Here is a 922,746-nt window from a genome sequence, read left to right as displayed (position 1 = left end):
TGCCGATGCCCGTCGGGACGGCGTGGGCGCCGCCTGAGCGCGCCGCGGCCGGCGGCGCCGTCGTGCGGTGCCGAGCGCCCGGCAAGCGCCGCCGCACCCTTCGGCGCTCACGACTCGCGCGTGAACTTGTCGGCGTCGATGCCCAGTTCGGCGGCCATGTGCTCGACGAACGCCCGGAGACGGACCAGCTCCGCCGCCAATTGCTTCTGCTCGGCCTTCAGCGCTTCGAACTCCGACGGCGGAACCGCGTCCTCGTGAGCGCCGCGCTCAGGCGCCTCATCCGGAATCACGTCGCCGCACAACAGATGCATCCATCGGCTTTCCCGCTCGCCCGGCGCGCGCGGCAGCTTCACCACGAGCGGCGGCGTGCGCGCGGCGAGTTCGTCCAGGAACGCCTCGACCGACGAGATGTCGGCAAAGCCGTGCAAGCGCGCGCTGTTCAAGCGCAGCTCCGCGCCCGTCTGCGGGCCGCGCAACAGCAGCATCGTCAGCAATGCGGCCGCCTGGCTCGGAATGCCGAGCACGCGATTCATGTTGTGCTCGAAGCGCGGCACGCGGCTGCTGCTTCCTTCCGACGCCAGGCTGAGACGCTTCAAGCCGTCGATGGCCGTGAGCACCTCGGCTTCCGTGACGTTCATCACCGGCGATCGAGCGGTTTTCTGGTTGCATCCGGCCGTCAATGCGTTGAGCGACAACGGATACGTATCCGGAACCGTGTGCTGCTTCTCGATCAATACGCCGAGCACGCGCGCCTCGAGGGGGGTCAGCGCGCGAATGGCCGGGCGTTGGAAAGCGTCGGGAGTGGAGTTCATAGATGAGGTCGCTACGTGCTGCTCTCGTGTTGGAATCTGCTCGTGAGCCCGCCGGGAAATTCGGCGGGCGAAGCAAATGATAGCCGGGCTCGGCGCTTCAGGTAACACCGTCTGCGCCATCGGCGCAAGCGGGCGGCGCCCTTCGGCGTGCGGCGAACGCGTCGCCCGGATGCGCGGTTTCTGCCGGCCGCGAAGCATCGGCGCGGCGACGGCCCGCGCGCACGCACGCATCGATTCGCACATCGGGATGGAATAAGAAGCGTGTGCTGTTCGTTTACGCCGAGCGACCATGCGCGCGGCGTTTCGCCGCGGGCAGTCGTTGCGCCCGTCAATTGCGCTGTCAGGCAATCGGGCCGTTCTCTCGACGTCTCGAAAAATGGAGTCACGCCATGAAAGCTCTGCGTCATGTTTCCTCCCCCGACCCGCCCTCCCGCATCGCAGGCCCGCCGACGTTCGCGCGCGCGTATCGCGCCGTCGCGCGCGGCCTGCGCAACGCCGCATGCGGGGCCGGCATCGTCGCGCTATCGTCCGGTCTCGCGTGGGCGGGCGGCAACGAAACGATTCTCCCGCCATCGTCGATGACGACATCGACCGTTCCCGCCAACGGCGACGTCAACCCATACGGCATCGCCTTCGTGCCGAGCGGCGTGCCGTCGTGGAGCACGCTGAAGCCGGGCGACGTCGTCGTCTCGAACTTCAACAACCAAGCGAATCTGCAAGGCACCGGCACGACGATCGTGAAGCTCGTTCCCAACGGCGATCCGGTGACCTTCTTCCAGGGCAGCAATCTGGGCCTCACCACCGCGCTCGCGGTGCTGAGGAGCGGCTTCGTGCTCGTCGGCAACCTGCCGACGACGGACGGCTCGACGATCACGTCGTCCGGCTCGCTCCTCGTCGTCAACCCGCAAGGCAGGCTCATCAAGACACTGACGAATCCCGCGCTGCTGGACGGGCCGTGGGATCTCGCGGTGATCGACCGGGGGCAACGGATCACCGCGTTCGTGTCGAACGTGCTGAACGGCACGGTGTCGCGGCTCGACATGACGATCGGCGACAACGGCGTCACGGTGATGCCGAGCTCGCTCGTCATCGCGTCGGGCTATCTGCATCGAACCGATCCCGCGGCGCTCGTCGTCGGCCCGACGGGCTTGGCATACGATTCGACCCGCGACGTGCTGTACATCGCGTCGACGGGCGACAACGCGGTGTTCGCGATTCGCGGCGCCGCGTCGACGACGCGCAACAACGGCGTCGGACGGATGATCTACTTCGACAACGTGCATTTGCACGGACCGCTCGCGCTGGCGCTCGCGCCGAACGGTCATCTGGTCGCATCGAACGGCGACGCCGTCAATCCCGATCCGAATCAACCGAGCGAAATCGTCGAGTTCACGCCGGAGGGACGATTCATCGCACAGATGCAGGTCGATTCGGTGCCGGGGGCCGCGTTCGGTCTCGCGTTCGGGATGAGCAGCAGCGGGCAGCCGCAGTTCGCGGCGGTCGACGACAACACGAATACGGCGACCGTCTGGACGTTGCGGAAAGACAAAGGCGACTGAAACGCCAATCGCAGCGAGCCGCCGACGGCAGGGTTTCGTGTCGGCGGCTCGGACCGTCGCCGCGGATGCGCGCGCCGATCGACGACGTCGCAAGCAACCACGGTCGGCGGCGTTGCGACAGCCGCGCGGATATGCATCGTTGAATCACGCGAACTTCTTCCGTGAGCCGCAGATCCATGCCGCGTATGTCGACGATTCGGCATGGCGCGGAAGATAACGGGCCGATCATCAACGAAGGAAGCGTGCCGACCGAGGCGCTGCCCTTTCCTTCCGGCATCGCTCATCGATCCAGTTCGGCGTAGTGCCGGAATATCCCTTGTTCGTTGAACGGAATGCGCCGATCGGACGCCAGATAGCCCGCGACCGGCGGATGCTCCGCCACCCTGTCGTGCAGCTCGATCAGCTTGGCGTGCTTCTTTTCGATGCGGGCCATCGCATTCGGGAACGCGTAGCGCAGGCCCTCGATCAGCTGGAACATCGACAGATCCACGTAGGTCAAGTCGCTGCCGGCCATGTAACCGCTCTTGTGCGGGTTATGGGCGAGCACCTTGCCGAAATAGCCGAGGAACTTGGGCAGGCGATGCTCGAGGAAATCCTCCGCGCGCATCGCCGCTTCCGCCTTTTGATCCTCGTAATACAGGCCGCCCGCGATCGGATGATGGGTGTCGTGAATCTCGACGACGAAATCGGACACCGTCAACTGCAACTGATGCGCCCACAGCCGCCCGGCTTCGTCCTTCGGCGCGAGATGATGCCGGGCGCCGAGGAACAACAGGATGTTGGCGGTCTGTCCGACGATCTGGTCGCCGGCCTCGAGAAACGGCGGCGCAAACGGCAGGCATTCCGCCGACGTGCTCTCCATCAGACGCATCATCGCCGACACGCCTCGCGACGATTCGCGTGCCACATCCACGTATTCGGCTTCGGCCGCTTCGAGCGCCAGCCGCACGAATTCGCCGCGGCCCTGGATCTCGGGCCAGTAGTAAAGCTCGTAGCGCATGCTGCCCTCCATGACGTCGCATGAAAACCATGATGGAACCGGCACTCGGCTTCGAGTGTCGCGGCGAGCACGGCTGCTCGCCGCCGACGGAAAGTGACAGTCTAGGCGGAACCGCCACGACAGTCATCCGCGACTGCGGCGCAGCCGAAAGAATCCGGCAGACGATGTTCCGCCACCGCATGCCGGACGATCGTCGGCGATTGCGCCCGCGAAAGACAGGCTCGCATAGGCGAGCGTGAACAGCGCGAGACAGACCCAGGCGTTCTCGACGATCGCGGACAGCGCGATCGTCGAAGACAACAACATGCCGGGCACGAGGCAGGTCTTGCGCGCGGCGGTGGCGCGCCAGCCGCGCTTGATGCGAGCAAGCGGCTGGGACGGCTTCCAGGTGCCTACTGGCCGATGGGGGTCGCGCGAGGCCCAAGAACTCATTGCGCTCCGTCGAGAAGCCATCATCCAACGGCCGTCCGGAAGACCGGAGCAGTCGCACGAATGTCCAGTGGCGGCCGAGACGAACGACTCTTCATCGCCGGTAGCGGCCAGATGTTCGGGAGGCCGGCGAGCAGTCATTCGTCATTCATACGACAACGGCACGCGAACGCCCGCAAAGGCCGAAAACCAGCCGATCGCCGCGCGATGCACCTCACATTTCACAGCGTCCCGCCGCCGCCTAGCTCGACATACCCCTCCACTTCCCCCGCCACGAAAAGCCGCTTCCCGACTCGCGGATAATCGCAGACGTCATGCTCCAGCCGCTGCCCGGCAGCGATGAACACGAGCGGCACATCCCCCGAATTCCTCAGCACATGCGCGGGCCCGCGCCGCGCGAACCCCAGAAAATCCCCCGGCCCGACTGGATACGTCCGCTCGTCGAGCGTCGCCTCGCCATACCCGGACAGGATGTACACGCACTCCTCTTCATAGAGATGCCGGTGATACTCGGACGATTCATGCCCCGGCATGATCGTGATGATGAGAAACCCGAACTGCGTGATCCCGGTCTTGTCGCTGAGCGGCTTCTTCAAACGGATCGCGTTCTCGTTCAGCGAATGGACCGAACGCACCGCCTCCATCGCTTCGATATCGGCGGCCTTCAGCAATTCCGGAGGTTTGTTCGACATGATTTATCTCGCTCCAATGGGGATAAGTTGATTCGAGTGAAACGATCGCGAACCGCGAACCGCGCAATGCAACGAAATGCCAGCGCAAGCACCCGCGCGACCTCAAACGCGAGAGCAAACGCCATTCAATTCAACGTCAAGCACGCACGTCCGTCGACCACCGCATATCTAGACCAACTTCCGCTTCTCCAACTCTTCCGCCAGCGCATCCACACCCACGAACTTGCATCCCAGCAAACCCGCGTTCACCGCGCCTTCGACGTTGGCATCGGCATCGTCGATGAAGAGCGTCTCGTCAGCCGTCACGCCGAGCCACCCGACGCATCCCAGATAAGCCCGCGCATCCGGCTTCGCCGCGCCGAACGTCGCCGACGGATAGACGTCCGCACCGAAGACCCGCGCAACGGGAGGATTCAGATAATCGATGTAATCGGTGACGAGCCGGCAGTTGTTTGTCAGCACCGCAATCCGGCTGCGCTGCGCGACGCGCTCGGCGAGCGCGATCGCATCGAGATTCGGCGTGATCGACGCCTTGCGCGCGATCAGCCAATCGTCGCGGCTCACCGGCGCGCCGAGCAGCTCGCCCAGCTCGGTCAGGTATTGGTCGACGCCGATGAGCCCCGCGTCGGCGCGCGCCTCGAGGCCCGAGCCCCAGATCGCGTGGCGCACCGCGTCGGGCGGCCGGCCCGTCAGGTCGGCAAGGCGCGCGGTGCGCGCGGCGCGGTCGTAGACCGACAGCACGCCCTCCATATCGAACAGCACCAGCTTGATCGGCGGCGTCATGCGGTCGGCCTCGCGTAGAGCGTCCGGAAGCGCCGAACCGCCAGCGGGCGGCAGGTTCCGGACGGCGGAAAGTCTCTATTCTGCTAGCCCGGTGTCATTTCGCCAAAACCCACTTCCCGAGGGTTATCCCGAATGCCTGCCTCAATTCAAAGTTGTATGATGACCACATCACCTTACAAAATAAACGCCATGTTCGAGAAAATTCCGACCCGGGCGATGAGCGACACGGTCGCCCAGCAGCTTCTGAAGCAGATCGAGATCGGCAGCTTCGCCGGCACCGGCAAGCTGCCGACCGAAGCCGTGCTCGCGCAGGAGTTCGGCGTGAGCCGCACCGTGATCCGCGAGGCGATCTCGCGTCTGAAGAACGAAGGCGTCGTCGAGCCGCGTCAGGGCAGCGGCGTCTACATCGCGCAGCACGCGGCGATCCGGCCGCTGCGGATCGATTACGCGGAGGCGGTCGAAGCGAGTTCGCTGCCGCATCTGCTCGCGGTGCGCCGCGCGATCGAGGCGGAAGTCGCCGCCGAAGCCGCGCTCTGCCGCACCGACGAGGACATGGAAGACATCGACACCGCGCTCGCGAAGATCGACGACGCGGTCGCCGAAGGCCGCGACGGCGTCGCGGAGGACGTCGCGTTCCATCGGACGATCGCGAGCGTCACCGGCAATCCGTATTTCCTGAAGACGCTCAGCTTCCTGAACCAGTACCTCGAAGCGGGCGTGACGGTCACGCGCCGCAACGAGGCGACCCGCGAGGACTTTTCGCGGCAGGTGCGCGAGGAGCACGCGGCGATCACCGACGCGATCCGCGCGCGCGATCCGTCGGCGGCCCGCAACGCCGCCCGCGCGCACATGTACAACGCGGCCCGCCGTCTCGAGCAAGCCGGCATTTGCTGATCCGCGATCCGCGACCGGCCGCTCGCCGCGCGCGGATCGCATCCCGAACGAATCGAGAAGAAGGTTGATCATGTCACGGAATGTTGGAGTCATCGGACTGGGTGCGATGGGCCTGGGCGTCGCCCGTTCGCTGTTGCGCGCGGGCTTTCGCGTGCATGCGTGCGACGTGCGCGAGAACGTGCTCGCCGCGTTCGCCGCCGAAGGCGGCGTGCGCTGCGCGACGCCCGCCGAGCTCGGCGCGCAGTGCGACGTCGTGATCACGCTCGTCGTCAATGCGGAGCAGACGGATGCGGTGCTGTTCGGCGAGCACGGCGCGCTCGCGCAGATGAAGCCCGGCGGCGTCGTGATCTCGAGCGCGACGGTCGCGCCGGAGTTCGCCGCGCAACTCGGCGCGCGGATCGCGGCGGCCGGCGTGCTGATGCTCGACGCGCCGGTGTCGGGCGGCGCCGCGCGCGCGGCGTCGGGCGAGATGACGATGATGACGTCGGGTCCCGCCGCCGCGTACGAAGCATGCGGCGACGTGCTCGCGGCGATCGCGGGCAAGGTCTACCGGCTCGGCGACGCGCACGGCGCGGGCTCGAAGGTGAAGATCATCAACCAATTGCTCGCGGGCGTGCACATCGCGGCGGCGGCCGAGGCGATGGCGCTCGGCTTGCGCGAAGGCGTCGATCCCGACGCGCTCTACGACGTGATCACGCACAGCGCCGGCAATTCGTGGATGTTCGAGAACCGCGTGCCGCACATCCTGAACGGCGACTACACGCCGCTGTCGGCGGTCGACATCTTCGTGAAGGATCTCGGCCTCGTGCTCGACACCGCGCGCCGCAGCAAATTCCCGCTGCCGCTGTCGGCGGCCGCGCACCAGATGTTCATGAGCGCGTCGAGCGCGGGCCATGGCGGCGAGGACGACTCGGCCGTCATCAAGACCTTCCCCGGCATCACGCTGCCGGCGCGCCGCTGATTTTACGGAGGTCTCTGTCGCCATGAGCACCGATCAAGTCTTTCGTCCCCTGCTCGGCTGCATCGCCGACGATTTCACCGGCGCGACCGATCTCGCGAACATGCTCGTCAAGGGCGGCATGCGCACCGTGCAGACGATCGGCGTGCCGGCCGCCGGCGCGCCGGTCGAAGCCGATGCGATCGTCGTCGCGCTGAAGTCGCGCACGATCCCCGCCGCCGACGCGGTCGCGCAATCGCTCGCCGCGCTCGAATGGCTGCGCGCGCAGGGCTGCCGCCAGTTCTTCTTCAAATACTGCTCGACGTTCGATTCGACCGACGCGGGCAACATCGGCCCCGTCGCCGATGCGCTGCTCGATGCGCTCGCCGGCGAGGACGCGTTCACGATCGCATGCCCCGCGTTTCCCGAGAACGGCCGCACCGTCTATCGCGGCCATCTGTTCGTCGGCGATGCGCTGCTGAGCGAATCGGGCATGGAAAACCATCCGCTCACGCCGATGAAGGACGCGAATCTCGTGCACGTGCTGCAGCGGCAGACGTCGTCGAAGGTCGGGCTGATTCGCTACGACGTGATCGCGCTCGGCACGTCCGCCGTGCGCGAGACGATCGACACGCTGCGCCGCGAAGGCGTGCGGCTTGCGATCGCAGACGCGCTGACCGACCACGATCTGTACGTGCTCGGCGAGGCGTGCGCGGACCTGCCGCTGATCACGGGCGGCTCGGGCGTCGCGCTCGGCCTGCCGTCGAACTTCCGGCTCGGCGAGCTGCTGCCCGAGCGCGGCGACGCGGCCGCGCTGCCGAAGATCGAAGGCGCGTCGGCGGTGCTCGCCGGCAGCGCGTCGAAGGCGACCAACGCGCAAGTCGCCGCGTGGCGCGCCGAGCGTCCCGCATTCCGGATCGATCCGCTCGCGGCCGCGCGCGGCGAGCCCGTCGTCGAGCAGGCGCTCGCGTTCGCACGCTCGCATCTGCCGCAACCGGTGCTGATCTACGCGACCGCCGCGCCCGACGAAGTGAAGCAGGTGCAGCAGACGCTCGGCGTCGAGGCCGCCGGCCATCTCGTCGAAAAAACGCTCGCCGCGATCGCGCGCGGGCTGCGCGAACTCGGCGTGCGCAAGTTCGTCGTCGCGGGCGGCGAGACGTCGGGCGCGATCGTGCAGGCGCTCGACGTGAAGTCGCTGCAGATCGGCGAGCAGATCGACCCCGGCGTGCCCGCGACCGCGACGCCCGGAGGAAGTCCCTGTGGGACGCCCGGAGGAAGTCCCTGTGGGACGCCCGGAGGAAGTCCCTGTGGGACGCCCGGAGGAAGTCCCCATGGGACGCCCGGAGGAAGCCCCCATGGAACGCTCGACGCCGAGCCGCTCGGCCTCGCGCTGAAATCGGGCAATTTCGGCGCGACCGACTTCTTCGAGAAGGCGCTGCGCGCGCTGGAGGGCGCCGCATGAGCGCCGCCGAAGCGACCCTGCGCGAACAGATCTGCGAGATCGGCGCGAGCCTCTACGCGCGCGGCCATGCGGTCGGCAGCGCGGGCAACATCAGCGCGAAGCTCGACGACGGCTGGCTGATCACGCCGACCGACGCGTGCCTCGGCCGCCTCGATCCGGCCGGCATCGCGAAGGTCGATCTCGCGGGCCACGCGGTATCGGGCGGCAAGCCGTCGAAGACGCTCGCGCTGCATCGCGGCATCTACGCGCGCAACGCCGAAGCGCGCGGGATCGTCCACACGCACTCGACGCACCTCGTCGCGCTCACGCTCGCGGGCGTCTGGAGCGAAGCCGACGTGCTGCCGCCGATCACGCCGTACTACGTGATGAAGGTCGGCCACATTCCGCTCATCCGCTATCGCCGTCCGGGCGATCCCGCCGTCGCGGCCGAGGTCGCGGCGCTCGCCGATCGCGTGCGCGGCGTGCTGCTCGAACGGCTCGGCCCGGTCGTCTGGGGCCCGTCGGTCGCGCATGCGTCGTACGCGCTCGAAGAGCTCGAGGAGACCGCCCGGCTGTGGCTGATGACGAACCCCAAACCCGAGCCGCTCGATGACGCCGCGCTGAACGAACTGCGCGATGCGTTCGGTGCGCGCTGGTAACGCTGTCCTGCCCGCCGTGTGCGCGGGCCAATCAACCAGCACACGACAAAACGCAGCGGCCGCGCACGCGGCCGGCGTCGATAACTCATGGAGACACCGGAAATGATACCCAGCCAAGCAGCCGCGGCCCGGCCGCTCGACACGGCCGGACAGGCCGAGCTCGACCTGACCTACAAGAAAGTGTTCTGGCGCATCGTGCCGTTCCTGATGCTCTGCTATGTGATCGCGTATCTCGATCGCGTGAACGTCGGGTTCGCGAAGCTGCAGATGTCGCAGGATCTCGCGTTCAGCGAAACCGTGTTCGGCCTCGGCGCGGGGATTTTCTTCCTCGGCTACTTCCTGTTCGAGCTGCCGAGCAACATGCTGATGCACCGGATCGGCGCGCGCATCTGGATCGCGCGGATCATGATCACGTGGGGCCTCCTGTCCGCGCTCTTCGCGTTCGTGAAGACGCCGGCGCAGTTCTACGCGCTGCGCTTCCTGCTCGGCCTCGCGGAAGCGGGCTTCTATCCGGGCGTGATCCTGTATCTCACGTACTGGTTCCCGACGCATCGCCGCGCGAAGATCATCGCGGTGTTCATGTCGGCGATTCCGGTGTCGGGGATTTTCGGCAATCCGCTGTCCGGCTGGATCATGGAGCGATTCCACGGCGGCGCCGGCTTCCACGGCTGGCAATGGATGTTCGTGATCGAGGCGGTGCCCGCGATCGCGATCGGCATCGCGACGATCCTCTATCTCGACAACAGCATCCGCAGCGCGAAGTGGCTCACCGAGCGCGAGAAGAAGCGCTTGACCGACGAGATCGAAGCGCAGCCGCACGAGCGCAACAAGCACGAGCATTCGCTCTCGACCGTGCTGCGCGATCCGCGGATGTGGTGGATGTCGCTGATCTACTTCACGTTCGTCACCGGCCAGTACGGGCTCACGTTCTGGATGCCGACGCTCGTCAAATCGACGGGCATCACCGACACGCTGCAGATCGGCCTCTTGAGCGCGATTCCGTTCGCGGTCGCGATCGTCGTGATGAACCTGTTCGGCCATAGCGCGGACAAGCGCCGCGAGCGCCGCTGGCACCTGATCGTTCCCGCGATGATGGGCACCGTCGGCTTCGCGGTCGCCGCGTCGTACTCGCACAATACCGCCGTGTCGATCCTGTTCCTGTCGATCGCCGCCGGCGGCGTGCTGACCTGCGCGCCGCTCTTCTGGTCGCTGCCGACCGCGTTTCTCGCGGGCAGCGGCGCCGCGGCCGGCATCGCGATCATCAATTCGATCGGCAACCTCGCCGGCTTTGCGAGCCCCTATCTGATCGGCTATCTGAAGGACGCGACGCACAGCACCGCATCGGGCATGTACGTGCTCGCCGCGATGCTCGTGATCGGCTCGATCGCCGTGTGGCTCACGCCCGCGAAGCTCGTCAACCGATAATCGACCGTCGGCGGGGCGGCGCGCGCGTTGCGATGCGCGCGCCGCCCCGCCGCCCACTCAACCTCCTGACCCGGAACCGACGCCATGCCGCGCTTCGCCGCCAACCTCACGATGATGTACAACGAGCACGCGTTCCTCGACCGCTTCGCCGCCGCGGCACGCGACGGCTTCAAGGCGGTCGAGTACCTGTTTCCGTACGATTTTCCCGCCGCCGAGCTGAAAGCGCGCCTCGACGCGCACGGCCTCGTGCAGGCGCTCTTCAACGCGCCGCCCGGCGACTGGGCGGCGGGCGAGCGCGGGATCGCGTCGCTGCCGGGCCGCGAGGACGAGTTCAGGCGCGCGATCGACACCGCGCTCGACTACGCGCGCGTGATCGGCAACGGCAAGATCCACGTGATGGCGGGCCTGATCGCACCGACGCAGGATCGCGCGAAGCATCGCGACACGTATCTGCACAACCTCGCGCACGCGGCCGAAGCGGCGCGCGCGGAGAACGTCGCGATCGTCATCGAGCCGATCAACCCGCGCGACATGCCGGGCTTCTTCCTGAACCGCCAGGGCGACGCGCAGGCGATCTGCCGCGAGGTCGGCGCGCCGAACCTGAAGGTGCAGTTCGACTGCTATCACTGCCAGATCGTCGAAGGCGATCTCGCGACGAAGCTCAAGCGCGACATCGCGGGCATCGGCCACATCCAGATCGCGGGCGTGCCGGAGCGCCACGAGCCGGACGTCGGCGAAATCAACTATCCGTATCTGTTCGAGCTGATCGACGCGCTCGGCTACGACGGCTGGATCGGCTGCGAGTATCGGCCGAAGGCCGGCACGTCCGAGGGCCTCGGCTGGCTCGCGCCCTACCTGTAATCCCGCATTCTCACGAGGCACACTTCGATGAAAGTTCTGATCACTGGCGGCGCCGGCTTCCTCGGCCAGCGTCTCGCAAAACAGCTGCTCGCGCGCGGCGAGCTGGCCGGCCCGAACGGCGCGCCGGAACGGATCGACGCGCTCGTGCTGCTCGACGTCGTCAAGAGCAACGACTTCGGCGATCCGCGCGTGACGACGATCGTCGGCGACATCGCCGAGCGCGCCGTGCTCGACAGCGCGATCGACGAGCATACGCGCGCGATCTTCCATCTCGCCGCGATCGTCAGCGGCCAGGCGGAAGCCGACTTCGACCTCGGGATGCGGATCAATCTCGACGCGTCGCGCCTGCTGCTCGACGTATGCCGCGCGCGCGGTCACCGGCCGCGCGTCGTGTTCACGAGCTCGGTCGCGGTCTACGGCGGCGCGCTGCCCGACGTCGTGCAGGACGACACCGCGCTCGATCCGCAGTCGTCGTACGGCGCGCAAAAGGCGATCGCCGAGCGGCTGCTGTCCGACTACGCGCGGCGCGGCTTCGTCGACGGCCGCGTGCTAAGGCTGCCGACGATCAGCGTGCGGCCCGGCCGGCCGAACGCGGCGGCTTCGTCGTTCGCGAGCGGGATCATCCGCGAGCCGCTGAACGGCGAGGAAGCCGTGTGCCCGGTGCCGGGCGACACGCGGCTGTGGCTGCTGTCGCCGCGCCGCGCGATCGAGGCGCTGATCGCCGGCTGCGAGCTCGACGGCGCGAAGCTCGGCAACCGGCGCGTGATCAATCTGCCGGGGATCTCGGTGACGGTCGACGAAATGATCGACGCGCTGCGCGAAGTCGCCGGCGCCGACGCGGTGAAGCTGATCCGCCGCGCCGAGGACGAGCGCGTCGTCAAGATCGTCGGCAGCTGGCCGGGACGGTGGGACACGTCGCGCGCCGAGGCGCTCGGCCTGAAGGGCGATGCGAGTTTCGTCGACGTGATCCGCGGCTACATCGACGACGATCGGCGTTGAGCCGCGACGCCCGTCCGGGTCGTGCCGCGGGCGGGCGCATCGAATCGGTTCCAATCGCCCGCCCTCTTCCGGCTTGCCGCACGAGCGACGCCCCGGCGGGCGGACGCTTCCGCGCGGCGGGCGATCGATGCTCGTCGATGACGGTCGCAGATGACGCTCGCCGATAACGCTTTCCGTGTCGCGCACGATCCGCCCGCGCCGGCGCTTTCGCGGCCGACCCGCCGACACTTTGCTCGGCTCGACCTTCACCGCCGCACTCGCCCCGGCCGGTTCGACTCGTCCCGAACCGAACCGGCCGCGATCGACGCCCGGCGCTCCCCGCCTTCACGCCGCGCCAAGCTGCGCCCGCGAGCTTACGTTTCGCCCATCGCTCGCTTCCACGCGGCAAACGCGCACGCGGCACGCGCGCCCGGCGTTACGCTTCGAAGGCCGACGCGACAGCGGCGCGCAGCCCACTCGCCGCGCCGCGTCAAGCCCCGCGCCTTCGACACCGCCGGCATCCGCGCAGCAAGCCGCGTTTCGGACTATCGTTATAAGAATCCGGTCCTTGATTTCGCGCCGGTGCGCCACCGGACGACTGGACGAGCCTCGCCCGACGCGCCGGCCCGACGAACGCTTGGATATGGCTGCCATCTACGATTTCAGCGCGCGCAAGCTGCGCGACCTCTACGATCGACGGCTCCGCTGCGGCGCGGTGCTGGACACGGCCGCGCTGTTTCCGGACGCCGCGCGCTTCACGTCCGCGTGGCGCGCGATCCGCGACGAGGCGCTCGCGGTGGCGCGCGACCTGAGCCGGATTCCGCGCTTCCACGAGATCATGCGCGAGCAGGCGGCGATCTCCGCGAACGACGCGCGCGACTGGCGGATGTTCATCATGCAGGCATACGGCGTGCGCTTCCCGCGGAACCTGGGGCGCTGCCCGACGCTCGCGTCGAGCGTCGCGGCGTCGCCCGACGTGCTGTCCGCGGCGTTCTCATTCCTCGCGCCGGGCAAGCACATCCCGCCGCATCGCGGTCCGTTTCGCGGCATCCTGCGCGGCTATCTGGTGCTGTCGATGCCGACGCGCGCGGACGGCACGCCCGCCGCCGTCCTGAAGATCGACGGCCGCGATTACCGGCTTCACGACGGCCAGTTCCTGCTATGGGACGACACGTTCGAGCACGAGGTCTGGAACGAGAGCGACGAAGTGCGGATCGTGCTGCTGCTCGACATCCGCCGGCGCGACCTGCCGCCCGCGCTCGCGCTGCTGTCGGGCGCGCTGATCCGGCTGGTGCGCGTCGCGATCCGGCTGCGCGGCGGCGCGATTCCGGTCTAGCCGGCTCGCGCGCCGTGGCGAACGCACATCGCTCACCGCGACGGAATCGCAACGGGAATCCCGCCGATCGCGCGGTTCACCGCCTGCGCCCACCGGCATGTCATCGGCCGCTCGATGTCGCCGAACAGGATGGGCGGCAGGAAAGGCAATCCGCTCGTCGGCCGGATCAATGAAAAACCCGGCAGACGAGCGCGCGCGGCGCGGGCGGGATGCCCACGCAGCGCTTGCCGCGCTTACTGAACGCCGAGGTAGTGCTTGACGGCCGGCAGGCCCGGCTTGCCGTCGAACGTCGTCACGCCGGCGAGCCACTTGTCGAGCGCCTGCGGATTCGCCTTCAGCCACTCGCTCGCCGCCTTGTTCGGATCTTCCTTGTTCATGATCGGCAGCATCACGTGATTCTCGATCGACGTCGTGAACTGCAGGTTCGACACGAACTTCGCGACGTTCGGGCAGCGCGTCGAGTAATCGGGCGGCGTCGCGGTCAGCACTTTCGCTTCGCCGTAGTTCGGGCCGAACACGTCGTCGCCGCCGCTCAGGTAATCGATCTTCATCTGCACGTTCATCGGATGCGGCTCCCAGCCGAGGAACACGATCCACTGCTTGTCGCGGATCGCGCGGTTCACCTCGACCAGCATCCCCGCCTCGCTCGACTCGACCAGCTTGAACTTGCCGAGGCCGAACTGGTTGCCGTCGATCATCTTCTTGATGAGCGCGTTGCCGTCGTTGCCGGGCTCGATCCCGTAGATCTTGCCGTTCAGCTTGTCCGCGAACCTCTGGATGTCGGCGAACGACTTCAGGCCGCCCTGGTACACGTAATCCGGCACCGCGAGCGTGTACTTCGCGCCCGTCAGGTTCGGCGTCGCCAGCACCTTGATCGTGCCCGCCTTCGTGAACGGCGCGATCATCGGATCCATCGTCGGCGACCAGTAGCCGAGAAACACGTCGATCTGCTTGCTCTTGATCCCGGCGAACGTGATCGGCACCGACGCGATCGTCTTCGTCGGCGTGTAGCCGAGTCCGGCGAGCATCGTCGACGCGAGTCCCGTCGTCGCGGCGATGTCGGTCCAGCCGACGTCCGCAAAGCGCACCGCCTTGCAGGTCGACGGATCGCCCGCCCAGGCGCTCGCGAGCGGCGCAGCCGCAATGGCGAGCCCGCAGGCCGCCGCGATCAGATTTCGCTTCATCGTGCTTCTCCTCATCAACAAAGATGTCGTCAACATGGGATCGGTTCGTTGCTTGAACGCGCGCCGCGATCCCGGCGGCCACGCGTTTCGTTCGATGCGGTCAGCGCACCGGCACGCGCCGCTCGTGGCTCGGCGCATGGCCGAACTGCGCGCGGTACGCCTTGCTGAAATGGCACGGCGAATGAAAGCCGCAGATCGTCGTCACGCGCGCGATCGACGCGTCGGTCGTGCGCAGCAGATCGCGCGCGCGCTTCAGACGCAGCGTCAGGTAGTAATGCGTCGGCGACACGTTCAGATAGACCTTGAACATGCGCTGCAGATGCCGCTGCGACAGCCGCACGAGCCGCGCGAGCTCCTCGAGCGACAGCGGCTCCTCGATGTTGGCCTCCATCAGCCGCACGACCTCGATCAGCTCCGCGCGCGAGAAGCCGACGCGCGCGTCGACCGGAATCGGCTGCGGATCGGTCGCGCCGCGAATGCGCTCGAGAATGAACTGCTCGGAGACCTGCGCGGCGAGCGGCGGCCCGAGCCGCATGCCGACGAGGTTCAGCATCAGGTCGAGCGGCGCGGTGCCGCCCGTGCAGGTCAGCCGGTCGCGGTCGACGACGAACAGCTCGTCGGCGAAGCGCACTTGCGGAAACTCCGCGTGCAGCGCCGACAGGTTTTCCCAGTGCACCGCGCACCGGTAGCCGTCGAGCAGGCCGCACGCCATCAGCGCGTATGCGCCCGTGCAGATGCCGCCGAGCGGCACGTCGCGCGCGGCGAGCGCCGCGAGCGCGTCGCGCACCGGGGCGTCGACCGCCTCGCGAATCCGGATCCCGCCGCAGACGATCATCACGTCGGGCGGGTCGCCGACGTCGAGCATCCGCGTCGGCCGCACCGCGATCCCGTTGCTCGCGCGCACGGGCGCGCCGTCGAGCGAGAAGATCGACCAGCGGTAATGCTCGGCGCGCGCGACATAGTTCGCCATGCGCAGCACCTCGACCGCGCTCGTGAACGCGATCATCGAGAAATTCGGCAACGTCAGGAACCCGAAATGCGCGACCGAGGAAACCGGCTCGGCGCAGGCGGCGGGTGCGGCAGCGGCGGCGGACGTCACATCGTTCTCCAGCGAACGGGTTGCACGAAGCCGCTCCGGCGGCGGAACGCCCGCCGGAGACGACGCGATTGATCGACTCGCGAAACGAAGGAAGGGGAAAAGCGTCAGGCCTGCGCGACCGACGAGCGCGAGCGCGGACCGAACAGGTGCCTGAAGCCGGAGAAGAGCGGCGCTTTCACGGTGCCCGGCGCGCGGCCGAAGCTCTCGGTGATGCGGTCGAGGATGATCGCGAGCAGCACGACCGACAGGCCGCTTTCGAAGCCGAGGCCGATGTCGAGGCGCTGGATGCTCGCGAGCACGTCGTTGCCGAGGCCGCCCGCGCCGACCATCGACGCGATGATCACCATCGACAGCGCCATCATGATCGTCTGGTTCACGCCCTGCATGATCGACGGCAGCGCATTCGGGAACTGCACCTTGTAGAGCAGCTGCCACGGCGTGCAGCCGAACGCCTGCCCCGCCTCGACGATCTCGCGGTTCACATGGCGGATGCCGAGGCTCGTCAGGCGCACCGCGGGCGGCATCGCGAAGATCACCGTCGACAGGATGCCCGGCACGCGGCCGAGGCCGAACAGCATCGCGGCCGGAATCAGGTAGACGAACGCGGGCATCGTCTGCATCAGATCGAGGATCGGACGCACGATCGCCGCGACCCACTTGCTCTTCGCGGCCCAGATGCCGAGCGGAATGCCGAGCACGAGGCTCACGATCGTCGACGACAGCGTGAGCCCGAGCGTGACGATCATCTGGTCCCAGAAGCCCGTCGCGAAGATCAGGAACAGCGACAGCGCGGTGAAGATCGCGAAGCGCCAGCCGACGCGCCAGAGCCCGACGCCGATGAAGAGCGCCATCATCGCCCACATCGGCACGGCCTGCAGCCCGTGCTCGACGAGCGCGGCGAGCCCCTCGATCGCGCGGCCGATCGCATCGAACGTCTTCGCATCGTGGTCGAGCAGATAGTGAACCGACTGATCGACCCAGCTACCGAGCGGAATGAGTTCAGACATGGGAACCTCGCGAACGCGTAATGGCTTTCAGAAGCACGGCCCGGTCGACCGAGCCGCAATAACAGCCGTCGTCGTCGACGACGGGCAGTGCATGCGAATGCGCGACGACGCGCTCGACGACGTGATCGAGCGTCGCATCGCGCCGGATGCTCTCGACCTGGCGGACGTTCGGCGTCGCGCTGTTCAGCGCGTCGCGCGTGACGAAGCCGCGGATCTTGCGCGCGTCGTCGAGCACGAACGCGTACTCCGCGCTGCCGTTCAGCGAGGCGGCGACGTTCGTCGCGTCGAGCTTCGACACGAGCGGCACGGCGCCCGTCAGCATCAGGTCGCCCGCCGTCAGATAGCGGCTCGTGTCGATGCCTTCGAAGAACGCGCGCACGTAGTCGTCGGCGGGGCTCGCGATGATCTCCTGCGGCGTGCCGACCTGCACGAGCCGGCCGCCTTCCATGATCGCGATCCGGCTGCCGATGCGCAGCGCCTCTTCGAGATCGTGCGACACGAACATGATCGTGCGGCGCTGCTCCTTCTGCAGTTGCAGCAGCACGTTCTGCATTTCCTTGCGCTTCAGCGGATCGAGCGCGGAGAACGCCTCGTCCATGATCATCAGCGACGGGTTGACGGCGAGCGCGCGCGCGAGGCCGACGCGCTGCTGCATGCCGCCCGACAGCTCGGCGGGCAGCTTGTGCGCGAATTGCGCGAGGCCGACCTGCTCGAGCACTTCCATCGCGCGCCGCTCGCGATCCTTGCGGCTCATGCCGCCGACTTCGAGGCCGAACGCGGCGTTCGACAGCACCGTGCGCTGCGGCATCAGCGCGAACGACTGGAACACCATGCTCATGTCCGTGCGGCGCAGCGCGGTCAGCTCGGAACGGCGCACCGCGGCGACGTCGCGACCGTCGATCAGCACCTTGCCGGCGCTCGGCTCGACGAGCCGGTTGACGAGCCGGATCAGCGTCGACTTGCCGGAGCCGGACAGGCCCATCAGCACGAAAATCTCGCCTTCCCGCACGTCGAACGATACGTTGTGCACGCCGACCACCTGGCCCGTGCGCGCGAACACGTCGTCCTTCGTCGCGCCCGCGGCGAGCATGTCCAGCGCTTGCCGCGGATTGCTTCCAAACACCTTGCACAGACCTTCGACTACAACCTTCGGGGCATCCATTGCAACGTCTCCTCGTGTAGCGGGGAAATACGCCGTCACAGCGTGCCTACATGGTTGCTAGAAAAAACCCCGTGCAGCCGACGAATTACGACAAACGCTTGCGCAAATACGACACGCCCGTGCATCGCAGCAATGGTGCGGTGCACGAGCGCGCGAAGCCGCCGCACCGCCGCTCCCGGCCCGCGCGCCGCTCCGGCTAGCCGGGCGCCGGCTCAACGCCGGTATGGCGGCAACGTTACTTCGAGCGTGCCGTCGGCCGGTGTATCTTCGCGGTGCCCGATGCAAGCTGGCTTCGATGCTTGCCCATCGCGAACGCGAACACGAGCGCGAGCGCATCCGAAAACGCCGCCGGCCGGATGAGCGCCTTGGTGTTCAACAGGGTCAGGTTGTGGAACTTCAGATCGCCTGATTGCAGCCAGACGAACGAACGCGGCGGCGTGAACGGCACGCTGGGCCGCGGCGGCAGGCCGAAGGGATTCGCACGCCCGGTGATCTCGAGCTGACGCGACGAGTCGCAGCTCGTCTTGGCGTCGGCGAGGTGCGCGCCCGGATACGCGAAGATGTAGCGATTGAACCGCGTTTGCAGCACATCGCACGACACCATGATTTCGCCGGTGGAGATATGCAGATCGAAATCGTCGAGCTTGTCGAAATCGACTACCGCGTGCGCGCGCTTCGATTCGAGCCGGCCGTCGAGTCGAAGCACGTGAAATCCGGGATCCCCGCTCAGGTAGACATCCGCCTGACCGCCCCGGATGCCGACTTGCGCGTAGCCCGAGCCTCGATCCGTCGGCGCGAGCGAGCCGGCGCGCCGCCTCCGACCGCCTCGCCGGCCTTCTTCATATTTCCCCTTCTTTTTCCAGGCATCGACATCGCGAACCGACGGTGCGACATCGTCGCGAGCAGGATCGCGCATCGATGTCCCGATCATCGTTGCGCGCAGACGCGTTCGGTTGGATATGCCAAACGATCGGCATCCGGCCGCATCCGAAATTGAGCGAGGTAAACCACCCATCGCCGACGCCCGAATTTTTTGTTCCGCGCGCTCGCGCAGACACAAAAAAAGCCCCGCCGACATTCCCACCGGCGGGGCCAACCCATGTCAGAGAAGACTTCATGGAGGAGACGAAAGCGATCATATCGACCCGCCCACCGCATCCCAACCAAGCATTTCTGCTATCCAATTGCGCCGCGCGCGACGCCGTTCAACCGTGCGCGGGGCATATCGATAGAACGAAAAGTCGTTTCCCGGACTTCGACCGGGTCGCTACCATGCAACTTTCCGCCTGCTGAAATCAGGCGCCGCACCCTCAAGGAGCGCACTTTGACCGCATTCGATCAACATCGCCGGCCGTTCGTCGTGGGCATCGGCGGCACCACGCGCGCGGCCTCGTCGACCGAGCGGGCGCTGGGCTTCGCGCTGCGCGGCGCGCAGGCGGCGGGCGCACGCACGCGTCTGTTCGACGGCCCGTTCCTGCATTCGCTGCCGCACTACGCGCCCGAACGCAAGGCGCTCACCGATGCGCAACGCGAACTGATCGACGCGGTGCGCGCGGCCGACGCGATCATCATCGCGACGCCCGGCTATCACGGCGGCGTGTCCGGCCTTGTCAAGAACGCGCTCGACACGCTCGAAGAGCTGCGCGCCGACGAGCGGCCCTATCTCGACGGACGCGCGGTCGGCAGCATCGTCACCGCGTACGGCTGGCAAGCGGCGGGCACCGTGCTGACGTCGCTGCGCGCGATCGTCCACGCGCTGCGCGGCTGGCCGACGCCGTTCGGCGCCGCGGTCAACACGCTCGAGACGCGCTTCGAAACGATCGACAGTTGCTCCGACACGAAGGTCGCGGCGCAGCTCGAGACCGTCGGCGCACAGGCCGCCGAGTTCGCGCTCGCGTTCGCGTCGCACCGCGCGGCGACTCGCGTCGCAAACGGCGGCACGTTCGCACCGGCGCTGGAAGCCGCGACAAGCTGAACGCACGCGCATCATCGCGTGCGCCGCGCGGCGCACGCTTCGCTCCAATCGACGCCCCGTCGCCCTGCCCGCGATCGCCGCGAATTCACTCGCGCTTCCCCATTCCAAGCTGCTCGATCGGCGAACGACGGCCGGCCGCGCTCGACTGGCGCGTCTCTTCGTCGCGGCGTGCGCGGCCATCGCATCGCCCGGCATCGACGGGCGCCACTTCGACCGTTGACGCATCCGGCGACGCGCAACAGCCCCCCGCCGCCACGCATATCGCCCCGACATGCGCGGTCATGATCATTCGCGTGCGCCGGGTGATTTGCTTACACATAAAGATTGGTTCACGCGCACGCGTCGATTGCTTACGCTGCACTCTCGTTCCATCCCTTCGCGAAAGCCATGAATCGTTCGATCCGCTACAAGGGCTACGAGGTCGCGCCCGCTGCGGCGCGCTTGCCGAACGGCCTGTTCGCCGCGAACCTCACGATCGAGAAGGCCGGCCCGGCGCCGGCCCGCGCCTATTCGTTCGACGCAATCGATTTCTTCTTCGACGAAGAGCACGCGCTCGCGTATGCGTTCCGCTGGGGACGCCTGTGGGTCGACTCTCACTGTTGAGCACGGCGCCGGCATCGGCCGCCAAAATACGCGATTCATCGAGGCATGTAAAAATCGGCGGCTCCTGACATCACGATGCCAATCAAGCCATGTCTGACACGCTGCGACGAGAGCAAGCGGCGGATCACGCTATGCGCAACTGGGTCCATGAGAGTCGCGACCCAGTGCAAGTCGGTTCCGACACGCACAAGCAGATGTTCTGCCGAATGCTGCTCGACACCCACAATCCATACAAGCCGGCCGTCATCGACTGGCCGCCCCTCGAACCCGAAGCGCTTCGGCGCCTGACGTCGCTGCCCATCTGGGACATCGCCGTGCAGACCGAAGGCCGCGCGTCGATCCGCGTCGCGACATTCGCATCGACGGTGCGCGACCCACTGCTGCGCGAAGCGCTCGACATGGACGCCGCCGAGGAAGCGCGTCACAAGGTCGTGCTGTCGAAGCTCGTCGGCGCATACGGGATCCGGCTCGCGCCGGAGCCCGCCTATCCGGCGCCGAACGACGCCGAATGGGCATGGATGGTCACGGGCTTCAGCGAATGCATCGACAGCTTCTTCGCGTTCGGCCTGTTCCGCTCCGCGCAGCGCTCAGGCTATTTTCCGGAGGAACTCGTCGAGACGTTCGAACCGGTGATCCAGGAAGAAGGCCGCCACATCCTGTTCTTCGTGAACTGGTTCGCCTGGTACTGGCGCAACATGCCGTGGCGGCGGCGGCCGTGGTTCTTCGCGCGCGTCGCGGCGGTATGGGCGTTCCTGATCTGGGAGCGAATCGGCATCGCGCGCGGGATCGACGCCGACGGCGTCGCGCGCGACGCGAACTTTCCGGCCAACACCGCGGCGACGGTCGGCGATGCGCTCAATCCGCGCGATCTGATCGAGCTGTGCCTTTCCGAGAACGATCATCGAATGGCCGGCTACGACAAGCGGCTGCTGCGGCCGACGATCGTGCCGCGGCTCGCGCGGTTCGCGCTGCGCTTCATCAAGAAGTAGCGGTTCGCCTCGTTGCAGGACGTCGTCGCTGCTCGCAGCATCGAGACGAGCGAGCGCGACGCCGCCTGCGAACCGTCCGCCGCCGACCGATGCGATGTATCGGTGGTACGCCCTCCCCCTTTGCGACTGCTTCGATGCGTGCGTCGCGCGTGCCGCCGTTCGTGGTCGAACTTCCGGACAAGCGCCCGTCGCAACCCGCTGCGGCCGATGGTCGCAAAGCATCGAATGACGGCGACCTGACGCCCGGCTAAAAAAGAGACGCACCCCGCATCTTGATCGGCAAAAAGTACCGTTCCCATCAGATCCTCTGGCGCTGCATTTCTGCGCAGCGTCGCACGGCATGCGACGCGCCCTCATGCGCGCCTGGAAGGATTCGGCCGCATGCGTAGCTTGTCGACGCCAATCCGCCAGCACGACAGCAATTTGAAAGCGTTGTGACAAAGCGTATCTGGCCGGTAACGATTCCCGGCGACCGATCAACGACACGTAAATGTGCGAAAGAGATTTGGAAGTCTCTCCACAATTTTCTTGCAATTTTGCGCACGACACGAGTAATTGATCGCACTTCACCTGATGAACCGCAGATGTCCGCCGGGCGCGGCGCTACACGCTTCGGCGCATTCGCAAAGAAATTCGCGTCATCGGCCTTCCGGGCATAAAGGCCGTTCAAAACAAAATGTATTTTCCATGGAAAATACATTTATTAATCATTCAGCCCCCCACAAAACAAATAATTAATATTTAAATAACCAGCATCCTTACAAACAGAAAGAAAAATGAACGGCGCAAACGTTTTCCGTGATATCGGCGTCTCTTTACGTTTACGCAAGCGAACCCCTCCAAGCTACCCAACCCCGCTCTTCCCTGCCGCACGGCACATCACACGTGCTCAACAGCCTTTCATCTGCCTATTCGTATTACGTTCCAAATTGACAGAAATCAACCAATTCCACTTTTTACCTTCAAACTTTTTTAAGCATTCCCTATTCGAATTTTGCAATCCTTTTAAGTTATAAAAACATTAATCAAATAGACTCCGCGCACCAAATTTAAAAGCGTGGGCACGGGTTCTTTGGTCAGACAAATAACTCTGCCGTGTTGCACCGGTCCCCAGAGGTCTTTTTGTCATGAACCGCTCGTACCGCTCGATCTGGAATGAAGCCCTTGGCGCGTGGGTCGCCGCTTCTGAAATCTCGTCCGCCCGCGGCAAGCCGAACAAATCGGCCGTCGCGAAGGCAGTCGTCGCCGCCGTGCTGCTCGCTGGCGGCGGCATCGACGTTGCACAGGCGCAATACTCGGCTGGCGGCGGAACGGCAATCGGCGCGCAATCGGTCTCGATCGGCGGGGGCTTCGGCAGCACGACCACCGCGTCGGGCTCGACTTCGATCGCGATCGGCGCGAATGCGACGGCGTCGGGCAACTACTCGCAAGCATTCGGCCAGGCGTCGACCGCGAGCGGCAGCAGCGCGATCGGCATCGGCTCGGGCTCGAAGGCGCTCAACACGGGCGCGACCGCGGTCGGCAACGACGCGACGGCGTCCGGCACGAGCGCAATCGCGATCGGCGGCGGCAACAGCAGCGGCACGGGCGGCTCGGCGGCGCTCGGCAACAACTCGATTGCGATCGGTCGATTCGCGAACACGACGGCGGCAGCGACGGGCGGCATCGCGATGGGCACGAGCTCAACGGTGTCGACGGTCAATGGCATCGCGATCGGCAACGGCGCGCTCGCGACCAATGCGACGTCGAATCCGGCGCTCGCGATCGGCAACCTGGCGTCGGCCACGAACACCAACGCCTCGGCACTCGGCAACGGCGCGCTCGCGAGCGGCTCGGGGGCATCGGCACTCGGCACGCAGGCAATTGCGACGGGCAACAACTCGGTCGCGGCCGGCGCCGGCGCAACGGCGGCCGACACCGGCTCGGTCTCGATCGGCAACAACAGCTCGGCTGCGTATGCGAACAGCGTCGCGATCGGCGCGGGCAGCGTGACCGGCACGGCGGCGCCCACCGGCACGGGCTATCTGACGGGCACTGCGGCGCCGTTGTCCGAAGTGTCGGTCGGCAGCTCGACCGCCCTTCGCCGCATCACGAACGTCGCCGACGGCTCGGCGCCGCAGGATGCGGTGACGGTCTCTCAGTTGAGCACCGGCATGAGCACGACGGCGAGCAGCATCGCGAGCCTGTCGACGTCGGCGTCGACCGGCATCAATTCGCTGTCGACCGGCCTCAGCAGCACGAACAGCTCGCTGACTTCGTTGTCGACTTCCACGTCGTCCGGCATCAGCACTGCGCAAAGCGGCGTCAATTCGCTGTCCACGGGGCTGTCGACGACCAATAGCTCGGTCACTTCGCTTTCCACGTCGACCTCGACGGGCCTGAGCTCCGCCAACAGCTCCATTGCTTCGCTGTCGACCTCGACTTCGACCGGCATCGGCTCGCTGTCCACCGGCTTGAGTACGACCAACAGCACCGTCACGTCGCTGTCCGCGTCGACCTCGACGGGCCTGAGCTCCGCCAACAGCTCCATTGCTTCGCTGTCGACCTCGACTTCGACCGGCATCGGCTCGCTGTCCACCGGCTTGAGTACGACTAATAGCAACGTCGCTTCGCTGTCGAGCGGCCTGAGCACCACCAACAGCTCGCTGACTTCGTTGTCGACATCCGCGTCGTCCGGCATCAGCACTGCGCAAAGCGGCGTCAATTCGCTGTCCACCGGCCTGTCGACGACCAATAGCACCGTCACGTCGTTGTCCACGTCGACCTCGACGGGCTTGAGCTCCGCCAATAGCTCCATTGCTTCGCTGTCCACCTCGACTTCGACCGGCATCGGCTCGCTGTCGACCGGCTTGAGTACGACTAATAGCAACGTCGCTTCGCTGTCGAGCGGCCTCAGCACCACCAACAGCTCGCTGACCTCGCTGTCGACTTCCGCGTCGTCCGGCATCAGCACTGCGCAAAGCGGCGTCAATTCGCTGTCCACCGGCCTGTCGACGACCAATAGCACCGTCACGTCGCTTTCCACGTCGACCTCGACGGGCCTGAGCTCCGCCAACAGCTCCATTGCTTCGCTGTCGACCTCGACTTCGACCGGCATCGGTTCGCTGTCCACCGGCTTGAGTACGACTAATAGCAACGTCGCTTCGCTGTCGAGCGGCCTGAGCACCACCAACAGCTCGCTGACCTCGCTGTCGACTTCCGCGTCGTCCGGCATCAGCACTGCGCAAAGCGGCGTCAATTCGCTGTCCACCGGCCTGTCGACGACCAATAGCACCGTCACGTCGTTGTCCACGTCGGCCTCGACGGGCCTGAGTTCCGCCAACAGCTCCATTGCTTCGCTGTCGACCTCGACTTCGACCGGCATCGGCTCGCTGTCCACCAGCCTGTCGACCGTCACGACGACGACCAACAACCTCGGCAACAGCACCGCCTCGGCGCTCGGCGGCGGCGCGACGTACGATCCGGCGACCGGCACGATCTCCGCCCCCTCGTATACGACGTACAACGCCAACGGCACGACGACGAACAACAACAGCGTCGGCTTCGCGATCGCCAACATCAACGCGAACGGCATCAAGTACTTCCACGCGAATTCGACGGGCCCCGACAGCATCGCAACGGGTACCGACGCCGTCGCGATCGGCTCGGGCGCGACAGCCGCCACGGCAAACTCGGTCGCGCTCGGCGCGAACTCGGTGACGGCCGCGGCCAACCCCACCAGCAGCGCGACGATCGGCTCGACCACGCTCGGAACGTTCGCGGGCAGCGCGCCCGTCGGCGTCGTGAGCGTCGGTGCACCGGGCGCCGAACGCCAGATCACGAACGTCGCCGCCGGTCAGGTTTCGGCCACCAGCACCGACGCAATCAACGGCAGCCAGCTTTACTCGGTCGCGTCGAAGCTCGACTCGGCTTCGAGCTCGATCGCGTCGCTCTCGACCTCCACGTCGACTGGCATCGGTTCGCTTTCGACCGGCATCTCGACGACCAGCAGCACCGTCGCCTCGCTGTCGACCTCGACGTCGACCGGCATCGGCTCGCTGTCGACCGGCTTGTCGACGACCAACAGCTCGGTTGCTTCGCTGTCGACTTCGACGTCCACCGGCCTGAGCTCGACGAATAGCTCCATCGCGTCGCTCTCGACTTCTTCGTCCACCGGCATCAGCTCGCTGTCCACTGGTCTGTCGACCACTGACAGCAACGTTGCTTCGCTGTCGACCTCGACCTCGACCGGCATCGGCTCGCTGTCGACCGGCTTGTCGACCACCAACAGCACGGTTGCTTCGCTTTCGACTTCTTCGTCCACCGGCATCAGCTCGCTGTCCACTGGTCTGTCGACCACTGACAGCAACGTCGCTTCGCTTTCGACCGGCCTCTCGACGACCAACAGCTCGGTCGCTTCGCTGTCGACTTCGACGTCCACCGGCCTGAGCTCGGCGAACAGCTCCATCGCGTCGCTCTCGACCTCCTCGTCCACCAGCATCAGCTCGCTGTCCACTGGCCTGTCGACCACCGACAGCAACGTCGCCTCGCTGTCGACCTCGACTTCGACCGGCATCGGTTCGCTGTCCACCGGCCTCTCGACGACCAACAGCAACGTCGCTTCGCTGTCGACTTCGACGTCCACGGGCTTGAGCTCGGCGAATAGCTCCATCGCGTCGCTCTCGACTTCCTCGTCCACCGGCATCAGCTCGCTGTCCACTGGTCTGTCGACCACTGACAGCAACGTTGCTTCGCTTTCGACCGGCCTCTCGACGACCAACAGCTCGGTCGCTTCGCTGTCGACTTCGACTTCCACCGGCCTGAGCTCGGCGAATAGCTCCGTCGCGTCGCTGTCGACCTCGACGTCCACCGGCCTGAGCTCGGCGAACAGCTCCATCGCGTCGCTCTCGACCTCCTCGTCCACCGGTATCAGTTCGCTGTCCACTGGTCTGTCGACCACTGACAGCAACGTCGCTTCGCTGTCGACCGGCATCTCGACGACCAACAGCACGGTCGCTTCGCTGTCGACTTCGACTTCCACCGGCCTGAGTTCGACGAACAGCTCGATCGCGTCGCTCTCGACCTCCTCGTCCACCAGCATCAGCTCGCTGTCGACCTCCTCGTCCACCGGCATCAACTCGCTGTCCACTGGTCTGTCGACCACTGACAGCAACGTTGCTTCGCTTTCGACCTCGACCTCGACCGGCATCGGTTCGCTGTCGACCGGCCTCTCGACGACCAACAGCAACGTCGCTTCGCTTTCCACGTCGACCTCGACCAGCATCGGCTCGCTGTCGACCGGCTTGTCGACCACCAACAGCACGGTTGCTTCGCTTTCGACTTCTTCGTCCACCGGCATCAGCTCGCTGTCCACTGGTCTGTCGACCACTGACAGCAACGTCGCTTCGCTGTCGACCGGCCTCTCGACGACCAACAGCTCGGTCGCTTCGCTTTCGACTTCGACGTCCACCGGCCTGAGCTCAGCAAGTAGCTCGATCGCGTCGCTGTCGACCTCCTCGTCCACCGGCATCAGCTCGCTGTCCACTGGTCTGTCGACCACTGACAGCAACGTTGCTTCCCTGTCGACTTCGACGTCCACCGGCCTGAGCTCGGCGAATAGCTCCATCGCGTCGCTCTCGACCTCCTCGTCCACCAGCATCAGTTCGCTGTCCACTGGCCTGTCGACCACCGACAGCAACGTTGCTTCGCTGTCCACGTCGACCTCGACCGGCATCGGTTCGCTGTCCACCGGCCTCTCGACCACCAACAGCACCGTTGCTTCGCTGTCCACCTCGACCTCGACCGGCATCGGCTCGCTTTCGACCGGCTTGTCGACCACCAACAGCTCGGTTGCCTCGCTGTCGACTTCGACTTCCACCGGCCTGAGCTCGGCGAATAGCTCCGTCGCGTCGCTCTCGACCTCGACGTCCACCGGCCTGAGCTCGACGAACAGCTCCATCGCATCGCTCTCGACCTCCTCGTCCACCGGTATCAGTTCGCTGTCCACTGGTCTGTCGACCACTGACAGCAACGTTGCTTCGCTGTCGACTTCGACGTCCACGGGCTTGAGCTCGGCGAATAGCTCCATCGCGTCGCTCTCGACCTCTTCGTCCACCGGCATCAGCTCGTTGTCAACGGGTCTCTCGACCACTGACAGCAACGTTGCTTCGCTGTCGACCGGCCTCTCGACGACCAACAGCAACGTCGCTTCGCTGTCGACTTCGACGTCCACGGGCTTGAGCTCGGCGAATAGCTCCATCGCGTCGCTCTCGACTTCCTCGTCCACCGGCATCAGCTCGCTGTCCACTGGTCTGTCGACCACTGACAGCAACGTTGCTTCGCTTTCGACCGGCCTCTCGACGACCAACAGCTCGGTCGCCTCTCTGTCGACCTCGACGTCGACCGGCATCGGCTCGCTGTCCACCGGCTTGTCGACGACCAACAGCTCAGTTGCTTCGCTGTCGACTTCTTCGTCCACCGGCATCAGTTCGCTGTCCACTGGTCTGTCGACCACCGACAGCAACGTCGCTTCGCTGTCGACCTCGACTTCGACCGGCATCGGTTCGCTGTCCACCGGCCTCTCGACGACCAACAGCACCGTCGCCTCGCTGTCGACCTCGACGTCGACCGGCATCGGCTCGCTGTCCACCGGCTTGTCGACGACCAACAGCTCGGTTGCTTCGCTTTCGACTTCTTCGTCCACCGGCATCAGCTCGCTTTCGACTGGCCTGTCAACCACCGACAGCACCGTCGCCTCGCTGTCGACCTCGACCTCGACCGGCATCGGCTCGCTGTCCACCGGCCTCTCGACCACCAACAGCACGGTCGCTTCGCTGTCGACTTCGACGTCCACGGGCTTGAGCTCGGCGAATAGCTCCATCGCGTCGCTCTCGACTTCCTCGTCCACCGGCATCAGCTCGCTGTCCACTGGTCTGTCGACCACTGACAGCAACGTTGCTTCGCTTTCGACCGGCCTCTCGACGACCAACAGCTCGGTCGCCTCTCTGTCGACTTCGACTTCCACCGGCATCGGTTCGCTGTCGACCGGCTTGTCGACGACCAACAGCTCAGTTGCTTCGCTGTCGACTTCGACGTCCACGGGCTTGAGCTCGGCGAATAGCTCCATCGCGTCGCTCTCGACCTCTTCGTCCACCGGCATCAGTTCGCTGTCCACTGGTCTGTCGACCACCGACAGCAACGTTGCTTCGCTGTCCACGTCGACCTCGACCGGCATCGGCTCGCTGTCGACCGGCTTGTCGACCACCAACAGCACGGTCGCTTCGCTGTCGACTTCGACGTCCACCGGCCTGAGCTCGACGAACAGCTCCATCGCATCGCTGTCGACCTCCTCGTCCACCGGTATCAGTTCGCTGTCCACTGGTCTGTCGACCACTGACAGCAACGTCGCTTCGCTGTCGACCGGCATCTCGACGACCAACAGCACGGTCGCTTCGCTGTCGACTTCGACTTCCACCGGCCTGAGCTCGGCGAACAGCTCCATCGCGTCGCTCTCGACCTCTTCGTCCACCGGCATCAGTTCGCTGTCCACTGGCCTGTCGACCACCGACAGCAACGTCGCTTCGCTGTCGACCTCGACTTCGACCGGCATCGGTTCGCTGTCCACCGGCTTGTCGACGACCAACAGCTCGGTTGCTTCGCTGTCGACTTCGACTTCCACCGGCCTAAGCTCGGCGAATAGCTCGATCGCGTCGCTGTCGACCTCCTCGTCCACCAGCATCAGTTCGCTGTCCACTGGCCTGTCGACCACCGACAGCAACGTTGCTTCGCTGTCCACGGCGACCTCGACCGGCATCGGCTCGCTGTCGACCGGCTTGTCGACGACCAACAGCTCGGTTGCTTCGCTTTCGACTTCGACGTCCACCGGCCTGAGCTCGACGAACAGCTCCATCGCATCGCTGTCGACCTCGACTTCGACCGGCATCGGTTCGCTGTCGACCGGCTTGTCGACGACCAACAGCTCGGTTGCCTCGCTGTCGACTTCGACTTCCACCGGCCTGAGCTCGGCGAATAGCTCCGTCGCGTCGCTCTCGACCTCGATGTCCACCGGCCTGAGCTCGACGAACAGCTCCATCACATCGCTCTCGACCTCCTCGTCCACCGGTATCAGTTCGCTGTCCACTGGTCTGTCGACCACCGACAGCAACGTTGCTTCGCTGTCCACGGCGACCTCGACCGGCATCGGCTCGCTGTCGACCGGCTTGTCGACCACCAACAGCACGGTCGCTTCGCTGTCGACTTCGACTTCCACCGGCCTGAGCTCGGCGAATAGCTCCGTCGCGTCGCTGTCGACCTCTTCGTCCACTGGCATCAGTTCGCTGTCCACTGGCCTGTCGACCACCGACAGCAACGTTGCTTCGCTGTCCACGTCGACCTCAACCGGCATCAGCTCGCTGTCGACCGGCATCTCGACGACCAACAGCACGGTCGCGTCGCTTTCGACTTCGACGTCCACCGGCCTGAGCTCGGCGAATAGCTCCGTCGCGTCGCTGTCGACCTCTTCGTCCACCGGCATCAGTTCGCTGTCCACTGGTTTGTCGACCACCGACAGCAACGTTGCTTCGCTGTCCACGTCGACCTCAACCGGCATCAGCTCGCTGTCGACCGGTCTCTCGACGACCAACAGCTCGGTCGCTTCGCTGTCGACCTCGACGTCCACCGGCCTGAGCTCGGCGAATAGCTCCGTCGCGTCGCTGTCGACCTCTTCGTCCACCGGCATCAGTTCGCTGTCCACTGGTTTGTCGACCACCAACAGCAACGTCGCCTCGCTGTCGACCTCGACCTCGACCGGCATCGGCTCGCTGTCCACCGGCCTCTCGACCACCAACAGCACGGTCGCTTCGCTGTCGACTTCGACTTCCACCGGCCTGAGCTCGGCGAATAGCTCCGTCGCGTCGCTGTCGACCTCTTCGTCCACTGGCATCAGTTCGCTGTCCACTGGCCTGTCGACCACCGACAGCAACGTTGCTTCGCTGTCCACGTCGACCTCAACCGGCATCAGCTCGCTGTCGACCGGCATCTCGACGACCAACAGCACGGTCGCGTCGCTTTCGACTTCGACGTCCACCGGCCTGAGCTCGGCGAATAGCTCCGTCGCGTCGCTGTCGACCTCTTCGTCCACCGGCATCAGTTCGCTGTCCACTGGTTTGTCGACCACCGACAGCAACGTTGCTTCGCTGTCCACGTCGACCTCAACCGGCATCAGCTCGCTGTCGACCGGTCTCTCGACGACCAACAGCTCGGTCGCTTCGCTGTCGACCTCGACGTCCACCGGCCTGAGCTCGGCGAATAGCTCCGTCGCGTCGCTGTCGACCTCTTCGTCCACCGGCATCAGTTCGCTGTCCACTGGTTTGTCGACCACCAACAGCAACGTCGCCTCGCTGTCGACCTCGACCTCGACCGGCATCGGCTCGCTGTCAACGGGTCTCTCGACGACCAACAGCAACGTCGCGTCGCTTTCAACTTCGACGTCCACGGGCCTGAGCTCGGCAAGTAGCTCGATCGCATCGCTCTCGACCTCCTCATCGACTGGCATCAGTTCGCTTTCGACTGGCCTGTCGACCACCGACAGCACCGTTGCTTCGCTGTCCACGTCGACCTCGACCGGCATCGGTTCGCTGTCCACCGGCCTCTCGACCACCAACAGCACCGTCGCTTCGCTGTCCACCTCGACCTCGATCGGCATCGGCTCACTGTCGACGAGCATCAGCTCGATCACGTCGAGCACGAGCAACCTCGGCAACAGCACCGCGGCGGCGCTCGGCGGCGGCGCGGCGTACGATCCGGCGACCGGCACGATCTCCGCCCCCTCGTACACGACGTACAACGCCGACGGCACGACGACGAGCAACAGCAGCGTCGCCTCCGCGATCGACAACATCAATGCGAAGGGCACCAAGTACTTCCACGCGAACTCGACCGATCCGGACGGCCAGGCGACGGGCGCGAACAGCGTCGCGATCGGCTCGAACGCGATCGCGAACATCGACAATTCGGTCGCGATCGGCAACGGCGCGACGACGTCGGCGGCCGTGTCCGTCAAGTCAGCGACCGTCGGCGGCATGACGTTCGGCGGCTTCGCCGGCAGCGCCCCGGTCGGCGTGTTCAGCGTCGGCGCGCCGGGTGCGGAACGCCAGGTCACGAACGTCGCAGCCGGCCGCATCTCCGCGACCAGCACCGACGCCGTCAACGGCAGCCAGCTCTACGCGACCAACAGCAACGTCGCGTCGCTGTCGACCGGCCTGAACACGACGAACAGCAATCTCGCGTCACTGTCCACGTCGACGTCGACCGCCGTCGGCGCGCTGTCCACCGGCCTGTCGACGACCAACAGCAACGTCGCTTCGCTGTCCACCTCGACATCGACCGCCGTCGGCTCGCTGTCCACCGGCCTGTCGACCACCAACAGCAACCTCGCTTCGCTGTCCACGTCGACGTCGACCGGCATCGGCTCGCTGTCCACCGGCCTGTCGACGACGAACACCAGCGTCGCGTCGCTGTCGACCAGCGTGACCAACATCAGCACGCAACTGACGTCGCTGTCGACGTCGATCGTCAGCAGCACGAACAACTCGATCCGCTCGCTGCCGGCGAGCGCGGGCGTCGCCGCCGACATGAGCGCGCCGACCGCCGCCGCGCCGTCGGTCACGGCCGGCTCGAACTCGGCCGCGATCGGCGCGAACTCGAACGACGGCGGCCGCTCGAACGTCGTCTCGGTCGGCAGCTCGACGCAGCAGCGGCAGGTCACGAACGTCGCCGCCGGCACGGAAGGCACCGACGCGGTCAACGTCAACCAGTTGAATACGCTGTCTACTTCTATGTCACAATCGCTGACGGGTCAGCAGACTCAGATCAACAATCTGGGCACGCAGCTGAACCAGACTCAGCAAGCGCTGCAGCAGACCGACACGATGGCCCGTCAGGGCATCGCGGCCGCCACCGCGCTGACGATGCTGCCGCAGGTCGAACCCGGCAAGACGATCAACGTCGCCGTCGGCGTCGCCCGCTTCGCAGGTCAGTCGGGGATGGCGTTCGGCGCGACCGCGCATGTGACAACCAACGGCATTCTCAAGCTGGGCATCGGCGTGTCGGGGCAGAACAAGACCTTCGGTGCAGGATATGGATATAGCTGGTGATCGATTCCGTCCGCTCTTCGTCAACCGGGCCGCATGACGCGCCCGGCAAGCGCCTCGCCGTCGGCATCTCGCTCTTCGCCCGCGACGGCCAGGCAATCTGGGAAAACGGCATTCATCAGAACATCGCGTTCCTGGCAATGATGCTCAGGAAGTCGGACCGGGTCGGCCCGGTCTACTTCCTGAACGGCGGCGACGCGAAAGCACTGCCCGCCGGCCTCGATCTCGAGGGCCTCGACGTGCCGCTCGTGCAGCCGCGCGACGTGTCGCACGCGCTCGACGTCGTGATCGAGATGGGCGCGCAGTTGCCCGTCGACTGGCTCAAGTACATGAAGGCGCTCGGCAAGAAGCTCGTCGTCTGCTTCGTCGGCCACACGTACAGCGGGCTCTGCGAGACGCCGATGTTCAACCGGCCGTCAGGGCACATCTTCAACGGCGGGCCGTTCGACGAAGTGTGGATCCTGCCGAAATCCGAGAAGATCGACGCGCCGCTCTTGCGCACGCTCACGCGCGCGCCGGTGCACGTCGTCCCGCACATCTGGTCGCCGTACTTCATCGAGCGCCGCGCGCGCCAGCTCGACGCCGAGGGGCTGCGATTCGGCTACGAGCCGGGCCGCGCGAAGTGGCGGCTGTCGATTCTCGAGCCGAACATCTCGGTCGTGAAGACCTGCCACTACCCGATGCTCGCCGCCGACGAGTTCCACCGCGCGCAGCCCGACGCGGTCGAGCACCTGTTCGTCGTCAACTCGCTGCACATGAAAGAGCATCCGACGTTCGTCCATTTCGCGAACAGTCTCGATCTCGTCCGCCAGCACAAGGCGACCTTCGAGCCGCGCATCGATCTGCCGTCGTTCCTCGCGCAGCACGGCGACGCGGTGATCTCGCACCAGTGGGAAAACCCGCAGAACTATCTGTACTACGACGTGCTGTACGGCGGCTATCCGCTCGTGCACAATTCGCCGCTGCTCGGCGACGCCGGCTACTACTACCCGGAATTCGATTCCGCGGCGGGCGGCCGCGCGCTGCTGCACGCATGGCGGCATCACGATACGCATCTCGGCGACTACCGCCGCAAAGCCGATGCGCTCCTGCACGGCGTGTCGATCGACAACCGCGACAACCTCGACGCGTACGTCGCGCGTCTGGCCGCATAAGCCTTTTCCCCGGAGAGAACGCATGTCAGAAACCACCGCCCGTGACGTGCCGAACGGCGGCAAGCGTCTCGTCGTCGGCGTGTCGCTGTTCGTGCGCGGCGCCGGCCAGTCGCTGTGGGAGAACGGCATTTTTCAGAACTGCCTGCTGCTGGTGCTGCTGCTGCGCCAGTCGCCGCTCGTCGCCGAAGCGGTGATGATCAACGGCGGCGCGAGCGACGCCGATCCGCAATTGATGCTCGGCGAATGGAACGTGCCGCTCGTCTCGATGGACGAGGCGATGACGCGCTGCGACGTGGTGATCGAGATGAGCGCGCAGTTCAACGCCGGCTGGATCGCCGCGTGTCGGCAGCGCGGCGGCAAGGTCGTGACGATGCGCGTCGGCAACGACTACGTGATCGACATCGAGCGCGCGATCTTCGACAAGCCGTCCGGCTTCCTGTTCTCGGGCGCGCACTACGACGGCGTCTGGACGATTCCCGAGTTCGAGCACTCGTGCGGACACTACCTCGAATCGGGGCTGCGCAGCCCGGTGACGATCGTGCCGCACATCTGGCATCCGCTCCTGTTCGACAAGGCGCGCGCGACGCTCGGCGCGGGCCTCGAATTCGGCTACAAGCCGGGCAAGCGGCGCTGGCGCGTCGCGATGTTCGAGCCGAACATCTGCATGGTGAAGACGAGCATCGTGCCGATGCTCGTCACCGAAGAGGCGTATCGCGCCGAGCCGGGCTTCGTCGAATTCGTGCGCGTCTGCAACACGATGCACATGAAGGAGCACACGACGTTCGTCCACTTCGCGCGCAGCCTCGACATCGTCAACCACGGGCTGACGACGTTCGAAGGACGCTTCGCGGTCTACGAATTCATGGCGGCGCACGGCGACGCGGTCGTGTCGCATACGTGGGAGAACGCGCAGAATTATCTGTACTACGAGCTGCTGTACGGCGACTATCCGCTCGTCCACAATTCGCCGTACCTCGGCCGCGCCGGCTATTTCTATCCGGATTTCGATTGCCAGGAAGGCGGGCGGCAGTTGCTGAAGGCGTTCCGCGAGCACGACGCGAGCCTCGACGCATATCGCGAGCATTCGCGGCAGCTTCTGGATTCGGTCAGCATCTACAACCCGGACAACGTCAATGCCTATACTGACGCGATTGCCGCGCTGTACCGCTAAGCCGGCAGCGCGCCCCGTGTTTCCGCTCGCCTTCCCGGAGGTCACTTGAACAAGCTAATCGCGCAATGCGTGCTCGCAAGCGTCATGACGGCAGCGGGTGCGTTCGCCCATGCCGAAACCGGCCCGTCCGCCGACGCGCTGCTGCAAAGCGCCGAGAGCGTGCTGAAGCAGATCGACGACGGACACTTCGACGACGTGTGGCGAGATTCCGCGGCATTCGTCAGGAACACGTACACGGAGCAGCGCTTCGTCGACGACACGCGGCGCTCGCGCGACCCGCTCGGCGCGGTCGCAAAACGTGGATGGTCGGACATCATGCTGATCCAGTTCTCGAACGCCAAGGACGTACCGGACGGACTCTACGCCAACGTCGACTTCACGACGACGCTGCAAAGCGGCAAGACCATGTTCGAGAAGCTGAGCTTCCGGCAAGAGAGCGACGGCAAGTGGCGCCTCGTCTCCTATGCGCCGCGGCAGCAGCAGGGCGTGACGCCCGCACTCGCCGGACGGCAATAAGCCAAGGCCGCGTCGAACAGAAGCCCGGCGTGAAGAACCGGGACCGACGCGCGCGGCGCCGCGGCGAAGGCGCCGCGATCCCGGCCGCGTCCGCTCGCGCGACGCTCAGCGCCCGCAGTCGTTGACGAGATTCGCGAGCAGCGTGTCGTATTCGGCGACGAGCGCCGGGTTCTTCGACGTATAGCGGCGCAACAGGCCGCGCTGCCGCGCCGCGTAGCCTTCCCAGTCGTCGTCGTGCTCGCGCAGCACGCGCATCAGCGTTTCCGTCCCCGTCTGCACGTCGTTGTCCGGATAGTAGTAGCCGATGTCCGGCACGAGGTGCGCGTTGTGGACGAGCGGATAGCCCTGCCAGCAGACGTCGAAGTAGAAATAGTTGAGCGGGTTCTCCCACTGGTGCGACACGACGACGTCCGTGTATTCGGCGACGAAGGTCGGCGTGTCGAAACGGCCGACGAAGCTCGCCTTGCTCGCGCGGACGACATCCAGATAGTTCATCAGCATCACGAACTCCGGGCTCTCGTGCGCGAGACGCTCGGCGTTCGTCACGTGCGTGAACGCGATCGCGTCCGGATCGCGCCGATACGCTTCGTCGATGATCAGCATCGGATACACGCAGAACTTGACGACGTCGTGGTTCGGCTCCATCACGGTGAGCCGCTTCGCACGCTTGCCGCTCGGCCGGTACTCGCCGTGCGCGTGCATCAGCCGCGTGCGCTCGGTCAGGAACATCGGATCCCAGACGAACGGCACGACGCGCCCCGGACAGCGCCGCAGCGACTGCATGAACGGCAGCGACGACGGCGCGATTTGCGGAATCGCCCAGATCTCGTCGTAGCCGCGATTGATGAAAAGCGTATCCCACATCCGGCGGCCGAACAGGATCGACTGCGTCACGTGGATGTACTCGAAGCCGCAGCAGTAGCTGACGAGCTTCACGCCGCGCGCCTTCAGGTACGCGGTCTGCTCGCCGTCGATCTGGCCGCCGAGCTCGATCAGCACGTCGAGCGAATCCTTCATCTCGGTGAACGAGCGGGTGTCGAAAATCCGGCTGTCCCACGGCAACGCATCGGTGATCGGCACGTCGGTCGTATTGACGATCGTCACGCGATAGCCGCGTGACGATTTCATCAGCAGCTTCGCGAGAAACAGCGCGTTCTGCTTGATGCCGTTGATCCAAAGGCTCTCGTTCGGCTCGCGCAGGCCAATCGTGATACCGATGCGCAAGCCGTTCAAATCGACAGGGGATGTCATCACATGCTGGAGGGAAGGGAAGATCGCAGTGTAGCGCACCGCACGTTGCGTATTCCGCGCTACCGCCCGCACCACCATTCGAGTCTAGCGGACATCATGTGGCCGGACTGTCAGATATCGTTAATGTGCGCGCCGCCGCGCTCAACCCTGTCCCATTACGAGTAGCTGCGCGCCGTCCGCGACCTGGTCGCCCACCGCGTACAGCACCTCGCTGACGACGCCCGCGGCCGGCGCGCCGATCGTGTGCTCCATCTTCATCGCCTCCATCACGATGAGCGGGTCGCCCTGCTCGACCTTCTGCCCCGGCGCGACGAGCACCGCGATCACCTTGCCCGGCATCGGCGCGGTGAGCCGGCCTTCGCCTTCCGTCGAATCGGCCGCGTGCGCGAGCAGGTTGCGCCATTCGAACGCGCGTGCGACGCCCTGGCAGAACACGTGGAACGTGTCGCCGTCGACAAGGACGCGCCCGCTCGCGCGCACGCCGCCCAGCGTCACGTCGAAATCGAGCGGGCCCGCGCCGCGCGTCCATGCGAACGGCTTCGCGACGCCGCCGGCCTCGAGCGACTCGATCCCGCCCTTGTCCACATAGTGCGATTCGAGCGTCGCATCGTCGTCGAGCGCGCGCCATTCGATCGTCCGGCGGTAGCCGGCGTTCAGCCGCCAGTTCGGCAGCGCGCCCCACGGCGACGCCGCGCCGCCCGCGCCCGCCCGTTCGCGCTCGCGTGCGAAAAGCGCCGCGCACGCGAGGCCGAGCGCCGCCGCGGGCGCCGGCTGCGGTGCGAACAGCGCGTCGCGGTGGCGCTCGATCAGGCCGGTGTCGAGATCCGCGTCGGCGAACGGCCGGCTGACGACGATCCGCTGCAGGAACTCCGCATTCGTATGCAGGCCGACGACCTCGCACTCGCGCAGCGCGCGAGAGAGCGTCGCGAGCGCCTGCGCGCGCGTGTCGCCGTGGACGATCAGCTTCGCGATCATCGGATCGTAGAACGGCGTGATCGCATCGCCTTCGCGCACGCCGCTGTCGATCCGCACGGCCGCGCCGACGGCGAACTCGACGCCCTCCGGCAATCGCAGATGCTTCAGACGCCCGGTCGACGGCAAGAAGCCGCGCGCCGGATTCTCCGCGTACAGGCGCGCCTCGATCGCGTGCCCGTGAACCCGCAAGTCCGGCTGCCGAAGCGGCAGCGGCTCGCCCGCCGCGACGCGCAGTTGCCATTCGACGAGATCGAGGCCCGTGACCATCTCCGTCACCGGATGCTCGACCTGCAAGCGCGTGTTCATCTCCATGAAGTAGAACGTGTCGCCCGTCATGATGAATTCGACGGTGCCCGCGCCGACGTAGCGGACCGCGCGCGCGGCCGCGACGGCCGCCTCGCCCATCGCCTGCCGGACCTCGTCCGCGAGCCCCGGCGCGGGCGCTTCCTCCAGCACCTTCTGATGGCGGCGCTGCACCGAGCAGTCGCGATCGAACAGGTAAACCGCGTTGCCGTGCCTGTCGCCGAATACCTGCACTTCGACGTGGCGCGGACGCTGCAGATATTTCTCGATCAGCACGCGGTCGTTGCCGAAGCTCGCCGCCGCCTCGCGCTGGCACGACGCGAGCGCCGCCGCGAAATCGGCCGCGCGCTCGACGACCCGCATCCCCTTGCCGCCGCCGCCCGCGCTCGCCTTCAGCAGCACCGGATAGCCGATGCGGTCGGCTTCGCGCTGCAGCAGCGCGAGATCCTGGTCGTCGCCGTGATAGCCGGGCACGAGCGGCACCGCGGCCGCATGCATCAGCGCCTTCGCGGCGGCCTTCGAGCCCATCGCGGCGATCGCCTCGACGGGCGGCCCGACGAACACGATGCCCGCCTCCTCGCACGCGCGCGCGAAATCCTCGTTCTCCGACAGGAAGCCGTAGCCCGGATGGATCGCCTGCGCGCCCGTCGCGCGCGCGGCGTCGATGATGCGCTCGATCCGCAGATAGCTGTCGGCGGCGGCCGCGCCGCCGATGTGCACGGCCTCGTCGCACGCGGCGACGTGCTTCGCGTGCGCGTCGGCGTCCGAATAGACCGCGACACTCGCGATGCCGAGGCGTTTGCAGGTCGCGGCGACCCGGCAGGCGATTTCGCCGCGATTGGCGATCAGGATCTTGTCGAACATGGTGGGTCAGGAAACGGGGTGTCGGTAACGAATTCGGTTCGGTGCGCGAGCCGCGCGGCGGCGCCCGGCGCGGCCGCCGCGACGCCGTGACGCGCCCGGCGGCTCATGCCGCGTCACGCGCGCCACGACGGCGTGCGCTTCTCGAGGAACGACGCGACGCCTTCGCGCGCCTCGGCGCCGGCGCGCGTTTTCGCGATCCAGTCGGCGGTCTGTTCGATCAGCGCCGCGTCGAGCGCGCGGCCCGCGACGTCGCGCACGAGCGCCTTGCACGCGCGCACCGCCTGCGGGCCGTTCGCGCACAAGGTTTCGGCGAGCCTGGAAACGGTCGCGTCGAGCGCATCGGCGGGCACGCGCTCGTGGACGAAGCCGAGCTGCGCGGCCTTCGCACAGTCGAATACCTCGGCCGTCGCGAAATAGCGGCGCGCGGCGCGCTCGCCCATCGCGCGCACGACGTATGGCGCGATCGTCGCCGGAATCAGCCCGAGGCGCGCTTCCGACAGGCAGAATTTCACGTCCTCGGCCGCGACCGCGATGTCGCACGCGGCGACGAGCCCGACGCCGCCCGCGTACGCGTCGCCGTGCACGCGCGCGATCACGGGCTTCGCGCAGCGGTGGACCGCCTCGAGCATCCGCGCGAGCCGGCGCGCGTCGGCGCGATTCTCGTCGTCGGAGAAGCCCGCCATTTTCTTCATCCAGTTCAGGTCCGCGCCCGCGCAGAACGCCGGGCCGCGCGCGGCGAGCACGACCGCGCGCAGCGCCGGATTCGCGTCGATGCGGTCGAACGCGGTCGTCAGCTCGGCGATCATCGTCTCGTTGAACGCATTGCGCACATCGGGGCGCGCGAGCGTGACGGTCGCGACGCGGCCGTCATCGGTCACTTCGATCGTTTCATAGCGCATCGTCGGCTCCTGTCGGCCAGAGTTGGCGCTTCAGCGCTTTGTCGACCGGAATCAGCGCTTCAGCACTGACTCCGGTCCCATGCGGCGCGCCCTCGTCCCATGCAAAGTTCACATCCGGAACACGCCGAACCGCGTGTCCTCGATCGGCGCGTTCATCGCGGCGGCAAGGCCGAGGCCGAGCACGTCGCGCGTCTGCGCGGGGTCGATCACGCCGTCGTCCCACAGGCGCGCGCTCGCGTAGTACGGATGGCCCTGGCGCTCGTATTGATCGCGAATCGGCTGCTTGAACGCCTCTTCGTCTTCCGCCGACCATTCGCCGCCCTTCGCCTCGATCCCGTCGCGGCGCACGGTCGCGAGCACCGACGCCGCCTGCTCGCCGCCCATCACCGAGATGCGCGCGTTCGGCCACATCCACAGGAAGCGCGGACCGAACGCGCGCCCGCACATCCCGTAGTTGCCCGCGCCGAACGAGCCGCCGATGATCACCGTGAACTTCGGCACCTTCGCGGTCGACACGGCCGTCACCATCTTCGCGCCGTGACGCGCGATGCCTTCGTTCTCGTACTTGCGGCCGACCATGAAGCCCGTGATGTTCTGCAGGAACACGAGCGGGATCTTGCGCTGGCAGCACAGCTCGATGAAGTGCGCGCCCTTCGTCGCCGATTCGGAGAACAGAATGCCGTTGTTCGCGACGATGCCGACCGGGTGCCCCCAGATGTGTGCGAAGCCGGTGACGAGCGTCGTGCCGTAGCGCGCCTTGAATTCGTCGAATGCGGAATCGTCGACGATCCGCGCGATCACCTCGCGCACGTCGAACGGCTTCCTCGTGTCGACGGGAATCACGCCGTACAGGCTCTTCGCGTCGTAGCGCGGCGGCAGCGGCTCGCGCGGCGCGAGCGGCGCCGCGCCGCGCGAGCCGAGATGGCCGACGATCGTGCGCGCGATCGACAACGCATGCGCGTCGTTCTGCGCGAGGTGATCGGCGACGCCGGACAGGCGCGTGTGCACGTCGCCGCCGCCGAGATCCTCGGCGCTCACTTCCTCGCCGGTGGCCGCCTTCACGAGCGGCGGCCCGCCGAGAAAGATCGTTCCCTGGTTCTTGACGATGATCGACTCGTCGCTCATCGCGGGCACGTACGCGCCGCCCGCGGTGCACGAGCCCATCACGACCGCGATCTGCGCGATGCCCGCCGCCGACAGGTTCGCCTGATTGAAGAAGATCCGGCCGAAATGGTCGCGGTCAGGAAACACATCGTCCTGGTTCGGCAGGTTCGCGCCGCCCGAATCGACGAGGTACACGCACGGCAGCCGGTTCTCGGCCGCGATCTCCTGCGCGCGCACGTGCTTCTTCACGGTGATCGGATAGTAGGTGCCGCCCTTGACGGTCGCGTCGTTGCAGACGATCACGCACTCGCGGCCGGCGATCCGGCCGATGCCGGTGATGATGCCCGCGCCCGGCGCGTCGTCGTTGTACATCCCGCACGCGGCGAGCTGCGACAGCTCGAGGAACGGCGTGCCCGGATCGAGCAGTTGCGCGATCCGGTCGCGCGGCAGCAGCTTGCCGCGCGACAGATGCTTGTCGCGCGCGGCCGGCCCGCCGCCAAGCGCGAGCCGGTCGACCTTGTCGCGCAGATCGGCGACGAGCGCCTCGAGCGCCGCGGCGTTCGCGCGAAACTCGTCGGAACGCGGGTTCAGCTTGGATTCGATGATCGGCATCGCGTGGGCTCCGCGCGCGGGGTCAGGCCGTTTCCGCGAACAGCTCGCGGCCGATCAGCATCCGGCGGATCTCGCTCGTGCCGGCGCCGATCTCGTAGAGCTTCGCGTCGCGCCACAGGCGCCCGACCGGGTATTCGTTGATGTAGCCGTTGCCGCCGAGGATCTGGATCGCCTCGCCCGCCATCCACGTCGCTTTTTCCGCTGTGTAGAGGATCACGCCCGCGCAGTCCTTGCGCACCTGGCGCACGTGCGCGCCGCCGGCCGAGGCCGTGCCGCCCGCGTCGAGATGGCGGCCGACCGCGTACAGATAGGCGCGGCACGCCTGGAACGTCGTGTACATGTCGGCGATCTTGCCCTGGATCAGTTGGAATTCGCCGATCGGCTGGCCGAACTGCTTGCGGTCGTGAACGTATGGGATGACTGCGTCGAGGCAGGCGGCCATGATGCCCGTCGGGCCGCCCGCGAGCACCGCGCGCTCGTAGTCGAGCCCGCTCATCAGCACCTTCACGCCGCCGTTCAGCTCGCCGAGGATGTTCTCTTCCGGCACCTCGACGTCCTCGAACACGAGCTCGCCCGTGTGCGAGCCGCGCATCCCGAGCTTGTCGAGCTTCTGCGCGACCGAGAAGCCCTTCATCCCCTTCTCGACGATGAACGCGGTGATCCCGCGCGCGCCGGCGTCGGGCTCGGTCTTCGCGTAGACGACGAGCGTGTCGCAATCCGGGCCGTTCGTGATCCACATCTTCGTGCCGTTCAGCACGTAGCGCTCGCCGCGCTTGTCCGCGCGCAGCTTCATGCTGACGACGTCCGAGCCCGCGTTCGGCTCGCTCATCGCGAGCGCGCCGACGTGCTCGCCGGAGATCAGCTTCGGCAGGTACTTGCGCTTCTGCGCTTCGGTGCCGTTGCGGTGGATCTGGTTCACGCACAGGTTCGAGTGCGCGCCATACGACAGCCCGACCGACGCCGACGCGCGCGAGATCTCCTCCATCGCGACCATGTGCGCGGTGTAGCCGAGGCCCGCGCCGCCGTATTCCTCGGCGACCGTCATCCCGAGCACGCCCAGCTCGCCGAACTTGCGCCACAGGTCCATCGGGAACTGGTCGGTGCGGTCGATCTCGGCCGCGCGCGGCGCGATTTCCTTCGCGGCGAAATGCGCGATCGAATCGCGCAGCATCTCGATGTCTTCACCGAGCATGAAGTTCACGCCGGGCAGGTTGCTCATGTCTCCTCCGTCTCCAGGAAGTCCATGGAAGCACCGATTATTGAGTCTTGCTCAAATCGACGATTCCATCGGTTCATTGCCATATGCTGCGTAAATTTCCGCTAGTTTCGCGCCGGACCCGCGCGATCGTCAATAGTTTTTTGAGCGACACTCAGCTATGATCGGAAGCATCGCGACGCCCCCCGATTCCGCAGGAAAACCCGTATGACCGCCACTCAGAAAGCCGACCGCGCGGACGCGCCGCGCGCGCCCGCCGGACGCAAATCGCAGCAGCGCGTGCAGGACATCCTGCGCGCCGGACGAGAAATCTTCGCGGAGAAAGGCTACGAGCATGCGACCGCGGCGGAGATCGCGCAGCGAGTCGGCGTGTCGGAGGCGACCGTGTTCAGCTACTTTCGCGGCAAGCGGGAGCTGTGCGCGCGCGTGATCGCCGATTGGTACGACGAAATCATCGACGCGTTCGAGACCGGGATGCCGCGCGACGCGTCGGTGCGCCAGCAATTCGCATTCATCGTCCGCACGCACCTGCGGCTGATGCTCGTGAACGGCACGGGCCTCTGCGCGCTGGTGCTGTCCGAAGGGCGCGCGAAGCAGCACGCGCTCGCCGACGAGCTGACCGCCCTGCAGCGCCGCTACACGGCGCCGCTGATGGACGTGCTCGCGCGCGGACAGGCGGCCGGACAGGTGCGCGCCGACCTGCCGCTCAGCCTGTTGCGCTCGATGGTGTTCGGGCCGATGGAGCACGTGCTGTGGGACGCGATCCTCGGCCATCGAAAGCTCGATACCGAGACGACGGCCGAGCAGCTGATCGATCTATTGTGGACGGGGCTGCAGCCGCCCGCGCCGGAAAACGCGGCGCTCGTGCGCTTCAGGAGCGACGTCGCGGACGCGATGCGGCGGCTCGACGAAGCGTGCGCGCAGGCACAGCGCGAGCCGGCGACGAGCCGCAAGACGGAAAAGCCGGCGTAGCGGCAACGCGTGGTGACAGGCGGCCGCACGGCCCCGATTCGGCGTGCTAGCGCGCGGCGGGCTCCGGCAGCTTCGCGATCACCTTGATCTCGAACTGAAAGCCGTAGAGCCACGTCACGCCGATGCCGGTCAGCGTCGGATACGGCGCATCGCCCCAGTAGTCGGCGGCGACCTTCCAGATCGCGTCGAAATGCTCGGCGGGATCGACGATGAAGATCGTCACGTCGACGACATCGTCGAACGTGCAGTCGGCGGCCGAGAGAATCGCGTTCAGATTGTCGAACGCGAGCCTGACCTGGGCTTGCAGATCCGGCTCCGGCGCGCCGTCGGGCAAGCTGCCGACCTGCCCCGACACAAAAAGAAAGCCGTTGGAACGAACGGCCGGGGGAATAGCGGTTGCGCTCGTACAGCGCTTGACGCGCGGGCGGGAATACGACATCACGTGCGGACATCCGTCTTTTCCTTGAAGGTGAACGGATCGGTGGTAAATGGCGCGGCCGCGGCGACGAGCAAGCCGATGCTCGACACGCGGGCAATGAACCCATGAACGACTGCGGGACGGCATCGCCGCCGGACGACCGCGCACCGCGACGAAAAGACTGTAAGGGGTCCGTCGCGTCCGGATAAACACGCAAGACATACAATCACTGTTTGCCGTCGCCAAACAAACGCTGGACGCAGGGAGTTAAAGTGGATCGCTTCGATGCCTTGCAGGCTTTCGCACGCGTGGTCGAGGCCGGGAGCTTCACCAAGGCCGCGCAGACGCTCCACATCAGCAAGACCACCGTGGCTCAGCTGATCCAGCAGCTGGAGGCGCGGCTGCGCGTCAAATTGCTGAATCGCACCACGCGCCAGGTCAAGCTCACCGCCGACGGAGCCGCCTATTACGCGCGCATCGCGCGGCTGCTCGCCGACCCGGAAGAGGCCGACGCCAGTCTGTCGAGCGCGTCGGCGAAACAAATCTCCACACAAATCGGATCGACACTATCGGGTTAACCATGAGACGATCCGCGGCTCGTTAGATTTCCGTCGCTACTTCGCCACATGAATGTCCCGATGTCGCGCGCGGCCCTGGCCGCGATCCTGCTGGCGGCGTGCACGAACGCGGGAGCGCAGCCGCTGAGCGGCTCGCCGTCGAGCGCAACGCCGGCACCCCGGACGTCGCCGCCGCAAACGCGACCGCAAACACCGTCGCAAACGCCGCCGTCCGACACCGCCCAATCGCGTTCGCCGTCCTCTCGGAGCCTCGCCTCCCAAACGCTGTCCAAGCACGCGTCACCCGACGCGAAGCCGCAATACACCGCGCCGCTGCAGCGTAACTTCGCGTTCGCGCAGGATCAGGGCCGACAGGAAGAATGCGGCGAGCTCGCGTCGAAGATCGACAATCTGGCGCGCCAGGCGGAAGCGGCCGTGCGCTCGGCTCCGCCGACGCTGCTCGCGCCGAGCACGATCAACAACCCGACGCCGTGGAAAGTCCCCGCGCCCCCCGTCCATGAGCCGTCGCCGTCGCGGCCGCTGCCGTCCGCGAACGGCCATGCGCCGTCGAGCTTCGCGCCGCGCCCTTCCGACTACGGGAGCCGCCCGTGGTCCCACAAGCCGTACCCGTCGACCGAGAAGGAAGCGAAGGAGCAGCGCGAGCGCAGCGAAAAACAGATCGAGCTCGAAACCCGCTACCGCCGGCTGCACTGCCAGCCCTAGACGTCGCACCGCACTCCACGGTGGCGAGCGCGCGCCGCCGCATTTCATGCACGCGCGAGCCCCGGCGGGTAACATGACGTCGACCGCGGCACGCGCCACGCGCGCCGCTCCTCTCGACGCCTTCGCCATGACCGCCCGACAACTGACGCCCGCCCTCGCCTCGCAATTCGCGAACCTCGCGCTCGGCCACCTGACGCGCGAATATCCGAACAAGCTCACGCACTCGCTCGCCGGCCCGCAAGACGTGCGCGGCCCCCGCGCGCTGCATCCGATCTTCTACGGCAGCTACGACTGGCATTCGTGCGTGCACGGCTACTGGCTCGTCACGCGGCTGCTCGACGGATTTCCGGATCTGCCCGAGGCGCAGCGGATCGTCGCGACCGTCGACGCGCACTTCACCGCCGAGAACGTCGCCGGCGAAGCGGCATACCTGAACCTGCCGCACAACCGCGGCTTCGAGCGGCCGTACGGCTGGGGATGGCTGCTCGCGCTGTCCGCGCAGCTCGCGTCGATGACGTCCGAAACGGGCCGCCGCTGGTCGGCGACGCTCGCGCCGCTGACCGACATCTTCGTCGACCGCTTCACCGAGTTCCTGCCGAAGGCGACCTATCCGCTGCGCGTCGGCACGCACTTCAACACCGCGTTCGCACTGTCGCTCGCGCTCGATTTCGCGCGGCAGACGCAGCATGCGGCGCTCGAAGCGCTGATCGTCGACACCGCGCGGCGCTGGCACCTGCGCGACGCGGATTGCCAGGCGTGGGAGCCGGGCGGCGACGAGTTCCTGTCGCCGGCGTTGATGGAAGCGGAGCTGATGCGGCGCGCGCTGCCGGCGGCCGAGTTCCTGACGTGGTTCGACGCGTTCCTGCCGTCGCTCGCCGCGCGCGAGCCGGCAACGCTATTCACGCCGGCCACCGTCACCGATCGCACCGACGGCAAGATCGCGCACCTCGACGGCCTGAACCTGAGCCGCGCGTGGTGCCAGCGCTCGCTCGCGCGGGCGCTGCCGGACGGCGACCCGCGCAGGGCGGTGCTTGCCGATGCGGCCGACGCGCATCTCGCGAGCGCGCTCGCGCACGTTGCGGGCGACTACATGGGCGAGCACTGGCTCGCGTCGTTCGCGCTGCTTGCGCTGGAGGCTTGAGTCGAGCGGCGGACATGCCGCGATCGAATTCGGTGTGGCGTGGCCCGAGCGCGATGCCGCAGGTCGAGAGAGCCCGTCTCGAATCGACGAGGCTGGGGCTGACGCAAGCCGCGTCGAATGCAAAGCACGGGCGCGCAAGCTTAGCGGCCGACACGCCGAGCCGCACATGCACGCCCGGATCGGGCGCGCTGCGCAGATCAAGCCGGAAGCGAGCGTCGGACAACGCGGCGCTTGCGCGCGGCGCCGGCCCCATGCGCTACGCGCAACGGTGCGCGGATGATGCAAATGACGTCGCACCGATAGCCCGGACGATTCCGCCAGCGCGACATCCCGAGCGCATGCGGCGTCGGCATGCGATACGAATCCGGCGACGGAACCCTGCGACGCGCAGACGCCGGGCCTCGCAATCGGCACGCGCGCCGCACGAAGCAATGCGCGCCGCGCCGACGCGCTCGTCGCCACGCCGGACGGCACGCGCGCACGCTTCGAACGCACGCCCCCCCGCCGCCTGCCCGGCGCGAATCAATGCGAAATCGCCTCGAGCGCGATCCCTTTCGTTCTCGGCCCCATCAGCCCGATCGACGCCATCACGATCGCCATCGCGCCCGCGATGAACACGAACACGCCCGGCGTGCCGAATCCCTTCAGCACGGCCGCGATCGCGAACGACGTGAAGATCGCCGAGAAGCGGCTCCACGAATAGACGAAGCCGACCGCGCGCGCCCGGATCGCGGTCGGGAACAGCTCCGCCTGATATGCGTGGAAGCTGTAGGACATGATGTTGTTCGCGAGCGTCAGGCACACGCCGAGGGCGACGAGCAGCCACGCGGCCGACGCCTGGCTGAACATCAGCCCCGAGATCATCGCCGCGCCGGCCATCGCGACGATCGCCGTCTTGCGCTCGAAGCGGTCGGCGATCGCGAGGCCGATCAGCGGCCCGATCGGCGCCGCGAGCGCGATCACGCTCGAATACATGAGGCTCGTCGTGACGGTGATCCCCTGCTTGATGAGGAGCGTCGGCACCCAGTTCGCGAAACCGTAGAAGCCGACGGTCTGGAACACGTTGAAGACCGTCATCATCACCGTGCGCCTGCGGTACGGCGGCACCCACATGTCGCGGAACCGGCCGCGCGGCGCGACCGGCTCGGCGGGCGCGGGCGGCGGCAGCGGCCGGCCGTACTCGGCCTCGACCTTCGCCTCGAGCGCGGCGAGCACGCGCTCCGCTTCGTCGAGCCTGCCCTGCTGCGCGAGCCAGCGCGGGCTCTCCGGCAACTGGCGGCGAATCCACCAGACGAAGATCGCGCCGTGCGCGCCGATCAGCACGACCCAGCGCCAGCCGTCGAGGCCGAACGGCGCGCGCGGGACGAGCAGGTACGCGAGCAGCGCGACGACGGGCACGGCGACGAAGCCGACCGCCTGCTCGCACGCGAACGCGCGGCCGCGGATCTGTTTCGGGACCAGCTCGGAGATGTATGTGCCGATCGTCACCATCTCGACGCCGAGCCCGAGCCCGACGACGAAGCGCCAGAAGTTGAGGCTCGCGGCGGTGTCCTGGAACGCCATCACGACGTTCGCGGCCGTGTACCAGAGCAGCGACCACGTGAACACCGCGCGGCGGCCGAAGCGGTCGGCGAGGAAGCCGCACGCGATCGTGCCGATGAAAAGCCCCGCGAACAGCGCGGCGATGAAGCTCGCGACGCCCGTCGTGCCGAACAGGCCGTGCGTCGTCGCGGTCAGGATGCCGCTCTTCACGAGGCCGGGCGCGACGTAGCCGCTATAGAGCAGATCGTAGAGCTCGAAGAAGAAACCGAGACTCAGCAGCGCGACCAGTTTCCAGACGCTGCGGGTGGGCGGCAGCCGGTCGAGGCGCGCCGAGATGACGCCGGCGTCGATCGCCGCCGCGGACGCCGACGCGCGCGAGGCGCTTTCCATTGAAGCCATGGCGGGGGGTGTCTCCGAATGTCGTTGTGGCGAATGACGGCCGTGCGCGGCCGTTGGGGTGTCGGGCATTTTACCGGCCGGGCCGCGCATGGGTAGGGGCGCGCGCCCGTCGAATGCTCATCGGCCGCGCCGCCTGCGATCCAACGGCATCGCCGCCGCGCTCGAATCCGCTCGACGGTCGAGCGGCTCGCCCGCTCGATGCGCCCGGCACCCGCATCTGCGCCGTTCGCACGCGTCAGGCGTCGCTGCCGCGCGACGCCGCGATCAACGCGGCGAGCGACTGCCGCTGACGCCCCCGCTCGTCGAAATTCTCCGCGGCGAGCCACCGCCGGAAGGCCGACCGCAACGCCGGCCATTCATGGTCGACGACCGAATACCACGCGGTGTCGCGCGACCGTCCCTTGTAGACGACGGCCTGCCGGAACAGCCCCTCGTACGTGAAGCCGTAGCGAAGCGCCGCCGCGCGCGACGGCGCGTTGAGGCTGTCGCATTTCCATTCGAAGCGGCGATAGCCGAGCTCGTCGAACACGCGCTGCATCAGCAGGAACATCACTTCGGTGCCCGCGCACGTCTTCTGCAGCAGCGGCGAATAGGCGACGAATCCGACTTCGGTCACGCCGTTCGCCCGGTCGGTCCGCATCAGCGCGCAGGTGCCGACCGCCTTGCCCGTCGCCAGATCGACGATCGCATGGTGCAGCGGATCGTCGGTTTCGGCCGCCTTCGCGAGATACGCGCGATAGCGCGCGGCGTCGGCAAAGGGGCCGGCGCTCATGTACGTCCAGTCGCGGCCGTCGGCGGCCGATGCGTACGCCGCATACAGGTCGTCCGCATGCCGGCTCACGTCGACCGGCTCGACCCGGCAGAACCGGCCTTGCATCGGCGTGCGCGGCAGCGCGGAACGCGGCTGCCAGTCGGGCACCGGCGCGCCGATCGGCTGCCCGAATTCGTTGATAAAAGCGCTGTCACTCACTGGTTTGTCCCGGAACGATGGATGGATCGCGGATTCGAGCCGAAATTCGCGCCGGAGCCTGCCCGAAGGCCTCGGACCGCCGCCGACGACGCAGCGACGGCGGATTCGATTGTAAAAGGCATCGACGAGACATGTCGCATCGGCGCCCGCGAACGGGGGCGTCGGCCGCCGGATTCGGTTTGCGCATCGGCGACCGACTCACGGAATGTATCGTCAGCCCGGTCGCGATGGAAGCACACTCGCGGGAAATCGGACCGGCCGTTCCGCTCATTGGAACGCCGCGCGTCGATGCCAGGCTGTGAAGCATGGCGGCGCGACGCGAGCGGCGTCGGTGCGCGACATCGCACGTCGTCGAAGTCGCGCACCGCGCTTCGAATCTCGAATCTCGCACGACGCACGGCAGGCGGCCGCCGCCCGCCGTCCCGACTTCAAGCGCCCGCAGCCGCCGGCCGCGGCGTCTGCTTCAGCGCGCCGACCGCAACCGCCGTCACGAGCGTGCCGACGACGATCGCCAGCGCATACACGCCGAGATGCGTGACCGCGTTCGGAATCGGCAGCACGAAAATCCCGCCGTGCGGCACCTTCAGCTCGGCGCCCGCCGCCATCGAGATCGCGCCCGTCACCGCCGAGCCGGCGATGCACGCGGGAATCACGCGCATCGGATCGCGCGCCGCGAACGGAATCGCGCCTTCGGTGATGAACGCGATGCCGAGCACCGCGGCCGCCTTCCCCGCTTCGCGCTCCTCGGCGCCGAAGCGCTGGCGAAACAGCCAGGTCGCGAGCGCGATGCCGAGAGGCGGCGTCATCCCGGCCGCCATCGTCGCCGCCATCGGCGTATAGACGTGGCTCGCGATCAGCCCCGCGCTGAACGCATACGCGGCCTTGTTCACCGGGCCGCCCATGTCGACCGCCATCATCCCGCCGAGGATCAGCCCGAGCACGACCGCGCTGCCCGCCTGCATCGAGCGCAGCCAGCCTTCGAGCGCGTGCAGCGCGGCCGCGACGGGCGAGCCGACGACGTAGATCATCAACAACCCGACGATGAGCGTCGACACGAGCGGAATGATCAGCACCGGCTTCAGCCCTTCGAGGTTGCGATGCAGCTTCAGATGGCGGTTGATCAGGAGCGCCGCGTAGCCCGCGAGGAAGCCCGACGCGATCCCGCCAAGAAAGCCGGCATTCAGGCTCGCGGCCAGCATCCCGCCGACCATCCCCGGCGTGATGCCCGGCCGGTCGGCAATCGAGTACGCGATATAGCCGGACAGCACCGGCACGATCAGCGCGAACGCCGACTTCGCGCCGATCTGGAACAGCGACCACGCGAGCGTGCCCTTGTGCGCGTCGTCGAACGCGTAGATGCCGCCGAGCGCGAACGACAGCGCAATCAGCAGGCCGCCCGCGACGACGAACGGCAGCATGTACGACACGCCCGTCATCAGATGCCGATACGGGCCGCCCGCTTTCGCGGCGCGCGCCTGCTTCGCGGCCGCGACCTGATCGGCGAGCGCCGCCGCGCCCGCGCCAGCGCCCGCCGCCGCGCCGCCTTCGATGCGCGCCTCGACGATCGCCCTCTCGATCAGCGCCGCGCCCTTGCCGATCGCGCCCTTCGTGCCCGTCTCGTAGAGCCGCTTGCCCTTGAAGCGGCTCTTGTCCACCTGCGTGTCGGCGGCGATCACGACGAGGTCCGCTTCGTCGATCTGCGCGTCGGTCAGCTTGTTCTGCGCGCCGACGGAGCCCTGCGTCTCGACGTGGATCGCATGGCCGAGCGCCTGCGCGCCTTGCGCGAGCCCCTCGGCCGCCATGAACGTATGTGCGATGCCGGTCGGGCACGACGTGATCGCGACGATCTTCAGCGGACGGGCGTCGGTCGACGCCGCGGCCGGCGCGCGCGGCGCTTCGGCAACGCCGGAACGCGCCGCCGCGAGCGAGGCGGCCGGCGCGCCGCCTGCCGCTTGCAACGCCGCGCGCGAAGCCGCCGGCACCGCGCCGCCGACGGGCGTCGCACCGTTTGCCGTCTGCGCGAACGCAGCCGCGACGGCCGCGTCAGACGCGCGGCCCGCCGCGCGCGCGAGCACCGCGTCCGCGTCGCGGATCGCGTCGTCGACCGACACGCGGTGAATCGTCTTGCCGGCGAACGGCGCTTCGTCGATCGACGCCGAGTCGTCCGCGGCGATCAGCACGACGCTCGCCGCGCCGATCTGGTCGGCGGACAACGGCGTCTGCACGCCGAGCGCGCTGCGCGTCTCGAGCGCAAGCGCGATGCCGCGCGCTCGCGCCGCGCGGTTCAGCGCGTGCGCGGCGAAGGTCGGCGCGGCCGTCCGCGCCGGCGCCGCCACGAGTCCGATCAATTTTTCCATTACTGTCTCCGGCCTGCCGGCTCATGAATGAACGACGCCGTCCGCCGCGGCGGCCAGCGTGAAAGTCTCGACTTCGACCTGCGCGGCGAGCGCGTCGAGCGTCGCGCGATCGGGCAGATGCGGGCCGACGCGCGCGAGCTTCGCGGCCGCGAACGCGGTCGCGCGACGGCCCGCGTCGCCCCACGCGCGCGCTTCGGTCAGGCTCGCGACGAGCCCGGCGACGAACGCATCGCCCGCGCCGACCGTGCTCGCGACGGGCACGCGCGGCGGCGTCGCGCGGAAGATCCGATAGATGGCCGGATGCGGAGGGGTGCGTTGCGGAGGGGTGCGTTGCGGCGAGGTCGATGCGCCTGCGGTTGTCGATGTCGATGCGGGCGATGTCGATGCGGGTGATGTCAATGCGGGTGATGCCGACCGTCCCGTCGACGACGGCCGCCCGTCGCCCCCCGACGACGCGCTCGAAGATGCGAGCGCGTCCACGGTCTCCCCGGTCGCCCGCTTCGACGACTCCCCCGCATCGAACGTCCGCGATCCGACCGATGCCTTCGATGCGACCGACGCCTTCGATACCGCTGGCGCTTCCGATGCCCCCGATGCCCCCGACGCTTCCGATGCTCCCGAAGCCCCCGCCGCGACATCCGCCGCGACCCCCAACGCGCCCTTCGCGCCAAGCGACACGACGACATACGCGATCCCGCGCGCGGCGAGCTCGCACGCGGCGTGCACGATCGCGTCGTCGTCGCCCAACGCGCGGCCGAGCGCCGCTTCGAGCTCCGCGAGATTCGGCTTCACGAGATCCGGCAGCTCGCGCGGATCGTCGGCCGCGAGCGCATCGGCGAGCGGCGCGCCGCTCGTGTCGAGCGCGACGCGCGCGCCCGCGCCGTGCAGCGCGCGCGTCGCGCGCCGGTAGAACGACGCGTCGACGCCCGGCGGCAGGCTGCCCGCGAGCACGAACCAGCGGCCGGGCGCCGCGAGCTCGATCATCCGGCGCTCGAGCGCCGCGACGTCGTCCGGCGTCGGCAGCGACGTCGCGAGATTGATGTCGGTCGTCTCGCCGCGCGCCGGATCGACGAGCTTCACGTTGATCCGCGTACGCCCCGCGATCCGCACGAAGCGGTCCGCGATCCGCTTGTCGGCGAACATCGCGTCGAACGCCGCGCTGTCGGCCGCGCCGAGCAGCCCGGTCGCGATCGTCGCGATCCCGTAGTCGGCGAGGCAGCCGGCGACGTTCACGCCCTTGCCGCCCGCGTTGAATTCGAGCGACGCCGCGCGGTTCACGTCGCCGAGCGTCAGGTTCGGCACGCGCACGGTCTGGTCGAGCGCCGGATGCGGCGTCACGGTCACGACGGTCGTCATGCGGCCGCCCGGATCTCGGCCGAATCGAGCGCGCGCACCGCATCGACGTCCGCGCAGTCGAGCGCGCGCCGCGCGAGCGCCTGCAGCGCGTCGAGCCGCGCGCCGCGCAGCCGCGTCTTCACCGCCGCGACGTCGCGCGCGCTCATCGACAGCTCGTCGACGCCCAGCCCCGCGAGAATCGACGCGCCGAGCGGATCGCCCGCGAGCCCGCCGCACACGCCGACCCACTTGCGATGACGGCGCGCGCCGTCGACCGTCTGCTTGATCATCCGCAGCACGGCCGGATGCAGGCTTTCGGCGAGCCGCGCGAGCTCCGGATGCTCGCGATCGATCGCGAGCACGTATTGCGTCAAATCGTTCGTGCCGACCGAGAAGAAATCGACGATCTCCGCGAAGTGATCGGCGAGCGCGGCGGCCGACGGCGTCTCGACCATGATGCCGAGCGGCGCCTTCGGCGCGTCGAGCTCCGCGCGCACGGTCTCGGCGAGCGCGATCGCCTGGCGCGCCTCGTCGAGCGTCGACACCATCGGGAACATGATCGAGAGCGGCCCGTCCTTCGCCGCGCGATAGAGCGCGCGAAGCTGCGGCACGAACAGATCGGGACGCCGCAGGCACAGGCGCAGTCCGCGCACGCCGAGGAACGGATTCGATTCGCGCGGCAGGTTCAGATACGGCACCTGCTTGTCGCCGCCGATGTCGAGCGTGCGGATGATGAGCCGCCGGCCGCCGCTCGCGTCGACCATCTGCTTGTAGCACGCGTATTGCTCGTCCTCGTCGGGCGCGTCGCGGCGCTCGAGGAACAGGAACTCGGTGCGCATCAGGCCGACGCCGTCCGCGCCCTGCGCGAGCGCGTCGGCGACCTGGTCCGGCCGCGTGATGTTCGCGCCGATCTCGAGCACGTGGCCGTCGAGCGTCGCCGCGGGCAGCGCGCGGTTCGCGCTCGCGCGCCGCCGCTCCTCGAGCAGGCGCTGCTCGACTTGCCGCGCGCGCTCGGCGTCGCGCGCCGACACGCCGACGTACAGCCGCCCCGCGTTGCCGTCGAGCACCGCGCGCGCGCCGTCGGCGACATCCATCAGCTTCGCGCCGCACGCGACCGCCGCCGGCACGCCGAGCGTGCGCGCGAGGATCGCCGTGTGCGACGTCGGGCCGCCCGCGACCGTGCAGAAGCCGAGCGTCACGGCCGGGTCGAGCTGCGCGGTGTCGGACGGCGTCAGGTCCTCGGCGATCAGGATCGACGGCGCGTTTGCGTCGCCGCGCCCGCCCGTCGCGTCGCCCGCGCCCGTCTCGCCGAGATGCCGCAGCACGCGCCGCGCGACGTCGCGCAGGTCGGCCGCGCGCGCGGCGAGGAGCGGATCGGGCAGCGCGGCGAGCCGTTCGGCCTGCGCCCCGGCGGCCTGATGCCACGCCCACGCGAGCCCGTGCCCGTCGACGATCAGGCGCGCGGTCTCGCCGAGCAGCTCGGCGTCGTTCAGCAGCTCGCGCTGCGCGACGAAGATTTCGCCTTCGGCCGCGCCGAGCCGCGACGCGGTCTCGCGCGCGAGCGCGTCGAGCTCGGCGGCGGTCTCGACCAGCGCCTGGTCGAGACGATGCGTCGCGTCGAGCGTGTCGCCCGGCCTGTCTTCGATGTCGACGCGCGTCGCGCGCAGCACGCGCACCGGCCCCGTCACGAGGCCCGGCCCCGCGCCGATCCCTTCGATCGCGGTCGCCGGATCCTCCGGCGTCCACAGCGCGGGCTGCACGCTTTGCCGGCGCGCCTGCGCGGCCGCCGCGCGCGCATGCTCCTCGGCGGCGAGCGCTTCGATCGTGCGCGCGAGCGCCGCGAGCGCGTCGGCCGCGTCGACGCCCTGCGCGGACACGACGAGCCGCGCCTGCGCGGTCGCGCCGAGCTGCAGCAGGCTGACGAGATTCTTCGGATCGGCGGCGACGTCGCCGTGGCGCACGCGCAGCGCCGCCTGATACCGCTTCGCGGTCGCGACCCACGCGCTCGCGGGCCGCGCGTGCAGGCCGTGCGGGTAGTCGAGGATCACGTCGACCTTGTGCGCGTAGTCGGCGGGCGTCGCCTCGACGACGGCGGCCGCCGCGCCGGCGGCGCCTGCCGCGCGCGCGGCGCCCGTGCCGTTCAGCGCGTCGACGATCGCTTGCGGATCGCGCGCGGCGAGCAGCCGCTCGAGCTGCGGCGGATCGCCGATCAGCCGGGTCAGGCGCTGCAACAGCGCGATGTGCTCGTCGGACTGCGCGGCGATCGCGACGACGAGACGCGCGCGCTCGCCGCCCCGCCACTCGACGCCGTCCGGCACCTGCAGCACCGCGACGCCCGTGCGGCGGATCAGATGGCGATCCTCCTGCAGCCCGTGCGGAATCGCGACGCCGCTGCCGAGATACGTGTTCGACACTGTCTCGCGGCCGTGCAGGCTGTCGACGTAGCCGGGCTCGATGACGCCCGCCGCGACGAGCAGCGCGCCAGCCTGGCTGATCGCGTCGTGTTTCGAGCCGGCCTCCGCGCCGAGCCGGACGAGTTCCGCAGTGAGCAACGGCGGCATCGCGTCTCCTGAGATGAGTCGTTGGAATGTGCGTATTGAAATCGATACCACTTTCACCGTCAAGCGTTCCCCGATTTCCGGAAACTGCGTGAAATGTGCGGCAACCCTCGCTAGAATGGGCGAACGGCCTGTCCACGGGCGGCGGCGGCGCATGCGCCGGACTTTGTTTCCGCCGTCCGGATTCAGGGTAAATACCGATCCGGAAAGAAATCGATTCCAGTTGCCATGGCGTTACGAATCAAGGATGTCGCGGAAGCGGCGGGCGTGTCGGTCACGACGGTCTCGCGCGTGCTGTCGAACAACGGTCCGGTGCGCGACACCGTGCGCCGGCGCGTGCTCGAGGTGATCGAGCGGCTCGATTACCGGCCGAACGCGGCCGCGCGCCGGCTGCGCTCGGGCGACACCGCGACGATCGGCCTCATCGTCTCCGACGTGCGCAACTCTTTCTTCACCGAGGTGAGCCGCGCGGTCGAGGACGCCGCGTATGCGCAAGGGATGCGCGTGATCCTGTGCAACACCGACGAGAATCCGGAAAAGGAAGCGATGTACCTGCGGCTGATGGAGAGCGAGCGCGTGACGGGCGTCATCTATTCGCCGACGTACGACGCCGCGCGGCATTTCGATGCGCGCGCGCACGCGTTTCCGGTCGTGATGATCGACCGCGCGGGACCGGCGGGCGCGGCCGATGCGGTCACGCTCGACAACCGCGACGCGGCGACGCGGCTCGTCGAGCACCTCGTCGAGCGCGGCTACCGGCGCGTCGCGGGACTGTTCGGCAACGCGAGCACGACCGGCCGCGAACGACATGCGGCGTTCGTCGACGCGCTGCGCCGCCACGCGTTGCCGGCCGAAGCGGAGTTCGTCGATCCGCATCCGCAGGCCGCGCACGCGCGTGTGCGCGCATGGCTCGCGGGCGACGCGGCCGCGCGGCCCGACGCGATCGTCGCGAGCAACGGCCTGCTGCTGCTCGGCGCGTATCGCGCGCTGCGCGAGCACGGCGCGCGCGTGCCGGACGATGTCGCGCTCGCGGGCTTCGACAACGACGCGTGGACGGATCTCGTCACGCCCGGCGTGACGGTGATCGCCCAGCCCGTCTACGAAATCGGCAAGAACGCGATGCAGTTGCTGACGCAGCGGCTCGCCGATCCGGCGATGTCCGCGCGCACGCTGGTGCTGCCCGGGGAGTTGATCGTGCGGGGCTCGACTGCGGCGCGAACCGGCGCGTAAGCGGTCGGCAGCGCGCCGGAACTGCGCCTGTCGGCGGCCCGGTACGGCAAATCCGACGAGCGGCGGCCTTCGTCCGTGCCTGCCGCTCGTGAGCCATGTTCGGCGCGGTTCGCGCATCGACACGATTGCCCGCCGCCGCCGCCCAAAAAACACCCATCCCGGAAAATGTCAAGCTAACAAAAATGGTGGGTATTCGTCATTGAATAAATCCTACTCTTTAGACGAGAGATGATCGGCACGGCTCTCACATTCAAATTGAATCCGTGCTTTTTCGAGGAGCCGCAAAAATGAGCCAATTTGTCGATGTCCTGGAGGAAATGCGCACGCATTACAAATCCTCTCTCGGTCAAACCTCGTCCGGGCGCTATGCCGCATCGCGTCAACTCGCGTCATATTTCGCCGCCGCCCAGGAGTCCTCCGCCCAGCTTTCGGCGCAGGACCGCGACTTGCTGAAGGGGCTGCAAATCGACGCTCAATCGTCAGGACAGGAAGAAGCGAGCGGAATCGAGTCCGGCATCGTCGGCGCAACCGAAGCGCTGAAGAGTTCCGGAGCTTCTCCGGCTTCCATCGAGGAATTCAAAAAGAAGATGGAAGAACTGAGAAAAAAGGCGAAGGAGGATTCCAATGCGAGAATCGACAAGATTTTCGACACGGCGATCCAAATCGGACTGGAACACCCCGAGCTTCAGCACCCCATCGTTGCCTTGATGGATAAGATCGGCAACTTCTTCAACGATCTTTTCAACAAGATTGCAGATTTCATCGTGGGCGTCGTAAAAGATGTCGTCGCATGGCTCAAGAACGCCTGGGACAGCATCAAGAGTACGTTCAAGGGAATCGCGGGTTGGATATCCAGCTGGTTCTGACGCCTTTCGCCATCATTTGCCGATCCGCCTTCGCGCCGAGCGCCGGTCTCGACGAAATGCGACATGCCGTCGGACTCCGCTACCGGGCCACGATCGGGGCAAACGCTCGCCGAACGCTCGCGGCGGCCTGACATGGTCGGCCGCGCGCGTCGATGACCGGAATCGGCGCGATGCCGGAATCGCGACAGGAAAAAGGCTCGGGATCGATTCCGAGCCTTTTCTTCGGGCGGCCCGCAAGCGGACCGCCCGCGCGCTTCCGAGCGGCCGCGCCTGCCGTTTGCGCGCGAACTTCGCGCCCTGCGCGAGCGGCAATCGAGCAGCTCGCCTCGGTCACGCCGATTGCAATCTCACGCCCTCCTCGCCCGATCGTCGCCGAGCGCCAGCCCGTCGACCACCGCCCGAACTCCATCCACGCTGCCCGGCGCCGGCGAGCGCAGCGTGAGCGACGCGCCCGCGCCCTTCGCGATCGCGTCGACGATCGCGAGCCCGAGGCCGGAGCCCTTCGCCGCCGTCGCGCCGCGCTCGAACGGCTTCGTCAAACGCTCCAGCTCGGCGGCCGCCAGCACCGGCCCGCGGTTCGTCACGCTGAGCGCGCCCGCCGCCGACAGCGCGACCTGCACCGGCTCCGCCGCCGAGCCGTGCTTGAGCGCGTTCTCGACCAGATTGCGCACGACGATCGCGAACGCGTCCGGATCGATCCGCGACGTCACGGGCGCGTCGGGTAGATCGAGCGCAATCGCGCGATTGCGCGCGACGCGCCGGAAATCGTCGACGACGAGCGACAGCACCGGCCGCAGATCCTGCGGCGTATCGGCAAGCACGCGCCCGTCCTCGGCCTTCGCGAGTTGCATCAACTGCTCGCTGACCCGCGACAGCGTGTGCAGCGCCCCCTCGACCCGCTCCGCGCGCTCGCGCAGCGGCTCGGACGGCGCTTCGGCGGCCAGCCGCTGTGTCTGCGCGAGCGCCGCGGCGAGCGGCGTGCGCAGCTCGTGCGCGCTGTTCGCGGTGAAGCTGCGCTCGGCGGCGAGCGCGCGATCGAGGCGCGCCATCAGCTCGGTGACCGCATCGGCGACGGGCGCGATCTCGGTCGGCAGCCCGCCCTTGTCGAGCGGTGTCAGATCGTTCCGGCCGCGCGCGGCGATCGCGTCGCAGAAGCGCCGGATCGGCCTCAAGCCCGAGCGCACGATCAGCCAGATCCCGAACAGGCCGGCAGGCAGGAACAGCAAGAGCGGCCTGACGACCGCGAACGCCGCCTGCACTTCCGCGCGCCGGCGCGTCGCGAGCGGCTCCGCGATCAGCAGCGTGACCGTGCCCTGCAGCACCGTCTCCGCGTAGACCCGATGCGTCGCGGTACGGGCAAAGCCCGCTTTCAGATCCTCCGGAAAAATCGACGCGTCCGCGTCGTGCGACCGCAGCAGCAGCTTGCCGGTTTCGTCGCGCACGACGTACGTCAGCAGTTCGTCGTGCGGACGGACCGCCGCGATGCGGCCACCGCCGTCACCGCCGCCGTCGTCGCCGTCCGAATCGCGCCCGACGATGTCCATCACGGCGAGCGGCAGCAGCCGCTGCGCGGTCTCCTGCAGCGCGCTGTCGGACATCCGCTCGACCTCGGTGCGCAACACGTAGAACGCCGCCGTCCCGGCCGCGAGCGACAGCGCGACGAAGCCCGCCACGAGCGCCGCCGCGAGCCGTCCCTGCAGGCTGCGCAGCATCGCTAGTCCCGCCTCAACCGGTAGCCGAGGCCTCGCACGGTCTCGATCATGTCGGCGCCGAGCTTCTTGCGCAGGCGGCTCACGTGAACTTCGATCGTGTTGCTCCCGACTTCGTCGTTGAACGAATACAGCCGCGCTTCGAGCTGCGATTTCGACAGGATCATCCCCGGATGCTGGATCAAGGTTTCGAGGAGCGCCCATTCGCTCGCGGTCAGGTCGACTCGCGCATCGCCGCGCTTCACGCTGTGCACGGCGGTGTCGATCGCCAGCTCGCCGAGCTTCACGAGCGGATTCGGATTGCCCGAATAGCGGCGCGCGACCGCGCTCACGCGCGCGGACAGCTCGGACAGGTCGAACGGCTTCACGAGATAGTCGTCGGCGCCGGCGTTCAGCCCGGCGATCCGGTTCGCGACCTGATCGAGCGCGGTCAGGATGATGACGGGCACCGTCGAGCCGCCCGCGCGCAGCTCGCGCAGGAAATCGAGCCCGCGGCCGTCGGGCAGCAGCAGATCGAGCAGGATCAGATCGTAGGTCGCCACCGCGATGTGCCGGCGCGCGTCGGCGAGGTTGCCGACGAAATCGGCCGGATGCCCGTCCTTCTCGATCTGGACGCGGACGGCCTCGCCGAGCCACGGATCGTCTTCGACGAGAAGCACTCTCATGCGCGTGTCCTGAAGAATGGAGTGGCGCGACTCTGCCACGCGAACCTGAAGCAAACATGAAGAAAAAGCTTCGCGTCCGCAAGCTTCGCTTCAGGTACCGAGCGCATTGTAGAGCCCGACGATCCGGACAGGAGATATCACGCAATGAAAACCCCGCGACTGATCAAGGGCGTGGCGCTCGCGTCGCTCGCATCGCTCGTGCTCGTCGGCGCAGTCGGCATCCGCGCGGCGATGGCGGACGACGGCGACGACTGCCGCGCGCCGCTCGCCGACTGGAAGCCGCGCGACGCGGTGCGCGCGATGGCGCAGCAGAAAGGCTGGCGCGTCGACAAGCTGAAGGCCGACGACGGCTGCTACGAAATCAAGGGCCACGACGCCGACGGCAAGCGCTTCAAGGCGAAGCTCGATCCCGTGACGCTCGACGTCGTGCGGATGAAGCGCGAAGACGACCGCAAGCGCGACCACGACGATGACAACGACCATGGCCGCGCGCCGGGCGCGCAAGCTCCCGCGAACGGCCCGCCGGCGGGCGCGCCGTCGGGCGGCGTGCTGAAGCCCGGCTCGAAGCCCGACGTGCAGATTCGCTGAGTCGCGGCGCGCGGCGCTGCCGCGCCGTGGCGCCGGCGCGCCTGCGTTTCGCCGCGCCGACGGTCCGGCCGACGGCCGATCGACGGCCTGCGACGGAGCAGGCATCCGGCTCGACCGCGTGCGGCCGTGAATGCCCGCACGCAGTCGTCAAGCGGCGACGAAACGCAGCTGAACGGGATATGCCGCAGCGAATGCGGCGCATACGGCCGGCACGACCGATGCAGAACGCCGGTCGGCGACGCATCGGCATCCGGCTCGGCCGCGTGCAGCCGCGAGTCACCACGCCCGGTCGCGAAACGGCGACGAAAGCCCGCGCAATAGAGATGTGCGGCAACGGATGCGGGTCGTGCGGCCGGCACGGCCGGATACCGCGTCGGCCCCGCCGCCATCGCAAGGGCGGCGTCGCCCCAAGCGACGCCGGCCCGAACCGGCCGCACGCAACCCGGCGCATCGCCGCCGTCCTCACCGAAACCAGGAGAACCCGGATGAAACACGCATTGCCCATCGCGGCGCTCGCAGGCGCGCTCGCCGCGCCGTCGCTCGCCTCTGCGCGCCAGGTCACGTTCGAGACGCAGCTCACCAATTACGGCGGCGATGGCGCGTACGTCGTCCTGTACGTCACCGATCGCGCGGGTCGCCACCAGGGCACGCTGTGGATGGCCGGCCGCCAGACGAAGTACTACCGGCACCTGCGCGACTGGTATCGCGCGACGGGCGGATCGGAGCGGCTCGACGGCATCACGGGCGCGAGCGTTGGCGCGGGCAAGACGCTGCGCGCGACGCTCGACGTCGCCGACGCGCTGCTCGACGCCGGCTACGAAATCCACATCGACACCGCGGTCGAGGACATGAACGAGAACGCGTCGGAAGTCGTCGTGCCGTTGACGACGGCGGGCGCCGGCAAGGCGGTCAGGGGCCGCGGCTACGTGAAGTCGTTCCGCTATTCGCTGTAACACGAAGACAAGAGGCACCCCATGCTGCGCAAGCTTCATTCGATTCCCGGCCTGATCGCCGCCGCGCTCTTGATCGTCGTCACGCTGACGGGCGCGGCGCTGTCGATCCAGCCCGCGCTCGAGCGCGCGGCCGTCGCCGGCATGCCCAACGCGCCGCCCGACGTCGCGACGCTCGCCGGCCGGGTGAGCGCGCAAGTGACGGGCGTCGAGAAGCTCGTGCGCCGGCCGTCCGGCGAGATCGTCGCGTATTACGCGACCGCCGACGGACAGCGCGCGTCGATCGTCGATCCGTCGACGGGCGCGCCGGTCGCCGATTATCGGCCGTCGCCCGTCGTGCGCTGGCTGACGAACCTGCACCGCAAGTTCCTTCTCGGCGACACGGGGCAAATCGCGGCGGGCGTGACCGCCGCGGCGATGCTGTTCATCGCGCTGTCCGGGCTCGCGCTGCTCGCGCGCCGAATGGGCGGCTGGCGGCGCCTGCCCGGCCGGGTCCGCGGCGACGGATTGCAGCGGCTGCACAACGAAACCGCGCGCGTCGCGCTCGCGGGACTCGTGCTGTCGGCGTTCACGGGGCTCGCGCTGTCGCTGACGACATTCGGCGTGATCCCCGAGCGTGGCGCGGCGTCGACGCCCGCGCCCGATGCGGATTCGGACATCGCCGCCGCCCCCGCGAAAACGACAATGCCCGTCACGCACATGGCGGCGCTGCGCGCGACCGATGTCTCGGCGCTGCGCCAACTGACGTTTCCCGCGCCGGACGATCCGCGCGGCGTCATCGAATTGAAGACGACGAACGGCGCCGGCTTCGTCGATCCGTCGACGGGCGCCTCGCTTGCCTACCAGCCCGCCGACGGCTGGCAGCGCCTGCACGCGATCGTGAAGATGCTGCATACGGGCGAAGGATTATGGTGGCTCGGGCTCGTGTTGGGCGCAACATCGCTATCGACGCCGCTCCTCGCGGTAACGGGCGTGATGCTGTGGGCGCGCCGGCGTCGCGCGCAGCCGAAGCTCGCAGGTAACGCGTCGGCGCGCGATGCCGACACCGTGCTGCTCGTCGGCAGCGAAGGCAACAGCACGTGGGGCTTCGCGTCGGCGCTGCATGCGGCGCTCGCGCAGGCGGGCCTGCGCGTGCACGTCGCATCGATGAACGACGTCGCCCGCGACTACCGCCATGCACGGCGCTTGCTCGTGCTGACCGCGACCTACGGCGACGGCGACGCGCCGGGCGGCGCGCAGCAGTTCCTGTCGAAGCTCGCGCGGCTGTCGGCGGCGCAACCGGCCTCGTTCGCGGTGCTCGGTTTCGGCGACCGCCAGTTTCCGCGGTTCTGCGGCTACGCGCGGAGCGCCCACGACGCGCTCGTCGCGAAGGGCTCGACGCCGTTGCTCGATCTCGGCACGGTCGACCGGCAGTCGGAGCACGAATTTCGCGCGTGGTGCGCACAGCTCGGCGACGCGCTCGGGCTCGCGCTCGACATCCGCTACACGCCGACGCTGCCGCGAACGATGCCGCTCACGCTCGTCGCGCGCGACGACTACGGCGCCGATCCGCAGACCGTGACGTCGGTGCTGCGCTTCGCCCCCGCAGAGCGAGCCGGGCACGCCGGCCGCCCGGCCGCGCGATGGGCAGCGCTCGCAAGACGGCGGCTGCCGCCGTTCGAGACCGGCGATCTGCTCGGCGTCGTGCCGCCGGGCGGGACATCGCCGCGCTACTACTCGCTCGCGAGCGCGTCGCCGGACGGCGTCGTCGAGATCTGCGTGCGGCGCCATCCGAACGGTGCGTGCTCGAGCTACCTCACCGGCCTGCAACCGGGCGACACGATCAACGCGTTCATTCGAGCGCATGCGTGCTTCCGGCCGCACGCGGGCGACGCGCCCGTGATCCTGATCGGCGCGGGCACCGGTATCGGTCCGCTGATCGGCTTCATCCGGCACAACGCGGCGCGCCGTCCGATGCATCTGTACTTCGGCGCGCGCAACGCAGACGACGGCTTCCCGTATCGCGACGAACTCGACGGCCTCGTCCGCGACCGCCGGCTGCGCGCGCTGACGACCGCGTTCTCGCGCGCGGAGCGGCGAGCCTACGTGCAGGACCGGCTCATCGCCGACGCGCGCAATCTGCGCAATCTCGTCGCGCATGGCGCGCAGATCATGGTGTGCGGCGGCCGCGCGATGGCCGATGGCGTCGCGCATGCGTGGGAGCGCATCCTGGCGGACTCCGGCTCGTCCGTCGCGCGCTTGAAGATGCAGGGGCGCTATGTCGAAGACGTCTATTGAATGGTCGCCCGGCGCGCGGCTGAATCGCTGCCGCGTGAGCGGCGCGACGATGGGCACGCGCTACAGCGCGCAGTTCCACGCGCCGCCGACGGCCGACGCGAACGCGATCGCCGCGGAGCTCGACGCGGCGGTGCGCGCGGTCGACGCGCAGATGTCGAACTGGCAGGCGGACTCGGACCTGTCGCGGCTCAATCGCGCCACGCCCGGCTGTTGGATGCCGATCTCCGCGAACCTCGCGACGGTGCTCGTGCGCGCGCAGGAAATCGGTCGCGAGACGGACAACGCGTTCAATATCGGCGTCGGCGCGCTGGTCGATGCATGGGGATTCGGGCCGGGAGCCGCGGCGGGCGAACAAGCAGCGAGCCCGGCCGAAGCGGCGAACGTGCCGAACGCGACCTGCGCGCGCCGCGCATCGGACATCCGCGGCGCATCGCCGTCGCCGTGCCGCCCGATCGACGAACTGCTCGAAGTCGACATCGCGCGCGGCCGCGCACGCCGGCTCGCGAACGTCGCATTCGATCTGTGCGGGATCGCGAAAGGCTTCGGCGTCGACGAGCTCGCGCGCGTGCTCGATCGCCACGGCATCGGCGCGTGGATCGTCGGCATCGACGGCGAGCTGCGTGCGCGCGGATGCAAGCCGGACGGCTCACCGTGGACGATCGCGCTCGAAGCGCCCGACTACGACCGGCGCGGCGCGATGGGCGCGATCGATCTCGTCGACGCGGCCGTCGCGACGTCCGGCGACTACCGGCACTGGGCCGACGTCGGCGGCCGGCGCATTTCGCACACGATGGATCCGCGCGCCGGGGCGCCGCTGCGCGGCGGCATCGCGTCGGTCACGGTCGTCGCGCGAACCTGCACCGACGCGGACGCGTACGCGACCGCGCTGATGGTGCTCGGCGAACGGGCGGGACGCGCGCACGCCGAACGCCGCGGGCTCGACGCGCTTTTCGTCGTGCGCGACGGCGACGCGCTCCGCACGATCGGCTGCGGCTGCTTCGCGAACGCTCAGCAGGCGGGCTGACCGCGAGGCGCACCGCCATCGGCGCCCGCCGCTTACACGTCGAACTTCACGCCCTGCGCGAGCGGCAATTCGCGGCTGTAGTTGATCGTGTTGGTCGCACGGCGCATGTAGCTCTTCCATGCGTCGGAGCCCGATTCGCGGCCGCCGCCCGTCTCCTTTTCGCCGCCGAACGCGCCGCCGATTTCCGCGCCGCTCGTGCCGATGTTCACGTTGACGATCCCGCAATCGCTGCCCGCCGCCGACATGAACTGCTCGGCCTCGCGCACGTCGTTCGTGAAGATCGCCGACGACAGCCCTTGCGGCACGCCGTTGTGGATCGCGAGCGCGTCGCCGAAGTCGTCGTAGACGAGCACGTAGAGAATCGGCGCGAACGTCTCGCGCGTGACGACGGCCGTCTGCTTCGGCATCCGCACGAGCGCCGGGCGAACGTAGTACGCGTCCGCATGGCCGAACTCGACGCGCTCGCCGCCCTTCACGTCGCCGCCCTGCTCGCGCGCATCGGCGAGCGCCTTTTGCATCGCGTCGAATGCCGCGCGGTCGATCAGCGGGCCGACGAGCGTACCCGTCTCGAGCGGATCGCCGACCTTCACCGATGCGAACGCCTTCTCGAGGCGCGGCAGCAATTGATCGGCGACGCCGCGATGCACGATCAGCCGGCGCAGCGTCGTGCAGCGCTGGCCCGCGGTGCCGACCGCGGCGAACGTGACCGCGCGCACGACGAGATCGAGATCCGCGCTCGGCGCGACGATCATCCCGTTGTTGCCGCCGAGCTCGAGAATGCTGCGCGCGAGGCGCCGGCTCAGCACCTGCGCGACCTCGATGCCCATTCGCACGCTGCCCGTCGCGGACACGAGCGGCACCTTCGGCGAAGCGGCGAGCGTCTCGCCGACGTCGCGGCCGCCGAGCACGAGCTGATGCAACCCGTCCGGCACGACGCCCGGATGCGTCTCGTCGAATTCGCGCACCGCCTTCGCGAACAGCGCATGGCACGCGATCGCGGTGAGCGGCGTCTTCTCGGACGGCTTCCAGACGACCGGATCGCCGCAGACCAACGCGAGCGCCGCGTTCCACGACCACACGGCAACCGGGAAATTGAACGCGGAGATCACGCCGCACACGCCGAGCGGATGCCAGGTTTCCATCATCCGGTGGCCGGGGCGCTCGGACGCGATCGTGAGCCCATACAACTGCCGCGACAGGCCGACCGCGAAATCGCAGATGTCGATCATCTCCTGCACTTCGCCGAGGCCCTCGGACGCGATCTTGCCCGCTTCGAGCGTGACGAGCCGGCCGAGCGCCGCCTTGTGCTCGCGCAGCACGTTGCCGAACACGCGCACGAGCTCGCCGCGCACGGGCGCGGGCACCGTGCGCCACTTGAGGAACGCTTGATGCGCGGCGTCGATCTTGCGCTCGGTTTCGGCCGGGCTGTCGGCGGCGAGCGTCGCGAGCGTCGCGCCGTCGACGGGCGACCGGGCGGTCAGCGCGCTGCCTTGCCAGCGGGCCAGATCGACGTCGAGCGCGGCGAGAATGTCGTTGAATTGCATCGCTTCCTCTTCAGAACAGAATCAGGTTGATCGGTGCGGCGTCGCCGCCGCGAATGAATCGATTGGACCGCGTTCGCGCGCCGCATGCAAGCGGCCTGGCCGTTCGGCCTAGCGGCCCGCCGCAAGCGCCGCGCGCAGCCGGCGCACGCCCTCGAAGATCTCCGCTTCGCCCGGCGCGGCGAACGACAGCCGCAGGCTGCCCGCGTCCGCGTCGCGCGCGTAGAACGCCGCGCCCGGCACGTACATCACGTTGTGCTCGAGCGCGCGCTTGAGCACTTCCGCCGCGTCGCGGCCGCCCGTCAGGCGCGCCCACACGAACATGCCGCCCGCCGGCTCGCGCCACTCGACGTCGTCCGGCACGAATTGCCGGAGCGCGCTGACGAGCGCGCGGCAGCGGCCGCCGTAAGTCTGCGCGATCGTGCGCAGATGCGCGGCGAGCCGGCCGCTTTCCAGATAACGCCGGATCGCCTCCTGCGCGATCGGCGCGGTGCACAAATCGCTCGTCTGCTTGGCGACCGTCATCCGGCGCGCGATCGCGGCGGGCGCGACCGCCCAGCCGATCCGCAAGCCCGGCGCGACGATCTTCGACAGGCTGCCGAGGTAGACGGTCCAGTCTTCCGCCCCGTCGTGCGCGAGCACCGGCTTCACCGGCTCGCCGGAGAAGCGCAGGTCCGCGTACGGGTCGTCTTCGACGAGCACGAACTGCGCGTCGGCCGCGAGCGCGGCGAGCGCCGCGCGGCGCGCCGGCGGCAGCGTCGCGCCCGTCGGGTTCGCGAACGTCGGCACCGTATACAGCAGCTTCGGGCGACGCTCGCTCGCGGGCCACGCGGCGAGCTGCGCGCGCAGCGCATCGGGATCGACGCCGTCGCCGTCGGTGCGCACCGGCGCGAGCTTCGCGCCCGCGAGCCGCAGCGCCTGCAGCGCGGCCGGATACGCGGGCGCCTCGACGAGCGCGACGTCGCCCGGCTCGATCAGCGTGCGCACGAGCAGGTCGAAACCTTGCTGCGAGCCCGTCGTGACGAGCACCCGCGAAGCATCGCACGTCACGCCGCGCGCGCTCGCCATCCAGTCCGCGAGCGCGCGGCGCAGGCCCGGCTGGCCCGCCGTGTCGCCGTATTGGAGGCACGCGAGCGGATCGTCGCGGCATGCGTCGGCGAGCGCCGCCGCGATGCCTTCGCGGTCGAACAGATCGGCGGACGGATAGCCGCCCGCGAACGAGATCATCCCCGGCTTGCCGACGTGCTTGAACAGCTCGCGGATCGGCGAACCCTGCGGATCGGCGAACGGCGCGGCGAACGGGTAATCGATGGCGGCGGCGAGCGTCATGGCGGCTCCGGTGCGATGGAAGTCGGGCGAAAAGCCAACGGAAGCCGGGCGACTCAGGCGGCGGCCGTCATCTTGAAGATGCCGGTCGCGTTGCCCGCGTCGAAGCTCAGGTCGAGCGCGCGGCGGCCGGTCTCGGCGTCGGCGACCGCATCGCGCGTGATGAACTCGTAGAACGAGCCCGGCACCTCGCGCTCGACGAGCGCGCCCGATGCGTCGACGAACGTGCGCGTCACCGGGTCCGCGCGGAACGCGGTCTGCCGCACGCGGCCCGAGCGCGACACTTCGACGGCCGGCTTGATCGGCCGCCCCAGCGCGCGCTGCGCGGCGGCGAGCGCGTCGACGTCGGGCACGCGGTCGGTCGCGTGATTGAACGCGTTGCCTTCGGTCGCGATCCACGCCATCTCCGCCGATTCGGCGAGCAGCGTCTCGTAGTCGGCGACGCGCGGCGCCGCATGCTGACGGTCGAAGCAGCGCACGAGCACGGGCAGCAGCGCGCAGGCGTCGGCGAGCGGCAGCGCCGCGTCGCGCTCGAGCTCGGCGAGCGTCGCGACCGCCTGCGGCGTCAGCGGATCGGCCGACGTCCCGAGCACGTTCGTCACGGCCTGCCGGAACGCGGCGCTGAAGCGCTCCGGATGCAGTTCGCTGACGAAGAACTGCGCGATCTGGTCGGGCGCGTCGAGATGCGCGTACGAGCGGCCCGTCATCTTGAGGCGCTCGAGCGGATAGGTGCCGTTCAGCCGATAGCCGAGCGGCCGAAGAATGCGCGTGAACGCCGCCTCGCCGGGCGGCAGCGCGCCGCACGACGGCCAGCGCACCGTGCGCAGCGCGCCGTGGTCGAACGTCACGCGGCCGCCGTCGCGCGCGACGTCGCGCGTGTACGCGCGGCCCGTCGGCACCCGTTCGAGCAGATCCGCGAACAGCGCCATGTTGAGCGCCTGCGCGAGCTCGGCGCGCGTGACGACGCCCGGCTCGCCGCGCTCGAAACACGTCGGGACATGCATCAGTCGCATCAACTCGTCGATGGCCGGCTGATCGGAAACGGTGGCGAGCAAGGCGGCGAGGTTCGCGTTCATCGGGTTCTTCCGTGGGTTTGCGTCGTTCTGGCGGCATGCGCGCCGTGCATTGATCCGCGCGCTGAAATGATCGGGGTCAATTCTCAGTGCGCGAAATAGGCTCGGCAATTGATATAAACTCACCAGTTCATTCTAAAAACTCACCAACTCGCGAATTCTCGATCTTTCGTCCGACAATGCGAAAAGGCATTCCGAACCTCGCGGCGCTGCAGGTCTTCGAAGCGGCGGCCCGCCACGAAAGCTTCACCCGCGCGGCCGACGAGCTCGCGCTCACGCAAAGCGCGGTCAGCCGCCAGATCACGTCGCTGGAGGAGCGGCTCGGCGTCGCGTTGTTCCTGCGGATCAAGAAGCGGGTCGTGCTGACGCCGCACGGCCGGCACTACGCGGCGCTCGTGCGCCGCAACCTCGAGCGGATCGAGCGCGATACGCTCGAACTGATGGCGCAGCGCGGGATCGGCGCGACGCTCGAGCTCGCGGTCGTGCCGACGTTCGCGAGCCAATGGCTGATTCCGCGCCTGCCGCAGTTCCGCGCGCTGCGACCCGACATCACGGTCAATCTGTCGGTGCGCACCGAGCCGTTCCTGTTCAGCGATTCGACGTTCGACGCGGCGATCTACTTCGGCCACGCGCTGTGGCCCGGCACGCAGGGGCGGCTGCTGTTCCTCGAAGGCGACATGCTGCCCGTCTGCAGTCCGGCGCTGCTGCCCGCGGGCGGGCGGCGGATCACGCGCGACGCGCTGCTCGATTTGCCGCTCCTGCACCTGTCGACGCGCGCGGACGCGTGGCGCGACTGGTTCCGCGCGCACGGCCTCGACAACGACCTGCGCGCGGTGCGCGGGCCGCGCTACGAACTGTTCACGATGCTGACGGCGGCCGCGCACGCGGGGATGGGGGTCGCGCTGATGCCGGCGCTCCTCGTCGCCGACGAGCTCGCGTCGGGGCGCCTTTGCGCGCCGCTCGACCTGCGGCTGCCGAGCGACGCCGGCTACTACCTCGTCGCGCCCGACGCCGCCGCCGACAGCGAGCCGTTCGTCGCGTTGGCCGAATGGCTGGGTTCCGTCGCGCCGGCGCGGCCGATAAGCTGACGCGACCATCCTGTTCATCCGTTCATCGGCCGGCGGCAGGCCGGCCACGCGAGATCGACCATGACCATACGCATCGGCGACATCGTGCCGCTGTCCATCGCCCGCGCCCGCTTCTCCGAGCTGGCCGACGAAGCGCGGGACGGCGGCGAGAAAATCATCACGAAGAACGGCGCGGCGTATGTCGCGCTGATCGACGCCAGGCGGCTCGATCACTATCATCGGCTCGAGCGCGATCGGGCGGCGCAGGCGGACGCCGGGCCGATGCGCGGCGGGACCGGGGGCGGTGAAAGCAGCGATGGCGATGGGGGCGCAGGTGTTGCGGCCGAAGGCGTTGCGCCTCTGGCAAACGACAGTACGGCGGGCGACTCGGGTGGCGGCTTGGACGCGTCGTCCGTCGAGCGTCGCACCGGAAGTGCCCACGACGCCGCAAACGGCTCGCGGCGCGACGGCGGCACGCGTCCGATGCGCAACGCATGCGGCTCGCTCGCCACGGACGACGGTTGATGGCTGATGGGGGATGGTTGGCGGTTGATGCCTCGTGGTTCGTAAACGCCGGTTGGCGGTTGGCCAAGACTGAAACGGAAACGACCGGCCGAGCGTCGAGCCCCGAAAAATCACGGCTCGAACACAAAGCCCCGGGAACAAAACGACCAGGAGTCCGCCCTCCCAAAGCTGCCGGCAACGCGCGACGCCCGCCCGTCCATCCGGGCAGACGCTGCTTCATCCGGCGCGAGACAACCGATACGATAGTCAGATCATTCGCCCTCGTTCGCTCACTCACGACAACCGCATGCAGAATTACTACGAAGCCACCGCGACGCGCACGCCCTACCCCGCGCTCGCCGACCGCATCGACGCCGACGTCTGCATCGTCGGCGGCGGCCTCGCGGGCCTGTCGACGGCGCTCGGGCTCGTCGAGCGCGGCGTGCGCGACGTCGCGGTGCTCGACGCGCAGACGGTCGGCTTCGGCGCGTCGGGCCGCAACGGCGGCTTCGTGTTCGGCGGCTACAGCCTCGACAACGCGGATCTCCTGCGCACCCTCGGCCCCGAGTCCGCGCGCGCGCTCTATCGGCTGACGATCGACGCGGTCGACCTGATCCGCGCGCGCGCCGCGCGCTACGGCATCGACTGCGAGCTCGTCGACGGCGGCGCGATCCTCGCGAACTGGTTCGACGATCCGGCGCGCCTCGACGCACCGCGCAAGCTGATGAAGGAAGCATTTGGCGTCGAATGGGAGCCGCTCGACGCGAACGAGCTACGCACGCGCCTGAAAACCGACCGCTATCACGGCGGACTCCTCGAGCGCAACGCGTTCCACTTCCATCCGCTCAAGTACGTGCTCGGCGTCGCGGCCGCGGCCGCGCGCGGCGGCGCGCGGATCCACGAGCATTCGGCCGCGCGCGCGATCCGCCGCGACGGCGCGGGCTTCGTCGTCGCGACCGACGGCGGCGCCGTGCATGCGCGGCGCGTCGTGTTCGCGGGCGGCGGCTATGCGCGCGGCGTGTATCCGCGCATCGAGCGCGCGGTGCTGCCGATCGCGACCTACGTGATCGCGACCGAGCCGCTCGGCGCACGGCTCGCCGACGCGATCGCATGCCGGTCGGCCGTCTACGACACCCGCTTCGCCTTCGACTACTACCGGCCGCTCGCCGACACCCGCATCCTGTGGGGCGGCAGGATCTCGGTGCTCGAACGCGGGCCGGACGCCATCGCGCGGCTGCTCAGGCGCGACCTCGTGCGCATCTATCCGCAGTTGCGCGATGTCGCCGTGCAGTTCGCGTGGGGCGGGCTCATGAGCTACGCGCGTCACAAGATGCCGCAAATCGGCCGCGACGCGGACGGCGTCTGGCACGCGGTCGGCTTCGGCGGCCACGGAATGGCGCCGACGACGGTCGCGGGCGAGGTGCTCGCGGCGGCGCTCGCCGAACGGCAGCCCGTGCCGGACGGCTTCGCGAGGTTCGGCCTCACGCGCACGTTCGGCCTCGCCGGGCTGGCCGCCGCGCAACTCACGTACAGCGCGTACGAGGCGCGGGATGCGCTCGCCGCGCGCCGCCGCCTGCGTTCCGGCAAACCCGTTTTTTAGAGCCGGGAATCGGGCCGAAGCCAATTGGGGTGCGTGCTAGAATGCGCCGACCATGCCGCCGCCCGATCACGCCAAAATGAAACAAGGAAGCAAGGCCGCCGCGCCCGACGCCGATGCGCGGCGCGATGAGGCGCGCCGCAAATACGATCCCGAACAGACGAAGCGCAACATTCTCGACGTCGCCACGCAGGAGTTCTCCGCGATGGGGCTGTCGGGCGCGCGCGTCGATTCGATCGCCGAACGCACGAACACGACGAAGCGGATGCTCTACTACTACTTCGACAGCAAGGAAGGGCTGTACGAAGCGGTACTCGAGAAAGTCTACGGTGACATCCGCGCGCTCGAGCTCGAACTGAACGTCGGCGAACTGGAGCCGCGCGAAGGGTTGCGCCGGCTCGTCGAATTCACGTTCGACTACCACGACAAGCATCGCGACTTCGTGCGCCTCGTGACGATCGAGAACATTCACGGCGCGAAGTATCTCGAGCAGCTGAAGTCGTTCAAGAACCGCAACGTCAGCATCATCAAGACGCTCGAGGACCTGCTCGCGCACGGCGTCGAAAGCGGCGCGTTCCGCGAGGATGTCGATCCGTTCGATCTGCATCTGCTGATCAGCTCGTTCTGCTTTCATCGCGTCGCGAACCGCTATACGTTCGGCACCGCGTTCGGCCGCGATCCGTCGTCGCCGCGGCTGCGCACGCGGCATCGCGCGATGATCGCCGAGACGGTCTTGCGTTACGTCGCACGCTGATCGCCCGCGTGCGGCACCACGGTGCGTGAGGCCGCGCGCTCGTCGCGCAGCCCCACGACGGACGCCGAAGTCCGCTCAGGCTTCCGCGTGCGTCACCACCGGCTCGGCAAGCGCGATCCGCGCCTTCTCCTCCGGGCTTCCCGCGACGAAATACTTCCTCGCCCACCGCGAATCCGGCTGCAGCGCAAGCTTGCCGCGCCCGCCCGCCCCCGATCCCGCATCCGAACCCGAGCCGCGGCGCGAAGCGATCGCCAGCGCGCGCGCACGATAGTGCTCGTAAAGCCGCAAGAACTCCGCGAGATAGATCGCCGCGACACGCGCATCGCGAATCTCTAGCAGGTTCTCGTCGTTGAAATGCTCGGAGTTCCCGCTCATGTTCGCCGATCCGCTGTACACGATCGGATTCGCGCCCTCCGCGTCGATCACGATGAATTTGTGGTGAATGACGACGGGCGGATAAGCGGGCGGCGCTTCGCCCGGAAAGAGCCGCAGCTCCGTCTCGAAGCCGTCCGGCACGGTCGCGGGCGAGAAGTACGCGGCGTCGATCACGTCGCGATTCGAACGGCTGCGGTGATACAGCTCGAGGTTCGCGAGACGCGCGGCATCGAGCGTCTTGCCGTCGCGCCGATCCGCGTCCGCCTGCTGCGCGCCGCGCGCGCTGATCCCGTTGACGAGCCCGAACATCATCAGCCCGCGGTCGCCCGCTTCGAAGCATGCGTCGCGCAACGCAGCGTCGGTCGGCATGAAGAGACAAAACGCGACCGAATGCTGCGCGCCGCGGATCGCGTCGACGATCGTGTCGATCTGTGTGCGCACCCCGCGCGGCTCCGGCGAAAACGATACGCGCACGCGCGCCGAGCCGACCTCGATCGCCTCCGACCAGCCGGGCGCGAGCCGCGCGGTCTCGGCGATGCCCGGATTCGACGCGAGCGCTCGCGCACGCGCGTTGTACAGCTCGGCAAGCGCCACCGATTCGAACGTGTGCAGCACGTTCGCCTGCTCGGTGATGCCCTCCGTCGTGAAGTTCGCCGAGCCGGTCAGCACCCGCGCGGGCCCCGTCTCGTCGCCCGCGACGATGAACTTGTCGTGCATGATCCGCGTCTTGTCGCGCGGCGCGAGCGTCGCGACGCCCGTCAAGCGGTCGACGGCCGGCTGGTTCGGCGACGGCAGCGGCGGCTCGCCGCGGCCGCGCGGCGTCTCGTGCGCGTCGTAGACGATCGCGAGCGCGTCGGCGCCGTGCGCGCGGCCGAACGCGTCGAATGCCGGAATCGCCCAAAGCGGATCGGTCAGGTGATAGACCGCCGACACCGCGCGCCGCGCGTCGCCGCCGAGCATCAGGCCGAAGGTCTGCTGCAAATCGTTCGCGAGCCACGTGCGCAGCCGCAGCGCCGCGTCGGGCGGCGGCGCGTCGCCCGCGGCGAGATGCAGCGCGCGAACCTGCTTCGCGAACGCCTGCGAGCTCACCACCGCGCGGTTGAACCACGTGCCGATCCCGTCCTCGACGTGCTCGGGCAGCGTGACGCTGCATACGCCCGCGTCGGCTTCGAGCACGTGCAGCGACGCGGGCGTGCCGACGACCGGATAGACGTCGTAACGAAACGTCCGGCCGCGATCCGGCGGATCGATCCGCGCGTCCCACCACATGAATTTCTGGACCGGCGCCTGATCGGTCGGCGCATCGCCTTGCGTATCGGCCGCGGGGCCGTCGAACGTCAGCCGGTTCGGCAGCCAGCTCGTCGCGGCGCGCGTCCTGCCGTCCGACGACCAGAAGCCGGGCGTGCGCTTGATCGCGAAGCCGAGAAAATCGTCGCGCCGCTGCGCGTCGGGCCAGTCGAAGGCCAGCAGGACCAATGTCGGGGAAAGATAGCTGCGCACGCTGACGGACATCGCCGCCCTCCTCGGCTCATCGCCTTCCAAAGTCGAAGCGACGAGTGTTCAACGCGCGCTTGCCGTGCGTGTGACGTTCCGATGAAGTTTCCGTGTCGCGTTTGCCTAGGCGCGATTCGAGGCCTCGGATGGGGCATGGCGAGAAGCGAGTGCGCGGGCGGCGGATGGCCGAAGCGGAACGAGACGGAGCGAGGCTCGACAAAACGCCGCGCGGCGCAAGGCGCGGAACATGTCACGCATCGCACGTGCGCGACGCATCGGTCGTCGCCGCAACGATCCACCGCACACGACAAACTCGATCTACCGGAACCTCGGCGCACGCCGCATCGCCTTGCCGCGCTCGCGCCGGATCACGGGATGGCGCGCCACTTCACGGAACATCACGTTCGGCGCACGTGCGCGACGTGTCGGCCGTCGCCGCAGCAATCAACCGCACACGACAAACTCGCTCCGCCGGAACCTCGGCGCACGCCGCATCGCCTTGCCTCGCTCGCTCCGGATCACGGGATGGCGCGCCACTTCACGGAACATCACGTTCGGCGCACGTGCGCGACGTGTCGGCCGTCGCCGCAGCAATCAACCGCACACGACAAACTCGATCTACCGGAACGTCGGCGCACGCCGCATCGCCTTGCCTCGCTCGCGCCGGAATTCGAAACCGCGCGCCGCTTGCCGGAACGTCGAGCGCATCGCGCCGTGCACGGCGCATCGCCGCACGCCGCACCGATCAACCGCAGACGACGAGCTCGATCCCCCGCGACGTCAACGCCCGCCGCATCGCCTTGTCCGGCGCGCGCTCGGTCACGAGGAAGCGGGCCGCCTCCGAGCCGTTGATCCGCACGGGCGTCACGCGTCCGAACTTCGAGTGATCGGCGACGACGACGGGCGCCGCCGCCGCCGCGAGCATCCGCCCGCGCACTTCCGCCACGACGCGCGAGTAATCGGTCAGCGCGCCGTCCTGCGTGATCCCGCCCGCGCCGACGAACGCGAAGTCGACGTGGTATTGCCCGAGCTGCTGGATCGTGTCGAGGCCGAACGTCGCGTCTTCGTCGTCGGACAGCTCGCCGCCGAGGAGCGTCACGCGGTTGCCGTTGCGGCGGCCGAGCACGCCGGCGATCCGCCAGTCGTTCGTGTAGACGGTCAGCCGATGCCGGTCGGCGAGCGCGAGCGCGACCGCATGGACGGTGCTGCCCGAGTCGAGCAGCACCGACGCGCCGTCGGGCACGAACTCGGCCGCGCGCCGGCCGATCGCGCGCTTCGCGTCCGCGTGCGACGCGTCGCGCTCCGACACGCTCGGCTCGTGCCGGTCGGCGGCGAGCGCGCCGCCGTGCGTCGTGATCACGAGCCCGCGCGCGGCGAGCGCGTTCAGATCGCGGCGGATCGTCTCGCGCGACACGTTGAGCGCGTTCACGAGCTGCGCGACCGACAGTGCGCCCGCGCGACCGAGTTCGGACAGGATGTAGCGGTGACGTTGTTCTGCAAGCATGGCGCGCGGCGCGGCCGGGCCGCGGGTCGGATCGTGAATGACGAATGGCGGGCTATTGTAGTACGGCGCGATGACGTCGCGCCGGTCGCCCGCCTGTCCGGGCGGCGCCGCTGGCCGGCTTACAGAATCGGGATTTCGCGCAGCATGCGCGCGTCGCGCGGACGATTGCGAAGGAACAGCGCGGACAGCACCGCGCCGATCAGCGCGATCGCGCCCGCGAGCGCGAACGCGGACACGAACGAGCCGCTGCGTTCGACGATGAAGCCGGTGACGGCCGGCCCGACGACGCCCGACAGGCTCCCCATGCAGTGCAGGCAGCCGCTGACGGCGCCGACGCGCTCGGGCACGACGACGTCCTGCACGATCGCCCAGTAGATCGCGCCCGTCACGTAGAGGAAGAAGAGCGACACGGACATCAGCGCGACCGCGCTCTGCGACGAGCGCACCGCCCCCGCCACCGCGACGCAGATCCCCGCGCCGAGCAGGCAGCTCACGAGCACGATCCGGCGCGACAGCATCGCGTTGCCGTGAGCTTGTAGATCGCGTCCGAGATGACGCCGCCGCACGCGAGGCCGACGGTGCCGACGAGCCACGGCACGACGGTCGCGACGCTCATCTCGCGGATGTTCAGGTGATGCGCCTGCACGAGGTAGCTCGGGAACCAGCTCAGGAAGAAGAACAGCACGTAGTTGTAGCCGAAGAACGCGACGCCCGTCGCGAGAATGCGCGGCTGCTTCAGGTAATGGCGAAGCGGCAGCGCCTCGGCGGCGCCGGCGGCCGCTTGCCGCGCAGCCGCGCGGGCCGGCGCGGCGGTACCTTCTGCGTGCCGTCCGTCGCGATCTGCGCGGTGCGATGCGCGAGCGTCGGGTTGCGAAAGCGCTCGATCAACGACGCGCAATACGCGTGCGCGTCTTAACCGGCAGGCGCGTCGACCGTCGCGAGCAGGTCGCGCGTCATCAAGCCCCGCACGAACGCGTCGATCAGCGGATCGGCCATCGCATCGGACACCGTGCGCCGCCCGCGCAACTGGCCGACATAGGCGATCGCGGAGTGCGCGCCGTTCAGCAGGCGCAGCTTCATCTTCTCGTACGGACGCACGTCGGCCGCGACGAGCGCGCCCGCGTCTTCCCAGCGCGGACGCGCGCGCGCGAACCGGTCTTCGAACACCTATTGCGCGAATGGCTCGCAGACGATCGCCGCCTCGTCGCGCACGCCGCGCGCCGGCCCGCACGCGGACTGCCGCGGACGGACTGCGCGCGTTCCAGTCGACGTGCCGCCGAGGACGTGCTGCGCCAATCGCCCCCGTTCTCGACGATCGCCGCTCACCCACGAGCAATTCAGTATTTCGCGTCGCGCGGCAATCGACTTCGCCGCACATTGCTAAACTCGCCGCTCGACCCCAAGCCAACCGACAGAGGTGAATCGATGTATCGCAAAGGCGCCGTCCTCGAAATCCAGTTTCCGCCGGAGCGGCTCAACGACGCCGCGGGCGATCCGTACTGGATCGATCTCACGCTCGACGAAGCGCGCCGCCTGCATCAGCAACTGAGCGCGCGCTTCGCGACCGAAGCCAGCGCGAACCAGTCGCTCGACACGTTCTCGATCGACTGAAGCCACCGGCGCGCCGCGCCGCAGGCAGTGCAGATTTCGACAAGACGGCGGCGCACCGGCGCGCGATACTCGGCGGCTTCCTCGTCATGTCGGCCGCGTCCGGTCCGCTTCGCATGCCTGCTTCCGCTTCTCTCGTCGCCGCGGCGTTCGTCGCGCTGTGGTCCACCGGATTCATCGTCGCGCGCGCGATCAAGCCCTACGCCGATCCGAACCTGTACCTGCTCGCGCGCTTCACGGGCACCGCGCTCCTCTACGCGTGCGTCGCGCTCGCCGTCCGGGCGCGTTGGCCCGCGCGGCGCGAATGGGGCCGGCATCTGTTCGCGGGCGCGCTGCTGCAAGGCGTCTATCTCGGCGCGAGCTACTGGGCCGTCGCGCAAGGGCTCAATGCCGGCGTGATGGCGCTCCTCGGCGCGCTTCAGCCGCTCGCGACCGCCGCGCTCGCCGCGCCGCTCTTCGGCGAGCGGCTGTCCGCGCGCGGCTGGCTCGGGATGGCGCTCGGCATCGCGGGCGTCGCGCTCGTGCTCGCGCCGAAGCTCGCCGCCGCCCCTGCGGCGGCGGGAGGCGCGCCCGCGTGGGCCGTCGTCGCGATCGCGGTCGCCGCCGTCGCGTCGATCACGGCCGGCTCGCTGTATCAGAAAAGCTCGCTCGCGCAGACCGACCTGCGCACCGCCGTCGCCGTGCAGAACCTCGGCGCGGCGCTCGTCGCCGGCGCCGCCGCGCTCGCGCTCGGCGAAACCCGCTGGCACGCCGCGCCCGCGCTGTGGTTCTCGCTCGCGTGGGGCATCGCGATGCTGTCCGGCGTCGCGGTGATGCTGCTGATGGCGATGCTGCGCCGGGGCGAAGCGGCGCGCGCGACGTCGCTGCTGTTCCTCGCGCCGCCCCTCGCCGCGCTGCAGGGCTACGCGTTCTTCGGCGAAACGCTCGTGCCGCTGCAGATCGCCGGCTTCGCGGTCGCGCTGGCCGGCGTCGCGCTCGCGCGTCGCGGCTGACGGCCGGCAGGCCCGCGCGAATCCGCCTATGATCGAGCCTTCGATTTCGTCGACGAGGAGCGCCCCGATGTCCCGCCCCGATCAAGCCGCCCGCCAGCGGGCGATCGCCGCCGGGCTGCACGTGCCGCCGTCGTTCGACGCGCGCGACGAAGCCGAGCGCCGGATCGCGTTCCTCGCCGACTATCTGCGCGCGGCCGGGTTGCGGACCTACGTGCTCGGCATCAGCGGCGGCATCGATTCGTCGACGGCGGGCCGGCTCGCGCAGTTGGCCGTCGAGCGGCTGCGCGCGTCGGACTACGACGCGCGCTTCGTCGCGATGCGGCTGCCGTACGGCGTGCAGCACGACGAAGCGGACGCGCAGCGCGCGCTAGCGTTCGTGCGCGCAGACGAAACGCTCGCCGTCGACGCGAAGCCCGCCGCCGACGCGATGCTCGCCGCGCTCGCGACGGGCGGCCTCGCGTATGTCGATCACGCGCACCGGGACTTCGTGCTCGGCAACATCAAGGCGCGCGAGCGGATGATCGCGCAATACGCGGTAGCGGGCGCGCGGCGCGGCGTCGTGATCGGCACCGATCACGCGGCGGAATCGGTGATGGGCTTCTTCACGAAATTCGGCGACGGCGGCGCGGACGTGCTGCCGCTCGCGGGCCTGACGAAGCGCCGCGTGCGCGAGGTCGCGCGCACGCTCGGCGCCGACGAGCTGCTCGTGATGAAGACGCCGACCGCCGATCTGGAAACGTTGCGTCCGCAACGGCCGGACGAGCACGCGTACGGAGTCACGTACGAGCAGATCGACGACTTCCTGGAGGGCAAGCCGGTCGACGCTGCGGTGTACGAGACGGTGTTCCGGTTCTACGACGCGACGCGCCACAAACGCGCGCTGCCTTATACGATGTTCGATTGGCCTGGCCGTACGGCGTGAGCTCGCTTGCGCGGCTGGTCTCGATTCGATGCCGTTTCTTCGAGTCGGCCGGGCCTGTCTTCGATCCCGCGTTGCAGGCCGCTTCGGCATGACTTCGGCATAGCGCCGGCGATGGGCGAACGCAGTGGTAGCGGCATCGCAAATCACCGTGAATATCTCGTCGCTCCGCCTGGCACATCGCCGGCGTCCGCCCGCCTGACGCTCGCTCGCCCGAGCCTCGTCGAATCCGCAGCCGCTCCCGGCGCACCTCGTCTCCATCGCATCGGGAAGCCCGCAGCGGAGCGCCCGCGGTGAATCCGCCCCCGAGCCGATCCCGGCGCACGCGTCCCCGCCGATGCGCTCATGCCCCGACGCACAATCGCCGAACTTGCTACCATCAAGCGCCCCTGCCACCCGCCGTGCGCCTAACCCGATGCCGAGCCGTGCGCCTAACCCGATGTCGACCCCGATGTCGCCCCCGCTCAAGGAAATCGCCCATGTCCTACACGCTGTACTACTCGCCGGGCGCGGCCAGCATGGCCGTCCATTGGATGCTGCTCGAGCTGCGCGTGCCGTTCGACATCCGCTGCATCAACATCGACGAGGGCGTGCAGCATTCGCCCGACTACCTGCGACTGAATCCGACGGGCCGCGTGCCGACGCTCGTCATCGACGGCGTGCCGCGCCACGAATCGACCGCGCTGCTGATGCTGCTCGCCGAACGCCATCCGGAAGGCGGCTTCGCGCCGCCGCCCGGCACGCCCGAGCGCGCCGCGTGGTTCGAGCTGATGATCTATCTGGCGAACACGCTGCTGCCGGCGATGCGCAACTGGTTCTACGCGGACACCGACGGCGATCCGGACGGCGCCGACGCGGTCCGCGCGCATGCGCGCCGTCAGATCGAAGCGGCGATGGACGAATTCGACGGCCGGCTGCGCGACGGCCGCGACCATCTGCTCGGCGGCGCATCGCCGAGCACCGCCGACTTCCTCGCGATCGTGCTGATGGGCTGGACGCGCAACATGCCGCGCACGGCGCTCGCGTGGCCGCATCTCGCGCGCTATGTCGAACGGATGCGCGCGCGGCCGTCGTTCGCCGAGCTGACCGCGCGCGAAGGGCTGACCGAATGGCTCGATGCGCCGAGCGGCGCGGCGGGCTGACTTGCACGACCGCGTGCACTGCCACGCGATAATCGTGCGACTGCCGCATTCACCGCATTCACCGCATTCACCGCACTCACCGCCCCCACCGCACTCGTCCAAGCCGCCGAGAACGCCCGATCCAACGCCACCGCTTCGCAGGAGCCCCGCATGCATGTCGATGCGCACGCCGTCTTTGCCGTCTTTTCCGTGTATCTCGCGGGCGTCGTGATCCCGGGCCCGAATTTCGTCGCGGTCGCGCACAAGGCCGTCTCGGCGACCCGGCGCGACGCGCTCGCGATGGTGGGCGGCATCGTGCTCGTCAATCTGATGTGGGCGTCGTGCGCGATCCTCGGCGTCGGCATCGCGTTCGCCGCGTTTCCGTGGCTCGCGGCCGCGGTCAAGCTCGCGGGCGCCGCCTACCTGATCTGGTTCGGTTTCCGGCTGATTCGCGATGCCGGCCGCGCCGGCGTTCGAGGCGCGACAGCGCCGGCCACGCCGCGGCGCATGGGCGGCGAACGCGTCGGCGCCCGCCGCGCGTTCGCGCAAGGTTTGCTGACCAACCTCGCGAACCCGAAGTCGGTCGCGTTCTACGCGGCCGTGTTCGCATCGGCCGCGCCCGCGCATGTCGGCTGGCCGACCTTCGCGGCGATGCTCGCGATGGTCGCCACGGTCGCGACGAGCTGGTACGGCTTCGTCGCGCTCGCGCTGTCGCATGCGGACGTCGCGACCGCCTATCGCCGCGGCCGCAAGGCGATCGACCGGTTCTGCGGCGGGCTCATCGTCGCGCTGGGCGTCCGGCAGCTGCTGCGCTGACGCGCGGGCCGTTCAGGAATCGCGCTTGTCGTCGCCGGGAGCGGCCGCTTCGTGCGCGCCGTCCGCGGCGCTCGGGCCGCCGGCGTCGTGTGCCTGATCCGCTCCGCCCGACGCAGTGGCGCCGCTCGCAGCACCGGCACTGCCGGCCGAGCCGGCGGCCCTCGCCGCATCCGCGCCGCCCGCCGATCCGACGCTGCTCGGCACGGCTGCGGCATTGTCGCTCGCGGCGTCTGCGCTGCCCGTCGAACCGGCATCGTTCCCCGCCGCCCCCGCGCCGCCCGAAGAGTCATTGCTCTCCGTACCCGCATCGCTCGCGGCCTCCACGCTCCCCGCCGAACCGGCGTCGCCCGCCTCCGCGAGCGTCGCGCGCACGAGCGCGGAGCTCGTCCATTTGACGACGTTCATGAACTGCTGGAAGTCGAGCCCCCAGAAATCCTTCAGCACGACCATCGCCTCGGTGCCGTAAAGCAGCGACAACGATTGCGCGAGCCGCGCGGCCGCCGCCGGCGCGACGCCCGCCTGCAACAGCGGCTCGACCGCGAGCGACAGCAGCCGCTTGCGGTTGCCGCGCCGGTATTTCGGCTCGTCCTCCGCGCGTCGCGCACGCTCGTTCGCCCATTGCTGCAACGCGACCTGCAGCGCGGCGCGCAACGCGCCCTCGTGCTGCTCCATTCGCGGATATGCGAAATCGAGCAGCTCGTTGACCCGCGCCTCGACCGACGTCGACGTCGGCTGCCATTGCAGCACCGGCCCGAGGCTCTCGTCGACGACGGTGCTGACGAGCGCCGCCTGCGACGGGAAATAGCGGTAAGCGGTCGCGCGCGACACGCCGGACGCGTTCGCGAGCTCGGTGATCGACGGAAACCAGCCTTGCTCGAGCATCGACAGCGCGGTTTGCAGCAGCAGGTCGCGGGTCTGCGTGCGCGTTTCGGACAGCGTTTCCGTTGCGGATACGGTAGTTGGCATGTGTTTTGTGAGGACGACCGCTGAGACGGTCGCCTCATCTGTGTTAAAGTTGTCGCGGAATCGAATCGCAGTACATCGTGCGACAAACGAACGATTGGCGAAGGAGACCAAATGGTACCCCACCGTAAACAGATCTACGTTGCGGCAACCGTTGATACAAAAGGCGCGGAAGCGCATTTCGTCAAGGACCGGATCGCCGGCGCGAGGCTCCCGGCGGTCGTGGTCGACCTGTCGACCCGCGCGCCGGGGCTCGCGGCCGACATCGGCGCGGACACCGTCGCCGCGCATCATCCGGACGGCGCGGCCGCCGTGTTCTGCGGCGACCGCGGCCGCGCGATCGCCGCGATGGCGGTCGCGTTCGAGCGCTACATCAAGAGCCGCGACGACGTCGCCGCGCTGATCGGCATCGGCGGCTCCGGCGGCACGGCGCTCGTCACGCCGGCGATGCAGGCGCTGCCGATCGGCGTGCCGAAGCTGATGATCTCGACGATGGCGTCGGGCGACGTGTCCGCCTACGTCGGCTCGTCGGACATCGCGATGCTCTATTCGGTGACGGACGTCGCCGGCCTCAACCGGATCTCGCGGCAGGTGCTCGCGAACGGCGCGCACATGATCGCGGGCGCCGTGCGCGACATGCAGCCGCTGCCCGCCGACCTGAAGCCCGCGCTCGGACTGACGATGTTCGGCGTGACGACGCCGTGCATCCAGGCGGTCACGTCGCGGCTCGACGCCCGCTTCGACTGCATCGTGTTCCATGCGACGGGCAACGGCGGCCATGCGATGGAGAAGCTCGCGGACAGCGGCCTCCTCGACGGCGTGCTCGATCTCACCACCACCGAAGTCTGCGACCTGCTGATGGGCGGCGTGCTCGCGTGCGGCGAGGACCGCTTCGACGCGATCGCGCGCAGCCGCGTGCCGTACGTCGGCTCGTGCGGCGCGCTCGACATGGTGAACTTCGGCCACATCGATACCGTGCCGCCCCGCTACGCGGGCCGCCTGCTGTACAAGCACAACCCGCAGGTCACGCTGATGCGCACGACGCCGGACGAGAACCGCCGGCTCGGCGAGTGGATCGGCGCGAAGCTGAATGCGTGCGAAGGCCCCGTGCGCTTCCTGATTCCCGAAGGCGGCGTGTCGGCGCTCGACGCGCCGGGCCAGGCGTTCTGGAGCCCGGAAGCCGACGCGGCGCTCTTCGACGCGCTCGAAGCGACGGTGAACCAGACCGAAAATCGCCGCCTCGTGCGCGTGCCCGCGCACCTCAACGATTCGCAGTTCGCCGACATCGCCGTCGAACACTTTTTATCGCTTCACGCAGCACACCGGAATTGAAGATGAAGAGACTGACACGCGCCGAGATCCTCGAAAAACTGCGCGCGACCATCGCGCGCGGCGAGCCGATCATCGGTGGCGGCGCGGGGACGGGCCTGTCCGCGAAATGCGAGGAAGCGGGCGGCATCGACCTCATCGTGATCTACAACTCGGGCCGCTACCGGATGGCCGGGCGCGGCTCGCTCGCGGGGCTGCTCGCGTACGGCAACGCGAACGAGATCGTCGTCGACATGGCGCGCGAGGTGCTGCCCGTCGTCAAGTCGACGCCCGTGCTCGCGGGCGTGAACGGCACCGATCCGTTCTGCAATTTCGACGCGTTTCTCGACGAGCTGACCCGGCTCGGATTTTCCGGGGTGCAGAACTTCCCGACCGTCGGCCTCATCGACGGCAATTTCCGCGCGAATCTCGAAGAAACCGGGATGGGCTACGCGCTCGAAGTCGACCTGATCCGCCTCGCGCACGGCAAGGGACTGCTGACGACGCCGTACGTATTCAGCGAAGCCGATGCGATCGCCATGACCGAAGCGGGCGCCGACATCGTCGTCGCGCACCTGGGCCTGACGACGGGCGGCACGATCGGCGCGAGCACCGCGCGCCGCCTTGCCGACTGCGTGCCGCTCGTGCGCCGCTGGGCCGATGCGGCAAAATCGGTGCGCGACGACGTGATCGTGCTGTGCCATGGCGGACCGATCGCGTCGCCCGAGGACGCCGCGTACATCCTGCGCGAGTGTCCGCAGTGCCACGGTTTCTACGGCGCGAGCTCGATGGAGCGCCTGCCGGCCGAAACCGCATTGACCGACATGACGCGGCGCTTCAAGGAGATCGACAGGCGCGTCGCGTCATGATGCCCGCGCGCGTGCGCGCGCCTCCACGAGGATTCGAACGACGATGAACCACACCTCCTTCGCCAGCAGTGTCATCGACGCGCCGACCGAGCGCGTCTGGGCGTTCTTCCGCGATTTCAACGGCCTCGCCGCGTTTCATCCGGCGATCGTCGAAAGCCGGCTCGAGCCGGGCCCGGACGCGCACACGGTGGGCGCGATCCGTTATCTGACGCTCTCGGACGGCTTCGTCCGCGAAAAGCTGCTGAAGCTCGACGAGCCGAGTCACGAGCTCGAGTATTCGATCGTCGAGACGTCGATGCCGGTGCGCAACTATGTCGCGGGCGTGAAGCTCTTCCCCGTCACCGACTCGGGCAAGACGTTCGCGCAATGGTGGGCGAACTTCACGACCGAAGGCGTCGAGTTGCAGCCGGTTGCGGCGTCGATCAGCGAGCATGTGTTCGCGGCGGGATTTCGCGCGCTCGCGGACAAGCTGCGCGCGCGCTGACATGTCGCAGATGTGTTTCGCCGCGCCGGCGCCCGTTTCGGGCGTCGCGCGCGGCTTGCCGGCGGCTTCCGCCGCCGCTGCGTCGCACCGCCGGCTTGCGGTGCGGCATGGCGGCCCCGCCGGCGAGTTCTCGGGTTCTGGCAATGGCCCTCGGATAAAGCCGGAACCTTTTTGGCCGACCCTGACGGGTCGGCCACTTTCTATTCGCAATCGCGCCGCGCATCACGGCGCCGCCCCACGCCGGAAGCGAACGGACCGCGCATAGCGCGCGATCCGTTCGCACATCGCAACACTTGCGACAAGCGGGCGCAGCCGCGCCGCCCGGAATTCATCTGGATTAAGTTATTCGCCGCCCTGCGTGCGCCCACAAAGATGCATTTGCTACGCATCAATATTGACTCGTCTCGCGACCGATAGCTTGGAAGAAACGAAGCCAGCGAGGGGTTAATCATGAAAGACCTGCAATCGACCCGTGGCCAACTGCGCGCCACGTTCCTGTCCGTCCTGCTGAGCACCGTCGTAGCGGCGAGTGCGAGCGCGCATGCCGCGACGGCAACCGGCAAGATTCCCGGCGACTTCGGTCCGCCGCAAGGCGAGCCGATCCACGCGACGCTCGTGAGTCCGCCGCACGTGCCGCCGCCCATCACCCGACGCTATCCGGCGAAGGTCATCGTCGATCTCGAAGTCGTCGAGAAAGCGATGCCGATCGCCGACGGCGTGAACTACACGTTCTGGACCTTCGGCGGCGCGGTGCCCGGCAACTTCATCCGCGTGCGGCAAGGCGACACGGTCGAATTCCATCTCAAGAATCGTCCGGACAGCAAAATGCCGCACAACATCGACCTGCACGCGGTGACGGGACCGGGCGGCGGCGCGACGTCGAGCTTCACCGCGCCGGGCCACGAATCGCGCTTCACGTTCAAGGCGCTGAACGAAGGGCTCTACGTGTATCACTGCGCGACCGCGCCCGTCGGCATGCACGTCGCGAACGGGATGTACGGCCTGATTCTTGTCGAGCCGCCCGAAGGACTGTCGAAGGTCGACCACGAGTATTACGTGATGCAGGGCGACTTCTACACGAACAGCAAGTATCGCGAGAAGGGCCTGCAATCGTTCGACATGGACAAGGCGATCGACGAGCGCCCGACCTACGTCGTCTTCAACGGCGCCGAAGGCGCGCTGACGGGCGACAAGGCGATGCGCGCGCGCACCGACGAGACGGTGCGCCTGTTCGTCGGCAACGGCGGGCCGAATCTCGTGTCGAGTTTCCACGTGATCGGCGCGGTGTTCGACAAGGTGCGCGCGGACGGCTCCGACGTCACGCAGAGCAACGTGCAGACGACGCTGATTCCGGCGGGCGGCGCGACGACGATCGAGTTTCATACGCGCGTGCCGGGCAACTACACGTTCGTCGATCACTCGATCTTCCGCGCGTTCAACAAGGGCGCGCTCGCGATCCTCAAGGTCGATGGTCCGGACAACAAAGCGATCTATTCGGGCAAGGAGCTCGATACGCTCTATAGCGGCGATCATCCGGCCGCCGCCGGCTCGGCCCCCGCGGCGAACTCGACGCCCGCCGCCGCGGGCGCGAACGCCGGCGCTTCGCTCGTCAAGACGAGTGCGACGACGCCCGCCGCTCCGCTGTCGCTGCAAGGACAAGTGAAAGCGGGCGGCGCGGTGTTCGCGAGCACCTGCGCGGTATGCCACCAGAGCGGCGGCGCCGGCCTGCCGGGCGTGTTCCCGCCGCTTGCCGGCTCCGACTTCCTCGCCGCGAATCCGAAGCGCGCGATCAGCATTCTGCTGCACGGGCTGAACGGCAAGGTGACCGTCAACGGCCACGACTACGACTCGGCGATGCCGCCGATGGCGCAGCTGACCGACGACGAAGTCGCGAACGTGCTGACCTACGTGCTGAACAGCTGGGGCAATCCGGGCGGCCGGGTCGGCGTGGAAGAAGTCGCGAAGGTCCGCACGAAGACGCCCGCGGTCGCCGAGGCTTCGCACTGACACGCCCCACCGTCGCCAGGGAGCAACGGCCATGCGCGCTTCGTCGACATCGTCACGCGCGGTTCGATTCGCCCGCATCGCGGCGATCGCACTGACGCTTGCATTCGCCGCGACGGGCGCGCATGCCGCGCGCTTCGTGCGGCTGCCGGGCGGCGACTTCGAGAGCGCGCTGCCGCAGGACGTGCCGGGCCGCTCGACACCCGCGCACATCGACGCGTTCGAGCTGCAGGACGCGCCCGTGACGGTCCGCGCGTTCGCCGCGTTCGTGAGCGCGCATCCCGAATGGCGGCGCGATCGCGTCGCGCGCGTGTTCGCCGGTCCCGCGTATCTCGCCGATTGGGCCGACCCGCTGCATCCCGCGCGGCAGACGCCGCCCGACGCGCCCGTCACGGGCGTCAGCTGGTTCGCCGCGCGCGCGTATTGCGCGAGCGAAGGCGCGCGGCTGCCGACGTGGCTCGAATGGGAATACGCGGCGGCCGCCGACGCGACGCGCACCGACGCGCGCAACGATCCGCTGTGGCGCAGGCAGATCCTGTCGTGGTACGAGCAGCCGGCCGCGCGCGTGCTGCCGCCCGTCGGCGGCGCGCCGAACGTCTACGGCGTGCGCAACCTGCATGGGCTGATCTGGGAATGGGTCGACGATTTCAACGCGCTCTTCATCAGCGGCGACAGCCGCACGCAAGGCGACCCGGACCAGCAACGGTTTTGCGGCGCCGGCGCGATCAGCATCGTGCGGCGCGACAGCTACGCGGTGCTGATGCGCGTCGCGCTGCTGTCTTCCCTCACCGGCGCGGATTCGACCGGAAGCCTCGGCTTTCGCTGCGCCCGTTCGATTTCAGGAGATTGACGATGAAGCTTGGACATCTCACCCGGCGCGGCGCGCTCGCGCTGATCGCCGCCGCGTGCGTCGCGACGACCGCTGAAGGCGCGGGCCTGCCCGCAACCGCCGCAGCGACGGCCGCGACGGCGACCGATTCGATCTACCAGGCCAAGGCGACGCTGGCCGATCAGGATGGCAAGACGTTCCGCCTGGCCGATTTGCGCGGCGCGCCAACGCTCGTCAGCATGTTCTATACGTCGTGCAAGATGGTCTGCCCGATGCTGTTCGAGACGATCGGTCTCACGCTCGACGCGGGCGGCGAGGCGGCGCGAAAGCGGATCAAGGTGGTCGCGGTGACGATCGATCCCGATCGCGATTCGGTCGCGGTGCTGCGCAAGACCGCGAACGCGCACGGCCTCGACGCGCGCTGGCGGCTTGCGCGGACCGACCGCGACAGCACGCGCGCCGTCGCCGCGCTGCTCGGCATCCAGTACCGGAAGCTCGCGAGCGGCGAGTTCAATCATTCGAGCACGATCGTGCTGCTCGACGCCGACGGACGCATCGTCGCGCACACGAACACGCTCGGCGAGACGGATCCGGCGTTCGTCGACGCGCTGCGCAAGCAACTGGCCGCGCAATGAAAAAGCGGCGACGCGGGGCGTCGCCGCTCGTCCGTCGAACTCCGCGGCATGCTGCGCGTCTCGCGCGAAAGCGCTCGGCGTCGGACCGCGCCGGATGTCCGTGCATCGCCGCATCGCCCGTATGGCATCCCGTCCATCGCGCATTGCGCGCGTCTCGAAATCGGCACCAGCAGCCGCGCATCGATCGCCAGCCGCCGGCGCGCGGCTCACGGCCTTTTGCGCGTGCCGCCATGCCGTCATGCGCATGCACGCACCGCCCGCGAGTCGCATCCGCGCTCGACTCGCGGCGCGCGCCCGGCTCCATCACGCGCTGTCGCGCTTCTTCGCCTGATTCTGCAGGCCGATCGACCGGGCCAGTGCAGTCGCAAGCACGGCAAGCCGTGGCTCCGGGCCACGGCTTGCCGTGCCGAGCGTGCCCTTCCAGTTCCGCGGCTGACCCAGCCTGAGCAGCACCGGCGGCACTCACCAACGTGGCGGCCATCGTCATTTCATGAAGTCCATGTCGCCGGATAAGGTCGGGTGCGACAGGCATCGCACTGCTGCCCCTCCCGCCTGGACGGATCCGGTCCTCGAACACCTCTACGCGATCAAGCGGAACGAGGCGACGGATGCGCGATTGCGCATCCGGCACGACGATCGGCCTGACACCAGACCAAAGATGCACATCCATTCAATCCAGTCCGAATCGGCGCACGAACCATGTCTTCATCAGATGCGTCAGCACGGCATAGCTCATCAGGATAAGGAACAGCGCGATCCAGTACTGCGGCGGCAATGGAACGAAGCCGAGGAACGTTCCCAGCCACGTGAACGGTATGACGATTCCGGTCGCCGCGATGGCGAGACTGGTCGTGATCAGCGGCACGCTTGCCCGACTCTCGAAGAACGGCACCTTGGCGGTGCGGATGATATGGATGATGAGCGTCTGGGTCAGCAACGATTCGACAAACCAGCCGGTCTGAAACAGTGCCGGCTTGTCCCACGCGTGGAAGACATAAAGCATCATGAAATACGTGACGTAGTCGAATATGGAGCTGATCGGCCCGATCATCAGGACGAATTTCGTGATGTTGCCGATGTCCCACCGGCGCGGCACGGCCAGATACTCCGAATCAACGTGATCGGTCGGGATCGTGGTCTGCGAGAAATCGTAGAGCAGATTGTTCGTGAGCACCTGGATCGGCGCCATTGGCAGGAACGGCAGAATGACACTGGCGCCGAGCACGCTGAACATGTTGCCGAAGTTGGAGCTCGCACCCATCTTGATGTACTTCGTGATGTTGCCGAACACCTTGCGCCCCTCTAGCACGCCTTCGCCCAATACAGCCAGGCTTTTCTCCAGCAAGATGATATCGGCGGTCTCCTTCGCGATATCGACTGCGCTGTCGACCGAAATGCCGACGTCCGCGGACTTGAGTGCCGGACCATCATTGATGCCGTCCCCCAGAAAACCGACCACATGCCCCTTCTGATGCAGCGCATCGATGATGGCGGCCTTCTGGGATGGCGAGACCTTGGCGAAGACAGACGCGGTCTCCGCGAGATCCGCCAGTTGCGCAGGCGCGAGCAGCTGGGCTTCTTTTCCGAGAACGATGCGATCCACCTCGAGGCCGACTTCATGGCAGATCTTGCGGGTAACGATGTCGTTATCGCCGGTGAGAATCTTCACCTGTACGCCGCGCGCCTGCAGAGCGGCGATGGCCGCAGCGGCGGTGTCCTTGGGTGGATCGAGGAAGGCGATATAGCCGAGTAGCGTCAACTCGGTTTCGTCGCGAGCGGAATACGCAACCTGCGCCGGCGGCATCTCCTTGTACGCGACGGCGACGACGCGAAATCCATCAGCGTTGAGCGCAGCGGTCGTGTCCTGCGCCGACGCAAAATGACTCGCATCGAGGACGCCCGTATCGCCATCGGCCGCATAGCGTGTGCAGACCGAGAAGATCTCTTCTACAGCCCCTTTACAGATCATGATATGCGCGCCATCTGATCGGGCAAGCACGACGGACATCCGGCGCCGTTCGAAATCGAAAGGCATCTCGTCGATCTTGCTGAACCGCCCATGCACCTCGAGCCGCTCCACCAGCTCCGCGTGCTTCAGCACGGCAACGTCGAGCAGGTTCTTGAGCCCGGACTGATAGAAGCTGTTCAGATACGCATATTCGAGCACTTGATCCGACTCGTCTCCGTGTATGTCGAGATGACGCTTCAGGATGATGCGATCTTGCGTCAGGGTGCCGGTCTTGTCGGTACACAGCACATCCATCGCCCCGAAATTCTGAATCGCGTTCAGGCGCTTCACGATGACCTTCTTGCGCGACATCGCGATGGCCCCCTTGGCGAGATTGACCGTCACGATCATCGGCAGCATCTCGGGCGTCAGTCCGACCGCCACCGCAACTGCGAAGAGAAGGGCCTCGAACCAATTGCCCTTGGTGAGGCCATTGATCACGAAAACGAGCGGCACCATGACGACGATGAAGCTCAGCATCAGCCACGTGAAGCGCGAGATGCCCTTGTCGAAGCTCGTCAACACACGGCGTGCAGCGATAGTGTCGGCGACGTGACCGAACGCGGTCCGGGAACCGGTCAGCGCCACGACGCCGCACCCTATGCCGCTGACCACCGCGCTGCCCATGAAACAGATGTTCGGCAAATCGAAGTGGGTCTCGGTGGCACTGACATTGGGCTCGGGGATTTTTTCGAGCGGCATCGCTTCGCCGGTCAGTGCGGCCTGATTGACAAATAGATCCTTCGCCGAGATCAGCCTCAGGTCGGCTGGAATCATGTCGCCGGCCGACAGAATGACGATATCGCCCGGAACGATCTGCTCGATCGGCACGTCGAGCTGGTCTACCGCGGCGCCGTTGCCGCGCCGGCGGACGGTTGCGGTGGTCAGCACCATCCGGCGCAACGCATCGGCCGCTGTGTTGGAGCGGTGCTCCTGGAGAAAGCCGAGTGAGACGCTGAGGAGCACCATCACGGCAATCATGGCCGCGGCACGCTGGTCGCCGAGGAAATACGATGCCCCCGCCAGCGACAGGAGAAGCAGATTCAACGGATTGATCGACCGAGAGGCAAGTTCGCCGAGAATGGTATGGCGGTTCGCGTGCGCCACCAGGTTGGGGCCGACGACTCGCAGCCGCTGCGCCACTTCGTCGGAGGCGAGCCCTTCCGCCACACTCTTCAAACGCAGCAAGGCGGCTTCCGTCGAGAGGTGCGCGATCTCGCCAAGGGTTGCCTCGCTGGTAGCAGAGCCTTCCGAAGCGGGCGATGACGAACGCCGAAACCAGGCGAAAACCGGGGCGATTGCGCTCAGCCCGAGCTTACCGTCGAGAAAATTCATGGCGCCGCCCGCTCCGATCAAACATTGATGCCGATTGACAAGACAACAGCCGCAAGCCGCTTCGTCACGGCTCCTCCGGTCCGAGCTTACCGTGAATGGATAAATTGCTTTCCCACCGCGGCCATGAACCGGCACCGGGGCCGCGCTCTCGAAAACTGCGGATCAGGATTTCTCGAGGCTCGACGTTGAACGACTGTTCCGATCGAACAGCGCTTCAAGTTTCGCAAGGTGGACATTCATTAATTGCGCGTGCAGTTTCATTGCTCTGATGAGAGATTGAACATCCTGGTTTTCGCTTTTGGAGGCGAGATCATCGAATTCCGCCAGGAGATTCGTTACAGTTTCGGCATTCATGGTTGTTCCTCAAATGCGTGGAGTGGTCAGCAGGCCAGGTACGTCTGACAGGTCAGCCTGGTTCGAAATCTTCGATGAGTTTGTGGCGTATCGCATAGCGCACCAGCGCAGCGTCATGAGGAACCCCCATCTTCTCGCAGATGTGCGTCCGGTACGTACTGACGGTCTTTGCGCTTACATACAGCGTTCTCGCGATATCTCGTACCGGCTGACCGGACGCGAGGCGGCACATCACGTCGAATTCGCGGCCAGACAGGCGCTGATGAGGTAGCGCGCGGTCTTGTTCATGCACACTCAACGCGAGCCGTTCTGCTACCGCGGCGCTCACGTAGACGCCACCAAGCGCGACCTTTCTGATCGCGGCGATCAATTCCGAGTTGGAGTCCGATTTCGTCACGAAGCCGGAAGCCCCGGCCCTGCATGCCTGGACAGCGAACGTCTCCTCCGAATACATCGTCAGGACGAAGACGCGCAGAGACGGGTTACCGATCTTTATCAGTTTGATGAGCTCGATGCCGTGGGTGCCGGGCATCACGAGACCTAACGTAAGCACATGCGCGTTTGTCGCGCGCGCGAGTGCGAGCGTACTTTCGCCGTCGCCGGCTTCGCCGACGACCTCAAAACCACCGGCGTTTGCAAGTGCGATGCGCACGCCGTTACGCAAGACAGGGTGAGCATCGCAGATAGCTACTTTGATCATGGAGACGGAGCGAGAGATTCTCGTTCAGCATGCTCTCCGGAGGAGATGTTGAGCCGCATCACCCGCAGATAAATAATATTAATCCTGTCCGAGCCGACCGAAGCAGTCGGTACGATACCGGACGATCATCCCCCATCGCAGCACCACATTCCGGTGCGGATTCGACGGGCATCGATTGAGCGCAGAACATGTGAGGGATGCCTGGCGTGGAGGGCGATGCATCATTTGTGCATGAAATGATCGTCTCAGTGACGATCGATCGAAGATCTCTCATTTCCCCCTCCTTGGGTGAGCGGTGCGCCGGCCGCTTTGCGTAGCCGCACGCGATCGCGCAATGCAACTGCTGCGTCACATCCCGTATCGGAGCCATCATGGGAAGAATGCGTCGTGCTGCCGGAGCACTACCGTACAGCCCTGATACATATGGCCACACGGACTCTGACCGTTCATGGCGATAGATCCGACCCGTACAAGGTTCGGATGCGGTCCCGCTTCATCGAACGCGCCGCGGTCAGATTGCCCGAGGCGGTCGGGTCATCAGCGCCAGGCGTTGTCGCACCCCATGCTGCGCCTCCCTTCACGCACCGGTCCTGCGAACGTTCGCCCAGCCGCCGCCATCGTTGCCGATCGATTTCCTGTCCATTCGATTCCCGCGTCACAGCCTCCCCGGCAATATCAGGACGAGAGGCACGATCAATACCAGGCCCAGCAATCCGCTTGGCCCCAAACCCAGCCGATGCTGTAGCGCCGGGTTGGGATCACCCCGACCAGCAGCAGCACGCCAACGATCAGTGGAAGAGATCCCGGCGGCACGTCAGCGCTCCTCAACCAATCCGGCCGGCCAAGTCCCGATGCGTTCGCGCCGATGGCCGCCGATCGATGTAATCGAACCGATGCTTCCGTCGATGCGCTCGCATGCGTTCCCGCCCTGACGCGCGCACGCGCGATTCGCCGCCTGCAGCGTCGGAATCGGCGGTGCCGCGCCTCGAATGCCTGAGCGCTCCGGACGGAAGTCGTCCTGTTTCCTCATGCAGGTCCTACGCCCGATGCACCCGGTATCGCCTCCTTGAGATGAACGGAAGCGAAGCGCACTCGTGCGTGGAGTCTGTCCGCCAACGTACCGCACGGACGCGAGTCATCGCGGACGTGGCGGCCCATCATTCACTCGACCTGCCGAGTGATCGCGCGCAGCAGCATCGCGCCAGCGGCACGACCTCGATTGCAATCGGCGCACGATGCCGCAGCCGGGCAACGGGTGGCTCGCCGTTCCGCGATCGATGCAACACGGACCTGGCGACGGCGGTTTCCCCACGGGCTGCTCCGTGAAATATCGGTTCCGTATCGAGCGCTCGTGATTGCGCACCTTGAGTCGACACGTATCGACACTATCATTTTCGAAGGCAGATTCGCATTCGAACGGTCATCCCGAGTTCATCGATAAAAGGGGACAAATTATCGCCCCCCTTTCATCCGATCGCCGATCGATAAGATATGATGGTTGATACATCTAGCCGATTCCCGCTGCGCCTGCATCGGCTGGAGTCTCCATGGTCAGCCAGGCGCAAGCGCAGGAGCCCGGCATGCAGGACAACCCGCCCATTACCGAAAATCACCTGCTTGCCGCGCTGCCGGAAAACGAACGCGCCCACATCGCCCCGCACCTGACGCTCGTCGAGATGCCGTTGGGAAAAGTGCTGTACGAGTCGGGCGGCCACCTTTACCACGTCTATTTTCCGACCACGTCGATCGTTTCCCTGCTTTATGTGATGGAGAACGGCTCGTCCGCGGAAATCGCGATCGTCGGCCATGAAGGCATGATAGGCGTGTCGCTGTTCATGGGCGGCGAAACGACGCCGAGCCGAGCCGTCGTGCAAAGCGCGGGGCAGGCCTATCGGCTCGAAGCGACCATCCTGAAAGAAGAATTCCGGCGCGGCAACGCGATGCAACGCCTGTTGCTGCGCTATACCCAGGCGCTCATCACGCAGATGGCTCAGACCGCCGTTTGCAACCGGCATCACTCGATCGATCAGCAACTGTGTCGCTGGCTGCTGCTCAGCCTCGACCGCCTTCCTTCGAACCAACTGCACATGACGCAGGAACTGATCGCCAACATGCTGGGCGTGCGCAGATCGGGCGTGACGGAAGCGGCGTTGAAGCTGCAGGACGCGGGCCTCATCCGCTACAACTACGGCCATATCGAGGTGCTGGACCGGCCAGGGCTCGAACAGCGCGTGTGCGAATGCTACAGCGTGGTCAAACGCGAATTCGATCGCCTGCTTCCTGACCTGAAGCGACTCTAGCTGCCACTGCGCGGCATCGTACCGACTTCCCCTTTTCGCTCGTCCATTCTGGGTTGGCACGCATGCATGCAGCGCTAATGCCGATGCACGGCCCGGCGCCACGACGCTCCGACAGATCGTCCATGCATTCGACCGCGATCCGGTTCGAGCAATCAGATCGGCGCGGGAACGTGATTTACAGGAGCACGCCCATGAACGACCTCAAGAAGAAGGACCGCGACACGCATCAACAACACCGGAAATATGCGCAAGACAACGCGACCGATGACGGAATGCCCGTCGCCCCCGAGAAACCGAGGCACGCGATTCCGACCGAGTGCAAGCCATCGCGCACCTCGAAGCAGCAGATTTCGGATGCGAGGGAACGCTCGGGAATGGAATAGCTATCGATTCGATAGCGCATGCGACATGCCTCAACCGGCACACGCCCTGATCGCGCGATACGCCGGCCCTGCGCTCGATGAATTCGACGGCGTGTCGATCGTTCATCCGTCGCCATCGGTCCTGCTTCGAGGCAGTGGTCAACATCGCCGGACGATGCATGCATCGTCCACGTCGGTGCGTCATCCTCGCCATGCTCGCGGCAGGTATCGAGCACTTCCCGTCACGAATGTCTCGCCTGCAAAAGATGCTTCGTGATCCGATGTTTCGCTTGCGCCGCCACCGTCAGGCGCGCACACTAAAAATATCTGCCTGTTCGTTGCCACGGCATCGGCGCCCTTGAATCCTCCGGCGCCAACAATTGCTCTGTCAGGAGCAAATCATGACCATCCCCACTCTCGAATATCACGGGCATGAACTCCGTGCGTATTCACAAATACTCTTTCCGCCGTTCGGCGATCCCCACACACCCGGTCCGAAGCGTTTCGGTTCAATCGTGCGTATCGACACGATTCCGGCGACCTCGGCGACGGCGCCGCGTTACTCGACCATTTTCCAGAACGGCGCTCGCACTCGACCTGGCGATGCAATTCGGCAAGAACATCGTGGATGACAAGATCATCTCTCCAGTGATTTGAATCCGTCCGCGACATCCGGCTCAACGCAGCGCCTCATTACGCAGCACGCTCCAGTCCGGAGGATCTATGAAACATTATTCAGGCCCAACACTTGATCAACGCGATCAGGCGACCCGGCAAAAGCAGCGGGAAGATCTCGCCCGCGCCGACATCGAACGCGCGGAAAAGCGCATCCGCGAGGATGCCGGCATCAATTCCAATGCGAGCAAGTGGCGTTATTCGCGCCCCGACAATCGGGCGAAATAAGCGGCGCGCGCGCCGTTGCGCGCCGGTCCCGCATGGTAGGTTGCGGACGTTCCGGGATCAGGTATACCGGCGCAGGCGTATCGAGAAATCGACGATCGCCTTGACACCGCTCTGCTCCGCGCAACGGCACCAATCCTGCAACTGGACCAGCAATTGCTCGGGCGATACGTGTGACCACGTCCATAGCTCGAGCAGCGCCTCATACATGTCCACGTACACGCGCATTCGCCGGTCGGCATTGCAGCTCGTCAGCGCCCGCAGATCGGGCTTGTCCCGATAGCCCCAGGCCTGGCGCAGCCATCGCTTCACGCCAAGGGCGAACACCCGCTTGTCGCCGCGAGTCATGTCCTTGATGCGGCGCAGCTCCCGCCGGCAGGCGGGCTCGAACATGCGCGCATAGGCGGCCATCACTTCATGCCGGTTGCGGATGATCGCTTGCAGCGTCGCATCGTCGACCACCGCCTTGCCCGGGAGCAGGCGCGGTTTCGTTGCCAGTCGCCGAATGGTCGCCAGTCCCGATGCCGCCAGCAGGCGGATGTACAGCCAGCCGATGTCGAACTCGAACCATCGGTTCGACAGCCTGGCGGACGTCACGTATGCGTGGTGATTGTTATGCAACTCTTCTCCGCCGATCAGGATGCCCAGCGGAATGAGATTGGTGCTCGCATCGGGCGTGGCGAAATTCCGATAACCGCTGAAGTGGCCGCAACCGTTGACCACGCCGCCGGCCCAGAACGGAATCCACATCATCTGGATTGCCCACGCCGACACGCCGGGCAGCCCGAACAGCCCGACGTCGATCACGGCCAGCAGCCCGATGCCGAGGTCCGGATAGCGAGCATAGACGTGGCGTTCGAGCCAATCGTCCGGCGTGCCCAACCCATATCTGCGCAGCGTTTCCTCGTTCCGCACCTCTGCCCGGTACAGCTCCGCGCCGCGGAGCAGCACGGTCGCAAGGCTCCGGGTCCGCGGGCTGTGCGGATCTTCCGGAGTCTCGCTCCTGGCGTGATGCTTGCGATGCACCGCGACCCACTGCGCGGTCAGAATGCCGGTCGTCAACCACAGCCAGAACCGGAAGAAGTGACTGACGCCCGGATGCAATTCCAGCGCCCGGTGCGCCTGACAGCGGTGCAGGTACACCGTCACGCTGATGATGGTGACATGCGTGAGCGCGAGCACGACCCAGGCAAGCTGCCACCAGGACAACCTCAGCACACCGTTCAGGAGAAATGCCGACATATCGGTCGCACTCCGAGCCGTCCTCGTATCGCGCGCTTCGCCGTGACGGCGAGTGCGCCTGCCGATTCCCTTCCCTTCTGCCGGCCGGCCTATTTCCCGACCTGATTGCCGACAACCCCGCCGACAGCCGCGCCGCCGACCGTGCCCAATGCGCTGCCGCCCGTCAGGACTGCGCCGGCGACGCCGCCGACCCCCGCACCGATCACGGTATCCGTTCCACGGCGAGACATGTCGCCGCAACCCGCCAACACGACAATCGTCATGGTCACCATCCCCATTTCGACTGCGATCGAACGTAGCCTTCTCATGGTCATCTCCTCGGCTCGCCGCTGCGCCGTCCGATCCCGGCACGACGCACGGAAGCCCATGCCCTGACATCTCGATGGAATTCGAAACGTCAGTTCATGATGGGAGGGAAATCGCGCGCAGTCCGTCCGCTAACGTACCGGCCCGTACGCCAACGTACTGACTTCGGCACCCGCACTCCGCGTCATGGCGTGCGGGGAAACCGATATCTCGGACTCCACGGCTGCGCGGCTGCGCGGCTGCGCGGCTGCGCGGCATCCATCTTCATCGAGCTTGCCGTGAATATCGCCGACAACCGGCAGTCATTCGTCATTCTGCGCGCCGGAAAGCTGCGCGGAAATCGTGGGGCCGACCGACATGCGAGGCCAGTTCCATCGCTGCACGCGTCCAATACCCGCATGCTGCTTTACAGCAACACCGCCTGCGCAGCCCCCAGCGTCACGACCACGCTGTGGCGACGGCCGTCGTCCATGAGCCGCACCGCCGTTTCGCCGGCGGCGAGTCGCACGCCGTCCACGACGATGCGGGACACGCCGCTGCTCACGTCCTCCGGATTCTCGACGACGATGTCGTAGTGCGCCGCGCCCTGACGCACCGTTGCCCTGAAGCCCGGCCAGGATCGCGGTATGCACGGTTGAATGGTCAGCATGTCGCCATGCTTGCGAAGTCCGAGCAGGCCATCGACGCCCGCGCGATACAGCCATCCCGCCGAGCCGGTGTACCAGGTCCATCCGCCCCGGCCGACGTGCGGCGCGACCGAATAGACGTCGGCCGCCACCACATAAGGCTCCACCCGATAACGATTGGCGCCGCTGCGCGTGCGGCTGCGATTGATCGGATTGAGCAGCGCGAACAAGCTCGCGGCGCGATCGCCGTCGCCCATTTGCGCGAACGCGAGCACCGACCATGTGGCGGCGTGCGTGTACTGGCCGCCGTTTTCGCGGATGCCCGGCGGATAGCCCTTGACATAGCCGGGATCGACCGGCGAATCCTCGAACGGCGGCGCGAACAGCAGCGCCAGGCCATCGTCGCGGCGGATCAGCCGTGCGTCCAGCGCGTCCATCGCCCGCGTGGCGAGCGCCGGGTCCGCCGCGCCCGACAGCACGCTCCACGACTGCGCGATCGCGTCGATCGAACATTCGGCGTTGCTGGCCGAGCCGAGCGGCGTACCGTCGTCGAAGTAGCCGCGCCGATACCACGCGCCGTCCCATCCCGCTGCGGCGAGCGCATCGCGCAACGCGCCGGCGCGCGTCAGCCAGCGCTCCGCCAGTTCGCCCACGCCACGCGCCGCGGCGAGCGGCGCGAACGCCGTGAGCGTCGCATGCAAAAACCATCCGAGCCAGACGCTTTCGCCCCGCCCGGCCTCGCCGACCCGGTTCATGCCGTCATTCCAGTCGCCCGTGCCGATCAGCGGCAGGCCATGCTCTCCGAAGTGCGCCAGGCTGTACTCCAGCCCGCGCGCGCAATGCTCGAACAGCGATGCGCTGATCTCCGAGATGCCCGGAATGAAAAACGCGTCCTGCTCGTCGGCGGCGAGCGGCCGCCCGTCGATGAACGGGATCGACGCATCGAGAATCGCCCGGTCGCCGCTGACGTCGACATAGTGCGCAACCGTATAGGCGAGCCATACGCGGTCGTCGGAGATCCGCGTGCGCACGCCGCTGCCGCTTTCCGGCAACCACCAGTGCTGCATGTCGCCTTCCGGAAACTGGCGCGCCGCCGCCCGCAGCAGATGTTCGCGCGTCAGGGCCGGGCGAGCGACCGCGAGCGCCATGCCGTCCTGCAACTGGTCGCGAAAGCCATACGCGCCGCTGGCCTGATAAAAGCCCGCGCGCGCCCAGATCCGGCTCGACAGCGTCTGATACAGCAGCCAGCGATTCAGCATCAGATCCATCGCGCGATCCGGCGTTTCGACCTGGATGGCGCCGAGCGTCTCGTCCCAGAACGCCGTCACGGCAGCGAATACCGCGTCGAGATCCGCCTGGCGGTAATGCGCGATCAACTGCCGCGCCGTCGCCGAGTCGCGCCCTTCGCCGAGCAGCAACACGACTTCCGCAACACCGCCGGGATCGAGATCGATGGTGGTCTGCAACGCGGCACACGGATCGAGACCGGCGCCGACCCGGCCCGACAGAGGCGGCGCGCCGACGCTGCCCGGAAAGCCGGCGGGGTTGCTCAGGACGCCGTTGCGACCGATGAACTCGCGCCGGTCCGCGCTCCAGGATGTTTGCAGGCCGCACAGATCGGCGAACGCCACGCTGCCGCGATACGTCTGGCTCCAGTCGTTGCGGGCGAACATCGCGCCGGTGGCCACATCGATCTCGCTCGCGGTGTGCGGCGCCGCGACGCTGCGCGACGCGCCCAGCGCCCATTCCGCATAGGTTGCGACAGACAGTCGGCGGGGCCGGTCCGATAGATTGCGCAAGGTCAGGCGGGAAATCTTGACGGGATCGGCCAGCGGCACGAACTGCAGCAATTCGACGGCGACGTCGGCAGCGGTATGCGTGAACCGGCTGTAGCCTTGGCCATGGCTCGCCACGTAAGGGGCGGCGCCCGGCGCATCGTCGCGGATCGGGCTCGCCTGCGGGCCCCAGCGCATGCCGGTCTCGTCATCGCGGACATAAAATGCCTCTCCGGGCGGATCGGTGACCGGGTCGTTCGACCACGGCGTCAGCGGATGCTCGCGGCTGTTCGTCACCCAGGTATAGCCGCCCCCCTCCGCCGACGTCAGGAAACCGCATGCCGGATTCGCGATGACGTTGACCCAGGGCATCGGCGTGCATTGACCGGGCTGCAGGATCACGACGTATTCGCGGCCGCCGCGCGCGAAGCCGCCGATGCCGTTGAAGTATTCGAGACCGGCGCCGGCCTGCGCCCCCTTCGGCGACGGCAGCGCGGGCGGCAGCAGCGGCTGGCGCGCGGCATCCGGGCGGGCGGGCAGCGGCGAACCGGCGAGGCGTCGCAACTGGTCCACCAGCCGGCCGTTGCGCGCGGCGAGCACGGCTCGCGCGACCGACGGAAAGAGCGCCCGCGCCGCCGCCGCCATCAGGTCCTCGCGCAGCACGAAAATACTGCCGCGCCCGGCCTTGTCCGGCGGCTGCCGGGTTCGCACCAGCCCCTCGAGCGCGACCTGCAAATCCTGCACATACGACGCCGCGCGCTCGTTGATGATGACCAGATCGACCGCGAGCCGCTTCATCCGCCAATACTCATGCGCGCGAATCAGTTGCCGCACCATCGCGATGTGCTCGATGTCGTCGATCCGCACCAGCAGGATCGGCAGATCCCCCGACACGCCATGCGCCCATAGCGGCGAGGCGCCCACGCCACCCGCCGCCGACACCGCCGCCGCCTGGCGCAGCAGCGCGGCGGAATTGGGCCGCATCGACGGATCGCTATACAGCATGTATCCGGCCAACTGCTGGAACAGCGCGGCCTCGTCGAGGCTCACCGCGCTGTGCCGCAGTTGCACCTGGGCCTGGGTCCACGCGAGCATCGCCGCCCGCGCGAACGATTCGCCGTCGCGATGCTTGTCGACCAGATCGAGCAGCTGCGCGCGCGAATCCGCGGCGATGGTCCAGTAGACGATGCTCGCCTTCGCGCCCGGCTTGATGCGCAGACGCTGCCGCAACGCGAACGCGGCGTCCAGCACCGCGCCTTCGGAAGCGCTCAGCGCACGCTGTTCAGCCAGCGCAAGCGGCAGGCGAACGCTGTGCCCGCGCCCGATGAAGCGCATTCGATCGGTGTCGAATTCTTCCGCGCCAACGGTCTCGCCGGCGGTCACCGCCAGATGTGCGACCCAGACCTCCGCCTCGTTCGGCGAGCGCTTGCGCCGCGTCGCCAAAATGGCGCCGGACGCCGGCACGTACTCGGTCTCGATGAACAGTTTCGAGAACGCGGGATGTGCGTGATCGGCGGCGGGCGGCGCGAGCACGATTTCCGCGTAGGACGTGAATTCGATGACGCGGGTCCGGGTGCCCACATTGGCCACCGACACCCGCCGCACCTCCGCGTCATCCTCGGCGGATACCACCACCTCGAGCGACGTCGTCAAGGTGCCGTCGCGACGGACGAACTCTGCGCGATCCTCGGTGAACGTCGCTTCGTAGCTGTCCGGCACCACGCCGGTGGGTTGCCACGTGGCCGACCAGACGTCGCCGCTGTCGATGTCGCGCAGATACAGGTAGCTGCCCCAATCGTCGCGCGTCGCGTCTTCCCGCCAGCGCGTGACGGCCAGATCGTCGCGGCGGCTGTAGCCGGAACCCGCGGCCGTGAGCATCACGGCGTAGCGGCCGTTGGACAGCAGATGCGTGACGGGCGCGGGATCGTCCGCCGACAGAAGACGCCGCGCGACGGCGGAATCGATGCCGCGCATCCTGCCGGCGGGGCTCGCGTCGACGCGCGGTCGCCCTGCCGCAACGCGGCCCGGCACCCTCTCCTGCAACAGCAGCTCGGTTGCGCGGACAGCCGGCTCGCCGTGAAAGAATGCGCGAATGCACCCGCCCAGCAACGCATTGGCGATCGACACGATCGACATACCCTGGTGATGCGCCATGAATGCCCGCACGACGGCAACCGGCATGCCTTCCGGCACGCGCGCGGGCGTGTAGTCGAGCGCTTCGTAGAAACCGAAGCGCCCGCACGCGCCGGCCGCGCGCAACCGGTCGAAGTTGCGCGCGGCGGCGTCCGGCGCGATCATCGCCGCGAGTGCGGTCGCGTAAGGCGCGACCACGAGATTCTGGTCGAGATCGCGCTTGAGCCCCAGCTCCGGCACACCGAAGCTCGAGTATTGATAGGTCAGTTCGATGTCGCGCGCGTTGTAGGCCGACTCGGACATGCCCCACGGCAGGCGCAAACCATCGCCATAAGAGATCTGCCGGTGCACCACGAGGTGATTGGTGCGCGCAATCAGGCTGCTGGCCGGCGCGCGCATCACCAGCGACGGCATCAGGTATTCGAACATCGATCCCGACCACGAGACCAGCGCCGCGCCGTGCCGGATCGGCGTCGCCAGGCGGCCGAGCCGGAACCAGTGCCGCGCCGGCACATCCCCCTTCGCAATCGCGACGAAACTCGCCAGGCGAGCCTCCGACGCCAGCAGATCGTAGTTGCCTGGATCGAGCCGTCCGTCAGCCACCGCGTAGCCGATCGACAGCAGATTCCGCACCGGGTCGAGCAGAAAGCCGAACTCCATCGCGTATGCCATCTGCAGCGCGGTATCGGCCAGCGCATGAAGACGCTTGTTCAACACGGCTGCTTCGTCCGGCGTGCGCGTCGCGTCGCGATAATGTCCCTGCACCGCGTGCTCGAGCGCCTGCGCCCAAAAAAGCACGTCGTCGACGTCGCCGCTCCGCACCCGGCTGACCTCGTCCATCAGCGCGCGCGCGACATCGGCGACTGTCGCGGCGAGGATCGTGATCGCGGGCCATGCCGGCTCGGCGCGAGTGTCCGTTGCTCCGCGCGCGTCGTCCTCCCCGGCCTCCCCGGCGAGCGTTTCCTCCAACTCGGTCGCGGTCAGTTCGAATTCGCCGTGCAAAGTCGTCCGGGTGTCGTTATCCCAGCACACTGCCTTGCGCAACAGCGCGAGCGTATCGCCGATCCCGTCGTACGCGGCCTGCTGCCCCGCGCCGCCCGGCTGATTCGCCCAGGCGCGGCAGCCGTTGCCGAGCGCGATCAGGTGGCCGGCGAGATTGCCGCTGTCGACCGACGACACATACTTCGGATCGAGGGGCCGCAGGTCCCGAGTGTCGTACCAGTTATAGAAGTGACCGCGATAGCGCGGCAGCCGCTGCATCGTCGCGAGGGTCGCCTCCAGCCGCGACGCCGAGTCCAGCGTACCGAGCCAGCCGAACTCGCGAGCGCTGACGACGGACAGCAGATACAGCCCGATATTGGTGGGTGAGGTCCGGTGCGCGACGACGGGCTTCGGGTCCTCCTGGAAATTGTCCGGCGGCAGCATCTGATCGTCGGCCGTCACGAATGTCTCGAAATAGCGCCAGGTCCGGCGCGCATCATGGCGCAACTGGCGCGCATCGCGCGCCGTCACGGCAAGCTCGCCGGCCGGTCTCGGCGCGCGACTCATCCACTGGGCGATCGCCGGCGCGGCGAGCCAGACCAGCGCGAACGGAACGGCCAGCCAGCCCGTCTGATGATCGAAGTACCGGCTCGCCGCCAGCGTGACCGCCGTGCCGAGCAGCGCGAGCGTCACGCCGCCGCGCATCTGCAGATAGGTGGACGCGAGAGTCCGCCTGTCACGCGCGCCGGCTTCGGCCGCCGTGGTCCATTCGAGCAGATGCCGACGGCTGATCCCCACGCGAAACAGCGTGCGCGCGATCGCATCGCCCATCGACCACGCCTGCTCCGGCAGCATGACGATCGACAAGCCGAACCGCGCCAGCGCGAACCGCAGCTCCGCCGCCCACGCATGAAACAGGCTGCGCGTGGTCATCTTGACGTGCGTGCGCCGCCAGCGCGGCACCAGTCCGCTCAACACGGGCAACAGCAACGGCAGCGCAATCGTCACCAGCACGAGGGCACTCCAGGCGAGCGACACGGGAAGCGGCAGCATCCATCCGGCCAGCAGCGCAATGAACACGGCTGGCGCCGTAAGCGTGCGGCGCAGGTTGTCCAGCATCTTCCAGCGGCCGACCGCCGACAGCGGTTCGTGGCCGAAGACCAGCCACGGCAGGAGTTGCCAGTCGCCCCGCGCCCACCGGTGCAGACGTGCCGCCGCGACATCGTAGCGGGACGGCGACGCTTCGACGACCTCGATATCTGACGCGAGCCCGGCCCGCGCGAAAATGCCTTCGAACAGATCGTGACTGAGCACGGTGTTGTCCGGCACGCGGCCGGCGAGCACCGCCTCGAACGCATCGACGTCGTAGATGCCCTTGCCCGCATAGGAGCCTTCGTCGAACAGATCCTGATAGACATCCGATACGGCCGACACATAAGGATCGATGCCGTGCACGCTCGACGACACGCGCTGGAACAGCGAGCCCTCGTCGCCGCTCGCGAGGGACGACGCCACGCGCGGCTGAAGCACGCCGTAGCCTTCGACGATGCGCCGGCTCGCCGGGTCGAATACCGGCCGGTTGAGCGGGTGCGCCATCTTGCCGATCAGGCGGCGAACGGTATCGCGCAGCAGCCGGGTATCGGCATCGAGCGTAATCACATAACGCACGTCCGGCGGCACGCCCGGCGGCCGGCCTTCCGGCGAGATGAATGACGTGTCCGACGCGCCGCGCAGCAACCGGTTCAGCTCGTGCAGCTTGCCGCGCTTGCGCTCCCAGCCCATCCAGCACCGTTCGCCGTCGTTCCAGACGCGGCGCCGGTGCAGCAGCAGAAAGCGCTCGCCCTCGCCCGCCGCCGCCGGATAGCGGCGATTCAACCGGTCGATGCCCGCCGCCGCGCATGCCAGCAGCCCCGCGTCGCTGTCGACGTGCGGGGTGGGTGCGTCCACCCAGTCGGAGAGCAATGCGAAGTAGAGCGCCCCGTTGGGGCTCGCCAGATGATGGATTTCCAGTTGCTCGATCTGCTCGACGAGCGCCGCTTCCGTCGTCAGCAGCACCGGCACCGCGACCACGGTGCGCGAGCCCGGCGGAATGCCGTCGAGCAGCGCGAGGCCCGGCAGGATGCTCGCGCCGATTTCCCGCATCACCCCGCGATTGACGAGCGCGACTGCGGCATCGAGCGCGGGCAGCAACCCGGCGAGACCGAGCCAGATCAGCCAGTGACCGGGCGGCTCGACCCGGGTGAGCCACGCCAGCATGCCCGCCAGCAGCAGCGCGGCAAGCAGCCCGATACGGCCGAGATAACCGCCGAGACCCGCGCGGCGCGTCATGCGCCGCAACCACAACGCAACGGGCGGGCGATAGCCGATCGCCGCTTCGAGCGCCGCGCGGCCGCCCGCCAGCAGGTAGTAACCCGGGTCCGTCTCTCGATCCGGCGCCGCGTCGGCGGCCGGCGCGTGGCTCGCCCGCCGCGCCGCCGCATCGGCGACGACGCGGCGGGCAATCTCCAGCTCGCTGACGGGCGCTCCGCGCGCCAGCGCCTCGACCGCGTTGCGATACAGGTTGCGCGTGGGGAAATCCATCTGCGCGAAGCCCGGGTGGCTGCGCAGCACCTGATCGACCAGACTGATGCGCTCGAACAGATCGGTCCAGTCCACCTCCGAAATCAGCCGCATGCTGGTGATCACGTTGCGCACGGTCAGACTGGCGGCGCCCTGCTGATGATTGACGGATGCGACAATCTGGTCAGGCGTCGCGCCGCGCGCCGCCAAGTGCCGATGCAGCCACGCCTGCACCGGCGCGACGGCGGGATCGTGATCGTGCAGCCGCTGAATCAGCTGCACCGCGAACGCATCGTGCGACGCCGCCTGCTCATAGCAGGCGACGAGCGGCTCGGCCTCCACCTGCGCGTGCCCACCTTCGCCGAGCAGGCGATCCGCGAGCGCGTCGGCGTCGAGCCTCGCGCGCCGGTCGTCGATGATCTGATCCGCGAGCCGCCGCAGGTTTTCGATCAGCACGATCCGCAGCGTGATCGCCACCGCCCATAGTTCGCCGATCGTCAGCGGTTCGACGGCCTGGTAGGCGAGCACGAAACGGCATAGCGCATCGGGATCGAAACGGCTGTCGGTGTGGGCGACGAATGCCCAGCTGATGCCGAACACGCGCGGGTAGCCGGCAAACGGACCGCTGCTGAGTTTGGGCAGTTGCCGGTAATAGCGGGGGGAAAGGTCGTCGCGGATCTGCCGCACCTGTTCCGCGACTAGATAGTAGTTATCGAGCAGCCACTCTGCCGCAGGCGTGATTTCCTCGCCACGCGCGTCTGCTGCCACCGTGTTCCGGTAGGCCTTCAGCAGATGATCCGCGTTGTCCTTCAGTCGCTTGGCCAGCGAGGGGCCGGCGGCCCCGCCGGGAGAAACCTGCTGCGCGCGCGCCAGGCTGCCCGCATGCTGCGCCAATCTTTCCTCGCCGAAGAACTCCTCGCGAATCGGCCGGGCATTGCTCCATGGCGACGTTCGGCGTCGCGAAACGCGCGCAACGTGAATCTTCAAGACACCTTCTCCCAAATAGCCGCGCCATCTACCCAAGCCTCACGTCCGCGACACACGGGAATCGGCAGACATACGGAGCCCGAAGTCATCCCGATCACGGAACGCCGGATCACGGCTGCCGCTTCCATCCGGAACGCCGGCTGCGCCAGCGGTCATGTCCGGCGGACGACGCGGCCGGAGCGCTCGGGCCGTCACGCCGCTTCCGACAGCGATTTCGCGGCTGGTTCGCAACGCAGCCCGTCGCACCGCGCGGATCGGCCGGCGGCGTTCTCGCACGCCATCGACACGACCGCATCGCGAGTCGTATGCAGCGCGCTCGCCGCCCGATCGATGTCGTGCACGATGCGCTCCGGCAAGCACAGCTCGATCCGCACGGAACTCGACGTCATCCGGGTCACATCGATGTCGATGAACCGCCAGATCCCGTCGCCTGTGTCGAGATCCGACGCCTGCAATACCGACATGTCCGTGGTCGGCGACGGTATGAGATGCGCGGACCGGTCATAGCGGGCCATGACCCGTTGCGCCGCGACCGCCTGCAACGCTCCATACGAGTCACCCACCACATCGAACTCGGGAAAATCCGGAAGCGTGCCGCGATAGCGGGGATTCCCGTGCCGCGTGATATAGATCGGATATTCCATGAACCACTCCCGACGGAAGAACGCGACGAACGTTATCGTGCATCGCAGCGGCTCGACGAGTCGGTACGCTGGAGAACAGTCTTCGGGGCACGTTTCGTGGTGCCCTACCGGTCGTTCATGCGCTGGATCGCCCGATGCCGCGCTATCCGGCCGGGAAAGTGCAACGCGCGCGATCCAGGTACGGCACCGTACCGATTTGCGCGGCGATCGAGCGCACGTTCGCATCAAGCGCCTTGGCCTTGTTGCCAGGACGACCAGGACGACCCGGGATGCGGCGCGCTTCATCGCTCATGCGCCAGGCTCAGGCCGAGCGCGAAAGGCAGGCGCGGGTAACACCCGGTTCGGTCGAGGCCGAGATCGCGGCCAAGTTCGTCGATGCACCGCAGGTCTATGAAAATCGTCCGGGCGCGCTTCAGTTGCGGGCGATGAACATCATCTATGGAACGACGAAGGAACGCGGCGCGACGATCCCGAGCTCGATGGTGGGACAGCCTGAATCCGGCGCTCGTGCTGGTGGTTGCCGGGTATGACGTGGCAGGCGCCGGCGCCCGCGCTCAAGACCTCGACGTGATCGCGAACCGGCCTTCACTCCCCGAGACGCGTTGTGCGGATCACCCGGCAATCGAATTCGACGCAAGGCGGCCGGGCAAGCGGTACGAGTAAGGCGCATGGCGGACCTGTCAGGTCCGCGCAGACTGCCATGAGAAAAACCATCCGCAATGCGCTGGCCGCATTCTTTGCAGGCGGAGTCGGGCTCGCCCCCGCGCCGTGCCGCGCCTATGCACTGGACGCGCAGTTCGACTGCAAGACCAACGCCCACGCCTTCATCGTGCACCTGCTCCATCATGGTTACATCGACCCCGCTCCGATGCGGGTCGAGCAGAATTCGGTCAACGCGTTTCGGCCCACCCGCGACGCCACGCTGACGGCATTCGGCTTCAAGGTCTATGCCGTGTTCGCCTATGAGCAAGATGACGCGCTGTTCAGGCCAGGAAGCGGCCAACCTCTGCCGGGCTCGATCTACGGGGTCGTCGTCAAGGCGCCGATCGAATCGGTGGAAGCGCGTTCCCAGCTCGCGGGCAGCAAGGCCGTCGCGCATCAAGTCATTCCGTTCGTCCTCACCGCCGTCGTCTGCGCAAGGCCCTGACCGACGCAGCGCAACCTGCGCTAACGATGCTTGATACGCGACGACTTCCGCTGATGCTTTCGATGGGCCGGTGCGGAAATCATCTTGGTGACACCGCCTATCGACGGCGGATCGCTGGCGGGGAACGTCCCCTCGACCGCCTCGTCCACATTGCGTTCGCTCTTGCCGCCGTTCGTGTGCTGCTCTCGGTACCCGTTACGCATGACCGCCTCCATGGAGCGTGACTGTCGGACCGGACTGGCCCGGACTCGACTGGCCGCGCACGAGCGCCCCGCCAGCGTGTCGTGCCGCCGGTCACGCCGTCAGCATAGGCCCGATCGGAAATTCACGCTGAGAGCGCGATCGTGATCCGTCGCAAGATCCCGGCCATCGCGCCCCGAGAACGTTCGCGGCTTCGCGTCGCCGCCGGACCGGCCGTGGCTCGCGACTCACCCGGCCGGCACGAGTAGTCGCGCATGCCGGTCCCGGCAAGCGCGTAAACCGTTCCGGCTCCGCTCGCCACGCGCGCAAGCAAATCGTTCCTGCATCGGACAGCCTGATCCCACGCATCCGCGCATGACTGCGCTACCAGGCCGAATTCGCCGCCGACCGGATGGATGCGTCGCGGTACTTCGACGCCTTCCCGATGTCTCACCAGGATCCACCATGACATTCGCTCCTCGCACCATCCCCCGGCAGATCGACTATGCCTCCTCCCGCGCGGCGACCATTGCCGTCGGCGTAGCCGCCTTCCCTCAGTTGTCGAATGCCGCCGGCCCCGGGCCGGATCGATCATCGGCCCATGTCATGACGGTGGCGGCTCACAAATCGGTCGACGCACGTATTGACAGCCTGCACCGGAGACTTCGCTCATGCGACCGACATGAGCGCTATGGACAACCTGCATTCTTACGGCGAAATCGCCGACGCGCACGCCGAAGGCGCCGAAAAACTGACCATGGCGTTTCAGGCGCCGTACGACAGCGTGTCCGATACGCAAAAGCGGAACACGGATGCAATTTTCCGTGGCAATGGCCGCCGCATCATCAAGAAAGAACAGTGTTGGACATCCCATCGGAACCGGCTGTCCACGGCGATCGCGAACGAACGGATTCCGGATCGTACACAGGACAATCTGATGGATGTTTCTGTCAGACATGCGCGCCGAGACACAACGGCCCCGAGATCGGGCATGCGAATCGTCGGCCTGATCGTCACGATCGGCTGCCTCGTCGTCGGGCCGCAGTTGCGTGCGGAAAGAATGAACCACCGTGGGGAGCGGGCCGGTCACGCGCGCATGACGCATCAGGCCGGTCGCCACTACGGCCGTCACCGGAGCGGAGCCGACGACGGCTATTACGGCGATCGAGATTATGCCAATGGCGCGCCTCCGGTGATTTACGCGCCGACACCGGCGCCGGGCATCGCCCTATTCATACCGCTACGGCTACGTTAAAGCGCGATTCGGTTCCGGCCGCCCGTTCGCCCTGCAGCACATCGACGTGCAGATCCTCACCGCTGCGATTTCGATGACGAAGATGAAGAGGATATTTCGCGGCGCGTCAGGGCGGCTTGCCGCCGGATGGCCCCCGCGTTCGATCCGGCGGGCGCTTTGTACGGTTTCGTACCGCATCGGTTCTCCGTTGCGTGTAGTGTCTGAAGCATGCCGGACATTCGGAATGACGCCATGCAAGGGCATACGCTTGGCGCGGGAGCGGATTCGACTTCCACGCGATCCGGTGCTCGACGCACACGGCGCCGCGACATTCATGAACGCCTTTTACAACACGATCCGGAACGACTGAACGGATCGGCAGGAATCGCTCCGCAGCGGCGGACGAACAGCTGGATACCACCGCGCGGCAGGCAGTTCGTCGAATCACCGAAGTGCCGGGCATCCATCTGGCGAGGACATCATGTTACGAAGCATCAGAAAGTTGCACGGCGTCACGGTCCGCGCGAAGGACGGCGATATCGGGCACGTCAACCAGGCCTATTTCGACGACGACGACTGGTGCATCCGTTACCTCGTCGTGGAAACGGGGGACTGGCTGCACGACAGGCAGGTGCTGATTTCACCCTATTCCGTGAAGCCTGCCGATCCTGGGAGCGGCACGCTGCATGTCAGCCTCACGCAACAGCAGGTGAGAGACAGTCCGAATCTGGACGCACACAAGCCGGTCTCCCGCCAGCACGAGATCGATTACCTGCGTTACTACAACTACCCGACCTACTGGGGCGGCCCGAACCTGTGGGGGATGGGCGCGTACCCGGCTTTCGATCCCGCCGAGCTGTCGCAGGACCTTGAAGCGGGCAATCCTGTCCCCACCCGCGCAACGCATGCCGGCGCGCCAACGGATACGCATCTGCGCAGCACCAGCGAGGTCAAAGGATATCGGCTCGAAACCATGGACGGCAGCATCGGCCATGTGTCCGACTTCATCTACGACGATGAGGCATGGGTGATCCGCTATCTGACGGTCGACACGCGGAGCTGGTGGTCGACCGGCAACGAAGTGCTGGTGGCGACTCACTGGCTCGACCGGGTGGACTGGTCCGCGGAAACGGTGTCGACCACGCTCACGCGTGACGCGGTCCGCCAAAGCCCGGCATACGACGACTCGCAACCCGTCCATCGAAGCTATGAAATCGAGCTGCACAGGTTCTACGGCAAGCACGGCTATTGGTCGGAAACCGAATCGTCCACGACGCGCGACACCCTTTGACATCCCGGCCCTCGAATTGCGCGAACCCATGCGATCCTCACGCAAGACTTCATCCCGATCCGGCCTGACGGAGATTCCCATGGAACGCACGATCGATTACCGAGGCCCGGACATCCACATCGGTACGAAGCCTTCGATGAAAAGCAAGTTCGACGCCCGGTTTCGCATCGATATCGTCAGCAAGTTCGAAGGCATCGCTCAACGGACCGTTCCCGATCGCTGAACGTTTCTGGCCGGGCAAATCGCCGGGCAGGCCGTCATGGACGTGATCCTCGGCCCGCCCCATTGATACGCCCAGCCACCCTCGCCTTCGCGAATGCCCCGCGGGGCCGCCGGGTTCGATGCCAGCTCGATCGGGATCGGGCATCCGGACTGGCCGCCTCATCCGTCATCCAACCGTCTTCCATCAAACCTACCGGAGCAACGCCATGCCAGTGCCCATGCCCGTCATTTCGGCCAAGCAGTTCATCGAGCTGGTTAATCTCCGCCTGCCCTCGCATCATGCATTCAAGGCCGGCATGCATGTCTTCCTCGTGAGACCCGCGTTCGTCAACGCCGATCCGATCGAGTTCGATTTTTCGCCCAGGACAGGCCGAACGAGCGGCGTGGTCAACTACGTCGCCGATCATGTGAAATCCGAATTCATGGTTGAGCCTGAGCTGAAACTGGCCGGCTCCGGTTAGGTCGTCGCACAGTGCCTGTCGTTCATCCTCCGCAACACCCGAAACGCGCTCCGCAGCCGACGTCCGATGCGCTCAGTGCCGGCGAATTCCGGCCTCATGTTCAAGCACCGATGATGCGCGTGATGATGCCGCCCAGATGTTCGCGCCCCTTCGGCATCAATGCAACGCTTTCGAGCAGGATTTCCAGCCCCCCGCGCCAGCGCGGCGCAGGCCTGTTCAAGCTTGAGCTTGAAACACGTTTCTCCCCACGTAGTTCGGTATTCGACCGACACGCATCTGTTGCAGGCCGGCGTCGTTATGGGGACTGCTCCCCGCGCCACCTCTTGCGGTTTCAAGTCTCCAAAATTACCCGAAAAAGTACCCGGCAAGTCTTGGATTTATACGACACCGCTTGACTGCTACCGGGACCATGAGTGCCCAAAAAAGCCTTTATACAAAAGCACTTCGAGCACTCACGGAACCTTTCGACTATCTATTCGCGCTTCTTCGCCTGCAGCGCGCGAATCCGCATCACGGCCGCGGTGTCGTGCACCGTCGATTCGTACATCTGCGCGAGATCGTGCTTGAGCGTCGTGCGCGAGCCGCCGTCGAGATACACCATGTGCCCGGACGGATAGAACCGCGCCGAGAGGTTCTGGCGCACTTTCGGATCGTCGAGCGGCATCTGCTGCAAGTCGAGCACCGTCTGGTAGAACGGCGTGACGAAATCGTAGAGGCCGTTCGCCGACAGCACCTTCAGGTCGCCGTTGAGCGCCATCACCGCGGCGAGATCGCCCGCCGTGTAGAGGATCACGTTGCCCTTCGCGTCGACGCCCTGCTGCTCGCCCGTCGGATCGATGTGGCCGAAGTCCCAGTATTTGAACGCCTGGTCGTTCAGGTCGGTGAACGACGAGTTCGACGTGTACTGCAATTGCTCGTTCAGATACGAGTTCCACATCGCCGTGTAGACGCCCGACACCGCCGTCATCGTCGGATCGTTGCCGCCCGAGTTCGGATCGATCTTGCCCGCGATCCCCGATTCGATGCCCGTCACGCGGCCGTCGTACCCGCCGAGCGCCAAGCCGCGCGCCTTCAGCAGCGTCGTCAGGAACAGCGAGTTGCCGCGCGCGTCGTAGCCCGCGATGTCGAGGCTCCACGACAACAGCGTCGTCGTGTCGATGCCGGTGTAGTCGGACAGCTTCTTGACGACGGCCGCGTCGGCGTGCGGGAACTTGCGCAGCGCGTCGAGATAGTCGGTGCGCGCGAACTGCGCGACTTCCTCGACGAATGCGCCGAGATCGGCCGGCGCCGGCGCGACGCCGAGCTGCTTGTGATACCACGCGTCGGCGGCCGCGGTCGGCAGCGCGCCGACCGGGTTGCCCGCCTGCTTGTAGTCGAGGATCGACGATTGCAGCGTGATGCCGTTCAGGTCGACGCCGTCCTCGTGAAGCTTGTACGCGAGCACGCAGCTGCGCGCGGTGCCGTACGATTCGCCGAACAGGAACTTCGGCGAATTCCAGCGGTTGTTCTTCGTCAGATAGCGCTTGATGAACTGCTTGATCGAGTTCGCGTCCTGGTCGACGCCCCAGAAATCGCGGTTCTTGTGCGGCGCGATCGCCGCCGAATAGCCGGTGCCGACCGGATTGATGAACACGAGGTCGCTCTTGTCGATCAGGCTGTCCGGATTGTCTTCCATCCGGTATGGCGCGGGCGGCGTGAAGCCCGGCATCGATGTCTTGATCCGCCTCGGCGCGAACGAGCCGAGCAGCACGAACACCGCCGACGAGCCCGGCCCGCCGTTGTAGAAGAACGTGATGGGCCGCGTTTCCTCCAGCTGTCCGTCCTGCGTGAACGCGACGTAGAAGATCTTCGCGTTCGGCTGCGAACTGCTCGGGTCGACGGTCACGAGGTGGCCCGCCGTCGCGGTGTACGCGATCGTGCGGCCGTCGATCTGGATCGTGTGATGCGTGAGCGCCGCGGCCTCGGTCGTGTCCGTCACCGCATCGTCGGGACCGTTGCCGTACGCGACCGGATCGAAGAACGGCTGATCGCCGTCCGCCTTCGGCGTCACGACGGTCGGCGGCGGCGCATGGACCGAAGCCGACGCGCCGTGGTGCAGCGGCTGCACGCCGCCGGAAGATGTCGTATCGATGCTCATCGTGCTGCTCCTTCTGGTTCTATTAGGTGGTGCATGAACGAATCGTCAATCGTGCCAAACCGTTTACGGTCGATGGCGACGGCGCGCGTGTCTCGGGCGGCCGATCGCTTCGCGACGGCGCCGGACCGCACCGGCTTCGCGCGATCCACGTCCGCTGCCACGACCGCTTCGTCGCAATCGCAGCGAAACGCCGTTGCGATGCCGGCGTCGCCGCACCGCATGCTGGAACAACGAAACACCGCCGCGACGGCCGCGCAGCGCGTCTGCTCACCGCGTCGTCGCCTCGGCGGCGACCGGCTCGCCGATACCGTCGAGCGTCACTGCTTGCGCCGCCGGACCGCTGCGGTTGGCACCGCCTATATCGGCCCCGCGCCGCAAATCTCAGGCGCCGCGACGCCGACGTCAAGCCCCCCGGCGCCGCAACCTGCGGACCGCCGCGAGCGCGACGGCGCCTCGGCACATGAGGCGCCGTCGACCGTCGCGCCGGCCCGCGATCACCCCGCCGCGCCGCTCTTCAGCGCCGCCGCGACCTTCGCGCCGTCGGGGCTGCCGAGCCCCGTGCACGCGTCCCAGCCGGGCGTCGCCGCATACGCGCCGTTGTCGCCGACCGAGACGTCGCGCAGCGCGCCCGCGTTCCGGTACAGCTTCGGATTGATCCAGCCTGCCGGGCTGCCCGCCGCCGCGTTGATCCGCGCGACGAGCGCGGCCCACAGCGGCGCGACGGCGCTCGTGCCGCCCATCGCCGTCGACGTGCCCGCGACGAAGACCTCGTAGCCCGTCGCGGGCGACGCGTCGCCCGCGACGTCGGGCACGCCGCGCTTCGTGAGCGGCGACGCGCTGCCGCCCTGCGCGAGCGTCGCGCTCAGGCCCTTCTGCCAGTCCGGCGCGTCGAACACGGCGCTCACGCCGCCGCCCGTCGAGCCGCCGCCCGCCGCATCGTCGTTCCACACGACTTCGCTGCGGATGCCCTGCCCCGGCAACGCGTCGAGCCGCGTGCCGCCGCACGCGAGCACGTACGGGCTCGATGCCGGAAAGTCGACATGATTCGCGCCGTCCTGCAGGCCGTCGCTCGAGCCGGCGTCGCCGGACGCCGCGCACACGGTCACGCCAAGCGCCGCGGCCGATTGCAGCACACGGTTGAACGCCTGCAGCGATTGCGACGTCCACGCGGCCTCCGGGCCGCCCCAGCTGATCGTCACGACCGACGGCCGGTTCGTCGTGTCGTGCACGGCCTGGTTGACCGCCTGGATGAAGCCGGCGTCGCTGTTCTGCGTGAAATAGACGGCGAGCGTCGCGCCGGGTGCGATCGAGCCCGCGACCTCGAGATCGAGCGCGACTTCGCCGTCCGGCCCGCCGGGATCGCCGGTCGGCGCGTTGCGGCCGGCGCCGACGTTCACGTCGACGAGCGTCGGCGGCCGCGCGAGCCCGAGGCCGCTGAAATACTGCTGGATCTCGGCGGGCCGATAGCCGCCGCCGAGCTCGACGATGGCGATGCATTGGCCCGCGCCGTCGCCGGGCGGGAAATCGTAGAGCGCCGCGAGCTGCGGCGGCGTGTAGGCGACGGCGGCGCCGCGCGCGGGCTGGAAGGTCGGCCGCACCCGGAAATGCGGCCGGGCCTGCGGGCGGTTGTCGAGCCCGAGCACCGCGGTGACGACGTCGTGCAGCTCGTCGGGCAGCGTGACGTCGCCCGTGCGTCCGCGATACTGGCCGATCGTCCGATGCTCGAAGCGCTGCAGCTTCACGCCGAACGCCGCCTCGAACTGCGCGATCGTGCCCGACAGCACGACGACGCTCTCGACCGGATCGACGCGCGCGACCGTCAGATCGTGCTGCTTCGCGAACGCCTCGACCTTCCGGATGTCGTCGGGATGCGCGCAGAAACGCTGGGCGAACGCTTCGCGCGAGACCGGCTTCGCGCCCGGATCGCCGCTCGCGAGGCCTTGCAGCAGCGCATCGAGGTGCTGCTCTTCCTGCCGTCGCAACATTACCGTCACGTGGATCGTCTCGGCCGGATCGCATGGACCGATGCGCGTGGATTCGGCGACGATTTGCGGTACGTTGCCGGCGTGAAGCTGCCTTGCCATATTCGGACCCTCCAGAAGCCGCGGTGACGGGTTGCCAGGATTCGGACACGGTCGCGCGATCGCAGTTCCGACCGGTATGTCGGACGGCGCACACACGCCGTCGACGGGACCATGCGACAGTACGGCAGAGCAAGTGTAAAGCACGCGCGACGATCCTGTGTCGGCATCTCGAACGTTCGAGACGGCGCGTTCACGGCATCGCGAGGCAGGGCACGCGACGTTCGGCATGCCGCGAACGACGCGTGCCCGCGCACGCGGGCGCGCCTTGCGCTCCGCGCGCGGCGCGCGGATTCCGGCGCTTCGCGGTTAGTTGCTTCGCATGCGCCAATGGCCGCGGGCGTTGACGTTGACGTCGATGCCGGCGCTCGCGCGCGTCGCGTCAGTCGATCGACAGTCGCAGCGCGAAGCCGAGCAGCACGGCCGAGAAGGTCCAGCGCTGCGCGGTCTGCGCGAGCGGATGCGCGCGCAACCATCCCGCGATGCGCGTCGCCCCGGCGACGCACGCGAGATCGAAGCACAGGCCCGCGAGCACGAGCACGGCGCCGAGCACCGCCATCTGCACGATCGCCGGCGCGCCGCCCCGCTGAACGAATTGCGGCAGCAGCACCGAGCAGAACAGCAGCGCCTTCGGGTTGAGCAGATTGGTGAGGAGCCCTTTGACGAAGGTCTGGCGCAGCCGCACGGCGGACTGCGCCGCGCCGTCGTCGGACAGCGCGAACGCCGGCGAGCGGAAGATCTGCACGGCGATGTACGCGAGATACAGCGCGCCGCCGTAGCGCACGGTCTCGTAGAGCCACGGCGCGCTCTTGAGGAGCGCGGCGACGCCGCACGCGGACAGCGTGACGTGCACGGCGCGCGCGAGCCCGAGCCCGGCCGCGGCGGCCGCGCCGTGGCGCGCGCCGCGGCCGATGCCCGTTTGCAGCACGCACGCCATGTCCGGCCCGGGCACCGCGTAAACGGCGACGACGGCAGCGACATAGACGAGCAGCAAGTGAGCGGAAAACATGGTCGAACCCGGGTTTCGAGAGGATTCCATGATGCGTCTGCTCGATGAGGGTTTATTGGCTTATTTGGTTGGATTACCCGCAAAACTTATTGGAATACACTACAAGTAAGCGATTTTTTAGAGCATTCCCATATCATGATCGATCTCGACAAAACCGACCGCGCCATCCTTGCCGCAGTGCAGCTCGACGGCCGCATTCCGGTCGCCCGCCTCGCCGACTCGGTGGGACTGAGCGAAACGCCGTGCGCGCGCCGCCTCAAGCGGCTCGAAAGCGACGGCTACATCGAGCGCTACCGCGCGCAACTGTCGCGCAACGCGCTCGGCTTCGGCGTCGTCGCATTCGTGCTGCTGCGCTGCGCGGTTCACGACCGCGGCGTCGCGAACCGCTTCGAGCGCGAAGTGCTCGGCATTCCGCGCATCCTGTCGTGCCACAACGTGTCGGGCTCCGCCGACTATCTGCTGCAAGTCGTCGCGCACGATCTCGACGACTACGGGACGTTCCTGCGCGAGACGCTGCGCGTGCTGCCGGGCGTCACGTCGATCGAATCGGCGCTGTCGCTGCGCGAGGTGAAGCGCGAGGCCGAGCTGCCGATTCCTTGAGCGGCGGCGCGCGTCGCTGCCGGCCGGGCACGGCGCGAGCCGTGCGCGCAACGGACCGGCGCGCACGCGAACCGCGCGGTCTGTCGACGCCGCTTGCGCGTTCGCTATCATGCACAGCCTCCGATACGCTTTTTCGAGCCCCCACGATGACCGAAGCCGAACCGATCCGCGTCGAACAATTCGTCGCCCGCCCGCCTGCGCAGGTCTGGGCGGCGCTCACCGAGCCCGCGGCGCTCGCGCGCTGGTGGGCGGCGGGCGACGTACGCCCCGTGCCCGGCCACCGTTTCACGCTCGACATGGGCCCGTGGGGCCGGCAGCCGTGCGAAGTCGTCACGGCCGAGCCCGAGCGCCGCTTCGCGATCGCGTTCGCGCAAGGCACGCTCGACACGACGATCTCATGGCGGCTCGAACCGGAATCCGGCGGCACGCGCGTGTTCTTCGAGCATGCGGGCTTCGATCTCGACGCGCCGCAAGCGCGGACCGCGTACGACGGGATGAAGCGCGGCTGGCCGGCCGTGCTTGCGCGAATCGAGCAGGCGATCGGGAGCTGAGCCCGCCCCGCGCGATTCGCCGGCCTCGCCGCCGACGAATCGCGCCCCCTTTGAGCACCGTCATCAAACTGCCTGATCGCGAGCGCTAGGATCAAACGGTCCGTCTCATCAAGGGCCGTCATGCACCACCCCCTATCCGCCGCGACGAGCGGAGAGCTCGGCCGCACCCGGCATCTGGGCATCGCACTCCTCGTCGCGCTCGTCGCGAGCGGCGCCGCCTACGTGTTCGTCCATCTGCTCGCCGATCTCGCGCCCGTCGGCGAGCGCGCCGCGTTCCCCTATCTGCTGCTCGGCGTCGCGCTCGCGATCGCGCTCGGCTTCGAGTTCGTCAACGGCTTCCACGACACAGCGAACGCCGTCGCGACCGTCATCTACACGCATTCGCTCACGCCGAACGTCGCGGTCATCTGGTCGGGCATCTGGAATTTTCTCGGCGTGATGGCGTCGACGGGCGCGGTCGCGTTCGGCATCCTGCAGTTGCTGCCCGTCGAGCTGATCCTGCAGGTCGGCCACGGCGCGGGCTTCGCGATGGTGTTCGCGCTGCTGATCGCGGCGATCGCATGGAATCTCGCGACCTGGTACTTCGGGCTGCCGTCGTCGAGCTCGCATACGCTGATCGGCTCGATCATCGGCGTCGGGCTCGCGAACCAATTGATGCACGGGCCGTCGGGCACGAGCGGCGTCGATTGGGCGCAGGCGGCGGGCGTCGGCAAGTCGCTGCTGCTCTCTCCGATCGTCGGTTTCCTGTGCGCGGGCCTCCTGCTCGCCGCGCTGAAGGCGTTCGTGCGCGTGCCGGCGCTCTATCGCGAGGCGCGGAAGAACGAGCCGCCGCCGTTCTGGGTTCGCTGCGTGCTGATCCTGACCTGCACCGGCGTGTCGTTCGCGCACGGCTCGAACGACGGCCAGAAAGGCATGGGGCTCATCATGCTGATTCTGATCGGCACGGTGCCGACCGCGTACGCGCTCAACAAGGCCGTCACGCCCGGCGAGACGCGGACGTTCATCGCCGTCGCGCACCAGGCGTCCGCGGCGCTCGCGCGCGATGCGGGCGACGCGCCGCCGTCGCCGACCCCCCGCGCCGACGTCGAAGCGTACGTGCAGTCGCGCCAACTGAGCCGCGCGACGCTGCCCGCGGTCCGGCAACTGTCGGACTCGCTCGCGGCCGAGGTCGGCGCGACCGGCTCGATCGCGAAAGTCCCCGAAGGCCAGGCGGACAACGTGCGCAATACGATGTATCTCGTGTCCGAGGCGCTGCGCCTGATGGAGACAACCGGACAGCCGGCGTTCTCGCCGCAGGACCGCCGCGCGCTCGACGACTATCGCGTGCAGCTCGATCACGCGACGAAGTTCATTCCGACCTGGGTGAAGGTCGCGGTCGCGATCGCGCTCGGTCTCGGCACGATGGTCGGCTGGCGACGCATCGTCGTGACCGTCGGCGAGAAGATCGGCAAGCAGCATCTGACCTACGGGCAAGGCGCGTCGGCGGAAGTCGTCGCGATGCTGACGATCGGCGCGGCGGATGCGTACGGATTGCCCGTGTCGACGACGCACGTGCTGTCGTCGGGCGTCGCGGGCACGATGGCCGCGAACGGCTCGGGACTGCAATGGGGCACCGTGCGCAGTCTCGTCCTCGCTTGGGTGCTGACGCTGCCCGCATCGATCGTGCTCGCGGGCGCGCTCTACTGGGGCTTCCACGCGCTGCTCTGACGCCGTGCATGCGCGCCGCCGCGCCGCCGGATTGCAGCGCAAGATTCGGAGCGTATCGTGTCGGCCGTGCCGCTAGACTCGCCGCATCGACCCATTCACGATGCAGCGAGGAAGCGCCGATGAATACGACGTTCGAACCATCCGCGGCGGCCGCTCGGACGCACGACGAAACGCCGGCCTTCGCGTCGCGCGAAGCGGCGCTTGCGCAGCGGATCGACGCGCTCGCGTGGCAGTCGATCGAACAGGATCTCGACCGCGACGGCCGCGCGATCGTTCGCGGGCTGCTCGCGCGCCGCACGTGCGAAGCGCTCGCCGCGCTCTATGCGCGCGACGACTTGTTCCGCAGCCGTGTGACGATGGCGCGCCACGGTTTCGGCCGCGGCGAATACAAGTATTTCGGTTACCCGCTGCCGCGCGTGATACACGCGCTGCGCACTGCGCTCTACCCGCATCTCGCGCCGATCGCGAACCGCTGGAACACGCTGATGCGCATCGATGCACGCTTCCCCGTCGAGCACGCCCGGTTCATCGAGCGCTGCCATGCCGCGGGTCAGCTGCGTCCGACGCCGTTGCTGCTGCGTTACCGCGAAGGCGATTACAACTGCCTGCATCAGGATCTGTACGGCGAGCACGTATTTCCGCTGCAGGCGGCGATCCTGCTGTCCGAGCCGGACGTCGATTTCGCGGGTGGCGAGTTCGTCATCACCGAACAACGGCCGCGCATGCAGTCACGCGTGGACGTCGTGCCGCTCGCGCAAGGCGATGCGGTGATCTTCGCCGTGCATCATCGCCCCGTGCAAGGCGCGCGCGGCGCATATCGGGTGAATCTGCGGCATGGCGTGAGCCGCTTGCATGCCGGGCAGCGACACACGCTCGGGATCATCTTTCACGACGCACTGTGACGCCGGACGCAGCGAGACGCGCGCCCTTACGGGCAACGCACGCCGATTCGCATTCGCCACACTCTTCTCGCGCGGCAAAGCAGCCGTGACGAACGAAATGGTTGCGCATGCATCCATCTGTCGCACTGCACAGGCATCGACCATGCAATTCGACGAGCAAGAGTGAATCCATGTTCACACGCACGATTCGATCATCGTGCCGCCGGGCGCCGCTCGATCATCCGACACGTCCGTGCATGCTACACATGCAACCGAATTGAAAGGCTTGCTTGCGTTGCGAGACGAAATTCATCAGGACAATTGACGATAACGTCGAGCAGACAGTCTCCTCCACAGCGACGCATTCATGTTTCGCGTGTGCTAGCGCGACGTCGAAAACGCATCGATCGCGCACGCCAATGTTCGGCATCACCCAATTCGCCAATTTACCTCGTTGCAAGGCCGCCGCATGCGCCGCCTATTCGCTACTCTTTCCGGCAGCCAGGATCGGCCGCGTTCGCGCGACGGTCGTTAGCCACCGAAAGCCTCGCAACATCGCTCGACGTGCGCCGCCCGTGATTCGAAACGGAGGTGGAACCATGCGTAATTTCTTCGATCTGGTCGAACAAGCGGCATCCCGCACACCGGATGCCGAGGCGCTAGTCGCCGACGACACCCGGCTCACCTATCGCGCACTCGCCGCGCAGAGCCTGTCATTCGCCGAGCGGCTGCAAGCGCTCGAGATCGCGCCAGGCGAGCGGCTCGCGATCTTTCTCGACAAGCGCGCCGAGGCCGTCGTCGCGATGCTCGGCGCGGCCGCCGCAGGCGTCGTGTTCGTGCCGATCAATCCGATCCTCAAGCCCGATCAGGTCAGTCACATCCTCACCGACAGCGGAGCACGCTGCATCGTCACGTCGTCGCTGCGCGCACGGATTCTCGGCGACGACGCGCTCGCGACCATTCCGTACGTGATCCTGACCGATGCGAAGACGCAAGCGCCGATGCCGTCCTCGCGCACGACGTATCTGCGATGGACGCAAGCTGACGCGCCGCCCGAGGGTGCCGCGAGTGCTCACGCAAGCGCGGCGGCGTCGCTGCAAACCGACACGATCGATGCCGATCTCGCCGCGCTCCTTTACACGTCCGGCTCGACCGGCCGCCCGAAAGGCGTGATGGTCAGTCATCGCAATCTGCTCGAAGGCGCATGGAGCGTCGCGCACTATCTGCGTCACACGACGGCGGACCGCATTCTCGCGGCGCTGCCGCTCAGCTTCGACGCCGGCCTCAGCCAGTTGACGACCGCATGGGCCGCGGGCGCAACGGCCGTGCTCGTCAACTATCTGATGCCGGCGGACGTCGTCGACATCTGCCGGCGCGAGCGGATCACCGGCTTCGCGGGCGTGCCGCCGCTCTGGATCCAGCTCTCGCGCGCCGCGTGGCCCGACGACGCACGCGCGCGGCTGCGCTATTTCGCGAATACGGGCGGCCACATGCCGCAACCGGTGTTGCGCGCGCTGCGCGGCCTCTTTCCGCATGCACTGCCATATCTGATGTACGGGCTCACTGAAGCTTTCCGCTCGACCTATCTCGATCCCGCCGAAGTCGATCGCCGGCCCGATTCGATCGGCAAGGCGGTGCCGAACGCGCGAATCCTCGTCGTGCGCGAGGACGGCGCGCCATGCGCGCCGAACGAGGTCGGCGAGCTCGTTCACGTCGGCGCGTGCGTGACGCTCGGCTACTGGAACGATCCGGCGCGCACCGCGCTCCGCTATCGGCCGTCGCCCGAGGCAAGGCCAGGCGGCGCGCAGCGTGAGACGGCCGTCTGGTCGGGCGATCTCGTGCGCCGCGACGACGACGGATTCCTCTATTTCGTCTCCCGCAACGATGCGCAGATCAAGAGCTCCGGCTACCGGATCAGCCCGGAAGAGATCGAAGACGTCGCGCACGCGAGCGGACTCGTCGCCGAGGCCGTCGCGCTCGGCGTGCCGCACGACGAGCTCGGCGAGGCGATCACGCTCGTCGTCGTGCCGCTGTCCGCGGACTCGTTCACGCCCGACGCGCTGCGCGCGTGGTGCGCGAAGCGACTGCCGCCGTACATGGTGCCGCATGCGATCGCGGCGCGCGCGTCGCTGCCGCGCAACCCGAACGGGAAATTCGACCGCGTCGCGTTGCGCGCGGATGCGGCGAACCTCGTCGAAACGCATTGACGGCGGGCCGGCCGTACGAGGCGGTCGACCGGCGCGCGGCGCTTCAGGTCGACCCTGCCGCGCCGCCGGCACCCGTCCCGCGCAGCTCGCGCGCACGATGCGGCGGCCTTGGCTTACAACCGCGTTTCGCCCGCTCGGTGCGCTGCGCTGAATTTGCCGCGCCCACGTCCACGAGCGCCCGGCGGCCGCGCGCCCGCTTTCGGCCGAATCATCTCCCGGCGCCGGTTTCCGTTCCGCCACGAATATATTCGCGCGTCATTCCCAGACGAAAACAAGAATTTACCGCACATCTAATAAACCCGAATCCGTTCGAATATTCACTCGATACCATTCCCTGCTGACAGCGATTTCTCGAAACGATGCGGCACTTACTCGGCTCGCACAAAAATTTCGTCTACGCAAAAACGAAATGAACTCGCCTATTGCATCGCACCGGCGGTTTAAATTCCCGGCACCGTATCGAACGGGCCGAACCCCGCCCTTACACGGGCCGGATCGTTGCAGACAGCGAAAAACACCTGGGGTATCGAGATAAAAATATCGAACGTCACCGCAAAATGAATCACCGATTATCCGAACGCCGCTCTTGCAATCGTTATTACATTTGATATTATTTCCGGACAATTTCAACGTCATTGCGTTATCCGATTTTCATTGGCGACGCGTCCCCAACCCGGTACACGACACTTTCGAAAGTCTTGATTTTCAATAACGGGGGCATGCAAATTGAGCAGGCTGCTTCAACGCGAATATCGAACAGGTGGGGACGACGGTGCGGGATCGTCGTCTGGAGAAAGCGCTTCGACACCGATGTTCTCCGCCGCCTTGCCGGAATCGCGCGACGTCCGCACGCTGATCGAGACTTTCAGGCAGGCGGCGCTGCAGATCGGCTATCAGCATCATGCGATCGTCGAGCTGTCGGGCGCGTCGCATTCCGCGTCGGTCAACGTCGTCTCGCTGCACTACCCGTCCGAATGGGTCGAGCATTACACGCGCAACGACTACTTCGACATCGATCCCATCCCTCGCGCGGCGTTCCGGTACAGCACGCCGTTCTCGTGGAGCGACGTCGCGACGTCAAACCTGCGCGAACGGCATCTGCTGATGGAAGCGGAGGACGCGGGCCTCGACAACGGCATCAGCATTCCGCTGCATCAGCCGCTCGGCCACGTGCTGCTGATCAATCTGTCCGGCACCGCGCCGACGCACGACGCCGAAGCGAAATGGCGCAACGCTTATCTGCTCGGCATGCAGTTCCATCTGCAATTCCAGAGCATGCGGACGAGCCGCCCCATTCCGCCTTCCGTCCACCTGACGGATCGCGAGCAGATATGCCTGACCTGGGTCGCGCGCGGCAAGTCGTCGTGGGTCATCGCGAACATGCTCGACATCTCCAAGTACACGGTCGACTTCCACATCGAGAACGCGATGGAGAAGCTCAACACGCGCAGCCGCACGTTCGCCGCCGTGAAGGCGACGCGACAAGGGCTGATCTTTCCATGAATTCACCTTTCATCCGGATGCGTTAGCGCCGTCCGTCATGCCCGCCGCGTCGCACGCCGACGCGACGCGATCGGCCGATTGCATCGGAATCCTGATCGAGCCGCGTCGGACGCCATCCCGAACGCCGTCATCATCGTCGCCATGCGGCGGCGAGGACATGTCGCGTTCGTATGCGGGGCGCGTGCGGTGCATAGCCGGATCGTCGTCACGACGACGCACGCGCCGCTCAACCATCACCGGTCACACGCGATCGCATGCGCCTTATCTTCACGCCGACGATCGATCCATCGGAGAACGAAGCGCCATGTCATACATCATCGCCGGCCGATTGAACGAACTGCCGCCGCACGTTCAGGCCGATCTCGGCGCGTATCGCTACGACGTGTTCGTCCGCCGGCTCGGCTGGACGATCGCGGCCCACGCGCGCGACGATCATGCGGAATGGGACGAGTTCGACGGTCCGTCGACGATCCACGTCGTCGCGCTCGACGACGCGCGTCGAGTATGCGGTTATGCGCGACTGCTGCCGACGACGGGCCCGTATCTGCTTCGCGACGTGTTTCCGCATCTGCTCGGCTCGGCGCCCGCGCCGCAGTCGCCGACGGTCTGGGAAATGTCGCGCTTCGCCGCATCGCGCCGGCGCCGCCGCGCGACCGAGCGCCAGCCGCTCGGGATGGATTTCTTTCCGTCGGTGCTTGCGGTGGCCGCATCGCTCGGCGCGACGCGCGTGGTCGGCGTGACGTCGCTGTCGATCGAGCGCCTGTACCGGCGCGCGGGATTCGCGCTGCAGCGCCTCGGCAACACGGCGCCGTTCGCTGGCGGCAGCATCTCCGCGTGCTCGGTCGAATTGCCGCGCCTCGCGTTCGCGCCGTTCGGCCGAATGCAGTGCGCGTCGTGCATGTCCATGCATTGACGCGCGCGCCGGGGTGAGACGCGCGTCTTGTCGTTTTTGCCGATTTCGCCGCTTTCGCCATGTCCGACGTCCGACGCGAGCACTCGCCTTGTCGCTCGCCGTTCGGCGCCGCGCGGATGTCCGCCGAGGCCGTGCGCCGCGGATCGGACGGCCCTCGCCAGTTTCGCCGGCTGTGCGCCACGGCCACAGCCTCGACCGGCTGGCCGCGAGGCAGCCGGTCTTGCCGGGCGCTCGGCGCTCATCGTCTCGGGAGTCTTCATTCGCCGGCACGCCGGCGTTCGCGCCGCCGCCGGCCGCGCGCCGCCGGTCTCACCCGCGCCGCCAGTGCAGGCCCGCCGTGCCGATGCGTCCATGCCGGCCAGTCCCAGCTCCGTCATTTTATCCGGACCCCATTAATATCCGCAGCATGATGCCTTGACTCAGTTCTGATTTTGAACCTACGATCCAATAAATACATCCAACGATGTAACATTAATCGATGGATAATTGACCGTCGACCTAACCGGAGCGTCACGACATGTCCCGTCCCAATCCCGTTGCGGGCCCATCGCTCGCGCAGCCGCTCACCTTGCCGAACGGCACGGTGCTGAAGAATCGCCTCGCGAAATCGGCGCTGAGCGAAGCGCTCTGCGGCCACGACGGCCGCGTGACGCCGCACTTGATCGCGCTGTACCGGCGCTGGTCGAATTCAGGTGCGGGGCTGCTCGTCACCGGCAACGTGATGATCGACAGCAAGGCGCTCGGCGAGCCCGGCAACGTCGTGATCGAAGACGAGCGCGACCTGCCGAAGCTGCGCGAATGGGCGGCGGCCGGCAAGGCGCACGGCAGCGAGTTCTGGATGCAGATCAACCATCCGGGCAAGCAGGCGATGCGCGGGCTCAATGCGGAGACGGTCGCGCCGTCCGCGATCGGCTTCGGGCCGAAGCTCTCCCGCTATTTTCTCGTGCCGCGCGAACTGACGGGCGCGGAGATCGAGAACCTGATCCGCCGCTACGGGACGGCCGCCGCGATCGCGCAGAAGGCCGGCTTCACCGGCGTTCAACTGCACGGCGCGCACGGCTATCTGATCAACCAGTTCCTGTCGCCGCAGCACAACCGGCGCACCGACGAATGGGGCGGCAGCGCCGAGAATCGCCGGCGCTTCGTGCTCGCGGTGTACGAAGAAGTGCGGCGCCGGGTCGGTCCGGACTTTCCGATCGGCATCAAGCTCAATTCCGCCGATTTCCAGCGCGGCGGCTTCACCGAAGACGAATCGCTCGACGTAATCCGCGCGCTCTCTAAAGCCGGCATCGACCTGATCGAAATTTCCGGCGGCACCTACGAGGAACCCGTGATGCAGCGCGGCGACCGCAAGACGTCGACGATTGCGCGCGAGGCGTATTTCCTCGAATTCGCCGAAAAGGTGCGCGCCGAAGTGGACGTGCCGCTGATGGTCACGGGCGGGTTCCGCAGCCTTGCCGGCATGGAAGCGCCGCTGCGCGACGGCGCGCTCGATCTGATCGGCCTCGGCCGCATTCTCGCGATCGAGCCCGACGCGCCCGCGCGCCTGCTGCGCGGCGAGGAGACCCGGCACCGCGTGAAGCCGCTCAGCACCGGTATCAGATATTTCGACGATCTCGGCTCGCTCGAAGTCACCTGGTACACGCGGCAGCTCCATCGGATCGGCAAGGGCCGCAATCCGATCCCCGGCGAGAACGCGCTGAAGTCGTTCCTGCTCGATCTGTCGTCGAAGGGCTGCGCGATCTTCAGGGCGCGCCGCTTGCGTGCTTCGTCATCCGAAGCATCGGCGACGCACGGCTCGGCGACGCCGATCGTCGGCGGCCGGCGGCACGACGCGCATTGAGCGATGCGATGTGCGGCTTAGCCGTTCGCCGTCGATCGAGAAGACGACGGCGCACGGCGGCGCCCGTCATCGCGATCGGCCGACGCGCCACGGCCACGGGCATCGACGAGTCTTCGCGCTCGCTGCGCCCGCCTGTCACGACACCGCGCCGCACGCGATCGTGCGCGAATCGATCTCCACCCGCAAGCCGCGCTATTCGGCCCGCCACGGCGTCAATCGCCGCTGCAACGCGCGCAGCCCGATCTCCAGCGCGAGCGCGATCGCGCCGATCACGAGAATCCCCGCGACGACGACGTCCGTCACGAGGAAGCGCGACGCCGAATACACCATGAAGCCGAGTCCGCGCGTCGCCGCGATCAGCTCGGCCGCGACGAGCGTCGACCAGCCCGCGCCGAGCGCGATGCGCACGCCCGTCAGGATGTCCGGCAGCGCGCTCGGCAGCACGACGTGGCGCAACAGCTTGAAGCGCGTCGCGCCAAGCGACGCGGCCGCGCGCAAGCGGCTCGCCGATACCCCATTCGCGCCCGCGGCGGTCGCGATCGTCAGCGGTGCGAACATCGTCAGATAGATCAGCAGGATCTTCGACGTATCGCCGATCCCGAACCAGACGACCATCAGCGGCAAGTACGCGAGCGGCGGAATCGGCCGGTAGAACTCGACGATCGGATCGACGACGCCGCGCACGATCCGGTTCGTCGCAATCAGGATGCCTACCGGAATCGCGGTCGCGATCGCGAGCGCGAACGCCGCCGCCATCCGCGACAGGCTCGCGAACAAGTGCTGGCCGAGCGTCGCGTCGTCGAAGCCTTCGGTGCTCAGCGTGACGAGCTTGCGCAGCACCGCCTCGGGGCTCGGCAGCAGCGCGGCCGACACCCATTCGAAGCGCGCCGCGAGCCACCAGCCGCCGACGAGCGCGGCCCACGTCGCGATCGCGGCCGCGTGGCCCGCATGCACGCGCGGCCTGCGGCGCTCGCGCGGCGCCTTGTCCGAGCCCGTGCCCGCCGCCGGCAGCGCCAACGTGAGATTGGGATTCTGTTCGGTCGCGGCCAAAGTCAAACCTCCTCGGTTTCCCGCATCAACTGCTCGACGAGCGCGAGATGGATTTCGGTGAAGCGCGGATCGCTCTTGATCGAACGCATCGATTCGCCGTCCGCGTAGCGCCGCGCGAAGTCGAGCGAATGGCGCGCGACGATCCGTCCGGGCCGCGGCGACAGGATCAGCAGCTCGGTCGCGAGCAGCACCGCTTCCTCGACGCTGTGCGTGATCAGGAAGATCCCCTTGCCCGTCGCGCGCCATACGTCGAGCAGCAGCGTCTGCATGTGCTCGCGCGTCAACGCGTCGAGCGCGCCGAGCGGCTCGTCCATCAGCAAAAACGACGGATCCGCGGCCAGCGCGCGCGCGAGTCCGACGCGCTGGCGCATCCCGCCCGAAATCTCGTCGATCCGATGCTGCTCGAAGCCCGCGAGCTTCACAAGCCGCAGCACCTCGCGCGCACGCGCGTCGCGCGCGTCGCGGCCGACGCCCTGCATCCGCAGCCCGAACGCGACGTTGTCGATCACGTTCAGCCAAGGCATCAGCGCATCGTCCTGAAACACGACCCCGCGATCGGCGCCCGGTCCCGCGACGGGCGCGCCGTCGACGGTCACGCGGCCCGACGTCGGCTGCTGAAAGCCCGCGAGCAATGACAGCAGCGTGCTCTTGCCGCAGCCGGATGCGCCGAGCGCGACGACGATCTCGTCGCCGCCGACCGACATCGACACCTCCTCGAGCGCCGTCAATGCGCCTCGGCGCGATTCGTAGACGACGGACACATGCTGCGCAGCGAGCTTCGCCATATCGATGCCGCGCCGTCGAATCAGCGCGCCGCGACCGACGCGCGGACGAACCGGTCCGTCACCGTCGGCCGGTAGTCGGGCAGCACGCGGTCGATCTTGCGCTGCTCCTTCAGGAAGCGCGCAGTCGATGCGATCGCGGCAGCCGTCCCGCCGCCGAGCAGTTCGGGCGACGCCTGCTCGGACGCGCTCGGATAGAGATTGCCGGCGAGCAGTTGCGGAATGTCGCCCGTCGTCGCCCCGCTCAGGCGCGAGATCGCGGCGACCTGCGGCGACGCGCTCGTCCACGTCTTTCCGTTCGCGCGATAGTCGGCGATCGCCTGCGTCGTCACGTTCACGAACTTCGACACGAAGTCCGGATGGGCCAGCGCGAAATCGCTGCGCACCGCCCAGAGATCGAACGTCGGCGCGCCCCACTTGCCGACCTCCGCCGAATCGACGAGCACCTTGCCGCCGCTTGCCTTCGCGCGACCGAGCGCCGGGTCCCACGTGTACGCGGCGTCGATCACGCCCCGCTCCCACGCGGCGACGATCTCGGTCGGCCCGAGGTTCACGATCTTCACGCGCTGCGGATCGATGCCCCAGTGCTTGAGCGCCGCAAGCAGCGCGTAATGGCAGTTCGACGCGTAAGGCGTCGCGATCGTCTTGCCGACGAGGTCGCCCGGCTTGTCGATGCGCGCGCCGCCGCGCACGACGAGCGCCTCCGACACGCCGGTGATCGCATTCAGCACGACCGCCTGGATCGGCACGCCGCGCGACACCGCCGCGGTAAACGGACTCTGGCCGACGTCGCCGATCTGGACGTCGCCGGACGCGAGCGCCGCGACGACGTCCGCGCCCGAATCGAAGCGGCGCCAGTTGATCTTCCAGCCGGTGGCCTTCTCGTACGCGGCGCCCGCCTGCGCGAGCTTCGCCGGATCGGCGCCGTATTGATAGGCGACGTTCACCGTGCCGGCATGCGCGGACTGCGCGTGAACGGCGGAGCAGGCGGCGACGGCGAAAGTCGTGACGGCGAGGATGCGCTTGAGAATCATGAGGGCCTTCTTCTGGATGCGTTGAATTCGGATGGCCGTCGAGATTACCGGGATGCATGTCGTCTGTTAAACAACGAAATCTGCGAAGGATATGAGACGGCGCATTTCGCGTTCGCGCCGGGCCGGCTGCAATCCCGGCGCCCCAATAAGCAATGCGAATTTCGTTGGTTCACCGGACGAACGTGTTTTGCGACACTCCCGGTTTTCCGCAACAAGCGGCGCGCGAGCGTCGGCTGCGCACGCAAGCCGCCTCGCCGATGCCGATGGCAATGCCGAATCCGAATCCGAATCAACGATGACTCGACTGAAACTGACCCGACTGACGCCCGCGATCGGCGCGATCGTCGACAACGCGGACCTTGCGAATGCGGTCGACGACGACGTTCGCAGCGCAATCCGCGACGCGCTCGCGCGCCATCAGGTGCTGTTCTTCCGCGATCAGCGCCTGAGCGCCGTCCAGCATCGCGACTTCGCGGCCGGGTTCGGCGATCTGCACGTTCACCCGATCTATCCGTCGCATCCGGATGCGCGCGAGATCATGGTGCTCGACAACGAAGTCTTCGATCTGAAGGACAACGCGATCTGGCATACGGACGTGACGTTCGCCGAGACGCCGCCGTGCGCGTCGATCCTCGCCGCGTGCACGCTGCCCGATACGGGCGGCGACACGCTGTGGGGCAGCGGCTTCGCCGCGTACGATGCGTTGTCCGATCGCGTGAAGACGCAGCTCGAGGGCCTCACCGCGCAGCACGATTTCACGAAGTCGTTTCCGCTGAAGCGCTTCGGGCTCACGGCCGACGATCGCGCACGCTGGGAAGAAACGCGCATCAAGCATCCGCCCGTCACGCACCCTGTCGTGCGCACGCATCCGGAAAGCGGGCGCCGCGCGCTGTTCGTCAACGACGGCTTCACGACCGAGATCAACGAGCTGCCTGAAGAAGAAAGCGCCGCGTTGCTGCGCTTCCTGTTCGCGCATCAGTCGCGGCCGGAGTTCACGCTGCGCTGGCGCTGGCAGGCCGGCGACGTCGCATTCTGGGATAACCGCTCGACGATTCACTACGCGGTGAACGACTACGGCAACGCGCATCGGGTGATGCATCGCGCGACGATCGTCGGCGACAAGCCGTATTGAGCAGGCGGCGTACGGTAGCTGTGGCAAGTGCGAAAAATTTGCGCAGCGCACCGTCTCGGGCTCGCCGCTGGCGCATCGAACGAATCGTGGGCTTCGGCGCGCCGGGGCGCGTGGATCGAGACTGCCGAATCGACTCTGCCGCCCCGAGCGTTCGCGCCGATCGGCAGCGGCGCGCGCCTCGCGACCGGGATTCGGGATCACGAGATCGATCTTCTTGCCCGACCTCTCGCCATGCACCTTCGTGCGCACGGCCGCGAAGCTCGCACGATCCGGAAACGAGACCTCGTCGTCGCTCATCTGATCCGGATTGAGCACGAGCGACGATTGCCTGCGTTCTCGCACTGCCGAGTTTCTACTGGCTGGTGCCGTTCGCCGGCTGGCTCCATACCGTGCTGGCCGTGCCGAACTTTCAGCACGATATCGACATCGGCAGCGTGTATCGCATCTGCATGAGCGTCGGGTCGGTCATCGCGGAGCTGATTGAGTCGATGTATGCCTCTTACGGTAGCGTCACGCAAGAGAAGTTCGCGCGTTGAATCGGATGCCACGAGGCGGACGTTGGTTCGCCTCGCGTCAGGGTTCGTAAAACATGTGAGACGAGCGCCAACCGGAAGCGGGCAAATCTGAACGGCGCACAATGCGCATACGGTGTACGAGGCCTTTTGCTAACCCGTCGTCCCCACATAGGCGGCTTTCAGCGCGGCGACGTCGAACTTCGTCATTTGCAGCATGACGTCGGCAACGCGCTTGGCCTTTGCTGGATCGGGATCGGCCATCATCGCGATGAGATCGTCCGGTACGATCTGCCACGAGACGCCGAAGCGGTCTTTCAGCCAGCCGCAGTCGTCGGGCGAACCGCCGCCCTCGAGAAGGGCGTTCCAGTAGCGATCGAGCTCCGCCTGATCGCCACAGTTGACCAGGAAGGATATCGAGTGGTTGAACGAGTCGATTCGTTTGTGGCTCATGGCGATGAAGGGCTGCCCAAAGAGAACGAACTCGACCATCTTCGTGGCGCCGGCGCTCGGCACCGGAGTGACTCGAATCACGCGCGAGTCGGGAAAGATGCCCGCATAGAACGCAGCGGCCTCTTCGGCTTCCGTGGAGTACCAAAGAAAAGGCGTGATCTTTTGAATCGCCATCGCAAATCTCCTGTCAGTGTTCGCTAAATGCGGAGGCAAGCTGCATGCCGCCATTGAGACGATGGAGGAAGGCCATCAAAATTTACACGTCGGGAAGAAAAGCTTCACTCTTTTTTCTCAGCTTCGGCCATGCGGATACGACCCCGGTTGACCTGCTGTTCCAGTCCCTCAATCAGGTATCCGAAAAATAGCGCCAGGCGAATGACCGATGGTGGCGGTTCCTGCCGGGCACGGATGATGCGCCTCGCCCCCGGCTCCGCCCGTCGGCGGTGTTTAATCCCGACGCTGGCTTGCCGGCTGCTCCGGCCGCCAGACGGCTGATCTGCCGCGCCCTCAGCCAATGCAATGCGGCGCATTCGCACCGTGCCCGCGCCGGTTCACGATGCGTGCAGTCGTTCGAGACGGGCTCGCAATTCGGTGAGCGGCTCGACGATGGTCCGCACGCGACCTGCGTAGACTGCACCATCGCCGCTGTCCAGCGTCAATGCATCCCCTTCGCGCATCAAGGTGTCCCCGATCTGCGGCGTACGCGCCGACTCATCGAGCCGCAGCGACGCGCAGCCAACCAGACAGACCTTGCCCAGTTGCCGCGCCACGACAGCCGCGTGCGAAGTACGCGCTCCCCGTTGCGTCAGCAGGCCCGAGGCAACATCGAGCGCGGCCAGGTCTTCGGTCTCCGCGTCGCGGCGCACCAGGATCACTGGCACGCCCGCGGCGTGGCGTTCGCGCGCATGCGCCTCGTCAAACGCGATTTCTCCCGTTGCGCCCCCGCTCGTCGCGCTCGCGGCATATGCCAGCGGAGTCAGCGCGTGACCGTCCGTTGCGGCGATGCATGTACGCGCTCGGCATCGATCATGTAATGTGGATTGTCACGAAGATGGAGTCTTGCCAGGCGAGAGCGAGGATCGTGCGAAATAGATTGGCTACCGGCAAGCGCGAAGTGGAACGGATTCCGCTCAGCCGGGTGAACGCTGTCGCAACTGCGGTAGCCGCTGCTCGGCAAACCTGCCGCAACCCCACCACTTTTTTCTGGTTGAATTTCGGTCGCCGGGTGCCTTAAATACGCAGAGTGTAACGGGAAGACAAGCCCATTCCCTTGGCATTGCGGAAGCTCGGCTCAACGGAATAAAACGACATGTCGACAACAATTCCGGGTATCAAAGGAAGGGTGACACCCGCAGTCCGCAAAGTGACCGAGCAGTATCCGCACGCCAAGCTCTATGCGGTGGATGGCGTGGCATCGGGTGGCCCGACAACGGATTCCGAGAAAATCGACAAGCTGCGAGTTGTCTTCGTGGGCGAACCGCGCTTGCGCAGCGTGATCGTTGTCAACGTCGAGCGCTCAGGCCGGGCTCGGCGCGCGGAACGCGCAGTCCGAGACGTCGACCTCGTGCGGCAGGCGCAGCCGCTCCCGGGGCACGACGCTACTAGTCGCCGTCTGCGCAGTGGGCACGCTCCTCGCGCGAACGCGGGTGTTGCGATTGGCCTTCGGCGCGGCGGCTTGCCCGCACGGTAGCTCGATCGACATTCACGTTTCCAGGAGAGCGTGCAATGAAAACAACCGAAAATCGCTCGCGTTTTTGCGGCGATGACAACCGTCGAAACTGGCTCAGACGAGCTTGCCTGTGCTGGGCGGCCGGTCTCGTGACCGCGCTGAGCGCGCCTTTTGCGATATCGGCGGCTAAAGGCGACATGCATGCCGCGGCTGTGCACGGCATGCAGGACATGGGAAGCGAGCACATGATGAGCGCGCCGCCTGGCAGCAAAGTATCGTTCGCGCTTTCGGAAATCGCGGCCAACGATCCCGAGCCTCCGACGGATTTCCAACTCGGGGATCTGACGAGAAAAATCAAGACAAAAAACCCAGAGACGCAAGCGCTCTTCGATCAAGGCTTGCGCTTTTACTGCGCGTTCAACCTTCGCGAAGCGTACCGCGCGTTCGAAGCTGCACTCAGGCGAGATCCCGACTGCGTCATGTGCCGATGGGGAATCGCGATGTCGCTGGGCGTGAACATCAATCAGATCGACCAGCCGGAACCGGATCGCCGAATCGCGCAACAGAAGCTCAAGGAAGCACTGCTCATACGCGATGCAGATCAGAAGGAGCGCTCGCTCGTCGAAGCGCTGCTGCCGCGCTATGAAGAGCATAAGCAGATTCCTCGCGAACGCGATCGCCAGGACCGGCGCAACAAGGACTACGCCGAGGCGATGACCACGCTGGCTCACGTGTACCCGGACGATCCCGACATCCAAACCCTGTACGCGGATGCCGTGATGAACCGTAAGCCTTGGGAATACTGGGACCGCCAGGGGAACGCCGCCTACCCTGGCATTCCCCCGGCAGTCGCTGCAATCAAAGGCGAGCTGAACGAACATGCCGATCACATGGGGCTCGTTCATTGGTATATCCATATTCGCGAGGGATCGACGGAGCCGAACGATGTGACGTCTTTTGCGGAAAAGCTGGCCGGTCTCGCGCCCGATGCGGGCCACTTGGTCCATATGCCCTCGCACATCTATTACCGCATCGGCAACCACCCAAAGTCGTTCGAGGCCAATCGGGACGCGGTATTGAAGGATGACGGATATTTCGAGAAGGTCAATGCCAAGCGCACGGGTGGCATCGATCACCCGGACGGCGACCGTTATCGCTGGGGCTACTACCGGCACAACATTCATTTTGCGCTTGCTTCGGCGATCATGACAGGCAACGTCGAGAACATGACATGGGCGGCTGACCGCCTCTTGAAGTCCGAGGGCAAGGGCATTACGTTCCGGACCGACCGCTATCGCGGCATCTATTACCAGTCGCTACCGTATTTCATGTCTCCGGGCGACATCATCAATCAGCCGCCGCCTGACGGGACGGCAAAGGACTGGCGCTTTTCGAGCGTTTCCTGGGACTACGCACAAGTGCTTGCATACGTCCGTAACCATGATGATCGCCGTGCGCAAAGTGCGTACACGAAACTCGTGAAGGACGTGGCCGCATTCGAGAAGGAGCGGCGCGACGAAGTGATGAACCAGCAGGCAGTGCAGATCATGAAATCGATCGCGCAAGCACGGATCGACCAAATGAAAGGCCAGTCGGGCAGCGGGGTGCGTGCTCTCGAACATTCGGCCAATCAGCAGGACGCCATGAACTATGACGAGCCGCCTTACTGGATGGCACCGGTCAGACAAACCCTCGCCGCACTCCTGATCGACCTTGGTCGTTATGACAAAGCGATCGAGACGCTTCACCAATCGCTCGGCGATGACGATCCGAACCGCATCCCGTATACGAACTTCAGAGGCAACATCTGGGCCTATTTTGGCTTGACGCAGGCCTATGAAGGCATGGGCAGCTTGACGCCCGACCAGCAAAAGGACTACGACAGGGCGCGGGAACGGCTTGCCGAATACTGCCCGCCCACCAAGAATGTCTGCGCCTTGTCGCTCGATCGTATGTAAGCGACCACGGCCGTCTTCGAGCGGAGTATTTGCCGGGTCCAACGCCCTTTCTCATCGACAGTGGCGCATGCAGTCGGCGCTCGAATGTCTCGCTGCCGATGCAAGACACTCGACGACATGACGCCGTCGATGTCTTCGTCGGCGTCGATGTCGACGAGGGGCAGCACCACGCCGTCGTTCTCGATCGGAACGGCAAGCGCCGATACAACAAGGCTCTTTCCAACGATGAGTCCAAGCTGCGCGCGCTCATCGCCGAACTGCCGCCGCCCGGATCGGCCAGGTCGCGAGCACCTTGCGCGTCGCGAAGTCGGTCATCGACACGCTTCCTTTGCCATGGCGCGTCTCGCCCACCCCGTCGCGTCCGTCGATATTTTTGACGCGATTGACTCGATCAATTCGGCTTCCCGGCATTTGCGCCGCATCACTGATCAGACCTGTACGAGTGCGCATGAACGCGTCGTCGTCGGGTCGGCACGCGACGCGAAAGCGGGCCGCCAATCAGATCTTCTAGCGTCCGCAAACCGGCGAGTTGCAGCGGTTCATTCAATGACGGACCAGCGGGCGACGGCGTGGTGCGCGTGGCGCACGCCGCCGCCGAACGTCAATCCGCCAGCCCCATCAGCTTCGCAAGCACCGGCCACCGGTCGAGCGCATCCCGATACGCGAGCCGCGCCTGCTCGTCCAGGTAGCGCGCCGGATCGATCTGGGGCACGTGGCGCGCGAGCCCCGCGATGTCGTTTGCGGGCAGCGGCCCCTCGTCGCGCGCCGCCGCGCCCGGATGCTCGTGCGTCATTTTTCGTCGATCCACACGCCGTCCGGCGTCTTCACCGCGTAACCGGTCGCGGTCGTCATCGTCACGGTGCCTTCGTTCTCGCCGACCATCCGCGTCTGCGGCAGATCGGCCGCGTATTGCGACAGCGTCACGCCCGGCTTGAACGGGCTGTTCGACACGAGATTCGACAGCAATTGCGCGACCGCGAGGAAACTGGTCGGCACGTCGATCACGGTCGTCGTGCCGTGGTCGCCCGCGAAACCGACGAGCCGCACGCCGACCGGCCCGTGCACGATCCGCGGCGTCGGAATCTCGCGCAGCCCCGCGACCTGCTTCGCATCGCCGTGCAGCGCCGCACCATGCTCGGGCACGAACACGATCACCGCGCGCCGTCCCGACGACGCAATCAGGTCTGCGAAGCGGTCGAAGTCGTCCATCAGCTTGCGCGCGCGCAGCGGATACGACTCGAGGCTCGACATCCGGCCGCTCGACAACTGGTTGCCGTCGTGCAGGCTGATCGTGTTGTAGTACAGCGCAACCGGGCCCGCCGTCGCGCCGCGCTTCGCGTACCAGTTCGCGAGCGTCGCGTAGTCGTCCTTGATCGCCGAGCCGTCGAACGCGTGCATCGCGACCGGCGCGTCCGCATTCGAGATCATCGGCGCGCTCGGCACGCCGATGTTGTCGTGGATCAGCTGGATGAAATTGTCGAAATGGCCGTCGTGGTTCAGCAGCGTCTGCGGCGCGAAGCCGGCGTCCGCGAGCTGCTTGAACAAGTGGCACTGGGCGGGCGCGGGCTTGTACAGGTCCGCGTGCGCCTCTTGTCCGCACGTCGCGCGCAGCACGCGGATCGCGGCCGGCCCGCTGTAGCTCGCCGCCGTGCTGAAGTTCGTGAACAGATAGTCGAAGCGGCCGAGCAGCGGATGGTTGCGCAGCTTCGCGACGTCGAGATCGTCCCACGACAGCGAGCATACGTGCAGCACGATCAAGTCGAACCGCGTCGCCGGATCGGCGGGCGGGCGGCCGAACGTCACCTGCCGCTGCGACTCCTGCGAGCGGAACGCGGCGAGCGCCGCGTTGCGATCCTGCGGCTGCGCGGCGCGGGCGATGTCGGAGGGCTTCGCGGCAGCGGCGGCCGCGGCCGCGGCAGCGTCGAAGCGTGCGAGCGCGGCGCTGCCCGCTTGCCACACGGGCAGCGCGATCAGCGCGAGCAGCACGAACGTCGCGACGCGCAGCCAGCGGTTGACGATCAGATAGCCGATCACGACGCCGAGCGCGGTCAATGCGAGCATCGGCGGCACGAAGCGCGGCACGAGCTCCATCCAGTAGCCGAAGCTGAACGCACGCAGGCTGCCGAGCGTCTCGACGAGCCGCGCGAACGGCGGCACGTCCGCTTCGTAATACATCAGCGGCGCGCCGATCGCGAGCGCGAGCGCGTGACGCAGCAATCGCAAGCCGCGCCGCCTCACGGGCGAACTCGACGCGAGCGCCAGCGCGAAGCCGATGTTCGCGATCCACATCGGCTTCAGATGGCCCGCCGCGAACAGGCAGATCTTGAGAATGAAGTACAGATTCCAGAACGTCATCGACGCGACTCCGTCGTCAATTGAATCGGCGCGTCAATGACGCGTACGGTCGGCCGTGCGGATCGCATGCACCTCGCTCGCCGCGGCCCTCAGCATCCGCGCATAACCTTCTGCGCCCATCGACAACACCTCCTTGAGCCCGCGCAACGGCGCGTCGTCGGCGCCGGTTTCGCGCCAGTCGAGCCACGCATCCGCTCGGCCGAACGTGCATTGAACGAGCTGCCGCTCCTGTTCGAGCGTCAGACACTCGAACTGCACGCCGAGATGCGCCTCGTCGACGCGGGTCACGCGCACCGGGAAATGAAACGGCCGGTCGCCGCGGTTCACGCAGACGTCGAGCGTGTCGCCGAGCGCGAGGCGCGCGCCCGGCACCGCATCGAGGCCGAGACCGCCCGCCGAGTAGTCCTTCGTATGGCATGCGGCCGTCGTGCCGTCGGCGAAGAGCAGCGTCGCCGGCACTCGCATCGCGATCCGGTGCGTGACGCGCACCTGCTTCGCCTCGCGCGCGACCGCGAGCGCCGCGCCGAGCATCGCGAGGTTGTACAGCGCCCACGTGACGTTCATCAGGATCGTCGACGCCTCGTCGCCGCCGCCGAGCACGAGACGGACGAGGCCCGCGGCGATCGCCGCGACGTTCAGCACGAACAGCGCGAGATACGGCTTCGACGTCGCCCAGTCGACGTAGCCTTCGTCGATCCGCCCGCCCTTCGCGGTCACGTTGAACCTGCCGTGCTTCGGGCTCAGGAAAGCGATCGTCGTCGGCAGCGCGATGTACCACGCGAGCACCGATTCGTACACTTCGGCCCAGAACGAGTGACGGAAGCGCCCCTGCATCCGCGAGTTCGCGACGTGCGCGAGCGCCATGTACGGCAGCACGTAGCTCGCGAGCGCGAGCGCCGACGCGTTGATGAAATACAGATGGAAGAACAGGTACGCGATCGGCATCGTCAGGAACACGAGCCGCGGAACGCCGTAGAAGAAATGCAGCATCGCATTGCCGTAGCACACGCGCTGGAAGAAGCCGAGGCCGCGGCCGACGAACGGGTTGTCGATCCGGAAGATCTGCGCCATGCCGCGCGCCCAGCGCGCGCGTTGCCGGATGTGGCCCGCGAGGCTTTCGGTCGCGAGGCCGGCGGCCTGCACGGTCGGCAGGTACGCGCTCGTATAGCCTCGGCGATGCAGCTTCAGCGCGGTGTGCGCGTCCTCGGTGACGGTCTCGACCGCGACGCCGCCCACCTCTTCGAGCGGGCCGCGCTTGAGCACCGCGCACGAGCCGCAGAAGAACGCCGCGTTCCACAGGTCGTTGCCCGCCTGCACGAGTCCGTAGAACAGGCTGCCTTCGTTCGGCACGCGGCGGAACGTGCCGAGGTTGCGCTCGAACGGATCCGGCGAGAAGAAATGATGCGGCGTCTGCACGAGCGCGCATTTCGGATCGCGAAGGAAAGCGCCCATCGTCGTCTGCAGGAACGAGCGCGTCGGCACGTGATCGCAGTCGAAGATCGCGACGTATTCGCCCCGCGTTTGCGCGAGCGCGCTGTTGATGTTGCCCGCCTTCGCATGCCGGTTGTCGTCGCGCGTCAGATAACCGATGCCCGCGTCGCGCGCGAATGCTTCGAACTCCGGACGACGGCCGTCGTCGAGCAGATAGACGCGCAGCTTGTCGGCGGGCCAGTCGAGGCTTTGCGCGGCGAACACCGTCGGCTTCACGACGGCGAGCGGCTCGTTGTAGGTCGGAATGTAGACGTCGACGCTCGGCCACCCGGCCGGATCGTCCGGCAGGCGCGCGACCGGACGCTCGAGCGGCCATGCGGTCTGCACGAAGCCGAGCACGAGAATGAGCCACGTGTATGCCTCGGCCGCGTACAGCAGATAGCCGACGAACGCCTCGACCGGCGTGCGGAAATCGAGCGTCTCGGTGCTGCGCCACCAGATGTAGCGCGCCATCGCGAGCAGCGCGAACGTCGCGAGCGCGAGCGTCGGCAGACGGCCCGGCACGCGGCGCAGCGTCAGCGCGAGCGCGGCGACCGTCGCGAAGAACGTGAACTGGCCCGCTGGCGCAAGCGGCGACGTGCCGGCCGCGAGCCACAGCGCGACGCCCGCCGCGCCGCTTGCCGGCAGCAGCCAGCGACGCGTGCCGGCACGCTCGGCGCCGCGCTCGATGCGCTCGCCCCAGCGATGCCACGGCAGGCGCGCGAGCCCTCCGTCGACGCGTCGCTGCACGCGTCGCGCGAACAGATATGCCGGCACGAGCGTCGCGTCGATCCATGCGAACGGATCGCGCGCGCGCGATCGCGCTTCATGCGGCGCGCGCACGAACGCCCGCCAGAGCCAGTCGCGCGCGCGACGCGGCCGCGTCACTCCCCATTGCGCGGCGGCCCACAGGATCGCCGCGCGCAGCCAGTCGCGCACGACGTCGCGCTTGCCGGGCGCGGGCGCGTGAAAGAACACGCGCACGAGCCAGTCGAACGGCGAGCGTTCGTCACGCACGCCAAGGCCGCGCGCGATCCAGCCGCGAGCGCGCCCCGCTGCGCCGCCGATCCGCCGGCGGAATGTCGCGTGCGATTTCATGCGATCGTTCCCGCCGCGCCGCGCTCGGCTGCTACATCGAGCCACGCGTCGACCCAGTTCGCGACGCCGTGCAGATCATGCGACGCCTGCGAATGCGGCGCGTCGTCGAAGAACCACGTGCCGCGCGCGAGCGCCTCGGGCAGCGCCGCATCCAGATGGACGCGCTGCTCGAGCACGGCGCCCGGCCCCGCCGCGGCGCGCAGCATCGCGAGCACGTCGCGCTGCATGTCGCGCGCCGGGTTCAAGCGGTTCACGACGATGCGCAGCGCGGCGGCATGCGCGGCACGCAGCTCCGGCAGCCGAGCGGCGGCCGTCGCGCATGCGGCGGGATCCGGCGGCACGACGCACAACGCGAGGTCCGCGCAGCGCAGCGCGTGCGCCGCCTGCTGCGACGGGTAGCGCGCGGTGTCGATCAGCGCCACGCCGTCCGCCGGCAGGTCGACGTCGGCGAGCGAGCGCGCGAGCCATCCGGGTTCGGCGGCCAGCCGCCCGTCGCACGCGAGCGCCTGCGCGGGATCGACGTGGCCGTACGGCACGAACAGCACGCCGTCCGCGCTGCGCCACGTGTACGCGTGCCAGGCGGCGTCCGCGCCCGTCAGCGCGTGCGCGATGCCCGACGGCGCGAACGCGTCGAGCCCGAGCTGCACGCCGAGCAGGTTCTGCGGATCGAAATCGAGCGCGACGACCGGTCGCCCGCGACGCGCGAGCAGCACCGCGAGCGCCGCCGTCAGCATCGTGCGGCCCGCGCCGCCCGTCGTCGAAACGATGGCGATCGTCTTCATTGCGCGCCTCGCCGTTTGCGCGCCGCGCCTGCGGGCAGCAGTCGCGCGTGCAGCGCGACCGGCTCGAGCGTGCAGCGCACCGCGTCGCGGCGATCGAAATCGCGCGGCAGCGACAGGCCTTTGCCGGCGCCGGCGCGCGACGTCACGAGCCAGATCGGAACGGCGATCACGACGCCGGCGACGAAGCCGGCGATCATCAGCGAAATCATTCGGCCTCCTTGATGCGCAGCGGCATCACATCACGCGTGGCGGTGCGGGTTCGGGTGCGGGCGTGGACGATCGCTCCGGCGGCGGGCGACGGAAGCGGATGCGCAGAGCGCGGCGTCGCGATCGAAGCGATCGGCACGGGTGATGACGGCACGACGATCTGCGCCGTTTCGGTCGGTGCGCGCGAGACGGGCGATATGGGCGATATGGGCGATACGGGGAGCGTCGGTCGTCGAGGCGGCGTATGGGATGCGGATCGGGCGCTCGTTGGCGTCGACGTGCCCGGCGCGTGTCGCGGCATGCGTTCGTCCGGCGGGATTTCGATGCGAGGCGTGACCGAATGCTCGATCGCGGTGCGCGCATCGGGCCCGCTCTTCACGACGGCCGCCGCCGAAAAGAGATCGCTGTAATCGGCGATCGGCGCACGCCGGTTCGCCGCATCGAGCGCGCTCAGCTCATGCTCGATGCTCTCCTCCGCGAGATGCGCGACGCGATCCGATATCCGCTCGACCGGCACGCTGAAGATGTATCCGAGCACGTCGCTCGCATCGGCGAGCTCGCACGCGAACAGGAACAGGTAAAGATGCTGCGCGTCGGCGGTCAGCACGTCGCCCGCACGACGCAACGCGCACGCGCGCAGCGCGTCCGCATGCGACACGCCCGGCAGCAGCGTCAGCTTCACGAGCGTATGCGACAGCGCGAGCACCGTGCTGCGTTCGCGCACCGCGCGTGCATGCGCGCAGAACGCGGCGACGGGCAGGTAGCCGAGCACCGTGTCGCCGAGCGACGCGGCGAGCGCGGCCCGATAGTCGGCCGCGACCGGGCGCGCATACAACTGCCCCTGCAGCGAGCGCAGCACCGCAAGCACGCGCGAAAACGGCAGATTGCGCGCGACGACCTGATTCGCGCCGAGGTTCAGCGCGAGCAGCTCGAACTGATGACGCAGCGCCTCGCCGCGCTCGACGACGACGATCTTCAGCGCGCCGCCGCACCGCAGGCGCAGCGCATGGATCGCCGAGCACAATGCTTCGAGCTGCGCGCGGCCGGTGAACGCGAGTACGGCGGTCGCCGCGTGCGCGCCTTCGCAGGCGGCGAGCACCGCGGCGTTGTCGTCGACGACGTCCCAATCGCCCGGCACCCACGATTCGCGCTCGACGACGCGCCGGCAGACGACGACGCGCGCCTCGTCGAACGCGAGCCGCGCATCGCCGCGCAGCGCGTGCGCGCCGGCCGCCCGCACGGCCGTCAGCCGGCCGCCGCCCGTGAAGCGCAGCGCGCGAACCTCGCCCGTGGCGACCGCGCCGCGCGAGCGCCAGAAATCGACCATCCAGCGCAGCTCGCCGTGCGTGCGCTGCAATTGCGCGACGCCCGCGCATGCGCCGTGGAATCCGCCGCGCGCGGAGCGCGCGCCGTCGCCGGCGAATGCGGCGGCGCGGTCCTTGGTGCGGTCCTTGGTGCGGGCCTCGGTGCGGGCCTCGGTGCGGGCCTTGGCGCGGGCCTCGTCGCGAACGGCAACCGCGGCGCGCGACGCGATCGCGCGCGCCCCGCCGGCGCGGTTCGCGTCCGCGTCCGCCGCTTGCGAGTCGATCAGCAGCACGAGCGCGATCCGGTGCGCGCGGCACCAGCCGGCGAGCGCGCGCCCTTCCTGCGTCAGCGCGACCGGATCGTGCCAGCTGAACCAGCGCTCGGCGCCTTCGACGAAATACAGCGCGTTCGCGCGAAAACGGTAGCGCTTCAGCGCGCGCAGGCCGCCGACGAGGCGCGCGAACGCGGCCGGCGGCGGCGCGGCGCGTTGCTGCGCATTCAATGCGTCCGGTGCTTCCGACACGTCCGTGGCGTCCTTGTCTTCCGAAGCATCCGATACGACGTGCACGCCACGCACATCCGACACATCCGACACACTCGACGAACTCGACACCGACACGCCCGACGAAGCGCCGGCCCCCGATGCATCCGCCCCTGCGTCGCCTTCCGCCCCGCGCCGCGCCGCCCGCGCATCGAGCCCGGCGCGGGTCGCGACATCGGCAGAGTCCGCCCGCATCGCGTCGTCCGCGTCCGCGTTCGCGTTCGCGTTCGCGATCGCGATCGTGTCATCGGGCGGCATCGCGAGCACATTCAACCGGCGCGGCCAGCCCCGGGCATGCACATCCTCGCCGAAGCCGATCTCGCGCAGCCGCGCCGCGACGTCCGCGCGCTCGCGCGCGAGCACGACCGTGACGTCGCGCGTGCGCGCATGCCGCACGCTCTCCCAGATCAGCGCATCGCACGCGGGTGTGCGCGCCGCCGCGTACACCGCATACAGCCCGCCCGGCGCGAGCTCGGTCCACTCGTCGGGCAGCGCGTCGATCGCGAGCCGGTTCGGCGCCGCCGCGCGGTCGCGCGGCGTCACGGCACGCGACCATGCGCGCCACAGCGCGCGCAGGCGTCCGAGCGCGCCCGCCTCGGCGGCGTCACGCTCGGAACGGATGAAGGTCGGATCGGATTTCACGCGTGAGTCGTTCATGTCGCGTCCATCAGTAGCTCGAATAGAGTCGAACCGGCGACGGCGAAAAACCGCCGCTGTCCTTGCGTGCGTCGAACGAATAGCGCACGTACACCAGGCCGGAGCTCGGCGCATAGTCGTGCGCGTGATCGATGTCGAACCGCGCGCCGACGACGAGCCGCGCGTTCACGCGATACTCGGCGACGCCGGTGAACCCGTACCAGAACGACACGCCGCGCGTCGAGCCCCCCGAAAACACCGGGTTGCCGAGCGCCTGCGCGGACTTGACGAGCGTCGAGTCCGGCAGTCCGTTCGGGAAGTACGGCGAATCCCGTTCATACGAATTCGACACGCCGGCCGTCGCGGTCACGTCCCACGTGAACGGGCCGCGCCGCCCCGCCCATTCGATCGGCATGCCGATCGACAGATAGCGCTGCGGGCTGTAGTAGCCGCCCTGCCCGTACGTGTAGAAGCGCAGGTTCTGCGCGTAGTGCCACGCGTTGCCGACGAGTCCCGCGCTCACGCGCATGTCCGCGCGCCGGTAGACGGGCGCCATGAACCCCGTGCGCAGCGTGACGGCCGAATTGCCGGCGACGTTGCGTCCCGTCAGCAGCCCCGCGCCGAGATCGGCGAACAGGTTCACGCGGCCGATGTCGACGGATGCGTGCAGGTCGACGCTGTCGCGCCTCACGCCGCCCCACGTCGCGCCCGTCCACGGATCGCGCAGCCCCGCGTACGACAGCACGCTGCCCGTCTCCGGCCGCCGCGACGCACTGACCGAGAAGCTCGCCGGGCCCGTGTCGAATCGATAGCGCACGCCGACGACGACGTAATGCACCGGAAAGCCGAGCGGCGTCGTGCCGGCGTCGAAGCGCCACGCGTCGGTCCGGTAGCCGACGCCGCCGCCGACGCCCGTCGCGCGCTGGCGCAGCGATCCGCCGGGCGCCGCCGACGGATCGGCGAGCGCCGGATGGGTCGCGAACGTGTTGAGCGCGTACGCGCGCGGATCGCTCGTGTCGAGCGTGCCGGCGTCGAGCCGCACGGCGTCGAGATGGACGAAGACGTGGCCGTCGTAGCGATACGGGAGTTGCAGATAGACGGGCGCCTGATGCGCGCGGTATGCGGAGATCCCCTCGTCGCCGGACTTGTACGCGGGAAGCCAGCCCGCTTCGATCTCGGGATCGCGGCGCTGCTGCAGATCGGTCCATGCGGCCTGCGCGGGCGTCGTGCCGTCGCGGCGCGGCGCGACGCCCGTCGCGCGCTCCTGCGCGAGCGACTGCCGGTACAGCGATTCCGCGTCGTCGTAGCGGCCGAGCGCCTGCGCGACCCGCCCGGCCGCGACCGTCACGTCCGCGCGCGCCGGATACGCGACGCGCAGCGTGTCCGCGAGCCGCGCCGCCTCCCGCGGACGGCTCAGCGCGGTCAGCCGGCGCACCGCCGACAGTTGCGTGTCGACGTCGTCGGGCGGCGTGCGCGCGAGCACGTCGTGGACGAGCGCGAGCGCCTGCGCGTGCTCGCCGTCGTCGTCGAGGATGCGCGCGAGCGCGAGCTGCGCGCCGGCATCGTCGGGGGTGCGCGCCAGCAGCGGCGCGAGCGCCGCGCGCGCCGCATCGTAGCGGCCCTGCGCGCGCGCCAGCTCGGCGACCTCGAGCGCGTAGCGGCGATCGGCCTGGCCCGCCGGGCTCGCGCGATCGAGCAGGCGCTGCGCGTGCGCGTAGTCGTTGCGCTCGAGCGCATCGTCGGTCTCGCGCAGGATCAGCCGCAGCGCCTGATCCTCGAGGCGCGCAGTCTGCGCGGCGCTCAGCGGCGAGCCGCGCCGCAGCGCGTCGAGCCACGCGGCCAGCGCGTCGTCGCGCCGCGCGCCGCCGAGCAGATCGCCATAGCGCAGCCGGACGTCGGCGTCGGCCTGCTGCGGATGCGCGGCGATCCAGTCGCGCAGCGGCGCGAGGCCGCGCTCGAGGTCGCCGAGGTCGATCCACTGCGCGCCGACGGCCGCGAGCATGTCCGGATCGTCGGGCGCGGCGCTTCGCGCGCGATCGAGCGCGGCCGCAGCCGCCGCGCGGTCGTCGCGCGCGAGCGCGGCGCGCGCGTCGGCGAGCGCCGCCTCCGCATCGAGCTTATGCGCGAACGCGCGCATGCCGTCGGTGCGGCTCGCGTCCGGGATCGCCGCGAACACCGCCTGCGCGCCCGCGACGTCGTCGAGCGAGTTTCGATACAACGCGGCCGCGTAGCGCATGTCGGCCGCGTCCGACGCGGCCAGCCCGTCGTCCATCACCGCGCGGCCCAGCTGCGGCAGGCCCATGTCGCGATACAGCCGCGCGAGCGCGAAGCGGGTCCACGGCGCGTCGGGCGCGATGCGCAGCGACGCCTCGTAGCGCTGCGCGGCCGGCCCGCGCTTGCCCGCCGTCGCGAGCGCGTCCGCCTGCTGCGCGAGCAGATCGGCGCGCAGCCGCGCGAGCGCCCGGCGATCGTCGGCCGCGGCGAAGCGGCTTTGCAGCGCGTCGATGAGCGGCCCGAACGCGTCGAGGCGGCCGGTCTCTTCGTACAGCGTGCGCACGCTGCGCACGGCCGACACGCTCGGCGTGCGCGCGGCAAGCAGCGCGCGCAGCAGCGGCTCCGCCGCGCGCCAGTCGCGCCGCGCGAGCAGCGAATCGGCGAGCAGCAGCTTCGCGTCGGCGCTGTCCGGCTCGAGCGCGAGCGCCGCGCGCGCGGCGCGCTCCGCGTCGTCGGACCGCCCTTGCGCGGCCGCCGCGCGGCCCTGCGCGAGCGTGCCCCAGAAGCGCGCGGTGCCCGCGAGGCTCGTCCATTTCGCGCGATTGTCCGGCGCGAGCGCGGCCGCGCGCACGAACAGCGCGCGCGCTTCGTCGTGCCGGCCCTCGCGCAAGCGCAGCAGGCCGAGGCCGCCGACCGCGTCGGGATCGCCCGCGCGCGCCTGCGCGGCGCGCACGAGCAGCGGCTCGGCGGCCGCGAGGTCGCCGCGCGCGAGCGCCTGCAGGCCGCGTTGCCGCGCGATGTAGTCCGGATCGCGTTCGAGGCGCAGTTGCGCTTCGCGCTGCTGTTCGAGCGCGGCGGCGTCGCCGCGGAATTCGTCGTCGTCGGGAACGAATGTCAGGTACGCGCGGAACGCGTCGAGATACGCGAGATCGCGGCCCGCCGATTGCAGCACGCTGCGCCACAGCGACAGCGCCGCGCGCCGGTCCGTGTCCGGGCGCGCGACGAGCGTCCACGCGAGCCGGTTCGCTTCCGCGCGCGTGTCGCCGCGCTGGTTCAGCAGCTTCGCGAGGACGGTCGCCGCGTCGACGTCCGACGGATCGGCGGCGACGGTCCGGCGCAGCGCGTCGATCGCCCGCGCGCGGCCGTCGGGCGCGTTCGCGACGATCTGGTAATACTCGGCGCCGAGCGAGCCCGCCGGCGCGCCGTGCGGAAACAGCGCGACGATCCGCCGGGCCGCGTCGTCGCCGCGCCCGCTGCGCGCAAGCAGGCGGATCTGCGCCATCTCCTCGCGGCCGCTCGTCGCGACGCGGTATTCGTCGTCGACCTGGCGCGTCGCGACCGCGCCGGGCGCCGCCGCCTTCAGGCGCGCGAGCGCGGCGCGCGCGCCGTTCGCATCGCCGACGCGCAGCAGGATCCGCGTCTGCCCGGCGAGCAGCACCGGATCGCCGGGCGCGATCAGCAGCGCCTTGCGCAGCGCATCGCGCGCGAGGTCGTCGCGATGCTTGTTCGCCCACATGCGCGCCGTCGCGTACAACTGACGCGCGGCTTCGGCGCCGGGCGCGTGCGGCGTCGCGACGGGCTGCGGCGTCGCGGGCGCGCCGCGCGGCTGCGTCGGGACGAAGCGGGCCTGCGGGGATTGCGTCGTCGATATCGAATACGGCGGCGCGGCCCAGCGAAGCGGCATCGATGCGGAGCCTGCGCGCGCGAGCGGCTGCGACGCCGCCGCGCTCGCCTGCATCTCGGGCGCCGGCGAGCGTCGACGCCGTGCATCCTGCCGCATCGACGCGGCATTCGCCGACATCGCGTCCGACGACGTTCTCGGGATCGACGCGAGCCGCACCGACGACGCCTGCGTCATCGGGACGGCCTGGACCGGAGCGTCGCATATCGACGCCGCCGGAGCGGGAACGGAGGCTGGAGCCGCTTGCGACGCCGAAGCCGCCACGGCGCTTTGGGTCGCGCCGAACGCCAAGCCGAGCGCGGCAGCATGGGCGATCGCCGCAATCCCGGCGAGCCGGACACGGCGCCGCGCGCGCGCCGCGGGTCGCTTCATCTTCAGCGAGCGGGCGTCGAGCACGGCTCGCTCCATCGAACGTTCAGCGTGCCGTCGGCCGCGAACCGGTAGCGCCCGTCGCGCCAGCCGAGCCCGAACAGCGTCAGCACGTTCGCGTAGTAGCCGCTCGCCGCTTCGCGTTCGAGCCGCGCGATGCGCGCGACTTGCGCGTCGGCGAGCGCGTGCTCGCCGCGCGCGTCGAGGAACGGCACCGCCGCCGCGGAAAACCCGGCGTTGCCGTCGCGCGGCCCCGCCGCGCCCGTCGTCGCGTCGACCGTCTCCGGCGGCGCGCCGTGCGCGGCGACGTGATCGGCGAACGGCGCGAAACGCGCGAGCAGCGGCTGCGCGAGCGCGTCGCTCGCGTCGAGCATCCCCGCCCACAAGTAGACGCGAATCGCGTTGTACGCGCTTTCCGCACGCGAGTCGGCGTCCGGCTCGAAGCCGCGGTCCGCGCGGTACAGCGCCCAGTCCGGCGCGAAGCCGCGCGGCGCGCTATCGATCAGCACGCGGCCGACGCTCGCCGCGAGCCGCGCCCAGCGCGCGTCGTCCGGCAGATGCGCGCCGATGCCGCGAATCGCCTGCGGCGGCGAGTAGCTCGGATTCAGCCGCCACAGGTCGCGCATCGGACGAAAGCCCGTCGGCCCGGGCAGCAGCACGAGGCCGAGCCCCGGCAGCATCGCCGTCTCGTCGTCGAGCACGCGCTTCGCGAGCAGCGCGCCGCGCGCGGTGTAGCTGCGCTCGCGCCACAGGCGTCCCGCTTCGAGCAGCGCGTACGTGATCCACAGGTCCGCGTCGGACGCGGCGTTCGCGTCGAGCACGCGCCACGCGCCGTCGGCCGCGCGGCCCCACAGCCACGCGGGCAGATGCGCGGCCAGGTCGCCTTGCGCGAGGTTGTGCTCGGTCCAGTGCAGGAGCGCATCGAAGGCCGGCCGGTCGTTCGCGACGAGCGCAAAGAACAGCCCGTATGCCTGCCCCTCGGACACGGTCCGTTCGTCGGCCGAGCCGACGTCGATCACGCGGCCGTCAGCCGACATGAAGTCGCGCTTGAAGCGATCCCAGCGCGGCCACGAAGGCGTGCAGGCGGCGGCGGACGCGCGAACGGACTTCGCCGCGGGCGACGCCGACGTCGCGATCCTGTCCGCTGCGTCGCGCAGACGCGCGCCTTCGCTTGCAATCTCGTTCGCCCGGACGCTCGCGCCGATGCGCTCACTCGCGGCGACACTCACGCGCTCACCCAACTCGGCCCGCGCACCGCCGCCCGGATTCGCGCGACCGCTTCGCGTCGCGTTGCCGTCCGCATCCAGGCCCGCGTTCGCGCGCGCAAGCCGGCTCGCATGCTCGATTCGAAGCGTGCTGCCGCCCGGGTTCGCACCAGCCGTGGACGCGTCCGCACCGAGGTTTGGGACGACGTCCGCGCTCGCGGCCGGGTTCGCCGCCGGGTTCGCCCCAAAGCCTCGCTTTCGGCTCGAACCTGGCCATGCGGAACCGGGCGATGCCGGAGCGGCGACGTCGCGCCATCCGGCATCGGCCGGCGCGCGCTCCGCCGCACGTGCGGCGCTTCCCGAAGCCGCCACGACGCCCGCTGTCGCGATGCTCGCCGCCATGACGCTCACCGCCGCGACGCCCGCGGCCATCCGGCAAAACGTCCGCCGGCATCGCCGCACCCACCGCGCCCGCGCCCCGCGCGCCGCCCGCCCGGCCATCGCGTCAGATCCCCCGCCGCCGCGCGGCGATCCGCTGCAGCGCGCCGAACGCGCCGAGCGCGAGCAGCAGCCCGGCCGCCGCGCCGAGCAGGCCGAGGAGCACCGGATGCTTTGCGACCGCGGCCCACACGCGCGCATACCACGGCACGTAGCCGACGAGATACGGTTCGCCGACACGCATGCTCTCGACCGCGCCGGTCCGCACGAGCGCGACGTCGCCCTGCAGCTGCGCGACGAGGCCCGGCTTCTCGAACACGTCGAGCAGATCGCCGAGATGCCGCGCATCGGTCGCGGTCATGGCGACGACGCTGCGTCCGTCGCTGCCCGGCAGCTCGAAGCCGAACAGCGCGGCGAGCGTGCCGCTCTGCTCGAAGCGCGCGCCGCCCGCCGGCGAGCGCGCGTCGTCGCGCCAGCGCTCCTTCACCGAGAACGTCGCGCGCGCGAAGCCGCCGTCCGCGCCCTCGCCGATCGCGACCGGCAGCGCGTCGCGCCAGCCCGACAACTGCGCATACGGCGGCGCGCCGTCGATCACGAGCAGATCCTTGTCCGCGATGCGCGGCACGTCCGCCGTCCGCGCGACCTGCACGCGCAGCGCCGGGAAGCCGGTCCACTGCCCCATGTGGCCGAGCATCGTCAGAAACGCCTCCTGCTCGACGGGCGACGGCCGCTCGGGCAGCACGACCGCGGTCTGCGAAAGATCCGCGTAGCGCGTGAACGGGAAGCCGCTGTTCGCGAAGTACGCGAGGTTCGGCAGCGTCGCGTAATGGATGAAGCGCGAGAAATCGATCGTCGAATCGGGATCGATCGCCGCGCGCTGCGGCTCGCTCGCGACGCCCGTGCAGAGCCCCGTCTTCTCCGAATCGAGCGTGAAGCGCAGTTGCAGCTGGTTCGCGCTGCCGACGCGGAACGCCGGAATGTCGACGTCGTTCGTCGCGCGGCTGTCCGCGTCGGACAGCAAAGGCAGCTGCACGCGGCCGCGCGCGTCCTGGCTGCGCGGCGACAGCCGGTACGACTGCACGAGCTGGTCGTTGATCTCGACGGCGAGCATCGAGTCGCTGCGCACGGTCGGCGCGGTGTAGCGATAGTGCAGCGACAGCGGCACGCCCGAGCCGCTCCACGAATGCAGATCGGCGGGCAAGCGCAGATTCAGCCGGATCGGATCGGGCGCGCTGCCGCGCACCTGCAGATCGGCCGGGTTGTCGGCGAGCTCGCGGAACGTCACCGGCCGGTTCACCGGCACCCAGCGCGGCGCATCGTAAGGCTTGCGCGGCGCACCGATGTCGATGCGCGAAACGCGCGCCCACGGGCCGGACAGCGCGGCGTTGCCGAGCACGAGCGCGTTCGTCGCGGCGTCGACGTCGGCCGCGCTGCGGCCCGTGACGACGAGCAGCTTCTTGTCGGGCGCGGCCGGATTGTCGGCGACGACGAGCATCGGGCCGTCGATCGGCGGCAGTTGCAGCGACGCGGGCAACCGAGCGGCGGTGCCGACGATCACCGCGTGATCGTTCGCGGGCAGCGTCGACGACACCGGAAAGCGCGCCTGCCGGTAATCGGCGAGCGCGCCGAACCACGACGCGAGCACGCCCGCGCTGCGCAGCGTCGCGTCGTCGGGCGTCGCGGGCAGCACGAACGGCACGCGCAGCCGGCTGTTGTCGCGCCGGTCGAAGAACGGCGCGGGCAGCAGTGCGAGATCGTTCGGCAGCCGTACCGACGCCTCGTCGAAGATCAGCTCGCTCGTCGGGCTCACGTCGGCCCAGAGCGCCGAGTGCTCGGGGTCTTCGCAATGATCGAGCGTGTAATGCGCGATGAGGCGCAGCTCGATCTGGTTGAAGTCGGTGAAATAGCGCGGATCGAGCGGGATCTCCTGCGTGACCGCGCGGCCCGCGTGCTCGCTGTCGAACGGCAGCGTCGCGACCGACTCGCCGTTGATCGACACCTTCAGATGCGACACCGGAAACACGAGCGACGGCGAATACGTATACGTGAGGCGCAGGCGCGCGGCCGTGACCATCCGGTCGAGCCGCACGCCGGCGTTGACGGTCCGCGCGGTGTCGCTGCCGCGCAGGCGCAGCGGCTCGTACGCGCCGAGCGTCGCGAACGGGACGCGAATCGCGGCGCCGGCGATGCCGGGCGGCTTCGGCGCGGCGAGCGGCGCGGAAGTGGCGAGCGGCGCGGACGCGCCGCCGGCAGCGGCCGATGCCGGCGGCTGTTTCTGCGGCAGCGGCGGCGATTGCGATTGCGATTGCGGCGCCGCGATCGATGAGCCGGGATGAAAGAGCGCGAAGGCGATCGCGAGTGCGCTCGCAAACGTTGCAATCGGCTTCATCGGCGGAGCCGATCCAATGCGAAGCCGGCTTCGAAGCCGGACGGCTGGCACTGCCGTCCGGCGATGTTCCAACATTCCCCGCAAAAAACCTGGCCTGTTATGGGCGAGCATTTGATTGGCCTGCTGACTGTCTCGATATCGAGTCGCGCGCAATCGCCCGCGCAGGCGCACGCCGCCTGCCGGCCGGCAGGACCGTTGGCGGCCTGCGGCTGTCGATTGTTCGCGTGCGTGACCGCGCGCCGTCATCCCGTCCCGACGGCTACGCCCCCGTCATGTCACTCGACGCCGGCCTCGCCGGCGTCGCCTCGCACACGGCGAACGATGGGTTCGATCGTTCGCGTCCGGCGGACGGCGCGCGGAACGCTCCCCACTCGCGCGTCGCCCTGCCGGGAAATTCATCCTTCGCGCGCCGGCGCGCGCGTCGGAAACGCATTCGCACAGGGGCGTCGGAGCGGCATCGCCGGCATGCCGTTTTTAATCTGACCATTTCGATCGCGAATCGGCCGGATGTGGCACATGCCGGCGCTCGATTGCCCCTCGACGCGACGAACGCCCCGTTGCGCCGCCGCGCGACATCACCTGATCCGCGCGATCGCCGCCGGTCGTGTCCGGCTGCGGTGCGAAGCCCGGTTGGAGCCGATCGTCAGATTGTCAAAAAGTTGCGAATTATACGGGACGTGGCCGCCCAAAAGCGCACGGACCAACGCAATTTTTGACGGGAAATCGGCGTGCGCGGCGCGGCCCGGAATCGCATGAAAACAGGGGCGATGCACGCTTTGGCGCGCGCAAACGAAAAACCGGGCGCACGCAAACGTTGCCGCGCCGGCGAGCGCATCGGCTCGCTCGACGCACTGCGGCAAATCGACTCGCCGCCGTCGCCGTCCGGCATGTCCACGCGCCCCAAAAAAACAGGTCAAGGACTGTTTTTTACAAATACAGCTCAAAGCTTGTAAATTCAATTTACAGCATATAGACTGTTTTCTTCGATCAAGGCATGACTTTGCCTATCAACCGGGTGCACGCATGGCCATCACCATCGAACACGAGATCAAGACGCTCGGCCAATTGCGGCCGATCCTGCGCGGCTTCCGCAAGGCGGCCGGATTGACGCAGGCGATGCTCGCGAGCCGCCTCGGCGTCACGCAGCAGACCTATGCGCAATTCGAGGCGAACCCGGCGTCGGCGAGCGTCGAGCGGCTGTTCAAGGTGCTGCGCGTCCTCGATGTCGAACTCACGCTCACGCTGACCCATGTCTACGTCGCGCCCGCCAAGCCCGCCGCGAAGCAGACGGTCGCCGCGCCCGCGCGCAAAGCCGTGAAAACGGTCGGAAGCGGACGCGTCGCCGCAAAGCGCCCCGCGTCGCCGACGAGCCAATCCGCGCCCGGCCCGCATGCCGCCGAGCGCCTGCCCCGCTCGCCTCGCAAGCGCGCCGCCCCGAAGAAGCGGGAGGACTGGTGAGCGCGCGCCGCGGCACGCGCACGGCGCGCCTGCATCTGTGGATGAACGGCCTGCCCGTCGGCTACTGGGAGCATGCCCGCGACGGCGAGCGCCTCGTCTACTTCGACGAATGGATCGCGGACCCGCAAGGCCGCCCGCTGTCGCTTTCGCTGCCGTTCACGCCGGGCAACCAGCCGTATCGCGGCCGGCTCGTCAGCGACTACTTCGACAACCTGCTGCCCGACAGCGAACCGATCCGGCGCCGGATCGCGATGCGCTACAGGACGGGCGGCACGTCGCCGTTCGAGCTGCTCTCGACGCTCGGCCGCGATTGCGTCGGCGCGCTGCAGATGCTGCCGCCCGGCGAAACGCCGGACGATCTCGAGCGCACCCGCGGCCGCGCGCTCGCCGACGCGGACATCGCGCGCCTGCTGCGCGAGATCACGTCCGCGCCGCAAGCCGGGCAGCACGAGCCGCTCGACGATCTGCGCCTGTCGATCGCGGGCGCGCAGGAAAAGACCGCGCTGCTGCGCCATCGCGGCCGGTGGCTGCTGCCCGAAGGCAGCACGCCGACCACGCATATCCTGAAGCTGCCGCTCGGGCTCGTCGGCAACCGGCGCGCCGACATGCGCACGTCGGTCGAGAACGAATGGCTGTGCTCGAAGATCGTCGCCGCGTACGGGCTGCCCGTCGCGCATTGCGACATCGCGCATTTCGACGATCAGAAGGCGCTCGTCGTCGAGCGCTTCGACCGCAAGCCGTCGAGCGACGCGCGCTGGATCCTGCGCCTGCCGCAGGAAGACATGTGCCAGGCGACGGGCACGTCCGCATTCGACAAATATCAGGCCGACGGCGGACCGGGCATCGAGGCGATCATGGACGTGCTCGCCGGCTCCGAGCACGCGGCGGACCGCTACGCATTCTTCGCGACGCAAATCGTGTTCTGGCTGCTCGCCGCGACCGACGGCCACGCGAAGAACTTCAGCATCGCGCATCTGCCGGGCAATCGCTTTCGATCGACGCCGCTTTACGACGTGCTGTCCGCGCATCCGGTGATCGGTCGGGGTGCCAATCAATTGCCGATGCAGCGCGCGCGGCTCGCGATGGGCGTGCGCGGCAAGAACATCCACTATCCGATCAACCAGATCCAGCGGCGGCATTGGATCGCGCAGGGCCAGCGCGTCGGCTTCGCGCCCGCCGAGGTCGACGACATGATCGTTGCATTGACCGCGCGAACCGCGGGCGTCGTCGACGAAGTGTCGGCGCGCCTGCCGCGCGATTTTCCGCGGGACGTCGCCGATGCGGTCTTCAGCGGGATGCTGCGTCTGAACGCGAAGCTCGCCGCGTCATCGCCGGCGCGAGCGTAGCGAAGAAGCGGCGCGGCCGTTGCAGCGAACCCTGTCGCGCACGGCGCGAATCGTGCCCGATGTCGCGCCGTCACGCGGCCGCCCGCGCTCGAGCACGATCGCCATTCGGTCGACGCACGTCGATCGCGCCCGACATCCCGCCGCCGTGCGCGACCGGCGACAGGCAACGATCGACGTTCAGCCGAGACACGAGGTTTCGCGCCCGGCCCTTCCGTCACCCGACGCCGTCCTCGAGCACCAGCAGATTCTCGCGAGAAAAGCCCATCAAGTGGATTTGCGATGCCCGGCGTGCTGCTCGAACAGCCGCCGCACGATCAGGACGATGCAGACGACGATGCAGACGAATACGAACCACAGCGCGAGCACGTAGCCGACGAGCTGCCAGAACTCGTCGACGCGCGCCCGCATCACCGCCGCCGAGTAGCCGGCCGCGCCGCTCGCCGCGTCGACGTACGCGGCGCGGTACAGAAAGAACGACCGGCAGACCGCGCTGTCCGGCTGCGTCGCCGACAGCAGCGAGCCCGCCGGCATCGCCCGCACCTGCGCGCATTCCGACGCCGACATTCCGTCGACGATCGCCTGCTCGACCGGATGATCGACGATCGCGCTGATCCACGTCGCGCCGATTGCGAACAGCGCGCCCAGGCCTACCGCATGAATCCATCTGGCCAGCCGTCGATGTCGACGATGCTCGAACCTGTGTTCCATCGCATTGCTCCGTTGCGATCCCGTGGACGCGCGGCGTCGACGGGACTCCATTCGCCCGGATGCATACTGCGTGCAGTCGCGGCAAATCGACTTGACCTGGCTCAAATGGAACGGGTCCCTCCGCGCGCCCGATCGCGAAAAAAACGCCGATCTCGCGCCATCGGACGAAATCGATGCGCGCGCACCTTCTAAACGCGCGGCCATCGATGAACGCCGCGGCGCGCGCGACCATCCTTCAAGCGTGCGACGCGCCGCCCCGATGCGCGTGAGTCAGATCGTCGAGAAACGCCTGCACGATCGGATCCTGCCGGCCGCGCCGCTGCGTGACCACCTGGAACGTCACGTCGTAGCGCAGCGCGTGCGGATTCAGCGCCTTGAGCAGCCCCCGCTTCACGTAAGGCGCCGCGAAATGCCGGGGCAGATAGCCGAGATGATGGCCGGACAGGATCAGCAGCGCGACGGCTTCCATGTTGTCGGCCTGCGCGGTGACTTTCGCGGGCGTCGTCGACAGCGCCACTTCGGGCAGCGGATAAGTGCGCCACGCCCACTCGAAATCCGCGACGCTCGACGGCGCGAGCCGTCCCGCCCGCCTGAAGAGCGGATGGCCGCGCCCGCAGTACGCGACCTGACGCTCGACGAACAGCGGCGTGTACTCGAGCGTCGGCACGCGATGCCAGAAATAGCCGATCGCGATCTGCACGTCGCCGCTCAGCAGACGCTCCTCGAGCTCGCCCGGCGGGCGCACCGAGATCACGAAGCGCACGGCCTCGTCACGCCGCCGGAACCGCGCGATCGCATCGCTGATGCGGGCGTTCTCGCTGATCGGCGTGTGGCCGATGAGGCCGATCGCGAGCGTGCCAACGAGCGTCTTGTCCATGTGCCGCGCTTCGCTGCTGAACGCGTCGACGGCCGTATACAGCTGCTTCGCGAGCGCGTAGAAGCGCTCGCCCTTCGCCGTCAGCCGAAAGCCGCTGCGCCCGCGCTCGCACAACCGGAAGCCGACGCGCGTCTCGAGCGTCGACAACTGCGTGCTGATCGTCGGCTGGCTGACGTTCAGCGTCGATTGCGCGACGCTGACGCCGCCCGCGTCGGCCACCGCGACGAACACGCGAATCAGCCGGAGGTCCAGGTCCGTCAGGGTGCCGAGCATGCTTCCTCCGCGGCGAGCGCCGCCGATACATAGGACTTCATCAATGTGAATGTTGGAACTTCGTGATTCAAGCTGCGCTTTTGGCGAAGTACAACGCTACCTATCGTCGTATTCGGATGATACGGCGCAACCGATACGACGGGAGCAAGACGATGCCGGATCACTATTTCCAGCCGCAAAGCGGCAACGCGATGCCCCGCTTCGGCGGCATCGCGACGATGATGCGGCTGCCGCAAGCGGCGAACGCCGCGGGACTCGACGCATGCTTCGTCGGCGTGCCGTTCGACCTCGGCACGTCGAACCGGACGGGCGCGCGGTTCGGCCCGCGCCAGATCCGCAGCGAATCGGTGCTGCTGCGCCCGTACAACATGGCGACGCGCGCGGCGCCGTTCGATTCGCTGCGCGTCGCCGACGCCGGCGACGTCGCGACGAATCCGTACAACCTCGCCGACTCGATCGCGCGGATCGAAGCCGCATACGACGCGATCCTCGCGCACGGCTGCCGTCCGGTCACGCTCGGCGGCGACCATACGATCACGCTGCCGATCCTGCGCGCGATGCATCGCAAGCATGGGCGAGTCGGCCTCATCCACGTCGACGCGCACGCGGACGTCAACGACACGATGTTCGGCGAGAAGATCGCGCATGGCACGCCGTTTCGCCGGGCCGTGGAGGAAGGCTTGCTCGATTGCGGGCGCGTCGTGCAGATCGGCCTGCGCGGCACCGGCTACGCGGCCGAGGATTTCGACTGGTGCCGCAGCCAGGGCTTTCGCGTCGTCCAGGCCGAGGAATGCTGGAACCGGTCGCTCGCGCCGCTGATGGACGAAGTGCGCTCGCGCGTGCAAGGCGGCCCCGTCTATCTGAGCTTCGACATCGACGGCATCGATCCGGCGTACGCGCCGGGCACGGGCACGCCGGAAATCGCCGGTCTCACGGTACCGCAGGGTCTCGAGATCGTGCGCGGCGCGTGGGGGCTCGACATCGTCGGCGCGGATCTCGTCGAAGTCGCGCCGCCGTACGATCCGTTCGGCACCACCGCGCTGCTCGGCGCGAATCTCGCGTACGAGATGCTCTGCGTGCTGCCCGGCGTGAAGCGCCGCGACTGATCCCGCGCGGCGGCCCCGGCCGGCGAGCCGGGCCGGTCGACGGCGTTCGCCGGAATCGCGAATGCAGGGCGGCTCGCGTGAAGCGGCGCGCCGCGACACCGCGCGCAGACGGCGCGCATCGATCGCGATTCGGCCGGGCCGCCGCCGCATTCCGGCGCTCGCCACGCGCACCACGCCGCCCCCCCCGGCATGCCGAATCGCGCCGGCGGTTCGTCGGCGTCGGCCGCCTCTGCCGTCCCTTCTCGATCCCGCTCGCAACGAGCGAGCCTTTCCGGGCAGCGCCCACGCGCCGCATCGACGGCCGCATCGACATCGGCCTTTGTCTCGGCGTCGAATCCGAAACTTTCCCGCCCCTTTTCTTCTCCGGTAAACGTATGATGATTGCCGCGCGTCAAGCGCATTCACATACGCAAGGAGACCTTTAATGAAAACACTGAAGTACGCGGCAACGCTGCTGACCGCGGCGGCGATGAGCTCGTCATGGGCGCAACCCTCGACCCTCACCGCGCAATCGCACGTATCCGGCATCAGCAAGGCGGAGCAGACGAAAATCGGCGCTCAGCTCGCCGAGCGCCGCGCGACGCTGCCGACCCTGCCGCGTCCGCTGGCGACGCTGCCCGCGAGCACGATTCGGCAGGCCGGCGTGCGCGCGCCGCTCGCGACGCGCCAAGCGACGCTCGGCGCCGCGTCCGCCGCGACCGTCGCGCCGAGCGTCGCGAACTGCACCGACGTGACGATCGGCGGCGCGTACAACGCGCCCACGGCGCCTGCCGGCCAGGCCGACTGCTTCCAGTTCGTCGCGCCGAGCGCGACGAAGATCGTCGCGTACGTCGTGAACCTGCCCGCGAACGAACAGCACGACGTGCATCTCGTGCAGGTCAACGAAGACGGCTCGTGGACGGTGCTCGACAGCCAGGCCGACCTGTCGCCGAACAAGATCGTCGAAGCGATCCCCAACGGCCCGGTGCGTCTGCTGCTGCTCGTCAGCGCGCAGCAAGGCGCGGGCAACGCGACGTTCCAGTTCCAGGTGCTCGGCACGACGGGCTACGACAGCTACGAGCCGAACGACTCGATCCTGCATCCGACGCGGCTGTCCGGCAACCAGCAGATCAACGCGAACCTCGACACGGTTGCGGACTTCGACTACTACGCGGTGCAAGTGCCGTCGACCCAGACGACGAACTACGTGACGTTCAAGGGCGCGGGCACGCAAACGGCCGAGCTCGAGACCACGCCGAACACGTGGGCGACGCTTGCTTCGGGGACGCCGTACAACATCACGTCGCCCGCGGGCGCGACGCTGATGTTCCGCGTCTACGACAAGGGCGCGACGGCGCCCGCCGCGCAAGCCTATACGCTGCGCGTGTCGGACGGCGCGGGCACCGCGGGCTTCTACCGCTTTCTCGACAACGAGAACATCACGCATCTGGTGCGCGGCAACGAGAACGTCGCGCGGGTCGTGACGGCGGGCGTCTCCGCGTGGGATTCGACGGGCAACGTGCGCCTGCCGCCGGGCGAGCGGGTCTGGGTACGCGCATACGACAGCGCGGGCCCGAACGGCCCCAACACGCTGCTCACGGAAACGTCGGGCTACACCGATGCGAGCGGCAACCTGCTGGTCGATCTGAACGTCGGCCTGTGCCAGGGCGGCGGGACGATGACCGGCGACTTCTATACGATGTCCGTGCCCTCCGATCATTGGCGGATCACCTACAACCCGTATTCATTCGCGGTGGCCTACCTCGATAACGGGAAATTGCATCAGAGCGCATCGATCGCCCGCTTCACGCATATCTGCACCGAAACCTATCTCGGCCGCAAGTAAGCGCGGCAAGCCAGCGCGAAAAAGGCGGCTCGCTTTCGGCGAACCGCCTTGCTGAAGCCGGCCGGCGCGTCGCGCGCCGGCCGGCCTGCTGAATCGATCAATGCGGAAACTGCCGTCGAATCGGCGAGGGACCGCTTCACACGATGTCGAACGCGCGCGCGGCGCTGCGCTCGCTCGCTCGATCAATCGAGCATCGGCTCAGGCAATTGGCGAGAGCACCGCCTCGACCGCCCACTTTCCGCATCAACGCGCGCGAGCCGATTGCACTGCGCGTCGCATCGCCGTATCACCTGTGCCGCCAAGACGCGCCCAGCACAGCTCCGCGTCGAGCGGTGCCGTTGCTGCAGGCGACGCTCGCACGCACACACGCCCCTTCCCTTCGACCATTCACGCTCCGCACGGCCGATGTCGATCTCGTATTTGCGATCGCGTGCGCGTGCGCCGCAACGCCGGCGACATCCGACATCGCTGAACGAAGCCCTCGCTCGCAATCAGCAATGTGATTCGCGCATGACGGCAAGCAGCAAGCGATAAAACGACAAACGCACGTCATCGCGACGCCCCGCACAGTGCGCCGCGACCTGCACAGCCTCGAAAACGCGCCCCGCGACGGCCGTCATCCCGGCTTGCTGCTCAGTTCCTTCAATCCCTTGATCACGCCGAGCAGCGCGCGGCCGTGCTCTTCGGAGCCGTCCCACGCTTCGACGATCGCCTCGCGCAGCAAGTCGTTGTACGGAGCCGAAAGCCGGCCCGACTGCCGCGTCTCGACGCCGTAGAAACTGCATAGCTTATTGAATGACGAGCTCCTGCGCAGCCGCCGCCCGCTCGACAACCGCAGTCGCGAGACGGTGGGCTGACTGACGCCCGAAAGCCTAGCTATTTCGCTGGACGAGCGGGTATCCGCCAATAGTCGGCTCAACAGGTCCTGAACAGAAAAATGTGTCTTGGGGGCTTCCATAGTATGCATTATACATATACATTAACGCCTAATGAATTGATCGTCGAAGTTGACGATCGCCGCGTTCCGAGAAAGTTGATGACACTGAAACACCTGCCCCCGACGTTTTGCTGGACCAAGATCGGCACCGAGTCCGGCGAAGCACTCCCGACCATCGTGCTGAGAAAGGAATGGGAGCGCAGGCTGGGAGGCGGGCGCTTTCTGTGGGGCATCGGCCAGCCGCTCGGCAACAGCGCGCAGATCGCCGCGCATCGAACGGGCTCGCTGATCGCACTGTTCTCGCCGGCGTCGAGCAAGCCGAGGCCGGCGGAAAGAAAGCAGGAAGACGCGCTGCTATGGAACGCGTGGATCGATGCGAACGGCCAGGTGCGTCAGCTCCCGCCGCATACGTTCATCACGAGCCGCGCGACGCTGCCTTCGGGGCGGCGCCGCGAGCATTACTACGCGCTCGTATGCGCATCGCCGACCGAGCTCAGCATCGGCACGCGCCTGCGCGTGCATCCCGATCATCTGCGCAGCGTGAGCACGGGCAAGGTGCTCGGCGCCGCGCAGAGCGCGGCGGTCGTCGATTGCATCGGCCGCGAATCCGGGCAGACCGGCAAGCGCTATCCGCTCGCGCTGTCGGTCGAGCTCGAAGCGCCGTACTTCGTGCGGCTCACGCAACCGAGCGTGCTGAAGGCGCGCGATCTCGCGGAGATCACGAAGGCGACGCGCGACGGCGATTTCGACACGTTCGTCGAGCAGGTCGCGCGCCTGCGCAGCCAGCCCGCCGCCGAGCAGGCGCGCGGGTTCACACGGGATCTGTTCGATTTGCCGCCCGTCGAATCCGTCACGCCGTTCGGCAACGTTTCACACGCGCATGCGAATCATGCGTGGTGACGGACCGGGCGCCTGAGTGCGCAACCGGACGCGCGACACCCGGCGGCATGCGAAGGTTCACGCCGCTGCGCGCGCGCCAGTCGTGCGTTGCCATCCGGCCATGGCGGCTCGATCGGGACGGAGAGAGAATCGGCACGCAGCGTCGCGCGCGGCGGCCGATGCAGTTGCATTCGGTGGTTCACGCCGGTGCGCGTCGCGCGATGCGAACGCCCGCCATCGGCTTGTCATGTTTGGCAACAGAGGAGAAACGTCCATGTCGACCATCCCGCATTCACGGGAAGCCCAGGCCGCGCAACGTTTTTTCGAGGCGACGCGCAACGTCGACCTCGCATTTCGCGCCGTTCGCGGCGATGCCGAAGAGACGGCGCCGAGCGTCGAATACGCGGCGGCGGTGTCGCGGCTCGATCGCGCGCTCGACGAGCTCGCCCGGGCTCAGGCGCTGTTCGATTCGGCGGTCCGCATGCGCGCACGCAAGCGCAAGCGCAACTGAGGCCGCTTCGCGTTCGAACGATACGGCGCGCTAATCGGTCGAAAAAAGCTGCATCCAACCTTCCGTGACATCGATGCGTCACGCGATCCGCTTCTCGGCCGCCGTCGATCAGCGAGGCGAGGCGGCGGCGAATCGCGTCACGAACGGCGAATGATCGAATGAGCCAACGATGAAGAAGCGTTCGAAGCGAACGCCGATTCCACCCGATCGGCAACGCAGCGAAGCGCACGGGCCGTTCGTCGGATGACGTCTCGTCGAAAAAGACGATCGCGCGGTTCGCGATGTCGACCGATCGACGCCGAGCTACTCGACCGCAACGGTTGTCGCGCACATACCGGCATGCAGACATGCGGCAAGATCGTCTCCGGGTCCGGCGCGAACCATCCCGGACACCGATGCCCGCTCTTTCGCTCGCACCGCACCACCGCACCACCGCACCGATGACCGTCGCCGGAACGGTCCGTTCATTCGATATCCGGGCGCGCCGATTTCGATTTGCAGATCCGCACGCATCGCCTTCGCGCATGTCACATCCGGCCGCAAAACGCCCGGCCGAACCGGCTTCGCGATTCGACGACGCAAGCGCCCTTCCTTCGTCGATCGCGCCGCCCGATAATGCCGATACCCGCCCGCACGCGCCGCCTCAAGGCTCGATCACCCTCGGCGTGACGAGAAACAGCCGCTCGGTATGGCTGTCCTGCTTGTCGGTCGAGCGGAACAGCGCGCCGACGAGCGGCAGCTTCGACAGCACCGGCACCCCCGACAGCGTGCTCGAGCGCGAATCCACCTTGTAGCCCGCGATCAGCAGCGCCTGCCCCTGCTCGATGAACGCCTGCGTGTTGATTTCGTTCGACACGATCACCGGAATGTTGTCGACCGTCTGCTGCGACAATTCACCGTCGACGATCCGCACGTCGAGCTTGATCTGCGTGTGCCCGCCCTCCTCGACGACCATCGGCAGCACGCGCAGCGACACGCCGGTCGAGATGCTGTACAGGTCGGCCGACGTGTAGCCCGCGACGCGCACGAAGAACTGCTTCTTGTTGTCCATCACGGCCTCGACGTTGTCGAGCGTCGTGACTTTCGGGCTCGCGTCGGTGCGCGCCTGGTTCGACGATTCGAGCGCGTTGATCCGCGCAAGCAGGTAGCGGCCGGCGTCGCCGAGCACGGCCGTCAGCGACAAGCCGAGCGGGCTCGCCGGCACGCCGACCGAGTCGCCGTTGCCGGACAGCGAGATCGACCCGAACGTCGGATTCAGCGAGCCGTTCGCATACGAGTTCTGCGCGGTGAGCCCGGTGCCCGTCTGCAGATCGATATGGCTGTTGTGCGCGCGCCAGTCGACGCCGAGCTGCTTGAGCGCGCCCTCGTCGATCTCGATGATGCGCGCCTCGATCTCGATGAGGCGCGGCTTCACGTCGAGCAGCGCGATCAGGTCCGGGTACTGCGCCATGTGCTCGGGCACGTCGCGCACGAGAATCGAGTTCGTGCGCGGATCGGCCTGGATCACCGGCAGATCGTTCGGATCGCCCGCGCCCACGGGCACGCCGCTCGCGCCGCCGCCGAACGGATCGGGCACGCCGCCCGGCGCGCGCGCCGCGCCCTGATTCGCGAGCGCGGAGGCAAGCGCCGCGCTCGGTCGCGGATCGCCCGCCGGGTTGCCTCGAGCGCCGAGACCGCCTCCGCCGTCGCCCGCCTGCGCGGTCTGCATGTACGGCGGCAGCGGCGGCAAAGGCGGCACGCCGCTGCGCCCGCCGCCGAGATCCATCATCGGCGCGGCGCGGCTGATCGGCCTGCCGACGGTCGTCTGAGACGCGTGCTTGCCGTCGCCGCCCGGGCGGTACATCCGGTTCAGCAGCGATGCGACGCCCGGCATCGTCACGGTCGCGCCGTCGACGTTCACGTCGCGGTCGGCGGCCCACGCGTGCTTCAGCGAGAACACGCGGATCGTCGTGCCGCCCGTGCGCGAGGCGTTCTCGTCGAGGCGCGCGGCGACGCTCGTCACGAGCTCGACGTAGCGCGGCGGCCCCGCGACGAGCGCGGTGCGCTGCCGCGCGTTGTAGACGATCGGATAGCGCGGATCGGCGACCTTCATCTGCTCGAGCAGATCGCGCAGGTCGCCCGTGTTCGCGTGGTCGAGCTTGACGAGCGTGCTCTTCATGTCGCTCGACGGCGTCACGTACAGCACGGTGCCGTCGTAGTACCAGACGAAGCCGAACGACGCGGCGAGCGTGTCGAGGAAGCGCTGCGGCGACATCTTCATCTTCCCGCTGACGGCGCCGCTCACGCCGGACGCGACGTTCGCCGCGATGTTCTGGCTCGCGGCGAGGTCGCGCAGCACGTCCTTCACGTCCTTGCCTTCCGCCGCGTACTGGATTTCCGAGCTGCGCCAGCGAACCGGCGCGGCGTCGGCGGGCACGCTCGCGAGCGTGCACAGAAGAGACAGCAAAACGGGAATCTTGGCCTTCATGGGTCCGTCCGGTGGGGGCGCGCGACCGTCGGTCGGACAGGCGCGCGCCGCGAATGGGAGACCCCTGCAGTTAACCGCAGCCGCGCGCGGCGGCGACCGCGCGCGGCGAAGGTCCGTTCAATAGAACGAATTGATGGTCCAGCCGGTGGCGAGCGGCGTCTGGAGGAACGTCTGGCCGCCGCTGCAGTAGCTCGACTGCCAGGGCGTCTTCGCGAAGCTGTCGTAAGTCGCCCATTTGCTTGCCAGCACGACCGTGTAGCCCCGGCGAGGCTCGGCGGCCTGGTTCAGCGTGACGTTGATGGTCGCGGCGTCCTCGAGCAGCTTCGGCGATTGCGCCTCGCCGTGCGCGATCGCATTGCCGGTCTGGACGTCGACGATCTCGACGACGAGACGCATCTGCCCCTCGCGCCCCTTCTGCGCACAGGTCGCATAGCTCATGTGCATGTAGGCGCTCACCGAAATGAGCCCGTTGTTGTCGAGCTTGACCGGACGCTTGATCGTGTAGGTGTAGGTGCCGTCCGGCTCGTACGTGACGAGCGGCGGATTCGGATAGGGACCGCGGTAGACATTCGAACATTGTCCGAAGTCGGTGGCGCCGGGCGTCTCCATCAGAATCTCGCAGGCGATATCGGTATCGCCGACCTTGATCCCCGACTGCGGCAGCCACTTGCCGTTCTGGCACGACAGCACCTGCCCGTCCTGGCCCATCGACACGAGCCCCGCGGTCGGCCGCTGCGGATCGGGCGAGCACGGCGTGTTGACGACGACGCTGCCGGTGATCTCGAGCTGGTTCGCCGCGACGATGCCGGGCACGATCATGTTGCCGTCGCGGTCGATCGCGAGCGCCTGCCAGCCGCCGCCCGTCCACGCGAATGCACGGAACGTGTCGAGCGTCAGACGCACGTCGCCGACCTCGTTGGATGCATCGCCGGGCAGCGCGTCGGCCGTCTCGACGGGATCCTTCCAGTGCCCGCCCGCGCCGCGCCACACGCCGCTCTTGCAGCTCAGCAGATTGCCGTTCGCATCGGCGCCGAGCTTGCCGTTCGCGTAGCTGCCGGTCGTCCCGCAGTTCGCCGCGTCCGCGCTCCCCGCGACGAACGTGTGCGTGAGCCAGATCGGCACCTGCATCGCGTTCGCCTCCGGATGGCCACCGACGCCGACACGGTACAGATAATCGCTGTTGATCTGCTGGCCCGGGCCGTTAAAGAAGATCTCGCTCGCGAGGTGGCCGGCGTTCGGCGGCGCGGCGTCGGCCGGATCGCATTTCGGCGAGCTGCCGCCGAGGAACGTGTCGAGCGGCACGCGCCATGCGTCGAACGCACCGCGCGCGAGCTTCGGCGCGCTCTCGGCGACCGAGCCGCCGCCCGGCCCCGCGCTCGCGGCGACGAGCCCGAGCTCCTTGTCGGCGATCGTCTCACCGCCCGTCGTCACGACGAGCGCGTCGAGCCCCGCGCCGCTCGCGGTCCGCTTGACGAGCACGCATGTGTGCTGGCCGTATGCGTTTCTCGGCTGAATCGCGGCCGGCAGGTCGCTCGTCGACTGCAAATCGACAAGCGTCATCACGACGGGCGTCTGCGTGTTCGCGCGCTGCAACCACGCATCGTAGTCGCGCTTGAGCGCGCGCGTCGCCGCGGCGGTCACCTGCGCCTGGTACTGCGCGGCCTGCTGCGCGCGCACGTCGTCGAGCGACGTGTCCATCATCATCGCGATGCCGGCCAGCATCAGCGCGGCGATCGCGAGCGCGCCGAGCATCTCGATCAGCGCGAAGCCGCGTGCGCGGCGGCGGGAAGGCGGGAAACGCATCAGTAGGCTTGCCCCATCCAAACCGGCACGCCGTTCACGATCGTCAGCCCGGCCGGCAGCGGCACGCCGTTCGCCGGCGCGTTCGGGTTCGCGAAGCCCGGATGCACGACCGCGCCGCGGTACGCGACGCCCGCGAACAGCGAGCCGTCCGCGAGCGCTTCGATTTCGCCCGCGATGTTCACGGGCGGCATCGACACCGCATACGCGACGACGGTGCCGCCCGCGATGTAGTTGCGCCAAAGCGGATTCGCGCCCGGATACCACGAAGGAAACGCGAGCTGCGCGTTCGGCACCGCGCCGCGCGTGCCCGGATGCAGGCGCGCGTAGTCGAGCGCGGCCAGCCGGTAGACGGCGAGGTTGTCGGCGAGGGCCTGCGCGGTGCGCGACGGCTGCAGCGCGGGAACGGCGGACGGGCCTTGCAGCGTCGCGTAGACGGCGACGAGCGACGTGAAGGCCAAGGCGGCGGCGAAGGCGTACATGAACGACGCGAGCGATGACGAAAAGGCCGGGCGGCGTCAGTTCGACGTCCAGACGATCGTCGCGCTGTCCACGCAGTTCGCCGTTGCGTCGGTCGGCGACACCGGATAGTTGATCGCCGCGTTCCCGCCGATCGCGACCGACTGCCAGTTGCCGCCCGCCGTCAGCGTGTTGATGCAGACGTCGCGCGGGACGTTCGTGTACTGAACCGTAAAGGTCTGCCCGCTCCCCGTCACCGTAACGGCTCCCCCCCATGCGTTCGATACGGCGTCGTTGTTGTTCCCGGTAGGCAGCGTGCTCGGAAACACTTTCGCCGCAATCAGGTTTGCGTTCAGCGAATCATTCCCATAATTGTTCACCTGTCCCATATAGAGCTTCTTGGTCCCTGTCTGAATCGCGTTCAATTCTTCGGCGAGCCGGTTCGTATTCGCACTCGAAAACGCCGACCCGAGCAGCGCGATCGCGCCGACGATCACGATCGCGGCGACGCCGAGATACGCGATGCTCTCGAGCAGCGACGCGCCGCGCTCCTTGCGGTGGCGTCGGCAGAACGCCGGCTCGTGTCGATAGGCAGGGTGTGCGGCGAGTGGTTTCATGTTGAATTCTCCTGAATTGAAAATGCGCGACGTCAATGCATCGCGCGCGTCATCGCGGCGATTTCCTGCTGGATGCCGAAGAAGCCCGTCACGAGCCAGCCGATCAGCAGGGCCAGCGCGACGATCGCGATGCCGTTCAGCACGCGCATCTGCGCGGCGATCCGGGTGACGCCCTCCTCGAGCCATTCGTCGGCGAGCATCTTGAGCGCCGCGTCGAAGCCGCCGTATTCGGCGTAGATGCACAGGTCCTCGACGATCTCGCGCGACGGAAACTGATAGCCGGTGTTCAACAGCGCCTCGCCCGCGTTGAGGCCCGACTTCACGCCGATCAGCGTGTCGTCGATCCGCTCGCGCAGCCACGGCCCCGCGACCGCGCCGATCTTCAGGAGCGCCTTCTCGACCGTCACGCCGGACGCCTGCAGCGCCGAGAACGCGATCAGAAAGCCGCTGCCCGCGACGAGCCGATAGATCGAATAGGGCGGCACGCGATCCGCGTAGATGCGCAGCGGGCCGCGCCAGCGCGGCAGCGACCAGGCGAGCGCGACGGCGCACGCGGCGAGCAGCGCGACGACGACGAGCATCCAGCCCTGCACGAACAGCGACATCAGATACAGCGAGCGCGCGGCGCCGCGCCAGTGCGAAGGATCGGCGATCAATGCGAATTTCGGGATCACGTGCGTGCCGAACAGGTACAGGTAGCCGATCACCATCACGACGAGCCCGATCGGATACGCGACGCCGCCCGTGACCGCGCGGCGGATCTTGCGGCTCGACTGCACGATGTCGGCGACCGACGCGAGCGCATCCTCGATGCGCCCCGCCTGCTCGCCCGCCGCGACGATCATCTGCTCGGTCGCGGGCACCCACGATTCCATCGCCTCGGACAGCATGCGGCCGTTCTGCACCGCGAAGCGCCAGTCGGACAACACGATCGCGAGCGCCTCGCGCGGCTTGCGGCCCTCGTGCGACGCGCGCCATTCGAGCTCCTCGAGCACCTTGAGGAGCGGCAGCCCGTTGCCGAGCATCTTCGCGATCTTGCGATAGATGCGCAGCCGCTCGTCGGCGTTCAGGTAGAGCTTCGCCCAGCGGCGATTCAGCTCAAGTGCCATAGCTGAATCCGACGAGCGACAGCTGCTGCCGCGCTTCGCCCGCGACCGGCGCGAGCGTGCCGACCACCCGCTCGACGCCGCGCGGATCGACGAGCCCCGCCGCGACCTTGCGCAGCGCGTGCGCGGCGAGCGTCGTCCCGCCGAGCGTGCGGGTCCAGTACTCGAGCGCGCCGACCTTGTCGCCTTCGCGCAGGTACTCGAACAGCCGCGCATCGGGCAGGATCACTTCGGCGACGACCGTGCGGCCGATCGTGCCGACCTCGCGGCAGTGCGCGCAGCCGTCGCCCGAGATGCACACGTCCTGCATCCGGCCGTCGAGCGCGAGCCGCAGCCGCGCGAAGAGGCCCGGGTCGACCCTGTCCGGATGATCGGCGAGCCGCAGCTTGCAATGCGGGCACAGGAGCTTCACGAGACGCTGGCTGATGAGGCCGGAGATCACCGTGTGATCGGTGATCATCCGCGCATGCAGGCCGAGATCGATCAGGCGGTCGGCGATCGCGAGCGCGCTGTTCGCGTGCACGGTCGTCCAGACCTGGTGGCCCGTCATCGATGCGCGCAGCGCCGTCTGCCCCGACGCGCGGTCGCGGATCTCGCCGATCATGATCGTGTCCGGATCGAGCCGCATCGCGTTCGTGATCGCCGCCGCGAACGCGAGCGCGCGGGCCTCCTCGGTCTGCGCGTTCGCGACGGGCGTCTGCACCGCGCCGTCGATCGGGTATTCGATCGGATCTTCGACCGTGATCACGTGCAGGCTGCCGCGCGATTCGTCGATCTGCGCGGTGAGCATCCGCTGAAGCGTCGTCGACTTGCCGGAGCCCGTCGGGCCGCTGATGATGTTCATGCCGTGCGGCTGCACGCGCAGCGCGCGGAACGCCGCGACGTGCTCGGGCGCGAAGCCGAGCGCGGCGAGATCGGTCGCGTCGCCCGCGTCGTTGTAGAGGAGCCGCAGCACCATCAGGCTGCCTTCGCTCGTCGGCGTCGTCGCGATCCGCACGCCGTACAGGTCGTCCGGCAGCTTGTCGCGGTCGCCGATGCTCGCGTCCTGCCGCTCGCTCGGCCGGTAGCTGTTGTCCGACACGGTCGTCATCGCGCCGTACAGCGTCGCGAGCAGCCGCTCGCCGTGCTCGCGCGTGTGCTCGTTCACGCGCACGAGCTCGTTGTGGATGCGGAAATAGACCTCGGTGCTGAAGCGGCGCACGCGGATGTGGACGTCGGACGCGCGCTCGCGGCACGCGCGGCCGATCAGCTCCTTCGCAAGCACCTGCATCACCGTGTGATCGAGCCGCTCGCCGCCGCCCGCGCCGCCGTGCCGGTACGCCTCGCGCACCTGCATCAGCGTGGCGGGCGTCGGCCGGTACGGCCGGCCCATCCGGTCGAGCCGCGCGCGATACGACAGCACGAACGGATTCATCTCGTGGCCTTCGGCGATCAACAGCCGGCCGTCGTCGAACAGGCAGACGAACTTGCGTTCCTCGACGCTCGCGGCGAAATCGCCGGCCTCGCTGACCGCGCGCGGGCCGGGCGGCTGTGCGACGTCGGCGCCGGCGTGCATCGTCGCGCGCGGAGCCGCGCCGGTTGGGCGTTGCGCGTCCTGGCTCATGATCCGCTCGCGGACAGTGCGGGCAGTGTCGGCAGCGGCGCGGCCGCCTCGGCGGGCAGCGGCGGATTGCCGCCGAACGTCGCCGCCGTCGACAGCCGGTACGTGCGCCCGCGATTCGACACGACGACCGCGCGCGGCTCGATCGCGACGACGCGGCCGCCGTCCGGCAGCGCGTCGCCGCGCTCAACTTCGAACTCGGCGCCGCCGTTCATCCGCAGCGTCGCGAACGCGCGCTTGCCGACGCCTTCGATCGCCGTCACCGCGAGCTGCCCCGCCGGCGCGCCGCCGCGCGCGCGCGCGAGCTGCGCGGTTCGCTCGGCCACCTGCTGCTCGGTCTCGAGCTTCTTCAACTGCGCCTGCAACAGCACCGTCTCGCTTTGAAGCTGCGTGAGACGCGCGGCGGTCGCGCCGCCGTCGTCGGACGACGCGGGCCCCGCCGCGCATGCGGCGCCGGCAAAGAGCGCCAAGCCGAGCGCGCGCATCGATCGGACGCGATTATTTCGCATAGAGCACTCCTTCGAGAGTCCACTGATTGTTCTGGTAAGCGATGCGCTGCACGCGCAGCCCCGGCACGTCGATCGCGCGCATGAACTCGGGCGGCGCGAAGCCGCCCAAGCTCGCATTCAGCCGATACGCATGCCACGCAGGCGCGGCGGCCGCCTGCTGGGCGAGATTCGCGAGCGGCGCGCGCGACGATTGATCGGCAGGCAGCTGGTCCAGTTTAGCGGCCGCGTCCAGCAATTGGAGACGCGACAGAAGTTGCGTCCTGACAGCCGAATCGTCGACGAGCGAGGTGTCGTCCGCCGTGGGCGCGGTGAGCGGCACGTCGAGCGTCGCGCGCTCGCCGTCGGTGTCGACGATCGCAGCGGGCTCCGCGGCGAGCAGGTAGCGCACGTTCGAGCCGTTGCGCATCCACGCGTAATGCGCGACGCCCGGCGTGCATTCGTAGCGGTCGAGCCGCCAGCCGCCCGGCGCGAGCCGGCCGAAGCGCGTGGCGCACGCCCGCGCGAACGCGATCGCGTCGGGCAGCATCGCCCACGGATGCGCGATGGGCCCGCTCTTCGCCTGCCGCGCGGCCAGCTCGGCGCGCACGCGCGCGAGCGCCGCCTCGCGCTCGTCGGCCTCGACCTTCGCGCGATGATGCCAATACGCGAGCAAGCCGCCGCCCGCGACGCACACCGCCGTCGCGGCGATCAGCGCGGCGCGCGTCGACAGGCGCCGCTCGACGGGCCTGAGCGCCCACCAGCGCTCGGTGCGCGGCCGCCCGCCGCGGCGCGGCAGCAGATCGTCGAGCCGCTTCGGCTGAAAATTCTGGAAGCCCTGCTTTTCGAGCTCCGGCTCGCCGATCACGACGTTCCAGCCGCCCCACGCGTAATCGGTATGCAGCCGCTCGAGCGCCTCTTCGCGGCTGCCGACCCAGTCGCCGTTCGGCATGAACGCGTGGTCGCGCACCGCGAAGTACGCCCAGCGTCCGTCGGGCAGCGCGAACGCGCCGAGCCAGTTCGGCGCGGGCTGCCGGCGTCCGTTGTAGAACGCGCCTTCGAGCGCGATCGCGCGCGACACCATCGCGCCGAGCGACAGATGCCCGGGCGCGAAGCCGTCGCGCGTGTTCGCGTAGCCCGCCGCCGCGACGCCGCGATCGATCCGCAGCACCATCAGGTCGAACTTCAGCTTCTTCGCGAGCTCGACTGCTTCGGCGCGCAGCTCGTTGCGCCTCGACAGCGATTGCCAGAACAGGCCGCCGACGAAACGCTGGCGGCCGATTTGAATGACCTGCGCGCTCATCGTCCGCCTCGTCAGGCGCCGCCGCGCTGCGTGACGGGCGTGATCAGGATCACGATCACCTCACGCGCGCGCTGCGCTTCATAGCCGCCGCCGAGCGCGATCATCTTCGGCGCGCCGACGCCGCGCTCGTCGAGCGAATCGTTCGTGCCTTCGTAGCCGCTGATGACGAGCGTCTCGCCCGATTTCATCGCGACCCGCTGCAGGAAGTTGCGCATGTCGATGTCGGGCGTCTGGATCTGCATCGCGCCGCCCCCCGTGCTGCTCGCCACGTTCTTCAGCGCGAGCAGCGACGAAATGTTCGTCGAGAACTGCAGCATCACGGTGCCGTCGTCGAGCACGTGCGGCAAGAGCGTCATGTTGAAGCCCGTCGTCACCGAGCCCGGCGTGAGCGCCGTCGACGAGCCGACGTTCGCGGTATTCGTCGTCGACACCGACGCGAGATAGCCGACCTGCGTCGCCACCTGCACGGGCACCGGCTGATTGTTGAGCGTCATGACGGACGCCGACGTCTTGCGCCGCACCTGCCCCTGCTGCGACAGCGCCCGAATCAGCAGACTCGTGCCGTTGAAGCGGCTCGTCGGGCTCAGCACCGTCGCGGACAGCTCGGCGGTCGGCGTCAGCGACACCGGCTTGAACGCGTTGACGATGCCGAACTTCGCGGACAGCGTGTGGTAGACGAGGCTCCAGTCGATCCCGTACGCGTCGCCCGCCGACAGCGACACGCTCAGCACGGTCACGTTGAGCAGCACCTGGCGCGACAGCGCGCGATTCTGCTGCGCCATGAACGCGGCGACGCGTTCGAGCACGTCGGGCGTGTCGGTCACCGAGATCGATCCGGTCGCGGGCGACGCAACCGAGCTGCCGTAGCGCGACAGCATCGACTGGATCGCGCCCTGCAAGCCGTTGAACACGGACAATTGCGAATTGACCGCGGTGTTCGCCGAGTTGTTCGCGGTGAGACTCGTCGCGCCGGACGTCGCGCCGGACGACGCGCCCCCGCCCGCGCCGCCCGATTGCGAGCCGCCCGACGCGCCGTCGCTCGTCGCGCCGCTCACGACCGACGCGTTCAGCGACGAGTCGCCGGGAATCGCGTTGACCTGGAACGTGCGGGTATCGGTGAAGAAGAAGCGGATCGTGCCCTGCTCGTATTTCCAGAAGACGCCGAAGCGCGCGCACGCCGCGTCGAGCAGGCCGCGCAGCGTGCCGCCCGTGTACAGGATGCGCACGGGCGCGAACGACGTGCCCGCGCCGCCGCCGTCCGCGCCCGCCCCGCCGCCCGGCTTGCCGCCGCCGGACGACGCGCCGCCCGGCATGCCGGGCGGCAGCGGCGGCACCGAGCGCTCGCCCGCCGCGTTGAGGAACGCGGGCGCGCCGCGCGCGGCGCCGTCCGCGCCGCCGCCGCGCTGCGCGCGCGCGGCCGCCTGCATCGCGCTCGCGGCGACCTGCGTCGGCACCTGCGCGAGCCGCGCGATCTGCTCGGCGAATTCGGACAACGAAGAGACCGACCGGTCGAACGACGCGGGCTCGTCGAAGAGCGCGGGCAACTGCTCGCCGCTCTGCAGCTTGACGCCGCCCGCCGACACCCACAGTCCGCCGTCGACGACGACGGGCGACAGCGCGTGCACGTTGTTGTCGCCGGCGGCCGTGCGCTGGAGCAGCGCGCCGGATTCGGTCGAATCGCGCCGCACGTCCCGCTCGATGCCGCCTTTGAGCCCGGTGCAGCCGCTCAGCAGCGCGACGGCCAGCAACGACATTGCCAGAAAGACGCGCATCAGCCCGCTCCTTGCGCGACGACGCGCAACACGTGATTGCCTTGATAGAGAATCGCCTGGATCGGCGTCGACGTGCGGCCGAGGCTCGCGACGAGCGCTTGCAGCGCATCCTCGAACGAGCCGCGCAGCGTCGCCTGTGCATCGATGCTGAAATCGACGGGCGCATCCCAGACGAGCTGCCAGCCCGCCGTGCGCGTCCAGCGCGACAATACGCCGCGAATCGTGCCGTCGGACGCGCGCACGTCCCAAACGGGCAGCGGCGCGGGCGGCGCGGGCGGCGCGGCGGACGCGGCTGCCACCGCGGGCATCGCTGCCGCGGGCAAAGCCTCCGCGGCCGGCGCCGATGGCGGCTGCGCTCGAAAGACGTCGACGCGCTGCGCCGTCAGCGGCGCGTGATCGAAACGCTCGGCGGATGCGCCGCCCGGTGCCGGATCGGTGCCGGCGGGCGGACCGCTCGCCGCGCAATCGGTTGCAAGAAGCGCGATCGCGATAGACGCGGCCGCGGCGACCGTGGCGCCGTGCATCATGATTTTCCTCGTTACTCGACTGCTGCCGCGCGCCTGTGGCCCCCGCGCTTCGCCGCTCGACGCTCCCGGATGCCGCGTCCGATACGTCGGATCGCCTTCGCGGCCGGAAATGGCTTTCCGAACCCGGGATTACCTCGGCTTTACATAATAGGTCTGCGCACGCAGTCGCATTATTGAATTGATTATTGCGCGGCAAATATACCCCGAATAGTTTGACAAAAGCTAGTTGACGTGCAAAATTCAATAGACCATTCAATTTCCCACTCGCCGCGCGCGCAATGCGCCGCCCATTCCATTCATTCGAATCGTCAAGATGAACCAGCATGCCGCCGCCGCCCCGCTGCGCGATCTCGCGGGCGAAGTGCTCGGCCTGATCGACCTGAAGCAGATGTTCACCGATATCCACATCGAGCAGGATCGCCCCGTCACGATCAAGACGCCGCGCGGCTGGATCGAGACGAGCGACGAACCGGTGCTGCTCGACGACATGCGGCCGCTCCTCGACGCGATCGACGAGCACTGGGAGAGCGCGCTGCGCCAAGGCACGCTCGATCGCCCGTTCGTCCTCACGCGCTGCCGGCTGCGCTGCCACGTGTATCGCGCGGGCGGCGGCCGCAAGATCGTGATCTCGATGCGCCGGCTGCCGCTCACGCCGCTGCCGCTCGAGGAACTCGGCCTGCCCGTCTACGTGCGCTCGATGCTCGACAACACGAAGGGCATCATCCTCGTCACGGGGCCGACGGGCTCGGGCAAGACGACGACGATCGCGTCGCTGCTCGAGCATATCAACACGACCCGCAACACGCATATCGTCACGATCGAGGAGCCGATCGAATACTATCTGGAGCGCCGCCAGTCGATCATCTCGCAACGCGAAGTGCCGACCGACACGCCGAATTTTCCGCACGGGCTGCGCGAGGCGCTGCGGCAGAAGCCGGACGTCGTGATGGTCGGCGAGGTGCGCGACGCGCAGACGGCGGACACGCTGCTGCAGGCGGGCGAATCCGGACACCTCGTGCTCGCGACGATGCACACGGGCAGCGCGGTCAGCGCGCTCAACAAGCTGCTGTCGTTCTTTCCGGTCGAGCAGCGCGACCGGCACGCGGTCGCGCTCGCGGAATCGCTGATCGGCATCGTCTGCCAGAGCCTCGTGCCGAGCGCGGACGGCGAGAGCCTCGTGCTCGCGAGCGAGCTGCTGTTCAACAACAACAACCAGGTCGCGAAGCTGATCGCGGATCCGACCAAGCTGCACCTCGTCAACGACTTCCTGCGGCGCCGGGAGGACAACATGTCGCGTTCGCTGAACGACGATCTCGCCACGCTGGCGGCCCGCAATCGGATCACGACGAAGGATGCGTTACGGGCAACTTACAATCGGCTCGAACTGCATGAAATGATGCAGTCCATTGTTAATCGGTAGCCGCTCATGCCTGTGATCGGGCGTTTTTATATGTCGATCTAAAATCGAAAAAAAATCGTATAAACATGCCGGATTCCGTGTTAATCGACTGGCCGCATTAATTTCAAAAGTCGATTGTGATGGCGCATCCAAAACGTGCGCGCCTGACGTTCAATAATGGGCCGGTTTTGCATCAATTACCGATCAGGCGGGTCTGAATCCTGAGGCCGAGGCCGTCCGGCTTCGGGGAAACGGGCTGCGCCGCGAGCGGGTGCGCGTGAGACGGCAACGGCGAAGGCGCTCGCGCCGAGGGCTTTGCCGTCGCTCTCGCCGCGGTCCGCCCCGGCGCGGATGCCGGCGCCGTCGACAATGCCGGCGGCGACGCGGACGCCGGATCCGCCGGCGTCGCGCGCGGCGTCACCAGGACGAGCCGCTGCGCGCCGCGCCCGGCCGCGGGCGGCAACGCGATCGCCGCGCACTCGCCTGCCGCGAGCGTCATGCTCGTCGTGTTCGTCGTGCTCGTCGTGCTCGTCGTGCTGTCGCGCGACGCAGCGCCCGCCGCGCGACCGTCGCCGTCCGCCCAGCGCTCGACGATCCGCATGTCGAGCGCGTAGCGGCCCGCCTGCGCCGTCTCGCGCGGCGTGACCCGCATCGCGAAACCGTTTCGCCGCGCGTCGAGCGACGGCGCGTCGCCGTCGTTCGACGCGACGAACGCCTGCCGCAGACGCCCGAAGTCCGCGCTGCCGTCGGGGAACGTCAACGTCGAACCGTCGACGTCGATCGATGCCGCGCCGTGCGCGACGAGTTCGGCGATGCGTGCGCGCGTCTGCGCGCAGCCGTCCGTGGCGATCGCGACGCGTGGCGCGGACGCATTGGACGTCTCGGCTGCGTTCACGGCGCCGGATGCGGCGGGCGGGCCCGACGCCGCGGCTGCGTTCGCCGCGCCGGTCGCGCGTGACGAACCGGGCAAGCCCGATGCGCCGGACGAGCCGGTTCGACCGGATAGCCGAAATGTATCGTCCTTGCCGCCGGCTCCGCCCGGCGCCGCGGACGTTCCCGCGTCGTCGCGCCAGCGCAGCCCCAGCGCATCGAGCTGCGCCGGCTGCAGCGTCGCGCCGAACGCGTCGACCCGTATCGACGCGGGCAGCGTGTCGAGCTGCGCGACGAGCCGCGCATCGCGCGCGAGGCGCGCCGGCACGTCGCGGATCAGCACGGTATTCGAATATGCATCCGCGTCGACGATCGGCAGCGACGCCGTGAATTCGCGCACGCCCGGCATCGCGCGCGGCGCGGCGCCGTCCTGCTCGAGCCGGCGGCGCAGCCGCGTCGCGAGCCCCGGCAGCGACGCATCGCCCGCGTCGCCGCGCACGACGCGATCGGCCGCCGCGCGCGCACGCAGCTTGAACGCGCGCGTCTCGGTCGGCACACGCGCCTGCGCCGCCCGGTCGAGCGCCCGCGCGGCGGCGAGCACGAGCGCGACATAGCGCGGCGGACCGGCGACGCGCACGATCCGCGCCGCGTCGTCGCCATCGGGCCGCCAGTGCCGATCGACGATCCGCTGCCGCGCGAGCGTCGCGCGCAGCTCGGCCGGCGTCGCGTAATTGAGCCGCACCGCCGCGCGCTCGAACGCGTCGGGCGCGACGAGCTGCAGCACCGCGCCGTCGTAGTACCACCCGAGTCCGCACGTGCGCGCGACCCAGTCGACGAAGCGCTGCGGCGGCAGCGCGTCGCGCAAGTCGAGCCGGCACGACACACGCGCGTCGATGTCGATCGCGACGCCCGAGCGGCGGCTCAGCTCGCTCAATGCGTCGGCGGCATTCACCCGCCCGACGCGATAATCGAAGCGCGCGATCGGCCACGCGAGCGGCACCGCATGCAGCGCGGGCGCATGGCCCGCGAGCGCGAGCGCAACGGCGGCAGCCGACGCGGCCGCGCGCCGCGTCACGATGCGCGATCCGTCGATTCCGCGTCCGCGCCCAGATTGAGGCGATAGCCGGTCGCGTACGCGGCGTGCACGCTCCAGCCGATGCCCGCCGCCTTCAGGCGACCGCGCAGCCGGCTCACGTACATGTCGACCGAGCGAGTCTGTGCGGACGCCTCCGAGCCCCACACGAGCCGCAGCAGGTCCTGGCGCTGCACGACCGTGCCCGGATGCTCGGCCAGATGCCAGAGAATGTCGAATTCCTTCGCGCTGAATGGATGCGACGCGCTGCCGTCGGACACGGTCAGCGTCGCGCGCGACAGCACATAGCGGCCGAGCTGCATGCGCCCGCTGTCGACCGACAGCGCCGCGAAGCGCCGCAGGAGCGCGCGCACGCGCGCGAGCAGCGTCTGCTTTTCGAGCGGCTTGATGAGGAAGTCGTCCGCGCCGGCGTCGAGAATCTTGACGATGTCTTCTTCGTCCGAATGCACGGTCTGGAAGATCACGGGCACGATCGAGCGCGCGCGGCCGCGCACCCATGCGAGCAGGCGCTCGCCCGTCATCCCGGGCAGGTCCCAGTCGAGCAGGAGCAGATCGGCCCAGCTGTCGCCGAGGAAGCGGCGCGCTTCGAGCCCGTCGCCGAACGCCTCGACGCGGTAGCCCTCGGCCTTGAGCCAGGCGACGAGCAGCGTGCGCTGCACCGGATCGTCCTCGACGACGACGATCTGCTTGGGCTGCTGCACGGTGCGCTGCATGTTCGATTCGGACATCGTGAAAAGGTAGGTCGTCAAGCGGAAAAATTGCGAAAAGCGCGCGCGCCGCCGCTCAGCCGTCCGGCGCGACGCTCGCGCGCCAGCGCGCGATGCCTTCCGGCACCGACGGCGCGCCGCCGACCGGCACGAGCATCGGCAGACGCAACACGAACGACGTGCCGACGCCGCGATTCGATTCGGCGTGCAGCGTGCCCGCATGCGCGGCGACCACCTGCGACGCGAGCTGCAGCCCGAGGCCGAAGCCCATCGAGCCGCGCTTCGCGAGCGGCGCGAAATCCGTCATCCGTCCGTCCGGCGTGAGGCCCGGCAGGCCGCCCGCCCAATCGCGGATCGTGACTTCCGCGTGCGCGTCGCGCACGTGCATCCGGATCTCGACGCGCGCGCCCTGACGCGATGCCTGCACCGCATTGTCGATCAGATTCTGCAACGCGCGGGCGACAAACACGCGGGCGCCGCGCAACCACAGCGGCGCGGCGTCGTCGAGCCACAGTTGCAGCGCGACGCCGCGATAGACGGCGCCCACTTCGAGCTTCGGCACGAGTTCGCGCAACATCTTGCGCAGGTCGAAGCGCACGAAGTGGCGCTGCCGGAGATCGTCCGCCGCCGACGCGACGAGATAGTCCTGGCCGAGCAGCAGCGCGTGCCGCGCGAGCTGCGCGATCCGCTCGAGGCCGCCGCACGCGGCGAACGCCTCGGGATCGGCGTCGTGCAGCTGAGTCAGCGCGAGGATCGAATTCTGCGGGGAACGCAGATCGTGCGCAAGAAAGCGCAGCGACGCGACGCGCTCGTCGAGCGCGCGGCGCAGCGGCGTGACCTCGGCGACCGTGACCGTCGCGGCGATCGCCGGATCGTGCTCGACCGGCCGCAGCGTGAGCCACAGGATCGCGTCGTCGGTCTCGAATTCGAGTCCTTGCTCGAGCGCCTCGAAGAGCGCGGCCGTATCGGCGCCCGCCGCATCGCCGAGCACGGTCCGCAGCGGCAGCCCGGCGGACAGCGTGCAGCCGAGCAGCGCATGCGCACGCGCAGTGGCCGCGACGATCGCGCCGTCGCGGTCGAGCGCGAGCATGCCCGACGCCTGCTGGTCCTGCATCACCTGGAAGATTCGGGCATCGGCTCCGTGCGGCGCGCTCAAGTTCGACTCCGGCGGACGCTGGGCTCCGCGAATGATTGGACGGGCCGCGACGCGGCGGCGCGAGCGCGCAGTGTGTACCGATTCGAAAGCGCTTGTCCAGTGCCGCCGCGCCGCGCCGCCCGCGCGGTCAGAAGTCGGCCTTCTGGTTCAGGTCGCCCACGCTCACCGTCACTTCGTCGGACGTGAATTCCATGTTGCCGCCCGCGCCGCGCTTGCCGACGTTCGCGTTCACGAACGGATTGCCGCCCGTCTCGAGGCGCTCGAGCTCCTTCGTCGCACCGGCGTTCAGCGTGACCTTGCCGTTCTTGTCGACGACGCCGACCGAGTTGTCGCTGCCGTTGTACAGGTTGCCCTGCGAGTCTTCCTTCAGATGCAGCGCCTCGCCGCCCGCCTTCGTGTTCAGCTTCACGTCGTGCAGGCCCTGGCCCGGCTTGTTGTCCGTCGGCGTGGTCACGTTGTTCGTCGGGCCGTTGTTGCCGGTCGGCGTGTTGTTGCCCGGATCGCCGCCGACGTTCGTGTCGTCGCCGCCGCCCGAATCGTCTTGCATCAGCAGCTCTTCGATTTCGTGGAGCAGTTCCTCGATCTTCTGATCGCGGCTGCTCGACGACGTCGACGAGCTCTGGTATTGCGTCGGATTGAGAGTCTGCGACGAAATGTTGTTAACGCTCATGATCGTCTCGCTATGAATGTGAATCGACTGAGGGAAAGGGAAAAGAACGCGCGCGGCCGTCCTGCGCCGGCGGTTCGTCGACAAGCTTAGACAGCGCGCCCGCATGCGCCGCGAGCCGCGCGAAGCGACGTCGCGGCGGCCGAATCGATCGGGCGCGCATCGCGCGGCGACGACGCGCGATGCGCCGCGCTTCGTCGCGCGCGACGGCGCTTCGCGTGCGCCGTGCGCTCATGCGCGCGCGACGGCGATCATCGCCGACGGGTCATTCTTCTCATCGCATCGCACCGACATGGCGATCAAACCGTGCAACAAGGCCGCGTTGCGCGCGCTGCTCTCGGTCTTCTCGGCCGGGTTGCGCGCGAGCGCGCACGCGGACCTCGACGAACTGCTGCTCGCGTTGCGCGTGATGCAGCCGCGCAACGCCGCGGTCGACCTGTGCGACGTGCGGCTGCGCATCGGCCGGCGCGACTGGATCGGCGCGCTGCACATCCTGCGCACGCTCGAGGAGCAGGAGCGCGGCACGCCGCTGTGCGCGGCGCTGCAGAGCTGGTGCCTGTATGCGCTGCACGACGACGACTGGCGGCGCTATGCGCAGACCGTGCTGCTGTCGGGCGATCGGGCGTCGACGGTGCTCGTCGGCCGGTTCCTGAAAGTGAGCGAGCTCGCGATGGGCGGCGTCGGCGGTCACGACGACGACGACGTCGCCGCGCGCATCGCGCAGCTGCTGCGGCTCGATCGCTATCAGTGGACGCGGCATGCGCATGCGCGCGGGATTGCTTGAGGGCCTGGATTCGGTTCGCGGATCGTTGTTTTCGGTGGCGGCTGACGGCTGGCGGCTGGCTCTTGGTCTGCGGCTCGTAGTCCGCGGCTCGTGGCTCGCGAATGCGATCAGGCGCATCACGGCAAGCCGGACCGCTCGGGTTCGACGATGCGCGTCGCAACATGTCGCAAGTCGATGCCCGACGCGTTGCGCGAATGCCCGTGTCGACGCTTCGGATCGGCACGACGTTCGGCTCCATGCCGCGAAGTCGCGGCTCAATCGCCATTCCAGCGCATATGACGCGGCTCGAACGGCCTCGCCTCACGACGCCCTGACCCGCGTCGAGAATCCGGTGAATCCAGTGAATCCAGTGAATCCGGTGCTCGACGAACTGTTCGACCGCAAGCGCCGATCGTTCGAACATCGTCAACCCTCGATCCTTGCCGCGGCGTCGGGTTCGATGAAACGCGCACGTGGGCCGGCGCGATGGCAGTGGAATGCGGAGAAACGGTGACGGCTCGAGTTCGGCGGGCACGGCATCGAAGGCCCGCGAGATGCCATGGCGGCGAGGCGCCACGACGCATCCGCGTCATTCGAAATCATCCGTACGCCCGATCCCTTCCGCGCCGGCAGACCGGCCGCAGCGGAAGTCGGCATGCTCTCCGAGCGGACGAACCGATTCGTCCATCGGCCCGCCGTTCACGCCGCTCGCCGCGACGATGCCGCCCCGCCGTCCTCCACGACTCCGTCCACCGCCCGCGGCGCCTTCGTGATCGCGAACAGATAGCTGTCGCCCGCGCTCATCCCGCGATTCGGACGCGCCTCGTAATTCCGCACGGTCCCCTCGCAGACGAAGCCCAAGCGCGGCATGAACGGCGCGGCCTTGCCCGTCACCGAGCAGAACGCCTCGATCCGGTACACGCCCGGCTGCGCGATCAGCCAGCCGAGGATCTTGCGCAGCATCTCCGACCACGCGCGCGTCCGCACGCGCCCCGGCGCGAAGCTCGTCAGGAGTCCGATCTCGACGCGCGGCGGACGGCCGTGCATCTCGAGCGTGCCGATCAGGCAGCCGTTTCGCTTCTCGAACAGCCCCCAGCTGAAGAACGCGCCGCTGCGCCAGCCGTCGGCGAGACGGCGGATGCTCGCGCGCGATTCGTCGACGCTGCGATGCATCGGCCACGGCAGATCGAGCGTCGTCACCGGATCGCCGAACAGCGCGTCGAAGGCTTCGTGTGCGTCGTCGTCGACGAGCGGGCGCATGCGCAGACGCTCGGTTTCGATCAGCTCGGGCGGACGGAAGGCGTTCATCGGCGACTCCGGTTCAAGGAAAGGACACGCCGATTGTCGGGCGTCGACACGCGACCGCGCCGGGCGCGTGCGAAGGCATGGCGGCGTGCGCGAACCGCGCTCGCGTATTCGCACTCGCGTATCCGATATCGCGCCCGCGACGTTCGCACGCAATTGCGTCGCTTCGCACCGCGGCCGGCCGCGGCGCGCACGTCGACGTACAGTGCCGCTACGTCGCCCGGCGCGTGCCCTGCACGGCGGGCGACTCCGAGGCTTGCCTCCCTTCAGGAGCCGTATCGTGACTCAAATCGCCCCGTCGCGCTCGTCAGCCGCCACGAGCATCGGCCAGACCGACCACACTCAGCCACCGGGCGTCGCGGACGCGCGCGCCGCCGCCACGCTCAAGCGGCGGGGTGCCATCCGAGTCAAGCCGCCAGGGCTGACGTCTTCGGGCAATCCGATGCAGCGCGCGCGCATGTCGCGCAAGAACGCCGTCGCGCCATCGGGCACGTCGTCGCCCGGCGGATCGCCGCCCGGCGGATCGTCGTCCAATCCGGATGCGCAGAAAACGGACGCATCGCCGAAGCACGCGCAAGTGCAAGCGCACGCGCACGAAGCCGATCTCATCGATTTGAGCGATCCGCCGCCGGCGACGAAGCCCGCCGGTGCGCAACCGTCACGGCTCGAAGCCACGCCCGCCGAATTGCAGACAGTGGCGCATATACCCGTTCTGCAGCCGACCGTTCTTCATGCGGCGCACGCGCACGAAGCCGATCTCATCGATCTGGGCGATCCGCCGCCGGCGACGAAGCCCGCCAGTGCGCAACCGTCACGGCTCGAAGCCACGCCCGCCGAATTGCAGACAGTGGCGCATATACCCGTTCTGCAGCCGACCGTTCTTCATGCGGCGCATGCGCACGAAGCCGCGCACGCGACGCCGGGCGTTCACGGCGCGCCGCCGCTCGCGCATACGCTCACCGCGGCCGGCATGCCGAGCCTCCACGACATTCACCATGCGACCGGGCAGACGATCGCGGCGCAGCACGCGATCGGCTACGCGAATCAGTTGCTGGCGATCGCGGAGATGCTCAACAGCTTCAGGATGAAGTTGATCGACATGATCAAGAAGGCAGTGTCGCCGTCGTAACGCGCTATCGCGGTATCGCGCTATCGCGGATTGGCGGTGTCGCGCCGCCGTGGCGATCCTGCGCAACGCGCCGCCGCCGGTCGACGACGACACGCGCGCCGGGTTCATCGTTGTCATCCGATCCAGACGACCGCCCGGCAGGCAATCGGCGGGCGGCTCGACGCGACGGGCCGCGCCCTTCGGCGACTCACCGATCGAACGTCTGCGAAGGCGCTTCGTCGAACATCCGCCGATAGCCGTTCACGAGCGTCGACCGATGCTGGATGCCCCAGCGGCTCGCGATCTCCAGCACGCTCGTCGCGCGCGGCGCGTCGGACAGCAGCTCGCCGCGAATCCGCTCCATCCGCTGCCGGCGAATGAGCTCGCTCGGCGACAGCCCGAGATAAGTCTTGAACGCCGCCTGCAGCGCACGCTCGGTCACGTCGATGTGCGCGGCGATCTCGCGCACCGACAGATCGCGCTGATCGAGCCGCTCCATCAGATAGCGATACGCGCGCCGGTACTTGCCGGGCAGCCGCGCGCTGACGTCGTCGCTCGGCGCGGCGGCGTGCGTGCCGCAGCGCGCGATCGCGAGCGCCGCGCCGTCGGATCGCACATGCCGCACCGACGCCAGCGCATAGCGCGCATACAGCGACGACGATTCGCGCATCCGCCCCTGCTGCTCGCGCACCTTCGCCGCGCAGTACAGATAGTCGAGCGTCCAGCGCACGTGCGAGCCGCAGCGCCCGGCCGCGTCTCGATACGGCGCGATCATCGTGTCCGCGACGTTCGGCGCCTGGCCGGCGAGCGCGGCGAGCGCCACTTCGAGTCGCACGCTGCGCTGATAGTCGACGAGGCCCGTCTTCGCGCACCAGCTCACGTGCGTGTCGATCCGCTCGAGCGCCGCGTGATCGCCCGCGGCGAGCGCGCGCGCCTGACGCATGTAGTCGACGCGCATCCGCAGCAGCGGCATCGCTTCGGCGTCGGCCGTCGACACGCGCATTTCAGCGAACGCCGACAGCGGCAGATCGGCGAGCGCCGAGCGCCAGTACACGTGATCGCCGAGCGCGTCGGCGCGGCCGATCTGGTATTGCAGCAGCAAGTCCGCACGCAGCGCGTACGCGAGCGACCGCCAGCGCGGATCGGCGTCGCGAGCGGCCGCGTCGAGCGCGTCGAGCGTCGCCATCGCGTCTTCGGCGCGGCCGAGATGGTGCATGACGACGCACGTGCCGACGAGGCTCTCGAGCCTCTGCTCGGCGCTCGCCGCGCGATCGTCGGCGATCCGCTGGAATCCGGCCTGCGCGATGCCGAAGCGGTTCTGGAAGAACGCCTGCCAGCTCGCGTTGCGGCAGCTCATCACGCGCGTCAGGTCGCGCGATTCGCGCAGCAGCTTCTGCGCGCGGCGGAACGTGTCCTCGGCTTCTTCGAAGCGGCCGAGCACGAGCTGGATGTCCGCATAGGCCTGGACGTCGCGCACGTCGGCGGCCACGCCGCCCGGCTCGGCGTCGCCGCGCGCGGCGACGAGCGCGGCCGCTTCGGCGAAGCGGCCGTCGAGCACGCGCGCGGCGTAGACGGGGTTGGACGACGGATTGGCGAGCGCGGCGGCGGCGGCGAAATACAGTGTCGAAAACATGGCGGCTCCTCTCGGCGAGCGGTTTGAATACGAAGTGTCCAGGCTCGATCCGCGCGCCCGGCGCCGCCGCTCGTCGCGGGGCGCAGCGCGTGGATGCGTGCCGCCATCGTCTCGTCCGGGCCGAATCCGCGCAGCAGTTTGTGACGTTCCGTTACGATTGGCGGGCGCCGCCATCCGCGCGCCGCGCGCCGCTACACCCGCAGCCAGTAATATTCGCCGGACGCGATCCCGCTGAACATCTCGTCGCCCGATTCGATGATGTTCTGCCGCCAGTAGCGGCCGTGCTCCGCGTAGTGCGCGAACAGATCGGCGACCGTCTCGCCCGTCACGTCCGGCGTGAGCGGCAGCCGCATCAGCAGCACGATGCTGCCCGTGTCCGCGTCGATCCCGAGCTGCGCCTGGTCCTGCGCGTAGATCAGCAGGTTCGCCTCGAGCAGCAGCCGGTACACCGCGAGCGTGCGGCCCGCGCTGACGATCCCGTAATGGAAGTTCACGTACATTGACTCCGGGTCCTCGTCGAAGTACTCGATGCGCACGTCGAAGCCCTCGACGTCGATCGTGCGCGTCTCGAGCACGTAATCGACGTCCGGCAAATCGACGACCGCGCACACCTCAGCGACGACCTCTGCATAACGTTCCCAACTCATGGCCGCTCCACCCCGGTATCCGGCGTCTCCCAAAAAATACAGCCGGCGCTCGCGCGCCGGCCGCCCAACACGATGCCGAACGACAGCCGGCTTACTGCGCCGGCTTCGCCGCGTCGGAGACCATCTTCGTGGCCTGCTTCTTCGTTTCGTTCTCCGTCTTCGTCATTTCCTGCATCTGCTGCAGTTTCGTTGCCGTCTTCGAAAACGCGATGCCTGCCATCGTGTCCTTGGTCATTTCGCCCAGCGCTCCGCCTACCAATGCCGACATGATCACTCTCCAGAAAATTGCGTGATTCGTACACGCAGTGACAAAGATCCGGCGGTTCCGCTTCGTATCGCGGCCCGCCGCTTTTTTGCCGCGCAGCGTGCGGCCTCGTCGGGAACGGCTCGCGCCGCTCCGTCCGCCGCCGCACGCCGCGCGGCGAAACCTCGGCCGCTAGGCGGCCGTCGCGTTCGCCTCGTTCAGCGTCGCCACGATCCGCTGCGCCGCGAGCAGCCCGCGATAGATCTTCTGCATCGCGTCGCGGTCGTAGTCGCTCGCCGCCTGCGCGGTGGCCGCGCTCACGCGCTCGGCCGTCTCGCCGAGCGCCTGGCGGATCGCGTCGATCCGCGCGGCCGCGTCGGGCGCCGCGAGCGCCCGCTCGAGCGGTCCGTATTCGTCCGCTGCCCGTTCCAGTGCTTCGTACATGCCGCTTCTCCCGTCAGTTGAGTCCCATCAGTTGAGGTCCGGCGCGCCGTCCGCCGACGCGCCCGCAAACACGTGCTTCACGCCGTCCGGCGTCTCGATGTAGCGCACGTCGCCGATCTCGAGCATCCCCGAATACGCGACGGGCACGGGCGCGTCGCCGGACTGGCGCGCATCGACTTCGATCGCGCGCACGTTCGGGCCGACGTCCGCGCGCACCCGCTCGACCGCCGCGTTCAGTTGCCCGATGCTCGGCACGACGCCCGACACGCGAAAGCGCCCCTGCCCCGCATACGCGACCGTCGCACCCGACACGCCAAGCGACTCGCCGATGCTCTGCGCATCGTCCTGCGCGACGTCGTACTGGCGTTCGGCGCGATGCGCGGCGAGCCGGTCGAGCAGCTTGCGCGCGGCGAGATCGTCGGCCGGCGTCGCGACCATCCCGGTGACGGCGACCATCGCGCCGCGCGGCGCCGCGTGCAGCTCCGCGTAGCCCACGCGCTTCAGCTCCGCGCCGACGCGAATCGCGAGCGCATCGACGGTCTCGATCGCGGGCGGCGCGCTCGGATGCGCGCTCGCCAGCATCGCGCCCATCCCGAGCAAGCCGGCGACGAGCGCGCCGCCCGCCGCCGCGCACGCCGCGAGCTTGCGCTGCGCGCCGCGTCTTGCCGCGTCGGCGCCGGGCGGCGGCGCCCACAGCGTCGCGAGCAATTCGAGATCGCCCGGCCATTCGCCGTCGGCGGGCCCGACGCAGAGCGCCGTCTCGCCGAACGGCACCGGCACGAAGTCGAGCATCAGGAGCGGCGAGCCGTCCGCGTCGAACGGATCGGCGGCCGTCTCGGACGGCACGGACGCCGCGCGCCGCGCGCGCGTCACGCCCTGCGCATCGATCGACAGCAGCAGATCGCCGTCGCGCCAGTCGGTGATGCGAATCTCCGCATCCTCGCCCGCGCCGATCCGGTGCTCGCCGGCGTCGAGCGCGATTTCCGCGCCGGCGTGCAAGCCGGTCAGGATCCGCAACAGCTTCATGAGTCGCTCCTTGCGTCGAGTGCTTCATTGCTTCGATCGAATCGATCGGGTTCGATGCGCCGCTTCGATCGCACTGCATCGTTCATCCATGCAGCCAGAATAGTTCGATGCGGCGTCGCGGTTCGTTCGTCGTGCGAAATCGTCGCCGCGTTCGCGAAGCATCGTGCGCGTCGCGCCGCTCACGAACGCGGCCGCTCTCCGATCGACACGCCGCCGCGCAGCGTCGCGACGCTCGCGACCGCGCGCGAGAGCTGCACGCTCGTCGACGGACGCTCCGCGTTGAATACGAGCAGCGGCAGCAACAGGTAATGCGTGCTTGCGCGTTCGCCGCGCGCGGCCGCCGCATCGCGCGGCGCGCCGCCGATGCTCTGCATCGCGTCGAGCAGCAGCTGCTTCACGCCGTCCCAGCCGATCGGCGTCCACGGCCCGGTGCGCAGGCGCGCGGCGAGCAGGTCCGCGTTGTGACTGAGCAGCGCCGCCGTGACTCGCGCGCCCGGCTCGGCGTCGAGACGCCGGCCGAGCCGCAGCAGCGTGTCGGCCCACAGATGCCTCAGCGCATGCTCGCGCTCCGCCGCGTCCGCGAGCGTGCCGGCGATGTCGGTCAGCGCGCGCTGAGCGGGCGCGGGCGTCGGCCGTGCGCGCGCCGCGCGCACGCGCGGCAGCGCGGAAACGCTCGCGGATTCGTCGTCGCGCTCGTCCTGGTCGCGCTGCTGCTGCCCGCCGCCCTGTCCGCCCGAATGCCGGTCGTGCTCTTCATGCGGCGCGACGTGTGCTTGCGGCGCCGGCGATTCGTCGCCGGCGTCGAACGCTTCCCCCTGGCTGTCGGCGCGGCGGCGCCGGCGCGATCCCGCCGCGCCCGTCTTCGGACGCGGCTTCAGCTTGGCCAGCATCTGGTTGCGCGCGGCGATCGCATTCGCCTGATAGCCGTTCGAGTAGGTGAAGCGCGTGCCGTACTTGCCGTAGGTCGCCGCGGTGCGCGCGCGCACCGGCCGGCGCCGCCGCAAATCGGGCTTCGCCGCGTGAACGGCCTGCGCGACCGCGCGTGCGATGCGGCTCATGACGGCACCGCCGCGGATATGAGCTGCTGCGCGAAATGCAGGATCTCGGCGGCCGCCCACGGTCCGGCGATCGTGACGGTCACCGTCACCGCGACGAGCTTCACGCCGTACGAGATGCTCTGCTCCTGCAGCGACGTGATCGCCTGCAGGAACGAAATCGCGAGCCCGGACACGGCCGCGACGAGCACGACAGGCAGCGAGATGTAGAGACACAGCATCATGCCTTGCGACGTGAGCCGGATCAGGTCGTCGATTTCCATCGGGCGAATCTCCTCGAAATCGGGCATCGGGAATCGGGAATCAGGAATAGGTCAGCACGAGGCCGTGCACGAGCGTCGACCAGCCGTCCATCACGACGAACAGCATCAGCTTGAACGGAATCGCGACGTTGGTCGGCTGCACCTGGTTCATCCCCATCGACATCAGCACGTTCGCGATCACGAGATCGACGATGATGAACGCGATGTAGAGGATGAAGCCGATGCGGAACGCGTCGGTCATCTGCGCGAGCGTGAACGCGGGCGCGAGAACGATCAGGTCGTCTTCACGAAGCTGCGCGGCCGCGGCCTTCGGCCAGATCACCGACGCGGAGCGCAGGAAGAAGCGCTTCTCGCGCTCGCGCGAGTGCGCGGCGAGGAACTGGCGGAACGGCTCCTTCGCCGCGCCGAACGCCTGCAGCATCGCCTGCGTCGGCTGCGGCGACAGCGCCTGGCCCTGAAGCTGCTGCTGCGCGGCGAAGCCGATCGGCGCCATGATGTACAGCGACACGAGGATCGCGATGCCGTTCAGCACCATGTTCGGCGGCACCTGCTGCACGCCGAGCGCGTTGCGCAGCAGGCCGAGCACGACGACGATCTTCGCGTACGACGTGACCACCATCGCGATGAACGGCACCATGCTCATCACGAGCACGGCGATCAGAAGGCCGGTGATGTCGTTAAACTGAACCATCGTCGCCCGCCATCCGGTTGATCCGCACGCCGAGATGCGCGCCCACCGCGACGAGCTCGCCGCCGCCGATCGTCTGCCCGTACGCGACGAGCCGCACCGGCACGTCGCGCGCGGACAGCGGCAGCTCGAGCACGTAGCCGGGCCGCAGCGCGGCCAGCTCGGCGATCGACAGCGACAGCGTGTCGATCTCGACGTGCACGGGCAGCTCCACGTCGCCGAGATCGGCGGCTTCGGGCGCGGCGGCCGGCGCGTCGTCGTCCTGCGCGGCGGCCGGCAGGTCGTCGGGCGCGATCGGCTCGTCGAGATCGTCGGCGGTGTCTGGCGTTTCGGTCATCGTCATCGTGGTTCCCTCGATCAGTACTGTTGCGTGCCATTGCGTCGTGCGGCGCGCGCCCCACCATGCGTGCAGCGGGCCCGCCCGCGCGCCGACGAGCGCGGGCGGCGCCGCGCCGAGCAGCACGTCGCCCGGCCGCAGGCTGCGCAGCACCGCGAGCGGCAGCGTGCGCGTGCCGAGCCGCACGCGGCCCGGCAGCCGCACGCGCGCAAGCGCGCTCGCCGCTTCATGCAGCCGCTCGCCGCGCAACCGGGCCGCCAGCGCGTCGAGCCACGGCGTTTGCGCGTCGAGCAGCGCGCAGCGCATCGGCGCGCCGTCGAGCGCGAACGACAGCACGCAGCGCGTCGCGCCGAGCGCCGCCGGATGCGCGGCGCGCAGCCCCGCGACCGTCACGTCGCCGAGCCCCGCTGCCGCGAATGCGCTGACGAGCGGCGCGAGCAGCGTCGCCGCGAGCGCCGTGCGCAGCGACAGGCTCGCGTCGCCGCGCGCATCGAGCGCCGGCGCGGCGACGACGTCGAGCGCCGGGAACGCCGCGAGATCGATCGCGACGCGCGCGGTCGCGCCGGCGAGCCGCAGATCGAGCACGCCCGGCCGCTCGAAGCGCGGCGGCCCGTCCGTCGTCGCGCGCCAGTCCGACAGCGCCGGAAAGCGCGCGAGCCACGCGTCGAGCCGCGCATCGGCCAGAAGGCGCGCGAGCGCCGCATCGAGCGCGCTGCACGCGGGCAGCGGCAGCGCGGCGTCGATGCCGGGCGGCTCGGCGGTATCGGGTTCGAATTCGGGTTCGAGTTCGATCAGCTCGGTGTCCATCGTCGCGGTCCGTCGGTTCGGTTGCGCGGCGCTCAGTCGACGTCGATCTCGATCGTGCGCGGCGCGCCGTAATGCGCGAGCAGCGTGTCGAGTCGCGCGTGCAGCGTCGCGCCATGCGTGCAGAGTAAGTGCCGCATCGCCGCATCCGGCGTGTCGAACCGAAGCCGCAGGTCGAAACGCGAAAGAACGAGATGCAGCACGGTGTCCGGCAGCAGCGCGGCGTCGAGCGGCAGGCTGATTTCCCACTGGCTCGACGCGTCGTCGCCGCACAGCGCGGCGATCTCGGTCGCGAGCGCCTCGGCGACGCGCACCATCCGCTCGCGCTGCGCGAACACCTGATTGACGAATGCATCGGAGCCCGCGCACGCGCGCGCCATCGCTTCGCGCCCGACCGCGTCCGGCAGCGCGGCCGGATCGCGCTCGTACGGCGGCGTCATGCCGTCGCGCCACGGCGATGGCGCGCCGCGTCGCGCGTCCTCGCCGGCCGATGCGCGCTCGACGGCGGGCGCGACGCGCGAGCGCCGCATCAACTGCGCGTAGTCGAACCCGCGCCGCGCGCCGCGCATCGCGGACGCGCCGCCCGGCTCGCCGGCGGGCTCGCCCGCGATGATCCGCACGGGCCTCAGATCGGCGGCGCTCATGCGCGGGCCGCCGCCGGCATCGACACGCGGCCGACCGGCTGCAGCTCGACCTGGTCGCCGAGCTCCTGATACGAATAGACGGGCAGCCAGCCGAGCCGCGCCTCGAGCATCCGCCGCGTATAGCGGCGCACGTCCATCGACGTGACGAGCGCGACGTCGTCGCGCGGCGCCTCGCCGACGAACGACACGACGCTGTCGACGAGATAGCGCACCTGCTCCGGCGGCAGCGCGAGGAAGTTGCCCGCGGGCGTCTGCTTGATCGACTGGCGGATGTGCTGCTCGACCGGCAGATCGAGCAGCACGGCGGGCAGCTGCCGCGCGCCGCGCGCCGCGCGATACGCGAGATAGCGCGACAGGTCGCCGCGCACGTATTCGGCGAGCATCAGCATGTCCTTTTCCTTCGGCCCCCACGCGATCAGGCTTTCCATGATGTCGCGCGCGTTGCGGATCGGGATGTGCTCTTCGAGCAGGCGGCGCAGCACGTCGGCGATCCGCTGCGTCGGCAGCGCCTTCTGCACTTCGGCGACGAGCCCCGGATAATCGGCGCCGAGCTGGTCGAGAATCCATTGGGTTTCCTGAATGCCGAGGAACAGATGCGCGTTGCGTCTCAACAGCGCGATCGTCTCGTGCGCGATCACCTGCTCGGCGCGCCATGCGCGCGCGCCGGCCGGCGCCGATTTGTCGTCGATCCAGTAGCTCTCGGCCAGGCCGCCCGCCGGCCCGCGCTTCGTGCAGCGGCCGGCGAGCGCCGGGTCCGACGCCGCATCGGGCAGCATCGTCTGGTCGGCCGGCAGTTCGAGCCGCGCCTGCGGCACGTCGCGCATCAGGATCTCGCACGTCGATTCGGGCAGCGCCGCGCTCGTCCACAGCGTGATCCCCGGAAACGGCAGCCCCTGCTCTTCCTGCAATTTCGCGCGCTCCTCGTCGAACGCGTGATCGAGCGCCGCGGGCGCGAGCCGCGCGACGAGATCCGGCGACACGCGCACGCCGATCGCGCACGTGAAGAGCGGCGCGCGCGGCAGGATCGACGGCGTGCTGCTCTTCGCGCCCGCGCGCTGCAGCGCGATCACCGGCTCGCCGCGCGCGGTCGAGCGGCGCGCGCCCTTTTGCAGCCGGTAGCCGGCGAACGCGAGCATCGCCGACAGCAGCGCGAACAGCGCCGCCGGAAAGCCCGGCACCGCCGCGAAGCCGATCAGCAGGACCGACGCGAAATACAGCGCGCGGTAGCTGCCGCCCAATTGCTTCGCGATCTCGGAGCCGAGCGACGCGCCGTCGCCTTCGTCGTGATCGTCGGCGACGCGCGTGATCATCACGCCCGCCGCGACCGAGATCAGGAGCGACGGAATCTGCGACACCATCGCATCGCCGACCGACAGGATCGAGAAGCGGTTCGCCGCCTCGCCCGCCGTCATCCCGTGGTACATCACGCCGATCGCGATGCCCGCGACGATGTTGACGAGCGTGATGATGAGCCCCGCGATCGCGTCGCCCTTGACGAACTTCATCGCGCCGTCCATCCCGCCGTGCAGCTGGCTCTCCTTCGCGAGCGTCGCGCGCTTGCGGCGCGCTTCGTCGGGCGTGAGGATGTTCGCGCGCAGGTCCGCGTCGATGCTCATCTGCTTGCCGGGCATCGCGTCGAGCGTGAAGCGCGCGCCGACTTCGGCGACGCGCTCCGAGCCCTTCGCGATCACGATGAACTGCACGGTCGTGATGATCAGGAAGACGACGAGACCGACGACGAGATTGCCGCCGACGACGAGCTCGCCGAAGCTCTCGATGATGTCGCCCGCGTTCGCGTGCAGCAGGATCGATTTCGTCGACGCGATGTTCAGCGACAGCCGGTAGAGCGTCGTGAACAGCAGCACCGAAGGAAACACCGACAGCGACACGATGCTGCCGACGTACATCGTCACCATCAGCAGCGTGACGCTGATCGCGATGTTGACGCCGAGCAGCACGTCGATCACTTCGGGCGGCAGCGGCAGGATCATCAGCGACACGATCGCGACGACCAGCACCGTGATGCCGACCTCGCCGCCGGCCGGAAGTTTGAGGGTTTTCAGCATCATGTCGACCTCGCGGTTGGGGCAACGGCAGCGACGGCATCGGCGGCGCCGGCGCGCGCGCCCGCGACCGCCTCGACCCAGCGCAGGATCGCGGCCACCGTTTCGAACAGTTCTTCGGGAATCGCGGCGTCGCGCTCGATCCGGTACAGCGCGCGTGCGACGGGCGGATTGCCGACGATCGGCACGCCGAGCGCGTGCGCGTGGCGGCGCAGCGCGAGCGCGCCGTCGTCGACCGCCTTCTCGATCACCCGCGGCAGCGGATGCTCGTCGGGCGCGTAGCGGATCGCGACCGCATAGTGCGTCGGGTTGACGACGAGCACGTTCGCCTGCCCGACCTTCTGCCGCGGCGCCGCGCTCGTCGCGATCTCGCGCGCGAGCCGGCGGCGCTCGCCTTTCGTATGCGGATCGCCTTCGCTCTCCTTGTGCTCGCGCTTCGTCTCTTCCTTCGTCATCCGGTTCTCCCGGATGAACATCACGCGCGCGATCTTGTAGTCGGCCGCCGCGAGCACCGACACGACGATCACGACGACGCCGAGCAGCTTCATCAGCACGGTCCACAGCACGCGCGAGAGCTGCGGCGTCGCTTCGTACACGCTCGCGACGACGAGCGGAAACAGCGACGTCATCATCTTCCACATCACGCACGCCAGCACGACCGCCTTGACGATCATCTTCACGAGCTCGAGCAGCGACTTCAGCGAGAAGATCCGCTTGATGCCCGCCATCGGATTGATCGCGTCGAACTTCGGCATCACGGGTTCGAGCGTGACGAGAAAGCCCGCCTGCGGCGCCTGCGACACGACGCCCGCGACGATCGCGCCGGCGACGAACGGCAGCATCATCAGCGCGGCGCTCGCGGCGAGGTCGTGCAGCGCGGACAGCGCCGCCTGCGGCGTGCGCTCGCCATGCACGAAATCGAGCGCGGTGCGCATCACGCGCGACAGGCCGCCGCCCAGCATCGATTCGCCGGCCGTCAGCACGCCGATCGCCGCCGCGAGCGTCATCGCGTCCGCGATGTCCTTGCTCTTCGCGACCTGCCCCTTCTCGCGCACCTTCTTCAGCTTCTTCTCGGAAGGCTCTTCGGTTTTCTCTTCGGCCATGGCCGCCGTTCCTGTCGAGAGTCGGACACGACGCGTACGTTAGCGGCGCGCCGCGCCGCACGCGCGCGCCGACCCGAAGCCGCGCCGCCCGATGCGAAGCGCGCGCGACGCTTCGCATCGGGCGCGCGCGCTTCGCATCGCCGGCCGCCCGGCCGCGCCGCGCTGCTACCTTGCGCCCATACGCTGTTCCCCCTCAACGTCAACGACATGCGCCGCGGACGCGGCGACACGGAGCGCACACCATGGACGAATCCCGGCCGACCTATCTGCGATGCAGTCAAGCGGCGCTGAACGAACTGATCGACGCCGCGAGCCTCGCGCTCGGCGGTGCGCTCGACGGCCCGGCCGCCGATCCGTACGACATCGGCCTGCTGATCGACGCGCTGCGCGTCCTCGCGCCGCAGTTGCCCGCCGCCGACATGTTCGACGGCATGCTTCACGTCGCGCTCGGCAACTTTGACGACGCGGTGCGCGTGTTCGCGGAGATCGCGAACGGCGCGACGAACGTGATCTACGGCAAGGCGCTGCTCGCGTTCGCGCTGCAACTGAAGCGCGATCCGCAATGGCGGATCGCCGCCGACGAGGTGCTCGCGGCGGGCAGCCCCGCGCAGGCGGTCGCGCTCGTGCGCGCGATCGAGCGGCAGCACGCCGTGATGCTCGCGAAGGAGCACGCGGATCGCACGGGCGTGTGGGAGCTGCCCGAATCGGTCGCGGCGGCGGACGGCGAAACCGCCGACGCGCCGCCCGCGAACCCGGCGAGCGGCTTCGATTCGCAGGCCGCCTTCGCGCATCAGCAATATCTGCGTCTTTGACGAGGAGGTCCGCATGAACGCCCCGCTTTCTCCGATCGATCTGACCCGCGCGCTCGACGTCGCGTTCTCCGATGCGTCCGCCGCGCCCGCGAGCGCGACGGCCGCGGCGATGCCCGCCGTGCCCGCCGAAGTCGCCGACCGCTTCCAGGCGCTGATGTCGAACGCGGCGCCGACGCCGCCCGTCGCGCATGCGCAGGACGCCACTGCCATCTCGAAGCTCGTCGAAACGTCCGATGCCGCCATCAAGCAGGTGCTCGACAACGCCGCCTACCTGAGCCAGCATGCGGACGATCTGACGATGAACCAGATGTTCGCCGCGTCGATACAGGCGTCGACCGAGGCGACCGCGATGCAGATCGACCTGCAGGCGAAGATGGGCGTCGTCACGTCGACGAAGGACGCGATCGGCTCGCTGATGAAGAACCAGTGATCATGAAACGAATCCGTCTCCCGAACTCCGCCGCCGTGCACGGCCGCCGCGCCGCCAGGCTCGCCGCGCTGCTCGCGTGCGCGGCGCTCGTCGCCGGCTGCCAGCAGGAGCTGTACGGCGGCCTCGCCGAGCGCGACTGCAACGAAATGATGGCCGCGCTGCTGCAGAACGGCGTCGACGCGCAGAAGAAGACGCCCGACGGCGGCAAGACCTGGACGCTCGCCGTCGACGACAAGCAGATCGTCAAGGCGATGGAAGTGCTGCGCGCGCGCGGGCTGCCCGCGACGCGCTACGACGATCTCGGCGCGCTGTTCAAGAAGGACGGCCTCGTGTCGACGCCGACCGAGGAGCGCGTGCGGTTCATCTACGGCGTGTCGCAGGAGCTGTCGGACACACTGTCGAAGATCGACGGCGTGGTCGTCGCGCGCGTGCACATCGTGCTGCCGAACAACGATCCGCTCGCGCAGGTCGCGAAGCCGTCGTCGGCGTCGGTGTTCATCAAGTACCGGCCGAACGCGAATCTCGCGACGCTCACGCCGCAGATCAAGAACCTCGTCGTTCATAGCGTCGAAGGGCTGACGTACGACGAAGTGAGCGTCACGTCGGTCGCCGCCGATCCGATCGACCTCGTGTCGGCCGGGCAGCCGCCCGCACGGAAGTCCGGCGGCGCGACGCTCGTCGGCGTGCTGATCGCCGTCGTCGTCTGCGTTGCGCTCGCGGCCGCGGGCGGCGCGCTGTGGTGGCGCGCGCGCAAGAACGGCGGGGCGGGCGCGAGCGGCCTCGGGTCGCGGCCGCGCAGTGGCGGCGGCGACGCGAAAGCGGCGGCCGCGCCTCAGCAGGCCGGCGCGCGATGAACGGCGGCGGCGCGAGCGTCGCGGCGCGGGCCGCGTGGCTCGCAGGCTACGACGCGAACGCGCGGCGCGCGGCCGACTGGGTCCACGCGAGCTGGCACGGCGCGCTCGCGCCGCTCGTCGCGACGATGCGCGATCGCGCGCCCGCGCTGCGCGCGTCGTGCTCGCTGCTGCTGTTGCGCACGCTTGGGGCTACGTCGCCGTCGCTCGACGGCTTCGATGCGCCCGCGGACCGCCTCGCCGCGCTGCCCGTCGCCGACGCGCTGCGGCTGCTGCGCCTGCGCGCGCTGCTGTTCCGCCGCACCGAGCTGCGCCACTGGATCGGCCGCGCGAGCCGCGAGCGGCTCACCGGCTGGGTCGGCGCCGACGGCTATCGCGCGCTCGCCGCGCTGCCCGACGCGTCCCGCGCGCGCGACCTCGATCGCCGCGAGCCGATCGCGCCGCTCGCGCAACTGTCCGACGACGGTCTCGCATGGGAAGGCTGGTGCCTGTTCGAGCGCGAACGGGTCTGGTCGGCGGCCGGCCCGATGCGCGTCGTGCGCCTCGCGCTGCCGCGCGGCGCCGTGCGCCCGCCATGGATCGAACGCGCGACGGCGGGCGCGGACGGCGCGACGCTGCTCGCGCGCCTGCCTTCGCTGTTTCCGGAGTGGTCATGGCTTTTTGGCTGAAGAACCGGCAGATTCCGCTCGCCGACGATCTCTGCCTCGACGCGCCGCACGGCGTGCTGCGCCGCGACGCGTTCGAGACGGTTCAGGCGCTCGACGCCGCGCTCGACGCGCTCGCGACGGAACGCGACGCCGTGCTGCGCGCGGCCCGCGACGACGCCGAACGGATCGCCGCCGACGCGCGCGCGCAAGCCGACGCGCTCGTCGAAGCCGCCCGGCGCGAGCACGACAGCGCGTATGCGCGCGGCTACGACGCGGGCCGCGCGCAAGCGATCGCCGACTGGCACGCGCAGGCGGCCGATTCGTTCGAGCAGGAACGGCGCGTGCGCGACCGGATGCGCGAACGGCTCGCGGAGCTTGTCGCGGCGGCCGTCCAGCAGATGGTGCGCGCCGAGGATGCGCGCGGGCTGTTCGCGCGCGCGGCGGAAACGGTCGAGCGCGTCGTCGCCGGCGCGAGCTACCTGACGGTGCGCGTGTGCGACGCCGATTACGAAGCCGCGCGCGAGCAGTTCGGGCAGCTCGCCGACGCGTGGCGCCGGCAAGGGCGCAACGTGCCGGTCGACGTCGTCGTCGAGCCGCGCGTCGCGTCCGGCACCTGCGTGTGCGAGTCGGACTTCGGCACCGTCGACGCGAGCCTCGACACGCAGCTGAACGCGATCCGCGCGGCGCTCGCCCGCGCGCTCGACGACGCGGGGCGCTCATGAACGCGCTGACCGACCTGTCGCGCGTCGCCGACGCGATGGCCGCGCGGCTCGCGATCGAGCCCGCCGTCGGCATGACGGGCAAGGTGCTCGAAGTGATCGGCACGCTCGTGCGCGTCGTCGGCCTCGAAGCGACGCTCGGCGAGCTGTGCGAGCTGCGCAGCGCATCGGGCGTGCTGCTCCAGCATGCGGAAGTCGTCGGCTTCACGCGCAACGTCGCGCTGCTGTCGCCGTTCGGCACGCTCGGCGAGATCAATCGCGGCACGCGCGTGATCGGCTTGCGGCGGCCGCTGTCGGTCAAGGTCGGCGACGGCATCCTCGGACGCGTGATCGACAGCTTCGGAGAACCGATCGACGGACGCGGCCCGCTCGACTACGACGCGCTGCGCCCCGTGCTCGCGCCGCCGCCGAACCCGATGTCGCGGCGGATGGTCGACGCGTCGCTCGCGACCGGCGTGCGGATCGTCGACGGCCTGATCACGCTCGGCGAAGGCCAGCGGATGGGGATCTTCGCGCCCGCCGGCGTCGGCAAGAGCACGCTGCTCGGCATGTTCGCGCGCGGCGCGTCGTGCGACATCAACGTGATCGCGCTGATCGGCGAGCGCGGCCGCGAGGTGCGCGAGTTCGTCGAGCTGATCATGGGCGAAGACGGGATGGCGCGCTCCGTCGTCGTGTGCGCGACGTCCGACCGCTCGTCGATCGAGCGCGCGAAGGCCGCGTATGCGGCGACCGCGATCGCCGAGTATTTCCGCGATCAGGGCAAGCGCGTGCTGCTGATGATGGATTCGCTGACGCGCTTCGCGCGCGCCGGCCGCGAGATCGGCCTCGCGGCCGGCGAGCCGCCCGCGCGGCGCGGCTTTCCCCCGTCCGTGTTCGCCGAGCTGCCGCGCCTGCTCGAGCGCACCGGCATGGGCGAGCGAGGCTCGATCACCGCGCTCTACACGGTGCTCGCCGAAGACGATTCGGGCAGCGACCCGATCGCCGAGGAAGTGCGCGGCATTCTCGACGGCCACATCATCCTGTCGCGCGAGATCGCCGCGCGCAACCAGTATCCGGCGATCGACGTGCTCGGCAGCCTGTCGCGGATCATGCCGCAGATCACGACGCGCGAGCATGTCGGCACGGCCGGCCGGCTGCGCCAGCTGCTCGCGAAGCACCGCGAGATCGAGACGCTGCTGCAGCTCGGCGAATATCAGGCGGGCAGCGATCCGGCGGCCGACGAGGCGGTCGCGAAGATCGACCGGATCCGCACGTTCCTCAACCAGCGCACCGACGAGTATTCGCCGCCCGACGCGACGCTCGCCGCGCTGCACGAACTCGTCCTCGTCCAATGAAGCATCGAAAGCAACGCGCGTTCGAGACGCTGCTCGCGCGCCGCGAGCAGCGCGGCGCGAAGCTGCGCGCCGAACAGAGCGCGCAGCGCGCCGAACGCGACGCGGCGGCCGCGGAACTGGCGGAAGGCGAAGCGCATGCGCAGGCGAAGCTCGACGCGGCGAGCCGCTATGCGGCGCGCGTCGACGCGATGGCTGCCGGCCGCGCGCCGTTCGCGATCGCCGATTACGCGGCCTGCCGCCGCTATCGCGACGCGCTGCTCGACGAGCATGCGCTCGCCGACGCGCAGTGCGTGCGCCTGCGCGCCGCGCTGCAGGCGAAGCTCGACCAGCTCGCGGCGACCGCACGCCGGATCGCCCGCAACGACGCGCAGATCGACGTCGTGCGCGAGCGTATCCGTCGGCTCGCGCGCGCGGCCGATGCGGCCGTGGAAGACGTGCAGGACGAGGAGATCGAAGAAGGCGTGCTCGCGCGCCGGCTCGCGGCCGCGCGAGCGTCGACCGAGGCATGCGAATGACGATCTACGACATCTTTCCGCTGCAGCACCTGGGCGACGAATTCATCGGCTTCATCACGCTGCTCGCGCTGTCGAGCGAGCGGCTGCTCGTGATCATGACGATCCTGCCCGCGACCGCCGACAACGTGCTGAAAGGCACGCTGCGCAACGGCGCGGCCGCGGTCTGGTGCCTGTTCGTCGCGTGCGGCCAGCAGGCGCTGATTCCGCAACTGCGCGGCGCGTTCCTGGTGATCGTCTGCACGAAGGAGGCCGTGATCGGACTCGTGCTCGGCATCGCCGCGTCGACCGTGTTCTGGGCCGCCGAAGCGATCGGCACCTACGTCGACGACGTCGCCGGCTTCAATAACGTGCAGATGCAGAACCCGAGCACGGGCACGCAGACCTCGCTGATGGGCACATTGTTCGGTCAGCTGACGATTGCGTCGTTCTGGCTGCTGGGCGGCATGATGTTCCTGCTCGGCGCGCTGTACGAATCGTATGCGTGGTGGCCGCTCGGATCGTTCGATCCGGTTCCCGCGCCGCTTCTCGAAATGTTCGCGCAAGCGCGGCTCGACATGCTGATGAACATGATCGCGCGGATCGCGACGCCGATGATGGTGATGGTGCTCCTGATCGACCTGTGCCTCGCGTTCGTCACCCGATCGGCGCAGAAGCTCGATCTGATGTCGATCAGCCAGCCGCTCAAAGGGGCGGTCGCGGTGCTGATCGTCGCGGTGCTCGCGGGCAGCTTCGTCACCGAGATGCGCGGGCAGATCTCGCTCGCCGGGCTCGCGCAGCAGGTCAGGCAGCTTGGGGAGCGGTCGTCGCGGGACACGCGGCCGGGGGGTGGCGCGGCGGCGGCTTCGGGTGCTTCGGGTGCTTCGGGTGCTTCAGCGCCTTCAGAAGCTCCACGAACTCCAGGCGTCTTCGGCGCCACCAGCATAACGTCCGTTCGCTGACTCTGGGATTGATGCCGGCAGGCGCGGCATCAGGCGAAGCGCGCGATCGATGTCAGCTTGCCGGACGCAATCGATCCGGCTGCGAAGCCTCGCGAAGTGCTTCGCGCGACGCTCGGTGGCTTCGCAGCGCAATGCGATCGCCGGCTCCGCGCGCCCTACGCTGATCCCGGCGGCGTGAAGCGGAATCCCGGTCGTCCGATCGGCAACCGCCATGCACGTCGGCCCGGCGCGGCGCCGTCACGGATCCGGTCCGGCCGGCGGCAGGAAGCCCCGAGCCGCACCGCCGGCGATGGGACCGGGATCGCACGTGCGACGCACGTCGTCCCGCCAATGTCGTTTCGCTTCTCCCCGATCCGTTCAGGAGGCATGTCGCCATGTTCAGGTCAGTTCAGCGTTCGCCGCAGTCCGCCGTCGCCGGCAGTCCGGATCAGGACCCACCGCCCCGATCGCCGAGCCGGCCGGATCGAGGACCGGGACGTTCGCTCAGCCCGTTTTCGCACAGCCCGCTACGCAGCGCCCGCGAAACGACACGCCAGCCCCGAAACGATGAAACGCCGCGCCTCTCGCCGCGCTCTTCGAGCGAGCCGATTTCGCTCGGCGACATCGGCCACGCCCGGCAATCGCCGCCGCTCGACCGAACGCGCGACGCACACGGCAACGCATCGCCGGACGGCAGCGACGCGGCGCCCCGGTTGCCGCCGTTGCAATGGCCGCCGCTGCAGTTCGACGCATCGTCGTGGCGCATCGACATGCACGAAGGCGAGCGATCGTCGATGCAACATGCGCATCATGACGCGCACGATACCGCAGGCTTCGCCGGCAACGACACGCCGCCTCCGTTATCGTCGCCGACCTCGAACGCGTCTGCTCCCACCGGCGGCGGCACGCCCGTCGCGCCCGCCGCCGTCGAGCCGACCGATCCGCCTCGCCCGCTTATCTCGATACCGCCGACCGCGACGCGGCAAGCCACCCCGCCACAACCGCCGGCCCCGGACGCATTCCACGTGCCGCGCCCCGAGCGCCAGCCCGGCCAGGCGTACGACCGCAGCAAGCCGGGCTTCACGCTCGCCGAGACGAACGGCATCCGCCCGCTCGCGCCGATCTTCAACTCCGCCGCCGCGAATCATCACGGTGAAATCGCGACCGGCCTCGCGATCGGCGCGCTCGGATCGGGCCTCGCGCACGAAACGGTCGGCGCGGGCATGAACGGTCACGCGATGTTCGCGTCGTGGCGCAAGCGCCGGCGCTACGATCGCCAGCTATCCGCGATGCTCGATCGCGACGTCGCGACGTTCCGCGACGCCGCCGTCGGCAGCGACGCAAGACGCCTCGACAGGCTGATCCTCACGCGCGATCACAACGGAGCATTCGGCTACGACCTCGACAAGGTGATGAAGCTCGCGGCGGACGACAGCCCCGAGCTCGCGCAGGCGAGCGCGCACGCGAAGGACGTGCTGCTGACGATGTACATCCGCCACGAAGTCGCCGGCAAGCGGATGAACCGCGCTGCATACGAGCTGGGCCGCAACGCGCTCGGCATCGCATCGGGCGCCGCGCTGATCGCCGGCACGCAGGGGCTCGCCGCCGCGCCGGCGGGCGCGGCCGCGATCGCGACGAAACAGGCGGGCTTCGCGCTCGGGCTGATGAACGCGCTCGACATCGGCAAGGGCGTGCGCGGCCTCAAGCAGCGGATGCGCAACGACAAGGCGCGCGAGATCGACCGCAACGCGCTGACGAGCCGCATGACGTTCGATACGAGCGAGATCGACGACGAAACGCCCGACGAGGCGATCGCGGCCGTGCATGCGGTGCAGAAGGACAACGGCCGGCTCGAAGCCGACCGCAAGCTGTTCGGCAAGATCTTTCCGGGACGCTGGATCAACGAGAAGAAGTCGGCGACGAACAAGAACGACATGGCGGACCTGACGGCAAAGCATGCGATGTCGATCGTCGAGCGCGGCATCGACCGCTTCGCCGGCGAAGGCAACGCGAAGCTGCACGCATTCCACGAAGACATCCACGCGAAGGATGCATCGACGGCGCAGAAGAAGCGCGCGCTTCGCGACGCGATCGGCAAGGACGCCGACCTCGTCAACGCGTACCACCTGATGCGCGATCTCGGCATGCGCAGCGGCGAGGCGCGCTTTGCGATCGAAAGCCTGATCGTGCGCCGGATCGAGATCGGCCTCGCCAACGATCCGGCGGCGTCGCACGCGCGCGCGACGGACGCCGGCCGGAAATACGCGGAGCGGACGGCGTCGGGCGAATGCTCGCCCGACGACGTCACGGCGATGCGCACCGTGCTGCAACGGAGATGAACGAGCGGCGATGAATGAGCGACGGCGAACGACGCTGGCGAACGACGCTGGCGAACGAGCGCTGGCGAACGACGCTGGCGGCGCACCGCGCGCCGCGCGAGCGGTCCGCGAAGGCACGGGCGGCAGAGGCGAACCGGAGATCCGGCGAACCGCCTAACCGGCGACGCGGACCACGCCGGCACCTCGCCGCGACGAACGCGAAGCGCGCGGCGAACCGCCAAGCTTGCGTCACGCAGGCCCGCCTCGCATCGCGCCGCTGCCCGATCCGTCCGCCGCGCGTTTCGCGTTCGCGTCACTCGCTTCGCGCATCCGGACGCCGCGCTCCGCGACAACGCGCACCATCAGCACATCGACCGACAGTCGCCGTCATGCGGTTTCGACGGGCCGGCCGCCCGTCGACCTCGACGCCGAGCGCCATCGCGCACGACGCCCTTTTTCCTCCTCTTGATCGAAGGTATCGGCCATGCCAAACAAAGTCACCGGTGGAAGCACAACGCCTCTGGACAGCTACTCATCCACTTCGTCGCCGTCGTCGAGCGGCAATCCGCAGTCGACCCGGCGGTCGAGCGAGCGGCCGACGGGCGACGCATCGCTGCGCGGCTTGCAGAGTCTCGGCGGACAGTCGACGCCGCAAACGCGCCGGGAGAACGTGACGAACCAGGCGGCCGCCTATGCGTCGCACCCGAATGCGACCTACTATTCGGCGGCCGTGCATCAGGTCAGCTCGACGCTGCAGGACAACGGGCTCGGCATCACGCAGCGGTCGCACGACAGCGTACTGGGCAACCTGCAGGGCATCCACGACGGCACGCAAACGCACACCGGCGCGCACCTGGCCGAAAGCGCGTCGTTCGGCAGGGACGCGCAGCAGCATCTGCGGGCCGGGGAATACCGCGACGGCGCCGTCACCGCGTTCGGATCGGCGATCAACGCCGCCGCGTCGATGACCGTCGGCCCGGCGCGCGATTTCGAGACGGCCAGACAGCATCCGGACCCTCAGATCTCATCGCGCGCGACGGCGAGCCTGCACAACGACTTCGAGACGCTGCCTTCTCCGAAGCGCGATTGACGCGAACGACACGAGCGGCGTGAGGCATCCGCTCACGCTCGCGACGTTCTTCTCGAATTGAACCGTCGTGCCGGCGCGCACCTTCGGAGCGTCGACCATCCGCATCGAGGTGGGCGGCGAAAGCGGAAGCGGAAGCGGCGGGCGATGCGCCACGCGACATCGAGCGAAGCCTGCCGCATCCGCCCGCGCCGCCCATCGATGCTGCTCGACGGTCACTTCGACGAACGTCCCGGGCACGTCGATCGAACCGTCAGCGCGCACCCCGCTCGTCCGCCACGCCGGCGAGCCATTCCGCAAAGCTCCGCGCGACGCGCTCGCGCACCGAGTCGTCATGCCAGACCCGAATCACCTGTCCGACGACGCCCCCTTCCGCGGGATCGAGATCGAGACACAGGTGATTGCCGCTGCCGTCATGCGTGAACGGAATCCATTTGAGGTTGTACCAGTCGTCCTTGATACCGGGGTCCGGCTCGGACGTCATGTCGTCGAAATCGCCGCCGGCGACGAGATTTTTCCAGATCGACCATTGCGCAACGATTTCCCGCGCACCGAGCAGCGCGTCGCTGTCGGCGAACACGGCGTCCGTTTCCGCCTGGCCGTCGTGAATCCGGAGGCTTTCGACGAACTCGGTCGGCAACGTCACGCCGAGCGCGGCCTGCAATGCCGCGATCGCATCGGCGGACGCGGGCCCGTTCAGCCCGCCGGGCAAGCGGGCGGGATCGGCGGCGAACCAGTCGTCGAGCTGCTTCCAGGTATTGCGAAGATCGCCGTTCGCAGCGAGAGGGCTGGAAACGGCGGCGGCCGCCGCCGCCTGCAATGGCTGCGACGCCGTGCCGGCGGCGACCGGCGGCGTGTCGACCGGCGGCGCATCGGGCCCGACGCGATCGAGCCGCAGGAACTGCACCGCGCTGCCGGTGAACAACGGCCCGTCCCCTGCCGGGATCGCGACGAGCACATCGGCGTGAGCGACGCCGCGGATCGGCCCGTCGCCTTGAAACGGCAGCAGCCGGACCAGCGGTGCGCCGTTGGCGCCGCGACACAGATTGCCCCAGTGCATTTCATGGCGCTCGGCATTGCGTTCGACGTCGTGCGCGATCACGCCGGTTTCCCAATTCGGTCCCGGCATCGCGACATGCTCGAGCAAATCGAGCACGCGCGGCATGATCGCATGCATCAACATCGCCACCGCGCTCGTATGGCCCGGCAGGTTGATCAGCGTCGCCTGATCGTAGGACGTCAGCGCCTGCGTCCCACGCGGCGTGCCATCGGGTCTCGTCAGCGTAACCGTCGTCCGCTTCGGCGGCGAGCGATCGTCGCTCCGACCAAAATTGAAGCGCCCGGCGGGCGTTTGCTTGATTTCAACGAGCGTCCGCTCCGTCGAATACATCATCTGCGCATTCAGGCCCCGGTTCCGAAACGGCGGCACCGCCGGCAATCCCGCGCCGACGATCAGGTCGTAGCGCTGCGCGAGTTCGACCAGCTTCACCTTGAATGCGTATTCGTCCTGCTGCACGTCGATCGACGGCCGCGTCATGTCGGGCGGCGTGAGATATTCGACGGGCGGCACGTCGTATCCCCATCGCCGCAGCGTCGCGCGGATATACGGACCGCTCGTGTCCGGCCGTTGCCATGGCTCGCGGACGTCGCTTGGCGGCACCTGATCGTACCCGGCGATCACGACGCCGACGCGCGGCCGCTTCGCGACGACGATTTCGCGCACGCCCGCTGCGATCAGCATGGCCTGCCGCCCGACGGTGATCCGCTCGCCCTTCGGGAGCAGCACGTCCCCCTTCCGGCATTCGCTGCCCGGCATGATCACGTGATGGCCCGCCGACAGCGGGCCCTGCAGGCGCAGGCATGGCCTGTCGTCCCGATACGCGATCTGATGTCCGGACCGCGGCGCAATGGCATCCGCGTTCTCCGGCAATGGGAAATATGCGGGTGTCTCGGCCGCTTGGTGTGCGCCGATAGCGCGCGCGGCTGGACTGCCCGCGCGCGACGTCAGCATGCGCAGGGTGGATCCGACGTCGAGCTCGACGGGATTGCGACCAGATGCGTCCGCCGTGTCGGCCGCGCGCAGCGCATAGCCCTCGGATGCGGCGAGCGCAACAGGCGGCACATCGTCGGGGGCGATCACGTCGATCGCGGCGACGCGCAGCAATGCGTCCTCGATCAACACCGTCTCGCTTTGTATCGCGCCGGGGACGGCCCATCGACATTGGTCGTAGGCTTGATCGAGCCAGGCAGGAAAATTCGCGTGTTCGCTCATGAGGGTCCTTCATCTACGATGCCGCGATTCGCATGCATATCTGCGAACCGCGACATCGTCGGTGCCAATTTCCTTGCGTGAGTTACCGCTTGAGCGCGGCCTGAGAATCTACGTCGAGGTAGAACTCTTCATTATCGAGCACGCGCTGGTTCAAATAGAAGTTGCCGAGGAATGCGCCCGCGCGTCGATTGTCGCTCGCGTCGATGCGCTTGACCGACACCTCGTTGTCCCGCGCGCCTTCTTGCGTCGAGGCGAACGGGTATTCATCGCAGTCGCAGTCGGCAGGCGTTTCGTCCGGATCGCCAGTGAACGTGCATTGGCCCTTTACCGATCCGTACTGTGCAATGCACTGATCCTTCGACGTGCTGCGGTTACGACGTCGCCAATCGGCATCGCGCGTACGCGTCAGCGGGCGTGATTTCGACTTGTCCGGGAAAATCGTGCCGTCCCCCAGCAGGACGAACTTGCCCGGGCGACCGGCCGCTTGCGCCTCGAGGATATGGATCGCGGATTCGTCGACGTCCGGGTTCGTGGTCGTGATGGTGCGCAACACGGCGGGCGCGTCAGGATAGACGCAGCCCTGCGTACTGCTCTTCGCGAGCCCGACGTCACAACGGATGTTCGGAATGTAGCCCATGCCGCCGTACCAATCCATGCTCGGGCCGTTCTCAAACGAATCCCCCGTCTTGACGACCCGATACTCGATCGAAGGCCGGATCAACAACGGATTGTCGGTGCCCATGTTTGGCGTGATCGTCACCGACACTTCGCCGGACAGGCCGCCCATCGCGAGCGGCACGCCCGCGTTCGGCGCGACCGTGCACGCCGAGCCGCATTCGACGACGGGCTTGATCATCACGCCGCCCGGATTGCCGGAGATCGCGCGCGCGCGAAACCGGAACTTGAGCGTCCATGCGAGCTGGTTCGACGGATTGTCGGAATACGCATACGCTTCGATGCCCACGCGGCCGACCTCGTTGTTCTGATCGCCGCGCACCACGTATTCGAACGAATCGGATTTCTGGCAGTAAGCGCCGCGGCTCAGCAACGCGTTCGTCGTCGTTTCGTGAGCGACGGTCGTACAGATCGGCGACACGTCGGTGGCGCTTTCGGCGTGCGCCTGCATTGCAACCGCGCACAAAACCGCGCCGGCGAACAGCCGGCCCAACCGGGTTCGATGGTTCACATCCCCTCCTGACTAACAAGTAATCGAAATGAAATTTTTGTTGCGTCCCGAATTTAACGATTCATTCGATTGAAATAGAACTGTTAGCTTTGTCAGGAATGTAAATATTCCGGATTGCATCGTGCGGCGGCATATTTTTCCGCAATGCACGGCTTGCCGAACATGGGTCCGGATAGTTGACGAATTTGAAATGACAACCCGAATGAGTGCGGAGTGAATCGGCCATCACGCCGGACGCGATTTGAACGGAATCACGCCGTCACGTATTTTTCGATCGAATCGGCCTTTTTGAATTTTCTTTGTCGACCGATAACGATTTTTCATGCCGGCATTCGGCAGGCACAGTCGCCCGCGAATCGCGCATCGCGATCTCGCGATCGCTCGCACGGCGGATTCCGCCGTCGGGCTCGGCAGACCGACGCGGCATCGATGCGCGGACACGCCGTCGCGCATTCATCGACGACGCGGCTCCGCGCGAAGCCGTCCCTCCCAGTCACCGCAGGTTCGTCTGCGCGAGTTCGAGCACTTCGTCGCCGCGCCCGCTCAGCACCGCGCGCAGCATGTACAGGCTGAATCCCTTCGCGTGCGCCCATTCGATCTTCGGCGGCATCGCGAGCTCGCGCTTGTCCGTGACGACGTCGAGCAACGCGGGCCCCGGATGCGCGAGCAGCTTGCCGATCGCGTCGGGCAGCGCCGCCGACTCGGTCACGCGCAGCCCATATATGCCCGCGCCCTTCGCGATCGCCGCGAAGTCGGTCTCTTGCAGATCCGTGCCGGTATCCAGATAGCCGCCCGCCTTCATCTCCATCGCGACGAAGCCGAGCGAGCTGTTGTTGTAGACGATCACCTTGATCGGCAGATCGAGCTGCCGCGCGCTCAGCAGATCGCCGAGCAGCATCGACAATCCGCCGTCGCCCGACAGCGACACGACCTGCCGATCCGGATGCGCGGCCTGCGCGCCGAGCGCCTGCGGCAGCGCGTTCGCCATCGAGCCGTGATTGAACGACCCGTGCAGCCGGCGGCGGCCGTTCATCGTCAGATAGCGCGCCGCCCACAGCGTCGGCGTGCCGACGTCGGCCGCGAAGATCGCATCGGCGTCGGCGAGCTCGTCGACGACGCTCGTCAGATATTGCGGATGGATCGGCCGCCCGGCCGGCGACGGTCTTGCCAGCTCGTCGAGCCCCTTGCGCGCGGACGCGTAGTGCTCGAGCGCGCGCGCGAGGAAATCGCGCCGGGTCTTGCGCCCGATGCGCGGCAGCAGCGCGGCGAGCGTCGCGCGGACATCCCCGACGACGCCGATGTCGAGCGGCGCGCGTCGGCCGAGCGCCGACGCACGCCGATCGACCTGCGCGATCCGCGCCTGCGCCGGATAGAAGTTGCGATACGGGAAATCCGTGCCGAGCATCAGCAGCGTGTCGCACGCATGCATCGCGTGATAGCCGGAGCTGAAGCCGATCAGCCCCGTCATGCCGACGCTGTACGGGTTGTCGTACTCGATGTGCTGCTTGCCGCGCAGCGCGTGCACGACGGGCGCCGCGAGCGCGTCGGCCAGCGCGACGACCTCGTCGTGCGCGCCCGCGCAGCCGCTGCCGCACAGGAGCGTGACCGCGTCGGAGCCGTTGAGCAGATCGGCGAGCCGGTCGAGATCGGCGGTGCCGGGCGTCGCGGCCGGCGCCGAGAACTCGGACCACGACGGCTTCTCGGCGGGCGCCGCGCTCAATGCGACGTCGCCCGGCAGCACGATCACCGCGACGCCGCGCTCGCCGATCGCGGTGCGCATCGCACGGTCGAGCACGCGCGGGAACTGCGACGCGTTCGTCACGAGCTCGACGTAGTGGCTGCACTCCTTGAACAGCGCCTGCGGATGCGTTTCCTGAAAATAGCCGAGCCCGATCTCGGTCGACGGGATCTGCGCGGCGACCGCGAGCACCGGCACGTGATTGCGATGGCAATCGAACAGGCCGTTGATCAGATGCAGATTGCCGGGCCCGCAACTGCCCGCGCACACGGCGAGCCGGCCGGTCTCCGCCGCCTCGGCGCCCGCCGCGAAGGCCGCCGCCTCCTCGTGGCGCGTATGCATCCAGCGGATGCCGCCATGGCGGCGCAGGCTGTCGGACAATCCGTTCAGGCTGTCGCCCGTCACGCCCCAGATCTTCGTGACGCCGGCGGCGGCCAGCGTCTGCGCGAGGTAATCCGCAATCGTGCTTGCCATACGTTCCTCCGTTCAAATCAAGTGCAGCCGACGCGCCTGCACGGTCAGGCCGTCGCGAAAATCGGGATGCGCGAGCCGGATCAGCGCGTGCGCCCGCTCGGTCGACGACAAGCCCTTCAGATTCGCGACGCCGTATTCGGTCACGACGAGATGCGTGTCGGTGCGCGGCGTCGTGACGGGTCCCGTCAGCCGCGCGACGATCTTCGAGATCGTCCCGCCCGCCGCGGTCGAATGAAATGCGAGGATCGACTTGCCGCCGCGCGACGCGTATGCGCCGCGCACGAAATCGAGCTGCCCGCCCGACGCGCTGAACTGATGCCCGTTGACGTGCTCGGAATTGCACGCGCCCGTCAGGTCCATCTCGATCGTCGAATTCACGGAAATCATGTTGTCGTTGCGTGCGATGTTGCACGGATCGTTCACGTAATCGACAGGATGACTTTCGATCGCCGGATTGTCGTGGATGAAGTCGTACATCGCCCGGTCGCCCATCGCGAACGTAAACACCGATTTTCCCCGGTTGAGCGTCTTGCGGCTGTCGTCGACGACGCCGCGCCGGATTAGCTCGACGAGCCCCGGCGTCAGCAGCTCGGTGTGGATGCCGAGATGCCGATGGCCGGCGAGCGCGCCGCATACCGCGTTCGGCAGCGCGCCGATCCCCATCTGCAGACACGCGCCTTCCGTCACGAGTTCCGCGATCTGCTCGCCGATCACGCGATCGAGCTTGCCGCTCGGCTTCGGGGTCAGTTCCGGCAGCGGCTGGTTCGATTCGACGATCGCGTCCACTTCCGACACGTGCAGCAGCGAGTTGCCGAACACGCGCGGCATGTTCGGATTGACCTCGACGATCAGCCGGCGCGCGGCGCGCGCGACCGAACTCGTGTAATCGTTGTTCGTGCCGAACGTGAAATAGCCGTTGCGGTCCATCGGCGACACCATCACGAGCATCGTGTCGACGTCGATGTGATCCGCGAAGAGCCGCGGCGACTGGCTGAACGAATTCGGCACGAAGAACACGACCTTGCGTCCGCCGTCCTGCTCGCCGAGCTGCACGAGCTCGCGCTCGGGCTGCCCCATGAACATGCAGTGCGGCAGGATCCGTCCCATCAGCGAATAGCGCAGCAGCGTCTCGCGCAGAAACGCCTCCGCATGGAAGTAGTACACGCGCAGCTCGTCGACGTCGCCCGCTTCCGCACGCGCGGCGAGCGCGGCGAGCAGCGCCGGCGGCTGCGACATCGCCATGCCGAGCGCGATCGCCGAGCCGCTGCGCACCGCCGATACCGCGTCGTCCGGCGACGTCAGCTTGCCCGCATAGACGGCCCTCGCGTCCTGATTCCTCTGCATCCCGAATCTCCTTGACGTTCACGTTCAATAGTTGGCGTCGGCTTCCGGCGAATGGCCGCGCTTGTAGATCAGCATCGTGCGCTCGAACGACATCACGATGACACCGTGCTGATTGACGCCCTTCGTCTCGACGGTGACGATCCCTTGCGTCGGCCGGCTCTTCGATTCGCGGCGCGAGAGCACCGTCGATTCCGCGTACAGCGTGTCGCCCGCGAACACGGGCGCGGTCGCTCTCACCTTGTCCCAGCCGAGATTCGCGACCACCTTCGCGCTGACCGTGCGCACGCTCATGCCGGTCAGCAGCGCGAGCGTGAACGTGCTGTCGACCAGCAGCTTCTTCCACTCGGTCTTCGCCGCATATTCGGCGTCGAAATGCACCTGCTGCGTGTTCATCGTCAAGAGCGTCATCCAGATGTTGTCGACGTCCGTGATCGTGCGGCCCGGACGGTGCTCGTAGACGTTGCCCGGTTCGAAATCCTCGAAATACAGGCCGGATATCTCGCGAAAACGCTTGTCGCCGATTTGTCGATAGGCGGGAATCGTCGTGCTCATGCTCGTCTCCTTGTCCAAGAAAGAACGGGGGGGTTGCCTTCAACGCGCGACGGCCAGGACGTCCCGGGCCTCGCGCGCGACGGCTTCGTCGACCATGCGGCCGTCGACGACGGCCGCACCTTGCGAAGCCGCGTCGATCACGCGGCGCGCCCACGCGATTCGCTGCGGCGAAGGCGTGAACGCCGCGTTGATCGGCGCGACGTGAGACGGATGAATCGCCGCTTTGCCGCGAAAGCCGTTGCGCACGGCGAACGCGAGATCGGCGTCGAGTGCGGCCGCGTCGTGGGAGATTGACATGGTTCGATACGCCTCGTTGAGTGGAACGACGAGCTCATTGTCGCCACCCGATTCGCGCCGGACAATGCGGCATTTTCGGGGGCAGCCTTCGAAAAATCGGAAGGCTATCGCCGCCGCCCGAACGCCCTGCCGCTTTCGACGAGATGGCCGAGCAATTGCCGCGCGTACGTGGGCAGCGCGTCGGCGTCGGCGACGCACACCTTCATTTCGCGCAGCGCCCAGTCGTCGCGCAGCTCGAGCGCCTTGATCGACATCGTCCGCCTGCAGCGCCGCGCTGCCGACTCGGGCACGACGGACACGCCGACGCCGTTCTCGACGAGACGGCAGATCGCATCGAAGCTGCGCAGATGGATGCGCGGCGTGAGCCGCCGGTGCAGCTCGCGGGCATGCGCTTCGAGATAGGTCTGGATCGCCGCGCCCGCCGCGTAGCCGACGAAATCGTAGTCGAGCAGCGTCTCGAACGACACGTCGCGCGCGCTCGCGAATTCGGGCTGCGACGCGGGCACGACCGCGCACAGGCGATCGGTCGCGAACGGAAAGCTCTGCAGCCCGCCGACGTCCTCGCCCGCCGCGACGATGCCGATGTCCGCGACGCCTTCGACGAGCGCTTCGACGATCTCGTGGCTGAGCTTCTCGTCGAGCTCGATGCTCACGTTGCGATGCTGTGCAAGAAAACGCGCGACGGGACCGGGCAGGAACTCGGTCAACGCATTGGTGTTGGTCAGGAGGCGCACCGTGCCGCGCAATCCGTTCGCGAATTCGCCGAGATCGTCGGTCAGCCGCTGCATCGACGCGAGCGTCGCGCGCGCGTGGCGCAGCAGCGTATGGCCCGCTTCGGTCGGCTTCACGCCGAGCCGCTCGCGCACGAGAAGCGGCACGCCGGCCGTCTCCTCCATTTGCTTGATGCGCCCGCTCGCGGAGCCCAGCGCGAGATTGACCCGGCCCGCGCCGTGCGTGATGCTGCCGGCCTCGACGACGGCCACGAACAGACGCAGATCGGTGATGTCGAAACGCATGCGCCCTCCCGGATCGGCGAGCCTACGGATGTGTCGAAGGCTGGCCTCGACTGTCGGGCATTGTGAACGACGCCGGGCGTTTTCACAATCGGCACGACGGACGTATGCGAAACAGCGCGGCGCTCGATCACGCCGTGCCGCAAACATCGTGCTGCGGTCAAAGCCGGCCGCGGCCGCCGCGCGCGCCGCATGACTCGACCGGCCGCGCGACGGGGATTGCATCCCGATCCGGCGCGCGACGCGTCAGCCTTCCGCACGCCGCCGAACGTAGCGCTTCATGAAATCGATCCACGCGCGAATCTTCTGCGGCACGTGCCGCGTCGACGGATAGAGCGCGTACACGCTCTGTGGCGGAAACCGGTAATCCGGCAGCGCGTCGATCAACGTTCCGTTGTCCAGATCGTCGCGCACCAGCCATTCCGGCAGCAGCGCGACGCCGCTCCCCTGTTGCGCGAACGCGCGCAGCACCGACGCATTGTCCGCGACCATCTGCGGTTTCGCGGCAGGCCGAAACACGTGCTCGCGGCCTTCTCGGTCGCGCAGCAGCCAGGACGCGACCTGCGACAAGCGGCTGTGTCCGAGCTGCGGCAAGCGCGCGAGCGCGTCCGGCGACTCGATTCGCACGACGCCGCGCTCGGCCAGCAGCGCGGGCGACACCACCGGTCGCACGTCATACGTGTCGAGACATACGCCCCGGTACGGCAAATCCTGGAACTGCTCGAAGCGGCCGAGCCGGATCGCGACGTCGAAGCGGTCGCGCACGAGATCCGCCTGCGACGTGTGCGTCTCGAGCCGCACCCGCAGCGCCGGATGCTGGCTCGTAAACTCGCGCAGCGCCGGCGCGACGACCTTCAGCGCATATTCGACCGTCGACGTCACGCGCAAGCTGCCCCGCATGCCGCCGTGCTCGCCGCGCGCCTCGTCGATCGCCTCTTCGGCTTCCGCGAGCACGCGCAAGCAGCGCTTGTAGAAGCGCTCGCCCGCCTCCGTCAACGCGACGCGCCGCGTCGTTCGCGTGAGCAGCGTCACGCCGAGCTCGGCCTCCAGCTGCTTGACGTTGAAGCTGACGGCCGCCCGCGCCTGATTCAGCACGTTCGCCGCGCCCGTGAACGAGCCGGCCTCCACGACCGCGCGGAACACGTCGAAACGATCCAAGCTCACCATGGCGCCCTCGATTGTCAAAATTTTTCGATCAGTTTATCCGGGCAATCGGACTGACTGCCGCGGATCGCGGACTTTACACTACGCCGCCTGATCTCATCGGCCGTTCCCATGTCCGCTCGCTCACGCATCGCCGTCGTCTATCTGCTCGGCTTCTCGATCGACCTCGCGAACATGTTCGCGATCAACGCCGCCTATCCGGCGCTGCAGCGCGAGCTGCGCGCATCGGTCGCGCAGCTCGCGTGGATCGGCAACCTCTATATGCTCGGGCTCACCGTCGTGATCCCGCTCGGCACCTGGCTCGCGCGCCGCTTCGGCGAACGGCGGGTGCTCGCGGCATCGCTGCTGACGTTCGGGCTCGGCAGCGCCGGCGCGGCAAGCGCGCAGTCGATCGGCGCGCTGCTGGCGTCGCGGCTCGTTCAGGGGCTCGGCGGCGGCCTGCTGATTCCCGTCGGCCAGGCGATGACCTATCGCGCGTATCCGCGCGAAGCGCGCGCACATCTGACGTCGATCGTGATGATGGTCGCGCTGCTCGTTCCCGCGCTGTCGCCCGCGCTCGGCGGCGTGATCGTCGATCATGCGTCGTGGCGCGGGATATTCGCCGGCATGCTGGCGCTCGCCGCGATGTCGTGCGCGCTCGCGCTTGCGTGGCTGCCCGCCGACGCCGAGCACGGCGGACCGCCCGCGCTCGACGTGGCGGGGCTCGGCGTCAGCGCGGCCGCGCTCGTCTCGTTGCTGCTCGGTCTGACGTTCGCGGGCCAGCGCGGCTCGGAGGTCTGGGCGATCGTTTCGCTCGCCATCGCGGGCGTCGCCGGCTTCGCATACGTCCGTCACGCGCGCCGCTCGGCTGCGCCGCTGCTCGATCTTGCGCTGCTCGCGCAGCCGCTGCTGCGCGCCGGGATCGTGATCTATCTGTGCGTACCCGGCGTCTTCACCGGCGTGAACCTGATTGCGTCGCTCTATCTGCAGAACGAACTGGGTTTGAGCGCGACGCAAACCGGCGCGCTGATGGTGCCGTGGGCCGCCGCGTCGTTCGCCGCGATCGCGACGACGCGCCGCGCCTTCCCGTCGATCGGCGCGAAGCCGCTGTTCGTCTGCGGGATCGCAATCGACTGCATCGGCATCGTGCTGCTCGCGACGCCGCTCGCGGCGCACGATGCAGGCCGCGTACTGGCCTTCGGCGCGATGGGCTTCGGCGCGAGCCTCTGCACGAGCGCATCGCAAAGCGCCGCGTTCCTCGACGTGCCGGCCGGCCGGATGGGCGAAGCGAGCGCGCTATGGAACATCAATCGGCAGTTGAGCTTTTGCCTGGGTGTCGCCGTGCTCGGAAGCGTGCTCAATTTCCTGCTGTCGTTCGGCGCGAATGGCCCGGCGCTGCTGCCGTATCGACAGTGCTTCGCGCTCGGCGCGCTGCTGACGCTGTTGCCGCTGCCGCTCGTCGCACGGCTCGGCTCGCGCCGCGCGACGGCCGGTCATGCTCTTCCCATCGACTCCCCCTCAAATCGATCATGAATGAAACGAACCCGTACTTTCGCGAAGTCATCGACGCGCACGTCGACATCGAACGATGGCTGTCGGGACAAGCCGAATTCGACCGGCTCGGTGCATTGCTGAGCCGCTTTTCCCCGCATTTCTCGATGATCGCCTTGCCTGGCGCATTGCTCGACCGCACCGGGCTGAATGCGCTGTTCTCGCAAGGACACGGCAAACGTCCGGGGCTGCGCATCGAGATCGACGAGTTGCGACAGATTTGCGCGTGGCGCGGCGGCGCCGTCATCGGCTATCGGGAAACCCAGACCGACGGCGAAGGGCGTTCGATTGCGAGACGGTCGACCGCCGTGTTCGAATACGACTCATCGTCGCGAATCGTCTGGCGCCATCTGCATGAAACGCCGGTCTCGGAAAGATGATGCGAAGCCGGGCGACGGCGATTCGATTCAAGCCCGTCGCTCGACAAGGCACGGCCCTCTCGGCGCCGCCGACGCATTCGGCATCGTCGGCACGCGTCGAACGACGCAACCGCCGCCGAAAGAAGACCGACGCTATCCCGCCGAAGCGGCCGGCTCGGTCCGCTGACGAACGATCGGCAGCCAGATCGTGAAGCACGACCCTTTGCCCGGCTCGGTGTCGACCGCGATCCTGCCGCCGTGCTTTTCGACGATTCCGTACGAAACCGATAGCCCAAGCCCGGTTCCCTTGCCGACGGGCTTCGTCGTAAAGAACGGATCGAAGATCTTCGCGAGCCTGTCGGCCGGCATGCCGACGCCGGTATCCTCGACCGCGATCGTCACGCCGTCGCCCTCCCGGCGCGTTCGGATCGTGATGGTGCCGCGTTCGGGAATCGCCTGCACCGCGTTCATCAGCAGATTCATGACGACCTGGTTCAACTGCGACGGCATGCATTCGACGGGCGGCAGCTCGCCGTAATCCTTGACCACGTCCGCCTTGTACTTCAGCTCGTTGCGCGCCACGTTCAGCGTCGCCTCCAGGCCCTTGTGGATGTCGGCGAAGCTCCATTCCTCGCTGCCCGCACGCGAGAAGTCGCGCAGGTCCTGCACGATCCGCCGCACGCGCGACGCGCCCTCGATCGATTCGTCGATCAGCGTCCCGATGTCGCCGCGCAGATAATCCAGATCGGCCGCTTCGTGCGCCGCGCGCAGGCGGGCCCGCGCGTCGCCGCCGAGCTCGCCGAACATCGTGTCCTGCAGCGCCATCACGTCGAGCAACTGTCTCACCCACGTCTTCAGCATGCGCAGATTCGAATCGACGAAGCCGATCGGATTGTTGATCTCGTGCGCGACGCCCGCCGCGAGCTGGCCGATCGACGCGAGCTTCTCGGATTGCAGCAGTTTCCCGTGCGCCTGCGCAAGCTGCTCGATCAAATGACGCTGCGCTTCGCGTTCGGTCTCGAGCTCCGCCTGCGTCCTTCGCCGTTCGTCGATCTCCTGCTTCATCAGCGTCTGCGTGCGCTGCAGCGCATGCATGATCTTCTGGTTCTCGTGCAGCGCCGCTTCCAGCTCGCGCGTGCGATGCCGCACCTGGTCCTCCAGCGTGACCGCCATCTGGAACAGGCTGAAATCCGATCCGCAGACGATCGTGCTGCGCTCGGCCCGATCCATCAGCGAGCGCACGATCTTGTTCAGCCGCACGATCTCCTTCTTCAGCGACGGAATGTCGGCCGATTCATCGTCGACGAGGCGCGACTCAGGCACGTTCGGACTCCGGCGGATGACTGAAGACGATGCCCGTCAGCGTCTGGTTCACGTGAACGCCGCCGTACTGTTCGCCATAGGTGCTGAAGCCGACCGCGCGATTCGCCTTCAGCAACCGGGCGGCGGTGTCGCGCGTGCCCTGCTGCATCATTTCGAGATGACGCAGGATGCAATCCCACGCGAGCACGAGCTGCGGCTCGCCGAGCGCATCGCGCAGGCCGCGGAACGTCGCCTGCAGATTGTCGACGAGGTCGAGCCCGCGCGCGACGCGCAGCACGAGGCCCTCTTCGATCGCGCAGTAGAACGTCAGGCTGCCGTCGGGATTGAGCTTCTGGATCGAGCGCACGTAATCGGTGCCGTCGATCAGCACGACGACGGGCGCCGCCGCGAAATGGCCGGGACTGAGGTCTTCGACGCGCGCGCCGATCAGCCGCGCGTATTCGTCGGCGGCGGGCAACCCGTTGATCTCGCTGACGGTGCGGCGCTCCGCATCCGCTTGCGTGACGACGAGCCGCTCGTCGCCACAGCGGAAATGCTGGGTCTTGAACGTGCGGAACGGCAGCATGGTCGATGCGACGATCAGCGCCGCGCAATCGTCACGAAAGCGCCCTTCGTAGAAGATCGCGGTTCGCTCGAAGCGCAGATCGTCGGCCGCCGAGCCGCCGACGAGCGGTATGTCGCCGAGCGCGCTTTGCAGCGTGCGCGTGACGGGCTCCTCGCGCACCGACAGCCCGTCGATCAACAGCAATGCGAACGGATTCGCGCCGTTCGCGCGCGGCGCGCGTCGCTCCAGATCGTGCAGCGCGTCGAGCGCGCAGGCCTGACCGTGCGCGATCGTGAACGCCTGCAGATGCTCGAGCAGCGCGGTCTCGACGGTGAACGACGCGCGCGGCAGCGCGACTGCGACGAGGCTGTCGTTGCAGTAGCCCGCCGGTCCGATTTCGCCCGCGGTCGTGCAGCCGATCACGCGCGTGTCGCGAAACCGCTCGCGCATTTCGTCCGCGAGCGCATCGAGATCGAAATGGCTCGAGCAGAAGAACAACACCAGTTCGGCGTCGCAGCTTTCGAGCGCCGCATGAATTTCCCGCACGGCGGCGCGCGCGTCCGCCTGCGTCGAATGCACCGCGGGAATCGCGGATGGCAACAAGGTCACGACAGGTCTCCTCTTCGTCAAACGGCCTCGAACGAACCGATGTCTCCGTGGCCGCGCGCCTGCGTCGATCGCCGCGGCGCGCGGCTGCGATGCGTCAACCGAACATGCCGCACGACCGTTCCGCGCCGCCGGCCGCATGAACGAGAATCGCGAACGGCGCCGTTTCGGCGGCTTCGAAACGCCGCACCTGCGCGGCCTGATGAGAAGACACGACGCTTCCCTTGGTCATCAGCAGGATGCCGCGGCTGTTGCGAAGATCGTCGGCGAGCCGCATTCCTTCCCTCAACTGCGACGCGCTGATCCGCGACACGCTCGCCTGCCGGTCGAGCGCCGGCGGCTCCTTCGACAGCGCGACGAACCGGTCGACGATCCGCGCGTCGTAGCGCAGACCGGCCTGCGAGACCAGCACCGCCGTCGCCTGTTGCACGGTGTAAGGCCGCTTGAACATGCCGCCGCTGCACAGCGCCTCGAAGTCGCGCGCGACGGCGAGGATGCGCGAGCCGAGCGGAATCTCGTTGCCCGCGAGTCCGTCGGGCGTGCCGCGGCCGTCGAACCGCTCGTATTGATGATGGATCACGTGCGCGACGCGGCTCAGTTGCTGGACCGGCATGAGCACCATCTGCGCGCGCAGCGGATGCTCGAAATGGGTTCGGCTTTCTTCCGGCGTCATCCGGTCGAGCGGCTTGCGCAGCAGTTCGTCCGGCAGCGACAGCTTGCCGATTCCGTGCAGCAGGCCCGCGAAGAACAGCTCCTGCGCCTGCCAGCCGCTCATGTCGAGCGCGAGCGCCAGGTTGCGCGCGGCTTCGCCGACGCGCCGCGATTCGCCGCCGAGCGCGCCGCAGCGCAGCTCGATCATGTTCGCGCACACCTGAGCCATCGCGGCGAAGTCGTGCTTCAGGTCGCGTTGCGCGTCTTCGAGGAACAGCATCGTCTGGCGGACTTCTTCGGTGCGCGCCTGCACCTGCGCTTCGAGCCCCGCATTGAACGCGCGCAATGCGTCGTTCTGCGCGCGCAAAAGCGCGTCGAGCCGCGCGGCTTCCCCGCGCAGATGCTGCTGCTCGATCGCCTGCTCGACGGTCAGCAGCAGATCGTGATCGTCCCAGGGCTTCGTCAGGTAGCGATAGATCGCGGCTTCGTTGATCGCGCGCACCGCCGAATCGATTTCCGAATAGCCGGTCAGCAGGATGCGCATCGTGTCGGGACGACGCTCGCGCGCCCGCGCGAGCAATTCCGCGCCGCTCATGCTCGGCATCCGCATGTCGGAGACGATCAGATCGACCGCGTTCGCCGCCAGCACGTCAAGGGCGGCTTCGCCGCTTTCGGCGGTCAGCACGCGATAGCGCTTCGGCCGAAGCAGCCGCTTCAGCGACGACAACACGCTCGGCTCGTCGTCGACGAGCAGCACGACCGGCGCGTCGGCGTGCGCGCCGCTCGCCGCTTGCGTCGGTCGTGCCTCGTCCTCCCCGGCGGGCTCGCTGCGCTCTGTCGATATCGAAGGATTGCCTGCTTTCGCTCGCTCGTTCATGGTGCCCTCACTCCCGATCGCTCTTTTTTCCTGGATATCGGCGAAGCGAGCCGTTCGCATAGTAGGGAAAACGCGGGAAGCATCAAAAACTCGAAGCCACGCCCAATCACCGATATCGAACATCTCCGATTTCAGCGGAATTTCTTAAATAAGTATTTAACGCCTGGATTCGCCGATCCCGATCCGCATCGATCCGCATCGATTCGAATGAGACCCGCCGCTCTTCGCCAGCCGATCTCGGCCGGCTCGCCACACGCGCGCCCGCCCGTGGCTCCCGGCCCGGCAGCCCTCGGCGATGAAGCCGGAAGACTGCCCGCTCCACGTCCGAACCGACAGCCGCCGCATCGAGAACGATCTCGCCAAACCCGAGCGGCGGCCGGCCGAAACCGCCTGCAATTCGGTCATGTTCCGAACAGTCGATTTCAATTGAGCCGCTTATTAATACGGGCGCTTGGAAAAACCATATATCGATATCGAGGCTGGAGATGCTTTTTTTTCGATTCGCGTGGCGGCACGCGCAATGCTGGCTTGGCATTTTGCTCGCCGGCGCATTGCTGCCGCAGGGCGCGGCGGCGGCCGTCACGGCCTCCTATTCGGACATCGTCGGCGCGGACAGCGGGCTGTGCGTGTCGACCGCCGGCAACTCGACCGCGTCGGGCGCGGGTGTCGTTCAGACGTCGTGTTCCGGCCAAAGCAATACGACATGGTCGTTCGTCCCCGTCGGCAACCGCTATCACATCGTGCTGCAAGGCAGCGGCCTGTGCCTGAACGTGCCCGGCGGCTCGCTCGCAAGCGGCACGCAGCTGATCCAGTACGCTTGCCAGGACAGCAGCCTGACCAACGATCAATGGACGATCGTCGCGGCCGGCTCGAGCTATCGGATCGTGTCCGCGTCGAGCGGCATGTGCGCGAACGTCAGCGGCGCATCCCGCACGGGCGGCGCGGCGCTGATCCAGTACCCATGCCAGGGCGCCGGCACGCTCAACGATCAATTCAACCTGTACCTGCCGGTCGTGACGTTCACCAACGTCGCGGCGGCGAACAGCAATCTCTGCGTGACCGTCAGCGGCAATTCGACGGCCGTCGCCGCATCGATCGTGCAGGGCACGTGCTCGAATCAGGGCGGCACGAGCTGGTCGCTGCTGCCGGCGGGCAGCGGCTATCACGTCGTGTCGCAAAGCACCGGGCAATGCCTGAACGTGTCCGGCGCAAGCCGTACGAGCGGCGCGCCGATCATCCAGTACCCGTGCCAGGGCGACACGCAGACCAACGACCAATGGACGATCGTTCCGGTCGGCTCGAAGTACCGCCTCGTCTCGGTCGCAAGCGGCATGTGCCTGAACGTGAGCGGCGGCTCGCTGTCGCCGGGCGCGCAGCTCATCCAGTATCCGTGCCAGGACGCGAACGCGCTCAACGACCAGTTCTCGCTCAGCCTGCCGCGGTCGTTCCCGGTCACGCTGCCGTCCGCGTGGAGCCCGGTGATTCCGCTGCCCGTCAATCCGATCGGCATCGCGAACACGCCGAACGGCAAGCTCGTGATGTGGTCCGCGGATCAGCAGTTCAGCTTCCAGAACGACGTCGGCGGCAAGACGACGCAGACGCTGACCGCCGTGTTCGATCCGGCGACGAATCAGGCGACGCAATATGTCGAGACATCGGCCGGCTCGGACATGTTCTGCCCCGGCACCGCGATGCTGCCCGACGGCCGGCTGCTCGTGAACGGCGGCGACAGCAGCCCGAAGACGACGCTCTACGACTGGACGAGCAACACGTGGAGCGCGGCGGCGGCGATGAACATTCCGCGCGGCTATCAAGGCGACACGCTGCTGTCGAACGGCTCGGTGCTGACGCTCGGCGGCTCGTGGAGCGGCGGCCAGGGCGGCAAGAGCGCCGAGGTGTGGACGAACGGCGGCGCGTGGACGGTGCTGCCCGGCGTGCCCGAGACGAACGTCGTCGGCCCGGATCCGCAGGGGATCTATCGCGGCGACAACCACCTGTGGCTGTTCGCGCAAGGCAACGGCGCGGTGTTCCATGCGGGGCCGAGCTCGCAGATGAACTGGATCTCGACGGCGGGCGGCGGCTCGATCCAGTCGGCCGGCACGCGCGGCGTCGATCCCTTCAGCATCAACGGCACCGCGTCGCTGTACGACGTCGGCAAGATCCTGAAGGCGGGCGGCGCGAAGTCGTATCAGCAGAACGGCAGCATCACGACCTACGCGTCGAACTCGGTCTACCAGATCGACATCACGCGCGGGCCGAATCAGCCGGTGTCGGTGCAGCGCCTGAACGGCATGACCTATCAGCGTGCGTTCGCGAACAGCGTGATCTTGCCGAACGGCAGCGTCGTGTTGATCGGCGGCCAGAGCGTGCCCATGCCCTTCACCGACACGACCGCGATCATGGTCCCGGAAATCTGGGATCCGACGACGCAGCGCTTCAATCTGCTGAAGCCGATGCAGACGCCGCGCACCTATCACAGCACGGCGATCCTGATGCCGGACGGCCGCGTATTCGCGGGCGGCGGCGGTCAGTGCGGCGCCGGTTGCGCGATGAATCACCTGAACGCGGAGATCCTGACGCCGCCGTACCTGCTCAACGCGGACGGCGCGCCGGCGCAGCGTCCCGTGATCGTGTCCGCGCCGGCGTCGGCGGCCCGCGGCGCGTCGATCGGCGTGTCGACGCAGGGGCCGGTGACGTCGTTCGTGCTGATGCGCCTCGCATCCGTCACGCATACGACGAACAACGACCAGCGACGCATACCGCTCGCGATGACGTCGTCCGGCGGCACGGATTACCGGCTCGCGATTCCCGCCGATGCGGGCGTCGTCCTGCCCGGCTACTACATGCTGTTCGCGCTGAACGCGCAGGGCGTGCCGAGCGTGTCGACATCGATTCGGATCTCATGACGATGCGACGCGCATGCGCCATGCGCCGCGCATCGCTCGCCGGGCTGACGCTGGCACTGGCACTGGCGCTCGCGCTCGTTCGGCCGGGCCACGCGGCGCGCGCGGACGACGGCGCGGCGCGCGGCCTCGCGCTGTTCACGGGCGCCGCGCCGTTGCACGGACGCTTGCCGACGCATCCCGGCGAGCTGCCCGCGCCGGTCGTGCGCTGCGCGAATTGTCACGCGGCGGGCGCGGGCGCCACGGTGCCGAATTCGACCGCGCCGCGCCTCACGCGCACGTGGCTCGCCGATCTGCAGAGCCGGCGCGGCGGTCCGCCGAGCCGCTACGACCGGGACGCGTTCTGCGCGCTGCTGCGCACCGGGCTCGATCCGACCTACGTGATGATCAATGTCGAAATGCCGCGTTACCGCTTGAGCGAGCGCGATTGCTCCGCGCTTTGGCGCTTTCTGAACGAGGATCCGCATGGGCGGAAATGAGATTCGCACACGGCGGCGCGTGCTGCTGGCCGCCGCGCTCGGCGCAGCGGCGCTGCCCGCGCTGTCGGCGCTACCGGCCCTGGCCGCGGCCCAGCGCGCGCAGGCCCCGGCCGCGCCGGGCGGCTATCACGGCGGCCTGATCACGCCGCCCGCGCCGGTGCCGGACGTGCCGGTGCGCACCGCGGACGGTCGCACGACCCGTCTGCGCGCGCTGCTCGACGGCCGCGTCACGGCGCTGCAATTGTTCTACACGGGCTGCTCGTCGACGTGTCCGATCCAGGGCGTCGTATTCCGGCGCGTGCAGGCGCTGCTCGGCCCGCACCCGAAGCCGGACGTCCAGTTGCTGTCGCTCAGCATCAGCCCGCTCGAGGACACGCCGCAGCGGATGCGCGCGTGGCTCGCCCGCTTCGACGCACGTCCGGGCTGGGTCGCCGCCGCGCCCGAGCTGAAGGACGTCGATGCGCTGCAGGCGTTCTTCGGCGGCGGCCGCACCGGGCTCGACAATCACGGCACGCAGGCGCAGGTGATCGATCGGCGCGGCGCGCTGGTCTGGCGGACTTACGAGCTGCCCTCCCCCGAGACGGTCGCGGCGCTGCTGAGCAAGGCTTGACGGCGAGTTTGCGCGGCTCGGCTCCCGTCACATGACGCGGACAGCGAGCGGATTGCGCGCGACCGTCGCCGCATCCGCCTTCAACGCAAGCATGCGGCGCATGCCGGTCGGTCTTGCGGCCCGGCCGGGCGACAGTCGGGCGACGGCCGCTTCGTCCGAGCGCGGTCGGGCAACGCGGCGGCAGCGCGCGCCCCGCCGTTCCTTCGGCTTGCCGGATCGGCGGCGGAAAACCACGTCCGCCGACGATGCGGGCAATCGGCGATCGAAGCCGCGTGCCACGCATGCCGTCAGCGCCAATTCGCGTCCACCCACTGGCGAATGCTCTCCCATTCGGGGGTGTTCATGTACGCGACGGTTTCGCTCTCCAGCAAGGGCGCCTTGCGCCAGTCGTCGAGCTCGACAGTTTCGCCGAGCACGAAATTGCCGCGCTGGTAGCATCCGCCCAGCAATTGCTGTGCTTGCTGCGTCGCCAGCATCGCTGTCGCGTCGAACGTCAATCCGAGCAACGCGGAGGCCGGCACGTCATTGCGCTCGAACGGCCAGAACCAGGTCGTCACGCCCCATCCGAGCGGATCGCCGACTGCGTCCGGACGGATGCCCGCCCGGCTGACGCCGGTGCCGAGCGACAGCACCCGCATGTTTCCGAGATTGCCTCCGAGGCCGCTCGCCAGCGCCTCGGAGACGGCGGTCATCGACGGATTGTTCGCGAACACGCCGCCGTCCGCGAAGTAGCCGAGCGAAGGCACTTCGTACGGCGGGAAATAGGACGGCGCGGCCGACGTCGCGAGCGCCGCGTCGACGAGACCGACATGGCGATACGCATTGCCGCTCGCGTTCGAGAACGTGCAAGCGGACCAGCTTTGCATGTCCGGATCCCACAAGCGCGCCGAATTGACGACGATCAGCCGACGCAGCTCGGTCAGATCGCCGCCGCCGAGCAGTTCCTGCGCGATGCGCTTGAGCCCCGTGTTGACGTACTGGCACGCCAAGAAGCCCGGCCCGGCCAACGCGGCGAAGGTCGCGGTGCCCGTTTCGATTACGGCCTTCTGCTCGAGCCACACCCGGTTTTCCCGAAATATCTCCGCGCCACGATTCCTGTAGATGTCGACGACTTGCGAAATCGGCACGCCGCGCGCGAGCGCCAGCGACAGCAAGCCTCCCGTCGACGTGCCGGCGAAGCCGTCCGCCTTCGCGATGATCCCGCTGCGCCGATCGAGATCCTGGATGAGCAACGCGGTGATCAACCCCCTGATGCCGCCACCGTCGCAACTGAGAATCTTGAAGGCCATCGCGGTTCTCCTCGGCTGGTTATACGGATGCGAGCGTTCTGTCGGAAAGACGCTTTGTCGCTTGGTGCATCCGTGGGTGGATCAAATGTGATGTCGGCTCCGGATTCTCGCGTCGAGCGCGTCGCGCGCCGCGTCCGAAGTCACCTGTCTGTTTCCATCGCAGCATCAATTCGGTTCGGCATTCCCGTCGGATTCGCCCGTCGCTTTCGATTTCTCCGCAACGATGCCTTCGCACCCGGTCATGCGAAGCCGGCCCGTCCGCACGCGATCTCGGCAACCGGTCACCGCGTCTTCCGGCTGCTTACGTCGCGGCTTTCCGCATCCCGTTCCGACAGCGATGAACGTCGCGCCGCGCGGCGATTCGATGCGCACTTTTAAATTAGGACGTGCGAGCCGCTTTGGCCAGGCCGGGATGCAACAAACCTGCATGCGCTTGCGCGCGTCGCGCTCCGACGACGCACGCACGATCGGCCGGCCGGAATTCACCGCGACGTGCGGCCATCGCGCCCGCCGTTCGTCGCGAGCCGTTCGCGCCCCGCGAGCGCATCGACATCGCAACCCCGGCCAGCCCCGTGACCGGGTCTTCGCGACACCTGCCGCAGGCTCCGCGTCAGTCGCTCGCGACCGCACGACACGATCCTCATCAACGACACGCGAATGCGCCGCGGGCCGTATTCTCCGGCGAGCGCCATCGCATTCGGCATGATGCAGCCGAGCCCGAGGCCGGCCGCGAAGCGCCCGCCGATCCGTTGAGCGATCGACTGCGCGAAGCCGGCCGCGATCACGCAGACGGAAAAGAACAGCGTCGCGCCGATCAGCACCGGACGCCGGCCGATCTTGTCGGCGAGTGCGCTGAACACGAGCGACCCGATCAGCATCCCGAACAATCCGGCGCCGAACCCGGGCGACAACGTCTCCTTCGCGATCCCCCATTCCCGGATCGCGACCGGCGCGACGTATCCCATCGCCTGCACGTCGAATCCGTCCATCACGAGGCGCGCCGCGCACAGCGCGACGATCGCCCATTGATGCGCGCCGAAGCGGCTGTTGTCGAGCATCTCCCACACGTCCACTCGCGTACGCATCCGTCGTCTCCTCGTCTTTGTCGCGGTCGTTGTCCGCCCGGTGTCGGAGGGCGGATAGACGCTACAGCTCGAGCACGAGCCGCCCGCGCTTCGCGCGCGAGCAGCACGCCATCATCCGCGTGCTCGCCGCGCGCTCGCCCGCGCTCAGCACGCTGTCGCGATGATCGACTTCGCCTGCCAGCACGCGCACTTCGCACGAGCCGCACAGTCCTTCCTCGCAATCGCTCTGCACGTCGACGTTCGCCGCGCGCAGCGTCGCGAGCAGCGTCCGGTTCGCAGGCACCGTCAGCGTGACGCCCGAATCCTTCAGCTCGACTTCGAACGGCCGCTCGGCGGCCGGATCGAAGCGCGGCGCGCCGGCCGCGAAATGCTCGACGCGCAGCGCATCCGCCGGCCAGCGCGGCGCGCACGCGGCGAGCGCATCGAGCATCCGCGCCGGCCCGCATGCGTAGACCTGCGTGCCGGCCGCGACGTCGAGCGCGGCGAAATCGTGGCGCGTGCATTCGTCCGATACGTGCAGATGCAGCCGATCGCCGTGCAGCGCGGCGAGCTCGTCGACGAACGCCATCGTGCGGCGGCTGCGTCCGCTGTAATGCAGCGCGTAATCGACGCCGCGCGCGCGCGCTTCCCGCGCGATCGCGCCGATCGGCGTGATGCCGATGCCGCCCGCGATCAGGATCACGCGGCTCGCGCGTTCGTCGAGCGGGAAATGGTTGCGCGGCCCGCGAACCTTCACGCGCATGCCGGGCCGCAACCGTTCGTGCATCCATGCGGAGCCGCCGCGGCTCGCCGGCTCGCGCAGCACGGCGATCTCGTACGCGCCGCGCTCGGCCGGATCGCCGCACAGCGAATACTGCCGGGAAAGGCCGGTATCGCCGCATTCGACGTCGATGTGCGCGCCCGCGCTCCAGCGCGGCAACGGCGCATCGTCCGGCGCGACGAGACGCACGCGCAGAATGCGCTCGGCCACGGGCGTCGCGCGGTCGACGCGCAACGCGCGCCCCGCGCTGCGCGCGTTCGATTCGCCGATCCGCACGGTCAGCACGGAACGCCGGGCATCCGCGCGCAGCCGCTCCGGATTCGCGGCCGGGTCCCATTCGACCCAAAGATGCTCCGGACCGCGAAACGACGTGTTCGGCACGTACGTGAAGCGTTGCTCGGCGAGCCGCATGTGCGGCAGGCGGCGCGTCAATTCGTCGATGAAGATCTGCATCTCCATGCGCGCGAGATGCTTGCCCATGCACTGGTGCGAGCCATAGCCGAACGTCAGGTGATCGGCCGGGTTGTCGCGATGGATGTCGAACAGGTCCGGATCGTCGAAGCGGCGTTCGTCGCGATTGGCCGACGACGTGACGATCAGCAGCTTCGCGCCCGCCGGAATCGCGACGCCGCCGACCGTCGTATCGCAGGTCGCGAGCCGTCGCCACGCGGCGATCGAACCGTTGTGACGCAGGCATTCGTCGACCGCATTCGGAATCAGCGACGCATCTTCGCAGAGCTCGCGCCATGCGTGCGGGTGCTGCAGCAACAGCTTCAGCGCGTTCGCGGTCGCGTTCGCGGTGGTTTCGTGCGCGGCGACGATGCCCGCCATCATCATCGAATGCAGATACGAATCGGTGACGACGTCCGGATGCTCGCGCTGCATGCGGATGCCGAACTGCATCCAGCCGGGCCCCGACGGATCGTCGCGCATCCTGTCGAGCACCTTGCCTGCGTACTGCCAGAACTGCCCGACCGCATGCGCGACCGCGACCTGCTCTTCCGGCCGCGGCCGGCCCCACGTGTTGACGGTGTGCGCGATCGAGTATTTGCGCAGCGCATCCATGTCCTCTTCGGGAACACCGAGGAAATGCAGCGCGACCGTGAGCGGCACCTCCCACAGCATCTGGTCGACGAGATCCGCACGCCCGTCGTCGATGAAGCGGTCGACGTATTCGCGCGCGAGCCGCCGCACCATCGGCTCGTGGGCGCGCAGCGCGTCGGGCGTGAACGGCTCGATCAGCAAGCGCCGCCGCGCCATGTGCGCGGGCTCGTCCTCGTTGACGAGCGTGTGATTCATCGCATAGCCGTACGATGCGAGCGCCGCATTCGCTTCCGGTCCGGCCGGCGTGATCTTCTCGAGCGCGATCGACGGGCTGAAGGTCCGGTTGTCGCGGAAGATCGCCTTGATGTCGTCGTAGCGCGCGACGACCCAGTAGCCGAGCTTCGGGCTGTAGAACACCGGCTCCTGCTCGCGCGCCCAGCGCACGTATTCGGGCGGATCCTGCTGATACGCGTCGTCGAACGGATCGAACGCGGCCGCGCCGGCGCTCGCCGGGCACCCGGCGGGATGCGGCGCAGCGGCGGGCGAAGCGGAATGAAACGGACACTGCGCGGCGTGCTCAGCCGGCGTGGACGCAACGTTCGTCATGGCGGTCCTCCAGTCGAGGCATTATTTTTGCGCAACTCTAGGAATCGTACTCGGAAAGTCATACTGCCTTATCCGACTGTCCGAATTTGCGCGGCAACCTCTGTTCGGGGTGTCTTCTGCACGTAGATCGACCACATCAACGGGCAGCAACGCGACACCTGGTGCCGAAGTGCACGTTGCGCTTCCAGTGAGCTTCGCCGCCACTGCGCAACCATATTGGCGCCCAAATCATGCCCACGGGCCACCTCGGCAATCGAGCGATTTGGATCGTTCGCTTTGGCGGCCACCGCGTCCCGAAACTCCTTCGTGTAATTTCTCGATCCCGGTTATCGTCCGTGCGCCGCTGACTTCGTCAATCTGATTCCCATTACATCTGACGGGAATCACACGAATTTACCAACGTTACCGCGCCCTCGCGAATGCTCCTCCGTGACAGCGACAATGGACATCAGATTATCTCCGCCGCCCCCTCATGAACAGACGTCCCGGATCGAGTGATTACGATGCAAACAAATTTCAACAAATTTAAACAAATTAAAATATCAACACAAAACACACCCCTTATATTTCATCAAATCTCCACATCATCCGATCGAATAGCATGGGACAATTTCACTTCCTTATTTAACCCAAAATAAATGGATGCAGGCGAAAATAATAAATGATTTTTCTTCAATTTCTTGGTTGCGCTGGCGTGCCTAAGTACTGCTTCACATATCCAATTCTCCTTCATTTCGATTGGCGATGGCAGCGACGGTGATGAAGGCTGACAAGTCACAAACAAATTCGATATGGCTTCATGAGTCTGGACTCAGCGGCAGCAAATCACATGAATGGTTTGCAGTTTTTCGTTGTAGCGGGCCACGGCCTGCCGGCGATCGGACGCTAACCATAGCGATGCTCGACGGCCCCATCTGGACTGCCCCTCCCGAATTCTGCACATCGGTGAGCGGAAGAACAGCGTCTCCGAATAGAGGCGCAATGCGGAACAATGAGGAATGAGGAATGAGGAATGAGGAATGAGGAATGAGGAATGAGGAATTTTTTATAACTTAAACAGCATTAACGAAATTACAATACCCCACCACAATGGTCAACTTAAATATCGAAATTTAAGTAAATATTACCATTACACCAACGAGATGAGCATGAACGATTCCGCATTATGTCGAGTTAACAACAATAGATACCGGAGTGTACGAAGCTACAACTCGCGTGTTCGCTTCCTGATCCTGCATTACACTGCGCTTGATTTTTCCGAATCAATCAGGGCATTGACCGGAGCAGGCGTAAGCGCTCATTACCTTGTCCCGGATCCAACTGACAAAACATACCGAGATGCCGGCTTTAAGGATCTTCAAATATTCAATCTGGTCGACGAAAAAGACCGCGCTTGGCACGCCGGCGTCAGTGCATGGGAAGATAGGACAAATCTCAATGACTGCGCTATCGGTATTGAAACTGTAAACCTCGCCGTCGATAATCAAGGGCAGTTTTATTTCCCTCCATATGAAGAGCGCCAGCAAGTCGCGATTGCCCAGCTAGCTGCCAACATCGTGGCGCGCTATCCAGACATCACGCCAACTCGCGTGTTAGGGCACTCTGATATTGCCTACTCTCGCAAGAGCGATCCCGGCCCGAAATTTCCCTGGCAGCTACTCTATCAGTACGGCGTCGGAGCCTGGTATGAACTTGAGTCGGTTTCGCAATTTCGAGAGGAAATTAAAAATGGCCGACTCTCTACAGCCAAAACGGACATGATTTCGCAATTTAGAAAATATGGCTATGCAGTGACAGCCGACATGACCGACTCCAACTACCGGGCCTTGGTGCGGGCCTTCCAGATGCATTTCCGGCAAAGCAGTTACTCAGGGGAAATGGATGATGAAACTGCCGCCATCTTGTTCGCGTTAAATAAGAAATATCGCCCTTAAACCCGCGGCGATGATGGCACCGGCAGCAGCAGTACGAAGTGGCCATGTTATTGCCGGTTTCCGTCGTGTCATGCGATACAACACCGATGCCGACCTTACTGCCAGCGGCGACTATGCCTCTCGCAGAGAAACCTGCCGCACCGGTAAGCGCGATCGAGATCCGATTTGTGCGATCGGTCGCGTGGGTTAATGACGTACTGGATGCCGAAACACCGCGTACTGTGCCCAGTAGCTTGCTGTCTTAATCAGCCTGCCGGCAGACACGCGTGTTTTTGGCCGATAGGTAACGTTGTGGTTAATCTTTAAAATATGATACACGAGGATTCTAGATGAACCTTAAGCTGTTCGTTGCCGCCGTTTCCTGCAGTGTTAGCTTTTCTGCATTTGCCGATATAACTGATTCCATTGCAGTTTACTCTACTCAGAATAATCAAGGATCCGTGTCTTTAGGCGAAAAATCTTTTTTCACAAAGGATTTCAAGATAAGTATTGCAAATATCTCAAATAAGCCCATCGATTTAAATAAAATTTGTCTAAGAGCGTTTTCCAAAGATGGAAAAGAGTTCAAGCTTGATACTATTGATGAGAAGCTAGCCAAGGGGCTGCTGAGCCCAGGAAAATCGGTAAATGGTTTTGCCGTTTTTGCATCTGATGATGCATCGGTTTCAACAGCTGCCGTGGTAAAGGCGCTGTCTGTCTGCAAGTGATTTGCAATGATGTATTTATTTCGCGGGGCGTAAGCGCTCGATCAACGGCACTCTGCCAACAACTATTGAGACATCAGAGAAATGTGCCCACCTAAATAGCAAGCCCTAAAATCGTGAGCGCCTTACGTGGCATGGTTCTCAAGGGCAGGCGGTGTCGTGAGAATTGCAGGGTCCAGGCATATTGAGGCGTGAATCCTGCAAATTTCGATGAGGTCTGGATGGTGCCGAAGGCGCCTGAGACGGGGTGAAATTTTTTCCGGCATTCGCTGCGCAAACAGTTCAACTTGAAGCATCCGCTAGTGGGCTTGGCCGATCTTATCGATTGGAATCGACTGGGCCCGGGTTAATGGCATAAGTCATGATGGATCGGACGCTTCATAAATTATATTGATAGCTAACGACTGCGAATCGAAGACGTAAAAGCCTAAAAAATTAACGATCTTAAATTACATCGGCATTAGTTATATATAAATTTATTCAAATCAATGTCTATCAAATCAATCTTCCATATTTTTTCCACTCTTACCATGCTTGCGCTATCTGCGTGCAGCGGACCCTCAGTTTCGTCGCCGCTAAAGCCGATCGAAAAAGCGGCACCGGCATCGACAGCTATAGCGAATATGGATGAAGAAACGTCCCAAAAACTCGATGAATTGCTGGCATTGCGCGCGAAGAATCAGGAAGAAAGCACCGGAAAAATTATCGACATCTTGTCAGCGGCATTTCTGCAAACCCCATATCGCGGAAAACTACTCATAGGTTCGAATACAGTTCCAGAGAAATTGGTTATTGATTTCCGTGGATTGGATTGCTTCACTTTCTTGGATTATGTTGAAGCCGCAAGACACTCAATTCATAAAACGGATTTCTTGAATCATCTTATTGAGACTCGCTATGTAAACGGCGATGTAAACTTTATTAATCGGCGTCACTTCTTTACAGACTGGGCATATAGACCCAAGGTGCTTGCCGACGATATTACCTCAACCTTGAGCGCCAATGCCGTGACAACAAAAAAAGCACTCAACTATAAATCAGATGCAACGCTATATTTGCCAGGCTTGCCTGTCGTACAGCGGAGCGTCACCTATATTCCGAGCAATTTTGTGGACGATTTCGTTATTAGTCAATTGCAAACCGGGGATTTTATTGGAATTTATTCTCGAGCCGATGGCTTGGATGTAACACATGTTGGCATCTTCATCAAAACAAATTTTGGGCCGATATTTCGCAACGCATCCTCAAAGAAAAAGTATATGAAGGTCATTGACTCTCCGTTCGTCGAATACATTAGAAATACCCCTGGAATTGTAGTGCTTCGACCAAAAAATTACCAAGGCTAGGCAAATTTATATCTCAGTCGATGCCGGAAATTCCATCTTACCTGAATGGTCCGAATCGGCCTGAAGAACGCATTGGCGATGCGAATTCCACTCATATCATCCACTACAATGCGGAAAAATGAGAACCTCGTTATTGAGCTGCCGCTAGTACTACTGTATCAATAAAGTAACCAAAGACGCGGAGCAAAATGGGCATTGGTGGAGCCGGCGCGCGATATAGGCTGCGCGTCGCGATGGAGTCAGCCATGTGGCGCTGCGCGCGCCGGGGAGCCACGAGATACGTAGTCCGGGGGTAAGGTCAGTGGGGGCCAATTTCAGCGTTTTTTTGCTGCCCTCTTGAATGAGGCGTCGCGCGACAAGAAACCCGTAAGCGGCAATGCATCGCGTCGCATGGTAATGAAACCCGCGCCAGCCGCGCCCCTCGAAGTGCCCAAGACCAAACTCCTGCTTGAGATCCTGGTAGTCGCGTTCAACGCGCCAACGCTTCTTGGCAACCTGAATGAGTCATTCCACAGGCGCCTCTGCGGGCGACGTTGAGAGCCAGTACTTGGCCGGCTCGGTTTCGTCAACTGGCCACTCAATCGGCAGCCACGACTCGTCGCGCGGAGTGGAACGCCAGTAATCGCGGTGTGAGACGCGCCCGCGCACCGCCGCAAATCGCGAGCTCAGTGCGGCGCGCGTACCTTCACGCCACGATATCGTCCGATAGCAGGATGATTCGAGCGCCAGCGTTAATTGACTCATGTCCCGCTACCCGGCGCTGCAAGCTTCGCAATCGACCGCCTTTGCTCTTGGAGGGCTCAGCCCCCACCGGTGCGCGGCCTGGCGGCCATACACGCGCGCTCGATTGGATGCCCGCCGCATATTGGAAACCAAGCTCGATGACAGCATCGCGAAACGCGGTGTCGATCCCATAATCCCCATCGGCCAGCACGACACCATCCGATGCACCGCTTTGCCGCGCGCCACGCAGCTGCGTGATTGGAGCAGCCCCCGCGAAAACCGGACACGTGGTAACGCTTAAATTATGAGGTAGTCTTCTGCCTATGTTTAAGCCTAACCACAACGTAGAACCGGTCGAAGTTCTGACCCAGCCGGAGCAGCGCCGCCGGCGTTCTGTCGAGGAGAAGCTCGCGATAGTGCGCGAGACGTTCGAGCCCGGCGCGACAGTTTCCGGTGTTGCCCGTCGCCATCAGGTGAATGCCAACCAGGTCTTCGCCTGGCGCAAGCTCTATCAGGATGGAAGCCTGTCGGCCGTCAGTGCTGGCGAACAGGTGGTTCCGGCATCGGACCTGGCCGAAGCGATGAAGCAGATTCGCGAACTTCAGCGGCTGTTGGGCAAAAAAACGATGGAAGTGGAAATTCTCCGCGAAGCAGTGGAGTACGGTCGAGCAAAAAAGTTGATTGCGCGCTCACCATTGCTGCCGGGGGACGACCGTTGAAGACGGTCTGTGAAGTCCTGGGTGTGTCGCGCGCGAATCTCGCGGTCAAGTCGAAGCGTCCTGCTGAGTGGGTCGACCGGCGCAAGACGCCCGTTCTGGATGACATGCCGCTCGTCACCGAACTGCGAGAGCTGGTTGCCGACCTGCCCACGTACGGCTACCGGCGCGCATGGGCGCTGCTGAGGCGAAGCCGGGACGCGCTGGGCCAACCTCGCGTCAATGCAAAGCGGGTGTATCGCGTCATGCGTCGCCACGGCCTGCTGCTCGAACGCCGACCTCGTCATGTCCCATCGACGCGTCGGCACGATGGCAAGGTCGCGGTGGACAGAAGCAACGTGCGCTGGTGCTCGGACGGTTTCGAATTCCGCTGCGACGACGGTGCCCCTTTGCGCGTCGTCTTCGCACTGGACTGCTGCGACCGGGAAGCCATGAGCTGGGCTGCGACCACCGGTGGTTACACCGGTGACATGGTGCGCGACGTGATGCTTCAGGCGGTCGAAAACCGTTTCGCCGGTGCGTTGAAGGCTGACAGCGAAATCGAGTGGTTGAGCGACAACGGTTCCTGCTACATTGCCGACGAGACAATGACGTTCTCGCGTGAAATCGGCCTGAAGCCGGTCACGACACCCGTCAGAAGTCCGCAGAGCAACGGGATGGCCGAGAGCTTCGTCAAAACGATGAAGCGCGATTACGTTTCGTGGATGCCCAAGCCCGACGCCCGAACGGCGCTGCAGAACCTGGCCATTGCGTTCGACCACTACAACGAGTCGCATCCGCACAGCGCCTTGAAATACTGCTCGCCGCGCGAGTTTCGCCAGCAAGCAAATTCTCCAACCTAAGCGTGACCGCGTGTCCGGTCATGCAGGGGCAAGTCCAGTGATCGCGAGCTGCGGCTTGGTCGCAAATTCAATCTTGCTTGGCACGCCCACCTGCAGTCGCCTGGCCAGATCGTCGCTCCATTCCCGTGGCGGATAAAGCGTAAACCACGGGCAGGCTCGCCTCCTCAGTGGCCACAGACAGGCTCACGGCAACCTGACAGTTATCCTGCTTGCCGAGCTGCCCGCAGTATTGCCGCGCGACACCGACTGAATGCTTGCCCTTTTTCGGGAAGCTCGTGTCATCAATAATCCAGTACAGGCCCGTTGCCGGATCAATCTGCGGCAACACCCAACGACACACCTGCTCGAGCAGCGTGGCGTCAAACCATTTCGACTTTGAAACGAAATGATATAGCGACCGGTGCCGCGCGCTCACGCTCTGCGAGCAGGTCAACCAATGGGCGCGCGAACAGGGCAAACCCGGTGTAGCATATGTTATCGACGGACCCTCCGGATTCTCTGGGCCGATAGCCAAAGCGTTGTCCAGCGACACCATTTCAAGCATTGCCTCAGAGTTGGAGAGTGTAACGGGCGACAGTCTGTTCTTTATCGCAGGCGTACCTCGCGATTTTTACAAATTCGCAGGCGAACTGCGCCAACATCTGGCAACGAAGTTGGACTTAATCGCTAAGCAACGCTTCGAGTTCTGCTGGATCACCGACTTTCCAATGTATGAATGGGCTGAGAAGGAACAGCGCATCGATTTTTGCCACAATCCATTCTCGCTTCCTCAAGGTGGGTTCGAAGCTCTTGAAGCCGCCGTCACCGTCGAGCAGCAACTCGCGCTAAAAGCCTATCAGTACGACATTGTCTGTAATGGCATCGAGTTGTCGTCAGGAGCAGTTAGAAACCACGTCCCGGAGATCATGTACAAGGCTTTTGAAATCGCCGGCTACCGGCCTGCCGATCTTGAGGACAAGTTCGGTGGCATGTTACGCGCGCTGCAGTTCGGTGCGCCTCCGCACGGCGGTATTGCTCCGGGCATCGACCGCATAGTGATGCTGTTGGCGGGTGCCAGCAACCTGCGGGACGTCGTCATGTTCCCAATGAACCAACAGGGCGAGGATCTCATGATGGGTGCTCCTAGCACCGTGGCCGCCAGACAACTGACGGATCTTCACATCCAGATCGTGCCGCCGTCGCCAGTCGGTCGTGACTAATATCAGCCTTGTGCGAGCGGCCCGCTCACGCTCCTCCAGAATCGTGCTTACTTCAGTGCCGGGCGCGCAATCAGCCGATGACAGGCGATCGCCAGAATACTGCAACTTCCCATTACCAGCGCTAAAGGAAGCGCGGAAGTGATCTTAAAGAGGCTCGTCATGAATATCGTCGCGACGCCCAAGCCGTTTTGAACAGCGCCCATGACCGCAGACGCCGTTCCGGCGTGCTTCCCATGTTTCATTAGCCCTAACGCGGAAGCGTTAGGGCTAATGAAACCGTGTCCTACGAGAAATCCGAACAGCACGGCGAGCACTGCAAATAGCGACGAAAATCCAAAGTAAAGAGCCGTGATCAGCATGATCGACAACACTGCGGGACACAACAGCGCAACGCCGAGTATCCGATCTGGTGGAAATCGCTCAACAATCGCCGCATTGACCTGGGAGGCAAATATAAGACCAGCAGTATTAGCAAAAAAAACCATTCCGAAGTATTGCGCGGGAATGCCATACACCTCCATCAGAACAAATGGTGCACTGACGACGTAGGCGAATAGTGCCGACTGCATCAATCCGGACACGACAGTATATGCGAGCAATTGAGAACAACTCAATAGTGCTCGATACTGCCCAAAAATAGATAAATTATCTTCACGAACTCTGCGTTCTGCCGGGAGCGTTTCATTGATTGTAAAAAAGACCCCAATCAAAAGCAGACTCGCAAACAAAGCCAAGATAGCGAATATAACTCGCCAGCCCGCCCCCGCCATCCACCCACCAATCAACGGCGCAATCATCGGTGCCACGGCGACGACCGTAACCATCAACGAGAATGCCCTGGCCGACCCATTGGGTCCGAAGCGGTCCCGCACCATCGCACGCCCGATCACGATTCCAGCACAACCCCCTACGCCTTGTACGAATCGCCATGCAATTAGCATCCATATGTTTTGTGCCAGCCCGCATCCAATAGAGGCAACGATATAAAGGAGAATACCCGTGCACAGGGGAATTTTCCTTCCGACCCGGTCGCTTACTGGCCCATGCAGCAATTGACCGATGATCACGCCGGTCAAGAAGGCCGTCACGGTGTACTGAACGAGCCTATGCGGCACGCCGAACTCGATGGAAATAGCAGGAAATCCTGGGAGGTACATATCGGTCGATATTGGGCCTAGCGCTGTCACGAGACCAATAAGAATCAACCACCCTAGATTAAACGAGCCACTCGAGATCACGCGAACATTCATAACCATGCCCCAATCATCCAGTTCTTACTGGAGATATCGATTTAAATAATAATCTCAAATCCATCGTTGGTTAAAAACACCTCCCGATTGCGTTTGGCCGGTACCGTCTCGTCTCTGCGGCGCTAACATCAACGACCCCCCCCACACTGACGTGTACTTGCCAATACTACCACCGAAGCGTTTGCCGATCATACTCGCGACACCATTTTCGCCGGCTACAAACCCGCGCCGAACATATCTCTTCTCGCCGATCAGAAAATGACAATACTAGGAAGACTGTATAGAACAATTCAATTCATCTAAGCGCGTGCACAATGTTTAAAAAAAACGGCCCTCAGCGCGGCCGCTGAGCCGTTCGTGAGCCTCGCCGTTCGTCGTCGGTCAGCAATCGACCATCGGTGCACTCCCTGTAGCCGTTGCCCGCGCCGAAGGTATACTCGTCGCCTATCTGCCTCGACTGGCCAGACGCCGCATCGCTAATCTGCGCGCCGGCGACATCAAGACCGATGCCCGAGACGCCGGATATCCTGCGATCACTTCGATTAGCCGACGAGCAACTCGCGGCGCTCGCGATGCTCTGCAGCGTCGAAGACGACCTCGCCGCTCAGGTCACTCAAACCAGCAACCACTTTCACGGCCTGCTTACGCAGATCCATTCAGGCACTGAGCGAACAAACCGCGATCGCGCCCGGCATGCAGGCAGCTACCATCGTCATGCCCCGCTTAGTCCAACAGCTTGCGACCTTGCATAGCGCCGCTTCGAGATCGGACGTGGAGCGACTGGTACTGCTCCCCTCGTTGGCTGGTCCAGACCAGCATGCCGGCAGTTGGCGTCAGGACCGCCACCATACTCCTGACCGAAGCCGCCCACTGGCCTTCGCTTCGGCTGTACACCCGACGGCCTACGCCGGCCTTGCCTCGTTCACTCGACGCTCAGGCTCGTCTATCTGAGGCGCGTCCCCATCCAGACGCGGCATCAAGCGCGCCTTTCCTCTCTGCCTTCACTGCCTTACGAGATCCGGTTTCACGGGTCTATTACTCGCCCAAGATCCAGCAAGATAAGCGCCATAACCAAGCACTCATCGTACTGGCGCGACGACGCTGCGGCATCCTGTTCGCCTTGCTGCGCGACCGCACCACTTACCAACCCAAGTCAGCTCTACCGATTGACAAAGGACATAGCTCCCAAAGACCTAGACTGACACGTAGCCTACAGATGGCTTAACCATTATCGAGAATTACACGCTCTTATATGTGCCACTAGAACTTCATTCAACCGCCATTTTTTCCGGGTCGGAAATTATCTCTTCAATTATATTCAAATAATCGAAAGCCAGGATCCTTACATCTTCCCCACAAAAAATTCCAGCATAGTAACCAAAGACACCAGAGAGCGCATTCTCACCTTCACAAATAGAAAGTGTCAGATCCGTTTTCACGCCCTGCAACGGTACACTTTCTTTTATGACGGCGACGTCGTCGAATTTGAGTAAATCTGGAGAAAATGGCTGATAATTGAAATGAATCTGAAATGGCGATACGTAGCTCCTGCCGACGTCCACGCCAGCGCATGCTTCGAAAAACTGGGGCGGCAGTTCAGCGTTCGCCGACACATCCAGACTCGACTTACTCAAACACCTCACCACATCGATATATCTCATCTTCTTGTTTAGCACGATTCGATACGCGCCTGGCTGGACGAAATATCCGATAATAGCCTCCCTGTTTGAATTTTTCCTATTCGCAATCGGTGATCTAATGCAGACATCGCGCTGACCTGTTTTCCTCTCGAAAAGTACAAAAAAGGCAGCCAACAAGAGATAGTTGGACGTACACGAATATGCACGACAGAATTCATCAATACCCGTTTTGTGCGCTTCAATTGAAAATTCGAACTGGCCACCTTGAAACGAAAATAATTCTGGCCGATCTCGCCCACATGGCATCATCAACGGGAAGCGGAGCGACGCGAAGATCTCGAAACGAAATGTGATGCGTAGAGGATGCTGAAAAATGGATCGGAATCCCGAAATGTTTGACACGCTGGAAGGAGCGATTGGCATGCACCTGGGTGTCGCAAACAATTGACGATCTCGAACCGCAAGATGCCCGATATCTTGATCCTGCACGAAAGGAAGGGGCATCCCGACCGGGCGCCAGCGAATTTTTGAAAGCGGGCGCAGTCTTTCGAGTTGAAACTGTTCGTAGTCTGTAGCGACGGCCAGGATTTTGAAACGGCGCGGGAGTGGCCATGCTGATCAAATACTCTTCGCCCGTCCAAGTCGGTACCTAGACGTATTGCCCAGGCACCGAAGCACCGCGCACCCCGCGCAGAAAGTCTGACCGCGATCTTCCAGAGCAACGGAGATGAAATATGCCAAAGGTATCCCATCAGCACCTTGTATTTCGACACCGGAAGCGCGGGCGTGGTGCTTTATCCCGTCGACAGACCAACCGAGATGGGATGTAAACGTTTAATCGCTATCGAGCGTCGCGTTGTGGCGAGGTGCACGCGCATCCGTGTGACAGGATTCGATTGCGGAAGTTACAGGATTTCAATATGGTCGTGAATAGAAAGTGTGAAAGAGCCCTCATCGTGGACAGTCATCCGATTACCCGAGACGGCATCGAGATCGTGCTCCGAAATGCGTTTGCCAACATTGACGTCCTCGGCACATCGGATATGGCCAAGGCGGGCAATAGCTGCCGCCTCGCCAAGCCGGATCTCGTGCTGATGGACCTGATGCTGCCAGGAGCGGCCCCACTGATAGAGATGAGGCGGATTTTGGGAGAACTGCCGGACGTCAAATTCGTCGTCTTCACCGCGCTGAAATCGGAAGCGCGCGCGGCAGATGCGATCCGCCATGGCGCGTCGGGCTACGTGTTGAAATGGTGCCAACCGGATGATATGGTGCGCGCCGTCGAGCGCGCGCTGTCGGGCAGCATCTATATCGACCCTTCTCTCGACGAGGCGAAAATCTCTTCGATCCTCGACAGCCGAGCGCCGTCGGGATTCGCAGACGAGTTGACGCGGCGAGAAAAACAAGTGCTGGAGCTGATCATCGACGGTGCGCGAAGGCGCGAGATTGCGTCGCTGCTGAACATCAGTCCGAGAACCGTCGACTGCTACCGGCAGCGCCTGATGCAAAAGCTTGGCGCACACAATGTCGCGGACGTCATTCACTGGTCCTACAAATTCAGCACCCCGATACGAGTTCGTTGAGAATGTAGGCTGGCGCATTCCGCTGAAGTGCACATGCTCGATTCGTGCATTCCGGCCCTGCGATCGTACTACGCCTGCCTTTGCTTGACCGTCACGCCTTGATGGGCCGGAAAATCCGCGGGTGGGTCCGTCCACTGTGACTGAAACAACCATGTCGTATTTCATTGTTGCCTACCTTCAACCTGGCGACATGGAGCACCTGAACGGCGGCATGCCTGTTAGCCCTGTTCCCGCGCGCTCGAACGACACCGGATTGTCCGGCAGCATCCCAATGTTCATCCAAGCGACGTCAGCGTCTAAAATGGGGGCTATCCCGGTTGACGATCGCTCTGCGCTCGGCGATACGGGACTTCGCGACGCCGGCACAGCGTAAGCGTGATGCGGGCAACATGCAGGTTTATGGCGCGGACAAAGTGCGGAAGCAGTTGAACCGGGAGCGTATTGCGGTGGCACGTTGCACCGTCGAGCCGTGGCAGGGCTGGCTCTATGTCGCATTTGTGATCGATGTGTTCGCTCGGCGCATTGTCGGCTGGCGTGTTAGTTCATCGATGACCACGGACTTCGTTCTGGATGCACTTGAACAAGCCTGATTATTGGGGCTGGTCAATTCAGAATCGTGTCGCACGAAGACGGCTTTGAGCTCGCAACTGCCGCACGATGCGCGGACGGCCATCGCTGCCGCGACTCGCCCGGTAGATGGCCGCCACTTCGATGTCCGGCGCCTCGTTGGCCTGCGCTCTGACGCTGGGCGAGCGAGCCCGCCACTGGCAATATCCACTACGCGAAACGCCCAGAATCTGGCATAGCCGGGTGATGCTGTACTGGTCGCGGTGTTCGTCGATCCATGCGCACCTCACCGCGCCCCTTTCGCGAAGCATGCCGTCGCTTTTTGAAATATCTCGATATCGAGCTTCGCACTGGCGAGCTCCTTGCGCAGCCGGCTGTTCTCCGCTTCCGGTTCACGGATCGGTCGACGACCCGTGCTCGGCGCACTGGCCGCGCCCGTTGTCGCTTTCGCATTGCCTTTGCGCTGAACACGGCACCCATTTCCCAGCGTCGCCACCGGCACGCCCAGCCTACGAGTGGTTTCATGCTGGCCAACGTTCTCCGACAAGCGCACGGCCTCTTGCTTGAATTCCTATGTGCGTTGCCTTCTCGGCACCACTTTTTCTGCCATCCGCTTCTCCATACAGTCAAAAAGTTATCAAACTTCTTGCTGTACGTGGAATCGAGGCAGAGGCAGCCTTCGCCTGCTCAAACGAACGCCCCCGACAGCGCATCGCCCGGACGCTCAGTCGCCGCCGCCGAGAAGCCTCGCGATATCAGTGCGAGCGCCTGAAGCGGAACACGAACCAGTAAACTGCGCCCACCAAGAGCGCCCCACCGATCCAGTTTCCCGCGGTGATCACCGCGAGATTGCCTAGGAAGTGCTGAACCGGAATCAATGGTTCAATCGTGATGGTTCCGTGACCTAGATCGAGCCAAAACGACTGCGGTGCCCATTGCTCGATCATCAGGCCGAATGGCACGAAGAACATATCGGCGATACAGTGTTCGAAGCCTGCGGCAACAAAGAACGCGACCGGGAACATGATGGAGAGCATCTTGTCGGTAAACGAGCGCGCCGACAGTGAAAGCCAAACCGCGAGGCAGACCATTACGTTGCAGAGAATCGCGAGGAAGAACGCTTCCATCGGCGCGTCGCTCGCCTTGGCCAACGCGAACGAGAGCGCGACCGCGCCGAACGCGCCGTGACCGATCTTGTAGGCACCCGCCAGGAACAGAATCAGAGCGGTCGCCACCGCGCCGACGCCATTGCCGATCCACACCGTCACCCACACGCGGATCAGCTCGCGAAACCGCAGACGCTTGCTCGCCCACGCCATCACCATCAGGCAATCGCCCGTGAAGAGCTGCGCGCCACCGCAGATGATCAGCACGAGGCCGAGCGAGAACACGATGCCGCCGATCAGGCGCGTCACGCCGAACGACATATGCCCGGCGGCGTCCGACATCGCAACGATCGCGAAGAAGCCTCCGAATGAGATGAACGCGCCGCCGAGAATGGCGAGCACGAAGAGCGTCGCGGTGTCGTAGTGAGCTTTCTTGACGCCGAGGTCTTCAGCGGCGCGCGCGATGGCGGGCGGCATGAGCGCATCGAACAGCGGCACTTCGACCGCTTGCCTGGAAGCCGCGCCGGTTGAACCGGCGGCCTTCGTGGAAACTTCGGTGACGGGTTTCATGACATTCATTGGTTATGCGGCAACGGCTGGAGCCGGCGGTACCGCGCGATTCGGATTCCCGCCGCCAGCAGCGGCCTGAATAGCGGTCAAGGCGATCGTGTAGACGATATCGTCGACGAGCGCACCACGCGACAAGTCGTTGACCGGCTTGCGCAGGCCCTGCAGCATCGGGCCGACCGAGACCACGTTCGCGGAGCGTTGCACCGCCTTGTAGGTCGTGTTGCCCGTGTTGAGATCCGGGAAGATGCAGACGTTGGCGCGGCCGGCGACGGGGCTGCCTGGCGCCTTTTGCTTGCCGATGGCCTCCACGGTGGCAGCGTCGTACTGCATCGGGCCGTCAATGACGAGATCGGGCCGGCGTTCGCGCACGAGCGCAGTCGCCGCGCGCACCTTCTCGACGTCGTCGCCCGAGCCCGACGAGCCCGTCGAGTACGAGATCATCGCGACGCGCGGATCGATACCGAAGGCTTTCGCACTGTCGGCCGACTGGATCGCGATTTCTGCGAGTTCCTCCGCGCTCGGATCGGGGTTGATCGCGCAGTCGCCATAGACGAGCACCTGGTCGGGCATCAGCATGAAGAACACGCTTGATACGACGCTGTTACCCGGCGCGGCCCTGATCAACTGCAACGCGGGACGAACCGTGTTGGCCGTCGTGTGGACAGCACCCGAGACGAGGCCGTCGACATCGCCTCGCGCCAGCATCATCGTGCCGAGCACAACCGTGTCTTCGAGCTGCTTCGCGGCTTGCAGCGCGGTGAGCCCCTTTGATTTACGCAGCTCGACCATCGGCTCGACATAGGCGTCGCGGATCGTTTCCGGATCGAGAATTTCGACCGACTTCGGCAGCTCAATGCCGTGACCAGCCGCGACCGAGCGAATCGTATCGGGCGCGCCGAGCAGCATCGGACGGGCAATGCCCTTCTCCGCGCAAATCACAGCGGCGTGGATCGTGCGCGGCTCGTCGCCTTCAGGCAGCACGATGCGGCGGTCGGCCGAGCGTGCCTTGCCGACCAGGCGATGGCGGAAGACGGGCGGCGGCATCAACGTTTCGACCGGCGCGTCCAGGCGCGCGACGAGTGGCTCCACATGGACGTTGCCCGCGATGAAATCGAGCACGCGCTCCATGCGCACGGCGTCGTCGGCGAACACGTGGCTCGACAGGCCCGTCAGGCGCGAAGCAACCGTGAACGTGTCTTCGTCCGACAGCAGGACCGGCAGGCGGTCGAGCGGCGGCGCTTCGAGCAGCTTTATCGCTTCGGGATCCGGCTCGCCGCCGCAGGTCAGGATCAGGCCCGCGAGCGGCATCCCGCGCAGTGCGGTGAACGCCACGGCGAGAATCGCGTCGGAGCGATCCACCGGCATGACCACGAGCGTGCCGCTCTTGAAATGAGGAATCAGCTTTTCCGGCGAGCGCGCGGCAACCACGAAGTTTTCCACGCGCGCCGTTTCGATATCGCCGGACCGGAACACGGTCAGGTCGAGACCGGCCGCGACGTCGATCAGGCGCGGCGCGGTCAACTGCACATTGGTCGGCACCGCCGCGAGGATCGGCACCTCGCGCGCCGATCGTTCGAGATGGAGGCTCGTCAATTTGCCGAGCGCGGATGCGTTCGCCCCGCGGCAGCGGTTGATCAGCACGCCGGCGAGCGGACGCCGTCCGCCGTTGCTGTACTGTTCGGCCGCCCCGGCCGCAATGGCTGCCAGCTCCGTCGCGCCGCGCGTGCCGCCCGTGACCACGGGCACGAGATCGGCGCCCATCGAACGGATCATCTCGATGTTCAAGCGTGTGGAGATCATCGCGTCGACATAGGGAATCAAGCCCTCGACGATCATCACGTGATTGCCTTCGCGCGCGCTCTCGACGATCGCAACGACTTCTTCCATCAGACCGGCAAGGCACCCCTCGCGTACCATCTCGGCGGCGTGGGCGAATGGGATCGGCTCGGGCGTCGTCGTGCCGCACAGCGTGCGTGCGAAGTGGCTCGACAGATCGCGATCGCGCGTCGACGCTTCGGGCTGCGCGATCGGCTTCACGAAACCGACGCGCACGCCGGCGAGTTGCAGCGACCGCACCAGGCCGAGCGCCATCGACGTAAGGCCGGCGTCATGCGATACCGGAACAAGATAAAAAGTGCGAGGTAGATTCGTCACGTTCATGACAGTTGCTCCGTGGGCGACGGACGACGAGCGGACTTCTTCGAGCCGGCGTCGAAAACGCCGCCTTCGGATTGGCGGATGGCGCGCGCGATCTCAGTGGCTTCGCGGGCGATCGTGCCTTCTTCGTCGGTCGGCACGACCCAGGCTTGCGGACCGCTTCCGTTATCGATGCGGCCGCTCTTTCTGTCCACGGCCGCCTTGTTGGCGGCTTCGTCGAGAACGAAGCCGAACACCTTCAGGTGTTCGAGCGTCATCTTGCGAATGCGTACCGAGTTCTCGCCTATGCCGCCCGTGAAGATCAGCGCGTCGAAGCGCGGCAGCGACGCGGCGAGTGCGCCGATGTAGCGGGCGAGGCGGTGGACGAACACGTCGAGCGCGAGCTGCGCGCCTTCGTGTCCTCCAGCTGCTGCAGCTTCCAAATCACGGCAGTCGCTCGACAGTTCGGAGAGGCCGAGCAGGCCGCTCTTCCTGTTGAGGATCGCCTCCATTTCGCCGAAGTCGGCGCCTTCGACGCTGGCCATCTTCGCCGCTGCGCTGAAGTCGAGGTCGCCCGAGCGCGTACCCATTACGAGGCCTTCGAGCGGCGTCATGCCCATCGACGTGTCGACGCTCTTGCCGTTCACGACGGCAGTCGCTGAAGCGCCATTGCCGAGATGGGCAACGACAACGCCGCTATCCTTCGGATCGAGCCCGATCAAACGCACCGCTTCGCCCGACACATAGCGGTGCGACGTGCCGTGAAAGCCGTAGCGACGCACGCCGCGCTCGCGGTAGAAGCGCTGCGGCACCGCATACGAGTACGCGGCTTTCGGCATGGTCTGGTGGAACGCGGTGTCGAACACGGCCACTTGCGGCACGAACGGCAGTTCTTCGAGGCACGCGCGGATGCCGAGCAGGTTCGCCGGATTGTGCAGCGGCGCAAGGCCGGACACCACCTCTATATCTCGAATCACTTCAGACGTGATTAGCACGGATTCGGTGAAGCGCTCCCCGCCATGCACGACGCGATGGCCGACGACGGCCACGCGATCGAGCAGGCCCGCGTCGTCGAAACGGTGCATCAGGACTTCCAACGCCTTCGAGTGCGCGCCGCTGGACAGCGGCACCGTAGTTTTTTCACCGTTTTCCTTGATGATCAACCGCGCATCCGACAAACCGAGGCATTCGGCAATGCCGGAAACGAGTGGCTCGCCGCCGCCGGCCGGAAGGACGGTGAATTTCAGCGACGAGGAGCCGCAATTGATGACTAGGACAAGGTCGAATGGAGTGGGCATGATACTTTTTGATTCAGCAATTTTGTTGACCTGGGCTCACACCGCCGGAAGTTGGCGGGAGCGAAAAATTTCGACGGCGGCGGCGACCTGCTCGGGTGTGGGCGTCGGCTCATCTTTCAAGGCGTACTCCCGATCAAGCTGCTCCCATTTGTGAATGGCCATCTGGTGAAACGGCAGGACGTCGACCCGTTGAACGAGAGGGCCGAGATCGGCAAGAACATCGGCCAGGCGCGCGATATCGCCGGCGTCGTCGGTCAGGTCGGGAACCAGCACATAGCGAATCCACATCGGTTTGGACAGTCGCACGAGGCGCTGCGCGAAATCGAGAGTCGGCGCGAGCTCGCAGTTCGTGATCTGCCGATACTTCACGGGATCAATGTGCTTGATGTCGAGCAGCACGAGATCGACGGCGTCGAACCAACTGCTGTTGACGTTACGAGCCAAATAGCCTTGCGTGTCGAGTGCGGTGTGGAGACCGTAGTCGTCATGCAGGCGGGAAAGCAAGGCTCCCACGAACTCCGGTTGCATCAGCGGCTCGCCGCCGGACACCGTCACGCCGCCCGCCATCTTCAGGAACGGGATGTACGGCTTGATTTCGGCGATCGCTTCGTTGACCGTCACCAGGCGGCCCGAAGTACGCTTCCAAGTATCAGGGTTGTGGCAATACACACACCGAAACGGGCAGCCCGCCACAAAGAAAACGAAGCGCATGCCGGGGCCATCGCTTGCCGCGCCGCTTTCCACCGAATGCAGATAGCCGATCGGTCCGATGGCCCCTTTGACGCTCCGGGCCGGCACACAATGTTGGCACGATGTTTCGAAGGCGGCAGTCACGATGTTTCCTCTTTCCAGTTACGCTTGGATTGTTGCTACTCCGAAATCTATGGCGACCGCCGGAACTGCCCGGCGGCCGCCTTTGCTACCTGATTACAGCGATGCGTGGAACGTGCGCGAAATCACGTCGAGTTGCTGTTCGCGCGTCAGCTTGACGAAGTTCACCGCATAGCCGGAGACACGCACCGTCAGTTGCGGGTACTTCTCCGGATGCTCCATCGCATCGACGAGCGTCTCGCGATTGAACACGTTCACGTTCACATGGTGACCGCCCGCGCCCGTGTAGGCGTCGAGGCACTTCGCCAGGTTGCTCACGCGCTCGCCGCCCATGCGGCCGAGTGCGTCAGGCGTGGCCGAAGCAGTCCACGAAATGCCGTCGAGCGCGCTCGCGTACGGCAGCTTCGCGACCGATGCGCCCGCTGCGACGAAGCCCCTCTTGTCACGGCCGTTCATCGGGTTCGCACCCGGCGAGAACGGTTCGCCTGCTCGGCGGCCATCCGGCGTGTTGCCGGTCTTCTTGCCGTAGACCACGTTTGATGTAATCGTGAGAACAGATTGTGTCGGCATTGCATTGCGATAGAAGTACGGCTGCGACGCAACCTTCTTCATGAACGTCTCGGTCAGCCACACAGCGATACCGTCGGCGCGGTCGTCGTTGTTGCCGTAGGCCGGGTATTCGCCCTTGATCGCGTAGTCGACGGCCAGCCCTTCCGCATTGCGCACGATGCGCACCTTCGCGTGCTTGATCGCCGAAAGGCTGTCCGCGGCGACCGACAAGCCCGCGATGCCGCACGCCATCGTGCGCAGGATGTCGCGGTCGTGCAGCGCCATCTCGATGCGTTCGTACGCGTACTTGTCATGCATGTAGTGGATCGCGTTGAGCGCCTTGACGTAAGTCTTCGCGAGCCAGTCCATCATCGGGTCGAGCTTGGCCATGACTTCTTCGTAGCTCAGCACGTCGCCCTTGATTGGCTCGAAGCCTTCGGCCACCTTCACACCGCTCTTTTCGTCGACGCCGCCATTGATCGCGTACAGCAACGCTTTCGCGAGATTCGCGCGGGCGCCGAAGAATTGCATCTGCTTGCCGATGCGCATCGCCGATACACAGCAGGCGATGCCATAGTCGTCGCCCCAGCGGGAACGCATGATGTCGTCGTTTTCGTATTGGATCGACGACGTCTCGATCGACACCTTCGCGCAGAAGTCCTTGAAGCCTTCCGGCAGCTTGCCCGACCACAGCACGGTCAAGTTGGGTTCCGGCGCTGGGCCCAGGTTGAACAGCGTGTTCAGAATCCGGAAGCTCGATTTCGTTACGAGCGTACGGCCGTCTTCGCCCATGCCGCCGATCGATTCGGTCACCCAGGTCGGATCGCCCGAGAACAGTTGGTCGTATTCCGGCGTGCGCAGGAAGCGCACGATGCGCAGCTTGATGACGAGGTCGTCGAAGAGTTCTTGCGCTTGTTGCTCGGTGAGCAGACCGCGTTCGAGGTCGCGCAGGATGTAGATGTCGAGGAAGGTCGAAATGCGGCCGATCGACATCGCGGCGCCGTTTTGCTCCTTCACGGCAGCCAGATAACCGAAGTACGTCCACTGCATCGCTTCGCGTGCGGTGGCGGCCGGACGCGAGATGTCATAGCCGTACTTGGCCGCCATTTCCTTTAATTCGCCTAGAGCACGATATTGCTCCGATAGCTCTTCGCGTAGGCGCAGCGTATCGTCGTCGAAGACGTTGTTGTCGAGCTCATGGAACACGCGCTGACGTTCCGCGATCAGGAAGTCGACGCCATACAGCGCGACGCGTCGATAGTCGCCGATGATGCGGCCGCGGCCGTAGGCATCGGGCAGGCCCGTGATGATGCCCGACTTGCGCGCTGCCAGGATTTCCGGCGAATACGCATCGAAGATGCCCTGATTGTGGCTCTTGCGATACTTCGTCCAGATTTCACGGACGACCGGATCGAGCTTGAAGCCGAATGCTTCGAGGCCGTTTTCCACCATGCGCAGGCCACCGTTCGGCATGATCGCGCGCTTGAGCGGCGCATCGGTTTGCAGGCCGACGATCAACTCGATGTCTTGATCGATATAGCCGGCGTCGTGCGCGGTGATCGACGAAGCGCGATCGGCGGACACGTCGAGCACGCCCTTTTTGCGTTCTTCCTTCAGGCGCTCGGACAGCTTCGCCCAGACAGCCTTCGTGCGTTCGGTCGGACCGGCGAGGAACGAGTCGTCGCCTTGATACGGCACATAGTTGGCTTGGATGAAGCCGCGCACATCGACTGATGTCTGCCAACGCCCCTCAACAAAACCTGCCCAGAATTCAACGTCTTGAGTTTTCGACATCATGGTCATTATTCAACTCCGTAAATTACGAAAGATCGGGTACAGATCTTCAGACCTTTTCATTAGTTATGCTGATCTTAGTCAATAAGCTCGCCAGCTTCGCGCGTTCGCCCAGCAGCTATTCCATGGCCTGGATCACGGACGCGGCAATCACCGAGCCAAGGGCAATTATCATGATCGGGAGGAATCGGGTGAAAATGCTGTACCCATAAAAGCAATGTTGGATTCCGCGCCGACAGCCATCCGGTACGCGGGATAGTTCACTGTCACATGGTGCTTGCCGAGCAGGCTTTTGCGGCGTCGTCCACCCAATGGACCGGATGACTGTAAACGCAATTGTCTTCCGCTTTAATCTGCAACGCCAAACCTCCGCAGGACGTTTCGCGGTACTTAGCGTTCATATCCTTTCCCGTTTCGTACATCGCGGCAATCACTCCGTCCAGCGATACCTTGGGACTACTCACGCGATGCATCGCCATGCGGGTGGCGTTGATCGCCTTCACTGCTGCGATGGCGTTGCGCTCGATGCACGGGATCTGCACCTGACCGCCCACGGGGTCGCAGGTCAGCCCCAGGTTGTGCTCCATGGCGATTTCGGCGGCCATGCACACTTGCGACGGGCTGCCGCCCATCAGTTCGGTGAGGCCTGCAGCCGCCATCGAACAGGCGACACCGACCTCACCCTGACAGCCTACTTCGGCGCCGGAGATCGAGGCGTTCAGCTTGAACAGACATCCGATCGCACCTGACGAGAGGAAAAAGCGCAGGCAAGTGTTTTCGTCGAGCGGCTGAATGAAGTGGTCGTAGTAGGCCAGCACGGCCGGCACCACGCCGCATGCACCGTTGGTCGGCGCGGTCACCACGCGGCCACCGGCGGCGTTTTCTTCGGACATCGCCATCGCGTACATGTTGACCCAGTCCATCACGCTCATCGGATCGTTGGCTACTTTCAGCGAGGTGGTCAGCATCCTGTGCAGCGCCGGCGCACGACGCGGGATGCCGATCACGCCAGGCAGATTGCCCTCCGTGCGCATGCCGCGCGCCATGCCGCCCTTCATCGCTTCCCATACGCGAGAGAAGTGTGCGCGGATGTCGGTGGCGTCATGAAACGCCATTTCGTTTTCCATCACGAGCGCCGAGATCGACAAGCCGGTTTTATCGCACATGCCGATGAGCTGCTGCGCGGAGACGAAGTGATGCGGCACCGGCACGTCGCTGCAACTCGATTGATTGAAGTGTTCTTCATCGACGATGAAGCCGCCGCCGATAGAGTAGTAGGTCTTGGTTAGCATGCACGCATCACCGGCGAACGCGTGGATCTGCATGCCGTTTTCGTGCAGCGGCAGGTTGGCGGTGTGGAAAACCATCTCGAAGGCCACGCGCTGCTGGGTGCGGCCGAGCGTCAGATGGCCGGACTGCTCGACGTCGGCGATCAGGCCGGCTGCGGCTTCCAAGTCCAAGGAGTCGGGCAGATTGCCGGCGAGGCCAAGGATGATGGCGTGGTCGGTGCAGTGCCCCTTGCCCGTCAGCGCCAGCGATCCGTAGCAATCCACTTGCACGCGGGTGACCTGATTGAACTTGCCGGTTTCCTTGAGCACGCCCAGGAACTTGTGGCCGGCCTTCATCGGGCCGACGGTGTGGGAACTCGATGGGCCGATGCTGATCTTGTAGATATCGGTCATACTGAACATGGCGTGACCTCTTATGATGGTGTGTAAAGGGCGAGCAGGTTGTAGAAGATCGCGGAGATGGCGATGAGGCCGATCAGCACGACGAACACGTTGCTCGGCTTGCCGGCGTATTTCTTCATCGCGGGGATCTTCTTGATCGCGTACATCGGCATCAAGAACAGCAACAGCGCGATCACCGGGCCGCCGAACGTTTCGATCATGCCGAGGATGGACGGGTTGAACGTGGCGACCGCCCAGCAGGTCACGATCATGAACACGGCCGTGAAGCGGTCGAGCTTGGATGTGGCGATCGTCTTGCCGTTTTGCCGCAGTTGCTTGATCACGAGGCCGTTGAAGCCTTCCTTCGCACCGAGGTAGTGGCCGAGGAACGATTTGCTGATGGCGACCATGGCGATGATCGGCGCGGTCCATTCGATCACCGGGTTCTGGAAGTGGTTGGCCAGGTAGGTCAGGATCGAGATGTTCTGGGCCTTGGCGGCGGCGAGGTCGGCCGGTGACAGGCTGAACACGCAACTGAACACGAAGAACAGCACGGACAGCACCATCATTACGTGGGCGCGCAGCAGTGCGCGGCTGGAAGCCGGTTCGGCGTCGGTGCCATGCAGCTTGCGCTGGTCGACCGCGAACGATGAGATGATCGGCGAGTGGTTGAACGAGAACACCATGACCGGAATCGCGAGCCAGAGCGTTTTGTAGAAGGCGCCGCTGGAGATCGCGTGGCTCAGGCTTCCGGCTTGTTCGATGGCGGCGCCGTTCCATTGCGGGATCAAGTAAAGAGCAAGGACCATCAGGGCGCAAACGAACGGGTACACCAGGATGCTCATCGACTTGACGATCAACTTGCCGCCCAGACGCACGATGGACATCAGGCCCAGGATCAACACGAGCGAGAACACGGCGCGAATCCCGATACCGGTGCCAACCGAAATGTGCAGCTGGTTGTTCAGGAAGGACAGCACGGTATTGGTGATCGCCACGCTGTAGACGAGCAGAATCGGATAAATGGCGAAGAAGTACAGCAGCGTGATGAGCTTGCCTGCGCTGTGGCCGAAGTGCTCTTCCACGACTTCGGTAATGTCCGCGCCTTGCTTGCTGCCCGACAGCACGAAGCGGGTCAGGCCGCGGTGGGCGAAGAACGTCAGCGGCAAGGCCAGGATGGCCATCACGATCAGCGGCCACAGGCCGCCGACGCCCGCGTTGATCGGAAGGAACAGGGTGCCGGCGCCGATGGCGGTGCCGTAGAGACCGAGCATCCAGACAGTGTCGTGTTTGGTCCAGACCGGAGCCCCCGATTGGGTGGCAGGTGAAGTAATGGTCTTCTGCATGATCAGGGACACCCTTTCAAATTTAATTGACGATAATTCCACTATTCAGGAGATTCGCAAACGCCGAATCCACTTTCCGTCTCCCCCATTCTGGTTGGCACCTTTTGTTTATTTTTCGATTCCGGCTCATTGACTCAATGAGGCACCACTGGTTCTCGCGGCTTCCAAGACCCTTGCCACCCGACACGATGACGTCTGAACTCGACAGTGCCACCCGGCCCGCGCCCTTGACGGTCCTGCTTAAGACTGCGAACAGATTCCGGCCGACCGACGCTTCGATTATCGAAATCGCTGCGCTTTCGTTTCCCGTAATCACCGAATCAAAGCTTGTCGTCCGTACCGTACCGACCTTGACCGGATCACTCGATTGCACCGTTGCGATCAGATGTCTGCCGTAGATCGGACGCTCGAACGTGTCGTCGCCACGGACTGTGACGACATCGCTGATCTGTGCAACGTCGAGCCTGGCGCGCCACGCGCGGCGCGATGTTCTTTCCGTATGTGGATGCCGGAACGACGATATGCGAGTGTGCGCGAAAGACCGTCATCACGGTGGCTTCGACGTGCTCCGCTAGGCCGCTGCCGCTGGTCAGTTGCGGCGCATCCGCCAGCAAGGCCTTTTCCACGCCTCCGACGGACGCGGCGTGAACGGCCGCTTCCCGTGCATTGTGTCCAGCGACAAGCATGCGAATCGCGCCACCGATTGTGCTCAACGTCGGCGACGCGAGCGATAGGTTGTCATGCTCGGCGATGATCAGGTTGGCCATGTTTCGATATTCCTTTCATTCGTTAGCTGCGTGCGCCGACATATGACGGGCGCGCACCGGCCGTTGATGGTCTACAAACGCTGCTGATCAGGAATCGGCGGGCAACCTGACACGATGCACGTCGACAGATTTTCCGGCGCGCACCTAGCGTTCGAGCGGACAAATGAGAGACGGCGCTGCGCGCTCGATCATCCGTTCGACTTTCTCGCAAGCTTCGAGATACCGACGGACCGGCACTTCGTCGAGTTGCGAGTCGTGAAGAATTAGCAGTGGCGCGATTGCCTTGCGCTCCGCATCGGTCAGCATCCAGGGCTGACCGCGCTCGGCGCGCGATATGCACCTCCCGATCGACGCCTCCGCACATTCGAATACCGGCGAATCGGCTCGTCGGAGAAAGTACGCGAGATACAGCACGCCGATGATCGCGTCGACCTAGTCACCATTGCCGCGACGCGCGGCAAGCGTCGCGACTGCAAGATGATGCTTCAGCAAGAGATTCCGGATCTGTTTGGCGGACAGCGGAAGCAACATCGCCTTTCGGGCCGAACGGCACTTCACATTTCTCAATTGATGCATGTTCAAAGAGTATCGATTCGGACATCGAACTTCCATATGGCATGTTGTCGCCCCGTTGATTGTCGAAAGCCTGCGATGGTGTGAACACGCCCTGACGACGCACGGTCGTGTGTTCGAGCGTATCGAACACGAGTTTCCCAATGAGTAGGCCGATCACGATGAAGCCCGCTACGCCGCGCCTTTCGGCGCGTCGAACACGTCGATCACCGGCAACCTTCCGCGAAACTTCTCCGCATCTGCGATGGCAGTGTGTCCGCAGTTGCCTTGCGCCAGCCGCGATGTCCCGATGCCGACAGTCAGATTGTTGACGTCACCGTATCGGCACAGGCTGCCTGGCTGTCCCGGCGAAATGGGATCGAACCATCCGCCCTCATGAATCATGATGCATCCTTTCCGAATCGCGTCGGTCACCCTGACGCCGACGAGAATCTGCCCGCGATCGTTGAAGACGCGGATCACGTCGCCGTCGTTGATCCCGCGTTTCGCCGCATCCTCGGGGTGCATCAGGCACGGTTCGCGGTCCCGGATCGCATAGGTCTTGCGCAGCACGGTGCCGCACAGCTGCGAATGCAGCCGGCTGTGCGGGTGCGGGCTCACGACGTGAAGCGGAAACTTTGCCTTCGGCCCGTCGAGTCGCTCGATCGGTTCCATCCATGTCGGATGCGGCGGACAGTCGTCGTATTTCATCTTCGCGATGGTCGAACTGTAGATCTCAATCTTTCCAGAAGGCGTGCCGAGCGCGTTGAGCAGCGGATCGTCGCGAAACGCCTTGTGGCGGACGTATTGCTTCGCATCCTCGCGGACCGGGAACGCAAGCGCCTTGTTGCTGCGCCAGAACACGTCGAATACGGGCATCTCCATTGACATCCCGCGCGCCTGAACGCGAGCGGCCTCGTAGAACACGCGTATCCAGCCCATCTCGTCCCTGCCCTCGGTAAATGCGTCGCCGGTGCCGAGCCGGTCGCAGATCGCGGCGAAAATGTCATAGTCGCTTCGCGCTTCGTACAGCGGCTCGACGACCTTGTGCATCGCCAGGAAGTGCGTGCCGGAATAGTCGCCGATCTGTTCGATGTCGTTGCGCTCGTAGGAAGTCGTCGCAGGCAGCACGATATCCGCGTGACGCGCGGTCGGCGTCCATTGGAAATCATGGACGATGAAGGTGTCGAGCTTGCGCCACGCCTTGAGCATCGCGTTGCGGTCCTGGTGATGCGCGAAGGGATCGCCGCCGGCCCAATAGGCGAGGTGAATGTCGGGATAGGTGGCGCGCGTTCCGTTGAAGTCGAATGGCTTGCCGGGATTGTTCAGCATCTCCACCACGCGCGAGACGGGAATCCTTCGCGCGGCGCTGCCCTTGAACACGGCCTTGCCGCTGCCCGCATCGATGCCGGGCAGAACCGGACTCGTCGCGGACGGGCTGCCGCCGTTCGCATAGTGATACGTGAAGCCATAGCCGCCGCCCGGTAGCCCGATCTGGCCGAGCATGCTCGCGAGCGTGACCAGCATCCAGTGCGCCTGCTCGCCATGATGCTGCCGTTGCATCGACCACCCCGCCGCAAGCATGGTGCGCTTCGATGCGAACCGGCGCGCCAGCGCCCGGATGGTCTCGGCCGGCACGCCGCAAATGCGCGAAGCCCAGTCGGCATCCTTGGGCACACGATCCGATTTGCCCGTGAGATACGGTTCGAAGCGGTCGAAGCCCGTCGTGTAGCGTTCGAGGAACGCCTTGTCGTGGCGGTTTTCGACATAGAGCGTGTGCGCGATGCCCAGCATCATCGCCACATCCGTTTGCGGTCGCGGCGCGATCCATTCGGCATCGAAGTACCGGCAGGTCTCGCTGCGCACGGGATCGATGCAGAGCACACGTGTACCCTTCCTGCGCAGCGCCTCCATCGCCGGATATGCAGCATGATCGGGCACCAGCCAGCCGATCTGGTTAGTTGACACGGGATTGGCCCCCCAGAAGACCATCAGATCAGTATGTTCGAGCACGACGGGCCACACGGTCGGTTGCTCGTACACGTCGATCGAACCAACGACATACGGCAAAATGACCTGCGCGGCCCCAGTCGAGTAATCACCGCTATAGCCGACGAAACCGCCGTTGACGGTCATCATCCGCGAGAGCAGCGTTCGCGGCGGGTGCACTTTTCCCGGACTCTGCCAGCCATACGAACCCGCGTAGATGCCACTCGCGCTGTACTTGTCCCGAACGCGCTTCAGTTCCGCCGCGACGAGGTCCAGTGCACGGTCCCAACTGACACGCACGAAATCGCCGCGGCCCCGGCCCTCGACGTCGGCCCCTGGACCGTGCTCAAGCCAGGCGCGCCGGACCATCGGATAACGAATGCGGGTCGGCGAATAGATCGAGTCGATCACGCCCGGCAACTGGTGCGACGGATGCGGATCACCCTCCCACGGCTTCACGTCGGTCACAAGCCCGTTGACGACGGTTGCCCGGAAAGCGCCCCAGTGAGAGCCCGTGAGGATTTCACGCGTTCCGGCCGCGACCGGAGTCGCTCGTGCGCCGGATTCCAGCAGACTGTAACTGGCCGTCGCACCCAGGAAACCCGTCGCGAGTGCCCTCTTGACGAACGCGCGCCGCGACAGGCTCGCGTCGCGCGACGAATCGTTTTGTTTCGGCATGGTAACTCCTATGTTCTCGAATAATCAGTGCGTGTCGGCACGGGATGCGCGTCCGGTTCGCCGTTGCCGTGTAGGGCATCCGACGGCAGCAAGCCGAACAGCGAGCCGAGCAAGGTGGCGGTCGAGCCATAGAAGCCACCGGGATCGCGATCGCGGCAGGCGGCGACGAACGCCGGAATCCACCTGCGAAGGCGTGCTTCCATCCGTTTCGCGTTGTCGTCGTCGCCCTTGCGCAGCAGGCTCGCCAGCAACGCAAGTTCGACGGATATGTGATCGGGGGGCTCGCCGCTGCCGCGGCGTATCGCCATGCCAACTCGAGGCAACAGCGAGGCCATGTCGTGCGTTGCCTGGTCGAACAGGCGGCTGCCCATGTAGGCGCTTTCGTATAGCGGCACGGCAGGCGCACCGGTCACGCCCTCGAACAGACGTGTGTATGCCACCGACAGGTCGAGTGCCGCCGTTCGGGGTGAGTCGGTCGATGCCAGTGCTGCGTGCATCCCAGTGATCGCTGAATGGCAATCCAGCGCCGCGGCCAGTTCGTCCAGCAACGCAGCAATGTCCGGCTCCCGATAGTGCGCAATCGTCATCTCGTCGAGCGGCGCGGCCAACAGGCCGGCGATCCAGCTCGCGACGAGTGCACGGAATTCGCTTGCCTCGTCGATCATCGTCCGGTACTCCCGGCTTCGGTGCTGACGTCTTTCGCGTGATACTGGAGCCACGTCAGCAGCAGGCGATACTGGTCATCATCGAGCGACGTGAAGTGCCGCATCGCGCCGAGCGTGCCAATCCACTGATTCGCGAGAAAGTCCTTGCTGTCCGGACGCGCGTGACAGACCGCGCAGGTATGACTCATCAGATCGTCGCTGTAATGCCAGAGTCGCTGGAGATCAGCGCTCAGGCCATCGCTGCTGATCCACATCGTCAGGCTGCCCTGGGTCCAGTCCTGGCCCGTTTCCGGGTCGCGTATCGTTCTGTCGTGCACCATGTCGGACAAGGCCTTGCTCGACAGCACGGCCTGCATGATGCGCTGGCCGCGACGCGCATAGAACGCGCTTTCCGAACCGGCCTGCTGCCATCCGCGCAAGCGGACCTGCAGCCAGTTTCCGTTGCGCGCCAGCACCACCAGCTCCGCCGCCGCGAGCAGCTTTCCGTCCGGCTGTGCCGTCGTACCGTTAGCGGGCTTGTCGAGATAGAACGGCTTCGTCGACACGACATACAGCGCATTGGCCTTCGCCAGTTCGGCCGGCCTTCCCGCCAGCGCGCCGACCCTGGAGGTCGCCGCCGAATTCGCGGACGGCGGCAGAAGCAGAACCTTCTCGCCATGATTCGGTTGTTGCTGGCCCGGGCCAAGCGCATGAACGGCCGGCAGCGTCTTCAAATACGTCGCAATGGCCAACCGGTCCGAGTCCGTCAAACGCGAGGTATTTTTGATCACTTCCTTCATGTCGCCGCCAGCCCGAATTCCAATCGGCGTCACGCCCGCTTTCAGATACCTCGCTATGTCCTCGATCGACCAGTAGTCGATTCCGGTCTCGTCGGGCGTGATATTGGGCACGTAGCCTGTTTCCTCCGCGTTCGGTCCGCCCGCAAAGCGCTTGTCGTCCGGAATGACGCCGGCGAAGGTGCGGGGCGAATGACACTCCACGCAGTGTCCCGGCCCCTCGACGAGGTATCGGCCACGGATCCACCGCTCGCTTTTCCCGACCTCCACGGGCAGCGGTGCGCCCGAGAGGAACGCGAGTCGCCACAGTCCGATACCTCGGCGGATCGAGAACGGGAATTTCAGGTCGTGATCCGGCTGTCGTCCCTCGACGGGCGGCAGCGACTTGAGATAGGCGAACAAGTCCCGCAAATCGGCAGTGGTCATGTGCTGGTACGAGGTATAGGGAAACGCGGGATACGCATTTCCCTTTTCCGCTAGCACGCCCTCGCGCATCGCGATAATGAACTGTTCGAGCGTCCACGATCCGATGCCGTCCTTCGGGTCCGGAGAAATGTTCGGCATGCGGAACGTCCCGAACACCGTGTTCAGCGACCGTCCGCCGCCGAGCAGCGTCTCGTCGTGCCTGTCCGGCGACGCATGGCAGGTCGCACAATCGCCCGCGACGAACAGCGTGCGTCCGTTGCGCAAGTTTGGGGGGGCCGAGTCGATCAGGTCGCGTGACGGTTTCAGCATCCGCCACACGGGAGGCGAAGTTAGCGCCCAGAACAACGCGAGTGCGCACGTAGCCAGCAATCCGCCCCATATCCATAACTGTTTCTTCACTGCCCTGCTCCTTCACTCGCCATTCGCCGACAGTAGCGCCGTACCTCGGTCGCTACCCGGCCGCGTGAGCCAACGTTTAGTTCACCGGATCGCCTCTTCGATTCCGCTCGCAATCCGGCGACCGTATGACAGATTCCAATTTATCCTCATCCGACCGACGTATGAAAGCATGGTAACGACATGACAATCAGCGATCTTTGACACGTCTCAATACCAAAGCTGGCTTGCTGTTGAATTGTCCGATTATCGCAATCAATTCACGCACCGCATGCGTCCATCTGTCATATGTATGCGCGATTCGATATCTGCTCCCACGACCAATCCTTCAACAGACCTTCACCGCGCCAATTATTCTGGATACCTATCTTTTATTGATCGACAAATATCAGCAAACAATCGCCTGAATTTCACCCTCATTACCAATCTTCCCAGTGAGTTCGGCACAAAACTTTACATATCCCTCAAATTGAACGGTTCACGAGCACTCCTTTCATCCGATGACAATAAGCGACTCGACAAGTTGGCATTGCTCGTTAAATCCGAAATTCCATCGTGACCACAATCAAGGATCTTTCGACTTTTTTGCAAAACGATAGATCGTCGATCTGATAAATTTCCGATCGCAAAATTCTTCCAAATAAGAGAATATGAATATTTAATGTTAATTAACCATGGAAAGCACAACCTCATCGTTTTCCGTTGGTTTTCCTCCACCAGTGCGGATTTCTCAATCGCCAAGATCCACGCGCTGCACATTCGCTTCCGCCGTCATCGCACCGATGCATTGAAAAGCTCTGCCCACGTGCTCTCGTATCGCCGCTTCATGTGTCGTCCGGACGGACTATGTCCAGCGGGATGGGGCGCCATGCTTGAAGGTTTACTGAGCGACCAGCCGGAGATCGCATTGTTCGCATGCCTGGCAGCCGGACATCTGATCGCCTCGGTCCGCGTCGGCCCAGTTTCGCCCAGAAGCGTGTGTGGCACGCTGATCACCGCGCTCGTCATCGGTCAGGCGGGCATCCGCCTTGACACGGACCTGAAAAGCATCGCATTCGCGCTGTTCATCTTCGCGCTCGGCTCCACCGGCGAACCACGGTTCTTTTCGAACATCCGGAACGGCCAGCGGCTCGGCATCCTGTCCGTCATCGAGGTGATATCGGTGCTCGCGATTGCCGCCTGTACGGAGATGGCGCTGCATCTAGATCCTGGCACGGCATCGGGATTGCTTGCGGGCGCTGCACTGTCATCGGCACGACTTCCGAAGCGATCTCGAAGCTCGGGCCGTCGACCGGGGAAATCGCGCGCCTGCAGGCCAACATCGCGACTGCATACAGCATTTGCTATCTGTTCGGCCTGTTGACGATCGTCATCTTCACAACCCAGCTTGCACCATTCCTGTTGCAGACCCGACTTGAAGGCGGAAATGGCGCGCCTGTGGCGAAAGCTGGGCGGCGCCGGCAGCACGACCGATGCCACGGCAACGGTCCTGCCGGCGTTCGTAAGTCGCACCGCCGAGGTGCATGAGCGACGAAAGCCTCGCCTATATCGCCGAAATCGTGAAGGAGCGGCCCGACGTGATCCTACTGACTGACGATGTCTACGGCACTTTCGCGGACAATTTCGTATCGCTGTTCGCGCTGGCTCCGCGCAACACGATCCTCGTCTATTCGTACTCGAAGTACTTCGGTGCGACGGGCTGGCTTCTCGGCACTATCGCGCTACATCGCGACAATGTCCTCGACAAGCTCATCGGCGAACTCTCGGAAGAGCACAAGTGCGAGTTGCGTGAGCGCTATGAATCCATCACGACCGATCCGGACTCGCTGAAGTTCATCGACCGCCTCGTCGCCGACAGCCGGAGTGTGGCGCTCAACCACACGGCGGGCCTCTCCACGCAGCGGCAGGTGCAGATGGTGTTGTTCTCGTCGTTCTCGCTGTTCTCGTTGATGGATACGCCGGATGCGTACAAGCAGGCGCTCAAGCACCCGATCCGCAGCCGCAAGCGCGCGCTCTACGAGGAGATGGGCGTGTCGTTCGACGAAAGCGACCCGAACCAAGTCGACTACTACACGATCCTGGATCTCGATTTCCTCTGCGAGCGGATGTTCGGGCGAGCGTTCGTCGACTGGCTGCTCGAACGTGTCGAGCCGTCGGACCTACTGTTTCGGTTAGCTCGCGGAGCGCGCGTCGTGCTGCTTCCAGGGTAAGCACCTCACGACGGCCATCATAGACGGCGACGAGGGTTGCCCCCCAAAGTGATGTCCATCATTCGAATTGATGGACACCACTGTGACGGAGTTGGAAGCCAAGCCGGGTAACCGCAAGGGCCGTCCGAACCATGATCCCGAGTTTCGACGCCCGCTTGCGGCCGCGGCCTGCGAGCCTGGTATGTCGGTCGCGAAGCTGGCGCGGGAGAATGGCATCAATGCAAACATGCTGTTCACGTGGCGTCGTCGATATTGCGCGCAATTGCAGGCCGAATCGACGTCGCTGATTCCAGTGGCGGTGATTCATGAGACGCCGCCGCCGCAGGTGACGATGCCACCGGCGCCGGCCATCCGACACCGCGAACCGGGACGATCGAGATTCGGATCGGCGGGGTGATCGTCAAGGTCGACGGCGTGGTCGATGCCGATACGCTGCGGGCCGTACTGGGGAGCGTGCGGTCGTGATCTCCCTGCCCACGGGTACACGCGTCTGGCTTGTTGCGGGCATCACCGACATGCGCTGCGGATTCCAGGGGCTGGCGGCGAAGGTGCAGACGGCGCTTGAGGAGAATCCGCTGGGGGCAACGTGTTCATCTTCCGGGGACGCCGGGGCGATCTCGTGAAGGTCCTGTGGGCAACCGAGGACGGGCTCTGGCTTCTCGCGAAGCGGCTTGAGCGTGGCCGCTTCGTCTGGCCGCAGGCCGATGGCGGCAAGGTCCATCTGACGGCGGCGCAATTGTCGATGTTGCTCGAAGGCATCGATTGGCGGCAGCCGCGTCGCACCGCTGCACTGTCGATGTTGTAAACCGCGAGGAAGGCTCGTAAACTGCGCCGCATGTCGAACGGCGCCGAACTTCCTGACGATGTTGAAACGCTGCGAGCCTTGCTGGTCGAGGCCCGAGCTCAGCTTGCCGAGCGTGATCTCGAGATCGAGCAGCTCAAGGCACAGATCGACAAATTCAAGCGCATGCAGTTCGGGCGCAAGTCCGAGCAGTTGGACCGGGAGGTCGCGCGGCTCGAAACCGCGCTCGACGATCTGACGGGTGAGCGTGGCGTCGCGGACGTGCGACGCGCCCGTCAATCGAGTGCAGGCACGCCTGCCGGCGACGCGTCGCCGAAGGAAGCGCTACCGCCGCATCTGCCACGCGAAGAACGCGTGCTGGAAGCTGACGCGACCTGCCCGAAGTGCGGCAGCGCGATGCAGCCGCTCGGAGAGGACGTGTCCGAGCAACTTGCCCGGGTCGCGGCGGTGTTCAAGGTGATTCGCACGATTCGGCGCAAAACGGTTTGTCCGTGCGGCCACCACCTCTCGCAACCGCCCATGCCCGGCCTGCCGATCACGCGCAGCATTGCTCATCCGAGCCTGCTGGCCGACATCCTCGTCTCGAAGTACGCTGACCACGCGCCGCTGTACCGGCAGTCGCAGATTGCCGCGCGCGATGGCGTGAAGCTCGACCCGGCCAGCATGGGACGCTGGGTCGTCAATGTGAGGCGCTTTGCGAGCCGCTGACCGAGGCGCTGCGCCGCTACACGATGGCAACGTCCAAGCTCCACGCGGACGACACGCCGATCCCGGTGCTCGCGCCGGGCGAGAAGAAGAAGAAGACGAAGACGAAGACCGGGCGACTCTGGGTGTACGTGCGCGACGACCGCCGTTCGGGCTCGACGGAGCCGGCGGCGGTGTGGTTTGCCTACTCGCCGGACCGCAAGGGCATCCATCCGCAGTCCCATCTGGCCGGATTCGAGGGCATCCTGCAGGCCGACGCCTACGGCGGCTTCAACGAACTGTACGAGCGCGGCAAGGTCCGTGAGGCGGCATGTTGGGATCATGCCCGGCGGTACGTCTATGAAGTTCGGACCTATCCGTGATTCCCGATTTCTTCATTCTGTAGAACGCCCTCGACGAGAAAATTCCACTTCTGATCCCGCCGGCTTTTCGGGGGGATTGCCGCGTCAACACGCTTTCCGACGTCAATCAAGTCGAAGCCACCGAATTGCCAAATATCGGTTGTTTTCCCGACGCCAAAACGACGATTACTTGAAACAATCGCGTCCCTGAATAGCTGATCGAATGATCGACGATCCTGCCGTCAATATCATTCCGACGGCGCGGACATATCAATTCGGATCGCGATCATTCAGGCATCCAGATCACCCTGGACGATGGCCTACGAGGAACTTGCATGAGCAAACAATGGAAAGTACGACTCAATAGCATTGCGAGCGCAGAACGGCGCCGATTCCTGGCGCAAGCTTCACTATGTACCGCAGGCGCGCTCGCGATGCCGGTTTTCGCGTGCGCGACCGGCAACGACGTACGCGACGCGCATTACGTGATCGATACGTCGATCTCGTCGCCAAACCAAGATTCACGTGTGCGCACGCTTGTCCTTCACTACACCGCACAATCGCTTGCGCGCTCCGTCGCGCTGCTCATCGATCCGAAGCGGCCCGCCAGCGCGCACTATCTGGTGCCCGACGCGGCCGATGACGGCAAGCGCTTCCGCGTGTTCGCGCTCGTGCCCGAATTGAGCCGCGCATGGCATGCGGGCATTAGCTATTGGCAAGGCGAGCGCCTGCTCAACGCAAGCTCGATCGGCATCGAGATCGTCAACACCGGCTTCCCCGAGGCGGACGAAAACGCGCCGCTGATGCAGCGTCGTTGGTCATCGTTCCCGGACGCGCAGATGTCGGTGGTCGGCAAACTCGCGGCCGACATCGTCGCGCGTCATGGGATCCCGCCGCAAAAGGTCGTCGGTCATTCGGACATCGCGCCCGGCCGCAAGCTCGATCCGGGGCCGCTTTTCCCATGGCAGACGCTATACGAGCAGTACGGCGTCGGCGCGTGGCCGGACGCGATCGCGGTCGAGTACTACCGTGCTTGCCATCCGTTTCGTCGCGATGTCGCCGAGCTGCAGGCGAAGCTCCTCGCCTACGGCTACGACACGCCGCAAACCGGCGTGCTCGACGAGCGGACGACGAACGTCATCGCGGCGTTCCAGATGCACTTCCGCCCCACCCGATACGACGGCGTGCCCGACATCGAAACCGTTGCGATACTCGACGCGCTGTTGGACAAGTACATTGAGCGCGACAAGCGGCCGTTGCGCGACGAGAAGGCGTCCACGCCCGAACAGCGCGACCGAACGCCCGCACCGGATTCAGTCGATGCAAAGTCAGCCGCTTAGTCGAACCTAACGAATGCGCCGCGCGTCGACGCCGCGAGCGGGAAGCGTCGTCGCACAACAGCAATTGCCGGGCACGCCGTTCCGCACGATACGGCGCGCCCTTTTCGCGCGCCACTGAACTCGATTCATCATGCATCTCTCTCTTTCGTACTCCGATGCGAACGCCAAGCGAAGCGCGTACGACGTGCCGAAGGTCACGTTCGCCGGCTCGCCGTCGGCGCTCGACGCGCACGTGCCGCCGACGCTCCGCCCTCATCTGCCCGCACCGCAAGCCGCATCGAACGGAACGGACGCGCGAGGCTTCTCGGCGCCCGCCGACATGCCGACGTGGTCCGGCACCGAAGGCGTGCGTTTCGACTTCAACGACGGCTGCCGCGTGCTGCTGCCGGACGGAGACTGGACGGTCCGCCTGCGCGACATGCACACCGATACGCCGCTGTTCGACACGCAGATCGGCGCGGGCATTGTGACGAGCACGCGGAAGCACTTCGTGCCGTTCGTGATCGAGATTGATGCGAACGGCAAGCGTGTGTTCAAGCATCGCTTCGACGCACACGGCAAGCCCGTGCTCATCCAGTTCGAAGCAGGCCGGCTCGGCGAAGCGCTCGGCTGGTTCGGCTACGCGGTGAAATTCCAGCGGCGGCATCGCTGCAAGCTGACGTGCTCGATGCCAGCGCCGTTGATTTCGCTGCTGAAGCCCGGCTATCCGGACATCGAGTTCGTGACGCCCGATCTCGTCAAGCCCGAATGCTACTACGCGACATACCGGCTCGGGCGCTTCGCCGGCGACGAAGCGCGCGCGTACCAGCCGAGCGCGCCGCAGCTCGTCGGCATGCACCGCAGCGCCGCATACATGCTAGGCGTCGATCCGCGCGAGGCGCCGCCGCGCATCGAGCTGAACGACGATAGTCCGCCACTCGCGAGCCGCTATGTCTGCGTCGCCGCGCAAAGCGCGCTGCGCTGCGCGCGCTGGGAGCGGCCCGGCGGCTGGCGGAAATTGCAGCGGTTTCTGACGGCGGCCGGCTATCGGATCGTCTGCGTCGATTCGCCTTCGCCGGATGTCGTCGACGAAAGCAGCGCGCTCGCGGATGCCGCGCACTGCCTTCCGCCCGACACGCCGTGGACCGAGCGCGCACGCTGGCTGCGGCACGCGGCCTGCCTGATCGGCGTGCCCGGCGATCTCTCGTGGCTCGCGTGGGCGGTCGGCGCGCCGGTCGTACTGATCAGCGGGTTCACGCACCCCGTGAGCGAGTTCGGCACGCCATACCGCGTAATCAATTTCCATGCGTGCAATAGCTGCTGGAACGACCGAAGCGCAAACTTCGACGATGCCGATGCGTCGTCATGCCCGCGCCATGCGGGCACGTTGCGGCAGTTCGAATGTGCGCGGCTCGTGAGCGTCGAGCAGATCAAGCATGCGATTCGATCGATTCCTGGTATCGCCGGCTGATTCCGGCAATCGACAATCAGCCTCACTCATTCCGTACATCCTCACCGCATGAAATATCGCCCCCTTCCTCTCACTCATTCTCGACGAGACACCGGGCAAGCTGCATCGACTGTCCAATCTCGGCGATTCGCACGTTTGTTGTGCTCGTCCATCGCTCCGCTGGTGCTTGGATTTCCCACGGACGCATTCACCGCCGAACCTGTTCTCGAATTGCTTAGAGATGTGATAAATCGCCGCCGCGAGGCATTTACGCCGCCTCAGTCGCCCCAGTCGCCTCAGTCGTCTCACTCTGGGTGGACTCCGACTCCGCCTCTGTCGACTCCGCCTCTGTCGACTCCGCCCCTGCCGACTCCGCCCCTGCCGACTCCGCCTCTGCCGACTTCGCCTCTGCCGACTTCGCCTCTGCCGACTTCGCCTCTGCCGACTCCGCCCCTGCCGGCTCCACCTCTGCCGACTCCACCTCTGCCGACTCCGCCCCTGCCGACTTCGCCTCTGCCGACTTCGCCTCTGCCGACTTCGCCTCTGCCGACTCCGCCCCTGCCGACTTCGCCTCTGCCGACTTCGCCTCTGCCGACTCCGCCCCTGCCGACTCCGCCCCTGCCGACTCCGCCTCTGCCGACTCCGCCTCTGCCGATTCCGCCTCTGCCGACTCCGCCGCCTGGGAAACTGAGATCGTTCGTGTTGCAAAAGCCCCCGCAGGTGCCGTCATGGCGTAAGAGAGTCTCTCCTGGGACACACCCGGGTCAGCAATCGCCTGCTCACACGATACCGGCCCATATCGCCGCGCCAGCTACCGGATCCGCGAAATATGTCGCGATTAATTCCGTGTCGGCCGGCGCATCAGCAACTGGCACAAACGCCATCGCGATCGGTACGAACTCGAACGCGCCCGGCTCCCGCTCGATCGCAATCGGCGTCGACACGATCGCATCCGGCCATAATGCCGTCGCGCTCGGCACAGGATCCGTGGCCAATCGAGACAACACGGTATCCGTCGGGCGACACGGCAACGAACGCCAGATCGTGCATGTTGCCCGTGGCACGCAAGGCACCGACGCGGTGAATGTCGATCAACTGAACCTCGCGATGTCAAACGCGACCGCCTACACGAACCAGCGCATCGGCGACCTTCAGCAGAGCATCACCGACACCGCGCGCGACGCGTATTCCGGCGTCGCAGCGGCGACCGCGCTGACGATGATCCCCGACGTCGATCGCGACAAGGTGTTGTCGATCGGCGTCGGCGGCGCGGTCTACAAGGGCCATCGCGCGGTCGCGCTCGGCGGCACCGCGCGCATCAGCGACAACCTCAAGGTGCGGGCGGGCGTCGCGATGAGCGCCGGCGGCAATACAGTCGGCGTGGGCATGAGCTGGCAATGGTAATTCCGCAAGCACGCGCCGCACACATCGCCAAGGAGGCACACAACATGATGAAATTTCCGATCCTAATCCAGATCCTCCCGGCGCTCGCGTTGTCCGTCGCGGGTCTGGGCGGCTGCAGTCGGGAGGCCGAGCCCATGCCCGTCGCGAATGCCAATGCCAATGCCGGTGCGCCGGCGTCGCGAGGCTGGCCCGCCTACATGGAGGAGTTCAACGAGAGCATCCGATCGATGAGCGGCGAGCATGAGACCGGCGTGCACATCAATCGCGGTTGGGGCGTCTTCAACACGATCAAGGCGGTGCCGTCCGCCGATTCGGCCTCGTCGGCAAGCGCAGTGCCTGACGACGCGAACCGTGCGAATAGCGCGAGCGGCGCGCATGCGCATCCGCCGGATGCGCCGGTTGCCGGTTCACGAATATGCTGACCCGGCCGCGCCGCGACGTGCCCGACTGCACGCGAGCGGCGCGCGCTCCGCTCGCCGTTCACCACTACCGCGCCATACACGCGACCACGGCCTCTCCATCCTCGCGCAATCGCCGTACGACCGGCATGCGGTCGTACAGCCCAGTCTCTCGCCCGCCGCTGCGCGCATGCGCGCACGAGCACAGCATCACGCGTCGTTCCGCACGCCTCGGCTCACGTTGACAAACGCATCGCCCGCGCCGCGTCGACGCTCGCGATATCGTCGAGCACCCCCTGCGCGTGCACCGAATCACGATCGCGCCGACGAATCAGCAGCGCGTACGCAGCCGACAGGCCGTCGAGCGCCAGCCCGGGATCCCACGCGAGCAAGTCGTGCCTGCGGATTGGCTCGATCACGCCGCGCGCGAACGCTTCCGGGATCTCATGCGCCCAATGATCGCGCACGAACTCGCACAGCCGGATGCGCGCCTTCAGCCGGCATTCCGCGCTCGGCGCGCGATCGATCGCCTCCTGAATCGCATGCAGCGCGCGATCGAGCTGACCGTTTGCGGCGAGCGCGCGTGCACGGTCGACGGCATCGTCGGCGCAAGCTTCATGCGCATCGCTCCGCGCACGATCCGGTTCCTCTGTCATCGGTGAAGACGACGGCGACACCGTATCCGACCCACCGCTCGGCGCGGAAAGCCTGGCGAGCCACGCACGCGTGGCATCATCGGCGAACGGCGTGCCGTCCGCGAATTTCAGCGCGTCGAGGCCCGGCAGCCGTCCAAGCAGCGCGCGAACCGCTGTCTCCACTTCGTGTTGCGCGTCCGCGCAATCGCCGCCCGCGCGCGCGAGCGAGCACGCGGCGATCCGTTGCAAATCCAGCCAGAGCGGAAACGCCTGGGCGTGCTCTTCGGCGAAGCGGATTGCATCCGCGGGCTCGCCGTGCACGTCGATGCCTTTCGCCACGTCGACGACCTGCGCATTCGGCGCTGGGATCCGCGTCCGTCCGCCGTCCACTTCCGTATCCGGCAACGCGCGCACGTTCGACCAGCATGCAAAGCGGCGCAGGCGGAAGCTGCGCGCGTCGGTCCAGTCGGCTTGCGCGAACGCCATCGCGATGCGATGCAAATGCGCGAGCGCATCGTCGAGCGCGCTCTCGCGGCCGACCGCATCGTTGAGCGACGCCGGTTGCCGGGCGGCGTCGACATTCGCGCGCCTCCTCGTGCGACCGGCCGGCTCTGCCGATGCATGCTCGTCAGAGGTATCCGCGATGTTCGTGGACGTTTCGTCCATCGCATCGAGCACATCCGCCGCATCCGTCTCGTCCGGCTCGACAGGCAGTCGGTCCGCGAACGCAATCACCGCGCGCATCGTCGGCGCGTCGTTGTCGCGCTCGGCCAGCAGTGCGTCGATCCGCCGCGCGGCTGCACGCAAATGATCGATCAATTCGTTGGGGCAGGCGCCGCCGTATGCGACGGTCCCGGCGTCTCGCATCGCGTCGACGCGATCGAGCAGCCACTGCAGCGCCCCGCGCCTCGCCCGCATCCGTGACAAGGGCGGCGACATCGCGTCCCAATGGCGTTCGATGAGATCGCCGACGACCTCGAGGCCGCAGCGCAGTCCGGCTGCGCCGCCGATCTGCAGCAGCGCGCCCGCCAGATAGCAGCCGACGAGCAAGTCCTTGCCTCTGTCGCGAAGCAGTTCCGTCGCGAGGTTCGCCACCGCGCTCCAATCAACCTGCCCGCCCGCGCCCGGCGATGCGAGCTTCGCGAGTTCCGTATGCAGCACGTCGAAGCGTGCGTCGTTGCGCACGTCGGCACCCGTGGGCGCGTCCGGATCGACGTCCGTGCGCCCCAGCACGGAGAGCGCTTCGAAATCCACGTTCATACACGCGCCCGATGACGCACTCCCGAGCTGACCCCGCGTGCTCACTCCCATGCCGTCTCCACGTCCTTTGCAGCGAAGTAGTACCCGACACCGCGCTCGGTCCGGATCAGTTCGGGATGCTTCGGATCCTTCTCGATCTTTTTGCGCAACCGCCAAATCTGCACGTCGATCGCGCGATCAGAGACGTCGTCGAATGCGCGAGTGCATTCGAGCAATTGCGCACGCGCGACGATGCGCGACGGCGAACCAAGAAAGAACGCAAGCAGATTGAATTCGCCGACCGTCAGCGGGACTTCGCGCGCGTCGCATGTCGACAGGCGACGCGTATTCATGTTCAACGTCCAGCCGTCGAAACGGTATGCGCGCGGATGCCTGCCGCGACGCACGGGGGCAGTCGACGGCTCGGCTCTGCGCCACAGCGCACGCATCCGCGCAAGCACCTCGCGCAGCGAGTACGGCTTCACGACGTAATCGTCCGCACCGAATTCCAGGCCCATGATGCGATCCGCCTCTTCGTTTCTGCCTGTCACGCAGATGAGTGGGAAGCGCTGCGAATCGCGCCAGCGCAACAGCACGTCGACGCCATCTCCGTCCGGCAGGCCGAGATCGAGCAGCACCATTTCGTATTCCCGCCGACCAACCGACTCGACAGCCGCCGCAGCCGTCCCTACGCCGTCCACGACCATGCCGTGGTCCGACAAATAACTGCAGAGCACACGCCGCAACGGCTCGTCGTCCTCGACGACGAGCACCGCTGGCAATCTTGTCGTATTCATCGTTCCATCTCCTGTGCTGTGTCGCACGCGCCGACGTCGGTTTCGTTGGATGTACCCGTCGATCGCGCTGTCGGTAACGTGAGCCGGAACCGGCTGCCCGCGCCGCGCTCCGTCGCGACGGCGATTTGTCCGCGATGCGCGATTGCCGCTCCCGCGACGATCGCGAGGCCGAGCCCCGTGCCCGGCGCGCCACGCCGGTTCGAATAGAACGGCTCGAAAATGCGATCGAGTGGCTCGACATCGATACCGTCGCCGTCGTCGCTCACCTCGATCCATACGCCGCTCGCCACCGACGGCTCGCCGACCACGACATCGAATTCATCTGGAGCCGGCGCGTGGCAATCGCTCGCGCCGATGCGCACGACGACCGTCGCACGCGCCGCGCGCACCGCGTTGCCGACGAGATTGACGACAGCGCGCGCGAACTGGCTGCGATCGGCAAATACCATGTGTCGCGTGTCGTCGCATCCGGCATCATCACGCCGCGTGTCGCCGCATGCGTCATCGCCGCACCGAACAATCTCGACGCCGCGCGCGGCGGCCAAGCGCGCCGAACCGAGCGCCTCGTCGACGATCTCATCGACGCTCACCCACGTCAACACGGGTTCGCCGCGGCGCGCGGCAAGCAGGATCTGCGTCGTCAGATCGCGGCCGCGCTCGACCACGCGATGAATTTCGTCGATCGATTCGTCCACGCGCACGCCGGCCGCAAGCCGATCGGAAACGTATTCGGCATGGCAGTTGATCGTCGCCAGCACGTTATTGAAGTCGTGAACGATTCCACCCGCGAAAAAACCGAGCGACTCGAAGCGGCGCGACCGCTCGATCTGCCTCGCGAGCCGTCTGCGCTCGCCGGTCGCAATCGCGATGCACATCGACAGGATCACGACGCCGATCAGATCGACCTGTAGCGCCCATACGCCACGGCCATCGTAATGAAATGCATACGGGCCGCGACCGCCAAGCGTCATCCCGATGAGGCTGATCGCCGCGCCGGCATTGAGCTGAGACGCGAGCACGAGCCCGCCTTCGAGCGCCGCCCAGCACAACGACAGCGCGAGCAACGCGCGCGCGACTTCGCCCTGGTCGCTCCAGATCGACGCGAAGCATAGCGAACCGAAAACCGCGAGCGCGGGCAGCCAGTTGCGGTGCCGCGCCCACATCGTGCGGCAAGCGCGCGCTCGCCACGTGATGAGTGCGGGCAACAACGCGAGCAAAGCGAGCGCGTTTGCTGCATAGGCGCGCGACCATTCGTTCAACCACTCGCGATCGTTCATCCACACGGACAGGACCGCCGCAGCGAACATCGCGTGCATTGCCGCGGCGCCGACCGGCAACAACAGCACGAACATCGCGAAGCCGCGCAGTGTATCCACACCGCCGCCCGGCATCACGTAGCGCCGCACAAGCCACGCACCCGTCACCGCCTCGATGACGTTGACGGCGGCTAACAGCGCGTCGACGCACCACGGCACCCAGTCGAGCGAACCCGCGATCAGCAGCGTGACGTACAGCGAAGCCGCGCCCAGCCATCGCGTGAGCGGTCGACGGCAATGCAGCAGCAGCGCGATGCCGAGCACCGGCGCGGGCCACACGACGGCCGACAGCGTGTGATTGAGCGACGTGCACGCGCCGGGCCGCGACAGCAGATGATTCGCGTAGTACAGCAACAATAGCAGCGCCGTCGCATTCAGCGCGCCGCCCTGCGTGAACGCGCGATCGGTGCGACGCGAAGGTTGCATGATGCGTGTGGGCCGGACCTTTCGCAAAGGGCCGGCATCGATGGAATTTCCGTGCATAGGTCGGTCAGAGGTCGGCGAATACTAAACCGTCTTCGTTTCGGATATCAACCTATCTTAGCGATGCATCGCACGATTCCTTTCATCCGCAACAAAAGCGGCACGAGGCAACCAAAAATTGGGACCCTGCGACTAACACCGCCTCCATCATTCCTTCGATACTCGTCTCACTGATGTCGCTTCCGAGCGTTTCATGCAAAACGCCGGGCGCATCCGTAATCCATACTCACCCGTCGCTCGCGAGCGACAACGAAGAGGAGAACCCAACGTGACAACGAACGGATCCGTCGCACCGAAAGAGCGGGTCAACATCGTCTATCGCCCCGCGATCGGCGATGCAAAAGCAGAAGTTGAACTGCCGCTCAAGGTGCTTGTGCTCGGCGAATTCTCGACGACTGACAACAAGCCGCCGCTCGAGGAGCTTACCCCCGTCAACATCGACAAGGGCGACTTCAACAACGTGATGAAGGCGCAGCACCTGCGACTCGCGATGGGCGTAACGAACCTGCTCGACGATCAGGCTGGCGAAGACGATCACTTGTCCGTCACGCTCGGCTTCGATTCGGTCGACGATTTCTCGCCCGACGCGATCGTCGAGAAAGTGCCCGAACTGAAACAGCTCATTGCGCTGCGCGACGCGTTGAAAGCGCTGAAGGGCCCACTCGGCAACATTCCAGGCTTTCGCAAGCGCATCCACGAGATCGTGACCGACAAGACAGCACGCAAGCAGTTGCTCGCCGAACTCGGCCTTGACGACCAAAGAACCGCGACACAAAACTCATGATCATGGAAGGCGAACACCTGCAAACCCAGAAGGTCGCCGACGCGGCAAGCCCCGACGTCGCGATGCGCGACACGCCGGCCTCCCTGCTCGACGAACTGATCGAGACCGCGCGCGTGAAGCGCGACGAGGACGCATATCCGGTGACGCGTCACGGCATCCAGGCATTCGTTGCACACCTGGCGACGCCCAAGCGCCCGATCGAGGCCGTGAGCCAGGCGACGGTCGACGACATGATCGCCGAGATCGATCGCAAGCTGTGCCAGCAGGTAGACGCGATCCTGCACCATCCGGATTTTCAGCAGCTCGAATCGACGTGGCGCTCGCTGAAGTTCCTCGTCGACCGCACGGATTTTCGCGAGAACATCAAGATTCAGTTCCTCGACGTCGGCAAGGCCACGCTTCTCGACGATTTCGACGATTCGCCCGACATCACGAAATCCAGTCTGTACCAGAAGGTCTACACGGCCGAGTACGGCCAGTTCGGCGGCCAGCCGATCGGCGCGATCGTCGCGAACTACACGTTCGGGCCCGGCGCACAAGACGTCAAGCTGCTGCAATACGTCGCGAGCACGTCGGCGATGGCGCATACGCCGTTCATCGCGGCGGCGGGACCCGCGTTCTTCGGCATCGATTCGTTCGGCAAGCTGCCGAACGTGAAGGATCTGTCGTCGCTTTTCGAGGGGCCGCAATTCACGAAATGGAACGCGTTTCGCGAGAGTGAGGACGCCCGCTACGTCGGTCTCACGCTGCCGCGCTTCCTGCTGCGGCTGCCGTACAGCGCAAACACGACGCCCGTCAAGCGCTTCAATTACGACGAGCGCGTCGACGGCGGCGACGCGAATTTCCTGTGGGGCAACGCCGCGTTCGCGTTCGCGACGCGACTCACCGCGAGCTTCGCCGACTATCGCTGGTGCGCGAACGTGATCGGTCCGAAAGGCGGCGGTACGGTCGCAGATTTGCCGCTCTACGCGTACGAAGCGATGGGCGAGATCCAGAATAAAATCCCGACCGACGTGCTGATTTCCGAGCGTCGTGAGTTCGAGCTCGCCGAACAGGGCTTCATCGCGCTGACGATGCGCAAGCACAGCGACAACGCCGCGTTCTTCTCCGCCAATTCGACGCAAAAGGCGAAATTCTTCGGCATCAGCAAGGAAGGCAAGGATGCCGAACTGAATTACCGGCTCGGCACGCAGCTTCCGTACATCTTCGTCGTCAACCGGCTCGCCCATTACATCAAGGTAATCCAGCGCGAGAACATCGGCACGTGGAAGGAGCGCGGCGACCTCGAGCAGGAACTCAACCAGTGGATACGCCAGTACGTCGCAGACATGGACAACCCGACCGAGGGCGTCCGGGGCCGCCGGCCGCTGCGTCAAGCGGAGATCTTTGTGTCGGACGTCGAAGGCGAGCCAGGCTGGTACCGCGTCGATATGAAGGTGCGACCGCATTTCAAGTACATGGGTGCGTCGTTCACGCTGTCACTCGTTGGCAAGCTCGAGAAGCGCTGACGGCGTGCGGCTGTCGTCGTCGCGCATCGCCAATTGTTTCGTCCGTGATGTTCGGATGTCACGCCGAAATCGAAATCAAATCCGGTCCGCCAATAATCGTTTCACGTCTGCGGCCCCGCATCGGGTCACGACGTTCGTCAATCCGGCGCGCCCTGCGGCGCGCCGACACATCAGGAGAAATTCGCCATGCCGATGCCGTGCTTTCTCGCGCTCGAAGGGCAAACCCAGGGCAACATCGAAGGTTCCGTCGACATCCAGGGTCACGAGGGCAAGATTCTCGTCCAGGCCGTTGAACACACGATCGAGATCCCGAAGAGCCCGCAAACGGGTCTTCCGACGGGCAAACGCATCCACGGACCGATGACGCTGACGAAGGAAATCGACAAGTCGTCGCCGAAACTATCGCAGGCACTCGCGTCCGGTGAGCAGATGAAATCGGTCGTGCTCGAGTTCTACCGGATTCTGAAAGAGGGCAAGGAAGAGCACTACTACACGGTCAAGCTCGAGAACGCGATCCTGACGAGCATCCGCTCGTGGACGCCGAACTGCCTCGTACTCGACAACAAGCAGCTCGGCCACATGGAAGACGTGTCGTTTACCTACGAGAAGATCACGTGGACCTACGTGCCGGACGGTATTGAGGCCGAGGACTCGTGGCGCGCGCCGAAGGTATGACCGCTCGCCTGCCTGCCCGCCCTCCGGCGGGCGAGCGCCGCCTGCTCGAGCGGATCACGGACTGGGAAGCGGGTGGTGAGCACGGCGGCATCCCGCGCGCGGACGTGCTCGCGCGCTCGGTCATCGATCATCTGCGCCGCATCTTGAACACACGGCAGGGCCACGTGCCGATCGATCCGGTCTTCGGCGTGCCGGATTTCACGAATCTCGCGGGTGGTTTTGCACAAGGGTCCGTCCGTCAGGTTGAAGCGCAGATCGAACGCGTGATCAAGTGCTACGAACCTCGACTGAGATCGCCGCGCGTCGTGCTCGCCGAGCGTCCGCTGGATGCGGCGACGCTGCACTTCAGTCTCGACGCGCTGCTCGTGCTCGACGCACGCGAAGTGTCGGCGCGCTTTCTGACTACCGTTAGCGGCAACGGAAAGATCGATATCCGAACGATTTCCTGAGCGCGCGCGATTTCGCCGCGAGTCCATCATGACCACCACCACCACGCTGAATCACTATTACGAGGACGAACTGTTCCGTCTGCGCGAGCTCGCCGTCGAGTTCGGCCGCGCGCACCCGCTGCTCGCGCCGATGCTCGGCGCGCCGTCGGGCGACCCGGATGTCGAGCGACTGCTCGAAGGCGTCGCGTTCCTGACGGGGCTCGCTCGGCAAAAGCTCGACGACGGCCTTCCGGAGCTCGTGCAGGGACTTGCGAACCTGCTGTTTCCACACTCACTACGCCCGGTTCCGGCGGCAACACTGATCGCGTTCGAGCCGCGCGGCGCGCTGCGCGAGCGCGCGGTCGTCGGGGCCGGCACCGAGATCGAATCGACGCCCGTCGACGGCACGGCCTGCCGGTTCCGCACGTGCGTCGACCTCGACGTCGAGCCGATTGCACTCGCCGACTGCCGGTTCGTGCCGTCCGCGGGCGACCTGCCCGCGCTGCGCCTCGACTTCGAGATGCTCGGCATCGACGCAAGCGAATGGGATGCGACGCGCATCCGCCTGTTCGTCGACGGCGAGCGGCTGCGCGCGAGCCGGCTGTTTGCGCTGCTGATGCGGCACGTCGTATCGGTCGACATCACGTGCGGCCCCCCGGATCGACCCGGCCCGCGCATCGCGCTTGGCGGCGGCGCGTTGCGGCCGGCGGGCTTCGACGACGTCCTGCTGCCCTGCCCCGACCGCGCGTTTCCGGGCTTCCGACTGCTGCACGAATACTTCGCGTTCGCCGAGAAATTCCTGTTCGTCGAACTGACCGGCCTCGAGCGATGGCGCGCCGCCCGCTCAGGCACGCAGTTCAGCGTGTGGCTCACGCTCGACTGCGCGCCCGACTGGTTGTCGTGCGTCGATCGCGACAGCTTCCGGCTGAACGTCGCTGCCGCGCTGAACCTGTTTCCACACGAGGCGGTACCGATCCAGCACGAGCATCGTGCGACCGACTACCGGCTGCAGCCCGAAGGCGACGCGCGCGGCCACTGCCGGATCTTTTCCGTCGATCGCGTCGTTGGCTATCGTCCCGGCCATCCCGGCGATCGGCATTACGTACCGTTCGGCGTCGCGGGCGACGCCGCGAGCTACCGGCTGATTCGCCGCACGGCGCTCGACGGGCGCAGACACAACGTCCATCTCGCGCTCGCCTATCCACCCGGCGAGGCGCTCGCGACCGAGACACTTTCGATCGACCTGTCATGCACGAACGGCGCGCTGCCCGCGAGTCTGAAGATTGGCGACGTGTGCCGCCCGACTGACAGCTCGCCCGAGTGTTTCGCGTTCGCCAACATCACGCCCGTGAGCCCGTCGATCGACCCGCCGCTCGGCGAGCCACTGCTGTGGCGGACGATCGGCCTTCTCGCGCTGAATTTCCTGTCGCTTGGCAGCGCCGACAGCCTGAAGCAGATGCTCGCGCTCCACGCGTTCGCCGAGTACCGCGACGACTCACGCGCGCAAGGCGACCGCCGCCGCATCGACGGGATTGAATCAGTCGACGTACAGCCTGAGACGCGGATTGTCGGCGAGCGAATGCTGAACGGCCAGCGCGTCGCGCTGCGCTGCCGCTCGGACGCATTCGGCGGCACCGGGGAGCTGTATCTGTTCGGCTGCGTGCTCGAGCGCTTTCTGTCCGACTACGCGGCGATCAACACATACATGCGCGTCGAGATCGACGCGTCGCCCGACGGCGAGCGTTTCGCGTGGCCGCCGAGGATGGGGGCGCAATGCCTGCTCTAGAGCCTGTCCTGCTCGGTGAGGCAAAGCACTTCGCGTATTTCCAGGCGATCCGGCTGCTGCGTCGCATTGTTCGCGAACGGCGCGGCGACGCCGCGGATGGGCCCGCCGCGCCGATGCCGATCCATACGCGGCCGAATCTCACGCTATCGTTTCCGGACACCGATGTCGAGCGCATCGACAAGGCGGAAGACGGCGGCTACCGGGTCATCGCGAACTTCTTCGGGCTGTACGGCGTGTCGTCGCCGCTGCCGACGTTCTATACCGAAGACCTGATCGATGAAACGTCCAAGGGCCGCCACGCGGCGCGAGGCTTCCTCGACGTGCTGCATCGCGTGCTCTATCCGCTCCTGTTCGACGCATGGCTCAAGTATCGACTGTCGCTGCGGATCGTCGAGGAGCACGACGCAGCCGCGCTACGCCCGCTCTATGCGCTCGCGGGCGTCGACGTGCGCACCGCGCGCGACGCGGGCCTGCACGAGCACGCGCTGCTGCGACACGTCGGACTGCTGAGCCAGCGGCCGCGCTCGGCGTCCGGATTACGCGCGCTGCTCGCCGACGCGCTCGCGCCTTCGACGGTCGACATCGAGCAGTGTGTGCCGCAGTGGCTGCCGATTCCCGACGATCAGCGTACTCGCGTCGGCGCGCGCGCGCATCGGCTCGGCGTCGACGCGCGCGTCGGCGAGCGGATGCGCGACGACGGCGGGCGGCTGCGCATCATGCTCGGCGACGTGCCTGGCCCGCTGTTTCGCGAACTAATGCCTGGCGGCGACGCGTTTCGCCGGCTCCGGTTCCTCACCCGCCTCTATCTGACGCAGCCGTTCGTCGTCGACGTCGCGGTACGCGTGCGCGTGCGCGACGCCGGCCCAGCGCGCTGCGGCGACGACGCATGGTCGCGCGTCGGGCTCGACGCGTGGCTCGGCGGCCCGTCTGCCGAACGCGCGACGTCGCCTGAATTCCGTCTTCCGACTTCCCTCTTTGATCAAGCGAGACCCCATCATGCTGGTTGACCTGAAGCCGTTGATCGAACAGCTCAACCCCTATTGCCGGATGTCGCTCGAAAACGCGGTCGGCGCATGCGTCGCGCGCCGGCACGACGACGTCACCGTCGAGCACCTGCTCGCGCGGCTGTGCGACGAGCCGTCGGCTGACGTCGCGCTGCTGCTGCGCGCGAGCGGCGCCGACGCGGCGCGCCTGCGCCGGCAAGCCGACGCGGCGCTCGACGCACGGCCGGCGGGCGACAGCGGCCGCCCCGCGTTCGCGCCGTCGCTGCTCGCACTGCTGCAGGACGCATGGCTGATCGCGTCGCTGGAGCTAGGCGAGACGCGAATCCGCTCGGCGGCGGTGCTTGCCGCCGCTGTCGTGCGCGCCGCGCGGCAGCCATCGTCCGGCCACGACGACGTGCTGCAGTCGCTGCGCAAGGACGCGCTTCTCGCGCGCTTCACCGATGCATGCGCGCAATCGGTCGAATCGACCCAAACGGGCGCGCGCGACGCCGCGCCCGGCGGTGCGCACGATGGGTCGAGCGCGATCGCCCGCTATTGCGAGGACTTCACCGCGAAGGCCCGCGCCGGCGGGATCGATCCGGTGTTCGGCCGCGACGCCGAAATCCGTCAGATCGTCGACATCCTCGCGCGGCGCCGCAAGAACAATCCAGTGTGCGTCGGCGAGCCGGGCGTCGGCAAGACGGCCGTCGTCGAGGGGCTCGCGCTGCGGATCGCCGAAGGCGACGTGCCGGCGACGCTGCGGCACGCGACGCTGCTCGGTCTCGATCTCGGACTGCTTCAGGCAGGCGCGAGCGTCAAGGGCGAATTCGAGCAGCGGCTCAAGCGCGTGATCGCCGAAATCCGCGCGTCGCAAACGCCCATTGTGCTATTCGTCGACGAGGCGCACACGCTGGTCGGCGCGGGCGGCCCGGCGGGCGCGTCCGATGCGGCGAACCTGCTGAAGCCCGTGCTCGCGCGCGGCGAGCTGCGTACGATCGCTGCCACCACGTGGAGCGAATATAAGAAGTACTTCGAGAAGGACGCGGCGCTCGCCCGACGCTTTCAGCCTGTGAAGCTCGACAGCCCCGATGTCGCGACGTCGGTGATGATTCTGCGCGGCCTGAAGGATCGCTATCAGGACACGCACGGTGTGTCGATCCGCGACGATGCGCTCGTCGCGGCAGCCGAGCTGTCGGACCGCTACATCACGGGCCGGCAGTTGCCGGACAAGGCGATCGACCTGCTCGACACGGCCTGCGCGCGCGTAAAGGTGCGCCAGCAGACGAAGCCCGCCGCGCTTGAGGACGCGGAGCGCGCGATCCAGGCGCTCGAGCGCGAGCGGCGCGCGCTGCGGCAGGACCTCGCAGATCGCTGCGCGCCGGACACGCCGCGTGTCGCCGACATCGCGAACGAGCTTGCCGCGCTGTCCGCGCGCGCCGACGCGTTGCGCGACGCATGGGCGGCGCAGCGCGACGCGGCGCAAGCGCTCGTCGAGGCGCGCCGCGCGTGCCGTGCGGTCGCGGATGCCGCAGCGCATGCGCGCGCCGCTTCGAACGCCCAGGCCGATTCGAATGCGCCCGCCGACGCCCACGACCGCGCGGCGCGCGCGCTCGCCGACGCGACCCGCCGCTTCGAGCACGCGCAGCGCGATGCCCGGCTCGTGCAAATCGACGTCGATCCGGACGCGATCGCCGACGTCGTGGCCGACTGGACCGGCATCGCGGCCGGCAAGCTGCGCCGCGACCGTGCGAACGTGATGCTGCGGCTCGCCGACACGCTCGAGCGCCGCATCCGCGGCCAGGATCACGCGATCGAGCAGATCGCGGAAGCCGTCAAGACAGGCGCGGCCGGCGTGCACGATCCGCGTCGACCGCTCGGCGTGTTCCTGCTCGCGGGGCCGTCCGGCGTCGGCAAGACGGAAACCGCGGTCGCCGTCGCCGACGCGCTGTTCGGAGACGAGCGCTCGATCGTCGTCGTCAACATGAGCGAATACCCGGAGCGGCATGACGTCAGCCGGCTGATCGGCTCGCCGCCCGGCTACGTCGGCTACGGTGAAGGCGGGATGCTGACCGAGGCGGTGCGCCAGCGGCCCTATTCAGTCGTGCTGCTCGATGAAGTCGAGAAAGCCCACCCGGATGTATTGAACTTGTTCTACCAGGTCTTCGACAAGGGCTCGCTGTCCGACGGCGAAGGCAAGGAAGTCGACTTCGCGAATACGGTGATCTTCCTGACGTCGAATCTCGGCACGGATGCGATCACCGATCTAGCCGCGTCCGGCTGCCGGCCAGACGCGGACGCGATGCGCGCGGCGATCCGGCCGACTCTGTCGCGCCATTTCAAGCCCGCGCTGCTCGCGCGGATGACCGTGATTCCGTATGCGACGCTCGCGCCCGACACGCTCGTGGACATCGCGCGGCTGAAGCTCGAACGTATTACGGCGCGCGTCGCCGCGCAGCATGGAACGCGCGTCGTCCACGACGACGCCGTCGTCGCGCACGTCGCTGCGCGCTGTACCGAAGTCGAATCGGGCGCGCGCAACGTCGACTTCGTCCTGCAACGTCACGTGTTGCCGGCGCTCGCGCAGCACATTCTCGTGCACGCGTGCGATGCGACGCCTGCGTCCGCGATCCGCGTCGCGGTCGACGCCGACGGCCGCTTCGTCGTCTCGACCGACGAGCCGGCCGAGTCCAACGCGACCGACGCGTTCTGACGCCCAGGAGTTCCCGATGTCTTCGTCCCACCCACAGATTGCCGACGCGGCGTCCGCGAACGCGCGGCGCTTCGCATTCGTCAGCGACGCGTACGGCGAAACGACGTTTGAAGTCGTCGACATGACCGGACGCGAGGCGATCTCGCAACTGTACCGATTCGATCTGACGCTCATCAGCGCGGAGCCGCAAATCGACTTCGCAAAGATGCTGAGCCGCTCAGCGACGCTGACGATCCGCCCGGCGTATGGCAACGCCAACACGACGCGTTATTCCGGTGTGCTCGCCGAGTTCGAGCAGTTGAACGGCTTTCGCGACCGTACCGTCTATCGTGCGGTGCTCGTGCCGCGCCTGTGGCGGCTGTCGCAGTACAGGGTGTCCGACGTCTACCTGAACGAGCAGACGATTCCCGACATCGTGAAAAAGGTGCTGCGCGCCGCGTCGTTCGGCAGCCGCGACTACCGGTTCCGGCACGGCGGCGGCTATCGGAAGCGCAGCTTCGTTTGCCAGTACGACGAAAGCCATCTCGATTTCGTGTCGCGCTGGATGGAAAAGGAAGGCATCTATTACTACTTCGAGCAGGACGGCGCGCGCGATACGCTCGTGATCGTCGACGAGCGCCGCCATCAGCCGGGCCCGGCCGACGATCTCGCACTCCGCTACCTGCCCCCGACGGATTTCGACACGGGCATCGACGCCAACCGCGTGCAGGCGTTCGCGTGCCGCGTGAAGCCGCTGCCGCGCGAAGTCGTGCTACGCGATTTCAATCACCGAAAAGCGGAGCTGCCGCTCGAAGTCCGCGAGAGCGTGTCGCGCGACGGCGTCGGCGAATTAGTGTCGAGCGATGACCATTTCCATACGAAGGAAGAGGGCCGGCGCTATGCGAAGCTACGTGCCGAGGCGCTGACATGCGAAGGCCGCCGGTTCGTCGGCGAAGCGACCGCGACCGGTCTGCGCGCAGGCCGCTACATCGCGCTCTCGGGCCACTATCGCGCGGATTTCGACGGCCGATATCTGGTGACGGCGGTCACACATCGCGGCTCGCAGGCGCGCCTGTTGTTTCCTGATCTCGACGCGCCCTTCGGCGTGACGTCGGACGACATCGTTTACCGCAGCGAATTCGACGCCATTCCCGCGGACGTCCAGTACCGGCCACCGCGCATGACTCCGAAGCCGCGAGCGGCGGGCGTCGTCAGCGCGATCGTCGATGGCGAGGGCGGCGGCAAGCTCGCCGAGCTCGACGAATACGGGCAGTACAAAGTGCGCTTTCCGTTCGCGCATACCGCCCATCCGGCTAATAAGGGCTCCGCGCGGATCCGGATGGCAACGCCGTATTCGGGCCGCGACCGCGGCATGCATTTGCCGCTTCTGAAACAAACCGAGGTGAAGATCGCATTCGACGGCGGCGATCCCGACCGCCCCGTCATCGTCGGCGCGGTGCCCAATTCGTCGCACGGCAGCGTCGTGACGCGCAAAAATCCGGCCGCGCACCGGATCGTGACCGAACACAACCAGCTCTACATGAAGGACGGCAGCGACGCGGCGACGTGGCTGCATGCGCCGAACAACCATATCGGCATCGGCGCGGTCGGGCCGGGTGGCGGGCTCGCGCTTCTCACGTCCGGCAATAAGTTCGATTTCTCGCTCGGCAACGCGTACCGCTTCTCGGGCGGCCTCAAATGCACGGTGTCGATGGGCGGCAACACCGACGTCTACGTCGGCGTGCGTAACAGTCTCGACGTCAGCGCGAATTTCCTGACGACGCTGCAAGGCAACCTGCGCTGGATGTTGCCCGGCAGCCGGACCTGCGAGATCAACGACAGCGCGTCGACGCTGCTGCAAACGCTCCACAAGCAGTCCGCAACGCACGCGATCCGGCTGTCCGCGGGGCAGGATGCATCCGCGTTGCTGCAAAAGCAGCTCGACAAGCTCAAAGGCACGGTGCGCAAGTTCATGATCGTATCGGGCCTCGCGAATGCCGGATCCGCGGCCGCGGCCGCGGGTCTCATCAAGGGCAGCCGCGCAATCGCCGATCTGCCATGGGCGGGCTTCGGCGTGTCCGCCGCGCAGTTCGCCGGTGTGACCGCCGTCAGCACCGGGTTGATGGCGACGTCGCGTACGCTGCTCGCGAACATCGCAAAGCTGCAGGCGGCGCTACCACCCGTCGCCGACCTGTCGCTCGGCAAGCACGGCATCGCCCTCGCCGCGAAGAACCTGACGCACGCGACCCGGATGTCGCTGACCGTCGACGGCGTCACGTGGTCGACGCATGGCAAGGGGCCGGGCGCGGCCGACGTCGCGATGAGCGTCGGAAAAGGCCGTTGGGGCGTCGAATCGGCGAAACATGCACACGTCCACGCGAACGACTCGCTGCTGTTCGCGGTACCGGCCGATCCGGTGACCAAGCTCGACCTCAAGGAACTGATCGGGCTGCGTCAGGATCTCGACGCGTGTCTGAAGGACATCGCCGATCTCGACGCCGACATCGCGGAGCACCAAGTACTGTCGACCGATCAGAACGCGTTCGGCGTGAGCGCACTCGTGCCGACGCCACCGTCGCCGGCCGACGCAGTCGCGGCGGTCGCGATCAAGGCCAAGGAGGCGAAGCTCGTCGAGCTGAACGCAAAGCAGAAGCTGGTCGCGCTGAAGATCGACAACCTGCAGCAAAAATTCGTGAAGCACGTCAAGAGCCTGAGCGCCGTGCGGATGAGCGCATCCGACGCGGAGCTCGGCTTCAAGGGCAACCGGCTCGTCGCGACGGCCGACGGCATCACGCTCGCGCACGCGCAGGGCAAGGCGAAGCTCGACGTCCATGAAACGAAGATAGGCGTCGAAGCGGGTAAATCGAGCGTCGAGGTCGACGAAGGCAAGATCGCGGCCGACTGCGGCTCGGCGGCGCTCAAGCTCGGCAGCGACGGCGCGATCGACGCGCGTGCGACGAACCTCAAGCTGAGCGGCAGCGCGTCGGTGAAGATCGATGGCCAACTGATCCAGCTCGGCTGACCTGCTCACTCGTACGCATTCCTTCATGAAAATCGTCAAACCCGATACGCTCGCACTGCTCTACCGGACACTACGCTTCGAAGGCGTCGACCGGCTGTCGATCGGCGCGCTCGCGCTCTTTCCGCTGCGCACTGACGCGCCCGTCGGCCCCGATGACCTCGCGACCGAGACGGAGCTCTGGCAAGTCGCGCAACAGATGCTCGACGGACATGCACCGCTTGACGAAGGCTTTCCGAAGCCGGCGAGTGAATTTCTCGTCTACGGCGACGTGCATGCGCCTGCGTGCGAACGCGGCGCGCGCGCGTCGATCGCGGTACGCGCACGCATCGGTGCGACGTGCAAGGAGCGGCTCGTCGATGTGCGAGCGTCCGCGCCGCTTGCCGATTTCCGCGCATTGCTGGCGTCGGATCGCGAGCGCGCGCGCCATCTTGGACCATTGGACGCGCGCTGGCAGGCGCGTCACTGGCCCCATCTCCCCGCCGGCACACGCGCCGAGTACTTCCACTCAGCGCCGCGCGACCAACGGATCGCCGGATTCTGGCGCGGCGGCGAGAACATCGAGCTCGTCAACATGCATGCGGATCGGCCGATCGTCGCGGGCGCGCTGCCGCGCGTGCGGGCGCGCTGCTTCGTCGAGCGCTCGGTCGGCGGCGTCGCGCGCGTCGACACGTGTCCGATGCGCGCGGAAACCGTCTGGCTGTTCCCCGGCGCGGTCTGCGGAATCGTCCTGTATCGCGCGCTCGCTGCGATCGACGACGAAGACGGCGATGATGTCGTGCGCGTGATCGCCGGCTGGGAAAGCGCCGATGCTCCTCCGCTGGCCGATGATGCTTACATCGGCCGGCCAATGACCGAAGACCGGCGTCCGCTCGCGAACGCCGCCGCGCTAGCCGCAAGCGTCGACGATGAAGCGCGCGCCGATACCGGCCGCGACATGGACTCTGCGCCGGCCGCGTCGGCCTCGTACGCGGAACCGCCTGCACCGGAATTGTCCGGGCTGAAACGGGATGCGGCGGCACTCGCCGCGCAAACCGACGCACTGCTCGCCGAGCACGGCGTGACGGAGGCCGATATCGCACGGCTGCTGCCCGCGCGCGTCGCACCCACCGACCTGAACCTAGACGAACTGGCCGCGCTAGCGGCGGAACTCGACGCGCAGATCGAGCAATGGCAAACCCAGTGTGGCGCATCAGCGGCGGCCGGCGAGCAAAGCGCTACCCCGCCGTCGTCATCGTCTCCCGGGTCGCCGGAATCGGACGACGCATCGCTCGTCGAACTATTCCGGCAAGCCGACGCGGAAGCCCGCGCACTCGTCGAGCATCACGGCTTATCGCGCGCGCAGGTGCAGGCGGCCGCGCACGGCCAACCCCAGCTCGCCGCGCTCGCGGACGCGCTCGATGCACTCGACACGCCCGATACGCCGCTTGACTTCGACGCACTGACAGCTGGCCTCGCGGCCCTCGGCGACCGTGAGGCGATCGCACCGGATGTGCTGGCCGTCCCCGAACGGCCGCCCGCCAATCAACTCGTCAATGTCGCACTAGCGTTCCCCGCGAGCCCGCTTACGCGCGAGCGGGTCATCGAACGCCACGCCCGCGGGCTCGGCTTCGCCGGCCTCGATCTGAGCGACCTGGATCTCTCGTCGGCAGCGCTCGAACACGCGGATTTCCGCGATTCGCACCTCGAGCGAACCTGCTTCGCCGGCTGTAGGCTGGCTGGCGCGTCGTTCGAACGCGCGCTGCTGCCGCATGCGGACTTCTCGAACGCAGACCTTTGCGAGGCGACGCTCGTACACGCGTCCGCGCCCGGCGCATCGTTCCAAGGTGCCACGCTCGACCGCGCGCGCCTCGACCATGCCGACTTCACCCACTGCGACTTCACGCGTGCGTCGCTCGTCGAAAGCCGTTGCACGGGAGCGCAATTCGATGAAAGCGCGATGCCCGGGCTTACCGCCACGCGACTCGACGGCGCGCACACGAGCTTTGCCGGTTGCGCACTTGACGCCGCTGATTTCACGTCCGCGCGCTTGCCGCGCGCGAACTTCCAGCACGCGACGCTTACGGACGCAACGTTCGCGTCGGCGCAATGTGACGGCGTCGAATGGCACGCCGCGCAAGCGCCCCATGCTCGGTTTAACTCGGCATCACTGCGCGGTTCGCGCGCTGACGCGTCGACGTCGTTCCGGCAGGCCGACCTGAGCAGCGCGGCGCTCGACGATGCGAACTGGGACGGCGCGAACCTGAGTTACGCGAATCTGCACAAGGCGACGCTCGATCGCGCGAGCCTCGTTCGCGCGATCGCGAGCGGCACGCAACTGACCCTGACGAGCGCGCGGCGCACCGATCTGGCGAAGGCCGATCTATCACACGCGGACATGCGCTTCTCGAACCTGTTCGGCGCATCGCTACGCCGCACGCGGCTCGACGGCGCGCAACTGCAATCGAGCAATCTGTACGGCGCCGATTGCTACGGCACGGCGCTCGGCCGATCACAGTTCGACGGCGCGAACGTCGAACGAACGCTGCTTGACGTGCCGGGCCGCCTCTCCCCAGACACCGACGGCCGATCCATTTGACGACATCGATGTCCGACATCCTTCAGGCCGCGCTTGCCGCTCTCGCCGACACCCGCACGCTATCCGGCGTCGATCTTTCGCATGCCGATCTTTCGCGGCGCGATCTGTCCGGCTGCACGTTCGACCGCGTGATCTTGCGCGGCGCGAACCTCTCGGCCTCACAGCTCGACACGACGTGCTGGCTACATTGCGACCTGACGGGCGCACGCGTCGACGGCGCGACACTCGGCGGATCGAGCTGGCACGAGGTCGCGCTGCACGCCGCGAGCCTGCGCGCGACGACGGGCGCCGCGTTCGCGATGACAGACGCCGATCTCGCCGAAGCGACGCTAGCCGACGCGCTTTGGGCGCGCTCGACGTTCGAGCGCTGCGACCTCGCCGCCGCACAGTGCGCCGGGGCAAAGCTGCTGCGTTGCGAAGCCGTCGATTGCCGCTTCGAGCACACTGACTTCGCGAACGCTGAACTCGAGCGCTTCGCGGCGATGCACGCCGACCTGTCGAGCGCGCGCTTCGACGCCACGCGTCTGACGAACGCGCTCCTCACGAATGCGGATCTGCGCGGGCAACGCTTCGACCACTGCGACCTGACAATGACGCATTTCAACGGCGCGAAGCTGTCCGGCAGCGATTTCAGCGGCGCATCGCTCGTGCAGACGATGTTCTTCGATGCCGACCTCGAGCGCGCAACGCTCGCGGGTGCGCGCGGCCGCCATGTGCGCTTCGCGGACGCGACGCTCGTCGGCGCCGATCTCTCCGGCGCGGCGTTCGACGAGACAGATTTCGCACGCGCCCGCTTGTCGTCGGCGAACGCGCGGGGGCTGCGCGCGCGGATGTCGCTCTTCGCGCATGCCGATTGCGCGGATGCGACGCTCGCGGGCGGCAGCTTCGTTTACTGCGATTTCTCGCACGCGAAGCTGTCGCGCGCCGACTGCACCGACGCCGATTTCTCGCATGCGAACCTACACGCCGTCGACGATCGCGCCGCCCGCTGGGACGGCACACGCAAGACAGGCGCGCGCCCGACCGACCCCACACTCGCGCAGGCCGAACGATGGACCGCGCCCGAACGATAACGCCCAGCTCTTACGCATCGATGATGAACGTTCCTTCCTCCGCCGCTCAGTCGGCTTCGCCGCTTCCGCCCGTCGACGCCCCGCGCGTACTCGACGCCGGCGCGACGTTGCGTGCGTCGCACGTGACTGGCCGCGTCGGCGACTGGCTGCTGCTCGACGACCCAGTCGGCCGCGCGCGACGCGCCGACGGCTGCGTGCTCGCACCCGACATCGGCGACAGCGTGCTGATCTGGGCGTGCGCGAACGCACGCGCGGGCGCTGCCGACGACACATCCGGCGCGCCGTCCGCTTACGTACTCACGGTGCTTGCACGCGCCGGCGCGCCCCACGCCGCGCTCGCGCTGCCGGGCGGCGTCGTGTTCGAAACCGGCATCGACGGACTTCGCATCGACGCGCCGCACATCGCGCTCGCGGCGCGCGACCGGATCGACGCCCGCGCGGCGCGTGTCGATCTGAGCGCGCATCGCGCATGCGTGCGCGCCGCGCATCTCGACGCGCGCGCGCAGTCGATAGACGGCCGCGCGCACGACGTGCGGCTCGTTGCGCGCCGCTTCACGTCGACGATCGGCCGCGCGCTGCACACGCTTGGCCATTGCTTTCGCCGCGTGCGGGGCGTCGACGACACGCGCGCGAGTCGAGTGCGCTGGCAGATCGACGAGCGCGCGCACCTGCACGCGCGTGACGTCACGCTGCTCGCCGACCGTCACGTCGGCATCGATGGCGAACGCATCGACCTCGGCTGATTTTCTCTTCTTGATTCGGAGTTCAAACATGTTTGTCGTCACCACCGCGTCCGGCCTGTGCATGAGCCCCGCCGACGTCTGCAAAACGCCGACGCCGACGGGCCCGGTTCCCGTCCCGTATCCGAACACCGGCGCGCCGATGATGGGCTCTTCGATCACGACGAAAGTACTCGTCTGCGGAATGCCCGCGCTCACCAAGAAATCGACGATTCCGATGACGAACGGCGACCAGCCTGGCACCGTCGGCGGCGTGATGTCCGGAAAGATCATGGGCAAAGTCGAATTCGCGGCGGGCAGCGCGAAGATCAAGTTCGAAGGCAGCCCCGTCGTGCGGCTTTCGACGCCGACGAAGCACAACGATGGCAATGCGACCGGCGCCGTGCTGCAACCGAGCCAGCAAAAAGTGATGGCGATGAGCTGAGGATTCGACATGAACGATCAACAGATTTCCGCGCTGACGACGGCGCGCCGCCTCGCGGCGCGCGCGTGCGCCGTCGCCGCATTCTCCGCGTTGGCGGGCTGTGCAGCGGGCGTTACCGAAGAGCAGGCGCGCGCCGACGTGCGATGGGACTACATGCCCGACGCGCTGCGTATCGATATCGATGCGTCGCCACGGCTGAACGAATACCTGAACGCGCCGCACACGCTGCTGCTCACGATTTTCCAGACCGCGGACGCGCAAGCGTTCCGCAACCTCGCCGACGATCCGGACCGGCTGCGCGCAACGCTCGCGGCGGGCGGGACGGCTACAGGCGTCATTCAGACCACACGCTACGTCGTTTCGCCGGGCGCACGCGTCGCGCTATCGATCGATCGCGCGCAGCAGGCCCGCTACATCGGCATCGTCGCCGGCTACTACGACGCTGACGGCCCACGCTCCATGCGGCTCTACGACGTCCCGTTGCAAATCGACAAGCGCGGCTGGTTCTCGCCCACCTATCGCGCCGCGCCGCGGATGCTCGAACTGAAGCTGCGGCTCGGCGCGCAGAGCATCACCGACGCGCGCGAAACGCGCCTGAGGCTGCCGCCACCCGGCGCGCGCGCATGGACGCTGCTCGACTGCGGCGCGAAGTCGCTAACGCTGCCGCCCGACGACACAGGCGAAGACAAGCACGGCAGCGACGCGACCGGTGCGCGGCGCAAGCAATGATTCACGAACCCGAAACGTACGACATGGAAAACGTCTATTGGCATCAGGGCATGCTCCTGCAGCCGCAACACTTTCAACTGGCCGAACTGCAGCAGCAGTTCCGCGCCGAGCCGTGGCTCGCGTCCGGCCCCCCGCACTTCTGGGGCGTCGGCGCGCTTTCGCTCGCGGAAGCCGCGATCGACAATCGCGTGGTCGAGATCCGCTCCGCGCACCTGCTGTTTTCCGACCGCAGTTACGTCGAGTACCCGGGCAATGCGGTCATCGCTGCGCGTGCGTTCGATCCCGCGTGGCTCGACGACGGCCGGGCGCTCGTCGCTCATGTCGCGCTAAAGCGGCTCGCGCGGGGCGCGAACAACGTGACGGTCGCAGCCGCCGCCGACGCGCTGCCGAGCGCGGCGACGCGCTACGCAACGCTGCCGTCCGCCGACGACGTCGGCGATCTCTACTCGGACCACCCGCCCGCGCCGGTGCGCACGCTCAAGCACGTGCTGAAGATCGTCTTCGAGCACGAACTCGACGCGCTCTCCGGGCACGAGACGATCCCGTTCGCGCGCATCGTGCGCGACGGTGAGCGTCTACGGCTCGACAACGAATTCGTGCCGCCTTGCTACGCGCTGTCCGGCTCGCGCGGACTGCTCGACCGAATCCACTGCATTCGCGACGAGCTCGCGGGCCGCGCGCGGAGGCTGCAGCAGTACAAAAGTCCGCGCGAAATGCAGCATGCCGAATTCGACGCGAGCTACATGACGCTCCTGCTCGCGCTGCGCTCGCTGAACCGCTTCGGCCCGCTGCTGTTCCATTTCGCTGAATGCGATCGGCTACATCCGTGGACGATCTTCGGTGCGCTTCGGCAACTCATCGGCGAACTGAGCGCGTTCTCCGAGCGCTTCAATATGCTCGGCGAAACGCTCGACGCGAGCGGCGGCTTGCCGCCGTACGACCATCGCGATCTGGGCACCTGCTTCTCGCGGGCGCACGCGCTGATCGTCCATCTGCTCGACGAGATCGCGGTCGGCCCCGACTGCGTCGCGACGTTCGAACCCGACGGACCGCGCCAGCCCGCGCAGTGGTCCACACAACTGCCCCCCGACGTCTTTGGCGACCGCCATCTGTTCTATCTGGTGATCCGCAGCGAGCATGATCCGGACACGGTCGCGCAGCGCTTTCTGCACGGCAGCCGTATTGCCGCGATCGACGAGATGCCCCAACTCACCGCACTCGCGCTGCCGGGTGTCGAACTGACCCGCCTGCCCTGCGCACCGCAGCGGCTGCCGCGCTGCAGCGGCACGCAGTACTTTCGGATCGAGCAGACCGGCCGCCAGTGGGATGCAATCAGGCGCGATGGGCGCGTGTCGTTGCGCTGGCACGACGCGCCGGACGACCTGCAAGCGGAACTCGCCGCAGTGAGGCACGTATCATGAAACTGTCCGATTCGATGATGCCGCTCGTCGCATACGCGCGGCAGTTCACGCAACACCCACGCGGCGACGCCGCTGAAGTTGCGCTGCGGTTTGACATTCTGATCGATGGCGCGCGCGATCACGCGGCGTGCGCCGGCGCATCCGAAACCGACGTCGACGATGCGCTGTTCGCCGTTTGCGCATGGATCGACGAAGCGTTACTGAACAGCGGCTGGGACGACGCCGATCGGTGGACGTTGCGACTTCTGCAGAAACGCTACTTTGGCACGTCGCACGCAGGCGTCGAATTCTTTGAGCGCATCGAAACGCTCGACGGCGAGCGCGCAGACGTGCTGGAGGTCTTTCTCCTTTGCCTGCGGCTCGGCTTTCGCGGCCGATACGGCTACGACGGCGACAGCAGACCGCTCGAAGCGATCCAGCGACGCGCGATCGAAGCACTGTCGGCGGAAGCGGCCTCGCGCGCCGACGGCGAACCGCCGTTTCCAGCCGCCTATACAGGCATCGAGTCTCAGGCCACGGTGGCAAAAGCGCGCGCGCACCGCCGTATCGGATTCGCGGGCCTGAACGTCGGATTGCCGCTCGCGATCCTCTTGTCGCTTTATTTGATCTATCACATCGTCATCGCGCGGATGGTCGACTCGGTGCTTCCCATCATCGTGCGGATGATCGACTCGGAACTCCCCGGATTGCAATGAAGATCATCGGCATGGTAATCGCGCGCATCGCCGCGTTGGTCGCACTCGCCGCGTTCAGTTGGGCAACCGCGCTCTATTTCGACTGGCCGCTGTGGTGCGCGCCCGCCACGTTCTGCGCGGCGCTCGCCGGATGGCTCCTGATCCGGGTCGCGCGCCGCGCATTGCGCGCCGTGCGCGCACGCGGGCAATTGGCGCGACTCGACGCGTCCGAGCGCCTGCCTACCGATCTCGAGACGCCGGAAAAGCGCGTCGCCACGCGTTGGCAGGCGTCGCTCACAGCGCTCGAGCGCGCTGTGCCCGCCCCTGGCCTGCTTGGTCGTCCGCGGGACGCCCTGCCATGGTATCTCGTGATCGGCCGCTCCGGCTCAGGCAAGACCACCGCGCTGACCCGCGCGCGTGTCGCATCGCCACTGCGGCGCGCGTGCCGCGATGCGCTCATCGAACCGACCGAGGATTGCGATTGGTGGTGTTTCGACGACGCGGTCGTACTGGATCTCGCAGGCCGCTTCACCGAGCCCGACGCGACGGACGCCGACCGGCAAGAATGGAGCGCGATCCTTGATCGGCTCGGCCGCGCGCGCGCGCGCAAAGGCATCAATGGCGTCGTCGTCGCGATCGATGCGCCGCGCCTCATCGAAGCCGATCGCGACGCGCTGACGATCGACGGCTGCGCCATCCGCGAACGGCTCGAGCACCTGATCCGGTTGTTCGACCAGCGCTTCCCGGTCTACGTGCTTGTCACCCAGTGCGACCGGCTCTACGGCTTCGAGGAATGGAGCGCGCAACTTGCGCCGCAAGACCGTGAGCGCGCGTTCGGCTATCTCGGCGATCACGACGCGAACGCATTCATCTCGCACGCATTCGACAGCCTCGACGCGCGTCTGAGCGTGCTGCGTACCGCGCTAACGGCGCGCGGCGAGCCGCCTTCGCCACGCACGCTAATGCTGCAGCACGAACTAGCGCGCCTGCGGCCCGCGCTCGACGCGTTCACGCGCGCGGCGTTCGGCCCGAACGTCTATCAGGAGACGCCGCATCTGCGCGGTCTGCTGTTCGCGAGCGGCCGACAGACAGGCGGCGCGCATTCGCTGACGCTGCCCGACTGGCTCGACGCTGCGCCCGCGCGCAGGCCCGACGACGCCGGCCTGTTCCTGCACGACGTGTTCGCACGCGTGCTGCCGAGCGATCGTGACGCGTCGCGCCCCGTCGAGCGGCCGAGCCGCTCGCGGCTGACGCTGCGGCGTCTCGCTCTGGGCGCGTGGCTGCTCGCGTGTGTCGCGATCGGGCTGCTGATGACCGCGTCGTTCGTCGGCGACGTGCGGACCGTCGAGCTGGTCCGCCGCGACTATCCCGCGCATACGCGCTTCGCAGGCGAGCTCCGGCGCGATGCGGCAACGCTGGAGCGGATTGGCCGCGTGATCGGCGACGTCGAGCAGCGCGACAATCGGCCGTTCGTGCGCACGATCGCCGGTGCCACGCCCGTCGGCAGGCTTGAAGCGGAACTCAAGCGCCGCTACGTCGCGCATTATCGACGGTCGATCGAGCCTTCCGCCGACCGGCTGTTCTTCGGTGAGCCGGACGATGCGGGCGACGCGCGCGCGGACGGCGGTGGCGATGTCGCCGCGCGCATCCGCAATCTGGTCCGCTACGTGAACCTGATGCAGGCGCGCCAGCGCGGCGCGGACCGCGAGACGCTCGTGCGAATGCCCGCGCTGAAGATCGCCCGTGCACCGAACGAAGACGATGCAGACGGCGCACGCGATCGTGACGATGAACCGTCGCCGCGCATCGACGCACTCGTCGTCGACCAAATTGCCTGGAGCGCACCGGACGACGGCGCGCTCGCAGCTCGCATCGCGGCCGCGCAGGCGCAGCTCGAACGGCTCGCGTACCGCGATCCCAACGGCGCATGGCTGCTCGACGTGCCCGACACGTCAACGCCGCACGACGTGACGCTTGCCGACTTCTGGCCGGCCGCTGCGGCGCGCGCGCTGCCTCCCGCGCTGCGCGACGTGCGGGTGTCAGCCGCGCTGACGGCTGCGCATCGTCCGGCGATCGACGCGTTCCTCGACGAGATGGCTCAGGCCGTCGCGAACCAGCCCAAGTTCGCGTTCCATCGCAACGCGTTCGACGCGTGGTATCGCGCGCAGCGAATTGACGCATGGCGCGACTTCGTCGCTCGCTTCCCGCAAGGCGAGCAATTGTTGACGACAGAAGCGCAGTGGCGCGTGGTGATCGACCGAATTCCCGACCGCCGCGATCCGTTCGCGGCGCTGCTTGCGCGCGTCACGCGTGAATTCGAATCCGCGCACGACGATGCGCTGCCACCGTGGCTGCGGTTCGTCCGGATGGCATCACGCATGCTCGCGCCCGTATGGGCGCCCAAGCCAAACAGCGGCCTCGGCGCGCTGCTCGGCTCGATTTCGCGCAGCGGTGGCCGGGCGTTGCGCGAAACGCTCGGCGGCGCGCCCGCGCAAGGCCGGTTGACGCTCGAGCGCGACGCCGCGCTGCGCGACGCGCTCGTCGACTATGATCGGCGCGTCGCCGCACTCGCCGTCGACGCGCTCGCGGGCACAGGCGCCGCCTACCGACTCGCAGCCGACTTCCACGGGTTCGGCGCCGATGCGTCCGTCGAAGCGTCCGCGATGCGGGCAGCCGACGACGCGCTACGGGGCGTCAAGCAGCTCGCAAGCGATCGCGATGTCGGCGGCGACGTTGTCTGGAGCCTCATCGGCGGCCCACTGCATGCGGTGTTCGGGTATGTCGAGCAGCAGGCGTCTTGCGCACTGCAAAGCGACTGGGAACGCGATGTGCTGTGGCCGCTCAAGCGCGCGGCGACGCAAGACGACGAGGACGACCGGCTGTACGGCCCGCAAGGAGCGATCTGGGCGTTCGTCAACGGTCCCGCGAAGCCGTTCGTGCGCGTCGGCGCGGCGCGTGCGTCGGTGGTCGACACGCTCGGCTACCGATTGCCGTTCACCGACACGTTCCTGCCGCTCCTCGACGACGCGGCCGCCCGGCGCGTCGCGCAAACGCGGCGCGACGCCGAGCGGCACGCGCAACAGCAAGCAGCGGCGGAACTCGACGAGCAAATCGCTTCGCTCGGCCGACAGATCGACGCGCTCCACGCGCAGACGATGCGCATCGGGATCGTCGCGCAGCCAACCGACGTGAATCCGGATGCGCAGGCGAAGCCGTTCGAGACGACGCTGACACTGCAATGCGCACCGCAAGCGCGCACGCTGACGAACTACAACTTCCGCGTATCCGAGCAAATCGATTGGCGGCCCGATCAATGCGGCGACGCGACGTTACGCATCGCGCTCGGTGGCGTCACGCTCGTGCGTCGCTATACAGGGGCGCTCGGCGTCGCGCGCTTCGTCCAGGATTTCCGCTACGGCGTGCGCCGTTTCACGCCCGGTGATTTTCCCGACGCGAAAGCCCAGCTCGAACGCCTCGGCGTGCGCTACATCGATGTGCGATACGACTTCTCCGGACAGGACGCGCTGCTCGCGCAAATCGACCGGATCGACGCACTCGAACAGACGCGCCGCGACAACATCGCGCGCCAGCGGCGCAACACGATTCGGCAGAACGACGAACCGGCCGCGAGCGCCGCGGCATCCGCGGCGGGCGTCGCACTGCCTCCCCGCATCGGAGCGTGCTGGGGCGGCTCGGCGCGCGGCGGACGAAACGCCGGACAAGGCGCGTGATCCGCCGTCCCTTGCGAACCAGCGGCGCGCGCAGCGCCGCTTATTCATCGAACCCGTTCATGTCCTACTTCGATCTTGTCATGATGAAACGCACTTCGACACACCCTGACCATCCCAACGCGCCGCGTTCGGCGCATCATCTCGTCCGCTCGCCCCGTACCGGCTCGGCCACGACGCGCCGTCGCCCGTACGGCGTCAGCGCGGCGATCGCGCTAGCCGTCGCGTCGTTCGCCGGATGCGGCGGAGGCGACGATTCGAACCAGGCCGCCACGAGCGCGCTCGCGCCGCCGACCGTGCAACTCTCGTATCCGGCGCAACCAACGGCGCCGCAGCCGAATGCGCCCGCCGCACCCGCGACGCCAACAACACCGCCCGCTGTCGTATCCGCCGGCGTCGCGCCGACGCACGCGGCATTGCGCCGTCCAACGATCGTGCTCGAATTCGATCGTGCGATCGAGCCGCGCTCGGTCAGCAACATCGCGCTACACGACGGAAATCGCGCGAGCGTTGCCATCGGCCCGTTGTCGTGGCTGAGCGATCGCCGGCTCACTTTCGCGCCACTCGTGCCGCTCAATTCGAACAGCCGTTACGAAATCGTACTGCCGACCGGGATCGAGAGCGTGACGGGAGAGCGGTCGGCGCACCGCATGACGGCCAGCTTCGACACTGCGCCGACCACACCGCCGCGCGGTTTGTCGAACCTCGGCAACACGTGCTTCATCAATGCGGCGCTGCAGTTGGCCGTCCATTCGACAGCACTCGACGACATCCTGTCGAATGCCGCCGTCGATTCCGACGTTCGCGCGCTGCTCGACCGTTATGACGCCGCGACAGCCAGCGAACTAGACGAACGGTGGCGAGCAGCCGTCGCCGCGCTGCGCGCGCTGCCGTCGTTTAACGGCAACGGTCCGGGATACACATCAGATGTATTGGCGGCGCTGCAGATGCCGCTGTATCAGGCAGATGACGCCGACGCAATACGCTACGCGCCGCCGACAGCAAAGGCGTTCCGTCTGACCGGCATGCCGCTCAGCTACGCGGCGCTGCCGAACCATGACCGCCTCGTCGCGTTCGACTACAGCACGGGCGGCCATTACATCGCCTATGTGAAGCGGGATTCGATCTGGTACCGCGTCGACGACGGCCTTGTAACCGAAGTCACGGAGCAGCAGTTGTCCGCCCTGCCAGCTCATAACCACCAAAACGCCTTGGCGATCGAGTTCGCGATCTATCGCTGATCGGTCGGTGCGCGCAGCGCGTCGACGCCGTCCGCGGCGTCGAGCGACGCGGTTTGGCTGCGGCGTTCCCGCGCCGCGCGCCGCACTTCGCCGGGCGTCTTGCCGAAGCGCTGGCGAAACAGCTTGCCGAATGTCGACTGATCGGGGAAACCACACGCGTGCGCGATCTCGCCGATGCTGAGCGTGAGCCCCGCTTGCTCGAGGTAGCCGACACTGCGGTTCAACCTTGCGTCGCGAATCGCCGCCTTCACCGTCTGCGGTTCGTGGCGGAACAAACGATAAAGCTGTGTGCGCGAGCAATGGATCGCGTCGGCGATCCGGTCGGGCGTCAAGGTCTGCAAATGGAGATGCTGGCCGATGTAGCTGTACGCGGCCTGCAGACGGTCACCGCGCGCAGGCGCGGCGAGCGGTGTCCGCGCCGACAGCGCCGCCTGCAGCAGCGTGCGGCCGAGGTCGGCCGTGCGCGCAAGCACGTAATCGAGTTCGTCGGACGACAGCGCCGGGCCGTGGCCACCGATGAGCGCCAGATCGGCCGCGAGAAACGGCGCGAGCCCGCCCCTTTGCAGCGAAACCGCGGGTGGCGACGCATCCATCGCCGTTTGGCCGAGCGTCTGCCCCACCGAAGAACGCGGCAAACTGAGCGAGCTGAAACACGGCTCGTGCCAGTGCACGCGCATCGGACGGCCGCTGTCGAGCACGAACAGCTCGTTCGCGCGAAAGCGCACGTCCGGCGAGCCTGGCGCGTCGACCGCGCATTCGCCCGCGTGCAGCGCGCAGATCGTCATATACGCATCGGTCGTTGCGGCGCTCAGCCACGCTTCCGTGATCCGCGCGTCGACCGACGCGCCGCGAAAACGAACGAACCGGCCACGCTCGCAGCGGCACAGAAAGCCATTCCCATGAAACGCCCGCACCTGTTTCGCGCGCACTTCCTCGCAGTGGAACACGTGTGCGCCCCAGAAAGCCGTTCCGCGCGCGAGCGGCATATCGTCGGTGGAAAAGAACTGCAGCAGCGTGCTGCTGCCGAGCGCGTGCATCTTCGCCATGGTGAAGGTCAATGAAATAAGAGGCGCCGTGCGTGTCGCATTGCGTTGCATGTGTCGCGCGGTGTGGGTCGCGTGTCATGCAACGCAAATGTGGAACCCGCTACGTGCATCGCACGATATGCGTCGTGCGCTGTGCTGCGTGAGCGGCATGCGGTCCATCGAGATGCCCGACGAGCCCGGCCGCGTTTCCGCCACATGGTGGCAGGCTTGCGCGACATCCGCCGTCCGCTCCGCCGCGCCGCCGGCCCGCATGCGCATCCGTCCCGACGCGAGCCATCTGTCCGGCCGCGCAGCGCGGGACGCGGCGCGCGTTCAGGGCGTCGGACGCTGCGTGCGCTGAGGCAAGACCTTGTACTTTAGATCCTCGGGCCGATCGCCTTTGTGCCGATTGATCAACTCATCGAGTTTTCTCAGCTTGCGCAGTTCGGAATACACGCCACGATCCACGACGGATTTGAGCTTTTCGAGCATCTTGCCGAACTGCCCTTTCCCGTCGAGCTTCTTGCGGACCACGCAAACGTTCGCGGCAATCCGATTTTGTTTCGCACGCAACACTGGCGCGCTGATAACGCTGTTAAAGCGGATCTCCCTGAGCACATCCATTCTGATGACCTTGATTTCGCGCCTCATCGTCAAAGGTTGCTCGTCGCCGTTCCGTTTCGCATGTTCTTTGACCGAGACGTGTCGATCGTTCGAAGGCGCGAGGCGGCGCTCCAGCGACCGCTGGAGTGCGTCATTCGGATGCGTGATTGGCTGCGTGATTGACTTCATGATCTATTTCCTTGTCCTGAACATTGGCGAGCGTTCATTCTCCGCCGCAGATCGGCCCTGCACTTTCACGAATCGCTCAGCTGGCTGCGAGGCGGACGTCGCCTGCTTCATCACACGAACAGCGCGAGGCGCAAGCGCGAACGACGCCGGCGATCGCTGCGCGCTGATTCACCGCGCAGCGCGCGGGCCGCGCGCCAATCCGCCAGGATGTCCTGCGTACGCGCGATAGAACGCGAACTCGCGCCTGCCACGCGCTACATCAGCGGTGCGCACGCATTCGCATATCCGTATCGATACGCCCAATGGATCACGTTCGCGACATTGCGCGCGCCGAGCTTCTGCATCAGCCGCTGCCTATGGCAATCGACCGTCTTCTGGCTGATGTTGAGCAGCGACGCGATCTCGCGATTGCGCATCCCGTCGGCGATCAACTTCAGTATCTGCTTCTCGCGCCGCGTCAGCTTGTCGACGGGCGGCGCAAGCGTGCGGCCGCCGGCCGCCGACGCGACCCGCGCCTCGTCGAGCGACGGATCGATGTGAACGCGCCCCGCCATCACGCGCCGGACCGCCTGCACGATGCCGTCCGGGCTGCACCACTTCAGCAGATAGCCGGACGCGCCGAAGCGGATCGCATCCGCCGCGCGCGCCTCCGAGCCGAGCGCGGTGAAGACGACGAACCGCATGTCCGGATACGTGCGCAGGATCTCGCCCATCGCCGGCAGCGGATCGTCGCCCGGCAGCATCACGTCCATCAGCACGAGATCCGGGCGGTCGCGACCGCACAGATCGCTCGCCTCGGCCATGTCGATCGCGCCGCGCACGTCGATTCCCGCATACGCCTTGCCGAGCACGCCCTCGATGCCGTCGCGCACGACCGGATGACTGTCGACGACAAGTACTCTTTCACATTTTCTCTCTACGACCATAATCGCCCCCTTTGTTGCTCCGATGCATCCTGTCCCGTACGCCCGAGCGGCGCATGTGCCGTCCGCCATGCCCACGCATGCCCGTCACGGTAGCGTGCGCACATCACCGGAAAATTTCAGGTCCGTTGCGTTCGTTTCATTCGCTCGTCGTCCGGCGATCGCGGCGGCGAGCGAACGAGCCGCGCGGCGCGCCCGCGCGCCGTCCCCTCGCATTGATTCAGCCGCGCAGCGCGCGGGCCGCGCGCGGCTCCGCCGGACGGTCCCGCGCGCCGGCGTCGCAGACGCCCATCCGCTCGAACGTGTCGATCAGGCGTTCGAGGCGCGACGCGAACGCGTCGAACGCCTCGACGAATTCGTGTACGCCGAGATTCGCCGTCGCGACGCGCCCGATCAGCATCACGGCTGCCGTGTCCTCGTCGAGGCCGAGACTACCGCCGCCCGTTTCCGACAAGTCGAGATTGACGGCGAGCATCCGTTTCCAGAGTTCCGCCGGCGCATGCGCCGGGAATTCGCCGACCATTCCGTACAGCACGAGCGCATCGGGCCGGTCGCGAATCGAGATCATCAGTTGCGTGTCGAGCAGCAGGAAACACTGCCCATGCTCATCGAAGTCGAGCGGCACGCCCGCCGCTTCGCTCAGTCCGTTCAACCATTCGGTATGCGTATTCATCGTTCGAGGTTCTCCGTCTGAATCATGCGATTCGATCGATGCGCGCCGCTGTCCGAAGGGCGGCGGCGCGCGCTTCACGTGACCTTCAGGCGGCGATTGCGATCGCCATGAACGCCTCGATCTGGCCGATCATCGCGTGCGCGGTCAACATCCGCAGCGCGGATGGGACGTCCGGCGGCGGCGCGCCGAGATGCCGGCCGAGCGTCTCGACGAACACGCGCGCCTTGCGCGTCAGCGTCGCGACATCGTCGCGAGGCGACGGCGCGCAGCGCTTCATCGCATCGGCAAGATCCGCGTCCGCACGATCGCGATGCTTGCTGGATCGCCCGGCGGACAGCGCGGCGAAGTACGCGCCGATCCGGTCGACTTCGCGCGTGTGATCGTCGGGCCGCGCTTGCCGCGGCGCGTGCGCGTTTGCGTGCGCAGCGTGGCCGCGCTCGGCTTCGGGCGCGAGCGCGTCCCGCGCGGCTTGGCCGGCCGATGTCTCGCCGGCCTTCGAAAACGCACGCCATGCCTGTTGCACCGATGCGCTGCCGCCCAGCCGCTCGCAGTAGCGCGCGATATCGGTACGCAGCCGGTTCAACGTGTCGATCCTCGCCTGCACGGCCTGCGCGTATGCATGAGCGCGATTCGGGTCCTCCGAGAACCATGCGGCCGTATACGACACGAAGTGCTCGGCGCCGCCGGAGCGCAGCACGCGCAGCGCGATCGACGCGCAGTTTTCCGCCGTGCTGATCATCTGGTACTTGAGCGCGCCCGTCGACGCCGCCGCCTTCACGGTTCGCGCATCGCGCAACATCGCCACTTCGTTCAGCCCGAACAGCACGAACGCGCCCTGGCCGGTTGCGTCGCGCTTGTCGCAGTTGAACCCGATCGCCGGGAAATACACCTTGCGCGCGCTCAGCCCCCATTCGGCCTCCTTGTCCAGTTTCTGGCCGGCTCTCGGGAAAAAACGCGCGTCGTGACGCTCTTCCTGATTCGCGTATTTGTAGCCGTCCGCGAGGATCTTTCTCCTCGCCGCGTCGCCTTGGCGAAGCCTCTGCTCCGTTGCATTCGAAATCTCCGAGCGCTTGTCGATCTGATATCCGCTCAGCGTCTTTGGCTCGACACGATCGAAACCCTTGTCGCGCAAGCGCTGGTTCGGCCACCAACTGACATGCTCATACACATGCCGGCCGGCATCGGCGTGTACCTGATTCTTGATCGTCAGCGACGCGTGCCCCGGATGCTTGACGCCGCTGCATTCCCATGTCCGGAACACGATCTGCCGGGCCAGCGGTTTCGCATCTCCCGTTCCGTGAAAGTGCTCGGCGATCGACACCATGTTGCGCACGAGCCGCCGGTCGAGCGGCGCGCCGTCGCGTCGCGCGCCGTAGTCGAACGCCGCCTTGGCGCCTTCCGCGCCATATCGCTTCGACAGCGCGAGTACGAACACTTCGAGCACGCGACGGTTTTCCGTGTGAACCTGCTCGGCATAGCGCCGCACCGCGTCGCAATGCTTGAGCAGCGGGACGTGCGCGAGAAACGCGAACAGCCGCTCCTTCATGCCCAGCCTCGCGACCGATACCGCCGGGCCGCGCGCGCCGCCGCCGACGACGACACGTTCCCCGGGCCGCGCGCACGCGACGAATGCATCGACATTGATCATCAGTTCCTGCCATCGACTACGAGACATTCCGATACGGCGCTGCAACCGCACTAGCCGCCGCGCATGGCTGTCGAGCGGACCGCCGCTCGCCGTGCAAGCCGGCGCGCCCGACAGACCGCGCTTCGCTGCAACTCGACATTGACGTCGATGCTGAAGACATTCGTCCGGCGCCGCTTTCAGATTCCGCTCAGGCCGCCGCGCACATGCGGGCGCATCCGGCAAGCGGCGCAGCGTCGCGGGCGGCGCCCGCATGCGCGTCGCTCGCGATCTCCTCATGTGCGCCCCCACGCGGCGTCGATCCGTCTCTGGGCGTCACCACGAAAGCGGTTGCCGCCATCCGCGACCGTTCGCGAAGGTTCACGAGGATTCACGACGATCCGCCGCGGTTCACGCCAGCGCCGAGAGCCGCCGCGCATGGCCGCACCTCGACGCGCGTCACCGCGCGAACCCCATGCAGCCGCACATGAGCAATTTATGAAATCGGACCACGCGGCTCGCTCCCTAGAATCGAATCGATCCGGACGGCTCTGTTCGCGTGCGCGGTCGTCGAACGAAACGCGACGCGGATGCGGGCGCGCCGGATTCCGTCCCACTCAATCGAGAACACGACATGACTTACAACCCGAGAATCTATGGATTCACACGTGTCAATCAGGCGTCGTTCGACGTTCACGTCAAGCACGGCGAAGCACGGCAGCGCACGTCGTTCGCACAGCAGATCAAGCGCATCTTCAGCAAGATCGGCGATACGCTCAGGCAGCTGTTCCGCCGCGGCACGCCGGACAGCGCGCCCGCGCGGGTCAAGCTGCTGGGCGTTCGCTACGTCGGCAGCTATCGGCCCACCGGCGCCCCGAAACAGGCGATCCGGCATTTCGTCGACGAGGCGGTCAGGCAGGTCGCCAACACGCGCACCCCCGAGATCCGGCAAGATGCGGAATTCGGCCGGCAGGTCTACGAAGCGACGCTCTGCGCGATCTTCAGCGAAGCGAAGGACCGGTTCTGCATGGATCCCGCCACGCGCGAGGGCAACGTGCGGCCGGCGTTCGTCGCGGCGCTCGGCGACGCGGCGCGCGCAACCGGACTGCCCGGCGCCGACAAGCAAGGCGTGTTCACACCGAGCGGCGCCGGCACGAATCCGCTCTACACCGAGATCCGGCTGCGCGCCGATACGCTGATGGGCGCCGAGCTGGCCGCGCGCCCGGAATATCGCGAGCTTCAGTCGTATGCGCGGCAGCAGGCGATCGACCTCGTCGCGAACGCGTTGCCGGCCGGGCATTCCGGCACGCTCGCCCGCTTCCGGCAGACGGTGCAGACGCTCGACGCCACGTACCGCCGCGCGGCGGAGGAGGCATCGCGCGAGGCGAAGGGAGCGGCGGACACGGCGGGCGCCGCGTGATGAAGTAGCGTGGTCCGGATCGTCCGGCGGGTCCGCCTGGATGATCCGGATCGCAGAGTTCTCCGAGTTCTCCGAGTTCGATGACTTCGATTCACCGCCCGGACCGGCCCCGCATGTCGGCGCTCGTTCGATCACGGTTCGGTCACCTTTCAATCACCGCCCATTCGTCGAATACCGGTCGAGCATCGAGCGATGCACGACGCAGCGGAACGAGTCGCACGCCGAAGCGGCCCCCATCGGGGCACACATCGGACTGCCTGCTCGCCGGCCGCCATCGAAGCGGCCACGCGCGCGCCCGTGTCGACGCACTCGCCGCTCGCCACCGCCGTCTCACTGAACCGCCGCTTCCTCGATGACGAGCCCCCGCTCACGCGCCGGCATCGCGCGCGCCGCGCCCCGCTGCACGGCCGCCTTCCTCACCCAAGGCCGCGCGACATAGATGTTGTAAACCGAGCGCGCATACCGGTCGCTCAACGCTGGCGTGCGCGAGTGATACGCGCCGACCGCGCGCCACGTGTCGCCGTACCGGTCGATCTGCCGGCGCAGCAGCGCCGCGCCGATGCGCGCGTTGACCGACGCGTCGTACAGATGGAAACGGTCGATTCCCTGATCGCGCAGCGTCGGCAAATGCACCGAATTGATCTGCATCAGGCCGATGTCGGTCGAGCCGTCGTTGTTGCGATGCAGCGCGCGCGGATTCAGCCCCGACTCGTAATACGCGATCGAACGCAGCAGATCGGCGTTGACGCCGTAGCGCCGCGCGGCGTCGTCGATGCAGTCCGCATGCGCGACGCCGCCCGCCGACACGATGCCGATCGCGAACGCCGCGGCCACGCGCGTGACGCGCGTGCGCATGCGTGTCGCATCCGGACGGCGCGCGCTCATGCTTCGCCCGTGCCGTCCGGACCCGCGGCCGCGCCGATCAGCGCGGCGACGTCGGCTACAGTCGCGACGTCAGCGAGCCGCGCCCGATCGAGCTCGATGTTCCAGCCCTCGTCGAGCGCCATCGCGAGCTCGATCAATTCGAGCGAATCCATCGCCAGATCGTCGAGCAGCCGCTGCTCCGGCGCGATTTCCGCTTCCGGCACGCCCAGCATGCCGGCGAACAACGTCTTCGCCGCCGCGAGCGCGGCGGCGTCGTTCGGGCACGAGTCGGCCGTCATCGCTTCGCGCCTTTATCGATCGAATCGGCCCAGCCGACGCGCGTCGCGCCCTCGGTCGTCATGATTCTGGCGGCCGGCTCGACGGTCGGAAACGTCTTCGCCTTATGCTCGCCCGCTTTCGGCTTCGACAAGCCGACGTCGGGCCGCCATGCGCGCCGGGTGGTCGCGTCGGTCGGCGCGGCCTGCGCCGACGACAGCGCATCGTCGTCGTCGAGCGGATAAAGTCCCGCACGCTCCAGTTGCGCACGATTCATCTGCCGGGGATCGACGCTGCGCGTCGCCGGCGCGGACGGACGCGGCCATACGCCGTCGTCGGGCGCGACGCTCGATGCGCCGGTCGACGCAAGAGTCGACGCGACGGTCGGAGCGGCCGGCGCCGCACCCGGCGCGGACGAAGACGAGGACGACGATTCGGACGCGGCGCCCGACACGGACGCATTGCGCCGAGAACCGGCAAACGGAAGGTTCCGGCCGAAGCCTTCCGTCGACCGGAGCGCCGCATCGCCCCCCGCGCTGTCGCTCGCCCCATCCGTGACGCTTCGTTGACCGGCATCGCGCGGCGCGCGGGTATCGCCCGCTCCGGGCGTCGCGCGCGCGCCAGCGCGGCTGAACGGATCGATCCGCGTCGCGCCTTCGGTGGTCCTGACGATCGGATCGGCCCGGTCCATTTGCCACTTCTTGTCGTTGTCGTTGTACCGCCACGCGCCCGTCGGCGGCGCATCGGCTCCGACGCCCCGCTCGACGGTCGCGGGCGGCGGCGTGCGCCGGTCGGCGGACGGCTCGCTCGCCGCCGATGCCGGCGCATCGTGACGCGCGCCGTCGACCGGCGCACGCGGCGATCCGGTTTGCGATCCGGTTTGCAGCAGTCCGTTTTGCAATACGGTCGGCGATCCGGCCTGCCGATTGCCTGGTCGATCGCCATCCAGTTCGACGCGCACGTCGGGCGACGGCGAGCCCGACGTGACATTCGACGTTTGCGCGAACGACACCGGCGATTTCACGACGGTCGAGTGCCCGCCCGTCCGCTCGCGCACGGGACCGTTCGCATCGTCGGCCGGGCGCTGCGCGCGCGACGGATCGAAACCGTCCATCCGCGTCAGCAGCGCGCCTATCGTCCTGCCGAGATCGCTGACGAGCTTCTCGAGCCCGTCGAGGTTCACGTTCACGTTGTTTTCGTTATGGTTGTTGACGACGACCGGCGCGGCCGGTTGCGGCGCCGCGCCCGGCTCGGGCCCGCCTTGCGGCGCAGCCGGCTCGCCGCGAGGCGCGCGCGGTCCGCCCGGGTCGGTGGCCGGCTGCTTCAGCGAAACGTCGTTCAACAATTGATCGGTGCGCCCGAGCAACGCAAGCGCGGTGCCGGCCATGTCAACGAGATTCGTCGCGTGGCGCGCGCCGAGCGCGAACTTCATCGCGTTGTCCGCCATACTGAGCTGCGCCCTGCCGCTGTGCTGGTTCAACATCCCGTTCGTACGCACGCTCCCGTCCATCCGTCCACCGAGCCGCTCGGACACGAGCACGTCCGCCGCCGCATCGCCGCGTTCGCGCGCGCGGCCGAACATCGCGTCGGCGATGCCGTCGGCCCTCAGCAGGGAGCCGACGCGCTCGCAGAGCTTCCGATAGTGCTTGTTGTCCTCGATGCACAGATCGCGCGACATCGGGGCCGATTTCCCGCCCGACCGCGCGGCGGCCGCGAAAAACGACGCGAGCGCATCCCCGATCCCGGCAAACGCGTCTGCATGGCGCGCGTCGTCGGCCGTCAGGTGCAGCGCGTGCACGGTCAGCGCGAGATGGTCGAGCGCGCGCTGATCATGGCCGTTCAGTCGTGCGACGAGCGTCGTCAGCGCGCCGCGACGATCGCCGGCGAGTTCGCCCAGATACGCGCGCGCCTGTTCGAGCGACGTCGCGCCGTGCGATTCGCCGGTCGGTACGCCCGCCTCGCGCGGCTCGCCCGCGGGCGGCTGCTGCGGGCGCGACGACACGGTGTCGAGCTGTCGATGGAACGATTCCCGCAGTGCGGACGCGTCACCGTCGGCCGCACCGACGCGCCGCGCACCGATGTCCGGCATGCTGTGCCGGCGCGCGCTCGAAACGCGCGTCACGCCGGTCGAGAATTCGCGCTCCCGGTTAGAAGAACGGATCGCGCGGCCGGCGACCGCGGCCGGCGCGCTGTTGACGGATGAAGATCGATGAATGGATGGCGGCATGGTGAGATTTCCTCTTTTCGGTTACGCGGATCGGAGGCAATGACCGTTCGCGCCCGCGCATCGTTGCGCGCGGGCACGGCAAGACGGGCGCGCGGCGTCGTTCAGATCTGCAGGTAGCTTTTCGCGGTGTCCGTCAGCGTCGAGATCGCGCCGCTCAGCACCTTGACGAGATTGTCGAAACTCGAGTTCTGATGCGAGTATTTCTCGACGAGTGTCTGGACGTCGTTCTGGATGTTGTCCTTATGGCCGGAGAACCCGGTGTTCCAAGCCTGGTAGCGCGCCGTATCCCACACAGTGCCGTCCCCGGGCAGCGAATCGCGCATCTTGTTCAACTTGTCCGGGTTGATCGTCACGACGCCCGAGTCGCTGATCGAGACGGCGTCGCCGAGCTCCTTACGCCAGCGGGCGATGTCCGCTCCCGCCGGCAACTGCATCCGGGGAAGATTGTCGATGACATCCTGGATCAATCGCCGGATCTGGTCGCCGTCGATCACCATGTTCTTGTCGTCTTTCGCTTTGATGTAGTTCTGCAGCTTGCTCATCACATCGGCGACGCTCTGAAAATATTTCGTCATCCCCTCGATGATCTTCGCGTACGCATCGATGTCGGACTTGCCCTGGCCGATCACGTCGATGAGCCCCTGAAGGATCGGGTCCCGCGGGATGCCGGCGCGCGCGCCGTCCCCGGCATCGAGCACGCCGCCCAGGTGCTCGGCTTCCCATCGTTCGAGCAGGTTGCGCTGCGCGAGCGCGTGGCCGCGCACCGCGACGCGCGCATCGTCGAACGCCGTGAGGTCCGCGCTGCGGCCCTCGACGAAACGCCCGTCGATCTGCTCAGGCAACCTGGCCGACGCGAATTCGTCGACCATCGCGGCGAGCTTGCGCTCCGGCACGCGACGATCGACGCCCACCGCGCGCAGATCGTCGTCCGTCATCGCGTGCGCGCCGGCGTCGACGGGCAGCGTCTGCGAGAGCGCCGCGATCGCCTGCCAATCCCGCGCGGCCAGCGCGCGCCCCATGTCTGCATGAATGTTCATCGTGTGTCACCTTCGTGCTATCAGATTCATCGAGGGCGCGCGATGCGCGACGCCCGCCTTCACTCGATCAGGAATTCGTCCCGGTCGCGGCCGCGGATCCATTTCGGCTCGATGCCGCGCCCGGTCCAGATCGCGCCCGTCACCGGATCGCGATACTTCGGCTTGACCGCCCCGCGCTTGCGTTCGCCTGGCTTCTTCCGGTATCCGAACACTTCGTATGCCGTGATGCCGTACTCGAGCACCTTCGCGCGCACGTCGTCGATCGCGGCCTGCAGCTCGGCTTGCCGCGCCGCTTCGACCTGCGCGCTCAACGCGTCGGCCCGCGCCTTCAGTTCCTTGTATGTCGCCATGCGCTCCACCATCGGAATTCCGATCTTAGAGACGGGCGGCTGCGCCGGCTTTCACAAAAACGCCATCGCCCGTCCCGCGAAACGCGGCGGCGCGCGGCGGACGCCCCACGCCGCCCCGCCACGACGCGAACCGTCAGGCCCGCAGATTGCCGGCCACCTGCGCGGCGACCGCGTTGCTGTTCGCGATCTGGCTCTTCGCCGCGTCGAGCGCCTTCTGCGCGGCGTCTCGGCTGCGGTGCGCGGCTTCGTCGCGCGCGCTCGCCATCGCCATCGCGGTCTGCTGCGCGCTCTCGTCCATTCTCTGCTCGGCGCGGTCCGCGCCCTGCTGCTGCGCCGACGAGCCGTCGATCACGTTCTTGCTGATCTGGCCGCTCGACTGAGTCAAATCGCCCTTCATCTGCTGATGACCCGCCTTGAGTTGGTTCTGCTCGTGACGTGCGCCTTGCATATCGATGGTGTGCTGACGATTGGCTGCCTCCTTCATGAGGCGGTTCGTGTGTTCGTCACTCACCCCATCGCCGCCTTGGTTGATCTCGTGGCTCGTGGTTTTTCCGGTGTCGTGCTTGACGTTCACATGCGACGCCCCGTCGTTCGACACCACCGGCTTGTTGACGCCGCGCAGCTCGAGCGACTGCTCCGCATGAAACTTCTTGAGCTCCGCCTGCGGCTTCAGTTCCTTTTCGATCGACCCCGCCTTCGTATTCAAGCCCCTCATCTGCTGCACCGCGCCGCCGAGCGACGTCGTCGCCTGCAGCACGCCGCCCGTGATCGCGGCCGTCATTTGCGCGGCGCCGATGCGGCGATCCTGCTCGGCCGCGCTCATCATCGCGTTGTGCGCGAGCATCGTAAGCTTGCCCTGCATCACGAGCTCCGATTGCACGTTCTTCTGCATCGCGATGCCGAGCGCGAGCAGCGCGTCGAACCCCTTGTCGCTGGCAAACGAGTAACGCTGCGGTCCGCCCGCCGCCGCGCGCGGCGCTTCGTCGCCCCTCGCCTTCGCATCGGCGAGCGATGCGTGGCGCTGAACGAGCGCGTCATGCATGCCCGTCACCGCCGGCATTTGACTCGCGGCGAGCCGCTTGTGCTCGCGCTCGATCCCAGAAACTGTTTGCCGGTCCATCGCGAGCGTCTGCGCGGCGGGCTTCGGCTGAGCGAGCTCGACGCGCTGCGCACCCGCGTCCGCGTCGCGTTGCGGCGACACCCGTGCACCGACGACGGCCGCGAGCGCCGCGTCCGCGCGCACAAGCGCGCGGCCGTCGTCGCGGACCACCTTGTCGCCTTGCTCGGACATACCCACGTCCACGAGCCGGGACAGCTCCGCATTGCTGATGTTGATGCCGCTGTTTTGCACACCGATTGACATATGCACCTCTTCGACTTCGAAAAAAAGTGATCGCCCGTATTACACTGCGCGGGCGTTACGCAGGATCAGCTTGCCCGTCGACGTTTCCATCTGGCCTGCATCCGACATCCGCTGCATCAGTTGCGCAAGCACACGGTTGTGCTCGGCGAAGGCGTCGACCGCCTGCTTCAGCAGATCGCCGAGCAGCTTGATGTCGTACATCGCCTCCTTGATGTCGGCGAGCAGGCCCATCGCCTTCGCGCGCTCGACGCCAACGACGATCTCGCCCGCCGCCTGCGACACCTGATTGCCGACGTTCATCACGGTGCCCGCCTTCTCGAACCGGTTCGCGAGCAGCATCCTCCCCTCGTTCGACTCCGCGCCGATCGCGCGGCGCATCCGTGTCATCGCGGTCGCGGTGCGCGAGCCAAGCGCCTGGAACCCGGATTTTTGGGCGAACTTCTCGATCAGTTGCACAAGCATCTTGCCGATCGCCGAATCCATCAGCTTCGTCAACTGGCCCGCGACCGCGTTGATCACCTTCGACGCGACCGCTTTCACCGCCGACGCGCCGACGAACGCCGCGGCAATGAGCGCGACGCCCGTCATGATGGCGCCGAGGATCGCGCCGGCGAGTTCGGCCTTCTGCTGATCGACGCCGCACGCGACAAGCGCCTTCGTGATCAGTGACGAGATGAAATCCATCAGCGGCTTCAGGATCGTGTCCATCACGGGCTGCATCAGCTTGTCCATGAACGACACGCCCGTCGTCGCGCGGCCGATCTCGTCGCCGACCGCGAGCGCGAGGCCCACCGCCGCGAGCGCGAGGCTCGCGCCGCCCGTGAACGCCGCCGCCGCGAAGCTCACCGCGGTGATCAACCAGCCGACGATCTTGCCGACGCAACCCATCGTCTGCTGCATCTCCGCAGCCTTCTTCACCTGTTCCTGATACTCGTCGGACTTCTTCTGCAGTTCGGCCTCGCGCTTCGCCTGCATCTCGGTGAAGAGCTTTTGCTTCGATTCGAGTTCCTTCACGTTGCCCGCCGAAATCAGCTCCTGCAGCTTGCCGAGCACGGCCGTGAGCTTGGCCGCGCCGCTCAACGTCGGCGCCGCGCGCTGCGGCGCGCTCGCGCCGTATTGCTGCGAGGCCCGATTCACCGCGTCGTCAACCTGTTGCTCGTGTTCGCGCGCCTGCGTCGCGAGCGCGGCCGCCTTGTCGAGCTTCTTCGTCGCATCCGCCTGCAGTGCATCCGCGCGGTTGTGCGCTTCGCCGGCCTGCTGCTTTGCCTGTTCGAGCGCATCTTGCAGCATCTTCATTTTTTCATCGGGCAGGCCCCGCTCGGCCCCGGCGTCGTAATCCTTCTGCGCGGCGCCGACGGCCGCGTCCGCGGCCTTCGCATCGGCGGCCGCCTGCTTTGCCGCGGCGGCCGCCCGCTCGGCCGCGTCGGTCGCCTCTTTTGCAGCATCGGTCGCGCGCTGGAGCGCGTCGGACAACCGGTTCAAACTATCCTGCGCGGCCTTCGACATCTGGTTCCAGATGTTCGAGCGCTGCTTGAGCTCCTCCAGGCTGCTCGCGCTGATGATGCTCATCAGCACGCCCAGCAACTCGGCCAGCTTCGCCCCGCCGGTCGCGCGGCTGCCGTTGTCCGACGCCTTCTCGTCCGCCGCATCGTATTGCGACGCGCCGCGCTCCCGCGGCGCGCCCAGCGCCGGCTTCTCGTCGAGGCGCGCGTCGCGCGCCACCGGCTGTGCGTCGCACTGCTCGGAGGCGAGCTGCGACATTCGCTCAAGGAAGTTGCGCTGCGCGGCCGACACCACGTCGACATACGCCTGCGGCGACAACGTGCCGAGCGCGCTCGCCGCGTCGCGCAGCGGATGGGTCTGATAAGCGTTCACGTTGGCGGTCGATCCGCCCTGCACTCCCGATGACATACGATCAGCTCCTATTGGCTAAGGTCTGTTACATAGGGCCACGACCCCTATAGGTCGTTCCCGGTCGACGCCGGCGCGGCATCCGCGCCGGCCCTCACTTCGTCAAGCCCGTCGAGATAGGACTGCGCCTTCTGCGCGAGGCGCTCGTCGCGCGAGCGCTCGACGACAATGCCGAAGCAGCGCCGCGCGAGCGGCGCCTTGCCCATCAGCAGATGACATTGGCCGGTATGGAACATCGGCCGGTAGTCGTCCTTCGACAGCGAATACGCGAGCGCGTACAGATCGATCGCCCGCGCGTATTCCTTCTTCAACTGGCACACCGCCGCGAGCCCCATCGCGTATTCGGCGTTATAGAAGTCGTAGATGCACAAAAAGCGGAAGAACACCTCCGCGTCGTCGAGCCGCCCCTGCTCATAGAAGCGGTAAGCGAACGCATAGATGCCGTCCATCAGGTCCTGTGGGACCTGATGCAGATCCTTCAGCGTCGCGCCGTTCTGGACCGCGTCCAGCAGCGCCGCCGCCATCTCGTCGGCTTCGATGTCGTCTATGTTCACGTCGCGTTGCGTCATGCCGTCACCTCGTTCGATTGTTTCAGTCACATGGATGTCGGCGCGCGTCGCGGTGCCGTCGAATGACAGTTGCTACGTTACGCGCCGTTCGCTCAAGAGAATTTCACAAAGCTGTCTTTTCGGGTTGTCAAGCGTTTCGATCGCCTGTCGAGACGGATGCATCTTCGCCGCCTGGCGCGTCCGGCACCGGCTCCGTCTCGGGTGGCGGCAGCGGCCCGCCGCGATTGGCCGCCTCGACCTCCTTGAGCCAGATCAGCACGCGCATCACACCGTCGATGTCGTCTTGATTCACGAAGCTGTAGCGGCGCGGCGAGTTGCGATAGATCGAGCGCGCGAGCGCGACGTTGCGCACGACGGGCACGCCGCACGCCTCGGCGTGCCGAATGACGGCGAGCGCGCGCGCGTTGGTCTCGCGCACCGAGACGAACGGAATCGGCACGATGTCCGGATTCACGTAGATGCCGATCGCGATGTGGGTCGGATTCGCGACGATGAAATCGGACTGCTCGACATTCGCCTTGATCTCCTCCGACAGCAGCTCCTGATGGATCTCGCGCCGCTTGCTCTTGATCTCGTGATTGCCCTCGCTCTCCTTGTATTCCTGCTTCACTTCGTGCTTGTCCATCTTCAGCTGGCGGTGGTACAGGAAGTACTCGACGGCGGCGTCGACGATCAGCACGGGCAGCGCGCACAGCAGGAACAGCAGCACGAGCCGGATCGTCAGCACGATCCACATGTGGCCGAGCAGCGCCGGCCGCGCGCGGAACAGCCCGAAGACGTCGTGGTGGTAGAGATCGGCGAACATGCGCACCGCGATCACGAGCACGGCGACGTACAGGAGCGCTTTCACTGCCTCCTTCACCGAGCGCCAGCTGAAGAGCCGCTTCATCCCCTTGACCGGATCAAGCGCCGTGAGATCGAAACGAATCGCTTCGACCGCGAGCGTGAAGCGGCTTTGCACGAGCGACGGCAGCGCGCCCGCGACCGCGCAGATCAGCACGAACGGCGCGGCGATCCGCAGGAACAGCTTCGCCCACGCGAACGCGTACGCGCCCGGATTCGGCTGCGCGCCCGTCGACGCGATCCGCACGAATTCGGCGGCGACGCGCGTCAGATCGACGACCGCGGCCGCGGACGACGCGCCCGCCGCGATCACGACGAGCGCGACGATGTCCCTCGACTTGAACGTCTGACCTTTCTTCGCCGCGTCACGCAGCTTTTTCGCGGTCGGCTTTTCGGTTTTCTCAGCCATCGCTCACTTCACCAGGCTGCTGAAGGGATGCGCGTGCAGCAGCGCCGTCAGCTCGTGCGGCGCCGCATACACGAAATACAGATGGAACACGGCGAACGCGACGAGGCTCTTGACCGTCAGCGACAGCGAGAACGCGTTGACCTGCGGACAGAAGCGCGAGAAGAGCCCGAGCAGCGCATCGGTCAGGAACATCACGATCAGCACGGGCGCGGCGAGCGCGAGCCCGTGCGCGACGAGATCGGTCAGCAGCGCGCCGACGCGCAGCAGATCGACGTCGAACAGCGCGCCCGTCGGCACCGTCGCATAGCTCGATTCGAGTGCGCCGGCGATCGTCAGCATGCCGCCCTGCTGCAGGAACGCGGCCGCGTAGAACAAGCTCACGAACGGCGCGAACGCCGATGCCTCGACGCCCGTGGCCGGATCGATCGAATCGCTGATGGTCGCGCCGCGCTGGTTGTCGATCAGCTCGCCGACTACAGTCGCGACCCAGAACGGCAGCGACAGCGCGACGCCGAGCACGAGGCCCGCCGCCACTTCCGTCAGCGCGACGCCGAAGAGCGCGCCGCCTTGCGGATGCGCGAAGCTCGGCCACAGCCCGAGGATGACGGCGAACACGATCGTGTTCTTCACGACCCCGTTGACGATTGTCCGGTCGTTCAGGAACGGCAGCAGATAGAACACCGGCGCGATCCGCGCATACGCGATCGCGATCGCGCCGATGTGCTGGTAGAACGCGTCCATCGAGACATTCATCATGTCGCTCGGCGTGACGCGGCTCAGCGAAGGCCGATCGACAGCATCTCGGTCGCGAACGCGAGCAGCTTGCCGCCGAACCATCCGGACAGCATCATCAGGCAGCCGAACACCGCGAGCATCTTCAGGCCGAACGGCAGCGTCTGCTCCTGCAGTTGCGTGACCGTCTGGAACAGGCCGATCGCGAGGCCCACGACGGTCGCGACCGCGACGGGCGCCGCGCACAGCAGGATCACGAGCAGAATCGCCTTGTTGCCCGCGTACGTGAGTTCAGCCATCGTTTGTCTTCCTAAAAAACGTGCCGCGGCGCGGCTACTTCATCAGGTTCAGGTACTGCTCGATCAAGCCCTTGCTGATCAGCGTCCAGCCGTCCATCGCGACGAACAGGATCAGCTTGATCGGCACCGAGATCGTCACCGGGCTCATCATCATCATCCCGAGCGCGAGCAGCACGCTCGATACCACCATGTCGACGACGAGGAACGGCAGGTACAGATAGAAGCCGATCTTGAACGCGCTCTTGATCTCGGTAAGCGCGTACGCCGGCAGCAGTGTGAACAGCGAGTTGTCGAAACCGTCGGGCTCGTCGCCGGCTACGTCCGCATCCGCCGCATCCGCGTCGTCGCCCTTCAGGCGCGAGGCTTGCGCGCGCTCGAAGAATCGGACGAGCTCCGGGTCCGAATAGCGCGTCAGATAGCGCTTGTAATCGCCGAGGCCGCCGTCGATGAAATCGTTGACCGACGTGCCGTTCATCACGTCGAGCGGATGGTGCTGCAGATATCGGTAAGCGCTCTGCGCGACGGGCATCATCACGAACAGTGACATGATGAGCGCGATGCTGTTGAGCGCGAGATTCGACGGCACCTGCTGGATGCCGAGCGCGTTGCGCACGAGCACGAGCACGATCGAGAACTTGATGAAGCACGAGCCCGCCGCGACGACGAACGGCACGAGCGTCGCCGCCGTCAGCAGAACGATCAGCGCGATTTCGTTATTCGCCATCGTGTGCCGCCGGCTTCGCGAACCAGAGCGCCTTCACCTCGACCGCGAGCTGCTCGCCGACCTGGATCAGCTCGCCGCAGCCGAATGGCCGGCCATTCGCGCGAATCGTCACCTCGCCCGGCGCGCCGCGCACCGGCAGCACCAGGCCCGGATGGCAGCTCGCGAGTTGCGCGACCGTCACGCGCTCGTCCTGCAGCACGAACTCCAGCGTGACGGGCAGCGCATCGATGTCGAAAGTCGGCGGCGGCGCGTCCTGCGGCGCCTCCGCAGCCGCTCGTTCGTCGTGCAGATCGTCGATGGCGTCTTCGGACAGTGGTTCGTTCAACATGATGTTCTCTCCTTCCCAGCAAAATTCACACAGCGCGTGCGCGCCGATCCTGACCACGTTGCGCGGCGTGCGAACGAGCAGCACGTCGCCCGGCGCGACGGCGGGCAGCAGTGCGAGCGGCAGGCGCGCCGTGCCGATCGCGAAGCGCATTACGAGCGGCACCGCACCGACGTCCGCGACGGCGCGCGTCGCGGGCGCTTCGTCCGGAAACGCGCGGAACAGCGCGCGCGCGCGGCCCGGCGCGTCGAAGCACAGCAGCGGCTCGGCGGGCAACTCGCGCTCGACGAGATCGACGAGCCGCACGTGGGCCCAGCCGCCCGGCGGCGCGGGCAGCTCGGCTGCGGCGTCCTGCCCGCTCAGCAGGTCGAGCGCATACCGCTTGTCGAACGCACGCCACGCGAGCGCGCCGAGCGCCGGGTAGCGGCGGCGCATCAGATCGTCGACGTCGATCCAGCCTTCGTGCTCGACGCCTCGCCAGGTCGCGCGCAGCGCTGCATAGCCAGGCGGCGGCGCGATCGTGCGCAGCGTCGCGTACTCGCCCGCCGCACGCAGCGTTTGCGCGCTCCGGTACAGCGGCAGTTCGGCGGGCGCGACGCGCCGCAACAGCGGGTAGCGCGCGCTCATCGCTCGTCCTCCTCCGGTTCCTGCCGCGCGCGACGCCACGGCGAACGGCCGCCGTCGTCGTCCGCGCGCTGTCGGTCGAATTCGACGGTCCATCCGGGCGTCAAGCGATCGACGCCGTGCTCCATTGCGCGTTGCACGCGCTCGTGGCTCGGCTGCGCATTGACGACGCGCGGCGCGCCGCCGGGATCGAAACGCAGTTCGACGGCGGGCCGCCCGTCCCACGAGTTGAAGCTGTAGCGCACCTGCGTGCCCTGCGTTTCGCGGATGTCGCGCGCATCCGCTTGCGCCGCGCCGGCCTGCGTGCGTTGGCGCGCGGCGCGTGACGGATCGTGCGCGCGAGCGGGAGGCTCGGCGGCGTGTATCAACACCTGCGGCGGCAGGGGCCGCTGGAATCCGGCGGTCGACGCGTCGACCGGACGGTCGGGATCGTCGCCGGCGATGCGTTCGCGCATCGCGCCGGTCAACGCGGCGGCAGCCGAACGTCGCGCCGCCGTTGCGGCCGGCGTCGATTCAGTCACGGTAGCCGTTGCCTGCGATGACGCCGGCGCCGGCGATGCGGCGACGGCGGCCGGCTTTGCCGTCGCCATCGCGGAATGCTGCGAAGACCCACTCGCCGTGACGCGCGCGACGCCGTCGGATTGCCCGTGCGCAGCCCGGGCTGCGTGCGCAGATGCAGTCGATGCTGCGGTCTCGACGTCCGTGCGCGACACACGCGCGTCGGCGATCGAAGCACCCGGCGTTCGCGTGCGCTTCGCGCGAACCGCGTCGAGTGCGGTCGAGTCATCGCGCATCGCAGTCTCGCTGCGCGGCTCGACGCTCGTCTTCGCATGGCTCGCCGTACTCGCTTCCCCGTCCGTCTTGACGCTCGTCTTGACGCCGGCGTCACGCGCGCCCGCGCCGTGCCGCGCATCGTCGAACCGCAACGCGATCGCCCGATCCTGCGCCTGATGCGGCACGCACGCCCATACCGCCGCTACCGGCGGCTCACCTTTGCGCTTCGCCTTTTTCTTCGCGTGCGCGCAGCCCGCGTCGACGGCGTCGCAGTCGCTCCCGTCGTCGCGCCCGTTGTCGCGCTTGCCGAGCGCCTTGCTGCATTGCTCGCGATACGCGCGCTGCAAATCGGTCGTCCGCTCGACGCCCGCCGGCTCCGCGCGCGGCGCGGGCTCGACGGCCGATGCGATCGGCGCGCTAATGCTGATGGTTGAACTCATGACCTGCTCCTTCCGTGATGTCCGCATCGGCGGCCGATTCGCGCAGCCGCTCGTTTTCGATCCTGCGGCGTGCGAGCCAGTCGCGATGCTTGTTTCGCCGCCGCTCAAGCGCGATCGCCGCGGCCAGGCTGTCGCGCAGCGCCTGCTCGGCCGCCTGCCGGCGCTCGAGCAAATCGTCGGTTTCGACCGCCTTGCATGCGATCTCGAAACGGATCGCCGCCTGCTTGCCCCGCACGCGCATCAGCTCGCTGCGCGCGTATGGCTTCGGCGGCGCGCTCGCCGCGAGCCGCTCGCGCAGGCACGTGATCGCGGCGCGCTGCTCGGCAATCCGCGCGTCGAGGCCGGCGAGCGCGTCGCGTTCGCGCGCCGCCTGCCGGCGCAACACGTCGCCGCGCCGGTCGAGCACTGCGAGCAGCCGCCGCGCGCCGTCGAGCCGCTTCATGACGCGACCTCGCGCATCCTTTCAAGCGTGTCGTCGAACGCCGACGCCTCGTCGACCTCCTGCTGCAGGAACGCGTCGAGCGCGGAACGCCTGTCGAGCGCATCGTCGTTCTCCGGGTTCTCGCCGCGGCGGTATTCGCCGAGATCGAGAAACACCTGCATCTCGTCGATGCGCGCGAGGTGTTGCCGGAACCGCCTGGCAAGCGCGCGATGCGGCGCGCCGGCGATCTCGTCGAACAGACGGCTCGCGCTCCTCAGCACGTCGATCGCCGGGAAATGCCCCTTCGCGCCGAGCTGCCGGCTCAGGTACACGTGGCCGTCGACGATCGAGCGGATCTCGTCGCCGATCGGATCGGGCTCCTCTTCGTTTTCGAGCAGCACCGTGTAGAATGCGGTGATGCTGCCCGCGTCCGTGCGCCCCGGCCGCTCGAGCAGGCGCGGCAACTGCTCGAACACCGATGCCGGATAACCGCGCCGCGCGGGCGCTTCACCCGTCGTGAGCGCAAGATCGCGCAGCGCGCGTGCGTAGCGGGTCATCGAGTCGAGAAACAGCATCACGTCGCAGCCGAGATCGCGGAAGTACTCGGCGATCGTCGTCGCGACGAGCGCCGCGTTGCAGCGGTCCACCGACGAACGGTCCGACGTCGCGTACACGACGATCGTCCGGTCCCGGCTGCCCGAGCGCCTGAGCCGCTCGACGAACTCGGATACCTCGCGGCCGCGCTCGCCGATCAGCGCGACCACGTACACATCGGCCGCCGCGTGCTCGATCATCATGTTCATCAGCGAGGTCTTGCCGCAGCCCGCGGCCGCGAAGATACCGAAGCGCTGGCCGACGCCGCACGTGAGCAGCCCGTCGATCGCGCGCACGCCCGTCGCGAGCCGACGGTCGATCGAACGCCGCGCCGCGTAATCGGGCGGCGCGGCGTCGATCGCCATGCGGCGCGACGCCGCGTCGCGCGCCGGCTGCGACGCGCCGAAGGTCTCGACGATGCCGCCCGTCGCGTCGACGACCGCGCCAAGCATCGCCGGCGACACGTCGATCGTCATCCGCTCGCCCGTCGGCACGAGCACGACTTGCCGCGACAACCCGGCCGTGCTGCCGAGCGTGCTCAGAATCGCGGTGTCGCGCGCAAAGCCGACCACCTGCGCGCGACCGATCGCCGCGTCGCTGCCCGCCGCCGCGCGGATCGTGCACAGCTCGCCGATCGCGACGTCAGGCAGCGGCGCCTCGATGATCGGCCCCTGGATGCGGCGCGGATGCGCGCGCCGCCTCAGCAGCCGAAGCGGATCGCCGGCGGCCTTCATCGCGCGAGAATTTCGCTGATCGCGCACAGGTCCGCATAGAACATCTCGAGCGCCTCGGTGAAGCGGTCGGCGTCGGCGAGATAATGCGGCTCGACGCGGCCGTGCAGCATGAGCGCGTCGTCGACGAGCGACAGCAGCGGCCGGCGCGACGCGAATACTTCCGAGCCGCGCGGCATCTGGTATGCGAGCAGATCGAACGCGCAGCGCGCGAGCTGGCTCTCGCCCGAGTAGTCGAGCCGGCTCCAGATCGTCACGTGCTCGTCTTCACGCTCGACGAACATTTCGGGCATCGAATGAAAAGCAATGCAGATCGGCGCGTGCGCATCGAGCTCACCCGTGATCGCGTTGCCGCAACCCATCTTCTCCATGCTTTGCCTGACGAGCATGACAACATCGACATTCATCGTTTCTCTCCTTAGATCGTCTTCAACACATCGATTGCGACGCTGTCGGCCACTTCGCCGAACGACAGCACCTCCAGTTCCGGAAAGCGGCTCTCGATCAGCCGCTTGACGAAACGCCTGACTTCCATCGACGCGAGCAGCACCATGTCGCGCTGCGAAAAGCCCGCGCGCGCGAGCTCGAGCGCGAGCCGATCGAGCAGCTGCTCGCTCGTCGCGGGCTCCAGATTCAGATACGCGCCGCCCGACGTCTGCCGAACGCCCTTGCCGACCGCGTCCTCGAACTCGGCGGACAACACGAGCGCGCGCAGCTTGCCGCCCGCCGCGAAGCGGTTCGATATGTAGCGCGCGAGCGCCGCGCGCACGTGCTCGACGAGCAGGATCGAGTCCTTCTCCTTCGGCCCCCATTGCGCGAGCGATTCGAGAATCAGCTTCATGTTGCGGATCGAGATCTTCTCGGCGAGCAGGCGCTGGAACACCTCGGCGATCCGCTGCACCGAGATGTGCCGGTAGCTCTCCTTGATGAGCTCCGGATACTTCCGGTCCATGTCGTCGAGGAGGCGCTTCGCCTCCTGCACGCCGAAGAACTCCGACACGTTGCTCAGCATCACCGCGAGAAACTGCCCGTACAGATCGTCGATCGCCGGGCGCGTGAGCACGTCCATCTTCGCGAGCGCGTCGGTCTGCGACGCCGGCACCCACCACGCGTCGCCGCCCGCGCCGTCCGGCAGTTGCACGACGTCGACGGACAGCCCTTCGAGCGCGAGCGTCGAGCCGATCACGCGGTGCCGGTCGAAGCAGATCGCGAACGTCGCCGCGCGGATTTCGTTGATCAGCACGATCGCCTCGCGCGGGTGCATCTGCGGCGAATACGCGACGCGGATGTCGGGCAGGCGCAGCCCCATGTCGACGAACGCGCGCCGCCTGAACGCGTCGATCACGCCTTCCTGCTCGAACATCGGCTTCACCGCCTCGGGCACCATCAGCATCAGCGGCACCGTCTCCGGAATCAGCTTGTCGATGTCGACGTCGTCCGCGGCGGCGTCGGCGGATTTCGCCGCGCCGCCGCCCGACAGCGCGCCCGCGACCTTGCCGACGAGCCCGCCCTCGCGCGCCGGCTGGCCCGGCTTGCGCCATTCGCGGCGCACGTACAGCGCGCCGAGCGCGAGCGCGATCAGCAGGAAGACGATTAGCGGGAAACCCGGCAACAGGCCGATCGCGAGCGCGAGCACGGCCGTGACGATGAGCACGAACGGGTTCGAGAACAGCTCCCCGACGATGCTCGCGCCGAGATTGCTGCCTGAGCCGCTCACGCGGGTGACGACGAAGCCCGCGCCGATCGCGATCAGGAGCGCCGGAATCTGCGCGACGAGGCCGTCGCCGATCGACAGGATCGTGTAGGTCGTGAGCGCTTCGGACACCGACATGCCGTGCTGCATCACGCCAACCGAGATGCCGCCGATCAGGTTCACGAAGATCACGATGATGCTCGCGATCGCATCGCCCTTGATGAATTTCATCGCGCCGTCGAACGAGCCGTAAAGCTGGCTCTCGCGCTCGAGCGCCGAGCGGCGCGCCTTCACGCCCTCGTTGTCGATGACGCCCGCGCGCAGGTCCGCGTCGATGCTCATCTGCTTGCCGGGCATCGCGTCGAGCGAAAAGCGGGCCGCGACCTCGGCAACGCGCTCCGAGCCCTTCGTGATCACGATGAACTGCACGATCGTCACGATCACGAACACGACGAAGCCGACGACGAGGTTGTCGCCGATCACGAACTGCCCGAACGTCGTGATGATTTTGCCGCCGTCGGCCGTGAGCAGGATCATCCGGCTCGTGCTGATCGACAGCGCGAGCCGGAACAGCGTCGTGATCAGCAGGATCGACGGAAACGTCGAGAATTCGAGAATGTTGACGATGTAGAACGAGCCCATGAACACGAGCAGCGCCGTCACGATGTTGAAGCCGATCAGGAAATCGAGCACGTATGGCGGCAGCGGCACGATCAGCATCGCGATCACGAGCACCATCAGGCACAGGACGATCAGTTCGGGGCGCGCTTGGGCCTTGATCAGGAGATTCTTCAGCATGACTATCGACCGGATTGAATGGAGGTCGCTGCGTTGCGCGCGTCAGCCGGCGTCGGCGCGCGGGCGCGCCTGCCGCCGCTCGCGCGCGTACGTCGCGCCGATCAGGTCCTCGAACGCGTCGAGCGCCGCGCGGCGCGCATCGGCGTCGCCGAAGAGCGCGATCGGCACGCCTGCGAACGCGCGCAGCGCGAGCTGCAGCAGTTGCGATCGGCGCTCGGCTGAGAGCGGCTCGAGCAGATCGCCGAGCGTGCACAGCAGCACGTCGGCGACCGAGAACGGCCGCTGCAGGCCGCCCAGCATCGCCGCGAGCGCGCGCTCCTCGGTGAGCCCGCAATCGCGCGCGAGCGCGTCGTCGAGCAACCGGCCGACGAACAGCTCGTCGGCCGACGCGAGCATCCGCGCGTGATGCAGCGTGCCGAGGAGCGGCCCGAACTCGGCCGCGCAACCGCAGCTCGGGTCGTGCGACTGCATGTCGTACGACAGCGCGGCGCTCACGTAATCAAGGATCCGCTTGCGCCGGTTCGCGCCGAACTGCTCGATCCAGTCTTCGTAGACGACGAGATGCGAACCGTCGAACTCGAGGAACTGCCGGTACAGCTCGCGCAGCCGGCGCGGATCGAGCTGCATCCGCGCGCCGAACACCTTCGCCTTCAGCGCCGCGTTGATGCCCGCCTTGATCCGCTTGCCACCGTCGCCCGCGAGCAGTTCCTCGATTGCGCGCTCGACCACGTCGACGGAGTCGCCGTCGAGCCGGCGGCGCCGGCGCAGCTCGCGCAGCGCGAGCAGCAGATCGCTCTCGTCGCGAAAGCGCTCGCGCGCTTCGCGCAGCAGCGCCGCGAGATCCGCGCGGCCGCGCGATGCGTGGCCATCGGGCGATGTCTGGCGGCCGAACAGCGCGGCGAGCTCGTCGAGCTTCTCGTCGGCGTCCGTGTCGAGAATCCGTTCGAGATCGTCGCTGCGGCGTCCCTTTCGCTCCGACGCGCGGAACCGGCCGAACTGCGCGGCGGCGCTCGCCGCCTCCCCGTCGAGCTGCGCCTGCACGCCGGCCGCGCCCGTGGCCGACGCCTGCGGCGCGTCGTCGAGCGACGGCTCCGCGTCGAGCCGGTTCGCCGTGCTCGCGCCGTCGAGCGAAAGCCCGCGCCGCGCAACCGATGCCCCGCCGATGATCGAGCTCATGACTTATCGTCCATGTAGGGTTTGAGCATCTGCACGGTCGCGCGCAGCGTCGCGTTGTCCGCCGGATCGCCGGATTCCCACGGCTGGCCGTCGGGCCAGGCCGCGCCCGCGCGCAGCAGCTTCGGCTGGATCAGGAACACGCGCACGACCTGCTCGTGCCGGTCCGAATGCCCGCGAAACAGTCCGCCGATCAGCGGGATGCTAGCGAGCCCGGGAATCCGGAACGTGCGGCGCGTCACGTCGTCGCGCGTGTTGCCGCCGATGAGCAGGCTCATCTCGTGCGGCACGCGCGCGACCGTGTTGATCTCCGTGCGGTTGACGAGCGGCATCGTGTTGTTGTCGATGACGATCCGACCGTCGCTCGTCGCGCCGTCGGTGTTGCCGTCCTCGATGTCGACGATCATCTCGACCTGCGACGCGTCGCGCGTGAGCCGTGGCAGCACGTTGACGAGCGTGCCGTAGGTCACGTGTTCGAGCTGCACCGCGCGCTCGCCGATCAGCTTCGCGTAGAACGTCTGGTTGCTGTCGAACGTCGCCGGCACGTTCTCCTGCGTGAGCACGATCGGCCGCGAAATTACCGTTGCGTCGCCCGTCTGGCTGAGCGCCGCGACCGACGCGAGGAACTTCGTGCCGTCGAGCGTCGTCACGTTGCCGCCGCGATTGTTGAAGCCGACGCCGATGCCGGGCGCGTTGAGCGCGCCCTGCCAGTCGATACCCAATTGGTCAAGCCGGCTCTTCCTGATGTCGATGATCCACAGCGACAGCTCGATCTGCCGCTTCTCGACGTCGAGCGAGCGGATCAGCGCCTCCATGTCCTGCACCTTGTCGAGGCGGCCAACGAGGATCACGCTGTTCGTGTCCGGATACGCGACCGCGCGCACGCCGTCCGACGCGGGCAACGCGAAGCCGCCCGCCGCGCCGCCCATCGGGCTCGCGACGCTCGCCGGGTTCGCGCCGCCCGACGCATTGCCGGCGTCGAGCGGCGCGGGCAGTGCGTCGGCGAGCGAGAACGTCGGCTTGCCGGTTGCGCTCCCCGCGCCACCGCGCGCCGCAGCATCGACCGACGCGGCGGGCGACGACGCCAGCGCCCCCGGCCGCGCCGGGCCGAAGATCCGGCCGAGCACGGTCGCCATGCCCGCAATGTCGACCTGCTTGTTGCGCAGCGCATACTGGCGATCGACGACGAAACTGTTGTGAAGCTGCACGACCCGGACGACCTCCTTGTCACTCGCCTCGCTCGAGCGCACTTCGTCGAGATAGCGCGCGGCGGCGGCGACGAGATTCACGTAGACGGGCGCGCCCGTCACGTAAAACGTGTTGCTCAGATCGTCGCCGCGCACCGGAAAGCGCGGATCGTAGAGCCGCGTCTGCCGGATGAAATCGCGCAGGTTGCGCACGGTCGCATGGCGCATCGACACGACCGCGTTCTTGATCTCCGAGTTGTCGTAGATGTAAATCGACGCACCGTCGTCGTACCAGAGCAGCGACATCGATTCGCCCAGCCGCGCGAGGAGCGCGCGCGGCTGGGCAAGATCGAACTCGCCCGTCACGTGCTTGCGGCGCACCTTCTCGCTCGCGACGATCGGCTTGTGCAACCTGCCCGACAGCGCGTTGAGCAGCACGCTGATGCTCGCGTCGTTCGCGACGAAATGGCGCTCGTCTTGCGGTGCGCCCGCCGGCTGCGCCGCCGCGCGCGCGTCGCCGTCCGCCGCGTCGAGCAGCGCGGGCGGCCCGCCCGCGTCGGTGGGCGGCGCCCCGTCGATCGGCGCGGCGAACGCCGCGCCCGTCATCAGCAGCCATGCGGCGAGCGCGGCTGCCTGTCGTCTGGCCGTGTCGGCGTTCATCATCGGTTCGGGTTCCTCATGTCCTGCGGCGGAACTGGCACGGCGAAATGCCAAACAAGTCCTTGATTTCTCTCGAGAAGTGGGACGACGACGCAAAACCGTTACTCATCGCGACCTCGGTCATGCTGTCGCGACTCTCGACGACCTCTAGCAACGCCTGCGCAGCGCGCCATTGCCGAAGCTCGCGCTTGAGGCCGCGGCCGAGCGCCTGCCGGCACAGCCGGCGAAAGTGCGGCTCCGACACGCCATAGCGCGCGGCCAGCGTGGCGACGGACTGCGGGCTCGCGCGCTCGCGCAGCAGAAAGCGCACGAGCCCGTAGCTCTCCTGCGCGCGCAGGAACGCGAGCAGCGGATCGGCGTCGTCCGGCGCGCCCATCACGCGGGCGATCAGCCAGCGATCGAATTTCCAGATGCTCAGATCGCCGGGCGCATCGATCACCGCGCCATCCGAAGCGCTCGCGCGATATTCCCGGCCAGCCCCATTCGGTTTCGCACAGCTTTCCAGAAAAGCGAGCAATTTGGCCGCCTCGAATAACGGCACTTCATGAAAACGCCATGCGCCTTCGTGCGACACGATTCTGAATTGACCGGCCCCGATAATCAGCGCCGATCGATTTTTATCGATCGAAACGGCGTGAGACGTCGCGCCGAACGATGCGTCCAGTTTCACGATTTCCGTCACCGACTTGATGAGCCTGATTGCCGGCCCAGTAAATGATCTGAATTTTCCGGGTGGGACCACCACGCAATCGAATTTATTGAATCGATTGGCCATCGTGCACTCCTCGATATTGGCCGCGAGCCAACTGAATGATATTTCGCCGCCCTTCCGGAAATGCATATTAATCAGACGTCAAATTTCGATCAAGCAAAAAATCCGGTATTTATAAAATCTCACGAGAATCATATCAATTCATCCAGCCATAATCTTCTTTCATATTTTCATTCAGGAATATTCAGGATCATTCATGGCGAGGAAGGCCATCCGGCAGTACATTTCATCCGTCGAGCCGGATTCCGGCCCATCAACGAAGCACCTGATCGGCACGACCGCCTGGCTCGAATCCGATTATCCGGCTCTTATCGACGGAAACGGGATCGATCAATCGAACGATACGCCCCTAATCGGACCATTTATCGCCCAGTCCATCCTGGAAAATCGCAGAGATGAATACACCAGATTCCGGACGTGAAATCCTGCAGCTCCGAATCCTGTTCGGCCCGCTCTTCGGCTCGGATATTACGATTCCGTCGAGCGAAATATTTTTCTGCGTCGGCGAAAACGTGGTCGACGATCGTCTGCTCGTGAAATCCGAAAATCAGGCCGATCATTATCTGGAGCGCGCGGTCGATACACTGTATATCCCGCATCGATCCGGTTCGCCGAATTTTCGTTTGCGTTTTCCTCCGTTGCCCGGTCGGGCGACGCAAATCACGGAAACCAATACCGCCGCATGCTGCGATTTCGAAGTCGATTTTCTATCCGTGGACGGTTGCGTCACGCAATACGCGGCATTCAACACCGTCTGTGGCGCCGGCGACGTCGCGTTCGCGGTGAAGCGCCAGGACGACGACTGGAGCGACGCGATCGCGCACTATGCGCCGCGGCCCGACCCGCAGCCGCCTGACGCCGCAGACGAGCCCGGCGACCGCGCTTCGCGCTTCGCGCTCAAGCTGGGCGCCTTGCTCGTCGCGGGAGCCACCCTCGCGGCGCTCGCGTACTGGCAGGTGCAACGCCACATCGGCACGCAGAAGCTCGCGAGCATAAATGGCGTGCTGGCGGGCGCGCCTGCGCGCAACGCTATCCTGCCGGGCGACGACGGCCGGATCTACGTGCTGAGCGCGTCGCAGGACGGCGCCGAATGGGATCGCGAGGCGCTGCTGAAGGCGGCGCTGCCGGACAAGATCGAGGTCACCGTGATCGGCTCGGAGCGGCAACGGATCGAGCGCCGGCTCGACGAAGCGGGCATCGATTTCGTGACCGTGCGGCTCGAAGCGCCCGAGCGCCCCGAGCTGATCGTTACCGACCGGCTGGGCGCGGCCGCGCGCGAACGCGCGGTTCGCGAGCTGCGGCGCGCGGCGCCGTACGTGCAGGACGTTCGCGTGACCGACGCGAGCCTCGGCGTGATCGAGCGGGAAGCGCGCAGCGCGCTCGACAAGGTAGGCGTGCGCTACCGGCTGCTCGCGCGGCACGGCGGCGCGACGTTCGAAGTGGCGACGTCGTTCGGCGACGAGGAGCTCGCCGCGTTGCAGAACCTCATGCGCTCGTTCGGCCACAAGTGGGGCACGCGCCGCGTCGATTTCAAGATCGCGCTGCGCACCGACTGGCTGAAGGGCAAATCCTATCGGGAAGGCGGCGACGGCTATGTGCTGCTCGATCACGCGTCCTGGTATTTCCCGCAACCCTTGGAAGGAGCACATTCCCGATGAGCAATACCCAGACTCCATTGCTGGGCGACTACGAGTGGTCAGGCTACCTGACCGGCATCGGCCGCGCGTTCGACACCGGCGTGAAGGATCTAAACGATCAGTTGAAGGACGCCCAGAAGAAGCTGACGGAAAACCCAAGCGATCCGACGGCACTCGCGAACTACCAGATGATCATGTCCGAATACAACCTGTATCGGAACGCGCAGAGCAGCGCGGTCAAATCGATGAAGGACATCGATTCGTCGATCGTCTCGAACTTCCGCTAACCCTCTCCTCATCTCCGGGACGACGCGGCGCGAGCCGCGCCGCGCCGGGCCGAACGATCATGAACATCACGAACCCGCTCGCCGTGTCCCCGCCGCCATCGCTCAGCGAGATCGAATCGCCCGAGCGGCCAGCGACGCTCGACGCGATCCTGAAGCAAACGCTCGCCGATGCGAACGACAAGTCGAACGTCGCGAAAGCCAGCATCGAGTCGCGGCTCGCCGATCCGGTTGACTTCGCGCATCCGGAAAAGCTGATCGCGCTGCAGACCGAGTTGTCCGACTACAACATCTACGTCTCGCTCGCGAGCACGCTCGCGCGCAAGGCCGTCGCGGCGGTGGAGACGCTCGTCAAGGCACAATGACGCGATGAAGCGATTCGTCTCTTTCTCGCTGCTGCCCGCGCTGCTGCTGCTCGCCGCATGCAACCAGCAGGAGTTGCTGAAGAATCTGACCGAGCAGCAGGCCAACGACGTCGTCGCGGTGCTCCAGGCGCACAATCTCGCCGTGCGCAAGGAGGACCTCGGCAAGACCGGCTACGCGGTCAGCGTCGAGCAGGTCGATTTTCCGACGGCCGTCGATCTGCTGCGGCAATACAATCTGCCGTCACAGGCGCGCGTGCAGATCGGCCAGGCGTTTCCGGCCGACTCGCTTGTCGCGTCGCCGCAGGCCGAGCAGGCGCGGCTGCTGTCCGCTGTTGAGCAGCGCCTCGAACAGAATCTCGCCGCGCTGCAGAACGTCGTCAGCGCGCGCGTGCAGATCAGCTATCCGCTCAAGCCGTCCGACAGCGGCAAGCCCGACGCCCGAATGCACGTCGCCGCGCTCCTCACCTATCGCAACGACGTCAACCAAGACATCCTCGTCAGCGAAGTGAAGCGGTTCGTGAAGAACAGCTTCACGAACATCGACTACGACGACATTTCGGTGATCCTGTATCGCGCGCCGTCGCTGTTCCGCGGCGCGCCGACAATGCCCGCGTCGCACGCGGGCGCCACATGGCTCTACTGGCTCGCCGCGATTCCGGCCGCGCTCGCGGCGGCGGCCGCGTGCGGGCTCGGCTACCTGCGCCGCAGGCGCGACGCTGCAGCGCGCGACACGCCGGCGAGTGCGGAGACGCACATCGAGCCCGACGGCCCGGTCGCACCCGACGCGCCGGACATGGCCGATACGCCGGGCCCACCTGATGCGGCCGATACGACCGCCCTCGTCGATGCGACGGACGCGGTCCGCGCGTCGAGCGGCGGCCCGCAGGAGCCGCGCCGATGAATCCGCACGCGTTGATGCAGGTGATGTACGGTCCGCTCGGCTATGCGCATCGGGATCATCGAACGATCGCCGGCGTCGACCTTGCACGCGTGCCCATCGACATCGCGAACCAATGGCTGATCGACCATCATCGCCTCGACACCGCGATCGATTTCGATTGGCGCGACGCGCCGTTCGCGCGGCGCTGCGTCGACCACTGGGCGCTCCTGCCGCGCATCGCGTTCCTGATCGGCGTGCAACGGCTACGCGTGCCGCTCGTCGAGCACGGACGATACGTGCGGCTCGATCCGTCGAGCCAGCGCTTTCTATGCGTGCCGCTCGCGGCCGTGCCAAAAGCCGCGTGCGCCGGCGCGCCCGACGACGACGCGGTCGTCGCGGCCGGCTCCGCCTGCATCGCAGCCGCGCTGCGCGATGCGCCGCGCGCGCTGCGTCAGCGCCTGCCGCTGCTGTTCCCGCGCGCGCATGCGACGCGCCTCGACTCCGAACTGGGCCGCGCGCGCGACGACGCGCGCGCCGTCTGGTCTCCCACGCTCTTCTCCTTCGCGGTGAATCATGCGCTCCTCGACCCTGAGCCAGTTTCCTGACACGCTCGCGCCGCTGGCCGGCGTGCTGCTCAAGCGCGCGCCGCTGTCGCAGGCGGCTCGCGCCGACCGATTGCTCGACGAAGCGAGGCGCCGCGCGCAACGGCTCGTGCGCGACGCCGAAAGCGAGGCCGATGCATGCCGCGCGCATGCGGCGACAGCCGGCTACGAAGCCGGATTCGCGCGCGCGATCGCGGAAGTCGCCGCTTGCATCGAACGAATCGACATGCAGCGGGCGACGCTGCTCGAACGCGTCGTCGACAACGTTCGCTGCTCGCTCGAACACCTGCTCGACGATCCGGATCTGCTGCTGCGCATCGTGAACGCGCTCGCGAGCCGTCACGCGTGCGCGGCCGATCGCCCGCTGCGCGTGTCGGTGCCGACGCACGCGAAGCGTATCGCGCCCGCGATACGCGAACGCCTGAACGATGCGTATCCGTCGGCGCAGGTCGTCGTCGCCGACACGCGAACGTTCGTCGTCGAATCGGACGAAGACATTCTCGAATTCGATCCGCGCGTCATCGCGCACGCGCTTGGCGACGCGGCGCTCGCCGCGTGCCGCGCGGCCGCCCGGATTGCCGACGACGACGCGCTCGAGCGGCGCGCGACGATCGATGCGCTGGATCGACTCGAATGACGCGCGGCATGCGATACGGCCGCGATCGACGATGACCCGCCGCCCACGTCCACCGATACTTCAACCGAGCAACAGGAGCAATGCGATGACGCCCTTGCAAGCCGCGACGCACGCGCAGACTGACGCCACCCACCATTCGGCGAACCGAGACGCACCGAAGCCGCCCGCCTCGCTCGACGAAATCATGAGGCAATGGCTGATCAACGACTTCAAGCAGAAGGTGATGTTTCCCGACCCCGACGACCCGAGCGCCTGCCCGACGTTCGACGGCAACGGCAATTGGTAACCCCTTGAACGGCAGAGGCAGCGGTACGAATTCGGACAATCGAATCACTGGTGACCCTGCCTCGTTTTCCCGTACGGCATTTCATGCAGCGATGAGATGGTCGACGCCGTCGAAGCGGAGGCCACGGCCGAAGGCAAGACGCCGTTCACGATGGATCGGCTCCGGCGCTTCCTCGACGTCGAGCGCGAAGACAGCGACCTGTTCTGACGATCACGGCGCGTCGCATCACGCCGGCTTGCCGCGATCCTCCTGTATTGGGATCATCGAACTCGATTTGCTTCGCGCCATGCAATCTGATCGACGACTGGCGATGCACGACATTCGTCAATCGCCGATTGATTCGGCAACCCAAACATCTTCCGACGACAAGTCGTTGACGATGGCTTCGCACGGCCGCCCGATCGCGCAAACGCGACGCAATCGCCGCGAGTCGAAAACGGCATCGATCGATAACCAAATCGTTCAAAAGTTTACTTGTAGCCACTCTACTTATGCGCTATTACTAGCCGTGGAGTTTTGCTACATCCCCCGCGACGGCTGCTCACGCCGGATTCGTCACCGGTCCGGCCCCGCCCGCGACGCATGATCGAGTTTCATCCGCCACACGCTTTGCCGCGCGACGTCTTTCGCGTACGCGCTCGCGCAAGGTTCCGCCCGGCGCAAAACGGCAAAACGAAACAAGCATTCACGGAGACAAACCCATGCACGCAAAACGCTTCTCCCTCGCCGTTCTTGCCGTCACGCTGTGCGTTTCCGCGCATGCGTCCAAAAACGCCGCGCCGTCCAAAGACTTCGCATTCCGGGACGACTCCGCGCATCGCCGCGCAGACATGCTGGTTCGCCAGATGACGCTCGACGAGAAACTGCAGCTCATTCATTCGAAGTACCCGATGAGCGACGTCCCGGGCGGCGGCGCGGGCTTCATTCAGGGCATCCCGCGGCTTCGCATTCCCGATCTGAACATGGTGGATTCGGCAACGGGCTCCGGCAGCACGTCGCAGCCGAGCACGACGTTTCCCGCCACGATCGGGCTCGCGGCGAGCTGGGACAAACGCCTTTCGTACGCATTCGGCGCCGCGATCGCCGATCAGTTGCGCGCGCAAGGCTTCGCGATGGGCCTGGGCGGCGGCACCAACCTCGCGCGCGAGCCGCGCGGCGGCCGCCTGTTCGAGTATCTCGGCGAAGATCCCGTCCTCGCCGGCGAAATGCTCGCGGCGCGCACGGGCGGCACGCAGGACCACAAGGTGATCGCGACGATCAAGCACTACGTCGGCAACGAACAGGAAACGAACCGGATGGGCGGCGACGTCCGGATCGACGAACGCACGCTGCGCGAGCTCTACCTGCTGCCGTTCGAAATCGCGATGAAGGCGGCGCGGCCCGGCAGCGTGATGTGCGGCTACAACCGCGTGAACGGCGACTACGCGTGCGAAAACGCGCACGTGCTCACCGACGTCCTCAAGAACGATTGGCACTTCCAAGGGCTGGTGCAATCCGACTGGGGCGCCGTGCACAGCACCGCGAAGGCGATCAACGCGGGGCTCGACGAAGAGGAGGACGTCGGGCCGACCGTGTTCCTCACGCCCGATCTCGTCAAGCAGGCGCTCGCCAATCACGAGATCGCGCAAGCGCGTCTCGACGACATGGTCCGGCGCAAGCTGTATGTGATGATCCGCACGGGCGTCATGGACGATCCGCCCCAGGGCGGCGAAGCGATCGATTTCGCCGCGGCGAACCGCTTCGCGCAATACGCGGCGGAGCAGTCGATCGTGCTGCTGAAGAATCAGGGCCGCCAACTTCCGCTCGATGCCGCGAGCCTGAAGCGGATCGCGGTGATCGGCGGCCATGCCGACGCGGCCGTGCTGACGGGCGGCGGATCTGGCAATACGCGGCACCCCGTCACGGGCGCGTTCGCCGGATGCGGCGGGCTGACGTTCCCGACGACGACGGGCTGCAACTGGTGGCCGAATCCGTGGCTGAAGCTCGGCGTGCCGATCGTCGATGCGATCCGGAACCTTGCGCCGGGCGCGACGGTCGCCTTCGCCGGAAACAGCGATCAGCAATCGCCGTTTGCCGCCTACACCTCGCAGCAAATCGACGCGGCGGTCGATCTGGCGCGGCGTTCCGACGTGGCGATCGTCTTCGTCACGCAGGCGGCCGGCGAAGATTTCGGCGAACTGCGCAGCCTCGCGCTCGCGAATCCGACGAATCAGGACGCGCTCGTCCAGGCGGTTGCGCAAGCCAATTCGCGCGTGATCGTCGTCGTCGAGAGCGGCAATCCGGTGCTGATGCCGTGGCGCGATCAGGTGTCCGCGATCGTTCAGGCCTGGTTCCCGGGCGAAGGCGGCGGCAACGCGATCGCCAACGTCCTGTTCGGCAAGGTCAATCCGTCGGGCAAACTGCCCGTCACGTTCCCGGTGCGCGACGAGGACACGCCGACCTGGGGCGCTGACGGCGCGTTCGCGCCGAACCCCGTCTATGCGGAGAAGCTCAAGATGGGCTATCGCTGGTACGACGCGAACCGCATCGCGCCGATGTTCCCGTTCGGCCACGGCCTGTCATATACGCACTTCTCATACTCGGGGCTGGCCGTGAAGCAGCGTCCGGATGCGACGACCACCGTGTCGTTCACGCTGACCAACGACGGCCCCGTCGCCGGCGCCGAAGTGCCGCAGGTCTATCTCGGCGATCTCGACGATCCGCAGGAGCCGCCGCAGCGGCTCGTCGGATGGGACAAGGTGAGCCTGCGCGCCGGCGAAGCGCGACGCATGCGCATCGTGATTCCGGCCGACATGCGGCGCGTGTGGGATACGAGCCGCAATGGATGGGCATTCGCGAAGGGCGGCCGCATCTATGTCGGCGCGTCGTCGCGCGATATTCGGCTCCGGCAGCAATGAGGATCGGTGGCGGCGTCTCGCGGCGCCGCCACCTCGAATCACGAAGCAGCGCGCGGCCACTCGGCGACCGATCGGCATCGAGGCATCGAGGCATCGCCCGGCATGCGCCACGTCATGCCGCCCGACTCCTCGCCGGCAAAGCGCAGCCTCGCGCGCACCGAGATACGGCCTGCGCCATCATCATCGAAGACGACACGTGCGGCAGCAATGCTGCCGCAGAATCGAAACGATTGGCGCGAAACGCCGCACCGGGTCGCTGACGCGCCAGCGCTCGCGTCCTACGCTTGCCGGTGTTGAGCACGGCTCGGCCACGTCTCGGTTGCGCCTCCAGCATATCGCCACGCGCATCGCCCGGCGCATTCCACTCATCGGAATGAAAGCGATCGAACTCATATGCAAGCGGGTACCGCGCCAAATCGCGAGCGCCTGTCGCCCGAACCCTGAATTTCCGGGTCGCCCCGCGCGCCGCCGAATGCTGCGAATGGCCCGCCTTCATCTTTGCGCTTGCTGTCGTTGGAACGGAAATTCGTCGGCGGCCATGATGGCGGCTCGACGCACCGGCCTCCTGAAATCGGCTGTCAAACGCGACCTTTTATCCCATCTCGAAATTGACTTTCTTTAAATATTTTCCAAGCGAAACTACAAAAATTTGTAGTTTCGAACAGCTGCCCTTCCAATCTATGCTTAATCCAACAAGTACGAACTCGACACATGATATGCCCATCTCATAAAAATTATAAAGCATGGCCATCTCAATAAATCAGAAAATCAATTCACGAAAAGCGATTTTAATCGACACGCATCCCGTCAGGACGTCACTCATTTCACGAATCGAAGCATAGCCCGTCTGCAGCGGGTTTACACGCGGCGCGATCAAAAGCGCCAAATCAGCACGACAACCGTCATCACCTTCAAGAAAGGAGTCCGCATCATGGCCACGACCACCGAAGAAGAAATCCTGCCGCAGATTCTTCACCACCTTTACAGCGTGACTGGCGGCGAAGTGAATCCGTCGTCCGTCTCGACCCCGGTCGTCGAGCTCAAGCTGCAGTTCGACGACGCCAATCGTCGCATTTCCGGGTTCGGCCGAATCGTCTGGGGCAAGGTCAAGCCGCCGAAAGTCACCTCGGATTTCGTCGATCTCATCATCCACGGCGATTACGGATACTTCCCGCCCATTTCGAAACAAAACGACCCGAATTTTCTGGTCCGCACCCTTCAATTCAACCTGGTCGGGTATCCCAATCTGCACTGGAACCCGCGCTGGGGCATCGGCCCTCAACTCCAGGTCATTTTCAACCTCAACGCGGTGATTCCCGTCGGATCGAAAACCGGGTATGCCGCCTACAGCTACGGCCTCCCCCACGATCCTGAAAGCGCCGTCTCCGTGGGCGACGCGACGATCCGCCAATTGCTGCTCTGATCGCGCGACCAGGTCCGCGACGTTCGAAAGACATTCGATCACGTCAAGAAACCTCCGCACGCGATGAGCGGTGACCGATGACGCGCCGGCGATGCAATGTCGCCGGCATCGTCGATTTCCCCATGCGACATCGGAAATCGGCGCTGATCGCGCCGGGAAGTTATCGCGCGCGTGCAGGCGCTCGAGGATGGCGATCAGGCGCGGCGGCGGCTCATGCTCGGCCAGCACGGCCGGCAGGCGCGTGATGACGGCTTGACCGATCTGCAGGCCGATGCCGAATTCGAGCAGAAAGCCACGCATCTGGTTGACGGCCTTCGTGCGGTCGCGGATCAGCGATTCGCGAACCCGATGCAGTGCTGACAGCGTTTGTTGCGATTCGGTTTTCGGTGTGACAAAGCGCATGGACGGGCGCGAAGCCGCCTCACAGATCGCCTCGGCATCCACGAAGCCGTTCTTGTTGCTCTTGACGAAGGGACGCACGAATTGCGGCGAGATGAGCTTGACCTGCTGCCCGGCGCCGGCCAGTTTGCGAGCCATCCAATGATCGCCGGCGCAGGCTTCCCTGACCACCTTGCAGACGTGAAACGCGGCAAAGCACTCGATCCACCGCTTGCCGGCTCACTTTCTTGCGAAACACGGCCTTGCCATGCCGATCCCGCCCGTGAAGGCGAAACGAATGCTTGCCCAGATCGATTCCAACCAGCGCGACGCGCTGCATGATGGCCTCCAGAAACAAAAACACCCTACAGCGTTACCCGCATGTAGGGCGGGGTGGCCATCTATCTCATTAGGCCCGCGAGGCTTTCACCTTGCGGACTTAGTTTTCCATCGGCGAACCTATCGCCACATGAAAATATCTCGCATTTAAGCGATATCGATCATCAGCACGCGATCAAACCAAACAGGATGTTGACGATCTGTTGACGATCGCGCCACTCGCCGGCCGATCCGATTATTCATTTCATATCGTCAAAAATTCAACACCATACCGGTTCCATCAACACAATTCACGATATTTCAGAATTCAATTTCAATTAAATCACATTCTTGCAAAATACCTACATCCGACCTATTCTGAACATGTATCATTCTTAACATCAATGCGAAATTAATTAATTTATCCGTTAAATAAAACACCAAAATCGATAGTCATTTTATCCCCCATCCTCACCAGCAAAACATATCTCGCAATTATTTCACCCACTCGATTGAGCGTCTTAAAACGGCGAGGACTGCAAAGAGGCGCTATCCGTCGAGCTCACGCGAAATGAGTGCTGGATTGGGTGTGAGGCTCGCCACAGCGTGGTTTGGCCGATACGAGAGATCCGCACCATCACAATGAAGGAAATGAAAAATGAAAAAGACGCTCGCATCACTCGCCATCCTGGGGACTCTCGCATCATCTCCGTGGGCTAACGCTGCAAATTGCCAGAGCCCGGTTGGAACGTGGCTCAATGAGCTTGGTTCCACCATGACAATTAACTCCTACACATCTGGAAACGGCGCTATCTCCGGCACCTATAAATCGCCGTCGGGAACAGCAGGGCAGGCATTCCCTCTTGCCGGTTGGTTCTACGCAGCGTCATCGTCATCCCCTGGATTGGATCAAGTCACGCTGTTCACATTCTCCGTAAACTGGAACACTCCACAGGCCCAATACAACAGTATCACGACGTGGTCAGGAATTTGCCGCATGACAGGCGGCGTACCGACGATCCAAGCGCTTTGGTACTACTCGAATGCATTCGCCCAATATCCGTGGAAGCACGTCAACGTGGGGCAAGATGTTTTCCAGCCAACTGGCACTCAATAAGGGCCATTCCATCCGATAATCATGTGCCCCCCCCTGCCGAGCGAATTGGCAGGGGCACCGAGCGCAGATGCAAAACCATACTCCGGCGCGAAATTCCTGAGGCAGGGCTCCCTCCCCGATCCTCACTCGCACTCCAATCAAATTTATCACCTGCTCGCCCGTCCGTATCCGGACCTCAAGTGAAAACGCCACAACTGTCGGGAATCGGCAAGAGGCGCGGATTGGTCTGCATAAGAAAAAGCCCTGAGGCTTTCGCACTCAGGGCTTCATCGGGCGCACCTCGCGCCCGATGTCGTCAATATAGCGAAACGCGACGCAGTTCCCCCCTTTCGATCACATCGTCGAGCGAAGATTACACCGGCTGATGCTCCCTCAACCACTCGCGCAGCGCATCGTTCATGCGCGTCTGCCAACCTTCTCCCGTCGCCTTGAAGGCGTCGACGATATCGACGTCATAGCGCACGGTCAATTGCACCTTGGGCACTTCATGCGGCGGACGACCGCGCTTACCTCCACGCGTCATCTTCGCAAAGTCCTCCGCCGGCACGTCGAACGTGTCGGGGTCGGCCGCGATGCCGCGGATGATTGCCGCATCCGCTTCGTCCGTCGGCATGACGATCTCACGCTTGCTCGACATAGCTCTTGACCTCCCACTTACTCGCCTTGCGCATGTTGATGATGTGCATCGAGTCGCAAGGTATACCTCGCACATCCCATTCGGCGTCGCCGCTCTCGATGCATGCCCCGAGCACGCGCAACTTCTTGTTGTCGATCCAATACGCGCTCGTCCGAAATACGTCCGGCGCAACCCAACGAATATCGCTTGGTGCGATATGGGTCCGTCGACGTTCCGGGATGAACGCATCGACCTCGACGGCCGTCAGCAATTGGCGCTTGACCGTCGCGATGCGCGCGATCCGGTATTCGGCCGTCAGCAACGGCTTGTGCGGCTCGGCACTGATCGTCGGCCGCATCCCGTGCCATCGCTCAAGGCAGTGCCGGCCAGCACGCGCCATCGAAGCAACATGGAATAGCAGGCAATAAGTTCGCAGCCCCGGTTGCAGCTTCGCAGTTCCACACGACGGGCGATCGATTGAGTTGACCATGGCGGCTCGGCCCAACGTCAACGAATTTGGAGGAAATGCAATGGATGCTACCCGCATCTCCGGCACGCCCGGCACCACACACATTCAAGGCCACAGCGAGGGCGACGCGTCCGCCCAACGTCCGCCGAGGTCCGTTTCCCCTCGCCGCGTCCCGACCAACGAATTGCTTCAGAACAACTTGAAACGTTTCGTGCGGAAAGAAAAAGAAACCCCGCTGCCCAGCCAGGATCCCGTGAATATTCCACACATCTCAAGCGCAATGCATAAGCTCAATGTGGAAAAAAACCGGCTGGCGAAACATAAGGAAAATAATGCGGAAAAGATCAGCCAGGGAAAGATACCCGCAGCCGTGAAAACATCCGAGGCGAACATCAAGAAGTTCGAAGCCTCGCTTCAACAGGCAAGAAATGCGGGAAGTCTCGGTACTGAAGAGTTCAAGAAGCTGGCCATGCAACACGCAAAATCCAGTAGCAACAGTCCATTCCTCTCCGGCACACCCGAGTATACGGTGGGGCAAAACAGCCAGGAGTCTTACGCGAATGACTCTATCGCGCGCGGACAACCGGCGGTCTTCTCGGTTCTCCACACCGATCGTGCGCTGACAAATCCAGCGAATAGCAGAGAGCACGAATTACTATTGCCGGTTGCGGAGTACCGGCGAGAAGTCGCAGGAACGTTCACTATGGAACCAGGAGGAAACAAAACCTATGTCGACACTAGCAGCGATCAATCGGTGACATACCACGGCGAAGATGCACAGCAGAAATTCGAACATGCAGCCGGCAAATTGAACACGCAGAAGTAGCCGATTGAATTCCTCTCCGCGATCGGCTCGAAGGCCTCTATCGCTGCATGTATCAGTTGTTCGCTGGTAGCAATTATGCGTGATCCACCGTCAAGCATCTCGTCATTGCACTACGTCGAGGAAATCGCTCCGCAAATTCAGGTGGATCACGCGCGCATGCCTGTCATCGAGAGGTTGCGCCCACCACCATCGCCGATGACAACTTTGACCGATTGAATCGATCCGTCTCAGCCGCACGCTCGACGACTTTTCCCGCAAGGCCGGATACAAGTTCGTCAGCACCGCGTCGGTCGTTAACGAGCAGGGCCTGCGATTGACGCTCGACACCCTGCAACGGCGGTTTCGAGATGCTCGAAGAAAAGCAGGCATGGGCGACAACGAATTCCAATTCCGATATCTGCGTGCGAAAGCCCGCACCGATAAGACGGATAGCACGGGCGACGTCCGCCAAGCACCGAGCAACTCGGGCACACTTCGGTCGCCATGACCGAGCATTATGTTCGCAGCCGCCTCGACGACAAGGTGAAGCCGACGAAGTAGCGGAATTGCGGAAAAGAACGATATTTGCGGAAATGGATTGCGCCAAACTCCAATTGCGCAATCCGTCCGAAAACCTTGTGGCGGAAGACAGCCAACTCCAACCACCGCTCGCAAAGGTCCGCCAGGTAAGACTCCCTCGATCGCAGATGGCTTCCTACCCACGATCCTACCCATAAATGCTCCATCGGCAATCAAATACCGACCGCAAGGCATTGCCGGCAAAGGATCTCCGAGCAAATTTCCGCCCCCAAAGTTGTCGGCAGCGACACAGCGACGTTGGAGAGTCCACCTATAAGCCCCCAGGATTCTGCGAACAATGCCAATACATACGAGCGCTCTGCCGCAGATAGCGCAGGCAGCGGCCAAAGGCAGCTACAGTCTGCCCGACGAGAGATACAATTATGTAAAGTCTCCAGGAATCCGAAGAAAGTGGAATTTATTTGTGCCAGCGCTGCCAGTTCTTTCTGCCGGATCGCCACTGTGCGCGCGACCGTCGGATTCGAGCGTTTCTTCCTGTGTCTTGCTCTCCAGCTTGTTTGATCCGCATCGCCATCGCTACTATCGAGCGGCGATAGCGATCGAGCGAGTGACGATTCCGTGCGTAGCAATATACCCAGACGAATGAACCAGTAAGGAAAGTAGTCCACATAACCTTGATCAATATATCGGTAGACGTAATGCCATGCTCGTTGACGTAGCGGCCAACCCACGCGGGATCGAATTGATTTTTTAACAGGATTGTGGCCGTTGTCTCCTTGGCCTTGGCGATCAAGCACCATTGCCCTTCAATCGTCCTGAAAATCAGAGCTTCCGAGACGGTGTGCTGCCCTTCCGACCGAATGGCCTGTCAGTCGCGCGCGATTTTTCGGCGCACTTGCCGCACAATCAACGTCCGATGTCCAAGGCGCGGCTACTCAGTCTTCGTGCGGGATTCCTTCGATCGGACACTCCGGCGTGCCAGGGGTTGGACGCGTGAGCGCTTCGACGCGGCGACGCGTGGCGTCTGGATCCACAATCCAGTCGCGATAGAAGCCGAATGGACAGTCCGCGACGCCATTCACGCCATCGCCGGAATGAATGGTGCCGGTATAACCGCGATGCAGCAGCTTGTATAGATGGTTCTGCGACTGCATGTTACGCCGCGCGTCGCGAATCATGACGAGCGACAGCTCCGCATACTGCACGCCCATTTCCTCCTCGCCGCACTCGCCGAGCGTGCGCCCGTCGAACCCCACGATCGCCGAATGGCCGAAGTACGAATACACGCCGTCCCAGCCCGTTGCGTTGGCCACTGCCACGTATGTGTTGTTCATCCACGCCATAGCCTTCGCGACCATCACCTGCTGCTCCTTCGCTGGGTACATATAGCCCTGACAGCGCACGATGAGCTCCGCGCCATTCATCGCGCAGTCGCGCCAGATCTCCGGATAATTTCCGTCATCGCAGATGATCAAGCTGATCTTGAGGCCCTTCGGCCCGTCCGTCACGTAGGTGCGGTCGCCCGGATACCAGCCTTCGATCGGTGTCCACGGCATGATCTTGCGGTACTTTTGCACGATCTCGCCGCGATTGTCGATCAGCACGAGCGTGTTGTACGGCACCTTGTGCGGATGCTGCTCGTGGCGCTCGCCCGTGATCGAGAACACACCCCATACGTTGGCCTTGCGGCACGCCGCCGAAAAAATGTCGGTCTCTTCGCCGGGAATCGCCGATGCCGTATCGAACATCTCTTGGCGGTCGTACATGATGCCGTGGGTCGAATACTCGGGGAACACCACGAGATCCATGCCCGGCAAACCCTGCTTCATGCCGACCACCATGTCGGCGATACGGCGCGCGTTGTCGAGCACCTCCGCCTTCGTGTGCAGACGCGGCATCTTGTAGTTGACCACCGCGACACCTACACAATCGCGGCTACTCGAAATATCACCATGTCGCATAACGCTTCCTCCTCGAACACGTAGACGCCGCGCGCGACGGCCGCTGCTTCCGGGCATCGGCTCGCGCGCGGCACACCTTAATGGCTAATCATCCACGGCCGTCCCGCCGGCCGTTGGAGGCCATCCGACGCCGTGCCTGCGAGATTCGTCGCGCCGCCCGAGCAGCAACTGCAACCGGCGCGATGGCGCAGTGGCGACCCGTCGCCCGACTGACGGGGTACGTGCGCGGCACGCTCGTTGGTCGCGTGTGCGGCGCGGCCCGCGCCTCCCATCAGCGCCAGTGATGGCGCGCTGACGACGCGTCCGCCTTCTGCGCCGCAGTCGGGACAGCAGCACGATTTTTCGCGATCCGCGATGCGGCGCATGACGAAGAACGGCCCGCAGCTTGTGCACTCGAATTCGTAGATTGGCATGACAGCCTCCTTTTCCCGCGTAATTTCAGTGTGTCGCTCAAGCCTTCGCGAGATCCGGCGAACACGGCAGATCCACGCCGCCCTGGATGTGCTTGATCGGGCCGTCGGCGTTCGGGCGAATGTCGAAGTCGAAGATCTGCGTGGGCAGCCACAAGGTCGCACACGCGTTCGGAATATCCACCACGCCACTGATATGTCCCTGAACCGGCGCACAGCCAAGCAGCGAATACGCTTGCGCGCCCGAATAACCGAATTTCTTCAGGTACTCGATAGCGTTCAGACACGCCTGGCGATACGCGGTGGTTACGTCGAGATAATGCTGGCCACCCTGCTCGTCGACGGAAATTCCTTCGAAAATGAGGTAATCGTTATAGGTCGGCGTGATCGGGCTGGGCTGAAAGACCGGATTGCGAATACCGTATTTCGCCATACCGCCCTTGATGAGATTCACGCGCATATGCACCCAGCCGGCCATTTCGATCGCGCCGCAGAACGTAATCTCGCCGTCGCCCTGGCTGAAGTGCAGGTCGCCGACCGAAAGGCCCGCGCCATCCACGTAGACCGGGAAAAACACCTTCGAGCCGCGCGACAGATCCTTGATATCGCAATTGCCGCCATGCTCGCGCGGCGGCACCGTGCGCGCGCCCTGCGTGGCCGCCTTGTCGCGCGCCTCGCCCACGAGCTTGCCCATGTGGGCGGTGGCCGCGAACGGCGGATTCGCGAGCGGCGGCACGCGATCGGGCGCGGTGGCAATCAGGCCGGCTTCGCGGGCGTTCCAGGTCTCCAGCAGTTTCGGATCGGGCAGGCAGCCGATCAGGCCTGGGTGAATCAGGCCCGCGAAATTCACGCCCGGAATATGGCGCGAACTCGTATAGACACCGTGAAAATCCCAGATCGATTTTTGCGCACTGGGGAAATGATCGGTGAGAAAGCCGCCACCGTTGGTCTTCGAAAAGAAGCCGTTGAAGCCCCATTGACTATCGGCCTTCGCGCCGATGTCGAGCAGGTCGACCACCAGCAGGTCGCCGGGCTCCGCGCCGTGCACGCCCACCGGGCCGGAGAGAAAGTGCACGATCGACAGGTCGATGTCCCGCACGTCGTCGGCGCTGTCGTCGTTCTTGATGAAGCCACCGGTCCAGTCGTAGGTTTCAAGAATGAAGTCGTCGCCGGGCTTCACCCAGCAGGCCATCGGAATGTCGGGGTGCCAGCGGTTGTGCACCTGTTCGTTTTCGTAGGCCGACTGGTTCAGATCGACCTTGATGAGAGTCTCGGGCATGGCATTCGCTCCTGAGTTCGCGGATTGACATACGGCGCGGCGGGCGAACGCCGCGCCGCGCTCAGACGGAGAGGTATTCGCGGATGCGGTCGGTGTCGCCCGCATCGCGCGTGCTTTGGTGCACGAAGCGCCCGCCCTCGATCACGAACAGGCGGTCGGCCACGTCGAGCGCGAAGCTCAACACCTGCTCCGAGACAACGATGGCGATATTGCGGCTCGTGCGAATCTGGTTGAGCGCCTTGGCGATGTCCTTGATCACGGACGGCTGGATGCCTTCGGTCGGCTCGTCGAGCAGCAGCACTTTCGGGTCGGTCGCGAGCGCGCGCGCGATCGCGAGTTGCTGTTGCTGGCCGCCCGAGAGATTGCCGCCCTTGCGCTTTCTCATGTCGAACAGCACGGGAAACAACGCGTAAAGTTCGTCGGGCACGCGCTGGCTCTGCGCGTTCTCGAGGCCCGTCTGAATGTTTTCCTCGACGGTCAACGACGCGAAAATCTGCCGTCCTTGCGGCACGTAGCCGATGCCTTTCGACACGCGGCGGTAGCTCTCGTCCTTCGAAACGTCGGCGCCGGCCACGCGCACCGTGCCGCGATTGGCGGGCAGCATGCCGATCAGCGCCTTGAACAGCGTGGTCTTGCCCATGCCGTTGCGGCCCATCACGGCCACGCTTTCGCCTTGCGCAACGGAAAAGCCGATGCCGTGCAGCACTTCGCTCTGGCCGTAGCTGACGACGAGATCGTCGACTTCCAGCATGATGTGTTCTCCGTGTTGTCGTTTGGTTGCCGACTCAGTGGCCCAGGTAGACGTCGATCACGCGCGGATCGGCCTGCACCTGCGCCATCGGCCCTTCCGCGAGGATCTTCCCCTGATGCATGACCGTGACCTTGTGCGCGATGCGCTCCACAAACGCCATGTCGTGTTCGATCACGATCATCGAGCGGTTGCGGCAGATTCGGTCGAGCAGATCGGCGGTCAGTTCGCGCTCGCGCACGCTCATGCCCGCAATCGGTTCGTCGAGCATCAACAGTTCCGGATCCTGCATAAGCAGCATGCCGATTTCGAGCCACTGTTTCTGGCCGTGCGAAAGCAGCCCCGCTTCCAGATCGAGCGCGGCGGCGAGGCCGATTTCATTGGCCACGTCGCGCACGCGATCGGCCACTTCGGCGTCCTCGCGATAGACGAGCGCGCCAAACACGCTGCGACCGCGCGGAAACGACACTTCGAGGTTCTGCGCCACGCTCAGGTTTTCGTAAATCGACGGCGTCTGGAACTTGCGGCCAATCCCTTGACGCACGCGGCGGAATTCCGCGAGATTCGTGATTTCCTCGTTGCGGAACTTGATGCTGCCCGCCGTTTCCCTTGTCTTGCCGCAGATGAGATCGAGCAGCGTGGTCTTGCCCGCGCCGTTCGGGCCGATCACCACGCGCAACTCGCCGCGTTCGAGATAGAGATTGAGCGAATCGATCGCCTTGAAGCCGTCGAACGACACGGTCAGGTCTTCGATCGCGAGCAGAAAGTCGGTATTGCTCATGCTTCACGCCTCCTTGTTCGCCGCACCGAGCAGACGTCTCACGCGCGGGCGCACATGCTCTTCATACAGACCCGCCAGCCCGTTCGGAAACACCATCACCACGCCGATGAACATCGCTGCCATCAGATAGAGCCAGAGGTTCGGAAAGCTCTCCGAGAACCAGCTCTTGCCGAGATTGACGAGAATCGCGCCGTACACCGCGCCGACCAGCGACATGCGCCCGCCGATGGCCGCGTAGATCACCATTTCGATCGACGGCACGATGCCGACGAACGACGGAGACATGAAGCCCACCTGCAGCGTGAACATCGCGCCGCCGACGGCTGCGAGCATCGCCGCGAGACAAAACGCGAACACCTTGAACATGGCGACGTCGTAGCCCGAGAAGCGCACTCGGTCTTCCTTGTCGCGCATCGCGAGCAGCAGCGTGCCGAGCTTGCTGCGCTGAACGTAGCGGCAGGCGAGCAGCGCGCCTATCAGCAGCGCGGCGTTCACGAAGTACAGGATCAGCTTCGCGTGATCGGTGCGGATATCCCAGCCGAGCAGCGTGCGCAGGTCGGTGATACCGTTCACGCCGCCCGTATAGCCTTGCTGGCCGATGATGAGCACCGAGAGGATCAGCGCAACCGCCTGCGTGATGATCGCGAAGTACACGCCGCCTACGCGCCGCTTGAACATCGCGTATCCGATCACGAAGGCGAGCGCCGTCGGCACGACGAGCACCGCGAGTATCGAGAACGGCAAGTCATGAAACGGCTTCCACCATGCGGGCAGCGCGGTGAGCTGGTTCCAGTCCATGAAGTCGGGAATGCCCGGCGTGGTCTGCGTGCGCGTGGCGGCCGGGTCGGACGCTTCGAGCTTGAGAAACATCGCCATCGCGTACCCGCCGAGGCCGAAGAACACGCCCTGGCCGAGACTGAGCACGCCGCCGTAGCCCCACGCGATCACGAGGCCGATCGCCACGAACGCGTAGGTCAGGTACTTGCCCATCAGGTTCAGGCGGAAAGTGTCGAGCGCGAGCGGAAACACGACCACGATCAGCAGCGCGAGCAGCACGATGCCCGCGTAGCCCGAGGCGTCGAGCCGCGCCGCGCGAGCGCGCCAGCTGGCCGGCGGCGCACCCAGGCAGGATCGCGGGGATACGCCGCCCGCCGCGGGTTGGATGGGTTTCATGTCCATCTCTCCAGTCGAATGAAGCTGTGAATGAGGCTTGTGCATGAACGCGCGCTTATGCGATCCGCAGCGCTTAAACTCGTCGCACCTTCGAGGCGAACAGGCCCTGCGGACGCAGCATGAGAATCACCACGACAGTGAGCAGCGTGAGCACGCGCGCAATCGAGCCCGAGAGAAAGAACTCGCTGATCGACTGCATCTGCGCGATGCCGAACGCCGACGCCACGGTACCGAGCAGGCTCGCCGCGCCGCCAAACGTCACGACGAGAAACGAATCGACGATATAGAGCGAGCCGCTCGTCGGTCCCGTCGAGCCGATGGCCGTGAAGGCCGCGCCCGCCACGCCCGCGATGCCGCAGCCAATCGCAAACGTCATGCGGTCGGTGCGCCGCGTGTTGATGCCCGCCGCGTTCGCCATCGGCCGGTTCGCGACCGTGGCGCGCACGCGCAAGCCCCAGCGCGAGCGATAGAGCGCGAGCAGCAGGCCGCCCGTCATCAGCAGCGCGAGGCCCATCACGAACATGCCGCTCACCGGAATGTCGAGGCCGGGTGTGGGCTCCCACGAACCCATCAACCAGTCGGGCAGCGCCGGACTCACTTCCTTCGGCCCGAAGGTCGAGCGGAACACCTGCTGCATGCCGAGGCTCAGGCCCCAGGTGGCGAGCAGCGTGTCGAGCGGGCGCTTGTAGAGATGGCGGATCAGCGCCCATTCGGCGAGCCAGCCCGCCGCGAAGGCCAGCGCGAACGCCGCGAGAATCGCGAAGAAGAAATACACGGGCGTGAGCGCGTGCCAGACGTTCTGCGCAAACCACGAAAACATGTAGACCGTATAGGCACCTATCGTCATGAATTCGCCGTGCGCCATGTTGATCACGCCCATCTGGCCGAAGATCACGGCGAGCCCGAGCCCCATCAGGAGCAGGACGCTGAAGAGGCTCAGACCAGCGAAGCCCTGCATCAGCGTGATGTTGAAAATATCGGTAGCGGACATCGAACGCTCCTCGCGCGGCGGCGTCATCGGCCGCCGCGCCGCTGCGGTTGACGGATTACATGTAGCCTTTCGGGAACGGATTCGGCTGGATCGGCTGCTCCGACTGCGCGACGACCTTGAACTGGCCGTCCGCCTGGCCCTGGCCGATCAGCGAGCGGCTCCAGAGGTGGTGGTTCGCATCGACCTTCGCGTAGCCTTGCGGCGCGTTCGCCACCTCGATGCCGGCCGAATGTGCGACCACCTTGTCCACGTCGAAGCTGCCCGCGCGCTCGCACGCGGCCTTCCAGATCCACGGGCCGAGATAGGCGGCCTGGGTCACGTCGCCGATCACCGACTTCTGGCCGTAGCGCGCCCTGAACGCCGCGACAAACTTCTTGTTGTTTTCGTTATCGAGCGACTGGAAATACTTCATCGACGAATAGAAGCCCGCGAAGTTGTCGCCGCCGATGCCGAGCACTTCGTCTTCGGTCACCGACAGCGTCAGCAGGAACTGCTTCTGCGGCGTGATGCCCGCGGCCTTGAGCTGCTTGTAGAACGCCACGTTCGAGCCGCCCACCACGGTCGCGAAGATGCAGTCCGGGCGCGCGAGCTTGATCTTGTTCATCAGCGACGCGAATTCGGTGGTGCCGAGCGGGTAATACTCCTCGCCCACCACCTTCGCGTGCAGATGCTGTTCGATATGGCGGCGCGCGATCTTGTTCGACGTGCGCGGCCAGATGTAGTCGGAACCGATCAGGAAGAAGGTCTTGGCCTTCTTGGTGTTCGAGGCCCAGTCGAGCGCCCAGAGAATCTGCTGGGTCGCTTCCTGGCCCGTGTAGAACACGTTCTTCGACTGTTCGAGGCCTTCGTAGAATGTCGGGTAATAGAGCAGGCCGTTGTCCTTCTCGAACACCGGCAGCACCGCCTTGCGCGAGGCCGAGGTCCAGCAGCCGAACACCGCCGCGACGTGGTCGTTCTCCAGCAGCTTCTTCGACTTTTCGGCGAAGGTCGGCCAGTCGGAGGCGCCGTCTTCCTGAATGATCCTCACCTTGCGGCCGAGCACGCCGCCCATCGCGTTGATCTGCTCGATGGCGAGGCGTTCGGCCTGGATCGAGCCGGTTTCGGAAATCGCCATCGTGCCCGTGGCCGAGTGGAGCTGGCCGACCGTCACCGTGGTGTCCGTGACCGCGAGGCCCGTGGTGTTGACCTTCGCCGTGGGCGGCGTTTGCGCAAACGCACCGCGCGGCAGGCCCAGCGCCATCAGCGGCGCGGCGGCGAGACCGCCGAGCATTTTCCGGCGCAGCGGCGAAGTCACATGGGCATCGTCATCGAGTCGATCGTCTGCGGACATCACGTTCTCCTTATCGGGTGCCCGGCGCTGGGCGCTGCGGGCTGGTTCGAGGTTGGACGCAATGTAGAAAGCCAATTTGACGATCGGAATACGTCAATCGACGTATTCCCGGCGTGCGTACTGGAATGTAATTTGCATTGCAGGGCGATCCTGAGCAGTGTGGTCCGCCATTGCGCCGTTCGCGCCCCGCTCGTGCCGATTTCGCACCATTTCGGATCATCTTCATGTCCCAGAGTCACCCGTCAGTGGGCGCGCCCGGTACGCAACGCATCGTCAAGGTGCGCCGCGACTACAACGCCTGGGTTGGCGACGAAACCCTCGAGGACTACGCGCTGCGCTTCACGCCGCGCTCGTTCCGGCGCTGGTCGGAGCTGCGCGTGGCCAATACGGCGATCGGCGCGGTGTCGTTTCTGGTGCTGGAGGCGATAGGCGGCAGTCTCGTCGTCAACTACGGCTTCACGAACACGCTCTGGGCCATTGCGGCCGTCTCCGTGTTGATCTGGCTCACGAGCCTGCCCATCAGCTATTACGCGGCGCGCTACGGCGTGGACATGGATCTGCTCACGCGCGGCGCGGGCTTCGGCTATATCGGCTCGACGGTCACTTCGCTACTGTACGCGGTGTTCACGTTCATTTTTTTCGCGCTCGAAGCGGCCATCATGTCGCTTGCGCTCCAGCTTTATTTCCATATTTCTCTGGCGATTGCCTACGTCGTGAGTTCGCTCGTGGTGATTCCGATCGTCATGTTCGGCATCACTTTGATCAACCGCCTGCAAAGCTGGACGCAACCGCTGTGGCTCGTATTGTTCGTGCTGCCCTACGCAGCCGTACTGTGGCGCCATCCCGACCTGATCGCGCAATGGACCACCTTCGCGGGCTTCGCGCCGCAAGGCCGCGCTTTCAGCGTGATCGCCTTCGGTCAAGCCTCGACGGTCGTGTTCGCGCTGATCGTACAGGTGGGTGAACAGGTGGACTATCTGCGCTTCCTCCCGCCGCTCACCGCGAAGAACCGCACGCGCTGGTGGTTCGCGTTGCTCTCGACGGGGCCGGGCTGGATCGTGCCCGGTGCGCTCAAGATGATGGGCGGAGCATGTCTCGCCTTCATTGCGCTCCAGTATGAAGTCGATGCCAGCCACGCAACCCAGCCTACGCAGATGTACCTCGTCGCCTATCATCTGCTGCTCGATCCGTTGGGGCTCGCGAGTTGGGCGCTGCCCGCGATGACGCTGTTCGTGATCGTCTCGCAGTTGAAGATCAACGTGACCAATGCCTATGCGGGCTCGCTCGCCTGGTCCAATTTTTTCGCACGGCTCACGCACAGCCATCCGGGCCGCGTGGTATGGCTCGTGTTCAACGTCATGATCGCGTTGCTTCTCGTGGAAATGGGCGTGTTCGATGCGATCGCCAAGGTGCTGTCGCTCTACGCGAACATCGCGATTGCGTGGATCGGCGCGTTGTTCGCCGATCTCGTCATCAACAAGCCGCTCGGCTATAGCCCGCGACATATCGAATTCAAGCGCGCGCATCTCTACGATGTGAATCCCGTGGGCGTCGGTGCGATGCTGATCGCAGCCGCCGTCGCGATGCTCGCGCATAGCGGTCTGTTTGGCGTGCTCGCCAAGGCGATGTCGTCGTTCATCGCGTTCGGTGCGGCGTTCGCGTGCGCGCCGGTGCTCGCGGTACTCACTCGCGGTCGCTATTACATTGCCCGCGCCGCGCAACCGACCGGCGACGCCACCTCGCTGCGCTGCGCGATTTGCGAAAACACCTTCGAACCCGACGATACGGCGTACTGCCCGGCCTATGGCGGCACCATCTGCTCGCTGTGCTGCTCGCTCGACTCGCGCTGCCACGATCGCTGCAAGCCGCACGCGCGCTTCGCCTCGCAGGCCGACCGTGCGCTGCATCGCGTGCTGCCGGGCGCGCGACTCGGCCCCGCCGCGCTGCGCCTCATTCACTATGCGAGCCTCGTGTTCGCCATGCTCGCGGTGCTGGGCAGCGTGCTCTATCTGATCTGGTCGCAGAGCGCGAATTCGATGAGCGTCGCCGGGCCGTCGATCGGCCATGCGCTTTCGGGCAGCTTTCTGAAGATCTTTTTCGCGCTCTCGCTGGTGGGCTGCATCGCGGCTTGGTGGTTCGTGCTGGAGCGCGAAAACCGCCGCGTCACGCAGGAAGAGTCGCAGCGGCAAAACGAATTGCTGATGCTCGAAATCGACGCGCATCAGAAAACCGACGCGGCGCTCAAGCGCGCGACCGCCGCCGCGGAATCGGCCAATCGGGCCAAGAGCCGTTACGTGTCCGGTTTGAGCCACGAGTTGCGCACGCCGCTGAACAGCATTCTCGGCTACACACAATTACTGCTGCAAGCGAGGGAAGAACTCACGCCCATGCGCTACAACGCCGTGCGCACGATCCATCGCAGCGGCGAGCATTTGCTCGCGCTCGTCGACGGCCTGCTCGACATCGCGCGCATCGAGGCGGGCAAGCTTCAGTTGAACATCGCCAAGATATCCCTCGCCGATTTCGTCGCGCACCTTACATCGATGCTACGTCCACAAGCGCTCGAAAAAGCGCTCGCCTTCGACGTGCAGACGGTCGGTCGGCTGCCCGCCACCGTACGCACCGACCAGAAATGCATGAGTCAGATCCTCACTAACCTGATCGGCAATGCGATCCGCTTCACGTCGAGCGGCACGATCACACTGCGCGTGAGTCACGTGCTCGATACGCTCAAATTCGAGGTGATCGATACCGGCCCCGGCATCCCGCCCGCCGAAATGGAGCGCCTGTTCCTGCCGTTCGAACGCGGCGAAGCGGCCCATGCGTACGATCACGGCGCCGGTCTCGGACTCACGATCTGCCGGCTGCTCACGCAAGCGCTCGGCGGCAGCCTGGAAGTGGACAGCGAAGTCGGGCACGGCACGCGCTTCATGGTACGCCTGTTCGCCCCTGCCGTTGACACGGCGGCCGAAACCCACGCCGAACTCGCGTCGATTCGCGGCTATACGGGTGCGCGCCGCGTCATTCTCGTGGTCGACGACCTCGACGATCAGCGCGACATCGTCGTGCAATTGCTCAAGCCGCTCGGCTTCGATGTCGCTGAAGCGGCCAGCGGCACCGATGCGCTGCGCTGGCTTGCGATGCACACGGCGGACGCCATCATCATGGACATTTCGATGCCGTTGATGGACGGCTACGAAACCAGCCGCCTGATCTCCGAGAATCAGTTGTCGAACGCGCCCATCGTTCTGCTCTCCGCCAACGCGTTCGCCGATGACCGTGATCGCGCGAGCGCGACCGGATGCGAGGGTTATCTGGTGAAACCGCTGCAGGTGAATCTGCTGCTCGACAAGCTTGCACAACTGCTTGCACTCGACTGGATTGCATCCGATGCCAACGCGAGCGCGCTACCGGCGGTGAGCGCGTCGGCCGCGACACAGCCGCTCACACCCGCCGTGTGGCCACGCGAACTCATCGAAAATCTGCATGCGCATCTCGAAGTCGGCTACGTACAGGGCGTGATCGAACAGCTCGACGCCGCCCACGAGACCTGGCCCGAGTTGCGGAATCAAATCGACGCGTTGCGCTCGTTGGCGGAACGTTTTCAGCTAAGGGAACTCGAGCATGAACTTGACCGACTCGCACGCGGCGCAGACGCGTGACGCGAACACCACGATCGTGGCCTCCCCGATCGTCGACAACCCGGCCGCGTGGCTGCGCGAATGGCCCATGATACTGATCGTTGACGACACGCCGGAGAACCTCGCCTTTCTTTCCGACACGCTGCAGGCGCACGGCTACGCGGTTATCGTCGCTCTGTCCGGCGAGGACGCGCTTAAACGCCTCGCGCGCGTGACGCCCGACGTGGTGTTGCTCGACGCAATGATGCCCGACATGGACGGCTTCGAAACATGCCTGCGTATCAAGCAGGACGAACGGCACGAGCATCTGCCCGTCATCTTCATGACTGCATTGACGGAGAGTGAGCACGTCGTACGCGGCTTTCGCGTGGGCGGCATCGATTACGTGACCAAGCCGGTGCGGCCCGAGGAGTTGTGCGCGCGCATCGGTGCCCACGTGCGGCGTTCACGCGCACAGTTGTACGCGGAGGCGGCACTGTCGCTCGACACGCGCGCGGCGCTGATCGTCGGCGCGGACGGCACGATTCGGTGGCAGAGTCCGCGGGCTGCACATCATATCGCTGCATACACGACTGCGCCTGACGACCCCGCCGATGCCGGTAAAACCACGAACGCGCGCGATACCGATGCACCGCCTAAGCTGCCCGCGCTGCTGCGCACCTGGTTCATCGACTGGCTCGCGCGAGGCGCCCAAGGCGACGCCGTGCACGAATTCAGCTCGGGCCAGATACGCCGCTCGGCCAGTGCGACACGCGGTCCGGAACCGGGCGAATGGATCGTCATCCTCAAGGAAAGAGATGACACCGTGCATTGCAACGCGCTCGCCGAACGCTTCGGCCTGACCATGCGGGAGGCCGAAGTGCTGCTCTGGGTGTCGCACGGCAAGACAAACCGCGATATCGGCGACATTCTGGGCATAACTCCGCGCACGGTGAACAAGCATCTCGAACACCTGTTCCGCAAGTTACATGTCGAGACCCGTGCGGGAGCAACCGCCGCGGCGATCAAGATGCTCGACCGCACGTGAAAAGTTCGGATCGCCAAATCGTCCAATTCCAATGCCCCTGCCGTGCTGCTCGCCGTACATGATTTCGCAAACGTGATCTTTTGCTCTGGTTATTGATAATTGTTCATGGCTCGGGCGGTAATACCCCCGTTTTCCACGGCAGGCAGAAGTAGAAACTAAGCGGCCATGGCCAGCCGCTGCTTCGGGGTAAAACCGCCCAATGCCATATTCGGGCGCTCGTGATTGTAAGAAGCGCTAACAGAATGATTTTTGAAGGTGTCGCCAGCAGATGATGCAGGCGGCGATTTTCATGAACGCCTCGTGTATGGAGGCAAGGCGCTCGAATCGAATGCGCAGGCGTCTGAAGTTGTGCAGCCACGCGAAGGTGCGCTCGACGACCCACCGGGTCTTGCCGAGGCCGCTGCCGTGGGGCTCACCACGGCGTGCGATCTGCGTGGCGATACCGGCAGCGTGCAAGGGCTTACGATACTTGTCGTGGTCGTAACCGCGATCGGCCTGCACAACGACGGGCTTTGACAGAGGCCTCCCGCGCTTGCCACGAATGGGCGGAATGGCCTCGATCAGAGGCAGCAGTTGGGTGACGTCGTTGCGATTGGCACCCGTGAGGATCAGCGCGAGCGGGATGCCCTGCGCTTCGGTAACGAGATGGTGCTTTGAACCGGGTCGCGCCCGATCGGTGGGATTGGGTCCTGTTTTTGACCCGATCCCACTGCACGAATGGAGGACGAATCGATAACCACACGCGACCAGTCGATGCGATCGGCTGCACGAAGTTTCGCCAGCAATACTTCGTGCAGCCGGTCCCAGACGCCCGCCTGTTGCCAGTCGCGCAGTCTGCGCCAGCAGCTCATGCCCGAGCCGCAGCCCATTTCCTGCGGAAGCATTTCCCAGGGAATACCGGATTGCAGCACAAACAGGATGCCGGTCAGCACGGCGCGATCGTCCAGCGGCTTGCGGCCCGGGTATCGCGTACGGCGTGGCTTCGGTGGAGGCAGCAGCGGTTGGATCAGTGACCACAGTTCGTCATCGAGTATCGGTTTGGCCATGGCCTCCTCGTCAGCGAAACAACGAAGAGGTTAACAAAATGCGCGGCGGGTTAACAGTCCCCGACACTCATTTTGTTAGAGTTTTTAAGTCCACATCCAGTCGGCCGCCGCTTCGCGGACCTGCTCCAGATCTTCCCACAGATGCTGCGACAGCCATTCGTATCGCGCGGTCCGGTTGAACCGTTCGATATACGCGTTCTGCTGCGGCTTTCCCGGCTCGATGTATTCCAGCCGGATGCCTTGCTTGTGCGTCCACGTCACGATGACCGCGCTTAGATATTCCGGGCCGTTGTCGCACCGGATGACCTTCGGCTTGCCTCGCCATTCCATATGCTGCTTCAGCGTGCGAATCACCCGCTCGGATGGCAACGAGGAATCCACCTCGATGCCCAGCGCCTCGCGGTTGAAGTCATCAATCACGTTCAGCGTCCGGATACTGCGCCCGTCAACCAGCTGGTCATTTTCGATCGCATCGTCGAGCGGAGATTACACCGGCTGATGCTCCCTCAACCACTCGCGCAGCGCATCGTTCATGCGCGTCTGCCAACCTTCTCCCGTCGCCTTGAAGGCGTCGACGATATCGACGTCATAGCGCACGGTCAATTGCACCTTGGGCACTTCATGCGGCGGACGACCGCGCTTACCTCCACGCGTCATCTTCGCAAAGTCCTCCGCCGGCACGTCGAACGTGTCGGGGTCGGCCGCGATGCCGCGGATGATTGCCGCATCCGCTTCGTCCGTCGGCATGACGATCTCACGCTTGCTCGACATAGCTCTTGACCTCCCACTTACTCGCCTTGCGCATGTTGATGATGTGCATCGAGTCGCAAGGTATACCGATACCTTGCATCATGCCAATCGAATCCATTACAAAAAATGGCCGGCGGCGCTTCCGTTGGAAGTTCGAGCGCGTCATCGAAGGTACGCGCATTCGCAAATCCAAAATCATCCCTGCAGGACTTTCTGCGCGCGAAGCTGACGAGCTAGGTCGCAAGTGGGATGCCGAGGTCTACGCGCCCGCGACGGGCGCCAGAAAAGCGGTTGTGACAATCGGCGACTGTGTCCGCATCCACGTGAACGACAAAAGCTCGACGTGGAAGGACCGAAAGATTCGGATTCAAGTGCTCACCAAGTACGCGGCGGAATACGAAAATCAAGACGCCCTCGATCTGTACGACTGGTCAATCCGGTTCGCTGGTTTCATGCGGGCGAACGTTGACCGTCAAGGAAATCCAAAGAAGCCAATGTCGGACGGAACCGTCCACAACACTCTCGGCTACCTGAGAGCGGCAATCAAGTATGCGCACAAGATCGGGAAAATCGACTACGACCAAACGGCAAAAATGGTGATCCCGCCGGCCAGCGAGGAGCGACACGTGTACAAGGGCCGCCGAGAAATGTTGGAGATCGCGCACGCTTGCCCGAATCGGCAAGTCCGCGCAGCGATTCGTGTCACCTTCTATTCAGGCATGCGGCTCAGCGAAATCCTGAGAGCAACGCCGACCAAGAATGGACTCTCACTCGGAACGACGAAAAACGGGCGGCCGAGGATCGTGCCGATTCATCCTCGAATCGCCGTTATTGCGCGCCGGGTGACGTTCACCATTCCCGCATGGAGGCTGAAAGACGCATGGATCAAGGCTCGCACAAAAGCTGGACACGCCGAAGTCAGGTTTCACGACTTGCGGCATAGTGCTGCGTCAGAAATGATCAACGGAGGAATCGATCTCTATACGGTCGGCGGAGTTTTGGGCCATAAGACGACCACCTCGACCAAGCGGTACGCCCATCTGGTGACCGACAAGTTGGCCGACGCCGTCAAAAAGATCGGCAGCGGCAAGGCTCGGGCAGAAAAACCCACACCGCAAGACGAATAATCCCCGATCGAAGCCCATCCGATTTCCCGCAAAACCTTGTGGCGGAAGACAGCCGGAGTCGAACCGACCTGGCGCGGGCTGACCGCACCAACTGGGTTTGAAGCCCAGCCGCACCACCGGATACGAATGCCTTCCTGCGAGAACGGGAGCGGGCATCGAGCATGCCGTCCCGTCGAAAACCGTTGCGCACTGCACGAGTCCGGAACCGGGCTACTGCGAACCGATCAGCAGCCGACTGTCGGCGCGCAACCAGTGAAGATCGCGGTGGAAGCGAGTATACCCAACACGATCGAAGAACTCGAGAATTTGAATCGCGCGCTTGCGGCCGAGGCCCGTCGCGTCGCGAAACGTCGCCGCATCGAGCGCGCCGCCGTGCGCCTGCACGAGCTCCGCGATCAATCGTGCAAGCTGCGCGATCACGTCTCGATGGTAGAACAGATCGCGCACGACCTGATGCACGTCGCCGCGCCGTGCAAGCTTGCGCAGCAGCGCGCGCGCCGCATCCTCCGCAACGCCCGTCGTCGTCGCGAGGTCGCGCACCCAGGGCGGATCGTAGCGGCCCGCCGCGACGAGCGGCAGCAAGCGCCCGGCCAGCGCCTCCTCGCTCGCATCGAAGCTGACCGCGTGCGACGGCAGATGCAGCCACGGCCCGCTGCGCGCGATCGCGCCTTCGGCGATCAACGCATCGGTCAGCGCGCGCCACAACGCGTCGTCCGCGAGCGGCGCCGCGATCCGGCGCAGCCGCGCGACGTCCGGCCCCTGCTCGTCCGGCGAGCGCTGGTGGAACGTCGCGAGCGCGTCGAGCACGCGCGTGCGCAGTGCGTCCCAATGCCCGCGCGCAACGACGCGCGCGTCGTCCGCATGCTTGCCCGGCGCCGCGACGCTCACCGCATCGGCGGGCAGCATCAGCGCGTCCGGCGGCAAGCCGGTCAGATGCATCAGCATCGCGCGCGTGACGCCGAGCGGCGCTTCGTCGAGCAATGCGTCGAGCCGGCCTTCGTCGAGCCATGCCGCGAGCGCGTCGAGCCACGCGCGACGCGCGCTCGTGCGCCGCTTGCGCGCCGGGCCGAACGGATCGAGCACGCGCCCGCCGCCCACCGTGCGCGTCGCCTGCGCGTTGCGCACGATGAAGCGGTCGCCCGGCACCGCGAACGCCGGCTCCGCGAAATTCAACTGCGCGCGCGCGCGCTGGCCGGGCCCGAGCGTGTCGCCTTCGAGCAGCGCGACGTGCGCGACGCGGTGCAGCGTGCCGAGATGCACGTGCAGCGGCGTCCAGTGCGAAATCGTCAGATCGGCGTCCGCCGTCAGCGTGAGCTCGACGTCGAGGCGCGGCGACAGTGTCGCGAGCCGCGCATCGACGATCGTGTCGCCGCGCGCGAGCGCCGCCTTGTCGATGCCCGCGAGGTTCAGCGCGCAGCGCTCGCCCGCGTGGCCGACGTCGGTCGCGCGGTTCTGCGCATGGAGACTGCGCACGCGCACGGATTCGCCCGTGCGCGCGACGGCGAGCGTATCGCCGACGCCCACGCGCCCCGCGAACGCGGTGCCCGTCACGACGGTGCCTTGCCCCGCGAGCGTGAACACGCGATCGACCGCGAGCCGGAACAGGCCGTCGTCGCGCCGCGCGCGCCACGCGAGCGCGGTGTCGCGCAGATGCGCGGCGAGCGCGGCAACACCCGCGTCATCGGGCTCGGTCGCGCGCGTCTCGACGATCGGCGCATCGGCGAGCGGCGACGTCGCGAGCCACGCGCGGATCTCGTTGCGCACCTGCGCGATGCGCGCCGCGTCGACGCGATCGCATTTCGTCAGCGCGATCGCGCCGTGCGTGACGCCGAGCAATTGCAGGATCGCGAGATGCTCGCGCGTTTGCGGCATCACGCCGTCGTCGGCGGCGATCACGACGAGCGCGACGTCGATCCCGCACGCGCCCGCCGCCATCGTATGGACGAGCTTCTCGTGGCCGGGCACGTCGATGAAGCCGAGCACGTCGCCGTTCGGCAGCGGCGCATACGCGTAGCCGAGCTCGATCGAGATGCCGCGCGCCTTCTCTTCCTTCAGCCGATCGGTGTCGACGCCCGTCAGCGCGCGCACGAGCGTCGTCTTTCCGTGATCGATGTGGCCTGCGGTGCCGACGATCATGCGTGCGTATCCGTCGACGCTTGCGCGCATTGCGCGACGAACGCGGCTTCGTCGTCCGCTTCGAGGCAGCGCAGGTCGAGCCGCAGCGCGTCGTCGGCGATGCGGCCGAGCACCGGGCGCGGCCAGCCGCGCAGGCGCTTCTCGAGCTGCGCGAGCGCGCGGCCGCCGCGCTTGCCGTCGGCCGCGCGCACGACGAGGCCGCAGCTCGGCAGCTGATCGACGGGCAGCGCGCCGCTGCCGATCTGGCTGAACATCGGCTCGACGCCGACCACGAAAGCCGCGCCCAGCGCGCGTTGCAGCGGCGGGCGCACGCGCTCGGCCGCCGCCGCGATGTCCGCTTGCGGACGCGTCAAGAGCCGCAGCGTCGTCAGCCGCTCGCGCAGGAATTCGGGCGCCTGGTACAGGCGCAGCACCGGCCCGAGCGCGGCGAGCGTCAGCTTGCCGACGCGCAGCGCGCGCTTGAGCGGGTGCCTCTTGATCTTCGCGATCAGGTCGCGCCGGCCGACGATCAGGCCCGCCTGCGGGCCGCCGAGCAGCTTGTCGCCGCTGAACGTGACGAGATCGGCGCCCGCCTCGACGGTCTCGCGCACCGTCGTCTCCTTCGGCAGGCCCCAGCGCGTCAGGTCGACGAGCGTGCCGCTGCCGAGATCGACGGCCACAGGCAGCCCGCGCTCGCGCGCGAGCGGCGCGAGTTCGGCAAGCGTCACTTCCTTCGTGAAGCCGCTGATCGCGTAGTTGCTGCAATGCACCTTCATCAGGAGCGCGGTGCGCGGCCCGATCGCTTCCGCGTAGTCCGCGAGATGCGTGCGGTTCGTCGTGCCGACCTCGCGCAGCTTCGCGCCCGCGCGGCTCATGATGTCGGGGATGCGGAACGCGCCGCCGATCTCGACGAGCTCGCCGCGCGACACGATCACTTCCTGCTTCGGCGCGAGCGCCGACAGCGCGAGCAGCACCGCAGCCGCGTTGTTGTTGACGACGGTCGCCGCCTCCGCGCCCGTCAATTCGCAGACGAGATCGTCGATCAGATCGTCGCGATCGCCGCGGCGGCCGGTCGCGAGATCGAATTCGAGATTCATCGGCTGCGTGAGCGCCTGCGCGACCGCGCGCACCGCTTCGTCCGGCAACAGTGCGCGGCCGAGATTCGTATGCAGCACGGTGCCCGTCAGGTTGAACACCGCGCGCATCGCGCCCGCGGCGTCGGCCGCGAGCCGCGCGCGCACGTCGGCGGCGATCCGCGCGTCGTCGAGCGTCTCGGCCGCGGCCGGGTCGCGCCGCGCGGCGTCGCGCCACGCGTCGAGCGACGCGCGCACCGCGGCGAGCGCATGCGTGCGCCCGTATTCGTCGACGAGCGGCTTCATCGCGTCCGACGACAGCACGCGCTCGACCGACGGCACGCGCGCCAGCAGCACGTTCAGTTCGTTCGCGCCGGGTTCGCTCACGTCCGGTCGTCTCCTGCCGCGTCGGCCGACAGATCCGGCCACAGCAGCGGATTCGGCGATGCGCGCCGGTAGCCCGCCTCGCCCATCAGCAGATCGAGCGTGAGGCTCGCGAGATCGTCCGCGAGCGGCTCGACGTCGTAATCCTTGTCTTGATAGCCGATCTTGCGATACGTATGGCACGCGTCGCACGACTCGGCCTTGATCGCTTCGCTGCCGCCTTCGATCCCGTGATACGCGATGCCCTTCGTCGAATCGCAGTGCGAGCACTTCGTGCGGACCATGTGCCACTCGGTCGAGCACAGCCCGCACTGGAGGAAGCGGTAGCCCTGATACTGGCCGCCGACGCGCACGATGCTCGCGACCGGCTGCGCGCCGCACACGGGGCACAGGCCGGGCTGCTCGAGATACGGAACGTCGGCGGGCGGGATGCGGCTCGCGAGCGCGGTCCACACGACCTGCAGCGCGGCCATCAGGAACGGCGCCGACGCCGGCTCGATTTCGGCGAAGCGCTGCGCGAGCAGCGCGTCGGCCTGCGCATCGAGCTCGGCGCTCGCGCGCAGCCGCAGCCCGTCGATCAGCTTCGCGAGCGGCGGATTCACGAGGCCCGCGCTTTCGATGCGGTCGAGCAGGCGTTGCAGCACGTCGCGCCAGCGCGGATCGCGCTCGCCGCCGAGCGCAGGCGCGAGCGGCATCGAATGGCGCTGCGCCTGCCCGGTCGATTCCTTCGCGGGCGCGTTCGCGTCGAATGTCTGCAGCAATTCGTGCTGCGCGTCGGCGACAGCCGCCATCAGCCGCAGATAGCCGGCGATCGGGTTCAGGTCGGCGAGCCTGCGCAGCCGCGCGGCGCGCGCGGCGAACGCGGTGCCGCGCTCGGGCATCCGCACGCGCGGGATGGCCGATTGATCGAGCGACGCGATTTCGCTCGGTTCGAGAATACGTTGGGTTGCGTCAGTCACGTGAGTGCCCTAAAAAAACAAGCGCCGAATCGTCGGCGCTTTTTGTTCCGTCCGCCGTTCGCCCGCCCGCCGCGTGAGCGGCCCGCGGGCGGCGCGAGGCGCGAGGCGCGGACCGACCGCGTCCATGCCCTGCGCCGGCATCGTGCGATGCGTCGTTACTTCACGCTCTCGCGAAACCACTTCGGATGGTGCTTTCTCGCCCAGCCGACGGTCACGGTGCCGCGCACCATCGCGCCGATCGACCCCTTCACCCACAGCGCCGCGTACACGTGCACGACGATGCCGACGATCAGCACGAACGCCGCGACCGCATGCAGGATGGCCGCCGCGCGAATCACGCCGATCGGGAAGTAGAACGAGAAATAACGCCGCCAGATCACGATCCCGGAGACGAGCAGCAACAGGAGACACGCCACCATCGCGAAGAATAGCAGCTTCTGCCCCGCGTTATAGCGGCCGACTTCCGGCAGCTTGTCCTCGCGGTTCGCGAGCACGTCGTCCATCTGCGTGAGCCACTGGCGGTCGCCCGCGTCGAGCAGGTTGTGGTGCCAGTAGCGCACGACCATCACCGCGAACGACACGACCATCACGAGGCCGACGAACGGATGCAGGATCCGCGTCCATTGCCCGCCGCCGAACAGCGCCGTCATCCAGAACATCGACGGATGAAACAGCGCGAGCCCGGACAGCGCGAGCAGCACGAACGAGATCGCGGTGATCCAGTGGTTCGAGCGCTCGTTCGCCGTGTAGCGGACGATCAGGTTGGGGTCGTCATGCTTCATTTCACGTCCTCCTTGATGCGTCGCGCTTCGTCGCGGGCGGCGGCCTCGTCGTCTTCCGTCACTTCGTTCGGGCCGACGCGCGTGTAGTGGAAGAAGCCGACCAGCGCGGACAATGCGATGCCCGCGACCGCGAGCGGCTTCGCGATGCCCTTCCACAGCTTCACCATCGGGCTGATCGACGGGTTGTCGGGCAGCCCGTGATACAGCGACGGCTTGTCCGCGTGGTGCAGCACGTACATCACGTGCGTGCCGCCGACGCCGGCCGGATCGTACAGCCCCGCGTGCTCGAAGCCGCGTCCCTTCAGGTCGGCGATCCGCTCGGCCGCGTGCTGCTTCATGTCGTCCTTCGTGCCGAACACGATCGCGCCCGTCGGGCAGGTCTTCACGCACGCGGGCTCCTGGCCGACCGCGACGCGATCGGAGCACAGCGTGCACTTGTACGCGCGATTGTCCTGCTTCGAGATCCGCGGGATGTTGAACGGGCAGCCGGTCACGCAGTAGCCGCAGCCGATGCAGTTCTCCTCGTGGAAATCGACGATCCCGTTGTTGTACTGAACGATCGCGCCCGGCGACGGACACGCCTTCAGGCAGCCCGGGTCCTCGCAGTGCATGCAGCCGTCCTTGCGGATCAGCCATTCGAGGTCGCCCGCCGGGTTCTCGTATTCGGAGAAACGCATCACCGTCCACGAGTGCTCGGTCAGGTCGGCCGGGTTGTCGTACACGCCGACGTTCGTGCCGACTTCGTCGCGCAAGTCGTTCCACTCCATGCAGGCCGTCTGGCACGCCTTGCAGCCGATGCACTTCGATACGTCGATCAGCTTCGCGACGCCGCCCGTCGCCGGCTCGCGCACGTTGGGCGGCGGCGTCGTGGTGGCGGAGACGCGCTTGATATCCAGCGATTGCAATGCCATCTCTTCCCCCTTACGCCTTTTCGACCTTCACCAGGAACGACTTGAATTCCGGTGTGTACGAGTTGCCGTCGCCCACGGACGGAGTCAGGGTATTCGCGAGATAGCCGGGCTTCGTCAATCCCTTGAAGCCCCAATGCAACGGGATGCCGACCGTCTGCACCTTCTTGCCGTCGACCATCAGCGGCTTGATCCGCTTCGTGACGAGCGCCACCGCGACGATGTGCCCGCGGTTCGACGACACCTTCACGCGGTCGCCGTGCGCGACGCCCACTTCCTTCGCGAGATCCTCGCCGATCTCGACGAACTGCTGCGGCTGGATGATCGCGTTCAGCCGCGCATGCTTGGTCCAGTAGTGGAAGTGCTCGGTCAGACGATACGTCGTCGCGACGTGCGGGAATTTGTCGACCTTGCCGAACGCCGCCCGATCGTCCGGGAACACGCGGGCGGCCGGGTTGTTCAGCGCGCGCGGGTTGCCCGGATGCAGCGGGTTCGCGGCGAGCGGCGTCTCGAACGGCTCGTAGTGCTCGGGGAACGGACCTTCGTTCATCCCGGCGCGCGCGAAGAAGCGCGCGACGCCTTCCGGGTTCATGATGAACGGGCCCATGCCGGTCTCGGGCGGCTCGTCGGCCTTGTAGTCCGGGATGTCCGGACCGGTCCACGCCTTGCCGTTCCACGCAACCAGCTTGCGGGTCGGGTCGAACGGCTTGCCGTTCACGTCGCACGATGCGCGGTTGTACAGGATCCGCCGGTTCGCCGGCCACGCCCACGCCCAGCCGAGCGTCTGGCCGATGCCGGTCGGATCCGAGTTGTCGCGCCGCGCCATCTGGTTGCCCGCTTGCGTCCACGCGCCGCAGAAGATCCAGCAGCCGCTCGCGGTCGTGCCGTCGTCCTTCAGCTGCGCGAAGCCCGCGAGCTGCTCGCCCTTCTTCACGAGCGTCTTCGCCGGATCCTTCGGATCCGGCAGATCGGCGAGCGCGCGGCCGCTGAACTCCATCGCGAGCTCTTCGGGCGTCGGGCTTTCCGGATTCGCGTACGGCCAGCTCAGGTTGACGATCGGATCGGGATACTTGCCGCCGTCCTTCTTGTACATCTCGCGCATCCGCAGGAAGAGCCCCGACATGATCTCGAGGTCGCTCTTCGCCTGGCCCGGCGGCTCCGCGCCCTGCCAGTGCCACTGCAGCACGCGGCCCGAATTGACGAGCGAGCCGCGCTCCTCCGCGAAGCACGAGGTCGGCAGACGGAACACCTCGGTCCGGATCTTCGACGCATCGACGTCGTTGAACTCGCCATGGTTCTTCCAGAACTCGGACGTCTCGGTCGCGAGCGGATCCATGATCACGAGCCACTTCAGTTTCGCGAGCGCCTCGGACGTCTTCGCCTTCGACGGCGCCGCCGCGAGCGGGTTGAAGCCCTGGCAGATGTAGCCGTTCATCTTGCCTTCATGCATCAGCTCGATCGTCTGCAGCAGGTCGTACTGCTTGTCGAGCTTCGGCAGATAGTCGTAGCCCCAGTTGTTCTCGGCGCCGACCGCGTCGCCCCACCACGCCTTCATGAAGCTCACGTGGAACGCGCGGTAATTCTTCCAGTAGCTCAACTGGTTCGGCCGCAGCGGCTGCTGCGCGCGTTTCTGGATGTACGCGTCGAAATCCTGCTCGGCCTGCATCGGCAGCGTCATGTAGCCCGGCAGCAGATTCGACATCAGCCCGAGGTCGGTGAGACCCTGGATGTTCGAGTGCCCGCGCAGCGCGTTCATCCCGCCGCCCGCGATGCCGATGTTGCCGAGCAGCAACTGCACCATCGCGCCCGTGCGGATCATCTGCGCGCCGACCGAGTGATGCGTCCAGCCGAGCGCGTACAGGATCGTGCCGGCGCGGCCGGGCACGGCCGTCGTCGCGAGCATCTCGCACACCTTCAGGAACTTGTCCTTCGGCGTGCCGCAGATCTTCTCGACCATCTCCGGCGTGTAGCGCGCGTAGTGCTGCTTCAGCAGGTTGTAGACGCAGCGCGGGTGCGCGAGCGTTTCGTCGACCTTCACGAAGCCGTCGTCGCCGCGCTCGTAGTCCCACGTCGACTTGTCCGGATACGCGTGCTTGTCCGCGTCGTAGCCGGAAAAAATGCCGTCGTCGAACGCGAAGTCCTCGCGGACGATGAACGAGAAATCCGTGTAGTGCTTGACGTATTCGTGCTGGATCTTGTCGTTCGTCAGCAGGTAATTGATGATCCCGCCGAGGAATGCGATATCCGTGCCGGTGCGAATCGGCGCGTAGAAATCGGCGACCGATGCGGTGCGCGTGAAGCGCGGGTCGACGACGACGAGGCGCGCATTGCGATGCGCCTTCGCTTCCGTCACCCATTTGAAGCCGCACGGGTGCGCTTCGGCGGCGTTGCCGCCCATCACGAGAATCACGTCCGCGTTCTTGATGTCGACCCAATGGTTCGTCATCGCTCCACGGCCAAACGTCGGGGCAAGACCTGCCACCGTCGGGCCATGTCAGACACGAGCCTGGTTGTCGAACGCGAGCATCCCCATGCTGCGCACGGTCTTGTGCGTCAGATAGCCGACCTCGTTGCTGCCCGCCGACGCGGCCAGCATGCCCGTCGTCAGCCAGCGGTTGACCTTCATTCCGTCATCCGTCGTCTCGACGAAGTTCGCGTCGCGGTCCGCCTTCATCAGCTTCGCGATCCGGTCGAGCGCGTCGCTCCACGAGATCGGCTCCCACTTGTCGGAGCCGGCCGCGCGGTACTCGGGCCGCGTCAGGCGGCTCGGGCTATGGATGAAGTCGATGAGGCTCGCGCCCTTCGGGCACAGCGTGCCGCGGTTGACCGGATGGTCGGGGTCGCCCTCGATGTGGATGATGCTCGACGTGGCGTTCTTCGCGCCGTCGCCGAGGCTGTACATCAGGATCCCGCAACCGACCGAGCAGTAAGGACAGGTGTTGCGGGTTTCGACAGTGCGCGCCAGCTTGTATTGGCGGACCTCGGCGAGCGCTTCGGCCGGTGAGAAGCCCATCAGGGCTAGGCTCGAGCCGGCGAGCGTCGTCGCGGACAGCTTCAGGAACTGGCGCCGGGACAGTTGGAGCATGGTGGTCTCGGGCGGGTTGTATTGAAGGGGAACAGATTGATTGGATGTCGTTGCGTTGCCGGGTTGCGAATGCCTGTGGTTGCGGATTTCGCGGCCGTCCCTCGGCGCGGCGTCCGGCGGGAGCCCGCGACGCGGCGGTGACGCGCCGCGTCGTCCATCGTCTTTCCTTTATATGACAACACGAGAAGATCGGATAGCGGAACCGTCACCAATAAGGGAAAACCATTTCTTACAGCGCGCAAGGTTATCAGATCACGCCAAAACGCGGCGTGTCACGCGAGGCTCGCGCGCATCGGCACAGCGCCGGGCGTTCGACGGCTCGACGTCCGCCGCAGCGCGATCGGCCCACCGGGCGCCGGACGATCGGCATCGGCCGTCCGAGCCGGGACCGAACACTTCGACAGGTTCGGCCGGCATGACACGCACGCCCTGTTCGCGCGCGCCGCCGTTGCGTTTACGGCATCCGGTTCGAAATATTGAGCGGATTCATTGACGCCGGATTTGCAGCGAGATGCGGGACAGCAGGAATGGGCGGCGATTCGTTCGATCGATCCGCGCCAGATCGTCCGGGCGACCGAATATCGCGTCAATTTCGTCAACAACATTCCGCAAGGCGGCGCGACGCTGGTGCGCGTCCGGGATAACGTCGCCGGACGCGGCGCCGGTTACGCCGGCTTCGATCCGAACGTCATCGGCTACGATCCGGACAACCGGGCGAACAACCACGGCTGATCGTCGACGGCCGACGTCGGTCCGACGTCGACGACCGACCGCCGCTGCACGTCGCAAACCGTCGCGACGAGCGTGACGCGGCCATCGGGCTCCGACCTGGCGATCGCGGTGCCCGAATACTGCGAGGCGCACGGCGGCATCGTGCTCAGGAACAGCAACGTTCCGGGCGCAGCGAGCGTCGTCGAGCCCGTCGATTACCGGAACGCGACGCATACGGGGGAAACGCAGCGGTGGCGCGAAACGGCCGATCAGCGCGACAACGACCTGCTGATCGACTCGATCAAGCTGACGTTCACGCCCGCTTATCCGAAGTGACGCGCGGCGCGACGGCGCGGGCGGCGAATCACGCGTCGCCCGGCTGCGTCCTCGCCGGGTTCCAGCCGAGCGCGTCGTACAGCCGGTAGCGCGCGATGCCGAGATATTCGTGCAGCGCGAGATCGGCGGCCGAGAAGTTGTACGCGAGCGGCAGCGGGAACAGCATCGCTTGCAGGTACTCGGCGCGCACGGGAATCGCCGCGACGCCGAAATGCGCGAAGTACAGCACGCTGCGCCTCAAATGGACGCCCGACGTCACGAGCAGCACGCGGTCCGCGCGATAGCCGGCCAGCACGACGCGCGTGAATTGGGCGTTCTGCCACGTGTTCATGCTGCGCGGCTCGGACAGCACGTCGGCCGCGTCGATGCCGAGCCCGATCAGCGCGTCGCGATAGACGGTCGCTTCAGGCACGCCGTTGCGACGCGCGTCGCCGCCGCTCACGACGATCTTGCAGCCGGCGTTCGCGCGCGCCTTTCGGCAGCCGTGGTAGAGGCTCGCCGCCTCGACGACCCGCGAATAGGAGAACGTGCCGGGCTCGACCGCGCCCGTCGCGGCGATCTTCTCGGTGCCGAGTCCCAGCATGACGATCGCGTTGCGCTCGCCCCATTCGATCGCCGGCCGCGCCGCATACGGCGCCTGCAGATGGCGCAGCAGCCAGGCGGGCACGGGGCCGCAGCCGATCGCGAAGAACAGGACGGCGGACGCGGCGAACGACGCGCGGCTCGTACGACGGCGCCCGGCGACCCAAAGCAGCGCGGCGGCGACGGCCACGGCGGCCAGCAGTGCGAGCGTCATGCGACGGTCGCCGGCGCACCGGCGGCTGGGAGCGGGCGTGGGTGGATCGACGAAGCGGTCCGGCGTGTCGGGCGGGCGGATCGGTGCATGGCGGCGGTCGAGCGACGAAGAGGCTGGAGATTATGCGACGGGCGGGACTGCGAGGCCAGCGTGTTCGGCTGGGCCGGAGACGGTGAAGGCGCCGGGCGGATGGTGCTGTCGGTGCTTCGGCGATTTCGGCAGCGACAGTTAGTAGCAAAGCCGAAGCCGACGCCGACGCCGACGCCGAAGCCAAGGCCGGCATAGATTTCGCCACGCGCGCTCCGACGCCCCGGACGCGACATTGAGCCTGTCAGAAAATTGGCACGTAAAACCACACGATGTCCGGGGGGCCAAAGGAGCCATATGGCAACGGACAACAAGAAATCCGCGCCTGGGGCATCCGTGCCGGATCTCTGACCGGCTTGCACTCAAAAATCCGGCCATCCTCGCGACATTTCAGCAGGGAACGCGAATCGCTCTCACCGCCCCCTGCCGCGTCGCAAGATCCACGCGCCATCGCCGCTCAAAACGACGGCAACCCCGGCGGATTCGTCTCCGATTTGTCGACCGCCTCCGACAGCAGCCCCCATCGCGCGAGCGCCTGCCGATACTTGCCGCTGCGGATCAGATCGTTGGTCGCGAGCGTCAGCGCATCGGCAAGGCCGCCGCCCTTGCGCGTCGCGATCGCGACGTCGGCCCTGACGGGCCACCCGGCGTTCACGCTGCCGACGCAGCGGATCCTGCCGTCGCGCGCCGCCTGGTACGCGAGCGTCGCGTTCGGATTCAGCTCCGCGTCCGCGCGCCCGGACAGCAGCGCGACGCGCGATGCGCCGTCGTCGTCGAAATACAGCGCATCGACCGGCTTGAGCCCCTGCGCGACGTTGCGCCGGTTCCATTCGAGCAGGATGCGCTCCTGGCTCGTGCCCGACGCGGTGATGATCCGCAGGCCCGCGACGTCCTTCGGCTCGGCGATCCGCGCGATCGGGCTCGCGGTTCTCACGTAGAAGCCGTGCAGGCCGAGCCGGTACGTCGTGAAGTCGAACTTCTCCTTCCGCTTCTCGGTGACGCCGACGTTCGAGATCACCGCGTCGTACTTGCCGGCGCTCAGCCCGAGCGGCCAGTCGGCCCATGCGACGGGCAACAGCGCGAGCCGCCGGCCGAGCGCATCGGCGATCAGTTGCGCGTAGTCGGGATCCGCGCCGACGACCGTGCGCGCGTCGGTCGCGTAGGTCGCGACGGGCGGCGCATGCGGCGCGATCGCGACGACGAACGCGCCGTCGTCGACCCAGCGGTAGCGGCGCGCCGCGTCGGCGGCGGCCGGATCGCGCGCCGCGCGCACGCGGCCCGCCTGGCGCGGATCGAGATCGACCGCGATGCCGGCGGCGCGCGCGCCGAGCGGCGCCGCGCCGGTCGCTGCCGCCGCGAGCGCGGCGCCGACGAAAGTGCGTCTGTCGATCATCGCGCCGCCGCCCCCGATGAGATGGCCGGCAACCGAAGCACGGCCGCCCGGGCGAAGCGGACGCCGCCATCGCCCCCTTCCCCGCTTCGTCCGCCGCGGCGGCGTTCCGCGCCGCCGTCGTCGATTCCGCGGCCGAACCGCCTCGGCCAGGCCTCGCCCGACGTCGCTCGCCGCGCCGCCATCACAGCACCTTCGACAGGAATGCGCGCGTGCGCGGATGCGCGGGCGCGCCGAGCACCTGCGCGGGCGGCCCCGCTTCGACGATCCGGCCGTGCTCCATGAACAGGATCGTGTCCGCGACCTCGCGCGCGAAGCCGATCTCGTGCGTGACGATGACGAGCGTCGTCCCCGAGCGCGCGAGCTCCTTGATCACGTCGAGCACTTCGTTGACGAGCTCCGGATCGAGCGCGGACGTCGGCTCGTCGAACAGCAGCACCTTCGGCTTCAGCGCGAGCGCCCGCGCGATCGCGACGCGCTGCTGCTGGCCGCCCGACAGTTGGCGCGGATACGCGCCGGCCTTCGCCGCGAGGCCGACCCGCGCGAGCAGCTCGCGCGCGACGCGCTCCGCTTCGGCGCGCGTCGCGCGGCCTGACGCGACGGGCGCCTCGACGATGTTCTCGAGCACGGTCAGATGCGGGAACAGATTGAAATTCTGGAACACCATGCCGACGTCGACGCGGCGGCGCAGCACGTCCTTCTCCTTCAGCTCGTACAGCGTGTCGCCGTCGCGGCGGTAGCCGATCAGCTCGCCGTCGATGTCGATGAAGCCGCCGTCGACGCGCTCGAGGTGGTTGATCGTGCGCAGCAGCGTCGATTTGCCGGAGCCGGACTGGCCGAGGATCACGGTGACGCTGCCCGCCGGCGCGACGAACGACACGTCGTCGAGCACCTTGTGCTGGCCGAAGCTCTTCGACACGCGCTGGACGGCGACCTCGCCGCCGCGGCGCACGCTCGCCGACGCGCGCGCCGCGGCGACCGGCGATGTCGCGTCGGCGGATGCGCGCGGTGCGGCGAACGCATCGGACACATCGGAAGCCTCCGACACGACCCATGCGGCTGCGCCAGTCGAAGAGGCCGACGCAGACGACGCGACACTACCGGGAGCAGCGGGAACATCCGAAGCGCCGGATACGCGGAACGCCTCCGCGCCCATCTCGCCCGACGCTCCCGCCGTGCCGGCCGGCGCCCGCGCTCCCCGCGCGAATTCCGCGCCGGAAGCCGGCGCGGCGGAAGACGTCGCTGACGGGCCGATCCGCTGGAGCGACGCGGGCGCGGATGACGGCTTCATCCTCGGCTGCGCATCGCCCGCCGCGCGCGGCGCATCCCCCGCACCGCGCCTCACGCCGCTCGGGCCGCTCGCCTCGACCGTGCCGTCCCTCCGCGTCGTCGCGCGCTCGCGCCGCCCCGGCAGCGCATCGGTCAACTTGCCGACGATCGCCGCAAACGGCGACCGCGCCGGATTGCGCACCGCGCCGCGCGCGTAGCGACGCTCGACCTGCGCCTGAACGATCGACAGCACGGTCAGGATGATCAGATACCAGACGGTCGCGACCATCAGCAGCGGAATCACCTCGAGGTTGCGTCGATAGATCACCTGCACCGTATAGAACAGCTCCGGCATCGCGAGCACGTACACCATCGACGTGCCCTTCGCGAGCGAGATCAGATCGTTGAACGCGACGGGCAAAAACGCGCGCATCGCCTGCGGCAGCACGATGCGCGTCGCCTGCCGCGCTCGCGGCAGGCCGAGCGCGGCGGCCGCCTCGAGCTGCCCCGGGTCGACCGACAGGATGCCGCCCCGAATCCCCTCGGCCGCGAACGCCGCGTGATTGAGCGTGAGGCCGAGCACGGCCGCGCAGAACGGACTGATGAGATCGGTCGTCGCGACGTCGGCGAACGTGATGCCGGTGAACGGCACGCCGAGCCACACGTGGTCGTACAGATAGCCGAGATTGTTGAGGATCAGCAGCAGCACGACGAGCGGAATCGAGCGGAACAGCCAGATGAACGCCCACGCGCACGCGGCGACGATCGGCGAGCGGGACACGCGCGCGAGCGCGAGCGGCACGCCGAGCGCGAAGCCGAACAGCGCGCCGAGCGCGGTCAGCAGCAGCGTGCGCGCGAGCCCCGACAGCACCGGCGCCGACAGGAACCATTCGGCGAATACCGGCCAGCCCCACTGCGGATTGCCGAGCACCGAATTCAGCACGAGCGCGACCAGCGCGGCGGCGAGCACGGTGCCGGCCGTCCGCGCGCGGTAGCGGGCCGGCACGATCCGAAAACGCGGCGCGTCGCCGCGCGCCGCGGGCATGCCCGGCGTCGGCAGCGCGCCGCCGACGGCGTGAGTGATGTCGCTCATGGTCGTGTTTCCTTGCTGGATCGATGGCGCGCCGCACGGGCGCTCGGCGCCGCGCTCGCGCGCGACGCGGGATGCGCGCGGCTCGAGACGGCCCCCGGCGCCGTCATGCGACTTCGGCCGCCGCGTGGCGGCTTGCCTTGCGCGGCAGGCCGAGGTGCTCGCGCAGCGTGCTGCCGCCGAGCGTGCGCCGGTAGCGGCCGCGCGCCTCGAGCGCCGGAATCACGAGCTCGACGAAGTCGTCGAGCCCCTGCGCCTGCACCGCGAAGCCGAGGATGAAGCCGTCGCCCGCGCCCGCGTCGATCCATCGGATCAGTTCGTCAGCGACGTCTTCCGCCGCGCCGATGAACTGCGGACGCGGCGTCGCGACGGCAAGCGCCGTCTCGCGCAGCGTGAGCCCTTTCGCGCGCGCGTCGGCCTTGATGCGGTCGGTCGTCGAGCGGAAGCTGTTGCGGCCGATGTCGCCGAGCGCCGGGAACGGCGCGTCGAGCGGGTACCGCGTGAAGTCGTGGTGATCGAAGTAGCGGCCGAGGTACGCGAGCGCGTCGTCGATCGTCAGCAGATCGCGGATCGCGCGGTACTTGTCCTCCGCCTCGGCGGCCGTGCGCCCGACGATCGGACCGATGCCGGGGAAAATCTTCACGTCGCCGGCGCGGCGGCCGTGCGCGACGGCGCTGTCCTTCACGCGCGTCGCGAACGCGCGCGTCTCGTCGAGCGACGGCGAATGCGTGAACACCGCGTCCGCGTACTTGCCCGCGAGCGCGATCCCCGCGTCCGACGAGCCCGCCTGGAAGATCACCGGCTGCCCCTGCGGCGAGCGCTGGATGTTGAGCGGCCCGGCGACCCGGAAGAACGGGCCCGCGTGATCGAGCGCATGCAGCCTGTCGCGATCGAAGAAGCGGCCGCTCGCGCGATCGCGCACGAAGGCGTCGTCGTCCCAGCTATCCCAGAGGCCCTGCGCGACGCTCAGGTATTCGTCGGCGATCTCGTAGCGCAGCGCGTGGTCCGGATGCTTCGTGCCGTAATTCTTCGCGGTGCCTTCGAGCGGCGTCGTGACGACGTTCCAGCCGGCGCGGCCGCCGCTCAGCAGATCGAGCGACGCGAACTGCCGCGCGACCGTGAACGGCTCGCTGTACGACGTCGACACGGTGCCCGCGAGGCCGATCTTCGACGTCGCGGCCGCGAGCGCGGACAACAGCGAGATCGGCTCGAAGCGGTTCAGGAAGTGCGGGATCGATTTCTCGTTGATGTAAAGGCCGTCGGCGACGAACGCGAACGCGATGCCGTTCGCCTCCGCCTTGCGCGCGACGCCCAGCATGAAATCGAGGTTGACGCTCGCGTCCGGCGGGTTGCTCGGATGCCGCCACGCGTTCATGTGGCTGCCGGCGCCTTGCAGCATGATGCCGAAGGGAATCGTGGACTGGGTCATGATGAACGTGGGTGTCGTTGGGATCGCACGAAAGCGCGCAGCCGCGGCGCGCGCCGTCTCGGATGCTCAGGTCCGCACGGACTGCCGCGCGCGCGCGAGCAGCTCGACCGACGCGAGCCGCGCCGGATAGTGCGTGACCGGCGAATCGACGACGAACTCGCCGACGCCGTAGCGGCGGCTCAAGGCGTCGAGCTCGCGGTGCACGTCGTCCGGCGCGCCGGCGATCACGTGCGGGCGCAGCTCGTCGATCCGGTAGTCGGTCGCGCCGCTCTGGCGCGCGAACTCGGCCGCCGCCTGCGCGCTGCCGAGATTGACGCTCTGGCCGCCCGCGAGCTTCAGCTTGAAGATCCGCAGCGCGCCGATCAGCCGCTCGGCTTCCGCCTTCGTCGGCGCCGCGACCGCGTACAGCGCGAGGAGCGGCGCGCGCCCGGTCGCGCGGCGATACGCGTCGAGCGAGCGCTCGACGTTCGCCTCGTCGCCGTTGAAGTGTCCGGCATAGCAGAACTGCCAGCCGAACCGCGCCGCGAGCGCGGCGCTCTCCGGCGAGCCGCCGAGCAGCACGCGCTCGGGCGCCTCGGGCGGCACCGGCAGCGCGAGCGCGCCGGCGAGCGGATGATCCTCGGCGACGCCCCAGTTCAGGAACGCGTCGAGCTCGGCGAGCTGGTCGGCGAACGCGGGCTTGCGCGGCCTGTCGTGCAGCGACTGCAGCGCGCGCGTCGTCAGCGGCAAGCCGCCCGGCGCCTTGCCGACGCCGAGATCGACGCGCCCCGGCGCGAGCGACGCGAGCAGCTTGAACGTCTCCGCGACCTTGAACGGGCTGTAGTGCTGGAGCATCACGCCGCCGGACCCGACGCGGATCCGCGACGTATGCGCGAGCACGTGCGATACGACGATCTCGGGCGCGGAGCTCGCGAGCCCCGGCGCGCCGTGATGCTCGGCGATCCAGAAGCGGCGATAGCCGAGCGCTTCGGCGCGCTGCGCGAGCGCGACCGTGAAACGCAGCGCGTCGGCCGCCGTCGCGCCTTCGGCGATCGGACTCTTGTCCAGCAGCGATAACGAATAAGACATGGCGGGTGCGAATGCAGGCTACGGGAAATCGGAAAGCGCCGGGCGATGCGGCAAAGCGATGCGCAGGCTCCCGCGCAGTCGCCCTACGTCATCACGCCATCGAGCGGCGCTACATATTGGCTTCGTCAAGCGGCTTCATGCTGCGGCTCCAACGGGCGGCTACGGGCGGCATGCGCGGCTGCGCCGCGCCGATCGCGAAAGACCGGCCGGCGCGCCGCCGCCGCGCGTCAAGTCTTCGGCAAGCCCGGCGGATTGGTCCGCGACACGTCGATCGCCTCGGAGCCGAGACTCCAGCGATCGAGCACGCGCCGGTAAGCGCCGTTCTTGATGAAATCGTTGATCGCGATCGTGAACGGCGCCGCGAGTCCGCTGCCCTTGCGCGTCGTGACCGCGATGTCCGCGGTGCGCGGCCAGCCGCCGCTCACGGCGCCGACGAGTTTCGTCCTGTGCTGCTGCGCGGCCTGATAGGCGAGCACCGAGTTCACGCTGAAGATCGCGTCGGCGCGGCCCGACTGCAGCGCGACGCTCTTGACCGCATGATCGTCGTAATACTGGACGGTGACGGCCTTGAGCCCGCGCGCGACGTTCTCGCGGTCCCATTCGAGCAGGATCTTTTCCTGATTGGTGCCGGCGTCGGTGATCACGCGCAGGCCCGCGACGTCCTTCGGCTCCTTGATCGACGCGATCTTGCTGTCGGACTTCACGTAGAAGCCGACCTGATCCTTGCGATACGTCGAGAAATCGAACTTCGCCTTGCGCTCCTCGGTCACGGTCACGTTCGACAGCACCGCGTCGACGCGGCCCGATTCGAGCGCGAGCGGCCAGTCCGCCCATGCGAGCGCGACAATTTTCAGCTTGCGGCCGAGGCTGTCGGACAACAGTTGCGCGAGGTCGGCGTCGAAGCCGACGACGGTGCGCGCGTCGGTCGCGTACGCGCTGATCGGCGGCTGGCTCGGCGCGATGCCGACGGTCAGCGTGTCCGGCTCGGCGAACTTGAAGCTCGCGGGCAGCGCGCGGACCACCGCTTCGTCGCGCGCGCCGCGCACGCGTCCGGGCTGCTCGGGGCTCAGGTCGAACGTGACGGCCGACGCCGCCGCGCCGGCGCCGATCAGCACGGCCGCGACGACCGCGCGTGCGGCCCATCCGGCGATCGATTTCGTGTGTTGCAATTTCATCGGCGATTCCTGTTCGTTGCGAATGTCTCGTCGTTTTCGATGCGAAGCGCGGGGCCCGAAGCGCGGGCCGGGATGCGCGCCACGCGCGCGCCGCCCGCCGCGCCGCGCGTCATTCGACCGGCGCGGCCGGCACGGGCGCGCGCAGGTCGTCGAGCGTGCCGACGCGGGCGGGCTCGATCAGATCCTTGCCGAACGGCAAATGCACGTAGATCTCCGGATCGACGTCGCGATCGAACAGCGCCGCATAGCCGGCGTCGAGATACAGCGCCCACGCCTCCGGCTGCCGGAATCCCGTCGTCAGATAGACGCGCCGATAACCCTGCCGCGCGGCGCGCAGTTCGAGTTCGCGGACCACGCGCCGCGCGAGCCCCTGGCGCCGCAGATCGGCGCGCGTCCAGATCCGCTTGAGCTCCGCCGTTTGCGCGTCGTACCGCTTGAAGGCCCCGCCGCCGATCGTCTCGCCGTCGCGGATCAGCAGGATGAACGCGCCTTCGGGCGGCGCGAACAGCTCGGCCGAATAGCGCGCGAGCTCCGCTTGCGCCGACGCGCGGCTGTCGGGCCGGTACGCGTGATAGCGCGTCGCGTATTCGTCGACCAGCGCGTCGATCAAGGGCTTCGCGCGCGCGTCGTGCGGCGCGGCGTCGATAATGCTGTCAGTCATGGCGATGTCGTCGGAGGCGAACGGTCGCGCGCGGACGATGCGCCGATGCGCCGGCTCGCCGCCGCGGCGCGCCCGTTCGTTCTACGGAAGATGGGCGGCGCGACCGCGTCGCGTTCGGTGCGCGCCTGCTTCGTTCGTCGCACGCCCGTCGCGATGTCATCGCGCCGCCATGCACGTCACATTAGCGTTTCGACGCGCAAAGGCTAACCAAGCAATTTCGATATCGATATCGACGGCGGCGTAGCAAGGATTTCGTCGAAACGCCCGTTGCGCGGCGCGAGTCGATCGCGCCAATAGGGGGCCGCGGAATTTGGCTCGCGGCACTCGACGGGAAGCCGGGAGCGCGTCGAATCACGATGCGAGCGATGCGGCGCGTATCGCTCGGTGCTCGCGGCAAGCGCAAGGGGGCGCGGCCCGCGAGTTGCGCGTTGCGCGTTGCGCGTTGCGAGTTGCGCGTTGCGACCCGCGAATTGCGAGTTGCGAGTTGCGAGTTGCGAATTGCGAATTGCAACGTACGAGCCGCGACACACATCCGCCATGCGCGATCCGCGACGCACGAAGGCCCTCGGATCACCGTGCGCGACCTTCGCGATCGCTCCCGGACACACCCGGCAGGGCGATGTGGCCCGGGAAAGAAACCATGAGCAACACGAAAACGCCCGCTACCGACGAGTTCCGGCGCGACGCCGTTCGGCCAGGCGATCGGCCCGAAGCATCCGCGACGCCGACCGGAAACCGTCCGGCGCATCGGCGATCCGGCGGCGATCCGACATGAAAGGGGCGGCCGCTTCGTCGCGCGCCGACGAACCTGCTCCATGCGCGCCGTCACGAAAAAACGGGAGAGCGCGCGCCCCTTCCCAATTCGCCCCGATTTCGCGAATACCGTCCGGCAAACGAAACGGCAAACAACGCGGCAGACGAATCACGGACGGCCCGCATCGACGTGCGCGGCGGAGCCCGCCGCGACATCGACGGCGGCCGCCCGGCCTGGCAGCGCGGATCGGGCTTTGTCCGGGCCCAGAAAGAACGAATCGGCGTTCCACCAATCGATGCCGAGCTCCTTCGCTTTATCGACGGAGCAGACCAGGAGCCGGATGCGGATCGTCAGAAGTTCGACGTCGACGAGGTTGATCCGGATATCGCCGGTGATGACGATGCCCTTGTCGAGCACGCGCTCGAGCAGATCGGCCACGGTCGTGCTGGAGACGCTGTGCTGTGGCGATGCGGTGCGTGACTGGCTCATGGGATGACTCTCAAGGGATGGCGCTCAAAAAAGACGGCCGAGCGGGCCGAGATCGAGATTGAGATCGGCGTCGGTGAAGCCGAACTGCCCGGCGAGCCGCTCGATCTCCTCGGCCTGCCGCATCAGCGCGAGCCCCAGCCGCTCGATTTCGTCGTCGTTCAGGCTGCCGGCCTCGATTCGCCGCAACGCCTGCCGCTCCAGCAGTTCGTGCAACAGCTTGATCAGCGCCAGAACGAGCTTCGCGACGCCGTTGGCCGCAGGGGCGGCCGTCACGTCGACGCGCGGCGTCGCGCGCGGCGGCGGCGCCTGTTGCTGAGCGAGCGCTTGTTCCAGCGCGGCGGCGAGTGCGGCGGCGCTCGTTACTGCCGCCACGTGCGGCCCATTCATCGGGATTCCTCTTCGAGCGGCATCGCGCGGCCGGCCAACGCGGTTTCCACCGAGCTCAGGAGCAAGCGCAGATGCAGGTAGAGCAGATCGACGCCGGCCACCGACACGACCACGTGGGCGGAAATCACCGCCCCCTTGTTGAGAATCCGGTCCAGCGCCTCGCACAGGGACAGCCGCTCGGCGAGCTCGACCGGAACGGGTTCGCCGTCCGCGCTGCGCACGGCCCGAGACGGCGGCGGGCAAGGCGGCGTCACGACGTTTCCAGGCTGTCCAGATGATCGAGCAGCGCCTGCTCGCGCGCTTCGAACGCAGCCTCGTCGATCTGGCCGGATTCGAGTTCGTGATAGAGATCGACGAGCGCCGCCTTGGTCATCTCGATGTCGGCGATCGTCTCTTCCTCGGCGGCCTGCGCGATCTCTTCGAAGATCCAGAACATGCCCTTGATCGGCGCGGCAAGCAGGTTATCGAGAATGAACATGGCACCCTTCAGAGACTCATGTTGAGATTGACGAAATGGTGAGGCGGACACGGCCCGCTGTATTTCAGCACGAGCAAATCGTCGAGCTCCCGCGACACGGCGGTCACATTCGACTCGAATCGGCCAAGCTCGGCGTTTCGCACGAGGCAGGTCAAGCGCAGGATTTCCGTCTCGCTGCGCGGCGGGTCGTGCCGGATCTCCTGGCAACACACGTCGAGCGCCTCGTCCACCAATGCCGCGTGGCGCGCCCGCTCTTCGTTCAGCACGCGCTCGAAGCGGCTGCCCAGCTCGATCTTGTCGCCGCGCGTGACCGCGCCGCCGAGCGCCAGCATGGCGTCGCGCGCAGCCTTGAGATCGGGGCGGACGTCGATCAGGTGGCGAAAGACATCGGGCACGTCCCAGTTCAGTCGCACGCTCATTTCCACATGGTCCGCGAGCCGCGCGAGTTCGCTGCCGAGCATGGTCCGATGCTTCTTGAGCATCCTGCGCAGCGCGATTTCGCTGGTGGCGATCGTGCCGAACGCCACCGGCAGCACGGTGCCCTCGGTCGCGAGGCTCTGGATGACCGTGTGATGCGCGAGCAGATTGCGCCGCTCGGGACGGACCTTCGCGAGCCCCGTGGCGCTGACGATCGCCGCGACGTCGCCGTCGGTCAACGCGTAGACGGCCGTTCCGCCGATGCCCGACGGAAGGCTGGCGGGCACTTCTCGCGCATGCTTGACGGCGTACAGGTAACGGGCGCCGCTATGGCTGGTCATGCTGCACCTCATGCGGCACCGGCTTGCGGATATTGGGCTTCACGTTAGGCGGCACGAGCACCGGAGCGTCCTGAAGACGGACGGACTCGATGCAGCCTTCGACGATATCCACCATCAGCAGCGAATGGCAGACCCAGCAGCGCAGCGCGCCGTGGTATCGAGCGTAGGAGTCGTCGTCGACTTCGATCTGGTGCCCGCAGGAAATGCAGTTGATGTTCATGATGTCCCTCTCAATATCGGATCCGGAACGATCCGCCGATATCGGCGGCCTGCGGCGCTTCGGTTTCGATCGCCGCATACAGTCTGGCCTTCTCGCGCTCCAGATCGGCGAGCCGGCTGTCGACGCTGTCGATGCGGCGCTGCGCGGCTCGCCGCTCGATGTCCCGCCGGCTCTTTTCCATTTCGATGCACGAGATCCGCATGTACATGCTGTGCACCGGCATCGCCGTCGTGCCGGACGTACGCCGGGCACGGATGTCGTGCAGCCCTTTTCTCGGAATCGGCATGATTCATCTCCGCGCTTTCGTGCGCCGGCCTGCGTGACGGACTGCCTGCGCCTCCTGCTCCGGCTCCACCCCGAGGATGTCTCTGCATGCCCATACGTAGCCGGGATTGTCGGGCGTCGCCTCGCCGCCGCGATACGCGAGCGCGCGGGCGAGCGCGATGGCCGCCCGGATGCTGGGATGGTGGCCGTTGTCGCTCGTGTCGCGCAGCCGGCGGGTCAGATCGACGATCCGCTCGGCGTCGGCGCGCTCGATTTCGGACCTGGCCCAGACGATCTCGACTTCCGTCTCGCGGTCGTAGTGCCCCACTTGAATCGTGATCAGCCGGCCCATCAGCGCGTTCTGCGTCTTGTGCACGCCCACGTACTCTTCCGGATTCGACGTGAAGATCGCGCGAAAGCCGGGATGCACCGTCAGATAGCCGGCGCCCGTCATGCGATTGGGCAAGTTCAGGATGCCTTCCGACAATACCGGCAGCAGCGCGTTGTTCGCTTCCGGCCGGGATCGGTTGAATTCGTCGTAGATGAGCGTGAGGCCATGCTGGCAGGCTGTCGTCAGGCGATTGTCGATCCAGGTCGTGGTCATTTCCTCCTCGGTCTTGACCACCGAATGGATGAAGTTGTCGACCACCCGCGAGCGGCGATATCCGGTGCCGCGACCGACGAGATCGGCGCTGCCGAGTTCGTCGTCGCCATGCATCAGCACGACTTGCCGACCGAGCTGAGCGGCGATGTGGAATGCGAGCGTGGTCTTGCCGGTGCCCGACGGCCCCGCAAGATGCACGCCGTAGCCGGCGCCGAGATAGGTCAGCGCGCGTTCGGTGAGGTTGCGAACGGCGGGCGTCTGCACGAATTCGGCGCTCGCTTCCAACCGCACCCTGTTCCGGGCGGCGCCGTCGCTATTCACGCCGCGCGCCGCTGCAACCAGTTCCGGCGGTGGGGCGAGATCGGTCATGATTCTCTCCAGTTATCGGAAAAGCATCGGCAGGCGCAGCGGTCGGCCGAGCGCATCGATCGGTGGGCCGCCGCGCCCAGTCGCAAACGGCCCTAGCCTCGCCAAGCGCGACGGGCTCCCCTCAGATCGGCGTCGAACGCCTGTCGCAGATCACGCACGCGCTCGACCAGGTCCGTCACGAAAGAAGTTCTGGCGTCGAGCGCGTGGCTGAACATGTCGGCATTGGCCAGGTGCAGTTGCCGCAACAGTTGGGCGACTTCCATTCGCAGATCCTCGCGCGAATCCGCCAGCTTCTGCAGCAGTCTCTGCCGCTCCCTGTGACCCGCCACGACTTCCTGATGCAGCCGGGTCATGTCTTGCGTCATGCTGTTCATGGCTGTTCCTTTCGAGGCCGACCGCTTTGCCGCGGCCGGAAACCAAGTTGCCCGCCATTTGGCGGCAACGTCGGTCACGCTGCTGGCGCTGCGGCAGTCGCGGTCAAGCCGATTGCTTCGGCATACTTGAGATAGGTTTCGACCGATGCGATGACGACGCGGGCTTCGATCGAAAGCAGCTCAATGCCGACAAGCGACACCTTTGCCCACACGTCGATGACGATGCCCTTGTCGAGGATGCGATCGACAACTTCGGCCAGGCTCGAAGAGTCGGTCGATTTTTGCACTTTGGCCATGATGGCCTCCTTGCTATACGTTGATGGGAAAAGACATTTGCGCTGCAGGAGCAGGCTAGGGCCACCAAGCAACCCCCATGCCGGGGCGCGGAGCATCGCGCGAGAAAGTCGCCGCGGATGCCGCCGTCGGCCATGCGGCGCCGATATGCAACGGCTTTGATTACAAGGCTGGCGAAATCGGCGCGAAATGCCGCGTTCGAAACAATGAGCCGATATCGCGATTTTCAATTCTCGTGTTTCGATCAATATCGAATTCGATTGAAACGCCTTTTGCGCAATCGTGCATATCGGACGTATGGAAGCGGCGTCGCGGTATGGAAAGCGTTCCATGGAAAGCTTTCCATACCGCCCCAATGCGCGGAGCATGCGCGGCAAAAATGCCACCGCGGACAGCGGTATATTTCCTATGATGAGAATTACAGCATAAGGCCGCAACATACGAATACGGCAAGACAAATACGGCAAGACAAAGGGGAGCGGCCATGCCCGGCAGCAGCCGCACATTGATCTACATTCCGATTCTCCACACCGGTATCGATATGGGGCAGTTCGGCCCGCTCGTCGACGACGCGGCGCAAGCCAATCTCGGCGCCGACACATGGCAACGCCACGTGACCGACGTCGAGCACATGTGGGACGGCATCGAAGAAGCCATCCCCCGGCTCGGCCTCGACCTGAAATCCCTGCGCGTCTATCAGGACGGATTGCCGGTATGCGGCCGCGAGCGCGAGATCGTCGACGATCTCGCGAAGACAGGCAGTCGCAATCATCTTTTGCTGCAAACGCTGAGCCGGCAAGGCGCCTCGGTGGTCGGCACCGAAGCGCCGGAATTGCTGGTGGAGGAATACGAGCTCGCCTGGCGGCTGCTCAACGCCCCCTCCGCGAACGGTCATCGGACCGACGCCGAACGCCGGCTCGCGGCCGACCTGCTGCAACGACGCGACCGGTTCATTGCGCGCCGGATCGACGAGACGCTGCCGGCGGACGGCACCGGCATGCTGTTTATCGGCGCGCTGCATCGGGTGGCCCCACTCCTGCCGGCCGATCTGGCAGTGAGCTATCCGCTCGGCAGCCCGGCGATCTGAGATGGCGAACGCCATGAATACGGTTCCAAGCTCGATGCCGGTGCGCGTGCTGATCGTCAACGAGCCGATTTTCGGCTCGCGGCTGACCGAGCTGCTGCGCGACGCGGGCCTCGACGCCGTGTCCGCGCAAACCGGCTACGCGGCGCTGCAGACCCTGGAGCTGCAGCGCTCAGACGCCGTGGTGCTCGACGATCGCCTGCTGGACATGAGCGGGCTCGATCTGCTGCACGCGATCCGGCGACAGACGCCGCAGATGCCGGCGGTGATGCTCACCGACCATCCTGACGTGCAGGGCGCCATCTGCGCGATGCGGGACGGTGTTCAGGACTACATCTCGAAGTCGGTCGACGACGACGTGCTGGTGCGCGCGGTCAGGACGGCGCTGACGAGCGGCGGCGGCCGGAGCGGCGAGCCGTCGGTCGCCGCCAGCCTGTGCGAAAGCATGGGGCCGAGCGAAGCCGTCGCCCGCCTGGTCGCCCGGATCGGGCTCGTCGCGAAGAGCACGTTTTCGGTCCTGATCGTGGGCGAAAGCGGCGCGGGCAAGGAACTGGTCGCGCGCGCGATCCACCGCGGCAGCGGGCGGCGCGCCGCGCCGTTCGTCGCGATCGATTGCGGCGCGATTCCGGAGCAACTGCTCGAATCGGAACTTTACGGCTACGAGAAAGGCGCGTTCACCGGCGCGGGCGCCGCCAAGCCCGGCAAGTTCTCGGCGGCGAACCGCGGCACGCTGTTTCTCGACGAGATCGCCAACCTGCCGCTGGCATCGCAAGCCAAGCTGCTGCGCGTGATCCAGGAGCGCACGCTGTATCGCGTGGGCGGCAACACGCCGCTGCCGCTGGACGTGCGCATCGTCGCCGCCGCCAACGAGGACGTCGAGCAGAAGGCGCTCGAAGGCGACTTCCGCAGCGACCTCTTCTTCAGGCTGTCCGAATTCGTGATTCACGTCCCGGCGTTGCGCGAACGGCGCGACGACATCCTCTACCTCGCGCAGCACTTCGCCACGCAAACCTGCACGGAATTGGACAAGCCCGCCGTCACGTTCGCCGACGCGACTTGCGAGCGCTTGTTGAATCACCCGTGGCCGGGCAACGTCCGGCAGCTACGCAACACGATCCGGCAGGCCGTCCTCGTCGCCGGCGACATCGTGCAGCCGGCTCATCTCAATATCGCCGAGTCCGGCAAGCATGCGGCGCCGGCGCCGGAATTCGGCTGGGAAGGGCTGTCGCTGAAGGAAGTGGTACGACGCAATATCGCCGACATCGAGCGGCGGGTGATCGACCAGGTGTTGCAGGCGACCCATGGCAACAAGGCCCAAGCGGCACGAGTCTTGCAAGTCGACTACAAGACCATCCATTCGAAGGTCAAGGAGTACCGCATCGAATTCCGAGGAGTCGACGATGAAGACCAAGCGTGACGGAGCGAAAGAAACGGCCAGCGGCTTCGAAGGCATCATGTCGGGCATCGTGAACCTGGTGGAGAAACTCAACGAACTGGCCCAGACCGGCAATGAACTTCAGTTGCTGAAGGAGCGTACGACCGATGCGGGCATTCGGGGCGTCTACGGCATCAACATCAAGGTCGGTTTGGGGCAGGACAAGGATAGGGTCTCGGTCGAGCCGTTCGGCAACATCCGCAAGGACAAGTCCGGCCACGCGGTGGTGCAGGAAGTGATCGAACCGATCGTGGACGTGTTCGAGGAGACCGACCATACGCTCGTGGTGGCGGAAATGCCGGGCGTGAGCCTGGAAGACGTGAGGCTCGACGTCCAGGACGACGTGCTCACGATCGTCGCGGAGCACCGGCCCAAGAAATACATCAAGGAAGTGCTGCTGCCGCGCCCGTATACGCGCGACCAGATGCAATTCGGCTGCAACAACGGGATTCTCGAAATCAGGTGCACGGACTGAAACGGCCATGGACAAAGCGGAACAGACCGGGCTCCAGCTGCGGGTAACCGAAGGCAACGCCCGCGACGTCGGCCGGGCGCTCGCCCGCATGGGGCCGGAGGATCTCGAGCTGCTGGACGCGGCGGTGGGCGATCTCGTCGAAGTGCGCGGCAAGCGCGCCACCGTGTGCAAGGCCATGCTCGCGCACAAGGAGCTGCGCGCCCAGTCGCGGGTGCAGCTGGACGGCGTCGTGCGCGGCAACGCCGGCGCCGGCATCGACGAGCTCGTCACGCTGAAGAAAGTGACGGCGCGTCCGGCGAACCTGGTGCAGCTGGCGCCCATCAACGCCGCCCCCGCGCCGAGCGACCTCGACTACATCGGGGGGCTGCTCGACGGCCTGCCGGTGATCGAGGGCGACCGCATCCGCGCGACGCTGTTCGGCAGCCGCAATGCGGATTTCAAGGTGACGAGCTGCACGCCGCGCGGACCGGTGCTGATCGGCCCGAACACCGAGCTGTCGATCGGACGGCCCGCGAAAGGCGAACCCGCGGTGGCCGCCCCTACCCTGTCGTACGAAGACATCGGCGGCCTCAAGCCGCAATTGATGCGCATCCGCGAAATGATCGAGCTGCCGCTGCGCTATCCCGAAGTCTTCGAACGGCTCGGCGTCGATGCGCCCAAAGGGGTGTTGTTGTACGGCCCGCCGGGCTGCGGCAAGACCCTGATCGCGCGAGCGATCGCCCACGAGTGCGACGCGACCTTCTTCGCGTTGTCCGGCCCCGAGGTGATACACAAGTTCTACGGCGAATCGGAGGCGCACCTGCGCAAGATTTTCGAGGAAGCCGCGCGCAAGGCGCCCGCCATCGTGTTCCTCGATGAAGTGGATGCGATCGCGCCCAAGCGCGAAACCGTCGTCGGCGAAGTGGAGAAGCGCGTGGTCGCGCAATTGCTGGCGTTGATGGACGGCCTCAACGGCCGTCAGCAGGTGATCGTGATCGCCGCCACCAATCTGCCCAACGCGCTCGATCCGGCGTTGCGCCGGCCGGGCCGCTTCGATCGCGAGATCGCGATCCCGATTCCCGATCGCAACGGCCGGCTCGAAGTGCTCGAAATCCACAGTCGCGGCATGCCGCTCGCGGCCGACGTCGAGCTGGATCATCTCGCCGACATCACTCACGGTTTCGTCGGCGCGGATCTCGAGGCGCTGTGCAAGGAAGCGGCCATGCTTTGCCTGCGCCGCCTCCTGTCGGAACTCGATCTCGGCCTGCGCTCGATTTCCTACGAGCAGCTCGATCGCCTCGTCGTGAACATGGACGACTTCCTGTCCGCGCTAGCCGAGATCGATCCGTCGGCAATCCGCGAGGTCTTCGTCGAAATTCCCGACGTGCGCTGGGAAGACGTCGGCGGCCTCGGCAATACGAAGGCGCAGTTGATCGAAGCGCTGGAGTGGCCGCTCAAGTATCCGGAACTGCTGACGCGTGCGGGCGCCAAGCCATCCAAGGGCATCCTGCTCGTCGGCCCGCCCGGTTGCGGCAAGACCTGGCTCGCGAAAGCCGCGGCCAACGAATGCGGCGTCAATTTCATCCCGGTCAAGGGGCCCGAGTTGATGTCGAAGTACATCGGCGAATCGGAAAAAGGCGTGCGCGACGTGTTCCGCAAGGCGCGGCATGCAGCGCCCTGCCTGCTGTTCTTCGACGAAATCGACGCGCTCGCGCCCCGGCGCGGCGAAGGCGCCTCCGGCGCGCACGTGCCGGAGCGCCTGCTGTCGCAGTTTCTGGCCGAATTCGACGGCATCGAGGATCTGAAAGGCGTGATGGTGCTCGCCGCGACGAACCGCATCGACATGCTCGATCCGGCCGTGCTGCGTCCCGGCCGCTTCGACGAGATCATCGAAATTGCGCTGCCCGACCCGGCCGCCCGCCGCGAGATCTTCGACGTGCACCTGCGCCGCAAGCCGCTCGCGACCGACGTGGCCAGCGAGCAGCTGGCGGCGGAAAGCGACGGGTTCTCGGCCGCCGAGATCGCGTCGGTGTGCCGCCGCGCGGCGCTGTCCGCAGTGCGTCGCGCGGTCGTCGCGGGCATCCACGATCCGGCGCTGGTGCAACTGACCGGCGCCGATCTGGACGAGGCGATCCAGGAAGCCCGGCAGCGGCGCAAGCAGATGCAATGAACGACGCCCTCTATCTCTTTTGCTTCGCGCGAGCCGACAGTCTCGAGCCGGCATTGGCCACGAGACCGCCCGGCGAGCCGCGGCTGCAACTGCTGCGCCAAGGGGATCTGGCCGCGGTGCTGTGCGACGCGTCGCGCAGCGAGTTCGCCGGGGCCGACGCCGAGCGGCGGCTCGCGGACCCTGCGTGGATCGCCGGCCGAGTGGCGACCCACGCCGCGGCGATCGAGTGGGCGATGCGATATTCGCCGGTCTTTCCGGCCCAGTTCGGCACCTTGTTTTCCAGCGCCGACCGGGTCGTCGCGTTGATGCAAAGCTGTCACCCGCGCATCGGCCGCGTCCTCGATCATGTCGACGGAAAGACGGAGTGGGCCGTCAAAGGCTGGCTCGATCGGCCGGCCGCCATCGATTCGCAGGCCGCGTCGATCCGCGCCGGCGAGCCGGAGCCGGCGGCACGCTCGGCCGGCGCCGGCTATCTGCGCGAGCGGCAGCTTCAGGCGCGGGCCGGCCAGAATCTGCGCCGCTGGCTCGAGCAGAGCGTGCCGCTAGTCTCGGCGCGATTGCAGCGCCAAGCGGTGGAAACGTGTAGCCGGCCGTGGCGGGCATCGGATGCGCCGAACGAAATCGTGGCGAACTGGGCGTTCCTCGTGCGAAACCGCGACGTCCCGGCATTCCGCCGGCAGATGGAAGCCATCAACGCCGAGTTCGCCACGCAGGGATTGCGCTTCGACCTCTCCGGGCCCTGGCCGCCGTACAGCTTTTGCGTTCCGCTCACCGAAGAGACGACATGGCCTGGCTGATCTACGCCGTCATGAGACCGAGGCGTTCCATCGCGTTGCCGCCGGGCGTGGACGGCGCGCGGCTCGAGATCGTGGACGGCGCGCACCTTCGCACCGTCGTCTCGGAACATGCTCAAGCGCCGTCGGCCACGGTACCGGCGGCGCTCACGTTCGGCCAGGCGGTGGCCGCGCTGTTCCGGCACGGCGCGATCATGCCGATGCGCTTTCCCACCTGCCTCGACGACAAGCAAGCCGTGCGCGCCTGGCTCGACGACGAATGCGATGCGTATGGGGATCTGCTGCAGCGGGTCGACGGCTGCGTCGAAATGGGGCTGCGATTCCCACTCGCCGACGATGCGCACGTGCAGCCGCGGTCGCACGCCGGCGGTCCCGGCCATGCCTATCTTGCCGCTCGCGCAGCGCCGAGCGCCGGCGCGCTGTCGCAGGGGGAACGCATGGCGGCGACGCTTCGCGGCCTGTATCGCGACTGGCGGTTCGACGGGCTGGTGGAAGGCTTCGCCAGCCTGAGCTTTCTCGTCCCGCAAACCGCGCTCGACGACTTCCTCGACCGATGCCGGCACACGGCGCGCCGGACCGCCTTGCCGCTCTACGTGTCGGGTCCGTGGCCGCCGTACAGTTTCGCCGCGGACGAGCGCTCATCGTCGCCGGGCCGCATGGCGCCCGCCGACCGGCGAGCGCCCCCCGGCCTCGACAGCAGCGTCAAAATTTGAAAGCGTCGTGGGTTCGGAACGACACGACGACGCGCGTCGAAGACCGCGTGCCGATTGCCGCGCGACCAGCGGCCAGACGGAGATCGGCGTGACGATGCAGCGGATCGTCGAATGCGCGCGCCCACTCAATGCCGGAACTCGGCAGTTCGATCGTGCAAAGCGCTGACGGCGGGATGGCGCGTCATCGGGCCGCTGCGCGTTCGCGTCTCGACACTCGCCCGGATGCGCACGCCCGTCGGCACCGTCACGCCGATGCGTCGTCTTCCGCGAGCTGAAACAGGCAATCGCCGCGCTGCACCTGCGCGGGCACGCGTTTGCAGACGACTTCGCCGTCGCTCGCGAAGCGCTGCACGACGTGCTCGCGCAACGGCGTATCGGGAAAATGGATCAGCGCCGCGGGCTGACCCGCGCGCACGCGCTCGCCGAGCTCGACGAGCGGCTCGTAGAGCCCCTTGTCGTACGCATAGACATAGTGATGCGCGCCGCCCACCCGCATGAAGCGCGTCTGCGCGGGCGGACTGTCCGGCACGAGCGGGCCGCGCAGCGCGCCGACGAAGCCGAGGAAATGCAGCAGGCCGCGGCGCGCGTCGCGAATCAGCGCCGGGTCGGACATCCCGCCGCCGCCCAGCTCGGTCAGGATCGAGATCGCGCCTTGCCGGCGCGCGGCCGACGACGCATGCACCGGATTCGGCGCGTGCAGGAATGCGCGCGGCAGGCCGAATGCGGCGAGCAGCGCGCGCACGCGCGCGCGCTCCGCCGCATCGCGCGGCTCGAGCGCGAGCATGTTGCCGCCTTGATAGAGGAGCGAGCTGCCGCCCGAATGCAGATCGACGAGATATTGCGCGCGCGGCAGCAGCGTGTGCTCGATGTAATCGGCGATCACGTCGGTCGGCGTGCCGGCCGGGTTGCCCGGAAAGCTGCGGTTCAGATTGCCGCCGTCGATCGGCGATACACGCGAGCCCGCGTCCGCCGCCGGGAAATTCGCCATCGGCAGGAAAATCAGCTGCCCGTCGACCCTCTCCGCGTCGATCTCCCGCACGACACGCGATACGACGATCTGCCCTTCGTACTCGTCGCCGTGGTTGCCGGCCATCACCAGCACGACGGGGCCGCCGCCGTTGCGAATCGACACGATCGGAACCGGAATCCATCCGTACGCCGAACGATGGACCGAGTGCGGCAGGCGCAGATAGCCGGCATGCTTGCCGTTCGCGTCGAGATCGATTTCGCTGCGGATGGGATTTCGGAAGCGCGGGGTGTCGGTCATGGTCGGCATCGGCCTGCGACGGCCTGAGCAGTGGCGGAACTGTGAGAGGAAGCTTACCGGCAATCGCCGGCGGGCGCCCGGGGTGCCGCGGCTTGCAAGGCATGCGGTTCTGCGGCGCCGGTGCGACGGTGCGGTGCTGCGGATGCGCCGATGCTGCGCCGGCGTGCGCAATGTCGACGGCGCAGACGTCGCGGCACGGCACCGCCGCATAGGTCGTGAACGTTTCGGGGACATCGGCGTCGCCGCGCTTCACGGGCGCTGCGGGCGCTGCGGGCGCTGCGGGCGTCGCGGGCGTCGCGGGCGTCGCGGGCGTCGCGGGCGTCGCGGGCGTCGCGGGCGTCAGGATCGTAGCGCGCCGCCGCATCGGCGGGAACGATCCATCCGTCCGATCGTTATGCGCCGCTCGCTGCTTTGCATAACGCACTTGCAGCATAGTCGCCCCCGAGCGCATCGGATGCATCGTGCAACGGTTTTCTGCTAACGTCGCCCTGCGAACGTGTTCGTTCCGCGCAAGCGCTGCTGGCGAACGCGCCGTCCTTCGCGCGGCCCGTGCGCGCGCGCCGCGCAAGCGCCCCAACCCTCAGGAGCCCCTCCCATGACAACACACCGGTTCGACGTGTTCGGCAGGCAGATCCTGGTCGAGCGCACACAGGATCGCTGGGTGCCGTTCTATCCCGGCACGGACGGCAAGCGCCGTCCCGCGCATTTCGTCATTCCCGATTTCCTCGAAGCCGACGAGCTGGGCCAGTATCTCGGCGACCTGTTTCACGAGAGCGCGACGCCCAACAACGGCGACGTCCGCCGCCTCGATCTTCCGGAGCCCGATTGACCGCGCGGGCGGCGGCTGCATCCGCCGTCGGCGCCGCGGCGAAGCGCAACGAACGCATGCCGGCGCGAACGCGCGGCGACGCAACGCACAGCCGGCCCGGCGCCCCCATGTTGTCGCTTCTTCGCCGGATTGAATAAACTTTTCTCATTACGCGGCGTCCGACGCAAAAACGGCAAACGCCCCCCGGCGCGGCCCCACGCTCGCGCCCGTACGCGCAATCCATGAAATCATTGATCCCGCAGCAACCGCACAAGCTCGTCCGTCATAACGTCAACTGGGCGGTGAACGCGTTCAAGCGCTTCTCCACCGACCGCTGCTCCGCGATGGCGGCGAGCATCGCGTTCTATTCCGCGTTCTCGCTCGCGCCGACGCTCGTGATGGTGATCGCCGTCGCCGGCTGGTTCTTCGGCGCAGACGCCGCGCGCGGCGAGGTGTTCAGTCACGTCCACGAGCTGATCGGCAACGAGGCGGCGGCCGGCGTGCAGACGATCGTCGAGAACGCGCACCGCAGCGGCAGCCGCGGCGGCATCGCGGCGCTGATCTCGTTCGCGATGCTCGCGGTCGGCGCTTCGGCGACGTTCGCGTCGCTCAACACGGCGCTCAGCGTGATCTGGCCCGCGACCGGGACGCGCGCATCGTCCGTGCTCGGCCTCGTGCGGGTGCGGCTGGTCTCGTTCGGACTCGTGCTCGGCGTCGCGTTCCTGCTGATCGTGTCGCTCGTGCTGGACACCGCGATCACGTTCGTCGGCCGCTGGCTGTGGGGCAACTCGCCATACGTCGTGATCGGCAACCTGCTGCAGTTCTCGATCGGCATCGCGGTGCTCGCGTTCGCGTTCGGCACGCTGATGAAGTTCCTGCCGGACGCGCGCGTGTCGATCCGCGACGCGATGACGGGCGGCATCGTCTCCGCCGTGCTGTTCTCGGCGGGCAAGAAGCTCTTCGCGCTGTACCTCGCGCACGCGGGCACGGCGAGCGCGTTCGGCGCGGCGGGATCGTTCGCAGTGCTGCTGATGTGGCTGTATTTCTCGGCCGCGGTGCTGCTGCTCGGCGCGGAATTCGCGGCGGCGCGCGGCGCCGCGCACGCGGCGGACGACGCCGCTGTCGAAGTCGAAGCCGCGGCGGTACGCAGCGACCCACGCGATTGACGCATTGGAAATATGGGTCTAAACGGTCCGCGCCTTACGCCGGCCTTTCCGCATCTTGCGCCCAAGCAAATGATCGGCTCGGCGCGCGCGTGCGCCGAACGCCGCCGCGCGAATGCACTCCGCCGCGCCGTCTCGCGGCGTCGGGTCGCACGTTGAACGCGGCCGTGGCCCGACCTGCAAGCGCAAACGTTTGCCCATCCTGATTTCGTTGCAAGAACAACCTCAAAACACTCGTCCCCCAGTGAACGACGCTTGTTGTCGCAACAATCGCGGTGCAACAATCGCCCAGCATTCCCCAAACCGAAACAGTCGCTTATGTGATTGATATAAAAAGACTTTCCCCCACTGTCACCTTTTCGAGACACTTTATTTTTTTGGATTTCTTGCGTCTGGTGCAGTGCGCTATTCTCCAATCCGCAACAAATAACGACTCACTCGCGTGGAGAAATAACTCGATGAAGAAACTTGCTCTGTCTACCCTCTCGCTCGCCCTGCTGGGCGCAGCCGGTGCAGCTCAGGCTCAAAGCAGCGTCACGCTGTATGGCGTGATTGATACGTCGATCACCTACGTCCACGGCAACAACGGTCAGGCCAACAACGCATGGCTGATGGGCAGCGGCAACCTGCAAGGCAGCCGCTGGGGCCTGAAGGGCACCGAGGACCTCGGCTCGGGCCTGAAGGCGATCTTCCAGTTGGAAAACGGCTTCAACTCGAATGACGGTACGCTCGGCCAAGGCAAGCGCATGTTCGGCCGTCAGGCGTTCGTCGGTCTGCAAAGCGATCAATACGGCACGCTGACGCTCGGCCGCCAATACGATCCGATCGTCGACCTGGTTCAACCGGTCACGGCGGACAACTACTTCGGCAGCCTGTTCGCCACCCCGGGTGACGTCGACAACAACGACAACAGCCTGCGCGTGAACAACACGGTCAAGTACACGTCGCCCGTGTTCGCCGGCTTCCAGTTCGAAGCCCTGTACGGCTTCAGCGGCATCGCGGGTTCGCCGGGCACCGGCCAGACGTGGTCTGCCGCCGCTGCGTACAACAACGGCCCGCTCGGCATTGCCGCCGGCTACTTCCACGCGTCGAATTCGGCTCCGCTCGGCACGACCGGCGTTCGTACGGGCTGGGGTAGTTCGTCCGACGCGATCTTCGACGGTCCGGACAACTCGCTGTTCCTGAACAACGGCTACGCGACGGCCAAGTCGATCGGCATCGCTCAAGTCGGCGCTCAATACGTGATCGGTCCGGTCACGTTCGGCCTCGGCTACAGCAATGCGCAATACAAGTCGGACAACGCGTCGGCGTTCGGCTCGACCGAGAAGTACAACACGGGCCGCGGCTTCGTCACGTACCAAGCGACGTCGGCGCTGCTGCTGGGCCTCGGCTACATCTACACGAAGTCGAGCGGCGACTCGAACGCGAAGTACCACCAGGTTTCGCTGGGTGCGGACTACTCGCTGTCGAAGCGTACCGATGTCTACCTGGCGGGTGCGTACCAGCATGCGAGCGGCACGCAAGCGGGCGGCGGCGACGCGCAAGCTTCGATCGGCTCGTACGGCATCGGCGGTACGAAGTCGCAAGAGATGGTCGCTCTGGGCCTGCGCCACAAGTTCTAAGCGCAGCCGCGAGCAGCGGTTCGGCGACGCCCTCGGGCGTCGCGGCCGCGACCGCAAAGCCAGCCTGACGCATGTGCGGCCGGCTGGCTTTTTTGTTGGCGGCGGGCCGTGCGGGAGTACATCGAACGGCGCGAAGACGGAGTGGGCGAATCGCCCGCCATCGGCATGCGCGATGGCGCTCGGAAGCCGCGCCGCAAGCGCCATACGCGTTCCGCAATCCCGGGTAAGGAACGGCCCCGAACATCGCTCGCAAGCCCAGCAAGGCCGGCATGACGCGCCTGCGGACCGAAGGCTTCGCTGTCGCGAGCCAGGCGGCGTGCAACGAGCAGCGCGGCACGGCCGACGCTTTCCTGCGACGCAGCCCGACGACGCGCATCGCCGTTTCTCAGCGCTCCGCTACGGCAAGCTCTTCCCGCGCCACACTTCCCCAGTACGATCGCGCGCTTGGATCCGAACAGCGTTACAGTACGTCGCCCGTCGGCGCCGCCCAATCCGACGCAGAACATTCGTCGACGTTTCGCTCCGCCAGACTGCGTTGGAGCCCGAGAGTTCGACGCGCGCAGGGCTGAGCGACAAGTGGCCGACGTCGCTGCCGACGATCCGCCACGCCGTCATCGCACGGCATGCGTGACCGAGCCCGGCACTCGGCAGCCCGATCGCGCCGCGCGCTATCGTCGCCGCCGCGCGTGCGGATTCCGATGCGCGTGCCGGCCGGTTGCTCCACGCGCAATCTCAAAATGGACCGGCATGCTATCGCCAGCGCGCGCCCGACACCGTCACGTCGCACACGCGCTTCGCCGGTCTACATGCGCTTGCTGCGCCCATTTGTTCGACCGTCGACGACTCCTCGCTCCCATCGCTCCGCAACGCTTCCATCGCCATGGGCTGCCCGGCTGCTCGTCCGCGCATCGCATTGCAAGCGCATAGGCATCCCTGACATACCGGCTCGCCGGCGAGCGTTGCGCGACATCGCATCGTCGCCGCATCGATCCTCGTTCGCCGGCAACCGGCAGACGTACGTCTCGCCGCATAGCGGCGACGCCCGCTCCGCCGCCACTGCAACGGCGCCGCGCGCCCGTTCGCAGCCGCACGCCGCACGCCACACTCGCACACGTACTCGTCGCGCGCCGCACACCTCGCACCGCGAACCGCGCGCCGCGCGCCGCGCACAGACAAAAAAATCCCCGCGCGCTTTCGCACGCGGGGACTTTTTCGGACTATCGCAGCTACCGGACGATTCCGGCAAACCGCACGCCGTCCTTACGCTGCCGCGTCCTTCAGCTTCTTCAGCGCGCGGGCCTTCACGCGCACGCTGGCCGGCTTCGCCGGGAACCAGCGCTCTTCGCCCGTGAACGGGTCCTTGCCGAAGCGCTTCTTCTTCGCCGGCACGGCTTGCGCCGAGATCTTCAGAAGGCCCGGCAGCGTGAACTCGCCCGCACCCTTCTTGTGGATCGAACCGAGGATCGCGTTCTCGAGTGCCGTCAGCACAGCCTTCACGGCCTTCAGTTCGACCTCGGCGCGCTCGGCGATGTGAGCGGCGAGCGACGCCTTCGTGAACGAGTCCTTGAGCGGCGTCGGAGCGGCGGACGCCTTCGCGACAGCCTTCTTGGCCACTACTTTCTTCGCGGGCGCTGCTTTCTTGGCAGCCACTTTCTTGGCCGGTGCGGCAGCCTTCTTAGCCACCTTTTTTGCGGAAGTCGCCATGTTTCTCCTACCAGGTGTGGTCGTTGGATACACGAAGCGCGCGACATGCGAGCTTCAACGCCGGATTCTACAAGCGCCGCGCCGCTTCGTGCAGCACTTTTATGCGTTATCCGCGGGTTTCCCGCAGGTTTTGTTGCGCGCCGCTGACTACGGATGTCGTTTCGGCCCGTATACGCAGCGTTTTTTTGTGTCGCGCGCCGAATCGACACGGCGAATTATGTTCGACATTTGCATTCCTATACTGTCCGTCGGCATCGCATCGCTTGGGATATGGAATGCGCGCAATCAAGCACGTTAGAGGACTCGACGGTTTGCGCGCCGTCGCCGTCACACTTGTCTTCCTATCGCACCGCGCGCACTTCGGCGCGGTCGACGTCGGCCAGATCGGCGTCTGGACGTTCTTCCTCATCAGCGGCTTTCTGATCGTCGGCGAGCTGCACCGCAGCCGGCTCGCGATCGAGCGCGGCACGTCGTGCCGCCGCTACGCGTTCTGGCTGTTCGCGGGCAAGCGCGCGCTGCGCATCCTGCCCGTCTACTACCTGCTGCTCGCCGCGCTCGCGATCGCGCATCGCCACGTCTATCAGCACGGCGTCGATCTCGGGCTGCGCTGGCACGTGGTGTTTCTGTCGGACTATTGGATCGGCGCCGTCAAGGACGGCTGGCCCGGCAGCACGTCGCACTTCTGGAGCCTCGCCGTCGAACAGCAGTTCTATCTGATCGCGCCGCTCGTGCTGCTCGCGACCCGCGCGTCGCGCCATCTCGCGTTTTGCGCGGCGGCCGTCGCGCTCGCCGCGGTCGCGCACGCGCTGCTGTATCTGCGACACGCATCGCCGGTGCTCATTTACGCGTTCTCGCCGTGGAATTTCGCGTTGATCGCGCTCGGCGGCATCGGCGGGATCCTGCACAGCGGCGGCGTCACCGCGCCGAAAGGCGTCGTCGGCGCGCTCATACCCTGGGTCGGCGCTGCAGGCGCGGCGTTCTGCTCGACGCTGGCGCTATGGGCCGCGCCGCTTTCCGCCGCGGCCGGCGGTCCAGCGGACATCGCCCTCGGCGTCTCGCTCGGCATCCTGCTGTTCTGGATCGTGAGCCGTCCCGAACATCCGGCCGTCGCGCTGCTCGAATGGGCGCCGATCGCTTACCTCGGCACCATCAGCTACGGGTTCTATCTGTTCCATAACCTGATTCCGGAGCATTTCGGCGTGATGCCGGGCCTCTACGAACGGCTGCACGTCCCGCACTCGCTGCGGGAATTGCTGCCCGAAATCCTGCAGTTCCTGCTGTCCGTGCTGCTCGCGCATCTGTCGTGGCAGTACCTGGAAAAGCGCGTGCTGGACTACAAGAAACCGCTCGAGACCGTATTGCGTCGGCGGTTCGCGCCGCGTGAGCGCACGGCCGTGCGATGACGTGCACGATGCCGCAAAACGCGTGTATTCGGCGACAGGGGCCGCGGGCCGCTCGAAGCCGCGTTGCGCCGCGGGTTCGCGAGCAGCGACGCTGACACTTGATCACGCAAGAGTCATTCGAGCGCAGGAGGTCGATACGCGGCCATGCCGTTTCGCATGCGGAGCACTGCCGCATCGACATGTCGCTGGACACTCCTTCCCGTTTGGCCCTTCGTCACCAGCCTCAACCTCGCCGGTCTATCCTGTGACTACTACGGCCGCTGCTGACTTCTCGCTCCGGCTCGACACCGTCGCCCTTTCAGGCATGAGGCGAGTTCTCCCCAGGTAAGAACGCACTCCTTCATCGCACAACCGCCGCATCTACGCCGCTTCGCCTTGGTCACGAGAGCTTCGCGGTTATGGGCCCGTTCGCCCTGCTCGGCAGCGCCTTCTATGCAGTTCTTGTTCATCGGCTCACGATTTACGCTCCACGCTTCCTCCCCACATTCGGTCGCCCTCATGCAGTTGCGCTTCACTTCATTCGCTGTGACCAGCTCATGGCGGGACTTGCACCCGCAGGAGTGCGCCCATGCTGGGCGCACCCATAAAAATGCCCCGGCTCGTGCGAACCGGGGCCAACGGAACAACCACCACACACCTTGGACGTCAGAAGACAGGGATGCTAAGCGACCGCGGCAAGCGCCGGCAGACAGTTGCGCAGATATGCCTCGAAATCGCGGCCCACTTCCGGATGCTGGAGCGCGAGCTCGACAGTCGCCTTCAGATAGCCGAGCTTGCTGCCGCAGTCGAAGCGGGTGCCGTAATACCGGTACGCGAGCACCTGCTCCTCGGTCAGCAGCGACTGCACCGCATCCGTCAGTTGCAGCTCGCCGCCCGCGCCCGGCTTGGTCTTGCGCAGGTGATCGAAGATGCTCGGCATCAGCACGTAGCGCCCGACGACGCCGAGATTCGACGGCGCATGCTCGGGCGCCGGCTTCTCGATGATGCCCGACAGCTTGATGATGTCCTCTTCCCACTCGCGCCCTTCGACGACGCCGTACGAGCGGCTTTCCTCGCGCTCGATCGTTTCGACGCCGATCACCGAGCTGTGATAGTGGTTGAAGACGTCGACGAGCTGCTTGAGCACCGGCTGATCGCCGTGCAGCAGATCGTCGGCGAGGATCACCGCGAACGGCTCGCCGTGCACGAGCTTCTCCGCGCAGAGCACCGCATGGCCCAGGCCGAGCGCGGCCGGCTGGCGCACGTAGAAGCAATCGACGTGACTCGGCTTGATGCTGCGCACGAGTTCGAGCAGCTTCTCCTTGCCGCGCGCCTCGAGCTCGGACTCGATTTCGAACGACTTGTCGAAGTGATCTTCGATCGCGCGCTTGCTGCGCCCCGTCACGAAGATCATCTCGGTGATGCCGGCATTGATCGCCTCTTCGACCGCATACTGGATCAGCGGCTTGTCGACGACCGGCAGCATTTCCTTGGGACTCGCCTTGGTGGCGGGCAAAAACCGTGTGCCGAGACCGGCAACGGGGAACACGGCTTTGGTGACTTTCAACATGATCGCATCCCGAAAGTGTTGACGGTTGGCCGGGCGTCAAATGTCGGGGTCGCACGCCAAGCGCGGCTGCGCTCGACGGGCGATGCGCATCGGCATTCGACGCGCCGGCAAAACATCAATCTGAAAAAATATCGTCTGCTTAACGCGGTTCTTCTTTCATTAATATGAAAGGACCGCCCGGATATATGCATATTCGGATAATCATCGCGGAGTCGGTCGATCTTGCCGACCCGCCGGTTGCTTCGCGACAATTTACCGATTCGATCCGGTACATTCAATTATTCGAATTCCTCCGAATAAGGCGCGCGGCCGCGGCCGAAGCCGAAGCGGTTGATCGGCTCGTTCTTCAGCGCGTCCCGATAAGCCGACAGCACCGCCATGACGAGCAGTACGGCGCCGCTTGCGATCCAATGCATGTCCATCGTGGGCTCCTTCCTTCAATCGACATGGGATCTCAAGCTATCAGAAAAAAATCGATAAATAATTTGCCGCCATACCGCAACGTGAAAACCGTTACGAATGGATACGAATAATTACACTTATTGGATAAGCGATTTTTTTATTCTCCCGTCCGGATTTCTTGCGGATTACGATCGAATGGCGCCTTTCGCGCCTTTCTCATTGCAAGGAACCGGACCGCATGAATGCTTCGAGCGTGACGTTGGGCGCGCGGCCGCCCGCCACCGACCACAAGGAACACCTGATCGACGCGCTGCGCGGCTTCGCCGCGCTGCTCGTCGCGTACTTTCACTGCCGGCAGGTCGTGTGGGTCGGGATGCAGAGCTTCCATCGGACCTATGGCCATTCGCTCGATCCGAGCGTGATCGTCGGCTATCTGACGTTTCCGTTCGCGTGGGGCTCGGCCGGCGTGCCCATCTTCTTCGTGATCAGCGGCTATTGCATCCACCGCAACGCGGCGCTCAAGCTCGCCGCCGATCCGTCGTACCGGCTCAACGCGCCGAACTTCTGGGCGCGTCGCTTCGCCCGCATCTATCCGGTGCTGCTCGCCGCGCTCGTCGCGACGCTCGTGTTCGACTCGATCAGCCTGCAGATCGAGCCCGTCAGCCACAAGATCCGCGACATCGGGCTCACGTCGTTCGTCGTCAACCTGCTTTCGCTGCAGGGCGTCGCGGGCTACACGTACGGGTCGAACGGCGCGCTATGGACCTTGTCGCTCGAAGTGCAGTTCTACGCGATCTACCCGCTCCTCTTCGCGGCGCGCCGCCGCTTCGGAATGCTGCCCGTCGTCGTCGCGATCGCGCTCGTCAATGTCGCGTCGGCCTGGCTGCTCGAGCGGCACGACCTGCAGTTTTTTACGTCGTACTGGCTGTCGTGGACAGTCGGCGCGTGGATCGCCGACGTCCGCGCGCGGCGCGACGCGCACGTCGCGCCTGCCCCGTCGCGGCTCTGGTACCTGGCCGCGGCGATCGGCGTCGCGCTCGGCTGCGTCGCGTTCCATTTCGGGCAGTACGGCGCGTTCCAGCTATGGGCGGCCGGCTTCGCGTGCTACCTGTACGCGGCGCTCGCGCGGCCCGTGCCGGCTTCCGCGCCGATGCGGGCGCTGTCGTGGTTCGGCGATTTCAGCTATTCACTGTACCTGATCCATCTGCCGTTCTTCGTGTGCGTCGCGTCGGTGCTGTACCGATCCGAGCTGCAGTTGTCGATCTGGCCGTCGTTCGCGTTCATCGCGGCCGTCGTGCCCGTCGCGTATCTGTTCTACCGGATGTTCGAGCTGCCGGCGATGCGCTGGTCGGCGAGCCTCAAGCCGAAGCGGGCCGTCGCGGCGGCCGCGCAGCAGCAGATGCCTGTCTGACGAGCGGGGCAGGCGGCTTGCGGCGGGCCTGCTGCGCGAGGATCGAAGCGGCCAACGCATCGTGTGCCGGCAGTATGAGCGCGGTTGCAGTCAGCGTGCGCTGGGCGGCGCGGTAAATCGGGCTCGTGCATGGCGACGTTGCCGCGAATGTCTTCGACACACCACCCTCGATACGTCTCGGTCGGAAACCGTTTCATAGGGCCTTGGGCGCGTGAAGACAGCGATCCGAACGTCGCTGCGGCGATGCGAGCGATCGCGCGGCACGTCTGACGCCCCACCGGCGGCATGAACGGACACGCATCAATCCGATGCTTCTGCTCCGCGATATGACGGGCTGCGAAGCAATTCCGGCGGCTGCCGACGATGCGAGCGACGGCGCGTTCGGGCACCCAGTGTCGCCAGTGTGATCGCCGAGGCGCGCACGCGGACGTGCGCCAGGCGATGCGGTCGACTCCGATCCGGTCCCGACGCCTGCTCGGCGATGTGAGCGACTCTGGAATAATCCAAGCCCACGGGCCTGCAATATGAACACCGGGTCGCGATTCGCAGGCCTACGCGGCAATGCAGCGGCCAGGCGACGAAATCCGCGACCGGCTGCGTCCTGTCGAAAGCGCTCGAACGAACGACGCCGCGCCGATCTCGGAAAACGCCCGACCCGAACGGGTCGAACGGCGAAGCGATCGAGCCGCGTCCGTCACGAGAAATGAACCGAGCTCGGCGTCCCGAACCGCCCGCTGCGCCCCGCTGCGCGCTCGTCACGACAGCGCGATCAAGAAGCGCCGCGCCGATTCGGCTCGACAAAGCAAGCGCAAGCGGACCGCGCAGAAAATTCGGCGCGGTCGGCCCAACCCGCCGCGCCGCCCACGCTCGCCATCGAACCGGTTTCACCGCCGCCGCGCGGTCTCGGCGAGAATCCGCTCGACCTGCTCGACGTAAGTCCGCGTGCCGAAGCGGCTCACCGCGGTGTCGTGGCCGTTCGCGACGAGCCGCTCGCACAGGACCGCATCGGTCCGCAGCGCGGCGAGCGCGTCGGCGAGCGCATGGGCGTCGCCGGGTCCGCAGAGGAGGCCGTTCACGTCGTCGTCGATGATCTCGACGACGCCGCCCGCGCGCGCCGCGACGACCGGCCGCTTCGCAAGCATCCCTTCGACGATCACGCGGCCGAACGGCTCCGGCGTGATCGACGTGTGCGCGACGACGTCGACCGCCTTCATGCACGCGGCGACGTCGCGCTGGAAGCCGAGGAAATGCACACGCTCGCCGAGCCCGTGCAGCGCGACGTAGCCGCGCAGCTCGGCCGCGTATTCGTCCTCGCCGAAGAGCGGCGCGCCGACGAGCGCGACGTGCATGTCCGGATAGAGCCGCGCCGCCTCGAGCAGCACGTGCTGCCCCTTCCAGTGCGCGAGCCGGCTGAACGAGCCGACGATCCACGCATCGGCCGGCAAGCCGAAGCGCACGCGCAGCGCGGCCTGGCGGACCGGTTCCAGCGCGACGAACGGCTCGGCCGAGATCCCGTTGAAGACGACCTGCACCGCGCGGCGATCGAAGTCCGTCAGCGCGAGGAACGCCTGCGCGGACGCGTCCGAGTTCGCGATCACGCGCGTCACGCCGAGCCGCGCGCAATGCTTGATCGCCAGGCGCTGCTTCGAACCGAAATGCGCTTCGCTGACGATGTCGCGCAGATGCCAGACGACCGGCTTGCGCGCGAGCCGCCCGGCGAGCGCGCCGACCACCATCGCGCGCTGCGTGTTCGCGTAGATCACGTCGGCGTCGCGCGCGCGCCGCGCGACTTCCCGCACGAGCGCGAGCAGGCTGCCCGCCGCGCGCAGCGACACGCCGCCCTGCTTGTGGACGCCCGCGAGCGCGCGCTGGCCGACGACGTCGACATGCACGCCCGCCTCGTCGAGCGCCGCGCGGAACGGACCGTCGTCGAACAGCACGACGTCGGCCGAATCGCGCAGATGCTTCATGATTTCGAGCAGCGACAGCTCGGCGCCGCCGAGCACGCCGCTCTGGTCGAGCACGAGCGCCCTCAGGCCGCTCGCCGCGAGCGACGTGCCGCTGGCCGGCCGCGCCGCGCCCGCGCGCATCGCGCGCGCCTGCGCGTTCGGCAGCAGTGCATCGATCTGCGCGACGAAGCGCCGCCGGAAATGCGCGGCGGAAAACCGCTCGGCGTTCGCGCGGCAGTCCTCCGGCTTGAAGCGGTCCGGCGCACGCTCGAAGGCGTCGACCGCGTCGACGATCGCGCGCGCGCTCTGCTCGTCGAAGAACACGCCGGTCGGCCGCTCGTGCGACGCCGCGTCGCGCACCGTCTCGAGCGCGCCGCCCTTGCCGAACGCGATGACGGGCGTGCCGCACGCCTGCGCCTCGACGACCGAGATCCCGAAATCCTCCTCCGCCGCGAACACGAACGCCTTCGCGCGGCGCATCCGGTCCTGCAGCACCGAGAACGGCTGATAGCCCATGATCTCGACGTTCGGCGCGGCCTTCGCGCGGATCTTCCGCATGTCCGGGCCGTCGCCGATCACGACGAGCCGCCGCTCGGGCATCTGCGCGAACGCTTCGACGATCAGGTCGATCTTCTTGTACGGCACCATCCGCGACGCGGTCAGGTAGAAGTCTTCCTTGTGCGTCGACAGCGTGAACGCGTCGACGTCGACGGGCGGAAACACGACCGCCGCGTCGCGCTGATAGACCTTGTGGATGCGCCGCGCGATGAACGCCGAGTTCGCGACGAAGCGGTCGACCGAATTCGACGTGCGCACGTCCCAGTTGCGGATGTAATGCAGGATCAGCCGCGCGACCGCGGATTTGACGCCGCGCGTCAACTGCGATTGTTCGAGGTACTGATGCTGGAGGTCCCACGCGTAGCGGATCGGCGAATGCACGTAGCTCACGTGCACCTGGTCCGGCCCGGTGAGAATGCCCTTCGCGACCGCGTGGCTGCTCGAAATGACGAGGTCGTACGCGGACACGTCGAGCTGCTCGATCGCGAGCGGCATCAGCGGCAGATAGCTGCGGTACTTCGTGCGCGCGTACGGCAGCTTCTGGATGAACGACGTCGTGACCGGCTTGCCGCGCAGGAACGTGCGATCGTCGAGGAAATCGACGAGGCCGAACAGATCCGCGTCCGGAAAGCACGCGACGATCTGCTCGAGCACGCGCTCGGCGCCCGCATAGGTGACGAGCCAGTCGTGGACGATCGCGACGCGCAGCGGCCGCGCCGCGTCGCGCGCGCGCAGCGGGGGCGGCGGCGCATCGGCGACGCGCGCGTCGCGCGCGGCGCGCTCGACGTCCTGAAACGTCGCGGCGCGCTGCAACGGGTGTTCTGCAAGATCGCGATTCATACGCTCTTCCTCGGGTTCAGGCGCACGAGCACGCTGCGCGCGAGTGCGCGCATGCCGGGCGTCATCGTGATCGACCAGCCGACGTTCAGCGCGACCGCGACCGCGCATCCGGCGACCGCGGCGGCGAGGCCGCCTGGCAGCGCGTGCGCGAAGTAAAGGCTCGCAAGCAGGAATGCGAGGTGCGCGAACATGTCGAGCGCGATCGCGCGCATCCGGATCGCGGACAGATACAGCAGCACGCCGTAATCGACGAGCGCGCGCGCGGCGACGACGACGGCCGCGCCGATCAGCCCGAAATGGTGGATGCCGAGCCACAGCGCGCCGACGAAGAACGGCATCTGCACGAGGCCCGCGGCGGCGGCGCGCGCCGGGTTGACCTGCGACTGGATCAGGATGCGCGTGACGCTCGCCTGTCCGACGAGCCACACGCTGATCACGAGCACGCGGCCGACGGGCGCCGACAGCTCGGCGAGATCCTTGCCGATCCACAGCGTGAGGAACGGCCCGAGCGCGAAGACCGCGACGATCGCGACCGGCGTGAACACGCCGTTCAGGAATTCGAGCGACTGCTTGACGAGCGTGTCCGCGTGGTCGCGGCCGACCGCCGACAGCCGCGGGAACAGCGTGCGCACGAGCGCGTTCGGCAGCATGTTCAAGCGCGTGACGAGGTTCTGCGGCACCGTGTAATACGTGACGTACTTCGCGCCGAGCCCGGCGCCCAGCATCACGCGGTCGAGCGTGTCGGCGATCATGCTCGTCGTGCTCGCGATCAGCATCCAGCCGCCGAAGTTGAAGAGCCCCTTCGCGGTGCCGAGCTGCGGCGGCTCGATCCTGCGGATGCCGAGCACTTTCATGCTCGCCGAGCCGAGCATCACCGCGGCGATGAAGCGCGCGCCGACCGCGGCGGCGAGCACGACCTGCAGCGTCGGCGCGACGAGCCACGCGGCGAACAGCGGCAAGAGCTGGAACAGGAACGTGCCGATCGTCTGGTTCGTGTTGAACACGCCGAAACGCTCGGCGCCGTTGATCGCGCCGGCAAACACCCACGACACGTTCGCGAGCGGAATCGCGAGCGCGAGCCACGGCAGCGCGAGATACACCTCGTGCTGCAGCTCGGCCGACACCTTCGTGAAGTACGCGGTGTACATGAACGCGCCGAAGTAGATCAGGAGCCCGCCCGCGATCCCGGTCGCGAGGTTGAGCCAGAACGCGCTCCAGAACACGTGCGCGCTCTCTTTCGCGTCGCCGCTCGCGAGCGCCTTCGAGATGTGGTTCTGCGCGGCCATGCTCATCCCGAGATCGAGGATCCCGAAATAGCCGATCAGCGTCCACACGAGGCTCACGACGCCGTAGCGCTCGACGCCGAGCGCCTTGATGTACGCGGGCACCGTCACGAGCGACACGAAGGTCGGCAGGATCAAGCCGAAGAAATTGATCGCGACGTTCTTCAGAATGCCTTTATCCATGGCCGCGCCGCCCCGCTCCGTTCACGCCTGCCCTCGTCCACGCGCCGTTCATTGCGGCCTCCATCGATACATCATCACTTTGCCGCGCGCGTCCTCCTCGACGAAGATCAGGTACTCGCCGTTGTCGCGCTTGTACGCGCTGATCCCGAACGGGACGTCGACCCAGCCGGACGCGCGCCCGACTTCCGGCCCCGGCTTGATCACGCCGAGCTCGCGGCCGTTCTCCTTGTCGTACACGTGCACGGTGCCGGCCGGCTCGACGCCGAACAGGTAACGGCCTTCGACCGTCAGGCCGATCAGGTTGAAGATCGGCTTCGCGTCGAGCTGCCACGGCAGCGAAACCTGGTAGCGCACGACGGGCGAGCCGCTCGACCACTTGTCGAAGCGCACGAGCACGCGCCCCACTTCCTTCGAAAGGCCGCCCACGCGCGGCGCGTCGGCCGTGTAGCCCGTCACGTACAGCGTGTCGGTCGACGCGTCGTACAGCGAGCGGCGCAACTCGGTGAACGGCGCCGGCGTCGGATACGTCGTCAGCTTGTCGTACGCGTAGATCGGATTGCCGGCCTTGTCGAGGCCGCCGAAGCGGAAGCGCCGGATGCCGCGCGTGTCGCTCGTGCGCCAGATGTCGCCGTTCGTGTCGACCCACCAGCCCCAGCCGCCCGCCATGCCCTTGCCGGTCGTGTTCAGCTCGAACTCGCCTGCGTCGATGCGGCCGTTGCCGTTCGCGTCGCGCCAGATCCAGTCGCCGCCCGACGGCCGGTTCGGCACCTTGTCGACGGGCCGCGCGCGGCCCGCGAGCAGCCCCGACGGAATCGCGGTCTCGCCGTCGCGCTTCGGATCGAAGCGATAGATCTTCAGATGGTCCGCATACATGTCGGTCAGGTAGAGGAACGTGTGACCGGCGACCTTGCGCGCGAACGGCATCCCCGGCCATTGATCGGTGTTGAACACCGGATCGTCCGGATACTTGAAGCGATTCGACAGGAATCCGGCATATTTCCATTCCTTGCCGACGGGCTTCGACAGATCGAGCTCGAAGCGCTTGTTGCCGGTGTAGACGCTGTTCGGCCGGCCCGGATCGATCCACGCGCCGTCGACGAACAAGAGCCCCTGCACCTGCCAGCGCAGCCGGCCGTCCGGCGCGTAGCTCTCGAGCGTGCTGCCGAGCCCCGCGCCGATCGTGCCGTGGCGCGGGCCGATGCCGTTCGTCGCGACGTAGACGTTGCCCGCGCGATCGACGCCGACGCCCGTCAGCCCGTTGAAGCGCTGCGGCCCCGGCCGCCCAGCGTAGCCCGCGAAGATGCCGCCGCGCTCGCCGAGCGTGCCGGACATCGCATAGCCGCCTTCGCCGGATTTCGAGAAGATCAGGACCTGCTGGCGCGCACCGTTGTCGGCGATCAGCACGCGGCCCTTCGCGTCGGTCGCGACGTCGACGGCCTCGGTCCCCGGCGGCAGCTCGGGCGCGTCGTCGATCTTGCGGCCGTCGGATCGCACGTGCGCGAGCTTCGCCGGGCCGTTCACCGTGTCGGTCAACAGCCACAGCGTGCCGTCGCCCGCGAGCGCGATCCGGCCCGGCTCGTGCGCGCTCCATGCGCCCTTCTTCTGCATCGTCTGCGCGTCGTACACGTTGACGGTGTCGTGCAGCGGATCGGTCGCGTACAGCACGCTGTCGTTCGCCGCGAGGCCCGCGACTTCCGCGCGCGTGTCGGTCGGCACTTCGTTGACCATCAGGAAGCTCGCCGCGAGCTTCGCGCGCGCGTCCGACGCCTTCGCGCTGCGAAACGGCGCGGCCTGCTTCACGTCGCCGATGTCGCGGCGCGAGATCCCGTACCACTGCCGGCCCTTGTCCGGCCAGACGCCCGGTCCGACGAGCCGGCCCTTTTCGTTGCCGACCGCGATCGCGACGTACGCATAGCGGCTGTTGACCGCGATCGCGCTGCCGCCCGCGTTGCCCCAGCCGTGCGTGCCGCCCGCGAAGCCGAGCATCTTGCCGTCCTGATAGACGCTCGCTTCCGCGCCGCTCTCGTCCCACGGCGCATTCGTATACACCTTGCCGTCGGGCGCGACCGCGATCGCGCGAATGTCGATCTGCGTCCACGTGCCGTCGCCGTAGCCATAGGTATTGCCGATCCACGACGTCGTCGCGGGCAGCACGTTCTCCGCTCTCGCGGCGCCCGCGAGCATCGCCGCCGCGCACACCGCCACTCCCATCCGCATCAAACGTCGCAAAACGCCTCTCCCTTCGACCGTGACGAGACGCCCGCGCGCCTGGCCGAAATGCGAGCCGGACGCGCGAAACGCTCGTGCGTTTGCGACACATGCACGCATCGCAAAATAGGTTTCAAACGATGCGAAGCAGGTTACAAGCAAAAATATTCACAAGAAATTTGGAAATATTTGCGGATATTTCGATGCGCGATCGTGCATCGAATAATCATTTCGAGCCGCTTTCCGCCAGCAAGAACGACCGGCGGCGCCCGCGGGGCGCGTAGAAAATGCCGCGCCGCATCGCGCGCGCGATCGAGACAATCGGGGTCGAATTTCGCATTGCATCCGCCGCTTGCCCGGCGGACGGGCCTGCCGCGCCGCTTCAGAAAAAGTCGAACGAACCGCGACGCGTTTTTTTGCCGATTTCTTTTCCCTAGAATCGATTTCAACTCGATCTTTCATTTATTTCAGCGGATGCACGACGATCGGAACGACGCAAGCGCAGCGCGCGGCCGGCCTCGAATCGTCATCGTCCGCGCCTATGCACGATGACTCGCGATACGCTCGTTGCCCCGCCCGCCCACGCCGGCCGCATCGTCCAGCTCGACGGCCTGCGCGCGTTCGCCGTGCTCGCGGTGTTCTTCCAGCATGCGCTGAAGGCCCCGCTGTGGATCGGCGTCGATCTCTTCTTCGTCCTGAGCGGCCTTCTCATCACCGGCATCCTGCTCGAACGCAAGTCGCGCGGCCAGTCGTACTTCGGCTACTTCTACGCGCGCCGGGTACGCCGCATCCTGCCGCCGTATCTGCTGCTGCTCGTCGTCTCGTCGATCCTGTTCGGCGCCGAATGGGCGAAGCACTGGCCGTGGTACGCGTTCTTCTCGACGAACATCGGGCTGTCGCTCGGCAGCATCGGGCACGAGAGCCTGAACGTGCTGTGGTCGCTCGCCGTCGAGGAGCAGTTCTACATCTTCTGGCCGTTCGTCGTGCTGCTCTGCCCGGAGCGCGCGCTCGCATGGGTCGCGGCCGCGCTGATCGTCGCGGCGCCGCTGCTGCGCGCGGTCGCGACGCCGTGGTTCGATTCGTTCTGGCCGATCTACTACCTGACGCCGTTCCGGATGGACCTGCTCGCCGCGGGCGCGTTGCTCGCGGTCGTGCTGCGCCGCGACCGGCGCGCGCTCGAGCCGTACTACGGCGCGGCGATCGCGCTTGCATGCGCGGCGCTCGCGGCGCTCGCGTGGCTGCACCTGTCGTATCCGCGCTTCCGCGCGGCGAACACGCCGCTCTCCAACGCGACGCTCTACAGCCTCTCGCTCGTGCTCTGCACGTCGATCGTCGTGATCGCGCTGCGCGGCCGCGGCCTCGTGCAGCGCGTGCTGACGAATCCGGCGCTCGTCTACATCGGCACCGTCAGCTACACGATCTATCTCGTCCATCTGAGCGTGCTGTACGCGCTCTGGCCGCTGCACCTGAACCGCTATCCGACGGCGGCGCTCGCGTTCGGCATCACGCTCGCGTATGCGACCGCGAGCTGGTACGGCTTCGAGCGGCGCCTGACGCGCGGCGCGCCCCGGCAAGCGCTCGCGGGCGCCGCGCGCGCATCCGCATGATCCGATTCACCCATCGTTCGATTAGGAAACCGCAATGACCCAAGCACGCAAGGCGATCATCACCGGGATAACGGGCCAAGACGGCGCTTATCTGACGAAGCTGCTGCTCGACAAAGGCTACGAGGTCGTCGGCACGTATCGCCGCACGAGCTCGGTGAACTTCTGGCGCATCGCCGAACTGGGCGTCGACCGGCATCCGAACCTGACGCTCGTCGAGCACGATCTGACCGACCTCGGATCCAGCCTGCGCCTCATCGAACGCGCGCAGCCGGACGAGCTGTACAACCTCGCCGCGCAAAGCTTCGTCGGCGTGTCGTTCGATCAGCCTGCGACGACGGCCGACGTCACGGGCCTCGGCGCGCTGAACCTGCTCGAGGCGATCCGCATCGTGAACCCGAAGACGCGCTACTACCAGGCATCGACGTCGGAGATGTTCGGCAAGGTGCAGGCGATCCCGCAGGTCGAGAGCACGCCGTTCTATCCGCGCAGCCCGTACGGCGTCGCGAAGCTGTTCGCGCACTGGACGACGGTCAACTATCGCGAGTCGTACGGGATCTTCGGCTCGAGCGGGATCCTGTTCAATCACGAATCGCCGCTGCGCGGCCGCGAATTCGTCACGCGCAAGATCACCGACACCGTCGCGAAGATCAAGCTCGGCAACGCGAACCGGCTCGAGCTCGGCAACATGGATGCGAAGCGCGACTGGGGCTTCGCGCTCGAGTATGTCGAAGGGATGTGGCGAATGCTGCAGGCGGACGAACCCGATACCTACGTGCTCGCGACGAACCGCACCGAGACGGTCCGCGATTTCGTGCGGATGGCGTTCGCCGCGGCCGGCTACCAGCTCGAATGGAGCGGCAAGGCTGAAGACGAGCGCGGCATCGACACGGCGACGGGCAACGTGCTCGTGTCGGTGAATCCGAAGTTCTACCGCCCCGCCGAAGTCGATCTGCTGATCGGCTGCGCGGACAAGGCGAAGGAGAAGCTCGGCTGGACGCCGAAGACGACGCTCGAAGCGCTGTGCCGGATGATGGTCGAAGCCGACATCACGCGAAACCGCCACCATGAGACCTTCTGAACCCGGCGCGCGGCGCGCGCTCGTCACCGGCATCGCGGGCTTCACCGGACGCCACCTCGCCGAGCGTCTCGAGGCGGCGGGCTACGACGTGTGGGGCACGGTCGCGCCCGACACCGACGTGTCCGGCGATCCGCTGCTGCGGCGCCGGCAATGTCTGAAGGCGGATTTGCTCGACGTCGACTCTCTGCACGCGGCGGTCGCCGACGCGCGGCCGCACGCGGTCGTGCACCTCGCGGCGCGCGCGCACGTCGCGCACGGCAATCCGCAGGACACGTACCTCGTCAACGTGGTCGGCACGCGCAACCTGCTCGCGTCGCTCGCGGGCCTCGACGCGCGCCCGGACGCGGTGCTGCTCGCGAGCAGCGCGAACGTCTACGGCAACGTGCCGAGCGCAATGCTCGACGAAACGACGCCGCCGCAGCCGGCGAACGATTACGCGGTCAGCAAGCTCGCGATGGAATACATGGCGAAGCTCTGGCTCGACCGCTTGCCGATCGTGATCGCGCGGCCGTTCAACTACACGGGCGTCGGCCAGAGCGAAGCGTACCTGTTGCCGAAGCTCGTCGCGCACTACGCGCGCGGCGAGCCGCGGATCTCGCTCGGCAATCTCGACGTGAGCCGCGATTTCTCCGACGTGCGCGACGTCGTCGACGCCTACGTGCGGCTCGTCGACGCCGCGCCGGCGGGCGAGACGTTCAACGTGTGCGCGGAGCGCGGCCATGCGTTGAAGGAAGTGCTGGCGATGCTCGCGCGGATCGCGGGCTACGTGATCGACGTCAGCGTCGATCCGCGCTTCGTGCGCGAGAACGAAGTGAAGAAGCTGGTCGGCTCGCGGCAGAAGCTGCGCGGCGTGATCGGCGACGCGCGCCGCACGCCGCTCGACGAGACGCTGCGCTGGATGTACGACGACATGCGCGCCGCGTTCGGCGCGCGCGAAGGTCAGCCGGCGAGCTGAGCGTCGATGCCCTTCGCGCGCGGCGACGGCGTATCGCCCGTGTGCAGCGTCGTGACGGTCTCGATCAGCGCGATCCCGCACTCGTCCTCGGCGACCGGGTTGTGCATCGTGTTCTTCGGCACGATGCAGAAGTCGCCCGCGTTCAGCACGACGTCGCGATCCTCGAACTGGATCCGCAAGCTGCCGTAGACGACGTAGAACATCTCGTCCTCGTCGGCGTGCTTGTGCCACGTGAACTCGCCCTTCAGCTTCGCGACCTTCACGTACTGGTCGTTCACGCGTCCGACGATGCGCGGTGACCAGTATTCGGTCACGCCGCGCAACGCCGCTTCGAAGTTGATGCCGGTGCCTGCCTGGAACATGGGGACGCGCCTTGTCGATGCATTCGAGCGGCCAGCTTAGCAGCAAGCGCGCGAACGCGCCGAGCGCGCATTCGTCACGGCCAGCCGGCGCGCGCGGCGGCGCTGCGATGAGCCGCGCCTGGGCCGCACCTGGCGAAGCGAATCGATCGCGGCAAGACGGATCGGCTCGGCGCGCATGCGACGCTCGGCGCGAACCGCGCGAGCCGCTTCGCGCACGCGCGCGCCGCCAAACCGCCCCGCGTCAGCCGGCGAGCCCGCGCGCGAGATCGCCGCGGATGTCCGCCGGATCCTCGAGCCCGACCGCGAGCCGGATCAGCCCTTCGGTGATCCCCGCCGCGTCGCGCGCTTCCGGCGTGATCCGGCTGTGCGTCGTCGTCGCCGGGTGGGTGATCGTCGTGCGCGTGTCGCCTAGGTTCGCGGTGATCGACACGATCTTCGTGCCGTCGATCACGCGCCATGCGTTCGCGCGCTGCTGTTCCGGCGTGTCGCCCTTCAGCTCGAACGACACGACCGAGCCGCCCGACTTCTGCTGACGCTTCGCGAGCGCGTATTGCGGATGCGATTCGAGCCCCGGATAGAACACGCGCTTGACGGCCGGATGCGCTTCGAGCCAGCGGGCGATCTCGAGCGCATTGTCCGACTGCTTGTTCACGCGCAGCGACAGCGTCTCCATCCCCTTGAGCAGCACCCACGCGTTGAACGCGGACAGCGTCGGCCCCGCGGTGCGCACGAACGGGAACACCTTCTCCATGATGAACGCCTTCGAGCCGACGAGCGCGCCGCCCAGCACGCGGCCCTGGCCGTCGAGGAACTTGGTCGCCGAATGCATCACGACGTCCGCGCCGAGCTTGAGCGGCTGCTGCAGCACCGGGCTGCAGAAACAGTTGTCGACGACGAAGAGCGCGTTCGCTTCCTTCGCGATCTTGCCGATCGCCTCGATGTCGGCGAGCTCGGTCATCGGATTCGACGGCGTCTCGAGGAAGAACATCTTCGTCTCGGGACGCACGGCGGCGCGCCATGCGTCGAGATCGGCCGGATCGACGAACGTCGTCGTGATGCCGAACTTCGCGAAGATCTGCCCGAACAGCCCGAGCGTCGAGCCGAACAGGCTGCGCGAGCTGACGAGGTGGTCGCCCGCCGAGAGCGCGGCCATCACGACCGACATGATCGCCGCCATCCCGGACGCGGTCGCGATGCACGCCTCGCCGCCTTCGAGCGCCGCGAGGCGATCCTGAAACATCGTGACGGTCGGGTTCGTGAAGCGCGAGTACGTGTAATAGTCTTCCGAATGCTTGAAGCGCTCGGCCGCCTCGGCCGCGCTCGCATAGCAGAAGCTCGACGTCAGGAAGATCGCTTCCGAGTGCTCGTTGAATTCGCTGCGCAGCGTGCCCGAGCGGACGGCGAGCGTGTCGAAGTTGAGAGAGTCGTCCATGTTCCGTTCATCCGTTTTCAAGCGCATCGCCGCCATGCGCGCCGCGCGGCGAATGCGCAGACCAGCAAAAAGCCCGCTCATGCGTCGGCATCAGCGGGCTTAGCGTGCGGTACGAACAGCTATCGACTCGGGCCGGCGTGGCGCTGCTCGCCGGCCTTCGCTTTAGCTGTTTTGGGTTGCCCCGCGTCCGCAAGCTGAAATCAAATCGACGCAAGGCACCATCGTATCACGCCTTTTCGGTCACGTGCGCGGCGCTCACTCGACCGACAGCTGCAGGTTCATCTGCGAGCGCGCGGCGCCTTCGCCGCTCGGATCGCGATCCGCCTGCGACGCGGGCGCGAGACGCGCGCGCTCGATCGCGTCGAGATACTCGGGCGTGACGTCGCCCGTGATGTAGTCGCCGTCGAAGCACGACGCCTCGAAGCGCTCGAGCGACGGGTTGATGTCGCGCACCGCGCGGCGCAGATCGTCGACGTCCTGATAGATCAGGTAATCGGCGCCGATGATCTTCGCGACTTCCTCGTCGGTGCGGCCGTGCGCGACGAGCTCGCCGCGCGTCGGCATGTCGATCCCGTAGACGTTCGGAAACTTCACGGGCGGCGCCGCCGACGCGAAGATCACCGATTTCGCGCCCGCGTCGCGCGCCATCTGCACGATTTCGTGCGACGTGGTGCCGCGCACGATCGAATCGTCGACGATCAGCACGTGCTTGTCCTTGAACTCGATGCTCATCGCGTTGAGCTTCTGGCGCACCGACTTCTTGCGCACCGCCTGGCCCGGCATGATGAACGTGCGGCCGACGTAGCGATTCTTGAAGAAGCCTTCGCGATATTCGACGCCGAGCTTCTCCGCGACCTGCATCGCCGCCGGACGCGACGAATCGGGAATCGGCATCACGACGTCGATCGGCACGTTCGGCAGCTCGCGCCTGATCTTCTCGGCGAGGTAGTCGCCCATCCGCAGACGGACGTTGTACACGGGCACGCCGTCGAGGCACGAATCCGGACGCGCGAGGTACACGTACTCGAACATGCACGGATTCAGGCTCGGGTTCTCCGCGCACTGGCGGCTGTGGAACTTGCCGTCGACGTCGATGAAGACCGCCTCGCCCGGCAGCACGTCGCGGACGAACTCGAAGCCGATGCCTTCGACCGCGACCGACTCCGACGCGACCATCCATTCGGTGCCGTGATCGGTTTCGAGCTTGCCGATGCAAAGCGGGCGGATGCCGAACGGATCGCGGAACGCGAGGAGGCCGTGGCCCGCGATCAGCGACACGATCGCGTACGAGCCGTGCGCGCGGCGGTGCACGCCCGCGACCGCCTTGAACAGCGAATCCGGATCGAGCTCGAGGTCCGTCGTCGACAACTGCAGCTCGTGCGCGAGCACGTTCAGCAGCACTTCGCTGTCGGAGTTCGTGTTGATGTGGCGGCGGTCGATCCGGAACATCTCGTCCTTCAACTGCTGCCAGTTCGTCAGGTTGCCGTTGTGCGCGAGGATGATGCCGAACGGCGCGTTCACGTAGAACGGTTGCGCTTCGGCTTCGCTCGACGCGGAGCCCGCCGTCGGGTAGCGGACCTGGCCGATCCCGGACGTGCCGGGCAGGCTGCGCATGTTGCGCGTGCGGAACACGTCGCGCACCATGCCGTTCGCCTTGTACATGTGGAAATTGCTGCCGTCCGCCGTCGCGATGCCCGCTGCATCCTGACCGCGATGCTGCAGCAGCAGCAAGCTGTCATAGACGAGCTGGTTGACCGGGGACTGGGAGATAACGCCTACGATGCCGCACATGGCATGTCCTTCAACGATACAAAAAACGGTTCGGTCGGTGCGCTCGCGCGATCAGACGTGAATGTACGCAGCGAGCCCGTCGGGCAAGAGCGGCTTCAGCTCGCGCACGCCCTGTTCGGCGAACGGACGCAGCAACGCGTCGCGCCAGAAATCCTGTTTCGGCAGCTCGGTCAGGCCGGCCGCGGCGACGAGCAGCACCACGAGCAGCACGCCGCGCACGAGGCCGAACATCATGCCGAGCGACCGGTCGACGCCGCCCAGGCCCGTCGCCTGCGCGATCCGAGACAGCAGCGCGTTCGCGACGCCCGCGACGAGCACGACGCCGATGACGATCAACGCGAACGCGATCACCCATTGGGTCAGCGCGCCGCCCGGCCAAGTCGCCGGAATGTAAGGCAGCACGACGCCGACGAAACGGCACGCGATCAAAAATGCGGCGATCCAGCCGATCAGGCCGAAGATCTCGCCGACGAAGCCGCGCCATGCGCCGCGCAGCGCCGACAGACCGATCACCAGCAGCACGGCGTAGTCGAAAGCGGTCAGCATCGCCCGTTACTGCGCGAGGCCCGCTTCGCGCACCTTCGCGATCGCGGCGGACGCGGCCGCGCGATCGGCGAACGGCCCCGCGCGCAACAGTGTAGCCGTACTGCCGTCGGCCTGCTTGCGATGCTCGACATAGGCGGGCACACCCGCCGCTTTCAGCTTCGTCGCCCAGTTGCGGGCGGTCGAGTCGTCGCGGAACGAGCCGAGCTGCAGCGCGAAGCGCGCGCCGGGCGGCGATGCGGGCGACGATGCGGGCGACGATGCGTCACCGTCGGCCGATGCCGTCGCGGCCGGCTTCTGCGCGGCGCTCGGCGCCTTCGCGGCGGCGGTTTGGGTCTTCTTGGCTTCCTTGATGTCCTTGGCGTCCGACTTCGCGGCCGCGGCGGGCGCAGGCGCGACGCTCGCCGCCGCGACAGCCTCGGACGCGGGCGGCTCGTCGTGCGCGACGCCCGCCTGGACGTCCGACGCGTCTTCGTCGTTCGCGGCGGCCGCCTGGTGCGACGGACGGCTCGGGATGTCGATCGCGACGTCGTCCGTGACGGGCTTCGGATGCGAATCGAGCACCATCGGCAGCACGATCACCGCGGCGACGACGAGCGCGATCGCGCCGACGAGGCGCCGACGCGCGCGTTGTTTTTCAGGAAGGGTCGGATCGAGCAGCAGTGCGTCGGTGTCGGGCCGCTCGGTGCGGCGCGACCGGCGCTCCACGCGTTCGGTGCGCACGGTCCGGGCGCCGGACCGCGACCCGCGCCTTTGCGGCGCGTCGTCATCTTTCTTGCCGAACGAGAAAATTCCCATGTATGGCTGAACCCGAAGCTACTCGTCAGTCAGTGGTCATGGCGGCGGTCCACGACGGGCATCACGCCCGCTACCGTGTAGAAGCTACCGAAAACCACGATTCTATCATTGTCGGATGCGCTTTTTAGCGCATCGAGGAACGCATCGGCCGGCGTCGCGTGGCGCGTGACGCTGTGCTGCGCGCCATTTTCGACGCCCGCGCCGCGCAGCACGCGCTCGAGCACGTCGGCCGCTGCCGCGCGCGGCAGCGGCAGATCGGTCAGATGCCAGTGGTCGACCGAGCCCTTCAGCCGCTCGACGATCGCGGCGAGATCCTTGTCGGCCATCGCGCCGAACACCGCGTACGTGTACGGGTAGTAGCCCATGCTGTCGAGATTCTGTGCGAGCACCGCGGCCGCGTGCGGGTTGTGCGCGACGTCGAGCAGCACGAGCGGCTTGCCGGGCAGCACCTGGAAGCGCCCCGGCAGCTCGACGTTCGCGAGCCCGAGCCGGATGTCCTGCGCGGACACGGGCAGCTTCTCGCGCAGCGCCTCGAGCGCGGCGAGCGCGGCCGACGCGTTGAGCAGCTGGTTCGCGCCGCGCAGCGCCGGATACGCGAGCGCCGGATAGCGCTTGTCGCGGCCGACGTAGGCCCACTGCTGGCGCTCGCTGCCGGGCTGCGTCGCGAAGCGGAAGTCGCGTCCGACGAGCCACAGGTCCGCGCCGATCGCCGCCGCGTGATCGATGAGCGTCTGCGGCGGCGTCGGGTCGCCGCAAATCGCGGGCTTGCCCGGACGGAAGATGCCCGCCTTCTCGAACGCGATCTTCTCGCGGGTGTCGCCGAGATATTCGATGTGGTCGACGTCGATGCTCGTCACGACCGCGCAATCGGCATCGATCACGTTGACCGCGTCGAGCCGGCCGCCGAGTCCCACTTCGAGGATCACCGCGTCGAGCCCGCGCGACGCGAACAGGTGCATGATCGCGAGCGTCGTGAACTCGAAGTACGTGAGCGACACCGGTTCCGGCAGGCTCGCGCGCGCCGCCTCGACCGCCTCGAAGTGCGGCAGCAGCTCGTCGTCTTCGACGATCCGCCCGTCGAGGCGCGCGCGCTCGTTGAAGCGCAGCAGATGCGGCGACGTGTGGCAGCCGACCTTATAGCCCGCGCGCACGAGGATCGTCTCGAGGAACGCGCAGGTCGAGCCCTTGCCGTTCGTGCCGCCGACCGTGATCACCGGGCACGCGAACTGGAGCTGCAGCGCGTCCTTCACCTTGCCGATGCGGGTCAGGCCCATGTCGATGCCGACGGGATGCGCGCTTTCGAGGTGCGAGAGCCACGCGTCGAGAGTGGGAAAAGTGCTCATCGAATTCAAAGCGAATACGCCGAAAAAACAAACGCGCCGCTCGGCGCAAGCCGAGCGACGCGCGGTCGTGCAATCACGCGCGTGGCCGTCAAGCCAGCGCGTCGGCCGGCTGGCGCTGCAAGAGCGCGAGCAGCTGCGCGATCTCGTCGCGCATCTTGCGGCGGTCGACGATCATGTCGATCGCGCCCGTCGACAGCAGGAACTCCGCGCGCTGGAAGCCTTCCGGCAGCTTCTCGCGGACCGTCTGCTCGATCACGCGCGGGCCGGCGAAGCCGATCAGCGCCTTCGGCTCGGCGATCACGACGTCGCCGAGGAACGCGAAGCTCGCCGACACGCCGCCCATCGTCGGATCGGTCAGCACCGAGATGAACGGCAGCTTCGCCTCGGAGAGCTTCGTCAGCATCGCGGTGGTCTTCGCCATCTGCATCAGCGACAGCAGGCTTTCCTGCATCCGCGCGCCGCCCGAAGCGGTGAAGCAGATGAACGGCACCTGCTGCTCGAGCGCGTTCTGCGCGCCGCGCGCGAAGCGCTCGCCGACGACCGAGCCCATCGACCCGCCCATGAACGAGAACTCGAAGCACGCGGCGACGACGGGCAGCGTGTGGATCGCGCCGCCCATCACGACCATCGCGTCGGTCTCGCCCGTCTCCTCCATCGCTTCCTTCAGGCGATCCGGATACTTGCGGCTGTCCTTGAACTTCAGCGAATCGACCGGGACGACCTCCTGGCCGATCTCGTAGCGGCCTTCCGAATCGAGCAGCGCGTCGAGGCGCTCGCGCGCGCCGATCCGCATGTGGTGATCGCACTTCGGGCACACGTGCTGATTCGCGTCGACGTCGTTGCGGTACAGCACCGCTTCGCACGACGGACACTTGACCCACAGGCCCTCGGGAATCCCCTTGCGGCTTTTCGGATCGGTCTGCTTGATCTTCGGCGGCAACAGTTTGTCGAGCCAGCTCATCGTATGGTTTCCTGTTCGGTGGCGGGCCGGGCGGTCTGCACCCGGACCCGCGGTCAGCTATGTGTTGACTTCTCGCGCGCGTCGCTTACGCGGCCGGCTTGCCCGCGCCGTCGATCGCGGCCCGCAGCTCGGCGACGAACCCCTTGAGCTCGGCGGCGGCGTTGTCCGGCGCGGCCTGCTCGAGCAATTGCACGAGGCGGCTGCCGATCACGACGGCGTCCGCCACCTCGGCGACCGCGCGCGCCGTCGCGGCGTCGCGGATGCCGAAACCGACCCCGACGGGGAGCGGCACGCGCGACTTGATGGCCGGGATTTTACCCGCAATGCTCGAAACATCCAGATTTCCCGCGCCGGTCACGCCCTTGAGAGACACATAGTAGACGTAGCCGCTCGCCACGTGGCCGACTGCGGCGATCCGGTCGTCGGTCGACGTCGGTGCGAGCAGGAAGATCGGATCGATGCCCGCCGCGCGCATCTTGGCGGCGAAATCGTGCGATTCCTCGGGCGGATAGTCGACGACGAGCACGCCGTCGACGCCCGCGTCGTGCGCGGCCGCCGCGAACGCGTCCTCGCCCATCCGCTCGATCGGGTTCGCGTAGCCCATCAGCACGACGGGCGTTTTCTGGTCGCGCTCGCGGAAGCGCTTCACGTCGTCGAGCACGCTGCGGAGCGTCACGCCCTTCTCGAGCGCGCGTTCGGACGAGCGCTGGATCACGGGGCCGTCCGCCATCGGATCGGAGAACGGCACGCCGAGCTCGATTACATCGGCGCCGCCTTCGGCGAGCGCGTGCATCAGCTCGACCGTCTTCGCCGGGTCGGGATCGCCCGCGGTGATGAACGGGATGAGCCCTTTACGACCTTGGGCGGCGAGTGCGGCAAGAGTGTTCTGAATACGGGACATGACTTTTTTCCTGTGTCGATCGGAGTTAGCGCTTCAGCGCTTACTCCGATCCCATGCAAAGCTGTCGATCCGAAGCTGGCGCTTCAGCGCTTACTCCGATCCCATGCAAAGCAACGTTCGCTATCGCGCGCGCCGCGCGGCTCAAGCGTCGGTCGGCGCCGCGAGCGCCGCCACGCGCTCGTGCGCGATCGCGCAATAGCTTTCGTTGATCTCGTAGCCGACGAAGTCGCGCCGCTGCCGCGCGCAGGCCACCGCGGTCGTGCCGCTGCCCATGAACGGGTCGAGCACGCGGCCGCCCGGCGGGCAGCTCGCGAGCACCATCCGCTCGACGATCTCGAGCGGCTTCTGGGTCGGATGGTCGACCCGCTCCGCATGCTGGCGGTGCAGGCGCGACACGGACCAGACGTCCTTCGGGTTGTAGCCGAGCTCGAGCCACTTGCTGCCTTCGAACAGCTTGCGCGAACGCGCTTTCTTCGTATCGGCGTCGTACGGAATGCGGACCGGATCGAGATCGAAGTAATAGCCTTTCGACACCGCGAAAAAGCCGATGTTGTCGTGCACCGACGTGAAGCGGCGCGTCGTGCCGCCCATGCTCGGCACGCGCCGGTCCCAGATGATCTCGTTGACCATCGTGAGCTTCGTCTTCAAAAAACTGAAGATCTCGGGCGCATACTGCCATGTGCAGAACACATACATCGAGCCGCTGGATTTGAGCTTCGGAATCGCGAGATCGAGCCACTCGCGCGTCCACGCGAGATGCTCGTCGCCCGAGCGCTTGTCCGAGTCGTTGCCGTAGTCCTTGCCGAGCCCGTACGGCGGATCGGCGACGATCAGGTCGATCGACGCGTCCGGCAGGCTCGCGGCTTCGGTCAGGAAATCGCGGTTGTGCAATTCGATGCCGGCGGGCAGCGCGCAGGCGGCGGACGCGGCCGGAACCGCTTCCGCTTCGCTCGCCGCGCCGCCTCCCGGCTCTTCGATCAGGTCGCGCATCGGTCGGGTGTCAGAGCGCGATGCCCGATCGCTCGGCGACCGTGTGCATGTCCTTGTCGCCCCGGCCCGACAGGTTGACGAGCAGGATCTTGTCCTTCGGCAGCGTCGGCGCGAGCTTCGTCGCATAGGCGATCGCGTGGCTCGACTCGAGCGCCGGGATGATGCCCTCGATCCGGCAGCACTCGTGGAACGCCTTCAGCGCCTCGACGTCGGTGATGCCGACGTACTGCGCGCGGCCGCTGTCCTTGAGCCACGCGTGCTCGGGGCCGACGCCCGGATAGTCGAGGCCCGCCGAGATCGAATGCGTCTCGATGATCTGGCCGTTCTCGTCCTGCAGCAGGTACGTGCGATTGCCGTGCAGGACGCCCGGGCTGCCGCCGATCAGCGACGCCGCGTGATGGCCTGTGTCGAGCCCGTCGCCCGCCGCCTCGACGCCGATCAGCTGGACGGCCGCGTCGTCGATGTACGGATAGAAGATGCCCATCGCGTTCGAGCCGCCGCCGACGCAGGCGATCACCGCGTCCGGCTGCCGGCCGGCGAGCTCGGGCATCTGCACCTTGCATTCGTCGCCGATCACGCGCTGAAAGTCGCGCACCATCATCGGGTACGGATGCGGGCCCGCGACCGTGCCGATGATGTAGAACGTGTTCTCGATGTTCGTGACCCAGTCGCGCATCGCTTCGTTCAACGCATCCTTCAGCGTGCGCGAGCCGGACTCGACGGGCACGACGGTCGCGCCGAGCAGCTTCATCCGGTAGACGTTCGCGGCCTGCCGGCGCACGTCCTCGGCGCCCATGTAGACGATGCACTCCATGCCGAAGCGCGCGCAGATCGTGGCGGTCGCGACGCCGTGCTGGCCCGCGCCCGTCTCGGCGATCACGCGCTTCTTGCCCATCCGCTTCGCGAGCAGCGCCTGGCCGATCACGTTGTTCACCTTGTGCGCGCCCGTGTGGTTCAGGTCCTCGCGCTTCAGGTAGATCTGCGCGCCGCCGAGCATCTCGCTCCAGCGCTGCGCGTGATAGATCGGCGACGGACGGCCGACGAAGTGCTTCAGTTCGCGTTCGTACTCGGCGACGAAGTCGGGGTCGTTCTTGAATGTCTCGTATGCGGCACGCAGCTCGTCGAGCGCGTGAATCAGCGTTTCGGCGACGAACACGCCGCCATAGGGGCCGAAATGGCCACGATCATCGGGGAGGTTGTACATGACGTCACTCTCGGTTCGACCGCGCGGCGCGCCGGTTCTCGTTTCCGGCGCCCGCCGCGCGGGCTGGCATCACCCGGCGTCCGCTTCGCGCACTGCGCGCACGAACGCCGCCATGCGGGCGCGATCCTTCACGCCCTTTGCGCCCGGCGTTTCGATGCCGCTCGAGACATCGACCGCGAACGGACGCACCTGACGGATCGCGTCACCGACGTTTTGCGCGTTCAACCCACCACTCAAAACGGCCCGACGCGCGAGCTCTGCTGGAATAAGTGACCAATCGAAGACCTTGCCGCTGCCGCCGTAGTGCTCGACGAGGGTGTCGAACAAGAGACCGCGGGCTGCCGAATAGTGAAGAGCCGATTCTACCAAATCGGCCGGCCGAGCCGCCACGCCCACGCGCAACGCGCGCAGCCATGGCAGCCGCGCGGCGGCGGCGAGCGCCGCGCACTGCTCGGGCGTCTCGTCGCCGTGGAATTGCAGCAGCGACAGCGACACTTCGCTCGCGACGCGCGCGAGTTCGTCCGCGGTCGGATTGACGAACAATCCGACGACCGACACGAACGGCGGCACGCGCTTCGCGAGCTCGGCCGCCTGCTCGATCGTCACCGCGCGCGGGCTCTTCGGATAGAACACGAGACCGATCGCATCGGCGCCGAGCTCGGCCGCCCAGTCGACGTCGCCGGGCCGCGACAGCCCGCAGAGCTTGATCCGCGTGCGCGGCGGCGGCGCGGCGCGCTCGGCTTCGTGGCGCGCGTCCGCGGACGGCGCATCGTTCGTCGTGTCGGTCATCATGGTCGTCCGTCCAGATCGGCCCACACGCTGCTCCACGGCACGCTGCCGAGCTGCGCGGGCGGCACCGCGAATTCGGCCGGATAGCCGACGTGCGCGAGATAGAGCCCTTCGGGCATGAAAGTCGGCGCCGCGCAGTCGCGGTCGCGGCTGTCGAGCACCTCCGCGAGCCACGACGCCGGGTAGCGGCCGCGCCCCACCGCGACGAGGCAGCCCATCAGGTTGCGCACCATGTGGTGCAGGAACGCGTTCGCGCGGAAGCGGAAATGGATGAAATCGCCGTCGGGGCGGATGCTGATCTGGTACAGATGCTTGATCGGCGACTTCGCCTGGCACTCGGACGAGCGGAACGCCGAGAAATCGTGCTCGCCGACGAGATGCTCTGCGGCTTCGCGCATCGCGTCGACGTCGAGCGGCATGTGGACCCAGCCCGCGCGTCCGGCGAGCATCGGCGAGCGCACCGGATGCACGTAGAGCGCGTAGTAATAGGTGCGCTCGAACGCGGCGAAGCGCGCGTGGAACGTGTCCGGCATCGGCTTCGCCCACTGCACGGAGACCGTCGACGGCAGGAATGCGTTCGTGCCGCGCACCCACGAGAAGTCCGCGCGGTCGAGCTCCGTATCGAAATGGACGACCTGGCCGAGGCCGTGCACGCCCGTGTCGGTGCGGCCCGCGACCGTCGTGTGCAGCGATGTCTGCGCGAATTCGGCGAGCGCCCGCTCGAGCGCGTCCTGGACGGTCTTGCCGTGCGGCTGCGACTGCCAGCCGCAGAACGCCGCGCCGTCGTACTGAATGCCGAGTGCGATTCTCATCACGACAGATCGGCCAGTTTGGCGAGCATCACGTGCGCTTCGTCGCGCGTGTCGGCGTGACCGGCTTCGATCACTTCGTGCAGCAGCGTGCGCGCGCCGGCGAGGTCGCCGAGCTCGACATATTCGGACGCGAGCTCGAGCTTGTTGCGCGCGATCTTCGCGAGCGCTTCGGGCGTGAACGCCGGCAGCGACGCGCTCGGGCCGGTCGGCAGATCGAGGTCGAAATCGAGGTTCAGCGCGCCGAATTGCGCAACGCCGAGCGGCGGCAGGTTCGGGGACGCGGCCGGCTCGCGACGCGGAGCAGCGGGCGACGGTGCGGCGAACGATGCGCCGGGCTGCGAGGCAGCCGACGGCGGCTCGGCGCGCCCGGACAGCGCGTTCGGCAGTGCGATGCCAGGCGTACCCGCTTCGTGCGGCGCGGCGGCCTGCCTGCGCTGCCCCTCCGGTTGCGATTCGATCGCCGGCGATTCGGCCGCCTGTGCCGCCGCGTCGCCATGTTCGGCTCCGCTCGACGGCGTCGCCTGATGCGGCTCGGCCGCCCACGGGCGGGCCATGGGCGTTTCGTCGCGACGCGATTCGCCCCCATCACGATCGGCCCCTGGCGTTGCTTCGCCATGCTCACCCACATCGTGCGAATCTTCCGCACCAATTGGCTGGCGTGCGGCGGCTTGACCGTTAGTTGCCTTTTGCGCCGAACGCGAATCGGCCGGCTCGGCGTGCTGCGATTCCGCCGCTTGGCCCGCGTCATCCGAAGTCGACGCGCGGGGCGGCAGCGGCATGTCGAGGCTGTCGAGCGCCGCGATCGCATCGTGCGGAAACGCTTGGCGCCACGCGTACGGCGCCGGCTTCGCGCCGGTCTGCGGGACACCGGACTGCGCATCGTCCGATTCGGGCGCGCGCGGCGCGCCGCCTCGCTCGTCCGGCTGCGGCATTTTCAGCGTCAACGGCTCGACGGGCGGCGTTTGCGGTCCACGAGTCGTGGCGATGTCCGGCTCGATCGCCGGCGTCGACTGCGGTTCGGCGAACGTCGATTCGGTCGTCGTCGGCGCAGTCTTCGCTTCAGCGGGCGGCGCGACCGGCGACTCGTGGTGCGCGGCAGCCGTCGCAGCTTGCCCGCCCGCTTCGCGTCGCTCTTCCGCCGCCGCCGCATCCGGCTCGGCCGGCGCGCCGGCAATGGCGGCGACCGCATCCGGATCGAGCGCCGGCGCCGGCGTGAACGCGCCCGGCTCGATCGCGTCGGCGGGCGGTCCCTTCTTGCGCCGGCGCAGCGCGAAGCCCGCGATCAGCGCGACGACGGCCGCGCCGACCGCGATCGCAGCCCCCGAATTGAACGGCAGTTGCGGCGCCGCGGCGCGCGGCGCGGCGCTCACCGGCGGCGTCACGGCAGGCGCGGAAGCGGCGCTCGCCGTCGATCCGGCCGTCGCCGCTTCGGAAGCGGCAGCCTCGGAACCCGCGGCGGACGTCGCCGCGCTCGCCTGCGGCCTCTGCGCGCTTCCGGCCGCCGGGGCGGGCGTCGGCGCGCCGTTCGCGGCAGGCTTGCCGATCCCGTGCTTCTGCAGTTCCATCAACACGCGATTCTTCAGCGCGAGCAGTTGCTGCAGGCTCGACGGTCGCGCTTGCGACGCGCCCGTCGCCGCCTGCGTCGACGAACCCGACGGCGCCTGATTCGCGGCGCCAGGGGCGAGCAACGCTTCCGCGCCGGCCGCCGATGCGCCGCTCGCGGCGGCGGGGGCTTGCTGAATCGAACCGCTCCAGACGTGCGAACTGCCGACCCCGGACGACGCCGCAGGAGCCACCGACTGCGCGACAGCGGACGGCGCATGCGCCGATGCGGCGCCGGGCGCCGATGCGCCGTTCGCGCTCGACGCCGTACCGGCGGCGGCGGAAGCCGCAAGCGCCGCCGCGGCGTGCGACGCCGCCGACGTCGCCGCCGGATGCGAAGCCGCAGCCGGTGCCGCCGACGCAGCCGCATGCGACGCCGCGCCCGAAGCCGAAGCCGAAGCCGAAGCCGCAACCGCACCGCTAGCCGCGGCGCCGCTCGCGGCCGCACCGGCCGCCGCGCCCGTCGCATCGAGCGTCGGCACCGTCAATTGCGCGCCGATCTTCAAGCGGCTCGGATCGCGCTTCATGAACGCCTGCGGATTCGCGTCGAAGAGCGCGCGGCCCGCGCGGGCCAGCACGGCGGGATCGTGCGATTGCGTGACGGCGACGGCGATGTCGTTGAGCGACTGGCCGGGCCGCACGGTGATCGTGAGCGGCGCGGCCTGGTCGCCCGCCGCGGCGCTCGCCGCATCCGGCGCCGCGTGCGCGACGGTCGCGCCGGCAAGTGCAAGGAAGGCGATCGCGACGGCGCGTCGCGCGGACGGGAGGCCGTCAGAGATCGTCGTCGAAGAAAGGAATCGAAGCGTCATCGGCTTGGTCGCCGCGGCATTACGCGGCCTGGGTTCGCGTTTGGAATGAGACAAAATCGGACCGCAAATAAAAAAGCGTCGCGTGAAACGCGACGCTTTCGGGTTGTGTACGCGTCGTAATCGCGTAGTTTACTTTACTTGTCGAGCAGAATGCGCAGCATCCGGCGCAGCGGCTCGGCCGCCCCCCACAACAATTGGTCGCCGACGGTAAATGCCGACAGGTATTCGCCACCCATTGCGAGCTTGCGCAGGCGGCCGACCGGCACCGACAGCGTGCCCGTCACGACGGCGGGCGACAGATCGCGCATCGACGCTTCGCGCTCGTTCGGCACGACCTTCACCCAGTCGTTCGCCGACGCGAGGATGCCGTTGATCTCGTCGAGCGGCACGTCCTTCTTCAGCTTGATCGTCAGCGCCTGCGAGTGGCAGCGCATCGCGCCGATCCGCACGCACAGGCCATCGACCGGAATCGAGCCCGGCTCGCCCATCGCCGGCTTGCCGAGGATCTTGTTGGTTTCCGCGCCGCCCTTCCATTCTTCGCGCGACATGCCGTTGCCGAGATCCTTGTCGATCCACGGAATCAGCGAGCCCGCGAGCGGCACGCCGAACTGGCTCGTCGGCATCGCATCGCTGTTCATCGCGGCCAGCACGCGGCGGTCGATGTCGAGAATCGCCGACGCCGGATCGGCGAGCTGCGCCTGAACCGCGCCGTTCAGCGTGCCCATCTGCGCGAGCAGCTCGCGCATGTTCTGCGCGCCCGCGCCCGACGCGGCCTGGTACGTCATCGCCGTCATCCAGTCGACGAGGTTCTCGCGGAACAGGCCGCCCAGCGCCATCAGCATCAGGCTGACCGTGCAGTTGCCGCCGATGAAATCCTTCGTGCCCTTGACGAGCGCGTCCTTGATCACGTCGAGATTCACGGGATCGAGGACGATCACCGCGTCGTCCTTCATCCGCAGCGACGACGCCGCGTCGATCCAGTAGCCTTTCCAGCCGGCCGCGCGCAGCTTCGGGAACACGTCGTTCGTGTAGTCGCCGCCCTGGCACGTGATGATGACGTCGCACTTCTTCAGGTCGTCGATGCTCGTCGCATCCTTGAGCGTGGTCTCGTTTTTCGCGAATGACGGCGCCTTGCCGCCCGCGTTGCTGGTGCTGAAAAACACCGGCTCGATCAGATCGAAATCGCCTTCTTCCTGCATGCGCTGCATCAGCACGCTGCCGACCATGCCACGCCAACCTACGAGACCTACGTTCATGACTAACCCTTTGCTGGAGCTTCCCCGCCTTTTCCGCCCCCGGCGCGACCGCGCGGGGAAACAGGCGGGCACGACGGACGACGATCAGATTTTCGTGATCGTTTTCGTGATGATGATTTTGCCGACGAGAATGGCGCGCGCACCCGCACGGGCTTCATTGCCGTGGGATTTCAAGACCGGGGAGATCAGGGAATTCAGCGCCATCGTTCGAGTCTACACAAACCTAAGAGGCCGCACAACGGCCAGGAAAACCGGACGGACCCCGTTTTCGGGACCGCCCGGCCGGGCCGCGACGACGAACCGCGCCGAACGCGCGGCCCGTGCGCCGCAATTACAGCGCCGCGACGACCGCGTCGCCCATCGCCGCGGTGCCGACCTTGCTGCAGCCCGGCGTCGCGATGTCGGCCGTCCGGTAGCCCGCCTCGAGCACCTTCTTGACCGCGCTCTCGATCCGGTCCGCCTGCTCGGCGCGGTTCAGCGAATAGCGCAGCAGCATCGCGGCCGACAGGATCGTCGCGAGCGGATTCGCGACGCCCTTGCCCGCGATGTCCGGCGCGGAGCCGTGCGACGGCTCGTACAGGCCCTTGTTGTGCTTGTCGAGCGACGCCGACGGCAGCATGCCGATCGAGCCCGTCAGCATCGCGGCCTCGTCCGACAGGATGTCGCCGAACATGTTGCCCGTCACGACGACGTCGAACGACTTCGGCGCCTTCGCGAGCTGCATCGCCGCGTTGTCGACGTACATGTGCGACAGCCCGACGTCCGGATATTCCTTCGCGACGTCGATCATCACTTCCTTCCAGAGCTGCGACGTTTCGAGCACGTTCGCCTTGTCGACCGACGTCAGCTTCTTGCCGCGCTTCTGCGCGGCCTGGAACGCGACGTGCGCGATGCGGCGCACTTCCGGCTCCGAATAGCGCATCGTGTCGAAGCCTTCGCGCGCGCCGGCGAACGGGCCGTCCGGCGCCTGGCGGATGCCGCGCGGCTGGCCGAAGTAGATGTCGCCGTTCAGTTCGCGCACGATCAGGATGTCGAGGCCCGCGACCAGCTCGGGCTTGAGCGGCGACGCGTCGACGAGCTGCGGATAGCAGATCGCCGGGCGGAAGTTCGCGAACAATTCGAGATGCTTGCGCAGGCCGAGGATCGCCTGCTCGGGGCGCAGCGCGCGCTCGAGCGAGTCGTACTTCCAGTCGCCGACCGCGCCGAACAGGATCGCGTCCGCTTCCTTCGCGAGCTTCAGCGTCGCTTCCGGCAGCGGATGGCCGCTCGCCTCGTAGCCGGCGCCGCCGACAGGCGCCTGTTCGAGTTCGAACGGCTCGTTAAGCGCGTTCAGCACCTTCACCGCTTCGTTGACGATCTCCGGACCGATGCCGTCGCCGGGCAGCACTGCAATCTTCATGCGAAATTCCTGACTGGATGAATGGTTGGATTCGGACGAAGAGCGCGCGCCGGCCGTCGCGGCGCGCGCTCGCGCGAGTAACGGGCGGCGTCAGCCGATCAGCCGGTTGTCGAGCCAAGGCTGCTTCGCGAGCCGCTCCGCTTCGAACTGACGGATCTTGTCCGCGTGGCGAAGCGTGAGGCCGATGTCGTCGAAGCCGTTCACGAGGCAGTACTTGCGAAACGCGGTGATCTCGAACGGATACTCGCGGCCGTCCGGCGCGCGCACGACCTGCGCGTCGAGATCGATCGTGAGCTGATAGCCGTTGAACGCGTACGTCTCGTTGAACAGGTGGTCGACCTGCTGCTCGGTCAGCACGATCGGCAGCAAGCCGTTCTTGTAGCAGTTGTTGAAGAAGATGTCGGCGAAGCTCGGCGCGATGATCGCGCGAAAGCCGTACTGCTGCAGCGCCCACGGCGCGTGCTCGCGCGAGCTGCCGCAGCCGAAGTTCTTGCGCGCGAGCAGAACCGATGCGCCCTGGTAGCGCGGCTGGTTCAGCACGAAGTCCGGGTTCAGCGGACGCTGCGAGTTGTCCTGGCCGGGCTCGCCGTGATCGAGATAGCGCCATTCGTCGAACGCGTTCGGACCGAAGCCCGTGCGCTTGATCGATTTCAGGAACTGCTTCGGGATGATCGCGTCGGTGTCGACGTTCTCGCGATCGAGCGGCGCCGCGACGCCGGTATGCACATTGAATTTTTCCATGATCCGTCAACCAGATTGGAGGCCGGCCGCGCGGGCCGGCGAAATCGAATCGTCGCGCTCGCGCGCCGTCACTCCGCAGCCTTCTTGATCGCGTGGCCGGCGGCGTTGATGTCCTCGCCCATGCCCGCGACCGTGTTGCAGCCCGCAAGGCCGAACGCGAAGCCCGCCAGTGCGATCACGGCGACGAGCCGTCCGAAAAATGCCGTTGCTTTCACGCGCTCACCCCAGCTTGCGAATGTCGACGAAGTGGCCTTCGATCGCCGCCGCCGCGGCCATCGCCGGGCTGACGAGATGCGTGCGGCCGCCCTGGCCCTGGCGCCCCTCGAAGTTGCGGTTCGACGTCGACGCGCAGCGCTCGCCCGGCTCGAGCCGGTCGGCGTTCATCGCGAGGCACATCGAGCAGCCCGGCTCGCGCCATTCGAAGCCGGCTTCGGTGAACACCTTGTCGAGCCCTTCGCGCTCGGCCTGCGCCTTCACGAGGCCCGAGCCCGGCACGACCATCGCGAGACGCACGTTCGGCGCGACGCGGCGATTGAGCTTCTTGACGACGTACGCGGCCGCGCGGATGTCTTCGATCCGCGCGTTCGTGCACGAGCCGATGAAGATCTTGTCGACGTTGATCGCTTCGATCGGCGTATTCGGCGTGAGCGCCATGTAGGCGAGCGCGCGCTCCATCGCGTCGCGCTTGACCGGGTCCTTCTCGCGCTCGGGATCGGGCACGCGGCCGTCGATCGACGTGACCATTTCCGGCGACGTGCCCCACGTGACCTGCGGCACGATCTCCGCCGCGTTCAGCTCGACGACGGCGTCGAACTGCGCGCCTTCGTCGGACCGGAACGTCTTCCAGTATTCGACCGCCTGATTCCATTCCGCGCCCGTCGGCACGAACGGACGGCCCTTCAGGTATTCGACTGTCGTGTCGTCGACGGCGACCATGCCGGCGCGCGCGCCCGCCTCGATCGCCATGTTGCAGACCGTCATCCGGCCTTCCATCGACAGCGCGCGAATCGTCGAGCCGCCGAATTCGATCGCGTAGCCGGTGCCGCCCGCGGTGCCGATCTTGCCGATGATCGCGAGCACGATGTCCTTCGCGGTGCAGCCGCGCGGCAGCGGGCCCTCGACCTTCACGAGCATGTTCTTGCTCTTTTTCTGCAACAGCGTCTGCGTCGCGAGCACGTGCTCGACTTCCGACGTGCCGATGCCGTGCGCGAGCGCGCCGAACGCGCCGTGCGTCGACGTGTGCGAATCGCCGCACACGATCGTCATGCCCGGCAGCGTCGCGCCCTGCTCCGGGCCGATGATGTGGACGATGCCCTGGCGCACGTCGTTCATCTTGAATTGCGTGATGCCGTACGCGTCGCAGTTCGCGTCGAGCGTGTCGACCTGCAGCTTCGACACCGGATCGGCGATGCCGTGGCTGCGATCCGTCGTCGGCACGTTGTGATCGGAGACCGCGAGATTCGCGCTGATCCGCCACACCGGGCGCTGCGCGAGCTTCAGCCCCTCGAACGCCTGCGGGCTCGTGACTTCGTGCAGCAGTTGGCGATCGATGTAGAGCAGTGTGGTGCCGTCCTCTTCGGTGTGGACGACGTGCGAATTCCACAATTTGTCGTAGAGCGTCTGTGCCATGGGTATGCGGGGTCGTTGTAACGGCGAACAAGCGTTCGGATGTGCTCGATTATGCCATGCGAAGCACGCGCCTTTGTACCAGGCAAACTAAAAAACCTATAAAAAACAGTGAGTTGAGTGGTACAGCCGATACGGGTATCAGAATTACCCGGCATGATCCGGACGCGCTCGCGCCACCGGCGGCGCGAGCGCGTCGCTCACACCCATTCCTTCGGCTCGTCGTCGCCGTCGCTCAGCGTGAGCCCGCCCGCGGGCAGCGGCAAAGCGGTCCGATAGCGGACCTGCTTCAGCGCGAAGCTCGACCGGATGTTCGACACGCCGGGAATCGTCGTCAACTGATCGAGGATGAAGCGCTCGAGGCTCTTCATGCTCGGCACGACGACGCGCAGCAGGTAATCGGCGTCGCCCGACATCAGATAGCACTCCATCACCTCGGGCCGCTTGTCGATCGCTTCCTCGAAGCGGCGCAGCGCGTCCTCGACCTGCTTTTCGAGGCTCACCTGGATGAACACGTTGATCCGCAGCCCGAGCGGCTCCGGATTCAGCAGCGTCACCTGCTGCTTGATGAGGCCGAGCTTCTCGAGCGCGCGCACGCGGTTGAAGCACGGCGTCGGCGACAGGTTCACCGCGCGCGCGAGCTCCGCGTTCGTGATCCGCGCGTTCTGCTGCAGTTGATTGAGGATGCCGATGTCGATCCGGTCCAGCCGGCGGGAAGGAGCACTCATAGTACAAATATTCTGAAAACAGAGATTTTTCAGGAATTTATAAGTTACACGAAACCAAAATTCCAGCCAAAAGAGATGCACATTCTGCGGCTCCGTGGATAACCTTGATGCCTGTAGCTACCGATGTCGCTTCCTCGAACCCGCCCCACCTGGAGCCGCGCATGAACGACTTGTCGAACGGTATCCGCCCGGTCCTCTCGGCCGCGCGCCGCCACGACGACACCGATCCGCAGGAAACCGCCGAATGGCTGGACGCGCTCGACGGCGTCGTCGAGCACGCGGGCGCCGACCGCGCGCAGTACCTGCTCGCGCAGCTCGCCGAGCACGCGGCGCGCCGCCGGGTCGCGCCGCCGCACGCGAACACGACGCCGTACGTCAACACGATCCCGCTCGACGCGCAGCCGCCGTACCCGGGCGACCTTCAGCTCGAAGCGCGCCTCGCGGCCGTGCTGCGCTGGAACGCGCTCGCGATGGTGGTTCGCGCGAACCGCGCATACGGCGAGCTCGGCGGGCACATCGCGAGCTACGCATCGGCGGCCGATCTGTTCGAGGTCGGCTTCAACCACTTCTTCCGCGCGGCGGGCGACGCGACGGGCGGCGATCTCGTCTACTTCCAGCCGCACTCGTCGCCGGGCGTCTATGCGCGCGCGTTTCTCGAAGGTTTCCTGAGCGAAGCGCAGCTCGAGCACTATCGGCGCGAGATCGCCGGGCCGGGCCTCTGCTCGTATCCGCATCCTTGGCTGATGCCCGATTTCTGGCAGTTCCCGACGGGTTCGATGGGCATCGGCCCGATCAATGCGATCTATCAGGCGCGCTTCATGCGCTATCTGCAGAACCGCGGGCTGCTGCGCACCGACGGCCGCAAGGTGTGGGGCTTCTTCGGCGACGGCGAGATGGACGAGCCCGAATCGATCGGCGCGCTGTCGCTCGCGGCGCGCGAAGGGCTCGACAATCTCGTGTTCGTGATCAACTGCAACCTGCAGCGCCTCGACGGCCCGGTGCGCGGCAACGGCCGCATCGTCGACGAGCTCGAATCGCAGTTCGCGGGCGCCGGCTGGAACGTGATCAAGGTGCTGTGGGGCTCGGACTGGGACGCCCTCTTCGCGCGCGACGCGACGGGCGCGCTCGCGCGCGCGTTCGCGCAGACGGTCGACGGCCAGTTCCAGACGTTCTCCGCGAACGACGGCGCGTACAACCGCGAACGCTTCTTTGGCCAGGACGATGCGCTCGCCGCGCTCGTCGCGCATCTGCGCGACGAGGACATCGACCGGCTGCGCCGCGGCGGCCACGACGCGCGCAAACTGTACGCCGCATACGACCGCGCGGCCCGCCACGAGGGCCGGCCGACCGTGATCCTCGCGAAGACGATGAAGGGCTTCGGCATGGGCGCGATCGGCCAGGGCCGGATGACGACCCATCAGCAGAAGAAGCTCGACGTCGAGCATCTGCTCGCGTTCCGCGATCGTTTCGAGCTGCCGCTCTCCGACGACGACGTCGAGCAACTGCGTTTCTACAAGCCCGCGCAAGACAGCCCGGAGATGCGATACCTGCATGCGCGCCGGGCTGCCCTGGGAGGCTGCCTGCCCAGAAGGCGGGCAGCGGCGACGACGGCATCGACCGTGCCGTCGTTGCCGTCCTGGGGGCAATTCGCGCTCGACGCCGGCGGCCGCGAGATGTCGACGACGATGGCGATCGTGCGGATGCTGGGCGGCCTGCTGAAGGACGCGGCGCTCGGGCCGCGCGTCGTGCCCGTCGTCGCCGACGAGGCGCGCACGTTCGGGATGGCGAACCTGTTCCGGCAGGTCGGCATCTACTCGCCGCTCGGCCAGCGCTACGAGCCGGAAGACCTCGGCTCGATGCTCTACTACCGCGAGGACACGCGCGGACAGATCCTCGAGGAAGGCATCTCGGAGGCGGGCGCGATGTCGTCGTGGATCGCCGCGGCGACGTCGTACAGCGTGCACGATCTGCCGATGCTGCCGTTCTACATCTACTACTCGATGTTCGGCTTCCAGCGGATCGGCGATCTGATCTGGGCCGCCGCCGACCAGCGCGCGCGCGGCTTCCTGATCGGCGCGACCGCCGGCAAGACGACGCTCGGCGGCGAAGGGCTCCAGCACCAGGACGGCACGAGCCATCTCGCCGCGTCGACGGTGCCGAACTGCCGCGCGTGGGACCCGGCGTTCGCGTACGAAGTCGCGGTGATCGTCGACGAAGGAATGCACGAGATGATCGAGCGGCAGCGCGACACGTTCTACTACCTGACCGTCACGAACGAGAACTACGCACAGCCGTCGCTGCCCGCCGATCGCGCCGACGCGGTGCGCGACGGCATTCTCAAGGGCATGTACCCGCTCGACGCGGCGGCGCTGCCCGCCGCGCAGGTGCAGTTGCTCGGCTCGGGCGCGATTCTCGGCGAAGCGCAGGCGGCCGCGCGGATGCTGCGCGACGACTGGCACATCGACGCGGCCGTCTGGAGCGTGACGAGCTTCACCGAGCTGCAACGCGACGGCATCGCGGCCGAGCGCGCGCGGCGCCTCTTCGATGCCGACGAAATGAACAAAAACGCGACGCCTTACGTCACGTCCGCGCTCGCCGCGACGCAAGGGCCGGTGATCGCCGCGACCGACTATGCGCGCGCGCTGCCCGAGCTGATCCGCGCGTACGTGCCGCGCCGCTACGTGACGCTCGGCACCGACGGCTTCGGCCGCAGCGACACGCGCCAGGCGCTGCGCGCGTTCTTCGAGGTCGATCGCGGCTCGATCGTGATCGCCGCGCTGCGAGCGCTCGCCGACGACGGGGTCGTGACGCGCGACGTCGTGCGCGATGCGATCGAGCGCTACGGCAAGCGCGACACGTCGCGCACGCCGCCGTGGGAGCGGTGACGGCGCGAGCGTGATGCGACCGACGCCCGTTTCAGCGGGTCGCGCGCGCGTCTCCGACGCGATGGCTTCGCTCGGCGCGCGCCATGCGGGCATCTGCGCGCGCCGGGCCAATCCCATCTCGCCCCAGCGCCAACGCCTGCCGGCCGCTCACCACCCGAATCCCATCTGCTCGCGCCCCAGCGCGGTCAGATCGTCCGCCTGCGCACGCCCGACGAAATCCGTCTCGAAGTGATCGGCCGGGAAATCCGGCGGACTCTCGCCGCGCAGGAAGCTCGACAACTGCCGCTTCAGGTAAGCGTCGTTCTTCGCGCAGCCCGGCGCCGACGCGATGTACATCACGTTGCTGTAGCCCGTCCCGCGATGCGCGTCCTCGACCGCATGCACGACGTCGCCGTGCCAGAACACCGCATCGCCCGGCTGCATCTGCGGAATCGGCACGAGCGCGGCGAGCAGCGGCGCGTGCCACGCCGGCAGCACCGACAGCGCACGGCCCGGCCGCGCGCCGCACAGGTCGTCGTCAGGCACGTCGTCCTGCAGCGCGCGCAGCACGACGTAGGCCATCGCGTTCGCGATCGGGATCAGCTGCAGCGTCCCGTCGCCCGGCCCTTGCGGCGTCAGCGCGGTCCAGCCCTGGAACGTGCGGAACATCGAGCAGACGGCGGGCGACGGAATCTCCTCGACGTCCGCCCGGAACGCCGCGTCGAACGGATCGTACGCGCGCCAGTCGCCCCCAAGCACGTGCCGATAGACGCGCCGGAAGTTCGGCCCGAGCCAGCGTTCGACAGAGCCGCCGTCGACGTGCGGCGACAAGCCGAGCGACGACGAGCCCGGCGGCCGACGGCGGATGCGGTCCGCATAGGCCGGCGCGCGCGCCGGATCGAAATGCACGCGCCCTTCGCCCTGCGCGCGCCACAGCCGGTTCAGGAACGCGCGCGCCTGCGTCAGTTCGGGCGACTGGCGCGCGGCGATCTGCGGCTTCGACCAATAAACGCCGTAGATCTGCGGCTTGCCCGACGCGAGCGTGCCGAAATAACGGTCTTCCGCGCGATGGGCAAGCTTGTCGTCGAGCCGGTTCGACTCGACGTACGCGGCGATCTCGTCGTTCCAGTCGCTCGCCTGCCGCACGTCGAACACGCCGCGGATCACGCACGCGCCGCGCGTCCTGAGCGCGGCGAGCGACGCCGAATCGACGCGATCCGCGGCGACGTCGGCGAAGCGCAGCACGGGAATCGTGTCGCGGCCTTGCGCGCGATCGGCCAGGATCGCGTCGGCTTGGCGCGCGATCTCGCCTTCGAGCTCGCGAAACACCTGCGCGCGGTTCGGCAGTGCGGCGCGCAGCACTGCTTTCGTCGTGCGGATCGCCGCCGGCAGGTCGTCGATATGAAACGGCATCGGATGTCTCCTTGATCTGATTCTGGATGGGCTCGGCGTACGCCAACGCGCCCATTCAGCGTAGATCGCCCGATTCGCGAGAAGTGATGCAATTGCGCCAACCATCGATAGAATTACGCCAGCCGTCCCGGACGTGCGCGCCGAAGGTCGAAAGGACTGCCATGCGGCCTGGCGCGGGACGGGCGCGGGAGCACACAACGCACAACGCGCGACGGCACGGCTTGCGGCGTCGCAGCGCATACAAACGAGGGGAAGAGAGAGACGACGCGGCAGCGACAGCGGCCGCGTCCGTCGCGCAGCCACCGATCAGCGCGCCATCACCGGCGGCGCGAACATGTAGTGCCCGCTCGAGAACATCGCGGCGCGATGCGCGCCGCATAGCGACCGGGCCGTCTCGCGCGAGCGCGGCGTGTTCGACATCGCCGCCGCGTTATAGGCGGCCATCGCAACGAGCGCGCGCGCCCAGCCGGGCGATGCGTCGTCCCGCGCACCGGCAGGAACGGGCTGCGCCCATTGCCGGCAGTCGGCCGCCGCCGATCGCGCAGGCATCGGAAGCGCGGCCCGCTGCACGTTGTCCTCGGCGACGCCGGCAATCGCGCCTTCGATCGTCAGCAAACAGGCCAGCGCCGCGATAAGCCGCCTTGCGCACATACGCTCCACCTCGCAAAAGATAGGGAATGCGCGCATTCCAGACGGCTGCGCGCGGCGCCGCTTGCCGCTTCTACCGCATCGCGCCCGTTCTCTCCACCTGCGCGAGCACGCGATCGTCGGCCGCACGACTGCCGCCGAAGGGCTTTGCCACGCGCCGCACGTATTCCCGCCTCGAAGCGGCGACGCGCACGTCTACTCCGGCTCGTGGCAGCATACGCACAGCTTGTTGCCGTCGAGATCGCGAAAATACGCGCCGTAGTAGTTCGGGTGGTAGTGGGGCCGCAAGCCGGGCGCGCCTTCGCTCGTGCCGCCCGCCTGCAGCGCGAGCGCGTACACGCGGTCGACCATCGCGCGATTCGCCGCGAGCAACGCGGTCATCTGGCCGTTGCCGGGCGAGTGCGGCGCGCCGTCGAACGGCAGGCCGATCAGGAACAGCGGACGCGGCGCGTCGGCCGGCATCCAGCCGGTCCAACCGTCGGGATCGCGGAACTTGAGCGCGAGCTGCAACGCTTCCATCAACGGCGCGTAGAACGCATAAGCGCGTTCGACGTCGGTTACGCCCATGCAGACATGTGAAAACATTTGCGTGCCTCCCGTGTCGTCGAAACCCGACGATGATGCCACACGCGCGCGCCGCGTGAACGAACGGAGGACGACATGAAGCCGCGCTACGAACGCGTCGCGATTCCGGAAGGCTGCTCGGTCCGCGTCTATCGGCGCAGGCTCGCGCAGATTCCGTTCGAATGGCACCACCATCCGGAATACGAGCTGACGCTCACGCTGAACAGCCGCGGCAAGCGCTTCGTCGGCGATCACGTCGCCGACTACGCGGGCGACGATCTCGTGCTCGTGCCGCCGAACCTGCCGCATACATGGGCATCGGACGCGCGCCTCGATCCGGACGCGCCGCTCGTCGCGCTCGTCGTCTGGTTCGACGGCGGCTGGGCGCAGCGCGTCGCCGACTGCTGCCCCGAATTCGCAGGCCTGCGCACGCTGCTGCGCCGAGCCGCGCCCGGACTCGCGTTCGGGCCGGACGCCGCGGCCGAGATGCGCGCGCGGCTGCCCGCGCTCGTCGACCGCGCGCCGCGCGTGCGGCTCGCGGCCGCGCTCGACGTCCTCGCGCTCCTCGCCGACGCGCCCGCGGCGCCGCTCGCGACGGCCGCCGCATACCGCACCGCCGACGGCGCCGCGCTCGCGCCCGAAGCCGAGCGCCTCGACCGCGTGCTCGACCTGCTCGACCACCGCTTTCACGAACCGCTGCGCATCGCCGAACTCGCGGCGGTCGCGCACCTGTCCGAACGCTCGCTGCAACGGCGGTTCGCGCAGCACGTCGGCGATAGCATCGGCCGCTATCTGCAGCGGCTGCGGCTCGCGCACGCGGCGCGGCTGCTCGCGTCGACCGACTGGCCGGTGTCGCTCGTCGCGACGCGCTCCGGCTATGCGAATCTCGCGAACTTCAATCGCCAGTTCCTCGCCTCGCGACAGTTGACGCCGCGCGCATATCGGCAATTTCTCGCCGAGCACGGCCGCACGCCCGACGACGCGCCGGCACAAACGGAAGGCATCGACGTGCGCCCGCCGTCGCTCGAGCGCGGTACGGCCGCGAAAACCCGCCGCTGAAAAACAAACACCCCGACGGGCGAACCGTCGGGGTGTTTCATCCTGCGTTGCACGCACCGCGCGCGGCGGACTGCCCGCGCGCGCCGCGCGCCGCCGATCAGCGCTGATCGATCGGCTTCGCCGTACGCGGCGTCTCGCCGATGAACAGCTGACGCGGACGACCGATCTTCTGCTCGGGATCGGCGATCATCTCGTTCCACTGCGCGATCCAGCCGACCGTACGCGCCATCGCGAAGATGCAGGTGAACATCGACGTCGGGATGCCCAGCGCGCGCTGGACGATGCCCGAGTAGAAATCGACGTTCGGGTACAGCTTGCGCGACACGAAGTATTCGTCTTCGAGCGCGATCTTCTCGAGCTGCATCGCGAGCTTGAAGAGCGGGTCGTCGTGCAGGCCCAGCTCGTTCAGCACTTCGTAGCAGGTCTCGCGCATCAGCTTCGCGCGCGGGTCGTAGTTCTTGTACACGCGGTGGCCGAAGCCCATCAGCTTCACGCCCGAGTTCTTGTCCTTCACCTGCTTGATGAACTCGGGGATGTTGTCCGGCGTGCCGATCTGCTCGAGCATGTTCAGCGCGGCTTCGTTCGCGCCGCCGTGCGCCGGGCCCCACAGACACGCGATGCCGGCCGCGATGCACGCGAACGGGTTCGCGCCCGACGAGCCCGCGAGGCGGACCGTCGACGTCGACGCGTTCTGCTCGTGGTCGGCGTGCAGGATCAGGATGCGGTCGAGCGCGCGGACCAGCACGTCGTTGACCTTGTACTCTTCGCACGGGTTCGCGAACATCATGCGCATGAAGTTCGCGCTGTACGACAGGTCGTTGCGCGGATAGACGAACGGCTGGCCGATGCTGTACTTGAACGCCATCGCGACGAGCGTCGGCAGCTTCGCGATCATGCGGATCGCCGACACTTCGCGGTGACGCGGCTCGTTGATGTCGAGCGAGTCGTGGTAGAACGCGGACAGCGCGCCGACCGCGGCGACGAGGATCGCCATCGGGTGCGCGTCGCGGCGGAAGCCGCGGAAGAAGAACTGCATCTGCTCGTGCACCATCGTGTGCTTCGTGACGGTGGCGACGAATTCCTTCTTCTGCGCGGCGTTCGGCAGCTCGCCCTTCAGCAGCAGATAGCAGGTTTCGAGGAAGTCCGCGTTTTCGGCGAGATTGTCGATCGGGAAGCCGCGGTACAGCAGCTCGCCCTTGTCGCCGTCGATGTACGTGATCGCCGAGTTGCAAGACGCCGTCGACATGAAGCCCGGGTCATACGTGAACTTGCCGGTCTGACCGTACAGCTTGCGGATATCGATTACGTCCGGGCCCATCGTACCCTTGTAAATCGGCAGTTCGACGCTCGGCGAGTTGTCGCTGAACGATAGCGTGGCTTTAACATCAGACGGGGTCATGACACATCCTCAATCGAAAAAAGAAACGGACTCGATAACGGGCACAACGCTCTCAAACGCTGCGCAGCATCTCCAGCAGCCTGGACACGTCCGGGCCGGCAAAGTCGCCCTCTGGTTCCTTGCGTGCGAGCAGCAAGTCCATCAGGTCGTTGTCGCTTAGATCCAGCAGGCGCGACAGTGCGCTCACGTCTGCGTCGCTGAGGTCGTGCTCGTGTCTGTCGAAGAAACGCTCGAAAATCAGATCGTTTTCCAACAGACCGCGCCGCGCGCGCCAGCGGAGCCGCGCGCGGCGATGCGGGTCGGATTGATGCGACGATTCGCTCATGTCAGACCGCGCGGCGAACCATCAATTCCTTGATCTTGCCGATCGCCTTCGTCGGGTTCAGGCCCTTCGGGCACACGTCGACGCAGTTCATGATCGTATGGCAACGGAACAGACGGTACGGATCGTCGAGGTTGTCGAGGCGCTCGCCCGTCGCACGGTCGCGGCTGTCCGCGATGAAGCGATACGCCTGCAGCAGGCCCGCCGGGCCGACGAACTTGTCCGGATTCCACCAGAAGCTCGGGCACGACGTCGAGCAGCTCGCGCACAGAATGCACTCGTACAGGCCGTCGAGCTCGTCGCGCTCTTCCGGCGACTGCAGGCGCTCCTTCTCGGGCGGCGGCTCGTCGTTGATCAGGTACGGACGGATCGAGTGGTACTGATTGAAGAACTGCGTGAAGTCGCAGATCAGGTCGCGCACGACGGGCAGGCCCGGCAGCGGACGCAGCACGATCTTCTGCGGCAGGTCGTTCAGGTTCGTCAGGCACGCGAGGCCGTTCTTGCCGTTGATGTTCATCGCGTCCGAACCGCACACGCCTTCGCGGCACGAGCGGCGGAACGACAGCGTCTCGTCGACCGACTTCAGCTTGACGAGCGCGTCGAGCAGCATCCGCTCGTGCTGGAGCTCCAGCTCGTACGTCTGCATGCGCGGCGCCGCGTCCTTGTCCGGATCGTAGCGATAGATTTCGAAAATGCGTTTGGCCATTTCAGATTCCTTTGCGCTGGCTTAGAACGTACGCGCCTTCGGCGGCACGGACTCGACCGTCAGCGGCTTCATATGGACGGGCTTGTAGTCGAGGCGATCGCCTTCGCTGAACCACAGCGTGTGGCGCAGCCAGTTGTCGTCGTCGCGGTGCTCGTAGTCGCTGTGCGCATGCGCGCCGCGGCTTTCCTTGCGCGCTTCCGCCGACACCATCGTCGCGCGCGCGACCTCGATCAGGTTCGCCAGCTCGAGCGCTTCGACGCGCGCGGTGTTGAACACCTTCGACTTGTCCTTCAGGTGCACGTGCGTGACGCGCTCCTTCAGGCCCGCCATCTGCTGAACGCCTTCTTCCAGCAGCTTCGACGTGCGGAACACGCCCGCATGCTTTTGCATCGTCGCGCGGATGTCGTTCGCGATGTCCTGCGTGTACTCGCCGGACGTCGACTTCTCGAGCTTCGCGAGTCGCTCGAGCGAGAACTCGGCGGCGTCCGCCGGCAGCGGCTTGTGCTCCTTCTGGTTCTTCACGTGCTCGACGATGTGGTTGCCGGCCGCGCGGCCGAACACCACCAGATCGAGCAGCGAGTTCGTGCCGAGGCGGTTCGCGCCGTGCACGGACACGCACGAGCATTCGCCCACTGCATAGAAGCCGTTGATCGGCTCTTCGTGGCCGCGCGGCGTGCCGACGACCTGGCCGTGGATGTTGGTCGGGATGCCGCCCATCTGGTAATGGATCGTCGGCACGACCGGGATCGGTTCCTTGATGCAGTCGACGTTCGCGAACTTCAGCGCGATCTCGCGAATCGACGGCAGACGCTTCATGATCGTCTCGGCGCCGATGTGCGACAGGTCGAGCAGCACGTGGTCCTTGTTCGGGCCGACGCCGCGGCCTTCCTTGATTTCCTGGTCCATCGAGCGCGACACGAAATCGCGCGGCGCCAGATCCTTCAGCGTCGGCGCGTAGCGCTCCATGAAGCGCTCGCCGTTCGAGTTGCGCAGGATGCCGCCCTCGCCGCGCACGCCTTCGGTGATCAGCACGCCCGCGCCGGCGACGCCCGTCGGGTGGAACTGCCAGAACTCCATGTCCTGCAGCGCGACGCCCGAGCGGGCCGCCATGCCGAGGCCGTCGCCCGTGTTGATGAACGCGTTCGTCGACGCCGCGAAGATCCGGCCCGCGCCGCCCGTCGCGAACAGCGTGGTCTTGCCTTCGAGGATGTAGACGTCGCCCGTCTCCATTTCGAGGGCCGTGACGCCGAGCACGTCGCCGTCCGCGTCGCGGATCAGGTCGAGCGCCATCCATTCGACGAAGAACTGCGTCTTCGCCGCGACGTTCTGCTGGTACAGCGTGTGCAGCAGTGCGTGACCGGTGCGGTCCGCGGCCGCGCACGCGCGCTGGACCGGCTTCTCGCCGTAGTTCGCGGTGTGGCCGCCGAACGGGCGCTGGTAGATCGTGCCGTCCGCGTTGCGGTCGAACGGCATGCCGAAGTGCTCGAGCTCGTACACGGCGTTCGGCGCTTCACGGCACATGAACTCGATCGCGTCCTGGTCGCCGAGCCAGTCGGAGCCCTTGATCGTGTCGTAGAAGTGATAGTGCCAGTTGTCTTCGCTCATGTTGCCGAGCGACGCGCCGATCCCGCCTTGCGCGGCGACCGTGTGCGAACGGGTCGGGAACACTTTCGACAGCACGCAGACGGAGAGACCCGCACGCGACAGTTGCAGGGACGCGCGCATCCCCGAGCCGCCCGCGCCGACGATCACCACGTCGAACTTGCGACGCGGCAGGGAAGTTTTGATTGCAGCCATTCTTTTAAACTCTCCAGAGAATCTGCGCGGCGTAGCCCGCGCACGCGAGCAGCCAGACGATCGTCAGCGATTGCAGCAGCAGGCGCACGCCGACGGGCTTCACGTAGTCCATCCAGATGTCGCGCACGCCGACCCATGCGTGATAGAAGAGCGAAAGCAGCGTGACGAAGGTCGCGAGCTTCATCCATTGCGTCGCGAAGATCGACGCCCAGCCCTCGTACGAGAAATCGCGCGCCGTGAAGAACCAGACGAGCAGGATGACGGTGTAGATCGCCATCACGGTGGCGGTGACGCGCTGCGCGAGCCAATCGCGCAGACCATAGTGAGCGCCGACGACGAGGCGCTTCGAGCCGATACGGTTATTCGTGGCCATTTTCTTAGAATGCTCCGAACAGTTTGAGCGCGACGGCGATCGTGAGGACGGTCGACACGACGAACACGACGACCGACGTCTTCTGGCCGCGCTCCTTCGACACCGCGTCGTGGTTCATGTCCATCATCAGATGGCGGACCCCGGCGCAGAAATGGAACAGGAACGCCCACGACAGCGCGAGGACGATCAGCTTGACGACGATGTTGGAGAGGAACGCCTTGAAGACTTCGAAGCTGAGTTCGGACGTCAGGCTTTGGTCGAAGAGGAAAAGCAGGAAAGGAAGGAACAGGAACAGCAGCGCACCGCTGACCCGGTGCAGAATCGAAACCCGGGCCGCGAGCGGCATACGGTATTTGAGCGTGATGTCGCCGAACCCGATGTTCCGGTACTCCGGCCTCGGTTTTCTTACTGTTTCAGTCATGCTAGACCCCTACTATGTTGTCACACTAATCCGTGATTTTAGCGCCTTTTTATTTCGCGCTGCAGCGAAAGCTCTGCTCTGGAGCGTTGCATTCCACGGAATAAACGCGGCGCGAAACGTGCCATGCGCGTGGGGCGCGCAATTACCTGTCGTTTCGCCTTACCTTGATTCAGGCTGCGCCTTACCTTGAATCCGACATTCAGCTCAAATCGTTCTGATAGTAGTACCCGGTTGTGACATACCATCCGCGCCGCACTTCGACGGGACGATCGCCATACGTGTACGACACGCGCTCGACCGACAGCAGCGGAAAGCCCGGCGGCACGCCGAGCAGGTCCGCGACGGAAGGCTCGGCCGCGATCGCGCGAATCTTCTCGCTCGCGCGGATCATCCGCGTGCCGAACTCGCTCTCGAACATCGCGTACAGCGGCCCCTTGTATTCGCTCAGACGCTCGAACGTGAGCCCGCGGAACATCGCGCCCGGCAGCCAGATCTCGTCGAGCACCGTGACGACGCTGTCGAACTCGAGCAGGCGCCGCACCTGGACGACGGGATCGGCGGGCTTCAGATCGAGCTGGCGCGCGATCTCGGCCGGCGCGCGCATCCGCCGGCACTCGAGCAGGCGGCTCACGTGCGGATGCTCGACGCCGTCGTCGGCGAGGAGCCGCAGGAAACGGAATTGCGCGCGCTCCTCGCTATGGGTCGCGACGAACGTGCCCTTGCCCTGGCGGCGCACGAGCAGGTTGTCGGCCGCAAGCTCGTCGATCGCCTTGCGCACCGTGCCCTGGCTCACCTTGTATCGGCTGGCGAGCTCCACTTCGCTCGGGATGATCTCGCCCGGCTTCCAGTCGCCCGCCTCGAGGCTTTGCGTGATCAGCGCCTTGATCTGCTGGTAAAGTGGGCTGAAAGTCGGCGAAGGCGAAGGCGCGGCCGCGGCCTCGCCGCCGGGCTGCGTGGAGCCGGCCGCGCCGTTCGGATTGGGTGCGCTCGCCTGATTGGAAGTCATGGCGCGCATTTCAACATAAACCCCGCTTTTCCGTCCAGATTTTTCCCTCGAAAACATCTGTCTTATATAAGACATAAGATACTGTTTGACTTTACCCGTCCCGACTCCTAAACTCCGGGGCGAGCAAGGGTTCGCGGGGTTGCAGCGCGCGTCCCGGGCTACGTGCCTAGCCTATCTTCAGGCGCGCCGCGCATGCGCCGCGAGTCCTCCGCCCTGCTTTAAAGCAACGCTTCGTGTAACGCGCATAAAATGGCGTTTTCCCTAGCGTCCCACGCTCAATGTCCTGGAGATTTCTCAATGGCTAAGCCCGCAAAGCGCGTTGCCGTCACCGGCGCCGCAGGTCAAATCGCTTACTCGCTGCTGTTCCGCATCGCGAACGGCGACCTGCTCGGCAAGGACCAGCCGGTCATCCTGCAACTGCTCGACCTCCCGCAAGCGCAAGGCGCCGTCAAAGGCGTCGTGATGGAACTGGACGACTGCGCGTTCCCGCTGCTCGCGGGCGTCGTGATCACCGACGACCCGAAGGTCGCGTTCAAGGATGCCGACGTCGCGCTGCTGGTCGGCGCCCGCCCGCGCTCGAAGGGCATGGAGCGCAAGGATCTGCTGTCGGCCAACGCGGAAATCTTCACGGTCCAGGGCGCCGCGCTGAACGAAGTCGCGAGCCGCGACGTGAAGGTGCTGGTCGTCGGCAACCCGGCCAACACGAACGCGTACATCGCGATGAAGTCGGCGCCGGACCTGCCGAAGAAGAACTTCACCGCGATGCTGCGCCTCGATCACAACCGGGCGCTGTCGCAGCTCGCGGCCAAGTCGGGCAAGCCGGTCGCGTCGATCGAGAAGCTCGCCGTGTGGGGCAACCACTCGCCGACGATGTACCCCGACTTCCGCTTCGCGACCGCCGAAGGCAAATCGCTGCTGAAGCTGATCAACGACGACGTGTGGAACCGCGACACGTTCATCCCGACCGTCGGCAAGCGCGGCGCGGCGATCATCGAAGCGCGCGGCCTGTCGTCGGCGGCGTCGGCGGCGAACGCGGCGATCGACCACGTCCGCGACTGGGTGCTCGGCACGAACGGCAAGTGGGTCACGATGGGCATCCCGTCGGACGGCTCGTACGGCATCCCCGAGGACATCATCTACGGCGTGCCGGTGATCTGCGAAAACGGCGAGTACAAGCGCGTCGAAGGCCTCGAAATCGACGCGTTCTCGCGTGAGAAGATGGACGGCACGCTGGCCGAGCTGCTCGAAGAGCGCGACGGCGTCGCCCACCTGCTGAAGTAATGCCCTTCGCCCGGGCCCGCCGCGCGGCGGCGGACCGGGCGGCCGGCGGGGCCGGGCACGGCGCCCGGCCCCGCCGGCAATCCGATTCGCACGGGCTTTGTGCCCGGCGCCACGCATCGGCGCCGCCCCAGAGCCCGTACGAATCCGATGTTCCACGTTGGCCCAGATCCTGACCTGACGCAGAAGAACAGATGTCCGCGCTCACACCCGCAGAAGTGCTGTACGAAGGCGTTGCGCCGCCCGCGATCCCGCCGTGCTGCGATCATTACGCGGGCAGCGAGAAGCTGATGCTGAAATCGCTCGCGCTGCAGACCGAGCTCGGCCCCGTCTTCGACATCACGCTCGACTGCGAGGACGGCGCCGCCGTCGGCCGCGAGGCCGAGCACGCGGCGCTCGTCGCGGCGCTCGTCGGCGGCGACGCGAACCGCTTCGGGCGCGTCGGCGCCCGGATCCACGACATTTCCCACCCTCACTGGCGCGACGACGTGCGCATCGTCCTGCGCGCGGCGCGCCCGCCCGCCTATCTGACGCTGCCGAAGGTCGGCGGCGCGGCCGACGCGGCCGAAATGTGCGCGTTCATCGAGGCTTCCCGCCGCGAGCTCGGCATCGCGCGGCCGATCCCCGTCGACGTGCTGATCGAGACGCACGGCGCGCTCGCCGACGCTGCGCAAATCGCCGCGCTGCCGACCGTCGCGACGCTGAGCTTCGGCCTGATGGACTTCGTGTCCGCGCATCACGGCGCGATTCCGGACGACGCGATGCGCGCGCCCGGCCAGTTCGACCACCCGCTCGTGCGCCGCGCGAAGCTCGAGATCGCCGCCGCGTGCCATGCGCACGGCAAGACCCCGTCGCACAACGTGACGACCGAGGTGCGCGACATGCGCGTCGTCGCGGGCGACGCGCGCCGCGCCCGCGAGGAATTCGGCTACACGCGGATGTGGAGCATCCATCCGGCGCAGATCCGCGAGATCGTCGCGGCGTTCGCGCCGCGCGCGGGCGAAATCGCGCGCGCGACCGGGATCCTGCTTGCCGCGCAGGCGGCCGACTGGGGCCCGACGCGCCACGACGACGCGCTGCACGACCGGGCGAGCTACCGCTACTACTGGTCGGTGCTGCGCCGCGCGCGGGCGACCGGCCAGCCGCTGCCGGCGGAATCGGCGCCGCTCTTTCGAGACGCGGACGAACGGGCGGCGGAGCGACGCGAAGCATGAACGGTGCACGGGGCGCAAAAACTGAATTCGACCGGCCAAATAGGTGAAAATAGCGGCCGCTGCGCGCTTCCGGGGCGCGTGCAGTTCAACCCGGTGGACGAGCTGTGCGTCCGCCCTTGTTAACCGATTAAATGTAAGGTTCTGACTCCATGAAGAAACTGCTGATCGCCACCGTCATTGGCGCTCTGTCCGCCACGATGCTGGCCGCGGCGCCGAGCGCGTTCGCTCAGGACTCGTCCGCCACCGCGAAGAAGGCCACGCCGAAGCGCCCCGCGCCGAAGCGCCATCTGATCCCGCGCAGCAAGAAGGCGCAGGCGCGCGCGGCCGCGAAAACCGATCCGGTGCCGGAAGGCGCGGTCAAGTGGTCCTGTAAGGACGGCCTGTCGTACGATCTCGCGGGCGACATGAAGCGCGACCAGATCGTCACGGTCCACTGGGCCAACAAGAACTACAAGCTGCCCCGTCAGCAGACGACGACGGGCGCGGACGTGTTCTACGACCCGGCAAGCGGCATGAAGCTCGTCGTGATCCCGACGAAGGCGATGCTCTTCAGCGACAAGGACGACAGCCGCCTCGCCGACGAGTGCCAGACGCCCGAAATGGCGGCCGGCAACGCGGTCGCGCCGACCCAGTCGAACGAGCTGAAGCCGGCGAACTGAGGTCGATCCCGACAGGAGCTTCGATGTCCGCCCCGATCCCGAACGTCCGGCCCGCGCCGGATTCAGTGCTGGTCGATATCGCCGACTACGTGCTGAACCATCGCATCGACAGTGCGCTCGCGCTCGAAACCGCGCGCCACTGCCTGATCGATACGCTCGGGTGCGGACTCGAAGCGCTGTCGTATCCCGCCTGCACCAAGCTGCTGGGGCCGATCGTGCCGGGCACGATCGTGCCGCACGGCGCGAAGGTGCCCGGCACGCCATTCCAGCTCGATCCGGTGCAGGCCGCGTTCAACATCGGCGCGGCGATCCGCTGGCTCGACTTCAACGACACCTGGCTCGCGGCCGAATGGGGCCATCCGTCCGACAACCTGGGCGGCATCCTCGCGACGGCCGACTGGCTGTCGCGCACCGCGATCGCGGCCGGCAAGCGGCCGCTCGCGATGAAGGACGTGCTCGTCGCGATGATCCACGCGCACGAGATCCAGGGCTGCCTCGCGCTCGAGAATTCGTTCAATCAGGTCGGCCTCGACCACGTGCTGCTCGTGAAGGTCGCGTCGACCGCGGCCGTCGGCCGCCTGCTCGGCCTGTCGCGCGACGAGCTGATCAACGCGCTGTCGCTCGCGTTCGTCGACGGCCAGGCGCTGCGCACCTACCGCCACGCGCCGAACACCGGTTCGCGCAAGTCGTGGGCGGCGGGCGACGCGACGTCGCGCGCCGTGCGCCTCGCGCTGATCGCGAAGACGGGCGAGATGGGCTATCCGTCCGCGCTGACCGCGAAGACCTGGGGCTTCTACGACGTGTCGTTCGGCGGCAGGCCGTTCCGCTTCCAGCGCCCGTACGGCACGTACGTGATGGAAAACGTGCTGTTCAAGATCTCGTATCCGGCCGAATTCCATGCGCAGACGGCCGTCGAGGCCGCGATGACGCTGCACGCGCAGCTCGCGGCCGCCGGCCGCACGGCGGACGAGATCCGCCGCGTCGCGGTGCGCACGCACGCGGCGGCGATCCGCATCATCGACAAGCAGGGCCCGCTCGCGAACCCGGCGGACCGCGATCACTGCATCCAGTACATGATCGCCGTGCCGCTCCTGTTCGGCCGCCTCACGGCCGCCGACTACGAGGACGCGATCGCGGCCGACCCGAGGATCGACGCGTTGCGCGCGAAGATCGCGTGCGTCGAAGACCCGCAATTCACGCAGGATTACCACGATCCGGCGAAGCGCTCGATCGCGAATGCGCTGACGATCGAGTTCGACGACGGATCGACGCTCGCCGAAGTGGCGGTCGAGTATCCGATCGGCCATATGCGGCGGCGCGCCGACGGGATTCCGCTCCTCATCGACAAGTTCAGGACGAATCTCGCTCGCCGTTTCCCGGCGAAGCAGCAACAAGCGATTCTCGACGTGTCGCTGGACCAGGCAAAGCTCGAAGCGATGCCGGTCGATGAGTACGTCGATCTGTATGTGATATAGCCGTCAGATACAGGACTTCTTCTTTCCTAGCCTCAAACCCAGGAAATCACCATGGCCCACAATCTCCACAAAACACTCAAGGAATTCGACAGCGGTTCCGGCAAAGGCAAGTTCTACTCGCTGCCGAAGCTCGGCAAGGAACTGAAGACGAAGATCGAGCGCCTGCCGGTCTCGATCCGGATCGTGCTCGAGTCCGTGCTGCGCAACTACGACGGCAAGAAGATCACCGAAGAGCACATCGCGCAGCTGGCCAACTGGAAGCCGAATGCGAAGCGCGTCGACGAAATCCCGTTCGTCGTGTCGCGCGTCGTGCTGCAGGACTTCACGGGCGTGCCGCTCCTCGCCGACATCGCCGCGATGCGCGGCGTCGCGAAGCGCGCGGGCAAGAATCCGAAGAAGATCGAGCCGCTGGTTCCGGTGGATCTCGTCGTCGACCACTCGGTGCAGATCGACTACTTCCGCCAGAAGGACGCGCTCGACCTGAACATGAAGCTGGAGTTCCAGCGCAACAACGAGCGCTACCAGTTCATGAAGTGGGGCATGCAGGCGTTCGACACGTTCAAGGTCGTGCCGCCGGGCGTCGGCATCGTCCACCAGGTGAACCTCGAGTACCTCGCGCGCGGCGTCCACAAGAAGAAGGACGACGGCGACACCGTCTACTACCCCGACACGCTCGTCGGCACCGACAGCCACACGACGATGATCAACGGCATCGGCGTCGTCGGCTGGGGCGTGGGCGGCATCGAAGCCGAAGCGGGCATGCTCGGCCAGCCGGTGTACTTCCTGACGCCGGACGTCGTCGGCGTCGAGCTGAAGGGCAAGCTGCGCGAAGGCGTGACGGCCACCGACCTGGTGCTGACCATCACCGAAATGCTGCGCAAGGAGAAGGTCGTCGGCAAGTTCGTCGAGTTCTTCGGCGTCGGCACGAAGACGCTCGCGCTGCCGGACCGCGCGACGATCGCGAACATGGCGCCGGAATACGGCGCGACGATGGGCTTCTTCCCGGTCGACGAGAAGACGATCGACTACTTCAAGGGCACGGGCCGCACGAAGGCGGAAATCGCCGCGTTCGAGAACTACTTCAAGGCGCAGGACCTGTTCGGCATCCCGAAGGCGGGCGACATCGACTACACGAAGACGCTGACGCTGGATCTGTCGACCGTCGCGCCGTCGCTGGCGGGCCCGAAGCGTCCGCAGGACCGCATCGAGATCGGCAACGTCAAGTCGACGTTCAGCGACCTGTTCTCGAAGCCCGTCGCGGAAAACGGCTTCGCGAAGAAGGCGGAAGACCTGAACGCCCAGTACAAGACGAGCAACGGCGTCGACGTGAAGAACGGCGACGTGCTGATCGCCGCGATCACGTCGTGCACGAACACGTCGAACCCGAGCGTGCTGCTGGCCGCCGGCCTCGTCGCGAAGAAGGCCGTCGAAGCCGGCCTGACCGTCGCGCCGCACATCAAGACGTCGCTTGCGCCGGGATCGCGGATCGTCACCGAGTACCTGACGAAGACGGGCCTCTTGCCCTACCTCGCGAAGCTCGGCTTCGAAGTCGCCGCGTACGGCTGCACGACCTGCATCGGCAACGCGGGCGACCTCACGCCCGAGCTGAACGAAGCGATCACGAAGAACGACATCGTCGCGGCGGCCGTGCTGTCGGGCAACCGCAACTTCGAAGCGCGCATCCACCCGAACATCCGCGCGAACTTCCTGGCGTCGCCGCCGCTCGTCGTCGCGTATGCGATCGCCGGCAACATCACGCGTGACCTGATGACCGAGCCGGTCGGCCAGGGCAAGGGCGGCAAGGACATCTACCTCGGCGACATCTGGCCGACGAGCGAAGAAGTCCAGTCGCTCCTCAAGTTCGCGCTCGATCCGGAGAAGTTCGAGAAGAACTACTCGCAGCTCACGAAGAAGGGCGACCTCTGGAGCAAGATCGAAGGCGAAAGCGGCCAGGTGTACGACTGGCCGAAGTCGACCTACATCGCGGAACCGCCGTTCTTCGGCAGCGAATTCTCGATGGAGCCGGCCGATTCGATCGCGGCGGTCAAGGGCGCGCGCGCGCTCGGCATCTTCGGCGATTCGGTGACGACCGACCACATCAGCCCGGCAGGCTCGATCAAGGAAGACTCGCCGGCAGGCAAGTGGCTGAAGGAAAACGGCGTGCAGAAGGCCGACTTCAACAGCTACGGCTCGCGCCGCGGCAACCACGACGTGATGATGCGCGGCACGTTCGCGAACGTCCGGATCAAGAACCTGATGATCCCGGCGAAGGCCGACGGCACGCGCGTCGAAGGCGGCCTGACGATCCACCAGCCGAGCGGCGAACAGCTGTCGATCTACGACGCGGCGATGAAGTACATCGACGCCGGCACGCCGACCGTCGTGTTCGCGGGCGAAGAGTACGGCACGGGCTCGTCGCGCGACTGGGCGGCGAAGGGCACGCAGCTGCTCGGCGTGAAGGCCGTGATCGCACGCAGCTTCGAGCGGATCCACCGTTCGAACCTGGTCGGCATGGGCGTGCTGCCGCTGCAGTTCAAGGGCTCGGACAGCATCCAGTCGCTCGGCATCACGGGCGACGAGACGTACGACATCGAAGGTCTCGGCGACGACTTCAAGCCGCAACAGGACGTCACGCTCGTGATCCATCGCAAGAACGGCGAAACGAAGCGCGTGCCGGTGCTGCTGCGCATCGATACGCCGATCGAAGTCGACTACTACAAGCACGGCGGCATCCTGCCGTTCGTGCTGCGCTCGCTGCTCGCAGCGTAAGCGTCCTGTTTTTTGCAGGGACCGCGCGACGCAGCGATGCGTGCGCGGTCGATTTGAAGCCCGGCCTGGCCGGGCTTTTTTTTTGTGCCGCGGGACGCCGCTCCCGACCACGAAAGCCGGCAGGCACGTTTTGCCGAAATTCGGCATCGACGCCGTTCGCTCGACGAAGTCGCGCCCGACCCCATCGACGATCCGAACCGCGATCGCCGGATGAAGACGCTTGCAACGACGCGAGTCGGTTGCGCCGCCTCCGCAACTATCGGTTCCGGCGAGCGGGAATCCGCCGCCACGTCAGCCATACGATCAGCGCGAACAGCACGTACGCGACCGTGAACACCCACGCCGGCAACTCGTAGTACAGCAGCCGGCCGACCCAGCGCTGCACGAAGCCCTGCGCACTTGGCGAACCGGTGCGCAGACGGTCTTCGAGCACGGTCAGCGGGCAATCGATGCCGAGCGCCGCCAACGCGGCGACGACGCCGATCGCAAGCAGATGGACGAGCCTGAACGTCCGGTCGCGCACCCATCGCCAGCCGAGCGCGGCGCCCGTCCAGATCGCGACGAGTCCGCCGACGATGAAAAGCACGATCAGCGCATGCAAGACGAGTACGGTATCGGCAAGCCAGGCCATGATGTCCTTTGAGCGGGCGTCGGGATTGCCGAACGGGCGGTCGCCGCGCGTCGATGCGGCGCTTGCCGCGGCCATGCCGTCCGCCGGTGCGTGGCGGACGCGGACGGACGCGGGCAGGCGCGGCCGCATCGACCGCTCGTGAGACGACGCCCGAGAGACGAATCGGATCGTCCGCCGCAAGCGCACCGCTTCGAACCGGGCGGCAACCGTCGCGCTCACGAGCGTTGCAGTCCCGCAAAACGGAGCATACGCCGATGCCGGCGCGCATCGACGCGGCGATCGAAGTCACTGGCCGACGACTGGTGCGGACTCGCGGCGGCATTGCGCCGTTCGCACTCGAATCGAGCGATTACCGGAGAAGAGATGTTTCCCGGACGGCCGCGCAACGCAGCGGCGCGTGCGCGGCGGGCGAACGGCCCGGCCACGCCGGGCGCGTTGATCGGCGAGAAGCGGTCGGATCGGCCGTCAGCTCGCCGGCTTGTCGAGCACCGCATACCATGAGCACACGACGCCTGCGGGCGCGACGCCGCCCGCTCCGTTCGAATGCGGCACGGTGCGCACGATCGACCCGACGAGCGCGGGCCGCTGCTTGGTGCCGTTCGGCCAGGCCGGGCTCAGATAGCCGACGTAGTCGTAGATCCATTCCTCGCCGCCCACCTTGCCGCGCCCCTGGAACCTCACGGTATTGGGCGCGCCGTAGTCGACATAGCCGCTCAGCGTCAGTTCCCATTCGTCGCCGTAGATGCGCCCCTTGAAGACGCCCATCGGCGCCTTGTCGATCTGGATGTTGGCGCGGCCGAACTCCAGCTTGTCGAAGTCTGTCGACAAGTTAGGATCATTGATCAAACTGCGGTACGTCCAGATGCCTGCCAGGCTGCCGATTTCCGGGTCATAGCTCATGTCGAACTCCTTGGTCGCACCGGATCGGCCTGAGCGCCAACCCGGAGCGGCACACGTGGAAAAGGAAACGGACCGCCAGCGAGGACGCGCGCGGCGCCCTCGCCGTCCTTCAGTCGGCGACCTCGAAATGCGGCTGCAATCCGGACACCGCGGCGATGGCGGCCTTCGCCGCGCTCGGCACGCCGCCCCCGCGGTGAACGAATTCCACCCGGAACTTCGCTTTCGGCACGTCGCCGGCCGGGATCACGCTCAACGGGAAATGCGCGACGACGTCCAGATGCGTCAGGCAATTCGCGCAATGCACGACGTTCCAGCGGCTCAGAACCGATTTGTGACCGAGGTAGTACTCGCGCGTCTTGCCGTTCGGGTCCGTCACGGTCGCGTACGCCTTCATGATGAAGGACCCTTGGAACTGCGCGCGGTCGATGCCCGTCACCGTCAGCTTTTTCGTGCTGTTTCCGGTCGGCACGGCCAACAAGGACGCCTTCAGCTCGGGCGCGATGTCGTCGAGCGAGCCCGGCCCGTACGTGAACCCGAGCTGGCGCTCGATGTTGATGCAGTCCTCGGACGTGTAGGCGTCGCCGGTGGACTTCTTGAACGGATTGAGCGGCGTCTCGAGACTGAGCGCCTGGCCCGGCGCGAAACCGGGGGTCGGCCCTTGCGAATCGCTCGCGTTCGTGCCCGGATAGTCGCGGATGATGTCGAGATGGTCGGTGTGCCCCGTCTGCTTTTGCCAGACCCAGAACATGCGATCGACGTTGCAGTGATGGAAGAAGAAGATCGGATCCATGCCGGCCGTGTTGTTTTCCCCCATGTCGCCGTTCGCGCCGGCGATCTGCCCGACTTCGTCGCCGGGCTGGTCGCCGAAATCGAAGCCGCCGACGGACAGATGGATGTCGTTGTGCGGCGATTCGACGGGCGTCACGTAGCCCGGGTTCGAGCTGTTCCATACCGATGCCGACGTCGTGTTGGAAAACACCGTGTAGTTCGGCGCCGACAGGCAGCGGACGTATTTCGCATAGACGCCGTTCCGGGTCGGATTGGGATCCTTCGGCGTCGGCGAGCTGCCGCGCAACCATGCCTTCACGTTGCTGTTGAGCAGTTCGGCATTCTTCTCCGGCAACGGGAACTTCGCATTATGTATCTTCGTCTGCTCGAGCGCTTCCGGCGTGCCGACGAGGCCGGACAACGGATAGCGCACCGTCACGTATCCCTTCGGCTTCTCGTAGATGTTGCTGTCGCCCGGCAGTCGATCGGACAGCGCTTCGGGCAGCACGAACGAGCGCAGCGGATTGTCGATCTTCTTGCCGTCCAGCTCGAACTGCTCCTGGGTCAGGATCGACGGAATGCCGTTCTTCAGCGAGTCCTCGTTCGTCTCGTCCCAGAACGGCATCGATACGCCCGGCACGATGCTCTGCAGCGCTTCTTCGAGCTTGTAGACGTACATCCGGTGCCAGGTCGGGAACAGCACGTTGCCATGATTGCAGTAGCCGCCCCAGTACGGATAGATGTCGTCAGGCGGCAGGTCGTCCACCGGCTTGCGATACTGGAACGGCTCGCCGTGGTAGCCGCCGAGCGCGAAGAACGATCTCGGATCCGACGGCGGCAACGCCTTGATGCCCGCCCATGCGCGCACGAGGTCTTCGAGCGGCTTCTTGTCCTCATTGCTGTCGTAGAGCTTCTGAAGATCGCGCAACGACCGGCGCACTCTCAATCCATTTACGTTAGACATGTCCACTCCTTTTATCGCGTAGCGTTGCGGGCCCTCGGCATGCCGCGGGATTTACGGATGACTGCGCCGTCTTGCAAGCACCCGCGCGATGGTCCCGGCCATGCCGGGAAACGCGCACGTGCTGCCCTCGCCCGGCGCGAGAACGGGCGGGCGAGCGACCGACGGATCGCCATCGGTAAATGGGGGTAAAGGGTTGTACTGGATGTTGAGCCGGACCTTGCCGGCCACGACATCGCCCGCCAGCAGCGCGATGATCATCAGCGCCTCGTCGAGCCCGGACGAAATGCCGCCGCCCGTGATGCGCGTGCCGTCGACGATATAGCGCGGATAGTCCGGCGCGACGTCGATGCGCGGAAACAGCCTGAGACATGGGAGAAACGCCCAATGCGTCGTCGCTTTGCAACCATCCAGATAACCGGCCGCCGCGGCAAGCAGCGCCCCTTCGCACACCGATGCCGCGTAATCGGCAGACGACGCCTGCCGCGACAGAAAATCCATGCGCGCCGAATCGAGCATCAAGCGCTGCAGCGCGGCGGGATCGCCGCCGGGCACCCAGAGCAGATCCATTTGCTCGACATCGCGAAAACTCGGCAAATCGCCACCGAGCGTCAGGCGGTCGCGCGTCGCGACGGAAGGACCGTCGAACGAGATCAGATGCACTTCGCGATGCGGCGCGTCGTGGATCACGTCGGGCTCGATCTGCGCCATCCAGTCGAACAGCTCGTGCGGCACCGCGACGTCGAGCAGGTCTACGCCGTCGTACACGACGATGCCGATCCGATAAGCGTCAGTTGATCGCATGGCTCGCCCTCGCCGTCGTTATCGCGTCGACCATCGCCCGCATCGCGACGTGATGGAGCATCATGCCGACCAGCATCGAGCACACCAGCCCATTGGCGCCCCACGGCCAGTCGACCAGATCCGCCCACGTCGTCAGCAGCATGGCCGACAGGTTCATCGCGAACATCATCGTGCCGAGCGCGACGGCGACATCGACGATCCGCCTGAATGGACGGACGCCGCGCTTTTGCTCGCCGTGCACGCTCAGGATGCTCGAGCCGAGCATCGCTGCCGCGGTGAACGGAAACAGGCGAACATGCAGGATCCAATCGTCGACGAAGGACGCACGGCTGCACAGTGCGAGCACCGCCTCCGGATAGGTAGAAGCAAAGTCCGCAAGCAGCGCGCCGCTCAACACGGCCGCGCCCGCGATCGGCGAAACGCTTGCGCGCAGGTCGCGACATGCGCGCGTCGTCCCGATGCTGGCAAGCGCAAGCGCGGCCAGCGCGTTCCATGCCCAGAACGTCGGCGCATGCGACGCGGCGACGGGCAGCACGCACGCGACCCAGCCCGCCAACGCGTGCAGCACGACGCGAGCCGAGCGCGCCCGATCGAAGCCGATGCTGGATGCACGGAACATCTGATGGTCCCCGTCATGTATTTCTTCGTGTTCGTGTGGCGCGGCTGCCTTTGGCGTGGCCTCGATTCCGATCGTTCGATTTCCGTCAGCGGCATCTCGCCTCGTCGACGACGGCTACGACGCACAACCGTCGTCGAAGGCAAAGCAATCGCGTCATGTCCTTCCGCTTCGACGCAAAGGAATTCCGGTGCGCGCGCGACATCGTCCGAGGCGAGCCCCTCTTTCGGTATGGACGTCGTTAGCGCGCGGTTCCTTTTTTGCCGGCGCTCCGGGCTTTCGCATTCTCCTTCTGTATCCGGTGCCGTTTCGTCTTGCTAACGATGCCGGGCGCCTCCGAGCGGCCTGTCACGAGATCGTGAGCGATCTCTCGTCGACGATGCTTCGTTGCCGGCCGTGACGGCCCGTTTCCCCGATCGTTCGAATGCCGAAGCATCGCAACTCGACGAATCACAAACCAATCTAGGCTGCGGCAGAGCGATTCCCCAACTACCAGAAGTAGTAGGCCCGGTCGGCTTGCGATTCCGATCGACCGGGCCGCGTCGCGCATCACCTTCTGCGACGCGGACGAACCGCTTTCCGACGGCATGTGAAACACCGGCATGCTGTCGGGCGCGCGCGGCTCCAAGCAGTCTTCGTAACGATGTGCTCCGTTAAAAGCGCGTGCGACGAACGGATTCGTCGCTGCCGGTTCACGCTGTCTCGCGCTGCCTCGCGCTTTCTTTCGCTTCGCCTGCCGAGCATGCGCCGCCGATCAGACACCGTTCTTTGTCGGGACGATTACGCGCGCGGCCCGCTTCGCCGGCGCACGACAGACGACGCGCCGCCATCGTGCGGATTTTGTGTGCCGATTGTTTCCGCGCACTTCCTGCGATACGGATCGAAATCCGATGAGGAGGAGACCATGCGCGATGACGTTCATCACGCCGTCCCATCGACGGCAGCCTGCGAATCCGGCTGGCTCACGCCATCGGTCCGGAAGTCTCGCGAGCGATCGGAGCAAGACGGGCCCGGCACGCCGACGCCATCACGCACACGATCCAATCTCGCGGCTGCGTCATTGCATCAGGCATGGGGACCGAGGGAAAACCCTATAATGTCGACTTCGGCGCGCGCCGCATCCGGTCGTCCGCGCCCACGTACCGAGCCACGCGCGGAGGCGGGATCCGCGTCATATTTCGACGCGGCCGTCGCCGCGAATCCATCATGAAGCGAATCGGAGCCTTTTTCATCGCAACCTGGTCGGCCGCCGCGATACTTTATCTGGGACGGCACTCGGTGCCGATGATCGCGATGAGCGGCGTCGTCGCGCTTGCGAGTTTCGATCTGTTCCGTCCATGAATCGGCTGCGGCGCGCAAACTCGCGGCCGCCTTCACATCGATTGCGGCGGAGCGAAATCGCTGCCTGATCGGAGCCGCCGATCGCATCGGCTCGCATCGGCTCGCACCGGGAACGGCATTCGTCGACGCCTCGCGGGTCTCGCCCCCTCACCTCGACGCGGCCTCTAGAAGGACCCGTCAAAAGAGAGGATGTGGCGCGCACGCATCACATTCTTTCATTCAGCATCCTAAGCAATTTCATCCAACTCCCTTTCGCCTTTCATTCATCGTTCATCACTCAGATAGTGGATTGGTGTGTCACTTTTTCTCTGTCAACAGTAACAGCTAACGAAACTGGCAGTTACCGAAAAGAGAAGTGCTCGCATACGCTTAGCGCGCTCTCGTCCCCACAAGGGTCAGAGCTTGACAACGTCGCACTCTCTCAAAAGGACACACTCGATGAACAGGACCGCCGAATTTGCACTCTCCCTCTCCCCGCTGTGCAGGCGACTTGCCTGCGTGTGGCCGTTCGCGCTCGCCGCCGGCGTCGCACACGGCGCGACGGATTGGGTCGATACGCATACCAAAGCTTTCTTGAACCATGCGCAGATCGAGACGCTTGCCCGCAGCGCGAACACCGCATCGCTCGAGCTCGCGTCCGGCGAAGCCACGCACATCGTGGTCAGTCTGAAGCTGCGCAATGCCGAACAACTGAAAGCCATCGCGCACAACGTCAACGATCCGCATAGTTCGCAGTACCGGCAATTCATCACGAGCGCGCAATTCCTGTCGAACTACGCGCCGACCGAAGCGCAGGCGAAGCAAGTCGTCGACTATCTGCGCAAGAACGGCTTCGTCGACATCCGCGTCGCACCGAACCGCATGCTCGTTTCCGCGCGCGGCACCGCGGGCACGGTCAAGCGCGCGTTCAACACGTCGCTCGTTCACTTCGAATACGCGGGCCGCTCGGGCTTTGCGAACGCGTCCACCGCGCAGGTGCCGAGCGCGCTCGGCGACGTCGTCGGCTCCGTGCTCGGCCTGCAGAACGTCGCGCGCGCACGGCCGCTGTCGAAGATCGGCGCCGTCGCGAAACCGCAGGCGCTCGCGTCAGGCACGGCGACGGGCCACTACCCGTCGGAATTCCCTGGGCTCTACAACGCGACCGGCGTGCCGACCGCGGCGAACGCGACGGTCGGCATCATGACGATCGGCGGCGTGTCGCAAGCGTTGTCGGATCTGCAGCAGTTCACGAGCGCGAACAGCTATCCGAACGTGTCGACGCAGACCGTGCAGACCAATGGCTCGGGCGGCAACTACAGCGACGATCAGGAAGGCCAGGGCGAATGGGATCTCGACAGCCAGTCGATCGTCGGCTCCGCGGGCGGTCAGGTCGGCCAACTGATCTTCTACATGGCCGATCTCAACGCATCGGGCAACACCGGCCTCACGCAAGCGTTCAACCAAGCCGTATCGGACAACACGGCGAAAGTGATCAACGTGTCGCTCGGCTGGTGCGAAACCGATGCGAACGCGGACGGCACGCTCGCCGCCGAAGAGCAGATCTTCACGCAAGCGGTCGCGCAGGGCCAGACGTTCGCCGTGTCGTCGGGCGACGAAGGCGTCTACGAGTGCAACAACCGCGGCTACCCGGACGGCTCGAACTACTCGGTATCGTGGCCGGCATCGTCGCCGCACGTGCTCGCGATCGGCGGCACGACGCTCTACACGTCGTCGTCGGGCGCGTTCTCGAACGAGACCGTGTGGAACGAAGGGCTCGACGGCAACGGCAAGCTGTGGGCGACGGGCGGCGGCGTCAGCACGATCCTGCCGAATCCGTCGTGGCAGTCGGGCAGCAACCGCAAGCTGCCGGACGTATCGTTCGACGCCGCGCAAAGCACGGGCGCGTACATCTACAACTACGGCCAGTTGCAGCAGATCGGCGGCACGAGCCTGTCCGCGCCGATCTTCAGCGGCTTCTGGGCGCGGATCCTGTCGGCGAACGGTGCGAATCTCGGCTTTCCGGCCGCGCGCTTCTATCATTCGATCCCGACGCATTCGTCGCTCGTGCGCTACGACGTCACGTCCGGCAACAACGGCTATCAGGGGTACGGCTACAACGCGTCGACCGGCTGGGACTACCCGACCGGCTGGGGCAGCATCAACATCTCGAACCTGAACCAGCTGATCCAGTCGGGCGGCTTCAACTAAGCCGGCGCTCGCCGGCGTGAGCAGCAGATGCCAGGCCTGAATCGGCAGGCAGCGGACGACAAGCGCGGCGCGTGACCGGAGGACGCGCCGCGCTGGTCTGCATACCGAAGTTTCAGCTCACCGCACGCTTCGCATTGCGTCCGCGAAGCCATTCGAGCGCGAGCAGCAGACAGGTCGAGAAGACGATGAGGATCGTCGCGAGCGCGGCGATCGTCGGGCTGATGTTCTCGCGAATGCCGGTGAACATCTGGCGCGGCAGCGTCGTCTGATCGGCGCCCGCGAGGAACAGCGTGACGACCACTTCGTCGAACGACGTCGCGAACGCGAACAGCGCGCCCGACATCACGCCCGGCGCGATCACGGGCAGCGTCACGCGGAAGAATGTCGTCACCGGATTCGCGCCGAGCGACAGGCTCGCGCGCACGAGGTTCTGATTGAAGCCCTGCAGCGTCGCGGCGACGGTCGTCACGACGAACGGCACGCCGAGCGCCGCGTGCGCGCAGATGAGCCCCGTGTACGTGTTCGCGAGGCCGAGCGGCGCGAAGAACAGATACATGCCGACGCCCATGACGACGACGGGCACGATCATCGGCGACAGCAGCACCGCCATCAGCAGGCCCTTGCCGCGAAAATCGCTTTTCGTCAGGCCGATCGCGGCGAGCGTGCCGAGCACGGTCGCGACGAGCGTCGCGGCGGGCGCCACGATGAAGCTGTTCTTCGCGGCCATCCGCCACTCGTCGGACGCGAGCAGGTTCTCGTACCAGCGCATCGAGAAGCCCGGGATCGGATAGACGAGGAACGTGCTCGACGAGAACGACAGCGGCACGATCGCGAGCACGGGCAGGATCAGATACAAGAGCGTCAGCACGACGAGGCCGCGCAGCGCGAAATGCCACGCACGCTCGGCAATCGACGCGTGCGGTGCAAAGAGCGGCTTCGCAAGCAGTTTCATGTTCGTTTCCCTGGTTCGTCCGGTTTCGCTCAGCCGAGGCTCAATTGCGTGCGGGTGAAGCGGCCGTAGAGCGCGTACAGCGCGAGCGTCGCGGCGAGCAGCAGGCCGCCGAGCGCGCACGCCATCCCCCAGTTGATCGTCACGTTCGTGAAGTACGCGACGTAGTAGCTGACCATCTGATCGTTCGGACCGCCGAGCAACGCGGGCGTGATGTAGTAGCCGATCGCGAGAATGAACACGAGCAGCGCGCCCGCGCCGATGCCCGGATAGGTCTGCGGCACGTACACGCGCCAGAACGCGGCGAACGGGTGGCTGCCGAGCGACACCGCCGCGCGCTGATAGCTCGGCGGAATCGACTTCATCACGCTGTAGAGCGGCAGGATCATGAACGGCAGCAGGATGTGCGTCATCGAGATGTAGACGCCGACGCGATTGAACAGCAGCGCGAGCGGCTGCGAGATCAGCCCGACGTCGATCAGCGCGCGATTGACGAGCCCTTCGCTTTGCAGCAGCACGATCCATGCGGCGACGCGCACGAGCACCGACGTCCAGAACGGAATCAGCACGAGGATCATCGCGAGATTCGCGCGCCGCTCGGGCAGCGTCGAGATCCAGTACGCGAGCGGATAGCCGAGCAGCAGCGCGAACAGCGTGACCGCGAAGCCGATCACGAGCGTGCGCCCGAAGATCGCGAGATAGATCGATTGATCGGGATCGGCGGGCACGACCCGGCCGAAGCCGTCCTGCCGGTGATCGAGTGCCGCGAGCAGATAGAACGGCGAATAGCGGCCGCCGTTCTTCGCGATCGCCTGCCAGTAAGCGGGGTCGCCCCAGCGCTCGTCGAGCTCGATCAGCTTCGCGTGCGTCTGCGCGGGCGTGAGCGCCGCTTTCGCGTCGCCCGCCAACGGCATCGCGCGCGCGGTCTTCGCGACGAGCGACCGATAGCCGGGAATCTCGGTGTTCAGGCGCCGCGCGAGCGCGCCCATCGCCTCGCCGTCGGCGGCCTGCGTGAGGTCGGCCGCGAGCGCCACGTAGGCGGCGTCGCCGGGCGGCGCCTTGCGGTCCCAGTCCGCGAGCGCGGCGACCGTATGCGGCAGCGCGGTCGCGATCTCGGGATTCTGCACGGCGCGCGTGAGCAGCGCGCCGATCGGGACCACGAACACGAGCAGCAGGAATATCGCGAGCGGCGCGACGAGCAGCAACGCCATCGCGCGCTTCCTGGCCTCGGCCGCTTTCAGTTCACGCTTGAGCGAGTGAGTCGGCGGCGCCGACTGCGTAGCGATCGTCATCGTATTCAACGGTAGTCTCCGGCCGAAACGCCATTCGGAGGAACGCCGCGCGCGCCGCCGTGACGCGCGCGGCCGGTTGCTTCATCGGCTCACGCGGCCGTCACTTCGACGCCCACGCGGCGAAGCGCTGCTCGAGCTCGTCGCCGTGATCGGTCCAGAACGTGATGTTCTGCAGCACCGCGCTCTTGCCGTTCGTCGGCGAATTCGGCAGATTCGCGAGCGTCTTCGCGTCGAGCGACTTGATCGCCGTCACGTTCGCCGGGCCGTACGCGATGTGGTGCGCGTAGTCCTGCTGCGGCTTGGACGTCAGCGTGTACGCGATGTACTGCTCGGCGAGCGCCTTGTTCGGCGAGCCCTTCGGAATCGCCCAGTAGTCCAGATCGTAGATGCTGCCGTTCCAGACGACCTTCAGGTTCTTCCCTTCCTTCTGCGCGGCGTCGATCCGGCCGTTGTACGCGCTCGACATCACGACGTCGCCGGCGACGAGGAATTGCGGCGGCTGCGCGCCGGCCTCCCACCACTGGATGTTCGGCTTCAGCTCGTCGAGCTTCTTGAACGCGCGATCCTGGCCCGCCTTCGTCGCGAGCACCTTGTAGACGTCCTTCGGCGCGACGCCGTCCGCCATCAGCGCGAACTCGAGGTTGTAGCGCGCGCCCTTGCGCATCCCGCGCTTGCCGGGGAATTTCTTCACGTCCCAGAAATCGGCCCAGCCGGCGGGCGCGCTCTTCAGCTTGTCCGCGTTGTACGCGAGCGCCGTCGACCACACGAAGAAGCCGACGCCGCACGTCTGCGGCGACTCGGGAATCAGATCGGATTTCTTTGCGATCTTCGCCCAGTCGAGCTTCTCGTACAGGCCTTCGTCGCAGCCGCGGTTCAGATCGCCCGACTCGACTTCGACGACGTCCCAGTTCACGTGCTTCGCCTCGACCATCGCCTTCACTTTCGCCTGCTCGCCGTTGTACTCGACGGCCGTGACCTTGTTGCCGGTCGTCTTCTCGAACGGCTGGTTGAACGCGGCCTTCTGCGCGTCGCCGTTCGCGCCGCCGAAGTTGACGACGGTCAGTTCGGCCGCACCCGCCGTCGTGCAGAACGCGGCGAGCGACAGCAGCGCAACCGCGCGGCGCGGCGTGTTGAATGCGTGAATCATGATGTTTCCTCTCGTGACAGGTGAAGCGTGGTGGTTGTGCGAAACGCGACGCGTGACGCGCGGCCTCGCGTTCATGCGAAGACCCGCAGATGCTCGGGCCGGAACTCGAGCGAAATCGGCGCGCCCGGCGTGAACGCGGCGAGCGCGCCGGTGCCGAGCGGCACCTTGACGAAGCATTCGTCCTGTCCCGGCAGCGCGCAGCGCATCCGGACGTGATCGCCGAAATAGATGAGGCTGCGCGCTTCGCCCGACAGCGCATTCGCCGTGCCGTTCGCCGCATGGCCGTTGCCCGGCGCGACGTTCATCCGCTCGGGGCGGATGCATGCGATGCCGGTCGCGCCCGCTTGCGCGTTGCCTGTGTTCAGGCCGACGAGATGCGTGCCGTCGTCGAGCCGGAATTCGCAGAACTCGCCGTTCACGCTCGCGACCGTGCCGCGCAGCCGGTTGCTGTCGCCGATGAAGTTCGCGACGAACTCGTTGCACGGCGATTCGTAGAGCCGATCGACGGTGTCGAGCTGCTGCACGATGCCCTTGTCGAACACCGCGACGCGATCGGACATCGTCAGTGCCTCGCCTTGATCGTGCGTCACGTAGACGAAGGTGAGCCCGAGCTTTTCATGCAGCGCTTTCAGTTCGTACTGCATGTGTTCGCGCAGCTGCTTGTCGAGCGCGCCGAGCGGCTCGTCCATCAGCACGAGCTTCGGCTCGAACACGAGCGCGCGCGCCAGCGCGATCCGCTGTTGCTGACCGCCCGACAGCTGCGCCGGATAACGCTTCGCGAAGCGCTCCATCTGCACCATCCGCAGCGCGGCCGCGACGCGGTCCTTGCGCTCGGCGGCGGACATCCGGCGCACGCTCAGCGGATAGTCGACGTTCTGCTCGACGGTCAGATGAGGAAAGAGCGCATAGTTCTGGAACACCATGCCGATATTGCGCTTGTGCGGCGGCACGTTGTTCAGCAGCTCGCCGTCGAGGCGGATTTCGCCGCCCGTCGGGAACTCGAAGCCCGCGAGCATCATCAGGCAAGTGGTCTTGCCCGAGCCGGACGGCCCGAGCAGCGTCAGGAATTCGCCCCGCCGGATATCCAGATCGAGCGATTTGACGACGAGCGTTTCGCCGTCGTAGGTCTTGCGCACGCCGCGAAAGCTGACGATCACATCATCGGTCTTCATCGTCCCGTCCCCTTTTCGTCTTGGCTCGGTATTTCGAGATGCGATTCACTATACGGCGCACACGGTCCTACAATAGGGAACCATTTCAATATTTTCGATAGAACCACTTTGGACACCGTGATCCTTTCCGACTGGCTTGCCGCGCGACTCGAGCGGCGCTCGGCCGAGCCGATGTACCGGCAACTGCTGCGCCTGATGCAGCAGGCGATCCTGTCGGGGGAGCTCACGCCCGGCACGAAGCTGCCGAGCTCGCGCACGCTCGCCACCGATCTCGCGATCGCGCGCAACACGGTTCTGCACGTGTACGACCAGCTGACGACGGAAGGCTACGTGCTGACGACGACGGGCAGCGGCACCTACGTCGCCGACACGCGTCCCGACGCGGCGGCGATGCGCGCGCAAGCCGGCGCGCCCGCGCATGCATCGGACGAATCCGCTGCCGCACGGCAGCGCGCGCACGGCGCACTGTCCGCGCGCGGCACGCAGTTGATCAAGTACGCGGGCGTGTCGCGCCGCCAATGGGGCGCGTTCATGCCGGGCGTGCCGGACGTGTCGGAGTTTCCGACGCGCACGTGGAGCCGCTTGCAGGCGCGGCTATGGAAGGAAGCGAATCCCGAGCTGCTGACCTACGCGCCGGGCGGCGGCTACCGGCCGCTGCGCCGCGCGCTGTCCGATTATTTGCGCGTCGCGCGCTCGGTCAAATGCTCGCCCGACCAGATCGTCATCACGACCGGGATTCATCAATCGATCGATCTGTCGGTGCGGCTGCTCGCGGACGTCGGCGATCGCGCGTGGGTCGAGGAGCCGTGCTACTGGGGCGTGCGCAGCGTGCTGCAGGCGGCGGGACTCGTGCTCGCTCCCGTGCCCGTCGATCAGGAAGGACTCGCGCCGCGTCCGCAGGATTTGAAGCATCCGCCGCGGCTCGCGCTCGTCACGCCGTCGCATCAGTATCCGCTCGGCATGGTGATGAGCCTCGCGCGCCGCCGGATGCTGCTCGAATATGCGCGGCAGCATCAGTGCTGGATCATCGAGGACGACTACGACAGCGAGTTCCGCTACGGCAGCCGGCCGCTCGCGTCGCTGCAGGGGCTCGACGAAGCGGGCCGCGTGATCTACGTCGGCAGCCTCGGCAAGATGCTGTTTCCGAGCCTGCGGCTCGGCTACATGGTCGTGCCCGAGCATCTCGTCGAGACGTTCAGGACGGGGCTGTCCGAGCTGTATCGCGAAGGACAACTGATGCAGCAGGCCGTGCTCGCCGAATTCATCATGGACGGCTATCTGACGTCGCACGTGCGCCGGATGCGCGCGCTGTACGGCGAGCGCCGGCAATTGCTGATCGACGCGATCCACGCTCGCTTCGGCGATGCGCTGCCGGTGATGGGCGACGAAGCCGGCCTGCATCTCGTGATCGGACTGCCGAAGGGCTGCGACGATCGCGCGATCACGCAAACCGCGTTCGACGCGGGCGTGATCGTGCGGCCGCTCACCACCTACTACAACCATGCGGAGACCGCGCGCGACGGGCTGCTGCTCGGCTATGCGTGCGTGCCGAACGAGCGCATCGCGCCCGCGTTCGACACGCTCGCGCAAACGATCGAAGCGGATCTGAATCGGGCCGCGAAGCGGCGCGTCGCGTGATGCGCGCCGACGCGCGGCATGCCCGAGCGCGCACCGCATGCGCACGACGCGCTACTGCGTCTGCGTCGCCGCGCTGCCGCGATCGAGCGACGCCGCGCGCAACGCCTCGCCCGGCTCCGTGAAATAGCGCTGCCGCAGTTGCGCGACCTGCGCGTCGCGATCCTGCGGCGACAGGTTCTGCGCATCGATCTGCGCGCGCTGCGCCGCATACGCGTCGTACTTCGCGCGCCACGCGTCGTTCGCCTGCTGCATCTTCGCGACGCGATCCGCGGCTTGCGGCCCGAGCGATTGCGCGAGCTGCGCACGCATCTCGTCGGGCGACGCCCCCGACTTCTGCAATTGCGCGATCCGCGCGACCGCATCGTTCTGCTGCTTCTCGCGCGCCTGTTCGGCGCGCTGATCGAGCGGCAACTGCTGCTCGAGCGCGGCAAGGCGCGCGGCCTTCTGCGCATCCGTCAGCGAGGCATCCCGCATGATCTTCAGCCGCGCGAGATCGTAGCGCTGCCGCTGCTGCTCGTCGCCGAAGAACGGCGCGCTCCAGTCGCCGAGCGTGCGGCTCGCGATCGACTCGCGCTGATCGAGCGCAAGCTGCAGCGTCGCGAGGTCGAACTTGTTGCCGGGCGCGCCGCCGTCCGGCAGCTTCGCGAGCTGGTCGAGATACGCGCGGTAGCGTTTCCAGACGTCGAGCGCCTCGCCCTGCGCGATCGTGCCGTCGAGCTGCGCGGCGATCTCGCGCGAAACGAGCGCATCGAGCGCCGCGGCGCTCAGCTCGTTCTGCGCGCTCAGCCAATAGTCAAAAAAATCGCGCACCGCGCGCGCCTTCGCGAGATGGCCGCGCGCGTCGAGCGGCAACCGCGGCGCCGACGAGCCCGCGAGCGACGCGGGCAGCGCGCCGGCTCCCGAACCCGCATCGGCGCTCGCCGCCGCGGCGGCGGGCGCCGACGACGCGACGACAGGCGCGACGCCGGACGCGCCGGCGTCGTGCTTCGCCGGCGCGCCGACGACATACCAGACCGCACCGGCCGCGACGACGCCGGCCACGCCATAAAGCGCGACGCGTCGCGCGATGCCGCCTTCACCCGTCATCGATCACACACCCTGCGTCTTCAGCCGGTTCGCATGCGTGCGGATCACCGCGACCGGGTCCTCCGCATACGCGCCGCGCACGCCGAGCAGCTGGTTGATCTCGTCGAGGTGATTCCACTTGTAGCTCGTGCTGAGCACCTGGCCGTACAGCGAGCTGCAACGCGACACGAGCCCGTCGTTCGCACCGGAGCCGCGATTGATCATCACGGTGCCGGAGCCGAGCATCGCGAGCGTCGACGGATCGAGCGCGTTCGCCGGATCGACGACCGGGATCGTGCTCGTATCGACCGCGCCCGTCACGCCGAGAATCGACAGCGTCGGCTGGATCGCCGTGCCGCCCCACGAATACAGCAGATGCGTGCTGCCGCCGACCGTCTCGGTCGGCGCGCCCGTCTGGCACGAGCCCGGTGCGCCGAGCCCCGCGCTCGGATAATTCTGGTTGTAGGTCGCGGTCTGCGACGTCGTGAGCGTCTTCAGCGCGGCGAGCGCGTCCTGATTCGTGTTGTTGTTGCTGCTCGTCAGGATGCCGAACACATTGACGAACGCGGCGATCACCGTCGACGACAGGCCGGTCGGATCGTACGCCAGCACGGTCTGCACGAAGTCCGCGAACTCCGAGCCGCGATGCGGCGTGCCGATGGTCGTCACCGACGCGACGAGCTGCGGCGCGACGGCCGCGACGTAGCGCGACGTGAGCCCGCCCTGGCTGTGTCCGATCAGGTTCACCTTCGACGCGCCCGTCGCGGCGAGCACCTGCTGCACGTATGCGAGCAGCTGTTCGCCGCGGCCGTTCGGCCCGTCGTCGCTCTGGAAGCCGGACAGGTTCGCGACGTAGACCGTCGCGCCGTGCGCCTGCAGATCCTCGGTGATGCCGTACCAGTACTCGAGGACGTTCGCGTATTTGTCGGTGCCGGTCAGGCCGTGCACGAGGATGATCGGATACTTGGTCGCCGCGTAGTCGTCGACGGCGGTCGTCGCCGCGACAGCGGATTGTGTGCCGGCAAGCGAGAGGAAGGTCCCGACGCTCGCGGCGGGCGCCGCGCTCATCGCGAACGCGACCGCAGCCGCCACTGCTTTGGATCGCATCGATCTGGCCATGTACGTCTCCTGTTGTTCGAATCGTATCGGATGGGAGTATTGCTTCTGTTCGCATGACTACGTTTCGCGCCGTCCGAATACGCAGCCTGCACGCCGACACAGTTGCACGGCCCAACGACATTGCATAGGGCGCGATGACGTTCTTTGACGATTTAAACGAATGCCCGTTGCATCGGCAGACGGAGTGAAGCATGCCTAACGAAAATTTGCCGTCGGTTAGACACGGCTCTCTAATCGATTGACGCGGGCGGCACGGATAAGCGGGTGCGCCGCCTGCATCGCGGATGCTGCATTGCGATGCAGGCGGAAAGGAGGGATCAGCGGGGGATCAGAGTTTGGTGCTCAAGCGGATCCAGGCGGTGCGGCCGGGCTCCGTGACGGGCAGGTTCGCCGGGTAGCCGAAACCGGCGTTGCCCGCGAGGTTCAGGTGCTCCGCATAAGCCTTGTCGAGCACGTTGTCGATGCCGACCGAGATCTGCACCGCCTTGCTCACGTTGTACTGCGCATGCAGCGACAGCACGCCGAAACCGGCGCTCGGACCGAAGTCCTTGCCGACCACGTTGCCTTCGTTCAATGCATAGCGATGCTGCGGCGCAACGACGCGCCACAGGCCGCCCGCCGACCACGGCCCGCGCGAGTATTCGACGCCGAAGCGCGCTTCGAGCGGCGGCATTTGCGGCAGCGGCGCGCCGCTTTGCACGTTGCGTCCCCACGCATACGCGAGCGACGCGTCGAAGCGCCACGGCGCGAGCGGGCGCCACGACGCGCCGAGTTCGCCGCCCATGATCTGCGCGTTGACGTTCGTCGCCTGCGTCGTCTGCCCCATCGGGCCCGTCGCGTAGTCGAACAGGATGAAGTCCTGCACGTAGCCCGCGTAGGCGGACACCCACGCATCGAGCTTGTCGCTCTTGTACTGCGCGCCGATGTCGAGCTGCGTCGTCTTCTCCGGCTCGGTCGCCGAGAACGCGTTCACCGAGCCGCTCGGGCCGCGCTTCGCCGAGAACAGTTCCCAATAATCGGGAAAGCGCTCCGCATGACCGATGCCCGCGTACCAGGTGACGGGCAGCGACGCGAGATCGCGCTCGTAGCGGACGAAGCCGCTCGGCAGCACGCGCGAGCGAAGATCGTCGAAGGTCGGGTTGCGCATGCTCATCATGCCGCCCGTCGTCGCACGCTTGTCGCGCGCCGCCGCGTAATCGATCCGCGCGCCGCCGATCACGCGCGACACGTCGCTCGCGTACCAGGTCAGCTCGCCGAACGCGCCCGCGTTCCACATGTTCGCCTGCGGATTCCACGGCTTGTCGCCGTAGTTCTGCATCCCCATCGCCGAGCGCGAATCGAGACGGTTCGACTGCGCGTCGACGCCCGTCACGAGCTTGAACGCATCGGTGAAGCGCAGCGTCGCCGCGACGCGCGCGCCGAGCGTGCGGCGCCGCACTTCGGACGCCATGCGCATCGGCATGCTGCTCGTCGGATCGGGCATCCGCAGCGTGTAGTTGTCCATCACGTGATCGGCTTCGTTGTAGAAGACCTGCGCCTCGATCCGGTCGAGCACGTCGCCGATGTGCTTCTTGTCGAACTTCAGGCCGAACGTCTCGCGCCGGAAATGCGCGCCGTCCATCCCGCGGCCCGCGTAGCGCGCGTAGCCGTCGCCCGTGCCCGCCGTCAGCTCGAGCCGCGTGTTGTCGTCGGGCGTCCAGCCGAGCGCCGCGTCCGCATTCCACTTGTCCCACTGCGACGGCACCGTGCGGCCGTTGCCGTCCTCGTAGTCCTGCGAATGCGCATGGTTCGCGGTCACGCGGCCGTAGAAGTCCGGCGTGCCGGCGGTCACGTCGACGTTCTGATCGTTGCGCCCGAACGAGCCGCCGACGACGCTGCCGTCGAAACGCATGCCGTTCGCCTTGAAGCGCGGCGTCACGCGCTCGAACAGCACCGTGCCCGCCGATGCGCCCGGCCCGTACAGCACCGTCTGCGGTCCCTTGACGACCGTCACCTTGTCGTAGCTCTCGGGCGCGATGTACGACGTCGGCGCGTCCATCCGGCCGGGGCACGCGCCGAGCGTCGGCATGCCGTTCGCGACGATGTTCAGGCGCGAGCCGAACATCCCGCGCAGCACCGGGTCGCCGTTCGTGCCGCCGCTGCGGATCGACGCGAAGCCGGGAATCGTCTTCAGATAATCGGCGCCGTCGCTCGCGGGCAGCGGCTGGCGCGGCGCTTTCGGATCGGTGACGACGACGAGCGGCGTCGATTCGGGCGCCGCGACGACTTCGATCGTCGGCAGCACGGGCGCGTCCGCCGTCGTGCCGGCCGTCATGCCGGCGGCGTCGTGAAGATGCGCGGCGTCGGCCGTCTGCGCGACGGCCGGCGCGAGATTGAAGGCGCCCGCCGCGAGCGCGGGGACGGTCAGGCTGATCGCACGACGGCGACGGCGCGCGCGGTCCGCACGCGCGGCATGCGCGTGACGCAGGAACTTGGATGTCATGAATCGAAACTCGAAAGACGCCCCGCCGCGCGATCGGCAGATCGAACGGATGCGGGGACTACGTGAACGGGAATGAAGTCAGGCGTTCAGGCGTCTTTCGGCGGGGCCCGCGGATAGGCGCGGTTGTAGCGTGCGAGCGAAGGCGCGGCGGCGCGGGGCGCGATGGACGGCGCAACGGCCGCCGCGTGCACGGCGAAGGCAGCCGGCGCGGCCGTGCCGATCGCCGGGCTGTGCGCAAAGAACGCACAGTAGCCGCAGGCGTCGAGATGCAGTGCGTGGTGCGCGGCCGCGCCGGGTGCGGGAGCGCCGTGCGCGGCGCCGGCTTCGGCCGGCTGGGCGTGGTGCCCGTCGCCGCAGATCACCGCGTCGGACGGCGCGGCGGGCCGCGCGCTCGCCTGCGAGACGAGCGGCGCGACGATCGCCAACCAGATCGCAAGCATGCCCAGCCAGGCAGTCAGTTTGCGGAATCGGTTGGGCATGGCGCGGGATGGCGTAAAGGGAATGTAATGCCGCCCGAATGTTACAGAATGTTCGCGGGCTTGAATAGCGTGAAACGGTCGCGACCGCGCCGCCCGCGCACATGCGTCGTTGCATGCGCAACGATGCGCGGCGCGGCGTCGCGACACGCCGTCAGAACGTCATCCGGCGCAGCGTCGCGTCGCGCTTCACGAAGTGATGCCAGAGCGCGGCGAGCGCATGCAGGCCGATCACGTAATAGAACACGTTGCCGATCACCTCGTGCGCGTCCTTGATCGCCGGGCGCAGGCCCGGATTCGGGCCGAACAGCGTGAACGACCAGTCGATCCAGGCGAGCGTCACGGGCTTGCCGCCGAAGTTCAGCGTCATGATGCCGAGGAGCGGCTGCGCAACGATGAACACGTACAGCGTAAGGTGCGCGAGCTTCGACAGCAGCGAGAGCAACGCCGGCTGCGGCAGCGCGCCCGGCGCGCGGCTCGCGAACCGCCAGACGATCCGCAGCGCCGCGAACGTCAGCACGAGCGTGCCGCAGAGGTAGTGGACGTTCGACCAGAACACCCGGCTGTCGGTACCCTTCGGCCCACGGACTTCGATCGAGAGATACGCGAGCGCGACGAGCAGGAAGATCGCCCAATGGAAGAACACGGCGGGACGGTTGTAGCGCTCCTGGCCGGCGAGGATACGGTTCATGATCAGTCTCGTTCGTATTGAAGGGAGCCACGGCGTCGCGCGCGGCACCGCCCGCGGCGTTGTCGAATTGTAATGACGCGCGATGCGCCGTCCATTCAGCTCGATCAAGTTTCGGCGCGATCAGCGCGTCGGGCGGGCTCGGGTAGGGCCGCATGTCGGCGAAGCGACGCGTGAACTATGCTCCAATCTAGAAACGAGCAGTCGCGCACGATCGTGCCACGACGCCCGCATTACCGCTACATGCAAGGCCCCAACCATGCAGAAAGCCGTTTTCGTCGCAGCCTACAGGTTCCTGTGCTGCGCGCTGACCCTTTCGGCGACGAGCTACAGCATCGCGCTCAGATGGCACGCGCCGACTTTCCGGCTCAGCAATTTCTTCAGCTACTTCACGCAACTGAGCAGCCTGTACGCGGCTGCCGTGCTGGCCGCCGGCTTGTGGCTCGCTACGCGACCGCCGTCGCGACGCTATGAGTCGGCGCGCGGCGCCGTCGTGCTCTACATGGCGATCGCGGGCATCGTCTACGCGCTGCTGCTCGCCGATGTGGATACGCTGCATCACGCGACGCCGCATTATACGAACTGGGTATTGCACCGGATCATGCCGATCGCCGTGTTTATCGATTGGCTGTACGTCGCGCCGCGCGTGCGGATCGACTGGTCGCATCTCGCGCGCTGGCTCGCGTTTCCGCTCGCCTATCTCGGCTATACGCTCGTGCGCGGCGCGCTCGTCGATTGGTATCCGTATCCGTTCGTCGATCCGCGCGCGCACGGCTATCTGATCGTCGCCGCGTACAGCGGCGCGATTGCGGCGGGCAGTATCGGATTCGCCGCGTTGATCGTGCTGCTCGGCAACTGGGCCGGCGCGCCGGCGCCGCAGACGGAGCGCGCCTGACGCCGCCGCGAGCCGGCGAAAGCGCCGCGCGGCGGGCGGCGCGAAGGGATAGTCAGTAGCCGTTGCGCGGCAGCAGACCGAGCGGATCGACGGCCTTGCCGTTGCGCCGCACTTCGAACTCGAACGTCGAGCGGCCGCTCGCGTCGGTCGCCATCTCCGCGACCGGCTGGCCCGCGCTCACCGCATCGCCTTCGTTGACGAGCAGCTTGTCGTTGTGACCGTACGCAGTGATGAGGCCGTTCTCGTGTTTCAGGATCACGAGCGGGCCATACGCGGCAACGCCCGTTCCCGCATAGACCACGCGGCCGGGCGCGGCCGCGCGCACCGTGCGATCGCCGCCCGTCGCGGTGATCACGATCCCGTGGTTCCTGCCGGCGCCGAACGGCGTCGTCACGGTGCCGCGCGCGGGCCACGCGAGCGCCTGCGCGGCCGCTTCCGGCTGCGCGGCGGAAGGCGGCGGCGCGAGCGTCGTCGTGCTCGGCGGCGGCGCGACGCGCAGCACCTGGCCGGGCGTCACCATGTCGGTCGGCGCCATGTGATTCCAGCTCGCGACGTCCAGCGTGCGCTGCCCGAACGCGGACGCGATGCTCGCGAGCGTATCGCCCGGATTCGCCCGGTAATAGCCGGCGAGCACGCCGGACGACGCGTGCGGCGCCGGCTGATGCGGCACGTGCGTCGGCTGCCACGAGTCGGTCCACGGCGTCAGCGTGCAACCGCCGACGAGCGCGGCGCCCGCCGCGACGAGCGTCGCGCGCACCGTCCGGCCCATGCCGGGCCATTCCACGAACAGAATGCTTCTCAAGCGTACCTCCATCATTTCACTTCACTGCGGCGGCGCGCGCCGCCTTTGCTTGCGCGTCCGCTCGGCCGGGCCAAGCCAAGCCGCGCCTGGCCGGTGGCGCCCGGCGCCGGCTGCGCCTGGCCGCGCCACGTCTGTTCGGGCCGACGCCTCACGGGGAGCCCCGGCCGAACCGTTCCTATCGGACCTCAAACGCTGCCTTCGGTTTCGACGACGAGAATCCGGGCCTCGCCGAGCGGGCACGCGACATGTTCCGTCCCCGCCGACGCGAAGAAGATATCGCCCGCCTCGAGAACGGTCGCATGCTCGCCGACGGCATCGCGATAGCGCATCTCGACCCGGCCGTCGAGCACGACGAACACTTCCTCGCCGTCGTTCACGTGCCACTTGTACGGCTGATCCGTCCAATGCAGGCGGGTCGTGATGCCGCGCATGTTGGCGATGTCGATGGCGCCCCACGCGCGCGATGCGGTGAAGCGCCTGCTGCGGACGATCTTCATGGGCATTCCCGTTGCGTTGCGGCGGCCGGCGCGGCGATCGCGCGGCCCCATGCCGGACGGATAGTAACTCGCCCGACATGGCTGATGTAAATTGCCCGGGACTCGGCCGGTTGGCCAAGCCTGCCCGATATGCGCGCTCGCCCGCTTCCGGCGGACAGCGCGGCGGCGAAATCCGACCGTTCGACGGGCATCCCGAATTCGCCGTGCGCCGTGCGCAGGATGCGGTCGGGCCGCGCCGCCGCGCCTTTCGGCGCCCCAAAAGACTCAGCCCGCGCGCTCCATCGAATGGAACGCGCGGGCTGAGTGGACTGCTGCTATGCGCCGGCCTGGATTCGCCGCGGCCGCGTTCGAATGCGACGCGCGACGGACGGCCGTGCCGCTCAACGACCCTTGTAGACCGGTGCGCCGTCGGCGATGCGCTTCATCTTGTTGGGCGTGCCGGATTCGGCGGCGGCAGCCGGTTGCGCACCGTAGCCGCTCGTGTCGGCCTGCGCGGCGACGTTCTGCTGACCGTGGATCCGGGCTTCGGCCGCCTGGATTTCCTCGGGGTAGTTCACGCGGTCGGCGGCGGGGTTGTAGCCGGCTTGCTCCAGTTGGATGAGTTCGGCCTTGACTTGCGCGCGGGTCACCGGGCCGTTCGATTGTTGAGCGAACGAAACGGCCGGGACGGCGAGCGCGGCGGCGACTGCGACAGTAGCGATAAGCGATTTCATGATCAAACCTCCGTGACTTTTTTTGCTTCGCCGCAAGCACCATGCGAGCAGCGATTAATCACAGTCTAGTCACCAAGGCACCTAGGGAAAACCATGGATCAACGAAAACACTGTTTCGCGACCGATAACAATCGCCACCTCCCCCTAGAAAAACCCTACTAATAGCATAGATGATTGCAACAATTACCGATCGTGCGTGTCACTCGGTCCAGTTCGCGTGGAAGCTGCCCGGCTTGTCCGTGCGCTCGAACGTATGCGCGCCGAAAAAGTCGCGTTGCGCCTGCACAAGGTTTGCCGGCACGCGCGCCGACCGGTAGCTGTCGAAGTACGCGATCGCCGACGCGAACGCCGGCACCGGCACGCCCGCGTTCACCGCCGCGACCACGACGTCGCGCAGCGAGGACTGATAGTTCGCGGCGATGTCCTGGAAGTACGGATCGAGCAGCAGATTCGCGAGCGCCGCATTCTTCGCGTACGCATCGGTGATTTTCTGCAGGAAACGCGCGCGGATAATGCAGCCCGCACGGAAAATCTTCGCGATCGTGCCGAGATCGAGGTGCCAGCCGTATTCCTTCGACGCCGTGTCGAGCTGCGCGAAGCCCTGCGCGTACGAGATCACCTTCGACAGGTACAGCGCGCGCCGCACCGACTCGACGAATGCGGCGCGATCGCCTTCGAGCGGCGCGGGCGCCGGCCCGGTCAGCACCTTGCTCGCCGCGACGCGCTGATCCTTCAGCGACGACAGCACGCGCGCGAACACCGATTCGGTGATGAGCGGCAGCGGCACGCCGAGATCGAGCGCGTTCTGGCTCGTCCACTTGCCCGTGCCTTTCTGCGCGGCGCGGTCGAGAATCACGTCGACGAGGTGCTTACCGGTTTCGTCGTCCTTCTTGCCGAAGATCTTCGCGGTGATCTCGATCAGGTAGCTGTCGAGTTCGCCCTGGTTCCATTCGGTGTAGACCGCGCCGAGCTCGTCGTTCGTCAGGCCCGCGACCTGCTTGAGCACCGCGTAGCTCTCGGCGATCAACTGCATGTCGCCGTACTCGATTCCGTTGTGGACCATCTTCACATAGTGGCCCGCGCCGTCCGGGCCCATGTAGGCGACACACGGCTCGCCGTCGGCGGGCGCCTTCGCGGCGATCTGCTTGAGGATCGGCTCGACGAGATCGTACGCGTCGCGCTGGCCGCCCGGCATGATCGACGGACCGCGCAGCGCGCCCTCCTCGCCGCCCGACACGCCCGTGCCGATGAAGTGCAGCCCCGCCTGCGCGAGTTCCTGGTTGCGGCGGATCGTATCGGTGAAGTGCGTGTTGCCGCCGTCGATCAGCACGTCGCCCTTGTCGAGCAGCGGCTTGAGCGCCGCGATCGTCGCATCGGTCGCTTCGCCCGCCTTCACCATCAGGAGGATGCGGCGCGGCGTCTCGAGCGACGCGACGAACGCCTCGAGCGTATGAGCCGGCACGAGCTTGCGATCGGGAAATTCGGCGATCAGTTCGTCGGTCTTCTCGCGGCTGCGGTTGTAGACCGACACCGCGTAGCCACGGCTTTCGATATTCAAGGCGAGATTGCGCCCCATCACCGCGAGACCGACCACACCGATTGCTTGTTTGCCCATTGTTCAATTCTCCGAAAAAACAGGGCGCGACCCACCGGGGTCGCGCGCATAGGCGCAAGGATAAGGGAAACCGCGCGAGCGCGCCGCGAATGGAACGCGGCCGGGAGTGGCTTGGAAGCGGTCGTTTGGCCGCGCGGCGGCGGTTGGACGCCGATTCGGCGTCGGTTCGGCGCGGCGGCCTCGCATATGGATTCGGTAACGGGGGCGCGCCGATACGGCAATGTTGCCGCGTTGATTCGGGGTACTTCCGACGTCTGCATGCAAGCCCCGCCAGCTTGCGTAGCGCGCGACGGGCGGCGGGAACGCCACGGCATTCGTCCTGCGCCCGCGCACCCCGTCCGCACGCGAGCGCGCCCGCCCCGCTCACGCCGATGCGCGCTTCCGAAACACGACGCTCAGATTGTTCGCCGGCATCTCGACGACCTCGTCGAGCGCGAGGCCCGCCGCGCGCCCGAGCTCGACCACCGTTTCCAGATCGCGCACGCCCCACGCCGGATCGCGGCTGCGCAACTGCGCGTCGAACTGCGCGTTCGACTCGGCCGTGTGCGCGCCGCCGCGGCGATACGGTCCGTACAGATACAGCACGCCGCCGTCGGGCAGCACGCGCGCCGCGCCGTCGAAGAGCGCGCATGCGGCCTCCCACGGCGCGATGTGGATCATGTTGATGCAGACGATCGCATCGGCGGCGGCAAGCGGCCAAGGCTTGACGCAGACATCCAGCGCGAGCGGCGCGCACAGGCTCGGCGGCGCGGCATCGGCCGCCCACGCGGCGATCGACGCGCGCGCCGCGGCTTCCGCGTCGGTCGGCTGCCAGACGAGATCGGGCAGCGCAGCCGCGAAGTGAATCGCATGCTGGCCGGTGCCGCTCGCGATCTCGAGCACGGTGCCGCGCGTCGGCAGCACGCGCTTCAGCACGTCGAGAATCGGCTCGCGATTGCGTTCGGTGGCGGGCGCCCATCGGCGCGAGGAAGAATCGATCGGCATGACGAAGCGAGTCGGTATGGGTGCGTCAAATGTGAAGCGGTCCCCGCGCATCATGCGCGTGCGCGCCGCTTGCCGCGAGCCCGAAACGCGCGGCGAGCGCGGCGAGCACCTGTCCGCACGACGCTTCGACCTTCAACGCCAGCAGCGGATCGGCGCGCGTGTGCCCGAGATTGATCGCGGCGATCGGCTTGCGCTGGTCGTTCGCCCACACGCAGAACCGATAGCCGGAATACACCATCAGCGATGAGCCGACGACGAGCATCGCGTCGGCCTCGTCGAGCGAACGCGCGGCGGCCGCGACGCGCTCGCGCGGCACGTTCTCGCCGAAGAACACGACAGCGGGCTTCAGCAGGCCGCCGCATGCGGGGCACGCGGGCACGCGAAACGTGTCGAGCGCACGCCATTCGAGATGCGCGTCGCCGTCGGCGGCGGGCTCCGCCTGCGCGCCGAGCAGCGCGGGGTTGTCCGCTTCGAGGATTTGCTGGATCGCCGCGCGTGCATGATGCGCGCCGCAATCGAGACAGGTGACACCGTCGATGCCGCCGTGCAGCTCGATGACGTCGGCGCTGCCCGCACGCTGATGCAGCCCGTCGACGTTCTGCGTGACGAGCCGCGCGACACGCCCCGCCGCGCCGAGCCGAGCGAGCGCGTGATGCGACGCATTCGGCCGCGCGCGCCCGACCACCGGCCAGCCGAGCATGCTGCGCGCCCAATAGCGGCGGCGTGCGTGATCGGAATCGAGAAATTCGCGCAGCTGGATCGGCTGCGAGCGCATCCATGCGCCGTTGCGGTCGCGATAGCCGGGAATGCCGGAATCGGTGCTGATGCCCGCGCCCGTCAGCACGAACAGACGCGGATGGCGCTCGACGAACGCATGCAGCGCGTCGAGCGCCTCCGGATCGGCTGACGGAACGGCATCGGAAGGCGAAAGCGCCTGCGGCGAAACGGCGGAATCGGTCATGACAATGAGGGCTCGTCCGGCAGGATCAGCCGCTCGGGGATGTGCGCGGCTTGCCTGCGTGCCGTCACATAATACAGAACGCCGGGCACGACGAGGCCGATGATCCACGAGATATCGGTGCCGCCGAGCTTCGCGACGAGCGGCCCGGTGTAGAACTCGGTCGCGATGAACGGCATCTGCACGAGCACGCCGATCGCGTAGACCGACACGCCCGAGACGTTCCAGCGTCCGTAGCGGCCGTCGGGATCGTAGAGCGCGGGCACGTCGTAGCGCTCCTTCGTCACGCAATAGAAGTCGACCAGATTGATCGCGCTCCACGGCGTGAAGAACGCGAGCAGGAACAGGATGAACGCGGAGAAATCCTTCAGGAACGCGTGGCGGCCGACGAGCGCGAACCATGCGACCGCGGCGACCATCGCGAGCACGTACGCCATCCGCGCGCGCTGCGAGATCTGCGTGCGGCCCGAGAAACCAGTGACGATCGTTGCAACCGACATCACGCTGCCGTATGCGTTGAGCGTCGTGATCGTCAGCTTGCCGAACGCGATCGCGAAATAGAGCAGCGCTGCCGCCGCACCGCCCGCGCCGAGGCTCACGATGAACTGCACTTCGTGACCGGCGAACTGCTTGCCCGCGAGCGCCGCCGCGAACACGCCGAACACCATCGACGCCTGCGCGCCGAGCACCGAGCCGAGGCCGATCGCCCAGAACGTGCGGCGCGCGGACGTCGCGCGCGGCAGATAGCGCGAATAGTCGGCGACGTAGGGCCCGTACGCGATCTGCCACGACGCGGACAGCGACATCGCGAGCAGAAAGCTCGACAGCGAGAAATGCCGGATCGCGAGCAGCGCGCCGATGTCGTGCCCGGACAGGAGCCGCGCGAACAGGTAGACGAACGCGATCACGCCGACGACGCTCGACACGCGGCCGAGCGCGTGGATCGTCCGGTAGCCGAACACCGCGAGCGCGACGACGACCGCGATGAACGCGAAGATGCCGACCGTGTCGGCGACGCCGAACAGTTGCGCGAGCGCCTGCCCGGCGAGCACGGTGCCGCTCGCGGAGAAGCCGATGTACATCAGGCAGACGAGCGCGAGCGGAATCACCGCGCCATAGATGCCGAACTGCACGCGGCTCGAGATCATCTGCGGCAGGCCGAGCTGCGGCCCCTGCGCGCCGTGCAACGCCATCACCGCGCCGCCGAGCAGCTGGCCGAGCGCGAGCCCGACGAGCGACCAGAACACATCGCCGCCCAGCACGACGGCGAGCGCGCCGGTGACGATCGCCGTCACCTGCAGGTTCGCGCCGAGCCATAGCGTGAACTGGCTCGACAGCTTGCCGTGGCGTTCGTGGTCGGGGATGTAATCGATGGTGCGGCGCTCGCGCAGCGGGCGGCGTTGGACGTCGGTGGCGTTCGGCATGGCGGCGGGTCCGGGAAAAGTCTGAGGTTCGGAGTGCCCACCCTAACCGCCCAAAATTGTATAGACAACTCTTTCGCGTACTCGGGTTTGTACGGAGACGGGGGATGGAATGAAACCCCGCGCAATATTCCCTCCCTCACCACGCGACAAATCCTGGAACGAAGGACTTGCAAGCGTCGCAACAGAATTGCGGTCCGTCTGGCCGATGCGGACCGCCGATACTGCGCCCGAAGAAACGCCCCCCCGGTCGACGAACGCGACCGCATACGCCGCATCGCACCGCAACCCGCGTCATTCGAGGCATCCGAAGTCGGCCCGAAGCGGCCGCCGTACCGCGCGCCAACCGGCTTCGTCCCACCCACCCTATCTGTATCCTACCGCCGACTGCCCACGCCGCTCCGCAACGCATCCGATCACCGCGCCGCTTGATCGGTTGGCCCAGCGCCGGCGACTTGATCGGTCGCCTCGGCTTGCGCGCCCGGAGCGGCCGGGTCAGGCGCTTCCGAAGGCGCGCCCGACTCGCCCGCCCGGCCCTGGTCGCCACTCGCCCCCTCTTTCTCCTTTTCCTCCTGAAGCTTCGCCTTGACCTCCTTGCGGATCGCCTCCTCGTCCGGCTCGCCCGGCCACGCGAGCGACGCCGGGAAGCCCTGCGCTTCCACCACGCGCGAGCTTCATCTCGTACCGCGCCCACGCGTCGAAGAACGCACGCTCGAACGCATCGAGCTGCCCCGACGCGAGCGCGTCGGCCTTGCCGAGATTCTCCGCGCGCGCCTTCTCCATCCGCGACAGGAACGCGTTCGTCATACAAGCCGTCGCAGCGCGACCGCCGGATCTTCGACGAGTTTCGCGGCGACAATCACGGCGAACTCGCGCGCAAGTACGGCGTGTCGATCCAGTGGATCTACAAGATCATCAAGGCGGTCGGGCGGGAGGAGGCGGCTGCGCGGCAGAAGCAGCTGTTTTCGGGATAGCGGATGGGGCCGGCGGGGGCGATGGCGCCGATCAGGGGGCACTCAGGATGCATGTCGGAGGCCATTGCAATCGGTGCAAGGTATTTATTTGCCGCTTCGTGGTGTGCGGCGTTGGGGTTGGCGGTCGGAGCAGTTAACTCGCGGGTTTGGGTGGGGTTGTTTCGCGGATTCTCAGCCTCGCTCCACATTCCTTAATCGCCCTTCGCAACAGTCCGTCCTTATGCGGGTCCCAAAGCGGACTACACAACTCCTGCCTTACGATGTATGTCCGCATGCGCATTGCGCCAGCCAATCCTCGACGCGCCGCTGAGCCTCGATGTAAATCGACCGCCTTATCAACAATGCCGGCCAGCTGACGGATGCTTCGCTCGGCGCGCCAGTTCCCATCGAAACTATTCGAGTCGGAGAGCCGCGTTCGTTGGCCCGGTCCGACGAGGTATTGCTCGTCGGTGACCGGCTCCAGCCATTCGACGTTCTTTCCGCCCAGTGCTTCCAGAATCGCGATGCGCGTCATGGCGATCGTGGGCGATGCGTCGTGCCAATGCCTATGGCCTGGTAAACACCAGATAACGTCGCCAGCCCGACTCTCAACGATGGGCTTACCCTCGCATTGCGTCCAACCGCAGCCCGCGGCTACGAGAAGCGTCTGTCCGCCGATATACCGACGGCGGCGACGTTGCATGGCTATCGGCCCGACACGGCCTGAGGGCGACTTCAGGACAGTTTGGCCAGCAGCTTGATGAAGTTGCGCTTGGCGCGATACGCCGCCCGAATCTCCTCCAGTTCGCTGGCGAACTCCGCCCGTTCATCCAGCCTCGCCCGCAGCATGCCGACGGCCCGCACGATTTCAAACGCCTCCTCATATCGAGCGTTGCGCGTACCGCCCTCGACAGCGACCGGCAGCAGCCTGTGATAGAGGGCGATGGCGTCGTGCGGATGGGTCTTGCCACGGACCGCCGCCATTTTCGGCCACAACTGCGTTGCGACCGGACCGCCGGTAAACGTTTCCCATGCGGTATCGTTGTCCTTTCCTGCAAGAAAAATCCTGACCAGTTCGGTCCGCGTCGACGGCTGCCAGACACTGCGCTTCGACTTTGCGACTGCCTCCTCTTCCCTGACCAGTGCCCAGAGGTGCGTGAGAGCGCGCTCCCGTGTCTCGTCATGCCTGCCGGTGGCCGTAGCAACCTTCATCAAGGCGGGAAACGCCTCGGCTGTCGGGTGAATTTCAAAGCGGCGCCACGCGAATGCATCGGCCTTGTCGAATTCATTGCGACACAGATACGCGTCGATGCAGAAGTCGAGCAGACGCTGGTCAAAGCTCTCGCCGGACTCTTCGATGCCGCGCTCGGCCCACGCGAGCCCTTCGTCCGGGCGACCGTGCTTCACGCAAAGCTCCGCGACCAGCAGAAATCGGTACGGACTCGACAGGTTCTTCGAGCGAATGCGAATCAACGCATCAACGTCTCCGTCGAGTTCGGCCAGCGCCCCCATCGCGTGTTCGAGCTGCATGCGCGGCGAGTCGTATGACCGTCGATGTTCTTTGCCCGGCGCGAGCGCGGGCAACCCCTCCCAAGCCTCGTTGACGAGTTCGCGATAGCGGCGCAACCCGTTCTTGCCCAGCGGCTCCGCATACGCCGGCAAGACGTTGTAGAAAGTGTCCCAGTTGCCTTCTGTCTGGAAGCGGAAGAGCCGCTCCGCAAGCTTCACCGGATCGGGTCCGGTCAACTTGCAGGCATCGAGGTGCACAGACGCCAGTTCGAAAATCGCCGGCATCACGTCGCCACCGGAGTCGTCAATCTGTTCGAGGCTCTTTTCGGCGCCCGCAATCGCCAGCTCGGACAGCTCGACCACCTGTGCGGCGTGAGGTCCGGAAAGCCTCTGGCGCAGCATGTCGGCCAGCGACATCAGACCATCGCCGTATGCGCCAGCCTCCCGCCAGTCCAGTGGCCGGGAAATGCGTGTCGCCTGCCTGACGGCGGCCTTCATGCCGGGCAAATCGGATGCCCCCGCGGCACGCGCGGCGAACAGCAATTTGTCGCGCAACGCCAGGTCGCGCTCGATGGCTTCGAGCAACCATTCCTGAAGCGCGTCCTTGTCGAGCGTCGCTACGTATTCGCGAATCACTTCCTCGTAGGTCTTCCTCTTCTTGCGCGGTTTCTCGGGAGCCGCTTCTTCTGCATGGAACACCTCTTCACCGGAATTCTCGAGCCAGGAGAGCGCGACAGCGACGGCGTGCTTGCAGAAAACGCCATCGTCCCCTACCGGACAGTTGCAGTCGTACGCGAGTTCGCCATCGTCATCGACGGCGAGTTCAACCCGGTAACGATGCGTGCCGCGTACGCTGGCGCGAACAGCGCCGTCGCGCTCTTCCAGGCGGGAGACGGCGCCATCGTGGAAATAGGCCTTGCCGCGCGCAAAGGTCTTCATGTCGGCCAGCGACTGGACTTCAGCAAGAGTGAGAACCTCGGGGAGCTTTGCAGACTGTGGCATCGGGCGACTGGTGAAAAACAGAGGATGCCGCGACGGGCGGCGCACAGGCACGATGATACCCGGGCAGCCTCATGCAGTCGCCTCACGGCACGGCGATGCGCTCCTTTCAGCGGCCGGATGCGTATTGCATCAATTGCTGCCTTCAGCGCCGTTAGCATCCTCGCCGACGGCAAGACCGTCAAATCCACGAGAGGTCCATAGTCGTATGCCCAGGGAGGTTCTGGACAGCATCCGCAGGGTCATCGACGTGCTTCAGGAGGCAAGGAGGCGCTCGGCGCGAGCTAGACGACGGGACCCGTTCAACAACGCAAAAAGCCGGCCACGGGCCGTAATGCCGTTTAGTTAAGCCACTGAACGGCATTTTTGTTGTCGACGCAAAGGGGTTGTAAACGGGACGCGGCGATGTTAGCTTTCATCGCCATGCCGACCGATGATCTGCGTGCGCTTGTCGAATCAAATCCGCCGCTCGAACTGGAGCGGTTGGGTCAGCATCTTCCATATGAATGGATCGAGCATGCGGTGCAAGCCAGTGGTAGTGCAAGCGTGCGTCGGCGCCGGCTCCCCGCGCAACAGGTCGTGTGGCTGGTGATTGCGCTGGCGCTGTACCGGCACCAGTCGATCAGCGAAGTCGTCGATGAACTGGACCTGGCGCTACCCGCACCCGATACGTCATTCGTCAGTAAGAGCGCTATCGCCCAGGCGAAACAACGCACTGGCGCCTCACCATTGGCGTGGCTGTTTCACGAGTCGGCCCGGAACTGGGTCGGGCAGGACATCGGCAGCTATCCCCAACTGCACGCAGTCACGCTCACCGCCATCGCCACGCGTCTGGTGCGCGATGCCGGCTTCGGTCCTTACGACATCAACGAGATGATCTGGGCGCGTGAGCTTATCCCGCGCGTGCCGGAGAACCCCATTACCGTGTTCGACAAGGGGTTCCTGTCGGCGCAACTGCTGTGCAATCTGGTTGCAGGCGGCCAGAACCGGCATTTCATCATCCCGGCCAGGTCCAATCCGCGCGGGGAGATCTCAAGGCGGCCGACATCGTCTACTGCTACTAACGTCGCTGGCAGATCGAGACCAGCTACCATGAATTGAAGCAGTCGATGCTGGGCATGGAACTGACTCTGCGCAGTCAGACCGTGGTGCGCGTCTACCAGGAGCTCTGGGGCGCACTGATTGCCTACAACCTGATTCGCCTGGAAATGGCCAAAGCAGCACTTGATGCCAGGTGCGCCCCCACCGACCTGAGCTTCCTTCATCCGCGCGCTCCACACCATCCAGTATGAAATGGCATGGGCCGCCGTGACACGTTCATACGGCAAACTTCCCGCGTTGCTCACGCGCCTGCGCGAGCGGCTCAAACAATTGCCCAACGAAAATCGGCCCGGGCGCAGTTGCGCCAGGGCCGTCAAGTCCAGACCGTTTCGCTATACCGTTCGTCACCTCAAAAGGATCCTGAACTGAACGGCATTAGGCCATAGGCCGGCTTTTTACATCTATTCGCATCTGAACGACGCGAATAGACTATTTACCATTATCGCCGATTCCCGATAAAGCAAAATGCATCCCATTGGAAAAATAAAGCATAACCTGTCCGAGTGGCCACTTTATGCTTAACGGCACAATAAAATATTTAAATAGAAGCGAAAACCTTGGTGGGCCCGGTGGGTTTCGAACCCACGACCAATCGATTATGAGTCGACTGCTCTAACCCCTGAGCTACAGGCCCTAAAACCGAACGCAACGCAAAAAAAGACCCGGTAATGCTGGCCGGGTCGGCATTGTAACAACTAAGTAAGGAAATCGCCGCCGGATTTCTGCATCCTGGCGGCGCTCGATCGGAGATGGACGATCAGTTCCCTTCAAGGAACGACTTCAGCTTGTCCGAACGGCTCGGATGACGCAGCTTGCGCAGCGCCTTCGCCTCGATCTGACGGATCCGCTCACGCGTGACGTCGAACTGCTTGCCGACTTCCTCGAGCGTGTGATCGGTGCTCATCTCGATACCGAAGCGCATCCGCAGCACCTTCGCCTCACGCGGCGTCAGCGAATCGAGCACGTCCTTCACGACATCGCGCATGCTCGCATGCAGCGCGGCATCGGCCGGCGCGACCGTGTTGGTGTCCTCGATGAAGTCGCCGAGATGCGAATCGTCGTCGTCGCCGATCGGCGTTTCCATCGAGATCGGCTCCTTCGCGATCTTCATGATCTTGCGGATCTTGTCTTCCGGCATCTCCATCTTCTCGGCGAGCGTTGCCGGATCCGGCTCGAGGCCAGTTTCCTGCAGGATCTGCCGCGAGATGCGGTTCATCTTGTTGATCGTCTCGATCATGTGAACCGGAATCCGGATCGTGCGCGCCTGGTCCGCGATCGAACGCGTGATGGCCTGACGGATCCACCACGTCGCATACGTCGAGAACTTGTAGCCGCGACGGTATTCGAACTTGTCCACCGCCTTCATCAGGCCGATGTTGCCTTCCTGGATCAGGTCGAGGAACTGCAGGCCGCGGTTCGTGTACTTCTTCGCGATCGAGATCACGAGACGCAGGTTCGCCTCGGTCATCTCGCGCTTCGCCTGACGCGCCTTCAGTTCGCCCGCCGCCATCTGGCGGTTGGTTTCCTTCAGATCCTTGAGCGGCAGCACGACGCGTGCCTGCAGGTCGAGCAGACGCTGCTGCTGTTCGCGGATCGCCGGAATGTTGCGCGACAGGATCGCGCTGTACGAATGGCCTTCGGCCGCGATCTTCTCGGCCCAGTCGAGATCGGTTTCGTTGCTCGGGAAGCGCGCGATGAACTCCGAGCGCGGCATGCCGCACTTGTCGACGACGATGTGCAGGATCTGACGCTCGACCTGACGCACTTCGTCGACCTGCGCACGCAGCGTGTCGCACAGTCGCTCGACGGTACGCGCGGTGAAGCGGATCGACATCAGCTCGTTCTGGATCGTCTCCTGCGCCTTCAGGTATGACTTCGACTTGTAGCCTTCCTTCTCGAACGCGCGACGCATCTTGTCGAACCATTCGCTGATCAACGCGAACTTCTCGAGCGACGCGCGCTTCAGCGCTTCGAGCTGGGCCGCGTTGGCGGACGCCTGCGCAGCGCCGTCGTCGTCTTCCGCTTCCTCTTCTTCGTTTTCCTCGGCTTCCTCGTCCTCGTTCTCGATTTCCTCGGCGTCCTTCTCGGAGAAGCCGTCGGCGTCCGCGGCGTTCGGATCGATCAGGCCGTCGACGAGCTCGTCGACGCGGCTCTCCTCGTTCGCGACGCGCTCGGCCATCGCGAGGATGTCGGCGATCGTGGTCGGGCACGCGGAAATCGCCATCACCATGTGGCGCAGACCGTCTTCGATCCGCTTCGCGATCTCGATTTCGCCTTCACGCGTGAGCAGTTCGACCGTGCCCATCTCGCGCATGTACATCCGCACCGGGTCGGTCGTGCGGCCGAATTCGGAATCGACGGTCGACAGCGCGACTTCCGCTTCCTCTTCGACCTCGTCATCGGACGACGCGGCGGGCGCGTTGTCGTTCAACAGCAGCGTCTCGGCGTCGGGCGCCTGCTCGTACACCGCGACGCCCATGTCGTTGAACGTGCCGATGATGCCTTCGAGCGCTTCCGTTTCCGTGAAGTTGTCCGGCAGATGGTCGTTGATTTCGGCATACGTGAGGAAGCCGCGCTCCTTGCCGAGCTTGATCAGCGCGCGCAGCTTCGTACGACGCTCTTCGAGCTCCTCGGCCGTGCCGGGCGTGCTCGTCGCGAACGCTTCCTTCAGCAGCGCCTTTTCCTTGGCGCGGCGATCGCGCGCCTTGGCCTTTTCGCCCTTGCCCGACGCAGCGGTAGGCTGCTGTTCGTCGCTCTGGTTTGCGTCGTCATCGACGGATACTTCGTTCAGCTTTTTCGTCATGGAGTTCGCCGTACCGGCTAAATCGACTCGCGGCTGCTGGACTACAGCCGGTTGAACCGTGGATGCTCGAGTAGCTGCCGTTTCGTCCGGCGCGGCAGCCGCTCCCCTTGCGCTTTTCGCACTCGCCCGCTTCAAAGCCGGCTTGGCCGTCTTCGCTTCGGACCTCACGACGACCCGTGATGCGCTGGCCGTCGGCGCCGGCGCAGCCTTGGCGGTGCCGGCCGCGGCCCTCTTCCTCGCAGGGTGCGCCGCGCGGGCCGAAGACGTCTTTGCGGAAGAAGCTGCAGATTTGGCCGTCGCGACCTTCACGGTCGATTCCGTCGCCTTGCCCGCCGCTTTTTTCCCGCCGGTAGTCTTTGCCATTGCGATTCTCGCCTCTGCTTAGAAAAACAAACCGCTGAAAACCTTATATTATAGCACGTTGAGGCAGCCCCTTCCCCGGCCGGTTCACAGCCCGAGCCTCCGCTTCATGTCTGCCAGGTTCTGATGCAAGTCCTTGATTTCCGCCAATTCCCCGGAAGAGGGCGCCGACCGCTTCGAAAGGCTGTTGAGCCTGTCGCGGCACGCGTCGTAGCGCATCTTGAGCACCGCTGCCTGAAGCTCCTCGCCTGCGATCCGTTCCTGCTCGCGCAGCCCCTCCTGCGCCACGTCGCTTTCCGGATTCTGCTGCATCAAGTCGCGGACATTTTCATCATAGACCAGAATTTCCCGGAAAATTTCGTCGTACGTGGGCGCGTTAGCCGAATTGCGTAGCACATCCGACAAAAGCCGGAATTCCGCCCCGTCGCCGAGCGCGCGCGCATGGCCGATCACCTCGTCGAACAGTTCCCCGTTTCTCGGCAGCGCCCGCAGCGTCGCGAGGCTCTCGTCGTCGAGCGTCGCCGCGATCCGCGGATGCATCACCAAATTGCGCAGCGCGCGCTTCTCGTTGTCCGTCACGCGCCGCCGCTCGCTGCGCGCGGGCGCCTGACGGGCCGGCGCGGCGATCCGCGCGTCCACTTCGACGAGCGCCGCGACTTCGTCGAACGGAATCTGCAGCCGTTCGGCGAACATGTGCATGATCTGCGCGCGCAACGCGTTCGCCGGCAGCGCCTGCAGCATCGGCTTCGCGTCGAACAGCGCCTTCGCGCGCCCCTCCGGCTGGTCGAGCTCCTTGCCCGCCGTCGCCTCGTTCAGCAGGAACTGCGACAGCGGCATCGCCCGCTTCACCTGCTCCGAGAACGCATCCGTCCCGAATTCCCGCACGTAGCTGTCCGGATCGTGCTCCGGCGGCAGGAACAGGAAGCGGATCGTCCGGTTGTCCGCCGCGTGCGGCAGGCATGCCTCGAGCGCGCGCCGCGCGGCGCGCCGGCCGGCCGAGTCGCCGTCGAAGCTGAAGACGACCGTGTCCGTCTGCCGCAGCAGCTTCTGCACGTGAATCGGCGTGCACGCGGTGCCGAGCGTCGCCACCGCGTTCGGAAAGCCGAGCTGCGCGAGCGCGACGACGTCCATATACCCTTCGACGACGAGCGCGTACTTGTGATCGCGGATCGCGAGCCGCGCCTCGAACAACCCGTATAGCTCGCTGCCCTTGTTAAACAAGGGGGTCTCGGGCGAATTCAAATACTTGGGCTCGCCGCCGTCCAGCACCCGGCCGCCGAAGCCGATCACCTGCCCCTTCACGTTGCGGATCGGGAACATGATCCGCTCGCGGAACCGGTCGTAGCGGCGCGCCACGCCGTTCGCATCGGTCTTCTCGCTGACGATCACGAGGCCCGCGTCGACGAGCGAATCGTGGCGGTAGTCGTCGAACGCCGCCTCGAGGTTCTGCCAGCCGTCCGGCGCGTAGCCGAGCCCGAAGCGCAGTGCGATCTCGCCCGTCAGGCCGCGCCGTTTCAGATACTGGATCGCGTTCGGCGCGCCGCGCAACTGCTTGCGGTAATAGTCGCAAGCGGTCTGCATCACGTCCGACAGCGCGGTCGTGACCGCTTTCGACGCGGCGAGCGGCGCATAGCCGTCGCCCGGGCTTCCACCGCCGCCGCGCATCGGTGACGGCTCGTGCGGCACCGTGAGCCCGGCCGATTGCGCGAGCTCCTGTACCGCCTCGGGAAACGTGAGCCCCGCGTGCTCCATCAGGAAGCCGATCGCGGTGCCGTGCGCGCCGCAACCGAAGCAATGGTAGAACTGCTTCGTCGGACTGACCGTGAACGAAGGGCTCTTCTCGTTGTGGAACGGGCACAGCCCCATGAAGTTGGCGCCGCCCTTCTTGAGCTGCACGTACCGGCCGACCACGTCGACGATGTCGACGCGGTTCAGCAAATCCTGCAGGAACGAATGCGGAATCACCGTTGGATCGATCGGAAGACGTGCCGGCCGACACGCGCCGCCGCCGCGGCCGCCGCGGGCCGCTTGACGGGCGGGCGCGCGTCGCGCCGGCCGGGGTTACTTCGAGAGCGCCGCCTTGACGAGCGCGGACACGGCTGTCATGTCGGCCTTGCCGGCGAGCTTGCCCTTCAGCACGCCCATCACCTTGCCCATGTCCTGCGGGCCCGCTGCGCCCGTCTGCGCGACGGCCGCCCGCACTTCGGCCGCCACCTCGGCTTCCGACAGCTGCGCGGGCATGTACGCGGTCAGGACCGCGACTTCCGCCTGCTCCTTGTCGACGAGGTCGGTGCGGCCCGCGGCTTCGAACTGGCTGATCGAATCCTTGCGCTGCTTGATCATCTTGTCGACGACCGCGATGACGCCCGCGTCGTCGAGCGTCACGCGCTCGTCGACCTCGCGCTGCTTGATCGCGGCCAGCAGCAGGCGGATCGTCGCCAGCCGCTCGCTTTCCTTCGCGCGCATCGCGGCCTTCATGTCTTCACTGATCTGGTCTCTGAGACTCATCGTATATCCGGTATGAAAATTCCATGCGACACCGCCCAACGGCGTCAACACAAAAACCCGCTTGAGACGGTTTCTCAAGCGGGTTTGCTCGAATTCGGCATCGACGGGCCGCGCTCGGCGAATCCCATCGGTGCGCCGCCTAGCGAACCACGCGGCGCGGGCAATGCTCAGTAGAGCTTCTTCGGCAGCATCTGGCTGCGGATGCGCTTGTAGTGGCGCTTCACCGCAGCGGCCTTCTTGCGCTTGCGCTCCGCAGTCGGCTTCTCGTAGAACTCTCGCGCGCGCAACTCGGTCAGCAGACCGTTCTTTTCGATCGTGCGCTTGAAGCGGCGCATCGCAACTTCGAAAGGCTCGTTTTCCTTAACGCGGATGATCGTCATGACCCGTCACGTAAAAAAAAGTAAAGGTATTGCGGAGAAAGGTTTTCGAGTATAGCAGACGCTTTGCACAAACGCACTAACCCGTCAAGCGGCGCGTGCAGTCGGCGGCCGCGCGCCCGGCCGCGACGCCCGAAGCCCACGCCCATTGGAAATTGTAGCCGCCGAGCCAGCCCGTCACGTCGACCGCCTCGCCGACGAAGAAGAGGCCAGGCACGCGCTCGCTCATCATCGTCGCCGACGACAGCTCGCGCGTGTCGACCCCGCCCTTCGTCACCTCGGCCTTCCGGTAACCCTCGGTGCCGTTCGGCATGAGCGTCCAGCGCGACAGCGTTTCGCCGATCCGGCGCAGCGTCTTGTCCGGCAGGTCGGCGAGGCGCGCGTCCGCATGCACCCGCTCCGCCTCGAGCCACGCGTGCGCGAGCCGCGCGGGCACCCAATCGGCGAGCAGCGTCCCGATCTGACGTCGCGAGCCCGCCTTCGCGCGGACCAACTCGTCCGCCGCGTCGAGCTGCGGCACGAGATCGACGTGGATCGGCTCTCCCGAGCGCCAATAGCTCGAAATCTGCAGGATTCCGGGCCCGGACAGTCCTCGATGGGTGAGCAGGATATCTTCGACGAACTCACCGCCGACCTTCTTCGCGCCGGTCGACACCCGCGCCTCGAGCGACACGCCCGACAACGCCGCGAACGGCGCCCACGCATCGGCCGCGAAGGTCAGCGGCACGAGCGCCGGCCGCGTGTCGACGAGCTTGTGGCCGAACTGTTTCGCGATGCGGTAGGCAAAATCGGTCGCGCCGATCTTCGGAATCGACAGCCCGCCCGTCGCGACGACGAGCGCCCGCGCGCCGATCGCGCCCGCGCTCGTGTCGAGCGCGAAGCCGTCCGCGTGCACGTGCCGCACCGTGTCGACCGACACCGGCCGCCGCCACGCGACGCCGCCCGCGTCACATTCGCTCTTCAGCACGTCGATGACCGCGTCGCTCGAATGGTCGCAGAAGAGCTGCCCCTTGTGCTTCTCGTGCCACGTGACCCGGTAGTTCTTCAGGAGCCCGAGGAAATCGCGCGGCGTGTAGCGCGCGAGCGCCGAGCGGCAGAAATGCGGATTCGACGACAGGTAGTTGTCCGGCCCCGCGTACAGATTCGTGAAGTTGCAGCGCCCGCCGCCCGAGATGCGGATCTTCTCCGCGAGCCGCGGCGAGTGATCGAGCAGCACGACGCGCCGGCCGAGCTGACCGGCCACCGCGGCCGTCATCATGCCGGCCGCGCCCGCGCCGATCACTGCGATGTCGAAATTTTCCATGGCGCGGATTGTACCTGCGTCGCGCGCCGCGTCGACCGCGCGCCGACGGGCGAAGCCGCCGCGCTGTTATACTTTTCTGTTACGTTGATTTCCGGCCGCGCGCGCCACGACGCGGCCGCCGCACACCACCATGCTCGTTCTCGGCATCGAAAGCTCCTGCGACGAAACCGGCCTCGCGCTCTACGACACCGAGCGCGGCCTCCTCGCGCACGCGCTCCACTCGCAGATCGCGATGCACCGCGAATACGGCGGCGTCGTTCCCGAGCTCGCGTCGCGCGACCACATCCGCCGCGCGCTGCCGCTGCTCGAGGAGGTGCTCTCCGCGAGCGGCGCGCGCCGCGAGGACATCGATGCAATCGCGTTCACGCAAGGTCCGGGCCTCGCGGGCGCGCTGCTCGTCGGCGCAAGCATCGCGAACGCGCTCGCGTTCGCGTGGGACAAGCCGACGATCGGCATCCATCATCTCGAAGGGCACCTGCTGTCGCCGCTCCTCGTCGCCGAGCCGCCGCCGTTCCCGTTCGTCGCGCTGCTCGTGTCGGGCGGCCATACGCAGCTGATGCGCGTCACCGACGTCGGCGTCTACGAGACGCTCGGCGAAACGCTCGACGACGCGGCGGGCGAAGCGTTCGACAAGACCGCGAAGCTGCTCGGCCTCGGCTACCCGGGCGGACCGGAAGTGTCGAAGCTCGCCGAAACCGGCACGCCGGGCGCGATCGTGCTGCCGCGGCCGATGCTCCATTCGGGCGATCTCGACTTCAGCTTCAGCGGGCTGAAGACCGCGGTGCTCACGCAGATGAAGAAGCTCGAAGCGGCGCACGCAAGCGGCGCCGGGTTCGAGCGCGCGAAGGCCGACCTTGCGCGCGGCTTCGTCGACGCGGCCGTCGACGTGCTCGTCGCGAAATCGCTCGCCGCGCTGAAGAAGACGCGGCTCAAGCGGCTCGTCGTCGCGGGCGGTGTCGGCGCGAACCGGCAACTGCGCGAGGCGCTGTCGGCCGCGGCCGCGAAGCGCGGCTTCGACGTCCACTACCCCGACCTCGCGCTCTGCACCGACAACGGCGCGATGATCGCGCTCGCGGGCGCGCTGCGGCTCGCGCGCTGGCCGTCGCAGGCGAGCCGCGACTACGCGTTCACCGTGAAGCCGCGCTGGGATCTGGCGTCGCTCGCGCGCTGAAGCGCAGCGCGCCTTTCGAAGACGCATCCGAAGAAACATCGCCGCGGCGGAGATGACCGCGCCGCGCCGCATCGCGGTCAGCCTTCCGACGACGAGGCCCGGGCAACAAGGCTCGTACCCGCGCGTGCGGATCTCGACCGATACCGCCAACGCCCCGCGCCGCGCCCGCTCGGCACACGCACCGACTACGATCGACGCCGCGCACAGTCGCCGCGCAACAACCGCTCCCGGACCGCAGTCATTCGCTTGCCGTCACCCAAAACGCAAGGGGCCGTTCACGTCGAACGGCCCCTTTCCGCATACGGCGGCAACCGCCGCGCGACGCTTACTCGGCTCGCCGCTTGTCGCGCTCGATCAGCGCATACGCGCTGTGATTGTGGATCGACTCGAAGTTCTCCGCCTCGAGCACGTACGCGACGATCCGCGCGTCGGCGTCGAGCCGTCGCGCGACGTCGCGCACCAGGTCCTCGACGAACTTCGGATTCTCGTATGCGCGCTCCGTGACGAACTTCTCGTCGGGGCGCTTGAGCAGCCCCCACAGCTCGCACGACGCCTCTTCCTCCGCAATCCGGATCAGATCCTCGACCGGCACGTCGGCCGCGAGCTCCGCGTCGATCGTCACATGCGAGCGCTGGTTGTGCGCGCCGTATTGCGAGATCTTCTTCGAGCACGGGCAGAGGCTCGTCACCGGCACGAGCACCTTCGCGAACACGCGCGCGGCGCCGCCGCGCACGTCGCCCGTCAGCGTCACTTCGTAGTCGAGGAGGCTGCGCACGCCCGACACGGGTGCCGTCTTGTTCACGAAGTATGGAAACGACACCTCGATGCGTCCCGCCTGCGCTTCGAGCTTCTCGAGCATCGTCGCCAGCATCGCGCGGAACGCGTCGATCGTCAGCGGCCCGTCGCTTTCCTCGAGCAGCGCGACGAAGCGCGACATGTGCGTGCCCTTCTGATCGGCCGGCAGATGCACGTCGAGATTCCAGGTGCCGACCGTGGCCTGCGTCTCGCCTTCGGCGGTGCGCACGGTCAACGGATGCCGGACGGCCCGCACACCGACGCGCTGGATCGGCATCTGCCGGGTGTCGATCGTGCTCTGCACGTCGGGCATCACGAATTCGGGATTCATCAGGTTCATCTTGTTCGATCCATATAGGGTCACGCGGCACGACATCGCCATATGCCGCATGACCTGCCGGAAATGCAACATGGGCCCGCAGGCCCATGCATTCGGGGGAAAGCCGCCGTGCGCCCGCCGCGCGGCGGCTTACGCGACGCGCTTCGCCGGACTCGCGACGCTCGTCGCGTGGCTCAGGAAGCGTTCGCGAATCGACTTCGCGATGCCGTCGCCGTCGAGACCGCACATCGACAGCAGCTTCGCCGGATCGCCGTGATCGATGAAGCGGTCCGGCAAGCCGAGCTGCAGCACCGGACGGATCACGCCGCTTTCCATCATCGCCTCGACGCATGCGGAGCCCGCGCCGCCCATCACGCAGCCTTCCTCGACGGTGACGAGGTAATCGTGCGTTTGCGCGAGCTCCTGCACGAGCTCGGCATCGATCGGCTTCACGAAGCGCATGTTCGCGACGGTCGCGTCGAGTGCTTCGGCCGCCGCGAGCGACGGCGCAACCATCGTGCCGAACGCGAGAATCGCGACGCGCTTGCCCTCCGGCTGCGACGTGCGGCGACGCACTTCGCCCTTGCCGAGCGGAATCTCGGTGAAGGCCTTGACGGTCGCAACGCCCGTGCCCGCGCCGCGCGGATAACGGACCGCGGTCGGGTTCGGCTGCTGCAGCGCAGTGTGCAGCATCTGGCGGCACTCGTTCTCGTCCGACGCGGCCATCACGGTCATGTTCGGGATGCAGCGCAGGAACGAGAGGTCGTACGCGCCCGCGTGCGTCGCGCCGTCCGCGCCGACGAGACCCGCGCGGTCGATTGCGAACACGACAGGCAGGTTCTGCAGCGCAACGTCGTGAATCAGCTGATCATAGGCGCGCTGCAGGAACGTCGAGTAGATCGCGACGACGGGCTTGAGCCCTTCGGTCGCGAGGCCGCCCGCGAACGTCACCGCGTGCTGCTCGGCGATGCCGACGTCGTAATAGCGCTCCGGGAAGCGCTTCTCGAACTCGACCATGCCCGAACCTTCGCGCATCGCCGGCGTGATGCCGACCACGCGCGAATCGAGCTCGGCCGCATCGCACAGCCACTCGCCGAACACCTGCGTGTAGGTCTTCTTCGCGGGCGTCGTCGACGGCTTGATGCCTTCGGCCGGATTGAACTTGCCCGGGCCGTGGTACAGCACCGGATCGGCCTCGGCGAGCTTGTAGCCCTGGCCCTTCTTCGTCACGACGTGCAGGAACTGCGGCCCGCGCAGCTCCTTGATGTTCTGCAGCGTCGGGATCAGCGAATCGAGATCGTGGCCGTCGATCGGCCCGATGTAGTTGAAGCCGAACTCCTCGAACAGCGTCGCGGGCACGACCATGCCCTTCGCATGCTCCTCGAGCTTGCGCGCGAGCTCGAGCATGGGCGGCGCGACGCTCAGCACGCGCTCGACGCCCGCGCGCGCGGCCGCGTAGAAACGGCCCGACATCAGGCGGGCGAGATGGCGATTCAGCGCGCCGACGGGCGGCGAGATCGACATGTCGTTGTCGTTCAGGATCACGAGGAGCTTCGCATCCTCGGACACGCCCGCGTTGTTCATCGCTTCGAACGCCATGCCGGCCGTCATCGCGCCGTCGCCGATCACCGCGATCGAGAAGCGGTCGTCGCCCTTCAGCTTGCTGCCGATCGCCATCCCGAGCGCGGCCGAGATCGACGTGCTCGAATGCGCGGTGCCGAACGTGTCGTATTCGGACTCCGAGCGGCGCGGGAAGCCGGAGATGCCGTCCAGCTGGCGCAGCGTCTTCATCTCGTCGCGGCGGCCCGTCAGGATCTTGTGCGGATAGGTCTGGTGACCGACGTCCCACACGATCCGGTCGTCCGGCGTGTCGAACACGTAGTGCAGCGCAATCGTCAGCTCGACCGTGCCGAGATTGGACGACAGATGGCCGCCCGTCTTCGACACGCTGTCGAGGACGAACGCGCGCAGCTCGTCGGCGAGCGGCTGCAGTTGGCGACGATCGAGACGGCGCAGATCCGCCGGGTCGTCGATGGTTTTCAGCAAGTCGTACATCGTCGTTCCATTGTAGGAAAACAAACGCGCCCGCACTTCTTACACGCACCACCCATAGCATGGGCGCGGCGGCGGGCTTTCGCGTCAGCTGACCCGGTTCACCACCAGGTCCGCCAGTTCGGCCAGGCGCCGTGCGCGCGCGCCGAACGGTTCGAGCGCAGCGCGCGCATCGGCGCGCAGTTGCGCGGCGAGCGCGCGCGACGCGTCGAGGCCGATGATCGACACGTAGGTCGGCTTGTCGTTCGCCGCGTCCTTGCCGGCCGTCTTGCCGAGCGTCGCGGAATCGGTGGTGACGTCGAGAATGTCGTCCACCACCTGGAACGCGAGGCCGACGGCGGCCGCGTATGCGTCGAGTGCGCGCATCGCGTCTTCGGACGGCGTCTCGCCCGCGAGCGCGCCCATCCGCACCGACGCGCGCAGGAGCGCGCCCGTCTTCATCCGGTGCATCGTCTCGAGCGCGTCGCGCGACAGCGCGTGGCCGACGCTCGCGAGATCGATCGCCTGACCGCCCGCCATGCCGATCGAGCCGCTCGCGAGCGCGAGCTCGCGCACGAGCGCGGGCTGCCGGTCGAGCGGCAGCGCGGCGGCATCCGTCAGCGCGACGAAAGCCTGCGACTGCAGCGCGTCGCCGACGAGAAGCGCGGTGGCCTCGTCATACTCGACGTGGACAGTCGGCTTGCCGCGACGCAGCGCGTCGTCGTCCATGCACGGCATATCATCATGCACGAGCGAGTACACGTGAATCATTTCGAGCGCCGCCGCGGCAGCGTTCAGCGCCGCTTCCGATGCGCCCGTGAGCTCGCCCGCCGCATGGCACAGCAGCGGACGCACCCGTTTCCCCCCCCCGAGCGCCGCATAGCGCATCGCTTCGTGCAGTTGCGCGGGCGCTACAGTTTCAGCCGGCAAATAATGGCCGAGGGCCGTCTCGACACGCTCGAGCACCGAGCGCATCCATTGGTCGAATGTCATAGATCGTCGTCTCCGCCGTCCGCGGCGGCCGTTCCGGCGGAAAGCGGCTTGAGCGCGGCGCCATCGAGCACGCGCACCTGCTGCTCCGCTTTTTCCAATTGCTGTTGGCAAAATGCAACGAGCGCCGCGCCGCGGCGATACGCCGCAAGCGAATCCTCGAGGCTCAGCGCGCCGCCTTCCATTCGGGCGACGAGCGCCTCCAGTTCCGCGAGCGCCGTCTCGTAATTTTCCGGCAGCGGCCCGGAACCGGGGTCGGACGCGGACGCGCCTGGGGTTGCGGTTTTCGCCATGGACGGGGTGTCAAAATTCAAAACAAGTCGGACATTCTACGGCAAAAGAGAATTTTCCGACCTGCCGACTTGGCTTCATGGGGCTCGAGCGCCGCGCGCCGCGTGTGCAAATCGCACGAAACCCGCCCCAATCCCGGGAGAAATTTGACACAAATCAGTCACTTATCCCACCCCAAGAAAGTCGATCCGGGTATAATCGCCGGTTCCCCTAAATCGATTTTTCGATGGTTGGGTTGTTCACTGCTTTCACGCTTTCACCGGGAGTGGGAATGTCCAATCTGAGCGACGCATTGCAACTGAAGTCGGCACACAGCCAGCTTCCGGTCACCGCTTATTTCGATGAGGCGCTCCTCGCGCGCGAAATCGAAACACTTTTCAAGAAGGGACCTCGCTACATCGGGCACGAATTGATGGTGCCCGAAGCGGGGGACTATTTTGCGCTGCCTTCCGAGAACGAAGGCCGCGTGCTGGTGCGCAACCAGACTTCGCGGATCGAGCTGCTCTCGAACGTGTGCCGCCATCGCCAGGCGATCATGCTGAACGGCAGCGGGCACACGCAGAACATCGTCTGCCCGCTGCATCGCTGGACCTACGATCTCGACGGCCAACTGCTCGGCGCACCGCATTTTCCGGACAAGCCCTGCCTGAACCTGCACGCGACGCCGTTGCAGAACTGGCAAGGCCTGCTGTTCGAGGCCGAGGGCCGCGACGTCGCGCACGATCTCGCACAGCTCGGCACGAAGCACCATTTCGATTTCTCGGACTACATGTTCGATCACGTCGAGATTCACGAGTGCAATTACAACTGGAAGACCTTCATCGAGGTCTACCTCGAGGACTACCACGTCGTGCCGTTCCATCCGGGTCTCGGCAGCTTCGTGTCGTGCGACGACCTGAAGTGGGAGTTCGGCGACTGGTACAGCGTGCAGACGGTCGGCGTGCACAACGCGCTCGCGAAGCCGGGCAGCCCGACGTACCAGAAGTGGCACGATCAGGTTCTCCGCTATCGCGACGGCGTGCCGCCCGAGTTCGGCGCGATCTGGATGGTCTACTATCCGGGCCTCATGATCGAGTGGTATCCGCACGTGCTCGTCGTGTCGTGGCTGATTCCGCGCGGCCCGCAGAAGACGACGAACATCGTCGAGTTCTATTACCCTGAGGAAATCGCGCTGTTCGAGCGCGAGTTCGTCGAGGCGGAACGCGCCGCGTACATGGAAACCGCGATCGAGGACGACGAGATCGCGCTGCGCATGGACGCCGGCCGCCGCGCGCTGATGGAGCGCGGCGAATCGCAGGTCGGCCCGTATCAGAGCCCGATGGAAGACGGCATGCAGCACTTCCACGAGTTCCTGCGCCGCCAGCTCGGCGCGATCTGAGCGGAGTCCCGCGCGACGCTTCATCCGACATTCGCCGAAACCTTGTCCGCTGACGGCCTTGCGCCGGATCGGCACGGAAAAGACGGGCTGCGGCCCGTCTTTTTTTGTTTAGACTTAGAGCATCCGGCCCGTTTCTCCCAGGGAGTCGTCATGCCACACACTCATTACACCACGCTCATCTCGGCCGACAATCTCGCCGAACGTCTTGCGGCCGCGCCGGGCAGCGTGCTCGTCTTCGATTGCCGCTTCGATCTCGCCGATACCGACTTGGGCGAACAAGCGTACGCAGCCGGCCACATTCCCGGCGCGCACTATCTGCATCTCGACCGCGACCTGTCGGGCGCGAAGACCGGCACGAACGGCCGCCACCCGCTGCCCGCGCGCGATGCGCTCGTCGACACGCTGAAGGCGCACGGGCTCAAGCAGAATCAGCAGGTCGTCGCGTACGACGCGCAAGGCGGCATGTACGCGGCGCGCCTATGGTGGCTGCTGCGCTGGCTCGGCCACGATTCCGCCGCGGTGCTCGACGGCGGCCTGCAGGCGTGGCAAGCAGCCGGCCACGCGGTGGCGCAGGACACGCCGCAGAAGATCCAGGGCGACTTCCGCGCGGCCGCGCCGCTCGCGACGGTCGTCGATGCGCGGACGGTGCTCGCGAATCTCTCGACGAAGGACCATCTCGTGATCGACGCGCGCGCCGCCGACCGCTATCGCGGCGAAAACGAGACGATCGATCGCGTCGGCGGACACATCCCCGGCGCGCTCAATCATTTCTTCAAGGACAACCTGACTGCCGACGGCCGCTTCAAGAGCGGCCACGAGCTGCGCGAGGCATTCAATCCGCTGCTCGGCGCGACACCTTCGAACAAGGTGATCCTGCAATGCGGCTCGGGCGTCACCGCTTGCCACAACGCGCTCGCGATGGAGATCGCCGGCCTGCACGACCCGGCGCTCTATGCGGGATCGTGGAGCGAATGGAGCGCGGATCCGTCCCGCCCCGTCGCGACCGGCGCGAACCCTTAAGCGACACCCCGCGCGCGCCGGCGCCCGCCCGCGGCGGCGCGCGCCGGCATCACATCACGCCATGATGCCGGAACCACGCGACGGCGCGCTTCCAGCCCTCCTCGGCGTCCGCCTTCACGTAGCTCGGGCGGTAATCGGCGAAGAACGCGTGGCCCGCGTCCGGGTACACGACGATCTCCGATTCGCGCGCCGCCTTCGTGCCGGCCGCCGCGAGACGCGCGCGCATCTCCGCGAGCGAGCTCTGCGGAATGCTGTCGTCCTTGCCGCCGTAAAGGCCGAGCACAGGCGCCTTCAGTTGCGACGCATGATCGACCGGATTGAACGGCGTCATCTCGTTCGTCTCGCCGATCACCTTGCCGTACCACGCGACCGCCGCACGCACGTGCGGATTGTGCTCGGCGAACAGCCAAGTCTGCCGGCCGCCCCAGCAAAAGCCCGTCACGCCGAGCCGCGACAGGTCGCCGCCGTTCTTCCCCGCCCAAGCGACCGTCGCGTCGAGATCCTCGCTGACCTGGCGGTCGGGCACCTTGCTGACCACCTGGTCGAGCAGCGCCTGGATCGACGGATATTTCGACGGATCGCCCTGTCGTGCGTACAGATCCGGCGCGATCGCCAGATAGCCGAGCTTCGCGAAGCGCCGGCAGATATCGGCGATGTGGGCGTGCACGCCGAAGACCTCGTGAATCACGACGATCACGGGCAGGTTGCTCTTGCCGTCCGGCTGCGCGCGGTAGGCCGGCACGCTCGCGTCGCCCGAGCGGATCTCGACGGTGTCGACGTCGAGGCCGGCGCTGTCGGTCGTGATCGTCTGGGCGGACACGGGCAGCACGGCCGCGGCGAAGGTGCCGCCGAGCGCCGTCTTGACGAACTTGCGGCGGCTGAACGGCACGTGCGGAACTAGGCTGTCGACTTCAGGTTTCAACATGGATGCGCTCCTCTCTTCTCGTTGTCGCCGCCACGCGGCACACGCGGCGGCGACATGAATTCGAACCGCGGCGGCCCTGGCGCGATGCAGCCGCGCCGAGCGTCGCCGCCCGCCCCGCCGAGGCGGAACCCGCACACGATGCCCAACAATGCGGGGAGGCGTCAACCTTTTGTCAGAAGTAAAAATCGCGGCGGCATTGGCCGGCCTTCGCGAACGGGTCGCCGCACGATGCCGGATCGCCGCTGCCGGCGCGTCTAGAACATTGTGTCGAAATGCCGGCCGACGATGCGCGTCGCGTTCTCGGCATGCACACGCCGGCGAGCGCCGCATGTCGCATGAGCGCGTATCGACCGATCGATCGTCGCGTCGCGCGCGCTACGCATGCGCCACGCATTGCCATTTTCATGCGGCGGCCGCCGTCGAATCGCACACGCCCATTTCATTCACATTCCTACGGATTCCCATCCCTGCTTTTCATTTCCCCTTGCATATCGAGATAAGTCCTCGTCGACACGCGTATTCCGGGAAAACATTGGATTGCCAAATAAATGCGATTGCCCGCATGATTCGCTGGCGCGCCGTGCGCGCAGCCGGCAGCGCCTCCCGCCGACAATCGCGGCTGAACAGAAAGCCCCCCCGCGCGGCGTGAGTCGCGCGATGCATGCGAAACGGGAGCGCCGTCGACGACAACGAACGACCGATGTCGATCGACCGCACATCGCACATCGCGCAATTCAGAATATGCAACGCCGACGAAGCACAGCGAGGTTGGAATGAACAAGCCGACACGCCGCCCGACCACCGGTGATATTTCCAACCGTCGCAAGCCGAGTCGGCAGCGCCGCGCGCGACGCTCGCCCGCCCGTCAGCGCGGCTCGTTCGCCATCGTCGCGGCAATCGCGATCGGCGTCGTGATCGCCGCGCTCGGCGCGGTCGATCTCGGCAATCTGTTCTATCAGCGCCGCGCGCTGCAAGGCATCGCCGACATGGCCGCGCTCGCGGCCGCTCAGACGATGGACGACGGCTGCGTGAAACCCGCCGCGACCGCGCAATCGGCGGCGCTCGGCAACGGCTTCGACAGCAGTGCGGCGGGACAATCGATGACGGTCGTCTGCGGCCGCTGGGACGTGAAGGACAACACGGGGCCGAGCTTCTTCGCGGGCTCGGCCGCAGGCTCGGCAGCCGGCAGCGACGCGCAGCTCAATGCGGTTCAGGTGACGGTCACGCGAACCGTACCGTACTACTTCCTCGGCTCGCAGCGCACGATCGCGGCAACCGGCACCGCGCAGGCGACCAACGTCGGCGCGTATTCGATCGGCACGACGCTCGCGCAATTGCAAGGCGGCGTCGTGAACGCGCTCCTCAACGGGCTGCTCGGCGCGAATCTGAATCTGTCGGTGCTGTCGTATCAGGGCCTCGCGAATTCGCGGATCAGGATCAAGGATCTGATGGCGGCCGCGAATGTCGGCACCGTGAACGCGCTGCTGAATACGCAGACCACCGTCCCGCAGCTCGCGAGCTGGATGCTGACCGCGCTGTCGCGGACGTCGGTCGCGAATACGGACTTGCAGACGAGCATCGGCGCGCTGCAGACGATCGTCAGCGCGAACATCCCGGGTGGTCAGACTTTCACGATCGGCAACACCGCGAATTCGACAGGCATCTTCTCGGTCGGCCTGTCCGACCCGCAGGCCGCGCTGGATGCGACGTTCAGCCCGTTCGACGCGCTTCTCGTCGCCGCCGAGATCGCCACCGGCCAAACCGCGTTCTCGCTTGCGAACGGGCTCAACGTCGGCGGATTGAACGCGAGTCTGCAAGTGCAGATCATCCAGCCGCCCGTGCTCGGCATCGGCGAGGCAGGCGTCGACCCCGTCACGAAGACCTGGCGCACGATCGCGCGAACGGCGCAGGTGCGGCTCTATCTGAATATCGGCCTCGGCACGGCGAACCTGCCGCTCGGTCTGCTCGGCGCGCTCGTGCCGGTGCAGGTGAATCTTCCGCTGTCGATGCAGATCGCGCCGGGGCAGGCATGGCTGGAATCGGCCAACTGCACGTCGTCGCCGTCGACCTGCACGTCGGCCATCGGCGTGCAGACGGGCCTCGCGAACCTGTGCATCGGCGACACGCCGGCCAACCTGTCCGCGTCGCAGCCGTTCACCTGCTCGACGCCCGCGACGCTCGTCAACGTCGCGAACCTCGTCACGATCAAGTCGCTCGCATCGTTCCCGGCCGACGTGCCCGCGAGCAGCACGCCGACGCTCACGTTCTATGGAACGACGGGCGGCTATCAGAGCACGAATTCGAATGGCGTCGGCAGCGTGCTCGGCAATGCGCTGTCGGGCCTCGGCGCATCGCTGCAGCAGACGCAGATCTCGCTCATCGGCATCAGCCTGCCGCTCGATCCGATCCAGACCGCGCTCAATACGTTCCTCGGCGGCGCGCTGCCGCCGATGCTGTCGGGCCTCGACTCGGCGATCGTGCCGCTGCTGCAGTTGCTCGGCGTGCAGGTCGGCGAAAGCACGATCCACGACATGTCGCTGACTTGTGGCGTGTCGCAGCTCGTCTATTGACGATTCGTCCATCGACGGCGACTTTGGGTGAATCGAAAAGCGGCGGACGAGTCGATTCGCGCGATCATCACGGTACGTGACGGCGGGCTCGTCGGCGAGTGACTCGGCCGCGCCACGAGTTGTTGAACCAAGCGCGCCAACCAAGCGTCACGCGGGCGACGAGCGACGAGCGACAGCATGTTCACACGACGCCGCCGCTCGCACGACACTCCGTCAATGAAGTTTCACGCGCGGCAGCGTCGAGCGCCGCAGCCAATGCGCGACCGTGTCGAGCACCATCCGCGGATAACCGTGCAGCGCCGCGACGTGCAGCCGATACAGCGACATGTACATGAAGCGGGCGAAGAGCCCTTCGATCAGCATGTTGCCGCCGATCAGCCCGCCCATCAGATTGCCGACCGCGCTGAAGTGCCCGAGCGACACGAGCGAGCCGAAATCGCGATAGGTGAATTCGGGCAGCGGCCGGCCTTCGAGCCGGCATGCGAACGCACGCAGCATGAAGCTCGCCTGCTGATGCGCGGCTTGCGCGCGCGGCGGCACGTTGCGGTCGTGGCCCGGCCACGCGCAGCCTGCGCAGTCGCCGAGCGCGAATACGCTCGGATCGGTCTCGGTCTGCAGCGTGCGGCGCACGACCAGTTGGCCGAGCTTGTTCACTTCGAGGCCGTCGAGCTTCGCGAGCACCGAGGGCGCCTTGATCCCCGCCGCCCACACCGTCAGATCCGCGCGCACGCTCTTGCCGCTCGCGGTCCGCACGACGCCCGGTGCGACTTCGGTCACGCGCTCGCCGAGCATCAATCGCACGCCGAGTTTCTCGAGCAGCTCGGCGGTCGCCGTCGACACGCGTTCCTGCAGCGCCGGCAGGATGCGCGGCCCGGACTCGATCAGCACGATGCCGACGTCGTGTCGCGGATCGAGCTTGTGCAGCCCGTACGCGGACAGCACCTGAGCGGTGTTGCGCAGCTCCGCGGACAGTTCGACGCCCGTCGCCCCGCCGCCGACGATCGCGACCTGGATGCGCGGCTCGGCAGGCTCCGCCGGATCTGCAGGATCTGCAAGCTCTGCCGGATCCGTCGCGGAGGCCGTCTGCGCGACGAGCTCGGGAGGCTGATGCTCGGCGCGCATGCACGCGGCGATCAGGCGCTTGCGGAACCGCTCCGCCTCGGCGACCGTGTCGAGCGCGATCGAATGCTCCTGCGCGCCCTGCACGCCGAAGTAATGCGTCGTGCTGCCGATCGCGATGACGAGCGTGTCGTATTCGAGCTCGCGCCGCGGCAGCAGCTCGGCGCCGTCGTTATCGGCGACGGGCGCGAGCGTCACGCGCCGCGACGTGCGGTCGAGCGCGATCAGCTCGCCCTGATGGAACTCGAAGCCGTGCCAGCGCGCCTGCGCCGCATATTCGAGCTCTTGCGTGAACGGGTCCATGCTGCCCGCCGCCACTTCGTGCAGCAGGGGCTTCCAGATATGGGTCGGGTAACGATCGACGAGCGTGACGAGCGCGCGCGCGGGCCGATTGCCGCGCGCGCCATAGCGGTCCCCGAGGCGGGTCGCCAGTTCGAGCCCGCCCGCGCCGCCGCCGACGATGATGAAACGATGCATCCGATTCCCCTTACGATTCGAGACTGCTTGCGGTCAAGGCGGCAAGCGCGACCGCGTTCGCCGCCAGTCGACATCCTAACTAGTTCGGACACTTTAGGCGCGTGAGCGCCTCGGCGTCGCTCGCATCCGCGCGATCACGGCGCGGCGATGCCGGTTTCTGCATTGTCCCGGAGTTTGCATGACGGCTGCAAGCGCTCAAATCGCAACGAGCGCGAAAGAAACGGCGGGCGATGCGATGGAAACGGTACGCACCGTGCCTGATGCACGGCGCATACCCGCGACGCGCACGCCGCGCGGACGACGCGTCAGTGCGCCTCTTCCCAGTTCTCGCCGACGCCGACCTCGGCGACGAGCGGCACCTTCAGCTTCGCGACGCCGCACATCATTTCGGGCAGCTTCTCGCGCACGACCGACAGTTCGTTTTCCGGCACCTCGAGCACGAGTTCGTCGTGCACCTGCATGATCATCCGCGCGGCGAAACCGCCGCGCTCGAGCCAGTCGTCGACTGCGATCATCGACAGCTTGATCAGATCGGCCGCGGTGCCCTGCATCGGCGCGTTGATCGCCGCTCGCTCGGCGGCCTGACGGCGCGGGCCGTTGCCGCCGTTGATCTCGGGCAGCCATAGGCGCCGGCCGAACACGGTTTCGACGTAGCCCTTTTCCTTCGCGCGCGTGCGCGTCTCCTCCATGTAGCGGGCGACGCCCGGATAGCGGAGGAAGTAGCGGTCGATGTAGAGCTTCGCCGCGTCGCGCGTGATGCCGAGATTCGACGCGAGGCCGAACGAGCTCATCCCGTAAATCAGGCCGAAGTTGATCACCTTCGCGATGCGCCGCTGGTCGGACGTCACTTCGAGCGGCGTCACGCCGAACACCTCGGCCGCGGTCGCGCGGTGAATGTCCTCGCCGTGCGCGAACGCACGCAGCAGCGACTCGTCTTCGGAGATGTGCGCCATGATGCGCAGTTCGATCTGCGAATAATCGGCCGACACGATCTTGCAGCCCGGCGCCGCGATGAACGCCTCGCGGATGCGCCGCCCTTCGGCCGTGCGCACCGGGATGTTCTGCAGGTTCGGATCGTTCGACGCGAGCCGCCCCGTGACCGCAACCGCCTGCGCGTAGTTCGTGTGCACGCGGCCGGTGTTCGGATTGACCATCCGCGGCAGCTTGTCCGTGTAGGTCGATTTCAGCTTCGACAGGCCGCGATGCTCGAGCAGCAGCTTCGGCAGCGGATAGTCTTCGGCGAGCTTCTGCAGCACTTCTTCGTCGGTCGACGGCGCGCCGCTCGGCGTCTTCTTGACGACGGGCAGTTGCAGCCGCTCGAAGAAGATCTGGCCGATCTGCTTCGGCGAGCCGAGATTGAATTCGCCGCCCGCGAGCACGTACGCCTCTTGCTCGAGCTCGACGAGCCGCGTCGCGATCTCGCTGCTCTGCCGGCTCAGCCGATCGCTGTCGATCAGGACGCCCGTGCGCTCCATCTTGCGCAGCACGAGCGACACCGGCATCTCGATGTCGCGATACACGCGCGTGAGCCCCGGCTCGCGCGCGATCTGCGGATACAACGCGTGATGCAGCTGCAGCGTGATGTCCGCGTCCTCGGCGGCGTATTCGGACGCCTTGTCGAGCGGCACCTCGTCGAAGCCGATCTGCTGCGCGCCCTTGCCCGCGACGTCCTCGTACTTGATCGTCTTCACGCCGAGATGGCGCAGCGCGAGGCTGTCCATGTCGTGCGTGCGATGCGATTCGAGCACGTACGACTCGAGCAGCGTGTCGTGCTCGATGCCGTTCAACGCGATTCCATGGTTCACGAGCACCTGTGCGTCGTATTTCAGATGCTGGCCGAGCTTCTTCCGGCTCGCGTCCTCGAGCCACGGCTTCAGCTTCGCGAGCACCTCGTCGCGCGGCAGCTGCGCCGGCAGGTCCGGCCCGCGATGCGCGACCGGCACGTACGCGGCATGCCCCGGCTCCACCGAAAACGACAGGCCGACGATCTGCGCGAGCATCGGATCGAGCGACGTCGTCTCGGTATCGAACGCGGTCAGCTCGGCGGCCGAGATCTTCGCGAGCCATGCGTCGAACTGCGCCCACGTCTGCACGGTGTCGTAATTGCGCGCGGCGTCGAGCGGCAGCTCGGCGGTCGCGCCGCCTGCCGGATCCTGAACCGCGCCGGCCGCAGCGGCCCCGCCGTTCGCAGCGGGCTCGCTGTCGAGCTCGCGCAGCCAGGTCTTGAAGCCGTAGGTCGAGAAGATGTCGCGCAGCGCGTCGCGGCCTTCGCCGTCCGTCGCGAGCGACGACTCGATCGACTCGACGTGCGGCGCGAGCTCGCATGCGGTCTCGACCGTCACGAGCTTGCGCGCGAGCGGCAGGAAATCGAGCGCGCGGCGCAGGTTGTCGCCGACGACGCCCTTGATCTCGCCCGCATGCTCGACGACGCCGTCGAGCGTGCCATATTGCGACAGCCATTTGACGGCTGTCTTCGGCCCGCATTTCTCGACGCCCGGCACGTTGTCGACGGTGTCGCCGATGAGCGACAGATAATCGACGATCAGCTCGGGCGGCACGCCGAACTTCGCGAGCACGCCGTCGCGATCGAGCGCCTCGTTCGTCATCGTGTTGATCAGCGTGACATGGCCGGTGACGAGCTGCGCGAGGTCCTTGTCGCCCGTCGACACGATCACCTTCATTCCGCGCCGCTCGGCTTCCTTCGCGAGCGTGCCGATCACGTCGTCGGCTTCGACGCCCTCGATCATCAGGAGCGGCCAGCCGAGCGCGCGCACCGCCGCGTGGATCGGCTCGATCTGCAGCGCGAGGTCGGGCGGCATCGGCGGCCGGTGCGCCTTGTATTCGGCGTAAAGATCGTCCCGGAAGGTTTTGCCCTTTGCGTCGAACACGCACGCGCTATACTCTGCACTGACATCCTTGCGCATGCGGCGCAGCATATTGATGATTCCGTAGAGCGCTCCGGTCGGCTCCCCGCCAGGGCCGCGCAAATCAGGCATCGCATGGTAGGCCCGATACAGATAGCTCGAACCGTCAACCAATAGCAGGGTCTTACCTTCCAGATTTCGTTCTTCAGGCATTATGAATAAGAGAAAAGTGATTCCGAGTCTGCGTTCGCTCGCAGATCAAGAACGCGCGACGGCGAAGAAGGCCCGCGCTTCGTGGCAGATGTTCACGATTATGGCAGAGTTTATCGAGGCGACCGAGTACCTGTCCGAGATCCGCCCTGCCGTCAGCATCTATGGTTCCGCGCGCCTCAAGCCCGATTCGGCGCACTACAAACTCGCGGTGCAGATCGCACGCAAGCTGTCCGACGCGGGCTTCGCCGTGATCTCGGGCGGCGGCCCGGGGATCATGGAAGCGGCGAACAAGGGCGCGCACGCCGGCAAGGCGCCGTCCGTCGGCCTCAACATCGAGCTGCCGCACGAGCAGGCCGGCAACCACTTCCAGGACATCTCGCTGCGCTTCCGCCATTTCTTCACGCGCAAGGTCACGTTCGTGAAGAACTCGGACGCGGTGATCGTGATGCCGGGCGGCTTCGGCACGCTCGACGAGTTGTCCGAAGTGCTCACGCTGATTCAGACGAAGAAATCGCGCCTCGTGCCGATCGTGCTCGTCGGCAGCGAATTCTGGACCGGACTGCTGCAGTGGTTCCGCGATCAGATGATCCCGATGGGCCTCATCAATCCGGACGACATGAACCTGATGAAAGTGATCGACGATCCCGACCAGGTGCTCGAAGCGGTGCTCGCGTTCTACGAGGATCACGGCGAGGAAACCGAGGAAGCGCAACCGCCGCGGCCGGAAGAGGACCGGATGTTCTACCTGTGACGGACACGCGCGCCGCATGCCGTTGCGGCGCGCGCGGCGGGCGCACATCGAGTACACCGGAACGGGCGGGGCCGACGAGGCGCCCGCCCGTTTTTTTGTGCGCCGCGACGATCGAAAACCGGCGATTCGGGTGCGGCGCGGCACGCACTTCGTTACCGTTCATTTCACCGGCCGCAGGGCAAATGTCAAATTCGGCGCGCCACGCGTCCCGAATCGACATGCGCGCCGACCGGATTGTCAAGCCGCGCCCCGCCCGCCTCCGGCCGCGCGAACGGTGCGCGAATGCACCGTTACAAATCCACACGCCAATTAATCCGCCGCGTCGCCACACTTCGGCCTGCAGCGTGTCCGTCGGAACGGACGCGGCGGGTTCGGGGCTCGAAGCTCGCACACGTCGGAACGGACGCTCATCTCAACTCGTGAGGAAAAGAACATGAAACGATCGTTGATCGCCTTTGCATTGACCGGTATCGGTATCGCACTGTCGGGCGCGGCGCACGCCGTGAACGTCGACGTCAACATCGGCACGCCGGCTCCTGTGGTCGTCGCACCGGCGCCCGCCCCCATCGTCGTCGCGCCCGCGATCATCGTCGGCTGGCACGGCGACCGCTACTGGGACGGCCGCCGCTACTGGGAACGTCGCGAGTGGGAAGAGCATCACCGCCACCGCGGCTTCTGCCCGCCGGGACACGCGAAGAAGGGCGAGTGCTGATGCCGCGCGCCTGAATCGCGCCGCGCGGCATCTGGCTGCCGCGCGTGAATCGCCGGCGATGGCCGCCAACGGCAGCCGGCCGATGCGAAATGAAAAGGCCGTCCATGATTCGATCATGGGGACGGCCTTTCGTTTTTCCGTGCGACCGTCGCGAGGCCGCGCGGCAACTCATGCGCGGCTGCGCTACTGCGCTACTGCGTTACTGCGCCACTGCGTTACTGCGCCACTGCGTTACTGGAACGCCACTTCCGCAAAGCTGCGCAGCTTGCGACTATGCAACCGGTCGAGGCCGTTCGTGCGCAGGATCTCCATCGCCTTCACGCCGATCTGCAGATGCTGATCGACCTGCCCGCGATAAAACTGGTCTGCCATTCCGGGCAGCTTCAACTCGCCGTGCAGCGGCTTGTCCGACACGCACAGCAGCGTCCCGTACGGCACGCGGAAGCGGAAGCCGTTCGCGGCGATCGTCGCGCTTTCCATGTCGAGCGCGATCGCGCGGCTCTGCGACAGCCGCAACACCGGCTCGCGATGGTCGCGCAGCTCCCAGTTGCGGTTGTCGACGCTCGCGACGGTGCCTGTACGCATCACGCGCTTCAGCTCGACGCCCTCGAGCTGCGTGACCTGCGCGACCGCGCGCTCGAGCGCGACCTGCACTTCGGCCAACGCCGGGATCGGCACCCACAGCGGCAGGTCCGCGTCGAGCACGTGATCCTCGCGGACATAGCCGTGCGCGAGCACGTAGTCGCCGAGACGCTGCGTGTTGCGCAGCCCCGCGCAGTGGCCGAGCATCACCCACGCATGCGGACGCAGCACCGCGATGTGATCGGTGATCGTCTTCGCGTTCGACGGCCCGACACCGATGTTGACCATCGTGATTCCACTGCCGTCCGCGCGCTTCAGGTGATACGCGGGCATCTGCGGCGCGCGCGGCGGCGGCGTGCCTTCCGTCGACGCATCGCCGAGGTTCGCGTTGTACGTGACCACGTCGCCCGGCTCGACGAACGCCGTGTATTCGCTGCGGTACGCACGCACCTCGGGATCGTCGCTCGCCGACATCATCGTGCGGCCGAGCTTCACGAATTCGTCGATATAGAACTGGTAGTTCGTATAGAGCACGTAGTTCTGAAAATGCATCGGCAACGTCGCCGTGTAGTGGCGCAGCCGATGCAGCGAGAAATCGACGCGCGCCGCCGTGAAGAGCGCGAGCGGATGCGGCTCGCCCGGCGCGGGCTCGTACGTGCCGTTGACGATCCGGTCGTCGAGGTACGCGAGATCCGGCGTGTCGAACACGTCGCGCATCGCGACGAGGCGGTCGCGATCGAGATCGCCTTCGAGGTGAATCCCTTCGGAGAATGCGAAATGAACCGGGATCGGCTGCGCCGAGACGCCCACTTCGATCCGGACGTGATGGTTCTTCGCGAGCAGGCGCAATTGCTCGCGGTAGTAATTCGCGAACAGGTCGGGGCGCGTGACGGTCGTCTCGAACACGCCCGGACCGGCGACGAAGCCGTACGAGCGGCGCGAATCGACGTGCGTGTTGACGTCGGTGCGGATGCGCACGAACGGATAGCACGCGCGCACGCGCTCGTCGAACGTGTCGTTGCGGCGATAGCGCCCGAACGCGTCGCGCAGGAACGCGGTGTTCGTCTCGTAGATATCGGAGAGCCGCGCGACGGCGGCGATCGGGTCGTCGAACGCTTCGACGGACGGACAGCCCGGCGTATGCATCCGGGAACGGCGGTTGGGATCGTTCTTCATGTAGCGTGCCTCGACAGATCGTTTCGACATTACCACGGAACCCGCTTGCGCGGCCGATGCCCATCGCGGCGGCAAGGCCGCCCGCGTGTCACCGAACGGCACCGTCAAGACGCCGGTATTTGCTAAAATCGAACGGTTCACTGGGAGAAACACGATGAAGCCGCTCCTTTTTGCCGCCGCCCTGACGGCACTCGCTCTCGGCGGCCCCGCCTGCGCCGCCGATGCCGCCCAGGCGGCAGCCGACGCAAAGGCCCAGGCCGCGGCCAACGAGGCAGCCGGGCTGCCCGATCTCACGAAGATCAACCGTCCCGGCGCCGAAGTCACGTCGAAGGTCGATTTCAACGACGTGAAGCGCACGCCGAGCTTTCACGAAAAAAGCAAGAACGGCACCGAGGTCACCGAATACCGCGATCGCGGCAAGCCGGTCGAGATCAACGTGAAGTCGAACTTCGGCACCCGCTATCAGATGAGCGCGTCGCCCGACACGTCGCCGCGTCCGCACGACGCCGGCGTGCCTGTCACCCGCCTGCCGTCGGTCAACCTGCACTATTGACGGCGCCGCCGGCGCCACGCGGCGCCGGCCCCTCTTCCGCCCTTTTCGCGACACCGGCGCGCCGCCGGCACGCCAACTCGAACCGACGTCTCTTGCATGGCCGTTTTCACCGCAGTTTCCGACGCTGACCTCGCACTCTGGATGCGCCACTACGATCTCGGCGACGTTGTCGCGTTCCGCGGCATCCCGTCCGGCATCGAGAACAGCAACTTCTTCCTGACGACCACGCGCGGCGAATACGTGCTCACGATCTTCGAGAACCTGACGGCCAGGCAACTGCCGTTCTACATCGACTTGATGAGCCATCTCGCGAAGCATGGAGTGCCCGTGCCCGCGCCCGTCGCGCGCGACGACGGCACGCTGTTCGGCGAGCTGCACGGCAAGCCGGCCGCGATCGTCACGAAGCTCGAAGGCGCGGCGGAGCTCGCGCCGCGCGTCGAACACTGCGTCGAAGTCGGCCAGATGCTCGCGCGCATGCACCTCGCGGGCCGTGACTATCCGCGGCATCAGCCGAACCTGCGCAGCCTGCCGTGGTGGCGCGAGACGGTGCCCGCGATCGCGCCGTTCCTCACCGGCGAGCAGCGCGCGTTGCTGGAAAGCGAGCTCGCATACCAGGCGGCGCTCTTCGCGTCCGGCGACTATGCGGCGCTGCCGGAAGGCCCGTGCCATTGCGACCTGTTCCGCGACAACGCGCTGTTCGCGCACGCGGATCCGGGCACCGGGCACACGGTGCGGCTCGGCGGCTTCTTCGATTTCTACTTCGCCGGCTGCGACAAGTGGCTGTTCGACGTCGCCGTGACGGTCAACGACTGGTGCGTCGATCTCGCGACGGGCGTGCTCGACGCCGCGCGCGCCGACGCGCTGCTGCGCGCGTATCAGACGGTGCGCCCGTTCACGGCAGGCGAGCGCCGCCACTGGGGCGACATGCTGCGCGCAGGCGCGTACCGCTTCTGGGTGTCGCGCCTGTATGATTTCCACCTCCCCCGCGCCGCGCAGATGCTCAAGCCGCACGACCCGGGCCATTTCGAGCGCATCCTGCGCGAGCGCATCGCGCACGCGGGCGCGCTCCCCGAGACCCACGCCTCATGCAACTGATCGAAGTTCCCGCCAAGACCGGCTACGTATGGTTCCGCCAGGGCATTTGGCTGTTCCGGCGGAATCCGCTCGCGTTCGTCACGCTGTTCTTCACGTACCTGCTCGCGATGATGCTGGTATCGCTCGTGCCGGTGATCGGCGCCGCGCTGCCGCTGCTGTTCATTCCCGGCATCGCGGTCGGCTTCATGGCGGCGTGCCGCGACACGATCGCCGGCAAGCAGGTGCTGCCGACAATCCTGATCGACGGCTTCCGCTCGTACGGCCCCGTCGTCACGCAGCGGCTCTTCGCGCTCGGCGGGCTCTACATCGTGTCGATGGCGCTCGTGTTCGCGTGCTCGTCGCTCGGCGACGGCGGCACGCTGCTGAAGATCATGTTCGGCCTCGGCGCCGAGAACCTCGAACCCGAAGCGCTCGCGTCGCCGGGCGTCGCCATTGCGGTGCTGATCGCGGCCGCGCTGTACATGCCGGTCGCGATGATGTTCTGGTTCGCGCCGGTGCTCACCGCATGGCACGACATTCCGCCCATGAAGGCGCTGTTCTTCAGCGTCGTGAGCTGCTGGCGCAACAAGGGCGCGTTCACGGTCTACGGGCTGTTGTGGTTCGCGGTCGCACTCGGCGTGTCGTTCGGGCTCGCCGCGCTGATGCAGGCGCTCGGCGCGGGCGCGTACGCGCTCACGGTGATGATGCCGGCATCGATCGTCATCACCGCAATGCTCTATTGCTCGTTCTACGCGACCTATCGCGGCTGCTACGGCGTGCAGGAGCCGGGCGCGCCGAACCTTCCGGATTCTGCTCGGTAAGCGACGCGGGCGGAGGTCGCGCGGCGCTACTGGCGCACATGCACCGCGTGCGCCAGCATGTCGGGCGGAGTCGACGCCGGGACTGCGGCGGGTGCTTTGACGGAAAAAGCATCAATGACGCGGCGCTCGATGCGATCATCGATGCCCGCTTGGACGAGGGCATCCGGCGACATGCGACACGCGACATGTACATGTTGTCGATGTGGCGCGCGACATAGCCGTATGACGCTCGCCCGGGTTTTCGACGCCGCGCCCCTTGCACATTTACGTCGAATCAACGCCCAACCCGCGGCAACTTGCTCCATCGGCCTCGCCGTCAAATTCGCCGTCCCCTTGCCGCCGCCGATCATCGATCCATCCCCTTTTTGACCATCCAGCGCGCCTCGCCAATCGGCACGATCAGGCGCAAAATTGTTAGCACGCAAATCTTTTGCACCTTACAGAAGATCTCGCCATGAACGACTCGCCGACCTTCCCGCTCACGCTCGACGACCAGCTCTGCTTCGCGCTCTATTCGACGTCGCTCGCGATGACGAAGGCGTACAAGCCGCTGCTCGACAAGCTCGCGCTCACCTATCCGCAGTACCTCGCGATGCTCGTGCTATGGGAAGCCGACGACATGGCGGTCAAGGACATCGCCGCGCGGCTCAGCCTCGATCCGGCCACGGTCACGCCGCTCCTAAAGCGCCTGGAGGCGCTCGGCTACATCGAGCGGGTGCGCGACACGAATGACGAGCGGATCGTCCACGCGCGGCTCACCACCGAAGGCGCCGCGCTGAAGCAGAAGGCCCGCTCCGTGCCTGCCGAGCTGTTTTGCGCGATGCGACAAACACCCGATTTTCTGATCCGGCTGCGCGAAGATCTCACGCGGCTGCGACAAGCGCTGTCGGACGCCGGCGGCGCCTGATCGACACTCGTTCGCCGCCGGCGAATCGCACCCCAAAAATTAATTTGCACACTAATGATTAGCTGGCTATATTTCTGTCGTGGCCCGCGCTTCGCGATTCGCCGGGTCTCTTCCCCCTCACGAAACAGGAGTCCAGCATGAACATTCTGTACAAGACGGAAGCAACCAGCACCGGCGGCCGCGACGGCCGCGCGACGAGCCATGACCAGAAGCTCGACGTAAAGCTCGCCGCGCCGCGCGAACTCGGCGGCACGGGCGCCGAAGGCACGAATCCCGAGCAGCTCTTCGCCGCCGGTTACTCGGCATGCTTCCTGAGCGCGATGAAGTATGTCGCGGGCCAAAACAAGCAGACGCTGCCAGCCGACACGACCGTTACGGCAGAAGTGGGCATCGGCCCGAACGAGGAAGGTGGATTTGCGCTCGACGTCGAACTGCGCGTGGCGCTGCCCGGTTTCGACGCGGCGGCCGCAAAGGCGCTCGTCGATCGCGCACACCAGGTGTGCCCGTACTCGAACGCGACGCGCAACAACGTCGCGGTGCGCCTCGTCGTCGCGTAACGCGGCGCGCAAGCGCCGAAAAGACAAAGAGGGCGCGCCGGCCATCAAGCCGGCGCGCCCTCTTCAACTTCACAACTTTATGCGTATAAATTTAATACGCGCTCATCGCGGAATCACGAGCGCTCGAGTGCGGCTTCACGATCGAGCTTGCGCATGCGGAATTCAAGGTCGTACAGATCGGATGCGCCGGAAAGATACGCATCGGCGTGTTCCCTCGCGCGTTGCTCGGGCGACTTCGTCAGGAACAAGAACAGGCGGCTCAGCAAGTACATGATCGGTCACTCCAATCCAAGGGTTTTATCTTAGGTATTTACCCGCATTATAGGGAAAACCCTGAATTGGAGCCACCCGTTTTCGACTCGTGCGTCGTTACGACGCGACAACCGCCCGCGCGCGCGACGCAAAAAACGACCAAATCAGCTCGCTCGCGTCCGGACCGGTCGCCGAGTGGAACGGCACGCTGTCGTCGCCGCCCGACCACGCGTGCGCGAGGCCGTGAACCCGGCAGAGGCGCACGACGGATTCGCCGTCGCACCGGTAGTCGACCGTCTGCACATCCGCCGCGCGCGCCTCGAAGCGCTTGGCGCCCGTCAGTTCGCCTTCGGTGTCCGCGAGGCCGTTCAGCCGCAGGAACTGGACCGCGAGTTCGTCCGCGTTCTTCGGTGCGACGACGCGGTCATCGTCGCCGTGCACGATGAGGGCTGGCATCCCCGGATACGAGCCCGGCTCGACGAGCGCGTCGACGACGACGGCAGGAGTGCGGTGCAGGCCGCGGCGCATCACGTCCATCGCGGTGATCCCGGAGTGCGCGTCGCCGAACGCGGGCCCCGAATGGAGCGCCACGGCCGCAAAATGCTGCGGGAAATGCAGCGAGAGCAGCGACACGAGCCCCGCGCCCGCCGACATGCCGGCCGCATAGACACGCGACGCGTCGAAGCCGCGTTCGGCGACGAGCGCGTCGACGAGCGCGACGACCGCCTGCGCTTCGCCGCGCCCACCGTGCGCGGTGTCGTCGTACCAATGCCAGCAGCCGTGTGCATGCGCGTTGAGAGATTGCTCCGGATAGAGCACCGCGAAGCCGTATCGATCGGCGAGCAGGTTCATCCGCGTACCTTGCGCGAACTGATCCATGTCCTGCTTGCAGCCGTGCAGCATCACGACGAGCGGCAGACCTTCCGTGTCCGCTCCGGACGGCACGTACAGGCCGTATTCGAGATGCTTGACGAAGCGCCCGAATGCGGGCGGCAGCGGGTGATCGGCGCGAATCCATTCGCCGCCCGCCCATGCGGCCGCGCGCGGCCGGACGCGGGACTCGCGCGCGACGGGCGGCGCCGGTTCGGCGGGCGCCGCGACGGCGGCGGCGATCGGTTCGGCGAACGGCCAGTCGGTCGCCATCTTTTGGGCAGCCTTCAGAGCGGACTTCGACGTCCGCGAGTTCGGCATGTGTAGCATACGTTTCACACCGCCCAGCCAGAGTTTCGTCAGACTTTTGGTCATCGGTCGGGGCTCGCAGTCAGAAATTAGGGACGCCGCAATGGGCGCAATCGTTTTGGTTTGTGCAATGCACAATAACACTGTTTCTGGGATTTATCCCGACACCCGATAGTTCCCTGCCGGCCTCCGATCGGAGCACGGCCCACGACGACCTGTATACTGGGCGCTCGCGCTTGTCTTCGTTGTAGTCGCTATTGACGGCTCATGCGTTAAGCAAGTATCCCGCATTTCCCGTACCTGCCCGCAGCCCTCGATGTTCGATTTGCCGCCCCGTCTGTGGATCTCGATCACCGCCCTAGGCGGTGCCGGCCTGACCCTGCCCCTCGCCATCACGATCGCCGTCTGGCTCGCGCTCGGCTATTCGCTTCGCCGCGCCGCCGCATGGCTCGCCGTGCTGGGCATCGCGATCGGTGTTGTCGCGCTCACGAAAATCGCGTTCCTCGGCTGGGGCATCGGCGTGCGCGCGTGGGATTTCACGGGCTTCAGCGGTCACGCGATGCTGTCGACATCAGTCTATCCGGTCGCGATGTTCCTCGCGCTCGCCCGCGCGAAGCCGGCCGTGCGCGTCGCCGGCATCGTGGTCGGGCTCGCGGCGGGTATCGCCGTCGGGCTGTCGCGCGTCGCGCTCGACGCGCATTCGCCGTCCGAGGCGGTCACGGGCTGCATCATCGGCGCCGTCGCCGCGCTGTCGTTCATCGCCGGCTCGTGGCGCGCGATGCCGCACCGCTGGTCGGCGCCCGCCGTCGCGACGAGCCTCGTGGCCGTCACGATCGCGCTGCACGGAGTCACCGTGCCGTCGCATCGCTGGGTCACCGCGGTCGCGCTGCAGCTTTCCGGCCACGAGCGTCCGTACGTGCGGGCGCGCTGGAAAGCAAATCCGAACTACCGGCCCGCGTCGCGACCGGCCCAGCAACAGACGCTCGGCATGCCGACGGCGGTCGAGCGCGCGTAAGGCAGGCCGGGAAGCCGCTGGGCGTTTCCGCAATCCTGCTGTTCCGCTGTTCCGCCACCCAATTGTCCGCTCCCCACTGCCCTGAGCCGCTGCACCGTCCCCCGCGCTGCGGCGTCATGCAGCACCAGCACAGTACGAAAACCCGGGTCGCTATAACCTCGCGTATATTACGATTACGGTTTTCTTCCATGTATTGTTCCCCGCCATGTCCGCTCCCGTCCGCTCCGCCCGCCGTTTGTTCCTGCGTCTCGCGACGCTGTCCGCGCTCGCCGCCGGCTTCGCCGCTCCGGCCGCGCATGCCGCCGACGAGCTCGTCGTGTCGGCTGCGGCGAGCCTGACCAATGCGTTCAAGGCAGTCGGCGACGCCTACGGGAAGCAGCATCCGGGCACGAAGATCCTGTTCAACTTCGGCGCGTCCGACGTGCTGATGCAGCAGATCGCGAAGGGCGCGCCGGCCGACGTGTTCGCGTCGGCCGACCAGAAGGCGATGGATCGCGCGGTCGCCGAGCGCGTGATCGCCGACGGCACGCGCCGCGACTTCGCCGCGAACTCGCTGGTACTGATCGTGCCCGCCGACAGCCGCGCGACGTTCGGCTCGCTGCGCGATCTGACGGCGCCCGCCGTGAAGCGCGTCGCGTTCGGCGATCCGGCGTCGGTGCCGGTCGGCCGCTACACCGAGGGGGCGCTGAAGGCGGCCGGCGTGTGGAACGACGTGAGCGCGAAGGGCGTGCTCGCCGCGAACGTGCGCCAGAGCCTCGACTACGTCGCGCGCGGCGAAGTCGACGCGGGCTTCGTGTTCGGCACCGATGCGGCCGTGATGCCCGAGCGCGTGAAGGTCGCGCTGACCGTCCCGACGCAAACGCCGATCACCTATCCGATCGCCGTCGTCAAGGACAGCCGGCATGCGGGGGCCGCACAAGGCTTCGTCTCCTTCGTGCTGTCGCCCGCGGGCCAGGCGGTGCTCGCGAAGTACGGCTTCAAGCCGGCCGCGAACGCCGCGAACTGATCGGGATACGCGATGCACGACGCCTGGGTTCCGCTGCTGCTGTCACTGAAGGTCGCCGGCTGGGCGACGGCGCTCGATCTCGTGCTCGGCGTCGCGACGGGCTATGCGCTCGCGCGTTGGCGCTCGGGCGCGCGCGACGTGATCGATTCGCTGCTGACGCTGCCGCTCGTGCTGCCGCCGACGGTGCTCGGCTATTACCTGCTCGTGCTGCTCGGCCGGCGCGGCGTATTCGGCGCGTGGCTCGACGAGCTCGGCATCCAGCTCGTGTTCACCTGGCAAGGCGCGGTGATCGCGTCGATGGTCGTCGCGTTTCCGCTGATCCTGAAGTCCGCGCGCGCCGCGTTCGAAGCGGTCGATCCGCAGCTTGAGCGCGCGGCTCGCACGCTCGGCATCAGCGAAGCCGGAATTTTCTTTCGCGTGACGCTGCCGCTCGCCGCGCGCGGCATTCTCGCGGGCGCGCTGCTCGCATTCGCGCGCGCGCTCGGCGAATTCGGCGCGACGCTGATGATCGCAGGCAACCTGCCCGGACGCACGCAGACGCTGTCGGTCGCCGTCTACGCGGCCGTGCAGGCGGGCGACGACACGACCGCGAACTTCCTCGTGCTCGTCACGTCGGTGACCTGCGTGCTGATTCTCCTCGCCGCGGGGCGGCTCGTGCCGCAGCGCGCGCTCGTCGGAGCGCGATGAGATGAGCCTCGTCGTCGACATCCGCAAGACGCTCGTCACGCCCGAGCGGCATTTCACGCTCGACGTGTCGTTTGCATCGGCCGCCCAGCGCATCGTGCTGTTCGGGCCGTCGGGCGCCGGCAAGAGCCTCACGCTGCAGGCGATTGCCGGACTGCTCGCGCCCGACCGCGGCACGATCTCGCTCGGCGGCGACACGCTGTTCGACGACGCGCGCGGCATCGACGTGCCGACGCAGGCGCGACGCGTCGCGTATCTGTTCCAGGACTACGCGCTCTTTCCGCATCTGAACGTCCGGCAGAACCTCGCGTTCGGCCTGAAGCGCGGCTGGCGCAATCCGCGCGCGAAGGAGCTGCCGGACGAAGCCGCATACTGGCTGCGCGCGTTCGAACTCGAGGCGCTCGCCGGGCATTATCCGGCGCAGTTGTCGGGCGGGCAAAAGCAGCGCGTCGCGCTCGCGCGCGCGCTGATCGCGCAACCGCGGATCCTGTTGCTCGACGAGCCGTTCTCTGCGCTCGACGTCGCGATGCGCCAGCGGATGCGCCGCGAGCTGACCGATCTGCAGATGCGGCTCGACATTCCGATGGTGCTGATCACGCACGATCCGGACGATGTCGCCGCGTTCGGCGATCAGGTCGTGCAGCTTCAGGAAGGGCGCGTACTGCCCGAGGCGCCGGTCGCCGAATGGGTGACGAGCATTCGGTGACGGGAACGGCTCGGGTCGCTTGCACGGCCGGCACGGCCAGCCGCCGCCGGATTTCCGCCATCCCCTTGGTTGGGCAAGCTCACCCCGGACTCCGGCAGAAAGGCGTGGATCTGACTGACCATGCCGGTGCGATCCCGCACCCGCCCCTCGCGCGCCCGATGCCGCGCCGAGAGAGGCTGCTGAGTCTCGTTGCGCGCGAGCTGACGAACCGCATGCACGGACGCGACGCCGCCTCGCGGATCGCTTGTGCATCGGCGAAATCGTTCTTGTCGCCCTGCAGGAAAGGTTTGGCGAACTGCGGGGAAATCAGCTTGGCCTGGTGACCGAGTGCCGAATCCGTCGCGCAACCCAATGTGCGCCCGCACACGCTTCCATGGCCACCGTACAGCGCGGAAGATTGCCCGGCAGCGTCGGCATCTAGCCGCGTGTGGGCTTCTTGCGGAACACCATGCGGCCCGATGCGGACTGCGCATGCAAGCCGGACGCAATGCTCGCCAGGATCGATTCCGATCAACGAGAAGGTGTCCATGACGATCTCCCCAAAAGGAAACAGCCCGATCAGCGTAAGCCGATCGGGCTGTTTCGGTCAGGCTGACCATCTCGTTAAAGCCGACTCGAAGCCGGCTTCGTTCCACCCCCGCCCTCGCCTGCGCCCGCGCCGCCGATTACCATTCAGCGAGCGCGGCCGCCGCATCAGCCGTTGACCGCCAGAATCACGCTCGATGCCTTGAACGCCGCCATCGCGCTCACGCCCTTCGCGAGCCCAAGCGCGTCGACGCTGTCGTTCGTCACGATCGCCGCGAGCGTCATGCCGCCGTCGAGGGCGAGCAGCACTTCGCTGTTCACCGCGCCGCGCGTGACCGTCTCGACGACGCCAAGTAGCTGATTGCGCGCCGACAGCTTGAGCGGCGCGCCCGCGTCGACCGCCAGCACGATCCATGACGCCTTCACGAGCGCGCATGCGTCGACGCCCGGCGTGAGCCCGAGCGCCTCCGTGCTCTCGTGCGTGACCACCGCGGTAATCGTGTGGTCGCCCGGCAACGCGAGCACCACTTCGTCGTTCACCGCGCCGTGCTTGACTAGCAGGACCTTGCCGAACAGCTGATTGCGTGCGCTCGTCTTCATGCCTATTCTCCCGATGAGTTCCCAATTGACCGCGAAGCCTTCGACGGCCGCGCTCGCCGCGTCGATGAAGCGTCGATGCTCGCGCTCGATCGCGCGAAACGCCGCGATCAGCGCCGTCGCGCGCGGCGTGAGCGTCGTGCCGCCGCCGCCCTTGCCGCCCGTCGAGCGCAACACGAGCGGCTCGCCCGCGAGGTTGTTCATCGTGTCGATCGCATCCCACGCGCCCTTGTAGCTGAGGCCGACCGCCTTCGCCGCGCGCGTGATCGAGCCGGTCTCGCCGATCGCGGCGAGCAGCGCGATGCGCGCCGCGCCGCCGAGCGTCTGGGCGCCCGCATCCAGCCACAGCTCGCCGCGCAGTGCGAGCGGCTCGCGCGCGGCGGGCGCGTCGGAACGGGGAGAGGACGAATCGGCTGTCATCGACGCAGCGAAGCAAGACGGGAAGCCATTATAGTCACGCCTTCCTGCCGCCGATCTTCGGCGGCCGCAACTCGCGCAGCATCTGCTCGGCCGCCTCCGCCGCGTAGCGCTGCGCCGCCGCGCCGTAGCCGCGCGCGAAGCCGAGCTGATACGGCGGCGCGGACAGCCGCTCGAGACAGCGCAGCGCGACAGCCGCGTCGTTCGCATCGCCGAGCGCGTTCTGCACGCGCGCGAGCAGCCGCACCGTCCCTTCGCGCGTGCGGCGCGACGCAAGCGACGAGAAGAACTCCAATGCGTAGCGCAATCGCTTCGCGTCGATCCGCACGCGGTGACGCGCGGCCGCGTCGAGCGTCGTCAGCCGTCCCGAGCCGTACAGATGGCCGAACAGCCGGCTCACGCACTTCGCCGCGTGCCGCTTGAGCGGCGGCGCCTTGCCGCGCGTCGGTTCGTCGTGCGTGAGCGGGAGCAGGCTCAGCCACTCGAGCCATGCGAACACGAGCTGCGTATAGCGCGCGGTGCCGAGCGCCTGCCGCAACTCGGCGCGCGCCGCGTCGCCTTGCGCACGCGCGGCATCGAGCGTGCCGGCCCACGCGGCCTCGTCGCCGTCCGCGGCGGCGAGATCGGGCAGCGTCGACGTCACGCAGACGTCCCAGTCGCGCACCGTGCCGAGCATCCCGGCGAGCCAGCGGAGATCGCCGGAGAACGCGTCCTTCCACGCGGCGTCGGCGTAACGCGGGAACAGCCGCGCGAGCGTGCGCAGCCGGCGCAGCGCGACCCGCATCTGATGGACGTATTCCGGATCGCCCGCGTCCCGCACGCCGGCATCGTTGCCGAGCCACTGCCCGGTCACGCCGCAGCCGAGCGCGAAGAATGCCGCACGCTGCGTGCGCGTCTTCGACAGATCGACCGGCCGCGCCTTCACCGGCGCGGCGAGCGCGTCCGGCGCTTCGCCCGCGCACGCGCGGTCGAGGACGCTCGTCAGTGACAGCGAGGCCGGCCACGCGCCGTTCAGCTCGCGGGCCGCGCTGAAGAGCGCGCGCAGCGCGGCGGCGCGCGCGGCGGGATCGTCCGTGTCGGCGACGGCGAGACGCAATTCGCAGACGCGCAGCGGCGCGGCTCGGGAAGCGGTAGACGAAGCGGCGGCCGCCGCCGGCGCGAACGTGATGTCGTCGAGCGTCAGTTCGACTTCGATACCGTCGGCGTCCAGCCACCGTCCGCGACGGCGATCGGCAACGAAGCCGCATGCCCATTGATCGGCGGATTGCGAATCGGGGGAAGCGGCGCCGACAACGGCGGCACCGGCGATCGAAGCGGAATCGGCGGCCGAGTCTCCGGAAGCGGCGGGACCGGCTCCGGAAGATCCAGCCGCGCCGTCTGCGTCGGTTTCGCTCGGCGGCGGAGACGCGCTCGTCGATGCATGCTTCGACGAACGCGCGGAAGCGGCTTTCGACGCCCGGCCCCGCGGCGGCTGCGCCGCGCGCACCGCGACCGGAGAATCGGGCGGCGGCGCGCTCTCCTGTGTGGCTTCCGCCGCCGCCGGCGATGCGGCTGCATCGCCCGACGCCCGCGACGCAACACGCACATCGCCGTGGTAGTCGTCGAAGCGCTCGCGCACCGCGACGCCGGGCACGAACGGATGGCTACGCACCGCGAGCACCCGCCGCGCCTGCGCGGTCGTCTCGATCCAGGTCTGCCAGCGGCCGCCGTCGTCGGGCTCCGCTTCGACGAACCGGCACGGCTCGATCGTCACGCGCTCGTGCCCGCGACGCATTTTCACCGGCGGACAGATCCGCCATGCCCGCGCGAGCTCCACGCCGAAGTCGCGCGCCGCGCCGCGCGACGTGCGCGCCCGCGACCCGCGCTCGGCTTGCCAGGCCTGCAGCGGAAAGTCCAACACGATTTCCAGAACACGCGCCATGGAAGCTCCGGCGATGATCGGCCCCGCCCGCTGCGCGTCCCGCGCTCGTCGACGGACTCCGACGTTCTCCATAGTACACGGCCCTTTTTACAACTAGTGAGGCGGAACGCCGCGCGCGGGCACGCCGCATTTCGGCTTTTGATGTCGGCCGGTCGGCCTTCAGCCGTCCGACCGGCTTCGCTACGTCGAGTTTCAGCTCATGTACTGCGCGATGCCGTTGCCGAACGACCAATCCTCCTTCAACACCTCGACGAGGCTGATGAACACGTCCTCGCCGCGCACGCCCGGACGTTCGGCGAGATGCTCGGCGATCAGCCGGTACAGTTCGCGCTTCTGCTCGAGCGTGCGCGTGTTGTTCGCGGTGATCTGGATCATCACCAGATCGTCGCTGCGCGCGATGCCGAGATAGTTGCGGCCGTAGAAGAAATTATCGGCGCTGTGCTCGGTCACGGTCATGAAAATATCGTCGGCGGGCACGTCGAACGCGCGCTGCAGCGCGCGATGAATGCCCTCCGACAACGCCCGGCGGTATTCGGCGGTCTTGCCTTCGCGCAATGCGATACGGGTGAACGGCATCGTGTTTCTCCTCGTGAGTTGGGACATGCACGCAGATTAGGTCCCGACATCTATAATGAACAGATATCAATGAATATTTCATCCATTTTTGTTTGAAATGAAACCGCTCGACCTCGACGCCGTCCGCGCGTTCGTCCTCGTCGCCGACCTGGCGAGCTTCACGCGCGCCGCCGACGCGCTCGGCACCACGCAATCGGCCGTCAGCCTCAAGCTCAAGCGGCTCGAAGCGCAACTCGGCAAGCCGCTGCTCGAACGCACGCCGCGGCGCGTGACGCTCGCAGCCGTCGGCGCCGCGTTCCTGCCCGCCGCGCGCGACCTGCTCGACGCGCACGAGCGCGCGCTCGCCGCGCTGTCGTCCGAGCAGCGCCGGTTGTCGATCGGCGTCAGCGAGCACGTCGCGGTGCCTGATCTGCCGGCCGTCCTCACCGGCCTCAACCGGCACGACCCGGCGCTCATGCTCGAAATGCATGTCGGGATGTCCGCCGGGCTGCTCGTGCAATACGACGAGCGGCGCCTCGACGCGGCGTTCGTCCGCCACGAGCCGGGCGAAGACCCGCCGCGCGACGACGCGACGCCGCTCTTCACCGAGCCGCTCGCGTGGCTCGCCGCGCCCGGCTGGACGCCGCGCGCGGGCGAGCCGCTGCCGCTCGCGGTGCTGGCCGGCCCGTGCGGCGTGCGCGCGGCCGCGCTGCGCGCGCTCGATCTCGCCGGCGTGCCGTGGCGCGAACGATTCACGGGCGGCGGCGTCGCGGCCGTCGCAGCGGCCGCCGCAGCGGGCCTTGCGGTGTGTCCGCTCGCCCGGCGCGTCGCGCCGCGCTCGCTCGTCGACGTCGGCGCGCGCTTCGGGCTGCCCGCGCTGCCGGACTCGCAAGTCGCGCTGTATTCGCGGGTGCGCGACGCGCGCTCGAAGGACACGCTGCGGCGCTTCGCCGACAGCCTGGCGGGGCCGGCGCGGCCGGCCGGACGCGAGTAGACTGACGGGTTTCGTCTGTCCATTTACCGCCCTTCGTCCGCATTTCCGCCGCCGCATGAACCACGACGCCCGCAAACACCTCCGCGCCAATCTGCTGATGCTCGCCGCCGCCGCGATCTGGGGCTCGGCGTTCGTCGCGCAGCGACTGAGCCTCGCCGTGATCGGCCCGTTGCTGTTCACCGGGCTGCGCTTCCTGCTCGGCGCGGCGGTGCTCGTGCCGCTGCTGCGCCTGAACGGCGCGGCGCGCGCGCACTGCGCGGCGATCGCGCGCGACCGCACGCTGCTGCTGCCGGGGCTCGTGCTGGGCGGGCTGCTCGCGGTGTCGATCTCGATGCAGCAGATCGGCCTGCAATACACGAAGATCGCGAACGCGGGCTTCATCAGCTCGCTCTACGTCGTGCTCGTGCCGATCATCGGCGTGTTCTTCCGGCATCGCACCGGCGCGGGCACGTGGCTCGGCGCGTTCCTCGCGGCGATCGGCCTGTATTTCCTCAGCGTCGACGAGCACTTCTCGATGCTGTACGGCGACTGGTTCCAGCTTGCGGGCGCGATCGTGATCGCCGTGCACGTGATCGCGGTCGGCCATCTCGCGCGCCGGCACGATCCGCTGGTGCTGTCGTTCATGCAGTTCGTCGTCTGCGGCGTGCTGTGTCTCGCGCTCGGGCTCGCGATCGAGCCCGTCAGCCGCACGTCGATCGTGCACGCGCTGCCGACGCTGCTTTACGGCGGATTGCTGTCGGTCGGCGTCGGCTACACGCTGCAGGTCGTCGCGCAACGCGACGCCGCGCCCGCGCACGCGGCCGTGATCTTCAGCATGGAAGGCGTGTTCGCCGCGATCGCGGGCTGGGCCGCGCTCGGCGAGACGCTGTCGCTGCGCGCATTGACGGGCTGCGCGCTGATGCTCGCGGGGCTCCTCGTCTGCCAGCTGCTGCCGGGCCACGCACGGCGCGCCGACGACAACGACGCGCTCCCCGCTTGACGCGCGCCGGACGCCGCGCGCGCGTCCGCTCCCTATAATGTCGATTCGCCCGTCATCACGATTTCACGCAAGGGAAACATTGTGACTCCGTCCGCCGTCGATCCGGCCGCCGCGCTGCTGCGCGAACGCGCCGCGCGCTTTGCCGCCGAGGTCGCGCTGTTCGTCCGCGACCACGCGCTGTCCGTCGCGTCGCACGACCTGCGCAGCCCGCTCAACGCGATGCATAGCTGGGCATACGTGCTCGAGCGCCGGCTCGCGCCGGGCGACGACAACCTGCAGCGCGCGCTCGCCGGCATCCGGATCGGGATCGAGCAGCAGACGAGCCTGCTGGAAACGGTCGTCGACGCGCCGCGCGCCGAGACGCGCACGCTCCCGATCGCACGCGCGGGCGTCGCGCTCGCGCCGCTCGCCGACGCATGCGCGGCGCTTGCGCGCGCCGCGCTCGGCGACGCGCGCGGCACGGCCGTGACGGTCGCGCCGCTCGCGCAGCCCGGCGCTTCGCTCGATTGCGATCGCGAGCGCGTCGCGCAGGCGCTGTGGTCGATGCTGACGTTCGCGATCGAAGCGAGCGCGCCCGGCAGCGAAGTCGCGCTCCGCTGCGACGCCGCGGCCGACGCGACGCGCTTCGACGTGACGTTCCGCGCGCAGCCGTCGGCGCTGACCGACGCGGCGCTGCCGCACGTGTTCGAGACGTTCGCGCGGCGCGACGCGCTCGCCGAGCGCCAGGGCGGACGTCCGGCGTCGGTGTTCGCACTCGCGCAGCGCGTCGCGCGCGCGCACGGCGGCAGGTTCGCGCAAGGCCCGCTCGCGGACGGCGCGCCGTCCACGCTCACGCTGACGATTCCCGCCGCCCGCGCGTGACCGGCCGCGCGCATCACCATCGCGCCGCAGACATTACGTTTTCCTTTCCAACCTTATACTGTCGGTTCGTTCATTTCCGGAGTTCCTTCGTTGATACAGATCTTCGCGCTCGTCGGCGCGTTGTTCCTCGTGGCCCTCAACGGCTTTTTCGTCGCCGCCGAATTCGGTCTCGTCAAGCTGCGTGCGACGCGCGTCAAGTCCCTCGCCCGCCAGCACGGCCTGCGCGGGCGCATCCTGCGGATCGTCCATGCGCGGCTCGACGCGTATCTGTCCGCCTGCCAGCTCGGCATCACGCTCGCCTCGCTCGGCCTCGGCTGGATCGGCGAGCCGGCGTTCGCCGCGTTGCTGTCGCCGATCCTCGCGCTCGTCGGCGTCGAGTCCGAACGGCTCGTGCATCTGATCTCGCTCGTGTTCGCGTTCTCGGTGATCTCGTTCCTGCACATCGTCGTCGGCGAGCTCGCACCGAAATCGATGGCGATCCGCCAGGCCGAGAAGACCGGCCTGTGGGTCGCGATTCCGCTCTATGCGTTCTACTGGGCGATGTATCCGGCGATCTGGGTGCTCAACTCGAGCGCGAACGCGGTGCTGCGGCTCGCGGGGCTGTCCGCCGATCACGGCGGCGACGCGCACTACTCGACCGACGAGCTGAAGCTGATCCTGCGCAGCCGCCGCAACACGGCCGGCGCGGCGAAGGCGTCGAAGGACACGTACAGCACCGACGAATGGAACACGCTCGCGCATTCGCTCGATTTCTCGTCGATGACCGTGTCCGACCTGATGCGGCCCGCGCACGAGATGGTCGGCCTGCGCCGCGACGTGCCGCTCGCGGACAACATGGAAGTCGTCGCGCGCCACCGCTTCAGCCGCTACCCGCTCTTCGACGACAAGTCGCGCGAGCGCGTGAACGGCCTCATCCACCTGAAGGATCTGCTGCTCGCGCGGCACGCGGGCGCGTCGCTCGCCGACTTGTCCGACTACGTGCGCCCGGTGCAGTACGTGAAGCCCGACACGCCCGCGCTCGACCTGTTCCGCCGCTTTCGCAAGGGCGCGCCGCACTTCGCGCTCGTCGGCAAGAAAGGCGAGAAGCCGATCGGCTACCTGACGCTCGACAACCTGCTCGGCGCGCTCGTCGGCCAGATCCACGACGAGTTCCGCCAGGGCGATTCGGACTGGAGCCGCCTCGACGACGGCACACTGATCGGCAAGGGCAGCCTGCCTGTCGTGTCGCTCGAGCAGGCGCTTGGGATCGACATCGACGAAGGCCGTGCGGAGTCGGTCGGCGGGCTCGTGATCCAGGCGCTCAACGACCTGCCGACCGAAGGCCAGCGCGTGTCGTTCGATCGCTTCGACGTCGTCGTGAAGAAGATGATCGGGCCGCGGATCGTGCTCGTGCGCGTGTATCCGAAGGCGTTCAAGGAGGCGGACGAATGAGCGGGCGGGCGGCGCGCGAAAGTGCGGCTGCAGCCGCGTAGGATGACGAAATGACCGACGACCTCGCACTGTCGCCGTACTACCTGATCACGCCAGAGCCGGCCTCCGGTTCCGACGCGGACCTCGCGGCGTTTCTCGACCGGCTGTCGGCCGCGCTCGCGACGGGGCTCACACTGGTCCAATTGCGCGTGAAGTCACTCGATGCAGCCGCTTACGCGACGCTCGCCGCCGACGCGATCGCACGATGCCGCGCGCAAGGCGCGCGCCTGGTCGTCAACGGGCCGATCGACGCCGACGCCGCGCTCGCGCTCGGCGCAAGCGGCGTGCATCTCGGCAGCGCGGCGCTGCGGACCGCGACCGCGCGCCCGATTTCTTCGGACTACCTGCTGTCGGCCGCGTGCCACTCGCTCGACGAACTGCGCCACGCGGAGCGTATCGGCGCGGACTTCGCAACGCTCTCTCCGGTCCTGCCGACGCTCACGCATCCCGGCGCGCCGACGCTCGGCTGGCCCCGCTTCGCCGACTGCGCGGCGCAGACGCGCGTGCCAATCTACGCACTCGGCGGGATGACGCGCGAACATCTGACGATGGCGCGTGCGCATCGCGCGCACGGCATCGCGAGCATTCGCGGGCTCTGGTAGGAAACGATGCGGCGACGGACGCAATGCGTTCCGCGCGCTCCGGCATCCGCTCGTCGCACAACGCCATCTGTCAGGCATCCTGACCACGCGAGCTCGGGCGAGCGCCACCCGCCCGGCGTCCGGCCAAGCACTCCCCTCCTCGTTCAGGCGCCGCCCGGCGGGCGCGGCGCGGCGTCCGCATAGCGACGCGCGTCGTGCGTCAGCGCGTACTGGTTGACGTCGCCCGTCAGCCACGCGACGAGCGCATACGGCGGCAGCTCGCCGCCGTCGACGCGATCTCTCGCGCGGCCCGGCGTCTCGAATACGATCATTCCGTCCGGCGCGCCGTAGAACGGCACCGACTGCGGCGACAGGTTCAGCGCGATGCTGAGCGTCTCGCCGTCGCCGAGCCGCCACGCGGCGACGAGCGCGTCCGCTTCGACGCCGTCGGCCGTGCGCAGCATGTCCGCGCTGCGCGGCTGCACGTCGAGGAGGCGCGGCGCGATCAGCTTCGCGCGCACCGCGAGCGCCGACTGCAGGAAATGGCGGCGCGATGAATCGCCGGCGGCTTCGTCGAAGATCAGCGGAATCTGCGGCGTCAACAACGATAGCGCGAGCGCGGCGAGATCCGCCTCGCGCGCATCTCGCACGACGCCGTCGGACAGCACGAGCGATGTGAGCGGCAGCCCGACGTCGGCCATCCCGCCGTCGCCGATCGGCTGCGCGCGCTGGAATACCGCGCCGTCCGCGGTCAACGCGCGCGCGAGCGCGTGAATCGACTGATGCGTCGACACGCCGTCGCCGTGCGCCCGATCGCGCCGGCCCGTCAGCCGATACAGCGCACGCTCGCCGCAGCCGTTCCATTGCGCGTCGAAATGCGTATCGGCGAGATGCGACGGATGCCGTTCGCTGCCGAGCACGAGATGCACGATCCGATCGGTCGGCATCGCCGCATGCACGCGGTCGGCGATCTCGCACAGCCACGTGCTGTCGATGCGATCCGCCTCGCGGATTCGCAACCCGTCGCATCGATACTCTTCGAGCCAGTAGAGCGCGTTGTCGCAGAAGAATTCGCAGACCTGCGGATGATCGAGCGCAAGCGGCGGCGCCTGCAGCGGATCGTCGCGCGTATGGAAGAAAGGCTGTGCGTAGTGCCGCATTTCGTCGGTGCCGCAACCGAAGCGCGCGTAGTCGAGATCGAGCAGCACCGCGAGGCCGAAGCCGTGCGCGTCGTCGATCAGCTGCTTCAGCGCCTCCGGGCCGCCGTATGCGGCGATCGGCGCGAACGGCAGGCTGTCGTCGCGCGCTTGCGGCGCCGCGAGCAGTTCGAGCGCCGTCACGCCGAGCCGCGCGAGCTGCGGCAGACGTCGGCGCACGCCGTCGTAGCCGCCCGCCGCGCCGGGCCGGACCGCGTAGAGCGCGATCTCCTCCCACGGCCGGCCGCGCCAGAACGTATGGCGCCACGTGAACGCGCGCGGATCGATCACTTCGCTCGGCCCGTCGATGCCTTCGGGCTGCGAGCGCGATGCAGGATCGGGAATCGTCAGGGACTCGTCGAGCCGGTACCGGTAGCGCGTATGGGCGCCGCAATCGGCAAACGTCTCGAACCAGCCGTCGCCGGCGGGCGCCATCGGCAATTCATGCGGACCGCTCGCGGTTTCGAGCGCGAGCGTGGCGGTCGCATGCGCGGGCGCCCAGACGCGGAAATGCGTGCGTATTGTCTCGCCAGCCGCACCGCACGGCTGTGCGCCGAACGGCAGGCAATGCGAATGGTGCCGCGCATACGGATCGTGAGGACATTCGGACATGATGCGCTCCTCCTGCGTTCAGAGGCATGACGATGCGCCGTGTGCGGCGCACATGCATGACACGCGTGGCCCGACGAAGAAGGGGCACTCAGTATGCGCCGATTCGGGCCGCGATGCGAGCGCCGCAGCGGGCTTTAAACGTGGAGCGACCCCGAAAAAGAGCGGTAGTCGCGATACCATGATCGTCGCTTGACTTGTTGCGGTTCGCGCCGCCGTCTACGCTCCTGCTTCGTTTCGCATGCCGTCCCGGCCGCGTATTTGATCAGGAGTCCGACTGCCATGTCCACGCCATCCGGCGCCGCAAAATTCGACCCGTCGCGTGCAGCGGAATACGCGGAGCAAAGCCGAATCGCGCTCGCGGGCTATGACGCGTGCCACGATCTCGCCGCGTGCATGCTCGCGTCGTCCGTCGCGGCGGAAGAAGGCGCCGCACGGATCCTCGTCGCGGGCGCGGGCGGCACCGCGCGCGAGATCGTCGCGCTCGCGGGCCTCGAGCCCGGCTGGCGCTTCACCGCCGTCGATCCTTCGCAGCCGATGCTCGACCTCGCACGCGCGAACGTCGCGGCGGCCGGCCTCGACGCGCGCGTGCGGACGCATCATGGCTACGTCGACGATCTGCCGCCCGACGCGCGCTTCGACGGCGCGACGCTGATCGGCGTGCTGCATCACGTGCCCGGCGACGACGCGAAGGCCGCGCTGCTCGGCTCGATCGCGCAGCGCTTGAAGCCGGGCGCGCCGCTCGTCGTCGCGGGCAACTACCGCCGCTACGCCGAGCATCCGCGGCTGCTGAGCGCATGGGCGCAGCGCTGGCGGATGCACGGCGCGTCTCCCGACGAAGTCGCGCGGAAGCTCGCGACGATCCTGCGCGGCGCCGATCCGCCCGCATCCGAAGACGCCGTGCATGCGTTGCTCGACGCCGCCGGTTTCGGCGAGCCGCTGCGCTTTTTCGCAAGCCTGTTCTGGAGTGCGTGGATCGCGACGCGCGGCGCGTGAACGAGCTTGCCGGTGGCCCGGTTCGCGGCGTCAGTGGCGTTTTCGCGCGCCATGCGGCGCATGAACGCGCGGCCTGCGAAACGCGAGCCGCGCCGCCTGTTCAAGACCTCTGCGCGCCATTTCGATCCGCTCTGCGGACGGCCGCCACGATCGCTGCACAATCGTTCAATACATCCTGCGCCGCGTGCGATAGCTTATCCGTTCCAAGGGTTCACCAACGATGCGAGAGCAAGGGTTGCCGAGTTGCCTTTGCTCTCGCCGATAACACGAAGACAGGCAAGCAGGCCGCACGGAGGGTCACAAACGTGAGTGTTGAATCGGTTCGCCAGTTTCTGGCGGAAAAGGCGCCGGACATCGACGTCATCCCCTTGAGCGAAAGCAGTTCCACGATGACGTTGTCGGCAGCCTGGGACATCAAGCCGGCGCAGATCGCCAAGACGCTCGCGATGAAGGTCGGCGACGCCCATGTGCTACTTGTATCCTGCGGCGATTCCCGTCTCGACAACCAGAAAGTCAAAGCCGCGCTGGGCGGCAAGGCAAAAATGCTCTCCGCGGAAGAAACGGTCGCCGTCACCGGCCATCCGGTGGGCGGAGTATGTCCGTTCGGCCTGTCGACTCCGCTACCCGTTTATTGCGACGTGATGTTGAAATCGTACGACTTCGTTGTACCGGCCGCCGGCTCGACGCACGCCGCGCTACGCATCGATCCGATCCGGCTGGCCGAACTGGCCGCGGCCGAGTGGGTCGACGTCTGCAAATAGCTCACGCGACGCACGTCGTCCGTTGCAGGTTGCCGCGCGCGTCAATAATGGCCGTCAGCCGTCACAGCACGCTCTCCATCAGCTTGGGCGACGTTTCATCCGGTTTCGCAGCGGCCGTCACCGCACCATGGACCGCCCCGGCCATCCGCAACGCAGACTTGCCCGCCGCTCTGAGTTCGGCAATCGATTCGAAGCCCATCATGTTGAGCGCGGGCAGCATCTCGCTCTTCAGCAGTTCGAGACACCGCGCGACGCCCTTCTCGCCCGCCGCGCCGAGCCCGTAGATATACGCGCGCCCGATCGAAACCGCGCTCGCCCCGAGCGCAAGCGCCTTGATCACGTCCGCGCCGCGCCGCACGCCGCCGTCCATCAGGATCTCGGTCCGCTCACCGACCGCGTCGGCGATTTCCGGCAACACGTCCATCGCCGACGGCGCCGGATCGAGCTGCCGTCCGCCGTGATTCGAAATCAGAATGCCGTCAACGCCTTCGTCGACCGCGCGCCGCGCGTCGTCGGAATCGAGGATGCCCTTGATGACGATCTTGCCGGGCCAGCGCGCGCGCAGCCACTTGACGTCAGCCCAGGACAGACGCGAGTCGATCATCCGGCCGACCGCCGCGGACTGCTCGAGCAACGATGCACCGAGATCCGGATAGCGCAAGACGTTGCCGATCTTCGGCATCCCGTTGGACAGCGCGCCGACGCACCAGCCCGGACGCTTGAGCATCGACCACACGCCTCGCGCCGACAAGCGCGTATCGGCACGAAACCCGTTGCGCGCATCGCGCTCGCGAATCGGGATATAGCACGTGTCAACCGTCAGGAAAATGACGTCGACGTTCGCCTGCCGGCAGCGCGCGAGAATGTCTTCGGTCAGATCGCGATTGCGGAACATGTAGAGCTGGAAATACAGCGGGCCGAATCGCGCCGCGGCGACATCTTCGAGCGAGCAGATCGAGAACGTCGACAGACATTGACCGATGCCCGCCTCGTCGGCTGCACGCCCCGCCGCGATCTCCCCGTGCGGCCAGTACATGCCGGCGAATCCCACCGGTCCGAGCAGGATCGGCAGCCGATGTTCGGCGCCGAGGTACGTTGCATTCAAACCCGCCGCGTTGCTCTCCGCCCCGGTCAGCACCTTCTGACGCAGCCGCCAGTGCGCGAAATCGCTTTCATTCGCACGCATCGTAGTTTCGCTGTTCGCACCGCCATCCAGATAATCGAAGAAATACTTGGGCACCCGTTTTTGTGCCATTTCTCTCAAATCACTGATGTTCCAAGCCTTTCCGACGTCAGCCATCTGGGATCCTCTCCATTCGCCGCCGATGCAAAGCGGACGTTCGCCTATTCCGTGCACGGACGCCGTGCGCAGGAGTGCATCCCGTTCGCACCGACGCACTACGATCATGTTTTCACGACAACGATTCTAATTCGATAGGATTGCTTCGCAACTGCCTTATCGATATTCTAATGTTATTTTCATCGACCTTTCGGTGATTTTTTTATTACTTAGCATTCCGTCTCATCCACGGTTTTTTTTCAGACGGGATAAGGCATACAGACACGAAGCGCGATGGTGAATCGCCGATCGCCGAACTGCGCAGGAAGACTTTCGTTTACTCGTGATGGGCATGTCACAGGCCGACGTTGCGCGAAAGCTGGCCGTGTCTCGGCAATCGGCATGCAGATGGGCGAAACGGCTTGCAGAACGCGACGTGCGCGTTGCGAAGTCGTTGGGACGGCCAAGACGATAGAATTCCATACAATGCGCAGTGCTCGACGACGGCGCGCTCGCGACGGGCTTCACGAACCCGCATTGGACGGCCGCGCGAATACGCATGTTGAGCAAAACTCGTGCCGCAGATGACGAGCAGCGAATCGGCGCCGACGCCGAATTGGCCGTTCCAACCGCGCCCCTCCGAAAACGACGAACCGCATCGATGACGTCTCTGCGACAATCATTTCATTCGAATAGCGCAATCAGCGAAACAACCGCCAATATCGCCGCCAAGGAAACATTGATGACGCGGGATGCAACCGGATCATGCAGGAACCGGGACAACGGCACGCCCGCCAGCAGCCAGCCGAGATGGATGACGACGATCATCACGCTCAGCAGGACGATCTTGGCGGCGGCATCCAGACCATAGTTGCCGGCGACGAGCGTCGTCCCTGCAAACACCGCGCCGATCGCGATATACGCCTTCGGATTGGCGACGGCCAGCAGGAAGCCGCCCTTGAACGCGGGAGACGAGATATTTCCCTCGCGCTTGTCGAGCGGCGGCGCCGTCGCGATCTTGTATGCAAGGTAGAGAATATAGACGGCGGAAATGATGTTGAGGATCCTCGCTCCGTTCGGCATCGACATCACGAATGCCGTCACCCCCGTCGACACGAGAAGCAATACGGCGACCGTGCCTGCGATGAGCCCCCATGCATAATTGAGCGACCGGCGCACCCCGTAGGACGCGCCCATCGCCGTCGCACTGACCGTGGAGGGCCCGGGGCTGCCCATCACCACGACCGCTGCGAGCAGCAGAGCCAGAAGAGAGCGCAACATATCCGAAACAAGGTCGACTTGGTATACCATCGATGCTCCAATGCGCCGTTTTTGAATAGGTAGCTTATGGAAGCGTCACGGAGGCTGTCTTGAACGATTGTGCACGCGACACCGCGCACGACAGGAACCACATTCGGATCGGCTCCGGCGCCACGGGCATCGAGCGCGTGGAGGCGCACTTCCTCGATCACGCGTTCACGCCCCATCGTCACGACACGTACGCGATCGGCATTACGCTCTCGGGTGTGCAGACCTTCCGCTATCTCGGCGAAACCCGCCACTGCCTGCCGGGGCAGTGCCATATCCTGCACCCGGACGAATTGCACGACGGCCGCGCGGGAACCGACGAAGGCTTCGGCTACCGGATCGTCTATGTGGATCCGGCGCTCGTCCAGGAAGCCCTCGGCGGCCGCATGCTTCCGTTCGTCGGCTCGCCGATCGTCCAGACGCCCGCCGTCGCTGAAGGGCTCGCAGCTGGCATCTGGAACCTGGACGAAGAAATCGACAATCCGTCCCGCATCGACATCGCAGTCGCCGTCGCGAATCTGCTGACGACCGCCGCCGCGAAAAGCGACGCGAACAAGATCAGCACACTAGCTGTGGCCGAATTGACACACATACGCGATATCATCGCGTCCCGTCCGCACATGCCGATCTCGATGGACGCGCTCGAACACGTCTCGGGACTCGATCGCTGGACGATCGCCCGCCAATTCCGCACGCTGTTCGGTACGAGTCCGAGCCGCTTTCGTACACAACGGCAGCTCCATCTCGTGCGCCGACTGTTAATGGAAGGCGAATCGCTATCGACCGCGTCCACCGACGCCGGCTTCTCCGATCAGAGTCACATGTCGCGACACTTCAAGAGCACTTATGGCATCACGCCGGGTTCGTGGATTTCCGCGGTGCGCGCCCGGCGCTCGCAACACCAGACAGACTACTAAAAACATCCAACCGGACGGCGGCCGAACACCCCTCGCCCCGCCCCTTTCGACCGCCGCGTTTGCCCAACAGGCAGATGTGGCGTCCTCGTCCGAGCGCTTTCGCGCATGCGCGGCCCATCCGGCCGCACTCGACATTCCGCATGCCGCCGGCGGCATATCCGTCCGGCTTCGAATGAACTAACCAGCGAGGTAAACGTTGCAAATCGTCCGTCACTCGACGTCCCTTGTCCTGACGCATGCCGCGTACGCGCCGCATCGCGACGGCGACGGCTCACGCCGTCCGATCCCACGCCGGCGGACGGCATGGCCGGAGAAGCCGCATGTCCTCACATACGACGATCGCATCGCACAGAAGACGGCAAGGCGGTCGCCTCATCGATCTCAATGCGCATATCCGGATTGAATGACCATCTAGGAATTTTCCGATTCAATTCCAATTGAGTTTTATTCGCCGCCAAAAAAATGAAGATTTCCGACAACAAAATATTCATACAAGTCAATACACTTAATTAAACGTTTTCATTGCCAAACAATACGCAGTCGCAGTAAGTTAAAGAAAACCATTCAACGCATGCCTCCGACATCGCACACCGCGGGCGATTTTTCGTCGTGTTCTTCGCCATCAGCTCGGCGCTCCGGTTGATCGCGACGAATCGTCATGAAGTTCGGCAGCCTCGAAGCATGGCACAGCGCGTATGGCTCGAAATCGTACAGTATTTCCTATCGAACGCGCGCAAGTGGACGTCGCACAGGAACGCAAAGGCGTCGTCGGCGACAAACAGATATCGCTCAGAGTATGTGGTGAAGCGGCTCAAGGGTACTTGCTCGAGCGGCACCACGCGGCACCGCGCGAGCCGTCGTTCGTACAACGCGTGAATCTGTTCGACGGCGCGACCGTCGCGTCATTCATCGAACACGATCCCTATTCTGCGGAGCTGAAAAGTCTATATCGAGCAGTAATTGACGTTCCCGAAAACGCTCAGAGATCCTTCGAAGACAAAGCGATTCAACCCGAATTCGCATCGGAATGCATCAGCGAAAGCGGCCTATTGACCGTAATGCGCAACACAATCTCCGAATGCGGCGCAACAAACTGCTTTTATCATTACTTCAGGATCGACGAGAAAACCGGGAACTTGAAGAACCACGAATTATTAATCGGCGGAACGCCCGTTTGGGCGCACCGCTATGTGCATCGTCATTGGTATCTGAACGATCCCGCCATCGCGCATGCGCGCAACGACACGCGCCCGCTGCGCGTGTCGACGCTCGCGACGCTGCCGTCCGATCATTGGCTGAATCAGCAGGCGCAATTTCTCGGCCTGACCAGCAACGTGTTTTTCCCGGCGCACCGCCGCGACGACGATATGATCGGTTTGTTGCATGTCAGTTCGCCGCTTCCGCCTGCGCAAGGCGAAGAAATCCTTTGGCGCAACCGGCGAACGCTGCGCGGTCTCGCGACCGAGATGCTCGAATGGAAAGTCACCGCGCAGCGCCAGATGCTCGCCCGGGAAATGTCGCTCAACCATCGCGAGCTAGTCGCGCTGCGGCTCGTCGACAGGGGCGGCAACGCGCGCCACGTCGCCGAGGAGCTGAAGCTGGAGGAGCATGCGGTCTATCAGTTGTTCACGTCGATCAACAAGAAGATGAATAGCGGCCACATCAAGACGAGCGCGAAAAAAGCAAAGCAGTTCGGCTTTCTGGCGGAAGGCTACATCTCCGAATGAACGGGCGGGCGCAGCGTGCCGCGCCCGCCCGTTCCTCCCGTTACCGGCGGCCGCTCGCGGGCCGGAAGCCCGCGAACGGGTTCAGTGCCCCAACACCGAATACGCGAGCGATCCTGAAAACGTCGCGAGCACGAGCGACGCGCAGCGCATGAACGTCGACGTATGCGCGGCCCACGAACGCTGCGACGTCAGCAGGCCGCCGAGGCTCGACCAGCCGACGCCGATCGGCGCCAGCACGATCAGGAACACGACGACCGCCCATCCGAAGTAGCTGAGCGACCTGAACGCTTCGAGCGGGAACATCGTGCTCGCGAACAACAGCGCCTTCGGATTCATCAGTGTCGCGACGAACAGGTCTCCGAAGCTGATCGGGCCCGCCGACAGATCATGCAGCGCGCGGCTCTTCGTCCACATCTTGACCGCGAGCCACAGAATGTATGCGGCGCTCAACAGCTTGATCGTGCCGAAGAGCCAGGGCCGGCTCGCCGCCACCGACAGCAGGAAGAATCCCCATAGCGAGATCGCGACGACATAGCCCAGCGCCTCCGCGATCACGAGGTGCCAGGTGCCGCGCAGGCCGACCTTCAGGCCCGACGACAGCAGCAGCGTGTTCGTCGGCCCCGGCACGATCAGCACGAGCGACACGTAGAACGACATCTTGAGCAATGCATCCTGAATGAGCACGGCGCCTCCTCGGTTCGTCGGCTTCGATGGTGGTCTTCATCGTCCGGTCGTCGGCGCGGACGATGCCGCGGCCGACGCGCCGGAGAAATAGCGATTGCCGTCCGGCGCGAGCCAGTCGGCCCGCAGCGGCGTGAATACGTCGAGATCGACTGCGTCTTCGAGACACAGCGCGTTGTGCGGCACATTCGCGGGAATGTGCAGGATCTCGCCCGGCCCGACCTCGGCCTCGTGCTCGAGCTGCTCGCCGTAGCGAAACAGCAAACGCCCTTCCAGGATGCAAGTGAATTGCTCGTTCGGATGCGCGTGCGTCCCGACGAACGCGCCTTTCTTCAGGAACAGCTTCGCCATCATCAGCGCGTCGCCCGAGACGACCTGCCGCTCGATCTGATCGGTCAATACTTCGCGCTCGACCCTGTCCCATGCGCCGAAACCTCGTTCATTCAAACCGGCCACGATTTCCTCCTCGTTCGATCATGTGAAGCGGCGTCCGCGTGCTTACGCGGACAGCTCGCGAATCCGCACGCCATCGGTCGCGCGCTGCGCGTCCCGCTCGCGCGCGAGCCGGCTCGCCTCTTCGATGATGATGTCTTCCTGGCCGGCAACGAGCTTGCGCTCCGCGAGCCGCTTGTAAAGCTCGAACTCGTTGGCGCCGAATTCCTGCGCGGCCTTCTGGATGTGCGGCACGTAGCCGGAGAAGAGGCCGTACAGGCCGCTCGCGATGTTCGCCGGCTGGATGTGCGGCGTCTTAGGGCTCAGGAACGCCTCGGTGCTGCGCGCGAGCGCCATCACCCGCTCGAATGACGTATTCGCATCGTGTCCTTCGCGCTCCATCGCGGCGACGAGGGTCTCGAGCTGCGTGTTTCCCGCGCCCGCGCCGAAGCCCTTCACGCAAGCGTCGACGATGCGCGCGCCCGCTTCGAGCGCAACGAGACTGTTCGCGACCGCGAGCCCGAGGTTGTTGTGCGCGTGAAAGCCGACATCGATGTCGAGACCGTCGACGAGACGTTCGACCTTCGCGCGCACGAGCGACGGCGTCGAATAGCCGGCGCTGTCCATCAGCACCACCGCCTGCGCGCCGTAGCGCTCCATCAGCCGGGCCTGCGCGAGCAGCACGTCGGGCGGCGCCATGTGCGACATCATCAGCACACCGAACGCCGTCCGGCCGGCGAGCCTTGTCTGCTCGATGAAGCGCGCGGATACGTTCGCCTCGGTGCAATGCGTCGCGACGCGCACGACGTCGACGCCGATCTCGAGCGCGAGCGCGATATCAGCCGCCTTGCCGAGCCCCGGGATGAAATGCACGCCGAGCCGGCTCGTGCGCAGCGCGGCGCGCGCGGTCTCGAGCATCAGGCGATCGCCGATAGGCGTCTGCCCGAGCAGGCACGACGAGCCGCCGAGGCCGTTGCCGTGCCCGACTTCGACGACGTCGATGCCGGCTTCGTCGGCCGCACATGCATACGCATGAATCTGCGCGGCGCTCAGTTGGTGACGAATCGCGTGGTTGCCGTCGCGCAAGGTCGCATCGCTGATCAGTATCATTGTGTGGCTCCTCGTCTGGCGGTTGCATGCCGATGCGAGGCGACCGCGAGCGCCGCGCAATTGATGATGTCCAGATTGCCCGCGTACTCGGGCAGGTAGTCGCCGCGCCCGCGCACCGTCAGGCCGATCGTGATCCTGCCCTGGCTCTCGAGCGGCTCGACGACGAGCCGATAGCCGGGCACGTATTCGCGAACCTTCTCGACCATGTCGGCGACGCACGCGCGCACCCGGTCGAAATCGCGATAGCGCGCGTACGCATAGAGCGTCGTCTGCATCCGCACGCCGGGCTCGGCGGGATTGATGTTGAGGATCGCCTTCGTCTTCTTCGCACCGCTGAACTTCGCGAGCGCGTACTCGGTCGTCGTCATGTACTCGTCGATGTTCTCGCGCGTCGCGATGCCGGCGCTGCGCGACGCGATCGCCGACACCACCTCCAGGTATTCGATCTCGTCGACCGCCTGCTTGAGCGCATACGCGAGCGGCAGGCTCGCCTGCCCGCCGCAGGTGATCAGGTTCACGTTCTGCTCGGCGCCCATGTCGTCCAGATTGATGCACGGCACGCACAGGCGGCCGAGCTTCGCGGGCGTCAGATCGATCACGAACTTGCCCGCGTCCGAGAAGAAGCGATTGTTGAGCTTGTGCGCGGCAGCCGACGTCGCATCGAACACGAGGTCATACGCGCCCTCGTGCTCCTTCAGGAAGTCGAGTCCGTCGCTCGACGTCTCGACGTTGCAGCTTCGCGCAAGCTTGAGACCTTCGCTCTGCGCATTGCGTCCGACGACAAACTTCAGATCGAATTGTTCGGATGCCTTGACTTTGAACATCAGATCGATGCCGATGCTGCCCGATCCGAGGATCGCCACGCGCGTTCGCGATGATTTGTTCTTCATGTTTCGCTCTCCTCCGTCAGATGACGCACGCGCGCCGCCGAATCGCGCATGCTGTTCGGCGCGCCCGTCGCGTCGTGCGCGAGCAGACGCCCCAGTTCGCGACCGACTTCGGCAAGCACGCCGCCTTCTTCGCTGTGCATAAAGAAATGGCCGCCAGAAAACCCGACATAGCGCACGGGTCCGCTCGTCTCCGCGAGCCAGCCTTCGAGCCCGGCATCGCTGACGAGGCCGTCGTTCGAGCCGTGCAGCACCAGCATCGGACAATCGAGCGGCGGCGCTTCGACGTAGCGGTACATCGCCGAGATCGTCAGGTCCGCACGCAGCCGCGGCAGCCACAGCTCGCGCAACGCCGGATCGGCGATCAGCGCGTCCGGCGTGCCGTTGTAATCGCGCACAGCGGCGATGAACGCGTCGTCGGGCAGCGCCTGGATGCCCGCGTCCCGCCATTTGAAGCGCGGCGCACTGCGGCCCGACGCGACGAACAGCGATGGCGCCGCGAAACCGCGCGCGCGCAGCAAGCGTGCGAGATCGAACGCGATCAGCGCGCCCATGCTGTGGCCGAAGAACGCGTATGGCAGATCGAGCAGCGGCGGCACGGTCTCCGCAAGCGCCGCGACGATCGGCTCCGCGCGTTCTATCAGTGGCTCGCCGAGCCGATACTCGCGTCCGGGCAGTTGCACCGCGACGACTTCGACCCAGTCCGGCAAGCCGCCGGGCCACGTCCGGAAGATCGACGCGGTCGCGCCCGCGTAGTGAAAACAGAAAAGACGCAAGCGCGCTTCGCGCGCCGCATGGACGATCAGCCACGGCGAATCCGTCGCCGATACGTGTGCGTTCATGACCGTGCTCCGTCGCGTGCCGGCACCGGCACGGGCGTGAGCCAGTTCCACTTGTCCGCATGCGTGCCGCGCACGATTCCGAAGTACTGATCCTGGATCGCCTTCGTCACCGGGCCGCGCTTGCCGCTGCCGACCGGCATCCGGTCGACCGAGCGCACCGGGCAGATCTCGACCGCCGTGCCAGTGAAGAAGATCTCGTCGGCGAGATACAGCATTTCGCGCGGAATGCTCGTTTCGGTCACGGTATAGCCGAGGTCGCGCGCGATCCGGATCACGCAATTGCGCGTGATGCCGCTCAGGATGCTGCTGCCGATCGACGGCGTGAATATCTCGCTCTTGTAGACGAGGAACACGTTCTCGCCGCTGCCTTCGCTGACGAAGCCGTTCGCGTCGAGCGCGATGCCCTCGCTCATCCCGTTCTCGTGCGCCTCCATCACGATCGCCTGGCCGTTGACGTACTGGCCGCCGATCTTCGCGAGCGTGCTCGCCGCGCCCGAGCCATTGCGCCGCCAGCTGCTGACCTGCACGTCGACGCCTTGCTGCAGCGCTTCGTCGCCGAGATACGCGCCCCACGGCACGGTGACGAGCAGCGCTTCGGCCGGGCACTGTCGCGCGTCGAGCCCGAGCGACTCGCCCGCGCCGCGATAGACGAGCGGCCGGATGTACGCGCTGCGCTGGCCGTTCGCGCGCAGCGTCTCGACGGTCGCCTCCATCCACTGCCCGACGCTCATCGGCGACGGAATCCGCGCGACCTTGCAGCTGAACAGCAAGCGCTCGAAGTGCTCGCGACCGCAGAGAATCGCCGCTTTGTCGCCGATCTCGTAGGCGCGCACGCCCTCGAACACGCTGGTCCCGTAATGCAGCGCATGGCTCATCACATGTACCTGCGCGCGCTCCCACGGCACCAGTTCGCCGTTCTTCCACACGTAGCTCGCTTTCATCGCTGTTGCGCTCCTCACATGACGTTGTATTGATTGAATGCATCGACGACGCTGCGGCCTTCGGCGATCGCGTCCCGGACCTTGCGCTCGAGCCGGTTCTTCGCGATCGCGCGCGTGATGACCTCCTGCTCGACTTCGCGCGGAATCGCGCAGACGCCGTCGCCGTCGCCGAAGATCAGATCGCCGGGCCGGATCCGAACCTGTCCGACAGTGATCGAGCAGCGGTAGTCGACGACGTTGTGGCGGCCTTGCAGCCCGTACGCGTACGAGCCGTGCGCGAATGCCGGCAGCTTCAGATCGAGAATCGCGTTCGCGTCGCGCACGTGCGCGTTGAGCACGACGCCTGCCGCGCCCAGCTTGAGTGCGCGCGAGATCAGCAGATCGCCGAGCCGCGCGACTGCGGTCGGGCCGCCGCTCGCGATGTAGACCTCGCCGGGGCGCAGCGCCTCGACCGATTCGAACAGCAGTCCGAACGGCTTCGCGTCATAGCGCTTGAGGCCGCCGTGCGGCACGGGCGGCTCGTCCTGCACCGGCATCGCGCGGCCGATCATCACCATGTCGCGCCGCAGCGGGCGGATCTCCGGCGGCAGCATCGGGGAAGCGAACCCGAGCTGCTCCATCACGTCGCTGACGGGACAGGTCGAGAGCTCGGCGCGCATCAGCGCGAACAGCTCGTCATCTGAATTCCACTGCGCCATTTGTCTGTCATCCGATTAGAGTGGAGCTCGCGTCGCTCAAGAGCGGCTCGAGCTCGCGGTTGATGTGGTCGAGCACCGACGCCTCTTCGTCGTGAATGAAGAAGTGGTCGCCGGGAAACCGGTAGTGCGTGAAGCTCTGCCGCGTCTCGCGCGCCCAGCCGGCGAGCCCGTCTTCGTGCACGAGGCCGTCGTCGACGCCGTGAAAGACGACGATCCGGCAATCGAGCGGCACCTGCCGCTCGTAGCGGTACGTCTCGAACACCGCGCCGTCCGCGCGAATCCGCGGCAGCAGCAGCTCGAGCAGCGCCGGATCGTCCAGAATCGCGTCGGGCGTGCCGTTGCAGCCGCGCAGCACCTCGATGAACTCGGCATCCGACAGCCGATGCCGAATCACTTCCGGCTTCACGTCGGGCGCGTTCTGCGCGGACGCGATCAAGAGCCGCGGCTGCGGGTACGCACGGGCGCGCAGCACCCGGGCGACCTCGAAGCCGATCAGCGCGCCTGTGCTGTGCCCGAAGAACGCGAACGGCCGATCGAGCAGCGGTGCGAGCGCGTCGACAAGCGGCGATGCGACTTCGTCCATCGAGTACAGGAGCGGCTCGTTCAGACGATTCTCGCGTCCGGGCATCTGCACGGCGACGAGCTCGACCTCGTCCGGCAGCAATGCGGCCCAGTGCCGAAAAATCGAACCGCCGCTGCCCGCGTAGTGAAAGCAGAACAGCCGGATTCGCGCGTCGGGCTTCCGTTCGTCGGCGCCGAACAGGAACCAGCGGGCCTCGCATGCATTCATGTCGGCGCCGTCCATCGCTTACGCGAGCGCTGCCGCGGCGGCGAGCGGCTTCGTCACGCGGTTATGGCCATAGCGGTCTTCGCCCGCCACCAGTACCGTCGAGTAGCGGTCGAGCGGCAGCACTTCGCCGAAGTGGTGGAACGCGTCCTGGCCCGAGTAGACCTTCACGTGAGTCGGCACGAAGCGCGTCGCCCAGCCGAAGCGCACCGAATCCTTGCTCGTGTTCGGATTCGAGCCGTGCATACAGCGCGACGTGAAGATGAAGAACTGGCCCGGCTTCACTTCCATGTGCACCGCGCGCGCCTCGTCCGGCTTCCAGCTCGGATCGAGCTTCAGCTTCTCGTAGTCGTAGCCGTAGAAGCCCGACTTCTGGCCGTCGTCGAGCACGCGCTTGTTGAAGTTCTCCGGCTCGAACGGGATGTTGCGCTTCTCGTCGAAGTACCAGGTGCGATGGCTGCCCGGCATCAGCTTCAGGCAACCGTTCTCCTTCGTCGCCTCGCTCATCGCAACCCATGCGGTCAGCTCCCATGGGCGCCCTTCTTCGGCCGCCGTCGGCTCGAGCTTCTCGGTGCCCTCGAACTCGACGAAGCTCTCGGCCTGGTGCCAGTCGGTGCCTTCGTCGCCCGGATATTTCGGGAACCACTCGGTGCGCCAGCTCAGCACGTTCGGGCCGAGGATGCTCGAGATCCGGTCGACGATCTTCGGATGGCTGATGATCTGGTTCAGAGCAGGCATGTCGAGATGGCGATCGTAGTTGAGCTTGCTGTTCGGGAACGCCGCCTTCGTCACGTCGAGCAGATCCATTCGCACGTCTTCCCAGACACGGGTCATCTCTTCCGGCTCGTACAGCGTGAACGGGCCGGCATACCCGTTCTCGTAAAAGAACTTCTGCTCGGCTTCCGACAGGTGAAAACGCTTTTGCATCTCAGTTCTCCTAAATATGGCGCGAAGCGCCATGTCCTGAAAAATCCGCTTGTCGCGGCCGCCGCTCGCGCGGCTCGTGAAACGCCCGCGGATCAGCCCGCGACCGGAGCCGCGGCGTTGCTGAGTTCGCGCAGCGCGTCGATTTCGGCGCTCAACGCCGTCACCGTCGAGCGCGTCTTGTCGAAGAACAGCCTCGGCGACGGCGCGACGCCCGTCTTCGCCTTGATCTGCTTCAGCACTTCGACGAGATTGAGCGAATTGCCGCCGATGTCCAGAAAACGGGTGTCGCCCGTCACTTTCTTGACGCCGATCACGCTCTCCAGAATCTGAATCAACATCGTTTCGGTTTTCATGAATTCACTTCCTCCTGGTTACTTTCGTTGATGCGGTGTTGCAATATCGACAGAAGCGCTTTGCGATCCGTCTTTCCCGATGACAACTGCGGAAACTGCTCGAGAACCGTGACGTGGCGAGGCACCATGTAGGCGGGCAGCTCCGCCGCGAGGCGCCGCTTGATCTCGTCGACCTGCGGCTCGGCATCGAGCGACGCGCCTCGCTCGAACAGCACGCCGGCGGCGAGCAGCGTCTCGCCGTAGCGCGATTCGAGCAGCACGACCTCCGATCCGTACACGTGCGGCACGCTGTTGATGACCCGCTGGATTTCGCTCAAATGGATCCGATAGCCGCCGATCTTCACTTCATTGTCCTTGCGGCCCAAGTAGTACAGGCTGCCGTCGGCGAGATACGTGCAGACGTCGCCCGTCCGATAGAAAGGCACGCCGTCCAGACGAACGAGCCGCGCCGCCGTCTCCTCCGTCAAATTCCAGTAGCCCTGCATCACCTGCGTGCCGCCGATCATCAGCTCGCCCGGCACGCCGGGCGCCGTGATCGGCTCGCCGCGCTCGTCGACGAGCAGCGCCCGCACGTGCTCGAGCGGCTTGCCGATCGGATAGAGCGCGCGCCGCTCGGGCTCGATTTCACGGATCACGTGCGCAGTCGACGCGCAGGTCGCCTCGGTCGGCCCGTATGCGTTGATCACCTGCACGCCCGCGTTCTTCCTGAGCCAGCGCTGGATCGTCTTCACGTCCGGCACGTCGGTGCCGGTGAGGATCGTCTTCAGGTGCGGCAGCGGCGCGGTCTCGAATTCGCCCGCCTGCGCGATCAGGCCGAGCATCATGCCCCACGCGGAGAAATGCGTGACGTCGTGCGTGCGAATCGCGTCGAACAGCAAGTCGGGCGCGTTCACGTCGTCGTGCACGTACAAAGACGCGCCCTGCGCGAGCGGGAACAGCATGTCCATCAGATACACGTCGAAATGCAGCGGCGAGAAGCTCGCGCATCGGGATTGCGGCGTGACGTCGTAGACGACGCGCGTGCCTTCGAAGAAGTCGGCGATGCTGCGATGATTGATCAGCACGCCTTTCGGGCGACCGGTCGAGCCGGACGTATAGATGCAGTACGCAATCGCGGTTTCGTCGAGCGGCGGCAGCGGCAGCGGCTGCACGAGCGCATCGAGCCGCGCCGAATCGTCGTCGGCGAGGAGCCGCTCGAGCTCGCCGACCGGCATGATCGGCGCAGCGGACGGCAGCGCGTGCTCGAGCGCGTCGGTCAAGTCCTCGTCGGCGATCACGAGCGTCGGTGCGACGTCGTGCAGGATGTAGCGCAAGCGGTCGGCCGGCATGCGCGGATCGAGCGGCACATGCACGCAGCCCGCCCTGAACACGCCGATGATCGCCGCGACCAAAAGCGCGCGGCGGCTCGCCAGCATCGCGACGCGATCGCCCGGGCGGCAGCCCAGATCCTGCAGGCGCATCGCGAAACGAGTGCTGAAACGGTCGAGATCGGCGTAGTTGAGATCGCCGCGCGAATCGGACAACGCGCATTTGTACGGCGTGCCGAACGCATGAGACTGGATTGCTTGAACGATGTGTCTGGCCATCTGACTGAATCCTCTTTGCGATGTCTCTTTACGGGCACCTTCGAGATTCAGGCGGCATTGCGCACCGGCAGACGAGCGAACGACGCCGCATGCGCACTTGCGCGACACGTTCGTTCGTCAACGACTACCGGCCCCTCGTCGTTTGACTGCTTGCTGCTTTCTCTCAGGCTGCTGGCTGCTTAGTTCGAATCGTTCCGCCGATGCGCCGCCGATCTGTCGATGGCGCGGCGCGCCCGCGTTCGGATGCAACGCCGGCGAGTGCGCGTCGGACAAGCGGGGTGCGTGCTGCGCGGCGTCGGCTCGAATGCGTGTCGTTCGTCGCCGCATTCGTTGATTGATAGGCTAGATGAAATTCCCTGTGGAAATACTTAGATCACTTCCAGAATATGCCTGCGCGATTTCAGCGCGATTCGAGAATAAGGCCAAATCAGTTATTTAAGCGCTTGTTGATATTTTTTGGCAACCTAAATAAATAGGTGATTCGAAGCATACCGCCTCGCGAGCGGTTGCGTTCGCTTGCAGGAGAGGAAAAGCGCTGCGTCGCGTTGAATGCGCACCGAAGCAGGATGAAAGCGCATATCGCCTCGCCGCAAGCTCGATGCACTCGCCGATTCGACGTGCGACGTTTCCGTATCACGGGCGTTGCAATCCGATGCGTTTCATCTCGTCAGCCAGATAATCGACGAACGACGCGATTCGCGACGAGATCGCCGTATTGCGGTAATAGACCGCATGAATCGGCTGCAACACTTCGCGCGTCTGGCGCGGAAGCAATTGCACGAGCCGCCCTTCGTCGCGGTCTCGTGCGGTCATGAAATCGGACAGGCAGACAATGCCGGCACCCTGCAACGCGAGTTGCCTGAGCGTCTCGCCGCTCGACGACGCCAGCGCCGGAGCAATCCTGTAAGGCTCGCCGTCCCGCCCGAGCACCGGCCACTGATTCAGCGATTCCGGCTGGTTGAAGCCGAGGAGCGTGTGCTTGTCGAGGTCGTCGACGCGCCGCGGATTTCCGTGCACGTCCAGATACTGAGGACTCGCGAGGATCCTCAGCCGGCTGCTGCCGATCGCGCGGCTATGCAGCGTCGAATCCTTCAGGCGACCGATCCGGATTGCGACGTCGGTGCGGCGTTCGAGCAGATCGATGATCTCGTCGTTGCTGTTGAGCTCCAGCTCGACGTGCGGATAGCGCGTGCGATAGCCGTTCACGAGCGGCACGACGACATGCAGCATGAACGGCGTCGCGGCATCGACGCGCAGCCGCCCGGACGGCCGTTCGCGGCGCGCGGCCATCTGCTCTTCCGCGCGCTCGACCGATTCGATGATCGCACGCGCGTTCTGCAGGAATGCGCGTCCCTCCTCGGTCAGTTCCAGACGGCGCGTCGTCCGGCGCAGCAGCGTCGTCTGCAGTTTCTTCTCGAGCCGGCCGAGCGTGCGGCTCGTCGCCGACACGGTCAGCTCCAGTTGCTGCGCGGCCGCGGTGATCGATCCCGTGTCGACCACGGTCGCGAACGTCTGCAATTCGTCGAGCGTAATTTTCATACTTGATTTCAAATCAAAAGTATTTCGTTTATAGACCGCTTTTTCATCAAAAGTAAAGGGCGCACACTCCGCTTCGTCTTCATCGATGCGGGAACCACCATCATGCCTGTCGCCCTCCTCGCGCTGACGCTCAGCGCCTTCGCCATCGGCACGACCGAGTTCGTGATCGTCGGCCTGATTCCCACCATCGCGGCCGATTTGCGCGTGAGCCTGCCGTCCGCCGGGCTGCTCGTGAGCCTTTACGCGCTGAGCGTCGCGGTCGGCGCGCCGCTGCTGACCGCGTTGACTGGCCGCGTACCGCGCAAGTCGCTGCTCGCCGCGCTGATGGCGCTCTTCACGATCGGCAACCTCGTCGCGTGGCGCGCGCCCGGCTATGAGTCGCTGATCGTCGCACGCGTGCTGACCGGGCTTGCGCACGGCGTGTTCTTCTCGGTCGGCTCCGTGATCGCGACGACGCTCGTGCCGAAGGACAAGGCGGCAAGCGCGATTGCAACGATGTTCAGCGGGATGACCGTCGCGTTCGTCGCCGGCATTCCGCTCGGCACATTCATCGGCCAGCACTTCGGCTGGCGCACGACGTTCGTCGTCGTCGCCGCGTTCGGCGTCGTCGCGCTCGTCGGCGCGCTCGCATTCATCCCGCGCGGCCTGCCGCATGCGCGCCCCGCGCCGCTCGTCGAGCAGGCCCGTGCGCTCGCGCATCCGCGGCTCCTGCTCGTCTATGCGATGACGGCGGTCGGCTATGGCGGCTCGCTGATCGCGTTCACGTTCATGGCGCCGCTCCTCGAGCAGATTGCGGGCTTCACGCCGTCGCAGGTGACTCTCGTGCTCGTCGCCTACGGCGTGTCGGTCGCGGCCGGCAACGTCTGGGGCGGCAAGCTCGCGGATCGTCTCGGCCCGGTCGGCGCGCTGAAGCGCATCTTCCTGCTGCTCGCGGCCGTACTGTTCGCGCTGACCTTCGCCGTCCACCACGCGGCGCTCGTTGTATCGACGATGCTCGCCTGGGGCGCCGTCGCGTTCGGCAACGTGCCGGGACTGCAAGTCTACGTCGTCAAGCAGGCGCGGCACTTCGCGCCGCAATCGGCAGAAGTCGCATCGGGATTCAACATCGCCGCGTTCAACCTCGGCGTCGCGGGCGGTTCGTCGCTCGGCGGGCTCGTCGTCGCGCACATCGGCCTCGGCCACACGCCGTGGATCGCAGGCGCGGTCACGCTCGGCGCGCTCGCGCTGACGGCGCTGAGCGGCCGCCTCGATCGTCGAGCGGGCTTGCCCGAGCGAACCGCCGACGCCGTCGCGCTCGCGCATTGAAGGATGCCGGCGAGCGTGTCCGTTGCCTTGCGCTCGTCCGGATGCCGAACGAATCGCAGGCGACGTGCGCCCTCCGTCTCGATGCGCCGCGCCGGTACGGCCGCACGCCCACCTCGCCGCATCGCGTGCGGATCGCTATCGGGCGAAGCGCGCATGCAAGCGCCGATACGCCGCATCGAAGACATTCCATTTCCACCCATTCAACGAATCATCAGTATTACGGAGCATGACATGGACACAATTCCCGCATTCGGTCTCGGCACGTTCCGCCTGCAAGGCCAGGCCGTGATCGATTCCGTGCGCAACGGCCTCGAACTCGGCTATCGCGCGATCGATACCGCTCAGATCTACGGCAACGAAGCGGAAATCGGCCGCGCGATCGCCGAATCGGGCGTGCCGCGCGACGCGCTCTTTCTCACGACGAAGATCTGGGTCGACAACTACGCGAAGGACAAGCTCGCGGCTAGCCTCGAAGCGAGCCTCGCGAAGCTGCGCACCGATTACGTGGACCTGGCGCTGATCCATTGGCCCGCGCCCGGCAACGGCATCGAGCCCGAGGAATTCATGACGGCGCTCGCCGAAGCGAAAGCGGCCGGCCTCACGCGCAGGATCGGCGTGTCGAACTTCAACGTCGCGCTGACGCAGCGTGCGATCGCCGCCGTCGGCCGCGACGCGATCGCGACGAACCAGATCGAGCTGAGCCCGTATCTGCAGAATCGCAAGCTGGTCGAGTTCCTGCAGCGCGAGCGCATCCACGTGACGTCGTACATGACGCTTGCCTACGGCAAGGTGCTGGGCGATCCGACGCTCGCCGAGATCGCCCGCCGCCACGACGCGACGCCCGCGCAGGTCGCGCTCGCATGGGCGCTGCAGCTCGGCTACTCGGTGATTCCGTCGTCGACGAAACGCGAGCATCTCGCGAGCAATCTGCTCGCGCAGCAGCTTCGCCTGACCGACGACGCGCTCGCGCAGATCTCGGCGCTCGAACGCAACGGCCGCGAAGTAAGCCCGGACGGCCTCGCATCCGACTGGGACTGACGCAGCCGCTGCTGCCCGATCGAACGCACCCGCGGCGTGCGCGCCGCATTAACTATCCGGAGAGTGAACATGACGAAAGACGATCCCCTGTTCGAGCCGCTGCAACTCGGCGGCCTGATCCTGCCGAACCGCATCGTGATGCCGCCGATGACGCGCTCGCGCGCGACGCAGCCCGGCGACGAGGCGAACGCATTGATGGCCGCGTATTACGCGCAGCGCGCGAGCGCCGGCCTCATCATCGGCGAAGGCGCCTACGTCGCGCCGCTCGCGAAGGGCTATGCGTGGACGCCCGGCATCCATACGCCCGCGCAGATCGCGGGCTGGCGCGAGGTCACCGACGCCGTGCACGCGGCGGGCGGACGCATGTTCGCGCAACTGTGGCACGTCGGGCGGCTGAGCCACACGAGCCTCCTCGGCGGCGCGCAGCCGGTGTCGTCGTCCGCGCTGCAGGCCGAAGGCGTCAGCGTGTTCGTCGCGGGCGACGGCGGCGCACCCGGCTTCGTTCAGGCATCGACGCCGCGCGCGCTCACGCTCGGCGAGATTCCGGAAATCGTCCGCCAGTTCCGCGACGCGGCGCGCAACGCGATCGAAGCCGGCTTCGACGGTGTCGAGCTGCACGGCGCGAACGGCTATCTCGTCAATCAGTTCATCGATTCGAACGCGAACACGCGAACCGACGCATACGGCGGCTCGCTCGAGAACCGGCTGCGCTTTCTCGGCGACGTCGCGCGCGCGCTGATCGAAGGCACCGGCGACGCCGCGCGCGTCGGCATTCGTCTCGCACCGCTGACGACGCTCAACGGCTGCGTCGACGCCGATCCCGAGACGACGTACACAGCGGCCGTGAAGCTGCTCGACGAGATCGGCGTCGGCTACATCCACATCGCCGAAGCCGACTGGGACGACGCGCCGCACATGCCGGCGTCGTTCAAGCAGCGGCTGCGCGCGGCCTATCGCGGCGTGATGATCTATGCGGGCAAGTACACGGCGGAGCGCGCACGCGAAGCGATCGTCGAAGGCTGGGCCGACCTGATCGCGTTCGGGCGTCCGTTCGTCGCGAATCCGGATCTGCCCGCGCGGATCCGGCGGAATGCGCCGTGGAATGCGCATCGGCGCGAGACGCTGTTCGGCGGCGACGCGCGCGGGCTCACCGATTACCCGACGCTCGCGGACGAAGCCGCGATGCCGGTCGCCGGACGCGTCGAGTAGGCGCGGCGAGCGGGCGCTGCCGTCATGCTTCGACGGCCTGCCTGAGCCGCAGCAGCGCCTGGTCCCACTGCCGCCCGATCGCCTCCAGCGCCGCCCGCGCGGCGTCGATCTGCGCAGGCTCGAAGCTCCACAGCCGCTCGCGCCCGACCTTCACGTCGCGCACGAGCCCCGCCTCCGCGAGCACCTGCAGATGCTGCGTGACCGACTGTCGCGTAATGTCGGTGCCCGCGGTAATCTGCGCGATCGACAGCGCCGCGCCCGCGCACAGCGCGGCGACGATCCGCAGGCGGGTCTCGTCGCCGAGCGCGGCGAACACCGCCGCGCAATCGCGCAGCTGCGTGCGCTTGAGCGGCGCGCGCGGCGGCCGCCCGTCAGCGCGCGTCGACATGCGCGGCGATGTTCTTCATCTGCTCGTCCCAGCCGCCGCTGTTCATTCGAAACGCGTCCGCGCGGCGCTCGATCGGCAGCTTGTCGAAGCCCGATTCGACGACGGTGAGCAGCGTGCCGGCTTCGGCGTCGGCGAGCTCGAACGCAACGAGCGTCGGCGTCTCCTGCGAGTAGTCGATCGCGGGATCGACCGCGGCCGGATGCCAGCGATACGAGAAGTGATGTTCCGGCTCGATCCGCTCGATCCACATCTGCAGCACCAGATGCTCATAGCCGGGATAGGTGATGCGGCCTTCGACGCGCCGTCCCGCTTCGAAAACCTGCCCTGTCAGATCGACGCGAAACCACGCGCCGAACTCGTCGGCGTTCGTCAGCGCGCGCCACACCCGTGAGCGCGGCGCGTTCAGCACGATCCGCTTTTCGATACGATCGGTCGATGTGTTCATATGCAGCCTCCTGGCTGCATATTAGGCAGCGCATCCGGGAAATGCAAGGAATCGACTGCATATTACGAAAATCGCCCGGGCATCGCGGCATTTGCGCGAATGCGCACGACTGACGCGGCACGCACCATCCGGGTCTTCGATTTCAGCTCAGCAGCCCCGCCGCGACGTTGACCGACAGCCCGAGCACCGCCATGTTGAAATAGAACGACAGGATCGACTGCGCGAGCGCCGCGCGCCGGATCGACCGACCGCGCAGCGACACGTCGGACGTCTGCGACGCGACCGCGATCGTGAACGAGAAGTACAGGAAATCCCAATAATCGGGCTCGAGTTCGCGGTCCGGAAACGACAGCGCGCGCGCCTCCTTCGGCGACAGATAGTAGAGCCGCGCATAGTGCAGCGTGAAGATCGTCGGAATCAGGAACCACGCGCCGAACATCGTCGCGCCCGTCACCGCGTAGTGCCCGAGGCCCGAACGGAATCCGACGCTCTTCACGCTGACGAGCTCGAGCACGATCGCGGCGATGCTCGCGACCGTTGCAAAACAGATGATGGTCAGCACGATCGTCGCGTTCTCGTCTTCGCGCATCGCGATCTCGCGCACCTTGTGATGATGCGCGCGCACCATCCTCACCCACATCAGCACGAGATACAGCCAGATCGTGCAATCCCAGCCGATCAGAATGCGCGAGAACGGCCGCAGCGGGTACGGGAACAGCAGGCCGAACGCGGCGCCGATGGCGACCGCGATCACCATGCGTGGACGATTGCGCAGCACTTGCGGATAGAACGTCATGGTTTCTCGCCGGGATCTTCGAAAGTCGAGTGAAAGTTCGCGCCGCCGCCGCGGCGCGTCGCGTCGCGTCGCGTCGCGTCGCGTCGCGTCGCAGCGATTATCGTCATGTTGTCCCGCTGCGCCAAGCGCGGCTGTGTCCTAAGATGGGCGAATGGACACCGCTCCCCTGATCCGTCGCCATACCGCGAACCATGCCGGCCGCGATTTCGTCGTCGGCGATCTGCACGGCTGCGTCGACCCGCTGCGCGTGCTGCTGCACACCGTGCGCTTCGATCCGGCGCGGGACCGGCTGTTCTCGGTCGGCGACCTCGTCGACCGCGGCACGCAGTCGGAGTCGGCGCTCGCGCTGCTCGACCGCCCGTGGTTCCACTGCGTGCTCGGCAATCACGAGGACGTGCTGTGCTCGGTCGCCGCCGGCAGGCTGCCGATGAGCGTCTGGCAGCGCATCGGCGGCGACTGGGCGGCCGATCTGCCCGCCGAGACGCTCGAGCGCTACGCACGGCGGCTGCGCGAGCTGCCGCTCGTGCGCGTCGTCGGCGAAGGCGGCGAACGCTTCAACGTGCTGCATGCGGAATTCTTCGGCAGCGATGCCGATCTCGACCGCGGCGACTACGCGCCGGACGTGATCACGCGCCTGCTGTGGGGCCGCGAGCTCGCGTACGGGCGCACCGCCGATCCGGCCGCGCGGCAGAGCGGCCTGTCGACCACCTACTGCGGCCACACGCCGATGCACGACGTCGTGCACATCGGCGCGCAAACGTTCATCGACACCGGCGCGTTCGATCCGTCGGGCCGGCTCACGCTGCTCGACACGAAGAGCGGCGAATGCTGGTCGCTGTCGGTCGCGGCCGCGCGCCACCAGGGCGCGGCCGACGTCCCGCTGCCTTGACGCGATTCGACTGCCTCGATGCGCGCCGCCGCGCCGCCGCCGAGCGGCGTCGTGCCCGGCCCGCGCGCTCAGCCGACCTGATTCAGCTCGAATACCGCGTCGATCGCCGCGCCGTTCCAGTTGTATTCGAGATACGCGGCGTGGTGGCAATCGCGCAACAGCGTCGTCCTGAACGCCGCGAGACACTCGCCGCCCGGATCCCGCACCGACGGATACGCGATGCCCGCGCCGCCCGCATCGCGCACCGCATGGCCGAATGCCTGGCCGGCCGTATAGTCGACGGGATCGAGGAGCGCCGGATCGCGCTCGCGCCACGCGCGCACGTCGGCGACCCCGCCTTGCGCGACCACCGTGTAGAGACGCATCTGCTGACGCATCGGCGGCTCCTTCGTCGCGGCCAGGAACAGCGACGCGTGGTAGCGCGTCTCCGCGATCGCCGTATTGCGCGTGTGCGCACAATAGAACACGCCATAGCTGCCGTCCGAGAAACGGCTGCCGTTCGGATTCAGGTGCGTGAACGCCGCCATGATCGGCCCGTAGCCCGGCCCGAAGCGGCGCTCGTCGGGCGGCACGAGACCGAGCACGCCGACTTCGGTGCGCACCCGGTCGTTGGTCAGCGCTTCGAGCGCGTAGAGCGCGTCGAAGTCCTCGGCCGACGCGACGCGGTCGAACAGGTTGATCGCGGGAAAGCGCGTGGGAATCACGCGATAGGCGGGCGTCCAGTGAAGCGCCGCGGTGGGCCAGTCCGTCTGCCGTTCGGGGAAATTCACGCCCATCCGCCTCGCGTCGCGTCGAGATATTGCCGCACCGCGACGAGATCGCTGATGTTCCCCGCGAGCATCCGGTCGAGCGCGCGCTTGCCGTTGAACGGCGCGGCGTCGTTCGGCCGCTTGACCCATGTGTCCGCCGCGGCCGGCTGCGGCAGCAGGATCTGCAGCGCCTTGTAGATGCCGAGCACGAGCGACAGGCGCTCGAGCGTATCGTGCGTGAGACGCGCGGTCTGCGGCGACGCCTTCCATTTGAAGAACGTCGAGCGGCCGGGCGAGCCCAGCAGGACGATCTGCTCGTCGGTCGACAGATCCCAGTCGCGCGCGATGTTGAAGAATGCGCGCAGGCCGGCCGCCGACATTTGCGCGACCGTCGCCTCCGGCGGATTCGGGAGCGGCTTCAGAGCGGGATGGGACATGGCGGTTAGTCTCAAAATGAATCTACTAACAAGATTAGTCCATTTTTGGATCGTTGCAAGAAAAAATGATGGCGGATCCCAATAAACTGCGGATTGGGCTGGTTGGTGGGGTCTGGACGCCATGAGGTGGGGAAGATTCAGCCGATTTGGGACGGGCGAGGCGGCTTGGGCGAGTTGAGCTGCGGGCGGCTTGGGCGGCTTGGGCGGCTTGGGCGGCTTGGGCGGGTCGGGGGTCGGCGGGTCGACAGGCCGCAGCACCGCCGAATGGCTCGACGACACCGAGAAACACAAGAACGACAGACCGGCTCAACATCGCCACGGCACGAAGCCGCCGAGCGCGCCGGCCCGCGTCGGCCGCAAATCCGCATCACGGAACGCGCTTTCCCGTCGCCGCCATCGCGCGCGTGCGGCGGGTCGTCATGGCTTCGGCAAACCGGAAAGCAACGGATGAATCGACCACCCCGAACTCGCAACGCGCGATGTCGCGCCTCCTGATCACATCGCACGTGTGCCCGCGAGCGCCGCACCCGCATGCGCCCAGCGAAACGCGCGCGCCCGTTCTTCGACGCGGGCGCGCAAAATCGGCCAAGTGCGCAAAGGTCAAGCGTCGAAATTTCGCCGCGTGACGAGAAAAAAGTGTTGCGCTCGCGGAATCCTTCTCATTGTCCTCGAGCGCGTGCGGGACCGGCCTGGAGAACCGCCGACGACAAACGACCGTCGTGCGGCATGCGTGGGCCGCGCGGCCATCTCGGGCGGCGGCCCGGCCGATCGCGCCGGCTCACGCCGGCTTCGCGACGTCGAGATCGATCGGCGGCAACGTCTGCGCGTCGCGCGCCTGCGTCGCCGCGACGATGTCGTCGACGCGTTTGAGATGATGGCGATTGTCGTGGTCCCACGGATGGAAGCCCGGCCGGAAGAAGCTCAGCCATTCGCGCGCGATGCTCGGGAACATCCCGTGGCGCGGTCCGTACAGCAGCTTGGCCGCGCGCCAGAGGCCGCGCACGCGATGATCCGCGTAGCGGTCCGAACGAATCAGACGCGTATGCAGCAGGAACACGGTCGGCCAGAACATCAGCGTCGTCATGAGAAAAACGCCGACGCGAATCAGATAGCGCTTCGGACCAGGCTTCATCACCGCATTCCACACGTCGAACGACACCGCCTTGTGCTCGGTTTCCTCGAGCGCGTGCCACTGCCACATCTGCTTGTAGCCTTCGTGCGAGCCGGCCAACACGGCCGGATCGGACAGCAACCAGTTCGCGAGCATCGCCGTGTAGTGCTCGGCCGCGACCGTATGCGCGAGCTGCACCGAATGCGGCAGCACCTTCTTCATCCAGCCGAGCACCTTCCACACGCGCTTGTCGAGCTTGCGCGCGGGCAGGCGGTTCGCCTGCATCAGTTCGTTGTACTCGATGTGCTCGCGCGTGTGCATCGCTTCCTGACCGATGAAGCCGAGCACCTGCTTCTTCAGCACGGGATCGTCGATCCGGTCGCGGTAGTTGCGCACCGAATCCATGAAGAAGCGCTCGCCCGCGGGGAACAGCAGCGACAGCGCGTTGAAGAAATGCGAGACCTGCGAGCCCTGCCCGTGCCAATTCGTCGCGCGCTCGACCGGCAGATTGAAGCGCAGGTCGCGGCGCACGGGCATGACGAACACGGTGTCCGTCGACTTCGCGGATTGATTCATCGATGTCTCCTATCTGAGCGATCGTTGGCGTTGTCGATGCGTGCCGGGCCCGCCGGCGTCGCATGCGGCGCCGGCGAAAGGCTCGCGCAAATCGACGGTTCGCGCCGGGTCGCTCGCGCACCGGCCGCCGCATACCATCGGCCCCGCCAAGTCACGCGGCGCCGGCCACCGCACGCTCGCAGTTCGGCCGCCAACCTTTACATTAATAACTGAAACAATATGGCGAGGATGCGCGGATAAGCAAGGCGCGTGTTAGTGGCGGCCTTCCAAACGGCGGGCGGCCGCAAAGCGCCGGGCGGCGGGCCACGGAGCCAGGCGTGGCGGGCGTTTCGGCGTGGTTGCGCCGGCTATCGCCTTATCTCGTAAACGCAATCTCGGGGCGCTTTTCGGCCGCATCGCGCAAAGCCGTCGAGCCGCGCGCGCCGGGAAATCCGGCCGAGATCGCGCGGCTCCCCTACAATAGCGATCATTTCGTTTCCATCAGGAGCATTTCATGGCAGTCGTCACCACCGAATCGGGCCTCAAATACGAAGACCTGACCGAAGGCGCGGGCGCCGAGGCGCGCGCGGGCCAGACGGTGAGCGTCCACTACACCGGCTGGCTCACCGACGGTCAGAAGTTCGATTCGAGCAAGGACCGCAACGATCCGTTCGCGTTCGTGCTCGGCGGCGGCATGGTCATCAAGGGCTGGGACGAAGGCGTGCAAGGGATGAAGGTGGGCGGCGTGCGCCGTCTGACGATCCCGCCGCAACTCGGCTACGGCGCGCGCGGCGCGGGCGGCGTGATTCCGCCGAACGCGACGCTCGTGTTCGAAGTCGAACTGCTCGACGTCTGACGCCGGCATCGCTCCGTCGTCAGACGACCATCGACCGTCGCCGCATCCATGGCCCGCCTCGCTTCGCCGACGCTCTCGCTGCGCCGCTACGGCGCCGTGCAGGAGTCGGACGTGCACGACTTCCATCAGATCGTGCTAGGTGTCGACGGCTCGATGACGATGACGGTCGACGGCGCCGACGAACGGATCGACTGCCGCTCCGCCTGGCTGATTCCGGCCGGCTCGCGGCACGAATACGCGGGGCTCGGCGACAACAGCCAACTGGTGCTCGACCTGCCGCTCGGATCGCTCGCGGTGCCCGAGCGGCTGTTCGAGCGCGCGAAGACGATGTCGATCGATCCGGACCTCACGACGCTCGTCGGCGAACTCGCGTCGCGCGTCGCGCCCGAGCCGCGCGTCGACGTCGCGTCGGTTCGGCGCTTCCACTGGCAGGCGGCCGCGCGCCTCTGCGGCGCGCTCGTCGGCGAACTGGGCGGCGCATCGCCGCGGCCGGCCGCCGGGCTCGACTTCGCGCGGATCGACCGCTGGCTGCGCGCGCATCTCGCGGAGCCGCTGCGAATCGCCGATCTCGCCGCCCACTGCGGCTTCGGCATGCGCCGCTTCCATCAGCTCTTTTGCGACGCATTCGGCGAGACGCCGCATCGCTATCTGCAACGGCTGCGGCTCGACGCCGCGGTCGTGTTGCTAGGGGATCCGAAACGTTCGCTGACCGATATCGCGGGCGAAGTCGGATTCGCCGATCAGAGCGCGTTCACGCACGCGTTCACGAAACGGTTCGGACTCGCGCCCGGGCAGTGGCGCGGCGATCGGCACTGAATTTCCCGGCGCACGCGGTCGGCCGCGGTGTCGAGCGGCGCGACGATGCGGGCAACGCACGACGGCCCGCGCAACGCTAGCGCACATCGTTCGAAAACGCCCGGCCGGCGGCATTGCACCGCACGGCGTCCCGCCTTGATCAAACTCACTAGAAAATTCCGCAACGATGCAGTGCGGCCCGTCCGCTCGCGCCGCGCATCGCCCGCGGACAGGCGAACGGCCGAACGCCGCGTCCGCGCGTCACGCTCCCGCCCGAATCGCTTCCTCGTAGACCTCCGCGACACGCCGCGCGATCACCGCGTTGTCGAAATGCTCGCGCGCATACTGCCGGCAAGCGTCGGCATCCGGCAGCACGAGCGAGCCCGACAACGCCGCGGTCAGCCCGTCCGCGATCGCGCACGCGCCGATCTCGGGCAACACGAGCGCCTCGGACAAGCCGGCGACCGCCTCCGGCAGCCCGCCGACGGGCGTCACGAGCACCGGCGTGCCGGACGCGAGCGATTCGACGGTGATGAGGCCGAACCCTTCCAGCGCGACGGTCGGCACGACGCTCAGCGTCGCCGCGCGATACAGCGCGGCCAGATGGTTGTCCGGCACGAAGCCGAGCAGCTTCACGTTGTCGCCGATCTCGGCATCGTCGATCCGCTCCTGCAATTCGCCTTCGAGCCGCCCCTTGCCCGCGATCAGCAGCAGCACGTCCGGATGCCGGCGCCGCACGATCTTCACCGCGTCGATCAGATCCTCGAGCCCCATGCGCCGCACGAGCCGCCGCACCGCGAGCACGATCGGCCGGTCCTGCGGCAGCTGCAGCTTGCGGCGCGCGTCGGCGGGCGTCATCGGCAGATCGAATTGCGCGGTGTCGACGCAGCCCGGCACGACGCGCACGCGGTCCGGATCGACGTTGTAGCGCGACGTGAGAATCTGGCCGAATGCGTTCGACAGCACGATGAGCCGCAGCGAACGCGCGTAGACCGCCTGTTCGAGCCGGTGCTTGACCTTCTGCCCGAGCGAATCCGCGCCTTCGACGTGGCTCTCGTCCGCCCACGGTCCCTGGAAATGCGACACCTGCGGAATGCCGCGCGTCACGTCGAGACCGGGGAACGTGTACAGCGCGAAATGCGACGACACGACGTCCGGCCGCTCGATCCGAACCACATCGCGCAGCGCGTGGCGCGCGGCGATCATCCGGCGCGGCAGCGACGACGTCGCCGGGCCGAAGCCGCGGATCGCGCCGCCCGTGTCGGCCGCGACGCGCTCGGAGCCCGCGACGACGCCGCGCACCGCGACACCCGCGCCCGGCAGCGCGCCGACGAGCGAGTAATACATGCGGTCGAGCCCGCCCGCGCGTTCGGGAAACCAATGCATGCCGATTTGCAGTGACTTGATCGACGTTACGGTGTGCTTCATTACGATGGCTCCTGCGTCACGGCATGCTCGGCGCCGGCGAGCGACGGCGACTGCGACGATTGGCGCAGCCGCCGATACAGCGCGATGTATTGCGCGCCCATGCGCGCCCAACCGAATCCATCCATCAGCTTGCGCGCCGCCTCGCCCATCGCGCGGCACGCTTCGCGCGAGCGCGCGAGGCGTCCGATCGCCTGCGCGAGCGCGGCCGGATCGTCGGGATCGTCGAGTACGATCCCGCAATCCTGCGTGATGATCTCCGCGCCGCCCGCCGTGCGGGCGGTCACGACGGGCAGCCCCGCCGCCATCGCTTCGAGCAGCGACAGGCTCATCGCTTCGTAGCGCGAAGGAAACACATACGCATCGACCGACGACATCAGTGTCGGCATGTTCTTGACGAGCCCGAGGAAATGCACGCGCGAATCGATCTTCAGCGCGCGCGCCTCGTCCGGATACGGGCTGCCGGGCAGGTATCCCGCGACCGCGAGGTGCACGTCCGGCGGCAGCTGCGTCAGCGCCTTGAGCACGGTGCCCAGGTTCTTGCGCGGCGTGCGCAGATCGCCGACGAACAGCAGCATGAACGGTTCGGATGGCAAACCGAACGCATTGCGATCGGGCGCGGCGTTCGCGAACGCCCGCGTGTCTACGCCGTTGTAGATCACGCCGATCCGGTCGCCGTCGATGCCGATCCGCTCGATCTCGTCGGCCACCTTTTGCGACACGGCCGTGATCGCGCGCGAGCGGCGGTATGCCCAACCTTCGAGCAGCGCATTCGTTCGCGTATAGATGTACTGATACGCGGACCACAGCCCTTTCGACAAGCGGAACGGATAGTAGGGACTCGCGAACCAGCCGCCGTGAACGAAGTGCGCGGTATTCACGTCGGCGCGCACCCACGAGATGAAGCCGTTGACGTGCAGCACGTCGTACGCATCGCGATGGTTGCGCAGCCACCATGCGCTCTTGATCGCGAACACCTGCTGCTTGACGAGGTGCGACGGCCAGAAGCGGCCGGCCTTCACCGGAATCCAGCGCACGCGCGCATCCGCGAGCAGCTCCGGCGCGACATGCGACGCGACGAGCGTCACCTGATAGTTCTCCGCGAGCGCCGCTCGCGCGATCTCGTAATTGACGCGTCCCTGGCCGTCGTTATGCCGCACGACGTGCGTGACGATGACGATTCTCACTGGTCGGCTCCCGGAAAACGCGCGGCGCTCGCGCGCTGTAGCTTTTGCCAGTGCGCCGCGGACAAGATCGAAAATATGCTCATGAACAGCAACAGCCCTCCTGTGCCGATGAACGAATTGGTGAAGACGAGCATCGCGAAGACAGACAAACTGAGACTCAGGCACGCGGCGACGAACTTGTCGCGGCGCAGCCGGAACGACGCGCGCAGCACGCGGCCGAGCAGCCACACAAGCCCGAACAGATAGAGCAGCGTGCCGGGCCAGCCGAGCACGAACGGCACGTTCATCACGCCGCTGTCGAAGCTGCCATACTTGCCGAGATCACCGTTGCTGCTCGACAGCTTCGTCGACGCGCCGGTCGCGCCGAGCCCCTCGCCCGCGACGTCGGTAAACGCGGTCTGCGCGAACGTCGCATAGAACTTGTTGCGATCGTCGTAGCTGCGGTCATCCTTCAGGTTCGTGATCGATTGCAGGCGCTGGCCGAGGCGGTCTGCGACGGGGCCCACGGTCAAGAGCGGCACGCACAGCGCGGCCAGCACGATCGCGCTGCCGATGATCCGCACGCGCACGCGATTGCTCGATTTCGCGAGCTGGATCACGAGCGCGATCACCCAGCCGCCCCAAGTCGATCGCACGAGACACAGGCAGAACGAGAGGAAGCCGGCCGCGCCCGCGATCCAGCGCACGCGTTCGGTCGCGGCGATCATGAACACGAGCGCGCCCATCATCGCGAACGCGAACGGTCCCGACGAATTCATCGTGCTGAACACGCGCACGCCGTATGGCACCGGATCGCCCTGCGAACTCATCTGCGAGCCGACCATCCACAGCACGTCCCACTTCGGCATCACGAAGAACTGCACGATTCCGTAGACGCCCATCACGAGCATCCCCCAGACGAACGTCGACAGAATCACCTTGCGGTACTCGGGGTAGTCGCGCGAATGCACGACGATGTGAAAGCCGATCAGCACCGGGTAGAGCCAATTCGCGAGGTCGTAGATGGCGGCGAGCGGCCCGCTCGACACGACGCCGACGAGAAACGCGTACATCAGGCCGAACAGGATCAGCAGCACCGGCAGTCCGCGTCGCTCGGCGAGCACCCTGTAATGGCGCAGCAAGCCGAGCCCCGCGATCATCGTGACCGCGAGCGGCGCGATCTGGATCAGGCTCGTCGGCGTATACGCGCCCTTCGACCAGTCGGCGAGGCGTCGCACCTCGGGGCTCAGGAACCACATCCACCACATGAAACCGACATAGCGCGCCGGGCTCATGAAATACAGCCACAGGCCGGCCGCGATCGCGAGGCACGGAAAACCGTACGTCAAGAGCGTGCCCTGATGCGCGGCGATCAGCAGTGCGGTGACGGTCCACAAGCCCGCCTGCGCGACCCAATGCTTCGGATCGCTCAGTAACTTGCGCCGGCTCGCGCCGCCGCCGGATGCACGAACGGGTAGGGTCGTCACGCTCATCGTCGCCGCCCTCATCCGTTCGAACGCGAACGCGAATCCGCGAACGACAGCGCGGCCTTCGCCGCCGCGTGCGCACGGCGGCGCGTCAGCAGATCGCGCGTGATCCGCATGTGCTGCGCGGCGAATTGCTGCGTCGTCAGATCGCGTTCCTGCAGCCGACGCGCGGCCGCCCGCGCGCGCGCGAGCGCCTGATCGGGCCGCGCGGCGAGCGCGTCGGCCGCGCGTCGCAGCGCGCCCACGTCGAACGGCTGCACGTAGGTCGCCGTGCCGTGCGGGAAATAGTCGCGCAGCCCGCCGACGTCGCTGACGATCATCGGCTTGCCGACCGCCGCCGCCTCGAGCATCACCGTGATGCCCGACGCGTGGTGATTCGGCCGCAGCGGCACGACGATCAGGTCCGCCCAGTCGTATAGTTCGCGCTGCCTCGCGATGCCCGACACGGATGCGATCTCGACGTTCGTCGCATGCAGCGCACGCGGAATCCGGCGGCGCGTCGCGAGGCGCACGTCATAGCGCGCGTCGCCGCCGAACGCGGTGACGAACGTCTTCCAGTCGCGGTCGCGATCGTTGCCGATCGCCGCGATCCGCAGCGGCCGATGCGGCGACCACGCGTCCGGCATGCGCATCGGGAAATCCTGCGTGTTCAGCCCGTAGTACACCTGCAGCGCATCGCGCCGCAGATAGCGGCGACACAGCTCGGCGTTGTCGCGCGCGAGCGTCGTCAGCACGTCCGCGCGGCCGAGCAGCTTCCGATATGCCCAGCGGCGCACGAAGCCGTACCTGGGCCATTTGTCGAGGAGCCACACGCTTTGCGCAAGCAGCAGCGGCTTCGCGCCGCGCGCGCCCGACAGCTTCAGCACGAGCGACACTGCGAGATGCTCCTGCTCGGTGTGCGTCCAGATCACATCCGAGCCGAGCAGCGCGGCCCGGTTGCGCCACGCATGAATCAGATCGAAGCCGAGCACGTACTTCAGCGCGCGGCGGCCGACGCCGACGAGCCGGCTCTCGCGCGCATCGCGCGAATACGTCAGCGCGAACTCTTCGGACTCCGCATGGTGATAGCCATACAGGCAGCCGATTTCGTCGCCCTTGCGATAGGTGCGCGGATCGGCGCCGTAAAACAGATGAACGTGAACCTTCGTGGCGGTCATGCGAAAACTCCAGCCCGAATCGAATGAATCTGCAATGCGCCGCTCATTGCGCGACGCCGACGTGCGGCGCGGAAGCCCTGCGCCGCGCATCGTGCGCGCCGCGCCGCACCGCGCGCCAACGCGCGCGCATGCTCGCGCCGTTCTTCGCGGCGACGGTCAGTACGACATGCACGAGGCCCGGATAGGCGCGCGTGCCGACGAGCGTCCACCACCACCACGCGATCACGCGCCGCGCGGGCGGCAGATGCTCGCGCAAGGTCAGATGCAGGTTGTACGCGGCGTTCGACAGCGCGGCCATCGATGCGGCGTCGCGCCGGTCGTCGTCGAAGCGCTCGGCCGGATAATGGTCGACCGCAACGGCTGGGTCGTAGACGAGCTTCCAGCCCGCGCGCTTCACGCACATGCTGAACGACGTGTCGTTGTGCGTCTGCGCTCCCGCGCCGCGCAGACGCGTATCGAAGCGCAGTCCTTCGATCGCCGCGCGGCGATAGCTCATGTTCGCACCCTTCAGCGTGTCGACTTCGCGCGCGCCGCCGACGCCGAGATGGTGATTGCCGATGATCTTGCCCGACACGGTGAGCCGGCCGACGAGCGGCTGCTCGCCGTCGAGCAGCCGGCCTTTCTCGTGCACCCAATCGCGGCCGCCCACCGCGCCGACGCGCGGATCGGCCGCGAAAATCGCGCCGATCCGTTCGAGCCAGTCGACGCGCGGCGCCGCATCGTCGTCGGTGATCGCGATCACGTCGCCGCGCGCGGCGTCGAGCCCGCAATTGAGCGCCGCCACCTGCCCCGGCACGTCGACCGCGACGATCCGCAGCGCAAGCGAGCCGCGCACGCCCGGATCGGCGAGCCGCTCGTGGGTCGCATCGTCGTCGGGGCGCGCGACGACGATCACTTCTTCGGGCGCCACGCGCTGCCGCTGCAACGCGATCAGACAGCGCGCGAGATCCGCGGGACGCCGGTAGGTCGGCACGAGTACGGAAATTTTCATCGTCACCTCGTCGATCGAAGCAGGGTCCGCGTCATGCGCTCAGATATTCGTGCACGGCCGCATAGCCGCGGCCGTAGCCGCGGGTGCGCGCCGGCACGCCGTTGAAGATCCCGCCTTGCAGTTGCACGCCCGCCGTGCGCAGCCGCTTGATCGCGTCGCCGATCTCGCCTTCCGTGTGCATGCCGGAGCGCAGCACGAGGAACGTCGAGCCGGCGAGCTCGCCGAAGATCGTCGCGTCGGTGACGGCGAGGATCGGCGGCGAATCGACGATCACCGCGTCATAGCGTTTCGCGAGACCGTCGAGGTACTGCGACAGCCGCGGCGACATCAGCAGCTCCGACGGATTCGGCGGACGCGCGCCCGATGGGATGAACGACAGTCCGGGCACCGACGTTTCGCGGATCGCATCTTCGAGCGCGACCTGATCGCTCAGCAGCTCCGACAGACCGTTCTTCACGCCCGTGCCGAAGTAGCGGTCGAGCGAGCCGCGCCGCATGTCGGCGTCGATCAGCAGCACGCGCTTGCCCGAATGTGCGACGAGCGCGGCGAGGTTGACGGCGAGAAAGCTCTTGCCGATGCCGGGCGTCGGGCCCGTCAGCACGATCACGCGGTTCTTCGCGTCCATCAGTGCGAACTGCATCGCGGTGCGCAGGCTGCGCAGGCTTTCGACGCTCAAGTCCTTCGGCCGCGCGCACGCGAGGATCGGCCGCACGCGGCTGCCCTTGTCGGCAGCATCGAAACGCGTCTGCTCGGCACTCATCGGCACGAGTCCGTACAGCGGCAGGTTGAACGCGCGTTCGATGCGATCCGGATCCTCGATGCCATGGAACAGGTTGCGGCGCATGAACACGACGCTCGTGCCGAGAATCAGGCCGAGCAGCGTCGCCGCCGACAGGATCAGCATCTTCTTCGGCTTCACCGGCACGCCCGGACGCAGCGCCGCGTCGACGAGCCGGATGCTGCCGCCCGTGCCGGCCTTCTGCACCGACAGCTCCTGCACGCGGTTGAGCAGCAGCACGTAGATGTCTTCCGCGACCTTCGCGTTGCGCTGCAGCGCGACCGCCTTCACTTCGGTCGCCGGCAGCCCGCGAAACTTGCCGTCGTACTTCGCGCGCTCCGCTTCGAGCTGCGCGAGCTGCTGCTTCGCCGCGATGACGAGCGGATGCTCTTCGGTGTAGCGTTGCGCGAGCGCCGCGAGCTGCAGCCGCTGCGCGGCGATCTGCTGCTCGTACTGGACGCTGCCTTCGAGATAGACCTTCGCTTCGTCGCTCGCATTGATCGAGCCCGACGTGCGCTGATATTCGGTGAGCTCCGCCTCCGCGCGCTCGAGGTCCGACTTCAGGCGCGGCTCTTCGTTCTTCAGGAACTCGAGCATCTTCGTCGCTTCGGCCTGCTTGCTCGTGATGTGCTGATGCAGGTACGACTGCGCGAGCGCGTTCGCGATCTGCGCGGTTTGTTCGGGATCCTTTCCTTCGAGCGAGATCTGGATCACGCCCGTCTGCTTACCCTGCTCGGCCACCTGAATCGCCGACTGGAATCCGGTGATCGCATCGAGATCGTTCTGCCGGATCACCGTGAAACGCGTGCCGGGACGCGCGACGAGCTTCGTCACGTTGATCGTCGCACCGCCGCCCTGTTCGTTCTCGCCGACCTTGCCGCGCAGCAGCAGGTTGCCGTCCGGATCGGCGAGCGTGTAGTCGCCTCCCGTGCCTGCCGTCAGCGTCAGCTTCTTGCCTTCGAGCGCGGGCGTCACGTTGATCGAATCGACGTCCGCCTCTTCGCCGCCCCACGCATACGACGACAGCCCGAGCCACGGCTTCGCCGGTCGCCCCGGCGTCGCGAGCCGCGCGGCGATCGCGCCGAGAATCGGAAACGTGTCCGGCGTGACCGACGAGTTCAGCTTGAACTGCTCGACGACCGGCGCGACGACGCCGCGGCTCTTGATGATCTCGATTTCCGCGTCGGTCGGCGGCGTCGCCGGGCCGCCGTTGATGACGGCGCCCGTCTGCGTCTGCGTGAGCGCTTGCGACGTGTTGTCGCTCGCCTCGACGCGAACCTGCGCATCGGCCGAGTACACCGGCTTCGCGATATAGCAGTAGAGCCCGGCGAGCGCGATCACGAAAAGCGCGATGCCGAGAAGCAGCCAGATATCGTCGAGAATCACCTGGATCAACTGACCCAGGACGACGTCTTCCTCGTCGGTCTTCACCGCGAGGTCGGCATAAGGATGTTTCGCTTGCGTATTCACCATGCATTCCCGCTTGAGGTTGAGGCGGGCCGCGCGCGACGGCCCGGGACCGATCAGCGCGTGATCTGCTTCATGTAGTAAATCGACTGGATCGTCGGAAACACCTGCTGGAGCAGGCGGTTGAAGCGCACCGACTCGGTCGTGCCGACATAGACGACGTCGAGCGGCTTCAGCTGGAAGCGGCTCGACAGCATCAGCGCGTCCGGCTGCGTCATGTCGAGACGGAAGATGTCGGGCGTGTTCGGCTTGTCCTTCAGGTCGCGCAGCACGTAAACCTGGCGCGGGTTCGCGTCGGTATCGAGAATCCCGCCGCCCGCCGTCAGCGCATCGGCGATCGTCAGGCGGCCCTTGAGCATCGGCACCGTCGCGGGCGTCTTCACTTCGCCCATCACGAACACGCGGCTGTCGCTGCGGTCCGGCACGTTGACGATGTCGCCCGGCTGCAGCATCACGTTCTGCGTGACGTCGCCGCGATCGAGCATGCCGTTCGCGTCGAGCTGGTAGAACTTGCCGTCGCGCGTGAGACGCACGCGCTGCAGGTCGGCCTCGTTCGTCGAGCCGCCCGAGCGTGTGATCGCATCGACGAGCGTGATCGGCACGTCGGTGATCGCGAGCGGACCGGGCGTCTTCACTTCGCCCGTCACCTGCACCTTCTGGCTGCGGTACGACAGCACGCGAACGTCGACCTGCGGATTCTTCACGTAGCGCGCGAGCCGCGCGGCGAGCTCGTCGCGCACCTGGCCGACCGTCTTGCCCACCGCCCGAAGGCGGCCGACGAACGGGAAATAGATCGTGCCGTCGGCTCCCACCGTCTGCCCGTACGGATCGGCCTGTCCAGGCAGCGCGTTCGTATACGGCTGCTGCAGCGCGCCCGCGACCGTTTGCGTCGTGTTGCCGCCGCTCGAGAACGACTGACCTTGCGGCGTCGTCAGCTCCGGGTGATCCCAGACGGTGACGCCGAGAATGTCCTGCGGCGCGATCCGGTACACGTACTGCGCCGGATCGGTGTAGTGCGACGGCGGCAGCGGCCGATCCTTGCGCTGCGCTTCGGCCTGCGAAACGACCAGCTGCGCGGTGATGAGCTGCACGTTGTAGTGCTCGGTCGGTTGCGCATCCTTGTCGTCGAGGCGCGACGTATCCATATAGTTGCCGGGCGCCATCGAGCACGCCTGCAGCAACGATGCGAACGCGACGGCGAGCGCCATGGGTTTAAGCGAACGATTCAACATATCTTTTGCAACCATCCTTGAACCAGACGTTCGATCAATGTGTAGCTCTGTCGATAATCGACCTCGGGACCGCCGTAGGGATCGGCGATCTCGGCGTCTTCCCATTTGCCGAGCAGATGCACCTTGCCGCGCGCGAACGGATCGAGCGACTCGACGCCGGCGATCTGCTGGCGCTCGGTGACGAGGACGAGATCCGCCGCACGCACGAGCGCTCGGCTCAGGCGCCGCGAACGGTGCGGCGCCGCGTCGACGCCACGCTCCGCCAGCAAGCGCGACATCGTCGGATCGATGCCGTCGCCGTCGTTCGCGTCGATGCCCGCCGAGTGGAACGCGAGCGCGGCGCGCGGCGCCATCGACTTGAACAGCAGCTCCGCGGCCGGGCTCCGGCACACGTTCGCACGACATACGATCAGAATGTTGCGGAACATGGTCGAACTCGCGTCGTCACTCACGCTTTGGCGTGCGCCGTGCGCGCGGCGCGCTCGTCGCTCGCCGCCGTGCGTGACGCGGCGCCCGGCCGCCCGATCGGGTAATACTCGATGCCGAGTTCGCGCATCGCGATCGGCTCGTACAGGTTGCGTCCGTCGAAAATCACGGGCGCCTTCCAGCGTTTGCCGAGCGCGGCGAAATCCGGGCTCTTGAACGCCTTCCATTCGGTGACGATCACGAGCGCGTCCGCATCCTGCGCGACCTGCGCCTCGTCGTCGGCAAACGCAAGCCGCGCGAGCGCATCCGGGCGATCGCCCAGGTCGAGCGCGAGCACGCGCTGCGCCTCCGCCTGCGCGACCGGGTCGTACGCGGTGACGTGCGCGCCGCGCGACAGCAATTCGGCGATCAGCGCGCGGCTCGGCGCTTCGCGCATGTCGTCGGTGTTCGGCTTGAACGCGAGACCCCAGACGCCGAAACGGCGCCCGGTCAGATCCTCGCCGAAGCGCGCGACGATCTTCCGCGCGAGCACGCGCTTCTGTTCGTCGTTGACGGACGACACCGCCTGCAGCACGCGCAGCGCCTGTCCGTGCTCGGCCGCCGTGCGAATCAACGCTTCGACATCCTTCGGAAAGCACGAGCCGCCATAGCCGCAGCCCGCATACAGGAAGTGATAGCCGATCCGCGGATCGGAGCCGATCCCGCGCCGTACCGCTTCGATGTCGGCGCCGAAGCGGTCCGCGAGATTCGCGAGCTCGTTCATGAACGAGATGCGCGTCGCGAGCATCGCGTTCGCCGCGTACTTCGTGAACTCGGCCGAGCGCACGTCCATGTACAGCGTGCGCTCATGATTGCGGTTGAACGGCGCATAGAGTTTCTTCATCAGCTCGCGCGCGCGCTCGCCGGGCACGTCGTCGTCGCAGCCGATCACGATCCGGTCCGGCCGCGTGAAGTCCTCGACCGCCGCGCCTTCCTTCAGGAACTCCGGATTCGACACGACCGAGAACATCGAGTCGTCGCCGCGCGCCTTCAGTTCGTCGGCGACCGCCGCGCGCACGCGCTCGGCCGTGCCGACGGGCACCGTCGACTTGTCGACGATCACCTTGAAGCCCCGCATGCAGCGGCCTATGTTCCGCGCGGCCGCGAGCACGTATTGGAGATCCGCGGAGCCGTCCTCGTCGGGCGGCGTGCCGACCGCGATGAATTGCACGACGCCGTGCGCGACGGCCGCCTCGACGTCGGTCGAGAACTGCAGCCGGCCCGCCGCGCGATTGCGCGCGATGATCTCCGCGAGGCCCGGCTCGTGGATCGGCACGCCGCCGCCGTTCAGGATGTCGATCTTCTTCCGATCGACGTCGAGACAGAACACGTCGTGGCCGATGTCGGCGAGACAAGCGCCCGTGACGAGCCCCACATAACCGCTGCCGATGATAGTCAGATTCATCTGTCGAACCTCTTACCCAGTGAGTCGGAAAACGCGTTGCCGCGCTCAGTACGCATTGCTGCCGGTGAAGCCCTTCCACAGCGTCAGCGCGACGATCTTGATGTCGAGCCAGAACGACCAGTTCTGCATGTAGTACAGATCGAGCTTCACGCGGCCCATCATCTTCTCGATGCGATCGGTCTCGCCGCGAAAGCCGTTGATCTGCGCCCAGCCCGTGATGCCCGGCTTGATCCGGTAACGGAACATGTAGCCCTTGACGAGATCCTTGTAGATGTCGTCGTGTTCGAGCGCATGCGGACGCGGACCGACCACCGACATCTCGCCCTTCAGCACGTTGATGAACTGCGGCAGCTCGTCGAGGCTCGTGCGGCGCAGGAAGCGGCCGACAGGCGTCACGCGCGAATCGTTCTTCTTCGCCTGCGTGACCTTCCCCGCCGCCTCGTGATGCACTTTCATCGAGCGGAACTTGTAGATCTCGAACTCGTTGCCGTCGATGCCCTTGCGCTTTTGCCGGAAGAACACCGGGCCGGGCGACGTCAGCTTGACGAGCGCCGCGATCGCGAGCATCGCGGGCGACAGCATCGCGAGCGCCGCAAGCGCGAACAGCCGGTCGAACACGAACTTCGGCAGGATCCGCACGTCGGTGATCGGCGACGCGGCGAGATTGATCGCGGGCACGCCGAGCAGTTCGATGACTTCCTGGTTGAAGAACGACAGGCTGCGCACGTCCGGCACGAAGCGAATGTTGACGAAATCGTTTCTGAACTCGGTGACGATCCGGTGAATCTGCGGCTCTTCGGAAAGCGGCAGCACGAGCCACAGCTCGCCGATCTCGCGGCTGCGCACGCGGCGCACGAGGTCGCCGAAGCGGCGCTCGATCGCGATGCCGTCGAGCTCGGCCGTCGCCGCGTCGCTGCGCCCGTCGTAGATGCACACCGGATTGAAGCCCGCATCCGGACGCGCGCGCATGTGGGCGACGAGGCGCTTCGTCGCGGTCGCGTCCGCGCTGCCGACGATCGCGACCGACTTGTGATTGAAGCCGCCGCGCCGCAGCTGCCGCAGCACCGCATACACGCAGGCCTTCGACGCGACGAGCAGCGTGATCGTCACCATCGCCCAGTAGCCGAGCCACAGGCGCGACAGATCGCCCGCGTGATGGACGCTGAAGCTCATCAGGATTCCCGCCAGCTCGACGACGAGCCACGCGACCGACACGCGCCACATGAGCCCGAACACCGGCTTGCCGCGCCACGACTGGTAAATGCCGAACGCCGGGAAGAACACGACGACGAGCATGCAGTCGAACACGACGACCGTGCGCTGCAGGTCGTCGAGCCACGCGAAGCCGCCGCGATGAATCATGCCGGCGATCAACGCGCCTGCCACGGCCATCGCGATATCGATCATCCTAGCCAGTACGCTCAGCATGGTTCTTCCTCGTGAGACGGAAACCGGCCGCACACATCTCGTCGACGTGCATCCGATTTAAACATTGCATGCCGTTATTGAACCGGGAAGAAAATCCCTCCCGCAAGCGCACAAGTATTTCTAAAAATAATCGGAAATTTTTTCGGGGACACGATGATAATCAATCAGAATATTTTGCCGAAGCAATCACCCCGATAGACAACCAGAAGATGCGGAGATAGTGATACGGGCCTTTACCCACAAGGCTTCGACGGGTTGGAACCCAATATTTTTTTAATTTTTTATTCATTACTTCGCGTGCATCCCATGCAATTTGCGCGCACCGCACGATAGCAAGCCGCCAATCGAGCGTATCCGCGCGATTCTTTTATTGTCGATTTACGTCGTGCTACAACGTCGGGACAGTCTTGTACTCGAGGAATGTCATCATGACCGCCACGCCCGCCACCGACGCCCGCCCCGCTTCCATCGCCGCCGGCACGCGCCTTTCCGTGCAACCCGTCGTGCTGGCCGGAGGCTCGGGCACGCGGCTCTGGCCGATGTCGCGCGAGCGCCATCCGAAACAATTGATCAATCTGCTCGGCGACGAGTCGCTGCTGCAATCGACCGCGCGCCGCCTCGACGGCCTGTCGAGCGATCATCCGGTATCCGAACGAATGATCATCGTGTGCGGCGAGGACCACCGCTTCACGACCGCCGAGCAACTGCGGCTCGCGGGCAAGGACGCGACGCTCGTGCTCGAACCGCTCGGCCGCGACACCGCGCCGGCGCTGACGATCGCCGCGCTGCGCGCGGTCGCGGACGGCGGCGACGCGGTGCTGACCGTGATGCCGGCCGACCACGCGGTCGCCGACGTCGCGCGTTTCCAGCAAGCGGTCGCGGCCGGCGTGCGCTACGCCGAGCAAGGAATGATCGCGACGCTCGGCATCGTGCCGACGCGCGCCGAGACGGGCTACGGCTACATCCGCGTTGGCGCGGGCGCAAGCGACGCGGAGCTCGGCGTCGCGGTCAGGAAGCTCGACCGCTTCGTCGAAAAGCCGCATCTGGAGCTCGCCCGGCAATATGTCGCATCGGGCGAATACTGGTGGAACAGCGGCATCTTCATCGTCCGCGCATCGGTATGGCTGAAGGCGATTCGCCACTTCCAGCCCGCGATCCACGAAGCGTGCGCGCGCGCGGTCGCGCTCGGCAGCGACGACGGGCCGTTCTTCCGCGTCGATCGCGACAGCTTCGCCGCGTCGCCGTCGAACTCGATCGACTATGCGGTGATGGAACCGCTTTCGAACCTGCCCGCCGTCTGCGAAGGCGTCGTCGTGCCGCTCGACGCCGGCTGGTCCGACGTCGGCTCGTGGGACGCGCTCTGGCAGATCAGCGACAAGGACGACGACGGCAACGTCGCGCGCGGCCGCGTGTGCTTCGAGCAAGCGTCGTCGACGTTCGCGCATTCGGAAGGACGCCTGATCGCCTGCGTCGGCACGCAAAATCTCGTCGTCGTCGAGACGCCCGATGCGATCCTCGTCGCCGATCGCGCGCACGTGCAGGACGTGAAGAAAATCGTCGGACGCCTGAAGGCGGAGTCCGGCGCGGAAGCGTCCGACCACCGCAAGGTGCATCGCCCGTGGGGAAACTACGATTCGGTCGACAGCGGCGAGCGCTTCCAGGTGAAGCGAATCGTCGTCAAGCCGGGCGCGCGCCTGTCACTGCAAATGCATCATCACCGCGCCGAGCACTGGATCGTCGTGCGCGGCACCGCGCGGATCACGCGCGGCGACGAGACATTCCTGCTGTCGGAGAACGAGTCGACCTACATTCCGCTCGGTGTATCGCATCGGCTCGAGAATCCCGGCAAGATGCCGCTCGAACTGATCGAAGTGCAATCGGGCTCGTATCTCGGGGAGGACGACATCGTCCGCTTCGAAGACAACTATGGACGACACTGACGGAACGGCCGCACCGAAGCGGCCACGCGGCCCGCGCGCAAGCGGGCCGCGTGGCGAACGGCACGACCGCAATCAACCGACGCGATACGCGTACTCGCGCCGGTCGACCTGCACTTGCGGCGCATCGCCGCGTCCGTCTGCGAGTGCGCGGCGCCGTTCGGCCGCGAAGTGCTTGATGTTGGTCTCGGCCAGCGCGAGCGCGGACAGCCCGGCGATCGTCGGCACCGACTTGCTCGCCTGTTCGGCAGCGGGCGCCGACGCTTCGCGCGCATCCCGCCCGCCCGCGCATTGGCGGTCGATCCACTGGCGCGCCCAATCGAGCGCGTACTGCTCCGCCGATTCGGCATCCGTGAAACGCGGACCGATGAGTCCCGAGCGCTCGACGCGCCGATCCTCCTGCACGATCTCGGCCCATGCGCGATACATCAGGTTCTGCACGGGCTGCGCGATGCCGTACACGGTATAGCCGCGATAGGTTTCGGTTTGCGGCGTATGCATCCCGAAGCTGAACGACGTGGGATGCGGCGGCCTGCCATGTCCATGGTCGCGCACGGGCGCGCCCGGCACCGTGAAGCCGTGGTGATGCGATGCGTCGACATCGCGACGCTCGCCCTCTTCCTCGTCGCTCGCGAAGCGCCTGACGTTCACGCCCGTGCCCGGACGGCAAACGCTGGCTTGAGCAACCGGCAATTGCCACGACTCCGGGTTTTGCCAGAATACACCGCGCAGGCGATCGCAATCGGCAGGCGACTCCGCGCGCCGAACGGGCGCGACAGGCTCCGGAGGCGGCGGCACGTACGCGAACGCACGGCCGCTTTCTTCCGACAGCACCTTCACCATCTCGCCGAGCGTGCCGCTCGCGAGCCATTCTTCGAAGCGGCGCCGGCACGTCGGGCCGGACGGATAGCGGCCGGGCAGCTTCGACCACGGTTCGCCCGTGGTGAGAATCCAAAGCACCGCGTTCGCGACGACCCGATTCTCAGCGCGCGGTCGGCCTCGTCGGTTCAGTCGGATGGGTTCATCGGCGATCAACGTCGACAGACGGGCCCACTCTTCATCGTTTAGCTCATCGAAGAACATAGATCTCTCCACACAGCCAGGCCGGGCTGCGATTGGCGGCACGGTTGCGAGCGAATCGCACTCGTAACCGCGGCCAGGTTGCACATGGACGCTATTCGGTTGTGCACGCCGGCTCGCTAAGCACAAACAAGGTGCCGCGACTCCCGACGATGACGCACGAACCACTGTCTCACTCGTATGCGATATTTTTTGTGCATGAAGCATACCATCATCAGGGTTTATCTCAATATGACAACGGTGCCATGTTACTCACTGAAACAAGATAGTGATCAAGCAGGGTCAGTATTTCATTTCAATTTTTATGATGTTTTTATTTCGACCAGCTCGAGAGCCCCGCCCAGAAAGGCTGAAGGGAATATGAAAAGTACATTGCAAATGGGCTCCGACGCAAGCTCCGACCCTGGGCGGCAGCATTTTCCGACGTCACTGCAACATCGGTAAATAAAGGGAAAATACGTGACAAATTGTTTATCGATCGGTAATTAAATCCTTTTTCAATCGTTATACTTTTCATTGCACGCAATCTCATAAATGATTGAATGCGATCGATGCCAGCTCCGTCGGCCGCGTGCCGGACAGGCTCGCCCGCTCAGTCGAGGTCGCTCGCAAGCGACGCCGTGACGTCCGGGTCGATCCGCATCGTTTGTACCGGATAGTTAGGATGGTCGCAGCCGATCGACAGCGGCGCGCCCGCCTTGAGCTTCGCCTTCATCGCGTCGCTCAGCTCGAAGCGCACGAAGTGCACGGCGGAAGTCTTCTCGTCCGTGTCGCGCTCGAGGTCTTCGTCGGCAATCGCGTAGACGGGCGTCTCATCGTCGACGACGAGGAACACGTGATCCTCGATGCCGATGAGCCGCGCAAGCGCCGCGCGCCGCTGCGTTTCGTTTTCGTATTCGATCTGCATCGTCGCTTTGAAATTGCTGCCGTCAGGCACGAGCGGCAGATACGCTTCGAGCTCGCCCGAGATGCCCTCCTCGTCGAAGATCTTCTCGATGTGCAGCATCTCGTGGATCTGATAGCGGATCGTCGTCTCGTCCTCGAACAGGAAGCGCAAGTGATTGCCGAGCGACACCGCACGGCGCTGCTTGTGTGCAATCACACGTGCATGTTCTTGCCGGCGCACCTTCGCATAGGCTTCGAGCGTCAACAGCGAGTCGCGGGTGAGCGTCATGTCGTGCTCCTCGTTCGGTACGCCGTGCTCAGATGCCGTATGCCTTGCGCAGCAGCGTGATCGGATGCGCGAAGGGCGGCGGCGCGGCGCCTTTCGCGCCGATCCCCTCTTCGATGTGATGCCCCGCGAGCGCGCAATCGGACGACATGTAGTCGGGCGCCTGCTCCGCCATCGCCTTGAACACCGGCGCGCCGATCCTCAGCGCCTGCGCATGGAATTCCTTCTTCACGCCGAACGTGCCCGCGTGACCCGAGCAGCGCTCGACGACGTTCACCTTCGTGCCCGGCACGAGCGACAGCGCATCGGCCGTCTTGCGTCCGATGTTCTGCACGCGCGCATGGCACGGCACGTGGTACGAGACAGTGCCGAGCGCGTGCTTGAAGTCGGTCTTCAGCAGGCCGTCGCGATGGCGCGCGATCACGTATTCGAACGGGTCCCAGAACGCGTCGGCGACCGCGCGCACGTCGGGATCGTCGGGAAACATCAGCGGCAGCTCGCTCTTGTACATCAGCACGCAGCTCGGAATCGCGCCGATCAGCGCATAGCCTTCGTGCGCATAGCGGGCGAGCACCGCGATGTTCGCCTCCTTTTTCCTTGCGACGCCTTCCAGATTGCCCTGCTCGAGAAGCGGCATTCCGCAGCATGCTTCGCTCGTGACGAGTTCGTACGGGATGTCGTTGTGCGCGAGCACCGCGAGCAGATCGTGGCCGATGCCCGGCTCGTTGTAGTTCACGTAGCAGGTCGCGTAGATCGCGACGCGCCCCGGCGTGCGCTCGCCGTCACGCGGCAGCGGGCCGGACGAGCGCGGCGCGGCGCGGCGGAACTTGCGCGACGCGAACGGCGGCAGCCACGCGTGACGATCGACGCCGAGCGTCGCTTCGAGCGCGCTGCGCACGGCAGGCGTGCGGTTCGCGACATTGACGGTCTGCGTGACGATCGGGATGCCGGCGAAGTAGCCGAGCATGTCGGTGTTCGACAGCAGCTTGTCGCGCAGCTTGACGTCGTTGCGCTTGTAGCGCGCGGCCTTCGCACGCAGCATCAGGTGCGGGAAATCGACGTTCCACGGATGCGGCGGCACGTACGGGCATTTCGTCATGTAGCAGAGGTCGCACAGATAGCACTGGTCGACGACCTTGCCGAACGATTTCGGATCGACCGCATGCGCGTCGCCCGTCTCGGTTTCGTCGACGAGATCGAACAGCGTCGGAAACGCGCCGCACAGCGACACGCAGCGCCGGCAGCCGGCGCAGATCTCGAACACGCGGGTGAACTCGGCGTCGATCGCAGCCTGATCGTGGAACGCGTCCGAGCGCCAATCGAGCGGATGGCGGGTGGGGGCCTCCAGACTGCCTTCTCGGTGAGACATGGGCAGCTCCATCACGTTGCGCGCGGCCGCGCGCGTTGTGCCGGACCGTGCGGCGACGCGCGCGGCCGCCTCCGGCTGACGGTACGACGAGCGAACGCTCGCGCGCCGGCGAGCGGCGCGCTCAGTCGACGAGCGCGTCGAGCGCCTTCGTATACCGATTCGCGTGGCTGCGTTCCGCTTTCGCGAGCGTCTCGAACCAGTTCGCGATTTCGTCGAAGCCTTCTTCGCGCGCGGTCTTCGCCATGCCCGGGTACATGTCGGTGTACTCGTGCGTCTCGCCCGCGATCGCCGATTGCAGGTTCTGGCGGGACGAGCCGAACGGCAAGCCCGTCGCCGGATCGCCGACCGCTTCCAGATACTCGAGGTGGCCGTGCGCGTGGCCGGTTTCGCCTTCGGCCGTCGAACGGAACAATGCGGCGATGTCGTTCTGTCCCTCTACGTCCGCCTTCGATGCGAAGTACAGGTAGCGGCGATTCGCCTGCGACTCGCCGGCGAACGCGTACTTCAGGTTCTCTTCGGTCTTGCTGCCCTTGAGCTGTGCCATCTGCGCCTCCGTGCCTCATGCCGGCGCGCGCGGCGGCGGGCCGGATGAACGATTGTGGGGAACGATGCGCAGCTCGGCTGCCGCCGCTGGGGCACCGTGCATTTCAATCTAGGCGCTCTCGTGCGCATCCCCCAATAGGCTTTTTCAATGTCGTCGATAGTGCGGCGATGGCGGGAGGCGGCGACGGCAGCCGGGTGGTGGCGATGCCGCGCCGCATCGCGGCGCGGCACACGTCAGTCTACAACGTCAGCGCGGCGACGCGGGCGCGAGCGGCCATACGTCGCTGCCCTTCTCGCCCGCCGGCGCGGTCGCGCCCGGCAGCACCTGCTTGCTGATCGAGCGGCTGCGGTTGAAGTACTTCTCGAGCAGCGCGTCGAGAATCGCGACCGTCTCGACATCCGGCACGCCGTCGTAGCGCGACGGCCGGAAGTGCATCTGGAACGCCGACACGATGTTGACCGTCTGCGCGTCGAGCGCCCCCGTCTGCGGCGTGTCGTAGCCGTACGCAAGCAGCTTCGACTGCAGGCTCGCGACGTCGCCCGCGAACGGCCGGTTGGTCCGGTAGTAATCGACGGCTTCCGCCTCCGGCCACGCGCCGATCCGATATTGATCGTAGAGCTTCTTCCACGGGAACAGCGGCCCGGGATCGGTCTTGCGGCCGGGCGCGACGTCCGAGTGTCCGACGACCTTGTGCGGCAGCACCTGATGCCGCGCGACGACGTCGGCGGCGAGCGCGCCGAACACCGCGACCTGCGCGTCCGGATACGGATACCAGCGCCGGTTCATCAGCGGCAGGTTTTCGTCTTCCGGCGGAAAGCCGAGATTGACGATCTCGATGCCGACCGAGCCCGCGTTGAGCATCCGGTCGCCCTGCCAGTAGCTGACGCCCGCATGCCATGCGCGGCGCGCCTCCGGCACGAGTTCGAACACCTTGAAGCGCTGGCCGTCGTCGGCCGCGTCGGGCACCAGATAGTGCGAGCTGACCTGCCGCTGCGTATCGGTCAGCGATGCCAACGAATCCGCGAGCGTCTGCGCCGTGTAGTGCAGCACGAGCGTGCGCACCCGCGAATCCTGATTCGGCGACTGGATCGAGCGGTCGATCGTGTAGCTCGCGCCGGCTGCCGCGCCGGACGACTGCGACGCATCCTGCGCGTGCGCGGACGACACGACGCCGTCGCCATCGCCGCAGCCGGCGAGCGGCAGCATGAGCATTCCCACCGGCCATGCCGACGAACGCGCGAGAAAACCGCGCCTGCCCTCGTTGATGATTTTCGCTTGTTGTTCTTCAGCCATACCCTGTTCCGTAAGAGTCGTAACTTGCGATTGAGAATCGGCGCGATGCGCCGAGCGAGTAGGTTGCGCGATGAAGCAACGCGCGACCGTGGGAGTCGGCGAGGCCGCACAAGTTCCGATTCGGAGTGCGATGCATTCGTGGAAAGCGGGAAAGCGTCGAAGCGAAGTCGACGATGCGGCCGCGTGAAGATGAAGATGCACTGCGCGTCGATATTTCTCGTGGGCGACGCGCGGCTTGCGGCTTGCGGCTTGCGGCTTGCGGCTTGCGGCTTGCGGCTTGCGGCTTGCGGCTTGCGGCTTGCGGAAGGCTACGTCAAGCGCGCCACCGTGTCGGAACGAAACGACGCCGCCCCGGCACATGGCGACAACGCGCAACGACTCGCATGCGCATGTGTCATCCTGATCGACGTCGAAACATGCCTTGTGCGACGACATGACACATGCCGAGACGCAATGCGCGGGCAACGACGCCTACGCACGCACACGCATCCGCAATCCGCCAAACCAACCGCCGCCGATCGCCCCGCGACACATCATCGCGCCATCGCCCGCGCGAGCAGCATCTCGCGCTCGCGCGCATTGAGCGTCATGTCGGCCGCGCGCCGAAACTCCGCCTGCGCCTCGTCGCGCCGCCCGAGCTTCGCGAGCAGATCGCCGCGCACGCTCGGCAGCCAGTGATAGCGCGCGAGCGCCGGATCGGCGGCGAGCGCGTCGACGATTTCGAGCCCCGCCGCCGGCCCGAACGCCATGCCGACCGCGACCGCGCGGTTCAGCTCGACGACGGGCGAAGGCGCGACTTGCGCGAGCGCATCGTAGAGCGCGACGATCTGCTCCCACTCGGTGTCGTCGGCGCTGCGCGCACGCGCGTGGCACGCGGCGAGCGCCGCCTGCAGCGCATACGGGCCGCTCGCGCCGCCCAGCGCTTCCGAGCGCGCGAGCGCGGCAAGCCCGCGCCGGATCAGCAGCGGATCCCAGCGGCTGCGGTCCTGATCGAGCAGCAGCACCGGACGCCCTTGCGCATCGATGCGCGCATGCATCCGCGACGCCTGGATCTCCATCAACGCGACGAGCCCATGTACTTCGCTCTCGTCGGGCGCGAGCTCGGCGAGCACGCGTCCGAGCCGCAGCGCTTCGTCGGTCAGCGCGGGACGCATCCAGTCGTCGCCGGCCGTCGCCGAATAGCCTTCGTTGAAGATCAGGTAGATCACTTCGAGCACCGAAGCAAGCCGCGACGCGCGCTCCGGCGCACGCGGCACCTCGAACGGCACCTTCGCCGCCGACAACGTGCGCTTCGCGCGCACGATCCGCTGCGCGATCGTCGGCTCGGGCGTGAGGAACGCGCGCGCGATCTCGCCCGTCGTCAGCCCGCCCAGCAGGCGCAGCGTGAGCGCGACGCGCGCATCGGTCGACAGCACCGGATGGCATGCGGTGAACACGAGACGCAGCAGATCGTCGCCGATGTCGTCGTCGCGCGCCGCCTCGAGCACGTCGACGACGTCCGGCGCCACGTGCGCGCCGAGCGCGTCGAGATCGAGGCCGATCTGCTCGCGCTTGCGCGCATGCAGCACGTTCTGCCGCAAATGATCGAGCGCGCGGCGCTTCGCGGCCGTCATCAGCCATGCGCCCGGATTGTTCGGCACGCCGTCGCGCGGCCAGTGCTCGAGCGCGGCGACGAGCGCGTCCTGCGCAAGCTCCTCGGCGGCGCCGACGTCGCGCACGAGCCGCGCGACGTGCGCGATGATCCTTGCCGCTTCGATTCGCCAGACGGCATCGATCGCGCGATGAACGGCGGCGTCCGTCATGCGCGCCCTTCCGCGAGCGCCTTCAGGTTCGCGAGCCCCGCGGTGAAATCCGCGCCGACCATCTTGTCGATGCTGAAGAACACCTGCATCAGCTTCGACAGGAACGGCGACGGACCGCGCATCGCCCATGTGACGACCGTCGCGTCGCCGTCCGGCCGCAGCGTGAATTCCGCGACGTCGTGCGCCTCGAACGGCTTCACGAAGTCGAGCTGCATCGTCACGTGCGACGGCGCATCGAGCTCGGTGATCTCGAAGCGCCCGACGCCGACCTTCTCGCTCGTCCACGCATAGCTCGCGCCGATGCCGGACGTCACCGCGCCGTATTCGCCGCGCAGCGCCGGATCCTTGCGCTCGTACGGGTTCCACGCATTGAAGCGGCGCAGGTCCGCCACGTATGGAAAGATGCGCTCGGCGCTCGCATCGATCCGCGCGCTGCGCTCGACGCGAAACATGCCCGGCCGCGACGCCGCATACAGCATCAACAGCAGCGCCAGCGCGACCACCGCCGCGCAGGCGATCACCACGATCTCGACCATCGCCGTCTCCCCTCGCCCGCGTCAGCCGAGCTTGCTGTCGAGCTCGCGGAACCGCTCGACCGCGTCGCTCGGCTCGAAGTCGTCGAGTTCGAACAGCTGCCGCACTTCGATCTCGCCGTCCTCGCGCTCGCCGAACGGCGCGGGAAAGCGGCGGGCCCATTCGAGCGCCTCGTCGCGCGAGCGCACCTGGATCAGCGTGTAGCCGGCGATCAGCTCCTTCGTTTCGGTGAACGGACCGTCGACGACGGTGCGCCTGCCGCCCGAATAACGGACGCGCCAGCCCTTCGACGACGGCTGCAGCCCCGATGCGTCGAGCAGCACGCCCGCCTTCGCCAGTTCTTCGTGATAGATCGCCATCGCGGCGATCAGGGATTCGTCGGGCATCGCGCCGGACTCGCTCGTCGCGTTGGCCTTCACCATGATCATGAAACGCATCGCTCTCTCCTTTGGCAGATGGACGGACGCCTCATCCGGCATCCTGTCCCTACGACGGACAATGCGATCTCCGCTCGACACTCCGGGCGTCGAATCAGGGAAAACCCTTGGATTCGATTCACGCAAATGACGCACTTGCGCTCGCCGCTCCTAAAACCAAGCGAGGAACGAATACGGGATTATTCGCAGCGAGCATCGCCCGGCGATCACGCCGTTCTGGCGGCAGCCAGCCCCGCGAAATTCGGGGCGTTTGGCTCGGCGCAAACGACGCGCGTCCCACCTTGCCCTGCGCCCCGCAGGAAGCCTCGTTGGCGGGCGGCCTGCGGGACACGTTGCAAACCCGTTTAGCGCGAGCCGACCCTGGATCGATGCGATACGCGACGCCTGGCGGGCGCCCTCCGGATTCACCCGAACCCGGTCAGGAGAAGCACGGGCCGATCTCGCGCACCTCGACCGAGCACCATTCGGCAGCGGGGCAGCCCTTCGCGATTGCGAGCGCTTCGCCTTCCGTCTCGACGTCGAGCAGGAAGAAGCCGCCGACCATTTCCTTCGCTTCGGCAAACGGTCCGTCGACGAGACGCACTTCGCCGTTGCGCACCTGCACGCGCGTCGCCTTGTCGTCGGACACGAGCGATTCGGCGCCGATCAGCACGCCGCGCGATTGAAGCTCGCCGGCGAAGTGGCGCATCCGCTCGTACAGGATTTCGCCTTCGGCTCGCGCGCGTGCCGTGCGTTGGCCCCGCGGTTCGACGATCAACAACATGTAGCTCATTTGCGTCACCTCCTATGACGACGCCGTCCGGAATCGCTCGATGCGGCCGCATCGAGCCGGCAATCGCGGATGGCCGCGCCTCTATTCTGAGCGGACGGCGTGCGTCGGTCCATCGGAATCGATGGCTTCCCCGCGATGCGGAACCGCGCGGGCGAACGCGCGCCCGGCGCGTGAAAGCGCCCGGCGTCTCGCGCCCCGGACGCCGGAAACGGTTCTATCGCGGATCGCCGGCCCCGCATCGGCGATCCGCCTCGAGCACGGCCCCAAAAAACGTGGCCTGATTACATATCCATGTCTATTCTTTACGCAAAACTGTCAACATGCGTCATTAAGCTTTCAGGATTCCCACACAACGGACCGTCTTCATGCGCACTCCGACACCCTTGCTCGCCATCCTGTCGCTCCTGCCGTCCCTCGCCCTCGCGGCCACCGCCGCGCCCGTCAGCACGAACTGCGGCGGCAGCGCGACGCCGATCGCCGAGATCCAGGGCGCCGGCGCACCGTCTCCGCTCGCCGGCCAGAACGTATCGATCGAAGCCGTCGTCACGGCCGACTTCGGCGGCGCCGACGGCTTCGGCGGCTTCTTCGTCCAGCAGGCCGATCCGCAGCGCCGCAACCAGCCCGGCGTGTCCGAAGGGCTGTTCGTCTATGCGCCGAAGGCGCGCGCGCAAGCAGGCGATCTCGTGCATCTCGCGGGCAAGGTCGAAGAGAAATACGGGCAGACGCAGCTCACGCTGTCGGGCGGCATCGCGGTCTGCGGAAGCGGCCAGTCGGTCACGCCCGCGACGCTCACGCTGCCCGTCGACAACGCGAGCACGTTCGCCGCATACGAAGGCATGCTCGTGCGGCTGCCGCAGACATTGACCGTCACCGAAGTCTACGAGCTCGGCCGCTACGGCAGCGTGCTGCTCAGCAACGGGCGCCTGCGCACGCCGACGAGCGTCGTGCCGCCCGCGCAGGCGAAAACCGTGGCCGAAGCGAACGCGCGCAACCGGCTGATTCTCGACGACGGCTCGAACAAGCAGAATCCGGCGACCGTCCCGTATCCGGCGCCGGCGCTGAGCGCCGCGAACACGCTGCGTGCGGGCTACACGGTCGGCAACGTCGAAGGCGTGCTGGAAATGCGCTACGGCGCGTGGCGCCTGCAGCCGGTGCCGGGCGCGCGCACGCCCGCGTTCGGCGCGAGTGCGAATCCGCGCGCGGCCGCGCCCGCACGCGATCCGCGCGCGAACCTGCGGGTCGCTTCGTTCAACGTACTGAATTATTTCAACGGCGACGGCACCGGCGGCGGCTTCGACGATCCGAACAACCGCGGCGCGAAGAACTACGACGAGTTCGTCCGGCAGGACGCCAAAATCGTCAGCGCGCTGAAGGCGCTCAATGCCGACGTGATCGGCCTGATGGAAATCGAGAACGACGGCTACGGCGAGCTGAGCGCCGTGCGCCAGCTCGCGGCGAAGCTCGGCGACGGCTGGCGCGTCGTCGATCCGGGCATCGCGCGGCTCGGCGGCGACGCGATCTCGGTCGCGCTGATCTACGACAGCCGCAAGGTGAAGCCGGTCGGCGAGGCCGCGACGCTCGCGATCGACGACAAGAACCGCCAGCCGCTCGCGCAGACCTTCCGGCCCGTCGGCGGCTCGCGCGCGGTGACGGTCGCCGTGAATCACCTGAAATCGAAGAACTGCCCGAGCGCGACGGGCGACGACCTCGACCAGGGCGACGGTCAGGGCTGCTGGAACGCGACGCGCACGCGCGCGGCGTCGAAGGTCGCGGACTGGCTCGCCCGCACGCCGACCGGCGTGCCGAGCGAAGGCGTGCTGCTGATCGGCGACCTCAACAGCTACACGTACGAGGATCCGGTTCGCACGCTCGAGTCGCGCGGCTACGTGAATCTCGTGTCGAGCAAGATCGGCGCGGGCGCGTACAGCTACGTGTACAACGGCGAGGCCGGCTATCTCGACCACGCGCTCGCGTCGAGCGCGCTCGCGTCGCGCGTGAAGGCAGTGCACGACTGGCACATCAACGCGGACGAGCCGATCGCGCTGCAATACACGCTCGCGTACAAGACCGCCGAGCAGCAGCGCACGTACTACGCGCCCGACGCGTATCGCTCGTCGGATCACGACCCGGTGCTGATCGACATCGCGCTCGCCGACGAGTATGCGGCCGCCGCCTCCCGCAAAGGCGCCGAAATGGCCGCCGCGCATAGCCGCCGCGCCTGGCGGTAACGCATCCGATGTCGCGCCGTTCGTCATGCGGGCCGTGTGACGAGCGGCGCGACACGTATGGCCGTGCGATACGGGGGTTTGCGGAAGCGGCGTCGGACGGCCGGTTGCACGTTGGCGGTTGGCGGTTGCCTTGCCGACGCAAGGCAATCAACTCCTATCGGTTTTCCTCGCCGCATCGCGTCAATGCATGCAGCTCGCGAACACGTTCGACGATTGCGGCGACGAATCCGCGATCCGCTCGATCCCGTCGACGCCGGATCGTTCGGCGCGCATACGCGCCGCCGTGACGACGTGACGACATGACGACCCGATGACGGAATCCTCGCGACGATCGCTTCTCGAAAGGCCCATCCCATCACGCGATCGCAGCGACGGACGAAACGGCACGCACAAGAAGAAATAGACCACCGCCGATGCGCAATCCGCACAAGTCACAATTACCGAATGCCGCCGCGCAAATCCGGAAAAAATTCCTTTTCCCGTTCGCATACTTAATCAATCCCTGCATCCGATTGCCGCACAAAATGTTGCATTTTCCGCCGAGCCCCGCCCCGCAAAGGCTTCGGCCCCGTCGCGACGGCCTGCCGGGGCCGCCGCGCGAAACTCAGGGCCGGATAACGGATCACACGTGAGCAACGCCCGCACATTTCCCTCGAACCATCAGGAGAACGACCATCATGGCTCTTTCCGACACTGTCGAATACAAGCTTGACCGCGGCCTCTCCGAAGCACGACGCGTCGGCCGCCGGTTCGCGCGCGATGCGCGTTCCGCGGCGCGCGACCTCAACGGCGACGTGAAGGACAACATGCGCTCGCTCGTCGACGAGCTCGACGCGCTGCTGAAGGAGGACGGCGACGCCGACGCGCTCCGCAAGCGCCTGCACGGGCGGCTCGAAGCCGCGCGCGACACGCTCGACGACGCGTCGTGGCACGCGTCGCGCCGGCTGCGCGAATCCGCCGAGCGCGTGTCGCAGGTCGTCCACGACAATCCGTGGCAGACGGCCGGCATCATCGCCGGCCTCGCGTTCGCGGCAGGCATCCTCCTTGCGCGTCGATAAGCGCGGCGCTTTCGCCCGACGTTCAACCATCAAGATGGAGGAAGCATCATGCGCAAGACGTTCGTTATGAAGGTCGCGATCGCGACCGTGCTCGGCAGCCTGGCGCTCGCAGGCTGCACCACCACGCCCGACCAGCCGGCAACCGCATCGTCCAACGCGTCGACGCGCGAAGCGATCGACGCGCGCGTGAACGCGACGCTGTCGCGCCTCTACTCGACGGTGCCGGGCTCGCGTGAGCTCGTCTCGAAGTCACGCGGCATGCTCGTGTTCCCGAACGTGCTGCAAGCCGGCTTCATCCTCGGCGGCCAGAGCGGCAACGGCGCGCTGCGCGTCGGCGGCGCGACGGTCGGCTACTACAACACGTCGTCGCTGTCGGTCGGCCTGCAGGCGGGCGCGCAATCGAAGGCGCTCATCTTCCTGTTCATGACGCAGGACGCGCTCGACAAATTCCGCAATTCGGAAGGCTGGGCCGCGGGCGCCGACGCGTCGGTCGCGCTCGTCAAGATGGGCGCGAACGGCGCGGTCGACACGTCGACCGCGACGGGTCCGGTCGACGTGATCGTCCTGACCAACGCCGGCCTGATGGGCGACCTGTCGGTCAACGGCACGAAGGTCACGCGTCTGAAGCTCTGACGAAACGCGGCGCGGCGCCTCCTTCGCCCGCGCCGCTTCGCCCCCGCGCCGCGGCGGCCCGCCGCGGCGCTTTCGATCGCAGCCCGAACGATGTGCGCTCGGGGCGCGGCAACGCACGGTCGCCGCGCGGGACGCGTCAGGCATAATCGATGCGTCACGGCGGGCCGCCGCGGCGCGGCTCGCCCGTTCGATCAACCATCCTCCCCTGAGCACACCATGGATAGCGGGAACGATCACCAAAAATTCTTCCACCTGCTGCTGTTCGTCGTCACCGTCGGTCTTTGCTGGATATTGACGCCGTTCTTCGGCGCGATCTTCTGGGGGACCATTCTCGCGATCCTGTTCCAGCCCGTGCAGCGCTGGCTCGCCGCGCGCTTCGGCAAGCGCCGCAATCTCGCCGCGCTCGTCACGCTGTCGCTCATCATCCTGATCGTGATCCTGCCGCTCGCGTTCGTCGCCGGGACGCTCGTGCAGGAAATCACGTACGTGTATCAGCAGATCAAGACGATGCAGCCGAACATGACGCAGTACTTCCAGGACATCATGCACGCGCTGCCGACATCCGTGCACCGCGTGCTGCACAACTACGGGCTCACCGACATCGCCAGCATCCAGAAGAAGCTGACCGACGGCGCGGCGGCGATCAGCCAGTTCGTCGCGACGCAGGCGCTCAGCATCGGGCAGAACACGTTCCAGTTCGTCGTCAGCTTCGGCGTGATGCTGTATCTCGTATTCTTCCTGCTGCGCGACGGCGGCGAGATCGGCCGCCGCGTGCGGCGCGCGCTGCCGCTCGCCGAAGACCACAAGCAGCATCTGCTGACGAAGTTCACGACCGTCGTGCGCGCGACCGTGAAGGGCAACATCGCGGTCGCGGCCGTGCAGGGCGCGCTCGGCGGCCTGATCTTCTGGATTCTCGGGATCGAAGGCGTGATCCTGTGGGGCGCGCTGATGGCGTTCCTGTCGCTGCTGCCCGCGATCGGCGCGGGACTCGTCTGGGTGCCCGCCGCCGGCTACCTCGCGGTCACCGGGCAGATCTGGAAATGCGTGATCCTCGTCGCGTTCTGCGTCGGCGTGATCGGGCTCGTCGACAATCTGCTGCGGCCGATCCTCGTCGGCAAGGACACGAAGATGCCCGACTGGGTCGTGCTGATCTCGACGCTCGGCGGGATGGCGCTCTTCGGGATCAACGGCTTCGTGATCGGCCCGCTCGTCGCCGCGCTGTTCATGGCGAGCTGGGACATCTTCGCGCGCGCGGAGCAGGTCGACTGGGAATGACGCGCCGGCGGCGTCTCGGCGCGCCGTCCGACGCACCGCCCGGCGCTCGGATTCCAAACGAAAAACCCGGCCTGGGCCGGGTGGCCTGGGCCGGGGTTTTCTCTGGCAACGCCGCGCGTCGGCTCCGATCGGGCCCGAACGACGACGGCAACCGCACCCGCGCGGCACGACGAAGCGACGCCGCGCGTCGCGCCGCCGCTCACTCGAAACTGAAGCGCAGATCCTTGACGACGGGCTCCCTGCCCCAGTTGAACGAGCATACGCGTCCGGTTTCGAGGCTCACCGCGTCCGTGCCCTTGCCCTGTGTCTCGCTGATCGGCTGGCAGCCGCCCGAAATCGTCACGGTCGGCGTGCCCTGCTTCGACAGCGGAAACTCGATCGCGCCGTCCTCCGGCACCGTGTGCGTGAGCGCAACCTTCTCGACGTAGTCGTCGGGCAGCATGAAGATCGGCGAATCGTCGACCCACAGCGTGTAGTAGTCGTGCTTGAACGGCGTCTGCTCGACGCACATCTTCGACGTGTGCACGCCTAGCTTCTGGGTCTGGCACAGCGGCGCGGCGACGCAGACCGAACCTGCGGCGAGCAGCGGCACGAGCGCCGCCCAGCTTTTCTGGATTGTTCTTTTCATTTTCGACTCGAAAAGGAATGGCGGAAGGAAGTCATGCCGTTTCGCACGACGCCGCGCGCGCTCTCAGGGCCGCGTGCGGCGACCGCTATCTTACAAACGATCGTCCGCGAACAGAAGAGGTGTGCGGGTGCGGCGGGCGCGGGGAGCGGGGAGCGGCAGACGGCGGACCGTGAGCCGTGAGCTATGTGGTGTGGGCGGCGGGCGGCGGGCGGCGGGCGGCGGGCGGCGGGCGGCAAGATTAGTCGAACTTACCGAGTACATCGACCCCGCTCGACTGCGCTCGACCGCCCCCCGCCGCCGATTCCCCCGCCGCGCTCAGAATGTCGTGCGCATCCCGACCGTCACGCTGCGCCCGCCTTGCGGCGCGATGTTTCGCACGACCGAACTCGCGTAGCGGATGTCCTGGTTGGTCAGGTTGTCGCCGCGCAGGTAGGCGAGCCAGTTCGTCGCGCCGACGCGGAACTTGTACGTCAGCACGACGCCGAGCGACGTGTAGCCGTCGGTGGCGAGATCGTTGTCGGGCACGCGGTGCTGCGCCCACGCGCGCGTGACCTGCGCGCGCGCGCCGAACGGCCCGTAGCCGTAATCGGCCGCGAGCGTCGCGCGCAGCGGCGCGATCCGCGGCAGCGGCTCGCCCGTGTCCGCGTTGCGCGCATGCGTGTAGTCGGCCGTCAGCTCGAAGTCGACGCGATGCCCGCGCTTCTCGAACGCGCGCCACTTGCCTTCGAGCTCGACGCCGTAGAATTCCGCGCGCACGCCGCGATAGACGGCCTCGCGCAATGTGTCGTCGGCGCCCGCCGCGACGGGCGCGCCTTCGTCGTCGACGAGCCGCCCGGTGTCGTATTCGGCAAGGTAGTTCCGGAAGCGGCTGTAGAACACGCCGACGCTGCCGCGGTTCGGCCCGCTCGCGTAGCGCAGCGCGAGATCGGTCGACACCGCCTTCTCCTTCTGCGCATCCGGCAGGCCGATCAGGTACTGCCCCGTCGCGCCGTGCGGGCCGTTCGCGTACAGCTCGTAGAACGTCGGCGCGCGCTCCGTGTACGACACGTTGCCCGCGAGCGACCAAGCGGGCGCGAGCTGGTACAGCGCACCCGCGGACACGCTGCCCGCGTTGAAGTCGCGCCCGCGTGCGAAGCCGAACTTGTCATCGCCGTTCGCGCTCGGGTCGAGCCGCACGTGCTCGATCCGCGCGCCGGCGGAGAGCTTCAGCGCGTCGGTCGCCTGCCATTGCTCGAGACCGAACAGCGCGACGCTCGTCGTGCGCGTCGTCGGCGCGAGCGCTTCGCCGCCGAGCGCGGAGAACGTGTTCTGGCCGACCTGCACGCCGAGCGCGCCTTCGAACGGACCGATCTTGCGATGCCGCGCCTCGACGCGCGCCTCGTAGCCGTGATTGCGGAACGTCGTGCCGGTCACGCCGTCCTCGATCTCCCTGTGCAGATAGTTCGTGTAGCCGAAGTCGAATTTCAGCTGCGAGAACGGACCGCGCAGGTTGCGCACCTCCGACGCGACCGCGACGCGCTCCTGGCGCATCTGCAGCCGCGCGTCGGTTTCGGCGACCGAGCCGTAGTTCGATTCGTAGCCGCTGTACGACGCGCCGACGTAGCCGTCGGCCCATGTGTACGCGCCGCCCGCCGCGCCGCCGTAGCGTCGGCCGTCGCTGTTCGGCAGCTTGCCGTACGGCTCGCTCGCGTCTTCGCCGTCGAGCGCGCGCTGGCGCGCCGAATGCGCGAAGCCCGGGATCCGCAGTTCGTCGGTCTCGCGGCCGAACGCGTCCACATGGAACGCGAAGCGGCCGTTGCCGCCCTCGACGAGCGCCGCGCCCGCGCGCGCGTTGTTCGCGCCGCCATAGCTCGCGTCGACCGCGCCCGTGACGCCCTTGAGCGCTTCGCGCGGAATCCGGTTGTCGATCGTATTGACGACGCCGCCGACCGCGTTGCCGCCATACAGCAGCGCCGCCGGCCCGCGCACGATCTCGACGCGCTCGACGGTGAGCGGGTCCTGCGGCACCGCGTGGTCGTACGACAGCGACGACGCGTCGTACGCGGCGACACCGTTCTGCAGCAGGCGGATGCGGTCGCCGTCCATCCCCCGGATGATCGGGCGGCCGACGAGCGGGCCGTAGGTCGTCGTCGACACGCCGGGCAGGCCGTTCAGCGTGTCGCCGAGCGAATCGGCGCGGCGCAGCGTCAGCGCGTCGCCGGACAGCGACGCGGTCGGCGACGTGAGCGCCGACGCGCCGAGCGGATTGGCGGTCACGAAGATCGGCGCGAGCGTCGTTGCCGGCGGTTCGTTCGACGGACGGTCGGCGGACGGCGCGCTCGTCTCGCCGTGCGCGAGGCTCGCGGCGAGCAGCAGCGACAAGGGATGCAGCCTGCGAACGAAAGGCGGCGCGATACGTCGGTGGTCATCCATTGCGGTAATCGGTGTGGTGTTGTCGGGTGGACGGGATCACGAGCCGAATCGTGCAGCGCCGTCGAAACGATATAACGTATCAATATCGACGCGCACAATGGCCTGTGGCGAAACGCATCGACAGCCGATTCGACGAGCACGGCGGTGCAGTTCACGGCCCGCGGCCCACGGCGGCTTACGATGGCCTCGATATGTTATATCATTTCAATACATGTAACAAACGCCTTACAGCATGGTGGCGGCGGCAGCGCGGGCCATGTCGGCTGCCGCTGCGGCTGTGCGTAGGATGCGCCCGGCGCGATTGCCGCATCGGGCCGGCCGAACATGCGCGGCACCGATGCGGCGTTCCGATCGAGGCGCGGATTCGCACGGATTCGCTCGCTGCGCCCGCCTCACCCCACCCGCTCACGACCCCATCGTCCGACGCACGCCGACCGCGTCGCCGCAGTCCGGTCCCGCCCAGCCCTTGCCCCTGTCGCGCCGCCTCGCATTTCCACACGCATATTTCATGCGTGGATCGCGAGACGTCCGACGCCGTGGACTCGCCGCATCGAACGCCGGGCGCTTGCGCCGCCCGCCGTCGAGGGCGCGCGCCGTCCGGGTCGCTCGCGTCGACGTGGTATCGTCAGGCGCTCGAAAACCGACAAAGTCCTTTCAGCTTCACGCATGCATCCTTTCCGCTCGATCCTCCCGCTGGCCCTGTTCACGGCCGTCGGGCTCCTCGCAACCGACCTCTACCTCCCCGCCGTGCCGTCGCTGCCGCAGCAGCTCGGCGGCTCGATCGAAAGCGCGCAGGCGACGCTCGCCGCGTTCTCGGCCGCGCTCGCCGTCTCGCAGCTCGCCTGGGGCGCCGCCGCCGACCGCCTCGGACACCGCCGCACGCTCGCGTTCGCGGTGCTGCTGCAGCTCGCCGCGGGCGCCGTCTGCGCGCTCGCGCCGTCGATGGGCGTGCTGATCGGCGCGCGCGTCGTGCAAGGCTTCGGCGTCGGCGCGGCGACGGTCATCGTCCCCGCGATCGTCAGACAGTCGTTCGGCGACGGCGGCGCGGTCCGCGCACTCGCGTGGCTCGGCATCATCGAGAGCGCGGTGCCGGGGCTCGCCCCCGTCGTCGGCGCGGCGCTGCTCGTCGTCGCCGACTGGCGGATGAGCTTCTGGATCATCGTCGCGCTGTCCGTCGTCGCGGCGCCGCTCGTGTTCCGCGTGATTCCCGCCGCTTCGTCGACGCACGCGCCGGCGCACGCGGACTCGGGCCAGCGCGCGGGCGGCTATCGGCGTCTGCTGCGCTCACCCGTCTATCTCGGCTACGCGCTCGGTCACGCGCTGTGCTTCGCCGCGCTGCTCGCGTTCGTCGCGAGCGCGCCGCAGGTCGTCGAGATCTGGCTCGGCGCGGGGCCGTCGACGTTCAGCCTGATGCAGGCCTGCGGCGTCGCGGCGTTCATGCTGACCGCGTCGCGCAGCGGCGCATGGTCTGACGCGCTCGGCCTCGACCGGGTCATCTCGCTCGGCGCGCTGCTGCAGTTCGCGGCGGCGGCCGCGTTCCTGCTGCTCGCGCACCTCGAGCTGCGCTCGACGGCGCTCGTCGTTGCGTCGTGGATGCTGTTCTGCGGGTCGCTCGGCTTGCGCGGGCCGGCGTCGATGGCGCGTGCGCTCGCGGCCGAGCCGTCGATCGCCGGACGCGCGGCCGGGCTGCTGATGTTCTTCGGCCTCGGCGCCGCCGCGCTCGCGACGCAGGCCGTCGCGCCGTTCCTGCATCTCGGGCTCGCGCCCGTCGCGTGGATGTGCACGGGCTTCACGCTCGCGAGCGGCGCGGTGATCCTGTGGGGAATCGCGATGCGAGGAAAGCATGGCGACGTCGCGGCGGGGTCGGCTGCGCGGTGAAAGTGACGCGAGCGGCGGGAAAGCCGTGCGGGCGCTTCGGAAGCGGCGAACACGGCGCGGCAGCGTGCGTGCGGCAGCGCCGGCCGCGCGGGTCGGCGCGATGAAGCGCCACAATGTCTTTGGCCGCCGCTCCGAAGTCTCGAACGCGCAATGCCTCGCAGCATTCGAAACAGTTGCTGTTGAAATCGCTACGCGGCCGAAGCGGTTGACACAGTCGAAGTCATCGAAGCAGACGCGAGACGACAAGTCCGGCCAATCCGGCCAATCCGGCCAATCCGGCCAATCCGGCCAATCCGGCGCCGGCAGCATACCGAACGCCCCGCTGCAACGGACGGTAAGTTGGCTTAATTTGCCGAAATTGACTTGGTTCGGCCGCTTCTCGACAATAAACCCAGCTCAGGACGCCGTGCGTTCCCGTCTCGGGATGCGCGGCGCGCCAAAGCGGCCAGACCCCGGTCACCCTCCCCCTTGACTGGAATTCCCGCGCCACGGACGGCAAGCCTCCGTGGCGTTTTTTTGTCGGCATGCGTCCGGCCCGCCGCCGTGCATCGCATCGCACCGGCGATGCCGCCGCCGATCCGTCGCATGCGACGCCCACATTGCGCATCGATGCCCTTGCGCGCTTCCGCCCGGCGCCGCATCTCGCGCGCCACGATCGACACACGGCAACGCGCCGCATTCGCCGCACACGCATCCATGTCCGCTCATCTTGCATGCGAGACGCGCCTCGCGCCGCACGGCTCGCGAGCCGCGGCGCCCCCGCCGCGCGTATCCGGCAATCACGCCGCGTCGACCGCCACGGCCGCGTGACGCATCCGCGCGAAGCTCGCGCAGCACGCAAGCCCAGCAAAAGCGCTGCCCATCCACAGCGCGACGATCGCGCCCGTTGCCCGCTCGGCGATGCAGCATGCGGCGACGAGCACCGCGCCCGTCGTCTGGCCGATCGGGCGCGCGGCCGGAATGATGCCGCTCGCCGCAGCGGTGCGTTCGCGCGGCGCGGCCGCGTCACGCCTGCGGATCGACCCGCAGCACGAGCTTGCCCCGATGGCTGCCGTCGAACAGCCGGTTCAGCACGTCGGGCGCGTTGGTCAGCCCGTCGGCGACGGTTTCCTCCGCCTTCAGCCGGCCGTCGCGCAACCAGCCCGCGAGCGTCGCGACCGCTTCGCGGCTCTTCCGGTAATCGAGGATCAAGAAGCCGCGCATCGTCAGGCGCTTCGCGATCAGCACGCTGACGTCGTCGGACGGGCGGCCGCTGTTGTAGTTCGCGATCACGCCGCACAGCGCGACGCGCCCGCCGATCACCATCCGCGACAGCACCGCGCGCATGATCTCGCCGCCGACGTTCTCGAAGTTCACGTGCACGCCGTCGGGCGTCGCGTCCTTCAGCGCGCGCTTCCAGTCGTCGGCCTTGTAGTCGACGGCCGCGTCGAAGCCGAGCTCCTCGGTCAGATAGCGGCACTTGTCCGCGCCGCCCGCGATCCCGACGACGCGCGCGCCATGGATCTTGCCGATCTGTCCCGCGACGGAGCCCACCGACCCCGCCGCCGCCGACACGACGAGCGTCTCGCCCGGCTGCACCGGCGCGATCTCGGTCAGCCCGTAGTACGCGGTGAGCCCGCTCATCCCGCATGCGCCGAGAAGGCGCGGCAGCGGCAGGCCCAGCGCGGCGGGCAGCTTCGTGTACTGCGCGGCTTCGTCGGCGCGTACGTGCGCGTAGTCCTGCCAGCCGACGAGCCCCTGCACCAGATCGCCCTCGGCGAAGCCCGGCGCGTTCGACGCGACGACGCGCCCGATGCCGAGCGCGCGCATCACGTCGCCGATCGCGACGGGCGGCAGGTATTGCGGGATGTCGCTCATCCAGACGCGATTGGTCGGATCCATCGACAGATACAGCACGCGCACGAGCATCTCGCCCGGCCCGAGCTCCGGCAGCGGCGCTTCGGCGAGCGTGAAGTGCTCCTGGCCGACGCGCCCGTCGGGGCGCGCCTTCAGGCGCAGTTGGCGATTGACGGGTGTGGACATGGACGTCACCTTCAGGATTTCGATGAATGGAAAGATGCGGGGCGCGCGAACGTTGCGAACGCGGCTGTCGCATTGCCGCGAACCGCAGCCACGCCGGCGGGGCTCTTCAACGCCGACGGACTCGCAAGAACCCGCCGCCGGCGCATGCACGCGACATCAGACCGCGCACATCCCGCCGTCGATCACGAGCTCCGCGCCCGTCACGTAGCGGCTCTCGTCGGACGCGAGATAGACGACCGCATGCGCGACGTCGTCCGGCTCGCCGAGCCGGCGCATCGGCACGCCGCGCGCGAGCTTGCGCGCCGCCTCTTTCTCGCCGAACTGCTGGACGACCGGCGCGACGATGCCCGTCATGATGAACGACGGATGGATCGAGTTGCAGCGCACGTCTGTCTGCCTGCGCGCGCAGTCGACCGCGATCGACTTCGTCAGCGACGCGACCGCCGCCTTCGACGCGTTGTACGCGGTGTAGTCGGGCTCCTGCTTGAACGCGGCGACCGACGAGATGTTGACGATCGACGCGGGTGCGCCCGCCTCCAGATACGGCAGCGCGTGCTTCGTGCCGAGCACGATGCTCTCGACGTTGATCGCCATCACGCGCCGCCATTCGTCGCGCTCGATCTGCCCGATTGCGCCGAACGAGCCGACGCCCGCGTTGTGCACGAGCACCGACAGCCCGCCCAGCGCGTCGTTCGCCTGCGCGAGCCGCGACTGCCATTGCGCTTCGTCGGCGACGTCCTGCACGGCCGCCCACGCGACGCACGCGCCCGCCGCTTCGTTCAGCTCGGCCGCGAACGCGTCGAGCACGGCCGCGTCGGCGATGTCGGTCAGGAACACTGCCGCGCCCTGCTCGGCCATCCGCCGCGCGATCGCGCGCCCGAGGCCGCCCGCCGCGCCGGTGATGAACGCACGCTTGCCGGCAAGACGCAGCGCCAAGTTCTTCGTCATGAACACTCCTGGTTGTTTCGATGTTCGCGCACGCGTCGATGTTCACGCACGCGCGCGCACGCGTGAAGCACGACGTGCGATGCGTGCGCGCCCCCGCCGTCAGTCAGACGGACAGATAGCCGCCGTCGACGTTGAGCACCGCGCCCGTCGTATAGCTCGACGCCGCCGACGCAAGATACAGCACCGCGCCCGCCATCTCCGACGGCTGCGCGGCGCGCCGCATCGGCACGTGCGCGAGCACCTGCTTCAGCACGTCGGGCGTCTGCGTCAGCGCCGACGCGAATTTCGTGTCGGTCAGCCCCGGCAGCAGCGCGTTGCAGCGCACGCCGCTCGCCGCGCATTCGATCGCGAACGCCTTCGTCATCGAGATCACCGCGGCCTTCGTGATCGAGTAGATGCCTTGCCAGTAGCCGGGAATCACGCCGTTCACCGACGCGACGTTGACGATCGATCCGCCGCCGCCCTTCGCCATCAGCTTCGCGCCGCGGCTCGACATGAAGAAGTAGCCGCGGATGTTCACGTCGACGGTCTTCTGGAACGCGCCGAGGTCCGTGTCGACGATCGGCCCGTAATACGGATTCGTCGCCGCGTTGTTGACGAGCACGTCGAGCCGGCCGTGCTTCGCTTCGAGCGCCGCGAAGAGCGCATCGATCTGGTCGAGCTCGCCGATGTGGCACGCGGCCGCCTCGGCCGAGCCGCCCGCCTCGACGATCTCGTTGGCGATCGCGCGGCAATCGTCGATGCGCCGGCTCGTGACGACGACGTGCGCGCCGCACGCGCCGAGCAGCTTCGCGGCGTCCGCGCCGATGCCGCGGCTCCCGCCGGTGACGACGGCGATCTTTCCTGACAGGTCGAACAGGTTGGGTGCGGTCATGGAGAATATCCTGCAATCGATGAAGGAAAAAGGAATCAGCGATGCGTGACGAGCCGCTCGCCGTCCGCGCCGTCGAGGTGCGGCCAGCCGTTGTACGTCGTCACGCGCGCGCCGCCGCGGCCGATCCGGATCCGGCTCACGCTCGTGTTGACGAGCGGCCACGCGAGCTCGAAGCTGCGCTCGACGGGCACGCCGAACAGCGTCGCGACGATCACGCCGATCGGCCCGCCCGACGTGAACGCCCAGATCTCGCGCGCCTGCCGCCGCGCGAGCGCGTCCCATGCCGCGAGCGTGCGTTCGCGGAACTCGGGCCACGGGCAGCCGTAGTCGCCGTCGTGCGCGCCACCCGTCCAGCGCGCGACGGCCGCCGCGAACAGCGCCTGGAACGCGCGGCGCGGATCGGCTTCGCCCGCCATCGCGCGCAGGAGCGCGTCGCGCGTCGCGAACTCGGGCCGGTGGCGCGCGATCAGCTCGTCCGCGTCGAGTTCGTCGAGGCCGGCGAGCGCGAGCCGCGGCGCATCGACGCCCGCCGCACGCACGCAGCCGTCCGCCGTCTGCGCATGACGGCGCAGCGTGCCCGTCGCAATCAGCCCGGGCCGCCGCGCGCCGCGCGCCATCCATGCGCCGAGCCGCGCCGACTGCTCGTCGCCGAGCGGCGACAGGCAGTCGTAGTCGGCCGCGTCGAAGCTCGCCTGCGCGTGGCGGATCAGGAACAGCTCGGTCATCGCGCGCTCCCGGCCGCCGCGATCACGCGCCGGCAGCGCTCGCCGAGATAGCGGACCGCCGCGCCGAAGCCCGCGAACTGCTCGTTCGTCGTATGGCCGAGCACGAAGCGCCGATAGATCTGCTGCGCGATCACCATTAGCCGGAACAGTCCGAACACTTCGTAGAACCCGAAGCCGCCGACGTCGAGCCCCGTGCGCGCGCCGTAGTAGTCGACGATCTCGCGGCGCGTCATCATCCCGTCCGCGTGGGTCGGCTGGCGGCGCATCGCGACGAACGCGGGATCGTCGTCGGCCTGCACCCAGTACGCGAGCGAGCCGCCGAGATCCATCAGCGGATCGCCGAGCGTCGCCATCTCCCAGTCGAGCACGCCGACGATCGACAGCGGATCGGCCGGATCGAGCACGACGTTGTCGAAGCGATAATCGTTGTGGATCGCGCAGATGCGGCTCTCGCGCGCCGGGCGGTTGCGCTCGAGCCACGCGAGCACGTCGTCGCACGGGTTCGTGCCGTCGGTGAGCGCCTTGCGCCAGCGCTCGCCCCAGCCGCTCAATTGCCGCGCGACGTAGCCTTCGCCCTTGCCGAGCGCCGCGACTTCCGCGCGCGACGCGTCGATCGCGTGCAGCTCGATCAGGCGATCGACGAAGCTCTCGCACAGCCTGCGCACGCCGTCCCGGTCGAGCGCCAGCCCGGCCGGCAGTTCGCGCCGCAGGATCACGCCGGCGATGCGCTCCATCGCGTAGAACTCGCTGCCGAGCACCGCGAGGTCGTCGCAGCGCGCGAGGATCGCCGGCACGTAGCGATAGTCGGGCTTGAGCGCCGCCATCACCGACGCTTCGCGCAGCATGTCGTGCGCGGCGCCCGCCTTCGCGCCGGCGGGCGGCCGCCGCAGCACCATCTCGCGTTCGCCATAGCCGATCAGGTAGGTCAGATTCGATGCGCCGCCGTGGAACTGCCGGATTCGCGGCTCGCCGGCCAGACCTTCGATCCGCGACTTCAGATATGCGTCGAGCTTCGCCGCGTCGAGCCGGTCTTCGTCGCGCACGTCGCGCGCATCGTCGAGGCGCACGCTCATGCGCGCTCCGCGGCGGCGAGCTGCCGCTTCGCCTCGAGCTTCGCGACGACCGCGCGATGCACCTCGTCCGGCCCGTCCGCGATCCGCAGGATGCGCGCGTACGCGTAGAGCGCCGCGAGCGGGAAGTCGTTCGACAGGCCCGCGCCGCCGTGGATCTGGATCGCCGCGTCGGCCGCCTGCTGCGCGACCGTCGGCACGACGACCTTGATCTGCGAGATCAGCGACAGCGCCGCCTTCACGCCCTGCGTGTCGATCGTCCATGCGGCCTTCAGCGTCAACAGGCGCGCCTGCTCGATCGCCATCCGCAGGTTCGCGACGACGTCGCCGTTGCCGCCGAGCTTGGCGAGCGGCTTGCCGAACGCGGTGCGCGTCGTCGCGCGCGCGCAGAGCAGCGTGAGCGCCTTCTCCGCCGCGCCGAGCGCACGCATGCAATGGTGGATGCGGCCCGGCCCGAGCCGGCCCTGCGCGATCTCGAAGCCGCGGCCCGGCCCGAGGATCACGTTCGACGCCGGCAGCCGCACGTTCGCGAAGCTGACTTCGCCGTGGCCCGACGGCTCGTCGTACGCGTTGAACACGGGCAGCATCCGCTCGATCGTCACGCCCGGCGCGTCGAGCGGACACAGCACCATCGTGTGCCGGCGATGCGGCTCCGCGTCCGGATCGGTGAGCCCCATGAAGATCACGACGCGCGCGAGCGGATGGCCGATGCCGGTCGACCACCACTTCCGGCCGTTCAGCACGATTTCGTCGCCGTCGATCGTCGCCGTCGCCCGCATGTTCGTCGCGTCCGACGACGCGACCTCGGGCTCCGTCATGCAGAACGCCGACCGGATCTCGCCGGCAAGGAGCGGCGCGAGCCAGCGGCGGCGCTGCTCGGGCGAGCCGTAGCGCGCGAGCACTTCCATGTTGCCGGTATCGGGCGCGTTGCAGTTGAACACTTCGGGCGCGATGAACGAATGCCCCATCAGCTCGGCGAGCGGCGCGTACTCGACGTTCGACAGCCCCGCGCCGCCGTGCTCGACGTCCGGCAGGAACAGATTCCACAAGCCGGCCGCGCGGGCCTTCGCCTTCAGCGTCTCCATCACGGCGGGCTGCCGCCAGCGGCGCCAGTCCGCGCCGCCCGCCAGTTGCTCGAGATAGTGCGCCTCGACGGGCGCGATCTCGTCGCGCATGAAGCCCGCGATGCGCTCGCTCAGTTCGCGGCAGCGGGCCGAGGAAGAGAAATCCATGGCGTCTCCGTGTGGTCGGTTCGAATGGAGACGAGCGTACGCGATCCTCGACAATCGATGAAATGAATATTTATTATGCGAGGACATAGACATCATTGATGGGTTCGCGCGACCGCGCGAGCCGCCCGGACACGCCGATGCAGCCCGACCACCGACTCGACCTGAACCTGTTCCGCGTGCTCGACGCGGTCTACGTGCAAGGCGGCATCAGCGCCGCCGCGCGTGCGCTGCACCTGACGCAGCCGGCCGTCACGCACGCGCTGAACCGGCTGCGCGCGCACTTCGGCGATCCGCTCTTCGTGCGGCAGGGCAACAAGGTCGTGCCGACCGAGCGCACGCGCGCGGTGATCGCGGACGTCCAGCTGCATCTGAAGGGCCTGCAGGACGCGGCGCGCGCGCAGACCCGCTTCAGCCCGGAAGCGCTCGACATGAGCTTCGTCGTCGGCGTGCGCGACGTGCTCGAATCGATCGCGCTGCCGCAGCTCGTCGAGACGATCGCGCGCGACGCGCCCGGCGTGCGGCTCGTGAGCCGGCGTGTGCCCGTCGCCGACATCGAGCGCGAACTCGGCAGCGGCAATCTCGATCTCGCGGTCGAGCGCCGCGTGTCCGCGGGGCCGCGGATCGTCGGCGAGTACGTGGTCGACGACACGCTCGTCGTCGCGATGCGGCGCGACCATCCGCTCGCGGGCGCGCCGCTGCGCCGCGCCGACTATTTCGCCGCGCGGCACGTGACGGTGTCGCCGCTCGGCGAGCCGCATACGCTCGACGTGCTGCTCGGCGCCGACGGCCGCTTCCGGCAGATCCAGCTCGTCTGCCAGCACTACTTCGCCGCTTGCCAGATCGCGGCGTCGGGCGATTTGCTGCTGACGCTGCCGCGCTCGTACGCGCTCCGGATGACGCGGCTGCTGCCGATCGCGGCCCAGCCGCTGCCGCTGCGGCTGAAGCCCTATCCAATCTTCGCGTACTGGCACGAGTCGCGCGAGCTCGACCGCGCACACCAGTGGTTCCGGCAACGCGTGATCGACGTCGTGCGCGAGGCGTCGTCGCATCCCGCGGGCGCGTAAGGGCCGCTGCAGGCCGGCGTGAAGCCGTTTATGCTCGCGAATCGGGGCCGGCATGCCGGCCGATCCCTCCCTTTACACCGAGAACACGCCATGCCGCTCATCCACGCCTCAGCCGAAATGGCGCCCGACGCGCCGAACTACGTCGTCGACATCGCAGCCGGCTCGCATCGCCTGCAAGGCGATGAGAACGAGCACGAAGGCGGCGGCGACGTCGGGCCCGCGCCGTACGAGCTCGTGCTGTCGGGGCTCGCCGCGTGCACCGTCGCGACGCTGCGGATGTACATGCAGCGCAAGGACTGGCCGGCCGCACGGCTCTCCGCGCGCGCCGAACTGCACGTCGACCGCGAAGGCGCGCAGTACGTGCGGCGCGCGATCGTCGTCGACGGCGCGCTCGACGACGCGCAGCGCAAGCGGCTCGCGGAGATCGCCGAGAAGACGCCGGTCACGCTGTTCATCAAGCGCGGGACGCGGATCGAGACGACGTTGAAGTGAGACGCGCGGGGCCGGGCGATGTGCCGGCCGACGTGCCGATCAATGCGCCCGCCGGCCGAACGGCGCCCGCGATGACGATCGGCGCGAGCCGGTCGCACGCAGTACACGGCACGGCAGCGGTTCGGCTCCGATCAACCGGCGGCGCGGTCCCGCCGGGAAAGACGCGGCTGGCGCGATCCGTTCGCCGGTCGACTCGAAGCGCTCGCCGAAAATGCGGGACGGCATGCTTGCCTCGTCAGTTGCCATTCGACGAGGCAAACGGGCGGCGACGGCGCGCCGCGATATGACGCACCGCGACGCAACCGCGACACGACACGCCCCACGGCGAAGCATCGTGCGCCGCCGCCCGATTCCGGCCCGCCCGCCGATCAGGGCAGCGTCAGCAGGACCGACTTCGGCCCGCCCGGCAGATTGTGCGGCTGCCCCACCGCGTCGCCGCCCGTGCTCATCCGGAAGCTGCCGTTGACCGCCGAGAACTGGTAGTTCGAGCAGATCTCATTGTGATCCGGCGTGTAGACGGCCGACGTCCACGCCTTGTTGACCGCGATCCACCGCCCCGACGTCCTGTCGAACGCCCTCACGTTGCCGAACTGTCCGGCCCGTTGCGTCGCGTCGAGACACGACGCGCCTTCCGTCGCCCAATCCTCGACGAAGCTGTCCGCATAATTCGCCGCCGGAACGCTCTTCTGGTAGCGCAGCGTCGCGATCAACTCGCGCGCGTTGGTCGACGTATCCGTGAACCAGACCGAATAATCGGTCTGGTTCTGTTCGGCAACCGGCGCGATCGACGCCTCGAAGCGGTACGTCCGGCCCGCGACCGGCGCGTAATTCTTGAAGCACTTGTACCCGGTGCCCTCGCCGCCGAACTGCGTGCAATTGATACCCGGCCCTTTCGCGACGATCTGCGGCGACTTGCCGTTCACGTCCCACACGGAAAAGAGGATCCGGCCGTTCTGCTTGCCGTCGACCGACTGGATGCCGGTGTAGGCGCCCGGCCAGCCGATCGCTTCCCAATAAGTGGTCGGCGCGAGCGCTTCGGGCGTCACGTCGATGCTGATCCGCGTCCAGTTGTTCGCCTGCGGGTAGTTCAGATAAATCGAGTTCGCGCGCGTCCGGTGCGGTTGCGCGGAGCCGCTGAACGCCGCTTTCTGCGTCGTGCCGTCGAACCGGCGGATGCTCGCCAGCGCCGTCTGCGCGCCGCCGCTGCCGGCGACCCACCATGCGGCCGCCGCGCCGTTGGCGTCCGTCGACGCGTTCACCGGAAACAGCCAGCCCGACGCGCTGCCGACGCCTTGCGGCTGCCACGCGACGTCGCAGCCGGATACCGGCTGGCCGTTGTTCGTCACCTTGACCGACAGCAGGACGGGGTTGTGCGTACGGTTGTTCGACGTGATCGACGGATCGTAGAGCGTCGACGAGAACACCGAGCCTTGTCTCGCGACGAGCGGCGCGCCGGTCGATGAAGCGATCACGGAGCCGTTCAGACAGGCGCCGGCGGCCATTGCGTCGATGGCGGCCGTCGCCAGGATGGTTGCGGCGATGCACTTGAATTTCAATTCGATCCTCCTCGAACGGGTGTTTCGATTTGCGGGCATGCGTCGCGCACTATAAGCGAAGGTCGATCCGGGAATGAAAATAACCGAGCATATTCGACGGGATAATTTCATCCCTTTAATATTTAATATATTATCTACTTGTTTAGGATCATTGAAGTCGATCGAAGCATGCAGCGACGGAGCGTTCGTTCGTAACGCTTTCGCCATGCGGCGGCGGGATTTCCGCCGCCGGCTTGCCTTTCCACATGCGAAACAGGCCGGGCAACGGAAAAGGAATAGATATCGGATATCCGCTCGACCGGCCGAGCGCAAAAGGCGTAATGGGAAGATCGATGAGACGACCGGCCGGCGTGGGCGATCTGGAGCAGGAAATCGATTAATTGCGCGAAACGGGCCGAAACACGACGAACGCGAATGAGCCGTTCCGACGACGCCGCACGGCGCCCATGGCGACCGCCCGGCAAGCGCACGCTTGACGCCTTTCCGCGATCGCGCCCGATTCGCCGAAGCCGATTCGGCGCAACACGATCGGCATCGGGAAAATACCGCACATGAGCGCGATAAGCGCGACGACATCGCGCCACATCCGCCCGCGTCGCCGACTTGCGCGGGCTCCGCGAGCGAAGCGCGATCGCGCGGCCGAAGCACCGGCCCGCGCGCATCGCGCGCTGCGGCTCCCCGAGCCGCGCGGACGTCCGCGCGGCTTGCGCCGCGTTACAGCCCGAGCGCCGACAGATCGAGCTTGCCGTCCTTGACGGGCGGGCACCAGAAGAACGAGCCGGTAATCGGCTGCGTGAAGCGGAACAGGCCGTCGTGCACGCCGTCGGTCGCGCCGATCATCCGGCGCATCTGCACCTCGAACGCGCGGAACGAATGCCCGAACGCGACGAAGTACAGGCCGGCGCGGCGTTCGTCCGCCCACGGCGACGAGCGGCGCAGCACCTTCGCCTCCGGCTTGAAGCTCTCCTGCTCGGTGCGCTTCACGTGCGCGTACGCAGGCGCGTCTTCGAGCTCTTCGTTGTCGTCCTTGCGGCGGCCGATGATCCGGTCCATCTCGTCGCCCGGAATCTCGCGCATCTTGCCGAAATCGTGCACCCATTGCTGGACCGCGACGAAGCTCGCGCCGTCGAGCCCCGCGCCCTTGCCGGACACGAACGCGGTGTCGAGCGCCTCGTCGCCTTCCGGGTTCTCGGTGCCGTCCTCGTAGCCGGACAGGTCGCGATCGTCCGCATAGCGGAACGCGTTCGCCGCGACGTCGAGCTCGAACGCGGGCGCGACGAGCTGCTCGATGTCGCGCGAGCGCACGGTCGCCGCGCCGAGATCGTCGGCGCGCAGCCAGACCCACAGCGCGGCGGGCGTCGAAGGCACGGGCGCACCCGGCACCGACAGCTCGGGAAACTCCTTCAGGCCGTCGATCTTCTTGTCGAGCGCGTGCACGAGCGACGGCCCGATGCCGATCACCGTGTCGACGCCGTCGACCGCGTCGCGCAACGCGGCGAGCACGCTCGCCGCATGCGCCGGATGCACGATCCGGAAGGACAGGTAGCGGCTCGCGGCCGGAATCGGAGCCAGAATGCCTTGCTGAAAGTCGCTCATCGTTTCCTCGATGCAATGTTCGGTTCTACAGGGGGACGCGGGATTGTCCCATAACGTCCGGGACGCGCGGTTCGCGCGCCGCGGCGCGGGCGATCGCGCCGTCGACGGCGGCGATGCCGCGCGACCCGCGCGGCGCGGCGCGCACGACGAGGCCCGATGTTAACCCACGCCTTCCGCCCCGCCGAACGCGACGAGCCGCGGCGCCATGCATCGCCCCGTGTCGAATCGGCAACAGCCATTCGTCTGACATTGCAGCAACGCGAAACGGCCGCTAGAATCGCTGCACGAGTCGAATTTCAGCTCGCCTTCATTTCACCCACTCAACGCTCAAAGGAGGTGCCGGATGTCGCGAATGCATGTCACCTCCCCGACGGCAGTTCCACGACGCGCGTTCTAAGTCGCCGTCTCCGCGGGCCGCTCGCCGGCCCGCACCGCTTCCGGACAATTTCTCGCCTTCGTTTCGTGCGCTGACGCGCAGCGGCGTCCGTCCGGCTTTCGTTTCGAACAACAATCGACAAGTCCCGTTCGCCACGAGCGGCCGGGCCCCGACAAATGGTCCAGAAAACTACCAATCCGGGTGGGCGGGCGTTTACCGACGTGCTCGCGTTCACCTTCCGGCACTGGCGCGCGCAACCCGCGCGCACCGCCGCGATCGCCTTCTTCGCGCTCGCCACCGCGCTCGGCGACGTGCTGACGCCGCTCTTCGCGGGACACCTCGTCGACGCGCTGTCGCACGGCGTCGCGGCCGCGGACAAGGCCGACGCCTGGAGCCGCGCGCTGCATGCGTTCGGCATGCTGATCGGCATCGGCGTCGCGTGCACGCTGCTGCGGCAGGCGGCGTTCCGCCACATCATCGTGCTGACGCTGAAGATGATGAGCGAAGTCGCGGCGAACGCGTTCCATCGCGTGCAGCGCTTTTCGACCGACTGGCACGCGAACAGCTTCGCCGGCTCGACCGTGCGCAAGATCACGCGCGGCATGTGGGCAATCGACTTGCTCAACGACACGCTGCTCGTCGCGCTGCTGCCGTCCGTCGTGATGCTGGCGGGCGCGACGCTGCTGCTCGGCGCGCACTGGCCGGTGATGGGTGCGGTGGTCGGCGGCGGCTCGCTCGTCTTCATCGCGGTGACGGTCACGATGTCGCTGCGCTTCGTCGCCCCTGCCGCGCGGCTCGGCAATCTGTGGGACACGCGGATGGGCGGCGCGCTCGCCGACGCGGTGAGCTGCAACCCGGTCGTCAAGGCGTTCGGCGCGGAGACGCGCGAGGAAGCGCGGCTCGACCACGTCGTGTCGAAGTGGCGCGCGCGCACCCGCCGCGCATGGCGGCGCGGCACGCTGAACGGCGGCGTGCAGGGCGCGATGCTCGTCGCGATGCAGGCGGCGATCCTCGGCGCGGCGCTGTGGCTGTGGGCGAACGATCGCGCGAGCGTCGGCGACATCACGTTCGCGCTGACGACGTTCCTCGTGCTGCAAGGCTATCTGCGCGACATCGGCATGCACATCCGCAACCTGCAGCGCTCGGTCAACGACATGGAAGAGCTCGTGTCGCTCGAGCGGCAGCCGCTCGGCATCGAGGACAAGCCGGGCGCGAGGCCGATCTCGATCGTGCACGGCGAGATCCGCTTCGAGCACGTGACGTTCGGCTACAGCGGCGCGCACGCGAAGCCGCTCTACGACGATTTCTCGATCCGGATCGCGCCGGGCGAGCGGATCGGGCTCGTCGGGCATTCCGGGTCGGGCAAGACGTCGTTCATCAAGCTGATCCAGCGGCTCTACGACGTCGACGGCGGCCGCATCGCGATCGACGGGCAGAACATCGCCGACGTCAAGCAGGATTCGCTGCGCAGCCAGATCGCGATCGTCCAGCAGGAGCCGTTGCTGTTCCACCGGACGCTCGCCGAGAACATCGCGTACGCGCGGCCCACCGCGACGCGCGACGAGATCGAGCGCGCCGCGCGGCTCGCGAGCGCGCACGACTTCATCACCGCGCTGCCGCAGGGCTACGACACACTCGTCGGCGAGCGCGGGATCAAGCTGTCGGGCGGCGAGCGGCAGCGCGTCGCGATCGCGCGCGCGTTCCTCGCCGACGCGCCGGTGCTGATCCTCGACGAAGCGACGTCGAGCCTCGACAGCGAGAGCGAAGTGCTGATCCAGCAGGCGATGGAACGGCTGATGGTCGGACGCACGACGCTCGTCGTCGCGCACCGGCTGTCGACGGTGCGCGCGCTCGACCGGCTGATCGTGCTCGACAAGGGGCGCGTGATCGAGGAAGGCAGCCACGACGCGCTGATCCGGCTCGAAGGCGGCGTCTACCGGCGGCTGTTCGAGCGGCAGGCGCTCGAGCTCGCGAAGGGCTTGATCGAGCAGACGGGCGGCGACGTCTCCGACTGGCTGCGCGACGAGCATGACGGACGCGACGAGCGCAACGAACGCGGCGAACGCGACAAGCCCGGCGTGCTCGACGGGCACGACGCGCGGCGCTCGCGCGGCGCGTTCGACGGCGGCGACGGGCGGATCGACGATTCGGCGGTCGCCGTCGAGAAGTAGCGGCAGTCGCGACGAAGACGCGATGCGGGCGGTGCGGCGGTGCGCGGGCGCGTTGCTTGGCGTCGCGTTCGCGCGATGCGCGACACGCGACACGCGATGCGCACACATAATGCGCAATCGCGTCGCTCCAGCTCGACTCACACGGGCAACGCACAGAGTCGCGACGATCGAAACGCGACCGGGTTGAAACGCAGCGAACCAAGCCGAGCCGCGAAGAGCGGCGTCGCTTCGAAGCCGCCGCCGCCCGCGCGGGCGCGGGCCCGCGATCCGGCGGCGCCCGCCTGCGCCGCCTCTCTTCCCCCTTTCGATTCCCGCCGTATCCGTCAACCAACCACCCGCATCACTCCGCCGCCCTGCTCCGCTCCAGCGCCGCCGCGACGCGCTCGACCACCTGCTCGCGCCGCGCGAGCACCGGCTTCGACCGCTCGCGCACGCGCTCGACGATCCGCGCCGGCGCGGTGTCCGGGTCGCCCGATTCGAACGGCGGCGCCGGCGCGTATTCGAGCTGCAGTTGCACCGCCTGCGCGTCGTCCTCGCCGACGAGCTCCGCCGCGAGCGTCAGCGCGAAATCGATCCCCGCGGTCACGCCGCCGCCCGTCACGAGATTCCCGTCGCGCACGACGCGCTCGCGCACCGGAATCGCGCCGAGCGGCGCGAGCAGTGAATGGAACGCCCAGTGCGTCGTCGCGCGCCGGCCGCGCAGCAGGCCCGCCGCGCCGAGCACGAGCGCGCCCGTGCAGACCGACGTCACGTAACGCGCTTGCGCCGCGTGCCGGCGGATGAACGCGAGCGTGTCCGAATCCTCCATCAGATCGGCGACGCCCATGCCGCCCGGCACGCAGATCACGTCGAGCGGCGGACAGTCGTCGAACGTCGCGTTGGGCGCGAGCACGAGCCCGCTGCTCGCGGCCACCGGCTCGCGCGTCTTCCAGACGAGCCGCACCGTGACGCCGGGCAGCGACGCGAACACGTCGTGCGGCCCCGTCAGATCGAGTTGCTGCACTTGCGGAAACAACAGTAATCCCACTTCGATAGCCATTCCGATCCTCCTCCTTTTTGCATGCCGTCACGCCGGCCGCCCGCCCGCGCCGGCGCCGTGGACAAATCGACTGTACGCAAGTACCGTATGGCGGATATGCCAAAGTCCCCACGATTCCTGCCAGCCGCACCTGCCGCCACCGCCGCGCGCCGCGCCGTGCACGTGCTCGCGTTCGACGACGTGCAGTTGCTCGACGTCACCGGGCCGCTGCAGGTGTTCTCGACTGCGAACGACTTCGCCGCGCGGCGCGGCCTCGCGACCCCGTATGCGCCGCGCGTCGTCGCCGCGCACGCGTCGCCCGTCATGTCGTCGGCCGGGCTCGCGTTCGTCGCCGCGCCGCTGCCCGCCGCGCGCGAGCCGTCCGATACGCTGATCGTCGCGGGCGGCTGGGGCGTCTACGACGCCGCGCGCGACCCGCGGCTCGTCGACTGGGTGCGCCGCCGCGCGGCGCAGACGCGGCGCATCGCGTCGGTGTGCTCGGGCGCGTTCGTGCTGGCGGCGGCGGGGCTGCTCGACGGCCGCCGCGTCGTCACGCACTGGTCGCGCTGCGAAGAGCTCGCGCAGCGCTACCCCGACGTGCGCGTCGATCCAGATCCCATTTTCATACGCGACGGCGACGTGTGGACGTCGGCGGGCGTCACGGCCGGCATCGATCTCGCGCTCGCGCTCGTTGAAGACGATCTCGGCCGCGCGCTCGCGCTCGACGTCGCGCGGCATCTCGTCGTGTTCCTGAAGCGGCCGGGCGGCCAGGCGCAGTTCAGCACCGCGCTGTCGCTGCAGCATGAGGGCGGCCGCTTCAGCGAACTGCACGCATGGGCGGCCGCGAACCTGGGCGCGGATCTGTCGGTCGCGGCGCTCGCCGCGCGCACGGGGATGAGCGAGCGCAGCTTCATGCGCCGCTACCGCGAGACGACCGGCAAGACGCCCGCGCGGGCGATCGAGCAGATGCGCGTCGAGGCCGCGCGCAGCCTGCTCGCCGACGCGCCGCTGCCGATCAAGCGAATCGCCGCGCGCTGCGGATTCGGCACCGAGGAGACGATGCGCCGCAGCTTCCTGCGGGTGCTCGGCGTGACGCCGCAGGCGTATCGCGAGCGGTTCGCGGTGGATCAGCGAGGCGTCTGAACTTTATTCGACGTCGGCGCGGCACGGCGCGTTGGCGTTGGCGTTGGCGTTGGCGTTGGCGTTGGCTTCGACCTCGGCTTCGGCTTCGACCTCGGCTTCGGCTTCGACTTCGACTTCGACTTCGACTTCGACTTCGACTTCGACTTCGACTTCGACTTCGACTTCGACTTCGACTTCGACTTCGACTTCGACTTCGACTTCGACTTCGACTTCGACTTCGACTTCGACTTCGACTTCGACTTCGACTTCGACTTCGACTTCGACCTCGACTTCGACCTCGACTTCGACCTCGGCTCCGGCTCCGACCTCGACTTCGGATCCGACCTCGACTTCGGCAGGAACCCGACGCAGCAGCATCGTCGCGCCCCGCGGTGCCGCCGAGCGCATCGTCGACCGCTATGCACGACGCGTTGCGACACCGCCTCGCATGGCGAAAAAGCCGAAAATATGCGACCCTTGCCGCATGTCGACGCAATACCTTCCCCTCTCGCACTTCTGGCGCCGCTTCTGACGAAGCGGCATAGTCACATCCCGATCACGACCATGCCGCCGCATCCGGCCGGCATTGCGTCGATCGCGCCCCCAACCCGGCTCGGACTGCGGCGGTTTTCCCGGAGAAACCGTTCATGCACGACGACACCTCGAATCCTTCCCGATCGCCGATCGCATTGACCGGCGATCGCCCGACCGGCGCGCTGCACCTCGGCCATTACATCGGCTCGCTGAAGACGCGCATTGCGCTGCAGGACACGCACCGGCAGTTCATCCTCGTCGCCGACACGCAGGCGCTGACCGACAACGCACACGATCCGGACAAGGTCCGCCGCAACGTGATCGAAGTCGCGCTCGACTATCTGGCGGTCGGCATCGATCCGCGCCGGAGCACGATCGCGGTGCAGTCGGGCCTGCCCGCGCTCGCCGAGCTCACGCTCTTCTATCTGAACTTCGTCACCGTCGCGCGCCTCGAGCGCAATCCGACGATCAAGGACGAGATCCACGCGCGCGGCTTCGGCCGCGACATCCCGGCGGGCTTCCTCTGCTACCCGGTCGCGCAGGCGGCCGACATCACCGCGTTCAAGGCCGATACGGTGCCCGTCGGCGACGATCAACTGCCGCTCATCGAGCAGACGAACGAGATCGTCCGGCGCATCAACCGGCAGGCGGGCGTCGACGTGCTGCCCGAGGCGAACGCGCTGATCCCGACGACGGGGCGGCTGCCGGGCGTCGACGGCAAGACGAAGATGAGCAAGTCGCAGGGCAACGCGATTCCGCTGTCGTCGTCGCCCGACGCGATCACCGATGCGGTCAAGCGGATGTACACCGATCCGAATCATCTGCGCGTGTCCGATCCGGGCACGGTCGAAGGCAACGTCGTGTTCACGTATCTCGACGCGTTCGACGACGAGCCGGGCGAAGTCGAGCGGCTGAAGGCCGCGTATCGCGCGGGCGGGCTCGGCGACATGACGCTCAAGCGCCGGCTCGAAGACAAGCTGCAGGCGCTGATCGCGCCGATCCGCGAGCGGCGCGCGCAGCTCGCGCGCGAGCCGGGCTATGTCGTCGACGTGCTGAAGGACGGCACCGCGCGCGCGAACGACGTCACGCAGCGCACGCTCGACGAGGTGCGCGACGCGCTGGGGGCGTTTTCGTTTCGGAAGTTCGTCGGGTGACGCAGGCGGGCGCGAGTCGTCGGATCGTTCACGACGCGTCGTCCGGCACGCCCGCCTTTCGTCGGACGGATCGCTTTCGCCGTTACAGGACGCACCGCGCGCAAGCCGTTTCCGCACGCGCCGGCCGCGCGGCAACAGACTTTACACACTGTTACCCGCGGCGCTCATCCAACGATGACGGCATTCCCTATACTGCCGGCGTGCAATAGCAACCACCCGCTACCATGAACACGAAGCCCATCCAAACAACGACAACGAAGCGCCCGGCTTTCACGAAGACCACCCTGCTCGTTTCGCTCGCCGCGACGGCCGCGCTGTCGCTGAGCGCATGCGTCGCGCCGAATGCGTACGGACCGTATGGTTCGCAGCCGCAGTACGGCTCGCCCGCCTATGCGCAGCCGTCGTACGCTCAGCCGGCCTACTCGCAGCCGTCGTATGCGCAGCCCGACTACTCGCAGCCCGGGTATCCGCAGCAAGGCTACGCGCAGCCCGGCTATCAATCGGGATATCAGCCGGGATATCAGTCCGGCTACTCGACCCAGTACGGCACGATCGCCGGCGTCCGCCCGATCGGCGGCGCGACGGGCCCGTCGGGCGTCGCGGGCACGGTCGTCGGCGCGCTCGTCGGCGGCGTGCTCGGCAACCAGATCGGCCGCGGTCACGGCCGCGACGCCGCGACGGTCATCGGCGCGCTCGGCGGCGCGGTCGCGGGCAACCAGATCGGCCAGCAGATGGGCGCGCAGCCGAGCGCGTATCGCGTCGACGTGCAGCTGAGCGACGGCTCGATGCGCTCGTTCGACCTGCAGACGCCGGGCGATTTGCGTCCGGGCGATCGCGTGCGGATCGACGGCAATCAGATTTCGCGGTACTGACGAACGCGCTCACGTTCGAACGCACGACGGCGACGTCGGCGGCCGCGCGCGACGCGCCGTCCACCCTCCTGCCCCGCCCGCGCCCCGCACGCTCAGAGCGTGTCGCGATAACGGCTCGGCGCGATGCCCGACCAGCGGCGAAACGCTCGCGTAAACGTCGGCGGATTCTGATACCCGAGCTTCGCGGAAACATCGGCCAGGCTCAGGTCGGTTTCCCGCAGCAGCGCGCACGCATCGCGATATCGCGCCTTCTCCAGCATTTCCCGATACGACGTGCCGTGCTCCCGCAGCCGGCGCTTCAACGTGCGCTCCGACAGGAACAGCGACGATGCGAGCCGCGCCAGCGACGGGTAGCCGTCTTCCGACAGCATCAACCCCGCCCGAACCCGGTCGACGAGATCCGACGCGTCCAGATTGAGCAGCGCCATCTCTCGATCGAGCTGCCGGATCGCCTGCGAATGGGCGGCGGCGTTCGCGAGCAGCGACTTCCTCGCGAGACTGGACGACGGCAGCCGCAGTTGATTGTCCGACGCGCGAAAATTCACCTTCGGCAGCCGATCCCGGTATCGCTCGAAGTAGTCCGGCTGCGGCCACGTGAAGCCCAGCTCGATCTGCTCGAACAGATCCGGAAACAGGAACTTGACCGTCGCCGCTATCCCGACCAGCACGCATTCGAAAAAGAAATTCCGCAGGTTGCCGAGCGGCACCTTCTCGCGGACGGTCAGCGTCGCACTGACGCCGTCCTCCTTCAGATAGATCGCATAGACGCTCAACCGGCTGCGTGAGTACTTCGCGGACGTATCGAGCAAGTCGCGCAGCGTCGCGCTCGTGATGACCGCATAGCCGAGGGTGCCGTGCGCGGTCGGAAGCTGGCGAAGCCCGTATTCGATGCCAAGGCCCTCGTCCTCCGCGAGCGTCATCGCGCAGCGCGACAGCCGCGCCCACTCGCTCGCCGAAATCCGGCCGTCGACGTTCCGCAGCCGCGCGGCGTCGATTTCCGCCCGCTTCAACGCGACCGCCTTCGCCACCCCGCGCTCGTCGAGGATGTCGAGCATCAGGTCCGCATACGCGGTCGGTATCGACGGTCTATCCGAATCGAACATGGCGCGGCGGGCGGGCAATCGGTTGGCCCAATATGGTAAGCGAATCTTCCTGTTGCGTCATCACGGTCGCGCTCGCCAGCACGCATACTCGATGCCATTACTCGATGTAACGATCCAAGGAGACTGAATTGGCGCTGCCCCCTCCCCAACAAAACGCCTGGGCGGTCGTGACCGGCGCGTCGTCCGGCATCGGCTCGGATCTCGCGCGCGAGCTCGCAAGCCGCGGACACTCACTGATTCTCGTCGCCCGGCGCAAGGACCGGCTCGACACGCTGGCGCTCGCGCTCAAGCACCGGTACGGCGTGCAGGTCGAGGTGCGGCCGTGCGACCTCTCCGACCGCGCCGCGCGCGCGGCGCTGCGCGACGAGCTCGCCGCACTGAACGTCTCCGTGCTCTGCAACAACGCGGGCTTCGCGACGTTCGGCTCGTTCGCCACGCTTCCCGCCGAACGGGAACGCGAGGAACTGGAGCTCGACGTCGTCGCGGTCCACGAGCTGACGCACGCCGTCGTCCCCGGCATGTGCGCGCGCGGCGAAGGCGCGATCCTCATCACCGGTTCGACGGCCGGATTCCAGCCGATGCCGACAGGCGCGACGTATTCGGCGAGCAAGGCGTTCGCCAATACGTTCTCCGAGGCGCTGCACAGCGAGCTCAAGCATCGCGGGATCACGTGCACGCTGCTCGCGCCCGGCCCCGTGCTCAGCGAATTCTCGCAAGTCGCCAAAGTCGGCCACATCGACCGCGCGGTTCCGGGCGTGTGGCTGTCGTCGGAGCGCGTCGCGCGAGACGCGGTGAAGGGCATGGAGCGCGGCAAGCGGCTCGTGGTCCCGGGCCTGATCGCGACGATCGCCGCTTGCAGCGGCCGCCATACGCCGCGCGCGATCCTGCTCCCGATCATTCATCGCGTGCTCGGAGGAGTCAGCCGTGCTGCGTAGCCTCTACAAGCGATGCGCGCCGCCGTCCGTTCACGACCTCGCGCGCCCCGGCGAGACGATCTACCGGAACGCCCACTATCTCGCGGCGACGGTCTCCGTCGATCCGTACAAGATGCAGCCTTGGCTGCCGCGCGGCGTCAAGCTCGCGCAGCCCGAGCGCGCGGACCTGTTCTGCGCGTACTTCCCGGACAACAGCTTCAAGTCGGTCTACCGGGAAGTCGGGCTCTTCGTTCACATCCAGGTCGGCAAGCAAGTCGGCATCCATTGCCCGTGGATGATCGTCGACGACGACGTCGCGCTGATCCTCGGCCGCGAAGTCTGCGGCTATCCGAAGAAGATCGGGCAAATCGAGTGGCGGCATGACGGCGACGAAATCGTCGCGAGCGGCGCGCGTCAAGGCGCGACGCTCGTCGAGATGCGCGCGTCGCTCGGCGACGTCATGCCCTTTCCGCCGCCGATTCTCGGCCGGCCGCATCGCAACGCGGTCGGGCTGATCGGCCTGTCGCTGCCTCGGCTCGTCGCGTTCACGCCGAAGGAAACCAACGTCGAGACCCGCGTCGCGCAGCTCGAGCTGAAGCTCGGCGGCACCGAGCGCGACCCGATCCACGCGATGGGCATCGGCGACGTGATCGAAGCCCGCCTGCACCGGATCGACATCGTCGGCAGCTACCTGCCGCCGATTCCGGTCCGTCCGTTGAATCCGCTTTTTCTGCTTCGCGGCATCCGTCCGAGGATACTTTGATGAACCGATCATTACCGACCGTCGTACGCATCGGCGACCAACCGTCGATTCTCGCGCAATCGCTGACGCTTCCGTGCGGCGCGGTGATTTCGAACCGCATCGCCAAGGCGGCGATGAGCGAGCAGCTCGCCGACCGCTTCGGCGTGCCGACGCCCGAACTGATCCGTCTGTTCGCGACCTGGAGCCGCGGCGGCGCCGGCCTGCTGATCACCGGCAACGCGATGATCGACCGCCGCGCGCTCGTCGAGCCGCGCAACGTCATTCTCGAAAGCGCCGCGGATCTCGCCGCGTTCAAGGCGTGGACGGGCGCCGTGCACGCGCATCCCGGCACGCAGCTCTGGATGCAGATCAATCATCCCGGACGGGTCGCGGTCGCGCCGCTCAGCCGCCAGCCGGTCGGCCCGTCGGCGTTGCGCCCGGCCGTGCCCGGCTTCAATCTGCGCAAGCCTCGCGCGCTGGGCGCGGCCGAGATCGGGCTGCTGGTCACGCGCTTCGCGCGAACGGCCGAGCTCGCGGCCGAAGCGGGCTTCGACGGCGTGCAGATCCACGCGGCGCACGGCTATCTCCTGTCGCAGTTCCTGTCTCCCGTCGCCAACAAGCGGACCGACGAATACGGCGGAACGCCCGCCAATCGGCGCCGGTTCCTGCAGGAAGTCGTGCGCGCGACGCGCCGCGCGGTCGGCAGCGGCGTCCCCGTGGGCGTCAAGCTGAACTCGACGGATTTCGAGCGCGGCGGGCTGAGCGAAGCAGAATCGCTCGACGTCGCGCTGATGCTGCAGGACGAAGGGATCGACTTGCTCGAGATCTCCGGCGGCAACTACGAAGCGCCGGCGATGACCGGCGTGATCCGCAACGATGACCGGTCCCGCGAGGCGTATTTTCTGAGTTACGCAGAATCGCTGCGCGCGAAGACCCGCTTGCCGCTGATGCTGACGGGCGGGCTGCGCACCGAAGCGTTCATGCGCAAGGTGCTGACCGACGGCGCCGTCGACATGCTCGGCCTCGCGCGCCCGCTCGCGCTCGCACCGGACCTGCCCGCGCGGCTGCTGCGCGGCGAGGACGTCGGCGCGCTGCCCGCCGCGCCGAAGGTCGGCTATGCGCCGCTCGACTCCTACCTTCAGCTCGCGTGGCACGCGGCGCAGTTCAGGCGGATCGGCTCCGGCCTCGCGCCGCGGCCGTTCGGCGGCGCGTTCAAGACGCTCGCGGACGTGAGCGTCCGGATGCCGCTCAGAATCCTCACGCAAGCATGACGGCCGCGCGCATGTCCGACGTCACGACGCATCCCCTCTTGCCGCGCAAGGTCCGCTTCGACTGGAGCGCGACCCGCGCGCACTGGATTCCCGGCGATCCGTTCAGCACGCATTTCGTCAATGTGATCCACCTGCTGTCGCCCGCGTTCGAGCAATGGTTCTGCCACGTGTTCCGGCAGACGCTGCCCGCGCTCGACGACGCAGCGCTGAAGGCGGCGGTCAAGGGCTTCATCGCACAGGAAGGCACGCATGCGCGCGCGCACGACTCCGCGCTCACGCACATGGAGCTGCAGGGAATCGATGTGCGGCCGTTCACGCGCGCGATCGAATGGCTGTGCGGCCGACTGCTCGCCGACGCGCCGCTCGGCATGCGCTGGCGAACGCCCGCGCTCGAGCGCTTCTGGCTGCGCGTCAGGGTGGCGATCATCGCCGGGCTCGAGCACATCACGTGCGTGCTCGGCAACTGGTCGCTCAACGCCGATTTCGAATCCATCGACGCCGATCCGACGATGGTCGACCTGCTGCGCTGGCACGGCGCGGAAGAAGTCGAACATCGCACGGTCGCGGCGGACGTCCTCGATGCGATGGGCGGCCACTACTTGCTGCGCATCACGACGATGCTGCTGCTCGTCGTCCCCGGATTCTTCGCGCTGTGGTTCGGCGGCACGCGTTTCCTGACGAGGCGGGATCCGCATCTCGTGCCTTCGGCGTGGACGTGGCGCGCGATCTTCCGGAACTTCCGGCGCGCGGGAGAACAAGAGCGCCTGCCGTCGTTCCGCTATCTGATCGGCTCGTTCGCGCGCTATCTCGTGCCTTACCACGACGCCGGCCGGGAAGGCTCGACACGGCAGGCCGTCGCGTACCTGTCGCGCAGCCCGGCGGCCGTGGCCGCGATGCAGGCGGCGAACGCGAGCCGCAGCCGGAATCGAGAACACCACGAAGATGCAAGCCGAATACGATGACGAACGCGCCGATCTCGCCGACCGGATCGAAACGGCGATCGCCAGCCTGAACGCCGAGCTGCGTCAGCACATGCGCAACGCGGCGGCCAAAGCGGGCATCAGCGCGATTCAACTGGAAGCGCTGAACACGATCCGCCGGCATCGCGAGCCGATGAGCGTGAGGGAATTGTCGGAGCGCTTGAGAATCTCGTATGGCAACGCGTACCTGATCACGAACAGCATGACGCATCGCCGCCTGCTGAACCGGATCGGCGGAGGCTCCGGGAAACGCGGCATCACATTCGCCGTCAGCCGTTCCGGGCTCGATCTCGTCGCACGAGCGGCCACGCAGTCGTTCGTGCGCCAGGCCATCCTGCGGCTCGCCGAGCACGACATGCAGCTCGTGCATCGCGGCTTGCAGCACATCGTTCAGGCTTGCGAAGCAAACGAACCGCGACAGCCGGATGTCGACGATGCTCGTTACGAAGGCTATGAAGCGCAGAGCCGATGATTCGCGATCCGAATCGACGGTCACGATTGCGCGGGCGCGTCTTGCTCGCCCGCGCGACGCGCGCCCGGCGGCGGCGCTGCCGTCATGGATGTCGCGACGACGAGGATGCGATCCGGGTCGGATCGGCGACTGTGCCAGATCTCCGACGCGCGGCGCCGTCGCACGCTTGCGATTGCGGCGCTCAGGCGGCGAATCAATCCGTTTCGTCGCGGGTCGCGCCTTGGCTGCGGAACACGCTGGACGCCATGACGGATCATCGCCGCCCCCGGCTACGGCATTGCTCCGGCTTCGGCGCCCGCCTCACCGTCCCGTCTCGCGAACTATGCCGTCCGCGAGACGTCGTTGAATGCGCGGCGTCCCGCGTGTGCCACCGCGTGCCTGAACGTCGACTCGCGTCAAAGACCGCTCAACGGCATGAGAAATGAATGGTCACTTCGCAAAGCCGAGGTCGGCATTGGTTCGATCGATGATGGAAGACATGATGATCTTGCGCTTCCTCGTTTTTCTGCGCCGAACCAATTCCCGCCCGCCGGGCACCAGCTTCGCCACCAGGTTTACCGAAGCATTTTTCAGAAAAGTGGCGGCGATCATGACGATGCCGATCGAATATTTCGGAAATGAAAGCGCATCGGCCAATCTATTTCCAAGAATTATTCTCGCCAGATTGCCGTAGTACGATCTTTTGATTTTCAGCGTCATCATGCCGCTGAAAGTGGATTCGTCCTCGCCGAGAATCTCGGGCAGCGCGCCGAACAAGGCGCCTCCAAGCATCGGCGTGATGTGATCCATCTTATAGGCGTCATGCATCTGGAGCCACACCAAGCGCCACAAATCGGGCTCGTCGGCGGGCAGCAGTTCCGGGTGGACGCCAACGAGGTATCCAATATACCGCCACAAATGAACGATATCCCCTCTTGTCTTGGACGAGAGTATATCGACATGACCGAGCGCCAACGCGCCCAGTGAAGACGCCAAGGAAAACGGAATAATCGTGGCTACGTAGATGCACTGATGAATCGGATTGCCCAGCAAGGTCCGATCCCAGTCTTCCCGTCGGTTCATCGCCCTGCGCATATGCGCATGGACCAGGCGAATGCGGACACAGGCCTTCAAGCCGGCGCCGAAACGGGAAAGCCCTGCCGGAGCCGTGACCTCGTTATACCAGGCGAGCGTTTCGACCGCCCGCTTACCCGCCTTTTTGTGAAGATCCCCGGAGCGGATCAGCACTTCGTTCGCGTCCGGCGCCGCATAGCTCAACGCCAATCCCGCGACGAAAATCGGCAATGCCTCGTCGCCCACCATGGCGATCGAGTCGGTCGCGGAATCCAGCCTCGTATAGTCCAGCCAATACGGAACCCGGTCCACCTCGCGAAAAAATTCGACGAGCTCGGACGGGGGATTGACGACGGTGTCGATCCCATGTTCCAGCGCGTGATTGAACATTTCCCACACTGCTTTTCCGTCGCGATGCATGCACTCGGCGAGCCGGTCCGCGACGGGATCGAACTCATTCTTGAATCTCAGAAAAGACTGGAACTGCGCATCGGTCGATCTGACATTCCCGGGCGCGAACAGACTCATGACCACGTTATACGGAAACTCCAACGCGATCGAAGGGTTCTCCAAAAAAACGACCCTTTCATCATTCGATTGATCTTTTTCCATGCATATGTCTCCCTATCCCTTGATGCTCTTTCCGCCGCGCATTCGACGCATGCCCCATCCGCTCCCATGATCGGGATCTGCATGCCCATGCGGAGCCGAATGGTTCGCCCGACGGCATCGCGATCCACGTGCAATGCCGCACCGTCGATATGGACCACCCGGTGAAAAAATGCTCTTTTACGGTCGGCAATACTTGTTTATCGCCTTCGTGGCACTGCATGTTCCGGCAAACGACGACAAACAACCATGTTGAAAGGGGACAGGTGTTTTAGTTTGCGGGCCAAGCCGGCCCTTCCAAGGGTTTCTCCCGGACGAGCGTCCGGCGCGCCGCCGAATCATCGTTTGCTTTCCCCTCGACGATCGGCATCGCCGCTTCCGTTCGCCGCGGCCCGGCTGCGGAAAGCGCTAGGCGCCATCCCTTGCCAGCGCTTGAACGCTTGCGAAAAGCTCGACAGATCGCTAAAGCCCAATCGCTCCGCAATTTCGCTCAGCGGCAAATCCGTGTCCGTCAACAGTTCCGACGCCATCGCGCCGCGCGCTCCCGCCAACAGCGCCCGAAACGTCGTGCCTTCGTCCTGCAGACGTCGCTTCAACGTGCGCGGGCTCGTGTTCATCAGCCTGGCCATGTCGTCCAGCGTCGACGGCACGATGCCGGGCACGGCGCTCATGTAATGGCGAATCATCGCCGCCGTGCCGACGCGCAGGCGTCGTTCTTCGATGAGCCGCTGACACATCTGCTCGCACATCGACACGGTGATCGGATTGGCCTGCGGCAGCGGCCGACTCAGAAGCGCCTGCTCGAATGCCAGGCTGTTCGAGCGCGCCGAATACGCCGGCGCCACCCCGAGCGCGCGTCGGATTTCCGCCGCCAGCGCGGACTCGAGCGCCCCGCGATCGCCCTTGAGCGAGAAGCGGGTCAAAGCGAACGCGTCGCCGCCGATCTCGTGCAGCAGCACCGCGGCGGCGGCCATGTCGCGCTCCACGACGAAGCGTTTCATCTCGTCCGCCAATTCGGGTTCGCCGAAGGTCAGCACGCCGAGATCGCCGTCGTGGTGATAGGTGATCGCGGTGAACGCGTAGGTGAGCGGCAGGAAACGCAGCGCCAGCGCGAGCGCGTCGCCGGCCGTGGCGCTCGCGATCAGTCCGTATCCCCACAGCCCGTACGCCGAGAAGTGATAGCGCAGCCCGACCTGCAAACCCAGCCCGGCCGGATGCCTGAGCAAGCGCTGCAGATTGCTCGCGACGCGCAGTTCCTGAGCCGCCGTCACTTTCACGTTCGGGTCGTCCAGTTGCGCGACGGACAAGCCGGCGCCGGCGAGCAACTGCGCCTCGGCAAGTGCCCGCTCTGCGCCGAAGTCCACCATCAGGCGCACGCTGGCGGGGCTTCGCGTGAAGTCCCAGACGCTCATACAGGGAAACCCTCGAAGGACCGATTTGGCCCAAATACTAAAGCAAATGTCCCGTCTCATCATTGGCGTTTTCCCGCGACGCATACAACATTCAGCACAACCAAGTCGTCGTCCGAAGCGCGAGGCGCGGCGCCGATGCCGCACGTATCGCGCGGAACCGAAGATGCGGTTCTCCGCGCGGAGAAGACACGATGCGCGGTCGTCACATGCAAGCCGACGCGAAGCGCGACGCCCGTCCCGGGCAACGCTCGAGGCGAGCATATGTCGAGCATGTCGAATCGAATCAACCGATGCATCGAGGAAACGACAGCATGAGCACTACATTCGATTACATCGTCGTCGGCGGCGGCTCGGGAGGCTGCGTCGTCGCGGGCCGCCTGACCGAGAATCCGGACGTCACGGTCTGCGTGCTGGAAGCCGGCGGGCGCGGCGACGGAGCGCTCGTGACCGTTCCGGCCGGCACCGTCGCGATGGTCCCCACCCGGATCAACAACTGGGCGTTCGAGACGGTGCCCCAGGCGGGCCTCGCCGGCCGCAGCGGATATCAGCCCCGCGGCCGGATGCTGGGCGGATCGTCGGCGCTCAACGCGATGGTGTACGTGCGCGGACATCGCCGCGATTACGACGATTGGGCCGCGCGAGGCAACGCCGGCTGGTCGTACGACGACGTGCTGCCGTACTTCCGCCTCAGCGAGCACAACGAACGAATCGACGACGCATGGCACGGCCGGGGCGGCCCGTTGTGGGTCAGCGATCTGCGCACCGGCAATCCGTTCCATGCGCGCTACCTGGAGGCCGCCCGCCAGATCGGCCTGCCCGTGACCGACGATTTCAACGGCGCGGAGCAGGAAGGCGTCGGCCTCTACCAGGTCACCCAGAAGCACGGCGAGCGGTGCAGCGCCGCGCGCGCGTATCTGCTGCCGCATATCGGGCGACGCGATAATCTGCATGTCGAAACACATGCGCACGCGCAGCGCATCCTGTTCGAGGGCACGCGAGCGATCGGCGTGGAGGTGCTGCAAGGCGGCCGGGTTCGCACCTTCTACGCGCGCCGCGAAGTCGTGCTTTCGTGCGGCGCGCTGCAAACGCCGCAACTGCTGTTGCTCTCCGGCGTGGGGCCGATCCAGGAGCTCGACCGCTTCGGCATCCGGCCGCTCCTCCATCTGCCGGGCGTCGGCAAGAACCTTCAGGATCATCCCGACTTCATCTTCGGTTACCGGACCCGCAGCGTCGACACGGTCGGCGTATCGGTGCGCGGCGGCCTGCGCCTGTTGCGCGAAGCCGCGCGGTTTCGCCGAACGCGCCGCGGCATGCTCACGTCGAATTTCGCCGAAGGCGGCGCCTTCCTCAAGACCCGCGCCGATCTGGCCGCACCCGACATCCAGCTCCATTTCGTCGTCGCGCTCGTCGACAATCATGCGCGCAGCCTGCACGGCGGGCACGGCCTGTCGTGCCACGTCTGCCTGCTGCGCCCGCGCAGCCGCGGCGCGGTCACGCTGCGGAGCTGGCATCCGCAGGACGCGCCGCTCATCGATCCCGCGTTCTTCCGGGATCCTCAGGATCTGGAGGACATGATCGCCGGCTTCAAGCTGACGCGCAGGCTGATGCAGGCGCCGGCGCTCGACGCATGGATCACGGCGGACCTGTTCACCGCGCACGTGAAGACCGACGACGACATCCGCGACGTGCTGCGGCAACGCACGGACACGGTTTACCACCCGGCCGGCACCTGCAGGATGGGACAGGACGAGCTTGCGGTGGTCGACCCGCAACTGCGCGTGCGCGGGCTCCAGGGCCTGCGCATCGTCGACGCGTCGATCATGCCGACGCTGATCGGCGGCAACACGAACGCGCCGACGATCATGATCGCCGAGAAGGCGGTCGACCTGATTCGCGGCCGCAGCCGCGTTCGATCGTCGTCGGGTGGAGCATGCGCGACGCACGATTCGAAGCGGCCCGCACAAGAAAAGGAGATCGGTCATGCGATCGTTTGATTTCGACGGCTGGCTGGACGCCGAGAAGCCGTTGGCCGCCGTCATCATCGGCGCGGGCTTCGGCGGCATCGGCATGGCCCGCGCCTTCCGGCAGGCGGGACTGCGCGATTTCGTGATTCTCGAGCGCTCGCACGACGTCGGCGGCGTCTGGCGCGACAACAGCTATCCGGGCGCCGCGTGCGACGTGCCCTCGCATCTGTACTCGTTCTCGTTCGAGCCCAACCCGGACTGGTCGCGCACGTTCGCGCGCCAGGCGGAGATCCATGCGTACCTGCAGCACTGCGCGCGCAAGTACGATCTGATGCGCCATGTCCGGCTCGGCGCCGAAGTCGCGAGCGCGGAGTACGACGAACGCCGATCGCTGTGGCGCGTCGCGCTGACGGATGGAACGATCGTCGCGACGACGCTGCTCGTCACCGCCACGGGACAATTGAGTCGCCCCATTCTCCCCAAACTGCCCGGCATCGAAACGTTCAAGGGGCACGCGTTCCATTCCGCGCACTGGGATCACGGCTATGCGCTGTCCGGGAAACGCGTGGCCGTGGTGGGCACCGGCGCGTCGGCGATCCAGTTCGTGCCCGCGATCGCGGACGACGTCGATCGGCTCACGATCTTCCAGCGCTCGCCCGCCTACATCCTGCCGCGTCCCGACAGCGCGTACCGCGCTTGGCAAAAGGCGCTGTTCCGCCGGATGCCGTGGACGATGAAGCTCCACCGCGCAGGCATCTACCTGAAATACGAAACGCGCGCGCTGGCCTTCACCCGCTTCAAGGGGCTGATGCGGCTCTCCGCCGGGCGGCCGTTCGTCCGGCTGCTGTCGAGGCAAGTGCCCGACGCCGCGCTGCGCGCGAAGCTGACGCCGGACTATCCGATCGGCTGCAAGCGCATTCTGCTGTCGAACGACTACCTCGCCGCGATGAACAAGCCCAACGTCGAGCTCGTGACGGCCGGCATTCGCCGCGTGACGCCCGACGGCATCGAGACGGACGACGGCCTGCATCATCCGGTCGACGCGATCGTATTCGGAACGGGCTTCGCCGCGACCGAGTTTCTCGCGCCGATGCGCATCGTCGGGCGCGCCGGCGTGACGCTGAACGACGCATGGCGGCGCGGCGCGCAAGCCTACCTCGGCGTCGCCGTGCCGGACTTTCCGAATTTCTTCATGCTGTACGGCCCGAACACGAACCTCGGCCACAACTCGATCGTGTACATGCTGGAGAGCCAGATCGCGCACGTCATCCGTTGCTACGAGGCGATGCGGGCGGCAAACGCGACGGCGATCGACGTCGACGAGCGCCGCTACCGCCGGTTCAACGCACACGTGCAGAAGCGCCTGGGCGATTCGGTGTGGAGCGGCTGCACGAGCTGGTACGTGGACGCGAGCGGGCACAACAGCACCAACTGGCACGGCTTCACGCTGTCGTACCGCTGGCTCACGCGCTTCTCGAGCCTGGGCGCGTATCGCATGACGCGCGCGCTGCCGGGCCCAGCCGGCTCGGCGGGCGGCGTCGCCGTCGCGGAGCCCGACGACCGGCTCGAAGCGATCAGCGCGCGCTTCCTGCGCGGCTTGCTGCGGACCACGTTCCGCGCCGTCGTCGGGCCGCCGTTCGGCGTCCGTGTCCAACGGCGCGCGGTCGCCGCGCTCGCGCCGCTGATGCCGGGCGTCGGCGGCGTCATCCGCTATCGGGATACGGCGAGAGACGCGGTGCCCGTCGAAGTGATCGCGCCGAAACAGGGCGAAGCCGGCGGCGCGATCCTGTATCTGCACGGCGGGGCCTTCTGTCTCGGCGAGCCGCGCACGCATCGCAGCATCACGACGCGCCTCGCGATCGAATCGGGCATGCCGGTGTGGACGCCGGACTACCGGCTCGCGCCGGAGCATCCGTGTCCCGCGGCGTTGCAGGATGCGTTGTCGTGCTATGCGACGCTGCGCGATCAGGGCTACGCCGCCGACCAGATCGTCGTCGCGGGCGATTCGGCGGGCGGCTCGCTCGCGATCGCGCTCGCGATCACCCTCCGGGACCGCGGCGACAGCCTGCCGGCGGCGCTCCTCCTGATTTCGCCCGTCACCGATCCCGGCCTCGGCGGCGAAACCCTGACGTCGATGCAGGAAGACGATCCGATGATTCGTCGCGACTGGCTCGAGCAAGGGCTGCGCTGGTATCGGGCGCCCGCCGGCGTCGACGCGCATTGGCCGCTCGACGCCGACTTGCGCGGTCTTCCGCCGATGCTCGTCCAGGTCGGCGATCAGGAGGTGCTTCTGTCGGATGCGTTGCGGCTCGCCGACCGCGCGGCGGCGTGCGGGACGCCATGCCGTCTCGAAGTCCATGCGAAGCGGTGGCACGTCTTTCATCTTCAGTCTCGGTATCTGCGCTCCGCGTCGACGGCCATTCGCACGCTCGCCGACTTTGCCCGGCGCCGTACCGCCGAATCGAGCGCCGAGTCCGCCGCATGAACGCCCCGCATTCGAGATCGAACCCGCATGCGAGATACAAGCAGATCGCGCGCGGCCCGTGCGCGACGCCCGGCGCCGCGCCCGTCCGCGTGAAGACCCACTCCGCCGCGCCGCGCGCCCGATGAGCCGCGGACGCCACGGAGCATCCTCCTACCACCCGCAACAGAGGAATCACGATGGCAACGCAACGCATAGAAATCAACGAAGAATTCGACGCCCCCGTCCAACGTGTGTTTCGCTTCTTCAGCGAGCACGAGAAGCTCAAATCGATCTTCGCGCCCGCGAAAATCCGCCGCATCCGCGACGGCGATCCGGAACGCAACGGCGTCGGCTCCGCCCGCCAAATGCGGGTGCCCGGCGCGCCGCCCTTCGTCGAGACCGTCACCGCCTATCGGGAAAACCAGTTGATCGAGTACCGGATCACCGAAGGCAGCCCGTTGCGGGACCACCTCGGCGTGATGAAGTTTCTCGCGGTCGACGGCGATCGCACGCGGTTTCATTACGTCATCACGTTCGACGGCAAGGTGCCGCTCGTCGCGTCGATCATCCGGCATTTTCTGGAAGGCGGCATTCGCCGCGGCGTGCGCAAGCTCCGGCTGTCGAATCCGTGGTGAGCGCGTCGTCGTGATCCGCACGGATGCCGAGCGCGGGCAGCGGCAACACGAGTATTCCCGACGCCCTCGTCACGCCATGCCCGGCTTCGTTTCAACGCGGCCGATGCGGCGCCCCTGCGCGACGACGACGCCGGCCTGCTGATCGCCGCCGCGCACGGGCACGACGCGACATGGATCGCGCTGCCGGCCAAACGGCTGCACGACGACTTCTTTCGTCTCGACACCTGCGTCGCCGGACATTTCGTGCAGAAGCTGATCAACTACGGCGTCAAGCGCGCCGTCATCGGCAACATCGACGCGCCGCTCGCGCGTAGCCGCGCGTTGCGCGATCTCGTGCGCGAGACGAATCGCGGCGACGCGTTCTGGTTCGTTGCGGACTTCGATGCGCTCGCGCAGCGGCTGTGCGCGCGCGGCCGCATCGCGCGTGCGCGGCGCGTCGACATACGCTGAATCGACGCGTCGCTCGTTCGTCGAATCGCCGATAAGCCGAATCACCCGCTCACCGAATCACCACGCCGCGACCCGCAGCGCGACGCTTCCCCCGCGCCGCCGACGCACGCGACGCAACCTCCGCACGTCGCTCGACACATCGCCACCATTCTCCACAATCGGCGCCACCACATTTTCCCGCGCCGGATGTACCATTCCGCCCCGTACGCGCCGCATTCCGAGACCTGACCGAGCGACGCACGCGAAGGCAATTCGTAAGCCTGATCATCGAAAAACCCGGGACGCTCAAATGGGAGACGTGAAAAAAAACGGCCGGCCGCCCCCGTTACCGCCTCGACTCAATCGGATCTGGTATGGCGCCGACGGCCTGCGCGCCGGCTGGGCCGTGCTGCTGTTTGCCGCGATCGTCGCGGCGATCCTGCTCGTGCTCGGCTACGCGGCGCGCCTCGTGCACCATCCGTTCCGTCCGCACAGCGACCTGAGCGCGGCCGGACAGATTCCGTTCGAGCTCGCGCTGTGCGCGGCCTCGCTGATCGCGACGCGCGTGATGAGCCGCATCGACCGCCGCTCGTGGCTCGATTACGGACTGCGCACGCCGCGCAGCGTGTCGCATTTCATCGGGGGCGCGTTCTGCAGCCTCGCCGCGGTGTCGGCGATCATGGGCCTGCTCGTGCTGACGGGCGGCGCGACGATCGAATACTCGGGCGCGAACCGGGCGGCCGCGCTCGAATCGGCCGTCGTGTGGGCGGCCGCGTTCCTGCTCGTCGCACTCGCCGAAGAAGTCGCGTTTCGCGGCTATGCGTTCTTCAAGCTCGCGCAACGCACGCATCCCGTCGTCGCGGCGGCGCTCACGTCGCTCGCGTTCGGCATCTCGCACGTATCGAACCGCAACGAGAACATCGCGGGCATCGTGCCCGTCGTGATCTACGGGCTCGTCGCGTGCGTCGCGATCTGGCGCACCGGCTCGCTGTGGTGGGTGCTCGGCGAGCATTCGATGTGGGACTGGAGCGAGTCGTTCCTGTTCGGCGCGGCCGACAGCGGGCTCACCGCGCGCGACACGCTGTTCAGGAGCCACGCGATCGGCCCCGTGTGGCTGAGCGGCGGCACGGTCGGCCCCGAGGCGAGCGTGCTCGTGTTTCCGGCGCTCGCGGCGCTCGCGTATGTCGCGTGGCGCCTGCCGTCGCGCGCGGCGTCGAGCGGCGCTGCCCTCGCGCACGGGCGTCGACAGATGATCTGAGCCGGCCCGGCGATCGATCCGGGATCGGCTCGCGCGCGGCTGGTGCGTGTGAGGTGCGCTTCGGTTTCGCCTCGGTTTCGCTTCGGCTGCGCTTCGAACGTCACGCGCGCGCCGCTCGGGCGCGCCGCGCGATCACCTCGCCGTCGATTCCCGCGCAACCGGCTGCGCGACGCCCGCATCGCCGCTCATGCCCGGCAGCTTCGTCTGCCCGACGCGCTGCGCGCGGTAGATGCCCGCGTGCCCGGAGAACAGATACGCGACGACGCATGCGAGCGCCGCATACACGCCGATCGGCGCGCCGAACAACTCGATCGCCATGATCGTCGACGCGATCGGCGTGTTCGCCGCGCCCGCGAACACCGCGACGAAGCCGAGCCCCGCGAGCACGGGCACCGGCAGCGCGAGGAGATGCGACAGCGCGTTGCCGAGCGTCGCGCCGATGTAGAAGAGCGGCGTCACTTCGCCGCCCTTGAAGCCCGACGCGAGCGTGACGACCGTGAACGCGAACTTGCCCGCGAAATCGTAGACAGGCAGCGGCCCGCGAAACGCGGCTTCGATTGTCGGAATGCCGAGGCCGAGATATTGCGGCGTCTGCAGGAGCGTCGCCGCGAGCGCGACGAGCGCGCCGCCCGCGACGGGACGCAGCGGCGGATACGCGATCCATCGCTTCGCGAGCGCGCCGAGCGCATGCGTCGCGGCGGCGAACAGCCGGCCGACGACGCCGAACGCGATGCCCGCCGCCACCGCCGACGCGACGCCCGCCGCGCTCAGCGCGGGCACGAACGGCACCGCATAGACGGTGTGATGGATGCCCCACAGCCGGCACACCGCGTCCGCGACGATCGACGCCGCGACGCACGCGAGCAGCGCGTCGTAGCGCAGCCGTCCGATCGCGAGCACTTCGAGGCCGAACACCGCGCCCGCGAGCGGCGTGCCGAACACCGACGCGAAGCCGGCGGCGATCCCGCTCATCAACATGATCCGGCGGTCGTCGCGATCGAGCCTGAAGCGCTGCGTGACGCGATCGGCGAGCGCGCCGCCCATCTGCACCGCGGTGCCTTCGCGGCCCGCGGAGCCGCCGAACAGATGCGTGACGACGGTCGCGGCGAGCACGAGCGGCGCCATCCGTTTCGGCACGATCCGCTGCGGATCGTGGATCTCGTCGATCAGCAGGTTGTTGCCGCGCTCGACGGACTGGCCGACGCGATGATAGATCCAGCCGGTCGCAAAACCCGCGACGGGCAGCAGCCACAGCAGCCGCGGATGCGCGACGCGCGTGCCGGTCGCGAGATCGAGCGCCCGGAGAAAGAGCGCGGACGCCGAGCCGGCGAGCGTGCCCACCACCGCCGACAGCGCGAGCCAGCGGCACAGATGCGCGAGCATCACGACAGGCTCGAGGGTTTGCAGACGTTTCATGAATTTCCAGATTCGACAGGACATCAAACCCGGGCGGCAGGACGCCGCGTATTACGGATGGCCTACGACCTCCTGCACCCAGGAACGCGTAGGCATCATCAGCCGGCTCGCCGGCGGTTGTACGGAGGCATGCCATCTCCGGTCGCCGCGGATTGTACGCGATGCCGGAGCGCAGCGGCAACCGTCGCGGCGGGTGCGGGCGCGCCGTCGCCGCATGCACGGCCGATCGACGGGCCGCGCGCCGCATCGTCCGTCACGCGCCGAACCGCTCCGCCAGCTCGACGAAATCCGCCGCGACGACGTCCCAATCCTGCTCCGCGCGCAAGTCGGTCGTCTGCGCGGGGCCGTGCTCGCGCGGACGCGCGACGAACGCGGTCCGATAGCCGCAACCCCGAGCGGCCGCGAGATCGCCGTTGTGCGCGGCGACGAGGCACACCTGCTCGGGCCGCAGCGCGAGGATGTCGGCCGTGCGCAGATACGCTTCGGGCGTCGGCTTGTACGCCTGCGCGACTTCGGCGCCGAGGATCGCGTCCCACGGCAGTCCCGCGCGCTTCGCCATGTCGATCATCAGGATCACGTTGCCGTTCGACAGCGGCGCGATGATGTAATGCGCCTTCAGCCGCGCGAGCCCCGCGACCGAATCGGGCCACGGATCGAGCCGGTGCCATGCGAGATTCAGTTCGTGCAGATCGGCTTCGGACACGCTTGCGGGATCGATGCCGAACGCCGGCAGGATCGCTTCGAGATTCTCCCGATGCAGCGCGTCGAGCCGCGTGAACGGCCGGCGGCCGCTCCGCACGGCCTCCATCGCGGGCGAATAGCGCTTGCGCCACGCATCCGCGAACGCGGCCGGGTCGGCACCCGCGCGGCCGTACTTCGCCAGAAAAGGCCCCGCGTCGCGAATGACGCCGGAGCGCCAATCGACCACGGTGCCGAACACGTCGAAAACCAATGCCTTCACGCCAAGCGCTTGCATGATGCTCTCCTGAGTCGTGGGATGACGTTTCAGGATGCAGCGGCCCCGCTCGGGCGAGTCGAGCCGTGTTCGTCGGCCATGCGCACGCAGTCGGCAACGTAGCGCGGCGAACGGACCGCCGGCCGACGACGCAGGCGGGATCGTCGAACGCAGGACCGCCCCGTACGGCCGCCGAACGCGGACCGCCGCTCCTGCACGTCTGGAAGATCGCACATCTGCCGCCCGACATTATCGGGGATCGCGTGCGCGCTTTCGCTCGGGCGGAATCGAGGCCGCAGTCGAAATCGAGACCGGCTCCGGCTCCGACTCCGAAGCCGAAATCGAAGCTGAATCCCAATCCGATATCGAAGCCGAAACCAACGACGAAACGGAAGCCGACGCCGATATCGAAGCAGAACCCGAACGCGCTCAGCGCCAGCGATGCTTGTTGCGCTGGACGAGCGAGATGAGCTGATCCGCGATCCGGTCGAGCGGCAGCACCGCGCTCGCCGCGCCGATCGCGGCGGCCGCCTTCGGCATCCCGTACACGGCGCTCGTCGCCTCGTCCTGCGCGATCGTGTAGTGCCCCTTCGCGCGCATCGCCTTCAGGCCCAGCGCGCCGTCGCGCCCCATGCCCGTCAGCAGCACGCCGACCGCTTCGCCCTTCCAGTGATCGACGATGCTGTGAAAGAACACGTCGACCGACGGCCGGTAGGGCGTCTCTTCGGGGCGCCGCGTATAGCCGAGCAGCCCGCGCGGCGTCAGATGCAGGTGATCGTTCGTCGCCGCGAGCAGCACCTCGCCTATTTGCGGCGCGCTGCCCTGCCGCGCGATGCGCACCGGCAATGACGTATAGCCGTCGAGCCACTGCGCCATCCCGATCGCGAACGCCTGGTCGACGTGCTGGACGATCACGATCGCCGCCGGGAAATCCTCAGGCAGCCGCCGCAGCAGCGCGGTCAACGCGGTCGGCCCGCCCGCCGACGCGCCGATCGCGACGAGCGGCGGCAGCACGCCCTGCGGCGCGGGCGCCGCGACGGGCGCGGAAGAAGGCGTGCGCGTCGCGAGCAGCCGGCCGATCTGGTCGATCTTCGCGAGGAGCGGCTGCGACGGATCGGCGCTGCCGCCCTGCTCGAGCGTCGGCGTATCGACCGCGTCGAGCGCGCCCGCGCCCATCGCCTCGTACACGTACGACGCGTTCGCGCCGACGTTCGCGGTGACGACGAGAATCGCGCACGGCGAGCGCTCCATGATGCTGCGCGTCGCCGTCACGCCGTCGATCCGCGGCATCACGAGGTCCATCAGGACAAGGTCCGGCGGCTGCGCGACGCAAAAGTCGACGGCCTGCTCGCCGTCCGTCGCGACCCACAGCACGCGGTGCTCGGGCCGCAGCGCGATCGTGCGGCGCAGCGCCTCGACGGCGAGCGGCAAGTCGTTGACGATGCCGATGTTCATGGCTTTACGCGCCCCCAATCAGGTCGTGCACGGCGTCGAGCAACGCCTCGTCATGGAAGCCGCCCTTCGCCAGGTAATAATCGGCGCCCGCTTCGAGCCCGCGCCGCCGGTCCTCGTCGCGATCCTTGTACGACACGATCATGACGGGCACCGACTTCAAGAGCGGATCGCCCTTGATCAGCGTGACGAGCTCGATGCCGTCCATCCGCGGCATGTCGATGTCGGTGACGACGAGATCGAAGCTGTCGCCGCGGATCGCGTTCCAGCCGTCCATCCCGTCGATCGCGATCGTCACGTCGTAGCCGCGCTTCTCGAGCAATTTCCGCTCCAGCTCGCGCACGGTCAGCGAATCGTCGACGACGAGCACGCGCTTCTTCCGCTGCACGAGCGTATCCTGATCGCCGCGCCGCACCTTCGCGAGCTGGCCGCCGCGAATCAGCTTGTCGATCGAGCGGATCAGATCCTCGACGTCGACGATCAGCACCGGATCGCCATTTTCCAGCAAAGCGCCCGCTGCAATGTTCTGAATTTTGTTGAGGCGTCCGTCTAACGGCTGCACGACGAGCATGCGCTCGCCGAGAAAGCGGTCGACCGCGACGCCGTACGTCTCCGGCTCGCCACCGACGACGACGACGGCCGTCTTCAGCCGGCTCTCGTCGAGCTCGCCCGCGTCGAGCAACTGGTGCGCGGTGACGAGGCCGACGCGGCGGTCGTCGAGCGGGAAATGCTGCTGGCCTTCGAGCACGTCGATGTCCGCGCGGTCGAGCTCGAGCGTGCGGCGCACCTGCACGAGCGGAAACGCGTACGGCTCGCCGCCGACGTCGACGATCAGGCTGCGGATCACCGACAGCGTGAGCGGCAGCTGCAGCACGAAGCGCATCCCGAGGCCCGGCTCGTTGAAGATCCGCACCGCGCCGCGCACCGACTTCACCATCTCCTGCACCGCGTCGAGACCGACGCCGCGGCCGGACACGTCGGTCACCTGCTCTCGCATCGAGAAGCCGGGCAGCAGCAGGAATTCGAGCAGCTCCTGGTCGGACAGGCGCGCCGCCGTGTCCTCGTCGGTCAGGTCGTGGCGAACGATCGCCGCGCGCACCGCGGCGAGATCGGCGCCGGGGCCGTCGTCGCTCACGCTGACGAGGAGCGACCCGGCGCTGTGCCGCGCTTCGAGCGTGATGGTCGCCTCCGCCGGCTTGCCCCGCGCGACGCGCACGTCGGGCGGCTCGACGCCGTGATCGATCGCGTTGCGCAGCAGATGGCCGAGCGGCGCGTCGAGCATGTCGAGGATGTCGCGGTCGACCTGCGTCGCTTCGCCGGCGATCGAGAAGCGCACACGTTTGCCGAGCGAGCGTGCGAGATCGCGCACGACGCGCGGATACGCACGCGTCGCGTCGCCGAACGGACGCATCCGGCATTGCAGCGCTTCGTCGTAGAGCTGCTCGGCGATGTGCGAGTTGCGGCGCTCGAAGCGGTCGAGCTCGTCGAGCCGCGTCGCGAACGTGCGCTGCAAGTCGGTGAACATCTGCCGCACGTCGTTGAGCGCGCCGCGCACGCGCGGATCGGCATCGTCGGCGAGCGCTTCGACGAGCGTGTCGAGCGAGCGGGACGCGTCGCGCTGCGCGCGCTTCACGCGCAGCATCGACTCGGCGAACGGCTTCAGCCAGCGCGATTCGACGAGCGATTCGCCGGACAGGCTCAACAAGCGGTTCAGCGTTTCGGCGCGCACGCGGCGCATCTGGCTCGACGCGCGCTCGGCGTCGGGCGAACGGGCGGTCTGGTGCGGCGCGTCCTGCGCCGTCGCCGGCGTGTCGCGCGTCATCGCCGGCGCGTCGCGCGTCGGGTCGGGCGCATGGGCATTCGGTACGAGCTCGGTGTGAAGCTGCATCGAGTTCGATGCGGGCGATGCGCCGCGAAGCGCAGGCGCCGGCGCATGTTGCGGTGTTTGCGTAGCGCGGGGGCTGTCGGTCATCGCGCGCGAATCGGCCGCGCCGCGCGGGATGCCGCCTGTTGCATCGCTCACTTCGTTCGCGCCCGTCGCACCGACCGCGCCGACCGCGCCGCGCATGCCGGCCGCTTCGTTTGCGGCGATCGCGTCGCCGGCATCATTCGTTCTGTCCGCACCGATCGGGGCGCCCGCGTCGGCAGTTCCGCCGACGCCTGCGCCATCGGCCGCATGGCCCGCGCCGCGCGCACCGACGACACGGCCTGCATCGACTGTTCCGCCCGCACCGAGCGCACCGCGTGCGTCGAGTGCTTCGCTTGCGCCCGCGGCGGCGCGCACATCGGCCTCTCCGCTCGCGCCGATTACGCCGCCCACGCCGCTCGCGCGCATCGCATCGTCCTTCTCGCCCGAACCGGCGACGCGCTTTCCGCCGGTCTTCCCGCTCGCGCGCGCCGCCGCGCCCGCTTCGCTCGCGCCGCCCGCCTCGCGTGCCCCCGCATCCGCCGCATCGAGCGCCGCCGCGAACGCGTCGATCTCGCCCTGCGTGACGGGCGCCGCCGTCCGCGGATCGCCGACCCGCACGAGCAAGTCGACGCCCGTCAGCATCGCATCGACATGACACGGCGTCAGCGGCTGCCGGCCATGCTGCGCGGCGACGAAGCAATCCTCCATCCGCCCCGCGATGTCGACGCCCTGCGGCACGCCGACGATCCGCGCCGCGCCCTTCAGCGAATGCGCGGCGCGCATGCACGCCTCGAGCGTCGCGGCGTCCTGCGCGCCGCGCTCGAGCGCGAGCAGCCGCTCGGACAGCGCCTGCGTCTGCGTCTGCGTTTCCTCGCGGAACAGCTCGAGCAGCGATGCCCTGCCGAGATCGTCGTCGAGGCTCATCGCAGGCTCCGCGTCAGCGAATCGAACAGGCGGTCCTCGTCGAGCAGGCCGATCGTCTTGCCGCGCCACGCGAACACGCCGCGCGAATGCGCGCCGCCCGTGCGCGCGACGGTCGCGGGAACGGGCATCCATTCGGACGGCGTGAAGCGCAGCACGCCCTCGACTTCATCGACCGGGAACACGACGGGATCGCCGCGATGCGCGACGACGAGCATCCGCGTGAAGCGCGTGCGCGACGCGGCGCGATCGGCCCGCGCATCGAGGCTCAGCAGGTCGGCGAGCGACACCGCGACGCGCAGCATCCCGCGCACGTTGACGATGCCGAGCACCGCGCGATTGCGCCGATGCGGCAGCGCATGGATCGGCCGCGTATCGGCGATCTCGCGCAGCACGCCGATCGGCAGCGCGAGCCATTCGTCGGCGACGCGAAACGCGAGCGCCGAATGGACGGTCTCGGCCGCGCCGTCGCGCGCCGCCGCCGAAGCCGCCGAGGCCGCCGTCGAACGCGGCGCGCGCTCGGCCGCGAGGCGCGCCGCGTCGGCGAGATCCGCATCGGTCAGCGGACGATCGAGAAGCAGCGCCGCGTGCTGCGTGTACACCGGACAGTTCAGGCAGCGGCGACAGGCTTCGAGCCGTTCGCACGAACGGTCGCCGCGCGTGCCGATGCGGTTCCAGCAAGCGTCGATCTCGAATGCGATCCGTGGTCGCTCAACGGCGTCGCGGTCCATGAGTTCCTCTTGGTTCGCCGTCGTCCGTGTCGGTCACGGTCGAGGCCGATTCGTACTGGGCCGCACGCCGGGCCCGTTGCATCAGCCATTGTGCGCCGTCGCGATCGCCCGCGATGTCGAGCAGCGTCGCCAAATGCGTCAGCGCTTCGTAGTGCGACGGCTCGAGATACAGCGCCTTCCGATAACAGTCCGTCGCTTCGTCGCCGCGGCCCTGCGCGTCGGCGATCAGGCCGAGCAGATAGAACGCGTCGGCGCTCGGGCCGGACAGGTCGATCGACGCGCGCACCGCCTGCTGCGCGGCGTCGAACGCGCCTGCGTCGGCGAGGCGGCGGGCGGCGTCGAGCGGCGCTTCGGGCGGCGCGCCGGCGTACGGCTCGGCGCTCGCGCGGGACGCGGCGTCCGTCCCGGCCACGCCGCCGACGATGCGTGACGCGCCGGACGCATGCGGCACGAACGCCGGTTGCGCGACGCCCGTCGCGCCCGCGAGCGGCACGGACGCGGGCCACCCCGTATCGAACGTATGGGCGAGCGATGCGGACGCGCGCGGCGCGGCGGCGGCGGCGTCACGTGCGATCGGCTCGGCGGCGGGCCAGCCGGTATCGGCCGCCGACGTGGAAAGCGAATCGAACGCGCCGCTCGCGCCGCGCGCAAGCGGCGCGGCCGCGGAATGCGCGGCGTCGATCGCCGGGGCGAACGAATCGCCGGGCGTTTGCGCGGTGTCATCGGCCGCGCGCGCGAATGCGCCCGCGGCGGTCCAGCCCGTGTCGAATGCGTTCACGGGCGGCGCGCTCGCGGAACGTCCGGCGTCGCGAGCCGGTGCGAACGATTCGCCGGCGTGCTCCGCAACGCTCGGCGCGCGCGCGAACGCACGGGCCGCGGGCCAGCCGGAGTCGCCCGCACGCGCGAGCGGTTCGGATGCGGGACGCACGGCGTTCGGCGCGGACGCGAACGATTCGGCCGACGGCTCGAACGCGGCCGGCTCACCGTCGATCGCGCGTGCGATCGGCTCGGGCGTCGGCCAGCCGGCATCGACGAACCATTCGTGCGCGATCGCGCGCAGCGTGCCGCCCAGCGTCCGCGTTCGCTCCGCGCCGGCGACGCCAGCGACGCCCGTTGCCGCCACGGCCCCGCCGCGCCTCGCGCCGCCCGCCGCAGGCGCGCCGATGGCCGGCACGCCGGGCCGCTCCGCCGTCTCGGCCGCCGCCTTGTGAAAAGCGAACGCAAGCGGAATCTGCGCCGACGTCAGCCCCTGCCGCATCACGACCCCCGTCTCGGCCGGGCCGACGAACACGATTCCGCGCTCGCCGAGTTGCTCCTCGACGATCCGCACGACGCGATCCTGCGCGTCGCGATCGAAATAGATCAGCACGTTGCGACAGAACACGAAGTCGTACGGTTCGCCGGGGCAGCCGAGCAGATCGAGCAGATTCGCCCGCCGGAACCGCACGCACGCGCGCACCCGCTCGTCGAGCACCCAGCCGTCGGCCGCCGCCTTGAAATGCCGGTCGCGAAACTCGAGCGCGTGGCCGCGAAACGAGTTGCGTCCGTAGCGCGCACGCTCCGCGTGCTCGATCGCGCGGCCGCTGATGTCGAGCGCGTCGATCTCGAAGCGCGCCGGATCGATGCCCGCGTCGAGCAGCGCCATCGCAGCCGAATACGGCTCCTCGCCCGTCGAGCACGGTGCGCTCAGAATCCGCAGCACGCGCGCGGGCTCCGCGAAGAGCCGCTCGGCGCCGAGCCGCGCGAGCGCGCCGAACGCCTCGCGCTCGCGGAAAAACCAGGTCTCCGGCACGACGAACAGCTCGATCAGCGCGCGCCGCTCGTCGGGCGACGCGTTCAGGCGCTGCCAGTAGGCGTCGACCGCTTCATCCGTGATCGGCTGATGGGGACGGCCCGACTGCGCGGCCGCGCCGCCGTCGACGCCCGGCTGGGTCGCGGCGATCCGCTCGGCGAGCGCGCGCGCGACGAAGTCGTTGCCGAGCGACGCCGGATCGATCCCGGTCTCGCGCGACAGCCATGCATGAAAGCGCGGGTCGAACACGTTCACAACCCGCCTCCCGCCGGCGCGCCGGCCGGCGACGCAAGCGGCCCGGCCGGATCGAGCGACGCCGCATAGTCGAACAGCAACGCGCGCACATCGCCGTCGACGATGTGCTGGACCGCGACCCACTGGACGACGCCGTGCGCATCGCTCGCGATCGGTCCGAGCCAGCGCGCGTGCGGCGTCGCGATCCCGCTGCCGCGGAACGCGTCGCGCGGAATCCGCGTCGTCTGCGTCGCGCGTTCGACGATGAGCCCGAGCAAACGCACGCGCGGCTGCGCGAACGCCGGCTCGGCGGCCGCGGGCAGCCGGTAGCGCACGAGCACGAGCCGCGTCGAGCGCAGATGCTGCGCGGGACGGCCGAGCGCGAGCCACGGCACGTCGATCACCGGCACCGGCTCGCCGCGATGCATCAGAATGCCGGCCGCCCACGCGGGCGCGCCGGGAATCGTCTTCGTCGCGGCGAGCGGCAGCACTTCGGCGATCTCCGCCGCTTCGAGCGCATAGCGCTCGCCGTCGAGGTGGAACAGCAGGAACAGCATGTCGGCTCCGCTTTTCGCGTCACGCGCGCGTCACGCGTCGACCTTGAAACGCGACACGCCCGTGCGCAACTGATTCGCGACGAGCGTCAGGTCGTCGATCGCCTGCGACGACTGCCGCAGCGATTCCGCCGTCTGCTGCGCGGCCTCGGACAGCTGCGACAGCGCCTGCGTGATCTGCTCGGCGCCGCTCGCCTGCGTCTGCATTCCTTCGTTGACCATCTGGAAGCGCGGCGCGAGCGTCTGCACTTCGGCGATGATCTGCGACAGCTGGCCGCCCACCTGCTGCACGTCGCGCATCCCGCGCCGCACCTCTTCGGAGAACTTGTCCATCCCCATCACGCCCGCCGACACCGCCGACTGAATCTCCTTTACCGTCTGCTCGATGTCGTACGTCGCGACGGCCGTCTGATCGGCGAGGCGGCGGATCTCGGTCGCGACGACCGCGAAGCCGCGGCCGTATTCGCCCGCCTTCTCCGCTTCGATCGCCGCGTTCAGCGACAGCAGGTTGGTCTGGTCGGCGACCTTCGTGATGGTGGCGACGACCTGATTGATGTTGATCGCCTTCTCGTTGAGGATCGCGAGCTTCGCGTTCACCGAGCCGGCCGCGTCCATCACGCTGCGCATCGTCTCGCCCATCCGCGTGAGGCCGCTCTGGCCGACGCCCGCGAGCGTCGCCGACTGCTCGGCGACCGACGACACTTCGTTCATCGTGCGCAGCAGATCGCGCGACGTCGCGAAGATCTCGCGCGACGTCGCGCCGATCTCGGTCGTCGTCGCCGCGGTCTCGTTCGCGGTCGCCTGCTGCTCGCGCGAGGTCGCCGCGATCTCGGCGACCGACGTCGTCACCTGCAGCGACGACTGCTGCGCCTGCGCGACGAGCGCGGTCAGCTCGTCGGCCATCCGGTTGAAGCCGCTCTCGAGCGTGCCGAATTCGTCGTTGCGGCCGAGGTTCAGGCGCTGCGTCAGGTTGCCGGTGCGCATCACGTCGTGCACGTCGATGAGCCGCGCCATCGGCACCGTCACCGCGCGAAACAGGAAATAGCCGAGCACGAGCGCGGACACGAGCACGACGCCCAGCGCGACCGCGAGCGTGATCTCGGTGCCGTGCACCGATTCGCGAATCAGCGCCGCCGATTGCTCGGCGAAGCGCCGGTTCTCCTGCACGAGAATGTTCGCATTTCGAATCACTTCTTCCCATGCGGGCGTCATCTTCGCGTACGCGTCGAGCGCATCGTTCTTCGCGCCGCGCGCCTTCTGCACGGTGTCGTTCAACAGCGGCAGGTAGCGGTTGTACGAATCATGGAACGTGTTGAAGCGCTGCTGGTCGTCGCTGCGAAACGTCGACGCCTGATACGCGGACAACAGCTTGTCGAAGTCTTCGAGCATGCCGGGCACCTTCGCGAGATCGCGCCGGACCGCGTCGGCATCGGCGTCGACGAACACCGCGCGCTGCAGCACGATGTACGATTCGTTCGCAGCCGCACGCAATGAAGAGGCGAGATAGACGCCCGGGAGCGAATCGCGCTCGATGCTGATCGCTTCTTCGTTGATCGCGCGCAGGCGCTGATACGACAGCGCCGCCATGAACAGCATCAGCACGAACAGCACGCCGAAGCTGAACAGGATCCGGTTGCCCAGCGTGAGCCGGTTGCCGGCGGCGGGTTTGCGAAGAATCTCGTTGCTGGCGCGAGGCGTCACAGTGGGCATGTCGTTCTATCCGGCTGGCGGAAAATCATGTGAAAAAAGCGTCGCGCGCCGCACCGGGCGGATCGCATCGATCCCGGCGCGACGCGAAACCCGGGCATCGCGAGTGTAACTTGAAGCATCGGGTACGGGGACAGGCCAGGGCGCGCGAATGAACCATGCCGCACGCACGCGTCACGCGGCGCTCGCATCCTTCGGTATCCGAAGTCCCGCGAGAAAGCCGCGCGGCGTGTAGCGCATCAGGATCTGTCCGCGATGCTTCGCGGCCGTCGCGCGCACGAACGCGAGCCCGAGCCCGAAGCCGCCGCGCTGCGCGCCGCCCGCGGGCACGAGCCGCACGAACGATTCGGTCGCGGCCGCGCGCTGCTCGGGGGCGATGCCCGCGCCTTCGTCCTCGACGCCGATCAGCCAGCAGTCGCCGTCCTCGACGAGCGTGCAGCGCACCTCGGAGCCCGCGGGGCCGTACTTCAGCGCGTTGTCGACGAGATTCGCGACCGCGCGCGTGAGCATCATCCGGTCGCCGATGCACAGGCATTCGGTCGGCGGCACGTCGGCGCGTACGCGGCTGCCGACGCTGCCCGCCTTCTCCCACATCTGGTCGACCGCGTCGAGCACGACCTCGTTCAGGCTCACCGTCTCGCTCGGCCGCTTCTCCGATTGCGCGCGCGTCAGATGAATGAAGCCGTCGGCGAGCGCGAGCGCGCGGCGCGCATGCGTCTCGATCCGCTCGAGGATCGGCGGCATCGCGCCGTGCTCGTTGCGATAGACGTCGAGGAGCGCGAGGATCGACGTCTGCGGCGTGCGCATGTCGTGCGACAGGAAGTCGAGCACTTCGTCGCGCTGCCGCAGCGTCAGATACGAGTTCGAGTGGTAGCGGATGCGCGCGATCAGCTCGATCGTGTCGGGCAGCTTGACGAGATAGTCGTTCGCGCCGGCGACGAACGCCGCGCGCTTGATGTCGGGCTCCTCTTTCGCCGACAGCACGATGATCGGCACGCGCGCCGTCTGCGCGTCGGCACGCCAGGCGCGCACGAGTTCGAGGCCGTCGATGTCGGGCATCACGAGATCCTGCAGGATCACGGTCGGCTTCACTTCCCTCGCCATCGCGAGCGCGCGCTGCGCGTCGGTGCACGTGTGCAGCACGATGTCGCTCTCCGGGACGAGCGAGCGGCGAATCACTTCGCCGACGAACGCCTGGTCGTCGACCAGCAGCACCGAAATCCCCGATTCAAGCGAATCCGAATCACTATCCCTATTCGTTTTGTTCATCATGTCGTAGCGCTACGCAATCGTTGCCTTGTCGCCTGTTCCAGCTCCGTTCGTCGCTCGCGTGCCTGGCGGGTTCGGCATGCGATCGCGTGAGCGCGAGCCCGCCGTTCCGCGTGAACGGCAATGAAACGGGCCCTCATTCTTTCTTAAAACGAATATAAAGTGCCGATGTTAAATGAAATTAAGTCTGTTCGCCGATTTCGCTCGATAATCGGCGAGCATTTCACTTCGTTTCGCGATCGAATCTCCGATCGATCAGGTAAAAACGCGCGTCGACGCGATCCGGTTGATACTGCGATCACAATGCGCCGGATACGCGCCGCGCGCAATTGCGTCCGTGCAGTGTGTTATCTGCCCGCCACAGAGAGATTTATCAATTGCACCGGCAGCACCGGAAGTTGGCGGGACGCAAACGTTTTCGCCTGCCACGATCGCTGCACGTTCGCCGAACGTGCCAGACTCGGCGGAAAATGGCGCACGACGCCCGGCGGACGGGCGTTTGCCGCATGCGCGCGGCGCACGACGCCCGTCGAACCGATTGAACGTCGACTGCATGACGCGCGTGCCGCGCAGCCGGACAGCACGCTCGATTGACCGTCCGGTCGGTGGACGATAGCATCTCGTGACGACGCGGCGTCGCCATTCGTCAACCGTCCCCGACGCAATCGCGGACGTCTCGATCATTGCGCGCCGCCCCGTTTTTTGAGATAGCGACGATCTCCCGCATTGCGGCCTTATCTCGATATTCGCGCAATGCTCGTTTAAAACGCAATCGACATCTTTCTTATCTAATTATTCAGCACGCGCCTATGAATCCGAGTTACCGTGTTGGCGAAACCATCTCGAAAATGGTCACGTTCGACATTGATTCCGTTCGCCGATTTGCGACGCTCGCCGGCGACATGAATCCGCTGCATCACGACGAGGCGCTCGCCGAACCGACGCGGTTCGGCGGACTGATCGTCAGCGGTACGCACTATTCGGCATTGATGATGGGCATGGTCGCGACATTCCTCAGCGAGCGACGCCCGGCGCTCGGGCTCGAATTCGAGTTCAAGTTCCGCAAGGCGGTCGCGGCAGGCGACACGGTGACGATGGAATGGCGAATCGTCGCGATCGAACCGAGCGCGAAGCTGAAGGGCGACGTCGTTCGCCTCGAAGGCGTGTTGCGCAACACGGCGGGCGAGGTCTGCGTGATCGCGAAATCGACGAGCCTCAGCCTGCCGGACGACGCGCTCGCGGCGACGTAGCGCAGAACCGCCGCCGCGACGGGCTGCTGCGGCTGCTTCTGCGCCCGCGGTCGCCATCGTGCTCGCTCGATGGGCGGCGCGACGCATCGACTTGCCGATTCGCCGGATTCTCGCGGCCAAAGATACGTCCGCGGAATGGCGCGATCATGTGGCGGCGCAGCGGCGGCAGCGCCGGCGAACGCGTCGCCGAGCCGCCCCGCCCTGGCGCCGCATTCAACGCTTGCGCACGACCATCAGCCGCAGCTCGGTCATGTCCTCGATCGCGTAACGGATCCCTTCGCGGCCGAGCCCCGAGTCCTTCACGCCGCCGTACGGCATGTTGTCGACGCGGAACGACGGCACGTCGTTGATCACGACGCCGCCCACTTCGAGCTCGTCCCACGCGCGCTGCGCATGCGCGAGCGAATCGGTGAACACGCCCGCCTGCAAGCCGAAGTCGCTGTCGTTCACGCGCGCGAGCGCGTCGTCGAAATCCGAGAACTTCTCGAGCAGCGCGACGGGGCCGAACGCCTCCTTGCGATACAGATCCTGATCGCGGCCGACGTGCTCGAGCAGCGTCGCCTCGAACATCGCGCCGTCGACGTTGCCCCCCGCGACGATCTTCGCGCCCGCCGCGACGGCCGCGTCCATCCAGCCGGCGAGCCGCCGCGATTCCGCTTCGGAGATCATCGGGCCGACGAACGTCGCCGGATCCTTCGGGTCGCCCATCTTCAGCGAGCGGGTCTTCGCGATCAGCTTCTCGCGCAGCGCATCGTAGACGTCCGCGTGCACGATGATCCGCTGCACGCCGATGCAGCTCTGCCCGGACTGGTAGTACGCGCCGAACGCGAGCCGGTCGACGACGTAGTCGAGCCGGTCGCGCTGATCGGCGTCGACGATCGCGGCCGCGTTGCCGCCCAGCTCGAGCACGACCTTCTTCTTGCCCGCCTTCTTCTTCAGCTCCCAGCCGACCGCGGGCGAGCCCGTGAACGACAGCAGCTTGAAGCGCTCGTCGGTCGTGAAGAGATCGGCGCCGTCGCGATGCGCGGGCAGAATCGAGAACGCGCCCTTCGGCAAATCCGTTTCCGCGAGGACCTCGCCGATGATCAGCGCGCCGATCGGCGTGCGGCTCGCGGGCTTCAGCACGAACGGGCAGCCCGCGGCAAGCGCGGGCGCGACCTTGTGCGCGGCGAGGTTCAGCGGAAAGTTGAACGGCGAGATGAACGAGCACGGCCCGATCGGCATGCGCTTGTAGTAGCCGCTGTAGCCCTGTGCGCGCGGCGAGATTTCGAGATTGATGATTCCGCCTTCGATGCGCACCGCTTCCTCGGCCGCGACGCGGAACGTGTCGATGAGGCGCGTCACTTCGCCCTTCGAATCGTTGATCGGCTTGCCCGCCTCGATGCACAGCGCTTCGGCCAGCTCGTCGAAACGCTCGCGAAAGCGTGCGACGCAGTGTTCGAGAATCGCCTGCCGCTTGAACGCGGGCAGCTCGCGCAGCGGCTTCTGCGCGCCGACGGCCGCCGCGATCGCGGCGTCGATCGCCTGCGCGTCGGCGAGCGCGACGCGCGTCGCGACCTTGCCGCTGTATTTGTCGGTGACGTCGAGATCGGTGTTCGCGTACACCGCGTCGTTCGCGAGGTAGTACGGATAGGTTTCCTTCAGCATGTCGAATGACTCCGTCCAGTTGATGTGCCGATGTGCCGATTTGTCGATGTGCCGGCTGCGGTCACAACTGCGCCGACAGGCGCTTGATTTCACGATTCAGCACGCGCTCGTTGTCCGAGTAGTCGATCGGCACGTCGATCAGATGCACGCCCGGCGACGCGAAGCATTCGCGCACGAGCGGCTCGAGATCGTCGGCCGACGCGATCCGGTGCCCGTGCGCGCCGTAGCTCTGCGCATACGCGACGAAATCCGGGTTCGCGAGCGTCATCGCGTAATCCGGGAAATTCATGTTCTCCTGCTTCCAGCGGATCATTCCGAACGCGTCGTCGCGCAGGATCATCACGACGAGGTCGAGCTTGAGCCGCACAGCCGTTTCGAGCTCCTGGGAATTCATCATGAAGCCGCCGTCGCCGCATACCGCGATCACCTTGCGCTGCGGATGCACGATCTTCGTCGCGATCGCCGACGGCAGGCCCGCGCCCATCGATGCGAGCGCGTTGTCGAGCAGCAGCGAATTCGGCTCGTGCGCGCGCCAGTAGCGTGCGAACCAGATCTTGTACATGCCGTTGTCGAGACAGACGATGCCGTCTTCCGGCAGCGACCGGTAGAGATCGTTGACGATCCTCACCGGATACATCGGAAAGCGCGGATCGTCCTGCCCTTTCTTCAGGTGCGCGTCGAAGTGCTCCTTGATCAGCATGAAGCGCGAGAAATCCCAGTGCGGCTGCCGCGTCAGCTTCGCCTTCATCTGCCACACCGCGTTCGCGATGTCGCCGACGACCTCGATCTGCGGGAAGTACACGGGATCGACCTGCGCGCCAAGGAAGTTCACGTGGATCACGGTCTTGTCGTCGGCGCGCATGAAGAACGGCGGCTTCTCGATCACGTCGTGGCCGACGTTGATGATGCAGTCCGCGTGCTCGATCGCGCGATGGACGAAGTCGCCGTCCGACAGCGTCGCGTTGCCGAGCCACAGCGGATGCGTCTCGTCGATCACGCCCTTGCCCATCTGCGTCGTGAAGAACGGGATGCCCGTCGTGTCGACGAATTCCTTCAGCATCTTGCAGGTCGTCTTGCGATTGCCGCCCGCGCCGATCATCAGGAGCGGATGGCGCGCCGCCTGGATCGCCTCGACCGCGTGCGCAACCGCCTTCTCCTCGGCGACCGGCCGGCGGCTGTAGCTCGCCGGGATCGGCTTGCCGTCGCCCTCTTCGTGCGCGATATCCTCGGGCAATTCGAGATGCGTCGCGCCGGGACGCTCTTCCTCCGCGCGCCGGAACGCTTCGCGCACCGCCGACGGAATGTTGCCGATCGACACGATCTGCCGCGTGAGCTTCGTCAGCGGCTGCATCATCCCGACGACGTCGACGATCTGAAAATGCCCCTGCTTGCTCGACTTGATCGGCTTCTGCCCGGTGATCATCAGCATCGGCATGCCGCCCAGCTGCGCGTACGCGGCCGCCGTCACGAAATTCGTCGCACCCGGGCCGAGCGTCGACAGGCACACGCCCGTCTTGCCGGTCAGCCGCCCGTAGGTGGCCGCCATGAAGCCCGCCGCCTGCTCGTGGCGGGTCAACACGAGCTTGATGCGCGACCGCCGCAGGGATTCGAGCAGATCGAGGTTTTCCTCGCCGGGAATGCCGAACACATACTGGACGCCTTCTGCTTCCAGCGCCTTCACGAACAAATCGGATGCTTTCATGGGGACTCTCGGTTGGTGCCGCGCATCCGGCCTACGGACGGCGCGGCGTTGAGCGGCGCGCACGCCGGCCTACGGCGCGCGCGACCCGTTTCCTTCGACAGACAAAAGCACGAGCAGGCTGGGCGAAACCGCCGCGGCGATGCGCGGCGCGGCCCGCGGCATTCGGCCGGACACCGAAACGGCGGCCGGCGCGCGAACGACGGCGCACCGGCGGCGGGAACGCTTCTCGATTGTAGGAGATCGCCGAAAAAGCCGCTTCGAGCAGCGCGGTTTACGAAACGATGACAGCCGGGAAGGAAAGGCGCGGACGGCCACGCATGCCGCTACCCCTTCGCATGCTGCGCCGCGATCTCCTGCAAGTCGAGATCGCGTTCGAGCAGGTACAGCATCTCGTCGTGGATCCGCCCGCCGCGATGCAGCCGCAGCAGCTCCGCGCGGCCGGCCGCGATCGCGGCAAGCACGACGTCGTAGTGCGCGTTGCGCTCGCTCGCCGGGAACGCAGGCTCGTTCTGATGGCGCGCGGTCACGTTCGCGCGGTACGTATATTGCTCGAGCAGCCGCGGATGGATCACGTTGCCGTCGGCGTCGCGCACGAGCGGCTGGATCGCCGCGAGCTGCGCGGCCTCGACGCGCGCCCACGCCTGCGGCTCGGTCAGATGATGCGCGGCGGGCCCCGGATCGCGCAGCTTCAGCAGCCGGATCAGCGGCCCGATCGTCGTGCCCTGCAACAGCACCGTGACGAGGATCACCGCGAACGCGGCGACGAGAATCAGGTCGCGGCCCGGCATCGCGTCCGGCAGCGACAGCGCGATCGCGAGCGTCACGACGCCGCGCATCCCCGCCCAGCTCATCACGGCCGCCGCCCGCCAGTCGGCCCGCAAGCCTCGCCGCCGCACGCGCGCGACGGGCGTCTTCAGCCATTCGACCGCGAACACCCAGACGAAGCGCGACACGACGACGGCGACGAGCACCGCGACCACCGCGGGCATCATCGTCGCGAACACCTCGCCGAGCCCGCCGAGCCGCACGATCACGCCGCGCAGCGACAGGCCGATCAGCACGAACACGAGCGCCTCGAGCAGGAACACGATCACCTGCCAGAACGCGGTGCCGCGGTTGCGCACCGATGCGGAGAACACCTCGTGCTGATGCCAGCCGAGCATCATCCCGGTCGTCACGGTCGCGATCACGCCGGACACCTCGAACATTTCGCCGGCGATGTAGCTGATCCATGCGGCGATGACGGCCGTCGTGATCACGAGGTAATCGTCTTCGATGAGCCTCAGGAAGCGCACGATCAGCCAGCCGACGGCGAAGCCGACCGCGACGCCGCCGAAGCCGAGCTCGGCGAAGCGCACGACCGCGTCGCCGGCGCTGAATGCGCCCGTGAGCGCGGCGGCGACCGCGAAGCGGAACAGCACGAGCCCCGCCGCGTCGTTCAGGAGGCTCTCGCCTTCGAGCAGCACCATCAGCCGGCGCGGCAGCGCGACGCGCTCGAGCACGGCCTTCGCGGCGACCGCATCGGGCGGCGACACGATCGCGCCGAGCGCGAAGCACGCGGCCCACGGCAGGCCCGGCGCGACGAGATGCACGGCGACGCCGACGACGAGCGTCGTGAACGCGACCGCGCCGATCGCGAGCATCATGATGCCGCCGACGTTGCGCTTGAACTCCTCCCATACCGAGAAGTACGCGCCGTCCATCAGGAGCGGCGGCAGGAACACGATCAGCACGAGATCGGGATCGAGATTGACGGGCGGCAGCCCGGGCAGGAACGCGATGCCCGCGCCGCCGACGAGCAGCGCGGCCGCGGGCGGCAGCCGGAGCCGCTTCGCGAGCAGCTCGAGCGCGACGATCGCGAGAAATGACAGCAAGACGAGCTTGAATGCCGAGACCGGAGACATGGAAGCGCCTTCTTCGCAAGGGTTGAACGGACGGACGAACGTGCGATGGTCGCGCGATTACAGCACGGCGACGCGCGCGGCGTCGAGCATGCGAATGTCAAATCCGTTCAGGATGCCGATGCTTCGGCGCGGCAAGCGCATTCGACGCAGCAAATGCCGCGAACGCGGCGGACCCGGCGGCAGCGGACCCGCGACGAACGCGCGCCGTTCAATGCGGCAGCGCGCCCGCCCACCGCGCGATGCCCGACACCGCGTACAACCCGAGCCCGATCAGCCCGCCGACCAGCGTGCCGTTGATCCGGATGTACTGCAGGTCCTTGCCGATGTTCAGCTCGATCTGCCGCGACATCTCGCGCGCGTCCCAGTTCTTCACGGTGTCGCTGATGTGCCGCGTCAGGAACTCGGCAAACTCGGGCGCCATCTCGCTCGCCGCGCGCTCGACGTGCTCGTTCATCGAATCGCGCAACTGCGGGCTCTGCGCGAGGCGCTCGCCGAGCCAGTTGCCGAGCGCCGTCGCGCGCCGGTGGACGACCGACTCGTCGCGCGCGAGATCGGCCTTCAGCCACGCGCGCAACTGGTCCCACAGGTCCTTCACGTAGCGGTTGAACGCGTCGCCGTCGCGCAGATAGCGCTTGATCTCCTCGCCCTTCTCGATGAACGCGGGGTCGCTCTTCAGCCGCACGACGAGCCGCGCGGCCGCGTCGTCGAAGCTGCGCCGCAGCCGGTGCTCGGGATCGTCGCCGATCTGCGTGAGCACGCGCGTCACGACGTTCGAGATCAGCTCCGCGCCGTGCTCGCCGAGCCAGTTCGTCGGCAGCAGCTTCTCCATCTTCGGGAATTCATATTTCAGCCAGTCGACGATGTAAGTCGCGATCGACGCGCGCTTGTCGGGATCGCGAAGGAACGCGACGATCTGCGCGATCCCGTCGTCGAGGAGCGCCTGATGGCGGCCGTCCTTCGTCAGCGTGTCGAGAATCGCGCCCGTCGACTGCGACAGGTCGATCCGGTCGAGCACCGCATGGAACGCGTCCTTCACGAACGACTGGATCCGCGCGTCGTCGGTCATGTCGAGCCCGAACGCGATGAGGCGCGTCGCGTAGCCGCCCAGCACGTCCGCGTTGCGCGGCGTCGCGAGCCACTGCGCGAGCCGCGCGGCCGGATCGTGCCGCTTGATCAGCGCGACGATCGACGCCGGATCGAGAAACTTCTCCTGCACGAATGCGGCCAGATTGTCGGCGATCTTTTCCTTGTTCTGCGGAATGATCTCCGTGTGCCGCGACACGAACGGAATCGGCACGCGCCGGAACAACGCGACGACCGCGAACCAGTCGGCGAGCGCGCCGACCATCGACGCCTCGGCGATCGCCTTGACGCCGTCGATCCAGAAGCCGCGCGGCGCGAACAGCGTCGCGGCGAACACGCCCGCCGCGGCGAACAGCAGCGCGAGCGCGCGCCGCTTGCTGTTTCGGAGTTCCCGTTCCTTGTCGTCGAGCATCGTGATCCGGTCGTATCGGTTCCGCCCGTCATGCGCGCGGCGGCGCGGACGGCAGGAACTTCACCATCAACAGTTCGTCCGCGTAGCCGTTCGCCCCCTTCAGCGCGCGCGGCTCGACGCCGTACACGACGAAGCCGTGCCGCTCGTAGAACGCGCGCGCCGCGCCGTTGCCGTCGACGACGGCGAGCGTCACCTGCTCGACCGCTTCCGCCGCGGCCGCGAGCACCGCGTCGAGCAGCGCGGCGCCGACGCCGTGCCGACGCGCGTCGGGCGCGACGTACATGCCCCACAGGAAGCCCTTGTGGCGCGCCTTCGCGCCGTCCAGCCGCTTGAAGCCGGCCATCCCGGCGATCCGGCCGCCGACATACGCGCCGAACACGATCGTGCCGGCGAGCCGCTCGGCGAACGCGGTCAGCGGACGCGCCACTTCGACGTCGTAGGTCGAGCCGAACGCGTCCGGCATATCCTGCAGCGCGGCGAGGCGGATCGCGCGATAGTCGGCCGCGAGCGAGGCCGAAAGCCGTCTGACTTCGACGGCGGGTACGGATGTCGAATCGGGCATGACGTGCGTCGCCGGCATGAAAAATGGACTCGTCAGATGGTACACCGGCCGTCGCGCGGCTCGGTTGACCCGTGTCGTTCGCGCCACTTAGAATGCCTTCACGCGGTGCCCCGGCCTGCCGCGCCGTCGATTCGACGACCATCCAGACCGATGCCCGAAGGAGTCAGCAACGTGCCGGACAGTCTCGCCCGCCGCAGCCTGTCGCTGCGCCGCCCGACCGGCGTCGTCGCGGCCGCGGCGCGCGCGCTCGTCGTGTGCGCCGCGCTCGGGCTCGGGCTCGCCGGCTGCGCGACGCATCCGCCTGCCACCACGCTCGACCGCACGGTCTCTCACGCGCTCTCGCCCGACACGTCGACGCCGCTTGCCGACGCGCTCGCCGCGCCGCAGCGCGCGCATCCGGGCGAATCCGGCTTTCTCGTGCTGCCGCGCGGCGACGAGGCGCTGCAGATGCGCATCGCGGTCGCGCGCGCGGCGACGAAGACGCTCGACATCCAGTACTACATCGCCGCCGAGGACACGACGGGCAAGCTGCTGCTCGGCGCGGCGCTCTACGCGGCCGACCGCGGCGTGCGCGTGCGGATGCTCGTCGACGATCTGAACTTCAAGGATGTCGACCGCCTGATGGCGGCGCTCGACACGCACGCGAACCTCGAAGTGCGCGTGTTCAATCCGTTCGGCGCCGCGCGCCGCGGGATGTTCGCGCGCACCGCGAATCTCTTCACGCAAATCGACAACTTCGCGCGCCGGATGCACAACAAGGCGATGATCGCGGACAACCAGATCGCGATCGTCGGCGGCCGCAATCTCGGCGACGCGTATTTCAACGCGAGCCCGACGCTGCAGTTCCGCGATCTCGACGTGCTCGCGGCGGGCCCCGTCACGCACGACGTCTCCGCGAGCTTCGACGCTTACTGGTCGAGCGCGCTCACGTATCCGCTGCCGGCGCTGAACCAGCGGCGCTACGATGCGGCGGATCTCGACGCCGCGCGCGACGCGCTGCGTGCGCACTGGCGCGCGAACGCGACGCCTTACAACGCAAAGCCGCTGAACGCGACGCCGCTGTCCGCGCAGATCGCGCGCGACGAGCTCGGCCTCGTCTGGGCGCCGGCCGAGTTCACGGCCGATTCGCCCGACAAGATCGCCGCGCCCGACGACAGCTACAAGAGCCCGCCGATGCAGCGGCTCATCGCGCTAACGCGCGACGCGCAGCGCGAATTCCTCGTGCTCTCGCCGTATTTCGTGCCGCACAAGGCGGGCGTGAAGGCGCTCGGCCAGCTCACCGCGCGCGGCGTGCGCGTCGCCATCCTGACGAATTCGCTCGCCGCGACCGACGCGGTCGCCGTGCAGGCGGGCTACGCGCCGTATCGCGTGCCGATGCTGCGGCACGGCATCGAGCTGTACGAATACAAGCCGGATCAGGGTCGGACGCGCATCGGCGTGCTCGGCTCGCGCTCGCGCGCGAGCCTGCATGCGAAGGCGTACGTAATCGATCGGAAGATTCTCGTGATCGGCTCGATGAATCTCGATCCGCGCTCCGCGCACCTGAACACGGAGCTCGCGCTCGTGATTCACAGTCCGCGGCTCGCGAAACAAGTCGCCGACCTGTTCGACGAGGTGACGAAGCCGACCATCAGCTATCGCGTGACGCTCGCATCCGATACGCCGGGCGCGCCCGGCGCGGTGCAGACGGCGGGCGCGAGCACGACCGCATGGCCGCTCGTGTGGACCGAGGTCGCCGACGGCCGCGTGCGCACGTACGGCGTCGATCCGAACGCGGGCTTCTATCGCAACCTGCTCGCGGGGCTGTGTCTGTTGTTGCCGATCGAAGATCAGCTCTGATGCGCGGCGCGGCATCACGCCGCGCCTGCGGCACTCGTTGCGCTTACAGCGCCGCGCGAATCCTCTGCGCCAGCGCCTCGAGCTGCGCGGCATCCGCCATCTCGCGCGCGTGCATCTTGAGCGGCTCGTCGGCCCAGCGCGGAATCACGTGGAAATGCACGTGCGGCACCGTCTGGCCCGCCGCCGCGCCGTTGAACTGGCCGATGAAGAGCCCTTCCGGCTCGAGCGTCCGGCGCAAGGCGAGCGCGACGCGCTTCACCATCTTCATCGATTCGGCCGCGGCGGCTTCGGACAGCTCGTAGAACGTCTCCGCCGCCTCCTTCGGCACGACGAGCGCGTGGCCCTTCGATTGCGGCATGATGTCCATGAACGCAAGCGTCGTGTCCGTTTCGCACAGGCGGATGCACGGCACTTCGCCGCGCAGGATCTTCGCAAAAATGTTCGATTGATCGTAGGCCATCAAAGTCTCCCGGCTCGCGAGCCTGTCTGTCGGATGTCAGTCAACACGCGATTCTTACCGGTCGCGCGCGATCGCGCAAGCGATCCGGCACGCGAATGCGCACGCGCGCAAGCGCCGGCCGCTTGCGCGCGCGTCGGCGTCGATCCGGGAGCGATACGTCAAGCGCTAGACGCTGCGCGGCAGCATCGACCGCAACGCGACGGACGGGTCCGCGAGATGCGCGGGATCCGGCGCGACGTGCGCCGTCATCAACCGCCGGCACGCGGCGATCTCGCGCCCCGCGTTGACCGCCGCGGCCGCTTCGAGCTCGCCGCGCGCATTCAGCGCGAACACGCAGAACGCGCCGTCATCCGGCGCCCCTCGCACGACGAGCGTCTGCTCGCCGCCGAAGAGGCCGAGCGTCTGCAAATTGCAGTCGTACTGATCGGACCATAGCCACGGCCATTCCGCGTAGGTTTCGCCGCCCCCTAGCATGTTCGCCGCCGCGACGGCCGGCTGGTTCTCCGCGACCTGCCACGATTCGATCCGCACGCGGCGGCCGACGAGCGGATTGAAATGCTGCGTGACCTCGCCCGCCGCGAAGATCGCCGGATCGGCGGTGCGGCACATCTCGTCGACGCATACGCCGTTGTCGACGTCGAGGCCCGCCGCCTGCGCGAGTTCGACGTTCGGCACGACGCCGATGCCGGCCACGACGACGTCGGCTTCGACGTCGCCCGCGCTCGTCTCGATGACGGCCGCGCCGTCCGCGCCGCGTCGAATCTGCTCGGGCAGCGCGGCGAGCCGCACGTCGACGCCGTGCCGCGTATGCAGCGCGAGCGCGAACGTGCCGATGATTTCCGGCATCCCGCGCTGAAGCAGGCGTTGCGCGGGATCGACGAGCGTCGCGCGGCAGCCGAGCCGCACCGCCGACGCGGCGACCTCGAGCCCGATGAAGCCGCCGCCCAGCACCGCGACGCGCTTGCCGGGCGCGAGCGCCGCGCGCAATGCGCGGGCGTCGGCAACGGTGCGCACGTAATGGACCGGCACGTCCGCGTCGACCGGGCCGGCGAAGCGCCGCACGCGCGAGCCGGTCGCGATCAGCAGACGCGCGTAGCCGACGCGCGCACCGTCGCTCAAGCACACCCGCTGCTCGGCGCGCTCGATCGCATCGACGCGCACGCCGAGCCGCAGCGCGATGTCGCGCTCGCGATACCACGCGGCGTCGCGCACGAACGCGCGGCGCTCGCCTTCGTCGCCGACGAGCGCGTCCTTCGACAGCACCGGCCGGTCGTACGGCAGCTCGGGCTCCGCGCCGATCATCACGATCCGCGCGGCCGGATCGCGTTCGCGCAGCGTCTCGGCCGCGCGGCGCGCCGCATGCCCGCCGCCCGCGATCAGATATGGATCACTCGTCGACATGGATCTCGACCTGTCCGTCGACGATGCGGATCGGATACGCGCGCACGGGCTCCGTCACGGGCGCGCATTTCGGCGCGCCCGTGCGGATGTCGAAGAGTCCCTGATGCAGCGGGCATTCGACGCAGCCGTCCTCGATGAAGCCTTCGGACAGCCGCGCATGTCCGTGCGTGCACAGGTCGTGCAGCGCGAACACGTCGTCGCCGATCCGGAACACCGCGACCGGCCTGTTGCCGACGACGCGCGCGGCCGGCTCGTCCTCGGTGAATTCGTCGAGCGCGCCGAGCGGATGCCACGCGGCGACGGTTTCGTTACTCATGCTTCGAACTCCTTGCGAGAATCAGATCGGCGTCGCGAGCAGCGTCTGCACGCGCGACGTGTCGTAGATCACGCGCTTCTTCCGATAGCGCAGTCCCTCGGCCGTGCGCACGACCGTGTCGTAATACTTGCCCGCCTGGTACACGCTCGATTCGCCGTCGCTGCGCGTCTGCACGACGACGTAGCTGCTCTCCGTCTCGATCTCGCCGTCCCGCGCGCCGACGATCGCGAGTCCGGACGTCATGTGCCGATACGTGTGCGCCTCGTAGATGTTCGCGTGGCGCAGCGACACGACCCGGTCGCGCAGCATCCGCCGGTTCGTGCAATGGACGATGCCGATCGGCAAGCCCATGTCCGCGTTTTCCTTCGGAACGATTTCGTACAGGCAGTCTTCGGTGAAAAGCTCCGGCCAGCGTTCGAGCCGGTCGTTGTCGAGATGGCCGATGTAGCGGTCCTGCAGCATGTGCAGCTCCAACCACACGCGGATGTCGTCGGTGATGTCGGTCATGTTCGTCTCCCGCCTCAATAGCCCATCAGCTTCTGGTAGCCGACCCAGAACTTGCGGATCAGGCTCTCGGTGATCGCCGTGTCCTCCTGGTCGGGATTGCCGCGCGACATCTCGATCACCGATGCCGCGTCCGCGTCGCGCACGGTGCCGCGCTGGACGAGCTCGGTCGCCTCGGTGTCCTCCATCGAGATGTAGCCCGCCGGCCCGACGAGGTTCGCCTGCTTGATCCGCAGATCGCGCAGCTCGGGCGTGTCGTCCGCGTAGCCGAAGAAGTGGAAGATCAGCTCGAAGTTCTTCGGCCCCTTCGGCAGCAGTTGCCGCGCGACGAGCGTGTTGTGGATCTGCTGGATCACGAGCTGCGGGAAGATCGGCTGGATGTGGTTCGTCGTGTCCTCGTCGTATTCGGACACGAGGCCGAGAATCGAATCGTCCTCGAGCGCAAAACCTTCGTCGAACGAACGGATGTTCTGCTGCTTGTACGCGCTCGCGGTGTCCGTGTCCTCGCGCGTCTTCGTCATCGTGATGATGCTGTGCAGCCCGTGCGCCGCGTCCGGAATCGAGCGCGCCTTCATCCCGACGCGGAAGATGTTGAACGTCGTATGGAACAGATGCAGCATGCTCGCGTGATACGGGTCCTTCACGTTCTCGAAGTACAGCTTCCAGTTCGACTTCGAATACTGGCGCGTGCAGCCGAGATACTCGATCGGCTTGTGGAAGATCCGGTCGATCCACGGCCGCATCTGCAGGCCGAGATAGTCGGGCAGCGGCGCGACGTCGTCGCTGAACGTCGCGAACACGAGGCCCTGGTAGCTGTCGACGCGCAGCTTGCGCAGCCCGTGATGCTTCGGATCGAAGTCCGCGGGCATCCCGGACATTCCCTTCTGGCCGCGCCTGAACGGCACGCCGAGCAGGTTGCCCTGGCTGTCGAAGCTCCACTGGTGGTACACGCACGTGTGCGAGCTCGCGTTGCCGCGCGCCTTGCGGCACACCTGCGCGCCGCGGTGCGCGCAGCGGTTCACCCACGCGGCGAGCGCGCCGTCCTCGCCGCGCGTGACGACGACGGGCGTGTCGCCGACGAACGTGCTCTTGAAGTCGCCCGGATTCGGGATCTCCGCCTCGAGCGCGACGAAATTCCACGTCGGACCGCGGAAGATCCGCTCCTGCTCGCGGTCGTACACCGCCTGCGAGCTGAACACCTTGTACGGCACGCGCGAGCCGTCGTCGCGCGGGAATCGCACGTCGGGCGAATCGGCGCGATCGATCAGCGATACTGGTGATTCGGTCAGTTCCATCGTTGTCTCCTGTTGATCGGCGTTGGCGCTTCAGCGCTTACTTCGATCCCATGCAAGATGCTTGCGATTGAGGCGGTCGACAATCCGCCTGACGGGACTGATTTTTGAAACGCTAGAATTCGCCGTCTATCCGGAAAGTGCGGTTGCGGCGGCGCAGTATCCACTTCCGGCGGATTTTCTGCGCTACGATGCGCGCATCAGACATGCCACCCGGCCGACGAGCAATATTCAGGACGCCGGCGCTTTATGCGAGGCAGACGATCATGCCCCCGACCCCATTCGATCCGCTCGCGCTGCGCGAGCACCGGCTGTTCGAATCGCGCGATCTCGACGAGACGCGCGAGCGGATCTCGCGCGTGATGCAGCCGCACGCGCTGCTGCCGGACGGCACGCGGCACGGGCCGTCGCACATGGATTTCGTGCGGCTCGGCGGGCTCGGAATCGGAACCATCGCGTTCGGCGACGCGATGCAGGTGCGCGTCGACGCGGTCGACGGCTACCACTTGCTGATGTTTTGTCTGACGGGTTGCGCGCAGGTCCGCACGATGGGCCGCGCGTTCGACGTCGACGGCCGCACGGGCGTGCTGTGCCCGCCCGGCGAGCCGTTCGCCGCGCACCTTTCCCGCGATTGCGAGCAGTTCGTCCTCCGTATCGATGCCGCGACGCTCGCCGCGCACATCGGCGATGCGGCGGCGTCGCTCGATCCGGTGATCGGCGTCGACGATTCGGCGCTGAGCGCGTGGATGCAGCAGTTGAAGCTCGTCGCGCGCTCGCCCGAGCTGCTCGCGAGCGCGAGCGCGAACCCGCGCGTCGCGGCGAGGCTCGAGCAATTGCTGCTCGACCTGCTGATCGACGGCCATCCGCCCGCCGCCGCGCCCGTGCGGCGCGCCGATCCGGCGCCGGGCTTCGTGCGGCGCGCGCAGGAATTCATCGACACCCAATTCGCGCAGCCGTTGCAGCTCGCGGAAATCGCGCAGGCGGCGGGCGTGCCGGAACGCACGCTGCGCGACGGCTTCCTGCAGTTTCGCGGCATGAGCCCGATGCAGTACCTGCGCAAGATGCGGCTCGACCACGCGCGCGAGCTGCTGCGCGCGGCGGCGCCCGACCGGCGGATCGCCGAGATCGCGCTCGACTGCGGCTTCGCGCACCTCGGCCGCTTCGCGATCGCGTACCGCGAGCGGTTCGGCGAGCTGCCGTCCTCGACGCTCGCCGACCAGCGCGACGCTTGAGCCCGCCCGCGCGCGGCGTCAGCGGCCCGCCATCAGCTCGCGCGCGAGCGAGCAGAACAGCTTGGTCGCGCGGCTTTCGTCGTGCAGCCGCCGGCTCAGGATGATCGGCGACGTCGCGACGGGCTCCGGCAGCGGCCGGTAGACGACGCCCTTCACTCTCACCCCATCGACGCTCTCCGGCACGAGCGACACCCCGACCTGCGCGGCGACGAGCCCGAGCGCCGTCTGCAGCTCGCGCACCTCGTGCACCGCCGCAGGCGCGAGACCGCCGTCGCGCAGCGCGGACAATTGCTGATCGGCAAAGCTCGGCCGCGGCGTACTCGGGTAAACGATCAGCGTCTGCCCGGCGATCTCCGCGAGCGAGAGCGGCGCGTCGGGCGCGGCGAGCGGATGCCCGTCCGGCAGCGCCGCGATCAGCCGCTCTTCGACGAGCACCTCGCGCACGAGCTGGTCGTCGTCGAAGCGCAGCCGGCCGAAGCCGATGTCGATCCGGCCGCCTTTCAGCGCGCCGAGCTGCTCGAGCGTGAACATTTCGATCAGCGACAGCTCGACGGCCGGCGCGGCCTCGCGGAACGCGCGGATCACGTCGGGCAGCGCGCCGTACAGCGTCGACGGCACGAAGCCGATCACGATCCGCTCGGCCGCCTGCGCGAGCCGGCGCGTGAGCGGCGCGAGCTCGTCGGCCTGCTCGAGCACGCGCCGCGCCTGCGCGTAGAACACCCGCCCCGCGTCGGTCAGCTTCAGCGGCCGCGCGCCGCGCTCGAAGAGCGGCAGGCCGATCTCGTCCTCGATCAGCTGCAGCTGGCGGCTGAGCGGCGGCTGCGTCATGTGCAGCCGTTGCGCGGCGCGCGTGATGTTCATCTCTTCGGCCACCGCGATGAAATACCGGAGCTGACGCAGTTCCATGCATACCTCGAAAGTATGGAAGTAGTCGGAAAGGGTGTTGGACGCCGTCGCGCGTTTGTTTCTACCATGTGTGCGACAGGAGGATTCCGATGATAGCAACAGGCATCACCATCGACCGAATCGAGACGCTGCTCGTCGATGTGCCGACGATCCGGCCGCACAAGCTGTCGGTCGCGACGATGAACTGCCAGACGCTCGTGCTCGTCCGCGTTCGATGCTCGGACGGTATCGAAGGCGTCGGCGAAGGCACGACGATCGGCGGCCTCGCGTACGGCGAGGAAAGCCCCGAGAGCATCAGGACGAACATCGACACCTATTTCGCGCCGCTGCTGCAAGGCGCGGACGCGACCCGCCCCGGCGCCGCGATGGCGCGCGTGCGCAAGCTGTTCCAGGGCAACCGCTTCGCGAAGTGCGCGCTCGAGACCGCGCTGTTCGATGCGCAGGCGCGCCGCCTCGGCGTGCCGCTGTCCGAGCTGTTCGGCGGCCGCGCGACCGATGCGCTCGACGTCGCGTGGACGCTCGCGAGCGGCGACACCGGCCGCGACATCGCGGAAGCCGAAGCGATGCTCGAAGCGCGCCGCCATCGCGCGTTCAAGCTGAAGATCGGCGCGCGCGCGGTCGTCGACGACGTCGCGCACGTGGTCGCGATCAAGCGCGCGCTCGGCGAGCGCGGCGACGTGCGCGTCGACGTGAACCAGGCGTGGACCGAAAGCGAAGCGGTGTGGGCAGACATGCGGCTCGCGGAAGCGGGCGTGAGCCTCGTCGAGCAGCCGATCGCCGCGACGAACCGCGCGGGCCTGAAACGCCTGACCGCGCTCGCGCACATCCCGATCATGGCCGACGAGGCGCTGCACGGCCCCGTCGACGCATTCGCGCTCGCGCGCGAGCGCGCGGCCGACGTGTTCGCGGTGAAGATCGCGCAATCGGGCGGCCTGCAGGGCGCCGCGGCCGTCGCGTCGATCGCGGCCGCGGCCGGCATCGACCTGTACGGCGGCACGATGCTCGAAGGCGCGGCCGGCACGATCGCGTCCGCGCAGCTCTTCAGCACGTTCGGCTCGCTCAAGTGGGGCACCGAGCTGTTCGGCCCGCTGCTGCTGACGGAGGAGATTCTGGTCGAGCCGCTGCGTTACGAGGATTTCAAGCTGCACCTGCCGGCCACCCCCGGTCTCGGCATCACTTTCGATTGGTCCCGCATCGAGCGGATGCGACGCCAGTCCCGCTGACCCACGCCTACATTCACTGATATTGGAGACGCAGATGAACAAGGAAGCCATCGACGCCCTGCTGAAGTCGTTCGACGACGCCGCGACGCAGCCCGGCAACCCGCGCGTACGCGCGATCGTCAACCGGATCGTGAAGGATCTGTTCCACACGATCGAGGATTTCGACGTGCAGCCGAGCGAATTCTGGACCGCGCTCAACTACCTGAACGAAGCGGGCAAGGAATTCGGCCTGATCGCGGCCGGCCTCGGCTTCGAGCGCTTCCTCGACGTGCGGATGGACGAAGCGGAAGCGAAGGCGGGCCTGCAAGGCGGCACGCCGCGCACGATCGAAGGGCCGCTGTACGTCGCCGGCGCGCCGGAATCGGTCGGCCATGCGCGTCTCGACGACGGCACGGATCCCGGCCAGACGCTCGTGATGCGCGGCCGCGTGCTCGGCGAAGACGGCAAGCCGCTCGCGAACGCGCTCGTCGAAGTATGGCATGCGAACCATCTCGGCAATTATTCGTACTTCGATCCGTCGCAGCCGGCGTTCAATCTGCGCCGCTCGATCCGCACCGACGCCGAAGGCCGCTACAGCTTCCGCAGCGTGCTGCCCGTCGGCTACAGCGTGCCGCCCGGCAGCAAGACCGAGCAGTTGCTCGACCAGCTCGGCCGCCACGGCCACCGTCCCGCGCACATCCATTTCTTCGTGTCGGCGCCCGGTCATCGCAAACTGACGACGCAGATCAACATCGAAGGCGACCCGCACATCTGGGACGACTTCGCGTTCGCGACGCGCGAAGGCCTGATTCCGAAGATCAAGCAGGCCGAAGGCGCGGAAGGCAAGCCTTACGGAATCGATGGCCAATTCGCGCTGATCGACTTCGACTTCTCACTGACGCATGCGCGCGGCAACGTGCCGGCGAGCGAAGTCGAGCGCGTTCGCGCGCAGGCGTGAACGGCATCGCCACAACGTTCATCACAAGGATCAAGCCATGCTGTTTCATGTGGAAATGACCGTCGAGCTGCCCGTCGACATCGATCCGGTCAAGGCCGCGAGCCTGAAGTCGGAAGAAAAGGAGATGGCGCAGCGGCTGCAGCGCGAAGGCGTGTGGCGGCACCTGTGGCGCATCGCGGGCCGCTACGCGAACGTCAGCGTCTTCGACGTCGAGAGTCCCGCGCATCTGCACGACGTGCTGAGCCAGCTCCCGCTCTTTCCGTACATGCGGATCGAAGTGCGCGCGCTGTGCCGGCATCCGTCGTCGATCCACGACGACGACCGCTGAGCGCCGCATCGCGTCGGCCGCGCGAAACGAAACGGGCGCACGGATGTTCCCCGTGCGCCCGCGCTTTTGCGCATGCGCCGGGGCCTACCCGGCGCATGCGAGATTCACGCTCAACGCGACATCATGTTCATGCCGACGTTGTGCATGACCCAAAGCGTGCCGACGATCAGGATCGCCGCCGTCAGCACCGTGTAGCTGAACGCCATCACGTTCCAGCGCTGGCCGGACGATGCGTTCATGTGCAGGAAATAGACGAGGTGCACGACGATCTGCACGAACGCAAGCGCCGCGAGCGCGATCAGCGACGCGTGCGACGACAGCGCGCCGCTCAGCACGAGCCCGAACGACGCCGCCGTCAACAGCACCGACAGGATGAATCCGGCGACGTAGCCGCCCACGGTGCCGTGCGCTTCGCCGTCGTGAGAGAGATGCGTATCGGTCATTTAGATCACGCTCGCGAGATAGACAAAGGTAAAGACGCAGATCCAGACGATGTCGAGGAAGTGCCAGAAAAGACTCAGGCAGGTGAGCCGGCGAATGTCGCGCTCGGTCAGCGCCGGGCGGCGCGTCGCCTGAAACGCGAGCACGGCCATCCACAAGAGGCCGATCGCGACGTGCAGCCCGTGCGTGCCGACGAGCGTGAAGAACGACGACAGGAACGCGCTGCGCTGCGGCCCCGCGCCTTCGGCGATCATGTGCGAGAACTCGCGCAGCTCGAGGCCGAGGAACGCCGCGCCGAGCACGAACGTCACCGCGAGCCAGCCGAGCAGCGCGCTTCGGCGGCCGCGCTGCGCGCCGATCATCGCGAAGCCGTACGTGATGCTGCTGACGAGCAGCAGCGCGGTCTCGATCGCGACGCCCGGGATGTCGAACAGGTCGACGGCCGTCGGGCCGCCCGCGAACTGATGCGCCATCACCGCGAACACGGCGAACAGCGCGGCGAAGATCACGCAGTCGGTCATCAGGTACAGCCAGAAACCGAACACCGAATGCGACGGCGGATGGTCGTGCGCAGCCTGATGATGAGCGGCGCTCACGGATTGATACGACATCAGTTTGCCTCCAGTTCGACTTCCGCCGGCCGTGCGACGAAGCGCGCGCCGCCGCGTTTTTCCTCGATCTTGCGCACGGTGTCGGCCGGGATGAAATAGCCGTCGCCGTCGCTCGCGCTATACGCGATCACCGTGACGACGATGCCGGCGAGCCCGACGATCGCGAGCCACCAGATGTGCCATACCGCCGCGAAGCCGAGCACCAGGCTGAACACGCCGACGAAGAGGCCCGCGCTCGTGTTCGACGGCATGTGGATGTCGCGATACTCCGCTTGCTTGCCGATGCCGAGGCCGCGCTCCTTGCGGTACGCGAACTCGTCGAGCGCGTGCACGGCCGGGATCGTCGCGAAGTTGTATGCGGGCGGCGGCGACGACGTCGCCCATTCGAGCGTGCGGCCGCCCCACGGATCGCCCGTGAAGTCGCGATTTTCGGGCAGCTTGCGATCGCGCAGGCTGACGACGAGCTGCAGCAGCTGGCATGCGATGCCGATCGCGATCAGCGCGGCGCCGAACGCGGCGACGACGAGCCACGGATGCCATGCCGGATTGTCGTAATGGTTCAGACGCCGCGTCATCCCCATGAAGCCGAGCACGTAGAGCGGCACGAACGCGACGTAGAAGCCGATCTGCCAGAACCAGAACGCGGCCTTGCCGAGCTTCTCGTTCAGCTTGAAGCCGAACACCTTCGGGAACCAGTAGTTGAAGCCCGCGAGATAACCGAACAGCACGCCGCCGATGATCACGTTGTGGAAGTGCGCGATCAGGAACAGGCTGTTGTGCAGCACGAAGTCCGCGCCGGGAATCGCCATCATCACGCCCGTCATCCCGCCGAGCGTGAACGTCACCATGAAGCCGATCGTCCACAGGATCGGCGTCGAGAACTCGAGCCGGCCGCGGTAGATCGTGAACAGCCAGTTGAACACCTTCACGCCGGTCGGGATCGCGATGATCATCGTCATAATCCCGAAAAACGCGTTGACGTTCGCGCCCGAGCCCATCGTGAAGAAGTGATGCAGCCAGACGAGGAACGACAGCACCATGATCGCGCAGCTCGCATAGACCATCGTCTTGTAGCCGAAGAGCGGCTTCTTCGCGTACGTCGCGACCACCTCCGAGAAGATCCCGAACGCGGGCAGGATCAGGATGTAAACCTCCGGATGGCCCCATGCCCAGATCAGGTTCAGATACAGCATCGCATTGCCGCCGGCATCGTTCGTGAAGAAGTGCATGCCGAGATAGCGGTCGAGGCCGAGCAGCGCGAGCGTGACCGTCAGGATCGGGAATGACGCCATGATCAGCACGTTCGTGCAGAGCGCGGTCCACGTGAACACCGGCATCTTCATCAGCGTCATGCCGGGCGCGCGCATCCGGATGATCGTCGCGAAGAAGTTGACGCCCGTCAGCAGCGTGCCGACGCCGGATATCTGCAGCGCCCACAGATAGTAGTCGACGCCGACGCCCGGACTGAACTGCAGCTCCGACAGCGGCGGATACGCGAGCCAGCCCGTCTGCGCGAATTCGCCGACCACGAGCGAGATGTTGATCAGGATCGCCGAGACCGCCGTCATCCAGAAGCTCAGCGAATTGATGAAAGGGAACGCGACGTCGCGCGCGCCGATCTGCAGCGGCACGATGACGTTCATCAGGCCGATCATGAACGTCATCGCCATGAAGAAGATCATGATGACGCCATGCGCGGTGAAGATCTGGTCGTAGTGATGCGGCGGCAGATAGCCGGGGCCGTTGTACGCGAGCGCGAGCTGCAGGCGCATCATCACGGCATCCGCGAAGCCGCGCAGCAGCATGATCAGCGCGACGATGATGTACATCACGCCGAGCTTCTTGTGGTCGACGGTCGTCAGCCACTCGGCCCACAGCCATTTCCAGCGCTTCGTATAGGTCAGCGCGCCCAGAATCGCGAGCACGACAAGCCCCATGAACGCGGCCGCGCCCATGATGATCGGCTGATCGAACGGGATCGCCGAAAGCGTCAATTTACCGAACATGCTTACCTCTTCGTCCGACAAGCGGCGTCCGTCAGGTCCAGGACGTGGCCGTCGTTGTACTTCGCGATGATGTTGTTGAACAGCCGGGGATCGACCGTCGAGTAGTAGCGCACCGGCTGCTTCTCGCTAGGCTGCGCGAGCTGCCTGTACGCGGTCATGTCGAGCCGCTCCGGCGACGCGCGCACCTTCGCGACCCACGCGTCGAACGCGTCGCGCGGCGTCGCGAGCGTGCGGAACTTCATGTCGGAGAAGCCGCGGCCGCTGTAGTTCGCCGACAGCCCGGCGAAGTCGCCCGGCTCGTCGGCGATCAGGTGCAGGCGCGTCTGCATGCCGGCCATCGCGTAGACCTGCGTGCCGAGCTGCGGAATGAAGAACGAATTCATCACCGAATCGGACGTGATCCGGAAATTGATCGGCGTGCCGACCGGCACCGCAAGTTGGTTCACCGAAGCAATGCCGAGGTCCGGATAGACGAACAGCCACTTCCAGTCGAGCGCGACGACCTCGACGTCGATCGGCTTCACCGACGATTCGAGCGGCCGATACGGATCGAGCTCGTGCGTGGTCTTCCACGTGAGAATGCCGAGGAACAGGATGATCAGCGACGGGACGGTCCAGATGACGATCTCGATCGCGGTCGAGTGCGCCCATTTCGGCGCGTAGGTCGCGTTGCGGTTCGACGCGCGGTAGCGCCACGCGAACAGCAGCGTCAGGAAGATCACCGGCACGACGACGATCAGCATCGCCCACGTTGACGTCGCGATCAGCGACTTCTCCGCGGCGCCGACCGCGCCTTTCGGATCGAGCACGTCGAGGCCGCAGCCGGACAGCGAGGCGAGCGCACCGACCGCCCCGAACAACGACAAGCTTTTGAAAGCCGTTCTATTCATCACGTTTGCCAGCATCAGATGTATCGCAGTCCGAGCGAACCGGCGGACGGCCGATTCGCGGAAGCGCTCGCATCATACGGCCGGCGAACTGGATGAAAATCCGTCAATGAAACAAATCATCTTTGCTGAAAATGACAGTGCGACACGTTGTCACACAAAATTTCGGCCGACGCACGGGCCATTTCCGATGCCCCGGATGCGAGTGCGCGCGTCGCCCGCGTCGACGGCGTCGACGGACGATGCGCGCTCGGACGGAATGCGGCGCATACCTCGAATGCATGAAAAGCGTCAGAGAAAATATTGGACACCGCGACGCTTCGGTTCCTACGATGCGCGCTTGCCGGCAAGCTCCACGCGCGTCGATGCGCGCGCTCACGAATGGCTTCCGCGTTCTCGCGGATCATTTCTTCAGGAGAACCACATGCTGTTTCACGTCGAGATGAACATCGATCTTCCGCCCGACATGAGTCCCGCCGAAGCGGCGAGCCTGAAATCGGAGGAGAGGGAGATGGCGCAACGGCTGCAGCGCGAAGGCGTGTGGCGGCATCTGTGGCGCGTCGCGGGCCGCCGCGCGAACGTCGGCGTCTTCGACGTCGAGAGCCCCGCGCATCTGCACGACGTGCTGAGCCGGCTGCCGCTCTTCCCGTACATGCGGATCGAAGTGCGCGCGCTGTGCCGGCATCCGTCGTCGATCCGCGACGACAGCGGCGAATGCACCGGCCGCCCGGCTGTCTATCGCGGCATGGACCGTGCGGCGCTCGACGCGGCGTACAACAACACGCAAGCCGTGCCCGATTTCCCCGCCATCTACGCGCGCTGCCGGGCGCGCAGCGCGGCCCTGTACGCCGCGCATCCGTGCGAACGCGACGTCGCCTACGGCGACGGCGCGCGTCAGCGCTTCGACCGCATCGCATGCGACCGGAACGATGCGCCGACCTTCGTATTCATTCACGGCGGCTACTGGCAGAACTGCACGAAAGAGGATTTCGCGTTCGTCGCGCAAGGGCCGCTCGCGCACGGCTTCGACGTCGTGCTTGCCGAATACACGCTCGCGCCCGACGCGACGATGACGCAGATCGTCGCCGAGATCGGCCGCCTGCTCGACCGGCTCCGCGACGATCCGCGCACACGCGGCCCGTTGTGCCTGAGCGGCCATTCCGCGGGCGGGCATCTCACCGCGCTATATCGGGCCCACCCCGCCGTCGGGTGGGCGCTGCCGATCAGCGCGCTCGTCGATCTGGAGCCGATCGCCCTCTGCTGGCTCGACGACAAGCTGCACCTCACGCCCGACGAGATCGAACGCTTCAGTCCGATCGACGCGACGGGCAGAGGCGCGCCGATGACGGTCGCCGTCGGTGCGGACGAGCTGCCCGAGCTCGTCCGCCATTCGCGCGAGTACGCGCTTGCGTGCGCGCAATGCGATCCTCGCACGCGCTATCTGCCGATCGCCGGCTGCTCGCATTTCTCCGTGCTCGACGAACTGGCCGCGCCCGACGGGGCGCTGACGCGTGCGCTCATCGAGCTGACGCGAACCGCATGACGCGCCCGCGAGCATGGGCGGACGCACGCCTCGCTCACAGCCGCGCGGCAAGTCTCGAACCTTGGTCGATCGCGCGCTTCGCATCGAGCTCGGCGGCCAGCTCCGCGCCGCCGATCAGATGCACCGACACGCCCGCCGCCTTCAACGGCTCGTACAGCGTGCGCTCGGATTCCTGCCCCGTGCACATCACGATCGTATCGGCCTCGATCACGGTCGGATCGGCGCGCTCCTTGCCGAACGTCACGTGCAACCCCTTGTCGTCGATCAGCTCGTAGTTCACGCCGCCGATCATCTCGACCTGCTTCATCTTCAGCGTCGCGCGGTGGATCCAGCCGGTCGTCTTGCCGAGCCCCTTGCCGAGCCCCGTCGCCTTCCGCTGCAGCAGCGTGACGCGGCGCGCGGGCGGCGCGATCTCGCCGCGCGTCACGCCGCCGCGCACGAGCGCGGGATCGGTGACGCCCCATTCGGCCTTCCACGCGTCGAGATCGAGCGTCGGCGATTCGCCGTCCTGAACGAGAAACTCGGAGACGTCGAAGCCGATCCCGCCCGCGCCGACCACCGCGACGCGCGCGCCGACCGGCTTGTTGCGAGCGAGCACGTCGATGTAGGACAGCACCTTCGGATGATCCTGGCCCGGAATGCGCGGATTGCGCGGCGTGACGCCGGTCGCGAGCACGACGTCGTCGTAGCCGGCCGCGATCAGCTCGGCCGCGTCGACGCGGCGGCTCAGTCGTAGCTGCACGCCCGTCAGTTCGATCTGTCGTGCGAAGTAACGCAGCGCCTCGTGGAATTCCTCCTTGCCCGGAATGCGCTTCGCCATGTTGAACTGGCCGCCGATCTCGGCTGCCGCATCGAACAGCTCGACGCGATGCCCGCGCTGCGCGAGCACGGTCGCGCACGCGAGGCCGGCGGGCCCCGCGCCGATCACCGCGACCCGCTTCGCGTTCGCCGCGCGCGCATAGATCAGGTCCGATTCGTGACACGCGCGCGGATTCAGCAAGCACGATGCGATCTGGTTCTTGAACGCGTGATCGAGGCATGCCTGATTGCAGCCGATGCACGTGTTGATCTCGTCGACGCGCCCTTCGGCCGCCTTGTTCACGAACTCGGCGTCGGCGAGGAACGGCCGCGCCATCGACACCATGTCCGCGCAGCCGTCCGCGAGAATCCGCTCGGCGACTTCCGGCCGATTGATCCGGTTCGTCGTCACGAGCGGAATGCCGACCTCGCCCTTCATCTTCTTCGTGACCCATGCGAACGCGCCGCGCGGCACCGACGTCGCGATCGTCGGCACGCGCGCCTCGTGCCAGCCGATGCCGGTGTTGATCAGCGTCGCGCCCGCGCGCTCGACCGCCTTCGCGAGCAGCACGACTTCGTTCCAGTCGCTGCCGTCCGGAATCAGATCGAGCATCGACAGCCGATAGATGATGATGAAGTCGCGGCCGACCGCTTCGCGGGTGCGCTCGACGATCTCGACCGGCAATCGCATCCGGTTCGCATACGAGCCGCCCCATTCGTCGGTGCGCTTGTTCGTGTGCAGCGAGATGAACTGGTTGATCAGATAGCCTTCGGAGCCCATGATCTCGACGCCGTCGTAGCCGGCGTCGCGCGCGAGCCGCGCGCAGCGCACGAACGCGCGGATCTGCCGTTCGATGCCGCGCGCGGTCAGCTCGTGCGGCGTGAACGGCGAGATCGGCGACTTGAGCCGCGTCGGCGCGACCGCGAACGGGTGATAGCCGTAGCGGCCCGTATGCAGGATCTGCAGCGCGATCTTGCCGCCTTCCGCGTGCACCGCGTCCGGAATCACGCGATGCCGGCGCGCGGCCGAGTCGGTCGACAGCGTGCCGCCGAACGGTTTCGTCCAGCCGGCGACGTTCGGCGCGAAGCCGCCCGTGACGATCAGGCCGACGCCGCCGCGCGCGCGCTCGGCGAAATAGTCGGCGAGACGCGGCAGCGTCTTGCGGCTGTCTTCGAGGCCCGTGTGCATCGACCCCATCAGCACGCGGTTGCGCAGCGTCGTGAAGCCGAGATCGAGCGGGGCGAGCAGGTGCGGAAACGGAGTCGTCATCGCGTATCGTGGGAAGTATCGGGATCCTGACATCGTAGGCGCGCACACCGCTTGTCCGTGAGGGGTCAAACAGCCATAATGCTTGTCATTTCTGGCCAATCTTGGCCATTCCCGGCCCGTTCACGACACGATGACGCGGCGATCGACGAAAGACCATCTGGGCCTGCGCCGGCCGACGATTCCGGTCGCGTACCTGCGGCACCTGCTGAAGGTGTTCGAGGAGCGCGGCATCGATGCGCGCGACGCCCGCGCGGGCACCGGCCTGCGCGACGACGTGCTCGGCGAGCCGGACGCGCGCGTCGCGCCGTCGCAATGGGGCCGGCTCGTGCTGAACGCGATCCGGCTGAGCGGCGACGAGGGGATCGGCTTCGAGCTCGGGCTGCGGCTGCGGATGTCGGTGCACGGCTTTCTCGGCTACGCGGCGCTGACGGCGGCCGACTTGCGCGCGTCGCTGCTCGTGAACGCGCGCTATTTCCGGATGCGCAACCGGCAATACCGGCTGCAGTACGCGGAGCGCGACGACGGCGCGACGCTCGCGCTGCACGGCGTGCAGGCGAGCCCGGTGCTGCAGCATCACGCGATGTTCGAGATCGTGCTGACCGGGATCGCGCAGAACGTCGGCACGGTGACGGGGCGCGCCGCCCCGCCGATCGAGCTGCAGTTCGCGTGGCCGGAGCCCGACTACTACGCGCGCTACCGCAACCGGCTGCCGCCCGTGCGCTTCGACTGCGCGGCGAACGCGCTGTGGGTGTCGCGCGACGCGCTCGACTGGCCGCTGCCGATGGCGGACGAAGTCGCGCACCAGCAGGCGCTCGCACAGGTCGAGCGCGAATACGCGGACGTGCGCCACGAAGAAGGCGATCTCGTCGCGCGCGTGCGCGCGGAGCTCACGCTGTCGGCGCACGGCTATCCGGGGCCCGACGAGCTCGCGAAGCGGCTGTTGACGTCGACGCGCACGCTGCGGCGGCGCCTGCTCGATGCGGGTTCCGGCTATCGCGCGCTCGTCGACGAAGCGCGGCTGCGCGACGCGCGCCGGCTGTTGCGCGCGTCCGACCTCGACCTGAAGACGATCGCAGAACGCCTGCAGTTCACCGATCCGGCGAACTTCACGCGCGCGTTCCGCAAGTGGACGGGGCAAACGCCCAGCGCGTATCGGGGGGCGGCGGGCGAAGCCGAGCCGTGAACGGCGCACGCGCGCGCTCGCGTTCATGGCATGACCGCATCGCTCGCCTATCTCCGCGCGGCCGCGAGCAGGCGCTGCGCGAGCCACGCGAGTTCCGGCCGGCGCTCGAGCTTCGCGGTCGCGGATGCGCGGCGACGTTGCCCACCCAGCGCGTGCCGACGCACATGCACGACGACTTCGCGTCGTCCGCAATCGCGTCGATCCCGAGCCGCTCTCTCAAGCCCGTCCAGCCGCGCGGCGTGACCTGCACCTCACGCGACGACGCAACGCGCCGCAGCCATCCGCGCTCGCACAGGCAGCGCATCAACTGCGTGCCGAGCGGGCCCGCCAAATGATGCCGGCGCTCGATCGAATCGAGACATTGGGTCGCGATGCCTCGCCGGCCCGCGACCAGGCCGTCGACGTCGACGCCCAGCTCCGAGAACCACGCGCGGCCCGCCGGCGTGACGTCGAAGCGCTTGTCCGACGCCGCCGCGAGCAAGCCGAGCGTCTGCATCCGCTGCGTCACCGCGACGCCCACGCGCCCCGCGAGATGGTCGTAGCAGCAGCGCGCGAAGCGCAGGCGCTGCATCCCCGCGCGCGGGCGCGGCGGCGACGTCCTGCAAGGCAGCGCGGCAATCCGCACGTTCTTCGCGGCCGGATTCCGGCAACTGCCGAACGAGCTCGCACGCTGGCATCGCACCGACACGTTCTTCACGAACGGCCGTCAATTGATCTGGGAATATCCGCACGAAACGCCGCAGGGCGATCAGGTCGGCTTGATCGAATCGATCGACGTCGTCGGCGCGCGCATCGCGCGCCACCGGGTCTATTGGGGCTGGGTCGGATTGCGGACGCTCGTCGCGGCGATGAAGCGCGCCGAACCGGCTGCGTGACGCAGCGGCGTTCGGCGCGAAAGGAAAAAGACAGCCCGCCGCGCGGCCGGCGACGCATGCTGCTGCATCCGGGTGCAAAGCGCGCATCCGCATGCCGACTCACCGGCACGACAGCGGATTCGAGCGCACGGCCCGAGCAGATTCGACATGCGCGCCGTGAACCGATGCGTACCGATACGCATCGGTCGTTCCGTCGACGCTACGCTTGGCGCGGCGCGTCGACGGGCGGCGTGCCGTCGTGGAAAAGCGTCTTCAGCTGAGCGCGCAACTCCGGCGAATCGGCGTGGTGATGAACCGTGACCGCGTGCTGCACGGCCGCGTCCAGCAATTCGTCGTCCGAATCGGCCGACATTGCGACGGTGCAGTGCATTTCGCTCGGAAATTCCCGGCAATCGATGTATTTGCGAGCCATGACGCCCTCCTCGCATGAGACGTGAAGCGATCTGACGATCGAACTTCCCCCGGGGTGTATCGCGTCGAAAACGACGATGCTGCGCATTGGATGAAGTTATGGTTGGATTCTAGGTCACGGCGAAACGGTTTGTTTGGCTAACGAACGTCGAGCGCGAACGCGCCGCGCATCATGCGCCCGCAAGCCGATCTCCGGCTCGGCCGCGATTCGATCCCGGCATGCTCGCGCGCCGTGTCCCGCACCGCCCGCTCATTCGTGCGGCGGCTGATAATCCATGTTGAATTCGTCGTACAACCGATAAATCAGCGCGAGCATCGCACGAATGTCCTCCGATTCGTCGAGCATCCGCGTGCTCATGATGATCGGCGACACGAGATTCGGATCGTCGAGCTCCTTGTAGCTCACGTCGTCGCGCTTGAGCCCGTGCACGCTGCGCGGCACGACCGACACGCCCTCGCCCGCCGCGACGAGCCCGAGCGCGATCTGCAGCTCGCGCGTCTCGTAGATCTTCTGCGGTTTCAGCGCGCGATCGTGGAACGCGGCGAGCACCTGGTCCGCATAGCTCGGCCGCGGCGTCTTCGGAAAGATGATCAGCGTCTCGCCGACGAGATCGTGCAGCGACAGCACCGGCTTCGCCGCTTCGAGCGGATGCCCGACCGGCAGCGCGACGATCATCCGCTCCTCGCGCAGCACGATGCGCCGCACGCTCGGATCCTCATGACGAATGCGGCCGAAGCCGACGTCGATTCGCCCTTCCTTCAGCGCCTTGATCTGATCCATCGTCGACATTTCGTGCAGGCTCAGCTCGACCTCGCCGTATTCGTCGCGAAAGCGGCGGATGATCCGGGGCAGCATCCCGTACAGCGTCGAGCCGACGAAGCCCACCGACAGCGAGCGCTCGATCTTGCCGACACGCTTCGTCATCGATTCGAGCTCGGCCGTCTGCGCGAGCAGCTGCACCGCGTGCGAATAGAAGAAGCGTCCGGCGTCGGTCATCTTCAGCGGCCGCGCGTGCCGCTCGAACAGCATCACGCCGAGCGCGTCCTCGAGCTGCTGGATCTGGCGGCTCAGCGGCGGCTGCGCGATGTGCAGGCGCTCCGCCGCGCGCGTGAAATTCTGCTCCTCCGCGACCGCGACGAAGTACCGTAGATGCCGCAGTTCCATCTTCATACCTCTTGGATATCGATCCGATACTCAATCAGTGTTGGACGCACCGTTTTGCCGGCAACTATCCTCATTCTGACCGCGTAGTTGTCGTGCACTATACCTGCGAAGCATCGTAGCTCCATCCGGGTTTTCCGCACGGCGCGCGTTGCGGCGCAGCGCCGGACCAATCGTCCGGACGCACGCCGGTCCACGATCAGAGCCCATCAGGAGACGCCCCCATGATCCCGATCTACCCGGATCGTCATCCGACGCTGCGATGCATCGACGATTTCCTCGTCGAAGACAAGACGCGCGGCGACTACCGGCTGCACCGCAGCGCGTTCACCGACGACATGCTGTTCGAGCTCGAGATGAAACACATCTTCGAAGGCAACTGGATCTACCTCGCGCATGAGAGCCAGATCCCGAACGCGAACGACTACTACACGACGAGCATCGGCCGCCAGCCGATCGTGATCGCGCGCAACCGCCAGGGCGAGCTGAACGCGTTCGTCAATGCATGCACGCATCGCGGCGCGATGCTGTGCCGTCACAAGCGCGGCAACCGCGCGAGCTACACGTGCCCGTTCCACGGCTGGACGTTCAGCAACAGCGGCAAGCTGCTCAAAGTGAAGGATCCCGAAGGAGCCGGCTACCCGGACTGCTTCAATCGCGACGGCTCGCACGACCTGAAGAAAGTCGCGCGCTTCGAGAACTATCGCGGCTTCCTGTTCGGCAGCCTGAATCCGGACGTCGAGCCGCTCGCCGCGCATCTCGGCGACGCCGCGCGAATCATCGACATGATCGTCGACCAGTCGGCGGACGGCCTCGAAGTGCTGCGCGGTTCGTCGACGTATACATACGATGGCAACTGGAAGCTCACCGCCGAGAACGGCGCGGACGGCTACCACGTGTCGGCCGTGCACTGGAACTATGCGGCGACCGTCAATCACCGCAAGACGGACGCGCAGCACGAAGACTCGATCCGCGCGATGGATGCCGGCAAGTGGGGACGCCAGGGCGGCGGCTTCTACGCGTTCGATCGCGGCCACATGCTGCTGTGGTCGCGCTGGGCGAACCCGGAGGATCGGCCGAACTTCGATCGTCGCGACGAATTCGCCGCGCGCTGCGGCAGCGACGTCGCCGACTGGATGATCCAGAACTCGCGCAATCTGTGCGTGTACCCGAACGTCTATCTGATGGACCAGTTCGGGTCGCAGATCCGCGTGCTGCGGCCGCTCGCCGTCAACCGCACCGAGGTCACGATCTACTGCATCGCGCCGAAGGGCGAAGCGCCCGATGCGCGCGCCCGGCGCATCCGGCAATACGAGGACTTCTTCAACGCGAGCGGAATGGCGACGCCCGACGATCTCGAGGAATTTCGCGCGTGCCAGCAAGGCTACGCGGGCCGCGCGGTCGAATGGAACGACATGTGCCGCGGCGCGACGCACTGGATCGAAGGCCCCGACGAGGCCGCGCGCAGGATCGGCATCCGGCCGGTGATGAGCGGCGTGAAAACCGAGGACGAGGGGCTGTATACGGTTCAGCACCGCTACTGGATCGCGACGATGAAGCAGGCGCTCGCCGCCGAAGGGAGCCGCGCATGAAGACGATCGATCTCTCGGACATCCAGGCGTTCCTCCACCGCGAATGCCGGCTGCTCGACGACAAGGAATGGGATGCGTGGCTCGACTGCTATCACCCGGACGTCGTGTTCTGGATGCCGGCGTGGGACGACGCCGACGAGCTCGTCACCGATCCGCAGCGCGAAATCTCGCTGATCTACTACCCGAACCGGCAAGGGCTCGAGGATCGCGTGTTCCGCATCAAGACCGAGCGATCGAGCGCGACGATGCCCGACACGCGCACGAGCCACAACGTCGCGAACGTCGAGCTCGAGAGCGCCGAGGACGGCGTGCACGTCGTGCGCTTCAACTGGCACACGCTCAGCTATCGCTACAAGACGGTGTCGAGCTATTTCGGGATGTCGCGCTACGCGATCGATTTCTCCGGCGGCACGCCGAGGATCGTCAGCAAATACGTCGTCCTGAAGAACGACTACATCAACCAGCTGATCGACATCTATCACATCTAGCCGGCCGCGCGCCGCACGACGCGCCGCGCCCGAGGAACGCATCATGGAACACCGCATCGCACTCCAGTTCGAAGACGGCGTCACCCGCTTCATCACGTGCCGCGAAGGCGAAACGCTCGCCGACGCCGCGTATCGCCAGCAGATCAACATCCCGCTCGATTGCCGCGACGGCGCATGCGGCACCTGCCGCTGCCGTTGCGAGTCGGGCGATTACGACCTGCCCGCATCGAGCTACATCGATGACGCGCTCACCGCGGACGAAGCCGCGCAGCGCTACGTGCTCGCATGCCAGACGCGCCCGCGCGCCGACTGCGTGATCGACGTGCCGGCGTCGTCGGCCGCATGCAAGACGGGCGCCGCGCGCCACCAAGGCACGCTCTCGGCAGTCGAGCGGCTATCGGCATCGACGATCCATTTCACGATCGACGTCGACGAGCCCGCGAAGCTCGCGTTTCTCGCGGGCCAGTACGTGAACGTCGAGATTCCCGGCGTCGGCGCGACGCGCTCGTATTCGTTCAGCTCGCGGCCGGGCGACGCATGCGTGTCGTTTCTCGTGCGCAACGTGCCGGGCGGCCGGATGAGCCGCTATCTCGTCGACGAAGCCGCGCCCGGCCAGCGGATCGCATTCTCCGGCCCGCACGGCAGCTTCTATCTGCGCGACGCCGCGCGGCCCGCGCTCTTCCTCGCGGGCGGCACCGGCATCGCGCCGTTCCTGTCGATGCTCGACGTCTGCGCGGCGCGCGGCGACGCGCTGCCCGTACGGCTCGTCTACGGCGTCACGCGCGACGACGATCTCGTCGCGCTCGACCGCCTCGGCGACGTCGGACGCCGCCTCGGCGGCTTCGAATACCGGACCTGCGTCGCCGATGACGCGAGCGCGCATCCGCGCAAGGGCTACGTGACCGCGCACGTCGAGCCCGAATGGCTGAACGACGGCGACGTCGACATCTATCTGTGCGGCCCGGCGCCGATGGTCGACGCGGTGCAGACGTGGCTGCGCGAGCGCGGCGTCACGCCGGCCAATCTGTACTTCGAAAAATTCTCGTCGAGCAGCGCGTCATGAATACTCGCCACGCACCCGGCCGCTTCAACCGCCAGGTGATGATCGTCACGGGCGCCGCGCAGGGCATCGGCCGCGGCGTCGCATTGCGCGCGGCGCGAGAGGGCGCGACGACGGTGCTCGTCGACCGCGCGGATTTCGTCCACGACGTCGCGGCCGAGATCGCATCGCAGGGCTGTCGCACGCTCGCCGTCGTCGCCGACCTCGAAACGTACGCCGGCGCGGAAACGATGGCGCGCGCGGCGATCGACGCATTCGGCAGGATCGACGTGCTCGTCAACAACGTCGGCGGCACGATCTGGACGAAGCCGTTCGACCGCTACGAAGTCGCGCAGATCGAAGCGGAAATCCGCCGCTCGCTGTTCCCGACGCTGTGGTGCTGTCGCGCGGTGCTGCCCGGGATGATCGAACGCGGCGGCGGCGCGATCGTCAACGTGTCGTCGATCGCGACGCGCAGCATTCATCGCGTGCCGTATGCGGCCGCGAAAGGCGGCGTCAACGCGTTGACCGCGAGTCTCGCGTTCGAGCACGCGGCGCACGGCATCCGCGTGAACGCGGTCGCCGCGGGCGGCACCGACGCGCCGCCGCGCAAGGTGCCGCGCAACGTCGAACCTCAGCGCGACGACGATGCGCGCTGGTATCGCGGAATCGTCGACCAGACGCTTTCATCGAGCCTGATGCATCGCTACGGGACGATCGACGAGCAGGTCGCCGCGATCCTGTTTCTCGCGTCGGACGAGGCGTCTTACATCACCGGCTCGGTGCTGCCCGTCGGCGGCGGCGATCAAGGGTAGGCGCCGCGCTCGCGCATGGCGCCTCGCGTTTCAGGTCCGCTTCAGGTCCGCGCGCGCCGCGCGGTGCGCACGAACGCGGCGACGTCGTCGAGCACCGGCGCGAAACGCCGCATCGGCCGGCCGAACGCGCCGACGAGCAGCGCATGCCCGACGCGCGGGTAGAGCCTGATCTGCACCACGCCGCCCGCGGCGGCGACGCGCGCGGCAAACCGCGCGGTGTTGCCCGGCTTCACCGTCGCGTCGCGCAGGCCCGATATGAGCAGCATCGGCGGCTCGCGGCCGTCGACGAAGCGGATCGGCTGACTCGCTTCGCGCACGGGCTCGGGAAAGACCCGCATCAGCGTCGCGTCCTTCAACGGCAGGAAATCGTATGGACCGGCGAGCCCGACGACACCCGCGAGATCGCGCTTGTCGAGGCTCTGTGCCTCGAGAAAGCGGCCGTCGGTCGCGAGCAGCGTCGCGATCTGCGCGCCTGCCGAGTGACCGGCGACGAACAGACGCCGCGGGTCCGCGCCGAGCTCGGCCGCGTGATCGCGCGCCCAGCGCACCGCCGCGGCCGCGTCTTCGACGAAATCCGGAAACACCGCGTCCGGATAGAGCCGGTAATCGGGAATCGCCACGACGAAGCCGCGCGACGCGAGCGCTTCGCCGACGAAGCGGTAATCGCCGCGCCGGCCGCTCTGCCAGCTGCCGCCATAGAAGAACACGACGAGCGGCGGCTTGCCGCCGCCCGGCGCCGGCGCGCCACGGCCGGCGGGCATATAGACGTCGAGCGAGCGGCGCGGCCCCGCGCCGTAGGCGATGTCGAAACGGCCGACGAACGTCGAACGGCGAGCCGCCGCGTTCAGCACGGCTACCGGATTGCGGCCGGCCCACACACCGAGCGTCACGACCGATCCGATCAACATCATCCCTGCCAGCATGTCCTGCTCCTCGATTGCTCGAACGACGGTTCACGCGCCGCGCGCCGCCCGGTCGATGCGCGCACGCGGCATTCAAACGATTCAAACGCCGCGCCGCGATTCGCCGCGCCGGCATGCATCGGATCCGGTCCGCGACGTTTTCGGCCGCAAGCATCGTCTTCGATGGAAGAAACCGGTTAACGATAAGGCGTCCAAATAGGCGATTCGTAGAGGGCCGCCTCGGTATCGCGCGATATGTCCGCCGGCGCGCGTTCGCCGGTGCGCACGGGCGAAGCGCTCGCGCCCTGCCCGCATTGCATGAGCGCACCTTTCCGCCGTGCCCCGCTTTCCGCTGCCTCGCGCATATTGCTATAAAAATATAGCTATATTAAAGTAGCGGCCATGATTACCGCCCAGCACCTCCAACAGGCTTCCCGCCTGCGCGGTCAAGTGACCGCGCTCAACCGGCGTCTGCGTCGCGAAGCGCAGGCCGATCCCGTGCAGTTCTCGCAACTGGTCGTCCTCGGCGCGATCGATCGCCTGGGCGGCGACGTCACGCCGTCCGAGCTCGCGTCGGCCGAGCGGATGCGCTCGTCGAATCTCGCCGCGCTGCTGCGCGAGCTCGAAGGCGGCGGCCTGATTCAGCGCCACGCCGATCCCGACGACGGTCGCAAGAGCCGCGTGTCGCTGACGGCGACCGGCAAGCGGATGCTGTACGGCAACCGCGCGAAGCGCGAGGAATGGCTCGTGCGCGCGATGCATGCGTGCCTCACCGCCGACGAGCGCGAGCTGCTCGCCGCCGCCGGCCCGCTGCTCGAACGCCTCGCGCGATACGAGGATGCGGCAAGCGCCGCGTCGCCCGCCCCCTCACCCAGGAGTTCCCGATGAAAACCGCCTTGATCGGACTCGACTACATCGTCGACATCATGCATCCCACCGGCAAGATCGCCCGCTGCGCCGCGCATGCCGCGCAGCGCGACGTCGTCGGCCGCTTCAACCAGGCGCTCACGATCGCGAGGCAGAAGGACTGGCTGCGGATCGCCGTCAAGGTCGGCTTCGAGCCGGGCTATGCGGATCTGCCCGCGCATTCGCCGATGTTCAGCCGAGCGAAGGAATTCGGCGCGCTCGACCTGAGCGGCCCCGGCACCGCGCTCCATCCGGATCTCGACGCCGACGCCGTGCAGCTCGTCGTCGTCAAGCCGCGCGTGAGCGCGTTCTATGCGACGCCTCTCGAAGCCGCGTTGCGCGCGAACCGGATCGAGCGCGTGATCGTGACGGGCGTCAGCACGACGTGGGCCGTGCAGGCCGCGGCGCGCGACGCGCACGATCGCGACTACGAAGTGCTCGTGCTCGAGGACGCGTGCGCGTCCGCGACGCAGGAGGAGCACCAGCGCTCGATCGAGATGCTGCGCGGCGTCGCGCGGATCGTAACGATCGACGATCTCGCCGCGCTCTGAGCACGGATCGCGCGAGGCTCGCGTGATCCGCGACACGCTCGCCGCCCGGATCGGCAGCGCATTCGACCTGCCGGCGCTCCGCCGCACGCTCGTCGTTTCCGCGCCGACGATCGCGCTTTACGGCGCGACGGGCGACGCGCGCTGGCTGCTCGCATCGATCGCGACGGTCTCGCTCGCGATCGCGGTCGAGCGCGTCGGCATCGCGCCGCTCGGCGCGCTCGCGCAAGGCGCGGCGATCGTCGCCGGCTTCCTGTCGCTGTCGTTCGCGCTGCGCTGGTGGCCCGTGTTCGTCGTCGGCTGCGCGGCGCTCGCGGCGGCCGCCGTCGCACTGTCGCGCTTCGGCGCGCGGCTGCGCTCGCTCGGCAACTTCGTCTTCATCCCTTCGCTGTATCTGACGTGCGAGGCCGCCGCCACGCATCGGCCGGCGCCGCAGCTCGTCCCATACCTGTGCGCGGCGATGCTGCCGCCCGTCGCGCTGTCGTGCATCGCCACGCTGCGCAACGCGCCCGCGGAGGAACGCCTGCACGCGCTCGCGCGCTGGCGCGGCGCACGCGATCTCGGCCGCCCCGCCGCGCGCGGCGACGCGACGCAAGCCGTCGCGGCGGTCGCGCTCGCGGTTGCCGTCGCCGCGCTGCTCGTCGAATGGCGGCACATCGACAACGGGCAATGGGCGATCTGGTCCGCCGCGAGCGTCGTCACCGGCGACGCGGCCACCGCGCACCTGAAGCTGCGCGATCGCGGGCTCGGCGCGCTCGCCGGCGTGCCGCTCGGCCTCGCGGTCGGCTACGTGCTGCCGCACGACGCGCTCGTCTACACGCTCGCGACGCTTGCATCGATCCTCACGCTCGTCGCGTTCCGCCATTACGCGAGCGGCTTCGGCGCACGCTGCGCGTGCATCGCGTGCGCGTCGTGGGTCGCGCAGCAATCGGCCGCCGTCGCTGCCGAGCGCGTCGTCAACGTGCTGCTCGGCGGCCTGATCGGCGTCGCGTTCGTGCTCGCGACGCATTGGTTCGCGACATGTCCGCTCGCGCGATGGCGCGACGCTCATGCGAACCGGCGCACTTGACGCGGCGATCGCCGCGCCCGCGCGCGCGACGCACATCATGCACTCGACACGCGGCATGCGATCCATATGCAACGCATCGATCTCAATATATCGTCATCCGAATCAAGCATGAACGAATGACGAACACGTGACGCACGCGGCCTCCCGATCGATGCGTCGCCGCATCCGAAACACCAGCGAAATGCAGAACGATTGGCATTTTCTTTACGCCGCGATATCCGATATCCGCTCGATCGGCAAATCTTCCGCTCGATTCTTTCAGCACCCTTAAGCAAAATCCGCTCGCATCCGCCGCTACGCTCTGTTACAAAAAAGTCCCTGCCGCCGCGTCCAATGTTGCCTACATTGCAATCCACTTCGAGGTATTCGTCGCTGTGACTTCGCGGCGTGCGTGCGCCCACCGGCTGCGCTCCGCCGCAAAAACGGCAACAAGAAACGAGAGAGTCGTACCGATGCGCTGGCGGAACCCAGCGATTGCGGATGGCGACAGTTGAAACGGCGAAGCGAATGGCGAGCGCGCGGCACACTACGCGCGTCGTCGACTTCATTCGATCGTGCCGACCGGAGGGGGCGGCCCGTCGTGACGGACGCGACGCATCGCGCGCGCTCGCGCCGCTTTGGTTCGGCTGTCGCAGCCGCAGCTCACCGAGGAGAGTTGTCCATGCGACGCAATGCCTTGCCTGTCTCGTTTGTCACCGGAATCTCCGCCGCGGCGGCCCTTGCGATGGCCGCGGCCGCGCACGGTGCGCCCGTGCTCGTCTCCGGCCCGAGTCCCTTCGCCAACTGCACGATCGGCGGCCCCGGCACCAACTATGTGAACGCTGAAGTCGAACCGTGGGTCGCGGTGAATCCCGCGAACCCGTCGAACGTGATCGGCGCGTGGCAGCAGGATCGCTGGTCGAACGGCGGCGCGCACGGCCTCGTCGCCGGCTATTCGTTCGACGGCGGCCAGACGTGGAAGCAGACCAGCCTGCCGTTCAGCGCGTGCGCGGGCGGTCTCGCGTACGAACGCGCGTCCGACCCGTGGGTGTCGATCGGGCCCGACGGCACCGCGTACTCGGTGTCGATCTCGTTCAACCAGTCGAACAACAGCAATTCGGTTGCGGCGTCCGTTTCGGCGGACGGCGGCCAGACCTGGAGCGCGCCGACGCTCCTCATCGCCGACGACGAGCCGACCACGCAGTTCTTCAACGACAAGGAATCGGTGACCGCGAATCCGGCGAAGGCGGGCACCGCATACGCGGTATGGGACCGGCTCGAGCAACCGACCGGCAACCCGCGCGCGAACCTGCACACCGCCGCGTATCGCGGGCCGACCTACTTCTCGAAGACCGTCGACGGCGGCAAGACGTGGAGCGCGCCGGCCGTGATCGTCGACGTGCCGTCGCGCCAGCAGACGATCGGCAACCAGATCGTCGTCGATCGCAAGACAGGCACGCTGTACGACTTCTTCGACCTGATCCAGCCGCCGTTCAGCGCGGCCGCGGGCAAGGTCGCGTTCATCAAGTCGACCGACGACGGCGCGACGTGGACGAAGCCGCAAGTCGTGTCGGGCCTGCAGACCGTGTCCGTCACCGATCCGAATACGAACGAGCCGATTCGCACGGGCGACATCATCCCCGAGCCCGCGATCGATGCGGCGACGGGCCAGCTTTACGTCGTCTGGCAGGACTCGCGCTTCAACGGCGGCCTGTACGACGAGATCGCACTGTCGACGTCGTCCGACGGCGGCGCGACGTGGAGCGCGCCGATCCGCGTGAACGCGCCGAGCGGGCGGCCCGCGTTCAATCCGTCGGTGCGGGTGAACTCGGCGGGCGTCGTCGCGGTCACGTATTACGACTTCCGCGACCTGCAAGCCGGCAACACGACGACGCTGCCGACCAGCTACTGGCGCACGCTGTCGAACGACGGCGGCCGCACCTTCGACACCGAGCGGCGCATCGCCGGTCCGTTCGACATGAGGACCGCGCCGGTCGCCGAAGGCTACTTCATCGGCGACTACGCGGGGCTCGACACGCGCGGCACGTCGTTCCTGCCGTTCTTCGTGCAGACGAACTCCGGCAACACGGCGAACCGTACCGACGTGTTCGCGGCGCCGTAAGCACCCGCGTTCCCGCGCGAGACGCGGGCGCCCGCCGCCCGCGTCGAACGGCGCGGCGGCAGGCGTCAAGCCGCCAGAAAAATTCGAAAAAACGACGGCGCCCAGCCATTCAGACCGAAAAAAAGCGGCCGCGCCCGAAGCCGGGCCGGCCGCTTTTCAGAATCGCAACGGAGATCGGATGCCCGCTGCGCGACGCGATGCGCTACGAAGCCGCTTCGGGACTCGACGGCGCGCGCACGGCCGCCGCTTCGCGCGCATCGTGCGCCGCCGCACGTTCGTGCTCGGCGACCCACGACGCGATGTCCATCTCTTCGTAGCGGACGACGCGGGTCTTGTGGAAGAACCGGTAGCCGAGCCACACGACGAGGAAGAGCGGAATGCCGACGTAGGTCGCGAGCACGCCGACCCAATCGATCTTGTTCGCGAGGAACGCCTGGTAGTCCTGGCCGAGCGCGATCACGATGCACAGCGCGAACGCGAAGATCGGGCCGTACGGATACAGGTTCGATTGATACGGCAGTTGATCGACCGAGAAACCCTGGCGGATGAAGCCCTTGCGGAACCGGTAGTGGCTGACCGCAATGCCGAGCCACGCGATGAAGCCCGTCATCCCCGACGTGTTCAGCAGCCACAGATAAACCGTCTTGTCGCCGTACAGCGACGACAGGAAGCACAGCGCGCCGACCGCGGTCGTCGCGTACAGCGCGTTGCGCGGCACGCCGCCCGCCGACAGCTTCGCGAACAGCTTCGGCGCGCGGCCTTCGGTCGCGAGGTTGTGAAGCATCCGCGTCGACGCGTACATCCCCGAGTTGCCGGCCGACAGAACCGCGGTCAGGATCACCGCGTTCATCACGCCCGCGGCGAACGCGAGGCCCGCATGGCGGAACACGAGCGTAAACGGGCTCACGCCGACGTCGGTCACGTCGCTCTTCAGCAGGTTCGGATCGGTGTACGGAACCAGCACGCCGATCACGAAGATCGCGAGCACGTAGAACAGCAGGATCCGCCAGAACACCTGGCGCACCGCGCGCGGGATCGTCGTGCGCGGGTTTTCCGATTCGCCGGCGGCGACGCCGATCAGCTCGGTGCCCTGGAACGAGAAGCCGGCGATCATCGCGACGCCCATCATCGCGGGCAGGCCGCCCGCGAACGGCGCATCGCCGATCGTGAAGTTGCTCCAGCCGTTGCTCGGGCCGCCCTTCAGGATGCCGAAGATCATCAGGAGTCCGACGCCGATGAACGCGAGCACGGTGACGACCTTGATCAGCGCGAACCAGTATTCGGCCTCGCCGAAGCCGCGCACGGTCAGCACGTTGAGGAGGAACATCACGCCGAGAAACGCCGCGCTCCACCAGACGCCCGGCACGTCCGGGAACCAGTAATGCATGACGAGCTGCGCGGCAACGAGCTCGACGGCGATCGTCACCGCCCAGTTGTACCAGTAGTTCCAGCCGAGCGCGAAGCCGAAGCCCTCTTCGACGTATTTCGCGCCGTAGGTCGCGAACGAGCCGGACACCGGCATGAACGCGGCCATCTCGCCCAGGCTCATCATCAGGCAGTAGACCATCACGCCGATCAGCAGGTACGCGAGCATCGCGCCGCCGGGGCCCGCCTGCGAGATGGACGCGCCGGACGCGACGAAGAGGCCCGTGCCGATCGAGCCGCCGATCGCGATCATCGTCAAGTGACGGGCTTTCAGGCTGCGGCGCAGCTGAGGAGGATTCGATTGTGCGGTCGAGCGGTCGGAATTCGGGTGTGGTGACATAACGGGCTGGCAAGGAGCGGCGGGCGACGGTTCGACGCCGCGCCGGGCAGGACGCCGGATTCGGCGCGTCCCCGGGACGATCTGCGGCGCGCCGCCCGGTGCCGACCGGGCGCGCCGCGCCGCACGCATTTTTTGCGCAGCGCGGATTCTACCCGATTCGTCAGACGTCGCCTGCAACATGACGTGCTGCGGCGCGCAAGATCGCCGTGAGCAAAACGCTTTGCCGATCAATGGGTTGCGCGCAGAACGCCGCGACTCGGGGCTCGCGGTCGCGCATCGCGAGCGGGCGCTCGTCCGATGCAGCGCGGCATCGAAAAGTATGATGATTTCTCAAACGCCGCCTGTTCGCTGCGACGCACAACGCACGGACGCGCCGCGATCGGACGCGCCTGCGGCGCCCCCAAAAACGGAAGGGCCGCTCGTAGCGGCCCTTCTCTTCTCCCTGATTTGCCTGCTAATCCTGCATTACACCGCCTGCGGCACCGGATGCAGCGGCACCCGGCGCGGCGCGGCCTTCGCCGCCTGGCGCGCGTTGCTCGCGTCGATCTCGGCGATCAGATCGTCGAGACGCTCCAGATGCACGCTGTTGTCGTGGTCCCACGGATGGAAGCCCGGCCGGAAGTAGTCGATCCATTCGCGCGCGATCTGCGCGAAGATGCCGCTCTTCGGGCTCCACAGATACTTGACCAGCTTGCCGATGCCGAGGCCCTTGCCGATGCGGCGGCGATGCGAGATCAGGAGGCTCGTGTTGAAGTAGAACAGCATCGCCCAGAACGCGATCGTGACGAACATCATCGCGCCCGTGCGCAGCAGATAGTTCTTCGCATTCGGCTTCATCACGGTGCGCCACACGTCGTATGCGACCGCCTTGTGCTCGGTTTCCTCCATCGAGTGCCACATCCACATCTGGCGGTAGCCGTCGACATCGCTGACCGTGATGCGGTTCGCGAGCACGAGGCCCGTGAACATCGCGGTGTAGTGCTCGAGCGCCATCGTGATCGCGAGCTGCACCGAATGCGGCAGCACCTTCTTGAACCAGCCGAGCACCGCCCACAAGCGCTTGTCGAGCTTGTGCGCCGGCATGCCGGCCGCCTGCAGCAGGTCGTTGAACTCGATGTGCTCACGCGTGTGCATCGCTTCCTGGCCGATGAAGCCGGCGATGTCGCGCTTCAGGTTGGGTTCGTCGATCCGGTCGCGGTAATTGCGGACCGAATCCATGAAGAAGCGCTCGCCCGCCGGGAACAGCAGCGACAGCGCGTTGAACAGGTGCGTCACGCCCACGCCTTCGGTATGCCAGTCGCAGATGCGGTCGGGCGGCAGGGCGAAGCGGATATCGCGGCGAACGATAGCATTCACAGTGTTTGTCTCCATGTCCCGTGACGGGACGTCGGTGCGACTCGATGCAACGCCCCCGATGGCTCGATTTGGGAATTAGGGCGCGGTCGCAATCTCACATCAAACCATCAATCAACGTTACATTGATGGATGTCATCATAGGAGAGGTTCCAAGTCTGCGCAAGGACGACTTCACGCAAAGAACATGCTCGTCGTTGCAGAATCCTCCGCCGCGCGCGCGCCCGCCCCGTCCGCACGCGGGTTGCGCGGCCCGCGGTCATGCCCGAGCGCTTCCTTCAAACGGTAATCACGCGTGCCGAACGGCGCGCACGGATGGCGCCGCGAAGACGCCGGGCGGTCTGCCGCGGCGGTCGCCGACGCGCGTTCTCGCACCGCACAATCCGCATTGCGCCAATCCCCGGGCACCGGACGCGAGATGCGCCGCGCATCGCGCGAAGGCGCTCGCACGCTCGCGTCGACGTCGCGTTCGCCGTGCCGTGCCACACCGCACCGCACCGCACCGCGCCGCAACATGCTCGCACGCATCGTCACGTCCGCGCCGACGCGCACGATCCGCGGCGACGCACGAACGACGCGCTCGCCCACTCATCGGCCCGTGCTCATTTTTGCCGCGCGTCCGAATGTGTCGCCGTGCAAATTGATCCACGTCAGCGATGCGCGCGTTGCGTGTAGTGCAATGGACGCATCCCACATCACACGCTTCTCAGGGGGGCTTATGAAACTGACGTTCCTCGGCGCGACGGAAACCGTCACGGGCTCGAAGTATCTGCTCGAGGACGCCGGGACACGCGTCCTGATCGACTGCGGGCTGTTCCAGGGCACGAAGAAGCTGCGGCTGCGCAACTGGAGTCCGCTGCCCGTGCCCGCCGACTCGATCGACGCCGTCGTGCTCACGCACGCGCATCTCGATCACAGCGGCTATCTGCCCGTGCTCGTGCGCGAAGGCTTCCGCGGGCAGGTCTATTGCACGCACGGCACCGCGGAGCTCGCCGAGATCATGCTGATGGACAGCGCGCGGCTCCTCGAGGAAGAAGCCGACTTCGCAAACCGCCACGGCTATTCGAAGCACCATCCGGCGTTGCCGCTCTACACCGTCGACGACGCGCAGCGCGCGCTGCAGCGTCTCGCGCCGCGCGAATTCGACGCGCCGACGCCGCTCGCGGGCAACCTGCACTTCCGTTTCCTGCCGGCCGGGCACATTCTCGGCGCGGCGAGCGTGGTCGTCTGCTGGCGGCACACGCTGCTCGCGTTCTCGGGCGATCTCGGCCGCCCGCACGATCCGATCATGCGCGCGCCCGTGCCGCCCGTTCATGCGGATTATCTCGTCGTCGAATCGACGTACGGCGACCGGCTGCACGACGCGAGCGATCCCGAGGCCGAGCTCGCCGACGTGTTCTCAAAGACGTTCGCGCGCGGCGGCGTGGTCGTGATGCCGTGCTTCACGGTCGGGCGCGCGCAGGAGATCCTCCACTACATCGCCCAGTTGAAGAAGACGGGCCGGATGCCGCACGTGCCCGTCTACCTCGACAGTCCGATGGCGACGAGCGTCACCGAGATCTACCGGCGGCGCCTGAGCGATCATCGGCTCACGATGTCCGATGCGGACGCGATCGGCCATGCGGCGACGATGGTGCGCACCGTCGAGCAATCGAAGGCGATCGCCGATCACAACGGGCCGATGGTGATCATCGCGGGCAGCGGGATGGCGACGGGCGGCCGCGTGCTGCATCACATCGAACGCTACGCGCCCGACAGCCGCAACACGATCCTGCTCGTCGGCTACCAGGCGGCGGGCACGCGCGGCGCGGCGCTCGCCGCGCACGAGCCGACGGTGAAGATCCACGGCGAATACGTGCGCGTGCGCGCGCAGGTCGAGATGATCTCGTCGCTGTCCGCGCATGCGGACTACAACGAGATCCTCGCATGGCTCCGCGCGCAATCGAGCGCGCCCGCGCGCACCTTCGTCACGCACGGCGAGCCCGCGGCGGCCGACGCGCTGCGTCGCCGGATCGAAGAGTCGCTGCATTGGCACTGCGAAGTGCCGTCCTATCTCGAGTCGGTCGAGCTGGAGGACGCGCCCGCGCGTGCGAAGTGAACGAGACGAACGGGGCGCCGGGTAGGCAGGCCTGCCCGGCGCTTCGGCATGCCGTACGCGTCGAACGAATCGGACGAATCGATTGGAAAGCGAAGCGATGCGCGTCGAATCGTCGAGATCGGCGCGATGAATATGCTGATGAATACATCGCCCGCGATCCGCCGCGTTCGCGAACGGGCTTCGATGTTTCGGCACACTAAACGATCGCGAGAATCGAGCGAGCGATCGAGCGACCGCGAACGGGCTGGGTCGGATGCCGAGTGGCTGCGAAAGAAACTGCGTATCGGAGAAACGACGGAGAGGAACGTTACATCTCGGGCCGCGCGACGCGTCGCATGAGCAACGCGCCCGACATCCGCACACACGGCACGACACGACACGGCCCGACGCCGCGCCGCGCGGCAACGAAGCGCGCGCCGCCGCGCGAACGGCGGCGCGGACTCGATCAATACATGTGCATCCCGCCGTTGATCGCGAGATCGGCGCCGGTGACGAACGCCGCGTCGTCCGAGCACAGGAACGCGATGAGCGCGGCCACTTCGTCGGGCTTGCCGAGCCGGCCCACCGGAATCTGCGGAAGAATCTTCGCTTCGAGCACGTCCTGCGGCATCGCTTCGACCATCGCGGTCGCGAGATAGCCGGGCGACACGGTGTTGACCGTGATCCCGCGCTTCGCCGTCTCGAGCGCGAGCGTCTTCGTGAAGCCGTGGATGCCCGCCTTCGCCGATGCGTAGTTCGCCTGACCGAACGCGCCGCGCGAGCCGTTCACCGAACCGATGTTGACGATGCGTCCGAAGCGCCGCTCGACCATCCCGGCGATGAACTGTTTCGTCACATTGAACATCGCATCGAGATCGGTGCGCATCACGGTGTCCCAGTCGCCCTTCGTCATCTTCAGGAACGTCGCGTCGCGCGTGATCCCCGCGTTGTTGATCAGCACATCGACCCTGCCGAAATCCGCGAGCACCTTCTCCGCGCAACGCTCGCACGACTCGAAGTCGGCGACGTCGACGCCGTATGCCTTGAAGTCGCGCCCGGCGTCGCGTTCGTGCATGAGCCACGTCGACACATGATCGTTGCGCTCCGAGTGCGATACCGCCACGGCCATGCCGGCGTCATGCAGCCGCCTGCTGACCGCCGCGCCCAATCCGCCCATACCGCCCGTCACAAACGCCACGCGTTTTGCTTCCATCACGGCCTCCTGATGAGGTGCCCGGTGCGGCATCGACGCCGCGCCGCGCGGCCGCCAGGCGGCATCGCGCGGTCATGATCCGGGCAGGGGTTGAGAAAAAATGCTGCTTGCAGCGCGCCACGAAGAACGCGCGCCGACTCGTATGCGCGGCAACATGCCGAAGCCGGTTGCCGCGACGCTGCGTGAAACTCCGCAAAGCTAACGCGCTTTACTGTAAGCGCGCACTCACCCGATCCGTTGACATGGGTCAAACGGCGGCACGGCACGAGTCCACGCTGCTGCTGTAGGAAACACCCTACAGCGCTACGCTGATGCTTACCCGATCTTCAACGTTCGCCGATTTCGATGCAGCAGTTCGCGTTCCATACTAGCAACCATAGGGGCAGTCCGTCGATGATCGCTCCGACCCGCGTTTCGTCGACTATGCTCATAGCGGGCAGGCTTGCCTCAGTCGATTCGGTCATCGAAACGAAACGGCGGATTGCGCACGATGACATGCGAGCCGAGCTCCCGGACGGCAGTTCCTGCGGTTTGCACACGTTGTCCGGCATGCCTCGCGACGCATGTCGATCGCTTCGTCGACGCCGTCGCGCAATGCGGCACTTCGTGCCGCGCCACGCCGCGGCGAAGCTCGATCGTGCCAATCGAGCTTCGCCGCATGAAAGGAGCCGATTATGCTGACCGCCTCAGTCAATGAAGTTGCGCCTTCCGTCGTGCCGCAACGATCCGTGTTCCCGTTGCATCCCGTCGCGGCCAACGACGCGCCGAAGCAGCCAGCGACCCGCTGTTCGACCTGCGCGATACGCGACGTGTGCATGCCGGCCAGCCTCACGCCGAGCGAATTCGCCCGTCTCGACGCGATGGTGTGCACGACGCGCCACGTCAAACGCGGCGAAGCATTGTTTCGCACGCACGACACATTCCAGAGCATCTATGCGGTGCGCACCGGCTCGTTCAAGACGGTCGTCATGCACCGCGACGGCCGCGAGCAGGTGACGGGCTTCCAGATCGTCGGCGAGACGCTCGGGCTCGACGGCGTGTGCAGCGGCTGTCACAACAGCGACGCGATCGCGCTCGAGGACAGCACCGTCTGCATCATTCCGTTCGCGCAGCTCGAAGCCGTCTGCCGCGAAGTGAAGCCGATGCAACACCACGTCCATCAGTTGATGAGCGGCGAGATCGTCCGCGAATCGAGCCTGATGATGCTGCTCGGCACGATGACGGCCGAGCAGCGCGTCGCCGCGTTCCTGCTCAACATCTCCGAGCGTTTCCAGAAACGCGGCTATTCGGCGTCGGAGTTCAATCTGCGGATGACGCGCGAGGAAATCGGCTGCTATCTCGGGATGAAGCTCGAGACCGTCAGCCGGATGCTGTCGAAGTTCCAGCGCGACAAGCTGATCTCGCCGCGCGGCAAGCAGATCCGCATCACCGATCCGCAAGGGCTCGCGCGCGTGTGACGCGTCGCGGACGCGATGCGCGGCGCGTAATGAACGCGCCGGCCGCGTAGCAGGCTGCACACGTCGTCGACGGGTCCGCTTGCGGGCGGCGCGCGGGCGCGCGCGCCGCGCATCGACGCCGCATCAGCGCATCGTCAGCACCGCCGCGCCCGTCAGGCGCCCCGCGCGCAGATCGTCGAGCGCCTGGTTCGCCTGCGCGAGCGGATACGGCGTCGCCTCGACTTCGAGCTGCACGTCGTTCGCAATCCGCATGAACTCCGCCGCGTCGTCGCGCGTCAGGTTCGCGACCGACACGATCCGCCGCTCTCCCCACAACAGGTCATACGAAAACGACGGGATGTCCGACATGTGGATCCCGCCGCAAACGACGACACCGCCCTTCACGACCGCCGCGAGCGCGGCCGGCACGAGCGCGCCGACCGATGCGAAGATCAACGCGGCATCGAGCGGCTCCGGCGCAGCTTCGTCGCTGCCGCCCGCCCATGCCGCGCCGAGCCGGCGCGCGAGCTGCTGCGCGGCGGTATCGCCCTGCCGCGTGAACGCGTAGACGGTGCGTCCCTGAAAGCGCGCGATCTGCGCGACGAGATGCGCGGCCGCGCCGAAGCCGTACAGGCCGATGCGGCGCGCGGGGCCCGCCATCTTCAGCGTCCGATAGCCGATGAGGCCCGCGCACAGCAGCGGCGCCGCATGGACGTCGTCGTAGCGGCGCGGCAGGTGCACGCAGTAGCGCGCATCGGCGACCGTGCGCTCCGCGTAGCCGCCGTCGATCGTGTAGCCGGTAAAGCCGGGGGCGTCGCACAGGTTCTCGCGGCCGCTCGTGCAATATGCGCAGTGGCCGCACGTGCGGCCGAGCCACGGCACGCCGACGCGATCGCCGATCGCGAAGCCCGCCGCGCCCGCGCCGAGCGCGGCGACCGTGCCGACGATCTCGTGCCCCGGGATCACCGGCCGCTTCGGGTCGCGCAGGTCGCCGTCGACGACGTGCAGATCGGTCCGGCACACGCCGCACGCGTGCACGTCGATCAGCAACTGCCCCGCCGCCGGCACCGGATCCGGCAGCGCCGCTTCGCGCAGCCGCGGCGCGCCGCCGTCGAACACCATCGCGCGCATCAGCGCGCTCCCGGGCGCCGCTTACGCGGCGTGTCGTCCGCCACGTGCGCGGGCGACGCGATGCGATCGCGCACGCGGCGGATCGCGATCACGCGCAGGTAGTCGTGGACGCGCGCGCCGTCCGCAAGGCGCGCGATTTCGTCATCGAGCATGTGCATCAATTCTCCCTCCGTGATCGAGCGGCGCTGCGCGGCGGCGAGCAGCGAGTCGTAAAGCGTGTCCTGGTGCATGCGCGTTCCTGTCTGTCGTCGAATCCGACGATTCCAGCGTAGATGCTTCATCATCGATTGAAACCCGGCGTCGCGGGCTCGGCTTGACTTGCATCAAGCGTCGTCGGTTCGCCGCCGAGCCGACGCGCACGGCCGCTCCGCTGCCGCAGCACCGCGCGATTCACGCCGCGTCCGGCGCGCCGGGGCGACGGCCTGCGGCGTCCATGCCCCGGCCCCGTTGACCTGCGTCAACGGTCGCTCGCGCTCGCCGCTTAGACTCGAACCGAGCATCCGATCGAGGGTTGCGCCATGATGAACAGTCTGCCGAATCTCGCGCTCGCGTGCATGCTGAGCGCGTTCTGCATGGTCGCGGCCGACGCGGCCCGCGCGCAGGTGCGCGAGCCGACCGAGCTCGTCGACCAGCAGCATTGCATGTTCTGCCATGCGCCGAACATGCCGTTCCTCGCGCCGTCGTTCCATCAGATCGCGGAACGCTATCGCGACGTGCCGAACGCCGCCGAGATGCTCGAGCAAAAGCTGCGTCGCGGCGGGCGCGCGCACTGGGGCGACACGCCGATGCCGACCGCCCCGGAACGCGGCGGCCCGCTGTCGAACGAAGACGCGCATACTTTGATCCAATGGGTCATGAGCCAGTAGCGCGGCGTCGCCGCGCATTTTGCAAGGAGTCAGTCGTGCGCATCACCATTCATCTCGATACGTTCGCGTCCACTGATCCGGCCTCCTACGCGATCCTGTGGATCGACACGGCGGAGCACAGATGGTCGCGCGAAGGCCATGCGGGCGTCGAGCTGCCCGAGTGGGGCAACATCGTCTGCCAGGGCGGCACGACCCGCGTGACGGGCGCCGACGACGCGCATTCGCTGTGCGTGCTCGAAGGCCTCGATCTCGGCGCGAAGCAAGGCCCGTTCGAAGGCGAGACGGGCGCGGCCCGCTGGTACCGGCACGCGCATCACGCGCCCATCGTCGGAGAGTGGCACGTGCAATGCGTCGACAACACCGTCGCAACCGCCGAGCACGAACTGTTCACGGGGCGCGAGGAGTCCTGAGCGGATGGGCGTGGCATGCGCGGGCGTCGTCGGTCGACGCGCGCCGGGGCGGTCGGGTCTGACGCGTTCATCGAATTTGCGGAATCGATTGTTCTCCGATTCGCCGATTCGCCTGCCCGCGGAATCGCAGCTCCGATCGTTCACCGGTTCGATCATCCTCCGGTTCGCCGGCCAGTTCGCTCGTCGATTCGCTCGATTCGCTCGACTGTCAGGCGAACGTCGCAGCAAGCTCTCGCTCGGCGGCGTCGAATGCGTTCCGGATCGCCGCGAGCGGATCGTCGCCCATCATGTGCGGAATCGGCTTCAGCTCGTAGTCGCGCGTGATCAGATCGAGGCGGACGTCGTACGTCGGGTCCGAGGTGCCGGCGCCGAGCGCCTCGATCGCGAGGTGGCAACCGGCGAGGCGCGCGCTGTATCGCTCCAGACGGATCAATTGGATGCTCGCCTCGGCTTCGAGTTGCGCTGATCCGGCAAAGCCGAAATAGGCGATCTGCATTCCAATTCCCATGATCCTTTCTCCCCTGGCGCTCATACGGCAAAGCGAATGACATGCCGGAGCGCTAAGTATTGCGTCCATCCTTGGGGCGCCTGATTAGCATCTTCCGGTTCTTCGACGGACGCCGCTTGACATGCGTCAAGCGTGAGGCCGATATCGGACGCGCCGCTCACCGACGGTCCCGATGCGCATCGACTTCGCCGCGCAGCCGCGCATCGTCACACCGGCTTTGTCGAGCCGCGTTGACCGCGATCAATCGGCGCGCACCGATCCGGCTTAACGTGGTGTCGACCCGATTTTCCGCATCCGGACAGCGCGATGAAAAAACCGACGACTCCACGCGTGAAGCGGCGCTCGGCTTCCGCCGCACGCGCCATCGGACGGCGCGCGCCGCTGCGCCGCACACGCGCCGCGCCGAAGAGCCGCCCGCCGCTGTCGGCCGCCGTCGAGCGGCTCGTGTCGAGCCCGACGTACCGGCAGGCCGGCGAAGATCTCGCGTTCCTCCAGCGTCCCGAGATGTGCGGCGTGCGGCTGCAGCTCGATTATTGGAAGACCGAAGAAACGCTGCAGCGCTTCGGGATCAGCGATACGGTCGTCGTCTACGGCAGCACGCGGATCGTCGCGCCCGCCGCCGCGCGCGCCCGGCTCGCCGACGCGCAGCACCGGCTCGCCGCGCATCCGAACGATCCCGAACGGCGGCATGCGGTCCGGGTCGCGGTGCGTCTGCTCGAGCGCAGCCAATACTACGGCGTCGCGCGCGACCTCGGCCGGCTCGTCGGCGAGACCGCGCGCGCGCCGCATCCGCGCCGCCTCACGATCATCACGGGCGGCGGCCCTGGCATCATGGAAGCCGCCAATCGCGGCGCGCACGAAACGGGCGCGCCCAGCATCGGGCTCAACATCACGCTGCCGCGCGAGCAATTCCCCAACCCGTACGTGACGCCGGAGCTGTGCTTTCGCTTCCACTATTTCGCGATCCGCAAGCTGCACCTGCTCGAACGCGCGAAAGCCGCCGTGTTCTTTCCCGGCGGCTACGGCACCTGCGACGAACTGTTCGAAGTGCTGACGTTGCTGCAGACCCGCAAGATCGCACCCCTGCCCGTCGTGCTGGTCGGCCGCGCATTCTGGCGCGCGGCGGTCGATTTCGCGTTTCTCGTCGACGAAGGGATGATCGATCCGCGCGACGTCGAGCTGTTCCGATTCTGCGAAACCGCCGACGAGATCTGGGCGGCGATCGGCGGTCCGCATCGTTCCGCGTGAGCGCGCGGCCCGGATTCAGGGTTCTCACGTAAGGCGTCTCCGCATCCGCGCCCGGTCCCGCGGGTTCCTCCGTAAGGCGCTTTCCTACGTCGGCGAAAGCGCGCATACCGGTTGTAGGAAAACACCGATAGCCCCGCCGCATTTCCTACGACAAGCTCGGTGTGCGCTGCTTGGAGCGCACCGTGCGCCGCCCGATACTGTCATTGCAGGCACGCATCACGCGACGCGCGCAACAAGAATCGCTCCACCGCAATCAGGAGGCCGCCATGTCATACCAAGACGCCTACACCGAATCGGGCCACCTCGCTTTTGGTCGCGACGAAGCCGCGCCCGCCGCCGCATCGGAGCGCGCCGCGCGAACGCAGCCGGCAGCGTCGGCCGACCGGGCCGACGCGCTGCTCGCGCTCGCGCGCAAAGCGGGGATGCTCGTCACGCTCGACGGGCAGATCGGCCGCGAACGCTATCAGAGCGTTGCAGGCTCCCTCGCATCGCTGATGCGCTTTGCGAGCGCGCTCGAACAATCACTGCTCGACGGAGACCGCTGACATGCTCGCCTGCGCCAATCCGGCGTGCTGCTCGCGGTGTCGCAACGCGCGCGTTCCGCGCGCGGCGACCGCCCGTGCCCGCAGCCGCCGCACCCATTCCGCGTCGCGCCGCTACGCGTCCGGCTGCCGTTAGCCGGGCCGCTCGCGCGGCTTCGTTTCGTCCAGCCGCCTCCGCGGTCGTCTACGTTCGCTTTCGTCTCTTTTCGTCTCGCGAGCCATGCGCAGCTTCATCCTCCCGCGCGCTCGCGAGCGTCTTTTCTTCCGACTCGATCGTTCGTGAATCCACGCGGCGCGCAGCGGCCGGCGGCGGCGTGCGCGTCACGCGGCATCGCATTTGCCGCGCGGCGCGCTTCGAACGTTGCGCGTGGTGGCCGGCGCGGCGCATCAAACGCGACGCGCGTGCAGCGCGCGCATCCCGTCCGCGCCGCCCGGCATCGCTTCCGTCACTCGACGATCAGATCGTCGACGACCGCCCGCACGCCGCGCATCGACCACGCGGCGCCGCGCGCGACCGCACGCTCCGCATACGAGTCGACCTTGCCCGTCAGCGTGACGGTGCCGTCCTTGACCGTCACGTCGATGTGCTTCGCCTCGCGCTCCGCATGGCGCTGCATCGCGCGCCGGATGCCGCCCGCGATCTCGTCGGCGCTGACGTCGCCGAGAATCGCGATCTCGTTCGTCACGCCGGTCACGCCGCGCATCTGCGCAATCGCGCGGACCGCGACGTGACTCTGATACGCCCAGTCGACCTTGCCCGACACCGTCACCCAGCCCGATTCGACCTGCACCTGGACGGCCGCGTCGTGCAGCCCCACGGTCCAGTGCAGGATCGAGCGCGCGGCGTCGGCGATCTCCTCGTCGGAACGGACGTCGTCTTGCGGCAGCCGCACCTGCACGTCGACGACGACCGCCCGCACGCCCGCGACCCGGTTCGCCGCCTTCTCGGCCGCGAGCTTTTCCGCGTAGCTCGACGGATGGCCCGTCAACGTGACGATGTGTCCGGCGACGTCGACGTTGAAATGCGCGACGTCGATCATCGGATTGCCCGTCAGTTCCTCTTCGACTTCCTGCTTGATCTGCCTATCGGTTTTCATCGCTTGCTCCACCTGAAAACACGGCGCGAATCCGCCGCTTCAGGACAGCTTTGCATACGCGCGATGCGGGATTTCTGATGCACGTCAAGTGCGATTCGGCACGTCGCGACGCGGTGGCCAGAAGATCGGGACGCACGCCGTCCGCGCGACAGGGTTCGCGATCGCGGCGACGCATTCGATGCCGCGCGCGGAAGCGCCGCGCGTTTCGGACTTCATCGGACTCGCCTGCATTCTTCAGTCGGTTGCGTCGAATGCCAGGATCGGCGCGAGCTTCGCCTCGACGCCGTTCATCTCGGTGATCTCGATCATCCAGCGCTCGAACTTCGTCATGCGAATCAGCGCGAACGAGATCGTCACCGCCAGCAGACAAGCCACCCATGCGAAGCTCGGATGTCGCATCGCTCATCCCCGCAAACCGCACGAATCATGCCGAACGCATAAAGCCGCGCGGATTTGACGCACGTCAACAATCATGCGTGCGACCGTCCGCCGCTTCCGCGTCATCGGCCTATAGTGGCGCCCTGCATTGGTGCGACTGCGTTGACTTGGCTCAACGCGCGCAGGCATGCGTAGCGCATCCTATAAAAAAGATGCTTCGCGTGCTGCCGATGAGGCTCGCACGTTCGTGCGTCAAGCGCCGCTCCGCCGGAGATCCGATGCGCCGACACCGCTCTCCCCGCGCCGAGACGAACGTTCGCGTCCAGCCTCCGACCGCGGCCCGCATGCAGCCGGCGCAATGCCGGTCCCGACAACCCAGCGACGAACATCATCATGTCACCTCGTTCCCGGTTCACTTGGCGCATGGCCGTCTTCGGCCCCGGCTTCCGGCCCGTCTCGCGGATCGTCGCTGCCGACGCGTCGACGGGCGCGCCCTCCGTCGTCACGCCGCCGACCGACGTCGCGGTGCTCGTCTATCACCGCTTCTCGAACGCGTCCCGCTCCGATCCGATGACGATCAGCACCGCGACGTTCGAAGCGCAGCTCGCGTACCTGCGCCGCCTCGGCTACCGGATCGTTCCGCTGCGCGACATCGTTCGATGGCTGCGCGGCGAGCACGTCGTGCTGCCGCCGAAGGCGGTCGCCCTGACGATCGACGAAGGACACGCGTCGATCTTCGAATGGGCAAGGATGATCGCGCTGCGCGAGCAAGTGCCGATCACGCTGTTCGTCTATCCGTCGGCGGTGGGCGACGCGCCCGGCTCGCTCACCTGGCATCAGCTGCGCGTGCTGCACAAGACCGGCTGGTTCGACGTTCAGTCGCATGCGTGGTGGCATCCCGATCTGAACGCCATGCACCGGTCGTCCGAGGCGTTTCGCGACGCGACGCGCGCGCAGTTTGAACAGGCGCGCACGCGCATCGAGCGCGAAATCGGCAACAAGGTCGACCTGCTCGCGTGGCCGTTCGGCGCGTTCGACAGCGAGCTCGGCACGCTTGCGCGCGAAGCCGGCTACGTGGCCGGCTTCACGCTCGAGCCGAGCAAGATCCGGCTCGACACGCCGCTTCTCACGCTGCCGCGCTTTCTGATGGTCGAGGAATGCACGCCGCCCGTGCTGCGGCGGCTGCTCGCGAAGACCTCGGAAGAGCGCGAGGAAGCCGCGCGGCGATGATACGACCGGCAGCGGCGAGCGGGTAAATGGAGTCGACGGGGACGGCGATGCCGGCGTGATCGGCGCGGCGATCAGGATCGGCGTAGCCGCCCAGCTCGCGAACCGCGGCGGTATCCGCAAAGTGCCCTGCACTGGCGAGGCCGCCGCAAAAGACACGCGCGCCCTGCAAGGCACGGCGATCGCGTCGCGCCCGACGGCGTTCGAAACACGCGCCATCGACCACCCCCGTCACCGCCCCGCAGGTTCGTCCCACCCGCCGCCCAGCGCCGCATACAGCGCGACCGTATCCTGCAGCCGCTGCGCGCTCGCCTGCACCCACGCGAGCCGCGCCTGCCGGTATTGCTGATCGGCGGTCAGCACCTGCAGATAACCGGCCGTGCCCGTCTCGTATTCGATCGCCACGAGCCGCAGCGCCTCATGCGCCGCATCCATCGCGCGCGCCTGCGCGTCGAGCCCCGCCGCGTCGTGATCGAGCGCGCGCAACGTATCGGCGACCTGAGCAAACGCACTCAGCACCACTTGCCGATACGCGGCGCTCGATTCGTCGAATGCGTCGATCGCGGCCTTGCGCTGATACCACAGCGCGCCGCCATGAAAGAGTGGCGCGGTGATCCCCGCTCCGACGCTCCACGTCTTGCCCGCCGCGTTGAACAGCGACGGCAGCCGCGTCGCGTCGAAGCCGCCCGACGCCGACAGCGTGACGCTCGGAAACAGCGCCGCCGTCACGACGCCGATGTTCGCGCTTGCCGCATGCAGCGCGGCCTCGGCCTGCAGGATGTCGGGCCGGCGGCGCACGAGCTCCGACGGCACCGTCTGCGGCAGCCGCGGCGGCAACGCGATGTCGGCGAGCGACAGCTTCGGCGGCGCCCGCTCGGCCGGATAGCGGCCCGCGAGCGTCGCGAGCAGATCGTCCGCCTGACCGATCTTCTGCTCGAGCGCGGGCAGCGACGCATCGAGCGACGCGCGCGACGCGTCGAGCGCCAGCACGGCCGAGTACGCGCTCGTGCCGGCGCTCACCTGCGCGCGCGTGAGGCGGATCTGCTCGTCCGTCAGCGCGATCAGTTCGCGCGTGACCGCGATCTCGTCCGCATAGGCGGCGCGCGCAATCATCGTGTTGACGACGTTCGACGCGAGCGTCAGGCGCGCCGCCGCGAGCGCGTGACGCTGCGCGTCCGCCTGCGCGGCGAGCCCTTCGACGCCGCGCCGCTCGCCGCCCCAGATGTCGAGCGCGTAGCTGATCGTCGTCGACAGCGTGAACAAGTTGAAGATCGACGCGGGCAGATTCGCGCCCGTGCGCAGCGGCACGTAGCGCTGCCGCGACGCGCCCGCCTGCGCATCGACCTGCGGATAGAACACGCCCGCGCCCGCCATCAGCTCGTGCTCGCTGCGTCTGAGCGTCGCCTGCGCGCCGGCGAGCGTCGCGCTGCCGGCGAATGCGTCGTCGACGGCCGCGTCGATCTCGGGCGAGCCGAACAGACGCCACCACGCATCGGGCAACGGCGCATCGGGCGCGAACGTCTGCGTCGCACCGCTCGCGGTGAAGCTCGTGCGCGCGGCGCCGTCCGGCACGAATGCGTCGACGTGCGGCGGCTCGGGCCGGACGAAGTCGGGGCCGACCGCACAACCGGCGACGAGCGACGCGCCGCCGAGCGCGATCGCCGCGAAGCGCAGCCGGCACCGGCGTGCGCGGCTAATCGGACGCGATGTACACATCGACGATCTGCCCCGGGAACAGCCGCAGATCCTTGTGCGGCACGACGCGGAAGATCACGGGCAGCACGCGCACGTCGACACGCTCGGCCCGCTGATCGGACAACTGAATTTTCGGCGTCACGTAAGGCTGCACGCGAACGAACTCGAGATCCGCCTCGGTCGGCGTGCCGCGCACCGACATGTGCGCTTTCGGCATCTTGCCGGCCGGCAGCCGGCTGATCAGGATCTCGTCGACGTAGCAGCGCACCTGCAGGCGGTTCGCCGACGAGCCGACCACGATTGCGGGCGCGGCGCCCTGCGTGTACGTGTCGTACATGCCCTGCGGCGACAGATACGAGCCGACCGCCGCGTTCATCGCGAGCACGACGCCGTCCGCGGGCGCGCGCAGCGTGTAGTGCGCGAGGAGCGCGGCCGACGCGTCGGCCGCCTTGCGCAGCGCGGCGACCTGCCTCTCCTGATTGCGGACGTCGTAGACCCATGCGCCCGCGCGCGTCAGCCGATACTGGCGCGTGACCACGTCGAGGTTCGCGCGCGCGACCTTCACGCCGTTCGACGCGTTGTCGAGCGCGTCGCGGCTCACCGTCTTCGGATCGATCGCGAACGCGCGCTGCTGCTTGTCGTACTGGTCCTGCGCGGTCTTCAGGCTCGCGGCGGCCGCGTCGACCTGCGCGGCGGCGACGTCGAGCGTCTCGCGGCGCGGCTGCGCGTTCAGTTCGTCGAGCATCGACTGCGCGGCATCCGCTTGCGCGGCGAGCTGCGCGGCGGTCGCCTTCTGCACCGAATCGTCGAGCGCGAGGAGCGCGTCGCCCGCCTTCACCGCGTCGCCCTCGCGCACGAAGATCTGCGTGACCGCGCCGGTGACGTCCGGATAGAGGTTGACGTTCGCGCCGGACGTCTGGTCGCTCTCGACGATGCCCGTCGCATAGACGCCGCGCGTGTACGGATTCGACGCCGGCTTGAACACGGGCGGCTGCGGCGGCTCCTGGATGCTGTAGACCCACGCGGCGACGACGCTCGCGAGAAACCCCACGATCGCGATCAGGAAGACGAGCCGCTGCTTCACTCGCCACCTCCGTTCTCGATCGCCATGAGCTTGCCGTCCTCCATCCGCAGGATGCGGTCCGCGTAGTCGAAGATGCGGCTGTCGTGCGTGACGATCACGATGCAGCGCTTGTCGTTGAGCACCTTGTGCTTGACGAAGTCGATGATCGTGCGGCCCGTGTCGCCGTCGAGCGACGCGGTCGGCTCGTCGAGGATCAGGATGTCGGGCTGGCTGACGATCGCGCGCGCGATCGCGACACGCTGCTGCTCGCCGCCCGACAGCTTCACGGGCGGCAGCGTCGCGCGGTTTCCCAGGCCGACGACGTCGAGATATTCGTGCGCCGCGTCGATCGCGAGGCTCCACTCGCGACGCTTCAGGATCAGCGGAATCGCGACGTTCTCGGCCGTCGTCAGGCGCGGAAACAGATGGTAGTCCTGAAATACGAAGCCGATCCGGTTGAGCCGGAATTCGGCGATCGCGTCGTTGTCCTGCGCCCACAGATCGACGCCATCGACGATCACGCTGCCTTCGTCCGGCCGCAGGATGCCGGACATCACGCTGAGCAGGGTCGTCTTGCCGCTGCCCGACGGCCCGACGATCAGCAGCATCTCGCCGAAGCGCGCCTGCACCGATACGTCGAAGAGCGCGCGCGTGCGCGCCTCGCCCTCACCGAACCACTTGGTGAGCCCGCGCGCATCGATCGCCAGCCCCGCCATCGTCATCCCCTGAAAATGTCGAACGGCTCGATCCGCAACACGCGACGCACGCCGAGATAGCTCGACAGCCCGGCGATCACGACGACCATGCCGAACGCGAGCGCGAGATTGCCGTAAGTAATGAGCGCCGCGTAGCTCGGCAGGCGCAGCCGCGCGATGCTGATGAGCACGGTGCAAAGACCGACGCCCAGGCCATAGCCGGTGAGCGCGGTGAACGTCGCCTGGAACAGGATCATCGCGACGAGCTCGCGGTTCTTCGCGCCGATCGCCTTCAGCGCGCCGAATTTCTCGAGGTTCTCGAGGATGAACGTGTAGAACGTCTGGCCCGAGATCGACAGCCCGACGATGAAGCTGATCGCGGTCATCAGCAGGATGTTCGTGCCGACGCCCGTCTCGTACTTGTAGAAGTCCGAGATGTGCTTCATGAATTCTTCTTTGGTATATGCGCGATAGCCGAGCGCGGCGACCGCCTGCTTGATGTGCGCGATGTCCGGCTCCGACTTCGGCTCGACGAGGATGTACGACGTCGTGTAGCGCGTCGACGGGATGTAGCGCGTCGCGCGCGCGTAGGTCGTGTAGAGCGTCGGCGTGCCGAACAGGCCGCTGCTCGCGACCTTCGCGATGCCGACGATCACGCCGCGGTTGTCGTTCAGCTCGAACGTCGTGCCGAGCGCCGGGTTCTTCAGCTTCGGGAACTCGGCGTCGTCGATCGCGATGAAGCCGTTTTCCGCGTAGATGTCCTCGATGCGGCCCGCCTTCATCGTCGGGCGGCCGAGCAGGCTCGTGTCGTCGAGGCCGATCACGGTGACGGCCTGGTAAGTGCCGTCGCCGAGCTTGACGAGCGCGCCACCCGAATAGATCGGCACCGCGTACTTGACGCCGTCGATGCTGCGCACCGCGTCGAGCACGTAATCCGGCATCCCGATGCTGCTCGCGATCGTCTGCACGCCCGGATCCATCACCCACACCTTCGAGCCGATGTTGATGACGGTCGACGACGACTTGTTCAGGATCCCTGCGAACAGCGACGTCATCTCGACCATCAGGAACACGGCAAACGTGATCCCGACGATCAGCGCGGTGAACTTCGCGCTGTCGTTGACGAGCAGCTTGAACGCGAGCCTGAGGATCCCGTTCACGATGCGTCGCGCGCAGCTCCCCGGCGACGATGGACGAACGCGACGCGCTGCCGCGCGAACGCGGGGGCGAAGATCGGCCGGTAATACAGATCGACGAAGCCGAGCCCGCCCGCCACGATCGCGAACAGCACGAAGTACGGGGCCGAGCCGTCGGCGACGAACAACCCGCGTACCGCGGCGATCAGGCCGACTTGCGAAGCGAACACGGCGACGGTCGAAGCGATCGCCTTGCGGTCAGGATGCGTCATGTCGTTCTCCTTGTTCTCGGGGCGCGCGAAACGCGCTCACAATTCCACTTGACGCTCGGCTTCCTCGCCCCGCACGAGCAGGACCGGGCAGTGCGACGTGCGCAGGAAGCGCTCGGCGACGCTGCCGAGCACGACGCGCCGCACGCCGCGGCGACCGTGCGTGCCCAATACGACGAGATCCGCGCCGTTCTGCTTCACGCAGCGCTCGAGCGCCTGGGCGATTTCCTCGCCGATGCCGGCCGTCTCGAACAGCTCCGCTTCGCCCTTCACCTGCGCGGCCTCCATCACCTTTTCCGCTTCGCCGAGCGCCTTGCGGCCGTCGTCGCGAAAACCTTCGAGAAGCGCGTTCGGGTCGAAATGGCCCGCGTAGCTGAACACCACCGACTTGTCGACGACGTACACCGCATGAACCCGTCCGCCCGTCGCCTTCGCGATCTTGATCGCTTCGTCGAGGCCGCGCTTCGAGATGTCGCTGCCGTCGAGCGCCACCATGATCTTCTGATACATAAAACCTCCTGATTCAAGTCGATGTCGTTTCGGCGATCCGGCGATCCGGCGCTTTCGGGCGCATCGAGAAAAACCGCCGTTCGCATCGGAATCCTCCATCGTTGCGAGGAACCGTTCGGGATGCCGAAAACATGAGTTCATGATCGGGGGGTTCTGCGCACGGAAAGTTGACTTCCGTCAAGCTTCCGCCGCGCGGCATCCGGATTCGTGCATTTCGTCAGGTCAACAGCTCCTCGATGAAACGCGCGTAGTCGCGCCGCGACGCAGCAACCTCGCGCCGGGTCGCGGGCGCCGCGCGCAGCGCCTGCCGCAGGCACGCGTGCGTGAGCGGCGCGACGAGCAGAAGCGGCGTGCGCGTGGCGACGCCGTCGCGAAACTCGCCCGCCTCGACGCCTCGCCGCACGAGCCGGCCAACGGCCGTCGCGACCGCGCGCTCGACCCGCTTCCGCCAGCGCTCGACCGCATGCGGCGCGCGCCGGCTTTCGGCGATCAACAGACGCAGCGTCGCGATCACGGGCTCGCTCGTCGACCACGCATAGAGATCGCCCGCGAGCAGATCGACGATCGCCGCGAGCGAAGCGGGCCCGGCCGGCGCGAACGAAGCCGCCGGCGAATTCGACGCGGCCGGCGGACGCGACGCGCTCGGCTCATTGTGTGCGTCGGCCGCGTTCGATCCGCTCACAGGACCCTGCGCGTAAAGGCCCTGCGCGTACGCCGCGCGTTGCGCGTTCGCGATGCCCGGCTTCCGCGCGCCCGCCGACCGGCGCGCCGACCGCGCCGTCTTCCATGCCTGCGACGCCTTCGCTGCCTTCGAAGTCGCCGGCAGCGGCGGCATCAGCGAGCGCTCGATCAGCGCGTCGAAAATCTCGTCCTTGCTGCCGAAGTGCGTGTAGACGCCGCCCTTCGACATCCCCGCGCGCGCGGCGATGTCGTCGATCCGCGCGCCCGCGAAGCCGCTCGCGGAAAACTCGGCCAGCGCCGCGTCGAGGATCTGGTTGACGCGCACGTCGGCTGGCAGCCGGCAGCGCGGCGGCCTGGCCGGTGCCGCTTCGCGCGCCGTCGCCGCCTGCTCGATGCCGTTCCGGTTTCGCATGGTCCGTCGCCGCTTCGCCGCCCTGCGGGCGGCCGTTCGTTGTGTCGTTTCGTTTCGCGATGCGCGACGTCCGCGCGGCGGGCGCACCCGAATCGGGCATGGCGACATCTTAAAAACTGACCAGTCGGTATCTCACTGACTCAGATCAAGATAAGACACGGTAATCGTCGGATATAAAGGGACACGAGAGAGCGTCGCGCGACGGTGAGCATTTTCGGGAGCGCGCGCGGCGTCCACGAAGAACAGTCGGCTTCATCGACCACCGAGGATATGACCATGCGCAACGATGCGCGCCACGACGAACGGCATCAGCGGCGACACCGCATCGCGCACCGCGTGTCGCGGCATGCCGCCGCGCTCGCGCTGTGCGCGGCCGTGTCGGGCTGCCTGTCTCTCGCGCCCGACTACGCGCGCCAGCCGCCGCCCGTGCCCGCTGCCTATCCGGCCTATCCGGCCGACCCGACGGGCGCCGATGCGCGCGCGCTCGACCAATTCGACTGGCGCCAGTATTTCGTCGATCCGCGGCTGCAAGCGCTGATCGAAACCGCGCTCGCGAACAACCGCGATCTGCGGATCGCGACGCAGCGCGTCGAGGAAGCGCGCGCGATGTACGGGATCCGCCGCGCGGACCAGTTTCCGACGATCACCGCGAACGCCGCGTACATCCGCTTCCGCGAGCCGGGCGGCCTGCTGCTGCCGAACCCGATCCTCGGCGAGCTGTATTCGGCGTCGCTCAGCGAAGTCCAGTGGGAGATCGACTTCTGGGGCCGCGTGCGCAACCTGAAGGCCGCCGCGCTCGATTCGTTCCTCGCGAGCGACGCGTCGCGCCGCGCGGTGACGATCAGCCTGATCGGCCAGGTCGCCGATGCGTATCTGTCGCTTTGCGCGTACGACGAGCGCCTCGCGCTGACGAACGAGACGATCGCGAGCCGCCGCGATTCGCTGCGGATCTTCCGGCGCCGCTACGAGGAAGGCGCGATCTCGAAACTCGATCTGACGCAATCGGAAATCCTGCTGCAGCAGGCGCAGACGCTCGGCTCGCAGCTTCAGCAGGCGCGCGACGTGCAGCAGCATGCGCTCGATCTGCTCGTCGGCGCGAGCGCGCCGGCGCAGACGCCCGCGTCGCTCGTCGACGCGAGCATCGCGCCGAACCTCGCGCCCGGCCTGCCGTCGGCGCTGCTGGCGAACCGCCCCGACGTCGTCGCAGCCGAGTATCAGCTGCGCGCCGCCCACGCGAACATCGGCGCCGCACGCGCGGCGTTCTTCCCGCGCATCGCGCTGACGAGCTCGATCGGCACCGGCAGCACCGAGCTGCACAACCTGTTCGCGTCCGGCACGACCGCGTGGAACTTCATTCCGAATCTGTCGATGCCGATCTTCGACGCGGGCCGCAACATCGGCAACCTGAAGCTCGCGAAGGCGCGCCGCGAAGAAGCGGTCGCGCAGTACGAGAAGACGATCCAGTCGGCGTTTCGCGACGTCGCCGACGCGCTCGCCGCGCGCCACTGGCTCGCCGATCAGGTCCGCATCGCGCAGGACACGCTCGCGACGCAGTCCGAGCGCGCACGGCTCGCGAAGCTGCGCTACGACAGCGGCGCCGCGCGCTTTCTCGAAGTGCTCGACGCGCAGCGCGACTTGCTGAGCGCGCAGCAGCAGCTCGTGCAGACGCGCCGCGCGCTGCTGTCGAGCCGCGTCGCGCTGTACTCGGCGCTCGGCGGCAATCTAGCCGAGCCCGCGCGCGACGCCGCGCCATCGTCCTCCTCCACCGAACCCTCAGTGAAATAAGGTCCGTTGTCATGATCCAGGTCACCAGGAAGCAGATCGTCGCCGCGTCCGCCGTCGTCGCGGTCGCGCTCGGCGGTTACTACGGCTGGACGCTGTTGCGCCATCAGGGCCCGGGCAACGGCTTCGCGAGCGGCAACGGCCGCATCGAGGCCACCGAGATCGATGTCGCGACGAAGCTGCCCGGCCGCATCGACGACATCCTCGTCGACGAAGGCGATTTCGTGAAGGCGGGCCAGCCGCTCGCGAAGATGGAGATCCAGGTGCTGCACGCGCAGTACGACGAAGCGACCGCGCAGCGGCAGCGCGCGCTGAACACGGCGGCCGGCATCGAGTCGCAGGTCGCGCAGCGCCGGAGCGACAAGGTGGCCGCGCAGGCGATGGTCGTGCTGCGCGAGAGCGAGCTCGACGCCGCGAAGCGCCGGCTCGTGCGGTCGGAGACGTTGTCGCGCGAAGGCGCGTCGTCGATGCAGGAGCTCGACGACGATCGCGCGCGCAGCCGCAGCGCGCAAGCGGCCGTGTCCGCGGCGGCCGCGCAGGCCGCCGCCGCGCAGGCCGCGATCGAGGCGACCGAAGCGCAGCTCGTCGCCGCGCATTCGGCGGTGACGGCGGCCGATGCGACCGTCGCGCGCGTGCAGGCCGACATCAATGACAGCGAGCTCGTGTCGCCGCGCGACGGCCGCGTTCAATACCGCGTCGCGCAGCCGGGCGAAGTGCTGCCCGCGGGCGGCAAGGTGCTGAATCTCGTCGATCTGTCCGACGTCTACATGACGTTCTTCCTGCCGGAGACGGTCGTCGGCAAGGTCGCGCTCGGCGCCGATGCGCGGATCATCCTCGACGCCGCGCCGAACTACGTGATTCCCGCGACCGTGTCGTTCGTCGCGAGCACCGCGCAGTTCACGCCGAAGACCGTCGAGACCGCGAACGAGCGGCAAAAGCTGATGTTCCGAGTGAAGGCGCGGATCGACCGCGAGCTGCTGCAAAAACATCTGAAGCTCGTGAAGACCGGGCTGCCCGGCGTCGCGTGGGTCCGCGTCGACCAGAGCAAGCCGTGGCCCGCGCAATTGATGGTCAAGGTTCCGCAGTGAGCACGCCGAGCGTCGTTCGATTCACGGACGTCAGCCTGCGCTACGGCAAGACGGTCGCGCTCGACCGGATCACGCTCGACGTCCCCGCCGGCCTCACGATCGGCCTGATCGGGCCGGACGGCGTCGGCAAGTCGAGCCTGCTCGCGCTCGCGTCCGGCGCGCGCGCGCTGCAGACGGGCGGCGTCGATGCGCTCGACGGCGACATGCGCTCGCGCCGCCATCGCGAGCGCGTGTGCCGGCGCATCGCATACATGCCGCAGGGGCTCGGCAAGAATCTGTATCCGACGCTGTCGGTCGAGGAGAACCTGCAGTTCTTCGCACGCCTGTTCGGCCACGACGCCGGCGAGCGCCGCCGCCGGATCGATGCGCTCACGCAGAGCACGGGCCTCTTGCCGTTCCTGTCGCGGCCGGCGGGCAAGCTGTCGGGCGGGATGAAGCAGAAGCTCGGCCTGTGCTGCGCGCTGATCCACGATCCCGACCTGCTGATCCTCGACGAGCCGACGACGGGCGTCGATCCGCTCGCGCGCGCGCAGTTCTGGGATCTGATCGCGCGGATCCGCTCGGAGCGGCCGACGATGAGCGTGATCGTCGCGACCGCGTACATGGACGAGGCGCAGCGCTTCGACTGGCTGATCGCGATGGACGCGGGCCGCGTGCTCGCGACGGGCGCGCCCGCCGAGCTGCTCGCGCGCACCGGCTGCGACACGCTCGAAGCGGCGTTCATCGCGCTCTTGCCCGAGGACAAGCGGCGCGATCACAAGCCGGTGAAGATCGAGCCGCTGCGCGCCGACGCGCAGGCGGGCATCGCGATCGAAGCGCGCGGCCTGACGATGCGCTTCGGCGACTTCACCGCGGTCGATCACGTGAGCTTCCGGATCCGCCGCGGCGAGATCTTCGGCTTCCTCGGCTCGAACGGCTGCGGCAAATCGACGACGATGAAGATGCTCACGGGCCTCCTGCCCGCGACCGAAGGCGACGCGCAGTTGTTCGGCAAGCCGGTCGATCCGAAGGACATCAACACGCGCCGGCGCGTCGGCTACATGTCGCAGGCGTTTTCGCTCTACAGCGAGCTGACGGTGCGGCAGAACCTCGTGCTGCACGCGCGCCTCTTCGGCGTGCCGGCCGCCGGCATCGGCGCACGCGTCGACGAGATGGCGCGCCGCTTCGGCCTCACCGACATCTACGACACGCTGCCCGACAGCTTGCCGCTCGGGATGCGTCAGCGGCTGTCGCTCGCGGTCGCGATGGTCCACAAGCCGGAGCTGCTGATCCTCGACGAGCCGACGTCGGGCGTCGATCCCATCGCGCGCGACGGCTTCTGGCAATTGATGATCGATCTCGCACGCCGCGATCAGGTGACGATCTTCATCTCGACGCACTTCATGAACGAAGCGGAGCGCTGCGACCGGATCTCGCTGATGCACGCGGGCCGCGTGCTCGCGAGCGACTCGCCCGCGGAGCTCGTGCGCGCGCGCGGCGCGGCGACGCTCGAAGACGCGTTCATCGGGTATCTCGTCGACGCGTCGGCGGAGGCGCAGGACGGCGGCGACGCGGCGGGAGGGGCGAGTTCCGCGCATCCGCAACGCGCGGCCGGCGCGAATGCCGATGTCGATGCCGATGTCGATGCCGATGCCGATGCCGATGCCGATACTCGCGCCGATGCGAACGCAAGAGCCGGCGCGCGAGCCGGCGGCGCGGTCGGCGGTCGAGCCGACGTGAAGCGCGCGGCCGACATCGGCGCGGCAGACGAAGCAAGCGCCCGGGCCAAAGCTCCGGTCGGAGACGAAATAAAGGACCGCGCCGATGCCGGAGCCGAAGGCGAAATCCGCGGCGAAACCGAAACGGGAGCCGAATCCGGAGCCGAAGTCGGCGTCGAAACGGGAGCGAAAGCAAAAACCGTGGCCGGCGGCGATGCCCACGCCCGTCACGATGCCGTCACCTCGGCCGGCGGCGATGCCGTCGCCGGCGCCGGAATCGAACTCGAAACCCAAACCCGAAACGGAGCCGGCGCCGCGTCACGCGCCATATCCGGAGCCCCCGACGCCCCCGCCCCGCTCGTCGCTTCGCCGCCATCCGAACCCGACGCGAACGACCCGCCCCATCGCGCCTTCAGCGCCCAGCGCGCGCTTAGCTACATGTGGCGCGAGATGCTCGAACTGCGCCGCGATCCGGTTCGCGCGACGCTCGCGCTGATCGGCTCGCTCGTGCTGATGTGCGTGATCGGCATCGGCATCAGCCTCGACGTCGAGGACCTGACCTACGCCGTGCTCGACCGCGACCAGACCGAGCTGAGCCACGACTACGCGCTGAACCTGTCCGGCTCGCGCTACTTCGTCGAGCGGCCGACGCTGTCCGACTACGCGGAGCTCGATCGCCGGATGCGCAACGGCGAGCTGTCGCTCGCGATCGAGATCCCGCCGAACTTCGCGCGCGACGTCGAACGCGGCGCGCCCGTGCAGATCGGCATGTGGATCGACGGCGCGATGCCGCAGCGCGCGGAGACGATCCGCGGCTACGCGATCGGCATGCACACGATGTGGCTCTACGACCAGGCGCGGCATCGCCTCGGCATGACGCCCGCGCCGCGCGCGGACATCATCACGCGCTATCGCTACAACCCGGACGTGAAGAGCCTGCCCGCGATGATCCCCGCCGTGATGCCGCTCCTCCTGCTGATGCTGCCCGCGATGCTGACGGCGCTCGCCGTCGTCCGCGAGCGCGAGCTCGGCTCGATCCTGAACCTGTACGTGACGCCCGTCACGCGCACGGAATTCCTGATCGGCAAGCAGGTGCCGTACGTCGTGCTCGCGATGCTGAACTTCCTGCTGATGACGGTGCTCGCGCGGATCGCGTTCGACGTGCCGGTCAAGGGCAGCTTCATGACGCTGCTGCTCGCGGTGCTGATCTTCAACGTCGTCGCGACGGGCATCGGCCTCCTCGCATCGACGTTCACGCGCAGCCAGGTCGCCGCAATCGTAATGACGATCATCGGCACGATGATTCCGACCGTGCAGTTCGCGGGCCTGCTGACGCCGCTGTCGTCGCTCGAGGGCACCGGGCGCTTCATCGGCCTCGTCTATCCGGCGACCTACATGCTGTCGATCAGCCGCGGCGTGTTCAACAAGGCGCTGTCGCTCCCCGATCTCTACTCGCAGTTCTGGCCGCTCGCCGCATCGGTGCCGGTGATCCTCGGCGCGACCATACTGCTCTTGAAAAAACAGGAACGCTGATCATGCAGCGCCTCGCGATTGTCTACCGTCTCGGCGTCAAGGAACTGTGGAGCCTCGTGCGCGACCCGATCCTGCTCGTGCTGATCGCCTATACGTTCACCGTGTCGATCTACTCGGCCGCGACCGCGCGCCCGGACACGCTGCACATGGCGCCGATCGCGATCATCGACGAGGACGCGTCGCCGCTGTCCGCGCGGATCGCGTCGGCGTTCTTTCCGCCGCAGTTCGCGCTGCCGAAGATGGTGACGCTCGCGGAGGCGGACCGCGGGATGGACGCGGGCGACTTCACGTTCGCGCTCGACATCCCGCCGAACTTCCAGCGCGACGTGCTCGCGGGGCGGCCCGCGCAGATCCAGCTGAACGTCGACGCGACGCGGATGAGCCAGGCGTTCACGGGCAACGGCTACGTGCAGCAGATCGTGAGCGGCGAGATCGACGACTTCGTGCGGCGCTACCGGACGAACGCGACGCCGCCCGTCGACATCGCGATGCACATGCGCTTCAACCCGAACCTCGACCAGACGTGGTTCGGCTCGCTGATGGAAGTGATCAACAACGTGACGCTGCTGTCGATGGTGCTCACGGGCGCGGCGCTGATTCGCGAGCGCGAGCACGGGACGATCGAGCACCTGCTCGTGATGCCGGTGACGCCGGGCGAGATCATGATGGCGAAGGTGTGGTCGATGGGGCTCGTCGTCGCGTGCGCGGCGGTGTTTTCGCTGACGTTCGTCGTGCGCGGCGCGCTGCACGTGCCGATCGAGGGCTCGGTCGCGCTGTTCGTCGTGGGGATGGCGATTCACCTGTTCGCGACGACGTCGATGGGGATCTTTCTTGCGACGCTCGTGCGCAGCATGCCGCAGTTCGGGATGCTGCTGGTGCTGGTGCTGCTGCCGCTGCAATTGCTGTCGGGCAGCCTGACGCCGCGCGAGAGCATGCCGTTCGCGGTGCAGAACATCATGCTCGCCGCGCCGACGACGCACTTCGTCGAGATCGGCCAGGCGATTCTCTATCGCGGCGCGGGGATCGAGACCGTGTGGCGGCAGTTCCTGCTTCTCGCGGTGATCGGGACTGTGCTGTTTCTGCTGTCGTTGAAGCGGTTTCGGAAGACGATTGGGCAGATGGCTTAGAGAAGGATCGGCGAGGGTTGTTGGGGAATGCGGTGAAGATGCTAAGGAATGGTTGGCGGTGTTCGCTGGGGGCGCGAGGCGGTTGTGGGCTGGGTTCGGCCAGTTTCCTACACTCCACCTGCCATTGAAAATGTGACGGCTCGACAGGCAGCAACGGGTCACGTACCCCCCTCGACGACAGGCCGAGGCCAACCACGAATGAACGATTAGTGTTGCACCATCTCCAGCACTACAATGTTCCGTTGGGGTGCTGCGCGCCATCCGGGCTTCGTCCGTCGCAGCACGTGCAGGTTCCGTGCTGGAGAGATGCCATGCCGACTTACCAATACCGTTGCGAGAAGTGCGGCGAGACGTTCGAACACGTTGAACATCTCGCGGAGCATGAAACCGCTCATCCGAACTGCCCCAAGTGCGGAAGCGAACAGGTTCAACACATACCGACGCCGTTTGTCGCAAAGACGTCGAGAAAAAGCTGAACGCCGCCCACCACCATCCGTTCGCTTTTTGACGGGCGATCCTTCTCGAAGCAAGGGACGGCTGCCCGGTGGGTAAGCGGCGGCGTATGAAACTTGTGCGCCAGCTAAGCGTGACCGGCCATCAGGCGTCATTCGCCCTCACTGCCACATTGGCCTCGGCGTCAGGCCGTGTCGCCGCCTCTCGGATCGGTATCACGGTGCGCCCGCCGCAATTGCGCAGCAGGTCGCGCAACTCGTTGATGACCGGAAACACCTCGTGGTTCCAGTCCGCGCCCTGCCTGTCGTGGGCCTCCTGCTCGCGCTCGACGATCCAGCGGTCCTCCTCGAAGATGCGTTCCGTGAACCAGACCAGCAGCGGCCATGCCAGGTCCAGCACAAACGGAATGCCGGGCTTGCGGATGGAAAGCAGGCCAAACGTGCGGTTGGTGCGCTGCGCCGCATCGAGCGGTACATAGACGATCCACAGGTCCATCACCAACGTGCCGTCGCCCGAGCGGATCTGCAGGGTCTGGTACGGATAGCCGGTGCGCACCGTCATCACGTCCTTGTCGTCCTGCTCGCCGCGCTGCTTGCTGGCGCCAAACACCAGCGCCTCGCCCACTGGCTGCTTGCCTGCCATGCGCGCGAACGTGTACTTCACTTCCACCCAGTCCTCGCCGCGACTGCGGCCGAGGGAACGCGCGCGCATCTGACCCATCCGCCGCCGGTGCAGGAACTGGTGGTTCATATCCATCAGGTTCTCGTGCATGAACGAGTAGTGGCACTTGACCTCGCGGCCAAAACGGCGCGTCTTGTACGCCTTGTCCGCCGCCGAAGCCAGCGCGGGCAGCGGCCGCTCTTCGGCAAGCGCCGCATCACCGGGAAAGACAAAGATCAGACCGTGCGCCTCGCGGCACGGATAGGCACGCACGCCGTTGGGCAGGCGCGCTCGGCCAATGTATGGCACGTCGACGCAGTGGCCGCTGCAGTCATAGGTCCAGCCGTGATAGCCGCAGCGGATGGACTCGCCTTCCACCACGCCCGCGTGCAGCGGAACCTGTCGGTGTGCGCAACGGTCTTCCAGCGCGAATATCGTGCCGGACCGGGTACGCACCAGCACGATCGGATCGCCGGCAAAGTGCACCCCGAGGGCCTTGCCCCGCTTGACCTCATTCGACCACGCCAGTGGATACCAGTGATCGGGATGGATAGGCACGCGGCGCAAGTCGCGCACGGGTGCGCTGGCGACCGGATCGATGGCGCTGCTATCCAGCAAAGGGCCTGCATGCATGCGTGACGCCTCCTTGCATAACGGGAGCTTCGACCGTCGCCACAAGCAAAAGAATGAGCGAACGGGAGATCCGATGCAGTCTACGCGAATCGGGGAGGGATGAAGGTCCGTTTTCTATGGCGAATTCAATCACTCACCGGTACGGATCCGCGATGAAGTGCCGATGTGGACCGATAAGCGACCTTCGTCTCCCCGCAGATCTACGAAGAACTCGACAAATCGCCGGAACGCGCGACGCAAACCGGGCGCGCCGGCACGCTCCTGCGTGCCCGGCAACCGCGCAGCACGAGCCTTGCCGAAGCTTGCGTTTCACCTAGACTTCGTTACATAAACCACGAAAAAACAAGCCTATCGCGCAGGCGGCTCGCCGGGTAGAACGTCATCGAAATCACAGGTCCGACGCATGCGTTCAGGCGAACCCTGACAGAGGTCATCATGAGACGGATCTATTTCCTGCTGCCCGACGCGGACACGGCACGAATGATCGTCGACGAACTGTTGCTCAAGCGCATCGAATGGCGGCGCATTCACGTCGTCGCGAACGACAGGATTCCGCTGGAGAATCTGCCCGAAGCGTCGATCGCCCAAAGCAGCGATCTGCTGCCCGCGCTCGCTCGTGGAACCGCTGCCGGCGGCGTCACCGGCGCGCTCGCGGGCTTGGCCGCGATCGCGTTTCCGCCCGCCGGCCTCACGATCGCGGGCGGCGCGGTAGTCGCGTTTGCGATCGCCGGCGCGGGGTTCGGCGCGTGGGTCGGCACGATGATCGGCGTGAGTGTGCCGAATACCCGGCTGAAACACTTCGAGGACGCCGTCGAGAATGGCGAATTGCTGATGATGATCGACGTCCACCGCGACCGCGTCGAGGAAATCGAGGCGCTGATCAAGCAGCATCATCCGGATGCCCATCTGGAAGGGACCGATCCGACTATTCCCGCCTTTCCTTGATACGAAGCGGAACGCCGCGACGACGAGCCCGCGCGCATGCCGAAGCGCACCGCGCGCCGACGATGCGCCGCGCGGCATGCCCCGGACGACGGGCGCAGCCCGTCCTTCGTGACGGCGTCCGCCAGATACGGCGGTCTAGCGAGAATCGTCCTGATGTCCGGAGCGCGCGAACGTCAATCGCAGGAATCGCACGACGTGGTACCACGCGCCCGCGAAAATCGGGGCTTCGGGTCGCGTCTCGTCAATGATTGCGCAACCGCCGTCCGCCGCCGGCAGGATTCGGTACCGCGCCCCGCCTTGCGAGAATGTCTTCGGAATGCCTTCCCACGCGCGATGAACGCCGCGCTTCAATTCCTCCAGATCTTCCGGCGCGATTCCGAGTGCAGAAATCATCGTGCATGCTTCCGGAAACTGAATGTGATCCGTATCCCGGGCATCCGGTACGACGTCGATCTCGCAACCCATCGATTCGGTGAAAGCAAGTTCGTCGCGCAATCTTCTCTCGAATTCCGCGTGACTCACCCCGTAAAACGCCAGCGTGCGCTGGTCGACATGGATTCTTATTTGGCACATGTTTTTTTGAATTGTTCGTCGGCAGTATCGACAAGCAGCGCCGACTCGTTACACCCTCGTCATCGCTCGAACGCCTGCCGCTCGGGCGGCAATCGTCGATCCGGCATCGAAAGCGGCGCACTGCGCGCGCATCGCGTAGTGCGCCGCCGTCAATTGATCATTTTATTTCCGCTTGTCCCGCGACGCCATCATGATCGAATGCCCGGGAAGCTTCGCCTCGATTCTTCACGCCTTCATCTCATCCCGATGCCGAGCGTCCTCGCGAAACGCTCCGGCTTGCGCCACGACAGGCGCCAGAGGAGGCGCAAAATCCGAGGCGATGCCCGATCCGTCCAGCGCAGGCGGTCCCGCCGCCCGCGCCGTTCACCTCACTCCCCGGTCAACACGATCCGTCCGTCAACCTTCCCCGCCCGCAGCGACGCGAATATGTCGTTGATGTTCTCGAGCTTGTCGCGATGGATATGCGCGCGAACGAGCCCTTCGGCCGCGAAATCGAGCGACTCCTGCAGATCGCGTCGCGTGCCGACGATCGAGCCGCGCACCGTGATGCCGTTCAGCACCGTCGAGAAGATCGGCAGCGGAAAATCGCCGGGCGGCAGCCCGTTCAGCGCGACCGTCCCGCCGCGCCGCACCATCCCGAGCGCCTGCGCGAACGCGCCGCGCGACACGGCCGTCACCAGCACGCCGTGCACGCCGCCGATTTCCTTCTGGATCACCGCGGCGGGATCGCTCGTCGACGCGTCGACGACGAACTTCGCGCCGAGCTTGCGTGCGAGCTCGAGCTTCTCCGGCGCGACGTCGACCGCCACGACGTGCAGCCCCATCGCGTTCGCATACTGGACCGCGACGTGCCCGAGCCCGCCGATCCCCGAAATCGCGATCCATTGGCCGGGGCGCGTGTCGGTCACGCGAATGCCCTTGTAGACGGTCACGCCCGCGCACAGGATCGGCGCGATCTCGTCGAACGCGACGTTGCTCGGCAAATGGCCGACGTAGTTCGGATCGGCGACCACGTACTCCGCGTAGCTGCCGTTCACCGAATAGCCGGTGTTCTGCTGCTCGTGGCACAGCGTCTCCCAGCCGGTCTGGCAATACTCGCAATGGCCGCACGCGGTATAGAGCCACGGCACGCCGACGCGATCGCCCTCCTTCACGTGCTTGACGCCTTCGCCCACCGCCGCGACGAAGCCGACGCCCTCGTGTCCCGGAATGAACGGCAGCGTCGGCTTGACGGGCCAGTCGCCGTCGGCCGCGTGCAGATCGGTGTGGCACACGCCCGATGCCTTGATGTTCACGAGAATCTGGCCCGGTCCGGGCGTCGGCACGGGGACTTCCTCGATGCGAAGCGGTTCGCCGAATTCATGCACCACCGCCGCTTTCATGTATTGCGCCATCAGTCGCTCCTGGTTGGTTCGATGACCGATCGAGTATCGATCACGCATGGCGCCGGTCATTGACGTGCGTCAACCGCGCCCGGCGCGCCGCGCGGTCTCGTTGACGATTCGCTCCCGTTGCGGGATGTCGCCGCGCGCAGTCGCGCGCGGCGGCCCGCGATCCGGTGGGCGTGCGGCCGTTCGCCGTGCATGCGCGCGCCCGCGTCGCGCGCAGCGCTCACCGCGCACGTGCATGCGTCGCGCTCAGCCACGGACGCCGGTCGTTTCAGCGCGCGGGGCGCGGGCGCGGCGCAACCGCATTCACAACGCGCTCGACGCCAATTCGACGATGTCCGCCGTGATCTCGTCCTGCCGTGCGATCCGGTAGGCCTGCAACAGCTCGCCGAGCGTGCGCTCGACCGATTCGCGCGCGGCGATCATCGCGCGCGTGCGCGCTTCGTTCTCCGCCGCGAACGCGAGCATCGCCGCATCGCACAGCTCGACGAACACGTATGCCTGCGCGAGCTCCGCGAGCAGCGTCGCGGGCGGCAGATGCACGAGCGGCGGCTGTGCGCGCGGCTCGGTGTCGAAGCGCGTGTAGTCGAACGGCAGCAGGCGGCGCTCGATCACGTCGAGCCGCTGCGCCGCGGCCGGCATCGCGTGGACGATCGACACCGGCTGCGCGCCGCGCTCGGCGAGATGCGCGTACAGCGCGTCGGTGATCCGGTTCGCGAGGTGCACGACGTCGTCCGCGTGCGACGCCATCGGCGTGCTCCAGACGAGCGGCACGCCGCCCGCCTCGGCGAGCATCGCGCCGCGCGTGCCGACCATCATGTATTCGCGCGTCGCGGCCGCCGCATCGGGCCGCGTCGCATATTCGATCAGCTGCGCGTTGTACGCGCCGACGAAGCCCTGCTCGCTGCACAGCACGATGACGAGCCGCGCGCGCGGGGCGCCGCGTCGCGCGGCCGCGGCTTCGAGCGAAGGCGCGCCGGCCGACAGCGCATCGCCGATCGCCGCGCCGACCGTCGCCGCCGATGCGCGGATCCCCGGCAAGCGCTGCTGCGCCTCGTGCGCGCGCGCGGCGGCGACGCCCTGCATCGCGCCGATCACCGTCTGCAACTGGCGCGCGGTGTCGGTGCGCGCTTCGATCGCGGCGAGCTTGTCGCTCATCGCTTGCGCTCCGGGTCGGCTTCGGGTTTGGCTTCGGGTTTGGCTTCGGGTTTGGCTTCGGGTTTGGCTTCGGGTTTGGCTTCGGGCTTGGCTTCGGGTTTGGCTTTCGCGTCGGCGTTGGCTTTCGCGTTGGCGTCGGCTTCAGCGTCGCCTTCGGCTTCGGTTCCGGCGTCGCCATCGAGCGAGCGGTCGAGCGAACGATCGAACGAACGATCGGGCGCGCCGCCGACGTCGCCCGCCGCGTCTTCCGCGCGCATGTGTCCCGCCGCGCGATCCGCCGCATCGGCCGTGATCCGTTCGACCAGCTCGCCGACCGACTCCGCGAGCGTCGCGAGCGCCGCGTCGTCCGCGAGCCAGTCACGCGGCGGCGCGCCCGCCGGCGACAGCGCCGCGACCCGCGCGTCGAGCCACGACGGCAGCCGGTCGCGCAGCGGCGCGACGCGATCCGTCGACATCGCATCGAGCACGCCCGCCGCAAGCGCCTTCAGCAACACGACTTCGTCGAGCGTGCGCAGCGCGCGGAAGCGCGGCTGCGTGATCAACGCGCGAATCCGCTCGCCGCGCGTGATCTGCGCGCGCAGCCGCGCGTCGGTGAGCCCGCCGAAGCGCGTGAACGCCTCCAGTTCGAGGAACTGCGCGTAGTCGAGCCGCAAGCGCCCCGACGCGCTGCGCAGCGCCGGATGCTGCGCCTTGCCGCCGACGCGGCTCACGCTCAGGCCGACGTCGACCGCCGGCCGCTGGTTCGCGGCGAACAGCGCCGAGTCGAGCACGATCTGCCCGTCGGTGATCGAGATCAGGTTCGTCGGGATGTACGCGGCGAGATTGCCCGCGTCGGTTTCCGCGACCGGCAGCGCGGAAAGCGACCCGCCGCCGAGCTTCGCGGACAGCTTCGCCGCGCGTTCGAGCAGGCGCGCGTGCACGTAGAAGATGTCGCCCGGATACGCTTCGCGGCCGGGCGGCTCGCGCGTCAGGAGCGCGAGCTCGCGGTGCGTCGCCGCGTGCTTCGTCAGATCGTCGACGACGACGAGCGCGTGCTGCCCGCGATCCCGGAAATACTCGGCGATCGAAAAGCCCGCGAACGGCGCGATCCATTGCAGCCCCGGCGCCGACGCGGCCGGCGCGACAACGAAGATGCAGCGCTCGGGCGCGCCGTAGCGGCGCACCGCGTCGATCACGCGCCGCACCGCGCTCGCGCGCTGGCCGATCGCGATGTACACGCAGATCACGTTCGAATGCCGCTGGTTGACGATCGCGTCGATCGCGAGCGACGTCTTGCCCGTCGCGCGATCGCCGATGATCAGCTCGCGCTGGCCGCGCCCGATCGTGAAGAGCGCGTCGACGATCAGCACGCCGGTGTCGAGCGGCTCGCTGACGAGATCGCGGTCGATGATCGCGGGCGCGGGGCGCTCGATCGGCAGCGTGTCCGTCGTGCCGAGCGGCGCGCCGTCGTCGAGCGGACGGCCGAGCGGATCGACGACGCGTCCGAGCAGTTGCGGGCCGACCGGTACTTCGAGCACCGCGCCCGTGCGCGTGACGGCCGCCTGCGCTTCGACGCTCGCGTCCGGATCGAGCAGCACGACGCTGATCAGATCCTCGTCGAGCGTATGCGCGAAGCCCGCGACGCCGCCGTCGAAGCGCAGCACTTCGTTGAGCATCGCGTCCTGCAGCCCGGACACGAATGCGATTCCGTCCGCGACGCGCTCGACGCGTCCGACCGCCTGCGCGACGGGCGCGAGCGCCACTCGCGCGAGCGCATCGCGGCGACGCGCGAGCCAGGCTGCATCGGTTGCGTCAGTGGTCGCCGTCATCGTCGCTCAGCAATGCCGCCTCGATGGTCGCGAGATCCTGGCGCAGGCTGTTGCGCACGTTCGCGTATTTCGATTCGAGCTCGAGCCCCGCGATCAGCGCCGGATCGACGCGCACGTCCGGCTCGAGCGGTCGTCCGACGCTCGCCGTGAACGCCGCGCGGCATGCGGCCGCTTCCTGCGCGGTCAATGCGCGCGGCGCGACGAGCTGGACTTGCGCGTCGTCGGCGGCGAGCGCCGCGCGCACGTCGGCCGGCAGCTGCGCGAGCGACGCCGCGACGCCGTCGACGAAGCCCGCGACGCGCGCGCTGTCGGGCAAGCGCGCGAGCAGCTTCGCGGCGATGTCGACCGCGAGGCGCGTCGCGCGCGCGTCGAGCTCTTTCGCGCGCTGCGCGGCGTCGGCTTCCGCCTGTGCGCGCGCCGCGTCGCGCAGCGCCTGCGCATCGGCGCGCGCTTGCTCGATCAAGCGCTCGCGCTCGGCGGCCGCCTGCGCGAGTGCCGCCTTCAATGCGTCGTCGCGCGCCGCGGCGAGCGACGCGCGCTCGGCATGCACGCGCTCGTGCTCGGCGCGCGCGGCGTCGCGCTCGTGCGTCGCATCGTCGATCAGCTTGCGCGCGGCGGCCTGGCGCTTCGCGATGATGTCGCTGACCGGACGAAACAGGAAGCGCGACAGCAGCCACACGAGCACGACGACGTTGATCGCCTGCAACGCGAGCGTGGACCAGTCGATTCGCATCGCGGCCCCCTCGTCACTTGACGAACGGGTTCGCGAACAGCAGCAGCAGCGCGACGACGAGGCAGTAGATCGCCATCGTCTCGATCATCGCGAGCCCGACGAACAGCGTGCGCGACACGGTGCCGGACGCGTCCGGCTGCCGCGCGATCGCGTCCATCGCCGCGCCGACCGCGCGCCCTTCGGCGAGCGCGGGACCGATCGCGCCGAACGACACCGCGAGCGCGGCCGCCGCGATGCTGACCACTTCGATGAGATTGTTCATGAGTTCTCCTGCCCGCGCCGCGGCGCGGAAATTTCGTCACCGGACACGGCCGCGCCGATGAACACCATCGACAGCACCATGAAGATGTACGCCTGCACGGTGCCCGTCAGCAGATCGAGCGCCATCAGCGGAATCGGCACGAACAGACCGGCGAGCGACAGCACGATGCCGATCACGAATACGCCGCTCATCACGTTGCCGAACAGACGCACGATCAGCGAGAACGTGCGCGTCAGCTGCTCGACGACGTTGAGCGGAATCATCACCCACGTCGGCTCCGCGAACGTCGCGAGATAGCCGCGCAGGCCGCGCACGCGCACGCCGTAATAGAGCGTCGCGGCGAGCACGATGAGCGCGAGCGCGGCGTCGGTCTCGAGATGCGCGGTCGGCGGCTCGACGCCCGGCACGAGCGATGCGCTGTTCGCGCAGAACACGAGCGCGAAGATCGTGCCGATCAGCGCGCGGTAGCGCGCGGGCGGCGTCTGCATCGTGTCGACGATCTGCGCGTCGATCGTCGACACGAACAGCTCGAGCACGCTCTGCAGCCGCGACGGCGCGTCGACGCTCAGCCGCTTGCGCGCGAAGAGCGCGAGCGCGACGAGCACGGCCATGATCCCCCACGTCGCGAGCACGGGCTCCGAGATGCCGACGGGGCCGATCGAGAACATCGGCACGGTCGACAGCGGCGACGCGTTCATCGCCGCGCTCCCGTCAATTCGCCCGCCCAGCGGATCGCGAACGTGCGCGCGACGAACAGCCCCGCCGAGCCGGCGACGAGCGCGTCGACGCCGATGCGCGCGAGCACGACGAGCACCGCGACCGTGAGCGCGATCCGCACCAGCTGCAGCACGAGCGCCGCGCCCGCGCGGCCTTCGACGAACAGGCGGCTGTTCCAGCCGAGCGACACGAAATGGCACGCGCCCGTCGCGAGTCCGGCGGCGAGCCCGATCGCGACGGCGATGCCGTCGAGCGACGCGCGCGCGGTTTCCCAAATTTCAGTCATCGCGATCTCCGTCTTGTTGATCCTTCATCCAGCGCCATGCGAGCCAGAAGCCGAGCGCCGCGCCGAGCATCAAGAGCGGCGCGGAGAAGAACACGCGCGACGCGAACACGCGATCGAGCCAGCGGCCGAGCGCGAGCGCGGCGAGCGTCGGCGCGAGGATCGTCCAGCCGAGCACGCCGATCTGCGCGAGGCGCCTGCCGAGCGACGGCTCCGGATCGCGCACGCCGCGCGCCGCCCGCCGCGCGGCCGTGCGCGCCGCCTGCTCGACGCGGTCGGCGGCCGGGCCGTGCGCGTCGGGCCGCGCGGCCGGCTGCGCGTCGGATCGGGCCGCGCGCCGTGCGCCGGGCTCGCCGTCGCGCTTCGCGTCGGGCGCGGGCGGCTTCGTCATTCGAGCGTCTCCGGCTTGAGCGGCGCGTGCATGCCGTCCTTCGAATGCTCGGGCCGCAGATATGTGAGCAGCCGCCGCATCGTCTGCGCGTGCAGCCGCGTCTCGTCGACGCGCGCGCGGCGTTTCTCGTCGAGCTGCGTCGCGCGCACGCCGCGCACGATCGCGTCGAGTTCGGCGAGCGACTCGCCGAGCACCGCCTCGCGGCACGCGATCTCGATCCGCGCGCCGCGCGTCACGCGCAGCACGCCGCCGTCGAGCGCGGCGTAATGCGTCGCGCCGTCGGCGGTGCGCCAGCGCGCGACCGATGCGCGCAGCAGCGTGACGAAGTCGACGTGGCCGGCGCGAATGCCGAACGAACCGCTCGCGTCCTCGGCGCGCAGCGACACGATCGGCAGACCGTCGACGCACACGCGCGCCGGCGTCGCGATCGAGAGGCGCAGCTCAGCGGGCATGCGGCGCTCCGTGCGGCGGCGGCGCGGCGGAAGCGGAATCGCGCTCGGGGGCGAGAGTCGTTGCGTTCGTTGCGTTCGTTGCACCGTCCGCGTTCATGGACGACGCGTCGCCCGCGTGGCCGTTTTGCGGCGCGCCTTTCGAGGCGCTCGGTGCAGCGCCCGGCGTCTCGCCTCCCGCGCCGCCAGCCGCAGCAACCGCCGCGCCGCCCATGCCCTCGCCCGCCGCATCCTTCTCGCCCGCCGCATCCTTCTCGCCCGCCCCATTCCCGCCGCCGCCCGCCGCGCCACCGCGCGCAGCCATTGCGCCGCCGCCGCCCGCCCCGCCTGCGCCATCGCGCCGCGCATCCGCTTCGCGCGCCGCCTCTTCGTTGCGCCGCGCGTCGCCGAGCGTGCCGACCATGTACAGCGAGCTCTCGCGCCAGTCGTCGCAGTCGCCGCGCAGGATCGCGCGGCAGCCGGCGATCGTGTCGGCGATCTCGACCGACGCGCCCGCTTGGCCCGTGAACGCCTCGGTCACCGCGAACGGCTGCGTCAGGAAGCGCTGCAGCCGGCGCGCGCGGCCGACGATCCGCCGGTCGTCCGCGCCGAGCTCGTCGATGCCGAGGAGCGCGATCACGTCCTGCAGCTCGCGGTAATGCTCGATCACGCGGCGCACCTCGATCGCGACTTCGACGTGCTCGTCGCCGACGACGAGCGGATCGAGCAGGATCGACGACGACGCGACCGGATCGATCGCCGGGTACATCCCTTCGGCCGCCATCGCGCGCGACAGCACGACCATGCTGTCGACGTGCGCGGCGATCGCGGTGACGGCCGGATCGGTGAAATCGTCTGCGGGCACGTAGACGGCCTCGATCGCCGTGACCGCCGCGCCCTCGACCGACGCGATCCGTTCCTGCAATGCGGCGACCTCGCTCGCGAGCGTCGGCTGGTAGCCGACCCGCGACGGCAGCCGCCCGAGCAGCCCCGACACCTCGGCGCCCGCCTGCACGAAGCGAAATACGTTGTCCATCAGGAGCAGCACGTTCTGCGCGCGCTCGTCGCGGAAATACTCGGCGATCGCGAGCGCGGTGAGCGGCACGCGCCAGCGCGCGCCGGGCGGCTCGTTCATCTGCCCGTAGACGAGCACCGTGCGGCCGAGCACGCCGGAGCCGCGCATGTCGAGCAGCATCTCGTGCCCTTCGCGCGAGCGCTCGCCGATGCCCGCGAACACCGAGATCCCGCGATAGCGCTCGACCATCGCGTGAATCAGCTCCATCACGAGCACCGTCTTGCCGACGCCCGCGCCGCCGAACATCGCCGCCTTGCCGCCCTGCGCGAGCGGCGCGAGCAGGTCGATCACCTTGATGCCGGTCGCGAACAGCGCGGTCGAGCTCTTCTGCTCGGACAGCGGCGGCGCGCCGCGGTGGATCGGCCGCCGCGCGACGTCGGGCGCGAGCGCCGCGCCGTCGTCGCCGGGCTCGCCCGTCACGGTCAGCAGGCGGCCGAGCACCGCGTCGCCGACCGGCACGCGGATCGGCCCGCCCGTCGCGCGCACGGAAGCGCCGCGCCTGAGCCCGCCCGTCGGGCCGAGCGCGAGCGCGCGCACCGCGGCGTCGCTCAGGTGCGCGTGCACCTCGGCGAAAATCGGCGCCGCGCCGTCGATCGGGATCACGAGCGCGTCGTTCAGCGCGGGCAGCGCGCCGCCGTCGAACGCGACGTCGACGACCGCGCCGCGCACCGCGACGACCTGTCCGTCGCGCGCCGCTTGCGTTGCAGCCATGCCGCTCGTCGCATGCAGATCCGCCACCGTCGCTCCCGTCTGACTTGTCCGTCGATGGCTTCACCATAACGGCGCGCGCCGCATGCCGGCTGATCTCGGTCAACAAACGGGAAATCGCCAGATGAATCCGCGCTCGGAATCCGTGCGCGGCGCAATGCGCGACGATTGCGCGGCCGTTACGCGATTCGAGCGGCTTCCATTGATGCAAATCAGATTCCACAGATCTATGCGTCGCTACAGTGGCCGTGTCAGTGATCGTCGACGCATGCCGTCGAAGCGCGCGGCGGGCGACTACGCCCAACGCGCGGCTTCGCGCTCGGCCGGCCGCACCGGCTGCCTCGGTTCGTCATGTCGTCGCCCGCGTAGCGCCCGCCGAAGGAAGCCCGATGGACACACGCCATACCGCCGAACCCGGCGCGCCCGCAGCGCCGCCGCCCGCCCACCCGCCCGCGTCGTACGAGCAGGAAAGCCCGTACCGCGTATTCGATTTCGCGAAGGAAGCATCGCTCGCGAAGCTGACGTCGGGCCTGTCGCCCGCCGCGCTGCAGCTTGCGCTGTCCGACTGGCTGATTCACCTCGCGGCCGCGCCCGGCAAGCGCGCCGAGCTCGCGTCGCTCGCGATGAAGCATGCCGCGCAGCTCACCGAATACCTGTTCGAAGCGGCGACCGGGCACACGCCCGCGGCGCCCGCCCAGCCGTCGCCCGGCGACCGGCGCTTCCACGCGAGCGCGTGGCAGCTCGAGCCGTACCGCTTCTGGTGCCAGGCGTTCCTGCTCGCCGAGCAATGGTGGCGCGCGGCGACCCACGAAGTGCCCGGCGTGTCGCGCCATCACGAGGACGTCGTCGCGTTCTCCGCGCGGCAGATGCTCGACACGTTCGCGCCGGCGAACTACGTCGTGACGAATCCGGAGGTCGCGCAGCGCACCGCGCTGTCGTGCGGCACGAACCTTGCGCAGGGCGTGTGGAATTATCTGGACGACGTCCGGCGCCTGATGACGAAGCTGCCGCCCGCGGGCGTCGAGCGCTTCCAGGTCGGCAAGGACGTCGCGACGGCGCCCGGCCGCGTCGTGTTCCGCAATCATCTGATCGAGCTGCTGCAGTACGGCCCGGCGACGCCCGATGTCTACGCGGAGCCGATCCTCATCGTGCCCGCGTGGATCATGAAGTACTACATTCTCGATCTGTCGCCCCACAATTCGCTCATCCGCTATCTGGTCGGCGAGGGGCACACGGTGTTCTGCATCTCGTGGCGCAACGTCGACGCGAGCGACCGCGATCTGAGCCTCGACGACTACCGCCGGCTCGGCGTGATGGACGCGCTCGACACGATCGGCAAGATCGTGCCCGGCGCGAAGATCCATGCGACCGGCTACTGTCTCGGCGGCACGCTGCTGTCGATCGCGGCCGCGGCGATGGCGAACGCGGGCGACGAGCGCTTCGCGTCGATCACGCTGCTCGCCGCGCAAACGGACTTCACCGAGCCGGGCGAGCTGCAGCTCTTCATCGACGAAAGCGAGATCTACTTCCTCGAAAGCATGATGTGGGAGCGCGGGTTTCTCGGCGCGCACCAGATGGCGGGATCGTTCCAGCTGCTGATGTCGAACGACCTGATCTGGTCGCGCATGATCCACGACTACCTGCTCGGCGAGCGCACGCCGATGATCGACCTGATGGCGTGGAACGCCGACTCGACGCGGATGCCGTACCGGATGCACTCCGAGTATCTGCGCCACTTGTTCCTCGACAACGATCTCGCGACGAACCGCTACGTGATCGACGGGCAGACGGTGTCGGTGCACAACATCCGCGCGCCGTTCTTCGTCGTCGGCACCGAGCACGACCACATCGCGCCGTGGCGCTCGGTCTACAAGATCCACTACCTGACCGACAGCGACGTGACGTTCGTGCTGACGGCGGGCGGCCACAACGCGGGCATCGTCAGCGAGCCCGGCCATCCGAAGCGCCGTTATCGGACGAAGCTCACGGCCGCCGACGCGCCGAGCATCTCGCCCGACGAATGGCTCGCCGGCGCGACCGACTGCGAAGGCTCGTGGTGGCCCGCGTGGCATGCGTGGCTCGCCGAGCATTCGAGCGCGCAGCGCGTCGCGCCGCCGCGGCTCGGCAAGCCGGGCGCGGAAACGCTCGGCGATGCGCCGGGCACCTATGTGTTTCAGAAATAAGGAGCGCCGCGTGGATCGCGAAATCCTGCAGAACCGACCGTTCGAATCGCTCGCGATCGGCGACAGCGCATCGCTCGTGCGCCTCGCGTCGCGCGACGACATCGACCTGTTCGCCGCGATGTCCGGCGACGTGAACCCCGCGCACCTCGACGCGGCGTTCGCCGCGCACGATCTGTTCGGCCACGTCGTCGTCCACGGGATGTGGACGGGCGCGCTCGTGTCCGCGGTGCTCGGCACGAAGCTGCCGGGGCCGGGCACGATCTATCTCGACCAGACGCTCGAGTTCCGGCATCCGGTCGCGCCGGGCGACACGGTCACGGCGACCGTGACCGTCAAGGAGAAGCAATCGGAGAAGCGGATCGTGCTGCTCGACACGCGCTGCACGAACCAGGACGGCCAGGTCGTGCTGCGCGGCACCGCGACCGTGATCGCGCCCGACAAGCCGATCGCGTGGGAGCGCGTGCCGGCGCCGGACGTCGCCGTGCGCCGCCACGACCGCTACGAGACGTTCGTGCGCGACGCGCGCGAGCAGCCGCCGCTGCGCACCGCGGTCGTCCATCCGTGCTCGCCGGACGCGATCCGCGCGGCGATCGACGCGCGCGACGAGAACCTGATCGATCCGATCCTGATCGGCCCCGAAGCGAAGATCCGCGCGGCGGCCGAAGCGGCCGGCGTGAATCTCGCGGGCGTGCCGATCGAAGCGGTCGAGCACAGCCATGCGGCCGCCGCGCGCGCGGTCGAGCTGGGCGGCACGGGCCAGGTCGCCGCGCTGATGAAGGGCAGCCTGCATACCGACGAGCTGCTCGCCGCGGTCGTCGGTCCGGCGTCGCTGCTGCGCACCGAGCGGCGCATCAGCCATGTCTACGCGATGGACGTGCCCGCGTATCCGAAGCCGCTCCTCATCACCGACGCGGCGATCAACATCGCGCCGACGCTCGAACAGAAGCGCGACATCTGCCAGAACGCGGTCGACCTGCTGCACGTGCTCGGCATCGATCGACCGCGCGTCGCGGTGCTCGCGGCGGTCGAGACCGTCAACTCGAAGATGCCGTCGACGCTCGACGCGGCCGCGCTCACCGTGATGGCCGCGCGCGGGCAGATCGCGGGCGCGATCGTCGACGGGCCGCTCGCGTTCGACAACGCGGTGAGCGCGATCGCCGCGCAGTTGAAGGACATCACATCGCCCGTCGCGGGCCAGGCCGACATCCTGCTCGTGCCCGACCTCGAAGCGGGCAACATGCTCGCGAAGCAGCTGATGTACTTCGCGGGCGCCGACGCCGCGGGCCTCGTGCTCGGCGCGCGGCTGCCGATCATCCTGACGAGCCGCGCGGACAGCCTGCGCGTGCGGATCGCGTCCGCCGCGCTCGCGAAGCTCGTCGCCGAGAGGACGCGCGCCCGCGCGCTCGCATCATGAGCGAGCCGCTGCTGCTGACGTTCAACGCCGGTTCGTCGACGCTGAAGATCGGCCTCTACAGCGTCGCGAACGGCGAGCCCGCGCCGCTCGGACGCGGCAAGATCGACTTCAACCGGACGCCGCTGCAGTTCGAATACTCGAACGGCGGCGACGCGCACACCGTTGCGCTCGCCGCGCCCGTCACCGACGATCTGCACGAAGTGCTCGACGAGGCGCTCGACTGGATCGCCGCGCATCTGTCGCTGCACGAGCTCGTGTCGGTCGGCCATCGCGTCGTGCACGGCGGCGACGCGTTCGACGGGCCGGTCCGCATCGACGATCGCACGCTCGACGCGATCGCCGCGCTCGTGCCGCTCGCGCCGCTGCATCAGCCGCAGAGCGTGCGCCTGATTCGCGCGCTGCGTCATCTGCGTCCGCGTCTGCCGCAGGTCGCGTCGTTCGACACCGCGTTCCACCGGACGCAGTCCGATCTCGTGCGGCGCTTCGCGCTGCCGCGCGCGCTGTTCGACGAAGGCGTCAAGCGCTACGGTTTTCATGGGCTGTCTTACCGATACGTCGCCGGGCGGCTGCGCGAGCGGCATCCGGCGCTCGCGCGCGGCAAGGTCGTCGCCGCGCACCTCGGCAGTGGCGCGAGCCTGTGCGCGCTCGACGCCGGCGTGAGCCGCGACACGAGCATGGGCTTCTCGACGCTCGACGGAATTCCGATGGCGACGCGCTGCGGCGCGCTCGACGCGGGCGTCGTGCTGCATCTTCAAAAGATGCTCGGCTATTCGGTCGATGCGGTCGAGCAGATGCTGTATCACCGCTCGGGATTGCTCGGCGTATCAGGCGTGAGCGGCGACGCGCGCGTGCTGCTCGCCGATCGCTCGGACGGCGCGCGCGACGCGCTCGATCTGTTCGCGTTCCGGATCGCCGGCGAAACCGCGCGGCTTTCGGCGACGCTCGGCGGCCTCGACGCGCTCGTGTTCACCGCGGGCATCGGCGAGCATCAGCCCGAAACGCGCGCCGCGGTGTGCGAGCGGCTGCGCTGGCTCGGCGTCGAGCTCGATGCCGATGCGAACGCGCGCAACGCGGAGATCGTCAGCCGCGACGCGAGCCGCATCGCGGTGCTCGTCGTGCCGACCGACGAGGAACAGGTGATCGCGCGGGACGCGGCGTCGGTCCTGCATGCGTGAGCGCGCGGACCGGGTGGGCGGTTCTTCGGGTTCTTCGGGTCGCCCTCCCGTCCGATGCGCATCATGCCGGAGCGGGATGCGCGGATCGTCCGCCTGATCCGCGTCGCGTGACGCGCTGCGCTGCACGTCGCGTGTCACGCGACGGTGCCGGGCGGCGTCTCGGCGATCGGACGCTTGCTTCCGGGCTTTCGAACGAGCACACGAGCAATCGCCCGGTGCAGCCGCCACGGCCACGGGCATTTCCGCGGGTCGCGCTGCATGTCGCGAATCGGCCCTCTGACGCCCATGCAAGCGATCGCGTATGCGCGGTGCCGAATCGCAAGGCGCGGTCCGGAACGAGGATGCCGAAAGGGCACCGGGCGCGCAGGCGTCAGGCCTCGACCGTCCCCGGCAATTCCCGATAGATCCGCTCGACGTCGTCCTTCGTGCACAACGCGGTGCCCGCGCTCAGCAGCGACGCCGACGCGGCGGCGAGCGCGTAACGCGACGCATCGGCGACGCTCGCGCCGCGATTGAGCGCGTCGACGAGCCCCGCGACGAAGCTGTCGCCCGCGCCGATCGCGCTGCGCACCGCGACGCGCGCGCCCGGCAGCCGCACCGCGTCGTCGCGCGATACGACGAGCGCGCCGGCGTCGCCGAGCGTCAGCGCGACGATCTGCGCGCGTCCGCTGCCGACGATCGCGCGCGCGGCCGCGAGGCGCTCGGCGTCGTCGTCGAGCGGCAGGCCGGTCAGCGCGCGCAGCTCGCCCAAGCTCGGCTTGACCAGATAGACGCCCGCATCGAGCGCCGCCGCGAGCGCCGGCCCCGACGTATCGACGACCGTCCGCGCGCCGCGCGCGTTCGCGAGCCGCGCGAGGCGGGCGTAGCAATCGTCCGGCATCCCGGGCGGCAGGCTGCCGCTCATCACCAGAAAGCGCGACGCGTCGGCGAGCCGCGCGAGCGCGTCGATGCAGCTCGGCCATTCGTCGGGCGCGAGCGTCGGCCCCGGCAGCACGAAGCGGAACTCGCGCCCCGTCGACGTTTCAAGCACCGAAAAGTTCTCTCGCGTCTCGTCGGCCACGTCGACGCCGCTCGCGCGCATTCGCTCGTCGGCGAGCAGGCCGCGCAGCGCGCGACCTGTGTCGCCGCCCGCGAGATAGAGCGCCGCGCAATCGGCGCCGAGGCGCGTCAGCACGCGCGCGACGTTGATCCCGCCGCCGCCCGGGTCGCGCCGCGCGGGTCCGCAGCGCAGCTTGCGGGTGTCGGTCACGCGGTCGACGGACGTCGCGACGTCGACTGCGGGATTCGGCGTGATGGTGACGATTTCGGTCATCGTGCAAAAAGGTTCGCAACGGAAAGGTAACGGGAAAATCGAACGCGGCGGCGGAAGTCGCGCGCCGCGTCGCACCTGTGCGGGTTGGCGTCGAACTGTCGGCTCCGGCGCGTGTCCACGGCCGTTGGCCGTTGGCCGTTGGCCGTTGGCCGTTGGCCGTTGGCCGTTGGCCGTTGGCCGTTGGCCGTTGGCCGTTGGCCGTTGGCCGTTGGCCGTTGGCCGTTGGCCGTTGGCCGTTGGCCGCTGGCCGCTGGCCGCTGGCCGCTTGCCGCTGGCCGCTTGCCGCTTGCCGCTTGCCGCTTGCCGCTTGCCGCTTGCCGCTTGCCGCTTGCCGCCGGTCAGTGTCGAGCACCGGGCGCACGACGCGCAAGCGCCGCGCGCCGCCGCCGCGCCTACGCGACGCTCAGATGATCGACGACCTCGCGCACGCCCTTGACCGACCATGCGGCGCCGCACGCCGCGCGCCGCTCGACGAGCGAATCGACGATGCCGGACAGCGTGACGACGCCGTCGCGCTCATCGACGTCGATATGCATGGCCTCGCGCTGCGCGCGCCGCGCGAGCGCATCCGCGACGCGCTCGCGCACGGTCTCGCCCGCGTCGCGCAAGTGCACGTCGATCCGGTTGACGACGCCGATCACGCCGCGCATCCGGCTCACGACCGTTTCTGCCGCCTGCCGCTGATAGCCGAAGTCGACCTCGCCCGTGAGCGTCACGCAGCCCTCGTCGACGTCGACGTGAATCTCCTGCCCCGCGAGCCCTTCCTGCCACGCGAGCGCAGACACGATCGCGGCGGCGAGCGCTTCGTCGTCGCGAGGCGATTCGCGAGGCAGCACCTTCAGCTCGAGCACGAGCGCCCGCGCGCCGGCGATGCGCTGCGCGGCCTTCTGCGCCGCGTACTTCTGCGCCCAGCTCGGCACGAAGCCGCGCAGCGTCACGATGCGGTCGTGCACCGACACGTCGATCTGCCGCGCATCCAGCGACGGATCCCAATACAGTTCCTGTTCGACATCTTGCCTGAGCACAGCATCGGATTTCATCGTCGTCTCCTCGCCAACCGGTTTCGTCAAGCGGCCGCCCGCAGCGAAAAAGCTGCGCGGCGGCGCACGCAATCCAGCATCGCGCATTGCGCGGCGCGGACCTTGACGCGCGTCAATGAAGGGAAAACGACAGAGGAATGCGCGAGCCGCGACCGGAGAGCGGCCGGCGAAACGCGGAAAATCGCAGGAAAACGCGGAGCAATGCGGAGAAATGCGGGAAACGCCGGGCGGCGCGACGATTCGCGCACGCCCCCGGCGATTTCACGCCGCGCGTCATTCCAGATAGAACGCGTCCGGCAGCAAGTCGCCCGCGTTCGTCACGCGCACGTCGCCCTTCATGTTCGTCAGCACGACTTCGAGCGTCGGCTTGCCGAGCTCGATCATCACCTGCCGGCACGCGCCGCATGGCGCGATCGGCCCGTCCGTCTCGCCGACGACCGCGATCGTCGCGAACTCGCCCGGCCGATAGCCGGCCGCGAGCGCCGAGAACAACGCGGTGCGCTCCGCGCAGTTGCACAGCCCGTACGACGCGTTCTCGACGTTGCAGCCGTGGAAGACCTTGCCGTCCTTCGTCGCGAGCGCCGCGCCGACCTTGAAGTTCGAATACGGCGCGTAGGCTTTTTCGCGCGCGGCCTTTGCGGCTTCGATCAATGCGTGGTGCGTCATGTCGTGTTACCTCGTTCGTTGATTCGATGTGGCGTGGATCCGTTCTTGTTCCGCGATGCGCGGCGTCGCACGTCGCACGTCGCACGTCGCACGTCGCACGTCGCACGTCGCACGTCGCACGTCGCGACCAGTCTGCGTTCGCGTGCGCTCTTGCGCAAACGCGCATCGCGACGCGACATGTGTGACGTTCCGACGTGTCCGATGCGCGCGCTCAGTCGATCACTGCATGGACCACGCGCGTCTCCGCCGGCTGCTCCGCGCCGATCCGATAGGCGCGCCGCACGGCGTCGGCGGCCCGCTTCGCCGCATCGGCGTCGCGCGCGTGAACGAGCGCGAGCGGCTGCCCCGCATCGACGCGCGCGCCCAGCCCGGCGAGCGCGGACAGCCCGACCGCGTAATCGAGCGCGTCGCCGATCTTCGCGCGCCCGCCGCCCAAGCCGACGACCGCAAGCCCGAGCGCGCGCGCGTCGATCCGCTCGACCCAGCCGGCATGCTCGGCGGGAACGGGCGCGACGACCGCCGCGCGCGGCAGATGCCGGTCGGGCTGCTCGATCAGATCGGCCGGCCCGCCGAGCGCCGCGACCATCCGCGCGAAGCGCTCGGCGGCCGCGCCCGATTCGAGCGACGCGCGCAATTGCCGGCGCGCGTCGTCGGCGTTCGCGGCGAGGCCGCCCATCGTCAGCATCTGCGCAGCAAGCGCGAAGCTGACCTCGTGCAGCCGAGCGGGGCGCGCCGCGCCCGTCAGATAGTCGATCGCGCAGCGCACCTCGATCGCGTTGCCCGCGCACGGCGCGAGCGCCTGGTTCATGTCGGTCAGCGTCGCGGCCGTCTTCATCCCCGCGCCGTTGCCGACGTCGACGATGCTGCGCGCAAGCTCGCCCGACTTCTCGACGGTCGGCATGAACGCGCCGGAGCCGACCTTCACGTCCATCGCGAGCGCGTCGACGCCCGCCGCGAGCTTCTTCGACAGGATCGACGCGGTGATCAGCGAGATCGACTCGACAGTCGCCGTCACGTCGCGCACCGCGTAGATCCGCTTGTCGGCGGGCGCGAGCTGCGCGGTCTGGCCGACGATCGCGACGCCGGCATCGCGCACGACGCGGCGCAGCGCGTCGACGGACGGCGCGACATCGTAGCCCGGTATCGCTTCGAGCTTGTCGAGCGTGCCGCCCGTGTGGCCGAGCCCGCGGCCCGAGATCATCGGCACATAGCCGCCGCACGCGGCGACCATCGGCCCGATCAAGAGCGATGTCAGATCGCCGACGCCGCCCGTCGAATGCTTGTCGACGACGGGGCCGTTCAGGCGCTCGCCGCGCCAGTCGAGCACGTCGCCGGAATCGCGCTGCGCGAGCGTCAGCGCAATCCGCGCGGACAGCGGCAGCTCGTTGAAATAGACGGCCATCGCGAACGCGGCGATCTGGCCTTCGGTCACGTCGCCCGACGTCACCCCGCGCACGAAACGCCCGACGTCGGCCGCGTCGAGCGGCTCGCGGTCGCGCACCTTGCGGATGAATTCCTGCGGAAGGAAAGTCATAGATTGCGTAAGTGTTTGATTTTCAAAAACACAAATACATCCCGGATAGCAATATGCCCCGCCATGTGCTCCAACGGTCAATGCGTTGCCGAGACCGAACGGCCGGGCGGAAATCTCATGAAGAGGGACGCTATCATGGACGCGCAAACGGCACACGAAATCCTGAACGACCACGAAGGCTTGATCGATCGGGATGACACGGGTCCGCGATGAAACGGATCGAGGACCCGGCTGCACGGATGCTTCACATTCGACGAACGCGCGCGATTGTCGCGCTTCACGCGCGTCGTGCACGGCATGCCAAAGCGTCTTGGCCTCCGCATCGCCGGACGGTTTGCTGACGAGATACTACGGGTTCTTGTTGACGAACGCGATCGCATCGGTACGGCTATGGAAGCGCGCGGTCGGAAAGACGCGCATTCCAGCCTCGGCCATCGCTTTCCGTCCCAGGTCTCGATCGAGTTCGCGCTTCGCGTTTTCGGGGTATACATCCGCAAATCGGCACGAGGCGGCGAAGGTCCGAGCGAATCGCTCCAGCGCCAGCGGATTCCTGCAAGCATGACGGTTCAACGCGGCTGCGTATCGAAATGTCGAACTCGAAAAGCAGCGGATCGAGGGATATCGCCAGCTAGCCGGGAGATTCGGCGTATCACTCTAACCGGGAATTTACCTGTTAAAGAAGCGATGCTTGTGGTCGTTAAGATGGCTAAAGACAGGAGGTCGATATGCTCTACGCCATCTTGATGCCGAAAGCGGAAGCACCACTGGGCTACTACGATTCGCCGGTGACGCCGACACCCGAGGACATGGCCGACCATCTCGCCAAGGCGATGGGATTCGACGATCGAGAAGACTGGATGGAGACGTATGGGGTCGAGAAGCTCGGCTACGCGCCGGTTCATTGACTTTGTCGGCGCGCGAAGTGGCCGTTCTTCGCGCCGCATCGCCTGCTACGTCTCGGGAAGGCGCGAGCAGCCGGGAACGCGGCTTTCGATACGGGCAACGCCCGCTTCGCGTTGAACCACGGCCATGTCACTGGTTGCTCGGTCTTCGGATCGGGCGAGTCTCGCGCAATTGCAGCGTATCGATCGAAGATCCACGCTAACGTGTCGCGCCTGTCGCGCGTGCATCCGCCTCTGACGCAAAGCGCGACCCGGACGACCAACGCAGCGCCGATACCATTGCGGGCGCATTGCAATCACGGCTTGCGGCGCTTTCTCTCCGCCCATCAGGAAACGCAACCTGCATCTTCGCCGCAGCATCGACAGCCGATGCCCCGGCCCGCTCGATGGCCGCGCGTTGGCCCAACCTCGGGCTTCGGCTTCGCCGCCGGCGAGCGGCGCGCCGCTCGCCTTCGATCTCGACCGCGCCCCGCGTGCCCGCACGTGCCACCGCGCATCGCTCAATAAGCGCCGCGCGTCGCCCCCGCCCGATGACCGAGCGTCTCGAGCAGATTGCCGAGCAGCCCCGACGCGCCGAAGCGGAACGTCGCGCTCGTCAGATAGCCGGCCCCGAGTTCGCGCTCGGCGAGCGACAGATACTGCGCCGCATCCTGCGCGGTGCGCACGCCGCCCGCCGCCTTGAAGCCGACCGTGCGCCCCCCTTCGCGGATCGTCGCGAGCATCACGGCCGCCGCGTCGAGCGTCGCGTTCACCGCGACCTTGCCCGTCGACGTCTTCAGAAAATCCGCGCCCGCCTCGATCGCGATCTCGCTCGCCAGCCGGATCGCCGCCGCGCCGCGCAGCTCGCCGGTCTCGAGGATCACCTTCAGGCACTGGCTCCCCGCCGCCGCGCGGCATTGCGCGACAAGCTCGCGCCCGACCCGCTCGTCGCCCGCGAGCAGCGCGCGATACGGAAACACGACGTCGATCTCGTTCGCGCCGAGCGCGACCGCGTCGGCCGTCTCGCGCGCGGCCGCGTCAGGATCGGCCGCGCCGTGCGGAAAATTCGTGACGGTCGCCACAGGCAGCACGAGCCCGCGCGCGGCGAGCGCCGCGTGCGCGACGCCGACGAAGCGCGGATACACGCACAGCGCGGCGGGCGTGCCGACCGGCGTGTCGGCCGACGCGGCGAGCGCGGCGATCTTCTCGTCGGTGTCGTCGTCGTTGAGCGACGTGAGATCGATCAGATGCAGCGCCTTCAGCGCCGCCTCGGTCAATTGGTTGCGATTCAGCGAAAGCTCCATGCGAGCACCTCGTTCAGGAAAGGGACAGGAACAGGCCGGCGATCGTCGCGCTCATCAGGTTCGACAGTGTCGCGGCCGCGAGCGCGCGCATTCCGTAGCGCGCGACGTGGGAACGCAGATCCGGCTCGACCGCAGTGAAGCCGCCCGTCAGGATCGCGATCGACGAGAAGTTCGCGAAGCCGCACAGCGCGAACGACACGATCGCGATCGTCTTCGGCGCGAGCACGGGCAGCCCGGCTGCGGCGACCTGCGCGGCGTCCTTCAGATAAGGCGACAGCGCGCCGTACGCGACGAACTCGTTCAGGATCAGCTTCTGGCCGATGAAGCTGCCGGCCACCGACGCATCCTGCCACGGCACGCCGATCAGCCACGCGAGCGGCGAGAACAGCGCGCCGAGCAGCGATTGCAGCGTGACGCCGGCAAAGCCGAGCCAGCCGGCGACGAGACCGACCATCGCGTTCAAGAGCGCGATCAGCCCGATGAACGCGATCAGCATCGTACCGACGTTCACGGCGATCCGCATCCCGACGCCCGCGCCGGACGCGGCCGCCTCGATCACGTTCGCCGCGCGCTTCTCGTCGAACTCGAGCGAATCGACGACGACGCGGGAAGGCTCGGTCGTCGGGCACAGCATCTTGCCGAACAAGAGGCCGCCCGGGATCGCCATGAACGACGCGGCGAGCAGGTACTCCATCTTCACGCCGAGCCCCGCGTAGCCGGCGAGCACCGAGCCCGCGACCGACGCCATGCCGCTCGACATCACCGCGAACACTTCGGTTCCGTTCATCCGCCGGATGAACGGCTTCACGAACGCGGGCATCTCGCTCTGGCCGAGGAAGATCGTCGCGACGGCCGAGCACGCTTCGATGCGGCTCACGCCGAGCAGCTTCGCCATCGCCGTGCCGACGATCGCGATCAGCCACTTCATCACGCCGATGTAGTACAGCACCGCGATCAGCGACGTGACGAACACGATCATCGGCAGCACGCGCAGCGCGAACGCGAAGCCGCCGTCGCCGAAGAGCGCGAACATCTTGTCGCCGACGAGGCCGGCGAACAGGAACGCGACGCCGTGCTGGCCCATCTCGAGCACGCTGTTGACGGCGTGCGCGGTCGCCGCGAGCGCGTTGCGGCCGACGGGCACGAACAGCACGAGCGAGCCGATCACGAGCTGCGTCGCGAGCGCCGTGACGACGGTGCGGGCGCTGATCGTCCGCCTGTTGATCGACAGCGCGTAACCGACGCCGAGCAATACCACGATGCCACACAAGCTGCGCAAGATGTCCACGAACGTACCTCGGGTGATGGAATGAGAGGCCGCCGCCGTCGCCGGCGCGGCCGATCCGGCTCGCCGGCCGGTTCGATCGGACGGACGAGTCCGTCCATTCGCCGGACGAGAACATAACGTGCGCGGACGGCGAACGCCAGTGGTCGGATCGATCGGGGAACGAAAGAGGTGCGGGCGCTAGCGCCGTGCGTGATTTGGATTGTCAGCGGGATTTTGGCGAGGTAAGCGAACAGCGGCCCGGAGCGACGATGCTGGCTCGCCGGCGCGAGGAAAGGCGTGAAGCGCGCGAGCGCTCCGCGTCGCTGCGCCTGCGGCGACGGGCGCAGCGACGCGAGGTCGCCTGTTCGCCTGTTCGCCTGTTCGCCTGTTCGCCTGTTCGCCTGTTCGCCTGTTCGCCTGTTCGCCCGTTCGCTCGTTCGCTCGTTCGCTCGTTCGCCTGTGCCGTCGCGGCATCCGCCGCCGCGACGGCGTCGGCATGCCCGCCTGCAATCGATGGTCGACGCCGGTCTATCGCGAACGCGCATCGAAGCAAGCGAACGCCGCATGCGCGCTGCGGCAATGCGCCGTCCCGACGTTCTTTCGACGTTCGCGCGACGTGTTTCGTCCGTCCCGCTCGCCGCCGCCGCGCTACAGATCCAGCGTCACGCAGGGCCGTTCGCCTTCCACGCCGCCGCAATCCGGCGTCGCCATGCAGACGAGCGCCGTCCCCGGCGCGACGTCCGCCTCAATCGCGCCGTCGTGGCGAACCCGCCCGCCGAGCACGCGCGCCGCGCACGTCCCGCACGCGCCCGACCGGCAGTTCGACGCCGCCGGCACGCCGCGCGCCTCCGCAAGCTCGAGCAGCGTGCCGTCGCGCGGCGTCCATTCGACCGTGCGCCGCGACCGGCTGAATACGACGGTCGCGGTGCGCGCGCCGGTGTTCGAGGCGGCGGCCGCGTCGTCGCGCGACGCCGCGCGCCGGACGCTCGACGGCCCGAACGCTTCGAAGCGGATGCGCTCGTCGGGCACGTCGAGCGCGCGCAGCCCGTCGTACAGCGATTTCATGAACGACGTCGGCCCGCACAGATAGAAGTCGTAGCTGTCGAACGGCAGCAGGCGCTTCAGCGCATCGACGCTCACACGCCCCGGCGACGCGCCGCACGATGCGTGGTCCGGCCGGCTGTCGAACAAGTGCACAGACAACGCCGGATGCGCACGCGCAGCGGCGGCGAGATGCGCGGCGAACGGCCGCTCGCTGCCGCGCCGCGCGCCGTGCACGAAGTGAATCCGCTTCGCGCCCGCATCGGCGGGCGCGCCGGCGGCGCGACGCGCGAGCATCGCATCGAGCATCGCGATCATCGGCGTGATGCCGATCCCCGCCGACACGAACACCACCGGCCGCGGGCTCGCCGCATCGAGCGTGAACGCGCCGCGCGGCGCCATCGCGTCGATCCGCACGCCCGGCGACGCGTGGTCGTGCAGCCACGACGACGCGTCGCCGTCGCGCTTGACGCTGATCCGGTAGCGTCGGCCGTCGAACGCGTCGGACAGCGTGTAGCTGCGGATCGGCGGCGAAGATCGCCCGGCGGCGGGCAGCCGGATCGTCAGATGCTGGCCCGGTTCGAACGGCGCGAGCGGCCGCGCGTCCGCGGCTTCGAGATAGAACGAGCGCACGTCCGGCGTCTCGTCGCATACTGCCGCGACGACTAGCGCGCGCCAGCCCGCGTCCGGCGGCGACGCAACCGCCAAGGCCGTTGCCGTTGCCGTTGCCGATGCTAACGCCGCCGTAGATGCAGATGCCAATGCCGACGACGCAAGCGCAGCCGCAACCGCAGGCGCAGACACCAAACCATCCCGCCCGGCAAACTGCGGCGCGAACTGCGCAGGCGACCACCGAAACGGCAGCGCCGCCGCGCTGCGCCGCACTTCGCGAATCCGAAACCGCACGAGACGCTGCGCGCCTTCGAACGCGGCGAGCGCCGGCCCGTCCCAGACGATCTCCGCGTCGGCCGCGACGTACAGCAGATCGCCGCGCTCGAAGTCGACGAACAGCAGGCCGGCGCGCGGATCGTGCAGCAGGTTGCCGATCGTGTTGAAGAAGTGGTTGCCGCCGTAGTCGGGCGTGGTCAGCGTGCGGTCGTCGTCGACACGCACGAAGCCGGGCGGCCCGCCGCGATGCGACACGTCGACGCCGCGCGCGCCGCCCGCCGCTTCCGCCGTATTCGCGCTCGCGATGAAGAACGTGTCGGCGCGCGCGAGCAGTGCGCGGTCGTCGGCGTCGAGCCGCGTATCGCGGCGCTGCGGCGCTGCGGCGGCCGCTTCTTGCGGCGGCGCGGGCGTCGACGTGCGGCTCTGGATGTACTTCGCGCAATTGCCGAAGCTCTGGCCGACCGTCACCGACATCGCATCGCCCGCGAGCGACGCGACGACGCCGTTGATCCGGTTGCGCCGCCGCGTGTGCAGCTCGATGCCGAGCCCGCCGAGCAGGCTGCCGACGCGCCAGCTGCCGGCAAGCGGATCGTCGCGCAGCGCACCGCCCGCGATATCGAGCGTGCGCGGCTCCGGCGACGACACGAAGCCCGGCGCGCCGACGCGCAGCGTCGCCCACGGCTGGCCGCCTCCGTCGACGCCGCCGACGACGAAGAACGGCAACTGCGCATGGAACGCGCGATGCTGATCGGGCATGAACGTGCGGATGCCGCGGCGGCCGGACGCGTCGGCCGCCTCCGTGACGCCCGCGCGCCGCTGCGCGGCGAGCTCGCCGTCGTGGAACGGCGCGAATGGCGGCGGTGCGTCGAGCACCGTCGACGCGGGCTGCGTCATGTCGTTCTCCTTCACGATGGATGCGGCTAGGGCCGGCTCACCGAGCGCGGCGTCAGGCCGCGTGCGGCCCCGCGTGGCTCGCCGGCATCGGCACGAAGCCCGGCAGCGCCTCGATCCGCGCGAGCCACGCGCGCAGATGCGGATACGGCTCGAGCGACACGCCGCCCTCGGGCGCGTGCGCGAGGTACGAATATGCGGCGACGTCGGCGATCGTCGGATGGTCGCCCGCCGCGAAGCGCTTGCCGGCGAGCTCGGGATCGATCACGTCGAACAGCCGCTGCGCGATCTTCACCGCGGCCGCATGATCGAGCGGCACGCCGAACACCGTGACGAGGCGCGCGACGGCCGGGCCGTGCGCGATCGGCCCGGCCGCGAGCGACAGCCAGCGCTGCACGGCGGCGGCGCCGGTCGGATCGTCGGGCAGCCACGACGGATCGCCATAGCGCTTCGCGAGATAGACGAGGATCGCGTTCGAATCGGACAGCACGGTGTCGCCGTCCTCGATGACCGGTATCTGGCCGAACCGATTGAGCGCGAGAAATTCGGGGCGGCGGTTCGCGCCGCCGCGCATGTCGATTTCGACGAGCTCGACCGGCAAGCCGAGCAGCGACAGGAACAATCGAACGCGATGGCTGTGGCCGGACAGCGGGCTCATGTGAAGCCGGATCGGCGCGGCGGGCGGTTGGACGGCGGGCATGGGGCGGCACTCCTCGAACGAAAGCGGAACACGAAAAACGGCGGCGGAAAGCGGCGGACCGCGGCGATCCGGCCACCGGCACCCGCAGCGTAGCGTGCGCATTCCGTTCACATAAGATGGATAATTTCCGAAACACAATCCTTCATTAATGGACAATCGGCGATGGCGGACATCCGCGACGTGAATTTGAACCGGCTGGCGATCTTCGTCGCGGTGGTGGAGGCGGGCTCGCTGACGGCGGCGGCCGAACGGCTGGGCCTGGCGAAGACGATGGTGAGCGCGCACATGCAGCGGCTCGAGGCGGAGATCGGCGCGAGCCTGCTCGTGCGGACCACGCGGCGGCTCAACGTGACGGAGGCGGGCCGCGCGTTCTACGACGCGTGCCGCGACATCCTGCGCGCGACGGAGGCGGCGCTCGCCGCGGCGGCCGGCGACGCGGGGCCGCTGCGCGGCACGCTGCGCGTGAGCGCGCCCGTCGACTACGGCTCGCTCGTCGTCGCGCCGGCGCTCGTCGCGCTGCGCGACGCGCATCCGGCGCTCGACGTCGAATTGCTGTGCGACGACCGCGTCGTCGATCTCGTCCGCGACAACCTCGACGTCGCGATCCGGCTCGGCCGGCTCGCCGATTCGAACCATCGCGCGGTGAAGATCGGCGGCTTCGAGCGCTGGCTCGTCGCGAGCCCGGCGTTCGTCGCGCGCCACGGCGCGCCGGCCGCGCCCGACGTGCTTGGCGCGCTGCCGTACGTGATGCTGTCGACGGTGCCGCGCACGACGCTCGAGCTCGAGCGCGCGCACGGCGAGCGCGCGAGCGTGCGCTGCAGGCGCGCGTTCGCGTCGAACACGGCGACCGCGTGCCGCGCGGCCGTGCTCGCGGGCGGCGGCTTCGGCGTCGCGACGAGCTTCTCGACCGCCGACGACGTCGCGGCCGGCCGGCTCGTGCGCGTGCTGCCGGACTGGTCGTTTCCGCCCGGCGACATCCACGCGGTGTTTCCGTCGACGAGCCATCCGTCCGCGAAGGTGCGGGCGTTGATCGACGTGCTGAAGGCGCGGCTTGCGGCGTGACGCGAAGCCGCGCGATGCGTTTCGTCCGGCCTGCTCGCCGCGCCCTGCCCGCACGCGCCGGCGAGTCGTTTTTCCGCAGATCCACGGGATGCGAACCTGAAAGCGAACGCGCGTCGATCGATCGAAAAGCGATTCAGGCGATCGCCGGAAATGGCGTCGAGCATCCGCCTGGCGCTTTCATCGGCACGCCGATCCGTCGATCGGCGAAGCAACGCGCGCCGATTCGACAAGCCGAGCGAACCCGGCGCTCAACGAACGGCCAAGGACGAAACACGGCCGACGCCCTCCGCCCCGCTCACCGCTTCGCGAGAAACCGCAACGTGCCGAGCAGCACCTGCCGGCAATTGCGCACCATCTTCTCCTCGGGATCGCGATAGCCGGTCAGCAGCCACGCCGCGCCGACGTTCGTCATCGCGCCGACGAGCGCGAACCCGATGATCCGCTGGTCCGCGCGCTCGTCGGCGTCTTCGCTCACCGGGCCGACGAGCGACACGATCATCTTGCCGAACTCGCGCAGATTGCGCTGGTAGGTCGCGTCGGTCTCGGCGCTCACGCCCATCACTTCGAGCAGCAGCACGCGCGCCGCGCAGGTATCGCGCAGGAATGCGAAGAATGCGGCAAGCCCCGCGTCGATCCGCGCTTCGAGCCCGTCGTGCGCGCCGTCGAGCGCGTCGATCGCCTGCTTCACCGACGCGCGCAGATGCTCCGCATGATGCTGGTAGATGCAGCGCAGCAATTCGTCGGCGCTGTCGAACGCCGCGTAGAAATAGCGGTCGTTGAGCTTCGCCTCCTGGCAGATCGCGCGCACGGTCGCCTTGCGAAAGCCGACCGTCCCGAAGATGCGCGTGCCCGCGCGGATCAGCGCGTCGCGGCGCTCCGCCGCCCGCGCCTCGGGCGACACCCCGCCGTAGGGACGGCCCTTCTTGTCGAGTTCGAGTACGTTCTCCATTTCGCTATTTGACATCAGCCAATGTCAAAATTAAAGTGGTGACGACCAACACCACATTAAAAGCTGACGCAAGTCAGATGGAGACACCCTTAGGGAGGGCCGTCCGATGAGGCACTTTTCCGGCAAGGTGGCGACAATCACCGGCGCGGGATCCGGCATGGGGCGCAGCCTGGCCGTCGAGCTGGCGCGGCGCGGCTGCCATCTCGCGCTCAGCGACGTCAACGAAAGCGGCCTCGCGCAGACCGTCGCGTTCTGCGCGGCGCATGGCGTGACGATCACGTCGCAGCGGCTCGACGTGTCGTCGCGCGACGCGGTGTTCGACTGGGCGCGCGCGACGCGCGACGCGCACGGCAAGGTCAACCTGATCTTCAACAACGCGGGCGTGTCGCTCTCGGCGCCCGCCGAGACGGCGCGGATCGAAGATGTCGAATGGATCATGGGAATCAACTTCTGGGGCGTCGTGCACGGCACCCAGGCGTTCCTGCCGTATCTGCGCGAATCGGGCGACGGCCACGTGATCAACACGTCGAGCCTGTTCGGCCTCGTCGCGATGCCGACGCAAAGCGCGTACAACGCAACGAAGTTCGCGGTGCGCGGCTTCACCGAAGCGCTCAGGATGGAACTCGAACTCGAAGGCGCGCCCGTCGGCGTGACCTGCGTGCATCCGGGCGGCGTCTCGACCAACATCGCGACCGCGTCGCGGATCGATTCGAGCATCGCGACGCTGACCGGTCAGGATATCGAAACGCATCGCCGCGCGGCGAACCGGCTCATCAACGTGACGACGCCCGAATCGGCCGCGCGTCAGATCATCGCGGGCGTCGAGCGCAATGCGCGGCGCGTGCTCGTCGGCGCCGACGCGCGCCGCGTCGACAAGCTCGCGCGCCTGTTCGGCTCCGCATACCAGGTCTTCGTGCTGCGCTTCGTTCGCAAGTCGCGCGAACGCAACCTCGCGCGCCGCCGGCACGGCGCGGCGCAGCCCGCCCCCTCTTCCTCCATCAGCAAGGACCTCGCATGAGCTCGACGACAGACTGGAACGCCGCCCGCTCGCTGGACGATCGCGCGCCGCATGCGGCGACGGGCGGCGACGCCCGCGCCACGACCGACTTCGACGTGCTGATCGTCGGCGCCGGACTGTCCGGCGTCGGCGCCGCGTACTATCTGCGCGAGCGCTGCCCGGACGCGAAATTCGCGATCCTCGAAAGCCGCGCGACGATGGGCGGCACGTGGGACCTGTTCCGCTACCCCGGCGTCCGTTCGGATTCCGACATGTTCACGCTCGGCTTCAGCTTCCGGCCTTGGCACAGCGACAAGGCGATCTCGGACGGCCAGACGATCCTCGACTACATCAAGGACACCGCGCGCGCGTTCGGCATCGACAAGACGATCCGCTTCAACCACAAGGTGACGGCGGCGAGCTGGGATTCGACGAGCGCTCGCTGGACCGTGCGCGTGCAGCGCACGAGCGACGCGCATCACGAGGAAGCCGTCTACACGTGCCGCTTCCTCTACATGTGCAGCGGCTACTACGACTATGACGAGGGCTACGCGCCGACCTGGCCCGACATGGACGCGTACCAGGGCCGCGTCGTCCATCCGCAGCGCTGGCCGGGCGATCTCGACTACAAGGACAAGCGCGTCGTCGTGATCGGCAGCGGCGCGACCGCGGTCACGCTCGTGCCGTCGATGGCGGGCGACGCGCGCCACGTGACGATGCTGCAGCGCTCGCCGACCTACATCGTGTCGCTGCCCGCGCGCGACGCGATCGCGAACGCGCTGCGCCGCTGGCTGCCGTCGGGGCTCGCGCACCGGCTCGTGCGACTGAAGAACGTGCTGCTGACGATGTACTTCTACAACCTTGCGCGCCGCCGACCGGACGCGACGAAGAAGTTCATCATCCGCGCGGCCGGCAAGCAGCTCGGCCCGCAGTTCGACGTCAACAAGCATCTGACGCCGCGCTACAAGCCGTGGGACCAGCGCCTCTGCCTCGTGCCGAACGGCGATCTCTTCAAGGCGATCCGCACGGGCCGCGCGTCGATCGTCACCGACGAGATCGAGCGCTTCACGCCGACCGGCCTGCGCCTGAAGAGCGGCCAGCGCCTCGACGCGGACGTGATCGTCACCGCGACGGGCCTCAAGGTGAAGATGCTGGGCGGCGCGGCCGTGACGGTCGACGGACGCCCGGTCGATCTGTCGCAGACCGTGTCGTACAAAGGCATGATGTATAGCGGCGTGCCGAATCTCGCGTCGTCGTTCGGCTACACGAACGCGTCGTGGACGCTGAAGGCCGAGCTGATCGCGCAATACGTGTGTCGCCTGCTCGACCACATGCGCACGCACGGCTACGACGTCTGCGTGCCGAGGCTCGCACCCGACAGCATGGAGCTCGAACCCGCCGTCGACCTGACGTCGGGCTATATCCAGCGCGCCGCCGGCGTGCTGCCGAAGCAGGGCACGAAAAAGCCGTGGAAGTCCTACCAGAACTACGCGCGCGATTTCGCCACATTCAGGTTCGGCACGCTTGCCGACGGCGCGATGCGGTTCGAACGCCGCCGCCCGGCGCTCGCCGAACGTGACGATACCCGTCAGCCCGCCTACGAAGGAAGGTGATCCCAATGATAATCAAGCTGTTCCACTTTCTCGTTTACGCGACCCTCGCGCTCGTTGCATTCACGCTGTTCACCTCGCACCGCATCAAGAAGATGTTCCCGCCCGAAGGCAAGTTCGTCGACGTCGGCGCGGACCGCCTGCATTACGTCGAATACGGCGAAGGTCCGCCGATCGTGTTCGTGCACGGCCTCTGCGGCCAGTTGCGCAACTTCGCGTACCTGGACCTGCAGCGGCTCGCGAAGTCGCATCGCGTGATCCTCGTCGATCGCCCCGGCTCCGGCCGCTCGACGCGCGGCCCGCGCTCGACCGCGAACGTCTACGCGCAGGCACGCACGATCGCGATGTTCATCGCGACGCTCGGCCTCGACAAGCCGATCGTCGTCGGCCACTCGCTCGGCGGCGCGATCTCGCTCGCGCTCGCGCTCAACCATCCGCAGAGCGTGAGCCGCATCGCGCTGATCGCCCCGCTCACGCACACCGAAACCGAGCCGCCCGGCCCGTTCCGCGGTCTCGCGCTGCGCTCGTCGCTGATGCGCCGCTTCGTGTCGCTCACGCTCGGGCTTCCGGTCGCGATGCTGCAGAATCGCAAGGCGGTCGAACTCGTCTTCGCGCCCGAAGCGGTGCCGCACGACTTCGGCGTAAAGGGCGGCGGCCTGCTGGGGCTGCAACCGCACGCGTTCTATTCGGCGTCGTCGGACCTCGTCGCGGCGCCGGAGGACCTGCCCGACATGGAAAGCCGCTACGCGTCGCTCACCGTGCCCGTCGACATGCTGTACGGCCGCGGCGACCAGATCCTCAACTGGCAGCGTCACGGCGAGGCGCTGAAGAAGCGGCTCGACGCGGTCAACCTGAAGGTCGTCGACGGCGGGCACATGCTGCCCGTCACGCAGCCCGCGCAAACGACCGACTGGCTGCTCGAAGTCGCCGATACCCCGGTGTCCGCCGAGCCCATGCGCGTGACGGAAAGCGCGGAAAGCTGAGCCGACGGTTTGCGACGGACGGCGGGGCAGCGCGTGTGATTGCGCTGCGAAGCCGTCCGATTTGCGCGATGCGCGCCGCCTTTCGTGCGGCGCGTTTTTTTATAGTGCGCACCATTGTTCACGCTTGCTGAACACACTCGCGATTCGTTGCATACGCAACGAATCGCTCACGCCGACGTAATCTCGCGCCTCATGACGCAGACCTTCCAACTCGAGATCAAGAGAATCGCGCCGGCCCGCCGCACGCGGCATCCCGACTGACCGGCCGTGTCATGCGCTCGCGCCCGCGACGCCATCGCAACGCGTGCATGCAGCGGATTGCCGCATGCGTGGTCGGCGCATCGGTCATCGAGCGGCGCTGCAATGACGTCGAAAGGTCGGAACGCGAATCCGTGCTCGACGATCGCGATATTCCGAAGTAAAAATCTCTGATCGAATCGACCGGCGCAAACCGCGCGCGGCGCGCCGTCCACGACGGGCCGGCGCGCGACGCCCGAATCGCCCGCCGTTGCCGGATCGACATGGGGAATGCCCTTGTGCGACGCCCGAATGCTCAAGAAAATGCCGCATTGCACGATAACCCGTATAACCGTCGCACCCGCGTGAGCCGGCAACCTGCGCCAAGCGACGGACGAAACGACGGCCCGATCAAACAGCGCCCGCGAAACGGGACGCCGCCGATTCACCGTCCGACAGGCCCCCGACGTCATGCGCAAGCGTTCGACCTCCTTCACGACTCGTTACCTGCAGCCCTGGATGCAGGGCCTGATGTCGCCGACGGGCGTAGTCGTTTGCGGCGCGCTGCTGCTCACGCTGATCTGGCTGTTTTGCGCGCGCGTGCTGTACGAGTCGCGCGAGGACGCCTACCAGCGTGCGACAGAAAACGCGAACAACCTCGTGCTGCTGCTCGAACGCGACATCGCGCGCAACATCGAGCTCTACGACCTGTCGCTTCAGGCAGTCGTCGACGGCGTCAACGATCCGCGCATCATGGCCCTCGACCCCGCGATACGCAGCAAGGTGCTGTTCGACCGCGCGGCGACCGGCAAGTATCTCGGCACGATCTACGTGATGAACGAGCGCGGCGACATCGTGCTCGATTCGCATTTCCCGAAGCCGCCGCCCGTCGCGAACTTCGCGTATCGCGACTACTTCGTCTATCAGCGCGATCATCCTGCGGGCGGCCTCTACATCAGCAAGCCGTACGCGGCGCGCTTGCGGCACGGCGCGCTGACGGTCGCGCTGAGCCGGCGCATCACGCGGCCCGACGGTTCGTTCGGCGGCATCGTCGCCGGCACGCTCAGCATCGACTACTTTCGCGCGCTGCTCGACGGCCTGTCGGTCGGCCCCGACGGCACCGCAGCAATCTTCGAGACCAACGGGCTGATGATCGCGCGGCTGCCGTTCGACACGAAGATGGTCGGGCGCAGCATCGCCAATTCGACGCTCTATGCGAACGCGACGGCGCACGACGAAGGCGCGTTCACCGGCGTCGCGTCGATCGACGGGGTGCGCCGCCTCTACGTGTACAAGCGGCTGCCCGGTCTGCCGATCGTGGTCGACGTGTCGCCCGCCGAGCGTCACGTCTTCGTCCAATGGCACATCCGCGCGCAGCGGCTCGGCGTGCTGATGCTCGTGTTCGGCGTCGTGATCGTCACCGGTACCGCGCTGCTGTCGCGCGAGCTGCGCTGGCGGCGGCACGCGGAACTGCGCCTGCAGCGCCTCGCGCGCACCGACTCGCTGACGGGCCTCGGCAACCGCCGCGCGTTCGACGAGAACCTGCGCCGCGAATGGGCGCGCGCGCTGCGCTCCAGCCGGCCGCTGTCGCTGCTGTTCGTCGACATCGACCAGTTCAAGAACTACAACGACTGCTACGGCCATCAGGCGGGCGACGACGTGCTGCGCGAAGTCGCCCGCTGCCTCGCACTGAACGTGCGCCGCGCGGCCGACGACGTTTCGCGCTACGGCGGCGAGGAATTCGTGATCACGCTGCCGGACACCGATGCGAAGAGCGCGTCCGCGATCGCCGAACACCTCCGCCGCGCGGTCTACGATCTCGACATCGAGCACGAGAAGAGCCCGTACCGGCGCGTGACCGTCAGCATCGGACTCGTGACGTCGCACGATAACGCCATGCATTCCGACACGGCGCTCGTCAAGATGGCCGACGCCGCGCTGTACCAGGCGAAGTCGACGGGCCGAAACCGCGTCTGCGACGCACAGCACGCGTAGCGGGCGCCCGCGCTTCGGTCCGGCGACAGGTCCCGGCGCACGCGCGCTGCCGCGCCGCTTTCCCGCTCGCGAACGCGCGCGAAAGGAACCCGGGCCGCGCGGCCCGGTCATTCGTATACGCTATCGTTTTATCCACGCTCGAACCTTCTGCCCTGAATCATGCGCGTCGGCCGCCCCGTTCCCGCCCTCCCTCAACCCGTCTGCGACTACTGCGGCGCGAAAGCGACGCTCGCGCGTTTCGGCGACGAAGCGTATCCGTACCGTGACGATCACGGCGAACTGTGGATCTGCCCGCCGTGCGACGCATGGATCGGCGTCTTTCCGCGCAGCCGGCGCCACGTGCCGCTCGGCCGGCTCGCGAACGCCGAACTCAGGCATGCGAAATCCGAGCTGCATGCGGCGCTCGAACCGCTCGTCGCCGCGAAGATGCGGCGCGACGGCTGCAACGCGTTCGAAGCGCGCGCGAAGGGCATACGCTGGCTCGCGGCGCAGCTGGGGCTCGATGCCACGTCGAGCACGATCCACACGTTCGATCTCGACGCATGCCGGAACGCGCTGCTGCTCGTCGAGCAATTCATGTCCCGCAAATCGCCGCCCGCGAATTCGTAATACGGATTCACCGCCTCCGCGACGTATCAAACGCATTCCGCCAAACGACTTACAACTGGCTTTAATCGAATTCGAGTCAAACGAATTACGCTTCTAAATTTTTTAGATACAATCAAAAAAAGTTTGACGCTTCGATTTTTTCCTTGCTATCTTTTCGCAAACCAATGCCGCTGCTGGCGCGCGGCACAGGCATCACCCAAACATCAGCCTGACTGAATTCTTCCAATTCAATTACGTTATTTTCGAGGGGCGGCTTTCAATCCACGAAGAAACCGCAGCACGTTTCCGGATCATCGATTAATTCCTGATTAACCGGCAATCCAGCTTCATTCATCGCGAATCGGAAATATCGAAAATCATTCGATTAAACGCGGATTTTCGAGATCGGATTTCGGTGCGGTGCAACGCGGATGCCGGATGTCGGGCGGCCGGCGAAGGCGGCATGCGACGAACGATGCGCGCGGCGAGAGGGCGCCGCGCGCCGCCGACGCCCCGGCAGCACGGCTTGCTTCAAGGCCCCGACCGGCTTGCCCGGTTCCGGCCGGTCTATTGAATGTGCGTTCCGTCTCGCGCGCCGCTTCGCCGCGGCTGCGCGACGGGATCGTGTTGTCTGAAATCGCAGGAAGACGCGGTGCAGCGGCCGCGCGACAGGCCGACGCCGGCCCGCCGCATCGCCGTGCGGACCGCGAAATGGATTGCGGATTGGATTGCGGTGCGGCGGAAGCGGTTCTTTCACGCGCCATATGAATTGGATTCCTAAGTACTGAACGAGCCGCCCGTCGAGTCGGGCGCACGTTCGTTCGGCATGCGGGACCGACCGCGCGCCGACACGAACGCCGAACCAAACGTCGCCGTTTCGCCGCGCATCCGTCGAAGGGAGAAAGCCATGTCGCCATGAATCGCAGCTTCGCCGCATCGCCGTGCATCGGCTGCGCGCCGCGCGTCCCTACCCGCCGGACCCAGGCTGCGCATCCGTTCTTCATCATTTTCTTGGGACTCCAAAAATGCAGAGAACTCAGCATGTCAACCGGCTATTCTCGAAACGTTTCGCACTGTCGCTGCTACCGCTAGCGATCGCCGCTACGTTGTCCCCGCTTTCCGCGCAAGCCGCATCCGACTGGGCGCCGACCCGCACCGACGCCTTCCTGCTCACGCGCGCGCCGGCCGCCGCCGCGTCGCAGACGCTGGCCAAGACGGCGCCGAGCTACGCGCTCAATACGATCGGCACGCCCGAGCTCACCGACACGACCGTCACGCCGCTCGAGCTGAGTCAGCCGCTGCGCGTGACCGTCGTCCTGAAGAGCCGCAACGAAGCGCAACTCGACGCGTTCCTTCACGAAGTGAACCAGCCCGGCAGCGCGAACTATCACAAGTACCTGACGCCCGAGCAATTCAAGGCGCGCTTCGCGCCGTCCGACGGCCAGGTGCAGGCCGTCGTCGCGCACCTGAAGGCGAACGGCTTCAGCAACGTCACGGTGTCGGCGAACAACAAGCTGATCTTCGCCGAAGGCAACGCATCGAACGCGGAGCGCGGCTTCCATACGACGCTCAAGCGCTTCAACTATCGCGGCAAGGCGGTCTACGCGAACGACGCGGCGGCGCTGATTCCCGCGTCGATGAGCCCGTTCGTCGATTCGGTGCTCGGGCTGCAGAACGCGGCCGTCCCGCATCGGCTGCTCCATCGCGCCACGCCGACGGACGCGCGCATCCAGCCCGACACGATCACGAAGAACGCGACGAGCGGCTCGCAGGTCGGCCACCAGACGACCGACTTCGCGCAGATCTACGACGCGAGCGGCCTGCCTGCCGCGACCAATACGACAGTCGGGATCATCACGTGGGGCGACATGACGCAGACGATCGCCGACCTGAACACGTTCACGCAGAACGCGGGCCTGCCGACCGTCAACACGGCGGTCGTCGCGGGCAGCTCGGGCACGCTCGCCAACGACGGCGATCCGGGCGAATGGGATCTCGACAGCCAGACGATCATCGGCACGTCGGGCGGCGTCAAGCAGCTGATCTTCTATGCGGCCGTCAACGGCGACAGCAGCGACAGCGGCCTCACGAACGCGACGCTGACGGCCGCGTACAACAAGGCCGTCACCGACAACGTCGCGAAGGTCATCAACGTATCGCTCGGCGAAGACGAAGCGGCGGCATACTCGGACGGCACGCTCGCCGCGACCGACGCGGTCTTCAAGCAGGCGGTCGCGCAAGGCCAGATCTTCTCGGTGTCGTCCGGCGACGCGGGCGTCTACCAGTGGTCGACGTCGCCGTACGGTGCGCCGGGCTACGTCGGCACGTACAGCGGCGGCAAGGTCACGACGAAGATCAATCTGGCGAAGTACAGCGTGTCGTCGCCGGCGAGCTCGCCGTACGTCGTCGCGGTCGGCGGCACGACGCTGTCGACGAGCGGAACGACGACCTGGGCGGGCGAGACCGTCTGGAACGAAGGTCTTGCGTACGCGGACATCGGCAGCAACGGCCAGCCGCTCGACAACGCGGTTCGGATCTGGGCGACGGGCGGCGGCGTCAGCGGCTACGAAGCGGCGCCGAGCTGGCAGACGGCCGCGCTCGGCAGCTCGGTGACGAAGCGCGTCGTGCCGGACGTCGCGTTCGACGCCGCGCAATCGACGGGCGCATACATCGTCGTCAACGGCCAGCCGAATCAGCTGATCGGCGGCACGAGCCTCGCGTCGCCGATTTTCGTCGGCGGCTGGGCGCGCGTCGAATCGGCGAACAACAACAGCCTCGGCCTGCCGACATCGAACTTCTATCAGGGCCTGCCGGGCAATACGTCGCTCGTGCACGACGTGACGTCGGGCAACAACGGCTATAACAGCTACGGCTATGTTGCGAAGTCCGGATGGGACGACGACACCGGCTTCGGCAGTCTCGATTTCGCGAAGGTCAGCGCGAGTTCGGTCAAGTAGCGAGCGGGATTCGCCGCGCGCGGCCGGTTCGGGGCGCGCGGCGAGTTGCGCGTCGGCATGCCCGTGTTGCCGAGTATGCAGGCGGGCGCGGTGAATTCGAGACGCCGGCCGGCATCTCCGGCCGGCGCGGCAAGACACCGGATATCGGCGCCTGCGTCTGCGTGGATATCGCTGCGATCGTTACCTCTTGGAGACGCGAGTTTCTGCCGGACACTCGCGATTGCGGCTTGCTGCGTGTCGTCGACTCATCTGCGCTTGGCTCGTCGCGATCGATTGGACACGCAAGCAGCACGTCGGCGCAGGCGGCACGCAAATCGATGCCGACCGGTCGGTCGGAGCCCCATATCCCTCACTCTCCTTTTCGAATCGAGCCGCTTTCGATTGATATCGCAACACGTTCGACACATTCGAACCTGCGCGGCACACCGGCCGCCCCCCGAAACAGACGCGATGTCGTCACCGTCACGCCAGCGCCCCGTGTTCCGTGTTCCGTGTTCCGTGTTCCGTGTTCCGTGTTCCGTGTTCCGTGTTCCTAGCGTCGTCCGTTACGCCGCCCGGAACGTCACGTAGCACGGCAGGAACAGTGTCGCCGCGGCCTCGCAGAAAATCCAAATTTCTTCGTCGATTTCGAACGATTAATCGATGATTTGATATTTTTTATACATTAACGAAGGAAAACTCTACGAAATACCCAATGGTACGAAAATTGCATTGAAGGCTGTCATCGTGATTTATCTGGGAGCCTGTCATGCAAAAACTGTTTAATAAATCGGCCGCCGCAATCGGTGTTTCCGCACTCCTCGCCCTTTCCGGCTGCGGATCGGTCGACGGTCCGTCCTTGTCGTCCGGCGGAGTGAAGCCGACCACCATCGGCAATACCGGAACGTCAGGTACGTCAGGGTCGTCCGGCACCTCGGGCTCGGGCGGCACCTCCGGTTCGTCGGGTTCGGGTGGGACCGGTACGTCGGGGACGTCGGGCACTTCCGGTACGTCGGGTACTTCCGGTACCTCGGGTACTTCCGGCACCTCGGGCACTTCCGGTACCTCGGGCACTTCTGGCACCTCGGGCACTTCCGGCACCTCGGGCACCTCCGGCACCTCGGGCACTTCCGGTACGTCGGGCACTTCCGGCACCTCGGGCACTTCCGGTACCTCCGGTACCTCCGGCACCTCCGGCACCTCCGGTACCTCCGGCACCTCGGGCACCTCCGGCACCTCGGGCACCTCCGGCACCTCGGGCACCTCCGGCACCTCGGGCACTTCCGGCACCTCGGGCACTTCCGGCACCTCGGGCACCTCGGGCACTTCCGGCACCTCGGGCACCTCGGGCACTTCCGGCACCTCGGGCACCGCCTCCTCCCCGCTGGGCAACATCCTCGCGCAAACCGGCAATCTGATCACCGCGACGGGCACGGTCGTCTCCGCCACCGGCAATCAGATCTCCGGCACGTCGGTGCCGGGCGTCAACAGCGCGACGACCACGGATCTCGGCAACGCAGTCAGCTCGCTCGGCAACGGCGTCCAGACGCTCGGCAACGGCACCGCCGCCGGCCTCGGCACGCTCGGCACGTCGCCGAACCCGCTCGGCCCGACGCTCACGTCGACGTCCGGCGTCGTCTCGAATGTCGGCAACGCGGTTTCGTCGCTCGGCGGCGTCGTGACGAGCATCGGCACCGGCCCCCTCGCGCCGCTCGCGCCCGTCACGTCGCCGCTCGGCGGCGCAGTCGGCACGCTCGGCAGCACCGTCACCCAAGTCGGCTCCGGCCTGAACAACGTGCTCACCAGCGCGCCCGTCCAGCAGCTCGAAACCGGCGTCGGTTCGATCATCAACCCGATCACGAACGCCGTCTCCGGCACGACGCAGACGGTCGGCACCGTCACCGGACTCGGCGCGCCCGTCAACAATCTGCTGACCACCGTCGGCAGCGGACTGAACGCGGCCGGCACGAAGGTGTCGGGCTCGACCAACAACCAGGTGGTCCAGGCGGTCGGCGGCGTCGTCAGCCAGCTCGGCAACACGGTCACGAGCGTCGGCGGCCTGCTGACCGGCGGCACGACCAATCCGCTCGCACCGATCACCGGCATCCTGTCGGGCGGCTCGTCCAACCCGCTCGCACCGATCACCGGCGTCCTGTCGGGCGGCTCGTCCAACCCGCTCGCACCGATCACCGGCATCGCGGGCTCGCTGACCGGCGCGGCAGGTGCGATGCAGCCCGGCACGACGTCGAATCCGCTTGCGCCCGTCACCGGCCTGCTCGGCGGCCTGTCGGGCTCGGCGGGCGGCAACGCGACGTCTGGGCTCAACCTCGTGCTGTCGCCCGTCACGAACCTCGTCGGCTCGCTGACCGCAAGCGTGAACGGCACCGTCGCGACGACTTCGCCCACGACGAGCACGGGTTCGACGACGACCTCGCCCGCCACGGGCGTCGTCGGCAGCCTGACCGGCAGCACGACCGCGAGCGGCTCGGCGACGACGAACCTGCTCGCGCCCGTGACCAACCTGATCGGCGGGCTGCTCGGCGGCGTCACCGGCAAGTAAGCGCAGGCAAGCCGCACGGCGCGGCGGCCGGGCCCAACCATTCCAATCGCCCGGCCGCCCGCCGACCATGTCATGACACGGGGGATGACATGCAATCCACTCTCGACAGCGTCGCGAACGCACAAGAACGGCCGCCGCGTTCGGCGACGCCATTTCCGATCGGCCTCGCCGGCATCGCGGCGGGGCTCTTCACGTTGTGGGCGTCGCGCGGCGCGACCGCGCTGACCGGCACGGAGCGCAGCCTGCTCGCCTGCGCCGCGATCATCGCGACGATCGGCGCGTACGAGCTGTTCGTCGCGCGCGTCCATCTGCGTCCGAGCGCCGGCCTCGCGAATCGCGCACTGCGGCCGCTCAGCATCGCGCGCGTGTCGCTGCGGCTCGCCGCGCTCGCATCGGTCTATGCAGGCATCGCGCTCATCTACTGGCTGCTGCCCGAATACTACGGCGCGTTCTACCAGCCGTTCTGGTCACTCGTCGGCATGCTCGCGCCGTACGTCGCGCTCGCCGCGCCGCTCTATTTCGGCTGGATGGACCGGCGCCAGCGCGAAGTCGACGACGCGTATCTAGGCTGGGGCCGCTGGCTGTTCCGCGGACAGCGCCCGGCCGATTGGCGGCCGATCCGAGAGATGCTCGCCGGCTGGGCCGTGAAGGCGTTCTTCCTGCCGCTGATGGTCGTCTATCTGTCGACCGATGCGGATCGCATCGGCGCGTCGTTCGCGAGCGCGGCCAGCGCGCCGCTCTCGCTCGCGACGTTCCGTTTCATGTACGACCTGTCGTACACGATGGACCTGATGTTCGGCGCAGTCGGCTATCTGTGCACGTTTCGCCTTCTCGACAGCCACGTGCGCAGCGTCGAGCCGACAACGCTCGGCTGGCTCGCCGCGCTGATCTGCTATCAGCCGTTCTGGTCGCTGATCGCAAACAACTACATCCGCTACGAAGGCTCGATGTTCTGGGACAACTGGCTGCTGTCCGTGCCCGTCGTCCGCTTCGTGTGGGGCGCCGTCATCGTCGCGCTTCTGCTCTGCTATGCGTTGTCGACGATTTCGTTCGGACTGCGTTTCTCGAACCTGACGAATCGCGGCATCATCACGTCGGGCCCGTACCGGTTCACGAAACATCCGGCCTATCTCGCCAAGAACCTGTCGTACTGGATGATCTCGGTGCCGTTCGTCGAGCCGCTCGGCTGGCGCCTCGCGATCATGCATTCGGCGGCGCTCGTCGCGGTGAATCTGCTGTACTGGCTGCGCGCGAAGACCGAGGAGCGGCATCTGATGCGCGATCCCGAATATCGTGCGTACGCCGAATGGATCGATCGGCACGGATTGTTCGCGAAGCTCGCAAGGTTGGTGGGGCGGGAGCGGTGCGCGTGATGGGAATGCTCGAGGGCTGAGGGCGCGTAAAAGTCGTCGTGCATCGGCATCGAGAGCATGCGCATCCAGGCTAGCCGCACGCTCGGGCGCACCCGAACGCGGCCATCGCACAAGAGGCGAGTAACAGTCCAGCAACCGCATTGCTGATTTGGCATCCGAAATACGGGCTTTTCGAGATTGCCTATCCAAATATAAGCAGACGCGCCAGCAGTTCTTGCCAGCAGTGCTTTACATTCACGCATCGACCGCGCCCAAAATCGGCACTGCCGCGCATGATCGCGCCGGTGCATCCCCGGCATCATTCGCTGCCTCCCCTTCCGCGCACAACCGCCGGCCGCGGCCCGCGCCACCCGCATCGCCGCGCGCGGCCTTCCGCCAAGCGCGCGCCGCCGCCCACCGTCTTCCCCTATTTTTGCCGCGGTCAACGCCGTTTCCCCGCCCTCTGCCCCATCTGCGTAGTGTGGGCTGTCGTACTTTCCCCGCCGGACGGCAACGCTATCCTTCGACGCAGATGCATGGTTCGCGCGTCGACCCATGTCCGATGCCGCCGCCCAAGGGCGGCGGCTCCTCCCGCCAACCGGGCCGTCGAAGCGACGGCCGGCCGCGCGAACGCGTCCACGGGCGCGCGGCCCGGGTGAGTCAGACGAACTGAGCCGAGACCGCGGTTTGCGGCATCGCGCGCTGATCAAAGGCGGCGCACGCAATCGTTCGAGACTCGACGATGCCAGCCCGCAAGTTCCAGCGGTTCGATCCGCAGTTCGACTCGCCATTCGACTATTACGCACCGATGCAAGGTATCTCGAAGATACACAGACTCTGGGCGGCGACATTCGTCATCGCAGTTGCGAGCGATGTGCTGTCCGGCGCGATCCGCTACTACACGTCGCTCGCGGGCGTCGCGGCGCTCGGCTACCTGCCGAAAGCGCTGATGGTCGCGTGCCTCGGGCTCGCGATCGCCCAGCGGCCGAAGGCAAGCCACGTGCTCATCGCCGCGTACCTCGCCGCGCAGACGTGCGTGTCGCTCGCGAACGGCGTCAGCCTGAGCGCGGTCGGCTTCTGGATCTGGACGATCGCACCGATGCTCTTCGCGATCGTCATGCCGCAGCAGGCGCTCGACGAACTCGAGTCGCGCCGGATGCTCGGCGCGTTCGTCGCGCTCGCGCTGCTGTGCATCGGCGGCGTGCTGCTCAACGACTTCGTGAAGCTGCCGTGGGTCGGCGGCAACGTCGACATCGGCGGCGTCAGCGTGCAGCTCGCGAAATCGTCGTACGTCGGCACCTCGTCGCGGCTGCCCGGCTTCGGCCGCAGCAGCGCAACGACCGGCCTGATGATCGGACTGCTGACGACCTGGACCTTTCCGCGCCTGCGTTCGCGGCTCGCGCTCGCCGCACTGCTCGCATTGGCGGCGGTCGGCATCTGGGCGACGACGAACAAGACGACGCTCGTCGCGCTCGCGTTCGTCGTCGCATTGCATTTCATGCTGCGCACGCGCTCGCTGCGAACGGTGTGCGTCTGGGCGACCGTGCTCACGATCGCACTGCCGCTCGCCGGTTGGATCGTCACGCTCGCGAGCACGCAGGACGTCGGCAGCTCAGGCTCGCTGTCGTCGATGCAGGACCGTTTCATCAATACATGGCCGCTGCTGATCGAAGGGCTGCTGCGCGAGCACCTGATCTGGTTCGGCATCGGGCCGGGAGGCTTCGGCTCGGCGGTCGGCTACTACACGGCCGATTTCGGCTTCAACGTCGGTTACGCGGACAACATGGCGCTCTACACGGTCGCGAACTTCGGCGTGATCGGCGCATTGCTGATCGTCGCGGCTTTCGCGCGCTTCATCCTCGCGCAGCCGGCGAACGACCGGCCCGTCTGGCTGATGCTTTGCTTCCTGCTCGTGAGCGGCGTGACGACGGACATCTGCGAGACGATCGGCTGCCTGCTGTTCCTCGGCGTGACGCTGCGCTCGATCAGTCTGCGCGCGCCGCAGCGTGCGCGCATCGCGAGCGCGCGAATTGCATTCGACCGGTTGCGATACGGCGCTGGCGTGATCGCGCCGAACGCACGCTGAAGCCGCGATGCGCCGCGAAGGAAACGACGATATGACGAACCGCACGCCCAACCCGCGCCGCCGGCTGCTTGCCGCGCTTGCGAGCGCGGTGCTCGCCGCCCCCGGCTTCGCCGGCGCCGCGACTACCGTCGCGCTCGACGCCCCGACCACGAACGTCGCCGCGAAACGGACATACGTCGATCTGCCGGGCTTCGCCGCGTCGCGCGACAACACCGGCATCGCCGTACACGACATCGGCGATACGAAGCTGCTCGACGCGGTGAAAGACGCCGGTTTCTCGTTCGTCCGCGCAGACCTGTTCTGGGAAGCGGTGGACACGCCGCACGGCTGGGATTTTTCGAAATACGACACGCTCGTCGCCAATCTGTCCGCACGCGGGCTCGGTGCGTTGTTCATTCTCGGCGGCATGCATCATCTGCACAGCCCGAACCAGCCGCCGACGACGCCCGCCCAGCTTGCCGCGTTCCGTCAGTATGTGTTCAAGGCCGCGCAGCGCTTCAAGGGCAAGCCGGTGCGCTTCGAAGTGTGGAACGAGCAGGACCACAAGACCTACTGGCTCGGCGAGCCGTCTCCCGCCGCTTACCGGAACGTACTGAAGCAGGCGTTGCAGGCGGTGAAGGCCGCGAATCCCGACGCGATCGTCGCGACGGGCGGCGTGCAGCAAGTCAACCGCACGTTCATCCGCGCGGTCGGCGACATCGCCAGCCGCGCGCAGCCGGCGCCCGATGCGATCAGCGTGCACCCATACCGGCAAACCGAGCCGGAAACGGTGTTCGCCGACTACGCGGCGCTGCGGCGCGACCTGTCGTCGTATCGCACGCCGCCGCAGATCTGGGCGACCGAATGGGCGTATCCGAGCTACGGCTACAACTACGTCGCCGACATCGGAGACGGCCATTCGAGCGTCGCTCGCGAGCGCCAGGCGAGATACGCAGTACGGCTGCTGCTTGCGAACTGGATCTCGCAAATCGGGCTCACGTCGTACTACGACATTCGCGACGACGGCCGCGATCGCAAGAACATGGAGCACAACTTCGGACTCCTCGACGCCGATACCGGGAAGCTGCCGGCGTACATCGCGGTCCGCCAGTTGTTCTGGTTCACCGGGGACGCCGAACGCGCCCGGTATTTTCAGGATTCGGACGCGCGCTACGTGGTGCTGAAGCTGACCGCCGCGCGCGCGACGAAATATGTGGTCTGGTGCTACGGCGACGGCAACGCAATCGGCGTCGATCTGTCGCGGCTGCCGGCCGGCGCGGCCGTGACCGACATGTACGGCGCCGGGCTCGATGCCGGCAGCCGCAGGCGACTCGATGTTCCGGAGACACGAGGACCGATATTCATCACGATCGGGGCATGAGCGTCGCGTCCGATGAAGAGGATTGACTGAGAGGATTGCGGCGGCCGGCATCGCGGCCGTCGTCGCATATCACGGGAAACAACGATGGATCTGAAACCACAACCCATTTCGACGGCATTGCACGCAAAGAGAAACGACGGGCTCGCGAGCCTGTGGTGGAGCGTCGTTCGGCACCGGCGGCTCTTTGCGACGATCGTCGTCGCGTTCTTCGCGCTGGGCGTCCTGTATGCGCTCGTCGCGACGCCGCAGTATCGCGCCGAAGCGCTGCTGCGGATCCAGACGAAGCCCGGATCGTCGATCAGCGCGCTGTCGGACGTGTCCGGCACGATCTCGAACGGCCCGTCCGCGAACGACGAGAGCGAAGTGCTGACGTCGCGCGCGATCGTCGGTACTGCGATCGAACAGATCGGCGCGAACCTCGACATCCGCACGCTCGACCATTTCCCGCTCGTCGGCCGCCTGCTCGCGTCAGGCCACGCGAACGACGACAGGCTGGCGTCGCCGTTCCTCGGCATGTCCGGCTTCGCGTGGGGCGGCGAAAAGCTGAAGCTCGGCGAATTCTCGTTGCCCGATGCCGTGCTCGGCGACAAGTTCCGGCTCGTCGCGGGCGAAAACGGCCAATGGACGCTCTACGACAAGAAAGACCGCCTCCTCGCGCGCGGCTCGATCGGCCAGACCGTGCCGTTCAGCGTCGCCGTGGACGGCGAACAGGCGCAAGCGGGCCAGATCCGCGTCGACACGCTGCGCGCGCGCTCCGGCATTGCGTTCTCGATTCTCAAGGAGCCGACGCAGCTCGTCTACGACGACGTGATGAAGAAGATGAAGACGGTCGTGTCGAATCGCGATTCGACGCTCGAAGAGCCGTCGATGATGAAGCTCGTCTATCAGGCCGACACGCCGCAGCGCGTGCAGGAGATGGTCAACGCGATCGTGCGCGTCTATCTGCAGCGAGACATCGCGTATCGCGCGGAGAAGGCGCAGCGCAATCTCGACTCGCTGCACGCGCGCCTGCCCGGTCTCAAGAAGGATCTCGAGAAAGCCGAAGATGCGCTGAATCGCTACCGCACGACGACGGGCACGATCGACGTCGACCAGCAAGGCATCGCGCTCATCAACCGGCTGAACTCGTTGTCCGAGCATCAGACCGTGCTGCAGCTCGCGCTCGACAACGTGAAGGCGCGCTTCCTGCCGGGCAGCACGACCTATCAGACCGTGCAGACGCAGCTCGATCAAGTGAAGAAGGAGATTCAGCAGACGACGACGGCGGCCAACAAGCTGCCGACCGCCCAGCGCGAATTCGTCCGGCTGTCGCGGCAGGTGTCGGTCGCGACGCAGCTCTATACGAGCGTGCTGACCAATGCCCAGCAGCTCGAGATCGCCGTCGCGAGCACGACGCCGGGCGTGAGTGTCGTCGACTGGGCGAACAAGCCGTACAAGAAGGCGTGGCCGCAACGCGGCATCGTGGTTCTCGGCGCGCTGCTGGGCGGGCTGTTCGCGGGCCTCGCCGCCGCGTATCTGCTTGCGCGCTACCGCAACGAGCTGAGCGTTCCGCAATCGATCGCAGACGTGTCGGACATTCCCTGCGTCGCCGTCGTCGCGCCTTCGACATCGGCGCTCGCGCTCGATGACGACAGGTCCGGCAACGCGCGTGCGACGGTGAAACCGCTCGCCGCGCGGAATCCGAACGATCCGGGCATCGAGGCGCTGCGTACGCTGCGCACGAGCCTGCGCGCGGCGCTCGCGCACGACGGCCGAAGCGGCGGCAAGGTGCTGGTGTTCGCGGGTCCGACCGCGGGCGTCGGCAGCAGCTTCGTCGCGTCGAATCTCGCGTATCTGTTCGCCGACGCGAACGCATCGACGCTGTTCGTCGACGCGGACATGCGCGGCGGATCGCACAATCCGCTCGGCGTCGGCCGCAACGGCGGCGGCATCGGTCTCGCGAACGTGCTCGAAGGCGGGCAACCGCTCGACAAGGCGATCATCAAGATCGGCAAAAGCAAGCTATCCGTGATGACGCCCGGCACGCTCGCGGGATCGAATCCGGGCGAACTGCTCGAACGCGCCGAATTCTCGCAGTTGCTCGCGACGCTGCGCACACGCTATGACTTCGTGATCGTCGACGCGCCGCCCGTGCTGCCGTACAGCGACGCGCTGTCGATCGCCGCGCAGGACTGCGATGCGGTGCTGCTCGTCTCGCGCGGCAGGACGACGCGCGCCGCGGAGCTCGAAACCGCGTTGCAGCGCCTCGACAGCGTCGACGCGAAAATCGCCGGCCATGTCTTCAACGCATACATTGCGCCGCCCCATCAGCCGCGGACGTCGCCGCGAGACTGGTGGCGCCATGTCGCCAGGCGCTGGGTGAAGCCGCACCGCACTGCCCAACCGGCGCGAGCAAAGCAGACGTTCCGGCTGGCAAAGGGAGCCGTCGCGAAGCCTTCCCGAAACTGACGGTAGTGAGTCCGATTTCGTCGGATTCCGAATCAATGCGATACGAAGAAGCAATCGCAAGAAAAACCGGGGGACTTCCACACCCCCGGTTTTTTATTGGTTCGAGCATTTATATCTTTGCCACAACGACGATGATCGTTTCGTGAACAGATCACGAGTCGAATAAGAATCCTAATAGACAAAACACGCTTCGCCCCTCCTCTTCAGCACGCCCCCAACACGAACCTCGGTCGCGCGCGACGGCGGCAAAAACCCGTCGCATAAGGTTTTTATCGCTTGCGTGAGCAACGGCGCCCGCCATATCGATGCGCATGTCGAACATTCTCCAAGCCCTCCGCCGACGGGGGAAAAGCCGCCCCGAAGCCGCTATTTATCTCTCGAACGCGAATATTCAGAACGACCGCTGCAGAATTTTGAGATAGCTTTATCTCAATTTAACCTAAAATAGAGGTTTCTCTATTCGGAGACCTCACTATGAAACACCTAGCCGCGGTCGCCATGAGCGTGACACAATCCATTAGCACTCCTATCCATAATCCGGCGGCGAGAGTCGCACTGCTCGCGTTGTTTCTCTCCGCGTGCGGCGGCGGCGGAGATCAAGGCAAGGTCAACGCCGCCGCCGTCGCGCCGACGAACGGCGTCGTCGTGCCCGCCTCGGGCGCTTCGGCGACGTCCGGCTCATCGGGTTCGTCGACGTCGTCATCCGGTACGGGCACGGCCGCGCCCGCATCCGGCGCGTCGTCGCCTTCGGCAACCGCTCCGGTGCTGCCGTTCTTCGGCGTGAACGGACATTACGTCGACGGCGGCGTCTATGCATCGATACCGCTCGCGACTCAGGCGGCCCACCTTGCCGGACTCGGCATGAACGTCTATCGGCAGGATGTCTACATCCCGGATCACGTCAACACGCTCGCATCGACGGTCATTCCCGGCCTCGGCCCCAACGTCGCGGTCCTGCCGATGATCGAAGCGCACCCGTGGGCCGACCCTTCTCTGAACGGGCAGCAGCCGACCGAGGCGAGCGCCTACGCCTACGCATACAAGCTTTCCGCCTATGCGGCGAAGAAGCTCGCCGGCATCCCGATGGTGGAATTCGGCAACGAGTACGATCTCGACAGCCACAACGCGCCGATCCAGGGTGACGGCGTCAATATTTCGGATTACGACAATTCGACCTTTCCGATCTGGCGCGGCGCGCTCAGGGGCGCGCTCGACGGCTGGCGCTCGGTCGACACGAATCGCACGACCAAGCTGATCGCCAACGCGACGTCGGGCGCGCTGCATTTCGGCTTCCTCGACGGCCTGATGACGGGCACGCAGCCCGATGGCACGACCGGGCACCCGAAGATCACGCCGGACGTGATCCAATGGCACTGGTATTCGAACGGCGGCGACTTCGAGAACGCGTTCGGCAAGAACGGCAGATACAACGTGCTTGCACGGCTGAAGGAGCGCTACAACTTGCCGATCGTCGTCACCGAGATCGGCGTGAACACGGACAACTCGGACGCTCAGATCTCCGCCTACATCGCGAAAACAATTCCTGAGCTGGTTGCGGCAAAGGCGGCCTACAACGTCATCGGCTTCAACTGGTACGAGCTCTATGACGATCGCAGCGGCGCTTACGGTTTGTTGACGGGCAGCGCACAAGAAAAGCCGCGCTACGGGCTCATGAAAGCGGCGATCGCCGGTTCTGTTCCGAACTGATCGGCGCTCTCGCGACGACGCTCGCGTCGGGAGAATGCCGCGCGCTTGTAACCAATCGGTAACGCGTGCTTCCGCCTTGCAGAACGCGGGCCGACTTGCCTTCGCATGCACTCGATGCCGGGCCGCGCGGCAAGCGTGCGCCGCCCTCGTCATCGCCCACCGTCGCGCTGCGAGCGATCCGTCGCAGCGGTTACCTTTGATTACAACGACGCCGTTGTGCGACACATGCGGTTCGTACAATGCAATTGCCCAAACAACGTTTAGGAAGAGGCAAAAATGAAAGGTATTCGTTTGGTCGCACTGACTGCTACGGGTCTGTTCGTCTTGATGTCGTCGGTCGCGCAAGCGGCGGGCGGTGGCGCTGGTGGCGGCGGCCACGGCGGCGGCATGGGCGGCATGGGCGGCGCCGGAGGCAATACGGGCGGCATGTCGGCAGGTCATATGAGCAGCTCGGGCATGACGAACTCGAACAGCATCAATTCCGGCGATCGCGACAAAGGTCTTTCTCGCGCAGCCGATCGTTCGGATACGCAGGCTGACCGAGCGAGCACCGAGCCGGGGCGGTCTCATACGCACCATGCATCGACCCACATGAGCCATCACCACCACCTCGGCAAGCACATGGCCGTCGGCAAGGTGAGCTGATCGATCCATCTCGACGGACGACGTCGACGACAAGGGCGCCATTGGCGCCCTTGTCGCTTTTCCCCTGACGATTCGCTCTCGCCGCGGACGGTCAGCGAGGATCTCCGATGCGTCCGCATCGTCGCACATCGGCCTCCCGTGCCGATGCGCCGGTGACGCGCGTCCGACGACCACCGGTTTATGACCGCAGCAAGGCGAGCCGATCTTTGCTGAACGATTGGCTGCGCTTCCGGCTCGCGGCATCACGAATTTTCATACCCCTCCCCGCTATACAAATCCGTGCATTGAGATATACTCCCCCCCGGTATTTTGGGGAGAGGCATGAGCCACACCATTCGAGAAAAACAGAAGCTCCTGAACCGCGTGCGCCGCATCAAGGGACAAGTCGAAGCGATCGAGCGCGCGCTCGAGGAGGAATGCGGCTGCAACGAGGTGCTGCAGCGGATCACGAGTTGCCGGGGCGCGATGAACGGCCTGCTGGCCGTCGTGCTCGAAGATCACATCCGCACGCATCTCGTCGACGCGGACGCGCCCGACGACCACGAAGGCAGCGCGACCGAGCAGCTGATCGACGTGGTCCACAGCTACTTCAAATAAGCGGAGCGATCGATGAGCGAATTCGAAGACGTCGCATTCGGCGCCGGGCACGATCACATCTTCCTCGGGGCCGCGCACGAACAGAACGAACGCAGGACCTGGACCGTCATCGCTCTGTGCGCGGTGATGATGGTCGCGGAGATCGTCGGCGGCACGCTGTTCGGCTCGCTGGCGCTCGTCGCGGACGGCCTGCATATGTCGACCCACGCGGGCGCCATGCTGATCGCAGCGCTCGCGTACACGTACGCGCGCAGGCACGCGAACGACGCGCGCTTCGTGTTCGGCACGGGCAAGCTCGGCGACCTCGCCGGCTTCACCAGCGCCATCGTGCTCGCGATGATCGCGCTATTGATCGCCTACGAGGCGGTCGCTCGGTTTCTGTCGCCTGTTCCGATCCATTTCGACGAGGCGATTCCGATCGCCGTGCTGGGCTTGCTCGTGAATCTCGCGAGCGTGTGGCTGCTGAGCGGCAGCCATCACGGGCATGGTCACGGACACCATCATGGGCATGGTCATGGCCACGATCACGGCGCTGACCACGAACACGGCGATGACGCGCAGACGATCTCGTCGCGCGGCGGCGCCTTCGTCGTATCGATCTTCGAAGACGGCGTACCGCCCGTATTCCGGATCGAGCCCGCAACGGGCCAGCCGGCCGTCGGCGATTGGCCGGCGACGATCACGACGGTCCGCGCCGACGGATCGCGGCAGACGTTCGAACTGGCGAATCGCGGCGGCTATCTGGAATCGACCGACACGATCCCGGAGCCGCACGCGTTCACCGCAATCGTGCGCCTGCACGACGGCGAGCATTCGCTCGCGTTCGTCGAGCATGAACACCCGCATCATCACGATCACAGCGGCTCGAACGATGCCGCGGCACGCGACCACAACATCCGGTCCGCCTATGTACACGTGATCGCGGATGCGGCCGTCTCGGTGCTCGCAATCGTGGGGCTCGTGCTCGCGCGCGCATTCGGCTGGATGTGGATGGATCCGCTCGCGGGCATCATCGGCGCGCTCGTGATCGCGAATTGGTCGTACGGCCTGATGCGCGACACCGGCGGCATCCTGCTCGACATGAATCCGGACCGGCGTCTCGCGGACAACGTGCGCCGCTCGATCGAAAGCGGCGGCGATAACGTCACTGATCTGCATGTCTGGCGTCTGGGCCCCGGCCACATGAGCGCCGTGGTGTCCATCGCGACAGGCGATCCGGCGCATGACTCGCGCTTCTATCACCGGTTGTTGAAGCGCTTCAAGAATCTGTCGCACGTGACGGTGGAAGTGCATTGCCGCGCCGCATGACGCGAAGGCGAAACGGACCGCATCGCTGTTGACGAAGCGCCGCCGGACCGAATGCTCCTTCGGTCCGGTGAATGCGCGCGGCGGGTTCGCGGCAACCATGATGCAATCCACAAGTAAATGCACCGCGCAAGATGATCGTCATCACGCGCCGACGCTCACTCGAATCGTCATCGCCGCGTTCGAGCGCTTGAAGTGCTTAACTCAGAATCGAGCGACACCGGCGGCGTCACGCCGCCGCGCATGGAAGCGGCCCCCGGCCGGCGCGAAACGCGACGCGATTCGCGCCGCGTTCGGGCAGATCCCCCTCGGATCGACCTTCCGACGAACGCTCCACGTCGCACCGATGGTCTTCGCCGATCCGGCATCGCAACGCGCCCGGATTGTGCTTACCGTTTTCGTCTGCGTGTTCTATGCTAAGACCACAAGAACCCGCTGCTTCCGAAATCGTGCCGCTTCGGATGTCAATGATCGGGTTCGGGCGCAAAGACATCGGATGGTAAAAAAGGAGGGGACCTCTATGCGCACCAGTCGATTCATCCGCTAGTCCATTCGCATTCCTATTCATTGATCGTCGACACCGACGGTTCGCGACGCGAGCCGACGGATGCCGTCGCGCGCGTGCATGCCGGAATTCGGCTGCGCTCGCGCGCCGCACGCATATTCGCCTGCCGCCCGCGAAGGCCGTCTTGCGCGCCCGCGTAAGACGATGGTCCGCCGCTTGCGAGTGCCACGCAAGCGGCGGCAGCGGGCGGCCGTCTGCGACAGGATAAAGACGCCTCGCACGAGCGGGCGCCGTTCGCCGCGCATGCGGCGCCACTCAGCAACCGGGGACATCAAATGGCTATCTCGCCGCGCGACGAACAAAATCGTTCCGTCGATCTATGGTTCGCCTACAAAGTGCCGAAGCTGGTCAAGGATGCCGAGAGCGACAGCGCGACCGGCTACGAATATGTCTATTACGATCGCAATGTCGGCTCGGTGCAGAAATCTCCGAACCTGATGAAGGATTCGAAGGGCGCGCTGTTCTATACGCTCGATGCGGTCTTCGGCGATCCGGGCAGCACGACGGGCTGGATTCTCTATAACGACGAAATGCCCGTCGACGCCGATCGCTCGAACAACGCGACGCTCGGCCATACGAAGGGCGTCATTGCGTTCGACGTCGCATCGAACTCCGCATTGTGGCTACTGCACTCGTGGCCGAAGTATGCGAGTCCGTCGAAGCCCGGCGTACCGACGCCGCTGTACGGACAGACCTTCCTGTGCATGAGCCTCGATCTCGCGACGGCCGGCAAGATCGCGGCGCAGATGGCGCTGCATCAGCAGCCGCAGGTCTATCTGCCGCGCATCGCTGTAATCGATCACGGCAACCCGCTGTACGCGCTGACACAGCCGCTCAACGCATCCGCGCCGGGGGACTCCGATGCGCTCGATTTCGAGACGCACGGCGGCGTGTCGTTCAAGGTGATCGCGAAAAATCGCAAGTGGAACAAGGATTTCTGGAACGATCTCGTCGGGCCGACGCTCAAGGCCGACATGTACGTCGAAACATGGATTCGCGGCGAGATCCCGCCCGTCCTCGACGCCGACGGCGTCCACAAGACCTACGACATCAAGTTCATCGATCTGCGCAAGCTCGGCGCGCCGTGGGCGTGGCCCGAAACGCAGGATCACGCGAAGTGGGGCATCACGACGGCCGACAACTGGGTGTGCGTCGGCGACATCAATCGAATGGTGTCGCAGGAGAAACGCGGCGGCGGGACGATCGCATTCCAGGATCCGAAGTTGTGGAAGGCGCTGTCCGAAACCGATCTGATCGTGCCGCCGCCCGGCAAGACCGAGGCGCAGGCGCGCGCGCTGATCCGCAAGACGCACGAGCCGACCGAATAGCACGGCGCACGACACACGACAAAACGTCGGCGCTCACACGTCCTCATATCGCCCAGGAGCCTTGCCATGAATGCGCAACTTCCCGAGAGCGCGCAAGTTCCGCTCGTGACGCGGCATACCGACATAGCGGCCGCCGCACCGCTGCGCGGCGCCACGACACTGCCGCCCGTCGCATGGAACGAGATCGGCCAGACCGCGCCCGTTCGCCTCGCGCCCGGCGCACGCGCGCCCGGCGATCCGCTGCCGCGCGCCGACATCGTCGTGATCACGTGGACGAGCGCCGAATGGTTCGCGCTCGATCACGTGTTCGTCAACAGCGGTCATATCGGCGATTACAACGATTACACATGGAAGCAGGCATGGCTTCCGTACACGCGCGGCGCATCCGCATTGGCGGCGGATACGAAGTCAGGCGCACTGTGGGGGCTCTTTCAGACGGTGCGGATCGTCGATCGCTCGGGCCGCCCCTGGAACGTGCTGTTGTTCAAGTCGAATGCGCATCTCGCGCATTCGCCGTGGCTCGACGGCTTGTCCGCGATGCTCCGCTGCATCGTCGAAGACGCGCGCCCCGATCGCATCTACACGATCGGCACCGCGGGCGGTGCGCGCCGCGATCAGCGCCTGGGCGACACGGTCATCGCGAACGCCGCGCTGCTCGAACTGCAACGCCCGCAGAACACGTCGGGCCCCGACGGCGGCAACATGTACCGCTGCCCGACCTGGTACCCGTCGACCGCGCTCGTCGGCGAAATCGAGCGCACGCTACTGTTCAGGATGAGCGAGGTCGTCACGCCGCAGTCGCTCGCCGTGCTCTTCGACGAATTGAAAGCGCGCCATCCCGACGATCCGGGCCTTGGCGAGCTGACGCTTTCGGATCTCGTCAACGATGCGATCCGCCCCGAATGCCTGCGCACGCCGGCGATCCATCCGCTGAAGGACACGCCGCTTCTGACGACGGATTTCTACTACATCGCGGAGGGCGAGGATGCGCACGCGTACTCGTGCCTCGAAATGGACGACGCGATCATTGCGCAGCAGGCGAACCGGCTCGGCGTGCGCTTCGCTTGCGTGCGCAACATCTCCGATCCGGTCGTTCGACGACGCACCGACCGAGGCACGCCGATCTCCGATGCCGTGCGCGCCGACTGGTCCGGTCTCATCTATTCGACGTTCGGACTGCAAACGAGCTATAACGGCGCGCTTGCGACGTGGGCAACGATAGCGGGCGAAGGCTCGGCGACGTACAACCCGAGCCGCGACTACAAACCCGTCGACGAACAGGATCCGCTCGAGGTGCAGCTCGCGTTCCAGGTGCGCTCGTGCGGCACGTGCTCGTTCTTCTGGCCCGGCGATCTGAAGAAGCGTGCGTATGGACCGTACACGGCGTTCGACTTCGACGTCACCGCGCCGTATCCGGCAAGCGCGAACGGCAAGAGCGGCGCGGTGCGCTGGGTCAACGGCCGCACGCGGCCGCCGGCGTTCCCGAACGGCGAAGTGATCGACGGATGCCGCAAGGCGCCCATCATGACGATCGGCATCAATCCGAATCTGACCGCGTTCCTGCCGGGCCAGACGGGCGCTGCGTGGTGCTATCCGGACTTCTCGTCCGACAGCGACACCGACGCGTGGGCGAAGTACGCGTGGTATTACCGCTATCGGACCGTCTACCAGGAGAAGCTCGATCTCGATTTCGTGCGCCGCTTCATGCTGCCGGAGGGACGCGTGATCGCGCCGCGCGGCGGCGAAGTGACGGGCGCGCCGCGCATCGACGACAGTCCCGCGTGGTCGATCACCGTGCGCTACGACGGCGACGCGGCCGATACGGCCGTCGCGATCCCCGGCGAGCCCGGCGACTTCCCGTATGTGCTGCTCTTCGATACATACAAGCCGCACAACCGCTTCGCAGCGGGCGACGTGCTCGCCGCGCGCGTGTCGGTACCGGAAGGCATCCAGGTCGAGATACTGCAGCAGCCGCAAAGCTACTATCTGCAGTTCGTGCCGGTGCTCGAACACTTCGAGCGCACGCTGCGCGACGACGGCCATGCGACCGCGTCGCTGCACGTCGGCGAGGACGTTTGCCAGCTCGACATGGTCGCGTGCGCGTCGCCGCACTGGAAGCCGGGCTTTCTCGGCGGCAGCGACGCGAGCGTCGCGACGATCGTCGACAACTGCGTGAGCCGAAACGCATGGGCGCTCAAGCAGATGGTGCAGACGAAGCCCGCCGTGCTCTACATCGTCAGCGAATCGAGCTGGAACATGTTCCATTCGGCGTTCGGCGCACACGTGCGGCGCGATATCCCGCTGTCGACGCACCCCGCGGACAAGGACTACACGCTACTGCGGGAAACGACCGATCCCGCGCATCCGGCCTATGTCGAGTTCGACGTGACGATCGACGGCACACGCTATTTCAACCGCACGCGGCTCGTCATCACGCCGCATTTCTCGTACAACAGCTTCTTCCTGCAGCAATACCGGTTGAGCGCGCGCGACTGGCAGACATTCAGCGCGGCGCAGCCCCAATGCGTCACCGCGCTCACGCCGCAGAACGGCTTCACGCTCGTACTGCCGACGCAGGAATATCCGGACGACTATGTTGCCGTCCAACTGCCCGCCGACGCCGATGCGGCAAACGCGGCGCGCGCATGGCTCGCGAGCCGGTTCCCGGACGCGTATCGCACGCTCGACGCGTATTACGTCGATCCGCATGCGGCGATGGCGTCGGTGCTCGACGAGCTCTACACGCAGCGCGCGCTCACCTGGCGCGACAACGACAGCGGCGGCTATCTGTCGCGTACCGAAGGCTCATGCCGGTTCTGCGTGAATCGCCACTGGCAGTTCCCGAACGAATGCCGCTACGACAAGACACGCGAGACGCCGCCGACCGCCGGCTTTCTCGCGAAGGTCGCGCAGCATCTCGTCGCCACCGGCAAGCCCGCCGTCTCGGCCGCCGTGCCGGCCGACGCCGAGGCGAACGCGTCGTCGGCCCCGACCGGAGCACTGCAATGAGCACGCCTGATCTTCCGCAAGACTTCCGCGTCGCCCCCGACTCGGTGCGGGTATGGCGGGGCTTCCGGCTGCCGTCGCTCGGTCTCGATCAGTTCATGAGCAAGCTCGGCACGGTGTTCGTGCCCGCCACCGTGAAGATGCAGATCGACGCGGGCTTGCGCGCATATGCGCCGACGGTGCCGGCGGGCCTGCCGGACAAGCCCGCGTCGGTGCCGGACGAAACCGCGATTCTGTTCTGGGCGTCGCCCGCGACTTACTGGAACGGCTTTACGCGACTCGCGGTGCGCACGTACACGCTGACGCACAACGGCGTCTATCTGACGCAGGACAATCAGAGCCGCGCCGATTTCCCGATCCGCTTCGACGGCGCGCTCGCCGTCGACCAGCCCGTCTATCTGTATGACGAGCCCGCCGACTGGATGCACGGCGCGATCCGGCATCTCGTCGCTGCGCGGCCGTCTGCCGTCGATCCTGCATCGTTTCGCGCGGTGGTCGCGAAGGTGCTCGCCGATATTCAGAAGAACGTATCGCTCGCCGGCGCACTCGCGTGCGCCGGCAACGACTATGTCGTCTATTGGGAACTCGGTCCCGTCGCCGCCGGCGCCGCGCGAGCGCCGACCGGCGTGCCGCGCCTGCAGGCGGTGCTGACCGACTGGAACGAAATCTTCACGCCCGCGCCGACATTCCTGCCGATCGGACTCTGGGACGAATGGGCCGGCATGGACGTGCGCGCGGGCAGCAGCTTCAACATGCAATTCGAACGCGAGGTTCGCCGATGAATACGCCGCAAGAATCTTTCCCGGTCGCGCCGAATGCGGTGTACGTATGGCGCGGCTTCCGGGCGCCCGCGCTCGACTACGAGCACTTCGCGCAGCTTCTCGGCAGCGTGTTCGTGCCTGCCTGCGTGCTGCTGCAACCGCCAGTCGGGCTGCGCGCCTATCTGCCAACGATGATTCCGCAAGCCCGCAAGCCGCCCACCGTTCCCGATCAGACTGCGCTGATGTTCTGGGCGACACCGTCGTCTCACGATCGCGCGACGAGGGCAATTGCCGTGCGGATCTATCAGAACCTGCACGGCGACGTCTACGACATGACGCGCAGCAAGCTGCCCGAAGTGCCCGTCGCGCTCGATCCGCATGCCGATGCGCTCGTCTCCGAGCAGCCATATTTTCTCGTCGATCGGCCGTCGGACTGGATGTTCGGCAGCGCGAAGCATTTCATGGGCGCGCGGCGCGCGGATCTTCGAGCAACCGACTTTCTCGCGGCCGTGCACGTGTGGGCGGCGTCGTTTCAGGTCGAGCCGCCGGATGGCGTCGACGGCGCGCTCGTGTGCTGCGGCGACGACTACGTGGCCGCATGGATACACAGCACGTATCCGCAACCGCAGCCGTACCCCGCGCTCGACCGCCTCGCGGCGCTGACGACGCCCGTACTGAGAATGGCGCCGCGCCCGCTCGCGCTGCCGGCCGGCTTGTGGGACAACTGGCCGGGACTCGATCTGACGCGCGACATGTGCATCAATCTGCAGTTTCCGAGACCGCGCATGTCTCGCGCAGCGCCGCGCGAGCCGGAGGCATAGATGATCCCGATCGAACACTTCGAGGTTCCGCATCTGGCGTTGTGGAAGTCGTGTGTCGCCGAGGTGCTTGCGCGCGCGCTCTGTCTCGAGCATCGCTCTTCCGCCGGCATCGACACCGATCACCCGCTGATGCGCGCGACCGATCGCTATTGCCGGGCGATGCTCGACAACCTGCCGCTCGACCCGCCTCCTGCCGACAGCGGCGACGAAGCGGCGGTGCAAACTTATCTGTCGTATCTGCATCATCGCCGCGCACACGCGAACATCGCCGGCGACGTGCGGATCGAGCGCGACGTCGAACGGCAAACGCAGCAATACAAATTCGGCAATCCGCTGTGGCAGCAGATGTACGTCCAGTATTTCAAGTACTACTGGCAATATCCGTATCACGAGGGCGGCGAGCCGCGCTACCGTTCGTGGCAAGCGGCCGACGCCGGGCAAGGCGACCTGTGCTACGGCGTGATCGAATGGAAACTGCCGGCGCGTGCACGCGTCGCGATCGTCGGCGATATCGGCACCGGCACCGACGTCGCGGCGGCCGTGCTCGTCGCCGCGCTGAAGTTTGCGCCCGACGCGATCCTGCATCTCGGCGACGTCTATTTTTCCGGCACGCGCTTCGAGACCGAGCACCGGCTGATGGGCCTCGTGCGCGACGTGCTGCGCGGCGACAAGCGGCGCGTGCCGTTCTTCACGGTGCCGGGCAATCACGAATACTTCACGGGCGCCGTGTCGTTCCTGCACGCACTCGATTCGGGCGAACTCGTCGACGGTCCCGCGCAGCGACAGGCGGCAAGCTACTTCTGCCTGCGCACCGCGGATGACGGCTGGCAATTCCTCGGCCTCGACACCGGCTATCACGGGCATTACATGAACGTCGCGGCGTCGGCCCAACAAGCGACGCTCGAGCGGCTGCACATCGGCAAGATCGAGACGGCCCGCGCCGGCGCGAGTGCGCATTGGCCGGCCGATGCGAACCCGTACTTTCGCCGCGCGTCGCTCGCCGATCTGCCGACGCGCGACACCACGTCGCCCGTCGATCAGGTGACCGTGCGCACCGACGAAGCGGCGTGGCACCTCGACAAGCTGACGAACTTCCGCGGCCGCTCGATCCTGCTGTCGCATCATCAGCTCTACTCGGCACTCGACGTTTGCGGAATCGCGCAGCGGCGCGACGCTTCCGGCGCGCCCGATCCGGCCGACTTCAATCGCGAATGGGTGAACACGGGGCTCTGGCGGCAGTTCGGCCCGACGTTCGGAGAGCGCGTGGCCGCATGGATCTGGGGTCACGAGCACAACCTCGGCATCTTTGCGGACGCGTATCGTCCCGCCGATTGGCCGACCGCGGGCGACGAAGCGGCACACGTCTTCAAGACGCTGCCCAAAGGCCGCTGCGCGGGGCACAGCGCGATCCCGGTTCAGGAAGGCGAAGCGCCTTACGCACAAAAGTATCCGGTGCCGCTGAAGCAAGCGGATCTTCGGCTCGATTTGACCGACGGCTGGTACAACCGCGGGTTCCAGATTCTCGAGCTCGCCGGCGCGGGCAAGCCTGCCCGGCTCAGCTATTTCCAGGTCGCGGGAGCGGACCCGACGCCGCTGCCGCTGTTCGTCGAATCGATTTCATGAGTTGCCGATGACGCGCGACTGACGTTCTCGTCCTATCGCCCATTCGTTCAACCATTCAACCGTTCGATCGCAAAGGAGCGCACATGAGCAGCATCTACTCGATTCGCCCTGATTCGGGATCCGAAAGGATTGCGCTGGAGTGCATCTGGGACGGCGACGGCCCACTCGCGGGCGGCTACTCCAGCTTCGTCGCGCTGCCGCGCGCAGGCAAGCTCGATCTGATCGCCTACAACAGGGCCACGCAGAAAACTGACGTCTATGCGCTCGGCGACGGCGCGCCATGGATCGGCCCCGTCGATTCGAAGATCGATCTCGCGGGCGGACCGTGGGACAGCGTCGCATCGTTCGTGCTCGGCAACGTGCCGTATCTGCTCACGTATCGCGCGGACGACGGCACGTTCGGCTTCTTCGCAATCAGCGCCGATCTGACCGCGTCGCCGCCATACAGGTTCGCACTGCCGCGCAACACGCCGACGCGCGGCTTCACGACCGTCGTGCCGTTCACTTCGCTCGGCCAGCAGTACATCCTCGGCTACGACTTCGACACGGGGCGCGTCGCGAACTTCAGCGTCGCCGTGACGCCCGCTTCGGCGGGCGGCGCGCCGCCGCTGCTCGCGCTGAACGTCTGGTATCACGAGTGGGCGAAAGGCTGGACGCAGTTCTCGTTCTTCCAGCTCGGCGGCGCGAACTTCTTCTTCAAGATCAACACGGCGAAGCTCAACGTCAACATCGACCACATCCAGGACAATCCGGCGTTGGGCACCGTCGAGGTCGGCAGCTATCTGCAGAACCAGCTCCCCGACGCGCTGAAGATCACGAACGCGGCATGCGTGCCGTGGGCGCATGGTGCGCCGACTCTCGTCACGTATATCGCTGGCGACGGCGCGACGGCCGTCTACCGGATCCATGCGGACTGCCTCGGCTGGACGCGCATCGGCGCTGCGACGACGGTCGAGGGCGCGTCGCACGTCGTGCCGTATCGCGTCGGCGACGCGTCGTATGCGCTGTTCTATCAAGGTTGAACGATCGAGGGACATGCGATGAACCCGAACACCGTACCGCCCGCCGCGCGCGACCTCGCGTGGATCAAGCGCGCACTGCAAACCGCGATCGAGCTCGAATACTCGACGCTGCCGCTGTATCTGTCCGCGATGTTTTCGTTGGAAGTGCAGAACTACACCGTGTACAACGCGATCCGCAGCATCGCGATGGAAGAGATGGTGCACATGGCGATTGCCGCGAATCTGCTCGCGGCGCTCGGCGGATCGCCGCAATTCAAGACCATCCAGGTCGCATATCCGACGACGGGACTGCCGGGCGGCGCGGAGCCGGACCTGCGCGTCGGCCTTGCGCGTTACTCGAAGCCGCAGTTGAAGAACTTCCTGCGCATCGAAACGCCCACGTTCCTGCTACGCCAATTGGTTCGCGACGAAAGCCATCCGACGATCGCCGCGTTCTACGCGAGCATTCGCGATGCAGTCGAGCGCAACGCGGACGCGGTGCGCGCGGCGGTGCAGACGGGCGGCCCGGCGAACCAGGTCGGCGACGACATCGGCTTCACGACGGTCACGTACACGCCGGGCGTCGATCCCGTCGAATCGTTCCACGCGGGTATCGACGAAATCCTTCAGCAGGGCGAAGGTTCGGGCCGCGGCGACGTATTCGCCGGCGATCCGTTCGAAGACGAAGAATCGCACTATGCGCGCTTTGCCGAGCTCTACTATGGCGCGCGCTATCAGGCCCCGTCGCCGCCCGTCGACTTCAATCCGAAGAACGAGCCGCTCTTCTTCGGCGGCCCCGCGATCGCAGCGCCCGTCGTGATCAACACGCTCGCCGTGCCGCGCGACGGCTACGCGAAAATCCTCGCGCTCGATCCGGACCGTACTGCAGTCGAGAACGACCTGAACGCGTTCGACACTGGCTTCTCGACGATTCTGTCGACGCTCGATGCCGTGTGGAACGGCCTGTCGTCCGGGTCCTGGAAAACGCTTGGCGCGGCCGTGCACGGGATGGTCGATCTGCGCGTGCTGTCGTGCTTCAACATCATGCGTCACCCGGTGCCGGCCGCCGCCGTCGCGCAGCTTGCCGAGCTGTATCCGGACGAGATCGGCTACTTGCACACTTATACCGAGCTGTCGAAGCCGGTGTTCTATGGTCCAAGGTTCGTCAACGTGAATGGCAAGCAGGCGTCGTGAGCAGTCGGCACGACGACCGGCGTTGGGCGGCGCGCGCAAAGCGCGCCGCTCCTTTGTCTTCGAATTCGCATTCGTGCGCGACGCGGCCCGATCGAATCTGCGCACGCCACTGCAATCGTTTCGCGTTCGCTCGCCTTCAGGTCTTGTAGCTGTCGTCACGCCGCTCGAGCTTGCGGATCAGCGCGGGCCACACGAACGCGCCGCCCAGGCCGCCCGTCTGCACGGACGCCGCTTCGGCACTCGTCGCGACGATCTCGGGCGGCACCTCGATCAGTTCTCCGCCGTGTTGGGCGGCAATCTGGATCTGGCACGTCGTCTCGAACAGATACATCGCGAGAAACGCATCCGCAATCGATGGGCCGACCGTCAGCAATCCGTGATTGCGCAGCATCAGGAACATCGCACGCCCGAGATCGGCCTGCAGGCGCGACTTTTCTTCGTCCTTCAACGCGACGCCTTCGTAATCGTGATACGCAAGCGAATTCAGCACGAACGTCGATTGCTGCGACAGCGGCAGCACGCCGCCGCGCTGCGCGCTGACGGCCACGCCCGCGCGCGTATGCGTGTGCAGCACGCATTGCACGTCTTCGCGCGCGGCGTGCACCGCGCTGTGAATCACGAAGCCCGCGCGATTCACCGGATACGGCGAATCGTCGACCTTGTTGCCCGCCTGATCGACCTTCACGAGCGACGACGCGGTGATCTCCTCGAACATCATCCCGTACGGGTTGATCAGGAAATGGTGATCGGAGCCGGGCAGGCGCGCCGAGATATGCGTGAAGATCAGGTCGTCCCAGCCGTGCATCGCGATGAGGCGATAGCAGGCCGCCAGATCGCAGCGGAGCTTCCATTCGGCCGGCTCGAAGTTGGCGGCGGATGCGGTGCTCATAGCGGATTCCTTTCGTTGCCGGCGGTTGCCGCGCAACCGCTTCCGATGCGTTGTGGACCCGCGTGTGTCGCGCGTCCGTCTCGTGAAGACGGCGCGGCGTCGACGCGAATCTGCGTGAGCTCGTCGAATCCGTGCGCCGTGCGCGGCGCGGCGTCGCGACGGATCCGCACGTCACCCTATCAGTTTCGCGCGCCGATGTGCATCGGGTTTGCGAGCGTCCGCGCCCGCGTGCGTGCGCTTCAAACGTTTGAAACGGGACGGAACGCATGCGGCGAAACGGCGGCATAATGACGAGCAATGTCATCGAAACGAAACGACTCGCCGCCGATCCGCGCGGCCGCGCGCACGACGCCGACGCGACGCGCCTCCCTCGACGCCCTCCTTCGCGAGATTCGCGCATGCACCGTCTGCGCGCCGCACCTGCCGTGCGGGCCGCGGCCGGTCGTGCGCGCGCATCCGCACGCACGCATCCTGATCGTCGGACAGGCGCCCGGCGCGCGCGTCCATGCGTCCGGCATTCCATGGGACGACGCGAGCGGCAAGCGATTGAGAGAGTGGCTGAACGTCGACGATGCGACGTTCTACGACGAATCACTGTTCGCGATCGTCCCGATGGGTTTCTGCTACCCGGGGCGCGGCGCGAGCGGCGACAACCCGCCGCGTCCGGAATGCGCGCCGCTTTGGCTCGACAGATTGCTGAGCGAACTGCCCGATATCCGGTTGACGCTGCTGATCGGGCAATATGCGCAGCGACGCTTCCTCGGCGCGCGCCGCAAACCTTCGGTTACCGAAACAGTGCGCGCGTGGGCCGAGTACGCGCCCGAGTTCATTCCGCTGCCGCATCCGTCGCCGCGCAATCAGGGCTGGCTCAAGCGGCATCCGTGGTTCGACGCCGACGTGCTGCCCGCGCTGCGCGGCAAAGTGGCCGGACTGCTGCCTTCGCCCGAAGGACATCGGCAGACGAAACGCTGACCGCCCGCAAGCATTCGACTTCGTTCGCGTTCCGAAACAGTTCCCCGAACGACTTCGCCGCGAGCGTAACGCTCGCGGCGAAGTCTCGTTCAAGCAGCACGCGCATCGCGCGCCGCTTGCCGCCATACGCTTCCCGTCAAGCCGGAAGCTGCGGCACCGTCACCGACGTTCCGGCAGGATCGAGCATCAGCCCGGTGCCCGGCGTCGGCCGCAGCGTCGCCTCGTTGTCGCTCGACAGCACGACGAGCCCGAGCCGATGCCCCGCTTCGAGCCTGTAGTCGCGCGGCATGAACGTCAGGCGCAAATCGTACGGCATGCCGGCCAGCACCGGCTCCGAAAACCAGCTCGACAGGCGGTTGCGCGGATCGGTCCATGCGCGGGTGACGATCGTCGCGCTACCGTCCGGCGCGCGATCGACCAACAGCGCGGTCACGTTCGCGGTCGCCGAGAACGTCAGGCGAACGCGCGCGGTCACGCTGCCCGAGATCCGCGTCGCGCTCGCGACCGGCGCCGTTTCGAAGCGGCCGCGATGCTCGCCCGTGCTCGCGTTCGCCAGCGTGAGCGCAGTGATCCGCGCATCGTCGGTGAACTTCACGAGCGGGCCGCCCGTCGGCTCGCGCAGCAGCGTGCCGGTGCTCGCGCCGTCGCCGCCCGCGAAATACGTGACGGCCGCCGCGCCGCGTGCGGGCCAGCTCGCTTCCTTCAGCAGCGTGCCGTCCGCCTGCTCGATCACCGCGCCCGGACTGCGCTCGACGCCGTTGTCGTAACCGAGCAGATAGCGCGTGAACCAGCGATTCACCTGCGCGGTCCACGCGTCGGCCATCGCGGGCACGCGGGTCGGATCGGTGTGGCGCGCGCGGTGCAGCCACAATTGCGCCGGCACGCCCTGGCGCCGCATCGCGAGATACCACGACGTCGACTGATCGGTTCTGACATTGTCGTCGGTGAGCCCTTGCGCAACGAGCGCGGGCGCGACCGCGAACGCAGCCGGAATCTCGCGCGCCGCCCAGAACGCCGAATAGTCGCCCGTCTTGCGATCCTCTTTCTGCAGCGCCTCGTCGATCAGGTGCGTGCAGCGCTCCGGATGCGGATTCGTCAGCAGCGCCTTGATGTAGACGTCGACATCCTCGCCCTGATAGCCGTCGGGCGCGCGCACGAGCCCGCCCGATCGGTAGTAGCCGTACATGTTCGACAGCCCGGCGACGGGCACGATCGCATCGAGCCCGCGCGTGCGCAGGCTCGCGACCATCTTCGGCAGCGTGCCGTCGTACGACACGCCATACATGCCGACGTGGCCCGTCGACCAGCTCGCGACGATAGGCTTGCCGTTCGCATCCTTCGCGGCCGCGCCGCGTCCGAGCCAGCGGATCACCGATGCCATCGCCACCGATTCATCGCGCGTCAGGATCGTCGGGCAGCCGTCCGAACCGGCCGTGCCGAGCGAGTCCGCATACACGACCGTGAAGCCGCGCGGCACGAAATAGCCTTCGATCCACGAGCGTCCCGCGGCGGCCGCCTCGACCTGCTGCCAGATCCGCGTCTGCGGCGCGGCGGCCATGATTCGTGCGGAGACCGAAGCAGCCGGATGCGGCGTGCCGTCGAGCTCGACGTCGACGTTATGGTTCGGGCTGTCGGCGAGACCGTTGTAATACGGACTCGCGAGCACGATGACGGGCGTACGCGCTCCCGACGCGGTTTCGGTCGGACGCACGATGCGCACGTGAATCCGGTCCTTCACGCCATCGCCGTCGGAATCGACGGGCGTCTCGACCCATGCCTCTTCGGCAATCGTGCCGCCCGACAGCGACGGCTGCACCTGGCCGTTCTCGATCACGGGCCGATAGCGGCCGCCGCTCGACAGATCGGCATACGGCACGCCGGACGGCGAGAAGCGCGCGGCGATCTGCGGCGCGCCGGCCGCCGCCGCGGCCTCCTCCTGCTGGACCTGAGCAAGCGCGGACGCGCCCGGAACGCCTGCGCCGTCGTCGCCGCCGCACGCGGCGAGCGTCGTGGCGGCAACGAGCGCGGCAATCCATGCGCGACGCGGTTCGGTTCGATGAAATCTCATTGTTGTCCTTATTTAGATGATCGTCGGGAAACGGTCATCCCGTGCGGGATGGCGTCGTGTTGAACATGCCGGCGGACGCTGCCGGCGGCACCGCGAGCACGTCGGCATCCGGGCGATGCCGGGCGTGTTCACGACGCGATGCTTCGGCGCTGCCGGCGCGGCACGACCGGCCGGCAGCGCCACGATGCGGGCGTTGCGTGACAGAGGGAGCCGCGCACCGGCTCGCTGCGCCAAGGCCCGCATCCCGCAAGACGGGCATCGGCGATGCGAACGCGAAGCTTCCTCGCTGCAACGCCCGCGTTCGCTCACTGCGCAGCGGCGTTGACCGCGTTGCCGGCGTCGAGCAGCCCCGCGCCGCAGATGCTCGTCGAACAGTTCGATCCGCTCGAGAACGGACGCGCGCTCGACTGCAGCCGCTGCACGACTTGGGACGGCGACAGCGCCGGATTGACCGCGAGCATCAGCGCGACGGTGCCCGCGACGTGCGGCGTCGCCATGCTGGTGCCGCTGTAGCTCGCGAAGCTGTCCGCGCCCGGCGATGTCTTGCCGGCATTGAGCGTCGACAGGATGCCGACGCCCGGCGCGGAGATCTTCACGGCCGCGCCGTAGTTGCTGAAGCTCGCGCGAACGCCGTTGCTGTCGATCGCGCCGACCGCGATCACGCCTTGGCAATTCGCCGGCTGCGTCGTCGATACCGAACCGCCGTTGTTGCCCGCGGCGACGACGACGTTCGCGCCGCGCGACGTGATCTCGTTGATCGCGTTCTGATACGTCGTGCTGCACGTGCGTCCGTATCCGCCGAGGCTCAGGTTCAGCACCTTCGCCGGATTCGGATTCGACGGCGCGCCCGGCACCGACAGGCCCGCGGCCCAGCGCATGCCGTCGGCGATGTCGCTCAGCATCCCGCCGCACTTGCCGAGCACGCGCACCGGCAGCACCTTGCCGACCCACGAGATGCCCGCGACGCCGAAGCCGTTGTTCGTCAGCGCGCCGATCGTGCCCGCGACGTGCGTGCCGTGCCACGAGCTGTTGCTCGCGCCGCAGCCGTAGAACGGGCCGCTCGGATCGCCGTCTTCCTGCGCGGTCACCCAGTCGCCGGGGTCCGACGCGTCGCTGTCGCGGCCGTCGCCGTCGTTCGCGATCGCCGGGTCCGAGATGAAGTCGTAGCCGGGCACCAGATTCGCGGCGAGATCCGCATGCGGGCGATAGCCGGTGTCGATGACGCCGACGACGACGCCCGCGGAGCCGGTCGTGCGATCCCATGCCTTCGGCAGATTCGCGCCGCCCTTCGGGTTGAAGTAGCCCCACTGCTCGGAATAGCGCGTGTCGTTCGGCACGAGGAACGGATGCATCCGCGCATCCGGCTCCGCATACTCGATCGCGCCGTCCGCCGCGAAGTCGCGCGCGAGCGCTTCCGCTTCGGCAAGCGACACGTGACGCTGCAGCGACAGCACGGTCGCTCCGCCCGACATGTCGCGCTTGACGCGAAGGCCCGCTGCAGGATCGGCCGGGTTGCCCGGCGCGGATGCGGCCGCCGCGCCGAACGCGCGCCCTGCCGCACGCGCCTTGCGCGCGGCGAGCACGCGATCGATGACGGCCTGGACGTCGGCGTGCTCGGCTTTCGCGGCCGACGAATCGGTCGACGTCTTCGCGGCGCGCAACTTGACGATCAACTGATTGACCGCATCGGCCGGCCCGGGAACGAGCGGCGTGGCTGCGGTTTCCGCTTGTGCGATCGAAGCGAGACCGGCCAGCGCGGCATAGACGACGGTCGCCTTAAATGAAGCAGTGCGAATTAATTTTGACATTCCCATACTCCCCCAAACGAAATTGAACGGAATGAGTCGACGAGGTTGTGTTGTAGCTGCTTGCTTCGCTACGCTGCCGGCAAGAAAGGACACGCCGCGCCAATGCAAACGACTGGGCTCGACTGAACGACGTGTTGCCGACAAACCGTTCGCGGCCGATCGAATCGTCCGGCCGCGCGGGCCGAACGATTCGTCTTCCGTCAGATCTGCGCCATGGGAACTGGGCGAAACGGTGACCCGTTCCGTCTGCCCCACCCTCTCAGGTTCTATTTGCCGCGTTTGTATTTATCGATACGTCTTTGCGACTCGTCAGGCCCGCATCAAGCAATTGCCGCGCCGTTCGACGACAGCAAACTCGGATTACATTCCTATTTCAAAATGTCGACACGAGATCTCGAGCGACGCAGGTGCGTCGGACGGTCAAACCTGCCGGCGTCGGCCCGGCAGGCAAGGATCGCCGTCATGTCGGCGATGCGGCGCCTGCGCTGCTCGGTCTCGTTTCTTTCCATAAGCTTGCGCAAAACTTATATCGCTGAAATCCTCGTGTCAAACATTTTTAGCTAATATCAAAAAAAGTTTTGTCTCGCTTATTCGGCAAAGAATCGGCTTTCGCGTTTCGCACGAATCGACCCGCCACATTGACTGCGCATGCCAGCTTGGCAGCGCGTAGTTTCTCCGTCGCCCCGATCTCGTAGAAGAAAACGGCAACCGCGCAAGAAAGTGCTGCTTTTGAACGCGGAACAGAGATATTTCGAGCACCAGATCGCGCGAGCAGGAATAGCGTTCTTCGCCCGCTCCGCACGAGGCGCCTGCGTCATCGAACCGGCACGCATCGCAGCGGCGCGATGCGTATGTATTCCTTCACGGATGGGCCGTTTCGGCAGGGTCCCGCGTATCGCGGCCCGACTATATGTGCGGCGAGAACCGCCAAGAAAGTGCTGCTTTGCAGCAGTCCGCTTCGACTCGTGCAGGGCAGCACGTATTTCATTTCGAATATCCCTACGCCTTACAAGGAATACTCTCGCGCGATTGCACGCGTCTCTCATTACGTTGCCGATTTTTCGTCTCGTGCATGGCATCCCGAGCTTCTTCAGTCTTCGCGATCGCGGCCGCGTGTTTTCCTTTTTCATTCGCGTCGACGCGCCTTCAGATGGACGCCGCTGCGATGCTTCATCGAAGCGGCGATCGACGAGCATCGCGCATGACCGATACCCAAGCGTCATCGCATGTCGGTTCCTTCGTCGTCGAGAATTTTTCTCCGACTTCAGAAGTCAATCGCTTGCCCTTCGCGCGGGCATGACATTTTTGTCACGTTCACATGACACGAGCACTCGCCGAACGTCATCAACGAATGAACGGCACCGCCGCGACCGCCACGGCCGCGAAGAGCGAACGAAGCGACGGACGACGGCGCGGCTCCCCCATGCTTCGCATCGCATCCATCGTTCCCGCATTCGCGGGTCGCCCGGTCGCTTCGACGATTGGTTCACGGATGCGGCGTTTCATCGCAGCAACCATCGACGAAAAACGATACATGCGCACACGCCATTAATCACGCACACCGAAATGTTGAACTGTGAACGACACGCATTCTCAAAGAATATTTAACACATTCTTAATGAGTTTGAAATGAAGGTCCTTATCGTAGAAGACGAGCTGAAGACGGGCATGTATTTGAAGCGTGGGCTCACCGAAGCAGGCTTCGTTTGCGACTGGACCCAAGACGGCATCAGCGGCCTGCACCAGTTGCAGACCGAGAATTACGACCTTGCGATCCTCGACGTGATGCTGCCCGGCTGCGATGGTTGGACGGTCGTCCGAGAGCTGCGCAGGACACATCGGACGCCGGTGCTGTTCCTCACGGCGCGCGATCACGTCGACGATCGCGTGAAAGGCCTCGAGCTCGGCGGCGACGACTATCTCGCGAAGCCGTTCGATTTCGCCGAGCTGCTCGCGCGCGTGCGCTCGCTGCTCCGGCGCGGCCAGGCGACCGATGCGCCGGTGCTGCGCGTCGCGAATCTCGAGCTCGATCTCATTCAGCGCAAGGCGCGCCGCCAAGGCAACACGATCCTGCTCACCGCGAAGGAGTTCCTGCTGCTGTGGTTGCTGATGCGCCGGCAAGGCGAGATCCTGCCGCGTTCGCTGATCGCGTCGCAGATCTGGGACATCAACTTCGACAGCGATTCGAACGTCGTCGACGCCGCGATCAAGCGCGTGCGCGCGAAGGTCGATCAGGACTACGAGCCCAAGCTGATCCACACGGTCCGCGGGATGGGATACGTTCTCGAGCAGCGAGGCGAGTCGTGCGAATCGCTCGCCTGATGCGTCGGCTCGCGCCGCGCACGATGCGCGCGCGGCTCGCGATCAAGTTCGCGCTGTCCACGTCCGTGCTCCTCGCGATCAGCGGCCTGCTGCTGTACGAAACGCTCACGCGCACGTTCGCGTATTCGTCGGAGCGCGCGATGGAAACGACGCTCGCCGGCGTGGTCGCGCACATCGGCGAGGCGCGCGGCATTGCGGAGCTGCGCGAGAAGGGAACCAAGTTCTACTACTCGTTCCATAGCGACGAAAAGGTCGATTTCGCGATCTACGACGCACGCGGCACCGCGTACATGCAAAGCGGCTGGTTCGTGCCGTTTGGCGGCGTGCTGCGAGCGAAGACCGGCCCCGATCCGGCAATCGTCGACGACAAGCGCAACGCAAAGCGCTATCTCGTCGCCGACGCGCGCCTCACCGGCAATCCGGGCTTGCCGCTGCGCGTCGCGGTTCAGTACGATTTCCGCCGCGAGCAGTCGCTGCTGCGCACGTGCGCGATCAGCATCATTGCGATCATTCTCGTCGGCACGGCTGTCGCGGCGACGGTCGCGTACTGGATCGCCGCCTACGCGCTCAGGCCGCTGCGCCGCTTCGCCGCGCAGGCCGACCAGATCTCGAGCAGCCGGCTCGCGCAGCCGCTGTCCGAAACGGAAATGGCGGGCGAGCTGAGAGAACTCGCAGTGTCGTTCAACCGGATGCTCGCGCGGCTCAACGCATCGTTTACGCGGCTGAAGGAATACTCGTCCGATCTCGCGCACGACATCCGCACGCCGCTCACCAATCTGCTCGCCGAGGCACAAGTCGCGCTGTCGCAGCGGCGGTCTGTCGACGAATATCGTCAGGTGATCGAATCGAGCGTCGAAGAGTATCAACGGCTCGCAAGAATGGTCGACGACATGCTGTTCCTCGCGCGCGCGGACGGCCATCAGAACAAGCTAAACATCGAGCCGCTCGACGCCTATGCGGTGGCCGACCGGATCGTCCGCTATTACGAGACGGTCGCCGAAGACCGCGGCGTCGAGATCGCCGTCGAAGGCCAGGCGAGTTTCAACGGCGACCGGATCCTCGTGCAGCGCGCGCTAAGCAATCTGCTGTCCAATGCGATCCGGCATGCGCCCGACAACTCGACGGTCGTCGTCCGCTGCGAGCAAACCAAGCGGGACGTCGTGATCGCCGTGACCGACACCGGATGCGGAATCGAGGCCGTTCATCTGCCGCGGATCTTCGATCGCTTCTATCGCGTCGACCCGTCGCGCCACGACTCCGCGTCGGGGACCGGGCTCGGGCTCGCGATCGTGCGCTCGATCATCGCCGAGCACGGCGGCGACTGCTGGGTCGAAAGCGTGCCGAACGTCTTCACGACGTTCTTCCTGCGCTTTCCTTGCGAGCATGCAGCCGACGACGTCGATTGCGCGCCGCCGAGCCATGATTCGCGTTGGCATCTCGAACCGACTTGAGTCATTTCGCGAATCATTTTAAATTCGAATTCGACATTTTCATCAAAATGACAAAAACATCATTTGAAGGTCACGTTGCCGGAGGGTCCGTTGTTCAAAATGTCAATCATCGAATTCCCCTTCTGGATTCGATATTGATATGGAGAACGTATGAAAGCCAAATTCCTCACTGTTGCCCTCGCCGCCGCGCTCGTTTCGCCTGCGGCATTCGCGGACGCGCCGGCCGGAAAGACTCGCGCCCAGGTCTACCAGGAGCTGGTCGAGGCGAAGGCTAACGGGCTCGACTACGTGACCGATGCGTCGTATCCGGAAATCTCGCCGCTCTACGCGCCTCGCTTCGCGAACAAGGCCAAGCCGCAGCAGCCGACGCATGCGGTCGCCGATACGCGCGGCGACGCGAAGGCGGGGTCCTCGGGCAGCATGTCGGAAGCAGCCGAGGAGCAACGCTGCGTCGGCCCGCGTACGTTCTGCAACCCGTATGCCGGGTCCTGAGCGCCATGGCTGCGTCCCGCGTCATCGCGGATGAAACGTGCGGCAGGTCATCTCGCGATGCCTGCCGCTTTTTGCCGCTCGAGGATAGGGCGGTGCGAAAGGACCGCGCACGTGCGGCAAGACGGATCGGCGACGCGATCGCCTGCCGCCGCGTCAACGCGTCGCGAGGAGCTGCGGCAGATCGCGCAGGAACGCGTCGCGCGTCCGTACGCCTGCGGAACCGGGTTGCCTGCCCTCGTCTTGCGTGAGACGCGCGAACACCAGCGTTTCCTTGCCGCGCTTGATCCAGCCGACGAACCAGCCGAATCCATGCGCTTTGTCGCGCGTGCCGTCGGCCAGAAGCGGATACGCCATGCCGGTCTTGCCATGCACGACCGCTCCGTCGGCAAGCGTCGTCGTATCGACGATTCGCTCGGTCATGTCGATCGCCGTCGCGGACACAGGCAGCTTGCGATTCAGCATCTTGCTCAGGAATCCAATCTGTTCGAGCGGAGAGATCTGCAGCGACGAACCGATCCATGCGCGATCGAGGCCGTTGTTCTTGCCGGGATCGCCTGACACGTCCGCATTGCCGTAATCGAACGCCTTCGCGTATCGCGCGAACCGCTGCGCGCCGAGCGTGTGCGTGACGCGTTGCGAGTACCACACGACCGAATACTTGAGCCACCGCGTCGGATCGGTCGGCTGCTTCCACACCGCACCGCCCCAGTCGACGTAGCCGTCGCGATACGGCAGCACGGGCTCGTGCTCGTTGCGCAGGAAGCCGGCGTCGTAGCCCATCAGGCTGATCGCGATCTTGAACGTCGAGGCGGGCGTCGTGCGACGGCTGCAATCGCCGTCCTTCAGCAGGAAGTTGCCCGAGCCTGCATCGGCGATCGCCGTGCAGATCGTCTCGGCACGCGCCGATGCGGCGATGCAGCCAAGCAAAACAAGTGCGCTCGACAGCGCATGTCGGATTTTCATTGCTGGTCTTGAGGAAGTGAAGGATGACCCGATCGTTCGGCCCGAATGATCGAGTCGACGATTTTATAGCCGGCCGTCACTCTTTCGCTCAACGGATACGATTTATTCGCCAGAATCACGACGCCGACCTTCTTCGACGGCACGAACGCCGCATATGTCGAGAATCCGTTCGTCGAGCCGGTCTTGTTGATCCACGCGTCCCATTTCGGCGGCAGCGGCGGATTGAACGGCTTCGCGACGACGTCCTTGCCGATCAGATCGTTGCCCGCGAGCAGCTTGTCGAGACTCACCGGATACGGATACTGCTCCCAGATGAGGCTCTGGATCATCCCGCCGGCATCGTAGTAGCCGACGTGCGTCGCGTCGAGTGCGCGCGCCCATTTGTCGCTCAACGGTACGAGCCCCATGTTCGCGTCGATGAACTTGATCAGATCCGACGTGCACGACCTGACGCCGTATGCTTCGGACGCCAGCATGCCGGCCTTCAGCCGAATCGGCGTGTCCTGCTTCGTATAGCCTTGCGCATAATCGCCGCTCTGCTCGGCCGGCACGTCAATGTAGCTGTGCGTCATGCGAAACTCGGGAAACAGGTTTTTCTCGATCAGCGTCTCGAAGCGCTCGTTCATGCTCGCCGCCGCAATCACGCCGAGCGTGCCGATGCCGAGATTCGAATAAACGCGGTGCGTGCCCGGCGTGTGCTCGGGCCGCCAGCTCTTCAGATAATCGAGCAGCTCGGCCGTGTTCGCGATCCGGTCAGGCACGAAGAGCGGCAGGCCGGACGTCTGCGTGCCCATGTTCAGCAGGCTGATCCGATCGAAGCTGCTGCCCTGCAGCGCCGGCAGGTAGCGGCTCACGCTGTCGGCGAACGACAGTTCGCCCCCTTCCTGCGCGTACGCGGCAAGCGTCGCAGTGAACGTCTTGCTGAGCGAGCCGATCTCGAACAGCGTCCGGTCGGTGACGGGCTGCCGCGTCGCTTTCGACGCGACACCGTAGTTGTAGAAGTAATGCCGGCCGTCGACGGTCACTGCGATTGCGAGCCCCGGGATGCCGTACTTGTCCTGCAGCGGCCGCGCGACGGCATCGACGATGCGCTCGATGTCGGCCGGCTCGACGCCTCGAGCGGCGTGTGCGGCGTGTGCGGCGGATGCGATGCAGCAGCTCAGCGCGAGCCACATCCTGATGACGAACTGCGTACTCTTGAGCATGGCGAATCGGGAAGATCGGAAGGTTCGGAACCGGACCGTGGGCGCTTTCGCGTTGCGAGCGGGACGATGCGTCGCGCCCGGCGCCGCGCCGGCATGCGGCAGCGGTCTCGCATCCGCGCAACGATGGGAGGCGTGCGCTCGCGATGCCGATCGATCGCCGAAAGCGCGGTCCGGGCTTCAGATGCCGGCCGAGAATTATTACAAACAGAAAGCAAGTCGACAAGCGGCGATCATCGCCGCGCGGCAAACGCAGCCCCAAAAGCAAAAACCGGATCGGCACGATGCCGATCCGGTTTCTCCCGTGCGCCGCGCGCGATCCGCCCGAGCGGCGCGCGACCGCGCGCCGCCGGACGACTTCGACGTCATCCCCGCGTCGCGGTCTTCGCTTGCGACACCTTCACGTCGTCGTCATCGTCATGACGATGCGGCGTCGCGTGCTCGCCGACGCGCACCGGGTACGCCCGACCGCTCATCAGCCCCTTCCACAGCACCTTGTTGTATGCGACCGCGTCGATCTTGTCCTCGACCGAAAAATCCATTCCGCGCGTCGCGAGCGCCCAATAGCGCATCCCGTGCGTCGGCTTCAGCGAAGCGGTCTTGATGTCGCCGGACGGAATCGGCAACTGCGTGTTCGCGAGCAAGCCCGACGCCACCGCCTTGAAGCTCCATTTCGACTGGTTAAGGTCGAACACGTCGGTCATCGGACCTTGCGTCGCATCGAACAGCCCGAGGTGATCGAGGCCGAGCACTTCGGTGATCGTGCGGATCATGTTGACCGTCGTGTAGTGCGTGCTGACGACCGCATTCTGCTTCACGTACGGCCCGATCACGAACGCCGTGCTGCGATGCGCGTCGACGTGGTCCGGGCCGTCCTGCGCGTCGTCCTCGACGACGAAGATCAGCGTATCGGCCGCATACGGGCTGTTCGCGACCGCTTGCGCGACGCGGCCGACCGCGTAGTCGTTGTCGGCCATCTGTATTTCCGGTGTGTTGACGCCGTCGAGCGCCGTCGCATAGGAGCCCGTATGATCGTGCGGCAAGCGCAGCAGCGTCAGCGACGGCATCTGGCCGTTCGCGGCGAAGCCGTTGAACTCGCGCTCCCACTCGAGCTCGCGATAGAGATCCGGATACGCGTTGTCGTAGCCGCGGAAGTACGGATCGGTGCGGTCGATCAGCGCCGGGCTCGTCGCATACGTCTGCACCGCATGATCGAGGAACGGCGTGCGGTCGGGCGGAATCGCGGTCGGGCCGCCATAGCGCGCGAGATCCGCAAAGAAGCCGTAGTTGCGCACCGTCAGGCCCGCGCGCAGCGCGGCGTTCCAGATGTAGCCCTGCTGGACCGCGTCGGACGGACCGTCGGGCGCCGACACGTCGGCGTTGCCGGGCAGCAGGTCCGGATCGGGCGGCAGCGACGGATTCGCGGCCGCGCGCTGCGCGCCCGTCAGGCCGACGTTGACGTTGCGGTTCGCGCCTTCCCAGTCGTACGAGCCGCCGCGCGAGCCCGAACGCGCCGGGCTGTTCGCATAGTTGACGGGCAGCATCTTCGCGCCCGCGTCCGATTCGCGCGCGCCCGTGCTCCACGGCCAGCCGTCGCCGCTCACGTCGCCCGAGTCGTAGAAGTTGTCGAGCGTCACGAATGTCTTCGCGAGCGCATGCATGCTCGGCGTCGTCGCGTCCGGAAACTCCGCGAGCGACGGATCGCTGTTGCCGCGGCCGACGTCGCCGAGGATCTGGTCGTACGTGCGGTTCTCCTTGACGATATAGATCACGTGCTTGATCTTCTTGCGCAGCGCGGTCATCGTCGCGATGTCGTTCGACGTGAGCGCCGCGTTGAAGCTGTTGTTGTTCGCCACCTGCGTCGTCAGCAGATCGAGCGTCTTGCTGCCCGGCGCCGGCATCCACATGAGACCGCCTTTGCTCAGTTGTTCGATGTACTGATTCTCGACGAGCTTCACCGGCGTATTCTTCACCGGACACGGCACGGTACGTCCGCTGTCCTTGCAGTTGCCGGGATTTGGGCCCGGCATGTTCTTCGTATAGACGACGTACAGTGCATTCGCCGCGCCGACCGCGACGTCCGACGGGTACCAGCCGGTCGGAACGAGGCCGGTGACGACGGGCGACGCGCCCGCGAGCGAGATCACCGCGACGTCGTTCGTGCCGCGATTCGTCACGTACAGCGTGCGCTCGTCGGCGGACAGCGCGAGTCCGTTCGGCGACGCGCCGCGATACTGCATTTCGGTGACGAGGCCGGCAGGCGCGACCGTCGACACGGTCGACACGACCTTGTTCGCGCCCGTGTCGATCACCGACACGACGTCCGCGTTGTCGGACGCGACGTAAAGGCGCGTCTGCGCGGCGTTCAGGACCATCTTGTTCGGATTGCCCTTGACCGGAATGCGCGTGACGACCTGCGGTGCGTTCGACGAGATGTCGACGACGACGATCTCGCGATCGCGCTCGCTCGACACGTATGCGGTCTTGTTGCCGACGATGCGCACCGCGTTCGGATACTCGCCGCCCGGCGCGCCCGACGCGCCGCCGCTCTTGCCCGGCCGCAGATCGCGCTCGGCGAGCACTGCGCCCGCGCCGAGGTCGACGAGCGTAACGGAATCGTTATAGCGATTCGCAACGACCGCACGCTTGCCGTCCGCCGTCACGTCGACGCCCGTCGCGAGCGGCGTGCTGCCGATCCCGTTGCCCGTCTTGTGATTCAGCGCAACCGGCGCACCGGCTTCGCCCCACGCGCCTTGCGAGAATGCGAACCGGTGCAGGTTGTCGTCGCCGCCGCCCGTCACGTAGAAGTGCTGACCGTCCTGCGCGAACGCGATGCCGACATAGGTGTCGGGCACCTGCAGCACCTGCTTCTTGACGGGCGCGCCGCCGGAGACGTCGAACACGAACACGTATTCGCTCGAATCGGCCTTGATCATCTTGCCGTTCGCATCCAGCACGTTGTTGTAGCCGCTCGTCAGCACGAGCAGCGTCTTGCGGTCCGGGCTGAGCGCCTCGGAAACCGGCTGGCCGGCGATGTAGTTCGGCAGGTCCGTCAGCCCCGGATTCAGCGAAACGAAAGCGGCGCCCGGCGCCGCCGCGGGCGAGATCAACTGGCCCGTGGCGAGCAGCGTCGTGCTGGTATCGCCGAGCGCGGGCGTGTCGACGGAATCGCTGTTGCACGCGGCGAGCGCGAGCGCCGTCATCCCCACGAGCAGGAAACGTCTATACACGATCGAACCTCTTCAAGAAGGCGCGACGCCGCGGTGCGGCATCGGCGTTGTAATGGCCGGTAATAGACAGGAAAACTAAGCGCGTGGAGTGACCCGACGATGACAGTGCGGAAAACGTGCGATGCGCAGGGCAGCAGAGCGGCGGCGTCGATGCGCCCGAAGCAATTTCGGATGCTGCAGCGCGCGCTTGGCAAGCGACGGGACTTTTTCGGCGACCGCGGTCGAGCGGCTATTGCGTCATGCAAGCAAAGTCTCGCTCGCCTGCGTCGTTCAAAAGCGCCGCACGCGTCGAAGCCGAATGCGGCGGCATGCGTCGCGTTGTGCGACTGCGGTCGCGGCGGTTCGCTTCAGTGCAGGGACATTCGATGTCGCGGCGGTCGATCGCCGCGTGACGCCCGGCGCGATTCAGCCGAACCGGGCGGCCAGTGAGAAACGTCGCCCGACACGCGAGCCGGCGGCCGTCACGCCGGCTGCGTCGGCGTCGCGGAAGTTTGCTGCGTGCGCGACACTTTGCGGGCCAGCAGCACGATGACGAGCAACGTGGCGACATAAGCGGCGATCTGAATGCCGGCCGGACGCGCGGTGTAGCCGACGAGCGTATGCAGCATCTTGCCGACGACGCTCGATTCCTTCAGCAGCCAGGACGTGTCCCAGACGGTATCGCCCCACGACGGCAGCCAGCCGGCCGACACGAGAAATCCGACGCCCTGGCTCGCCATGCCGGCGGCGAGCAGGACGATCAGCGCATTGGTCACGGAAAAGAGGCGCTTCAACGGAATTTGCAGCAGCCCCGCGTACATGCCGACGCCCAGCCCGATGCCGCCAAGCACGCCGAGCACGCCGCCGACGATCATCTGCGGCGTCTGTCCGGGATCGCCCGCCGCGATGCCGTACAGGAACAGTACGGCCTCCGAACCTTCGCGCAGCACCGCGACGCCGACGACGACCGCGAGCCCCGTCAACGGCCGGCTGCCAGCCGCGACGGCCTTGCCGACCGACGACAACTGCTGCGCCATCTCGCGGCCGTGCTTGCCCATCCAGATGCTGTGCCACGCGAGCATGACGACCGCGACGAACATCACGCCCGCGTTGAACACCTCCTGCCCCATGCCCGACGCCCATGCGGAAATCACGTCGGCGAACGCCGCGATGAGCGCGGCGCCGATCACGCCGCCGATCAGGCCGCCGCTCACCCACCACCCACGCCTCGGCACGCCCTTGGTCGCCGCGAGGACGATGGACACGACCAGTGCCGCTTCGAGCACTTCCCGGAATACGATGACGGCGGTGGAGAGCATGTTGTGCGGCGCTTACTTGACGGTCAGTTGGGTTTTCGATTCGGCTTCGTGATACTCGTCATGGAACTCGTACACGCCGGCCTTCAGCGGCCCGATGAAGACGTCGACCTGCCTGCCGGCGGGAATCACTTTCTCCGCCTTGAAATCGTCGCTCTCGAATTCGGCGGGCGTCGCATCGAGGTTCTTGACCGTCACCTTCACTTTCTTGCCGGCGGGGATCGTGAGACCTACGGGCGAGAACTTGTGGTCCTTCAGCGTCAGGTTGTACGTGTCGTCGGCGGCGAAAGCATGCGTCGCCGAAGCGGCGAACACGGCCAGCGCGAGCGCGGAAATCGTCTGTAGAATTTTCATGAAAGTGGACGGCAGTGAGATGCGGACGATAATAGGATCGATTCTCGTTCAGACAATTCGATATCCTTATCCTCGTTGTGGACATCACGCTCCACGCCGTTCGCGTACGCATCGCCCAGGCCAGATGTGCCGGGCCGCATGACCGCGGCGCGAGGCCGTCAATTAGGCAAACCACCTGTCGTTTTCGGCGTCGTCTGAAGAAAGCGCTCGGCGGGGCCCGGTCGCCATCGCTCGCACGAGGCTTGAACTTCGATCGCCCGATGCTGAAAGGTATTCGTAGGAATGACCGTCCACGTTCAGGCACTGGTGCACGTCGATGGCCGCTTGCTTGGCTTGCGTCATCGCTTCACTGGCGGCTTCGCTCTCGGCTTTGCTTCGTTCGAATGAGACCTGTTCGGCGCAGCGTCTCCTGTCACGCAAGACTGCCGCGTCCGCAAACTGCGTCGCGCACGTCCGTTTCAGCGGCCAATTGCATGCGCCCTTCTCTTTAACCCATGCTCGTAACGTCGTGGCCATGCGAGTTTCAGCAGCCTGCCGGCGCGTCACGTTTGCTCCGACGGACGTCGGCTCGCCTGCCGCCCTTCGCTGGCGAACGGTCCGGCCGTGACCGTCCGCTGCAGCAGGCTCTTGCGCATCGACAGAATCTCGTTCAAAAGGCCGGAGCCGCGATACAGCAAAGAAGTCTCGTGACGCGCATACGCTCCCGAGCGCACTGCGCTGAGCCAATTGAACGAGCCGACGCAATAAATCTCTTCGTCGCCGATGACGATCTTGCTGTGCACTCGCCGCACGAACGTCACCGCGATTCCCGCCTCCCGAAACGCCTCCGCATCGGCGAGCAGGCGCTCGCGCTTGCGCCCGGCCTCGGGGCCGGCATCGCCGATATTGAGCTGCGGATCCGTGTAGATCTCGACGTCGACACCGCGCTCGACCGCTTCGCACATCGCATCGAACGCGCCGACTTCCTTCGCCCGATCGAGCCGCAGCCACGGCGTCACGATCTGAATGCAAGCCTTGACGCGCGACAACGTGTCGAGCAGAAACGCATCGTGACCCGCCGCGTCGCGCAACTGGGAGACCGCCGTGTCGCGCGTTTGCAGATCCGTGCGCGGACGGTGCTCGAACGACAGCGCATTGTCGGGATGACTAAAGAGAAACGTCGCCAGTATGCCGCGCGGCTCGCTCGGCGCGGCCGTCGTGAAGACATCCATGTCGCCGAACACGAGGAAGCTGTCCTTTGCGCGCGAGACGGCGACGTTGAGCATGCTCACGCTCCGGTCGATGAAGCGGCCGTCGTCGTGCTTCGAATAAACGGGCGAGAAGATGACGACGTGGCGTTCCGCGCCTTGCAGCGAATGAACGGTGCCGCCCGTCAGTTGACCATCGGCCCGTCCGACTTCGATGCCGAGCTTCTCGCACGCCGCCTGGATGGCCGCGACCTGCGCGGCGAACGGCGACACGATGCCGACGATCCGAGCGAGCGGCGCCTGATATTTCGCTTCCAGCATCGCGCGATTCGCGGCCAGCCACGCCGCGATCGTCTCGGCTTCGAGCAGATTGCGGCGGCTTCCGGTCGGCAGGCTCTCGCAGATGCCGTCGATGTGCAAGTACGCCATCGGCGGCAGGCAGTCCGGCGCGTGCGCTTCACGGACCGGCGCCGGCCCGCGCCGCGGCAGCAGCTTGCCGCGATAGCAAAGCGTGTTGCAGAACGCGATGATCTCGTCATAGCAACGTCGATGCTCGTAGAGATAAAGCCCGCGCTCGAGTTCGAGGTCCGCGTGGTAGCGACTCGCATTCTGCGCGACGCGCATCACGCTGCCGCTCGCCGCGGCCTTTCCGGTCTCGGCGATCTTCTCGTATTGCGCCGTCTCGCTTTCTCCGGTCACCAGGCCGAGATTCGCGAGATTGCCGAAGTCGACCTGACGCGGGATCGACCAGATCGGCTCGATCTGCTGCGTGTCGCCGATGACGAGCGCCTTGCGTGCCAGCGCAAACGACGCGCCCGCGACTTCGGGCAGCACCTGCCCCGCTTCGTCGACGATCAGCAGATCGATGAAGTTATACAGATACTCGCCGCGAAATCCGCCGTCGCCGGCGACGAACGTCCGCAGATGCTTCGGCAACATTGCGAACGTCGACACCATGCACGGCGTCACCATCATGCGCCGCCGAAAGCGCGACATCAGCGTCGAGGGGCCCGGGTTGCGCCTTTCCTTCGTCTTCAGGATCGCGGGCATCCACTGCGCCATTTCGAGCAGCCAGCGGCCTTCCCAGTAATGCGTCGTCAACAGGAAGATCCGAAAGCGCAGTTGCGTATCGGCGATGAGGTCGCATTGCGCGAGCGTGAGCGTCTCGCCGTCGACTTCGAGGCCCGCTTCGCGCGCGGCCGTCCGGAAGTCGTCCCGCGCGTCCGACAGCGCAAGCAGCACGGACTCGCCGCGCTTCACCGAAAGCGCCGCCGCATCGCGCGATCGGGCGCGCTCCTGAAAACGTTCGCCGATCGCCGCTTCGATCTCCGGCATCGTCGCCCCCAGCGACTCGGGCGCAGACGATTCGTCGCGCAATGCCTTTTTCAGATGTTCGCGCGCCAATCGGATGCGCTTGCCCGCGACGGGCGACAGCCATGAAAAGAACGCGTAAAACAGCGACTCTCGCGCCCGGTAGGACTCCCATTCATCCTTGATCGTCTTCCAGCGCCGCGCTCGTGCGCCTTTATCGGCCGCATCGTTGCGCCTGCGCATCATTTCGTTCGAGGCGTCGCCGCCGAGCTCGTTCGCGACCTCGTCCTCCGCGTCGCGCAACAGATGCCAATTTCCTTCGACGGCCGCGAGCCGCCCGGCCAGCGTCTTCAATTCGTCCTGAAGCCGCGCGACGACTGCGGCGACGGTCGGCGCCTTCATGCCGGGAAACGCGGTCTGCGCGTGCGACAAGTACGCCGTCCTCGCCTGATCGACGTATTCGGTCGTCTCGATCGCGTCGAAGAACGCGTTGGTCTGATACTTTCCGGCCGACTCCGTTTCGCGTTGCTGCGACGGCAAATAAGCGCCGAAGCTCGCGACGCCGGGCAACCAGCGTCCGCCCAAAGCCCCATCTCCGCGCGAGAAGTCCTTTCCGAACGCGTCGATGATGTTGGTCACCGCCTGATTGTTGGTCGACGCCGCGCACACCACGGGCGGATCGCCGCCTTCGAGCGCCGCACGCGCCCACAGCGACGCGACGACCGACAACAGCAGCGTCGTCTTGCCCGTGCCGGGCGGGCCGTTCACGGCGACGATTTCGCCTTCCTGCGCGGCAAGCACGTGATTGAGCGCCGCGCGCTGCGCGTCGACGAGCGCGAAGCGGTCGCTCGAATGTCCCAGCCTGTCGGCAAACGACGCGTCGAGCGAAAGGCACGGCTCGATCTCGGCGGCGGCCTCGCGCGCGTAGGTGTCGAAGAGCGGCGACTCGGGACGTTTGTCGCGCAGATGGTCGTATAGCGGCACGATATGGCGCGTCGCGCCCGTGATGACGTTCTTCTTCAGCACGAGCGCGTGATCGACGAGCATGAACTGCTGCGTGCGAGAGACGAATGCGCCGCATACCGCATCCGTCATGCGGCGCACGCCGGCGAGATAGGCGGCCCAGCGCTTCGCGAATTCGTCGAGCCGCGTACCACTGTCGTCGATCACGTCGGAGGGAGACATGCTCGGCGCGCTGCCTTCTTTCGTCAGGAACGTGTCGAGGTCGTCGACGGTTCCGATCGAAAAAGCGCCCGCTTCGAGCGGCTGCAGGATATCCCTGGGAACGATCGTGTCGCTTTTCGGCAGCAAGCAGCCGTCGCGCGACAACAGCGCCTGCGTAACGATCGGCGTAATCAATTCCGGCAATTGTTCAGCAATCCTGCCGTGCTCGACTTTCGCTCGGTAAAGCAACGGACGATAGACGACTTCGACGAAGCGGGTGTCGTCTTCTTCTCCGGAAAAGAATGCCGTGACAGTGTCCTCGTGCAGGAACCCTGCTTGCGCTTCCGTTTCCGATACCTTCCGGTGCGCACCCAGTTCGTCTCTTTTCAGCATCCCCTTTCCCAACTCGGCGTCGACGAGCGAATTTCTCCAATATGCGGCGTAAGCTTTCGATTTGTCGTGCATGGCTGTTTCGGTCGATGGTTGAGCGACGTGGATTGCTGCTGGCCGCTGCAAGGTACTGATTGCCCGATTCGTCTGATTATATTCGCGGCAACATGATCGCTTCGCGTAAATGGCAAATTGCGATCGGGTAAATGGTGGCGATCGAATGCGTCCGCATGCGCCGCGTCGATCTCGACACAGCAGATTGAAACCGGGCGACGCACGCGACAGGCGATTCCATCGGTTGCCTCCGCCCCGTTGAATGGATTCTCGGGCACTTCGGCTGAAATCGCCGTTCGTCGCCCGTTCGCTTGCGGCGGCCCGCATGAACGCGGATCGGCAAAGCGATGCAGTTGCTTTCGAATCGAGGTATTGCAACGCCACTTCGGGTTCGCCGAGTCGGGTCGCCGGAAAGATGCTCGAGTGTGGGCACGACCGGCAAGCGCGTTCAGGCGTGCGACGCGCCGGCGATCACGGAAGGAGAACGTCCGCTGCGAGCGCCATTCGCCAGATCGGCTTCGATCAAGCAGTTTCTCGCAAAATCTCTGAAAAAATGACCCAGGCCCGCGAAAACGTAGCGGTCGCGGCCGAGTCGCCGCATCGCAGGCCAGACGGATGATCGACGCTTTCAACCTCTCGTGAATGTCGGCGCTCCGTCGTGCGAACGATCGTCTTCGCACGAATTCCAACGAAACGTCAATCTCACGGCATCACGAGAAATACATATGACTGTCGACGTTCAGACCCCGGTGCACGTCGACGGCCGCTTGCTTGCGTCATCGCTTCGCAAGCGGAATTGCTGACAGCTATGTCTCGTCCGGACGGAACCGGTTCGGCGACGCCTTGCCTACGACGCGCGACCGTCGCCACCGGACGTCATGCTCGATACCTGATGCTTGATGCTTGCCGCGTAAAACGACATCGTGCGAATGCAACCGCGTTCATCGAAATCGACACGCTATTCGGCGTGCGGCTCATAGATGACGACGGGGCATTGCATGCAAGCGGCGCTCGCGTGCTGCGCGTACCACCTGCATGTGCTTCGGATGCCGCACTTCGGCAATCCTTCTTCCGGCGGCGAAAGCACGGCCGGCTCCTTCACGATCGCGTCGACGAGTCCGCAACGATGTCCGGTCCACTGCGCGCATTTTCCGCCGAGGCACGGGCCGAGAAATCGAACGCGGTTCTCGACCGGAACGCCGTTTGCGCGGAGTCCGTCGAGCAATTCGCGGCTGATCGGGATTTTCGGGCTGATATAGGCGACGGTTCCGCTGTCCATCACCGCACCCAGCACCGCAGACGCCGACTCGGCCGGCGCACTCGGACAGGTGCCGAGCGAAGCTTCGCTCGCATCGATCCAGGCCGCGCCGGCGGAGTGTCCTCCAGCCGGCGTCATCTCACTCTCCAATCTGCTCTTGTTCGGCGACTCTGAGCAAGCGCTCCGCTGCCTCGGCCAGGATGAGCCTTCCGCCGTTCGGCAAGACCACGTTCCACGCCGGCCCCTTGATCTGCGTGGAATTCTCGCCGACGAGCGCGGTGAGCAGCGCGATGTTCAGATGCGCGGACGCGTGCGCGATTTGTCTCCCGTCCAACGCCGCGCCGGAAACCGTGATCTTGAATTCGGTTGGTTTCATGGTTGTCTCCACAGGCTATTTCAGCATTTCGGTTGTTGATGACCTGCACCGGGACTCTTCGTTTTTTGCACCGCGTAACGGATTAAAGCTAGTTCATTGAAACTCACAAGTCAAAAATCTATCCTTTACATGACAATTAGATTGTCGAATTAAGTGACTGGATAGTGCGTCGACGAACTTGCACCACGAACGGCACGCGCCCGCGCCGCCTCCGTCATCGCCGAAACCGCGCCGGGCGCATGGCCCGGCGCGCACACCGCTCGGCGATTGCGCCGCGTCCACCCGCATCCCGTCCGCGCGGCTGCGATTCGTCGGTCCGTCGAAAGCGCTTCCGCGGCAAACGGCGTGCGGCTCGGGCGCGCGTTGCCGGCTCGGATCGCGCGACGCGCAAAGACGATAGTCCGGAAGCGACGGCGCGATGCCTCGTCGCGCCAGCCCCCCTACTCGACCGTCACCGATTTCGCCAAATTCCTCGGCTTGTCGATATCCGCTCCCCTGATGCACGCCGCGTGATACGCGAGCAGCTGCAACGGCACGACATGCAGGATCGGCGACAGCAGCCCGTAGTAATCGGGCATCCTCAAGACCGAAATCCCGTCGCCGTTGTCGATCCGCGTGTCCGCATCGGCGAACACGTAAAGCTGCCCGCCGCGCGCGCGCACTTCCTGCATGTTCGACTTGAGCTTCTCGAGCAGCGCGTCGTTCGGCGCGATCGTCGCGACCGGCATCGTCTGCGTCACGAGCGCGAGCGGCCCGTGCTTCAGCTCGCCCGCCGGATACGCTTCCGCATGGATGTACGAAATCTCCTTCAGCTTCAGCGCGCCTTCGAGCGCGATCGGATAGTGGAGCCCGCGTCCGAGGAACAGCGCATTCTCGTGCCGGGCGAACTCGTCCGCCCAGCGCGCGATCTGCGGCTCGAGCGCGAGCACGTCCTCGAGCGCGCCGGGCAGCCGGCGCAGTTGCTGCGTATAGCGCGCGAGCAGCGCGTCGTCGACGCAGCCGCGCATCCGCCCGAGCGTGACCGCAAGCACGAACAGCGCGACGAGCTGCGTCGTGAACGCCTTCGTCGACGCGACGCCGATCTCCGGGCCCGCCCGCGTCAGGAAGCGCAGCCCGGTCTGCCGCATCATCGCGCTCGTCGGCACGTTGCAGATCGCGAGCGTGTCGATGTGGCCGAGCGCCTGCGCATACTTCAGCGCGGCGAGCGTATCGGCCGTCTCGCCCGATTGCGATACGACGACGATCAGCGTGTTCGGCATCGCGACCGCGTCGCTGTACCGATACTCGCTCGCGATCTCGACCTGCGCGGGTATCCGCGCGATCGTCTCGAGCCAGCGGCGCGCGGTCAATCCCGCGTAGTGGCTCGTCCCGCACGCGAGAATCAGCACGTTGTCGATCTGCTCGAACGCGCGCCGCGCGTCATGACCGAACACGGCCGGATCGAAGAGCCCGGCGTCGGGAATCGTCGCGGCCACCGCGTGCGGCTGCTCGAAAATCTCTTTCTGCATGAAGTGCCGATAATCGCCGAGCTCGACCACGCCCTGCGCCGACGACACGGTCTGAACCGCGCGCACGACCGGCTCGCCGTTGCGATCGACGATCCGCGCGCCGCCCGGCGTCAGCTCGACGATGTCGCCTTCGTCGAGAAAAATGAACTGATCGGTGATGCCGGCGAGCGCGAGCGCGTCCGACGCGAGAAAGCACTCGCCGTCCTTCAGCCCGACGACGAGCGGCGAGCCGACGCGCGCGCCGATCAGCCGGTTCGGCTCGGTCTTGCTGAACACGGCGATCGCATATGCGCCGCGCAATTGCGACGTCGCGTCGCGAACCGCGGACAGCAGGTCGCCGCGATACTTGCTGTGGATCAGATGCGCGACGACCTCGGTATCGGTCTGCCCGTCGAACTCGTAATGCTGGTCGGACAGCTGCGAGCGCAGCGCTTCGTGATTCTCGATGATGCCGTTGTGAACGAGCGCGATGTGATCGCGCGAGAAGATCGGATGCGCGTTGCACGTCGCGGGCGCGCCGTGCGTCGCCCAGCGCGTGTGCGCGATCCCCGTGCTGCCGGTCAGGCCGGCCGTGCGCACGTGCGCCTCGAGATCCGCGACGCGCGACACGCTGCGTTCTCGTCGCGCCACCCCGTCGACCACGGTCGCGACGCCGCACGAGTCGTAGCCGCGATATTCGAGGCGGCGTAAGCCTTCAATCAGAATCGGAACGATGTTCCGTTGCGCGACCGCGCCGACGATGCCACACATGACTCGTTACCTCCGATGACTTGCGATGCCTGCGTGCGTGTTCTCCTCAACGCGGCACGGCGGCGGCCGACGCCGTCGTGAACCCGCAGCGCGCGGGCGCGACGGGATCGGCCATCCTGCTTTCGAATGCCAGATAAAGCGCCTCCTCGAGCACGTTCCAGTGCGGACCGTGCCGGTAAGGACCGGAACGCGCGTGCCAGCACGCGACGGTGTTCCAGTCGTTCATCTTGTAGGCGATGAGCGCGATCAAGCCCCACGGAAAGTCCGTGCCGGCGAGTTGCAGCCAGGTCTTGCCGTAGCGGTGCATCCATTGCGCGTAGACCGTCTCGTTCGATTGATCGGGCACGCGGATGCCCGACAGGATCGGGAAGATCTGCGCGACCTTCTCCGGATAAAAACTCGAGTCGCCGATCTGCTGCGTGCTCGCCCGGAAGCCCGACTGCGTGCCGCGCCAGAACACCTGCAGGATCGCGGCCGACAGCCGGTCGGCGCGATGGCTCCACGGACCCGCGTGCGCGTAGTCGGAGCGCCGGATGTAGTACTCGGCGAGCGCCTGCAGCGCACTGTGCACTTCGACGTTGTCCATCAGCAGCGCGACGTGCAGCGTCGGCGAGATCTGATAGACGCCCGTGCGCTTGTCGAGCAGCGTGTCGAGATGCGCGCTCGCGCGCGCGAGGCTGCGCGCCCAATTCGCAGGCATGCCGCTCGGCGGCGCGAAGCGGACGAGCAGTTCCATCCACGTGGCCATCATCGAGTCGTCCGCGTCGGCGTCCGCACAGGCGGCGTATTGGTTGTCCTTCACGCAGAAGCGGTCGAAGCCGCCGTCCGCGCGCTGGCGCGGCAGCAGCCACGCGATCCATGCGCGCGCGGCCTGGCGCGCGTCGAGCTGCGCATCGGCGGCGCCAAGGAGCGCCTTTGCGGCGAAATACGGATCGATGCCGGCGCCGTTCAGGCGCACTGTGATTGCGCCGTCGGGCCGCTGGTAGTAGCCGCTCAATTGCAATTCGGCGGCGTGCGCGCAAAGCGCGACGCCGCACATGGCAAGGGCTGCGACGCGCGATGCGCGGCGTAGCAGGAGACGGGCCGCCGCGTATGTGCGAGCGGCCCCGACGAGCGCGGGCCGGTTCATGATGTCGTGCGCGCTTCCGCGCGGTTGTGCTTCCGTGTCGCCGCCGGCGCGGCCGAAGCCGTGCCGGCGACGTGCTGCAAGAGCTACATCACTGCACCTTCGCACTCATGAACTTGAGGCTCGTGCCGGTGCCCGCGATCACGAGCCAGTTCGTCGCGTCGGTGCCGACGACGGTGGCCGCGCCTTGCGTGACGATCGGCTGCGCATACGCCGCCTTCGGCAACAGCCACGTCATGTTCGCGAGGCTCGCCGGATGGCTCGCCGCGAATGCCCAGCTGCCGCCCATGTCGGTCGCGGTCCACGTGACATTCAGCCGCGAGCGGTCGAAGTTCGTGATGTCGCTCATCGTGTACCACGTGAACTGGCCGAGCAGCTTCAGCGCGCTCGCCTGCGTGAAGATCGACGACAGCACGGTCGGGTAGAACGACGCGCCGTACGGGTGCGCGTAGATCAGCCGGCTCGTGCGGTTCGCGACGACGAAGTTGATGAGGTTCGTGTACCAGTTGACGATGTCCGTCGTCGACACGCCGTATTGCTGGAACTCCTCGAACGTCGCGTACTTGCCGAACGGCATCACCGGATATGACCACAGGCCCGGGTTCAGCAGCGCGCCGTTGCGATACGCGCGGGTCGGCTCGGAACCGGTGTGGCCGGTGAAGTAGTAGCCGTTGAAGCCGTTTGCTTCGAGCCAGTTCACGGACCAGGTCGGCGTGTTGCCTTCGGGCGCCGCGTATTCGACGTCGGGCTGACCGGTCGCCGTCATCACCGCCGCATGGTTCATCACCAGATACTGCTGGAACGTGCTCTGGTTCGTCTCGCTCGCGTACGCGCCCCAGTAGTCGTGGATCCATCCGCCGTGGCTGCCCACGTGATGCCCCTTCGTCAGGAAGTACTTGACGAGATTCAGCGCGGTCGAGTTGTAATCGAGGTTGATGCCGTTGCCGTCGCCGAACGTCGCTTCGTCCGGGCCCGCGGTGAACACGATCGAGAACGGGCCGTTCGTCCACACGCCGAGGCTCTTCAGGTACATCGCCGGCTGGATCTGGTCTTCCGCGCAGAAGTGCCAGTTGAACACGAGCCCCGCCTTCGCCTTCGGCAAATTCGACAGCGACGGCAGCTTCAGCAGGTTCGTGCCGAAGTAATGCAGGTAGCCGTGGATCAGCATTCCGTCGGTCTGGCCGTCGAGGTACGCGAGCGGCAGGTTAACGAACAGCACGCCGCCATTGCCGTACGTGTTGTAGCCGGACACGAGGCCGAAGTTCGGCGACGTCAGGATCGTCGTGCCCGTATACGTGCCTTGCGTGACGAAGCTCGGATACGTGAGAAAGCCGTACACGTAGCCCGAGATGCCTTCGAGCGTGTCGGTCAGCGCGCTGGTCGTCGCGAGCAGGGTGTTCGCCGTGGTCGTCGCGGTGGTCGCCAGCGAGCTCGCGGTGTACGTGCCCGATTTGACCGGCTTGCCGGTGACGAAGCCAGTCAGCTTCGGCGCGGTCGACGTGAACGCGCCCTTGCCGCCCTTCGGCAGCGTATAGCCGAACCACGCGCTGTGGTTGTAGCCCTTCAGGCCGCCCGGGTTCGACGGGCTCGCGGACAAGTACATCAGCATGCTCGACGTGGCCGTGCTCGTCGAGCCGGTCGCGGTGGACAGCAGCGCGCTCGTCGTCGCGGCCGCGGACGTCGTCGTCCACGCCATCGACTTGCCGGGCGGCACCTGGAGCGTGCGCAGCCAGCTGCTCATGCCGGTCACGTTGCCGAGGCCGATCATGTTGCCGAGCAGTTGGCTATACAGCACGTAGTCGACGCCGACCATCGAGCTGAAGCGCGACTTCGGATCCGGGTAGAAGCCAGCCGAATTCAGCACGCCGAAGTCATAGACGAGCATCACCTTGCCGCCGTTCAGCGCGTAGTTCTGGATCGCGGTGACGAGCGTGTCGTCGGCGACCGTGTGCACCTGGTCGGGCAGGATGAGCCCCGGATATTGCGACAGCGTCGCACCCGCCTGCATGAACTGGCTGTCCGTCATCACCTTGATCTGCAGCCCTTCCTCCTGCGCGCTGTCGAGCCATGCCGACACCCGCGGATCGGGCAGCGTGAGCGTATCCGGCACCAGCAACAGCAGTTGATTGGTGACCGCGCGCGCGATGCCCGGGCTAAACGCGAACGCGAGCGCGAACAACGCGAACACGACCCGCAAGAATTTGCCTGACTTTGCCAACATGATGCGCTCCTCTCTTCAGGGGAAGGGTGGCTCGAAACCCGCTGCGATGCGGCGACGCGCCGCCCGGCAGGCCGGTCCCGGCCTCGTGGATGTGATGGCCGTCCATCACGCCGGCGCGCTGTCCGGCGTCCTCCGATGACGGCGCCGCCTCGTATCAGGCGTAGCACTGCATTCGGACCTACCCCCCGGTAGAAGCGAGCTCCGTGCCATTTGCTTCGGATGCCCGAGCGACTGGGCTCTGCGGCCAATCGTGCGGGTCACCCCTGACGAAATCGGGCGAAATCGTCTCAGCGCCGATACGGAGAGGGTTCTTCTTATAGGCCGCTCACGGCGGCTCGCGCGTCAACGCGCCGCGCCAGCTCGCGCAATAGCTGTAGAGCGTGACGAGCAGCCCGATCAGGAGCGGCGCGCCGAGCACGAAATAGCAGAACGGCACGAACAAGAGCGAGCCGTGATAGATCACGACCGCGTGCAGCAGCAGCACGAACGGCAGCGCCAGCACGAAATAGCCGAGCACGAGCAACGACGCGAACGCCTTCTGCGCGAGCGAGAAATCGAGCGGATAGTAGAGCGCCGCCATCAGCAGCGGAATCAGCGCGATCGCCGCGGCGTTCATCACGAACACGTCTCGCAAATGAAGCGACGCGTCGTACGGGAACGTGCCCGGCATCGCCGCGCCGGACGCCGCGGAGCCGGACACGGCCGGTCCGTACATCGCCCGGAAATACAGGCAAATCATCAATTGCGAGAACGCGGCGATCCGGAGCAGGTATGCAACGGGCAGCCATTTCGTCCGACGAACGAACGTGGCGGCGAAGCCCGCCGTGCAGAACGCGGCGGTCGCGAACAACAGCGTGCCGCTCGGCATCCGCGCGACGAGATTGATCGACAGCAGCGGCACGCGCGGCGCGCGCGCCGGATAGCCGAGCACGACCGCGGTCAGCGACGGATCGAGCTCGCGCGCGCCCCATCCGATGACCGCACGCCAGTATCGCCACGCGTACGGCAGCGCGAGCCACAGCAGCGCGTACAGCGCGGGAGTGAGAAGCGCGATCGACGCGAGCCAGCGCCGCGGATGCGCGTGCGTGCGCAGCGAGCGATCGGCGGACGGCGGGACGGGATCGATATCCATGCGGCCCGCCCGTCACCACCGATAGAACACGCCGACTTCGCCGCCGATCCGCGAGTAGAACGGGTTGTGGTAGTAATCGAACTCGACCTGCGTGCCCCACTTGCGCGTGATCCAGTAGCGCCACTTCAGCGACATCTCGTGGCTGCGGAAATCGGTGATCTGCGCGTTGTTGCCGATCGCCTGATACGCCTCGCGGCCGAAACCGCCGCGCAGTACGATCACGCTCTTGCCGACCTCGCCGTACGTGACCGCGCCGTAATACGCGGGCGCCTTCACCGAGCCCGGCGAGTCGACCGTGTAGTTCCAGCCCGCCTCGAAGATCCACTTCGGCAGCGCGTACCAGATCGCGCCGAGGTGATAGAGCTGGTCGCGGTGACCGTTGCGGTTCCATGCGTAGCCCGCGCCCGCCGACAGCACGAGCGAACGGTTCGAGAGCAGCTTGCGGTTGATCGACAGATCGACGCGCGCGCTCGGCAGGATCGTGCCGGATGTCGTGCCCGCAAAGCCGATGCCGCCGAACCAGTCGGGCCCCATGTCCTGGACGTACGTGATCGCGCCGAGCTGCGTGGTCTCGCCGAAGCGGTGGAGCTGCGAGAGCTCGCCGATGACCGTGCGGCCGCCCGCCTGATAGAGGCCGCGCAGATGCACGCCGTACCAGTTGCCGTAGCCGTGCGTCAGATGCGCGGTCGAGTACGCGAGCGACAGCTCCGTATGCCGCTCCTGCGGCGCCTGGACGTGCGTGACGATCGCCTCCGGCAGCGTCGGCTGGTTCTCCTGGCTCGGCGTGACCTCGGCGAGCGGCCAGCCGTCGGGCATTCCTTCCGAGTCGACCTTCACGAGCGCCGTCTCGTCGAACTGACGCGGCACGATGACGAGCGGCGCAGCGGGCGGCGGCGCAAGCGGCGCCACGGGCTGCGGTGCGGGCTGCGTCACGGGCTGTGGTGCGGCCGCCGCGGCGATCACGGCCGGCGCGGGCGATTCGCCCGACGCGGCGGCCGGCGGCGCGGAGCGTTCGGCGGAAGCCGCGGCCGATGCATCGGTCGAGGCCGCGCGCGCAGGCGCTGCGCCGAACGCGCAGGCGCAGGCGAGCGCGAGCACGGCGAGTGGAACGGGCGGACTGCGGCGGCAACGAAGCGCATGCATGTCGATCTCCTTTTTATGACGCGTGATACCAGCCGCTGCGCCACGCGACGAGATCGCCGTGTACGCATGCATGGCCGACGACCGACACATCGCGCGCGCACGCGCTGACCGGATGATCGGCCGCGCCGATGCGCGCGCCCGTCAGCCGCAGCAGGCCGCCCGCCGACACGACGCCGTCGATGCAGCTCGCTTCGTCGAGCAGCACGTCGTGGCGCGCGAACACCGCGCCGTGCAGCAACGCATCGCACTCGAGCTCGACGCTGTGCGCCTTCACGCTGCCGAGCAGCACGCAACCCTCGCCGAGCGTCAGCCGGCCGTCGACGATCAGCGTGCCGTGCAGGATCGTGTGCGGCGGCAGGCGGACGTCGCGCTGCACCAGATAGCGGCCGTGCAGGACGCGGTGCGGCACGCCGGACAGGTGGCTCGTGATGGACATCGCGCGATGCGGCGTCAGCGCGCCGTCGCGGCCGAACGCGCGCGCGGTGCGGCCGAACACGATCGGCGTGCCGTGCAGATTCGCGAAGCCCCCGCAACCATGCAGGCGCACCGTCTGCCCGACCACCGCGCCGCGCACGAGCGTGTTGTCGATGTCGACGTTCGGCGCGTAAGCGAACCCGCCGAGCGTCGCGCCCGCGCGAATCTCGATGCGCTCCTCGGCGAACGCGTACGCGGCGTGCGAGCCCGCGCCGAGCGCGATCGTCCGGTCCGCGTACAGCACGCCGTCGCGCCGGTCGCCTCGCACGAGGCTAAGCGCATCGACATGCTCGACGCGCAAGCCGAGCGCCTGCCACGGCGGCGGCGCGTCGCCCTGCGCGGGCGGCTCGCCGCGCGCGTTCGCGCGCAGCGCGTCGAGCCACTGCGCGGCGCGGTGCGGATAGTCGACGCACGGGCCGTCGCCGATCGGCAGCGCGTCGACGTCGCTGCGCTTCACCAGTTCGTTCAGGAGCGGCAGGAACGGCAGGCCGAGCATCCCCGCCACCGGCATCATCACGTTGAAGGTCGTCATCGCTCATCGTCCCGGTTTCAGCGGCCGGCGAAAGCGCTCGGTCTTGTCCCAACGCAGCTCGCGACGCAGCAGCGCGTCGAGCGCGAGCCCCCACAGCGCGGCGACGACCGCCGCGATCGTCACGCAGAATCCGACGACGTTCACCGGCACGAGCCGCAATCGCGTCGCGCGGCCATCGAGGCGCGCCGCGACGACGATCTCGAAGAACACGCCGAAGTTGCCGAACGTGCTGAAGGCGAAGAGCGCGAACACGGACATGAGCAGGCCGAGCGTGAGCGAATCGATGCCGTTCATCAGATAGAGCGCGAGCGCGACGCCCCACGCGAGCGCGAGCAGCGCGGGCATCACGAACACGCCGAGCAGCAGCGCGCCGTCGAGGCGGCAGCGTCGTGACATCACCGTGCTGCGCAACAGCGGAATCAGGTAGCGGAACAGCGTCTGGTTGTGGCCCTTCGCCCAGCGGGTGAGCTGACGCGCGCGCACGGGCCAGCGCTCCGGCACTTCCTCGTAGCACTCCGCATGGTTCAGGTAGACGGTGCGCCAATCGCTCAGCAGCAGCCGGTACGTCATGTCGGTGTCTTCGGCGAGCGTGTCGTCACGCCAGCCGCCGACCGCGTCGAGCGCGCTCTTGCGGATCCCGCCGACCGTGCCGCCGTACTGCGGCACGAGGCCGAGGTTGTTGCGCGCCTGTTGATTGACCTGGTAGCCGCCTGCGCGCTCCAGATCGAGGAGGCGCGCCAGCAGATTGCGATCGGCGTTCTGCGGCACGACGCGGCCCATCACCGCGCCCACTTCCGGATCGAAGAACGGCGCGACCAGTTCCTTGAGCAGGCCCGGGCGCGGCAGATAGTCGGCGTCGAACACGACCATGATGTCGCCGCGGATCTCGCGCAGCGCGTCCTTCAGCGCCGCCGCCTTGCCCGGCTTGCCGCTCTCGCGGTGAAACGGCTTGATGAGCTCGGGCGCGAGCGGCTGCACTGCGTCGATCAGCGCGCGCGTGCCGTCGGTCGAGCGGTCGTTGACCGGGACGATCGTCAGCCGGTCGCGCGGGTAGGTCGTCGCGAGCAGCGCCATCAGGCAATCGACGACGACCGCCTCCTCGTTGTGCGCGGCGACGAACACGGTGATCTCCGGCCAGTCCGCGTGCGTGATCGCGCAGTACGGCGCCTGCTGCGGCTTGAACAGGCGATCGAGACTGAACACGTAGTGGCGCGCCGCGTAGAGGCAGGTCAGCAGCGCGAACACCCACAGATAGGCCGTGCACAACGCGACGGCGATGCCGCTGCCGGACTCGGACCGCGCGCCGGCGGCAGGCGGCCGGACGGCCGCGAACGGCGGTCGCGCAGCGTCGAACGACGCGGGCTCGGCGGGCGAAAACGCGACCGCCTCCGCGTTCGGCCGGCTCGGCTCGGCGAACGCGCGGACATGCATGGCTGCCTCTGCCGCGCGCATGAGCGGAACCGACGCGAGCGATGCGGACGCCGGCCGCATGGCGGTATCGCGCACGGTCAACGAGCACGCGAACACGATCAGCAGCAGCACGCATTCCACGCACAACGATATCGCCCGCCTGTTCTTCATGCTCGTGTCCCCGTGCCCGCGTCGGCAGCGGCTCGCGCTCGCCCCCCTCACGGACTTGCAAAAGGAAACCGGCGCCGAGTGCCGCGCGCGTGTCGCGCGCCGGCGCCCGTCGCGCCGCGTCGCATCGCGGAACATGCGCCGCGACGCCGGATTTCCGGTTTCCGGTTTCGTCACATCGGCCGTTCCTTTGGTGTGCTGTTGTCGATTCGCGTCGGAACGGGTCTGTGGTGGTTCAAAGCAAAGGACGAGCCATCGCGCGGGAACGACCGCACAGCAATGGTTTCGCGGCGAAGTCGGGGGCCGCGCGCCGGCTCGGGCGCAGCGTTTTGATTCACCGACGAATCAACGTCGGGGCAGCCGCCGGCCGGCACCGCCTCGCGCATCGCTCGGCAAAGGTCGCGTGCGTGCGCTCGCAAGCGTCCGCGCGCCGCCATGGCAATGCTCGTGCGCGAATCGACTTCGCCGTGCGCGCGGGCTTCGCCGCCACCGCAATCGATTGGCGCCTATGCGCGCCCGGCGCGCGTCTCCCGCATCCGCGCGAGCCGCCGCACGGCAGCGTTTCAGAATCGCAACATTTCGCGACGACGGCGGCGACGGCCCGCTTTCGGCCGGCCATGGCCGGGAAATCCCTGACGAAATACGCCGCGCGACAAGCGCGCCGCCGCCACGCTCGACGCTCGTGCGCGAGCGCCGGATCCAAGCGGCTCATAGGTTTTCGACGGACGCCGCCACCCATGCGCGCACAGCGCACCGCAGCCGCACGTACACGCCGCTTCGACGCGGCGCACAACGCGCGCGCGCCGCGCTGCGCAACGCGACCGGACGCCGTAACAGCGGCGAGACGTTCCGGCGCGTCGGAACGACGCATCGCGCCGCCCGGCATGGCTGCGACGACGCTGGTTTGAATATTGCTGAATGGTGAGCGACGCAGCGCGTCGCATGCGGCGCGCGCAGACGTCGCAGACGTGCGCGGCGCTCGACGCCGATCCCTGACATCACGAGGAGCGATTCATGACGTGACCGCCCAATCGCCACGGACCAGCCAGCCGGCCGCGACGCGATTCGCATGACGAATCGTTGCGGACACGCTGTGCGCGGACGTCGAAACACCGTCGCGTCGCGCGGCGGACCGCCGGCTCGAGCCTGACGGCACGACACGGTCCGCGCGCGCCGCTCGCTCGTACTCAAGCTTTGCGGCACGCGGCCGCTTCGCCGCGCGCCGGATCGACTGGAACAACCGCGAATCGGGGACCAAGATGAAGAAAATCTTGCTTGCGTTCGGCACTCGTCCTGAGGCCATCAAGATGGCGCCGCTCGTGCGTGCGCTGCAGGCGCGAGCCGACGTCGACGCGAAAGTGTGCGTGACCGCGCAGCACCGTCAGATGCTCGACCAGGTGCTCCAGCTGTTCGACATCGCGCCCGCGTACGACCTGAACCTGATGCGGCAGAGCCAGACGCTGACCGACGTGACGACGGGCATCCTTCAGACGATCGGCACCGTGTTCGATGATTTCGATCCGGATATCGTGCTCGTGCACGGCGATACGACGACGACGCTCGCGGTGAGCCTCGCCGCTTTCTACCGCTACTTGCCGATCGGCCACGTCGAGGCGGGGCTGCGCAGCGGCGACATCTGGTCGCCGTGGCCCGAGGAATTGAACCGGCGCGTGACGGATGCGGTGTCGTCCTGGCACTTCGCGCCGACCGAGCGCGCGCAGCACAACCTGTTCAGCGAAGGCGTGCCGACGGAAGGCGTCGTGCTGACCGGCAATACGGTGATCGATGCGCTGCACGACGTGAAGCACATGCTCGACGCCGACGCGCCGCTCGCACGCGAGATCGCCACGCAGTTTCCGTTTCTCGGCCGAGACGAGCGCGTCGTGCTGATCACCGGCCATCGGCGCGAGAGCTTCGGCGAGCCGTTCGCGCATTTCTGCGGCGCGCTGCGCACGCTCGCGCTCCGCTATCCGGACGTGCGCTTCATCTATCCGCTGCATCTGAATCCGAACGTGCAGAGACCCGCGCATTCGCTGCTCGACGGCCTGTCGAACGTTCATCTGATCGCGCCGCAGGAATATCTGTCGTTCGTGTTCCTGATGTCGCGCGCGCATTTCATCATCACCGATTCGGGCGGCATCCAGGAAGAAGGGCCCGCGCTCGGCAAGCCCGTGCTCGTCACGCGCGAGACGACCGAGCGGCCGGAGGCGATCCAGGCGGGCACCGCGCGGCTCGTCGGCACGAATACCGAGCGGATCGTCGGCGAGGCGTCGCGGCTTCTCGACGACGACGACGCATACGACGAGATGTCGCGCGCGACGAATCCGTACGGCGACGGCCATGCGAGCGAGCGGATCGTCCATGCGCTGCTGAACATGCCGTACGCGACCGCGACGACACGCTTCCCGCTCGCCGCCATCGAGGCGCCGTGCAATGCGCTCGCGCTCGGCCTGCACGCACTGAGGTCCGCGTGAACGTGATCGTCTGGCGGCACGCGGGCCGCGGCGTCTGCGCGAGCGCCCGGGCGGGCGAGGTCTGCGCGTGCGCACGCGGCTGCCATCCGGTGATCGGGCGGCGGCGGATCGCGTCGCTGCCCGGACGGATCGGCGGCGGATGCTGCGGATGCTGCTGCGGGCATGGGCCGCGCACGACGCAATGTCCGGCGGGGCGGTGTTGCCGGCAGCGGTGATGCGGGACGCGTGAGAGGGGGATGCGCGAGGCGCGGTGCGATGTGTCGTGACGCGCCGCGTATCGCTTGACGCAGCGATTCAGTGATTGGGTGATTGGGTGATTTGGCGATTGGGCGGCTCGACGCGACGCAAACGCGATCCCACGCGTGATCGTGCATACGCATGGATGCCGAACGAAACGCCGAAAGACGAGGGAAAATTCGCCGACGTCCCGTCCGTTGCGCCGGACGAGCGACAAGCGCCGCATGAAGAAGAACGCGGATGAAAGCGCCCGCCCGCGAGGGCGTTGCTGCGCTGTTCATCCGCGTCCGATGTGCGTTGGTAGGCTCGATTGGATTCGAACCAACGACCCCCACCATGTCAAGGTGGTGCTCTAACCAACTGAGCTACGAGCCTGTGTGAGGCGCGAATTATAGAGAGCCTCTCGCGGACGCACAAGCCCCTTTTGTAAAAATTCTTCGATCGATCGCGTGTCGCGACGGCGGCCGTGCGCGCGTGCGCCACGCAACCGCAACGCGCCCCGCCGGCCCCACGAAGCCCCTCGTTTTATCGACGTCGATTATGGGCCGGCCCAATTTCGGTGGATTTGACCTGCCCGCAGCGCACATCAACACTAGAACGCGCAGCGTGTCGCGCTCAGACGGCACCGCCTTTGCCCCAACCGGAGTCTTCATGCCGTCCATCGAAAACGCCCGCGCGCGCGGCGCCGCGAGTGCGCCGCCGCGCGCGAACCCGAGTTTCAGGAAGATCGTCGTCGCATCCGTGACAGGCAACGCGATGGAGTGGTACGACTTCTTCGTCTACGGCACCGCCGCCGCGCTCGTGTTCGGCAAGCTGTTCTTCCCCCCGGATGCGCCACCGCTCGTCGCGACGCTCGCCGCATTCGCGGCGTTCGCGCTCGGCTTCGTCGCACGGCCGTTCGGCGGCGTCGTGTTCGGACACGTCGGCGATCGCTACGGCCGCAAGACGTCGCTCGTCTGGACGCTGATGCTGATGGGTGCGTCGACGTTCGCAATCGGCCTGCTCCCCACCTACGCGCAGGCGGGCTTCTGGTCGCCTGCCGCGCTCGTCGCGCTGCGGCTGCTGCAGGGCGTCGCGTCAGGCGGCGAATGGGGCGGCGGCGTGCTGATGATCAGCGAAAGCGCGCCTGCCGATCGCCGAGGCTATTACGCGGCGTGGAGCCAACTGGGCGTCGGCGCCGGCTTCGTGCTGTCGTCGGCCGCGTTTCTCGCCGCGCAGGCGCTGCCGCACGATGCGTTCGTGCGCTGGGGCTGGCGCCTGCCGTTCGCCGCGAGCGTCGCGATCTTCGCGTTCGGTCTCTACGTGCGCCGCAGCTTGCCCGAGACGAAGGACTTCGAACGCGCGAGCGATCGGCGCGCGCCGCCGCACCTGCCCGTCGTCGAGGTGCTGAAGCGTCATCCGAAGGAAGTGCTGCTCGCGATGGGGCTGCGCGTCGCCGAAAACGGCAGCGCATACGTGTTCCTCGCGTTCTCGCTCGTCTACGGCAAATTCATCGGCATCCCGAATCAGGTGATGCTGACGGGCGTGATGTGCGCAATGGTCGTCGAGATGGCCGCGATGCTCGGCTGGGGCCGTCTGTCCGATCGCATCGGCCGCAAGCCCGTCTATCTGATCGGCGCGGCGGGCCTCGTCGCGGCCGCGTTTCCGTTCTTCTGGCTGATCGACACGCGCGAGCCGCGCTTCGTCTATCTCGCGCTCACGCTCGGCGCGGCCGTCAGCCACGGCGCGATGATCGGCACACTGCCCGCGCTCGTCGGCGAGCTGTTCAGCACCGAAGTCCGCTATTCGGGCGTCGCGCTCGGCCACGAGGTCGCTTCGATCTTCGCGGGCGGGCTGTCGCCCGTCGTCGCGACCGCGCTACTCGCCCGCTATCACGCCGCATGGCCGGTCTCGCTGCTGCTCGTCGCGATGGGCGGCATCACGCTCGTCACGCTCGCTTTCGTTCGCGAGACGCGCCACGTGCCGCGACGCACGGCCGACGCGAAGCCGGAAACCGCATGATGGCCGTCCGGCGCGCGCGCAGCATGTCGCGTCCGGCCGATGCGCGGTCGGGCGCGCGGCGCGCGCATGCTCGCAGAAGGCGCGGGTGTGCGGCGCTCGCGCCTTCGATGTTCGCGCCTTCGATGTTCGCGCCTTCGTCGTTTGCGCCTTCGTCGTTCGTACCTTCGTCGTTCGCGTCTTCGTTACTCGCGCCTTCGCTACTCGCGCCTTCGTCATGCGCGCGCTCGTCATTCATGCGCTCGTCACTCGCGCTTCACACCGAGCGCGCCGTCGAGCACCGGCGCGAGCCCGAGATGCACGAGCAGCGCGCCGAACTCGCTCAAGCGCCGCCGGACATAAGCGGGCACGTCGACCGCCGCGTAATCGTAGAAGCCCGCGCCCGACCGGATGCCGTCGCGCCCGGTCTCCATGTGGCGGCTCACGACGTCGGCCGGCTCGAAGCGCGGACCGATCTCGCGCGCGAGGTAATGCGACGCGTAATAGAGAATGTCGCAGCCGCCCCAATCGATGAACTCGAGCAGCCCCAGCACCGCGAACCGCAGGCCGAAACCGGTCCGGATCGCCTGATCGATCGCGTCCGCGCTCGCGACGCCCTCTTCGACCATCCGCGCCGCCTCGTTCATCGCGAGCACCTGGATGCGCGGCACGATGTAGCCTGGCGACGGCCCGCAGACGACCGGCCGCTTGCCGATCCGCTCGAGCAGCGCGCTCAGCAGCGCGACGGCCGCGGAGTCGGTCGCGTCGCCGCGACTGATCTCGACAAGCGGCATCAGATGCGCCGGATTCAGCCAGTGCGCGTTCAAGAGGCGCGCCGGATGCGCAACGCATCGCTGCAAGTCGGTGACGAGAAACGTCGACGTCGTGGATGCGATCACCGCGTCCGCGCGCAGATGCGCGTCGGCCCATTCCAGCGCGGCGGACTTCCCGTCGAGCACTTCCGGCACCGCTTCGAACAGCACATCGCAGGTCGAGAGCCCCGCGCTCGCGGCGGCGCGATCGACGACGTCGATGCGCGCGAGCACTTGCGCCGTCTGCTGCGGCGTGAGCCCGCACAGCGCGGTCAACGCATCCAGTTGGCAGCCGATGGCCGTGCGCGCGGCGGCGGCGAACGCCACCCGCGCCGCCGCGTCGCGTGCCTTGAAGTCGATCAGCGTCACATGCAGGCCGGCGAACGCGAAAGCAAGCGCGATGCCCTGCCCCATGCGTCCGGCGCCCAGCACGTGCACGCGCGACACGTCGGCGGCATTCATGCCGACCACCCGTCGCGCAGCCGCGCGGCAAGCGCATCGCGCGTCGCATCCGCGAGCCCGAGTCGCTCGAGCGTGCGGCCCTCGCGATACAGGTCGCGTTCCGCGACCACGCTCGCGATGCTCAGCAGGCCCTGCGCGACAGGCGTCGGCACGCCGGCCCAGCGCCCGCACGACACGATGAACGACAAGCCGAGCCGCGTGTCTTCGAGCATGTAACGATGCGTCCTCAGATCGATCGCCTCCCGCCAGTCGCCGCTGTCCGTCAGCTTGCCGTGCGCGCCGCGGCCGTACATCCATTCGTCGCCGTCGGCCGCGTAGTGATCCGCGAGCGGGAAATGCGGCGCGCGATAGCCGAGCGCCGAGCGCAACGCGATCCGCTCGGCATCGAGCGCGTTCGTCACGCGCCGGATCGACGGCTGCGTGCCTTCGTTGTGGATGTCCCACGCGTCGAAGTGTTCGAGCGGCCCCGCGTTCATCATGATGAGCGGCGGATGAATCACCGGCCCCGCGTTCGTCAGCGCGGCCGACAGCGCGTCCTCGACGGGCTCGATCGACGGATAGCCGGCCTTCAGCACGTCGAACGCCCAGTCGGCCGCGCTCGCCGGGAGCACGCCCGTCGGCAGCCGCGTCGCGTAGGCGCTGATCACGACGTCGCGCTCGCCGTGCTTGCGCACGAGATAAGGGAGCGTGCCCGTCTCCGCGAACGCGACGCGGCTGCGATTGCCCGCCGATGCGAGCGCCTGCGCGAACACGCAGCTGCCGAACGTGCCGGGCGGCAGATAGACGACCTGGCCGTCCGCGAGCAGCGGCGCGATCTCCGCGGACAGCGCGTCGTGCGTCGTCGCGGGCAGCGGGATCACGATAAGGCGCGCGTCGCGCAGCGCATCGGCGAGATCGCCGACGACGCGGATCGCGTCGCGCGCGTCGCCGAGCGCGATCGTGCGCTCGCCGTGCCAGTCCCTCACGTTCAGTCCGCCCAGTGCGCGCAACCTCGCGGCCGCCTCCGCGTCGCGGCGCCACCACGTCACGTCGTGCCCTTTTTCGAGCAGATCGATTGCCGCTGCATGGCAGCCGTGACCTCCGCCCAGTACGCATACCTTCATGTCCACCTCCGGATGTGCAATGCAGTCGAAGTTACGCGCAACGCCGCACGCCGTCGCTTCGATGCGCGCAACGGCAATACGATTCCGGCAAGCACGTGCCGCGCACGGCGTCGCGCCGGTTGTCACGGCAAATTGTCCCGCCGATCATCGTCTCCCGCTTGACGCCCTTCGTCACGAGGCCCGCCATGGATATCGCGATTCCCCGCAGCAACGGCAACCGGCTCCGCGCATTGCGCGCGCGCGAAGACGTCGAGCGCGAAGTGTCGCGGCTGCTCGGGCCGCATCGGATGGAAGCGGCCGCGCGCGATCTGCCGCGCGCGGAGCTGTTCGACATCGCGCTCGATCGCGGCGGCCTGCTCGAGCTCTGCTACGGCGATGCAGCGCGCATCGACATCGACGGCGACGCCGCCCAGTTCCTGTTCCGGCTGACGCTCGCGGGGCACTGCGAACTGCGGGCAGGCCGCGAACGCACGGCCGTCACGCGCGGCGGGTTGAGCGTCTCGTCGCCCGCTCGGGCAAGCCGCATCGAAACGAGTCGCGATTGCCGCAGTCTGCTGCTGCGGCTCGATCGCGCGGCGCTGGAACTCAAGCTCGCCAACCTGCTTCAGGCGACGCCGCGCGCGCCGCTGTTGTTCGAGCTGTCGGTCGACGCCGCGCACCGCGGCGCGGGCGTCGTGCGCGACATGCTCGGCCAACTGTGCCGATGGTGCGCGGAGCCCGATACGACCGCCGCGCGATCGATGCTCGGGCCCGACCTCACGCAATGGCTGATGACGATGCTGCTGACCCTGCTGCCGCATTCGTATAGCGACGCGCTCGCGCGCGGCGTTCGCCGCCCGCTGCCCGCGCACGTGCGCCGCGCGCGCGACCATGCCGATGCGCACCTCGGCGAGCCGTTGCCGCTCGCTGCGCTCGCGCGCGCGGCCGGCGTGTCGCCGCGCACGCTGCAGAACGGCTTCGCGCAGTTCCTGCAGACATCGCCCGCCGCCTATGTGCGCGAGCAGCGATTGTCGGCGGTCCACGACGCGTTGCTGCGCGCGCCCGGGCGCTCCGTCGCGGACGTACTGATCGAGCACGGGGTGCATAGCTTCGGGCACTTCGCGAAAGCGTATGCGCGGCGCTTCGGGCATCCGCCGTCGGAGACCGGTGTGGGTGCGGGTGGCGCGCCCAGAGCCGACGCCCCGGCAACCGGCCCGTCGAAGCCCGCGGCCGCCGAGCCCGGCCGCCACGCATCCCGCGGGCGGCAGCCATGAACCGCCCCATCGCCACGGCAACGCTCGAATCGATCCCGTCCGCCGCGCCCGCCGCCGACGCCACCGATTCGCTGCGCGTGCAGGACCTCGATCTCAATCTGCTGAAGACATTCCGCGCGGTGTACGTCGAGCGGCATGTCGGCCGCGCGGCGCTGCGGCTCGGCGTCACGCAGCCGTCGGTCAGCTACGGGCTCGGCCGGCTGCGCCTGATGTTCCGCGACGCGCTGTTCGTGCGCACCGGCACCGGCGTCGAGCCGACGCCGCGCGCGCGCCGTCTCGCCGCGTCGGTCGACAAGGCGCTCGCGATCCTGCAGGACGTGCTCGACGAAGGCACGCGCTTTCTGCCCGACACCACGCAGCGCGTATTCCGGCTGCACATGAGCGACTTCGCGGCGAGCGCGTTCCTGCCGACGCTCCTGCAGGTGCTCGACGCGCGCGCGCCCGGCGCGGTCATCGAGACGCTGCACGTCGACGAGCCGCAGCTCAACGTCGCGCTCGAGTCGGGCCGGATCGATTTTGCGCTCGGCCACTATAGCGACGCGTCGAGCCACTTCCAGCGCACCGCGCTGCTGCAGGAACGCTGCGTGCTGCTGATGTCGCGCCGCGCGGCCGCGCGTCTCGCGCTCGGCGACGATTTCGTGCTCGATGCCGATGCGCCGCCGCATCTGCGGCTCGTCGCCGTCACGTCGCATTCGCAATCGATGCGGCTCCTCGACCGGCTCGGGCTGATGCCGCGCGTACGCGCCGCGCTGCCCGACTTCATGGTGATTCCCGCGATCCTGCTCGATTGCGACTATGCGGTGATCGTGCCGCGCACGATCGCGCGCACGTTCGCGGCGCGCGATGCGTGCGCGATCTATCCGATCGCCGGCGCGCAGGCGTGGACCGTCAACGCGTACTGGCATCGTCGCTTCGACGCCGACCCCGGCCATCGGTGGCTGCGCGCGCTGCTGTCCGAGCTGTTCGACATCGGCGCGCGCGAGCCTTTTGACGCGTGGCTCGCGCCCGTCGCGTCGTCCGCCTCGTGTGCGCCGCACGCGGACTGCGATTAGAACGACGTCATCACACCCGCGACGATCGAGCTCGCGGTCGCGCCCGGCTTCGCGACGGGCACGCCGCCGCCCGCCGCGCCGTTGATGGTGAACGTCGCGTGCGCGCCGTTGCGCACCATCGCCGCGCCCGTATAAAGCACGGTCCGCTTCGACAACGGATAGTCGAGTCGGACTCCGTACGAATCGGCGTTGCCCTCGCTGTCGGCGGCCTTCCGGTAATGGCCGTAGCTGACGAGCAGCGACGCGCGGCCGAGCGGGATCGTCGCGTCGAGCTCATACAGGTCGTGGTGCGGATACGCGCTCGCACCGTCGACGACGGCGGGCACGTCCGGCCCGCCGCGATGCCGCATGTAGAGGAACGCGAGCTTCATGAACGCGAAGTCGTACGAGACTGCGCCGAGCGCGTAGTTGCCTGCCGCGACGGGACTTGTCGCGGACAGCGACGCCGCGCTCGCCGGACTGAAGCGCTGCACCATGTAGTCGACGTCGATCGACAGCGGCCCTCGCGCGTAATTGATCCCGGCGCCGTACGTATCGCCGAGCGACGACGGTTGGCCCGACGCGCCGCTCGCCCCGCGCGACGCGGTCGCGCGCAGCAGGAAGTCGCCGATGCGCGGCGACGTGTAGCGCAGTCCGTTGTGCGTGCGCAGGAACGCCGGCCCGACGAAATTGTTCGACGCATTGCCCCACGCGAGTCCCGCCGCGTATCCGGGCAGGCTGTACGTGACGAACGTCGTGTGCACGATCGTGTAGAGCTCGCCCGCCTGCAGCCCGCCGAACGGACCGATGACGCCGACCCACGCTTCGCGGCCGAACAGCGCGCCGCCGTTGCCGAGCGTACCGTTCGCCGAGTTGAAGCCGTTCTCGAGCTTGAAGATCGCCGAGTAGCCGCCGCCGAGATCCTCGACGCCCTTGAGGCCCCATTGCGACGCGAACAGATTGCCGCTGCCCATGCGCGTCACGTGTCGCGGCCCCATGTTCGCGAATTCGATCGCGGTATCGATGCGACCGTACAGCACCACGCTCGATTGCGCGAACGCGGGCATCGCCGCGGCCGCGCTCAACAACGACGCAAGCCATTTCCAGTTGTTCATTCGTGCCGTCCCGTAGAGATTGTCCGAGGCGCGCGCCGCGCGCCGAGCGTTCGCCGCGAGTGCGCGCGAACGAGGAATGCCAAGCCGGGGGCGAGTCTAGGAAGGCCAATATCCGGCGTCGATCGAACGGGCTTTATAAGCTTTATAGATGCGGCTCATGACGCGGCGCCCGGCCCGCCGCGCGGGGCGTGGGCGCGCGGCCGGCGGGGCGGGGCCTGGGAATTTCTTTAGGCGGATCGGTAAATGTCCGTGTCGTGCGGCTGTCACTCCGGCTAGGTGCGCGGAATTTGGTTGACTACGCTGCCCTCCGATCGCGCGGCACACAGCGCGGGATTCCGTCCATTCGTCTCCGGAGAAACCGCATGACCGCTCCCCCCGCCGCCCCTTCGATCGCACGACGCTATACGTACGAGTGGTACGTCGTCGTGATCTGCATGCTCGCGTACGTGTTCTCGTTCGTCGACCGCCAGGTGCTCGTGCTGATGATCGAACCGATCAAGCGCGACCTGCAGCTCACCGACACGCAGTTCAGCCTGCTGAACGGCTTCGCGTTTTCGCTGTTCTACGCGTTCATGGGGATGCCGATCGCCTACCTCGCGGATCGCTACGCGCGGCCGCGCATCATCGCGGCCGGCATCGCGCTGTGGAGCCTCGCGACCGCCACGTGCGGCCTCAGCCGGCACTTCCTGCACATGTTCGTCGCGCGGATGGGCGTCGGTGTCGGCGAAGCGGCGCTGTCGCCCGGCACATACTCGATGCTCGCCGACTATTTTCCGAAAGAGAAACTCGGCCGCGCGGTGGCCGTCTACTCGCTCGGTTCGTTCATCGGCGGCGGCGTCGCGTTTCTCGTCGGCGGTTATGTGATCGCGCTCCTCAAGCATGCGTCGGCGTTCACGCTGCCGCTCGTCGGCGACGTGCACGCGTGGCAGGTCACGTTCCTGATCGTCGGCCTGCCCGGGCTCGCCGTCGCGCTCCTGTTCGCGCTCACCGTGCGCGACCCTCAGCGCAAGGAGCTCGCGCACGATCGCTCGGGCGTCGTGATGCGGCTGTCGACTGCGGATGCGCTGCGCTTCGTCGGCAAGCACCGCGCGACCTTCTTCTGCCATTACGCCGGGTTTTCGTTCTATGCGATGGCGCTCTACTGCCTGTTGAGCTGGACGCCCGCGTTCTACATCCGCCATTTCGGCCTCACGCCGGTCGAGGCGGGCTACACGCTCGGCACGGTGCTGCTCGTCGCGAACACGACGGGCGTGTTCTGCGGCGGCTGGCTCAACGACTGGCTGCTGCGGCGCGGCTATGCCGATGCGCCGATGCGGGCGGGCTGCATCGGCGCGCTGTGCATGCTCGCGCCCGCCGCCGCGTTCACGCAGGTCGACCATCTCGGCACGTCGCTCGCGCTGCTCGTCGTCGCGATGTTCTTCGCGTCGTTTCCGATGCCGACGTCGACCGCCGCGATGCAGACGCTCGCGCCGAACCAGCTGCGCGCGCAGATCTCCGCGCTGTTCCTGCTCGTGTCGAATCTGATCGCGCTCGGGATCGGCACGACGATCGTCGCGCTGATCACCGACAAGGTGTATCGCACGCCGCTCGCGGTCGGCGATTCGATGGCGATCGTCAATCTCGCGGCCGCGACGCTCGCGGCGGGCCTGCTCGGGATCGGCTGCCGGCGGTATCGCGCGAGTCTCGAACGCGAGCGCGCGACGCGGCTCGCGGCGATGCGCGAGGCGCCGAGCGAAGCCGCGGCGATGACGACGACGCCGGGTTCGCCGGCGGGTTGATGCGCAACATCCGGACGGCGGCGCGAGCGCGGGGAACTCGGCATGCGCATCGCGACGCCGTCGAGATATCCGCACCATTTATTCATCATCGTGATTTCTATTGATTTGTCTTATTTATCCAATTCGCCGATCCTGCTTCGCAACGCCATGCCGGGTGCGCCGCGCGATACGCAATCGCGTCGCGCGGCGATCGATCCGATGCGACTCCGCGCGTGCGAAGTGCGAGTGCGCAGTGCGAATGCCGAACGCCGGATGGGCCGATTCCACGGTCACGCCCGGGCGTCCACGCCGCACGCGTGGCCATGACGAACCCTCCGCGCGCGTCGCCGGCGAATCCTCCGGCGTTCGGAGCAATCGTTCAGTCCTTCTCATCAACCGTTCACGTTCATCGAGTGACATGAAAACTCTGCAACCCTCCTACGACTACATCGTGATCGGCGGCGGCTCGGCAGGCTGCGTGGTCGCGGCTCGTCTGATCCAGCAGAAAGCGGGAACCGTCCTGCTGCTGGAAGCGGGCGGCGCCGACAGCAATCCGTTTCACGCGATCCCCGGCGCCGTCGTCAAGGTGTTCCAGCGGAAATCGTGGCCGTACATGACCGAGCCGCAGCGCCACGCGAACGACCGCTCGCTGATCATCGCGCAAGGACGCGTGCTGGGCGGCGGCAGTTCGGTGAACGGCATGATCTACATCCGCGGACAAGCCGCGGACTACGACGACTGGGCAACCGAATGGGGCTGCACCGATTGGCGCTACCGCGACGTGCTGCCCTACTTCCGCAACGCGGAAGCCAACGAAAGCCTCGGCACGGAATTTCATGGCCAGCAAGGGCCGCTGCCCGTCAGCGAGAACCGCTACCGCCATCCGCTGACGGGCGCCTTCGTGCGCGCCGGCCAGGAAATCGGGCTGCCTTACGTCAACGATTTCAACGGCGCGTCTCAGCGGGGCATCGGCTATTACCAGACGACGACGCACAACGGCGAGCGCGCGAGCACCGCGCGCACCTACCTGAAATCGGTCCGCGACGACGCGCGCCTGACGATCGCGACCGGCGCGCTCGTTCACCGCATTCTCGTCGAGCAGGGACGCGCGGTCGGCGTCGCGTTCGGCGAGCGCGGCTCGGCGCCGATCACGATCGGCGCGCGCAAGGAAGTCGTGCTGAGCGCCGGCGCGATCGGCAGCCCGAAGGTGCTGATGCTGTCCGGAATCGGCCCGCATGACCATCTGTCCGACCTCGGCATCGAGACGATCGCCGATCTGCCGGTCGGCAAGAATTTTCACGATCACCTGCACCTGTCGGTCCAGGCGTCGATCCGCACGAAAACCAGCTTGCTCGGCGCGGACCAGGGACTCGCGGCGCTCGGTCACTTCCTTCAGTGGCGGTGCTTCCGCAGCGGCCTGCTGACGAGCAACATCCTCGAAGGCGGCGCGTTCATCGACAGTCTCGGCACGGGCCGCCCCGACATTCAGTTGCACTTCCTGCCGCTTCTCGACAATTTCGACAATACGCCCGGCGAAAAACCGCCTGCGAGCGAACACGGCATCACCGTGAAAGCAGGACATCTTCAGCCGAAATCGCGCGGTCGCGTCCTGCTGCGCAGCACCGATCCGGCCGATCTGCCGCGAATCGACGCGAATTTCCTCAGTCATCCCGACGACCTGTCCGGGCAGATACGCGCTGTCCGGGCGGGGCTGGACATACTGGCCGCGCCGGCGCTCGGCGCCCACGTCCGCGAAATCGTCGCGCCGTCGCGGCTCGAGCGCGACGACGATCGAGCGCTCGAAGCGTTCGTTCGACAGAACGTCAAGACTGTCTATCACCCCGCCGGTTCCTGCCGGATGGGCACGGACCCCGCATCGTCGGTCGTCGACCAGGCGCTGCGCGTGCATGGCGTCGCCAACCTGCGCGTCGTCGATTGCTCGATTTGCCCGCAGGTGCCGAGCGGCAACACCAACGCGCCTTCGATCATGATCGGAGAGCGCGGCGCCGATCTGCTGCTCGGCCACAAGGCGCCTTCTCCGTCCGCCGAGTGCGTCGGCTGAGCGTGCGCCGCTTCCCCCCCTCCAATCACTGAACAGGACTCGATCGACATGAGCGACATCCCACTTCTTCCCGAGGTGTTCCGGTTCCTCACGCAGGATCATGCGCATTTCGTCGGCGGCGCATCTCGCGCCGGCGCATCGGACCATCGTATCGCGATAACCAACCCGGCGACCGAGCAGACGATCGCCCACGTGCGCAACGCGGACGCGGCCGATGTCGACGCCGCCGTCGCCGCCGCGAAGGCGGCGTTCCACGGCGCCTGGCGCGATACGTCTGCGGGCCGGCGCGCCGAGATCCTGAACCGGCTCGCCGATCTCATCGAACAACACGGCGAGGAAATCGCCCAACTCGAAACGCTCTGCTCGGGCAAGCACATCCACGTATCGCGCGCGATCGAAGTCGCGCAAAGCGCGACGTTTCTCCGCTATTACGCCAGCTGGGCGACCAAGATCAACGGCGAGACGATCGCGCCGTCGCTGCCGTCCCGCGCGGGCGAGCGCTACACGGCGCTGACGTTTCGCGAGCCGGTCGGCGTCGTGGCCGGCATCGTTCCGTGGAATTTCTCGGTGATGATCGCCATCTGGAAGATCGCGTCCGCCCTCGTCACGGGTTGCACGGTCGTCATCAAGCCGAGCGAATTCAGCCCGCTGACGCTGCTGCGTCTTGCCGAGCTCGCGACCGAGGCCGGCGTGCCGCCCGGCGCGCTGAACGTCGTCAACGGCGACGGCAACGTCGGCCGCATGCTGATCGACCACGCGGACGTCGCCAAAGTGTCGTTCACCGGCTCGGTGGCGACCGGCATTCGCGTCGGCACGCAGGCGATCGGCGCCAATCTGACCCGCGCGACGCTCGAACTAGGCGGAAAGAATGCGGCCGGCTTTCTCGAGGACGTCGACGTCGACGACGCGGTGAGCGGACTGCTGACGGCGGGGTATACGCATCAAGGGCAGATCTGCGCGTCGCCGGAACGCGTGTACGTGCATCGTTCGAAGCTCGACGAAGTGCTCGAGAAGGTCAAGACGGGATTGCAGGCGATCCGCGTGGGCTCGCCGCTCGATGAATCCGTGGCGTTCGGGCCGCTCGCGAACAAGCCGCACCTCGACAAGATCCTCGGCTATTTCGACTGGGCGCGGGAAAACGGCGAGGTCGTATTCGGCGGCCGCCGCGTCGACCGCCCCGGTTATTTCGTCGAGCCGACGGCCGTGCTCGCGAAGCATCGCGACGACCGGCTGCTGCATGAGGAAACGTTCGGCCCCGTCATCAGCTTTCTGCCGTACGACACCGACGACGAGCTCGTCAGCCTGTTCAACGACACGCCGTTCGGCCTGACCGCAAGCCTGTGGACCAACAATCTCTCGAAGGCGCTACGGCTGATTCCCCGGATCGAAGCGGGCACGCTGTGGGTCAACATGCACACGTTCCTCGATCCGGCCGTGCCGTTCGGCGGCGTCAAATCGTCTGGGCTCGGACGCGAGTTCGGCAGTGCGTTCATCCACGACTACACGGAATTGAAGTCCGTCATGATCCGCTACTGACGCGGCGGCCGGTTGCCGCGCGACGCCGCGCCGAAGCGGCGCGCACGGGACGGCCCGGCTCGCGCGCGAGCTTCGTCCTTTTCGTTCCTTTTGCCCACCTCGCCCTTCCTGCGCCGCTTCTCGTCGCCTCGCACGCCGCCTCGTTTCCGGCGGCGACGGCCGCGCTTGCGCCCTTCACCTTCCGAACCCGGACAGCCGCCAACGCGCACCCGATCCGGCAATCACTCGAGCCCAGATTAAATCAGTGGCACTTATCCATTCAACCGTTTTTCATCAATTTGCCTGATTCAATTACGCAGCTTATCCTGCTTTTGCCGAATCGCGCGGCTTCGCCGCACGTGCGGCGCGCGTCTCACTCCATCAACGGATTCCCCATGCAAGCGAGTTTCCATCTAGCCCGGGTCGATGCGCTCCAGGACGAGGCGCAGGACATCCGCTCCTTTCGCATCTCGCGCGTCGACGGCCTGCCGTTCGACGCATACGAGCCCGGCGCGCACATCGACGTGACGAGCCCATCCGGCGTCACCCGCCAATATTCGCTGTGCGGCGACCCCGCGCAGCGCGCCTCGTATCAGTTCGCAGTAAAGAAGGAGTTGCGCTCGCGCGGCGGCTCACGCTCGCTGCACGACGACGTTCGCGTCGGCACCGAGCTCGCGGTCGGCACGCCGCGCAATTTGTTTCGGATCGCCGACGATGCGCGCGCGCACCTCCTGATCGCCGCCGGCATCGGCGTGACGCCGCTGTTGTCGATGGCCTACCGGCTCGTCGAGCGGCGCGCGCCGTTCCGGCTGCATTACTTCGTGCGCAGTCGCGCGCATGCGGCGTTTTTCGAGCGGCTGTCGAGCGAGCCGTTCGCGCCGCACGTCGCGCTGCACGTCGGCATCGAGCCGCCCGATCTCGCCGCGGCGCTCGACGCGTGCGTCACCGACGCCGCCCCCGGCACGCATCTCTATACGTGCGGCCCCGCGCCGTTCATGGATCAGGTCGTCGCGCGCGCGGCCGTGCGCATCGACGAAACCGCGATCCATCTCGAACGCTTCGCGGCCGAGCCGCCGCTGCCCGTCGCTGAAGGCGACGCATTCGAAATGCGGCTGCAGCGCAGCGGACGATCGATTCGCGTCGACGACAGGACGTCGATCGTCGACGCGCTCGCGTCGATCGGCGTCGAGGTCGACACGTCGTGCGGCGAAGGCGTGTGCGGCACCTGCATGGTGCCCGTCGTGAGCGGCGAGCCCGATCATCGCGACCACTGCCTGAGCAGGGCGGAGCGCGCGAGCAACAAGGTGATTTGCTGCTGCGTGTCGCGCTCGCGGTCGCCGGTGCTCGTGCTCGATCTTTGACGCCGCTTGTTCAGGGGGCCTTCGTTTTTTGCATCGTTCGCGCCGTTCGCGTCGCTTCGGTTGTCCAGCTCGCGTGACGTCGCGCGATATCGAATTGCATCGGACTGCCGATCTGCGCCCGCCCGACATCCCGAACACGCGCGCCTCCGCCGCACGTCCAGTCGATGCCCGCGCACCCTCCATCGCGCATCGGCGATCGAATACAAGCGGTTTGGTCCGCTGAATTGAAAAACGCCGCCGGTCAAACACCGCTCGACGAGCGCTACGCACTCGGACCAGTCGTCCGCGCCGAGCCGGCACGCAACCGCACGCGACCCAAACCGCCCAGCCGCTCGACCGCGCCCCCGCCCAACACTGCCGCCCCCCCTCAAGCCTCGTCGAAATGCTCGACGATCCCCGCCATCAGATCGCGCATCCACGCGATGCCCGCGTCGTCGTCGAAATGCTCGTGCCAGTGCATCGTCACCGGCACCGCGGGCAGCGGCACCGGCAGCGCATAGATCCGGAACGCGTCGCCGCGATTGAGGATCTGCGCGAGCCGCTTCGGCAGCGTCGCGTACAGATCCGTGACGCTCAGGATGCCCGGCAGCGCGACGAAGTGCGGCACTTCGAGCGCGATGTTGCGGCCGACGCCTTGCGCGCGCAGCGCATCGTCGAGCGCGTGATGGCTGTGCTCGACCGACATTACCTGTACGTGCGACGCCTGCAGGAACTGCTCGAGGCCGAGCGCGGCGGCCTTCGGCAGGCCGCGCCGCCGCCCCGTCATGCACACGTAGGTCTCTTCGAACAGCAGCCGGTGCCGGGTGCGCGGCATCAGCGCCGGCAGATTGCCGATCGCGAAGTCGAGCCGGCTCGATCGCAGCGCGTCCTCGATCTCGTCGACGGGCATCGGCCGCACGGCAAGCTTCACGCGCGGCGCACGCTCGTGCAGCGCGCGGCAGATCGCAGGCAGATACGCCATCTCGCCCGCGTCGGACAGCGACACCCGGAACGTGCGCGTGCTGACGGCGGGATCGAAGCTCTCCGCATAGCGCAGCGCCTCGCGCACCGTGTCGAGCGCGCGCCCGACGATGGTCGCGAGTTCGAGCGCGATCGGCGTCGGCTGCATGCCCGCGCGCGTGCGGATGAAGAGCGGATCGTCGAACAGCGTGCGCAGGCGGCCGAGCGAATAGCTGACGGCCGGCTGCGACAGCGCGAGCCGCTCGCCCGCCTTCGTCAGGCTGCGCTCCTCGACGATCGCCTGGAACACGCGCAGCAGGTTCAGATCGAGATGATCGATGGACGTCACGGCCGCCTCCTGAAAATTCATCGCATTTATGAATAGATAGATTTTAGATCAATTTGACGGATATCAAGCGCGCCGCGACACTGGCCGGACGACATGGCAAACATGCCAGCCCCGCAACCTCGCGACGACATCGCGAATTTCCTTCCGACCACGATGAGCGAATCTCCTTATCAGACCATCGACACGCGCGCGCTCGCCCGGCGCGTGGAGTCCGATCGCATCGCCCCGTCGATGTACTACGACCCCGAGCTGTTCGAGGCCGAGCTCGAGCGCATCTTCTATCGCACCTGGATCTGGGTCGCGCACGACAGCGAGCTGCCGAATCCCGGCGACTTCGTGACGACGACGATCGGCCGCCAGCCGGTCATCGTCGTGCGCGACAGGAACGGCGACGTGAACGTGCTGCAGAACCGCTGCCGCCATCGCGGCGCGACTGTCTGCGAAGCGCACCGCGGGAACGCGAAAGGCTTCACGTGCCCGTACCACAGCTGGTCGTACGCGCTCGACGGCACGCTGCGCGCACTGCCGTACGGCGACGGCTACGAAGGCGTATGCGACAAAAACGATCTGCCGCTCGTGAAGCTGCGCGTCGGCACCTACCAGGGCCTCGTGTTCGCGAGCTTCAATCAGGATGTCGAACCGCTCGACGATTTCCTCGGCGCGGCGAAGCCGTGGATCGACCTGTTCATGAAGCAGGGCGCGGGCTACCCGATCAAGTCGAACGGCGAGCACAAGTTCAAGTTCAAGGGCAACTGGAAGATCCAGCTCGAGAACACGACCGACCTTTACCACTTCCCGGTCGTCCACAAATCGTGGATGAAATCGATCGACGACGAGACGGCCGCCGCGATCACGAGCTTCATGACGAGCGACGCCGCGTTCTGCCGCGCGCTCGGCAACGGCCACAGCCTCGCCGTGCTGATGCCCGAGCTGATCGATCTCGACGAAGACGACGGCGCGCCGCTGCCACAACGCTTCGACGCGCTCGCCGCGCAGCTCGCCGAGCGGCATGCGCCCGACGAAGTGCGGCGTATCGTGCGCTCGCTGATGGGCGTCGGCTTCAACCTCAATCTGTTTCCGAACCTCGCGCTGTCGATGGCGTTCTTTCGCGTGCTGCGGCCGATTTCGGCGGAGGAGACCGAGATCCGCCACGTCGCGCTCGCGATGGATGGCGGCCCGGACGAGGCGAATCAGGTCCGGCTGCGGATCCACGAGCATTTCCAGGGGCCGTTCGGCTTCGGTAGCCCGGACGACGCGGAAGCCTGGGAGCGCGTGCAGCGCGGCGCGCATGCGGGGCCCGACGTGCCGATTCTCGTGAACCGCGGGCTGAACCGCGAAACGACCGCGCCGAACGGCGAAAAGACCGCGCATGCGACCGACGAGACCGGCATGCGCGAAGCATACCGGCAATGGCGCAAGATGATGGAGCAAGCATGATGGACGACCGCAACGCCCTTTTTTCCACGCGCACGTTCGCGCGTGCCGTCGAGTTCATCTGGCGCGAGGCCGAGCTGCTCGATCGCCGCGACTATCGCGGCTGGCTCGATCTGTGGGAGCCGGCCGGTCGTTACGTCGTCCCGATCGATCCCGCCGCGACCGACTTCGAAGCCACGCTCAACTATGTGTACGACGATCACGAGATGCGCGAGAAGCGCACGCAGCGAATGCTGTCCGGCTATTCGGCGTCGGCGTCCGACGCGGCGCGCACGGTGCGCACCGTGTCGCGCTTCACGCTCGAGAGCGAAAGCGCGGAGACGATCGAAGTGAAGTCCGCGCAGGTCGTCGTCGCATACAAGCGCGGCGTCGCGACGCTGTTCGCGGCGGACGTCACGCACAAGCTCGACCTGCGCGACGGCGACGTGCGTCTGGCCGGGAAGGTGATCCGCCTGATCGACTCGACCGATGCGCTGAGCGCGATCGGCTTCCTGCTGTGACGCCGCGGCGCCCTCGTCGCGGCGCGCATGCAAGCGCGTGCGCGGCGAGCGCGCCTTTTCGTCGACGTTTTCTCTTTCATCTCATCATGCCGACACTCGAAGTGTATTTGCCGGCCGGCCATCGAGACGCACGGAAGGCCGAGCTGATCGACCGGCTGACCGCGGCGACCGTCGCCGCGATTGGCGCGCCCGCCGAATCGGTGCGAATCCTGTTGAGCGAGCTGCCCGCGACGCACATCGGGCTCGGCGGTCGCAGCGCGGCCGACGGCGCGCCGCCCGCGCTGCCCGTGATCGTCGCGATCCTGATCTCCGGGCGCGCCGACGAGCAGAAGCGCGCGCTGATCGCCGCGCTGTCCGATGCGAGCGCGGCCGTGCTCGATGCGCCGTTGCAGGCGATTCGCGTGATCGTCAAGGACATCCCGACGACCGATTTCGGGATCGGCGGCAAGACGGCGCACGCGCTCGGCCGCTGACGATGCACACGCTCGTCCCGCGCGTCGGACGCCGTCCCGCTGCGTTACGCGAGCGGCAGCGAGAAGCGGCATTCGAGCCCGCCGCCCGGCGCCGGCTGCGCCCAGATCCTGCCGCCGTGCCGCGTGACGATGTTCTTGCACAGCGACAACCCGATCCCGTTGCCGCTGACTTTCGACGACGAGAAGCCGTCGAACAGTCGAGCGTGCACGCCGTCGGGCACGCCGGGCCCGTTGTCGACGACGTGCAGCACCGCGCGCCCCGCGTGCTCGCCGATGCCGAGCATCAGCGCGCGCGCCGGCGGAACGACGTCGGTCAGCGCCTCGATCGCGTTGAATGCGAGATTCAGGATCACCTGCCCGATCAGCACGCGCTCGCAGCGCACCGGCAGCGGCGCGTCCGCCTGCACGATCGCCACCGCGACGCCGGCTTCCTTCGCGCGCAGATCGATGAAATACGACACGTCCGCCAGAATGTCGCGCAGATCGACGACCGCCTCGACGGACTCGCGCCGCACGACGTATTCGCGCACGCTCTTGATGATGAGCGCCGCGTGCTCCGCCTGCCGGTCGGCGCCGCGCAACCCCCAGACGACATCGTCCGTCGAGCCCGGCTGGCCGAGCCGCTGGATCGCGCCTTCGATGAAGTTGCGCACCGCCGCGAGCGGCTGGCTCAGCTCGTGCGCGATCACGGCCGCCATCTCGCCCATCGCGTTGTAGCGTCCCGCGTATTCGAGCATCCGCGCCTCGATGCGCCGCGTCTCCTCGATCGCCACCTCGTCGGTCACGTCGCGGAAGTGGATCAGCAAACCGCTCAGGTCGCCTTCGATGTCGACGCGCCGGCACGTGATCCGCACCCAGCGCGGCGTGCCGTCGCGGCGCGCGATCCGGTAGCGCTGCGGCTCGGACGGACGGCACGCGGGCGCGTCGCGCAGTTGCGCGATCAGACGGTCGCGATCGGCGACCGTGCAGTAGTCGAGCACGTCGCCGAGCGGCTCGCCCGCCGCGATGCCGAGCACGCGCCGCCCCGATTCGCTGATGAACTGCACGCCGCCGTGCGGCGTCAGCACCGCGACGCCTTCGTCGAGGTCCTGCATGAACTCGCGCAGCCTCGCCTCGTAGCGCCGCAGCGCCTGGCGCGTCGCCTCCTCCGCGCTGATGTCGCGAAACTGCACCATCACGACGTCGCGCTCGCGCAGCCGCACGTGCGTCGCGGTGGCCTCCGACAGCATGTCGACGCCCGTGCGCGACCGGTAGCACCATTCGTACACCTGCGGACCGTCGGTGATCGAGCGGTCCATCGCGCCGACGCCGATCTCGCGCTGGTACTTCGGCCCGGGCCGCGTCATGTCAGGCGCCTTCAGCGGCAGCAGCTCCGCGACGGTAAAGCCGAGCACGTCGCACGCCGCGCGGTTCGCCCAGACGATCGCCTTCGTCTTCGCGTCGTGCAGCAGCACGCACAGCGACAGCGCATCGAGCAGGCGGCGGAAATCGTCTTCGGCGGGAAAGGTCATGGCTCGGTTCTGCGGGGGCGGCACGGCGCGGCGCGCGTGGATGTTCACATTAACACCCGTGCCGACGCGCCGCATCTGAAGAATTCTTTACGGAGACACGGCTCGTCCCCAGGTCGCGCGTCCATCGTCCCAATTGAAGCGTCCTTATTGCATTCCTAGACTGGATTCCAGCGATGCTCGTCCGCGCCGATGCGCCTACGCGCCCTTTTTCTTCCTCAGTCGATCCCATATTCAGGAGACCCGCCATGTCAGAAACCGCCGCCGCCGCCGTCGGCGCCGCCCGCTCCGCTCAGCCGCGCGTCGCGCCGGCATGCGGGCTCGATGCGCTGCCGCTCGACGACGTGATCGCCGTGGTGGCCGCGCGCCGCGACGAATTCGACCGGCTGTCGCACGTGCCGCGCGACGTCGTCGAGCTGTTCAAGCGCGCCGGCCTCTACCGCGCCGGCACGCCGACCCGCTTCGGCGGCGACGCGCGCCCGCCCGCCGAGTTTCTCGGGATGATCGAGCGCATCGCGACCGCCGACGGCTCGGCCGCGTGGGTCGCGAGCTTCGGCTCCGCGAACGTCTATCTCGCGGCGCTGCCGCTCGCGACGCAGGAAGCCGTCTACGCGACGGGGCCCGATCAGGTGTTCGCGGGCGGCCTCTTCCCCGTGCAGCCCGCGCGGCAAGCGCCGGGCGGCTGGCGCGTCGACGGCACGTGGAAGTTCGCGAGCGGCTGCAAGGGCGCGGACTGGCTCGGCGTCGGCATCGCGATTCCGGGCGCCGACGGTGAAGCGCCCGGCAAGCCGCGCACCGCGGTGTTCCGGCCCGAGCAGGTCGAGATCGTCGAAAACTGGGACGTGGTCGGCATGCAGGGCACCGGCAGCCACGATCTGCGCGTCGTCGACCAGTTCGTCGCCGAGCCCTGGACCTTCGTGCGCGGCGGCGCGCCGACCGTCGACGAGCCGCTCTATCGCTATCCGACCATTGCGTACGCGGCGCAGGTGCTCGCGGTCGTCAATCTCGGCCTCGCGCGCGCGGCGCTCGACACGGTGAACCGGATGTCGGGCGGCCGCAAGACGACGACGGGCGCGCCGCGCCTCGCCGACCGCGCGTACTTCCGGATCGAGCTCGCGAAGGCCGAGGCGCAGTTGCGCGCGGCGCGCGCGTTCTTCTACGAAGCGACCGACGAAGTGTGGCAGGCAATCGTCGCCGGCCGCGACGTGACGCCCGAGCACGTGAGCCTGCTGCGGCTCGCGGCGACGCACGCCGCGCGCGAAGGCGCAAGCGTCGTCGAGCGCGCGTATCGCCTCGGCGGCACGCCCGCGATCTATCGCGCGCATCCGCTGCAGCGGCTGCTGCGCGATGCGATGGTCGTCACGCAGCACGCGTTTCTCGGCGAAGGCAATCTCGACGGCGCCGGCGCGGTATTCACCGGCGTCGCGCCGTTTCCCGGCTATTTGTGATCCGACGCGTGCCGCGCGCCGGCGCCCGGCGCGCCGCCGCGCGGAACTCATGCACTGAGCGCCGCTGCGCGCGGCGCGATCAACCATCTTGAATTCAACCCGAACCGACAGGAGCCCTTACATGTCCGACCAACGCCCGTTGCCGCTGCGCGTGCTGTTCTGCTGCGGCGTCACGCAGAATTTCTTCGACCTCCCGCGCGACCGCATCGGCGAAGTCTGGCAGGCGTACGGCAAGATGCTCGCCGCCGTCGAAGCGATGGACGGCGTGCGCGTGCTCGGCGTGATGGACGACGACCGGCTCGTCGTCGGACAGTCCGACGGCGCGCCGTGGACGTTCTACATCATGGCCGACGTCGTCGACTTCGACACCGTCGCCGCAGTCTGCAACCTGTATCGCACAACGCCCGTCGGCGAATACAACCTGTGGCGGTACGGCAAGATCGAGGCGCGCGTCGGCCGGCCGCTCGCCGTGCCGCCGGCCGCTGCGCAGGCTGCCGCGTCGTGAGCGCCGCGACGAGCCGGCGAGGCCGGCGCACGAACGGCGATGCGGGCGAGCCGCGCGCGCCGGATGCGGCGAGCGCAATGCGCGCGACGAGGCTGCGCGGCGAGACCAAGGCCAATGCCGACATCGACGCCGACGCGGCGCGAACGGATCGCGCAAGCGCATCGTGCGGCGGAACCATCGCGCGCGACACGCACGATGCGCACGCCGTGCACGACACGCCCGTGGCCGCGCCGCCGACGCTCGCCGCGCTCGCGCGCCGCGTCGCGATGCTCGAAGCCGAGCGCGCGATCCGCGCGACGATGACGCGCTACATGTCGCTCTGCGACGTGCCGGCGGACGCCGCGGACCGCGCGTCGCTCGCGGCGCTCTTCACCGCCGACGCGATCTGGGAAGGCGTCGGCCCGCAGTACGCGCACCAGTTCGGCCGCCTGCGCGGCCCCGGCGAGATCGTCGCGATGCTGCTGCGCTATCTGCCGCCGACGCCGCATTTCGCGACGAACGTCCACTTCCTGACGTCGGAGACGATCGTCGTCGATGGCGCGGCGGGCCGAGGCTGCTGGATCATGCTGCAGGCGTCCGACTACGTCGACGCGCCGGCCGAGCTGATCGCCGCGCGCCTGACGGTGGACTTCGCGCCGAGCGCGGCCGGCGACGCGTGGCTGATCCGACATTTCCGCACCGAACGGCTGTTCGACGCGCCGTGGCGCGTCAATCGCCGCTCTCCAGCCTGATCGATCCCGCAACGAGCGCACCATGACCGGATTCATCGAAACGTTTTCCCTGGGCGGCCCCGGACCGACGATCGCGATCAAGGACACGATCGACATCGCGGGCCACCGCACGACGGGCGCGAGCCGCGCGCTCGCCGACGCGCCGCCCGCCGAGCGCCACGCGGAAGTCGTCGAGCGCGTGCTCGACGCGGGTTGGCGGATCGCCGGCAAGGCGAACATGCACGAGCTCGCATTCGGCATGACGGGCATCAACGACTACACGGGCACGCCCGTCAACCCACAGGACCCGGCGCGGATACCGGGCGGCTCGTCGAGCGGCTCGGCGTCGCTGGTCGGTCTCGGGCGCGTCGACGCCGCGCTCGGCACCGACACCGGCGGCTCGATCCGCGGCCCCGCCGCGTGCTGCGGCGTGATCGGCCTCAAGCCGACCTTCGGCCGCGTGTCGCGACGCGGCGTCGCGCCCGTCGACACGACGCTCGACTGCGTCGGTCCGTTCGCACGCGACGTCGCGACGCTCGTCGCGGTGATGGCCGCGCTCGCGCCGGGCTTCGACGCGTCCGTCGCATCGCCGCAGCTCGCCGCGTGTCGCGTCGCGATCGTCGAAACCGATTCGGACGCGGCGATTCGCGCGGCCGTCGAGCGCGCGGCCGGGCAAGCCGATTGCGCGGCCACGCCGTTGCGCCTCGACGATCTCGCGGCGGCGTTCGATGCGGGCCTCGCCGTGATCAACGCGGAAACGTCGCGCGCGTTCGGCCGCTTCGTCGGCAGCGGCAAGCTCGGCGCGGATATCGACGCGCGGCTGCGCGTCGCCGCGACGACGACGGCCGACCAGCTCGACACCGCGGAACGCGTGCGCGCGCGCTTCACCGCTCAGGTCGACCGCGCGCTCGGCACCGCCGACGTGCTCGTGCTGCCGACGCTGCCCGCGCTGCCGATCACGCTCGACGAAGCGCGCGGCGGCGCATCGGTGATTGCGATGTCGTCGCTGATCCGGCCGTTCAACCTGAGCGGTCATCCGGCGCTCAGCCTGCCGCTGCCGCTCGCCGGCTCGCCGCTGAAGGCGGGTTTGCAGATCGTCGGACGCAAAGGCGCCGACGAGCAGGTCTGCGCAGTCGCCGCGCGTTTCGAGGCGGCGCTCGCCGCGCGCTGACGCGGCGGCCGCGACACGACGATCGCGCACGAAACAGGCGCACCGATTCATTCACGCATTCAAGGAAAAAACGTTCATGTCGAATCGAGTGGTTCTGATTACCGGCGCGGCGCGCGGCCTCGGCGCCGTCGTCGCGAAGAAGTTTCATGCGGCGGGCTACCGCGTCGCGCTCGCCGACGTCGCGATCGACGCGGCGACGGCGCTCGCGCGCGAGCTCGGCGCCGATGCGGACACCGCATGCGCGCTGAAGCTCGACGTGACCATCAAGGCGGATTTCGAGACCGCGCGCGATGCGCTGGTCGCGCGCTGGGGACATGTCGACGCGCTCGTCAACAACGCGGGCGCGTCGAAGGTCGTGCCGTCGATGGAAATCACCGCCGAGCAGTTCGATCAGGTGATCGAAGTGAATCTGCGCAGCGTGCTGTTCGGCTGCCAGATCTTCGGCCAATACTTCGCGACGCGCGGTGCGGGCCGGATCGTCAACATCGCATCGCTCGCGGGCCAGAACGGCGGCTCCGCGACGGGCGCGCACTACGCGGCCGCGAAGGGCGGCGCGATCACGCTGACGAAGGTGTTCGCGCGCGATCTCGCCGCGCACGGCGTGACGGTCAACGCGATCTCGCCGGGGCCGCTCGATCTGCCGATCGTTCATGAGAGCGTCGCGCCGGACAAGCTCGCGCAGATCCTGTCTACGCTGCCGGGCGGCAAGCTCGGCTCCGCGGCGTTCGTCGCGGACGCGGCCGTGCTGCTCGCGTCGGGCGATGCGTACTTCGCGAACGGCGCGTGCTGGGATATCAACGGTGGGCTGTATATGCGCTGACGGCGAACCGCGCGGCCAGCGTCACATCGCGCGCCTGCGCCCGTGCCCGATTGCCATATGCACGCGCCGTTCTAGGGAAAATCTTCAGCATGCCGGAAGATAACGCCGCCGCATATGGCAGTCGCCCGTCTTTCGGCCGGCCGCCCCGCATCGCACAATGAAATCGCGCCATCAAACGATCATTCGCGACGGATACGCAACCGCCCGTCGAACCGGTCGGCGCATTCCCGAACTCATCAATGCAAGCGAGGGCACGATGACCCACTTCTACCATGCCGTGAAATCCGCTTACCCGGCAATCGTCGTTTCGAAACCCGGCGACGACGATTTCGCGGCGTTGAGCGCTTCCTGGAACATCATGACGCAATTCGAGCCGGCCTGCGTCGTCCAGCCAAACGACACGCGGCAAGTGTCGGAGATCGTGAAGCTCGCCAACGCATACGGCATCCGCAAGATCAACGCCCGAAGCGGCGGCCATTCGTTCGAAGGCACTAGCCTCGGCGGCATCGACGGCGGCGGGCTCGTCGTCGATCTCGTCAACATGCGGTCGGTCCACATCGATTCCGCGAAAAACGAAGCGGTCGTGGAAACGGGCGCGCTGCTTGGCCATGTCGCCCAGCAAGCCTGGGATCAAGGCAGGAAAATGCTGCCGACCGGCATCTGCGTCAGTGTCGGCATCGGAGGCCAGGCAAGTTGCGGCGGATACGGCATGTTCGCGAAGGGCTACGGCAACATGACCGACCGGATCATCGAAGCCGAAGTGGTTCTCGCCGACGGAACCGTCGTCGTGGCGAACGCGTCGCAACATGCCGATCTGCTGTGGGCGCTCAAGGGATCGGGCACGGGATCGTTCGGCATCGTCACCCGCTACCGCTTCCGGCTGAGCGACGCGCCCGCGCACGCGGCGAAATTCACGTTCGACTACGCGCTCGACAAGATCGACTTTCCCGCCGTGTTCAAGAGAATGCAGAACTTCAGTCTGCAATCCAAAGAGAATTTCACGACGATGATCGTCGGCTGGCAGGGATTTCTCGAAATCACCGGAACGATCGTCGCGCGCAACAGCGACGAGCTCGCCGCGCTGATCCGGGAGATCGAAACCGAATTCGACGATTCCGACAAGATCGAGATCCTGAAGATCGACTACATCGACATCGTCAAGAACATCGGCCTCACCCAGACTTCCGCGCCGTGGTACGACGACTTGACCAAGATCCGGCGCGAGCGGGACGAGCATTTGCGATTCATGAAGATCAAGGCCGGCTTCATGAAGGACGGGCTGCCCGACGAGGCGATCGAACGGCTCGCCGACATCGCCGCGAGGCAGAACAAGCGCGGGGCGCGCTTTCAGATTCTGAGCCTCGACCCCAGGCACAACGCATCCGACGCCGAAAGCGCGTCGATCAAGGCGCGCGGTTGCCCGCTCCTGATGGGCATGTCGGTCTGGATCGAAAGCGAAGGAAAAAGCCTGCGGGCCGCATCCGTCGCCGCCAAACAAGGCGTCAACCGTCTGGCCTGGCTCGACGAGTGCTACGAACTGTTCCATCCCTTCACGGTCGGCGGCTATATCGGCGACGACGATCTGGACGAATGGGCGCACGGCCGCAATCTGTTCGACAGCTACTACGGCAAGAATCTGGATCGTCTCATCTCGATCAAGAATCGATACGACCCGGAGAACCTGTTCAGACACGACTTGAGCATCCCGCTCGAGCGGCCGTCGTCGACGTGACGATGCGCATCGCCGGCCGGCCGCGCGGCGGCTGCCGGCATCGCGCGAACGCGGCCGACGGCCCGCTCAGCGGCGCGGCGGCGCGGCGGCGTCCCACACGCCGATCACGTCGCGCACGAGCGCCGCGATCGACGTCGCGCCGAGCTTTTCCTTGATGCTCGCGCGATGCACGTCGACCGTCTTCACGCTGATCGACAGATCGGACGCGATCTGCTTGCTGCCCTTGCCGTCGACGACGCCGCGCAGCACCTCCTTCTCGCGCGCCGTCAGCGCATCGATGCGCCGGCGCAGCTCGCGCCGCCTGCAGTCGGCCGCATGGCGCTGCGTCGCGAGCTTTATCGCACGCTGCACGCGCTCGAGCATCTGCTGCGAGTTGTACGGCTTCTCGACGAAATCGATCGCGCCGTTCTGCAGCGCGCGCACCGACATCGGAATGTCGCCGTGCCCGCTGACGAAGATGATCGGCAGCGTCGCGCCGCGCGCGTTGAGCTCGGCCTGCACGTCGAAGCCGCTGCTTTCGGGCATGCGCACGTCGAGCACGAGGCACGCGGGAACGTCGGGATCGAAGTGCGCGAGGAAATCGGCCGCGCTCGCAAAGCCCTCCGACTTCGCGCCGACCGATTCGAGCAGCCACGACAACGATGTGCGCATCCCGCTGTCGTCGTCGACGATATATACGATCGGAGCGGGTGATGTCATGACTGCCTCTGTGCGCGGAAAGGGGACGGGTATCGACTGCGCGCGGTGCAGCGTCTTCCGTGTGTTTCGTGTGTTTCGCGACGACCGTGACGACCGTCAACGTTCTCGACGAAACACATCATAACCAGCGCAATTCTTGATGAAAACCCCTTGCTTCGCCGATACGGACGTGCTTGCCGACAATCCCCGCGCGACTAGGTGAAATCTTTAGCGCACGTGGCGGCAACGCCAGCGCGCGTGTCAATCGCGCGAATTTTCTTCCGATGCGGCGTGCCGTACGCTTCGTTCATCCGGCCGGCGAACGATCGCAACGAGATCCGCGCTTCGACGTTTTCCGCTTCGCCCATCCATCGCAGGAGACAACATGTCAGGCCTTTCGAACGCACCGGCAGTAAGCGCCGCCATCGACGCCGACGACGCGCGCCGGCAGTTCCGTCAGGCGATGGCGCATCTCGGCGCGGCGGTGAACATCGTGACCACCGCGGGGCCGCACGGCCGTTGCGGCATCACCGCGAGCGCCGTGTGCTCGGTGACGGACGCGCCGCCGACGGTTCTCGTCTGCGTCAACCGGTCGAGTGCGATGCACGCGGCGTTCGCGCGCAATCGCAACGTGTGCGTCAACGTGCTGCCGAGCGAGCACGAACTGCTCGCGCGCCATTTCGCGGGCTTCACCGGCCTGCCGATGGACGCGCGCTTCAGCCTGCCTTTATGGGACGAAGGCGCGCACGGCGTGCCGGTGCTGCGCGACGCGCTCGCGAGCCTGCAGGGCGTGATCGTCGAATCGAAGGAGGTCGGCTCGCATGCGGTGATGTTCGTCGAAGCGACCGCCATCCGCGTGCGCGACGACGGCGACGGCCTCATCTATTTCGGCCGCTCGTTTCATCGCGTCGCGCGGCCGGCAGGCTGACGCCGCGGCTCCGGCGAGCGCGTGCGGCTCAGCCCCGCTCCGCCGCGGCCAGCACCTGCGCCACCAGCGGATGATGCTGCCCGCGATGCGACCGGATCGCATAGATCTCCTCCGTCACGCCTTCCGCGCGCCCGAGCCGCCGCAACCCGCGCAGCAGCGCGACGTCGCCCGCGCCCGGCTCGCTCAGCGGAAACACGCCGAGGCCGCGCGCGGCGAACACGGCCATCAGCGCGCTGTCCTCGAACTCGCCGACGATCCGCGGCCGAATGCCGTGCGCGTCGAACCAGCGGTCGAGCCGCGAGCGCAGCGCCGCATGCGCGGTCGGCAGCAGCACCGGCAAGTCGGCCAGGCACTGCGGAAAGCGGCCGCGCGCCGCCGGCGACACGATCGCCGTCGGCCCGTGCCAGTCGACGGGCGACGCAACGATCCGCTCGCTCGCGAGCCGCAGGTTCGCGCGGCGCGGCGCCGGCTCGCCCGCGAGCACGAGATCGAGGCGATGCAGCGCGAGCTCGGCGAGCAGCTCCTCGTACTCGCCGTCGTGACAAAGCAGCCGCAGCGACGGCGCCGCGAGCGCGGGCTCGAGCACCGCGTGCGCGGTGAGCTTCGAGATGCCGTCGGTGAGCCCGACCGCGAGCCGCGCCCCCTCGCCGCGCGCCGCTTCGCGCACCTCGTCCTCGATGAGCTGCCCGATCCGGAAAATCTCCTCGGCGCGCGCGAACGCGGCCTGCCCCGCGTCCGTCATCGTCACGCCGCGCCCTGCCGGCTTCAGCAACTGGTGCCCGATCGATTTTTCCAGCTCGCGCACCTGCGCGCTGATCGTCTGCACCGCCATGTCGAGCCGCTCGGCCGCGCGGGCGAAGCCGCCTTCCTTCACGACGACCCAGAAGTAATACAGATGGCGAAAGTTCAGCATCGCGCCCTCTTGCGTTGTCATCGAAACTTCGTAAAAACCGAACTATAAATCAGATTTCTACTGGTTTTTACGAAACACGAAAACGCCGATCATCATGGCTTCGACATTCGATTGACGACCCGATCCGACAACAATCATGGACTACCTGCTGACCCTCGCCGCCGATCCCGCCGTCTGGGCCGCGCTCGTGACGCTCGTCGCGATGGAAATCGTGCTCGGCATCGACAACCTGATCTTCATCTCGATCCTGAGCAACAAGCTGCCGGAAGCGCAGCGCGCGCGCACGCAGCGCCTCGGCATCGGCCTCGCGCTGATTCTCCGTCTCGCGCTGCTCGGCACGGTCGCGTGGATCGCGCGGCTCACCGAACCGGTGTTCACGCTGTTCGACCATGCGTTCTCGTGGCGCGATCTGATCCTGATTTCGGGCGGCCTGTTCCTCGTCTGGAAAGCGACGAAGGAGATGCACCACCACGTGTCGCGTGACGGCGCGCACGAAGCCGGCTCGACGAACGCCGTCGGCCTGACGATGTGGGCCGCCGTCAGCCAGATCCTCGTGCTCGACATCGTGTTCTCGATCGACAGCATCGTCACCGCGGTCGGCATGACGACCCACATCCCGATCATGTTCGTCGCGGTGATCGCGGCCGTCACGGCGATGCTGTTCGCGGCCGGTCCGCTGTCGCGCTTCATCGACCGCAATCCGACGATCGTGATGCTCGCGCTGAGCTTCCTGATGGTGATCGGCATGACGCTGATCGCGGAAGGCTTCGGCTCGCACGTGCCGAAGGGCTACATCTATGCGGCGATGGCGTTCTCCGCGTTCGTCGAAGGGATGAACATGCTGGCGCGGCGCGCGAAGGCGAAACATGCGAAGCGAATCGCCGCGGAGTGACGCGCCGCGGCGCGATGCGATGTGATGTGAACGGTTGCGCGGTTCGGCTCGTTCGGGCCGCGCGATGCGAAACGTCGCGCGCCCCGGTTCGGCCGGGTCGCGACGGGAAACGAAGCGCGGCTCGTCCGCGCGCCCTCGAAAGGAGTGGAACGATGAAATGCCCTGTTTGCGTGACGCCCGATCTGCTGATGACCGAACGGCAATCGATCGAGATCGACTACTGCCCGACGTGCCGCGGCGTATGGCTCGATCGCGGCGAACTCGACAAGCTGATCGCCCGGGCCGATGACGACGCGAATGAGCGACGGCGCGATTCGGCGCGCGATGTCGGCCGCGACGCGCCGCCCGCGCGCGGCGAGCATGACGGTCGCGATCGCTGGCGACACGACGGCCACAAGCGCGACGAGCATTACCGGTCGCAGCACGGCGGGTATCGGAAGAAGAAATCGCTGTTCGATATGTTCGATTTCGACTGAGGCTGGCGTCGGTATCGGCGTGTTTCGAGCGGGTGATGTCGAGCGGACGATGCCGGCGACGCAGCGATGCGCCGCCGGCGCCGTCCCGTCCGCTCTTCGCGCGATCCTTCTCCACGCGATCCAATCCGCGACGAACGCACGCGATAGGCGTTCGGGCGTCCTTCACAGCGAAGCGCACAAGCCCCTGCCTTATACCGCCCCCTCACCGCTGGAGACGAAATGACCGCAACGCGTTCCATTCGATGTCTGTGTGGCGCCGTCGCCGTGAAGCTGACGGGCGAACCGGCCGCACGCGCCAACTGCCACTGTTCGCCGTGCCGGGATTTCTACGGCGCGTCGATGCTGTCGGCGACCGCGTGGCCGGCCGAGCAGGTCGCCGTCGTCGAAGGCGTCATCGCGACGTTCGCGCATCCGACCCGGCAACTATCGCGCGCGTTCTGCCCCGCATGCGGCGAGACCATGTTCGGCACGAACCGGCTCGGGATGCGCGTCGTGCCGAATGCGATCGTCGCGCGCGCCGCGGGCGGCGAGCTGCCCGACAGCCTGCGGCCGACGATGCATCTGTTTTATCGGCATCGGATCGTCGACGTACGCGACGATCTGCCGAAATATCTCGACGGCTGGGATGGGCCGACCGACGACGCGTGAACGACGCATGACGCGCGGCGCGACCTGATCTAGAGCGGGCAATCGGTAAACAGATCGAGCACCTGCGTGAAGAACGCCCTCGCCTGAGCGTCGTCGCGCAAATCGAGCCCGGCCGAATCGCCGCCGTACACGCCGCTCGACTTCGGACGCGCATTCGCGTGGCGTCTCGCATATTCGGCCGCTTCGCCGAGATCGTCCCGAAACCGCTCGACGACGCCCGGCTGCGTCTGCGGTCCGGTCACGCACAGGTGCAGCGCGTCCGGATGCTGGAGCCCGTTGAAGCGCCAGCCGTGCCGCCGCATGCAGTCGTTCACGTGATAGATGTCGAACGCATCCGACGTGAATGCGAAGCAGAACGTCGGCTTGCCGAGCACGCGCAGCTCCGGGATCGCAAGAACGGCGGCCTGCATGTCGAACGCCGTGTCGAATATCGGCTGCGCGCGGGCCAGATACCCTTCGCGCCCGAGGCTGCGCAGCGCCGCCCACGTCGCGGCGATCAGGCCGCCCGAGCGGCTGCCGGACAGGCCGGGCGAGCCGTACACGCCGCCCGCCCAGTCGGTCATCAGGTAGTACTGATGGCGGCGAAAGCTCGCGTCGCGCCACGCGAGCACCGAGCCGCCCTTCGGTCCGTAGCCGTATTTGTGCGTGTCGGCCGAGATCGACGTGACGCCCGGCAAGCGGAAATCGAAAGCCGGAATGTCAGGATAACCAAGCGCTTCGCCCCAAGGCAGGATCCAGCCGCCGAGACAGCCGTCGACGTGCAGCCACACGTGCTTGTCGATCGCGACGTCCGACAGCGCGGCGATCGGATCGATCGTCCCGTACGGATAATTGCACGCCGAGCCGACGATCATCACGGTGTCGGCGTCGATCGCATCGCGTACGAAATCGACATCGACCCGCATCGTCTGCGAATCGATCGGCGCGACGATCACGTCGAAGCCGAACAGATGGGCGGCCTTGCGAAACGCCGGATGCGCGGACGCGGGCCAGATCATCCGCGGCCGCACGATCCCGCGCTCGGCGCGCGCTTTCTCGCGATAGGCGAGCGTCGCATTCAGAATGCTCTCCGTGCCGCCGAGGCTCAGCACGCCGCATGCGCGATGCGCGGCGTCGTGCTCGGTCACCGCCTCGCCGTGCAACAGCGCGACCGTCATCGCGACGATCTCGCTTTCCATCCGGTTCATGCTCGGACACAGGTCGCGCTGCAGCGCGTTGACGTGACTGAATAGTCCGTACGCTTCGTTCAGGAACGCATAATGTTCGTGATCGCCGCAATACATCGTGCCCGAGCAGCGGCCGTTCTCCCATTTGCGGTCTTCACGCACGGCCATCGATCGCAGCTGCTCGAGCAGCCGCTCGCGCGGCATCCCGTGTTCCGGAAATCCATGCATCGCGCCGAATTCGGCGGCGTACGGATAAAGCTGCTTGATGCCTTCTTCGAGATCCATGACGTCCTCCTGTGCGATGCCGGCATCGACATGCGAAAACTCGCCGATGCCGATCGAATTTTCCAGGCTCACGCATTGCCGTTCGAATTAAGGCTGCCTAATTAACAGCTTAAAAATTTTCTGGACGTTCGATTCAATCACGCTATTCTTCGACTTACATCCTAATAACAATCGGGACATGTCATGAAAAAATACGCATTGGCTTTCTTGTTGATGCTGTTTTCATCGATATCGGCAATGGCGGGAGCAATCATTCCGTCGGGCGGCACATTGGTCGCCGGGCAATACGTGATGTCGAACAACGGCAATTTCGCATTCGGCATCGACGCGGCCACCGGCAAACTCTATTTCCACTACAAGTTCCCGACGCGGGCGTGGGGCGCGAGCTCGGCGTCGCAACTCTTCGGCACGAAGCCGGAAGGCGCGCTCTACGTGGGCAAAGGCGATCGGCTCGTCATGCAGACCGACGGCAGGCTCGTGTTCTATTCCGGGAACGACGTCGTCTGGAGCAACTGGTATTCCGGTCCCGCGCCGACCCCGGGCTCGTATGCGGTCGTCGAGGATTTCGGCGTCGTCGCGATCTATCCGCCTCAAGGCGGCTACCCGTCGTTCGTGTGGCCGTTCGCACACATCACGCCGAACGACGGCGCGGTCAGTACGGTCGTCGGCTATTCGTTCGGCATGAATTTTCCGGTGCTCAACGGGCGTCAGTCGCTGCAGATCTTCAACAACGTCACCTATTACCTGTGGAACAAGAGCTTCGCGTCGGACAGCGTCGCGATGCAGCCCGACGGCAATCTCGTCGTCTACAACAAGGGGCAGGCCGTCTGGTCGACGGGAACGTCGGGCAATCCGGGCGCCTACATGCTGTTGACGCCCGTCGGATTCGTGCTCGGCAAGCAATACAGCGGCATTCTCGCGAACGTGCCGTATCCGGTGTCCGTCGATCAATCGAGCCGCGCCAGCGGCCCGAACGATCCGAAGCCGAAGCCGGGCACGCCGCCGCCTCCTTCGCTCAATCTGCCGATCAACGCGAGCTGGAAGTGCTATTACGTCAAGGACTGGCTCGTGTGCTACGCACCCGGCTGAACGACGTCCGATCGCGCATCGGCGGCCGCGCGCCGCCGGCGAAGCGGCCATGCGCGCCGCAGGCGACGGGCCGCGCCGCCGGCCGATTGGTTCGTTTGCCTAAGCGCGCTGCAATGCATGGAAAATCGGCCGATTGCGCTTGAACGCCTCGACGAATTGCGCCGACATCTCCGCGTAGATCGCCGCGTTCACGCGATTCGGCTCATGGATGCTGCGAATCCGCACGCGTGCGCCGAACTCGTCGAAATCGAGCAAGCCGAGCCGCTGGAACGCGAGTAGCGCGGTCCCGACGCACGTCGTGTATTGCGGCTGCTCGACCCGATGAACCGGCGCGTTCAACACGTCCGCGACGATCTGCGACCACGCATCCGATTCCGCGCCGCCGCCATAGAACACGAAGTGCGAGAAGCGCCGTTTCGCGAACGCTTCGACGGGGCCGCGCAGCCAGCGCAGATTCATCGCGACGCCTTCGAGCACCGCGCGCGCGAGATGGCTGCGCGTCGCGTCGAGCCCGACGTTGACGAAGCCGCCGCGCATCGACGCATCCGCGTACGGCGCGAGCGATCCGGCAAGCCATGGCATGAACATCACGCCGCCGCTGCCGGGCGGCGTCGCGTCGATCGCCGTTTGCAGGCGTGCGAAGCAATCGTCGCGCGGCAGCGCGCCGAACGGATCGTCCGCGTAGACCTGCTGCTCGATGAAGTGCTTCAACGCCGCGCCGCCGACGCCGTTTTCCGCCATCACGAAATACGTGTCCGGCACGGGACTCGGCATGCTGAGAATCGCGTGACGGATGTCGGTTCGCTTGAAGCGCACGTGCGCGATCATCACGCTCGAACTGCCGATCGACAGCGCCGCGTGCTCGCCCGCGAACGCGCGCGCGCCCATGCCGCCCGCTTGCGTGTCGTTCAGCCCGGCGACCACCGGCGTATCGCGCGGCAAGCCGAGTTCGTCCGCGACGCCGGGCAGCACGCGGCCGACGATCGCGTCGACCGGCAGCAGCTCGGGCAGCTTGCCGGCGTCGATGCGCGAGTAATGGACGAGCCGCGGATCGTAGCGCGTCGCGTTCAGGTTGCGGTTGTCGATCGCGAGCGACATGAACGCCGTGCACTGATTCGCGCACGCGCGCCCCGTGAAGCGCAGATTCAGATAGTCCATCGGCTCGAGAAACGTCGCGGTGCGCGCGTAGACGTCGGGCTTCGCGTACTTCAGATAGCGCATGTGCGTGAGCGAAATCCCGCCTTCGACAGGCGGCAGCCCATGCACGCGCAGCCAGTGCCATTGCCGAAGCAGCGAATCGGCCCGCTTCGGATAATTCGCCATGTCGCGCATCGCGTGCGGCGCGCCGCGCCGGTCGAGCCAGAGCATCATGTTCGCGACGGGCGCGCCGTCGGCGCCGATCGGCACGATCGACGAATACTGGCTGCTGCATGCGACCGCAAGCACGCTGCGCGGCGCGACGCCCGACGCATGCAGCGCGAGGCTGCACGCATGCCTGACCGCGCGCCAGACTTCGAGCGGGTCCTGTTCCGCGCCACCGCCCGGCGCATGCAGCGTCGCGACGGCCGCGCGCGCCGCCGCGACGACTCGCCCGTCGAGCGACACGACGGCGGCCTTGGGGCCGCTCGTCCCGAGATCGATCGCAAGCACGCAAGGTTCCGTCTTCGTCATGACGCCTCCGTCGTGGCGGATGGGATGCCGCGCTTAACGTCTGAAGAATAGGCGAACCGGCGCGCCGGCGTGATGCTTTGCGCGACGGCCGAAGCTGAATGGAGGATTTGGAACGGAGACTCGCGAGACGAACAGCGCGTCGAGCAGGCCGGGTAGCCGGAAATCCGCGCGGCGGATCGCGCCGACCGCATCGGAATGCAGCGACGAAAGCCAATGGCAATGGAACGATCCGGTTCGATCGACCGGACGCGCGGTCGAGTGAAAAACGGAAAACGATGATGGCGCGACTGGCCATGCACGCAAGGGAATCATCGGACGATCGAGCCACTGCGCGTTCGCCGGAGCGCGCAGTCGAAATAGCCGATTGAACGAGAAGCCGCGTTGAAATGGCCGCGTTCGAAACAATACGTGCCGCGCGGCGGCCGTCGATCGAGGCGACGCTCGATCAACCGATGCGACACGCCATCACGTCGAGCGACCTTCCTCCCGCTTCCTCTTCGCTGCGGGCGGCCGCGCCGTCTCGTGCCGCAACAGGAACTGCACCGCATAATCGGCGAGCGCGTCGAAGCCGAGCGGCCCGTCCGGCTTGTACCATTGCGCGACCCAGTTCAGCGCGCCGAACATCAGCAGCCGATCGATCGGCGTCGGCGCGGGCCACTCGCCGGCGGCCTGCAAGCGCTCGATCACGCCGTCCCACACCGCCTCGTAGCGGTCCTTCAGCTTCAGCACCTTCGCCTGCATCGCTTCGTCGAGCGACTTCCACTCGTACAGCAGCACCGGAATGAAATCGTGATCCGGAGACACCAGCGTCTTCAGGTGCGTATGCACGAGCGCGCGGAACGCGTCGCGCGCGGGTTGGTTCTCGACGTCGAGCGCCTCGATCCGCGCAAGCGCGTTCAACATCCCCTGCTCCATCACCGCGACGAGAATGTCCTGTTTCGTCTTGAAGTAGTAGAACCAGCTTCCCGCCTGCACGCCCGCCGCCGCGGCGATGTCGCGAACCGTCGTTCGTTCGTATCCCTGCGTGCGGAACAGCTTCGCGGACTTGAGGATCAGCTCGTCGCGCAGCGTCGCGCTCTCGCCCTTCACGGGACGCCCGCGTTTGCGCGTGGCCTGGGGTATGGCGCTCATAGAATCACAATGCGATGTTTCGAACCGGCATTCGCCGCCGCAAAGCCGCCGCGAAGCCGGAAATTCGAACGATTATCGGCGAGTTTCAAACGCTTGGAAAGCCGATCCGCCCGCATGCGCCGCCCGTTCCCCGAGCGCCCCGCCCTAATATTCGAGCTGCCGCGCCGCGAGATCCTTCAAGATTTCCTCCGCGCCGCCGCCGATCATGTTGACCTTCACTTCGCGATAGATGCGCTCGGGCCGCGTGCCGCGCATGTAGCCCATGCCGCCCAGAATCTGCACGGCGGCGTCCGCGCAGAACTGCATCGTCTGCGTCGCGAAATTCTTCAGCATGCAGATCGACGCGACGAGCGTCGGCGCGCGCTTGTCGAGATGATCGATCTGCCATGCGCATTGTTCGAGCCACGCGCGCGTCGCATCGATGCGCATCGCCATGTCGACGAGCTTGTGCCGGATCACCTGGTGATCGGCGATGCGCTGCCCGAAGGTCCGGCGCTGCCGCGCCCAGTCGAGCGCGTCTTCGTAGCAGACTTCCGCGAAGCCGAGCGCCGACGCGGCAAGGCTGAAGCGCTCGAGATTGAAGTTCTGCATGACGAGCGGAAAGCCGCCGCCTTCCGCGCCGATCAGATTCGCGGCCGGCACGCGGCAATCGTCGAAACGCAGATGCGCGGTATCGGACGCCCACCAGCCCATCTTCTCGAGCGGCGTCTTCGACAAGCCCGGCGTGTCGCCTTCGACGAGCAGCAGCGACAGACCCTTCGCGCCCTGCGCGCTTGGATCGGTGCGCACCGCGACCGTGTAGTAGTCGGCGCGGATGCCCGACGTGATGAACACTTTCGCGCCGCTCACGACGTAATGGCCGCCGTCGCGCACCGCGCGCGTGCGCAGCGCGGCGACGTCCGAGCCGCCGCCCGGCTCGGTGATCGCGAGCGCCGAGATCTTGCGGCCCGCGAGAATGCCGGGCAGCACGCGCGCCTTCAGTTCGTCGCTGCCCGCATGCACGATCGGCGGCGCGCCGATCGTGTGCGACATCAGCGAGCTGACGACGCCGCCCGCGCCGCAGCGCGCGAGTTCGATCGAGCAGATCAGCCGATGAAACATGTCGACGTCCTCGACGCCGCCGTAAGCGTCCGGAAAGCCGATGCCGATGAGGCCGATGCGCGCCGCCTTCTCGTACAGTTCGCGCGGAAACTCGCCCGCCTCGTCCCAGTCGTTCACGTACGGCGCGATCTCCTGCGCGACGAACCGGCGCAGCGTATCCTGAAATTCGATATGTTCCGGTCGGTAGTACGCCGGGTTCGGGATCGCGCGCTGCATCGGTGTCTCCTGTCGGTGCGCCGGGAACCGGCCGCATACGTGCCGATTCTAGGAATGCGGACAAAATAAATCAACTGATTGATTTATTAAATTCGCGGCGCTACGATGTGCGCACATTGCAACGGCGACATTCGGGACACCCGATGAACACACTGCAAGGAAAAACCGTTTTCATCACCGGCGCTTCGCGCGGCATCGGGCTTGCGATCGGCAAGCGAGTGGCGAGCCTCGGCGCGAACGTCGTCATCGCCGCGAAGACCGCGGAAGCGAATCCGAAGCTGCCCGGCACGATCTACAGCGCGGCGGCCGAGATCGAGGCGGCGGGCGGCGCATGCCTGCCGCTTCAGGTCGACATCCGCGACGAGGCGCAGATCGCCGATGCGTTCGCGCGCGCCGCCGAGCGTTTCGGCGGCATCGATGCGCTCGTCAACAACGCGAGCGCGATCAGCCTGACCGACACGCCGAACACGCCGATGAAGCGCTTCGACCTGATGTTCGACGTCAACGTTCGCGGCACGTTCGCGTGCACGCAAGCGGCGCTGCCCTATCTGAAGCAGTCCGCGCAGCGCGGCGGCAACCCGCACGTGCTGACGCTGTCGCCGCCGCCGAATCTCGATCCGAAGTGGTTCGCGCCGCACGTCGCATACACGATCGCGAAATACGGGATGAGCCTGTGCGTGCTCGGCCACGCGGAGGAATTCCGCACGCACGGCATCGCGGTCAACGCGCTGTGGCCGCGCACGGTGATCCGCACGACGGCGCTCCAGATGATTCCCGGCATTGCCCCCGCGATCTGCCGCACGCCCGAGATCGTCGCCGACGCGGCCGCGCACGTGCTGTCGCTCGACGCGCGCACGCACACGGGGCGCTTCCTCATCGACGAACAGGTGCTCGCCGACGCAGGCGTCACCGACCTGTCGCGCTACGCGGTCGTGCCGGGCACCACGACGTTTCCGAACGATCTGTTTCTCGACTGACGGAAAATTCACATGGGATATCGCTCACAACTTCGCGCGGGCAGCTTCGACGGCAAGATCGCGCTCGTCACCGGCGGCGGCAGCGGCATCGGCCGCTGCTGCGCGCATGAGCTCGCGTCGCTCGGCGCGCACGTCGTGCTGCTCGGACGCAACGCCGACAAGCTCGCGAACGTGTCGGCCGAAATCCACGAAGACGGCGGGCGCACGGACACGATCGCATGCGACATCCGCGACGAAGACGGCGTGCGGCAAGCGGTCGCGCAGATCGTCGAGCGGCACGGCCGCGTCGATCTGCTCGTCAACAACGCGGGCGGCCAGTTCCCCGCGCCGCTCGAGCAGATCAGCGCGAAAGGCTGGCAGGCAGTGCTCAACACGAATCTGCTCGGCGGCTTTCTCGTCGCGCGCGAGTGCTACGTGCAATCGATGAAGCCGCGCAAGACGGGCGCGATCGTCAACATCATCGCCGACATGTGGCACGGGATGACCGGCATGGGCCACAGCGGCGCCGCGCGCGCCGGCATGCTGAACTTCACGGAAACGGCCGCCGCCGAATGGGCGCCCGTTCGCGTGAACGCGGTCGCGCCCGGCTGGATCGCGTCGAGCGGCATGGACACCTATCCGGATGCGGTCAAGCCGATGTTGCGCGCGCTGCCGAAGATGGTGCCGCTCGGCCGCATCGGCAACGAAGCCGAAGTGTCGGCGGCGATCGCGTTCCTGCTGTCGGACGCCGCATCGTTCATCAGCGGCGCGTGCCTGCGCGTCGACGGCGGCGCACCGAACGCGCGCCGCCATTTCCCGATGCAGCCCGCCGATGCGAACGCGCCGTTCGACGGCTTCCATCGCGCGATCGCGCCCGAACTCTTCAAGCGCTGACATGCCGATCTTCGATTCCCGCCTCGACACGGCAAGCGCCGCGTTCCGCGACAACGCGGACCACATGCTCGCGCAGATCGCGCAATTGCAGGCGCTGCACGCGCGCGCCGCGGACGAATCGGCGAAGGCCGGTCCGCGCTTCGAGAAGCGCGGGCAGTTGCTGCCGCGCGAGCGGCTCGCGCTGCTCGTCGACGCCGGCGCGCCATTCCTCGAGCTCGCGTCGCTCGCCGGCTATCTCGTCGGCGAAAGCGATCCGGACAAGTCGGTGCCGGGCGCGGGGCTCATCGGCGGCATCGGCTACGTGAGCGGCACGCGCTGCATGATCGTCGTCGCCGATTCGGGCATCGACGCGGGCGCGCTGCAGCCGATGGGCCTCGAGAAATTCCAGCGGCTGCAACGGATCGCGCTCGACAACCGGCTGCCGTTCGTGCATCTCGTCGAATCGGCGGGCGCGAACCTGATGCAATACCGCGTCGAGGAATTCATCCACGGCGGCCGTCATTTCTTCCAGCTCGCGAAGCTGTCCGCGGCGGGCATCCCGGTGCTCACGCTCGTGCACGGCTCGTCGACCGCGGGCGGCGCGTACATGCCGGGGCTGTCCGACTACGTCGTGATGGTCCGCGACCGCGCGAAGGCGTTCCTCGCCGGCCCGCCGCTCCTGAGGGCCGCGACGGGCGAGATCGCGACCGACGAGGAGCTCGGCGGCGCGACGATGCACGCGAGCGTGTCGGGGCTCGCCGAATACGTCGCGGACGACGACGCCGACGGCATCCGGATTCTGCGCGAGCTCGTCGACAAGCTCGGCTGGCGCGAGCGCGAAGCCGCGCTGCCCGTCGGCGGGGAGCCCGCGCTCGATCCGCAAGGACTGCTCGGCATCCTGCCGCGCGACGGCAAGAAGCCCGTCGACATGCGCGAGGTGATCGCGCGGCTCGTCGACGCATCGGATTTTCTGGCGTTCCAACCATCGTACGGACCGGCCACCATCTGCGTGCACGCGCGCATCCACGGCATGCCCGTCGGCATCGTGACGAACAACGGCCCGCTCGATCCGGCCGGCGCGACGAAGGCGACGCACTTCATCCAGGCGTGCTGCCAGAGCGACGTGGCGCTCGTCTATCTGCAGAACACGACGGGCTTCATCGTCGGCAAGGCGTCCGAACGCGCGGGGATGATCAAGCACGGCGCGAAGATGATCCAGGCGGTATCGAACGCGACCGTCCCGCAAATCACGATCCTGTGCGGCGCATCGTTCGGCGCCGGCAATTACGGGATGTGCGGCCGCGGCTTCGATCCGGCGTTCGTGTTCTCGTGGCCCAACGCGCGCACCGCGGTGATGGGCGCGGAGCAGGCCGCGCTCACGATGGCGATCGTGATGGAAGGCACGGCGCGCGCGAAAGGCGTCGAGCCGGACCGCGCGCGCATCGACGCGCTGCGCGAGAAGATCGTCGCGAACTTCGAGCGCCAGACCCACGCGTTCTATACGTCGGGCCGCATGCTCGACGACGGCGTCATCGATCCGCGCGACACGCGCCGCGTGATCGCGATGACGCTCGCCGTGTGCCGCGACGGCCGGGGCAAGACCGTCCGGCCGCTCACGTTCGGCGTCGCCCGCCCCTGATCCGGAGACATCATGCACTTCACCGAAGAACACGCCGCCATCGCGCGCACCGTCAAGCGCTTCATCGAGCAGGAGGTCAATCCGCACGTCGACGAATGGGAGGAAGCCGGCATCTTTCCCGCGCACGACGTGTTCAAGAAGCTCGGCGCGCTCGGCATGCTCGGCCTGAGCAAGCCCGCCGCGTTCGGCGGCGGCGAGCTCGACTACAGCTACGAACTCGTGATGGCCGAGGCGCTCGGCGTGTGCGCGGCGGGCGGCGTGCCGCTCGCGATCGGCGTGCAGACCAACATGGCGACGCCCGCGCTCGCGCGCTTCGGCTCCGATGCATTGCGCGGCGAGTACCTCGCGCCCGCGATCGCGGGCGAGCAGGTGTCGTGCATCGGCGTATCCGAGCCGGGCGCGGGCTCCGACGTCGCGTCGATCCGCACGGCCGCGCGCAAGGACGGCGACGACTACGTGATCAGCGGCACGAAGCTCTGGATCACGAACGGCACGCAGGCGGACTGGATGTGCTGCCTCGCGAACACGTCGGACGGCCCGCCGCATCGGAACAAGTCGCTGATCGTCGTGCCGCTGAAATCGAAGGGCGTGCACATCGAGAAGAAGATCCGCAAGATCGGCATGCATTCGTCGGACACCGCGCAGATCTTCTTCGACGACGTCCGCGTGCCGCGCCGCAATCTGATCGGCGAGGAAGGCCAGGGCTTCACGTACCAGATGCTGCAATTCCAGGAAGAGCGGCTCTACGGCGCGGCGGCCGCGCTCGTCGTGCTCGATCGTTCGATCGACGAAACGATCGACTACACGCGTCAGCGCAAGATCTTCGGGCGGCCCGTGCTCGATCACCAGGTCGTTCACTATCGGCTCGCCGAGCTGAAGACCGAAGTCGAGGCGCTGCGCGCGCTCACCTATCGCGCGACCGAGCTGTACGTGCAAGGCGGCGACGTGACGACGCTCGCGTCGATGGCGAAGCTGAAGGCGGGACGCCTCGCGCGCGAAGTCACCGATAGCTGCCTGCAATTCTGGGGCGGCATGGGCTTCGCGTGGGAATCGAGCATCTCGCGGACCTATCGCGACACGCGCTTGTTCTCGATCGGCGGCGGCGCCGATGAAGTGATGCTCGGCATCATCTGCAAGAAGCTCGGCACGCTGCCGCGGGAGTGACGCGCGATGACCCAGACGACTTCCCCGACGCTCGCGCCGCTGCACGTCGCGCAGGCGGACGGCATCGTGTTCGCGACGCTGAACCGGCCGGCCAGGCGCAACGCACTGACCGACGATCTCGTCGCGGCGCTCGACGCCGAATGCGAGCGCGTCGCCGCCGATGACGGCGTGCGCGCGTTCGTGCTGCGCGGCGCGGGCGGCGTGTTCTGCGCGGGCGGCGACTTCGGCGGCTTCAAGGCGATGATGCGCGAGCCGGCGCCCGCCGGCGAGATCGATCCGATCGCGGCGTCGAACCGCCGCTTCGGCGCGCTGCTCGACAAGCTCGCGGCGCTGCCGATGCCGACGCTCGCCGTGATCGAAGGCGCGGCGATGGGCGGCGGCTGCGGGCTCGCCGCCGCGTGCGACCGCGTGCTGATGGCGGACGATGCGCATCTGTCGATGCCGGAGACGTCGCTCGGACTGCCGCCCGCGCAGATCGCGCCGTTCATCGTCGCACGCGCGGGCGCGGTGCGCGGCCGCTGGCTGATGCTGACAGGCCGCAGGCTGTCCGCCGCCGACGCGCTGCATGCGGGCCTCGTCGACGAAACCGCGAGCGCCGACGGCATCGATCCGCTGCTGCGCAGCGAGCTCGCGCGCGTGCTTGCGTGCGAACCGGCCGCGCTGCGCGCGACGAAGCGGATCGTCGCCGATGCGCTGCGCCGCGAGCGCGGCGCCGTCCTCGACGCGGCCGCGGACGAATTCGCCGCCGCGCTGCGCTCGGGCGCCGCCGTCGAAGGGCTCGCCGCGTTGACCGACAAGCGCGCGCCGTACTGGGCGAGCGACGCGCCGACGCTGCCGGAGATGCCATGAGCGAGCGCCGCTTCACCCGGCTCCTGATTGCGAATCGCGGCGAGATCGCGGTGCGCGTCGCGCGCACCGCGCGGCGGCTCGGCATCGCGACCGTCGCGGTTTACTCGGACGCGGACGCGCGCAGCCCGCACGTCGGCGCATGCGACGCGGCGGTGTCGATCGGCGGCACGACGCCCGCCGAATCGTACCTGTCGATCGACAAGCTGATCGACGCCGCATTGAAGAGCGGCGCGCAGGCGATCCATCCGGGCTACGGCTTCCTGTCCGAGAACGCGGCGTTCGCACGGCGCGTCGCCGATGCGGGCCTCGTGTTCGTCGGCCCGCGCGCCGACGCGATCGACGCGATGGGCGACAAGGCGCGCGCGCGCCGCCGGATGGCCGCGGCCGGCATCCCCGTCGTGCCCGGCTACGACGGCGACGATCAGAACGAAGCGCGCATTCTTGCGGAGGCCGAACGAATCGGCTTTCCGGTGATGCTGAAGGCATCGGCGGGCGGCGGCGGGCGCGGAATGCGCCGCGTCGACACGCGCGACGCGCTGCCCGCCGCGCTGAAGCTCGCGGTGTCCGAAGCGCAGAAAGCGTTCGGCGACGGCCGGATGATCGTCGAGCGCGCGGTGATCGAGCCGCGCCACGTCGAAGTGCAGATATTCGCCGACGCGCACGGCCACGTCGTTCATCTCGGCGAGCGCGACTGCTCGGTGCAGCGCCGCCATCAGAAGATCGTCGAGGAAGCGCCGTCGCCCGCGGTCGACGCCGCATTGCGCGCGCGGCTCGGCGCGACGGCCGTGGCGGCTGCACGCGAGATCGGCTACGTCGGCGCGGGCACCGTCGAGTTCCTGCTCGATCGAGACGGGCAGTTCTACTTCATGGAGATGAACACGCGGCTGCAGGTCGAGCATCCGGTGACCGAGCTGATCACGGGACAGGATCTCGTCGAATGGCAGCTGCGCGTCGCGCGCGATGAAGCGTTGCCGCTCGCGCAGCAGCACGTCCGGCTCGACGGCCACGCGATCGAGGTGCGTCTCTGCGCGGAAGATCCCGCCGACGATTTCCTGCCGCGCACGGGCGACGTGCTGATGTGGCGGCCGGGCCGTCATGTGCGCTGCGACCACGCGCTCGCCGACGGCGTCTCGATCAGCCCGTTCTACGACTCGATGCTCGGCAAGCTGATCGCGCATGGCGGCTCGCGCGCGGAAGCGATCGACCGGCTCGCGAGCGCGCTCGACGACACGGTGCTGCTCGGCGTGCCGAGCAACCGCGCGTTTCTCGCGCGCGTGCTCAGGCATCCGTCGTTCGTCGACGGTCGCACCGTGTCGACCGCGTTCGTCGCGCAGCATTTCCCCGGCAACGACAGCCGCCGCTTCGCGCCGACGGACGCCGCGTGGGCCGTCGCCGCATGGTTGTCGGTCGCCGCCGTCGACCGCGCCGACGCGACGCCGCTCGCGTGGCGCGGCTGGCGCAACGGCGCGCCGCTGCCGGTGCCGTACCGGCTGTCATGGGCGGGCTCCGGCGGCGATCATCCCGATGCGCGGCGCGGCAGCGTGACGATCGATCGGCGAAGCGTCGTCGTGCACGCGCACGGCCGCTCGCCGCTCGCGCTCGAAGGCGCGCCGCCCGCGCATCCATGCACATCGTCGTCGGTCGCGCTCGACGGCCGCACGCTCGACTACTGCTTCGCGATCGCGCACGGCCGCCTGTGGCTGCAACTCGACGGCATCGATTACGCGTTCGCGATCCACAACCGCGAAGGCAACGCGAGCGCCGACGCCGCCGACAGCGACGGCGTGCTGCGCGCGCCGATGAACGGCCGCGTGATCGCGGTCGACATCGACGAAGGCGCGACGGTCACGGCCGGGCAAACCGTCATGGTGCTCGAAGCGATGAAGATGGAGCACGCGATCACCGCGCCGTTCGCGGGGAGAGTCGCGTCGCTCGGCACGCGCGCGGGCGAGCAGGTCGCGCCCGGCCAGGTGCTCGCGCAACTCGAGCCGCAAGCCGGCTGAACGCGGCCGGCATCCGACACAAGGAGATTTTTCGATGAGCAAACCGGTCGTCATCACGTGCGCGCTGAACGGCATCTTCACGGACCCGAAGCAGTTCAACGTGCCCGTCACGCCCGAGCAGATGGCGCGCGAAGCGAAAGGCGCGTACGACGCCGGCGCATCGTGCATGCACGTGCACTTCCGCCGCCAGGAGCCGGACAAGGGGCACCTGCCGTCGTGGGACCCGCGGCTCGCGGCCGAGATCGCGCAGGCGATCCGCGACGCGTGCCCGGGCGTGATCTTCAATCAGTCGACGGGCATCGTCGGGCCGAACGTCGACGGCCCGCTCGCGTGCATCCGGTCGATCCGCCCGGAGATCGCCGCATGCAATGCGGGCTCGCTCAACTATCTGAAGGTGAAGGCCGACGGCGCATGGGCATGGCCGCCGATGCTGTTCGACAATCCGGTCGACAAGGTCGCGTCGTTCCTGAAGACGATGGCCGAGACGGGCGCGGTGCCCGAGTTCGAGTGCTTCGACACCGGCATCGTCCGCTGCATCGACATGTATGCGCGCGCCGGATTGTTCGCGGGACGCGCGAACTACAACTTCGTGATGGGCGTCGAGTCGGGGATGCCCGCCGACCCCGAGCTGCTGCCGATCCTGATCCGGCTGCTGCGTCCGGACTCGACGTGGCAAGTCACGGCGATCGGCCGCGCGAACATCTGGGCGCTGCATCGGCGCACGGCCGAGCTCGGCGGACAATTGCGGACCGGTCTCGAAGACACGTTCTATCTGCCGGACGGCGCGCGCGCGACGTCGAACGCGCAGCTCGTCGATGCGATCGCGACGGTCGCGCGCGAAGCCGGGCGGGAGATCGCGTCGCCGCAGGAAGCGCGGCGGATGCTCGGCACGCGCGCCGACGCGGCGTCGCATGCCTGATCGGGTGGAAACGCGATCGGATGGATGCTTGATCGCAATGGCAGCATCGGCCGCGTGTGCGGCCGGCGTACCGCGGACACTGCGGAGGTTGTAGCGACGCGGTAGCGAGCGCGAGACTTGCATCCGCTGCAACGCAAGCCTATGCGTCCGCGCTTGGTCTGCGCGTGGAAACGCGATGCGTGCGCATGCATCGCGCATCACGCACTGCGCGTCGAGCACGAAAGGTGAGGATTTTCGGGAGGCCGTCGACGCCGTTCCGAACCGACGAAACCGGCGCACGTCGGCGCTGTTCGAATGCACCGGGCCGCCGCATCACAACGAACCGAGACCGCGGCCGCCGCGCGCGCCCGGCGCTCGCCAGGAGACGACATTGACCTCGATCGCCCCGGACAACCTGCCGCTCGAACGGCTTCAGCATTGGGAACGCGCGCGCGCCGACGACATCTGGCTCGTCCAGCCGACAGGCGGCGGCGAAGTCCGCCGCTTCACGTGGCGCGAGGCGGTCGACGAAGCGCGCCGCATCGCCGCGCACCTGCGCGCGCTCGACCTGCCGCGCGGCTCGAACATCGCGATCCTGTCGAAGAACTGCGCGCACTGGATCCTCGCCGATTTCGCGATCTGGCTGAGCGGCCATGTATCGGTGCCGCTCTATCCGACGCTCGGCGCCGAATCGATCCGGCAAGTCCTGACGCACAGCGAAGCGGCGGCGCTGTTCGTCGGCAAGCTCGATGCATGGGAGCAGATCCGCGCGGGCGTGCCGTCGCACGTGCGATGCATCGGCCTGCCGTATCTGTCCGGCGCGCCATTCGACGGCGCGCGATGGGACGACATCGTCCGCGACACCGCACCGCTCGCGGACCACGTGACGCGCGCCGCCGACGAACTCGCGACGATCGTCTACACGTCGGGCACGACGGGCGATCCGAAGGGCGTGATGCTGACGTTCGGCGCGCTCGCATGGTGCGTCGAGCCGGTCTTCGACCTGATCGCGCTCGGGCCCGACGACCGGATGATCTCGTACCTGCCGCTGTCGCACGTCGCGGAGCGCGGCTACGTCGAGATGCTGTCGGTGCGCACCGGGTTCACCGTTCACTTCAGCGAATCGCTCGATACGTTCATCGCCGATCTGCAGCGCGCGCGGCCGACGTTCTTCATCTCGGTGCCGCGGCTCTGGGCGAAGTTCCGGCACGCGGTCGCGAGCCGCCTGCCGCCCGGCCCGATTCCCGATGCGATGAAGCCGATGATCCTGCAGCAGCTCGGCCTCGATCAGGTCCGCCTCGCCGCGAGCGCGGCCGCGGCGATCGAGCCCGCGCTGCTGACCTGGTATCGCGATCTCGGGCTCGAGCTGCTCGAAGGCTACGGGATGAGCGAAGTCTGCGGCGTGTCGCATTCGTGCCGGCGGCACGACATGCGGCCCGGCTACGTCGGCACGCCGGTGCGCGGCGTCGAGAGCCGCCTCGCCGACTCCGGCGAGATCGAGATCCGCTCGCCGGGCAACACGATCGGCTATTACAAGCGCCCGGACCTGACTGCCGCGCTCTTCACGCCGGACGGCTTCGTGCGCAGCGGCGACAAGGGCGAGCTCGACGACGCCGGCCGCCTCAAGATCACCGGGCGCGTGAAGGAGATCTTCAAGACGAGCAAGGGCAAGTACGTCGCGCCGTCGCCGATCGAGAACCGGCTGACGACGCATCCGTTCATCGACGCGTGCTGTGTCGTCGGCGCGGGGCTGTCGCAGCCGTGCGCGCTCGTGTCGCTGTCCGACGAGGGCCGCCGGCTCGACGGCAACGGCCGGCGCGCGGCGCTCGCGACGTCGCTCGGCGAGCATCTCGAACGCGTCAACGCGAGCCTCGACGATCACGAGAAGCTGCGCTTCGTCGTGGTCGTCGATTCGATCTGGAACGAGACGAGCGGATTCGTGACGCCGACGTTCAAGGTGCGCAGGAATCGCGTCGAAGAGCGGTATGCGCCGTTTCTCGAGGCGTGGGACGCGCGGGGGGCGGCGGTCGTCTGGGAGTCCGACGCGGCGTGACCGGCGCCGCTTCGCCACGGCATCGCTCGATGACAAAAGGCGCGCCGAGCGGCGCGCCTTCTTCTTTCCGCGACGACCAGCGACGCAAAGCGGGCACCCCGCGCCGGACGACGGCACGCCGACATCGCGCGCCGTCGATTCAAACCCGATCAAAAGGCGCTCGACCATCCGAATACGGCGGCGTACGCCGCGGCCCGCCGAGCGCGTCTCAGCGCGATCTGATCAATTCAGTCCGTCATTGAATCGAAATGGCGCTCGCGGATATGCCGCGCACCAATTCGATCTTTTTTATCGCCATTCATTTAAATTACATCCGATTCCGGCAAGCTGTCTGAATCCGTCCGAATCCACATCGCGACAAAATCTGGCCGATTCGTTCATCGAATATTTCCTCGGTTTTCAGGAATCGCTTCCAAAACCTGCCTGCCCCCGCCGCACCGTCACGATATCAAGTCCAGCGCTATCCATCGTTCACCGCATCGAAACGACGCACGTCGGACTAGGAAGCGCGCGAGGCGCTGGAAACGGTTTCCGGCAATCTTTATCCGATTGACACATTCGAATCCTAATTCCGCCTCGAAAAGCTGCTTTGGTGTATCAAACACTTCAGCGTTGACGATAGGAAAATTCATATTGAGTTTCAAATGTCATCAATGAAATATGTACCAAACAATTTACTGAGAGATATCTGATGAGCTCCGGCCAGCCTCCGTCTCCGAGCGAAGGTGCGAGCCAGCCCGAGGGTGCGATCGGAAGCGCGATTCCCGCGTCTTTTTCTTCCGATTCGCATGGCTTGGCTCGCCCGACAAGCATCTTGCCCCGTTCAGCCGTCCGTCTCGATCGCCGTATCGCCGCCGTCGTCACGCTGCTTCCCGCGTTGGGCACGGTCGCGGCGATCGCTTTATGGGTCGGCGGCCATGGGCCGGGCGCCGTCGAACTGATCGTGTTCGCGGTCTTCTATTTCGCGACCGCATTGGGGCTCGAAGTCGGCTTTCATCGCCACGTGACGCACAAGGCGTTCAAGGCGAAGCCGTGGGTGCGGGCCGCGCTGATCGCGCTCGGCTCGATGGGCGCGCACGGCCCCGTCAACTGGTGGGCGTCGACGCACCGGCGCCATCATTCGACGAGCGACGGCGACGGCGATCCCCATTCGCCGCACCTGTCGGGCGAAGGCGTCGGCGGCCGGCTCAAGGGCCTGTATCACAGCCACATGGGCTGGCTGTTCGTCGGCGAGTCGACGCGGCCGGCGGGATGGGAAAAATACGTGCCCGACCTGTACCAGGACCCGCTCGTCTTCAAGCAGCACATGGCGTATTACCGCTGGGTCTGGATCGGCCTCGCGCTGCCGCCGCTGATTTGCGGGCTCGCGTCGCGTTCGTGGACGGGCGTGCTGCTCGGCTTCCTGTGGGGCGACATGGTGCGGATCTTCGCGGTCAGCCATTGCATCTGGGCGCTGAACTCGCTGTGCCACGTGATCGGCCGGCGCGATTTCCACACCACCGCGCACGACCGCAGCCGCAACAGCCTGCTGCTCGCGATCCCGACGTTCGGCCAGGGCTGGCACAACAACCATCACGCGTTTCCCGCATCCGCGTTCACCGGGCTGCATTGGTGGCAGATCGATCCGGGCGGGCTGTTCGTACGCGTGCTGGAGCGCCTGCACCTCGTCTACGACGTGCATCGCCCCTCCGAAGCACTCATCGAAAAGAAGCGCATCACACCATGAACGACTCTCGACGGGAACCCAGAAAATGAAGAGCGCCATCTTGAAGGCAGTGGAAATCGACGCGAGAAGCCACGAGGACATCCTCGACTGGATGACAGGCTATCTGGCAGCCAGGCTGCGCACCGACAGCGGCTCGATCGACGTGAACAAGCAGTTCATCGAATACGGCCTCGATTCGGCCGACGCGATGCGGATGGTCGGCGATCTCGAGGACTATCTCGGCTTCGAGCTGTCCCCGAGCCTGCCCTATCAACATCCGACGATCGACGCGCTCGCGCAGGCGCTCGCCGATCTGTCGGCCAATCGATAGGGAGACCGAACGATGACCGTCCAGCTCGAGAACCGGGAAACCGGCGCGCCGAATCGCGGCGCGCCGTACGGCGCGTCCGCCGACGCGATCCAGTATCACTACGACATCGGCAATGCGTTCCTCGCGCTCGCGCAGGAAAGCGGCCGCAACTACTCGTGCGCGATGTACGAGGAAGGCGATACGCACGAACAGGCGCAGATCCGCAAGCTCGATTACCACATCGCGCAGATCCGGGCGCGCGGCGCGGAACGCGTGCTCGACATCGGCTGCGGCTGGGGCGCGCTGCTCGACCGGCTCGCCACGGCCGCCGGCGTGAAGGAGGTCGTGGGGCTCACGCTGTCGAACGAGCAGCTCAAATATATCGGCGAGCGATACCGGCACCCGGGCATCGACGCGTTGCTGCGGAACTGGCAGGACTACGAGCCCGAGCGGCCGTTCGACGGCATCATCTCGCTCGGCGCGTTCGAGCACTTCGCGAAGATCGGCGAAGACAAGGTTCAAGCGTATCGGCATTTCTTCAGGAAGTGCCACGATTTCCTGAAGCCCGGCGGCCGGCTGTCGCTGCAGACGATGGGCTACGGCGACGTGCCCCGCGACCGCCAGCATTCGGATCTCTTCATCGCGCGCGAAGTCTTTCCGGAATCGGATCTGCCGTACCTCGCGGATATCGTTCGGGCATCCGAAATGCTGTTCGAAGTGGAGCTCGTCCGCAACGATCGCCACGACTACGTGAAAACGATGCGCGCGTGGTTCGAGAACCTGCGCGCGCATCGCCGCGAGGCGCTCGAGCTCGCGCCGCTCGAGGTGGTCGAGCGCTACGAGCGGCTGTACCGGACGATGAGCTATTCGTTCGATCTCGGCGCGTTCGTGCTGTATCGAATCACGTTCCGGCGCATCGAGCCGAACCGGATTCACGCCGGCTCGCAACATCGGGCGGCCGTCGCATGAAGGACGCGCCCGCCGACAACGCCGGCCGCGCAGGCCGCGCGGAAGCGCCGGACCGCGCGGCATCGCCGACCGGTTCGGCGGCTCCGTCCCCGCCCGGCGATCGCGCGTCCGGGCACCTGTCGCGCGCGTCGTCGGCGCGCCATCTGGGCGTCGCGTCGATACCGGCCGTCGGCACCGTCGCCGCGCTCGCGCTCTGGGCCGGCTTCGGCCTGGCCCCGCGCGCGCAGGACGTCGCGATGCTCGCGGTCTTCTACGTGCTCAACATCCTCGGCATGGAGCTCGCACTGCATCGCTACTTCGCGCATCGCACGTTCAAGGCCGCGCCGCCGGTGAAGATCGCGCTCGCGATCCTCGGCTCGCTCGCCTACATGGGGCCGCTGATGTGGTGGGTCGCGATTCATCGGCTGCACCACGCGAACGCCGACCGGCCCGGCGATCCTCATACGCCGCAGTTGGGCGGGCGCGGCTTCGTCGGCCGCGCGAAGGGCATCCTGCACGGCCACGTCGGCTGGCTGTTCGACCCGTCGTCCGCGCGCCCGAAGGGCTGGAACCAATACGCGAACGACATGTACCGCGACCCGACGCTGTTGCGCATCCATCTCGCGTACGACTTCTGGCTGCTGTTCGGCCTGCTGCTGCCGGCCGCGATCGGCGGGCTGCTCGATCTGTCGTGGAAGGGCGCGCTGCTCGGCCTGCTGTGGGGCGGCGCCGTGCGGATCTTCCTCGCGACGAACGCGATCTGGGCGGTCAACTCCGTCGGCCATTCGCTCGGCGGCCGCCGGCCGTTTCCCGGCCGCGACCAGAGCCGCAACGCATGGTGGCTCGCGATCCTGACGCTCGGCGCCGGCTGGCACAACAACCACCATGCATTTCCGCAATATGCGAGCACGCGCTTCAATCGATGGCAGATCGACGTGACCGGATCGCTGATCGCGCTGCTCGAGCGGCTGGGGCTGGTGTGGGACGTCCAGCATCCCGATCGGGACGCGATCCGCCAACGGCTCGCTGACGCGCGTCGCGGCGATGCATGACGCACGTTCTCCTTCGACAGCAATCGACCGGATCTCGCGATGACGACACTCAAGATCTTCGATGCGCGCGTGCACATGCTGCCCGACGTCGTCTCGAAGCTCGTCTGGAAGAACTACGAGCGCGACGCGTGGAAGATTCGCCATGAACTGCTCGCCGAGCAATCGATCGCCTTCCTGAAGGAGCGCGGCGTCGCGCGCGCGGCCGGCATCTGCTATGCGGCGCAGCCGGGCATCGCGCCGTTCCTCAATGACTTCGTCGCGCAACTGGCGTCGCGGCATCCGGCGTTCGTCGTGCCGTTCGGCACCGTGCATCCGCACGACCGCGATTGCGCGCGCGAGACCGTCCGCGTCCTGGACGAGCTGAACTTCGCCGGCCTCAAGATCCACTGTCACTTGCTGAAGATGGCGCCGGACGACGACGCGCTCGCGCCCATTTTCGAAGCGGTCGCCGAACGGGGCAAAGTGCTGAACCTGCATTCGGGCGCCGTCGCGAAGAACAACGCGCAGATGGATGAAATCCGCCGCTTCTGCAACGTCGATCGCTTCCGGCGCGCGATGCGGCGCACGCCGCATCTGAAGGTCGTCGTCCCGCACATCGGCTATGACGAAGTTCAGGAGTACGTCGATCTGCTCGACGCGTTCCCCAACCTGCATTTCGATACGGCGATGGCGTTCGGCGGACACCGCGTCGCGACGGGCGAGATCGTGCCCGACGTCAGGCCGCTGCGGGAGACGCGCTTTCCGCGCGGCGCGCATCCGCGTCTGCCGACGCCGTGGAAGCCCGCGCTCGAACAGCTCGTGCCGCAAATATGCGATCGTCCCGGCCGTTTTCTGTACGGCAGCGACTTTCCGCTGATCCCGTACGAATGGGATTTCGAAATCGAGCAGTTGAAGCGCTATCTGCCCGCGGACGTGCTGCACAAGGTGCTGTGGGAAAACGCCAGCGCGCTGTTCGACGGCGGCGCGCATGCGGGCGCGTCGGCCGCAACGCTCGCAGCCGGACCGACGACGGAGACGACACGATGACGCATGCCGACCACTCGCCGCCCATCGACGCACTGGCCGCCGACGCATTCGCCGATTTCGTCGAACTGACGCGATACCGCGCCGCGCATCAGCCCGATCTGCGAGTCTATTCGTTCATCACGGGCGGCGATCGCGCGGAGCAGCATCTCACTTGCGCCGATCTGGACCGACGCGCCGGCGCCGTCGCGGCGGCGCTGGCCCAGGTCGCCCGCCCCGGCGACCGCGTGCTGCTGCTGTTTCCGCCCGGAATCGACTACATCGCCGCGCTGTTCGGCTGCATGTATGCGGGCGTCGTCGCGGTGCCCGCGTATCCGGTCGAGCCCGCGCAGGCGGAGCGCACGTTGCGGCGGCTGATCGGCATCGTCGAGAATTGCACGCCGGCCGCGATCCTGTCGACGACGATCGTGCGCGACGACGCGCACCGCATCGAAGCCGGCTCGCCCGCGCTCGGCGGGCTGCGCTGGATCACGGTCGACACGCTCGGCGACAGCGCCGGGCGCTACGTCCCGCCGCCCGTGAATCATCGATCGCCCGTCTACCTGCAATACACGTCCGGCTCGACCGGCGCGCCGAAGGGCGTGATGATCAGCCACCGGAACCTGCTGCACAATTCCGCGCTGATCGCGAGCCGCTTCGAGCACGACACTGACAGCCGCGGCGTGATCTGGCTGCCGCCGTATCACGACATGGGGCTGATCGGCGGCATCCTGCAGCCGCTCTACGTCGGCTTTCCGGTGACGCTGATGTCGCACGTCGATTTCCTCAAGCATCCGCTGCGCTGGCTGCGCACGATCGGCGAGCGGCGCGCGACGACGAGCGGCGGACCGAACTTCGCATACCAGATGCTCGCGACGATGCGCATCGCCGATGCCGATTTCGACAAGCTCGATCTCAGCTCGTGGGACCTCGCATTCGTCGGCGCCGAACCGATCCGGCACGGCACGCTGCACGCGTTCTCGCAGCGCTTCGCGCGCTGCGGCTTTGACGCGCGGGCGTTCTATCCGTGCTACGGCCTGGCCGAGCACACGCTGTTCATGACGGGCGGCCTGAAATCGCAGCCGCCCGTCGTCGTCGCGCCGCGCGATGCGGAACCGGTGCGCGCAGAATCCGAAACACAACGCGCGAGCACGGCGATCGGATGCGGCGACGCGGCCGGCGACAGTCTAGTGCGGATCGTCGATCCCGATACGCGCATTCCATGCGATGATGGCCGGGTCGGCGAAATCTGGGCGCAAGGGCCGAGCGTCGCGCTCGGTTACTGGAACAATCGCGCGCTGAGCGAACAGATTTTCGAAGCCGAGCTGCCGGGCTATGACGGGCGATTCCTGCGCACCGGCGACTATGGTTATCGGTCGGGGCCCGAAGTTTTCGTCACGGGCCGCCTGAAGGACATGATGCTGATTCGCGGCGCCAATCATTACCCGCACGACGTCGAAGAGACGATCGAGGCGCTCGACGCCGAACTGTTTCGCCCCGGCGGATGCGCGGTGTTCGCGCTCGAGGCCGACGCCGCGCCGCAAGTGATCGTCGTGCGCGAGCTGCGGGCGCGCTATCTGAAGGCATTCGGCGACGGCGATCGCGAAAGCGGCCATACGCCCGACGCGCTGTTCGGCAAACTGCGTCAGGCAATCAATCTGCACCACGGCATCGCGGTGCACAACATCGTCTTCACGTCGCCGTCGGCGATACCGAAGACGACGAGCGGAAAGGTCCAGCGGCACGCCTGTCGCGAACTGTTTCTCAACGACACGCTGCCGGTGATCACCCAGTGGCGCGCGCAGCTCGACGCGCCGAATGAAACCCGGAACAACTGACGAGGAACGCGGCATGCAAGAAAAACTGGATGCGGACTACTTCAACCGGTTCGGCGCCGACTATCTGCCGGGCCTGCTCGGCATCGTCGTCGACCAGGTCGAGAAAAACCACGTGCTCGCCGAGCTGACGATCCGCAAGGCCGTGCTCGCGCACGGCATCCTTCATGCGGGCACGATCGTGAGCCTCGCCGATACCGCGTGCGGCTACGGATGTCTCGCGAGCCTGCCGGAAGGCGCATCCAGCTTCAGTACGCTCGAACTGAAGAGCAATTTCATGGGCACCGCGCGCGACGGCGCGATCGTCTGCGAGGCGCGCGCGATCCACAGCGGCCGCATGACGCAAGTGTGGGACGCGACCGTCCGGCATCGCGAAACGGACAAGCTGCTCGCGACGTTCCGCTGCACGCAGATGATCCTCTGGCCGACGAAGTAGAGTGCGATGAGCGCCCCGCGCCTGAAGGAATCGACGCATGCGGCCGCTCGCGAGCGGCGCGACGGCATCGACATGACGTGGCTCGATCCGCTGCGGCTCGGCTTGCGCGCGGCGCGGATCAAACGCGGCTGGGCCGCGCAGTCACGGCCGGACGTGCGTTTCATCGACGTGCCGGCCGCGACGATCCGCGTGCGCGCCGCCGGCCCGCGCGAGAGCGGACGGCCGACGATCGTGCTCGTCTGCGATCCGCCGAGCGTCGTCGAGCATTTCGACCCGTTGCTCTCGCGCGTCGCGCAACACGCGCGCGTGGTCTGCTTCGAGCCGCCGGGCTTCGGCTTCTCCGTGCCGAACCGGCATTTCACGTTCTCGTTCGACGACTACCTTGCGGCGATCGAAGCGATGCTCGCGAATCTGAACGAAGGGCCTTACCTGCTCGCGTTCTCGTGCGTATGGGCGCATATCGCGTTGCAGATCGCGGCCGCGCAGCCGGCGCTCGTCAGCAGGCTGCTGCTCTGGCAAAGCCCCGCATGGGACGAACAGGTGGCGTGGGCGCGGCACGTCGATGCGCGCAACCTGCTCGCGACGCCTGTCGTCGGGCAGTGCGCGTGTGCATTCGCCGCGCGGAAGATCGGCACCGGCTGGTTCCGGCAGGCGATGGCGAAAGACCGCTATCGCGAATTCGCGCCGATGCTCGATACGTCGCTCGATCACGGCGCGTTCTGCTGCCTCGCCTCGCTGTGGCAGCGCTTTTACGATATCGCGCCGCGCGCCGTGCAGGTCCGGCAGCCGACGCTGCTCACGTGGGGCGCGGCGGATCGCACGCATCGGCAGAGCGACAAATGGTCGATCGCGCAGCAGGTGCCGCACGCGGTTCGGCATCCGGGCTTCGAGCATGCGGGGCATTCGCCGGAGCTCGAAGACAGCGACGCGTTCGCGACGCTCCTGCTCGACTGGCTGACGGCAAAGCGAGAAGGCTGAGCGCGTTCGGCTGCGCGCTGCACACGGTGCCGACGATCGGCGCCCGTCCTTCGTCTGGCGGCCGCGCGTCGCGCGCGCGTTCGATTTTGCGTGCGTCGTGCAATGCGCGCCGCTGCTTCAGGCAACGCGCCGCCAGCCATGCCGCCGCGGCGCGCCGCGCCTCCTTCTCCATCCTCCACCGATACGGGGCTTCACCACAGCGAGCCGATCGTGCCTACTCTCTGCGCGACCCGTTCGCGATCCGACAACAATCGAACGACCATTTCGAGGACAACCTATGCCAGCACCGACCTGCCGCCGCGCCGATCTGACGCGCGATGGACAACAACGCCGCGACTTCATCGACAAGACGCTAAAAACGATCGCCGCCGCGCCATTGCTTGGCACGGCGTCCGCTACATCGGCGGCGTCGCCCGCGGGCATCTACGACTACGTCGTGATCGGCGCGGGCTCGTCGGGCTCGGTGCTCGTCCGACGCCTGATCGACGCGGGCCACAAGGTGCTCGTGCTCGAAGCCGGGCCGACCGACAGCCTGCCCGCGATTCACGAGCCGCCGAGCGTGATGCAGCTCTATCACAGCGCAGTCGACTGGGCGTTCACGACGCAGCCGCAGCAATACGCCGCCGATCAGCGCATGGACTGGCCGCGCGGCAAGACGCTCGGCGGCAGCAGCGCGATCAACGGGATGGTGTACGTGCGCGGGCTGCCGCAGGACTTCGACGGCTGGGCGGAACGCGGCGCGGCGGGCTGGGCGTGGCGCGACGTCGAGCCGTATTTCCGCAAGCTCGAACGCTTCCGGCTCGACGATCCGCTGCATGTGCACGGCCATGACGGCTTGCTCGACATCGGGCGTCCGACGATGACGCCGCTTGCACGCGACTTCGTCGCGGCCGCGACCGAGCTCGGCCTGCCTGATCGCGGCGACTACAACGACGGCCGCGACAGCGCCGGGGCCGCGCTGTCGCAATTCACTATCCTGCCGGACGGCCGGCGCGCGAGCGCATGGACCTGCTACGTCGATCCGATCAAATCGCATCCGCGCCTGACGATCGTCACGCACGCCCGCGTGCTGAATCTGCTGTTGCACCGCCATCACGCGTTCGGCGTGCGCTTCCTGCTGCGCGGCGAGGCGATCGCGGTGCGCGCAGAGCGCGAAGTGCTGCTGTGCGCGGGCTCGATCATGTCGCCGGCCATCCTGATGCACTCGGGCATCGGCGCTGCGGCGGATCTCGAGCGCGTCGGCATTCGGCCTGTCGTCGATCTGCCGGGCGTCGGCGCGAACCTTCACGATCACGCGGCTTGCTCGATGGTGTGGGAGACGACGCGGGAGAACGCCAGGTCGTTCACGACCGGCATGGAAGCGACGGTGTTCACGAGGACGGATGCGTCGCTCGCGACGCCCGACGCGCAGATCCTGCTGTCGACGAACCCGTTCCTGCCGAACGTCAAGCACGGCTTCACGCTGCTGCCGACGGCGATCGCGCCGCGAAGCCGCGGGCGCGTGCGGCTCACGAGCGCCGATCCGCTCGTCTACCCGAGCATGGACCCGCGCCTGTTCGCCGATCCGCACGATCTCGAAGTGGTCGCGAAGCAGGCGCTCTTCATCCGCGACGTCGCGACGCGGCCGTCGCTCGCCGCGTGGGGCGCGCGCGAAGTCGCACCCGGGCCGTCGGTCTCGACGCTTTCCGCGATGATCGACTATGCGAAGCAATCGGGCGCGACCGGCTATCACCAGGTCGGCACCGCACGGATGGGCGTCGATGCGATGGCCGTCGTCGATCCGGAATTGAAGGTGCGCGGCGTGTCGGGGCTGCGCGTGATCGACGCTTCGGTGATGCCGACCGTGACGTCCGGCAACACGAACGGACCGGCGATCATGATCGCGGAGAAGGCGGCGGACATGTTGCTGGGGAACGGGCGGGCGCGCGGCGAGTGATGCGTTCGTTCCAATTGCATCAACGCGAATGCCGGCGTTTTGGAGTCGGCACGGCAACGAGCGTCACTACCGGTTCTGTCGGCAAGCCCGGCACGTCCGGTTCGTCGGTCGTGCGCGAATTCGCCGCGTCCGGCGATGAGCACGGCGGCCAATGCATTGGCCGCATATTACGACACGATGCCGTCGATTGTGCTAGGGTTGAGCGCGTTCGCTTCCGTATGACAATACGACATCAAGACGCGTCAAAAGGAGTCTCCGCCAAGTGACTGCGCTCACCCTGTTGTTCGATCTGGACGGCACGCTCGTCGATACCGACACGCTGCATCTGAATGCGTATAACGCGCTGCTCGCGCGCTGGGATCGGTCGATCGATATCGATTACTACAAGACACATGTGATGGGGTTTTCCGACGATCTGATCTTCGGCGGGCTGTTTCCGGGGATGCCGGCGGCGGAATATACCGAGCTGGCGGCGGAGAAGGAGCGGTTGTTTCGCGCGCAATTGGGCGCGAAGCTGACGCCGACGGCGGGGACGGAGGATATTCTCGGGTATGCGGAGCGAGTCGGCACGAAGACTGCAGTCGTGACGAACGCGCCGCGCGAGAACGCGACGATGATGCTGAAGGCGCTGGGACTCGCGGAGCGGTTCGAGACGCTCGTGATCGGCGGCGAGCTGGAGCACGGGAAGCCGCATCCGTTGCCTTATTTGACGGCGCTCGAATTGCTCGGCGCGAAGGCGGAAAACGCGGTGGCATTCGAGGATTCGGCTTCGGGGGTGCACTCGGCGAGCTCAGCGGGGATCTTTACGTTCGGCATGTTGACCGCGCTGAACGAGGAGCGGCTCCGGGAGGCGGGAGCGAAGGCGGTGATCAGGGATTTTGCGGATCGGGGGCTGTGGGAATTTCTGGAGCGTGCCCCAAGCCGATAGATTGACTTGACGGGAAGAACCCGCCCGCAATTTTGCGTGCAAGGCAGTCAAGAAGCGTTATCTGCGCACCAGAATGAACGGAATCCCGAACAGGCTGAGGCATGGCTGATCTCTGTCGCAGGTCGCGCGGCAAGTAGTGATTTCGCCACGGCGCGCGCGGGTCCGATCGATCGCGCGACGCCGCGCGCTTCGCGTCGCAATCGATGGCCGGGCGCCACGGTCCGGCCGCCCGTCAATGAGGGTCGTTTTCCGAAGCCGCTCGGAACCGCCTAATTTATCAAAAAAATCCACGCTGTAATTCACAGCACGAATCGCACATAACAAATTCAACACAATCGCGATTCGATTAAATATTAATTAAACGGTTTCGCCCCCCATTTCAAAAAAAGACGGAGTGTCTATTCAAGGTTCCGTCACGCAATTTTCCAGGAAATCTCATCGCTTCACGCCTTGATAATCGAATTCCGGCGACTAACATGGAAGGGTTGTGTTCCGTCTTAAAATCAATCCATCAATAAAAACCGCCGCCTTCTGTTTCGCCCGCTCGATTTTCGATTCAACCTGAAATATTGAACAAAACCAATTGATCGATTGGAATCCGCGACATTTCGACAAACGATCCGATTCAATAGACGCGCGTACGTTACGAGGAGACCGAGACATGGCCCAGCACATTCGTCTCGCAGTTGCCGGCGTGGGTAACAACATATCGGCGCTGTTCCAAGGCATCGAATACTATCGGGCGCTTCGCGACCAGGGTGTCGACGAGCGCGAATTCGTCGGCATCAAGCGGCCGCGCATCGGCGGCATCGGCGTGAGCGACGTCGAGTTCGTCGCCGCATTCGACGTCCATCCGAACAAGGTCGGCCGCCCGTTCGACGCGGCCGTGCTCGCGCCGCCGAACAACTATCCGATGCTCGACGTGCCGCTGCCGGCCATCGCGTTTCCGGTGGATCGAGGTCTGACGGCCGAGACCGCCCGCGACGACGACGCCGCGTTCAAGCAAGTCGTGCGCCGCCTGCGCGAAAGCGAAGCCGAAGTGCTGCTCTATTCGCTGCCGACCGGCTTGCAATGGGCGGCCGAAGCGTATGCGCGCGCCGCGCTCGCCGCCGGCGTCGCGTTCGTCAACTGCACGCCGGAGCTCGTCGCGCGCACGCCTGCGCTGCTCGACGCATACCAGGCGGCCGGCGTGCCGCTCGTCGGCGACGATCTGGCGAGCCACTTCGGCACGTCGGTCGTGCATCGCGCGCTGCTCGGGCTGCTGAGCGATCGCGGCATCACGCTGCAAAGCTCGTATCAGCTGAACTTCGGCGGCAACGAGGACTTTCGCAACCTGCGCGAGCGCGGCGCGAGCAAACAGCAGTCGAAGCTGAATGCGCTCGCGCAGGACGGCGTCGATACGTCTCGCGTCGAGGTCATCCCGTCGGCAGGCTATATCGGGCAGTTGAAGGACAACAAGGTCGCGATCGTGAACATCGAGGGCGTCGGCTGGGGCGGCACGCCGGTGCAGCTCGATCTGAAGCTGAAGGTCCAGGATTCGAGCAACGCCGCGGGCGTCATCATCGATCTGATCCGGATCGCCGCCGCGTCGCGCCGCGCGAAGCTCGCCGGCTTTCCGGCCGCGGCCGCGAAGCTGCTGAAGTCGCCCGTCGGCGGACACGACAAGATCACGCCTCATAGCATCGACGCGAGCTTTCGCGCGCTCGACGCGTCCGCCTCCGCCGCTTGAGCGCACGACGATGGCGCATCCGGAACGCGGCATCGAACGCCTTGGCGGCCGCGGCGCGGCGACGGTCGACGTCATTTTGCTCGCGTACGACGGCGTCGACGCGCTCGATCTGTTCGGCGTGCATGCCGTGCTCGCGAAGGCATCGGCCGTGCCCGCGCCGGACGGCGCCGCGCCGCTGCGCGTCGCGATCGCGGCGGCGTCGCGCGTCGTCACGACGTCGTGCGGCATCGACCTGAGCTGCGGCGCGCCGCTCGACGCGCTCGATCGCGCACGAGCGATCGTCGTGCCGGGCGGACGCGGCGCGGCGGATGCGGCCCGGCAACCGTCGCTCGCAACGCTGCTGGCGCGCGCGCACGCGCGCGGCGCGGCGATCTACGTGGTGTGCTCGGGCGCGCTGCTCGTGGCGGCGTCCGGCATCGCGAACGGACGGCGGCTCGCGATCCATCACGACAAGCAGCAATGGCTGCGCGACGTCGCGCCGTCCGTCGAGCCGGCCGCGGGCCTCGTCGCGGACGGCCGCCTGTGCTCGGTCGGCGGCGATGCGTCGCCTTCGACGAAAGCGACCGATCTCGCGTTCCAGCTGCTCGCCGATTTTGCGCCGTACGCAGTCGCGCCGGTGGCGGCTCGGATGGAGTTGCGGCCGGGCCGCGGCGCGGCCGCCGCGCGGCTTTTGGAGGCGGCCGCATGAGCGCGCGGCGCGGCACCGTCCTCGTGACGGGCGCGAGCCGCGGCGTCGGCCTCGCGATCGCCGAAGCGCTCGCGCGGCGCGGCTACGACCTCGCGCTGTGGGCTCGATCGGCGCCCGATCTCGACGCGATCGCGCAACGCCTCGGCGCGGGCGGATGCCGCGTCCACACGGCGGCCGTCGACGTCGGCGACGCCGCCGCGGTCGAGGCGGCGGGCCGCGCGCTGCACGCGCAGGACGCGGCGCTCGCAGGCGTCGTCGTCAACGCGGGATGCGGCCGGTGGGCGCGCATCATCGATACGGCGTCCGACGAATGGAGCCGCACGCTGCGCACCAATCTCGACGGCGCGTTCCACACACTGAAGGCGTGCGTCCCGCTGCTCACGGCGGGCCACCCGCTGATCGTCGGCATGATGTCCGACGCGAGCGTGTGGCCGTTCGCCGGGCGGGGCGCGTATTGCGCGTCGAAGGCGGGCTTCTATCAGCTCTTCGAGATTGCTCGGCAAGAACTGCGCGCGCGCGGCATCCGGATGACCGCCGTGCTGCCGAGCCGCATCGACACGCATTTTCAGGGCGGCCACGCGTCGGCCGCGCCTGGCAGCCGTCCCGGCGCGCTCGACGCGTCCGACGTCGCGACGATCGTCGCGGATCTGTTCGACGGCCCGCCGCATATCGAAATCCGCGAGCTGCGCGTCACCGCGTTCGCGTCCAGCTTCGGTCCTTTCCCGGGAGGAAACCCAGCGTGACGATCTTCACAGGCATTCATCCCGCCGGCCATTCGCGGCCGATCGGCAAGTATTCGCCCGCCGTGTCCGTGCCGATCGGCGCGGGACAGCGCCTCCTCTTCATCAGCGGCCAGGTCGCGACCGACGCCGACGGCGCCGTGCTCGCGCCCGGCGACGCGGGCGCGCAGACCGAGATCGTGTTCGAGCGCCTCGCGCGCATCCTCGACGCGGCGGGCGGCGATCTTTCGGCGCTCGTCAACGTCGTGATCTATCTGCGCGACATCGCCGATTTTCCCGCGGTGTCCGCGATCCGCAACCGCGTGCTCGGCACGCCGCCGCCCGCGAGCACGCTCGTGCAGGTCGCGTCGCTCGCCGAGGCGGGCTGCATCGTCGAAATCAGCGGCATCGCCGTGATCGGCGAGGACGGCGGACGTGGCTAGCCGCGCCGACGCGCCCGCATCGCGCGACGCCGCCGCCGAACCGTCCGATCCGCGCGGCCAGCGGGCGATGCTGACGCGCGTCGCGCGGCAGGCGAGCGTGCTCGTCGTCGGCTCGCTAAACGTCGATCTGCTGCTGTACAGCGACGCGTCGCCACGCGAAGGCGACTCGCTGCCCGTGCGGGCGATCACGCTGCCGGGCGGCCACGCGGGCAACTGCGCGTCCGCGCTGTCGGCGCTCGGCCTGGCCGTATCGATCGTCGCGGCCGTCGGCGACGACGCCGACGGCGAGAGGCTGCTCGCCGACCTCGACCGGCGCGGCGTCGACACGCGCTTCGTGCGGCGCGTCGCGCACGCGCACACCGGCCGCGCGATCATCCCCGTGCTCGGCCCCGAGCGCCGCAACTACATGCTGCTCGATCGCGGCGCGAACGAATCGCTCGTCGCCGACGACGTGCGCGCCGCGCTGTCCGGCGTCGCGCGCTGCGATGCGCTCATGCTGTTCGATCCGAGCGTCGATGCGCTCGTGCAGACGGTCACGCTCGTGCGCGCGCGCCATCCGGCCGCGGCACTGTGCTGGACGCCGTCCGGGATGTACTCGCGCGATCCGGTCGCCTTGCCGCTCCTGCCGCAATGCGACGTCGTGTTCTGCAACGCGCGCGAGTTCGCGTATCTGCGCGAGCAGGACGACCACATGTTCGACATGCTCGATGCGGTCGACGTCGTCGTCACGCTCGGCGAGCACGGCGCGCTGTCCCGCCATCGCGGCATCGAGACGCGCGCGCCGGCGCATCCGTGCGAAGTCGTCGATCCGACGGGCGCAGGCGACGCGTTCGCGTCGGCATACCTGCTCGCGCGGCTCGCCGGCCTCGACGCGGCCGACCGCCTGCGTCTCGGCAACGCGGGCGGCGCATGCGCGGTCGGCACGCGCGGCGCACGCGACGGCCTGCCGGCGCTCGACGCGCTGCTCGACGGCCCGGACGCCGCGTCCGCGCCGCCGCGCGTCGCGATGCCGCCGCAGCCCAGGGAGCGCGCTCATGCGCATGCGGCGAAGCGCTGACGGCTGGCGCGGTCTCATCGGAAGCACGTTCACGCCCGAGCGCGCGGCGAGGCTCGCCGCGACGATCGTGACCGCCGTGCGTGCGCATGACGGCGGCGGCCCGCGCGTCGTCGTCGGCTACGACTGCCGCCGCCTCGGACACCGCGCCGCGCGACTGATCGCGCGCGCGGCCGGCGACGCGGGCGCGCGCGCCGTGCGCATCGTCGAGCATCTGCCGACGCCGACGGCGTCGTACCTCGTCGGCGCGGGCGACGCCGAGCTCGCGCTGCTCGTCACCGCGAGCCACAACCCACCCGAATGGAACGGCGTAAAGGCGAAGGGCCGCCCCGGCTGCCCGCTCGACGCCGAGCTCGAACGGCGCGCGGATGCGCTGTTCGACGATTCGGAGCGCGCCGCCGGCGACGCGCCTTTAGGCGAACCGCCCGGCGAGCCTTCCGGCGAGCCATTCGACAAAGCCGACGAAGCGTGCGCGGACGATGCCGGCGGTCTCGACGATGCGATCTTCGAAGAATGCGATGCGTCGCCGTGGATCGACCGGCACATCGCGCATGTGCTGTCGCGCTTGCCGGCGACGCCGGACCAGCCGCTGCGCGTCGTCGTCGACGGGCTCGGCGGCATCGCGGGCGGCGCGATGCTGCGTCTTTGCGATGCGCTGCGCTGGTCGGCGACGCCGCTCGGCTGCACGCCGTCCGCGGACTTCGGCGGCGTCGCGCCCGATCCGTCGCTGCCCGCGAGCCGGCGACGCGCGGCCGACGCGGTATGCGCCGAACACGCCGATCTCGGCCTCGTCGTCGACGGCGACGGCGACCGCGTCTATGCGATCGACGGCGACGGGCGCACGGTCGAGCCGCACGAGCTGTTCGCGCTGCTGCTCGCGCACCGGCACCGGCGGCGATACGGCCATCCGGAGCGCGGCGTCGCCGTCACGGCGGCGACGGGCGCGCTCGTGCGACGGCTGTGCGCGCGATGGAACCGCCCCGTCGTCGAGCTGCCGGTCGGCTTCAAGCATCTGTCGCCGCTGCTCGTCGAAGGCCGCGTCGACGCAGGCGGCGGCAGCGTCGGCGATCTCGCGTTCGCCGAATTCGGCGTCGATCGCGATCCGTTCGGCGCCGTCGCGCTCCTCGCCGACCTGCTGGCGACGAGCAGCCAATCTCTCGCGGCGCTCGTCGCCGACTTGCGACATCGCCACGGCCGCCTCGACTGGCACGAGTCGCACGTGGACGGCGACGCCACCGATGCGCAACTGCGCGACGCGGGCCGGCGCGCGCTCGAACGATGCGGCTTCGACGCTCGCTCGGCGCGCATCACGACCGTCGACGGCGTCAAGTTTTCGCTCGACAGCGGCGAATGGCTGCTGCTGCGGCCGTCCACGACGGAAAGCGGCATCCGCGTATATGGCGAGTTGCTGAGCACGCGAGCAGCCGGCGCGGCCGCGGCGCTCGCCGCGCACGTCGCCCACACGCTCGCCGCCGAGCGAAGCCCGTAGCCGCGCGCCGCCGGAGGAACACGCCCGTGCACGATCGCTACCGCCTGATCCTGATCCGCCATGGCCAGACGCCGGACACGCTGGACGGACGCTTCTGCGGCGCGCGCGACCCGGCGCTCACCGCGCTCGGGCACCGGATGGCGATCGAAACGTCGCGGCATCCGGCGCTGCGCGGCATCGCCGTCGTCGTGACGTCGCCGTCGCTGCGCGCACGACAGACCGCGCGCCACATCGCCGACGCGAACCCCGTGCCGATCCTCGTCGACGAACGGCTGCGCGAACTGTCGTTCGGCGCGTGGGAAGGACGCATGCCCGACGACGAGCGCGACGAGCCGGCGTACCGGCGCTGGGCCGACGATCCGGCGATCCACGCGCCGCCCGGCGGAGAAACCGGATTCGCGGTGCTCGCGCGCGTGATGTCGGCGGTGCGCGACATGGTCGGCATGTTCGACGACGTCGCGCTCGTCACGCACAAATCGCCGATCCGGCTGCTCGCGTCGTTCTACGGCGCGACGCCGCTGTCGCGCTTCAGGCAGATCGCCGGCATTCACACGTGCTCGGTTTCGCGGATCGCGCGCGACGGCGGCTGCGTTGCGCTCGGCCCGCTCGGCGACACGTCGCATCTGTCGCTCGCATGGCGAACCGATCCCGATCACGCGCGCGCGCCGCCCGACGGTACGGACGCCCTCATCGACACCGCGGCGCACGATGCGTCGCCGCTTATCGGAAGGCGCGACGGATAGCGCCTTCCATCACTCGACAGGAGTCGCGCATGTCACGCTCGAAGCGCATCGCCATCATCGCGGGCACCGGTCTCGCCCGCGGCCTCGACGCATTCCTCGGCAACCGCGAGACGATCGAGAACGTGCGGGTCACGTTCGGCCGGCGCAGCGGCACGGTGCTGCATTACACGACAGGCCGGATCGGCGGCATCGAAGCGATCGTCCTGCCTCGGCACGGCCCGACGCTCGCGATTCCCGACCGCAGCCCGGCCGAGCTCGTCGCCGAGCTCGGACATGAGGCGCACATCTGGCATCTGCACGAACTCGGCGTGCAAGCCGTCTACGCATTCAATTCGGTGGGCGCGATCGATCTCGATCTGCCGCTCGCCGCCGACAACGTGTTTCTCGCGCCCGACGACTATGCACGCGGCCTGTCGAGCGTCTCGCACAGCTTCGGCAATCTCGCGAAGCACGTGCATCCGTCGATGCGCGAGCCGTTCGACGCGCGGCTGCGCGCGAATTTCGCGCTCGCGGCCGGCAAGGTCGGCGCGAAGCTGCTGACGCAGGGGCTGTACATCCAGTCGGGCGGCGACGCGTTCGAAAGTGCCGCCGAAGTCGAGACGTACCGCCGCGTCTATCAGGGGCGGCGCAACCGCGTGCTCGGCATGACCGCGGGCGCGGAGCTCGTGCTGTGCAGACAGATGGAGATTCCGTATGCGCTCATCTGCGCGAACTGCAACTGGGCGGAAGGGCTCGATCCGGACAACGCGGTGACGCACGCATTCGTGCTCGCCGGCATGCAGCCCGCCGCCGCCACGCTCGCGAAGATCGCCGAGGCGGTGCTGCGCATCGAGGCCGAAACTTGAACGGATCGCACGTGGTGCGTTCGCGATCGGCAGCGGCGCGCGGCGACGACGCGGCTGCGGGACGGCGCGCGCCGTCCGCCGCCGCACGCGGTGCGGCGACATCGCGGCCGATGCGGTCGGCCGAGCCGTTTTGCTTGTGGCGGGTGTTTCGGGTGTTTCGGGTGTTTCGGACGTTTCGGCCATATCGGCGCGAGCGACGACTATCCGCGCAACGCATCGAAGCGCCGCCTCAGCAACGCCGCGCGCTCGAGATCCTTGCGCCGGCCGAACAGCGTCAGCATGCGTCCGAGCGCGAGGGGCGACGGCACCGGCACCGCCACGTTCGCAACGTCGACGTACCGCATCGAATCGACGATGACCTCGCGCCACGCGCGGCCGTCGTTGACTTCGAGGCGGCCCATCACCTCGACGTCGAGCGGCGCGAAGCCGAATCGCGCGAAGCGGGACCGGAAACGCGCGCCGTCGGCCGGACGGAAATCGGCGCGGCGCGATGCGGCCCAATGCGCGATCGCGGCGTCGGCGTCGCGCACGCTCGTCAGCACGTCGACGTCCTTCGGCGCGACATCGACGCCATACAGCGCGAGCGCCGCGCTGCCGATCACGCACCACGGATCGCGAAACATCGCCGTCATCGCCGGCACCGCCAGCGACAGCGTCTGTTCGAGCGCCGCATCGACGGATGGTCGAACCATGGCTCCTCCGTGCCGCTGCGAAACGCGAGGCCGCGCAGCGTGTATGTCGACGAAGTGCGACCGCGCTCAGGCGGCCGCGACGCATCGAAATCCTTACTTTAACGATTTTTGGAGGCGAGCATGACAAGGATCGTCATCACGGGTTCCGCCGGCAAGGCCGGCGCGTTCGTCGTGCGCGAATTCGCCGCGCACGGCTACGACACGCTCGGCGTCGATGTGAAGGCCACCGTCGTATCGAGCGCGCTCGGGCATCTGCCTTCGATGAAGGCCGACCTGCGCGACCTCGGGCAAGCGGTCGAATCGTTCGAAGGCGCGGATGCGATCGTCCATCTCGCGAACGTATCGCTGCCGGGCATGTTCCCGCCGGGCAAGACGTTCAGCGACAACCTGACCGTCAACTACAACGTGTTCCAGGCCGCGCGCCTGCTCGGCATCCATTCGATCGTGTGGCTGTCGAGCGCCGCCGTCATCAACGACCTGTTCGATCCATTGGGCGAGATCGACGTGCCCGTGACGGAAGATTCGCCCGTGCGCGCCGGCTCCACGTATGCGCTGTCGAAGATCATGACCGAGCAGATGGCCGAATTTTTCTGCGACGAACGAACGTCGATCGTCGGCCTGCGCGCGCCCGTGATCGAGGATCCGGCCGATTATCCGCACTACGCGAAGTATCACGGCGATCCGCAGGTGCGCCGCTGGCATCTGTGGTCGTACATCGACGCGCGCGACCTCGCCCGCGCATGCCGCCTCGCGGTCGAAGCGCGGCCGATCGGCGTGCACAACGTGTTCGTGTCCGCGCGCGACACCGTGATGGCCGAGCCGATCGACGCGCTCTTCAAACTGCGCTTTCCCGGCGCGCCGGTGCCGGGGCGGCTGCGCGAATGCGGCAGCTTCTTCGCGCCGGAACATGCAAAGCGATTGTTCGGCTTCGAGCCGATCCATTCGTGGCGCGACGATCGATGAGACGGCGACGAGGTCATCATGGACGCGGAGCATTCGAACGGCATCTATTCACTTGACGGCCAGCGCGTGCTGATCGTCGGCGGATCGAGCGGCGTGGGGCTCGCGCTTGCGCGCGAAGCGACGCGGCTCGGCGCGCAAGCGATCATCGTCGGGCGGGATCGCGCGCGTCTCGATCGCGCGGCGGCGATCGTCGGCGCGGGCGCGATCGCCGAGGCCGCCGACGTTCGCGAGCCGCGCGACGTTCGGCGGCTTGCCGCGCGCATCGGGCGTATCGATCATCTGTGTGTGAGCGTCGCGCACGACATCGCGCCGCATTCGATCGCGGACGATCTCGAATCGCTGAAACAGCACTGGGACAGCTTGTATTGGTCGTCGATCGTCGTCGTCAAGGAGACACTCGCGCATCTCGCCGAGACGGGATCGATCACGTTCGTCACGGGATCGCTGAGCCGCAAGCCGGTGGCGGGGAAATCGCTGTTCACGTCGTCGCAGTGCGCGATCGAAGGCATCGCGCGGGCGCTCGCGGTCGAGCTTGCGCCGCGGCGCGTGAATACCGTGATTCCGGGGTTGCTCGATACGCCGCTTTGGAACGCGCTCGATCCGGCGCGGCGCGCGGCGTTCTTTGCGGGGCACGCGGCGAAGCTGCCGGGGAGGCAGATCGGGCGGGCCGAGCATGTGGCGGGGGTGGTGATTGCTTGTATGGTGAACGGGTTTGTGACGGGGGCGTCGATGACCGTCGATGGGGGGGAGCAGATTGTTTAGGCGGCCCTGAACAATTCGTTTTGTCGCGCAGGTGAAGCTACGTCGCCGACGGCGCAATGGTTTGGAAGCTGAGCAAAGCGCACCACGCAAACGCGGCCCCATGCCCAGGTGGCAGAAGCACATCGAGGCCATAGCGCAACTACCCAAAGCGAAGCAGCAGTTCGTCGCGCAGATGCTTGAAGCCGTGCTCACGCAGGCGCAGCAGCAGTAAGGAAGGAGATGTAACGCCGTAAACGAAGCGCGGGCCGTGAGTGCTACCAACACTCACGGCCCGCTGACCACCACCAACTCACACCAGGAGTTGACTATGGCTGACGCCAATCTTAAAGCACGTCCAACCGTCACGGAACGATTCGTGACCATTCAGCAGTCAATGCGCTACCGGCGCAGCTGGCGAAGTCCCACCATCCCGCCGCTTTATCCGTGGATGAAGCTCGCCGGACGATGGATCGAGCATGCAGGGTTTGAAGCAGGGCAGCGCGTCAAGATCACCGTTGAACACGAGCGGCTTGTGATTACCGCTGAATAGACGATCATAGGGCCGCTTTTTGCGGCCCTATTCTTAATCAAGAAAATAGAACAGATTTTTAGGCATCATAATAAGCACAGAAGTATCGAAGGCTGCTCACCAAATATGCCACATCGCTCATTGACATCTTTTATCGACAATAAAAAATCATGAACCAGATCATCAGGAAGTCGGTCCATCTCATGAATCTCCAAAATGAGACTTTCATCTTGCTGAAGATGGATAGACGTCATTCCATCCTCAGGGACTCTTAAGCTGGTAAGGCAATCAACAAATGCGTTGAAATTAGCCCCATAAAAAGCAGGAAATCCAAACAATTCCTTCATCTTCCGGTGAAAATCATCCGCCGAATCAACATCGGAAAAGTCAATGCGCCTTGTAACGGTTTTCACTATTTCCAACCTCCTAAATCTATTTCTATAAAAGATTGGTAGTGGTCGTGACTGTAATACGCTCTGCCGGTGCTTTTATCCACGACAATACGCCGCTCACCACGATTGCCTACGCCAGGAGTTCTCACCGTCCATTCACTATATGGGCCGCTTCCTGTATCAAGGCGTTGACCATCTGGCGATTTTCTAAAGTCATTGTCAAATGGAATTCCATCTCTTGGATAAGTCTGTCGATTTGACTTTATATTGTCTATTGTCCTCTGTAATTCACGCATCTCTGCCGGAGTCATTTCGTGACCCCATTTATCCTTAATCGCCGCGTGTGCTTCTTTCGGATTTTTTGCATGGTGAGTGCATTTCAATCCAACAGGATCGGCCCATCCAAATATGTTGGGTGCAAACTGATACGGGTTCAGTCCGCCTTCGAGCCCGATCGGGTCATGACTGATGAAGCTACCCGTATCCGGATCGAAATAGCGATACCGGTTGTAATGCAGTCCACTTTCATCGTCGTGATACTGTCCCTGCAACCTGAGTGGCTGCACACTCCACCGCTCAGTGCATTCGACCGCCCCCCTGGGGTAATAACGCGCCTCCCATACGGCTCTCCCACTAGCATCATGCATTCGTACGGGAGCCCCGTTAAGATCACTCTGGTAAAAATACACCGATCCAGTGCCCGGTGCTCGTTGCCCCGGTAGTCGCGCCGATACTCTCCACTCAGCCAGATCGTCTTGCACAATCGCGAGCGGCCGGAACGATTTCGGATAGAAAATCCACTCGTACATTCGACTAGCGACGGGTAACGTTCCGGTGTCAGTTTGGTCATGCTCCGATACAGCAAATGACGGCGCCCCTAAATCTCCGTCTACTTCCGGAGCCGACGCCCCCCCTCCCTCCCCTCCCGCTGCGTACTCCCCAACGAGCGTATCGCCGTCCCAAAAGAACCGGCTCAGACGGGACAGCGGCTGCTGCACGGCTCCGCCTGTTGCTCCCTCACACACGACTTTACGAACCCGCCGCTGGAACGGATCGTATTCATATCGTGCACGAATGTGTGCTGGCGTCTCCCTTGAAGCTGCGAAACCCGGCCGCACCGCCACCGTCTCAACGAGCTGCCCGGCAGCATCCCAACGCAGCGTCAGGTCCTGTGCGGCGTCCTGCTTTCGAATAAGGTTGCCGACTCTGTCGTACGCATAGTAGCAGCCTTCATATTCACCTTCACGCACCCAAGCGCCGGTCTTTGCCGCTGCGGCTGCATCCGCCGTGCGGCGCTCCCGAATGTGCGTCTTCAGCAAATCGCCGGCCGGGTCGTACAGATAGCGACGCAATCGCCCAGCGGGGTCGAGATGCGCGATCACCCGCCCCACCGGATCGTACTGAAAGCGCTCAATGCCGCCCCGCGAGTCGCGCTTCTCGACCAATTCACCATTCGCGTCGTACGTATACTCGCTGGCGAAGAGTTCGCCGATACCGGTTAGTAACGTCCGCTGCGAGGCAAGCTGACCACCCGATTCGTACGACAGTTCGCGCCGCAACTCCGCACCCAACTGTTCCGTGCAAATCTGCCCGAGCGCATCTCGCCCGAGCACGACCGGCGCTGTGTCGTCGATCTGAATCGACGTGACGGCATCCAAAGCGTCGTATGTGTAGCGGACGGTATGCGCGACAACCGCGCCGCCGGCATTAAGCCGGGTCCTGCGTTCTATTCGGTTGCCGGCTTCGTCGTAATCACTGGCGATCGTGAAGTGGTCGCCTTGTCGCTCCTCGATCACGCGACCCGCTGCGTCGTGGCTGAACTCGACGCGGCAAGACGGATTCTGCGCGAGTACCAAGTCCCCGTGCCGGTCGTATGCGAAGCTGTCGATCTGGAGACCATCGTCCTGCTCCGGATGAGGCACGCATTTCTGAACGATGCGTCCGAGCCGATCGTATCGGTATTCGACTGTCTGCCCCAGCGGATCCGTGCTGTAGAGCAGTTCGCCCGCTGCGCCATATCGATAGCGTCGCGCTTGCCCCCAGTAATCCGTCTCCACGACGATCCGTCCCAGCGCATCGCGTTCGAGCGCGTATCGCTCGCCGCGCTCGTTCACGACGCCGATCAGTTGTTCTTCCGTGTCGTAACGATATTCAACGGTGGTACCGTCAGGCGCGAGCCGTCTGCTGACCTGTCCGAGCACCGAGTAGTCCATCTGCGTCACGTGGCCCATGGGGTCGCGATGGCGAGACAGATTTCCATCGGCGTCGTACACGCAGTGAATCTCACGCCCGCCCGGCTCGATTGCGCGCGTCAAATTGCCGTTGCGGTCGTACTCGTATTTGCTTTGCTGCCCGAGCGCATCGATTGCTTCGATGAGGTATCCGCGCGCATCGTACCGATACTGCGTGCGATGCCCCAACGCATCGATCTGCGCCGCGAGATTGCCGTCCCGGTGGTAATCGAATCGCGTGCTCGCACTGCGCGGCCCTGTATGTTCAACAAGCTGGCCGTACTCGTCATATGTATAACGAGATATCGCGCCCGAGGGATCGATCTGCGCGAGCAGATTGCCGAACGTATCCCACTCGTAGCGCCACTGCCGGCCGCCTATCAACGTCATGCAGACCGGTCGGTGATCGAGGTCAAATTCCGTTCTGACTGCGCTGCCGTCCGGCAATGTCTGCGCAATCAAACTGCCATGCGCGTCATATTCCCAAGCCGTCGTCCGCCCCGCCGGATCGATCATCGCACTCGCACGCCCCTGCGCGTCATACCGATACCCGGTCACGCCGCCTAGCGGATCGATTTCCGCAACAGGCATCCCGCGCTCGTTCATCTGCGTGATCGTCGTATGCCCGAGCGAATTGGTGACGCGCGTCTCCATCCGCGCGCGATCGTAGACGAAGCGATAGTCGAATAGCCCGTTGTCGCCCCACGCATGATCGACGCGCCACACGCCGTCGTCGCCCTGCTGGTAGCTGTAGTAGAACGACACGCCGCGCGCGCTCGTGTGGCTCACCATCCGATGCCCGGCCGCATATTCGAAATGATGCGGATGCGCCATCGCATCGATCGCCGCCGCCAGATTGCGCTCGCGGTCGTGCTCGTAGCTCACGAGCGGATGCGCGTTTCCGCCTGCATCGATCAGCGTCAGCGACGTCAACAGCCCGGCGTGCAGCCCGCTGCCCGTGCCACACTCGACCACACGCTCGGTCCGCCCGTCGCGCTTCCATTCGACGAGACGCACGAGCCCGCCATACACGTCACGCTCGAACACCCACGCATTGCCGTTGAGATCGGCCATGCGATCGATCGGCAGCGCGAGCCGCGAGTCGTCGCCATCGAGCGCCGCGACGGCATCTCTCCAACGGGAAGGCAGCGCGAATCCGTATTCGATCCCCTCGCGCGTGCGCAGCACCATCCGCCCATCGTCGCCATACAGCGCATGCCCATGCTGCCAGTCATACGTGCGCGCCGGCCACCCATCGTCTGCCGGCACCATGTCGAAAGCGGTCGCATGATCAGGGAAACAAGCAGCCGCGCCGATGCCATCTTCGTTGCGCATCAGCTCGAGCCGGATATCGGCGGGCGTCTGCCAGCCGAAGCCCACCGCGCCTGCATGGCGATCGTGACTCGCGTAGTATCGATCCCACACGAGCGGCAACCGGCCGGACACGGTGAAGTCGTTCTGCTGCACGACCACTTCGCCCGTCGTCACGTCGACCGGCTCCGCCTTCAGCACCGTGCATCGCAGGAACCCTGACTTCAGATGCAGCTTGTCCGCGAGCTTCTTCGCCCACTTCGATCCCTGAAACGCCTTGAACATCCCCTTCGCGGCCGCCGCCATGTTCATCACGGGCGGCCCGCCGACGAGCACGGGCCGTCCGGCGGGAATCGGCAGCATCACCGAACTCGGCATCGACACATGCGTGCGCGTCGTATGCGCGCCGTTGTGCGGCGGCGGCTCGATTCCCTCGGCCCAGCAGCTCATCGCGGACAGCGCCATGTACGAAAGCGGATCGTTGTTCGCCAGCACGGTCCGGCTGCCCATGTACGATTCGGCGTCGTCGGACGGCAGCGGATCGGGCGGCGCGAACGTTTCGCCGAGCGGAAAGTGCAAGCCCGGCACATGAAACGAATGCGTGCCCGCCGTCGCGCGCATCAGCCCGTTCACGAAGATCGGCCTGCCGGCGGTCGCGCCCGCCCCGACGCCCGCGCCTATTGCGCCCGCCATGTCGCCCTTGATTGATGACACTTCGCGATTGAGCTTCAGCGCCTTCGCGACCCACGGATCGCTCGTCGCCTGCTTCTTCTGGTCCTTGAGCGAATTGAGCGCATCGGTCAGTTTCTTGCGGTCGTCGGGATGGTCCTTCAGATAGTCGAGCACCGCGTCTTCGGCAATCGTCATCGCGATGCTGCCGATCACCCCCTTCGCAGCCGCAATGTACTCCTGTAGATCAAGCATGAAGCCGATATGCGGATGCGGCAGGAACACCGGGGGCAGCCCCGGCGTGACGATCACCGAGTGCACGTCGATCCCGACGACGGGGTCCATGTGTTTGACGGCCGGCAGCGCCATGTTTTCCGCTCCCCGCCCGCGTTCAGCGTCCGCCGCGCAGCGCCGCGACCTTGTCGCTCAGCTCGCTGCGGCGCCGGTCGAACGCGCCGACCTGTTTGACCATCCATTCGACGACGAGCCGCAAGTTGCTGTTCAGCCGCATCGATTCGTCGATCAGGAGTCCCGCGTCGAGCGCGTTGAAGCCCGCTTCCAATGCGTGCTCGCGCTCGCCTGCCTTCTCCCAGCACACGGCGCTCATCCGCCACGCCTCGACGGTCATCAGCGCGTCCTGCGCAGCCGTCGTCGACGCCGCCGCGCGCTCGTAGCAGTACGCGGCCGGCGCGAACGCCTTGTGCGCCAGATGCACGCTCGCTTCGCCGAACAAGCCGTTCGCGACGAGCTTGGGCCCCGCCGGATGCCCTGCGCCGACCGCGCGCTCACCGCTTTCCGTCGCCTGCCGATACGCATCGAGTGCGCGTTCGTGATCACGCCATTTCAGATACGCAGCACCCGCTATCAGGTGCACGACCACGCATTGATCGAACCACTGCTCGCGCTCGGCGATCTGCAGCGCCGCTGCGCGCAATCGTTCGAGACGCGCCGGATTGCCGTCGCCGATCGTCTCGCTCAGTTCGACGAACAATCGCCTGAACTCGCCGTTCGGCCCGCGCTCGCCGGATTCCGCGAGCAATTCGCGCGGCACGCTCGCCATCGTGTAGCGTCCCTTCACGATGTGCGCGGTGCTCGAATGTTGCTGTTGCAGCGGCTTGAGCGGTTCGGCGTCGATGCGCGGCAACACGAATCGCACGCGCGCGCCGAGTCTCGGCGAGGCTTCGATGACGTCGAGCAGCTCGCCGAGCCAACGCGCGAACGCCGCATCGCCGCGAACCTGCGCGGGCTGCAACACGAAAACCATCGCCGGAAAGATGTCCGGATGGTGCTGTATCAAGCTGTCGGCGACGCTCAGAAAACGCAGAACCGGATGTCCGCCGTCGTCGCGAGGCGGTTGCCAATCCGCACGCAGCCCTTGCGCGTTCGACGCATCGCGCCGGCTGTCGTAAAACCCGATGAGCTCGTCCGTCAGCGCCGGCGCGTAATGTGCGCCATCGACAAAATCCGAACGCATGACGATCACCGCGCTCGACATCTCCTCCTGCGTCTGGAAATAGAGCTGCACGAGTTGCGCGTCGGCTTCGTTCGTCTGCCAGATCATCAGCCTTGCGGCCCGATCCTTCGCGAAACCTTGCCAATCCGTGTGCGCATCCATGAACCTGCGCTCCACGGGATTCGTGGGTTGCCAGTTCTGCATGATCCTCGCGCCCCGTCAGGGGTTCAGTTTCAGTATCGTGCCTTCGACCGTGTGCTCGCCCGTCGCCGACGACGTCACCGTCTTGCCGCGCACGCTATGGCTTCCGCTGGCGCTCGATTCCACCGTGACGCCGTTGATCGTGATCGTGCCGTCCTTCTTCAGCGTGATGCTCGCATCGCCGCAAACGAGCGCGATCTGATCGCCCGCGCCGACGTGCACGTTGTTCTTCACGCTCATCGTGTGGCTCGCGCCGACGTTGACCGACTGCGAATCGCCGACGTTGAGCACGTGTGCTTTCTCGATCGTCGACGTTCGCGAGCCGATCTCCTCGGCGTGATGCTCGGCGACGGCGGTTTTCATGCTTTTCGAAGTCGTCTGATAGTGCTGGGTGACATTCAACGTCTTGCCCAGCCCGATCGTTTCGGTCTTGTCTTTCGCGACCGTCTCCACGTGATTGCCGCCGATCGTCGCTTCGCGATTCGCGCCGATCGTCACGGCCTCGTTCTGTCCGACCTGCCGCGTGCGATTGCCCACGACGCCGTGCGTCTCGTTCCCGCCGATCTGCGCGACGCGATGTTTCCCGATGTTCACCGTCTCGTTCTGCCCGACGCTTCTCTGCCGGTTGTTCGTGACGCTCATCGTCTCGTCGTTGCCGACCGAATGCGAATGATCGTGGCCCACCGACAGCGTGTGGTCCTGCTCGGTCTCCGCGTCGAAGTTGCGTTCCGCGTGCATCCATAGCTGCTCCGCGCCCTTCTTGTCCTCGAAACGAAATGCGTTCGAATGCTCGGTCGTGCCGCCCGGCGACGAGCGCGACAGCAGCCCGCTCTGCGTCGCGCTCCCAGGCAGCCCCCACGGCGGCATCTTTTCGCCGTTGTACACACGCCCCGTCACGATCGGCTGATCGGGGTCGCCATTCAAAAAATCGACCACCACTTCATCGCCGATGCGCGGAATCTGCACGCCGCCGAAGCCGCCGCCCGCCCACGGGCTCGACACCCGCACCCAGCACGACGAGTTCTGGTCGCTCTGTCCGTAGCGGTCCCAACGAAATTGCAGCTTCACGCGTCCGTACTGGTCCGTCCAGATTTCCTCGCCCTTCGGGCCGACCACGGTCGCCGTCTGCGGGCCGTTCGTGCGCGGCCGCGGCGTCGCGCGCGGCGAGCGATACGGCAGGCTCGACGGCTGCACGAGCGTCTGCGATTCGTGCACGACCGCCTCGTTGCCGCTGTCGGTCGCGTATGCGTTCTCCTGAAACCGATACTGGCAGCGCACAATCAGGTATTCGCGGTTCTGGTCGGCGCGCGGGCAATGTTCGAGCGTGAACAGATAGCCGGGCGCGATGCCGCGCACGTCGGTGCGCGCGAGCGCGCGCTCGTGCTCGGCCTGCTGCTCTTCGAGCCGCACGCGGCTGTAATGCGCGCCCGGCTCGTCGTCGCGATAGCCGCCGGGCCATTCGAACGACGCGAAGCTGTCATGATCGTGGCCGCGCGGATCGATCTTCTGCGCGGACAGATCCGCGCGCGGCTTCGTGTAGTCGTAGTCGCTCGTCTCGTGCTTGCCGATGCTCACTTCCTGCGCGGGCAGCCAGCTGTCGATGTGCTCTTCGTCGGCGATCGCGGTGCGGTCGCGCGCGATGAACGGAATGTGCTCGTAGCCCGGCAGCGCGACGTGCGACGACATCGCGTCGCACAGCATCAGCGTATGCGTCTGCGCGGCGTGCTTGAAGTAGTAATAGATGCCTTCGAACTCCATCAGCCGCGACACGAACGCCGCGTCGGTCTCGTTGTACTGCACGCAGTAGTCGCGCGGCGTGTACGTGTCGGTCAGATGGTTTTCAATCGGGAATCCGTACGATGCGAGCACTTCCTGCACGATCTCGGGCACCGTCTTGTTCTGGAAGATCCGGCAATCGGAGCGGCGCGTCGCGAGCCACAGCCACGGACGCACGATCAGCTGGTAGCCATAATGGCGCTCAGCACGCCGCCCGACGAGCGACGCCCGCGCGACGATTCCGTTCAGATAGCGCTCCGATTCGTCCTGCTGCCGGATGCGCACCGTCACCGGCTTGCCGAGCAGCGCCTTCAGCGACAGGCTGTGATTGTCGGCGAGCGCTTCGATCTGGAAGTCGAACATTCGCCCGAGCGCTTCCTCGCCGTAGAGCCGGTGGAACTTCAGGTCGTCTCCGTGCAGGCTGTCGAGTGTGAACACGCGGGTCACGTCGCCCCCTCCTCTTCGAATCGATAAACGAACTGGCCTTCGTCCGCACTCACTTCGATCCCCGACAACGCGCGCCCTTCGATCGTCGCGCGCAGGATCTCCTGGCTGATGCGTGGCAGCACCGTATGCGTGAGGATCGCGTCGACCATCCGGCCGCCGGACTCGATCGTCCGGCAGCGCTCGACGATCAGCGCGGTCGCCGAATCGGCGCAATGCAGTTCGATCCCGTGATGCGCTTCGATGCGGCGCTCGATGCGTGCGAGCTGCAGCGCGACGATCCGCGCGAGCATCTCGTCGGTCAGCGGGTAGTACGGCACGACGGTCAGTCGTCCGAGCAATGCGGCGGGAAACACTTCGCGCAGCGGCGCGCGCAGCGCGTCGGTCAATGTCTGCGCATCGGGCAGACGCTGCGGATCGCGGCACAGCTGAATCACGCGTTCGGAGCCGACGTTCGACGTGAGGATGATCACCGTGTTGCGAAAGTCGATGTAGCGTCCCTCGCCGTCTTCCATCCAGCCTTTGTCGAACACCTGAAAAAATATTTCATGCACGTCGCGGTGCGCCTTCTCGATTTCGTCGAGCAGCACGACGCTGTATGGCCGCCGCCGCACCGCTTCGGTCAGCACGCCGCCCTGTCCGTAGCCGACGTAGCCGGGCGGCGCACCCTTCAGCGTCGACACCGTGTGCGCCTCCTGGAATTCGCTCATGTTGATCGTGATCGCGTTGTGCTCGCCGCCGTACAGCATGTCGGCGAGCGCGAGCGCGGTCTCGGTCTTGCCGACGCCGGACGGCCCGCACAACAGGAACACGCCGTGCGGCTTCGCGGGATCGTCGAGCCGCGCGCGCGCCGTCTGAATCCGCTCGGCGATCAACTCGACCGCATGCCGCTGGCCGACGACGCGCTCGGCGAGCGTATCGGCCAGCTTCAGCACCGATTGCATCTCGTCGCGCACCATCCGGCCGAGCGGGATGCCGGTCCAGTCGGACACGACGGCGGCCACCGCGTGCGTGTCGACCGCGGGCAGCACGAGCGGCGTCTCGCCTTGCAAATCGGCGAGCTCGCGCAACGCGGTCGAGAGCTTCGCCTGCACATCCGCGCGCGCCGTCGCATCGAGCGCGCGCGACGGATCGTCGTCGAGCAGCGAAGCGCGCCAGTCGACGATCTTGTCGAGCGCGTCGCGCTCCGCCTGCCAGCGCGCATCGAGCGTATCGAGCACGGTCTGTTCGCTCGCGATCGACGCGTCGATCGCATCGAGCCGCGATGCGTCGCCCGCGCCGAGCGCGCACTCGCGCCCGATCAGCTCGCGCTCGACGCGCAGACTGTCGATCCGCCGCCGCGCATCCTCGATCGGCGCGGGCACCGCGTGCTGGCTCACGGCGACGCGCGCGCACGCGGTGTCGAGCAGGCTGATCGCCTTGTCGGGCAACTGCCGCGCCGGGATGTAGCGATGCGACAGCGTGACGGCTGCCTGCAGCGCGTCGTCGAGCACGAGCACGCGATGGTGCGCTTCGAGCTTCGCGGCGAGCCCGCGCAGCATCGTCATCGCCGCATCCTCTTCGGGCTCGCGCACCTGCACGAGCTGGAAGCGCCGCGTCAGCGCCGGGTCCTTCTCGATGTACTGCTTGTATTCGGACCATGTCGTCGCGCCGATCGTGCGCAACAGCCCACGCGCGAGCGCCGGCTTCAGCAGGTTCGCCGCGTCGCCCGTGCCCGCCGCGCCGCCCGCGCCGACGAGCGTATGCACTTCGTCGATGAACAGAATGACGGGCCGCTCGCTCGACGTCGCCTCGTCGATCACGCCGCGCAGGCGGCTCTCGAATTCGCCCTTCACGCTCGCGCCGGCCTGCAACAAGCCGATGTCGAGCAGATACAGCTCGACGTCGCGCAGCGGCGGCGGCACGTCGCCCGCGACGATGCGCAGCGCGAAGCCTTCGGCGACCGCGGTCTTGCCGACGCCCGCCTCGCCGACGAGGAGCGGATTGTTCTGCCGGCGCCGCAGCAGGATGTCGACGATCTGGCGAATCTCGCTATCTCGGCCGACGACCGGATCGATCTCGCCCGCCCGCGCGCGCGCCGTGAGATCGACCGCGTAGCGCGCGAGCGCCGAGCCTTCGCGCGCCGACGCCGGCTGCGCGCCGCCGCCCGCCGATGCGCGCGCGGCGGGCGGCGGCGCTTCCGGCGAACCGTCGACGATCTGCCCGAGCTCGTTGGCGAGCACGTCCGGCACGATCCGCTCGAAGTCGCGCGAGACCGCGTACAGCACGTTGCGCAGCTGCGTCGTCTTGACGATCGCGAGCAGCAGCACCGCGCTGCGGATCTGCGTCGCGTCGTACTTGAGCGTCGCGTAGACCCACGCGCGCTCGACCGCCTCGTCGATGTGCGCGGACAGATCGGACACCGAACCGGCGCCGCGCGGCAGCCGGTCGAGCGCCGCGACGATCCCGCGATCCACCGAAGCCGCATCGATGTCGAAGCGGCGCAGCACGCGATGCACGTCGCTGTCCGGGCGCTGGAGCATCTGGTTCAACCAATGCACGAGCTCGACATAAGGATTGCCGCGCAGCCGGCAGAAGCCGGTCGCCTGCTCCAGCGTCTCGTAGAGGAAAGCATTCAGCTTTCCGAACAAGGTCACTCGGCCGATATCGGACATGGCGGTTTCCGTTCAGGCAGGTTGTCGATGGAGCGCAGCGGCGTCGGCGGCCCGATCGGCCGCCGGCGCTCGCGCGCTCGTGATGCCGGCGCTCGCGCCGCGGGCGCGGCGGGCGCGCGCGTCGTAGCCGAGCACGAGATCGCGCGCGGGGCCGGGATCGAGCCGCTCGCCGAGCCACGCGGTGCGGCCGAGCCCGTGGCGGCTGCCGAGCGCGAGCGCCGGCACCTCGTCGTGCGCGAGCTCGAGCTGCACGTCCCAGTCGAATTCGATGCCGACGTATTCGCGCACCCATTGCGCGAGCTGCCGAGCGTGCACGCCGCCCGGCAGGAACTGCCGGTATGCGTCGAGCGTCAGCGGGCCGAGCACGATCCGGAAGCGCGACTGCGCATCGCGCACCGCGCAGCCGAGCACGGTGCCGCCGAGCGGCAGCGTCGGCCGCGTCGCGCGGATCGCGCAGCGCTGCGCGCGGTCGAGCATCACCCATTGCGGCACGTGCTCGACGATTCGCGCGCGCACGCCGAAGTAGCGTCGCAGGATCTGCACGAGCCCTTCCGGATTGCGCGTGTGCCGCACCAGATGGCCCGCATGGAAATACTTCGCGTGCGGCGCGAGCGCGTCCGCGGCGCGCGACGCGTCGCCGGACGGCTCGCCGCGCCGCCCGATCAGGCTCGCGACGTACGTGTCGAACCGCGCGCGCGCCGGTCGGTCGAGGCTGACGGTCGGCTGCGCATCGGCCCACGCGCGGTAGAACAGCAGGATCAGCCGGTGATGGAACAGATCGGCGAACGCGGCAAAAGTCGGATCGTCATGCTGCTTCACGCGCTCGTACGCGTATTCGGTCAGATGCGACGGCAGCGGCCCGTTCGGCCCGAACAGCCCGAAGCCGTGAATCGCGATGCGCGGCCTCGGGCCATCGTCGCGCACGCCGGCCAGCATCGCCGCCGCGAACGTCAGCGACGGCGCCTGGCCGAGCCGCACCGGCTCGTCGTGCGGCCGCGACGCATAGCCGAACGGCGCGTGCTCCGGCGACAGCGCGTCGAGCCAGCGCAGCGCCTGGAACAGGTCGTAGCCGTGCGGCGCGGCGCGCAGGCGGCGCCACCATGCGTCGCGGCGCGCGGCATCGGCGCTTGCATTTGCATTCGCGCCCGCGTTCGCGGCCGAAGGTTTCGGGTTCGTCGTCATATCGCGGGCCGCCTGCCGACGCGCGCCGGCCATTGCGCAAGCCTGCCGCGCTGCGCGCTGCTCAGCACGCATTCGGCGAACGAGTTGATCGACACGTGCCGCGCGAAGAACTGCTCGAGCACCGCGCCGAGCAGAAACGGGCTGTCGCCGGAGAATGCGTGATCGTCGACGGTCACGTCGACCTGCACGCCGCGCCCGAACATCAGCGGCCCGGCGGCGGGCAGCCGGCGAAACACCGGCGTGAACGCGACGCGATGCACGCCGTCGATCTGCCGGCGCATCGCCGCATCGGCCGGGTCCGCGTGCAGGCCGAGCAGCTCGCGCAGCACGCGCGCGCCGTCTTCGTCGTCGACGTCGGTCAGCGTGTGGCGCGCGAGCCCGAGATGGCTGACGAGCCGCCACGCGGTCTGCGCGTCGGCGATCGGCGGGCGCGGCCGCGACGGCCCGCGAATCGGCGCGATCCGCTCGACGGGCGCCGACACGCGCAGCGTGAACGTGTTCGCGTCGCCGGGCGGCTGCAGCAGCACGAGATCGCGGTTCGTGCACAGCGTGTCGACGGACAGATAGCGCATCGATTCGTCGTACGGCGCGCAATCGCTGTCGACGAGCGACACGTACGTCTCGCTGCCGACGTAGCCGGTGCGCGTGCCGTTCGCGCGCGCCTGCGCGGACACGAGGCGCGGCTCGCGGCGCACCGTGTAGTACGCGCCGTAGTTGCCGTCGTCGCCGGCGAACGACGCGTGGAACGGCCGGAACTCGCGCACCTGCCCATCGTCGCGCTGCTCGCTCGCGAGCCGCTGCACCGCGTAGACCTCGTAGTCGAGCGGCCGGCTGCGGTCGACGACGACGTGATGCTCGCGCGCGCCCGGATGGATCGGAATCCGGTCGGCACGGCGCGCGAACAGGTTCACGGCCGGCGTGCAGTTCAGCGCGAGATGCCGCGCATCGACGCTGTTCTCGAGCGCCGCGTCGTGCCGGTCGAGCAGCAGCGTCAGCTCGAACTCGTCGCCCGTCGCGCGCGCGAGCGCCGGCCGCAGGCCTTCGACGCTGAAGAACAGGAAACGCGCGGGAAACGCGAAGTACTCGCGCAGCAGCCGATAGCCCTGGAAACCGCGGCCATCGTCGGGCAATAGCGCCTGGCCGGCGTCGAAGCCCTGATGGACGATCGCGCCGGCGCCGAGCACGTGCAGCCAGCGCGGCGGCTGGCCCGTGTCGTGACAGACGACGCCGATCGTGTGCGCGGCGATCAGTTCGAGCAGATGCAGCGCGTCGCGCTCGGGGCCGGCGAGATGGAACATCAGCCGGTCGATCGGCAACTGCGCGAGGCTCGCGCCGCCGCGCGCCTTCAGCCGGATCCGCAGCGCGCCGCGCACGTCGCGGCGCGCGGCCGTCGCCGAGCGCGGCAGATACGCGGGCGCGCCCGTCACCGCCGCGGCCGTCAGTTCGAGCGGCCACAGCGTCAGATCGTGCGCGGTGCGGAACTCGCACGCGGTCTGCTCGGACGCGGCCGGCCGCGCGCGCAGCGCGGTGCCGGCCGGCAGCCGGTAGCCTTGCGCGAGACTGCCCTCGTTCATCATCGGCGTGAACCGCACGATCGCCATCGACGGGATCGGCGCGACGTAGCCGGGATACACGGCGTCGAGCAGCGTCTGCGTGAAGCGCGGAAACTCCGCGTCCATCTTGAGCTGCACGCGCGCGGTCAGAAAGCTGAAGCCTTCGAGCAGCCGCTCGACGTACGGATCGGGCGGCCCCGAATCGTGCATCCGCAAGCGCGCGGCGGCCTTCGGAAACTGCTGCGCGAACTCGCCGCCGAGCTCGCGCAGATACGCGAGCTCGCGGTTGTAGTACTCGAGGAGGCGCGTGTCCATCGCGTCAGCCTCCCGCCGCCGATTGCAGCGACATCGCGCCCGTCTCCAGATCGAGATCCGAGCGCAGCACGAACTCGACCGGATGCGGCACCGACCACAGCGTGCCCTTGATCTCGAACATCAGCACGTTGTGCCGGCGCTCGCCCGCCGCGCCGTCCGGCGCGTCGAGCACGCTGCGGACCTCGACGCTGTCGGGCGCGATGCGCGGCTCGAAGCGCACGATCGCATCGCGAATCGACGCCTCGACCGACATCCGCTCGACGCCGGACATCGGCTTGCCGACGAGCGGCCGCATCCCGTAGTTGAGCACCGACGCCTGCGCGTGCGCGAACGCCGACCAGTCGACGAAGCCATCCTCGCCGTTGCGCGTGTTGAGCAGCCACGACAGATCGCGCAGCACCGCCGCGCGCAGCCGGTCGCCGCCGATCGCCTGCGCGTCCGGCGGCTCCGTGCGCCGCTGCGGTTCAGCGTCGGTCAGCCGGTCGAGCAGCGCGGGCTGCAGCCGGTCGCGTGCGGCGCGCATGCCGCCCTCCCGGTCGCGCCGGGATCGCTCGTCGTCGTCCATGATCCGCGTCCCGTGCCGTCACATCTCGGCGTTTTCCTTGATGTTCCAGCCGACCGACACTTCGGCGCCCTTGCCGCCGCTGTCGGTCTGCTGCCAGTACTGCTTCTTGACCTTCGCGGCCTGGAAGCCGTACTGCATCATCAGCCGGTCGGCCGCGTCGCCCGGATCGACGCCCGCGATCTGCGCCGACGTGACGAGCACCTCCTGCAGCGTCACGCGCATGAACTCGATCTGCGAGCCGCCCGTCTTGCACGCGGAGATCTCGACCGTCGACAGGTGCTTGCCGCTCGCGCAGTTCTTGATGATCGCCGGCGCCCCCTTGTCCATGTAGGCGGCGACGACGAGATCGTTGAAGCTCGCCTTGCCGGCGTTGCCGCCGCTGCCGCTCGCCATCGCGCCCGGTTGGCTCGCGCCCCACGAGAACGACTGGATGTCGGTCCAGCCCTTGTGCTGTGCGTCGGCCGATTCGCCGGTGACGCCGTCCACTTTCATAAACATTGCCACGCCCATCGATCTCTCCGTCCTGGTTGATTGGGGGATGTCAGTCGAATGTCAGTCGGTGACGCTCATTCGCCCGCCGCTTTCGCCGACGGCAGCTTCGAGATGAGCCGCAGCGACACGGTGAGCCCTTCAAGCTGGTAATGCGGCCGCAGGAAGAACTTCGATGCGTAATAACCGGGGTTGTCCTCGATCTCCTCGACGACGACCTGCGCGGCCGCGAGCGGCTTGCGCGCCTTCGTCTCCTGCGACGAGTTCGCCGGATCGCCGTCGACGTAGTTCATGATCCAGTCGTTGAGCCAGCGCTCCATGTCGTCGCGCTCGCGAAACGAGCCGATCTTGTCGCGCACGATGCACTTCAGGTAGTGCGCGAAGCGGCAGCACGCGAACAGGTACGGCAGGCGGCCGGACAGCCGCGCGTTCGCGGTCGCGTCGGGATCGTGATACTCGGCCGGCTGATACAGCGACTGCGCGCCGATGAACGCCGCGAAATCCGAATTCTTCCGGTGGACGAACGGCATGAAGCCGTTTTTCGCGAGCTCGGCCTCGCGGCGGTCGCTGATCGCGATCTCGGTCGGGCACTTCTGGTCGACGCCGCCGTCGTCGGTCGGGAACGTGTGGCACGGCAGCCCCTCGACCGCGCCGCCCGATTCGACGCCGCGGATCGACGAGCACCAGCCGTACAGCTTGAACGAGCGGTTGATGTTCGCCGCCATCGTGTACGCGGAATTCGCCCATGTGTAGCGTTCGTGGCTCGCCGCGTCGGTGTCTTCCTCGAAGTCGAATTCGTCGACGGGATTCGTGCGCGCGCCGTACGGCAGCCGCGCGAGGAAGCGCGGCATCGCGAGCCCGACGTAGCGCGAATCCTCGGACTGGCGCAGGCTGCGCCACGCCGCGTACTCGGTGTTCTGGAAGATCTTCGTCAGGTCGCGCGGATTCGACAGCTCCTGCCACGAATCCATCTGCATCAGCTCCGGCGACGCGCCCGCGATGAACGGCGCGTGCGCGGCCGCCGCGATCTTCGACAGCTCGCCGAGCATCTCGACGTCGGGCGGGCTGTGATTGAAGTAGAAATCGCCGACGAGGCAGCCGAACGGCTCGCCGCCGAACTGCCCGTATTCCTCTTCGTAGACCTTGCGGAACAACGGGCTCTGATCCCACGCGACGCCCTTGTAGCGCTTCAGCGTGCGCGCGAGCTCGTTGCGCGACGCGGGCAGCGCCTTGATCTTCAGCAGCTCGTCGGTCTCGGTGTTCGTGACGAGATAGTGAAGCCCGCGCCACGCGCCTTCGAGCGTCTGGAATTCCTGGTGATGCAGGATCAAATTGATCTGCTCGGTCAGCTTGTGGTCGATCTCGGCGATGATCTGCTTGACGCTGCTGTACGCGTCGGTCGTCATGCCGACCGTATGCTCGAGCGCCTGCTGCGCGAGCGTGCGCACCGCGCGCTCGACCGATTCGCGCGCCTCCGCGGTCTTCGGCTTGAACTCCTTCTGCAGCAGCGCGGCGAACTCGTCGCGCGCGACGACGGGCTGCGCGGCCTCGCGAGCGTCGGCCTGGGTTTGAGCGCGTTCATTCATGGCGAATCTCCGAATCGTGCGCAACGTCCGGCGCCGCCTGCGCGCCGTCGCCGGCAGGCGCGGCGAGCGGCTGACGCACGAGCGACTTCAGCAATTCCGGATCGTTGATCGCGTTTTCGATCAGCTGCTCGGCGCCGTGCTTGCCGTCCATGTACGACAGCAGGTTCGACAGCTCGGTGCGCGCTTCGAGGAGGCGCCGCAGCGCATCGACGTTGCGCGCGATCGCGGCGGGCGAGAAGTCGTCGATGCTCTCGAACGTCATGTCGACGTTGAGCATCCCGTCTCCCGACAGCGTGTTCGGCACGTGGAACGCGACGCGCGGCGCGACCGATTTCATCCGCTCGTCGAAGTTGTCGACGTCGATCTCCATGAACTTGCGCTCCGGCAAGTCCGGCAGCGGCTCGGCCCGCTTGCCCGCGAGATCGGCGATCACGCCCATCACGAACGGCAGCTGGACCTTGCGCTCGGCGCCGTAGGTCTCGACGTCGTACTCGATCTGCACACGCGGCGCGCGGTTGCGCGCGATGAATTTCTGCCCACTGGCCGAAGCCTTGTACTTGTTCGTCATCGTTTGCTCCTCTGCATCAGGTTGCGTCGATCAGGTCCGCCGCCTTCGCGGCGGCGCTCGCATCATTCGCTCCGCTGGCCGCTCAGCATGTCGAGCTTCGGCAGGCTCTCCGGAGCGAGATCCCGGATGATTTCGTAGAAGTCGAGCGACAGCAGCCGCTGCGCGCGCCGCAGCAGAATCGGCGCCGGGTGGCTCGGCTCGTGCAGCTCGAAGTAGCGGCACATCTTGTCGAGGCCGAGCTGCACGTCGTCGCGGCTCGTCACCTCCGCATCGCGCCATGCGCGGCCGTTCGTCGCGGCGTCGGCCGCGTCGGTCGCGGCCGCTGCGCCCGACGCGTCCTCCGCTTGCGGCGCGGCGGGCGGCGGAAGCCCGTCGCGCACGATCCGGCGCAGCGCCTTCTCGAAGTCGCTCGTGTCCGGCGCCCATTCGCCGCCGAGCTTCGACGCGACATGCGCACGGATCGCATCGAGCGCGTCGAGTGCGGCGAACGCCGCCTGCACAGTCGGCTGCCCGCCGTCGCGCGCGCGCGTCAGATCGGCGATCAACCGCTCGCGGCCGCCCGGATACGGCTCCGCGCCCGCGTCGCGGCCGTCGAACACGCGCTCGGCGTCGCGCACGCTGGGCCCGCCGTCGAACAGCGCCTGCCGGCGCGCGGCGCGCGCGCAGTCGTGCGCGCCCGCGACTTCGGCCAGCGCATTCATCCGCAGCGTCGGATCGTGGTCGCCGTCGGCGTCGAGGCGCGGATGCACGTCGTCCCACCATCGGTCGAGCATCCCCGCGACGACCTTCAGCCCGTCCGCATAGCCGGGAATGCCGCGCAGCTCGGTCCAGCTGCGCGCCAGATACGCGGCGACGCGCAGGTCCTTCGTGCGCGCCGACAGCTCGAGCGCGAGACGCTCGACCGCGCCCCAGTCCGGCGCCTCGGCCGGAATCACGGTATCGCCGTACTGCTGCTCGGGATGCGGCGTCGCGCTCTCCAGCAGCCGCAGGAAATCCTGCTCGTATTCGAGATTCGCGCCGCACGGCGCGTCGGGCGCGACGCCGGCGAGCAACGATTCGATCAGGTCTGAACTCTGCATGGGCCTTCCCGTGGATGGACCGGAGCCGGCGGCGCGCGCCGGCACGTCGACGTCACTCGAACGCATAGTCGATGTTGACCGGCTTGCTGCCCGGATCGATCTTCACCGTGCGCCGCAGCGGCGGCAGCGCGCCGTTGCGGATCTCGATCTGATAAACGCCCGGCGCGAGCGACAGCGACCGCAGCGGCGGACTCGCGCCGCGCCTCACGCCGCTCACGTAGATGTCGCCCCACGGGCGCACGTGGAAACGCACGGGAATCGTCTCCGACGTATCCGGCGGACGCTGGTCGGCCGCGGCGGCGGCGGCGGCGGCCTCTGCGGCGACGGACGTCGACGCGGGCTGCGCGACGCCGCTCGCCGACGGGTTCGCGACGACCGTCTCCGTCGAATCGAGGCTTCCCTTCGGCGCGATGTTCGTGGCCGGCGCGTTTCGGGAGGGCGCGGCGCCCGTGTTGTTCGCAATCTGCGGCGCGGCCGGCTGCGCGCTTTGCGGTGTCGCCTGCGGCGCGGACTCGCCGCCGACGGTCGTCGCGACCGTCGGAGCGGGCTCGTGCACGGCCGTGTCGGCGGACGCGGGCGCCGGCGCGGCGGCCGGAGGCGGCGCCAGCGCGGGCTGCGGCTCGCGCTGCGCGAGTGCTGGCGCGCTGCCGCCAGGCGCGGGCGTCGCGGCCGGCGATGGCGGCACGCTCGCGTTCGTCGCCGTCTCGACGTCGCGTGCCGGCTTCACGAGATACGCGGCGCCGATGCCGATCGCGATCAGCACGGCAAGCGCGCCGCCCGCGTAGGCGATCGTCCGCCGATCGCGCAGCCGCCGGCGCATATCGCCGAGCGGCGCGGCGCGCGCGTCTGGGCGCGGCGCGGCGGAGGCGGTCGCGGCGGTCGAAGCGTTTGTGGTCGAAGCGTTTGCGGTCGAAGCCCCGGCCGAACTCGAAGCCGCTGCCGCCGACGCCGACGAAGCGCCGCCCCCCGCGACCGCGGCAGTCCCGACGGCATCGCGCGCGCGCGGCGAATCGGAGACAGGCGGCGCGTCGGGCTCCGGCGCTCCCGCTTGCCCGTGCCGCGCATGCGGGCCGGCCGATTCGGGCGCCGGCATGCCGTCTCGCGGCGAAAACGCGGGCTTCCGCGGCGACGACTGCCCGCCGGCGCCGGTCTTCCGGGCCGGGAACACGTCCCGGTCGCTCGCCTGTTCGCGCTGTGGTTGTCGAGACGTTCGTTCGACGCCGGGCTGTGCAGGCGCTGCGTCTCCGTCGCTCGCCGGCCGATGCGGCGGCGATTGCGCCGCTCGCTCGGCGTCGGATCGCGCGGATATCGCGTCCCGGTCGCCCGCTTGCCGATTCGATTGCGCGTGCGCTATGCCGGATTGCGCGGACGTCGCGTCACGATCGCCGGCCTGCTGACGTGATTGCGATTGCGTCGTCTGCTCGACGCCGGCTTGCGCCGCCGCGTCTCTATCTCTCTGCCCATGCTGCTGCGGCTGCGCAGCTTGTGCGGCATCGGACCCTGCCGCCGCCGCGCCCCGATCACCTTCTTGCTGACGCGGCCGCGACTGCGCCGCTTGCTCGACGCCGTGCGGCGGCGCGGCCGTCGCGTCGCGATCGCCCGCCGGCTGACGCGGCTGCGTCTGCGCCGGCGGCATCGCCATCGGCGCGACATAAGGCGGCCGATCGAATTCGCGCAGCCCGAGCTCCGCCGCGAATTCCGCGACCGACTCCGGCCGATCGGCGATCCGAAGCTGCAACGCATGATCGATCGCCGCGAGAAACGCGGGGCTGTACAGCTCGCGCGCCGCCAACTCGCGCGTCGCGAGCGGCCGATAGGTGTCCTTGATGCTGCGCACGACCGCCGCGGGCGGCAGCTCGCCCGCGACCATCGCATGCATCACCGCCCCGAGCGCGTACAGGTCGGTCCACGGCCCCTGGCTGAACGCCGGATCGTCGGTGTATTGCTCGATCGGCGCGTAGCCCGGCTTGATCATCATCGCGCTGTCGTCGACGAGATCGCCGATCCGTTTGCGCGCCGCGCCGAAGTCGAGCAGGATCGGATTGCCGTCGGGCCGGATCAGGATGTTGTCGAGCGCGATGTCGCGGTGGAAGCACTGCGCGCGATGCAGCGTGTCGAGCGCGCCGAGCAGCGCGGCGACGATGTTGCGCAACTGCGTCTCGCCCATCTGCAGGCCGCCGTCGAGCAGCTGCTTCAGCGTGCGCCCTTCGTAGAACGGCATCACCATGTACGCGGTGCCGTGGCTCTCCCAGAAATGCAAAACCTTGACGAGCCCCGAATGATCGAACTGCGCGAGCAGCCGCGCCTCGTTGAGGAACGCGCCGCGGCCCGCGTCGAACGCCTGCGCGAAGCGCTCCGAGCGCAGCGACACCGTGTAGTCGCCGCCGCGCGTCGCGAGCATCGACGGCATGTACTCCTTGATCGCGACCGCGCGCCGCAGCGTGCGGTCGAACGCGCGATAGACGATCCCGAAGCCGCCGACGCCGAGCACATCGTCCAGTTGCAATTCGCCGAGACGATGGCCGAGCGGCAGCGGCCGCACCGCAAATTCGGCGGCTGCGCTCCGGGTCACGGTCTCTTGCTCGTTGTCTCTCGAATATGGGTCCGTCATGTGCCACCTCTTGATCCCGCGAACCGCGGCCGGATCGCGTCGATGTCGCGAGCCGGTCCGTCGCGTCATGGCGCGCGGCACGCGCGCCGCTTCGCTCCGCGCGCCGTCGTTACACGCCGTCGTTACGCGCCTTCGCTATGCGCCGGACTGGACGCCGCCGAACAGCCGCACGAACAACCGGCTGTCCGGCGCGCCGGTATGCGCGTGCGTGCGCAGCGGCGATCCGTCGGCGCGATTGGTCCACCAGAAGCTCGTCGCGCCGTGCGGATCGAAGTACTGGGAAAGTCCGGGCCACGCGGGCGTCGCGGGCGGGGCCGGCAGCGGCTGCGCGAGCGAATCGTTCGCCGCGTTGCCGCTTTCGCCTGCTTCATCGCTTTCACCGCTTTCGCCGCTTTCGCCGCTCCAGCCACTCCGGCCGCTTTCGCGACGCCCGCCGCCCGCGCCCCCGTACACCGTCGATTGCGCGGCGCCCGGCATGAGCCGCACCTTCGCGAGCGTCTGCTCGAGCTGCACCGGCGCGCGCGCGTGCCGGATCGCATCGAGGAGCGCGCTGCCGACCTGCCAGTAGAACGCGTCGGCGACGTCCGGCAGCCCGCTCCAGTAATCGGCGGTGCGCATCGGCAGCGTGACGATCACCGGGTAGTAGCGGCCGACGCGATCGCAGCTCGGCGCGAGGCAGCCGGGCTGCACGCACTGCGCGCCCGCGCCCGCCGGAATCAGGAAGTTCCAGACCGGCGCGACCGTGTAGTAGCGCTCGATCTCGTCGGCGCCGCGCTGCCGCATCGCCGTCATTCCCTGCTGGAGCCAGCGTTCCCACCAGCCGGCGAGCTCGTGCGACAGCCGATGGTTGACGAAGTCGCCCGCGCCCGGGATCTTCCCGTACCAGGCGGGCGGCTCGCCGTCGTACGCGAGCGTCGTCGGCGTCGTGCTCATTGCTTCGGAGGACATGTAAAGGACTCCATCTGCGGCAACCGGAATGGATTGCGGACGCTGCTCGCCGTCACCTGCAGCACGATCGGCTTGCCGTCGACCGAGAATCTCGCGACCATCTGCTCGGGCCCGCGTCCGCCCGACACGCCCGCGCGATCGAACAGGCGATGCAGCGCCCAGGGCCCTTCCGTCATGAAGCCGCCCGTCGCGCCCGCCTGCCCGGTCACTTGCAGCCGCACCTGATTGCTGCCGCGCGTGCCGGGCCACTGCACCGCGGTCGGCACCTGCGGGCCGTGCGCGTAGCGGACGATCTGGCCGTCGATGTCGAGCACCATCTCCGAGATCGACGGGTCCATTTCGAGCGGCACGATCTCGACCTTGATCTGTGCGGTCCGCGCGCCGCCTCCGAAGTAGACGTCACGGATCACCGAAGCCTTCTCGAACGCACCGAGCATCGCGGCCGCCGACGGGTCCGCGTCGGCGTTGCGGTTGTTGAAGCGCCACGGATGCGCAGTCGTGTCGACGAGCGATTGCAGGTTCTTCTGGAAGAAGTCCTCCATCAGGCCGCCCGCCGCGAACAATTGCGCGAAGTCGGACGGCGCGACGTCGCGCGACGAGCCGCGCGCGAACGGATAGCGCCCGGCGATCGCCTGCCGGCAGAAATCGCCGACGTTCGCGCCCGCGCGCTGCGCGACGTTGCGCTGCTCGACGCTCGCGACGCTGCCGTTCGCGACGTTCGACAAGTCGTCGAGCACCTCGCGGAACGGCGTCGGCAGCCGGCCCGCCTGCGCGCGCAGCCGCGCGGGCGCGTCGGACGGCGGCGGCGTCGCGCCGCTGCGCAATGCGTCGTCGGTCGCGGTCAGGTACGTGTACAGCGCGTCGATCGCCTTCAGCACCGCGTCGAACGACGCCGCCTGATCGCCGCTGCCCGGCGCGAACGCGCGCAGGCCCGCGAAGTGGCTGTCGACGATCTGCTCGGGGCTCGCGGGCGCCGCGGCCGCGGCGCCCGCGTCGCCGCCCGGCTGGCCCGCGAAGATCTGCGCGAGCGAGCTGCGCGCCTCGTCGACCTTGTCCTGCGCGCGCGACGCGAGGTTGCGCGCGCCGCCCGGCGCATCGCCGAGCGGCGTGTCGCGCGCGAGCGCGACCATCAGCCGCGTGAGCGGCGAATCCGCCGACGACAGCGTCCGCGCGACCTGGATGCTCTGCGTGAGCGTCGACGTGCGCTGCAACCGGATGTCGGCCAGATAGTCGTCCCAGGTCTTGATGTAGTCGTTCAGATAGAGCTGCCGGATGTCGCGCGCCCACGCGGCCGCGTCGTTCGGGTTCGGAATCTCGGACGCGCCGAGATTCAGCACCCATACCTCCTCGCGCCCGTACGAGTCGATCGCGCCGGGCAGCCGCGGCGCGAACACGTTCCGATAGCCGCTGCGCGTGTAGAGCCCCGGCACGCCGTCGGCGAGGCTCTTGCCGCTCTGCCGCCGGTAGACGAGCGACGCGTCCGGCCCGACCGTGCGCGCGACGCTGAAGTCGTACGACGTCGTGCTCGGGCGCAGCGTGCGCGCGAGCTGCCGGTACAGGCGCTGCGAGAACGGCACCTGCCGCAGGCGCTCGCGGACGTCGGCGACGAGCCGCTCGTTCATCGGAAACGGCGACACCGCGACGCGATTGCCGAACAGCGCGCCGAGATGCGAGCGCAGCGCGCTGCGCTGCGCGGGCGAGAAATCGGCGGGCAGCGCGCGCTCCATTTCGAGATCGACGACGGCCTGCACGAACGCGGGATCGTAATGCGCGCTGTCGTACAGCATCAGATACGCCTTCAGCGCCGCGTACGCGTATTCGGCTTCGTCCGGCTGCGCCTCGCGCAGCGCCGCTTCCATCCGGCTCGCGGCGATCGGCAGCAGCACGTCGTCGAGCGCGCGCCGATAGACGACGTCGCCCGCCTCCTCGATCTTCTCGCCCTGGAACAAGCCCCAGCGATACGCGAGCGGCGGATGCCGCAAGTCGACGCCGCCCGCGTCCGGCAGGCCGCTCAGCTCGTCGAGGACGGGCAGCAGCTGGACGATGTCGGCCGCGCCCGTGAATTTCGCGCGACTGATCTGCGCATCGACCGCGGGCACGCGCGCGGCGACCTGATCGAGGTAGTCGCGATTGCGCGAGTAGCTGCGCAGCCACGCGAACAGCACCGCGACGCACAGCAGCACGAGCGCCGCGTAGCCGACGATCTGCAGCACGCGCTGCCGCTGATGCCAGCGCAGGTTGCTGCCGGCGAGCGCCGCCTCGCGGAAGATGTGGTCCTGCAACAGCGATTTCAGGAAGAAGCTGCGCCCGGTCGAGCCCGCCTGCGCGACGGGCGGCACGCCTTCGATCTTCAGGAAGCGCTTGATCCCGCTCATCACGCGATCGAACGCGGTGCCCTCCTGCGTGCCGCTCGTCAGATAGACGCCGCGCAGCATCGGCATCGGCTCGAAGCTCGACACCGAGAACACTTCGGCGACGAACTGGCCGAGCATGTCCTGCAGATCGGCGACCTGCTGCGGCAGCAGGTAGGTCATCTCGCGCTGGTGCGCGTCGGTCTGCGACGCGAGCAGCTCGGGCAGCCCGTCGTTCAGGCGCTTGTGCAGCAACCGGTATTCGCGATCGAACGCCGCGCGCAGATCGAAGCCGGGCGCTTCGCTCTCGGCGAGCGGGAACGTGAAGCCCCACACCTGCGCGCATTCGGCGCGGCCGAAGCCGCTGAAATATTCGGCGAAGCCGGCGAGCAGATCCGCCTTCGTCACGAGCAGGTACACCGGAAAGCGAATGCCGAGCTGCGCGCGCAATTCGAGCAGGCGCTTGCGCAGCACCATCGCGTGCTGCGTGCGCTCCGCCTCCGACGCGCCGAGCAGATCGGCCACGCTGATCGTCAGCATCGCGCCGTTCAGCGGCTGGCGCGCGCGGTACTTCTTCAGCAGATCGACGAAGCCTTTCCATTCGGCCTCGTCGAGCGCGCGGTTGCTCTCGTGCGTCGTATAGCGGCCCGCGGTGTCGATCAACACCGCGTCGTTCGTGAACCACCAGTCGCAATGCCGCGTGCCGCCGACGCCGCGAATCGCCGCGCGCCCGAACTGCTCGGCGAGCGGGAAGCTCAACCCCGAGTTGACGAGCGCCGTCGTCTTGCCCGAGCCGGGCGCGCCGATGAACACGTACCACGGCAGCTGATACAGATATTGGCGCGACATCCGCTCGAGCCACTGCGGCAAGCCTTTGCGCACGGCGTCGGCGGTGTCGAAGCGGACTTTCTTCAGGAGCGTCGCGGCTTCGTCGAAGCGGCTGCGCAGCTCGTCGAGCTGCGCCTGCGCCGGGTCGCCCGTCGCGGCGGCCCGCGGCGTCGCTTCGCGCAGCTGGTTCAGCAGTTGCGCGTTCAACTGGCCCGCGCGCCAGTTGCGCCACGCGATCCGCGCGCCCCACGCGACGAACAGCGCGACGATCGCGAGCCCGCGCACCCAGCCGCTCTCGAACGGCCGGACGTCGGCGAACGCGAGCAGCGGCCCGGCGAGCCAGATGAAGAACGCCAGCACGACGAGGCCGGCGAACGTCCAGATTTCCCGCGACGGCAGCGGGCGAACGATGCGTGCGACAGCGTGGCTCATGCTCAGGGCGTCTCCTTCGTCGCGCGCGCGGCGTCGCTGCCGGGCGCGAGCATCAGCGTGATCTCGACGCGCCGGTTGCGCGCGCGGTTCGCGGGCGAATCGTTCGGCGCGACCGGGTCGAGCGTGCCGCGCCCTTCGGCCGTGATCCGGTCCGGACGGTCGAGCCGCGCGGCGATCAGGCCGCGGACCGCTTCCGCGCGCTCGCGCGACAGGTCCCAGTTCGACGCGAAGCGCGCGGTGCGGACCGGCGCGTCGTCGGTATAGCCGCTCACGCGCACGCTGCCCTGCACCTTGTTCAGCGCATCGGCGACGCGGATCAGCACCGGCATGTAGCGGTCGATCACCGACGTCGAGCCCGATTCGAACAGGCCGTCGCCGCGCAGCACGATCACGCTGCGATCGGCTTCGTCGCGCACGGTCACGAGGCCCGCGGCGATCTCCGGCTCGAGGAACTTCGCGACGCGCGGCGCGGGCGCCGGATGCGGCGCCGGCTGCGCGGGCTGCAAACGCGGCACGTGCAGCGCGTCGATCGACGCGAACAGCCGATCCGAGTGACCGGCGAGCGCGACGCGCAGGCCCGCGAACACGCCGAAGCCGACGAGCAGCGCGAGCGCGACGCACACCCACAGCGGCACCGTGAAGCGCCGCGTGACGTCGCGCGTGACGACGTCGCGCCAATGCGGCGACAGCGCCGGCTCGAATTCGCCGCGCACCGAGCGGATCGTCTGCGCGAGCTGGCGGCGCACCGCGTCGAGCTGCGCGCGGCCGTTGTCGAGCACGCGATAGCGCCCTTCGAAGCCGAGCGCGAGACAGAAGTAGAGCAGCTCGAGCAGGTCGAGATGCTGGCGCGGCTGCTGCGACAGGCGTTCGAGCAGATGGAAGAACTTCTCGCCGCCCCACGTCTCGTTGTGGAACGACACGAGCAGACTGTGCGACGACCACACGCTGCCGCCCCACGGCGTCAGCGCGGCGGCTTCGTCGAGCGCGGTGCAAAGGCAGTAGCGCGCGCCGATGATCGCCTCGGACGCGATGCCCGCCTGCTGCGCGCGCTCCTCGAACTGCCGGATCTCGACGACGAGATGCTCGCGCAGCCACGCGGGGTTCGGATGATGGACGGTCGAGCGGATCTGCGGCACCAGGTTGAGCAGCGGATTCGCGGCCGCGACGAGCGGATTCGTGCCGCTCGCCGCCCAGCGGCCCGGCCTCGGCTGCGACGCGGCCGAGCCGGCGGGCGCCGACGCCGCGCCCGGATGCGTGCCGCCCGGATTCGGCGGCACGAACCCGCCCGTGCCGGCCGAGAACGAATCGGAAGAAGAGTTCATCGCGACATCCCGTCCTCATCCGCGAATCGCCCAGAACTCCATCGAGAGTCCCGGAAATTCGCCGGCGAAATGAAATGCGAGGCCGCCGGAGCGCTCGAGCTGCTTCCACATCTCGCCGCCCTTGTCGATCTCGAAGTACGTGTGGCCCGCGTGATACGGAATCTGCCGGGGCGCGACCGGCAATTGCCGCATCGCGATGCCCGGCAGCTGCAATTGCACGAGATCGCGGATCCGTTCGACGGGGCCGAGCTTCGCCTGCGCCGGAAAGCGCGCGCGCAGGCTGTCGGCCGGCACGTCGGCGCGCACCGCGAGCACGAAGCCCGCGGTATCGCGCAGCGCCGGATCGGCGATCGTCGCGACCTTCATCCCGTTGCCCGCGTCGCGCAGCTCGATCTGGATCGCGTTCTGCTCGAGCACCGTCGACAGCGAGCGCCGCAGCTCGGCCATCAGCTCGCCGAAGCTCGTGCGCAGATCGTCGTGCCGGTAGACGGCGAGCGCCTGCGGCCGCCGGCCCGCCGCGGTGAACGTGCTCAGGTCGCACGCGAGCTTCAGCCAGTCGCAGAACAAAGCCTCCGGATGCGCGGCGACGTCCTGCTGCGCGTGCCACGTGAGCGCCAGATAGCGATTGACGAGCTGCAGCAGCAGGAAATCGGCCACCTCGGACACGCCGCCGCGCCCCGGCTCCGACAGGCGCTCGGCAAGCGCCTCGCTGCGCTGCGTCAGCAGCCCGTGCAGCTCGCGCGTGTGCCGCAGCAGCACCGGATCGCGCTGCGCGACGAGCCGCGGCGGAATGTAGCCGTCGTCGACGAGCAGCCGCCCGTCGGTGCGCCGCTCGACGATCCGCACGGCGCCGAGCGCCTCCCAATCGCCCGTCAGCTCCGATTCGAGCATCAGCCGCACGTTCAGGCGCCCGGTCTGCAGCAGCGCGGGGCCGAGCGCGACCTCGTTCGCATCGGCGACCTCGTATTCGCGCACGACGTAGCGCGCGAAGCCCGCATCGCCGTCGCCGCCGAACGACACCTCTTCCGCGCCGCCGCGCCACAGCGGCAGCGCGAGCACGACGAGCTGGTCCTTCGCGTCGGCGGGCACGTCGAGCGGCTCGGGCCGATCGTCGGGATGCGACAGATCGAACGGCGTGCCGTCGCGCATCACGCCGGATGCGGCGAGCAGCGCGACCTTTCCGAGCGCGAGCAGCTCGCGATCGATCTGCAATTCGTCGAAGCCCCAATAGAAGCCCTGCAACGGCAGGCAGCGCATGCCGACGTAGCGCTCCCAATGCCGCTCGAGCTGCTGGAAATGCTGCGGCCGCAGGAACATGCCCTCGGTCCAGATCACGCGTTGGCGCAGCGCCGCAGCGGGGGTCGCGGACAACACCGGCTCGTTCATGGGCGTACTCGCGAATCGCCGCCGAGCCCGATGCCGCCGTTCTTGACCGCAATCGACAACTTCATTTCGCTCGGCGAGGTTTGCCAGAATCGGTAGAGGTTCAGCTGCTTCGCGCTCGGCAGCGGCACCGTGAGCCGCCAGCGGTTCTTCTCGAGCACGCGATACTCGGCGACGATGCCGAGCGCGCTCGCGTCGACGTTGCCGCGATAGTGGAGCGTGCGCGCATCGCCCGGCCGCAGGATGATCCGGTCGACGCCGAGCAGATCCGGGCCGAGCACGCTCTCCGGCTTGTCCTGCAGCGAGAAGAAATCGGCGCTCTCGAACGCGGACGCCGTCTTCAGCTGGAACACCTTCAGCACGATCGGGGACGGCTTGCGATTGATGTCCGGATTGACGTCGGGCGCGACGTCGAGCGAGATCGCATACGGCACCGCGACCGAACGTTCGGTCGCCCCGCACCCCGGAAGCAGCAGCACGCATCCCAATACGATGAAACCACTGGAGCGCCGTCGCATTGTCTGTCTCTTTCCTTGCATCGCAATAAGACGCCCGCCGGCTTCCCCGAAGCGGAAGCCGGATCGAATAAAAAATAAGGTGACGATCTATTCAGGTCGATTAATTTTAAATTTCCACATCCTTTCATTGCAATTTCACCCGGGAATTTTCTTGAATGTAAAGCCGGGTCAAATCACCAATTAATTCCGTTGAATTTTAATTTCCGGGAATTCGAGCAGCCGAATTACTTGCGGACAATGCCTGACATTATCAACAGGATTGATTCGTTGCGGTTGCCCGATCCGATTGCGCGGACGCCAGCCGGGAAGACGCGGCACGCCCCGCCGCCCGCCTGGCGCGAGCGGCGATTCAGGAAGCTTATTTCACGCCGAGTCCTTTATGCCGCCCAAAAAGCGACAAGCTCTTACGCATTGCAATAAGCGCTGAAAAACCGACGAAAGTCAAAAAATCACACCGAACTATAGGTTCAACTTCTCCACTTCACAAGGCGAAGCCGGCACGAGATCCGGACTTTAATTCGACTTATTGTTTCAAGATGAAACAAAAGGTAACAGCCGGTCCTTTTCCAATTATTGGAACTAGAATCCAACGGCACGGCGCGTCACCCCTGTCCATTCACTTAAAACCGTCAATTCGAGAATGAAAGGCCGATCGTCGCTTTATATTTTCCTTGGCTTTTTCTTGGCGGGAATTGGCGGTTGCGGCACGAATCCCCCCACTCCGTCCGTCGCGCAAGCCACGGTGGACAGCGCACGCGCCGCGTACAACGCGGGCGATTACGGGCGCACGATTTCGCTGCTCGGCAGCCATGCGCGCGACATCGACGGCGCCGACGTCAACACGCAAGTCGCCGCGCACAAGCTGCTCGCGTTCAGCTATTGCGTGACGAGGCGCGTCACGCAATGCCGCGCCGAGTTCTCGAGGATTCTCGACCTCAATCCGCGCTTCGATCTGTCCCCTGCCGAAAAGGGGCATCCGATCTGGGGACCGGCGTTCGAGGCCGCGCGTCGCAAACATGCGTCGTCATCCTGAGCGAATCGGTTTCCATGCGAACGCTTCATCCATCGAACGACGTATCGATATGCAACTGATCGTTATCGAACACGCGGGCGAGCCGGTCGACACCGACGACCGTAGCGCCGTCGTGTTTCGTCCGCCGGGCGGCACCATCGGACGGGACAGCGACAATCATCTCGTGCTGCGCGACGACACTCGGCAAATCTCGCGTCTGCAGGCGCTGCTGCAAGTGGGCGACGACGCGTGCCTGCTGAAGAACCTGAGCAGCGTGTCGACCATCGAGGTGAATCGCGTGCCGATCGGCTATGCGCAGGCGCAGCGCCTCAACATGGGCGACATCATCCGGATCGGGCCTTACCTGCTGCGCGCGGAGCCCGACGATGCGACGATCGAGCGGACCGTCGAAACGGCGGCCGCGGCTTCGAGCACGCCGCCCGTGTCGCCGATGTCGCCCGCGTCGCATGCGGACGCGAGGGGCGCGAGCAACAAGCTCTGGGGCCTGCTGCACGATCGCTTCGGACTCGGCAGGACGCAGGCTGCCGGCAGCAAGGCCGGCGCGCAGCCGACCCCGGCCGCGGAGCGGCTGAATAGTAAAGCGCCGCACGATCCGGATGCGTCGACGCCCGCCGCGCCGCGCGACCTGCATCAACTGTCGACCGATCCGCTCGATCTGTTCGCGCAGCCGCAAGACAGCTTCGATGCGCCGTCCGGCGTCGCGCGGGACGGCGAGCGCCGCGGGCCGCAGCCCGTCACGCAGCCGGACCACGCGCCCGAATGGACGCATCACGTTCGCGTGCAGCCGGCCAAGTCCGCGCCGCCGCCCGCCGCGCAATCCGGCGCGACGCCCGACACGCCGTCCGCGAGCGCGACCGATGCGCGCAACATGCCGTCGCACGTGCGCGCGTCGGCGCCGGCGGCGCCCGAGACACTGCTGCAAGCGTTCTTCGAGGGCGCCGGTCTCGATACCGCGGCCGAGCCGCATCACTGGTCGGCGGAGCAGCTTTTCATCGCGGGACAGCTTCTCGCGCTGTTCGCGAACGGCACGGTCGAGCTGCTGTCGTCGCGCAGCATCCTGAAGCGCGAAGTGAAGGCCGACATGACGATGCTGCTCGATCGCGAGAACAATCCGCTGAAGCTGCTGCCGGACGGCAGCGCGGTGCTGCGTCAGATGTTCGGGCTGCCGCTGCCGGGCTTCATGTCGCCGCAAAGCGCGGTTTCCGACGCGTTCCAGGATCTGCACGCGCACCAGATCGGCATGGTGGCCGGCATGCGCGCCGCGCTGATGGACCTGCTCACGCGCTTCTCGCCGCAACGCCTGCGCGAGCGCGACGCCGCGCCGCAGTGGTACGAGAAGCGCCTGCCCGTGCTGTACAAGGCGCGATTGTGGGACCGCTATACGACGACGCATCGCGACACACTGTTCGCGATCGAGGACGATTTCGCGTCCGTGTTCGGCAAGGCGTTTCTCGCCGCGTACGATGCGGAAGTCGAGAGTTATCGCGGGCGCTGCCGGAGCTGATCCGAATTCGCAGAAGCCGGCTGCGGCCGCGCATGAACGTCGTCAATCGTGCGTCTTCGCGCGCACGACGATCTGCGCGAGCGCATCGCGCTCGATTCGTTCGAGCGACGCGCGCGCCGCATCGAAATCCTCCGGCGAGCACACCTGATGCGCGAAGCGCGCGCGCAAGCGCCGCGTGATCTGCACGACGCGCGCCGCCGCATCGAGCACGTAGTGCGATTCGTAATCGAAGAAGCGGTCCTGCACGTGCGCATCGCCCGGCAGGTCGGTCACGCGTACGTCGTCGGGCAGCGCGATCTGCGCGGTCTCGTCGAAATCGCCGCCGATGCACAGCCACGGCTGCGTGCGCACCGGCTCCGCGAGCCAGCCCTGCACCTGCGTCGCGATGCCGCCCGACAGGCTCGACAGCGCCGGCAGCGCGGTCGTGCCGTCGGTCCACACGAAATGATCGAGCGATCCCGTCATCGACGTCGAGAACGGCCCGCTCGTCGCGTCGCGCTCGCCCGCGCCCAGCCGCGCGGTGCCGCGCAAGCCGCTCTGTCGCAGGCGATCGGTCGCGAGCTGCTGCACGCGCTCGCGCGCCGCCTGGCGAAACACGCTGCGTTCGAGCTCCGCGGTCCAGCCCGCGTCCTCGACGTAATACTGATAGCTCGCCGCCCCGCTTGCATCGACGTCGATCCGCAGGCGCGCGTCGCGCGTGCGCGGCTGCGTCGCCGGCGTGCGCGTCAGCACGCCTTCGTCAACGAGCAGCGCCGGCCGATCCATCACGACGGGCGGCAGATAGCCGAACTCGACGCCGCCGACCGTCGTATCGGCGAAGAGCCCGAGATCCGGCAGCCACGTGATCGCGTGATTGATCGCGCTGCCGCCATAGCCGGGCACGGCGGGCAGCGTATAGACGGGACCGAGATCGAGCAGCACGGGCTCGCTGCGTATCCCGACCGCCGCGAGCAGCGCGCCGAACAGCGCGACGTGATCCTTGCAGTCGCCGTAGCGGTTGCGCAGGATGTCCGTCACCTTGTGCGGCGCGGCCGCGGTCTCGCCGAGAAAAAGCGCGACGTAGCGGACGTTCATCCGCACCCAGTCGTAGATCGCCTGCGCCTTCGCGCGCGGATCGGACGCGTTCGCGTTCGCCGCGATCGATTGCGCGAGCCGCGCGACGGCGGGATCGCGCGCGCTCGCGTCGACGGCCGCCGCGCGATATCGCTCGGCGAACGACGCGAAATCGCGCAGCGTCGACACCATCAGGCGATCGCCGTACGTCGCGTAGCCGACCGAGCCGTTCTCGATGCGCGGATACGGGCCGTGCCGATAGTCGAATGCGTAGCGTGTACGGCCGTTCTCCGTCACGGGCGCGAGCGCGACGTAGCCGCGCGCGTCGGCGTAGAGCGGCATGTCGGCGGGCAAATCGAAGATCAGCCGCTGCGCATCGACGGGCATGCGCGACGGCGCGACGAAATAGCCGAAGAACCCCGGATCGCGCGGCTTCGTACGCGACTTGCGAAACACGAGGCGCGTGCGCGCGCCCGCATCGACGCCCGGAAAGATCACCGAGCGCAGCACGCCGTCCTCGAAAAACGGCGCGCCGGCGGAGCGCGGCTCCTGGACGTCGCGGATCGCCTCCGGGCCGACCGGATGCGCGACGCCGGCGTGATCGATCGTCTCGGCGCTCAGCAGCTCGACCCGGTCGATGTCCTTGTTGAACCACACGTAGCGCTGCGCGACGTCGTCGATGCCGCTTGCGGTGTTCGCGCGCAGCGTCGAATCGTCGTGCTCGTCGACGGAGCCGTCGTGCTGGACGACGAACACGTGAACATCGCTGACGAGGGTGGCGGGTGCGGCGTCATCGGCGTCGGGTTCCGTCGGCGACGCGTTCGCGCAATGGGCGGCCATGCAGACGCATGCCGCGCAGAATAGTCGGACGAAAGCGGGCATCGCAATCAACCTGCGGCGCGACGCGCGGTCGGATCGCAACCGGGTAGCGGGTTCGTGAACGGATCTTGCCGATCGGCCGGGCGCATCGCGAGACTTCCGGCGCGAATACGTTCGATGCTACGCGCGTCGTCGCGCGCCCTATGCGGCTTGTTCGGCGCTCGCGCAATCGCGGGCTCGGCCCGGCCAGTTTGGGTCATCGCTGCCGATCGCGTCAAGCGCGTGCCGAATGCAATCGCGCCCCGTTGATATCGCCCGGCGTCGGACTTCGCATCGCGTCCGCTTCGCCGAATGTCGAATCGATTTCAACGCAGAAGAGCATATTCACCCAAGATGGAAATCCGGACCTTGCATACCCTGTGCGCACTTCCCGTCCGCAGGATCACAACGTCATGACCCACCCCGAGCGCGCCGGCCGAGCGGTATCGCAGGCGTATCTCGGCACCGCCGCCGTGACGCTGTTCGGCATTCCGCTCGGCATCGTCGCGGCGAATGCGATCGGCTGGCGCGGCTCGGCCAAGTGAACGTTTCGACGCAAGCCGCGCGCCGCCGCCCCCTCACACCGCCCGCACGATCCCCCCATCGACGCGAATGCTCTGCCCCGTGACATACCCGGCGCCGTCCGACAGCAGGAACGCGACGGTCTTCGCGATCTCCTGCGTCCTGCCGAAACGTCCCGCCGGAATCCGCGCGACGATCTCGGGCGTCTCGGGCCAGCTGTCGACGAAGCCCGGCAGCACCGCGTTCATCCGGATGTTCTCGGCCGCGTAGCGCTCGGCGTAGAGGCGCGTCCACGCGCCGAGCGCCGCGCGCAGCACCGACGACACCGGCATCGGCTGCTCCGGCGCGACGGCCGCGAAGCTCGAGAGGTTGACGGCCGCGCCGCCGCCCTGCGCCTGGAAGACCGGCGTCACGCGGCGCATCATTCGAACGACGTTCAGCAGGATCAGATCGAGCGCGTCGTGCCAGCTCGCGTCCGCGATCGACAGCAGGTCGCCCTTCGGCGGATGGCCGGTGTTGTTGACGACCGCGTCGATGCGGCCATAGCGCGCGAGCGTCTCGCGCACGAGCCGGTCGATGTCGGACTCGTCGGTCACGGAGCCCGAGATCCCGAAGCCGCCCAGTTCGCCCGCGAGCGCGGCCGCGCTGCCCGACGGCGACATCAGCGCGACGCGATAGCCGGTCGACGCCAGCTCGCGTGCGATCGCCGCGCCCATGCCCTTGCCCGCCGCCGTGATCAAGGCAACTTTTTCTACAGTCACGACAACCTCCTTTGCTTGCTCGTGCGGGCGGCATCGCCCATGCATGTCTTATTGACGTGGTAATTTAGGCCCGGCGATTCTCCGTGTCGAATCATCATTTCTGACGCCAAACGATAGTTTTTCTACTGATTCCGTATGCCTGCCCCGACACCCGGCCGACTGCCTCCGCTGAACGCGCTCCGCACGTTCGAAGTCTCCGCGCGGCACCTGAATTTCCGCGCGGCGGCCGACGAGATCGGCGTCACGCAAGGCGCCGTCGCGCAGCAGGTCCGTCATCTGGAGGACGTGCTCGGCATCAAGCTGTTCGAGCGCCTGCCGCGCGGCCTCACGCTGACGGCCGACGGGCTCGCCTATTTCTCCGACGTGCAGCGCGCGCTCAATCTGATCGGCGACGCGACGGACAGGCTCGTCAAGCGCCGTTCGAGCGTCACGATCAGCACGACGCCGTCGTTCGCGTCGCGCTGGCTGATCCCGCGGCTCGCGAGCTTCGGCGACGAGCATCCGGACATCGACATCCGGGTGATCGCCGATTCGCAGTTCGCGACCTTCCGGAGCGACGGCGTCGATCTCGCGATCCGCTACGGCAAGCCGCCGTTCGGCAAGGGGCTCGTCACGCGCTTCCTGTTTCCGGTCGACATCTATGCGGTATGCAGCCCGTCGCTGCTGACATCGCCCGGCGCGCTCGCGAGCCCGCGCGATCTCGCCGGCCACGTGCTGCTGCACGACGCGCACGATCTGTGGCCCGAGTTTCTCGCCGCGATGCCGGAGCGCGTCGCGATCGATCCGCACCGGGGCCCGCGCTTCAATCAATCGTCGCTCGCGATCGACGCCGCGATCGCGGGGCACGGCGTCGCGCTCGTCAGCGATCAGCTCGTCGGGCGCGACATCGAGGCCGGGCGACTGTGCCGGCTGTTCGATTTCGCGCTGCCGCTGTCGGTCGGCTACCACATCGTCTATCCGAACGAGCCGCGGCGTCCGAACGACATCGCGACGATGGAGGCGTGGCTGATCCGTCACGCGCGGCGCGATACGCGGCGCAACCTTGCATAGCGCGCACGCGCGCCGCCGCACGCTGCGAGAGAATCGCGCGGAACGACAACCGATCGGCGGCTTCGGTGAAGGCGACGCGAGCGGCGAAGGGCGGCGGATCGGGAATCGCCGAACCGGCATTCGGCGCGGCGCGGCGCGGCGCGGCGCGGCGGCGCTCAGTGTAGTTTGAGAATTCCGCGCACCGCGTTTTCCGGCCGGACGCGTCACGTTTCGCGCACGGACGCACCGGTACGCGAGCGGCTTCGTTTCGGACGATCAGCAGTCCGTTCGAACGTTCGCGGTCGCGTGCATCGAAGACCGCTCGTTCGTCGCATCGATTGGAACGCGCATCGCGCGCGACACGCCAAGCAGCAACTGTTGCGCGTCACGACCGAATCCGCGGATATCGGCTGAATCAGCGAATCGTACGCATGCTCACGCGCCCGCATCATCCGCGTGCCGCTCCGCCCGCGCACGCGCCTGAAAGCGCCGATGCTCTTCCGGTGGAACGAGCGAGCCGCCGGTCGCCCAGATCACGTGCGTCGCCGCGCTCGGATCGAGCCCCCGGGCGCGCATGTATTCGCGCCCCGCATCCGATGCCGCGATCCACGCGGGGCCGCCGAACGCCGCCGCCGCGGACGGCTCGAGATCGATGCCGAGCTGCTCGCGAGCGTCGAGGAGGCTGGCGAAGAGCCGCCGATCGTCGACCGTGAAAACGCCCGCCGCCTGCGCGCGCAGCAGCGGGCCGGCGAGGTGCGACGCCTGCGCGACCGCCAGTCCGTCCGCCTCGGTGCGATTGTCGAGGCCGACGTCGTAGACGGATAGGGGGCGCTCGACGTCGCTCGCGAGCTGCACGAGCACGCAAGGCGACGCGGTGGGCTCGGCGAGAAAGCCGTGCACGTGCTCGCCGTACAGCGCCTTCAGTCCGTACACGATGCCGCCTGGCGCGCCGCCGACGCCGCACGGAATGTGGACGAACAGCGGATGACGCGCATCGACCGTCCGCCCCGCCTGCGCGAGTTGCCCGGCAAGCTCGGCTGCGGCTGTCGCGTAGCCGAGAAACAGCATCCGCGATCCTTCGTCGTCGACGAAATGACAGTACGGCATCCCGGCGGCCTGCCGCCGCCCGGCATCGACCGCTTTCGCGTAATCGCCCGCGTGCTCGACGACCTCCACGCCGCGCGTGCGCAGGCGCGTCTTCTTCCACGCCTTCGCATCGGCCGACATGTGCACGACAGCCCGAAACCCGAGCGCCGACGCGAGCATCCCGATGCTCAAGCCGAGATTGCCGGTGCTGCCGACCATCACCGTGTAGCGCGCGAACAGCGCCCGCGCTTCATCGCTCGCGAGCGCGCGCCGATCGGCGTCGGTGCTTGCGTCGAGCAAGCCGTGCCGCTCGGCGATCGACTCGGCGAGCGCGAGCACTTCGTGAAAGCCGCCGCGCGCCTTGATCGATCCCGCGACCGGCAACGCGTCGTCCCGCTTGACGAACCACGCGCCCGCCGGCGCACGATCGGCGCGCTGCAGCCGGTCGGCCGGCTGCAACGGCGACGCGATCCGGCCGCCCGACGACTGCAGCTCGGGGAACAGCGCGGCCAGCAAACCGCCGCAGCGGCGCAGGCGCGCGCCGGCGGCGGCGAGGTCGGCGGCGGTCAGCGCGGTGTCGGGCAGCGCGCCCTGATGCGGATTGAGCCACAGCAGCGGCGATCCGGCCTGAAGCTTGGCTAATAGATTCGAATCGAACGGAAGTGGTCGGCTGTCGGCCATGGCCTGAAATAGAATGCAGTGAACACACCGTCATCGTACGATCCGGCGATCGACCAATGAAGCGATCAATTCTTGCAGAGGCATAAGCCTGACTAATGGATACCAAGTTCGACACGTCGCTGCTCGGCGCGTTGCGCTGCTTCGAGGCGGCCGGCAGGCTCGGCAGCTTCACGAAGGCCGCCGACGCGCTGCATCTGACGCAAAGCGCGATCAGCCAGCAAATCCGCCAGCTCGAAGCCCGTCTCGGCTACCCGCTGTTCGTCCGCCAATCGCGCGGGCTCGCGCTGACGCCCAAAGGCGGCGTGCTGCATGAAGCGACGGCGACCGCATTCGCGTCGCTCGGCCGGACGTTGCGGCAGCTTGGCGCGCCCGATGCGCAGTTGCAGGTGAGCTGCCTGCCGTCGTTCGCGCTGCAATGGCTGATGCCCAGGCTGACCGATTTTCATCGGCTGAACCCGCAGACGTCGGTGCGGCTGAAAGCGGAGTTTCATGCGATCGATCAAGAGACGATGACCGCGGACGACATCGACGTCGCGATCCGCTGGGATCCGTTCGACTACGACGCGCTCCACGTCGAGCCGCTGTTCGACGAATACCTGGTCGCGGTGGCCGCGCCCGCGTATCTCGATCGGCATCCGCCGCGGGCGACGGCCGAATGGGTGTCGACCATCGTGCCGTTGCACGATGCGTCGGCGTGGCCGGATGCGCCGAAGTTCGTCGAATGGCGCACGTGGCTCGACGCCGTCGTGCCGGCATACGCGGGCGAGCTGCGCGGCCCGGAATTCAATCTGGCGAGCCTCGCGATCGGCGCGGCGCTGGCGGGGCAAGGCGTCGCGGTGTGCCGGCATGCGCTCGTCGACGACGAGATCGCGCGCGGCCGGCTCGTCGACGTGCTGGGACGCCGCGTGCCCGCGCCCGCGCGATACAAGCTGATCTATGCGCAGCCGGACGATCCGCGCGTGAGGCTGTTCGTCGACTGGCTGCGACGCGAATCCGCCGAATTCGCGGCGCGGCGGCGGCTGCCGCTTCCCGGCCGGGCGGATCGGTAGAGAACGGTTCGAGCGCCGCAATCATCGATCGGCGGATCGCTCTACTCGTTTGTCGGTCCGATGTCCTGACGATCGTATTCGGATGGATCCGGCATGCGATATCCGCCGCCGCACGCGTTGCGCTTCATGCTTCATGCAACATGCGTCATGTGCGTTGCATCTGGCGCCACGCACGGCCACGCACGAAGCGGCCAGGCATCGAGCCCCGTCAAGCCTTGTGCGTCGACAGCAGGATGCTCGTCTCCGTATTGGCGATCCCGTCGACCAGCCGAATCGCGCCCAGCACGCGGTCGAAATTCTCCAGCGTATCGGCCTGCAGCTCGGCGACGAGATCCCATCGCCCGTTGGTGCTGTGGATCGTCGCGACGTTCGGATTCCCGCGCAGCACCTTGACGACGTCCGCCGCGCGGTTGCCCTGCACGGCGATCGACATCAGCGCCCGGATCCGATGCTTCTCCGCGGCGGGCTTCAACCGCACCGTATAGCCGACGATCACGCCGTGCCTCTCGAGCCGCGCGATCCGGTTCTGCACGGTCGCGCGCGCGACGCGCAACTGCTTCGCGAGCGTCACGACCGGCGCGCGCGCATTGTCGCGCAGCAGCGCGATGAGCTGTCGGTCGACGTCGTCGAGGCTGATCATGTGGGTTCCCTCTGCGCAATCAATGAACGTGCGGCGTGCGGCGGCGATGGCAGCGGCGATGGCGATGGCGGCCCGGAATCCCGGCAACCGCGCATTTCGCCCACGGCATGCGAGCAAAACGCCAGAATTATCGAGCATTTTGTCATTTTTGCTATCTATTTGTTGGCCGCGGTCATCGAAATAATCACTCCATCGAGCGGCCCATCGAGGGCCGCGCCCAACAAAGGAGACACTTCATGACCCGCTTCCTCGACGTTCCCGATACCAGCCGCCTGATCGCGCGCGTCGGCGTTCCGCGCTTCGTCGGCGAGCTCGTCGACGCGCTGCGCGCCGACTATCTTCGATGGAACGATTTCGACAAATCGCCGCGCGTCGCGTGCCATTCGCGCGACGGCGTGATCGAGCTGATGCCCGTCGCCGATTCGAAGCTGTTCGCGTTCAAGTACGTGAACGGCCATCCGGTCAATGCCGATCGCGGCATGCACACGGTGATGGCGTTCGGCGCGCTCGCCGACGTCGACACCGGCTACCCGGTCCTGCTCGCCGAGCTCACGCTGATCACCGCGCTGCGCACGGCCGCGACGTCGGTGCTCGCGGCGCACGCGCTCGCGCGCCACTGGCTCGCGACGGGCGCGCTCGCGCCGCTGTTTCCGCGCATCGTGCGGCCGGCGGCGCCGTATTACCTGATGCCGCACACGTCGCGCGCCGCAACCGACGCGTTCGCGGCATGGCTCGCCGGCCTCTGCGAGCGTGCGTTGCGCGACGTGTCGGAATTTCTTTCCCGCCGTACCTGAAGATATTTCCGGGCGCGGCGCCGCGCGCAACGGTAGCATCACCGCATCTTCCCGGAGCCGCCCATGACCATCCCGATCACCTGCATCGAAGATCTTCGCGTTCTCGCCAGGAAACGCATTCCGAGGATGTTCTACGACTACGTCGATACCGGCTCGTACACGGAATCGACGTATCGCGCGAACGAAGCCGACTTCCAGCACATCAAGCTGCGTCAGCGGGTCGGCGTCGACATCGCGCATCGCAGCCTGCGCACGACGATGGCGGGGCAGGACGCCGCGATGCCGGTCGCGCTCGCGCCGACGGGCCTCGTCGGCATGATGCGCGCGGATGGCGAGATCCTCGCGGCGCGCGCCGCGAAGCGGTTCGGCGTGCCGTTCACGCTGTCGACGATGAGCATCTGCTCTATCGAGGACATCGCGACGCACGCGCCCGGGCCGTTCTGGTTCCAGCTCTACATGATGCGCGACCGCGCCTTCATCGAGCGGCTGATCGAGCGCGCGAAGGCGGCGGGCTGCCCGGCGCTCGTGCTGACGATGGATCTGCAGATCGGCGGCCAGCGCCACAAGGACGTGAAGAACGGCTTGTCGACGCCGCCGCGCATCACGCTGCCGAATCTGCTGAACATGGCGAGCAAGCCGCGCTGGTGCATCGGCATGGCCCGCACCCGCCGCCGCCATTTCGGCAACATCGTCGGGCACGTGAAGGGCGTGACCGACATGTCGTCGCTCGAATCGTGGACCCGCGAGCAGTTCGATCCGACGATCGACTGGAGCGACGTCGAATGGGTTCGGCAACGCTGGGACGGCAAGCTGATCGTCAAGGGCATTCTCGATCCGCGCGACGCGATCCTCGCGGCCGACGCGGGCGCGGACGCGATCGTCGTATCGAATCACGGCGGCCGTCAGCTCGACGGCGCGATGTCGTCGGTCGATGCTCTGCCTGCCATCGTGGACGCGGCCGGCAAGCGCATCGAAATCTGGCTCGACGGCGGCGTGCGCACCGGCCAGGACGTGCTGAAGGCGGTCGCGCTCGGCGCGCGCGGCACGATGATCGGACGCGCGTTCCTCTATGGCGTCGCCGCGCTGGGCGAAGAAGGCGTGTTCCGCAGCCTCGACATCATCGCGCGCGAGCTCGATACGACGATGGCGCTGTGCGGCCATACCGACATTCTGTCGGTGGATGCCGACGTGCTCGCACGGCGATTCTGATTTCGCTCGATCCGCGCGAATGCGGGCGCATATGCGTATGCCTGCCGCATATGCGCGGGCCTCGAACAGCGTCGCACGCCCGATCTCACACGATGCGCGACGACACGACGCCCCGGCGACGCAAACGCCGCGCTACGCGACGTGCGCGGCGAACCCCGACCGCTGCGGCACGACGCCGGCCCGCAGCGTGAGCTGCGCGATCTCGTCCGCGCCGGCATTCTGCGGGCGAAACGGTATCGGCTCGATCTTCGACAGATCGTCGAGGCGCTGCCCGAGCGAATCGCAGATCGTCGAGCCGCCCGTCGACGTGCCGGGCTTCGAGATGGCGATGCTCCGGCACGAGCGCTCGCATCGCGAGCCCGCGCATCGATGGTTGCGCGAGCATATCGCGGCGTCGGTTTGATGCCTTGCGATTCGGCGTGCAGCGCACGAGTTCATCCGCACGCAAGAATCTTCTTGAGCGAAGCCCGGCGCTTCGATCAGGACTTCGGAATATCGCCCTCGTTCCGTGTCGCGACCGCACCATGTCGCACCGTGTCGCGACGCGCGCGTCCGGGCTGCCGGCTATTGCGGCAGTTGCAGATCGGCGATCACCGCCGCGAGAAAGCGCGCCGCCTCGCCGCCCGTGACGACTCGATGATCGAACGTCAGGCTGAGCGGCAGGATGCGATGCACGGCGGGCGCGCCGTCCGCCGCGACGACCGCGTCGTGCACGCGGCCCGCGCCGAGGATCGCGACGGTCGGCGGCACGACGACGGGCGCCGCGTACTTGCCGGCGATCATCCCGAAGTTCGACAGCGTGATCGTGTTGCCGCGCAATTCATCCGGCGGAATCTTGCGCGCACGGATGTCGGCGCGCATCCGGTCGAGCCCGTTGCGCAAGTCGGCGGCGTCTCGATGCGCGACGTCGCGCAGCACCGGCACGAAGAGACCGTCCGGCAGATCGACCGCGATGCCGAGATCGATCTTCGCGACCACGTGGCGACGCCCCGCCTGTCCGTCGAACCACGCGTTGAGCCCAGGCTCCGCGCGGCAGCCGGCGACGAGCGCACGAATCAGGCGCATCGTCACGTCGGCGCCCGCGGGCCATGCGTGGATGTCGGCGTCGTCGATCACGGTCGCCGCCGCGACTTCGCTCTGCGCGCGCGCCATGTTCTGCGCCATCGCGCGCCGCACGCCGCGCAGCACTTCGGGCGGCCCGAGCTCGGCGAGCACCTTCGCGACGCGCTGCACGTCCGCCGCGGTGATCACGCCGTCGGCACCCGACGGCGTCACCATCGCCAGATCGACGTCGAGCTTGCGCGCGAGCGCGCGCACGGCCGGAATCGCCTTGATCGCGCCGGCGCCGCGGCCGCCCGCGCCCGCGCCGAGCGCCGCGGGCGCCTCGTGCACGACGTGCTCGCCGACCGTCATGTGGCCGACGACGGTCCCCGCATCGGCCTCGCCGGCTTCGCCTTCGAATGCGACGAGCGGCGCGCCGAGATGAACGATGTCGCCCGGCTGCCCGAACAGCTTCGCGATGCGGCCGGATTGCGGCGACGGAATCTCGACGATCGCCTTCGCGGTCTCGACCGACAACAGCGGCTGATCGGCCTGAATCGTGTCGCCGGCCTTGACGTGCCACTCGACGATCTCGGCTTCCTGCAAGCCTTCGCCGAGATCGGGCAATTTGAAGATCTTCATGTCTTTACGACGCCTCCAGCGTCTTCCTGACCGCGCTGACGATGCGCGCCGCGCTCGGCATGTACTGGTTTTCCAGCCGGAACAGCGGCACGACGACGTCGTAGCCCGTCACACGCTGCACGGGCGCGAGCAGCGAATACAGACCGTGTTCGGCGACGAGCGCGGCGATCTCCGCGCCGACGCCCGCCGTGCGCGGCGCCTCGTGAACGATCACGCAGCGCCCCGTCTTCGCGACCGACGCGACGATCGTATCGGCATCGAGCGGCTTGAGCGTCGCGACGTCGATCACTTCGGCCATCACGCCCTCTTGCGCGAGCTGATCGGCGGCCGCCTGCACTTCCTGCAGCGCCGCGCCCCAGCTCACCAGCGTGACGTCGGAGCCGTCGCGCAGCGTGAAGCACGTATCGAGCGGCAGCGCCTCGCCGTTGTCTTCGACCGGCTGCCTGAAGAGCCGGTACAGGCGCGACGGCTCGAAGAACATCACCGGATCCGGATCGCGAATCGCGGCGAGCAGCAGCCCATACGCGCGCGCGGGCGTCGATGGAATCACGACGCGCAGGCCGGGGATGTGCGCGAACAACGCCTCGGGGCTTTCCGAATGATGTTCCGGCGCGTGAATGCCGCCGCCGCACGGCGCGCGGATCACGAGCGGACACGACAGCCGTCCGCGCGTGCGATGACGCAGCCGCGACGCGTGGTTGAGAACCTGATCGATCGTCGGATAGACGAAGCCGGTGAACTGGATCTCCGCGACAGGCCTGAGCCCCATCGCCGCCATGCCGATCGCCGCGCCCGCGATCGCCGTTTCCGCGAGCGGCGTGTCGATCACGCGCTGCGCGCCGAAGCGCGCCTGCAAGTCGACGGTCGCGCGAAACACGCCGCCGTTCGCGCCGATGTCCTCGCCGAGCAGCACGACGGACGGATCGTGCGCGAGTTCGTACGCGAGCGCCAGATTGACCGCTTCGACGAGGTTCAGATCAGCCATGATGGTTCCCCGCGGCCGGCGCGAATGCGAGCGCCGTCGCCAGCTGTTCCTGCATCGCCTGCGGCAGGCTCGCGTACAGATGGTCGAACATCGCCGACGTGTCCGGCTGCGGCACCGCGAGATAGGCCTGCACCGCGTCTTCGACCTGCGCGTAGCACGCCTTGCCGAGCTGCTCGTCCTGCGCCTTGTCCCACACGTTTCGATGCATCAGGTACTGGCGCAAACGCAGCAGCGGCTCGAATTCCCATTGCTTGCCGACGGCGTCGGAATCGCGGTAGCGCGTCGCATCGTCGGCCGTCGTGTGATCGCCCAGCCGGTAGCTGAGCGCTTCGACGAGCGCCGGACCGCCGCCGCGCCGCGCACGCTCGAGCGCGTCGCCGACGACCTGATGCACGGCGACGATGTCGTTGCCGTCGACCTGCCGCCCTTCGATTCCCGCGGCGATCGCCTTTTGCGCGAGCGTTTGCGCAGCGGTCTGGCGGGCGCGCGGCATCGAGATCGCCCACTGGTTGTTGTTGACGACGATCACGAGCGGCGCGCGCCACGCACCCGCCATGTTCATCGCTTCATAGAAGTCGCCTTTCGACGTGCCGCCGTCGCCGAGAATCGCCACCGCGACGCGCGCTTCGCCGCGCAGCATGAACGCATAAGCCGCGCCCGCCGCATGACACACCTGCGTGCCGATCGGCACGCAGTTCGGAAAATCCTGGCGCGCGGCCGCGAAATCGCTGCCGCGTTCGTCACCGCCCCAGTACAGCAGGCTTTCCGTCATCGTGACGCCGCGCAGGAATTGCGCGGCATGATCGCGGTATGACGGAAACAGCACGTCGTCGGCGCGCATCGCGCTCGCAACGCCCACGCCGATCGCCTCCTGCCCGACCGATGACGCGAACGTGCCGATCTTGCCGGTGCGCTGCAGCGCAACCGCTTTCGTGTCGAACGCCCGCGTCAGCACCATCGCGCGATAGAGCGGCAGCAGCGCGGCCGCGTCCTGCGCGAACGCGGGCAGCGGCTGGACCGGCTCGCCGTCGGGGCCGAGGTATTGCGTATAGTCGATGTCGAAGCTGCCGACCGTGGTCATCGCGGGCCTCCTTGTTTTTCTAGACGTCGAAATACAGATAGAACTCCCAAGGATGCGGACGCAGCTTGATCGTATCGAGCTCGCGCTTGCGCTTGTAGTCGATCCACGTGCGGATCACGTCGTCGGTGAACACGTCGCCCTTGCGCAGGAACGCGCTGTCGGCTTCGAGCGCGGCGAGCGACGCGTCGAGCGAGCCCGGCACCTGCCGGATCTTCGACGCCTCTTCGGGCGGCAGCTCGTAGATGTTCTTGTCGAGCGGCGCGCCCGGGTCGATCTTGTTCTCGATGCCGTCGAGCCCGGCCATCAGCATCGCCGCGAACGCGAGATACGCGTTCGCCGACGGGTCGGGACAGCGAAACTCGACGCGGCGCGCGGCGGGCGCGTCCGACACCATCGGAATCCTCGCGGCGGCCGAGCGGTTGCGCTGCGACATCGCCAGATTGACGGGCGCTTCATAGCCGGGCACGAGACGCTTGTACGAATTCGTCGTCGGCGCGCAGAACGCCATCAGCGCCGGCGCGTGCTCGAGCAGTCCGCCGATGTACCAGCGGCACAGGTCCGAGGTCAGCGCCCAGCCGTTCGCGTCGTAGAACAGATTGCGCTCGTCGTCCCACAGGCTCTGATGGCAATGCATGCCGCTCGCGTTGTCCGCGAACAGCGGCTTCGGCATGAACGTCGCGACCTTGCCGTGCCGGCGCGCGACGTTCTTGCATACGTACTTGTAGATCATCACGTTGTCGGCCATCCGCGTGAGCGTCGAAAAACGCATGTCGATTTCGTTCTGGCCGGCGGTCGCGACCTCGTGATGATGCACTTCGACCTGCACGCCCGCGCGCTGCAGCGTCAGCGCGATTTCCGAGCGGATGTCCTGCAGCGTGTCGTTCGGCGGCGTCGGGAAATAGCCTTCCTTGTAGCGCTGCTTGTAGCCGAGATTGCCGCCGCCGTATGCGCCCTCGTCTCGGCCCGCGGCCCAGTCGCCCTCGGCCGATTCGACGTAGTAATAGCCGCAGTGCTGATCCTGGCCGTAGCGGATCGAATCGAAAATGAAAAACTCGAGCTCCGGCCCGACGTAGCAGGCCGTCGCGATGCCCGTCCCGCGCAAATGCGCTTCCGCTTTTTTCGCGACGTGGCGCGGATCGCGCGAGTACGGCCCATGCGTCGCCGGATCGATCACGTCACAGAGGATCGACAGCGTCGGCGTCTCGCAGACCGGATCGACGAACGCGGTCGTCGGATTGGGACGCAGCAGCATGTCGGATTCGTGGATCTCCTGGAAGCCGCGGATCGACGAGCCGTCGAAGCCGATGCCGGCGCCGAACAGATCCGCGTGGAGTTCGGGCAGCGTAATCGAGAAGTGCTGCCAGAGACCCGGCAGATCGGTGAACTTCAGATCGACGATCTGGATGCCGTGCGTCCGCACCAGTTCGATCACGTCGCTCACGCCGGACGGCCGCGCGATGCGGTAGCTGCCTGCTTCGACGGACGCCGCGAACGGCGATCCCGCGTCGCCTTGCGTATTCGACATGGGCTTTCTCCTTCTTCCAGCCCTTTGCCTGCGATTCGGCTTCGGCCTGCCCTCCGACTCGCGTTCGAGCGGCCGACAACGGTGCGTGCGGCTTGTGCGTTACGGCAATCTGCCGATGATCGCGCCGATTTCGTTCTTCGTGAACGCGCGCAGCGTCTGCGTGCGGACGTTGCCCGCCGAGCCGAGCGCGAAGCCGAATGCGGTGAGACTTTGCTCGTCGGCCGCTTCGACGACCGCGACGATGTCGAACGCGCCCAGCGTCCAGTAGACCTCCTTCATTTCACAGCCGAAGCCCTTGGCCATTTCCGCCACCTGACCGGCCCGCTGCGAGCTGTTCTTCACGGTGCGTATGCCCTGATCCGTAAAGTTTGCAAGAACCACGTAAGTCGCCATGACGATTCCCCTTACGATTGAAACGTATCGAGATTCGAACGCGCGAGCGGCGTCGTCGGACGCCTTCGCGCCAATACGATCGGAACCGTCTCGCGCGTAACTTGATTTTAGGCAATGGGATCGCCGACGAAGGAGGGGTTTGCACGCGGGTTGTGAAGTTGATCGGCTGCAGCGCGCTTGGGGGCGACGCGCATGGGCGACGCGTATCTTGATCGCGCCGCGATCGTGCCGAACCGACGGCGGAACACCGTGAATGCTCGGCGGCAAAGCGGCATCCGACAGCCACGCCTGTCACCGAGTCCGTGCGTTGCTCGCTCCGAATGGCGCAGGCGCGACCTTCAATGCGGCCGATGGGAAACAGAAAAGATGACCCGCCGCCCGACAGGACACAACACGCAAGACGCAAGACGCAAGACGGCGGGTCGATCAACAACACAACATGGGCCGATTGCTACTGATTGGAGTACTGATTTGAGATCGGAAAGGCCAGACGTCGGACAGCCTTCCCGACGTAAAAGTTAGACGATTACTCGCAAAACGTCTGTCAATTTTGGTCAGATCGTCCCGGCCGGCTTACTGGAAACCCGCCGCGTTTCGCTGTTCGTCAGCGGATTCGACATGCTTGCTCGCGAAAGACGGCGGTTTGCCGCCCGTCCCGATGCGCGGCTTGAGATGTGTGCGGCTCGATCTGTGCGCGGCTTGATACGTGTGCGGCTCGATGCGCGGCTCGATCGCCCGCCCTCGCCTCACAGCAGCCGATACGCGAGCCGCGCGGCCGCACGCGCCGTCCGCCGGTCCTGATCGAGGGCCGGATTGTATTCGGCGATGTCCACCGCCAGCAGCTTGCCCGACGCCCGGATGCGCCGCACCATCGCTTCGACCACGGACAGCGGCACGCCCAGGGATGCCGGCGCGGACACGCCCGGCGCCGTGGCGGCAGGCAGCACGTCGAGGTCGATCGACAGGTACAGCGCGTCGGCTGCGTCGAGCAGCCGATCCAGCCGATCGAGCAGACCGGGAAGATGGTGCTCCTGCATCTGCGTATCGGCGACGTACCGCACGCCGAGCTGCCGCGCGCGCTCGAACAGCGCG

The 922,746-nt window shown here is 67.1% G+C and carries 777 protein-coding genes, 3 tRNA genes, 38 pseudogenes and 1 riboswitch (2 of these 819 only partly in view); of the genes and pseudogenes, 352 read left to right on the top strand and 466 right to left on the bottom strand.

Annotated elements, in window-relative coordinates; translation table 11 throughout:
- Window positions 1-37: the final stretch of a GlxA family transcriptional regulator gene (locus tag BG90_RS25220; protein WP_045568440.1), read on the top strand. 1,064 nt of this gene lie to the left of the window's left edge; 37 of the gene's 1,101 nt are visible here — the last part of the coding sequence; its start codon lies beyond the left edge, outside the window; its stop codon occupies window positions 35-37.
- Window positions 38-107: 70 nt separating this feature from the next.
- On the opposite strand, the gene BG90_RS25215 is transcribed toward BG90_RS25220, so the two are convergent.
- Window positions 108-812 carry a YceH family protein gene (locus tag BG90_RS25215; RefSeq protein ID WP_025990263.1) on the bottom strand — a complete coding sequence of 235 codons (705 nt, stop codon included), beginning with the start codon at window positions 810-812 and terminating at the stop codon, window positions 108-110.
- A gap of 389 nt (window positions 813-1,201) precedes the next feature.
- Here BG90_RS25215 and BG90_RS25210 point away from each other — a divergent pair, with 389 nt between their 5' ends.
- Window positions 1,202-2,371, top strand: coding sequence for an NHL repeat-containing protein (locus BG90_RS25210; RefSeq protein ID WP_010119238.1), 1,170 nt, complete (start codon window positions 1,202-1,204; stop codon window positions 2,369-2,371).
- 280 nt (window positions 2,372-2,651) lie between these two features.
- Here BG90_RS25210 and BG90_RS25205 read toward each other — a convergent pair whose 3' ends face one another.
- From BG90_RS25205 to BG90_RS25190, 4 genes and pseudogenes are all read right to left on the bottom strand, one after another.
- Window positions 2,652-3,371: a glutathione S-transferase gene (locus tag BG90_RS25205; RefSeq protein ID WP_010119241.1), complete on the bottom strand. Its 720-nt coding sequence runs from the start codon at window positions 3,369-3,371 to the stop codon at window positions 2,652-2,654.
- A gap of 201 nt (window positions 3,372-3,572) precedes the next feature.
- A pseudogene (locus tag BG90_RS35695) lies at window positions 3,573-3,728 on the bottom strand (MFS transporter); the annotation flags it as partial.
- A gap of 293 nt (window positions 3,729-4,021) precedes the next feature.
- A complete protein-coding gene (locus tag BG90_RS25195) occupies window positions 4,022-4,492 on the bottom strand; it encodes a cupin domain-containing protein (protein ID WP_038802090.1) in 471 nt (156 codons plus the stop codon).
- A gap of 168 nt (window positions 4,493-4,660) precedes the next feature.
- Window positions 4,661-5,275, bottom strand: a complete 615-nt coding sequence (locus tag BG90_RS25190) for an HAD-IA family hydrolase (protein WP_010119246.1) — start codon at window positions 5,273-5,275, stop codon at window positions 4,661-4,663.
- A gap of 189 nt (window positions 5,276-5,464) precedes the next feature.
- On the opposite strand from BG90_RS25190, the gene BG90_RS25185 reads away from it, so the two are divergent.
- The 8 genes from BG90_RS25185 (at window position 5,465) to BG90_RS25150 (ending at window position 13,806) form a co-directional block, all read left to right on the top strand.
- Window positions 5,465-6,169, top strand: a complete 705-nt coding sequence (locus BG90_RS25185; RefSeq protein ID WP_010119248.1) for a FadR/GntR family transcriptional regulator — start codon at window positions 5,465-5,467, stop codon at window positions 6,167-6,169.
- Between the two features lie 40 nt (window positions 6,170-6,209).
- Window positions 6,210-7,130, top strand: coding sequence for an L-threonate dehydrogenase (ltnD, locus tag BG90_RS25180; protein WP_326972869.1), 921 nt, complete (start codon window positions 6,210-6,212; stop codon window positions 7,128-7,130).
- A 22-nt stretch (window positions 7,131-7,152) separates the two neighbouring features.
- A complete protein-coding gene (otnK, locus tag BG90_RS25175; protein WP_010119252.1) occupies window positions 7,153-8,568 on the top strand; it encodes a 3-oxo-tetronate kinase in 1,416 nt (471 codons plus the stop codon).
- On the top strand, window positions 8,565-9,206 hold the full coding sequence (gene otnC / locus BG90_RS25170; protein ID WP_010119254.1) for a 3-oxo-tetronate 4-phosphate decarboxylase: 642 nt from the start codon (window positions 8,565-8,567) through the stop codon (window positions 9,204-9,206). The genes otnK and otnC overlap by 4 nt, the downstream gene beginning before the upstream one ends.
- Window positions 9,207-9,308: 102 nt before the next feature.
- The gene (locus tag BG90_RS25165) at window positions 9,309-10,631 is read left to right on the top strand and encodes an MFS transporter (RefSeq protein WP_010119256.1); all 1,323 of its coding nucleotides are present in this window, start codon (window positions 9,309-9,311) and stop codon (window positions 10,629-10,631) included.
- An 84-nt stretch (window positions 10,632-10,715) separates the two neighbouring features.
- Window positions 10,716-11,492 carry a 2-oxo-tetronate isomerase gene (gene otnI, locus BG90_RS25160; protein ID WP_010119258.1) on the top strand — a complete coding sequence of 259 codons (777 nt, stop codon included), beginning with the start codon at window positions 10,716-10,718 and terminating at the stop codon, window positions 11,490-11,492.
- A 27-nt stretch (window positions 11,493-11,519) separates the two neighbouring features.
- The gene (gene denD, locus BG90_RS25155) at window positions 11,520-12,491 is read left to right on the top strand and encodes a D-erythronate dehydrogenase (RefSeq protein ID WP_010119260.1); all 972 of its coding nucleotides are present in this window, start codon (window positions 11,520-11,522) and stop codon (window positions 12,489-12,491) included.
- A gap of 622 nt (window positions 12,492-13,113) precedes the next feature.
- Complete coding sequence (locus BG90_RS25150; RefSeq protein WP_010109346.1) at window positions 13,114-13,806, top strand: aspartyl/asparaginyl beta-hydroxylase domain-containing protein; 693 nt, start codon at window positions 13,114-13,116, stop codon at window positions 13,804-13,806.
- A gap of 56 nt (window positions 13,807-13,862) precedes the next feature.
- Here the strand turns inward: BG90_RS25150 and BG90_RS36860 are convergent.
- The 6 genes and pseudogenes from BG90_RS36860 to BG90_RS25125 all read right to left on the bottom strand — a co-directional run.
- Window positions 13,863-13,937, bottom strand: a pseudogene (locus tag BG90_RS36860) (aspartyl/asparaginyl beta-hydroxylase domain-containing protein); the annotation flags it as partial.
- Window positions 13,938-14,039: 102 nt separating this feature from the next.
- On the bottom strand, window positions 14,040-14,990 hold the full coding sequence (locus BG90_RS25145; RefSeq protein WP_010119266.1) for a choline ABC transporter substrate-binding protein: 951 nt from the start codon (window positions 14,988-14,990) through the stop codon (window positions 14,040-14,042).
- Between the two features lie 100 nt (window positions 14,991-15,090).
- Complete coding sequence (locus BG90_RS25140) at window positions 15,091-16,089, bottom strand: GlxA family transcriptional regulator (RefSeq protein ID WP_010109349.1); 999 nt, start codon at window positions 16,087-16,089, stop codon at window positions 15,091-15,093.
- Window positions 16,090-16,193: 104 nt separating this feature from the next.
- Window positions 16,194-17,096 (bottom strand): choline ABC transporter permease subunit, encoded by a 903-nt coding sequence (gene choW, locus BG90_RS25135; protein WP_010109350.1) that lies wholly within the window; start codon window positions 17,094-17,096, stop codon window positions 16,194-16,196.
- Window positions 17,089-18,378 (bottom strand): annotated as a pseudogene (locus tag BG90_RS25130) (quaternary amine ABC transporter ATP-binding protein); the annotation flags it as partial. The pseudogene BG90_RS25130 and the gene choW, both read right to left, overlap by 8 nt.
- Before the next feature lie 115 nt (window positions 18,379-18,493).
- Window positions 18,494-19,354, bottom strand: coding sequence for a hypothetical protein (locus BG90_RS25125; protein WP_157135660.1), 861 nt, complete (start codon window positions 19,352-19,354; stop codon window positions 18,494-18,496).
- 228 nt (window positions 19,355-19,582) lie between these two features.
- Here BG90_RS25125 and BG90_RS25120 point away from each other — a divergent pair, with 228 nt between their 5' ends.
- From BG90_RS25120 to BG90_RS25105, 3 genes are all read left to right on the top strand, one after another.
- Window positions 19,583-20,233, top strand: coding sequence for an NADPH-dependent FMN reductase (locus tag BG90_RS25120; protein ID WP_010119272.1), 651 nt, complete (start codon window positions 19,583-19,585; stop codon window positions 20,231-20,233).
- A gap of 387 nt (window positions 20,234-20,620) precedes the next feature.
- Complete coding sequence (locus tag BG90_RS25110) at window positions 20,621-20,836, top strand: hypothetical protein (protein WP_004198708.1); 216 nt, start codon at window positions 20,621-20,623, stop codon at window positions 20,834-20,836.
- Window positions 20,837-20,925: 89 nt separating this feature from the next.
- Window positions 20,926-21,825 (top strand): hypothetical protein, encoded by a 900-nt coding sequence (locus tag BG90_RS25105; protein ID WP_010119315.1) that lies wholly within the window; start codon window positions 20,926-20,928, stop codon window positions 21,823-21,825.
- Window positions 21,826-22,123: 298 nt separating this feature from the next.
- Here BG90_RS25105 and BG90_RS36255 read toward each other — a convergent pair whose 3' ends face one another.
- Complete coding sequence (locus tag BG90_RS36255; RefSeq protein ID WP_158335916.1) at window positions 22,124-22,525, bottom strand: hypothetical protein; 402 nt, start codon at window positions 22,523-22,525, stop codon at window positions 22,124-22,126.
- Between the two features lie 427 nt (window positions 22,526-22,952).
- Here BG90_RS36255 and BG90_RS35685 point away from each other — a divergent pair, with 427 nt between their 5' ends.
- Genes BG90_RS35685 through BG90_RS25060 form a run of 4 tightly spaced genes read left to right on the top strand, consistent with a single transcriptional unit; the run spans window position 22,953 to window position 35,795 of the window.
- Window positions 22,953-32,957, top strand: a complete 10,005-nt coding sequence (locus tag BG90_RS35685) for an ESPR-type extended signal peptide-containing protein (protein ID WP_107951013.1) — start codon at window positions 22,953-22,955, stop codon at window positions 32,955-32,957.
- The gene (locus BG90_RS25070) at window positions 32,954-34,108 is read left to right on the top strand and encodes a DUF2827 domain-containing protein (RefSeq protein ID WP_010109367.1); all 1,155 of its coding nucleotides are present in this window, start codon (window positions 32,954-32,956) and stop codon (window positions 34,106-34,108) included. Before BG90_RS35685 ends, BG90_RS25070 begins: the two co-directional genes overlap by 4 nt.
- A 22-nt stretch (window positions 34,109-34,130) precedes the next feature.
- Window positions 34,131-35,279 (top strand): DUF2827 domain-containing protein, encoded by a 1,149-nt coding sequence (locus tag BG90_RS25065; RefSeq protein WP_010119394.1) that lies wholly within the window; start codon window positions 34,131-34,133, stop codon window positions 35,277-35,279.
- 45 nt (window positions 35,280-35,324) lie between these two features.
- A complete protein-coding gene (locus tag BG90_RS25060) occupies window positions 35,325-35,795 on the top strand; it encodes a DUF4019 domain-containing protein (RefSeq protein ID WP_010119397.1) in 471 nt (156 codons plus the stop codon).
- 105 nt (window positions 35,796-35,900) lie between these two features.
- Here the strand turns inward: BG90_RS25060 and BG90_RS25055 are convergent, their stop codons facing one another.
- The 5 genes from BG90_RS25055 to BG90_RS25035 form a co-directional block, all read right to left on the bottom strand.
- Window positions 35,901-37,046, bottom strand: coding sequence for a DUF2827 domain-containing protein (locus BG90_RS25055; protein WP_010119399.1), 1,146 nt, complete (start codon window positions 37,044-37,046; stop codon window positions 35,901-35,903).
- 141 nt (window positions 37,047-37,187) lie between these two features.
- Window positions 37,188-39,188: an acetyl-CoA carboxylase biotin carboxylase subunit gene (locus BG90_RS25050; RefSeq protein ID WP_010109372.1), complete on the bottom strand. Its 2,001-nt coding sequence runs from the start codon at window positions 39,186-39,188 to the stop codon at window positions 37,188-37,190.
- 113 nt (window positions 39,189-39,301) lie between these two features.
- Entirely contained in the window at window positions 39,302-40,087 is a 786-nt protein-coding gene (locus tag BG90_RS25045) for an enoyl-CoA hydratase/isomerase family protein (RefSeq protein ID WP_010119401.1), read from the bottom strand.
- A gap of 108 nt (window positions 40,088-40,195) precedes the next feature.
- A complete protein-coding gene (locus BG90_RS25040; protein ID WP_010119403.1) occupies window positions 40,196-41,803 on the bottom strand; it encodes a carboxyl transferase domain-containing protein in 1,608 nt (535 codons plus the stop codon).
- A gap of 22 nt (window positions 41,804-41,825) precedes the next feature.
- Window positions 41,826-43,022 carry an isovaleryl-CoA dehydrogenase gene (locus BG90_RS25035; RefSeq protein WP_010119405.1) on the bottom strand — a complete coding sequence of 399 codons (1,197 nt, stop codon included), beginning with the start codon at window positions 43,020-43,022 and terminating at the stop codon, window positions 41,826-41,828.
- Between the two features lie 204 nt (window positions 43,023-43,226).
- Between BG90_RS25035 and BG90_RS25030 the strand changes: the two genes are divergently transcribed.
- A complete protein-coding gene (locus tag BG90_RS25030) occupies window positions 43,227-43,991 on the top strand; it encodes a TetR/AcrR family transcriptional regulator (RefSeq protein WP_010109377.1) in 765 nt (254 codons plus the stop codon).
- A 46-nt stretch (window positions 43,992-44,037) separates the two neighbouring features.
- Here BG90_RS25030 and BG90_RS25025 read toward each other — a convergent pair.
- Window positions 44,038-44,443, bottom strand: a pseudogene (locus BG90_RS25025) (RidA family protein).
- Between the two features lie 238 nt (window positions 44,444-44,681).
- On the opposite strand from BG90_RS25025, the pseudogene BG90_RS25020 reads away from it, so the two are divergent.
- From BG90_RS25020 to BG90_RS25010, 3 genes and pseudogenes are all read left to right on the top strand, one after another.
- Window positions 44,682-44,945, top strand: a pseudogene (locus BG90_RS25020) (LysR family transcriptional regulator); the annotation flags it as partial.
- Window positions 44,946-45,035: 90 nt separating this feature from the next.
- Window positions 45,036-45,689: a hypothetical protein gene (locus BG90_RS25015; RefSeq protein WP_025990282.1), complete on the top strand. Its 654-nt coding sequence runs from the start codon at window positions 45,036-45,038 to the stop codon at window positions 45,687-45,689.
- Between the two features lie 127 nt (window positions 45,690-45,816).
- Window positions 45,817-46,830: a DUF2891 domain-containing protein gene (locus BG90_RS25010; protein WP_010109384.1), complete on the top strand. Its 1,014-nt coding sequence runs from the start codon at window positions 45,817-45,819 to the stop codon at window positions 46,828-46,830.
- 522 nt (window positions 46,831-47,352) lie between these two features.
- Here BG90_RS25010 and BG90_RS25005 read toward each other — a convergent pair.
- The 5 genes from BG90_RS25005 to ptsP form a co-directional block, all read right to left on the bottom strand.
- On the bottom strand, window positions 47,353-48,771 hold the full coding sequence (locus BG90_RS25005; RefSeq protein ID WP_025990283.1) for an MFS transporter: 1,419 nt from the start codon (window positions 48,769-48,771) through the stop codon (window positions 47,353-47,355).
- Between the two features lie 235 nt (window positions 48,772-49,006).
- On the bottom strand, window positions 49,007-49,741 hold the full coding sequence (locus BG90_RS25000) for a GNAT family N-acetyltransferase (RefSeq protein WP_010119412.1): 735 nt from the start codon (window positions 49,739-49,741) through the stop codon (window positions 49,007-49,009).
- 428 nt (window positions 49,742-50,169) lie between these two features.
- Window positions 50,170-52,098 carry a PTS fructose-like transporter subunit IIB gene (locus tag BG90_RS24995; RefSeq protein ID WP_045568437.1) on the bottom strand — a complete coding sequence of 643 codons (1,929 nt, stop codon included), beginning with the start codon at window positions 52,096-52,098 and terminating at the stop codon, window positions 50,170-50,172.
- Window positions 52,099-52,119: 21 nt separating this feature from the next.
- Window positions 52,120-53,454 carry a 1-phosphofructokinase family hexose kinase gene (locus tag BG90_RS37760; RefSeq protein ID WP_261341659.1) on the bottom strand — a complete coding sequence of 445 codons (1,335 nt, stop codon included), beginning with the start codon at window positions 53,452-53,454 and terminating at the stop codon, window positions 52,120-52,122.
- Complete coding sequence (gene ptsP / locus BG90_RS24985) at window positions 53,451-55,994, bottom strand: phosphoenolpyruvate--protein phosphotransferase (RefSeq protein WP_045568436.1); 2,544 nt, start codon at window positions 55,992-55,994, stop codon at window positions 53,451-53,453. The genes BG90_RS37760 and ptsP overlap by 4 nt, the downstream gene beginning before the upstream one ends.
- A 225-nt stretch (window positions 55,995-56,219) precedes the next feature.
- On the opposite strand from ptsP, the gene BG90_RS24980 reads away from it, so the two are divergent.
- Together BG90_RS24980 and BG90_RS24975 are read left to right on the top strand one after the other, a co-directional pair.
- Window positions 56,220-57,221 carry a LacI family DNA-binding transcriptional regulator gene (locus BG90_RS24980; protein ID WP_010122157.1) on the top strand — a complete coding sequence of 334 codons (1,002 nt, stop codon included), beginning with the start codon at window positions 56,220-56,222 and terminating at the stop codon, window positions 57,219-57,221.
- A gap of 287 nt (window positions 57,222-57,508) precedes the next feature.
- Window positions 57,509-58,087, top strand: a complete 579-nt coding sequence (locus BG90_RS24975) for a hypothetical protein (RefSeq protein ID WP_010122159.1) — start codon at window positions 57,509-57,511, stop codon at window positions 58,085-58,087.
- 347 nt (window positions 58,088-58,434) lie between these two features.
- Here BG90_RS24975 and BG90_RS24970 read toward each other — a convergent pair whose 3' ends face one another.
- Window positions 58,435-59,799 carry a sensor histidine kinase gene (locus BG90_RS24970; protein ID WP_010109399.1) on the bottom strand — a complete coding sequence of 455 codons (1,365 nt, stop codon included), beginning with the start codon at window positions 59,797-59,799 and terminating at the stop codon, window positions 58,435-58,437.
- 2 nt (window positions 59,800-59,801) lie between these two features.
- Window positions 59,802-60,461, bottom strand: coding sequence for a response regulator (locus BG90_RS24965; RefSeq protein WP_010122161.1), 660 nt, complete (start codon window positions 60,459-60,461; stop codon window positions 59,802-59,804).
- A gap of 144 nt (window positions 60,462-60,605) precedes the next feature.
- On the opposite strand from BG90_RS24965, the gene BG90_RS24960 reads away from it, so the two are divergent.
- The 4 genes from BG90_RS24960 (at window position 60,606) to BG90_RS24945 (ending at window position 65,300) form a co-directional block, all read left to right on the top strand.
- Window positions 60,606-61,049, top strand: a complete 444-nt coding sequence (locus BG90_RS24960) for a PepSY domain-containing protein (RefSeq protein ID WP_045568435.1) — start codon at window positions 60,606-60,608, stop codon at window positions 61,047-61,049.
- A gap of 485 nt (window positions 61,050-61,534) precedes the next feature.
- Window positions 61,535-62,002, top strand: a complete 468-nt coding sequence (locus BG90_RS24955; RefSeq protein ID WP_010109404.1) for a DUF2271 domain-containing protein — start codon at window positions 61,535-61,537, stop codon at window positions 62,000-62,002.
- Window positions 62,003-62,023: 21 nt separating this feature from the next.
- Window positions 62,024-64,276: a PepSY domain-containing protein gene (locus BG90_RS24950; RefSeq protein ID WP_010119426.1), complete on the top strand. Its 2,253-nt coding sequence runs from the start codon at window positions 62,024-62,026 to the stop codon at window positions 64,274-64,276.
- A complete protein-coding gene (locus BG90_RS24945) occupies window positions 64,257-65,300 on the top strand; it encodes an FAD:protein FMN transferase (RefSeq protein WP_010119428.1) in 1,044 nt (347 codons plus the stop codon). Before BG90_RS24950 ends, BG90_RS24945 begins: the two co-directional genes overlap by 20 nt.
- A gap of 32 nt (window positions 65,301-65,332) precedes the next feature.
- Here BG90_RS24945 and amaB read toward each other — a convergent pair whose 3' ends face one another.
- The 3 genes from amaB to BG90_RS24930 all read right to left on the bottom strand — a co-directional run bounded on the left by amaB (window position 65,333) and on the right by BG90_RS24930 (window position 69,243).
- Window positions 65,333-66,844, bottom strand: a complete 1,512-nt coding sequence (amaB, locus tag BG90_RS24940) for an L-piperidine-6-carboxylate dehydrogenase (RefSeq protein WP_010109407.1) — start codon at window positions 66,842-66,844, stop codon at window positions 65,333-65,335.
- Between the two features lie 108 nt (window positions 66,845-66,952).
- Window positions 66,953-68,170 (bottom strand): aminotransferase-like domain-containing protein, encoded by a 1,218-nt coding sequence (locus BG90_RS24935; protein WP_010109408.1) that lies wholly within the window; start codon window positions 68,168-68,170, stop codon window positions 66,953-66,955.
- A 53-nt stretch (window positions 68,171-68,223) separates the two neighbouring features.
- Window positions 68,224-69,243 (bottom strand): DUF1338 domain-containing protein, encoded by a 1,020-nt coding sequence (locus BG90_RS24930; RefSeq protein ID WP_010119430.1) that lies wholly within the window; start codon window positions 69,241-69,243, stop codon window positions 68,224-68,226.
- A 176-nt stretch (window positions 69,244-69,419) separates the two neighbouring features.
- On the opposite strand from BG90_RS24930, the gene BG90_RS24925 reads away from it, so the two are divergent.
- The 4 genes from BG90_RS24925 (at window position 69,420) to BG90_RS24910 (ending at window position 73,162) form a co-directional block, all read left to right on the top strand.
- On the top strand, window positions 69,420-70,328 hold the full coding sequence (locus BG90_RS24925; RefSeq protein WP_010109410.1) for a LysR substrate-binding domain-containing protein: 909 nt from the start codon (window positions 69,420-69,422) through the stop codon (window positions 70,326-70,328).
- A 60-nt stretch (window positions 70,329-70,388) separates the two neighbouring features.
- Window positions 70,389-70,832: a type II toxin-antitoxin system Phd/YefM family antitoxin gene (locus BG90_RS24920; protein WP_010109412.1), complete on the top strand. Its 444-nt coding sequence runs from the start codon at window positions 70,389-70,391 to the stop codon at window positions 70,830-70,832.
- Window positions 70,833-71,118: 286 nt separating this feature from the next.
- On the top strand, window positions 71,119-72,411 hold the full coding sequence (locus BG90_RS24915; protein ID WP_045568434.1) for an NAD(P)/FAD-dependent oxidoreductase: 1,293 nt from the start codon (window positions 71,119-71,121) through the stop codon (window positions 72,409-72,411).
- A 52-nt stretch (window positions 72,412-72,463) separates the two neighbouring features.
- A complete protein-coding gene (locus BG90_RS24910) occupies window positions 72,464-73,162 on the top strand; it encodes a TetR/AcrR family transcriptional regulator (RefSeq protein ID WP_010109415.1) in 699 nt (232 codons plus the stop codon).
- Window positions 73,163-73,237: 75 nt separating this feature from the next.
- Here BG90_RS24910 and BG90_RS24905 read toward each other — a convergent pair whose 3' ends face one another.
- The 4 genes and pseudogenes from BG90_RS24905 to BG90_RS37055 form a co-directional block, all read right to left on the bottom strand.
- A complete protein-coding gene (locus BG90_RS24905) occupies window positions 73,238-75,049 on the bottom strand; it encodes a phospholipase D-like domain-containing protein (RefSeq protein ID WP_010119444.1) in 1,812 nt (603 codons plus the stop codon).
- 727 nt (window positions 75,050-75,776) lie between these two features.
- Window positions 75,777-76,535 carry a DeoR/GlpR family DNA-binding transcription regulator gene (locus BG90_RS24900; RefSeq protein WP_010109421.1) on the bottom strand — a complete coding sequence of 253 codons (759 nt, stop codon included), beginning with the start codon at window positions 76,533-76,535 and terminating at the stop codon, window positions 75,777-75,779.
- A gap of 119 nt (window positions 76,536-76,654) precedes the next feature.
- A pseudogene (locus tag BG90_RS24895) lies at window positions 76,655-77,352 on the bottom strand (MFS transporter); the annotation flags it as partial.
- Window positions 77,340-77,750 (bottom strand): annotated as a pseudogene (locus BG90_RS37055) (mannitol dehydrogenase family protein); the annotation flags it as partial. The pseudogenes BG90_RS37055 and BG90_RS24895, both read right to left, overlap by 13 nt.
- 210 nt (window positions 77,751-77,960) lie before the next feature.
- Between BG90_RS37055 and BG90_RS24885 the strand changes: the two are divergent.
- The 5 genes from BG90_RS24885 (at window position 77,961) to BG90_RS24865 (ending at window position 81,991) form a co-directional block, all read left to right on the top strand.
- Entirely contained in the window at window positions 77,961-78,146 is a 186-nt protein-coding gene (locus tag BG90_RS24885; protein WP_010109425.1) for a hypothetical protein, read from the top strand.
- A gap of 86 nt (window positions 78,147-78,232) precedes the next feature.
- Window positions 78,233-79,135: a DMT family transporter gene (locus tag BG90_RS24880; protein WP_010109426.1), complete on the top strand. Its 903-nt coding sequence runs from the start codon at window positions 78,233-78,235 to the stop codon at window positions 79,133-79,135.
- A 67-nt stretch (window positions 79,136-79,202) separates the two neighbouring features.
- Window positions 79,203-80,057 carry an ammonia-dependent NAD(+) synthetase gene (gene nadE / locus BG90_RS24875; protein WP_010109427.1) on the top strand — a complete coding sequence of 285 codons (855 nt, stop codon included), beginning with the start codon at window positions 79,203-79,205 and terminating at the stop codon, window positions 80,055-80,057.
- A 476-nt stretch (window positions 80,058-80,533) separates the two neighbouring features.
- Complete coding sequence (locus tag BG90_RS24870; protein ID WP_010122802.1) at window positions 80,534-81,196, top strand: glutathione S-transferase family protein; 663 nt, start codon at window positions 80,534-80,536, stop codon at window positions 81,194-81,196.
- Window positions 81,197-81,346: 150 nt separating this feature from the next.
- Window positions 81,347-81,991, top strand: a complete 645-nt coding sequence (locus BG90_RS24865) for a LysE family translocator (RefSeq protein ID WP_010122803.1) — start codon at window positions 81,347-81,349, stop codon at window positions 81,989-81,991.
- Window positions 81,992-82,003: 12 nt separating this feature from the next.
- Here BG90_RS24865 and BG90_RS24860 read toward each other — a convergent pair whose 3' ends face one another.
- On the bottom strand, window positions 82,004-82,957 hold the full coding sequence (locus BG90_RS24860) for a TetR/AcrR family transcriptional regulator (protein ID WP_010109432.1): 954 nt from the start codon (window positions 82,955-82,957) through the stop codon (window positions 82,004-82,006).
- A gap of 111 nt (window positions 82,958-83,068) precedes the next feature.
- Between BG90_RS24860 and BG90_RS24855 the strand changes: the two genes are divergently transcribed.
- The 6 genes from BG90_RS24855 (at window position 83,069) to BG90_RS24830 (ending at window position 89,083) form a co-directional block, all read left to right on the top strand.
- On the top strand, window positions 83,069-84,286 hold the full coding sequence (locus BG90_RS24855) for a Tm-1-like ATP-binding domain-containing protein (protein ID WP_010109433.1): 1,218 nt from the start codon (window positions 83,069-83,071) through the stop codon (window positions 84,284-84,286).
- A 2-nt stretch (window positions 84,287-84,288) separates the two neighbouring features.
- Complete coding sequence (locus BG90_RS24850; protein WP_038801540.1) at window positions 84,289-85,131, top strand: phosphoenolpyruvate hydrolase family protein; 843 nt, start codon at window positions 84,289-84,291, stop codon at window positions 85,129-85,131.
- A 43-nt stretch (window positions 85,132-85,174) separates the two neighbouring features.
- The gene (locus BG90_RS24845) at window positions 85,175-85,615 is read left to right on the top strand and encodes an SRPBCC family protein (protein WP_010109435.1); all 441 of its coding nucleotides are present in this window, start codon (window positions 85,175-85,177) and stop codon (window positions 85,613-85,615) included.
- Between the two features lie 450 nt (window positions 85,616-86,065).
- A complete protein-coding gene (gene nirK / locus BG90_RS24840) occupies window positions 86,066-87,622 on the top strand; it encodes a copper-containing nitrite reductase (protein WP_010109437.1) in 1,557 nt (518 codons plus the stop codon).
- A 31-nt stretch (window positions 87,623-87,653) separates the two neighbouring features.
- The gene (locus BG90_RS24835) at window positions 87,654-88,469 is read left to right on the top strand and encodes a formylglycine-generating enzyme family protein (protein WP_010122804.1); all 816 of its coding nucleotides are present in this window, start codon (window positions 87,654-87,656) and stop codon (window positions 88,467-88,469) included.
- Between the two features lie 2 nt (window positions 88,470-88,471).
- The gene (locus tag BG90_RS24830) at window positions 88,472-89,083 is read left to right on the top strand and encodes an SCO family protein (RefSeq protein WP_025990606.1); all 612 of its coding nucleotides are present in this window, start codon (window positions 88,472-88,474) and stop codon (window positions 89,081-89,083) included.
- A 670-nt stretch (window positions 89,084-89,753) separates the two neighbouring features.
- Here the strand turns inward: BG90_RS24830 and mgtA are convergent.
- From mgtA to BG90_RS37550, 4 genes are all read right to left on the bottom strand, one after another.
- The gene (gene mgtA / locus BG90_RS24825) at window positions 89,754-92,426 is read right to left on the bottom strand and encodes a magnesium-translocating P-type ATPase (RefSeq protein WP_025990607.1); all 2,673 of its coding nucleotides are present in this window, start codon (window positions 92,424-92,426) and stop codon (window positions 89,754-89,756) included.
- Window positions 92,427-92,588: 162 nt separating this feature from the next.
- A complete protein-coding gene (locus BG90_RS33895) occupies window positions 92,589-92,780 on the bottom strand; it encodes a hypothetical protein (RefSeq protein ID WP_081464299.1) in 192 nt (63 codons plus the stop codon).
- A 52-nt stretch (window positions 92,781-92,832) separates the two neighbouring features.
- A complete protein-coding gene (locus BG90_RS24820) occupies window positions 92,833-93,480 on the bottom strand; it encodes a response regulator (protein ID WP_010109443.1) in 648 nt (215 codons plus the stop codon).
- Between the two features lie 655 nt (window positions 93,481-94,135).
- On the bottom strand, window positions 94,136-94,192 hold the full coding sequence (locus tag BG90_RS37550) for a hypothetical protein (RefSeq protein ID WP_232289023.1): 57 nt from the start codon (window positions 94,190-94,192) through the stop codon (window positions 94,136-94,138).
- A gap of 868 nt (window positions 94,193-95,060) precedes the next feature.
- On the opposite strand from BG90_RS37550, the gene BG90_RS24815 reads away from it, so the two are divergent.
- From BG90_RS24815 to BG90_RS33880, 4 genes and pseudogenes are all read left to right on the top strand, one after another.
- On the top strand, window positions 95,061-95,780 hold the full coding sequence (locus tag BG90_RS24815) for a Crp/Fnr family transcriptional regulator (protein WP_025990608.1): 720 nt from the start codon (window positions 95,061-95,063) through the stop codon (window positions 95,778-95,780).
- Window positions 95,781-95,971: 191 nt separating this feature from the next.
- On the top strand, window positions 95,972-96,163 hold the full coding sequence (locus tag BG90_RS24810; protein WP_232239139.1) for a hypothetical protein: 192 nt from the start codon (window positions 95,972-95,974) through the stop codon (window positions 96,161-96,163).
- Between the two features lie 380 nt (window positions 96,164-96,543).
- Window positions 96,544-96,799, top strand: a pseudogene (locus BG90_RS33885) (hypothetical protein).
- Window positions 96,800-96,865: 66 nt separating this feature from the next.
- Complete coding sequence (locus tag BG90_RS33880; protein WP_010122810.1) at window positions 96,866-97,045, top strand: hypothetical protein; 180 nt, start codon at window positions 96,866-96,868, stop codon at window positions 97,043-97,045.
- 57 nt (window positions 97,046-97,102) lie between these two features.
- Here BG90_RS33880 and BG90_RS24805 read toward each other — a convergent pair whose 3' ends face one another.
- The 4 genes from BG90_RS24805 to BG90_RS24790 all read right to left on the bottom strand — a co-directional run bounded on the left by BG90_RS24805 (window position 97,103) and on the right by BG90_RS24790 (window position 108,295).
- Entirely contained in the window at window positions 97,103-98,284 is a 1,182-nt protein-coding gene (locus BG90_RS24805) for a DesA family fatty acid desaturase (RefSeq protein ID WP_010109447.1), read from the bottom strand.
- A gap of 89 nt (window positions 98,285-98,373) precedes the next feature.
- Window positions 98,374-98,556: a glycine zipper 2TM domain-containing protein gene (locus BG90_RS24800; RefSeq protein ID WP_232355226.1), complete on the bottom strand. Its 183-nt coding sequence runs from the start codon at window positions 98,554-98,556 to the stop codon at window positions 98,374-98,376.
- Window positions 98,557-98,996: 440 nt separating this feature from the next.
- Window positions 98,997-107,651 carry a glycoside hydrolase family 94 protein gene (locus BG90_RS24795; protein ID WP_045568433.1) on the bottom strand — a complete coding sequence of 2,885 codons (8,655 nt, stop codon included), beginning with the start codon at window positions 107,649-107,651 and terminating at the stop codon, window positions 98,997-98,999.
- A gap of 191 nt (window positions 107,652-107,842) precedes the next feature.
- Window positions 107,843-108,295: a type II toxin-antitoxin system HicB family antitoxin gene (locus tag BG90_RS24790; RefSeq protein WP_010109449.1), complete on the bottom strand. Its 453-nt coding sequence runs from the start codon at window positions 108,293-108,295 to the stop codon at window positions 107,843-107,845.
- A 284-nt stretch (window positions 108,296-108,579) separates the two neighbouring features.
- Between BG90_RS24790 and BG90_RS37910 the strand changes: the two are divergent.
- Window positions 108,580-108,838, top strand: a pseudogene (locus BG90_RS37910) (SPFH domain-containing protein); the annotation flags it as partial.
- 157 nt (window positions 108,839-108,995) lie between these two features.
- A complete protein-coding gene (locus tag BG90_RS24780; RefSeq protein WP_025990600.1) occupies window positions 108,996-109,442 on the top strand; it encodes a hypothetical protein in 447 nt (148 codons plus the stop codon).
- 20 nt (window positions 109,443-109,462) lie between these two features.
- Here BG90_RS24780 and BG90_RS33875 read toward each other — a convergent pair whose 3' ends face one another.
- Window positions 109,463-109,645 (bottom strand): hypothetical protein, encoded by a 183-nt coding sequence (locus BG90_RS33875; protein ID WP_025990601.1) that lies wholly within the window; start codon window positions 109,643-109,645, stop codon window positions 109,463-109,465.
- A 668-nt stretch (window positions 109,646-110,313) separates the two neighbouring features.
- Between BG90_RS33875 and BG90_RS37540 the strand changes: the two genes are divergently transcribed.
- From BG90_RS37540 to BG90_RS24760, 4 genes are all read left to right on the top strand, one after another.
- A complete protein-coding gene (locus BG90_RS37540) occupies window positions 110,314-110,877 on the top strand; it encodes a hypothetical protein (RefSeq protein WP_232239144.1) in 564 nt (187 codons plus the stop codon).
- A gap of 460 nt (window positions 110,878-111,337) precedes the next feature.
- The gene (locus BG90_RS24765) at window positions 111,338-112,147 is read left to right on the top strand and encodes a PRC-barrel domain-containing protein (protein WP_025990602.1); all 810 of its coding nucleotides are present in this window, start codon (window positions 111,338-111,340) and stop codon (window positions 112,145-112,147) included.
- 79 nt (window positions 112,148-112,226) lie between these two features.
- Entirely contained in the window at window positions 112,227-112,370 is a 144-nt protein-coding gene (locus tag BG90_RS36855) for a hypothetical protein (RefSeq protein WP_010109459.1), read from the top strand.
- A 205-nt stretch (window positions 112,371-112,575) separates the two neighbouring features.
- Window positions 112,576-112,830, top strand: coding sequence for a hypothetical protein (locus BG90_RS24760; protein WP_010109460.1), 255 nt, complete (start codon window positions 112,576-112,578; stop codon window positions 112,828-112,830).
- Between the two features lie 472 nt (window positions 112,831-113,302).
- On the opposite strand, the gene BG90_RS24755 is transcribed toward BG90_RS24760, so the two are convergent.
- The 3 genes from BG90_RS24755 to BG90_RS24745 all read right to left on the bottom strand — a co-directional run bounded on the left by BG90_RS24755 (window position 113,303) and on the right by BG90_RS24745 (window position 118,057).
- A complete protein-coding gene (locus tag BG90_RS24755; RefSeq protein ID WP_010122786.1) occupies window positions 113,303-114,967 on the bottom strand; it encodes a S10 family peptidase in 1,665 nt (554 codons plus the stop codon).
- Window positions 114,968-115,461: 494 nt separating this feature from the next.
- On the bottom strand, window positions 115,462-117,051 hold the full coding sequence (locus BG90_RS24750; protein ID WP_045568432.1) for a S53 family peptidase: 1,590 nt from the start codon (window positions 117,049-117,051) through the stop codon (window positions 115,462-115,464).
- 379 nt (window positions 117,052-117,430) lie between these two features.
- Complete coding sequence (locus BG90_RS24745; RefSeq protein WP_041282191.1) at window positions 117,431-118,057, bottom strand: LysE family translocator; 627 nt, start codon at window positions 118,055-118,057, stop codon at window positions 117,431-117,433.
- A 135-nt stretch (window positions 118,058-118,192) separates the two neighbouring features.
- Here BG90_RS24745 and BG90_RS24740 point away from each other — a divergent pair, with 135 nt between their 5' ends.
- The 8 genes from BG90_RS24740 (at window position 118,193) to BG90_RS24700 (ending at window position 128,262) form a co-directional block, all read left to right on the top strand.
- Complete coding sequence (locus BG90_RS24740) at window positions 118,193-118,657, top strand: Lrp/AsnC family transcriptional regulator (RefSeq protein ID WP_010109530.1); 465 nt, start codon at window positions 118,193-118,195, stop codon at window positions 118,655-118,657.
- A 146-nt stretch (window positions 118,658-118,803) separates the two neighbouring features.
- A complete protein-coding gene (locus BG90_RS24735) occupies window positions 118,804-119,208 on the top strand; it encodes an SRPBCC family protein (RefSeq protein ID WP_010119573.1) in 405 nt (134 codons plus the stop codon).
- Between the two features lie 120 nt (window positions 119,209-119,328).
- A complete protein-coding gene (locus BG90_RS24730; RefSeq protein WP_010119575.1) occupies window positions 119,329-120,915 on the top strand; it encodes an inorganic phosphate transporter in 1,587 nt (528 codons plus the stop codon).
- Between the two features lie 119 nt (window positions 120,916-121,034).
- Window positions 121,035-121,817 (top strand): 2OG-Fe(II) oxygenase, encoded by a 783-nt coding sequence (locus BG90_RS24725; RefSeq protein WP_010119580.1) that lies wholly within the window; start codon window positions 121,035-121,037, stop codon window positions 121,815-121,817.
- A gap of 578 nt (window positions 121,818-122,395) precedes the next feature.
- Window positions 122,396-124,003 carry an acyl-CoA ligase (AMP-forming), exosortase A system-associated gene (locus BG90_RS24720; protein WP_010109536.1) on the top strand — a complete coding sequence of 536 codons (1,608 nt, stop codon included), beginning with the start codon at window positions 122,396-122,398 and terminating at the stop codon, window positions 124,001-124,003.
- A gap of 810 nt (window positions 124,004-124,813) precedes the next feature.
- Window positions 124,814-125,506, top strand: a complete 693-nt coding sequence (locus BG90_RS24715; protein ID WP_010109538.1) for a LuxR family transcriptional regulator — start codon at window positions 124,814-124,816, stop codon at window positions 125,504-125,506.
- A 304-nt stretch (window positions 125,507-125,810) separates the two neighbouring features.
- Window positions 125,811-126,419 carry an acyl-homoserine-lactone synthase gene (locus BG90_RS24705; protein WP_010119585.1) on the top strand — a complete coding sequence of 203 codons (609 nt, stop codon included), beginning with the start codon at window positions 125,811-125,813 and terminating at the stop codon, window positions 126,417-126,419.
- Between the two features lie 517 nt (window positions 126,420-126,936).
- Window positions 126,937-128,262, top strand: a complete 1,326-nt coding sequence (locus tag BG90_RS24700; protein WP_010109541.1) for an NADH:flavin oxidoreductase/NADH oxidase family protein — start codon at window positions 126,937-126,939, stop codon at window positions 128,260-128,262.
- A gap of 192 nt (window positions 128,263-128,454) precedes the next feature.
- Here the strand turns inward: BG90_RS24700 and BG90_RS24695 are convergent, their stop codons facing one another.
- Genes BG90_RS24695 through tauA form a run of 3 tightly spaced genes read right to left on the bottom strand, consistent with a single transcriptional unit; the run spans window position 128,455 to window position 131,128 of the window.
- Window positions 128,455-129,312 carry an ABC transporter permease subunit gene (locus BG90_RS24695; protein ID WP_010119588.1) on the bottom strand — a complete coding sequence of 286 codons (858 nt, stop codon included), beginning with the start codon at window positions 129,310-129,312 and terminating at the stop codon, window positions 128,455-128,457.
- A gap of 2 nt (window positions 129,313-129,314) precedes the next feature.
- Entirely contained in the window at window positions 129,315-130,097 is a 783-nt protein-coding gene (locus BG90_RS24690) for a taurine ABC transporter ATP-binding protein (protein ID WP_010119590.1), read from the bottom strand.
- 20 nt (window positions 130,098-130,117) lie between these two features.
- The gene (tauA, locus tag BG90_RS24685; RefSeq protein WP_010119593.1) at window positions 130,118-131,128 is read right to left on the bottom strand and encodes a taurine ABC transporter substrate-binding protein; all 1,011 of its coding nucleotides are present in this window, start codon (window positions 131,126-131,128) and stop codon (window positions 130,118-130,120) included.
- Window positions 131,129-131,423: 295 nt separating this feature from the next.
- On the opposite strand from tauA, the gene tauD reads away from it, so the two are divergent.
- A complete protein-coding gene (gene tauD, locus BG90_RS24680) occupies window positions 131,424-132,260 on the top strand; it encodes a taurine dioxygenase (RefSeq protein WP_010119595.1) in 837 nt (278 codons plus the stop codon).
- A 147-nt stretch (window positions 132,261-132,407) separates the two neighbouring features.
- Here tauD and BG90_RS37535 read toward each other — a convergent pair.
- A pseudogene (locus tag BG90_RS37535) lies at window positions 132,408-132,581 on the bottom strand (late control protein); the annotation flags it as partial.
- Between the two features lie 41 nt (window positions 132,582-132,622).
- Between BG90_RS37535 and BG90_RS36850 the strand changes: the two are divergent.
- Window positions 132,623-132,796, top strand: a complete 174-nt coding sequence (locus BG90_RS36850; RefSeq protein WP_010109549.1) for a hypothetical protein — start codon at window positions 132,623-132,625, stop codon at window positions 132,794-132,796.
- A 129-nt stretch (window positions 132,797-132,925) separates the two neighbouring features.
- Here BG90_RS36850 and BG90_RS24675 read toward each other — a convergent pair whose 3' ends face one another.
- From BG90_RS24675 to BG90_RS24665, 3 genes are all read right to left on the bottom strand, one after another.
- Window positions 132,926-133,399 carry a VOC family protein gene (locus BG90_RS24675; RefSeq protein ID WP_010109551.1) on the bottom strand — a complete coding sequence of 158 codons (474 nt, stop codon included), beginning with the start codon at window positions 133,397-133,399 and terminating at the stop codon, window positions 132,926-132,928.
- A gap of 377 nt (window positions 133,400-133,776) precedes the next feature.
- Window positions 133,777-134,106 carry a PEP-utilizing enzyme gene (locus tag BG90_RS24670; protein ID WP_010109552.1) on the bottom strand — a complete coding sequence of 110 codons (330 nt, stop codon included), beginning with the start codon at window positions 134,104-134,106 and terminating at the stop codon, window positions 133,777-133,779.
- 635 nt (window positions 134,107-134,741) lie between these two features.
- Complete coding sequence (locus BG90_RS24665) at window positions 134,742-134,927, bottom strand: hypothetical protein (protein WP_010119599.1); 186 nt, start codon at window positions 134,925-134,927, stop codon at window positions 134,742-134,744.
- Between the two features lie 23 nt (window positions 134,928-134,950).
- Between BG90_RS24665 and BG90_RS24660 the strand changes: the two genes are divergently transcribed.
- Window positions 134,951-136,852: a tetratricopeptide repeat protein gene (locus BG90_RS24660; RefSeq protein ID WP_232288952.1), complete on the top strand. Its 1,902-nt coding sequence runs from the start codon at window positions 134,951-134,953 to the stop codon at window positions 136,850-136,852.
- 98 nt (window positions 136,853-136,950) lie between these two features.
- Window positions 136,951-137,124 (top strand): annotated as a pseudogene (locus tag BG90_RS35665) (IS110 family transposase); the annotation flags it as partial.
- Here BG90_RS35665 and BG90_RS36515 read toward each other — a convergent pair.
- The 10 genes from BG90_RS36515 to bcsB all read right to left on the bottom strand — a co-directional run bounded on the left by BG90_RS36515 (window position 137,099) and on the right by bcsB (window position 153,542).
- Window positions 137,099-137,350, bottom strand: a complete 252-nt coding sequence (locus BG90_RS36515) for a hypothetical protein (RefSeq protein ID WP_162474158.1) — start codon at window positions 137,348-137,350, stop codon at window positions 137,099-137,101. The pseudogene BG90_RS35665 and the gene BG90_RS36515 sit on opposite strands and share 26 nt — an antisense overlap.
- 103 nt (window positions 137,351-137,453) lie before the next feature.
- Window positions 137,454-137,645: a hypothetical protein gene (locus tag BG90_RS24655; protein WP_010109560.1), complete on the bottom strand. Its 192-nt coding sequence runs from the start codon at window positions 137,643-137,645 to the stop codon at window positions 137,454-137,456.
- Window positions 137,642-139,207 carry a cellulose biosynthesis protein BcsG gene (gene bcsG / locus BG90_RS24650; RefSeq protein ID WP_010119605.1) on the bottom strand — a complete coding sequence of 522 codons (1,566 nt, stop codon included), beginning with the start codon at window positions 139,205-139,207 and terminating at the stop codon, window positions 137,642-137,644. The genes BG90_RS24655 and bcsG overlap by 4 nt, the downstream gene beginning before the upstream one ends.
- Before the next feature lie 33 nt (window positions 139,208-139,240).
- Window positions 139,241-141,775: a UDP-forming cellulose synthase catalytic subunit gene (gene bcsA / locus BG90_RS24645; protein WP_045568431.1), complete on the bottom strand. Its 2,535-nt coding sequence runs from the start codon at window positions 141,773-141,775 to the stop codon at window positions 139,241-139,243.
- Window positions 141,772-142,557, bottom strand: a complete 786-nt coding sequence (bcsQ, locus tag BG90_RS24640) for a cellulose biosynthesis protein BcsQ (protein ID WP_010109566.1) — start codon at window positions 142,555-142,557, stop codon at window positions 141,772-141,774. Before bcsQ ends, bcsA begins: the two co-directional genes overlap by 4 nt.
- Window positions 142,554-142,766 carry a hypothetical protein gene (locus tag BG90_RS24635; protein WP_010109568.1) on the bottom strand — a complete coding sequence of 71 codons (213 nt, stop codon included), beginning with the start codon at window positions 142,764-142,766 and terminating at the stop codon, window positions 142,554-142,556. Before BG90_RS24635 ends, bcsQ begins: the two co-directional genes overlap by 4 nt.
- Window positions 142,763-145,267, bottom strand: a complete 2,505-nt coding sequence (bcsE, locus tag BG90_RS24630) for a cellulose biosynthesis protein BcsE (protein ID WP_232355227.1) — start codon at window positions 145,265-145,267, stop codon at window positions 142,763-142,765. Before bcsE ends, BG90_RS24635 begins: the two co-directional genes overlap by 4 nt.
- 10 nt (window positions 145,268-145,277) lie before the next feature.
- Entirely contained in the window at window positions 145,278-149,318 is a 4,041-nt protein-coding gene (locus BG90_RS24625) for a cellulose synthase subunit BcsC-related outer membrane protein (protein WP_374189775.1), read from the bottom strand.
- A 197-nt stretch (window positions 149,319-149,515) separates the two neighbouring features.
- Window positions 149,516-150,856 (bottom strand): cellulose synthase complex periplasmic endoglucanase BcsZ, encoded by a 1,341-nt coding sequence (gene bcsZ / locus BG90_RS24620; protein ID WP_414629732.1) that lies wholly within the window; start codon window positions 150,854-150,856, stop codon window positions 149,516-149,518.
- A gap of 364 nt (window positions 150,857-151,220) precedes the next feature.
- Complete coding sequence (gene bcsB, locus BG90_RS24615; RefSeq protein ID WP_045568429.1) at window positions 151,221-153,542, bottom strand: cellulose biosynthesis cyclic di-GMP-binding regulatory protein BcsB; 2,322 nt, start codon at window positions 153,540-153,542, stop codon at window positions 151,221-151,223.
- Between bcsB and BG90_RS37530 the strand changes: the two genes are divergently transcribed.
- The 4 genes from BG90_RS37530 to BG90_RS24605 all read left to right on the top strand — a co-directional run bounded on the left by BG90_RS37530 (window position 153,512) and on the right by BG90_RS24605 (window position 156,346).
- Complete coding sequence (locus tag BG90_RS37530; RefSeq protein WP_232355228.1) at window positions 153,512-154,258, top strand: hypothetical protein; 747 nt, start codon at window positions 153,512-153,514, stop codon at window positions 154,256-154,258. The two genes, bcsB and BG90_RS37530, sit on opposite strands and share 31 nt — an antisense overlap.
- Before the next feature lie 36 nt (window positions 154,259-154,294).
- Entirely contained in the window at window positions 154,295-154,495 is a 201-nt protein-coding gene (locus BG90_RS35650) for a hypothetical protein (RefSeq protein WP_124072353.1), read from the top strand.
- Between the two features lie 70 nt (window positions 154,496-154,565).
- Window positions 154,566-155,000 (top strand): helix-turn-helix transcriptional regulator, encoded by a 435-nt coding sequence (locus tag BG90_RS24610; protein ID WP_010109597.1) that lies wholly within the window; start codon window positions 154,566-154,568, stop codon window positions 154,998-155,000.
- Entirely contained in the window at window positions 154,997-156,346 is a 1,350-nt protein-coding gene (locus tag BG90_RS24605; RefSeq protein ID WP_010119621.1) for a type II toxin-antitoxin system HipA family toxin, read from the top strand. The genes BG90_RS24610 and BG90_RS24605 overlap by 4 nt, the downstream gene beginning before the upstream one ends.
- Before the next feature lie 264 nt (window positions 156,347-156,610).
- Here BG90_RS24605 and BG90_RS24600 read toward each other — a convergent pair whose 3' ends face one another.
- The gene (locus BG90_RS24600; RefSeq protein ID WP_010109600.1) at window positions 156,611-157,054 is read right to left on the bottom strand and encodes a hypothetical protein; all 444 of its coding nucleotides are present in this window, start codon (window positions 157,052-157,054) and stop codon (window positions 156,611-156,613) included.
- A 235-nt stretch (window positions 157,055-157,289) separates the two neighbouring features.
- Window positions 157,290-158,204, bottom strand: a complete 915-nt coding sequence (locus tag BG90_RS24595) for a LysR family transcriptional regulator (RefSeq protein WP_010119622.1) — start codon at window positions 158,202-158,204, stop codon at window positions 157,290-157,292.
- A 152-nt stretch (window positions 158,205-158,356) separates the two neighbouring features.
- Between BG90_RS24595 and speB the strand changes: the two genes are divergently transcribed.
- Both speB and BG90_RS24585 read left to right on the top strand, forming a co-directional pair.
- Window positions 158,357-159,310, top strand: coding sequence for an agmatinase (gene speB / locus BG90_RS24590; RefSeq protein ID WP_010109604.1), 954 nt, complete (start codon window positions 158,357-158,359; stop codon window positions 159,308-159,310).
- A 424-nt stretch (window positions 159,311-159,734) separates the two neighbouring features.
- Complete coding sequence (locus tag BG90_RS24585) at window positions 159,735-161,135, top strand: hypothetical protein (RefSeq protein WP_010119624.1); 1,401 nt, start codon at window positions 159,735-159,737, stop codon at window positions 161,133-161,135.
- Window positions 161,136-161,751: 616 nt separating this feature from the next.
- On the opposite strand, the gene BG90_RS24580 is transcribed toward BG90_RS24585, so the two are convergent.
- Window positions 161,752-162,093 carry a hypothetical protein gene (locus tag BG90_RS24580; protein WP_025990308.1) on the bottom strand — a complete coding sequence of 114 codons (342 nt, stop codon included), beginning with the start codon at window positions 162,091-162,093 and terminating at the stop codon, window positions 161,752-161,754.
- A gap of 78 nt (window positions 162,094-162,171) precedes the next feature.
- Here BG90_RS24580 and BG90_RS24575 point away from each other — a divergent pair, with 78 nt between their 5' ends.
- Window positions 162,172-162,972 carry a hypothetical protein gene (locus BG90_RS24575; RefSeq protein WP_010109611.1) on the top strand — a complete coding sequence of 267 codons (801 nt, stop codon included), beginning with the start codon at window positions 162,172-162,174 and terminating at the stop codon, window positions 162,970-162,972.
- Between the two features lie 253 nt (window positions 162,973-163,225).
- Window positions 163,226-163,462, top strand: coding sequence for a hypothetical protein (locus BG90_RS24570; protein WP_010109612.1), 237 nt, complete (start codon window positions 163,226-163,228; stop codon window positions 163,460-163,462).
- Between the two features lie 643 nt (window positions 163,463-164,105).
- Here BG90_RS24570 and sctC (BG90_RS24565) read toward each other — a convergent pair.
- The 10 genes from sctC (BG90_RS24565) to BG90_RS24520 form a co-directional block, all read right to left on the bottom strand.
- Window positions 164,106-165,929 carry a type III secretion system outer membrane ring subunit SctC gene (gene sctC, locus BG90_RS24565; RefSeq protein WP_010119627.1) on the bottom strand — a complete coding sequence of 608 codons (1,824 nt, stop codon included), beginning with the start codon at window positions 165,927-165,929 and terminating at the stop codon, window positions 164,106-164,108.
- Window positions 165,930-166,046: 117 nt separating this feature from the next.
- Window positions 166,047-167,732 (bottom strand): shufflon system plasmid conjugative transfer pilus tip adhesin PilV, encoded by a 1,686-nt coding sequence (pilV, locus tag BG90_RS24560; RefSeq protein WP_010119629.1) that lies wholly within the window; start codon window positions 167,730-167,732, stop codon window positions 166,047-166,049.
- Window positions 167,732-168,211 carry a type IV pilus biogenesis protein PilM gene (pilM, locus tag BG90_RS24555; RefSeq protein WP_010119630.1) on the bottom strand — a complete coding sequence of 160 codons (480 nt, stop codon included), beginning with the start codon at window positions 168,209-168,211 and terminating at the stop codon, window positions 167,732-167,734. The genes pilV and pilM overlap by 1 nt, the downstream gene beginning before the upstream one ends.
- Window positions 168,212-168,247: 36 nt before the next feature.
- A complete protein-coding gene (locus BG90_RS24550) occupies window positions 168,248-168,805 on the bottom strand; it encodes a type 4 pilus major pilin (RefSeq protein WP_038801554.1) in 558 nt (185 codons plus the stop codon).
- Between the two features lie 32 nt (window positions 168,806-168,837).
- On the bottom strand, window positions 168,838-169,914 hold the full coding sequence (locus BG90_RS24545) for a type II secretion system F family protein (protein WP_010119631.1): 1,077 nt from the start codon (window positions 169,912-169,914) through the stop codon (window positions 168,838-168,840).
- Window positions 169,904-171,514 carry a GspE/PulE family protein gene (locus tag BG90_RS24540; protein WP_010119633.1) on the bottom strand — a complete coding sequence of 537 codons (1,611 nt, stop codon included), beginning with the start codon at window positions 171,512-171,514 and terminating at the stop codon, window positions 169,904-169,906. The genes BG90_RS24545 and BG90_RS24540 overlap by 11 nt, the downstream gene beginning before the upstream one ends.
- Window positions 171,511-171,996, bottom strand: coding sequence for a type IV pilus biogenesis protein PilP (gene pilP, locus BG90_RS24535; RefSeq protein ID WP_045568428.1), 486 nt, complete (start codon window positions 171,994-171,996; stop codon window positions 171,511-171,513). The genes BG90_RS24540 and pilP overlap by 4 nt, the downstream gene beginning before the upstream one ends.
- 13 nt (window positions 171,997-172,009) lie before the next feature.
- A complete protein-coding gene (gene pilO2, locus BG90_RS24530) occupies window positions 172,010-173,299 on the bottom strand; it encodes a type 4b pilus protein PilO2 (RefSeq protein ID WP_010109637.1) in 1,290 nt (429 codons plus the stop codon).
- A gap of 11 nt (window positions 173,300-173,310) precedes the next feature.
- Window positions 173,311-175,071 carry a PilN family type IVB pilus formation outer membrane protein gene (gene pilN, locus BG90_RS24525; RefSeq protein WP_045568427.1) on the bottom strand — a complete coding sequence of 587 codons (1,761 nt, stop codon included), beginning with the start codon at window positions 175,069-175,071 and terminating at the stop codon, window positions 173,311-173,313.
- Window positions 175,071-175,598, bottom strand: coding sequence for a toxin co-regulated pilus biosynthesis Q family protein (locus BG90_RS24520; RefSeq protein ID WP_010119657.1), 528 nt, complete (start codon window positions 175,596-175,598; stop codon window positions 175,071-175,073). Before BG90_RS24520 ends, pilN begins: the two co-directional genes overlap by 1 nt.
- A 313-nt stretch (window positions 175,599-175,911) precedes the next feature.
- Here BG90_RS24520 and BG90_RS24515 point away from each other — a divergent pair, with 313 nt between their 5' ends.
- On the top strand, window positions 175,912-177,018 hold the full coding sequence (locus BG90_RS24515) for a type IV pilus twitching motility protein PilT (RefSeq protein WP_010109650.1): 1,107 nt from the start codon (window positions 175,912-175,914) through the stop codon (window positions 177,016-177,018).
- A 172-nt stretch (window positions 177,019-177,190) separates the two neighbouring features.
- Here BG90_RS24515 and BG90_RS24510 read toward each other — a convergent pair whose 3' ends face one another.
- From BG90_RS24510 to BG90_RS24495, 4 genes are all read right to left on the bottom strand, one after another.
- Entirely contained in the window at window positions 177,191-178,942 is a 1,752-nt protein-coding gene (locus tag BG90_RS24510) for a secretion protein (protein WP_045568426.1), read from the bottom strand.
- Window positions 178,939-179,688 carry a response regulator transcription factor gene (locus BG90_RS24505; protein ID WP_025990312.1) on the bottom strand — a complete coding sequence of 250 codons (750 nt, stop codon included), beginning with the start codon at window positions 179,686-179,688 and terminating at the stop codon, window positions 178,939-178,941. The genes BG90_RS24510 and BG90_RS24505 overlap by 4 nt, the downstream gene beginning before the upstream one ends.
- A gap of 55 nt (window positions 179,689-179,743) precedes the next feature.
- On the bottom strand, window positions 179,744-180,781 hold the full coding sequence (locus BG90_RS24500; RefSeq protein ID WP_010109663.1) for a sensor histidine kinase: 1,038 nt from the start codon (window positions 180,779-180,781) through the stop codon (window positions 179,744-179,746).
- A gap of 169 nt (window positions 180,782-180,950) precedes the next feature.
- On the bottom strand, window positions 180,951-181,598 hold the full coding sequence (locus tag BG90_RS24495; RefSeq protein ID WP_162486586.1) for a hypothetical protein: 648 nt from the start codon (window positions 181,596-181,598) through the stop codon (window positions 180,951-180,953).
- 184 nt (window positions 181,599-181,782) lie between these two features.
- Between BG90_RS24495 and BG90_RS24490 the strand changes: the two genes are divergently transcribed.
- Window positions 181,783-182,274 (top strand): HrpB1 family type III secretion system apparatus protein, encoded by a 492-nt coding sequence (locus BG90_RS24490; RefSeq protein ID WP_010119677.1) that lies wholly within the window; start codon window positions 181,783-181,785, stop codon window positions 182,272-182,274.
- A complete protein-coding gene (locus BG90_RS35645; RefSeq protein WP_144411704.1) occupies window positions 182,249-182,767 on the top strand; it encodes a hypothetical protein in 519 nt (172 codons plus the stop codon). The genes BG90_RS24490 and BG90_RS35645 overlap by 26 nt, the downstream gene beginning before the upstream one ends.
- Before the next feature lie 185 nt (window positions 182,768-182,952).
- Here the strand turns inward: BG90_RS35645 and BG90_RS24485 are convergent, their stop codons facing one another.
- Window positions 182,953-183,561 carry a GNAT family N-acetyltransferase gene (locus BG90_RS24485; RefSeq protein ID WP_010109669.1) on the bottom strand — a complete coding sequence of 203 codons (609 nt, stop codon included), beginning with the start codon at window positions 183,559-183,561 and terminating at the stop codon, window positions 182,953-182,955.
- Between the two features lie 202 nt (window positions 183,562-183,763).
- Between BG90_RS24485 and BG90_RS37525 the strand changes: the two genes are divergently transcribed.
- On the top strand, window positions 183,764-184,687 hold the full coding sequence (locus BG90_RS37525; RefSeq protein ID WP_234419683.1) for a hypothetical protein: 924 nt from the start codon (window positions 183,764-183,766) through the stop codon (window positions 184,685-184,687).
- A gap of 187 nt (window positions 184,688-184,874) precedes the next feature.
- Here BG90_RS37525 and BG90_RS24475 read toward each other — a convergent pair whose 3' ends face one another.
- The 12 genes from BG90_RS24475 to sctU all read right to left on the bottom strand — a co-directional run bounded on the left by BG90_RS24475 (window position 184,875) and on the right by sctU (window position 195,617).
- Window positions 184,875-186,299 carry a helix-turn-helix transcriptional regulator gene (locus BG90_RS24475; protein WP_010119681.1) on the bottom strand — a complete coding sequence of 475 codons (1,425 nt, stop codon included), beginning with the start codon at window positions 186,297-186,299 and terminating at the stop codon, window positions 184,875-184,877.
- Window positions 186,300-186,490: 191 nt separating this feature from the next.
- A complete protein-coding gene (locus tag BG90_RS24470; RefSeq protein ID WP_010109675.1) occupies window positions 186,491-186,946 on the bottom strand; it encodes a CesT family type III secretion system chaperone in 456 nt (151 codons plus the stop codon).
- 91 nt (window positions 186,947-187,037) lie between these two features.
- Window positions 187,038-187,214, bottom strand: coding sequence for a hypothetical protein (locus tag BG90_RS36845; protein ID WP_038801558.1), 177 nt, complete (start codon window positions 187,212-187,214; stop codon window positions 187,038-187,040).
- 168 nt (window positions 187,215-187,382) lie between these two features.
- The gene (locus tag BG90_RS24460) at window positions 187,383-187,634 is read right to left on the bottom strand and encodes a hypothetical protein (RefSeq protein ID WP_010109678.1); all 252 of its coding nucleotides are present in this window, start codon (window positions 187,632-187,634) and stop codon (window positions 187,383-187,385) included.
- Window positions 187,635-187,661: 27 nt separating this feature from the next.
- Complete coding sequence (gene hrpD5, locus BG90_RS24455) at window positions 187,662-188,660, bottom strand: HrpD5 family protein (RefSeq protein ID WP_045568425.1); 999 nt, start codon at window positions 188,658-188,660, stop codon at window positions 187,662-187,664.
- Window positions 188,661-188,839: 179 nt separating this feature from the next.
- Entirely contained in the window at window positions 188,840-189,718 is an 879-nt protein-coding gene (locus BG90_RS24450) for a hypothetical protein (protein ID WP_045568424.1), read from the bottom strand.
- Window positions 189,715-189,978 carry a type III secretion system export apparatus subunit SctS gene (gene sctS, locus BG90_RS24445; protein WP_010109701.1) on the bottom strand — a complete coding sequence of 88 codons (264 nt, stop codon included), beginning with the start codon at window positions 189,976-189,978 and terminating at the stop codon, window positions 189,715-189,717. The genes BG90_RS24450 and sctS overlap by 4 nt, the downstream gene beginning before the upstream one ends.
- Before the next feature lie 40 nt (window positions 189,979-190,018).
- On the bottom strand, window positions 190,019-190,669 hold the full coding sequence (sctR, locus tag BG90_RS24440; RefSeq protein ID WP_010109702.1) for a type III secretion system export apparatus subunit SctR: 651 nt from the start codon (window positions 190,667-190,669) through the stop codon (window positions 190,019-190,021).
- Complete coding sequence (gene sctQ / locus BG90_RS24435; protein ID WP_045568423.1) at window positions 190,656-191,810, bottom strand: type III secretion system cytoplasmic ring protein SctQ; 1,155 nt, start codon at window positions 191,808-191,810, stop codon at window positions 190,656-190,658. The genes sctR and sctQ (BG90_RS24435) overlap by 14 nt, the downstream gene beginning before the upstream one ends.
- 32 nt (window positions 191,811-191,842) lie before the next feature.
- Entirely contained in the window at window positions 191,843-192,451 is a 609-nt protein-coding gene (gene sctP, locus BG90_RS24430; RefSeq protein ID WP_041282221.1) for a type III secretion system protein SctP, read from the bottom strand.
- Window positions 192,448-194,520 (bottom strand): type III secretion system export apparatus subunit SctV, encoded by a 2,073-nt coding sequence (gene sctV, locus BG90_RS24425; RefSeq protein WP_010109714.1) that lies wholly within the window; start codon window positions 194,518-194,520, stop codon window positions 192,448-192,450. Before sctV ends, sctP begins: the two co-directional genes overlap by 4 nt.
- Complete coding sequence (gene sctU / locus BG90_RS24420; protein WP_010119717.1) at window positions 194,517-195,617, bottom strand: type III secretion system export apparatus subunit SctU; 1,101 nt, start codon at window positions 195,615-195,617, stop codon at window positions 194,517-194,519. The genes sctV and sctU overlap by 4 nt, the downstream gene beginning before the upstream one ends.
- Window positions 195,618-195,859: 242 nt before the next feature.
- On the opposite strand from sctU, the gene BG90_RS24410 reads away from it, so the two are divergent.
- From BG90_RS24410 to BG90_RS24365, 10 genes are all read left to right on the top strand, one after another.
- The gene (locus tag BG90_RS24410; protein WP_010109719.1) at window positions 195,860-196,429 is read left to right on the top strand and encodes an HrpB1 family type III secretion system apparatus protein; all 570 of its coding nucleotides are present in this window, start codon (window positions 195,860-195,862) and stop codon (window positions 196,427-196,429) included.
- Window positions 196,430-196,442: 13 nt separating this feature from the next.
- Window positions 196,443-196,859, top strand: a complete 417-nt coding sequence (locus tag BG90_RS24405; RefSeq protein ID WP_010109721.1) for a type III secretion protein HrpB2 — start codon at window positions 196,443-196,445, stop codon at window positions 196,857-196,859.
- A gap of 2 nt (window positions 196,860-196,861) precedes the next feature.
- The gene (gene sctJ, locus BG90_RS24400) at window positions 196,862-197,713 is read left to right on the top strand and encodes a type III secretion system inner membrane ring lipoprotein SctJ (protein ID WP_045568560.1); all 852 of its coding nucleotides are present in this window, start codon (window positions 196,862-196,864) and stop codon (window positions 197,711-197,713) included.
- On the top strand, window positions 197,710-198,378 hold the full coding sequence (locus tag BG90_RS24395) for a type III secretion protein HrpB4 (RefSeq protein WP_041282226.1): 669 nt from the start codon (window positions 197,710-197,712) through the stop codon (window positions 198,376-198,378). Before sctJ (BG90_RS24400) ends, BG90_RS24395 begins: the two co-directional genes overlap by 4 nt.
- Complete coding sequence (gene sctL / locus BG90_RS24390; protein ID WP_010119726.1) at window positions 198,363-199,079, top strand: type III secretion system stator protein SctL; 717 nt, start codon at window positions 198,363-198,365, stop codon at window positions 199,077-199,079. Before BG90_RS24395 ends, sctL (BG90_RS24390) begins: the two co-directional genes overlap by 16 nt.
- Window positions 199,076-200,410 (top strand): type III secretion system ATPase SctN, encoded by a 1,335-nt coding sequence (sctN, locus tag BG90_RS24385; protein WP_010119729.1) that lies wholly within the window; start codon window positions 199,076-199,078, stop codon window positions 200,408-200,410. Before sctL (BG90_RS24390) ends, sctN begins: the two co-directional genes overlap by 4 nt.
- Window positions 200,407-200,925, top strand: coding sequence for a type III secretion protein HrpB7 (locus tag BG90_RS24380; RefSeq protein ID WP_041282231.1), 519 nt, complete (start codon window positions 200,407-200,409; stop codon window positions 200,923-200,925). Before sctN ends, BG90_RS24380 begins: the two co-directional genes overlap by 4 nt.
- The gene (gene sctT / locus BG90_RS24375) at window positions 200,922-201,863 is read left to right on the top strand and encodes a type III secretion system export apparatus subunit SctT (protein WP_010119742.1); all 942 of its coding nucleotides are present in this window, start codon (window positions 200,922-200,924) and stop codon (window positions 201,861-201,863) included. The genes BG90_RS24380 and sctT (BG90_RS24375) overlap by 4 nt, the downstream gene beginning before the upstream one ends.
- Window positions 201,864-202,612: 749 nt before the next feature.
- Window positions 202,613-204,181 (top strand): hypothetical protein, encoded by a 1,569-nt coding sequence (locus tag BG90_RS24370; protein WP_010119744.1) that lies wholly within the window; start codon window positions 202,613-202,615, stop codon window positions 204,179-204,181.
- 463 nt (window positions 204,182-204,644) lie between these two features.
- Window positions 204,645-205,250 carry a hypothetical protein gene (locus BG90_RS24365; protein ID WP_232239148.1) on the top strand — a complete coding sequence of 202 codons (606 nt, stop codon included), beginning with the start codon at window positions 204,645-204,647 and terminating at the stop codon, window positions 205,248-205,250.
- Between the two features lie 250 nt (window positions 205,251-205,500).
- On the opposite strand, the gene BG90_RS31235 is transcribed toward BG90_RS24365, so the two are convergent.
- The 8 genes and pseudogenes from BG90_RS31235 to BG90_RS24320 form a co-directional block, all read right to left on the bottom strand.
- Window positions 205,501-207,519 (bottom strand): SMI1/KNR4 family protein, encoded by a 2,019-nt coding sequence (locus BG90_RS31235; RefSeq protein WP_010119746.1) that lies wholly within the window; start codon window positions 207,517-207,519, stop codon window positions 205,501-205,503.
- Window positions 207,520-207,601: 82 nt separating this feature from the next.
- On the bottom strand, window positions 207,602-208,705 hold the full coding sequence (locus tag BG90_RS24355) for a NucA/NucB deoxyribonuclease domain-containing protein (RefSeq protein WP_232288957.1): 1,104 nt from the start codon (window positions 208,703-208,705) through the stop codon (window positions 207,602-207,604).
- Between the two features lie 493 nt (window positions 208,706-209,198).
- Entirely contained in the window at window positions 209,199-210,917 is a 1,719-nt protein-coding gene (poxB, locus tag BG90_RS24345) for a ubiquinone-dependent pyruvate dehydrogenase (protein WP_010119751.1), read from the bottom strand.
- 12 nt (window positions 210,918-210,929) lie between these two features.
- Entirely contained in the window at window positions 210,930-212,261 is a 1,332-nt protein-coding gene (locus tag BG90_RS24340) for an acetyl-CoA hydrolase/transferase family protein (RefSeq protein ID WP_010109751.1), read from the bottom strand.
- Between the two features lie 24 nt (window positions 212,262-212,285).
- Window positions 212,286-212,813: a (R)-specific enoyl-CoA hydratase RipB/Ich gene (ripB, locus tag BG90_RS24335; RefSeq protein ID WP_010119752.1), complete on the bottom strand. Its 528-nt coding sequence runs from the start codon at window positions 212,811-212,813 to the stop codon at window positions 212,286-212,288.
- Window positions 212,814-212,852: 39 nt separating this feature from the next.
- A pseudogene (locus BG90_RS24330) lies at window positions 212,853-213,095 on the bottom strand (HpcH/HpaI aldolase/citrate lyase family protein); the annotation flags it as partial.
- 119 nt (window positions 213,096-213,214) lie between these two features.
- Window positions 213,215-214,126: a LysR family transcriptional regulator gene (locus BG90_RS24325; RefSeq protein ID WP_010119755.1), complete on the bottom strand. Its 912-nt coding sequence runs from the start codon at window positions 214,124-214,126 to the stop codon at window positions 213,215-213,217.
- Between the two features lie 243 nt (window positions 214,127-214,369).
- The gene (locus tag BG90_RS24320; protein WP_010119757.1) at window positions 214,370-215,290 is read right to left on the bottom strand and encodes a LysR family transcriptional regulator; all 921 of its coding nucleotides are present in this window, start codon (window positions 215,288-215,290) and stop codon (window positions 214,370-214,372) included.
- A 108-nt stretch (window positions 215,291-215,398) separates the two neighbouring features.
- Between BG90_RS24320 and BG90_RS24315 the strand changes: the two genes are divergently transcribed.
- Together BG90_RS24315 and BG90_RS24310 are read left to right on the top strand one after the other, a co-directional pair.
- Window positions 215,399-216,799 (top strand): MFS transporter, encoded by a 1,401-nt coding sequence (locus BG90_RS24315; RefSeq protein WP_010119759.1) that lies wholly within the window; start codon window positions 215,399-215,401, stop codon window positions 216,797-216,799.
- On the top strand, window positions 216,796-217,197 hold the full coding sequence (locus tag BG90_RS24310; RefSeq protein ID WP_010119760.1) for a hypothetical protein: 402 nt from the start codon (window positions 216,796-216,798) through the stop codon (window positions 217,195-217,197). The genes BG90_RS24315 and BG90_RS24310 overlap by 4 nt, the downstream gene beginning before the upstream one ends.
- Before the next feature lie 132 nt (window positions 217,198-217,329).
- Here BG90_RS24310 and nosK read toward each other — a convergent pair whose 3' ends face one another.
- From nosK to nosR, 3 genes are all read right to left on the bottom strand, one after another.
- The gene (gene nosK / locus BG90_RS24305; protein WP_010109765.1) at window positions 217,330-218,499 is read right to left on the bottom strand and encodes a nitric oxide sensor histdine kinase NosK; all 1,170 of its coding nucleotides are present in this window, start codon (window positions 218,497-218,499) and stop codon (window positions 217,330-217,332) included.
- On the bottom strand, window positions 218,492-219,652 hold the full coding sequence (nosP, locus tag BG90_RS24300; RefSeq protein WP_025990318.1) for a nitric oxide-sensing protein NosP: 1,161 nt from the start codon (window positions 219,650-219,652) through the stop codon (window positions 218,492-218,494). Before nosP ends, nosK begins: the two co-directional genes overlap by 8 nt.
- A gap of 94 nt (window positions 219,653-219,746) precedes the next feature.
- Entirely contained in the window at window positions 219,747-221,177 is a 1,431-nt protein-coding gene (gene nosR, locus BG90_RS24295) for a nitric oxide response regulator c-di-GMP phosphodiesterase NosR (protein WP_010119764.1), read from the bottom strand.
- Between the two features lie 295 nt (window positions 221,178-221,472).
- Here nosR and BG90_RS37755 point away from each other — a divergent pair, with 295 nt between their 5' ends.
- Genes BG90_RS37755 through BG90_RS24280 form a run of 4 tightly spaced genes read left to right on the top strand, consistent with a single transcriptional unit; the run spans window position 221,473 to window position 225,169 of the window.
- Window positions 221,473-221,607, top strand: a complete 135-nt coding sequence (locus BG90_RS37755; protein ID WP_010119765.1) for a hypothetical protein — start codon at window positions 221,473-221,475, stop codon at window positions 221,605-221,607.
- Window positions 221,608-221,662: 55 nt separating this feature from the next.
- The gene (locus tag BG90_RS24290; RefSeq protein ID WP_010119766.1) at window positions 221,663-224,083 is read left to right on the top strand and encodes an RICIN domain-containing protein; all 2,421 of its coding nucleotides are present in this window, start codon (window positions 221,663-221,665) and stop codon (window positions 224,081-224,083) included.
- The gene (locus tag BG90_RS24285; RefSeq protein WP_045568422.1) at window positions 224,080-224,559 is read left to right on the top strand and encodes a hypothetical protein; all 480 of its coding nucleotides are present in this window, start codon (window positions 224,080-224,082) and stop codon (window positions 224,557-224,559) included. Before BG90_RS24290 ends, BG90_RS24285 begins: the two co-directional genes overlap by 4 nt.
- Window positions 224,546-225,169: an SCO family protein gene (locus tag BG90_RS24280; protein WP_045568421.1), complete on the top strand. Its 624-nt coding sequence runs from the start codon at window positions 224,546-224,548 to the stop codon at window positions 225,167-225,169. The genes BG90_RS24285 and BG90_RS24280 overlap by 14 nt, the downstream gene beginning before the upstream one ends.
- Before the next feature lie 27 nt (window positions 225,170-225,196).
- On the opposite strand, the gene BG90_RS24275 is transcribed toward BG90_RS24280, so the two are convergent.
- The 6 genes and pseudogenes from BG90_RS24275 to BG90_RS38105 form a co-directional block, all read right to left on the bottom strand.
- On the bottom strand, window positions 225,197-225,466 hold the full coding sequence (locus BG90_RS24275) for a hypothetical protein (RefSeq protein ID WP_010119778.1): 270 nt from the start codon (window positions 225,464-225,466) through the stop codon (window positions 225,197-225,199).
- Window positions 225,457-226,458, bottom strand: coding sequence for a patatin-like phospholipase family protein (locus BG90_RS24270; RefSeq protein WP_010119780.1), 1,002 nt, complete (start codon window positions 226,456-226,458; stop codon window positions 225,457-225,459). Before BG90_RS24270 ends, BG90_RS24275 begins: the two co-directional genes overlap by 10 nt.
- 165 nt (window positions 226,459-226,623) lie before the next feature.
- A complete protein-coding gene (locus BG90_RS35625; protein ID WP_124072355.1) occupies window positions 226,624-226,944 on the bottom strand; it encodes a hypothetical protein in 321 nt (106 codons plus the stop codon).
- A complete protein-coding gene (locus BG90_RS33830; RefSeq protein ID WP_232288958.1) occupies window positions 226,941-227,543 on the bottom strand; it encodes an MFS transporter in 603 nt (200 codons plus the stop codon). Before BG90_RS33830 ends, BG90_RS35625 begins: the two co-directional genes overlap by 4 nt.
- 61 nt (window positions 227,544-227,604) lie before the next feature.
- Window positions 227,605-229,953 (bottom strand): cytochrome P450/oxidoreductase, encoded by a 2,349-nt coding sequence (locus BG90_RS24255; RefSeq protein WP_010119783.1) that lies wholly within the window; start codon window positions 229,951-229,953, stop codon window positions 227,605-227,607.
- A gap of 68 nt (window positions 229,954-230,021) precedes the next feature.
- Window positions 230,022-230,258 (bottom strand): annotated as a pseudogene (locus BG90_RS38105) (transposase); the annotation flags it as partial.
- An 843-nt stretch (window positions 230,259-231,101) separates the two neighbouring features.
- Between BG90_RS38105 and BG90_RS24250 the strand changes: the two are divergent.
- The 3 genes from BG90_RS24250 (at window position 231,102) to BG90_RS33815 (ending at window position 233,937) form a co-directional block, all read left to right on the top strand.
- Window positions 231,102-231,887, top strand: a complete 786-nt coding sequence (locus tag BG90_RS24250; protein WP_038802101.1) for an N-acetylmuramoyl-L-alanine amidase — start codon at window positions 231,102-231,104, stop codon at window positions 231,885-231,887.
- Between the two features lie 329 nt (window positions 231,888-232,216).
- Window positions 232,217-232,594 (top strand): DUF4354 family protein, encoded by a 378-nt coding sequence (locus tag BG90_RS33820; protein WP_010119785.1) that lies wholly within the window; start codon window positions 232,217-232,219, stop codon window positions 232,592-232,594.
- Window positions 232,595-233,079: 485 nt separating this feature from the next.
- Window positions 233,080-233,937: a DUF1460 domain-containing protein gene (locus tag BG90_RS33815; protein WP_010119786.1), complete on the top strand. Its 858-nt coding sequence runs from the start codon at window positions 233,080-233,082 to the stop codon at window positions 233,935-233,937.
- Window positions 233,938-234,176: 239 nt separating this feature from the next.
- Here the strand turns inward: BG90_RS33815 and BG90_RS33810 are convergent.
- Window positions 234,177-234,919, bottom strand: a pseudogene (locus BG90_RS33810) (IS701 family transposase); the annotation flags it as partial.
- A 64-nt stretch (window positions 234,920-234,983) separates the two neighbouring features.
- Between BG90_RS33810 and BG90_RS24240 the strand changes: the two are divergent.
- Window positions 234,984-236,218 (top strand): IS3 family transposase gene (locus BG90_RS24240; RefSeq protein ID WP_085970859.1). Its coding sequence is split into 2 segments (ribosomal slippage): window positions 234,984-235,338 and window positions 235,338-236,218, totalling 1,236 coding nucleotides; the frame shifts between segments, so codons are not numbered across the junction.
- 21 nt (window positions 236,219-236,239) lie between these two features.
- Here the strand turns inward: BG90_RS24240 and BG90_RS24235 are convergent.
- A pseudogene (locus BG90_RS24235) lies at window positions 236,240-236,633 on the bottom strand (IS701 family transposase); the annotation flags it as partial.
- Window positions 236,634-236,736: 103 nt separating this feature from the next.
- Between BG90_RS24235 and BG90_RS24230 the strand changes: the two are divergent.
- Entirely contained in the window at window positions 236,737-237,417 is a 681-nt protein-coding gene (locus tag BG90_RS24230; protein WP_010121682.1) for an amino acid--tRNA ligase-related protein, read from the top strand.
- Between the two features lie 47 nt (window positions 237,418-237,464).
- Here the strand turns inward: BG90_RS24230 and BG90_RS24225 are convergent, their stop codons facing one another.
- Window positions 237,465-238,673 carry a multidrug effflux MFS transporter gene (locus tag BG90_RS24225; protein WP_025990489.1) on the bottom strand — a complete coding sequence of 403 codons (1,209 nt, stop codon included), beginning with the start codon at window positions 238,671-238,673 and terminating at the stop codon, window positions 237,465-237,467.
- A gap of 367 nt (window positions 238,674-239,040) precedes the next feature.
- Between BG90_RS24225 and BG90_RS35620 the strand changes: the two are divergent.
- Window positions 239,041-239,892 (top strand): annotated as a pseudogene (locus BG90_RS35620) (IS110 family transposase); the annotation flags it as partial.
- A 43-nt stretch (window positions 239,893-239,935) separates the two neighbouring features.
- Here the strand turns inward: BG90_RS35620 and BG90_RS33805 are convergent.
- Entirely contained in the window at window positions 239,936-240,811 is an 876-nt protein-coding gene (locus tag BG90_RS33805) for a condensation domain-containing protein (RefSeq protein ID WP_081470014.1), read from the bottom strand.
- Between the two features lie 416 nt (window positions 240,812-241,227).
- Between BG90_RS33805 and BG90_RS24220 the strand changes: the two genes are divergently transcribed.
- Window positions 241,228-241,890 carry a LuxR C-terminal-related transcriptional regulator gene (locus tag BG90_RS24220; RefSeq protein WP_010111727.1) on the top strand — a complete coding sequence of 221 codons (663 nt, stop codon included), beginning with the start codon at window positions 241,228-241,230 and terminating at the stop codon, window positions 241,888-241,890.
- A gap of 386 nt (window positions 241,891-242,276) precedes the next feature.
- Window positions 242,277-242,477 (top strand): annotated as a pseudogene (locus BG90_RS24215) (DDE-type integrase/transposase/recombinase); the annotation flags it as partial.
- Between the two features lie 42 nt (window positions 242,478-242,519).
- Here the strand turns inward: BG90_RS24215 and BG90_RS33800 are convergent.
- The 14 genes and pseudogenes from BG90_RS33800 to BG90_RS24160 form a co-directional block, all read right to left on the bottom strand.
- Window positions 242,520-243,079, bottom strand: a pseudogene (locus BG90_RS33800) (transposase family protein); the annotation flags it as partial.
- Between the two features lie 133 nt (window positions 243,080-243,212).
- Window positions 243,213-244,133 (bottom strand): formate/nitrite transporter family protein, encoded by a 921-nt coding sequence (locus BG90_RS24210; RefSeq protein ID WP_010121689.1) that lies wholly within the window; start codon window positions 244,131-244,133, stop codon window positions 243,213-243,215.
- 12 nt (window positions 244,134-244,145) lie between these two features.
- Window positions 244,146-246,224: a phosphate acetyltransferase gene (gene pta / locus BG90_RS24205; protein ID WP_010121691.1), complete on the bottom strand. Its 2,079-nt coding sequence runs from the start codon at window positions 246,222-246,224 to the stop codon at window positions 244,146-244,148.
- Between the two features lie 65 nt (window positions 246,225-246,289).
- Entirely contained in the window at window positions 246,290-247,567 is a 1,278-nt protein-coding gene (locus BG90_RS24200; RefSeq protein WP_045568420.1) for an acetate/propionate family kinase, read from the bottom strand.
- Window positions 247,568-247,603: 36 nt separating this feature from the next.
- Window positions 247,604-248,401, bottom strand: a complete 798-nt coding sequence (gene pflA, locus BG90_RS24195; protein ID WP_232239151.1) for a pyruvate formate-lyase-activating protein — start codon at window positions 248,399-248,401, stop codon at window positions 247,604-247,606.
- A 93-nt stretch (window positions 248,402-248,494) separates the two neighbouring features.
- Window positions 248,495-250,741 (bottom strand): formate C-acetyltransferase, encoded by a 2,247-nt coding sequence (gene pflB, locus BG90_RS24190; RefSeq protein ID WP_326972867.1) that lies wholly within the window; start codon window positions 250,739-250,741, stop codon window positions 248,495-248,497.
- A 266-nt stretch (window positions 250,742-251,007) separates the two neighbouring features.
- Window positions 251,008-252,432 (bottom strand): L-serine ammonia-lyase, encoded by a 1,425-nt coding sequence (locus BG90_RS24185; RefSeq protein ID WP_010111738.1) that lies wholly within the window; start codon window positions 252,430-252,432, stop codon window positions 251,008-251,010.
- A gap of 11 nt (window positions 252,433-252,443) precedes the next feature.
- The gene (locus tag BG90_RS24180) at window positions 252,444-253,757 is read right to left on the bottom strand and encodes an HAAAP family serine/threonine permease (protein ID WP_038801752.1); all 1,314 of its coding nucleotides are present in this window, start codon (window positions 253,755-253,757) and stop codon (window positions 252,444-252,446) included.
- 22 nt (window positions 253,758-253,779) lie between these two features.
- Window positions 253,780-254,205 (bottom strand): hypothetical protein, encoded by a 426-nt coding sequence (locus BG90_RS38100; RefSeq protein ID WP_374189784.1) that lies wholly within the window; start codon window positions 254,203-254,205, stop codon window positions 253,780-253,782.
- Window positions 254,117-254,524, bottom strand: a complete 408-nt coding sequence (locus BG90_RS37520; RefSeq protein ID WP_081464426.1) for an adenine nucleotide alpha hydrolase family protein — start codon at window positions 254,522-254,524, stop codon at window positions 254,117-254,119. Before BG90_RS37520 ends, BG90_RS38100 begins: the two co-directional genes overlap by 89 nt.
- A gap of 661 nt (window positions 254,525-255,185) precedes the next feature.
- Window positions 255,186-255,275 (bottom strand): annotated as a pseudogene (locus BG90_RS35615) (ABC transporter permease); the annotation flags it as partial.
- Complete coding sequence (torA, locus tag BG90_RS24170) at window positions 255,269-257,743, bottom strand: trimethylamine-N-oxide reductase TorA (protein WP_010121699.1); 2,475 nt, start codon at window positions 257,741-257,743, stop codon at window positions 255,269-255,271. The pseudogene BG90_RS35615 and the gene torA, both read right to left, overlap by 7 nt.
- 8 nt (window positions 257,744-257,751) lie before the next feature.
- Complete coding sequence (locus BG90_RS24165) at window positions 257,752-258,408, bottom strand: TorD/DmsD family molecular chaperone (protein ID WP_010111742.1); 657 nt, start codon at window positions 258,406-258,408, stop codon at window positions 257,752-257,754.
- Window positions 258,405-259,919 (bottom strand): c-type cytochrome, encoded by a 1,515-nt coding sequence (locus BG90_RS24160; RefSeq protein WP_232355290.1) that lies wholly within the window; start codon window positions 259,917-259,919, stop codon window positions 258,405-258,407. Before BG90_RS24160 ends, BG90_RS24165 begins: the two co-directional genes overlap by 4 nt.
- A 748-nt stretch (window positions 259,920-260,667) precedes the next feature.
- Between BG90_RS24160 and BG90_RS33785 the strand changes: the two genes are divergently transcribed.
- The 9 genes and pseudogenes from BG90_RS33785 (at window position 260,668) to bimD (ending at window position 268,659) form a co-directional block, all read left to right on the top strand.
- Window positions 260,668-261,369 (top strand): aspartate-alanine antiporter-like transporter, encoded by a 702-nt coding sequence (locus BG90_RS33785; protein WP_232288989.1) that lies wholly within the window; start codon window positions 260,668-260,670, stop codon window positions 261,367-261,369.
- 160 nt (window positions 261,370-261,529) lie between these two features.
- Window positions 261,530-262,213: pseudogene (locus BG90_RS24150) on the top strand (bifunctional aspartate transaminase/aspartate 4-decarboxylase); the annotation flags it as partial.
- Window positions 262,214-262,286: 73 nt separating this feature from the next.
- Window positions 262,287-262,613, top strand: coding sequence for an IS66-like element accessory protein TnpA (tnpA, locus tag BG90_RS24145; RefSeq protein ID WP_232355230.1), 327 nt, complete (start codon window positions 262,287-262,289; stop codon window positions 262,611-262,613).
- Between the two features lie 118 nt (window positions 262,614-262,731).
- Window positions 262,732-263,021, top strand: a pseudogene (gene tnpB / locus BG90_RS38095) (IS66 family insertion sequence element accessory protein TnpB).
- A 30-nt stretch (window positions 263,022-263,051) separates the two neighbouring features.
- A pseudogene (gene tnpC / locus BG90_RS33780) lies at window positions 263,052-264,070 on the top strand (IS66 family transposase); the annotation flags it as partial.
- 329 nt (window positions 264,071-264,399) lie between these two features.
- Window positions 264,400-265,404 (top strand): N-acetylmuramoyl-L-alanine amidase, encoded by a 1,005-nt coding sequence (locus BG90_RS24130; RefSeq protein ID WP_025990287.1) that lies wholly within the window; start codon window positions 264,400-264,402, stop codon window positions 265,402-265,404.
- Between the two features lie 130 nt (window positions 265,405-265,534).
- Entirely contained in the window at window positions 265,535-266,854 is a 1,320-nt protein-coding gene (locus BG90_RS24125; RefSeq protein ID WP_010119450.1) for an autotransporter strand-loop-strand O-heptosyltransferase, read from the top strand.
- 222 nt (window positions 266,855-267,076) lie between these two features.
- Window positions 267,077-268,237: a YadA family autotransporter adhesin gene (locus tag BG90_RS38090; protein ID WP_414629731.1), complete on the top strand. Its 1,161-nt coding sequence runs from the start codon at window positions 267,077-267,079 to the stop codon at window positions 268,235-268,237.
- Between the two features lie 47 nt (window positions 268,238-268,284).
- Complete coding sequence (gene bimD, locus BG90_RS24110) at window positions 268,285-268,659, top strand: protein BimD (RefSeq protein ID WP_025990290.1); 375 nt, start codon at window positions 268,285-268,287, stop codon at window positions 268,657-268,659.
- A 212-nt stretch (window positions 268,660-268,871) separates the two neighbouring features.
- Here bimD and tssA (BG90_RS24105) read toward each other — a convergent pair whose 3' ends face one another.
- From tssA (BG90_RS24105) to BG90_RS24095, 3 genes are read right to left on the bottom strand one after another with little or no spacing between them, the layout of a single operon-like run.
- On the bottom strand, window positions 268,872-270,581 hold the full coding sequence (gene tssA / locus BG90_RS24105) for a type VI secretion system protein TssA (protein ID WP_025990291.1): 1,710 nt from the start codon (window positions 270,579-270,581) through the stop codon (window positions 268,872-268,874).
- Complete coding sequence (locus tag BG90_RS24100; protein WP_038802094.1) at window positions 270,572-271,306, bottom strand: response regulator transcription factor; 735 nt, start codon at window positions 271,304-271,306, stop codon at window positions 270,572-270,574. The genes tssA (BG90_RS24105) and BG90_RS24100 overlap by 10 nt, the downstream gene beginning before the upstream one ends.
- Entirely contained in the window at window positions 271,303-273,105 is a 1,803-nt protein-coding gene (locus BG90_RS24095; RefSeq protein WP_025990293.1) for an ATP-binding protein, read from the bottom strand. The genes BG90_RS24100 and BG90_RS24095 overlap by 4 nt, the downstream gene beginning before the upstream one ends.
- A 268-nt stretch (window positions 273,106-273,373) precedes the next feature.
- Between BG90_RS24095 and tssB (BG90_RS24090) the strand changes: the two genes are divergently transcribed.
- The 17 genes from tssB (BG90_RS24090) to BG90_RS24010 all read left to right on the top strand — a co-directional run bounded on the left by tssB (BG90_RS24090) (window position 273,374) and on the right by BG90_RS24010 (window position 297,585).
- Window positions 273,374-273,889, top strand: coding sequence for a type VI secretion system contractile sheath small subunit (gene tssB, locus BG90_RS24090; protein ID WP_010119465.1), 516 nt, complete (start codon window positions 273,374-273,376; stop codon window positions 273,887-273,889).
- A gap of 2 nt (window positions 273,890-273,891) precedes the next feature.
- Entirely contained in the window at window positions 273,892-275,397 is a 1,506-nt protein-coding gene (gene tssC, locus BG90_RS24085; protein ID WP_025990294.1) for a type VI secretion system contractile sheath large subunit, read from the top strand.
- A 186-nt stretch (window positions 275,398-275,583) separates the two neighbouring features.
- A complete protein-coding gene (locus BG90_RS24080) occupies window positions 275,584-276,072 on the top strand; it encodes an Hcp family type VI secretion system effector (protein WP_010111600.1) in 489 nt (162 codons plus the stop codon).
- Window positions 276,069-276,521 (top strand): type VI secretion system baseplate subunit TssE, encoded by a 453-nt coding sequence (tssE, locus tag BG90_RS24075; protein ID WP_025990295.1) that lies wholly within the window; start codon window positions 276,069-276,071, stop codon window positions 276,519-276,521. The genes BG90_RS24080 and tssE (BG90_RS24075) overlap by 4 nt, the downstream gene beginning before the upstream one ends.
- Window positions 276,522-276,549: 28 nt before the next feature.
- Complete coding sequence (gene tssF, locus BG90_RS24070) at window positions 276,550-278,286, top strand: type VI secretion system baseplate subunit TssF (RefSeq protein ID WP_010119469.1); 1,737 nt, start codon at window positions 276,550-276,552, stop codon at window positions 278,284-278,286.
- Window positions 278,274-279,293 (top strand): type VI secretion system baseplate subunit TssG, encoded by a 1,020-nt coding sequence (gene tssG, locus BG90_RS24065; RefSeq protein WP_010111606.1) that lies wholly within the window; start codon window positions 278,274-278,276, stop codon window positions 279,291-279,293. Before tssF (BG90_RS24070) ends, tssG (BG90_RS24065) begins: the two co-directional genes overlap by 13 nt.
- On the top strand, window positions 279,280-281,979 hold the full coding sequence (tssH, locus tag BG90_RS24060; RefSeq protein WP_045568555.1) for a type VI secretion system ATPase TssH: 2,700 nt from the start codon (window positions 279,280-279,282) through the stop codon (window positions 281,977-281,979). Before tssG (BG90_RS24065) ends, tssH (BG90_RS24060) begins: the two co-directional genes overlap by 14 nt.
- Before the next feature lie 16 nt (window positions 281,980-281,995).
- Window positions 281,996-284,980, top strand: coding sequence for a type VI secretion system Vgr family protein (locus tag BG90_RS24055; RefSeq protein WP_010119484.1), 2,985 nt, complete (start codon window positions 281,996-281,998; stop codon window positions 284,978-284,980).
- A gap of 25 nt (window positions 284,981-285,005) precedes the next feature.
- Window positions 285,006-287,555, top strand: a complete 2,550-nt coding sequence (locus tag BG90_RS24050) for a type VI secretion system accessory protein TagAB-5 (protein WP_010119486.1) — start codon at window positions 285,006-285,008, stop codon at window positions 287,553-287,555.
- 8 nt (window positions 287,556-287,563) lie between these two features.
- Window positions 287,564-288,628 (top strand): type VI secretion system accessory protein TagB-5, encoded by a 1,065-nt coding sequence (tagB-5, locus tag BG90_RS24045; protein WP_010119488.1) that lies wholly within the window; start codon window positions 287,564-287,566, stop codon window positions 288,626-288,628.
- Entirely contained in the window at window positions 288,607-289,371 is a 765-nt protein-coding gene (locus BG90_RS24040) for a DUF3540 domain-containing protein (protein ID WP_045568418.1), read from the top strand. Before tagB-5 ends, BG90_RS24040 begins: the two co-directional genes overlap by 22 nt.
- Window positions 289,372-289,399: 28 nt before the next feature.
- Window positions 289,400-289,792, top strand: a complete 393-nt coding sequence (locus tag BG90_RS24035) for a DUF4150 domain-containing protein (protein ID WP_010109470.1) — start codon at window positions 289,400-289,402, stop codon at window positions 289,790-289,792.
- Between the two features lie 9 nt (window positions 289,793-289,801).
- Window positions 289,802-290,521 (top strand): type VI secretion system lipoprotein TssJ, encoded by a 720-nt coding sequence (gene tssJ, locus BG90_RS24030; protein WP_010119493.1) that lies wholly within the window; start codon window positions 289,802-289,804, stop codon window positions 290,519-290,521.
- Between the two features lie 23 nt (window positions 290,522-290,544).
- The gene (gene tssK, locus BG90_RS24025; RefSeq protein ID WP_010119495.1) at window positions 290,545-291,942 is read left to right on the top strand and encodes a type VI secretion system baseplate subunit TssK; all 1,398 of its coding nucleotides are present in this window, start codon (window positions 290,545-290,547) and stop codon (window positions 291,940-291,942) included.
- A complete protein-coding gene (locus BG90_RS24020; RefSeq protein ID WP_010119497.1) occupies window positions 291,939-292,637 on the top strand; it encodes a DotU family type IV/VI secretion system protein in 699 nt (232 codons plus the stop codon). The genes tssK (BG90_RS24025) and BG90_RS24020 overlap by 4 nt, the downstream gene beginning before the upstream one ends.
- Window positions 292,638-292,648: 11 nt before the next feature.
- Complete coding sequence (locus tag BG90_RS24015; RefSeq protein WP_045568554.1) at window positions 292,649-296,347, top strand: type VI secretion protein IcmF/TssM N-terminal domain-containing protein; 3,699 nt, start codon at window positions 292,649-292,651, stop codon at window positions 296,345-296,347.
- A 59-nt stretch (window positions 296,348-296,406) separates the two neighbouring features.
- Window positions 296,407-297,585: an Ig-like domain-containing protein gene (locus BG90_RS24010; protein WP_010119502.1), complete on the top strand. Its 1,179-nt coding sequence runs from the start codon at window positions 296,407-296,409 to the stop codon at window positions 297,583-297,585.
- On the opposite strand, the gene BG90_RS24005 is transcribed toward BG90_RS24010, so the two are convergent.
- The 5 genes from BG90_RS24005 to bopA all read right to left on the bottom strand — a co-directional run bounded on the left by BG90_RS24005 (window position 297,576) and on the right by bopA (window position 302,646).
- Window positions 297,576-298,631, bottom strand: coding sequence for an AraC family transcriptional regulator (locus tag BG90_RS24005; RefSeq protein ID WP_010109477.1), 1,056 nt, complete (start codon window positions 298,629-298,631; stop codon window positions 297,576-297,578). The two genes, BG90_RS24010 and BG90_RS24005, sit on opposite strands and share 10 nt — an antisense overlap.
- A 312-nt stretch (window positions 298,632-298,943) precedes the next feature.
- Complete coding sequence (locus BG90_RS24000; RefSeq protein ID WP_010119506.1) at window positions 298,944-299,402, bottom strand: hypothetical protein; 459 nt, start codon at window positions 299,400-299,402, stop codon at window positions 298,944-298,946.
- A 254-nt stretch (window positions 299,403-299,656) separates the two neighbouring features.
- Complete coding sequence (locus tag BG90_RS23995) at window positions 299,657-300,328, bottom strand: LuxR C-terminal-related transcriptional regulator (RefSeq protein ID WP_025990300.1); 672 nt, start codon at window positions 300,326-300,328, stop codon at window positions 299,657-299,659.
- Between the two features lie 217 nt (window positions 300,329-300,545).
- The gene (gene sicP / locus BG90_RS23990; protein ID WP_045568417.1) at window positions 300,546-300,998 is read right to left on the bottom strand and encodes a chaperone SicP; all 453 of its coding nucleotides are present in this window, start codon (window positions 300,996-300,998) and stop codon (window positions 300,546-300,548) included.
- 85 nt (window positions 300,999-301,083) lie between these two features.
- On the bottom strand, window positions 301,084-302,646 hold the full coding sequence (bopA, locus tag BG90_RS23985; protein WP_010119519.1) for an autophagy evasion T3SS effector BopA: 1,563 nt from the start codon (window positions 302,644-302,646) through the stop codon (window positions 301,084-301,086).
- 610 nt (window positions 302,647-303,256) lie between these two features.
- On the opposite strand from bopA, the gene BG90_RS23980 reads away from it, so the two are divergent.
- Entirely contained in the window at window positions 303,257-304,042 is a 786-nt protein-coding gene (locus tag BG90_RS23980; RefSeq protein ID WP_010119521.1) for a type III secretion system protein, read from the top strand.
- Between the two features lie 330 nt (window positions 304,043-304,372).
- On the opposite strand, the gene BG90_RS23975 is transcribed toward BG90_RS23980, so the two are convergent.
- The 21 genes from BG90_RS23975 to BG90_RS23875 all read right to left on the bottom strand — a co-directional run bounded on the left by BG90_RS23975 (window position 304,373) and on the right by BG90_RS23875 (window position 325,748).
- A complete protein-coding gene (locus BG90_RS23975) occupies window positions 304,373-304,927 on the bottom strand; it encodes a lytic transglycosylase domain-containing protein (protein WP_010119523.1) in 555 nt (184 codons plus the stop codon).
- Complete coding sequence (gene bapB / locus BG90_RS23970) at window positions 304,924-305,205, bottom strand: T3SS-associated acyl carrier protein BapB (RefSeq protein ID WP_010109488.1); 282 nt, start codon at window positions 305,203-305,205, stop codon at window positions 304,924-304,926. Before bapB ends, BG90_RS23975 begins: the two co-directional genes overlap by 4 nt.
- The gene (locus tag BG90_RS36250; RefSeq protein WP_025990301.1) at window positions 305,202-307,409 is read right to left on the bottom strand and encodes a hypothetical protein; all 2,208 of its coding nucleotides are present in this window, start codon (window positions 307,407-307,409) and stop codon (window positions 305,202-305,204) included. Before BG90_RS36250 ends, bapB begins: the two co-directional genes overlap by 4 nt.
- 101 nt (window positions 307,410-307,510) lie before the next feature.
- On the bottom strand, window positions 307,511-308,446 hold the full coding sequence (gene sctA, locus BG90_RS23960) for a type III secretion system needle tip protein SctA (RefSeq protein ID WP_010119528.1): 936 nt from the start codon (window positions 308,444-308,446) through the stop codon (window positions 307,511-307,513).
- A gap of 59 nt (window positions 308,447-308,505) precedes the next feature.
- On the bottom strand, window positions 308,506-308,796 hold the full coding sequence (locus BG90_RS23955) for an H-NS histone family protein (RefSeq protein ID WP_010109493.1): 291 nt from the start codon (window positions 308,794-308,796) through the stop codon (window positions 308,506-308,508).
- 133 nt (window positions 308,797-308,929) lie between these two features.
- Complete coding sequence (locus BG90_RS23950) at window positions 308,930-310,159, bottom strand: IpaC/SipC family type III secretion system effector (RefSeq protein ID WP_025990302.1); 1,230 nt, start codon at window positions 310,157-310,159, stop codon at window positions 308,930-308,932.
- A gap of 39 nt (window positions 310,160-310,198) precedes the next feature.
- Entirely contained in the window at window positions 310,199-312,070 is a 1,872-nt protein-coding gene (bipB, locus tag BG90_RS23945) for a type III secretion system translocon subunit BipB (RefSeq protein WP_025990303.1), read from the bottom strand.
- A gap of 47 nt (window positions 312,071-312,117) precedes the next feature.
- On the bottom strand, window positions 312,118-312,639 hold the full coding sequence (gene bicA, locus BG90_RS23940) for a SycD/LcrH family type III secretion system chaperone BicA (RefSeq protein WP_010109496.1): 522 nt from the start codon (window positions 312,637-312,639) through the stop codon (window positions 312,118-312,120).
- A gap of 127 nt (window positions 312,640-312,766) precedes the next feature.
- A complete protein-coding gene (locus tag BG90_RS23935; RefSeq protein ID WP_010119536.1) occupies window positions 312,767-313,891 on the bottom strand; it encodes an EscU/YscU/HrcU family type III secretion system export apparatus switch protein in 1,125 nt (374 codons plus the stop codon).
- Between the two features lie 3 nt (window positions 313,892-313,894).
- Window positions 313,895-314,644, bottom strand: a complete 750-nt coding sequence (gene sctT / locus BG90_RS23930; protein WP_081464304.1) for a type III secretion system export apparatus subunit SctT — start codon at window positions 314,642-314,644, stop codon at window positions 313,895-313,897.
- A 23-nt stretch (window positions 314,645-314,667) separates the two neighbouring features.
- Window positions 314,668-314,922 carry a SctS family type III secretion system export apparatus subunit BsaX gene (gene bsaX, locus BG90_RS23925; protein WP_010109500.1) on the bottom strand — a complete coding sequence of 85 codons (255 nt, stop codon included), beginning with the start codon at window positions 314,920-314,922 and terminating at the stop codon, window positions 314,668-314,670.
- 34 nt (window positions 314,923-314,956) lie between these two features.
- Window positions 314,957-315,646 (bottom strand): SctR family type III secretion system export apparatus subunit SpaP, encoded by a 690-nt coding sequence (spaP, locus tag BG90_RS23920; protein WP_010119538.1) that lies wholly within the window; start codon window positions 315,644-315,646, stop codon window positions 314,957-314,959.
- A complete protein-coding gene (sctQ, locus tag BG90_RS23915) occupies window positions 315,636-316,598 on the bottom strand; it encodes a type III secretion system cytoplasmic ring protein SctQ (RefSeq protein WP_010119539.1) in 963 nt (320 codons plus the stop codon). The genes spaP and sctQ (BG90_RS23915) overlap by 11 nt, the downstream gene beginning before the upstream one ends.
- The gene (locus tag BG90_RS23910) at window positions 316,595-317,809 is read right to left on the bottom strand and encodes a SpaN/EivJ family type III secretion system needle length determinant (RefSeq protein ID WP_010119540.1); all 1,215 of its coding nucleotides are present in this window, start codon (window positions 317,807-317,809) and stop codon (window positions 316,595-316,597) included. The genes sctQ (BG90_RS23915) and BG90_RS23910 overlap by 4 nt, the downstream gene beginning before the upstream one ends.
- A complete protein-coding gene (locus BG90_RS23905; RefSeq protein WP_010119541.1) occupies window positions 317,787-318,251 on the bottom strand; it encodes a hypothetical protein in 465 nt (154 codons plus the stop codon). The genes BG90_RS23910 and BG90_RS23905 overlap by 23 nt, the downstream gene beginning before the upstream one ends.
- Window positions 318,248-319,558 (bottom strand): SctN family type III secretion system ATPase BsaS, encoded by a 1,311-nt coding sequence (gene bsaS, locus BG90_RS23900; protein WP_010119542.1) that lies wholly within the window; start codon window positions 319,556-319,558, stop codon window positions 318,248-318,250. Before bsaS ends, BG90_RS23905 begins: the two co-directional genes overlap by 4 nt.
- The gene (locus tag BG90_RS23895; protein ID WP_010109506.1) at window positions 319,555-319,962 is read right to left on the bottom strand and encodes an InvB/SpaK family type III secretion system chaperone; all 408 of its coding nucleotides are present in this window, start codon (window positions 319,960-319,962) and stop codon (window positions 319,555-319,557) included. Before BG90_RS23895 ends, bsaS begins: the two co-directional genes overlap by 4 nt.
- Window positions 319,963-319,973: 11 nt before the next feature.
- On the bottom strand, window positions 319,974-322,046 hold the full coding sequence (gene bsaQ / locus BG90_RS23890; RefSeq protein WP_010119543.1) for a SctV family type III secretion system export apparatus subunit BsaQ: 2,073 nt from the start codon (window positions 322,044-322,046) through the stop codon (window positions 319,974-319,976).
- A gap of 42 nt (window positions 322,047-322,088) precedes the next feature.
- Window positions 322,089-323,222 carry a type III secretion system gatekeeper subunit SctW gene (gene sctW, locus BG90_RS23885; protein ID WP_010119544.1) on the bottom strand — a complete coding sequence of 378 codons (1,134 nt, stop codon included), beginning with the start codon at window positions 323,220-323,222 and terminating at the stop codon, window positions 322,089-322,091.
- Window positions 323,219-325,069, bottom strand: coding sequence for a type III secretion system outer membrane ring subunit SctC (gene sctC / locus BG90_RS23880; RefSeq protein WP_045568416.1), 1,851 nt, complete (start codon window positions 325,067-325,069; stop codon window positions 323,219-323,221). The genes sctW and sctC (BG90_RS23880) overlap by 4 nt, the downstream gene beginning before the upstream one ends.
- A gap of 13 nt (window positions 325,070-325,082) precedes the next feature.
- Window positions 325,083-325,748: a helix-turn-helix domain-containing protein gene (locus BG90_RS23875; RefSeq protein WP_010119553.1), complete on the bottom strand. Its 666-nt coding sequence runs from the start codon at window positions 325,746-325,748 to the stop codon at window positions 325,083-325,085.
- Between the two features lie 286 nt (window positions 325,749-326,034).
- On the opposite strand from BG90_RS23875, the gene BG90_RS36840 reads away from it, so the two are divergent.
- The 10 genes and pseudogenes from BG90_RS36840 to BG90_RS23830 all read left to right on the top strand — a co-directional run bounded on the left by BG90_RS36840 (window position 326,035) and on the right by BG90_RS23830 (window position 334,849).
- On the top strand, window positions 326,035-326,259 hold the full coding sequence (locus BG90_RS36840; RefSeq protein ID WP_232288951.1) for a hypothetical protein: 225 nt from the start codon (window positions 326,035-326,037) through the stop codon (window positions 326,257-326,259).
- Entirely contained in the window at window positions 326,234-327,496 is a 1,263-nt protein-coding gene (locus tag BG90_RS23870; RefSeq protein ID WP_010119555.1) for a PrgH/EprH family type III secretion apparatus protein, read from the top strand. Before BG90_RS36840 ends, BG90_RS23870 begins: the two co-directional genes overlap by 26 nt.
- Entirely contained in the window at window positions 327,493-327,762 is a 270-nt protein-coding gene (locus tag BG90_RS23865) for a type III secretion system needle complex protein (RefSeq protein ID WP_010119557.1), read from the top strand. Before BG90_RS23870 ends, BG90_RS23865 begins: the two co-directional genes overlap by 4 nt.
- Before the next feature lie 59 nt (window positions 327,763-327,821).
- On the top strand, window positions 327,822-328,124 hold the full coding sequence (sctI, locus tag BG90_RS23860; protein ID WP_010119559.1) for a type III secretion system inner rod subunit SctI: 303 nt from the start codon (window positions 327,822-327,824) through the stop codon (window positions 328,122-328,124).
- A 4-nt stretch (window positions 328,125-328,128) separates the two neighbouring features.
- Entirely contained in the window at window positions 328,129-329,025 is an 897-nt protein-coding gene (gene sctJ, locus BG90_RS23855) for a type III secretion system inner membrane ring lipoprotein SctJ (RefSeq protein ID WP_010109521.1), read from the top strand.
- A complete protein-coding gene (locus BG90_RS23850; protein ID WP_010109524.1) occupies window positions 329,022-329,609 on the top strand; it encodes a type III secretion apparatus protein OrgA/MxiK in 588 nt (195 codons plus the stop codon). Before sctJ (BG90_RS23855) ends, BG90_RS23850 begins: the two co-directional genes overlap by 4 nt.
- Window positions 329,578-330,366: pseudogene (gene sctL, locus BG90_RS23845) on the top strand (type III secretion system stator protein SctL). Before BG90_RS23850 ends, sctL (BG90_RS23845) begins: the two are co-directional and overlap by 32 nt.
- Window positions 330,329-330,529, top strand: a complete 201-nt coding sequence (locus BG90_RS36510; RefSeq protein WP_010109528.1) for a hypothetical protein — start codon at window positions 330,329-330,331, stop codon at window positions 330,527-330,529. The pseudogene sctL (BG90_RS23845) and the gene BG90_RS36510 overlap by 38 nt, the downstream one beginning before the upstream one ends.
- 701 nt (window positions 330,530-331,230) lie before the next feature.
- Window positions 331,231-333,426 carry a beta-glucosidase family protein gene (locus tag BG90_RS23835; protein ID WP_010119803.1) on the top strand — a complete coding sequence of 732 codons (2,196 nt, stop codon included), beginning with the start codon at window positions 331,231-331,233 and terminating at the stop codon, window positions 333,424-333,426.
- Between the two features lie 931 nt (window positions 333,427-334,357).
- A complete protein-coding gene (locus BG90_RS23830; RefSeq protein WP_010109790.1) occupies window positions 334,358-334,849 on the top strand; it encodes a hypothetical protein in 492 nt (163 codons plus the stop codon).
- Window positions 334,850-335,017: 168 nt separating this feature from the next.
- On the opposite strand, the pseudogene BG90_RS33770 reads toward BG90_RS23830, so the two are convergent.
- A pseudogene (locus tag BG90_RS33770) lies at window positions 335,018-335,567 on the bottom strand (IS110 family RNA-guided transposase); the annotation flags it as partial.
- 636 nt (window positions 335,568-336,203) lie between these two features.
- Here BG90_RS33770 and BG90_RS33765 point away from each other — a divergent pair.
- Window positions 336,204-336,662 (top strand): avidin/streptavidin family protein, encoded by a 459-nt coding sequence (locus BG90_RS33765; protein ID WP_010111286.1) that lies wholly within the window; start codon window positions 336,204-336,206, stop codon window positions 336,660-336,662.
- 352 nt (window positions 336,663-337,014) lie between these two features.
- Here BG90_RS33765 and BG90_RS23820 read toward each other — a convergent pair whose 3' ends face one another.
- Both BG90_RS23820 and BG90_RS23815 read right to left on the bottom strand, forming a co-directional pair.
- Window positions 337,015-337,299, bottom strand: coding sequence for a BrnA antitoxin family protein (locus BG90_RS23820; RefSeq protein ID WP_041282266.1), 285 nt, complete (start codon window positions 337,297-337,299; stop codon window positions 337,015-337,017).
- Entirely contained in the window at window positions 337,283-337,636 is a 354-nt protein-coding gene (locus BG90_RS23815) for a hypothetical protein (RefSeq protein WP_045568415.1), read from the bottom strand. The genes BG90_RS23820 and BG90_RS23815 overlap by 17 nt, the downstream gene beginning before the upstream one ends.
- A 172-nt stretch (window positions 337,637-337,808) precedes the next feature.
- On the opposite strand from BG90_RS23815, the gene BG90_RS35580 reads away from it, so the two are divergent.
- Complete coding sequence (locus BG90_RS35580; RefSeq protein WP_124072356.1) at window positions 337,809-338,573, top strand: hypothetical protein; 765 nt, start codon at window positions 337,809-337,811, stop codon at window positions 338,571-338,573.
- 163 nt (window positions 338,574-338,736) lie between these two features.
- Here BG90_RS35580 and BG90_RS36245 read toward each other — a convergent pair whose 3' ends face one another.
- From BG90_RS36245 to urtA, 9 genes are all read right to left on the bottom strand, one after another.
- Window positions 338,737-339,024: a hypothetical protein gene (locus BG90_RS36245; protein ID WP_157135694.1), complete on the bottom strand. Its 288-nt coding sequence runs from the start codon at window positions 339,022-339,024 to the stop codon at window positions 338,737-338,739.
- Window positions 339,025-340,027: 1,003 nt separating this feature from the next.
- A complete protein-coding gene (locus tag BG90_RS23810; protein ID WP_010122418.1) occupies window positions 340,028-341,053 on the bottom strand; it encodes an aliphatic amidase in 1,026 nt (341 codons plus the stop codon).
- Between the two features lie 77 nt (window positions 341,054-341,130).
- The gene (locus tag BG90_RS33755; protein ID WP_010112033.1) at window positions 341,131-341,466 is read right to left on the bottom strand and encodes an FmdB family zinc ribbon protein; all 336 of its coding nucleotides are present in this window, start codon (window positions 341,464-341,466) and stop codon (window positions 341,131-341,133) included.
- Between the two features lie 37 nt (window positions 341,467-341,503).
- Window positions 341,504-342,742, bottom strand: a complete 1,239-nt coding sequence (gene fmdA, locus BG90_RS23800) for a formamidase (protein ID WP_010112034.1) — start codon at window positions 342,740-342,742, stop codon at window positions 341,504-341,506.
- 61 nt (window positions 342,743-342,803) lie between these two features.
- On the bottom strand, window positions 342,804-343,493 hold the full coding sequence (gene urtE, locus BG90_RS23795) for an urea ABC transporter ATP-binding subunit UrtE (protein ID WP_010112035.1): 690 nt from the start codon (window positions 343,491-343,493) through the stop codon (window positions 342,804-342,806).
- 34 nt (window positions 343,494-343,527) lie between these two features.
- Window positions 343,528-344,271 (bottom strand): urea ABC transporter ATP-binding protein UrtD, encoded by a 744-nt coding sequence (urtD, locus tag BG90_RS23790; protein WP_010112036.1) that lies wholly within the window; start codon window positions 344,269-344,271, stop codon window positions 343,528-343,530.
- Window positions 344,272-344,274: 3 nt separating this feature from the next.
- Entirely contained in the window at window positions 344,275-345,444 is a 1,170-nt protein-coding gene (urtC, locus tag BG90_RS23785; protein WP_025990551.1) for an urea ABC transporter permease subunit UrtC, read from the bottom strand.
- Between the two features lie 73 nt (window positions 345,445-345,517).
- Window positions 345,518-346,435 (bottom strand): urea ABC transporter permease subunit UrtB, encoded by a 918-nt coding sequence (gene urtB / locus BG90_RS23780; RefSeq protein ID WP_025990550.1) that lies wholly within the window; start codon window positions 346,433-346,435, stop codon window positions 345,518-345,520.
- A gap of 55 nt (window positions 346,436-346,490) precedes the next feature.
- On the bottom strand, window positions 346,491-347,765 hold the full coding sequence (gene urtA / locus BG90_RS23775) for an urea ABC transporter substrate-binding protein (protein WP_025990549.1): 1,275 nt from the start codon (window positions 347,763-347,765) through the stop codon (window positions 346,491-346,493).
- Window positions 347,766-347,989: 224 nt separating this feature from the next.
- Between urtA and BG90_RS23770 the strand changes: the two genes are divergently transcribed.
- The gene (locus BG90_RS23770; RefSeq protein ID WP_025990548.1) at window positions 347,990-351,427 is read left to right on the top strand and encodes a hybrid sensor histidine kinase/response regulator; all 3,438 of its coding nucleotides are present in this window, start codon (window positions 347,990-347,992) and stop codon (window positions 351,425-351,427) included.
- A gap of 67 nt (window positions 351,428-351,494) precedes the next feature.
- Window positions 351,495-352,433, top strand: a complete 939-nt coding sequence (locus tag BG90_RS23765) for a response regulator transcription factor (RefSeq protein ID WP_025990547.1) — start codon at window positions 351,495-351,497, stop codon at window positions 352,431-352,433.
- Between the two features lie 234 nt (window positions 352,434-352,667).
- Here BG90_RS23765 and BG90_RS33750 read toward each other — a convergent pair.
- From BG90_RS33750 to BG90_RS23750, 3 genes and pseudogenes are all read right to left on the bottom strand, one after another.
- Window positions 352,668-353,479, bottom strand: a protein-coding gene (locus tag BG90_RS33750) for an IS5 family transposase (RefSeq protein WP_181911588.1) whose coding sequence is annotated in 2 segments (ribosomal slippage) — window positions 352,668-353,131 and window positions 353,131-353,479 — 813 coding nt in all. Because the reading frame shifts where the segments join, the coding sequence is not laid out codon by codon here.
- 84 nt (window positions 353,480-353,563) lie between these two features.
- Window positions 353,564-353,941, bottom strand: a pseudogene (locus BG90_RS23755) (integrase core domain-containing protein); the annotation flags it as partial.
- Between the two features lie 24 nt (window positions 353,942-353,965).
- Window positions 353,966-354,250, bottom strand: coding sequence for a BrnA antitoxin family protein (locus BG90_RS23750; protein WP_041282266.1), 285 nt, complete (start codon window positions 354,248-354,250; stop codon window positions 353,966-353,968).
- Window positions 354,251-354,330: 80 nt separating this feature from the next.
- Here BG90_RS23750 and BG90_RS23745 point away from each other — a divergent pair, with 80 nt between their 5' ends.
- Window positions 354,331-355,356: a tyrosine-type recombinase/integrase gene (locus BG90_RS23745; RefSeq protein ID WP_045568414.1), complete on the top strand. Its 1,026-nt coding sequence runs from the start codon at window positions 354,331-354,333 to the stop codon at window positions 355,354-355,356.
- 39 nt (window positions 355,357-355,395) lie between these two features.
- Here BG90_RS23745 and BG90_RS36025 read toward each other — a convergent pair.
- The 7 genes from BG90_RS36025 to fdnG all read right to left on the bottom strand — a co-directional run bounded on the left by BG90_RS36025 (window position 355,396) and on the right by fdnG (window position 364,662).
- Window positions 355,396-355,491 (bottom strand) — tRNA-Sec (locus BG90_RS36025).
- Window positions 355,492-355,566: 75 nt separating this feature from the next.
- Window positions 355,567-357,492: a selenocysteine-specific translation elongation factor gene (gene selB, locus BG90_RS23740; RefSeq protein ID WP_025990321.1), complete on the bottom strand. Its 1,926-nt coding sequence runs from the start codon at window positions 357,490-357,492 to the stop codon at window positions 355,567-355,569.
- Window positions 357,489-358,931, bottom strand: coding sequence for an L-seryl-tRNA(Sec) selenium transferase (gene selA / locus BG90_RS23735; RefSeq protein WP_041282268.1), 1,443 nt, complete (start codon window positions 358,929-358,931; stop codon window positions 357,489-357,491). The genes selB and selA overlap by 4 nt, the downstream gene beginning before the upstream one ends.
- A complete protein-coding gene (gene fdhE / locus BG90_RS23730; protein WP_025990322.1) occupies window positions 358,928-359,887 on the bottom strand; it encodes a formate dehydrogenase accessory protein FdhE in 960 nt (319 codons plus the stop codon). The genes selA and fdhE overlap by 4 nt, the downstream gene beginning before the upstream one ends.
- A 155-nt stretch (window positions 359,888-360,042) precedes the next feature.
- Complete coding sequence (locus BG90_RS23725) at window positions 360,043-360,669, bottom strand: formate dehydrogenase subunit gamma (RefSeq protein ID WP_010119846.1); 627 nt, start codon at window positions 360,667-360,669, stop codon at window positions 360,043-360,045.
- Complete coding sequence (fdxH, locus tag BG90_RS23720) at window positions 360,666-361,580, bottom strand: formate dehydrogenase subunit beta (protein ID WP_010119847.1); 915 nt, start codon at window positions 361,578-361,580, stop codon at window positions 360,666-360,668. Before fdxH ends, BG90_RS23725 begins: the two co-directional genes overlap by 4 nt.
- Before the next feature lie 10 nt (window positions 361,581-361,590).
- Complete coding sequence (gene fdnG, locus BG90_RS23715; protein WP_081464317.1) at window positions 361,591-364,662, bottom strand: formate dehydrogenase-N subunit alpha; 3,072 nt, start codon at window positions 364,660-364,662, stop codon at window positions 361,591-361,593.
- A 489-nt stretch (window positions 364,663-365,151) separates the two neighbouring features.
- Here fdnG and BG90_RS23705 point away from each other — a divergent pair, with 489 nt between their 5' ends.
- On the top strand, window positions 365,152-365,394 hold the full coding sequence (locus BG90_RS23705; protein ID WP_010109813.1) for a hypothetical protein: 243 nt from the start codon (window positions 365,152-365,154) through the stop codon (window positions 365,392-365,394).
- A gap of 72 nt (window positions 365,395-365,466) precedes the next feature.
- Window positions 365,467-365,709, top strand: coding sequence for a hypothetical protein (locus tag BG90_RS23700; protein ID WP_010109815.1), 243 nt, complete (start codon window positions 365,467-365,469; stop codon window positions 365,707-365,709).
- A 28-nt stretch (window positions 365,710-365,737) separates the two neighbouring features.
- On the opposite strand, the gene BG90_RS23695 is transcribed toward BG90_RS23700, so the two are convergent.
- From BG90_RS23695 to gvpA, 17 genes are all read right to left on the bottom strand, one after another.
- The gene (locus tag BG90_RS23695) at window positions 365,738-366,505 is read right to left on the bottom strand and encodes a YdcF family protein (protein WP_010119851.1); all 768 of its coding nucleotides are present in this window, start codon (window positions 366,503-366,505) and stop codon (window positions 365,738-365,740) included.
- Window positions 366,506-367,049: 544 nt separating this feature from the next.
- Window positions 367,050-367,985, bottom strand: a complete 936-nt coding sequence (locus BG90_RS23690; RefSeq protein WP_045568413.1) for an ABC transporter substrate-binding protein — start codon at window positions 367,983-367,985, stop codon at window positions 367,050-367,052.
- Between the two features lie 181 nt (window positions 367,986-368,166).
- Entirely contained in the window at window positions 368,167-370,344 is a 2,178-nt protein-coding gene (locus tag BG90_RS37510) for an amino acid ABC transporter permease/ATP-binding protein (protein ID WP_082094638.1), read from the bottom strand.
- Between the two features lie 103 nt (window positions 370,345-370,447).
- Window positions 370,448-371,770 carry an LLM class flavin-dependent oxidoreductase gene (locus tag BG90_RS23675; RefSeq protein WP_010112987.1) on the bottom strand — a complete coding sequence of 441 codons (1,323 nt, stop codon included), beginning with the start codon at window positions 371,768-371,770 and terminating at the stop codon, window positions 370,448-370,450.
- Between the two features lie 66 nt (window positions 371,771-371,836).
- Complete coding sequence (locus tag BG90_RS23670; RefSeq protein ID WP_010122123.1) at window positions 371,837-372,838, bottom strand: LLM class flavin-dependent oxidoreductase; 1,002 nt, start codon at window positions 372,836-372,838, stop codon at window positions 371,837-371,839.
- 227 nt (window positions 372,839-373,065) lie between these two features.
- Window positions 373,066-374,013, bottom strand: a complete 948-nt coding sequence (locus BG90_RS23665) for an ABC transporter substrate-binding protein (protein WP_010122125.1) — start codon at window positions 374,011-374,013, stop codon at window positions 373,066-373,068.
- A gap of 109 nt (window positions 374,014-374,122) precedes the next feature.
- Complete coding sequence (locus BG90_RS23660; protein ID WP_010119868.1) at window positions 374,123-374,674, bottom strand: GNAT family N-acetyltransferase; 552 nt, start codon at window positions 374,672-374,674, stop codon at window positions 374,123-374,125.
- 922 nt (window positions 374,675-375,596) lie between these two features.
- The gene (locus BG90_RS23655; protein WP_045568412.1) at window positions 375,597-375,917 is read right to left on the bottom strand and encodes a gas vesicle protein; all 321 of its coding nucleotides are present in this window, start codon (window positions 375,915-375,917) and stop codon (window positions 375,597-375,599) included.
- A 24-nt stretch (window positions 375,918-375,941) separates the two neighbouring features.
- On the bottom strand, window positions 375,942-376,304 hold the full coding sequence (locus BG90_RS23650; protein ID WP_010119872.1) for a gas vesicle protein K: 363 nt from the start codon (window positions 376,302-376,304) through the stop codon (window positions 375,942-375,944).
- Complete coding sequence (locus tag BG90_RS23645; protein WP_232288961.1) at window positions 376,301-376,558, bottom strand: gas vesicle protein; 258 nt, start codon at window positions 376,556-376,558, stop codon at window positions 376,301-376,303. The genes BG90_RS23650 and BG90_RS23645 overlap by 4 nt, the downstream gene beginning before the upstream one ends.
- Window positions 376,555-376,782 (bottom strand): gas vesicle protein GvpG, encoded by a 228-nt coding sequence (locus tag BG90_RS23640; protein ID WP_010119874.1) that lies wholly within the window; start codon window positions 376,780-376,782, stop codon window positions 376,555-376,557. Before BG90_RS23640 ends, BG90_RS23645 begins: the two co-directional genes overlap by 4 nt.
- 8 nt (window positions 376,783-376,790) lie before the next feature.
- A complete protein-coding gene (locus BG90_RS23635) occupies window positions 376,791-377,540 on the bottom strand; it encodes a GvpL/GvpF family gas vesicle protein (protein WP_045568411.1) in 750 nt (249 codons plus the stop codon).
- Window positions 377,527-377,760 carry a hypothetical protein gene (locus tag BG90_RS23630; protein ID WP_010109834.1) on the bottom strand — a complete coding sequence of 78 codons (234 nt, stop codon included), beginning with the start codon at window positions 377,758-377,760 and terminating at the stop codon, window positions 377,527-377,529. The genes BG90_RS23635 and BG90_RS23630 overlap by 14 nt, the downstream gene beginning before the upstream one ends.
- Window positions 377,761-377,770: 10 nt before the next feature.
- The gene (locus BG90_RS23625) at window positions 377,771-378,046 is read right to left on the bottom strand and encodes a hypothetical protein (protein ID WP_010109835.1); all 276 of its coding nucleotides are present in this window, start codon (window positions 378,044-378,046) and stop codon (window positions 377,771-377,773) included.
- 3 nt (window positions 378,047-378,049) lie between these two features.
- Window positions 378,050-378,997 (bottom strand): gas vesicle protein GvpN, encoded by a 948-nt coding sequence (gvpN, locus tag BG90_RS23620; protein ID WP_232239157.1) that lies wholly within the window; start codon window positions 378,995-378,997, stop codon window positions 378,050-378,052.
- 92 nt (window positions 378,998-379,089) lie between these two features.
- Window positions 379,090-379,371 (bottom strand): hypothetical protein, encoded by a 282-nt coding sequence (locus tag BG90_RS23615; protein ID WP_010109837.1) that lies wholly within the window; start codon window positions 379,369-379,371, stop codon window positions 379,090-379,092.
- Between the two features lie 74 nt (window positions 379,372-379,445).
- A complete protein-coding gene (gvpA, locus tag BG90_RS23610; RefSeq protein ID WP_010109838.1) occupies window positions 379,446-379,667 on the bottom strand; it encodes a gas vesicle structural protein GvpA in 222 nt (73 codons plus the stop codon).
- Window positions 379,668-380,149: 482 nt separating this feature from the next.
- Here gvpA and BG90_RS23605 point away from each other — a divergent pair, with 482 nt between their 5' ends.
- Genes BG90_RS23605 through BG90_RS23580 form a run of 6 tightly spaced genes read left to right on the top strand, consistent with a single transcriptional unit; the run spans window position 380,150 to window position 386,315 of the window.
- Window positions 380,150-380,752 (top strand): hypothetical protein, encoded by a 603-nt coding sequence (locus BG90_RS23605; RefSeq protein WP_025990325.1) that lies wholly within the window; start codon window positions 380,150-380,152, stop codon window positions 380,750-380,752.
- A gap of 46 nt (window positions 380,753-380,798) precedes the next feature.
- The gene (locus BG90_RS23600) at window positions 380,799-382,166 is read left to right on the top strand and encodes a sigma-54-dependent transcriptional regulator (protein WP_235363856.1); all 1,368 of its coding nucleotides are present in this window, start codon (window positions 380,799-380,801) and stop codon (window positions 382,164-382,166) included.
- Window positions 382,150-382,659, top strand: a complete 510-nt coding sequence (locus BG90_RS23595; protein WP_010109841.1) for an Hsp20/alpha crystallin family protein — start codon at window positions 382,150-382,152, stop codon at window positions 382,657-382,659. The genes BG90_RS23600 and BG90_RS23595 overlap by 17 nt, the downstream gene beginning before the upstream one ends.
- Window positions 382,660-382,666: 7 nt before the next feature.
- A complete protein-coding gene (locus BG90_RS23590; protein ID WP_010109842.1) occupies window positions 382,667-384,808 on the top strand; it encodes a CDC48 family AAA ATPase in 2,142 nt (713 codons plus the stop codon).
- Window positions 384,805-385,605 carry a GvpL/GvpF family gas vesicle protein gene (locus BG90_RS23585; protein ID WP_010109843.1) on the top strand — a complete coding sequence of 267 codons (801 nt, stop codon included), beginning with the start codon at window positions 384,805-384,807 and terminating at the stop codon, window positions 385,603-385,605. The genes BG90_RS23590 and BG90_RS23585 overlap by 4 nt, the downstream gene beginning before the upstream one ends.
- The gene (locus BG90_RS23580) at window positions 385,593-386,315 is read left to right on the top strand and encodes a GvpL/GvpF family gas vesicle protein (RefSeq protein WP_010109844.1); all 723 of its coding nucleotides are present in this window, start codon (window positions 385,593-385,595) and stop codon (window positions 386,313-386,315) included. The genes BG90_RS23585 and BG90_RS23580 overlap by 13 nt, the downstream gene beginning before the upstream one ends.
- A gap of 244 nt (window positions 386,316-386,559) precedes the next feature.
- Here BG90_RS23580 and BG90_RS23575 read toward each other — a convergent pair whose 3' ends face one another.
- The gene (locus BG90_RS23575) at window positions 386,560-387,582 is read right to left on the bottom strand and encodes a succinylglutamate desuccinylase/aspartoacylase family protein (protein WP_010109846.1); all 1,023 of its coding nucleotides are present in this window, start codon (window positions 387,580-387,582) and stop codon (window positions 386,560-386,562) included.
- A 595-nt stretch (window positions 387,583-388,177) separates the two neighbouring features.
- On the opposite strand from BG90_RS23575, the gene BG90_RS23565 reads away from it, so the two are divergent.
- The 3 genes from BG90_RS23565 to BG90_RS23555 all read left to right on the top strand — a co-directional run bounded on the left by BG90_RS23565 (window position 388,178) and on the right by BG90_RS23555 (window position 391,175).
- On the top strand, window positions 388,178-388,411 hold the full coding sequence (locus BG90_RS23565) for a DUF7661 family protein (protein WP_010109848.1): 234 nt from the start codon (window positions 388,178-388,180) through the stop codon (window positions 388,409-388,411).
- Between the two features lie 221 nt (window positions 388,412-388,632).
- Complete coding sequence (locus BG90_RS23560; protein ID WP_010119887.1) at window positions 388,633-389,556, top strand: YihY/virulence factor BrkB family protein; 924 nt, start codon at window positions 388,633-388,635, stop codon at window positions 389,554-389,556.
- A 455-nt stretch (window positions 389,557-390,011) separates the two neighbouring features.
- Complete coding sequence (locus BG90_RS23555; RefSeq protein WP_010119889.1) at window positions 390,012-391,175, top strand: porin; 1,164 nt, start codon at window positions 390,012-390,014, stop codon at window positions 391,173-391,175.
- A 1,260-nt stretch (window positions 391,176-392,435) separates the two neighbouring features.
- Here BG90_RS23555 and BG90_RS23550 read toward each other — a convergent pair.
- The gene (locus tag BG90_RS23550) at window positions 392,436-392,879 is read right to left on the bottom strand and encodes an HU family DNA-binding protein (RefSeq protein WP_025990327.1); all 444 of its coding nucleotides are present in this window, start codon (window positions 392,877-392,879) and stop codon (window positions 392,436-392,438) included.
- Between BG90_RS23550 and BG90_RS23545 the strand changes: the two are divergent.
- Window positions 392,878-394,282: pseudogene (locus tag BG90_RS23545) on the top strand (acyltransferase family protein). The gene BG90_RS23550 and the pseudogene BG90_RS23545 sit on opposite strands and share 2 nt — an antisense overlap.
- Window positions 394,283-394,943: 661 nt before the next feature.
- Here BG90_RS23545 and galU read toward each other — a convergent pair.
- From galU to BG90_RS36835, 3 genes are read right to left on the bottom strand one after another with little or no spacing between them, the layout of a single operon-like run.
- The gene (gene galU / locus BG90_RS23540; protein WP_010109862.1) at window positions 394,944-395,831 is read right to left on the bottom strand and encodes a UTP--glucose-1-phosphate uridylyltransferase GalU; all 888 of its coding nucleotides are present in this window, start codon (window positions 395,829-395,831) and stop codon (window positions 394,944-394,946) included.
- Window positions 395,825-396,109: a hypothetical protein gene (locus tag BG90_RS37905; RefSeq protein ID WP_010109864.1), complete on the bottom strand. Its 285-nt coding sequence runs from the start codon at window positions 396,107-396,109 to the stop codon at window positions 395,825-395,827. The genes galU and BG90_RS37905 overlap by 7 nt, the downstream gene beginning before the upstream one ends.
- The gene (locus BG90_RS36835; RefSeq protein ID WP_010109866.1) at window positions 396,110-396,253 is read right to left on the bottom strand and encodes a hypothetical protein; all 144 of its coding nucleotides are present in this window, start codon (window positions 396,251-396,253) and stop codon (window positions 396,110-396,112) included.
- 218 nt (window positions 396,254-396,471) lie between these two features.
- Here BG90_RS36835 and BG90_RS23535 point away from each other — a divergent pair, with 218 nt between their 5' ends.
- Window positions 396,472-397,644: an acyltransferase family protein gene (locus tag BG90_RS23535; RefSeq protein WP_010119892.1), complete on the top strand. Its 1,173-nt coding sequence runs from the start codon at window positions 396,472-396,474 to the stop codon at window positions 397,642-397,644.
- Between the two features lie 884 nt (window positions 397,645-398,528).
- Here BG90_RS23535 and BG90_RS23530 read toward each other — a convergent pair.
- The 3 genes from BG90_RS23530 to BG90_RS23520 are packed head-to-tail and all read right to left on the bottom strand — an operon-like array spanning window position 398,529 to window position 404,662.
- The gene (locus BG90_RS23530; RefSeq protein WP_045568408.1) at window positions 398,529-400,991 is read right to left on the bottom strand and encodes a glycosyltransferase family 4 protein; all 2,463 of its coding nucleotides are present in this window, start codon (window positions 400,989-400,991) and stop codon (window positions 398,529-398,531) included.
- Window positions 400,988-402,457, bottom strand: a complete 1,470-nt coding sequence (locus tag BG90_RS23525; protein ID WP_010109877.1) for a flippase — start codon at window positions 402,455-402,457, stop codon at window positions 400,988-400,990. Before BG90_RS23525 ends, BG90_RS23530 begins: the two co-directional genes overlap by 4 nt.
- Before the next feature lie 48 nt (window positions 402,458-402,505).
- On the bottom strand, window positions 402,506-404,662 hold the full coding sequence (locus BG90_RS23520; RefSeq protein ID WP_010119914.1) for an NHL repeat-containing protein: 2,157 nt from the start codon (window positions 404,660-404,662) through the stop codon (window positions 402,506-402,508).
- Between the two features lie 551 nt (window positions 404,663-405,213).
- Here BG90_RS23520 and BG90_RS23515 point away from each other — a divergent pair.
- Genes BG90_RS23515 through BG90_RS23505 form a run of 3 tightly spaced genes read left to right on the top strand, consistent with a single transcriptional unit; the run spans window position 405,214 to window position 408,305 of the window.
- Window positions 405,214-406,272 carry an acyltransferase family protein gene (locus BG90_RS23515; RefSeq protein ID WP_010119918.1) on the top strand — a complete coding sequence of 353 codons (1,059 nt, stop codon included), beginning with the start codon at window positions 405,214-405,216 and terminating at the stop codon, window positions 406,270-406,272.
- Window positions 406,273-406,306: 34 nt separating this feature from the next.
- Window positions 406,307-407,350, top strand: a complete 1,044-nt coding sequence (gmd, locus tag BG90_RS23510; protein ID WP_010109881.1) for a GDP-mannose 4,6-dehydratase — start codon at window positions 406,307-406,309, stop codon at window positions 407,348-407,350.
- Window positions 407,337-408,305 carry an NAD-dependent epimerase/dehydratase family protein gene (locus BG90_RS23505; RefSeq protein ID WP_010119923.1) on the top strand — a complete coding sequence of 323 codons (969 nt, stop codon included), beginning with the start codon at window positions 407,337-407,339 and terminating at the stop codon, window positions 408,303-408,305. The genes gmd and BG90_RS23505 overlap by 14 nt, the downstream gene beginning before the upstream one ends.
- Here the strand turns inward: BG90_RS23505 and BG90_RS23500 are convergent.
- The 20 genes from BG90_RS23500 to BG90_RS23410 all read right to left on the bottom strand — a co-directional run bounded on the left by BG90_RS23500 (window position 408,290) and on the right by BG90_RS23410 (window position 428,392).
- Complete coding sequence (locus BG90_RS23500) at window positions 408,290-408,667, bottom strand: cupin domain-containing protein (protein WP_010109883.1); 378 nt, start codon at window positions 408,665-408,667, stop codon at window positions 408,290-408,292. The genes BG90_RS23505 and BG90_RS23500 overlap by 16 nt on opposite strands.
- A gap of 241 nt (window positions 408,668-408,908) precedes the next feature.
- Complete coding sequence (locus BG90_RS23495; RefSeq protein WP_010119927.1) at window positions 408,909-410,180, bottom strand: O-succinylhomoserine sulfhydrylase; 1,272 nt, start codon at window positions 410,178-410,180, stop codon at window positions 408,909-408,911.
- Between the two features lie 174 nt (window positions 410,181-410,354).
- Window positions 410,355-411,890, bottom strand: coding sequence for an amidophosphoribosyltransferase (gene purF, locus BG90_RS23490; protein WP_010109889.1), 1,536 nt, complete (start codon window positions 411,888-411,890; stop codon window positions 410,355-410,357).
- A gap of 51 nt (window positions 411,891-411,941) precedes the next feature.
- The gene (locus tag BG90_RS23485; protein WP_010109891.1) at window positions 411,942-412,436 is read right to left on the bottom strand and encodes a CvpA family protein; all 495 of its coding nucleotides are present in this window, start codon (window positions 412,434-412,436) and stop codon (window positions 411,942-411,944) included.
- Between the two features lie 6 nt (window positions 412,437-412,442).
- The gene (locus tag BG90_RS23480) at window positions 412,443-413,231 is read right to left on the bottom strand and encodes an SPOR domain-containing protein (RefSeq protein WP_010119929.1); all 789 of its coding nucleotides are present in this window, start codon (window positions 413,229-413,231) and stop codon (window positions 412,443-412,445) included.
- Window positions 413,232-413,260: 29 nt separating this feature from the next.
- Window positions 413,261-414,574 (bottom strand): bifunctional tetrahydrofolate synthase/dihydrofolate synthase, encoded by a 1,314-nt coding sequence (gene folC / locus BG90_RS23475; RefSeq protein WP_010119931.1) that lies wholly within the window; start codon window positions 414,572-414,574, stop codon window positions 413,261-413,263.
- An 88-nt stretch (window positions 414,575-414,662) separates the two neighbouring features.
- Window positions 414,663-415,535 carry an acetyl-CoA carboxylase, carboxyltransferase subunit beta gene (accD, locus tag BG90_RS23470; RefSeq protein WP_010109906.1) on the bottom strand — a complete coding sequence of 291 codons (873 nt, stop codon included), beginning with the start codon at window positions 415,533-415,535 and terminating at the stop codon, window positions 414,663-414,665.
- An 85-nt stretch (window positions 415,536-415,620) separates the two neighbouring features.
- Window positions 415,621-416,436 (bottom strand): tryptophan synthase subunit alpha, encoded by an 816-nt coding sequence (gene trpA / locus BG90_RS23465; protein WP_010119932.1) that lies wholly within the window; start codon window positions 416,434-416,436, stop codon window positions 415,621-415,623.
- 141 nt (window positions 416,437-416,577) lie between these two features.
- Window positions 416,578-417,426 carry a DNA-methyltransferase gene (locus BG90_RS23460; RefSeq protein ID WP_010109908.1) on the bottom strand — a complete coding sequence of 283 codons (849 nt, stop codon included), beginning with the start codon at window positions 417,424-417,426 and terminating at the stop codon, window positions 416,578-416,580.
- A gap of 10 nt (window positions 417,427-417,436) precedes the next feature.
- Complete coding sequence (trpB, locus tag BG90_RS23455; RefSeq protein ID WP_010109909.1) at window positions 417,437-418,630, bottom strand: tryptophan synthase subunit beta; 1,194 nt, start codon at window positions 418,628-418,630, stop codon at window positions 417,437-417,439.
- Window positions 418,631-418,699: 69 nt separating this feature from the next.
- Window positions 418,700-419,422, bottom strand: coding sequence for a phosphoribosylanthranilate isomerase (locus BG90_RS23450; protein WP_010119934.1), 723 nt, complete (start codon window positions 419,420-419,422; stop codon window positions 418,700-418,702).
- Window positions 419,419-420,231, bottom strand: a complete 813-nt coding sequence (truA, locus tag BG90_RS23445) for a tRNA pseudouridine(38-40) synthase TruA (protein ID WP_010119935.1) — start codon at window positions 420,229-420,231, stop codon at window positions 419,419-419,421. Before truA ends, BG90_RS23450 begins: the two co-directional genes overlap by 4 nt.
- A complete protein-coding gene (locus BG90_RS23440; RefSeq protein WP_045568407.1) occupies window positions 420,231-422,642 on the bottom strand; it encodes a FimV/HubP family polar landmark protein in 2,412 nt (803 codons plus the stop codon). The genes truA and BG90_RS23440 overlap by 1 nt, the downstream gene beginning before the upstream one ends.
- Window positions 422,643-422,776: 134 nt before the next feature.
- Window positions 422,777-423,898, bottom strand: a complete 1,122-nt coding sequence (asd, locus tag BG90_RS23435; protein ID WP_010109926.1) for an aspartate-semialdehyde dehydrogenase — start codon at window positions 423,896-423,898, stop codon at window positions 422,777-422,779.
- Window positions 423,899-423,982: 84 nt separating this feature from the next.
- Window positions 423,983-424,102: a hypothetical protein gene (locus BG90_RS37900; protein ID WP_010119955.1), complete on the bottom strand. Its 120-nt coding sequence runs from the start codon at window positions 424,100-424,102 to the stop codon at window positions 423,983-423,985.
- Window positions 424,103-424,229: 127 nt separating this feature from the next.
- Window positions 424,230-425,297 (bottom strand): 3-isopropylmalate dehydrogenase, encoded by a 1,068-nt coding sequence (leuB, locus tag BG90_RS23430; protein WP_010119956.1) that lies wholly within the window; start codon window positions 425,295-425,297, stop codon window positions 424,230-424,232.
- Between the two features lie 90 nt (window positions 425,298-425,387).
- The gene (gene leuD, locus BG90_RS23425; protein ID WP_010109933.1) at window positions 425,388-426,038 is read right to left on the bottom strand and encodes a 3-isopropylmalate dehydratase small subunit; all 651 of its coding nucleotides are present in this window, start codon (window positions 426,036-426,038) and stop codon (window positions 425,388-425,390) included.
- 68 nt (window positions 426,039-426,106) lie between these two features.
- The gene (locus BG90_RS23420; RefSeq protein WP_010109935.1) at window positions 426,107-426,253 is read right to left on the bottom strand and encodes an entericidin A/B family lipoprotein; all 147 of its coding nucleotides are present in this window, start codon (window positions 426,251-426,253) and stop codon (window positions 426,107-426,109) included.
- A 4-nt stretch (window positions 426,254-426,257) separates the two neighbouring features.
- Entirely contained in the window at window positions 426,258-427,667 is a 1,410-nt protein-coding gene (leuC, locus tag BG90_RS23415; RefSeq protein ID WP_010109937.1) for a 3-isopropylmalate dehydratase large subunit, read from the bottom strand.
- Window positions 427,668-427,864: 197 nt separating this feature from the next.
- Window positions 427,865-428,392: an Lrp/AsnC family transcriptional regulator gene (locus BG90_RS23410; RefSeq protein ID WP_010109938.1), complete on the bottom strand. Its 528-nt coding sequence runs from the start codon at window positions 428,390-428,392 to the stop codon at window positions 427,865-427,867.
- 161 nt (window positions 428,393-428,553) lie between these two features.
- Between BG90_RS23410 and mdeB the strand changes: the two genes are divergently transcribed.
- Entirely contained in the window at window positions 428,554-431,277 is a 2,724-nt protein-coding gene (gene mdeB / locus BG90_RS23405) for an alpha-ketoglutarate dehydrogenase (RefSeq protein ID WP_010109940.1), read from the top strand.
- 147 nt (window positions 431,278-431,424) lie between these two features.
- Here the strand turns inward: mdeB and BG90_RS23400 are convergent, their stop codons facing one another.
- From BG90_RS23400 to BG90_RS23390, 3 genes are all read right to left on the bottom strand, one after another.
- The gene (locus BG90_RS23400) at window positions 431,425-432,669 is read right to left on the bottom strand and encodes a DUF1479 domain-containing protein (RefSeq protein ID WP_010109942.1); all 1,245 of its coding nucleotides are present in this window, start codon (window positions 432,667-432,669) and stop codon (window positions 431,425-431,427) included.
- Between the two features lie 306 nt (window positions 432,670-432,975).
- Window positions 432,976-433,446 (bottom strand): hypothetical protein, encoded by a 471-nt coding sequence (locus tag BG90_RS37505; protein WP_167344695.1) that lies wholly within the window; start codon window positions 433,444-433,446, stop codon window positions 432,976-432,978.
- A gap of 66 nt (window positions 433,447-433,512) precedes the next feature.
- Window positions 433,513-433,902 (bottom strand): VOC family protein, encoded by a 390-nt coding sequence (locus BG90_RS23390; protein ID WP_025990331.1) that lies wholly within the window; start codon window positions 433,900-433,902, stop codon window positions 433,513-433,515.
- A 75-nt stretch (window positions 433,903-433,977) separates the two neighbouring features.
- On the opposite strand from BG90_RS23390, the gene BG90_RS23385 reads away from it, so the two are divergent.
- A complete protein-coding gene (locus BG90_RS23385) occupies window positions 433,978-434,940 on the top strand; it encodes a helix-turn-helix domain-containing protein (protein WP_045568406.1) in 963 nt (320 codons plus the stop codon).
- A 97-nt stretch (window positions 434,941-435,037) separates the two neighbouring features.
- Here the strand turns inward: BG90_RS23385 and gltA are convergent, their stop codons facing one another.
- The 7 genes from gltA to BG90_RS23350 all read right to left on the bottom strand — a co-directional run bounded on the left by gltA (window position 435,038) and on the right by BG90_RS23350 (window position 440,964).
- Window positions 435,038-436,339 carry a citrate synthase gene (gltA, locus tag BG90_RS23380; protein ID WP_010109954.1) on the bottom strand — a complete coding sequence of 434 codons (1,302 nt, stop codon included), beginning with the start codon at window positions 436,337-436,339 and terminating at the stop codon, window positions 435,038-435,040.
- A 52-nt stretch (window positions 436,340-436,391) separates the two neighbouring features.
- Entirely contained in the window at window positions 436,392-436,664 is a 273-nt protein-coding gene (locus BG90_RS23375) for an FAD assembly factor SdhE (protein ID WP_010109955.1), read from the bottom strand.
- A 1-nt stretch (window position 436,665) separates the two neighbouring features.
- The gene (locus tag BG90_RS23370) at window positions 436,666-437,367 is read right to left on the bottom strand and encodes a succinate dehydrogenase iron-sulfur subunit (protein ID WP_006028608.1); all 702 of its coding nucleotides are present in this window, start codon (window positions 437,365-437,367) and stop codon (window positions 436,666-436,668) included.
- Between the two features lie 21 nt (window positions 437,368-437,388).
- Window positions 437,389-439,164, bottom strand: a complete 1,776-nt coding sequence (sdhA, locus tag BG90_RS23365) for a succinate dehydrogenase flavoprotein subunit (protein WP_010109956.1) — start codon at window positions 439,162-439,164, stop codon at window positions 437,389-437,391.
- A 4-nt stretch (window positions 439,165-439,168) separates the two neighbouring features.
- Window positions 439,169-439,537, bottom strand: a complete 369-nt coding sequence (gene sdhD, locus BG90_RS23360; protein ID WP_010109957.1) for a succinate dehydrogenase, hydrophobic membrane anchor protein — start codon at window positions 439,535-439,537, stop codon at window positions 439,169-439,171.
- A 4-nt stretch (window positions 439,538-439,541) separates the two neighbouring features.
- The gene (gene sdhC / locus BG90_RS23355) at window positions 439,542-439,958 is read right to left on the bottom strand and encodes a succinate dehydrogenase, cytochrome b556 subunit (protein ID WP_010109958.1); all 417 of its coding nucleotides are present in this window, start codon (window positions 439,956-439,958) and stop codon (window positions 439,542-439,544) included.
- Between the two features lie 199 nt (window positions 439,959-440,157).
- On the bottom strand, window positions 440,158-440,964 hold the full coding sequence (locus tag BG90_RS23350; protein WP_010109959.1) for a GntR family transcriptional regulator: 807 nt from the start codon (window positions 440,962-440,964) through the stop codon (window positions 440,158-440,160).
- Window positions 440,965-441,261: 297 nt separating this feature from the next.
- On the opposite strand from BG90_RS23350, the gene BG90_RS23345 reads away from it, so the two are divergent.
- From BG90_RS23345 to acnA, 5 genes are all read left to right on the top strand, one after another.
- Window positions 441,262-442,245, top strand: coding sequence for a malate dehydrogenase (locus BG90_RS23345; protein WP_010119965.1), 984 nt, complete (start codon window positions 441,262-441,264; stop codon window positions 442,243-442,245).
- 191 nt (window positions 442,246-442,436) lie between these two features.
- Complete coding sequence (locus tag BG90_RS23340) at window positions 442,437-443,456, top strand: HpcH/HpaI aldolase/citrate lyase family protein (protein ID WP_010119974.1); 1,020 nt, start codon at window positions 442,437-442,439, stop codon at window positions 443,454-443,456.
- Between the two features lie 149 nt (window positions 443,457-443,605).
- A complete protein-coding gene (locus tag BG90_RS23335; protein WP_010119975.1) occupies window positions 443,606-444,115 on the top strand; it encodes a hypothetical protein in 510 nt (169 codons plus the stop codon).
- Window positions 444,116-444,138: 23 nt separating this feature from the next.
- The gene (locus tag BG90_RS23330) at window positions 444,139-445,590 is read left to right on the top strand and encodes a bifunctional 2-methylcitrate dehydratase/aconitate hydratase (protein WP_010119977.1); all 1,452 of its coding nucleotides are present in this window, start codon (window positions 444,139-444,141) and stop codon (window positions 445,588-445,590) included.
- Window positions 445,591-445,641: 51 nt separating this feature from the next.
- Complete coding sequence (acnA, locus tag BG90_RS23325; protein WP_010119979.1) at window positions 445,642-448,359, top strand: aconitate hydratase AcnA; 2,718 nt, start codon at window positions 445,642-445,644, stop codon at window positions 448,357-448,359.
- A 256-nt stretch (window positions 448,360-448,615) separates the two neighbouring features.
- On the opposite strand, the gene BG90_RS23320 is transcribed toward acnA, so the two are convergent.
- The 5 genes from BG90_RS23320 to BG90_RS23300 all read right to left on the bottom strand — a co-directional run bounded on the left by BG90_RS23320 (window position 448,616) and on the right by BG90_RS23300 (window position 453,042).
- Entirely contained in the window at window positions 448,616-448,990 is a 375-nt protein-coding gene (locus BG90_RS23320; RefSeq protein WP_025990332.1) for a DUF2784 domain-containing protein, read from the bottom strand.
- A gap of 465 nt (window positions 448,991-449,455) precedes the next feature.
- Window positions 449,456-449,890, bottom strand: a complete 435-nt coding sequence (locus BG90_RS23315) for a hypothetical protein (RefSeq protein WP_025990333.1) — start codon at window positions 449,888-449,890, stop codon at window positions 449,456-449,458.
- 109 nt (window positions 449,891-449,999) lie between these two features.
- Window positions 450,000-451,622: a tyrosinase family protein gene (locus tag BG90_RS23310; RefSeq protein WP_025990334.1), complete on the bottom strand. Its 1,623-nt coding sequence runs from the start codon at window positions 451,620-451,622 to the stop codon at window positions 450,000-450,002.
- A gap of 51 nt (window positions 451,623-451,673) precedes the next feature.
- Window positions 451,674-452,423: a DJ-1/PfpI family protein gene (locus BG90_RS23305; RefSeq protein WP_010119989.1), complete on the bottom strand. Its 750-nt coding sequence runs from the start codon at window positions 452,421-452,423 to the stop codon at window positions 451,674-451,676.
- On the bottom strand, window positions 452,410-453,042 hold the full coding sequence (locus BG90_RS23300; RefSeq protein ID WP_010119991.1) for a hypothetical protein: 633 nt from the start codon (window positions 453,040-453,042) through the stop codon (window positions 452,410-452,412). Before BG90_RS23300 ends, BG90_RS23305 begins: the two co-directional genes overlap by 14 nt.
- Before the next feature lie 1,068 nt (window positions 453,043-454,110).
- Here BG90_RS23300 and BG90_RS36490 point away from each other — a divergent pair.
- Window positions 454,111-454,380: a hypothetical protein gene (locus BG90_RS36490; protein ID WP_162486581.1), complete on the top strand. Its 270-nt coding sequence runs from the start codon at window positions 454,111-454,113 to the stop codon at window positions 454,378-454,380.
- A gap of 438 nt (window positions 454,381-454,818) precedes the next feature.
- Window positions 454,819-456,567: a S53 family peptidase gene (locus BG90_RS23290; protein WP_038802104.1), complete on the top strand. Its 1,749-nt coding sequence runs from the start codon at window positions 454,819-454,821 to the stop codon at window positions 456,565-456,567.
- Window positions 456,568-456,679: 112 nt separating this feature from the next.
- On the opposite strand, the gene BG90_RS23285 is transcribed toward BG90_RS23290, so the two are convergent.
- From BG90_RS23285 to BG90_RS23270, 4 genes are all read right to left on the bottom strand, one after another.
- Window positions 456,680-457,519, bottom strand: coding sequence for an ABC transporter permease (locus tag BG90_RS23285; protein WP_010119999.1), 840 nt, complete (start codon window positions 457,517-457,519; stop codon window positions 456,680-456,682).
- 29 nt (window positions 457,520-457,548) lie between these two features.
- Window positions 457,549-458,808, bottom strand: a complete 1,260-nt coding sequence (locus BG90_RS23280; RefSeq protein ID WP_045568181.1) for an ABC transporter permease — start codon at window positions 458,806-458,808, stop codon at window positions 457,549-457,551.
- A gap of 100 nt (window positions 458,809-458,908) precedes the next feature.
- The gene (locus tag BG90_RS23275; protein WP_010112172.1) at window positions 458,909-459,955 is read right to left on the bottom strand and encodes an ABC transporter substrate-binding protein; all 1,047 of its coding nucleotides are present in this window, start codon (window positions 459,953-459,955) and stop codon (window positions 458,909-458,911) included.
- Window positions 459,956-460,026: 71 nt separating this feature from the next.
- A complete protein-coding gene (locus tag BG90_RS23270; protein WP_010120012.1) occupies window positions 460,027-461,127 on the bottom strand; it encodes an ABC transporter ATP-binding protein in 1,101 nt (366 codons plus the stop codon).
- 108 nt (window positions 461,128-461,235) lie between these two features.
- Here BG90_RS23270 and pdxR point away from each other — a divergent pair, with 108 nt between their 5' ends.
- Entirely contained in the window at window positions 461,236-462,765 is a 1,530-nt protein-coding gene (gene pdxR, locus BG90_RS23265) for a MocR-like pyridoxine biosynthesis transcription factor PdxR (RefSeq protein WP_010112174.1), read from the top strand.
- A gap of 51 nt (window positions 462,766-462,816) precedes the next feature.
- On the opposite strand, the gene BG90_RS23260 is transcribed toward pdxR, so the two are convergent.
- The 5 genes from BG90_RS23260 to BG90_RS23240 form a co-directional block, all read right to left on the bottom strand.
- Complete coding sequence (locus BG90_RS23260) at window positions 462,817-463,851, bottom strand: lipase secretion chaperone (protein WP_045568405.1); 1,035 nt, start codon at window positions 463,849-463,851, stop codon at window positions 462,817-462,819.
- Between the two features lie 3 nt (window positions 463,852-463,854).
- Window positions 463,855-464,949 (bottom strand): esterase/lipase family protein, encoded by a 1,095-nt coding sequence (locus BG90_RS23255; protein ID WP_038802105.1) that lies wholly within the window; start codon window positions 464,947-464,949, stop codon window positions 463,855-463,857.
- 328 nt (window positions 464,950-465,277) lie between these two features.
- Window positions 465,278-467,431 (bottom strand): TonB-dependent copper receptor, encoded by a 2,154-nt coding sequence (locus tag BG90_RS23250; RefSeq protein ID WP_010120052.1) that lies wholly within the window; start codon window positions 467,429-467,431, stop codon window positions 465,278-465,280.
- An 86-nt stretch (window positions 467,432-467,517) separates the two neighbouring features.
- A complete protein-coding gene (locus tag BG90_RS23245; RefSeq protein ID WP_025990335.1) occupies window positions 467,518-467,910 on the bottom strand; it encodes a DUF2946 domain-containing protein in 393 nt (130 codons plus the stop codon).
- Between the two features lie 151 nt (window positions 467,911-468,061).
- Complete coding sequence (locus tag BG90_RS23240) at window positions 468,062-468,598, bottom strand: cytochrome b (protein ID WP_010112861.1); 537 nt, start codon at window positions 468,596-468,598, stop codon at window positions 468,062-468,064.
- 256 nt (window positions 468,599-468,854) lie between these two features.
- Between BG90_RS23240 and BG90_RS23235 the strand changes: the two genes are divergently transcribed.
- Window positions 468,855-469,490, top strand: coding sequence for a Pr6Pr family membrane protein (locus tag BG90_RS23235; RefSeq protein ID WP_010112863.1), 636 nt, complete (start codon window positions 468,855-468,857; stop codon window positions 469,488-469,490).
- A gap of 52 nt (window positions 469,491-469,542) precedes the next feature.
- Here BG90_RS23235 and BG90_RS23230 read toward each other — a convergent pair whose 3' ends face one another.
- The 4 genes from BG90_RS23230 to gndA all read right to left on the bottom strand — a co-directional run bounded on the left by BG90_RS23230 (window position 469,543) and on the right by gndA (window position 473,117).
- Window positions 469,543-470,292, bottom strand: coding sequence for a peptidoglycan DD-metalloendopeptidase family protein (locus tag BG90_RS23230; protein ID WP_025990336.1), 750 nt, complete (start codon window positions 470,290-470,292; stop codon window positions 469,543-469,545).
- Between the two features lie 185 nt (window positions 470,293-470,477).
- Window positions 470,478-470,789: a cupin domain-containing protein gene (locus BG90_RS23225; protein WP_025990337.1), complete on the bottom strand. Its 312-nt coding sequence runs from the start codon at window positions 470,787-470,789 to the stop codon at window positions 470,478-470,480.
- Between the two features lie 380 nt (window positions 470,790-471,169).
- Entirely contained in the window at window positions 471,170-471,502 is a 333-nt protein-coding gene (locus BG90_RS23220; RefSeq protein WP_010112559.1) for a DUF4148 domain-containing protein, read from the bottom strand.
- Window positions 471,503-471,701: 199 nt separating this feature from the next.
- The gene (gndA, locus tag BG90_RS23215) at window positions 471,702-473,117 is read right to left on the bottom strand and encodes an NADP-dependent phosphogluconate dehydrogenase (protein ID WP_010120059.1); all 1,416 of its coding nucleotides are present in this window, start codon (window positions 473,115-473,117) and stop codon (window positions 471,702-471,704) included.
- Here gndA and BG90_RS33700 point away from each other — a divergent pair.
- A pseudogene (locus tag BG90_RS33700) lies at window positions 473,106-473,239 on the top strand (6-phosphogluconate dehydrogenase); the annotation flags it as partial. The gene gndA and the pseudogene BG90_RS33700 overlap by 12 nt on opposite strands.
- A gap of 241 nt (window positions 473,240-473,480) precedes the next feature.
- Here BG90_RS33700 and BG90_RS23210 read toward each other — a convergent pair.
- The 4 genes from BG90_RS23210 to BG90_RS37500 form a co-directional block, all read right to left on the bottom strand.
- Window positions 473,481-474,152, bottom strand: a complete 672-nt coding sequence (locus tag BG90_RS23210; RefSeq protein ID WP_045568549.1) for a DUF938 domain-containing protein — start codon at window positions 474,150-474,152, stop codon at window positions 473,481-473,483.
- Complete coding sequence (locus tag BG90_RS23205) at window positions 474,127-475,062, bottom strand: NAD-dependent protein deacetylase (RefSeq protein WP_010112553.1); 936 nt, start codon at window positions 475,060-475,062, stop codon at window positions 474,127-474,129. Before BG90_RS23205 ends, BG90_RS23210 begins: the two co-directional genes overlap by 26 nt.
- The gene (locus BG90_RS23200) at window positions 475,059-476,483 is read right to left on the bottom strand and encodes a purine-cytosine permease family protein (protein ID WP_010120063.1); all 1,425 of its coding nucleotides are present in this window, start codon (window positions 476,481-476,483) and stop codon (window positions 475,059-475,061) included. The genes BG90_RS23205 and BG90_RS23200 overlap by 4 nt, the downstream gene beginning before the upstream one ends.
- 413 nt (window positions 476,484-476,896) lie before the next feature.
- Window positions 476,897-477,145 carry a hypothetical protein gene (locus BG90_RS37500; protein ID WP_010120065.1) on the bottom strand — a complete coding sequence of 83 codons (249 nt, stop codon included), beginning with the start codon at window positions 477,143-477,145 and terminating at the stop codon, window positions 476,897-476,899.
- Here BG90_RS37500 and BG90_RS37495 point away from each other — a divergent pair.
- On the top strand, window positions 477,053-477,454 hold the full coding sequence (locus tag BG90_RS37495; protein ID WP_234419688.1) for a Mor transcription activator family protein: 402 nt from the start codon (window positions 477,053-477,055) through the stop codon (window positions 477,452-477,454). The genes BG90_RS37500 and BG90_RS37495 overlap by 93 nt on opposite strands.
- A 418-nt stretch (window positions 477,455-477,872) precedes the next feature.
- On the opposite strand, the pseudogene BG90_RS37490 reads toward BG90_RS37495, so the two are convergent.
- Window positions 477,873-478,106, bottom strand: a pseudogene (locus BG90_RS37490) (cupin domain-containing protein); the annotation flags it as partial.
- Between the two features lie 62 nt (window positions 478,107-478,168).
- On the bottom strand, window positions 478,169-479,944 hold the full coding sequence (locus tag BG90_RS23185; RefSeq protein ID WP_010120070.1) for an SWIM zinc finger family protein: 1,776 nt from the start codon (window positions 479,942-479,944) through the stop codon (window positions 478,169-478,171).
- Window positions 479,945-480,364: 420 nt separating this feature from the next.
- On the opposite strand from BG90_RS23185, the pseudogene BG90_RS31210 reads away from it, so the two are divergent.
- Window positions 480,365-481,411: pseudogene (locus BG90_RS31210) on the top strand (transposase domain-containing protein).
- A 189-nt stretch (window positions 481,412-481,600) separates the two neighbouring features.
- Here the strand turns inward: BG90_RS31210 and BG90_RS23175 are convergent.
- Both BG90_RS23175 and rpoD read right to left on the bottom strand, forming a co-directional pair.
- Window positions 481,601-481,676, bottom strand: a tRNA-Ile gene (locus BG90_RS23175).
- A gap of 123 nt (window positions 481,677-481,799) precedes the next feature.
- Window positions 481,800-483,845, bottom strand: coding sequence for an RNA polymerase sigma factor RpoD (gene rpoD / locus BG90_RS23170; RefSeq protein ID WP_010110053.1), 2,046 nt, complete (start codon window positions 483,843-483,845; stop codon window positions 481,800-481,802).
- Between the two features lie 142 nt (window positions 483,846-483,987).
- On the opposite strand from rpoD, the gene BG90_RS37485 reads away from it, so the two are divergent.
- A complete protein-coding gene (locus tag BG90_RS37485; RefSeq protein ID WP_010120076.1) occupies window positions 483,988-484,230 on the top strand; it encodes a hypothetical protein in 243 nt (80 codons plus the stop codon).
- Window positions 484,231-484,292: 62 nt separating this feature from the next.
- On the opposite strand, the gene dnaG is transcribed toward BG90_RS37485, so the two are convergent.
- The 4 genes from dnaG to BG90_RS23145 all read right to left on the bottom strand — a co-directional run bounded on the left by dnaG (window position 484,293) and on the right by BG90_RS23145 (window position 488,402).
- Window positions 484,293-486,170, bottom strand: a complete 1,878-nt coding sequence (dnaG, locus tag BG90_RS23160) for a DNA primase (RefSeq protein WP_010120079.1) — start codon at window positions 486,168-486,170, stop codon at window positions 484,293-484,295.
- Between the two features lie 96 nt (window positions 486,171-486,266).
- Window positions 486,267-486,713 carry a GatB/YqeY domain-containing protein gene (locus BG90_RS23155; RefSeq protein ID WP_010110060.1) on the bottom strand — a complete coding sequence of 149 codons (447 nt, stop codon included), beginning with the start codon at window positions 486,711-486,713 and terminating at the stop codon, window positions 486,267-486,269.
- A gap of 167 nt (window positions 486,714-486,880) precedes the next feature.
- Window positions 486,881-487,093: a 30S ribosomal protein S21 gene (gene rpsU, locus BG90_RS23150; protein WP_004190342.1), complete on the bottom strand. Its 213-nt coding sequence runs from the start codon at window positions 487,091-487,093 to the stop codon at window positions 486,881-486,883.
- A gap of 76 nt (window positions 487,094-487,169) precedes the next feature.
- A complete protein-coding gene (locus tag BG90_RS23145) occupies window positions 487,170-488,402 on the bottom strand; it encodes a BaiN/RdsA family NAD(P)/FAD-dependent oxidoreductase (protein WP_257791828.1) in 1,233 nt (410 codons plus the stop codon).
- Between the two features lie 121 nt (window positions 488,403-488,523).
- Here BG90_RS23145 and tsaD point away from each other — a divergent pair, with 121 nt between their 5' ends.
- The gene (tsaD, locus tag BG90_RS23140) at window positions 488,524-489,564 is read left to right on the top strand and encodes a tRNA (adenosine(37)-N6)-threonylcarbamoyltransferase complex transferase subunit TsaD (RefSeq protein ID WP_010110103.1); all 1,041 of its coding nucleotides are present in this window, start codon (window positions 488,524-488,526) and stop codon (window positions 489,562-489,564) included.
- A gap of 325 nt (window positions 489,565-489,889) precedes the next feature.
- Here tsaD and folE2 read toward each other — a convergent pair whose 3' ends face one another.
- From folE2 to BG90_RS23120, 4 genes are all read right to left on the bottom strand, one after another.
- The gene (folE2, locus tag BG90_RS23135) at window positions 489,890-490,699 is read right to left on the bottom strand and encodes a GTP cyclohydrolase FolE2 (protein ID WP_010110105.1); all 810 of its coding nucleotides are present in this window, start codon (window positions 490,697-490,699) and stop codon (window positions 489,890-489,892) included.
- A gap of 129 nt (window positions 490,700-490,828) precedes the next feature.
- Window positions 490,829-492,733: a 1-deoxy-D-xylulose-5-phosphate synthase gene (gene dxs, locus BG90_RS23130; protein WP_010110106.1), complete on the bottom strand. Its 1,905-nt coding sequence runs from the start codon at window positions 492,731-492,733 to the stop codon at window positions 490,829-490,831.
- Between the two features lie 84 nt (window positions 492,734-492,817).
- Window positions 492,818-493,702 carry a polyprenyl synthetase family protein gene (locus BG90_RS23125; protein ID WP_010120082.1) on the bottom strand — a complete coding sequence of 295 codons (885 nt, stop codon included), beginning with the start codon at window positions 493,700-493,702 and terminating at the stop codon, window positions 492,818-492,820.
- Window positions 493,699-493,992 (bottom strand): exodeoxyribonuclease VII small subunit, encoded by a 294-nt coding sequence (locus BG90_RS23120; protein ID WP_010120084.1) that lies wholly within the window; start codon window positions 493,990-493,992, stop codon window positions 493,699-493,701. Before BG90_RS23120 ends, BG90_RS23125 begins: the two co-directional genes overlap by 4 nt.
- Before the next feature lie 269 nt (window positions 493,993-494,261).
- Here BG90_RS23120 and BG90_RS23115 point away from each other — a divergent pair, with 269 nt between their 5' ends.
- The gene (locus BG90_RS23115) at window positions 494,262-495,368 is read left to right on the top strand and encodes an aromatic ring-hydroxylating oxygenase subunit alpha (protein ID WP_010120086.1); all 1,107 of its coding nucleotides are present in this window, start codon (window positions 494,262-494,264) and stop codon (window positions 495,366-495,368) included.
- A gap of 150 nt (window positions 495,369-495,518) precedes the next feature.
- A complete protein-coding gene (locus BG90_RS23110) occupies window positions 495,519-496,388 on the top strand; it encodes a sulfurtransferase (protein ID WP_010110110.1) in 870 nt (289 codons plus the stop codon).
- Window positions 496,389-496,437: 49 nt separating this feature from the next.
- Here BG90_RS23110 and BG90_RS23105 read toward each other — a convergent pair whose 3' ends face one another.
- On the bottom strand, window positions 496,438-497,313 hold the full coding sequence (locus BG90_RS23105; protein ID WP_010110111.1) for a dienelactone hydrolase family protein: 876 nt from the start codon (window positions 497,311-497,313) through the stop codon (window positions 496,438-496,440).
- Between the two features lie 773 nt (window positions 497,314-498,086).
- Here BG90_RS23105 and BG90_RS23100 point away from each other — a divergent pair.
- Complete coding sequence (locus BG90_RS23100) at window positions 498,087-499,883, top strand: TadG family pilus assembly protein (RefSeq protein WP_010110113.1); 1,797 nt, start codon at window positions 498,087-498,089, stop codon at window positions 499,881-499,883.
- Window positions 499,884-500,096: 213 nt separating this feature from the next.
- On the opposite strand, the gene BG90_RS23095 is transcribed toward BG90_RS23100, so the two are convergent.
- On the bottom strand, window positions 500,097-501,479 hold the full coding sequence (locus tag BG90_RS23095) for an NAD(P)/FAD-dependent oxidoreductase (RefSeq protein ID WP_010110116.1): 1,383 nt from the start codon (window positions 501,477-501,479) through the stop codon (window positions 500,097-500,099).
- A gap of 305 nt (window positions 501,480-501,784) precedes the next feature.
- Entirely contained in the window at window positions 501,785-504,556 is a 2,772-nt protein-coding gene (gene polA / locus BG90_RS23090) for a DNA polymerase I (RefSeq protein WP_010120091.1), read from the bottom strand.
- Window position 504,557: 1 nt separating this feature from the next.
- Between polA and BG90_RS23085 the strand changes: the two genes are divergently transcribed.
- Window positions 504,558-505,307 (top strand): LOG family protein, encoded by a 750-nt coding sequence (locus BG90_RS23085; RefSeq protein ID WP_025990340.1) that lies wholly within the window; start codon window positions 504,558-504,560, stop codon window positions 505,305-505,307.
- A 433-nt stretch (window positions 505,308-505,740) separates the two neighbouring features.
- Window positions 505,741-506,019 carry a hypothetical protein gene (locus BG90_RS23080; protein WP_025990341.1) on the top strand — a complete coding sequence of 93 codons (279 nt, stop codon included), beginning with the start codon at window positions 505,741-505,743 and terminating at the stop codon, window positions 506,017-506,019.
- A 231-nt stretch (window positions 506,020-506,250) separates the two neighbouring features.
- On the opposite strand, the gene BG90_RS23075 is transcribed toward BG90_RS23080, so the two are convergent.
- Entirely contained in the window at window positions 506,251-507,777 is a 1,527-nt protein-coding gene (locus BG90_RS23075; RefSeq protein WP_010110124.1) for an AMP nucleosidase, read from the bottom strand.
- Between the two features lie 154 nt (window positions 507,778-507,931).
- Here BG90_RS23075 and BG90_RS23070 point away from each other — a divergent pair, with 154 nt between their 5' ends.
- The 3 genes from BG90_RS23070 to BG90_RS23060 all read left to right on the top strand — a co-directional run bounded on the left by BG90_RS23070 (window position 507,932) and on the right by BG90_RS23060 (window position 510,225).
- Window positions 507,932-508,330 (top strand): hypothetical protein, encoded by a 399-nt coding sequence (locus BG90_RS23070; RefSeq protein ID WP_010110125.1) that lies wholly within the window; start codon window positions 507,932-507,934, stop codon window positions 508,328-508,330.
- Between the two features lie 96 nt (window positions 508,331-508,426).
- On the top strand, window positions 508,427-509,425 hold the full coding sequence (locus BG90_RS23065) for a homoserine kinase (protein ID WP_010110128.1): 999 nt from the start codon (window positions 508,427-508,429) through the stop codon (window positions 509,423-509,425).
- Window positions 509,416-510,225 (top strand): BPSS1780 family membrane protein, encoded by an 810-nt coding sequence (locus BG90_RS23060; RefSeq protein ID WP_010110129.1) that lies wholly within the window; start codon window positions 509,416-509,418, stop codon window positions 510,223-510,225. Before BG90_RS23065 ends, BG90_RS23060 begins: the two co-directional genes overlap by 10 nt.
- Window positions 510,226-510,251: 26 nt before the next feature.
- Here BG90_RS23060 and BG90_RS36830 read toward each other — a convergent pair whose 3' ends face one another.
- Window positions 510,252-510,398, bottom strand: a complete 147-nt coding sequence (locus BG90_RS36830) for a hypothetical protein (protein ID WP_010120096.1) — start codon at window positions 510,396-510,398, stop codon at window positions 510,252-510,254.
- 281 nt (window positions 510,399-510,679) lie between these two features.
- Here BG90_RS36830 and BG90_RS23055 point away from each other — a divergent pair, with 281 nt between their 5' ends.
- The gene (locus BG90_RS23055) at window positions 510,680-511,132 is read left to right on the top strand and encodes a MarR family winged helix-turn-helix transcriptional regulator (protein WP_010120098.1); all 453 of its coding nucleotides are present in this window, start codon (window positions 510,680-510,682) and stop codon (window positions 511,130-511,132) included.
- Window positions 511,133-511,269: 137 nt separating this feature from the next.
- Entirely contained in the window at window positions 511,270-511,689 is a 420-nt protein-coding gene (locus BG90_RS23050; RefSeq protein ID WP_010110132.1) for an organic hydroperoxide resistance protein, read from the top strand.
- Between the two features lie 113 nt (window positions 511,690-511,802).
- Here BG90_RS23050 and BG90_RS31200 read toward each other — a convergent pair whose 3' ends face one another.
- A complete protein-coding gene (locus tag BG90_RS31200) occupies window positions 511,803-511,961 on the bottom strand; it encodes a DUF3563 family protein (protein ID WP_010110133.1) in 159 nt (52 codons plus the stop codon).
- Window positions 511,962-512,058: 97 nt separating this feature from the next.
- Window positions 512,059-513,186 (bottom strand): extracellular catalytic domain type 1 short-chain-length polyhydroxyalkanoate depolymerase, encoded by a 1,128-nt coding sequence (locus BG90_RS23045; protein WP_038802106.1) that lies wholly within the window; start codon window positions 513,184-513,186, stop codon window positions 512,059-512,061.
- Window positions 513,187-513,436: 250 nt separating this feature from the next.
- On the opposite strand from BG90_RS23045, the gene BG90_RS23040 reads away from it, so the two are divergent.
- From BG90_RS23040 to BG90_RS23025, 4 genes are all read left to right on the top strand, one after another.
- Entirely contained in the window at window positions 513,437-514,135 is a 699-nt protein-coding gene (locus BG90_RS23040) for a phosphatase PAP2 family protein (RefSeq protein ID WP_010110140.1), read from the top strand.
- A 205-nt stretch (window positions 514,136-514,340) separates the two neighbouring features.
- On the top strand, window positions 514,341-515,141 hold the full coding sequence (gene modA, locus BG90_RS23035; protein ID WP_025990343.1) for a molybdate ABC transporter substrate-binding protein: 801 nt from the start codon (window positions 514,341-514,343) through the stop codon (window positions 515,139-515,141).
- Window positions 515,142-515,153: 12 nt separating this feature from the next.
- Window positions 515,154-515,828, top strand: coding sequence for a molybdate ABC transporter permease subunit (gene modB / locus BG90_RS23030; RefSeq protein WP_010110143.1), 675 nt, complete (start codon window positions 515,154-515,156; stop codon window positions 515,826-515,828).
- 1 nt (window position 515,829) lies between these two features.
- A complete protein-coding gene (locus BG90_RS23025) occupies window positions 515,830-516,531 on the top strand; it encodes an ATP-binding cassette domain-containing protein (protein WP_010120103.1) in 702 nt (233 codons plus the stop codon).
- Window position 516,532: 1 nt separating this feature from the next.
- Here the strand turns inward: BG90_RS23025 and BG90_RS35540 are convergent.
- The 4 genes and pseudogenes from BG90_RS35540 to BG90_RS23010 form a co-directional block, all read right to left on the bottom strand.
- Window positions 516,533-517,060, bottom strand: a pseudogene (locus BG90_RS35540) (IS110 family transposase); the annotation flags it as partial.
- A gap of 164 nt (window positions 517,061-517,224) precedes the next feature.
- Complete coding sequence (locus BG90_RS23020) at window positions 517,225-518,073, bottom strand: TOBE domain-containing protein (RefSeq protein WP_010120118.1); 849 nt, start codon at window positions 518,071-518,073, stop codon at window positions 517,225-517,227.
- A 34-nt stretch (window positions 518,074-518,107) separates the two neighbouring features.
- Complete coding sequence (locus tag BG90_RS23015; protein ID WP_010120120.1) at window positions 518,108-519,991, bottom strand: CHAD domain-containing protein; 1,884 nt, start codon at window positions 519,989-519,991, stop codon at window positions 518,108-518,110.
- Window positions 519,992-520,183: 192 nt separating this feature from the next.
- Window positions 520,184-520,567, bottom strand: a complete 384-nt coding sequence (locus BG90_RS23010) for a tautomerase family protein (RefSeq protein WP_010120122.1) — start codon at window positions 520,565-520,567, stop codon at window positions 520,184-520,186.
- 97 nt (window positions 520,568-520,664) lie between these two features.
- On the opposite strand from BG90_RS23010, the gene BG90_RS23005 reads away from it, so the two are divergent.
- The 5 genes from BG90_RS23005 (at window position 520,665) to BG90_RS22985 (ending at window position 525,452) form a co-directional block, all read left to right on the top strand.
- Window positions 520,665-521,540, top strand: a complete 876-nt coding sequence (locus tag BG90_RS23005) for a LysR family transcriptional regulator (protein WP_045568404.1) — start codon at window positions 520,665-520,667, stop codon at window positions 521,538-521,540.
- Between the two features lie 55 nt (window positions 521,541-521,595).
- On the top strand, window positions 521,596-522,519 hold the full coding sequence (locus BG90_RS23000) for a DMT family transporter (protein WP_010120136.1): 924 nt from the start codon (window positions 521,596-521,598) through the stop codon (window positions 522,517-522,519).
- A gap of 81 nt (window positions 522,520-522,600) precedes the next feature.
- The gene (locus BG90_RS22995; RefSeq protein WP_045568403.1) at window positions 522,601-523,380 is read left to right on the top strand and encodes a sensor histidine kinase; all 780 of its coding nucleotides are present in this window, start codon (window positions 522,601-522,603) and stop codon (window positions 523,378-523,380) included.
- A gap of 90 nt (window positions 523,381-523,470) precedes the next feature.
- On the top strand, window positions 523,471-524,811 hold the full coding sequence (locus tag BG90_RS22990; RefSeq protein ID WP_010120141.1) for a hemolysin family protein: 1,341 nt from the start codon (window positions 523,471-523,473) through the stop codon (window positions 524,809-524,811).
- A 50-nt stretch (window positions 524,812-524,861) separates the two neighbouring features.
- Complete coding sequence (locus BG90_RS22985) at window positions 524,862-525,452, top strand: thiamine phosphate synthase (RefSeq protein ID WP_010110171.1); 591 nt, start codon at window positions 524,862-524,864, stop codon at window positions 525,450-525,452.
- A 143-nt stretch (window positions 525,453-525,595) separates the two neighbouring features.
- Here the strand turns inward: BG90_RS22985 and BG90_RS22980 are convergent, their stop codons facing one another.
- Complete coding sequence (locus tag BG90_RS22980; RefSeq protein ID WP_010120142.1) at window positions 525,596-527,239, bottom strand: DUF3459 domain-containing protein; 1,644 nt, start codon at window positions 527,237-527,239, stop codon at window positions 525,596-525,598.
- A 279-nt stretch (window positions 527,240-527,518) separates the two neighbouring features.
- Here BG90_RS22980 and BG90_RS22975 point away from each other — a divergent pair, with 279 nt between their 5' ends.
- Complete coding sequence (locus BG90_RS22975; protein ID WP_010120143.1) at window positions 527,519-528,232, top strand: methyltransferase domain-containing protein; 714 nt, start codon at window positions 527,519-527,521, stop codon at window positions 528,230-528,232.
- Window positions 528,233-528,537: 305 nt separating this feature from the next.
- Window positions 528,538-528,993, top strand: coding sequence for a YbaK/EbsC family protein (locus BG90_RS22970; RefSeq protein ID WP_010110174.1), 456 nt, complete (start codon window positions 528,538-528,540; stop codon window positions 528,991-528,993).
- Window positions 528,994-529,054: 61 nt separating this feature from the next.
- Here the strand turns inward: BG90_RS22970 and BG90_RS22965 are convergent, their stop codons facing one another.
- Window positions 529,055-530,293, bottom strand: coding sequence for an alpha-hydroxy acid oxidase (locus tag BG90_RS22965; RefSeq protein ID WP_010120145.1), 1,239 nt, complete (start codon window positions 530,291-530,293; stop codon window positions 529,055-529,057).
- A gap of 248 nt (window positions 530,294-530,541) precedes the next feature.
- On the opposite strand from BG90_RS22965, the pseudogene BG90_RS37480 reads away from it, so the two are divergent.
- Window positions 530,542-530,837 (top strand): annotated as a pseudogene (locus tag BG90_RS37480) (transposase); the annotation flags it as partial.
- A 119-nt stretch (window positions 530,838-530,956) separates the two neighbouring features.
- Here BG90_RS37480 and BG90_RS22960 read toward each other — a convergent pair.
- The gene (locus BG90_RS22960) at window positions 530,957-531,550 is read right to left on the bottom strand and encodes a LysE family translocator (protein WP_010120148.1); all 594 of its coding nucleotides are present in this window, start codon (window positions 531,548-531,550) and stop codon (window positions 530,957-530,959) included.
- A 92-nt stretch (window positions 531,551-531,642) separates the two neighbouring features.
- Here BG90_RS22960 and BG90_RS22955 point away from each other — a divergent pair, with 92 nt between their 5' ends.
- Both BG90_RS22955 and BG90_RS22950 read left to right on the top strand, forming a co-directional pair.
- Window positions 531,643-532,497: an AraC family transcriptional regulator gene (locus tag BG90_RS22955; protein WP_010110177.1), complete on the top strand. Its 855-nt coding sequence runs from the start codon at window positions 531,643-531,645 to the stop codon at window positions 532,495-532,497.
- A gap of 695 nt (window positions 532,498-533,192) precedes the next feature.
- The gene (locus BG90_RS22950; RefSeq protein ID WP_025990344.1) at window positions 533,193-534,224 is read left to right on the top strand and encodes an autoinducer binding domain-containing protein; all 1,032 of its coding nucleotides are present in this window, start codon (window positions 533,193-533,195) and stop codon (window positions 534,222-534,224) included.
- Window positions 534,225-534,305: 81 nt separating this feature from the next.
- Here the strand turns inward: BG90_RS22950 and BG90_RS22945 are convergent, their stop codons facing one another.
- The 12 genes from BG90_RS22945 to BG90_RS22890 form a co-directional block, all read right to left on the bottom strand.
- Window positions 534,306-534,908, bottom strand: coding sequence for a LysE family translocator (locus BG90_RS22945; protein WP_010120151.1), 603 nt, complete (start codon window positions 534,906-534,908; stop codon window positions 534,306-534,308).
- A 36-nt stretch (window positions 534,909-534,944) separates the two neighbouring features.
- The gene (locus BG90_RS22940; RefSeq protein WP_025990345.1) at window positions 534,945-535,352 is read right to left on the bottom strand and encodes a cupin domain-containing protein; all 408 of its coding nucleotides are present in this window, start codon (window positions 535,350-535,352) and stop codon (window positions 534,945-534,947) included.
- A gap of 51 nt (window positions 535,353-535,403) precedes the next feature.
- Window positions 535,404-536,447, bottom strand: a complete 1,044-nt coding sequence (gene dmpG, locus BG90_RS22935) for a 4-hydroxy-2-oxovalerate aldolase (RefSeq protein WP_010120155.1) — start codon at window positions 536,445-536,447, stop codon at window positions 535,404-535,406.
- Window positions 536,444-537,337, bottom strand: a complete 894-nt coding sequence (locus BG90_RS22930; protein WP_010110184.1) for an acetaldehyde dehydrogenase (acetylating) — start codon at window positions 537,335-537,337, stop codon at window positions 536,444-536,446. The genes dmpG and BG90_RS22930 overlap by 4 nt, the downstream gene beginning before the upstream one ends.
- A complete protein-coding gene (locus BG90_RS22925; protein ID WP_010120158.1) occupies window positions 537,334-538,176 on the bottom strand; it encodes a thioesterase II family protein in 843 nt (280 codons plus the stop codon). Before BG90_RS22925 ends, BG90_RS22930 begins: the two co-directional genes overlap by 4 nt.
- On the bottom strand, window positions 538,173-539,117 hold the full coding sequence (locus BG90_RS22920; RefSeq protein WP_010110186.1) for a branched-chain amino acid transaminase: 945 nt from the start codon (window positions 539,115-539,117) through the stop codon (window positions 538,173-538,175). The genes BG90_RS22925 and BG90_RS22920 overlap by 4 nt, the downstream gene beginning before the upstream one ends.
- A gap of 14 nt (window positions 539,118-539,131) precedes the next feature.
- Entirely contained in the window at window positions 539,132-539,815 is a 684-nt protein-coding gene (locus BG90_RS22915) for an RraA family protein (RefSeq protein ID WP_010110187.1), read from the bottom strand.
- 7 nt (window positions 539,816-539,822) lie between these two features.
- Window positions 539,823-540,620 (bottom strand): thioesterase II family protein, encoded by a 798-nt coding sequence (locus BG90_RS22910; RefSeq protein ID WP_010120160.1) that lies wholly within the window; start codon window positions 540,618-540,620, stop codon window positions 539,823-539,825.
- Window positions 540,621-540,623: 3 nt separating this feature from the next.
- Window positions 540,624-541,529: a chlorinating enzyme gene (locus tag BG90_RS22905; RefSeq protein WP_010110189.1), complete on the bottom strand. Its 906-nt coding sequence runs from the start codon at window positions 541,527-541,529 to the stop codon at window positions 540,624-540,626.
- A gap of 92 nt (window positions 541,530-541,621) precedes the next feature.
- Window positions 541,622-541,882 carry an acyl carrier protein gene (locus BG90_RS22900; RefSeq protein WP_010110190.1) on the bottom strand — a complete coding sequence of 87 codons (261 nt, stop codon included), beginning with the start codon at window positions 541,880-541,882 and terminating at the stop codon, window positions 541,622-541,624.
- Window positions 541,879-543,468 carry an amino acid adenylation domain-containing protein gene (locus BG90_RS22895; protein WP_010120163.1) on the bottom strand — a complete coding sequence of 530 codons (1,590 nt, stop codon included), beginning with the start codon at window positions 543,466-543,468 and terminating at the stop codon, window positions 541,879-541,881. The genes BG90_RS22900 and BG90_RS22895 overlap by 4 nt, the downstream gene beginning before the upstream one ends.
- Before the next feature lie 633 nt (window positions 543,469-544,101).
- A complete protein-coding gene (locus tag BG90_RS22890) occupies window positions 544,102-545,007 on the bottom strand; it encodes a LysR family transcriptional regulator (RefSeq protein WP_010120166.1) in 906 nt (301 codons plus the stop codon).
- Window positions 545,008-545,109: 102 nt separating this feature from the next.
- Here BG90_RS22890 and BG90_RS22885 point away from each other — a divergent pair, with 102 nt between their 5' ends.
- The 3 genes from BG90_RS22885 (at window position 545,110) to BG90_RS22875 (ending at window position 548,559) form a co-directional block, all read left to right on the top strand.
- Window positions 545,110-546,312 (top strand): MFS transporter, encoded by a 1,203-nt coding sequence (locus BG90_RS22885; protein ID WP_010110194.1) that lies wholly within the window; start codon window positions 545,110-545,112, stop codon window positions 546,310-546,312.
- Window positions 546,313-546,543: 231 nt separating this feature from the next.
- Complete coding sequence (gene dkgB, locus BG90_RS22880; protein WP_010120205.1) at window positions 546,544-547,350, top strand: 2,5-didehydrogluconate reductase DkgB; 807 nt, start codon at window positions 546,544-546,546, stop codon at window positions 547,348-547,350.
- Between the two features lie 69 nt (window positions 547,351-547,419).
- A complete protein-coding gene (locus BG90_RS22875; RefSeq protein WP_010120207.1) occupies window positions 547,420-548,559 on the top strand; it encodes an alkene reductase in 1,140 nt (379 codons plus the stop codon).
- 22 nt (window positions 548,560-548,581) lie between these two features.
- On the opposite strand, the gene BG90_RS22870 is transcribed toward BG90_RS22875, so the two are convergent.
- The 3 genes from BG90_RS22870 to BG90_RS22860 form a co-directional block, all read right to left on the bottom strand.
- Window positions 548,582-548,947 carry an ArsR/SmtB family transcription factor gene (locus BG90_RS22870; protein ID WP_010120209.1) on the bottom strand — a complete coding sequence of 122 codons (366 nt, stop codon included), beginning with the start codon at window positions 548,945-548,947 and terminating at the stop codon, window positions 548,582-548,584.
- Window positions 548,931-549,392, bottom strand: coding sequence for an SRPBCC family protein (locus BG90_RS22865; RefSeq protein WP_010120211.1), 462 nt, complete (start codon window positions 549,390-549,392; stop codon window positions 548,931-548,933). The genes BG90_RS22870 and BG90_RS22865 overlap by 17 nt, the downstream gene beginning before the upstream one ends.
- A gap of 142 nt (window positions 549,393-549,534) precedes the next feature.
- Window positions 549,535-550,188 carry a DUF1345 domain-containing protein gene (locus tag BG90_RS22860; RefSeq protein ID WP_010120213.1) on the bottom strand — a complete coding sequence of 218 codons (654 nt, stop codon included), beginning with the start codon at window positions 550,186-550,188 and terminating at the stop codon, window positions 549,535-549,537.
- A gap of 151 nt (window positions 550,189-550,339) precedes the next feature.
- On the opposite strand from BG90_RS22860, the gene BG90_RS22855 reads away from it, so the two are divergent.
- Window positions 550,340-551,077, top strand: coding sequence for a metallophosphoesterase (locus BG90_RS22855; protein WP_010120227.1), 738 nt, complete (start codon window positions 550,340-550,342; stop codon window positions 551,075-551,077).
- Between the two features lie 68 nt (window positions 551,078-551,145).
- On the opposite strand, the gene BG90_RS22850 is transcribed toward BG90_RS22855, so the two are convergent.
- The 3 genes from BG90_RS22850 to BG90_RS22840 all read right to left on the bottom strand — a co-directional run bounded on the left by BG90_RS22850 (window position 551,146) and on the right by BG90_RS22840 (window position 553,950).
- A complete protein-coding gene (locus BG90_RS22850) occupies window positions 551,146-551,853 on the bottom strand; it encodes an RES family NAD+ phosphorylase (protein WP_010120229.1) in 708 nt (235 codons plus the stop codon).
- Window positions 551,844-552,263 carry an MbcA/ParS/Xre antitoxin family protein gene (locus tag BG90_RS22845; RefSeq protein WP_010110202.1) on the bottom strand — a complete coding sequence of 140 codons (420 nt, stop codon included), beginning with the start codon at window positions 552,261-552,263 and terminating at the stop codon, window positions 551,844-551,846. Before BG90_RS22845 ends, BG90_RS22850 begins: the two co-directional genes overlap by 10 nt.
- Window positions 552,264-553,041: 778 nt before the next feature.
- A complete protein-coding gene (locus BG90_RS22840) occupies window positions 553,042-553,950 on the bottom strand; it encodes a metal-dependent hydrolase (protein ID WP_010120231.1) in 909 nt (302 codons plus the stop codon).
- A gap of 493 nt (window positions 553,951-554,443) precedes the next feature.
- Here BG90_RS22840 and BG90_RS22835 point away from each other — a divergent pair, with 493 nt between their 5' ends.
- Both BG90_RS22835 and BG90_RS22830 read left to right on the top strand, forming a co-directional pair.
- Complete coding sequence (locus BG90_RS22835) at window positions 554,444-554,785, top strand: FKBP-type peptidyl-prolyl cis-trans isomerase (protein ID WP_010120234.1); 342 nt, start codon at window positions 554,444-554,446, stop codon at window positions 554,783-554,785.
- A gap of 48 nt (window positions 554,786-554,833) precedes the next feature.
- The gene (locus BG90_RS22830) at window positions 554,834-555,601 is read left to right on the top strand and encodes an AraC family transcriptional regulator (RefSeq protein ID WP_010120236.1); all 768 of its coding nucleotides are present in this window, start codon (window positions 554,834-554,836) and stop codon (window positions 555,599-555,601) included.
- 240 nt (window positions 555,602-555,841) lie between these two features.
- Here BG90_RS22830 and BG90_RS22825 read toward each other — a convergent pair whose 3' ends face one another.
- The 10 genes from BG90_RS22825 to BG90_RS22780 are packed head-to-tail and all read right to left on the bottom strand — an operon-like array spanning window position 555,842 to window position 568,581.
- Window positions 555,842-557,008 (bottom strand): glycosyltransferase family 4 protein, encoded by a 1,167-nt coding sequence (locus BG90_RS22825; protein ID WP_010120239.1) that lies wholly within the window; start codon window positions 557,006-557,008, stop codon window positions 555,842-555,844.
- Window positions 557,008-558,192 (bottom strand): glycosyltransferase family 4 protein, encoded by a 1,185-nt coding sequence (locus tag BG90_RS22820; RefSeq protein WP_010120241.1) that lies wholly within the window; start codon window positions 558,190-558,192, stop codon window positions 557,008-557,010. Before BG90_RS22820 ends, BG90_RS22825 begins: the two co-directional genes overlap by 1 nt.
- Window positions 558,189-559,664 carry a glucose-6-phosphate isomerase gene (locus BG90_RS22815; RefSeq protein ID WP_010120243.1) on the bottom strand — a complete coding sequence of 492 codons (1,476 nt, stop codon included), beginning with the start codon at window positions 559,662-559,664 and terminating at the stop codon, window positions 558,189-558,191. Before BG90_RS22815 ends, BG90_RS22820 begins: the two co-directional genes overlap by 4 nt.
- 11 nt (window positions 559,665-559,675) lie before the next feature.
- Complete coding sequence (locus BG90_RS22810) at window positions 559,676-560,815, bottom strand: glycosyltransferase (protein ID WP_010120245.1); 1,140 nt, start codon at window positions 560,813-560,815, stop codon at window positions 559,676-559,678.
- 43 nt (window positions 560,816-560,858) lie between these two features.
- The gene (locus tag BG90_RS22805) at window positions 560,859-561,806 is read right to left on the bottom strand and encodes a glycosyltransferase family 2 protein (RefSeq protein WP_025990346.1); all 948 of its coding nucleotides are present in this window, start codon (window positions 561,804-561,806) and stop codon (window positions 560,859-560,861) included.
- 31 nt (window positions 561,807-561,837) lie between these two features.
- Window positions 561,838-564,057, bottom strand: coding sequence for a polysaccharide biosynthesis tyrosine autokinase (locus BG90_RS22800; protein ID WP_010120250.1), 2,220 nt, complete (start codon window positions 564,055-564,057; stop codon window positions 561,838-561,840).
- A gap of 50 nt (window positions 564,058-564,107) precedes the next feature.
- Window positions 564,108-565,283 carry a polysaccharide biosynthesis/export family protein gene (locus tag BG90_RS22795; RefSeq protein ID WP_025990347.1) on the bottom strand — a complete coding sequence of 392 codons (1,176 nt, stop codon included), beginning with the start codon at window positions 565,281-565,283 and terminating at the stop codon, window positions 564,108-564,110.
- A complete protein-coding gene (locus BG90_RS22790; protein ID WP_010120252.1) occupies window positions 565,277-565,711 on the bottom strand; it encodes a low molecular weight protein-tyrosine-phosphatase in 435 nt (144 codons plus the stop codon). The genes BG90_RS22795 and BG90_RS22790 overlap by 7 nt, the downstream gene beginning before the upstream one ends.
- A gap of 20 nt (window positions 565,712-565,731) precedes the next feature.
- Window positions 565,732-567,153: a UDP-glucose dehydrogenase family protein gene (locus BG90_RS22785; RefSeq protein WP_010120254.1), complete on the bottom strand. Its 1,422-nt coding sequence runs from the start codon at window positions 567,151-567,153 to the stop codon at window positions 565,732-565,734.
- Window positions 567,154-567,198: 45 nt separating this feature from the next.
- Window positions 567,199-568,581 (bottom strand): undecaprenyl-phosphate glucose phosphotransferase, encoded by a 1,383-nt coding sequence (locus BG90_RS22780; RefSeq protein WP_010110224.1) that lies wholly within the window; start codon window positions 568,579-568,581, stop codon window positions 567,199-567,201.
- Window positions 568,582-569,009: 428 nt separating this feature from the next.
- Here BG90_RS22780 and BG90_RS22775 point away from each other — a divergent pair, with 428 nt between their 5' ends.
- Window positions 569,010-570,521: a mannose-1-phosphate guanylyltransferase/mannose-6-phosphate isomerase gene (locus BG90_RS22775; protein WP_025990348.1), complete on the top strand. Its 1,512-nt coding sequence runs from the start codon at window positions 569,010-569,012 to the stop codon at window positions 570,519-570,521.
- Window positions 570,522-570,593: 72 nt separating this feature from the next.
- Here the strand turns inward: BG90_RS22775 and BG90_RS22770 are convergent, their stop codons facing one another.
- The 9 genes from BG90_RS22770 to BG90_RS22730 all read right to left on the bottom strand — a co-directional run bounded on the left by BG90_RS22770 (window position 570,594) and on the right by BG90_RS22730 (window position 579,520).
- On the bottom strand, window positions 570,594-571,601 hold the full coding sequence (locus BG90_RS22770) for a transposase (RefSeq protein ID WP_010120260.1): 1,008 nt from the start codon (window positions 571,599-571,601) through the stop codon (window positions 570,594-570,596).
- A 589-nt stretch (window positions 571,602-572,190) separates the two neighbouring features.
- Entirely contained in the window at window positions 572,191-572,772 is a 582-nt protein-coding gene (locus BG90_RS22765; RefSeq protein ID WP_010120261.1) for a DUF3501 family protein, read from the bottom strand.
- A gap of 28 nt (window positions 572,773-572,800) precedes the next feature.
- Complete coding sequence (locus tag BG90_RS22760; protein ID WP_010120262.1) at window positions 572,801-574,138, bottom strand: heterodisulfide reductase-related iron-sulfur binding cluster; 1,338 nt, start codon at window positions 574,136-574,138, stop codon at window positions 572,801-572,803.
- Window positions 574,139-574,259: 121 nt separating this feature from the next.
- Window positions 574,260-574,682, bottom strand: coding sequence for a rubrerythrin family protein (locus tag BG90_RS22755; RefSeq protein ID WP_010110230.1), 423 nt, complete (start codon window positions 574,680-574,682; stop codon window positions 574,260-574,262).
- A gap of 246 nt (window positions 574,683-574,928) precedes the next feature.
- Window positions 574,929-575,975: an N-acetylmuramoyl-L-alanine amidase gene (locus BG90_RS22750; protein WP_010120263.1), complete on the bottom strand. Its 1,047-nt coding sequence runs from the start codon at window positions 575,973-575,975 to the stop codon at window positions 574,929-574,931.
- A gap of 533 nt (window positions 575,976-576,508) precedes the next feature.
- Window positions 576,509-577,777 (bottom strand): RNA polymerase sigma factor, encoded by a 1,269-nt coding sequence (locus BG90_RS22745; RefSeq protein ID WP_010110233.1) that lies wholly within the window; start codon window positions 577,775-577,777, stop codon window positions 576,509-576,511.
- Window positions 577,774-578,313, bottom strand: a complete 540-nt coding sequence (locus BG90_RS22740) for an SRPBCC family protein (RefSeq protein ID WP_010110234.1) — start codon at window positions 578,311-578,313, stop codon at window positions 577,774-577,776. The genes BG90_RS22745 and BG90_RS22740 overlap by 4 nt, the downstream gene beginning before the upstream one ends.
- A gap of 21 nt (window positions 578,314-578,334) precedes the next feature.
- Window positions 578,335-578,748: a YciI family protein gene (locus tag BG90_RS22735; RefSeq protein WP_010120264.1), complete on the bottom strand. Its 414-nt coding sequence runs from the start codon at window positions 578,746-578,748 to the stop codon at window positions 578,335-578,337.
- 418 nt (window positions 578,749-579,166) lie between these two features.
- Window positions 579,167-579,520 (bottom strand): YciI family protein, encoded by a 354-nt coding sequence (locus BG90_RS22730; RefSeq protein ID WP_010110238.1) that lies wholly within the window; start codon window positions 579,518-579,520, stop codon window positions 579,167-579,169.
- A gap of 365 nt (window positions 579,521-579,885) precedes the next feature.
- Between BG90_RS22730 and BG90_RS22725 the strand changes: the two genes are divergently transcribed.
- The 4 genes from BG90_RS22725 to BG90_RS22710 all read left to right on the top strand — a co-directional run bounded on the left by BG90_RS22725 (window position 579,886) and on the right by BG90_RS22710 (window position 584,714).
- The gene (locus BG90_RS22725) at window positions 579,886-581,748 is read left to right on the top strand and encodes an ExeM/NucH family extracellular endonuclease (RefSeq protein WP_025990349.1); all 1,863 of its coding nucleotides are present in this window, start codon (window positions 579,886-579,888) and stop codon (window positions 581,746-581,748) included.
- Window positions 581,749-582,425: 677 nt separating this feature from the next.
- Entirely contained in the window at window positions 582,426-582,806 is a 381-nt protein-coding gene (locus BG90_RS22720) for an ElaB/YgaM/YqjD family protein (RefSeq protein WP_010110246.1), read from the top strand.
- A 48-nt stretch (window positions 582,807-582,854) separates the two neighbouring features.
- Window positions 582,855-583,439, top strand: a complete 585-nt coding sequence (locus BG90_RS22715; protein ID WP_010110247.1) for a BPSL1445 family SYLF domain-containing lipoprotein — start codon at window positions 582,855-582,857, stop codon at window positions 583,437-583,439.
- Between the two features lie 216 nt (window positions 583,440-583,655).
- A complete protein-coding gene (locus BG90_RS22710; RefSeq protein ID WP_010110248.1) occupies window positions 583,656-584,714 on the top strand; it encodes an AI-2E family transporter in 1,059 nt (352 codons plus the stop codon).
- Between the two features lie 199 nt (window positions 584,715-584,913).
- On the opposite strand, the gene BG90_RS22705 is transcribed toward BG90_RS22710, so the two are convergent.
- Both BG90_RS22705 and BG90_RS22700 read right to left on the bottom strand, forming a co-directional pair.
- On the bottom strand, window positions 584,914-585,342 hold the full coding sequence (locus BG90_RS22705) for a hypothetical protein (protein ID WP_010120266.1): 429 nt from the start codon (window positions 585,340-585,342) through the stop codon (window positions 584,914-584,916).
- Window positions 585,343-585,657: 315 nt separating this feature from the next.
- Window positions 585,658-587,754 (bottom strand): TonB-dependent receptor, encoded by a 2,097-nt coding sequence (locus tag BG90_RS22700; RefSeq protein ID WP_010120267.1) that lies wholly within the window; start codon window positions 587,752-587,754, stop codon window positions 585,658-585,660.
- A 666-nt stretch (window positions 587,755-588,420) separates the two neighbouring features.
- On the opposite strand from BG90_RS22700, the gene BG90_RS22695 reads away from it, so the two are divergent.
- Window positions 588,421-589,632 (top strand): MFS transporter, encoded by a 1,212-nt coding sequence (locus BG90_RS22695; RefSeq protein WP_010110252.1) that lies wholly within the window; start codon window positions 588,421-588,423, stop codon window positions 589,630-589,632.
- A 779-nt stretch (window positions 589,633-590,411) separates the two neighbouring features.
- On the opposite strand, the gene BG90_RS36820 is transcribed toward BG90_RS22695, so the two are convergent.
- The 7 genes and pseudogenes from BG90_RS36820 to BG90_RS22665 all read right to left on the bottom strand — a co-directional run bounded on the left by BG90_RS36820 (window position 590,412) and on the right by BG90_RS22665 (window position 596,503).
- Window positions 590,412-590,555 carry a hypothetical protein gene (locus BG90_RS36820; protein ID WP_010110253.1) on the bottom strand — a complete coding sequence of 48 codons (144 nt, stop codon included), beginning with the start codon at window positions 590,553-590,555 and terminating at the stop codon, window positions 590,412-590,414.
- A gap of 82 nt (window positions 590,556-590,637) precedes the next feature.
- Window positions 590,638-591,699: pseudogene (locus BG90_RS22690) on the bottom strand (NADP-dependent oxidoreductase); the annotation flags it as partial.
- 111 nt (window positions 591,700-591,810) lie between these two features.
- A complete protein-coding gene (locus BG90_RS22685; RefSeq protein WP_010120268.1) occupies window positions 591,811-592,608 on the bottom strand; it encodes an SDR family oxidoreductase in 798 nt (265 codons plus the stop codon).
- Between the two features lie 97 nt (window positions 592,609-592,705).
- A complete protein-coding gene (locus BG90_RS22680) occupies window positions 592,706-593,476 on the bottom strand; it encodes an SDR family oxidoreductase (protein WP_010110256.1) in 771 nt (256 codons plus the stop codon).
- A 35-nt stretch (window positions 593,477-593,511) separates the two neighbouring features.
- Entirely contained in the window at window positions 593,512-594,201 is a 690-nt protein-coding gene (locus BG90_RS22675) for a histidine phosphatase family protein (RefSeq protein ID WP_010120270.1), read from the bottom strand.
- Window positions 594,198-595,274 (bottom strand): phosphotransferase family protein, encoded by a 1,077-nt coding sequence (locus tag BG90_RS22670; RefSeq protein ID WP_010120272.1) that lies wholly within the window; start codon window positions 595,272-595,274, stop codon window positions 594,198-594,200. Before BG90_RS22670 ends, BG90_RS22675 begins: the two co-directional genes overlap by 4 nt.
- Window positions 595,271-596,503, bottom strand: coding sequence for an acyl-CoA dehydrogenase family protein (locus tag BG90_RS22665; RefSeq protein ID WP_010120274.1), 1,233 nt, complete (start codon window positions 596,501-596,503; stop codon window positions 595,271-595,273). The genes BG90_RS22670 and BG90_RS22665 overlap by 4 nt, the downstream gene beginning before the upstream one ends.
- 137 nt (window positions 596,504-596,640) lie before the next feature.
- Here BG90_RS22665 and BG90_RS22660 point away from each other — a divergent pair, with 137 nt between their 5' ends.
- The gene (locus BG90_RS22660; RefSeq protein WP_010120276.1) at window positions 596,641-597,567 is read left to right on the top strand and encodes a LysR family transcriptional regulator; all 927 of its coding nucleotides are present in this window, start codon (window positions 596,641-596,643) and stop codon (window positions 597,565-597,567) included.
- Window positions 597,568-597,657: 90 nt separating this feature from the next.
- Window positions 597,658-598,059 carry an OsmC family protein gene (locus tag BG90_RS22655; RefSeq protein ID WP_010110270.1) on the top strand — a complete coding sequence of 134 codons (402 nt, stop codon included), beginning with the start codon at window positions 597,658-597,660 and terminating at the stop codon, window positions 598,057-598,059.
- A 368-nt stretch (window positions 598,060-598,427) separates the two neighbouring features.
- Here BG90_RS22655 and BG90_RS22650 read toward each other — a convergent pair whose 3' ends face one another.
- The 3 genes from BG90_RS22650 to BG90_RS22640 all read right to left on the bottom strand — a co-directional run bounded on the left by BG90_RS22650 (window position 598,428) and on the right by BG90_RS22640 (window position 601,211).
- Window positions 598,428-599,654 carry a DUF3472 domain-containing protein gene (locus tag BG90_RS22650; RefSeq protein ID WP_045568401.1) on the bottom strand — a complete coding sequence of 409 codons (1,227 nt, stop codon included), beginning with the start codon at window positions 599,652-599,654 and terminating at the stop codon, window positions 598,428-598,430.
- A gap of 337 nt (window positions 599,655-599,991) precedes the next feature.
- Complete coding sequence (locus BG90_RS22645) at window positions 599,992-600,201, bottom strand: hypothetical protein (protein ID WP_010120280.1); 210 nt, start codon at window positions 600,199-600,201, stop codon at window positions 599,992-599,994.
- 128 nt (window positions 600,202-600,329) lie between these two features.
- Complete coding sequence (locus BG90_RS22640; protein WP_010120282.1) at window positions 600,330-601,211, bottom strand: Dyp-type peroxidase; 882 nt, start codon at window positions 601,209-601,211, stop codon at window positions 600,330-600,332.
- A gap of 552 nt (window positions 601,212-601,763) precedes the next feature.
- Between BG90_RS22640 and BG90_RS22635 the strand changes: the two genes are divergently transcribed.
- Entirely contained in the window at window positions 601,764-603,758 is a 1,995-nt protein-coding gene (locus BG90_RS22635; protein ID WP_010120287.1) for an ABC transporter ATP-binding protein, read from the top strand.
- Window positions 603,759-604,098: 340 nt separating this feature from the next.
- Here the strand turns inward: BG90_RS22635 and BG90_RS22630 are convergent, their stop codons facing one another.
- Window positions 604,099-604,797, bottom strand: a complete 699-nt coding sequence (locus tag BG90_RS22630) for a DJ-1/PfpI family protein (protein WP_025990351.1) — start codon at window positions 604,795-604,797, stop codon at window positions 604,099-604,101.
- 87 nt (window positions 604,798-604,884) lie between these two features.
- On the opposite strand from BG90_RS22630, the gene BG90_RS22625 reads away from it, so the two are divergent.
- Window positions 604,885-605,919: a GlxA family transcriptional regulator gene (locus tag BG90_RS22625; RefSeq protein ID WP_038802109.1), complete on the top strand. Its 1,035-nt coding sequence runs from the start codon at window positions 604,885-604,887 to the stop codon at window positions 605,917-605,919.
- A gap of 3 nt (window positions 605,920-605,922) precedes the next feature.
- Here the strand turns inward: BG90_RS22625 and BG90_RS35520 are convergent, their stop codons facing one another.
- Window positions 605,923-606,276, bottom strand: a complete 354-nt coding sequence (locus tag BG90_RS35520; protein ID WP_144411703.1) for a hypothetical protein — start codon at window positions 606,274-606,276, stop codon at window positions 605,923-605,925.
- Window positions 606,277-606,545: 269 nt separating this feature from the next.
- Here BG90_RS35520 and trpS point away from each other — a divergent pair, with 269 nt between their 5' ends.
- From trpS to BG90_RS22610, 3 genes and pseudogenes are all read left to right on the top strand, one after another.
- Complete coding sequence (gene trpS, locus BG90_RS22615; protein ID WP_010122604.1) at window positions 606,546-607,586, top strand: tryptophan--tRNA ligase; 1,041 nt, start codon at window positions 606,546-606,548, stop codon at window positions 607,584-607,586.
- Between the two features lie 47 nt (window positions 607,587-607,633).
- Window positions 607,634-607,764 (top strand): annotated as a pseudogene (locus tag BG90_RS37475) (LysR family transcriptional regulator); the annotation flags it as partial.
- Window positions 607,765-607,810: 46 nt separating this feature from the next.
- Entirely contained in the window at window positions 607,811-608,458 is a 648-nt protein-coding gene (locus BG90_RS22610) for an outer membrane lipoprotein (protein ID WP_010122603.1), read from the top strand.
- Between the two features lie 92 nt (window positions 608,459-608,550).
- On the opposite strand, the gene BG90_RS33625 is transcribed toward BG90_RS22610, so the two are convergent.
- Window positions 608,551-609,561 carry an AraC family transcriptional regulator gene (locus tag BG90_RS33625; RefSeq protein WP_010122602.1) on the bottom strand — a complete coding sequence of 337 codons (1,011 nt, stop codon included), beginning with the start codon at window positions 609,559-609,561 and terminating at the stop codon, window positions 608,551-608,553.
- Between the two features lie 128 nt (window positions 609,562-609,689).
- Between BG90_RS33625 and BG90_RS22600 the strand changes: the two genes are divergently transcribed.
- From BG90_RS22600 to BG90_RS22580, 5 genes are read left to right on the top strand one after another with little or no spacing between them, the layout of a single operon-like run.
- Complete coding sequence (locus BG90_RS22600) at window positions 609,690-610,496, top strand: SDR family NAD(P)-dependent oxidoreductase (protein WP_025990568.1); 807 nt, start codon at window positions 609,690-609,692, stop codon at window positions 610,494-610,496.
- The gene (locus BG90_RS22595; protein WP_010122601.1) at window positions 610,486-611,238 is read left to right on the top strand and encodes an acetoacetate decarboxylase family protein; all 753 of its coding nucleotides are present in this window, start codon (window positions 610,486-610,488) and stop codon (window positions 611,236-611,238) included. The genes BG90_RS22600 and BG90_RS22595 overlap by 11 nt, the downstream gene beginning before the upstream one ends.
- Window positions 611,238-612,488 (top strand): NADH:flavin oxidoreductase/NADH oxidase family protein, encoded by a 1,251-nt coding sequence (locus tag BG90_RS22590; protein ID WP_010122600.1) that lies wholly within the window; start codon window positions 611,238-611,240, stop codon window positions 612,486-612,488. The genes BG90_RS22595 and BG90_RS22590 overlap by 1 nt, the downstream gene beginning before the upstream one ends.
- 11 nt (window positions 612,489-612,499) lie before the next feature.
- Complete coding sequence (locus BG90_RS22585) at window positions 612,500-613,450, top strand: metal-dependent hydrolase (protein ID WP_232289007.1); 951 nt, start codon at window positions 612,500-612,502, stop codon at window positions 613,448-613,450.
- On the top strand, window positions 613,431-613,940 hold the full coding sequence (locus tag BG90_RS22580; protein ID WP_010122598.1) for a MarR family winged helix-turn-helix transcriptional regulator: 510 nt from the start codon (window positions 613,431-613,433) through the stop codon (window positions 613,938-613,940). Before BG90_RS22585 ends, BG90_RS22580 begins: the two co-directional genes overlap by 20 nt.
- A 429-nt stretch (window positions 613,941-614,369) precedes the next feature.
- On the opposite strand, the gene BG90_RS22575 is transcribed toward BG90_RS22580, so the two are convergent.
- Entirely contained in the window at window positions 614,370-615,605 is a 1,236-nt protein-coding gene (locus tag BG90_RS22575) for an oxygenase MpaB family protein (RefSeq protein WP_232289006.1), read from the bottom strand.
- Window positions 615,606-615,940: 335 nt separating this feature from the next.
- The gene (locus tag BG90_RS22570) at window positions 615,941-617,014 is read right to left on the bottom strand and encodes an AraC family transcriptional regulator (protein WP_025990566.1); all 1,074 of its coding nucleotides are present in this window, start codon (window positions 617,012-617,014) and stop codon (window positions 615,941-615,943) included.
- A 311-nt stretch (window positions 617,015-617,325) separates the two neighbouring features.
- Here BG90_RS22570 and BG90_RS22565 point away from each other — a divergent pair, with 311 nt between their 5' ends.
- The 3 genes from BG90_RS22565 (at window position 617,326) to BG90_RS22555 (ending at window position 622,077) form a co-directional block, all read left to right on the top strand.
- A complete protein-coding gene (locus BG90_RS22565; RefSeq protein ID WP_025990565.1) occupies window positions 617,326-619,008 on the top strand; it encodes a GMC family oxidoreductase in 1,683 nt (560 codons plus the stop codon).
- Complete coding sequence (locus BG90_RS22560) at window positions 618,995-621,463, top strand: flavin-containing monooxygenase (protein WP_045568400.1); 2,469 nt, start codon at window positions 618,995-618,997, stop codon at window positions 621,461-621,463. Before BG90_RS22565 ends, BG90_RS22560 begins: the two co-directional genes overlap by 14 nt.
- A gap of 176 nt (window positions 621,464-621,639) precedes the next feature.
- Window positions 621,640-622,077, top strand: coding sequence for an SRPBCC family protein (locus tag BG90_RS22555; protein WP_010120307.1), 438 nt, complete (start codon window positions 621,640-621,642; stop codon window positions 622,075-622,077).
- Between the two features lie 69 nt (window positions 622,078-622,146).
- Here the strand turns inward: BG90_RS22555 and BG90_RS37470 are convergent, their stop codons facing one another.
- Window positions 622,147-622,317, bottom strand: a complete 171-nt coding sequence (locus BG90_RS37470) for a hypothetical protein (RefSeq protein WP_010120309.1) — start codon at window positions 622,315-622,317, stop codon at window positions 622,147-622,149.
- Between BG90_RS37470 and BG90_RS22550 the strand changes: the two genes are divergently transcribed.
- Window positions 622,252-622,527: a DUF4180 domain-containing protein gene (locus BG90_RS22550; protein ID WP_326972868.1), complete on the top strand. Its 276-nt coding sequence runs from the start codon at window positions 622,252-622,254 to the stop codon at window positions 622,525-622,527. The genes BG90_RS37470 and BG90_RS22550 overlap by 66 nt on opposite strands.
- 289 nt (window positions 622,528-622,816) lie before the next feature.
- Window positions 622,817-623,764, top strand: coding sequence for a CPBP family intramembrane glutamic endopeptidase (locus BG90_RS22545; protein ID WP_010120311.1), 948 nt, complete (start codon window positions 622,817-622,819; stop codon window positions 623,762-623,764).
- A gap of 132 nt (window positions 623,765-623,896) precedes the next feature.
- Here the strand turns inward: BG90_RS22545 and BG90_RS22540 are convergent, their stop codons facing one another.
- The 9 genes from BG90_RS22540 to BG90_RS22500 form a co-directional block, all read right to left on the bottom strand.
- Window positions 623,897-625,180, bottom strand: coding sequence for a voltage-gated chloride channel family protein (locus BG90_RS22540; RefSeq protein WP_010120312.1), 1,284 nt, complete (start codon window positions 625,178-625,180; stop codon window positions 623,897-623,899).
- A gap of 82 nt (window positions 625,181-625,262) precedes the next feature.
- Window positions 625,263-625,329, bottom strand: a riboswitch (Fluoride riboswitch).
- A 104-nt stretch (window positions 625,330-625,433) separates the two neighbouring features.
- Window positions 625,434-626,156 (bottom strand): haloacid dehalogenase type II, encoded by a 723-nt coding sequence (locus BG90_RS22535; protein WP_010120314.1) that lies wholly within the window; start codon window positions 626,154-626,156, stop codon window positions 625,434-625,436.
- A 408-nt stretch (window positions 626,157-626,564) separates the two neighbouring features.
- Window positions 626,565-627,590, bottom strand: a complete 1,026-nt coding sequence (cheB, locus tag BG90_RS22530; protein WP_010110299.1) for a chemotaxis response regulator protein-glutamate methylesterase — start codon at window positions 627,588-627,590, stop codon at window positions 626,565-626,567.
- Window positions 627,591-627,594: 4 nt separating this feature from the next.
- Window positions 627,595-630,420, bottom strand: coding sequence for a hybrid sensor histidine kinase/response regulator (locus BG90_RS22525; protein WP_010120316.1), 2,826 nt, complete (start codon window positions 630,418-630,420; stop codon window positions 627,595-627,597).
- A complete protein-coding gene (locus BG90_RS22520) occupies window positions 630,417-631,148 on the bottom strand; it encodes a chemotaxis protein CheW (protein WP_045568399.1) in 732 nt (243 codons plus the stop codon). Before BG90_RS22520 ends, BG90_RS22525 begins: the two co-directional genes overlap by 4 nt.
- Window positions 631,129-633,195, bottom strand: a complete 2,067-nt coding sequence (locus BG90_RS22515; RefSeq protein WP_010120335.1) for a CheR family methyltransferase — start codon at window positions 633,193-633,195, stop codon at window positions 631,129-631,131. The genes BG90_RS22520 and BG90_RS22515 overlap by 20 nt, the downstream gene beginning before the upstream one ends.
- Window positions 633,192-633,731 (bottom strand): chemotaxis protein CheW, encoded by a 540-nt coding sequence (locus BG90_RS22510; protein ID WP_010120337.1) that lies wholly within the window; start codon window positions 633,729-633,731, stop codon window positions 633,192-633,194. Before BG90_RS22510 ends, BG90_RS22515 begins: the two co-directional genes overlap by 4 nt.
- A gap of 30 nt (window positions 633,732-633,761) precedes the next feature.
- Window positions 633,762-635,438 carry a methyl-accepting chemotaxis protein gene (locus BG90_RS22505; protein ID WP_010110315.1) on the bottom strand — a complete coding sequence of 559 codons (1,677 nt, stop codon included), beginning with the start codon at window positions 635,436-635,438 and terminating at the stop codon, window positions 633,762-633,764.
- A 171-nt stretch (window positions 635,439-635,609) separates the two neighbouring features.
- The gene (locus BG90_RS22500) at window positions 635,610-636,707 is read right to left on the bottom strand and encodes a hybrid sensor histidine kinase/response regulator (protein WP_010110316.1); all 1,098 of its coding nucleotides are present in this window, start codon (window positions 636,705-636,707) and stop codon (window positions 635,610-635,612) included.
- A 165-nt stretch (window positions 636,708-636,872) separates the two neighbouring features.
- On the opposite strand from BG90_RS22500, the gene BG90_RS36240 reads away from it, so the two are divergent.
- Entirely contained in the window at window positions 636,873-637,298 is a 426-nt protein-coding gene (locus tag BG90_RS36240; RefSeq protein ID WP_157135666.1) for a hypothetical protein, read from the top strand.
- A 254-nt stretch (window positions 637,299-637,552) separates the two neighbouring features.
- Window positions 637,553-637,954, top strand: a complete 402-nt coding sequence (locus BG90_RS22495) for a MaoC family dehydratase (protein WP_010110318.1) — start codon at window positions 637,553-637,555, stop codon at window positions 637,952-637,954.
- 213 nt (window positions 637,955-638,167) lie between these two features.
- Here the strand turns inward: BG90_RS22495 and BG90_RS22490 are convergent, their stop codons facing one another.
- From BG90_RS22490 to BG90_RS22470, 5 genes are all read right to left on the bottom strand, one after another.
- The gene (locus tag BG90_RS22490; protein ID WP_010120340.1) at window positions 638,168-639,601 is read right to left on the bottom strand and encodes an aldehyde dehydrogenase family protein; all 1,434 of its coding nucleotides are present in this window, start codon (window positions 639,599-639,601) and stop codon (window positions 638,168-638,170) included.
- A gap of 61 nt (window positions 639,602-639,662) precedes the next feature.
- Window positions 639,663-641,303, bottom strand: a complete 1,641-nt coding sequence (locus BG90_RS22485; protein WP_010110322.1) for an acetolactate synthase large subunit — start codon at window positions 641,301-641,303, stop codon at window positions 639,663-639,665.
- A 323-nt stretch (window positions 641,304-641,626) separates the two neighbouring features.
- Window positions 641,627-643,207: a Na+/H+ antiporter gene (locus BG90_RS22480; protein ID WP_010120342.1), complete on the bottom strand. Its 1,581-nt coding sequence runs from the start codon at window positions 643,205-643,207 to the stop codon at window positions 641,627-641,629.
- Between the two features lie 208 nt (window positions 643,208-643,415).
- Complete coding sequence (locus BG90_RS22475; RefSeq protein ID WP_010120346.1) at window positions 643,416-644,702, bottom strand: DUF445 domain-containing protein; 1,287 nt, start codon at window positions 644,700-644,702, stop codon at window positions 643,416-643,418.
- A gap of 28 nt (window positions 644,703-644,730) precedes the next feature.
- A complete protein-coding gene (locus BG90_RS22470) occupies window positions 644,731-645,264 on the bottom strand; it encodes a GNAT family N-acetyltransferase (protein WP_232288966.1) in 534 nt (177 codons plus the stop codon).
- Between the two features lie 171 nt (window positions 645,265-645,435).
- On the opposite strand from BG90_RS22470, the gene BG90_RS22465 reads away from it, so the two are divergent.
- Complete coding sequence (locus tag BG90_RS22465) at window positions 645,436-647,103, top strand: phospholipase D family protein (RefSeq protein WP_045568547.1); 1,668 nt, start codon at window positions 645,436-645,438, stop codon at window positions 647,101-647,103.
- A 43-nt stretch (window positions 647,104-647,146) separates the two neighbouring features.
- Here BG90_RS22465 and BG90_RS22460 read toward each other — a convergent pair whose 3' ends face one another.
- The 5 genes from BG90_RS22460 to andAc all read right to left on the bottom strand — a co-directional run bounded on the left by BG90_RS22460 (window position 647,147) and on the right by andAc (window position 651,079).
- On the bottom strand, window positions 647,147-647,563 hold the full coding sequence (locus BG90_RS22460; protein ID WP_010110331.1) for an HIT family protein: 417 nt from the start codon (window positions 647,561-647,563) through the stop codon (window positions 647,147-647,149).
- A 165-nt stretch (window positions 647,564-647,728) separates the two neighbouring features.
- Window positions 647,729-648,964, bottom strand: a complete 1,236-nt coding sequence (gene andAa / locus BG90_RS22455; protein WP_010120366.1) for an anthranilate 1,2-dioxygenase system ferredoxin--NAD(+) reductase — start codon at window positions 648,962-648,964, stop codon at window positions 647,729-647,731.
- Window positions 648,951-649,280, bottom strand: a complete 330-nt coding sequence (gene andAb / locus BG90_RS22450) for an anthranilate 1,2-dioxygenase ferredoxin subunit AndAb (RefSeq protein WP_010110334.1) — start codon at window positions 649,278-649,280, stop codon at window positions 648,951-648,953. The genes andAa and andAb overlap by 14 nt, the downstream gene beginning before the upstream one ends.
- 21 nt (window positions 649,281-649,301) lie before the next feature.
- On the bottom strand, window positions 649,302-649,787 hold the full coding sequence (andAd, locus tag BG90_RS22445; RefSeq protein WP_010120368.1) for an anthranilate 1,2-dioxygenase small subunit AndAd: 486 nt from the start codon (window positions 649,785-649,787) through the stop codon (window positions 649,302-649,304).
- Between the two features lie 14 nt (window positions 649,788-649,801).
- Window positions 649,802-651,079 carry an anthranilate 1,2-dioxygenase large subunit AndAc gene (andAc, locus tag BG90_RS22440; protein ID WP_010120370.1) on the bottom strand — a complete coding sequence of 426 codons (1,278 nt, stop codon included), beginning with the start codon at window positions 651,077-651,079 and terminating at the stop codon, window positions 649,802-649,804.
- A 203-nt stretch (window positions 651,080-651,282) separates the two neighbouring features.
- Here andAc and andR point away from each other — a divergent pair, with 203 nt between their 5' ends.
- Complete coding sequence (andR, locus tag BG90_RS22435) at window positions 651,283-652,308, top strand: anthranilate 1,2-dioxygenase regulatory protein AndR (protein WP_038802110.1); 1,026 nt, start codon at window positions 651,283-651,285, stop codon at window positions 652,306-652,308.
- Between the two features lie 18 nt (window positions 652,309-652,326).
- Here the strand turns inward: andR and BG90_RS22430 are convergent, their stop codons facing one another.
- Entirely contained in the window at window positions 652,327-653,214 is an 888-nt protein-coding gene (locus tag BG90_RS22430; protein ID WP_010120373.1) for a LysR family transcriptional regulator, read from the bottom strand.
- An 89-nt stretch (window positions 653,215-653,303) separates the two neighbouring features.
- On the opposite strand from BG90_RS22430, the gene BG90_RS22425 reads away from it, so the two are divergent.
- Genes BG90_RS22425 through catC (BG90_RS22415) form a run of 3 tightly spaced genes read left to right on the top strand, consistent with a single transcriptional unit; the run spans window position 653,304 to window position 655,702 of the window.
- Window positions 653,304-654,437, top strand: a complete 1,134-nt coding sequence (locus BG90_RS22425) for a muconate/chloromuconate family cycloisomerase (RefSeq protein ID WP_010120375.1) — start codon at window positions 653,304-653,306, stop codon at window positions 654,435-654,437.
- 34 nt (window positions 654,438-654,471) lie between these two features.
- Window positions 654,472-655,374 carry a catechol 1,2-dioxygenase gene (gene catA / locus BG90_RS22420; RefSeq protein WP_010120377.1) on the top strand — a complete coding sequence of 301 codons (903 nt, stop codon included), beginning with the start codon at window positions 654,472-654,474 and terminating at the stop codon, window positions 655,372-655,374.
- Between the two features lie 37 nt (window positions 655,375-655,411).
- Entirely contained in the window at window positions 655,412-655,702 is a 291-nt protein-coding gene (catC, locus tag BG90_RS22415) for a muconolactone Delta-isomerase (RefSeq protein ID WP_010110341.1), read from the top strand.
- Window positions 655,703-655,812: 110 nt separating this feature from the next.
- Here catC (BG90_RS22415) and cyoD read toward each other — a convergent pair whose 3' ends face one another.
- Genes cyoD through cyoA form a run of 4 tightly spaced genes read right to left on the bottom strand, consistent with a single transcriptional unit; the run spans window position 655,813 to window position 659,650 of the window.
- On the bottom strand, window positions 655,813-656,145 hold the full coding sequence (cyoD, locus tag BG90_RS22410) for a cytochrome o ubiquinol oxidase subunit IV (RefSeq protein ID WP_010110343.1): 333 nt from the start codon (window positions 656,143-656,145) through the stop codon (window positions 655,813-655,815).
- Entirely contained in the window at window positions 656,146-656,754 is a 609-nt protein-coding gene (cyoC, locus tag BG90_RS22405) for a cytochrome o ubiquinol oxidase subunit III (RefSeq protein ID WP_010120380.1), read from the bottom strand.
- Window positions 656,754-658,760 (bottom strand): cytochrome o ubiquinol oxidase subunit I, encoded by a 2,007-nt coding sequence (gene cyoB, locus BG90_RS22400; RefSeq protein ID WP_045568398.1) that lies wholly within the window; start codon window positions 658,758-658,760, stop codon window positions 656,754-656,756. The genes cyoC and cyoB overlap by 1 nt, the downstream gene beginning before the upstream one ends.
- Window positions 658,761-658,762: 2 nt before the next feature.
- Window positions 658,763-659,650: a ubiquinol oxidase subunit II gene (cyoA, locus tag BG90_RS22395; protein WP_045568546.1), complete on the bottom strand. Its 888-nt coding sequence runs from the start codon at window positions 659,648-659,650 to the stop codon at window positions 658,763-658,765.
- A 421-nt stretch (window positions 659,651-660,071) separates the two neighbouring features.
- Here cyoA and catC (BG90_RS37460) point away from each other — a divergent pair.
- Window positions 660,072-660,353: pseudogene (gene catC, locus BG90_RS37460) on the top strand (muconolactone Delta-isomerase); the annotation flags it as partial.
- Window positions 660,354-660,392: 39 nt separating this feature from the next.
- Window positions 660,393-661,190 carry an alpha/beta hydrolase gene (locus tag BG90_RS22390; protein ID WP_025990357.1) on the top strand — a complete coding sequence of 266 codons (798 nt, stop codon included), beginning with the start codon at window positions 660,393-660,395 and terminating at the stop codon, window positions 661,188-661,190.
- 34 nt (window positions 661,191-661,224) lie between these two features.
- Here BG90_RS22390 and BG90_RS22385 read toward each other — a convergent pair whose 3' ends face one another.
- Entirely contained in the window at window positions 661,225-663,258 is a 2,034-nt protein-coding gene (locus BG90_RS22385) for an NADPH-dependent 2,4-dienoyl-CoA reductase (RefSeq protein WP_010120400.1), read from the bottom strand.
- 130 nt (window positions 663,259-663,388) lie between these two features.
- On the opposite strand from BG90_RS22385, the gene BG90_RS22380 reads away from it, so the two are divergent.
- Window positions 663,389-664,441 carry an AraC family transcriptional regulator gene (locus tag BG90_RS22380; protein WP_010110355.1) on the top strand — a complete coding sequence of 351 codons (1,053 nt, stop codon included), beginning with the start codon at window positions 663,389-663,391 and terminating at the stop codon, window positions 664,439-664,441.
- Here BG90_RS22380 and BG90_RS37455 read toward each other — a convergent pair.
- Complete coding sequence (locus tag BG90_RS37455) at window positions 664,365-665,138, bottom strand: hypothetical protein (protein WP_010120401.1); 774 nt, start codon at window positions 665,136-665,138, stop codon at window positions 664,365-664,367. The genes BG90_RS22380 and BG90_RS37455 overlap by 77 nt on opposite strands.
- Window positions 665,139-665,151: 13 nt before the next feature.
- On the opposite strand from BG90_RS37455, the gene BG90_RS38085 reads away from it, so the two are divergent.
- Window positions 665,152-665,316 carry a hypothetical protein gene (locus tag BG90_RS38085; protein ID WP_010120403.1) on the top strand — a complete coding sequence of 55 codons (165 nt, stop codon included), beginning with the start codon at window positions 665,152-665,154 and terminating at the stop codon, window positions 665,314-665,316.
- Window positions 665,317-665,515: 199 nt separating this feature from the next.
- Here BG90_RS38085 and BG90_RS22370 read toward each other — a convergent pair whose 3' ends face one another.
- Together BG90_RS22370 and BG90_RS22365 are read right to left on the bottom strand one after the other, a co-directional pair.
- Window positions 665,516-665,728: a DUF1059 domain-containing protein gene (locus BG90_RS22370; protein WP_010110360.1), complete on the bottom strand. Its 213-nt coding sequence runs from the start codon at window positions 665,726-665,728 to the stop codon at window positions 665,516-665,518.
- Window positions 665,729-665,977: 249 nt separating this feature from the next.
- The gene (locus BG90_RS22365; protein WP_038801617.1) at window positions 665,978-666,892 is read right to left on the bottom strand and encodes a LysR family transcriptional regulator; all 915 of its coding nucleotides are present in this window, start codon (window positions 666,890-666,892) and stop codon (window positions 665,978-665,980) included.
- Window positions 666,893-667,113: 221 nt separating this feature from the next.
- On the opposite strand from BG90_RS22365, the gene benA reads away from it, so the two are divergent.
- From benA to BG90_RS22345, 4 genes are read left to right on the top strand one after another with little or no spacing between them, the layout of a single operon-like run.
- Complete coding sequence (gene benA / locus BG90_RS22360; RefSeq protein ID WP_010120409.1) at window positions 667,114-668,481, top strand: benzoate 1,2-dioxygenase large subunit; 1,368 nt, start codon at window positions 667,114-667,116, stop codon at window positions 668,479-668,481.
- Window positions 668,478-668,969 (top strand): benzoate 1,2-dioxygenase small subunit, encoded by a 492-nt coding sequence (gene benB, locus BG90_RS22355; RefSeq protein ID WP_010120411.1) that lies wholly within the window; start codon window positions 668,478-668,480, stop codon window positions 668,967-668,969. Before benA ends, benB begins: the two co-directional genes overlap by 4 nt.
- 43 nt (window positions 668,970-669,012) lie before the next feature.
- Entirely contained in the window at window positions 669,013-670,032 is a 1,020-nt protein-coding gene (benC, locus tag BG90_RS22350) for a benzoate 1,2-dioxygenase electron transfer component BenC (protein ID WP_010120413.1), read from the top strand.
- Window positions 670,029-670,823 carry a 1,6-dihydroxycyclohexa-2,4-diene-1-carboxylate dehydrogenase gene (locus BG90_RS22345; RefSeq protein ID WP_010120416.1) on the top strand — a complete coding sequence of 265 codons (795 nt, stop codon included), beginning with the start codon at window positions 670,029-670,031 and terminating at the stop codon, window positions 670,821-670,823. The genes benC and BG90_RS22345 overlap by 4 nt, the downstream gene beginning before the upstream one ends.
- Before the next feature lie 41 nt (window positions 670,824-670,864).
- Here the strand turns inward: BG90_RS22345 and BG90_RS22340 are convergent, their stop codons facing one another.
- The gene (locus BG90_RS22340) at window positions 670,865-671,746 is read right to left on the bottom strand and encodes an alpha/beta hydrolase (RefSeq protein ID WP_025990358.1); all 882 of its coding nucleotides are present in this window, start codon (window positions 671,744-671,746) and stop codon (window positions 670,865-670,867) included.
- Between the two features lie 381 nt (window positions 671,747-672,127).
- Between BG90_RS22340 and BG90_RS22335 the strand changes: the two genes are divergently transcribed.
- The 4 genes from BG90_RS22335 to BG90_RS22320 all read left to right on the top strand — a co-directional run bounded on the left by BG90_RS22335 (window position 672,128) and on the right by BG90_RS22320 (window position 676,349).
- The gene (locus tag BG90_RS22335; protein ID WP_025990359.1) at window positions 672,128-672,613 is read left to right on the top strand and encodes a MarR family winged helix-turn-helix transcriptional regulator; all 486 of its coding nucleotides are present in this window, start codon (window positions 672,128-672,130) and stop codon (window positions 672,611-672,613) included.
- On the top strand, window positions 672,610-673,182 hold the full coding sequence (locus tag BG90_RS22330) for a cysteine hydrolase family protein (RefSeq protein WP_010110370.1): 573 nt from the start codon (window positions 672,610-672,612) through the stop codon (window positions 673,180-673,182). The genes BG90_RS22335 and BG90_RS22330 overlap by 4 nt, the downstream gene beginning before the upstream one ends.
- Window positions 673,183-673,204: 22 nt before the next feature.
- Window positions 673,205-674,248 carry an FUSC family protein gene (locus BG90_RS22325; RefSeq protein ID WP_010120422.1) on the top strand — a complete coding sequence of 348 codons (1,044 nt, stop codon included), beginning with the start codon at window positions 673,205-673,207 and terminating at the stop codon, window positions 674,246-674,248.
- A gap of 661 nt (window positions 674,249-674,909) precedes the next feature.
- Window positions 674,910-676,349, top strand: coding sequence for a sialidase family protein (locus BG90_RS22320; protein WP_025990360.1), 1,440 nt, complete (start codon window positions 674,910-674,912; stop codon window positions 676,347-676,349).
- Between the two features lie 202 nt (window positions 676,350-676,551).
- On the opposite strand, the gene BG90_RS22315 is transcribed toward BG90_RS22320, so the two are convergent.
- The 3 genes from BG90_RS22315 to BG90_RS36235 form a co-directional block, all read right to left on the bottom strand.
- Complete coding sequence (locus tag BG90_RS22315; protein ID WP_025990361.1) at window positions 676,552-678,114, bottom strand: amino acid permease; 1,563 nt, start codon at window positions 678,112-678,114, stop codon at window positions 676,552-676,554.
- A 465-nt stretch (window positions 678,115-678,579) separates the two neighbouring features.
- Window positions 678,580-679,470 carry a metal-dependent hydrolase gene (locus BG90_RS22310; protein ID WP_010120425.1) on the bottom strand — a complete coding sequence of 297 codons (891 nt, stop codon included), beginning with the start codon at window positions 679,468-679,470 and terminating at the stop codon, window positions 678,580-678,582.
- Between the two features lie 171 nt (window positions 679,471-679,641).
- Window positions 679,642-679,995 carry a hypothetical protein gene (locus tag BG90_RS36235; protein ID WP_158335912.1) on the bottom strand — a complete coding sequence of 118 codons (354 nt, stop codon included), beginning with the start codon at window positions 679,993-679,995 and terminating at the stop codon, window positions 679,642-679,644.
- A gap of 190 nt (window positions 679,996-680,185) precedes the next feature.
- On the opposite strand from BG90_RS36235, the gene BG90_RS22300 reads away from it, so the two are divergent.
- Window positions 680,186-681,565 (top strand): MBL fold metallo-hydrolase RNA specificity domain-containing protein, encoded by a 1,380-nt coding sequence (locus tag BG90_RS22300; RefSeq protein WP_010120429.1) that lies wholly within the window; start codon window positions 680,186-680,188, stop codon window positions 681,563-681,565.
- 445 nt (window positions 681,566-682,010) lie between these two features.
- On the opposite strand, the gene BG90_RS22295 is transcribed toward BG90_RS22300, so the two are convergent.
- Window positions 682,011-682,757, bottom strand: a complete 747-nt coding sequence (locus tag BG90_RS22295; protein ID WP_010110387.1) for a beta-ketoacyl-ACP reductase — start codon at window positions 682,755-682,757, stop codon at window positions 682,011-682,013.
- Window positions 682,758-683,431: 674 nt separating this feature from the next.
- Here BG90_RS22295 and BG90_RS22285 point away from each other — a divergent pair.
- Window positions 683,432-684,214, top strand: a complete 783-nt coding sequence (locus BG90_RS22285; protein ID WP_010120431.1) for a helix-turn-helix domain-containing protein — start codon at window positions 683,432-683,434, stop codon at window positions 684,212-684,214.
- Between the two features lie 123 nt (window positions 684,215-684,337).
- On the opposite strand, the gene BG90_RS22280 is transcribed toward BG90_RS22285, so the two are convergent.
- Together BG90_RS22280 and BG90_RS22275 are read right to left on the bottom strand one after the other, a co-directional pair.
- Window positions 684,338-685,324, bottom strand: coding sequence for a zinc-dependent alcohol dehydrogenase family protein (locus tag BG90_RS22280; protein WP_010120433.1), 987 nt, complete (start codon window positions 685,322-685,324; stop codon window positions 684,338-684,340).
- Window positions 685,324-685,554, bottom strand: a complete 231-nt coding sequence (locus BG90_RS22275) for a DUF3562 domain-containing protein (protein WP_010120435.1) — start codon at window positions 685,552-685,554, stop codon at window positions 685,324-685,326. The genes BG90_RS22280 and BG90_RS22275 overlap by 1 nt, the downstream gene beginning before the upstream one ends.
- Window positions 685,555-685,842: 288 nt before the next feature.
- On the opposite strand from BG90_RS22275, the gene BG90_RS22270 reads away from it, so the two are divergent.
- Both BG90_RS22270 and BG90_RS22265 read left to right on the top strand, forming a co-directional pair.
- The gene (locus tag BG90_RS22270) at window positions 685,843-686,190 is read left to right on the top strand and encodes a c-type cytochrome (RefSeq protein WP_010120437.1); all 348 of its coding nucleotides are present in this window, start codon (window positions 685,843-685,845) and stop codon (window positions 686,188-686,190) included.
- A complete protein-coding gene (locus BG90_RS22265) occupies window positions 686,172-686,600 on the top strand; it encodes a DUF3564 domain-containing protein (RefSeq protein WP_010110396.1) in 429 nt (142 codons plus the stop codon). The genes BG90_RS22270 and BG90_RS22265 overlap by 19 nt, the downstream gene beginning before the upstream one ends.
- 208 nt (window positions 686,601-686,808) lie before the next feature.
- On the opposite strand, the gene BG90_RS22260 is transcribed toward BG90_RS22265, so the two are convergent.
- Window positions 686,809-687,096 (bottom strand): hypothetical protein, encoded by a 288-nt coding sequence (locus BG90_RS22260; RefSeq protein ID WP_010110398.1) that lies wholly within the window; start codon window positions 687,094-687,096, stop codon window positions 686,809-686,811.
- A gap of 318 nt (window positions 687,097-687,414) precedes the next feature.
- Here BG90_RS22260 and BG90_RS22255 point away from each other — a divergent pair, with 318 nt between their 5' ends.
- The gene (locus BG90_RS22255; protein WP_045568397.1) at window positions 687,415-688,356 is read left to right on the top strand and encodes an LOG family protein; all 942 of its coding nucleotides are present in this window, start codon (window positions 687,415-687,417) and stop codon (window positions 688,354-688,356) included.
- Between the two features lie 266 nt (window positions 688,357-688,622).
- Complete coding sequence (locus BG90_RS22250) at window positions 688,623-688,901, top strand: hypothetical protein (protein WP_025990362.1); 279 nt, start codon at window positions 688,623-688,625, stop codon at window positions 688,899-688,901.
- Window positions 688,902-689,344: 443 nt separating this feature from the next.
- Here BG90_RS22250 and BG90_RS22245 read toward each other — a convergent pair whose 3' ends face one another.
- Together BG90_RS22245 and BG90_RS22240 are read right to left on the bottom strand one after the other, a co-directional pair.
- On the bottom strand, window positions 689,345-689,995 hold the full coding sequence (locus BG90_RS22245; RefSeq protein ID WP_010110403.1) for a BON domain-containing protein: 651 nt from the start codon (window positions 689,993-689,995) through the stop codon (window positions 689,345-689,347).
- A 234-nt stretch (window positions 689,996-690,229) separates the two neighbouring features.
- The gene (locus tag BG90_RS22240) at window positions 690,230-690,394 is read right to left on the bottom strand and encodes a hypothetical protein (protein ID WP_010110406.1); all 165 of its coding nucleotides are present in this window, start codon (window positions 690,392-690,394) and stop codon (window positions 690,230-690,232) included.
- Window positions 690,395-690,766: 372 nt separating this feature from the next.
- Here BG90_RS22240 and BG90_RS22235 point away from each other — a divergent pair, with 372 nt between their 5' ends.
- Window positions 690,767-691,603, top strand: coding sequence for a polysaccharide deacetylase family protein (locus BG90_RS22235; protein WP_025990363.1), 837 nt, complete (start codon window positions 690,767-690,769; stop codon window positions 691,601-691,603).
- Window positions 691,604-691,831: 228 nt separating this feature from the next.
- Here the strand turns inward: BG90_RS22235 and BG90_RS22230 are convergent, their stop codons facing one another.
- The 7 genes from BG90_RS22230 to BG90_RS22200 all read right to left on the bottom strand — a co-directional run bounded on the left by BG90_RS22230 (window position 691,832) and on the right by BG90_RS22200 (window position 698,061).
- Window positions 691,832-693,316 carry an efflux transporter outer membrane subunit gene (locus tag BG90_RS22230; RefSeq protein WP_010120458.1) on the bottom strand — a complete coding sequence of 495 codons (1,485 nt, stop codon included), beginning with the start codon at window positions 693,314-693,316 and terminating at the stop codon, window positions 691,832-691,834.
- Window positions 693,294-694,379, bottom strand: coding sequence for an HlyD family secretion protein (locus BG90_RS22225; RefSeq protein ID WP_010120460.1), 1,086 nt, complete (start codon window positions 694,377-694,379; stop codon window positions 693,294-693,296). The genes BG90_RS22230 and BG90_RS22225 overlap by 23 nt, the downstream gene beginning before the upstream one ends.
- Window positions 694,376-695,080, bottom strand: a complete 705-nt coding sequence (locus BG90_RS22220) for an ABC transporter ATP-binding protein (RefSeq protein ID WP_010120462.1) — start codon at window positions 695,078-695,080, stop codon at window positions 694,376-694,378. The genes BG90_RS22225 and BG90_RS22220 overlap by 4 nt, the downstream gene beginning before the upstream one ends.
- Window positions 695,077-696,213 (bottom strand): ABC transporter permease, encoded by a 1,137-nt coding sequence (locus BG90_RS22215; RefSeq protein WP_010120464.1) that lies wholly within the window; start codon window positions 696,211-696,213, stop codon window positions 695,077-695,079. The genes BG90_RS22220 and BG90_RS22215 overlap by 4 nt, the downstream gene beginning before the upstream one ends.
- Entirely contained in the window at window positions 696,210-696,461 is a 252-nt protein-coding gene (locus BG90_RS22210) for a hypothetical protein (RefSeq protein ID WP_010110417.1), read from the bottom strand. Before BG90_RS22210 ends, BG90_RS22215 begins: the two co-directional genes overlap by 4 nt.
- Before the next feature lie 36 nt (window positions 696,462-696,497).
- Window positions 696,498-696,968, bottom strand: a complete 471-nt coding sequence (locus BG90_RS22205; protein WP_010110418.1) for a universal stress protein — start codon at window positions 696,966-696,968, stop codon at window positions 696,498-696,500.
- 217 nt (window positions 696,969-697,185) lie between these two features.
- Entirely contained in the window at window positions 697,186-698,061 is an 876-nt protein-coding gene (locus BG90_RS22200) for a TetR/AcrR family transcriptional regulator (protein ID WP_010120466.1), read from the bottom strand.
- A 270-nt stretch (window positions 698,062-698,331) separates the two neighbouring features.
- Between BG90_RS22200 and BG90_RS22195 the strand changes: the two genes are divergently transcribed.
- The 5 genes from BG90_RS22195 (at window position 698,332) to BG90_RS33580 (ending at window position 705,764) form a co-directional block, all read left to right on the top strand.
- Window positions 698,332-699,846, top strand: coding sequence for an efflux transporter outer membrane subunit (locus tag BG90_RS22195; RefSeq protein ID WP_010120468.1), 1,515 nt, complete (start codon window positions 698,332-698,334; stop codon window positions 699,844-699,846).
- A gap of 11 nt (window positions 699,847-699,857) precedes the next feature.
- The gene (locus BG90_RS22190; RefSeq protein WP_045568396.1) at window positions 699,858-700,931 is read left to right on the top strand and encodes an HlyD family secretion protein; all 1,074 of its coding nucleotides are present in this window, start codon (window positions 699,858-699,860) and stop codon (window positions 700,929-700,931) included.
- Window positions 700,928-704,161, top strand: a complete 3,234-nt coding sequence (locus BG90_RS22185) for an ABC transporter ATP-binding protein/permease (protein ID WP_010120480.1) — start codon at window positions 700,928-700,930, stop codon at window positions 704,159-704,161. The genes BG90_RS22190 and BG90_RS22185 overlap by 4 nt, the downstream gene beginning before the upstream one ends.
- 2 nt (window positions 704,162-704,163) lie before the next feature.
- Complete coding sequence (locus BG90_RS22180; protein ID WP_010110424.1) at window positions 704,164-705,288, top strand: ABC transporter permease; 1,125 nt, start codon at window positions 704,164-704,166, stop codon at window positions 705,286-705,288.
- A 311-nt stretch (window positions 705,289-705,599) separates the two neighbouring features.
- Window positions 705,600-705,764 carry an FmdB family zinc ribbon protein gene (locus BG90_RS33580; protein WP_025990365.1) on the top strand — a complete coding sequence of 55 codons (165 nt, stop codon included), beginning with the start codon at window positions 705,600-705,602 and terminating at the stop codon, window positions 705,762-705,764.
- 121 nt (window positions 705,765-705,885) lie between these two features.
- On the opposite strand, the gene BG90_RS22170 is transcribed toward BG90_RS33580, so the two are convergent.
- Window positions 705,886-707,034 carry an aromatic ring-hydroxylating oxygenase subunit alpha gene (locus BG90_RS22170; protein ID WP_025990366.1) on the bottom strand — a complete coding sequence of 383 codons (1,149 nt, stop codon included), beginning with the start codon at window positions 707,032-707,034 and terminating at the stop codon, window positions 705,886-705,888.
- A 435-nt stretch (window positions 707,035-707,469) separates the two neighbouring features.
- Here BG90_RS22170 and BG90_RS22165 point away from each other — a divergent pair, with 435 nt between their 5' ends.
- The gene (locus BG90_RS22165; protein WP_010110428.1) at window positions 707,470-707,979 is read left to right on the top strand and encodes a hypothetical protein; all 510 of its coding nucleotides are present in this window, start codon (window positions 707,470-707,472) and stop codon (window positions 707,977-707,979) included.
- 135 nt (window positions 707,980-708,114) lie between these two features.
- Here BG90_RS22165 and BG90_RS22160 read toward each other — a convergent pair whose 3' ends face one another.
- From BG90_RS22160 to atpD, 11 genes and pseudogenes are all read right to left on the bottom strand, one after another.
- On the bottom strand, window positions 708,115-708,474 hold the full coding sequence (locus BG90_RS22160; RefSeq protein ID WP_010120484.1) for a hypothetical protein: 360 nt from the start codon (window positions 708,472-708,474) through the stop codon (window positions 708,115-708,117).
- A gap of 446 nt (window positions 708,475-708,920) precedes the next feature.
- Window positions 708,921-709,946, bottom strand: a complete 1,026-nt coding sequence (adhP, locus tag BG90_RS22155; protein WP_010110430.1) for an alcohol dehydrogenase AdhP — start codon at window positions 709,944-709,946, stop codon at window positions 708,921-708,923.
- Between the two features lie 300 nt (window positions 709,947-710,246).
- Complete coding sequence (locus BG90_RS22150; RefSeq protein WP_010120486.1) at window positions 710,247-711,098, bottom strand: F0F1 ATP synthase subunit gamma; 852 nt, start codon at window positions 711,096-711,098, stop codon at window positions 710,247-710,249.
- A complete protein-coding gene (locus BG90_RS22145) occupies window positions 711,095-712,906 on the bottom strand; it encodes a F0F1 ATP synthase subunit alpha (RefSeq protein ID WP_010120488.1) in 1,812 nt (603 codons plus the stop codon). Before BG90_RS22145 ends, BG90_RS22150 begins: the two co-directional genes overlap by 4 nt.
- Complete coding sequence (locus BG90_RS22140; RefSeq protein WP_045568395.1) at window positions 712,890-713,639, bottom strand: F0F1 ATP synthase subunit B family protein; 750 nt, start codon at window positions 713,637-713,639, stop codon at window positions 712,890-712,892. Before BG90_RS22140 ends, BG90_RS22145 begins: the two co-directional genes overlap by 17 nt.
- A gap of 13 nt (window positions 713,640-713,652) precedes the next feature.
- Window positions 713,653-713,901, bottom strand: a complete 249-nt coding sequence (locus tag BG90_RS22135) for a F0F1 ATP synthase subunit C (RefSeq protein WP_004187193.1) — start codon at window positions 713,899-713,901, stop codon at window positions 713,653-713,655.
- A complete protein-coding gene (locus BG90_RS22130; RefSeq protein WP_010120494.1) occupies window positions 713,898-714,599 on the bottom strand; it encodes a F0F1 ATP synthase subunit A in 702 nt (233 codons plus the stop codon). Before BG90_RS22130 ends, BG90_RS22135 begins: the two co-directional genes overlap by 4 nt.
- The gene (locus tag BG90_RS22125; protein WP_010110454.1) at window positions 714,596-714,904 is read right to left on the bottom strand and encodes an N-ATPase subunit AtpR; all 309 of its coding nucleotides are present in this window, start codon (window positions 714,902-714,904) and stop codon (window positions 714,596-714,598) included. Before BG90_RS22125 ends, BG90_RS22130 begins: the two co-directional genes overlap by 4 nt.
- Window positions 714,897-715,355: an AtpZ/AtpI family protein gene (locus BG90_RS22120; protein WP_045568545.1), complete on the bottom strand. Its 459-nt coding sequence runs from the start codon at window positions 715,353-715,355 to the stop codon at window positions 714,897-714,899. The genes BG90_RS22125 and BG90_RS22120 overlap by 8 nt, the downstream gene beginning before the upstream one ends.
- Window positions 715,289-715,744, bottom strand: a complete 456-nt coding sequence (locus BG90_RS22115; RefSeq protein ID WP_010120505.1) for a F0F1 ATP synthase subunit epsilon — start codon at window positions 715,742-715,744, stop codon at window positions 715,289-715,291. Before BG90_RS22115 ends, BG90_RS22120 begins: the two co-directional genes overlap by 67 nt.
- A 274-nt stretch (window positions 715,745-716,018) precedes the next feature.
- Window positions 716,019-717,533 (bottom strand): annotated as a pseudogene (gene atpD, locus BG90_RS22110) (F0F1 ATP synthase subunit beta); the annotation flags it as partial.
- 359 nt (window positions 717,534-717,892) lie between these two features.
- On the opposite strand from atpD, the gene BG90_RS22105 reads away from it, so the two are divergent.
- Genes BG90_RS22105 through BG90_RS22095 form a run of 3 tightly spaced genes read left to right on the top strand, consistent with a single transcriptional unit; the run spans window position 717,893 to window position 722,275 of the window.
- The gene (locus BG90_RS22105; protein WP_010120518.1) at window positions 717,893-719,686 is read left to right on the top strand and encodes a PHA/PHB synthase family protein; all 1,794 of its coding nucleotides are present in this window, start codon (window positions 717,893-717,895) and stop codon (window positions 719,684-719,686) included.
- Window positions 719,687-719,696: 10 nt separating this feature from the next.
- On the top strand, window positions 719,697-721,100 hold the full coding sequence (locus tag BG90_RS22100; protein ID WP_010110467.1) for a bifunctional enoyl-CoA hydratase/phosphate acetyltransferase: 1,404 nt from the start codon (window positions 719,697-719,699) through the stop codon (window positions 721,098-721,100).
- Window positions 721,097-722,275, top strand: a complete 1,179-nt coding sequence (locus BG90_RS22095) for an acetate/propionate family kinase (RefSeq protein ID WP_010120520.1) — start codon at window positions 721,097-721,099, stop codon at window positions 722,273-722,275. The genes BG90_RS22100 and BG90_RS22095 overlap by 4 nt, the downstream gene beginning before the upstream one ends.
- A 370-nt stretch (window positions 722,276-722,645) precedes the next feature.
- Here the strand turns inward: BG90_RS22095 and BG90_RS22090 are convergent, their stop codons facing one another.
- The 4 genes from BG90_RS22090 to deoA all read right to left on the bottom strand — a co-directional run bounded on the left by BG90_RS22090 (window position 722,646) and on the right by deoA (window position 726,827).
- Entirely contained in the window at window positions 722,646-723,587 is a 942-nt protein-coding gene (locus BG90_RS22090) for a 1-phosphofructokinase family hexose kinase (RefSeq protein WP_010120525.1), read from the bottom strand.
- Between the two features lie 392 nt (window positions 723,588-723,979).
- Window positions 723,980-724,627: a BON domain-containing protein gene (locus BG90_RS22085; protein WP_010120526.1), complete on the bottom strand. Its 648-nt coding sequence runs from the start codon at window positions 724,625-724,627 to the stop codon at window positions 723,980-723,982.
- 273 nt (window positions 724,628-724,900) lie between these two features.
- The gene (locus BG90_RS22080) at window positions 724,901-725,293 is read right to left on the bottom strand and encodes a cytidine deaminase (protein ID WP_010110475.1); all 393 of its coding nucleotides are present in this window, start codon (window positions 725,291-725,293) and stop codon (window positions 724,901-724,903) included.
- Between the two features lie 211 nt (window positions 725,294-725,504).
- Complete coding sequence (deoA, locus tag BG90_RS22075; RefSeq protein WP_010120528.1) at window positions 725,505-726,827, bottom strand: thymidine phosphorylase; 1,323 nt, start codon at window positions 726,825-726,827, stop codon at window positions 725,505-725,507.
- 725 nt (window positions 726,828-727,552) lie between these two features.
- On the opposite strand from deoA, the gene BG90_RS22070 reads away from it, so the two are divergent.
- Window positions 727,553-727,732 (top strand): hypothetical protein, encoded by a 180-nt coding sequence (locus BG90_RS22070; protein WP_010110480.1) that lies wholly within the window; start codon window positions 727,553-727,555, stop codon window positions 727,730-727,732.
- A 497-nt stretch (window positions 727,733-728,229) separates the two neighbouring features.
- Here the strand turns inward: BG90_RS22070 and deoC are convergent, their stop codons facing one another.
- The 4 genes from deoC to BG90_RS22050 form a co-directional block, all read right to left on the bottom strand.
- Complete coding sequence (gene deoC / locus BG90_RS22065; protein WP_010110481.1) at window positions 728,230-729,012, bottom strand: deoxyribose-phosphate aldolase; 783 nt, start codon at window positions 729,010-729,012, stop codon at window positions 728,230-728,232.
- Window positions 729,013-729,025: 13 nt separating this feature from the next.
- The gene (locus tag BG90_RS22060) at window positions 729,026-730,300 is read right to left on the bottom strand and encodes a NupC/NupG family nucleoside CNT transporter (protein ID WP_010120534.1); all 1,275 of its coding nucleotides are present in this window, start codon (window positions 730,298-730,300) and stop codon (window positions 729,026-729,028) included.
- Window positions 730,301-730,927: 627 nt separating this feature from the next.
- Window positions 730,928-733,102 (bottom strand): pyridoxamine 5'-phosphate oxidase family protein, encoded by a 2,175-nt coding sequence (locus BG90_RS22055; protein WP_038802113.1) that lies wholly within the window; start codon window positions 733,100-733,102, stop codon window positions 730,928-730,930.
- A 52-nt stretch (window positions 733,103-733,154) separates the two neighbouring features.
- Window positions 733,155-733,799, bottom strand: coding sequence for a glutathione S-transferase family protein (locus BG90_RS22050; RefSeq protein ID WP_025990368.1), 645 nt, complete (start codon window positions 733,797-733,799; stop codon window positions 733,155-733,157).
- A gap of 162 nt (window positions 733,800-733,961) precedes the next feature.
- On the opposite strand from BG90_RS22050, the gene BG90_RS22045 reads away from it, so the two are divergent.
- Window positions 733,962-734,861, top strand: coding sequence for a LysR family transcriptional regulator (locus BG90_RS22045; RefSeq protein WP_010120541.1), 900 nt, complete (start codon window positions 733,962-733,964; stop codon window positions 734,859-734,861).
- A gap of 295 nt (window positions 734,862-735,156) precedes the next feature.
- Here BG90_RS22045 and BG90_RS22040 read toward each other — a convergent pair whose 3' ends face one another.
- Complete coding sequence (locus BG90_RS22040) at window positions 735,157-735,810, bottom strand: TetR/AcrR family transcriptional regulator (RefSeq protein ID WP_010120543.1); 654 nt, start codon at window positions 735,808-735,810, stop codon at window positions 735,157-735,159.
- Between the two features lie 106 nt (window positions 735,811-735,916).
- On the opposite strand from BG90_RS22040, the gene BG90_RS22035 reads away from it, so the two are divergent.
- Genes BG90_RS22035 through BG90_RS22025 form a run of 3 tightly spaced genes read left to right on the top strand, consistent with a single transcriptional unit; the run spans window position 735,917 to window position 739,400 of the window.
- The gene (locus tag BG90_RS22035) at window positions 735,917-736,828 is read left to right on the top strand and encodes an SDR family NAD(P)-dependent oxidoreductase (RefSeq protein WP_010120547.1); all 912 of its coding nucleotides are present in this window, start codon (window positions 735,917-735,919) and stop codon (window positions 736,826-736,828) included.
- Window positions 736,825-738,420: a flavin-containing monooxygenase gene (locus BG90_RS22030; protein WP_010120548.1), complete on the top strand. Its 1,596-nt coding sequence runs from the start codon at window positions 736,825-736,827 to the stop codon at window positions 738,418-738,420. The genes BG90_RS22035 and BG90_RS22030 overlap by 4 nt, the downstream gene beginning before the upstream one ends.
- A gap of 5 nt (window positions 738,421-738,425) precedes the next feature.
- The gene (locus BG90_RS22025; RefSeq protein WP_010110493.1) at window positions 738,426-739,400 is read left to right on the top strand and encodes an alpha/beta fold hydrolase; all 975 of its coding nucleotides are present in this window, start codon (window positions 738,426-738,428) and stop codon (window positions 739,398-739,400) included.
- Window positions 739,401-739,567: 167 nt separating this feature from the next.
- Here BG90_RS22025 and BG90_RS36230 read toward each other — a convergent pair whose 3' ends face one another.
- Window positions 739,568-739,957 (bottom strand): hypothetical protein, encoded by a 390-nt coding sequence (locus BG90_RS36230; protein WP_025990369.1) that lies wholly within the window; start codon window positions 739,955-739,957, stop codon window positions 739,568-739,570.
- A 211-nt stretch (window positions 739,958-740,168) separates the two neighbouring features.
- Here BG90_RS36230 and BG90_RS22020 point away from each other — a divergent pair, with 211 nt between their 5' ends.
- The 19 genes from BG90_RS22020 (at window position 740,169) to BG90_RS21925 (ending at window position 769,515) form a co-directional block, all read left to right on the top strand.
- Entirely contained in the window at window positions 740,169-741,632 is a 1,464-nt protein-coding gene (locus tag BG90_RS22020) for a sensor domain-containing diguanylate cyclase (RefSeq protein ID WP_010120553.1), read from the top strand.
- A gap of 159 nt (window positions 741,633-741,791) precedes the next feature.
- Window positions 741,792-742,241, top strand: a complete 450-nt coding sequence (locus BG90_RS22015) for a zinc-finger-containing protein (RefSeq protein WP_010120555.1) — start codon at window positions 741,792-741,794, stop codon at window positions 742,239-742,241.
- 1,004 nt (window positions 742,242-743,245) lie between these two features.
- Entirely contained in the window at window positions 743,246-745,177 is a 1,932-nt protein-coding gene (locus tag BG90_RS22010) for a S53 family peptidase (protein WP_025990370.1), read from the top strand.
- A gap of 748 nt (window positions 745,178-745,925) precedes the next feature.
- Complete coding sequence (locus BG90_RS33545) at window positions 745,926-747,716, top strand: collagen-like triple helix repeat-containing protein (protein ID WP_081469980.1); 1,791 nt, start codon at window positions 745,926-745,928, stop codon at window positions 747,714-747,716.
- Window positions 747,717-747,805: 89 nt separating this feature from the next.
- Complete coding sequence (locus BG90_RS21995) at window positions 747,806-749,089, top strand: methyltransferase family protein (protein ID WP_010120564.1); 1,284 nt, start codon at window positions 747,806-747,808, stop codon at window positions 749,087-749,089.
- A gap of 721 nt (window positions 749,090-749,810) precedes the next feature.
- Window positions 749,811-751,154 carry a membrane protein gene (locus tag BG90_RS21990; protein WP_025990371.1) on the top strand — a complete coding sequence of 448 codons (1,344 nt, stop codon included), beginning with the start codon at window positions 749,811-749,813 and terminating at the stop codon, window positions 751,152-751,154.
- A 31-nt stretch (window positions 751,155-751,185) separates the two neighbouring features.
- On the top strand, window positions 751,186-752,514 hold the full coding sequence (locus tag BG90_RS21985) for a cellulase family glycosylhydrolase (protein ID WP_025990372.1): 1,329 nt from the start codon (window positions 751,186-751,188) through the stop codon (window positions 752,512-752,514).
- 84 nt (window positions 752,515-752,598) lie between these two features.
- Window positions 752,599-754,962, top strand: coding sequence for a GNVR domain-containing protein (locus BG90_RS21980; RefSeq protein WP_025990373.1), 2,364 nt, complete (start codon window positions 752,599-752,601; stop codon window positions 754,960-754,962).
- A gap of 474 nt (window positions 754,963-755,436) precedes the next feature.
- Window positions 755,437-756,669: a glycoside hydrolase family protein gene (locus BG90_RS21975; RefSeq protein WP_025990374.1), complete on the top strand. Its 1,233-nt coding sequence runs from the start codon at window positions 755,437-755,439 to the stop codon at window positions 756,667-756,669.
- Window positions 756,670-756,945: 276 nt separating this feature from the next.
- Window positions 756,946-757,314, top strand: a complete 369-nt coding sequence (locus BG90_RS21970; RefSeq protein WP_045568391.1) for a hypothetical protein — start codon at window positions 756,946-756,948, stop codon at window positions 757,312-757,314.
- A 321-nt stretch (window positions 757,315-757,635) separates the two neighbouring features.
- A complete protein-coding gene (locus BG90_RS21965) occupies window positions 757,636-757,911 on the top strand; it encodes a metal/formaldehyde-sensitive transcriptional repressor (RefSeq protein WP_010120572.1) in 276 nt (91 codons plus the stop codon).
- 12 nt (window positions 757,912-757,923) lie between these two features.
- Window positions 757,924-759,219, top strand: a complete 1,296-nt coding sequence (gene dmeF / locus BG90_RS21960; RefSeq protein WP_010120573.1) for a CDF family Co(II)/Ni(II) efflux transporter DmeF — start codon at window positions 757,924-757,926, stop codon at window positions 759,217-759,219.
- An 837-nt stretch (window positions 759,220-760,056) separates the two neighbouring features.
- On the top strand, window positions 760,057-761,109 hold the full coding sequence (locus BG90_RS21955) for a deoxyribonuclease II family protein (protein ID WP_010120575.1): 1,053 nt from the start codon (window positions 760,057-760,059) through the stop codon (window positions 761,107-761,109).
- A 66-nt stretch (window positions 761,110-761,175) separates the two neighbouring features.
- Window positions 761,176-764,118, top strand: coding sequence for a phosphorylase family protein (locus BG90_RS21950; RefSeq protein WP_010120576.1), 2,943 nt, complete (start codon window positions 761,176-761,178; stop codon window positions 764,116-764,118).
- The gene (locus BG90_RS21945; protein WP_010120577.1) at window positions 764,115-764,897 is read left to right on the top strand and encodes a hypothetical protein; all 783 of its coding nucleotides are present in this window, start codon (window positions 764,115-764,117) and stop codon (window positions 764,895-764,897) included. The genes BG90_RS21950 and BG90_RS21945 overlap by 4 nt, the downstream gene beginning before the upstream one ends.
- Window positions 764,894-765,697, top strand: a complete 804-nt coding sequence (locus BG90_RS21940) for a hypothetical protein (RefSeq protein ID WP_010110515.1) — start codon at window positions 764,894-764,896, stop codon at window positions 765,695-765,697. The genes BG90_RS21945 and BG90_RS21940 overlap by 4 nt, the downstream gene beginning before the upstream one ends.
- A complete protein-coding gene (locus BG90_RS21935) occupies window positions 765,698-767,320 on the top strand; it encodes a metallophosphoesterase family protein (RefSeq protein ID WP_010120578.1) in 1,623 nt (540 codons plus the stop codon).
- An 83-nt stretch (window positions 767,321-767,403) separates the two neighbouring features.
- Window positions 767,404-768,342, top strand: coding sequence for a hypothetical protein (locus BG90_RS21930; RefSeq protein ID WP_010120579.1), 939 nt, complete (start codon window positions 767,404-767,406; stop codon window positions 768,340-768,342).
- Window positions 768,343-768,360: 18 nt separating this feature from the next.
- Window positions 768,361-769,515, top strand: coding sequence for a ferritin-like domain-containing protein (locus tag BG90_RS21925; RefSeq protein WP_010120580.1), 1,155 nt, complete (start codon window positions 768,361-768,363; stop codon window positions 769,513-769,515).
- 136 nt (window positions 769,516-769,651) lie between these two features.
- On the opposite strand, the gene BG90_RS21920 is transcribed toward BG90_RS21925, so the two are convergent.
- On the bottom strand, window positions 769,652-770,404 hold the full coding sequence (locus tag BG90_RS21920) for a class II aldolase/adducin family protein (RefSeq protein WP_010120581.1): 753 nt from the start codon (window positions 770,402-770,404) through the stop codon (window positions 769,652-769,654).
- Window positions 770,405-770,701: 297 nt separating this feature from the next.
- Between BG90_RS21920 and BG90_RS21915 the strand changes: the two genes are divergently transcribed.
- Window positions 770,702-771,376 (top strand): uracil-DNA glycosylase family protein, encoded by a 675-nt coding sequence (locus BG90_RS21915; RefSeq protein WP_045568390.1) that lies wholly within the window; start codon window positions 770,702-770,704, stop codon window positions 771,374-771,376.
- Between the two features lie 136 nt (window positions 771,377-771,512).
- Here BG90_RS21915 and BG90_RS21910 read toward each other — a convergent pair whose 3' ends face one another.
- The 3 genes from BG90_RS21910 to BG90_RS35510 all read right to left on the bottom strand — a co-directional run bounded on the left by BG90_RS21910 (window position 771,513) and on the right by BG90_RS35510 (window position 776,788).
- The gene (locus BG90_RS21910) at window positions 771,513-773,444 is read right to left on the bottom strand and encodes a Xaa-Pro dipeptidyl-peptidase (protein ID WP_010120584.1); all 1,932 of its coding nucleotides are present in this window, start codon (window positions 773,442-773,444) and stop codon (window positions 771,513-771,515) included.
- Between the two features lie 305 nt (window positions 773,445-773,749).
- Window positions 773,750-775,258, bottom strand: coding sequence for a S8 family peptidase (locus tag BG90_RS21905; protein ID WP_038802114.1), 1,509 nt, complete (start codon window positions 775,256-775,258; stop codon window positions 773,750-773,752).
- Between the two features lie 1,338 nt (window positions 775,259-776,596).
- Window positions 776,597-776,788 (bottom strand): hypothetical protein, encoded by a 192-nt coding sequence (locus BG90_RS35510; RefSeq protein WP_010110522.1) that lies wholly within the window; start codon window positions 776,786-776,788, stop codon window positions 776,597-776,599.
- 93 nt (window positions 776,789-776,881) lie between these two features.
- Between BG90_RS35510 and BG90_RS21895 the strand changes: the two genes are divergently transcribed.
- From BG90_RS21895 to BG90_RS21885, 3 genes are all read left to right on the top strand, one after another.
- Window positions 776,882-777,574 (top strand): heavy metal response regulator transcription factor, encoded by a 693-nt coding sequence (locus tag BG90_RS21895; protein WP_010110524.1) that lies wholly within the window; start codon window positions 776,882-776,884, stop codon window positions 777,572-777,574.
- A complete protein-coding gene (locus BG90_RS21890; protein WP_025990377.1) occupies window positions 777,571-779,025 on the top strand; it encodes a heavy metal sensor histidine kinase in 1,455 nt (484 codons plus the stop codon). The genes BG90_RS21895 and BG90_RS21890 overlap by 4 nt, the downstream gene beginning before the upstream one ends.
- Window positions 779,026-779,175: 150 nt before the next feature.
- Window positions 779,176-779,517, top strand: a complete 342-nt coding sequence (locus BG90_RS21885; protein ID WP_010110526.1) for a DUF4148 domain-containing protein — start codon at window positions 779,176-779,178, stop codon at window positions 779,515-779,517.
- A gap of 153 nt (window positions 779,518-779,670) precedes the next feature.
- Here the strand turns inward: BG90_RS21885 and blaOXA are convergent, their stop codons facing one another.
- The 16 genes from blaOXA to BG90_RS21810 form a co-directional block, all read right to left on the bottom strand.
- Complete coding sequence (blaOXA, locus tag BG90_RS21880) at window positions 779,671-780,480, bottom strand: OXA-42 family class D beta-lactamase (protein ID WP_010110527.1); 810 nt, start codon at window positions 780,478-780,480, stop codon at window positions 779,671-779,673.
- Window positions 780,477-781,685, bottom strand: coding sequence for a class C beta-lactamase (ampC, locus tag BG90_RS21875; RefSeq protein ID WP_010120589.1), 1,209 nt, complete (start codon window positions 781,683-781,685; stop codon window positions 780,477-780,479). Before ampC ends, blaOXA begins: the two co-directional genes overlap by 4 nt.
- Window positions 781,686-782,047: 362 nt before the next feature.
- The gene (locus BG90_RS21870; RefSeq protein WP_010110529.1) at window positions 782,048-784,885 is read right to left on the bottom strand and encodes a bifunctional YncE family protein/alkaline phosphatase family protein; all 2,838 of its coding nucleotides are present in this window, start codon (window positions 784,883-784,885) and stop codon (window positions 782,048-782,050) included.
- A 488-nt stretch (window positions 784,886-785,373) separates the two neighbouring features.
- On the bottom strand, window positions 785,374-786,210 hold the full coding sequence (locus tag BG90_RS21865; RefSeq protein WP_010120591.1) for an FTR1 family iron permease: 837 nt from the start codon (window positions 786,208-786,210) through the stop codon (window positions 785,374-785,376).
- Window positions 786,211-786,222: 12 nt separating this feature from the next.
- Window positions 786,223-786,561: a cupredoxin domain-containing protein gene (locus BG90_RS21860; RefSeq protein WP_010120592.1), complete on the bottom strand. Its 339-nt coding sequence runs from the start codon at window positions 786,559-786,561 to the stop codon at window positions 786,223-786,225.
- 162 nt (window positions 786,562-786,723) lie between these two features.
- Window positions 786,724-787,077, bottom strand: a complete 354-nt coding sequence (locus tag BG90_RS36225) for a hypothetical protein (protein ID WP_158335910.1) — start codon at window positions 787,075-787,077, stop codon at window positions 786,724-786,726.
- 26 nt (window positions 787,078-787,103) lie between these two features.
- On the bottom strand, window positions 787,104-790,616 hold the full coding sequence (locus tag BG90_RS21855) for an AAA domain-containing protein (RefSeq protein ID WP_232288968.1): 3,513 nt from the start codon (window positions 790,614-790,616) through the stop codon (window positions 787,104-787,106).
- Between the two features lie 1,009 nt (window positions 790,617-791,625).
- Window positions 791,626-792,063 (bottom strand): hypothetical protein, encoded by a 438-nt coding sequence (locus tag BG90_RS21850; protein WP_010110535.1) that lies wholly within the window; start codon window positions 792,061-792,063, stop codon window positions 791,626-791,628.
- Window position 792,064: 1 nt separating this feature from the next.
- Window positions 792,065-792,301 carry a hypothetical protein gene (locus tag BG90_RS21845; RefSeq protein ID WP_010110536.1) on the bottom strand — a complete coding sequence of 79 codons (237 nt, stop codon included), beginning with the start codon at window positions 792,299-792,301 and terminating at the stop codon, window positions 792,065-792,067.
- A 440-nt stretch (window positions 792,302-792,741) separates the two neighbouring features.
- Window positions 792,742-794,559 (bottom strand): glutamine--fructose-6-phosphate transaminase (isomerizing), encoded by a 1,818-nt coding sequence (gene glmS / locus BG90_RS21840; RefSeq protein ID WP_010120596.1) that lies wholly within the window; start codon window positions 794,557-794,559, stop codon window positions 792,742-792,744.
- Window positions 794,560-794,605: 46 nt separating this feature from the next.
- Window positions 794,606-795,688: a hypothetical protein gene (locus BG90_RS21835; protein WP_025990379.1), complete on the bottom strand. Its 1,083-nt coding sequence runs from the start codon at window positions 795,686-795,688 to the stop codon at window positions 794,606-794,608.
- Between the two features lie 88 nt (window positions 795,689-795,776).
- On the bottom strand, window positions 795,777-797,906 hold the full coding sequence (locus BG90_RS21830; protein WP_025990380.1) for a polysaccharide deacetylase family protein: 2,130 nt from the start codon (window positions 797,904-797,906) through the stop codon (window positions 795,777-795,779).
- A gap of 325 nt (window positions 797,907-798,231) precedes the next feature.
- A complete protein-coding gene (locus BG90_RS21825) occupies window positions 798,232-799,038 on the bottom strand; it encodes a hypothetical protein (protein ID WP_010120599.1) in 807 nt (268 codons plus the stop codon).
- A 12-nt stretch (window positions 799,039-799,050) separates the two neighbouring features.
- Complete coding sequence (locus BG90_RS21820; protein ID WP_045568389.1) at window positions 799,051-800,181, bottom strand: YaiO family outer membrane beta-barrel protein; 1,131 nt, start codon at window positions 800,179-800,181, stop codon at window positions 799,051-799,053.
- 13 nt (window positions 800,182-800,194) lie between these two features.
- On the bottom strand, window positions 800,195-801,187 hold the full coding sequence (locus BG90_RS21815) for a polymer-forming cytoskeletal protein (protein WP_010122894.1): 993 nt from the start codon (window positions 801,185-801,187) through the stop codon (window positions 800,195-800,197).
- Between the two features lie 3 nt (window positions 801,188-801,190).
- Complete coding sequence (locus BG90_RS21810; protein ID WP_232355308.1) at window positions 801,191-802,678, bottom strand: glycosyltransferase family 2 protein; 1,488 nt, start codon at window positions 802,676-802,678, stop codon at window positions 801,191-801,193.
- Between BG90_RS21810 and BG90_RS37445 the strand changes: the two genes are divergently transcribed.
- Entirely contained in the window at window positions 802,617-803,690 is a 1,074-nt protein-coding gene (locus tag BG90_RS37445) for a hypothetical protein (RefSeq protein ID WP_232289025.1), read from the top strand. The two genes, BG90_RS21810 and BG90_RS37445, sit on opposite strands and share 62 nt — an antisense overlap.
- A gap of 334 nt (window positions 803,691-804,024) precedes the next feature.
- Window positions 804,025-805,239, top strand: a complete 1,215-nt coding sequence (gene wecB, locus BG90_RS21805; protein WP_010122890.1) for a non-hydrolyzing UDP-N-acetylglucosamine 2-epimerase — start codon at window positions 804,025-804,027, stop codon at window positions 805,237-805,239.
- A gap of 535 nt (window positions 805,240-805,774) precedes the next feature.
- On the opposite strand, the gene BG90_RS21800 is transcribed toward wecB, so the two are convergent.
- A tRNA-Val gene (locus BG90_RS21800) sits at window positions 805,775-805,851 on the bottom strand.
- Between the two features lie 276 nt (window positions 805,852-806,127).
- Between BG90_RS21800 and BG90_RS21795 the strand changes: the two genes are divergently transcribed.
- Together BG90_RS21795 and BG90_RS38080 are read left to right on the top strand one after the other, a co-directional pair.
- Entirely contained in the window at window positions 806,128-807,477 is a 1,350-nt protein-coding gene (locus BG90_RS21795; RefSeq protein WP_010122888.1) for an MFS transporter, read from the top strand.
- Window positions 807,478-807,516: 39 nt separating this feature from the next.
- Complete coding sequence (locus BG90_RS38080; protein ID WP_414629726.1) at window positions 807,517-807,816, top strand: pentapeptide repeat-containing protein; 300 nt, start codon at window positions 807,517-807,519, stop codon at window positions 807,814-807,816.
- Here BG90_RS38080 and BG90_RS21785 read toward each other — a convergent pair.
- Window positions 807,720-808,727 carry a 3-hydroxybutyryl-CoA dehydrogenase gene (locus BG90_RS21785; RefSeq protein WP_038802209.1) on the bottom strand — a complete coding sequence of 336 codons (1,008 nt, stop codon included), beginning with the start codon at window positions 808,725-808,727 and terminating at the stop codon, window positions 807,720-807,722. The two genes, BG90_RS38080 and BG90_RS21785, sit on opposite strands and share 97 nt — an antisense overlap.
- Entirely contained in the window at window positions 808,724-809,830 is a 1,107-nt protein-coding gene (locus BG90_RS21780) for an NAD/NADP-dependent octopine/nopaline dehydrogenase family protein (protein ID WP_025990612.1), read from the bottom strand. The genes BG90_RS21785 and BG90_RS21780 overlap by 4 nt, the downstream gene beginning before the upstream one ends.
- A 185-nt stretch (window positions 809,831-810,015) precedes the next feature.
- On the opposite strand from BG90_RS21780, the gene BG90_RS21775 reads away from it, so the two are divergent.
- A complete protein-coding gene (locus BG90_RS21775; RefSeq protein ID WP_010122883.1) occupies window positions 810,016-811,083 on the top strand; it encodes an AraC family transcriptional regulator in 1,068 nt (355 codons plus the stop codon).
- Window positions 811,080-812,135, top strand: coding sequence for a LysR family transcriptional regulator (locus BG90_RS21770; protein WP_010122882.1), 1,056 nt, complete (start codon window positions 811,080-811,082; stop codon window positions 812,133-812,135). The genes BG90_RS21775 and BG90_RS21770 overlap by 4 nt, the downstream gene beginning before the upstream one ends.
- Here the strand turns inward: BG90_RS21770 and BG90_RS21765 are convergent.
- Complete coding sequence (locus BG90_RS21765; RefSeq protein ID WP_010122880.1) at window positions 812,132-813,229, bottom strand: porin; 1,098 nt, start codon at window positions 813,227-813,229, stop codon at window positions 812,132-812,134. The genes BG90_RS21770 and BG90_RS21765 overlap by 4 nt on opposite strands.
- Window positions 813,230-813,591: 362 nt before the next feature.
- On the opposite strand from BG90_RS21765, the gene BG90_RS21760 reads away from it, so the two are divergent.
- From BG90_RS21760 to BG90_RS21745, 5 genes are all read left to right on the top strand, one after another.
- Window positions 813,592-815,007, top strand: coding sequence for a spinster family MFS transporter (locus BG90_RS21760; RefSeq protein ID WP_010112451.1), 1,416 nt, complete (start codon window positions 813,592-813,594; stop codon window positions 815,005-815,007).
- Window positions 815,008-815,049: 42 nt separating this feature from the next.
- Window positions 815,050-815,313: a hypothetical protein gene (locus tag BG90_RS35500; RefSeq protein WP_124072360.1), complete on the top strand. Its 264-nt coding sequence runs from the start codon at window positions 815,050-815,052 to the stop codon at window positions 815,311-815,313.
- A 91-nt stretch (window positions 815,314-815,404) separates the two neighbouring features.
- Window positions 815,405-817,048, top strand: coding sequence for a GMC family oxidoreductase (locus tag BG90_RS21755; protein WP_010122878.1), 1,644 nt, complete (start codon window positions 815,405-815,407; stop codon window positions 817,046-817,048).
- 48 nt (window positions 817,049-817,096) lie between these two features.
- Window positions 817,097-818,584 (top strand): NAD-dependent phenylacetaldehyde dehydrogenase, encoded by a 1,488-nt coding sequence (locus BG90_RS21750; RefSeq protein WP_010122877.1) that lies wholly within the window; start codon window positions 817,097-817,099, stop codon window positions 818,582-818,584.
- Between the two features lie 374 nt (window positions 818,585-818,958).
- Window positions 818,959-819,924: a PDR/VanB family oxidoreductase gene (locus BG90_RS21745; protein ID WP_010122876.1), complete on the top strand. Its 966-nt coding sequence runs from the start codon at window positions 818,959-818,961 to the stop codon at window positions 819,922-819,924.
- A gap of 367 nt (window positions 819,925-820,291) precedes the next feature.
- Here BG90_RS21745 and BG90_RS21740 read toward each other — a convergent pair whose 3' ends face one another.
- Window positions 820,292-821,212, bottom strand: coding sequence for a LysR family transcriptional regulator (locus BG90_RS21740; RefSeq protein WP_010122875.1), 921 nt, complete (start codon window positions 821,210-821,212; stop codon window positions 820,292-820,294).
- 153 nt (window positions 821,213-821,365) lie between these two features.
- Between BG90_RS21740 and BG90_RS21735 the strand changes: the two genes are divergently transcribed.
- The 3 genes from BG90_RS21735 (at window position 821,366) to BG90_RS21725 (ending at window position 823,619) form a co-directional block, all read left to right on the top strand.
- Complete coding sequence (locus tag BG90_RS21735) at window positions 821,366-822,649, top strand: aromatic ring-hydroxylating oxygenase subunit alpha (RefSeq protein ID WP_010122872.1); 1,284 nt, start codon at window positions 821,366-821,368, stop codon at window positions 822,647-822,649.
- Window positions 822,646-823,146, top strand: a complete 501-nt coding sequence (locus BG90_RS21730; RefSeq protein WP_025990611.1) for an aromatic-ring-hydroxylating dioxygenase subunit beta — start codon at window positions 822,646-822,648, stop codon at window positions 823,144-823,146. Before BG90_RS21735 ends, BG90_RS21730 begins: the two co-directional genes overlap by 4 nt.
- An 86-nt stretch (window positions 823,147-823,232) precedes the next feature.
- On the top strand, window positions 823,233-823,619 hold the full coding sequence (locus BG90_RS21725; protein WP_010112433.1) for a 2-hydroxymuconate tautomerase family protein: 387 nt from the start codon (window positions 823,233-823,235) through the stop codon (window positions 823,617-823,619).
- 44 nt (window positions 823,620-823,663) lie between these two features.
- Here the strand turns inward: BG90_RS21725 and BG90_RS21720 are convergent, their stop codons facing one another.
- Window positions 823,664-825,130 (bottom strand): PAS domain-containing sensor histidine kinase, encoded by a 1,467-nt coding sequence (locus BG90_RS21720; protein ID WP_010122868.1) that lies wholly within the window; start codon window positions 825,128-825,130, stop codon window positions 823,664-823,666.
- A gap of 245 nt (window positions 825,131-825,375) precedes the next feature.
- Between BG90_RS21720 and BG90_RS21715 the strand changes: the two genes are divergently transcribed.
- The 6 genes from BG90_RS21715 to BG90_RS21690 all read left to right on the top strand — a co-directional run bounded on the left by BG90_RS21715 (window position 825,376) and on the right by BG90_RS21690 (window position 831,513).
- Entirely contained in the window at window positions 825,376-826,575 is a 1,200-nt protein-coding gene (locus BG90_RS21715; RefSeq protein ID WP_010122866.1) for an acyl-CoA dehydrogenase family protein, read from the top strand.
- A 121-nt stretch (window positions 826,576-826,696) separates the two neighbouring features.
- The gene (locus BG90_RS21710) at window positions 826,697-827,080 is read left to right on the top strand and encodes a hypothetical protein (RefSeq protein ID WP_010122864.1); all 384 of its coding nucleotides are present in this window, start codon (window positions 826,697-826,699) and stop codon (window positions 827,078-827,080) included.
- 266 nt (window positions 827,081-827,346) lie between these two features.
- Complete coding sequence (locus tag BG90_RS21705; RefSeq protein ID WP_081469982.1) at window positions 827,347-827,811, top strand: nuclear transport factor 2 family protein; 465 nt, start codon at window positions 827,347-827,349, stop codon at window positions 827,809-827,811.
- A 22-nt stretch (window positions 827,812-827,833) separates the two neighbouring features.
- Window positions 827,834-828,961 (top strand): amidase, encoded by a 1,128-nt coding sequence (locus tag BG90_RS21700; RefSeq protein ID WP_010120606.1) that lies wholly within the window; start codon window positions 827,834-827,836, stop codon window positions 828,959-828,961.
- 76 nt (window positions 828,962-829,037) lie between these two features.
- Entirely contained in the window at window positions 829,038-829,781 is a 744-nt protein-coding gene (locus BG90_RS21695) for an SDR family NAD(P)-dependent oxidoreductase (RefSeq protein ID WP_025990382.1), read from the top strand.
- Window positions 829,782-830,037: 256 nt separating this feature from the next.
- Window positions 830,038-831,513 carry an FAD-binding oxidoreductase gene (locus BG90_RS21690; RefSeq protein WP_038801637.1) on the top strand — a complete coding sequence of 492 codons (1,476 nt, stop codon included), beginning with the start codon at window positions 830,038-830,040 and terminating at the stop codon, window positions 831,511-831,513.
- 66 nt (window positions 831,514-831,579) lie between these two features.
- Here the strand turns inward: BG90_RS21690 and BG90_RS21685 are convergent, their stop codons facing one another.
- Window positions 831,580-832,212 carry a response regulator transcription factor gene (locus BG90_RS21685; RefSeq protein WP_010110558.1) on the bottom strand — a complete coding sequence of 211 codons (633 nt, stop codon included), beginning with the start codon at window positions 832,210-832,212 and terminating at the stop codon, window positions 831,580-831,582.
- 364 nt (window positions 832,213-832,576) lie between these two features.
- Here BG90_RS21685 and hpaC point away from each other — a divergent pair, with 364 nt between their 5' ends.
- Window positions 832,577-833,119, top strand: a complete 543-nt coding sequence (gene hpaC, locus BG90_RS21680; RefSeq protein WP_010120619.1) for a 4-hydroxyphenylacetate 3-monooxygenase, reductase component — start codon at window positions 832,577-832,579, stop codon at window positions 833,117-833,119.
- Between the two features lie 28 nt (window positions 833,120-833,147).
- Here hpaC and BG90_RS21675 read toward each other — a convergent pair whose 3' ends face one another.
- On the bottom strand, window positions 833,148-834,032 hold the full coding sequence (locus BG90_RS21675) for a LysR family transcriptional regulator (RefSeq protein ID WP_025990384.1): 885 nt from the start codon (window positions 834,030-834,032) through the stop codon (window positions 833,148-833,150).
- Window positions 834,033-834,168: 136 nt separating this feature from the next.
- Between BG90_RS21675 and BG90_RS21670 the strand changes: the two genes are divergently transcribed.
- The 3 genes from BG90_RS21670 to BG90_RS21660 all read left to right on the top strand — a co-directional run bounded on the left by BG90_RS21670 (window position 834,169) and on the right by BG90_RS21660 (window position 836,048).
- Window positions 834,169-834,924 (top strand): TerC family protein, encoded by a 756-nt coding sequence (locus tag BG90_RS21670; protein ID WP_010120623.1) that lies wholly within the window; start codon window positions 834,169-834,171, stop codon window positions 834,922-834,924.
- Window positions 834,925-835,076: 152 nt separating this feature from the next.
- A complete protein-coding gene (locus tag BG90_RS21665; protein ID WP_025990385.1) occupies window positions 835,077-835,400 on the top strand; it encodes a TFIIB-type zinc ribbon-containing protein in 324 nt (107 codons plus the stop codon).
- Window positions 835,401-835,619: 219 nt separating this feature from the next.
- Window positions 835,620-836,048, top strand: a complete 429-nt coding sequence (locus tag BG90_RS21660; RefSeq protein ID WP_010120627.1) for a GFA family protein — start codon at window positions 835,620-835,622, stop codon at window positions 836,046-836,048.
- A gap of 29 nt (window positions 836,049-836,077) precedes the next feature.
- Here the strand turns inward: BG90_RS21660 and BG90_RS21655 are convergent, their stop codons facing one another.
- Window positions 836,078-837,499 (bottom strand): pyridoxal phosphate-dependent decarboxylase family protein, encoded by a 1,422-nt coding sequence (locus BG90_RS21655; RefSeq protein WP_010120628.1) that lies wholly within the window; start codon window positions 837,497-837,499, stop codon window positions 836,078-836,080.
- 183 nt (window positions 837,500-837,682) lie between these two features.
- On the opposite strand from BG90_RS21655, the gene BG90_RS21650 reads away from it, so the two are divergent.
- A complete protein-coding gene (locus BG90_RS21650; RefSeq protein WP_025990386.1) occupies window positions 837,683-838,588 on the top strand; it encodes a membrane protein in 906 nt (301 codons plus the stop codon).
- A gap of 99 nt (window positions 838,589-838,687) precedes the next feature.
- Here the strand turns inward: BG90_RS21650 and BG90_RS21645 are convergent, their stop codons facing one another.
- From BG90_RS21645 to BG90_RS21630, 4 genes are all read right to left on the bottom strand, one after another.
- The gene (locus tag BG90_RS21645; protein ID WP_010120632.1) at window positions 838,688-840,259 is read right to left on the bottom strand and encodes a xylulokinase; all 1,572 of its coding nucleotides are present in this window, start codon (window positions 840,257-840,259) and stop codon (window positions 838,688-838,690) included.
- Window positions 840,260-840,292: 33 nt separating this feature from the next.
- On the bottom strand, window positions 840,293-840,571 hold the full coding sequence (locus BG90_RS21640; protein ID WP_124072361.1) for a hypothetical protein: 279 nt from the start codon (window positions 840,569-840,571) through the stop codon (window positions 840,293-840,295).
- A 153-nt stretch (window positions 840,572-840,724) separates the two neighbouring features.
- Window positions 840,725-841,390: a TetR/AcrR family transcriptional regulator gene (locus BG90_RS21635; RefSeq protein ID WP_025990388.1), complete on the bottom strand. Its 666-nt coding sequence runs from the start codon at window positions 841,388-841,390 to the stop codon at window positions 840,725-840,727.
- A gap of 144 nt (window positions 841,391-841,534) precedes the next feature.
- On the bottom strand, window positions 841,535-842,707 hold the full coding sequence (locus BG90_RS21630) for an acyl-CoA dehydrogenase family protein (protein WP_010120634.1): 1,173 nt from the start codon (window positions 842,705-842,707) through the stop codon (window positions 841,535-841,537).
- Window positions 842,708-842,850: 143 nt separating this feature from the next.
- On the opposite strand from BG90_RS21630, the gene BG90_RS21625 reads away from it, so the two are divergent.
- The 26 genes from BG90_RS21625 (at window position 842,851) to BG90_RS21500 (ending at window position 871,982) form a co-directional block, all read left to right on the top strand.
- Window positions 842,851-843,684 (top strand): SDR family oxidoreductase, encoded by an 834-nt coding sequence (locus tag BG90_RS21625; protein ID WP_010110572.1) that lies wholly within the window; start codon window positions 842,851-842,853, stop codon window positions 843,682-843,684.
- Between the two features lie 12 nt (window positions 843,685-843,696).
- Window positions 843,697-844,557, top strand: coding sequence for an SDR family oxidoreductase (locus BG90_RS21620; RefSeq protein ID WP_010110573.1), 861 nt, complete (start codon window positions 843,697-843,699; stop codon window positions 844,555-844,557).
- Window position 844,558: 1 nt separating this feature from the next.
- The gene (locus BG90_RS21615) at window positions 844,559-846,175 is read left to right on the top strand and encodes an acyl-CoA carboxylase subunit beta (protein ID WP_010120636.1); all 1,617 of its coding nucleotides are present in this window, start codon (window positions 844,559-844,561) and stop codon (window positions 846,173-846,175) included.
- 12 nt (window positions 846,176-846,187) lie between these two features.
- Window positions 846,188-847,339 (top strand): acyl-CoA dehydrogenase family protein, encoded by a 1,152-nt coding sequence (locus tag BG90_RS21610; protein WP_010110576.1) that lies wholly within the window; start codon window positions 846,188-846,190, stop codon window positions 847,337-847,339.
- Window positions 847,340-847,345: 6 nt separating this feature from the next.
- On the top strand, window positions 847,346-848,188 hold the full coding sequence (locus BG90_RS21605) for an enoyl-CoA hydratase/isomerase family protein (RefSeq protein ID WP_010110577.1): 843 nt from the start codon (window positions 847,346-847,348) through the stop codon (window positions 848,186-848,188).
- Entirely contained in the window at window positions 848,185-850,191 is a 2,007-nt protein-coding gene (locus tag BG90_RS21600; RefSeq protein WP_010120656.1) for an acetyl/propionyl/methylcrotonyl-CoA carboxylase subunit alpha, read from the top strand. The genes BG90_RS21605 and BG90_RS21600 overlap by 4 nt, the downstream gene beginning before the upstream one ends.
- A gap of 34 nt (window positions 850,192-850,225) precedes the next feature.
- The gene (locus tag BG90_RS21595; protein WP_010120658.1) at window positions 850,226-851,110 is read left to right on the top strand and encodes a beta-keto acid cleavage family enzyme; all 885 of its coding nucleotides are present in this window, start codon (window positions 850,226-850,228) and stop codon (window positions 851,108-851,110) included.
- A gap of 370 nt (window positions 851,111-851,480) precedes the next feature.
- On the top strand, window positions 851,481-853,142 hold the full coding sequence (locus BG90_RS21590) for an AMP-binding protein (protein WP_025990390.1): 1,662 nt from the start codon (window positions 851,481-851,483) through the stop codon (window positions 853,140-853,142).
- 691 nt (window positions 853,143-853,833) lie between these two features.
- Window positions 853,834-854,868: an acyl-CoA desaturase gene (locus tag BG90_RS21585; protein ID WP_025990391.1), complete on the top strand. Its 1,035-nt coding sequence runs from the start codon at window positions 853,834-853,836 to the stop codon at window positions 854,866-854,868.
- 25 nt (window positions 854,869-854,893) lie between these two features.
- Entirely contained in the window at window positions 854,894-855,178 is a 285-nt protein-coding gene (locus tag BG90_RS21580; RefSeq protein ID WP_010120663.1) for an acyl carrier protein, read from the top strand.
- 12 nt (window positions 855,179-855,190) lie between these two features.
- Window positions 855,191-856,126, top strand: coding sequence for an SAM-dependent methyltransferase (locus BG90_RS21575; protein WP_010110585.1), 936 nt, complete (start codon window positions 855,191-855,193; stop codon window positions 856,124-856,126).
- A complete protein-coding gene (locus tag BG90_RS21570) occupies window positions 856,123-857,157 on the top strand; it encodes an acyl-CoA desaturase (protein WP_010120665.1) in 1,035 nt (344 codons plus the stop codon). Before BG90_RS21575 ends, BG90_RS21570 begins: the two co-directional genes overlap by 4 nt.
- Before the next feature lie 39 nt (window positions 857,158-857,196).
- Window positions 857,197-858,183 carry an amidohydrolase family protein gene (locus BG90_RS21565; RefSeq protein WP_010110587.1) on the top strand — a complete coding sequence of 329 codons (987 nt, stop codon included), beginning with the start codon at window positions 857,197-857,199 and terminating at the stop codon, window positions 858,181-858,183.
- Complete coding sequence (locus tag BG90_RS21560; RefSeq protein WP_010120699.1) at window positions 858,180-859,997, top strand: fatty acyl-AMP ligase; 1,818 nt, start codon at window positions 858,180-858,182, stop codon at window positions 859,995-859,997. The genes BG90_RS21565 and BG90_RS21560 overlap by 4 nt, the downstream gene beginning before the upstream one ends.
- Before the next feature lie 13 nt (window positions 859,998-860,010).
- Complete coding sequence (locus tag BG90_RS21555) at window positions 860,011-860,430, top strand: PaaI family thioesterase (protein WP_010110589.1); 420 nt, start codon at window positions 860,011-860,013, stop codon at window positions 860,428-860,430.
- Window positions 860,431-860,436: 6 nt separating this feature from the next.
- Window positions 860,437-861,408 carry an alpha/beta fold hydrolase gene (locus BG90_RS21550; protein WP_010110591.1) on the top strand — a complete coding sequence of 324 codons (972 nt, stop codon included), beginning with the start codon at window positions 860,437-860,439 and terminating at the stop codon, window positions 861,406-861,408.
- 277 nt (window positions 861,409-861,685) lie between these two features.
- A complete protein-coding gene (locus tag BG90_RS21545) occupies window positions 861,686-863,344 on the top strand; it encodes a GMC family oxidoreductase (protein WP_010120701.1) in 1,659 nt (552 codons plus the stop codon).
- Between the two features lie 262 nt (window positions 863,345-863,606).
- A complete protein-coding gene (locus BG90_RS21540; RefSeq protein ID WP_010120702.1) occupies window positions 863,607-864,272 on the top strand; it encodes an HAD family hydrolase in 666 nt (221 codons plus the stop codon).
- Window positions 864,273-864,933: 661 nt separating this feature from the next.
- Window positions 864,934-866,001, top strand: a complete 1,068-nt coding sequence (locus BG90_RS21535) for an inositol-3-phosphate synthase (RefSeq protein WP_010120703.1) — start codon at window positions 864,934-864,936, stop codon at window positions 865,999-866,001.
- Between the two features lie 10 nt (window positions 866,002-866,011).
- Window positions 866,012-866,689: a DJ-1/PfpI family protein gene (locus BG90_RS21530; protein ID WP_041282380.1), complete on the top strand. Its 678-nt coding sequence runs from the start codon at window positions 866,012-866,014 to the stop codon at window positions 866,687-866,689.
- On the top strand, window positions 866,686-867,432 hold the full coding sequence (locus tag BG90_RS21525; RefSeq protein ID WP_045568388.1) for an SDR family NAD(P)-dependent oxidoreductase: 747 nt from the start codon (window positions 866,686-866,688) through the stop codon (window positions 867,430-867,432). Before BG90_RS21530 ends, BG90_RS21525 begins: the two co-directional genes overlap by 4 nt.
- A complete protein-coding gene (locus tag BG90_RS21520) occupies window positions 867,429-867,851 on the top strand; it encodes a RidA family protein (RefSeq protein WP_010111023.1) in 423 nt (140 codons plus the stop codon). The genes BG90_RS21525 and BG90_RS21520 overlap by 4 nt, the downstream gene beginning before the upstream one ends.
- On the top strand, window positions 867,844-868,908 hold the full coding sequence (locus BG90_RS21515) for a carbohydrate kinase family protein (protein WP_045568387.1): 1,065 nt from the start codon (window positions 867,844-867,846) through the stop codon (window positions 868,906-868,908). Before BG90_RS21520 ends, BG90_RS21515 begins: the two co-directional genes overlap by 8 nt.
- Entirely contained in the window at window positions 868,892-870,394 is a 1,503-nt protein-coding gene (locus tag BG90_RS21510; protein ID WP_232355236.1) for a phosphohexomutase domain-containing protein, read from the top strand. The genes BG90_RS21515 and BG90_RS21510 overlap by 17 nt, the downstream gene beginning before the upstream one ends.
- Window positions 870,395-870,420: 26 nt before the next feature.
- Window positions 870,421-871,137, top strand: a complete 717-nt coding sequence (locus BG90_RS21505) for a histidine phosphatase family protein (protein ID WP_010110601.1) — start codon at window positions 870,421-870,423, stop codon at window positions 871,135-871,137.
- Between the two features lie 29 nt (window positions 871,138-871,166).
- Window positions 871,167-871,982: a phosphorylase family protein gene (locus tag BG90_RS21500; RefSeq protein ID WP_010110602.1), complete on the top strand. Its 816-nt coding sequence runs from the start codon at window positions 871,167-871,169 to the stop codon at window positions 871,980-871,982.
- A 200-nt stretch (window positions 871,983-872,182) separates the two neighbouring features.
- Here the strand turns inward: BG90_RS21500 and BG90_RS21495 are convergent, their stop codons facing one another.
- On the bottom strand, window positions 872,183-872,674 hold the full coding sequence (locus BG90_RS21495; protein ID WP_010120711.1) for a nucleotidyltransferase family protein: 492 nt from the start codon (window positions 872,672-872,674) through the stop codon (window positions 872,183-872,185).
- A gap of 120 nt (window positions 872,675-872,794) precedes the next feature.
- Between BG90_RS21495 and BG90_RS21490 the strand changes: the two genes are divergently transcribed.
- The 3 genes from BG90_RS21490 (at window position 872,795) to BG90_RS33500 (ending at window position 874,928) form a co-directional block, all read left to right on the top strand.
- Window positions 872,795-873,637, top strand: a complete 843-nt coding sequence (locus tag BG90_RS21490; RefSeq protein ID WP_038801642.1) for an NAD-dependent epimerase/dehydratase family protein — start codon at window positions 872,795-872,797, stop codon at window positions 873,635-873,637.
- An 18-nt stretch (window positions 873,638-873,655) separates the two neighbouring features.
- The gene (locus BG90_RS21485) at window positions 873,656-874,399 is read left to right on the top strand and encodes an SDR family oxidoreductase (protein ID WP_045568385.1); all 744 of its coding nucleotides are present in this window, start codon (window positions 873,656-873,658) and stop codon (window positions 874,397-874,399) included.
- Between the two features lie 307 nt (window positions 874,400-874,706).
- On the top strand, window positions 874,707-874,928 hold the full coding sequence (locus tag BG90_RS33500; protein WP_081464356.1) for a SymE family type I addiction module toxin: 222 nt from the start codon (window positions 874,707-874,709) through the stop codon (window positions 874,926-874,928).
- Window positions 874,929-874,993: 65 nt separating this feature from the next.
- Here BG90_RS33500 and BG90_RS33495 read toward each other — a convergent pair whose 3' ends face one another.
- From BG90_RS33495 to tssJ (BG90_RS21400), 18 genes are all read right to left on the bottom strand, one after another.
- Window positions 874,994-875,320, bottom strand: a complete 327-nt coding sequence (locus tag BG90_RS33495; RefSeq protein ID WP_010120717.1) for a barstar family protein — start codon at window positions 875,318-875,320, stop codon at window positions 874,994-874,996.
- Window positions 875,320-879,879: an RHS repeat-associated core domain-containing protein gene (locus BG90_RS21480; protein WP_010120719.1), complete on the bottom strand. Its 4,560-nt coding sequence runs from the start codon at window positions 879,877-879,879 to the stop codon at window positions 875,320-875,322. Before BG90_RS21480 ends, BG90_RS33495 begins: the two co-directional genes overlap by 1 nt.
- A 22-nt stretch (window positions 879,880-879,901) precedes the next feature.
- Complete coding sequence (locus BG90_RS21475) at window positions 879,902-881,167, bottom strand: hypothetical protein (protein WP_010120721.1); 1,266 nt, start codon at window positions 881,165-881,167, stop codon at window positions 879,902-879,904.
- A 15-nt stretch (window positions 881,168-881,182) separates the two neighbouring features.
- Window positions 881,183-883,387, bottom strand: coding sequence for a type VI secretion system Vgr family protein (locus tag BG90_RS21470; protein WP_010110612.1), 2,205 nt, complete (start codon window positions 883,385-883,387; stop codon window positions 881,183-881,185).
- Window positions 883,384-886,038, bottom strand: a complete 2,655-nt coding sequence (gene tssH / locus BG90_RS21465; protein ID WP_041282386.1) for a type VI secretion system ATPase TssH — start codon at window positions 886,036-886,038, stop codon at window positions 883,384-883,386. The genes BG90_RS21470 and tssH (BG90_RS21465) overlap by 4 nt, the downstream gene beginning before the upstream one ends.
- A 12-nt stretch (window positions 886,039-886,050) precedes the next feature.
- Window positions 886,051-887,253: a type VI secretion system baseplate subunit TssG gene (tssG, locus tag BG90_RS21460; RefSeq protein WP_045568384.1), complete on the bottom strand. Its 1,203-nt coding sequence runs from the start codon at window positions 887,251-887,253 to the stop codon at window positions 886,051-886,053.
- On the bottom strand, window positions 887,217-889,088 hold the full coding sequence (gene tssF, locus BG90_RS21455; protein WP_010120738.1) for a type VI secretion system baseplate subunit TssF: 1,872 nt from the start codon (window positions 889,086-889,088) through the stop codon (window positions 887,217-887,219). The genes tssG (BG90_RS21460) and tssF (BG90_RS21455) overlap by 37 nt, the downstream gene beginning before the upstream one ends.
- A gap of 4 nt (window positions 889,089-889,092) precedes the next feature.
- Window positions 889,093-889,653, bottom strand: coding sequence for a type VI secretion system baseplate subunit TssE (gene tssE / locus BG90_RS21450; RefSeq protein ID WP_010110619.1), 561 nt, complete (start codon window positions 889,651-889,653; stop codon window positions 889,093-889,095).
- Window positions 889,654-889,671: 18 nt separating this feature from the next.
- Complete coding sequence (locus BG90_RS21445) at window positions 889,672-890,163, bottom strand: Hcp family type VI secretion system effector (RefSeq protein ID WP_010110620.1); 492 nt, start codon at window positions 890,161-890,163, stop codon at window positions 889,672-889,674.
- A gap of 56 nt (window positions 890,164-890,219) precedes the next feature.
- Window positions 890,220-891,728 carry a type VI secretion system contractile sheath large subunit gene (gene tssC, locus BG90_RS21440; RefSeq protein WP_010110621.1) on the bottom strand — a complete coding sequence of 503 codons (1,509 nt, stop codon included), beginning with the start codon at window positions 891,726-891,728 and terminating at the stop codon, window positions 890,220-890,222.
- Window positions 891,721-892,296: a type VI secretion system contractile sheath small subunit gene (gene tssB, locus BG90_RS21435; RefSeq protein ID WP_010110622.1), complete on the bottom strand. Its 576-nt coding sequence runs from the start codon at window positions 892,294-892,296 to the stop codon at window positions 891,721-891,723. Before tssB (BG90_RS21435) ends, tssC (BG90_RS21440) begins: the two co-directional genes overlap by 8 nt.
- Window positions 892,297-892,358: 62 nt before the next feature.
- Window positions 892,359-893,375 carry a type VI secretion system protein TssA gene (tssA, locus tag BG90_RS21430; protein WP_010120740.1) on the bottom strand — a complete coding sequence of 339 codons (1,017 nt, stop codon included), beginning with the start codon at window positions 893,373-893,375 and terminating at the stop codon, window positions 892,359-892,361.
- Window positions 893,376-893,427: 52 nt separating this feature from the next.
- Window positions 893,428-895,986: a serine/threonine protein kinase gene (locus BG90_RS21425; protein ID WP_045568383.1), complete on the bottom strand. Its 2,559-nt coding sequence runs from the start codon at window positions 895,984-895,986 to the stop codon at window positions 893,428-893,430.
- Between the two features lie 135 nt (window positions 895,987-896,121).
- Entirely contained in the window at window positions 896,122-896,934 is an 813-nt protein-coding gene (gene tagF / locus BG90_RS21420) for a type VI secretion system-associated protein TagF (RefSeq protein WP_081469883.1), read from the bottom strand.
- Complete coding sequence (gene tssM / locus BG90_RS21415) at window positions 896,916-900,545, bottom strand: type VI secretion system membrane subunit TssM (RefSeq protein ID WP_010117760.1); 3,630 nt, start codon at window positions 900,543-900,545, stop codon at window positions 896,916-896,918. The genes tagF and tssM overlap by 19 nt, the downstream gene beginning before the upstream one ends.
- A gap of 2 nt (window positions 900,546-900,547) precedes the next feature.
- The gene (locus tag BG90_RS21410; protein ID WP_010117758.1) at window positions 900,548-901,867 is read right to left on the bottom strand and encodes a DotU family type VI secretion system protein; all 1,320 of its coding nucleotides are present in this window, start codon (window positions 901,865-901,867) and stop codon (window positions 900,548-900,550) included.
- Window positions 901,868-901,882: 15 nt separating this feature from the next.
- Window positions 901,883-903,253, bottom strand: a complete 1,371-nt coding sequence (gene tssK, locus BG90_RS21405; protein ID WP_010107464.1) for a type VI secretion system baseplate subunit TssK — start codon at window positions 903,251-903,253, stop codon at window positions 901,883-901,885.
- A complete protein-coding gene (tssJ, locus tag BG90_RS21400; RefSeq protein WP_010117757.1) occupies window positions 903,250-903,768 on the bottom strand; it encodes a type VI secretion system lipoprotein TssJ in 519 nt (172 codons plus the stop codon). The genes tssK (BG90_RS21405) and tssJ (BG90_RS21400) overlap by 4 nt, the downstream gene beginning before the upstream one ends.
- Window positions 903,769-904,408: 640 nt before the next feature.
- Here tssJ (BG90_RS21400) and BG90_RS21395 point away from each other — a divergent pair.
- Complete coding sequence (locus BG90_RS21395) at window positions 904,409-904,801, top strand: TssQ family T6SS-associated lipoprotein (protein ID WP_045568382.1); 393 nt, start codon at window positions 904,409-904,411, stop codon at window positions 904,799-904,801.
- A gap of 49 nt (window positions 904,802-904,850) precedes the next feature.
- Window positions 904,851-906,305, top strand: a complete 1,455-nt coding sequence (gene tagH / locus BG90_RS21390; protein WP_010117755.1) for a type VI secretion system-associated FHA domain protein TagH — start codon at window positions 904,851-904,853, stop codon at window positions 906,303-906,305.
- Window positions 906,306-906,347: 42 nt separating this feature from the next.
- Here tagH and BG90_RS21385 read toward each other — a convergent pair whose 3' ends face one another.
- Complete coding sequence (locus BG90_RS21385) at window positions 906,348-908,240, bottom strand: transglutaminase family protein (protein ID WP_025990103.1); 1,893 nt, start codon at window positions 908,238-908,240, stop codon at window positions 906,348-906,350.
- A 389-nt stretch (window positions 908,241-908,629) separates the two neighbouring features.
- Here BG90_RS21385 and BG90_RS37750 point away from each other — a divergent pair, with 389 nt between their 5' ends.
- Window positions 908,630-908,761, top strand: coding sequence for a hypothetical protein (locus BG90_RS37750; RefSeq protein WP_010117752.1), 132 nt, complete (start codon window positions 908,630-908,632; stop codon window positions 908,759-908,761).
- Between the two features lie 33 nt (window positions 908,762-908,794).
- Here the strand turns inward: BG90_RS37750 and BG90_RS21380 are convergent, their stop codons facing one another.
- Window positions 908,795-909,499, bottom strand: a complete 705-nt coding sequence (locus BG90_RS21380) for an SDR family oxidoreductase (RefSeq protein WP_010117751.1) — start codon at window positions 909,497-909,499, stop codon at window positions 908,795-908,797.
- A 135-nt stretch (window positions 909,500-909,634) separates the two neighbouring features.
- Between BG90_RS21380 and BG90_RS21375 the strand changes: the two genes are divergently transcribed.
- Window positions 909,635-910,549 (top strand): LysR substrate-binding domain-containing protein, encoded by a 915-nt coding sequence (locus BG90_RS21375; RefSeq protein WP_010117750.1) that lies wholly within the window; start codon window positions 909,635-909,637, stop codon window positions 910,547-910,549.
- Window positions 910,550-910,963: 414 nt separating this feature from the next.
- Here the strand turns inward: BG90_RS21375 and BG90_RS21370 are convergent, their stop codons facing one another.
- Entirely contained in the window at window positions 910,964-912,295 is a 1,332-nt protein-coding gene (locus BG90_RS21370) for a D-serine ammonia-lyase (protein ID WP_010107452.1), read from the bottom strand.
- Between the two features lie 95 nt (window positions 912,296-912,390).
- Between BG90_RS21370 and BG90_RS21365 the strand changes: the two genes are divergently transcribed.
- Entirely contained in the window at window positions 912,391-913,344 is a 954-nt protein-coding gene (locus BG90_RS21365) for a LysR substrate-binding domain-containing protein (protein ID WP_010117747.1), read from the top strand.
- Window positions 913,345-913,552: 208 nt separating this feature from the next.
- Here BG90_RS21365 and BG90_RS21360 read toward each other — a convergent pair whose 3' ends face one another.
- A complete protein-coding gene (locus BG90_RS21360; protein ID WP_010117745.1) occupies window positions 913,553-913,984 on the bottom strand; it encodes an Lrp/AsnC family transcriptional regulator in 432 nt (143 codons plus the stop codon).
- 236 nt (window positions 913,985-914,220) lie between these two features.
- On the opposite strand from BG90_RS21360, the pseudogene BG90_RS21355 reads away from it, so the two are divergent.
- Window positions 914,221-914,622, top strand: a pseudogene (locus BG90_RS21355) (Rossmann-fold NAD(P)-binding domain-containing protein); the annotation flags it as partial.
- A 219-nt stretch (window positions 914,623-914,841) separates the two neighbouring features.
- Window positions 914,842-915,987: an alpha-hydroxy acid oxidase gene (locus tag BG90_RS21350; RefSeq protein WP_010117743.1), complete on the top strand. Its 1,146-nt coding sequence runs from the start codon at window positions 914,842-914,844 to the stop codon at window positions 915,985-915,987.
- Between the two features lie 132 nt (window positions 915,988-916,119).
- On the opposite strand, the pseudogene BG90_RS33490 reads toward BG90_RS21350, so the two are convergent.
- Window positions 916,120-916,281: pseudogene (locus tag BG90_RS33490) on the bottom strand (NAD(P)H dehydrogenase); the annotation flags it as partial.
- Here BG90_RS33490 and BG90_RS35485 point away from each other — a divergent pair.
- Window positions 916,271-916,390 (top strand): annotated as a pseudogene (locus BG90_RS35485) (LysR family transcriptional regulator); the annotation flags it as partial. The pseudogenes BG90_RS33490 and BG90_RS35485 overlap by 11 nt on opposite strands.
- 161 nt (window positions 916,391-916,551) lie before the next feature.
- Here BG90_RS35485 and BG90_RS21340 read toward each other — a convergent pair.
- The 6 genes from BG90_RS21340 to hutG all read right to left on the bottom strand — a co-directional run.
- A complete protein-coding gene (locus BG90_RS21340; protein ID WP_010117741.1) occupies window positions 916,552-917,670 on the bottom strand; it encodes a dihydrolipoamide acetyltransferase family protein in 1,119 nt (372 codons plus the stop codon).
- 4 nt (window positions 917,671-917,674) lie between these two features.
- Window positions 917,675-918,655, bottom strand: a complete 981-nt coding sequence (locus tag BG90_RS21335; RefSeq protein WP_010117740.1) for an alpha-ketoacid dehydrogenase subunit beta — start codon at window positions 918,653-918,655, stop codon at window positions 917,675-917,677.
- Window positions 918,648-919,736: a pyruvate dehydrogenase (acetyl-transferring) E1 component subunit alpha gene (gene pdhA / locus BG90_RS21330; protein ID WP_010117739.1), complete on the bottom strand. Its 1,089-nt coding sequence runs from the start codon at window positions 919,734-919,736 to the stop codon at window positions 918,648-918,650. Before pdhA ends, BG90_RS21335 begins: the two co-directional genes overlap by 8 nt.
- A gap of 19 nt (window positions 919,737-919,755) precedes the next feature.
- Window positions 919,756-921,261: a type I glutamate--ammonia ligase gene (gene glnA / locus BG90_RS21325; protein WP_010117738.1), complete on the bottom strand. Its 1,506-nt coding sequence runs from the start codon at window positions 921,259-921,261 to the stop codon at window positions 919,756-919,758.
- A gap of 99 nt (window positions 921,262-921,360) precedes the next feature.
- Window positions 921,361-921,654: a GYD domain-containing protein gene (locus BG90_RS21320; RefSeq protein WP_010107441.1), complete on the bottom strand. Its 294-nt coding sequence runs from the start codon at window positions 921,652-921,654 to the stop codon at window positions 921,361-921,363.
- A 746-nt stretch (window positions 921,655-922,400) separates the two neighbouring features.
- Window positions 922,401-922,746, bottom strand: the final stretch of a protein-coding gene (hutG, locus tag BG90_RS21315; RefSeq protein ID WP_010117734.1) for a formimidoylglutamase. 593 nt of this gene lie beyond the right edge of the window; only the last 346 of its 939 coding nucleotides appear in the window; its start codon lies beyond the right edge, outside the window — the gene reads right to left on this strand; the stop codon is at window positions 922,401-922,403.

It is taken from the genome of Burkholderia oklahomensis C6786, from assembly GCF_000959365.1.
Classification (GTDB): Bacteria; Pseudomonadota; Gammaproteobacteria; order Burkholderiales; family Burkholderiaceae; genus Burkholderia; species Burkholderia oklahomensis.
This window is presented reverse-complemented; position numbering and strand designations above follow the sequence as displayed.

Bases quoted from the DNA above. Each gene is read 5' to 3' on its own strand.
- BG90_RS25215 (WP_025990263.1), bottom strand. From the start codon at position 812: ATGAACTCCACTCCCGACGCTTTCCAACGCCCGGCCATTCGCGCGCTG.
- BG90_RS25210 (WP_010119238.1), top strand. From the start codon at position 1,202: ATGAAAGCTCTGCGTCATGTTTCCTCCCCCGACCCGCCCTCCCGCATC.
- BG90_RS25205 (WP_010119241.1), bottom strand. From the start codon at position 3,371: ATGCGCTACGAGCTTTACTACTGGCCCGAGATCCAGGGCCGCGGCGAA.
- BG90_RS25195 (WP_038802090.1), bottom strand. From the start codon at position 4,492: ATGTCGAACAAACCTCCGGAATTGCTGAAGGCCGCCGATATCGAAGCG.
- BG90_RS25190 (WP_010119246.1), bottom strand. From the start codon at position 5,275: ATGACGCCGCCGATCAAGCTGGTGCTGTTCGATATGGAGGGCGTGCTG.
- BG90_RS25185 (WP_010119248.1), top strand. From the start codon at position 5,465: ATGTTCGAGAAAATTCCGACCCGGGCGATGAGCGACACGGTCGCCCAG.
- otnK (WP_010119252.1), top strand. From the start codon at position 7,153: ATGAGCACCGATCAAGTCTTTCGTCCCCTGCTCGGCTGCATCGCCGAC.
- otnC (WP_010119254.1), top strand. From the start codon at position 8,565: ATGAGCGCCGCCGAAGCGACCCTGCGCGAACAGATCTGCGAGATCGGC.
- BG90_RS25165 (WP_010119256.1), top strand. From the start codon at position 9,309: ATGATACCCAGCCAAGCAGCCGCGGCCCGGCCGCTCGACACGGCCGGA.
- otnI (WP_010119258.1), top strand. From the start codon at position 10,716: ATGCCGCGCTTCGCCGCCAACCTCACGATGATGTACAACGAGCACGCG.
- denD (WP_010119260.1), top strand. From the start codon at position 11,520: ATGAAAGTTCTGATCACTGGCGGCGCCGGCTTCCTCGGCCAGCGTCTC.
- BG90_RS25150 (WP_010109346.1), top strand. From the start codon at position 13,114: ATGGCTGCCATCTACGATTTCAGCGCGCGCAAGCTGCGCGACCTCTAC.
- BG90_RS25145 (WP_010119266.1), bottom strand. From the start codon at position 14,990: ATGAAGCGAAATCTGATCGCGGCGGCCTGCGGGCTCGCCATTGCGGCT.
- choW (WP_010109350.1), bottom strand. From the start codon at position 17,096: ATGTCTGAACTCATTCCGCTCGGTAGCTGGGTCGATCAGTCGGTTCAC.
- BG90_RS25110 (WP_004198708.1), top strand. From the start codon at position 20,621: ATGAATCGTTCGATCCGCTACAAGGGCTACGAGGTCGCGCCCGCTGCG.
- BG90_RS25105 (WP_010119315.1), top strand. From the start codon at position 20,926: ATGTCTGACACGCTGCGACGAGAGCAAGCGGCGGATCACGCTATGCGC.
- BG90_RS36255 (WP_158335916.1), bottom strand. From the start codon at position 22,525: ATGTATTTTCCATGGAAAATACATTTTGTTTTGAACGGCCTTTATGCC.
- BG90_RS35685 (WP_107951013.1), top strand. From the start codon at position 22,953: ATGAACCGCTCGTACCGCTCGATCTGGAATGAAGCCCTTGGCGCGTGG.
- BG90_RS25065 (WP_010119394.1), top strand. From the start codon at position 34,131: ATGTCAGAAACCACCGCCCGTGACGTGCCGAACGGCGGCAAGCGTCTC.
- BG90_RS25055 (WP_010119399.1), bottom strand. From the start codon at position 37,046: ATGACATCCCCTGTCGATTTGAACGGCTTGCGCATCGGTATCACGATT.
- BG90_RS25050 (WP_010109372.1), bottom strand. From the start codon at position 39,188: ATGTTCGACAAGATCCTGATCGCCAATCGCGGCGAAATCGCCTGCCGG.
- BG90_RS25045 (WP_010119401.1), bottom strand. From the start codon at position 40,087: ATGCGCTATGAAACGATCGAAGTGACCGATGACGGCCGCGTCGCGACC.
- BG90_RS25040 (WP_010119403.1), bottom strand. From the start codon at position 41,803: ATGCCGATCATCGAATCCAAGCTGAACCCGCGTTCCGACGAGTTTCGC.
- BG90_RS25035 (WP_010119405.1), bottom strand. From the start codon at position 43,022: ATGAGCAACCTGCCCGGCGTGAACTTCATGCTCGGTGAAGACATCGAG.
- BG90_RS25030 (WP_010109377.1), top strand. From the start codon at position 43,227: ATGACCGCCACTCAGAAAGCCGACCGCGCGGACGCGCCGCGCGCGCCC.
- BG90_RS25015 (WP_025990282.1), top strand. From the start codon at position 45,036: ATGAATGTCCCGATGTCGCGCGCGGCCCTGGCCGCGATCCTGCTGGCG.
- BG90_RS25010 (WP_010109384.1), top strand. From the start codon at position 45,817: ATGACCGCCCGACAACTGACGCCCGCCCTCGCCTCGCAATTCGCGAAC.
- BG90_RS25005 (WP_025990283.1), bottom strand. From the start codon at position 48,771: ATGGCTTCAATGGAAAGCGCCTCGCGCGCGTCGGCGTCCGCGGCGGCG.
- BG90_RS24995 (WP_045568437.1), bottom strand. From the start codon at position 52,098: ATGGAAAAATTGATCGGACTCGTGGCGGCGCCGGCGCGGACGGCCGCG.
- BG90_RS37760 (WP_261341659.1), bottom strand. From the start codon at position 53,454: ATGACGACCGTCGTGACCGTGACGCCGCATCCGGCGCTCGACCAGACC.
- ptsP (WP_045568436.1), bottom strand. From the start codon at position 55,994: ATGCCGCCGTTGCTCACTGCGGAACTCGTCCGGCTCGGCGCGGAGGCC.
- BG90_RS24980 (WP_010122157.1), top strand. From the start codon at position 56,220: ATGGCGTTACGAATCAAGGATGTCGCGGAAGCGGCGGGCGTGTCGGTC.
- BG90_RS24975 (WP_010122159.1), top strand. From the start codon at position 57,509: ATGAGCCAATTTGTCGATGTCCTGGAGGAAATGCGCACGCATTACAAA.
- BG90_RS24970 (WP_010109399.1), bottom strand. From the start codon at position 59,799: ATGCTGCGCAGCCTGCAGGGACGGCTCGCGGCGGCGCTCGTGGCGGGC.
- BG90_RS24965 (WP_010122161.1), bottom strand. From the start codon at position 60,461: ATGAGAGTGCTTCTCGTCGAAGACGATCCGTGGCTCGGCGAGGCCGTC.
- BG90_RS24960 (WP_045568435.1), top strand. From the start codon at position 60,606: ATGAAAACCCCGCGACTGATCAAGGGCGTGGCGCTCGCGTCGCTCGCA.
- BG90_RS24955 (WP_010109404.1), top strand. From the start codon at position 61,535: ATGAAACACGCATTGCCCATCGCGGCGCTCGCAGGCGCGCTCGCCGCG.
- BG90_RS24950 (WP_010119426.1), top strand. From the start codon at position 62,024: ATGCTGCGCAAGCTTCATTCGATTCCCGGCCTGATCGCCGCCGCGCTC.
- BG90_RS24945 (WP_010119428.1), top strand. From the start codon at position 64,257: ATGTCGAAGACGTCTATTGAATGGTCGCCCGGCGCGCGGCTGAATCGC.
- amaB (WP_010109407.1), bottom strand. From the start codon at position 66,844: ATGCAATTCAACGACATTCTCGCCGCGCTCGACGTCGATCTGGCCCGC.
- BG90_RS24935 (WP_010109408.1), bottom strand. From the start codon at position 68,170: ATGACGCTCGCCGCCGCCATCGATTACCCGTTCGCCGCGCCGTTCGCC.
- BG90_RS24930 (WP_010119430.1), bottom strand. From the start codon at position 69,243: ATGAACGCGAACCTCGCCGCCTTGCTCGCCACCGTTTCCGATCAGCCG.
- BG90_RS24925 (WP_010109410.1), top strand. From the start codon at position 69,420: ATGCGAAAAGGCATTCCGAACCTCGCGGCGCTGCAGGTCTTCGAAGCG.
- BG90_RS24920 (WP_010109412.1), top strand. From the start codon at position 70,389: ATGACCATACGCATCGGCGACATCGTGCCGCTGTCCATCGCCCGCGCC.
- BG90_RS24915 (WP_045568434.1), top strand. From the start codon at position 71,119: ATGCAGAATTACTACGAAGCCACCGCGACGCGCACGCCCTACCCCGCG.
- BG90_RS24910 (WP_010109415.1), top strand. From the start codon at position 72,464: ATGCCGCCGCCCGATCACGCCAAAATGAAACAAGGAAGCAAGGCCGCC.
- BG90_RS24905 (WP_010119444.1), bottom strand. From the start codon at position 75,049: ATGTCCGTCAGCGTGCGCAGCTATCTTTCCCCGACATTGGTCCTGCTG.
- BG90_RS24900 (WP_010109421.1), bottom strand. From the start codon at position 76,535: ATGCTTGCAGAACAACGTCACCGCTACATCCTGTCCGAACTCGGTCGC.
- BG90_RS24885 (WP_010109425.1), top strand. From the start codon at position 77,961: ATGTATCGCAAAGGCGCCGTCCTCGAAATCCAGTTTCCGCCGGAGCGG.
- BG90_RS24880 (WP_010109426.1), top strand. From the start codon at position 78,233: ATGTCGGCCGCGTCCGGTCCGCTTCGCATGCCTGCTTCCGCTTCTCTC.
- nadE (WP_010109427.1), top strand. From the start codon at position 79,203: ATGTCCCGCCCCGATCAAGCCGCCCGCCAGCGGGCGATCGCCGCCGGG.
- BG90_RS24870 (WP_010122802.1), top strand. From the start codon at position 80,534: ATGTCCTACACGCTGTACTACTCGCCGGGCGCGGCCAGCATGGCCGTC.
- BG90_RS24865 (WP_010122803.1), top strand. From the start codon at position 81,347: ATGCATGTCGATGCGCACGCCGTCTTTGCCGTCTTTTCCGTGTATCTC.
- BG90_RS24860 (WP_010109432.1), bottom strand. From the start codon at position 82,957: ATGCCAACTACCGTATCCGCAACGGAAACGCTGTCCGAAACGCGCACG.
- BG90_RS24855 (WP_010109433.1), top strand. From the start codon at position 83,069: ATGGTACCCCACCGTAAACAGATCTACGTTGCGGCAACCGTTGATACA.
- BG90_RS24850 (WP_038801540.1), top strand. From the start codon at position 84,289: ATGAAGAGACTGACACGCGCCGAGATCCTCGAAAAACTGCGCGCGACC.
- BG90_RS24845 (WP_010109435.1), top strand. From the start codon at position 85,175: ATGAACCACACCTCCTTCGCCAGCAGTGTCATCGACGCGCCGACCGAG.
- nirK (WP_010109437.1), top strand. From the start codon at position 86,066: ATGAAAGACCTGCAATCGACCCGTGGCCAACTGCGCGCCACGTTCCTG.
- BG90_RS24835 (WP_010122804.1), top strand. From the start codon at position 87,654: ATGCGCGCTTCGTCGACATCGTCACGCGCGGTTCGATTCGCCCGCATC.
- BG90_RS24830 (WP_025990606.1), top strand. From the start codon at position 88,472: ATGAAGCTTGGACATCTCACCCGGCGCGGCGCGCTCGCGCTGATCGCC.
- mgtA (WP_025990607.1), bottom strand. From the start codon at position 92,426: ATGAATTTTCTCGACGGTAAGCTCGGGCTGAGCGCAATCGCCCCGGTT.
- BG90_RS33895 (WP_081464299.1), bottom strand. From the start codon at position 92,780: ATGAATGCCGAAACTGTAACGAATCTCCTGGCGGAATTCGATGATCTC.
- BG90_RS24820 (WP_010109443.1), bottom strand. From the start codon at position 93,480: ATGATCAAAGTAGCTATCTGCGATGCTCACCCTGTCTTGCGTAACGGC.
- BG90_RS24815 (WP_025990608.1), top strand. From the start codon at position 95,061: ATGCAGGACAACCCGCCCATTACCGAAAATCACCTGCTTGCCGCGCTG.
- BG90_RS24810 (WP_232239139.1), top strand. From the start codon at position 95,972: ATGAACGACCTCAAGAAGAAGGACCGCGACACGCATCAACAACACCGG.
- BG90_RS33880 (WP_010122810.1), top strand. From the start codon at position 96,866: ATGAAACATTATTCAGGCCCAACACTTGATCAACGCGATCAGGCGACC.
- BG90_RS24805 (WP_010109447.1), bottom strand. From the start codon at position 98,284: ATGTCGGCATTTCTCCTGAACGGTGTGCTGAGGTTGTCCTGGTGGCAG.
- BG90_RS24800 (WP_232355226.1), bottom strand. From the start codon at position 98,556: ATGGTGACCATGACGATTGTCGTGTTGGCGGGTTGCGGCGACATGTCT.
- BG90_RS24790 (WP_010109449.1), bottom strand. From the start codon at position 108,295: ATGGAATATCCGATCTATATCACGCGGCACGGGAATCCCCGCTATCGC.
- BG90_RS24780 (WP_025990600.1), top strand. From the start codon at position 108,996: ATGAGAAAAACCATCCGCAATGCGCTGGCCGCATTCTTTGCAGGCGGA.
- BG90_RS33875 (WP_025990601.1), bottom strand. From the start codon at position 109,645: ATGCGTAACGGGTACCGAGAGCAGCACACGAACGGCGGCAAGAGCGAA.
- BG90_RS37540 (WP_232239144.1), top strand. From the start codon at position 110,314: ATGGACAACCTGCATTCTTACGGCGAAATCGCCGACGCGCACGCCGAA.
- BG90_RS24765 (WP_025990602.1), top strand. From the start codon at position 111,338: ATGTTACGAAGCATCAGAAAGTTGCACGGCGTCACGGTCCGCGCGAAG.
- BG90_RS36855 (WP_010109459.1), top strand. From the start codon at position 112,227: ATGGAACGCACGATCGATTACCGAGGCCCGGACATCCACATCGGTACG.
- BG90_RS24760 (WP_010109460.1), top strand. From the start codon at position 112,576: ATGCCAGTGCCCATGCCCGTCATTTCGGCCAAGCAGTTCATCGAGCTG.
- BG90_RS24755 (WP_010122786.1), bottom strand. From the start codon at position 114,967: ATGAGCATCGATACGACATCTTCCGGCGGCGTGCAGCCGCTGCACCAC.
- BG90_RS24750 (WP_045568432.1), bottom strand. From the start codon at position 117,051: ATGGCAAGGCAGCTTCACGCCGGCAACGTACCGCAAATCGTCGCCGAA.
- BG90_RS24745 (WP_041282191.1), bottom strand. From the start codon at position 118,057: ATGTTTTCCGCTCACTTGCTGCTCGTCTATGTCGCTGCCGTCGTCGCC.
- BG90_RS24740 (WP_010109530.1), top strand. From the start codon at position 118,193: ATGATCGATCTCGACAAAACCGACCGCGCCATCCTTGCCGCAGTGCAG.
- BG90_RS24735 (WP_010119573.1), top strand. From the start codon at position 118,804: ATGACCGAAGCCGAACCGATCCGCGTCGAACAATTCGTCGCCCGCCCG.
- BG90_RS24730 (WP_010119575.1), top strand. From the start codon at position 119,329: ATGCACCACCCCCTATCCGCCGCGACGAGCGGAGAGCTCGGCCGCACC.
- BG90_RS24725 (WP_010119580.1), top strand. From the start codon at position 121,035: ATGAATACGACGTTCGAACCATCCGCGGCGGCCGCTCGGACGCACGAC.
- BG90_RS24720 (WP_010109536.1), top strand. From the start codon at position 122,396: ATGCGTAATTTCTTCGATCTGGTCGAACAAGCGGCATCCCGCACACCG.
- BG90_RS24715 (WP_010109538.1), top strand. From the start codon at position 124,814: ATGTTCTCCGCCGCCTTGCCGGAATCGCGCGACGTCCGCACGCTGATC.
- BG90_RS24705 (WP_010119585.1), top strand. From the start codon at position 125,811: ATGTCATACATCATCGCCGGCCGATTGAACGAACTGCCGCCGCACGTT.
- BG90_RS24700 (WP_010109541.1), top strand. From the start codon at position 126,937: ATGTCCCGTCCCAATCCCGTTGCGGGCCCATCGCTCGCGCAGCCGCTC.
- BG90_RS24690 (WP_010119590.1), bottom strand. From the start codon at position 130,097: ATGGCGAAGCTCGCTGCGCAGCATGTGTCCGTCGTCTACGAATCGCGC.
- tauA (WP_010119593.1), bottom strand. From the start codon at position 131,128: ATGATTCTCAAGCGCATCCTCGCCGTCACGACTTTCGCCGTCGCCGCC.
- tauD (WP_010119595.1), top strand. From the start codon at position 131,424: ATGACTCGACTGAAACTGACCCGACTGACGCCCGCGATCGGCGCGATC.
- BG90_RS24675 (WP_010109551.1), bottom strand. From the start codon at position 133,399: ATGGCGATTCAAAAGATCACGCCTTTTCTTTGGTACTCCACGGAAGCC.
- BG90_RS24665 (WP_010119599.1), bottom strand. From the start codon at position 134,927: ATGTCGATCGAGCTACCGTGCGGGCAAGCCGCCGCGCCGAAGGCCAAT.
- BG90_RS24660 (WP_232288952.1), top strand. From the start codon at position 134,951: ATGAAAACAACCGAAAATCGCTCGCGTTTTTGCGGCGATGACAACCGT.
- BG90_RS24655 (WP_010109560.1), bottom strand. From the start codon at position 137,645: ATGACGCACGAGCATCCGGGCGCGGCGGCGCGCGACGAGGGGCCGCTG.
- bcsG (WP_010119605.1), bottom strand. From the start codon at position 139,207: ATGACGTTCTGGAATCTGTACTTCATTCTCAAGATCTGCCTGTTCGCG.
- bcsA (WP_045568431.1), bottom strand. From the start codon at position 141,775: ATGAAATCGCACGCGACATTCCGCCGGCGGATCGGCGGCGCAGCGGGG.
- bcsQ (WP_010109566.1), bottom strand. From the start codon at position 142,557: ATGAAGACGATCGCCATCGTTTCGACGACGGGCGGCGCGGGCCGCACG.
- BG90_RS24635 (WP_010109568.1), bottom strand. From the start codon at position 142,766: ATGATTTCGCTGATGATCGCCGGCTTCGTCGCCGGCGTCGTGATCGCC.
- bcsE (WP_232355227.1), bottom strand. From the start codon at position 145,267: ATGAACGACTCACGCGTGAAATCCGATCCGACCTTCATCCGTTCCGAG.
- BG90_RS24625 (WP_374189775.1), bottom strand. From the start codon at position 149,318: ATGACGCAGGCGTCGTCGGTGCGGCTCGCGTCGATCCCGAGAACGTCG.
- bcsB (WP_045568429.1), bottom strand. From the start codon at position 153,542: ATGAAGCCGATTGCAACGTTTGCGAGCGCACTCGCGATCGCCTTCGCG.
- BG90_RS35650 (WP_124072353.1), top strand. From the start codon at position 154,295: ATGAAAACAGGGGCGATGCACGCTTTGGCGCGCGCAAACGAAAAACCG.
- BG90_RS24610 (WP_010109597.1), top strand. From the start codon at position 154,566: ATGGCCATCACCATCGAACACGAGATCAAGACGCTCGGCCAATTGCGG.
- BG90_RS24600 (WP_010109600.1), bottom strand. From the start codon at position 157,054: ATGGAACACAGGTTCGAGCATCGTCGACATCGACGGCTGGCCAGATGG.
- BG90_RS24595 (WP_010119622.1), bottom strand. From the start codon at position 158,204: ATGCTCGGCACCCTGACGGACCTGGACCTCCGGCTGATTCGCGTGTTC.
- speB (WP_010109604.1), top strand. From the start codon at position 158,357: ATGCCGGATCACTATTTCCAGCCGCAAAGCGGCAACGCGATGCCCCGC.
- BG90_RS24585 (WP_010119624.1), top strand. From the start codon at position 159,735: ATGAAAACACTGAAGTACGCGGCAACGCTGCTGACCGCGGCGGCGATG.
- BG90_RS24580 (WP_025990308.1), bottom strand. From the start codon at position 162,093: ATGGAAGCCCCCAAGACACATTTTTCTGTTCAGGACCTGTTGAGCCGA.
- BG90_RS24575 (WP_010109611.1), top strand. From the start codon at position 162,172: ATGACACTGAAACACCTGCCCCCGACGTTTTGCTGGACCAAGATCGGC.
- BG90_RS24570 (WP_010109612.1), top strand. From the start codon at position 163,226: ATGTCGACCATCCCGCATTCACGGGAAGCCCAGGCCGCGCAACGTTTT.
- sctC (WP_010119627.1), bottom strand. From the start codon at position 165,929: ATGAAGGCCAAGATTCCCGTTTTGCTGTCTCTTCTGTGCACGCTCGCG.
- pilV (WP_010119629.1), bottom strand. From the start codon at position 167,732: ATGCGTTTCCCGCCTTCCCGCCGCCGCGCACGCGGCTTCGCGCTGATC.
- pilM (WP_010119630.1), bottom strand. From the start codon at position 168,211: ATGTACGCCTTCGCCGCCGCCTTGGCCTTCACGTCGCTCGTCGCCGTC.
- BG90_RS24550 (WP_038801554.1), bottom strand. From the start codon at position 168,805: ATGAAACCACTCGCCGCACACCCTGCCTATCGACACGAGCCGGCGTTC.
- BG90_RS24545 (WP_010119631.1), bottom strand. From the start codon at position 169,914: ATGGCACTTGAGCTGAATCGCCGCTGGGCGAAGCTCTACCTGAACGCC.
- BG90_RS24540 (WP_010119633.1), bottom strand. From the start codon at position 171,514: ATGAGCCAGGACGCGCAACGCCCAACCGGCGCGGCTCCGCGCGCGACG.
- pilP (WP_045568428.1), bottom strand. From the start codon at position 171,996: ATGCGCGCGCTCGGCTTGGCGCTCTTTGCCGGCGCCGCATGCGCGGCG.
- pilO2 (WP_010109637.1), bottom strand. From the start codon at position 173,299: ATGAGCGCGCAGGTCATTCAAATCGGCCGCCAGCGTTTCGTCGGCGGC.
- pilN (WP_045568427.1), bottom strand. From the start codon at position 175,071: ATGCGCGTCTTTCTGGCAATGTCGTTGCTGGCCGTCGCGCTGCTGAGC.
- BG90_RS24520 (WP_010119657.1), bottom strand. From the start codon at position 175,598: ATGATGCACGGCGCCACGGTCGCCGCGGCCGCGTCTATCGCGATCGCG.
- BG90_RS24515 (WP_010109650.1), top strand. From the start codon at position 175,912: ATGAACCAGCATGCCGCCGCCGCCCCGCTGCGCGATCTCGCGGGCGAA.
- BG90_RS24505 (WP_025990312.1), bottom strand. From the start codon at position 179,688: ATGTCCGAATCGAACATGCAGCGCACCGTGCAGCAGCCCAAGCAGATC.
- BG90_RS24500 (WP_010109663.1), bottom strand. From the start codon at position 180,781: ATGCAGGACCAGCAGGCGTCGGGCATGCTCGCGCTCGACCGCGACGGC.
- BG90_RS24495 (WP_162486586.1), bottom strand. From the start codon at position 181,598: ATGCGGGCGCGCTGTCTAAGCTTGTCGACGAACCGCCGGCGCAGGACG.
- BG90_RS24490 (WP_010119677.1), top strand. From the start codon at position 181,783: ATGGCGATCAAACCGTGCAACAAGGCCGCGTTGCGCGCGCTGCTCTCG.
- BG90_RS35645 (WP_144411704.1), top strand. From the start codon at position 182,249: ATGCGCATGCGCGCGGGATTGCTTGAGGGCCTGGATTCGGTTCGCGGA.
- BG90_RS24485 (WP_010109669.1), bottom strand. From the start codon at position 183,561: ATGAACGCCTTCCGTCCGCCCGAGCTGATCGAAACCGAGCGTCTGCGC.
- BG90_RS24475 (WP_010119681.1), bottom strand. From the start codon at position 186,299: ATGTTTTCGACACTGTATTTCGCCGCCGCCGCCGCGCTCGCCAATCCG.
- BG90_RS24470 (WP_010109675.1), bottom strand. From the start codon at position 186,946: ATGAGTTGGGAACGTTATGCAGAGGTCGTCGCTGAGGTGTGCGCGGTC.
- BG90_RS36845 (WP_038801558.1), bottom strand. From the start codon at position 187,214: ATGTCGGCATTGGTAGGCGGAGCGCTGGGCGAAATGACCAAGGACACG.
- BG90_RS24460 (WP_010109678.1), bottom strand. From the start codon at position 187,634: ATGTACGAAGCACTGGAACGGGCAGCGGACGAATACGGACCGCTCGAG.
- hrpD5 (WP_045568425.1), bottom strand. From the start codon at position 188,660: ATGAAGCTGTTGCGGATCCTGACCGGCTTGCACGCCGGCGCGGAAATC.
- BG90_RS24450 (WP_045568424.1), bottom strand. From the start codon at position 189,718: ATGAGCCGCATCGCACGCGCGGTCGCGCAGGCCGTTCACGCGGCGAAG.
- sctS (WP_010109701.1), bottom strand. From the start codon at position 189,978: ATGGAAATCGACGACCTGATCCGGCTCACGTCGCAAGGCATGATGCTG.
- sctR (WP_010109702.1), bottom strand. From the start codon at position 190,669: ATGGTTCAGTTTAACGACATCACCGGCCTTCTGATCGCCGTGCTCGTG.
- sctQ (WP_045568423.1), bottom strand. From the start codon at position 191,810: ATGGACACCGAGCTGATCGAACTCGAACCCGAATTCGAACCCGATACC.
- sctP (WP_041282221.1), bottom strand. From the start codon at position 192,451: ATGAGCGCCGCCGATCTGAGGCCCGTGCGGATCATCGCGGGCGAGCCC.
- sctV (WP_010109714.1), bottom strand. From the start codon at position 194,520: ATGATGCTGAAAACCCTCAAACTTCCGGCCGGCGGCGAGGTCGGCATC.
- sctU (WP_010119717.1), bottom strand. From the start codon at position 195,617: ATGGCCGAAGAGAAAACCGAAGAGCCTTCCGAGAAGAAGCTGAAGAAG.
- BG90_RS24410 (WP_010109719.1), top strand. From the start codon at position 195,860: ATGGACGAATCCCGGCCGACCTATCTGCGATGCAGTCAAGCGGCGCTG.
- BG90_RS24405 (WP_010109721.1), top strand. From the start codon at position 196,443: ATGAACGCCCCGCTTTCTCCGATCGATCTGACCCGCGCGCTCGACGTC.
- sctJ (WP_045568560.1), top strand. From the start codon at position 196,862: ATGAAACGAATCCGTCTCCCGAACTCCGCCGCCGTGCACGGCCGCCGC.
- BG90_RS24395 (WP_041282226.1), top strand. From the start codon at position 197,710: ATGAACGGCGGCGGCGCGAGCGTCGCGGCGCGGGCCGCGTGGCTCGCA.
- sctL (WP_010119726.1), top strand. From the start codon at position 198,363: ATGGCTTTTTGGCTGAAGAACCGGCAGATTCCGCTCGCCGACGATCTC.
- sctN (WP_010119729.1), top strand. From the start codon at position 199,076: ATGAACGCGCTGACCGACCTGTCGCGCGTCGCCGACGCGATGGCCGCG.
- BG90_RS24380 (WP_041282231.1), top strand. From the start codon at position 200,407: ATGAAGCATCGAAAGCAACGCGCGTTCGAGACGCTGCTCGCGCGCCGC.
- sctT (WP_010119742.1), top strand. From the start codon at position 200,922: ATGACGATCTACGACATCTTTCCGCTGCAGCACCTGGGCGACGAATTC.
- BG90_RS24370 (WP_010119744.1), top strand. From the start codon at position 202,613: ATGCACGAAGGCGAGCGATCGTCGATGCAACATGCGCATCATGACGCG.
- BG90_RS24365 (WP_232239148.1), top strand. From the start codon at position 204,645: ATGCCAAACAAAGTCACCGGTGGAAGCACAACGCCTCTGGACAGCTAC.
- BG90_RS31235 (WP_010119746.1), bottom strand. From the start codon at position 207,519: ATGAGCGAACACGCGAATTTTCCTGCCTGGCTCGATCAAGCCTACGAC.
- poxB (WP_010119751.1), bottom strand. From the start codon at position 210,917: ATGGCAAGCACGATTGCGGATTACCTCGCGCAGACGCTGGCCGCCGCC.
- BG90_RS24340 (WP_010109751.1), bottom strand. From the start codon at position 212,261: ATGCAGAGGAATCAGGACGCGAGGGCCGTCTATGCGGGCAAGCTGACG.
- ripB (WP_010119752.1), bottom strand. From the start codon at position 212,813: ATGAGCACGACGATTCCCGCCTATCGACAAATCGGCGACAAGCGTTTT.
- BG90_RS24325 (WP_010119755.1), bottom strand. From the start codon at position 214,126: ATGCGTTTCGACATCACCGATCTGCGTCTGTTCGTGGCCGTCGTCGAG.
- BG90_RS24320 (WP_010119757.1), bottom strand. From the start codon at position 215,290: ATGGTGAGCTTGGATCGTTTCGACGTGTTCCGCGCGGTCGTGGAGGCC.
- BG90_RS24315 (WP_010119759.1), top strand. From the start codon at position 215,399: ATGTCCGCTCGCTCACGCATCGCCGTCGTCTATCTGCTCGGCTTCTCG.
- BG90_RS24310 (WP_010119760.1), top strand. From the start codon at position 216,796: ATGAATGAAACGAACCCGTACTTTCGCGAAGTCATCGACGCGCACGTC.
- nosR (WP_010119764.1), bottom strand. From the start codon at position 221,177: ATGAACGAGCGAGCGAAAGCAGGCAATCCTTCGATATCGACAGAGCGC.
- BG90_RS37755 (WP_010119765.1), top strand. From the start codon at position 221,473: ATGAAGCCGGAAGACTGCCCGCTCCACGTCCGAACCGACAGCCGCCGC.
- BG90_RS24290 (WP_010119766.1), top strand. From the start codon at position 221,663: ATGCTTTTTTTTCGATTCGCGTGGCGGCACGCGCAATGCTGGCTTGGC.
- BG90_RS24285 (WP_045568422.1), top strand. From the start codon at position 224,080: ATGACGATGCGACGCGCATGCGCCATGCGCCGCGCATCGCTCGCCGGG.
- BG90_RS24280 (WP_045568421.1), top strand. From the start codon at position 224,546: ATGGGCGGAAATGAGATTCGCACACGGCGGCGCGTGCTGCTGGCCGCC.
- BG90_RS24270 (WP_010119780.1), bottom strand. From the start codon at position 226,458: ATGGCCTTCAAGATTCTCAGTTGCGACGGTGGCGGCATCAGGGGGTTG.
- BG90_RS33830 (WP_232288958.1), bottom strand. From the start codon at position 227,543: ATGCGTACGCGAGTGGACGTGTGGGAGATGCTCGACAACAGCCGCTTC.
- BG90_RS24255 (WP_010119783.1), bottom strand. From the start codon at position 229,953: ATGACGAACGTTGCGTCCACGCCGGCTGAGCACGCCGCGCAGTGTCCG.
- BG90_RS24250 (WP_038802101.1), top strand. From the start codon at position 231,102: ATGAACGATTCCGCATTATGTCGAGTTAACAACAATAGATACCGGAGT.
- BG90_RS33820 (WP_010119785.1), top strand. From the start codon at position 232,217: ATGAACCTTAAGCTGTTCGTTGCCGCCGTTTCCTGCAGTGTTAGCTTT.
- BG90_RS33815 (WP_010119786.1), top strand. From the start codon at position 233,080: ATGTCTATCAAATCAATCTTCCATATTTTTTCCACTCTTACCATGCTT.
- BG90_RS24225 (WP_025990489.1), bottom strand. From the start codon at position 238,673: ATGGTTATGAATGTTCGCGTGATCTCGAGTGGCTCGTTTAATCTAGGG.
- BG90_RS33805 (WP_081470014.1), bottom strand. From the start codon at position 240,811: ATGCCCCTTCCTTTCGTGCAGGATCAAGATATCGGGCATCTTGCGGTT.
- BG90_RS24220 (WP_010111727.1), top strand. From the start codon at position 241,228: ATGGTCGTGAATAGAAAGTGTGAAAGAGCCCTCATCGTGGACAGTCAT.
- BG90_RS24210 (WP_010121689.1), bottom strand. From the start codon at position 244,133: ATGAAACCCGTCACCGAAGTTTCCACGAAGGCCGCCGGTTCAACCGGC.
- pta (WP_010121691.1), bottom strand. From the start codon at position 246,224: ATGGCGCTCGGCCTGGTGCGGTCGCTGCAACTCGCCGGCGTGCGCGTC.
- BG90_RS24200 (WP_045568420.1), bottom strand. From the start codon at position 247,567: ATGCCCACTCCATTCGACCTTGTCCTAGTCATCAATTGCGGCTCCTCG.
- pflB (WP_326972867.1), bottom strand. From the start codon at position 250,741: ATGTCGAAAACTCAAGACGTTGAATTCTGGGCAGGTTTTGTTGAGGGG.
- BG90_RS24185 (WP_010111738.1), bottom strand. From the start codon at position 252,432: ATGTTCAGTATGACCGATATCTACAAGATCAGCATCGGCCCATCGAGT.
- BG90_RS24180 (WP_038801752.1), bottom strand. From the start codon at position 253,757: ATGCAGAAGACCATTACTTCACCTGCCACCCAATCGGGGGCTCCGGTC.
- BG90_RS37520 (WP_081464426.1), bottom strand. From the start codon at position 254,524: ATGGCCAACCTGATCATCGCCGAGCATGACAACCTATCGCTCGCGTCG.
- torA (WP_010121699.1), bottom strand. From the start codon at position 257,743: ATGCCGAAACAAAACGATTCGTCGCGCGACGCGAGCCTGTCGCGGCGC.
- BG90_RS24165 (WP_010111742.1), bottom strand. From the start codon at position 258,408: ATGATCGACGAGGCAAGCGAATTCCGTGCACTCGTCGCGAGCTGGATC.
- BG90_RS24160 (WP_232355290.1), bottom strand. From the start codon at position 259,919: ATGCTGAAACCGTCACGCGACCTGATCGACTCGGCCCCCCCAAACTTG.
- BG90_RS33785 (WP_232288989.1), top strand. From the start codon at position 260,668: ATGTTAATTAACCATGGAAAGCACAACCTCATCGTTTTCCGTTGGTTT.
- tnpA (WP_232355230.1), top strand. From the start codon at position 262,287: ATGGACACCACTGTGACGGAGTTGGAAGCCAAGCCGGGTAACCGCAAG.
- BG90_RS24130 (WP_025990287.1), top strand. From the start codon at position 264,400: ATGAGCAAACAATGGAAAGTACGACTCAATAGCATTGCGAGCGCAGAA.
- BG90_RS24125 (WP_010119450.1), top strand. From the start codon at position 265,535: ATGCATCTCTCTCTTTCGTACTCCGATGCGAACGCCAAGCGAAGCGCG.
- bimD (WP_025990290.1), top strand. From the start codon at position 268,285: ATGAAATTTCCGATCCTAATCCAGATCCTCCCGGCGCTCGCGTTGTCC.
- tssA (WP_025990291.1), bottom strand. From the start codon at position 270,581: ATGGGAGTGAGCACGCGGGGTCAGCTCGGGAGTGCGTCATCGGGCGCG.
- BG90_RS24100 (WP_038802094.1), bottom strand. From the start codon at position 271,306: ATGAATACGACAAGATTGCCAGCGGTGCTCGTCGTCGAGGACGACGAG.
- BG90_RS24095 (WP_025990293.1), bottom strand. From the start codon at position 273,105: ATGCACGGAAATTCCATCGATGCCGGCCCTTTGCGAAAGGTCCGGCCC.
- tssC (WP_025990294.1), top strand. From the start codon at position 273,892: ATGGAAGGCGAACACCTGCAAACCCAGAAGGTCGCCGACGCGGCAAGC.
- BG90_RS24080 (WP_010111600.1), top strand. From the start codon at position 275,584: ATGCCGATGCCGTGCTTTCTCGCGCTCGAAGGGCAAACCCAGGGCAAC.
- tssE (WP_025990295.1), top strand. From the start codon at position 276,069: ATGACCGCTCGCCTGCCTGCCCGCCCTCCGGCGGGCGAGCGCCGCCTG.
- tssF (WP_010119469.1), top strand. From the start codon at position 276,550: ATGACCACCACCACCACGCTGAATCACTATTACGAGGACGAACTGTTC.
- tssG (WP_010111606.1), top strand. From the start codon at position 278,274: ATGCCTGCTCTAGAGCCTGTCCTGCTCGGTGAGGCAAAGCACTTCGCG.
- BG90_RS24055 (WP_010119484.1), top strand. From the start codon at position 281,996: ATGTCTTCGTCCCACCCACAGATTGCCGACGCGGCGTCCGCGAACGCG.
- BG90_RS24050 (WP_010119486.1), top strand. From the start codon at position 285,006: ATGAAAATCGTCAAACCCGATACGCTCGCACTGCTCTACCGGACACTA.
- tagB-5 (WP_010119488.1), top strand. From the start codon at position 287,564: ATGTCCGACATCCTTCAGGCCGCGCTTGCCGCTCTCGCCGACACCCGC.
- BG90_RS24040 (WP_045568418.1), top strand. From the start codon at position 288,607: ATGGACCGCGCCCGAACGATAACGCCCAGCTCTTACGCATCGATGATG.
- BG90_RS24035 (WP_010109470.1), top strand. From the start codon at position 289,400: ATGTTTGTCGTCACCACCGCGTCCGGCCTGTGCATGAGCCCCGCCGAC.
- tssJ (WP_010119493.1), top strand. From the start codon at position 289,802: ATGAACGATCAACAGATTTCCGCGCTGACGACGGCGCGCCGCCTCGCG.
- tssK (WP_010119495.1), top strand. From the start codon at position 290,545: ATGGAAAACGTCTATTGGCATCAGGGCATGCTCCTGCAGCCGCAACAC.
- BG90_RS24020 (WP_010119497.1), top strand. From the start codon at position 291,939: ATGAAACTGTCCGATTCGATGATGCCGCTCGTCGCATACGCGCGGCAG.
- BG90_RS24015 (WP_045568554.1), top strand. From the start codon at position 292,649: ATGGTAATCGCGCGCATCGCCGCGTTGGTCGCACTCGCCGCGTTCAGT.
- BG90_RS24010 (WP_010119502.1), top strand. From the start codon at position 296,407: ATGTCCTACTTCGATCTTGTCATGATGAAACGCACTTCGACACACCCT.
- BG90_RS24005 (WP_010109477.1), bottom strand. From the start codon at position 298,631: ATGGCGAAGATGCACGCGCTCGGCAGCAGCACGCTGCTGCAGTTCTTT.
- BG90_RS24000 (WP_010119506.1), bottom strand. From the start codon at position 299,402: ATGAAGTCAATCACGCAGCCAATCACGCATCCGAATGACGCACTCCAG.
- BG90_RS23995 (WP_025990300.1), bottom strand. From the start codon at position 300,328: ATGGTCGTAGAGAGAAAATGTGAAAGAGTACTTGTCGTCGACAGTCAT.
- sicP (WP_045568417.1), bottom strand. From the start codon at position 300,998: ATGAATACGCATACCGAATGGTTGAACGGACTGAGCGAAGCGGCGGGC.
- bopA (WP_010119519.1), bottom strand. From the start codon at position 302,646: ATGATCAATGTCGATGCATTCGTCGCGTGCGCGCGGCCCGGGGAACGT.
- BG90_RS23980 (WP_010119521.1), top strand. From the start codon at position 303,257: ATGACTTACAACCCGAGAATCTATGGATTCACACGTGTCAATCAGGCG.
- BG90_RS23975 (WP_010119523.1), bottom strand. From the start codon at position 304,927: ATGAGCGCGCGCCGTCCGGATGCGACACGCATGCGCACGCGCGTCACG.
- bapB (WP_010109488.1), bottom strand. From the start codon at position 305,205: ATGACGGCCGACTCGTGCCCGAACGACGCCGCCGCGCTCGCGGCGGCG.
- BG90_RS36250 (WP_025990301.1), bottom strand. From the start codon at position 307,409: ATGCCGCCATCCATTCATCGATCTTCATCCGTCAACAGCGCGCCGGCC.
- sctA (WP_010119528.1), bottom strand. From the start codon at position 308,446: ATGAACATTCATGCAGACATGGGGCGCGCGCTGGCCGCGCGGGATTGG.
- BG90_RS23955 (WP_010109493.1), bottom strand. From the start codon at position 308,796: ATGGCGACATACAAGGAACTGAAGGCGCGGGCCGACGCGTTGAGCGCG.
- BG90_RS23950 (WP_025990302.1), bottom strand. From the start codon at position 310,159: ATGTCAATCGGTGTGCAAAACAGCGGCATCAACATCAGCAATGCGGAG.
- bipB (WP_025990303.1), bottom strand. From the start codon at position 312,070: ATGTCATCGGGAGTGCAGGGCGGATCGACCGCCAACGTGAACGCTTAT.
- bicA (WP_010109496.1), bottom strand. From the start codon at position 312,639: ATGACGCAACGCGACGTGAACATAGACGACATCGAAGCCGACGAGATG.
- BG90_RS23935 (WP_010119536.1), bottom strand. From the start codon at position 313,891: ATGGCTGAGAAAACCGAAAAGCCGACCGCGAAAAAGCTGCGTGACGCG.
- sctT (WP_081464304.1), bottom strand. From the start codon at position 314,644: ATGAATGTCTCGATGGACGCGTTCTACCAGCACATCGGCGCGATCGCG.
- bsaX (WP_010109500.1), bottom strand. From the start codon at position 314,922: ATGGCTGAACTCACGTACGCGGGCAACAAGGCGATTCTGCTCGTGATC.
- spaP (WP_010119538.1), bottom strand. From the start codon at position 315,646: ATGGCGAATAACGAAATCGCGCTGATCGTTCTGCTGACGGCGGCGACG.
- sctQ (WP_010119539.1), bottom strand. From the start codon at position 316,598: ATGAGCGCGCGCTACCCGCTGTTGCGGCGCGTCGCGCCCGCCGAACTG.
- BG90_RS23910 (WP_010119540.1), bottom strand. From the start codon at position 317,809: ATGAGTTCAACCATCAGCATTAGCGCGCCGATCGCATCGGCCGTCGAG.
- BG90_RS23905 (WP_010119541.1), bottom strand. From the start codon at position 318,251: ATGAAGCGGCTCGACGGCGCGCGGCGGCTGCTCGCAGTGCTCGACCGG.
- bsaS (WP_010119542.1), bottom strand. From the start codon at position 319,558: ATGAAGGCCGCCGGCGATCCGCTTCGGCTGCTGAGGCGGCGCGCGCAT.
- BG90_RS23895 (WP_010109506.1), bottom strand. From the start codon at position 319,962: ATGAATGTCGATGTTGTCATGCTCGTCAGGCAAAGCATGGAGAAGATG.
- bsaQ (WP_010119543.1), bottom strand. From the start codon at position 322,046: ATGCTGAAGAATCTCCTGATCAAGGCCCAAGCGCGCCCCGAACTGATC.
- sctW (WP_010119544.1), bottom strand. From the start codon at position 323,222: ATGAGCTCGATCATCGGCGGGGCATCGGTTGCGCGGCGCGGGCTTTCG.
- sctC (WP_045568416.1), bottom strand. From the start codon at position 325,069: ATGATGAACGCCGACACGGCCAGACGACAGGCAGCCGCGCTCGCCGCA.
- BG90_RS36840 (WP_232288951.1), top strand. From the start codon at position 326,035: ATGGCGAGGAAGGCCATCCGGCAGTACATTTCATCCGTCGAGCCGGAT.
- BG90_RS23870 (WP_010119555.1), top strand. From the start codon at position 326,234: ATGAATACACCAGATTCCGGACGTGAAATCCTGCAGCTCCGAATCCTG.
- BG90_RS23865 (WP_010119557.1), top strand. From the start codon at position 327,493: ATGAGCAATACCCAGACTCCATTGCTGGGCGACTACGAGTGGTCAGGC.
- sctI (WP_010119559.1), top strand. From the start codon at position 327,822: ATGAACATCACGAACCCGCTCGCCGTGTCCCCGCCGCCATCGCTCAGC.
- sctJ (WP_010109521.1), top strand. From the start codon at position 328,129: ATGAAGCGATTCGTCTCTTTCTCGCTGCTGCCCGCGCTGCTGCTGCTC.
- BG90_RS23850 (WP_010109524.1), top strand. From the start codon at position 329,022: ATGAATCCGCACGCGTTGATGCAGGTGATGTACGGTCCGCTCGGCTAT.
- BG90_RS36510 (WP_010109528.1), top strand. From the start codon at position 330,329: ATGACGCCCTTGCAAGCCGCGACGCACGCGCAGACTGACGCCACCCAC.
- BG90_RS23835 (WP_010119803.1), top strand. From the start codon at position 331,231: ATGCACGCAAAACGCTTCTCCCTCGCCGTTCTTGCCGTCACGCTGTGC.
- BG90_RS23830 (WP_010109790.1), top strand. From the start codon at position 334,358: ATGGCCACGACCACCGAAGAAGAAATCCTGCCGCAGATTCTTCACCAC.
- BG90_RS33765 (WP_010111286.1), top strand. From the start codon at position 336,204: ATGAAAAAGACGCTCGCATCACTCGCCATCCTGGGGACTCTCGCATCA.
- BG90_RS23820 (WP_041282266.1), bottom strand. From the start codon at position 337,299: ATGTCGAGCAAGCGTGAGATCGTCATGCCGACGGACGAAGCGGATGCG.
- BG90_RS23815 (WP_045568415.1), bottom strand. From the start codon at position 337,636: ATGCGGCCGACGATCAGTGCCGAGCCGCACAAGCCGTTGCTGACGGCC.
- BG90_RS35580 (WP_124072356.1), top strand. From the start codon at position 337,809: ATGGATGCTACCCGCATCTCCGGCACGCCCGGCACCACACACATTCAA.
- BG90_RS23810 (WP_010122418.1), bottom strand. From the start codon at position 341,053: ATGCGACATGGTGATATTTCGAGTAGCCGCGATTGTGTAGGTGTCGCG.
- BG90_RS33755 (WP_010112033.1), bottom strand. From the start codon at position 341,466: ATGCCAATCTACGAATTCGAGTGCACAAGCTGCGGGCCGTTCTTCGTC.
- fmdA (WP_010112034.1), bottom strand. From the start codon at position 342,742: ATGCCCGAGACTCTCATCAAGGTCGATCTGAACCAGTCGGCCTACGAA.
- urtE (WP_010112035.1), bottom strand. From the start codon at position 343,493: ATGCTGGAAGTCGACGATCTCGTCGTCAGCTACGGCCAGAGCGAAGTG.
- urtD (WP_010112036.1), bottom strand. From the start codon at position 344,271: ATGAGCAATACCGACTTTCTGCTCGCGATCGAAGACCTGACCGTGTCG.
- urtC (WP_025990551.1), bottom strand. From the start codon at position 345,444: ATGAAACCCATCCAACCCGCGGCGGGCGGCGTATCCCCGCGATCCTGC.
- urtB (WP_025990550.1), bottom strand. From the start codon at position 346,435: ATGTCCGCTACCGATATTTTCAACATCACGCTGATGCAGGGCTTCGCT.
- urtA (WP_025990549.1), bottom strand. From the start codon at position 347,765: ATGTCCGCAGACGATCGACTCGATGACGATGCCCATGTGACTTCGCCG.
- BG90_RS23770 (WP_025990548.1), top strand. From the start codon at position 347,990: ATGTCCCAGAGTCACCCGTCAGTGGGCGCGCCCGGTACGCAACGCATC.
- BG90_RS23765 (WP_025990547.1), top strand. From the start codon at position 351,495: ATGATACTGATCGTTGACGACACGCCGGAGAACCTCGCCTTTCTTTCC.
- BG90_RS23750 (WP_041282266.1), bottom strand. From the start codon at position 354,250: ATGTCGAGCAAGCGTGAGATCGTCATGCCGACGGACGAAGCGGATGCG.
- BG90_RS23745 (WP_045568414.1), top strand. From the start codon at position 354,331: ATGCCAATCGAATCCATTACAAAAAATGGCCGGCGGCGCTTCCGTTGG.
- selB (WP_025990321.1), bottom strand. From the start codon at position 357,492: ATGATCGTCGGCACCGCAGGCCACATCGATCACGGAAAGACGACGCTC.
- BG90_RS23725 (WP_010119846.1), bottom strand. From the start codon at position 360,669: ATGAAGCATGACGACCCCAACCTGATCGTCCGCTACACGGCGAACGAG.
- fdxH (WP_010119847.1), bottom strand. From the start codon at position 361,580: ATGGCATTGCAATCGCTGGATATCAAGCGCGTCTCCGCCACCACGACG.
- BG90_RS23695 (WP_010119851.1), bottom strand. From the start codon at position 366,505: ATGACGCTCGCACTGCTGGCCGCCGTGGCCGTCGCCGCCGCGCTGCTT.
- BG90_RS23690 (WP_045568413.1), bottom strand. From the start codon at position 367,985: ATGATCGACAGACGCACTTTCGTCGGCGCCGCGCTCGCGGCGGCAGCG.
- BG90_RS37510 (WP_082094638.1), bottom strand. From the start codon at position 370,344: ATGAGCGACATCACTCACGCCGTCGGCGGCGCGCTGCCGACGCCGGGC.
- BG90_RS23675 (WP_010112987.1), bottom strand. From the start codon at position 371,770: ATGACCCAGTCCACGATTCCCTTCGGCATCATGCTGCAAGGCGCCGGC.
- BG90_RS23670 (WP_010122123.1), bottom strand. From the start codon at position 372,838: ATGTCTTATTCGTTATCGCTGCTGGACAAGAGTCCGATCGCCGAAGGC.
- BG90_RS23665 (WP_010122125.1), bottom strand. From the start codon at position 374,013: ATGAAATTGCAACACACGAAATCGATCGCCGGATGGGCCGCACGCGCG.
- BG90_RS23660 (WP_010119868.1), bottom strand. From the start codon at position 374,674: ATGACTGACAGCATTATCGACGCCGCGCCGCACGACGCGCGCGCGAAG.
- BG90_RS23655 (WP_045568412.1), bottom strand. From the start codon at position 375,917: ATGAGCCAGTCACGCACCGCATCGCCACAGCACAGCGTCTCCAGCACG.
- BG90_RS23650 (WP_010119872.1), bottom strand. From the start codon at position 376,304: ATGAATGGGCCGCACGTGGCGGCAGTAACGAGCGCCGCCGCACTCGCC.
- BG90_RS23640 (WP_010119874.1), bottom strand. From the start codon at position 376,782: ATGTTCATTCTCGATAACCTGCTTGCCGCGCCGATCAAGGGCATGTTC.
- BG90_RS23635 (WP_045568411.1), bottom strand. From the start codon at position 377,540: ATGACCAGCCATAGCGGCGCCCGTTACCTGTACGCCGTCAAGCATGCG.
- BG90_RS23630 (WP_010109834.1), bottom strand. From the start codon at position 377,760: ATGAACATCAACTGCATTTCCTGCGGGCACCAGATCGAAGTCGACGAC.
- BG90_RS23625 (WP_010109835.1), bottom strand. From the start codon at position 378,046: ATGCCGATTCCGAGAAAAGGGCTGCACGACATCCGTGCCCGGCGTACG.
- gvpN (WP_232239157.1), bottom strand. From the start codon at position 378,997: ATGACCGATCTCGCCCCACCGCCGGAACTGGTTGCAGCGGCGCGCGGC.
- BG90_RS23615 (WP_010109837.1), bottom strand. From the start codon at position 379,371: ATGAACAGCATGACGCAAGACATGACCCGGCTGCATCAGGAAGTCGTG.
- gvpA (WP_010109838.1), bottom strand. From the start codon at position 379,667: ATGGCCAAAGTGCAAAAATCGACCGACTCTTCGAGCCTGGCCGAAGTT.
- BG90_RS23605 (WP_025990325.1), top strand. From the start codon at position 380,150: ATGCCCGGCAGCAGCCGCACATTGATCTACATTCCGATTCTCCACACC.
- BG90_RS23595 (WP_010109841.1), top strand. From the start codon at position 382,150: ATGAAGACCAAGCGTGACGGAGCGAAAGAAACGGCCAGCGGCTTCGAA.
- BG90_RS23590 (WP_010109842.1), top strand. From the start codon at position 382,667: ATGGACAAAGCGGAACAGACCGGGCTCCAGCTGCGGGTAACCGAAGGC.
- BG90_RS23585 (WP_010109843.1), top strand. From the start codon at position 384,805: ATGAACGACGCCCTCTATCTCTTTTGCTTCGCGCGAGCCGACAGTCTC.
- BG90_RS23580 (WP_010109844.1), top strand. From the start codon at position 385,593: ATGGCCTGGCTGATCTACGCCGTCATGAGACCGAGGCGTTCCATCGCG.
- BG90_RS23575 (WP_010109846.1), bottom strand. From the start codon at position 387,582: ATGACCGACACCCCGCGCTTCCGAAATCCCATCCGCAGCGAAATCGAT.
- BG90_RS23565 (WP_010109848.1), top strand. From the start codon at position 388,178: ATGACAACACACCGGTTCGACGTGTTCGGCAGGCAGATCCTGGTCGAG.
- BG90_RS23560 (WP_010119887.1), top strand. From the start codon at position 388,633: ATGAAATCATTGATCCCGCAGCAACCGCACAAGCTCGTCCGTCATAAC.
- BG90_RS23555 (WP_010119889.1), top strand. From the start codon at position 390,012: ATGAAGAAACTTGCTCTGTCTACCCTCTCGCTCGCCCTGCTGGGCGCA.
- BG90_RS23550 (WP_025990327.1), bottom strand. From the start codon at position 392,879: ATGGCGACTTCCGCAAAAAAGGTGGCTAAGAAGGCTGCCGCACCGGCC.
- galU (WP_010109862.1), bottom strand. From the start codon at position 395,831: ATGTTGAAAGTCACCAAAGCCGTGTTCCCCGTTGCCGGTCTCGGCACA.
- BG90_RS36835 (WP_010109866.1), bottom strand. From the start codon at position 396,253: ATGGACATGCATTGGATCGCAAGCGGCGCCGTACTGCTCGTCATGGCG.
- BG90_RS23535 (WP_010119892.1), top strand. From the start codon at position 396,472: ATGAATGCTTCGAGCGTGACGTTGGGCGCGCGGCCGCCCGCCACCGAC.
- BG90_RS23530 (WP_045568408.1), bottom strand. From the start codon at position 400,991: ATGAATCGCGATCTTGCAGAACACCCGTTGCAGCGCGCCGCGACGTTT.
- BG90_RS23525 (WP_010109877.1), bottom strand. From the start codon at position 402,457: ATGGATAAAGGCATTCTGAAGAACGTCGCGATCAATTTCTTCGGCTTG.
- BG90_RS23515 (WP_010119918.1), top strand. From the start codon at position 405,214: ATGACTCGCGATACGCTCGTTGCCCCGCCCGCCCACGCCGGCCGCATC.
- gmd (WP_010109881.1), top strand. From the start codon at position 406,307: ATGACCCAAGCACGCAAGGCGATCATCACCGGGATAACGGGCCAAGAC.
- BG90_RS23505 (WP_010119923.1), top strand. From the start codon at position 407,337: ATGAGACCTTCTGAACCCGGCGCGCGGCGCGCGCTCGTCACCGGCATC.
- BG90_RS23500 (WP_010109883.1), bottom strand. From the start codon at position 408,667: ATGTTCCAGGCAGGCACCGGCATCAACTTCGAAGCGGCGTTGCGCGGC.
- BG90_RS23495 (WP_010119927.1), bottom strand. From the start codon at position 410,180: ATGAGCGGGCTTTTTGCTGGTCTGCGCATTCGCCGCGCGGCGCGCATG.
- purF (WP_010109889.1), bottom strand. From the start codon at position 411,890: ATGTGCGGCATCGTAGGCGTTATCTCCCAGTCCCCGGTCAACCAGCTC.
- BG90_RS23485 (WP_010109891.1), bottom strand. From the start codon at position 412,436: ATGCTGACCGCTTTCGACTACGCCGTGCTGCTGGTGATCGGTCTGTCG.
- BG90_RS23480 (WP_010119929.1), bottom strand. From the start codon at position 413,231: ATGGGAATTTTCTCGTTCGGCAAGAAAGATGACGACGCGCCGCAAAGG.
- folC (WP_010119931.1), bottom strand. From the start codon at position 414,574: ATGAGCACTTTTCCCACTCTCGACGCGTGGCTCTCGCACCTCGAAAGC.
- accD (WP_010109906.1), bottom strand. From the start codon at position 415,535: ATGAGCTGGCTCGACAAACTGTTGCCGCCGAAGATCAAGCAGACCGAT.
- trpA (WP_010119932.1), bottom strand. From the start codon at position 416,436: ATGTCCCGTATTCAGAACACTCTTGCCGCACTCGCCGCCCAAGGTCGT.
- BG90_RS23460 (WP_010109908.1), bottom strand. From the start codon at position 417,426: ATGCGCGACCTGATCGAAGAGCCGGGAGGCGGCGCGGCGAGCGAAGCG.
- trpB (WP_010109909.1), bottom strand. From the start codon at position 418,630: ATGTACAACCTCCCCGATGATCGTGGCCATTTCGGCCCCTATGGCGGC.
- BG90_RS23450 (WP_010119934.1), bottom strand. From the start codon at position 419,422: ATGATGACCGACACGACGAACGATGCGCCGTCCGCGGACGCGCGCCAC.
- truA (WP_010119935.1), bottom strand. From the start codon at position 420,231: ATGAGAATCGCACTCGGCATTCAGTACGACGGCGCGGCGTTCTGCGGC.
- BG90_RS23440 (WP_045568407.1), bottom strand. From the start codon at position 422,642: ATGACGCTTCGATTCCTTTCTTCGACGACGATCTCTGACGGCCTCCCG.
- asd (WP_010109926.1), bottom strand. From the start codon at position 423,898: ATGAACGTAGGTCTCGTAGGTTGGCGTGGCATGGTCGGCAGCGTGCTG.
- BG90_RS37900 (WP_010119955.1), bottom strand. From the start codon at position 424,102: ATGGCGCTGAATTCCCTGATCTCCCCGGTCTTGAAATCCCACGGCAAT.
- leuB (WP_010119956.1), bottom strand. From the start codon at position 425,297: ATGAAGATTGCAGTGCTGCCCGGCGACGGCATCGGTCCGGAGATCGTC.
- leuD (WP_010109933.1), bottom strand. From the start codon at position 426,038: ATGGAAAAATTCAATGTGCATACCGGCGTCGCGGCGCCGCTCGATCGC.
- leuC (WP_010109937.1), bottom strand. From the start codon at position 427,667: ATGGCACAGACGCTCTACGACAAATTGTGGAATTCGCACGTCGTCCAC.
- BG90_RS23410 (WP_010109938.1), bottom strand. From the start codon at position 428,392: ATGAGTGCTCCTTCCCGCCGGCTGGACCGGATCGACATCGGCATCCTC.
- mdeB (WP_010109940.1), top strand. From the start codon at position 428,554: ATGAACGACTTGTCGAACGGTATCCGCCCGGTCCTCTCGGCCGCGCGC.
- BG90_RS23400 (WP_010109942.1), bottom strand. From the start codon at position 432,669: ATGCCGTTTCATATCGACGACCTGCCGGCGGCGATCCGCACGACGAAA.
- BG90_RS23390 (WP_025990331.1), bottom strand. From the start codon at position 433,902: ATGTTTTCACATGTCTGCATGGGCGTAACCGACGTCGAACGCGCTTAT.
- BG90_RS23385 (WP_045568406.1), top strand. From the start codon at position 433,978: ATGAAGCCGCGCTACGAACGCGTCGCGATTCCGGAAGGCTGCTCGGTC.
- gltA (WP_010109954.1), bottom strand. From the start codon at position 436,339: ATGACCCCGTCTGATGTTAAAGCCACGCTATCGTTCAGCGACAACTCG.
- BG90_RS23375 (WP_010109955.1), bottom strand. From the start codon at position 436,664: ATGAGCGAATCGTCGCATCAATCCGACCCGCATCGCCGCGCGCGGCTC.
- BG90_RS23370 (WP_006028608.1), bottom strand. From the start codon at position 437,367: ATGGCCAAACGCATTTTCGAAATCTATCGCTACGATCCGGACAAGGAC.
- sdhA (WP_010109956.1), bottom strand. From the start codon at position 439,164: ATGGCTGCAATCAAAACTTCCCTGCCGCGTCGCAAGTTCGACGTGGTG.
- sdhD (WP_010109957.1), bottom strand. From the start codon at position 439,537: ATGGCCACGAATAACCGTATCGGCTCGAAGCGCCTCGTCGTCGGCGCT.
- sdhC (WP_010109958.1), bottom strand. From the start codon at position 439,958: ATGACTGAAACAGTAAGAAAACCGAGGCCGGAGTACCGGAACATCGGG.
- BG90_RS23350 (WP_010109959.1), bottom strand. From the start codon at position 440,964: ATGACTTCCAATCAGGCGAGCGCACCCAATCCGAACGGCGCGGCCGGC.
- BG90_RS23345 (WP_010119965.1), top strand. From the start codon at position 441,262: ATGGCTAAGCCCGCAAAGCGCGTTGCCGTCACCGGCGCCGCAGGTCAA.
- BG90_RS23340 (WP_010119974.1), top strand. From the start codon at position 442,437: ATGTCCGCGCTCACACCCGCAGAAGTGCTGTACGAAGGCGTTGCGCCG.
- BG90_RS23335 (WP_010119975.1), top strand. From the start codon at position 443,606: ATGAAGAAACTGCTGATCGCCACCGTCATTGGCGCTCTGTCCGCCACG.
- BG90_RS23330 (WP_010119977.1), top strand. From the start codon at position 444,139: ATGTCCGCCCCGATCCCGAACGTCCGGCCCGCGCCGGATTCAGTGCTG.
- acnA (WP_010119979.1), top strand. From the start codon at position 445,642: ATGGCCCACAATCTCCACAAAACACTCAAGGAATTCGACAGCGGTTCC.
- BG90_RS23320 (WP_025990332.1), bottom strand. From the start codon at position 448,990: ATGGCCTGGCTTGCCGATACCGTACTCGTCTTGCATGCGCTGATCGTG.
- BG90_RS23315 (WP_025990333.1), bottom strand. From the start codon at position 449,890: ATGAGCTATGACCCGGAAATCGGCAGCCTGGCAGGCATCTGGACGTAC.
- BG90_RS23310 (WP_025990334.1), bottom strand. From the start codon at position 451,622: ATGTCTAACGTAAATGGATTGAGAGTGCGCCGGTCGTTGCGCGATCTT.
- BG90_RS23305 (WP_010119989.1), bottom strand. From the start codon at position 452,423: ATGCGATCAACTGACGCTTATCGGATCGGCATCGTCGTGTACGACGGC.
- BG90_RS23300 (WP_010119991.1), bottom strand. From the start codon at position 453,042: ATGTTCCGTGCATCCAGCATCGGCTTCGATCGGGCGCGCTCGGCTCGC.
- BG90_RS36490 (WP_162486581.1), top strand. From the start codon at position 454,111: ATGGGGACCGAGGGAAAACCCTATAATGTCGACTTCGGCGCGCGCCGC.
- BG90_RS23290 (WP_038802104.1), top strand. From the start codon at position 454,819: ATGAACAGGACCGCCGAATTTGCACTCTCCCTCTCCCCGCTGTGCAGG.
- BG90_RS23285 (WP_010119999.1), bottom strand. From the start codon at position 457,519: ATGAAACTGCTTGCGAAGCCGCTCTTTGCACCGCACGCGTCGATTGCC.
- BG90_RS23280 (WP_045568181.1), bottom strand. From the start codon at position 458,808: ATGACGATCGCTACGCAGTCGGCGCCGCCGACTCACTCGCTCAAGCGT.
- BG90_RS23275 (WP_010112172.1), bottom strand. From the start codon at position 459,955: ATGATTCACGCATTCAACACGCCGCGCCGCGCGGTTGCGCTGCTGTCG.
- BG90_RS23270 (WP_010120012.1), bottom strand. From the start codon at position 461,127: ATGAAGACCGATGATGTGATCGTCAGCTTTCGCGGCGTGCGCAAGACC.
- BG90_RS23260 (WP_045568405.1), bottom strand. From the start codon at position 463,851: ATGACGGGTGAAGGCGGCATCGCGCGACGCGTCGCGCTTTATGGCGTG.
- BG90_RS23255 (WP_038802105.1), bottom strand. From the start codon at position 464,949: ATGGCCAGATCGATGCGATCCAAAGCAGTGGCGGCTGCGGTCGCGTTC.
- BG90_RS23250 (WP_010120052.1), bottom strand. From the start codon at position 467,431: ATGACATCCAAGTTCCTGCGTCACGCGCATGCCGCGCGTGCGGACCGC.
- BG90_RS23245 (WP_025990335.1), bottom strand. From the start codon at position 467,910: ATGCCCAACCGATTCCGCAAACTGACTGCCTGGCTGGGCATGCTTGCG.
- BG90_RS23240 (WP_010112861.1), bottom strand. From the start codon at position 468,598: ATGAACCGTATCCTCGCCGGCCAGGAGCGCTACAACCGTCCCGCCGTG.
- BG90_RS23235 (WP_010112863.1), top strand. From the start codon at position 468,855: ATGCAGAAAGCCGTTTTCGTCGCAGCCTACAGGTTCCTGTGCTGCGCG.
- BG90_RS23225 (WP_025990337.1), bottom strand. From the start codon at position 470,789: ATGAAGATCGTCCGCAGCAGGCGCTTCACCGCATCGCGCGCGTGGGGC.
- BG90_RS23220 (WP_010112559.1), bottom strand. From the start codon at position 471,502: ATGAAATCGCTTATCGCTACTGTCGCAGTCGCCGCCGCGCTCGCCGTC.
- gndA (WP_010120059.1), bottom strand. From the start codon at position 473,117: ATGGGCAAACAAGCAATCGGTGTGGTCGGTCTCGCGGTGATGGGGCGC.
- BG90_RS23210 (WP_045568549.1), bottom strand. From the start codon at position 474,152: ATGCGCGGGGACCGCTTCACATTTGACGCACCCATACCGACTCGCTTC.
- BG90_RS23205 (WP_010112553.1), bottom strand. From the start codon at position 475,062: ATGACCGATTCCGCCGTTTCGCCGCAGGCGCTTTCGCCTTCCGATGCC.
- BG90_RS23200 (WP_010120063.1), bottom strand. From the start codon at position 476,483: ATGCCGAACGCCACCGACGTCCAACGCCGCCCGCTGCGCGAGCGCCGC.
- BG90_RS23185 (WP_010120070.1), bottom strand. From the start codon at position 479,944: ATGCCACAGTCTGCAAAGCTCCCCGAGGTTCTCACTCTTGCTGAAGTC.
- rpoD (WP_010110053.1), bottom strand. From the start codon at position 483,845: ATGACGAAAAAGCTGAACGAAGTATCCGTCGATGACGACGCAAACCAG.
- BG90_RS23155 (WP_010110060.1), bottom strand. From the start codon at position 486,713: ATGAGTCTCAGAGACCAGATCAGTGAAGACATGAAGGCCGCGATGCGC.
- rpsU (WP_004190342.1), bottom strand. From the start codon at position 487,093: ATGACGATCATCCGCGTTAAGGAAAACGAGCCTTTCGAAGTTGCGATG.
- tsaD (WP_010110103.1), top strand. From the start codon at position 488,524: ATGCTCGTTCTCGGCATCGAAAGCTCCTGCGACGAAACCGGCCTCGCG.
- folE2 (WP_010110105.1), bottom strand. From the start codon at position 490,699: ATGAACCTGATGAATCCCGAATTCGTGATGCCCGACGTGCAGAGCACG.
- dxs (WP_010110106.1), bottom strand. From the start codon at position 492,733: ATGTACGACTTGCTGAAAACCATCGACGACCCGGCGGATCTGCGCCGT.
- BG90_RS23125 (WP_010120082.1), bottom strand. From the start codon at position 493,702: ATGACATTCGACCAATGGATGCGCTCGGTGCTCGAGCGTGTCGAGACG.
- BG90_RS23120 (WP_010120084.1), bottom strand. From the start codon at position 493,992: ATGGCGAAAACCGCAACCCCAGGCGCGTCCGCGTCCGACCCCGGTTCC.
- BG90_RS23115 (WP_010120086.1), top strand. From the start codon at position 494,262: ATGTCCAATCTGAGCGACGCATTGCAACTGAAGTCGGCACACAGCCAG.
- BG90_RS23110 (WP_010110110.1), top strand. From the start codon at position 495,519: ATGCCACACACTCATTACACCACGCTCATCTCGGCCGACAATCTCGCC.
- BG90_RS23105 (WP_010110111.1), bottom strand. From the start codon at position 497,313: ATGTTGAAACCTGAAGTCGACAGCCTAGTTCCGCACGTGCCGTTCAGC.
- BG90_RS23100 (WP_010110113.1), top strand. From the start codon at position 498,087: ATGAACAAGCCGACACGCCGCCCGACCACCGGTGATATTTCCAACCGT.
- BG90_RS23095 (WP_010110116.1), bottom strand. From the start codon at position 501,479: ATGCATCGTTTCATCATCGTCGGCGGCGGCGCGGGCGGGCTCGAACTG.
- polA (WP_010120091.1), bottom strand. From the start codon at position 504,556: ATGCCTGAAGAACGAAATCTGGAAGGTAAGACCCTGCTATTGGTTGAC.
- BG90_RS23085 (WP_025990340.1), top strand. From the start codon at position 504,558: ATGAATAAGAGAAAAGTGATTCCGAGTCTGCGTTCGCTCGCAGATCAA.
- BG90_RS23080 (WP_025990341.1), top strand. From the start codon at position 505,741: ATGAAACGATCGTTGATCGCCTTTGCATTGACCGGTATCGGTATCGCA.
- BG90_RS23075 (WP_010110124.1), bottom strand. From the start codon at position 507,777: ATGAAGAACGATCCCAACCGCCGTTCCCGGATGCATACGCCGGGCTGT.
- BG90_RS23070 (WP_010110125.1), top strand. From the start codon at position 507,932: ATGAAGCCGCTCCTTTTTGCCGCCGCCCTGACGGCACTCGCTCTCGGC.
- BG90_RS23065 (WP_010110128.1), top strand. From the start codon at position 508,427: ATGGCCGTTTTCACCGCAGTTTCCGACGCTGACCTCGCACTCTGGATG.
- BG90_RS23060 (WP_010110129.1), top strand. From the start codon at position 509,416: ATGCAACTGATCGAAGTTCCCGCCAAGACCGGCTACGTATGGTTCCGC.
- BG90_RS36830 (WP_010120096.1), bottom strand. From the start codon at position 510,398: ATGTCGCCGGATGCCCTCGTCCAAGCGGGCATCGATGATCGCATCGAG.
- BG90_RS23055 (WP_010120098.1), top strand. From the start codon at position 510,680: ATGAACGACTCGCCGACCTTCCCGCTCACGCTCGACGACCAGCTCTGC.
- BG90_RS23050 (WP_010110132.1), top strand. From the start codon at position 511,270: ATGAACATTCTGTACAAGACGGAAGCAACCAGCACCGGCGGCCGCGAC.
- BG90_RS31200 (WP_010110133.1), bottom strand. From the start codon at position 511,961: ATGTACTTGCTGAGCCGCCTGTTCTTGTTCCTGACGAAGTCGCCCGAG.
- BG90_RS23045 (WP_038802106.1), bottom strand. From the start codon at position 513,186: ATGACCAAAAGTCTGACGAAACTCTGGCTGGGCGGTGTGAAACGTATG.
- BG90_RS23040 (WP_010110140.1), top strand. From the start codon at position 513,437: ATGTTCGATTTGCCGCCCCGTCTGTGGATCTCGATCACCGCCCTAGGC.
- modA (WP_025990343.1), top strand. From the start codon at position 514,341: ATGTCCGCTCCCGTCCGCTCCGCCCGCCGTTTGTTCCTGCGTCTCGCG.
- modB (WP_010110143.1), top strand. From the start codon at position 515,154: ATGCACGACGCCTGGGTTCCGCTGCTGCTGTCACTGAAGGTCGCCGGC.
- BG90_RS23025 (WP_010120103.1), top strand. From the start codon at position 515,830: ATGAGCCTCGTCGTCGACATCCGCAAGACGCTCGTCACGCCCGAGCGG.
- BG90_RS23020 (WP_010120118.1), bottom strand. From the start codon at position 518,073: ATGACAGCCGATTCGTCCTCTCCCCGTTCCGACGCGCCCGCCGCGCGC.
- BG90_RS23015 (WP_010120120.1), bottom strand. From the start codon at position 519,991: ATGGCGCGTGTTCTGGAAATCGTGTTGGACTTTCCGCTGCAGGCCTGG.
- BG90_RS23010 (WP_010120122.1), bottom strand. From the start codon at position 520,567: ATGCCGTTCACCCGTATCGCATTGCGCGAAGGCAAGACCGCCGAATAC.
- BG90_RS23005 (WP_045568404.1), top strand. From the start codon at position 520,665: ATGAAACCGCTCGACCTCGACGCCGTCCGCGCGTTCGTCCTCGTCGCC.
- BG90_RS23000 (WP_010120136.1), top strand. From the start codon at position 521,596: ATGAACCACGACGCCCGCAAACACCTCCGCGCCAATCTGCTGATGCTC.
- BG90_RS22985 (WP_010110171.1), top strand. From the start codon at position 524,862: ATGACCGACGACCTCGCACTGTCGCCGTACTACCTGATCACGCCAGAG.
- BG90_RS22980 (WP_010120142.1), bottom strand. From the start codon at position 527,239: ATGTCCGAATGTCCTCACGATCCGTATGCGCGGCACCATTCGCATTGC.
- BG90_RS22975 (WP_010120143.1), top strand. From the start codon at position 527,519: ATGTCCACGCCATCCGGCGCCGCAAAATTCGACCCGTCGCGTGCAGCG.
- BG90_RS22965 (WP_010120145.1), bottom strand. From the start codon at position 530,293: ATGGCTGACGTCGGAAAGGCTTGGAACATCAGTGATTTGAGAGAAATG.
- BG90_RS22950 (WP_025990344.1), top strand. From the start codon at position 533,193: ATGGCTCGAAATCGTACAGTATTTCCTATCGAACGCGCGCAAGTGGAC.
- dmpG (WP_010120155.1), bottom strand. From the start codon at position 536,447: ATGATACTGATCAGCGATGCGACCTTGCGCGACGGCAACCACGCGATT.
- BG90_RS22930 (WP_010110184.1), bottom strand. From the start codon at position 537,337: ATGAAGAACAAATCATCGCGAACGCGCGTGGCGATCCTCGGATCGGGC.
- BG90_RS22925 (WP_010120158.1), bottom strand. From the start codon at position 538,176: ATGAACGCACACGTATCGGCGACGGATTCGCCGTGGCTGATCGTCCAT.
- BG90_RS22920 (WP_010110186.1), bottom strand. From the start codon at position 539,117: ATGAAAGCGAGCTACGTGTGGAAGAACGGCGAACTGGTGCCGTGGGAG.
- BG90_RS22915 (WP_010110187.1), bottom strand. From the start codon at position 539,815: ATGGCGCAGTGGAATTCAGATGACGAGCTGTTCGCGCTGATGCGCGCC.
- BG90_RS22910 (WP_010120160.1), bottom strand. From the start codon at position 540,620: ATGGACGGCGCCGACATGAATGCATGCGAGGCCCGCTGGTTCCTGTTC.
- BG90_RS22905 (WP_010110189.1), bottom strand. From the start codon at position 541,529: ATGCAAAAGCGTTTTCACCTGTCGGAAGCCGAGCAGAAGTTCTTTTAC.
- BG90_RS22900 (WP_010110190.1), bottom strand. From the start codon at position 541,882: ATGAAAACCGAAACGATGTTGATTCAGATTCTGGAGAGCGTGATCGGC.
- BG90_RS22895 (WP_010120163.1), bottom strand. From the start codon at position 543,468: ATGGCCAGACACATCGTTCAAGCAATCCAGTCTCATGCGTTCGGCACG.
- BG90_RS22890 (WP_010120166.1), bottom strand. From the start codon at position 545,007: ATGAAAATTACGCTCGACGAATTGCAGACGTTCGCGACCGTGGTCGAC.
- BG90_RS22885 (WP_010110194.1), top strand. From the start codon at position 545,110: ATGCCTGTCGCCCTCCTCGCGCTGACGCTCAGCGCCTTCGCCATCGGC.
- dkgB (WP_010120205.1), top strand. From the start codon at position 546,544: ATGGACACAATTCCCGCATTCGGTCTCGGCACGTTCCGCCTGCAAGGC.
- BG90_RS22875 (WP_010120207.1), top strand. From the start codon at position 547,420: ATGACGAAAGACGATCCCCTGTTCGAGCCGCTGCAACTCGGCGGCCTG.
- BG90_RS22870 (WP_010120209.1), bottom strand. From the start codon at position 548,947: ATGTCGACGCGCGCTGACGGGCGGCCGCCGCGCGCGCCGCTCAAGCGC.
- BG90_RS22865 (WP_010120211.1), bottom strand. From the start codon at position 549,392: ATGAACACATCGACCGATCGTATCGAAAAGCGGATCGTGCTGAACGCG.
- BG90_RS22860 (WP_010120213.1), bottom strand. From the start codon at position 550,188: ATGACGTTCTATCCGCAAGTGCTGCGCAATCGTCCACGCATGGTGATC.
- BG90_RS22855 (WP_010120227.1), top strand. From the start codon at position 550,340: ATGGACACCGCTCCCCTGATCCGTCGCCATACCGCGAACCATGCCGGC.
- BG90_RS22850 (WP_010120229.1), bottom strand. From the start codon at position 551,853: ATGGGCGTGAATTTCCCCGAACGGCAGACGGACTGGCCCACCGCGGCG.
- BG90_RS22845 (WP_010110202.1), bottom strand. From the start codon at position 552,263: ATGTCCCATCCCGCTCTGAAGCCGCTCCCGAATCCGCCGGAGGCGACG.
- BG90_RS22840 (WP_010120231.1), bottom strand. From the start codon at position 553,950: ATGAATCAATCCGCGAAGTCGACGGACACCGTGTTCGTCATGCCCGTG.
- BG90_RS22835 (WP_010120234.1), top strand. From the start codon at position 554,444: ATGGCAGTCGTCACCACCGAATCGGGCCTCAAATACGAAGACCTGACC.
- BG90_RS22830 (WP_010120236.1), top strand. From the start codon at position 554,834: ATGGCCCGCCTCGCTTCGCCGACGCTCTCGCTGCGCCGCTACGGCGCC.
- BG90_RS22825 (WP_010120239.1), bottom strand. From the start codon at position 557,008: ATGAAGCACACCGTAACGTCGATCAAGTCACTGCAAATCGGCATGCAT.
- BG90_RS22815 (WP_010120243.1), bottom strand. From the start codon at position 559,664: ATGAGCGTGACGACCCTACCCGTTCGTGCATCCGGCGGCGGCGCGAGC.
- BG90_RS22810 (WP_010120245.1), bottom strand. From the start codon at position 560,815: ATGACCGCCACGAAGGTTCACGTTCATCTGTTTTACGGCGCCGATCCG.
- BG90_RS22805 (WP_025990346.1), bottom strand. From the start codon at position 561,806: ATGAAAATTTCCGTACTCGTGCCGACCTACCGGCGTCCCGCGGATCTC.
- BG90_RS22800 (WP_010120250.1), bottom strand. From the start codon at position 564,057: ATGGTGAATACGCAAGCGAAACATCCTTATGCCGACCTCGCGGTGAAG.
- BG90_RS22795 (WP_025990347.1), bottom strand. From the start codon at position 565,283: ATGTTGAATCGTTCGCTTAAACCCATGGCGCTCGCCGTCGCGTTCGCA.
- BG90_RS22790 (WP_010120252.1), bottom strand. From the start codon at position 565,711: ATGTTCCGCAACATTCTGATCGTATGTCGTGCGAACGTGTGCCGGAGC.
- BG90_RS22785 (WP_010120254.1), bottom strand. From the start codon at position 567,153: ATGAATCTGACTATCATCGGCAGCGGTTATGTGGGGCTCGTCACGGGC.
- BG90_RS22780 (WP_010110224.1), bottom strand. From the start codon at position 568,581: ATGCTGAGCGTACTGGCTAGGATGATCGATATCGCGATGGCCGTGGCA.
- BG90_RS22775 (WP_025990348.1), top strand. From the start codon at position 569,010: ATGACCGCCACGCCCGCCACCGACGCCCGCCCCGCTTCCATCGCCGCC.
- BG90_RS22770 (WP_010120260.1), bottom strand. From the start codon at position 571,601: ATGTTCTTCGATGAGCTAAACGATGAAGAGTGGGCCCGTCTGTCGACG.
- BG90_RS22765 (WP_010120261.1), bottom strand. From the start codon at position 572,772: ATGACGCTCACCCGCGACTCGCTGTTGACGCTCGAAGCCTATGCGAAG.
- BG90_RS22760 (WP_010120262.1), bottom strand. From the start codon at position 574,138: ATGTCTCACCGAGAAGGCAGTCTGGAGGCCCCCACCCGCCATCCGCTC.
- BG90_RS22755 (WP_010110230.1), bottom strand. From the start codon at position 574,682: ATGGCACAGCTCAAGGGCAGCAAGACCGAAGAGAACCTGAAGTACGCG.
- BG90_RS22750 (WP_010120263.1), bottom strand. From the start codon at position 575,975: ATGGCTGAAGAACAACAAGCGAAAATCATCAACGAGGGCAGGCGCGGT.
- BG90_RS22745 (WP_010110233.1), bottom strand. From the start codon at position 577,777: ATGACGGACGCCGCCGTTCATCGCGCGATCGATGCCGTCTGGCGAATC.
- BG90_RS22740 (WP_010110234.1), bottom strand. From the start codon at position 578,313: ATGGTCGAGATCGTGGTGATCGCCTGCGCGGCGGTGGTCGCGCTGGCG.
- BG90_RS22735 (WP_010120264.1), bottom strand. From the start codon at position 578,748: ATGCGTTTCATGATCATGGTGAAGGCCAACGCGACGAGCGAGTCCGGC.
- BG90_RS22730 (WP_010110238.1), bottom strand. From the start codon at position 579,520: ATGAGCTACATGTTGTTGATCGTCGAACCGCGGGGCCAACGCACGGCA.
- BG90_RS22725 (WP_025990349.1), top strand. From the start codon at position 579,886: ATGCGCACTCCGACACCCTTGCTCGCCATCCTGTCGCTCCTGCCGTCC.
- BG90_RS22720 (WP_010110246.1), top strand. From the start codon at position 582,426: ATGGCTCTTTCCGACACTGTCGAATACAAGCTTGACCGCGGCCTCTCC.
- BG90_RS22715 (WP_010110247.1), top strand. From the start codon at position 582,855: ATGCGCAAGACGTTCGTTATGAAGGTCGCGATCGCGACCGTGCTCGGC.
- BG90_RS22710 (WP_010110248.1), top strand. From the start codon at position 583,656: ATGGATAGCGGGAACGATCACCAAAAATTCTTCCACCTGCTGCTGTTC.
- BG90_RS22705 (WP_010120266.1), bottom strand. From the start codon at position 585,342: ATGAAAAGAACAATCCAGAAAAGCTGGGCGGCGCTCGTGCCGCTGCTC.
- BG90_RS22700 (WP_010120267.1), bottom strand. From the start codon at position 587,754: ATGGATGACCACCGACGTATCGCGCCGCCTTTCGTTCGCAGGCTGCAT.
- BG90_RS22695 (WP_010110252.1), top strand. From the start codon at position 588,421: ATGCATCCTTTCCGCTCGATCCTCCCGCTGGCCCTGTTCACGGCCGTC.
- BG90_RS22680 (WP_010110256.1), bottom strand. From the start codon at position 593,476: ATGACCGCACCCAACCTGTTCGACCTGTCAGGAAAGATCGCCGTCGTC.
- BG90_RS22675 (WP_010120270.1), bottom strand. From the start codon at position 594,201: ATGACCGAGCTGTTCCTGATCCGCCACGCGCAGGCGAGCTTCGACGCG.
- BG90_RS22670 (WP_010120272.1), bottom strand. From the start codon at position 595,274: ATGAGCGTGCGCCTCGACGATGCGCGCGACGTGCGCGACGAAGACCGG.
- BG90_RS22665 (WP_010120274.1), bottom strand. From the start codon at position 596,503: ATGGATTTCTCTTCCTCGGCCCGCTGCCGCGAACTGAGCGAGCGCATC.
- BG90_RS22660 (WP_010120276.1), top strand. From the start codon at position 596,641: ATGCAGCCCGACCACCGACTCGACCTGAACCTGTTCCGCGTGCTCGAC.
- BG90_RS22655 (WP_010110270.1), top strand. From the start codon at position 597,658: ATGCCGCTCATCCACGCCTCAGCCGAAATGGCGCCCGACGCGCCGAAC.
- BG90_RS22650 (WP_045568401.1), bottom strand. From the start codon at position 599,654: ATGCCCGCAAATCGAAACACCCGTTCGAGGAGGATCGAATTGAAATTC.
- BG90_RS22645 (WP_010120280.1), bottom strand. From the start codon at position 600,201: ATGTGGCGCGATGTCGTCGCGCTTATCGCGCTCATGTGCGGTATTTTC.
- BG90_RS22640 (WP_010120282.1), bottom strand. From the start codon at position 601,211: ATGAGCGACTTTCAGCAAGGCATTCTGGCTCCGATTCCGGCCGCGAGC.
- BG90_RS22635 (WP_010120287.1), top strand. From the start codon at position 601,764: ATGGTCCAGAAAACTACCAATCCGGGTGGGCGGGCGTTTACCGACGTG.
- BG90_RS22630 (WP_025990351.1), bottom strand. From the start codon at position 604,797: ATGGCTATCGAAGTGGGATTACTGTTGTTTCCGCAAGTGCAGCAACTC.
- BG90_RS22625 (WP_038802109.1), top strand. From the start codon at position 604,885: ATGGCGGATATGCCAAAGTCCCCACGATTCCTGCCAGCCGCACCTGCC.
- BG90_RS35520 (WP_144411703.1), bottom strand. From the start codon at position 606,276: ATGCTGCTGCGTCGGGTTCCTGCCGAAGTCGAGGTCGGATCCGAAGTC.
- trpS (WP_010122604.1), top strand. From the start codon at position 606,546: ATGCACGACGACACCTCGAATCCTTCCCGATCGCCGATCGCATTGACC.
- BG90_RS22610 (WP_010122603.1), top strand. From the start codon at position 607,811: ATGAACACGAAGCCCATCCAAACAACGACAACGAAGCGCCCGGCTTTC.
- BG90_RS33625 (WP_010122602.1), bottom strand. From the start codon at position 609,561: ATGTTCGATTCGGATAGACCGTCGATACCGACCGCGTATGCGGACCTG.
- BG90_RS22590 (WP_010122600.1), top strand. From the start codon at position 611,238: ATGAACCGATCATTACCGACCGTCGTACGCATCGGCGACCAACCGTCG.
- BG90_RS22585 (WP_232289007.1), top strand. From the start codon at position 612,500: ATGTCCGACGTCACGACGCATCCCCTCTTGCCGCGCAAGGTCCGCTTC.
- BG90_RS22580 (WP_010122598.1), top strand. From the start codon at position 613,431: ATGCAAGCCGAATACGATGACGAACGCGCCGATCTCGCCGACCGGATC.
- BG90_RS22575 (WP_232289006.1), bottom strand. From the start codon at position 615,605: ATGGAAAAAGATCAATCGAATGATGAAAGGGTCGTTTTTTTGGAGAAC.
- BG90_RS22570 (WP_025990566.1), bottom strand. From the start codon at position 617,014: ATGAGCGTCTGGGACTTCACGCGAAGCCCCGCCAGCGTGCGCCTGATG.
- BG90_RS22565 (WP_025990565.1), top strand. From the start codon at position 617,326: ATGAGCACTACATTCGATTACATCGTCGTCGGCGGCGGCTCGGGAGGC.
- BG90_RS22560 (WP_045568400.1), top strand. From the start codon at position 618,995: ATGCGATCGTTTGATTTCGACGGCTGGCTGGACGCCGAGAAGCCGTTG.
- BG90_RS22555 (WP_010120307.1), top strand. From the start codon at position 621,640: ATGGCAACGCAACGCATAGAAATCAACGAAGAATTCGACGCCCCCGTC.
- BG90_RS37470 (WP_010120309.1), bottom strand. From the start codon at position 622,317: ATGTCCGGCGACGCAGGTGTCGAGACGAAAGAAGTCGTCGTGCAGCCG.
- BG90_RS22545 (WP_010120311.1), top strand. From the start codon at position 622,817: ATGGGAGACGTGAAAAAAAACGGCCGGCCGCCCCCGTTACCGCCTCGA.
- BG90_RS22540 (WP_010120312.1), bottom strand. From the start codon at position 625,180: ATGAAACGTCTGCAAACCCTCGAGCCTGTCGTGATGCTCGCGCATCTG.
- BG90_RS22535 (WP_010120314.1), bottom strand. From the start codon at position 626,156: ATGCAAGCGCTTGGCGTGAAGGCATTGGTTTTCGACGTGTTCGGCACC.
- cheB (WP_010110299.1), bottom strand. From the start codon at position 627,590: ATGAACATCGGCATCGTCAACGACTTGCCGCTCGCCGTCGAGGCGCTG.
- BG90_RS22525 (WP_010120316.1), bottom strand. From the start codon at position 630,420: ATGAGCCTCGACGACGATCTCGGCAGGGCATCGCTGCTCGAGCTGTTC.
- BG90_RS22520 (WP_045568399.1), bottom strand. From the start codon at position 631,148: ATGGACCGCGACGCCGTTGAGCGACCACGGATCGCATTCGAGATCGAC.
- BG90_RS22510 (WP_010120337.1), bottom strand. From the start codon at position 633,731: ATGCTGTTCCTGCTGTTCCACCTCGACGGCGAGCGCTATGCGCTCGAA.
- BG90_RS22505 (WP_010110315.1), bottom strand. From the start codon at position 635,438: ATGCCCACTGTGACGCCTCGCGCCAGCAACGAGATTCTTCGCAAACCC.
- BG90_RS22500 (WP_010110316.1), bottom strand. From the start codon at position 636,707: ATGATGAACAAAACGAATAGGGATAGTGATTCGGATTCGCTTGAATCG.
- BG90_RS36240 (WP_157135666.1), top strand. From the start codon at position 636,873: ATGTTAAATGAAATTAAGTCTGTTCGCCGATTTCGCTCGATAATCGGC.
- BG90_RS22495 (WP_010110318.1), top strand. From the start codon at position 637,553: ATGGTCACGTTCGACATTGATTCCGTTCGCCGATTTGCGACGCTCGCC.
- BG90_RS22490 (WP_010120340.1), bottom strand. From the start codon at position 639,601: ATGCTGAAGGAAACCTATCCGTACTACCTCGCGAACGACGCGGTGTAC.
- BG90_RS22485 (WP_010110322.1), bottom strand. From the start codon at position 641,303: ATGAAAGCATCCGATTTGTTCGTGAAGGCGCTGGAAGCAGAAGGCGTC.
- BG90_RS22480 (WP_010120342.1), bottom strand. From the start codon at position 643,207: ATGTCTCCGGTCTCGGCATTCAAGCTCGTCTTGCTGTCATTTCTCGCG.
- BG90_RS22475 (WP_010120346.1), bottom strand. From the start codon at position 644,702: ATGCTCGACGACAAGGAACGGGAACTCCGAAACAGCAAGCGGCGCGCG.
- BG90_RS22470 (WP_232288966.1), bottom strand. From the start codon at position 645,264: ATGCCCGATTCGACATCCGTACCCGCCGTCGAAGTCAGACGGCTTTCG.
- BG90_RS22460 (WP_010110331.1), bottom strand. From the start codon at position 647,563: ATGGCCTACGATCAATCGAACATTTTTGCGAAGATCCTGCGCGGCGAA.
- andAa (WP_010120366.1), bottom strand. From the start codon at position 648,964: ATGTCGACGAGTGATCCATATCTGATCGCGGGCGGCGGGCATGCGGCG.
- andAb (WP_010110334.1), bottom strand. From the start codon at position 649,280: ATGAGTAACGAAACCGTCGCCGCGTGGCATCCGCTCGGCGCGCTCGAC.
- andAd (WP_010120368.1), bottom strand. From the start codon at position 649,787: ATGACCGACATCACCGACGACATCCGCGTGTGGTTGGAGCTGCACATG.
- andAc (WP_010120370.1), bottom strand. From the start codon at position 651,079: ATGGAACTGACCGAATCACCAGTATCGCTGATCGATCGCGCCGATTCG.
- andR (WP_038802110.1), top strand. From the start codon at position 651,283: ATGCCACCCGGCCGACGAGCAATATTCAGGACGCCGGCGCTTTATGCG.
- BG90_RS22430 (WP_010120373.1), bottom strand. From the start codon at position 653,214: ATGGAACTGCGTCAGCTCCGGTATTTCATCGCGGTGGCCGAAGAGATG.
- BG90_RS22425 (WP_010120375.1), top strand. From the start codon at position 653,304: ATGATAGCAACAGGCATCACCATCGACCGAATCGAGACGCTGCTCGTC.
- catA (WP_010120377.1), top strand. From the start codon at position 654,472: ATGAACAAGGAAGCCATCGACGCCCTGCTGAAGTCGTTCGACGACGCC.
- catC (WP_010110341.1), top strand. From the start codon at position 655,412: ATGCTGTTTCATGTGGAAATGACCGTCGAGCTGCCCGTCGACATCGAT.
- cyoD (WP_010110343.1), bottom strand. From the start codon at position 656,145: ATGACCGATACGCATCTCTCTCACGACGGCGAAGCGCACGGCACCGTG.
- cyoC (WP_010120380.1), bottom strand. From the start codon at position 656,754: ATGTCGTATCAATCCGTGAGCGCCGCTCATCATCAGGCTGCGCACGAC.
- cyoB (WP_045568398.1), bottom strand. From the start codon at position 658,760: ATGTTCGGTAAATTGACGCTTTCGGCGATCCCGTTCGATCAGCCGATC.
- cyoA (WP_045568546.1), bottom strand. From the start codon at position 659,650: ATGAATAGAACGGCTTTCAAAAGCTTGTCGTTGTTCGGGGCGGTCGGT.
- BG90_RS22390 (WP_025990357.1), top strand. From the start codon at position 660,393: ATGGACCGTGCGGCGCTCGACGCGGCGTACAACAACACGCAAGCCGTG.
- BG90_RS22385 (WP_010120400.1), bottom strand. From the start codon at position 663,258: ATGACGACTCCGTTTCCGCACCTGCTCGCCCCGCTCGATCTCGGCTTC.
- BG90_RS22380 (WP_010110355.1), top strand. From the start codon at position 663,389: ATGACGCGGCGATCGACGAAAGACCATCTGGGCCTGCGCCGGCCGACG.
- BG90_RS22370 (WP_010110360.1), bottom strand. From the start codon at position 665,728: ATGGCTCGCAAATACATCGATTGCCGGGAATTTCCGAGCGAAATGCAC.
- BG90_RS22365 (WP_038801617.1), bottom strand. From the start codon at position 666,892: ATGGAACTGCGGCATCTACGGTACTTCGTCGCGGTCGCGGAGGAGCAG.
- benA (WP_010120409.1), top strand. From the start codon at position 667,114: ATGATCCCGATCTACCCGGATCGTCATCCGACGCTGCGATGCATCGAC.
- benB (WP_010120411.1), top strand. From the start codon at position 668,478: ATGAAGACGATCGATCTCTCGGACATCCAGGCGTTCCTCCACCGCGAA.
- benC (WP_010120413.1), top strand. From the start codon at position 669,013: ATGGAACACCGCATCGCACTCCAGTTCGAAGACGGCGTCACCCGCTTC.
- BG90_RS22345 (WP_010120416.1), top strand. From the start codon at position 670,029: ATGAATACTCGCCACGCACCCGGCCGCTTCAACCGCCAGGTGATGATC.
- BG90_RS22340 (WP_025990358.1), bottom strand. From the start codon at position 671,746: ATGCTGGCAGGGATGATGTTGATCGGATCGGTCGTGACGCTCGGTGTG.
- BG90_RS22335 (WP_025990359.1), top strand. From the start codon at position 672,128: ATGATTACCGCCCAGCACCTCCAACAGGCTTCCCGCCTGCGCGGTCAA.
- BG90_RS22330 (WP_010110370.1), top strand. From the start codon at position 672,610: ATGAAAACCGCCTTGATCGGACTCGACTACATCGTCGACATCATGCAT.
- BG90_RS22320 (WP_025990360.1), top strand. From the start codon at position 674,910: ATGCGACGCAATGCCTTGCCTGTCTCGTTTGTCACCGGAATCTCCGCC.
- BG90_RS22315 (WP_025990361.1), bottom strand. From the start codon at position 678,114: ATGTCACCACACCCGAATTCCGACCGCTCGACCGCACAATCGAATCCT.
- BG90_RS36235 (WP_158335912.1), bottom strand. From the start codon at position 679,995: ATGCGTGCGAGCATGTTGCGGCGCGGTGCGGTGCGGTGCGGTGTGGCA.
- BG90_RS22300 (WP_010120429.1), top strand. From the start codon at position 680,186: ATGAAACTGACGTTCCTCGGCGCGACGGAAACCGTCACGGGCTCGAAG.
- BG90_RS22295 (WP_010110387.1), bottom strand. From the start codon at position 682,757: ATGGAAGCAAAACGCGTGGCGTTTGTGACGGGCGGTATGGGCGGATTG.
- BG90_RS22285 (WP_010120431.1), top strand. From the start codon at position 683,432: ATGCTGACCGCCTCAGTCAATGAAGTTGCGCCTTCCGTCGTGCCGCAA.
- BG90_RS22280 (WP_010120433.1), bottom strand. From the start codon at position 685,324: ATGCGCGCGATGGTGTTCGACGGCGGCGCGCCGCGGCTGCGCGAAGCG.
- BG90_RS22275 (WP_010120435.1), bottom strand. From the start codon at position 685,554: ATGCACCAGGACACGCTTTACGACTCGCTGCTCGCCGCCGCGCAGCGC.
- BG90_RS22270 (WP_010120437.1), top strand. From the start codon at position 685,843: ATGATGAACAGTCTGCCGAATCTCGCGCTCGCGTGCATGCTGAGCGCG.
- BG90_RS22265 (WP_010110396.1), top strand. From the start codon at position 686,172: ATGGGTCATGAGCCAGTAGCGCGGCGTCGCCGCGCATTTTGCAAGGAG.
- BG90_RS22260 (WP_010110398.1), bottom strand. From the start codon at position 687,096: ATGCAGATCGCCTATTTCGGCTTTGCCGGATCAGCGCAACTCGAAGCC.
- BG90_RS22255 (WP_045568397.1), top strand. From the start codon at position 687,415: ATGAAAAAACCGACGACTCCACGCGTGAAGCGGCGCTCGGCTTCCGCC.
- BG90_RS22250 (WP_025990362.1), top strand. From the start codon at position 688,623: ATGTCATACCAAGACGCCTACACCGAATCGGGCCACCTCGCTTTTGGT.
- BG90_RS22245 (WP_010110403.1), bottom strand. From the start codon at position 689,995: ATGAAAACCGATAGGCAGATCAAGCAGGAAGTCGAAGAGGAACTGACG.
- BG90_RS22240 (WP_010110406.1), bottom strand. From the start codon at position 690,394: ATGCGACATCCGAGCTTCGCATGGGTGGCTTGTCTGCTGGCGGTGACG.
- BG90_RS22235 (WP_025990363.1), top strand. From the start codon at position 690,767: ATGTCACCTCGTTCCCGGTTCACTTGGCGCATGGCCGTCTTCGGCCCC.
- BG90_RS22230 (WP_010120458.1), bottom strand. From the start codon at position 693,316: ATGTGTACATCGCGTCCGATTAGCCGCGCACGCCGGTGCCGGCTGCGC.
- BG90_RS22220 (WP_010120462.1), bottom strand. From the start codon at position 695,080: ATGACGATGGCGGGGCTGGCGATCGATGCGCGCGGGCTCACCAAGTGG.
- BG90_RS22210 (WP_010110417.1), bottom strand. From the start codon at position 696,461: ATGACGCATCCTGACCGCAAGGCGATCGCTTCGACCGTCGCCGTGTTC.
- BG90_RS22205 (WP_010110418.1), bottom strand. From the start codon at position 696,968: ATGTATCAGAAGATCATGGTGGCGCTCGACGGCAGCGACATCTCGAAG.
- BG90_RS22200 (WP_010120466.1), bottom strand. From the start codon at position 698,061: ATGCGAAACCGGAACGGCATCGAGCAGGCGGCGACGGCGCGCGAAGCG.
- BG90_RS22195 (WP_010120468.1), top strand. From the start codon at position 698,332: ATGACCATGCGCAACGATGCGCGCCACGACGAACGGCATCAGCGGCGA.
- BG90_RS22190 (WP_045568396.1), top strand. From the start codon at position 699,858: ATGATCCAGGTCACCAGGAAGCAGATCGTCGCCGCGTCCGCCGTCGTC.
- BG90_RS22180 (WP_010110424.1), top strand. From the start codon at position 704,164: ATGCAGCGCCTCGCGATTGTCTACCGTCTCGGCGTCAAGGAACTGTGG.
- BG90_RS33580 (WP_025990365.1), top strand. From the start codon at position 705,600: ATGCCGACTTACCAATACCGTTGCGAGAAGTGCGGCGAGACGTTCGAA.
- BG90_RS22170 (WP_025990366.1), bottom strand. From the start codon at position 707,034: ATGCATGCAGGCCCTTTGCTGGATAGCAGCGCCATCGATCCGGTCGCC.
- BG90_RS22165 (WP_010110428.1), top strand. From the start codon at position 707,470: ATGAGACGGATCTATTTCCTGCTGCCCGACGCGGACACGGCACGAATG.
- adhP (WP_010110430.1), bottom strand. From the start codon at position 709,946: ATGGCGCAATACATGAAAGCGGCGGTGGTGCATGAATTCGGCGAACCG.
- BG90_RS22150 (WP_010120486.1), bottom strand. From the start codon at position 711,098: ATGAGCGACAAGCTCGCCGCGATCGAAGCGCGCACCGACACCGCGCGC.
- BG90_RS22145 (WP_010120488.1), bottom strand. From the start codon at position 712,906: ATGACGGCGACCACTGACGCAACCGATGCAGCCTGGCTCGCGCGTCGC.
- BG90_RS22140 (WP_045568395.1), bottom strand. From the start codon at position 713,639: ATGCGAATCGACTGGTCCACGCTCGCGTTGCAGGCGATCAACGTCGTC.
- BG90_RS22135 (WP_004187193.1), bottom strand. From the start codon at position 713,901: ATGAACAATCTCATCGAAGTGGTCAGCATCGCGGCGGCCGCGCTCGCG.
- BG90_RS22130 (WP_010120494.1), bottom strand. From the start codon at position 714,599: ATGAACGCGTCGCCGCTGTCGACCGTGCCGATGTTCTCGATCGGCCCC.
- BG90_RS22125 (WP_010110454.1), bottom strand. From the start codon at position 714,904: ATGACTGAAATTTGGGAAACCGCGCGCGCGTCGCTCGACGGCATCGCC.
- BG90_RS22115 (WP_010120505.1), bottom strand. From the start codon at position 715,744: ATGCCCGCTGAGCTGCGCCTCTCGATCGCGACGCCGGCGCGCGTGTGC.
- BG90_RS22105 (WP_010120518.1), top strand. From the start codon at position 717,893: ATGGACACACGCCATACCGCCGAACCCGGCGCGCCCGCAGCGCCGCCG.
- BG90_RS22095 (WP_010120520.1), top strand. From the start codon at position 721,097: ATGAGCGAGCCGCTGCTGCTGACGTTCAACGCCGGTTCGTCGACGCTG.
- BG90_RS22090 (WP_010120525.1), bottom strand. From the start codon at position 723,587: ATGACCGAAATCGTCACCATCACGCCGAATCCCGCAGTCGACGTCGCG.
- BG90_RS22085 (WP_010120526.1), bottom strand. From the start codon at position 724,627: ATGAAATCCGATGCTGTGCTCAGGCAAGATGTCGAACAGGAACTGTAT.
- BG90_RS22080 (WP_010110475.1), bottom strand. From the start codon at position 725,293: ATGACGCACCACGCATTGATCGAAGCCGCAAAGGCCGCGCGCGAAAAA.
- deoA (WP_010120528.1), bottom strand. From the start codon at position 726,827: ATGACTTTCCTTCCGCAGGAATTCATCCGCAAGGTGCGCGACCGCGAG.
- BG90_RS22070 (WP_010110480.1), top strand. From the start codon at position 727,553: ATGCTCTACGCCATCTTGATGCCGAAAGCGGAAGCACCACTGGGCTAC.
- deoC (WP_010110481.1), bottom strand. From the start codon at position 729,012: ATGGAGCTTTCGCTGAATCGCAACCAATTGACCGAGGCGGCGCTGAAG.
- BG90_RS22055 (WP_038802113.1), bottom strand. From the start codon at position 733,102: ATGACGCAGCCCGCGTCGACGGTGCTCGACGCACCGCCGCCATTCGCG.
- BG90_RS22050 (WP_025990368.1), bottom strand. From the start codon at position 733,799: ATGCCCGCCGTCCAACCGCCCGCCGCGCCGATCCGGCTTCACATGAGC.
- BG90_RS22045 (WP_010120541.1), top strand. From the start codon at position 733,962: ATGGCGGACATCCGCGACGTGAATTTGAACCGGCTGGCGATCTTCGTC.
- BG90_RS22040 (WP_010120543.1), bottom strand. From the start codon at position 735,810: ATGGAGAACGTACTCGAACTCGACAAGAAGGGCCGTCCCTACGGCGGG.
- BG90_RS22035 (WP_010120547.1), top strand. From the start codon at position 735,917: ATGAGGCACTTTTCCGGCAAGGTGGCGACAATCACCGGCGCGGGATCC.
- BG90_RS22030 (WP_010120548.1), top strand. From the start codon at position 736,825: ATGAGCTCGACGACAGACTGGAACGCCGCCCGCTCGCTGGACGATCGC.
- BG90_RS22025 (WP_010110493.1), top strand. From the start codon at position 738,426: ATGATAATCAAGCTGTTCCACTTTCTCGTTTACGCGACCCTCGCGCTC.
- BG90_RS22020 (WP_010120553.1), top strand. From the start codon at position 740,169: ATGTCGCCGACGGGCGTAGTCGTTTGCGGCGCGCTGCTGCTCACGCTG.
- BG90_RS22015 (WP_010120555.1), top strand. From the start codon at position 741,792: ATGCGCGTCGGCCGCCCCGTTCCCGCCCTCCCTCAACCCGTCTGCGAC.
- BG90_RS22010 (WP_025990370.1), top strand. From the start codon at position 743,246: ATGCAGAGAACTCAGCATGTCAACCGGCTATTCTCGAAACGTTTCGCA.
- BG90_RS33545 (WP_081469980.1), top strand. From the start codon at position 745,926: ATGCAAAAACTGTTTAATAAATCGGCCGCCGCAATCGGTGTTTCCGCA.
- BG90_RS21995 (WP_010120564.1), top strand. From the start codon at position 747,806: ATGCAATCCACTCTCGACAGCGTCGCGAACGCACAAGAACGGCCGCCG.
- BG90_RS21990 (WP_025990371.1), top strand. From the start codon at position 749,811: ATGCCAGCCCGCAAGTTCCAGCGGTTCGATCCGCAGTTCGACTCGCCA.
- BG90_RS21985 (WP_025990372.1), top strand. From the start codon at position 751,186: ATGACGAACCGCACGCCCAACCCGCGCCGCCGGCTGCTTGCCGCGCTT.
- BG90_RS21980 (WP_025990373.1), top strand. From the start codon at position 752,599: ATGGATCTGAAACCACAACCCATTTCGACGGCATTGCACGCAAAGAGA.
- BG90_RS21975 (WP_025990374.1), top strand. From the start codon at position 755,437: ATGAAACACCTAGCCGCGGTCGCCATGAGCGTGACACAATCCATTAGC.
- BG90_RS21970 (WP_045568391.1), top strand. From the start codon at position 756,946: ATGAAAGGTATTCGTTTGGTCGCACTGACTGCTACGGGTCTGTTCGTC.
- BG90_RS21965 (WP_010120572.1), top strand. From the start codon at position 757,636: ATGAGCCACACCATTCGAGAAAAACAGAAGCTCCTGAACCGCGTGCGC.
- dmeF (WP_010120573.1), top strand. From the start codon at position 757,924: ATGAGCGAATTCGAAGACGTCGCATTCGGCGCCGGGCACGATCACATC.
- BG90_RS21955 (WP_010120575.1), top strand. From the start codon at position 760,057: ATGGCTATCTCGCCGCGCGACGAACAAAATCGTTCCGTCGATCTATGG.
- BG90_RS21950 (WP_010120576.1), top strand. From the start codon at position 761,176: ATGAATGCGCAACTTCCCGAGAGCGCGCAAGTTCCGCTCGTGACGCGG.
- BG90_RS21945 (WP_010120577.1), top strand. From the start codon at position 764,115: ATGAGCACGCCTGATCTTCCGCAAGACTTCCGCGTCGCCCCCGACTCG.
- BG90_RS21940 (WP_010110515.1), top strand. From the start codon at position 764,894: ATGAATACGCCGCAAGAATCTTTCCCGGTCGCGCCGAATGCGGTGTAC.
- BG90_RS21935 (WP_010120578.1), top strand. From the start codon at position 765,698: ATGATCCCGATCGAACACTTCGAGGTTCCGCATCTGGCGTTGTGGAAG.
- BG90_RS21930 (WP_010120579.1), top strand. From the start codon at position 767,404: ATGAGCAGCATCTACTCGATTCGCCCTGATTCGGGATCCGAAAGGATT.
- BG90_RS21925 (WP_010120580.1), top strand. From the start codon at position 768,361: ATGAACCCGAACACCGTACCGCCCGCCGCGCGCGACCTCGCGTGGATC.
- BG90_RS21920 (WP_010120581.1), bottom strand. From the start codon at position 770,404: ATGAGCACCGCATCCGCCGCCAACTTCGAGCCGGCCGAATGGAAGCTC.
- BG90_RS21915 (WP_045568390.1), top strand. From the start codon at position 770,702: ATGTCATCGAAACGAAACGACTCGCCGCCGATCCGCGCGGCCGCGCGC.
- BG90_RS21910 (WP_010120584.1), bottom strand. From the start codon at position 773,444: ATGAGATTTCATCGAACCGAACCGCGTCGCGCATGGATTGCCGCGCTC.
- BG90_RS21905 (WP_038802114.1), bottom strand. From the start codon at position 775,258: ATGGGAATGTCAAAATTAATTCGCACTGCTTCATTTAAGGCGACCGTC.
- BG90_RS35510 (WP_010110522.1), bottom strand. From the start codon at position 776,788: ATGTATCGTTTTTCGTCGATGGTTGCTGCGATGAAACGCCGCATCCGT.
- BG90_RS21895 (WP_010110524.1), top strand. From the start codon at position 776,882: ATGAAGGTCCTTATCGTAGAAGACGAGCTGAAGACGGGCATGTATTTG.
- BG90_RS21885 (WP_010110526.1), top strand. From the start codon at position 779,176: ATGAAAGCCAAATTCCTCACTGTTGCCCTCGCCGCCGCGCTCGTTTCG.
- blaOXA (WP_010110527.1), bottom strand. From the start codon at position 780,480: ATGAAAATCCGACATGCGCTGTCGAGCGCACTTGTTTTGCTTGGCTGC.
- ampC (WP_010120589.1), bottom strand. From the start codon at position 781,685: ATGCTCAAGAGTACGCAGTTCGTCATCAGGATGTGGCTCGCGCTGAGC.
- BG90_RS21870 (WP_010110529.1), bottom strand. From the start codon at position 784,885: ATGACGGCGCTCGCGCTCGCCGCGTGCAACAGCGATTCCGTCGACACG.
- BG90_RS21865 (WP_010120591.1), bottom strand. From the start codon at position 786,210: ATGCTCTCCACCGCCGTCATCGTATTCCGGGAAGTGCTCGAAGCGGCA.
- BG90_RS21860 (WP_010120592.1), bottom strand. From the start codon at position 786,561: ATGAAAATTCTACAGACGATTTCCGCGCTCGCGCTGGCCGTGTTCGCC.
- BG90_RS36225 (WP_158335910.1), bottom strand. From the start codon at position 787,077: ATGGCCACGACGTTACGAGCATGGGTTAAAGAGAAGGGCGCATGCAAT.
- BG90_RS21855 (WP_232288968.1), bottom strand. From the start codon at position 790,616: ATGCTGAAAAGAGACGAACTGGGTGCGCACCGGAAGGTATCGGAAACG.
- BG90_RS21850 (WP_010110535.1), bottom strand. From the start codon at position 792,063: ATGACGCCGGCTGGAGGACACTCCGCCGGCGCGGCCTGGATCGATGCG.
- BG90_RS21845 (WP_010110536.1), bottom strand. From the start codon at position 792,301: ATGAAACCAACCGAATTCAAGATCACGGTTTCCGGCGCGGCGTTGGAC.
- glmS (WP_010120596.1), bottom strand. From the start codon at position 794,559: ATGTGTGGCATCGTCGGCGCGGTCGCGCAACGGAACATCGTTCCGATT.
- BG90_RS21835 (WP_025990379.1), bottom strand. From the start codon at position 795,688: ATGAACCGGCCCGCGCTCGTCGGGGCCGCTCGCACATACGCGGCGGCC.
- BG90_RS21830 (WP_025990380.1), bottom strand. From the start codon at position 797,906: ATGTTGGCAAAGTCAGGCAAATTCTTGCGGGTCGTGTTCGCGTTGTTC.
- BG90_RS21825 (WP_010120599.1), bottom strand. From the start codon at position 799,038: ATGGATATCGATCCCGTCCCGCCGTCCGCCGATCGCTCGCTGCGCACG.
- BG90_RS21820 (WP_045568389.1), bottom strand. From the start codon at position 800,181: ATGCATGCGCTTCGTTGCCGCCGCAGTCCGCCCGTTCCACTCGCCGTG.
- BG90_RS21815 (WP_010122894.1), bottom strand. From the start codon at position 801,187: ATGACGACCTTCAACGTGATGATGCCGGTGGCGGGGATGCTCGGCCTG.
- BG90_RS37445 (WP_232289025.1), top strand. From the start codon at position 802,617: ATGGCTGCCTCTGCCGCGCGCATGAGCGGAACCGACGCGAGCGATGCG.
- BG90_RS21810 (WP_232355308.1), bottom strand. From the start codon at position 802,678: ATGCGGCCGGCGTCCGCATCGCTCGCGTCGGTTCCGCTCATGCGCGCG.
- wecB (WP_010122890.1), top strand. From the start codon at position 804,025: ATGAAGAAAATCTTGCTTGCGTTCGGCACTCGTCCTGAGGCCATCAAG.
- BG90_RS21795 (WP_010122888.1), top strand. From the start codon at position 806,128: ATGCCGTCCATCGAAAACGCCCGCGCGCGCGGCGCCGCGAGTGCGCCG.
- BG90_RS38080 (WP_414629726.1), top strand. From the start codon at position 807,517: ATGCGCGGTCGGGCGCGCGGCGCGCGCATGCTCGCAGAAGGCGCGGGT.
- BG90_RS21785 (WP_038802209.1), bottom strand. From the start codon at position 808,727: ATGAATGCCGCCGACGTGTCGCGCGTGCACGTGCTGGGCGCCGGACGC.
- BG90_RS21780 (WP_025990612.1), bottom strand. From the start codon at position 809,830: ATGAAGGTATGCGTACTGGGCGGAGGTCACGGCTGCCATGCAGCGGCA.
- BG90_RS21775 (WP_010122883.1), top strand. From the start codon at position 810,016: ATGGATATCGCGATTCCCCGCAGCAACGGCAACCGGCTCCGCGCATTG.
- BG90_RS21770 (WP_010122882.1), top strand. From the start codon at position 811,080: ATGAACCGCCCCATCGCCACGGCAACGCTCGAATCGATCCCGTCCGCC.
- BG90_RS21765 (WP_010122880.1), bottom strand. From the start codon at position 813,229: ATGAACAACTGGAAATGGCTTGCGTCGTTGTTGAGCGCGGCCGCGGCG.
- BG90_RS21760 (WP_010112451.1), top strand. From the start codon at position 813,592: ATGACCGCTCCCCCCGCCGCCCCTTCGATCGCACGACGCTATACGTAC.
- BG90_RS35500 (WP_124072360.1), top strand. From the start codon at position 815,050: ATGCGCATCGCGACGCCGTCGAGATATCCGCACCATTTATTCATCATC.
- BG90_RS21755 (WP_010122878.1), top strand. From the start codon at position 815,405: ATGAAAACTCTGCAACCCTCCTACGACTACATCGTGATCGGCGGCGGC.
- BG90_RS21750 (WP_010122877.1), top strand. From the start codon at position 817,097: ATGAGCGACATCCCACTTCTTCCCGAGGTGTTCCGGTTCCTCACGCAG.
- BG90_RS21745 (WP_010122876.1), top strand. From the start codon at position 818,959: ATGCAAGCGAGTTTCCATCTAGCCCGGGTCGATGCGCTCCAGGACGAG.
- BG90_RS21735 (WP_010122872.1), top strand. From the start codon at position 821,366: ATGAGCGAATCTCCTTATCAGACCATCGACACGCGCGCGCTCGCCCGG.
- BG90_RS21730 (WP_025990611.1), top strand. From the start codon at position 822,646: ATGATGGACGACCGCAACGCCCTTTTTTCCACGCGCACGTTCGCGCGT.
- BG90_RS21725 (WP_010112433.1), top strand. From the start codon at position 823,233: ATGCCGACACTCGAAGTGTATTTGCCGGCCGGCCATCGAGACGCACGG.
- BG90_RS21720 (WP_010122868.1), bottom strand. From the start codon at position 825,130: ATGACCTTTCCCGCCGAAGACGATTTCCGCCGCCTGCTCGATGCGCTG.
- BG90_RS21715 (WP_010122866.1), top strand. From the start codon at position 825,376: ATGTCAGAAACCGCCGCCGCCGCCGTCGGCGCCGCCCGCTCCGCTCAG.
- BG90_RS21710 (WP_010122864.1), top strand. From the start codon at position 826,697: ATGTCCGACCAACGCCCGTTGCCGCTGCGCGTGCTGTTCTGCTGCGGC.
- BG90_RS21705 (WP_081469982.1), top strand. From the start codon at position 827,347: ATGCTCGAAGCCGAGCGCGCGATCCGCGCGACGATGACGCGCTACATG.
- BG90_RS21700 (WP_010120606.1), top strand. From the start codon at position 827,834: ATGACCGGATTCATCGAAACGTTTTCCCTGGGCGGCCCCGGACCGACG.
- BG90_RS21695 (WP_025990382.1), top strand. From the start codon at position 829,038: ATGTCGAATCGAGTGGTTCTGATTACCGGCGCGGCGCGCGGCCTCGGC.
- BG90_RS21690 (WP_038801637.1), top strand. From the start codon at position 830,038: ATGACCCACTTCTACCATGCCGTGAAATCCGCTTACCCGGCAATCGTC.
- BG90_RS21685 (WP_010110558.1), bottom strand. From the start codon at position 832,212: ATGACATCACCCGCTCCGATCGTATATATCGTCGACGACGACAGCGGG.
- hpaC (WP_010120619.1), top strand. From the start codon at position 832,577: ATGTCAGGCCTTTCGAACGCACCGGCAGTAAGCGCCGCCATCGACGCC.
- BG90_RS21675 (WP_025990384.1), bottom strand. From the start codon at position 834,032: ATGCTGAACTTTCGCCATCTGTATTACTTCTGGGTCGTCGTGAAGGAA.
- BG90_RS21670 (WP_010120623.1), top strand. From the start codon at position 834,169: ATGGACTACCTGCTGACCCTCGCCGCCGATCCCGCCGTCTGGGCCGCG.
- BG90_RS21665 (WP_025990385.1), top strand. From the start codon at position 835,077: ATGAAATGCCCTGTTTGCGTGACGCCCGATCTGCTGATGACCGAACGG.
- BG90_RS21660 (WP_010120627.1), top strand. From the start codon at position 835,620: ATGACCGCAACGCGTTCCATTCGATGTCTGTGTGGCGCCGTCGCCGTG.
- BG90_RS21655 (WP_010120628.1), bottom strand. From the start codon at position 837,499: ATGGATCTCGAAGAAGGCATCAAGCAGCTTTATCCGTACGCCGCCGAA.
- BG90_RS21650 (WP_025990386.1), top strand. From the start codon at position 837,683: ATGAAAAAATACGCATTGGCTTTCTTGTTGATGCTGTTTTCATCGATA.
- BG90_RS21645 (WP_010120632.1), bottom strand. From the start codon at position 840,259: ATGACGAAGACGGAACCTTGCGTGCTTGCGATCGATCTCGGGACGAGC.
- BG90_RS21640 (WP_124072361.1), bottom strand. From the start codon at position 840,571: ATGATTCCCTTGCGTGCATGGCCAGTCGCGCCATCATCGTTTTCCGTT.
- BG90_RS21635 (WP_025990388.1), bottom strand. From the start codon at position 841,390: ATGAGCGCCATACCCCAGGCCACGCGCAAACGCGGGCGTCCCGTGAAG.
- BG90_RS21630 (WP_010120634.1), bottom strand. From the start codon at position 842,707: ATGCAGCGCGCGATCCCGAACCCGGCGTACTACCGACCGGAACATATC.
- BG90_RS21625 (WP_010110572.1), top strand. From the start codon at position 842,851: ATGAACACACTGCAAGGAAAAACCGTTTTCATCACCGGCGCTTCGCGC.
- BG90_RS21620 (WP_010110573.1), top strand. From the start codon at position 843,697: ATGGGATATCGCTCACAACTTCGCGCGGGCAGCTTCGACGGCAAGATC.
- BG90_RS21615 (WP_010120636.1), top strand. From the start codon at position 844,559: ATGCCGATCTTCGATTCCCGCCTCGACACGGCAAGCGCCGCGTTCCGC.
- BG90_RS21610 (WP_010110576.1), top strand. From the start codon at position 846,188: ATGCACTTCACCGAAGAACACGCCGCCATCGCGCGCACCGTCAAGCGC.
- BG90_RS21605 (WP_010110577.1), top strand. From the start codon at position 847,346: ATGACCCAGACGACTTCCCCGACGCTCGCGCCGCTGCACGTCGCGCAG.
- BG90_RS21600 (WP_010120656.1), top strand. From the start codon at position 848,185: ATGAGCGAGCGCCGCTTCACCCGGCTCCTGATTGCGAATCGCGGCGAG.
- BG90_RS21595 (WP_010120658.1), top strand. From the start codon at position 850,226: ATGAGCAAACCGGTCGTCATCACGTGCGCGCTGAACGGCATCTTCACG.
- BG90_RS21585 (WP_025990391.1), top strand. From the start codon at position 853,834: ATGAGCTCCGGCCAGCCTCCGTCTCCGAGCGAAGGTGCGAGCCAGCCC.
- BG90_RS21580 (WP_010120663.1), top strand. From the start codon at position 854,894: ATGAAGAGCGCCATCTTGAAGGCAGTGGAAATCGACGCGAGAAGCCAC.
- BG90_RS21575 (WP_010110585.1), top strand. From the start codon at position 855,191: ATGACCGTCCAGCTCGAGAACCGGGAAACCGGCGCGCCGAATCGCGGC.
- BG90_RS21570 (WP_010120665.1), top strand. From the start codon at position 856,123: ATGAAGGACGCGCCCGCCGACAACGCCGGCCGCGCAGGCCGCGCGGAA.
- BG90_RS21565 (WP_010110587.1), top strand. From the start codon at position 857,197: ATGACGACACTCAAGATCTTCGATGCGCGCGTGCACATGCTGCCCGAC.
- BG90_RS21560 (WP_010120699.1), top strand. From the start codon at position 858,180: ATGACGCATGCCGACCACTCGCCGCCCATCGACGCACTGGCCGCCGAC.
- BG90_RS21555 (WP_010110589.1), top strand. From the start codon at position 860,011: ATGCAAGAAAAACTGGATGCGGACTACTTCAACCGGTTCGGCGCCGAC.
- BG90_RS21550 (WP_010110591.1), top strand. From the start codon at position 860,437: ATGAGCGCCCCGCGCCTGAAGGAATCGACGCATGCGGCCGCTCGCGAG.
- BG90_RS21545 (WP_010120701.1), top strand. From the start codon at position 861,686: ATGCCAGCACCGACCTGCCGCCGCGCCGATCTGACGCGCGATGGACAA.
- BG90_RS21535 (WP_010120703.1), top strand. From the start codon at position 864,934: ATGGCCCAGCACATTCGTCTCGCAGTTGCCGGCGTGGGTAACAACATA.
- BG90_RS21530 (WP_041282380.1), top strand. From the start codon at position 866,012: ATGGCGCATCCGGAACGCGGCATCGAACGCCTTGGCGGCCGCGGCGCG.
- BG90_RS21525 (WP_045568388.1), top strand. From the start codon at position 866,686: ATGAGCGCGCGGCGCGGCACCGTCCTCGTGACGGGCGCGAGCCGCGGC.
- BG90_RS21510 (WP_232355236.1), top strand. From the start codon at position 868,892: ATGCGGCGAAGCGCTGACGGCTGGCGCGGTCTCATCGGAAGCACGTTC.
- BG90_RS21500 (WP_010110602.1), top strand. From the start codon at position 871,167: ATGTCACGCTCGAAGCGCATCGCCATCATCGCGGGCACCGGTCTCGCC.
- BG90_RS21495 (WP_010120711.1), bottom strand. From the start codon at position 872,674: ATGGTTCGACCATCCGTCGATGCGGCGCTCGAACAGACGCTGTCGCTG.
- BG90_RS21490 (WP_038801642.1), top strand. From the start codon at position 872,795: ATGACAAGGATCGTCATCACGGGTTCCGCCGGCAAGGCCGGCGCGTTC.
- BG90_RS21485 (WP_045568385.1), top strand. From the start codon at position 873,656: ATGGACGCGGAGCATTCGAACGGCATCTATTCACTTGACGGCCAGCGC.
- BG90_RS33500 (WP_081464356.1), top strand. From the start codon at position 874,707: ATGGCTGACGCCAATCTTAAAGCACGTCCAACCGTCACGGAACGATTC.
- BG90_RS21480 (WP_010120719.1), bottom strand. From the start codon at position 879,879: ATGGCGCTGCCGGCCGTCAAACACATGGACCCCGTCGTCGGGATCGAC.
- BG90_RS21475 (WP_010120721.1), bottom strand. From the start codon at position 881,167: ATGCAGAACTGGCAACCCACGAATCCCGTGGAGCGCAGGTTCATGGAT.
- tssH (WP_041282386.1), bottom strand. From the start codon at position 886,038: ATGTCCGATATCGGCCGAGTGACCTTGTTCGGAAAGCTGAATGCTTTC.
- tssG (WP_045568384.1), bottom strand. From the start codon at position 887,253: ATGGCCGGCGCGCGTCGGCAGGCGGCCCGCGATATGACGACGAACCCG.
- tssF (WP_010120738.1), bottom strand. From the start codon at position 889,088: ATGGACACGCGCCTCCTCGAGTACTACAACCGCGAGCTCGCGTATCTG.
- tssE (WP_010110619.1), bottom strand. From the start codon at position 889,653: ATGGACGACGACGAGCGATCCCGGCGCGACCGGGAGGGCGGCATGCGC.
- BG90_RS21445 (WP_010110620.1), bottom strand. From the start codon at position 890,163: ATGGGCGTGGCAATGTTTATGAAAGTGGACGGCGTCACCGGCGAATCG.
- tssC (WP_010110621.1), bottom strand. From the start codon at position 891,728: ATGAATGAACGCGCTCAAACCCAGGCCGACGCTCGCGAGGCCGCGCAG.
- tssB (WP_010110622.1), bottom strand. From the start codon at position 892,296: ATGACGAACAAGTACAAGGCTTCGGCCAGTGGGCAGAAATTCATCGCG.
- tssA (WP_010120740.1), bottom strand. From the start codon at position 893,375: ATGCAGAGTTCAGACCTGATCGAATCGTTGCTCGCCGGCGTCGCGCCC.
- BG90_RS21425 (WP_045568383.1), bottom strand. From the start codon at position 895,986: ATGACGGACCCATATTCGAGAGACAACGAGCAAGAGACCGTGACCCGG.
- tagF (WP_081469883.1), bottom strand. From the start codon at position 896,934: ATGTCCTCCGAAGCAATGAGCACGACGCCGACGACGCTCGCGTACGAC.
- tssM (WP_010117760.1), bottom strand. From the start codon at position 900,545: ATGAGCCACGCTGTCGCACGCATCGTTCGCCCGCTGCCGTCGCGGGAA.
- BG90_RS21410 (WP_010117758.1), bottom strand. From the start codon at position 901,867: ATGAACTCTTCTTCCGATTCGTTCTCGGCCGGCACGGGCGGGTTCGTG.
- tssK (WP_010107464.1), bottom strand. From the start codon at position 903,253: ATGAACGAGCCGGTGTTGTCCGCGACCCCCGCTGCGGCGCTGCGCCAA.
- tssJ (WP_010117757.1), bottom strand. From the start codon at position 903,768: ATGCGACGGCGCTCCAGTGGTTTCATCGTATTGGGATGCGTGCTGCTG.
- BG90_RS21395 (WP_045568382.1), top strand. From the start codon at position 904,409: ATGAAAGGCCGATCGTCGCTTTATATTTTCCTTGGCTTTTTCTTGGCG.
- tagH (WP_010117755.1), top strand. From the start codon at position 904,851: ATGCAACTGATCGTTATCGAACACGCGGGCGAGCCGGTCGACACCGAC.
- BG90_RS21385 (WP_025990103.1), bottom strand. From the start codon at position 908,240: ATGCCCGCTTTCGTCCGACTATTCTGCGCGGCATGCGTCTGCATGGCC.
- BG90_RS37750 (WP_010117752.1), top strand. From the start codon at position 908,630: ATGACCCACCCCGAGCGCGCCGGCCGAGCGGTATCGCAGGCGTATCTC.
- BG90_RS21375 (WP_010117750.1), top strand. From the start codon at position 909,635: ATGCCTGCCCCGACACCCGGCCGACTGCCTCCGCTGAACGCGCTCCGC.
- BG90_RS21370 (WP_010107452.1), bottom strand. From the start codon at position 912,295: ATGGCCGACAGCCGACCACTTCCGTTCGATTCGAATCTATTAGCCAAG.
- BG90_RS21365 (WP_010117747.1), top strand. From the start codon at position 912,391: ATGGATACCAAGTTCGACACGTCGCTGCTCGGCGCGTTGCGCTGCTTC.
- BG90_RS21360 (WP_010117745.1), bottom strand. From the start codon at position 913,984: ATGATCAGCCTCGACGACGTCGACCGACAGCTCATCGCGCTGCTGCGC.
- BG90_RS21350 (WP_010117743.1), top strand. From the start codon at position 914,842: ATGACCATCCCGATCACCTGCATCGAAGATCTTCGCGTTCTCGCCAGG.
- BG90_RS21340 (WP_010117741.1), bottom strand. From the start codon at position 917,670: ATGAAGATCTTCAAATTGCCCGATCTCGGCGAAGGCTTGCAGGAAGCC.
- BG90_RS21335 (WP_010117740.1), bottom strand. From the start codon at position 918,655: ATGGCTGATCTGAACCTCGTCGAAGCGGTCAATCTGGCGCTCGCGTAC.
- pdhA (WP_010117739.1), bottom strand. From the start codon at position 919,736: ATGACCACGGTCGGCAGCTTCGACATCGACTATACGCAATACCTCGGC.
- glnA (WP_010117738.1), bottom strand. From the start codon at position 921,261: ATGTCGAATACGCAAGGCGACGCGGGATCGCCGTTCGCGGCGTCCGTC.
- BG90_RS21320 (WP_010107441.1), bottom strand. From the start codon at position 921,654: ATGGCGACTTACGTGGTTCTTGCAAACTTTACGGATCAGGGCATACGC.